662 protein-coding genes, 2 tRNA genes, 1 other RNA gene, 1 pseudogene, 1 CRISPR repeat array and 2 riboswitches (2 of these 669 cut by a window edge) are annotated in these 922,746 nt (G+C 44.6%); of the genes and pseudogenes, 313 read left to right on the top strand and 353 right to left on the bottom strand.

The window, feature by feature from the left end; translation table 11 throughout:
- The 7 genes from ABR189_RS08900 to ABR189_RS08870 form a co-directional block, all read left to right on the top strand.
- Window positions 1-217: the 3' end of a TonB-dependent receptor gene (locus tag ABR189_RS08900; RefSeq protein ID WP_354660121.1), read on the top strand. It extends 3,122 nt beyond the left edge of the window; the window shows 217 of its 3,339 coding nt (coding positions 3,123-3,339); its start codon lies beyond the left edge, outside the window; the stop codon is at window positions 215-217.
- A 79-nt stretch (window positions 218-296) separates the two neighbouring features.
- Window positions 297-1,961, top strand: a complete 1,665-nt coding sequence (locus ABR189_RS08895) for a RagB/SusD family nutrient uptake outer membrane protein (RefSeq protein ID WP_354660120.1) — start codon at window positions 297-299, stop codon at window positions 1,959-1,961.
- A gap of 27 nt (window positions 1,962-1,988) precedes the next feature.
- Window positions 1,989-2,978, top strand: coding sequence for a discoidin domain-containing protein (locus tag ABR189_RS08890; RefSeq protein WP_354660119.1), 990 nt, complete (start codon window positions 1,989-1,991; stop codon window positions 2,976-2,978).
- A gap of 103 nt (window positions 2,979-3,081) precedes the next feature.
- Window positions 3,082-4,671 (top strand): discoidin domain-containing protein, encoded by a 1,590-nt coding sequence (locus ABR189_RS08885; protein WP_354660118.1) that lies wholly within the window; start codon window positions 3,082-3,084, stop codon window positions 4,669-4,671.
- 32 nt (window positions 4,672-4,703) lie between these two features.
- On the top strand, window positions 4,704-5,816 hold the full coding sequence (locus ABR189_RS08880) for a hypothetical protein (RefSeq protein WP_354660117.1): 1,113 nt from the start codon (window positions 4,704-4,706) through the stop codon (window positions 5,814-5,816).
- Between the two features lie 2 nt (window positions 5,817-5,818).
- Window positions 5,819-7,702 carry a hypothetical protein gene (locus ABR189_RS08875; RefSeq protein WP_354660116.1) on the top strand — a complete coding sequence of 628 codons (1,884 nt, stop codon included), beginning with the start codon at window positions 5,819-5,821 and terminating at the stop codon, window positions 7,700-7,702.
- Window positions 7,703-7,818: 116 nt separating this feature from the next.
- Window positions 7,819-9,549 (top strand): amidohydrolase, encoded by a 1,731-nt coding sequence (locus tag ABR189_RS08870; protein ID WP_354660115.1) that lies wholly within the window; start codon window positions 7,819-7,821, stop codon window positions 9,547-9,549.
- Window positions 9,550-9,593: 44 nt separating this feature from the next.
- Here ABR189_RS08870 and ABR189_RS08865 read toward each other — a convergent pair whose 3' ends face one another.
- Both ABR189_RS08865 and ABR189_RS08860 read right to left on the bottom strand, forming a co-directional pair.
- On the bottom strand, window positions 9,594-10,985 hold the full coding sequence (locus tag ABR189_RS08865) for an aminopeptidase P family protein (RefSeq protein WP_354660114.1): 1,392 nt from the start codon (window positions 10,983-10,985) through the stop codon (window positions 9,594-9,596).
- Window positions 10,986-11,003: 18 nt separating this feature from the next.
- The gene (locus ABR189_RS08860; protein ID WP_354660113.1) at window positions 11,004-12,020 is read right to left on the bottom strand and encodes a zinc-binding alcohol dehydrogenase family protein; all 1,017 of its coding nucleotides are present in this window, start codon (window positions 12,018-12,020) and stop codon (window positions 11,004-11,006) included.
- 98 nt (window positions 12,021-12,118) lie between these two features.
- On the opposite strand from ABR189_RS08860, the gene ABR189_RS08855 reads away from it, so the two are divergent.
- The 11 genes from ABR189_RS08855 (at window position 12,119) to ABR189_RS08805 (ending at window position 45,098) form a co-directional block, all read left to right on the top strand.
- On the top strand, window positions 12,119-13,009 hold the full coding sequence (locus ABR189_RS08855) for an AraC family transcriptional regulator (RefSeq protein WP_354660112.1): 891 nt from the start codon (window positions 12,119-12,121) through the stop codon (window positions 13,007-13,009).
- 361 nt (window positions 13,010-13,370) lie between these two features.
- Complete coding sequence (locus tag ABR189_RS08850; RefSeq protein WP_354660111.1) at window positions 13,371-16,526, top strand: SusC/RagA family TonB-linked outer membrane protein; 3,156 nt, start codon at window positions 13,371-13,373, stop codon at window positions 16,524-16,526.
- A 26-nt stretch (window positions 16,527-16,552) separates the two neighbouring features.
- Window positions 16,553-18,007 carry a SusD/RagB family nutrient-binding outer membrane lipoprotein gene (locus ABR189_RS08845; protein WP_354660110.1) on the top strand — a complete coding sequence of 485 codons (1,455 nt, stop codon included), beginning with the start codon at window positions 16,553-16,555 and terminating at the stop codon, window positions 18,005-18,007.
- Between the two features lie 34 nt (window positions 18,008-18,041).
- Complete coding sequence (locus ABR189_RS08840) at window positions 18,042-20,501, top strand: glycoside hydrolase family 95 protein (RefSeq protein WP_354660109.1); 2,460 nt, start codon at window positions 18,042-18,044, stop codon at window positions 20,499-20,501.
- Between the two features lie 42 nt (window positions 20,502-20,543).
- Window positions 20,544-22,784: a S9 family peptidase gene (locus tag ABR189_RS08835; protein ID WP_354660108.1), complete on the top strand. Its 2,241-nt coding sequence runs from the start codon at window positions 20,544-20,546 to the stop codon at window positions 22,782-22,784.
- A gap of 44 nt (window positions 22,785-22,828) precedes the next feature.
- The gene (locus tag ABR189_RS08830) at window positions 22,829-24,400 is read left to right on the top strand and encodes an L-serine ammonia-lyase, iron-sulfur-dependent, subunit alpha (protein WP_354660107.1); all 1,572 of its coding nucleotides are present in this window, start codon (window positions 22,829-22,831) and stop codon (window positions 24,398-24,400) included.
- Between the two features lie 203 nt (window positions 24,401-24,603).
- Window positions 24,604-25,833 (top strand): thioredoxin fold domain-containing protein, encoded by a 1,230-nt coding sequence (locus tag ABR189_RS08825; protein WP_354660106.1) that lies wholly within the window; start codon window positions 24,604-24,606, stop codon window positions 25,831-25,833.
- A 537-nt stretch (window positions 25,834-26,370) separates the two neighbouring features.
- Window positions 26,371-40,380 carry a T9SS type B sorting domain-containing protein gene (locus ABR189_RS08820; RefSeq protein WP_354660105.1) on the top strand — a complete coding sequence of 4,670 codons (14,010 nt, stop codon included), beginning with the start codon at window positions 26,371-26,373 and terminating at the stop codon, window positions 40,378-40,380.
- Between the two features lie 27 nt (window positions 40,381-40,407).
- Entirely contained in the window at window positions 40,408-41,409 is a 1,002-nt protein-coding gene (locus tag ABR189_RS08815) for a PorP/SprF family type IX secretion system membrane protein (protein ID WP_354660104.1), read from the top strand.
- A 15-nt stretch (window positions 41,410-41,424) separates the two neighbouring features.
- The gene (locus tag ABR189_RS08810) at window positions 41,425-43,119 is read left to right on the top strand and encodes a tetratricopeptide repeat protein (protein ID WP_354660103.1); all 1,695 of its coding nucleotides are present in this window, start codon (window positions 41,425-41,427) and stop codon (window positions 43,117-43,119) included.
- Between the two features lie 71 nt (window positions 43,120-43,190).
- Entirely contained in the window at window positions 43,191-45,098 is a 1,908-nt protein-coding gene (locus ABR189_RS08805) for an AAA domain-containing protein (RefSeq protein WP_354660102.1), read from the top strand.
- 34 nt (window positions 45,099-45,132) lie between these two features.
- On the opposite strand, the gene ABR189_RS08800 is transcribed toward ABR189_RS08805, so the two are convergent.
- Genes ABR189_RS08800 through ABR189_RS08790 form a run of 3 tightly spaced genes read right to left on the bottom strand, consistent with a single transcriptional unit; the run spans window position 45,133 to window position 48,452 of the window.
- The gene (locus ABR189_RS08800; protein ID WP_354660101.1) at window positions 45,133-46,302 is read right to left on the bottom strand and encodes a hypothetical protein; all 1,170 of its coding nucleotides are present in this window, start codon (window positions 46,300-46,302) and stop codon (window positions 45,133-45,135) included.
- Complete coding sequence (locus ABR189_RS08795) at window positions 46,302-47,639, bottom strand: DEAD/DEAH box helicase (protein ID WP_354660100.1); 1,338 nt, start codon at window positions 47,637-47,639, stop codon at window positions 46,302-46,304. Before ABR189_RS08795 ends, ABR189_RS08800 begins: the two co-directional genes overlap by 1 nt.
- A 48-nt stretch (window positions 47,640-47,687) precedes the next feature.
- A complete protein-coding gene (locus ABR189_RS08790; RefSeq protein WP_354660099.1) occupies window positions 47,688-48,452 on the bottom strand; it encodes a DeoR/GlpR family DNA-binding transcription regulator in 765 nt (254 codons plus the stop codon).
- Window positions 48,453-48,732: 280 nt separating this feature from the next.
- Here ABR189_RS08790 and ABR189_RS08785 point away from each other — a divergent pair, with 280 nt between their 5' ends.
- The 6 genes from ABR189_RS08785 to ABR189_RS08760 all read left to right on the top strand — a co-directional run bounded on the left by ABR189_RS08785 (window position 48,733) and on the right by ABR189_RS08760 (window position 56,918).
- Window positions 48,733-50,319, top strand: a complete 1,587-nt coding sequence (locus ABR189_RS08785; RefSeq protein ID WP_354660098.1) for a glycerol-3-phosphate dehydrogenase/oxidase — start codon at window positions 48,733-48,735, stop codon at window positions 50,317-50,319.
- Window positions 50,320-50,356: 37 nt separating this feature from the next.
- Entirely contained in the window at window positions 50,357-51,859 is a 1,503-nt protein-coding gene (glpK, locus tag ABR189_RS08780) for a glycerol kinase GlpK (RefSeq protein ID WP_435575317.1), read from the top strand.
- Window positions 51,860-51,888: 29 nt separating this feature from the next.
- Window positions 51,889-52,620 carry an MIP/aquaporin family protein gene (locus ABR189_RS08775; RefSeq protein WP_354660097.1) on the top strand — a complete coding sequence of 244 codons (732 nt, stop codon included), beginning with the start codon at window positions 51,889-51,891 and terminating at the stop codon, window positions 52,618-52,620.
- Window positions 52,621-52,904: 284 nt separating this feature from the next.
- Window positions 52,905-55,265 (top strand): ABC transporter permease, encoded by a 2,361-nt coding sequence (locus tag ABR189_RS08770; RefSeq protein WP_354660096.1) that lies wholly within the window; start codon window positions 52,905-52,907, stop codon window positions 55,263-55,265.
- Between the two features lie 125 nt (window positions 55,266-55,390).
- Entirely contained in the window at window positions 55,391-55,885 is a 495-nt protein-coding gene (locus ABR189_RS08765) for a PH domain-containing protein (RefSeq protein WP_354660095.1), read from the top strand.
- An 85-nt stretch (window positions 55,886-55,970) separates the two neighbouring features.
- Window positions 55,971-56,918: a bifunctional helix-turn-helix transcriptional regulator/GNAT family N-acetyltransferase gene (locus ABR189_RS08760; protein ID WP_354660094.1), complete on the top strand. Its 948-nt coding sequence runs from the start codon at window positions 55,971-55,973 to the stop codon at window positions 56,916-56,918.
- Window positions 56,919-56,979: 61 nt separating this feature from the next.
- On the opposite strand, the gene ABR189_RS08755 is transcribed toward ABR189_RS08760, so the two are convergent.
- Entirely contained in the window at window positions 56,980-57,438 is a 459-nt protein-coding gene (locus ABR189_RS08755; RefSeq protein ID WP_354660093.1) for a DinB family protein, read from the bottom strand.
- Window positions 57,439-57,655: 217 nt separating this feature from the next.
- Here ABR189_RS08755 and ABR189_RS08750 point away from each other — a divergent pair, with 217 nt between their 5' ends.
- The 4 genes from ABR189_RS08750 to ABR189_RS08735 all read left to right on the top strand — a co-directional run bounded on the left by ABR189_RS08750 (window position 57,656) and on the right by ABR189_RS08735 (window position 65,028).
- The gene (locus ABR189_RS08750; RefSeq protein WP_354660092.1) at window positions 57,656-59,293 is read left to right on the top strand and encodes an acyl-CoA carboxylase subunit beta; all 1,638 of its coding nucleotides are present in this window, start codon (window positions 57,656-57,658) and stop codon (window positions 59,291-59,293) included.
- Window positions 59,294-59,387: 94 nt separating this feature from the next.
- On the top strand, window positions 59,388-59,852 hold the full coding sequence (gene rnhA / locus ABR189_RS08745) for a ribonuclease HI (protein ID WP_354660091.1): 465 nt from the start codon (window positions 59,388-59,390) through the stop codon (window positions 59,850-59,852).
- A gap of 544 nt (window positions 59,853-60,396) precedes the next feature.
- The gene (locus tag ABR189_RS08740; protein WP_354660090.1) at window positions 60,397-63,486 is read left to right on the top strand and encodes a SusC/RagA family TonB-linked outer membrane protein; all 3,090 of its coding nucleotides are present in this window, start codon (window positions 60,397-60,399) and stop codon (window positions 63,484-63,486) included.
- A 24-nt stretch (window positions 63,487-63,510) separates the two neighbouring features.
- Complete coding sequence (locus tag ABR189_RS08735; protein WP_354660089.1) at window positions 63,511-65,028, top strand: RagB/SusD family nutrient uptake outer membrane protein; 1,518 nt, start codon at window positions 63,511-63,513, stop codon at window positions 65,026-65,028.
- Window positions 65,029-65,235: 207 nt separating this feature from the next.
- Here ABR189_RS08735 and ABR189_RS08730 read toward each other — a convergent pair whose 3' ends face one another.
- The 8 genes from ABR189_RS08730 to ABR189_RS08695 form a co-directional block, all read right to left on the bottom strand.
- Window positions 65,236-65,682 (bottom strand): META domain-containing protein, encoded by a 447-nt coding sequence (locus ABR189_RS08730; RefSeq protein WP_354660088.1) that lies wholly within the window; start codon window positions 65,680-65,682, stop codon window positions 65,236-65,238.
- Window positions 65,683-65,761: 79 nt separating this feature from the next.
- Window positions 65,762-66,874 carry a tetratricopeptide repeat protein gene (locus ABR189_RS08725; RefSeq protein WP_354660087.1) on the bottom strand — a complete coding sequence of 371 codons (1,113 nt, stop codon included), beginning with the start codon at window positions 66,872-66,874 and terminating at the stop codon, window positions 65,762-65,764.
- A 127-nt stretch (window positions 66,875-67,001) separates the two neighbouring features.
- Window positions 67,002-67,442, bottom strand: coding sequence for an SsrA-binding protein SmpB (gene smpB / locus ABR189_RS08720; protein WP_354660086.1), 441 nt, complete (start codon window positions 67,440-67,442; stop codon window positions 67,002-67,004).
- 74 nt (window positions 67,443-67,516) lie between these two features.
- Window positions 67,517-68,365, bottom strand: coding sequence for an acetyl-CoA carboxylase, carboxyltransferase subunit beta (accD, locus tag ABR189_RS08715; RefSeq protein WP_354660085.1), 849 nt, complete (start codon window positions 68,363-68,365; stop codon window positions 67,517-67,519).
- A gap of 328 nt (window positions 68,366-68,693) precedes the next feature.
- Entirely contained in the window at window positions 68,694-69,761 is a 1,068-nt protein-coding gene (fbaA, locus tag ABR189_RS08710) for a class II fructose-bisphosphate aldolase (protein ID WP_354660084.1), read from the bottom strand.
- A gap of 148 nt (window positions 69,762-69,909) precedes the next feature.
- Entirely contained in the window at window positions 69,910-70,356 is a 447-nt protein-coding gene (locus tag ABR189_RS08705; protein WP_354660083.1) for a QcrA and Rieske domain-containing protein, read from the bottom strand.
- 444 nt (window positions 70,357-70,800) lie between these two features.
- Window positions 70,801-71,619 carry an ABC transporter substrate-binding protein gene (locus ABR189_RS08700; RefSeq protein ID WP_354660082.1) on the bottom strand — a complete coding sequence of 273 codons (819 nt, stop codon included), beginning with the start codon at window positions 71,617-71,619 and terminating at the stop codon, window positions 70,801-70,803.
- A 102-nt stretch (window positions 71,620-71,721) separates the two neighbouring features.
- Window positions 71,722-73,080, bottom strand: a complete 1,359-nt coding sequence (locus ABR189_RS08695; protein WP_354660081.1) for a pyridoxal-phosphate dependent enzyme — start codon at window positions 73,078-73,080, stop codon at window positions 71,722-71,724.
- A gap of 114 nt (window positions 73,081-73,194) precedes the next feature.
- On the opposite strand from ABR189_RS08695, the gene ABR189_RS08690 reads away from it, so the two are divergent.
- The 11 genes from ABR189_RS08690 to ABR189_RS08640 all read left to right on the top strand — a co-directional run bounded on the left by ABR189_RS08690 (window position 73,195) and on the right by ABR189_RS08640 (window position 84,432).
- Window positions 73,195-73,728, top strand: coding sequence for a Uma2 family endonuclease (locus ABR189_RS08690; protein WP_354660080.1), 534 nt, complete (start codon window positions 73,195-73,197; stop codon window positions 73,726-73,728).
- Between the two features lie 45 nt (window positions 73,729-73,773).
- The gene (bioD, locus tag ABR189_RS08685; RefSeq protein WP_354660079.1) at window positions 73,774-74,421 is read left to right on the top strand and encodes a dethiobiotin synthase; all 648 of its coding nucleotides are present in this window, start codon (window positions 73,774-73,776) and stop codon (window positions 74,419-74,421) included.
- Window positions 74,418-75,002 carry a 5-formyltetrahydrofolate cyclo-ligase gene (locus ABR189_RS08680; RefSeq protein ID WP_354660078.1) on the top strand — a complete coding sequence of 195 codons (585 nt, stop codon included), beginning with the start codon at window positions 74,418-74,420 and terminating at the stop codon, window positions 75,000-75,002. Before bioD ends, ABR189_RS08680 begins: the two co-directional genes overlap by 4 nt.
- Before the next feature lie 47 nt (window positions 75,003-75,049).
- Complete coding sequence (gene lpxK / locus ABR189_RS08675; RefSeq protein WP_354660077.1) at window positions 75,050-76,135, top strand: tetraacyldisaccharide 4'-kinase; 1,086 nt, start codon at window positions 75,050-75,052, stop codon at window positions 76,133-76,135.
- A 130-nt stretch (window positions 76,136-76,265) separates the two neighbouring features.
- Complete coding sequence (gene rnr, locus ABR189_RS08670; protein ID WP_354660076.1) at window positions 76,266-78,950, top strand: ribonuclease R; 2,685 nt, start codon at window positions 76,266-76,268, stop codon at window positions 78,948-78,950.
- A 39-nt stretch (window positions 78,951-78,989) separates the two neighbouring features.
- The gene (locus tag ABR189_RS08665) at window positions 78,990-79,964 is read left to right on the top strand and encodes a polyprenyl synthetase family protein (RefSeq protein ID WP_354660075.1); all 975 of its coding nucleotides are present in this window, start codon (window positions 78,990-78,992) and stop codon (window positions 79,962-79,964) included.
- 158 nt (window positions 79,965-80,122) lie between these two features.
- Entirely contained in the window at window positions 80,123-81,763 is a 1,641-nt protein-coding gene (locus ABR189_RS08660) for an amino acid permease (protein ID WP_354660074.1), read from the top strand.
- Window positions 81,764-81,897: 134 nt separating this feature from the next.
- Window positions 81,898-82,356 carry a DoxX family protein gene (locus ABR189_RS08655; RefSeq protein WP_354660073.1) on the top strand — a complete coding sequence of 153 codons (459 nt, stop codon included), beginning with the start codon at window positions 81,898-81,900 and terminating at the stop codon, window positions 82,354-82,356.
- Between the two features lie 147 nt (window positions 82,357-82,503).
- The gene (locus tag ABR189_RS08650; RefSeq protein ID WP_354660072.1) at window positions 82,504-83,526 is read left to right on the top strand and encodes a Smr/MutS family protein; all 1,023 of its coding nucleotides are present in this window, start codon (window positions 82,504-82,506) and stop codon (window positions 83,524-83,526) included.
- A 43-nt stretch (window positions 83,527-83,569) separates the two neighbouring features.
- Window positions 83,570-83,940: RNase P RNA component class A (gene rnpB / locus ABR189_RS08645), an RNA gene on the top strand.
- Between the two features lie 66 nt (window positions 83,941-84,006).
- Entirely contained in the window at window positions 84,007-84,432 is a 426-nt protein-coding gene (locus ABR189_RS08640; protein WP_354660071.1) for a DUF4870 domain-containing protein, read from the top strand.
- Window positions 84,433-84,437: 5 nt separating this feature from the next.
- On the opposite strand, the gene ABR189_RS08635 is transcribed toward ABR189_RS08640, so the two are convergent.
- Window positions 84,438-84,947, bottom strand: a complete 510-nt coding sequence (locus ABR189_RS08635) for a DinB family protein (protein WP_354660070.1) — start codon at window positions 84,945-84,947, stop codon at window positions 84,438-84,440.
- A gap of 88 nt (window positions 84,948-85,035) precedes the next feature.
- Window positions 85,036-86,727, bottom strand: a complete 1,692-nt coding sequence (locus ABR189_RS08630; RefSeq protein ID WP_354660069.1) for a S8 family peptidase — start codon at window positions 86,725-86,727, stop codon at window positions 85,036-85,038.
- Between the two features lie 435 nt (window positions 86,728-87,162).
- Between ABR189_RS08630 and ABR189_RS08625 the strand changes: the two genes are divergently transcribed.
- On the top strand, window positions 87,163-87,693 hold the full coding sequence (locus ABR189_RS08625; protein WP_354660068.1) for a histidine phosphatase family protein: 531 nt from the start codon (window positions 87,163-87,165) through the stop codon (window positions 87,691-87,693).
- A 347-nt stretch (window positions 87,694-88,040) separates the two neighbouring features.
- On the opposite strand, the gene amaB is transcribed toward ABR189_RS08625, so the two are convergent.
- The 11 genes and pseudogenes from amaB to panC all read right to left on the bottom strand — a co-directional run bounded on the left by amaB (window position 88,041) and on the right by panC (window position 99,549).
- The gene (gene amaB / locus ABR189_RS08620) at window positions 88,041-89,570 is read right to left on the bottom strand and encodes an L-piperidine-6-carboxylate dehydrogenase (protein WP_354660067.1); all 1,530 of its coding nucleotides are present in this window, start codon (window positions 89,568-89,570) and stop codon (window positions 88,041-88,043) included.
- A 48-nt stretch (window positions 89,571-89,618) separates the two neighbouring features.
- Complete coding sequence (locus tag ABR189_RS08615) at window positions 89,619-90,164, bottom strand: hypothetical protein (RefSeq protein ID WP_354660066.1); 546 nt, start codon at window positions 90,162-90,164, stop codon at window positions 89,619-89,621.
- Between the two features lie 91 nt (window positions 90,165-90,255).
- A complete protein-coding gene (locus ABR189_RS08610) occupies window positions 90,256-91,146 on the bottom strand; it encodes a DUF1338 domain-containing protein (RefSeq protein WP_354660065.1) in 891 nt (296 codons plus the stop codon).
- Window positions 91,147-91,268: 122 nt separating this feature from the next.
- The gene (locus ABR189_RS08605) at window positions 91,269-92,045 is read right to left on the bottom strand and encodes a saccharopine dehydrogenase family protein (protein ID WP_354661082.1); all 777 of its coding nucleotides are present in this window, start codon (window positions 92,043-92,045) and stop codon (window positions 91,269-91,271) included.
- Between the two features lie 9 nt (window positions 92,046-92,054).
- Window positions 92,055-92,342, bottom strand: a pseudogene (locus tag ABR189_RS08600) (saccharopine dehydrogenase NADP-binding domain-containing protein); the annotation flags it as partial.
- Window positions 92,343-92,801: 459 nt separating this feature from the next.
- A complete protein-coding gene (panB, locus tag ABR189_RS08595; protein ID WP_354660064.1) occupies window positions 92,802-93,617 on the bottom strand; it encodes a 3-methyl-2-oxobutanoate hydroxymethyltransferase in 816 nt (271 codons plus the stop codon).
- A gap of 198 nt (window positions 93,618-93,815) precedes the next feature.
- Window positions 93,816-94,703, bottom strand: coding sequence for a Ppx/GppA phosphatase family protein (locus ABR189_RS08590; protein ID WP_354660063.1), 888 nt, complete (start codon window positions 94,701-94,703; stop codon window positions 93,816-93,818).
- A 98-nt stretch (window positions 94,704-94,801) separates the two neighbouring features.
- A complete protein-coding gene (ppk1, locus tag ABR189_RS08585; RefSeq protein WP_354660062.1) occupies window positions 94,802-96,955 on the bottom strand; it encodes a polyphosphate kinase 1 in 2,154 nt (717 codons plus the stop codon).
- 189 nt (window positions 96,956-97,144) lie between these two features.
- A complete protein-coding gene (locus ABR189_RS08580) occupies window positions 97,145-98,167 on the bottom strand; it encodes a lysylphosphatidylglycerol synthase transmembrane domain-containing protein (protein WP_354660061.1) in 1,023 nt (340 codons plus the stop codon).
- A gap of 27 nt (window positions 98,168-98,194) precedes the next feature.
- A complete protein-coding gene (gene panD, locus ABR189_RS08575; RefSeq protein WP_354660060.1) occupies window positions 98,195-98,539 on the bottom strand; it encodes an aspartate 1-decarboxylase in 345 nt (114 codons plus the stop codon).
- Window positions 98,540-98,688: 149 nt separating this feature from the next.
- Window positions 98,689-99,549 carry a pantoate--beta-alanine ligase gene (gene panC, locus ABR189_RS08570; protein WP_354660059.1) on the bottom strand — a complete coding sequence of 287 codons (861 nt, stop codon included), beginning with the start codon at window positions 99,547-99,549 and terminating at the stop codon, window positions 98,689-98,691.
- A 110-nt stretch (window positions 99,550-99,659) separates the two neighbouring features.
- Between panC and ABR189_RS08565 the strand changes: the two genes are divergently transcribed.
- The 5 genes from ABR189_RS08565 to ABR189_RS08545 all read left to right on the top strand — a co-directional run bounded on the left by ABR189_RS08565 (window position 99,660) and on the right by ABR189_RS08545 (window position 109,898).
- Complete coding sequence (locus ABR189_RS08565; RefSeq protein ID WP_354660058.1) at window positions 99,660-100,478, top strand: glycogen/starch synthase; 819 nt, start codon at window positions 99,660-99,662, stop codon at window positions 100,476-100,478.
- A 17-nt stretch (window positions 100,479-100,495) separates the two neighbouring features.
- Window positions 100,496-101,941 (top strand): DUF4270 family protein, encoded by a 1,446-nt coding sequence (locus tag ABR189_RS08560; RefSeq protein WP_354660057.1) that lies wholly within the window; start codon window positions 100,496-100,498, stop codon window positions 101,939-101,941.
- Window positions 101,942-101,958: 17 nt separating this feature from the next.
- Complete coding sequence (gene metK, locus ABR189_RS08555; RefSeq protein WP_354660056.1) at window positions 101,959-103,212, top strand: methionine adenosyltransferase; 1,254 nt, start codon at window positions 101,959-101,961, stop codon at window positions 103,210-103,212.
- Window positions 103,213-103,357: 145 nt separating this feature from the next.
- Window positions 103,358-104,386, top strand: coding sequence for a polysaccharide deacetylase family protein (locus ABR189_RS08550; protein ID WP_354660055.1), 1,029 nt, complete (start codon window positions 103,358-103,360; stop codon window positions 104,384-104,386).
- Window positions 104,387-104,630: 244 nt separating this feature from the next.
- Complete coding sequence (locus ABR189_RS08545; protein WP_354660054.1) at window positions 104,631-109,898, top strand: PKD domain-containing protein; 5,268 nt, start codon at window positions 104,631-104,633, stop codon at window positions 109,896-109,898.
- A gap of 12 nt (window positions 109,899-109,910) precedes the next feature.
- Here ABR189_RS08545 and ABR189_RS08540 read toward each other — a convergent pair whose 3' ends face one another.
- The 12 genes from ABR189_RS08540 to ABR189_RS08485 all read right to left on the bottom strand — a co-directional run bounded on the left by ABR189_RS08540 (window position 109,911) and on the right by ABR189_RS08485 (window position 130,708).
- Window positions 109,911-111,068 (bottom strand): acyltransferase family protein, encoded by a 1,158-nt coding sequence (locus ABR189_RS08540; protein WP_354660053.1) that lies wholly within the window; start codon window positions 111,066-111,068, stop codon window positions 109,911-109,913.
- Window positions 111,069-111,114: 46 nt separating this feature from the next.
- Window positions 111,115-111,900: a carboxylesterase family protein gene (locus ABR189_RS08535; protein WP_354660052.1), complete on the bottom strand. Its 786-nt coding sequence runs from the start codon at window positions 111,898-111,900 to the stop codon at window positions 111,115-111,117.
- 55 nt (window positions 111,901-111,955) lie between these two features.
- A complete protein-coding gene (locus ABR189_RS08530) occupies window positions 111,956-112,666 on the bottom strand; it encodes a TolC family protein (RefSeq protein WP_354660051.1) in 711 nt (236 codons plus the stop codon).
- Window positions 112,663-114,183 (bottom strand): O-antigen ligase family protein, encoded by a 1,521-nt coding sequence (locus ABR189_RS08525; RefSeq protein WP_354660050.1) that lies wholly within the window; start codon window positions 114,181-114,183, stop codon window positions 112,663-112,665. Before ABR189_RS08525 ends, ABR189_RS08530 begins: the two co-directional genes overlap by 4 nt.
- A gap of 125 nt (window positions 114,184-114,308) precedes the next feature.
- Window positions 114,309-115,526, bottom strand: a complete 1,218-nt coding sequence (locus tag ABR189_RS08520; RefSeq protein WP_354660049.1) for a glycosyltransferase — start codon at window positions 115,524-115,526, stop codon at window positions 114,309-114,311.
- A complete protein-coding gene (locus ABR189_RS08515; RefSeq protein ID WP_354660048.1) occupies window positions 115,511-116,860 on the bottom strand; it encodes a flippase in 1,350 nt (449 codons plus the stop codon). The genes ABR189_RS08520 and ABR189_RS08515 overlap by 16 nt, the downstream gene beginning before the upstream one ends.
- Before the next feature lie 22 nt (window positions 116,861-116,882).
- Window positions 116,883-117,992, bottom strand: coding sequence for an acyltransferase family protein (locus ABR189_RS08510; protein WP_354660047.1), 1,110 nt, complete (start codon window positions 117,990-117,992; stop codon window positions 116,883-116,885).
- 29 nt (window positions 117,993-118,021) lie between these two features.
- On the bottom strand, window positions 118,022-120,208 hold the full coding sequence (locus ABR189_RS08505; protein ID WP_354660046.1) for an exopolysaccharide transport family protein: 2,187 nt from the start codon (window positions 120,206-120,208) through the stop codon (window positions 118,022-118,024).
- A 96-nt stretch (window positions 120,209-120,304) separates the two neighbouring features.
- Window positions 120,305-127,114, bottom strand: a complete 6,810-nt coding sequence (locus ABR189_RS08500; RefSeq protein ID WP_354660045.1) for a fibronectin type III domain-containing protein — start codon at window positions 127,112-127,114, stop codon at window positions 120,305-120,307.
- Between the two features lie 516 nt (window positions 127,115-127,630).
- Window positions 127,631-128,713, bottom strand: coding sequence for an acyltransferase family protein (locus tag ABR189_RS08495; RefSeq protein ID WP_354660044.1), 1,083 nt, complete (start codon window positions 128,711-128,713; stop codon window positions 127,631-127,633).
- Entirely contained in the window at window positions 128,701-129,459 is a 759-nt protein-coding gene (locus tag ABR189_RS08490) for a methyltransferase domain-containing protein (RefSeq protein ID WP_354660043.1), read from the bottom strand. Before ABR189_RS08490 ends, ABR189_RS08495 begins: the two co-directional genes overlap by 13 nt.
- A gap of 64 nt (window positions 129,460-129,523) precedes the next feature.
- Window positions 129,524-130,708 carry a glycosyltransferase family 2 protein gene (locus ABR189_RS08485; protein ID WP_354660042.1) on the bottom strand — a complete coding sequence of 395 codons (1,185 nt, stop codon included), beginning with the start codon at window positions 130,706-130,708 and terminating at the stop codon, window positions 129,524-129,526.
- Window positions 130,709-131,229: 521 nt separating this feature from the next.
- Here ABR189_RS08485 and ABR189_RS08480 point away from each other — a divergent pair.
- From ABR189_RS08480 to ABR189_RS08430, 11 genes are all read left to right on the top strand, one after another.
- A complete protein-coding gene (locus ABR189_RS08480) occupies window positions 131,230-131,613 on the top strand; it encodes a response regulator (RefSeq protein WP_354660041.1) in 384 nt (127 codons plus the stop codon).
- Window positions 131,614-131,661: 48 nt separating this feature from the next.
- The gene (locus ABR189_RS08475; protein WP_354660040.1) at window positions 131,662-132,813 is read left to right on the top strand and encodes a sugar transferase; all 1,152 of its coding nucleotides are present in this window, start codon (window positions 131,662-131,664) and stop codon (window positions 132,811-132,813) included.
- Window positions 132,814-132,841: 28 nt separating this feature from the next.
- Window positions 132,842-133,750 (top strand): glycosyltransferase family 2 protein, encoded by a 909-nt coding sequence (locus ABR189_RS08470; protein WP_354660039.1) that lies wholly within the window; start codon window positions 132,842-132,844, stop codon window positions 133,748-133,750.
- 12 nt (window positions 133,751-133,762) lie between these two features.
- Window positions 133,763-134,785, top strand: a complete 1,023-nt coding sequence (locus ABR189_RS08465; protein WP_354660038.1) for an NAD-dependent epimerase/dehydratase family protein — start codon at window positions 133,763-133,765, stop codon at window positions 134,783-134,785.
- Window positions 134,785-135,927: a glycosyltransferase family 4 protein gene (locus tag ABR189_RS08460; RefSeq protein ID WP_354660037.1), complete on the top strand. Its 1,143-nt coding sequence runs from the start codon at window positions 134,785-134,787 to the stop codon at window positions 135,925-135,927. Before ABR189_RS08465 ends, ABR189_RS08460 begins: the two co-directional genes overlap by 1 nt.
- Before the next feature lie 13 nt (window positions 135,928-135,940).
- Window positions 135,941-136,729, top strand: coding sequence for a class I SAM-dependent methyltransferase (locus tag ABR189_RS08455; protein WP_354660036.1), 789 nt, complete (start codon window positions 135,941-135,943; stop codon window positions 136,727-136,729).
- 11 nt (window positions 136,730-136,740) lie between these two features.
- Window positions 136,741-137,955: a glycosyltransferase family 2 protein gene (locus ABR189_RS08450; RefSeq protein ID WP_354660035.1), complete on the top strand. Its 1,215-nt coding sequence runs from the start codon at window positions 136,741-136,743 to the stop codon at window positions 137,953-137,955.
- 152 nt (window positions 137,956-138,107) lie between these two features.
- The gene (locus tag ABR189_RS08445; RefSeq protein ID WP_354660034.1) at window positions 138,108-139,631 is read left to right on the top strand and encodes a GNAT family N-acetyltransferase; all 1,524 of its coding nucleotides are present in this window, start codon (window positions 138,108-138,110) and stop codon (window positions 139,629-139,631) included.
- Window positions 139,632-139,643: 12 nt separating this feature from the next.
- Window positions 139,644-139,946, top strand: coding sequence for a thiamine-binding protein (locus tag ABR189_RS08440; RefSeq protein ID WP_354660033.1), 303 nt, complete (start codon window positions 139,644-139,646; stop codon window positions 139,944-139,946).
- 78 nt (window positions 139,947-140,024) lie between these two features.
- Window positions 140,025-143,225, top strand: a complete 3,201-nt coding sequence (locus ABR189_RS08435) for a SusC/RagA family TonB-linked outer membrane protein (protein ID WP_354660032.1) — start codon at window positions 140,025-140,027, stop codon at window positions 143,223-143,225.
- Window positions 143,226-143,236: 11 nt separating this feature from the next.
- The gene (locus ABR189_RS08430) at window positions 143,237-144,664 is read left to right on the top strand and encodes a SusD/RagB family nutrient-binding outer membrane lipoprotein (RefSeq protein WP_354660031.1); all 1,428 of its coding nucleotides are present in this window, start codon (window positions 143,237-143,239) and stop codon (window positions 144,662-144,664) included.
- On the opposite strand, the gene ABR189_RS08425 is transcribed toward ABR189_RS08430, so the two are convergent.
- Window positions 144,661-145,893: a nucleoside recognition domain-containing protein gene (locus ABR189_RS08425; RefSeq protein WP_354660030.1), complete on the bottom strand. Its 1,233-nt coding sequence runs from the start codon at window positions 145,891-145,893 to the stop codon at window positions 144,661-144,663. The genes ABR189_RS08430 and ABR189_RS08425 overlap by 4 nt on opposite strands.
- Window positions 145,894-146,128: 235 nt before the next feature.
- Here ABR189_RS08425 and ychF point away from each other — a divergent pair, with 235 nt between their 5' ends.
- Window positions 146,129-147,232, top strand: a complete 1,104-nt coding sequence (ychF, locus tag ABR189_RS08420; protein ID WP_354660029.1) for a redox-regulated ATPase YchF — start codon at window positions 146,129-146,131, stop codon at window positions 147,230-147,232.
- A gap of 486 nt (window positions 147,233-147,718) precedes the next feature.
- Here the strand turns inward: ychF and ABR189_RS08415 are convergent, their stop codons facing one another.
- Window positions 147,719-150,571 carry a TonB-dependent receptor gene (locus ABR189_RS08415; RefSeq protein WP_354660028.1) on the bottom strand — a complete coding sequence of 951 codons (2,853 nt, stop codon included), beginning with the start codon at window positions 150,569-150,571 and terminating at the stop codon, window positions 147,719-147,721.
- A 226-nt stretch (window positions 150,572-150,797) separates the two neighbouring features.
- Complete coding sequence (gene metX, locus ABR189_RS08410) at window positions 150,798-151,865, bottom strand: homoserine O-acetyltransferase MetX (protein WP_354660027.1); 1,068 nt, start codon at window positions 151,863-151,865, stop codon at window positions 150,798-150,800.
- Window positions 151,866-151,945: 80 nt separating this feature from the next.
- On the opposite strand from metX, the gene ABR189_RS08405 reads away from it, so the two are divergent.
- The 4 genes from ABR189_RS08405 to ABR189_RS08390 all read left to right on the top strand — a co-directional run bounded on the left by ABR189_RS08405 (window position 151,946) and on the right by ABR189_RS08390 (window position 156,577).
- Window positions 151,946-152,365: an OsmC family protein gene (locus ABR189_RS08405; RefSeq protein ID WP_354660026.1), complete on the top strand. Its 420-nt coding sequence runs from the start codon at window positions 151,946-151,948 to the stop codon at window positions 152,363-152,365.
- A gap of 34 nt (window positions 152,366-152,399) precedes the next feature.
- Window positions 152,400-153,584: a trans-sulfuration enzyme family protein gene (locus ABR189_RS08400; protein ID WP_354660025.1), complete on the top strand. Its 1,185-nt coding sequence runs from the start codon at window positions 152,400-152,402 to the stop codon at window positions 153,582-153,584.
- A 35-nt stretch (window positions 153,585-153,619) separates the two neighbouring features.
- A complete protein-coding gene (locus tag ABR189_RS08395) occupies window positions 153,620-153,970 on the top strand; it encodes a hypothetical protein (protein WP_354660024.1) in 351 nt (116 codons plus the stop codon).
- 87 nt (window positions 153,971-154,057) lie between these two features.
- Window positions 154,058-156,577, top strand: a complete 2,520-nt coding sequence (locus ABR189_RS08390; RefSeq protein WP_354660023.1) for a DUF5686 and carboxypeptidase regulatory-like domain-containing protein — start codon at window positions 154,058-154,060, stop codon at window positions 156,575-156,577.
- Window positions 156,578-156,606: 29 nt separating this feature from the next.
- Here the strand turns inward: ABR189_RS08390 and ABR189_RS08385 are convergent, their stop codons facing one another.
- On the bottom strand, window positions 156,607-156,729 hold the full coding sequence (locus ABR189_RS08385) for a hypothetical protein (protein WP_354660022.1): 123 nt from the start codon (window positions 156,727-156,729) through the stop codon (window positions 156,607-156,609).
- A gap of 498 nt (window positions 156,730-157,227) precedes the next feature.
- On the opposite strand from ABR189_RS08385, the gene trhO reads away from it, so the two are divergent.
- Window positions 157,228-158,262 carry an oxygen-dependent tRNA uridine(34) hydroxylase TrhO gene (gene trhO, locus ABR189_RS08380; protein WP_354660021.1) on the top strand — a complete coding sequence of 345 codons (1,035 nt, stop codon included), beginning with the start codon at window positions 157,228-157,230 and terminating at the stop codon, window positions 158,260-158,262.
- A gap of 175 nt (window positions 158,263-158,437) precedes the next feature.
- Here trhO and ABR189_RS08375 read toward each other — a convergent pair whose 3' ends face one another.
- From ABR189_RS08375 to ABR189_RS08350, 6 genes are all read right to left on the bottom strand, one after another.
- Window positions 158,438-161,536, bottom strand: a complete 3,099-nt coding sequence (locus ABR189_RS08375) for an efflux RND transporter permease subunit (RefSeq protein WP_354660020.1) — start codon at window positions 161,534-161,536, stop codon at window positions 158,438-158,440.
- A gap of 46 nt (window positions 161,537-161,582) precedes the next feature.
- Window positions 161,583-162,674 (bottom strand): efflux RND transporter periplasmic adaptor subunit, encoded by a 1,092-nt coding sequence (locus ABR189_RS08370; protein ID WP_354660019.1) that lies wholly within the window; start codon window positions 162,672-162,674, stop codon window positions 161,583-161,585.
- Window positions 162,675-162,678: 4 nt separating this feature from the next.
- On the bottom strand, window positions 162,679-163,953 hold the full coding sequence (locus tag ABR189_RS08365) for a TolC family protein (RefSeq protein ID WP_354660018.1): 1,275 nt from the start codon (window positions 163,951-163,953) through the stop codon (window positions 162,679-162,681).
- 93 nt (window positions 163,954-164,046) lie between these two features.
- Window positions 164,047-165,417: a sensor histidine kinase gene (locus ABR189_RS08360; protein WP_354660017.1), complete on the bottom strand. Its 1,371-nt coding sequence runs from the start codon at window positions 165,415-165,417 to the stop codon at window positions 164,047-164,049.
- Window positions 165,417-166,106, bottom strand: coding sequence for a response regulator (locus ABR189_RS08355; protein WP_354660016.1), 690 nt, complete (start codon window positions 166,104-166,106; stop codon window positions 165,417-165,419). The genes ABR189_RS08360 and ABR189_RS08355 overlap by 1 nt, the downstream gene beginning before the upstream one ends.
- Window positions 166,107-166,128: 22 nt before the next feature.
- Window positions 166,129-168,075 (bottom strand): ABC-F family ATP-binding cassette domain-containing protein, encoded by a 1,947-nt coding sequence (locus tag ABR189_RS08350; protein ID WP_354660015.1) that lies wholly within the window; start codon window positions 168,073-168,075, stop codon window positions 166,129-166,131.
- A 197-nt stretch (window positions 168,076-168,272) separates the two neighbouring features.
- On the opposite strand from ABR189_RS08350, the gene ABR189_RS08345 reads away from it, so the two are divergent.
- From ABR189_RS08345 to infC, 5 genes are all read left to right on the top strand, one after another.
- Window positions 168,273-168,851 (top strand): DUF3347 domain-containing protein, encoded by a 579-nt coding sequence (locus ABR189_RS08345; protein WP_354660014.1) that lies wholly within the window; start codon window positions 168,273-168,275, stop codon window positions 168,849-168,851.
- 64 nt (window positions 168,852-168,915) lie between these two features.
- On the top strand, window positions 168,916-171,327 hold the full coding sequence (locus tag ABR189_RS08340) for a TonB-dependent receptor (protein ID WP_354660013.1): 2,412 nt from the start codon (window positions 168,916-168,918) through the stop codon (window positions 171,325-171,327).
- Between the two features lie 34 nt (window positions 171,328-171,361).
- Window positions 171,362-172,267 carry a DUF6929 family protein gene (locus ABR189_RS08335; RefSeq protein WP_354660012.1) on the top strand — a complete coding sequence of 302 codons (906 nt, stop codon included), beginning with the start codon at window positions 171,362-171,364 and terminating at the stop codon, window positions 172,265-172,267.
- Window positions 172,268-172,445: 178 nt separating this feature from the next.
- Window positions 172,446-174,386, top strand: a complete 1,941-nt coding sequence (gene thrS / locus ABR189_RS08330; RefSeq protein WP_354660011.1) for a threonine--tRNA ligase — start codon at window positions 172,446-172,448, stop codon at window positions 174,384-174,386.
- 108 nt (window positions 174,387-174,494) lie between these two features.
- Complete coding sequence (gene infC, locus ABR189_RS08325; protein ID WP_354660010.1) at window positions 174,495-175,196, top strand: translation initiation factor IF-3; 702 nt, start codon at window positions 174,495-174,497, stop codon at window positions 175,194-175,196.
- 102 nt (window positions 175,197-175,298) lie between these two features.
- Here the strand turns inward: infC and ABR189_RS08320 are convergent, their stop codons facing one another.
- Window positions 175,299-175,814 carry a HEAT-like fold family protein gene (locus ABR189_RS08320; protein ID WP_354660009.1) on the bottom strand — a complete coding sequence of 172 codons (516 nt, stop codon included), beginning with the start codon at window positions 175,812-175,814 and terminating at the stop codon, window positions 175,299-175,301.
- A gap of 128 nt (window positions 175,815-175,942) precedes the next feature.
- Between ABR189_RS08320 and ABR189_RS08315 the strand changes: the two genes are divergently transcribed.
- Window positions 175,943-176,920, top strand: coding sequence for a cation diffusion facilitator family transporter (locus ABR189_RS08315; protein ID WP_354660008.1), 978 nt, complete (start codon window positions 175,943-175,945; stop codon window positions 176,918-176,920).
- A 26-nt stretch (window positions 176,921-176,946) separates the two neighbouring features.
- On the opposite strand, the gene ABR189_RS08310 is transcribed toward ABR189_RS08315, so the two are convergent.
- Both ABR189_RS08310 and ABR189_RS08305 read right to left on the bottom strand, forming a co-directional pair.
- Window positions 176,947-178,155 (bottom strand): serine hydrolase domain-containing protein, encoded by a 1,209-nt coding sequence (locus ABR189_RS08310; RefSeq protein WP_354660007.1) that lies wholly within the window; start codon window positions 178,153-178,155, stop codon window positions 176,947-176,949.
- A gap of 144 nt (window positions 178,156-178,299) precedes the next feature.
- Window positions 178,300-178,452: a hypothetical protein gene (locus tag ABR189_RS08305; protein WP_354660006.1), complete on the bottom strand. Its 153-nt coding sequence runs from the start codon at window positions 178,450-178,452 to the stop codon at window positions 178,300-178,302.
- Window positions 178,453-178,472: 20 nt separating this feature from the next.
- Between ABR189_RS08305 and serA the strand changes: the two genes are divergently transcribed.
- The gene (gene serA, locus ABR189_RS08300; protein WP_354660005.1) at window positions 178,473-179,711 is read left to right on the top strand and encodes a phosphoglycerate dehydrogenase; all 1,239 of its coding nucleotides are present in this window, start codon (window positions 178,473-178,475) and stop codon (window positions 179,709-179,711) included.
- Between the two features lie 113 nt (window positions 179,712-179,824).
- Here the strand turns inward: serA and ABR189_RS08295 are convergent, their stop codons facing one another.
- Together ABR189_RS08295 and ABR189_RS08290 are read right to left on the bottom strand one after the other, a co-directional pair.
- Window positions 179,825-180,127 carry a phosphoribosylpyrophosphate synthetase gene (locus ABR189_RS08295; RefSeq protein WP_354660004.1) on the bottom strand — a complete coding sequence of 101 codons (303 nt, stop codon included), beginning with the start codon at window positions 180,125-180,127 and terminating at the stop codon, window positions 179,825-179,827.
- A gap of 118 nt (window positions 180,128-180,245) precedes the next feature.
- Entirely contained in the window at window positions 180,246-194,495 is a 14,250-nt protein-coding gene (locus tag ABR189_RS08290) for a T9SS type B sorting domain-containing protein (RefSeq protein ID WP_354660003.1), read from the bottom strand.
- Between the two features lie 420 nt (window positions 194,496-194,915).
- Between ABR189_RS08290 and rpmI the strand changes: the two genes are divergently transcribed.
- Both rpmI and rplT read left to right on the top strand, forming a co-directional pair.
- Window positions 194,916-195,113: a 50S ribosomal protein L35 gene (rpmI, locus tag ABR189_RS08285; protein ID WP_354660002.1), complete on the top strand. Its 198-nt coding sequence runs from the start codon at window positions 194,916-194,918 to the stop codon at window positions 195,111-195,113.
- A gap of 37 nt (window positions 195,114-195,150) precedes the next feature.
- Window positions 195,151-195,495 (top strand): 50S ribosomal protein L20, encoded by a 345-nt coding sequence (gene rplT / locus ABR189_RS08280; RefSeq protein ID WP_354660001.1) that lies wholly within the window; start codon window positions 195,151-195,153, stop codon window positions 195,493-195,495.
- A gap of 5 nt (window positions 195,496-195,500) precedes the next feature.
- Here the strand turns inward: rplT and ispE are convergent, their stop codons facing one another.
- The 4 genes from ispE to ABR189_RS08260 all read right to left on the bottom strand — a co-directional run bounded on the left by ispE (window position 195,501) and on the right by ABR189_RS08260 (window position 199,021).
- Window positions 195,501-196,349 carry a 4-(cytidine 5'-diphospho)-2-C-methyl-D-erythritol kinase gene (ispE, locus tag ABR189_RS08275; RefSeq protein WP_354660000.1) on the bottom strand — a complete coding sequence of 283 codons (849 nt, stop codon included), beginning with the start codon at window positions 196,347-196,349 and terminating at the stop codon, window positions 195,501-195,503.
- A 23-nt stretch (window positions 196,350-196,372) separates the two neighbouring features.
- The gene (locus tag ABR189_RS08270) at window positions 196,373-196,972 is read right to left on the bottom strand and encodes a bifunctional nuclease family protein (protein WP_354659999.1); all 600 of its coding nucleotides are present in this window, start codon (window positions 196,970-196,972) and stop codon (window positions 196,373-196,375) included.
- A 239-nt stretch (window positions 196,973-197,211) separates the two neighbouring features.
- On the bottom strand, window positions 197,212-198,183 hold the full coding sequence (locus ABR189_RS08265; protein ID WP_354659998.1) for an electron transfer flavoprotein subunit alpha/FixB family protein: 972 nt from the start codon (window positions 198,181-198,183) through the stop codon (window positions 197,212-197,214).
- Window positions 198,184-198,280: 97 nt separating this feature from the next.
- Window positions 198,281-199,021: an electron transfer flavoprotein subunit beta/FixA family protein gene (locus ABR189_RS08260; protein WP_354659997.1), complete on the bottom strand. Its 741-nt coding sequence runs from the start codon at window positions 199,019-199,021 to the stop codon at window positions 198,281-198,283.
- Window positions 199,022-199,174: 153 nt separating this feature from the next.
- Between ABR189_RS08260 and ABR189_RS08255 the strand changes: the two genes are divergently transcribed.
- Entirely contained in the window at window positions 199,175-199,486 is a 312-nt protein-coding gene (locus ABR189_RS08255; protein ID WP_354659996.1) for a tetratricopeptide repeat protein, read from the top strand.
- 34 nt (window positions 199,487-199,520) lie between these two features.
- On the top strand, window positions 199,521-200,858 hold the full coding sequence (gene tilS, locus ABR189_RS08250) for a tRNA lysidine(34) synthetase TilS (protein ID WP_354659995.1): 1,338 nt from the start codon (window positions 199,521-199,523) through the stop codon (window positions 200,856-200,858).
- Between the two features lie 67 nt (window positions 200,859-200,925).
- Here the strand turns inward: tilS and ABR189_RS08245 are convergent, their stop codons facing one another.
- Both ABR189_RS08245 and ABR189_RS08240 read right to left on the bottom strand, forming a co-directional pair.
- Window positions 200,926-201,531 (bottom strand): rhomboid family intramembrane serine protease, encoded by a 606-nt coding sequence (locus ABR189_RS08245; RefSeq protein WP_354659994.1) that lies wholly within the window; start codon window positions 201,529-201,531, stop codon window positions 200,926-200,928.
- Window positions 201,532-201,572: 41 nt separating this feature from the next.
- Window positions 201,573-202,046, bottom strand: a complete 474-nt coding sequence (locus ABR189_RS08240; protein ID WP_354659993.1) for a 23S rRNA (pseudouridine(1915)-N(3))-methyltransferase RlmH — start codon at window positions 202,044-202,046, stop codon at window positions 201,573-201,575.
- A 169-nt stretch (window positions 202,047-202,215) separates the two neighbouring features.
- Here ABR189_RS08240 and ABR189_RS08235 point away from each other — a divergent pair.
- The 25 genes from ABR189_RS08235 to ABR189_RS08115 all read left to right on the top strand — a co-directional run bounded on the left by ABR189_RS08235 (window position 202,216) and on the right by ABR189_RS08115 (window position 239,709).
- A tRNA-Arg gene (locus ABR189_RS08235) sits at window positions 202,216-202,292 on the top strand.
- Between the two features lie 210 nt (window positions 202,293-202,502).
- Window positions 202,503-202,579 (top strand) — tRNA-Arg (locus ABR189_RS08230).
- 250 nt (window positions 202,580-202,829) lie between these two features.
- Window positions 202,830-203,258: a helix-turn-helix domain-containing protein gene (locus tag ABR189_RS08225; protein ID WP_354659992.1), complete on the top strand. Its 429-nt coding sequence runs from the start codon at window positions 202,830-202,832 to the stop codon at window positions 203,256-203,258.
- Between the two features lie 152 nt (window positions 203,259-203,410).
- The gene (locus ABR189_RS08220) at window positions 203,411-203,728 is read left to right on the top strand and encodes an AraC family transcriptional regulator (RefSeq protein ID WP_354659991.1); all 318 of its coding nucleotides are present in this window, start codon (window positions 203,411-203,413) and stop codon (window positions 203,726-203,728) included.
- Between the two features lie 732 nt (window positions 203,729-204,460).
- Window positions 204,461-205,072, top strand: coding sequence for a Pvc16 family protein (locus ABR189_RS08215; RefSeq protein WP_354659990.1), 612 nt, complete (start codon window positions 204,461-204,463; stop codon window positions 205,070-205,072).
- 10 nt (window positions 205,073-205,082) lie between these two features.
- Window positions 205,083-206,339: a T9SS type B sorting domain-containing protein gene (locus tag ABR189_RS08210; protein WP_354659989.1), complete on the top strand. Its 1,257-nt coding sequence runs from the start codon at window positions 205,083-205,085 to the stop codon at window positions 206,337-206,339.
- Window positions 206,340-206,342: 3 nt separating this feature from the next.
- Window positions 206,343-207,746, top strand: a complete 1,404-nt coding sequence (locus ABR189_RS08205; protein ID WP_354659988.1) for a phage tail sheath family protein — start codon at window positions 206,343-206,345, stop codon at window positions 207,744-207,746.
- Window positions 207,747-207,781: 35 nt separating this feature from the next.
- Entirely contained in the window at window positions 207,782-208,732 is a 951-nt protein-coding gene (locus ABR189_RS08200) for a hypothetical protein (protein WP_354659987.1), read from the top strand.
- Window positions 208,733-208,787: 55 nt separating this feature from the next.
- Window positions 208,788-209,642 carry a hypothetical protein gene (locus ABR189_RS08195; protein WP_354659986.1) on the top strand — a complete coding sequence of 285 codons (855 nt, stop codon included), beginning with the start codon at window positions 208,788-208,790 and terminating at the stop codon, window positions 209,640-209,642.
- Between the two features lie 33 nt (window positions 209,643-209,675).
- Window positions 209,676-210,119 carry a phage tail protein gene (locus ABR189_RS08190; RefSeq protein WP_354659985.1) on the top strand — a complete coding sequence of 148 codons (444 nt, stop codon included), beginning with the start codon at window positions 209,676-209,678 and terminating at the stop codon, window positions 210,117-210,119.
- Between the two features lie 17 nt (window positions 210,120-210,136).
- A complete protein-coding gene (locus ABR189_RS08185; protein WP_354659984.1) occupies window positions 210,137-210,586 on the top strand; it encodes a phage tail protein in 450 nt (149 codons plus the stop codon).
- A 10-nt stretch (window positions 210,587-210,596) separates the two neighbouring features.
- Window positions 210,597-210,761 (top strand): DUF5908 family protein, encoded by a 165-nt coding sequence (locus tag ABR189_RS08180; protein WP_354659983.1) that lies wholly within the window; start codon window positions 210,597-210,599, stop codon window positions 210,759-210,761.
- Complete coding sequence (locus ABR189_RS08175; RefSeq protein WP_354659982.1) at window positions 210,761-211,474, top strand: CIS tube protein; 714 nt, start codon at window positions 210,761-210,763, stop codon at window positions 211,472-211,474. Before ABR189_RS08180 ends, ABR189_RS08175 begins: the two co-directional genes overlap by 1 nt.
- Window positions 211,474-213,261, top strand: coding sequence for a type VI secretion system tip protein VgrG (gene vgrG, locus ABR189_RS08170; RefSeq protein ID WP_354659981.1), 1,788 nt, complete (start codon window positions 211,474-211,476; stop codon window positions 213,259-213,261). Before ABR189_RS08175 ends, vgrG begins: the two co-directional genes overlap by 1 nt.
- 7 nt (window positions 213,262-213,268) lie before the next feature.
- A complete protein-coding gene (locus ABR189_RS08165; RefSeq protein ID WP_354659980.1) occupies window positions 213,269-213,559 on the top strand; it encodes a PAAR domain-containing protein in 291 nt (96 codons plus the stop codon).
- Between the two features lie 44 nt (window positions 213,560-213,603).
- The gene (locus ABR189_RS08160; protein ID WP_354659979.1) at window positions 213,604-214,074 is read left to right on the top strand and encodes a GPW/gp25 family protein; all 471 of its coding nucleotides are present in this window, start codon (window positions 213,604-213,606) and stop codon (window positions 214,072-214,074) included.
- Window positions 214,071-217,634 (top strand): baseplate J/gp47 family protein, encoded by a 3,564-nt coding sequence (locus tag ABR189_RS08155; protein ID WP_354659978.1) that lies wholly within the window; start codon window positions 214,071-214,073, stop codon window positions 217,632-217,634. Before ABR189_RS08160 ends, ABR189_RS08155 begins: the two co-directional genes overlap by 4 nt.
- Before the next feature lie 54 nt (window positions 217,635-217,688).
- Entirely contained in the window at window positions 217,689-219,437 is a 1,749-nt protein-coding gene (locus ABR189_RS08150) for a tail fiber domain-containing protein (protein ID WP_354659977.1), read from the top strand.
- Window positions 219,438-219,512: 75 nt separating this feature from the next.
- A complete protein-coding gene (locus ABR189_RS08145; protein ID WP_354659976.1) occupies window positions 219,513-226,793 on the top strand; it encodes a baseplate wedge protein in 7,281 nt (2,426 codons plus the stop codon).
- A gap of 63 nt (window positions 226,794-226,856) precedes the next feature.
- Window positions 226,857-230,018, top strand: a complete 3,162-nt coding sequence (locus ABR189_RS08140; RefSeq protein ID WP_354659975.1) for a hypothetical protein — start codon at window positions 226,857-226,859, stop codon at window positions 230,016-230,018.
- Window positions 230,018-231,784 (top strand): contractile injection system tape measure protein, encoded by a 1,767-nt coding sequence (locus ABR189_RS08135; RefSeq protein ID WP_354659974.1) that lies wholly within the window; start codon window positions 230,018-230,020, stop codon window positions 231,782-231,784. Before ABR189_RS08140 ends, ABR189_RS08135 begins: the two co-directional genes overlap by 1 nt.
- Window positions 231,785-231,798: 14 nt before the next feature.
- The gene (locus ABR189_RS08130) at window positions 231,799-235,731 is read left to right on the top strand and encodes an eCIS core domain-containing protein (protein ID WP_354659973.1); all 3,933 of its coding nucleotides are present in this window, start codon (window positions 231,799-231,801) and stop codon (window positions 235,729-235,731) included.
- Window positions 235,732-235,740: 9 nt separating this feature from the next.
- Window positions 235,741-236,850, top strand: a complete 1,110-nt coding sequence (locus ABR189_RS08125) for a hypothetical protein (RefSeq protein WP_354659972.1) — start codon at window positions 235,741-235,743, stop codon at window positions 236,848-236,850.
- Window positions 236,851-236,889: 39 nt separating this feature from the next.
- Window positions 236,890-238,314, top strand: coding sequence for an eCIS core domain-containing protein (locus tag ABR189_RS08120; protein ID WP_354659971.1), 1,425 nt, complete (start codon window positions 236,890-236,892; stop codon window positions 238,312-238,314).
- A 24-nt stretch (window positions 238,315-238,338) separates the two neighbouring features.
- The gene (locus ABR189_RS08115) at window positions 238,339-239,709 is read left to right on the top strand and encodes an ATP-binding protein (protein ID WP_354659970.1); all 1,371 of its coding nucleotides are present in this window, start codon (window positions 238,339-238,341) and stop codon (window positions 239,707-239,709) included.
- 21 nt (window positions 239,710-239,730) lie between these two features.
- Here ABR189_RS08115 and ABR189_RS08110 read toward each other — a convergent pair whose 3' ends face one another.
- The 4 genes from ABR189_RS08110 to ABR189_RS08095 all read right to left on the bottom strand — a co-directional run bounded on the left by ABR189_RS08110 (window position 239,731) and on the right by ABR189_RS08095 (window position 243,522).
- Complete coding sequence (locus tag ABR189_RS08110) at window positions 239,731-240,186, bottom strand: polymer-forming cytoskeletal protein (RefSeq protein WP_354659969.1); 456 nt, start codon at window positions 240,184-240,186, stop codon at window positions 239,731-239,733.
- 2 nt (window positions 240,187-240,188) lie between these two features.
- The gene (locus ABR189_RS08105) at window positions 240,189-241,250 is read right to left on the bottom strand and encodes a ParM/StbA family protein (RefSeq protein WP_354659968.1); all 1,062 of its coding nucleotides are present in this window, start codon (window positions 241,248-241,250) and stop codon (window positions 240,189-240,191) included.
- A 129-nt stretch (window positions 241,251-241,379) separates the two neighbouring features.
- The gene (locus tag ABR189_RS08100) at window positions 241,380-242,546 is read right to left on the bottom strand and encodes a DUF5656 family protein (protein WP_354659967.1); all 1,167 of its coding nucleotides are present in this window, start codon (window positions 242,544-242,546) and stop codon (window positions 241,380-241,382) included.
- Window positions 242,533-243,522 (bottom strand): DUF2157 domain-containing protein, encoded by a 990-nt coding sequence (locus ABR189_RS08095; protein WP_354659966.1) that lies wholly within the window; start codon window positions 243,520-243,522, stop codon window positions 242,533-242,535. The genes ABR189_RS08100 and ABR189_RS08095 overlap by 14 nt, the downstream gene beginning before the upstream one ends.
- 656 nt (window positions 243,523-244,178) lie before the next feature.
- On the opposite strand from ABR189_RS08095, the gene ABR189_RS08090 reads away from it, so the two are divergent.
- From ABR189_RS08090 to ABR189_RS08050, 9 genes are all read left to right on the top strand, one after another.
- Window positions 244,179-244,934 carry a hypothetical protein gene (locus ABR189_RS08090; RefSeq protein ID WP_354659965.1) on the top strand — a complete coding sequence of 252 codons (756 nt, stop codon included), beginning with the start codon at window positions 244,179-244,181 and terminating at the stop codon, window positions 244,932-244,934.
- A 2-nt stretch (window positions 244,935-244,936) separates the two neighbouring features.
- Window positions 244,937-247,726, top strand: coding sequence for a carboxypeptidase-like regulatory domain-containing protein (locus ABR189_RS08085; protein WP_354659964.1), 2,790 nt, complete (start codon window positions 244,937-244,939; stop codon window positions 247,724-247,726).
- Between the two features lie 3 nt (window positions 247,727-247,729).
- Window positions 247,730-248,890 carry a DUF4249 domain-containing protein gene (locus ABR189_RS08080; protein ID WP_354659963.1) on the top strand — a complete coding sequence of 387 codons (1,161 nt, stop codon included), beginning with the start codon at window positions 247,730-247,732 and terminating at the stop codon, window positions 248,888-248,890.
- A gap of 37 nt (window positions 248,891-248,927) precedes the next feature.
- The gene (locus ABR189_RS08075; protein ID WP_354659962.1) at window positions 248,928-251,360 is read left to right on the top strand and encodes a hypothetical protein; all 2,433 of its coding nucleotides are present in this window, start codon (window positions 248,928-248,930) and stop codon (window positions 251,358-251,360) included.
- Between the two features lie 95 nt (window positions 251,361-251,455).
- On the top strand, window positions 251,456-252,874 hold the full coding sequence (locus ABR189_RS08070; protein ID WP_354659961.1) for an MBL fold metallo-hydrolase: 1,419 nt from the start codon (window positions 251,456-251,458) through the stop codon (window positions 252,872-252,874).
- Window positions 252,875-252,931: 57 nt separating this feature from the next.
- Window positions 252,932-253,495: a YeeE/YedE family protein gene (locus ABR189_RS08065; RefSeq protein ID WP_354659960.1), complete on the top strand. Its 564-nt coding sequence runs from the start codon at window positions 252,932-252,934 to the stop codon at window positions 253,493-253,495.
- 18 nt (window positions 253,496-253,513) lie between these two features.
- Window positions 253,514-254,035: a YeeE/YedE family protein gene (locus tag ABR189_RS08060; protein WP_354659959.1), complete on the top strand. Its 522-nt coding sequence runs from the start codon at window positions 253,514-253,516 to the stop codon at window positions 254,033-254,035.
- Window positions 254,036-254,142: 107 nt separating this feature from the next.
- Complete coding sequence (locus tag ABR189_RS08055; RefSeq protein WP_354659958.1) at window positions 254,143-255,033, top strand: mechanosensitive ion channel family protein; 891 nt, start codon at window positions 254,143-254,145, stop codon at window positions 255,031-255,033.
- 36 nt (window positions 255,034-255,069) lie between these two features.
- Window positions 255,070-255,966, top strand: a complete 897-nt coding sequence (locus ABR189_RS08050; protein ID WP_354659957.1) for a carbohydrate kinase family protein — start codon at window positions 255,070-255,072, stop codon at window positions 255,964-255,966.
- 224 nt (window positions 255,967-256,190) lie between these two features.
- Here the strand turns inward: ABR189_RS08050 and ABR189_RS08045 are convergent, their stop codons facing one another.
- The 9 genes from ABR189_RS08045 to ABR189_RS08005 form a co-directional block, all read right to left on the bottom strand.
- Window positions 256,191-256,478, bottom strand: a complete 288-nt coding sequence (locus tag ABR189_RS08045) for a hypothetical protein (RefSeq protein WP_354659956.1) — start codon at window positions 256,476-256,478, stop codon at window positions 256,191-256,193.
- Window positions 256,479-256,621: 143 nt separating this feature from the next.
- Window positions 256,622-258,607: a sensor histidine kinase gene (locus ABR189_RS08040; protein ID WP_354659955.1), complete on the bottom strand. Its 1,986-nt coding sequence runs from the start codon at window positions 258,605-258,607 to the stop codon at window positions 256,622-256,624.
- Window positions 258,608-258,618: 11 nt separating this feature from the next.
- A complete protein-coding gene (locus ABR189_RS08035; RefSeq protein WP_354659954.1) occupies window positions 258,619-259,377 on the bottom strand; it encodes a LytR/AlgR family response regulator transcription factor in 759 nt (252 codons plus the stop codon).
- A gap of 163 nt (window positions 259,378-259,540) precedes the next feature.
- Entirely contained in the window at window positions 259,541-260,332 is a 792-nt protein-coding gene (locus tag ABR189_RS08030) for a M48 family metallopeptidase (protein WP_354659953.1), read from the bottom strand.
- Window positions 260,333-260,491: 159 nt separating this feature from the next.
- Entirely contained in the window at window positions 260,492-261,487 is a 996-nt protein-coding gene (mgrA, locus tag ABR189_RS08025; RefSeq protein ID WP_354659952.1) for an L-glyceraldehyde 3-phosphate reductase, read from the bottom strand.
- Window positions 261,488-261,596: 109 nt separating this feature from the next.
- Complete coding sequence (gene lepB / locus ABR189_RS08020; RefSeq protein ID WP_354659951.1) at window positions 261,597-262,814, bottom strand: signal peptidase I; 1,218 nt, start codon at window positions 262,812-262,814, stop codon at window positions 261,597-261,599.
- A gap of 246 nt (window positions 262,815-263,060) precedes the next feature.
- The gene (locus ABR189_RS08015) at window positions 263,061-263,879 is read right to left on the bottom strand and encodes an alpha/beta hydrolase (RefSeq protein ID WP_354659950.1); all 819 of its coding nucleotides are present in this window, start codon (window positions 263,877-263,879) and stop codon (window positions 263,061-263,063) included.
- Between the two features lie 166 nt (window positions 263,880-264,045).
- Window positions 264,046-264,210, bottom strand: a complete 165-nt coding sequence (locus tag ABR189_RS08010; RefSeq protein ID WP_354659949.1) for a phosphatidate cytidylyltransferase — start codon at window positions 264,208-264,210, stop codon at window positions 264,046-264,048.
- 97 nt (window positions 264,211-264,307) lie between these two features.
- On the bottom strand, window positions 264,308-264,826 hold the full coding sequence (locus ABR189_RS08005; protein ID WP_354659948.1) for a hypothetical protein: 519 nt from the start codon (window positions 264,824-264,826) through the stop codon (window positions 264,308-264,310).
- Window positions 264,827-265,021: 195 nt separating this feature from the next.
- Between ABR189_RS08005 and ABR189_RS08000 the strand changes: the two genes are divergently transcribed.
- Genes ABR189_RS08000 through ABR189_RS07990 form a run of 3 tightly spaced genes read left to right on the top strand, consistent with a single transcriptional unit; the run spans window position 265,022 to window position 267,748 of the window.
- Window positions 265,022-265,552, top strand: coding sequence for a hypothetical protein (locus tag ABR189_RS08000; RefSeq protein WP_354659947.1), 531 nt, complete (start codon window positions 265,022-265,024; stop codon window positions 265,550-265,552).
- Between the two features lie 4 nt (window positions 265,553-265,556).
- Window positions 265,557-267,032 (top strand): hypothetical protein, encoded by a 1,476-nt coding sequence (locus ABR189_RS07995; protein ID WP_354659946.1) that lies wholly within the window; start codon window positions 265,557-265,559, stop codon window positions 267,030-267,032.
- A gap of 20 nt (window positions 267,033-267,052) precedes the next feature.
- Window positions 267,053-267,748, top strand: a complete 696-nt coding sequence (locus tag ABR189_RS07990; RefSeq protein ID WP_354659945.1) for a phosphatase PAP2 family protein — start codon at window positions 267,053-267,055, stop codon at window positions 267,746-267,748.
- Here ABR189_RS07990 and ABR189_RS07985 read toward each other — a convergent pair.
- Both ABR189_RS07985 and ABR189_RS07980 read right to left on the bottom strand, forming a co-directional pair.
- The gene (locus tag ABR189_RS07985; RefSeq protein ID WP_354659944.1) at window positions 267,745-268,383 is read right to left on the bottom strand and encodes a MarC family protein; all 639 of its coding nucleotides are present in this window, start codon (window positions 268,381-268,383) and stop codon (window positions 267,745-267,747) included. The genes ABR189_RS07990 and ABR189_RS07985 overlap by 4 nt on opposite strands.
- A 78-nt stretch (window positions 268,384-268,461) precedes the next feature.
- Window positions 268,462-268,707: a hypothetical protein gene (locus ABR189_RS07980; protein ID WP_354659943.1), complete on the bottom strand. Its 246-nt coding sequence runs from the start codon at window positions 268,705-268,707 to the stop codon at window positions 268,462-268,464.
- Window positions 268,708-268,915: 208 nt separating this feature from the next.
- On the opposite strand from ABR189_RS07980, the gene ABR189_RS07975 reads away from it, so the two are divergent.
- Both ABR189_RS07975 and ABR189_RS07970 read left to right on the top strand, forming a co-directional pair.
- A complete protein-coding gene (locus tag ABR189_RS07975; RefSeq protein WP_354659942.1) occupies window positions 268,916-271,108 on the top strand; it encodes a S9 family peptidase in 2,193 nt (730 codons plus the stop codon).
- A 71-nt stretch (window positions 271,109-271,179) separates the two neighbouring features.
- Window positions 271,180-271,566, top strand: a complete 387-nt coding sequence (locus tag ABR189_RS07970; protein ID WP_354659941.1) for a hypothetical protein — start codon at window positions 271,180-271,182, stop codon at window positions 271,564-271,566.
- A gap of 2 nt (window positions 271,567-271,568) precedes the next feature.
- On the opposite strand, the gene ABR189_RS07965 is transcribed toward ABR189_RS07970, so the two are convergent.
- Genes ABR189_RS07965 through ABR189_RS07955 form a run of 3 tightly spaced genes read right to left on the bottom strand, consistent with a single transcriptional unit; the run spans window position 271,569 to window position 273,788 of the window.
- Window positions 271,569-272,207, bottom strand: coding sequence for a VIT1/CCC1 transporter family protein (locus tag ABR189_RS07965; RefSeq protein ID WP_354659940.1), 639 nt, complete (start codon window positions 272,205-272,207; stop codon window positions 271,569-271,571).
- Between the two features lie 35 nt (window positions 272,208-272,242).
- Window positions 272,243-273,484, bottom strand: coding sequence for an ornithine--oxo-acid transaminase (rocD, locus tag ABR189_RS07960; RefSeq protein ID WP_354659939.1), 1,242 nt, complete (start codon window positions 273,482-273,484; stop codon window positions 272,243-272,245).
- A 46-nt stretch (window positions 273,485-273,530) separates the two neighbouring features.
- A complete protein-coding gene (locus ABR189_RS07955; RefSeq protein ID WP_354659938.1) occupies window positions 273,531-273,788 on the bottom strand; it encodes an acyl-CoA-binding protein in 258 nt (85 codons plus the stop codon).
- A gap of 278 nt (window positions 273,789-274,066) precedes the next feature.
- Between ABR189_RS07955 and lepA the strand changes: the two genes are divergently transcribed.
- On the top strand, window positions 274,067-275,860 hold the full coding sequence (lepA, locus tag ABR189_RS07950) for a translation elongation factor 4 (RefSeq protein WP_354659937.1): 1,794 nt from the start codon (window positions 274,067-274,069) through the stop codon (window positions 275,858-275,860).
- Between the two features lie 26 nt (window positions 275,861-275,886).
- Window positions 275,887-276,531: a Dph6-related ATP pyrophosphatase gene (locus ABR189_RS07945; protein WP_354659936.1), complete on the top strand. Its 645-nt coding sequence runs from the start codon at window positions 275,887-275,889 to the stop codon at window positions 276,529-276,531.
- Window positions 276,532-276,585: 54 nt separating this feature from the next.
- Here the strand turns inward: ABR189_RS07945 and ABR189_RS07940 are convergent, their stop codons facing one another.
- Complete coding sequence (locus ABR189_RS07940; RefSeq protein ID WP_354659935.1) at window positions 276,586-277,170, bottom strand: DUF6580 family putative transport protein; 585 nt, start codon at window positions 277,168-277,170, stop codon at window positions 276,586-276,588.
- A gap of 82 nt (window positions 277,171-277,252) precedes the next feature.
- Entirely contained in the window at window positions 277,253-278,476 is a 1,224-nt protein-coding gene (gene manA / locus ABR189_RS07935; protein WP_354659934.1) for a mannose-6-phosphate isomerase, class I, read from the bottom strand.
- Between the two features lie 119 nt (window positions 278,477-278,595).
- Between manA and ABR189_RS07930 the strand changes: the two genes are divergently transcribed.
- Entirely contained in the window at window positions 278,596-278,952 is a 357-nt protein-coding gene (locus ABR189_RS07930) for a YraN family protein (RefSeq protein WP_354659933.1), read from the top strand.
- Between the two features lie 180 nt (window positions 278,953-279,132).
- Window positions 279,133-279,522 (top strand): hypothetical protein, encoded by a 390-nt coding sequence (locus tag ABR189_RS07925; RefSeq protein ID WP_354659932.1) that lies wholly within the window; start codon window positions 279,133-279,135, stop codon window positions 279,520-279,522.
- Window positions 279,523-279,794: 272 nt separating this feature from the next.
- Here ABR189_RS07925 and purB read toward each other — a convergent pair whose 3' ends face one another.
- Window positions 279,795-281,135 carry an adenylosuccinate lyase gene (gene purB, locus ABR189_RS07920; protein WP_354659931.1) on the bottom strand — a complete coding sequence of 447 codons (1,341 nt, stop codon included), beginning with the start codon at window positions 281,133-281,135 and terminating at the stop codon, window positions 279,795-279,797.
- 114 nt (window positions 281,136-281,249) lie between these two features.
- Here purB and ABR189_RS07915 point away from each other — a divergent pair, with 114 nt between their 5' ends.
- Window positions 281,250-281,987 carry a menaquinone biosynthetic enzyme MqnA/MqnD family protein gene (locus tag ABR189_RS07915; protein ID WP_354659930.1) on the top strand — a complete coding sequence of 246 codons (738 nt, stop codon included), beginning with the start codon at window positions 281,250-281,252 and terminating at the stop codon, window positions 281,985-281,987.
- 93 nt (window positions 281,988-282,080) lie between these two features.
- On the opposite strand, the gene ABR189_RS07910 is transcribed toward ABR189_RS07915, so the two are convergent.
- On the bottom strand, window positions 282,081-282,632 hold the full coding sequence (locus tag ABR189_RS07910) for a hypothetical protein (protein ID WP_354659929.1): 552 nt from the start codon (window positions 282,630-282,632) through the stop codon (window positions 282,081-282,083).
- Window positions 282,633-282,764: 132 nt separating this feature from the next.
- Between ABR189_RS07910 and ABR189_RS07905 the strand changes: the two genes are divergently transcribed.
- Window positions 282,765-283,424 carry an NADPH-dependent F420 reductase gene (locus ABR189_RS07905; protein ID WP_435575316.1) on the top strand — a complete coding sequence of 220 codons (660 nt, stop codon included), beginning with the start codon at window positions 282,765-282,767 and terminating at the stop codon, window positions 283,422-283,424.
- Between the two features lie 65 nt (window positions 283,425-283,489).
- Here the strand turns inward: ABR189_RS07905 and ABR189_RS07900 are convergent, their stop codons facing one another.
- The 3 genes from ABR189_RS07900 to ABR189_RS07890 all read right to left on the bottom strand — a co-directional run bounded on the left by ABR189_RS07900 (window position 283,490) and on the right by ABR189_RS07890 (window position 290,283).
- Window positions 283,490-286,729 carry a COG1361 family protein gene (locus tag ABR189_RS07900; RefSeq protein WP_354659928.1) on the bottom strand — a complete coding sequence of 1,080 codons (3,240 nt, stop codon included), beginning with the start codon at window positions 286,727-286,729 and terminating at the stop codon, window positions 283,490-283,492.
- 27 nt (window positions 286,730-286,756) lie between these two features.
- A complete protein-coding gene (locus ABR189_RS07895; protein ID WP_354659927.1) occupies window positions 286,757-288,898 on the bottom strand; it encodes a hypothetical protein in 2,142 nt (713 codons plus the stop codon).
- A gap of 98 nt (window positions 288,899-288,996) precedes the next feature.
- On the bottom strand, window positions 288,997-290,283 hold the full coding sequence (locus tag ABR189_RS07890; protein ID WP_354659926.1) for an alpha/beta fold hydrolase: 1,287 nt from the start codon (window positions 290,281-290,283) through the stop codon (window positions 288,997-288,999).
- Between the two features lie 162 nt (window positions 290,284-290,445).
- On the opposite strand from ABR189_RS07890, the gene ABR189_RS07885 reads away from it, so the two are divergent.
- Both ABR189_RS07885 and ABR189_RS07880 read left to right on the top strand, forming a co-directional pair.
- Window positions 290,446-291,423 (top strand): YjgN family protein, encoded by a 978-nt coding sequence (locus ABR189_RS07885; protein ID WP_354659925.1) that lies wholly within the window; start codon window positions 290,446-290,448, stop codon window positions 291,421-291,423.
- Window positions 291,424-291,428: 5 nt separating this feature from the next.
- Window positions 291,429-292,508, top strand: coding sequence for a M48 family metallopeptidase (locus tag ABR189_RS07880; RefSeq protein WP_354659924.1), 1,080 nt, complete (start codon window positions 291,429-291,431; stop codon window positions 292,506-292,508).
- A gap of 92 nt (window positions 292,509-292,600) precedes the next feature.
- Here ABR189_RS07880 and ABR189_RS07875 read toward each other — a convergent pair whose 3' ends face one another.
- Window positions 292,601-294,238, bottom strand: coding sequence for a M1 family metallopeptidase (locus ABR189_RS07875; RefSeq protein WP_354659923.1), 1,638 nt, complete (start codon window positions 294,236-294,238; stop codon window positions 292,601-292,603).
- A gap of 110 nt (window positions 294,239-294,348) precedes the next feature.
- Here ABR189_RS07875 and ABR189_RS07870 point away from each other — a divergent pair, with 110 nt between their 5' ends.
- Window positions 294,349-296,022, top strand: a complete 1,674-nt coding sequence (locus tag ABR189_RS07870) for an ABC transporter substrate-binding protein (protein ID WP_354659922.1) — start codon at window positions 294,349-294,351, stop codon at window positions 296,020-296,022.
- Window positions 296,023-296,163: 141 nt separating this feature from the next.
- Window positions 296,164-296,931, top strand: a complete 768-nt coding sequence (locus ABR189_RS07865; protein WP_354659921.1) for an acyl-CoA desaturase — start codon at window positions 296,164-296,166, stop codon at window positions 296,929-296,931.
- 186 nt (window positions 296,932-297,117) lie between these two features.
- Here the strand turns inward: ABR189_RS07865 and ABR189_RS07860 are convergent, their stop codons facing one another.
- The 4 genes from ABR189_RS07860 to ABR189_RS07845 are packed head-to-tail and all read right to left on the bottom strand — an operon-like array spanning window position 297,118 to window position 300,722.
- Window positions 297,118-297,714 carry an HAD family hydrolase gene (locus ABR189_RS07860; protein WP_354659920.1) on the bottom strand — a complete coding sequence of 199 codons (597 nt, stop codon included), beginning with the start codon at window positions 297,712-297,714 and terminating at the stop codon, window positions 297,118-297,120.
- Window positions 297,711-298,442 carry an SDR family oxidoreductase gene (locus tag ABR189_RS07855; protein WP_354659919.1) on the bottom strand — a complete coding sequence of 244 codons (732 nt, stop codon included), beginning with the start codon at window positions 298,440-298,442 and terminating at the stop codon, window positions 297,711-297,713. Before ABR189_RS07855 ends, ABR189_RS07860 begins: the two co-directional genes overlap by 4 nt.
- A gap of 58 nt (window positions 298,443-298,500) precedes the next feature.
- A complete protein-coding gene (locus ABR189_RS07850; protein ID WP_354659918.1) occupies window positions 298,501-299,832 on the bottom strand; it encodes an FAD-binding oxidoreductase in 1,332 nt (443 codons plus the stop codon).
- Window positions 299,832-300,722, bottom strand: coding sequence for a decaprenyl-phosphate phosphoribosyltransferase (locus tag ABR189_RS07845; protein WP_354659917.1), 891 nt, complete (start codon window positions 300,720-300,722; stop codon window positions 299,832-299,834). The genes ABR189_RS07850 and ABR189_RS07845 overlap by 1 nt, the downstream gene beginning before the upstream one ends.
- 178 nt (window positions 300,723-300,900) lie before the next feature.
- Between ABR189_RS07845 and ABR189_RS07840 the strand changes: the two genes are divergently transcribed.
- Window positions 300,901-302,535: a hypothetical protein gene (locus tag ABR189_RS07840; RefSeq protein ID WP_354659916.1), complete on the top strand. Its 1,635-nt coding sequence runs from the start codon at window positions 300,901-300,903 to the stop codon at window positions 302,533-302,535.
- Between the two features lie 42 nt (window positions 302,536-302,577).
- Entirely contained in the window at window positions 302,578-303,507 is a 930-nt protein-coding gene (locus ABR189_RS07835; protein WP_354659915.1) for an EamA family transporter, read from the top strand.
- A 7-nt stretch (window positions 303,508-303,514) separates the two neighbouring features.
- Here the strand turns inward: ABR189_RS07835 and nfi are convergent, their stop codons facing one another.
- Genes nfi through ABR189_RS07815 form a run of 4 tightly spaced genes read right to left on the bottom strand, consistent with a single transcriptional unit; the run spans window position 303,515 to window position 306,489 of the window.
- Window positions 303,515-304,207: a deoxyribonuclease V gene (gene nfi, locus ABR189_RS07830; protein WP_354659914.1), complete on the bottom strand. Its 693-nt coding sequence runs from the start codon at window positions 304,205-304,207 to the stop codon at window positions 303,515-303,517.
- Complete coding sequence (locus ABR189_RS07825) at window positions 304,207-304,524, bottom strand: DUF6496 domain-containing protein (protein ID WP_354659913.1); 318 nt, start codon at window positions 304,522-304,524, stop codon at window positions 304,207-304,209. Before ABR189_RS07825 ends, nfi begins: the two co-directional genes overlap by 1 nt.
- A gap of 52 nt (window positions 304,525-304,576) precedes the next feature.
- Entirely contained in the window at window positions 304,577-305,791 is a 1,215-nt protein-coding gene (locus ABR189_RS07820; protein WP_354659912.1) for a DUF763 domain-containing protein, read from the bottom strand.
- A gap of 32 nt (window positions 305,792-305,823) precedes the next feature.
- Entirely contained in the window at window positions 305,824-306,489 is a 666-nt protein-coding gene (locus tag ABR189_RS07815) for an MgtC/SapB family protein (RefSeq protein WP_354659911.1), read from the bottom strand.
- Window positions 306,490-306,591: 102 nt separating this feature from the next.
- Between ABR189_RS07815 and ABR189_RS07810 the strand changes: the two genes are divergently transcribed.
- The 3 genes from ABR189_RS07810 to ABR189_RS07800 all read left to right on the top strand — a co-directional run bounded on the left by ABR189_RS07810 (window position 306,592) and on the right by ABR189_RS07800 (window position 309,359).
- The gene (locus tag ABR189_RS07810) at window positions 306,592-306,828 is read left to right on the top strand and encodes a hypothetical protein (RefSeq protein WP_354659910.1); all 237 of its coding nucleotides are present in this window, start codon (window positions 306,592-306,594) and stop codon (window positions 306,826-306,828) included.
- 150 nt (window positions 306,829-306,978) lie between these two features.
- On the top strand, window positions 306,979-307,269 hold the full coding sequence (locus ABR189_RS07805; protein ID WP_354659909.1) for a hypothetical protein: 291 nt from the start codon (window positions 306,979-306,981) through the stop codon (window positions 307,267-307,269).
- Window positions 307,270-307,595: 326 nt separating this feature from the next.
- Window positions 307,596-309,359 (top strand): ABC transporter ATP-binding protein, encoded by a 1,764-nt coding sequence (locus ABR189_RS07800; RefSeq protein WP_354659908.1) that lies wholly within the window; start codon window positions 307,596-307,598, stop codon window positions 309,357-309,359.
- An 18-nt stretch (window positions 309,360-309,377) separates the two neighbouring features.
- On the opposite strand, the gene ABR189_RS07795 is transcribed toward ABR189_RS07800, so the two are convergent.
- Together ABR189_RS07795 and ABR189_RS07790 are read right to left on the bottom strand one after the other, a co-directional pair.
- The gene (locus ABR189_RS07795; RefSeq protein ID WP_354659907.1) at window positions 309,378-309,857 is read right to left on the bottom strand and encodes an acyl-CoA thioesterase; all 480 of its coding nucleotides are present in this window, start codon (window positions 309,855-309,857) and stop codon (window positions 309,378-309,380) included.
- Window positions 309,858-309,925: 68 nt separating this feature from the next.
- Window positions 309,926-312,415, bottom strand: a complete 2,490-nt coding sequence (locus ABR189_RS07790) for a TonB-dependent receptor (RefSeq protein ID WP_354659906.1) — start codon at window positions 312,413-312,415, stop codon at window positions 309,926-309,928.
- 363 nt (window positions 312,416-312,778) lie between these two features.
- Here ABR189_RS07790 and ABR189_RS07785 point away from each other — a divergent pair, with 363 nt between their 5' ends.
- The 4 genes from ABR189_RS07785 (at window position 312,779) to ABR189_RS07770 (ending at window position 317,988) form a co-directional block, all read left to right on the top strand.
- On the top strand, window positions 312,779-313,540 hold the full coding sequence (locus tag ABR189_RS07785) for a DUF695 domain-containing protein (RefSeq protein ID WP_354659905.1): 762 nt from the start codon (window positions 312,779-312,781) through the stop codon (window positions 313,538-313,540).
- A 177-nt stretch (window positions 313,541-313,717) separates the two neighbouring features.
- Window positions 313,718-313,879, top strand: a complete 162-nt coding sequence (locus tag ABR189_RS07780; protein WP_354659904.1) for a DUF1328 family protein — start codon at window positions 313,718-313,720, stop codon at window positions 313,877-313,879.
- Window positions 313,880-314,158: 279 nt separating this feature from the next.
- Window positions 314,159-315,802 (top strand): LVIVD repeat-containing protein, encoded by a 1,644-nt coding sequence (locus ABR189_RS07775; protein WP_354659903.1) that lies wholly within the window; start codon window positions 314,159-314,161, stop codon window positions 315,800-315,802.
- A 296-nt stretch (window positions 315,803-316,098) separates the two neighbouring features.
- Window positions 316,099-317,988 (top strand): BamA/TamA family outer membrane protein, encoded by a 1,890-nt coding sequence (locus ABR189_RS07770; RefSeq protein WP_354659902.1) that lies wholly within the window; start codon window positions 316,099-316,101, stop codon window positions 317,986-317,988.
- 20 nt (window positions 317,989-318,008) lie between these two features.
- On the opposite strand, the gene ABR189_RS07765 is transcribed toward ABR189_RS07770, so the two are convergent.
- From ABR189_RS07765 to ABR189_RS07750, 4 genes are all read right to left on the bottom strand, one after another.
- The gene (locus ABR189_RS07765) at window positions 318,009-318,584 is read right to left on the bottom strand and encodes a putative glycolipid-binding domain-containing protein (protein WP_354659901.1); all 576 of its coding nucleotides are present in this window, start codon (window positions 318,582-318,584) and stop codon (window positions 318,009-318,011) included.
- On the bottom strand, window positions 318,577-320,898 hold the full coding sequence (locus ABR189_RS07760) for an FdhF/YdeP family oxidoreductase (protein WP_354659900.1): 2,322 nt from the start codon (window positions 320,896-320,898) through the stop codon (window positions 318,577-318,579). The genes ABR189_RS07765 and ABR189_RS07760 overlap by 8 nt, the downstream gene beginning before the upstream one ends.
- Before the next feature lie 19 nt (window positions 320,899-320,917).
- Complete coding sequence (gene fdhD / locus ABR189_RS07755) at window positions 320,918-321,757, bottom strand: formate dehydrogenase accessory sulfurtransferase FdhD (protein WP_354659899.1); 840 nt, start codon at window positions 321,755-321,757, stop codon at window positions 320,918-320,920.
- Window positions 321,758-321,827: 70 nt separating this feature from the next.
- A complete protein-coding gene (locus tag ABR189_RS07750) occupies window positions 321,828-322,235 on the bottom strand; it encodes a hypothetical protein (RefSeq protein ID WP_354659898.1) in 408 nt (135 codons plus the stop codon).
- 118 nt (window positions 322,236-322,353) lie between these two features.
- Here ABR189_RS07750 and ypfJ point away from each other — a divergent pair, with 118 nt between their 5' ends.
- Window positions 322,354-323,220 (top strand): KPN_02809 family neutral zinc metallopeptidase, encoded by an 867-nt coding sequence (gene ypfJ, locus ABR189_RS07745; protein ID WP_354659897.1) that lies wholly within the window; start codon window positions 322,354-322,356, stop codon window positions 323,218-323,220.
- Window positions 323,221-323,301: 81 nt separating this feature from the next.
- On the opposite strand, the gene pncB is transcribed toward ypfJ, so the two are convergent.
- Both pncB and ABR189_RS07735 read right to left on the bottom strand, forming a co-directional pair.
- Entirely contained in the window at window positions 323,302-324,468 is a 1,167-nt protein-coding gene (gene pncB, locus ABR189_RS07740) for a nicotinate phosphoribosyltransferase (protein ID WP_354659896.1), read from the bottom strand.
- A gap of 105 nt (window positions 324,469-324,573) precedes the next feature.
- Window positions 324,574-325,410: an ion transporter gene (locus ABR189_RS07735; protein ID WP_354659895.1), complete on the bottom strand. Its 837-nt coding sequence runs from the start codon at window positions 325,408-325,410 to the stop codon at window positions 324,574-324,576.
- A 139-nt stretch (window positions 325,411-325,549) separates the two neighbouring features.
- Here ABR189_RS07735 and ABR189_RS07730 point away from each other — a divergent pair, with 139 nt between their 5' ends.
- A complete protein-coding gene (locus ABR189_RS07730; RefSeq protein ID WP_354659894.1) occupies window positions 325,550-326,263 on the top strand; it encodes a DUF4377 domain-containing protein in 714 nt (237 codons plus the stop codon).
- A 79-nt stretch (window positions 326,264-326,342) separates the two neighbouring features.
- The gene (locus ABR189_RS07725) at window positions 326,343-326,804 is read left to right on the top strand and encodes a DinB family protein (RefSeq protein ID WP_354659893.1); all 462 of its coding nucleotides are present in this window, start codon (window positions 326,343-326,345) and stop codon (window positions 326,802-326,804) included.
- A gap of 11 nt (window positions 326,805-326,815) precedes the next feature.
- On the opposite strand, the gene ABR189_RS07720 is transcribed toward ABR189_RS07725, so the two are convergent.
- Window positions 326,816-328,762, bottom strand: a complete 1,947-nt coding sequence (locus tag ABR189_RS07720) for a sensor histidine kinase (protein ID WP_354659892.1) — start codon at window positions 328,760-328,762, stop codon at window positions 326,816-326,818.
- A 307-nt stretch (window positions 328,763-329,069) separates the two neighbouring features.
- On the opposite strand from ABR189_RS07720, the gene ABR189_RS07715 reads away from it, so the two are divergent.
- The 4 genes from ABR189_RS07715 to ABR189_RS07700 all read left to right on the top strand — a co-directional run bounded on the left by ABR189_RS07715 (window position 329,070) and on the right by ABR189_RS07700 (window position 333,046).
- Window positions 329,070-330,338, top strand: a complete 1,269-nt coding sequence (locus ABR189_RS07715) for a TCR/Tet family MFS transporter (RefSeq protein ID WP_354659891.1) — start codon at window positions 329,070-329,072, stop codon at window positions 330,336-330,338.
- A 71-nt stretch (window positions 330,339-330,409) separates the two neighbouring features.
- The gene (locus ABR189_RS07710; protein ID WP_354659890.1) at window positions 330,410-330,685 is read left to right on the top strand and encodes an Rdx family protein; all 276 of its coding nucleotides are present in this window, start codon (window positions 330,410-330,412) and stop codon (window positions 330,683-330,685) included.
- A 77-nt stretch (window positions 330,686-330,762) separates the two neighbouring features.
- A complete protein-coding gene (locus tag ABR189_RS07705; protein WP_354659889.1) occupies window positions 330,763-331,902 on the top strand; it encodes a BamA/TamA family outer membrane protein in 1,140 nt (379 codons plus the stop codon).
- A gap of 151 nt (window positions 331,903-332,053) precedes the next feature.
- A complete protein-coding gene (locus tag ABR189_RS07700) occupies window positions 332,054-333,046 on the top strand; it encodes an outer membrane beta-barrel protein (RefSeq protein WP_354659888.1) in 993 nt (330 codons plus the stop codon).
- A 75-nt stretch (window positions 333,047-333,121) separates the two neighbouring features.
- Here the strand turns inward: ABR189_RS07700 and ABR189_RS07695 are convergent, their stop codons facing one another.
- Window positions 333,122-334,084 carry an aldo/keto reductase gene (locus tag ABR189_RS07695; protein WP_354659887.1) on the bottom strand — a complete coding sequence of 321 codons (963 nt, stop codon included), beginning with the start codon at window positions 334,082-334,084 and terminating at the stop codon, window positions 333,122-333,124.
- A gap of 200 nt (window positions 334,085-334,284) precedes the next feature.
- On the opposite strand from ABR189_RS07695, the gene ABR189_RS07690 reads away from it, so the two are divergent.
- The gene (locus ABR189_RS07690; protein WP_354659886.1) at window positions 334,285-335,106 is read left to right on the top strand and encodes a DUF6630 family protein; all 822 of its coding nucleotides are present in this window, start codon (window positions 334,285-334,287) and stop codon (window positions 335,104-335,106) included.
- Window positions 335,107-335,158: 52 nt separating this feature from the next.
- Here ABR189_RS07690 and ABR189_RS07685 read toward each other — a convergent pair whose 3' ends face one another.
- The 4 genes from ABR189_RS07685 to ABR189_RS07670 form a co-directional block, all read right to left on the bottom strand.
- Window positions 335,159-336,676 carry an arylsulfatase gene (locus tag ABR189_RS07685; protein WP_354659885.1) on the bottom strand — a complete coding sequence of 506 codons (1,518 nt, stop codon included), beginning with the start codon at window positions 336,674-336,676 and terminating at the stop codon, window positions 335,159-335,161.
- Window positions 336,677-336,725: 49 nt separating this feature from the next.
- The gene (locus ABR189_RS07680) at window positions 336,726-338,177 is read right to left on the bottom strand and encodes a Gfo/Idh/MocA family protein (protein ID WP_354659884.1); all 1,452 of its coding nucleotides are present in this window, start codon (window positions 338,175-338,177) and stop codon (window positions 336,726-336,728) included.
- Window positions 338,178-338,445: 268 nt separating this feature from the next.
- A complete protein-coding gene (locus tag ABR189_RS07675) occupies window positions 338,446-340,290 on the bottom strand; it encodes an ABC transporter ATP-binding protein (RefSeq protein WP_354659883.1) in 1,845 nt (614 codons plus the stop codon).
- A 96-nt stretch (window positions 340,291-340,386) separates the two neighbouring features.
- Window positions 340,387-341,238: a phosphatase PAP2 family protein gene (locus tag ABR189_RS07670; RefSeq protein WP_354659882.1), complete on the bottom strand. Its 852-nt coding sequence runs from the start codon at window positions 341,236-341,238 to the stop codon at window positions 340,387-340,389.
- Window positions 341,239-341,419: 181 nt separating this feature from the next.
- Between ABR189_RS07670 and ABR189_RS07665 the strand changes: the two genes are divergently transcribed.
- From ABR189_RS07665 to ABR189_RS07605, 13 genes are all read left to right on the top strand, one after another.
- The gene (locus tag ABR189_RS07665) at window positions 341,420-342,331 is read left to right on the top strand and encodes an alpha/beta hydrolase (protein ID WP_354659881.1); all 912 of its coding nucleotides are present in this window, start codon (window positions 341,420-341,422) and stop codon (window positions 342,329-342,331) included.
- Between the two features lie 84 nt (window positions 342,332-342,415).
- A riboswitch (Fluoride riboswitch) is annotated at window positions 342,416-342,488 on the top strand.
- Between the two features lie 43 nt (window positions 342,489-342,531).
- A complete protein-coding gene (locus tag ABR189_RS07660) occupies window positions 342,532-343,818 on the top strand; it encodes a voltage-gated chloride channel family protein (RefSeq protein WP_354659880.1) in 1,287 nt (428 codons plus the stop codon).
- 55 nt (window positions 343,819-343,873) lie between these two features.
- Complete coding sequence (locus tag ABR189_RS07655; protein ID WP_354659879.1) at window positions 343,874-344,821, top strand: NADP-dependent oxidoreductase; 948 nt, start codon at window positions 343,874-343,876, stop codon at window positions 344,819-344,821.
- A gap of 125 nt (window positions 344,822-344,946) precedes the next feature.
- Window positions 344,947-349,068: a hybrid sensor histidine kinase/response regulator transcription factor gene (locus tag ABR189_RS07650; RefSeq protein ID WP_354659878.1), complete on the top strand. Its 4,122-nt coding sequence runs from the start codon at window positions 344,947-344,949 to the stop codon at window positions 349,066-349,068.
- 226 nt (window positions 349,069-349,294) lie between these two features.
- Window positions 349,295-352,366 carry a SusC/RagA family TonB-linked outer membrane protein gene (locus tag ABR189_RS07645; RefSeq protein ID WP_354659877.1) on the top strand — a complete coding sequence of 1,024 codons (3,072 nt, stop codon included), beginning with the start codon at window positions 349,295-349,297 and terminating at the stop codon, window positions 352,364-352,366.
- 20 nt (window positions 352,367-352,386) lie between these two features.
- A complete protein-coding gene (locus tag ABR189_RS07640) occupies window positions 352,387-353,889 on the top strand; it encodes a RagB/SusD family nutrient uptake outer membrane protein (protein ID WP_354659876.1) in 1,503 nt (500 codons plus the stop codon).
- A gap of 121 nt (window positions 353,890-354,010) precedes the next feature.
- Window positions 354,011-355,048, top strand: coding sequence for a glycoside hydrolase family 130 protein (locus ABR189_RS07635; protein ID WP_354659875.1), 1,038 nt, complete (start codon window positions 354,011-354,013; stop codon window positions 355,046-355,048).
- 7 nt (window positions 355,049-355,055) lie between these two features.
- The gene (locus ABR189_RS07630; RefSeq protein WP_354659874.1) at window positions 355,056-356,360 is read left to right on the top strand and encodes an MFS transporter; all 1,305 of its coding nucleotides are present in this window, start codon (window positions 355,056-355,058) and stop codon (window positions 356,358-356,360) included.
- A 49-nt stretch (window positions 356,361-356,409) separates the two neighbouring features.
- Entirely contained in the window at window positions 356,410-358,131 is a 1,722-nt protein-coding gene (locus ABR189_RS07625) for a glycoside hydrolase family protein (RefSeq protein ID WP_354659873.1), read from the top strand.
- A gap of 162 nt (window positions 358,132-358,293) precedes the next feature.
- On the top strand, window positions 358,294-358,818 hold the full coding sequence (locus tag ABR189_RS07620; RefSeq protein ID WP_354659872.1) for an LVIVD repeat-containing protein: 525 nt from the start codon (window positions 358,294-358,296) through the stop codon (window positions 358,816-358,818).
- Entirely contained in the window at window positions 358,815-359,570 is a 756-nt protein-coding gene (locus tag ABR189_RS07615) for an LVIVD repeat-containing protein (RefSeq protein WP_354659871.1), read from the top strand. The genes ABR189_RS07620 and ABR189_RS07615 overlap by 4 nt, the downstream gene beginning before the upstream one ends.
- Window positions 359,571-359,572: 2 nt before the next feature.
- Window positions 359,573-360,244 (top strand): DUF3575 domain-containing protein, encoded by a 672-nt coding sequence (locus ABR189_RS07610; RefSeq protein WP_354659870.1) that lies wholly within the window; start codon window positions 359,573-359,575, stop codon window positions 360,242-360,244.
- Between the two features lie 87 nt (window positions 360,245-360,331).
- On the top strand, window positions 360,332-361,153 hold the full coding sequence (locus ABR189_RS07605) for an SDR family oxidoreductase (RefSeq protein WP_354659869.1): 822 nt from the start codon (window positions 360,332-360,334) through the stop codon (window positions 361,151-361,153).
- A 40-nt stretch (window positions 361,154-361,193) separates the two neighbouring features.
- Here ABR189_RS07605 and ABR189_RS07600 read toward each other — a convergent pair whose 3' ends face one another.
- Window positions 361,194-362,012 (bottom strand): hypothetical protein, encoded by an 819-nt coding sequence (locus ABR189_RS07600; protein ID WP_354659868.1) that lies wholly within the window; start codon window positions 362,010-362,012, stop codon window positions 361,194-361,196.
- Between the two features lie 879 nt (window positions 362,013-362,891).
- Between ABR189_RS07600 and ABR189_RS07595 the strand changes: the two genes are divergently transcribed.
- A complete protein-coding gene (locus ABR189_RS07595) occupies window positions 362,892-364,196 on the top strand; it encodes an O-acetylhomoserine aminocarboxypropyltransferase/cysteine synthase family protein (RefSeq protein ID WP_354659867.1) in 1,305 nt (434 codons plus the stop codon).
- A 145-nt stretch (window positions 364,197-364,341) separates the two neighbouring features.
- Here ABR189_RS07595 and ABR189_RS07590 read toward each other — a convergent pair whose 3' ends face one another.
- Together ABR189_RS07590 and glk are read right to left on the bottom strand one after the other, a co-directional pair.
- Entirely contained in the window at window positions 364,342-366,798 is a 2,457-nt protein-coding gene (locus tag ABR189_RS07590; protein ID WP_354659866.1) for an AsmA family protein, read from the bottom strand.
- Window positions 366,799-366,811: 13 nt separating this feature from the next.
- A complete protein-coding gene (gene glk, locus ABR189_RS07585; RefSeq protein WP_354659865.1) occupies window positions 366,812-367,888 on the bottom strand; it encodes a glucokinase in 1,077 nt (358 codons plus the stop codon).
- A gap of 193 nt (window positions 367,889-368,081) precedes the next feature.
- Here glk and ABR189_RS07580 point away from each other — a divergent pair, with 193 nt between their 5' ends.
- Window positions 368,082-369,863, top strand: coding sequence for a glycoside hydrolase family 15 protein (locus ABR189_RS07580; protein ID WP_354659864.1), 1,782 nt, complete (start codon window positions 368,082-368,084; stop codon window positions 369,861-369,863).
- 58 nt (window positions 369,864-369,921) lie between these two features.
- Here the strand turns inward: ABR189_RS07580 and ABR189_RS07575 are convergent, their stop codons facing one another.
- From ABR189_RS07575 to ABR189_RS07540, 8 genes are all read right to left on the bottom strand, one after another.
- The gene (locus ABR189_RS07575; protein ID WP_354659863.1) at window positions 369,922-372,123 is read right to left on the bottom strand and encodes a bifunctional alpha,alpha-trehalose-phosphate synthase (UDP-forming)/trehalose-phosphatase; all 2,202 of its coding nucleotides are present in this window, start codon (window positions 372,121-372,123) and stop codon (window positions 369,922-369,924) included.
- 361 nt (window positions 372,124-372,484) lie between these two features.
- Complete coding sequence (locus tag ABR189_RS07570) at window positions 372,485-373,444, bottom strand: Gfo/Idh/MocA family protein (protein ID WP_354659862.1); 960 nt, start codon at window positions 373,442-373,444, stop codon at window positions 372,485-372,487.
- A gap of 50 nt (window positions 373,445-373,494) precedes the next feature.
- A complete protein-coding gene (locus ABR189_RS07565; protein ID WP_354659861.1) occupies window positions 373,495-375,129 on the bottom strand; it encodes a hypothetical protein in 1,635 nt (544 codons plus the stop codon).
- 94 nt (window positions 375,130-375,223) lie between these two features.
- Window positions 375,224-377,200 (bottom strand): heavy metal translocating P-type ATPase, encoded by a 1,977-nt coding sequence (locus ABR189_RS07560; protein WP_354659860.1) that lies wholly within the window; start codon window positions 377,198-377,200, stop codon window positions 375,224-375,226.
- A 40-nt stretch (window positions 377,201-377,240) separates the two neighbouring features.
- On the bottom strand, window positions 377,241-378,506 hold the full coding sequence (locus ABR189_RS07555) for an efflux RND transporter periplasmic adaptor subunit (protein WP_354659859.1): 1,266 nt from the start codon (window positions 378,504-378,506) through the stop codon (window positions 377,241-377,243).
- A 12-nt stretch (window positions 378,507-378,518) separates the two neighbouring features.
- Complete coding sequence (locus ABR189_RS07550; protein WP_354659858.1) at window positions 378,519-379,748, bottom strand: TolC family protein; 1,230 nt, start codon at window positions 379,746-379,748, stop codon at window positions 378,519-378,521.
- Window positions 379,749-379,759: 11 nt separating this feature from the next.
- Window positions 379,760-382,933 carry an efflux RND transporter permease subunit gene (locus ABR189_RS07545; protein ID WP_354659857.1) on the bottom strand — a complete coding sequence of 1,058 codons (3,174 nt, stop codon included), beginning with the start codon at window positions 382,931-382,933 and terminating at the stop codon, window positions 379,760-379,762.
- Between the two features lie 136 nt (window positions 382,934-383,069).
- The gene (locus tag ABR189_RS07540) at window positions 383,070-383,384 is read right to left on the bottom strand and encodes a DUF6660 family protein (protein ID WP_354659856.1); all 315 of its coding nucleotides are present in this window, start codon (window positions 383,382-383,384) and stop codon (window positions 383,070-383,072) included.
- Between the two features lie 126 nt (window positions 383,385-383,510).
- On the opposite strand from ABR189_RS07540, the gene ABR189_RS07535 reads away from it, so the two are divergent.
- From ABR189_RS07535 to ABR189_RS07505, 7 genes are all read left to right on the top strand, one after another.
- Window positions 383,511-384,206, top strand: coding sequence for a LytR/AlgR family response regulator transcription factor (locus ABR189_RS07535; protein ID WP_354659855.1), 696 nt, complete (start codon window positions 383,511-383,513; stop codon window positions 384,204-384,206).
- A gap of 146 nt (window positions 384,207-384,352) precedes the next feature.
- Window positions 384,353-384,562 (top strand): hypothetical protein, encoded by a 210-nt coding sequence (locus ABR189_RS07530; RefSeq protein ID WP_354659854.1) that lies wholly within the window; start codon window positions 384,353-384,355, stop codon window positions 384,560-384,562.
- Window positions 384,563-384,804: 242 nt separating this feature from the next.
- Window positions 384,805-387,000: a hybrid sensor histidine kinase/response regulator gene (locus tag ABR189_RS07525; protein ID WP_354659853.1), complete on the top strand. Its 2,196-nt coding sequence runs from the start codon at window positions 384,805-384,807 to the stop codon at window positions 386,998-387,000.
- Between the two features lie 151 nt (window positions 387,001-387,151).
- On the top strand, window positions 387,152-387,340 hold the full coding sequence (locus tag ABR189_RS07520) for a hypothetical protein (RefSeq protein ID WP_354659852.1): 189 nt from the start codon (window positions 387,152-387,154) through the stop codon (window positions 387,338-387,340).
- Between the two features lie 235 nt (window positions 387,341-387,575).
- Entirely contained in the window at window positions 387,576-387,980 is a 405-nt protein-coding gene (locus tag ABR189_RS07515; RefSeq protein WP_354659851.1) for a hypothetical protein, read from the top strand.
- A gap of 13 nt (window positions 387,981-387,993) precedes the next feature.
- Window positions 387,994-388,635 carry a hypothetical protein gene (locus ABR189_RS07510; RefSeq protein ID WP_354659850.1) on the top strand — a complete coding sequence of 214 codons (642 nt, stop codon included), beginning with the start codon at window positions 387,994-387,996 and terminating at the stop codon, window positions 388,633-388,635.
- Window positions 388,632-389,417, top strand: coding sequence for a sensor histidine kinase (locus tag ABR189_RS07505; RefSeq protein ID WP_354659849.1), 786 nt, complete (start codon window positions 388,632-388,634; stop codon window positions 389,415-389,417). The genes ABR189_RS07510 and ABR189_RS07505 overlap by 4 nt, the downstream gene beginning before the upstream one ends.
- Window positions 389,418-389,557: 140 nt before the next feature.
- Here the strand turns inward: ABR189_RS07505 and ABR189_RS07500 are convergent, their stop codons facing one another.
- Both ABR189_RS07500 and gyrA read right to left on the bottom strand, forming a co-directional pair.
- Window positions 389,558-390,811, bottom strand: a complete 1,254-nt coding sequence (locus ABR189_RS07500; protein WP_354659848.1) for a tetratricopeptide repeat protein — start codon at window positions 390,809-390,811, stop codon at window positions 389,558-389,560.
- 57 nt (window positions 390,812-390,868) lie between these two features.
- The gene (gene gyrA, locus ABR189_RS07495; RefSeq protein ID WP_354659847.1) at window positions 390,869-393,475 is read right to left on the bottom strand and encodes a DNA gyrase subunit A; all 2,607 of its coding nucleotides are present in this window, start codon (window positions 393,473-393,475) and stop codon (window positions 390,869-390,871) included.
- Between the two features lie 395 nt (window positions 393,476-393,870).
- Between gyrA and ABR189_RS07490 the strand changes: the two genes are divergently transcribed.
- The gene (locus ABR189_RS07490; RefSeq protein WP_354659846.1) at window positions 393,871-395,196 is read left to right on the top strand and encodes a saccharopine dehydrogenase C-terminal domain-containing protein; all 1,326 of its coding nucleotides are present in this window, start codon (window positions 393,871-393,873) and stop codon (window positions 395,194-395,196) included.
- Window positions 395,197-395,322: 126 nt separating this feature from the next.
- On the opposite strand, the gene ABR189_RS07485 is transcribed toward ABR189_RS07490, so the two are convergent.
- Complete coding sequence (locus tag ABR189_RS07485) at window positions 395,323-396,006, bottom strand: SIR2 family NAD-dependent protein deacylase (protein WP_354659845.1); 684 nt, start codon at window positions 396,004-396,006, stop codon at window positions 395,323-395,325.
- A 166-nt stretch (window positions 396,007-396,172) separates the two neighbouring features.
- On the opposite strand from ABR189_RS07485, the gene ABR189_RS07480 reads away from it, so the two are divergent.
- Together ABR189_RS07480 and ABR189_RS07475 are read left to right on the top strand one after the other, a co-directional pair.
- Window positions 396,173-397,078 carry a phosphatase PAP2 family protein gene (locus tag ABR189_RS07480; RefSeq protein ID WP_354659844.1) on the top strand — a complete coding sequence of 302 codons (906 nt, stop codon included), beginning with the start codon at window positions 396,173-396,175 and terminating at the stop codon, window positions 397,076-397,078.
- A gap of 38 nt (window positions 397,079-397,116) precedes the next feature.
- Window positions 397,117-397,554: a VOC family protein gene (locus ABR189_RS07475; RefSeq protein ID WP_354659843.1), complete on the top strand. Its 438-nt coding sequence runs from the start codon at window positions 397,117-397,119 to the stop codon at window positions 397,552-397,554.
- A gap of 65 nt (window positions 397,555-397,619) precedes the next feature.
- Here ABR189_RS07475 and ABR189_RS07470 read toward each other — a convergent pair whose 3' ends face one another.
- The 14 genes from ABR189_RS07470 to ABR189_RS07405 form a co-directional block, all read right to left on the bottom strand.
- On the bottom strand, window positions 397,620-398,039 hold the full coding sequence (locus ABR189_RS07470) for an EVE domain-containing protein (RefSeq protein WP_354659842.1): 420 nt from the start codon (window positions 398,037-398,039) through the stop codon (window positions 397,620-397,622).
- 46 nt (window positions 398,040-398,085) lie between these two features.
- Window positions 398,086-398,805, bottom strand: coding sequence for a (Fe-S)-binding protein (locus ABR189_RS07465; protein ID WP_354659841.1), 720 nt, complete (start codon window positions 398,803-398,805; stop codon window positions 398,086-398,088).
- A gap of 20 nt (window positions 398,806-398,825) precedes the next feature.
- Entirely contained in the window at window positions 398,826-399,332 is a 507-nt protein-coding gene (ribH, locus tag ABR189_RS07460; protein ID WP_354659840.1) for a 6,7-dimethyl-8-ribityllumazine synthase, read from the bottom strand.
- 114 nt (window positions 399,333-399,446) lie between these two features.
- A complete protein-coding gene (locus tag ABR189_RS07455) occupies window positions 399,447-400,145 on the bottom strand; it encodes a tetratricopeptide repeat protein (RefSeq protein ID WP_354659839.1) in 699 nt (232 codons plus the stop codon).
- 97 nt (window positions 400,146-400,242) lie between these two features.
- Window positions 400,243-401,235 (bottom strand): pyruvate dehydrogenase (acetyl-transferring) E1 component subunit alpha, encoded by a 993-nt coding sequence (gene pdhA, locus ABR189_RS07450; protein ID WP_354659838.1) that lies wholly within the window; start codon window positions 401,233-401,235, stop codon window positions 400,243-400,245.
- 205 nt (window positions 401,236-401,440) lie between these two features.
- Window positions 401,441-401,728 (bottom strand): DciA family protein, encoded by a 288-nt coding sequence (locus tag ABR189_RS07445; protein WP_354659837.1) that lies wholly within the window; start codon window positions 401,726-401,728, stop codon window positions 401,441-401,443.
- 549 nt (window positions 401,729-402,277) lie between these two features.
- Window positions 402,278-403,357 carry a DNA replication/repair protein RecF gene (recF, locus tag ABR189_RS07440; RefSeq protein ID WP_354659836.1) on the bottom strand — a complete coding sequence of 360 codons (1,080 nt, stop codon included), beginning with the start codon at window positions 403,355-403,357 and terminating at the stop codon, window positions 402,278-402,280.
- 166 nt (window positions 403,358-403,523) lie between these two features.
- Complete coding sequence (locus ABR189_RS07435; RefSeq protein ID WP_354659835.1) at window positions 403,524-404,090, bottom strand: DUF4252 domain-containing protein; 567 nt, start codon at window positions 404,088-404,090, stop codon at window positions 403,524-403,526.
- Between the two features lie 40 nt (window positions 404,091-404,130).
- Window positions 404,131-404,658, bottom strand: coding sequence for a DUF4252 domain-containing protein (locus ABR189_RS07430; RefSeq protein ID WP_354659834.1), 528 nt, complete (start codon window positions 404,656-404,658; stop codon window positions 404,131-404,133).
- 47 nt (window positions 404,659-404,705) lie between these two features.
- Window positions 404,706-405,269, bottom strand: coding sequence for a PG0215 family putative anti-sigma factor (locus tag ABR189_RS07425; protein ID WP_354659833.1), 564 nt, complete (start codon window positions 405,267-405,269; stop codon window positions 404,706-404,708).
- A complete protein-coding gene (locus ABR189_RS07420; RefSeq protein WP_354659832.1) occupies window positions 405,256-405,774 on the bottom strand; it encodes a GFO_1088 family ECF-type sigma factor in 519 nt (172 codons plus the stop codon). Before ABR189_RS07420 ends, ABR189_RS07425 begins: the two co-directional genes overlap by 14 nt.
- 150 nt (window positions 405,775-405,924) lie before the next feature.
- Window positions 405,925-406,980: an ABC transporter permease gene (locus ABR189_RS07415; protein WP_354659831.1), complete on the bottom strand. Its 1,056-nt coding sequence runs from the start codon at window positions 406,978-406,980 to the stop codon at window positions 405,925-405,927.
- A gap of 38 nt (window positions 406,981-407,018) precedes the next feature.
- On the bottom strand, window positions 407,019-408,110 hold the full coding sequence (locus ABR189_RS07410) for a BT_3928 family protein (RefSeq protein ID WP_354659830.1): 1,092 nt from the start codon (window positions 408,108-408,110) through the stop codon (window positions 407,019-407,021).
- Between the two features lie 81 nt (window positions 408,111-408,191).
- Window positions 408,192-408,731, bottom strand: a complete 540-nt coding sequence (locus tag ABR189_RS07405; RefSeq protein WP_354659829.1) for a DUF1599 domain-containing protein — start codon at window positions 408,729-408,731, stop codon at window positions 408,192-408,194.
- A 102-nt stretch (window positions 408,732-408,833) separates the two neighbouring features.
- On the opposite strand from ABR189_RS07405, the gene folP reads away from it, so the two are divergent.
- The 3 genes from folP to ABR189_RS07390 all read left to right on the top strand — a co-directional run bounded on the left by folP (window position 408,834) and on the right by ABR189_RS07390 (window position 411,224).
- On the top strand, window positions 408,834-409,697 hold the full coding sequence (folP, locus tag ABR189_RS07400) for a dihydropteroate synthase (RefSeq protein WP_354659828.1): 864 nt from the start codon (window positions 408,834-408,836) through the stop codon (window positions 409,695-409,697).
- A 46-nt stretch (window positions 409,698-409,743) separates the two neighbouring features.
- Entirely contained in the window at window positions 409,744-410,748 is a 1,005-nt protein-coding gene (locus ABR189_RS07395) for a diadenylate cyclase (RefSeq protein WP_354659827.1), read from the top strand.
- An 83-nt stretch (window positions 410,749-410,831) separates the two neighbouring features.
- Window positions 410,832-411,224, top strand: coding sequence for a thiol-disulfide oxidoreductase DCC family protein (locus ABR189_RS07390; RefSeq protein ID WP_354659826.1), 393 nt, complete (start codon window positions 410,832-410,834; stop codon window positions 411,222-411,224).
- A gap of 130 nt (window positions 411,225-411,354) precedes the next feature.
- On the opposite strand, the gene ABR189_RS07385 is transcribed toward ABR189_RS07390, so the two are convergent.
- From ABR189_RS07385 to ABR189_RS07360, 6 genes are all read right to left on the bottom strand, one after another.
- Window positions 411,355-412,959: a SusD/RagB family nutrient-binding outer membrane lipoprotein gene (locus ABR189_RS07385; RefSeq protein WP_354659825.1), complete on the bottom strand. Its 1,605-nt coding sequence runs from the start codon at window positions 412,957-412,959 to the stop codon at window positions 411,355-411,357.
- 23 nt (window positions 412,960-412,982) lie between these two features.
- Window positions 412,983-416,306, bottom strand: a complete 3,324-nt coding sequence (locus tag ABR189_RS07380) for a SusC/RagA family TonB-linked outer membrane protein (RefSeq protein ID WP_354659824.1) — start codon at window positions 416,304-416,306, stop codon at window positions 412,983-412,985.
- Window positions 416,307-416,639: 333 nt separating this feature from the next.
- Window positions 416,640-417,830 carry a FecR family protein gene (locus ABR189_RS07375; protein ID WP_354659823.1) on the bottom strand — a complete coding sequence of 397 codons (1,191 nt, stop codon included), beginning with the start codon at window positions 417,828-417,830 and terminating at the stop codon, window positions 416,640-416,642.
- A gap of 70 nt (window positions 417,831-417,900) precedes the next feature.
- Complete coding sequence (locus ABR189_RS07370; RefSeq protein ID WP_354659822.1) at window positions 417,901-418,503, bottom strand: RNA polymerase sigma factor; 603 nt, start codon at window positions 418,501-418,503, stop codon at window positions 417,901-417,903.
- Between the two features lie 166 nt (window positions 418,504-418,669).
- On the bottom strand, window positions 418,670-419,530 hold the full coding sequence (locus ABR189_RS07365) for an FKBP-type peptidyl-prolyl cis-trans isomerase (protein WP_354659821.1): 861 nt from the start codon (window positions 419,528-419,530) through the stop codon (window positions 418,670-418,672).
- 27 nt (window positions 419,531-419,557) lie between these two features.
- Window positions 419,558-420,562 (bottom strand): DHH family phosphoesterase, encoded by a 1,005-nt coding sequence (locus ABR189_RS07360; RefSeq protein WP_354659820.1) that lies wholly within the window; start codon window positions 420,560-420,562, stop codon window positions 419,558-419,560.
- A gap of 265 nt (window positions 420,563-420,827) precedes the next feature.
- Here ABR189_RS07360 and ABR189_RS07355 point away from each other — a divergent pair, with 265 nt between their 5' ends.
- Window positions 420,828-421,244 (top strand): nucleoside-diphosphate kinase, encoded by a 417-nt coding sequence (locus tag ABR189_RS07355; protein ID WP_354659819.1) that lies wholly within the window; start codon window positions 420,828-420,830, stop codon window positions 421,242-421,244.
- A 566-nt stretch (window positions 421,245-421,810) separates the two neighbouring features.
- Here the strand turns inward: ABR189_RS07355 and ABR189_RS07350 are convergent.
- Window positions 421,811-425,266, bottom strand: a complete 3,456-nt coding sequence (locus tag ABR189_RS07350) for a pyruvate carboxylase (RefSeq protein WP_354659818.1) — start codon at window positions 425,264-425,266, stop codon at window positions 421,811-421,813.
- A gap of 347 nt (window positions 425,267-425,613) precedes the next feature.
- Here ABR189_RS07350 and xerD point away from each other — a divergent pair, with 347 nt between their 5' ends.
- Window positions 425,614-426,507 (top strand): site-specific tyrosine recombinase XerD, encoded by an 894-nt coding sequence (xerD, locus tag ABR189_RS07345; RefSeq protein ID WP_354659817.1) that lies wholly within the window; start codon window positions 425,614-425,616, stop codon window positions 426,505-426,507.
- Between the two features lie 128 nt (window positions 426,508-426,635).
- On the opposite strand, the gene ABR189_RS07340 is transcribed toward xerD, so the two are convergent.
- Window positions 426,636-427,529: a hypothetical protein gene (locus ABR189_RS07340; protein ID WP_354659816.1), complete on the bottom strand. Its 894-nt coding sequence runs from the start codon at window positions 427,527-427,529 to the stop codon at window positions 426,636-426,638.
- Between the two features lie 430 nt (window positions 427,530-427,959).
- Here ABR189_RS07340 and ABR189_RS07335 point away from each other — a divergent pair, with 430 nt between their 5' ends.
- From ABR189_RS07335 to ABR189_RS07305, 7 genes are all read left to right on the top strand, one after another.
- Window positions 427,960-428,352, top strand: coding sequence for a hypothetical protein (locus tag ABR189_RS07335; RefSeq protein WP_354659815.1), 393 nt, complete (start codon window positions 427,960-427,962; stop codon window positions 428,350-428,352).
- A 208-nt stretch (window positions 428,353-428,560) separates the two neighbouring features.
- Window positions 428,561-429,028, top strand: a complete 468-nt coding sequence (locus ABR189_RS07330) for a hypothetical protein (RefSeq protein ID WP_354659814.1) — start codon at window positions 428,561-428,563, stop codon at window positions 429,026-429,028.
- Window positions 429,025-429,825: a sensor histidine kinase gene (locus ABR189_RS07325; RefSeq protein WP_354659813.1), complete on the top strand. Its 801-nt coding sequence runs from the start codon at window positions 429,025-429,027 to the stop codon at window positions 429,823-429,825. Before ABR189_RS07330 ends, ABR189_RS07325 begins: the two co-directional genes overlap by 4 nt.
- A gap of 121 nt (window positions 429,826-429,946) precedes the next feature.
- Window positions 429,947-430,606: a response regulator gene (locus tag ABR189_RS07320; protein ID WP_354659812.1), complete on the top strand. Its 660-nt coding sequence runs from the start codon at window positions 429,947-429,949 to the stop codon at window positions 430,604-430,606.
- Window positions 430,607-430,643: 37 nt separating this feature from the next.
- The gene (locus ABR189_RS07315) at window positions 430,644-431,492 is read left to right on the top strand and encodes a DUF2911 domain-containing protein (protein WP_354659811.1); all 849 of its coding nucleotides are present in this window, start codon (window positions 430,644-430,646) and stop codon (window positions 431,490-431,492) included.
- Window positions 431,493-431,535: 43 nt separating this feature from the next.
- Window positions 431,536-431,667, top strand: a complete 132-nt coding sequence (locus tag ABR189_RS07310) for a hypothetical protein (RefSeq protein ID WP_354659810.1) — start codon at window positions 431,536-431,538, stop codon at window positions 431,665-431,667.
- A gap of 292 nt (window positions 431,668-431,959) precedes the next feature.
- Entirely contained in the window at window positions 431,960-434,233 is a 2,274-nt protein-coding gene (locus tag ABR189_RS07305; protein WP_354659809.1) for a hypothetical protein, read from the top strand.
- Window positions 434,234-434,314: 81 nt separating this feature from the next.
- On the opposite strand, the gene ABR189_RS07300 is transcribed toward ABR189_RS07305, so the two are convergent.
- The 5 genes from ABR189_RS07300 to ABR189_RS07280 all read right to left on the bottom strand — a co-directional run bounded on the left by ABR189_RS07300 (window position 434,315) and on the right by ABR189_RS07280 (window position 439,990).
- Window positions 434,315-436,009, bottom strand: coding sequence for a sodium:solute symporter family protein (locus tag ABR189_RS07300; RefSeq protein ID WP_354659808.1), 1,695 nt, complete (start codon window positions 436,007-436,009; stop codon window positions 434,315-434,317).
- 146 nt (window positions 436,010-436,155) lie between these two features.
- Window positions 436,156-436,323, bottom strand: a complete 168-nt coding sequence (locus ABR189_RS07295) for a hypothetical protein (RefSeq protein WP_354659807.1) — start codon at window positions 436,321-436,323, stop codon at window positions 436,156-436,158.
- 11 nt (window positions 436,324-436,334) lie between these two features.
- Window positions 436,335-438,812, bottom strand: a complete 2,478-nt coding sequence (locus ABR189_RS07290; RefSeq protein WP_354659806.1) for a PIG-L family deacetylase — start codon at window positions 438,810-438,812, stop codon at window positions 436,335-436,337.
- A gap of 242 nt (window positions 438,813-439,054) precedes the next feature.
- A complete protein-coding gene (locus ABR189_RS07285; protein ID WP_354659805.1) occupies window positions 439,055-439,384 on the bottom strand; it encodes a DMT family protein in 330 nt (109 codons plus the stop codon).
- Window positions 439,385-439,561: 177 nt separating this feature from the next.
- The gene (locus tag ABR189_RS07280; protein WP_354659804.1) at window positions 439,562-439,990 is read right to left on the bottom strand and encodes a carboxypeptidase-like regulatory domain-containing protein; all 429 of its coding nucleotides are present in this window, start codon (window positions 439,988-439,990) and stop codon (window positions 439,562-439,564) included.
- A gap of 321 nt (window positions 439,991-440,311) precedes the next feature.
- Here ABR189_RS07280 and ABR189_RS07275 point away from each other — a divergent pair, with 321 nt between their 5' ends.
- From ABR189_RS07275 to ABR189_RS07265, 3 genes are all read left to right on the top strand, one after another.
- A complete protein-coding gene (locus ABR189_RS07275; protein ID WP_354659803.1) occupies window positions 440,312-440,848 on the top strand; it encodes an RNA polymerase sigma-70 factor in 537 nt (178 codons plus the stop codon).
- A 92-nt stretch (window positions 440,849-440,940) separates the two neighbouring features.
- The gene (locus ABR189_RS07270; protein ID WP_354659802.1) at window positions 440,941-441,912 is read left to right on the top strand and encodes a FecR family protein; all 972 of its coding nucleotides are present in this window, start codon (window positions 440,941-440,943) and stop codon (window positions 441,910-441,912) included.
- An 87-nt stretch (window positions 441,913-441,999) separates the two neighbouring features.
- Complete coding sequence (locus tag ABR189_RS07265; protein ID WP_354659801.1) at window positions 442,000-445,401, top strand: TonB-dependent receptor; 3,402 nt, start codon at window positions 442,000-442,002, stop codon at window positions 445,399-445,401.
- Window positions 445,402-445,494: 93 nt separating this feature from the next.
- Here the strand turns inward: ABR189_RS07265 and ABR189_RS07260 are convergent, their stop codons facing one another.
- Complete coding sequence (locus ABR189_RS07260; protein WP_354659800.1) at window positions 445,495-446,424, bottom strand: aspartate carbamoyltransferase catalytic subunit; 930 nt, start codon at window positions 446,422-446,424, stop codon at window positions 445,495-445,497.
- 43 nt (window positions 446,425-446,467) lie between these two features.
- Window positions 446,468-446,998, bottom strand: a complete 531-nt coding sequence (gene pyrR, locus ABR189_RS07255; protein WP_354659799.1) for a bifunctional pyr operon transcriptional regulator/uracil phosphoribosyltransferase PyrR — start codon at window positions 446,996-446,998, stop codon at window positions 446,468-446,470.
- A gap of 210 nt (window positions 446,999-447,208) precedes the next feature.
- Here pyrR and ABR189_RS07250 point away from each other — a divergent pair, with 210 nt between their 5' ends.
- Window positions 447,209-447,727, top strand: coding sequence for a peroxiredoxin (locus tag ABR189_RS07250; RefSeq protein WP_354659798.1), 519 nt, complete (start codon window positions 447,209-447,211; stop codon window positions 447,725-447,727).
- Between the two features lie 177 nt (window positions 447,728-447,904).
- Here the strand turns inward: ABR189_RS07250 and pruA are convergent, their stop codons facing one another.
- Window positions 447,905-449,539: an L-glutamate gamma-semialdehyde dehydrogenase gene (gene pruA / locus ABR189_RS07245; protein WP_354659797.1), complete on the bottom strand. Its 1,635-nt coding sequence runs from the start codon at window positions 449,537-449,539 to the stop codon at window positions 447,905-447,907.
- 148 nt (window positions 449,540-449,687) lie between these two features.
- Window positions 449,688-450,780 (bottom strand): peptide chain release factor 2 gene (gene prfB, locus ABR189_RS07240; protein WP_354659796.1). Its coding sequence is split into 2 segments (ribosomal slippage): window positions 449,688-450,719 and window positions 450,721-450,780, totalling 1,092 coding nucleotides; the frame shifts between segments, so codons are not numbered across the junction.
- Window positions 450,781-450,900: 120 nt separating this feature from the next.
- On the opposite strand from prfB, the gene ABR189_RS07235 reads away from it, so the two are divergent.
- Complete coding sequence (locus tag ABR189_RS07235) at window positions 450,901-451,707, top strand: TspO-related membrane protein (RefSeq protein ID WP_354659795.1); 807 nt, start codon at window positions 450,901-450,903, stop codon at window positions 451,705-451,707.
- Between the two features lie 69 nt (window positions 451,708-451,776).
- Complete coding sequence (gene pgi, locus ABR189_RS07230; RefSeq protein WP_354659794.1) at window positions 451,777-453,435, top strand: glucose-6-phosphate isomerase; 1,659 nt, start codon at window positions 451,777-451,779, stop codon at window positions 453,433-453,435.
- A gap of 245 nt (window positions 453,436-453,680) precedes the next feature.
- Here pgi and ABR189_RS07225 read toward each other — a convergent pair whose 3' ends face one another.
- The 4 genes from ABR189_RS07225 to ABR189_RS07210 all read right to left on the bottom strand — a co-directional run bounded on the left by ABR189_RS07225 (window position 453,681) and on the right by ABR189_RS07210 (window position 457,694).
- Window positions 453,681-454,130: a DUF3276 family protein gene (locus ABR189_RS07225; protein WP_354659793.1), complete on the bottom strand. Its 450-nt coding sequence runs from the start codon at window positions 454,128-454,130 to the stop codon at window positions 453,681-453,683.
- Window positions 454,131-454,288: 158 nt separating this feature from the next.
- Window positions 454,289-456,088 carry an ABC transporter ATP-binding protein gene (locus ABR189_RS07220; RefSeq protein ID WP_354659792.1) on the bottom strand — a complete coding sequence of 600 codons (1,800 nt, stop codon included), beginning with the start codon at window positions 456,086-456,088 and terminating at the stop codon, window positions 454,289-454,291.
- A gap of 63 nt (window positions 456,089-456,151) precedes the next feature.
- On the bottom strand, window positions 456,152-456,709 hold the full coding sequence (locus tag ABR189_RS07215) for a DcrB-related protein (RefSeq protein WP_354659791.1): 558 nt from the start codon (window positions 456,707-456,709) through the stop codon (window positions 456,152-456,154).
- A gap of 55 nt (window positions 456,710-456,764) precedes the next feature.
- Window positions 456,765-457,694 (bottom strand): phosphoribosylaminoimidazolesuccinocarboxamide synthase, encoded by a 930-nt coding sequence (locus tag ABR189_RS07210; RefSeq protein WP_354659790.1) that lies wholly within the window; start codon window positions 457,692-457,694, stop codon window positions 456,765-456,767.
- A gap of 209 nt (window positions 457,695-457,903) precedes the next feature.
- Here ABR189_RS07210 and ABR189_RS07205 point away from each other — a divergent pair, with 209 nt between their 5' ends.
- Window positions 457,904-459,001, top strand: coding sequence for an amidohydrolase family protein (locus ABR189_RS07205; RefSeq protein WP_354659789.1), 1,098 nt, complete (start codon window positions 457,904-457,906; stop codon window positions 458,999-459,001).
- A 95-nt stretch (window positions 459,002-459,096) separates the two neighbouring features.
- Here ABR189_RS07205 and ABR189_RS07200 read toward each other — a convergent pair whose 3' ends face one another.
- The 5 genes from ABR189_RS07200 to ABR189_RS07180 all read right to left on the bottom strand — a co-directional run bounded on the left by ABR189_RS07200 (window position 459,097) and on the right by ABR189_RS07180 (window position 465,347).
- Window positions 459,097-460,467, bottom strand: coding sequence for an exonuclease domain-containing protein (locus ABR189_RS07200; protein WP_354659788.1), 1,371 nt, complete (start codon window positions 460,465-460,467; stop codon window positions 459,097-459,099).
- 72 nt (window positions 460,468-460,539) lie between these two features.
- Window positions 460,540-461,718: an ABC transporter permease gene (locus ABR189_RS07195; protein WP_354659787.1), complete on the bottom strand. Its 1,179-nt coding sequence runs from the start codon at window positions 461,716-461,718 to the stop codon at window positions 460,540-460,542.
- The gene (locus ABR189_RS07190; RefSeq protein ID WP_354659786.1) at window positions 461,711-462,880 is read right to left on the bottom strand and encodes an ABC transporter permease; all 1,170 of its coding nucleotides are present in this window, start codon (window positions 462,878-462,880) and stop codon (window positions 461,711-461,713) included. The genes ABR189_RS07195 and ABR189_RS07190 overlap by 8 nt, the downstream gene beginning before the upstream one ends.
- Window positions 462,877-463,872 (bottom strand): HlyD family secretion protein, encoded by a 996-nt coding sequence (locus ABR189_RS07185; RefSeq protein WP_354659785.1) that lies wholly within the window; start codon window positions 463,870-463,872, stop codon window positions 462,877-462,879. The genes ABR189_RS07190 and ABR189_RS07185 overlap by 4 nt, the downstream gene beginning before the upstream one ends.
- A gap of 20 nt (window positions 463,873-463,892) precedes the next feature.
- The gene (locus tag ABR189_RS07180; RefSeq protein WP_354659784.1) at window positions 463,893-465,347 is read right to left on the bottom strand and encodes a TolC family protein; all 1,455 of its coding nucleotides are present in this window, start codon (window positions 465,345-465,347) and stop codon (window positions 463,893-463,895) included.
- A 519-nt stretch (window positions 465,348-465,866) separates the two neighbouring features.
- Here ABR189_RS07180 and ABR189_RS07175 point away from each other — a divergent pair.
- Genes ABR189_RS07175 through ABR189_RS07150 form a run of 6 tightly spaced genes read left to right on the top strand, consistent with a single transcriptional unit; the run spans window position 465,867 to window position 469,230 of the window.
- Window positions 465,867-466,400, top strand: coding sequence for a YceI family protein (locus ABR189_RS07175; protein WP_354659783.1), 534 nt, complete (start codon window positions 465,867-465,869; stop codon window positions 466,398-466,400).
- Between the two features lie 43 nt (window positions 466,401-466,443).
- On the top strand, window positions 466,444-467,379 hold the full coding sequence (locus ABR189_RS07170; RefSeq protein ID WP_354659782.1) for a ring-cleaving dioxygenase: 936 nt from the start codon (window positions 466,444-466,446) through the stop codon (window positions 467,377-467,379).
- 59 nt (window positions 467,380-467,438) lie between these two features.
- A complete protein-coding gene (locus tag ABR189_RS07165; RefSeq protein WP_354659781.1) occupies window positions 467,439-468,092 on the top strand; it encodes an alpha/beta hydrolase in 654 nt (217 codons plus the stop codon).
- On the top strand, window positions 468,085-468,486 hold the full coding sequence (locus ABR189_RS07160; protein ID WP_354659780.1) for an OsmC family protein: 402 nt from the start codon (window positions 468,085-468,087) through the stop codon (window positions 468,484-468,486). Before ABR189_RS07165 ends, ABR189_RS07160 begins: the two co-directional genes overlap by 8 nt.
- Before the next feature lies 1 nt (window position 468,487).
- Window positions 468,488-468,925, top strand: a complete 438-nt coding sequence (locus tag ABR189_RS07155) for a (4Fe-4S)-binding protein (protein WP_354659779.1) — start codon at window positions 468,488-468,490, stop codon at window positions 468,923-468,925.
- A 5-nt stretch (window positions 468,926-468,930) separates the two neighbouring features.
- Window positions 468,931-469,230 carry a GNAT family N-acetyltransferase gene (locus tag ABR189_RS07150; protein WP_354659778.1) on the top strand — a complete coding sequence of 100 codons (300 nt, stop codon included), beginning with the start codon at window positions 468,931-468,933 and terminating at the stop codon, window positions 469,228-469,230.
- Between the two features lie 61 nt (window positions 469,231-469,291).
- Here the strand turns inward: ABR189_RS07150 and ABR189_RS07145 are convergent, their stop codons facing one another.
- The 8 genes from ABR189_RS07145 to ABR189_RS07110 form a co-directional block, all read right to left on the bottom strand.
- On the bottom strand, window positions 469,292-469,870 hold the full coding sequence (locus tag ABR189_RS07145) for a DUF4142 domain-containing protein (RefSeq protein ID WP_354659777.1): 579 nt from the start codon (window positions 469,868-469,870) through the stop codon (window positions 469,292-469,294).
- Between the two features lie 218 nt (window positions 469,871-470,088).
- Window positions 470,089-471,207, bottom strand: a complete 1,119-nt coding sequence (locus ABR189_RS07140) for a TFIIB-type zinc ribbon-containing protein (protein ID WP_354659776.1) — start codon at window positions 471,205-471,207, stop codon at window positions 470,089-470,091.
- Window positions 471,208-471,277: 70 nt separating this feature from the next.
- Window positions 471,278-472,393 carry an SPFH domain-containing protein gene (locus tag ABR189_RS07135; protein ID WP_354659775.1) on the bottom strand — a complete coding sequence of 372 codons (1,116 nt, stop codon included), beginning with the start codon at window positions 472,391-472,393 and terminating at the stop codon, window positions 471,278-471,280.
- A 55-nt stretch (window positions 472,394-472,448) separates the two neighbouring features.
- Window positions 472,449-473,303 (bottom strand): alpha/beta hydrolase, encoded by an 855-nt coding sequence (locus ABR189_RS07130; RefSeq protein WP_354659774.1) that lies wholly within the window; start codon window positions 473,301-473,303, stop codon window positions 472,449-472,451.
- Window positions 473,304-473,468: 165 nt separating this feature from the next.
- Window positions 473,469-474,056 (bottom strand): hypothetical protein, encoded by a 588-nt coding sequence (locus ABR189_RS07125; RefSeq protein WP_354659773.1) that lies wholly within the window; start codon window positions 474,054-474,056, stop codon window positions 473,469-473,471.
- Window positions 474,057-474,210: 154 nt separating this feature from the next.
- A complete protein-coding gene (locus tag ABR189_RS07120; protein ID WP_354659772.1) occupies window positions 474,211-474,969 on the bottom strand; it encodes an SGNH/GDSL hydrolase family protein in 759 nt (252 codons plus the stop codon).
- Window positions 474,970-475,099: 130 nt separating this feature from the next.
- On the bottom strand, window positions 475,100-476,461 hold the full coding sequence (locus tag ABR189_RS07115; protein WP_354659771.1) for an acyl-CoA dehydrogenase family protein: 1,362 nt from the start codon (window positions 476,459-476,461) through the stop codon (window positions 475,100-475,102).
- A 32-nt stretch (window positions 476,462-476,493) separates the two neighbouring features.
- Window positions 476,494-477,969 (bottom strand): hypothetical protein, encoded by a 1,476-nt coding sequence (locus ABR189_RS07110; RefSeq protein WP_354659770.1) that lies wholly within the window; start codon window positions 477,967-477,969, stop codon window positions 476,494-476,496.
- Between the two features lie 181 nt (window positions 477,970-478,150).
- Here ABR189_RS07110 and ABR189_RS07105 point away from each other — a divergent pair, with 181 nt between their 5' ends.
- Window positions 478,151-479,647, top strand: a complete 1,497-nt coding sequence (locus ABR189_RS07105) for a patatin-like phospholipase family protein (RefSeq protein ID WP_354659769.1) — start codon at window positions 478,151-478,153, stop codon at window positions 479,645-479,647.
- Window positions 479,648-479,667: 20 nt separating this feature from the next.
- Window positions 479,668-480,339 carry a hypothetical protein gene (locus tag ABR189_RS07100; RefSeq protein ID WP_354659768.1) on the top strand — a complete coding sequence of 224 codons (672 nt, stop codon included), beginning with the start codon at window positions 479,668-479,670 and terminating at the stop codon, window positions 480,337-480,339.
- Here the strand turns inward: ABR189_RS07100 and ABR189_RS07095 are convergent.
- Together ABR189_RS07095 and ABR189_RS07090 are read right to left on the bottom strand one after the other, a co-directional pair.
- Entirely contained in the window at window positions 480,302-481,654 is a 1,353-nt protein-coding gene (locus ABR189_RS07095; protein WP_354659767.1) for a MutS-related protein, read from the bottom strand. The two genes, ABR189_RS07100 and ABR189_RS07095, sit on opposite strands and share 38 nt — an antisense overlap.
- 43 nt (window positions 481,655-481,697) lie before the next feature.
- Window positions 481,698-482,357 (bottom strand): metal-dependent transcriptional regulator, encoded by a 660-nt coding sequence (locus ABR189_RS07090; protein WP_354659766.1) that lies wholly within the window; start codon window positions 482,355-482,357, stop codon window positions 481,698-481,700.
- A 123-nt stretch (window positions 482,358-482,480) separates the two neighbouring features.
- Window positions 482,481-482,683, top strand: a riboswitch (cobalamin riboswitch).
- A gap of 122 nt (window positions 482,684-482,805) precedes the next feature.
- Here ABR189_RS07090 and ABR189_RS07085 point away from each other — a divergent pair.
- The 7 genes from ABR189_RS07085 to ABR189_RS07055 all read left to right on the top strand — a co-directional run bounded on the left by ABR189_RS07085 (window position 482,806) and on the right by ABR189_RS07055 (window position 493,078).
- The gene (locus ABR189_RS07085; protein ID WP_354659765.1) at window positions 482,806-484,821 is read left to right on the top strand and encodes a TonB-dependent receptor; all 2,016 of its coding nucleotides are present in this window, start codon (window positions 482,806-482,808) and stop codon (window positions 484,819-484,821) included.
- Window positions 484,822-484,846: 25 nt separating this feature from the next.
- Complete coding sequence (locus ABR189_RS07080; protein ID WP_354659764.1) at window positions 484,847-486,007, top strand: YncE family protein; 1,161 nt, start codon at window positions 484,847-484,849, stop codon at window positions 486,005-486,007.
- Window positions 486,008-486,049: 42 nt separating this feature from the next.
- Window positions 486,050-487,627, top strand: coding sequence for a PKD domain-containing protein (locus ABR189_RS07075; protein WP_354659763.1), 1,578 nt, complete (start codon window positions 486,050-486,052; stop codon window positions 487,625-487,627).
- Window positions 487,628-487,783: 156 nt separating this feature from the next.
- The gene (locus ABR189_RS07070; RefSeq protein WP_354659762.1) at window positions 487,784-488,344 is read left to right on the top strand and encodes an RNA polymerase sigma-70 factor; all 561 of its coding nucleotides are present in this window, start codon (window positions 487,784-487,786) and stop codon (window positions 488,342-488,344) included.
- A 48-nt stretch (window positions 488,345-488,392) separates the two neighbouring features.
- Window positions 488,393-489,391 carry a FecR domain-containing protein gene (locus ABR189_RS07065; protein WP_354659761.1) on the top strand — a complete coding sequence of 333 codons (999 nt, stop codon included), beginning with the start codon at window positions 488,393-488,395 and terminating at the stop codon, window positions 489,389-489,391.
- 19 nt (window positions 489,392-489,410) lie between these two features.
- Window positions 489,411-492,029: a TonB-dependent receptor gene (locus ABR189_RS07060; RefSeq protein WP_354659760.1), complete on the top strand. Its 2,619-nt coding sequence runs from the start codon at window positions 489,411-489,413 to the stop codon at window positions 492,027-492,029.
- Between the two features lie 2 nt (window positions 492,030-492,031).
- Window positions 492,032-493,078: a DUF4249 family protein gene (locus ABR189_RS07055; RefSeq protein WP_354659759.1), complete on the top strand. Its 1,047-nt coding sequence runs from the start codon at window positions 492,032-492,034 to the stop codon at window positions 493,076-493,078.
- 6 nt (window positions 493,079-493,084) lie between these two features.
- Here the strand turns inward: ABR189_RS07055 and ABR189_RS07050 are convergent, their stop codons facing one another.
- The 4 genes from ABR189_RS07050 to ABR189_RS07035 all read right to left on the bottom strand — a co-directional run bounded on the left by ABR189_RS07050 (window position 493,085) and on the right by ABR189_RS07035 (window position 499,184).
- Window positions 493,085-495,604 carry a DUF5686 and carboxypeptidase-like regulatory domain-containing protein gene (locus ABR189_RS07050; RefSeq protein WP_354659758.1) on the bottom strand — a complete coding sequence of 840 codons (2,520 nt, stop codon included), beginning with the start codon at window positions 495,602-495,604 and terminating at the stop codon, window positions 493,085-493,087.
- Window positions 495,605-495,734: 130 nt separating this feature from the next.
- Window positions 495,735-496,433 carry a LytR/AlgR family response regulator transcription factor gene (locus ABR189_RS07045; protein WP_354659757.1) on the bottom strand — a complete coding sequence of 233 codons (699 nt, stop codon included), beginning with the start codon at window positions 496,431-496,433 and terminating at the stop codon, window positions 495,735-495,737.
- Window positions 496,434-496,480: 47 nt separating this feature from the next.
- Entirely contained in the window at window positions 496,481-497,662 is a 1,182-nt protein-coding gene (locus ABR189_RS07040) for a DUF4407 domain-containing protein (RefSeq protein ID WP_354659756.1), read from the bottom strand.
- A 1-nt stretch (window position 497,663) separates the two neighbouring features.
- Window positions 497,664-499,184, bottom strand: coding sequence for a sensor histidine kinase (locus ABR189_RS07035; RefSeq protein ID WP_354659755.1), 1,521 nt, complete (start codon window positions 499,182-499,184; stop codon window positions 497,664-497,666).
- A 103-nt stretch (window positions 499,185-499,287) separates the two neighbouring features.
- Here ABR189_RS07035 and ABR189_RS07030 point away from each other — a divergent pair, with 103 nt between their 5' ends.
- Genes ABR189_RS07030 through ABR189_RS07020 form a run of 3 tightly spaced genes read left to right on the top strand, consistent with a single transcriptional unit; the run spans window position 499,288 to window position 501,871 of the window.
- Window positions 499,288-500,265 (top strand): ABC transporter substrate-binding protein, encoded by a 978-nt coding sequence (locus tag ABR189_RS07030; RefSeq protein ID WP_354659754.1) that lies wholly within the window; start codon window positions 499,288-499,290, stop codon window positions 500,263-500,265.
- Entirely contained in the window at window positions 500,265-501,125 is an 861-nt protein-coding gene (locus ABR189_RS07025) for an ABC transporter permease (RefSeq protein ID WP_354659753.1), read from the top strand. The genes ABR189_RS07030 and ABR189_RS07025 overlap by 1 nt, the downstream gene beginning before the upstream one ends.
- The gene (locus ABR189_RS07020) at window positions 501,122-501,871 is read left to right on the top strand and encodes an ABC transporter ATP-binding protein (protein ID WP_354659752.1); all 750 of its coding nucleotides are present in this window, start codon (window positions 501,122-501,124) and stop codon (window positions 501,869-501,871) included. The genes ABR189_RS07025 and ABR189_RS07020 overlap by 4 nt, the downstream gene beginning before the upstream one ends.
- 72 nt (window positions 501,872-501,943) lie before the next feature.
- On the opposite strand, the gene ABR189_RS07015 is transcribed toward ABR189_RS07020, so the two are convergent.
- The 14 genes from ABR189_RS07015 to ABR189_RS06950 form a co-directional block, all read right to left on the bottom strand.
- Window positions 501,944-503,044 carry a thioredoxin-like domain-containing protein gene (locus ABR189_RS07015; RefSeq protein WP_354659751.1) on the bottom strand — a complete coding sequence of 367 codons (1,101 nt, stop codon included), beginning with the start codon at window positions 503,042-503,044 and terminating at the stop codon, window positions 501,944-501,946.
- A 5-nt stretch (window positions 503,045-503,049) separates the two neighbouring features.
- Window positions 503,050-504,324 (bottom strand): amidohydrolase family protein, encoded by a 1,275-nt coding sequence (locus tag ABR189_RS07010; RefSeq protein WP_354659750.1) that lies wholly within the window; start codon window positions 504,322-504,324, stop codon window positions 503,050-503,052.
- A 52-nt stretch (window positions 504,325-504,376) separates the two neighbouring features.
- Window positions 504,377-505,756, bottom strand: a complete 1,380-nt coding sequence (locus tag ABR189_RS07005) for a RagB/SusD family nutrient uptake outer membrane protein (RefSeq protein WP_354659749.1) — start codon at window positions 505,754-505,756, stop codon at window positions 504,377-504,379.
- Between the two features lie 22 nt (window positions 505,757-505,778).
- Window positions 505,779-507,353, bottom strand: a complete 1,575-nt coding sequence (locus tag ABR189_RS07000; RefSeq protein WP_354659748.1) for a SusC/RagA family TonB-linked outer membrane protein — start codon at window positions 507,351-507,353, stop codon at window positions 505,779-505,781.
- A 7-nt stretch (window positions 507,354-507,360) separates the two neighbouring features.
- Window positions 507,361-509,286 carry a SusC/RagA family TonB-linked outer membrane protein gene (locus tag ABR189_RS06995; RefSeq protein ID WP_354659747.1) on the bottom strand — a complete coding sequence of 642 codons (1,926 nt, stop codon included), beginning with the start codon at window positions 509,284-509,286 and terminating at the stop codon, window positions 507,361-507,363.
- A gap of 99 nt (window positions 509,287-509,385) precedes the next feature.
- A complete protein-coding gene (locus ABR189_RS06990) occupies window positions 509,386-510,384 on the bottom strand; it encodes a FecR family protein (protein ID WP_354659746.1) in 999 nt (332 codons plus the stop codon).
- A 175-nt stretch (window positions 510,385-510,559) separates the two neighbouring features.
- Complete coding sequence (locus ABR189_RS06985) at window positions 510,560-511,102, bottom strand: RNA polymerase sigma-70 factor (protein WP_354661080.1); 543 nt, start codon at window positions 511,100-511,102, stop codon at window positions 510,560-510,562.
- A gap of 196 nt (window positions 511,103-511,298) precedes the next feature.
- Window positions 511,299-513,050, bottom strand: coding sequence for a RagB/SusD family nutrient uptake outer membrane protein (locus tag ABR189_RS06980; protein ID WP_354659745.1), 1,752 nt, complete (start codon window positions 513,048-513,050; stop codon window positions 511,299-511,301).
- A gap of 31 nt (window positions 513,051-513,081) precedes the next feature.
- Window positions 513,082-516,624: a SusC/RagA family TonB-linked outer membrane protein gene (locus tag ABR189_RS06975; RefSeq protein ID WP_354659744.1), complete on the bottom strand. Its 3,543-nt coding sequence runs from the start codon at window positions 516,622-516,624 to the stop codon at window positions 513,082-513,084.
- Between the two features lie 149 nt (window positions 516,625-516,773).
- Window positions 516,774-517,835 carry a FecR family protein gene (locus tag ABR189_RS06970; RefSeq protein ID WP_354659743.1) on the bottom strand — a complete coding sequence of 354 codons (1,062 nt, stop codon included), beginning with the start codon at window positions 517,833-517,835 and terminating at the stop codon, window positions 516,774-516,776.
- 99 nt (window positions 517,836-517,934) lie between these two features.
- Window positions 517,935-518,558: an RNA polymerase sigma factor gene (locus ABR189_RS06965; protein WP_354659742.1), complete on the bottom strand. Its 624-nt coding sequence runs from the start codon at window positions 518,556-518,558 to the stop codon at window positions 517,935-517,937.
- 203 nt (window positions 518,559-518,761) lie between these two features.
- Window positions 518,762-519,217, bottom strand: a complete 456-nt coding sequence (locus tag ABR189_RS06960; RefSeq protein ID WP_354659741.1) for an SRPBCC domain-containing protein — start codon at window positions 519,215-519,217, stop codon at window positions 518,762-518,764.
- A 97-nt stretch (window positions 519,218-519,314) separates the two neighbouring features.
- The gene (locus ABR189_RS06955; protein WP_354659740.1) at window positions 519,315-520,292 is read right to left on the bottom strand and encodes a helix-turn-helix transcriptional regulator; all 978 of its coding nucleotides are present in this window, start codon (window positions 520,290-520,292) and stop codon (window positions 519,315-519,317) included.
- 79 nt (window positions 520,293-520,371) lie between these two features.
- Complete coding sequence (locus ABR189_RS06950; RefSeq protein ID WP_354659739.1) at window positions 520,372-521,178, bottom strand: helix-turn-helix domain-containing protein; 807 nt, start codon at window positions 521,176-521,178, stop codon at window positions 520,372-520,374.
- Between the two features lie 79 nt (window positions 521,179-521,257).
- Between ABR189_RS06950 and ABR189_RS06945 the strand changes: the two genes are divergently transcribed.
- Both ABR189_RS06945 and ABR189_RS06940 read left to right on the top strand, forming a co-directional pair.
- Window positions 521,258-521,677: a helix-turn-helix domain-containing protein gene (locus ABR189_RS06945; RefSeq protein ID WP_354659738.1), complete on the top strand. Its 420-nt coding sequence runs from the start codon at window positions 521,258-521,260 to the stop codon at window positions 521,675-521,677.
- Window positions 521,678-521,743: 66 nt separating this feature from the next.
- On the top strand, window positions 521,744-522,511 hold the full coding sequence (locus ABR189_RS06940) for an SDR family oxidoreductase (protein ID WP_354659737.1): 768 nt from the start codon (window positions 521,744-521,746) through the stop codon (window positions 522,509-522,511).
- Window positions 522,512-522,532: 21 nt separating this feature from the next.
- Here ABR189_RS06940 and ABR189_RS06935 read toward each other — a convergent pair whose 3' ends face one another.
- On the bottom strand, window positions 522,533-523,084 hold the full coding sequence (locus ABR189_RS06935; RefSeq protein WP_354659736.1) for a thioredoxin family protein: 552 nt from the start codon (window positions 523,082-523,084) through the stop codon (window positions 522,533-522,535).
- Window positions 523,085-523,338: 254 nt separating this feature from the next.
- On the opposite strand from ABR189_RS06935, the gene ABR189_RS06930 reads away from it, so the two are divergent.
- Entirely contained in the window at window positions 523,339-525,123 is a 1,785-nt protein-coding gene (locus tag ABR189_RS06930) for an AMP-dependent synthetase/ligase (protein WP_354659735.1), read from the top strand.
- Window positions 525,124-525,253: 130 nt separating this feature from the next.
- Complete coding sequence (locus tag ABR189_RS06925; protein ID WP_354659734.1) at window positions 525,254-528,526, top strand: S41 family peptidase; 3,273 nt, start codon at window positions 525,254-525,256, stop codon at window positions 528,524-528,526.
- 138 nt (window positions 528,527-528,664) lie between these two features.
- On the opposite strand, the gene rsgA is transcribed toward ABR189_RS06925, so the two are convergent.
- Entirely contained in the window at window positions 528,665-529,789 is a 1,125-nt protein-coding gene (gene rsgA / locus ABR189_RS06920) for a ribosome small subunit-dependent GTPase A (protein ID WP_354659733.1), read from the bottom strand.
- Between the two features lie 335 nt (window positions 529,790-530,124).
- On the opposite strand from rsgA, the gene ABR189_RS06915 reads away from it, so the two are divergent.
- Both ABR189_RS06915 and gdhA read left to right on the top strand, forming a co-directional pair.
- Window positions 530,125-530,328, top strand: coding sequence for a cold-shock protein (locus ABR189_RS06915; RefSeq protein WP_354659732.1), 204 nt, complete (start codon window positions 530,125-530,127; stop codon window positions 530,326-530,328).
- A gap of 292 nt (window positions 530,329-530,620) precedes the next feature.
- On the top strand, window positions 530,621-531,961 hold the full coding sequence (gdhA, locus tag ABR189_RS06910; RefSeq protein ID WP_354659731.1) for an NADP-specific glutamate dehydrogenase: 1,341 nt from the start codon (window positions 530,621-530,623) through the stop codon (window positions 531,959-531,961).
- Between the two features lie 139 nt (window positions 531,962-532,100).
- On the opposite strand, the gene ABR189_RS06905 is transcribed toward gdhA, so the two are convergent.
- From ABR189_RS06905 to ABR189_RS06880, 6 genes are all read right to left on the bottom strand, one after another.
- Complete coding sequence (locus tag ABR189_RS06905; protein ID WP_354659730.1) at window positions 532,101-533,789, bottom strand: T9SS type A sorting domain-containing protein; 1,689 nt, start codon at window positions 533,787-533,789, stop codon at window positions 532,101-532,103.
- A gap of 47 nt (window positions 533,790-533,836) precedes the next feature.
- Entirely contained in the window at window positions 533,837-535,360 is a 1,524-nt protein-coding gene (locus ABR189_RS06900) for a DUF4832 domain-containing protein (RefSeq protein WP_354659729.1), read from the bottom strand.
- On the bottom strand, window positions 535,360-536,832 hold the full coding sequence (locus tag ABR189_RS06895; protein WP_354659728.1) for a RagB/SusD family nutrient uptake outer membrane protein: 1,473 nt from the start codon (window positions 536,830-536,832) through the stop codon (window positions 535,360-535,362). The genes ABR189_RS06900 and ABR189_RS06895 overlap by 1 nt, the downstream gene beginning before the upstream one ends.
- A 32-nt stretch (window positions 536,833-536,864) precedes the next feature.
- Window positions 536,865-540,323: a SusC/RagA family TonB-linked outer membrane protein gene (locus ABR189_RS06890; protein WP_354659727.1), complete on the bottom strand. Its 3,459-nt coding sequence runs from the start codon at window positions 540,321-540,323 to the stop codon at window positions 536,865-536,867.
- 94 nt (window positions 540,324-540,417) lie between these two features.
- Window positions 540,418-541,449, bottom strand: a complete 1,032-nt coding sequence (locus ABR189_RS06885) for a FecR family protein (RefSeq protein ID WP_354659726.1) — start codon at window positions 541,447-541,449, stop codon at window positions 540,418-540,420.
- Between the two features lie 85 nt (window positions 541,450-541,534).
- Window positions 541,535-542,116 carry an RNA polymerase sigma factor gene (locus tag ABR189_RS06880; protein WP_354659725.1) on the bottom strand — a complete coding sequence of 194 codons (582 nt, stop codon included), beginning with the start codon at window positions 542,114-542,116 and terminating at the stop codon, window positions 541,535-541,537.
- Between the two features lie 141 nt (window positions 542,117-542,257).
- Here ABR189_RS06880 and ABR189_RS06875 point away from each other — a divergent pair, with 141 nt between their 5' ends.
- On the top strand, window positions 542,258-543,454 hold the full coding sequence (locus ABR189_RS06875) for a pyridoxal phosphate-dependent aminotransferase (RefSeq protein WP_354659724.1): 1,197 nt from the start codon (window positions 542,258-542,260) through the stop codon (window positions 543,452-543,454).
- Window positions 543,455-543,535: 81 nt separating this feature from the next.
- On the opposite strand, the gene ABR189_RS06870 is transcribed toward ABR189_RS06875, so the two are convergent.
- The gene (locus ABR189_RS06870) at window positions 543,536-545,644 is read right to left on the bottom strand and encodes a copper-translocating P-type ATPase (protein WP_354659723.1); all 2,109 of its coding nucleotides are present in this window, start codon (window positions 545,642-545,644) and stop codon (window positions 543,536-543,538) included.
- 235 nt (window positions 545,645-545,879) lie between these two features.
- Between ABR189_RS06870 and ABR189_RS06865 the strand changes: the two genes are divergently transcribed.
- Window positions 545,880-547,742: a cytochrome-c peroxidase gene (locus ABR189_RS06865; protein WP_354659722.1), complete on the top strand. Its 1,863-nt coding sequence runs from the start codon at window positions 545,880-545,882 to the stop codon at window positions 547,740-547,742.
- A gap of 38 nt (window positions 547,743-547,780) precedes the next feature.
- Window positions 547,781-549,373 (top strand): purple acid phosphatase family protein, encoded by a 1,593-nt coding sequence (locus tag ABR189_RS06860; protein ID WP_354659721.1) that lies wholly within the window; start codon window positions 547,781-547,783, stop codon window positions 549,371-549,373.
- A 61-nt stretch (window positions 549,374-549,434) separates the two neighbouring features.
- Here ABR189_RS06860 and ABR189_RS06855 read toward each other — a convergent pair whose 3' ends face one another.
- The 4 genes from ABR189_RS06855 to ABR189_RS06840 all read right to left on the bottom strand — a co-directional run bounded on the left by ABR189_RS06855 (window position 549,435) and on the right by ABR189_RS06840 (window position 554,626).
- A complete protein-coding gene (locus ABR189_RS06855) occupies window positions 549,435-551,006 on the bottom strand; it encodes a flotillin family protein (RefSeq protein ID WP_354659720.1) in 1,572 nt (523 codons plus the stop codon).
- Window positions 551,007-551,010: 4 nt separating this feature from the next.
- Window positions 551,011-551,577 carry a hypothetical protein gene (locus ABR189_RS06850; RefSeq protein ID WP_354659719.1) on the bottom strand — a complete coding sequence of 189 codons (567 nt, stop codon included), beginning with the start codon at window positions 551,575-551,577 and terminating at the stop codon, window positions 551,011-551,013.
- A 429-nt stretch (window positions 551,578-552,006) separates the two neighbouring features.
- Window positions 552,007-554,280, bottom strand: coding sequence for a TonB-dependent receptor (locus ABR189_RS06845; RefSeq protein WP_354659718.1), 2,274 nt, complete (start codon window positions 554,278-554,280; stop codon window positions 552,007-552,009).
- Between the two features lie 118 nt (window positions 554,281-554,398).
- Entirely contained in the window at window positions 554,399-554,626 is a 228-nt protein-coding gene (locus ABR189_RS06840) for a DUF3820 family protein (protein WP_354659717.1), read from the bottom strand.
- 142 nt (window positions 554,627-554,768) lie between these two features.
- Here ABR189_RS06840 and ABR189_RS06835 point away from each other — a divergent pair, with 142 nt between their 5' ends.
- Window positions 554,769-556,604 carry a sensor histidine kinase gene (locus ABR189_RS06835; protein ID WP_354659716.1) on the top strand — a complete coding sequence of 612 codons (1,836 nt, stop codon included), beginning with the start codon at window positions 554,769-554,771 and terminating at the stop codon, window positions 556,602-556,604.
- A 13-nt stretch (window positions 556,605-556,617) separates the two neighbouring features.
- Entirely contained in the window at window positions 556,618-557,256 is a 639-nt protein-coding gene (locus ABR189_RS06830; protein WP_354659715.1) for a response regulator, read from the top strand.
- Window positions 557,257-557,268: 12 nt separating this feature from the next.
- Here ABR189_RS06830 and ABR189_RS06825 read toward each other — a convergent pair whose 3' ends face one another.
- Entirely contained in the window at window positions 557,269-557,793 is a 525-nt protein-coding gene (locus tag ABR189_RS06825; protein ID WP_354659714.1) for a GNAT family N-acetyltransferase, read from the bottom strand.
- 124 nt (window positions 557,794-557,917) lie between these two features.
- Between ABR189_RS06825 and ABR189_RS06820 the strand changes: the two genes are divergently transcribed.
- Window positions 557,918-558,814, top strand: coding sequence for a class I SAM-dependent methyltransferase (locus ABR189_RS06820; RefSeq protein WP_354659713.1), 897 nt, complete (start codon window positions 557,918-557,920; stop codon window positions 558,812-558,814).
- A gap of 334 nt (window positions 558,815-559,148) precedes the next feature.
- On the opposite strand, the gene ABR189_RS06815 is transcribed toward ABR189_RS06820, so the two are convergent.
- On the bottom strand, window positions 559,149-559,664 hold the full coding sequence (locus ABR189_RS06815; RefSeq protein ID WP_354659712.1) for a DUF4251 domain-containing protein: 516 nt from the start codon (window positions 559,662-559,664) through the stop codon (window positions 559,149-559,151).
- Window positions 559,665-559,928: 264 nt separating this feature from the next.
- Between ABR189_RS06815 and ABR189_RS06810 the strand changes: the two genes are divergently transcribed.
- The gene (locus ABR189_RS06810) at window positions 559,929-560,246 is read left to right on the top strand and encodes a hypothetical protein (RefSeq protein ID WP_354659711.1); all 318 of its coding nucleotides are present in this window, start codon (window positions 559,929-559,931) and stop codon (window positions 560,244-560,246) included.
- Window positions 560,247-560,251: 5 nt separating this feature from the next.
- Here the strand turns inward: ABR189_RS06810 and ABR189_RS06805 are convergent, their stop codons facing one another.
- From ABR189_RS06805 to ABR189_RS30080, 7 genes are all read right to left on the bottom strand, one after another.
- Window positions 560,252-563,296 (bottom strand): ATP-binding protein, encoded by a 3,045-nt coding sequence (locus ABR189_RS06805; RefSeq protein ID WP_354659710.1) that lies wholly within the window; start codon window positions 563,294-563,296, stop codon window positions 560,252-560,254.
- Window positions 563,296-565,158, bottom strand: coding sequence for a CHAT domain-containing protein (locus ABR189_RS06800; RefSeq protein ID WP_354659709.1), 1,863 nt, complete (start codon window positions 565,156-565,158; stop codon window positions 563,296-563,298). Before ABR189_RS06800 ends, ABR189_RS06805 begins: the two co-directional genes overlap by 1 nt.
- Window positions 565,159-565,180: 22 nt before the next feature.
- Window positions 565,181-568,498 carry a DUF7379 domain-containing protein gene (locus ABR189_RS06795; RefSeq protein WP_354659708.1) on the bottom strand — a complete coding sequence of 1,106 codons (3,318 nt, stop codon included), beginning with the start codon at window positions 568,496-568,498 and terminating at the stop codon, window positions 565,181-565,183.
- Window positions 568,499-568,667: 169 nt separating this feature from the next.
- A complete protein-coding gene (locus ABR189_RS06790) occupies window positions 568,668-571,547 on the bottom strand; it encodes an SGNH/GDSL hydrolase family protein (protein WP_354659707.1) in 2,880 nt (959 codons plus the stop codon).
- 489 nt (window positions 571,548-572,036) lie between these two features.
- Window positions 572,037-572,459: a hypothetical protein gene (locus ABR189_RS06785; RefSeq protein WP_354659706.1), complete on the bottom strand. Its 423-nt coding sequence runs from the start codon at window positions 572,457-572,459 to the stop codon at window positions 572,037-572,039.
- A 406-nt stretch (window positions 572,460-572,865) separates the two neighbouring features.
- Window positions 572,866-573,444: a hypothetical protein gene (locus ABR189_RS06780; RefSeq protein WP_354659705.1), complete on the bottom strand. Its 579-nt coding sequence runs from the start codon at window positions 573,442-573,444 to the stop codon at window positions 572,866-572,868.
- Window positions 573,445-573,583: 139 nt separating this feature from the next.
- The gene (locus ABR189_RS30080) at window positions 573,584-573,817 is read right to left on the bottom strand and encodes a DUF8617 domain-containing protein (protein WP_494337652.1); all 234 of its coding nucleotides are present in this window, start codon (window positions 573,815-573,817) and stop codon (window positions 573,584-573,586) included.
- Window positions 573,818-574,194: 377 nt separating this feature from the next.
- Between ABR189_RS30080 and ABR189_RS06775 the strand changes: the two genes are divergently transcribed.
- Window positions 574,195-574,383, top strand: coding sequence for a helix-turn-helix domain-containing protein (locus tag ABR189_RS06775; protein ID WP_354661079.1), 189 nt, complete (start codon window positions 574,195-574,197; stop codon window positions 574,381-574,383).
- Between the two features lie 115 nt (window positions 574,384-574,498).
- On the opposite strand, the gene ABR189_RS06770 is transcribed toward ABR189_RS06775, so the two are convergent.
- The 3 genes from ABR189_RS06770 to ABR189_RS06760 all read right to left on the bottom strand — a co-directional run bounded on the left by ABR189_RS06770 (window position 574,499) and on the right by ABR189_RS06760 (window position 575,653).
- Entirely contained in the window at window positions 574,499-574,864 is a 366-nt protein-coding gene (locus ABR189_RS06770; protein ID WP_354659704.1) for a hypothetical protein, read from the bottom strand.
- Window positions 574,865-575,001: 137 nt separating this feature from the next.
- On the bottom strand, window positions 575,002-575,172 hold the full coding sequence (locus ABR189_RS06765) for a hypothetical protein (protein ID WP_354659703.1): 171 nt from the start codon (window positions 575,170-575,172) through the stop codon (window positions 575,002-575,004).
- Between the two features lie 133 nt (window positions 575,173-575,305).
- Complete coding sequence (locus tag ABR189_RS06760; protein WP_354659702.1) at window positions 575,306-575,653, bottom strand: hypothetical protein; 348 nt, start codon at window positions 575,651-575,653, stop codon at window positions 575,306-575,308.
- A 156-nt stretch (window positions 575,654-575,809) separates the two neighbouring features.
- Here ABR189_RS06760 and ABR189_RS06755 point away from each other — a divergent pair, with 156 nt between their 5' ends.
- The gene (locus tag ABR189_RS06755) at window positions 575,810-576,103 is read left to right on the top strand and encodes a helix-turn-helix domain-containing protein (protein WP_354659701.1); all 294 of its coding nucleotides are present in this window, start codon (window positions 575,810-575,812) and stop codon (window positions 576,101-576,103) included.
- 134 nt (window positions 576,104-576,237) lie between these two features.
- On the opposite strand, the gene ABR189_RS06750 is transcribed toward ABR189_RS06755, so the two are convergent.
- From ABR189_RS06750 to ABR189_RS06695, 12 genes are all read right to left on the bottom strand, one after another.
- Complete coding sequence (locus ABR189_RS06750; protein ID WP_354659700.1) at window positions 576,238-576,822, bottom strand: SMI1/KNR4 family protein; 585 nt, start codon at window positions 576,820-576,822, stop codon at window positions 576,238-576,240.
- A 257-nt stretch (window positions 576,823-577,079) separates the two neighbouring features.
- Window positions 577,080-577,364 carry a NucA/NucB deoxyribonuclease domain-containing protein gene (locus ABR189_RS06745; RefSeq protein WP_354659699.1) on the bottom strand — a complete coding sequence of 95 codons (285 nt, stop codon included), beginning with the start codon at window positions 577,362-577,364 and terminating at the stop codon, window positions 577,080-577,082.
- Between the two features lie 316 nt (window positions 577,365-577,680).
- Window positions 577,681-578,055, bottom strand: a complete 375-nt coding sequence (locus ABR189_RS06740) for a hypothetical protein (protein WP_354659698.1) — start codon at window positions 578,053-578,055, stop codon at window positions 577,681-577,683.
- On the bottom strand, window positions 578,052-578,423 hold the full coding sequence (locus ABR189_RS06735) for a hypothetical protein (RefSeq protein WP_354659697.1): 372 nt from the start codon (window positions 578,421-578,423) through the stop codon (window positions 578,052-578,054). Before ABR189_RS06735 ends, ABR189_RS06740 begins: the two co-directional genes overlap by 4 nt.
- 123 nt (window positions 578,424-578,546) lie before the next feature.
- Window positions 578,547-578,918: a hypothetical protein gene (locus ABR189_RS06730; RefSeq protein ID WP_354659696.1), complete on the bottom strand. Its 372-nt coding sequence runs from the start codon at window positions 578,916-578,918 to the stop codon at window positions 578,547-578,549.
- Window positions 578,919-578,924: 6 nt separating this feature from the next.
- The gene (locus tag ABR189_RS06725; RefSeq protein WP_354659695.1) at window positions 578,925-587,420 is read right to left on the bottom strand and encodes an RHS repeat-associated core domain-containing protein; all 8,496 of its coding nucleotides are present in this window, start codon (window positions 587,418-587,420) and stop codon (window positions 578,925-578,927) included.
- A 56-nt stretch (window positions 587,421-587,476) separates the two neighbouring features.
- Window positions 587,477-588,283, bottom strand: a complete 807-nt coding sequence (locus tag ABR189_RS06720) for a hypothetical protein (protein WP_354659694.1) — start codon at window positions 588,281-588,283, stop codon at window positions 587,477-587,479.
- 9 nt (window positions 588,284-588,292) lie between these two features.
- Entirely contained in the window at window positions 588,293-595,099 is a 6,807-nt protein-coding gene (locus tag ABR189_RS06715) for a hypothetical protein (protein ID WP_354659693.1), read from the bottom strand.
- On the bottom strand, window positions 595,096-595,614 hold the full coding sequence (locus ABR189_RS06710) for a hypothetical protein (protein WP_354659692.1): 519 nt from the start codon (window positions 595,612-595,614) through the stop codon (window positions 595,096-595,098). Before ABR189_RS06710 ends, ABR189_RS06715 begins: the two co-directional genes overlap by 4 nt.
- Before the next feature lie 3 nt (window positions 595,615-595,617).
- A complete protein-coding gene (locus ABR189_RS06705; RefSeq protein ID WP_354659691.1) occupies window positions 595,618-596,718 on the bottom strand; it encodes a hypothetical protein in 1,101 nt (366 codons plus the stop codon).
- A gap of 6 nt (window positions 596,719-596,724) precedes the next feature.
- Window positions 596,725-599,265, bottom strand: a complete 2,541-nt coding sequence (locus ABR189_RS06700; RefSeq protein ID WP_354659690.1) for a hypothetical protein — start codon at window positions 599,263-599,265, stop codon at window positions 596,725-596,727.
- 444 nt (window positions 599,266-599,709) lie between these two features.
- Window positions 599,710-601,008: a hypothetical protein gene (locus ABR189_RS06695; protein WP_354659689.1), complete on the bottom strand. Its 1,299-nt coding sequence runs from the start codon at window positions 601,006-601,008 to the stop codon at window positions 599,710-599,712.
- 370 nt (window positions 601,009-601,378) lie between these two features.
- Here ABR189_RS06695 and ABR189_RS06690 point away from each other — a divergent pair, with 370 nt between their 5' ends.
- The gene (locus ABR189_RS06690; protein ID WP_354659688.1) at window positions 601,379-603,757 is read left to right on the top strand and encodes an ABC transporter permease; all 2,379 of its coding nucleotides are present in this window, start codon (window positions 601,379-601,381) and stop codon (window positions 603,755-603,757) included.
- An 8-nt stretch (window positions 603,758-603,765) separates the two neighbouring features.
- On the opposite strand, the gene ABR189_RS06685 is transcribed toward ABR189_RS06690, so the two are convergent.
- The 9 genes from ABR189_RS06685 to ABR189_RS06645 form a co-directional block, all read right to left on the bottom strand.
- Window positions 603,766-606,297: an outer membrane beta-barrel protein gene (locus ABR189_RS06685; RefSeq protein WP_354659687.1), complete on the bottom strand. Its 2,532-nt coding sequence runs from the start codon at window positions 606,295-606,297 to the stop codon at window positions 603,766-603,768.
- 60 nt (window positions 606,298-606,357) lie between these two features.
- Entirely contained in the window at window positions 606,358-606,480 is a 123-nt protein-coding gene (locus ABR189_RS06680) for a hypothetical protein (RefSeq protein WP_354659686.1), read from the bottom strand.
- Window positions 606,481-606,624: 144 nt separating this feature from the next.
- Entirely contained in the window at window positions 606,625-607,086 is a 462-nt protein-coding gene (locus tag ABR189_RS06675; RefSeq protein WP_354659685.1) for a GNAT family N-acetyltransferase, read from the bottom strand.
- Between the two features lie 73 nt (window positions 607,087-607,159).
- A complete protein-coding gene (locus ABR189_RS06670) occupies window positions 607,160-607,660 on the bottom strand; it encodes a DUF2938 domain-containing protein (protein WP_354659684.1) in 501 nt (166 codons plus the stop codon).
- An 83-nt stretch (window positions 607,661-607,743) separates the two neighbouring features.
- The gene (locus ABR189_RS06665) at window positions 607,744-608,043 is read right to left on the bottom strand and encodes a thioredoxin family protein (protein ID WP_354659683.1); all 300 of its coding nucleotides are present in this window, start codon (window positions 608,041-608,043) and stop codon (window positions 607,744-607,746) included.
- 85 nt (window positions 608,044-608,128) lie between these two features.
- Window positions 608,129-609,085, bottom strand: a complete 957-nt coding sequence (locus ABR189_RS06660; RefSeq protein WP_354659682.1) for a helix-turn-helix domain-containing protein — start codon at window positions 609,083-609,085, stop codon at window positions 608,129-608,131.
- 41 nt (window positions 609,086-609,126) lie between these two features.
- Complete coding sequence (locus ABR189_RS06655) at window positions 609,127-609,525, bottom strand: cytidine deaminase family protein (RefSeq protein WP_354659681.1); 399 nt, start codon at window positions 609,523-609,525, stop codon at window positions 609,127-609,129.
- A gap of 31 nt (window positions 609,526-609,556) precedes the next feature.
- Window positions 609,557-610,156, bottom strand: a complete 600-nt coding sequence (locus ABR189_RS06650) for a GrpB family protein (RefSeq protein ID WP_354659680.1) — start codon at window positions 610,154-610,156, stop codon at window positions 609,557-609,559.
- A 115-nt stretch (window positions 610,157-610,271) separates the two neighbouring features.
- Window positions 610,272-611,138 (bottom strand): alpha/beta hydrolase, encoded by an 867-nt coding sequence (locus tag ABR189_RS06645; RefSeq protein WP_354659679.1) that lies wholly within the window; start codon window positions 611,136-611,138, stop codon window positions 610,272-610,274.
- A gap of 259 nt (window positions 611,139-611,397) precedes the next feature.
- Between ABR189_RS06645 and ABR189_RS06640 the strand changes: the two genes are divergently transcribed.
- Window positions 611,398-613,761, top strand: coding sequence for an ABC transporter permease (locus tag ABR189_RS06640; protein WP_354659678.1), 2,364 nt, complete (start codon window positions 611,398-611,400; stop codon window positions 613,759-613,761).
- On the opposite strand, the gene ABR189_RS06635 is transcribed toward ABR189_RS06640, so the two are convergent.
- The 4 genes from ABR189_RS06635 to ABR189_RS06620 all read right to left on the bottom strand — a co-directional run bounded on the left by ABR189_RS06635 (window position 613,718) and on the right by ABR189_RS06620 (window position 618,524).
- A complete protein-coding gene (locus tag ABR189_RS06635; protein WP_354659677.1) occupies window positions 613,718-615,238 on the bottom strand; it encodes a tagaturonate reductase in 1,521 nt (506 codons plus the stop codon). The two genes, ABR189_RS06640 and ABR189_RS06635, sit on opposite strands and share 44 nt — an antisense overlap.
- Before the next feature lie 123 nt (window positions 615,239-615,361).
- On the bottom strand, window positions 615,362-616,498 hold the full coding sequence (locus ABR189_RS06630) for an aldose epimerase family protein (RefSeq protein ID WP_354659676.1): 1,137 nt from the start codon (window positions 616,496-616,498) through the stop codon (window positions 615,362-615,364).
- A gap of 103 nt (window positions 616,499-616,601) precedes the next feature.
- Window positions 616,602-618,005: an MFS transporter gene (locus ABR189_RS06625; RefSeq protein WP_354659675.1), complete on the bottom strand. Its 1,404-nt coding sequence runs from the start codon at window positions 618,003-618,005 to the stop codon at window positions 616,602-616,604.
- 12 nt (window positions 618,006-618,017) lie between these two features.
- Window positions 618,018-618,524, bottom strand: coding sequence for a DUF2480 family protein (locus tag ABR189_RS06620; RefSeq protein ID WP_354659674.1), 507 nt, complete (start codon window positions 618,522-618,524; stop codon window positions 618,018-618,020).
- 164 nt (window positions 618,525-618,688) lie between these two features.
- Between ABR189_RS06620 and ABR189_RS06615 the strand changes: the two genes are divergently transcribed.
- Window positions 618,689-619,054 (top strand): DUF1304 domain-containing protein, encoded by a 366-nt coding sequence (locus tag ABR189_RS06615; protein WP_354659673.1) that lies wholly within the window; start codon window positions 618,689-618,691, stop codon window positions 619,052-619,054.
- Window positions 619,055-619,141: 87 nt separating this feature from the next.
- Here ABR189_RS06615 and ABR189_RS06610 read toward each other — a convergent pair whose 3' ends face one another.
- From ABR189_RS06610 to ABR189_RS06530, 17 genes are all read right to left on the bottom strand, one after another.
- Entirely contained in the window at window positions 619,142-619,906 is a 765-nt protein-coding gene (locus ABR189_RS06610; protein ID WP_354659672.1) for a LytR/AlgR family response regulator transcription factor, read from the bottom strand.
- Window positions 619,906-621,009 carry a sensor histidine kinase gene (locus tag ABR189_RS06605; protein WP_354659671.1) on the bottom strand — a complete coding sequence of 368 codons (1,104 nt, stop codon included), beginning with the start codon at window positions 621,007-621,009 and terminating at the stop codon, window positions 619,906-619,908. Before ABR189_RS06605 ends, ABR189_RS06610 begins: the two co-directional genes overlap by 1 nt.
- Window positions 621,009-621,995, bottom strand: a complete 987-nt coding sequence (locus ABR189_RS06600) for an NAD-dependent epimerase/dehydratase family protein (RefSeq protein WP_354659670.1) — start codon at window positions 621,993-621,995, stop codon at window positions 621,009-621,011. The genes ABR189_RS06605 and ABR189_RS06600 overlap by 1 nt, the downstream gene beginning before the upstream one ends.
- A gap of 9 nt (window positions 621,996-622,004) precedes the next feature.
- Window positions 622,005-622,808 (bottom strand): SDR family NAD(P)-dependent oxidoreductase, encoded by an 804-nt coding sequence (locus tag ABR189_RS06595; RefSeq protein WP_354659669.1) that lies wholly within the window; start codon window positions 622,806-622,808, stop codon window positions 622,005-622,007.
- Entirely contained in the window at window positions 622,805-623,443 is a 639-nt protein-coding gene (locus ABR189_RS06590; RefSeq protein ID WP_354659668.1) for an START domain-containing protein, read from the bottom strand. Before ABR189_RS06590 ends, ABR189_RS06595 begins: the two co-directional genes overlap by 4 nt.
- Before the next feature lie 22 nt (window positions 623,444-623,465).
- A complete protein-coding gene (locus ABR189_RS06585; protein WP_354659667.1) occupies window positions 623,466-624,128 on the bottom strand; it encodes a sterol desaturase family protein in 663 nt (220 codons plus the stop codon).
- A 328-nt stretch (window positions 624,129-624,456) separates the two neighbouring features.
- A complete protein-coding gene (locus tag ABR189_RS06580) occupies window positions 624,457-626,211 on the bottom strand; it encodes a DUF5018 domain-containing protein (protein WP_354659666.1) in 1,755 nt (584 codons plus the stop codon).
- A 26-nt stretch (window positions 626,212-626,237) separates the two neighbouring features.
- Window positions 626,238-627,944 (bottom strand): RagB/SusD family nutrient uptake outer membrane protein, encoded by a 1,707-nt coding sequence (locus tag ABR189_RS06575; RefSeq protein WP_354659665.1) that lies wholly within the window; start codon window positions 627,942-627,944, stop codon window positions 626,238-626,240.
- A gap of 12 nt (window positions 627,945-627,956) precedes the next feature.
- Window positions 627,957-631,373: a TonB-dependent receptor gene (locus ABR189_RS06570; protein ID WP_354659664.1), complete on the bottom strand. Its 3,417-nt coding sequence runs from the start codon at window positions 631,371-631,373 to the stop codon at window positions 627,957-627,959.
- A gap of 204 nt (window positions 631,374-631,577) precedes the next feature.
- On the bottom strand, window positions 631,578-632,753 hold the full coding sequence (locus tag ABR189_RS06565; protein WP_354659663.1) for a FecR family protein: 1,176 nt from the start codon (window positions 632,751-632,753) through the stop codon (window positions 631,578-631,580).
- 174 nt (window positions 632,754-632,927) lie between these two features.
- Window positions 632,928-633,521 (bottom strand): RNA polymerase sigma-70 factor, encoded by a 594-nt coding sequence (locus ABR189_RS06560; protein WP_354659662.1) that lies wholly within the window; start codon window positions 633,519-633,521, stop codon window positions 632,928-632,930.
- A gap of 128 nt (window positions 633,522-633,649) precedes the next feature.
- Window positions 633,650-634,213: an RNA polymerase sigma factor gene (locus tag ABR189_RS06555; RefSeq protein ID WP_354659661.1), complete on the bottom strand. Its 564-nt coding sequence runs from the start codon at window positions 634,211-634,213 to the stop codon at window positions 633,650-633,652.
- Window positions 634,214-634,490: 277 nt separating this feature from the next.
- The gene (locus tag ABR189_RS06550; protein WP_354659660.1) at window positions 634,491-635,384 is read right to left on the bottom strand and encodes an alpha/beta hydrolase fold domain-containing protein; all 894 of its coding nucleotides are present in this window, start codon (window positions 635,382-635,384) and stop codon (window positions 634,491-634,493) included.
- A gap of 16 nt (window positions 635,385-635,400) precedes the next feature.
- Window positions 635,401-636,759 (bottom strand): PhoPQ-activated pathogenicity-related family protein, encoded by a 1,359-nt coding sequence (locus ABR189_RS06545; protein ID WP_354659659.1) that lies wholly within the window; start codon window positions 636,757-636,759, stop codon window positions 635,401-635,403.
- Window positions 636,760-636,787: 28 nt separating this feature from the next.
- Window positions 636,788-638,419 (bottom strand): SusD/RagB family nutrient-binding outer membrane lipoprotein, encoded by a 1,632-nt coding sequence (locus ABR189_RS06540; RefSeq protein WP_354659658.1) that lies wholly within the window; start codon window positions 638,417-638,419, stop codon window positions 636,788-636,790.
- Between the two features lie 23 nt (window positions 638,420-638,442).
- Window positions 638,443-641,964, bottom strand: a complete 3,522-nt coding sequence (locus ABR189_RS06535; protein ID WP_354659657.1) for a SusC/RagA family TonB-linked outer membrane protein — start codon at window positions 641,962-641,964, stop codon at window positions 638,443-638,445.
- Window positions 641,965-642,278: 314 nt separating this feature from the next.
- Window positions 642,279-643,388, bottom strand: a complete 1,110-nt coding sequence (locus ABR189_RS06530) for a FecR family protein (protein ID WP_354659656.1) — start codon at window positions 643,386-643,388, stop codon at window positions 642,279-642,281.
- A gap of 417 nt (window positions 643,389-643,805) precedes the next feature.
- On the opposite strand from ABR189_RS06530, the gene ABR189_RS06525 reads away from it, so the two are divergent.
- The 11 genes from ABR189_RS06525 (at window position 643,806) to ABR189_RS06475 (ending at window position 658,745) form a co-directional block, all read left to right on the top strand.
- Window positions 643,806-644,411: a response regulator gene (locus ABR189_RS06525; RefSeq protein ID WP_354659655.1), complete on the top strand. Its 606-nt coding sequence runs from the start codon at window positions 643,806-643,808 to the stop codon at window positions 644,409-644,411.
- Between the two features lie 289 nt (window positions 644,412-644,700).
- The gene (locus ABR189_RS06520) at window positions 644,701-645,246 is read left to right on the top strand and encodes a pyridoxamine 5'-phosphate oxidase family protein (protein WP_354659654.1); all 546 of its coding nucleotides are present in this window, start codon (window positions 644,701-644,703) and stop codon (window positions 645,244-645,246) included.
- Window positions 645,247-645,331: 85 nt separating this feature from the next.
- The gene (locus tag ABR189_RS06515) at window positions 645,332-645,889 is read left to right on the top strand and encodes an RNA polymerase sigma-70 factor (protein ID WP_354659653.1); all 558 of its coding nucleotides are present in this window, start codon (window positions 645,332-645,334) and stop codon (window positions 645,887-645,889) included.
- Window positions 645,890-645,954: 65 nt separating this feature from the next.
- The gene (locus ABR189_RS06510) at window positions 645,955-647,016 is read left to right on the top strand and encodes a FecR family protein (RefSeq protein WP_354659652.1); all 1,062 of its coding nucleotides are present in this window, start codon (window positions 645,955-645,957) and stop codon (window positions 647,014-647,016) included.
- 86 nt (window positions 647,017-647,102) lie between these two features.
- The gene (locus ABR189_RS06505) at window positions 647,103-650,225 is read left to right on the top strand and encodes a SusC/RagA family TonB-linked outer membrane protein (protein WP_354659651.1); all 3,123 of its coding nucleotides are present in this window, start codon (window positions 647,103-647,105) and stop codon (window positions 650,223-650,225) included.
- A gap of 20 nt (window positions 650,226-650,245) precedes the next feature.
- Window positions 650,246-651,589, top strand: a complete 1,344-nt coding sequence (locus tag ABR189_RS06500; RefSeq protein WP_354659650.1) for a RagB/SusD family nutrient uptake outer membrane protein — start codon at window positions 650,246-650,248, stop codon at window positions 651,587-651,589.
- Window positions 651,589-652,527 (top strand): phosphodiester glycosidase family protein, encoded by a 939-nt coding sequence (locus tag ABR189_RS06495; RefSeq protein ID WP_354659649.1) that lies wholly within the window; start codon window positions 651,589-651,591, stop codon window positions 652,525-652,527. The genes ABR189_RS06500 and ABR189_RS06495 overlap by 1 nt, the downstream gene beginning before the upstream one ends.
- 177 nt (window positions 652,528-652,704) lie before the next feature.
- Entirely contained in the window at window positions 652,705-653,250 is a 546-nt protein-coding gene (locus ABR189_RS06490) for an RNA polymerase sigma factor (RefSeq protein ID WP_354659648.1), read from the top strand.
- 150 nt (window positions 653,251-653,400) lie between these two features.
- Window positions 653,401-654,372 (top strand): FecR family protein, encoded by a 972-nt coding sequence (locus ABR189_RS06485; RefSeq protein WP_354659647.1) that lies wholly within the window; start codon window positions 653,401-653,403, stop codon window positions 654,370-654,372.
- 103 nt (window positions 654,373-654,475) lie between these two features.
- Window positions 654,476-657,565 carry a TonB-dependent receptor gene (locus tag ABR189_RS06480; RefSeq protein ID WP_354659646.1) on the top strand — a complete coding sequence of 1,030 codons (3,090 nt, stop codon included), beginning with the start codon at window positions 654,476-654,478 and terminating at the stop codon, window positions 657,563-657,565.
- Window positions 657,566-657,587: 22 nt separating this feature from the next.
- The gene (locus ABR189_RS06475; protein ID WP_354659645.1) at window positions 657,588-658,745 is read left to right on the top strand and encodes a hypothetical protein; all 1,158 of its coding nucleotides are present in this window, start codon (window positions 657,588-657,590) and stop codon (window positions 658,743-658,745) included.
- 71 nt (window positions 658,746-658,816) lie between these two features.
- Here the strand turns inward: ABR189_RS06475 and ABR189_RS06470 are convergent, their stop codons facing one another.
- The 3 genes from ABR189_RS06470 to ABR189_RS06460 are packed head-to-tail and all read right to left on the bottom strand — an operon-like array spanning window position 658,817 to window position 662,968.
- Window positions 658,817-659,932 (bottom strand): hypothetical protein, encoded by a 1,116-nt coding sequence (locus ABR189_RS06470; protein ID WP_354659644.1) that lies wholly within the window; start codon window positions 659,930-659,932, stop codon window positions 658,817-658,819.
- Window positions 659,933-659,938: 6 nt separating this feature from the next.
- A complete protein-coding gene (locus ABR189_RS06465; RefSeq protein WP_354659643.1) occupies window positions 659,939-661,483 on the bottom strand; it encodes a coiled-coil domain-containing protein in 1,545 nt (514 codons plus the stop codon).
- Window positions 661,484-661,492: 9 nt separating this feature from the next.
- Complete coding sequence (locus ABR189_RS06460) at window positions 661,493-662,968, bottom strand: hypothetical protein (RefSeq protein ID WP_354659642.1); 1,476 nt, start codon at window positions 662,966-662,968, stop codon at window positions 661,493-661,495.
- 246 nt (window positions 662,969-663,214) lie between these two features.
- On the opposite strand from ABR189_RS06460, the gene ABR189_RS06455 reads away from it, so the two are divergent.
- Window positions 663,215-663,928 (top strand): LuxR C-terminal-related transcriptional regulator, encoded by a 714-nt coding sequence (locus ABR189_RS06455; protein ID WP_354659641.1) that lies wholly within the window; start codon window positions 663,215-663,217, stop codon window positions 663,926-663,928.
- 54 nt (window positions 663,929-663,982) lie between these two features.
- Here the strand turns inward: ABR189_RS06455 and ABR189_RS06450 are convergent, their stop codons facing one another.
- The 16 genes from ABR189_RS06450 to ABR189_RS06375 form a co-directional block, all read right to left on the bottom strand.
- Window positions 663,983-664,438: a hypothetical protein gene (locus ABR189_RS06450; RefSeq protein WP_354659640.1), complete on the bottom strand. Its 456-nt coding sequence runs from the start codon at window positions 664,436-664,438 to the stop codon at window positions 663,983-663,985.
- Window positions 664,439-664,858: 420 nt separating this feature from the next.
- The gene (locus ABR189_RS06445) at window positions 664,859-667,036 is read right to left on the bottom strand and encodes an IPT/TIG domain-containing protein (protein ID WP_354659639.1); all 2,178 of its coding nucleotides are present in this window, start codon (window positions 667,034-667,036) and stop codon (window positions 664,859-664,861) included.
- Window positions 667,037-667,054: 18 nt separating this feature from the next.
- Window positions 667,055-670,342, bottom strand: a complete 3,288-nt coding sequence (locus ABR189_RS06440) for a TonB-dependent receptor (RefSeq protein ID WP_354659638.1) — start codon at window positions 670,340-670,342, stop codon at window positions 667,055-667,057.
- A gap of 21 nt (window positions 670,343-670,363) precedes the next feature.
- Window positions 670,364-671,359: a fasciclin domain-containing protein gene (locus ABR189_RS06435; RefSeq protein WP_354659637.1), complete on the bottom strand. Its 996-nt coding sequence runs from the start codon at window positions 671,357-671,359 to the stop codon at window positions 670,364-670,366.
- A 16-nt stretch (window positions 671,360-671,375) separates the two neighbouring features.
- Window positions 671,376-672,656 (bottom strand): fasciclin domain-containing protein, encoded by a 1,281-nt coding sequence (locus ABR189_RS06430; RefSeq protein WP_354659636.1) that lies wholly within the window; start codon window positions 672,654-672,656, stop codon window positions 671,376-671,378.
- Window positions 672,657-672,686: 30 nt separating this feature from the next.
- On the bottom strand, window positions 672,687-673,745 hold the full coding sequence (locus ABR189_RS06425; RefSeq protein ID WP_354659635.1) for a fasciclin domain-containing protein: 1,059 nt from the start codon (window positions 673,743-673,745) through the stop codon (window positions 672,687-672,689).
- Window positions 673,746-673,784: 39 nt separating this feature from the next.
- Window positions 673,785-674,972, bottom strand: a complete 1,188-nt coding sequence (locus tag ABR189_RS06420) for a hypothetical protein (RefSeq protein WP_354659634.1) — start codon at window positions 674,970-674,972, stop codon at window positions 673,785-673,787.
- A 4-nt stretch (window positions 674,973-674,976) separates the two neighbouring features.
- The gene (locus tag ABR189_RS06415) at window positions 674,977-676,725 is read right to left on the bottom strand and encodes a hypothetical protein (protein ID WP_354659633.1); all 1,749 of its coding nucleotides are present in this window, start codon (window positions 676,723-676,725) and stop codon (window positions 674,977-674,979) included.
- Window positions 676,726-676,743: 18 nt separating this feature from the next.
- Window positions 676,744-680,325 carry a TonB-dependent receptor gene (locus ABR189_RS06410; protein ID WP_354659632.1) on the bottom strand — a complete coding sequence of 1,194 codons (3,582 nt, stop codon included), beginning with the start codon at window positions 680,323-680,325 and terminating at the stop codon, window positions 676,744-676,746.
- Between the two features lie 205 nt (window positions 680,326-680,530).
- Window positions 680,531-681,541, bottom strand: a complete 1,011-nt coding sequence (locus ABR189_RS06405) for a FecR family protein (RefSeq protein ID WP_354659631.1) — start codon at window positions 681,539-681,541, stop codon at window positions 680,531-680,533.
- Between the two features lie 87 nt (window positions 681,542-681,628).
- Entirely contained in the window at window positions 681,629-682,213 is a 585-nt protein-coding gene (locus tag ABR189_RS06400; protein WP_354659630.1) for an RNA polymerase sigma-70 factor, read from the bottom strand.
- 161 nt (window positions 682,214-682,374) lie between these two features.
- Window positions 682,375-683,517 carry an efflux RND transporter periplasmic adaptor subunit gene (locus ABR189_RS06395; RefSeq protein WP_354659629.1) on the bottom strand — a complete coding sequence of 381 codons (1,143 nt, stop codon included), beginning with the start codon at window positions 683,515-683,517 and terminating at the stop codon, window positions 682,375-682,377.
- A gap of 18 nt (window positions 683,518-683,535) precedes the next feature.
- On the bottom strand, window positions 683,536-687,924 hold the full coding sequence (locus ABR189_RS06390; protein ID WP_354659628.1) for a CusA/CzcA family heavy metal efflux RND transporter: 4,389 nt from the start codon (window positions 687,922-687,924) through the stop codon (window positions 683,536-683,538).
- Between the two features lie 94 nt (window positions 687,925-688,018).
- Window positions 688,019-688,399, bottom strand: a complete 381-nt coding sequence (locus tag ABR189_RS06385; protein ID WP_354659627.1) for a hypothetical protein — start codon at window positions 688,397-688,399, stop codon at window positions 688,019-688,021.
- Between the two features lie 115 nt (window positions 688,400-688,514).
- Window positions 688,515-689,921 carry an alkaline phosphatase gene (locus ABR189_RS06380; protein ID WP_354659626.1) on the bottom strand — a complete coding sequence of 469 codons (1,407 nt, stop codon included), beginning with the start codon at window positions 689,919-689,921 and terminating at the stop codon, window positions 688,515-688,517.
- Window positions 689,922-690,148: 227 nt separating this feature from the next.
- Window positions 690,149-690,565 (bottom strand): MerC domain-containing protein, encoded by a 417-nt coding sequence (locus ABR189_RS06375; protein ID WP_354659625.1) that lies wholly within the window; start codon window positions 690,563-690,565, stop codon window positions 690,149-690,151.
- Window positions 690,566-690,879: 314 nt separating this feature from the next.
- Between ABR189_RS06375 and ABR189_RS06370 the strand changes: the two genes are divergently transcribed.
- Window positions 690,880-691,707, top strand: a complete 828-nt coding sequence (locus ABR189_RS06370; protein WP_354659624.1) for a hypothetical protein — start codon at window positions 690,880-690,882, stop codon at window positions 691,705-691,707.
- A 75-nt stretch (window positions 691,708-691,782) separates the two neighbouring features.
- Here ABR189_RS06370 and ABR189_RS06365 read toward each other — a convergent pair whose 3' ends face one another.
- Genes ABR189_RS06365 through rbsK form a run of 3 tightly spaced genes read right to left on the bottom strand, consistent with a single transcriptional unit; the run spans window position 691,783 to window position 694,811 of the window.
- Window positions 691,783-692,799 carry a nucleoside hydrolase gene (locus ABR189_RS06365; protein ID WP_354659623.1) on the bottom strand — a complete coding sequence of 339 codons (1,017 nt, stop codon included), beginning with the start codon at window positions 692,797-692,799 and terminating at the stop codon, window positions 691,783-691,785.
- Between the two features lie 26 nt (window positions 692,800-692,825).
- Entirely contained in the window at window positions 692,826-693,830 is a 1,005-nt protein-coding gene (locus ABR189_RS06360; protein WP_354659622.1) for a GRP family sugar transporter, read from the bottom strand.
- Between the two features lie 54 nt (window positions 693,831-693,884).
- Window positions 693,885-694,811 (bottom strand): ribokinase, encoded by a 927-nt coding sequence (rbsK, locus tag ABR189_RS06355; protein ID WP_354659621.1) that lies wholly within the window; start codon window positions 694,809-694,811, stop codon window positions 693,885-693,887.
- Between the two features lie 253 nt (window positions 694,812-695,064).
- Between rbsK and ABR189_RS06350 the strand changes: the two genes are divergently transcribed.
- The 8 genes from ABR189_RS06350 (at window position 695,065) to ABR189_RS06315 (ending at window position 708,832) form a co-directional block, all read left to right on the top strand.
- Window positions 695,065-696,603, top strand: coding sequence for a BT2802 family ribose utilization protein (locus tag ABR189_RS06350; protein WP_354659620.1), 1,539 nt, complete (start codon window positions 695,065-695,067; stop codon window positions 696,601-696,603).
- A gap of 60 nt (window positions 696,604-696,663) precedes the next feature.
- On the top strand, window positions 696,664-697,263 hold the full coding sequence (locus ABR189_RS06345) for an RNA polymerase sigma factor (RefSeq protein WP_354659619.1): 600 nt from the start codon (window positions 696,664-696,666) through the stop codon (window positions 697,261-697,263).
- 99 nt (window positions 697,264-697,362) lie between these two features.
- Entirely contained in the window at window positions 697,363-698,535 is a 1,173-nt protein-coding gene (locus ABR189_RS06340) for a FecR family protein (protein ID WP_354659618.1), read from the top strand.
- A gap of 259 nt (window positions 698,536-698,794) precedes the next feature.
- A complete protein-coding gene (locus ABR189_RS06335) occupies window positions 698,795-702,073 on the top strand; it encodes a TonB-dependent receptor (protein WP_354659617.1) in 3,279 nt (1,092 codons plus the stop codon).
- Window positions 702,074-702,140: 67 nt separating this feature from the next.
- Complete coding sequence (locus tag ABR189_RS06330) at window positions 702,141-703,793, top strand: RagB/SusD family nutrient uptake outer membrane protein (protein ID WP_354659616.1); 1,653 nt, start codon at window positions 702,141-702,143, stop codon at window positions 703,791-703,793.
- 91 nt (window positions 703,794-703,884) lie between these two features.
- Window positions 703,885-705,573 (top strand): DUF4091 domain-containing protein, encoded by a 1,689-nt coding sequence (locus ABR189_RS06325; RefSeq protein ID WP_354659615.1) that lies wholly within the window; start codon window positions 703,885-703,887, stop codon window positions 705,571-705,573.
- A 72-nt stretch (window positions 705,574-705,645) separates the two neighbouring features.
- Window positions 705,646-708,258, top strand: coding sequence for a right-handed parallel beta-helix repeat-containing protein (locus tag ABR189_RS06320; protein WP_354659614.1), 2,613 nt, complete (start codon window positions 705,646-705,648; stop codon window positions 708,256-708,258).
- A 37-nt stretch (window positions 708,259-708,295) separates the two neighbouring features.
- Window positions 708,296-708,832: a hypothetical protein gene (locus ABR189_RS06315; protein WP_354659613.1), complete on the top strand. Its 537-nt coding sequence runs from the start codon at window positions 708,296-708,298 to the stop codon at window positions 708,830-708,832.
- Between the two features lie 43 nt (window positions 708,833-708,875).
- On the opposite strand, the gene ABR189_RS06310 is transcribed toward ABR189_RS06315, so the two are convergent.
- The 3 genes from ABR189_RS06310 to trxA form a co-directional block, all read right to left on the bottom strand.
- Window positions 708,876-709,505, bottom strand: a complete 630-nt coding sequence (locus tag ABR189_RS06310) for a hypothetical protein (RefSeq protein ID WP_354659612.1) — start codon at window positions 709,503-709,505, stop codon at window positions 708,876-708,878.
- On the bottom strand, window positions 709,495-710,001 hold the full coding sequence (locus tag ABR189_RS06305) for an RNA polymerase sigma factor (RefSeq protein ID WP_354659611.1): 507 nt from the start codon (window positions 709,999-710,001) through the stop codon (window positions 709,495-709,497). Before ABR189_RS06305 ends, ABR189_RS06310 begins: the two co-directional genes overlap by 11 nt.
- Window positions 710,002-710,107: 106 nt before the next feature.
- Window positions 710,108-710,404, bottom strand: a complete 297-nt coding sequence (gene trxA / locus ABR189_RS06300; protein ID WP_354659610.1) for a thioredoxin — start codon at window positions 710,402-710,404, stop codon at window positions 710,108-710,110.
- A 220-nt stretch (window positions 710,405-710,624) separates the two neighbouring features.
- Between trxA and ABR189_RS06295 the strand changes: the two genes are divergently transcribed.
- A complete protein-coding gene (locus tag ABR189_RS06295) occupies window positions 710,625-713,012 on the top strand; it encodes an ABC transporter permease (RefSeq protein ID WP_354659609.1) in 2,388 nt (795 codons plus the stop codon).
- A 14-nt stretch (window positions 713,013-713,026) separates the two neighbouring features.
- Here the strand turns inward: ABR189_RS06295 and ABR189_RS06290 are convergent, their stop codons facing one another.
- The 3 genes from ABR189_RS06290 to ABR189_RS06280 all read right to left on the bottom strand — a co-directional run bounded on the left by ABR189_RS06290 (window position 713,027) and on the right by ABR189_RS06280 (window position 718,054).
- Entirely contained in the window at window positions 713,027-715,909 is a 2,883-nt protein-coding gene (locus ABR189_RS06290) for a M1 family metallopeptidase (RefSeq protein WP_354659608.1), read from the bottom strand.
- Between the two features lie 81 nt (window positions 715,910-715,990).
- Complete coding sequence (locus ABR189_RS06285) at window positions 715,991-717,178, bottom strand: helix-turn-helix domain-containing protein (RefSeq protein ID WP_354659607.1); 1,188 nt, start codon at window positions 717,176-717,178, stop codon at window positions 715,991-715,993.
- 9 nt (window positions 717,179-717,187) lie between these two features.
- Window positions 717,188-718,054: a 3-keto-disaccharide hydrolase gene (locus ABR189_RS06280; RefSeq protein WP_354659606.1), complete on the bottom strand. Its 867-nt coding sequence runs from the start codon at window positions 718,052-718,054 to the stop codon at window positions 717,188-717,190.
- Window positions 718,055-718,166: 112 nt separating this feature from the next.
- On the opposite strand from ABR189_RS06280, the gene ABR189_RS06275 reads away from it, so the two are divergent.
- Window positions 718,167-720,083, top strand: a complete 1,917-nt coding sequence (locus ABR189_RS06275; RefSeq protein WP_354659605.1) for a hypothetical protein — start codon at window positions 718,167-718,169, stop codon at window positions 720,081-720,083.
- Here the strand turns inward: ABR189_RS06275 and ABR189_RS06270 are convergent.
- Window positions 720,072-721,112, bottom strand: coding sequence for a glycoside hydrolase family 43 protein (locus ABR189_RS06270; protein WP_354659604.1), 1,041 nt, complete (start codon window positions 721,110-721,112; stop codon window positions 720,072-720,074). The two genes, ABR189_RS06275 and ABR189_RS06270, sit on opposite strands and share 12 nt — an antisense overlap.
- A 68-nt stretch (window positions 721,113-721,180) precedes the next feature.
- Here ABR189_RS06270 and ABR189_RS06265 point away from each other — a divergent pair, with 68 nt between their 5' ends.
- From ABR189_RS06265 to ABR189_RS06255, 3 genes are all read left to right on the top strand, one after another.
- Complete coding sequence (locus ABR189_RS06265) at window positions 721,181-721,870, top strand: 3-keto-disaccharide hydrolase (RefSeq protein WP_354659603.1); 690 nt, start codon at window positions 721,181-721,183, stop codon at window positions 721,868-721,870.
- Window positions 721,871-721,995: 125 nt separating this feature from the next.
- Window positions 721,996-723,330, top strand: coding sequence for a cytochrome ubiquinol oxidase subunit I (locus ABR189_RS06260; RefSeq protein ID WP_354659602.1), 1,335 nt, complete (start codon window positions 721,996-721,998; stop codon window positions 723,328-723,330).
- Window positions 723,331-723,334: 4 nt separating this feature from the next.
- Window positions 723,335-724,354 carry a cytochrome d ubiquinol oxidase subunit II gene (locus ABR189_RS06255; protein ID WP_354659601.1) on the top strand — a complete coding sequence of 340 codons (1,020 nt, stop codon included), beginning with the start codon at window positions 723,335-723,337 and terminating at the stop codon, window positions 724,352-724,354.
- Between the two features lie 94 nt (window positions 724,355-724,448).
- Here the strand turns inward: ABR189_RS06255 and ABR189_RS06250 are convergent, their stop codons facing one another.
- A complete protein-coding gene (locus tag ABR189_RS06250; protein ID WP_354659600.1) occupies window positions 724,449-726,821 on the bottom strand; it encodes an FtsX-like permease family protein in 2,373 nt (790 codons plus the stop codon).
- Between the two features lie 24 nt (window positions 726,822-726,845).
- A complete protein-coding gene (locus ABR189_RS06245) occupies window positions 726,846-729,209 on the bottom strand; it encodes an ABC transporter permease (protein WP_354659599.1) in 2,364 nt (787 codons plus the stop codon).
- A 288-nt stretch (window positions 729,210-729,497) separates the two neighbouring features.
- Between ABR189_RS06245 and ABR189_RS06240 the strand changes: the two genes are divergently transcribed.
- The 6 genes from ABR189_RS06240 (at window position 729,498) to ABR189_RS06215 (ending at window position 738,845) form a co-directional block, all read left to right on the top strand.
- The gene (locus ABR189_RS06240) at window positions 729,498-730,100 is read left to right on the top strand and encodes an RNA polymerase sigma factor (protein WP_354659598.1); all 603 of its coding nucleotides are present in this window, start codon (window positions 729,498-729,500) and stop codon (window positions 730,098-730,100) included.
- A gap of 90 nt (window positions 730,101-730,190) precedes the next feature.
- Complete coding sequence (locus ABR189_RS06235) at window positions 730,191-731,408, top strand: FecR family protein (protein ID WP_354659597.1); 1,218 nt, start codon at window positions 730,191-730,193, stop codon at window positions 731,406-731,408.
- Window positions 731,409-731,607: 199 nt separating this feature from the next.
- Window positions 731,608-735,270, top strand: a complete 3,663-nt coding sequence (locus ABR189_RS06230; RefSeq protein WP_354659596.1) for a SusC/RagA family TonB-linked outer membrane protein — start codon at window positions 731,608-731,610, stop codon at window positions 735,268-735,270.
- Window positions 735,271-735,284: 14 nt separating this feature from the next.
- The gene (locus ABR189_RS06225; RefSeq protein WP_354659595.1) at window positions 735,285-736,736 is read left to right on the top strand and encodes a RagB/SusD family nutrient uptake outer membrane protein; all 1,452 of its coding nucleotides are present in this window, start codon (window positions 735,285-735,287) and stop codon (window positions 736,734-736,736) included.
- Between the two features lie 25 nt (window positions 736,737-736,761).
- Window positions 736,762-737,679 (top strand): zinc-binding metallopeptidase, encoded by a 918-nt coding sequence (locus tag ABR189_RS06220; RefSeq protein ID WP_354659594.1) that lies wholly within the window; start codon window positions 736,762-736,764, stop codon window positions 737,677-737,679.
- A gap of 44 nt (window positions 737,680-737,723) precedes the next feature.
- Window positions 737,724-738,845 carry a redoxin domain-containing protein gene (locus ABR189_RS06215; protein WP_354659593.1) on the top strand — a complete coding sequence of 374 codons (1,122 nt, stop codon included), beginning with the start codon at window positions 737,724-737,726 and terminating at the stop codon, window positions 738,843-738,845.
- Window positions 738,846-738,918: 73 nt separating this feature from the next.
- Here the strand turns inward: ABR189_RS06215 and ABR189_RS06210 are convergent, their stop codons facing one another.
- The 3 genes from ABR189_RS06210 to ABR189_RS06200 are packed head-to-tail and all read right to left on the bottom strand — an operon-like array spanning window position 738,919 to window position 744,027.
- Complete coding sequence (locus ABR189_RS06210) at window positions 738,919-740,049, bottom strand: Gfo/Idh/MocA family protein (protein WP_354659592.1); 1,131 nt, start codon at window positions 740,047-740,049, stop codon at window positions 738,919-738,921.
- Window positions 740,050-740,052: 3 nt separating this feature from the next.
- Window positions 740,053-740,913 (bottom strand): sugar phosphate isomerase/epimerase family protein, encoded by an 861-nt coding sequence (locus tag ABR189_RS06205; protein WP_354659591.1) that lies wholly within the window; start codon window positions 740,911-740,913, stop codon window positions 740,053-740,055.
- 54 nt (window positions 740,914-740,967) lie between these two features.
- Window positions 740,968-744,027 carry a PVC-type heme-binding CxxCH protein gene (locus tag ABR189_RS06200; protein WP_354659590.1) on the bottom strand — a complete coding sequence of 1,020 codons (3,060 nt, stop codon included), beginning with the start codon at window positions 744,025-744,027 and terminating at the stop codon, window positions 740,968-740,970.
- A gap of 146 nt (window positions 744,028-744,173) precedes the next feature.
- Between ABR189_RS06200 and ABR189_RS06195 the strand changes: the two genes are divergently transcribed.
- Window positions 744,174-745,049, top strand: a complete 876-nt coding sequence (locus ABR189_RS06195; protein WP_354659589.1) for an AraC family transcriptional regulator — start codon at window positions 744,174-744,176, stop codon at window positions 745,047-745,049.
- A 29-nt stretch (window positions 745,050-745,078) separates the two neighbouring features.
- On the opposite strand, the gene ABR189_RS06190 is transcribed toward ABR189_RS06195, so the two are convergent.
- On the bottom strand, window positions 745,079-746,071 hold the full coding sequence (locus ABR189_RS06190) for a GlxA family transcriptional regulator (RefSeq protein ID WP_354659588.1): 993 nt from the start codon (window positions 746,069-746,071) through the stop codon (window positions 745,079-745,081).
- Window positions 746,072-746,266: 195 nt separating this feature from the next.
- On the opposite strand from ABR189_RS06190, the gene ABR189_RS06185 reads away from it, so the two are divergent.
- Window positions 746,267-746,863, top strand: a complete 597-nt coding sequence (locus ABR189_RS06185; protein WP_354659587.1) for a dihydrofolate reductase family protein — start codon at window positions 746,267-746,269, stop codon at window positions 746,861-746,863.
- Between the two features lie 62 nt (window positions 746,864-746,925).
- Here ABR189_RS06185 and ABR189_RS06180 read toward each other — a convergent pair whose 3' ends face one another.
- From ABR189_RS06180 to ABR189_RS06170, 3 genes are all read right to left on the bottom strand, one after another.
- The gene (locus ABR189_RS06180) at window positions 746,926-748,506 is read right to left on the bottom strand and encodes a glycoside hydrolase family 26 protein (protein WP_354659586.1); all 1,581 of its coding nucleotides are present in this window, start codon (window positions 748,504-748,506) and stop codon (window positions 746,926-746,928) included.
- Window positions 748,507-748,668: 162 nt separating this feature from the next.
- The gene (locus ABR189_RS06175; RefSeq protein WP_354659585.1) at window positions 748,669-748,941 is read right to left on the bottom strand and encodes a hypothetical protein; all 273 of its coding nucleotides are present in this window, start codon (window positions 748,939-748,941) and stop codon (window positions 748,669-748,671) included.
- Between the two features lie 131 nt (window positions 748,942-749,072).
- On the bottom strand, window positions 749,073-750,878 hold the full coding sequence (locus ABR189_RS06170; protein WP_435575320.1) for a cytochrome c oxidase subunit I: 1,806 nt from the start codon (window positions 750,876-750,878) through the stop codon (window positions 749,073-749,075).
- Between the two features lie 265 nt (window positions 750,879-751,143).
- Here ABR189_RS06170 and ABR189_RS06165 point away from each other — a divergent pair, with 265 nt between their 5' ends.
- The gene (locus ABR189_RS06165) at window positions 751,144-753,195 is read left to right on the top strand and encodes a TonB-dependent receptor (RefSeq protein WP_354659583.1); all 2,052 of its coding nucleotides are present in this window, start codon (window positions 751,144-751,146) and stop codon (window positions 753,193-753,195) included.
- 7 nt (window positions 753,196-753,202) lie between these two features.
- Here ABR189_RS06165 and ABR189_RS06160 read toward each other — a convergent pair whose 3' ends face one another.
- From ABR189_RS06160 to ABR189_RS06145, 4 genes are all read right to left on the bottom strand, one after another.
- The gene (locus ABR189_RS06160) at window positions 753,203-753,880 is read right to left on the bottom strand and encodes an ABC transporter ATP-binding protein (RefSeq protein ID WP_354659582.1); all 678 of its coding nucleotides are present in this window, start codon (window positions 753,878-753,880) and stop codon (window positions 753,203-753,205) included.
- A gap of 1 nt (window position 753,881) precedes the next feature.
- Window positions 753,882-755,141, bottom strand: coding sequence for an ABC transporter permease (locus ABR189_RS06155; protein ID WP_354659581.1), 1,260 nt, complete (start codon window positions 755,139-755,141; stop codon window positions 753,882-753,884).
- A complete protein-coding gene (locus tag ABR189_RS06150) occupies window positions 755,138-756,238 on the bottom strand; it encodes an efflux RND transporter periplasmic adaptor subunit (RefSeq protein ID WP_354659580.1) in 1,101 nt (366 codons plus the stop codon). The genes ABR189_RS06155 and ABR189_RS06150 overlap by 4 nt, the downstream gene beginning before the upstream one ends.
- 164 nt (window positions 756,239-756,402) lie before the next feature.
- Window positions 756,403-757,173, bottom strand: coding sequence for a porin family protein (locus tag ABR189_RS06145; RefSeq protein WP_354659579.1), 771 nt, complete (start codon window positions 757,171-757,173; stop codon window positions 756,403-756,405).
- Between the two features lie 104 nt (window positions 757,174-757,277).
- Here ABR189_RS06145 and ABR189_RS06140 point away from each other — a divergent pair, with 104 nt between their 5' ends.
- From ABR189_RS06140 to cas4, 16 genes are all read left to right on the top strand, one after another.
- Entirely contained in the window at window positions 757,278-758,270 is a 993-nt protein-coding gene (locus ABR189_RS06140) for a GlxA family transcriptional regulator (RefSeq protein WP_354659578.1), read from the top strand.
- A 71-nt stretch (window positions 758,271-758,341) separates the two neighbouring features.
- Window positions 758,342-758,695, top strand: a complete 354-nt coding sequence (locus tag ABR189_RS06135; RefSeq protein WP_354659577.1) for an MmcQ/YjbR family DNA-binding protein — start codon at window positions 758,342-758,344, stop codon at window positions 758,693-758,695.
- Window positions 758,696-758,977: 282 nt separating this feature from the next.
- On the top strand, window positions 758,978-759,772 hold the full coding sequence (locus ABR189_RS06130) for a hypothetical protein (protein WP_354659576.1): 795 nt from the start codon (window positions 758,978-758,980) through the stop codon (window positions 759,770-759,772).
- Window positions 759,773-759,818: 46 nt separating this feature from the next.
- Window positions 759,819-760,364 (top strand): DUF6934 family protein, encoded by a 546-nt coding sequence (locus tag ABR189_RS06125; RefSeq protein WP_354659575.1) that lies wholly within the window; start codon window positions 759,819-759,821, stop codon window positions 760,362-760,364.
- A 28-nt stretch (window positions 760,365-760,392) separates the two neighbouring features.
- Window positions 760,393-760,593 (top strand): hypothetical protein, encoded by a 201-nt coding sequence (locus tag ABR189_RS06120; protein ID WP_354659574.1) that lies wholly within the window; start codon window positions 760,393-760,395, stop codon window positions 760,591-760,593.
- Between the two features lie 222 nt (window positions 760,594-760,815).
- Window positions 760,816-761,223, top strand: a complete 408-nt coding sequence (locus ABR189_RS06115) for a hypothetical protein (protein ID WP_354659573.1) — start codon at window positions 760,816-760,818, stop codon at window positions 761,221-761,223.
- Between the two features lie 53 nt (window positions 761,224-761,276).
- Window positions 761,277-761,687 carry a hypothetical protein gene (locus ABR189_RS06110; RefSeq protein WP_354659572.1) on the top strand — a complete coding sequence of 137 codons (411 nt, stop codon included), beginning with the start codon at window positions 761,277-761,279 and terminating at the stop codon, window positions 761,685-761,687.
- Window positions 761,688-761,933: 246 nt separating this feature from the next.
- The gene (locus ABR189_RS06105; RefSeq protein ID WP_354659571.1) at window positions 761,934-762,974 is read left to right on the top strand and encodes a linear amide C-N hydrolase; all 1,041 of its coding nucleotides are present in this window, start codon (window positions 761,934-761,936) and stop codon (window positions 762,972-762,974) included.
- 1,261 nt (window positions 762,975-764,235) lie between these two features.
- Entirely contained in the window at window positions 764,236-766,188 is a 1,953-nt protein-coding gene (locus ABR189_RS06100; protein WP_354659570.1) for a TM1802 family CRISPR-associated protein, read from the top strand.
- Window positions 766,189-766,198: 10 nt separating this feature from the next.
- A complete protein-coding gene (locus ABR189_RS06095) occupies window positions 766,199-767,179 on the top strand; it encodes a CRISPR-associated protein (RefSeq protein ID WP_354659569.1) in 981 nt (326 codons plus the stop codon).
- 6 nt (window positions 767,180-767,185) lie between these two features.
- Window positions 767,186-767,995, top strand: coding sequence for a CRISPR-associated protein Cas5 (gene cas5 / locus ABR189_RS06090; protein ID WP_354659568.1), 810 nt, complete (start codon window positions 767,186-767,188; stop codon window positions 767,993-767,995).
- Complete coding sequence (gene cas3 / locus ABR189_RS06085) at window positions 767,988-770,456, top strand: CRISPR-associated helicase Cas3' (RefSeq protein ID WP_354659567.1); 2,469 nt, start codon at window positions 767,988-767,990, stop codon at window positions 770,454-770,456. Before cas5 ends, cas3 begins: the two co-directional genes overlap by 8 nt.
- Before the next feature lie 2 nt (window positions 770,457-770,458).
- Entirely contained in the window at window positions 770,459-771,124 is a 666-nt protein-coding gene (locus ABR189_RS06080) for a CRISPR-associated endonuclease Cas6 (protein WP_354659566.1), read from the top strand.
- An 11-nt stretch (window positions 771,125-771,135) separates the two neighbouring features.
- Window positions 771,136-772,167 (top strand): CRISPR-associated endonuclease Cas1, encoded by a 1,032-nt coding sequence (gene cas1 / locus ABR189_RS06075; protein ID WP_354659565.1) that lies wholly within the window; start codon window positions 771,136-771,138, stop codon window positions 772,165-772,167.
- 8 nt (window positions 772,168-772,175) lie between these two features.
- Window positions 772,176-772,466, top strand: a complete 291-nt coding sequence (cas2, locus tag ABR189_RS06070) for a CRISPR-associated endonuclease Cas2 (RefSeq protein WP_354659564.1) — start codon at window positions 772,176-772,178, stop codon at window positions 772,464-772,466.
- Window positions 772,467-772,478: 12 nt separating this feature from the next.
- Entirely contained in the window at window positions 772,479-773,051 is a 573-nt protein-coding gene (gene cas4, locus ABR189_RS06065; RefSeq protein WP_354659563.1) for a CRISPR-associated protein Cas4, read from the top strand.
- 195 nt (window positions 773,052-773,246) lie between these two features.
- A CRISPR array of direct repeats spans window positions 773,247-774,385; the repeat unit is 37 nt; unit sequence GTTTGAGAGGTACGTCCAGAATAAGAAGGATTGAAAC.
- Window positions 774,386-774,473: 88 nt separating this feature from the next.
- On the opposite strand, the gene ppsA is transcribed toward cas4, so the two are convergent.
- Complete coding sequence (gene ppsA / locus ABR189_RS06060) at window positions 774,474-777,071, bottom strand: phosphoenolpyruvate synthase (protein WP_354659562.1); 2,598 nt, start codon at window positions 777,069-777,071, stop codon at window positions 774,474-774,476.
- Window positions 777,072-777,240: 169 nt separating this feature from the next.
- On the opposite strand from ppsA, the gene ABR189_RS06055 reads away from it, so the two are divergent.
- The 16 genes from ABR189_RS06055 to ABR189_RS05980 all read left to right on the top strand — a co-directional run bounded on the left by ABR189_RS06055 (window position 777,241) and on the right by ABR189_RS05980 (window position 798,367).
- The gene (locus ABR189_RS06055) at window positions 777,241-778,107 is read left to right on the top strand and encodes a DUF6597 domain-containing transcriptional factor (protein WP_354659561.1); all 867 of its coding nucleotides are present in this window, start codon (window positions 777,241-777,243) and stop codon (window positions 778,105-778,107) included.
- A gap of 93 nt (window positions 778,108-778,200) precedes the next feature.
- Window positions 778,201-778,875, top strand: a complete 675-nt coding sequence (locus tag ABR189_RS06050; RefSeq protein WP_354659560.1) for a DUF4386 domain-containing protein — start codon at window positions 778,201-778,203, stop codon at window positions 778,873-778,875.
- Between the two features lie 93 nt (window positions 778,876-778,968).
- Entirely contained in the window at window positions 778,969-779,934 is a 966-nt protein-coding gene (locus ABR189_RS06045) for a methylenetetrahydrofolate reductase (protein ID WP_354659559.1), read from the top strand.
- A 51-nt stretch (window positions 779,935-779,985) separates the two neighbouring features.
- A complete protein-coding gene (locus ABR189_RS06040) occupies window positions 779,986-781,551 on the top strand; it encodes a serine hydrolase (protein WP_354659558.1) in 1,566 nt (521 codons plus the stop codon).
- A gap of 196 nt (window positions 781,552-781,747) precedes the next feature.
- Window positions 781,748-782,329 (top strand): RNA polymerase sigma factor, encoded by a 582-nt coding sequence (locus ABR189_RS06035; protein WP_354659557.1) that lies wholly within the window; start codon window positions 781,748-781,750, stop codon window positions 782,327-782,329.
- 49 nt (window positions 782,330-782,378) lie between these two features.
- Window positions 782,379-783,581 (top strand): FecR family protein, encoded by a 1,203-nt coding sequence (locus ABR189_RS06030; RefSeq protein ID WP_354659556.1) that lies wholly within the window; start codon window positions 782,379-782,381, stop codon window positions 783,579-783,581.
- A 181-nt stretch (window positions 783,582-783,762) separates the two neighbouring features.
- Window positions 783,763-787,155: a SusC/RagA family TonB-linked outer membrane protein gene (locus ABR189_RS06025; protein ID WP_354659555.1), complete on the top strand. Its 3,393-nt coding sequence runs from the start codon at window positions 783,763-783,765 to the stop codon at window positions 787,153-787,155.
- A gap of 10 nt (window positions 787,156-787,165) precedes the next feature.
- Window positions 787,166-788,656, top strand: coding sequence for a RagB/SusD family nutrient uptake outer membrane protein (locus ABR189_RS06020; RefSeq protein ID WP_354659554.1), 1,491 nt, complete (start codon window positions 787,166-787,168; stop codon window positions 788,654-788,656).
- A gap of 1 nt (window position 788,657) precedes the next feature.
- Window positions 788,658-789,452 (top strand): hypothetical protein, encoded by a 795-nt coding sequence (locus tag ABR189_RS06015; RefSeq protein ID WP_354659553.1) that lies wholly within the window; start codon window positions 788,658-788,660, stop codon window positions 789,450-789,452.
- A 34-nt stretch (window positions 789,453-789,486) separates the two neighbouring features.
- Window positions 789,487-790,413, top strand: coding sequence for an ABC transporter ATP-binding protein (locus ABR189_RS06010; RefSeq protein ID WP_354659552.1), 927 nt, complete (start codon window positions 789,487-789,489; stop codon window positions 790,411-790,413).
- Window positions 790,414-790,422: 9 nt separating this feature from the next.
- Window positions 790,423-792,750, top strand: coding sequence for an ABC transporter permease subunit (locus tag ABR189_RS06005; protein ID WP_354659551.1), 2,328 nt, complete (start codon window positions 790,423-790,425; stop codon window positions 792,748-792,750).
- Window positions 792,751-792,762: 12 nt separating this feature from the next.
- Window positions 792,763-794,115 carry a MutS-related protein gene (locus ABR189_RS06000; RefSeq protein ID WP_354659550.1) on the top strand — a complete coding sequence of 451 codons (1,353 nt, stop codon included), beginning with the start codon at window positions 792,763-792,765 and terminating at the stop codon, window positions 794,113-794,115.
- On the top strand, window positions 794,105-795,421 hold the full coding sequence (locus ABR189_RS05995; RefSeq protein ID WP_354659549.1) for a MutS-related protein: 1,317 nt from the start codon (window positions 794,105-794,107) through the stop codon (window positions 795,419-795,421). Before ABR189_RS06000 ends, ABR189_RS05995 begins: the two co-directional genes overlap by 11 nt.
- Window positions 795,422-795,463: 42 nt before the next feature.
- Complete coding sequence (locus ABR189_RS05990; RefSeq protein ID WP_354659548.1) at window positions 795,464-796,963, top strand: S41 family peptidase; 1,500 nt, start codon at window positions 795,464-795,466, stop codon at window positions 796,961-796,963.
- Window positions 796,964-797,236: 273 nt separating this feature from the next.
- A complete protein-coding gene (locus tag ABR189_RS05985) occupies window positions 797,237-797,752 on the top strand; it encodes a hypothetical protein (RefSeq protein WP_354659547.1) in 516 nt (171 codons plus the stop codon).
- A gap of 264 nt (window positions 797,753-798,016) precedes the next feature.
- Window positions 798,017-798,367 carry a serine hydrolase gene (locus tag ABR189_RS05980; RefSeq protein ID WP_354659546.1) on the top strand — a complete coding sequence of 117 codons (351 nt, stop codon included), beginning with the start codon at window positions 798,017-798,019 and terminating at the stop codon, window positions 798,365-798,367.
- Window positions 798,368-798,556: 189 nt separating this feature from the next.
- Here ABR189_RS05980 and ABR189_RS05975 read toward each other — a convergent pair whose 3' ends face one another.
- The 8 genes from ABR189_RS05975 to ABR189_RS05940 form a co-directional block, all read right to left on the bottom strand.
- Complete coding sequence (locus ABR189_RS05975) at window positions 798,557-799,168, bottom strand: SIMPL domain-containing protein (protein WP_354659545.1); 612 nt, start codon at window positions 799,166-799,168, stop codon at window positions 798,557-798,559.
- Window positions 799,169-799,199: 31 nt separating this feature from the next.
- The gene (locus ABR189_RS05970) at window positions 799,200-799,625 is read right to left on the bottom strand and encodes a hypothetical protein (RefSeq protein ID WP_354659544.1); all 426 of its coding nucleotides are present in this window, start codon (window positions 799,623-799,625) and stop codon (window positions 799,200-799,202) included.
- A 126-nt stretch (window positions 799,626-799,751) separates the two neighbouring features.
- A complete protein-coding gene (locus ABR189_RS05965; protein ID WP_354659543.1) occupies window positions 799,752-800,393 on the bottom strand; it encodes a response regulator in 642 nt (213 codons plus the stop codon).
- Window positions 800,383-802,149, bottom strand: a complete 1,767-nt coding sequence (locus tag ABR189_RS05960) for a tetratricopeptide repeat-containing sensor histidine kinase (protein WP_354659542.1) — start codon at window positions 802,147-802,149, stop codon at window positions 800,383-800,385. The genes ABR189_RS05965 and ABR189_RS05960 overlap by 11 nt, the downstream gene beginning before the upstream one ends.
- Before the next feature lie 832 nt (window positions 802,150-802,981).
- Window positions 802,982-803,407, bottom strand: a complete 426-nt coding sequence (locus tag ABR189_RS05955) for a hypothetical protein (RefSeq protein ID WP_354659541.1) — start codon at window positions 803,405-803,407, stop codon at window positions 802,982-802,984.
- A gap of 19 nt (window positions 803,408-803,426) precedes the next feature.
- On the bottom strand, window positions 803,427-807,902 hold the full coding sequence (locus tag ABR189_RS05950; protein ID WP_354659540.1) for a DUF6443 domain-containing protein: 4,476 nt from the start codon (window positions 807,900-807,902) through the stop codon (window positions 803,427-803,429).
- Between the two features lie 24 nt (window positions 807,903-807,926).
- Window positions 807,927-810,914 carry a hypothetical protein gene (locus ABR189_RS05945; RefSeq protein ID WP_354659539.1) on the bottom strand — a complete coding sequence of 996 codons (2,988 nt, stop codon included), beginning with the start codon at window positions 810,912-810,914 and terminating at the stop codon, window positions 807,927-807,929.
- A 453-nt stretch (window positions 810,915-811,367) separates the two neighbouring features.
- A complete protein-coding gene (locus tag ABR189_RS05940; protein ID WP_354659538.1) occupies window positions 811,368-812,267 on the bottom strand; it encodes an NAD(P)H-binding protein in 900 nt (299 codons plus the stop codon).
- 80 nt (window positions 812,268-812,347) lie between these two features.
- Between ABR189_RS05940 and ABR189_RS05935 the strand changes: the two genes are divergently transcribed.
- Window positions 812,348-812,746: a winged helix-turn-helix transcriptional regulator gene (locus ABR189_RS05935; RefSeq protein WP_354659537.1), complete on the top strand. Its 399-nt coding sequence runs from the start codon at window positions 812,348-812,350 to the stop codon at window positions 812,744-812,746.
- A gap of 181 nt (window positions 812,747-812,927) precedes the next feature.
- On the opposite strand, the gene ABR189_RS05930 is transcribed toward ABR189_RS05935, so the two are convergent.
- The 5 genes from ABR189_RS05930 to ABR189_RS05910 all read right to left on the bottom strand — a co-directional run bounded on the left by ABR189_RS05930 (window position 812,928) and on the right by ABR189_RS05910 (window position 821,166).
- Complete coding sequence (locus tag ABR189_RS05930; protein ID WP_354659536.1) at window positions 812,928-814,040, bottom strand: redoxin domain-containing protein; 1,113 nt, start codon at window positions 814,038-814,040, stop codon at window positions 812,928-812,930.
- A gap of 17 nt (window positions 814,041-814,057) precedes the next feature.
- Entirely contained in the window at window positions 814,058-815,572 is a 1,515-nt protein-coding gene (locus ABR189_RS05925; protein WP_354659535.1) for a RagB/SusD family nutrient uptake outer membrane protein, read from the bottom strand.
- A gap of 10 nt (window positions 815,573-815,582) precedes the next feature.
- Window positions 815,583-819,152: a SusC/RagA family TonB-linked outer membrane protein gene (locus tag ABR189_RS05920; protein WP_354659534.1), complete on the bottom strand. Its 3,570-nt coding sequence runs from the start codon at window positions 819,150-819,152 to the stop codon at window positions 815,583-815,585.
- A 115-nt stretch (window positions 819,153-819,267) separates the two neighbouring features.
- Window positions 819,268-820,524 (bottom strand): FecR domain-containing protein, encoded by a 1,257-nt coding sequence (locus tag ABR189_RS05915; RefSeq protein WP_354659533.1) that lies wholly within the window; start codon window positions 820,522-820,524, stop codon window positions 819,268-819,270.
- 90 nt (window positions 820,525-820,614) lie between these two features.
- Window positions 820,615-821,166 carry an RNA polymerase sigma-70 factor gene (locus ABR189_RS05910; RefSeq protein ID WP_354659532.1) on the bottom strand — a complete coding sequence of 184 codons (552 nt, stop codon included), beginning with the start codon at window positions 821,164-821,166 and terminating at the stop codon, window positions 820,615-820,617.
- Between the two features lie 156 nt (window positions 821,167-821,322).
- On the opposite strand from ABR189_RS05910, the gene ABR189_RS05905 reads away from it, so the two are divergent.
- On the top strand, window positions 821,323-822,519 hold the full coding sequence (locus ABR189_RS05905) for a winged helix-turn-helix domain-containing protein (protein ID WP_354659531.1): 1,197 nt from the start codon (window positions 821,323-821,325) through the stop codon (window positions 822,517-822,519).
- Window positions 822,520-822,665: 146 nt separating this feature from the next.
- On the opposite strand, the gene ABR189_RS05900 is transcribed toward ABR189_RS05905, so the two are convergent.
- From ABR189_RS05900 to ABR189_RS05885, 4 genes are read right to left on the bottom strand one after another with little or no spacing between them, the layout of a single operon-like run.
- Entirely contained in the window at window positions 822,666-823,427 is a 762-nt protein-coding gene (locus ABR189_RS05900; RefSeq protein WP_354659530.1) for a sugar isomerase domain-containing protein, read from the bottom strand.
- Window positions 823,428-823,434: 7 nt separating this feature from the next.
- A complete protein-coding gene (locus ABR189_RS05895; protein ID WP_354659529.1) occupies window positions 823,435-824,592 on the bottom strand; it encodes an MFS transporter in 1,158 nt (385 codons plus the stop codon).
- A 4-nt stretch (window positions 824,593-824,596) separates the two neighbouring features.
- Window positions 824,597-825,559, bottom strand: a complete 963-nt coding sequence (locus tag ABR189_RS05890; protein ID WP_354659528.1) for an ROK family protein — start codon at window positions 825,557-825,559, stop codon at window positions 824,597-824,599.
- A gap of 39 nt (window positions 825,560-825,598) precedes the next feature.
- Window positions 825,599-827,356: a glycoside hydrolase family 9 protein gene (locus ABR189_RS05885; protein WP_354659527.1), complete on the bottom strand. Its 1,758-nt coding sequence runs from the start codon at window positions 827,354-827,356 to the stop codon at window positions 825,599-825,601.
- A gap of 141 nt (window positions 827,357-827,497) precedes the next feature.
- Here ABR189_RS05885 and ABR189_RS05880 point away from each other — a divergent pair, with 141 nt between their 5' ends.
- On the top strand, window positions 827,498-828,241 hold the full coding sequence (locus ABR189_RS05880; RefSeq protein WP_354659526.1) for a DeoR/GlpR family DNA-binding transcription regulator: 744 nt from the start codon (window positions 827,498-827,500) through the stop codon (window positions 828,239-828,241).
- 23 nt (window positions 828,242-828,264) lie between these two features.
- Here the strand turns inward: ABR189_RS05880 and ABR189_RS05875 are convergent, their stop codons facing one another.
- Genes ABR189_RS05875 through ABR189_RS05865 form a run of 3 tightly spaced genes read right to left on the bottom strand, consistent with a single transcriptional unit; the run spans window position 828,265 to window position 834,169 of the window.
- Complete coding sequence (locus ABR189_RS05875; RefSeq protein ID WP_354659525.1) at window positions 828,265-829,173, bottom strand: hypothetical protein; 909 nt, start codon at window positions 829,171-829,173, stop codon at window positions 828,265-828,267.
- Between the two features lie 20 nt (window positions 829,174-829,193).
- On the bottom strand, window positions 829,194-830,987 hold the full coding sequence (locus ABR189_RS05870) for a RagB/SusD family nutrient uptake outer membrane protein (protein WP_354659524.1): 1,794 nt from the start codon (window positions 830,985-830,987) through the stop codon (window positions 829,194-829,196).
- Between the two features lie 17 nt (window positions 830,988-831,004).
- Entirely contained in the window at window positions 831,005-834,169 is a 3,165-nt protein-coding gene (locus tag ABR189_RS05865; protein WP_354659523.1) for a SusC/RagA family TonB-linked outer membrane protein, read from the bottom strand.
- 438 nt (window positions 834,170-834,607) lie between these two features.
- Between ABR189_RS05865 and ABR189_RS05860 the strand changes: the two genes are divergently transcribed.
- Window positions 834,608-835,111 carry a DinB family protein gene (locus ABR189_RS05860; protein ID WP_354659522.1) on the top strand — a complete coding sequence of 168 codons (504 nt, stop codon included), beginning with the start codon at window positions 834,608-834,610 and terminating at the stop codon, window positions 835,109-835,111.
- Window positions 835,112-835,156: 45 nt separating this feature from the next.
- On the opposite strand, the gene ABR189_RS05855 is transcribed toward ABR189_RS05860, so the two are convergent.
- On the bottom strand, window positions 835,157-836,809 hold the full coding sequence (locus ABR189_RS05855; RefSeq protein ID WP_354659521.1) for a DUF8614 domain-containing protein: 1,653 nt from the start codon (window positions 836,807-836,809) through the stop codon (window positions 835,157-835,159).
- A gap of 53 nt (window positions 836,810-836,862) precedes the next feature.
- Window positions 836,863-837,195, bottom strand: a complete 333-nt coding sequence (locus ABR189_RS05850) for a winged helix-turn-helix transcriptional regulator (protein ID WP_354659520.1) — start codon at window positions 837,193-837,195, stop codon at window positions 836,863-836,865.
- Window positions 837,196-837,299: 104 nt separating this feature from the next.
- Here ABR189_RS05850 and ABR189_RS05845 point away from each other — a divergent pair, with 104 nt between their 5' ends.
- A complete protein-coding gene (locus tag ABR189_RS05845; RefSeq protein ID WP_354659519.1) occupies window positions 837,300-837,722 on the top strand; it encodes a DUF6194 family protein in 423 nt (140 codons plus the stop codon).
- A gap of 5 nt (window positions 837,723-837,727) precedes the next feature.
- On the opposite strand, the gene ABR189_RS05840 is transcribed toward ABR189_RS05845, so the two are convergent.
- The 10 genes from ABR189_RS05840 to ABR189_RS05795 form a co-directional block, all read right to left on the bottom strand.
- The gene (locus tag ABR189_RS05840; RefSeq protein WP_354659518.1) at window positions 837,728-838,684 is read right to left on the bottom strand and encodes a S1 family peptidase; all 957 of its coding nucleotides are present in this window, start codon (window positions 838,682-838,684) and stop codon (window positions 837,728-837,730) included.
- A complete protein-coding gene (locus ABR189_RS05835; RefSeq protein WP_354659517.1) occupies window positions 838,681-841,329 on the bottom strand; it encodes a MutS-related protein in 2,649 nt (882 codons plus the stop codon). Before ABR189_RS05835 ends, ABR189_RS05840 begins: the two co-directional genes overlap by 4 nt.
- A gap of 20 nt (window positions 841,330-841,349) precedes the next feature.
- Window positions 841,350-843,674, bottom strand: coding sequence for a Gldg family protein (locus tag ABR189_RS05830; protein ID WP_354659516.1), 2,325 nt, complete (start codon window positions 843,672-843,674; stop codon window positions 841,350-841,352).
- Window positions 843,675-843,722: 48 nt separating this feature from the next.
- Window positions 843,723-846,065, bottom strand: coding sequence for a Gldg family protein (locus ABR189_RS05825; RefSeq protein WP_354659515.1), 2,343 nt, complete (start codon window positions 846,063-846,065; stop codon window positions 843,723-843,725).
- Window positions 846,066-846,087: 22 nt separating this feature from the next.
- The gene (locus ABR189_RS05820) at window positions 846,088-847,011 is read right to left on the bottom strand and encodes an ABC transporter ATP-binding protein (protein WP_354659514.1); all 924 of its coding nucleotides are present in this window, start codon (window positions 847,009-847,011) and stop codon (window positions 846,088-846,090) included.
- A gap of 85 nt (window positions 847,012-847,096) precedes the next feature.
- A complete protein-coding gene (locus ABR189_RS05815; protein WP_354659513.1) occupies window positions 847,097-848,470 on the bottom strand; it encodes a RagB/SusD family nutrient uptake outer membrane protein in 1,374 nt (457 codons plus the stop codon).
- Between the two features lie 17 nt (window positions 848,471-848,487).
- The gene (locus ABR189_RS05810; RefSeq protein ID WP_354659512.1) at window positions 848,488-849,882 is read right to left on the bottom strand and encodes a BT_3987 domain-containing protein; all 1,395 of its coding nucleotides are present in this window, start codon (window positions 849,880-849,882) and stop codon (window positions 848,488-848,490) included.
- An 18-nt stretch (window positions 849,883-849,900) separates the two neighbouring features.
- Window positions 849,901-854,091, bottom strand: coding sequence for a SusC/RagA family TonB-linked outer membrane protein (locus tag ABR189_RS05805; protein WP_354659511.1), 4,191 nt, complete (start codon window positions 854,089-854,091; stop codon window positions 849,901-849,903).
- A 113-nt stretch (window positions 854,092-854,204) separates the two neighbouring features.
- Window positions 854,205-855,437, bottom strand: a complete 1,233-nt coding sequence (locus ABR189_RS05800) for a FecR domain-containing protein (RefSeq protein ID WP_354659510.1) — start codon at window positions 855,435-855,437, stop codon at window positions 854,205-854,207.
- Window positions 855,438-855,533: 96 nt separating this feature from the next.
- Window positions 855,534-856,136 (bottom strand): RNA polymerase sigma factor, encoded by a 603-nt coding sequence (locus ABR189_RS05795; protein ID WP_354659509.1) that lies wholly within the window; start codon window positions 856,134-856,136, stop codon window positions 855,534-855,536.
- Window positions 856,137-856,515: 379 nt separating this feature from the next.
- Between ABR189_RS05795 and ABR189_RS05790 the strand changes: the two genes are divergently transcribed.
- The 9 genes from ABR189_RS05790 (at window position 856,516) to ABR189_RS05750 (ending at window position 871,802) form a co-directional block, all read left to right on the top strand.
- Window positions 856,516-857,388 carry a hypothetical protein gene (locus tag ABR189_RS05790; protein WP_354659508.1) on the top strand — a complete coding sequence of 291 codons (873 nt, stop codon included), beginning with the start codon at window positions 856,516-856,518 and terminating at the stop codon, window positions 857,386-857,388.
- A 193-nt stretch (window positions 857,389-857,581) separates the two neighbouring features.
- Window positions 857,582-860,263, top strand: coding sequence for a GH116 family glycosyl hydrolase (locus tag ABR189_RS05785; protein ID WP_354659507.1), 2,682 nt, complete (start codon window positions 857,582-857,584; stop codon window positions 860,261-860,263).
- A 59-nt stretch (window positions 860,264-860,322) separates the two neighbouring features.
- Complete coding sequence (locus ABR189_RS05780; RefSeq protein WP_354659506.1) at window positions 860,323-860,910, top strand: RNA polymerase sigma factor; 588 nt, start codon at window positions 860,323-860,325, stop codon at window positions 860,908-860,910.
- A gap of 83 nt (window positions 860,911-860,993) precedes the next feature.
- Entirely contained in the window at window positions 860,994-862,040 is a 1,047-nt protein-coding gene (locus tag ABR189_RS05775) for a FecR family protein (protein WP_354659505.1), read from the top strand.
- Window positions 862,041-862,195: 155 nt separating this feature from the next.
- The gene (locus ABR189_RS05770) at window positions 862,196-865,606 is read left to right on the top strand and encodes a SusC/RagA family TonB-linked outer membrane protein (RefSeq protein ID WP_354659504.1); all 3,411 of its coding nucleotides are present in this window, start codon (window positions 862,196-862,198) and stop codon (window positions 865,604-865,606) included.
- Window positions 865,607-865,625: 19 nt separating this feature from the next.
- A complete protein-coding gene (locus ABR189_RS05765; RefSeq protein WP_354659503.1) occupies window positions 865,626-867,185 on the top strand; it encodes a SusD/RagB family nutrient-binding outer membrane lipoprotein in 1,560 nt (519 codons plus the stop codon).
- 53 nt (window positions 867,186-867,238) lie between these two features.
- Window positions 867,239-869,542, top strand: a complete 2,304-nt coding sequence (locus ABR189_RS05760; protein ID WP_354659502.1) for a beta-N-acetylhexosaminidase — start codon at window positions 867,239-867,241, stop codon at window positions 869,540-869,542.
- A gap of 9 nt (window positions 869,543-869,551) precedes the next feature.
- Complete coding sequence (locus ABR189_RS05755; RefSeq protein ID WP_354659501.1) at window positions 869,552-870,682, top strand: acyltransferase family protein; 1,131 nt, start codon at window positions 869,552-869,554, stop codon at window positions 870,680-870,682.
- Window positions 870,683-871,334: 652 nt separating this feature from the next.
- Window positions 871,335-871,802 (top strand): macro domain-containing protein, encoded by a 468-nt coding sequence (locus ABR189_RS05750; RefSeq protein ID WP_354659500.1) that lies wholly within the window; start codon window positions 871,335-871,337, stop codon window positions 871,800-871,802.
- A 98-nt stretch (window positions 871,803-871,900) separates the two neighbouring features.
- Here the strand turns inward: ABR189_RS05750 and ABR189_RS05745 are convergent, their stop codons facing one another.
- Entirely contained in the window at window positions 871,901-872,353 is a 453-nt protein-coding gene (locus ABR189_RS05745) for a hypothetical protein (protein WP_354659499.1), read from the bottom strand.
- A gap of 106 nt (window positions 872,354-872,459) precedes the next feature.
- Between ABR189_RS05745 and ABR189_RS05740 the strand changes: the two genes are divergently transcribed.
- Entirely contained in the window at window positions 872,460-873,509 is a 1,050-nt protein-coding gene (locus ABR189_RS05740; RefSeq protein WP_354659498.1) for a DUF7638 domain-containing protein, read from the top strand.
- Between the two features lie 265 nt (window positions 873,510-873,774).
- On the opposite strand, the gene ABR189_RS05735 is transcribed toward ABR189_RS05740, so the two are convergent.
- On the bottom strand, window positions 873,775-874,164 hold the full coding sequence (locus tag ABR189_RS05735; protein ID WP_354659497.1) for a hypothetical protein: 390 nt from the start codon (window positions 874,162-874,164) through the stop codon (window positions 873,775-873,777).
- A 241-nt stretch (window positions 874,165-874,405) separates the two neighbouring features.
- The gene (locus ABR189_RS05730) at window positions 874,406-874,801 is read right to left on the bottom strand and encodes a helix-turn-helix domain-containing protein (protein ID WP_354659496.1); all 396 of its coding nucleotides are present in this window, start codon (window positions 874,799-874,801) and stop codon (window positions 874,406-874,408) included.
- A 385-nt stretch (window positions 874,802-875,186) separates the two neighbouring features.
- On the opposite strand from ABR189_RS05730, the gene ABR189_RS05725 reads away from it, so the two are divergent.
- Both ABR189_RS05725 and ABR189_RS05720 read left to right on the top strand, forming a co-directional pair.
- A complete protein-coding gene (locus ABR189_RS05725) occupies window positions 875,187-876,188 on the top strand; it encodes a hypothetical protein (RefSeq protein WP_354659495.1) in 1,002 nt (333 codons plus the stop codon).
- A gap of 277 nt (window positions 876,189-876,465) precedes the next feature.
- Window positions 876,466-877,836, top strand: coding sequence for a YopA family protein (locus ABR189_RS05720; protein WP_354659494.1), 1,371 nt, complete (start codon window positions 876,466-876,468; stop codon window positions 877,834-877,836).
- A 117-nt stretch (window positions 877,837-877,953) separates the two neighbouring features.
- Here ABR189_RS05720 and ABR189_RS05715 read toward each other — a convergent pair whose 3' ends face one another.
- Window positions 877,954-878,691: a hypothetical protein gene (locus ABR189_RS05715; protein WP_354659493.1), complete on the bottom strand. Its 738-nt coding sequence runs from the start codon at window positions 878,689-878,691 to the stop codon at window positions 877,954-877,956.
- Window positions 878,692-878,894: 203 nt separating this feature from the next.
- On the opposite strand from ABR189_RS05715, the gene ABR189_RS05710 reads away from it, so the two are divergent.
- Window positions 878,895-880,667 carry a DUF4209 domain-containing protein gene (locus ABR189_RS05710; RefSeq protein WP_354659492.1) on the top strand — a complete coding sequence of 591 codons (1,773 nt, stop codon included), beginning with the start codon at window positions 878,895-878,897 and terminating at the stop codon, window positions 880,665-880,667.
- A 334-nt stretch (window positions 880,668-881,001) separates the two neighbouring features.
- Here the strand turns inward: ABR189_RS05710 and ABR189_RS05705 are convergent, their stop codons facing one another.
- Entirely contained in the window at window positions 881,002-881,583 is a 582-nt protein-coding gene (locus ABR189_RS05705) for a c-type cytochrome (protein WP_354659491.1), read from the bottom strand.
- Between the two features lie 347 nt (window positions 881,584-881,930).
- On the opposite strand from ABR189_RS05705, the gene ABR189_RS05700 reads away from it, so the two are divergent.
- From ABR189_RS05700 to ABR189_RS05675, 6 genes are all read left to right on the top strand, one after another.
- A complete protein-coding gene (locus tag ABR189_RS05700) occupies window positions 881,931-883,889 on the top strand; it encodes an amylo-alpha-1,6-glucosidase (protein ID WP_354659490.1) in 1,959 nt (652 codons plus the stop codon).
- A gap of 11 nt (window positions 883,890-883,900) precedes the next feature.
- Entirely contained in the window at window positions 883,901-885,190 is a 1,290-nt protein-coding gene (locus ABR189_RS05695) for a glycosyltransferase family 4 protein (protein ID WP_354659489.1), read from the top strand.
- A gap of 12 nt (window positions 885,191-885,202) precedes the next feature.
- Window positions 885,203-886,252, top strand: a complete 1,050-nt coding sequence (locus tag ABR189_RS05690) for a hypothetical protein (protein ID WP_354659488.1) — start codon at window positions 885,203-885,205, stop codon at window positions 886,250-886,252.
- On the top strand, window positions 886,215-890,411 hold the full coding sequence (glgP, locus tag ABR189_RS05685; protein WP_354659487.1) for an alpha-glucan family phosphorylase: 4,197 nt from the start codon (window positions 886,215-886,217) through the stop codon (window positions 890,409-890,411). The genes ABR189_RS05690 and glgP overlap by 38 nt, the downstream gene beginning before the upstream one ends.
- A 117-nt stretch (window positions 890,412-890,528) precedes the next feature.
- Complete coding sequence (locus ABR189_RS05680) at window positions 890,529-891,350, top strand: adenine nucleotide alpha hydrolase family protein (RefSeq protein ID WP_354659486.1); 822 nt, start codon at window positions 890,529-890,531, stop codon at window positions 891,348-891,350.
- Between the two features lie 57 nt (window positions 891,351-891,407).
- Window positions 891,408-892,538 (top strand): site-2 protease family protein, encoded by a 1,131-nt coding sequence (locus ABR189_RS05675; protein ID WP_354659485.1) that lies wholly within the window; start codon window positions 891,408-891,410, stop codon window positions 892,536-892,538.
- A gap of 6 nt (window positions 892,539-892,544) precedes the next feature.
- On the opposite strand, the gene ABR189_RS05670 is transcribed toward ABR189_RS05675, so the two are convergent.
- The gene (locus ABR189_RS05670; RefSeq protein ID WP_354659484.1) at window positions 892,545-893,567 is read right to left on the bottom strand and encodes a zinc-dependent alcohol dehydrogenase family protein; all 1,023 of its coding nucleotides are present in this window, start codon (window positions 893,565-893,567) and stop codon (window positions 892,545-892,547) included.
- 319 nt (window positions 893,568-893,886) lie between these two features.
- Between ABR189_RS05670 and ABR189_RS05665 the strand changes: the two genes are divergently transcribed.
- Window positions 893,887-896,610: a cation-translocating P-type ATPase gene (locus tag ABR189_RS05665; protein WP_354659483.1), complete on the top strand. Its 2,724-nt coding sequence runs from the start codon at window positions 893,887-893,889 to the stop codon at window positions 896,608-896,610.
- Window positions 896,611-896,690: 80 nt separating this feature from the next.
- Here ABR189_RS05665 and ABR189_RS05660 read toward each other — a convergent pair whose 3' ends face one another.
- The 15 genes from ABR189_RS05660 to ABR189_RS05590 all read right to left on the bottom strand — a co-directional run bounded on the left by ABR189_RS05660 (window position 896,691) and on the right by ABR189_RS05590 (window position 919,306).
- Window positions 896,691-896,975: a zinc ribbon domain-containing protein gene (locus ABR189_RS05660; protein WP_354659482.1), complete on the bottom strand. Its 285-nt coding sequence runs from the start codon at window positions 896,973-896,975 to the stop codon at window positions 896,691-896,693.
- Window positions 896,976-897,119: 144 nt separating this feature from the next.
- Window positions 897,120-900,146, bottom strand: a complete 3,027-nt coding sequence (locus tag ABR189_RS05655) for a PVC-type heme-binding CxxCH protein (RefSeq protein ID WP_354659481.1) — start codon at window positions 900,144-900,146, stop codon at window positions 897,120-897,122.
- A 30-nt stretch (window positions 900,147-900,176) separates the two neighbouring features.
- Complete coding sequence (locus ABR189_RS05650; protein ID WP_354659480.1) at window positions 900,177-901,892, bottom strand: GMC oxidoreductase; 1,716 nt, start codon at window positions 901,890-901,892, stop codon at window positions 900,177-900,179.
- Window positions 901,893-901,914: 22 nt separating this feature from the next.
- Window positions 901,915-902,445, bottom strand: a complete 531-nt coding sequence (locus ABR189_RS05645; protein ID WP_354659479.1) for a gluconate 2-dehydrogenase subunit 3 family protein — start codon at window positions 902,443-902,445, stop codon at window positions 901,915-901,917.
- A gap of 214 nt (window positions 902,446-902,659) precedes the next feature.
- Complete coding sequence (locus ABR189_RS05640; protein WP_354659478.1) at window positions 902,660-905,323, bottom strand: alpha-L-rhamnosidase; 2,664 nt, start codon at window positions 905,321-905,323, stop codon at window positions 902,660-902,662.
- A 22-nt stretch (window positions 905,324-905,345) separates the two neighbouring features.
- On the bottom strand, window positions 905,346-905,918 hold the full coding sequence (locus ABR189_RS05635; protein WP_354659477.1) for a D-sedoheptulose-7-phosphate isomerase: 573 nt from the start codon (window positions 905,916-905,918) through the stop codon (window positions 905,346-905,348).
- A gap of 36 nt (window positions 905,919-905,954) precedes the next feature.
- On the bottom strand, window positions 905,955-906,884 hold the full coding sequence (locus ABR189_RS05630; RefSeq protein ID WP_354659476.1) for an ROK family protein: 930 nt from the start codon (window positions 906,882-906,884) through the stop codon (window positions 905,955-905,957).
- Window positions 906,885-906,910: 26 nt separating this feature from the next.
- On the bottom strand, window positions 906,911-907,819 hold the full coding sequence (locus ABR189_RS05625) for a sugar phosphate isomerase/epimerase family protein (RefSeq protein ID WP_354659475.1): 909 nt from the start codon (window positions 907,817-907,819) through the stop codon (window positions 906,911-906,913).
- Window positions 907,820-907,857: 38 nt separating this feature from the next.
- Window positions 907,858-909,093: a cellulase family glycosylhydrolase gene (locus ABR189_RS05620; RefSeq protein ID WP_354659474.1), complete on the bottom strand. Its 1,236-nt coding sequence runs from the start codon at window positions 909,091-909,093 to the stop codon at window positions 907,858-907,860.
- A 7-nt stretch (window positions 909,094-909,100) separates the two neighbouring features.
- Window positions 909,101-910,771 (bottom strand): GH39 family glycosyl hydrolase, encoded by a 1,671-nt coding sequence (locus tag ABR189_RS05615; protein ID WP_354659473.1) that lies wholly within the window; start codon window positions 910,769-910,771, stop codon window positions 909,101-909,103.
- A 41-nt stretch (window positions 910,772-910,812) separates the two neighbouring features.
- Window positions 910,813-912,540, bottom strand: coding sequence for a RagB/SusD family nutrient uptake outer membrane protein (locus tag ABR189_RS05610; RefSeq protein WP_354659472.1), 1,728 nt, complete (start codon window positions 912,538-912,540; stop codon window positions 910,813-910,815).
- Window positions 912,541-912,557: 17 nt separating this feature from the next.
- Window positions 912,558-915,866 (bottom strand): TonB-dependent receptor, encoded by a 3,309-nt coding sequence (locus tag ABR189_RS05605; RefSeq protein ID WP_354659471.1) that lies wholly within the window; start codon window positions 915,864-915,866, stop codon window positions 912,558-912,560.
- A gap of 508 nt (window positions 915,867-916,374) precedes the next feature.
- A complete protein-coding gene (locus ABR189_RS05600; RefSeq protein ID WP_354659470.1) occupies window positions 916,375-917,553 on the bottom strand; it encodes a FecR family protein in 1,179 nt (392 codons plus the stop codon).
- Window positions 917,554-917,672: 119 nt separating this feature from the next.
- On the bottom strand, window positions 917,673-918,254 hold the full coding sequence (locus tag ABR189_RS05595) for an RNA polymerase sigma factor (RefSeq protein ID WP_354659469.1): 582 nt from the start codon (window positions 918,252-918,254) through the stop codon (window positions 917,673-917,675).
- Between the two features lie 95 nt (window positions 918,255-918,349).
- Window positions 918,350-919,306, bottom strand: a complete 957-nt coding sequence (locus ABR189_RS05590) for a helix-turn-helix domain-containing protein (protein WP_354659468.1) — start codon at window positions 919,304-919,306, stop codon at window positions 918,350-918,352.
- Between the two features lie 112 nt (window positions 919,307-919,418).
- Here ABR189_RS05590 and ABR189_RS05585 point away from each other — a divergent pair, with 112 nt between their 5' ends.
- Together ABR189_RS05585 and ABR189_RS05580 are read left to right on the top strand one after the other, a co-directional pair.
- Complete coding sequence (locus ABR189_RS05585; RefSeq protein ID WP_354659467.1) at window positions 919,419-921,797, top strand: TonB-dependent receptor plug domain-containing protein; 2,379 nt, start codon at window positions 919,419-919,421, stop codon at window positions 921,795-921,797.
- Between the two features lie 19 nt (window positions 921,798-921,816).
- Window positions 921,817-922,746, top strand: the 5' portion of a protein-coding gene (locus tag ABR189_RS05580) for a DUF4374 domain-containing protein (RefSeq protein WP_354659466.1). The gene runs 345 nt beyond the window's last position; only the first 930 of its 1,275 coding nucleotides appear in the window; the start codon lies at window positions 921,817-921,819; its stop codon lies beyond the right edge, outside the window.

Here is a 922,746-nt window from a genome sequence, read left to right as displayed (position 1 = left end):
TCTCAAACTGAGAAATGCAGAGATAGGTTATGTCATCCCCCAAAGTTTTTTAAACCGTATCAAGGTGAGTTATGCCCGTATATTCATCAATGGCCAGAACCTGGCTATCTGGGATAAACTCTGGATCAAAGATCGTGACCCGGAGTCCAGTGGTTCCTGGAACACGCCTTATCCATTACAGCGTGTTTACAATATGGGTATTAATATAAAATTATAATTGGTGATTAATCTGGAACATTATGCTAGTGAATATAAATATAAAACCGTGTTCAGTGATAGGGGTAGTATTTGTTTTAATGGCAATACTAACGCTGCCTGCCTGTAAAAAAGATTTTCTGGAAAGGGCGCCGAGCGACCTGATCGATGAAACTAAAGTATTCAGCAATATTGATAATGCAGAAGCTTTTTTGAATAATGCCTACCGGGAAGTGCCTACTTTGGTATATCGCAACAATAACGACCGCAGCAGCTTCTACAACCTGGGCTCTGCTACTGATGAAGGGGCGGCTATGTGGGGGCATCCTAATACTTCTGTGAACTTTAACAACGGCAACTGGAATGCGGTGAATTTCCCGTTGGACTGGTCCTGGTTTGCTTACTATTCTTCTATCAGGAAAGTAAACGTTTTTATTAAAAACTATTCCCTTATTCCGGAAGAAAGCGCCGGACAATCCGTTAGTAACAAGAAGAAAAGATTATTGGGAGAAGCGCACGGCCTGCGGGCATTCTATTACTTTATGCTGTATACCACCTGGGGAGAGGTGCCTTTAGTGAAAGAAGCCCTGTTGCCTGGTGGTGGAGATGCAGTGAATCTGCCAAGAACACCTGTTAAGGATGTAGTGGCGTTTATTGATGAAGATCTGCAAATTGCCATTGCAAATTTGCCACCTACACATAACAGTGCTGATTTTGGACGCTTTACAGCTACTGCTGCCAAGGCCCTTCTCTCCAGGTTGTATCTCTATTATGCCAGTACATTATCTAATCCGGCAAATGAAAAATCCCGCTGGGAAAAGGCAGCTACTGCCGCAAAGGATGCGATAGATTTTGCAGTGACCAATAGTTATGCATTATCTAAAACCAGTAATAATAATAAACGTGCTTATGAAAGGATTTTCCTGGAAATGAATAACCCGGAAACCATCTGGTCCAGTGCCAGCCCTTACGAAGGAGATGGTAGTTACTGGGACTTCTGGTCAGGGTCGCTCGGATATAACGGTTGGTATGGTGAAGGACCTATACAGGAAATGGTGGACTCCTACGAAATGATCAACGGCATTATACCGGTTACCGGTTATACTGCGGATGGAGAACAGATAATAAACCCTACTGCGGGATATGATCCGGCACATCCATACGAGAACCGTGATCCCAGATTTTACCAGACCATTCTTTACCATGGGGCCACCTGGAAAGGCAGAACGGTAAATGTTGCACCTGGCGGGGCTGATTACAGCACGGATAAAGCAAGGGTAAACTATTTCTGGCGCAAATACATTGAAGAAGACCACAACCTGTTTAGCAACTCCGGCAATACAACCAGGAGGTTCATCCTGTTCCGCCTGGCAGAACTGTACCTCAACTATGCTGAAGCAAGGAATGAAGCTACAGGGCCTGATGGAGAAGTGTATAATGCAGTGAATGCCATCAGAACAAGGGCTGGAATGCCAGAGTTGCCTAAAAGCTTATCTCAGTCGGGCATGAGAGAAAAGATACGGCACGAAAGAAAAATAGAACTGGTACTCGAAAACCACCGTTTCTGGGATGTGAGAAGATGGAAGATTGCAGAACAGACAGATAACAGGCCGGTACATAAAGTGAATGTTAGTACCACCGGAAAATTCTCCTATCCTGTATGGTCCAATCGGGTATTTGACAGGAATAAGCATTATTTATTCCCCATACCCCAGAGCGAAATAGATAAGAACCGTGAGGTGCTTCAGCAAAACCCCGGATGGTGATTCCTGTACTAAAAAAACAAAAAGAAGATGAAAACAGTATCTAACAATCCACTATATAAATACCTTGGTTGCTGCTTCCTGTTCATTGCACTGGGCTGCAATAAGGAAGTACTCATTGAAAACCGGGACAGTTACAAAAAAATATATATCCCTCAGGCTGTGAAAGGAGTCGCCAGCGTAAGTTTTGAAAACCTGGAAGCATTGCCTGATACAGTTAGTTATGGGGCGGCTATAGGCGGCTTCGATTTACCTGCAGCTGATGTGCCGGTGAAATTTGAAGTATTACAAGCAACTGTAGCCGAATACAATCAGATCAATGGTACCAGCTATACGCTGCTGCCGGAGCAGAGTTATAAGGCTGAACTGGAAACGGTGATTCCAAAGGGGAAAGTGAATTCAGCACTTGCCAGTGTTATTATTTCCCCGGCGGCGCTGGAGGTGGAAAAAGAATACTTGCTGCCCATGACATTGGTGCCTGCTAATGCTACCACTGTTAATGATAAGCTGCAAACCTATTTTATCAAAGTACAGGTGCAACCTAAAAAGATAGAATATGTGAACCTGGACAGAGCAGGATGGGAGGTAATAGGGTTTTCGGACGAAGAACCGGAAGCCGGGTACCAGGGGGCTGCTTATGTATTGGATAATAATCCTTATACCTGGTGGAATACAAAGTATAAAACAGGAGCGGTGCCTTTCCCGCATTATATTACCATTGATATGAAAGCTCCCAAAGAACTGTATGGTGTGTATTTTCAGAACCGCGATTTTGGCGGATGGGATGGGTACAGGGCCACCAGCGTTACCATCTATGTAAGTAATGATAATGTTAATTGGATAGAGCAGGAAACATTTACTGAAATTCCATTACCTGAAGGGGAAAGACTGACTGCACAGGCGCCGCTGATCTTCTCCAAAAAAGTGACTGCCAGGTATGTAAAATTTGAAGCCCTCTCCAATAATGGAGGAGAATCTATCATTTGCATTTCTGAAATAGGCGGTATCGGCATTAAATAAGTATGTCGCAGTACGCTATTAATACTTTATCCGGGGTAATATCTCGCCGGTAGTACACCGTATGTCCAATAACAAGATTCATTTCATCTTAAACTGACTATGTATGAAACACAAAGGATTACTTATGATGTTGGTGATGGTATTGGTGGGTGGATGTAAAAAAGAATTGTTAAAAGAAAAGGCAGCTGCTGATCTCCGGCTGCATCTGGATGATGCCCTGATGACGGTAATAGGAGGAAGCGCCACTTATGATTCTATTCTATGGGAAGTAGATACCGTGAAAAATCCACATCCCTATCACTTTGACCAGCTGGCTGGCCTTGACAGATACCAGGGACATCAATACGTATTGGGGGGTGGGGGAACCATGTGGAATAACAGCTGGAACGGTTGGGGGATCTGGAAGGGTACAAATGTAAATGATGCTGTAGAGCAATCCCAGCCACAGCCAGCTACCAATTTTCCCTATTATCGTACAGAAGGGAATGACTGGTGTTTCTACTGGCTGATGGGATTATGGATAGATCCGGCAACAGGTAAATTTTATTCGATCGCCTATAGTGAATATAATTATCTCAATGGCTGGGCCAGTGAGTCTAAGGAAAGACGTATGGGCTTAGCCACCTCTACCGATAATGGTCAAACGTGGACTTACCAGGGGGATATTATTACACAGGACAAATCAGCTCCACCACCATCCGGACAGCAATACTACGGGGCAGGTGATCTGAGCCTCTTTATTCCTGGCGATGGTTATGCCTATGTGTATTATAAAAAAGGGTATTATTCCCTGACTACCTTGTTCAGGACAGCCCAGGATATTTGCGTGGCCCGTTGCCTTTTAAGCGACAAGCTGGCACCCGGACAATGGAAGAAATTCTATAACGGCACCTGGACAGAGCCAGGCATTGGTGGACATGAAACGATCATTATCCCGGATGTGAATATTGCAAATGTTAGCTATAACAAGTTTATTAAAAAGTATGTGTGTATCGGAAATGAAATTTTCGGACAAACATTTATCTCATTTGCAAACAGCATGACATTGCAGGATTGGAGTGTCAGGGACTTTTCTTTCCCGGATATTACCCATCATTATAACTGGCAGGTCAATGTTACCAACAACAGCCCGCATATTATGGGGCAATCGTTCAAGCTATATACCAGTGGTCTGAATACTACTACCAGCACCCGGGAAGGATATTATTACTATATCATGTTTGATATGAAAGAATATGATAAAGGGGGATGGGAAGTAATAGATTATTCTTCCCAGGAACCCTGGCCTTCTGCACCGTTTGAAGGAGGAGCTGCTTATGTACTGGATTATAATCCGTTTACTTTCTGGTCTACCGCCTGGGTGGGCAGCGAAGCGCCTTTCCCGCATCACATTACGATTGACATGAAATCACTGAAGTCGCTACATGGGATCACGTTTAAGAACCGTAAGTTCTATGATAACTATTCCAGCGGACAGCCTAAAAACATGCAGGTAATGGTGAGCCAGGATAATATCAACTGGCAAACTGCTGCTACTTATACTAATATAGAAATTCCGGAGGGGCCGGTGGAGGAAAGTAAAACCAGGTTGTCATTTCCCGGTGCTGTAAATGCACGGTACCTGAAACTGGTGGTCACCGCTATTCATGGCACTAACTCCGTATTGTATTTCTCGGAGATAGGAGCATTCTGATACTTATTTTTAAATCTTTATAACCTGGATAAATGATTAAAGCAGATAGTCTTGTCAACGCTTTGTACTTCAGCTGCATATGCACTTTGCTGTGCTTATGCAGCTGTTCAAAAAAAGCGGTACCCGTTAAAGCGGAGGAAACTACTTTTACCTGGGAGGTAACCACTACTGGTGTGCCGCACACTTATTTATTGGATCAGTTACCTGGCATTGCATCGTATGAGGGTAAAACATATATGCTGGGAGGAGCGGGAGCGATGTGGAATAGTTTTACGGATCCCGCTGCATTTAATGCATGGGCAATGCGGAAAGGAAGTAAAATGGATGACCTGGAATTACAGGAACAACCAAAGATGGTACAGAACTTCCCTGATCTGCATACCGAAGGAAATGACTGGTGCTTTTATTGGTTAATGGGATTATGGATTGATCCCGCTTCCGGTACTTTTTATTCTATAGCCTACAGTGAGTATAATTACCTGAATGGGTGGGTTACAGAAGCCAAGGAACGGCGTATGGGATTGGCCACTTCCCTGGATAAGGGACGTACCTGGCGCTATCAGGGAGATATTATCACACAGGATAAGTCTGCTCCGCCACCTGCAGGACAGCAATACTATGGTGCGGGAGATCTCAGCCTGCTGATACCGGGGGACGGTTATGTGTATGTATACTACAAAAAAGGCTTTTATTCTTTAACTACATTGAACAGGAGCGCGCAGGATATTTGCGTGGCCAGGTGTTTGTTGTCTGATAAGTTTGCGCCAGGAAAATGGCATAAGTTCTATAATGGCACATGGACGGAAGCTGGTTTGGGTGGCAGAGAAACAATCGTTATTCCTTATGTGAATATTGCCAATGTGGTTTTCAATGAATACCTGCAAAAGTATGTTTGTATAGGCAATGCTGTTTCGGGTAAAACCTTTATTGCTTTTGCCAACAGTTTGGAAAAGCAGGACTGGACAGAAAGAGATTTCACTTTCCCGGATATTACCCATCATTATAACTGGCAGGTAAATACTACTGATAATAATCCATATATTATGGGGCAAACATTCAGATTGTATACCTGTGGATTGGACATTACCACCACACCTAATACGAAAACAGGAAAATATTATACTATTAAATTTATCAAAAAGTAAGCATGAAATTTTTATTGATTGTTGTATTGCTCTTTTCAGTAACAGTTGCTACTCCCGTTGTTGCACAGCGGGATACGCTGGTAGTGAATGTGTCGGATTACGGTGTACAGCCGGATACACGCCTGAATATAGAGCCGGTAGTCCGGAAAATATTGAAGGAAAAGAAAGCAGGCACATGGCTGAAAATTGTTTTCCCCAAAGGCCGCTACGATTTTTGGCCATATCAGGCGGAAGAGGAATTGTTTAAAGCATCGATTGCTTTTGATCTGAAAGACCACGCTGATATCTGTATTGACGGCCAGGGGGCCGATTTTATCTTTCATGGCAGGATGATGCCTTTCCGGCTGTTAAACAGTACTAATATCACTTTAAGGAATTTCAGCATTGACTGGGACCGGCCTTTTATTTCACAGGCAGAGATTGTAGCCTCCGGCGCTGATTTTGTGGATATGAAAATTGATGAACACATATACCCCTACGAGATTGTGAACGATACCATCTACTTTACCGGAGAGGGATGGAGAAGTAAGATCACGCACAACTACAACAATATTTTTAATGGAAGCGATAAGGATATCGTGTACCAGACCAGGGACAACCCTTTGGGGGATTTGCCTAAAGCAACAGCCGCTGCACTGGGCAACGGGCTGGTTCGTTTCCATTTTAAACCTGCCTATCAACCAGCCCCCGGTACCTTGATAGCCCTGTATCATGGCTCCTATATCACGGATGGGATACTGGTGTATTCAAGTAAACAAACCAACCTGGAGAATATAGACATTTATCACACATTAAGTTGTGGGGTGCATGGTTATAAAAGTGAAGATATCCGCTTGAAACAGGTAAACATTATTGTAAATGAAAAAAAAGGAAGGGTATTCAGTACGGTAGCGGATGCTACTCACTTCAACGGCTGTAAGGGAACCATCATCGTAGATCATTGCACCGTTTCGGGAAGCGGGGATGACTTCCTTAACATTCATGGGATGTATGGTAAAATTATTGAGGTGATGGATGCACATAATGTGCTGTTGAAACCAGATGGCAGGTATATTGGTTTTGCAGCGGGCGAAAATGCCTGGGCGGTGGATTCCGCTACTATGCAACGGGGCGCACCACTTAAAGTAACCGGACAGGAACCGGTACTCCGCAATGGACAACTGATAGGCTATCGGATCACGTTTGGTGAAGAGATCCTCCACAAAATGAGGACCGGCGATTTGCTGGAAAACAAAGACCGTAATCCGGATGTGGTGATCAAAGATTGTAAAATTCTTAAACGCCACCGGGCAAGAGGGCTGCTGATCACCACCGCCGGTAAAGTACGGATTGAAAATAATTACTTTAATACAGCAGGCGCAGCAATTCTGATTGACGGGGATACCGATCTGTGGTTTGAATCCGGAGCAGTAAAGGATGTAGCTATTATCAATAATGTGTTTGAAAATTGCTACACCTCCGGTAATAATATACTGGAAGCACCATGGGGATGGGGAGAAGGCGTTATTACTATTACACCATCTGTACGTCCCAAAGATGATAAATCACCCGCTTATCACCGTAATATCCGTATTGAAGGAAATACGTTTAAACATTATGACTATGCGCTGTTATATGCTCGCTCAGTAGATGCGCTGTCATTTACAGGCAATAAAATGATTCCTACCAATGCATACAAACCATTTTACCGTAAAGTGAATATCTACCTGGATGGTTGCCGTAATGTAAAAACAGGTGACAATGTTTTTGAACCCGGGTTCCCCGGCAGGAATATGTTTATCCGGCATATGCAGCCAAAAGAGATAAAGCAGGGGAATGGTCAGAAATTATCCATCATTAACGGAGATAAAAACAAAGCGGCGGAGCAGGCACTAGATGCCATTTAAACAGGGTAAAAGGCTGGCTTCACTTTTCTTAAACAATATCATGTTTAAAATGTTGTTCAAAAGGTATCAGGTATGGAAAGCCGTTTTCCTGCTTTTATCCTCAAAAACAATAACGTATGAAAAGTTTGCCGGCGATTACCAGCTTTTGCTTTTTTGTATTAATTAGTTGCAACAGTAGCGTTCAGAAAGATAATAAAAAGGCTTCCGCAATATATTTCAATGGTGATATCATTACCATGGAAGGAGATAGTGCCGTATACACGGAGGCAATATTGGTGACTGATGGAAAGATAGCCGCAACAGGTACCAAAGCAGCAATGATGCAGCAGGCAGATGATGCTACGCAGCAGGTAGATCTGCAGGGAAAAACACTTTTGCCCGCATTTATTGATGCGCATGGGCATGTGGGGGGGTATGCTGCACTGGAAGCTGCTGCCAACCTGATGCCGGAGCCCTATGGTAAGGTGATGTCGGTCCCCATGTTGCAACAGGCACTCCGGGATTATATTAAAGCGAAAAACATACCTGCAGGTGTACCTGTTATAGGAAATGGCTATGATGATGCAGTCATGACAGAACACCGGCATCCTACTGCGGCAGAGCTGGATGCAGTGACTACGGAACACCCCGTTTACATTATGCATACCTCCGGGCATATGGGAGTGGCCAATACTTTGTTCATGAAAAAAATGGGGGTGAACTATACCACTCCGGATCCCCCGGGTGGCCTCATGGGACGTGATCCCAAGACCAGGCAGCTCACCGGGAAGATGATGGAGAATGCCAATATCCGGGCGCTTTCATTATTAGCGACACTGCTGCCACCTGATAGTACAAAAGATAAATTTGCCGGCTTACTATCCGCCGAAAAGGTATGGCTGGCCAATGGACAAACCACTATCTGTGAAGGGCGGACCTCTCCGGAGCAGATCCGGCTGATCCGGGAGGCAGCTGCAAAAGGATTGCTGAAAGGAGATATCGTGGTATTGCCTGACTATGATGCCAATAAAGACAGTCTGGCTGTGTGGAAACAATACTATAACAAGTATGACGGACATTTTAAAATAGGAGGCATAAAAATGACCTTTGATGGTTCTCCCCAGGGTAAATCAGCCTGGCTTACCCAGCCTTATCTGGTACCACCGGATGGGGAAAAACCAGGGTTCCGGGGGCATCCTATTTATACGCATGCGGCGGCTTATGCAGGACTAAAAGCTATTTTTGAACATGGGATGCCGGCACATATCCATTGTAATGGAGATGCTGCTATTGATGAAGCCCTTGTGCTGATTGATTCCCTGCAAAAACAAGGGCTGCAGCCGGCAGGTATCCGCTGTGTGCTGGTGCATGCACAGGTAACCAGACCAGATCACCTGGCCAGATTTAAACAACTGAATATCATCCCCAGTTGGTTTCCCACACATTGTTATTTGTGGGGCGACTGGCACCTGACCAGCGTGTTGGGGCCGGAAAGGGCCAATCATATCAGTCCTTTAATGGATGGTTTGAAAAATCATATTATGTTCACGATCCATCATGATGCGCCGGTTACGCCTCCTGATCTGCTCACAGCAATATATGCTGCGGTAAACAGAACCACCCGCAGCGGTATTATCCTGGGAGCTGACCAACGGATAAGTCCCTATGAAGCATTGAAGGCCATTACCATTAATGCGGCTGATCAATGGGGGGAAGAAGCCACAAAGGGAAGTCTGGTAAAGGGAAAACGGGCAGATCTGGTGATACTGGATAAAAATCCTTTAAAGGTAGCCCCTGCCACCATTAAAGATATTAAAGTGATGGAAACAATTAAAGACGGAACACCCGTTTATACAAGACCCCATTAAATACAATGGCTATTAACACACCTGGCCCGGAGGTTTTGAGCCGTTTAAATGGCCTGGCGGATCGTTTCAATGCCTTCGGCCGTAATAGGTAATGGGTCGCCCAACAACTGATACCCATCCGGAGTGATCAGGAAGTCTTCTTCTATCCTGGTACCACCTGCCTGGCGGTAAGCCTCAAGTTTGTCGTAGTTGATAAAGCTGGCCAGCTTCTTTTCCTGCTTCCAGGCGTCTATTAGTTGTGGGGTAAAGTATAATCCGGGCTCTACGGTAACCACAAATCCAGCTTCCAGCGTTCTGCCCAGGCGTAATGATTTAAGGCCAAATTCAGTACTTTGTTTAAGGTTATCCGTATAGCCTACATAGGCTTCACCCAGGTTCTCCATATCATGCGTATCCAGACCAAGCATATGCCCTAATCCGCAAGGGAAGAACAGGGTATGGGCTCCGGCAGCTACTGATTCCTGGATATCGCCTTTCATGAGGCCAATCTGTTGCAGTCCTTCGGTAAGTGCGGCACAAGCCAGTAAGTGGATGTCTTTAAATAACCTACCGGGTTTTAATGCAGCCACAGCTTGTTGATAACTGTGTAATACAATGTTGTAAATCTCTTTCTGCCGGGTAGAAAATTGCTGATCTACCGGAAAAGTGCGGGTCATGTCACCGGCATATTGCATGGCCGTAGCAGCACCGCAATCGCATAAAACGGTTTGTCCCGGCTGTAATATGCTATCACTGTAGTGGTTATGCAGATATTGGCCGTTTACCGTCAGGATGGTAGGAAAAGACAGGTTACCGCCTGCACTGACCGCGAGGCCTTGTAAGATACCTGCCAGTGCCGCTTCTGTTATACCGGCACGGGCCTGTTGCATAGCAGCGAGCTGCATGGCAGCAGTTGTATTCACCGCCTTGGTGATCTCTGCGACCTCTTCGGCAGATTTAACGGACCGCTGCGCTACTATTGCTTTGATAAGTGGTACGGATGCCTGTGCGGCTATGGCGGTAGTGGGCAACTGGAGATAGGCGCTTATCTTCAAGGCTGTTTCCGGCCGGTAGGGGGGCAGAAAATGCAGTGCCCTTTTGCCGGATTGTATTTTTTGTATGGCAGCATCCAATGCTTTGGAAGGTTGTACAGTAAGCAGTCCTGCCTGGGCCGCTTCATCCCGTAGTGGAGTCTGGGGGCCCATCCATACAATATCCTCTACGGTCAGCTCATCCCCGAAAAGGATTTCCGTACCTTGTTCCGGGTCAATCAGTAAAGCCAGTCCCGGCCGGTTTAGCCCGGTAAAGTACAGGAAGGAGCTGTCCTGCCGGAAGGGATAGAGATTATCTTTATAGTTCATACTGCTTTCTTCATTTCCCAATAGCAGGATGATCCCTTTTTTAATATCGTTTTTGAGCTTTGTTCTCCGCTGTTGATAAGTAGCTTCCTGAAACATACTTGATGTGTTTAGAGGTTATAACGTTACCATGGCTTTGATAACACCATTATCGGGTTGTTGCCAGCTGGTAAATGCTGTTTTTACTTCATCAAAGGTAACCTTGTGCGTAATATAATTAGCAGCGGATAATTGTTTGTTCCGGATAATGGTAGTGACGTATTCAAAATCTTCCCGGGTGGCATTACGGCTGCTCATTAAGGTGGCTTCCCGTTTATGGAATTGCGGATGATTGAAGATGATGTCTTCTTTTTGCAGTCCTATCAGTATATACCGCCCCCCATGTGCGAGGTAATGAAATGCATTGTTGATGGCATGCTGATTACCGGTGGCATCAATGATAACCGTAGGCATATCTCCGTTGGTAATCCTGCTTAATTGTGTTTCGGGATCGCTGGTAGTGGGGTTTACCAGGTGACGGATCCCCAGCTGTTTTTTGCAAAAAGCCAGCCTTGTTTCGTTGATATCCATGGCGATCACCTGCGCGCCTGCAATACCCGCCATGAGCATGGTACCTATTCCAATAGGGCCTGCACCGATTATCAGTACAAATTCTTCCGGCTGTATGGCTGCGCGGCGCACACCATGCGCGCCGATAGACAGGGGTTCTACCATGGCCAGTTCATCGTAGTTCAAACCATTACCTTTTACAAGCGCATCAGCTGGCACGGATACATACTCTGCCATCCCACCGTCTATATGTACACCAAATACCTGAATGCTTACACAGCAGTTGGGTTTCCCAGAACGGCAGGCAATACATTTGCCACAGCTGAAATAGGGAATAAAGGTGACAGCATCTCCTTTATTAAATCCTGGTAAATCCTTTTCCAGTTCAACAATCTCTCCGGATAATTCATGTCCCAGTACACGTGGGTATTCAAAATAGGGTTGTATTCCTTTGAAGGCATGTAAGTCAGTGCCACAGATACCTATCCGCCTGATCCGGATAATTACATTCCCTTTTGTAAGTACAGGTTTGGCCACTTCCTGATATTCAAATACTCCCGGTGATTTACATACCAGTATTTTCATGTTTGATCTATTGCGTATGCAAAGTGAAGCTATTTTCAGGGAAAAAATATGTTCGAAACAACCGCATGAATGTATTATTTTAGCATAAACGTTTTCATGTGAAACCCATCTTGAGAAGAGTAACGATCAACCCCCAATGCTCTTTCAGCGTCAGAAGGGATGCAGGAGCGGCATTGGTCAACAACTGGCATTACCATCCGGAAATAGAACTGTTGCTGATCAGCCAGTCCGGCGGTACCCAGATCATTGGTGATAAAACAGCTACGTTATATACACCACATCATCTTGTATTGATAGGACCTTACCTGCCACATACTTTTATTCATGATGAAAAATACATTACACCGGAAGTAGCACATAAAACCACCGCAACTGTAGCGCATTTTTTTGAAGATTCCTTTGGTAAAGGTTTTATGGAACTACCGGAGATGACTGCTATTAAAGAGCTGTTATCGATCTCTAAATACGGACTGCAGATAGTGGGTAAAACCCTGAAAAAGGTAGTGCCGATGATGCAGAAACTGCCGGAAGCTTCTTTTACAGAGCGCATGCTGCTGCTGATGCAGATCCTCCACCATATTGCGGATGAGCAGGAGTACGAAGTGATTACCAGTAAGGGGTTTGCGGGTACTTATTCTACCAATGATGATGAACGGATTAACAAGATCTATCAATATACGTTCAATAATTTTCACCGGGTTATTAAAATCGAAGAGGTCGCCGCGGAAGCTAACCTGGCGAAGGAGTCATTTTGCCGCTATTTCAAACAAAAAATACGTAAAACATATCTCCAGTTTTTGATGGAAATACGTATAGGGCATGCCTGCCGATTGCTGATCGAAAAAGATTGGAGCGTAGCGGAGATCGCCTATGCCTGCGGCTATAACAACATTTCAAATTTCCATCACCAGTTCAAAAAAATTGCGGGAAAAAGCCCGTTGCTATACCAGGAAGAACACCTGAAGAAGATCAGCCAGCATGCTTCATAACCATCACCGGATGAGCGGAAATGTCAGGTGAGTATAGCCGGGAAGGTAGCCTCCTGAAAATTAGCCACTCCGGATTTTATTTAGTTAATATAATACTTTCATTGGTTTATTTCAGACAACCGCCATTCAAAAAAAAGAACTCTATTTGTACTGTCATCACCTCCACTTACCGGCATATGCCTGGAGGGTAATAGCAGAAGATGTATGTAGAATGTAATTGCTGACAACCAATTATCAACAACGGCTTTTCCCTTATTTCCAGAATCAGTAAACGAAAACAGCAACTGTTTTTTATGGGTATGTTATACCTGTGCAACGCGTGTGAACAATCAACTTCCCTTTACTTTTTAAAAATGATGCAATGAAACATCTTTTATCTGTTGGATTACTACTGCTAACACTCGTTGGCATGGCTTATGGCCAGAAAAGAACAATAACGGGGAGGGTTACTTCAGCCGAAAATGGAGCGCCGCTTATCGGCGTATCTGTGATGATCACGGGTACCACCATAGGTACCGCTACCAAAGCAGATGGCTCTTATTCGCTTGCTTTTGAGAAGGCGAATGCGGTAATCCGGTTCTCTTTTATCGGCATGGAAAGCCAGGAGATACCGGCTACTGCGGCTACAGTGTACAATGTGGTACTACAGCCGAAAGATGGAAGTCTGGGTGAAGTGGTGGTTACTGCATTAGGTGTAAAAAGAGAAAAGAAAGCATTGGGGTATGCCGTACAGGAACTAAAGGGTGGGGACCTGAACAAAACGAAAGACCTGAACATCGTCAATGCACTTTCCGGTAAAGTTGCGGGTATACAGGTTACCAACGCAGGGGGGGCGGTAGGATCCTCTTCCAGGATTATTATCCGTGGCAATAACTCTTTTGGCAACAACCAACCCTTGTTTGTAGTAGACGGAGTGCCGATCATGAATGATGCTACCACCGTAAGCGCAGGACAGGGAGTGGATTATGGTAATAGCGCTGCCGATATTGATCCTAATAATATAGAATCCGTAAGTGTGCTGAAAGGTGCCAATGCGGCTGCATTGTATGGGTCCCGTGCCGCTAATGGCGTGATCCTGATCACCACCAAAAAAGGGCTGCAGAAAGGCAGGCTGGGGGTAGATTTTTCCTCCTCACTTACTTTTGATAATGTATATATCATGCCTAAATACCAGAATGAATACGGGCAGGGATTGTATGGCAGTGAGCAGATCTGGAAACGGGACCATCCGGAAATGAGCTACCAGGATTACGCGAAAAAATATGCTTACAACTATGTAGATGGCAGAGGATCAGGTGTAAACGATATGCTGGATGAAAGCTGGGGACCACGTATGGACGCTGGCTTGAAGCTGGACCAGTTTATGGGTAAAGATCAGCCCTGGGTATCGCATCCTAATAATGTGAAGGACTTCTGGCAAACAGGCATCACCTCAGATAATAATGTTGCAGTATCCTCCTCCGGTGATAAGGCAGCAGGCCGTTTATCATTGTCCAACCTGCAGGTGAAAGGCACTATTCCCAATACAGACCTTTCCCAGAATACCGTCAATTTCAGTGGTACGCTTACGCCATCCGACCGCCTTACAGCACAGGTGAATGTAACTTACCTCCAACGCAAAAGCGGTAATCTGCCTTCCGGACAATATACTTCTTCTAATCCTATTTTTTCCATTGGTGGCTGGACAGGCCGCCAGGTAGATATGCGCCTGCTGAAAGACCATTGGCAGGATAATGATGCACTGGGACAGCCATATAACTGGTCGCAGGTGGCAGATAATCCTTACCTGATGATCCACAATACCAATGCGATGGACAGGGTGCGGATGTTCGGTAATTTTAATCTTGCCTATAAGATTGCAGACTGGCTGACTGCGAAAGCAGTTGTAGGTACGGATAACTACTCAGAAGAACGCAAGAATATTATACAATCCAGGTCCAAACAAAGTTCCAGTGGAGGCCGGTTTGAACAAACACATATCCGTACCAATGAAACCAACGCTGACTTCCTTTTCCTGGTGGATAAACGCATCTCTACTGCCTTTCGTATAGACGGTACGTTGGGGGCCAACTACCGGAATAATAAATATAACTCCATGTGGTTGCAGGCATCCCAGCTTACGGTGCCTGATTTGTATACGATCGGTAATGTGAAAGGAACAGTAGGTTCTTCCATGTTCAGAAGCGAGAAAGAAACACAGAGTATCTACGGCTCTGCCAATATTTCTTACAATGATTACCTGTTCCTCGGTATCACCGGCCGAAATGATTGGAGCTCGGCATTGCCTGCCAGCAACCGCTCTTATTTTTATCCTTCCTTCAACCTGGGATTTGTATTCACAGATGGATTTCAGATGCATTCCAGCGTACTTACCTATGGTAAAGTAAGAGGTAGCTGGGCACAGGTAGGGAATGATACCGGCCCTTACAGCACTGCAGCTACGTATGCTGCCGGAGGTACTCCCTGGAATGGGGTGGCATTGTACAATTATGCCCGCCAGATACCACCACTGGGATTAAAACCGGAAATCACCTCCTCCTTTGAAGTGGGTACGGAACTGCGCTTCTTTGGCGACCGCATTGGGCTGGATCTTTCTTATTACAACATGAAAACAAATAACCAGATCATGTCTGTTGGGATATCCAAACCTACCGGATTCAGCTCTATCCTGATCAACGCAGGTGAAATACAAAATACCGGCGTTGAGCTGATGCTGACAGGCGCCGTCCTTAAAAATACCAAAGGGCTTAACTGGGATATTACCGTCAACTGGGCGAAGAACAAGAATAAAGTAAACCGCCTTTATCCCGGTATTGAATCTTATGACCTGGGACCAGCCAATAACGTGATCGTACAGGCGATTCCTGGTGAACCTTTTGGGCAGATCAAAGGTGGCGCTTATAAAAGGGATGCTAATGGTAGTATCGTTGTAGATAGTAAAGGGGTACCTATGGTGGTATCCGGACAAACACTCGGCAATGTATTGCCTGACTGGACCGGAGGTATCAATAACTCCTTTACTTACCGGAATTTTAACCTCAGCTTCCTGCTGGATATGCGCTGGGGTGGCGACCTGTTTTCCTATACTATCTGGCACAATCAGGCCAATGGTACCTTGCCCAATACTACTGCCAACAATGTAAGGGAAACAGGATTGATCGTAGATGGGGTGAAAGAGGATGGTACCAAAAATGATATCCGTATTACAGCAGAAGATTATTTCCGGGGCAACTACATCTGGGACCTGCATGAAAATGCAATCGTGAACGCCAGTTATATCAAGCTGCGGGAACTAACCTTAAACTATCGTATCCCGGTGCAGAAAATCAAGTTCCTCAGCTCTGCCAGCATAGGCTTTGTAGGCCGCAACCTGGCACTGCTTTATACACACAAATCCAATATCGCGCATATCGATCCGGAAACAGGTATGGGAACCGGCAATAACGGATTGGGAATAGAGATCTATCAATTACCTCCATCCAGAAGCTTAGGCTTGAAATTGCAATTAGGGTTCTAGTTTAATCTTGGTTTAAATCTGAAAAAATGAAACAACTGTTTATAAAATCTGTCTTCGGCTTGCTGGTATTACTACAGGTTACTGCCTGTACCCGCACATTTGATGAGATGAATACAAATCCGAACAATCCGGTCACGGCACCGGCTACCAATATTCTCGCCAGATCTATACAGGCTACTGCCGGTACCTTGTATGGAGAACGTTTAGGGATGTATTACCTGGGGGCCTATGGCGGCCAGACTTCGGTACGTTCTGTAGGGGCTTTTTATGAATACCGGGCAGAGATCGTATTAAGTCATTGGACCAGTCTGTATCAGATTATGAACGATTTGCAAAAGGTGATCCTGCAGTCGGAAAAAGACAATAATAAAAATATGCAGGCGGCAGCTATAACTTTAAAAGCCTTTGTAGCCCAGTATGTTACTGATATGTGGGGGGATGTACCTTATTCAGATGCTTTGAAAGGAGAAGATGGTGTAATACAACCTGCCTACGATACGCAGGAAGCCATTTACAATTCCCTGCTGGCAGAATTGAAGAAAGCCGCTGATCTTTTTAATGAAGGGGCTATTGATAAACTGGGAGATGGGGATATTCTGATGAGCAATAATACCGGCAAATGGAAACGGTTCTGTAATTCCCTCCGCCTGAGAGTGGCCATGCGTATGTCATATGCCGCTCCTGCGGTAGCCACGGCCGCTTTAAAGGAGGTATTGACGAATGCGGCCAGCTATCCGGTATTGCAGCAGGACGAGAATGTATCGCTGCAATGGCTGGGTACTGCGCCATACAATGAACCATGGTATGAATTCCTGCGCACGCGCACAGATTATGCCATGAATGCTACATTGATAGACGTACTGAATAATTATGCTGATCCCCGGTTGCCGGTATACGCATTGCCCGCTGCAGATGATGGCTTATACCACGGACTGATTACCGGCCGCCCTGGCAGCGAGTTTACCCTGAACAATGTATCCAGGATAGGTACAAAGTTTGCCGGAACGGCCAATGGACTTTCTCCGTTTATGCGCTATTCGGAAGTGTGCTTTATCATGGCAGAAGCCTATCAGCGTAATTTGGTAACTGGTAATGCGGCGGATGCTTATGTTAAAGGAATTACGGCTTCTATGGCAGAGAATGGCATCACTAATATAAGTACTTATCTGAATGATCCTAAAGTAGCACTGGCGGGTAACAATGGAGATTTGCAAAAGATTAACCTGCAAAAATGGATCGCATTGTTTAAACAAAGTGCGGAAGCATGGAGTGAAGCGAGAAGAACAGATGTTCCATTAATGGCCAAAGTACCATATGATTATAACGGCTCGCACAACAGGCCTCCTTTCCGTTATCCTTATCCGGAAGAAGAACTGTTCCTGAACGAAAAGAATATTAAGCCACATATGGAAGGGCTGGAGAATAATGATAAATACTGGGGCAAACAGGTATGGTGGGATAAAAGATCAAATGTGCATTAGGAAAATGTAATGCTCAACAAAAATAACGGACCTTATGAGTATGAATAACAGGATGTGGATGCTGGTGGCCCTGGTGGTATGGGCCACCAGTACATTGGCACAGGATAGTAACCAATACGATCAGATCAGTAATAAACGCTTTGATCCCGCTACTTTTTTGTGGTATGACAAACCTGCGGCAGAATGGAACGAAGCGCTGCCGGTAGGAAATGGGCGTTTGGGAGGAATGGTATTTGGAAATGCTTTAGCAGAACGTATACAATTAAACGAGGACACCTACTGGACCGGCGGGCCTTATAATGCTGTGGTAAAAGAGGGATACAAGGCCCTGCCGGAAATCAGGCAGCTGGTATTTAAAGGTGAAATGAAGCAGGCACATAACCTGTTTGGCAGAACACTGATGGGATATCCGGTAGAACAGCAGAAATACCAGTCGCTGGCCAACCTGCAACTGACATTTAAAAATACCGGGGAAGTAACCGGCTACCGGCGCTGGCTGGATCTGAAAACAGGAGTTACCAGTCTGCAATATGTAAGCGGTGGTGTTACCTACAAGCGGGAGGTTTTTTCTTCTGTACCTGATCAGGTAATCGTAGTGAGGATCACTGCCAGTAAACCAGGCAGTATTTCCTTTCAGGCCAATTTACATGGCGTACGAAATCAGGAGCACTCCAACTATGCCACCGATTATTTCCGGATGGATGGAGATGGCAAAGATGAACTGATATTAACCGGGAAGTCGGCCGACTATCTGGGCGTAGCTGGCAAAATGAAATATGAGGCCCGGTTAAAAGCGACTACCGAAGGAGGTACCATTAAAGTAACAGACCGGGACCTTGTGGTGGAAAATGCAAATACGGTCACCTTGTACTTTGCTGCAGCTACCAACTTTGTAAACTATAAGGATGTAAGCGCTGATCAGCATAAAAGGGTATTGGACTACCTGGATAAAATCAAAGATAAGTCCTATGCTACTATCTTGCAGGCACACCTGGCAGATTATAAGCAATTGTTCGACCGGGTAGTATTACGTTTACCGGTTACAGCTAACGCTTACCTGCCTACGAATGAAAGAATGCAGCAGAATATGACAGCGTCTGATCCGCAGCTGGCGGCTCTGGCTTACCAGTTTGGTCGTTATGTCCTGATGTCATCTTCCCGCCCCGGTACGCAGGCCGCTAATCTGCAAGGTATCTGGAACAACGATATGAATCCTGCCTGGGATTCGAAGTATACTACCAACATCAACCTGGAAATGAATTACTGGGCAGTGGAATCGGCTAACCTCAGCGAGTGTGCGGAACCATTGATCCAGCTGGTAAAGCAGCTTACAGATCAGGGTGCGCAGGTAGCTAAAGAACATTATGGCTGCAGGGGTTGGGTATGCCATCAGAATACGGATCAATGGATGGTGGCCGCACCGATGGACGGCCCGGCATGGGGTGCGTTCACACCTGGAGGTGCCTGGTTGTGTACCATGTTGTGGGAACATTACCTGTATACACAGGATAAACAGTACCTGCAGGATATTTACCCGGTGCTCAAAGGAGCAGTAGATTTTTACATGGATTTCCTGGTACCACATCCTAATGGCAGATGGCTGGTTACCAATCCTTCCACTTCACCGGAGAACTTCCCGGCTAGTCCTTCTAACGGCCCTTTCTTTGATGAAGTAACCGGGGGGATGCTCCCCGGCACTACCATCTGTGCAGGTGCTTCTATAGACATGCAGATCTTGTCCGATCTGTTTGGCGGATATACACAGGCGGCAGGTATCTTAGGAAAAGATGCCGGTTACGTATCTACTGTGATTGCTGCAAAGCAACGGTTTCCTCCGCCACGGGCTGGCAAAGACGGTACGTTGCAGGAATGGGCAGACGATTGGGGCCAGCTGGAAAAAGAACACCGGCACGCTTCTCACATGTATGGGCTGTATCCCGGCAACGTATTATCTGTATCCGGAACGCCAACATTAATACCCGCCTGTAAAGCGGTACTGGAGCAGCGGGGGGACGGTGCCACCGGCTGGTCAAGGGCCTGGAAAACCGCCCTATGGGCCAGATTAAGGGATGGTAACCGGGCTAATAAGATCTTTAAAAGATATCTGAAAGAACAAGCCAGCCCACAACTGTTTGCCAAATGTGGTAAACCCATGCAGGTAGATGCTACGTTAGGAATGACCGCCGCCATTTCAGAGATGCTGGTGCAGTCGCAGGAGGGCGTTATAGACTTGTTGCCAGCTTTGCCGGATGAATGGCAGGATGGTGAAGTAAAAGGTATCCGTGCCCGTGGTGCTTTTGAACTGCAGTTTAGCTGGCAGACAGGTAAGGTGAACCGGGTGGAGGTGATGTCCGGGCAGGGCAGCCTCTGCCGGATAAAGCCCGGCGCAGCATTGCAGGTGACGGCTAATGGCCGCAAAGTAAAAGTACAAAAGGCTAAGGATGGTACCCTCACTTTTCCTACAGTGAAAGGACAGACTTATATCCTCCAATAAAAACAGCATTACCACATTTATCAAATTAGTGTATCAAAGTCTATGATGAAGAAAAGGATTGTTTTAGGACTGCTATTGTTGCTGATGATTTGCTGCCTGGTACTTCCGGCCATGGCGCAGCCATCTGCTGTGCCGCTCACGCTGGAAGATATTTACAGCAAAGGAATATACAACCGCAAGGGATATGGACCGGTGAGATGGATGAAAGATAACAAAGGGTACTCTACCCTGGAAGCTGCTGCCACTTCACGGGGCAGGGATATCATCCGGTATGAAGCAGGCAGCGGCCGGAGAAGTGTATTGGTAGCAGCAGCGCAACTGATTCCGGCGGGAGCGCAGGAACCATTGACTATCGCAGATTATACCTGGTCGGATGATAATTCCCAACTGCTGATATTTACCAATACCAGGAGGGTATGGCGCTATAATACCAGGGGCGATTACTGGGTGTTGAACCTGCAATCAGGCAAATTGCAGCAAGTAGGAAAAACAGTGCCACGCAGTACATTGATGTTTGCCAAATTTTCTCCGGATGCCTCCAGGGTAGCCTATGTAAGTAATAACAATATTTATGTGGAAGAGCTGGCCTCCGGTAATACCCGGCAGCTGACGCAGGATGGTAATGCAGATATTATCAATGGCACCTTTGACTGGGTATATGAAGAAGAGCTGGACTGCCGGGATGGGTTCCGCTGGAGCCCGGATGGTAAAAATATTGCTTACTGGCAATCTGATACCAGGGGTGTAGGTACTTTTTACCTGATTGATAATATTGATTCCCTGTATTCAAAACCTATGCCTTTTCCTTATCCTAAAGTAGGTACTACGCTCTCTGCAGTGAAAGTAGGTGTTATCAGCGCCACCGGTGGCGATCCCCGCTGGTTTGATATACCTGGTGATCCGCGTAATAATTACCTGGCAAGGATGGACTTTATCCCCCATTCGGATGAGGTAATGATACAGCAGCTGAACAGGCCGCAGAACACCAATAAGGTATGGGTAGGGAACACCGGCAACATGGCATTGCATAATATCCTGACTGATCAGGATGACGCCTTCCTCGATATCCATGATAATATCAAATGGCTGGACCATGAAAAGTATTTTACCTGGACGAGTGAGCGCGATGGCTGGCTGCATTTGTATAAGGTGTCCAGGGATGGGAAGGTAATGCAACCTGTTACCAAAGGTGATTTTGATGTGGTAAGTATCAGTTGTATAGACCCGCAGGGAGGATATGTATACTATATCGCTTCTCCGGATAACTATATCCAGCGGTATTTATACCGGAGCCGTATGGATGGAAAAGGACAAGCAGAAAGGGTTACTCCCGCAGGGCAGGAGGGGCAGCATGCTTATCAGTTGTCGACAGATGCGAAATGGGCTATCCATACTTTTCAGAATCATATTACACCAGACAGGATTTCCCTGGTAAATATTCCGGCTCATAAAACGATTAGTTCGCTGGAAGACAACCATGCACTGAAAGCGCGGTATGATCAGTTAAAGCTGCCCCCCAAGGAATTTGTAAAAGTAGATATAGGCGATCACGTTATCCTCGACGCCTGGATGATCAAACCGGCTGATTTTGATCCCGCTAAAAAATATCCACTACTGTTTTATGTATACGGAGAACCGGCAGGGTCTACTGTACAGGACAACTGGGATGGGAATGACCTCTGGCATCAGTACATGGCGCAGCAGGGGTATGTTGTGATGAGTGTTGACAACAGGGGCACTAAAGTACCCAGGGGACGTACCTGGCGTAAAAGCATTTACGGACAGATCGGTATCCTGGCGTCGCAGGACCAGCAAAAGGCGGCTACAGCGATCTGTAACACGTATCCTTTTATTGATAAAAACAGGGTAGGTATCTGGGGGTGGAGTGGTGGAGGGCAGATGACCCTTAACTGCATGTTCCGCTACGCAGATACCTATAAAACCGGGCTGGCAGTATCCTTTGTATCAGATCAGCGATTGTATGATGCTACATACCAGGAGCGGTATATGGGGCTGCTGGATGAAAACGCAAAAGGATATCATGATGGCTCACCGATTAATTATGCCGCAGGCCTGAAAGGCAAGCTGATGATCATACATGGAACGGCAGACGACAATGTACATTACCAGAGTTTTGAAATGCTGGCCAATGAACTGATCCGGCAGAACAAGCTGTTTTATATGATGTCTTATCCTATGCGTTCACACAGCATTCATGAAAGAGAAAATACTTCGCTTCATCTGCGGCGTACGATGGAAAGATACTGGAAGGAACATTTGTGAGAAAAATCCCGCTGATATTAACAGACTTTCATAAAACGAATAAAATGGAAAACTATCCCAGTATATTCAATGATGTGATAGGCCCCGTTATGCGGGGGCCCTCCAGCTCGCATTGTGCCGCAGCTTTAAGAATAGGCCGCTTTTGCCGGGAGCTGATGGAGGGGGATATCAGCGATATTTTTATTGTATTTGATCCGGAAGGCTCACTGGCTACCACCCATAAGAGCCAGGGTTCCGATATGGGGCTGTATGGTGGTTTTCTTGGCTGGGAGGCAGATGATGAACGCTTGCCTTCTTCTGAACAGTTTATTGAAAAAGCAGGTATTCATATCAGTATCACTATTGCAGACATAGGGGATACCCATCCCAATACTTACCAGGTAACCCTGCAGAATAGCCGGGAAACACACCAGCTCACGGCCATCTCTACGGGCGGGGGCATGATCACTGTATTGGATATTGACGGGGCCGCAGTAACGATGGCCGGCGATTTTCATGAAACACTGATTTATTGTGCATCACCTGCCAGCCTGTTATCAGTTATTGAAAGCAAAGTACCGTTTGATAGTATAGTAGTGCATGCTGGAAGATTATCTTTTATAGAGATCAAATCACAGGAACGCTTACCCGATGATATTTGCCGTCAGTTAGGCGCCATAGGAGGGGTGACGGCAGTAAAGCGGATAGCTCCCGTACTACCAATATTATCCCGGAAAAATCTGCAGGTGCCTTTTATTACCTGTGAAGGGATGCTGGAATACAATCAGGGAAAGGCACTGGCACTTTGGGAGCTGGCAGTAGCATATGAAAGTGCACGCGGTAATATTGCCCCGGAAACTGTTTTTGAAATGATGCGGCGTATTGTACGTATTATGGAAACGTCTATACACAGTGGTTTAAAAGGTACACAATACACAGACCGTTTACTGGGTAGCCAGTCGGTGCAGTTTAAAGCGGAGCTGGAAAGCCAGCGTCTGGTAGATGGTGCAGTGCTCAATACGATCATTATGTATGTATCTGCCATGATGGAAGTGAAAAGCTCGATGGGGGTTATTGTGGCTGCACCTACTGCAGGCTCCTGCGGCGCGTTGCCGGGAGCAGTATTGGGTACCGCTGCAGCCTTGGGGTTATCAGAAGAGGAAAAGGTAAAGGCTATGCTGGCAGCAGCTATGATTGGCGTGTTTATTGCCGCTCATGCTACGTTCGCCGCAGAGGTGGGTGGTTGTCAGGCAGAGTGCGGATCCGGGGCGGGGATGGCCGCTGCTGCAATTGTATGGCTGGCAAAAGGCAGCCTGCAGCAGTCTTTGTCGGCGGCTTCTGTAGCTGTGCAGAACTCCCTGGGCATGATCTGTGATCCTATTGCCAACAGGGTAGAAGCACCCTGTCTTGGAAAAAATGTGCTGGCAGCTACCAATGCATTATCCTGTGCAAATATGGCATTGGCAAATTACGACCATCTTATTCCACTGGATGAGGTGATTGAAACCATGAAACAGGTGGGCGACAGTATTCCCCACACGCTGCGGTGCACCACGCTTGGCGGACTTTCTATCACTAAAACGGCTAAAGCGCTCGAAGAAAAACTAAATACAGGTGCCGGATTTAAAAGTTGTTGACCCCTCATTAAAACCTTTCGGGCCATTTTCCTGTGATGACGGGTGGCAATGGCTGATAAACGGAAAGTGAATACAGACCGGCTATTAAGGCCAACTTTTCTAGCTAAAAAACCTTGGCATGGTGATGGTATTTTTGTCAAGTAAGCTTAATTTAGTGTTTCGTTACCCAATTAACATCATCAATCTAAACCAAACCAACCAGTATGAAAAAGGCACTACTTTTTGCATTACTGCTACCTTTCTTTGCGGTAGCACAGGACAAAGGCATCCATTTTGAACATGGACTCAGCTGGGCCGAGATACAGGCCAAAGCCAAAGCGGAGAACAAATACATTTTTATCGATTGTTTTACTACCTGGTGCGGACCATGTAAGTACATGTCTGCCAACATTTTCCCATTGGAAGAAGTCGGCAATTTTATGAACGACAAATATATCAGCGTAAAAGTACAGATGGACGAAGCCGCCAAGGATAATGAAGAAGTGAAAAAGTGGTATGCTGATGCAAAAATGATAGGAGAAAAATACAGCGTACGTGCTTATCCTACTTTTCTCTTTTTTGCGCCAGACGGAAGTATCGTAGACCGTCAGGTAGGTGGCGGTGAAGCGCAGGCGTTTATTGAAAGGTGCGCAGATGCACTAAAGCCAGAGAAACAATATTACACCCAACTGGACCAGTATAATAAAGGAAAAAAAGATCCTGAATTTTTACGCAGTCTGGCTTTGCTGGCATTAGATAAGTATGATCAGAAGAATGCAACTACCTTTTCTAAATTATACCTGGATCAGCAAAAAGACCTGTATACAAAAGAGAACCTGGAGTTTATTAATAAATTCACCAATAGCAGCAAGGATGTAGGGTTTAAAATGTTCCTGGAACATCCGGATAAAGTAAACAAAATATTAGGCAGCGGAGCGGCAGAAAATAAGATTATGGAGATCGCGGCGCAGGAAGAGATCTATCCCAAGCTGATGAAAAAAGATAAAAGTGCGCCTGACTGGGCAGGATTAGAAAAGGCTGTCAAGGCAAAATATCCTAAACTGGCAGAAGAAATGTTGCTGAAAACAAAAGTGCAGTATTTCTCTTATGTGAAAGATGCTGACAACGCAGTAGCCAATATTATTGCTTATATGAAAAAGTATGGTCATAAAGCAGATCCGCAGGAGCTGAATGAATATGCCTGGACCATCTTTGAAAAATGTAATGATATGAAATGCATCGAACAGGCCCTGGAGTGGAGCAAACGTTCTTTTAAAGATAAAGAAGTACCGGCTTTTATGGATACCTATGCGAACCTGCTGTTTAAATCAGGTAAAAAGGCAGATGCCATAGCATGGGAAGAAAAAGCGCTGAAGAGTGCAAATGAGCAGGAAAGAAAGAACTATGAAGAGACACTGGAGAAAATGAAGAAAGGTGATAAGTACTGGGAATAGCAAAAAATAATGGATGAGTTGCAGGGATGCGCGCTATATATTATCAGATACGCAAGGAGGGCTGGCCATTTTTAGGGTCAGCCCTCCTCATTTAGATACTTGAATAGGAGGGCTCATTTAAAGTTGTGTTTGGTTTTGGACCGGCTGCTGGTAATATACCTCCCGCAAAGATGCCCCTCATAAAAAAAAGTTTAAAAAAGTGAACTAATATTTAAGCAATACGTTTCTATATGATGTAACCTGTTTTGGATTCATAACCTGCCCCCTTTATAGTGTTTGCCTCATAACCTATATACTTCCGAGTTGTATTCTATTTAGCATGTGAATGAATTATTTCCTGCTTTGCAGGTAAGTGGTATTGTTATGCCCTACCCGAAGCTTTACCGGATGCATTTAAACCTACTGTCTATGGGTATGTATTTACACGTACTTTTTTCCATAGCACCGCGTTTTTTCAGGACTGCTGTATACAGGTGCCATCTTATTTGTTTATTGCTTGCGTTGTGTCCGGTGTTAGTCCAGGCACAGTTTACCATTGTGGAGAATTTTAAAGGGAATACCACCGGTAATATTACGTTGGGCAACGGTGCCAAGCTGACCTCCGGTGTTACGGACCCGGTGGGGGATGGATGGCTGCAGCTTACCGAAGATAAAGGCAACCAGGTAGGGTATGCATTTGTAAATCAGGGCTTCCCTTCTACATTAGGGGTACTGATGGATTTTGAGTATGTGGCCTGGCGGAAGTCGAACCCCAGTTTGGGTGGTGGAGATGGCTTTTCGGTCTTCCTGTTTGACGATGTGATAAACAGCACTACGTTCAAGCTGGGCTCTGCCGGAGGAAGTCTGGGATATGCACAATCTACCTCTACAGGCAACACCGGCTTAAAGTCGGGCTATGTAGGGGTGGGTATTGATGAATACGGTAATTACGCCAATTGCAGCGAAGGAAAGAATGGTGGTGTATCCGGCTCCTGTGGTACTTTATACCGCGATTATATCTCTGCCCGTGGTCCGGCTCCTAATTACATTTTTCTGGGTGGGCGTTCGGTGGGCACCTCCCTGGATTATGATGTTGTAACAGCTACCCGCCCTACACCTGCACAGTTTTACCGGAGGGTACAGGTGACGATACTACCTACCGGTGCAGGGCAATTTACCTTAACGGTTAAGTCCACCACCACACCGGGAGGTGCGTTGACGGTCTTATTTGGTCCTATTACACTTACGTCCCCACCACCCGCGAGATTGAAACTGGGTTTTGCGGCTTCTACGGGCGGGGCGTATAACCGGCATGATGTACGTAACCTGATTATCACCACCCCGGGAAACATCCGCGTACAGAAACTGGTAGATAAACCAGTTGCCCGTGTAGGGGATGCATTGACCTATAAAGTGACAGTATATAATGAAACTACTTCCGCACTGGTAGGGCTGCCTTTAAAAGATGCTTTTACACCGTCCAACGGATTTAATATTTCCAACATTACTTTTTCCAATGATGGCTTTGCCGGCAATACCGCCACGGGGTATTCGAGTACCAGCCTGGCAAATGCATCCCTGAATATGGAGGCCAGCAGCAGCGCCACTTTTACAGTTACCGGCACCGTAGCCACGAAACCTCCGGGTAATACGCTGACCAATACCGTATATATAGAACCGGATGCAACAGGCATTACAGATGGAGATGCCTCCAATGATACTTCCCGGGTAAGCACCCAGATTATTGCACCGGATCTGGCCATCACCAAATCTCATACGGGCAACCTCCGTAAAGGATTGAGTGGCACTTATACGATTACAGTAAAGAATAATGGGGTGGATGCCAAACCCGATGTGAGTAAGGTAACGGTAACGGATGTGATCCCTGCCGGAATGACCCCGGGTACGCCAACAGGAACAGGCTGGACATTCAGCAAGGCAGGTAATACTATTACAGCTACCAGAACAGATGCATTGGCGCCGGGAGCGTCTTATCCTGTTATCAATATCCCGGTAACCGTAGGGGTGGCTGCGCCGGACAGTGTTTCCAATACGGCAACGGTTGCCAACGAATTTGAAGCCAATACGGCCAATAATACAGCCACGGATGTTGTAGATACCCGCCGTAACATGGATCTGCAGCTGGTAGCTATCTCAGCGCCTGCAACGGCTTGTATTAATACTCCCTTTAATGTGCAGGTGAATGTGCGGAATAATGGACCGGATTCTGCGGTAAATGGCAGATTTGATTTTGTATTATCTACCGTCGTCAATACCATGACATTGGTGAGCAGAACCAGCTCGGATGGTCCCTCGGCCTTTGGCACCGGCAGCTCCGGGGCGGCAGGCTATACCGATTCTGTGACACTCAGCAGCGGAGGAACAGCAACGTATGTTTTTCAGGTTACCTCTACTACACCCGCGCCAGCCGATCTGGGTATCTTTGAAGCCAGGTTATTACGCTCGGCAACAGATCTGGATGCAGATGCCTCAGATCCTGCAGTGGCTATCCCTGCCAATGCCAACCATGAATGTGATGCTGCCCCATCCGGAGGTGGCTGCAATAATATCCTCCGGGATACTACCCTGATCCGAAATAAACCTACGGCATCCAATGCAGGACCAGACCAGGTACTATGCGGGGTAACTACAGCCACTCTTTCAGCAAATAATCCGGCGAGTGGTACAGGTACCTGGGTACAGGCATCCGGCCCTAATACAGCAGCGTTTACCAATCCGGCACTTCCCAATACGACTGTCAGTAACCTGGTAACGGGCACTTATGCTTTTGTATGGAATATCAATAATGGCGGATGTGCTGCTACTACAGATACGGTACAGATTACAGTACTGGCCTTTCCAAGTACTGCTTTGGCAGGCCCGGACCAAAACTTATGTGATGTAACTACTACACAAATGGCCGCTAAAGTGCCGGTTGTGGGCACCGGTAGCTGGAGCCAGCTAAGCGGGCCTAATACGGTTGTGCTGGCAGATGCTACACTGGCTACAACAGTCGTGAGCGGTCTTGTACCCGGTAGTTATGCTTTTACCTGGGCTACCAGTAATGGCATTTGTCCAGGTAATAAGGATACCGTGCTGATCAATGTGAGTACACCGGGGCCTAACGCTAATGCAGGTCCGGACCAACAACTTTGTAATGTTACGAGTACCACTCTGGCAGGTAATAATGCTACTCCTGGTACCGGCACCTGGACGCAGATAGCTGGTCCTAATACTGCCCTGATTGTAAACGCGGCTAATCCGTCTACTGCATTACAAAACCTGGTACCCGGTAATTATCAGCTGGTATGGACCATCCGGAATGGCGCCTGCGCAACTACTGCAGATACCGTGCAGATAGTAATAGTGGCGCCTCCTTCTGATGCGGATGCTGGGCCTGATCAAACAAAATATAACAACGGGCTTTTTGTGATGAACGCGAACAGCCCCACCAGTGGTACCGGCAAATGGCTGCTGATCAGTGGTGCTGGTACGATAGCCGATCCCAATAATCCTAATACAACGATTACCTTATCACCTAATACAACAGGAACATTCACCTGGACGATCTCCAATGGCAATTGTCCGCCTGCTGTGGATACCGTGGTATTGGCCTATACCCGCCAGGCCGATCTTAAAATCACCAAATCGGATGCGGGGAATACTTATAAAACAGGAAGTACTTTAACTTATACACTGATCGTAGAAAACCTTGGGCCATCAGATGTGGCAGGGGCGAGCATACAGGATGTGCTGCCAACGCTCATGGAAAGCTCGTCCTGGATAGCTGCGGTAACTGGTGCCGGTGTGGTTGTAAGCCCGATTGCCGGAAGTGGCCCTGTTATAAAGGCAGACTGCGATATTCCTTTTGCGGCAGGTAATAAAATTGTGATTACTGTAACCGGAAAGGTAGCAGCTACTGCCAAAGGAGGGGATGAACTCTCCAACATGGGGATCGTGGCTTTTCCGGTAAATACACCGGATCCGGCAGAAGGCAATAATACCTCTTCCGTAACAGGTACTGTACCCAATAACCCACCTGTAGCAGTGAATGACCAATACAATACTCCCAGGGATGTCGCCGTAAGTGGTAATATATTGGATAATGACAGCGACCCTGAAAATCAGGCACTAAAGGTAACGCCTACACCGCTTACGCCACCGGCGCATGGCAATGTAGTACAAAATGAAAATGGCACATTTACTTATACACCTGCGCCTGGCTTTACAGGTACAGATAGTTATGTATACCAGGTATGTGACAGTCAGGGGGCCTGCTCACAGGCCACCGTGACCATTACGGTACAGGCGGCTATCATTGATCTGTCTGTAACCAAGACAGCTTCACCCGCTACGGTAGTGGCCGGACAAACACTGACTTATACGATCACGGTCACCAATAACGGACCATCCACTATTCAGCCAGCTGAAATATTTTATGTCACAGACTCCCTGCCGGCAGGTTTCGTGGCTACGGCTTATCAGGCATCCGGTGGGAATTATGTAAGTGCCAATGGACAATGGTCTGGCGTTACACTGGCGCCCGGAAGCGCTATAACACTGACTGTTACCGGCAATGTAACCCCACAGTTTACTGGTAGCAGCTTAACTAATAGTGTAACGATACAGCCTCCCTCCGGAACTACTGATCCTACATTACCTAATAAGGCTACTACCACTACACCCGTTACCAAATCGGTAGAGGTGGTAGTTACAAAAACGGACAATACCACCACCTATACAGCAGGTACGAATACCTTGTACCAGATCACCATTGAGAACAAAGGTCCTTCTGATCTGATGGGGGCTTCTTTTAAAGATCCGCTTCCGGCTGGTATTACAGCCGCTTCGTGGACAGCGGTGTCTGCCGATGTGGTACTGCAGAATACATCCGGCAATGGTGCTATTAATGAAGCGCTTAATATCCCTGCCGGTGGTAAGATAGTGTATACATTGACGTTGTCCATTCCGTCAGGATTTACCGGTCCGCTGGCCAATACAGCCAGTGTAGCAGTTCCTGCGGGATATACCAACATAAACCCTTCCGGTAATACAGCTACTGATACCGATAATCCGGCTCCGCAATCAGCTGTTAATCTTGTTAAAACAGGGCCGGCAGATGCGGTGGCAGGGGAAAGTATTACTTACCAGCTGGTACTGACCAATGATGGCCCTTCAGACGTTATGAATGCAGCCGTAAAAGATATTTTACCAGGTGTGATACAGCAGTCTGCCTGGACGGTGGCATTAAGTGGCAGTGCTACGGCCAGTGTACTAAACGGAAATGGTGATGTCAACTTCACTGCTAATATTCCGGCAGGCAGTAATCATAAAATTACGGTTACGATTACCGGAACAATCGCTTCTTCAGCAACCGGTAGTTTTAGTAATACCGGTACCGTTACACTCTCCGGAAAGCCTGCTGTAGCTTCAAATACGATCACCACGGTACTACAGAACAAAACCGGGCTTACCCTGGTAAAAGAGGGGCCGCCATCAGGTTTTGTAATAGCTGGTACCCCGATCAGCTACCAGTTGCGACTGAGCAATGCAGGGCCGTCAGATGCTACCGGGGTGTCTTTAAAAGATGTGGTGCCTGCCAATGTGCAGAACGTTTCCTGGACCGTAACCACATTGGGGGCTGCTACCTTATCTCCGGGGGCGCCGGCGAATGGTAGTGGAAACAATATCAGTACTACGGTGAATATTCCCGCAGGAGCAGCGCATGAAGTAAGGGTGCAAATCAGTGGTACCGTAAATCCGGCAGCTACTGATACACTACTGAACGAAGCTACTGCGGAAGTACCCGGAAATGCTGCTGTAACTGCTTCCAATAAAACAGCAGTACGCCAAAAAGCAGGCCTCCTCCTTGTAAAGGCAGGGCCTGCATCAGCAGATGCGGGTACTGCTATCAGCTATACGCTTACTGTTACGAATGCAGGGCCGTCTGATGCGGTCAATGCAGCTATTGCAGATGTGGTAGGTCCCAACAGTTTGAGTAATGTGAGCTGGATGGCTACTGCTACAGGAACTGCGGTGATAAACAGCGGCGCTGCAGGAACAGGAAACGCCCTATTGGTAAATGCAAACATACCTGCAGGGGCTAATAACCAGGTTACGATCGTGGTAAATGGTACCATTCTGCCCGGCGCCAGTGGTGATATCCGCAATACGGCTACTGTTACACTGCCTGGTGAACAACCGGTTACTTCCAATGAGGTCATTACGCAGATTACCAATAAAAACAATCTGGTGGTTGCCAAAGATGGGCCGGCTACTGCTATTGCAGGAGACAGAATACTGTACCTGCTGAAAATGACGAATACCGGTCCGTCAAATGCCCTGCAGGCTGTTTTAAAAGATACCCTGGCAGCTGCGATATTAAACCCGCAGGTAAGCGCAACCGTGACAGGCAAGGCAGTAGTTACTACTGCACAGATTACGGATCAGGTATTAACGGTGGTGGGTGATCTCCCGGCAGGAGATACCAACGCTATTTTGCTGCAGATAACAGGTCAGATAGCGTCTTCATTTACCGGAAAGATCCATAATCAGGCAGTGATCAGTACGGCTGGTAATCCTAAGGTACCTTCCAATGAAGTGATTACTACTGTTACGAGCAAACCATTACTGGTACTTGATAAGAGTGCGCCGGATACGGCAGTGGCCGGACAGCAGCTTACCTATACTATAAAGGTGGGCAATACAGGTTTGTCTGATGCGCAAAATGCAGTTATCCGTGATATTGTACCGGCAACATTGACGAATGTAACCTGGACAGCTGCGGCCACCGGACAGGCATCTGTAACGGATGGCGCTACCGGTACGGATAATACGGTAAATGTTACCGGAAATATCAGCGCAGGAAAAAATAACAGCATCCTGGTGACGATCACCGGAACGATCACTGCTGGCTTTACGGGTGATATTACCAATACTGCAACAGGTGCGATCACAGGTGTGCCGATAGCAAATTCGGATACCGTGGTTACGCATGTAATCAGCAGGCCGCAATTGCAGATCAGTAAAACAGGCCCAGCTACCATCTCCGCAGGAGGGGCATTGCAGTATACTATTGAGGTCACTAATGCCGGCCCTTCTGATGCCATGAATGTAAATATCACGGATGTGGTGGATGCGGTGATACAACATACAGACTGGACAACAACCGCTTCCGGTGGGGCTGTAGTGAATACCGGCCATACAGGCAACACCAATAATGTAATTGTTACTGCCAACATTCCTGCCGGTACCGGCAAAGTGCTGATCATGATAAAAGGGACGGTAGACCCGGCAGCAGCAGGTACTATCACGAATGTAGCTACTGCTGGTGTGGGAAATATGCCGCCGGTATCCGGCAGCGTAGTTACCAGCGTACAAAATAACCCTGAAATCAGCCTGATCAAAACAGGTCCTGCTACGTTGAATGCAGGTGAGCCAATCCGCTACAGACTGGTAGTAACCAATTACGGTTTATCTGATGCCAGGGACGTAAGGATACAGGATGTGCTGCCATTACCGGTTACCGGTGCCAGCTGGACTACAAGTAAGTCGGGTAATGCGGCGGTGCTTACGGGAGCTACCGGTACAGGAAACAATATTTTTGTAACAGCGAATATACCGGCAGGTACAGCCAATCACATTTTTATTGACATCACAGGAACGGTGGCCGCAGATTTTGAAGGAAAACTTGTGAATAGCGCTAACGCAGCTATGCAGGCAAAAGATACCGTGCGCAGTGATACTGTCATTACGGATATCGGTAACAAACCCGGTATTCAATTGGTGAAAAGTGCGCCTGATACACTCGCTGCGGGCAGCAACATTACCTACAAAGTGGTGGTAACCAACCCGGGGCCTTCGGATGCTAAGCTGGTAACAATAACAGATGCAGTAGCCGGAGTCGTTAAGAATGTGACATGGTCTGCAACGGCAGCGGGGAATGCAGCTGTTCAAAATGGCAGTGGCACCGGCAATAATATTGCCTTTACTGGAAGCATCCCTGCCGGAGGAAATAATAGTATTATCCTTACCATTAATGGTACCATAGATCCGGCTTTCACCGGCGATATTCCCAATGTTGCCTTAGCAACACCGGATGGGGCACCAGCCGTAACTTCCAATACGACAACGACCCATGTCATTAACAGGGTGGCATTGTCCGTAGTAAAGGCAGGGCCAGCCAACAATGCGGCAGGGGGCGCCATTACCTACCTGATCAAAGTAAATAACAGCGGACCTTCAGATGCCGTTGGTATACAATTCCGCGATACTGTTCCGGCAGCTATTCAAAATGTTACTTGGGAGGTATTGGAGTATGGTACAGCTACCGTTACAGCTGGTAAAAATGGTACTGGCAATGAAATAGCTGTTACTGCAAATATTCCTGCAGGGCAACCTGCCAATACCATATTGGTGATGGTACATGGCCGTATTGATCCGGCCTATACCGGTCAGCCGCTGATAAATGTGGCGCATGCAGTTCCGGCAGATCCGCGGCGTGCAGTGAAAGATACCAGTACCACTACTGTGTTTAAACGCTCTCAGATAGAAGTAGTAAAGAACGGACCTTCCAAAATTTTTGCAGGGGATAATATCAGCTATACGATCCGTATCGCGAATAATGGTCCGTCTGATGCCGGAAATATCATTATTGCCGATGTGATAGATCCTGTCATCCTGCAACCATCCTGGACGGCAACGGCTACCGGGGCAGCGACCGTAAGCAACGGAAATGGCACTGGTAATATTAATCTGTCCGGCAACATTCCGGTGGGTGCCGGTAATACTATTGATATTACGGTAACGGGTACCGTTGATCCTGCGTTCACAGGTGATATCATCAGCAACACTGCTTCGGCTACAGCGGAAGGGCAAATGCCGGTGGTATCTGCTGTAAATACTACCGTAGGCCGACATGCCAATGTCCGGATAGTGAAAAGTGGTCCGGGCAAGGCCATTGCGGGAGAAAAGATCACTTATACTATTGGGGTAAGTAATACGGGACCTTCCAACGTAAAAGGGGCAACGATTACAGATATTATTCCTGGAGAAATACTGCAGGCTACATGGACCGCTACGACCAATGATGCAGCTACCACTGTTTCTGCGCCTTCCGGTACCGGCAATGTAATGCTTACTGCAGATATTCCTGCCGGTGGCAGCATTGATATTGTAGTGAATGGCAGGATTGATCCGGCTACTGCTAATGGTACCAACATCAGCAATACGGCAACACTCACACCGCCGGCAGGATTGGAAAACAACCCTCCTGTAAAGGCTGTGGTAGTAACCGCGGTAAGCCGGGAAGCGGATCTCGTAATTGTAAAATCCGGACCGGCCAACAGAACTGCCGGCCAGGATATTACCTATCAGTTATTGGTGACCAATAATGGTATTTCAGATGTCAATAATGCCGTCATCACGGATGTCATGCCGGCAGGTGTAAGCATAGATAATGTTACGGCTGTTAGTACTGGCAATGCCACTGCTGCATCACCTGTTATCACTGGTAATACTGTTAGCCTGACGGGAGATATTGCTGGTGGCCCGGGTAATGCTATCCTGGTTACTGTTAAGGGTACGATAGATCCGGGCGCAAGTGGCAGCATGGTCAACACCGCTACGGTTACGCCACCTGCTGATGTGAAAGAAACAGTGCCTGCTAATAATACCAGCAGTATTACCACCACGATAGATACAGATCTGGGATTACAGATTTCTAAATCTGCTCCTGCTACCGTAAATGTAAAGGATAAGATCACCTATCTGATTGTGGTAACCAATAATGGTATCTCTGATGCCAATGGATTGACGGTGACAGATGCAATACCATCTGATATTTCAGGGGTAACGTGGACGGCCGTTGCAACAGGCAATGCGGCTATATCCCCGGCTAGTGGCGGAGGTAATATGATCAATCTTTCCGGCATGGTAGGTGGAAACAATTCCGGTACAATTACCATTCAGGTTACGGGAACCGTAAAAACAGATGCTGCCAATACTATTACCAATACGGCTACTGCTACTGCGGGTTCAGTTAAAACAAGTACGGTAGTTACCTCTGTGAATAAATCAGTAGACCTGCGTATTAATAAAACAGCGCCGGCAGCCATGTATGCAGGAGAGCAGATTGATTACGTGATCACGCTGACCAATGCCGGGCCTGCGGATGCAATGAATGCCCTGGTGAGTGATACCGTGCCGGATGGGGTGACTAATGTGAAGTGGACAGCCACCGGACAAGGCGGAGCTACCGTATCCCAGGCGGCTGACAATGGCAACCGGATTATGCTTAATGCCGATATCCCGGCTAATACCGGTATGGTAACCATTCACGTAAAAGGGACAGTAAATCCGGCCTTTACCGGCACATTGGTGAATGCTGCCAATGCGATGCCGGCACCAGGGGTGGTAGATCCCAAACCTGCACGTGCTACGGTGAGTACTGTAGTAACAGCTGCACCAGGTATCACTGTAGTGAAATCAGGTCCGGCTGCGGTAAAGGCCGGCACCAATATGACTTATACCTTGCAGCTGCGTAATAACGGGCCATCAGATGCTACCGGGGTAAGTATTAAGGATACCCTGGCTGCCGCCATCAGTAATGTAACCTGGAGCGCTACTGCTACCAATGCTGTTATTACTAATCCAGGTACCGGCAATGGCACGGGTAACGTGAATGTAGTAGCAGATATTCCGGTGGGAGGTATCGTGAATGTTACGATTAACGGACATACGGATCCTGCATTCAGTGGCACCATACTGAACCAGGCAGCCGCAGATGCAGCAGGACAGATCATCCGCAGTAATGAGATCATTACAGAGGTATTGAATCGTCCGGGCCTGACGATCATCAAGTCTGGTCCTGCAACGATTGCTGCGGGTAATAATATCAGCTATGGTATCAATATCAGCAACAATGGCCCTTCTGCCGCAGCTGGTGTTACTATTACGGATCTGCTGCCAGCATTCATTAAAAATGCTACCTGGTCGGCAAGTGCTAATGGCAGCGCGGTGATAACCGGTGGCGCGATCCATGACAAGCCGGGAGATGTTAACTTTAAAGCAGATGTACCGGCTGGAGCGGATAACAATATACTGGTAACAGTTAACGGTATTGTGGACCCTACTGCTACGGGTGTAATGGAGAACATAGCAACAGTAACACCGGCAAATGGGATTGCTTTGATGGATACTGTACAGACTACCATTACCACTATGCCAGGTATCCGCATGGTTAAATCAGGACCGGATACAGCAGCTGCCGGCAGCAATATTGCCTACACGATTGATGTATATAATGATGGTCCTTCAGATGCTGTCAATATGCAGATCAGTGATATATTACCGCCACAGCTCCGCGCGGTGAACTGGTCGGCTGCTGCTGCCGGTATGGCGGTTGTTACCGGTGGGAACCTGCAAAACCAGACCGGCAATGTAACCTTCACCGGATCGGTGCCTGCAGGACCTGGTAATGTCATTCATATTACCGTGGTAGGCCAGTTCCTGCCATCTTATACAGGAGTTGTGAAAAATGCAGCTACCGCTACCACAGGTGGAAAAACGTACCATTCGAATGAAATCAATACGCAGGTAATCAGTAAAACAGGTATACAGCTGCTTAAATCCGGTCCGGGTACAGGAGTGGCAGGTGGCAGCATCAGTTACAGTATTGTCCTGCGTAATGCCGGACCTTCTGATGCGGCAGGTATTACCGTAAAAGATCTGTTACCTCCACAATTGAAGGCTACCTCCTGGTCGGCAGTTAAGTATGGCAATGCGGTCATCAGGACTGGCAATGTGGTGAATAATCCGGGTAATGTAGACCTGACTGCGGATGTGCCGGCAGGCGACAGCAATAGTGTGGTGATTACAGTGGATGGTACGATAGATGCCTCGTATACCGGAAATATTACCAATACAGCAACCTACACCTATACAGGTACAACGGTAAGCACGCCACCGGTGGTTACCGTGGTGACCGCTGCTGCTGCGATAAAGATCAGCAAGGCTGCTCCAGATACAATAGCCGCGGGTAACAGTATTAATTATACGCTGCTGGTAACCAACAATGGGCCATCCAATGTAGCTGGTATTAACATCGCGGATCTTGTACCCAATGCTGTACAGGAGGTTAGTTGGACGGCAGTTGCCACCGGGGCAACCATTCACGGCCTGAATCATGGACAGAACCGCAATATCAGTATTACGGCCGATTTACCAGCTGGTCAGGGACACAATATCCTGATCACAATTGCCGGCACTATTGCACCAGCTGCAACCGGAGTGATAGAAAATACGGCTACAGTGAGTATTAAAGGAAAAGTGGTAGCCATGGATAAAGCCCTTACCAGTATTATCAATACCCCTGGTGTGATATTCACTAAATCCGGGCCACCCAAAGCAACTGCCGGCAGCAGTATCGTATATACGGTCGTGTTAGGTAATACAGGTCCATCAGATTTATTGGCCGCTACAGTGACAGATCCGGCGCCATCTGCTCTGGAACAGGTAACCTGGGAAATTGTACCGCAGGGAACAGCTACATTGGCAGCTGGAAGCCCTACCAGCGGAAGCGGTAATCAGATATCCTTCCTGGCTAATGTACCGGCGGGTAATGAAAATAGTATAAGGCTCACTATAACAGGCGTGATTAATGCTGATTTTGCCGGGCCACTTACTAATACCGCGAAAACAGCAACTGCTGATGCAAAGGAATACACGGCCAGCGTAACCACCCTTGTACAGCAAAAGCCAATATTACTGATTGAAAAAGCAGGACCGGCTGTTGTCAACGCAGGCAGTGTGGTTAACTATGTGATCACTGCCCGTAATCAGGGGGCCTCCAACGCAAATGGTGTTAAAATAACAGACATGGTGCCTGCTACCTTAACGGATGTAAAGTGGACTGTTATAGCAGGTGGTAATGCGCTGATTACGAGCCAGGCTGCTGGAACAGGCAATAATGTTGTCGTGGAAGGTAATATACCTGGTGGGGCAGAAAACAATATTCAGATAACCGTTAGCGGAATGGTGGATGCTAATACCAATGCGGCTGAAATAAAGAACACGGCCATATTGAACGCTCCGGATGGTACAGCAATATCCAGTGAAACAGTAGTGACTAAAGTGCAAAAACAACTGTTGTTCGATATTAAAAAGATCGCGCCTGCAACAGCCAGCGCAGGTGATAGCCTGCACTATACGATTGTGTTGTCCGATCCGGGTGCTTCCGATATTAGCAGGATCAGTATGCGCGACATCGTGCCAGCTATGCTCACTGGTGTCAACTGGACCGCAACGGCTATTGGTGACGCAGCCGTTACTGGACCAAGGAGTGGTACTGGGAATGAGATTAACGTAATAGGCATTATTCCGGCGGGTGCAGGTAATGCGATCAATATCCAATTAGCCGGCAGAATTGATCCTTCCTTTACCGGAATTATTACCAACGAAGCCACGGCTACCGTGGGAGATAGCACCATAAAATCTGTAGTGACTACTAGGGTTACCAGGAACCTGAACCTGGGTATTAATAAAACCGGCCCGGCTTCCATTTCAGAAGGAGATACTATTGTATACATCCTCACTGCCCGTAATGATGGTCCTGCTGCGGGTGATGGTGCCGTCATCACAGATGTGCTGCCCGCAAATATCCAGGGTGCATCGGCTACGGTGAGCGCTGCTACCGGTGGCGCTGTGGTGGCACAGACAACGGTGAATGCCGGTACGGTAAAAGTAACAGCGGGCGTATTCCCTGCAGGTAGTACGATCCGGATTATTGTTAAAGGCAAAACTACCGGCAAAGGGAAATTTACCAACCAGGCTACTATATCAGTGCCACCAGGCGCTACGGATATCGATCCTTCAGATAACACCAGTGAAAAAGTAGAAACAGAAGTTCGCGGGATACTCATGATCAAAGCGGCGGATCTGCAGGTCAAAAAAGAACTGCTGAACAATACACCGCTGCAGGTGGGTGGAAAGGCAGACTTCCTGATCACTATCTATAATGCAGGTCCGGATACCGCCCGGCAAGTAGTAGTGCGTGATACGCTCCGCAATACTCTGGAGCTGATAGGTAGTGTGACTACCAGTACAGGTACCACCACCTATGATCCTATTACCAGGATATTGATCTGGGAAGTCGATCAGCTGGCCGCGATGCAAACCGCTACGTTGAAGTTTACAGCACGTATTAATGCCAATGGTATAGTGGTGAATTCGGCTACGGTAACAAGCATCCTGAAGGATCCTGACCTGACTAATAATACGGCTACCACCCGGGAAGAAAATGTGAATGGTGAGGCGATTTTTATTCCTAATGTGATCACGCCGAATGGGGATGGTAAAAACGATCAGTTCAGGATTATTGATATATCCCGTTATCCCAACTCTTCCTTATTCATCTATAACCGCTGGGGTAATATGGTATACCAATCTAAAAACTACCGGAACGATTGGGATGGCCGGGGCTTAAATGAAGGTACTTATTACTATCTGCTGAAATTGAAAACACCAACAGGAGAGCAGACCTATAAAGGATGGATCGAACTGTTGAGATAAAACTAATTGCAATTTTAATCAGCGTATATGATTAGAAAAATATGCATCCTGGTATGTTGTTGCATCAGCCTTGTTCCTGTTCATGCACAACAAAATGTACAGTTTAGCCAATATGTATTTAATGGGCTAAGTGTAAACCCGGCTTATGCAGGATATAAGCAGGGCTGGTATATGAATGCTATTTACCGGCATCAGTGGGTGGATTTTCCCGGCGCGCCACAAACAGGTGGTATCTCCATCGATGGCCTTACCAATGCCAGGGATGAACGGGTAGGAGTAGGCGCTCAGGTGATGGTAGATAAGCTGGGACCGCAGGAAACGCTTTCTGCCTATGGATTTTATGCTTACCGGATTCCATTGGATGAGGAGGATACCCGCCGCTTATGTATCGGTATAGGTGGTGGCATCACCCAATATAGTATTGATGGCTCCGCCTTAAAATATGTAGATGATCTGGATCAGGCGATCCCATTGGGAAAAACATCACAGGTGATTCCGGATGCCCGTTTCGGAGTGTATTATTATTCCCCGAAGTTCTATGCGGGAGCAGCGGTAATGGACCTTTTTTCGCTCTATACAGATAACTCCCGCTACTACTGGGGTGGTTACAATTACAAAACGATCCGTAAAACCCAGCATATGTATGTAACCGCAGGCTATTTGCTGGACTTTGCGGAAAACCTGAAACTCAAACCTTCCCTGCTGATAAAAGAAGATTTTAAAGGGCCTACCAACGTGGATATAAATGTTTTTTTACTGATTGCCGAAAAATTATGGGTAGGAGGTTCCTATAGAACCGGTATGAAACTATGGAACAAGCCAGCATTAAGCAATGACCTGGAACAGCTGGATGCGGCGAGTGTAATGGTGGAATTTTATGCTACTCCCCAGTTAAGGATCGGTTACTCCTATGATATCTCCGTTAATAAGATGGCCAGTTATCAGCAAGGGTCTCATGAAATTTCTGTGGGATTTCTCTTTAATAACAAGAAATACAACTCACGTACGTTAAGTCCGAGGTATTTTTAAAAATATGTCCAGCCCATGAGGAAACGATTATTTTCATACCTATTGGTACATACAATATTACTGACGTCGGTACATGCTGTTGCGCAGGAACAGTTATCTGTAAGCAAAAGCGCAGATATCAGCTTCCGGAGGGAAGAATATGCAAAGGCGGCTGGACTTTATGAAAAGCTGTTACGCTCACGCGCCGGAAAAAAAAATGTGCCTATGATCAAACAGCGGCTGGCTACCTGTTACAGAATGTATAACCAATATGAAAAAGCGGCTTACTGGTATGCGCAGTTGCTGGCAGATAGCAGTGGGAATAATGATAACAGATTACATTATGCGGATATGCTCAAGTGCCTGGGCAGGTATGATGCCGCCAAACAGCAGTATCAGCAATTGCCGGATCAGGACAACATCAGGCAGCGCATCGCGGGATGTGATGCTGCGGTCAGCTGGCTGGCAGCTCCTATGCCGGTTACCCTGAAGAATGAGGAATGGGTAAACAGCAGTGTAAATGACTGGGGGATGATCAGGTATGGACAGGAAATGGTATTTGTATCAGACAGTTTAAGACAAGGCATGTGGGATATGAAAGGAAGTAAACAACGGTATGGACGTAATAAATCGGCCTATGGAAAATTATACAGTGCTACCGTTGCACCGGCAGGTATAGGATATTCCCGTAACTTCTCGGCAGTTATCAATAATTATCCTTACCATGTAGGGCCTGCCTGTTTTTCAGCCAATGGTGATACGGCCTATATTACGGTAACAGATCCTGAAAGGAAGGTGCCATTTAATAAAAAGGATATTCCGGTATATGGTACACGCAGGCTGAAACTGCTGCTCTTTACCAAACAGGGGCAGCAGTGGCAGGGGCCTGTTGAGTTTCCCTATAATAACAATAATTACTCTGTAGGACATGCTGCATTGAACAGTGCGGGTAACATCCTGTATTTCACTTCAGACCGCTCTGGAGGTGCCGGAGGTACGGACATATGGTTTTGTGAAAAGCAGGCAGATAATAGTTGGGGGGGCCCGCAAAACTGCGGCAGCAACGTGAACTCTCCTGAAGATGAGGCATTTCCTGTGACAGGAAATGCAGCTACACTTTTTTTTGCCAGTAAAGGCAAGGTAGGAATGGGAGGCTATGATGTGTTTATGGTAAACGGCAGTAAAAATAACTGGTCGGAGGCAGTTAATCTGAAACCCCCGTTTAATAGTAGTGGAGATGATTTTTATTATACCACGCCCACCGCACAGCGAGGGTTTATTGCTTCAAACCGGCCTGGTGGCAAAGGAGGAGATGATATTTACAGTTTTGCAATTGCGGATGAAATTCCTGCTACCATACCACCTCAAATACCACTCTTGCGGATTCCATTGGAGCTGGAAATTTGCGTGCCATCAACGGTTTGTGTTTATCTGTATAACAAAACACGTGACATGGGCTGGTGTTATATGGTAATGCCTCCGTCCAGGAAGATTGAAGCGAAGCTGGAGCCTGATGCTGCTTATGTAGTAAGGGTACATTATCCCGACAGGATTGACAGCCTGGCTTTTGATACATATGGTGTTACCGGAACAGACCCGCTATATAAAACAATATGCCCACCTACGGGCAGTATACCTGCGGTCAAAAAAGCAACAACATCGGGGAAAACCCGTAGTACACCTCCTCACAAAAAACGAAAGCACCAACGAGCTTCCGGAAAGCAACGCTGATTGTTGAATGCTGGTATTCACCCGTACAGGGAGAGGTTTGCTATCAACTAATAACCTGCTACCTTTGCAGCATGGATTATTTTGCAAAGCTGCTGGAATTATTGAAAATAGAGCGGGAAGAAGACAGAAAAGCATACCTGCAATTAACGGCTACTTCCGGAGTGACAGCGCGGAGAGCAAACGGTCTTTCCTGGTATCCTGTTGCAATCAGAGGTACAGAAATGAGCCGGGGTGACTATCTGACTGTAGAAGTGGAACGTACCACCCATCAGGATATTGTACATCAGCTACGCTTCGGTGTGTCTGCTGTGCTTTTTTCCAACCATGATCCCAAAAAGGACAACCTGGAAGGTACAGTTTCTTATCAAAGCGGCAACCGCCTGAAAATCACATTACGTACGGATGAACTACCCGATTGGGCCAGTGATGGCAAATTGGGTATCGACCTGTTGTTTGATGACAACAGTTATGATGAGATGCAAAATGCATTAAAGCAGGCAGCCACCCTGCGGGAGCAAACTGCAACAGGACGGATCATAAAAATACTGACCGGGGAAAGTGCGCCCGCTTTTGAAACACCGGCTTATACCATTGAGCATCCCAGGCTAAATGCTTCACAGCAGCAGGCTGTGAATAAGATCTTGTCAGCTAATGAGCTGGCTATTGTACATGGCCCGCCAGGTACAGGCAAAACAACTACTATCGTACAGGCCATCAAAATGCTCATTAAACAGGACCAGCAAAAAATACTGGTGGTGGCGCCAAGCAATACAGCGGTAGACCTCCTGAGTGAAAAGCTGTCGGATGAAGGATTAAATGTATTACGCGTAGGCAATCCTGCCAAAGTATCAGAGCGGTTGATGGCTTTGACATTGGATAGCAGAATGACTGAACATAGCAGTACAAAGGAAATCAGGAAGCTGAGAAAGCAGGCCAACGAGTTCCGGGATATGGCGCATAAGTATAAGCGTAATTTTGGGAAGGCGGAGCGGGAACAACGTAAAGCGCTCTTTGACGCGGCTCGCAATATCATCAAAGATGTAGAAAAAACAGAACAGTATATCATTGACGACCTGGTAGCAAAGGCGCAGGTGATCACGGCTACATTGGTAGGGGCCAATCATTATACTGTCAGGAACCAGCAGTATCATACGGTGGTAATTGATGAAGCCGGACAGGCGCTGGAACCTGCCTGCTGGATACCGGTATTGAAAGCGCAAAAAGTAGTTTTGGCTGGAGATCATTGCCAGCTATCCCCAACCATAAAATCCGGTGAGGCGGCTAAACAGGGACTGAGCACTACCTTATTGGAAAAGTGTGCTTCCCTGCATCCGGAAGCGGTTGTTTTACTGGAAGAACAATATCGCATGCATGAAATGATCATGGGGTATTCCGCTGGCGTGTTTTATGAAAACAGGCTGAAGGCCCATGCTACAGTGGCAGGTCATTTATTGTTTGATGAAGACGTACCACTGGCATTTGTAGATACGGCGGGATGCGGCTTTGATGAGGTGGCAGAAGGTACCAGTACCACTAATCCGGAAGAGGCCGCATTATTATTCAAACACCTGACACAATTGGTGACGGAGCTGAAAATCCGCTACAACGCACCTGATTTTCCTTCTATAGCAGTCATCTCACCATATAAGCAGCAGGTAGAATTATTGAAAGAACAATTAATGCATTCCCCGGTTTTACAGGCTTACGGAGATAAGATAGGAGTAAATACCATAGACAGTTTTCAGGGCCAGGAGCGGGATATCGTTTATATCAGTATGACCAGAAGTAATACGGAGAGTAAGATAGGTTTCCTGTCAGATATCCGCCGGATGAACGTTGCGATGACACGTGCCAGGAAAAAGCTCGTGATTGTAGGGGATAGCGCTACCTTATCCCAGTTTCCCTTTTATGCAGATTTTATTACCTATGCAGAACAGCGGAACGCGTACCAAAGTGCCTGGGAATTTGTAGATGTATGATGACTGCCATTTTTAAACCGTTGTTGCGCAGCCATCAGGGAGTGTTTTCCCAGGTAAGCATTTCCAGCAGCAATACATTGTTATAGGCCGGGCAGTAATAATAAAATTTACCGGCACCTGATTTGCCTATCCAGTTTTTGAATGGATTAGGGAGGAAAGAGGCCATGTTGGCAATGAAAAAAACAAAATCATTCTCTTCTGTTAAAGTCAGCATATCCGGATAGGCAGGGAAGGTATCCCGGGATATGGCAGCACCAAAACGCAGCAAAGCAGTGGCGGTAATAGCACGGTCCATGAAGCGGGTTGTTTCCTCATATATCTTTCTGGTATCTGCTATCAGCTGCGGCCTGAACTGCTCCAGTTCCGGAATGTGATGCAACTGCATTAAGCGCGATAAATGATACAATATCACAGCGGGCCGGTCGTAATGAGGGGCAATATAATCCGGATGGGTGAGGTATTGGCGTTGACGGACTACTTCCCGGATCAGTTGTATGCTGGCAGAATCCGCCTCGGTAAGGGGCAGTTTATACTTTAATACCAGGTGGAGTGCATTGGAGAGCACACAAATGTCGAAATCAATCGGCATCTTTTTACCAAACCAGGTGGAATAGGCAGGGAGGTGTTTATATGCTTTAAAAGTATTTTTGACCTGTCTGGTAGTACCATTCCGGTGCTGCTGCATTAAGCGGTGCACCGCTTGTACTACACTGTCTGGTGCTTCCAGCGCCTGTAAGACGATGGCCGTGTCATCAATATCTTCTGGCAACGAATGGGTTTTGTTCATGAGGTTCAGCCAGCCTGCATTTGGAAAAACTTCCATCGTATCTCTTTGCCAGAAATTGTAGGTAGGCAGCCCTTTCCGGTTACGGAATTTGTTGTATACCGGAAGGGCATTGCGGTAAATCTGCTTGCATATTTCCTGATCAGATGCAGATAGTTTAGGCTCAATTTGTTTGAGGGTGACTACAATCAGACCGGTAAAAAAAATGTTATCATCGTTCTTAAATACATTTCTCCTTTTATCGTATTCGCGATAAGTAGGAAACATGCCTGCCGGAAAATCGCCTGGTGTTTGTACCTGCATGGCAGCAATACGTTTTACCAGCTGGCTTATCAGCAAACTATCATTCGCTATTGACGGAATAGCCATCAAAAGCAGCCAGACAATGTGTAAACAGGATAGGGTGTAACGGTTTGACATTATTTCTTTTTAGGCTTGGCACCTCTCTTTTTGGGTTTCCCGTATTTTTTCATCATTTTATCTGCATGACTTACCCGTTTATTCACCTTCCGGTTCTTGGCAGATTTTTCATGGAATGCAGGACCTACGTCTTCCCGTTTAGGAAGTTTCAACACGATATTTTTTACAAATACTTTAGGCTGTTCGTCAGCTGTCAGTACAGTTGAAATTTCAAGATGTGGCGGTAATGGCAGGATGGGGATGGTGTAGTTCATCAGGCTTTCGATAGCTTCCTGCTGCGGCTGTTCCTGCTCCGTAATAAAGGTAATGGCGATGCCCTTTTTATCAGCTCTGCCGGTTCTGCCTATACGATGTATATAATTTTCCGGTACTTCCGGGGTGTCAAAGTTGATGACATGCGTTACCTCGGAGATGTCCAGCCCTCTGGCAATAATGTCTGTAGCGATGATAAACCGGTAGTTACCTTCCTGGAATTGTTTAACGGTATTGAAACGGTGATTTTGTTCTTTATTGGAATGGATAACACCCACCTTTTCAGGGAACTTTGTTTCCAGCTGTTCATATAGTTGGTCGGCCAGTTGTTTGGTAGCAGCAAAGACCAGCACTTTGGTCATTTCCGGATCTTCTGTCAGTAAAAGTTCCAGCAGGTTTACTTTGGTATGGAAGTTAGGAACCTGATAGGCCACCTGGTTGATATTGTCCAGCGGCGTGCCGGCAGGAGCTGCTTCTATCCTTACCGGATTATTGAAATAGGTATTGATCAGTGTTTCTACTTCTGCTGTTATAGTAGCAGAGAACAGTAGATTTTGCCGTTTGCCGGGCAGCAGGTCCAGGATGTTGCTCAGCTGGGTCCGGAATCCGAGGTTCAGCATCTCGTCCACTTCATCTATTACCAGCTTTTTAATCGCTTTTACCTTCAGGGCGCCGCTCAGGATCAGGTCATATAATCTGCCGGGTGTTGCCACCAGTATATCCAGTTTGTTTTGCATGGCAGCCATCTGGGGGTTCATATTCACCCCACCATATACACCGGCTACTTCCACACTCATATAGGCAGTCAGTTGTTTAACAGCTTCCACTACCTGGATCACCAGTTCGCGGGTAGGAACAATGATCAATGCCTGGGGATATTTATCTTTTGTAAACCTGAACTGCCGGAGTATGGGAAGCAGGTAGGCAAACGTTTTGCCGGTACCTGTTTGTGCTATCCCGCATACATCCTGTCCGGACATCATCACAGAGAATGCTTTATGCTGGATGGTCGTAGGCGTTTTAAATCCCAGGTCATCCAGGGCATTCAATAATGGTTTATGCAGGTTTAATTCTTCAAAAGTCATATCACTTCAATAAAATGAGGAGCAAAGTTACCGGGAAATAATTTAAGATCACACTATCGTTACGGTGACCCCGGCATCTTCCAGTGCTTTGACCATATGTTTGGAAATCCCCGCATCGGTAATGATCCGTTCAATTTCGTGGAGGTTACATATTTTGCCAAAGCTGCGTTTACCAAATTTACTGGAATCGGCCAGTACTACTGTTACCTGCGCCGACCGAAGCATTTGCTGGTTTAGACGTGCCTCCATCAGATTGGTGGTCGTGAGGCCATATTCGGGATCAATGCCATCTACCCCGATAAACAATTTACTACAGGATATTTCTGAAAGCAGCTTTTCTGCAAACGGGCCGGTTACAGAAAAGGAACTATGGCGTAGCTGCCCGCCAAGTTGCAGGATGTCTACATCCGGGTGACTGGATAGTTCCATAGCTACAGGCAGGGAGGCCGTAATCACTGTAAGGTTGCCCTGCGGTACGATGTTGCGTGCCAATGCCAGCACGGTGGTGCCAGAGGCAATAATAATCGTATCATTAGGGCGGATCATGGCAGCCGCTGCTTTGCCAATGAGGTCTTTTTCTGCTGCCTGGATTACGGCTTTCTCATTGACAGGCTTGTCCCTGATATAAGGATTGTGCAAAGAGGCGCCTCCATGTGTACGGTATAGCAGTTGTTTATCCTCCAGCAGCTTCAGGTCTTTACGAATGGTAACCGCAGATACATCCAATTCGTTGCACAGCTCTACCACACTTACCTGCCCGTTTTCCTGGATTTTTTGAATAATGTATTGGTGCCTGTCGGCAAGATTCCTCATGATTAGCTGTTTTTAAGCCACTTACCTTACAAAAGTAAACATTTTCTATCGGGGCTTCGTTATGTTGCGATTTAGTTTCGTTTTCTAAGCTTGTTATACAGACTTTTTTATATCTTGTTAGGACGAATATAACTTTTATGACGGAATAGAGGTTTCTTTTTGTTTCGATTTATTTTATTTATTAGTTTTGTTTTGTTTCGATATGAGTGGTTTTTTGGTAGGTAACTGCTATAAAAACCTGAAACCGAAAGTATTATTTCCCTGCACGTAAAAGACGGTTATGAACAGAGCACAATTAATCCAGCAGATAAAAGTTAAGGAACAGGTTTGGGATATCATTGTAATAGGAGGAGGTGCAACCGGGCTGGGAGTGGCCCTGGATGCTGCCACGCGTGGATATAAAACGCTTTTGCTGGAGCAGGTGGATTTTGCCAAAGGTACTTCCAGCAGAAGTACCAAGCTGGTGCATGGCGGGGTACGTTATCTGGCGCAGGGGGATATTGCCCTGGTCAGAGAAGCGTTATATGAACGGGGATTGTTGTTAAAAAATGCGCCCCACCTGGTGAAGAACCAGTCTTTTATTATTCCTAACTATGAATGGTGGGGTGGCGCTTTTTACACGATAGGGCTAAAGATCTATGATCTGATGGCGGGCAAACTGAGCCTGGGCAGATCGGTACATATCAGTAAAAAAGAAGTGGAAGAGCGTATACCAGCGATCCGTCAGGAAGGATTAAGAGGTGGCGTGTTGTATCATGACGGACAGTTTGACGATGCACGGCTGGCTGTTAATATTGCACAAACCTGCGTGGAAAAAGGCGGGGTGGTGCTGAACTATTGTGCCGTAAAAAATCTGCGGAAAGATACCAATGGCCGGATTAATGGGGTGGTAATGGAAGATCGGGAAACCGGGGACGTGTATGAACTCTCGGCCAGGGTAGTGGTGAATGCCACCGGCATATTTGTAGATGGTATTTTGCAGATGGATAAACCTGGTAGTGGTAATATGGTAAGACCCAGCCAGGGCGTACATTTGGTGTTAGATGCTTCCTTTCTGCGGGGAGAAGATGCTATTATGATTCCTAAAACAGAGGATGGCCGGGTATTGTTTGCGGTGCCATGGCACAATAAAGTAGTGGTAGGTACTACAGATACTCCCTTGGACGAGCATAGCCTGGAGCCACGTGCCCTGGAAGAAGAAATTGAATTTATACTGCGTACAGCAGCGAGATACCTTACTAAAGCGCCTGTACGAAAAGATGTGTTGAGTGTATTTGCAGGCCTGCGTCCACTGGCGGCTACACAAAGCAGCTCCGGGAAGACAAAGGAAATTTCCAGAAGTCATAAGCTGTTGGTGTCTGCTTCCGGACTGGTAACGATTACCGGTGGCAAGTGGACCACTTTCCGCAGAATGGGGCAGGATACGGTAGACAAAGCAGCTGAAACCGGTGGCTTGCCCAAAGCGGCCTGCGTTACCCAGCATTTACCGATACATGGGTATCAGCAGGCGGTAAACAGAAATGACCATTTATACGTTTATGGAAGTGATCAGCCGGCAATCCATGCCCTGGTAGCTGATAATCCGGTATTGGGGCGAAGGCTGCATCCTGCACATGAATTTATTGCAGCAGAGGTATTGTGGGCAGCACGTTATGAAATGGCCAGAACCGTAGAGGATGTGCTGGCCAGGAGAGTAAGGGCTTTGTTCCTGGATGCCCGCGCAGCGATTGATATGGCGCCGGAGGTAGCGGCTATTATGGCCGGTGAACTGCGGCAGGATGAGGCCTGGCAAAAATCGCAGGTAGACAGCTTTACCCGGCTGGCTAATGGCTACCTGCTGGAACCTTATCAACCACATTCCCGTTAAAGAAAAATTGTATTAACATCACTAAATCTTAGTCGATATGGATAAAATGGATAAATATATCCTGGCACTGGACCAGGGTACTACCAGCTCCAGAGCTATCGTGTTTGATCATGCAGGAAATATTATTTCCATCGCGCAAAAAGAGTTTACCCAACACTTCCCCCAGCCGGGATGGGTGGAACATGATCCCAATGAGATCTGGTCCACACAGGCAGGTGTAGCAGCAGAAGCTACCGTAAAGGTGGGCCTGAACGGGAAAAGTATTGCTGCAATCGGTATTACCAATCAACGGGAAACAACTATTGTATGGGACCGGGAAACCGGCGATCCGGTATATAACGCCATTGTATGGCAGGACAGGCGTACCGCGGCTTATTGCGACAGCCTGCGGGAGGCCGGAAAAGAAGAGCTGATCCGTGCTAAAACAGGATTGATCATTGATGCCTATTTCTCGGGTACTAAAGTAAAATGGATCCTGGATAATGTGGAAGGTGCCAGGGAAAAAGCAGCTGCTGGCAAACTGGCTTTCGGAACGGTAGACAGTTGGCTGGTATGGAAACTGACCCGGGGAGAAGTACATGTAACGGATGTTACCAACGCATCAAGGACTTTATTGTTAAACATTAATACACTGGAGTGGGATGATGAGCTGCTGGAATTACTGACGATTCCTAAAAGCATGCTGCCGCAAGTGAAACAATCCAGTGAAATATACGGGGAAACAAAGACTACCATCTTTGCGTCCAAAATACCTATTGCGGGGATCGCGGGCGACCAGCAGGCGGCTCTTTTCGGACAAATGTGTACCCGGCCGGGAATGGTGAAGAATACCTATGGTACAGGCTGTTTTATGCTGATGAATATCGGTGATAAGCCCAAGGTGTCTGCTCATAACCTGCTGACCACGGTAGCCTGGAAGGTAGATGGAAAAGTGCAGTATGCGTTTGAAGGCAGTATTTTTATTGGAGGGGCTATTGTACAATGGCTACGGGATGGCCTGGGTATTATCAAGGCTTCTTCTGAAGTGGAAGCGCTGGCAAGACAGGTGAAAGATACGGAGGGGATGTACCTGGTACCTTCCTTTACAGGGCTGGGTGCTCCTTATTGGAACCAGTATGCCACCGGTATGATGATAGGGCTGACCAGGGGTACTAAAGCGGCCCATATTGCCCGCGCTGCACTGGAAGCAATCGCCTACCAGACCATGGATGTACTGAAGGCCATGGAAGCAGATGCGAATATGCAGATTACAGAACTGCGGGTAGATGGTGGTGCTACTGCCAATGACCTGCTGATGGAATTTCAGGCAGATGTACTGCAAACAAGGGTAATCAGACCTACTGTAGTAGAAACTACTGCCCTGGGAGCTGCTTATCTGGCTGGTCTGGCAGTAGGCTACTGGAAGGATACGGATGAAATTCAGACACTCTGGAAGTCAGAAAGGGAGTTTACCGCTACCGCATCGCCGGCCACCATGGAAGCGGGGATCAAAGGTTGGCACCGGGCTATTAATGCTATTCAGGCATGGACCAAATTCTAGTTTTATATTCCACAAAACAATTATGAAATATGACTCCTTTTATTGCTGAATTAATTGGTACCATGCTGCTTATTCTTTTAGGAGGTGGTGTAGTGGCAAATGTGGTGCTGAAAGGTACCAAAGGAAATAATAGCGGCTGGATCGTAATTACGACTGGCTGGGCATTGGCTGTATTTGTAGGCGTCGTGGTGGCAGGCCCGTACAGTGGTGCACATTTAAGTCCGGCAGTTACCCTGGGGTTGGCAATTGCAGGGAAATTTGAATGGGCAAAAGTGCCTCCGTTTATCGCGGCACAGTTCATAGGGGCTATGTCAGGGGCTTTCCTGGTATGGGCCATGCATAAAGATCATTTTGACCGCTCCAGTGATGATCCCGGTGGTCAACTGGCGGTATTTGCTACGGGACCGGCTATCCGTAATCCGTTGTCCAACCTGTTCAGCGAAATTGTAGGCACTTTTGTACTGATCATGTGTGTGTTTTATATCACACCGGCGGAAATGGGCCCTGAGAAAGTACCGGTAGGACTTGGTTCGGTAGGGGCCATACCTATTGCATTTGTAGTATGGGCGATAGGGCTTTCCCTGGGAGGCACTACCGGATATGCGATTAATCCGGCGCGTGACCTGGGGCCGCGTATCATGCATGCTATCCTGCCCATGAAAGGGAAAGGTAGCAGTGACTGGGGCTATGCGCCTATACCCGTGATAGGGCCTGTGATAGGTACTACACTGGCTGCATTGCTGTATATGGCATTGCAATAGCGGGCATAAAGAGACTAAGATAAAAAGCTGATTACGTACTGTAATCAGCTTTTTGCTTTTTATGCGCCTGCATCCTGGGCGCATTGTCTGCGGAAATGGCTACCGGCTATTGTATCAAAACCGGACATTGACCGTATCAAAACCGAACATAAAAGGGGAATGCGAATGCCTAACTGTTTGATTATGAAGGTGCTCGTTTTTTGGCATTTTTTTCATGGATGAACATCGTGTGGGGGATGGGGGTATCGGGACCTGCTATTTGTTATTTCCACAAGCAATCAGTTATGCTAAGCAATTACATTAAAACGTCTTTCCGCAGCTTTAAAAAACATTCCAGTTATGGGATATTGAATATTGCCGGGCTTGCAGTGGGAATTGCCTGCGCAGCCTTTATCTTTTTGTGGGTGGAGGATGAATTGAATTTTGATCAGCAGTTTGCCAAAAAAGACCGCTTGTATCGTATTCTTGAAACCCAGACCTATGAGGGTAAGACAGGGACTTTCTGGGCTACTCCAGGCCCCCTGGCAGCTGGTATAAAAGCAGAGATCCCCGGCATAAAAGATGCGGCCCGCTTAAGCTGGACCCGGAAAATGCTGTTTACCAAAGACGAGAAACCGGTGTATGTTGCCGGTGCATATGCAGATCAGGCATTGTTTGATATGTTACAGCTGCCTTTCATAAAAGGTAACCCCGCCACTGCTTTTAAGGACCCGCATAGCCTGGTGATCAATGAAAAAACAGCCCGGCTGTTTTTTGGAGAGGAAGATCCTATCGGTAAAACACTGAAAGTGGATAACAGGGATCCTTACACGATAACAGGTGTTATGAAAAACCTGTCGGAAAATACCTCCTTTGATTTTGAATGGCTGGCTCCCTACGTAATTTATGAAGCGCAAAATCAATGGTTGAAGGAGTGGGGGAATAATGGTACAATGACCTATGTGGAATTGCAGGCTAACGCCAGTGTGCCTGCTGTGAATAAGAAACTGGAACATTACCTGAGTACAAAAGGAGATATTGAAACGACCTGTTTTCTTTTTTCCATGAATGACTGGCGATTGTACAGCGGGTTTGAAAATGGCAAGCAAACCGGGGATGGCCGTATTAAGTATGTCAGGTTATTTACCCTGATTGCCTGGATCATACTGGCTATCGCCTGTATCAATTTCATGAATTTATCTACTGCCCGGTCTTCGCAGCGTGCACGGGAAGTGGGGGTGCGTAAGGTGTTAGGAGCTGCGAAAAGCAAGCTGGTTACCCAGTTTATCTGTGAATCCTTATTCCTGGCATTTGTTGCCGTGTTTATTGCACTGATAATGATCTATGTATTTATGCCGGGATTCAATATACTGGTGGAGAAAAAGTTAGCGCTGGATATTACCAATCCCTGGCATCTGGGAGGGCTGCTGGGCATAGGATTGTTAAGTGGCCTGGTGGCAGGCAGCTATCCTGCCTTTTTTCTTTCTTCCTTTAACCCGGTATTTGTATTGAAGGGACTAAAGCTGAAAGGAAGTGCCAGCGCCGGTTTTATCCGTACGGGATTGGTGGTTACCCAGTTTACCATTTCCATCATGCTGATCCTGGCAACGGTAGTCATCTATCATCAGATTCAGCATATCCGGCACCGGCAATTGGGGTACGACCGGCAGCACCTGGTATATATGGATCTGCGGGGGGATATGGGAAAACATTTTTCTGCAATCAAAAACCAGCTACTGGCCACAGGAGCAGTGCAGAATGCTGCTTTGAGCAGCAGTACCATTCTATCATTTGGCAGTAACGGATCCAACTTTACCTGGGGTGGAAAAGATCCTGCGGTAGATGTGTTGATCACGCAGGAAGAGGTAAGCCCGGAATACGTGAGTACGATGGGGTTGAAGCTGGTGTCCGGACGTGATTTTTATACTGATTCCAAATCAGATTCCAATAGTATCATTATTAATGAAACGCTGGCCCGGATGATAACGAAGGATAATGCTGCCAACAATACCCTTACCCGTGGCGATGGTACAAAGTATGAAATTACCGGGGTGATAAAGAACTTTGTTTACAATGATCTGTATGGTAAAAGTGTGCCGCTGATCCTGTATGCTAATCCGGAAGGTGCCCGCTTTCTGACGATCCGTTTTAAACCAGGGGCTAATGTGCCTGATGCATTAAAGAAAGTGGAACAGATCATGGTGGCTAATAATCCCGGGTATCCTTTTGAATATGAGTTTGTAGATACAGAATTCAATAACCGGTTTAAAATGGAAGCCATGATCGGTAAGCTGGCAGGTATGTTTGCCATACTGGCCATATTTATTTCCTGCCTGGGATTGTTTGGATTAGCTGCATATACAGCAGAGCGGAGAACCAAGGAAATTGGTATCCGTAAGATTATGGGGGCGTCCATATCAGGATTGGCCAGCCTGTTGTCAAGAGATTTTATGCGCCTGGTGTTATTTTCCTGCGTAATCGCCTTTCCAATATCCTGGTATACCATGAGCAGATGGCTGAATGACTATGCCTACCGGATCAGTATCCAATGGTGGATGTTTGTATTGGCAGGGGTGCTGGCCCTGGCTATCGCTTTATTAACGGTTATTTTCCAGGCAATTAAGGTGGCCCTGGCTAATCCGTTGAACAGCCTGAAATCTGAATAAACAATAACACCCGTTTCATTTATAACTGTTTGTAGCGGCAGCAGCATTTCCCAGGCTGCTGCCTTTTTTTTACCTTTATAGCTTTAGATAATTTTGCGCTGCCCGGCAAATAAAATGTTTTTCCTATGCGCTTTAACACCAGAAACGATCTGCCCTGTACACTCATTACGAATATTATTATCTTGGTAAGCCTGCTGTTATTGGGGTTCGGTATCTATGACAGGGCTGGCGGCGGGAAGGCTGCCTTTGTTTCTTTGGCGATACTAATTCCATTGATCTTTGTTACCTGGGGCCTGCATCCGCAATTTTATGAAGTTACACGGGCTGCCATCCGGATCAAAAGACCTTTTAAAAGCATTTACATTCCCCTGGATGAAGTGACTTTAGTAAAACCCCTGGAAAAAGGAGAAACCGGGGTGCTGTTAAGGTCCTTCGGGGTAGGTGGATTATTTGGCTATTTTGGTCTTTTTACATCCTCCAAACTGGGTGGACTGGAGCTATGGTGTACCAACACCACCGACCTGGTTTTGATCCAGTATGGGAAGAAAAAAGTAGTCATCAGCCCGGAAGAACCCGGCCGTTTTGTAGCAGAAGTGATCCTCCGGAAAAGCGAATTATAGCCCCCAAATGATATTTGCTTTTGCCAAATAATAAACTTGCTTTTGTCAACTTTATTACGCAATTTACATTGGTAAATAAAGAGATATGTCTGCCAGTCCTGCACTTATAAAAGAAGTCCGTCAGTTTAACCGCTTTTATACCGGGGTAGTAGGGTTGCTCAACCAGCACATCCTGGATAGCCGGCTTTCCTTATCAGAAGTAAGGGTATTGTATGAGATCGGGCATATGGAAAATTGCACAGCTGGCAAGCTGATTGAGCGTACGCATATAGATGGGGGATACCTGAGCCGGATCGTGAAAGCCTTCGAAAAGGAAGGGTGGATCACCCGTAAAAAGTCTGCCGCCGACGGACGTACGTATTTCCTGCATTTAAGCCTCAAAGGCAAAAAACTACTGGATAGCCTGGATGAAAAATCGAATGCAGAGATTGGGCAACTTTTACATCCATTGCCGGAAGCGCAGCAAAATACGGTGGCCTCCGCCATGAAAAAAATTCAGCAGGTACTGGAAGGAGAACATCCTGCCTCAGATGATATAACGTCATCGGATATTGTTTTCCGGGAGCAGTTGTTACCTGGTGATGTAGGTTACCTTATTTATCTGCACGGACAATTATATGCAAAAGAAACAGGTTATAATCTGGAATTTGAATCCTATGTATGTAAAACCTTTCATGAGTTTTTACAATCTTATAATCCGGGAAAAGACCGGTTATTCCTGGCTACCTACCAGGAACAGATTATAGGGGCGGTGGCTATTTTAGGCTCTTCCAGGCACCTGGCGCAGCTGAGGTGGTTCCTGGTACATCCTGATTTCCGGGGCCTGGGATTAGGGAAGAAATTGCTGACAAATGCCATTGACTTCTGCCGGGAAAAAAACTATCAGAAGGTATATCTGTTGACCACCAGCATGCAAACCACTGCAATTGACCTGTATAAAAAGGCAGGATTTCATAAAACGGGAGAGAAATACCTGGAAATGTGGGGACAGCATTTGTATGAACAGCGCTACGAGCTGACTATTACCAATTAAGGCGTACTAAGAGCAGCATCCTCAGCCACTGCCTCCTGGCCATGAAGCGATTATTTCCGGTTTACTGATACTTCTGCAGCAACACGATTTGTCCGAGGTGATAAGCATCATGTTCTATGATACCTTGCAGGTAGTAAATGCTTAATTGTTCCATGCCCGGCAACACTTCATAGAGTTTATCTTCAGGAAATTCCCGGATAGCCGTTACCATTAGTGCAAAGGAATGTTCCAGCCGGTGAAGGGTAGCCTGCCAGTTGGCTTCTCCGTGATTTTCGGGCATATAAAAATCAGGAAGATCCCCATCCTGTTCCAGTTTTTCATTGTTAAGATGACGCATTACCCGCTGATGCCAGAATACCATATGGTTTACTATCTGCCAGATACAATTAGACCCCTTAATCTGCTGAACGGCTTGCCGGGAGTTGATCTCCTTCAGGTGTGAAGTGAGTGTGACATCAATCCAGGGGGAGCCATCATATATATTTTGCAGGGCGGTGGCCAGGTAATGAGTGGGTGTCATGGGGAAAATTTATAAAACGTGAAATATATAGCGGTCAATAATGCCAGTTACTTTAACAAAGTAACAGTTTGTTATTAAAAATGCAAAAAAAAGCTGCTTTCACTGTGCAGATAACCGGGCTTCCTCATAGCCAGATCAGCGATTCCCGTTGTTTTGGAAGGAGGCATTGGCGCCCTTTCATCAATTAACCTTATTTTTAGAGAATAAACTTATCTGTATGGATCAACAGCAACTGGAACGCAACAAGAATGAAGACGCCATGCGCCTGGCCATTAGCACGATGAAAACACGCGCGGGCGTAATAGAACAGGGAGGAGGCAAAAAGAATATGGAGAAGGTGAAGCAAAGGGGGAAGTTAAATGCCAGAGAGCGTATCGCGTATCTGATAGATAAAGACAGCAGTTTTCTGGAAATAGGCACATTTGCTGCGTATGATATGTATGCAGAACATGGTGGTTGTCCGGCTGCAGGTACTGTAGGGGGAATAGGGTATGTAAGCGGGCGCCAGTGCATGATTGTGGCCAATGATATGACTGTAAAAGCAGGGGCCTGGTTTCCGATGACCGGCAAAAAGAACCTGCGTTTGCAGGAAATAGCAATGGAAAACAGACTGCCGGTGATTTACCTGGTGGATAGTGCAGGTGTTTATTTGCCCATGCAGGACGAGATCTTTCCGGATAAAGAACACTTTGGACGCATCTTCCGTAATAATGCCCGGATGAGTGCTATGGGGATTACACAAATAGCTGCTGTCATGGGCAGTTGTGTAGCTGGGGGGGCTTACCTGCCTATTATGAGTGATGAAGTATTGATGGTAGAAGGGAACGGCTCTATTTTCCTGGCGGGCCCTTATCTCGTAAAAGCAGCCATTGGAGAAGACGTAGATGCAGAAACGTTAGGAGGGGCTATTACACATACAGAGATTTCCGGCATTGCAGATTATAAATTTAAAACGGATGAAGCATGCCTGGACCAGATAAAAAGGATCGTGAGTAAACTGGGGCATCCCTTAAATGCAGGTTTTGACCGGATAGCACCAGCACCACCGGCAAAAGATCCGCAGGAGCTGCTGGGATTGCTGCCTGCCGACAGCTCCAAGCCTTACAATATGGAAGAGGTGATTGCACGGATCGTTGATAATTCCGAATTTGATCAATACAAACAGGATTATGGAAAGAGCATTATATGTGGGTATGCCCGTATCGATGGCTGGGCCGTGGGGATAGTTGCCAATCAGCGGAAAATAGTGAAAAGCAAAAAAGGAGAAATGCAGATGGGAGGGGTGATCTATAACGATAGTGCAGATAAAGCAGCCCGATTTATCATGAACTGCAACCAGAAAAAAATCCCCCTTGTGTTTTTACAGGATGTAACCGGCTTTATGGTAGGTAGCCGCAGTGAACATGCCGGGATCATCAAGGATGGTGCTAAACTCGTGAACGCGGTAGCTAATTCTGTTGTGCCCAAGATCACCGTGATCATTGGTAATTCCTATGGTGCAGGTAACTATGCCATGTGCGGCAAAGCCTATGATCCCCGGTTCATCTATGCATGGCCCACCGCTAAAATTGCGGTAATGGGCGGGGAACAGGCGGCCAAAACATTATTGCAGATACAGGTGGCTTCTCTCAAAGCGAAAGGGGAAGAGATTACTCCGGAAGATGAAAAAAAATTGCTTTCCCATATTACAGACCGGTATAACAGCCAGACTACTCCTTACTATGCTGCTGCCCGCTTGTGGGTAGATGATATTATTGATCCGGCAGATACCCGGCAAGTGATTGCAGAAAGTATCGCTGCGGCCAACCAGGCGCCGGTAGCGGATCATTTTAATGTAGGTGTTTTCCAGGTATAAATACATCTGTGCTACTGCTGCCCGTTGCGGACCTGTACGAAGGGAGCAGGCAAACTGATAACTATTTCCCTATATTTGCCGCTTAAATTTTATAATGGCTGAACTGATAATATATACAGATGGTGCTTCACGGGGTAATCCCGGACCCGGAGGATATGGGGTAGTGCTGATATGGGGAAACATCAGAAAGGAATTGTCGCAAGGATATCGCAGTACCACTAATAACCGCATGGAGCTGTTGGCGGTCATCGTTGCGCTGGAAGCATTGAAAAAAGACGGACAGGAAGTGACGATCTATACAGATAGCCAGTATGTAGTAAACAGCATTGAAAAAGGATGGCTCTGGAGTTGGGTGAAGACAGGGTTTAAAGATAAGAAGAACAAGGACCTGTGGATGCGCTTTATTCCATTATACAGAAAACATAAAGTGAAAATGGTATGGGTAAAAGGGCATGCCAGCAACCCTTTTAATAACCGCTGTGATGAACTGGCTACACAGGCGGCAGATAGCCGCGACTGGCTGGTGGATGAAGGCTTTGAAATGGCAGCTGCACAATAATACGATACTAAATACCTGTATATCCAGGTATTGCTAAGAGGTTACTTCTCCGGACGTAACCTCTTTTTTATGTGCTGTCTGAACGACTGTTTTCAGAACTTTTTAACATTTATTTTGTTGTTTATTTAAAATACCCCTAGCTTTGCGCAGCATAACCCTACTTGATTGGTAGGGTAATTGTTAAAAGCTTTGCTGCGGAGTATATGGTATCTGTTAGCACGGCATTATTTGTACACATTTTAAAGGAAATCATTGCTATCGGCAATAGCTTGTTATTGATCACACAACAACCAGGAAAACCATATCAGGATGCATCATGCTAAAACTGTAGCAGGTGCATTTTTCACCATTTAAAAAGTAGTAATCATACCTGTTTCACTTGCCAGGTATATCAAAAGAAAATACTTATAGCACGGAACCATTTTTTCAACAGGCAGCGGCTGTCGTGTGAAGGCATTGTATTGCCCATATCTGAATAAGCTCCGCAATGGCAGTGTAGTAGCTATTTTCCCAAATCATCTTTTTTAAATTAATACACATTATTATGTTACAACGGATTTACATTTCACTCTTATTACTGTTGCCATTTGCGGCCTTTTCGCAAACGCGGGTAGTAAGTGGTACTGTTTTGTCGGCCAAAGAAAAAGAGCCGCTACCGGGTGCTTCTGTGTCAGTAAAGGGCACTGCGAAAGGTGTGGTGACGAATAGTGACGGACAATTTAAACTGGAAATAAATGACCCTGCGGCCACTACGCTGCTGGTGAGCTTTATTGGGATGGTGCCGCAGGAAATTCCGGTGAGTACCAGCCCTATTACTGTTTTACTGGAAGCCAGCAGCAGGGCGATTGATGAAGTAGTCGTGATTGCCTATGGTGCTACGAAGAAATCAAGTTATACGGGCTCCATTTCACAGATCAAAGGGGATCAGCTGGAAAACAGACAGGTATCCAATGTGTCAAAAGCATTGCAGGGCCTGGCGGCCGGTGTACAGTCAACTTCTGCCAGCGGACAACCAGGTACTGAAGCCACCATCCGTATCCGGGGGGTAGGCTCTATCAACGCTTCCAGTGATCCGCTGTATGTGGTAGACGGGGTGCCTTACTCCGGAAGCATCAGTGCGATCAATCCCTATGATATCGCTTCCGTAAGTGTTTTGAAAGATGCAGCTTCGAGCGCGCTTTATGGTTCCCGTGGTGCCAATGGGGTGATTATTATCACTACCAAACAAGGAAAGAAAAGCAAAGATGGCAGCACGATTGATGTGCGGGTAAGCCAGGGCTTTTCCAAAAGGGCCGTAGAAGATTACAAACAAATGAATACCAACCAATACTTTGAACTTTACTGGGAGGCTTTGAGAAATAAGGGGTTGTCGGACAACCTGACACCGGATGCTGCTGCGAGGCTGGCCAGCAGTACCATCATCAGCGATCTGGGTATTAACCCTTATGGTGCGGCATACCCACAACCGGTAGGCCTGGATGGTAAAATTGTACCGGGCGCAAGCCCTTTATGGAATGATAACTGGTCAAAAGCGTTGCAGCGTACCGGACAACGAACAGAGGCCAATCTTAGTATCAGCGGTGCAACAGATAAAAGCAGGTATTATATTTCCGGCGGTTACCTGAACGACCAGGGTATTTATCTGGGCTCCGGATTTAAACGTTATAATGCCCGTACCAATATCGACCTGGATGCGAAAGACTGGCTGAAAGTAGGTGCCAATATCAGTGCGGCACATGCTGATCAGGCATACCCGCCATCAGAAGACAGCCGCTCGGATAATGTGGTGAACTATGGCCGTCTCATCCCTGGTTTTTACCCCATTTACAAGCGCAATCTTAATGACGGTACTTACCTGCTGGATGCTAATGGCAATAAACAGATTGACTATGGTGATTACCGCCCCAGTGCAGCTAATCCCCGGAGCAATCTGCTGGGTACTATCAACCTGGACAAATCACAGATATTAAGGGATGATGTTTCTGCCCGTGTATATGCGGAGGCTACCATCTGGGATCAACTGAAGTTTAAAACCAGTTATAATGCGGATTATACAACCAGCAACAGCCACTTCTATACCAATCCCGCATTTGGTTTTAATGCTCCTATAGGTGGTACCGTGGATAAAGGGAATACCCGTACTTTCTCCTGGACATTCAACAACATATTTACTTACGAGAAAACATTCAATAAAGACCATCATATTAACCTGCTGGCGGGGCAGGAGGCCTATAGCTACGGCACACGGTTTATTACCGGCAGCAGGCAGGGATTTGCCTTGCTGGGCTTTGATGAACCAGTGGCGGCTTCCCAGCTGAATGATTTCACAGGTTACTCAGACAGCTATAAACTGGCCAGCTACCTGGGTCGTGCGGAATATGACTATCAGCAACGATATTATTTCTCTGCATCACTGCGTACAGATGGCTCCTCCCGCTTTTCGCCGGACAACCGTTGGGGTACTTTCTGGTCAGTGGGTGCCTCCTGGAAACTGGCACAGGAAGCCTGGCTCAAGGAAACAAGCTGGTTAGATGCATTGACATTACGTGCAAGTTATGGCGGACAGGGAAATGATAATATTGGTAGCTATTATGCCTACAAAAGCCTGTACGTGATCAATAATAACCTGGGAGAAGGGGGTACCTACCGGGATAGCCTGTATAACCCCCACCTGAAATGGGAAACCAATCTGAATCTGAACCTGGGAGTGGATTTTGCGATGCTGGATAATCGTATTTCAGGATCTGTAGAATACTTTCAACGTAAATCAAAAGACCTGTTGTATTCCCTGCCACTGGCATTATCTACCGGGTATGATGCAATAGATGAAAATATCGGCTCTCTTAAAAACAACGGGGTGGAACTGCAACTCCGTGGCGTACCGGTAAGGAACAAGGACTTTTCCTGGACAGTAGATCTGAACCTGACACACTATAAAAATAAAATCACAGAACTACCGCAAAAAGAAATCATCAGCGGTACTAAAAAGCTGATGGTAGGGACGTCTATCTACGACTTCTTTATACGGGAGTGGGCAGGAGTAGATCCGGAAAACGGAAAGGCACAATGGTTTGTAACCGGTGCCGACGGCAAGAAAACCAAAACATATAGCTATGCCGATGGTACGCAGTATTACAGTGGCTCTGCATTGCCGGATGTGTACGGTGGGTTTACCAATACCTTTGATTATAAAGGATTATCGCTCTCCTTTTTGATAACGTATAGCCTGGGAGGTAAGATACTGGATAATGATGTTACATTTCTGATGCACAATGGCAACAATCCGGGAAGAGCCTGGCATGAGGATATGCTGAACCGGTGGACACCACAGCATAAGAATACGGATATCCCTGTGCTGACAACCGACAATTCGGGCTGGACACAAACATCTACCCGCTTTTTGTATGATGCCACCTACGGCCGGCTAAAGAGTGTGAACCTGAGTTATACGCTGCCTAAGTCTATCCTGGATAAGGCACGGCTGAACCGGGTAACGGTGTACCTGCAGGGAGAGAACCTGCTGACGTGGTATAACCACAAAGGAATGGACCCGGAGCAGGCAGTAAATGGTGTTACCTACTATCGTTATCCGGCGGTTAAATCGGTATCTGCTGGTTTAAACCTGAGCTTCTAAGTACGTTATCCAAAAACTTATCAGATGAAACATAATAACAGATTCATAATAGCGGTATTATCCGCAGGCATTTTGTTTAGCAGTTGCGGCAAAAATTTCCTGGATACCAATCCTACCAATAAGGTACCGGAAGACCAGGTATTTAATACAGTAGAAAATGCACAAACGGTATTGAATGGTACCTGGGCATATATGATGGACAATTACCTGGGAGGTACTTTTTCCAACCCGGGTTATGGCGCCATTTTGCGGGTCAGTGATGCAATGGGCAGTGATGTGGCCGTCACTACCAAGTATGGTTTCAGGGACGCCTATACGTTTACCGAAATGATCGATAACACCAAGGGGAGGGTAGCTGCTTTCTGGACCACCCTCTACAAGGTGATTGATAACTGTAACAACGTGATTGCCAGGATTGATGGTATTAACGGAGACGAAACGCAAAAGAAATATATAAAAGGACAGGCACTGGCATTAAGGGCCAATAGTTACCTGGTACTGGCTACTTTTTACCAGTTTAATTATAGTGTTAATACCAGCAGTAAAGTAGTGCCTATTTACCTGGAACCTGCCACGGCAGCTACAGCCGGTAAGCCTAAAGCTACGGTACAACAGTTGTACGACCAGATCATTGCAGACCTTACCGAGGCAGAAAAATTATTGCCAGGTTTTGATCGTGGAGAAGGCAGACGCTTCAAAATGAACCTGGACGTGGTAGAAGGACTATTTGCCAGAACTTACCTGAATATGGGCAACTGGACCAAGGCGGGAGAAAAAGCAGCAGCTGCCAGGGCTGCTTATACCTTAATGTCGGCGGCAGAATATGCCAAGGGATTTAATGATGTGAATAATGTAGAGTGGATCTGGGGACATCCCCAAACACCCAGTCAGCGTGTTGCCAGTGATAATTTCCATTTTCTGGATGTTTCTTCACCATCATCCGGATACTACAGCTTCATGGCGGATCCTTACTTTAAGGATTTATTTACATCCAATGATATCCGCTTTAAATTATTTGCCTGGGATACCTTGCCCAGCCGTGAAGGACTGTTGCGGTATGAGAAGTTTAAGTTCCGGGCAGATCAAACCGGCGACATTGTGCTGATGCGTGCGGCTGAAATGTACCTGATCGAAGCGGAAGCATATGCCCGTAATGGTAACATCGGTAAAGCGGCAGAACGGCTGAACGACCTGCGTGGCGCACGTAGTGCAGTGTTGTATAAAGCTGCAGGACAAACTATTAAGCAGGCGGTGGATACCATCCTGGTGGAAAGACGTAAGGAACTCTGGGGAGAAGGTTTTTCGCTTTCTGACATATTACGTACCAGCGGCACCGTAGTGCGTAAAGCATTTGTACAGGCCAATGGCGACCCGATAGTAATAAAGGTACCCCGTGCCAATGGCGGTTTTGTTTCAGTCAACGGGAAAGGACATCGTGCTGTGAAATTTCCCGATGGGAGCGCCTTTGTACCTAACAGCAAATATTACCTCTTTGCTATTCCGGATGCGGAAATAAAGAATAATCCCAACCTGGATAAATAACTATCATTACTATACTATAAAAGAAAGGGCCGTCATTGCTGACGGCCTTTCTTTGTAAAAAAAACGGGCATGTATTCGTTAGTGATAAGTTACAATGGTGATTTTCTTGATAAATAGGTTAATCAGGGTGTAAGATAGTGCAAATTTAAATAATATAACAAAAAAGCCGCAGATTACCTGCGACTTTTAATACTTTATTGTTGCTTATTATTTGGCTGCAAATTTAGCGACAGGAGTTTTTTCATTATTGAGCAGGAGGTTCCCATTTTCAAAGCTGTAATTATCTACTTTATCCAGTGCTTTAAGATAGGCATCTTCCATTTTCATATCCGGGCAAGCCATTTTTGTACTGGCCATTGGTCCCAGTTTTATCTGGTTGGAGCCGGAAAAGGTAAAGCTGCCCATCATACGGTTGCATCCTGCATGACCTGAAACCCGGTGACCGTCCTGCGTAAACAGGATGGTAGGCACATGAGCCGTAGTAGAAGTGTCTACCGCCTGACCTTCCAGTTCTACGAGGTTCCATTCCCTGTATAAAGCGGTAGAATCAGCAGTAGCAGTACCATCATTGTTTTGCGTTTGTTTACTGTTTGCACAGCCAGCTGCTGTCATTATCGCTACAGCTGCCAATGCGCCGTAAATTACTTTTCTCATGTGAGATTGTTTTGGGTGCCTGGCACCGGTGAATAAATCGCTTGTTTAAGTATATACAAATGGGTGGGATGAAATGTTTTTATGGATTACTATAAAATATTTGCAAATCCCTTGCCAACTGATCATAAATGGGCCGGGTAAATTGCAGGAATAATTCCTGCGGAGGAGGAGGGGCCATATCTATACCGCCTATCAGCCGTTTATCATCATCACTCAATGCCCTTTCATCTCCCCGGAAAGTACCAAACTGATTGAGCCAGGTATAGCTGCCGGGGATCCGGTCGGTACGTAATAACTTATTATTATTGGTATTGGTGATCCGGTAGTCGAGCAAGCCTTTGGACACCACTGTTTTTTTGGTAACATAAATAGTGGCTTTTACAGTCGTGTAGGTATTGATCGCTTTGCCGGAAGTGTCTTTACTGGTGCCTGTTACGATCTCTTTTGATACCTCGCGCTGAGAGCGGTCTACGTAAGTTTGTCCTACCACAAAATCATAAAACCGGAGTTCCATATATTCATCCGGCTGGATATTTTGGCTGCGGGCCAGTCTTTCATCAGTAAATTTCACAAAGCGGTTGATCTGGCGGTTTTGCAGGTTGCGCACCAGTGCATCTCTGAATTGGTCGGCACTGAACTGATAATAGGGAGAGCGTACTTCTATCTCACTCACTACTACGTTGATGAGTCCCAGTTGGTAGGCTTCATCCATCAGCTGGGGGGCATCCCGGTAGTTGGGTACCAGCTGCAGTGCGGCAGCAAATTCATCATAGGCCATCCTGGCATTGGCTTTATCACCACGATCCAGCAGGCTGATACCTCTGTCATAACGGGCTTCTGCCGCATTTTCCTGGGCACCGGTAATTGCATTACTATAGTCTTTGGGCTGTACTACCTGCATGGCAGCAGGAGCGCTATGAATAGCCGTATATAGTTGTTGCAGCGCCCCGTATTCCTTTCTTACCGCTTCCCATTTTAAGCTGTTGTTGGAAGTGAGGTATTGATTTACCTGCCTTTCATGAAAAGCCTGTGCCTGTGCATAAGCCTTGGGTAGTAAAGCAAGGGCGGTAGCATCCTGTGGCTTGCGTTGCAGCTTTTTTACAAAAGCGGTAACGGCATCGTCGAACCGGCCTTTGTTGTATAGCTTTTCGCCCGACTTACAGGCTGTAAACAGCAGGAAAAGCAGTGGCATTAAAATGCAGTAATGTTTATGCATATACAGGTTTGGTAAGTATACAAGGAGATGATGTATAAAATGGGGTGGATTCCATAAATGCTAAGAGATATGGCTGCAATTTACAAAATAGTAAGAGATGCTGTTATGATTTAAAATACCTTCTTAATTCGCGGTCGGATTCTCTTTGTTTGATAGAATCGCGTTTATCGTGCAGTTTTTTACCCTTACCCAGACCTATTTCCATTTTAGCCAGTCCTTTTTCGTTGATGAACATACGTAATGGCACAATGGTATAGCCTCTTTCCTTCATTTTGTTTTCCCATTTTTTCAACTCGCGTTTGCTGAGCAGCAGTTTTCTTTCCCGGAGAGGGTCATGATTAGCGTAGGTGCCGTGGGAATACTCGGCTATATGCAGGCTTTTTACAAAAAGCTCCCCTTTTGAAAAATAGCAGAAAGAGTCGTTAAAGCTTACCTTACCTGTGCGGATGGATTTTATCTCTGTTCCGGTCAATACCATCCCTGCAATATATTTATCTTCTATTGCGTACTCAAAATATGCCGATCTGTTCTTTAACTCTGCCATTTAATGTTTGCAAGGGCCAATAACGGATTACGGGGAAGCGTGCTTCTCCAGCGTAATCCGTCATTGAAAAAGGGTTATTGTTTAAACAGGACCAGCACTTCTGCCAGTTTCTGTTTTAATTCTTTTCTGTCGATAATGAAATCCAGGAAACCGTGTTCCAGTAAAAATTCGGCACTTTGGAATCCTGCCGGGAGATCTTTTTTAATGGTTTCTTTAATGATACGCGGACCCGCAAATCCGATCAGTGCGCCGGGCTCTGCGATGTTAAGATCGCCCAGCATGGCATAGGATGCCGTAACACCACCGGTAGTAGGATCTGTCATTAAAGAAATATAAGGCAGGCGGGCATTCGCCAGTTGCGTAAGTTTGGCAGAAGTTTTTGCCATCTGCATCAGGGAAAATGCACTTTCCATCATACGGGCACCGCCGGATTTGGCGATGATCATCAGGGGCATTTTATGAATAATACAATAGTCAATAGCACGGGCTATTTTTTCGCCCACTACAGAACCCATAGAGCCACCAATAAAGTTAAAGTCCATACAGGCTACTACCAGATCATTGCCCAGCACTTTGCCTGCTGCTACCCGCATGGCATCTGTTAAGCCTGATTTTACCTGCGCTTCCTTTAATCTGTCGTCATAAGGTTTCAGATCCTTGAATCCCAGATAATCCTTAGGGAAGATATTGGCAAACAGTTCTTCGAACTGGTTATTATCAAATATGATCTCAAAGTACTCGGTAGAGTTGATTCTGTTATGGTAGTTACATTTGTCGCATACGTAGTTATGCTCCTTTAACTCTCTTACGGTGATGGTTTTTTTACAGTTGGGACATTTATGCCACAATCCATCCGGTGCTTCCTTTTTTTCACTGGTGGAGGTAGAAATGCCTTGTTTAATTCGCTTAAACCAGCTTGACATATTTTGCTATTAGATTAGAAAATAGTGGTGCAAGATACAAATTTAATTCAGTTCTACACGCGGTTATTGTAAAACAGCTGTTAGCCATTAGCTGTTAGCTTTTAGCTACCTATGCTATACTTCAAAGTGATACACTTTAAAAAAGATGGCAATTTATAGCTATGAGCAATGAGTTTCGAGCCACGAGCTGAGGGTAAGCAATAAAAAAGCTGTTAGTCATTAGCCGATTGTAAAAAGCCTTTAATCTGGCAAAATACAATCAGTTAATAACTAACAGCAAAACACAGGAGCTAAAAGCTAACGGCTAAAAGCTAATAGCTTAAAATTTTTAAGCATTCCTGTTAATACAGTTCAGATCAGCAAACGCTTCTTCCAGGCGTTTTACAAAGGTTTCTTCTCCTTTGCGCAGCCATACGCGCGGATCATAGTATTTTTTATTAGGCTTATCAGCACCTTCAGGGTTACCTAACTGTGCCTGCAGGTAGCCTTTTTTAGCTTCGTAGTAGTCGTGGATCCCTTCCCAGAATGCCCATTGCATATCTGTATCCAGGTTCATTTTAATAACGCCATAGCCTAATGCTTCTTTGATCTGGTGTTTAGGAGAACCGGAACCACCATGGAATACGTAGTATACTGGTTTGTCGGCAGTTTTATGTTTCTGCTGGATGAAGTCCTGGCTGTTTTTCAGGATTTCAGGACGCAGTTCCACATTACCGGGGCTGTATACACCGTGTACGTTACCAAAAGCAGCAGCAACTGTAAAACGTTTACCCACTTCAGATAAGATCTCGTAAGAATAGGCCACATCTTCCGGTTGGGTGTATAATTTAGAGTTATCCACGCCAGAATTGTCTACACCATCTTCTTCACCACCAGTTACGCCTAATTCGATTTCGATAGACATACCCAGCTTGTTCATCCGCTCAAAGTATTTTTTAGAGATCTCTATATTTTCGTGGATAGGCTCTTCAGAAAGGTCCAGCATATGAGAGCTGTACAGTGGCTGGCCGTGCAATTTAAAAAATGCTTCACCGGCATCCAGTAAGCCATCAATCCAGGGCAGCCATTTTTTAGCCGCATGGTCTGTATGCAGTACTACCGGTACACCATAGTACTTGGCTACTTCATGTACGTGTTTGGCGCCGGAGATACCCCCTGCAATATTTGCCTGCAATTTATCATTGGGCATGCCTTTACCAGCAAAGAACTGTGCCCCGCCATTGGAGAACTGGATAATTACCGGAGAATTTACCTTAGCAGCGGTTTCCAATACTGCATTTACGGAGTTGGTTCCTACCACATTTACGGCAGGCATAGCAAATCCATTGTCTTTTGCATCATTATACAGCGCATCCAGCTCTTCGCCAAATAATACGCCAGCTCTGTATTTACCCATAGCTTTTCGGATTGTTTATTTTTTAGGAAAGCAAATATAAGAAGTAAATAAGAACATTTATAGCGCTATATGCTTTATAGCGAACGCAAACGCATACTTTTTTCGCTGGAGGTGCTCCGGTAACTATTCATTAATTAATTGTAAACCATCATTTTACAGTGAGGGTATTGCCTGAAACGGTGATAGTATATTTTGCCAGGGCAGCGGTAGCAGGCCCTGTTGCAACAGCGCCACCAGCGGTATACCGGCTGCCATGTCCGCAGGGGGCATTGCACTCAATCAGCCCCGAACTACTATCGTAGGTGGCTACTGTACATCCCTGATGGGTGCAGGTGCTGGACAGTGCAGAAAATGCAGCGGCAGTATTGCCGGTGCCGGTCCGGATGATGATCACCCCATTTGAAATTTTAAATGCGCCCACAGCTTTAAGGTCCGTGCTTAAGTCGATCGTCAGTTTGGCATTTCCGCCCGGTGGATTGGACGGCGGATTAGGTGCGGGGGTATCACTGCCGCCTTTACTGCAGGCGGAAAGTCCTGCTGTGCAAGCCACGGCCAATGCCAGGCTGATGTTGGTAACAAAATCCCTTCTTTCCATAATGTTGTTTTAACGTGAATAATGCGTGTACCTCCTGTTACGCAATAAAATGTCAAAGGGTTGCCAAAGTCAATGAACAGCCCAGGATGATTCCATGAAAATGTGGTAATAACCCAGTAATGCTCCGGAGATATCCCAGAGATGTTCCATAGATATCCCGACTAATACCATTGTCGGAATATCTACGGGATATATACGGGACATATACGGGATATCTACGGGATATCCCTAAGCAAACATAGGCCCAGGTCTAGTCCTGGTCTAGTCCTGGTATAGGTTTACACCTTTTGTTAATAAATCCTGAGTTGTGTTTACAGATGGAGCGGTAGCTGGAGTGGCCAATGACACCAGGCTGGAAGGGAAAAATGACCTCAATGACCTTAAATGGGTGAGTAGGAGGGAATAGTGCCAATCCTTGTTAATGGGCAATAGCAGGAAGAGAAATTATAGGGAATGGATCAACGACTTAAAGTAGGCAGGTGCATGTAACAGCCGGCTGCCATACCAGGAAAACAGCTCTCCATCTACCAGCCTGATCTGTGCATGTGGTATTACCGCCTGTATTTCGGCGATGTGTTTTTCTTTAAAGGGATAAGGCTCGGAAGAAAGGAATACCAGCGGAGTCGTATTTGCTGGAAAATATGCTGGCAATTGTTGCAGGTTCGTTTCCGGATAACGGTGAATATGGGCAAACGCATTTTTAAACCCACAGGTTTGCAGCATTTCATGAATGAAAGTATCTCCGCCAGCTACCATCCAGGGATCGCGCCAGATAAAATAGGCTACGGTGGGAACTGCTTTTTCGGGGGAAGGAGGAATCATGTTGTGCAGGCTGGCAAAGTTTTCCCGGATCTGTTGAACAAGGGGGATGGCTGATGCGGTGCGGCCGGTAATTTCCCCAATACCATTAATCATCTCCAGTGCCTCTTCCAGGGATTGTATGTTGCTGATCCATACAGGAAATTCCTGTGCCAGTGTTTCGATCTGGTCCTGCCGGTTTTCTTCCTTGTTGGCAATGATCAGGTCTGGTGCCAGGGCCCGGATCCTGTCGAAATGAACATCCTTGGTGCCGCCTATACGTGTTTTACTCCTGAACCAGCTGTCCGGATGCACACAAAATTTGGTAATACCCACCACTTCAGTGGATAAGCCAAGATCATATAACAATTCAGTCTGGGAAGGTACCAGCGAAATAATCCGCTGTGGTAGGAGCGGGATCTTTACCTCCCGGTGTAACTGATCTGTATAATAGCGGATGGGCAAGGAAAATTTTTAGAAGGCTTGTCACTGTTTATAATAGGCTGACCAAAAGTGCATTGTTATTACTTTCAGTCAGCCTGTTGTTATAATGTATTCATGGGCGTATTAGTTGCCCAATGCCTGGATAATGTCGTATTTGGTAACGATATGATAATTACCGCTATCGTCTTTGGTAAGCACCGCACCGTTCTCTTTGTTGATATATACAGACAGTTTTTCGATAGGTGTTTCCAGGCTTACCTGCGGAAAAGCTGGTTGCATAATGTTTCGGATCAGGGCATCTTTCAGGTGGGCATCATCAATCAGTTTACTGAAAAGCCCGTTTTCAGAAATAGCGCCTATTACTTCATTGTTAAGTAAAACGGGAATATGCTCAATATCAAATTTCTTCATCTTGGCAATGGCATCACTTACTTTTTCATCCGGGCCAATTGTTACCAGTGGTACATTACGTCTAGCATTCACCACATCTTTTACCGTTTTTACATCGAGGAAACCGCGCTCCATCATCCATTGATCATTATACACTTTTCCTACATACCGGCTGCCGTGGTCATGAAACACGACTACAACCAGGTCGGTGGGTTTTAATTGATCTTTCAGCTGTACAATACCTGCCAGGGCGGAGCCTGCGGAGTAACCCACAAAAATGCCTTCTTCTTTAGAAATGCGCCGGGCCATTACGGCGCCATCCTTATCCGTTACTTTTTCAAAGTGGTCGATGATGGACATATCATAGTTCTGTGGCACAAAGTCTTCCCCAATGCCTTCCGTGATGTACGGATATACTTCACTCATATCCAGTTCACCGGTTTCATGGAATTTTTTCAGCAGGGAGCCGTAGCTGTCGATGGCCCATACCTGAATAGCCGGATTTTTTTCTTTCAGGTATTTGCCGGTACCGGTAATGGTACCACCTGTGCCGGTAGCTACTACCAGGTGGGTGATCTTTCCATCCGTTTGTTCCCATATTTCCGGACCGGTTTGTTCATAATGTGCATCGCGGTTGGCCAGGTTATCATATTGATTCACATAAAATGAATTCGGGATTTCTTTTGCCAGGCGGCGTGCTACGGAGTAGTATGATTTAGGATCATCCGGTTCTACGTTGGTAGGGCATACAATTACTTCTGCACCTACTGCTTTGAGGATGTCTACTTTTTCTTTGGATTGTTTATCAGTAGTAGTAAAAATACATTTATAGCCTTTGATCACTGCTGCCAGTGCCAGGCCCATACCGGTATTGCCGGAGGTGCCTTCAATAATGGTGCCGCCGGGCTTCAACAGTCCCTGCTGTTCTGCTACTTCCACCATTTTAATAGCCATACGGTCCTTGATAGAGTTGCCGGGATTAAAGAATTCCACTTTTGCAAACACCGGGCAGGGCAGTGCTGCTGCTACGCGGTTGAGCTTTACCAATGGGGTGTTGCCGATCGTTTGAAGTATGTTTTCGCAATATTTCATAATAACCAGTGATTGTACTTCAGCGAAAGTAAGATAATTGTGGGACGAAAGGGCAGGGGAATGATTTGGGGGTGTGACTGAAAAGAATTATTTTTGTTTAAAGCTTAAAATTATATGAGCGTTGCAATTATGGAAAGGCCACCCCGCAATATCATGGAGGTATTCAACAGTCTTCCTGAAGGCACCCTGGCTCAGGTGATCGAAAATTGTTTGTTTGTGTCCCCCGCCCCATTGGAAATCCACCAAAAAATAGTTGGTAAGCTTTTCGTGTTATTGTCAAATCATATTGACGAACATGAACTCGGAGAAGCACGTATTGCCCCTTATGATGTGTATCTGGATGAGGAGAATGTTTTTCAACCGGATATTGTTTTTATCAGTAATGAGCGGTTGCACCTGATCGAAAAGAACGGGTTGCATGGTGCGCCGGATCTGGTAATAGAAATCCTTTCTCCGTCTACCGCCAGGTTTGACCTGCAGCAAAAAAAGATGGTGTATGAGCGTTGTGGGGTGCAGGAATACTGGATCGTTGATCCCCAAAGCAAGGCTGTACATGGATATCGTTTGCGTAATAACAGTTTTGACCCACTTCCCAAAGCAATAGGGCATCTTAACTCCGACTTATTGCATACTACTTTCCGCTTTTAATTTCCCCTAACGTACCGTAACCCAATTCTTTTATCTTTGCTGCCTATGAGCAGGAGTGTATTTATTACAGGAATAGGTACGGGAGTAGGTAAGACGGTAACGGCAGCCTGTGTTACAGAGGCGCTGCAGGCCGATTACTGGAAACCTGTACAAAGCGGACTGGATGAAGGAACCGATACGGAAACGGTACAGCGGTTATTGACGAATAAGGTATCCGTATGCCATCCTGAAGCGTACCGCCTGAAGGAACCGGCATCGCCTCATCTGGCTGCCCGTTTAGAGGAGGTAATCATTGAGCCGGAAAGAATTTACACACAGGCAGCTGCACTGCAGCCAGCTGGCAGATATTTGATTATGGAGGGGGCAGGCGGCCTGATGGTACCCCTTCATGAAAATGTGTTTACCCTGGAAGTGATCAAACATTTGCAGATCCCTGTTATTATTGTGGCTCAAAACTACCTGGGCAGTATTAATCATGCCATGCTGACGGCTAAAGTGCTCAGGTATGAAGCGATACCGGTAGCCGGATGGATCTTCACCGGTGATTATCATACCAATGAAAGCGAGGTGGTACGCTGGTCCGGAATACCACAAATAGGGCGTATTCCTTTTACGTCACGGGTGGATGCAGCTTTTGTAAAAAGCTGTGCCAGCGAACTGTTACCACGGTTGCAGGAAATAATGGAAAAATGAGCATGACCACAAAAAAGGATATACGAAAACATTTCCTGGAATTACGCCTGAACCTGCCCGATGAGGAGGCGGCAGCACTGAACCGGCAGTTGCTGGATAATTGCAAACGCCTGGATTACCGGCAGGTGGCACTGGCGCATATCTTTTTGCCCATTGCGGAAAAGAAGGAGGTAAATACCTGGTTGCTATTGGAATACCTGCGCAGTGCTTATCCGGCTATGCAGTGGGCCTTATCGAAGACCTGTATGGAAACGGGTACCCTGACTCACTTTTTATGGGAGGAGGATACCGTGCTGATTAAAAGTAAGTATGGGATACCTGAACCGGCAGATGGCAAATTGCTGGAAGCAGGAGATATAGACCTGGTATTTGTACCCCTGTTGGCCTTTGATGAAACCGGACAACGTATTGGCTATGGCAAAGGCATGTATGACCAGTTTCTGGCGGCTTGCCGTACTGATACGCGGACCATCGGTTTATCCCTGTTTGAACCGGTACCTTTGATCACTGCCCTGGACGCCTGGGATGTGCCGCTGCAAACGGTGGTTACGCCTCATAAGATTTATCAGTTTAAACAATAAATATACTGGCAGGACTATTGATCCTGTGTCCAAATAAATGATGACCCATGAAAGTGTTGCAATATTTTAAGTTTTTATTATATCCCTTTTCCCTCCTGTATGGTATGATCATGTGGATACGTAACCGCCTGTATGATAATGGAGTATTGACGGCAGTAGAATTTGACGTACCCACGATTGCCGTGGGTAATCTGTCGGTGGGAGGCACAGGAAAGACCCCCCATGTGGAGTACCTGATCCGGTTACTGAAAGATACGTACCGGGTGGCCACCCTGAGCCGGGGATATAACCGGCGTACCAGCGGGTATATACTGGCCAACGCACAAAGTACAGCTGCCCATATCGGCGATGAGCCGATGCAGTTTCATGAAAAGTTTCCTGATATTACCGTTTGTGTGGGAGAGGAGCGGATGCTGGCCATCCCTCAATTGCTGGGAGAGCTGCCCGAAACCCAGGTAGTGCTGCTGGACGATGCTTTTCAGCACCGTTCCATTAAGCCGGGGATGAACGTGATGATCACGGATTATAACCGGTTATTTACCAGGGATCATGTGGTGCCTTTCGGCCGTTTGCGGGAAGACCGGAAGGGATATCACCGGGCGGATTGCATCATTGTTTCCAAGTGCCCGCCGGGGTTGTCCATAGCTGAAAAAGCCTCCATAACACAGGAAATCAACCCGTTGCCGCACCAGCAGTTATTTTTCACTACCTTGCAATACGGAACGCCGTATGATATGATTACCCATGAGCCGGTAACTATCACCGCCGGTAAAACCATACTACTGGTATGTGGTATTGCCAGACCGGAACCGCTGGTACAATACCTGAAGGAGCAGAATGACAATGTGTTCCTGCTCTCTTTTCCCGATCATTACTACTATATGGATAGTGACCTGGAAAAGATAAAGAAAGAGCTGGAAGCGCTGCCAGGAAATGAAAAACTAGTGATTACCACCGAAAAAGATGCCGTGAGGCTACATCTGTTAAAAGAAGCAATGCAAACAAAAAACCTGTCCATCGCAGTAATGCCCGTAGAAATAGCATTCCTTTTTGGAGAGGATATTTCATTTAATAATTTTATTTTAGATTACGTAGTACGTAATACCAATACAATAGAAGGGAGCATAGCGTAATCATCTGCGGGCTGCCAGCTACGTGCTGTGAGCTTTTACGTATGCTCATAGCTTCCGGCAAAACAATAAGCTCCGGCATAAAGCTGATGGTTCGTAGCTTGTTTTACAATTACCTTTTATATGACGAGAAATGAGTAAAAAGAAGAAAGATAAAAAGAGCAGCAGTCAAAAGAAAACCTATAAAGGTGCTGTAGAGTTAACCCGCTCCGGTATGGCCTTTGTAATCGTGGAAGGGCTTACCAAAGATATCATGGTAAAGCAAAAGAACCTGAATACCGCCCTGGATGGAGATGAAGTGCTGGTGGATGTGATCCGGCAGGCCAAAGGCATGGGCCGAATGGAAGGGGTGGTAACGGATGTTCTTAAACGAAAAAAGACAGAATTTACCGGTACGCTACAGGTAAGCAAAAATTTTGCTTTCCTTATTCCTGAAAAAGGGATGTTCATGCCGGATATTTATATACCTGCCAATGCCCTGGGTGAAGCCAAAAGTGGTGATAAGGCAGTGGTGAAAATTGTAGCCTGGGGAGAGCAGTCGCGCAAGCCGGTAGGCGAAATTGTAGAGATCCTGGATGCCAGCGATACCAACGACCTGGCCATGAAAGAGATCCTGATAGAGAGCGGGTTCCCGCTTAACTTCCCGAAAGAAGTGCTGGCAGAACTGGACTTACTCCAGGAAGATATTTCCAGAGAGGTGCTGGCAGCCCGCAAAGACTGCCGTAAAATCCTCACCTTTACGATTGACCCTGCGGATGCCAAAGATTTTGACGATGCCCTCTCTATCCGGAAATTAAAGAATGGACATTATGAAATAGGGGTACACATTGCAGATGTAAGTCATTATGTGGTACCTGGCACAGAACTGGATAAAGAGGCGGAAAAGCGGGCTACATCTGTGTATCTGCCTGATCGTGTTTTGCCCATGCTGCCGGAAAAGATCTCCAACGAATTGTGTTCACTCCGGCCGCACGAAGATAAGCTTACCTTTTCTGCCATCTTCCAGATGAATGAGGCGGGAGAGGTAAAACAACACTGGATTGGCCGGACGGTTATCCATTCCAAACATCGCTTTACCTACGAAGAAGTACAGGAAGTCATTGAAAAGGGAGAAGGACCTTTTGAAGAGGAAGTACTGCTGTTGAATAAGATTGCACAAACCCTGCGTAAGCAGCGGTTTGTACATGGTGCTATTAACTTTTCCTCCCAGGAGGTGCGTTTTAAGCTGGACGAAACCGGTAAGCCTGTTGGTATTGTGATCAAGGAAAGTAAGGAAGCCCATCAGCTGATTGAAGAGTTTATGCTGCTGGCCAACCGTACCGTAGCAGAGTATGTGTCCAGAATAAAAGTGAATAAGCTGCCCGTACCATTTCCATACCGGGTGCATGATACGCCTGATGAAGAAAAGCTGAAAGTATTTGCGGTGTTTGCCAGCAAGTTTGGATATAAGTTTGACCTGCATACCCCGGAAAGCATTGCACGTTCCTTTAATCAGATGTTGCAGCTGGTAAAAGGAAAGCCGGAGCAGCATGTGCTGGAAACCCTGGGGATCCGTACAATGGCAAAGGCTATTTATACGGTGGATAATGTAGGGCACTATGGATTGGGATTTGAAGACTATTGTCACTTTACTTCCCCCATACGCCGCTATCCTGATGTAATGGTACACCGGGTAGTGGAACAATGCCTGGCCGGTAATATTGTCCCCGATAAGCAAATGGAACGTAAGTGCAAACATGCTTCCGAGATGGAGCGTAAAGCCATGGATGCAGAAAGGGCGGCCAACAAGTATAAGCAGGTAGAATATATGCAACAGTTCATTGGAGATACCTTTGATGGCGTGGTAAGTGGGGTGGCACATTTTGGCTTCTGGGTAGAAACGGTAGACACAAAATGTGAGGGGCTGGTAAGTATCCATAACCTGATGACGAAAGACGAGTTCATGTTCTCTGATTCAGAGTATGCGTTGATAGGATTACATACCGGTAAAAAATACCGTATAGGCGAAAAGGTAAAAATAAGGGTGGTGTCTGCCAACCTGGCTAAAAGACAACTGGACTATGACCTGGAAGATGAACTGACCAATGGCCAGCCAGTACCTCAGCAAGGTAAACGCAGGGAAGAAGGGCGCCGGAAAAAGGAATCGGGCAACAAGCGCGGGCTAGACAAAGGCCGCAAGAAAGGCAGTGCGGGCGGTGGCAAGTGGGAATACCGTGACAAAAGACCTACACAACCGGTAGCAGAAGAGATCAAGGAAAGTATTGCACCTAAGCATATTGAAGAAATAAAAAGGGAAGTGGTCTTTCCAGCTACAACAGAGGTGGCGCCTGTAATAAAAACAATAACAGATACACCACCGGAAATAAAACCGGCGGGAGCCGCTCCTTCAGCTAAGCAAGAGAAGAAGGCAAAGAAAAAGACTGCACCAGTAGCACCAGCCGCTGTTCCGGTAGAGAAGAAAGCGAAGAAAGATAAAACAAAAGCGGTACCGGTAGCGCAAGAGGTAGCCGTATCAGTAGCGAAAAAAGTGAAAGCGCTAAAAGCAAAAGAGGTAGCCGCCGCAGTCCAACCAGCGAAAAAAGGAAAAACGGTGGCAGCTGTTACCAAGAAAGCATCGGCAGACAGTGTCAAAGCTGCTGCAAAAGCCCAAACCAGCACTGCCGCTACATCCGGAAGTACGGCGAAAAAGACGGCTGCCGTCAAAAAGACCGGGCAATCTGTAGCAAAAGAAGGAGTAGCCGGTAAGAAAAAGGCCGCATCTGCCAAAACGAAAGCTGCAGCACCAAAAAAAGGAACAAAGGGTGGAAAGAAAGCATAAAGCGGGGAAATTAATAAACAACAGATATTATCAACAGTAATGATGCATTCGTTTACAGATTTAATTGAACAGTTTAGCCAGCAATTTAACCATAGACATTTTCCGGAAACCCCCAAAAGGTTGTATGATGCTGCAGAGCATATCCTGGAAATAGGAGGAAAACGTATCCGTCCTATTCTTTGTCTGATGGGGAATGAATTGTTTGACACCATTCATCCGGATGCTTTTGAAGTAGGGAATGCAGTGGAGCTGTTTCATAATTTTACCTTGATTCATGATGATATAATGGATAAAGCGCCACTACGCAGGGGTAAACCTACCGTACACATGCTGTATAGTGAGCCTGCCGCTATTTTGGCCGGCGATGTAATGCTGATCAATGTGTATGAGCAATTGAACAAGGTACAATCGCGCTATAAACAAAAAATACTGTCTGTATTTAATAAAGCGGCCATTGAGGTTTGTGAAGGACAACAAATGGATATGGACTTTGAGTCAATGGAACCGGAGGAGGTGAAGTATGAAGACTATGTAAATATGATTGCCTTAAAAACCTCGGTACTGCTGGCTGCCAGTTTGCAGATGGGGACTATCATAGGTGGGGGCAGTGAAGGCAATCAGGACCATGTATATGCTTTTGGAAAAAACATAGGCATTGCTTTCCAGATCCAGGATGACTACCTGGATGCGTTTGGTGATCCGGAAAAGTTTGGCAAGCAGCAGGGAGGAGATATCCTGGTCAACAAAAAAACTTTCCTGTTATTGAAAGCGCTGGAGCTTTGCACCAGCAGCCAGCGGGCACATCTGAAGCAGCTGATGGCCACCTCTCCGGATGATAAGGTAGCGCAGGTGCTACAGTTATTCCGGGATTGCCGGGTAGATGCCTGGGCAGAAAAGGAAAAAGAGCGTTTTCAACAGATCGCTTTTGAGAGCCTGGAAAATATTGCGGTGCTGTCTGCCCGTAAAAAACCCCTGATGGAATTAGCCAACTTCCTGTTAAACAGGCAGCAATAATTTTCAGCTAACCCAATGCTGGTCAGATAGGGCGGAAGAGGAATTTTCCGCCCATATCTGAAATCGTACAGGTAGCATGTAAAAACGTATTATATTCGCCAACACATATTTGCACCAAAACTAAACCGTAACTGATAATTCGTAATTGATCAACGCCAATGTCTAACTCGCTGTTTCGTAAAAAATCGCTGGCCACTATTCTTAAAGACGCCAAAGCAGGCTTATTGGAGGGACATGAAACAGGAGGTTTGCACAAAGTGTTGACCGTCAGGGATCTTACCGCGATGGGGATTGCAGCAGTGATTGGGGCGGGGATCTTTTCTACTATCGGAGAGGCTTCCTTTCATGGTGGTCCCGGCGTATCCTTACTTTTTATTATTACAGCAGTTACCTGCGGATTTTCCGCCTTATGCTATGCAGAATTTGCTTCCCGGGTACCGGTATCCGGTAGTGCCTACACTTATTCTTATGTAACATTCGGAGAACTGGCAGCTTGGGTAATAGGCTGGGCACTGATCCTGGAATATGCCATCGGTAATATTGCTGTGGCGATCTCGTGGAGTGGTTATTTCAATAATTTATTGGCTGGTATTGGCTTGCCCCTGCCTGTCTGGTTGTCCAGTAACTATGACAGCGCCACCCCGGAGATACTGGCGGCAGCTCCCCGTATTGCAGGGATACCCGTGATCCTGAACCTGCCCGCTTTCCTGATCGTATTCCTGGTTACCTGGCTGGCCTATGTAGGTATCCAGGAAAGCAAGCGCAGCGCTAACCTGATGGTAGCATTGAAAATACTGGTGATCATTTTTGTAATTGTACTGGGCTTTTTTTATGTAAATACGGACAACTGGACCCCCTTTATGCCGAACGGGTTTTCGGGCGTGCTGAAAGGTGTGTCGGCGGTTTTCTTTGCCTATATCGGGTTTGATGCCATCAGCACTACGGCAGAAGAATGTGCTAATCCCCAGCGGGATCTGCCCAAAGGCATGATCTATTCCCTGGTGATCTGTACCGTATTGTATATACTGATCGCTTTTGTTTTGACAGGAATGGTACCTTATTCCACGCTGAATGTAAACGATCCGCTGGCTTTCGTATTTGATATGGTAAACCTGAAATGGGTAAGTTATATTATTTCCCTGAGCGCTGTGGTAGCAACTACCAGTGTATTGCTGGTATTTCAGATAGGGCAGCCACGTATCTGGATGAGTATGAGCCGGGACGGTTTGTTGCCCAAACGGTTCAGCAAAATACATCCACGGTTTAAAACACCTTCCTTTGCCACGATCATTACCGGTATTATAGTAGGTATTCCGGCCCTTTTCCTGAACCTTACCGTGGTAACAGATCTGACGAGTATCGGTACTTTGTTTGCTTTCATACTGGTATGCGGAGGGGTGTTGCTACTGCCTAAAGAAGAACGTACCACGGAAAAACGTTTTCGGTTACCTTATATCAATGCGCAGTGGATTGTGCCTGTGCTGATAGTTGGAATGGCCTTCTTTTTCCGGGAAGAGATTGGGCAGAAATTATCCTTTGCAGCAGGATGGGAGGTATGGAAGCACAATATTCCTTTCTTTATTTTTGTGGTGGTAGCGATCCTGATTACCTTTTTCTCTATCACTAAAAAATTGTCTTTAATCCCCGTATTAGGCTTACTGAGTTGTTTTTACCTGATGACGGAAATCGGGTTGAAGAACTGGATTGTATTCACCATCTGGTTGGCAGCAGGTCTTTCCATCTATTTCCTGTATAGTTACCGCAATAGTAAGCTGGCTACAAAAACTACGCAACCGTAATTGGCTGCAGGCTGTTGTCTGAGCAGCGTTATCGCGCATAACGCTGTGTTAGCAGGCATTTGCGCCCGTTGATAATCCGTTTGTGCAAAAAGTCGTAAATTTAATAAGGCTCTTTGATCCTTAAATTACATTTTATGAACTTGCTACAACGAATTGACAATTGGGGAGAAGCACATCATCCCAAATGGATAGATGTGGTACGTATCATGTTAGGTGTATTGCTGATATGGATAGGTGTATTATTTATCCAGAACAGAGACGCACTCACGGCAGTCATTAAACAGCAACCCTTTTTTACAGTGGGCGCTTTTGTATTGGCACATTATATTGTCTTCGCCCATCTGGCAGGTGGCGTGCTGATTGCGCTGGGACTCTTAACCCGCGTGGCTATTATCGCAAACATTCCGGTTTTATTAGGTGCTGTACTCTTTGTACACACCCGTACAGGATTATTTAATGTATATCCTGAAGTAGGGCTTTCTGTGTTGGTACTGCTATTGCTTGTTTTTTTCCTGATAGTGGGCAGTGGTCCGCTTTCTATGGATGCTTATATCAAGCGGCATCCTGAAAAAGGGAATACAGGCGTTATTTAGGATTACCTATTCCGTAATGCGCACGCGGAACTGATTGGAAAACAATTTTTCTGATTGGTACGGAGGAGTATACTTACCTGTAAACACTGGTTGTTGGCCGACTCTGACATTTTATTTCTATTTTTGCAGCATATTGAGCATGCAAATATGAAATACGAAGTAGGCGATAGAATTATACTGTTACATTCAAAAGAAGAAGGAACGGTAGTAGACCTGGTAGGCAATGGGATGGTGATGGTAGAAGTGGGAGGAGTGACCTTCCCGGTGTACCTGGACCAGATAGATTACCCTTATTTTCACCGGTTTACTGAAAAGAAGATAGTCCCACCTCCCCGCAGGATTCCCGGTGATGAGATCAAACCCCTGAAAAAGAAAGAAGATTTCCGGATGGACAAGGGGATGTTTTTATCCATGTTGCCGGTATTTATTACAGAAGGATATGAAGAGAACATCCAGTTACTGAAGTTTCATTTACTGAATGAATCCCAGTTTACCTATCGTTTTACATTCCAGGTTTGGTTAGGTAATAAGATGGACCTGGAGATCAAGAACGAGATCCTTCCTTTTAATAATTTTTACCTGTCGGACTTGTTGTTTGCCGCTTTAAATGATAATCCGCGGTTTGAGTTCACTTTTTATCTGAAAGATCCGAAGCCCAATCAGGCATTATCTTTTCAGAAAACGTGGAAAATAAAACCCAAGCAGTTTTTCCAGCAATTGGGTGAGTTACGTTCCCGGCAGGATGCTACTTTGAATTACCTGTTGTTCGATAAATATCCGGATAAGGCACCTGATAGCAAGCCTGACTTTTTTGATAGTGGCCGCAAAGGGAATTTTTCGGCAGTCACCAGCAAAATCAATGTACAGCCCGACACACCGGTAGCGCCTAAGTATGAAGTAGATCTGCATATTGAAACACTGGTCAGTGATTGGTATGGTTTAAGCAATATTGCTATCCTGGCTATACAATTGAATGAGTTTCAGCGTTACCTGGATCTGGCAATAGCCCATCACCAGCATAGCATGATTGTTATTCATGGTGTAGGTACCGGAAAGCTGAGAGATGAAGTGCATGAGTTGCTGAAGCAAACCCCGGAAGTAGATAGCTTTGTGAACCAGTATCATGGACGTTACGGTTACGGCGCTACGGAGATATTTTTCAAGTATTAGGTAGTAATGCTTTAGTTTTGCACCCCCGGAGATCTTTTTAAAAACTACAAACCGTGCTATCGTCTTGGTGCAAGCCAGGAAGGAAAGTCCGGACAGCATAGAGTAACGCACCACCTAACGGGTGGGGTTCCGGCGAAGGCCGGGACACAGCCAGTGCCACAGAAAATAACCGCCCTGGCGTAAATCGGGGTAAGGGTGAAAAAGTAGGGTAAGCGCCTACGGCGCAGGCAGGTAACTGTCGGCGGGGGTAAACCTTGCGTGCTGAAATGCCATGTATACGGTTGTTTGAGGGCTACTCGTCCGATGACCGAGGGTAGGCAGATACAGGTAACGTGTGAGCGTTATCGCAGATAAATGATAGCAACTCCGGCTTTGGCCGGGGGACAGAATCCGGCTTACAGGTTTGTAGTTTTTTTTATTTCTCCTGCTTTGATAATTCGTGATAACCAATTAACTTTTCTGCATATTTAATCCCTTTTCATGAACCAGAAAGATGAAAGAACCTGGGGCGCCCTTGTACACCTGGGAGGTATTATTGGAATGGCTGTCTTTTCCAATGTAGGTAATATCATAGGCGTGCTGATCCTGTGGCTGATCAAACGGAATGATTCCAACTTTGTAGACCGGCAGGGAAAGGAAGCACTTAATTTCCAGATCACACTGAGCTTTGTAACACTGGCTATCAGTATCATCAGTAGTATACAATCCGGTATCTGGTCATTTACCCGGTTATTCTGGCACTCCGGCAGTATTTTCACCGAAAACTTCATCTGGCATACCACCGTAAATGTAGCTGCCTACCGTATTATCTGGCTGATCAACATTGTATTTTCTGTTATCGCCGCAATGCGTGCCAATAACGGTGTGGCTTACAGGTACCCTGTAAGCTGGAGGATCGTAAAATAAAGCCCTTATAAATACCTTTCCCGGATGATTTTCAGGTGGTGGTAGGTGTGGCCGGAAATGATAAAGCCGATCGCCGCCACATTGATGGGATTGCCGTTGGCAATACCTGTTCTGTCCCATGCCGCAGGCTCCAGGTTTTTAAACAGGGAGGTGGTAGCATGGCGTACTGTAACCCATTCGTCCAGCACATCCCGGAAGGAGAGCCGGGCGGCATTGGCATTGGCCGTATAGTCGTTTTCTTCCCAGCCCGGCAGCGGCGTCTGATCATTACGGCCTATGCGCAGCAAACGGTAAGCGAAGATCCTTTCCGCATCACTCAGGTGCAGCCATACTTCTTTTAAGGTCCATTTTCCCGGAGCATAAGCGTATTCCGCTTTATCTGCCGGCATAGCCGCGAGTGCCGCTAAAGTAGTGTTGGTATTGTTTTCGAGGGCTTGTATAACGTCTGTATCCTGCACCTGATCTATATACGTGGCATAAAAGGAAGGATACTGGGCGGGAGATGGTTTGGGCATGTTAATGTCAATTTGCGATTTCAGACAGTAAAGATGAAAAGTATTACTTTACAAATCTAGCACCTGAAATCGCAAATCTAAAATATAATTATCCTTTACGGTAGGCCTTTACCTTAGCTTTACTTTTCTTATGGGGATTTTCTCCTTTTATGGTGGCTGCCAGCTTTAAGGCTTCATAGGCATTTACCATGCCTCCGGAAGTGGACAGCTCAGAGAAGGCGATCTTTTCATCCTGCGTACCTGGTTTGTTTACCTCAGTGGTGCCATCCGGTAGCGGAGTAGCGCTTTTTTCCAGGATATATTTTAACTGACGGGCGCTCAGGTCGGGATAATAAGATAATACCAGGGCTGCCACACCGGCCACCACAGGAGAGGCCATACTGGTACCACTGGCACTGCCGTACGTATTACCGCCTGGTATCGTGGAATAGATCTGCACGCCTGGCGCAAAAATATCTACCTGTTTTTTACCGTAGTTGGAGAAGCTGGCCACTTTAGCAGGTTGAAGGCCACTGGCCAGGGCGCCTACTGTAATTACATTATTGGCACGGGTACCATCTAAAAAATTAGGATTGGGGAAATTGTCTTCCACATCATTATCATTACCATCATTACCGGCAGCATGCACCAGTAAAACCCCCTTACTTTCTGCATATTTGAAGGCATCATCCACCCATTGTTTGTGTGGAGAGAAGCCTTTACCAAAACTCATATTGATGATCTGTGCACCATTGTCTACCGCATAGCGGATCGCCAGGGCTACATCTTTATCCCTTTCATCTCCATCAGGTACTGCTTTCACTGCCATAATGCGCACATTATCAGCTACCCCGTCTATACCTACGCCATTATTTCTTGCAGCGGCAATGATACCTGCCACATGCGTGCCATGGAACCCGAAGGTGCCCATCACATCATTGTTGCCATAAAATTTGTCATTGATATCTTCGTATTTATCACCTACAATTTCCTCCCGGTTTTTGTTAGGCAATATCTCCGTGCTTTCAGCCTTACGTTTCAGCTCATTCAGGTATTCTTCCAGCTCTTTTTTGAAGTCTTTGTAAGACACGTCTTCATCACCGGTGCTGCGCAGCAGTTTGGTGAGGAAGTTACGCGCCAGCATTACATCCTGGTCGGTGGTTTGTATACTGTCGAGTTGTGTAAGGGTAAAATCATCCTTACCCAGGTAGTTCTTCAGGATACCTTCACATTTCTGCACGTTTTCCTGCAATTTTGACATGGTCCGGTAGGAGAGCTTGTATTCTGAGCTGGGCTTTTCGATCTTGGATTGCAGCTTCTGCCAGATCGTATATTCTTTGGAATCTTTGTCGAGTGCAGAGTCGGGGTTGATGTAGAGATTCTTATAGCGGAAATATTCACGGGTGGCCTCATCAGAATCCTGTTTCAGGCTGCTGCCGTCTTTCCCTCCCAGGAAGTTCCATCCATGAATATCATCTATATAACCGTTTTTGTCATCGTCTTTACCATTGCCAGGGATTTCCTTAGGGTTGGTCCATAAAATCCCTTTCAGGTCTTCATGGGTGGTATCTATACCGGAATCGATCACCGCCACAATTACAGGGGTGCTTTTCTTTCCTTTCAACAGTTCTTCATAGGCTTTTTCCACTCCTACGCCATACACACTATCCTTATCATAACTTAATAGTTGCCAGTTTTTTGGTGCCTGGGCTCTGCTTTGAGCAATGCCGGGCATGGCAGACACCCCTAATAATGCAACACAGGCAGTCACCGCGACTACCTTTCTACTAAACAATTTCATGCGAATAATAATTTTCCTGATAAGAATAACAATATGAATACCATATTTGGTTAAAGGTATGTAAAATGTGTTATAACAATAAACCATAATGATGAACGTACTAGCAGCCAGTTTGTTCTTGTTGATGCTTTTATAATACACTTTAGATAAAGCGGGCAGAAGCTGCTGCCAGCGCATCTTATCCAGTTAGTGTATTTAAACATGACAGGCAGCCACCTATCATAATCTGCTTTATGATCGGTAAACGGTGCGGTACATTTGTATCATCTTACTTAGTAAAACTCCATCAACCAGTTTAAATGCGGGACCCCATAATTGTATTATCAATAAGTTGATTTATAAATCATTATGTCATATTAATGACAAATCAACTAAATAGTAAAGTAACATGCATAACCGTATTGTATTCATTCTTCAGATTAAAACTTACCCGCTATGTTAAAAACAACACTTTTCTCCGTATTACTGGCTGCTGGTATGCAGGCATTTGCAGCAGAACCGGAGGTAACCACTGTCATATTTGTAAATCCTGCGGAAGTGATAGAATCACCGGTAACTGATCCGGGCTTAAGTGCGAATGGCAAGGAGCAGGCTGTCAATTTATCCACCTCTTTGCAAAGCACAGCAGTCGCTGCTATTTATACCACTTATTTAAACCGGGCGGTACAAACGGTAGAGGCGCTCTCCAAATCCAAGCAGGTACCATTGGATTATTTCCGGGATACAGATGACCCGGAGATGATAAAAAGCATCATAGCAGCCATGGTGAAAAAATATAAAGGCAAGACTATTGTCATTTGCGGGGACGCAAGGAATATTCCTGTAATGGCTAAAAGTTTGGGAATTAAAACAAAAGACATTAAAGAAGTGTATGATAAGACTTGTGGAGAAGCCCTGATGGTCAAAGTTGGTGACAGAACGGCTGTAGCACAAAAGTTGAATATGAATTTCCAAAAAAAAGTGTAATATTTATATCCTGAAGAGTAATGATAGCCTGAGGGCTAATCGAATGCTTTTCAGATAAGCATGGTTTCCGTTTAACGAAAAGCGAGGTTCTCTAACCTCGCTATTGTTTTAATGGAAATTGTGTTGCTTCCCCACCACATTACCACTTACTTATCTAGTTGTATCAGCGTATATTCTTATCATGTAGTGTTGCCTGCATCAGGCCGTGGTACTGCGTTTGGTCATAACTTCATTATCAATAAAGCACAAGGCTCCGGGAGTTTCGTTAAAGTTAATGTCTAACTTCAATGACTATATCCCAAAGCCTTGTAAATCATCTGATTTTAATCCGGATATGCTGAATTAAACTACAAGTCAAACCTGATACCCTGTGCCAGGGGCAGATGTGTGGAGTAGTTGATGGTATTGGTTTGACGGCGCATATAAGCTTTCCATGCATCCGAGCCACTTTCTCTGCCGCCGCCTGTTTCTTTTTCGCCTCCAAAGGCACCGCCGATCTCTGCTCCGGAAGTGCCAATGTTTACATTAGCTATACCACAGTCGGAACCTGCCTGGGACAGAAACTGTTCTGCTTCCCGGAGGTTAAGTGTCATAATTGCAGAAGATAATCCCTGGGGAACATCATTTTGCATAGCGATCGCTTCCTGGAGGGTGGTATACTTCATCACATATAAGATAGGGGCGAAGGTTTCATGCTGTACGATTTCGTAGAAATTTTGCACAGCAGCAATGCAGGGCTTTACATAGCAGCCGGATTCATACCCGGCGCCCTGGAGTTGCCCGCCTTCTACGAGGAAGGTGCCGCCCTGTTGTTTTACTTTTTCGATACTGTCGAGGTAAGCGGCTACTGCATCCTGATCGATCAACGGACCTACGTGAACCGCTTCATCCAATGGATTGCCGATACGTAACTGGCCATATGCTTTTACCAGTTTGGCCGTAAAGGCATCATATACACTTTCGTGGATAATGAGACGGCGGGTAGAAGTGCAGCGTTGTCCTGCCGTACCTACCGCACCAAATACGGCACCGATCAGGGACATATCGAGGTCGGCGTCCTGGGAAATGATAATCGCATTATTACCACCCAGTTCCAGCAGGGACTTGCCCAGACGTGCACCTACCGCGCTGCCTACGCTTTTGCCCATGCGGGTAGAGCCGGTAGCAGATACCAGTGGGATGCGGGTATCATTAGCCATCCATTCACCTACGGCACGGTTGCCTGCTACGAGGCAGCAAACGCCTTCCGGAACCTGATTGGCCGCAAATACTTCTTCCACAATACGCTGGCAGGCAATAGCAGTTAAAGGTGTTTTTTCTGAGGGTTTCCAGATACAAACATTGCCGCATACCCATGCCAACATGGAATTCCAGCTCCATACCGCCACCGGGAAGTTAAAAGCAGAGATGATGGCGGTGATACCCAGCGGATGCCATTGTTCATACATCCGGTGTCCGGGACGTTCAGAGTGCATGGTAAGGCCATGCAGCTGACGGGAGAGGCCAACTGCAAAATCACAGATGTCTATCATTTCCTGTACTTCCCCATAACCTTCCTGCAGGCTTTTCCCCATTTCATAGGATACGAGCTTACCAAGTGCCTGTTTATTCCGGCGGAGGGCTTCTCCTATCTGTCTTACTACTTCACCGCGTTTGGGAGCGGGCCACATGCGCCATTCATGGAAAGCCTCCTGTGCGGTGGCTACCACAGCATCATAGTTTTCCCTGCTGGCAGCCTGTATGGTGGCAATCACTTTCCCATCCACTGGAGAGCTGGAAGTAAGGGTATCTCCATTAGCCGGCAACCATTTTAATCCCGTACTTACGCCACTATGCTGAGCGGTTATTTTAAATGTCTTCAGAATTGCATCTATCATGTTGTTCTTTTTTTATTGTTGGTGCCGCTTTCAGGAAAGGCCATCTGTTCAGAGCTGGCAATTCACTATTTTCATTTCACAGCCCAGTTTGGTTTCAAATGTTTCCAGAAAGGAGGTAGTAAATCCCGGCCAGTTCCAGAAAGTGAATCCCAGGTTGCTGAAAGCCCAAAGCGGCTTAATATTATAGGAGCTTAACTCGTGTTTTCTCTTACAAAAAGGACAGCTCATTTCAGTAGTTCCCTTTTTGAGCCAGGGGTTCAAGTCCCAGTCTGCCTCCAGTACATTCTTTTCGCAATGGGGGCAAAACACCCCTTTCAGTCCGTCTTCCCCTGCATGAAAAACCCTTCGTGATATAGATATCTCCAGCCCGTTAATCCTGTTTTCAAAAGGGAGTGCTGCCGGTTTTTGCACCACTTTGGAGGCGCCTTTTTCAATGGCATACCCTTTTTTAACCACGCCAGGAATACATTGATCGCTAAGTTCAGGTTTGATAACCTGTAGTGCCTGCAACCATTGCGTGATTTCGGCAGCTTTTTTTTCAGGGTCCGGATACAGCATTTTAGCTGGTACAATAGAAATACTATGATCGCTCATAATTTTAAGCAGGGGGTTTTAAGTGATATTGTTATAACCAGGTTTTCTTTGCTTCAGGGGCAAATATCTGCTTTTAGCAATAAACTTAAAACTAGGAACTTTTTTTCGTTTGGGAAGCATAAGTGCTTTCAAAAATCTTGTCGGCATTGCCAGCCTCAAAACCTTCCCTGCGGTGCTCCCTTAAAACCTGCTCCGGAGGCAGGGCGGCATACTGCGGTAATACCTTTCTTTCTGCAAATTCTACATAAGAGCCTGCTATCCGGTGGGTTTCCCCTCCGGCAAAGGTGGCCTCCATCATTTTGGCTACGGTAGAGCTTTGCAGCAACAGGCCATCAGGGCTGGTCTTTATTTTTCCACCTGCATCATTTAAAACAAAGCCCTTGCTTTCCAGGAAGTTATTAAAGCCAGCTACTGTATTATAACCCTCCGGCAGATTATGTACGCTGATCGTAAAATGGTTCAGGTAATAGCGGTTATAGATCACCCAGGCCGCGTATTCACTTTCGGCAGCCAATGCCTGATAGTCGGCTAGTGTGGGAGTGCGCCATAACCCGCTATGCAGAAAAGTATCTACCTGCTGCGTATCGTCCAGATTCAATGCATCTACCGGATCGGTTTTTACTTCGTTGGTATAACTGGTAATGATGTCTTGTGCCCGCTGACTTAAATCGCTGATCCGCAGTTCACTGATGAAAATACGGGGATACTTTGGGGAAGGTGGTGCATACCACCAGGCATTCAGTTTCTTTTCTGTAAAACGATAGGCGTCCTTTTTGGCGTATCCGTAATGGAGGAAAATCTTTTCCAGGGATTGTACGCCTAATTGCGGAACCCCCATCGTTCTGAAAGCGATATGATCATTTTCAATATCACCGGCCTGCCGGATGATACCAGCAGTTACCATTGCCTGAAGGATAGCGGACACATCCGGTACCCGCTCCTGGTAGCGGCTCATAAGGCCCTGTAGTACGTTGTTTAGCATTGTTGTTTTTTTGAGCTTTTAGCTGTTAGCCTTTAGCTGTTAGCATAATGTTTTGTTGTTTTCATTAATTGTTCATTGAACAAACATTGGTCAGCTAATAGCTAAAGGCTAATAGCTAACCGCTAATTATAATATTCCGCGAAGCGGTTGTCTATCAGATCATTGAAGAGTACATCTTCCTGGCGCACAAACCCGCTGGCCGGTAATTTACCTTTTGTATGCAGGTCAATCACAGCGCAGGCTGAACCAGCTGTGGTAAGTTGTATTGCAGTAAAATCGCGCCCTTCCAGTTGCTGGTTGTAAATCTTTTTGGAATACGATCGTTGTACTGAACGGCCATTGATGGTACCTGAAACAGATACAAAAACAAGCACCACATCTTGTGGGGTGAATGGGATACTGTCTTCCATAATTTGTTTAAGTACATCCCGCTTCTTGCTTAATTTCAGTTCGTTCAGCAGTATTTTCATGATATGGCAATGTCCGGGATAACGCACGGTTTTATAATCCAGGTTATATACTTTGCCTTCCAGTATTTCTGCCAGTGCAGATAATCCGCCGGAAGTATTAAATGCTTCGTATGAAACACCATCCAGTGCAAAACGTTCGTAACCTTCCAGGGGCATTACCTCTTTACGTTCTCCTTCAAAGATGGCATCACAGGGATTGCAGTATTCATTGATAAGCCCGTCTGTGCTCCAGGTAAGGTTATACATCAGGCTATTGGTAGGAAATTGCGGTAACGCACCTACTCTGAGCTGAACCGTGTCCAGTGTGTCAAACTGTTTGGCAATATCATAGGCAGCGATGCTGATAAATCCAGGAGCGAGGCCGCATTGGGGCATAAAGCTCACCTGGGATTGCCGGGCAATATCCCGGATCGCATTTGTGGTCGCCACATCTTCCGTCAGATCAAAATAATGGGTGTTTGTTGCCGCCGCCGCTGTGGCAATCTGGACATTCAGAAAATATGGACATGCGCTGAGCACGATGTCCTGTGGTGCCAGTGCGCTTTGTAACTCCGTGGCATTATTCACATCCAGTTTCATTTTGGTAATAGCAGGATGGACGGGTTTTTGCAACAACGAATCATTGCTGTCAGCCACCGTCACCTGGTAGTCGCCGGAATGTTGCAATAAAAAAGCTGCCGTTTCTCCGATTTTGCCGGCGCCAATAATTAATACGCGTTTCATGGTGTATGTATTTAAGGTGTAATGATGCTTAGAGTAGCGCCAGGCTTACACTACCGGAAAAAGCACGATATACACCATACGTCCTCCTTACGTAAAGAGGCCGTAACTGTTGTTTATTTACCAAACCTATTTCCGGGAAATACTATCCATATTCAAATAGCCGCTACCGCAGGGTGGTACGTTTCATGAAATAAACAGATAGCCACGTGTAGGAACGTGATCCTGGCGGGAAAAATAAAAAGAAGCGAATATGCCTATCAAGGCACGTGCGAACAAGTGCTCCTTAAAAAGGAGAGGAGAGAGAGTTGTATGTTCAGCAAATAGTTCATCTGTGAAAAACAGGATAATAAGCGAATATAAGCAAATGCAACACAATCCCCAAATGCGGGGAGAATTGCAGGTATGCAGGGGTATTGACAAAACAGGCCGGCTATTGCGGCCGGCCTGTTGGATGTTTATTACTTAATATTGTTCGTTATCGTTGGGGAAATCCCTGTCTTTTACATCTTTAATATATTGTTTGCTGGCTTCCAGGATCTGATCGTAAAGATTGAGATAGCGGCGTAAAAAACGGGGTTTGAAGTCTTTATTGATCCCCAGCATATCATGCATTACCAATACCTGGCCGTCGGCATACTTGCCTGCGCCAATACCGATGGTAGGAATATGTATGGCTTCTGCTACTTTTTTAGTTAGCAGGGCTGGGATTTTTTCCAGCACAATGGCAAAGCAACCTGCTTCCTGCAACAAAAGTGCGTCATTGATCAGCTTCTGGGCTTCGGCCTCTTCCGTAGCGCGTACGGCATAAGTACCAAATTTGTAGATAGATTGGGGAGTAAGCCCAAGGTGTCCCATAACAGGTACCCCTGCTGAGATAATACGCTTTACGGATTCTACAATTTCCTCTCCGCCTTCTATTTTAATACCATGTGCACCGGTTTCCTTCATCATACGGATTGCTGAGCTGAGGGCCTCCTTGGAATTGCCCTGGTAAGAACCAAAAGGCAGGTCTGCCACTACAAAGCTGCGTTTGATTGCTCTTACAACAGAAGAAGCATGATATATCATCTGGTCGAGTGTAATAGGCAAGGTGGTTTCATGACCAGCCATTACATTAGAGGCGCTGTCGCCTACCAGTATAACATCCACGCCGGCATCATCAAAGATGCGTGCCATGGAGTAATCATATGCGGTGAGCATAGAGATTTTTTCCCCATCTACTTTCATCTTTTGAAGTATATGGGTGGTAACACGTTTCACTTCTTTATGTATTGACATACGATTTGTTTTGAGCATTGCAGGCGGTAAAACAAAGCTATATGCTTCAGCCTTAATGCCGTTCCGGTTTTAATATAACGGCACAAAGGTGATAATATAAAATTTAATATGGAAGCTTTTTATGTAAGCGGTTTATCCTATAGACGGAGCTACAGGCATCAGGAGCGGAACCGAAGGTGACAATATGATGCCCGCTGCTTAATTGATAGCGCTGATTTCGGCATATAAAGCATGGATCAGCCCGTCTGCCAGCCCTATTTTGGGTACGTAAATCTCCGCTGCATCTGCCCAGCGCATGACGTTGACGTATATCTGTAATGCGGGCACAATCACATCTGCGCGGTCTTCCCGGAGATTATACAGGTGGATTCTTTCTTCAACGGTGAAATTGCTGAATTCCTTGTAGTAGTCTTTCAGCGTTTCCAGTGACAGTGGTTTACCTTCCTTTCTTTTGGAAAGGGTAAATATTTTGTTGATGTTTCCGCCGGAGCCAATGGCAATGACAGGTGGCTGGGATTTCAGTTGTGCTTTAAGGAAATCTTTCATCTGTTGCCAGTGTGCATCTGTAACCTGCTGCTGTAATAAGCGGATAGTGCCGATGTTAAAGGATTCTTTGAAAACCAGTTTCTTGTTGCTGAAAAAGGTGAGTTCAGTACTGCCACCCCCTACATCTATATACAGGTAGGCGCGGGTAGTATCCATATTTTCCGCAATGTGGTTTTCATATATATAGGAAGCTTCTTCCTGTCCGGAAATCACTTTGATGTCAATACTGGTTTCATCTTTCACTTGCTGGAGAATGGCCGCTGCATTGGTGGCATCCCGCATGGCGGAAGTAGCACAGGCCTTCAGGTATTTCACTTCATATACGTCGAGCAGGAGTTTATAGGCCTTGATCGTATTGAGCAAATGCGCCACCTTTTTCTCAGAAATAGTTTGGGTGGCAAATACATCAAAGCCTAATCTCAATGGTACCCTTACGAGGTTTACTTTGGTAAAGTCCATTTCTCCGTTGCTTTTGGGAGATGCCTCAGAAATCAATAACCGTGCAGCATTTGATCCGATATCTATCGCAGCCAGTTTCATCAGTTCACAGTTTTAAATGATACAGATAGCGTGCAAAATACGGAAATTCATGGCTTTTAGTAGCAGGTAATGCATAAACATGCCGTTGGGGCAGCTGGTTATTTATATTGTTTTTCATTCAGGTACCTGAATATCTCTACCTGGGTACGGATTTTTTTATCGCCTTCCCGCTTGTATTTGTTAGCCTGCTCATTATCCAGTATCCTGGCTTTTACATTACCGCTCAGCTGTATATGCATGATATCTATCAGCTCCTGTTTAATGGCCTTATCTGTAACGGGCACGGCTGCCTCTATCCGGTGATCCAGGTTTCGTACCATCCAGTCGCAGGATGCTATGAACACTTTCTCCTGGCCTCCATTATGGAAAATAAACACCCTGGCATGTTCCAGGTATTCATCCACAATACTCACCGCAGCGATATTCTTTTTCCACTTTTTATTTTCCGTATAGGCACAGCAGATACCGCGGATCACCATCTGGATATTCACGCCTTCTTTAGCTGCCTCATACAGCTTGGTGATCATGATATCATCTGAAAGGGAATTCATTTTGATGATGATGCCAGCTGCTTTCTTATGTTTTGCATTTTTGATCTCTTTGTCTATGAGCTTCAAAAAGTGGCTACGCATATTCAAAGGGCTTACCGGAAGTGTTTTACACCCTTCCAGTATTTTAATATCATGACGGGGACTTTCGAGGTAAGTAAAAATGCGGTTAATGTCTGCTATAACCCCCCGGTTGGTAGTAAGCAGGCAGTGATCACCATATACCCGGGCTGTTTTTTCATTTAGGTTGCCCGTACTGACAAAACCACATTGTATGGTTTTGGTGCCTATTCTTTTTTTGATCACGCACAGCTTGGCATGGATCTTCATATTAGGGATCCCCAGCAGTACTTTTACACCTTCTTCTTCCAGTCTTGCCTTCCAGGCCAGGTTAGCCGCTTCGTCAAAACGGGCCCGCAGCTCAAGTACCACCGTTACCTGTTTACCGTTACGCACTGCGTTGATGAGCGCATTAACGATCTTGGAGTTTTTAGCCAGCCGGTAAGCGGTGATTTTTATACTGGATACATTAGGATCTATCGCCGCTTCCCGCAACAGGTCTATAATGGTATCAAATGAATGATAGGGGAAGTGGAGCATTACATCCTGTTGCTGAATAACGTGCATCACACTGGGCGCATTCAGGAAGAGCGGGTGTATTACATTTTTGCGGTGCAGGCGTTGATGATTGAACACCGACTCGGGGAAATCCATAAAATCCTTGAAATTATGGATGCGGGCACCAGGGATGAGATTATCCCTGCTTGACAGCCCCTGGCGGCGCATCAGGTATTCCAGCAGCAGCGGGTCGATGTCCTTGTCGTATACAAACCTTACCGGTTTACCCTTACGCCGGTCCTTTAATCCTTTTTCTATCTGGTGGATCAGGCTGGTAGAGATATCATTGTCTATATCCAGTTCCGCGTCGCGGGTTACTTTGATGATATGCGCAGAAAACTTATCATAGCCAAAGTAAGAAAATACGTGTGGCAGGCAGAAGCGGATCACATCTTCCAGCAGGATAATATCATGTTCTCCTTCTTTAGCCGGTAATATGATAAAGCGTGGTAGTATGGATGTAGGAATTTCAATTAATGCAAATTTCTGCCGTACGGAATTATCCTGCCGGGCAAGTACTACAGCGAGGTAAATAGATTTATCCCGCAGGATAGGAAATTGCTGTATGCTTTCAATCATCAGGGGGATGATATTGGTCCGTACTTCTTCGTTAAAATAATTGAGGACGAACTTCTGTTGTTCCCTGTTGAGTTGTTTTTCGCTACGGAGGAAGATTTGCTGTGTCTGCAGTTCTTCCACAATATCTTTCCAGATACGGTCAAATTCCCGTTGCTGTTCAATTACATTTGCCTGGATCTCTTCCAGTATCTTTTCCGGATTTTCTTCCAGGTGCATTTTGGCAGCTTTGCCTACTACCACTACCATACGCTTCAGGGTAGCTACCCTTACGCGGAAGAACTCATCCAGGTTATTAGAAAAGATGCCCAGAAAGCGGATACGTTCGAGTAGGGGAACCGTGGGGTCGGCAGCTTCCTGGAGCACACGTGCATTAAAAGAAAGCCAGCTGATATCCCTGGCAATCATTTTCTTTTTGGGGACAATCAGTTTCTTCTTATTGAGCCTCTTTTGTAGTATTAAATCCGGTGTCGTCATATTTTCGTTTAACACACTATTCTGCAATCGCATACGTACTTTTTTGCATTCAATAATTTCACATTAACTACAACAATACATTATTAGGTCAACATCCTGTGTTAAATTAAAGTTAAGTCATTTCATGCAATGAAACGAGCTGTATTGCCACAAACTTACCTGAAAACCAGGGGATAACCCGGTATTGGGGCAGTGGATAAAAGGAGCATTATCCGCGAAATGTTAATGTTCAGCAGCGCTGGTTGTTGGAGTGCTTTTATTATACAAGGGCAATGCGATCAGACTGATAAAGCCCAGTAATACCACCAGCAGCGTTTGTGCCAGCCAGATAATCCAGCCAAAAGCGTAACCGATAGTAGCATGGATACCATAGAGTACGAGGGTTTGTTGTACCAGGATCTGATAAGCCCCGATACCGCCCTGTGTAACAATCATGCCTATACTGCCAAAGGCCAGGACAGACATGCCTGCTTTTATTCCCAGGCCGGCAGTTTCCTGTAAGCAATAGAAGCCAATATAGATCTGGGAAAAGTAAAGTAACCAGATGGCTGCAGTATGAAAAAGGAACCAGCCTTTCTGTTTCATTTTACCGATAGAAAGGATGCCTTCCAGTACCCCTTTGGCGAGGGTGCGGATAGCGATTGCTGCTTTGGTGCGGGCAAAGCGGCGGAGCAGCAATACCAGTAATAATAACCCTGCTAACAATATGGCTATTACCAGTATCCATTGGGCGGTACCGGCACCTGCCAGTTTCAGCTGGATGGGATGCCAGATACGATCGGCAAAGAAAGTACCTACAATATCAATCTGGAGCAATACGGTCATGACCATTAACAGCATCAGGCACAACAGATCTACCGCTCTTTCTGCAATCATGGTACCCACAAGTTTATCCGCCGGAATTTTTTCATACCGGGCCAGAATCCCGCAGCGGGTTACTTCACCAAGACGGGGAATGGCCAGATTAGCGAGGTAACCGACCATTACAGCAAAAAAGGTATTAAGTGTATGTGGCTGATGCCCCAGGGGCTTCATCAGTAATCGCCAGCGCACTGCACGCAGCCAGTGGCTGGCCACCCCTAAGGCCATCGCAGGAATCACCAGCCAGTAATTGGCATGGCGAAATGCATTTTTAATATCTTCCTGTTCTTTGGTAGTGAGGTCTTTGGTAACCAACCATATCAATAACAGGCCTATGCCCAAAAAGCAAATGAACTTCAGCAGGCTTTTCAGCGTTTTGGGCATATTCCTTTAAATTAATCGTTAAGCGGACTAGAGTCTGTTGCCTTCTTTAGGGAAGATAGCCCTGGGTTCGAATGTTTTAGCTTCTTCAAAATCCATGGTAGCATAGGAGATAATGATCACCACATCACCGGGAGCGCATAAACGGGCAGCAGGACCATTCATACAAATGACACCGGAACCACGTTTGCCTTTTATAATATAGGTTTCAAGGCGTTCGCCATTATTTACATTTACCACAGACACCTTTTCATTAGCGATCATGTTGGCAGCATCCATCAAATCTTCATCAATGGTAATGCTTCCTACGTATTGCAGGTTGGCTTCCGTTACAACCACCCGGTGTATCTTGGATTTAAGTACTTCGATCTGCATAGCTTGTTAATTTTGCCTATCCAATGCACCTCAGTATCCTCATTGGCTAAAGCGTTCGCAAAGGTACAGAAAATAAATATCCAAATTGTTAATGTGCCGATATATTGTCATATATACGTCTAAGAAAACCAACTGCCGGATTATCGCATCTAGAGCTGCCCCTGTAAGATCATATTATCAATTAATCTCACGCCACCCAGCCAGGCAGCCAATACTACTGCTACTGTTTTATCAGCAGAAGGGGCGTCTTCCCGGGTTACCTGTCCATTACGGAGGGTAATGATTTCCACGTATTCCGGCTCAAAACCATCTTTTTTCAGTTGTGTCATCGCTTCCTTACTTAGTGTCGAGTTCGGCACTTTACCAAATTGGTCTCTGATCGCGGTGAGTACCTTGAATATATCCGTAGCCTGCTGCCGGTGGGCCGCATTTAAACGGACGTTACGGCTGCTCATGGCCAGGCCATCAGCTTCCCGCCGGGTAGGACAAACCACCAGTTGTACCGGCAAAGCAAGCAGGTGAATTAATTCCTTGATAATCAGGCATTGTTGAAAGTCCTTTTGCCCCATAAACAATTGATGGGGCATTACTATATCCAGCAATTTATGGACCACTCTGCCCACCCCCTGGAAATGTCCGGCACGAAATTCGCCTTCTAACACTTTTTCGAGATTGCCAAAGTCATAGTGTTTGCCGGACGCCAGCCCTTCCGGGTACATTTCGGCCACGGAGGGGAGGAACAGGACATCTGTACCGGCATCGGTCAATTTGACGATATCCTGTTCGATGGTGATGGGATATTTTTCAAAATCTTTAGGATCATTAAATTGGGTAGGGTTGACAAATATGCTGCAAACCACGATATCGCACTTTTCTTTAGCGGCCGCCACCAGCGACAGGTGCCCATCGTGCAGGGCTCCCATAGTAGGCACAAAACCAATGGTTTGTCCCTTCAACTTTGCTTGTTCCAGGTGGTGTCTGAGATCATTACGGCGCTTAAATAGATACATAAAACATTGCTTAAAAGGATGTTAAAACTGTCAGATTGGCCAATATTCCGTAAAAAATCCGTAATTTTGCAAGCCAAATTAAAATTTACTGCATTAATAATTAGCGTTAAATGTCCACAAAGAAAAGAATTCTTTTTATTGCCCAAGAGATGTCGCCTTATCTGGATTTGAGTGATTATGCGGCTATGGTCAATAAAATGGCAATTAAATCCAATGAGGCGGGCTTAGAAGTGAGGGTGATCATGCCGAGGTTTGGAATTATTAATGAGCGCAGACATCGCCTTCATGAGGTGGTAAGATTGTCAGGTATCAACATTGTGGTTGATGGTGATGACTATCCGCTGATCATCAAGGTAGCGTCTTTGCCCAATGCCCGTTTACAAGTGTATTTCCTTGACAATGAGGATTATTTCAAACGTAAAACAGTCTTTGCAGACGAAAACGAGGAATTTTTTGATGACAATGGGGCCCGGTCAGTTTTCTTTTGTAAAGGTGCTTTGGAAACGGTGAAAAAATTTGGATGGCCTCCGGATATTATCCATTGCAGTGGCTGGATGACTTCTCTGGTGCCATTATACCTGAAAACAGCCTACAAAAAGGAACCTGTTTTTGCCAATTCAAAGACGGTATTCTCCCTGGAGCCAAATTCTTTTAAGGATAAGCTGGGAGCAGGCTTTGTTAAAAAAGCAACGATCAGCAACCTGATTAAAGAAAAAGATATTGAGCCTTATAAAGAGGGTACCAATAGTGCTTTAAACAGAGGCGCCGCCAAATATGCAGATGCGGTAGTCCTGGCGGGTGAGAAGACAGAGAAAAAAATTGTTGATGAAATAAAGGCGGAAAAAGGTAAAATTGTGTTACCGTATAAAGCCGACAATGAGGATCTTGGAGATTATCTGCAGCTTTACAATCAATTGATGGGTAAATAGCACAAATTAAAGATACGTTGTACACTGCTGTAAAAGGTGGGGGAAGACGTACCAAATGGCATCTTAAAAAAACAAACACCATTCGCGTGAAGATCAATTTCAGGAATCTTAGCCTTGCAGCTGCCCTTTTTTCCGTTTTACGTTTATCTACTGGTTGTAGCGAGGCTACCCTTTTGGGTACTGACCTTATTCCGGGAGGCGATTTTGTAAACGCATCTGATACCACCTTTAATAATCTCATTGCACATAATATCTGGCGGGTAGACTCTGCCGTATTTACCGGCCGTGGGAATTTTACAAAGGCGTTGGGATCTATCGTAAATGATCCGGTAGGGGGGAAAGCCCATGCTTTCACGTATATGCAGCTGGGGATGACCAGCAGCGCCTTCACTTTCCAGGGCACCGGTCAGACACTGGATTCTGTGGTATTGTCGATCAGCTATAATGGTTATTTCGGGGATTCATTGTTGCCTCAGACTTTTAGGATATACCGTATGGCAGAGCCTGACTTTAAGATAGACTCCAACTACCGGTACACGCAGGCACTGGCCTACAATGCCGGCGAACTGCTGGGTACAGGAACCGTTAATGCCAAAGGATTACAGGATTCAGTTTCTATTTATGGCACCAAGGAAGCGCCGCAGTTGCGTATAAAGCTGGACCCCGCCGTGGGCAACAGCTTATTACAGCAAACGGCCACCGGCAATTTTGCAACGGATTCTACTTTCAATCTTTATTTTAAAGGGTTGGCTATCATACCGGATACTACACTGGCTACCAACAGTACCGTGTTGTATCTCAACCTGAACAGTGCGGATACCAAGATGACGGTGTTCTATAAAAACACGGAGAAAGATTCCCTGCGGGCTTATTTCCCCTTCTCTTCCTACACCGGGGTACATGCACATGCCAATTACTTTACTCGTAATTTTGAAGGTTCGGAAGCCGCTAATTATATCAATACCAACCGTTCTGAAGGGGATAGTATCCTTTTCCTGCAGGAAGCGCCGGGATTATTCACCAGGTTGCTGATTCCTAATCTGGAACAATTTCCAAAATCTGTTATTAATAAGGCAGAATTGGTGATTACTCAGATCACGAGCGGGGCAGTGGATAAAAATGAAATTTATACAGAACCTGATTTCTTGTTCGTAAGCCAGTACAGAAATGGTGATACAACAAAGCCAATTGTTGATTATGGTAACCCCAGCAACCCCAACCAGCCATATTTTGGCGGTCAAAAAACAGTGGTAACGAATTTTGGTGGCGTAAAAGTAGTGCAGTACACATTTAATGTAGCACGCTATATGCAATTGTTGTTGGCAGGTAAGGATATTAACAATGGGTTCAAACTGGAAGCAGTTGCCAATGGCCGGAATATTGGCCTCCAGCGCGTAAAAGTAGGCGGTGGCAATCATTCCCAGTATAACATGAAACTCCGAGTTATTTACACTAAACTATAAAGCCGAAATTTAAATTTATGTCTTATTTATTTACGTCCGAGTCAGTTTCAGAAGGACACCCAGATAAAGTTGCCGATCAGATCTCTGATGCATTGATTGATAACTTTCTTGCCTATGACACTACTTCCAAAGTAGCATGTGAAACTTTAGTAACTACCGGTCAGGTTGTATTGGCCGGAGAAGTTAAATCTGAAGCATACCTGGATGTACAGGATATTGCCAGAGAAGTGATCCGGAAGATCGGATATACCAAAAGTGAGTATATGTTTGAAGCTAACTCCTGTGGTATCTTATCTGCGATCCATGAGCAATCACCTGACATCAACCAGGGGGTAGACCGCAAGCAACCTGAAGAACAGGGTGCCGGCGATCAGGGTATGATGTTCGGTTATGCTACCCGTGAAACAGAAAATTATATGCCACTGGCACTGGACCTGGCCCATAAGCTGTTACTGGAGCTGGCAGCATTACGCCGGGAAAATAAAGAAATCAAATACCTGCGTCCGGATGCAAAATCCCAGGTAACCATCGAATACTCTGACGATAATCAACCGATCAGAATAGACAGCATCGTAATTTCCACACAGCATGATGATTTTGACAATGATGATGCTATGCTGGCGAAGATCAAGTCTGATCTGATCAATATATTGATACCTCGTGTAAAAGCACAGTTGAAACCTGCATTACAGGCACTGTTCACCGACAAGATTACTTATCACATTAACCCTACCGGCAAATTTGTAATTGGTGGTCCGCATGGTGATACCGGTTTAACCGGCCGTAAAATCATTGTAGATACCTATGGTGGTAAAGGTGCGCACGGTGGTGGTGCATTCTCTGGTAAAGATCCTTCCAAAGTAGATCGTTCAGCTGCTTACGCTACCCGTCACATTGCCAAGAACCTCGTAGCTGCCGGTGTATGTGATGAAGTGCTGGTACAGGTATCTTATGCTATCGGTGTTGCTAAACCTTGCGGTATTTTTGTGAGCACTAATGGCACTGCCAAAGTGAAACTGACAGATGGTGAGATCGCTAAAAAGGTAGAAGAAATATTTGACCTGCGCCCTTATGCTATCGAACAGCGTTTAAAACTACGTAATCCAATTTATAGTGAAACTGCGGCTTATGGCCACATGGGACGCGAAAATAAAGTGGTTACCAAAGTATTCAACAAAGGCAAGAAACATGAGAAAACAGTAGAAGTAGAACTGTTTACCTGGGAAAAACTTGATTATGTTGATAAAGTAAAAGCGGCATTTGCTTTATAAGTGAAACGATAGATAACATTATCTATCCGCACTTGTACCGATAATATTTTATGGAAAATCCCTGCTTCCGGAAGGAGGCAGGGATTTTTATTTTAAAAACAAAATTAGCCTTCTTAACTTACACGGAAAGGAGTTCCCCCGTATCATGAGCATTGCAAAAAAGATCTATTATCAAACAGTACAGTTAGCTAATTTATCACTACTAAAAAAGATCTATCCCGGCAGGTTGTTATTACCTTATCATCACCTGGTAAGTGATGCAGCAGTTCCTCATATCAGGCATCTGTATCCCTATAAGGGAGTGGCTGCCTTTAAAAAGGATCTGGATTATCTGCTGAAACATTTTAACCCGGTTACGTTGCAAACGGTAATCAGCTGTCTGCGTACACAAACTCCTGTACCACCCAATTCATTCTTACTTACTTTTGATGACGGGCTGCGGGAAGTAGCAGATGTAATTGCTCCTTTATTATTTCAAAAAGGTGTGCCCGCTGTCTTTTTTCTGAACAGCGCTTTTCTGGATAATCAATCCCTGTTTTATAAGTTTAAAGTAAGCCTGCTGATAGAAGCATTACAACAGCAGGAGCATACCCCTGCAACGCTGGATGCACTGGCTAAAGTACTGCAATGCCCGGCACCTTCAAAACAGGAGCTGATCGCAGCTATAAAGCGGATTACCTATACCTCCCGGGAAATAACAACGGCTTTAGCTGATATACTGGGCATTTCCTTTCAGGAATACCTGGTGAAACAAAAGCCTTTTTTAGATAGCGGCCAGGTAAAAACATTGATTGATCAGGGATTTGCCATCGGTGGGCATAGCATTGATCATCCTTATTATGAAGCATTGCCACTGGAAGAGATGCTTACGCAAACCCGGGGATCTGTAGATTTTTTGGTCAATAAGTTTGGCTTATCCTATAAAGCATTTGCTTTCCCACACACAGATGCGGGCATTCCCAAAGCATTTTTTGATCAGTTGCTGGGGGGATCATCTCCCGACCTGGATATTATCTTTGGTACCAATAACCACCGGGAGGATATTTACCCGCAGATTTTTCACCGGTTTAATTGTGAAAGACCAGGAATTAACATTGAGGCAGCAGTAAAAGGAATAATGCTCTATAATTATTTGCATAAAAAGAAGGGTACTGCTGCAATACAGCGGTATTAAGTAATACTTTTAATAATATTTTAATTACATAATAAGTTGAAACATCAATTCTTTTAATATTTGGAATTTACCTTTTTATACATTATATTTATTTATGAATGATGGTATAATTTATATGTGTTTTTTATTGAAAATACTAGCATTCAATTTATTTAAACACTATTTTTGCACGGGTAGTGGAATTTTAGGATGGCTGATGAGTTGGGAAGGTATTATCTGGAATAATTAATAAATTTAACCTTTAGTGAAAAACCGAATTAATCTTAAGACACTCTTCAGTGCCTTTCTACTGGCATTATTATTTACTCTCCCTGCCCTATGCTTCGCACAAGGTGATCAAACGGCTATCTCAGTTAAAGTTACTTCTACGGGCGCTACAACCGGAGCCTGGCTACATCTCCCTGATGATTACAATACTACAAAAGAGAATTATCCATTAATTATTTTTATCCATGGTGTGGGTGAAGGAGGGAGTGATGTAAATGCTGTATTAAGACAGGGGTTACCAAAACTTATCGCCAATGGGGCTAAAATGAACTTTACGGTGGGAGGAAAGCTGTTTAAGTTCATTGTGATATCGCCACAGTTTTATGGTGGATGGGCAAATGAATTGATGATACAAAGTGTGTTGGATGATATGAAAGCCAGATACCGGGTAGATGCATCCAGGATATACCTTACCGGATTAAGTGCCGGAGGATATGGCACCTGGAATTATGTAGCATCTGGTAAACAATATGCAGACAACATTGCTGCGATTGTCCCGGTTTCTCCAGCCGCAATCGACGTAAGCAAACTAAATAATTTCTGCAATACAGTAGTGGCTGCAAAAGTACCCGTGTGGTCGTTTTCAGGTGGGGGCAGCGGGGATGCTTCTTTTCTGAATAATATGCAGAAGTTTGAACAACAATACAACAGCTGTAATCCTGCTGTGAAAGCTATTTCTACGGTTATTCTGGGAAGCGGACATGAGGCTGCTACCTGGGATAAGGCATATGATGCTACACATACTTATCAGAATCCGAACATATACGAGTGGATGCTGCAGTACAGCAAAGGAGGTACTACAACACCACCGGCCAATACGCCGCCGGTAGCAAATGCCGGAAACAATGTTACTATCACTTTACCGGTAGCAAGTGTATCCCTGGATGGGAGTGCTTCTACAGATGCCGATGGTACCATTTCCACTTACAAGTGGGCTCAGATTTCAGGGCCTTCTACTGCTACGCTTACAACACCCAATGCTGCTAAAACCAATGCAAATGCACTGGTAGCCGGTAGCTATGTATTTGAACTGACCGTTACAGATGATAAAGGGGCCACTGCCAGTGCAAGGGTCACTATTACCGTAAATGAAGCTGTAACGATCCCACCTCCGGTAGTAACACTGGCGAGTAGTAATATCAGCATTACAGCTCCTGCCAACAGTGTAATATTGGACGGATCTGCTTCTTCAGCTCCCAACAGCACGATTGCCAGCTATAAATGGGAAAAAATATCAGGCCCTGCTGCAGGTACACTGGTAGCTGCCAATGCCGCAAAGGCTACTGTTAATAGCCTGGTGGAAGGGAGTTATGTTTTTAAACTGACTGTTACCAATGCAGCAGGGGTATCCAGTGCTGCGAATGCCAATGTAAGCGTTCAGGCTGCTCCCGGAGGTACTCCCCAGGATTGTAATTGTAAACATGTTATTAAACCTGGCCCTGATGGGGGGATTTACAGCAACGGACTTTTACAGAATGTTCAACCAGGGGATACGATTTGTGTGCCTGCTGGTAATTATCCCTATATCCAATTTTTTAATTACGTAGGCTCCAAGGAAAAACCATTGGTATTTATTAACTGCGGCGGACAGGTAAAAGTAGGCGATGGCGGGAATTATGGTCTGATCTTTAATCAGTCCAAGTTTTTTAAAGTAACAGGTTCCGGGAGTGCTGATAAATATGGTTTTTATATTGATGGGGTGAGTAAGCCGCTTAGCAGTGGTCTTGCCATGGGAAAAGGATGTACTAATTACGAGGCGGAAAGGATAGAGATCGCCCGTGCATCTGCCGGGGTATTGGCAAAGATTAATCCTGACTGTGATCCAATTAACCAATACCCGAATTTTGAAATCCGCGATCTTAGCTTTCATGATTTATATGTACATGATATCGTAGGGGAAGGACTTTACATTGGAAATACGTTGCCCAATGGTGCAGACATTACTTGTGCAGATGGGAGCGTGATCAGAGCATTACCGCCACGCATTTATAATGTGAAGATTTATAACGTCATCACCCGGAATACAGGATGGGATGGTATACAGGTGGCTTCTGCTCCACAAGGGGTAGAGATCTATAATAATGAGGTCTATAACTTTGGGGTAGAGAACAAAGGCAGCCAGCAGGCCGGTATTATCATGGGAGGTGAATCTCAGGGAGTGATCTATAATAATAAGATCATAAAGGGAACAGGTAATGCCATTGAGGTATTTGGAACCGGGCTAACCAAAGTGTATAATAACATCATGAGCGATGCCGGCTGGGATGGTACCACCGGCGGACAAGATGCTATATTTATAGATGACCGTCCTACCAAAAACAACTATACACCATTACAGGTACACCTGTTTAATAACACCATTGTAAATTCCAAACGGAACGGGATTATGATCCTGAGTACCTATGGTACCGTAGGCACAAACAACCTGGTGTATAACAACCTCATAGTAGGCGTGGGATCTACTGCAGAAGGGGACAGGGCTTATGTAAATATTATGAAGGGAGTGGATTTCAAAACCTCCAATAATCTCTATTTAAGCAGCCTGACTGCAGCAGGATTTAAGGATTTAGCCCAGAAGGATTTCCATCTGGTAGCAGGCGCTCTGGCGATTGATAAGGGAATGGATTTAACAGCGCAGGGAGTTACTTTTGATATTGATGGCGATGGCAGGCCTTTTGGTAGTGCCTTCGATATAGGAGCAGATGAGTATACCGGGGGCGTAGTTACGAATAAACCACCAGTAGCAAAAGCAGGTAATGATATTACGATCACCCTTCCTGTAAATAGTGTACAGCTCGATGGCAGTGCGTCCACTGACCCGGACGGCACTATTAAGTCTTACAGCTGGGTAAAGCTGAGCGGTCCTGCCGCAACGATTGCCACTGCTACAGCGGCCCGTACAGCTGTGAGTGCACTGGTAGCAGGCACTTATGTATTTGAGCTGACGGTAACAGATGATAAAGGGGCTACCGCTAAAGACCAGATTACTGTAAAAGTGAACCCAGCCGCCAATAAGCCTCCTGTGGCCAATGCGGGAGAGAATGTTACGATTACTTTGCCGGTGAACACCGTACAATTGAATGGCTCCGCATCTTCTGATCCGGATGGCAATATCCAATCCTACAGCTGGGTAAAGACAAGCGGTCCTGCCGCCACGATTGCTACTCCCAACGCAGCGAGTACAGCGGTAAATGGCCTGCTGGCAGGTACGTACGTTTTTGAATTAACAGTAACGGATAATAACAATGCTACTGCCAAAAGTAGTGTCACGGTTATAGTAAATCCAGCCGCCAATAAACCTCCTGTGGCCAATGCGGGTAAAGATCAGACTATTCAGTTGCCCACAAGTAGTGTACAGGTGGATGGTAGTGCTTCTACTGATCCGGATGGCAGCATTAAGTCTTACAGCTGGGTTAAGATCAGCGGGCCGGCAGCGACGATCGCTACACCGAATGCGGTACGGAGTAGTATCACCGGGCTCGTAGCAGGAACCTATGTATTTGAACTGACTGTTACAGATGATCAGGATGCTACTGCAAAAGCCCGTGTAAAAGTTACCGTAAATGATGTCAATAATCAACAGCCGATAGCTGATGCTGGCAGTAATGTGACGATCACTTTACCCACAAATAGTGTGCAGGTAGATGGTAGTGCTTCCAATGATCCGGATGGCAGTATCGTAAGTTATAAATGGGTTAAGATCAGCGGGCCGGCAGCTACCATTGCAACACCCAATGCTGCTACAAGCACGATCAGCGGATTAGTGGCTGGTGTATATGTATTTGAATTGACGGTTACAGATAATAAAAATGCTACCGCCACGGCACAGGTTACTGTTACAGTAGTGGAGGCTAATAAACCCCCTGTTGCCAATGCAGGCAGTAATATTACGATCACCCTGCCTACCAGTACGGTACAGTTGAACGGAACTGCCTCTACAGATCCTGATGGCAGTATCGTAGGTTATAAATGGGCTAAAGTAAGTGGTCCTGCTGCCACCATTGCCACGCCTGGTGCTGCCAGCACAGTAGTCAGTGATCTGGTTACTGCTGGTACTTATATCTTTGAACTGACGGTTACAGATGATCAGGATGCAACGGCTAAAGCACGTGTTACCGTTACCGTAAAGGATGTCGCCAATCAGCCCCCGGTAGCTGATGCAGGGATTAATGTGACCATTACCTTGCCTACGAATACCGTAAATGTAGATGGCACGGGTTCATATGATCCGGATGGTACTATCACGTCCTACAAGTGGGTTAAAATAAGTGGCCCCGCTGCCACCATCGCACAGCCCAATGCTGCCACCAGTGCAATTAGCGGGCTGGTAGCAGGGGTATATGTATTTGAACTGACAGTTACAGATAATAAGAACGCTACCGCTACCGCACGTGTTACTGTGACGGTAAATGCAGTGAACATTCCTCCTGTAGCCAATGCGGGCAGTAATATTACCATTACGCTGCCAGCTAATACCGTGCAGTTGGATGGTACTGCTTCCACAGGCAGTATCGTCAGTTATAAATGGGCTAAAGTAAGTGGTCCTGCAGCGACTATCAGCAGCCCCGGCGCTGCAAGAACTGCAGTAAGTGGCCTGTTAACTGCAGGAAGCTATGTATTTGAGTTGACCGTAACTGATGAAAATAATGCTACCGCCAAAGCGCGGGTGACCGTTACAGTGAAAGATGTTCCGGTGACAAATGATCCGCCGATGGCAGATGCTGGAATTGACAGAACAGTGAGTGCAGCACAGGAATACATAACGCTGGATGGCAGTGCTTCTACCGATCCGGATGGCACTATTGTAAAATATGTATGGCAACAGGTATCCGGAACACCTGCATTGCAGATTGTTTCTCCCAATAAAGCAGTCACCTTTGTGACTGGTCTGGTGCCAGGAACGTATCAGTTTAAATTAACAGTAACGGATGATAAAGGAAGTACGGCTTCTTCTACTGTACAAATTATTGTATCCGAATCAGCAGAGCATAGCGCTTTTAAGATAGCCCTTTTTCCGAACCCGGCTACGGATATGATCCGTCTTAATGTTAACAAGACCTCGACGGAAACAGTAAATGTTTTTATTTTTAGTGCTACAGGAAAGTTGCAGCAATCCTTCTCCTTTGAACCTGGTGTACAGATTCAGAAGCAGATAGACATTAGTCGTCTGGCCCAGGGGATTTATTTGTTACAGATCACCAACGGCAAAAACATTAAAGAAGTTATAAAATTTGTTAAGTCATAAATGAGGAGCGATCTAAATCCGGGTATGCACAACTGCATACTTGGATTTGATTCGCAGGAAGCGTTTTTCATACCACTCATAAGAGAAGTAAGCTATAATACAAGTTACTACTACACATGCTATCGGATAAAGCAGGTCATATATGATAAGTGATCTACCTGCTCCAAATATTTTTATAAATACAATAATCAGCAATTGGCAAACAGGCGTATGGAACATATAGATGCCATATGAAATTTTGCCAAGTGTTTTCATGATTGGATATTCCAGGTTTAACAGGCTATTTTCAGATACCGCTGCCAGCATCAGGTAGCCGAAGAGAGCAGCATGAATAAAATGATCAAAATAATATTTACTGACTACGGGAATTTTCAATACAGAGAAAATAACCAATACTGTTAGCAATAGCATTGCAATTTGTATGGGCTTGGTAAATCCTTTACTTAAAAAGCCCAGATATCTTTCCCGGTGGAAAAGAATATAAGCTGCAAACATACCTGTACCAAACAGTTCCAGTTTGTCGAACAGTAACAGATAACTGGTTTCCAGCAGGTATTCTGCTTTTACATCAAAAAAATAGGGGAGGATCAGGCAAAGGAGCTTGCTGGTAAAGCCAATGGTGATTAATACCATAAACAGGCTTTTCAGCCGCTTACGGAACAGCAGCAGCAACAATGGCCATAGCAGATAAAACTGCTCTTCAATACATACCGACCAGGTGATTTCCAGTATGCCCTTATTATAAGGGAAAAAGGCCAGCTGTATATTTACTGCAAACAATAAAAGGAAAATAAGATTGGTAAATATAGTTCGTGAATCTTCTGCAGTAGGAATGCCCATCATATTGAACAGGTAAGGGGCTATCAGGGTAAGGCTGATACCATAGGCCAGGTACAGTGGCCATATACGTAAGATCCTTCTGAAATAGAAGTTCTTAAAATTAATAGTACCTGTCTGTGCATTTTCACTCATTAACAGGTAACTGATCAGGAATCCGCTTAATACAAAGAACAGGTTTACACCTATTCGCCCTGTGCTGACGAATGCTTCATTCAGAAAAGAAAGCTGTCCTACCTGGTGATGTGCCTTGAAGAACTGGGCATGATGTAATATCACCAGCAGTGCTGCTATAAACCTGATGCCATCCAGATTCTTAAAATAGACTTTCATTCAACTATATTAAACAGGTATAGGTATAGGGATAAGGACATTGTTTTTACTGTCTTTTATATTGCAGCATCCATTGATAAATGTTCATGCCGTTTTCTGTATAACGGGGATCATAAAAATCCTTAAAACAGCAATGTTTGTTATGATGGATGGTGGTTTTAGCAAGCCCTGGACCATATTTATTGGTGCTGTCGGCATAGGCATGTACCGTTTCCATAAAATGAGGTTCCAGCCTTCCTGCAAAATACCAGCAATGAACGCCTGCATCAGCAATCAGTTTGAACTGTTTTTTGTTTTTATCATCCAGTGTTGTGGGCGACATGGCTACTACTGCTGCGATACGTTTAGAGATTGCCGGACTTTCTGTAACAGCCATTAAAGCGGCCCATCCTCCTGCACTATATCCGGTAAGGTATACCCTGGTGGTATCTATACGGTATGTTTTCAGTAAGTCGTCCAGTACGGCCATCACTTCTTTTGGTTTTAAACCAAAACTAGGTGCCTGGGGCATAACGGTAATGAACTTATACATCTTTTTGTCAACCGGATTTACTGCATCCAGTTTAACTCCTTTGTCCAGCCAGAAGGGGATACCTTCCAGTGCGAGTTTAGAGAGGTCAGTACCTGCTTTACTTTTACCATGAAGAAATATTATGATGGGGTATTTCTTGTTGGTAACATTATAATCATCAGGTAGTTGTATCAGCGCGCCATTCTTCTTTCCGTTAGGTGTTACTTTTACTTCTATTTGCTGCATATTTTTTTGAGCGTAGGCACTCAGGTCATTTCCCAATAAAGAAATTATCAGGAAAGCGGATAACATATATTTCATTATCTGTACTTTAAAATTCAAAATCGGTGTATTCTTGATATAATACTATTGCTGCCTATTTCTGCAATAGTACTTCTTCCAGTTTTACGCCTATCATTTCTTCTATTTCCAGTTTAAGAACATTCACTTCTTTTTGTAATACTTTCTGTCTTACCAGTTGCTCATTCAGTGCTTTTGAGGCGATACTATATTCCTGGTAGCTGATACCACCACCTGAGAATTTCTCTTCTACAGTGGCAAACGCTGCGGCATCATCGTCTGTCAGTTCTGTTTGCATCTGGAGCAGATCTACCTTGTTCTGATAGTCTTCATAAAGTGATAATACCTGTCTTTTGATTAAGCGGGCTATTCCTTCTTTTTGTTCCTCAGCAATGGCTTTATTCTTTTTGGCAATTTTCACCTCGGCTGGCTTGGTAATCAGCGAACCTAACGGTACGTTGATACCTACGTTCCAAAGTGGGTAATAGATATTTCTACCATTAGCCGCATCATTTTTATAGATACCTGTTGTTACCTCGTTCAGGTTTACGCTGGCGGTAACATAATTCAGCCAGGCTGCATTCGCCTTGGTGATCTCGTACCCGGTTTTATCCTGTTGGTATCCTGCAATCCTCATCTGGGGATTATTTAATGCCAGTTCCACCAGCCGTTCTTTAATAGCATTGTTAGCCGGTGAGGGTTGGCTTGCGTTATGCGTGGGCTTTGTTTGTGCCTGCAAGTAGGTTGATAGCAATGCTGCACAAGAAAAAAGGAGTATTCGTTTCATAATTTAACTGTTATTAGATTTTTTTTATTGGGTTGTTCTTTTTCAAATGTGATGAGTTTTACAAGTGCTGCCAGCATCGAGTAAAAGAAAAAACATCCGGGTATCTGGCCAATGGCCACCTGGGTATAATGTGCTACTATGTATCCATATAATGCGGCTAATATGGCTGCATAGATTCCTTTGATTTCGGGCGACTGGCTTTTATAAAAATTCCTGATCCCCGTTCGTAAAATCACAAAATAGGTGAAGCAGGTCAGGAATAATCCTACCCATCCGGTTTCCAGTGCGCTTTTCAGATATCCACTATCCGGTGGAAAGCCGGCCAGTGTATGCCCGGGATTATATTGAGAACCTACCACACCGGATGTACTTAATCCACCACCTAAAGGATGACGGAGGATATAAGGTTGTATCCGTTCTCTGTTGACATCCCGAACGTTAAAGGAGCCGTCTTCAGAGAGCAGGAAGGTGGTTCTGATACGACTGATGGTGCCGTTATGGAATGGTCCGAAAAGCACTACAATAAAGACCATCATAGAAAGGATGGCAAATGCCATTGTTTTCTTGCTGGTAATGGTCATCAGGACGTAAAAGATAACTCCTGCCGGCAGCATGGCATATGCGGTACGGGTGCCGGAAAAGGCCATCCCCAATGCCATGGGAATACTGATACCCAGGAGGAGCATCCGCTGTTTGCGGGTTACACTTCCCATAGAAAGTACCAGCGCGAATATTACTGCATCTGCCATCAGCATACCATAAGCGGTAGGATCAGACAGGAAGGAAAATTTGCGCATACTGCCCGCCTGGAAATACAGTTTGTAACGTATTGGGTCCCTGTTTACCCACCTGTCTTCAAAGCCCAGTAATCCATGCCATTCCTGGAAGCAGCCATACGCACCTGCCAGGAAGGCCAGTACCAGCCATAATTTGATAAATTCTTTTACTGTTGCCAGGTCCTCAAAAATGTGCAACGATATATAAAAGATCATGACAAAGTTGAGGAACTTACGGAAGGCAAAGACCCAGCCCGGAATAGAATCCATTGACGGGTTAAATAATTCCACTACCAGAAAAACCATGAAAAGGAAATAGACAGCAGCAATAGGATTCTTGGAATGTTGCCAGTATTTCTGTCTTTGCACGGTTTTCCTGAAATAAATACCAATAAAAGTAAGTGCTATCAGCCCGTCGATCCCTAAGCCTACCGGTATGTTTTCACTGATCAGCCTGTTGATATAGAAAGCAAAGAACGACAGTGATACCGTAATATAAAATCCCAGCTTGGTATTGAATAAACAGATAAAGGCCAGTGTTCCCCCTAGTAAACCCGCTATAAAAAGCATGCCCACTAGCGTATCTATTTTGGCTATTGCAAAGGCGAGGACCAGTGCTACCAGCCCCAGCAATATATAGCCTAACGGAGAATCCAGTTTCCTTTCACCAATCTGTTGTTTTACCAGATTGGTTAGCATGCTGAAAAGCCCGGGCCTTTTATTGGTAGTGGAATAATTCACCTAGTAAATGGGTTTAAAAAAACAACATTTTTAAAAAAAGGAAGAGCAGGGTAAATGCTACAAACATAGTTACCATGATTTCCAGAATGCTGTCGTTACTGAATCTCTTATCCGGCATAACAGGATTATTTGTTTTTCTTTAATGCCTGGTAGTGCGCACTCATTTTAGAGAGGCTGGTATCCCAGGTATGTGTGAGCGCAAATGCCTTTCTTGCCTTTCTGATTTCGCTGTCAGGATCTTCTGCCAATGCTTTTTCTATGCTTACCACGTAGTCTTCTTTTGTTTTACATTGATAGATATATCCGTCAAAAAGTTTCATGGCCAGTGTTTCTGTCACTACTACTGGTTTTTCCAGTACCATGTACTCATCCAGTTTACGTGGATAGTTGCCTATCGTCATACCATTTACCAGCTGAGGATTCAGGCATACATCAAAGAACTGGATGAATTGTGGTACCCTTACCTCCGTCGTATTTCCAAGGAAATAGACGTTAGGCATTTTATGCAGGTTGCTTTTACGGAAGGTGCTGTCTTCCGGTCCTACCAGCACAATGCTCCACTCCGGACGGGAAGTCGCGATATGCTCCAGTATTTTTATATCCAGGCGGGAAACGATCAGGGCCCCCATGTAACCAATAATAGGTCCTTTGATGCCTTTCATTTCTTCCGGCAGGGTAAAAGGCGTTTCTGGGAAGAAGCGCTCAAAGTCACAGCCTTGCAAAATGTTGTAGGTTTCAGGATTATATTTCCTGCCATAGTCTTCCAGGTAATCAGAGTTGGTAACCACCATGCTGGCCTTGGCCATCAGGGAAGGCTCCAGGCGTTTACCATGTCTTACAAAGAAGGGGTGGGTAGCAATGTTATCACGGCTGTAATAGATACAGTCTGTTACTTCCGGCAGGAGTTCTATGAGATACTGTCCGCGGTAGAATTCATTGTCATTAAACAGCAGTACATTTTTAAATCCCAACCGCTTTAGTGCCTGATTGATCTCTTTGGCCAACCGTTTGTTATTAATTTTATTGACAAAATCAAATACGCCGGCGAGTGGTATCCAGTTAACTGATTCCAGCATGGTACGTGGGTCCAGTGTCCAGAAGTTGGGAGCGATGTTGGTAATATCATCCGCTTCTTTCCTCAGACTTTTGAGGCGTGTTTTTATCTTTGGGTCATCTTTAGATCTAATAACGGTGATCCTGTCCAGGGCCCGGTTTACATATAGCACTCTGTTAAACTGGGATAACTCTTTAGCCACATTTTTACAGTTACTGCCAATTGCAATGTCCCAGGGTTGAAGTCCTACTACAAGGATATCCCTTCCTTTGATCATCTTACTTTCCATTTTAATGAAATTTTTTGTTGTAAAACAGCAATGATATCCGGATAGAATAGTATCATATGCTTGAATGTATTTGAAAGGCTGCTGCCTATTTTTTTATAAAGGATCACTTGTGTGATGAGTAAACAGATAGCGTAGGAAGTCATAGTACCATATGCGGCACCCAACAATCCAAAATGTTTGGTGAAATACCAGCAGATAAAAATATTGCAGATGGCAGTGACCGTTGTCACAGCAAAATTTGTTTTCGGTAATCCGATAGAGTCCATGATAGTACCAAATTGTTTGATAAAGGGGAGAAACAGCCCATACAGAATAGTGATCTGCAATATGGGAGCTGCCTCTTCATAATTGGCCCCTGCAATAATATATAATACAAGTTTTGGTAACAGGAATATACCTAAACTTACTGGTAATGCAATGGCCAATATAGCCCCCACTGCTTTTTCGTAGTAGAATTTCACTTTTTCCATATTACCGGCTTCCATCATCTGGGCCGTTTTAGGGAAAAGGATATCAGCCAGCACCTGGGAAGGTACATCTACCAGGTTGGAGATACGCAGGCATACACCATATAGTGCTACAGACGCAGTAGACAGGTAAGACGAAATAACAAACTGGTCCGTATTACGGAAGATGGAAGCGCTGATATTGGTGCCAAACACATATTTCCCAAAGTGCCAGAGCTTTTTAACCCATTGGGGATCCACTTTAATAGTACCTGTAAGGAATTTTCTGGCAAAATAGGCGGACACCAGAGCGCCGAATAAAATGCCCAGGTTGAAATAGATCACTAATAAAGTAAGGGTAATATGTAATCCTGCCAGCAGGCTGATGATAATTAATCCGAAGGACACACCCTGGCGTGTCAGATAGGCCCAGAAGATACCCTTGAAATCGGCATTGGAATTCTGAATCCATTCAAAATGTGAGAAAGGGATCAGCAGGAGCAGACCTGGTAAAAAATAATACATGACCTCCACCAGCCCGGGGGCTTTCAGAAAATTACTGATAGGCACGATAAATACCACAATCAATAATAAGATACATATTGTGGCAATGCTATTGAGTGTCAGGGCACCTGTATGGATAAAGGCATGTTCTTCCTTTTCTGAACTGTTCAGGTACTTTATCACGGCATTTTTGATCAGGGAGTGCCTGATCACTTCAATGATGGCGGTATACACTAAGAACAGGTTCCAGGTACCCATATCGGGTTTGGAAAGTGTACGGGTCAAAACAAGGATACTACCTACACCAAACAACAGCACAGCCACTTTTTGCATGCCGCTGTAAAGTCCGGATTTAAGCCAGTAGGTATATTTCTGATCACTCATATCTAAGTTGGATACTATTCGGTTATTGATTTTGCACCTGTAATTTTTCCTTGCCGGTAGCAGGTTTTTCCAGGCTGTACAGCCACCATGCACCATAGCGCATGGCCAGTTTATACATTAATATGGGTACTACCACCGCCATTATCAGGCAAACAATGAGTAACACCGGAATATTGGTAATGCCCAATCCCTTCATCAGTACCATGCGGGTAGCAGATGCCACCAGTACATGCGATACATAGATGTACAAGGAATGGAAGCCTACCATTCTCAATATTTTTACCTTGTCATACCGTTGCAACAGGAATGAAATGTTAAACATAAAAGCGCATCCACTCAATGCAATCACTGCAAAAAGTAAGGGCTGATAGGTTTCCACATACATATTATTGCTCATCTCCAGGTCCTTGTTCAGGAAATAATATTGCCCTACCGCAAATATGGGCAGCAGGAAGAAAAATGTTTTCCAGGAGGCAAAACGTCCAAAGTTTGCCTGGTTCAGGATGCGGGATGATGCCAGGTCGCCAAGGGCGAAGAAAATATAATAATGCATGATATCATACAAAAAGCCAAGATCTATGTGCTTAACAGAAACATAGCTGGATAAGAAGTAGAGTATAGTCCCTAAGGTCAGTTGCTGCCAGATATGCAGTTTCAGCTTCTGCCTGGTGATCATATAAAGCACGGTAACATTAAAAAGTGCATACAGATACCAGAACTGATCAATGCGCCTTGGGAAAAGAATAATGTATCCATAGTCTGCGATACTGCGATCTGCATTTACATATTTACTCAGCAGTATCTGAAGGGTAACCTGTAATACAGACCACAGGAGATAGGGGTAAAGCAGGATACTGAATTTATTGCTCAGCAGCTTTTCCATACTTCTTTTAGCCAGGCTTTTGCCGATGAAAACGCCTGAAAGGATAAAGAAAAGGGGCATACGAAAACTATAGAATACAATATTGGCATGTTCCAGGTAATCGTAACCTGTAGTAGGGAGGCCGGTACGGGAGATACCTTCAAAAATATGACGGTATAATACCAGTATAATGGCTATGCCCCGTGCATAGTCAATCCAGGCAAGCCGGTTGCTACTTCCAGTATTTGTATTTAATAGATTCAATTTCATATGCCCTTTTGAATAGCCCCAGGAGTGTGCTACATGTCTACATTACCTTTTTCTACGTAATTCAATATCGCTCCGGTAAATTTCCCGTTCATGCTTTGCAGAAAACTGATAGATTCCTTATCTGTTTGTTTTATAGTTGATTTTGCCGATACAACGGTGATCATGGTATCTGCAAAAGCCAGCAATTCTTTACTATCTGACCGTTCATTCAGGGCAGCGCCTTCCAGCAGTATGTAATCGTATGCGCTGGTAAGGTTAGAGAGGTGCCCCAGGAGATTGTTATCCCCAAGTATTTCTGCCGGTGTATAATCGCCTCCCTTACAGCCGATGATATCAACATGCTCTATGCTGGTAGGGGTGATAATGCTTTTTACGTGTTTATACTGGTAATCTTCTGTTGCATTGGAAAATGCTTCCAGGTCCTGATTGGCTTCAAATTCCCGGGTAAGGGTATTGTTAATGAAATTGGTATCAACGATCAATACCTTTTTCTGGCTCATACTCAGGCTATATGCCAGCGCTTTGATAATGGTGGATTTTCCTTCTCCTACACGTGCACTGGTAAAAAGATATATTTTATGACTGTTGTTTTCAATTTCAAAGCGCAGCTTACGTAAATGCTCGCGGAAAAGCAGGCCCTGCGGTGTTTTTTTGGATTCAGCATCGAAGATGCTGTTCAGGGGTTCCTGTTTCATATTGACTTTGTTCACGATACCCAATAATTTCAACTCAATATTTTTCAGGAACTGAGAAGGTGTTTTGATAGATACATCAATATATTCCAGGAAGATAATGGCGATACAGCAAAACACAAACATGCTTACTCCAGCCAATGCTAATATCATCAACCTTTTAGAGGCTTCCGGTTCTACAGCCGGTTGTCCGTACAGGATCTGCCGGAAGTTATCCAATGGCACCACTGTATTATTCATGACCGCATCGTAGCGGGATTTCACATTTTCATATTCCTGTTGGGAGAGGCTTACTTCTTTCTGTAATGCCAGGTTAGTAGCACTTCTGGATGCAGCAGCGCCTACACTGCTATTCAGGCTGCGTATTTTCTGGCGATAAGTTTCAATATTCTGTTGGGAGGAGCTTATCTGCAGTTCCAGTTCATTTTTCTTTTGCTGCAGATCACCTTTGGTAATACTTCCCGGGCTGTCGGCTGTATTCGCCAGGCTGGATAATTTATTTCTGTAGGCAGTTTTTAGCTTTTGATATTTATTGTAAAGCTCTGTATCATTGGAGCCTTTGTTGATATACTCCTGATTGGCATCGTTCATCTGGCTACGCAGCTTGCTGATTTCGGCACTGGCAGCAGAAGCAGCGCTGGCTGACTGGGCATTGCTGCGCTCCATATCTGCCAGTTGTTTGCTTACCTGTTGCAAAGAAAGGGTAGCACTGTTCAGGGTATTTTGTTCTTCCGTCATCCGGCTTTCAAAAGTGCTGATCTGTTCCATTTTACTGGAGCTTTCAACCGCGGCATCTACACCACCCAGGGTACGCAGGTTATTCAGCTTTTCATCCAGATCGGCTCTTTTCTGAGAAACCAGTTTTTCCAGTGTTTCGATAGACTGCACATTTTGCTGAGAACGGGAAGATTCATTATTTCTCAGAAACTCTGAACATACCTGGTTAACCATATAGGAAGAAAGTTCAGGATTGGTAGACCAGAACTGTACATCAATAAAGTCAGTTCTTTGTATACGGCCTACGGATAACCAGGTTTTGGTAGTTTCTAAATCATATTGGTATACTTTCATGAGCTCCTGTATCTTTCTTTCTTCCGGATCATAAGAACTCAATAATTTTTCGTCGGCGTATTTTTTTCTTAAAATGGCAATAGCCTTTGCTTTATCCGCATTACGATAGGCTTGTTTTTTCATGGCCTCTTCATCCAGTTGGCGGAAAGCGTCTTTGGGGTTTTCAAGATCATGCAGCATCAGGTTATAAGTAACCATGCTTAACACCTTTGTAGATTTCAGGGCTTCAATAACATTGTTAAACTTCACATCAATTTCATAGATGTTAAAGTTCTCATCTTTCAGTTTCACCTGATCGCTAGTTGTAAAACCCGTAGCCATTTGTGCGGATGATCTGTAAAGTTTTTTCTGGTCCATGGTGAGCAGAAAAGCAATTACAATTGCCAGCACACTGCTGATCAGAATCAGCCACTTTCTGCGCATTAACGAATTGAACAAATAAATCAGATCCATATTGTCGGATTCTTTAAAGTATAAAATAATCTAATCTAAAAGTCACTAAAAAATCCGGCTGGTTAGACCGGATTTTTTAGTGACCGGATTAACTTGTTAGTTCTTGATCAATTTCACTGTTTTCACTCTCTTATTCTCTGAAGTCAGCATTTGTAATAAGTAAGCACCTGGAGGAACATTGCTGTTGAAATCCACACGGATCAACTGTGTACCACCTGGCAACTGGATACCTGCTTTCACAAAGATCATTTTTCCACTAAGGTCAAATACTTTGATCACCACATCTTTCGCTTTGCCTTCATTCTTCACCAGCAGATTTACAAAGGAAGTAACCGGGTTAGGGTATACATTTTCAATTGTAATCTCTTCAGCAATAGATTTAGAAGATGGATCAGTTACCACCATATTATTGCTGCTGATAAGACTGCCAGCGTTTGTACGGTTGTTATCTGCACCTATTAATGAACCACTGCCATTAGGATTATCTTCTTTTGGCGAAGCATTTATTACCAGGGCATTCAGATAAGCGTACTGACCATTCGGTGCCACATAAACAGACAGGTGAATTTCGCCATCCTGATCCGGAACGATGTTGTCCAGTTGAACGGTCTGACTGCTGTTATCTTTCGCATTGAGGGTTACTGTTTTACCATTGATGGTATAAGCACTCACCCTGTCACCACCACCTATACGGCTTGCAAAGAATACGAAGGAGTAAGCCATAGATTGGTTCAGACCAGAGAAGGTAACTTTAGCAGTATCACCTTTATCTACATAGTAGGAGGCAGCCATTACATTATCGGGATAGATACCTGAGTTGTTGCCGGTTACCACACCATTAGGATTGGTACCTGAAAAGTTCTGTACAATGGTCATCACCATGCTGGTGTTACCGTTGGTTTCATCCTTGATATTGCTCAGCGTCTGACCTGCAAATGGTAATGAATTGGTATTATTCCATGGAGCCGGTTCAGGGCTGGTTACGTTGATGTTGATCTTTGCGGAATAGCTGAAGGTAGCGCCGCTGGCAATGTTGCCATATTCTGAGAATACAGTATTCGCTTTCGCTCTTACTTTATAATAGTACCTGGTGCTTTCGGTCAGGTTATTATCGAGGTAAGTAGCAACAGTAGCACCTACGGTAGTTACCAGGCTATAAGTACCATCAACAGCAGTTGAACGGTAGATTTCCACACCTGTAGCATTGCTGGCTTTATTACTCCAATCCAGTTGGATAGAGGTCCTTGATTTACCAATAGCGGTCAGGTTTGCAGGTGATAATGGCAGGCCATTATCTGTATAGGATTGTATTACCATGGCATTCAGGTAAGCAAAGGCAGAACCTGTAGCCTGTTTGATAGTAAATTCAATTGCACCGTTAGCATCAGGTGTCAGACCATTGATCTGAACAGTTTTGCTGGTGTTACCTGCTGCATTCAGTGTTACAGACTGTGTACCCACTGTGTAGATTGTGTTCCTGTTGTCAGAAACATCTGCACGGCTGCCAAAGAATACCAGGTTGTATTTACGGGCAGCGGATAAACCGGTAATCCTGATTCTCTTCGCGGTATTGGTCTGATCATAATATAAAGTACTCATTACATTATCCGGGTAGATACCTGAGTTGTTGCCTGTAACAGCACCCACGTTGTTTGCACCGGTAAGTGCATCTATCAGGGTAATGGTAGCGCCACTGGCAGCACCGGTTTCATCCAGCATATTGGTAATGTTCCTGTTGGCGATTGGTAAACCGTTAAAGTTATTCCATGGTGCACCTTCAGGACTTGTCTGGTTATAGTTTACATAAATGGAAACCATATTTTTATCTCTCACAGAGATAACAAAGGACTGACTGCTGGTACCACCATGATTATCAGCAGCGGTTACGGTAACATTATAGGTACCTATGTAAGAGCTGGTAGGAGCGAGGGCTAAATTAGCTGCACCATTACCCGTGTTATTTAAGGTAGCAAATGCAGGTAAGCCGGTTGCTGAAATAGTCAGTATGTCTCCCGGATCATCTGTTGCAGTAATTGGAATACTCAACACATCATCTGTTTTCATGGAAACATTGCTCAGGGTATTCATTACTGGTGCCCTGTTGGCAGCTACTATGGCAATCGTGTCACTAAATGGTGAGTTACCATATGAATTGGTGGCACGGATAGCATAGAAGTACTTTGTGTTTGCAATTACCGCATTATCAGTATAAGCAGTGTCATTTTCATTTCCAAGAGGGCTCAGTAACTGGTAAGTACCCAGTGAGTCAGTGGATTTATACACTTCATATGCTGTTTCATTGTAGGCAGCATCTGTCCAGGAAAGCCTCATACCGGTTGGTATATTTCTGGCGGCAAAATTCCTTGGTTTGGCAGGTGCAGTACCGTCATCATACTTGGCTTCGATCACCATTGCATTGATATGTGCATAAACAGCTCCCGGAGCCCCCTGGAGGTCTACAGACACTTCACCATTTGCATCTGCACTTACATTGCTGATGGTTACTTTATTGGCAGAGTTACCTGTACCGTTCAAAGAAACGGTAGTGCCATTGATAGTGTAGTTGGCAGTACGGTTATCGGTTACACCACCACGGCTACCAGTGAAGGAGAAATTGTATTTGTAGCTGGCACTCAGTCCGGTTACTTTAAATGTTTGTTTTACTGAAGTGGTAAAGTAGGAGCTAGCCATTACGTTGTCAGGGTAAACACCGGAATTATTACCGGTACGTACGCCTAAGTTGTTGGCATTGCTACCACCATTAATGGTTTGCCATGGTGTCATGATCTTGATGGCATAACCTGTATTATTACCATTGTTATCCTTCAGGTTACCGAATACATCATTCTGAGCCACTGGTACTTTATGGGTATTATTCCATGGTGCCGGTGCATCGTTGTTCAGATCGTTAAAGTTTACATATACAGAGAACCCTGGATTCACATCGTTGATCACGATATTAAAGCTCTTGGTATCCTCACCACCTACACCATCAGATACTTTCACTGTTACCGGATAAGTACCTGCATCGGTATAGCCTGGGGTCAGGGTGATCTGGGTTGTTTTACCGGTTGAAACTGCAGATGCAAAAGCAGGCAGGCCGGTAAAAGTCCAGGTCAGGTTATCTGTTCCGTTATCATTGGTAACAGCAATATTGATCTGGGAAGTAGTATGCTCGTTGATGGTAGTAGTTGGTACAGTACCTAATATCGGAGCATAATTAGCATTCACCGTTAATTGGAATACTTTGGTAGCAACACCACTGTGCTGATCGGTAGCTTTTACCGTGATATTCGGATAAACAGCCTGTGCAGCAGCAGATGGGTTGTTAAAGAGGATGGTACCGGTACCATTACCATTGTCTGTAAATGAACCAAATGCAGGCAGGTTGGTAACAGTAAGTGTTACGGGTTCTCCATCCGGATCAACAGCACTTACATTTACGGACAGTTGTGTATCGTAATGCATGAAGCGGTTAGGCAGATCATTCAATACCGGAACACTGTTCAGGGTTTGTGCATTGATTTCATTGGAGTAAGCAGAATTACCACCCACATTGATAGCCCTTACTTTGTAGTAATAGGTTACATTGGCAAACAGGGCAGTATCTGTATAGGCTGCAGTAGCTGTGGCATTAGCCGGAACAGTAGCCTGCAGTTTGTAAGTAGTGTTATTATTTACAGACCTGTATATTTCAAATGCAGTTTCAGTAGTGGAATTATCATTCCATTTCAAACTGATCCTGTCTGAAAGTACTGCTGTAGTAGCCAGCACAGTTGGTGCCTGAGGGATAGCTGGCAGTGCCAGGGTAGTAGCTTTCATGTTCGGGTTGTCGAAAGCAGCGTCTGGAATCAGCTGTTTGGCAATACCGGAGCCATTAGGCCCTTTATAGCTGGCGCTCATGGAATATCCGCCACCACTCTGGAAGTAAGTGATATAAATGGCATGGCGGCCGGCAGACAGGGATTTTGTACCTGATCTTTCTGTTGTACCCTGCAGGTAGTCGTTATTAACAACCTGGTTACCGCTGGCAAAACCATCGATGTACAGTTTACTACCATCATCAGAAGCAGTATAGAAAGTATATGTTCCGGTAGTAGGCAAGGTAATGTAACCAGCAAATTTCACTGCAAAGTTAACGTCCCTGTTGCGGATGTCGAGGGTTACGTTGGCAACGGAACCACTCTTAACAGGTGTTAAGCTGTTAAAATTAGGCAATGCGCTGATGCTTGACATTTCATAGTAGTCATATTGCAAGCCACCTGCATCAGCCGGGTTGAAACCGGAATTACCATATTTGTTAATTGCTTTTACCTTATAATAGTAGGTAGTTTGTGGCTGAAGTGATCCACTATCAGCGTAGGCTACTTTATTGGCAGCGGTAGTAGCAATGATATCAAACGGTCCGCTCATGCTGGTAGCACGATACACTTCAAATCCGGTTTCATTATTGCTGTTATCTGTCCAGGTAAGGTTAATCTTATTATAAGAGGCCGTAATAGCTTTGATCTGTGAAGGAGCAGCCGGAGCAGTACCGCCCAGGTTGGCCTGGTCACGGAAGTAGCTGGCAGGAATTTCCTGTCTGCTGGTTACACCATTAGCGGTGTTTTTCCAGTAAATCTTCATTTCCTGTCCGCCACCAGCTTCGAAGAAGGTAGCTGCAAAACGATGTGCACCTGCTGTGAGGTAGATGGTACCTTCCTTGTATTGGCCACCATGTAATCCGTCATTATCTACCAGTGCTGTACCTGCAAAATCGTACCCATTATCGATGTACAGTTTGCTACCATCATCTGAATAGGTTTCAAATGTATAGTTACCTGTAACCGGGATATTAATATATCCTTCCCACAGGAAGGCAAAATTATCATCCTGGGTTCTCACGCTGATATCAGCGGTAGGAGTAACCCCTGTTTTAACAGGAACCAATGCATTAAAGTTAGGTAATACGGTAAATGCACCGGTATAGTATTTATAGTTCAAACCACTGCTCACCGTCATAGCGGTTACCTGGTTACTAGGCGTAGATACGTTGCCGGTAAGGTCTCTTGCCTTTACGGTAAGCGTGTACACCTGGTTGTAGGTAAGGTTGTTGACAGAGAAAGAAGTTTGTGTATCATCAACAGTGTAGAATTTTACACCATTTACATAGATATCATATTTAGTAACGCCTACATCATCTGTTGATGGTGTCCAGGAAAGGCCAACAGAATTTCTGGTAGTACCCGTTACGGTTAAGTTGCCCGGAGCAGTAGGAGGGGTGTTGTCTACCTGGGTAGTGCCCACCGCTTCATTGCTCACAGCAGCTGCGCCGTTTTCGTTTACCGCTCTTATGATATAGTAATAGGTACTATTTGGATTCAGACCGGTATTGGAATAGGTCAGCACATTCGCACCTACCAGGGCGATCATTTTGTATGGACCACCGGCGCTGGTACCGCGGTATATTTCAAATCCGGTTTCGTTATTAGCTGGATTGGGGTTTTCGCTCCATTCAACAGTCATTTCTGTTTTAGACACTGCGGTAGCCTTGGCATTAGTTGCAGGGTCAGGCGCATTGGCACCACTGGCTTTTACTACTTTAAAAGGAGCAGAGAATTCGCTGGAGCAGCCAAACTGTTCAGTCACTTTCACTACATATAATCCAGAATCTTTTACACTCAATGTTCTTTGTGTGCCTAAAACAGTAGGATCCGTTACTTTCTTCCACAAATATGAAGTGTATCCTGCAGGCACCTGCAGTACCACACTGTCCCTACCATCCGGAGCGGGTATTACCTTACTCATTAATCCGTCTACTGTGATATTGGAGCTAACGGTAGGCGCTTTAATTTTGATCTGTACAGGGATAGGAGACCATGGAGTCCAGTCTGAACCATTTCTCAGGCGTACATCATACACACCGATGCTGGTTACCACCAGGGTATTGCTGGTAGCACCAGGAATTACATTACCATCTTTACGCCATTCATATTGATCGAAGCCCTCGGTTACACCCAGGGTTACATTAATAGGATCGCCAGGACAAAACTCTGTCCTGCCAAATAATGGCCATGGGTTAGCCTTGTGTGCCCGTTTGGCAAAGGGGAAATAATCAGCTTCGCCCCAGGCATTGTACCATATACCATGTCCAAGACCGTCGTATATGGTCAGTTTCATGTTTGCACCAGCAGCCTGTGCAGCTTCGTATACATTCTGGGCTACACTGGGATGTGGGTTGGTATCTGCACCACCCTGGAATTCCCATACCGGGATCCATTTGAAGATGGGGATAAAATCTTTGATAGCATAGGTAACAGCGCTGATAGGGGCTGCTGCTGCCACCAGCTTAGGATAACGGTTCATGAAATCCCAGCTGGCACCACCACCACCGGAAAGGCCCTGTACCATAATACGGTAAGGGTCCAGCTTTACTTCCGGTATCATATAATTTACGATCAGGTCTTTAATGGCATCAAACTGTACATTTCCGAAAAAACCACCCTGGTTTTGCGGATAAAGCAGGAAGCCATCAAAAGTCCCGTTGTCAACTGCATTCTTGTGAAGTTCACCACCATGGTACAACTGATATTCGTTGTCATAGACAGTGCCTTTTTCACCTACACCATGCCAGAAAATGATCATGGGGTATTTCTTACCATCAGCTACGCCATGCTGGTAAGATTTGGGGAATTTTAAACGGAACTGTACGCCATTGTAGAAATAGCACTTGTAAGAAGACGTGTTCCAGTTTACGCGAGGCGTTCTAACCCATTTGGCCAAAACACCCCAGTTGGGGGTAGGAGGTGGGGCGGCAGCATTGTAATCCTCTACCGTATCATTGGGGTTGAGGACTCCTGTCTGTGCCTGGGAGGAACTGAATCCGATCACCAGGAGAAAGGATAGCAGAAGGTAAAATTTATTCATAGATCATAATTGAGTATCCGGTAATGAAAATATATTGACTAATTCCATTAAAGCTTACGCGATAATTGCATTCAGTACTTGATCAATAACATACATTAATGATCCATTACTCAGATCTTCCGAAGGATATGATGGCTAAAAAGAATGAGGCGATTTACTCCGGGGCTCAACGAATCCTACGCAACAATAGTTGTACTGTAAACTGCCTTTTGGCTTGTAATAGGAGATGGAAAGAAAAGGTGACTGTTTCCTTAAGTAAATGAAATCCGGTTATGATTTAATCTTACTGGCTTACCACTGTGCTAAGGTAGCAGCCTGGAAATAAACTGGATGCAAGATATAAATAAATTATTATCCTGCTAATGGAAATTCGTAAAATGTATAAAATTACCCGTGAATAGATAGGATTCGGACGTGAACGCCTTGGAAATGCCAGTGTAAATTCATCAGGTAAAAGCATAAATTAAATAAATTATTTATTTGTTGCATCCAGATGCAGGTGTAAATCCCTCAAAATTAACAGCCTATAAAGTATTTACTATTTTTACCAAGTATCCTTTTGGCTAATAAAAGCAGTAATACAGTTGGGATAATAATGGACAGATAGCACAAAATCCAGTTCAGTAAAGTACCCGGCATTTCATGTCCATAGAACATATAACTGATCCGTCGCTGCAGTAGCACAAAATGGTAGTGGAAAAAGAAGATCCCAAAACTCAGTGAGGCAAATAAGCCCAGTATTTTGGGAACATACTTATCCAGTTTCCAGAGCCAGTAAATGTAGAAGCAGCAGAAAAGGATCTTTTGGGTATAGTCTACCGTATCATAGTATTTTGCCGGCATATAAAAGTTGACTATTACGCTGGCAAAGGCCAGTACTGTAATCAGCAGCCAGTATTTTTTGGCAATTTCCATAAACCGGTCTTTGTAATGGCTTAGCAGCATACCAAAAATATAAGCCGACAGGAAGTGGGCGGCCATTTTGAAGGTTTCTGCGAGGGCTGCCCGCTGAATAATAAAGAGCGATACAAAGAACAGTGGTATCAACAGCCAATATAGCCGGGGATGCCGGTCCATATAAATCAGGAGCGGCGAGCCCAGATAAAACAGCGAGATCATCGGCACAAACCATAGCTGTTGCATGTGGGCCCCATGCAGCATATAGTACGTAATCTGCCTGCCGATGGGGAAGGTCGCAAAATCAGGATGTACCGCCAGGGTAAACCCGGGTACATCCTTGTAGATAATGCGATAGATAAGAATAGGGATAGATACGATCAGGTAAGGGCAGATCACGTTCTGCACTTTTTTGATCAGGTAAGACTTGTATTCAAAGTTTTTGGAAAGATGCTGAAACAGGTACCCCGCAATGAAAATAAACATCACGGTAGAGTTCTGGAAGATGATATGCAGTATACGCTGTGTTGGATCGCCTTCGGGCCACTTCAGCAGTGGATGGGCAGCCACCACATACAAGATGGATATCCCTCTGAAATAATGGATGTAATTCAAAAATGACTTGCCTGTACCGGCTGGTGCCTGCATACCGCTTGCGGTCACATTGATGGGTGTTGGCGTAGTGCTGATTACTTGCTGCATAAGTGAATTTCGTCTGTTCTTACCAATCCATAACGCACGATTTCCTCATCGGTCAGCATGTCGGTAAGGGGTATAAAATTAGTCTTAAAGCCCTGGGCGGCTAATCGCTGGTCGTAGTCCCTGCCATAAAACCGTACGTAGTTGGGATCTCCAAACCGGCTGATGCGCTGGTTGCTGTCGGTCAAAGACAGATCCTCTTCAGTAACTGCCAGATCTTCTCTTACAGGTACCTGTATGATGGCCTTTCCGCCTGGTTTCAGCACCCGGAGCATTTCCCGGAAAGCTTTCCAGTCGTCGGGAATACATCCCATCACATGGCTGCATAGAATAACATCGTAGGTATTATCTGCAATACCTTCCATATCCGTAATGTCCAGGTAGATGGTATCATCCGGATAAGTGTTTTCGTAGCTGTTTACAAATTTATCACCAGCCGTATATTGTATGGACGGATCTTTACTGAAGCGCTTGTAGAATATTTCTTCCGGAGCAACATGTAACATTTTTATACCGGGAAATAAGAAACCAGGGTACCGTTCCAGGAATAGCCAGAAGGTTCTGTCCCTTTCATTGGATCTGCATTTGGGGCATTGTGCGGGACGTCTGTTGTAACCAATCTCCAGGAACCTGGAGAATTTGCCTTTACAGCAGGGGCATTCCACTTTATTGCCCTGGTAGTATAACCCCCGTAGTTCGAGATACACCGGCAATGCGGTCTGTTTTAACAGATTCTTTATGGTACTCATTTGTCTGAAAAAGATTAGAAATTAGGTGTTGATAAAATATATCATTTCGTAGTTTGGGTCTGTATCATGAAACCGCAGCCGTACTTCGGGCTGCTTTCTCCCATACTGCGGATTGCCGCTTACGGATATACCGGAAAAAGCCCTCATAAATAGCTACATTCATAAACAGAAAATAAAAAGGTATATAAAAGATTTTGATTTTTATGGAGCGGGTTGCCAGAAAATATCCTCCTATGGCCAGCAGATAGAAGGCAACCTGTGCTACCAGCATCAATAAGTACCATCCCCCCATGCCATTCCACACCAGCAGTGCATTTGTAATCAGCATTACGGGCAGGCTCAGCGGACTAAGCGTCCAGCGTAGCACCCGGTGTGAAATATACTGAAAGGATAACAGGGGGTATTTGAATATGTTCAGCAAGGGGGCCAGTTTTATAATGGACTGGAATCCGCCGGCGCTGATACGAACTTTCCGTTTGTGCTCTTCTGCTATAGAAAAGGAGGGGGCCTCCATGGCATATGCATCCGGTGCATAGGCAATCCGGTAGCCAGCCTGCGCAATCCGCAGGGAAATAATAAAATCATCCAGTATCACATCCTGTTCCACCGGCTGGTATAAGGCGGTACGGATGGAAAACAGCTCTCCGGCAGCGCCTACTACAGTGTACAGCGCTGCATCCAGCTTTTTCAGGGTAGATTCATATTTCCAGTAAACGCCTTCCATACCTGCAGCACCATCATTTTCGCCTTGTAATACCTTCTTCTCACCGGCTACTCCCCCGATAGTAGGATCTTCATAGTGTTTCACCAGGTGAAGGATAGCAGCTTTATTCAGTAAGGTATTAGCGTCACAAAAAACAACAATAGGGGTGTCTACCTCCTGCATAGCCCTGTTCAATGCAGCCGTTTTACCGTTCCGTTCCGGCTGATGCATCAATTGTACCCTTTTATAAGGGCGGATAATATCAGGTGTGCGGTCCGTAGAGCCGTCTGTGATCATGATTACTTTAAGTTTGTCTTCGGGATAGTCCAGTTCCAGCGTATTCTGTATCTTCCGGGCAATAAAATCCTCTTCATTGTAAGCTGCAATCACCAGGGTAACCTCCGGCATAGGGGAGGCAGGTAATGTTTGTTTCCGGGAAAACGCACGCTTACATCTGACTAATATATATAACAGCAGTCCATAGCCTACATAATTGTAAAACAGGACGAAAAAACTGCAAAAAAACAATAGTATCAATGCTTTCATATATATAAACTAGGTGGACTCGGGGGTTAGGAAGAACAAACTTATAAAACAAATTTAATTACAAAGCCGTAGAAAGGGTACGCGAAACAAATAAAAACAAGCATTTACTTCCGAATTCCAACCGTTTACCAAGAAAAAATGATCATTTACCAATTTTTAAATATTAGAGAATGATTATTATTATAGTTTTACGGCAGATTAGTGATAAATAATGATCTGTTGCGTATTCACCCATGAGTTAAAACCTCATCGTAAATAATTTGCTTGGCTCGATATTTATCAATAATTTTAAATTCCTTACGAACCATCTCCTCTGAATTTCCAATACTTTAACCTTAACCCTTGGGAACCGAAAGTCTTTATGCTTTAGGCAGTTTAGATTTTATATGCTAAAAAGCATTTTAGATTTTTTGACCTAATCCTCCTGGAAGATCGCCATGTAAGCTTTTAGACTTACATATTTAATTATCCGCCTGCGTATGCAAGGGATAGATCTAGTGGTTAACGTTAAAAATATTTAAATGAAAAAAACAATACTGATTATTGATGATAGTGCACCGATACGTTATTTATTGGAAACATTCCTTGGCAGAAAATACAAAGTGGTGTCTGCTATAGACGGACTGAGCGCAATGCTCTGGCTGGCTAAAGGGAATAAACCAGACCTTATTATTACGGACATCCAGATGCCCAATATTGATGGCTGGGAACTTATCGGACATCTGAATAGTAATGAACTGTATAATGATGTACCCGTAATTGTTTTATCAGGCACAGAAGCACCTCAGGGTGATTCCTCGTATAAAACAATTGATTTTATCAGAAAGCCTTTTGACCCAATCAACCTGATGTCAACAGTTGATAGAAATATGCAACAGTTAACCATCAATGCGGTTACTGCCTGATAATGAATGCAAATAGTCTTATTACCGAATTTGTAAAGCCCTGAAATTATGATTTACAATTTACCACTACGTTTACCGGTAAGAAAAGAGAAGTCGCGGGCACGCGTCATCACGCTACCGGGTATAAATGCCATGTCATTCAATTTATCAATTGGCAGCAGCAAGGCGTACGGTCATATTTTATCTCAAACAGGATTATTGGCGATTACGGTAAATGATATCGCTGTAGTGAAAAGAGTGTTAAAGGAAAGAATGCATACCAATGGATTGCCCGGGTATATTATTTTCAACCTGGATCAGCTATCCGGCATTTTCAAACCTTTTCTGGAATATGTACAAAGCAGTAATGAACTGCGTAAAATTCCATTGTTTGTATACAAAGAAACCGTTAACAAAGCCGATAAAGATAAGCTCATCGCAGCTGGTGGTATTGATGGTATTATTACAGCTAATACCAATGTGGAATCATTTAATAGTACCCTGTTATTTGCGCAGAAAATAAAACAATTATCCGCTGCAGGGCAGGCAGAGGCACGGACATCGGCCACTGTGGGAGTGAAAGGAAGTGCTGCCATGGCCAGTTATGTTGCCAAGCGGTTATTTGATATCTGTGTGTCCGGTACCTTACTGATACTGGCCAGTCCGTTATTCCTGGTAATCGCCGTGATTATCAAGCTGGAATCAAAAGGAGCCATATTTTATGCAGCTCCCCGTGCAGGAAAACGCTATCAGGTGTTTAAGTTCTATAAATTCAGGACCATGGTAGCTGATGCAGATAAGCAGGTGAAAAGCCTGACACATCTGAACCAATATGATGCGAACGATGAGAGTGGCCCTGTTTTCTTTAAACTTACCAATGATCCCAGGGTAACGAAGTTTGGGGCCTTTTTAAGAAATACCAGCCTGGACGAAATTCCACAGTTGGTGAATGTGTTGAAAGGAGATATGTCTTTGGTAGGAAACCGTCCGTTACCGCTTTATGAAGCAGCCACACTTACTACAGATAAATATGCGGAAAGATTTATAGCACCTGCCGGCATTACCGGATTGTGGCAGGTAAAGAAAAGAGGCAAAAAAGAAATGAGTGTAGATGAACGTATCGGACTGGATATTGATTATGCGAAAAAACACTCCTTCTTTTATGATATGCGTATCCTGGCAAACACACCTGGTGCCCTGATACAGAAAGAGAACGTATAGCACTGATTTTTATTAACTACCGAATACAATGGAACCACATTTACAACCACTGGTATCAATTATTGCATTAAACTATAACCAAACCACTGTTACCTGCGAATTCCTGGAATCTACCAAAAAGTTGACCTACAGAAATTTTGAAACAATCCTGGTAGACAATGGCTCTAACGTAAACCCGACAGCACAGTTAAAAGCAGGGAATTATCCCAATCTGAAGATTTTATTAAGCGAAAAGAATCTGGGCTTTACAGGGGGGAATAACCTGGGCATGCTGCATGCCAAGGGAGATTTCATATTTATCGTAAATAATGATACAGAGGTAACACCTGATTTAATTGAACGGCTGCTTGAACCATTCTACGAAGACAGTACCATTGGCGTAGTGTGCCCCAAGATCCGCTTCTTTCATCATCCCAATATTATTCAATATGCAGGCTTTCACAAAATGAACCTGCTTACCGGAAGAACCTGGGCGGTAGGAAGTAAGGAAGAAGATAAAGGACAACATGATGGTTCCGGACCTACCCATTGCGCACATGGTGCTGCCATGATGGTAAAACGGGAAGTGATTGAAAAAGTGGGCATGTTTGCCGACAAGTTCTTTATCTATTATGAAGAGTCAGACTGGTCTGCCAGAATTATCCGTGCAGGCTACAAAATATATTATAACGGTAAGGGATTGATCTTCCATAAGGAGTCTATTACCATGGGAAAAGAAAGTGCGGTAAAGGTATATTATCATACCCGTAACCGTATCCTGTATATGCGCAGAAACACAAATAAATTTCAACTGGCTGGTTTTCTGATGTTCTTTACTTTTTTCACTTTCCCTAAATCAGTATTGCGCTATACTTTGAAAGGGCAGTTTGAACACCTGAAATCATTTCTCAGGGGTACATTCTGGAATGTAACCACATCAAGCTATTCACCAGTTTAAAAAAAGAAAATTATGATAATTAGATCTCTTGTTACCGGCGGTGCCGGATTTATAGGCTCCCATGTTGTTAACCATTGTTTGCAAATGGGTCATGAGGTAGTAGTGCTGGATGATTTGAGCGGTGGATTTGAAGACCATATTCCTGCAGGTGCCACTTTTATCCAGGGTTCTGTAACAGATGAAAAACTGGTGAGTGAGCTGTTTGCGGAATATAAATTTGACTACGTATACCACCTGGCTGCTTATGCTGCGGAGGGGTTGTCACATTTCATACGCCGGTTTAACTATAATAATAACCTGATAGGCAGTATCAATCTGATTAATGAATCAGTGAAGCACAAAGTGAAATGTTTTGTGTTTACGTCTTCTATTGCCGTATATGGTGCCGGCCAGCTGCCCATGCGGGAAGAAATGATCCCTACACCGGAAGATCCGTATGGCGTTTCCAAATATGCTGTAGAGCTGGATCTTAAAGCTGCACATGAAATGTTTGGATTGAACTATGTAGTATTCCGTCCGCATAATGTATATGGCGAAAACCAGAATATTGGTGATAAATACCGTAATGTAATCGGTATCTTCATGAACCAGATTATGCAGGGCAAACAGCTGACGGTATTTGGAGATGGAGAACAAACCCGTGCATTCAGTTATATTGATGACGTGGCTATTCCAATTGCCAAATCAGTAACCATGCCGGCAGCTTATAACCAGGTATTCAATATTGGTGCTGATAAGCCATATACCGTGAATGAGCTGGCTACCGTAGTTTGTGCCTGCTTTGGGGTAACACCGGATATCAACCACCTGGAAGCGAGAAATGAAGTAATGCATGCTTACTCTGATCATACGAAGGCGCACAGTGTTTTTGGTAAAGGGTCAGGTATTAGCCTGGAAGAAGGGATTTCCAGGATGGCCGTGTGGGCTAATAAGGTTGGCGCCAGACAAAGCCAGGAGTTTGCAAATATTGAGATTAACGAAAAATTACCGCAGGGATGGGCCAAAGCTCCCGCTGCTGCCGGTACACCTGCATAATGACCGGAACCAGGAAAATACGCGTTTTACAGACTATCCGCCAGGGACTGATCGGGGGAGGTGAAACACATGTGTTGAGCCTGGTGGGTCAGTTGGACACCACCCGGTTTCATCCTATTGTGCTCTCCTTTACAGATGGTCCTATGATTGATCAGTTGCGTAAGATGGGAGTGGAGCATCACGTAATTCCTTCCCTGAAAGCATTTGACCTGATGCAATGGAGAAAAGTAAAGGAACTTTTGCAGGAAGAAGATATTGATATTGTACATGCACATGGATCCAGGGCCGCAAGCAACCTGTTCTTTCCTGCCAGGGCATTAAAAATTCCTTTGTTGTACACCATTCACGGCTGGTCTTTTCATGATGACCAGCCTTTTATGGTAAAGCAGCTGCGGGTGTTTTCAGAAAGATTTCTGACGGCTAATATGCAGCGGAATATATCTGTAAGCGCCTCTAATTTTGAAACAGGAAAAGCGCATTTCAGTAACTTTCAGTCCACTATTATTAACAATGGGATTGATCTGAACCGGTTTAATCCGGAGAATGCTGCTAAGGATATCCGCAGTGAGCTGAATATACCTGCGCATCATACCCTGGTAGGATTTATCGCACGGATGACGGCACAGAAAGACCCGCTCACCATGATCAGGGCTTTTGCACAGGTACTACAGCAGCGCAAGGATACTACCTTGCTGATGGTTGGAGAAGGAGAGCTGCGGGCTGATATGGAACGTTTGGTAAATGAGCTGGGCATTCAGGAGCATGTTATTTTTCAACCTTTCCGGCAAGATGTGCCGGATATCCTGCAGGCTACGGATATCTATTGCCTTCCTTCTTTGTGGGAAGGTATGCCGATAGGTTTGCTGGAAGCAATGGCCATGAAAAACGCTGTTGTTGTTACCAACGTAGACGGCTCCAGGGAAATTATACAGCATATGAAAAATGGCTGTATGGTGGAAGCCAGAAATGCGGCCATGTTGTCCGACACTATTCTGAACCTCATTGGCGGTAAAGATTTAAGGGAAAAACTGCAAAACGCTGCATTGGCTACCGTCAGACAAAATTTTAGTGTGGTGGAAATGACCGCCAGGGTAGAACAATTGTATGAAGAAGTATTGCAGCTAAAAAGAAATACCGCTTAACGCACGTAAGCATATGACAATGACAAAAGAAATCACCTACGAATATAACAGGATCGCCGACAGGAAACGGCTTGATTTTATATCAGGCTCCCTGGAAGGAAAGATCCCTGCTGATGGTACTATCCTGGATGTGGGATGTGGAAATGGTGTCATTAGCAGACACCTCGGACAATTGGGCTATAACGTGCTGGGAATAGATGTGAGCGATAAAACCATACAAACTGCCCGTAGTCTGAATAACATGGACAATGTCCGTTTTGATGTCATCAGCGCAGAAAATCTCGTGGCCCAGGGAAATACCTACGATGCGGTGATATGCAGCGAGGTGCTGGAACACCTGGACAATCCTTCCGCTTTGCTGAGCGTATTGTATCAGTCATTAAAACCCAATGGCCAGCTGATTGTTACGGTACCTAATGGAAAGGGGCCCCGCGAAATGCTGGTAACAAAGCCGGTGCTGAGGATCAGGAGTAAAAATAACTGGATGTGGAAACTGCTGCAGGGCACCAAAAAAATGTTAGGTTACAGTGGCACTACTGTACAGTCTGCTGCAGATAACCTCGATCATGTGCAGTTTTTCAGCAAAAGTGACCTGGAGAAATTATCAGCCGACAACCACTTTAAAATAGTGCGCTTTGGCAAAGCTAACTTTGTAGAAGATGTTTTTCCTTTTTCTATTCTTGCCAAACGCATTTCTTTTCTGCAGAAATTAGATTGTAAACTGGCGGATATATTACCGGATCGTTTTACCGGTGGATTTTTTACTATCTGGATCAAGGCCGACAGACCAAGTACTCCCTGAACCCTTTTTATATGAACACCATCCTTCAAATACTCAACGTACTATTCATCATTATACAGGTAGTGATCGCAGCTTACTTACTGCAGTCCAGCTTTTTGTTGCTGATATTTTGTATTAAGAGAATATTCAGAAAAAGTAATCCTGTAGTAGCCGGAGAGGAGGACGAAGGAAGTAAAAAACATAGTTTTGCGGCCATCATCACGGCACATAAGAACCTTACACTGGTGCCACCTTTGGTAGACTCCCTGCTCAAACAAAACTATGAGGATTATGTGATTTATATTGTGGCAGATGCCTGCGATGAGCAGTCATTGGAGTATAATGATCCTAAAGTTAAGTTTCTGAAGCCGGTTACGCATCTGAATGCCAAGATCAGGTCTATCGACTACGCCATCAATCATTTTATAGCACCGCATGATGCGTTGATCATATTTGATACGGATAACCTGGTACACCCGGATTATATGCAGATCCTGAACCATTATTTTAACCAGGGACACAGGGCGGTACAAACCAACCTGCAACCTAAAAATACAGATACACTGTATGCCCGGTTGGATACTGCAGGCAACTTGTATAATAATTTCTCCGACCGTTTGATGCGTAAGGAACTTGGCCTGTCAGCCAATATCTGGGGACTGGGTATTGCCATGGAAACCAGCCTGTACAAAGAGATTATCTATCAGCATTTCCTGGGCGGGTTTGATAAAAAGATCCAGGCCGATATCGTGAAAAGAATTCCTTTACTGGCATATGCCCCGGAAGCAATGGTGTATGATGAAAAGATCGATAATGGGGATGCATTGGAAAAACAACGTACAAGGTGGATCAATGCCTATTTCAAGTACTTTAAATATGGATGGGATGTATTACTTACCGGATTGAAAAGAGGAAGTTTTAACCTGCTTTATTTTGGTATCAACCTGCTGCGTCCACCATTATTCATCCTGTTAGGCAGCGCCTTCGCGTTTGCCATTATCAATCTACTGGTATCAGTAGCCTGGACAAAGTTCTGGATAGGTGCCATCCTGGCCTTTGTTGTATCCTTCTTTCTGATAGTACTGGTCATGCAAAAGGATAAAAAGATCTTTTCTGCGTTATTCTACCTGCCATTCTTCGTATTAAGACAGGTAAAAGCATTGCTGAAAATCAAGGCAGCCAACAAATCTTTCCTGCAAACGGAGAATAACAAAGTATTGTACATTGAAGATGTCTTAAACCGCTAATCCCGCTTTCTTTATTCCCGGTTATTTTTTATGTGTTTGTAAAGCCGCCTGGCTTTACTCCGGAATGCCCTTTTATGGCAGCTCCATGATTTAAGTGTTATTTCCTTTATTTTTACTACAATAAATATTGGCATTAACGTAATTCTTAATACATGGCAGAGACCATAGAAATCAGACAACTTACAGCAGAAGATTACCTGGACCTGAAAGAGTCCATGATGTCGGCCTATGCGGATATGCAGGGAAGTTACTGGAGAGAGCCTACTATTCGCAGACTGATGAATCTTTTCCCGGAAGGGCAGATTGCCGTGACGGTGAATGAAAAGGTAGTGGGCTGCGCCTTATCCATTATTGTGGACTATGAGAAATACGGGGATAATCATACTTATGAACAGATTACCGGGTATTATACTTTTAATACCCATGACCCTAAAGGCGACACCCTTTATGGTATAGAAGTATTTGTACACCCCGATTTTCGTGGAAAGCGGCTGGCACGCCGCCTGTATGATGCCCGCAAAAACCTGTGTGAAAGGCTTAACCTGCAGGGGATCGTAGCAGGAGGAAGGATTCCCAGCTATGAAAAGTATGCGGATCAGCTCACACCCCGGGAGTATATTGAAAAAGTAAGGGATAAGGAAATTTATGATCCCACACTTACTTTTCAGTTTTCCAATGATTTCCTCGTCAAGAAAATACTAAAGAATTATTTACCCAACGATGTGCCCTCCCAGGGGTTTGCCACCTTGCTGCAATGGTTTAATATCTATTACGAAAAAGATATTGATACCATCCGCTATCAGAAGTCTACCGTACGTATCGGGCTGGTGCAATGGCAGATGCGGGATTACCGCAACCTGGAAGGTTTTTTACAGCAGGTAGAGTTTTTTGTGGATGCGGTAAGTGATTATGGTTCCGACTTTGTGGTGTTTCCGGAGCTGTTCAATGCACCACTGATGGCTGAGTTTAATCAGCTGGATCAGGCAGGGGCGATCCGGGGAGTAGCCAAATATACGGAAGCTATCCGGGAGGAGTTTTTACGGCATGCGGTGGCTTATAATGTAAACATCATTACGGGCAGTATGCCTATTGTGATGGAAGAACAGCTGTATAACATTTCTTACCTGTGCCGCCGCGATGGCACCTATGATCATTATATCAAAATTCATCCTACACCCAGTGAGGTATCTGCCTGGGGGATCAAGGGAGGCAACGAGATCAAGGTATTTGACACCGACTGTGGCAAAATAGGCATCCAGATCTGTTATGATGTGGAGTTTCCCGAGCCTGCAAGGATATTGGCAGAACAAGGCATGCAGATCCTGTTTGTACCGTTCCTCACGGATACACAACATGCTTATAACCGGGTACGTTTCTGTGCCCAGGCCCGGGCAGTGGAAAATGAATGTTATGTGGCTATTGCAGGTTGTGTAGGCAATCTGCCCAAGGTAAATAATATGGACCTGCAGTATGCACAGTCATGCGTGCTCACCCCTTCAGATTTTGCATTCCCGGTAACGGGAGTGAAGGCTGATGCCACCCCTAATACAGAAATGGTGGTGATTGCGGATGTGGACCTGGTACTGCTGAAGGAGCTGCATGCTTTTGGCAGTGTGCAAACAAAAAAGGATATGCGCCATGACCTGTACGGCGTGGTATGGAAAGGAGAACAATAAAACGATATAGTTATGGATCACAAGATCAACCTTGCTTTACAGATTATTCCCCAGGTAGCTACAGAAAAAGTATATGCAGTGGTGGATGAAGCGATTGCTGTTATTAAAGCCTCCGGTGTAAAATACCGGGTGTGCCCCTTCGAAACAGTGATGGAAGGCACGTATGAAGAACTGATGGAAGTAGTACGCCGGACGCAGGAAGTGTGCTTTCAGGCAGGCGCTTCCCAACTGCTGGTATATATTAAAATGCAGATCCGGAAGGACCAGGATGTAACCATGGAAGAAAAGACCGGAAAATATGATGCAGCAGGTTAAATACCTGTTGACTTTCGCCTTTTCTTGCGTTATATTTATAGTACTGTAATTCTTCAACCAAAATCTAAATCTCGCCACATGAAGCTAATCTACATGATGCTGGCAGTTTGTTGTATGTATTTCCCCCAACTATTGTCAGCCCAATCAAGGACCATCACTGGTACCGTTACCGCAGCCGAAACCGGCGAAATTTTACCAGGTGTTACGATACAGATAAAAGGGACCAATAAAGGGACTACCACCGGTTCAAAAGGAGAGTATAGTATTGTGGTCAATGCTGCTGATGCTACCCTGGTGTTCCGTTATGTAGGCTACCTGCACCTGGAAGCAGCCATCAATGGACAGGCTGTGGTGAATGCTGCATTAAAGGTGGATGCCCGCAACCTGGATCAGGTAGTGGTAACCGCATTAGGGATTACCCGCAAGGACAGGGCGGTGGGGTATTCCACCCAGGAAGTGAAGGGAGCAAACCTTACCCTTACCAAAGAACAGAACGTATTGGGTTCCCTGGCTGGTAAGATTGCGGGGGTGCAGGTAGTCGGTTCTTCCGGCGCCAGCATGGGTGGTACCCAAAAGATCAAGATCCGTGGTGTCAACTCTATTAACGGGCAGGAACAACCACTGATGGTCGTAGATGGTACGCCTGTTTCCAATTCCAATTTTGGTGGCCGTAACGGGCCGGATCTGGGCAATCTGGCACAGGATATTAACCCGGATGATATTGAATCGGTTACCGTATTAAAAGGGCCTGCTGCCTCTGCGTTGTATGGGTTGAGAGGGCAATACGGCGTGGTGTTGATTACCACCAAACAAGGTGCCCGTAAAGGAGATAAAAAAGTAAGTGTGGACTTTAGTTCCGCTTTTTCTATTGAAAAGGCAGGCAACTTTATGCCCCTGCAAAATATCTATGGTGCCGGCAGCAGTCAGGAATTTCCTACAATCACAGTAAATGGGGTAGAACAACCCTATGCTTCCGGGACGGATGAAAGCTGGGGGCCTAAGATGGATGGTACACCGGTGAGGCATATGTACAGCTTTTATCCCCTGGACCCTGATTATGGCAAGCTCACCCCCTTTGTGCCACATCCGGATAATGTGAAAGATTTTTTTGTAACCGGTCATACTTTTAACAACAACATCAGCATGTCTGGTGGGGGAGAAAATACTACTTTCCGGCTGTCCTTTAATCATACAGATATTAAAGGGATCGAGCCTAATACGTGGCTGAAAAGGAATAACCTGGGCTTCAATGGTTCCTTAAACCTCACTTCAAAACTGACGGTTTCTACCAGCATTAATTATGCAAATAATAAAGGACAGCGTCCTGCTCAGGGATATTATAATGGTTCCAGAAACTTCAACCAGTGGTTTGAGCGCTCCCTGGATATGAACAAACTAAAACAGTACAAGTATGCTGATGGTACGTTCTACCACTGGAATCATGAAGATGTGGATGATCCGGATTTCCTGATAAAGCCAGGCAGCGACTGGAACAACCCCTATTTTGAAGCCTATGAAAACCTGAACAACGATGCGCGCGACAGGTTCTTTGGTAATGTAGGTCTCAGCTACGATGTGCTGCCAGGGCTGAAGATCAGTGGTGCCGTAAGAGGGGATATGTTTACCCAGGATCTCGATCAGCGTAAGGCATATGGTGGCAGGGACCTGAATGAGTATTACGAAGGGAAGTTTGAGAATAAGGAAATGAACTATGAATTACTGGCACAATACAACCGGGCATTTGGTAAGCTGACCCTGAACGCCAATCTGGGAGGCAATCTCCTGACCCAGCGTTATTCCTATATTACCGGCCGTACACAAGGTGGGCTGGCAGTGACCAACTTTTATAATATTTCCGCCTCCATAGACCGGCCGGATGTATCCAATTACCTGCGCCGTAAAGAGGTAAGAAGTGCTTTCGGTGCCGTATCCCTGGGATATGATAACATCTATTACCTGGATGCTACGATACGCCGGGATATTTCTTCGGCACTGCCCGCAGGGAATAACTCTTACTGGTATCCTTCTGTTTCCTTCAGCATGGTATTCAGTGATCTGCTCAAATGGGAACCACTTTCTTTTGGAAAGCTCAGGGTTGGTTTTGCGCAGGCCGGGTCCGACCTGGATCCCTATCAGACGTATGAATCCTTTATACTGGGAGATCCTTATAAAGCGCCGGACAACGTGACTTATCTGCCCATGTACCTGCCTAATACGCTCAATAATCCTAATGTGAAGCCTGCACTGGGCAGCTCCTTGGAGCTGGGACTGGATGCAAAGTTCCTGAATGACCGCGTAGGCTTTGGCGTTACTTATTATAATCAGCAGAATAAGAATCAGGTGCTCAATATTGATGTATCCGGCGCTATCGGATATAGCAATACAGTGATCAATGCCGGTAATATCCAGAATAAAGGAATAGAAGTAAGTGTAAATGCTATTCCTGTAAAATCAAAAATGTTCAGCTGGAATACGCTTATTAATCTGAGCAGGAATACCAGTCTGATCAAGGAACTGTATCCTGGTATCAATACCCTGGTATTGGATCAGAATACTTATTCCAGGGTGAGCGTGTATCTGAATGCTAATGTAAATGCAGCTTTTGGTACACTGATAGGTAATGCCTATGCGCGTGATCCCAAGACCGGCAAGATATTGCTGGATGCCGGCAATCTACCCATGTTTACAGAAAACCATGACTTCGGCAGTGTCTTGCCAGACTTTACTGGTGGATGGCAGAACACGTTCCGCTTTGGGGGCTTTGATCTTTCGGCAATGATTGATTTTCAATCAGGTGGCAGGTTTTTCAGTTGGACAAAGATGCTGGCAGTAAAATCCGGACAGGCAGCGGAAACAGCCGTATTGAATGATAAGGGAAAGAATGTACGGGATCCGGTAGCTGATGGTGGCGGTGTAAAAGTAAATGGCATATCCAGCATTACAGGAGAGGAGGTGACGGCATATGTAGATGCCAAGTCCTATTTCCGCACGGTATTGGGCAATTCTGTTTATGAAGAGTGGCTGTACGATGCCACCTATATTAAAATGAGGGAAATCCGTTTAGGCTATACGTTTAGTAAGAACAAGTATACAAAAATGCCTTTCAACAGCATCAATGTAGCCTTTATTACCCGCAATCCATTTATGATTCATCAGCAGGCCCCCAAAGGGCTGGATCCGTCTGAATTATCCATGGGAGCATCTTCCATCAGCTGGCTGGAAACAGGACAATTGACTTCCACCCGTTCTTTTGGCATCAACCTGAATATTTCCCTGTAAACCCGATCATCATGAAAAAGCTATCATACATATTCATAATACTGGCTGGGCTGGGACTAAACAGCTGTACTAAGTTTTCTGACAGCATCAATAAGAATCCCAACCTGCCGGACACCTTTTCCAATCCCAAGTTGCTGACATATGCCATACAAAGGCTGACCACTACCACGGAAACAAGCTATGGACTATTGTATATCCAGCACCTGTCTGAAAAAATATATACCGATGCCTCCCGGTATATTAATATCGATTTTGATTTTGCTGATTTTTATGCAGATCCGTTGATGAACCTGCGGTTCATTATCGATACCAAACGCTTCAATGATGCAGAAGGGTCCGCTAACAATCAAAAAGCGGTAGCACGTATCCTGCGGGCTTATTATTTCTGGCATATTACCGACAGATGGGGAGATATTCCATATAAAGAAGCCCTGCAGGGGAAGGCAAAAATTGATCCTGCCTATAATAGTCAAAAGGATATTTATACGGATCTTTTTAAGGAGCTGAAAGAAGCCGGTGCCCAGCTGGAAGAAGATAATCCGGCTCAGGGAGATATCCTGTATTATGGCGACAGCAATAAATGGAAAAGGCTGGCAGGCACCATACATGCATTGATGGCATTACGTTTGTCGAAGGTTGACCCGGATTGGGGTAAAGCGGAATTTCAGTCGGCACTGGCTACCGGTATTTTTGAGAATAATGCAGATAATGCTATTTTTCAGCACTTGTCAGAAACCGCATATGAGAACTACTGGTATTATGTATATACTGTACAAGGGCGCAGATGGTATTGCGTTAGCAAGCCACTGATAGATTACATGAACCCCCTGGATGACCCGCGTTTGCCAGCGTATGCCGCTACGAACAATAATGATGAGTATGCCGGGATGCCATACGGCCTGGAAGGAAAAGATGCCCAGAACATTGCTGCAGGCAGTGTCTCTTTCCAGGCATCGGGTATCCGTGCCAGAGCAGCCAAAGCATATATTATCACTTATGCACAGGCCTTGTTGGCCAGGGCAGAGGCCGCAAAACTGGGTTGGATCCCCGGAGGAGATGCCAGTGCAGCAGCAGATTATATCGCAGCTATTACCGCTTCTGTAGCACAATGGACCGGTAGTGATGATGGATTAGCAGCTTACCTGGCTCAACCCGCCATAGTATATAATCCGGCCACTGCCGTTAAACAAATTGCTTACCAGCGCTGGGTACATCTTTATATGAACGGATATGAAGCATGGGCGGAATGGAGAAGAACAGGTTATCCTACATTAACCCCGGCCCCGGATAATGGAAACAAGCCGATTCCCCGGCGACAGGGATATCCGTTGTCTGAAAGAAATATTAATACGGCCAATTATAATGCGGCAGTACAGGCGCAACCTGGCCTGAATGGGAAGGATGACCTGAATGGCAGGGTGTGGTGGGATAAACCTTAATGGAAGAAGATATAGGCGAGTATAATTGCTGCCAGTATACCTGCAAAGTCGGCGATCAGGCCACAGGCAAGGGCATGCCTGGTCTTTTTGATATTTACAGAACCAAAATACACGGCAAGTACATAGAAGGTGGTTTCTGTAGTACCTTGGATCACGCTGGCCAGTCGTCCCTGGAAAGAGTCTGCGCCATAATTCGTCAATACATCTACCATCAATCCCCTGGCACCGCCACCACTTAATGGTTTCATAAGTGCTACCGGCAGTGCGGGTACGAAATCGGTATTAAAACCCAGCCAGGCAAATAGTCCTCCGATCGCATTTACCATATAATCCATACAACCCGTTACCCGGAAAGCACTGATGGCTACCAATATGGCAATAAGGTAAGGAATGATGCGCACAGCGACCTGGAACCCTTCTTTGGCACCATCTATAAAAGCGTCGTATACATTGATTTTTTGCACCAGCCCTGCTACCAGAAAAGTAACGATAATGGCAAAGATCACACCGCCACCCAATGAGGCAGTTCGTACCCCGATTTCTGATGGTGGCATATGGCTGATCCAGAAGTAAAGGCCACCCATTAAACATAGGAAACCACCCAGAAATACCAGTACCGGTAATTTAAACAGGTTGATCCGCTGATAAAAGGACACCGTGATCATACCAGTTACAAAAGCAACAAAAGTAGCAATAAGGGTGGGGATGAAGATGTCTGCCGGGTTGGCAGCACCATTGGCCAAACGGAGGGCTATAACAGAAGTGGGAATAATAGTAACCCCTGCTGTATTCAGCACCAGAAACATAATCATGGGGTTACTGGCTACCTCCGGTTCTTTATTGATTTCCTGTAATTCCTTCATGGCCTTTAAGCCCATCGGAGTAGCAGCGTTATCCAGTCCCAGCATATTGGCCGAGAAGTTCATCATCATGGAGCCCATTGCCGGGTGACCGGGAGGTACCTGCGGGAACAGTTTGGAAAAGAACGGATTTACTGCTTTCGCAAATATGCTGATCATACCCGCTTTTTCACCTACCCGCATAATACCCAGCCATAAGGTCATTACACCTATCAGGCCCAGGGAAATTTCCGCCCCGGTTTTGGCACTACCCAGCATCCCGTTTAATACATTCCCGAAAATAGCAATATCGCCCAGTATCAGCGATTTAAAAAGGGCTACCACAAAAGCAATCAGGAAAAATGCCAGCCATACATAGTTTAATGCCATATAAATGAGTTTGCAGTATTTACCGGAAAGCAGGGCCCTTTTATGATTGGTTGCTTATCCGGGCGCCAAAATAAACAATTCCTTTGGAAAGCAAACAGGGAAAGCTACAGGTAGGCCGTCTCTGCCTGGTGGGGAATGTGGAAATACGGGCAGTTGGCAGTGGTATCCCAACTTACAATAGCTATTAGCATGGACTTTAAGGGAATAAACCCTATCTTTGCGCAAATTTTTTAAAATGGCGTTGCAAGCAGGAATTGTAGGATTGCCGAATGTAGGGAAATCAACTTTGTTTAATGCGGTAAGCAATAGTGCCAAGGCACAGGCAAGCAATTATCGTTTTTGTACCATTGAGCCGAATATTGGCCTGGTAGATGTACCGGATTTCAGACTTTTAAAACTGGAAGAACTGGTTAAACCAAACCGGGTGGTACCTACCACCATCGAGTTTGTAGATATTGCAGGTCTGGTAAAAGGTGCCAGCAGAGGGGAAGGTCTGGGAAATAAATTCCTGGCCAACATACGTGAGGTGGATGCTATTGTGCATGTAATCCGCTGTTTTGAAGACGATAATATCCTGCGGGATGAAGGAGACATTAACCCGGTATCCGATAAGGAGATCATTGATACGGAACTGCAGCTGAAAGACCTGGATAGTGTGGAAAGGAAAATGGCACGTACCGAAAAAATGGCAAAAACCGGTGGTGATCCCAAGGCTAAAAGAGAGTTTGAAGTACTGAAATTGTGTAAAGAGCACCTGGAACAAGGTAAAAATATCCGTGAACTGGGCCTGAGCAAAGAAGACAGTACTGCTATTGCAGATCTGTTTCTGCTCTCTGCCAAGCCAGTGCTGTATGTGGCCAATGTGGATGAAGCATCTATCCATACCGGCAACAGGTTTTCGCAGGCATTACAGGAATCCGTAAAGGCAGAAGGTGCACAGGTAATTGTGATGAACAATACTATTGAAGCACAGATCTCTGAAATGGAAGATCCTGCTGATAAGGAGCTGTTCCTTTCTGAATACGGCCTCACCGAACCGGGCTTAAACCGCCTGATCCGCTCAGCTTATGAACTGCTGGAACTGATCACTTATTTTACTGCCGGCGTGCAGGAAGTACGTGCCTGGACCATTCATAAAGGATGGAAAGCGCCACAGGCTGCCAGTGTGATCCACACAGATTTTGAAAAAGGCTTCATCAAAGCGGAAGTAATCGCTTATGAGGATTTCGTAAAATACGGCTCAGAAGCAGCTTGCCGTGATAATGGCCGGTTACGTATAGAAGGTAAAGAATATGTAGTAGCAGATGGGGATGTGATGCACTTCAGATTTAATGTATAATAAGGAAATAAACCACAGTACCGTCAGCCTAGCGCTGACGGTACTGTTTTAAAGCTACTTCATGTAATACATGGAGGTTACAACAAACCTGGGCTGGCCTGAATGGCCAGCCATTTTTTTGCCCTCTTATATCTCGCATAACCAGTTCCGCCCAAAAATACGGAAGCGATCCGCCAGATAACTTAACTGGCTCAAAACCCCCTGCCCATATATTTTAATGCCACTTATAGCTAAACCCTTTATAGCAAAGTGTTACATCATAGATAAGGTAGACATAAGGTAGACATAAAGTAGTGATAAAGTAGAGATAAGGTAGACATAGAGATGTCTACCTTATCTCTGCCTTATCTCTGTTTTATCATTCCTTTATTACTTAATTATATCAGGAAAAACCAGAAAGCTACCTGCAAAAATCGTAGGGATTGGCAAAAAAATAGCCCGCCGGAGCGGGCTATCTGTTTTTATCTTTCAGGAAATGAAGCCGGTTTATTGGAACAACTGGTCAAAAGTGATAGAAACATAATACACTGCGCCAATAGCAGGATTTCCCAACGACGTCGTATAGTATTTGTTCAGGATGTTGGAGCCACCCAGTTTAACCATTGCTTTGGCAGCAGGTATTTTATAGTTGATCTGGGCATCAAGTGTGCTGAAAGCAGGCACATCACCAGCGCCAAAAGTGGAGTACCAGTAGAAGGTATCCTGCCATCTGTACATGATATTAAACCCGATGTTTTTATATACATTTTTATTACCGGCATTCAGGCTGAAGCGGAATTTAGGGGTGTTAAAGTCATTCAGCAGCTCGGAGGAGGTTTGTTTAATCTTGTTATAAGATACGTTGCCGCCAAACGTCCAGTTTCTTTCTGCATAGTCAAGTCCTAATGCCCAACCCTGGGTTTTTACATCGGCAGGATCGTTTACATTGGTGGCAAAAGCCCTGGCATTGGCCAGTCCTGCTGGTGTTCCGTCGGAAGACTGCACTACAACCAGCGGAGAGATGAAATCGTTGTAAATGTTATAGTAGTAATAACCATCTATCAGCAATTTTTTTGCGATCAGCCCACGGTAGCCAATTTCGTATGCTTTTACCCGTTCAGGTTTAAGCGGGCCAAAAGTATATTGTTTCAGCTCTGCAGGGTTGCCGGTCCCCTGGAATTTTTGTACACTTTCCTGTGTATAGGCTTTATTGTTATAAAGATCGTATTTGGTGAGTATGGAAGGCAACCCGCCTATCAGCTGTACACCGGCACGGATGGGCAGATCGATGTACTGGTCCTGATTGGTAGGAATCCGGAAACCTGTTTGATAAGAAAGGCGGATGTTGTTTTCCGGTGCTACGGTCACTACTGCTGAGATACGTGGGGTAAACCTGCCATCAAAGTTCTCGTTTTTATCATAACGCACGGAACCGGTTAATTTCAGACGGTCGTTGATCAGTTTTTTACCTGCCTGGAGATAGGCGCCGTATTCGTCTATGTTAATTCCCTTATCCCCATCATCAAAGATAGTTCCGTTAGAGTGCAGGGAATACCGGCGATAAGAAGCCCCCGCCAGCAGTTCAAACACTTTTATGTGGTCTGTAAAATTGTACATGCCCTCATAATGGTACAGATTGGTTTTATCGTTAAACTTTGCCCCGTTCCGGCCTTCCCCAAATCCGATGTACCGGTTGGTGATATCGTTCTTGGCATTTTCAAACTGCGGGGTACCTGGCATAAACCGGCCCTGATCGGCGGCAGCACGGGCTGCAGCATGTGCCTGTGCATCAGATTGGCCGGCCAGCTTTGCGCCTACAAAATTGCCCACATATTGCGGAAACCATTGGGTTCTGCTGTCTTTCCAGGTTTCATTCATCAGGCTGGCCAGTGCGGTGGCGTTATAAGCTTCCCCGGAACGTTCCTGGGTAGTGTAAGCCCGCAGAAAGAAATTTTTACCTTTCAGTTCTGCTTTATACTGGCCCAGGATGAAGTTGCGTAAAGAGTACCTGTCCGTTCCTGTATATACTGTTGTCCCATTTCCCCAATTACCCTGCAAAATACCTTCCAGTTTGTCTGTAAAGCGGTAGTGTACTGCTGCCCCCAGCTTAACACTGCGGGTGCTATAGTCTACCATATCCTGCTCATTGTAACCGGTACGGGAAACGGAGGCATTGGGGATCAGGTTGTTTACTTTACCTACATAAAAAGGTTGTGTTTGCGGATTGCTGGCCAGGAAAGCATTGATCTGCTGCTGTGTGGGATTGGTGCCGGTGGCATCATGGTATTGTTTGATATACCCGGCGGTTCCCTGTGCCAGCACACCGTTCATCACATCCTGCATGTTACCGTTTATTTCATCACCGTAAACATTTACCCCGTCGTAGTTGGGATCGTCTGCATGGGAGGTGCCTGCCTTCAGTTTTTGTGCTGTCCTGTCAAAGTTCCGGTAGTCCTGTGCCTGCCAGTCTTCTGCCGACATATAAGATGCATTTATTTTAAATCCGAATTTTCCGATAGCCTTGGCATAACGGGCAGTAATATCCGGAATAAAGCCGGCAGAAGAACGTTGCTCATGTCCCACATGGTTAATACCTGCACGCAGCTGCAAACTTAGCCCCTGATAATCATAGGGATTTTTACTGGTCATCAGCAGGGTACCGTTCATACCACCCGCCCCATAGAGGGCAGAAGAAGCACCTGGCAGTAGTTCCACACTTTCCACATCCAGGTCTGAAATGCCCACAATATTACCTACCGAAAAGTTGAGCCCCGGTGCCTGCCCATCCATACCATCTATCAGTTGGTTAAAACGGGTATTACCATTGCCATTAAATCCCCTGGTGGTGATAGAGCGGAAAGTAAGGCTTTGCATACTGGATTCCACGCCTTTCAGATTAGGTAATGCATCATAAAAGCTGGGGGTAGGAATTTCCCTGATAGCCGCCACATTCAGTTTCTCAATAGAAACCGGTGATTCCAGGATACTTTCTGCCACTCTGCTGGCAGCTACCACCACCTCCATTCCCAGTATTTCGGTAGACTCCAGTTGTACATCCTGGTTGCCGCCCGCACTACTGATCCTGAGTTCTGTTGGTTTGTAACCTACATTGGAAAAAACAAGTGTAAAAGGCAATGCATGACCCGTATTGAGTTTGTAATTGCCATTGGCATCTGTAATAGTACCCGCTACGGCACCTTTGATGCTTACCGTTACCCCCGGCATGCCATTTCCGGTGGTTTTATCAGTTACTTTACCACTGACAACCGACTGCTCCTGTGCCAGCGTTACCTGCAAAGGAAGTGCAGCAAGTATTACCATTACTGTGTACAAATAAGCTTTGTAAAGGATACGTTTCATAAAGTGTGGGTTTAGAAGTGTGGGAGTTCGGTTACATTCCTGCCTGTTTTGGTTGTTTTACTAAATATAAGTAAAAAAGGCATACAGAAATCGGGTAGCTGGCACTAAAAAGCAACTCCTTTTCATGACCCTAAGAAATAAGGCGTAACATATAAATCAAGGATATTGTTGAAAGCGTATATGCTTCTGCATTAATAAGTATCGCTGAGGATCAGGTCATAGAAAATTATGCCATCCATTGTTGCAGGATCGCGCCTATTTTTTCAAACTCGATTAAAAAACCGTCATGCCCGTAAGGGGAGTCTATTTCGTGATAGGTAGCATTAGGCAGGTGGCGCTGGAGGAACTGCTGTTCTTCCGGCGGGCATAAGATATCGCTGGTGATGCCGATCAGGAGTGCAGGCTGTTTGATATGTTGCAGGGTGGCTACTGCATCCTGGTGCCGGCCTCTGGCTATATTATGGCTGTCCATTGCTTTGGTGAGGAGCCAGTAGCTTTGTGCATTGAACCGTTTTACCAGTTTGTCTCCCTGGTAGTCTATATAGGAAGAAGCCCTGAAATGGTCTGTTTTTTCTTTGTCGGGGTCCGACTGTGTCCGGACAAAGGTATGGTAGTTCCGATAGGTAAGCATGCCAATAGCACGGGCCGCTTTAAGGCCTTTCCTGCCTGCATCGGGCGTATCCTGTTCCCAGGTATTATCAGCCTCGATGGCCAGGCGTTGTGCCGTGTGAATGGCAATCCCCCAGGCGCTTTCTGCCGCACCGGTGCACAGCAGGAACATACGGTTGACAATGGTGGGTTCCGTAAGTGCCCATTCCAGTACCTGGTAACCTCCCATAGAGCCGCCGATCAGTAAATGAATCTGATTGATCTGTAAATGTGTTCTTAACAGGATATGTGCCTTTACCATATCACGGATGGTAATAGCGGGGAAAGTACGGTAGTAGGGCTGTCCTGTTTCGGGATTAATGGAAGCTGGTCCTGATGAGCCATAACAGGAGCCTAATATATTGGCACAAACGATGAAATGACGGGAGGGATCTATTACCCGGCCTTCTCCGATCAGGCCCTTCCACCAGTCGGCCACATCCGAATTGGCGGTCAGCGCATGACACACCCACACTACATTACTGCCCGCTGCATTTAATTTGCCGTAAGTATGATAAGTAATATGCAATTCCGGTAATACCCGGCCTGATTCCAATTTAAAAGGCTGAGTGCTGTGAAATGTCTGTGCGGCCAAAATCCCTTTTTTTTCGCAAACGTACATCAGAATGTTGATTAGAACAAGCATACCCCTCTGCTTTTTGCCACACATTAACTATCTTTGGCAGGTAAACCACCTACTTAACCAAGCATAATAATATAAAATCTATGAAGATTGCGTTACAAAGAATAGACGACGGATTCAACATGGAAGCAGCGGATGAAAATGGACATAAAGTGCTGATGGATTCTTCCATAGAAAATGGCGGTAAAAACAATGGCATCAGACCCATGCAAATGGTAATTATGGGACTGGGCGGTTGCTCGGCAATTGACGTAGCCATGATCCTGAAAAAACAACGCCAGGAAGTAACGGATTTTCGGATTGAGATCGACGCTGAAAGGGAGAAAGGGAAAGAGCCAGCCTTATGGGAAAGTGCACATATTATCTTCCACCTTTCTGGTAATATAGATCCCGATAAAGCTGCCCGTGCCGTGGAATTGTCTATGAATAAATATTGTTCTGTAGCAGAGACTTTAAGACGGGGAAATACCAAACTGACCTGGGAAGTGAAGTTAAATGCATAACCACACTGACCGATAATAGCTAAACGCTGATTAAATGAGCACCGAGCACCAATACCAACCGGAAACCAATGCAATAAGGATACAAACAGAAAGGACCTGGCAGATGGAGCATTCCACGCCTATGTTCCTGACTTCCAGTTTTTGCTTTGATACGGCAGAAGAAATGAGGGCTACCTTCGCAGATGAAACGGAAGACAATATCTATACCCGTTTCAGTAACCCCAATGTAGATGAGTTTGTACAAAAGATGTGTGCACTGGAAGGGGCAGCAGCAGGTTATGCTACTGCTTCGGGTATGAGTGCGGTATTTGCCAGTTTCATGGCTTTACTGAAAACCGGGGATCACCTGATCTCTGCCCGTTCGGTATTTGGCTCTACGCATACCGTTATTACCAAATTTTTGCCTAAATGGGGCATAGCATATACCTACTTTGATGTAAACCAGCCGGAAACGCTGGAAGCCCTTATCAAGCCCAATACCCGGATGATCTTTGTGGAAACACCTTCCAATCCCGGATTGGAAATGGTAGATATCGCTTATTTGTCGGGCATAGCAAAGAAACATCAGCTGATCCTCAATGTAGATAATTGTTTTGCCACACCCGTATTGCAAAAGCCTATACTGGCAGGAGCCGACCTGGTAACGCACTCGGCTACCAAATGGATAGACGGGCAGGGGAGAGTATTAGGCGGAGTAGTAGTGGGGCGACAGGACCTGATTAAGGAAATTTATGCCTTTTGCCGCAGCACCGGACCTGCTATGTCACCATTTAATGCCTGGGTGCTGAGTAAAAGCCTGGAAACCCTGCATATACGGATGGAAAGGCATGCTGCCAGTGCGCTGAGCCTGGCGCAATCGCTTGAAAGTAATCCGCACCTGCAATGGGTAAAGTATCCTTTGCTCCCCAGCCATCCGCAATATGCCATTGCCTTACAGCAAATGACAGGTGGTGGCGGAATTGTTTGTTTTGAACTGAAAGGAGGTGTTGAAAGAGGCGCAAGGTTCCTGAATGCTTTAAAGATGTTGTCGCTGACCGCCAATCTGGGAGATAGCAGGAGTATTGCTTCTCATCCGGCCAGCACCACGCATGGTAAGCTTACTGATGCAGAACGGATGGCGGTAGGCATAACGCCGGGGCTTATACGGATCTCCGTAGGACTGGAAAATGTCAGGGATATTTTACATGATATAGAACAAGCGCTGGATCACAGCAAATAAGCGCTGATTTAAGGTTTTATCCTTAACTTAATACTATGAAATCTTACGCCCATTTTCTGCTGATCTTTATTCTGGCTTTTCTGGCTGGCATGGTAATGCCCTGGTGGTCCGTAGCTGTTGTAGCATTTCTGGTTTCCTTGTTATTGGGGTTATCCCCAGGGAGGGCCTTTTCCAGTAGTTTTGCTGCAGTCTTTATGTTATGGCTGGTACTGGCATTTTTCATAGATGTCCGTAATGATCATATTCTGGCCAACCGTATGAGCCTGCTTTTTTTTGGGTTTAAGAACCCCATTGTAATAGGAGCAGTAAGCGCATTAATAGGGGGGCTTGTAGCTGGTATGGCCAGTCTCAGCGCTGCCTACTTAAGAGCGAAAAAACCGGCATAAAGATGATAACTTATCAAGGGTTGTTAAATTTGATATAAAACAATCCTTGTCTTATCCCGCTTTTAAGGCAATGGTTATTTTTGATACATGATGAAATATCTGCTGGTCCTGTATTGTTTACTCTCCACTTTTTATAGCTATGGCAGTATCATCCGTGGCCGTGTTACAGATGAAAAAGGACAACCTTTACCTTTTGCCACCGTATTGATTAAAGGTACCACTGAAGGTACTACCACTAATGCAGCAGGTCAATACCAGTTGGAAATTGCTGAAGGGCTGCACAGCATCGTTTGCCAGTTTATTGGTTACCGTAAGGAAGAAAAACAAATTACCATTATTGCCGGGGTGCAGGAGCTGAATTTTGAAATGCAGCCCGTGCGTATGCAGATCAAAGAAGTGGTCATCAAAGCAGGTGGGGAAGACCCTGCCTATGCTATTATCCGCCAGGCCATAAAGAAACGTTCGTTTTATCAGCAGCAGGTGAATGAATATACCTGTGAAGCCTATATAAAAGGTTCCTTTAAAATGAAAGAAGTGCCCAAACAATTCATGGGGCAAAAGATTGATAAAAAAGAAATGGGGGTGGATACCTCCGGGCAGGGCGTCATCTTCCTGTCAGAATCGCTTACAAAAATAGCTTTTAAAAAACCGGATCAACTCAAGCTGGAAGTATTGTCTTCCCGGCAGAGTGGGGGCGGTTTCGGATTCAGCTTTCCTACGTTCATCAGTTTTTATGAAAATAATGTAACGGCGGTACTTACGCAATTGAGCCCGCGCGGCTACATTTCTCCCATTGCAGAAAATGCATTGTTTTACTATAAGTACCGGCTGGAAGGCGTGTTTTACGAAGATGGTAAAGCCGTCAATAAAATAAAGGTGATACCCCGCCGTAAGTTTGAGCCACTGTTTTCAGGGTATATTTTTATTACGGATGATGACTGGCGCATTCATAGCACCGACCTGTTGCTAACCCAGGATTACCAGCTGGAGTTGATGGATTCTTTACGGATCCGGCAAACCCATGTACCGGTTACCCCGGAAGTATGGCGCATTAAAGACCAGGTGGTGTATATTTCTTTCAGGCAATTTGGGTTTAACCTGGGCGGCAGTTTTGTGAATGTATATACCGGCTACAATCTGCATCCACAGTTTCCACCTAAATATTTTGATAAAACGATCATGAAGTATGATACGGCTTTTGATAAGAAAAAAGTGGCTTACTGGGATAGCATCCGGCCTGTTCCGCTGGAGAAAGACGAAGTGAAAGACTTCCGGGAAAAGGACAGTACCGCAAAGGCCAACCGGGATTCGGCCATGTCCAGGTCTCACCTGGATACTTTACAGAAAAATCAAAAACCGGTAAAACTGATGGATGTTTTGTGGAAAGGAGCATCACACCGGTATTATTTTTCCAGAGATAGCAGTGTCAGCTCACATTTACTAACGATGCAGCCTTTGCTGAAACGACTACAGTATAATACGGTGGAAGGATTGGTGGTGAATATAAAACCCGCAATAACATTTGATTTGCCCGGAGCACAGCAACTGCGTATAGCCCCTTCTGTACGATATGGGTTCAGTAATACGCATTTGAATGCGGAAATGGCCATCACCTATGAACAAAATGCCCGTTTGGGAAAACGTTCAGGACATAATACCTGGACGCTTGCCGGCGGCAAACGCATCTCCCAGTTTAACAAAGCAGAACCAATTGATGCGCTGACGAATGAAGTGTATACCCTGTTGCTAAAAGAAAATTATATGAAATTATACGAAAACTGGTTTGGAGCTTTGCAATTCCAGCGCCGTTTTCAAACCAATGATGTATTAAAAGCAGGACTTACCTATGAAAACAGGATACCGGTAGAAAATACAACAGACTTTGTGATATTCCGCAATGACCGGAAAATGTTCACCCCTAATCATCCGGTAGAGTTGGCAGGGATCCCTTTTACCAGGCACCAGGCACTGGTATTTGATGTTGGATTTACCTGGCAGCCGGGACAGCGCTTCATTGAATTGCCGAACCAGAAAATGGCATTCGGCTCTAAATACCCCACCTTTGAATTGGCGTATAGTAAAGGGATACATGGCATTGCCGGAAGTGATGTAGACTTTGATAAGTGGAGCTTGGCGGTACGCGACAGGATGAATCTGAAACTATGGGGAGCCTTTAGTTACCGTATAGGAGCAGGTGGTTTCTTCAATGATAAATATGCCGCTATTCCGGACTTCCAGCACTTCAATGGTAATCAGACATTCTATAATATCAAGTACCTCAATAGCTTTCAGTTAGCACCTTACTACCAGTATAGCACTACTGCACCATTTTATGCCACTGCCAATGCAGAGCATCATTTTAATGGACTGCTTACCAACAAGATTCCCTTGTTTAACCGTTTGAAATGGAATCTGGTAGCCGGGTCGAATGCGTTCTATGTAAACCGGGACAATCACTATGTGGAAGTGTTTGCCGGTATAGAGAACATCCTGAAAATAATCCGCGTAGACGTCATCGCCGGGTATCAGAGTCAAGCTGATACACGTGTAGGCGTTCGTGTTGGATTTGGTGGTTTATTGGGAGGATTGGTCAGATTCGACAGGTAAGCAAACAACAGTGATACTAATACTAATGCTTACTTACGGCGGCTTTTAATTTCTCTGGAGCTATCAGTATCGCTATCATAGAAGAAAGCTAATACACGATACACCCAGATAGCAATGATCACGTAAACGAGATAAGTAATGTAAATAGTCATAAACAATAATTTTGGGTCCAACAATAGTGTTTACTAGGAGTGTAATTTCAAAAAGGGTGCCAAAGGAGATAACAAAAACTACAAACAAAGTTATATACAATATTTATCAAATAGCTAAATTGGAATAAATATTTATTTATTCCCAATCTGAACAATTACGGGGATAGAAATGTTATCCATATCCAGCTACAGTTAACCTTCTCCGAAGAATTGTGTTCCAATGATTTACAAAAAGCAGGATTGTTTCAATGTGATAAAAGTATCCTGAGGCAATGTGGATAAGTTTTTCTTTCAACTGCTTGCTGTTTTACCGGATACACGAAGTGACGGTGAGCCGTGTGGCAGGAAATGCCTTACTTTTTAGTACCTTTGCGCTGGATTGGCGCATCTTTATGGTGTGGAATCTGAAAATATGATATACTAAATCCCTTCATAATAAGAGGTTTAGTTGAAATTTTGTTCATCCGAGGTATGTCCTTAAAATTTCAGTTAAAAAATATGGCATTACACAACAGGGTATCAGCTGCTGAGCTAAAAGAGCGGCTGGCACAGGAAACATTTAAGCGCGTTACGATCTCCTTTTATCAATACGCCAAAATTGAAGATCCGCAAGCCTTCCGGGATCAATTGTATCCATCTTTATTCGAGTTAGGTGTTTTTGGACGCATTTATGTAGCACATGAAGGGATTAATGCACAGATCAGTGTACCGGAGCATCATTTTGAAGCTTTTAAGACCTGTCTTTACGCCATTGATTTTCTAGACGGCATCCGTTTGAATATTGCAGTAGACGATGATGGAAAGTCTTTCTGGGTGCTCAAAATTAAGGTACGGGAGAAGATCGTGGCAGATGGTATTACAGATCCCACTTTTGATATGGCCAACCGGGGGAAATATGTGGATGCGAAAGCATTTAATGAACTGACCAATCATCCCGATACTGTAGTAGTGGATATGCGTAACCATTATGAGTATGAAGTGGGACATTTTGAGCAGGCAATAGAAGTGCCTTCCGATACTTTCCGGGAACAATTGCCTATGGCGGTGGAAATGTTGCAGGATAAAAAAGACCACAACATTATTATGTATTGTACCGGGGGCATCCGTTGTGAAAAGGCATCAGCTTACCTGCTGCATCATGGATTCAAAAATGTATATCACCTGGAAGGTGGTATTATTGAATATACCAATAAAGCAAAGGCAGCCGGACTACCCGTTAAGTTTAAGGGTAAAAACTTTGTCTTTGACGAGCGGCTGGGAGAAAGGATCAGTGATGAAATAATCAGTCAGTGTCATCAATGTGGCCAGCCTTGCGATACGCATACCAACTGCAAAAATGATGGTTGCCACCTGTTGTTTATCCAATGTGAGGCTTGCGCAGCGAAACATGATGGCTGTTGCAGTGAGGCCTGCCAGCAGGTATATAATCTTCCCGAAGAAGCACAAAAAGACTTACGTAAGGGAATAGACAAGGGGCAGATGATCTTCAACAAATCGCGCCAGCGGTTAAGGCCCCGGTTAAACCAGGAGTAAATTTGTATCAATACTAAATGATTCATTACGATTCACGTGTCATAGTACCGTGGATGGTAATGGATCATTTGCAAAAAAAATCCGCCCCGCGTTGTATCTTCTCGGCAGGGCGGAGTGATTGGTGTGAAACGACAGTTTCACAACCATTCTATCAACCTATATGCGAACTAAACTTTTATAAAACATCTTTTTTGCTTTTATAAGCCCCATAGAATATTATAGGAAACACCAGTAATGTAAGGACGGTAGCAGTAATCAAACCTCCGATCACTACAATGGCCAGTGGTTTTTGTGTTTCAGAACCAATACCTTGCGAAATGGCTGCCGGAATTAATCCTATGGCTGCCATCAGTGCTGTCATCACTACAGGTCTTACCCTGGAATCTACCCCTAGCCGTATCGCTTCGTTTAGTGGCATCCGTGACTCCAGGTTCTTATGGAATACAGAAATGAGGATCACGCCATTCTGGATACAGATACCAAACAGGGCAATAAAGCCAACACCCGCAGAGATACCGAAATTCATACCGGTAATATGCAGTGCCAGGATACCACCAATGAGCGCAAAGGGCACATTCATCAGTATCAGTCCGGCATCTTTTACATTGCCCAGCATAATAAAAAGGATTACAAAAATGGCGATCAGACTGATGGGTACTACCTGGCTTAGCCTTTTAGTAGCACGTACCTGATTTTCAAACTCGCCTGTCCAGCCTACTGCATAACCTTTGGGAAGGTGGAGGTTCTTATTTACCCTGGCCTGTGCTTCCGCGATGGTACTGCCCAGATCACGATCCCGCACAGAGAATTTTACACCAATAAACCGTTTGGTATTATCCCGGTATATAAATGCGGGGCCTGTAACTGTACTGATCGTAGATATTTCCTTGAGTGGAATCTTGTTGCCATTCATGGTAGGTACCACCAGGTTACGCAGGTCTTCTTCATCCTTACGGAAGTTCTGATCATAACGGATACGTACATCGAATTTCTTTTCGCCTTCATAGAGTTGGGTAGCAGTTTTACCACCTATGGCCATTTCTATAACTGCCTGCGCATCTGCCGTTTTAACCCCGTACAGTCCCATCTTCTGTTCGTCCAGGTGCACGCTCATTTCCGGTTGGCCTACATTGCGCAAAATACCTACATCCCTTATCCCTCTTACATCCTGTATTTGCTTGATCACCTGGTTGGCCAGCTTGTCAAGTTCATCCAGGTTATCTCCGTAGATCTTTACCGCGTTGCTGGCATTGATACCGGCTACAGCTTCCGCCACGTTATCAATGATAGGCTGGGAATAATTATAAATCACTCCCTGGAACTGAGTTAGTTTTTTATCCATTTCATCTACCAGCTGATCACTGGTGATCTTACGCGTCCATTCTTCTTTAGGCTTTAGATTTACCTGACATTGCACATAATAAAAGCCAGAAGGATCTGTTCCATCATTGGATCGTCCTGTTTGGGATAATACCCCATTTACTTCCGGAAAGGAGCCTAAGATGCTACGGAACTTATGTACGAATTTGATGGTTTCATTTAACGACATGCTCATCGGCAATTTGGCTTCTACCCATAAAGCACCTTCATTTAATTGTGGCAGGAACTCTGAACCAAGGAACTTTGCAGATCCAAAGGAGAGTATCATAAAGAGAATGGCGGCCAACAGGCTTAACCGTTTGTGCCGGTAAGTCCAGTTAAAGCCATTCATCACCAGCCGGTTAAAGAAATTAACTATAGGATTATGCTTTTCCTTCACATTTTTGTTCAGCAAAATTGAGCTCAGCACCGGTACAAGCGTGAGCGTAAAGATAAGTGCTCCCAATAAGGCAAACCCTAAGGTCCATGCAAGGGGAGAGAACATCTTACCTTCTACTTTCTGAAAGGAGAAGATAGGCAGCAGGGAAATGATGATGATGAGCTTGGAGAAGAATACCGCTTTACCCAGCTCTGCCCCGGTTTTTTTGATCCAACCCAGCTTAGCCAGTTTGTTGAACCGCTCCATGCCAAATTGATGTGCTTTATGGTCGAGCATCACAAAAATTCCTTCTACCATCACCACGGCCCCGTCTATGATAATACCAAAGTCGATTGCCCCCATTGAAAGGAGGTTGGCGCTCATGCCGCGTAGTTTCAGGCAGATAAAGGCAAATAATAATGCCAGCGGAATGATAATACCTACAATCAGCGTAGTACGCCAATCGGCCATAAAGAGGAAAACGATAACGGTAACAAAGATGATCCCTTCCACCAGGTTGTGCATCACGGTATGCGTACAGTAATCCATCAGCTTATCCCGGTCATAGAATGTTTCCATTTTTATGTCGGCAGGCAATACCTTTTCATTCAGTTCATTTACTTTGTCTTTAATACGGGTAAGTACTTCGTGCGGATTTTCTCCCTTCCGCATTACTACAATCCCTTCTACAATATCATCATTGTTATCCAGGCCCACCTGTCCAACACGGGGTGCAGACGCTTCCCGTACGGTAGCCACATTTTTTACAAGTATGGGCGTACCATCCACATGCTCAACAATGATATTTTCAATATCACCGGTGTTGTTCAGCAAGCCGATACCACGGACTACATAGGCCTGGCCGTTTTTTTCAATCACATCTCCACCTACATTGACATTGCTTTTAGAAGTAGCCTCGTACAATTCCAGGGGGGTAATATTATATTTTGCCAGTTTGATCGGATCTGCGGTGATTTCATAGATCTTTTGCTGTCCGCCAAATGCTACCACATCGGCTACACCTGGCACGCTTCTCATCTGGCGGTCTATTACCCAGTTTTGGTAAGTAAGCAGATCCCTTGAATCGCGGTGGTCACTTTTAAGCCAGTAGCGGAATACTTCCCCGGTAGGCCCATATGGAGGCTGTACATCCGGTTCCACACTTTCCGGCAGGGTAATGTTGCGCAACATATTATTGACCGATTGCCGCGCAAAAAAATCGTCTACATCATCCTCAAAAATGATTTTGATCACAGATAAGCCAAACATGGTAATGGACCGTACACTTGTTTTGCGTTGCACCCCATTCATAGCAATTTCAATAGGGGTGGTGACGAACCGTTCTACTTCTTCTGCACTACGGCCATCCCATTGGGTAACGATAATAATCTGGGTATTGGTAACATCGGGAAATGCTTCAATAGGCGTATTGAGAAAGGCTACCACACCACCGATGACGAGCACCGCCAGCATGAAGAACGTAAAGAAGCGGTTCTTAAGGGAAAAGCCTACTATATTTCTGATGAATTTGTTCATAATCAGTCTGATGGTTTTAAAAAGCCAGCCTGGTCCTTACCGCCGGTTAATCATTCAGTGCATCATATATGAGCAACTGATTCTTCGATATTACTTTTTCCCCTTCCTTCAATCCGCCATTGATATAGGAAATGCCGTTGAGTGATTTTGCCACCTGTACTTCCCGGGTATCCACATTGAATTTGTCTTTGAATACCATTACATAATTTTTGCTTCTGTCGAAGATGACGGCTGTGGATGGGATAGCAATCATATCCCCACCATCTTTATAATGCAGTAATACGGTTGCAAACATCTCCGGTTTGAGTTCCATGTTTTCATTAGCCAGGCGGATGCGCACCTGCATGGTTTTGGTATCCGGGTCCAGCACATTGTACACCTTATCTATCTGTCCATGGAAAACTTTATCCGGATAGCTGATGGTGGTTACTTCTGCTGCATACCCTTCTTTCACTTTGGCGATGTCTGTTTCAAATACATTGGCCATTACCCATACATCATCCAGCTCAGATACGGTGAATATGTTCTGGCTGTTATCTGTACGGATTTCCATATTATTATTGATGTTTTTGTCAATCACATACCCGGAGATAGGAGCGGTAACGAGATAGGTAGAACCAGCGCCTTTTTTATAGATCTTAAAAATGTCGTTGATCCGGTTAATGGCAGCCTGCGATTTTTGAAGTTCGCCTTTCGCATTTACCACGTCCTTTTCCGTACTCAGGCGGCTATCATATAAGTCCTGTGCTACTTTAAGGTTCTTTTCTGCTACTGCCTGGTCGGATTTGGCTTCCGACAGTTGTTTTTCATAGTCTGCAATTTCACCACTATGGATGACTGCCAGTACCTGTCCCTTATTTACATAATCGCCCAGCTGTACCTTTACATCCTGCACATAACCACTTACCAGCGGAAACACTTTTACTACTTTACCACCATTGGGGGTTACTTTCCCGGACAAGCGCAATTCGCTTTGCACCGGCTTTACAGTAGCAGTGTCAATCGTAATATTATGGAGCATGGTGTCGCTTAACACAAAGGTGGTTTTTTCGCTATCTTCAGCATGGCCACTTTTGCAACCGCTACCTACACATACAGCCAGGAGTAAACCACTACACAATAGTATAGGCCGTATCATTGATTTATAGTTTATTGAATAATTCTTGTCCTGTTGCATAATTGAGTTCTTCATAAGCAATTACCCGGGTAGATAAAAACTTGTTAATGTTTTTGATATTATCACTGTAGCTATTGAAATAATCGATGAATTGCAGGAGGGATATATTTCCTTTGCTGAAATTCTTGGCTACTTCTCCGATCAGTGCATCATATTCCTGTTGAAACTGGTGCAGATCGAAATCCTGGTAGCGTTTTTCCAGTGCTTTTATTTTTTGATAAGCGTTTAAAACTTCGGTTTGCGCAACAGATTCCTGTTGCTGCAATAATTGCTGTTGTACCCCTGTGGTTTGTCTGGCAGCCTGAATATTGCCTTGATTCCGGTTCCATAACGGGAGATCTATACCCAGGGTAAGCCCAACAAAATGATTGATATAACTGCCTTGTTTGTCGTAAGTAGCACCCAGATGAAGATCTGGCACCGCTAATGCTTTTTGCAGGCGGTAATTAATGTCGGCCGACTGGTATTGTGCGGCTGCGATACGTACATCAGGCCGGTTTTGTACGGCACTGGCCAATAAACGGGGAAGCTGAATGCTATCCAGCCGGTAATGTGCAATCATCGCGTCATCCAGGCTGGCTGCATAAAAATCCTGGCTATGCAGCAGCTGTTGCAGGTTTTTCTGGGATTCCAGCTCCTGTTGTTTAAAATCAGCATAGTCATTTTCTAATCCTACCTGTAGCGCTTTCAGCCTTATTACATCCGCGTGGGCAACGCTACCCTTTTTATCGGCGGTGGTATAAGCGGTTAGGATTTCCTGCAGATTATCCAGTTGCGCTTTCAGCACTTTTTCTGTTTGTTGCTGGAAATAGAGGTTATAATAGCTTTGTCTGAGTTGTAGTTTGAGGGTACGTACCAGCTCATCAAAACCCGCTTCACTAAGGGTGGCATGTGCCGTAGCCAGTTGTACATTTTTATTACGCTTACCTGCCAGAAGGATCAATTGGTCGAGGTTGTATTGCGTTTCCCCTTTTGCACCTACATCAAATGGTTTGATATTATTGGTGCTGCCAAATCCCAATACCGTGGAAAAGGAGGGGTTACTCCAAAGTTTGGCTTGTTTGATAAGGGCTTTGTCTGCATCTACCTGGTAGCGTTGTGCCAGTAACAAATAGTTTTTTACCAGGAAAGTATCTTCTACAGCAGTAAGTGTAACAGGAGTTAATGGTGTTTGCGCCTGGAGTGATGATATAAAGCCCGTTCCGGTAAAGAGTAGCAATAATAGCCTGAATGTTCGCATTTGTGCCGGTTTGATAACACAAAGCTCCTGAAGCAGGATTAAAGACACCTTTAAGGCACATTAAAAAGTGATTAAAAAGTGGGAAAGGAGCTACTACAAATGTGGTAGTATAATGGTAAACGTAGTACCCTGTCCTACAGTAGAGGTAACAGTGATATGTCCCTGATGGATCTGAATGATTTTTTTGCAGATAGAAAGTCCTAATCCATGCCCACGTGCCTGCTGGGCATTCTGGCAGCGATAAAAGGGTTCAAATATTTTATTTAGTTCGGTGGCAGGAATACCAATGCCATTGTCCTTTACCTGGATCATGATATGCTGGGTATAGAAGTCAATCGTTACGTGCGCGGTATTATCCGGCGAGAACTTGCAGGCATTATCCAGGAGGTTCAGGAAAAGTACTTTCAGGAGGCTTTCATTGCCATAGCAGGTAACCAGCAAATCATGTTCGGGCACACGGGCAAAGGCAATTTCTACCTTAGGAGATGTTTTTTGTTTTAACCGGATCAGGTTGCCCATTTCGAGCAACAATTCATCTATACGGACATTACTGAACACAAATTTCTGTTGGGTAAGCTCGGATTGAGCCAGTTGTAATAATCCATTTGTCAGCTCGGAAAGGTTTTCCGCATCTTCCAGCACAGAATTGAGTAGCTGCTGGTATTCTTCCTTACTTCTATCTTTAGAAAGAGATACCTGCAGCTGGCTTATAATGGCAGCCAGTGGTGTACGCAGTTCATGAGAAGCGTTACTTACAAAACTCTTTTGCAGATCAAACGACTCACTCAACCGTTGCAGCATGGTATTGAAATTAGCGCCCAGCTGTGCAATTTCGTCCTTGCCTTTAACTGCTACAGTAGTATCCTGGAGGTTATTGGCATTAATAGTATCTACTTGTTGTACCAGCTTGTCAATGGGTTGTACCATTTTCCGGGCAAAGAAATAGCCGATGCCCACCAGGGTAATCACTGCCAGCAGCAGTTCAATAGCGAGGATCTGCTGCAGATTCTGCAGATTCTGGAAGCCGTATTTGTCGAAGGAAGCTACAATAACGATAACGTCCACATTGTTTTCGGAGTAGTAGATACCTACTTCTTCGCCACCATCTTTATCTGCACTATATAGTTTGTTTTGTTTGATATAATCCAGGAGGCTACGGTGGGTGCGTATAGCAGTATCCCTTAAATTGGAGTAGAGGAGGTCATAATCAGGATTGTATACCAGGATACTTTCCTTATAAAGGTCCTGGAAAGTGGTTTTATCCAGCTTACGAAGCAGGTCTATTTTTACATGTCCTTCATCTATAATAACATTGGCGATAGATCGGGCGCGGTATTCCAGGCGTTCCAGGTATTCGGCTTTGCGTGATTCTGCCGAAAAGTAATAGGCCAGGGTAGCGAAGGCAACCAGTAACAATGCGGCCGAAAGAGTATAATAGAGCGCTATTTTGTACTTTATCTTCATCAGGCTTCTTCAGACAGATAGTATCCCATACCCGTTTTGGTATGCAGCAGCTTGTTATCAAAATCCTTGTCTATCTTTTTGCGGAGGAAGTTCATATATACCTCAATGACATTGGTGCCGGTATCAAAATCGATATCCCATACCTTTTCAGCAATGGTAAGTTTGGAGATGACTTTTCCCTTTTGCAGGGCAAGAAATTCGAGCAACTGGTATTCCTTAGCGGTGAGGGAGATCCTTTTGCCGCTGCGGGTCACTTCTTTTCTTTCCCGGTCTATTTCAAGGTCTGCAATAACGATCTTATACTGGATGCTGGGCGAGGCGTCTGATCCGGCACGTTTAAGGAATACCCGGATACGTGCCAGCAGCTCCCTGAAATCAAATGGTTTTACCAGATAATCATCGGCGCCCAGTTCAAATGCCTGCATTTTATCTTCCATACCCCCCAATGCTGTAAGCATGATCACGGGAATCCGGTTGTTTTTCCGGCGTATTATCTCACACACCTCGTAGCCATTACTGTGTGGGAGATTGAGGTCCAGTATAACCAGGTCGTAGGTATTGGTGGATGCGAGGCTTTTGCCCATACGGCCATCATACGCCACATCCACCTCAAACCCGTTTTCTTCCAGTCCCTTTTTCACCGCATTGGCTACTTTCACTTCATCTTCAACAACCAGTATTTTTTGCATATAGGGGTGCTTTAGATCATGGTTAGCTTACGAGGTTCGCCTCCAGTTGCATGATTTTCTCAAACAACTTTTCATACTGCTCATTGGCTCTTTGCAGGAATTTCAGCACATCCTGATATTCACTTTCCACCTGCGCATATTTTGTTTTGTCGCTGTATATTTCCGGACTGGCCATATTGGCTTCCAGGCCTGCTTTACGTTCTTTCAGACTGGCCAATTGACCTTCTACCTGCTGGAATTGTTTCTGTTGTTTCTGTAATTCGCGCTGTACGTCTTTATTGATAGCACCTTTGCCAACAGTTGTGGCCGGCGCTGATTTATCTTCCTTCGAAGTGTCTGCCGTGGTGGTTGCAGCCTGTAAATTATTGGCCGCCTGCCGTTTTTTCCAGTCTTCCCATTCCGCGTAGGTACCCTTGAACTCCTTAATTTTTCCATCCACAATTTCCCATATCTTATTGGCCGTCTGGCTAACAAAATAACGATCGTGTGACACCAGTACATAGCTGCCATCATATTTGGATAAGGCATCTATCAGCATCTGTACAGAATTCATATCCAGGTGGTTGGTCGGTTCATCCAGCATCAGGAAGTTGGCCTGTCCGATAATGGTTTTAGCCAGCGCCACCCTTGCTTTTTCCCCTCCGGACAGGATCCGGATCTTTTTGAAAACGTCATCACCTGTAAAGAGGAAACAGCCTAACAAGGAGCGTAATTCCAGCTCAGAGCGGCCACTGCCGGCGCTTTTTAACTCTTCCAGTATCTCGTTGCTCAAATCCAGTGCTTCCAGCTGATGCTGTGCATAAAAACTGGTAATCACATTATGACCGGGAGTACGTTCTCCTTCAAATGGTTCGGTACCGGCAATTACCCGCAGCAGGGTAGATTTACCCTTACCATTGGCGCCGATCAGGGCAATTTTATCCCCCCGGTTAATTTCAGCACCAGTATTTTCCAGTACAGTAATATTACCGAATTTTTTAGTGATATGCTGGAGGGTACAGAGGATCTTACCTGGGGTTTTGTCAATCGTAAAGTTGATCCTGATTTTGGAAGGCCCACTATCGGCCTGTTCTACACGATCCAGTTTATCCAGTCTTTTCATGGCACTTTGTGCCTGGGCTGCTTTGGAGGCTTTGGCCTTAAAGCGCTCGATAAACCTTTCCTGCTGGCGGATGTATTCCTGTTGGTTTTCGTAGGCCCTTTGCTGCATTTCTCTTCTTAGTTCCTTTTCCACTTCATAATCAGCATAGGTACCGGCGTAGTGATGCAGTTGCTGCTGGTATACTTCTACGATCTGGTTCACCATCCTGTCGAGGAAATACCGGTCGTGCGATACGATGATTACGGCACCGTTATAGGTGGACAGGTATTTTTCCAGCCATTCAATGGAGGGCAGATCCAGGTGGTTGGTCGGTTCATCGAGCATCAGCACATCCGGTTGCTGCAGGATCAGTTTTGCCAGCAATACCCGCATGCGCCATCCACCGGAAAACTGGCTATAGGGACGGTCCAGGTCTGCTGTGCTGAAACCCAGTCCTTCCAGTACCTGTGCCGACTTATGCTTCATATTATAGCCATCCAGGGCTTCAAAAGCATGCAGTTTATCACTGAATTCATGCAGCAGTGCTTCGTCCTGGCTATGTTCCAGCTCTTTGGTAATGCGTTCTATATCTTTTTCCAGTTCCAGGGCTTCTCCAAAAGCGGTCATCCCTACAGAAAGAATGGAATCATCGGTTTCAAAACTCAGCAGGTCCTGGTTAAAGAACCCGATGGTCAGATTTTTTATTTTGTTAACACTCCCTTTGGAAATAGAGTATTCTCCATTAATAATACGTAAGAGGGTAGATTTACCGGTACCGTTCAATCCAATTAAGCCAACCCGGTCTCCGGGTTCAATATGCCAGGAAGAATTTTCCAGGATCACCCTGGAACCAAATTCAAATGTAATATCCTGTAATGCGATCAACATAATAATTCCAATTAAAGGTTGCAAAGGTAGTAAAAGTCTTTGGTCATTAGACCACTGGCCTCAGCCTGCGGCCCTTTATGCATGGGAATTTTGCCGGATACGTATTTTTAAGGTGATGTAATATACCTGTGGAGCATCACCGGGTGCTGGTCTGTGGGCTATCGACTATTTAATTATCTTTGTTTAAAAGCATATATATGATAAAAAGAATAGCCGGCGGGATGATGATGACTACAGTATTGCTTTATGCCTGTCAGCAGCCGGCCCCTAAGCAAGCGGACGGTGAGGGGGTAGTAGCTACCCTGCAAGCGCCTTATGCTGACGTGTTTTATGATTCCTTAAATGTAGCGGTACAGTCGTATTATGAGCTGACGGATGCATTGGTAAAGGCGGACAGTGTGCGTGCTGACCTGTCGGCAGTGCAGCTGAAACAACATTTGGATAGCCTGCCTGTTCAACAAACCGGAGCAGACTCTACCAGGATCGTGCAGCTCAAAGAAGCAGCAGGCAGTATCAGTGCAGAGCTGGCAGGCTTAGTAGGAGAGAAGGACCTGGAAGGTAAGCGTACTTCTTTTCAGATGGTTTCAGACATGCTTTTTGACCTGGTAAAAACCACCGGACTAAAAGGTAAAACGGTATACCGTCAGTACTGCCCGATGGCTTTTAATGATCAGGGGGCCTATTGGCTGAGTGATAAGGAAGAAATTCTTAATCCTTATTTCGGAGATAAAATGTTGCATTGCGGTGACGTAACAGACACCCTGAGCTATAAATAACCGCGTATCTGTATAGGAGTGTGCAGAGGGATATCAAGAGCAGCAGCGCCCATCTTTCAGAGTTATGACACTTCAGGAGTTCCACCTATACCTGGCATACCGCCATCGCAAAACTGTATGGTTTATTGTGATATTAATGCTGCTCTGCTGTGGCCATGTGTTACCTGCCAGTGCCCAGCAACAGTTTACCATCAGCGGGTATGTCAGGGACAGTACCAACGGAGAATCTCTTATCGGCGCCACCGTTTATGTAAAAGGTACCGGTAACGGCCTTCAAACCAATACTTACGGCTTTTATGCGATATCCCTTCCAGCAGGAGACTATACCCTGGTATTTTCCTTTTTAGGCTATGCTGAAAAAAAGATACAGCTACAATTGAATAGTAATGTTCCCCAAAATATGGAGCTGGCCCCCCGGCTGTATCAGGCTAAGGAGGTAGTGATCACCGACAAACGAAAGGATGAGCACGTAAAAAGCACGGATATGGGGCGCATTGAAATGACCACCATACAGGTCAAAAAACTACCTGCTATGATGGGAGAGGTGGATGTATTGAAGGCATTACAGTTGCTGCCTGGTGTACAGGCCGCAGGCGAGGGGAATGCGGGGTTTTATGTTCGCGGCGGCGGATCTGATCAGAACCTGATACTGCTGGATGAAGCCCCGGTTTACAATACCGGCCATCTGTTTGGTTTTTTCTCCGTTTTTAACGCAGATGCCATAAAAAATGTGACTCTTATCAAAGGCGGGATGCCAGCCAATTATGGTGGCAGGCTTTCTTCAGTAGTAGATGTGACGATGAAGGAAGGAAATAATAAGACCTTCCAGGGAGAAGGCGGAATAGGTATAATAGCTTCCCGGTTATCTTTCGAGGGACCTATAAAGAAAGATAAAGCCTCCTTTATTGTATCTGCCCGGCGTACTTATATAGATGTGCTCACCAAACCCTTTGTGAGCAAGAGCAGCTCCTTCGGAGGGTCCGGTTACTATTTTTACGATCTGAATATGAAGGTCAACTATACCTTTTCTGATAAAGACAGGGTATACCTGAGCGCTTACCTGGGAAAGGATGTTTTTACCTACAGGAATGCGGAGCGAAGTTTTGAATCACATATTCCCTGGGGTAATTCTACTGCTACATTGCGGTGGAACCATGTTTACAATAATCGCCTTTTCTCCAATGTTTCCCTGATCTATAACGATTATAAATTTGCTTTCAGCGCTACGCAGAACAGCTTTAATATGCGCTTGTCTTCCGGTATCCGTGATTTGAATGCCAAAATGGATTTTGACTATTTTGCCAGCTTCAAACACCATCTGAAATTTGGGTTTAACTATATCAATCACACCTTTATACCATCTTCTGTGTCCGGGCGACAGGGCGCCAGTAGTTTCAACCCGGAAAATGTATTCCGGAAATATGCCCATGAAGGCGCTGTTTACCTCGCAGATGACTGGGAGCTGTCGCCCCGGTTTAAGCTGAATGCAGGTATCCGGTATAGTGGGTTCATGCAGGTAGGGCCTTACACCCATTACCAGGTAGATGCCAATGGTACCAAAACGGATAGTACCCAGTATGGACGCGGGCAACCGGTACGTAGTTATGGCGGATTGGAGCCAAGGGTGGCACTCCGCTATTCCTGGAATGAGGAACATGCCATAAAGGCATCGGTTACACGGAATAATCAGTTTATACACCTGGTGACAAACGCGGGCACCACCTTGCCTACAGATATATGGGCACCCAGTACCTTTAAGGTAAAGCCGCAGCTATCCTGGCAATACGCAGCAGGCTATTTCCGCAATCTGAAAAACAACACTTATGAAGCCTCTCTGGAAATATACTTTAAGGATATGCGCAACCAGATAGAATTCCGGCAGGGATATACCCCTACTTTAAAAGATCCGGAAGAAGATTTTGTTTTTGGCAAAGGGTGGGCGTATGGTGCGGAACTGCTTATCAACAAGAAAAAAGGCGCCTTTACCGGGTGGCTGGGATATACGCTGGCCTGGACATGGCGGCAATTCCCTGATCTGAATGCAGGGCAGCGGTATCCTGCTAAATATGACCGCAGGCATGACCTGGTACTGGTGGGCACCTACGATCTGAATAAAAAATGGAGCTTTTCCGGCATCTTTATTTTCGGATCGGGCAATACTACCACCTTGCCGGAAAAGTTTTATTTTATGGAGGGCACACTGGTACAGGAATATGGGAGTGTAAATGGTTACCGGATGGCACCCTATCACCGGCTTGACCTGTCGGCTATTTATACCCCAACACCCAGACGGCCACATCAGCGTATTAAAGGAAGCTGGGCTTTTTCCATTTACAATGCCTACAGCCGAAAAAATCCTTATTTTATTTACTTTAACCAGACAGGCAGTGCACAGGACGGCACGCTGGAGGTCAGTGCCAAACAAGTATCCCTGTTTCCGATTCTGCCATCGGTGACCTGGAATTTTAAGTTTTGAGTCCATCCTGCTTTGAGGTATATTGCAACTGGCAATGTTAAGTACCATGTCTTTCCCCTTTTCGTTAAAGCTGTTATCAGATAAATTCTTCCCGGATATCCCTTCTGCATCGGGTATAGCATATACAGGAGGCACGTATTATGTAATCGGGGATGATGCTGCCAGAGTATTTTGCCTGGACACGCAGTGGAATATTGTCAGCACGATTACTTTAACTGATTTTGAGGGGTATCGCATCCCCAAGCCGGATAAAGCGGACTGGGAAGCAGCTACATTAGTGGATATCAAAGGTGTCAGGTACTTATTAGCATTAGGCTCAGGTTCTAAATCGCCCCAACGGGACCTGGCAGCCATCATTAATCTGACTGTACAGCCCTTGGCAGCTGAACTGAAGCAGACAGGTACCTTTTATGGGAGGTTGAGGAGTGAAGGGCTTGCGGCACTGAATATTGAGGCCTGTGCCGCTATAGATAACCGGCTTTTGCTGGCTAATCGCGGGCATCTGGCGCATGCTTACAATACTTTGCTGCTTTGTGATCATGCGGAAATCTGGGCAGGGGATGCTCATGCCCGGCAGATAGCATTATTGCTGCCACAGGCAATCGGTACCTTTAATGGTATTTCGGGGCTGGCATATGATCCCCGTACTGACAGGTTGTTTTTTACCACTTCGGCAGAAGCCACTTCCAGTACCTATGATGACGGGGAGATCGGAGAAAGCATGCTGGGAGTAGTGTTGAATGCAGGGCAACGATTAAAAGAAAAAACAATAGTGCCTGATCACCTGGTACATTTAAGCAGTGTATCGGCTTTGTTCTATCAGCAAAAAATTGAGTCGGTATGCCTGGTGTCAGATGGGGAGGACGAGACAATCGTACTGGCAGCAGATAATGACAATGGCAGCAGCCACTTGTTTAAATTAAAAATAGTGGACCAGTAGTCATTTTAATGCCTGCTGTAAGCCCGCAGGTATTCACATTACATTTATAAAGAAAAATAGATGGCAGACAGCTATAATCCAACAGCAGCTTCTATCAAAACTATTTCTTAACTTCGCAAGCATTTTATAAAAGCAATTAAACAATCAGCTAATCAGCCAGGTGCTAACAGCTAAACGTATGATAAGTATTACATTTCCGGATGGCGCAGTTCGTCAGTATGAAGCAGGAGTAACTGCAATGGATATTGCCAAATCAATCAGTGAGGGATTGGCACGCAAAGTTTTGGCCGCAAAAGTGAATGGACAGGTGGTGGATGCTACCCGTCCTATTAGTACGGATAGCACGATACAGTTACTGACCTGGGTAGATACCGATGGTAAGGCCACTATGTGGCACTCTTCTGCGCATCTGATGGCAGAAGCCCTGGAGGCGTTATATCCCGGTGTGAAACTGGGAATAGGGCCGGCTATTGAAAATGGTTTTTACTACGATATTGATCTGGGAGGCCGTACCATTTCTGACGAAGACCTGCGGGTGATAGAGCAGAAGATGGCAGCGCTGGCCAAAGAGAATAATACCTACCAGCGCCAGGAAATCAGCAAGGCGGATGCACTGAAATATTTTACAGAGAAAGGGGATGAATATAAGCTGGAGCTCATCAATGATTTACAGGATGGGGCCATTACTTTTTATACCCAGGGACAGTTTACGGATTTGTGCCGTGGGCCGCATATTCCTGCTACCGGAGCTATCAAGGCGATTAAGCTGACGAATATTGCCGGAGCTTACTGGAGAGGGAATGAAAAGAACAAAATGCTTACCCGCATTTATGGTATCACTTTTCCCACCCAGAAAGAGCTGGATGAGTATCTGGTTTTGATAGAAGAAGCTAAAAAGCGGGATCACCGCAAGCTGGGTAAAGAATTGGAATTATTTGCCTTTTCTGAAAAAGTGGGGTTAGGATTGCCTTTATGGTTGCCTAAGGGGGCCATGCTAAGAGAGCGGTTGCAGGCATTTTTGCAAAAGGCTCAGATAGATAGTGGTTATCTGCCTGTTGTAACTCCCCATATCGGAAATAAGCAGCTGTATATCACCTCCGGGCACTATGAAAAATACGGAAAAGACAGTTTTCAGCCTATTCATACACCAGAGGAGGGAGAGGAGTTCATGCTGAAGCCCATGAACTGCCCGCATCACTGTGAAATTTACAAAACCTCCCCTAAGTCTTATAAGGATTTGCCGGTGCGTTTTGCTGAATTTGGGACTGTATACCGTTATGAGCAGCATGGAGAGTTGCACGGACTTACCCGTGTACGTGGATTTACCCAGGACGATGCGCACTTGTTTTGCCGGCCGGACCAGGTAAAGGAGGAGTTTTGCAAAGTGATTGATCTGGTGTTATATGTGTTTAAAAGTCTTAACTTTACAGACTATACCGCCCAGATATCATTACGGGATAAAGAAGACCGGAGTAAGTATATCGGGTCGGATGAAAACTGGAACCTTGCAGAGCAGGCCATTATTGAGTCGGCAGCTGAAAAGGGGCTCAGAACGGTAGTAGAATATGGGGAGGCAGCCTTTTACGGCCCCAAACTGGATTTTATGGTAAAAGATGCCCTGGGCCGTAAATGGCAACTGGGTACTATCCAGGTGGATTACAATCTGCCGGAACGTTTTGAACTGGAGTATATAGGCGCAGACAACCAAAGGCATCGTCCGGTAATGATCCACAGAGCGCCATTTGGCTCCCTGGAGCGCTTTATAGCCGTATTGATCGAACACTGTGCTGGTAAATTCCCGCTTTGGCTCACCCCAACACAGGTAAAAATTCTTCCCATCAGTGATAAAAGCCAGGAATACGCAGAAAAAATAGCAGAATTGCTAAAAAATGCTGAAATTCGCGCTGAAATTGACGATCGTAGCGAAAAGATAGGTAAGAAGATCCGTGAATCAGAGCTGGCAAAAATACCATATATGCTGGTACTGGGAGAAAAGGAAGCTGCCGATGGACTTGTAGCTGTAAGACGCCAGGCGAAAGGTGATTTAGGCACTATGCCACCAGATCAGTTCATCGCCCTTGTAAATGACGAAGTAATAAATCGTAAACCTTTTGAATAAATAATTGTTGTAATCATCGTAAAAAGCGATGAAAATACAGAAAGAGGTACGTAAATTGCTGGTATATTTCACATTAATTCATTTTAATTAGTAACTTTTATTTTTTTAATGCAACAAAGACCCAAACCGAATTTTAACAACCGGGGCCGCAACCCGAATTTTCGTAGAGAGCAACAACAAGAACATCGCACCAACAGGATGATCCGTGTGCCGGAGGTAAGATTAGTGGGCGAAAATATTGAGGTGGGTGTTTACCGGACTGAGGAAGCACAGCGTATGGCTGATGAGCAGGGTTTGGACCTCGTTGAGATTTCCCCAAATGCAGTACCCCCCGTATGCCGCATCATTGACTACAATAAATTCCTTTACGAAAAGAAGAAGAAGGAAAAGGAAATGAAAGCCAACGCGCACAAAAGCGAGGTGAAAGAAATCCGCTTTACGCCGAATACGGACGATCATGACTTTGACTTCAAGGCAAAACATGCAGAAAAGTTCCTGAAAGACGGTAATAAGGTTAAAACCTATGTACAGTTTAAGGGACGTGCTATCATGTTTAAAGAAAGAGGAGAGCTGATCCTGCTGAAATTTGCGGAAAGACTGGCTGAAGTAGGTGGATTGGAAGGTATGCCTACCATGGAAGGTAAGCGTATGATCGCCATCTTTGCGCCGAAAACGGCTAAGAAGAAGGATAACAAGCCTAAGGAGCCTAAGGAACAACGCGAGTCCCGTGAACCAAGACCAGCGCCAGCACCTGCGGCAACTGCCGAAAACAAGCCTGTTGAGGAATCTAAAGCAGAAGACAAAGCTTAACGCATGACCGCTGTGCCGATGGCTGGTAATTAGCCAGTCCAGCATAGTTGCTTCATACCATATTGCAAACCCGGACTATCAGTCCGGGTTTTGCTATTTATCTTATTTGCCCAATCCCAGCACGCGCCTGGCCCTTGACCTGAATCCGGCACTGGGAGCGTGTTGCAACTGATCAGATACAATCAGCATGATCTCCTGCTTTATTTCAGGATAGGCTTTGGCCAGGTTGTCAAGTACTGTCATGCTGAAACAACGTACGGCAATTGTTTCCTGAGGATCAGATAAAAACTCAAAACAAATATTCATTACTTCACCGTGAAGATCTTCCGGAATGGGGATGAACTGTAGTATACGTATCACATTACGTTTAACCGCTACCGGTATTCCCTCATCTTTGAGTCGTTTAACCATCAGATGCAGGTGAGGAGCTATTAATCCGGGATGCTTTTGAGCCACCATACTGATAATCCAGGCACTTCGCTGCACAACGCGATATTCACCCTCCAAAAAAAGTGATAGCAATTGCTTAAACCGCCTGGGGTTATTGCCAATCCATACTGTTATTTTTACCGCCTGCTCACGGGAGTGCTCCCATAATATTTCGTCCAAGAGTTCCATGAGATGAATATTTAGTATCGCTTACAAAAATGCAAATGAATGTGGCAATTAACAATTTAATATTTATATTTAATTGGTAGGATTGTTGCAACTTTACACATTTTAGACACCCGGACAAATTCTTACCATTGCTTAAAAAAGAACTGCGCATCATTTTGCTGTCGCTTATTGTCAGCTTTATACTTACGGTAGCTAAGTTTGCCGGTTATTTCCTCACGCACTCAGTAGCCATCCTCTCCGACGCACTGGAATCTATCATCAATGTTGTAGCAGGAGCATTTGCAAGCTATAGTATTTATCTTACCAGCAAACCTAAAGATGAGAACCACCCATATGGCCATGGTAAAGTAGAATTCTTTTCTATTGGATTTGAGGGAGCTATGATATTCATTGCAGGTTGTCTGATCCTGGTAAAGGCCATGCAATACTTTTTTCTTCCACCTGCATTACACAGTGTGGATCAGGGTATATGGATCATAGCAGCCACCACGGTAAGTAATCTTTTTCTGGGGCTCTACCTGGTAAGATCAGGCAAACGATTGCCTTCTATCACTATTACCGGCAACGGACAGCACATTATGACGGATGTATACAGCAGTGCCGGATTAATAGTGGCTTTACTGATCATTCATTTAACCGGACTTACCTGGCTGGATCCACTGGTATCTGTCATTATGGGGGTACTTATTCTCCGGCAAGGCTATCTGTTGATGCGCCGGTCTATCTCTGCTCTTATGGATGAAACAGATATGAAAGTGGTAGATAAGGTGATTACGATTTTATCTGCTCACCGGCGTAAGAACTGGATAGATGTGCATAATATGCGCGTGCAGCAATACGGTAATAACTACCATATCGACTGCCATATCACTTTACCCTATTACCTTGAACTGAGTGAGGCGCATGATGAGATGAAAGCGGTAGAGGTATTGGTAAATAAAGAGTTCTCCGATAGTGAAGTAGAGTTTTTTATTCATACAGATCCCTGTATTCCTGCCTGTTGTCATTATTGCCAGAAAGATGACTGTCCTGTTCGCAGCTTCCCTTTTTCAGGTACAATTACCTGGACGAGAGAAAATGTATTACCTAACAGGAAGCACTTTTAGGGAGCTAATAGCTAAAAGCTAAAAAATCACTCTTCGCCGGCCTCAGAGCCATCGCCGTGACCTAAGATATCGCGTATGGGTTTTACAGCCTGATAAATGCCCCTGTTATATTTATTGCCAAGTATGATTAAAGTGGTAGAGTCTTGTATAAAGCGATAAAAGACGGTATTATTGCCATGCCACCACCCATTATGGTATACAATTTTGCTGCTATCCGGATAATCCATGAGGCGCCACCCCAAACCGTAATTCCGGATACCTGGTTTTTCGTGGCTGTAAGGAGTATAGGCTGCCTGTAACGTTTCCGGTTTGAACAATTTCCCTGAATACAGTGCCTGATCCCATTTTAACATGTCCTTTGCTGTGCTATAGATACCTTTATCACCCATAACACCATCAAAGTAAGTGTCTGGCTCCAGCTGTCCGTTGTATTTATGGCTTACCGTCTGATGGGGCCGGGCCGCAGTAGCAGGATCATATACAAAGGTATTCTCCATGCCCAGCGGTTTAAAAATGGTTTGTTCCATGAAATCGTTGTAAGGTTGTCCGCTTACCTTCTCTATAATGGCCGCCAGCAGCATGTAATTTGTGTTACAGTACTGGAAATGTGTGCCGGGGTGATGTTGGATCGGTGGCCGGTGCTGTTCCATCAGTTTAATGACATCCTCGTTGGTAAGGAATTTATCCCTGTCTTTCCATAGGCTGTCACAGAAATAGAGGTAATTCGGCAATCCGCTGCGATGTGTCAATAACATGCTGATATCTATCCCACGATAGGGAAACTCCGGAAAGTATTTTTGTATGGAATCAGTAAGGCTGAGCTTTTGCCTGTCCAGCAACCATAAGATACCCATACCTGTAAAGGTTTTGGATACAGATGCCAGTTGGAAAGAAGAGCTGTCAATGACCGGAGTCTTCGTGCGATAGTTTTCCAGTCCGTGGTACTTTTCAAATATGATCACCCCTTTTTTGGCAACGATGATGGACCCGTTAAACCCTGAGCGGAGTAATTTACCGTTGTAGAATGTATTAAGTTCCTGTTGTTGTTGTTTGGTACGTGGTGCATTAAGAATAGCTGCTTTGGCTTCCTCTGATAATCCCAATGTATAGGTAGCAGCATCTTTTACTTTTTTTCTTGCTGCTTCTTCCTTACGGGCAGCGCTGCTCTGGCAACTGGAGAAAAAGGCCCCTCCGGATATGGTTAAAATAACGATAACTGCTTTCAGTCGCTTCATTGACAAATAACTAACTAATATTTTCAAAACTTCTTATCAAATTAGAACAAGCGCTAAATTTAGTCTCTGTGCGGTTGTTTCCCAAATAAAATAAGAGAAAAAGTATTTTTTAAGGACCTTTTAAGTTCAAAGGCTAAAGAATCTTTAAAAAAACACCCTGATATCCTTTAATTTTTTGATAAAATCAAATTTGGAGAACATGGTATTTGATTTTTCCTCAACATCCACTAGGTTTGCATCTTGTTTCCCCCCAATCACTACAATTATTACGCCAATTGCAAAGGCAATTGCACTCATATTAATTTTATTAATTTATTATGGATCAGGAAAAGTCAACAAGTTATCCAAAAGAGAAGATTAATATTTTATTGTTGGAAAACATCAGCGATGCTGCGGTAGCTGAGTTTAAAGAAGCAGGTTATGCCAGTGTGCGCAAGCTGACTGGTGCATTGAGCGAAGAAGATCTGATACGTGAAGTAAAGGACGTGCATTTGTTGGGGATCCGATCGAAGTCACATATCACCAAACCTGTATTGGAAGCGGCTAAAAAATTACAGGCTATTGGGTGTTTTTGTATCGGCACTAACCAGGTAGATCTGCAAACCGCTACTGAGCATGGTGTGGCTGTTTTTAATGCCCCGTATTCCAATACCCGTTCGGTAGCTGAGCTGGTAATTGGGTTGTCTATTATGTTGATCCGCCGTATTCCGGACAAGAATATTGCAGCACATGATGGCATTTGGATGAAAGAATCCAAGGGAAGTTATGAATTACGTGGCAAGACCCTTGCCATAGTAGGATATGGTAACATAGGCAGTCAGGTAAGTGTATTGGCTGAGGCCATGGGGATGAATGTACTTTATTATGATGTGGAAACTAAACTGCCACTGGGTAATGCGGTTCAACAGAAATCCCTGAAAGAATTGTTCAGTCAGGCTGATATTATTTCTTTGCACGTGCCTTCTACAGACACTACTAAAAACATGATCAACAAACAAACTCTGAAGCACGTTAAGAAAGGAGCTATCCTGATTAACTATGCGAGGGGAGAAGTGGTAGATCTGGATGCATTGAAAGAAGTATTGGAAAAAGGGCAATTGTCCGGAGCTGCGATAGATGTATTCCCGGTAGAGCCGGAAAAGAACGGAGCTGCTTTCTCCACGCCACTGCAAAAGCTGCCTAATGTGATATTAACACCACATATCGGAGGTAGTACTGAGGAGGCTCAGCATAACATAGGACTGGATGTTACCAGCAAGATGTTGAATTACCTGGAAAAAGGTGCCAGCTTTGGATCACATACTGTACCGGCTATTAGTGTACCGGCTATTGAAAAAACGCACCGTATCCTGCATATTCATCAGAACGTACCAGGTGTATTGTCTGAGATAAATACCACTTTATCAAAGAAAAAGATCAATATTCTTGGGCAGTATCTTAAAACAAATGAAGAGATAGGGTATGTAGTGCTGGATGTAGACAGTATGCTGTCACAGGAAGCACTGGCATTGTTGAAAGAAGTAAAACATACTATTAAAACAAGATTACTTTATTAAGTTAATCTGAAATGAAAATAATCTGACGATGAGCGGAAGCGGCTGTACAGCTGTTTCCGCTTTTTGTTTTATCAGCAAAGCTTTTATCCCCTGGGAGCTTCGGCAGCAGAAAATTACTCCTTAACATTCAGTTTTCTGATCATATCCTCAGAAATGTCTTCAGAATAGGCACCATAGCCATGCACTAATACGCCCTTACGCCCGTCTTTAGTGGTGATTGCATATACAATGGCTTCATCAGCAGGGTCAGAGTTCCCTTCAAACCGGTAGTGTTCTATGATATCGAAATTATCTACATGGAGCGCATCTGATCGCCCGGTATCATGAATCCGGTCAAACTTTAAATTAAAGTCAACGGTAAACCCACGTTTGCGTAAATCCTGTAAAGCAGCTGAAACGGTATCGTATACTTTCATCTTCGTATTATTTACCGGCAATGACCATCATTGCACCTTACTAAGTTAATGAAATAAAAAAACCGGGGGAAATCCATTACAGATTTCCCCCGGTTATTGATTTTCTTACTTTTCTGTGCTATCGGAGTACCGTCACTTCGCCTTTCATCACATTAGCCGGCCCGCCAGGCATTTTCTTGAAAGTAAGCCACCATACGTAGGTACCGTTATCTACCGGAGCACCTTTGTATTTACCGTCCCAACCTTTGTGGGTATCAGATGTAATGAATATCATTTCACCCCAACGGTTAAAGATGCGCAGTTCGTAGTCAAACATTGGCCCGCGTACGGTTGGTTTAAAGAAGTCATTTTTACCATCACCATTAGGTGTAAACGCATTAGGGAAAGTAGGTTTCGGATCACATTTGATATAGCCTACTTCGATCTGGTCTGTACTGCTACCACACTCATTGAACACGGTTACACTGTAAGTACCGGAAGAAGTTACTTCAAAAGTAGGTCCTGAAGCCCCATTTTGCCAACGGGCGCTGGTGATGCCGCCACCTTCCGCACGTAGTGTCAGTTGCTCGCCATGGCATAACACGGTATCATTACCCAGGTTTATTTTTGGCAATCCGTTCACAGTTACATTCACGTTAGCCATTGTTACCTGGTTACAGAAACGATCCATTACGGCAAGTTTGTATCTGCCACCCTGTGTAATTTCTTTCACCGGATTAGGATCACCATCATTCCAGAGGTAAGAAATCGCATCCGGATTGCTACCATCCAGGGTAATACTTCCACCAGGGCAGATTTGTCTGTCGGGGCCAAGATCTACCTTGATACTTGGTTTCAGTCGCACCTGAACGGTATCGCGTACGGTACAATTATCACTGCTTACTGTTACCCAATATCCACCCGGCTTGGTTACCACTATGGAAGAGGTCGTTTCGCCGGTAGCCCATCTGATGCGTCCGCCATTAGAAGATACCGACAACATGATGGCCTGATCAGGACACATTTCCATATCACGGCTGAGGCTGATATCAGGTGGAGGATTTACACTTACCTTAATCGTATCAATTGTGATACATCCGTTTTTCATCACCTTCACCCAGAAGTCTTCCTGTGTACTTACCAGGATAGAGGAGGAGGTAGCACCATTGCTCCACAGGTATTGCGCGCCATCCACATAGGCATTCAGTTTTACTGATTGTCCGCGGCAGATAGTAGTATCCGGCAGATCTACCAATGGAGTAGGGACTAGGTCTACCTGGATTGTATCTGAAGTCACACAGATTCCATTGCTCACCGTTACCCAATATGTACCAGCTTCGGTCACTTTTATCCGTTGTGTCGTAGCACCGGTAGACCAGCGGATGTTATAGGCAAAGTTTGCCGCACCAGCGTCGAGTACCAGGCTGTTTCCGCCACAGATTGTAGTGTCTTTGCCGAGGTTGACAGTTGGCTTGTTGTTGTATTTGATCTGGAATGTAGCCGTATCAGACACACAACCTGTACTACCATCCTGTACCACAAACCGTGCTGAAGTAGCGCCATTCAGATTAAACTGATTGCTGTATTGTACTAATGGTACACGTACTGCATTAGCCGGCGTAACTTCTACCAGTGTAAAGACAGGCCTGCTTACCTGGCCTTTTACCTGTATGGCCACTTTTGGATTATCGGAACAATTTTCCGGTAAAGTAAGATCCAGTTCAGGTTTAGGACAAGGCATAATCACCACCCGTTGTATTCTTTCAATCGCTTCATTACCGCAGGCATCCTGAATACGCCATCTTCTTACAATGGTATAACCTGCGCATACATCCACCACAAACGGATCCTCACTATAAGTTGCTTTTTTCGGGAAGGAGCCGTCGCAATTATCAGTTGCCGTTAATGACACCGGTGGCGGTACAGCATCCTGGCAATGAATCGTAATGTCTGCAGGGGCTGGCATAATTACCGGCCTGGTTGTATCCATTACTGTTATTACCTGCCGGATACTATCTGTATTACCGCAGGCATCCGTTACTGTCCATACCCGGATCAGGCGATAGTTGCTGGTGCAAACTGCACCCGGTAATGCTTCCCTTCTTTGTGAGCGGGTAAATTTCAGCTCATTGGTAACGGTACAGTTATCACTTACCGTAACATAATTTGCAGGCACCGGAATCGCATTACAACTTACCATGGTATCTGCCGGAGGTTTCACCACAAATACCGGTTTAGTGGTATCCTGTACCGTAATTACCTGTTGCATAACTGCTTCATTGCCACAGTTATCAACCGCACTCCAGGTACGTGTAATCTGGTAGTTTTTAGCACAGGTAGCCGATAAGGATACTGTTTTCTCACTGGTAGTCACTTTCACTGCCCCACTACAATTATCAGTAGCGGTAACTGCCGGCCATACCGGTACCTTGTCGCAATCTACCAGCGTATCTTTTGGCTGCGCGATGGAGAATACTGGTCTGGTTGTATCCTGTACAGTAATGATCTGTTGTTTAGTAGTTATACCACCACATTCATCCATTGCTTTCCAGGTACGAATAATCCTGTAGTTGTCTGCACATTTACTACCGGCAATGTCTTCCCGTTTGTCTGTAGGTACTACTGTAATAGTTCCCATAGCACAGTTGGCTGTAGCGGTCAGCGTAATTCCTGCCGGCACTTTATCACAATCTACTGTTACATCTGCCGGTACAGGCATATCAAACACCGGAGGTATCATGCTTCTTACTGCAACCACCTGCGTTAAAGTAACCCCGGTATTACCACAGGCATCTTTGGAAGTCCAGGTGCGTATGAGGTCATAATTGTTGGCACAGTTGCCCGGAAGGTCCTTGCGTACCTCCACCGGCGTTATCACCAATATGCCACTGCAATCGTCTTTCACGGTCAGGGTTACTGCAGGAGGCACTGCGTCACAATTCACGGTTACATCAGCCGGAGCTGCTGTGGTGAATACAGGTGCAGTTTTGTCTTCCACAATAATAGACTGTGATGCGCTGGCTGTTAATCCGCATCTATCTATTGCTGTCCAGGTGCGGGTAATTTTGATATTACATCCCAGCGGTGTAGTTACATCTTCATGTGTAATTGTCAACAGTACATCATTGTAAGGTTGATGACTGAATTCCGGCGTACCAAATAATGCTTTGTAATCTTTCCCCTGGATACAGGCAGTAGTAATAGAAGCAGGTACTGATATCACCACCGGAGGTTTTTGTACCACAGTGAGTTTCACTACATTACTAATATTATTTACACATGTACCGGAAGAAACCACTCTTCTGAACCAGGTATCTGCCGATAATAAACCAGGCTGGTATTCAACCCCAGTAGCACCAGGTATATTGGTGAATCCACCAGTAGACCCTGTAGTGCTTCGCTGCCATTGATAGCTATATACGCCATTACCACCTGTTAGACTACCACTGGTTAACGCCAAAGGTGTTTCCGTTTTACAAACGGTTTGATCCTTACTAATGGAATTGCCCAGTATTGGTTTCAGATTGGTAAAGGTTACCGCATCTTCAATCGCAGCACAGTTCCCGTTTTTAATAGTCCATTTTAAGACGGCTGTTTCACCAGCAGGTACCGTTACTTCGGTTACCGGATTATTTTTATCCTTAATAACCACTGGCTGGGTATGGGTGCTGGTAAGGATCCAGGTACCTATGGCCGTTTTTACATCAGGTTTATTAGCAGCAGTGATGAATTGCGCATCATTACAATGTTCCTGATCCGGGCCTGCATTCACGATTACCGGCATTGCACTGTTGATCAGTGTTACTGTTGCACTGGTAGACTGACAAGTACCATTGGTAATGGTCCACATCAGGATAGCAGTATCCCCAGCAGGAACAGTTACCACCGTAACCGGGCTGTGTATATTGGCAATGCTGGCTCGTCCGGTTATCCGGCTCACATCTTTCCAGGTACCTACTGCACTTGATACCCCTGGTGCATTTGCTGTCATGGTAAACCGTGCATCATTGCAATGTTCCTGCAGTTGTCCGGCATTCGCTACTGCTGCAGCTTTGTAATTGATCAGCGTCACATTTGCTGAAGTAGCCGCACAGGTACCATTGGTAATCGTCCATTTCAAGATGGCGGTATCACCAGCAGGAATGGTTACCTGCATGTTGTGCTGATGGATATCTGCCGCATTTAAGGTTAACCCAAAAGTGCTGGATACCACGGTCCAGGTACCTACTGCACTTGGTACACCTGGTTGGTTGGCTGCCATGGTGAAGGTTGGATCTTCACAATGTTCCTGCATTTTACCAGCGTTGGCCATAGCCGCCGCTTTGTAATTGATCAGTGTTACATTAGCCGAAGTAGCTGCACAGGTACCATTGGTGATGGTCCATTTTAAGATGGCGGTATCGCCAGCTGGCACTACTACTTTCATGTTTGGATCATGACTCACACTGTTGTTAATAGTTAAGCCATAAGAGCTATACACTACCGTCCAGGTACCTACTGCACTTGGAACATTAGGCTTGTTAGCCGCCAGGGTGAAGTTTGGATTTTCACAGTGTTGCTGCAATGGTCCAGCATTAGCTGCCGCGGCCGCTTTGTAATTGATCAGTGTTACATTGGCCGAAGAGGAGGCGCAGTTACCATTGGTGATGGTCCATTTTAAGATGGCGGTATCACCAGCTGGTACTACCACTTTCATATTAGGATCATGACTCACGCTGTTATTGATCGTCAGTCCAAAAGTACTGGATACGACTGTCCAGGTACCTGTCGCACTTGGTACACCTGGTTTGTTAGCCGCCAGGGTGAAGTTTGGATTTTCACAATGTTCCTGCAATGCTCCTGCATTAGCTGCCGCCGCTGCTTTGTAGTTGATCAATGTCACATTCGCCGAAGAGGAAGCACAGTTACCATTGGTGATAGTCCATTTCAGGATAGCGGTATCGCCGGCCGGGATGGTTACCTGCATATTGTACTTATGGATATCTGCTGCATTCAGTGTTAATCCAAAAGTGCTGGATACCACCGTCCAGGTACCTACCGCACTTGGTACACCAGGTTTGTTCGCCGCCAGGGTGAAGCCGGACACTTCACAATGTTCCTGTGATGGGCCTGCATTAGCAGCTGCCGCCGCTTTGTAATTAATCAGCGTCACATTGGCTGAAGAGGAAGCACAGTTACCATTGGTGATGGTCCATTTCAAGATGGCGGTATCACCCGCAGGGATGGTTACCTGCATGTTGTGTTTGTGAATGTTGGCAGGTGTAAGCGTTAATCCAAACGAGCTGTACACTACCGTCCAGGTACCTGTTGCACTAGGTACACCAGGTTGGTTTGCTGCCAGGGTAAAGTTTGGATTTTCACAATGTTCCTGTAATGGCCCTGCATTAGCTATTGCCGCCGCCTTGTAATTGATCAGTGTCACATTGGCTGAAGAAGATGCACAGTTACCATTGGTGATGGTCCACTTTAAGATGGCGGTATCACCTGCTGGCACTATTACCTGCATGTTGTACTTGTGAATATTGGCAGGTGTAAGCGTTAATCCGAACGAGCTGTACACTACCGTCCAGGTACCAACCGCACTAGGTACACCAGGCTGATTTGCCACCAGGGTAAAGTTTGGATTTTCACAATGTTCCTGTAATGGCCCTGCATTCGCTGGTGCTGCTGCCTTGTAATTGATCAGTGTCACATTAGCTGAAGAGGATGTACAGTTACCATTAGTGATGGTCCATTTCAAGATAGCGGTATCACCGGCCGGGATGGTTACGGGCATGTTGTACTTATGAATATTGGCAGGCGTAAGCGTTAATCCAAACGAGCTGTACACCACTGTCCAGGTGCCGATTGCACTTGGTACACTTGGCTGATTTGCCGCCAGGGTAAAGTTTGGATTTTCACAATGTTCCTGTAATGGCCCTGCATTCGCTGGTGCTGCTGCCTTGTAATTGATCAGTGTCACATTAGCTGAAGAGGATGTACAGTTACCATTAGTGATGGTCCATTTTAAGATGGCGGTATCACCGGCCGGGATGGTTACGGGCATGTTGTACTTATGAATATTGGCAGGTGTAAGCGTTAATCCAAACGAGCTATACACTACGGTCCATGTACCAACTGCACTAGGTACACCAGGCTGGTTAGCCGCCAGGGTGAAGCTGGGGACCTCGCAATGTTCCTGTAATGTTCCTGCATTAGCTGCTGCTGCTGCCTTGTAGTTGATCAGTGTCACATTCGCAGAAGAGGAAGCGCAGTTACCATTAGTGATGGTCCATTTTAAAATAGCGGTATCCCCAGCCGGGATGGTTACCTGCATGTTGTATTGATGGATATCTGCTGCATTCAGTGTTAATCCAAAAGTGCTGGATACCACCGTCCAGGTACCTACCGCACTTGGTACACCAGGTTTGTTCGCCGCCAGGGTGAAGCCGGGCACTTCACAATGTTCCTGTGATGGTCCTGCATTAGCAGCTGCCGCCGCTTTGTAATTGATCAGCGTCACATTCGCAGCGGAAGAAGCACAGTTACCATTGGTGATGGTCCATTTTAAGATAGCGGTATCGCCGGCAGGAATGTTAACCTGCATGTTGTATTTATGGATATTGGCAGGTGTAAGCGTTAATCCAAACGAGCTGTACACCACCGTCCAGGTGCCGATTGCACTTGGTACACCTGGCTGGTTCGCTGTCAGGGTAAAGCCGGGCACCTCGCAATGTTCCTGTAATGGTCCTGCATTCGCTGCTGCCGCTGCTTTGTAATTAATCAGGGTCACATTAGCCGAAGAAGAGGCACAGTTACCATTGATGATGGTCCACTTTAAGATCGCCGTATCCCCAGCCGGGATGTTAACCTGCATGTTGTACTTATGGATATCCGCTGCATTCAGTGTTAATCCAAAAGTGCTGGATACCACGGTCCAGGTGCCTACCGCACTAGGTACACTTGGCTGGTTTGCTGCCAGAGTAAAGCTGGACACTTCACAATGTTCCTGTAATGTTCCCGCATTGGCTGGTGCTGCCGCTTTGTAATTGATCAGTGTCACATTAGCTGAAGAGGAAGCACAGTTACCATTGGTGATGGTCCATTTTAAGATAGCAGTATCCCCAGCCGGGATGTTTACCTGCATGTTGTATTTGTGGATATCTGCTGCATTCAGTGTTAATCCAAAAGTGCTGGATACCACTGTCCAGGTGCCCACTGCGCTTGGTACACTCGGTTGGTTTGCTGCCATTGTAAAGCTGGACACTTCACAATGTTCCTGTAATGTTCCCGCATTGGCTGCCGCTGCTGCTTTGTAGTTGATCAGTGTCACATTAGCCGAAGAGGAAGCACAGTTACCATTGGTGATGGTCCATTTTAAGATAGCGGTATCCCCAGCCGGGATGGTTACGGGCATGTTGTATTGATGGATATCTGCTGCATTCAAGGTTAATCCAAAAGTGCTGGATACTACGGTCCAGGTACCCACCGCACTAGGCACGCTCGGTTGGTTTGCTGCCAGGGTAAAGTTAGATACCTCACAATGTTCCTGTAATGTTCCCGCATTGGCTGCCGCTGCTGCTTTGTAGTTGATCAGTGTCACATTAGCCGAAGAGGAAGCACAGTTACCATTAGTGATGGTCCATTTTAAGATAGCGGTATCCCCAGCCGGGATGGTTACCTGCATGTTGTATTTGTGGATATCTGCTGCATTCAGGGTTAATCCAAAAGTGCTGGATACCACTGTCCAGGTGCCCACCGCGCTTGGTACACTCGGTTGGTTTGCTGCCATTGTAAAGCTGGACACTTCACAATGTTCCTGTAAAACTCCTGCATTGGCTGCCGCTGCTGCTTTGTAATTGATCAGTGTCACATTCGCGGAAGAGGACGCACAGTTACCATTGGTGATGGTCCATTTTAAGATAGCGGTATCACCAGCAGGGATGGTTACCTGCATGTTGTATTGATGGATATCCGCTGCATTGAGGGTCAATCCAAAAGTACTGGATACTACTGTCCAGGTACCAACTGCACTTGGTACACTCGGTTGGTTCGCTGCCAGGGTAAAGCCGGGTACCTCACAATGTTCCTGTAAAGCTCCTGCATTGGCTGCTGCCGCTGCTTTGTAATTAATCAGTGTCACATTAGCCGAAGAAGATGCACAGTTACCATTGGTGATGGTCCATTTTAAGATAGCGGTATCCCCAGCTGGAATGTTAACCTGCATGTTGTATTGATGGATATCCGCTGCATTCAGTGTTAATCCAAAAGTGCTGGATACTACGGTCCAGGTACCAACTGCACTAGGTACGCTAGGTTGGTTCGCCGCCAGGGTAAAGCCGGGCACCTCGCAATGTTCCTGTAATGTTCCTGCGTTAGCTGCTGCCGCTGCTTTGTAATTGATCAATGTCACATTAGCCGAAGAAGATGCACAGTTACCATTGGTGATGGTCCATTTTAAGATGGCGGTATCACCAGCTGGCACTATTACCTGCATGTTGTACTTGTGAATATTGGCAGGTGTAAGCGTTAATCCGAACGAGCTGTACACTACCGTCCAGGTACCAACCGCACTAGGTACACCAGGCTGATTTGCCGCCAGGGTAAAGTTTGGATTTTCACAATGTTCCTGTAATGGCCCTGCATTCGCTGCTGCCGCTGCTTTGTAATTGATCAGTGTCACATTAGCCGAAGAAGAAGCACAGTTACCATTGGTGATGGTCCACTTTAAGATAGCGGTATCCCCAGCCGGGATGGTTATCTGCATGTTGTACTTATGGATGTCCGCCGCATTCAGTGTTAATCCAAAAGTGCTGGATACTACGGTCCAGGTACCAACTGCACTAGGTACGCTAGGTTGGTTCGCCGCCAGGGTGAAGCTGGGCACCTCGCAATGTTCCTGTAATGTTCCTGCATTGGCTGCTGCCGCTGCTTTGTAATTGATCAGTGTCACATTAGCCGAAGAAGAAGCACAGTTACCATTGGTGATGGTCCATTTTAAGATAGCGGTATCGCCGGCAGGGATATTAACCTGCATGTTGTACTTATGGATGTCTGCTGTATTTAAGGTTAATCCAAAAGTGCTGGATACTACCGTCCAGGTGCCTACTGCGCTTGGTACACTAGGCTGGTTCGCCGCCAGGGTAAAGCTAGATACTTCACAATGTTCCTGTAAAGTTCCTGCATTAGCTGCCGCTGCTGCTTTGTAGTTAATCAGTGTCACATTAGCCGAAGAGGAAGCACAGTTACCATTAGTGATGGTCCATTTTAAGATAGCGGTATCGCCGGCAGGGATATTAACCTGCATGTTGTACTTATGGATGTCTGCTGTATTTAAGGTTAATCCAAAAGTACTGGATACTACCGTCCAGGTGCCTACTGCACTTGGTACACTTGGTTGGTTGGCTGCCATTGTAAAGCTGGATACCTCACAATGTTCCTGTAATGTTCCCGCATTGGCTGCTGCTGCCGCTTTGTAGTTGATCAGTGTCACATTAGCCGAAGAGGAAGCACAGTTACCATTGGTGATGGTCCACTTTAAGATAGCGGTATCGCCGGCAGGGATGGTTACCTGCATGTTGTACTTATGGATATCCGCTGCATTCAGAGTTAATCCAAAAGTGCTGGATACTACCGTCCAGGTGCCTACTGCACTTGGTACACTTGGCTGGTTTGCTGCCAGGGTAAAGCTGGGCACCTCGCAATGTTCCTGTAAAGCTCCTGCATTGGCTGCTGCCGCTGCATTGTAATTAATCAGTGTCACATTAGCCGAAGAAGAAGCACAGTTACCATTGGTAATGGTCCATTTTAAGATAGCGGTATCGCCGGCAGGGATGGTTACCTGCATGTTGTACTTATGGATATCCGCTGCATTTAAGGTTAACCCAAAAGTACTGGATACCACGGTCCAGGTACCAACTGCACTAGGTACACTCGGTTGGTTTGCCGCCAGGGTAAAGCCAGGCACTTCACAATGTTCCTGTAAAGTTCCTGCATTAGCTGGTGCTGCAGCCTTGTAGTTGATCAGTGTCACATTCGCAGAAGAGGAAGCGCAGTTACCATTGGTGATGGTCCACTTTAAGATAGCGGTATCCCCAGCCGGGATGGTTACGGGCATGTTGTTCTTATGGATGTCTGCTGCATTCAGTGTTAATCCAAAAGTGCTGGATACCACGGTCCAGGTGCCTACTGCACTTGGCACGCTCGGCTGGTTCGCTGCCAAGGTAAAGCTAGATACTTCACAATGTTCCTGTAAAGCTCCTGCGTTAGCTGCTGCCGCTGCTTTGTAATTAATCAGGGTCACATTAGCTGAAGAGGAAGCACAGTTACCATTGGTGATGGTCCATTTTAAGATAGCGGTATCGCCGGCAGGAATGGTTACCGGCATGTTGTACTTATAGATGTCTGCTGCATTCAGTGTCAATCCAAAAGTGCTGGATACCACGGTCCAGGTGCCTACTGCACTTGGCACGCTCGGCTGGTTCGCCGCCAGGGTAAAGCTGGACACTTCACAATGTTCCTGTAATGGCCCTGCATTGGCAGCCGCTGCCGCTTTGTAGTTGATCAGTGTCACATTAGCCGAAGAGGATGCACAGTTACCATTGGTGATGGTCCATTTTAAGATAGCGGTATCGCCGGCAGGGATGTTAACCTGCATGTTGTATTGATGGATATCCGCTGCATTCAGAGTTAATCCAAAAGTGCTGGATACTACCGTCCAGGAGCCTACGGCACTAGGTACACTAGGTTGGTTCGCCGCCAGGGTAAAGCTAGATACTTCACAATGTTCCTGCAATGCTCCTGCATTGGCTGCTGCCGCTGCTTTGTAATTAATCAGTGTCACATTAGCCGAAGAAGAAGCACAGTTACCATTGGTGATGGTCCATTTTAAGATGGCTGTATCCCCGGCAGGAATGTTAACCTGCATGTTGTATTTATGGATATCCGCTGCATTTAAGGTTAATCCAAAAGTGCTGGATACTACCGTCCAGGTGCCAACTGCACTAGGTACACTAGGTTGGTTTGCCGCCAGGGTAAAGCCGGGCACCTCACAATGTTCCTGTAAAACTCCTGCATTGGCTGCTGCCGCTGCTTTGTAATTGATCAGCATTACATCTGCATTGGTAGGCGCACAAACGCCTCCATTACTGATGGTCCATTTCAGGATAGCCGTATCGCCGGCCGGAACAATAATTTTCATGTTCCGGTTATGGATTTCAGCGGGTGCCAGGGTTAAACCATAGGTGCTGGACACAATAGTCCAGGTCCCTTCTGCACCAGCAGCAACGGGATCATTGGCAGCCATGGTAAATTCATCCACTTCGCAGTGTTCCTGGGGGCCACCGGCATTTGCAGTAGCTGGCTTTGCATAAACTGTAACAGTGGTAGATACACATTCACCGGTAGCACATGCACCAGTGCCTTCAGCTCTTACAAAAAAGGTAGTAGTAGCACTAAGTCCAATGGTTAAAGTAGCACCGGTAGGATCAGTTGGATCAGATACAAGAGGTGTACCACCACAACTGGCAGTGTACCATCTCCATTGACCAATAGTATTACCGTTAGCATCCTTACCCAAACTACCACCTGTCACTTTCAGTGTAACCGTTCCGCTTACACAGATATCAGCATTGCTGACCTGTATACCCGTAGGGGTAACCGGAGGTGCTTCTACTTTAATAGTAAAGGGCACTTCCTTGGTACAACCGGGATAGTCATTTTTAACGACCAGCTTAAACCCGTAAGTACCAGGTAAGGTAGTAGTTGGGTAATCTACTATTATAGGATTTACGCCTGCAACAAATGGTTGATCTACCACATTGGTAAAGCCAGTCATAGCCGGAGAAGTAGCTATAATATCGTACTTAGTAATATTGGCAGAATAACTGGTGAGGCGAACCCCAAACTGGCCTGTACTACTGCAGGACACAGGAACTGTACTTGCGACGGCAACATTGGGAGGGTCCTGTGTTTTCAGTATAAGATATGCAGGAGCGCCTGTACAGGTAGCATTGGAAATGGTCCATTTAACTACTGCACTGGATGGAGTTGGGCCTGTCAGGGTAACTGTAGCATTATACTGATTTGCATTGGTAATGGTGGCTGCGCCTGATTCCAATTCCCATATGCCGGTTTCACCAGGGCCAGGTTGATTACCTGTTACTGCAAACACCTTATTATTACATTGCGGGGGCAGCACTGTTGTTTCGCTGATAGTAGGAGAGAGGACATTCGTCAGCTTAATCTTGTCTGTGCTAACGCAGTTCCCATTTTCCTTTTTCTTCACTGTCCAAATGAGGGTCACGGATTGTCCTGCACCCAGATCTGTAACTACAGCATCTTTATCATGGATATCACTGATTACAGCACCGTTGTCAGGTCCATCGATTGTCCAGGTACCGTCTTCATCTGCGTTTAACTGTGCTGCAAGCTGGAAAGTGCCATCATTGCAATTTTTAACGTCTTTATTAGTCCCTGCGTTAGCAACAGGATTGCCTGTTACCAGCACATCAAAGGTTTTTTCCGTTACACACTTCACATTGGTTACTGTCACCTTGTAAGTTTTATTACCAATAGAAGCGGGTGTATGTTCAATTGAGGTGGTGCTGGCGTTGGAAGGATCCCATTTTACTACGAACTGAGAAAGTGAGGGATCTATGGCTAAGTTTACCTTTTCACCCAGACAAATAGCAGCAGGGCCGCCGGTAATGTCTGCTACGATCGGTGGTTGGTATACTTTTACCTTAGCGCGTCCGGAGTCCACGCAAAGTCTGGGTTCTCCATTTGCATCCAGGCCATAGTTTTTATAGCCATATACTGTATAAGTAGTGGTGTCTATAGGAGATACTGTAATGGTATTGGGTGTACCTGGCGGGAAATTGACCCATTGGTAATAGTCAAAAGACCCATCTACTGTAATGGAAGTACTTTGCCCACGGCAAATATCCCCTTCGGTAACAGTTACCTTAGGCGCTGGTAAAATAGTAACTTTTACCTTTTCCGAAGGAGAGGTACAGTCGCTACTATTGCCGGATTCATTGATACTTACCCGATAATAGCGCACGGTCTGTATGGTAGGGTCTCCCTGTAGGCCACCAGTCAGAAATTTTAAGGTGTCTTTGGTGGTACCTTTGATTACAGCGGATTCCACAACAGGAGTCCAGGTGGTACCATTATCACTTTGCTCCCAGGTATAAGTAGGATTGGTAAAATAGTTTTTAGGATTGCAGAAAGCCACGATATTCACGGGAGCATTGGCGCACAATTCCACTTCCGGTGCAAACTCTTCAGGAGGTTGTCCATCAACATAACCATACATAGTAGGGTTACAGTATTGGAAAGAGATATCATCAATAGCAATATCATTACCGCAACCGCCTGGGTTGTTATTAACGATTTTAACGGTTACTGAGGAAACACCTGCCGGCAGTTTAAAGCTTCCACCGTACTTGGTCCATTCATAAGCTTCTTTATCAGGTTTATTTGCATCCAGCACCATGGAAATGTCGTTGGTGTTGAATTTCTTTAGCGTATCTCCATTGGGAGCTATAATTAAAAAAGTTACCCCTGCGTATCTGTACCCTACCATCTGGGAACCGTCTTCGTTCAGTCCCAGTGCACAACCAGATTCAAGGATATCTTTTGTATTCACATTCATAATAAAGGCACTGAAATTGTATACCGCACCTGTACACATACCAGTTACCTGCCTGCTATAGAAGGTTTTCTTTTCATATGCAGAGTTACACACCAGCATTGCACCATCGGCACCTGTGTTCCCTGTATGATCGGGACCATTTACCCATTCACTGCGTCCCTGCGTTGTTTTCCGGATACAATAATAGTTATCTGCCAGATCAGTAGTCAGGTTAGCAATATATCCTGTTGGTGAGGGCAGCATATAGGGAGAGGTGGTTCGGGTGGGGGCGGTTCCAAAGTTTTCATCAAACCCTGCTTTTGTGGTAGGCGCCCCTTTACAAACCGGGATATCACAGGTTTCCACCTTTATCACTTTGGTGGTGGTATATGTCACCCCTCCGGAAATCATGGTCGCTGTAAACGTATAATTGCCAGCAGCATTAAATTCCACGCACAAGGACTGATTATCACCAGCAGCATTCCCAATGCTGCCATATTTAATACTGGCTACCGCAGGCGTAACGGTCCAGGTTGTTTTTGTAATAGTTTGCCGGGCAAGGTCATTTTCCCAAACCCAGACCCCACCTCGTTTTACCCTGTAGGTGCTACCGGTATATACAAATGCATTCAGGGATGCATAACGTGCATTGCCTGGCATAGTGGTACATACCGTTGAAGGAGCGTTCATGAATGCTTGTTGTGCGTATGTGTCACTATTACCAAATAGTAAAACTGCAAACAGCAGATATAGAAAGGATAGTAGTCGTTTCATTGTTGTAAACAATTGAAGTGAAAAAAGTATTAGCCGAGGGGGTTAAACACCCTGCCACAGCTGTAACAAGTAGACAAGTTTTACAACTTTGAAATGGCGCGTATCCTTTAACAGGTATACGTTTTGAGTAGTGTAAAGTGTTTTCATAGGCATTCGGTTATTTTAATAGATATGGTAAGGGAATAGATGTATTTTAAGATTAAAACTATATATAATATAGAAAAATAAAAAATACATTTATTTATTAATAGGAGGCTTGGAAGGGAAAAAGGGAGGTTAGGGTAGAGGGTAATCTGATTGTCAATTAATTATTATATTGCAAAAAGTTATCCACATCTCAGGCACGTGCATAACTATTTTAAATGAGGTTGTACTTTTTTAAAATATTTCCCTACCTTTGCAGACCAAATTTGATGTAAGATGCCCAAAGTAAAGACACATTCCCGTGCTAAAAAGACGTTTAAGGTGACCGGGAGCGGACAGATTAAGCGGTATAAAGCTTTTAAAAGTCACTTATTGACTAAAAAAGCTACCAAAAGAAAACGTAGCCTGAGAGGGAGCACCTTGGTTGGCCCAGCTAACCTGAACCTGGTAAAGAGAATGCTCTGTCTCCGCTAATTATAATCAAATTTTAATAACGTAAACAAAGCAATATATGCCTCGTTCAGTAAATGCAGTAGCTTCCAGAGCCCGCAGGAAGAAGATATTAAAGCAGGCCAAAGGGTTTTACGGCAAAAGAAAAAATGTATACACCGTAGCCAAGAACGTCCTGGAAAAAGGGCTTACCTATAGTTATGTAGGTCGGAAATTAAAGAAAAGAAACTACCGTCAGTTGTGGATTGCACGTATCAATGCTGCTGTAAGAGCAGAAGGGATTACGTATTCTGAATTCATTCATAAATTGTCCGAAAAGAGTATCGATCTTAACAGAAAGGTATTGGCTGATCTGGCAATGAACGAACCAGCTACTTTCAAGAGTCTGGTAGCTTCTGTTAAATAGAACTTTTATATTATTTTAAATACCAGGTAGCTGGCATCCCACAAGATGCCGGCTATTTTGTTTTTCGGAAAGATCCCCACCATGGCAGACCCACTGCCACTCATAGCTGCATATAATGCTCCATTAGCATACATGCTTGATTTGATATCCGCCAACACTGGATGTGCAGCAGCTACCACCTCTTCAAAATCATTGTAAATCAGGTTCTTCCATGCTGTTACAGGTTGCTGAATGCTGCTCAGGAGTGCCTGTTCAGGTTGCCTGGGTGTTATCTGTGAAAAAGCCCAGCCGGTATTTACATGAATACCTGGATGGATCAATAAAAAGGAATATTTCCCGAGATCCAGTGTGATAGGGGTGAGAAGCTCCCCCCGGCCGGTTGCGTAACAGGGAGTATTTCTAATGAAAAAGGGGCAATCACTGCCCAATATTGCAGCATATGTAATCAGCTGTTCGTCCGGAATGCTCAGCTGGAACTTATTGTTCAGCAATTGCAGCATAAAAGCAGCATCTGCAGAACCGCCACCTAAGCCTGCCCCTATAGGTATATTTTTGTGCAAATGTATGTTAACAGGAGGGAGTGTTGGATAGTCCTGTTGCAATAAGCGGTATGCTTTCAGGCACAGGTTATCATTGTCATTACCAGGTACGGCTATACCACTCCTGCTGAATTGCAGGGTACCTGGTGATATTACTTCCAGAGCATCTGTAACCGGTAATGGATAGAATATTGTTTCCAGGTCATGAAAACCATCTGCCCTTTTACGGGTAATGTGCAACCCCAGATTTATTTTACAATTGGGAAAAACGATCATAGTGCAAAATGGTCCGGGAAACGTAACTCCGGTGGGCATTGTGATTGTAATGATTATAAGTACTATTTGCTCTTTCGGCTGTTGATTTCGTCACGGATAGCAATAGCCCTGATGTAATCTTCCTGTTCCAGTACATCATGCAGCAGCTGGTCCAGGTCTTCCAGGCTCATGCCTTTCAGGTCGTCTTCCGCACCTTTTTCATGCTCAGAGATAGTAGGGGTAATAGGCTTACCGCTTTTTTTACCGGCAGGATCATCCAGTAAAATGCCTGCACTATTCAGGATATTTTCAAAAGTATAAATGGGGCAGCCAAACCGTACGGCCAATGCCAGGGCATCAGAAGTACGTGAGTCTATTTCAATGGTCTCCTCATTGCTGGAGCAGATGAGTTTGGAGTAAAAGATACCTTCCTGCAGATTACTGATAACCACTTCATGGAGGTCTACATTAAAGGCATTCATAAAATTCTTCATCAGGTCATGTGTAAGAGGGCGGCTGGGTTGCATTTTCTCCAGCGCTACAGCAATAGCCTGTGCTTCAAAGCCTCCAATTACTATGGGTAACCGGCGTAGTCCATTAACTTCTCCCAGTACCACGGCATATGAATGTGTTTGCGTAATGCTGTGCGATAAAGCAACTATTTCCAGTTCTATTTTTCTCATATCTGTCTTGCGTTGTCGCTGAATGTTTTGTAAGACCGTGAAGTTAGAAAAATATTTCCTCTTCTAAAAAACAATTAAGCCGTAAGTATAAAGTTGGAAGCTACCAGCTAAAAGGCTGCCGGCTTTAGCGCCGTTAACAGACATATCGGCTAACGTTAGTTGCTCAATGCCAGTTATTTAGCTCCTTTAGGTTAATAGTACGCTTTCGGCTTTATACTTACGGCTTTTACCGGATTATTTTAAGATTGTTTCAGCTTATTCACTGCGGCAGTCAGTTTGGGTACCACTTCAAAGGCATCCCCGACAATTCCGTAATCGGCAGCTTTGAAGAAAGGCGCTTCCGGATCCTTGTTGATGACTACAATTACTTTGCTACCGTTTACACCGGCCAGATGTTGAATAGCACCGGAAATACCTATAGCAATGTAAAGATTGGGCCTGATGGTAAGGCCTGTTTGTCCTACGTGCTCATGGTGAGGGCGCCATCCGGAGTCGGCCACGGGGCGGGAACAGGCGGTACCTGCGCCGAGCGCTTTGGCCAGATCTTCTACCAAACCCCAGTTTTCAGGGCCTTTCAGTCCGCGGCCACCACTCACGATGATCTCTGCTTCTGTAAGTGGTACTTCTCCGCTTACTGTTTCCACACTCGTTACTTTCACCTTAAAATCACTATCATTTAAGGCCGGAGCAAAAGGTTGTATAGTAGCGGTTGCATCCCCCTTTTCCAATTCAAAGGAATTAGGCATTAAAGAAATCACTTTCTTTTCAGCAGTAATATTCACGTTGGCAAATGCTTTGCCAGAAAATACATTTTTCTTAACAACAAACCCATTTGTTGTATCCGGGAGGGATACTGCCCCTGCCACTAATCCTGCCTTTAACCTGGCCGCTACACGCGGCGCTACGGCTTTCCCGTCAAAGTTATTGGGGAAGATCACCACATTAGCTCCTTCCTGATCAGCAGCAGCTGCTATTACTTTCGCATAAACGCCGCTTTCTACTTCATTCAGCCTGGCATCAGCTACCTGCAGTACCTTCTTAGCACCATAGTTGCCCAATGCAGCCAATTCTGCATTGTCTGCTGTACCTAACACGATGGCATATGCTTCTGTACCCAATTGTTGTGCCACCTTAGCACCATATTGTACTGCCTCAAAAGCAGCTTTTTTGATTTTCCCCTGAACCTGATCGGCAAATATTAAAACAGACATTGTATTTAAGTTTGATCCCTTCATCACCATTGCTGGAGTTTTGAAAGGAGAGGTGATCATTCACTTTTAAACATTTCCTTTACTGTGCAGTGAAAGCTTAAATCACTTTTGCTTCATCATGCAGCAGTTTAACCAGCTCCTCTACATTATCCGGGCTGATCATTTTAACACCTGCTTTGGCAGGCGGTAATTCAAAGCTCACAATACTGGTCAGGGTGTCTGCTGCTGCTGGTGTTACCACTGTCAGTGGTTTGGTTCTGGCAGCCATAATCCCTCTCATATTAGGAATCCGGGCTTCTGCCATCCCTTTCTGACAGGAAACTACGACAGGCAGGTTGACTGTGCATATTTCTTCTCCTCCTTCTATCTCACGGTTAATAGTGGCCACCGTACCATTTAAGTCAAATTTAGCTGCAATGGATACGTAGGGCAGGTCCAGCAATTCAGCCACCATACCACCAATACCGGCACCATTATAATCAATGGTCTCTTTACCTGTAAAAATAATATCGTATGCCTGTGCCTTAGCATGCTCCGCTATCTGCGCTGCAATGTAATAACTGTCCTGGCTATCGGCATCTACCCTGAACGCCTCATCCCCACCCAGGGCCAGTGCTTTGCGGATTACAGGATCACAATCAGCACCACCCACTGTTATAAGATGTACGGTGGCTCCCAGGCTTTCTTTCAGCTCCAGCGCACGTACCAATGCATACCATTCATCATAGGGATTGATAATAAACTGTACCCCAGCTTCGTTGAATTTCGTGTTATTGTCCGTGAAAGCTATTTTTGCAGTAGTGTCCGGAGTTTTACTGATACAAACTAAAATCTTCATGACCGTTAACTGTTTGGTTTGAAAAATGCGGTATGAGCAAATATATTTAAATATATTACGCCAACCGCATGAGACATACAGGTAAAATGTTAAAATGGGCCATAGCAGCACATGATTTATATCAGTTAATGCGGTATAGTATAAAAGAATACGATGGAAAGAATAAATAAGTTAAAAGAATTTTTACAGGGCAGTCCTGATGATAGCTTTTTAAAACATGCACTGGCATTGGAATACATAAAGCTGAACGATGATGCTGCTGCACGTGTATTATTTGAAGAAGTATTGGCACATGAACCGGAATACGTAGGATCTTATTATCATTTGGGTAAATTACTGGAACGTGCAGGAGAAACCACAGCAGCCATCAGTGTGTATGAAAAAGGGATGGAGATAGCAAAAGGACTTAAAGATATGCATGCCTACAATGAACTGCAGGCGGCCCATGAAGATCTTGTCTATTAAATAATGCTCCCACATCTTTACGATTCTAAGCAATATGCAGCAAACTATACTTACTTCATTCAAATCATATGTATCGCAGGAGCAACTGTTTGATACCTCACAACCAATACTGCTGGCAGTAAGTGGAGGCATTGATTCTGTAGTCCTGACCCATTTATTCAGCAAGGCAGACTTTTCCTTTGCCATAGCTCATTGTAATTTTCAGCTGAGGGGGGAGGAGTCTTTACGGGATGAGCATTTTGTGCAGCAACTGGCGCTACGGTATCAGGTGCCGTTCTATACAGTCAGATTTGATACCCATGACTATACGACAGCACATAAGGTGTCTGTGCAGGTAGCAGCGCGGGAGCTGCGATATAAATGGCTGGAGGAAATCCGCCAGCAGCAGGGGTACCATTTTATTGCCACAGCTCATCATATGCAGGACAATGTAGAAACTGTACTGATGAATTTTTGTAAGGGAACGGGCATTGCAGGCATGCATGGCATCCTGCCTCGTCAGGGGCATATTATCCGTCCACTCCTGTTTACGCAAAAAGAAGTGCTCCTGGATTATGGAAAAGCAGAACAATTGGATTATGTAGAAGATAGTTCCAATACTACGGATAAATACACACGTAATTTCTTCAGGCACCAGGTGATTCCGCAGATACAGTCCGCTTTTCCCGGAGCGGTAACTAATATGGCAGGGACAATTCACCGGCTGAAAGAGGCGGAAATACTGTATCAACAGGCCGTTGTCGTGCATAAGAAGCGGTTGTTAGTAAAGAAAGACAATACCTGGATGATACCTGTACTGAAGTTGCAGAAAACAATACCGCTGCAGACGATTGCTTATGAGATTTTCCGGGAGTTTAGCTGTAGCCCATCACAGACGGAACAGGTGCTGGCTTTATTGGGTAGTGAATCTGGCCGGTTTGTTGAAACGGCTACCCATCGTATTATCCGTAATCGCCAATGGTTGCTGATCACCGCATTGGAGGAGGAAGATGCCCCTGTGGTTGTAATAGAAAAAGGACAGTCACAGGTAAAATGCAAAGAAGGGCAACTGCAGCTCAGAGCGGTGACTTTACCTCATATCAGCGCTTCTTTAAATATAGCTTGTCTGGACGCAAAACAGGTACAGTATCCGCTGATATTGCGTCGCTGGAAACAGGGCGATTATTTTTATCCATTGGGGATGATCCGTAAGAAAAAACTAAGTCGTTTTTTTATTGATCAGAAGCTATCACTCCCACAAAAAGAAAAAGTATGGGTACTGGAATCAGGAAAACGTATCGTGTGGGTAGTGGGGATGAGAATTGATAACCGGTTTAAGATCACTGACAGTACAAAAGAGATGTTGTTGCTGGAATGGACAGCATTGCCATAGCGTGTACTGTTGTTGCAGGTAAAAAGGCTGATTAAAGCATGTGAAAGCTTTAATCAGCCTTTTTTTATCAGTTGAAATTGGTAAGTTGGTGGAGAAAATAACCTGCCAGTCCAGGTTTTAATGCCAGTGGAAATAGCACGCCTACCACAGCACCCCAAAAGTGGGCATCGTGATTAATGCCATCTCCGCCACGTTTTGCCATGTAGGCAGAATATCCCAGGAATAAAACGCCATAGATAATAGCGGGTAAGGGGAGGAAGAAGATATAAATTTTTGTCCAGGGCTGTACCAGTATAAAAGCAAACAGCACAGCCGAAACGGCCCCCGATGCACCAATAGAACGATATCCCGGATTATTCCTGTTTTTAATATAGCAGGGGATATCAGAAGCGATTAATGCAATGATATAGAAGAGCAGAAAATATAATTTTCCGCCAAATAATTGTTGAAACATTACCTCGATATATCTGCCAAAAAAGAATAGCGTAATCATGTTAAAAGCAAGGTGCATATAATCTGCATGCACAAAGCCTGAAGTGATAAAACGGTAGTATTGGTTTTTCTCCTTTACCATGTAAGGCCACATACTTAATTCATCAATACTGTTGTGCCGGCTGAAAGAAGTGATAGAGACCAGGCAGGTAAGTATAATAATAGCAATGCTTAATGTCATATGTTTAATTGTATAGCGTCCTTGTTAAAATGTAAATGTAACTATTGGTGGTGATATTTTTCCCTGTTCAATACCGTATATGCACGATAGAGTTGTTCTGTCATAATAAGTCTTACCAGTTGATGAGGAAAGGTAAGGGGAGAGAGCGACAACTGCAGCTGTGCCCGTTGCAACAGACTGGGATCAAGACCAAAAGCACCACCAATTAATATAATCAACTGCCGGGTACTGGCATTGGTACGCTGTTGCAAAAAATCGGAAAATTGTACGGTTGTCATCATCTTACCATGTTCATCCAGGGCCAGCAGATAATCTGCTGGTTGCAACATATCCATAATGATCCTGGCTTCCTGCTTTTTCAGCTCTGGTACAGAGAGACTGCCAGCCTGTTTTACTGTAGGAATAAGTTTCAACTCAAAATCTACATAGTGCTGCAAACGCTTTTGATATAGTGCAATACCCTCCCTGATATAAGGGTCATTTTCTTTTCCAATGCTCCAGAGTTGAATTTTCATCCGCAGGTATTTAGTTAGTACAGGCTCCTGTACTTATCTGTTTTTCTTATTATATCATGTAAATGACTGGCATAAAAGTAAGTGTAAATCAGAAATTTGCACAAAATTTTAAAAAGTGTTGGTAGAGTAAAAAAAAGCTTCTACCTTTGCAATCCTGTTTTGAGGGAATGGCATTGTAGCTCAACTGAATAGAGCATCTGACTACGGATCAGAAGGTTTCAGGTTTGAATCCTGACAGTGTCACCAAAGGGTTTCAAAAGCTAATTTTTGAAACCCTTTTTTTTGAATAATGTGTTTGTCCAGGACTGCTTTTTAAACCGTATCTTTGTTTACCAGAATGCAATGATACATTTCCGCTTTACAACAGCACACATTTTTCAATAGCAGAAAAAAAGTTTGCTGCGCTTGTTTTTTTTGAAAAATCATTTTACATTTGCATCCCGTTTAACACATAACGGCTCTGTAGCTCAACTGAATAGAGCATCTGACTACGGATCAGAAGGTTTCAGGTTTGAATCCTGACAGAGTCACCAGATAGAAAGGGTTTCAAGAAATTGAAACCCTTTTTCTTTAAGCGCTGCTGATATAGAAATGAAATAAACACTCCTGAAAAATAGCGCTAATCTTCATCATTACATTTTCGCCCGAAAACCTGTATTTTCAGCTTTGAATTTTTGAATGCTATTTCTCTTAACAAAAATCTTTAGTTTTTGAATAGCATGATTGTACTGACTTGATGATGACCTTGGTAAAATAACCCTTGTACCACATAAGTAAATAGTTATGAAAGGCAAGCAAATGTCTAATGAAACAAGAAACAATTATATCAATAGAATAATTGTTGTAATTAATTTCATAGAGAAGAACCTGGAGCAAGAATTATCTTTAAAGTGTTTATCTAAAATGGCATGCTTTTCCCCTTTTCCTTTTCACAGAAGTTTCCTGGCTATTACAGGTGAAACACTAAATGCTTTCATTACCAGGAAAAGAATAGAAAAGATTGCCGCACTACTTCTTACGGGTACCCGTGATCACTTAACTGACTTAGCCTTTAAGTATGGCTTTAACAGTGCCAACTCTTTTTCACGAGCCTTTAAGAAGTTTTATGGCGTTACCCCAACAGCATTTACAGAGAACTTTAGCAAGATTGGTATAGCCGTATTGACTTATGAAAAATACATTTGCAGCATTAATCACATGAAAAGCAAATGAATATGGATTTACAGATAGCAATAAAAGAATTGCCGGAAATAAGGCTTGCTGGTATTACTCAATTTGGTGGGTTTGACAAAGTGGAGGCCTCTTTTGGGAGATTATTCCAATAGGCAGGTAATAATGGGGTTTTAAGTTCGCTGGATTTTAAAGTGATAACTATTTATCATGACAACCCCAGGATAACAGAAAGATCTAAAGTAAGACAAAGTGCGTGCATTACTATAAAAGAAGATACTAAATTGGACGATGAAGTTAGTCTGCTTACGATTCAGAAAGGCAAATATGCTGTGGGGCATTTTGAAATCACAGCAGCCATGTTCCCGAAAGCATGGGAAGACGTAATTGTATGGGTAAAAACCAATGGCTATAAATTGGGGGATCGGGACTATTTTGAGGTATACCTCAATGATAGCAGGACTCATCCTGAACAGAAATTCCTAGTTGATATTTGTGTGCCTGTTGAATAAAAAGCGACCTGGAAATACTGTTATAAGGGTTATCAGGAATGGGCAAACCGAATTCAAATTCGGTTTGTCCTTTTTTGGGGACTGGTTTATAGTAGTAGTTTCATACCTATAGAACGCTTTTACCATGCTTTAACTATGCTTTAACCATAGCGTATCCATACCTATAGCACGCTTTTTCCAGTCCTTTTTATAACATTATCATAATAGCTAAAGGCTAGCAGCGCTAATTATATTCCCCTAAACCGCGGCAGATTAAAAAATAATATTTTAGAATTTCAGAAATATTATTTAGGTTTACAATGATTCTTTGCTTTTAACAGAATTGTAAAGAGACCATAACCATAATTAAAAGAAGTAATAGCCCCAAGCTAGCCGTTTAGTGTTTCGATTAAATTTATTCTTTAAAAATTGCTGTGCTGTAAGAGTAGGCATCTTTTTCGTGATGTGCATACCAACAATTAGGGATGCGAGGTAAGGTTTACCCCAAGTGAAATGAAAGCATGACTCCCATCCTGAAGTAAATTTTAATTTTAACTCGTGTGTAAACAGGTTGCATAGTTGCAATCCCATTGCTACTGCATGACCTGTTTGTTACGCCCCACTGTCTGTAAAAACAGGCAGCCATTAACTTGTACGTACACACGTATCAGGCATTTAATTCTTGCTAATGTTGCACAGATAAGTATTTTATCTGTGTGCAGGATTGTTCATTGTTGATGATAAATAACGGATATGATTGATGCTGCTTTTACCTTACTCAGGAGCCAGCTGGTTGCATATATCAACTCACTAGGTGATGGTGGAGATGGAGAGGCGGAAGTGAAACTGGCAAATGTTGCCACCCTGGAATCAGATAATAAACCTGATTTTGAACCGAATATTGTTATGAGCCTGGTGAATATTGAAGAGGAAGCTACCCTGAAAAACACTCCCGCAGCTTACCGCACTTTGCAAGGAGTAAGCTACCGTAATCCACCTGTTTTTCTGAACCTCTACATGCTGGTATCTGCACATTATAAAGACGATTATGAAAAATCACTGCTGCGGTTGTCCAATGTGATCCAGTTTTTTCAAAGTAAAAACAGCTTCTCTATCAGTAATGCCCCTTTCCAGGAAGATACCCTGTTATTAAGGGAGAACTATACAGAGATGCAGCTGCACCTGGAAATGTTTTCCCTCTCTTTTGAACAGATCAACCATTTATGGGGATCGCTGGGCGGGAAACAAGCACCTGCTGTATTATACAAAATCAGGTTAGTAAGAATCACAGAAAACAGGACTACTGCTTCTGGATCACTCATAGAAAGCATAACAGGCCAGGATGGCACCCCATATATCAGCTAAGTAAATAGTAATGGCATTTTCAATTACATACCGGCGTTTGGCAGCAGTTAACTTCCTGCATAACTTTTACCTGGATCAGGGAAGTACCGCCTTTTATGACCTTTCCGAAACAGACCGTACCGTCAGGCTGGAAAGTGTGGTGGATGCAGGAAGATATAGTCTTATGAATGATATTTTGCTGGAACCTACTCCTGCAACAGCGGCACAACTTCGCGGGCATAAAATAGTATGGCGACAGACTGCACAGGGACTGGTATTAGGCATGGCCATTCGCCGCGTAGTGACGGCTGGCGTGGAAAGACATGTGCCGGTTATCACCCCTTCGGCCGGCTTACGCTTAGAGTTCAGGATAAAGGTAAAAAAACGTTACTGGAATAACCGGAGCAACATGCGCCTGCAAACTGTATTGCCCGCTGCATTTTATTTCACCAATGATGATACTACGACGGGGAAGGTATATCCCTCCTTATCGCAGCCGATGCAACAATTTGAAGAAGGCCGTTTTTACGAAATGGGAGAGCTGGCCACCGTGAATGGTGTATCCAGCAGAGCTATTACCAATACCACTACAGCTATGCAAGGCTGGGCTGCCTGGCCTGAACACTATTGCATCAGCGAGCAGGACCGTCATCTGTTGCCTTTTTCTTTTAGATGCCGGTTGGATGAACGGAATTTGCAGGAGGCCGCCTTCACTCTTTTACAGGATGGAACGGTGAAAAAACAAATTATTATGCATAGTAATGATACGCTGCAAGAGGTGACCCTTGACTGGAATAAAGATACTAATGGTAACCGCTTACCGAATGGCTGGTATACGCTGACCATCACGGCAGCTAATGGTTATAACCGGATTTATCAGGTGTTGCTGCATCGGGAACTTTACCAACCCGATACGCTGGGTATTATAGACCTGGCTGTACAAACCGAAGCAAATGGGTTTAGTTTACTGAATCCGGATGGAGATCTTGTTCAGTTACCTGCACCTGCTGTGCACCCGGTGTTTGAACTGCGTTTTCTAAGTCGTACAGCCTACTGGAGATATATCTTCCAGGAAGAAGATCCCGGTGCACCGGACGCAGGCTGGACTAAAACTACTGCCACTGGCAGCAAAGCAGTTATATGCCGCACGGATCCTTTTGGCATGCAACAGGATTTCCGGAAGATCACTTACCAGGGTACCGTATTGCCCAACCCAGATGGCAATCTGCTGATAGCAGATGCGGAAAGAATTTATGCTGACACAATGCTCACAAAAATAAAATTGTAAACTATGGCAAAACCATACAAGACACCTGGTGTGTATGTAGAAGAGATCTCTAAATTCCCCCCTTCGATCACAGAGGTGCAAACAGCAATTCCTGCCTTTATTGGTTTTACAGAAAAAGCTAAAAAGGATGGAGAAGATATGACGTTAAAACCGGTACGTATCAGTTCCCTGATGGAATATGTAGACGTTTTCGGTGAGGCACAACCGGAAGAAAATCTGGTCGTCAACATTGAAACCACTCCTAAAGGTGTCCGGTATAATGTAGATTTTGACTGGACAGACGGGAAAGGGCCTTCCAGGCATATCCTGTATTATGCTATGCAACAGTTTTTTGAAAATGGGGGTGGACCTTGTTACATTATTTCTGTTGGCGGATTTACTGCAATAGGTACGGTGATCTCAGATGCTACACCGTTTTTAAACGGACTGGAAGAGCTGAAAAAGCTGGATGAGCCAACGCTGATCATTGTGCCTGAAGGGCAGGGTATGGATAAGGATACCTACTTTACCATAACAGGGAATGCGCTTGACCAGTGTGTGGACCTGATGGATCGTTTTGTGATTATGGATATGCATAAAGATGCCCGTACTTTAAAAACTGCCGGAGATATTTTGGCACTTGCGCAGGAATTCCGTAATTCCCTGAATAAAGATGCTGCTTTTCGTAGATATGGGGCGGTATATTTCCCCAATATCCGGTCTACTTTTAATTACTACCGGACAGATAGTGCCATAAAAATAATAGTAGATAATACAGATAAGACTTTTGACGAGTTAAACAGCCTGCAGAAAGCAAATGTGAAGCTCGCGGTAGATAGTTTTTCCATTTATCTGCCTCCCAGCGCATCTATAGCAGGTGTTTACTGCCGGGTAGATAATATGAGAGGGGTATGGAAAGCTCCGGCTAATGAATCATTAAGTGCAGTATCAGGTATTACCTGTGATATCAATGATAAAATACAGGAAACCCTGAATGTGGATGAAGACGCCGGGATCTCTATCAATGCAATTCGCTTTTTTCCAGGTAGAGGGATTAAGGTATGGGGCGCCCGCACTATGGACGGCAACAGTAATGAATGGCGGTATATATCCGTACGCAGGTACTTCAATATGGTAGAAGAATCTACTAAAAAAGCTACGGAGCAATTTGTGTTTGAGCCAAACGATGCCAATACCTGGGTGAAAACCAAGGCCATGATAGAAAATTTCCTGATCAATCAATGGCGTGCTGGCGCACTGGCAGGTGTAAAACCTGAACATGCTTTTTATGTAAAAGTGGGATTGAATGAAACCATGACAGCATTTGATATTCTGGAAGGCAGAATGATTGTTGAAATTGGGTTGGCAGTAGTTAGACCTGCAGAATTCATTATCCTGAAATTCAGCCACAAAATGCAGGAATCCTAGTCTGCTTTTAACATTCACTTCAAAAACTACCCCAAATGCAAGACGGAAATGTAAATACCCCAACCCAGGAAGCTAATCACCCTGGTCCCCGCACAGGCAACCCTTCTTACTACCAGCAGGTAATAAAAGACCTGTTGGTAAAAGCCGAATCAAGTAGTACCGCCGCTATTTCTGCAGACAAGGTAAATGACACTAATGCCTGTACCATGTATAAGTCTGTAGAAAGTGTACAGCAAACACAGGATAAAATAGCAGAAGCATTGTCAGAATATAATAAAATAAACCAGCGGATCACTTGCTGTATTTCTAAAGATGTGGTACGGTTTAAAGACACCGTAGGTAAAATATCCAAGAAATATGATACCATGATCAATACAGATTTTAAGCTGGTGGTTCAGGCTATAAAAGACACCAAAAACAAACAAAAACAAGTGCAGGAACTGGCTCGTAAGCTCAGTGACGCGGTGAGTGAATCATGCAATGGCGAAGAACAAACCATTATTAACCAGGCACTCCAGAAAGGAGGAAATGATAAAAGTAAATCAGAGCCAGGTAAGGGGAAATCTGATGATGAGAAAAAGAAAGCATTAACGGAAAAAGTAAAAGAAATACTTCGAAAGGCAAAAGCACTGGCTAATAAGGCGGATGATCTGTCTGAATGGGTAGTAAAGGTTTCAGCTATCAATACATTTATTAATGTAGGCAGCCTGACGCCACTGGCCGATAAAGTAAGTATAACGGGTGCTGCCCTGATTAAGGATGTAGAGGATAATATTAAAAAATTGCAAACAAGTCATGAAGATTCCAGAAAGAAACTGGGAGACGCCAAAGAGAAACAAAGCGATGCCATGGCGGACAAATACTACTATGGTGCCGAAAAAACCAGCTGGGGAGTTGTCGTCGATTTTATGAAAGATGAAGCCTGGAAGCCCAGCACTTCACTGACTGAAATTGCCGCTGCTGCCGAAGCTGAATTTAATTCATGACCAGTATGACAGTGTTGCAACACGATCATTCATTCACCTCAAAACATTCATAAAAATGGCAAACGATACGGAAAAAAATTGCACTAACAGTAGCGTGCAGGAATATATAGCCCATTTAAAAGGAGAAATGGAAAAGGCTTTGCAGGTTTTTGCAGAGGCTGCTGCCAGGGAAGGGCAATTCAATGCAAAACTGGATAAAGCAACGATATGGGCTGGTGGACTAAAAGTGATGAAGGACCAGGTAACAGAAACATACCGACTGGGTGGTGTGTATTATGATGAGTTGTCCAGAACCCTGGAACAGGGAAAGAAAGTAAGCACCAACGCAGGCAGAGGGATGGAAGCGGTAAGATGGCTGGTGTATGAAACACATCAGCACCTTGACTATACAGAAGACCTGATGATCACATTAAAAGAATTTAATGATCAGATAGATCCTAAACTTCCCAGGAAAAATGCCAACTCCATTGTAGCTATCCTGGATGAATTAAAGAAAGCGGTAGATGAAGCTATCGAGCAGGTAAAAGTATTGGTAAGTACATTAATGCAGCAGGTGCAGGAGGAAACTGATTTGTTCAAAGCGTTAATAAGTGCTAAAGATGAAGATAAAGACGGGTTGGTAAGTGTATTGGAGATTTTGAAACAAATACTGCTGACAGGGCAAAGCCCGGATTTATGCGGTTGTGCTAAAGACATGGAAGTAAACGGGGAGCAATATCCGCTGGCTGGTTTCCATAAGTTTAAGGAAAATGTGGAAGGGCTGGCAGCTACTGCCCAGGAAGAGATGAATAAAGCAAAAACAGCCCGGGATGCTGAAACTGTTAAACGACTAGCTGCCCAATCTAAAAAAGAATCACTGGAAGCTGCATATAAGGCTGCATTGGCCGCCAGAATTTGTGAAGTAAAGTAACTACTGAGAACCAAATCTTAAAAAACAATTACAATGGCAAATTATCCATTACCAAAATTTCATTTCCAGGTACAATGGGGTGGGGCTAATATCGGATTCACGGAAGTGACCGGTCTTACTGTAGAAACCGAAGCGATAGAATACCGTCATGGTGCCAGCCCTGAATATCATAAAACCAAACAACCCGGGCTACAGAAATACAGCAATATCACGCTTAAAAGAGGCACTTTTAAATCAGACAACGAATATTTTGAATGGTGGAAAGAAACCAAGTTTTTCCAGGAGCAAAATGGAAAATACCGCAGGGATATTACCATCAGCCTGCTGGATGAAACCCACGCACCTATTATTGTTTGGAAAATAAAAAATGCATGGCCCATAAAAGTACAGGCAGCAGATCTGAAAGCCGATGCCAATGAAATTGCTATTGAAACTGTAGAACTGGTACATGAAGGGCTTGAGGTCGAACATCGCTAGCCTTAAAAATAATCAGTATGGAAAGTAAACTGTATCCTCCGGTAGGGTTTCACTTTGATGTGACTTTTGGATTCAGGAGCAAAGTAGCGAATGACATGTACTTCCAATCAGTGTCCGGGTTGAATTACAGCTTACAAACGGATACGCTGAAAGAAGGTGGTGAAAACCGTTTTGAACATGTGATCCCTGTAAGGAACAAATGTTCTGATCTGGTACTGCGACGGGGGATTTTTAAATCAGGCGACACCCAGATTACAGAGTGGTGCTTACAGGCATTTAACAATTTTGAATTTTCGCCGGTAGATATTGTCATTAATCTGCTGAATGAACAACATAAACCATTAATGACCTGGAATGTACATCATGCCTGGCCCAAAAGCTGGAAAGTAGCTGATCTTAATGCAGACAAAGGCGAAATACTGATTGAAACATTTGAGCTGAACTATAATTATTTCACGTTTAAATAAGGGAACGATCATGCCGGTGGAGATCAGAGAACTCGTTATTAAAGCTGTGGTGGAAAATGAAATGGGAAAAGAAGGGAAAGGAGCTGCCGGGCAACAGGAAGCTCCTAAGGAAGCGATCATCCAGATCTGTGTGGAACGGGTGCTGGAAATATTAAAAGTGCAAAAAGAAAGATAATGCCTAGCGAAAAAGCCAATGTAGAAAAGATCGTCATTAAAGGCTTCCTGGATAAAAAACAACAGGACGAAATGGGGATCAGCTTTACCATTCCTGTAAACCCGGAATCCTATGCACGGACCTATAAAATAGAAAATGAAAGCGGCGCTACTGCCGGTAATCAGGGTGGTGCACCTAAATACAAAGGAACCGCACCGGAACAACTAAAACTGGACTTTACACTGGATAATACGGGCACTATTGAAGGGAATATTCTAAATGGTACACCAGTGCCCAAACAAATTGACCAGCTAGTGAAAGTGGTGTACAATATGCAGGGAGAATCCCACCGGCCGGGTATACTAAAGATTGTGTGGGGCAGCTTTTTTGTGTTTGACTGTGTATTGGCTTCCCTGGAAATAAATTATGTATTGTTTAATCCCCAGGGGACCCCACTGAGAGCTAAAATAAGTGCCACTTTTACCCAATATATCGCGCCGGAAAAAAGGGTGGAAAAGGAGAAGAAAAAATCTCCTGATCTTACCAGGGTTATTAAAATCACCAATGGAGACAGCTTACCATTACTCACGTATAGGAGTTATGGTGATGCTACGCATTATATGAAAGTGGCTAAAGCCAATAACCTGGTGAGTTTCAGACCGCTTCGTGCCGGAGATGAGCTGGTATTTCCACCAATAAGGCAAGTATCTGAGAACCAAACAGTAAAAACATAATGGCTGGAGAAAATACACAAGAAAGAGTGATACCTGTACCAGGCTCCCTGGACTATACAGAAGTAGAGATCTATGTTAATGGCTCCCGTGTAAAAGAATCGGCTTATACACTTCAATCTGTTACCATTAACCGGGAGGTGAATAAGGTACCCACTGCAAGAATCCTGATTATGGACGGAGATGCAGCTGCAGAAAAATTTGCAGTGAGCGAATCTGCTGATTTTATACCTGGTAATAAGATCCAGTTAAAGATCAGCCAGGGAGGGAAGGCACAATCATTATTTGAAGGACTGATTGTAAAGCATGCCATTCGCGCAAGTGAAAACGGAGGGGCCTGTTTACTACTGGATTGCAGAGACGCTTGTGTAAAGCTCACACTAGGGCGGAAAAACAAATACTTTGAAAATGTAAAGGATAGCGATGCGATCAGTACCGTATTACAGGCTGCCGGTGTATCCGGCAATGTGAAGGCTACGGATGTAACACATAAGGAACTCGTGCAGTATTACTGTACGGATTGGGATTTTATACTCAGTCGGGCGGAAGTGAATAGCCGGCTGGTACTCGTTAATGACGGCAAGGTGGATGTGATTGCGCCGGAACTGGCGGCTTCTCCTGTGCTTACTTTAATCTATGGCGCTACCATTGAAGAAATGGAGATGGAAATGGATGCCCGTACCCAATGGCAACAGGTAAATGCTGCTGCCTGGGATTATGCCGGACAGGCCCTGGCGTCATCAGATGCGCAAGGTGATCCGTTTAAGGCACCAGGTAATCTGTCTGGAAGTGAATTGGCCAAAGCAGTATCACCTGCTGATTTTCAACTCCGGCATAGTGGGTTATTAAGTACTGCAGAACTAAAAGCCTGGGCAGATGCCTGTCTGCTTAAAAGCCGTATGTCGCAGGTAAGAGGCCGGGTAAAGATAAAGGGTAGCCCCCTGGTAAAACCGGGTGATACCATTGCGCTAAAAGGTATGGGCAACCGGTTTAATGGACTGGTATTTATTACAGGAGTCCGGCATGAGCATGGTGATGGAGTATGGGTTACCCAGTTGCAGATAGGACTATCGCCTGGGTGGTTTCATCAGCAGGAAGATATTGTAGAAACACCGGCAGCAGGATTATTACCAGCTGTACAGGGATTACAGATAGGGGTAGTTGTGCAGCTGGAAAATGATCCGGATGGAGAACATCGTATACTGGTAAAGCTCCCTTTGGTAGATAATCAGGCTAAAGGTACCTGGGCCAGAACGGCGTCGCTGGATGCCGGCAATAACCGGGGATTTTTCTTCCGGCCTGAAATAGGAGACGAAGTAATTGTAGGCTTTGTCAATGAAGATCCCCGCTTTGCTGTGGTACTTGGTATGTTACATAGCAGTAATAAAGTGGCTCCCTTAACAGCACAGGATACGAATCATATTAAAGGGTTGGTTACCCGCAGCCAGATGAAAGTGATGTATGATGATGAAAATAAAGTGATGCAACTGGAAACCCCGGCTGGTAATAAAATAGCTTTAAGCGAGCAGGACCAGACTGTTAATATCACTGACCAGCATGGTAACAGTATCAAGATGGAATCAGGAGGGATTACCATTAAAAGTATTGCAGATATCACCCTGGAAGCTGCGGGGAAGATGACGCTGAAAGCTACTGGTGATTTTAGTGCAACAGGGGCTACGATGAAACTCAGTTCTCAGGCCACTATGGAAATGAATGCCCAGGCTACCGCCAAACTGAGTGCTTCGGCCATGTTGGAGCTCAAGGGTGGAATAATCAAAATAAACTGAAACGTATATGCCTCCAGCAGCCAGACTAACAGATATGCATGTGTGCCCGATGTTTACCGGACCGGTTCCTCATGTAGGAGGACCCGTAACGGGCCCAGGAGTGCCCACCGTACTGATTGGAGGTATGCCCGCAGCAGTAGTGGGAGATATGCTGGTTTGCACAGGCCCTCCCGATGTCATCGTTCAGGGATCTGCGACGGTGCTGATAGGAGGTAAGCCTGCTGCACGCATGGGAGATCTGACTGCGCATGGCGGTACGATTATGATAGGGCAACCTACTGTGATGATTGGAGGATAATACATATCACCGGTACAACAAACAGCATCGTAAACATAAATAGTATGAATGAGGAAAATGATTTTTTAGGTAGAGGATGGGCTTTCCCTCCGGCTTTTATAAAGGCCACGGATGAATGGGGAAGCGTAAAGGAAAGTTATGTGCAAATGGTAGCCGCCAAAGAAGATATAGAACAAAGTCTGGAAATACTGTTGTCTACCAGCTTTGGCGAAAGGGTGATGCAACCACAGTTTGGCTGTAACCTGTCGGACTATCAGTTTGAATCCATGAGCAACACCCTTATCGGATTTATAAAAGACACGGTAGAAAACGCCATTCTGTATTATGAGCCCCGTATTGAAATGGAGGACATTTCAGTATCCCAGGCAGACTTCTGGGATGCCATACAGGGATTTCTGAGGATTGAGATCAGTTACCGCATATTAACGACTAATTCAAGATCCAATTTTGTATATGATTTCTATCTGAAAGATATGCAACCTAACGAAGCTAAAACAGGTTCCAGCACATTATGAGCAGTAACAAGCACATAGTTCACCCCTTAATCCGGGACGGTATAAGCCAATGGGAACGTACATCCGAGGCGCTCCGGGATAGTTATGTAAGTATGGATGAACGGAAACCCCAGGAATTACTAAGTTTTATATATCGTTATGCCAGATATGTCCTGTATTATGAGGCATCATCTCCTGAAAGTAATAATGATGTATTGCTGCCATCAGGTGACTGGCAGGATTTTTTCCGCAACAATGCGCCTTTTCAGTATGCGATCATACATGAGTTTCCGGTTGCATCACTCAAAAATGCTTATGATAAAGCCCGCAAAGGATACGAAAGTGGATTTGATGCAGGCCAGCTATGGCCGGTTATAAATCAGGTACTGGCAGTGATGCTGCAATTAAATAGCTGGTACACGAGTTTGTATGACCCGGCACAAACAAATGTCAATGATCAGACTTTATACCGTATACTGGATGCGCTTATCCGTACCGACTTCAGTAAAGGATTATTCCGCCTGATTGCATTAACCAATTCTATTGAAGCAGGATCTGAAAAATCTGTCTCCCGGTTGTTCAGCATTAACCACCTGAAAGAAAATGATGCCTGGGGCCTCACCATTGACAAACTGGTGAGCAGTGATCAGGAACTAAACAGGTTAAATAACTATCCCCGCCGCCAACACATAAAAGCATTAGCCACCCTGGATGAATTGTTTAACATTGGGTATAACGGGGTGATGCAATTGCAGACAGCGGCAGCAGATAATTTTGATAAAGCCCTTAGCGGAGGAGACCTGAAAAAGCATCCACCCCACCTGGGGTTATTATATGCTTTTTTGAAGTTGTTCGATAATGTCAGGACAGAGATGAACCGGTTTACCGGAAAGCACCTCGACTTTTTTTACCGGGAAATTCTGCAATTGAAAGAACGTCCGGCTCAACCTGATCATGTACATGTATTGATCGCATTGGCACAACAGGTAAACAGCAGGTTGTTACCGGCTGGTACCGCATTCAAGGCAGGTAAGGACAAAACGGGTAAAGACCTGAGCTTTGCCATGGAGCAGGAAGGGGTCTTCAACCAGGCAATGATAGCGCAGCTACGCACTTTATACAAGGATGAACACTCCACGCTTTTTATAGCCCCTGTGGCCAATAGTGCAGATGGGGCAGGTGCGTCTTTTCAGGATGAAACAAACAATAGCTGGCCTTTATTAGGAAATAAACAATACTTTATTGACAAAAGTAATCCTGATGTCGGTACCAGACTATTTCCATTTGCCAGTACAGGTCTGTTAGTAGCTGCACCTATATTGTTATTGCAGGAAGGTATGCGTACAGTAACGATACGAATCCGGTTATCTGCTTTACAGACTACACTGCCTGCAGCTATCCTTCCCGCATTATTACAGGTTCGATATTCTACTGATAAGGAATGGGTAGCACCGGCCACCAGTCCAACGATTACTTATACCGCCCCGGAGCTAAAAATCTATCTGGAATTACAGCCTGCTGATCCTCCATTGGTGGCAGCGGACCCCAAAAAGTGGAAAACCGGTTATCCTTTAAAAGAGCCAATGGTACAAATACTGTTTAACCAGCAGGCGCAATATCAATTGAACGACCAGTCTGTCAAGTGGTATGATGAGCTAAGTAAGGCAGCTTGTGATAGTATTGCTATTGAAGTGGGAGCAAATGGTTTAAAAAACAATCTGCTTAGTAATGATAATGGTCAGATAGATGCGAGCAAACCTTTTTCGCCTTTTACCAGTGTACCGCTAAATGGAAGTAATTTTTACATAGGTAATGAGGAGGCTTTTCGTAAGCCCCTTACTTCGCTGACATTATCCATGGAATGGGAAGGGTTAAATGCAGTAAAGAAATTCGGTACCTATTATGTAGCCTACACACCCACAGTTGATAATACTTCCTTTAAGGTACAGGTGGATGCGTTAAAGAATGGCGTATGGACAGCCCCGGCAGATGAGAAAGGCCTTTTTGCGGAAGCTTCAGACAATACATTATTAAGTACCACGCAGTTTGCCCTGACCCCATACGATCGTTTGTTAAAAAATGAACAACCGTTATTGCCTTATACCAATACTTCTATAGAAGGATTTATCCGCTTAAAATTATCTCCACAGGATTTCTTTCACCAGCAATATCCTGGTTTATTGGCCCAGACCTTGCTGGCGCTTGGAAAGCCTGGTATTACTGCCGCTGAAGTAGCTGCAAATCCATTGCCTAATGTACCCTATACCCCAACAATTAAGCAGTTGAGCCTCAGTTATACAGCCAGTACCGGTAGCCCTTCGGATATCACCTGTTTTCAGTTATATCCGTTTGAAGAAAGTAATGGCGTAGTGGTCACTCCAGGCAGCTGCACTTTATTACCTGTTGTGGAAGATGAAGGAACCTTATTGATAGGATTGTCTGGCGCTATACCGGGAAGTCAGCTCGCATTATTCTTCCAATTGGCAGTATTTACAGCCAATCCGGATCTCGCTTCAGCGGCAACTCCTGTATGGGCGTACCTGGTAGGTAATAACTGGCAGCCCCTGCAAAAAGATATTCATCTCATTCGTGATGATACAAAAGGATTGCTTACTTCAGGTATTATAACTATTTCACTTCCCTGGGATGCAGATACCGTCCACACAGTATTGCCTGCAGGTTATCATTGGCTGAAGGTGTCTGTTAACCAATATACGGCAGCCATCTGTGAAGGTATTCTGGTAGCAGCACAGGGAACACGGCTGGTATTTACAGATCAGGGTAATGATCCTGCCAGGCTCAGTATTCCTTTGTCGTCCAAGGTAATCAGTAGTTTGGTCGTCCCTGACAGTGCAATTAAGAAAATAGTGCAGCCTTATCCTTCATTTGGAGGGCGTATGCCGGAAGAACCGGAAGATTTTAATATACGCAGCAGCGAACGGCTAAGGCATAAAGGAAGGGCTATTAATGTATATGATTATGAGCGGTTGATACTGGATGCCTTTCCTGACATTCATAAAGTAAAATGTATTCCACATACACAATTCCGCCTCAATGGGAAAAATGATCTGGTGAGTGTAAAAGCGCCAGGATATGTAACCATCGCAGTAATCCCCAAAACAGATACTCATCCGTTGGCAGGAAAACTCAGACCCCGCGCCAGCAGCATATTGTTGCGTGAAATAGAAGAGTATCTGAAATTACGCACTTCCCATTTTGTAAACGTAAGTACGGTAAACCCCATCTACGAAGGTGTCAGTTTTGAAGGAAATGTGGCTTTTGCAGCAGGTAAAGATGCTAATTTTTACAAACAGGAACTTAAAATGGCTGTACTCCGGTTCTTATCTCCCTGGGCATTTAACGGGCAGCAGGATATCACCTTTGGAGGAACTATCATGATGTCGTCCGTATTGCAATTGATAGAACAGCAGGATTATGTGGATTACGTTACGTCATTTATTATGTATAGTAACAGAGGAACTCCTTTGAAGAAAATAACAGCGGGTACGCCATGGTCTGTGCTGGTACCTGATGAACAAATATACCATGCCCTTGCACCTGAAACAGATATCGTTATGTAACAGCAAGTGGCAATTATCATAAAAATTCGTGGTTAAAAATAAAAAGATACGCTCATGGCAAGTATTTCACGTGCAGCACTGAAGGCTCAGTTTAAATCAGGTGCTGCTCCTACTCCGCAAGACTATTTCAACCTCGTGGATTCGACCCTTGTAAAAAGGGATGATGCTTTTTTCGGTAAGTGGCAGCCGGGCGTCAGCTATCAGCCAGGAGATGTGGTAATATATGAAAAGGTACTTTATATATGCAAGGCCACCAAGGCTGATTGTCCTTGTACGGAAGATAAACAGGAACAAGAACCGGAACAACCTGAGGCATCAAATATCTCCTTTTGTTCGAAGTTGCCACCAGATCAGGACAAACGCTGGGAGCCCTTAAAAATGGAAGATGATGACTGGGAAATAGTAAAAAAGGACCCACCTGAGAAGGATTACATGTATGCCAAAGTAACCCACCGCATAGGAATGGGAACCAGCACACCAGTGGCCAGGGTACATATACAGGATGAAGAAGCCGGCAGCGATTTTCTCTTTAATGCAGCAGGTGCAACCACCGCTACTTTTACCCTGCAACAGGGCAATGAGGGCAATACAGTTTATTGTACGCAACAACTACTGAAAGACAGTATTTTTGTAACTAATGCTGCCGGATTTCTATTTGAGCAATCCAGGTCTGGCGGTGAACAGGCGGAACAACAAATACAGGAGGGGGAAACTACTATTCCGATGGTATACCTGACCACTCAGGAAGATAAGGTAGCAGTAGGGGTTTCAACAGTAACACCTCAGGCTACAGTTGATATACAGGCCACCAATAGTAATCGTATATTACTACAACCACAACAAAAAACAACCACAGAAACGATATCGGTATATACTACTACTACTACTACTGAAGAAGAAACGGCAACAGCCACCTATCTGGCTACCGCCGCCATAAAAACTGCCGCCGTATTCACTACCAATACAGCCGGTGGGTTTTATTTCCGTAAAGGACCGGATGACCTCGATGGCTATCTCCAACAGGAAACTCCGCAACCCGGAACACCCGAAAGTTCTGGTAGTCTTGTTGCTATACGTACGGATGGTAAAGTAGGGGTGGGTACTGAAAAACCAGTAGCGAATCTTGAGGTAACGGATAATGTTTCCGGCCGGTTTTTATTAAGCCTTCAAAAAGCAAATCCCGCATTTAGTATCATTAACCTGCGCCCTGCACAAAATATTACTTACCTCGCCATGGGGGTGGATAATGATCAAAGTGTTTTTGTTACTAATGCTGACAAGGGTTTTGTGTTTCGCAAAGGCGGGCCACATGGGGGGCGCGAAAATGAGACTAATATCAACCAGGGCAAAGCCTTTTTGTCTGTCCGGCCAGAAGGGAAAGTAGGAATTGGTCCTGAGCTTTCCGGTGATTATGAGCTGGAGCTATATGGGAATGCCCGCATGTTCTCTTTATATCTGTATACGGATCAAAAGAATATTTCCAACTGGAACAGCATGGAAAGTGTACTTCCCAAAGTAAAACTGCTGAATCCGTTAATATTTAACTGGGATAATAGTACCACGAATTGCAATGAGAAAGAATCACATGCAGGTTTCCTGGCACATGAGTTAGCAGAACACTTTCCTGAATTGGTAAAAACACACCAGAAAGAGGATGATGGCGAGCAAACAAAAGCGATTGCATATTCCAATATGGTAGCTGTACTTACCAAGGCAATACAGGAACAGCAGAGCATGATAGAAGAGCTTAAAAAGCGGGTGGAAAAGCTGGAAGGCAAAGGTAGCAGTAATACTAAAAGTTAGTACTATAGGCTTTTTATAGCTCATTTTTAAAGAATGTTTAATATAGATACTTACCCCAAAAGCAGGATTTAAGTAATGGCCGATGCAAAAACCATAGCACCCGATAACAGTGAATTTCCCGCATCACTTACCTTTGAGGCTTTGCGAAAAGCGGGCATGGAGCATATTGCCTCCTTTTCCGGGAAAGTATGGACAGATCACAATATCCATGATCCAGGTATTACTATGCTGGAGGCGCTCTGTTATGTGTTGACCGACTTAGGATACCGTACTTCCCTGCCATTCAGCGACCTCCTGGCAAGAGGCAATAATCCGGATACTCCTGATAACAACTTTTTCACGCCAGCACAGATATTAGGTAATAATCCATTGACATTAATGGATTACCGTAAGCTGCTGATAGATATAAATGGTGTACGTAATGCATGGCTGGAAAAAGCAGAACCGGAAAATCAATTCAAGATACCTTGCGGTGCTGCTGCAGGCACCAGTATGCCGGTGAAATTAAAGGGGCTCTATAAAGTATTGATAGACCCAGATAATGTTTATCCTTCCTCTTTTGTGAAGGACACCTGTGGTACGGCTTATTTTCCAGCTGATGCCATGCTGAAAGAAGTTACTGCAAGGCTGAACCGGCATCGTAACCTTTGTGAAGATATCTTTGATATCACCTTGCTGCGGGATGAACCTATCCGTATTTGTACGCATATCGAAATAAAACAGGATGCTGATCCCGAAACCGTACAAACAGAGATTTTCGGGAGGATACAGGATTTCTTTTCACCTGCTCCCAGGTTTTATACTTTGCAGGAGCTATTAGACAAAGGGAAAACGATAGAAGCGATTTATGAAGGGCGCCCTTTTGATACATTAACTGGAGTAGAGCAGAAAAATGGGTTCCTGGATACAGCAGAACTGGACAGCCTGCAGCAACAGAAAGTGATTCATGTTTCAGATTTATACAGGATCATTATGGATATAACCGGTGTGGCAGGTATCACCCGTTTATCCCTTACCAGTGGTGCTTATTTTCAGAAAACAGCAGATAGCCATACTGTCAAACCTAAATTCACTACGGGAGAAGAATGGCGTTTTGAGCTGCAACCGGATCACCGGCCGGTGCTGGACCTGGATGGCAGTCAGGTGATTTTTTATCGTAATAAACTGCCATTGACCATTGGTAATACACAGGTAAAGGAGCGCTTCCTGCATCGAGTATCAGATTATCATAAGACCCCTAAATTACCTGCAGAGCTGGATATACCCATCCCAACAGGTACACAACCTGATCTGGCCCAATATACTTCTGTTCAGTATGAATTTCCACAGTTGTATGGCATTGGGCAGCATCAGCTACCAGATAAAGTTGCTGCTGCCAGAAAGGCCCAGGTATTACAATTACAGGCCTACCTGTTCTTTTATGATCGCCTTTTGGCTGATTACCTGATGCAATTATCCCGTATCCGGGAGCTGTTTGCACTTTATCCAACTGGAGGGCCCATGTCCAGCACTTATTTTCCTTCATTATTAGATGATATTCCGCAACTGGAAAAGCTGATGCGTTTCCGCCAGCAAACACCAGGGACCTATACGGGTAAAAAGTTACTTTATCCTGTTATTCATAACGGAGAGGATGCTGATGTCCGGGCATATTATGCGGCATTCTCTCAGCGGGAAGGGATTATCCAGTTGTTCATAGCTGCTTGCAGAGACAATCAGATAGTAACCCAGGTATATATCAACGAAGCGGGGTGTTACGAGTTTATGCTTTATACCGATAATAAAGAAATTTGCCTGAAAAGCCTGGATAGCTATGATACCGTTGAAAAGGCGCACAGTGCTGCGCTGGACTGCCTTTTTATGGCAGTGCAGGAGGATTGTTATAACCGCATCAACGAGTGGGAAGAGGAGCAATATAGTTTTGATCTGGTATATAACCTGGCTGGGTATAAGGCCGGACTGGATGCATTAATGGAAACGCCGGAGCAGTACGCCGGGAGAAAAGAACGTCTTCTGAACCATTTGCTGGCACGCTTTTCAGAGGATTTTACAGATTACACACTGACGATGTATGCCCTGAATGGCAAAAAAAATGACCCTGAAAGCAATATTAATAGTAAAGCCACTTTTTTAGCAGCGTATCCTGATATCAGTGCTAACAGGGCGCGGGCATTTGATTACAGTCAACCTGTACCGGCACTTCCAGTTTGTGGATGGCAAAAAAGGGTGGCCCGTTTGATGGGGATCAGCCGGGAGCCAGGTACCGTTCTGAATAATTTTGACCTTATTCCTGTAACGGATGGATGGATATTCCGTTGTTACCTGCCAGGTGGCGTGCGTCTCGAAGACCCGGCAGCGACACCTCCTTATGCAGCTGAAGCGCTTAATACTTATACACCTGTTTTCGAAAGCCGTATCACTTATGCTAGTCAGGAGGCTGCTGCTGATGCTTACCAGCGGTTGCTTGAACTTGCCAAAGATGACGGTTACTACGTTATGCATGACTGTGATGCGGATAATGTATATGGTTTTTCTATACAATCTGCTCCCCAGGAGCAGATCAGCATTGATGCCCGGCATCCGGTAACATATGCCAGCGCAGAAAAACGTAATGACATACAAGCCTGGATCAGGGAATACTTTATGCAGGGAGGGTATTATTTACATGCTGTGAAAGCACAGGAAGGTTATTATTTCTTGTTTGAAGATGAAAAAGGAAAAGTACTGCTAAAAAGCATTACAGATTTTTCCAGTACGATAGCCGCTTATACAGCGGGAATTGATTGTCTGCCTTATTTGCAGGAGGAAGGGCGTTTTAGTGCCGTGCTGCGTGAAGACACCAGAGATTATGTAGTGCAGGTAAGCAGCAGGGAAAAGGTACCGCTGGCGCAATATCCTTTACCCTTTGCCCGTAAAACGGAAGCAGACACGATGATGGCTTGGTTGATAGCTTATTTCGGCAGCAGGAAACTTGTTTACAAGGAAGATAAATTACCCCTTTACAATTGGCAATTATGGCAACATAACACTGTCATCTGGGAAGGGGCTTTCCTTTTTAAATCACCGGATCAATTATCTGCAGCCCGTTATCAGTTGCTACAGTCAGGTGCTCATCAGGATAATTACCGGTTGATGACTACCACATCCGGTAAAGCAGGGTTGGAGATAATTACCCGCTCACCGGCAACAACAGCTGATCCTGCCACGGAATTACTGATAGCCAGACACATACCTTTGTATGATGGAGAAACACCTGCCAGGCAAGCTATCCTGGACTACGCAAATGGGTTTGAAAAATTACTGCAAGTAATCCATGATGCGATTAAAGAAGTGGTGGCCGCGCCTTACATTTTCTTTGATCCAACACCTGCAGAGCCGGATCGTCGCATATTACTGACTACTACCGCCTTGTTTAAAAGTGATCTGGAAAGCTTATCCCAAATTGAGGCCATAGCTTCCGCTATCCGGATTTCTTCCCGGCTGCTTGTGCAACAACAAACGCTGGATGAAAAGGATTGTTTGTATAGTGTGGTGCTTGTAGATGAAAACAATGAAATATTGGCGCAAAGCCCGCTGGTGTATACTGCCGGTGAGGCCGGCCAGATACGGGATACTATTATTGAACTGGTGCAGAGCTGCCGGTTGGGTACAGAAAGAGGACCGCTTACCAAGGGTTATATATTTGAATGGCGTACCGCTATAGGGACACCATTATTCAGGAGCATTCCGGTATGGGACACTTTCGAAACAGTGGCCATCCTGCTCCTGGACTGGCTCCTTTCAGTTACCGAAACGGATTTTAAAGTAAACAATGCTTATGGAGCTACCAACTATAGCTTTACGATCCAGCCCCCTGGAAAGCATGTTTTAGCCAGGCAGGAAACTACCTGCCATTCCAGTGAAGCAGTAATGCTGCTTATAAGACAACTATTACAGGATATTGCCCTGCTGACGCGGGAGTACAGATCAGGTATACTCACCCCACATCATTATTATTTTCAGGTGAAGGATGATCAGGCCCATACTTTACTGGAAGAGGGCAGGCCTTACACGGATAAAACTGCTGTTCAGATTGCTTTTTATCAAACAGTAAGAAGAGGCATGTCAAGGGCCAATTACTTATTGACCCACCCGGAAAAGTGCCTGTACGGGTTTAACTTAACAGATGAAGAAGGCGGCGTATTGGCTGTCCATCCACAGGTATATATTACAGAAGAGGACAGGGATCATGCCTTGCAAGATGTCATTGCATATTTGCAGGTACATGGTACTGCGCTGGATACACAGTTTTTACCCGGAGCATGGGGTGCTAACTGGCAATGGCTGCCTTGTTTGTCTGCTCCGGCCATTGCATTGGAACTATTGGAAGAAAAGGCGGAGGAGCAGGAGGCTCTGGCTGAAATGAATGAAGTAATACATCTTGCAAGACAATCTGCCAATTATGAAGTCGATATTAATCAGCTGCAGCATACCTTATTTGTAAAAGATCCGAAAACCAATAAAAGGGTGGCTGTACATCCACAAAGGTATCAGGAACAAGCTGCAATTGAACGGCTTCAGCAGCGATTGATCTGGTGGGCTAATTACAACCTGTCCGATACGGCTAAAGCTGTTAATACCGGTAAGATAAAGATCACAGGCAATGCCTATATTCCTGAGAAGACGGCAATACCAGTAAGATCTGCTTTCAGGGTATGGAACAGGAATGATACCATCGCTCATTATCTCCATCATTATCCTTCGCCTGAGCAGCGGGAAACTGCATTATTATTGTTATTGAAGAAATACCGAGATCTACCCGCATATACTACCATTGATAAGGGGGCCGGCATTATTATCCAGGAAGGAAATAAGTATCGTTTCTGCATCAGGCAACGAGGGGCAGGAGAATTCCTCTGGCAAAGCATGGAACTATATGATTCTGCAGCAGATGCCCGGAAACAGTTTGAAGAGCAATACCTGCACCTGCTTTACCTGGCGGCACAAACACAATATTATACTTCATATGAACCGGATATTGAATACCTGCAGCTGTCAGATAAAAAAGGGAAGCTGGTAGCCCGGTATAAACTGCCAACGGTAAACAGGGAAGCCTATGATCTTGCCCGCAAGGTGAGACAGGAAGCTGCAAACATGTATCCGGTATTCAAAAAAAATAAGGCTTATGGATTTCGGTTGTATGACCCTCTTTATCAGCAGTATGACTGGGTCAGTGCACAACAATTTGATACTCCCGAAACAGCCTGGACACAATTTGAGTGTTTTCTGCAGTTATTGTCATACGCCGGACATTATTGCCTGGTTGATAAACCTGAAAATTGCAGGTATGAAATTGTGCTATCAAAAGTGTTATTGGATAGTAGTGCCAGTTATCCATGGAACAATCCTTCAGCAGGCGTCTCCCCTGAAAATGAGGATAGCAGCAATGACGGCTGGGAAAAAGTGAACACTTTCCTGGGACTCATTGAAGACGAGGAAAGCGCTTTTTACAACTATAGCGAGCATCAACCTGCCTGCCGATACGCTTTTCGTGTAGTAGACCCTCAAAAATATCAACAGGCCATTCATCCGGCTTTTTATAATACACCTGCACAAAGGGAAATCAACAGATTGCGCCTGCAGTCGGAAGTATTGTGTTTCAAAAAGCTGTATGCCTGGATTGTAAATGAGCTTCAGATCCCTGATGATGTTTTGTTCACTGCACTACCTTGCTTAAGTGGAGTAGAAATAAGCCAGCTTTGGCTTAGTTATCAGCAGTTGAAAGCGGTAAGTTGGGAAATAGTTGCGCCCAGGGCAAAAGCGGTAAGCCAGGTTTATGCCCCTGAGCGGGATCCTTACTATTATTACCAGCTGAAGTATAATAGTAAAGTAGTCTGGGAAAGTGTACATCGCTTTACTACTGAATGCGATTTGACCACATCAGGAGTTTCCTATATTGATCTGCTGGAGCTGGCAAGGGCATGGGATGCTTATGACTATAGTCCGGTACCCGGATGTCCCTGTAAATTTACCCTATCGCTGCGGGATGTAGATGGTAGCATCGTTGCGGTTGCTCCTGAATGGATAGATGAGGCAGATATAGCGTCCGACAGGCATACGCGGATGTTTAATGCTTTGCTTTATCCTGTAACACGTGATGGAGAACTGTTTATGTATAATATTAATGAAGTAACGGCAAAAGAAGTTGGCCAAAAGATAACACTAACCGCTGTAACAATCTGGGAAAGTGCGCAAAGGTACGAGCAGCCTAAAAATGCAATAGATGCATTAGCAGATGTATTCAGGCTTTTACAGCAGATAGATAACTACCAACGGGTAGAAAATAACGCCTGTGGACCATTTGGTATTGAGATCACGCATCCTGATTCTGTATTGGCTACACACCCTGTTACCTATACTACTCATGCAGCGAGAACCGCTGCAATTAAAGAAGTGAAAGCAGCTATAAATGCAGAAGGATTGCATGTGATGGAACACATTTTATTACGTCCACCAGCTATGGCTCCAACGGAGGTACAATGGCAGGTGAAGTTGGATGTGTCAAAAGTGGAAGGTATCATTTCACCCTTCCTTATTATTACAGCTCGTACCTTCTTTAGTGATCAACAAGGTGCTTTCTCTAAAGAAGCATTTCTGCAAGCTATACTACCAGAAGTAAATAGCGATGATAAGAATAAGCGGAATAAAAAAGCAGCTAAGGATAAAGTACCCCCTCTTTGTAAAATGTATCTGGTGGGTAGTAACAAAACAGGTAAACGGGAATATAAACTGACGTTTGTAGATAAAGATCAGGTGGTAGTTGCTGATGCGGTCTTGTATACTATTTTAACTCAGGAAGATAGTGCATTTATGAAAGCATTGAATGATATCATTGCTGGTGCACAGCTAACTGATATAAGTAGCACAATGCTTGAGAATCCGGTTGTGAGCAAAACATTGCACTTCTGTATGGATGAGGCGGATTGTGAACAATGGGAAGTAGCTTCAGCAGAAGAACAGGAAATGGCCATAGATCCTTATTCTTTCAGGATGACAGTGGTTGTGCCGGGCTGGCCTCGCCGCTTCAGATCCCAGAAATTCCGCCAGTTTTTTGAATATACCATGCGAAAGGAAGCCCCAGCGCACCTGTTACTACGCATTGTATGGATAACACCTGCGCAAATGAAGACCTATGAAGCCGCGTTGCGGAGATGGACCAATACGCAATGGGACAGCAGCGGTTGTGATGCTACAGATGCCTGGGCTATGCTGATTACTACTTTGCAGGAGCTTAGGAATGCTTATCCTGTGGTTACGACCTTATACGACCAAAAAGGAAATGAAGCAATAATACTGGATGAAACGCGCATCGAATAAATGAGGTTTGTTAATAATGTTATTACTGATCATCAGTTGTACATATAGTTAAAAAGGTTTACTATGGAATTTACAAGAACACCCAAATATCCCCTTTTTGTTCCAGGACAAATACTCAAGAGTGAACAGTTGAACATGATGCGGGAATACCTGGAAAAAGAAAACAATCAATCCAATGCGTTTCTATTGGGGTGCGGTATTTTCTACGGATTAGTACCTTCCTATGAGGGAAATGTAATTAATATAAGCCCTGGTGCCGGAGTTAGTTCAGATGGATCCCTGTTTGCGTTGGAACAGGGGCAGACGTTTAAGTATTACATTACAGATAACAGGAACCTTAGTGGGATAACCTGCCCTGTATGGAAGCTTTCAGAAGACAGTAAAGATGGAAAAGGAACCCCCGGAATACTTTTACCTGTAAATGATGAAGCTGTTAAAAATAAAATACTGCTACTTTTTATCAATGAATCTAAAGTTGTAAGGGAATCTTGTCTGGAAAGCTATGAAAACAGTGTGGGAGAAAGTACTAAAGAAATGGAGGTATTACTGATTGAAAAATCTTATATAGATCAGGTCAGATCTCATTGGCTTAGTCATGTAGCTCCTCCGGAAGCATTGACAAAGCAACCTTTTATTCACCGGTTTGGCTATCAGGAGGAAGGGAAAAAGATCAGCTTTGATACCTTTACAGATTGGAATGGTGTGAGCACCAACTTTAAGAGCGTTTGTTCCGCAGCATTGGAAATGCTGGCAGCAGCCTATATAGAGGCATATGAAAAGCTGAAATCCCTCTTGCAACCGGAAGAGCAAACGGCACCTTTCAATATGATGAAGGAAACATTGCAGGCACTATTGGAAAAGATTACACAAAGCGGGCCCAATAAAGACGTGTTGTTACCTTATTATTATGATTATCTGAAAGATCTTATCCTCGCTTACAAAGAGTTGCAAAGTACTCCACTATTCCAGCAGATCACCGCGTTCCCTGATACAACGGCTTTTCCGGGATATATTTCACTCGGAGAAACAGATAAGGAGGAGGCAATATACCGTATGGCATTGTATCGCCCTCCAATAACAGATATCAATACCTCCGGAGTGGAAAAAGTGAAAATGCTGCTGGGGCGGTTAAAAATCATATTTGAAAAGGGGATAGCCTTTTTCAATGATTTAAAATTGCCGGAAGCAACAGCTATCACACCATGTGCCACCCGGAGAGAATGGCTGAGTAACAGATGTATTCCGTTCTATTATGCAGGAAAGGAAGAGTTGGTAAAATGCTGGAGCTTTGAGTCTATAAAAGCGAAAACCGAAATTCCAGGACAGCATGATGAGAGAGATCAACAGCTTTGGATGGAAGATATGGATAGGTATAGCTTTTTCCATATCAAAGGCCATGTAGGAACATCTGCTAAAACAATAAGTCCATTAAAGGCCCTTCGAAAAGACAATCATCTGCCTTTCGATATCAAGATAGTGTACCTCGCAGAGGAAGCATCATTCCTGTCATACTACATGAATGATGCGGAATGTTGGTTTGAGAACCTGGCATTACTGGTACAGGATATCGTAAGTAGTATCAGCTGTCATGATCTCTGCAATGGAAAATACATGGAGGTGGTTTTTCAATCAGCTGATCCAGCAGATAAATTTTCACTATTGGTGGCCCTGGAGCGTTTTTTTAAAGATGCACCAGCAGAGGAAACCGCAATAGGGGAATGGATAGCAGAACAATGCAAAATGATTTGCGGGGATAGCACCAATAAAGAAGGTGGCTGCATTGATGGGATTGCTTGTTGTGAGCGGTATACCCGGTCGCTTTATAATATATACCTGAGCTTCAAAAAACAAAAAGAGGCCTACCTGTCACAATTGTTATTCCACCGCTTTGCAGCTTCACATCCCGGACTGGAACATAATGCAGGTGTACCCAAAGGAGGTACATTAGTCCTCGTGGCAGCACCGGGATACCAGGATGGTGGAAAAACAAGCGAAACTTTAAAGCTATTGATGCAAAACAGAGTGGGCGCTAAACAACAGGAATCCGGGTATGATTCGGCTATAGCCATGTTGCGGAATACACTGTTGGCCGAAGCTACTATTGTGGCAGATTTCTGTTTGCCCTATCAGTGCTGCAGTGATGGCCCGATTGTAAATGTAGAGTTCAGGGAAAATCCCCCTATTGCTATTTTCTCTGAAAAAAGCCGGATTCCAATTTTGAAAAAAGAGTCAAAAGAACTAATAGGTTATAAAGTAGTACTTGAAAACCGCTCTTTGTATGCCATTAAATACAAATGGGAACTAATGGATAAGGAGGGAGCTATATTAGCAACCTTGGAAGATCAGGATGTTTCCTTTAAATTATTATTTGAAAAAGGTATTGCATATCAGGTAAGATTAACCGCCAGCAGAGGGGCTTTAAGTGCAACAGATGAACAGGACCTGTTTATCTGTCCGGATCTGGGAGAGGTACTCCTTAACTGGGATGGGCAATCCTCTTTTGATGGGAGCATCACGGACGGAGAGGAGGGAGTCATTAATCTGAATTATGCACCACAGGGAGGGAAGCTGATCCTGAGAGATAAAACAGGGAAAGAAATCAGTACAGCAGACCGGGTAACCTGGGAGGATCAAAGCCTGCTCTTTAATTATAGCAAATTAAAAGAAGGTAACTATGAGCTGAGTTATGGATTTGAAGCATGCGACAACAGTGTGGTATTTCACATCAATCTCCATGCAATAGAGAAAGCACCTCCCAAGACAGTTGAAGAAGCAGGAATGTCTGCTGCAATTTTCAAAAAACGGCAGGACCAGTATAAAGAAGAGCTGGTAAAGCTCAGTGAACGGAAAAATTTGAAAGATACCGAAGCACTTAAGCAGGGAATGGCATGCGTAGGGCCTAAAATTAAGCTGGACGCCAGGTACAAACGCTATGATGCTTTATTACAATTACTGGAAACACCTGATGCCGCGATTACTAAAACCCGCAGACAGCTATTATTACAGTTATTAGCTGTTTGTACAGCGGCTTACCTGGATGCCTTAATAAATGAAAGCCCTGAAAGCATTGTCGCAACAGGCAGTGATGCCTTAATCCGTGCTCATGCATTTGCAGCTGCCGATCCTGAAAATACTATTTCACTTTCTGATAAGTGGGATACTACTGAAATTAAGAGTAGCAGTAACAAAAACATAATCGAAAAGTATAGGAAACTCGCAGGCTGATGTCTCAAACACATGTGATAGGATGTATTAAGCTTGAATTACAGTTGCCGGAAGCAGCCGGGGCATTTTACATCCAGGAAAAAATGGGCAGTATATGCCGGCTGGACTTACCTGCGGCATTGGCCCCATTGTTTGATCAATGGAGTGGGAAGGAAGAATTACTTTGCATCGATCAGCTGGAAATCGACCTGGGTACACATAGCCTGGATACCTTACAACAAGCGTTGCCACTGCTTATAAAGGAATTTCTTGTTAAACATTATCCGGCACTAAAGCAAGGAAAGACATTGCCTTCGGGGATGCACCGTATTCCAGCAGTGCAGGATCATTTTGAGACATGGCTTTATTTCATTGCACATGGCAAATTACCGATTTATAGCAGTATCGGGGATCCCATAACCTGGGAAAGAGCCGTGCTGGAAGTGTTGGCCACACATGCGCAGGCTCCTGAAAGATGCCGGCAGCTCTTTATTGCCAACCCCACATGCCTGGACCGGCTCACCCGGCAATTCGACACTGCTTTTATTGTACATTGGCTGGAAGCCTACCACGGGAATAACTCCGGACCAGCATTGCTGCTGGCACAGCAATTAATGCAATGCTGTTATTATCCCGGTTTTTCAGCTCCCGTAATGTACTTGCCTGCAACAGCTGTTTTTACGCGGTGGTTATATCGCAGGCTGATTAAGTCTATTGTAGTTGAGGGGAAAATTTTTAATCCCGTAATATGGTTGGAAGAGATACTGCTGCATTTTATCCCTGCCAATGCATTACCCTATTTCCTGCATGTGATGCAAATGGTAAATACAGCGATAGCTGGAAAAGAAAGTATACTGGCCGTTGCATTACAGCAACTGATATCCCGTCATCCTTACTTTCCTAAGCAGGTATCGGATAAGCCGGGTGAAGTGCCTGGTAATGAAATTTTCCCTGTGAATACGCAAGGCAGGCCAACCAATAAAAATACACCGGAAGCAACAACTGGAGCTGGCTTTGCCAATGAAGTCATCCTCCATGATACCGCCGGCGATATAGCATCAATAGTGCCACCGCAAAAGCAGGAAGTCCCTCCCGGAGTAATTGCTTCATCAGAAAATCCCCTGGCACCTGTGGAGGAGCCTGCCATATCAGACATGGCTATATCGAAGGAATATCCAATAAGTCAAGATATGGGATCCATAGTAGAGGCTATACAGCAGGATAACGTAACAGTGGCGAGCAACGATATTATTAAGGATAATCAGTTGACCGAAAACACGGCGCTGCCAGACAGCTACATCGGGAACGCAGGCTTAATCATCCTGCATCCGTTTATCCCTACATTATTTGAAGCGTTGGGCCTTATCCATAACCAGGCTTTCTGTGATATTACTGCCAGAGATAAGGCTGTCCAACTACTAGGTTACCTGGCTGGTGGCCAAATAGCATTACCTGAATATGATCTGATATTGCCTAAGTTGCTTTGTGGGATGCTACCGGTACAGGTGACAGATCGTTTCGTAGAACTGACTCCATCTGAGAAAGCGGAAGCAGATCATTTGTTGGCAGCCGTAATTACGCACTGGAGCGTACTAAAGAATACTTCCCCGGATGGCCTGCGGGCTAATTTTCTTTTAAGACAGGGCAAACTTAGCTGGGAGCAAGAAGGGTGGCGGTTGCGGGTGAGCCAGGAAGCATACGATATGCTCTTAAATAGTCTTCCATGGGGAATCAGCCTTTGCCGGTTTTCCTGGATGCCCTGGGTAATAAAAACGGATTGGACATAATAGCATATTAAGGCATGATTAAAGCTACTGATACCAAAAGCGCTGCGAAGCCGGCACATACTGCCGATAACAATAGCACTTTCTTCGGCAAAGAAAGTGGGGACGCTTTTTTTGCCGGTAGTAATCAGTCTGCCCATAAACACAATCCTTTCTTTGTACAAACAAAACTAAGGATTGGCAAACCGAATGACCATTATGAAACAGAAGCAGATACAGTTGCTGATAAAGTAGTACAGCGGTTAGGTAATAAGACTAATGAGCAAACGGTACAAACAAAACCTGTTGCGCCTTTATCTGTCTCCAGGATTAGCCAGCCTCTACCCGCTAATGATAAGCAGGAAAAACTGCAACAAAAGGAAGAGCAGGAAGCAACAGAAGAATCCCTGCAACGAAAGCCGATTTTTGATAGTATGGCAGATCCTCCACCGGATGAAAATATTCAGCGCAAAGCAGATGGGGGGGAAGCCCCTGCCTCAGCTGGATTACAACAACGTTTACATAGTACCAAAGGTGGCGGGCAGGCATTGCCTGAAGATACGCGTAGTGCAATGGAGTCTTCTATGGGGGCTGATTTTAGCCAGGTGAAAGTACATACGGGGGCTGCGGCCACCTCCCTGAGCAACGACCTCCACGCACAGGCGTTTACACATGGCCGTGACATCTATTTCAATGAAGGGAAATTCGATCCATCCAGTACATCCGGTAAGCATCTGCTGGCACATGAATTGACACATACTATCCAACAGGGAGTTGCCCATGCTCAGCAAACTGCTACGGATGAGGCGGGTACTATCCGGAAAGCCGGTAAGCCTGGTGTATCAGGAAGCCCTGCTGCAGCTGGTGGAGAAACGGTAAATATTGCGGGTGGTAACTTTAATCCGTCGGAACAATTAAAAGAAGAGATTACGGCCAGTGGTAACAAAGGGCTGGATGTGGGTATTGTGGCAGGTACTATTGCAGGAGCGGGTACTATCCGGGTGAAAATGGAAGATGGCCAGTTGCAAAGTGTTAAAAATGCTTATCTGCCACTGAATGTACCTTTCCTTGCCGCTGCGAGCCCTACATTAGCCGTGTCTGTAGAAAACGGGCAGGTAAAAGGCTTTGGTACGATCGGCAACCGGAATGAAGTGAATACGATTCCTAAATGGCTGAAAGAGAATGAGGGCGCTATCTCCTGGCTGACCGGTATTAATGTACAAAACCTTCCAGTGGGTATTACCAATACCTTTGAAGGCGGCATTTTTACCTTGCTGCTCACCGGTGTAAAAGTGAAGGTAGGCGGCTTTGCTGATGCTACCATGGATGTAGGGTTTGAAAACATGAAACCTACCGTACATGTGGTTGCCAGTATTGACGTGAAAGGGATGGCGCAGAGCAACCTGGATATTAATATGAAGGAAGGAGCCTTATCGGGTGAAGGTACTTTTGCGGTAGCCTTTGCTTCCTTCTCAGGGAATATTGAAGCAAAATTCACGGGCGGTGTTATGGATGTGAAAGGCACCGTAGGATATGCAGCAAACAAACTGGAAGGATCACTGACATTGGTAATGACGGATCAGGCAACGGCAGATAATTTTGCACGTAGCCAACTGGGGGTAGATCCACAGGAAGCACAATTGCCGTCAGAAGTACCTGCAGCAGGGGACAAACCCGGACCAAGAGCTTTAGCAGGGATGGGTACCCTTACGTTTAACCTGACAGAATGGTTTGCCGGGTCTGTAAATGTAATTGTAGACGGCAAAGGACGGGTTACTGTAATTGGGAAAATAGCGCCACCTAAAGAGATTATCCTTTTTGAACAGAAAGACTATATCAAGGAATTATTTAAGCTGGAAGCCAGGGCTTCCTATGGCGTACCATTGATAGGCAATGTATTTGTGTTTGCGAATGTATCACTGTCTGCACTGGCTAAAATCGGACCAGCCAAGATTTATAATATAGAAGTGGCAGGCACTTACTCTACAGATCCGGCTATCGCTAAAAGTATTACTCTTTCCGGCTCATTGAATATGTCTGCCTATGCCGGGCTACGGCTGCGAGCAGAAGGTGGTGCGGGACTGCAATTACTGGGACATGACCTCAAACTGGGGGTAGGTGTAAATGCCGATGCCGGCGTGAAGGGATATGTGGATGCACGGCCCACCATCGGATACCGTGATCCTGGCGAATTCTTCTTTAAAGGACATATGGAAATAGCTGCCCAGCCATTCCTGGGTTTAAGTGGGGACTTGTTTGTAGAACTGGATAGTCCATGGTGGTCACCTATTCCGGACAATAAATGGACCTGGCCTATCGGGTCATTGGAATATCCATTACCGGGTGAATTCGGTATTGGTGCGGATATGGAATATGTGCTCGGTTCTGGCAAGATCCCGGAAATTAGTTTCTCAGAGGCCAAGTTTGATGGTGCTAAATTCATGACCGACCTGGTAGATGATCATGTTCCTAAAAAAGGCGGTGGAGACAAAGGTGATAAGGCTGGTAAATATGTGGATGGAGGTGCTGCAACACCTGCGCCGGGTAAAGCACAGACCCCGGGAGCCAGCGATAAGGGAGGCAAAAAAAGTGCTCAGAAACCGGTGCCAGGCGGTAAGGGCAAGGATAAGAAAGGACCGGATGCTGATAAGAACGATGAAATGAAACGTTTTGGGGAGGCCATGAAGAAAGTGAAAGAACTGGAATCCCACAAACCTATGACCAAAGCGGAAATAACGGCTGCAATAGATAAGATCAAAGCCCAGTATAAGATAAGCACCATTACCATTGCAGCCAAGGGAACTGATTCATGGATGATTACAGGTAGCCTTAAAGGGAAAGGAAATAAACAATCTGTAAAGGTAAAGGCCAATATGCAACCTGGGGATGATAAACCAGGAGATAAAGAAAAAGATAAACAGGTGCAGGCCGGTATTAAAGCGCTGGAAGCAGAAGATAGAAGCGTAGCTAAAGATGGTAAGATGAAGAAGGAGGAGGCGGAAAAAGTAGCTAAAAAGATACAACATGCGCACAGTGTATTCAAGTCTATCACAGTAGTAGATGAGGGAGAAATGTGGGAATATGACTATATCCAGGCAAAAGGTAAGAAAACAAATGTAAAAGTGAAAAAGGATATGGGCGTCACTCCTAAGGTAGGAGAACACACTGTGCCGGAAGATGAAGGGGTGAACAGGGAATCGCATCATGTGCCGGAAAATGAATTAAGCAGTGTCATTACTGATTATTATGAGAGAACCGGAACCAAACTGGCCAATGCTATCCCGGATAGTGCTCTGGCTGCTTCATTGATTAAAAGGGCAGATGAGATCAAAGCTGCCTACAAGAACGGAGACAACCTGTCTGCCATCCTGATACATGAAAAAACACACAGAACATCCAGGAAAGGGGTACACAGGAGTGCTATTCAGGGAGATGTATTGGCCGATATTAAAAAGCAGGTGGCGGAAGAAGAAGAAAAACGGGTAGTGATCATTAAGAAAGATGGTACACGTTTGGCTGCTAAATTAAATAACATCCACTGGCAGGCATTCCTGAAAGCGTATCATGATATAGAAGCTGCCAATGAAAAGAAAGCCGGAGAAGAACTGGCTACTGAAACAAAAAGTAAAGATGAATTGCTTATCAGAATAAAAGGTAGCGACAAAAATGCAGTAGCTAAAATTGTAGCCAAAATGACTAAAGAGCTGATAGAAAAAGTGGAAGCTTTGAAAGGGAATGCCGGTGATAAAAAAGCGAAGCGGATCACCATGGAAAAGAGCGTGAAAGCAAAAATAGAAGGGGTGGTTGCTAATACATTCAAAGGAGCATTGGATAATGCCACTACCTCTTTAAGCAATGCCCTGAAAAACAGCGAAAATGATGGCGATAAGACCAAACATGCAGGAAAGGTAAGTGCGGTTAAAACCAAGGCCAATAACATATGGGGTAAGAATATTGTTAAGAAATTATAAAGCGATGCCATGATAAGCAAGCTAATGACAGCGTTAAAAACACTGGGGCAAACCTGGAGTGAGGAAGATAGTGATACGATCTCTTTTCATCCGGGCATACCTATGAAAAAATGGTTGCCTTATCTGAAGAAAGGTTATTGGCATATACTTCCTTTAGGACATGACAGCTACTCCGTATATGGGCTGAGAATCATGCCTGATAAAAAATGGGAGGAATGGCCGGTAGTCGTTTTTAATGACCTGCATAGTGCAGTGACCATTGCTCCTGATAGCAGTGCTGCACTTCCCTTGATCCGCTATCAGATTATTACAGGTGATCAGGAAATGTTTACGTATATGCTGGAAGGGTGGAACAGATATAAGGCACTTGCACTGCCCCTGCAAAAAATACTGGGCAACACAGCAGATCTGGATGAATTTAAACAGTTTCTGGAAGCTCACAAGCCGGATGACTCTCCTGGTAATGAAGATGCCTTGTTCTTAAAATTATGGTATTTATATGATACTACAGCAGCCCACAAAGCTATGAGAACGGCGATTACTGAAATGGAGGAAAATGATGAATATTTGCCATCACTTTCACCGGATAAATCTTATGGCATCTGGCAAACCAGGCTGTATCATTTGTTTGCCAGGCATCTGGATATATCTCATGTTGAAAAGGCACTGAAGGATGCGAAGCTTACGGCTAATATCATTACTGCTTTTGATGAACCATTGTGTTATGATAATGAGTACGGGGGTATATCCCAATTCCCTAATCGTGCTATTGAACCGGATAGCCTGTCGGTAGACCTGGCAGCACTTATCCTGACAGAGGAGGATAACAAATGGGTGCAGGCAGATCCATTATTTCCGGTCATGCAAGAATTGACCCAAAAAAGAAAAAGCAAGTATATCGGTACTGCCCATATGGAAGCAGCCGCTTTGCTGGATGATCAGCTGGATCGCCCGTTGCGCTCCTGGAATGCCCTGGTGAGCGCGGCCTACTGGTCAGGTAAAAACTTACAGGAAACAGCTTTGCCAGCCTGGGAAGCAGCCATATACTTATGCAAAAAGAATAAATGGAAGGACGCTTTAATGGCTTTGGAATATCAGTTGAACGAGTATAAAAAGTAGTTTAGATGATTTGCATGCTATCATGAAAAATAAAACATTATGAAAACATCCAGCCCCCGCTATCGCAGACACCGGAACCCGGATAAAACAGCGGAAAAAAAAGAAACACCTTTTTTTGCCGGAAGCCAGCAGCCGCTGCAGGCTAAAGAGGATGCATTCTTTCAACCCAAATTAACGATGGGGCAGCCCGGTGATCAATACGAAAGGGAAGCAGATGCCGTAGCAGACAACGTAGTACATCAGGCTCCGGCAAAACGGGGAGGGGCATTGCAACAAAAGGCGGTTACGATGTTGCAAGCAATGCAGGCACCTCCAAAGGAAGAGGAAAAGAAACCTCCGGTACCCGAAAAGAAAAAGGAAGAAGAAAAACCCTTGCAGAAGAAAGACGAAAAGAAGGAGAAAGAAGAGGAGAAAAAAACAATACAGGCCAAAGAAGAAGCACCTGAAAAAGAAGAAGAGAAAAAGCCCGTACAACAAAAAGAAGATACACCTGAAAAAAAGGAAGAGCGGCCGGAGGTGATGGCCAAACAACAACCAGACGGGAAACAACCTTCGTCAATAAGTCTGGATACCCAACTCAAACAGCAACAGGATAAAGGAACACCATTGTCACCTCAACTACGTGCGGAAATGGGAAACGCAATAGGAGCCGATTTTAAGGACGTGAATATACATACCGATCAGGAAGCCGTACAAATGAATAAGCAGATAGGCGCTCAGGCATTCACTCATGGAAAGGATATTTATTTCAATAGTGGGAAATATGATCCCGCTACATTGGCTGGCAAACGGCTACTGGCACACGAACTTACACATGTAGTGCAGCAGGGTGCGGCATCACCAGCCAGGAGGCGATCCGCTGGAGGTAGCGCCACAAGCCGGCAAAAGACAACTGCCAGACAGGTACAGCAACAATCTGCTACTCCCTTACCGGAAGGTGTGAAGGCGGATAAGAAAACAAAGATCGCTTCCTTTAAACGGGGAGACTTTACAGTAAAAATATTACCGGATAAAACTGCTTCCCCAAAATCAACTGCGGTGAAATCCAGAGGAGCGGTTACGGATGGAAAGATCAAATATCGTGTAACTCCGCAAACGAAGGACGGGAAGATCGTAAGTGTAAAGATTAAAAAAGAACTGGTGATTCAAACAACTTATGCGGCCAATGCCAAACCAGCAGGACCTTCTGCATATGGAAGAGGTACCACGGAAGAAGATAAAAAACAAGGTAATACTTCTTTGAAATATCATGAGGGTAATCATGGACAGGATTATATGAATTATATTACAGATCATCCTTTCCCTGAATTGGTGATCAATGAACCGCTTACACAGGCAGAATATGACCAGGCATATAAGGACTGGGAAGCTAGTGTACAAGAGTTTATTACTGGTATGGAACAGTATAGTAAAGAGAAAACAGACGAAACGGGGCATCCTTTATCTGAAGAAGAAGCCCAATAATCAACAGGACAATTATTTATCATTATGGTTACCCCTGCGCAAAATGCTGCTGTATTACAACAATACCTCGACTGGCTGGCCCAGGTAATGGAGGCCAGGTTAAGTGGAAAGCTGGGAAGCCATCTTATGGTAACAGTACCAACAGACCCTTCCGGAATACCATTGCCGGTACCATTGCATGCGGCAGCCCCTTTACCCGCATTTATCAGACAATATGAATTGCCTGCTAATGCCCAGCTGCTATTGGTCATGGCGCTTACCCCTCATGTTGATCCCTTGTTTTTTGACAGGCAGATCGCACCCTTTATACCAGAAAATGGTGCCAGCTTTCCTCAGCTTGGCGGGGTAAAAAGTGAGCAATCCAGGGTATTTCTGCCTACCGGTGAAACCGCCCTCTTTTTGCTGGCGAATGAGGAACTGGAACAACGGATGATGATACAGACACTGTTTACCCCTCCATACTTATTTGCCAGGCAAAGGGTACTTTGGCTGGATAGAGTAACGGATGGCCAGCCTGCTATGAGTGGGCGAATTGTACTTTCACAGGATTATGTAGATTACTTTCTTACAGGTGAACATATCCTCCCAGGGTTTAGCAGCGACTTTCCCGCTGCTCACATTACCACACCTCTAGAATGGCCAGACCTGGTACTGCAGCCAGATACAATGGAACAGGTGCTGGAGCTGAAAAAATGGATCCGGCATAAAGATGCACTGCTACAAACAAATAAGCGATTAAAACCAGGTTACCGGGCCTTGTTCTATGGGCCTCCGGGAACGGGAAAAACGCTGACCGCCTGCCTGCTGGGCAAAAGGAGGGACCCTGCCGAAGAGCAATATGATGTGTACCGTATCGATCTGTCTATGATCATCTCCAAATACATTGGTGAAACGGAAAAGAATCTTGAAAAAATATTTACCCGGGCGGAACATAAGCAATGTATTCTCTTCTTCGACGAAGCAGATGCGCTCTTTGGTAAGCGTACCAACATTAAAGATGCGCATGATAAATATGCCAACCAGGAAATTTCTTATCTGCTGCAACGGGTAGAAAACTATAATGGATTGGTAATTCTGGCCTCTAATTTTAAAAGTAATATTGACGCTGCATTCTCCAGGCGTTTTCAGTCTATCATACAATTTCCCATGCCGGATCAGGCAGACCGGCGAAAGCTGTGGGAAATGATTTTTACGTCTGTGACTTTAAATGAGCGTGTAAGACTAACTGAAATAGCGGCCCGGCATGAACTTTCCGGAGCCGCTATTAATAATGTAGCACAATATTGCTTTCTGAAAAAAATGAATGAAGCAGGTAGTATTGACAATATAGACTTGCCTGATATTGAAGAAGGCATTTTACGCGAATACCGTAAAGAAGGTAAAGTATTCAGATAAATACCCTCAGGGTAGTTTCTGCTAAAACCAGGAAGTTGCCTGTTCTTCTTCCGCAGGCTTGTTTTTGTCTTCTATCGGGTCATTGGCCAGCGCATCATCCGCCAGTTCTGCAGCGGCAGCAGGCACAATCTCTTTCCGGATAGCTCCTTCAATAACGGCACCTTCTTCTATGGTGAGCACTAATGCCGTAACATCTCCTCTCACATATGCTTTATTGGCGATAATGGCTTTGTGACTTATGAAAACATCCCCATAGATCTTTCCATAAGTTATCAGTTCCGTGGCATGCACATGTCCTCTTACAACCGCGCTTTCACCTATTACCAGCTTGCCTTCTGTTTTTACATCACCTTTTATATGTCCATCTATACGTCCGGGAATAGTAGCTTCAATAGTACCATTCACCATCACTTCAGACGGTAGCAGGAAACTACGTTTCCCCATGGTGCGGTTGAATAAATCTATAAACGTACTCAAGATTAATGGTTTACACTGTCAGTTGTTGAATCGGTACCAGGTTCAAAGATGGAAACAATAGAAGAGGCATTACCAAGGTCCAGTCCAACGCTACGTTGGTATTTATTGTCAGACAAACGGAGCGAGTTGTAAAGATAACCTATGCTAATCAGTTTTTCTGGTTCCGGTGCCACTTCTACAGGAATAAAATCTTTAAATTCCTCTGTAAAGGCATCCGTGAGTTCCCGGTAATAAGCGCCGCCACCCATCAGATAGATACGTTCACAATTTTCAAAATCCAGGTCTGTGAAGTAGCTACGCATCAGGGGAGAAACGACTTCTTTATAATATTGTGTCAGCACTTCTTTACGCATCGCCTTCAGGTCAATTCTCTTCCGGTTGGTGAAAATGGACCCCTTCATAAAAGCATCATCTACCTGATGCTCGTTTTTCATTTCGAGGTAATGTTTCTGGTTCAGTTCACGGGTAAGGTTATTGATCGCATAGCGGATACCATGGGAACTAAAACAGGTACGATGTACCAATCCGTCACCGGTAGCCATCCCGCCTTCTATAGTCCCAAAACCAAAACTCACAGCGATGAAGTTGTCCAGCTGAGGGTTATTGATAGTTTTCTTTAATCCAATGATCCCACCTACGATTTCAGGAATCACCTCAAACCGCTCAATATCAAACATTGCTTTCTTAAACCCGCCTTTGTTGTTAAAGGTCTGGGTATCATAATCAATCAGAAAATGCCGCTTGCTGAGGAATTGCTCTGCAGCTGTTTTGTATACATTATAGGTAGAAAAAGGGAATCCTGCAGTGATTGACATAGGTTGTTCTACTTTATCCACCACATTTAATAAAGCAGCTTTGAACAGGATGTCATAATCTTCTTCCTGAGGAGAGGCATTGGTAATTCTTCCAGGATTGATACCCCCGCGTTTGGCAAGGTTGCCAACCAGATACCAGGTATCATCTTTTTTAATTTTTAATCCGTTTAAAAGATCTTTAGAGGAGTTTTCTGTGTTTCCGAAGGCAGTTTCAAATACACTCGGGAAACTGATAGTTGATGCTTTCATGGTCATGCATTAGAGATATAAAACGACATACTACGTAATAAATATATAAAATATACTTAAAAACAAAGCAAATATAATATTATTTATATGTTAAAACGTCTTAATTATCAATAATGTATGAAGAGCTGATTAATATGTACCACTGGCACCACCACCGCCACCCGAACCTCCTCCAAACTGAAAATCGTCTGTTACCGGCGCCTGCTGGGTATAGGTTTCCGCTATGATAACAGACTCGAGATGTAACTTGTCCAAAAAATGCGGGTCGTCCGTATTTTCATCTGTAAGTCCATATCTGGGTGTTTTCAGATATTTTATACACCCATAGGCCAGCCCGATTAAAATAAGGCCTCCGATCAGCATGGCTATCTCCAGTGGAGCTACACTATGATAATATCTGATGGTAAATACAACTCCGGCTACCAATATCAGTCCTGCCCGGAGCAGGATGGTATCTTTCCTTTTAAGTCCGAGGAAGATATAGATAACCGGTATGGCAACAGTGAGGATCCAGAAGAACCACCCCATAGGCATTCCCTGCATATCCTCGGGATAAGGTCCGAACAGCGTAGCACTGGTTTCCCGTACTGCAAAATAGTTCCCACTGATGTATAACGTAACCAGGCATACTATCTGCACCAGCAAGCAGCAGCGTTTGTAATGTCTGAAAGCGCTTATTTTCTCACTCCGCTTCATCAAAAGATATACTCCCAGTGAAATGGCCAATAGCAAAAAGGGGAGCACCATTTTGGCAAGATCTCCTAAAACCGTTGCCCGCTCAAATACGATACCTAATAAAGCCAGAAAGGCAACGATGCTCATCAGCGTATCCGCAAACCGGAGGGCAGCGTATAAAGAGAGTAGGAACACCAGGATACACTGTCCCCATACAGAAATATCAAAATCTGCCATGGCATTGATACCGCAGAGTATCAATATGGCTGACACCCATAACAACGCATCATCTACTCCGGATTGGTAATGCTTTTTGGTTTGAACAAAATATTCCAGTATACCATAAGTGACCAATCCGGCAAAAATGAGTAAAGCGGCAACAACATCTTTGAGAGCATCCAGGAGCATCAGCGCAAATAAACCCAGGGAAGCAAATAAGATCACCAGTGTTAAAATAAAGAGTCCGATGCGGATAAAAGGATTAGGTGTATAAAAATCTACCGGATAAGCAGCCTGAACAGCAGCATACTCCTGCGCTGTAATACACTTTTTACGACAGGCCGTTGCGGCCTCCTCTTGTATATTCAAATGATCTAATCCTGTATTGTTATATGCGAGCATCGTTTTTTATCTTTTTATTGTAATGGATTAATAACATAACCAGGCCAATGGCAGAACCTATGTAGTAAAAGAAGGCTAAATAGAAAGCTCCTTCTTCATTGCCACTATCTCTAAAAAGTATCCGGGTCACCACTGTACTCAGGCCTATGTAACTATACAAGGTCAGAATCAGTAAAAAGTAAAAAGAATGCTCCTGCATAGCATACCGGTAAAAGTATCCCGCAATGCCCCATAACAACAAGATCCAGAATAGCGTGTTTTCTTCAAACTGAAAAAGGCCTGCGAGGCAGGCAATAAACAATATATGTGCGCCGAAATTAGTGTACGTAAAATCGAAATGCCGCTTCACGTTCTTTATACGGGAAAGCACCCCTGCTGCTATCAGGATAGCACCCAGTAACAGTGCCGTGTAAATAAGGGGGCTGCTGCTGAAATCATTTTCTTTCAGTATGCGCGCAGGCGTTACTGCAATTCCCATCCAGGCCGCCAGATTAGTAATCGCCATGGTTAAAACACCCAAATGGTCAAAGAAGTAAGCACTGAACAATAATACGGACAGTGGAATAAAGGTGGCCAGGCCATAAGCGGTTCCAAAAGCTGTATACTGAAACTGGAGATACCCCACAAAGGTGATAAACAACAGGCACCCCAACAAAAGGAGGTAGTCAAAAAAAGAATTGGGTGCGGGTACTTTATCCACCGAGAACGGTAGCTTTTTCCTGACGCAATAGGCAAAGCAAGCTGCACAAACAAACCCGATACAAAGTAAAATGATCTGATGCCCAATAGTGTCAATATGCTTATAAACAAGGATGCCCAGCGCACCGCTCAGTAATAATACCCCCAGGTACAGTAATGTTCGTAGTTCCCAGTGAAGCGAAAAAAGCCGGTTGCCGGCAGTTACCTTAACCTTTTCCAGCGAAACAGGAGAAATCAATCCGGCTGCTGCTAATTTTTTAAATATTGCTATATCCATAGTATGCGTAAAACGTGGGGAAATATAGTGCAATTATTCCATTTCAAGGCAGCTCTTGATTTTTAGCCTTTTGCTTTTAATATCAGAAGTTAAGGGGATACCATATTAAGAGGGTGTAAAATATCGCAGTTGTTCAGCATTCCACCATATCAAAATCAATAAAAACCAAAATATCCGATATGGAGTATGGAGGAGGTTTGTAATTTTTTTGAATTTATGGGTGCAGAGAAGCGTATATACCCTAAAGCTAAAACCGAAATTTCGTTTAGCAAATGTGGTTAGAAAGTCAGATAAGATATACCTTGTAAAACCTATCTTGAATATACAACTTTTTCTAAATAGTTTCAATTTTTTTGTAAATACTCAAATCTTCTGTGATTGGGCATTCTGTGTCAGAAAGACCATAAAGATACTATGTGGATATTTAACGTTAACTATAGATTAACTAAATCTTAGTTTACATTTTTGATCCTTCCAAAATCAATGCGAAGAAATATTTCTTGTTAACGTGGTATTAACAGGAAATGAAATGTTAAGCGCTAAATTTATTCCATCAACACAAAATAACTGACTTACGTGCTGTGTAAAATGGTGATCAAAACCACCTGATATCACCCGGAAATTGAAACCGACTTCTTCACCTTTAATGAGCGAGTATGAACCGATCTAGCTTCAAACATCTCTTGTTTCCAATCGCTGTGCTATTACTAGCTTTGACCCAACCTTCCACTGCTCAGGATTTTAATGAATTTACCTTCGCATCAAACAAGCCATTGAAAGAAGCATACGATTATGCGGTAAGTTTATATGAAGCGTCCACTGGTATACAAAAAGGACTTAATAATGGTACGCAGTATGCACCTTATCCGTACCACCTGGAAGGACATGCGTTTTTTGAAACTGCCGGCTGGAGCCCGGGAAGTATCTGTTATGAAGGCATGCTTTACAAAGATGTAAAGTTGCTTTATGATCTGATTACCGGCGAAGTAATTGTGCCCTACAAAGACACTTATATGCAATTACACCAGGATCGGATCAATAAGTTTACCATCAACCAGCATCAGTTTATCCGTATTGCACCAGATAGTGCTTCAGCACTGGGATTATCTCCGGGATTTTACGAACAACTTTATAATAACCAGTTGAAGGTATTGGCCAGATACTCGAAAAACGTACAGGAAGAAGAAATTATGAACGAAAAACAATACGTAGTATATTCCAAACGATGGTATTATTTAAAGATAGGCGACAAATATCATCAGGCAGACAATGAACGTATGGTGCTGAACCTGCTGAAAGACAAGGATAAGGATATCGCCCAATTTATCAAAAAAAACAAACTTAGTTTTAAATCCAATAAAGAACTTGCACTGACCAGGATCGCTGCTTATTATGAACAATTAAAGAATTGATCATGGCGATGTTATCCCGTTTTATTACGTGGCTGTTGTCAATTATCCTGTTTTCTACCGCATACATACAAGCGCAGCACCCTCCCGACAAATCAATAGATGCAGATTTCAAGGAAGCGCCCATCGGACAATTTGTAAAACAACTTCAACAGGAAACAGGCTACCAGTTTTTCTACGACAATAAACAGCTTGACAGCCTCCGTATTACACTTACCGCAAAATCACAGACCCTTTCACAAATTCTTGAAAAAGCTTTACAAGAAAAAGGATTCTTTTTTTCAATAGCAGGGAAACGCGTCTTTATTACGAAGGGTTGGTATATCAGTACCCAGTTGCCGGATAATGTTTCGGGCAGTGATACCAACAAACAAAATAACCGGCAAGCAGTAGCCCGCATGTTATCCGCGTATGATGAAAAGTTCCGGAAAGAGACAATAGTACCCGTAGTAACAGATAATAAACTTTATGAAATCGGCAATAAAACCAATCAGCAGAAAACAGGTAATGCTACAATTGCGGGGTATGTTAAAAATGATAAAACCGGAGAGCCATTGGTAGGAGTATCCATTTATATCGACCATCCCCGTATCGGAGTGTTTACCGACCAGTTTGGGTATTATTCCATTTCCCTTCCCAGGGGGCGCCATACACTGAATATTCAAAGTATGGGCATGAAAGACCTGCACCGCCAGATACAGCTTAATGCTGATGGTAAAATGAATATGGAAATGCGGGAACAGATCATCACGCTCAGGAATGTGGATGTTGCAGGTGGGAAGTCTAATAATATCAAGCGGACACAAATGGGGCTGGAGAAGCTGACAATTAAAACGATCAAACAGGTGCCTACCGTATTCGGAGAAGCAGATATTTTAAGAGTCGTACTTACCCTCCCCGGTGTTAAATCTGTAGGGGAGGCCGCTACCGGTTTTAATGTAAGAGGCGGGGCTGCTGATCAGAATCTTATCCTTTTCAACGATGCCACCATTTATAATCCGGCGCACTTTTTTGGCTTCTTTTCCGCGTTTAATCCTGAAGTGGTTAAAGAAGTAGAACTCTATAAAAGCAGCGTACCTACCAAATATGGAGGGCGATTGTCATCCGTACTCGATGTTAAAAGCCGGGAAGGGAATAAGAAAAACCTGGCTGGATCAGCGGGTATTGGGGTAGTGACCAGCCGGCTTAATCTGGAAGGTCCCCTGATCAAAGATAAAATGTCTTTTATAATTGGGGGACGTACTACTTACGCTAATTGGCTGCTCCAGGCTTTGCCTGCCGAATATAAAAACAGCAAGGCATCCTTTTATGACGTTAACCTGCACCTGGCCTATCAGGCCAATAAATCAAACAGCCTGTACCTGACCGGATATTTAAGCAGGGACCGCTTTAACCTGAATAATGACACTACCTATGGTTATGGCAATAAGAATATTTCCCTGAAGTGGAAACATGTATTCAACAATAAGCTCTATGGTGTATTTACCACTGGATATGATGGATATGACTATAATATCACCAGTGATAAGGATCCTGTAACGGCCTATAAACTTACCTTTGATATCAATCAGTTAAATGCAAAGCTGGACTTTGACTATCACCTGGACACCAAACATACTTTCAGCTTCGGATTAAGTACTATCCGGTATAAGCTGCATCCGGGTAATTACCAGGCATTAGGGGATAAATCTATCACCCGACCGGACCAGATCCCTGCAGAGCAAGGACAGGAAAGTGCCGTTTACTTATCGGATCATTACGAGGTATCTTCGGCATTGGCGCTGGACCTGGGCATACGTTATTCCATGTTCAACTACCTCGGGCCTCAAAATATAAATCTATACGCACCAGGTATTCCTAAAGAAGAAGTAAACCAGCTGGAAACGGTTTCCTGGAATAAAGGAAAGGTAATTAAAACCTATACCACACCAGAATACCGCCTTTCTGCCAGATATGCTTTTTCTAATAAAGTATCGGTTAAAGCAGCCTATAATACGCTTAGTCAATATATCCATACACTATCCAATACTACCGCGATGGCACCCACGGATATTTTTAAACTGAGTGATCCCAATATTAAACCTCAATCCGGTAGCCAGGTATCCCTGGGATTGTACTCCAATTTTAAATCCAATACGGTCGAAGCTTCTATTGAAGTATATTATAAGCGGATCAGCGATTACCTGGATTATAAAAGTGGTGCACAACTGATCCTCAATCATCACATTGAAACTGATGTGCTCAGCACTAAAGGTAAAGCGTACGGGTTGGAGTTTATGCTGAAGAAATTAACCGGGAAATTAAATGGCTGGTTCAGTTATACTTACTCCCGTACTTTCCTGAAAATGGACGACCCCGCACAAGGGGAACTGGTAAACCGCGGAGAATATTATCCGGCTAATTATGATAAGCCACATGACTTTACCATGATTGGCAACTACCGGCTGTCGCACCGCTTCAGCGTTTCGCTGAATGTTACTTACAGCACCGGCCGCCCTATCACATTGCCCGTGGCCCGCTATTATTATGCCGGCGCTCAAAGGGTGTTGTATGAAGACCGGAACAATTCACGTATTCCTGATTATTTCCGGTCAGATTTTTCACTGAACATAGAAGGAAACCATAAGGTAAAACAGAAGACACATAACTCATGGACTTTTGGTGTATATAACTGGACCGGGCAACGAAACCCTTACTCCGTTTACTTTGTATCCGAAAACGGAAAAATAAAGGGGTATAAGTTGTCCATTTTTGGCACAGCCATTCCATATATAAATTTCAACATTAGATTTTAACCCATGCAACAGTACCGGATAAAAATAGGTTGGGTGATTATATGCCTGCTGGCAGGGATCAGTTGTAAAGACCTGTATAATCCTCCCATTACTTCAAAAGATTATAACTACCTGGTGGTAGAAGGATTTATTGATAATGGTACTGCTCCCACACATATCAGGCTTACCCGTACCCGCCGCCTGGGCCTGGAGGCACGTATTGTGCCGGAATTTAAAGCAAAAGTAGCTGTAGTAGGGGAAGGGAATGAAAGTTATGCGCTTACGGAAGGAAGTGAAGGAGACTACTTTGCTACACTCACACTGGATAACGCTAAAAAATACAGCCTGCAGATCAAAACTGCTGATGGTAATGAATACCGGTCGGCAGCAGTATCCCTGAAAAAAGCTCCTCCTATTGACTCTGTATACTGGCAAAAAAATCAGGAAGGTGTACAGATCTACCTTACCACACATGATCCGCAGAATAACACAAAGTACTATCGCTGGGAATATGAAGAAACCTGGGAATATCATATGTACGATACCAGCTTCTTCGAATTTAAACCTAACCTGCTGAAAGTAGTGCCAAGAGATACCCCCCTGGTAAATGTGTGCTGGAGAACCCTGTTGTCTAATCAGATCTTGCTGGGATCAACTGAAAAATTCACCACTGATCTGATTCATGCGTTCCCTTTGGTGAAAATTGTGGAGGATTCGGATGATGCCTGGAAACTCGGGGCACTCTATAGTATACTGGTAAAGCAATATGCATTTAACAAGGAAGCTTTTGCGTATTGGTTGAATATGAAGAAAAATACAGAACAACTGGGTACTATATTTGATCCACAGCCCACAGAAATAAAAGGCAATATCACCTGTATAAATAATCCTACCGAAACGGTAATTGGTTATATCAGTGCCGGTACAAGTTCATCACAAAGGATATTTGTGAAAGTACCTCGCTGGAACTATCGGATTCCTTGCTCAGACAGCACTGAAAGAAGGTTGAAACAACTCGAAATGTTCTTGCCTAAAGATACTATTGGTCCTTTTATTGAACCATATGTGCCCATGCGGGAAGTAAAGCGGGGAGGGGAAGTAATAGGGTATCAGTCGGCAGATTACATCTGTGCAGACTGCCGTGCCTACAAAGGAGAACCCCGTAAACCTTCGTATTGGCCATAGTAGTCCGTGTAGTGGCTTTATTTTGTACCCAACGTTAATGGACATGATACATTCCGGTTATACCATACCCACCCGCTGTTGCAGCTTCTTAGCTGCATGCCTGGTCTGGATGATTCCATTCCATCAACTGATGGCGCAGGCGGATACCTTGCGCAGTATAAAACAGTCCTTTGAACAATACCGTAAGAAAGCCTTCCAGGAAAAAATATATGTACATACTGATAAGCAGTTTTATGTGGCAGGTGAAATGCTCTGGTTTAAAATATATGATGTGGATGGAATGCTACATCATCCTATAGATATCAGTAAGGTAGCTTATGTAGAGCTCATCAATAATGCCCAGGTACCGGAGTTTCAGGTAAAAGTGGGGATGGATAAAGGTACCGGCAGTGGATCGGTCTTTTTACCGTTAACACTGGGTACCGGCAATTACAGGATACGGGTATACACTAACTGGATGAAGAATTTTTCGCCGGAAGGATACTTTGAAAAAGTAATCGCAATTGTCAATACCCAGGAAGCGGCCGTGCTGCCTCCGGCTGGTACAACGCCAGCTTATACTGCACAGTTTTTCCCCGAAGGCGGACACCTCGTGAGTGGCCTGCAAAGTACACTTGCTTTCCGTATTACTGATCATACCGGAAAAGGAGTTGATTGCCAAGGAATCATTATCGATGAAAAGGGAGATAGTATCACCAGCTTCCAGCCACTAAAATTTGGTATTGGCAGATGTACATTTACCCCTGTTGCTGCACATACTTATCGGGCAAAGATTACCCCTGTAAAGGGAAGCCCCTTTACGCAGGAGCTACCTCGGATAGACGGGCAGGGTTATGTGATGCAGGTAAGTGATACCACTAAGGAGCTGATAAAAGTGCTGGTGACTGCCAGCACCGGCAATAGTATGGTGGCGCCTGCTCCGGTATATCTGTTTATACATACCCGCCAGGAAATTAAAGTGGCAGACATGAAAGAATTGCAGCATGGGCGGGCTGTTTTTCTGGTAGACAGGAAAATGCTGGGAGAAGGGATATCCCATTTTACCGTTTTTAACAGTACCAGGCAACCCGTTTGTGAAAGACTGTATTTCAAACCACTGGAAAAACAATTAGCTATTATAGCCAGAGCTGAAAAGGAGAAGTATGCCCAGCGAACAAAAGTGAATATACCCATACAAACTAAAAACATGGAGGGCGAAACAGCCGCAGCCGACCTGTCCGTATCAGTATACCTGGTAGACAGCCTGCAAAAGGCACCGGAGGAGAATATCCTGACCTGCTTGTGGTTATCTTCAGATTTGCAGGGTACAGTGGAGTCACCGGAATACTATTTTACACGTGATATCAACGTACCACTGGCAGCCGATAATCTCATGCTCACACATGGATGGAGAAAGTTCCGGTGGGAGGATATCCTGCAGCGGAAAACACCGATGTTTAAATATGTACCGGAGTATAATGGTCATATTATTACGGGTACAGTGATTAATATCCAAACCGGTAAACCGGTAAATAAACCTTTAACAACTCATCTTTCCGCTCCTGGTAAATGGTGGTATTATTATCCTGCCTCCAATGATACTGACGGGCGGGTAAAGTACGACACGAAAGGGCTCTATAACACCAGGGAAGTCATTGTTCAGATAGGGGAGGGAAAGGATAGTATACACGGTATCAATATTGATAACCCCTTTTCTACATTGCCTTCTTCCGGAATACTTCCAGCGTTTACTTTGCCAGCTCAGTATTCGGCACAACTGGAAACACATAGCATCGGTATGCAGGCAATGCGTACCTATTGGAATGACTCCCTGAAAAAGCCGAGTCTTCCACCTGGAGATACGACCCCTTTCTATGGTAAAAGCGATTGGGATTTCAATCTGGATGACTACACACGCTTTACCACCATGGAAGAAGTGCTACGGGAATTTGTCATTCCTGTGGATGTAAGAAGAATTAAAGGGCATTTTTTTCTGCGGCTGAAAAATCAGCCCTTTAATGAATATTTTAACGAGGACCCACTGATGCTGCTGGATGGGGTACCTGTTTTTAACTGTGATGAATTAATGGCAATCAACCCTTTAAAAGTGAAACGGGTAGAGGTAGTTACAAAACCCTATTTCTACGGGGCTACGACTTCAAGTGGCATTATCAGCCTTACTACCTACAACGGCAATCTGGATGGGATAAAGCCTAATCCGTATATGGTTGTACTGGATTACGAAGGTATTCGGCAACAGCAGGAATTCTATGCGCCTGTTTATAATACTGCTGCAGAAAAAGAAAGCTCCCTTCCTGATCTGAGAAGCCTGTTGTACTGGGCACCCGTGGTTAAAACGAGTACAAAAGACAGTACAGCGGTCAGTTTTTATACCGGAGACCAGCCCGGGAAATACATCGTGGTATTGCAGGGTATTACGGCTGATGGGCTGGCGGGAAGCCGACATTTTACTTTTGAGGTATTACCGTAACAAAAAGTAACGAAATAAGACCCAGGTGACTTTTGTCACGTTTTATGTCTGCAACATTGGTGAATTTTGCTATAGTACATTAAAAAATAGCAACTATGAAAATTGAGCAGATTTATACCGGTTGCCTGGCACAAGGCGCATATTATATAGAAAGCAATGGTGAAGCCGCCGTGATAGATCCGTTGCGGGAAGTACAACCTTATATTGACAGGGCCAACCAAACCGGGGCCCGGATAAAATACATCTTTGAAACACACTTTCATGCCGATTTTGTGTCAGGTCACCTGGATCTCGCTCAAAAAACCGGCGCGGCAATTATATACGGCCCTACTGCTACACCTTCTTTTGAGGCACTTATTGCTGCTGATGAACAAACCTTTCCTTTGGGTAATGTAACGATTACCTTACTACATACACCGGGACATACCCTGGAAAGTGCCTCTTTTCTGTTAAAAGATGAGAAAGGGCAACCCGTAGCCATTTTCACGGGGGATACCCTCTTCATAGGTGATGTGGGCAGGCCGGACCTGGCGCAGCAAGCTGCTAATATGACCAAGGAAGAACTGGCAGGATTGCTATACGATTCTTTACGGAACAAGATCATGCCGCTGCCGGATGAGGTAGTGGTATATCCGGCACATGGTGCAGGCAGTGCCTGTGGTAAAAATATGAGCAAGGAAACATCAGATACGCTGGGACACCAGAAGGCAACCAATTATGCGCTAAGAGCAGATATGTCCAGGGAAGCATTTATTACCGAAGTAACTGCAGGACTAATGCCCCCACCTGCATACTTTCCGCTTAATGCTATGCTGAATAAGCAGGGGTACGAAAGTATAGACGTAGTACTGCAGCGTGGACAACAGGCCTTATCACCTGCGGCCTTTGAAGTGGCTGCCAATGCTACAGGCGCATTGATACTGGATACCCGTGATCCGGCTGTTTTTGCGAAAGGGTTTATCCCCAATGCGATTAATATCGGTATAGATGGCAACTTTGCTCCATGGGTAGGTGCCCTGATTCCGGATATCAAACAGAAACTATTACTGATCACCGAAGCCGGCAGGGAAGAAGAAGTTATTACCCGCCTGGCCAGAGTGGGATATGACCATACTATCGGCTACTTAAAAGGAGGCTTTGCTGCCTGGGAACAGGCAGGACTGGAAACTGACCGGATCACCTCAATTACCCCCGAAGAACTGGCCATCCGGCTCAAAACGGATCGGCAGGCCGCTTTGCTGGATGTCCGTAAAATAAGTGAATACCAGAGCGAACATGTGATCAATGTGATGAATACCCCGCTGGATTATATTAACTTTAACATGGTGCAACTGGACAAAAACAAAACATATTATGTGCATTGTGCCGGAGGGTATCGCTCTATGATTTTCATCAGTGTATTGCGGGCAAGAGGATTTGACAACCTGGTAGATGTACAGGGTGGGTTTAAAGCTCTTAAGGCATCCGGACAATTTCCGATAACAGATTATGTATGTCCTAATACATTGTTATAATAAACTAGGGTGCGGCACCAGCCGCACTTATTTTTATGGTCTCAAATTTACAGGTATATGATGGAATGGCTTAAACAGCCCTGGCCCTGGTATGTAGCAGGTGCTATTGTTGGTTTAACAGTACCGGCCCTTTTGTTATTGGGCAATAAACATTTTGGCATTTCAGCCAATTTGCGGCATATGTGTGCCGCCTGTTTTCCTGCCAGGATCAAGTTTTTTCAATACAACTGGAAGCAGGAAGCCTGGAACCTCTTCTTTGTAGCCGGTATCCTGATAGGTGGCATCATAGCTGCCTTGTTCCTGCAAAACGATGCGCCTATTAAGGTAAATCCAGCCTTGGTTAAGGAATTGGCACAATATGGTATTACAGATTATAGCCAGCAGGTACCAGCAGACTTATACAGCTGGTCTTCCCTGTTTACACTGAGAGGTTTTCTTTTATTAGCAGGGGGTGGGTTTCTTGTAGGATTTGGTACCCGGTATGCCGGTGGCTGCACTTCCGGGCATGCCATCATGGGAATCAGCACCTTGCAAATCCCTTCAGTGATTGCAACGATTTGTTTTATGGCAGGAGGTTTTTTAATGGCCAACTGGATTTTGCCCTTTATCCTTCAACTTTAATCTTTAAAGATCCTGATAATGCTCAAAGAAGATGTGATTGACAATACCCTGCCCACTAATGATACGGACTTTGAGGTCCGTTCCCTGGATACTATTTGTATCAATGAATCTGCATTAACACATAAATGGTACCACCTGTTAAAATACCTGCTGGTAGGTATTATCTTCGGGATCACTTTTGTAAAGGCGGAAGTAATATCCTGGTTCAGGATACAGGAAATGTTCCGTCTCCAGAGTTTTCACATGTATGGCATCATTGGTACAGCAGTAGCTGTAGGTATGTTGTCGGTATGGCTGATCAAAAAATATAAGTTAAAAACGATCTATGGAGAGCCTATCGTATTCCATAAAAAGAAATTCAACAAAGGGCAGATAATAGGCGGATTAATATTTGGATTTGGATGGGCTATGACAGGTGCCTGCCCGGGGCCACTTTTTGCTCAGATAGGTACCGGCGTACTGGTGGTAACGGTAGTGTTATTGAGCGCTGTTGCAGGTACCTGGGTATATGGTTATTTCAGGGAAAAGTTGCCACACTAGGACTTTTTACATAAACTTTCACTGTATTTTGCTTAATTTCCCGCTGAATTATTGGGGGCTGATTTCCTGTACCGGATAATGTGTGCAGACAGCCTCCAATACAGAAAATGAAAGTGCATACAATGATGATGGATCTGGAAGCAAAAAGAAAGAACAGGAAAGAGCGGGTTATTTTCTTTATTAAGCTGTTGATATTTTTGGCCCTGCTATATTTTAACCATATACAGGAGCCTGATCTTTATGTTAAATACCCGACACTGGATAAACTAACAAATGCGTTAGCCCTTTTTCTGAGTGCCAATTTACTGATCTCCCTGGGATGGCTCATCATCATTTCCTGGTATATCCGCAAAAACCAGCTAAAAACGAATGTAAAAGATAACTTTGTCCTCGGTATCAACCGGATTGCGTCTGTACTGAATACGGTTTTCTTTATAGTAGCCATAATGTTGTTTTTTGATATCCACCCTAAACAATTCCTTACCAGTATCAGTATTGTGGCTGCAGCCATTGCGTTGCTGTTCCGTGATTATATTACCAATATGATCAATGGACTGATCATCATGTTTTCTGATCAGCTGTCATTAGGCGATCATATTGTAATAGGAGAACATAGTGGTAAAATACAGGATATTACCCTTGTCAATGTAGTGATGCTTAATGACGACGATGATGTAATACTTATTCCCAACTCCTCCATCTTTACCTCCCTTATTGTTAACCAATCCAAACAAAATATTAAAAAGGTAACAGTGGAATTTGAATTGGATCATAAACACCTGCTTACCCTGGATGTGCTGGAGCAAAGACTGCAAAATGTACTCAGCCCTTATAATAACGCGATTACACCGGGTACTTTCTTACTCAGAACACTGGAAATAAAGAAAGACATGGCCCGGTTTAAAGTACAACTATTGCTGTCTATGCAGGACAAAAAAACCGAGCGTGCCATACGCCGGATGCTCTATACGGAAATACTTGCAATATCTAAAGAATAATAACAGATACATTATCAGATTAAAAACAAGCAACTGATGAACCCACGTCAATATGAAATTATTTGTTTCGGAGAAGTTTTATGGGATATATTACCCGACAAAAAGGTTCCTGGTGGAGCGCCTATGAATGTAGCCTACCACCTGGAAAAGCTCGGGCATCCTACTGCTATATTTTCAGGAATTGGAAATGATGAAGCCGGCAGGGACTTATTAACTGTACTGGATAATATTGGCCTGGACGCCTATTTTATCCAGCGGAATGAAGCATATGAAACCGGCAAAGTATATGCAAATGTTGCAAACAATCAGGAAGTAAGTTACGACATTGTAAAACCGGTAGCCTGGGACTTTATTGTACAGGATGATAAACAGGCAGAGCTGCTGACCAATGCTGATATTGCTTACGTTGTATTCGGAAGCCTGGCTTGCCGTAATCCGGTGTCTATGCATACCCTGGCCAATATCCTTAATTTTCCCGCAGTAAAAGTATTGGATATTAACCTGCGGGCGCCGCATTATACGCGCGAAATACTGGAATGGCTGATGAAAGCAGCTAATATAATCAAGCTCAACGAATCAGAACTTACACTCGTTACTGATTGGTTTACTACTGCTACTGGTCTGGAAGAGCGTATAGCAGCACTTGCCACCAGGTACAAGGTACCGGAGATTATTGTTACCCTGGGTGCAGCGGGTGCCATCTTATACGTAGATGGCACATTTTACCGTCACCAGGGATTTGAAGTAACCGTTGCTGATACCATTGGAAGCGGAGACGCATTTCTGGCGGCTTATCTGCACGGCAGAATTAAAGGACAATCACCACAGGAGAATATCACTTTTGCTGCTGCGATGGGTGCATGGATTGCTACCTACAACGGCGGATGCCCGGATTATGAAGTAGCGGAAGTAGGACAGCTGATAAAAGGGTAATAAAGAGGCTGTACCTGACATCAGATACAGCCTCATGCCGTTTTTTTGATAAATGTTGATGAAATACGATCATCACGTGGGTAATAACAACGGACCAAAGGCCGGTACAATTTCAAGGTCGGCAAAGCGGCTATTTCCTTTGCCTGTGTCAGATTAAATTCGCAATAACCGGACGTAGATCGGAAAATGCGCTGCCACATATAGGGTATCTTTAGCGACTTCAGTTATCTTTTTAATGCCAGATCACGCACGCCCTTCCCAAATACAATCATACCTGCAATGGCCAGTATACTGGCAGGCAGCCATTTGCCACCCCATTGATACATCCACACTACAGAAGTGTGTACCGGCATGGTGTAACCACTTGTTTCCAGGTTATACAACCGGAACCATACCAGCGCAGCTCCCACCATCAGCATAATACCAAAGGCAATAAGCCAGAGCGGTTTTATTCCATTATTTCTTTTTCCATCATCCATGAATGAATGATTTAATGACGCTCTCGATGGCATAAAGAGGGTTTTAGATGCTTTGCTGTTGTATGATGATACAATACTAGCACCTATTAAATTAATAATCAGCCCGCTTTGTTAAGCGTAGCTGCTTTCTTTATATCCGCTTTATTTTACCTGAAATTTGCAAGTGCCGGCACCTGTTATTGGAATGGGATCAGCATCCGCACGGTAGTACCTGTTTCACCACTGGTATTATCCGGCAGGGATTGCTTATCCGTGATCTCTACTGAGGCGGGTTTCCCTGTTTTTTTGCCTAATATGGCCAGCCGCTCGCGGGTAATGGTGGTGGAGAGAGACCGTTTGTTTTTATTGGTAGTACGGGTATTTAACCCGCATCCGTTGTCATCAATAATACATTCCAGCACATCTGTCTTTTTACGGATGATAATGCGGATAATCCCTTTACCCGGCATCCCCCGTAATCCATGCTCAATGGCATTTTCCACGAAAGGTTGTAACAACATAGGTGGAATTAACAATTCATCTTCCATATAACCGCCGTAAATCTCCAGCTCATAGCTGAATTTATCTTCAAACCGCAGTTCTTGCAGGCTCAGGTAGTTTTCCAGTGCCTTTACCTCATCTCCCAGCGAAACCAGGCTGGCACGGGAACTTTCCAGACTAATACGCAGCAAACTGGCAAAGTTGCGCAGGTATTTGATGGATTTCTCCTTCTGGTCGGTACGAATGATATGTTGTAATACAGACAGGGTATTAAAGATAAAATGGGGCTCCATCTGGCTGCGCAACAAGCGCTGTTCCAGGGATACCTTCTCCTTTTCATTGTTGATCCTGCGCTCCCGCATCAATACCGCCAGCAGGATTACAATAGTGGCAGCCAGTAGGATCACGAGGATACTGACCAGCAATAACAGGTTTTTACGCCCGAGTTCATCTGCTACCAGTTTGTTTTCGGTATCCAGCTCATGAATGAACTTCTCTTTTTCCTTCAGGTGGTATTGCGCTTCCAGATCATTGATCACCCGCATACGTTCCTGCGTATAAAAGGCTTTATTGGCCAGTGTCAGGGCTTCCAGCTGTTGTTCCGCCTTATCCTGCTGTCCGGCCACAATGTAATAATGCAGCATGTTTTCCTGCAACTTCAGGCGGTCGTCCAGCAGCAGAGAAGAGTCTGCCATTAAGATGTCCTGCGCTTTATGCAAATAGGTTGCTCCTTTTTTCAGATCGCGCAGCCAGGTATAAATATCCCCCAGGTTATAATATTCTACGCCCAATTCGTCAGGAGTAACGTCAGGGTCTTTCTCCATAATATCTACCGTTAGCTGACAGAAGTAACGAGCACTGTCCCAGTTCTTAACAGTATAGTAATAACTGGCATTATGGTTCAGCAGGATAGCACTTTTCTCAGAACCAGGAAACTGCTTGCTAAAGGCATTCATCTGATCCAGGAAATATCTCGCGCTATCCAGTTTATCACTTTCTAAAAAAATAGGTAATGCTTCAATATAGGCGTCCAGCAGCCGGCGGGGATAACGTTTTTCTATTTTTTTTCCATGCACGATGGCCAGCAGGATATAACGCTGTGCCTGTTCGTACAATTGATTAATACGGCTAATGCCGGCAATATCTTTATACAGGCTGGCCAGTTTGTAATCGGTAAATAAAGTATCGCCATTGGGACCATTTAGCTCAATGCCGGCTCTGTTTACATAATAACTGGCAGATACCTGATTACCCAGAAAATAATAGGACTTTCCTATCCGCTCATACAGTAGTGTACGCTGCCGGGGATATTCAGGATGATGATCGAAGAAATAACTGGCCTGACGCATATACTTTATAACACTATCCGGCGTGCTTTCCATATTAAAAAGCAGGCCTCTGCTCACCAGCAGCATGGCATAGGAGAGTGAGTCCCTGTAGGAATATTTTTGTAATAAGCTATCCACATACCGGGTTACACCTTTTACATCACTGATGGTTTTATCCTTGCCAAACAGGCTGTCTACCATAATAGCTACATCCGGGTACATCGACTTTCCAGTGTGAAGGGGTAGGGTACTAATAGCAGGGGTATCAGTGGCCGGGCCACAAGCAGTGAGTAACCATAGGAAAAGTGCGGTCAGTGTGCTGCCAATATATTGACCAGTTTTTTTGATCACCATTTTGATCGGGGTTATTTACCTGTGAGGAATTGTACTACATAATCTTTTCGCCGGCTGGATACAGGAATTTCCTGACCGGTTCTTAACACCAATAATCCGTCTTTGATAAACCGGTCTACAAAGAGGTAATTAACAAGGTAAGATTGATGAGAGCGGATAAACAAGTTAGTGGGCAGGATTTCTTCATATTCTTTGATAGATTTTGAAACAACAATCTTTCTTTTATCTGTCAAAAAAAAATAGGTGTATCCCGCATCGCTCTGGCAATATATGATCTCCTGTAAAGGCACCACCTGTAAATATTCCTGCGTCCTTAAAACAATCCGGTCGGTAGCCACCGTTTTATCGGTATTGGCTGGTTTATTCAGCCAGGACTGGGTTACATCAACCTGTTCAGGCAACGTACCTCCATTATTGTTAGCTGCTCTTACTTTATGTAATGCCTGATCCAGGTCTTCTTCATACACTGGTTTCAGCAGATAATCCATCGCACCATACTTAATGGCTTTGATCGCGTAATCATTATAGGCGGTAATAAAGATTACAGAAAAGGGAATGGGGTGAAAATGCTGCAGGATTTCAAATCCATCACCATCTTCCAGGTGTATGTCCAGCAGTACCAGCTGAGGTTGAGTTGCCTTCAGCACTGGCAAGGCATCTTTAATGCTGCCGCAATCGGCTACCACTATAAAATCAGGGTGATTATCCAGCAATTGTTTGAGATCTCTTCTTATAGCGGGTTCGTCATCAATGAGTACTGTTTTGATCATATCTCGTATGTTTTTCATTCACATGGCCTTCCGGGGGCTGTTGAATTTACAATTATATATTATTTTAATGACAATACGCCGTGAACATCACATTCACGGCGTTACGCTAAAAGTTGCATTGTCGTAGGTTACATCAATGGTTATAATAAAGACACGGTAATACTTATTTGGCTGCTGTTGCTTTATAAAGGCCATCTTTTTTGGCCTTCTCTTCAACTTCTTTTGCACGGGCCCCACTATCCGGATGGGAGCTTTTCATTTTCTCCATTTTACTTTGTTTTTCTCCTCCACTCAGATCAGCCAGCTTCTGAAAGGCACTGGCCATGGACATGACGTTATATCCATGCTTTTTCAGCATTTCATAACCATAATCATCCGCCGCACTTTCCTGTTTACGGCTGTATTTTGATTCCAGTAAGGAATTGGCGAGGGCGCCTAACTGGCTTTCCGTCAAAGCGGCAGCGGCACCCGACTGGGAACCAGCGGCATCTTTAGCAGCAGAACGCAGGTACGCCTGACGGATAGCATCGCGGGTGTCATGATTTTTTACATGACCTATTTCATGGCCTATTACAGACAGTAATTCCTCATCTGTCATCATATCCATCAGGGAAGAAAATACCCGTACACTGCCATCTGCGCAGGCAAAGGCATTTATATCTATTACTTTATATACCTTAAAATTCAGTTTCAGTCCATCTTCTTCCTGATGCTTGGCAACCAGCTTGTTTAAACGAACGGTGTATGGATCATCGTCCGCAGCTACCGGATTATGCGCATCCATCCAGTCTACCGCTTCTTTTGCCAGCTTGGCAGCATCGGCATCACTAAAAGTAGCCGCAGTAGCTCCTTTTGAAGCTGCCGAAACCGTCTTTGCATTGATCTTAAATTGTGCCTGTGTGGCAGTAATTCCTGTAGCCAGGAAGAGCAGGGTGATAGCTGATAGGCGAAACATGGTCATTGTTTTCTCAAAAATAGGACTTTGTACACCTATAGCTCCCCGGCTTCCATATTCGTAGGTATCTTTCCGAAATCCGATGTTAAATACATTAAATCCGTGATACACATACCTTTATAGACTACCAGGTATTCAATTGATATTTTATACCATTATTTAACTGTTGAGGATATGCGCTATTTCCTGTAGTTCAGCAGCCGTAAAGGAGGTCTGCTTTAGTGCATCCAGGTTATTATCCAATTGGGCTACCGTACTGGCACCTATAAGCACCGTGGTAACACGTTTATCTTTCAGGAGCCAGGCAATAGCCATTTGTGCAAGGGATTGTCCACGTTGTTGCGCCAGTGCATGCAGTTTTTTAGCCTTATCCACCTTCTCTGTGGTTACCTGGTCAGTTTGCAGGAATCCGGTAGGCCGGCTAGCTCTGGAGCCTTCAGGAATCCCTTTCAGATAACGGTCTGTTAAAAGTCCCTGTGCCAGGGGAGAGAAAGGGATACAACCTACACCATTGGCTTCCAGCACATCCAGCAAACCATTTTCCACCCATCTCTCAAACATGCTGTATTTAGGCTGATGAATGAGGCAGGGGGTGCCCAGCGATTTTAATACTGCCAATGCCGCAGTTGTTTCCTCTGCGTTATAATTGGAAAGCCCTACATACAATGCTTTACCCTGGCGTACAATGCTGTCCAATGCTCCCATGGTTTCTTCTATTGGTGTAGCGGGATCAGGGCGGTGGGAATAAAAAATATCCACGTAGTCCAGTTGCATACGCTTTAAACTTTGGTCCAGGCTGGAAATAAGATATTTACGGGAGCCATTGTCGCCATAAGGACCAGGCCACATCAGGTACCCGGCTTTAGAAGAGATCACCAGCTCATCTCGCAGGTGTCCGGTAAAGTCTTTCTTCAGGATCCTGCCAAAGTTTTCTTCGGCTGATCCTGGTTCCGGCCCGTAATTATTAGCCAGATCAAAATGGGTAATGCCTTTGTCAAAAGCATTGCGGATGATATTTCGTCCATTTTCAAAAACATCTACAGATCCGAAGTTATGCCAAAGGCCCAGAGAAATGGCAGGTAATTGTAATCCGCTTTTTCCGCAGCGGTGATAGGGCATAGCGTCATATCGTGCTGCTGATGGTAAGTAGCTCATGTAATGAATGATTTGCAATAAATTTCAGGATACCGGATATCCGGTTATAACAAGCGACAAGATAATTCCTTCAGTGCGGAAAATGATACATTTTTTATGCAGGACACATCTAATTAATACTGGTAAACAAACGTTGCCAGCGTATAGCTCGGTGGCTGTCATAGCTTAGCCAGATAAAAGAGGCCTTTCCTACAATATGGTCTTCCGGTACAAAACCCCAGAAACGGGAGTCCAGGGAGTTATCCCGGTTATCGCCCATCATCCAGTAATAATCCATTTTAAAAGTGTAGGAGGTAGCTATCTTCCCATTAATCAGGATGTGGCCATCTATGATGTCCAGCTGATTACTTTCATAGGTTTGGATCACTCTTTGGTACAGTGCAATGTTATTGGTATCAAGCCGGATGGTAGCGCCTTGCCGGGGAATATACACAGGCCCCATAAAGTCGCTGTTCCAGCGGAAATGAGAGAGGTCATGAGGAAAAGCATAAGCATCTATCTGCTTGTCGACAAGGGGTTTTACGGTAATCACTTTAGGCCAGCTCTTGATTGTGCCGGCTTCTTTGCCGGTAAAGTTATAAACGTATCTGCCGGCTCCCCAGGTCTCTTCCGGACCATGGATATTCATATCCTTCAAACGCTGCTCATCCAGTGGCCTGCCTTCCCGCGTGCTGACGGTGTAATTCTCCTGGCTTTCCGCCGGGATCATGGCTTTTTCTCCATTTACATAAACGACGCCGTTTCTGATCTGCAAGGTATCTCCTGCGATAGCAATACAACGTTTAATATAGTTTTCCCTTTTATCTACCGGACGGGTAATCCTGTTGGGGTAATAAGCCAAAGCTTGTTCCCGCCCCATTGCCACAATGGTCATATAATAGTCTACATCTTTTCCGTTTGCATTCAGAAATACCGTGTCTCCTGCCGGGTAATTGAATACAATCACATCATTCCGTTTTATCTTACGGAAGCCAGGTAAACGGCGGTATACCCATTGTATTGCTTCAGAGTATGCTTTAGTGCCTTTGGTAAAAGGCATGGTATGGTGCGCAAAAGGAAAGGCCAGTGGGGTCATGGGGATACGTGGCCCGTAAGTGATCTTGCTCACAAAGAGAAAATCATTTACCAGCAACGTTTTTTCCATGGAGGCGGATGGGATGGAGTAGGCTTCAAAAATAAAAAGACGCACTAATGCAGCTGCTATCAAAGTAAACAACGCGGCATTTACCCACTCCCTTATAACCTGGAAGATGCTGTATCTTCTTCTGGGAGGCGCAATACTATCATTGGCAGCAACACTTTGCAGTGCATCATTGGAAGGTTCCATGCGTTGTTAATTCTATTATTTAATTTAACAAAATACGGTCAAACCATCAAATAAACAGTGGGCTTACCTTCAATATTCTCGTTTGCCGGTTGTGCTGGCTTATAACCGGCAAGTCATTTCAGCTGCGCGGTCTGAGCAAGTGCTGTTTATGGGACTGATGGCTTTATTCACTGATACATGATAGCAGTATGTCCTCCTGCTGGTATGCGAAGAAAGTGTAAAAAGAGCAGGAAATGATTATTACAGTTAAGGTACTGTTTGTAACCAATTTAAAGTGAATTGCCACACGTCCTTCTTGTTCAGTTCATTATGAATTTCATGATACAATCCGTTCCATTCTTTATAGGTGAGAAGTTGCCTGGGGGCACGTGCGGCAAACAAACGGGAACCTTTTACATTGGTGAATTCATCGGCATTGCCATGCATCAGCAGGGTAGGGACCTGCAGCCGATCCGCATGCTGCAGGCACCAGTCGCCGTTTTGTAACATGGAAGCGCCCAGGAGCAAAGTCATTTTATCATGCCTTAAGGGATCATTTTTGAACTTTTCTACCTCAACAGGATCGCGGGATATTTTATTAATATCCAGGGGTTGCCTGATAATGATATTGGGAAAGATACTGGCGGCAATTCCAGCCATCCGTTTCAGAAATGTGCTTGGATCACTGGGTAATAACAGCATCGGGGCCGAAATAACTGCGGCGGCTATCCGTGGCTGACGATGCAGGATAAATCCTGTGGTAACACCTCCTCCCATACTATGCCCATACAATACTACCGGCTTGTTGTATTTTTGTATCACTTTATCCAGAAACGCCTGCAGGTAGTCAAAAACAAAATTCATCCCCTTGCTGGCTCCTTTTTTACCTTCACTGTTTCCGTGACCATAATGATCTATCCCAGTTACCAGAAATCCGTGTTGAGAGAAGTATTCCGCCACAGGTGCATAACGTGCTGTATACTCACCAATACCATGCACCAGGATCATTACCTTATCAAATTGGGGAGGTTCCCAGGTTACACCTGCAAACCGGGTGTTTTGTGTACTAAAAGTAAATGTCTTCAAAGGAGATACTTTATTTAATCCTAAATGTATGAATTTAGAGATAAACCAGTAGGGTGGTTAGGGGATGAAACCAACCCTCCGGTTAAATGTGGATTTTTCTCCTCTAATTGTGTTTTATTTTTATAGGTTTAAACAATGGGCGGTAATTGATAAAAGCTTAATACCGCTATTTTTTGCCGGAGCCACGGGCAATTAAAAAAATGATCAGGAAAACAACGATCCCAACTGCCAGTATCCCGGTCCACACACCGGCTTTAAAGATACCGCCAATAACTTCGCAACTGGTAAGCAACATGGTAATGCACAATAATAACAGGCTTGCAACTTTCATTTTTTACGGTTTAAGGTGAGTATAATATAACTTTCCGTTAAGCTAATAACATATCCTGTGCCATTAATCCTGTTACCATAGTATGCGGCCTGCGCATTTATTTGTTGATGGCAATAATACGGTATCCTGATGGTGTTTGATTAAACCAGATCAATCCATCACCTATCATAGCGCCCTGGTAATTACGGAAGATCCGGTCCAGGCGCATATTGGCCACTACCTGCTTGGTTTTCTTATCAAAAATCTCCGCATACTTTGCCTTGAAGAGGGCAGGGGTAGCATATTTTTTCAATGGAAACTGAATATGGGCGATAATGGAATCTGCTACATCCCGGTTTACCCAATCCTTAAATTCAATCATGAACTTCTTAAAATCAGCCGGGTCATCAAAACCAGCTACATCCCATCCCGAAGGTTTACTACCATCTTCAAACAGGGTATCCTGCGCTTTTAACTCTGTTACATAAAGGTCAGGTGGAGCTACCGGTATCACTGGTGTAGCCAGCGTAGCTGGTGAGATAGAATCTTCAGTGCCGGTATTTTTTTGGGTGCCGGATTCACAGGCAAACAATAGGCCTGACAATGCCAGTAAGATAAAATAAAGGGGCTTTCTCATAAACCTGTTTTTAAAGGGTGATGGGCAAAATGTATTATAAATTTAAATAAGATCCGGCAATACAGGTGCCAGTTATCCCCGAAAACGGATATTGGTCATACGTACACGTTTATCATTATTCACCCGGCAAATAATGATTACCAGTGAAATAACAAATGATATTGCTTTATGTTTGCTACCAGTAAAAATATCATAATGAGGAGCCTTTCACTTTTTGTCATTGTTGTTAGCTATATACTGCCGGCCTGTACGCAGTATACCAGACCGGCAGCAATACCTGCCACCAACCTGCAGATCGAAACCCTGCACCGTGCCTCCTGGGTGAAACCACTCCTGCAATCAAAAAAGATTTCTTATCAGGAAAGCGGAGTACACTTTATAACCTATACTTTACTGGATGAACGCCAGCTAACCTATATGGGGGTACCAGTGGATGAGGTGAGGTGTGAAACCAATGAAGATGTTTTGGAATCACTGGAGGTAACATTATTGCAGGATACAAAAAGGTCAGCGGATCTCTTTGCGGCATTACAAAAACAATTTGGCACTCCGGTAAAAGATACCGCAGATGATTTCGGAGAACCAGCTACCAGAGAAAATTACAAATGGGAAAATGATACGATCCGGATAATACTGGAGCAGGCGTCTGTACCTGAAAAATCCCGTTCCGCTGGTAGTATCCACATCACTTTTCTGAATCCGCAGCCTAATTACATGACCTTCTGATTATATGAAATTTACAATAACATTTCTTTTAAGTACCTGCCTCCTGATAGCTGGCTGTACCTCCCGCAAACAATATAATATAAATGACCTGTTATGGACCGGGGAGCTGGAAAAAGCGCTGAAGGATATTCCTCATAAAAAACAAGTAGTAAAGGACCTCGATAGGGGCACCCTTGGCCGCAGGATGTATGGTCAATACGATGAAGTATATACGATTAATGATCATCAACACCCTTATTTCCATTACAATGGCATACCGGTATATGATGTTGTATTGGGGGTAACAAAAGGAAAGGTAGCCCATATTGATAGCAAAGCGGGAAAGGCGATGGAAATGATCCAATCACCTCCTGGTTATGCCAAAAATGAACATCCCCTGGATTTACTGAACGCTATGGAGGCATTGTATGGTACCGGTAAAATGATCTATGACCAGGGAAGCGCTAAACAACTGGAATGGATACTGCAGGACCGGAAAGTAACTTATAACCTGTACGAAACGGATTTGGTTAAGCTGGATAGTCGCCCGCAATGGTCTGATAAAAGTGTGGGCCTCCTAACCATCAGCGCTATAGATACTTCACAGGGTACGCCATTGGGCTTTATTACAACTTTACAGAAAAAGGTACAGCCATACGATAAAGTATTGGCATATACCTTAAAGGTGAGGACCACGGATTGCGCTGTAGCGATTCGGATCAATGATGTACCGGTAAATATAGCGACTCCAGTAACAGAGGTAAATACCCTGGATGAAATATCCGTGAATCAATTAATCCTTTCAAAAGGACCACAGCAGCTACATATAAAAATCCTGCCGGGAGAGGATGAAAATGGCCGTCCACGTAAAGTACTGCCTCCTTCTGCTATACTTGAGGTAACACTTATGGTAAAGGAAAGTGGCGCTCCGACCGGACAACAACAGCTATACAGCTATCAGCTACCCCGCGTAGCGCATTCGGAAGTAAGGGGAGGTATTACTTACCATAGCCAGATATACCCCGGCAAGGGAGTACCTTCTCTGGAAGCCGGTACCACATTTAATGCGGAAGTACCTTATCAACTCGGCGGCTGGACTACATCAGAAGCGCTGACGGCCATACCAGATATCAAACAGGAACTGATCGCTGCCTATCATGCTTACCGCGATGCAGTGATGAAAAAGGATATGATGGCATGGCTGGCTATTTCCAGGGACTCCTACCTGGAAAAGGCGCAAGCTGGTAACTATAGCCAGGAAGATGCGGTAGCATTTCTGGAAGAACAGTCGGCCAGCTTTGAAAGGCGGATAAGATGGTTGCCTGTTGAACAATGCGAAGTGAAGTTTTACGGCAATGGCAAACTGGCTACGCTGGTAAGTACTGATCCATTGCATAAAGGCAGGGCTGCTATGATCGGAAAAGCAGAAGATGATTATATTTACATCCCGCTGCTTTTTCATAAAAAGAAAGGGAGCCATGAACTGACGCGGATCCGGTAAATTATTAAAACAGTAAGCTTTTGGCCAATCATACAGCAGGCAGTCATTTCAGACACGTAATTACAGCAACGCGCACGTTGCTGTTTCCCTTTTTAGTAGTACTGGCAGGATGTCTGATCGTAAAATTGTTATTCGATAAGGAATCCATTTACTTTTTCCTGAACGGGCTGCACTTTCCCGCAGGAGACCACTTCTTTGCCTGGTTTACCGATGTGGGTAATACGCCTACAGCTATTGCACTCACCATCATCCTGCTGTTTTTCAGTTACCGGATGAGCTTTGTGCTGGCCAGCACCTATGTATTTACTACGCTGGTCAATTTTGGGTTAAAATTCCTGTTTTCCTTTCCCAGGCCTACCAAATATTTCGAAGATCGCCTGCATGACCTCTACCTGGTACCAGGCGTACATATGTTATCAGACTTTCTCAGTTTTCCTTCCGGGCATACCGTATGTGCATTTACGTCGGCCACTGTGCTGACCTATTATGCGAGGAATAAAGCCTGGGGGGTATTATACCTCTTCCTGGCTTTACTGGTAGCGTATTCCCGGATTTATCTCAGCCAGCATTTCTTTGAAGATGTGACGATGGGCGCTGTTACGGGGATTACACTCAGTATCGCCTGGCTCACCTTTATTGACCAGCAATCTTTCCTGGAAAAGCCTTCCTGGAGAAAAAGTATATTAAATAAGCATCCGGGAAGCGGAGATCATTAAAATTCGAACAGCTCCCGTATGCCGAGGGCAAACATCTGTACACCAATAACAGCTAATATCAGCCCCATCATTTTGGTGATTACCAGCATAACGTTGGTACCAATGACCTTTACGATGCGTGGACCTGCCAGGAATAACAGATAAGTGATAAAACAGATAATGGCATAGATCGCAATGACGATCAGCAGGTGGGTAACGTCTTTTGCTGCGGAATAACTCATAGAAGTAGTAATCGCACCAGGGCCTGCCAATAATGGCATTGCCAGGGGAGTAATGGCCATACTGATCCCTGCATCTGCTTTTACCGGCTCATCACCGAGCTTTACTGATTTTCCGATAGATTCAGGCTTGCCACGTACCATTTCATAGCCTATGACAAACACCAATATGCCTCCCGTGACACGGAGAGCAGCCAGTGTAATCCCAAATACATGGAAAATGAGTTTACCTGCTATACTAAATACCAGGATGATACAAAAAGCCACCAACACCGATTTCGCAGCTACATTACGCTTCTGTTTATCCCCCATATAATCCGTCAGCTCCAGAAATACCGGAATAGCGGAAATGGGATTCACAATAGCCAGTAAACCCATAAAAACGGTGGTGGCAAAGGCAAAGTAGTTCTCGATCATACCCAGGTGTGTTGCAGGAATCAGAAATTGTGTAAAACAGCAATCAATCAGGAATATACTGCAATATACAATTCTAATCTATTCCTCCCCACGCCATGTCCGCTCAATACGGTTACGCAGATCTACACTAAAGCCAACGATCTCAATCCGGGGATGTGTGTCCAGGTTGATCATAATACGCCCGGTTTCCCTCATTAATGCTTCATGCAAGGGTTCAAGCAGCGCATAAAGCATTTTCCTGGCTTTTTCTGCCAGTTGATTCAAAAAGGTGTCTTCCAGATAAATGAACTCACGGTTCTTGTACAAATAGGATATCTGAATCATAGAATACGGTTTTTCAAAGAATTACAAAACTAAAATTATAACATAAAAATAGAAAAAGTTTATTTCTAAATAGGATTTTAACAAGATTTATATTTTTTTATCTCAAAACAGGGGAAAAGGAGGATGGGAATAAATGTATATATGAATGATGCACGGTAATGGGACATCGCCTCCTTTCTTTATCTTTACGCACAACTTAATCTAAACTATGCAACAATTTCGTTTATTCATTCTTGTATGTTTGAGCGCCCTCCTGAGCCTGAGCAGTACCCAGGCACAACCCGGCCCCGGTTTTCAGTGGACAAAAGACGGACAGGCATATATGAAGGCAGAAAAGTCTGCTATTGTCGTTTATCAGGTGAAAAACAAAACCTCCCGTATACTGATTACTCCGCAGCAGTTAACCCCTTTGGGTGCTTCCCGCCCGCTGGAGATCAATGGTTTTACCTTTTCGGCAAATGATCAAAAGCTGCTGATATATACCAATGCACAGAAAGTATGGCGCTACGCTACCCGGGGTGATTACTGGGTGCTTGATATCGCCAGCGGCCATCTCCGCCAGTTAGGCAAAAAACAACCGGCAGCCTCCCTGATGTTTGCCAAGTTTTCGCCGGATGGTACACGTGTGGCCTATGTGAGTGAACATAATCTTTATGTAGAACGCATTACCGATGGTGAAGTGAAGCCCCTGACCACCGATGGTACCCGCCGCTTGATTAACGGTACGTTCGACTGGGCCTATGAAGAAGAATTTGGTTGCCGGGATGGCTTCCGCTGGAGCCCTGATGGTACCTCCCTGGCTTACTGGCAGATCGATGCTACAAAGATCAGAGATTTCCTGATGATCAATAATACCGATTCCCTCTATTCTTTCAATGTTCCGGTAGAATATCCCAAAGCAGGACAAAGCCCTTCCGGCTGCCGTATGGGGGTAGTAGATATCGCCTCCGCCAAAACTACCTGGATGCAGGTGCCTGGTGATGAACAACAACACTACATCCCCCGTATGGAATGGATTCCTGGTAAAAAAGAGCTGATCCTGCAACAACTGAACCGCAAGCAAAATACCAGCAAAATCATGACCTGCAATGCGGTTAACGGAAAAGTACAAACACTGTATGAAGAGAAAGATAATGCCTGGATAGATGTTAAATCCCGCTGGGATGATGATAAAATTGCGGGATGGGATTTTATCCGTAATGGGAATGCGTTTATATGGGTAAGTGAAAAGGATGGCTGGCGTCATGTATACAGTATCAACACTAACGGAGGGGCAGCAACCCTGCTCACACCCGGCAACTATGATGTGATCAATATCCGCCGTATCGACGAAGCCGCAAATACGATGTATATACTGGCCTCGCCGGAGAATGCCACCCAGCAATATCTTTATAAACTAAAGATGGATGGCAAAAGTAAACCGGAGCGTATTACGCCTGTTTCCCAGCCAGGTACCCATGAGTACGACATTGCACCGGACGGGCAATATGCCATGCACAAGTTTTCCAACTACTATTTTCCTAATACGGAAGAGATTGTTCATTTGCCGGATCATACCAGCCTGTCTCCAAAAAGTATTGACCAGATTTTCCAGACCAGCAGGTTCAATATGGGAAGCCTGGAGTTTTTCCAGGTAACTACCGTGGATGGGGTAACGATGGATGGCTGGATGCAAAAGCCACGGAACTTTGATAGTACCCAAAAATACCCGGTGGTGTTTTATGTGTATGGAGAACCGGCAGGAGCTACCGCGAAGGACGAGTATGGTGCGGGGCGTAATTTCCTGTACAACGGGGATATGTCTGAAGATGGCTACGTATACGTATCTATCGATAACCGGGGTACGCCATTGCCCAAAGGCAGCAACTGGCGTAAAAGTATTTACCGCAAAGTGGGTACACTCAATGCCCGTGATCAGGCCATGGCAGCTACCGAGTTGCTGAAACGTCCTTACCTGGATGCCTCCCGTGTGGCGGTATGGGGTTGGAGTGGCGGAGGCTCAATGACCTTGAACCTGCTTTTCCAATATCCGGATATTTACCAGACGGGGATTGCAATTGCGGCTGTGGGTAACCAGCTTACCTACGATAATATTTACCAGGAACGTTACATGGGACTGCCACAGGAAAACCAGGAAGATTTTGTTAAAGGATCTCCGATTACTTACGCTAAAAACTTAAAAGGTAACCTGCTGTACATACATGGTACCGGCGATGATAATGTACATTACCAAAACGCAGAAATGCTGATCAACGAACTGGTGAAATATAACCGGCAGTTCCAGTTAATGTCGTACCCCAACCGTACGCACAGCCTGTCTGAAGGCACTGGTACTTTCCAGCACCTGGTTACCTTATACACCAATTACCTGCAGCTGCATTGTCCTCCGGGCGGAAAATAGTTAATGGCCGGGTAAATGTCACAGATCAAGCGTTTAAACTTTGTTATATTTGCGCCTCGTAATTAAAAGATATGTCCAAAAGTAATCTGATAGGCATACTGGCTGCCGTAGTTGTAATCGTGAGTGCCTTTCTGCCATGGCTTACCATAGAAAGTAAACAACTGGTGTTTACAGGTATTGACACCACGGGATCCAGCTTTGGAGAGCCTGGTAGAGTAAATGTGTTTATGGCGATCATTGCCGCTGCACTTTTTGCGGCCAACAAATGGTGGGCAGGAAGGGTTAACCTTTTTATCTCCGGTTTTTTGCTGGCATGGACCTTTCGCAACTTCCTGCTGTTTTCCCGGGTGGAAATGGGAGAGTGGCCTCACCGGGAAATAGGATTATACCTTTCTCTGGGTGGTGCTATTGTTGTTTTTATTTGTGTGCTGATGATGAAGGTAAAGCAGAAAAAATAAGGTCAGAATAATTTTGCTACCAGCCAACTACCGGCCAAAACACCGGCGGCCATTAAGAAATAACGGAAAATGACTACCCACGTACGTTGGGTGGTCATTTTTGCTTTCAGGAAGCTGAAACAGGTAAGTGCCAGGAATGCGACCAGCATACTAGTCCTGGAAGCAGCATTAAAATTTTCGTTGGCCAGGAAAGGGCCTAACGCCAGGATGCCTCCAAACAGGAAAAAGATACCACTTACAATCGCACTCCTTAATGCCTGGGCTAGCCGGAAAGTACTGGTAGCTACCTGTTGCTGTACAAGTATATCTTCCCATAACCGCGCATCTTTTGCCATCTCGCTCTCTATCTGTGTGATCATTCCTGTTGAAATATCCAGCTGTTGCAGTTTATGCCGTTCCCGGGGTGTTAGCAGCGACTCATCCTGTTTATCTCCCCGGTTGGCCAGATACACAGCGATCATCACCAGCAATGCACCTCCCAGCCATATACTCAGATGAATGGTATAAAAGGTTTGCACCGACAGGTTCATTCTTTGCATAGCCTGTGTGCAAAAGAAAAGCACGAACAGACCGTCTGGAAAACCGATTAAAAAATCTGTCTTCCAGCCGGTACTCCGTATGGCTTTAGGTAATGTTGTCATCTTTGAAGAAGGTAGCTTTTCCGTTAGCAGCCATGTTATTTGCCTAAGGCACTCTCCAGGCTTTTACCAATGATCTGCACACAATCAGCAATTTGTGCAGCAGTAATCAGCAGGGGAGGTGCAAAACGTATTTTATCGCCATGGGTAGGTTTGGCCAGTAATCCGTTTTCCTTCAATGCCAGGCAAAGTTCCCAGGCGGCTTCCGGATCTTTGTGTTTAATTACAATGGCATTTAACAGGCCTTTACCACGGATGGTATCAATATAAGGTGATTGCAGCTGTTCCAATCCGGTACGCAATGACTGCCCCATCGCTTCCGCATTTTCAGCCATCTTCTCTTCTGTAAGCACTGACAGCGCAGCAATTGCTACTTTGCATGCCAGAGGATTGCCGCCATAAGTAGAACCATGTTCACCAGGTTTGATGGTCAGCATAATTTCATCATCGGCCAACACCGCGGATACCGGTAAGGTGCCTCCTGATAATGCTTTACCCAGTATAAGGATATCAGGTCTCACATTTTCATGATCACAGCACAGCATCTTTCCTGTACGTGCCAGACCTGTCTGAATCTCGTCTGCTATAAATAATACATGGGCATCCTGGCAATACTGCCGGGCTTTGGCCAGATATCCTTCATCCGGAACCACTACCCCTGCTTCTCCCTGTATAGGCTCTACGAGAAAACCAGCTACATTTTTATCCTGCAATGCCTTTTCCAAAGCGGCGAGATCGTTATATGGAATAACGTCATACCCTGGCATATAGGGTCCAAAATCACGACGGGCCACCGGATCCGTACTGAAAGAAATAACATTCAACGTGCGTCCATGAAAGTTATCTGCGCAAATAATGATCCTGGCCTTATTTTCGGGAATGCCTTTTACCTGGTAGCCCCAGCGGCGGCACAACTTTAAGGCTGTTTCCACCGCTTCTACACCAGTATTCATCGGCAACACTTTATCATAACCGAAAAACCGGGTAATAAATTGTTCGTATTCTCCTAACAGATCGTTATAAAATGCGCGGGAAGTCAACGTTAGCTTTTGTGCCTGCGCTACCAGCGTATTGATGATACTGGGGTGGCAGTGCCCCTGGTTCACCGCTGAGTATCCCGAAAGAAAGTCATAATACCTTTTCCCGTCTACATCCCATAAATATACTCCCTCACCCCGGTCCAATACTACTGGTAAAGGGTGATAGTTATGCGCGCCATATTGTTCTTCCAGCGCCAAAAAATGTTGTGTTCTTTCACTTATCGTAAATGCAGGTACCATATTGTAAAATTAGGAAAAAAAAAGCTCACTGCTGGTAGTGCATAGCTTACCCTTTCAGCTTATTTACCAAATCTATATATTCCTGCATAGCTGCTGCTTTGGTTTTTCCTTTGAGTCCTTCCCACGCCTGGTATTTAGCTTTTGCTACAAAATCGAACATATTGGCAGGGGCTTCCACATTCACATCTCCCTCAGTACCTTGTTTATACAAAGCATAAAGCTGCAATAAAATATCATTTTCAGGCTTTTGGCTCAATGTTTTACTGTTGGCAACGGCAGCTTCAAATTGTTGTTGTAATTCCATATTGCTATTTTTTTTAAATGTAAGAAAAAAAGCGGTTAGCCATAAGCAATTAGCTGTTAGCAAAATGCACCGGATAAGAGGAGATATTTAACACATATGGATTCATAGCTAGTAATAATTTGTTATATATGTTATGTGCAGGTATTCGCTGCATTTTGAGCTAATGGCTAATAGCTAATGGCTAATAGCTTACCATGTGTTTTTGTGCAAAATTTAAATATCTTTGCGGCTTGAGGTGAGCGGTGGCAAAACCCGCGACCGACAGGTTAAAATAATATATGAAGAATATCCGCAATTTTTGCATTATTGCACATATTGACCACGGCAAAAGTACCCTGGCAGACAGACTTTTAGAGTTTACAAAGACAATCTCCGACCGCGATATGCAGGCGCAGGTATTAGATGACATGGACCTCGAAAGGGAAAAGGGCATCACTATTAAAAGCCATGCTATCCAGATGAACTACCTCACCAAAGGAGGAGAGAACATCGTGTTTAACCTGATCGATACACCGGGCCACGTAGACTTTTCCTATGAAGTGTCCCGCGCACTGGCCGCCTGTGAAGGTGCCTTGTTGCTGGTAGATGCTACCCAGGGGATTCAGGCACAAACCATCTCTAACCTTTACCTGGCACTGGAAAACGACCTGGAGATCATTCCGGTAATCAATAAGATCGATATGGATGGCGCCATGGTGCCGGAAGTAAAAGACCAGATCATAGAACTGATCGGAGTGAAGGAAGAGGATATTTTACTCGCTTCTGCCAAAACCGGCATTGGGATCGAAGATATTCTCGAAGCTATTGTAAGCCGTATCCCACCACCTAAAGGAGATCCTGCGGCACCATTGCAGGCCCTGATTTTTGACAGCGTATTTAACTCCTTCCGTGGTGTAATTGCATATTACCGCGTTTTTAACGGCTCCATCAAAAAGGGAGACATGGTAAAGTTTGAGAATACCGGTATGGAATATGGCGCGGATGAAGTGGGGATCCTTAAACTGGGCTTACAGCCGAAAGCAGAAGTAAAAACAGGGGACGTTGGATATATCATTACCGGTATCAAAAATGCAAAGGAAATTAAAGTAGGGGATACCATTACCCTCGCTTCTGATCCGGAAACGGCTGCCATCAAAGGTTTTGAAGAAGTAAAGCCTATGGTATTTGCGGGCATTTTCCCCGTGGTGACAGACGACTTTGAAGAGCTGCGCGACTGTATGGACAAACTCCAGCTGAATGATGCCTCTCTTACCTATGAACTGGAAACATCCCAGGCGCTTGGTTTTGGCTTCCGTTGCGGATTCCTTGGCATGCTCCACATGGAAATCATCCAGGAACGTCTTGAAAGGGAGTTTAACCAAACCGTAATTACTACCGTACCCAACGTAAGCTTTATTGCACATACCACCAAAGGCGAGGTGATTACCGTAAATAACCCTGCCGAAATGCCGGACCCCAGCAAACTGGAGCGCATTGAGGAGCCTTTTATCCGTGCGCAGATCATTACCAAACCAGATTATATCGGTAATATCATGACCTTATGTCTGGGTAAACGGGGTATACTGATCAATCAAAGTTATCTCACTACCACCCGTGTGGAACTGATCTTTGAATTGCCCCTCACGGAAATCGTGTTCGACTTTTATGATAAACTGAAAAGCCAGACCCGTGGATACGCTTCCTTCGATTATTCTCCTATTGGACGCCGGGATAGCGATATCGTAAAAATGGATATCCTGCTCAACGCTGAAAAGGTGGATGCCCTCAGTGCACTGATCCATCGTAGTCGTGCCCAGGAATTTGGCCGCAAGCTGTGTGAAAAACTGAAAGAATTATTACCCCGCCAGCAATTCCTGATTGCTATCCAGGCAGCTATCGGTGCTAAAATCGTAGCCCGCGAAAACATCAGCGCCATGCGTAAGGATGTAACTGCTAAATGTTATGGTGGTGATATTTCCCGTAAACGTAAACTGCTGGAAAAACAGAAAGAAGGTAAAAAACGTATGCGCCAGATAGGTAATGTGGAAGTACCACAGGAAGCATTCCTGGCGGTGCTTAAACTGGACGACTAATCCTCACCAACAAAATATAAGTATCATTGAAAGCCCTTGTATCATGGAGTGGCGGAAAAGATAGTTGCTTTGCTTTCATGCAGGCACAAACAGCAGGCTACCAGCCTGCTGTTTTGTTTAATGTCATGAATGAAACAGGTAACAGATCCCGGTCGCATGGGTTGCCACAGCATATATTGCAGCAACAGGCGGATGCCCTGGCACTACCGCTGGTAACCATCGCCGCCTCCTGGGAAGCATATGAAGAGAACTATATAGCGATGCTGCAACAGCTGGTACCGGCTTACCAGCTTACCCATGCTATCTTTGGCGATATAGACCTTCAGGCACACCGCGACTGGGAAGAAAAGGTGTGCGCTGCTGCTGATATCACAGCAGTACTTCCCTTATGGCAAGGCAACCGGAAAGACCTGGTTCTGCAAATGTTGTCTGCCGGAATTACGACCATGATCGTTTCCTGTAATACCCACCTGGGGATTGATTTTCTGGGACGTACGCTTGACTTGTCACTACTGAACGACCTGGAAGCCAAAGGAGTAGATGTATGTGGGGAAAACGGGGAATTTCATACGGCGGTTATTGATTGCCCGCTCTTCCGATCACCGGTAAAACTGCCAGCCTGTACAAAAATAATCCATGGAGATTATTGTTTCCTTCAATGGGAAGTATAACAAAAAAGGCGTCTCCTTGTGAGACGCCTTCGCTATTTTAAACCAAAATTAAAATTAAGCCAATTGTTGTTGCCCCTTCAGTACCAGGGACTTGAGCAACGCATATCCACCAAACAGTACGCCACTGTAAAACACGTTCCCCATAATGGTATTCAGTAAGAAGTTACCAAACATATCATTCCGGAAGAAAGGAATAGCGGCTGCGTAGCAGGTCATCAAACCACTTAATGTAATAGGGTACATGCCACTCAATAACCAGGTGCCCAGATTAGAAATGATAAAGAATAAAGCACCGCTACCTATTGAAGCCAACAGGATCGTCAGGGTATTCACCTTTTTCATGCGGGTACCTATCCAGGTAATCAGCAGAAATGCGCCATATACAAAAAACATCTGCCCACCATAGAAACCCTGAATACTGGTAAATAACTGGAAAAACAGGTCCGTCAGAAACAATGTAAACAAAGGTAACGCGTAAGCATAACGTTTATCTTTCAGGATAACGCCGGCAAACAATGCGCTGGCACCTATGGCAGTAAAGTTCCACAACTGCAGCTCATTGGTAAAAATACGGCACATAGCAGTTGCGAAGATCAGCCCCGCTACAATGCCCGCCTGTATTAAAGAAGAACGTTTCATATATGAACTTTCAATGAATTAATAGCCAAATTTACATTAATTAAATGAATTTTGCAGCAGGTAATCCGCGGCATACTTTCAATTAAAACTGACCAGGGCCTGCTTTAAAGATCACTACTTCGTTGTCAGTACTGATCTGATAGTGCTCGCCATTAGTCACTAAGGCGCATTGTCCTTTATGTAAAGCCAACGTATCAGAGCCGGTAATGGTAGCTGTTCCTTTCATCACGATCAAAATAGCCGCAGCATTGCTGGTACTTTTATATACCTGACCTTTTTGCAACTCAATTTTGCTGGCAGCAAAGTCCGGAGCAGGAGAGTGATATAATTGCTCCAATCCATCCTGTACAGCACTGCCTTGTATAATGACCGGGTGTACCCCTTCAAACCGGGTATGTTTCAACAGTTCAGGTACGTCAATATGTTTAGGAGTCAGGCCTCCGCGTAAAACATTGTCTGAATTGGCCATTAATTCCACATTCTGCCCTTCCAGGTAAGCATGCGGGATACCGGCATCCTGGAATACGGCTTCTCCAGGCTGTACATTCATGATATTGAAAAAGTAAATAGAGAAAATCCCTCTGTCAAGCCGGTTCATCCCTTCGGGATCATTGGCAATAGCCCTGCCAGCCCAGAATGCAGGATCGGATTTATCCAGCTGATTAGCCTGGTAAGCGGGCAATACTCTTTCTGCCAATGGCCTTAACAATGTATTGACCTGTTCCTGCGGCATTTCCATCACAGCTTTATACAAGCCCTTATAGCCTTCCTGTTCATAAATACTGGTCAGCGTTGCAAATTCAGGTACGGTTTTCAATACCTGCTGTAAAGCATCGTGGGGCAGAAACCCATGTAATAGCCAGAAATCACTCAATGCTACCATGATCTCCGGTTTGTGATTGGCATCTTTATAGTTACGGTCGGGGGCATTTAGCGGGATACCGGCCTCATTTTCACGGGCAAACCCTTTTTCTGCTTCAGTTTTACTGGGGTGTACCTGTATAGACAACATATCTTTTACATCCAGTATTTTGAATAAATAGGGAAGCTGCCCAAAACGTTGCCATACTGCTTCTCCCAATACCTCCTGCGGACGTTCCTGTATCAGCTTATCCAGGGTAATGGTACCACCGGGAGTGATGACCTGTGAAGGAGCACTCTGATGCGCCCCCATCCAATATTCTGCACTGGGCGTATTGCCTGCCGGAATACCCAGTAATGCGGGTATATAAGTATACCCACCCCAGGCATAATGTTGCACCTTACCTTCCAAACGAAATAATTTCCTTTCCATAGCAGTCGTCATGATGATAATATTCGTATTTTAAATGAATCATTAATAGCCAGTTAACCGCCCCAAGTACCGGAATAGTGCTCCAACACCTGTAGCTGTTAGCGTATGCGCACAAAAATACTTAAAAACCAATGGCTTCCCATCATGAACTGGGCAAAAAAGGAGAACAGATTGCGCAATCCTATTTATTGGAAAAAGATTACCAGGTATTATATACCAACTGGAAATACGGCCGGAAAGAAATTGATATCATTGCCAGTAAAGAAGACTGCTTGCTCTTTGTGGAAGTAAAAACACGCTCAAGCAGCCAGTTTGGATGGCCGGAAGAGGCCGTTCACTATCGCAAGCAGGAATTATTACAGGCCGCTGCCGATGCTTTCCTGGAATACAGCCCACTACAGCCGGATATCATCCGCTTTGATGTGATTGCCATTACTTTTAACTCCCCGGATACCTACGAAATCCTTCACATAGAAGACGCCTTTTAAAGAGGTGAAATGTACATTAACCATCACTTAACAAAATAATTACTTGTAAAAATTAATTAATCCGATTGATAGGCTTACCTTTATCCTGTTATTATTACCAGGCTGTTCAAGACAAGCCTGTTTCCTATCTTAATCATTTCCTGCGAAAAACTCCAAAGTCACCCTTTAACCTGTTGGTACATGAACTTTTGGAGTATCCTCTTTTTGCTGCATCAAAGCATCACTATAACAGCTTTTCCGGCTCAACTTCCGGAGAGCAGGGCAACCCATACAGCAACTGTCAATGAGCCGTCTTTGGCTCCCGAAATGTACTGTAGGTTAGATCAACCCGATCCTGCCACTGCCGTGTATGTCGTAAAGCTGGCAGGTATGGTTACAGCTGGTATACCAGCCCAGGTGACCGTTTTTAATGCACAACAACAGCCGGTGCGGATGCTGCCCTTTATTACGGATGTACTTGTCGAAGGACAAACCATCCGGTTACGGACGCTTCTCCCGGGGCATTATAGCCTTCAGATAGCAGTTAGCGGAAAAACAACCGCCTGCGTTCCATTGATTATTGCGCCTTAACTGCTGTAAAATCCGCCTCTTGCAATATAAAAAGCTAGTATTAAAGGATATTTAAAATAAAGATAAGGTAGAGATAAGGTAGACCTCTCTATGTCTACCTTATCTCTGCTTTATCACTATTTTATGTCTACCTTATGTCTGCCTTATCTATAACGTAACCTACTCCCATGGCGCACTTATATATTTTGCTTCTTGTGAATGGCAGGTTGAATAAAGAAAAGGGAGTCCTTTTTACAAGACTCCCTTTATTTGTTTGGATATTTAGTACCGGATTAATTCCAGATACCAGTATAATTATGCGGCGTGATAGCTTTCAGTTCTTTTTTTAAAGCAGCATTGATCTTTAGCCCATCAATGAACTTATGCATTGTTTTCTGATTGATCTGGTCGCCGCCACGGGTCAGTTCCTTCAGCGCCTCGTAAGGCTGGGGATAATTTTCCCGGCGTAATACCGTCTGGATTGCTTCTGCCACTACTGCCCAGTTGTTGTCCAGGTCTTCTTTCAGTTTGGCTTCATTGAGGATCAGCTTTTCCAATCCCTTCTGGATGGATTTGGTAGCCAGCAGGGTATGACCAAATGGTACCCCTACATTACGCAACACCGTAGAATCGGTCAGATCACGCTGTAAACGGGATACAGGTAATTTGGCACTCAGGTGTTCAAACAAAGCGTTGGCCAATCCCAGGTTCCCTTCTGCATTTTCAAAATCAATAGGATTTACTTTATGAGGCATGGCAGAAGAGCCTACTTCATTTTTCTTCACCTTTTGTTTGAAATAATCCATGGAGATATAGGTCCAGATATCCCGGCAAAAATCCAGCAGGATATTATTGATACGTTTCAGCGCATCAAACTGGGCGGCCAGGTTATCATAATGTTCGATCTGTGTGGTATATTTCATGCGCTGCAGACCCAGGGTGGTGTTGACAAACTTATCGCCAAACTTTTCCCAGTTGATCTTAGGGAAAGCCACATGATGTGCGTTAAAGTTGCCGGTAGCACCACCAAATTTAGCAGCAAAGGGGATTTCTCCCAGCAGTTTCATTTGCCCTTCCAGTCTTTCCACAAACACCAGGATTTCCTTACCCAGGATGGTAGGGGAAGCGGGTTGTCCGTGTGTACGGGCCAGCATAGGCACTTTCATCCAGGATTGTCCCATTTTCCGGAGACCCAGGACCAGGTTGGCCAGTGCAGGCATGTATACCTGTTCTACGCCGTCTTTCCAAAACAGGGGAGTAGCGGTGTTATTGATGTCCTGCGAAGTAAGACCAAAATGCACCCATTCCAGTTTATCTTCCAGGCCGAGATTTTTCATTTCATTCTTGAGGAAGTACTCTACCGCTTTCACATCATGGTTGGTAATCTTCTCGGTGTCCTTGATCAGCTGGGCGTTTTCCAGTGTAAACTCCTGGTATATTTTGCGTAGTGGCAGTACTTTGGCTTTAGGCAGGGTAAATACTTTTTGTTCTGCCAATGCAATAAAATATTCCACCTCTACCATGACCCGGTAACGGATTAATGCAAATTCAGAAAAATAATTGGAAAGCTCATCCAGTTGTCTGCGATAGCGTCCGTCTAACGGGGAAATGGCTGTTAAAGGTTGTAGTTGCATATTTATATAATTCCAGATATCAAATCAAAAATCGTCTCATTTACGCTGCAAATATCTTAAATCGGCGCCGGAAGTTGGATTTTAGTTATTTTTGCGGCTTCAAAAATACAGAAATTGGAACGGAAAGTAAAAGTAGCGGCTGTAAGTTATTTAAATACGAAGCCTTTGTTGTTTGGATTCAGGGATCATCCGGTGATGAAGATGATGGATTTATCGGTAGATTATCCGGCTAAGATAGCCCAGCAATTAATAGATGGAGAAGTGGATGTTGCGCTGGTACCGGTGGCTATCATCCCAAAAATGAAAGAATATCACATCATAGCAGACTTTTGTATAGGTGCAGATGGCCCGGTGGCATCGGTGTGTTTGTTCAGTGAAGTGCCATTGCATGAAATAAAGCGGATTTACCTGGATTATCAGAGCCGCACATCTGTAGCTTTATTAAAGCTGCTGGTAAGAGATTACTGGAAATTATCTGTAGAACTGATAGAAACTACTGATGATTACCAGGATAAGATCAAGGGAACGGATGCAGGCTTAGTGATTGGCGACCGGGCACTGGAGCAGCGCAAGGTATCTCCTTACATCTATGATCTGGCTGAGAACTGGGTACGTTTTACCAGCCTGCCCTTTGTTTTTGCGGCCTGGATCAGCAATAAACCACTGCCGGTAGCATTTATCCAGGAGTTTAATAATGCCAGCAGCATTGGTATTAACAATATTCCTGGTGTGGTAGCAGAAAATCCCTACAGCGTTTACGACCTCACTACTTATTATACGCAGAACATCAGTTATCCACTCACTCCGGCCAAACGTCAGGGGATGCAGCAATTTCTCAGTTACCTGAGATAAGGAGGAGCTATAAAAAAGGACTTTAAACGATGAGATAAAGCAGTGATGATCTCATCGTTTAAAGTCCTGTATATGCTTGCAAGTGACAGTTAATTATTTCTTTTCTTCCAGGCTTATTCCTGTAGATACACGGGTACCATCCAGGAAGAGGCTCAGTTTAGCAGGTTTAGCACCGGCAGGTACATCAAAAATAACGCTGGCCTGACTGGTAGACTCTGCTTCGGGGTTGGTAGTCCCATCAGATGTTTTGTATGTGATAGCAGTACCATTGTCCAGTTCCAGTCTGGCATTTGAAAACTCTACTGTGAAATAAGTCTTGTTGTCCAGCTTACTTCTGTTTGTAATACTCATTTTGATAGTCACTTCTGTACCGGTAGATTTTCCATCAGCATCCTGTAAGGCAATAGCATTACCATCTTCAAATTTGATGAAGGCTTCTCCTTTTTTACCCAATATGGCAGAGTCCGGGGATATTTTTACCACATAAGACAGTGGCTGATTACCTACCGGAGTGGGTGCGGCACTTTCGGGGGTAGTAGTAGCAGTAGTTTCCTGGGTATCAGCAGTTTTTGCCTTGTTGCCACAGGAGGCCATACCACTCATGATAATCAGGGCAGCTGCTGGGATCAGAATTTGTTTACGCATAATTTATGGTTTCTGGGTTTGGTGTTAAAACGTTTAGGACCCCGAAGATAAAAAAACAAGTTAAATCCCGGCTGGCAATTTTGTGAATGTTTAAGTATCTTCATACACGCTTTATCAAATCAATATGCGGTCATGAATATTGGCATTCTGGGCAGTGGTCCTGTCGGGCTTACTTTAGGGAAAGCACTGATACAATCCGGCCACCACGTTATTATCGGCACCCGAAATCCCTCCAAAGAATCTTTACAGCAATGGGTAAAAAAACACGGTAAGCAAGCCACTGCTGCTCCTTTCCGGGATGCGGCACAAAACGGAGAGCTGATCGTGATTTGCACCAGCTGGGCAGGCACTAAAAAGGCGATCGAAGCCGCCGGTATCTGGAATTTCAAAAATAAAATAGTGGTAGACGTTACCAACCCGCTGGATGGAAAAGGACCCGATGCCAATGGTATGCTCACTTTTGCGATAGGACATACCACCTCTGCAGGTGAGCAGATCCAGGCATGGCTGCCACCGGATGCGCATGTGGTAAAAGCACTGAGCTGTATTGGATATCAGCATATGCAGCATCCTCAGTTTGAAGAAGGTGCTCCGACTATGTTTATTGCTGGCAATAACAAAGCTGCCAAGGAAGCCATCACCCAGGTACTCCGCCAGATGGGCTGGCAGGATGTGGCCGATATGGGTAATATTGAGATGAGCAGAAATATAGAACCGCTTTCTATCTTATGGTCGGCCTGGGGCTTTCTGAACAACAGTTCTGGCCATGCCTTTAAACTGCTGAAAAAATAGGGTGTATCAAAAATTTTGATACACCCTATTGCTATTCTGAGAGGATAATCTGTCCGCCCCTGTAGTTACAATTTAAAATCCAGGTTGCTGTTTGCGCTTTGTTCTGTGGCAATAATGCCACCCTTACCAATCACCACCTTATACCGGCATACATTACAGATCTGGCCACCACAGTAGGCAGTATAGGTAATTGTGTAGGTGCCTGTTTGCTGAAAAGTATAGCTATAACCATTGTTGCCCAGGGTTTGTGTGATGTTTGTACCCGGACCACTGATGTTCAGCACCACCTGTTTGTCGCAATTGGCTGCTGACCCGCCACCACATTGATAACCTGCAAAGAAGGTATAAGCAATATTGCGGTTAAGTTTATAAACGGTGTCACACTTTGCCTGGATTGTTCCCAGCTCGTGTATAGTACCGGTACCTGGCAGGGTTGTTTTACTTAAAACAGGGCCTTCTATCAATATGGGATTCCAGGAAATTTTGTTGGCTGTCCAGTGGCTGCCCCGGCAACAATCCGTTTGCTGAGGAGGTTTTACGCAGATAATAGTGTCACAGGTATTACAATCCTTATCCTTGAAAGTAACGCGGAAACAAATACTGCGTATTTCCAGTTCACAGCAACCATCTACCACAGGCTTAGGTAAGCTTACCTGTAATGGTACGGAATAACTACCCGCTGCGGCAGTGGTGCCCGGCTTCCAGATCAGTTCTTCCATACAGGCGCCGGGGGCTGCATTAGGAGGGAGGGAAAGATTACTATAGTTATCCCATACCAGCCCGCCGATGGTTTGTGTACTGCTTTGGGGATAGAGACAACCTCTTTCCATCACCGGTATCTTACAGTCGCCACAACCTTTATTATTCCAGGTATAGTCCACGTTGGCCAGGCTTACCCTGAACTCCTGCAGTGTTTTTCCTGTAGTAAAATTGAGCACTGCTTTCTGCAGGTAATAATCCGATTGCTGTTCCAGGGCACCTTGAGTAGCAGAGATATTGCGCAACACTTCCCGGCATGGGTGACATTGGGGTGGCGGACTTACTACCTTCAGGCAGGCAGGATTTGATTCCACCGGGTTCATCGCTGAACTGTTGTTATTATTATCTATCAGCTTGCAGATCATACCAATCGTATTGCAGGCAGTCTGACCTTCCGTAGCACCAGCTGGTATTACCACCGGGAAAGTAAAGGTAAAGCTGCCACCCGGAGGAATATTGTTTTGCAGTGCTATCTTAATACTGTTTGGCTGAAAATTGGTACCAAATGATCCAGGAACCGCACAGGCAGTAGCGGTAGTAGGCCAGCCGGTGGCAATATTGGCTGTATTGGAATAGGTAACAGTAGCATTAGGAATACTGAGCGGACCAGATGGGAACAACTGGAACTGGCTGTTGCGGGGCGTGCAGGTCATAATGCTGGCATCACCCGGTGCAGGCAACCGGTCTATCAGCTCAATACTGCCGATCGCAGTATTACCGGTATTCTTCACGGTGACCTCATACTGAGCTGTGGTGCCAGGATAACCGGTACCGTTAGCAGAGAAAACGGCATCCAGATTGCCCTTTACTTTTTTATGTACTTCTGCCTGTGGCAATGCACAAATATTGACATAAAAAGGGCACCCATTACCGGTCAGCGGATAACCAGTCCCACCTATTTTATAACTCAATGGGTAACTGCCATATGCAGCATTAGTATTCACCTTTACTTTAAAACAAATATCATAGACAGTGCTTTCTGGTAAGGTGGGCAAGTCCCATTTGGCGCTGGTACCTGGCTGGTATACAGGATTTGAACTGAACCCTGTAAATGTTTCAGAACCTGGTATAAAAGTGAGAAAAGCCGGCAGATTATAATCCAGTACCCCGTTCAGGAGGGGAGCGCTGCCATTGTTACGGAAGCGCAGGCATATATTGGCCGTATCTCCCGGTTCATAACAGGCAGTACTCATGTTGGACGGAAAATCACAATTCATCATAGGCTGCCGTACATAAACTGCTGTATCATTGACCATACCTGCGGCACCGTTACATCCATAACATACTGTACTCAGCCCTGCCGTGCTACAATTAAAATTCAGAGAGGAGTACAGGGGGAACTGGTTTTGTGTGGGCACACCACTGCAGGAATTACTGAAATCATAGTAAATAATATAAACGATCGCATGTCCCGGCAGCAGATTCGTAATATTAATATTAGCCTTGGTTGCATAAGCAGGTACGGACGTGTTCGTCGTTCCCTGAACTAATGAAAAAGGACCAGTAGCCACATTACTGCAGTCATGGTAAGTAACTGCAGAGGAAACACTGCTGCCCTGTGTATTACTTTGTATTGCTACTCCAGTAGTCTTTACGGATGGCATTGTATTCGTCATCACCAGGTTCAAAGGGGTATTACCTATGTTCACTGCCTCTAGTCGATAGTAGCCGTTATAGCCATTTACTGTCAGGGTAGCCTGGGCATTATTGAATACAGTAGCCGGTGTGGTGTAGGTGGCTGGCTGTAACGTTTTAATTGTAGCATTACTATTGCCGCAATTGGTGCCACGGAGGGTCACGTTGCTGGTCACCACTGTACTGGCAGGGGTAGTACAAGGCAGTTTGATGGTATAGTAATAGATATAAGTATTGTAGGGAATAAACTCCGTAACATTGGTAGGTGTAAAAGTATTACCGCTCACCGTAGCATTAGTAGCACTCACCAGCGTACCTATATTGGGATTTACAACAAAAGAAGGGCTGCCTATCTTGTGGCAGGTGCTTCCGTTGACGGTTACCTTAAAAGTAACTTCAGCCGAACTTTGGATAAAGCTGCTAAAAGTATGCTGGGTATTCCAGTTATTATTGACAATCCCGTTTATGTTTGCCGGTGCGGCAGTGCTGCTCAGCGAATTGGCCGGCGCACTGATGCTGCCATTGATGGCAGTATTGATATTTTGGCCGGCGCAGGTTTGTGGACAAATATAGGAAAAACACATCATGATCACCCCGGTCTGATTATTACCAGAAGTAGCAGGGAAGGTATATTTGATCCGGGTAGTAGTAGGATTTACAGTACTTGTAATTGCCGGATAAGGAAATGCCGTACTACCGCAAAAGTAAAGTATAGTAGAGTTAAAGGTCACTTCCACCTCCACATTACCAGTGATATTGCTGTAATTATAATTCGCATATACCTGGAAGTTAGTGCCCGCCGTATAAGGCTGGGTGCCCTGAGGGGCTATAGTAAGGCCAACCTGCTGGGCGCGTGCAGCAAAACTGCAAAGCAGTATGCCGATCAGTAAACTGGTTAGTATCTTTTTCATCGCTGAATTTTTTATCGGTCTGAGAACTTATTGTTTGGGGAGCTGTACACCTTCATAGCATACCAGTCTTTCGCATGTTTTGCAGTCTTTGTCTGTAAAGGAATACCGGATACATATCCTGATATTGCGGGAACAACAGGAAAGTTGTGCCAGCCCTGGTAAGCCTATCTGCATGTTTAGCGCAAGGTTGCCCTGTGTATTGCTGCTCCAGCCGATAATACGGGAAGGGAAGGAGGTATGGCTATTCTGTGCTACGGCCTGGACAGTATTACCCCCATTCCATTGTGCGGTATTACTACCCGTAAAATGGAAAACGCTGGTTTCATCCTTTGCACAGGTACGGCAGGCGTCGTCAATGCCGGACTCACCTATGTACACGATCTGCGCTTTTACACCGATGATATTTTTAGGAGAAATATTGAACTGCTGGGTAATGGCTACCGTTTCAGCATTCAGCTGATTCCATGTTTGTGCACCTTCTGTAATGTTCATGTTCTGGGGATCATCGCAATAGGTACACATACAACAGGGTAGGGAAATGGTATCCGCACATGGGATGACAGCAGGTGTATTCAGTGAAGGACATTGATACGAAAAATTATAGAATACCCTTAACTGCTTGTTACACATATCGCCCTCAATTTCAAAGCTGAATGCAGTATTGGACTGTGTTACAGTAAAAGAGGCTCCCGGCTGGAAATTGGAGGGCGTTACCTGTGTATTACCGGTAGTTTCAAGAAATGGTGCGGTAAAACTAATCGTACCGCTGGTTACACCAGCGCTGTTGGGCAGAATGGCCACATGTCCGTATACCCTTATCTTATCATCTTCCAGGCATTTGGTACTGTCCAGCACAAAAGTGTGATCTACGGTACAGTTGTTTTGCATCACAAACCGGGCAATATTGCTCTCACCATTATTATCATACACGGGTACTGTGTTTTTACTGAACAGCAAAGTATTGCTACCCGCTTTACCTGGTGTTGCCGGGTGATAGGAGGCCGTTAGCTGTGCTTCGTATGCGCTGGTATCATTCTTGTCTGCCTTCAGATATTTTTCGCTCACCATTCCATTCCAGGGAGTGGTATAAGTGTCGTCAAATACTTTTTCCCGCCGGCTACCATTTAATTTCCAGATCACCACCCTTGTTTTGGAATAGGGGAAATCCGAAGGAACGTAATGGAACTGGAGGAAGCCGTTTTTTGTACCCGCCACTGTATTGAAATTGGGAGAAAGGATGCGGGGAGCGCTGGCCCTTTTGATATTCCGGGAGGAAGTATCTTTTCCTGCGCTGTTATTTACTGTAGCAGGTATTTCACGGAAATTTTCACCTGGAGCAGCCGGGGATGTTTGTTGTTTACCTCCACCCAGGCTCACTGACAGACCTCCCTGGAGGCTCATTGCACGGTATTTTGATTCATTAATACGGGTGGCGGGTTTCCCTTCTACATACTGACCAAATGTATAAGCGCCTTCTACAGGATCACCATATGGTTTCCAGTAAGTAGTAGTGGTAGTGATGTCTGGTCCAGTGATATATTGTGCGCTGGTCCATACTGCAATGGTCCTGCTTAGCTGATATCCTATTTTGAGCTGGGGGGAAAGTGTAAGCCCGCTGGCACTGATCCTGTCCGAAGTATAAAAAGGGATATACCGTTTTCTGCCACCAGCATCTGCCAGGGAGTCAATGATGCTGAACCCGTTGCGTTGCAGACTAAGGTGTCCGACCTGCAAGGCTGGCGCAACAAAAAATCCTCCGGTGCGCCAGTAAAGTCTTGGCCCCAGTGTAATAGCCAGTACCCGCCCTTTTTGTTCACCTTCCGGTGAAGTAGGGGAAATTGCACCATCGCTGAGGCGGTAATTGGTTTTCACGAAATCGATGCCGCCAGCCTGTTGCCTGGCATAATCTCCACCCAGGCTCAGCCCGAGAGAAACGTTATTACGGGCATATTGCCATTGCCAGAGGCGGGCAAAAATATCTCCGCTGATACTGGGGGCATTGTCCATGAAAGCACTGTCTTTCAGATAGGCCTGCTGCTGGAGGGTAGTACCTCCGCCAGCAGAAATAATGAACCTGCCCGGGTTATTGGCAGCTCCGGCCTGGGGCGGATACTGCGCATATACGCAGCAGGAAAACAATAGGAGCAGTAGTGTCAAACAATTTTTCATATCGCTGTTTTTAATATGGCCAAATCCCCGGAACCCGGGGGACTCAACACTATATCAACAGCATATGATTTTTGTTACCCCACTATCAGTACTTTTTTTTATGGGTGGAAAAAATCAAGTATGGCCTTATTAAACTGGTCCGGAATTTCCCGGGGAGCGTCATGTGTGGCCTTTTTAAAAATAAGAAGGTGGCCATTGGGAATGCTGTTGGCTATCAGCTCCGTATGGGCTTCTTTAATTACATCCTTTTCCCCCGCCATGACCAGGACCGGACACTTTATAGCCTGCAATGAGGCAGGGAGCACATGTGGCTCCGTAAGCAGGGTTCTTTTCACCCGCAATTCAAAATCATAACCTGATGAGCTGGTTTGTTCCAACCGTTTTATCTGTTGGCGGAGCGTGTCGTTTACCCATTCCTGTATAGCCGTATGGTCATTATACAGGTTGGCACCCATTACCGCCAGTTTCCTAACTTTCTCCGGATGTTGCATGGCCAGTATTAATCCCGTGTTGCCACCATCACTCCAGCCTAATACGTTAACACTATCCAGTTTTAATGTATTCAGCAGCTGGTACATATCAGCTGCATATAATTCGTAAGTGAGCCTGGTAGTGTCGGCTGTTGATCTGCCATGCCCACGTGTATCTACCGCTATTACCTTAAATTGCCTGGAAAGAGTGGGAATCTGATTACCAAAAGCCTGTATGGATTCCAATGCCCCATGTAATAACAGGAGCGGAGTACCAGTACCATATGTTTCATAATAAATCCTGTTACCATTTATGGTAGCATAATGAGCGGCTGTATCATTATTGCCATAGGTATAGCTGGCTATCTTGCTGGCATCGATACAAAGTGCCTGCTTTCCGGTATGTACCAGGGTGTCTGTTACAGCTATGTTTACTGCTGCAGGGGTGTTGGCAAACTTCCAGGGTGCTAAATCAGTGGCTTCAAAATCTCCGTTTTGGAGCGTGCGCCCCTGTTCACCTTCCTTGCTTTTTATAGTGAGCTTTATGTCGTCATAAAAGAATTTACCTTTGCCGGAGTAGAGTGCTCCCACACTCAGCATATCTGCACGTTTATCAATTTTTCCGGACAAGGTCAGCTTGTTCCATTGGCCGGGCTGAAAAGACTCCATACTATATTTATCAAACATAACATTCAACTGTTTCCCTTTTTCCGTGCTTATTGCCATCAGTAAGGATCCGGTATTAAGATCTGTCCGTTCTGCATAAAACCAGCATTCCAGAGTAAAGGAGGCCTTCTGATAACCAGCAACATCCACATTTTGAAAAAACAGGGAGGAAGGGGTGGCCTGGGATTTTGCAGACAGGGAAGAAAGGATCGTTAACCAGGTTATACCTGCAAAAAGGATTGCTTTCATTTATTTTGATTGAAGTACCCTAAAATAAATATCTTTTGGTAAATCAAGCTGTATATCCTGAAAGTGATAATACCAGAAAGTAAGCAGTTAGCCAGTGCCCATTGGTTAGCAAATTATTAATATATATATTGCGTCCATTAAATCATCCTTAACCTATCCATTATGCAACAAACGTATGTTCCCCCTGATTTTTCAAAGGCACCTGTTCCTCCTGCCATTACCTTTAAAGGCAGTGGAGGGGATTATTTCGGGATTGTGATCGTTAATTTATTATTAACCATTATTACACTGGGACTTTATTATCCCTGGGCAAAGGCCAAACAATTACAATACCTGTATGGCAATACGGAGATGGAAGGCAGCCGTTTTGCTTTTAATGGAACCGGTAATGAAATGTTTAAGGGTTTTATTAAAGCCTTCATTTTCATGATTGTGTTATATGGTATCGCGGCAACGTTGCTGATGAACCGTATGATAGGCAGTGCGATCCTGGTATTTTACCTGGGTATACTGGCTATATTACCGCTGGCTATTCATGGTGCCTACCGTTATCGCTTTTCCCGGACGTCCTGGCGTGGAATACGGTTTGGCTACCGGGGTAACAGGAAGGAGTTCATCTTCCTCTTTTTCACTAATCTGTTTTTGACCATTGTTACTTTTGGTATCTATGGTGCCTGGATGCAGATAAATCTACGCAACTATTTACTGACAAATATCCGTTTTGGAAGTGCGCAATTTGAGTACAAAGGAGATGGCTGGGCGTATTTTAAGCTCAATATTGTAGGCTACCTGTTAACAATAATAACATTAGGTATTTATATGTTCTGGTGGCAGGCAGACATCTTCCGCTATTACATAGACAATCTGAAATTAAACCACGAGGGCAAAGCATATTCCCTGCGTTCTACCGCTACCGGAGGCGACTTCTTTAAGCTGATCTTTGTCAACCTGTTACTCTTTATTTTCACGCTGGGTATTGGTTATTCCTGGATCGTGACCCGCACGCTGACCTTTGTTTTTAACCATGTTGAGATCACCGGAGATATCAACCTGAATGCATTGGCACAAACAGAAGAAGAATATAAAGATGCTACCGGTGAGGATATGGCTGATTTCCTTGACCTGGGCTTTGTGATCTGATTATAATGGGATACGAAGGCAAATATTATGATCATCAATCCTCACAGGTAATTCCGGTGAGTATACAATTGCACGCAGAAAGCCTGCTGATCAATACACAAGATGATGTAAAACGGCGATGGATCTGGCTGCTTCCGGAGATAAAACTGGAAGTGAATGGTCCGGCTTTTATGCGTATCACCTGTGAATCGCCGGTACCTGGCACCATAGAGGTGCAGGACAAATCATTCATAACAGATTTGCTTCGTATATACAAGCCTTCCGGAAGTGCCCGCCTGTATGGGCTGGTGCTCCAGGGAGGGGTTAAAGTAGCCCTTTCCGCACTGGCAGTAATCATTGCTATAGCTGTCGCTGTTTATTTTTGGGTGCTTCCTCCGCTGGCCGACAAGGCAATAGACCTGATACCTTTATATTATGATAAAGAGCTGGGCACGCTGGCCAAAAACCAGATAGGAGAAAAGCCCGACAGCGCTGCCAGCCAGTTGCTCACTTCTTTTGCTGCTCATATTCAATGGGATGTGAAGGATACTATTACTTTTAGTGTGGTCGATAGCGATGTGATCAATGCCTATGCATTACCAGGTGGCTATATTGTAGTGTACAGTGCCTTACTCCGCAAACTGGATACGCCCGAAGAGCTGGCTGCTTTGTTATCGCATGAAATCTCCCATATCAAGTACCGGCACTCCATGCGTAGCCTGGTACGCAACCTCAGCGGCTATCTCTTTGGCTCCCTGGTATTTAATGATGTAAATGGTATGATGGCTACGCTCTTTAAAAATGCCGATCAGTTACGTACACTTCAGTACTCCCGGGAATTTGAAGAAGAAGCTGACCTGAAAGGACTGGAAATGATGCGTCGTAATAAAATTGACCAGCAGGGAATGCTGGGGCTGATGGAAGCACTAAAAAAAGCGGGGAATGAAAAGAGCAGTATCTCCATTCCTGAATTCATCAGTACACACCCGCTGACGGATCATCGCATCAGGTATGTACAGCAAACAATGCTGGAGTATCCGCAGCAAGGCAGTACAGATGAGATTCGTAACAACATCTTCCAGCAACTGAAAGCAGCGGTGAAGTAAAATTGCCTATCTTGTTTAAAATAAGACTACGGGCTATAAGCGGATAATATTCCTGCTTATGGCCCGTACTATTAGCTGATTTTATAACTTAGTTATTTTACCTGCCTGGTTTCAATATAAAAGCGTTTGTCTATTTCAAATTTCGATGGATCGGTGAGTGTAAGATTGGCACCGCTCCATTTGGTGGTAGGAAAGATAAACTGGAAGCCCCGTTCGCCCAAGGTAACCTTTACGGGCATATTAAAGCCTTTTACATCAGTTACCCAGCGGAACAGCAGTTGCTGACCTTCTATTTTATATTCCAGCAATGGTACCGTTGTATGCCGTAAATACTGGTCAAATACCTTGCTGAAATCCATCCCCGACTTTTCATTGATATAGGCTTCTACCTGCTGGGTGGTAACCGTTTGGTGCCAGAAGGTTTTATTCAGTCCCCGCAGGATTTCGCGGAATACATTATCATCATTAATGATCTGGCGGATGGTATGGATCATATTGGCTCCTTTGTAGTACATATCCCCTGAACCTTCCTGATTTACCCCGTACGGCCCGATAACAGGAATATCATTTTTGATGTTTTTCCTTACGCCTTCAATATAGGCATCCGCAGCCTTCGGCCCATACTGGCATCCGGTAAACAGCGTTTCGGAGTAGTTGGTAAAGCTTTCATGTACCCACATGTCTGCAATGTCTTTGGTAGTAATATTATTGCCGAACCATTCATGTCCGCTCTCATGTATAATAATGAAGTCCCATTTCAGGCCCCAGCCACTCCCGGAAAGGTCAGTACCTTTATAGCCCATCTGGAACTTGTTCCCATAGGCTACCGCACTCTGGTGCTCCATACCTAGGTGAGGTGCTTCTACCAGTTTATAGCTGTCTTTATAGAAAGGATATTTCCCGAACCAGTATTCAAAACATTTCATCATAGGCTTTACCACCTGAAAATGTTCCCTGGCCTTGTCCTCATTATAGTCCAGTACCCAGTAGTCCAGGTCCAGTTTACCACCTTCCCCTGAATAAACTTCTTTAAACTCCGTGTAGTGTCCAATATTGAGGGCTACATCGTAGTTGTTGATGGGATTGCTGACATACCAGAGGTAAGTAGCCGTTTCATCACCATTGTCTACCCGTTTTTTCAGCCGGCCATTGGATACATTCGTAAGTTCTGCCGGAACGGTGACGCTGATGGACATATTTTCGGGCTCATCACTCTGATGGTCTTTGTTAGGCCACCAAACGCTGGCCCCAAGTCCCTGACAGGCAGTAGCTATCCATGGGCGCCCCTTATTGTCCTTCCCCCATACCACGCCACCATCCCAGGGCGCATTTACGGCCACTTTGGGTTTGCCGTGGTAATACACAGTGATCTTTTTTTGTTTATCTTTTTCCTGAATAGCCTTCACCCTTATAAAAAAGGCATTGCCCTGACGCTCAAAAGACAGCGCCATCTTATCCTGCACCACGCTGTCTATTTCCATGGGCATTTGCAAATCAATCTGCATAACGGTGTCTGGCTTAAGTACCTTATATGTGATGGTATTAAAACCGCTAAAGGAGCTATCCCCCGGTGATACCTGTACGTGCAGGTCGTAAGTGGTAACGTCCCACCAGGCGCGCTGGGGTGTGATAGATCCTCTCAGTGTATCGGCCCTTGTAAAATGATGCTGCTGTGCACCAGCACTGAAGGCTGACAGCAACACCACTAAAAGCATAGGAATGGTGCGCATATTTGATCGTGATTTTAACCGGAAAGGTATTAATTTACTGCGAAATGAAACATGTATGTTTTTTAACGTATAAGACATTGAAAATCAATATAACGTTATTTTAATTGCTGATGAAGCTGCCTTACATATCCGTACAACGATTTTATTATCAGTCTGTTACCTTTTGGGGTATCGCGGCTGGATGTTTTCTATTTTTTTTATCCTCCTGTGGAAGAAAGGCAGCCTCCCATCAGCAGGTATTCCGTTATAACCAGCAGGAAGGGATCCCAACTTTAGACCCGGCTTTTGCGAAAAGCCAGCCTGTTATATGGGCGGTAAAACAACTCTACAACACATTACTGGAGCCCGACAGCCTGCTGGAATTGCGTCCTTCCCTGGCTCGGCATTGGGAGATATCAGCTGATCACCGGACTTATACCTTTACATTAAGGAGTGATGTTTATTTTCATGATAATGAGGTATTTCCGGAAGGGAAAGGAAGGAGGATGACAGCCGCAGATGTGGTGTATAGCCTCCGGCGGATTATGCTTCCAGCCACTGCATCCCCCGGTGCCTGGATCTTTAATGGTAAGGTAGATCCTGATAAAGGCTTTATTGCTTTGAATGACTCTACTTTCCAGCTTACCTTACTGCAGCCTTTCCATCCTATACTGGGTATCCTGAGCATGCAGTATTGTTCCATTATTCCTAAAGAGGTGGTGGAAAAATACGGGGCCGACTTTCGTAAGCACCCCTGTGGTACCGGACCTTTCCAGTTCCACTACTGGGATGAAGGGCAGGCGCTTATTTTCCATAAAAACCCCCGGTACTTTGAGAAGGATAGTGCCGGTATCCCCTTGCCTTACCTGGATGCTGTACAAATCAGCTTCCTGGACAGCAAGGCATCCGAGTTCCTGTTGTTCCGGCAGGGGCAGATTGACTTTATGAATGATATTGATGCCTCCTTTAAAGATGAAGTACTTACTAAAAAGGGCACATTAAAGAAAGCATGGGAGGGTAGAATCCAGCTTTCCAAAAGCCCGTATCTCAACATTGAGTATTTTGGCTTTTTGATGGACAGCAGCATCGCAGCGGTGAAACAATCACCCACCCGGCTGAAGAAGATCAGACAGGCAGTGAATTACGGGTTTGATCGTACGAAAATGATGACCTACCTGCGCAATGGCATTGGTACCCCTGCACTGGCCGGTTTTGTGCCCGCAGGTTTGCCTTCCTTTGATGCGGATAAAGTAAAAGGGTTCACTTATAACCCTGCCCTGGCAAGGCAGCTTTTGCAGGAAGCCGGTTATCCGGAAGGGAAGGGGCTCCCGGTAATGAAGTTATTGTCTATTCCAAACTATGCCGACCTGGCCAACTTTGTCGCCAATCAATTACAGGAAATCGGTATCCGGGTACAGGTAGAAGTGATACAGAAAGCATTGCTGCTGGAACAAACCGCCAAATCGCAGGCTGTGTTTTTCCGGGGCAGCTGGATTGCGGATTATCCGGATGCAGAGAGCTTCCTGGCGATGTTTTACAGTAAAAACCCTGCACCTCCCAACTATACCCGTTATACCAATCCACAATTGGACCGCCTTTATGAGCAGTCCCTGCAGGAAAATAATGATAGTATCCGATACCGGCTTTATCAGGAGATGGACCGTATGATCATAGCAGACGCCCCCGTAGTACCTGTGTTCTATGATCAGGTGATCCGGTTGTTGCAACCCAATGTAACAGGGCTGGTCAATAATGGCCTTAATCTGCTGGAGCTCCGGTGGGTAAAAATAACTGCACAGCTTTAAAGAAACTTTAACATTTGCCGGCATGATGACTAGTACCCATATTCAGCGGTAATATTGCTATGACGGCATGATAAACCGCTTAACATCCAACATTTTAACCTACCTTCGCGCCTTCAATAAGTTTTTCTACAAAGCGCAATAATGATAGCAATACTGATCTTCTTTTGTGTGCACTGGTTTTTTTCCTTATTCTTTCACACATTCTATTTACACCGGTACGCATCCCATCAGATGTATACCACCAGTAAAGGCTGGGAAAGGGTATTTTACTTTTGCACCTGGTTTTTCCAGGGATCATCTTACCTGATTCCAAGAGCATATGGTGTGATGCACCGGATGCATCATGAATATAGTGATACAGAGAAAGATCCGCATTCTCCGCATTTTTTTAAAGATGTATGGGGCATGATGATCCACACCCGCAATATTTACAATGGATTCGTGACCCGGAAAAATCTGCCCGATGCCAAATTCACCCAGGAGCCTTTACCCGAATGGGATGCACTGGACCGTTTTGGCGACAGCATGATTACCCGTATTACCTGGATGGCCGCTTACGTAGGGTTCTATGTTGCTTTTGCCCCCAGCTGGATCTGGTTCCTGCTATTACCTATCCACTTTCTGATGGGGCCTATCCAGGGTGCCGTAGTAAACTGGTGCGGACATAAATACGGTTATAGTAACTTCAACAACGGCGATCATTCCAAAAACAGTTCTCCCTGGGGTATATTATTGCTGGGAGAATTGTTCCAGAACAATCACCATATGTATAAAGACAGTCCTAACTTTGCCAAGAAATGGTTTGAGCTGGATCCTACTTATCCGATCATGAAATTAATGAACTGGGCAGGTATCATTCAACTGAAATCTGGCAGGGTAAAAACGATTAAGGCAAGAGCTGCGGCCTAGCAGTTATGTGATCAACAAGCTTATCCGGTGATGCCGGACACCAAAACATGCAATCATTCCTGTTTCAATAATAAGAAATGTCCTGCTACTGGCAGGACATTCTTATTTTATAGCTGTCAGCTATTAGCCTTTAGCTTTTGTAAAATTATCCCCCGAAAGATGGGAGCTTCCTGCGGTATTCAGGCTTTAGTTTCTAAAGGGTTTATAATGCGGGTGTTGCGCCAGTGCCAGCATATCGCGGTCGCCGCTGCTGTCACCATAAGCATAGACTTCCCGGAAAGCGGTAAGGTCGAACTGTTCGCGGATACGAACCACTTTTTGTGGTCCGTTACAATTCAGCCCTACCAGGTTACCTGTAATCCGCTGTCCCTGTTCTTCCAATACAGATCCAATGCAGCCTATTCCCATTTCTTTGCACCAGGGGGCTACCCAATCATGAGCAGAGGCCGTAACGACCACTACCTGGTGCCCTTTGGACAAATGTGATTTTATAGCTTGTACCGCATGAGGGCGCAGCATTCCTGGCAACCGTTCCCGGCAGAAAGCCTGGCACTGTTCCCTGAATTGCGCTACAGTGGTATCTTTAAAGAAAAAACGGAGCACCCGTTCTTTCATATCCTGGTTAGAGACCAGTTTTAACTTAAACAGAACGAGGGCAGGGGATAATCTTAGCAATCCCCTGTACAGCGCAGGGCTTCCTTTCTGAAAACGGATGATCTCGAAAAGTGTATCCTTATTCGTGATAGTACCATCAAAATCAAAAAAAGCAATCGCTGGTTTCACAGTTTAAGCTTTTTGAAGATCCCTTCGGGAATCATTTTAATAATGAGCATAATATACCGCCAGAACCATTTTACATACAATACATTTTTCCTCTTCACGACACCTTTGTAAACGGCCACTGCCACATCCTGGGGCTGGGCTGTGAGGAGCGGGGGCAGGGTCAGGTTTTCAGTCATACGGGTATATACAAACCCTGGCTGTACACTCATTACATGTACCCCTGTATGAAACAACCGGTTTCTCAGCCCGCTCAGGTAGGCGGTAAATCCTGCTTTGGCACTGCCATAAATATAATTGCTCTGACGGCCACGTTCTCCCGCCACAGAGCTGATCCCAACAATCACACCTTGTTTTCTAGCTGCATAAGCAGTAGCTACAACATTTAATACAGATACGGCACCAGTATAGTTCGTATGAATAATCCGGGCGGCTTCCTCCCAGTTTGTTTGTCCCTTTTCCTGGTCACCCAGGTATCCGAATACACAGATGGTAACATCAGGTTTTACGGGTAGTCCATCATAAAACGCCTGATGGCTATTAAAATCAGTAGCATCAAAAGTATGGCAGCTGGCTGTTACTTCATGGCGGATTTTCAGATCCTGTTCCAAAGCTGTTAAAGCAGCTGCATTTCTGGCAGCAAGCTGTACATTATATTTTTGACGGGCAAATTCCCGGGCAATGGCGATGGCCATATCAGACCCGGCTCCCAGTATTAAAACAGTAGGCATGTTTATTTAGCTTTTAGCTATTAGCTGTTGGCTGTTAGCTATTATGTTATTTTTTGAGCTATTTACTGATCCCCAGGCGATCGGACTGCAGGGAGGTAAACCGTTTATTGACGTTATAGGATTGCACAATATTGGCAAAGCGCTCCGCATTGGGGTAACTTTTCCAGAACACTTCCTGTTTCATGCGGGCGTCTTTTGATAAGTATAAACGGCCGCCATATTGCAATACGAGGGCATCCATCTCATCGAGGAATTCAAACAGCCCATCCCGAACCGGAAAATCCAGCGCCAGCGTATAGCCTTCCATCGGGAAGGAGATAAGGCTGTCCTGATTACCAAATACTTTCAATACCGCCAGGAAAGATCCCAGCCCTTTATCGCTGATGCGATGTAAAATAGCAGCCAGCCCATCCTTTTTTTCCAGGGGTAATACAAACTGGTATTGCACAAAGCCAGCTTTACCATATCCACGGTTCCAGTGCAGGATAGCATCCAACGGGTAAAAGAAAGGTTCATAGGGCACCACGTTATTGATCACCCTTTTGAAATTCTTTCCATAGTATAACCAGTTAAATGCTTTTACGGTGAAGGTATTAAGTACAAAAGAGGGGAGGTTAAAAGGTACCGTCAGCTTTGGCTTGCCCGGTATCTTCAGTGGCGCCTTTCTTTGTTTGTCGTTCAGCTCATCTGGGGTAGCATGTTCCCCAACGATCAGGATGCTGCGTCCAAATCCGTCACCCTTTTTAAGACAGTCTATCCAGGCCATGGAATACGTATAATGCTTGTATTCTTCAAAAAGCCGGATAATCTCATCCAGGTTTTTGGCCTTGATCTGGGTTTGTTTGATATAGGCCGTCGAGATTTTCTTGAGGTGGAATTTAACCCTTGTAATCACCCCGGTAAGCCCCATACCGCCACAGGTAGCCCAGAAAAGGTCACTTTCCTGATCTGGTGCGCAGCAAACTGTATCTCCATTGCCGGTGATTACATCCATATCAATGATATGACTGGAAAAAGCCCCATCTACGTGATGGTTTTTACCGTGCACATCAGAAGCAACCGCACCGCCTACTGTAATGTATTTTGTACCTGGGGTAACAGGGAGGAACCATCCTTTGGGAACAATGATATCCAGTATCTGATCCAGGGTAAGCCCGGCCTGACATTCAAAAATACCGGTTTCGGTATCAAATGCCATTACCTTATCGTACTTCAACATGGAGATACTGTGTTCGCCCAGGGAAGCATCGCCATAACAGCGGCCGTTTCCCCTGGCTATAATATGCTGATGGGATGTTACAAACTCTTTTAATTGTGCTTCCTGTGAAAAGGTGCTTTCTTCACTGGAAACAACGGGGTAATTTCCCCAATTTGCTAACCGTTTTTGCATTATTCAAAAAAACTTTTGTTAGTGGGCAATAAATAAATGATCACATAAAAACTCAGGACCCAAAGGAGTATGGTTAATTGAATAAAACGGTCTTTATATAGGATTTTAGTGGGAGAACCAGTATTGTTCTCCACGTAGGTTATTTGCAAATATCGTAATAATCCGGCAATTACAAAAAGCGTTGTGTAATAGAGGCGATAGGTACCGAAGTGTTCTATCGTTTGCGGACTCATGGTATACAACAGGTAAGAAACGATGATGACTGCGGAAACCAGTCCCAACATTACATTCATAAAGTCCAGGTTATAGCCCTTCACGGCTTTGCGCATTTCCTGGCCAGACTGCACTTTAATCAGTACATCATCGCGCCGTTTGGCAATGGCCATAAACAGGGCCAGCAGGAAGATCATCACCATCAGCCACTCTGACGTGGGCACCTCTGAAGCAATCCCACCGGCTTTTACCCGTAATACAAACCCCATGGAGAGGATCAGGATGTCCAGGATAGAGATATTTTTCAATCCAAAAGAGTACAACAGGTTCAGAACAAAATAAATCCCTGTTACAAACAGGAACTTAGGTTTTACATACCAGGCCAGGGCCAGTCCGATTACCACTGAAAGCACAAAGATTACCAGGGCCGCCGGTTTAGATACCGCACCAGACGCCAGCGGGCGTTTACACTTTTTAGGGTGTTTACGGTCCGCTTCAATATCACGGTAATCGTTAATAATATAGATACTGCTGGCAGTGATGCTAAACGACAGAAAAGCGATCAGCAGATCAGTTATTTTAGCCACATTAAAAATCTCACCTGCGAAGAAGAGGGGTATGAACAGGAAGAAATTTTTGATCCAATGGGATGGTCTGAGTAGTTGTAAATATTTCACTGAGATGTATAAGTTGACGCAACAAGTTACACTTACTGCTTTAAATTAAGAAAAAATAATAAGGTTATACTGCACAGTTATAGTTTATTAAATTATTTTTGGTGCCTGGAACAGGATAAAGATATCCGTTTTTTGTTAATCAAGATATTACTCATCAGCACATATTTAAATTACCTACATGCCATTTTTATCCCTGAAACAACAGAAATATACGCTTGCAGAGCTATTTATTATTGTTGGATTGGCTATAGTGCCACTGTTTGTAACGTTTCCGTATCGCGTAAACATTTTCCTTTCCTGGGAAGGCGCTTATCGTTTATCCTCAGGCGAGGTACCCTTTAAAGATTTTGGCTCCCCGCTGGGATATGGTTTCTGGATCATCCCGGCCTTGTTTTTTAAATTGTTTGGCCCACATCTGATTTCCCTGGTAAAAGCACAGGTGCTGATCAATATCATGGGCGGGTTGGCTTTCCGGTCTATCCTGAAAAGCCTGGGGGTAACCCCGCAGATCAGATTTTTGTCTGTCCTGGTATTTGTGTTATCCTATTCTTATTCCAACTTCTGGCCCTGGTATAATCATACGGTTATTATTTATGAGCTGATAGGATTGAGCTTTCTGTTGCGCTATCAACTCACCAGCACGGGCAAAATGCGCTTTGTATACCTTACGCTGGCCGCCCTGTTCACCTTCCTTTCCTTATTTACCAAGCAGGACGGAGGCGGTATGGCCTTACTTGTATGCCTGGCCTTATTAGGGTATAGCACCCTGCTGGAAAAGAAATGGTGGGAAATTCCCCTGTTCCTGGGAATCTATGGATTAGTTGCAGTATTGTTTATTGCCCCTTTAATGCCTGGCTTTGCGTATTGGTTCAATCATGGACAGGCTCCACATAATTCCCGGTTATCGCCTAATGACTTCATTTCAGAAATCATGGGTAGCTCTCAGTGGATCAAGGTATACTTTTTGCTGATTGTCATTTGTCTGCTGCCGGCCTTTTCCCATTTTAAATCCTATTGGCACAATAAGCAGCAGATGCTTTTTATCCTGCTTACCTTAGGGATACTGACAGAAGCGGCTCTTTTCCAGGTCACCAGTTATACTCCTCCGGATAACAATATTTTCTTCCATAGTTTTGCATTTGCCTTTATCGTATCACAGCTGAATGTACAGCTGCATTTAAAGCTGGAGCAATGGAAGCCTGTACTAGTCGCCACAGTACTGGTACTTTTCTGGTGGTCCGGCGTGTATTGGAAATACTTCGACCGGGTATTGTCCAGGGTTAATCCTGAAGCCACCGCACATGCCAATATCAGCGCTACCGGAGAGAATGTAGTATCCCGGAACAATTATATGGTGAATACAGATACTACAGACGTACCTACTTCCAAATGGATCTTTTCCAGCTTACCGGAATTCAGGAAGATCTATATGCCACCATCCACGGTGGAAGGCATAGACCGGATCATGGCTTTACCCGTAGTAAAAGAAAAGAAAGGCGATATTAAGGTATTGAATATGACAGAGTTAACGCCACTCGCGCATGCCATGCCATATAAAACAGAAACAGGGCCTGATTTCCCGTTATGGTATCATTTGGGGGTGGGGATGTTTAACCAGCAGCTGGCCGCTTTTACACAAAAAGTGCAGCAACAGCATTATGACCTGATCCTGTATGAATACGCACCTACTTTAAATAATTTCTTCCCGTTTGCCTTGCAAAAAGAATTAAAGCAGCATTACAAACAGGTGGATACCTTCCTGGCACCACGCAGGCCTACCAATGCGATTATTGAAGTGTATGTAAAACCGTAGACAGGAAAACAGCGATGTTCAGGAGGAAGATTAATCAGACACATGAAAACGGAAACCGGTGGTTCACACCCCAATAAAGTAAAATTATTTGCATGCCTCGGTGCTGTATACATTATATGGGGCTCCACCTTTCTGGGCATGAAGATCGCCACAGAAAAGGTGCCCCCGTTTCTGGTATCCGGGTTACGTTTTTTGCTGGCCGGAAGTATCCTGTTGATGATAGGCCGGTTAAAGGAAAAAGTATGGCCAGCACCCCGGCAGTTGCTTTCCGCTATCCTGGTAGGAGCGTTGCTGATAGGTATAGGCAACAGTGCAGTAGCGCTGGCCGTGCGCTATATGCCTTCCGGGCTGGTAGCCCTGATTGTAGCTGCATTACCCGCCTGGTTTATTGGGTTGGACTGGGCTTTTTTCAGTAAAAAGCGGCCGGCAGCGCTTACTTTGTCAGGTATCTTTGTTGGCTTTGTAGGTTTGTTCTTCCTGTTCAATCCTTTTTCAGAGGATACCGTACGGGACTATCCGTTATGGCCTATCATCATTGTGGTAGCCGGTTCCGTGAGCTGGGCATTTGGCTCCCTGCTGGTACAACGGCTGCCTATGCCTACCCAGATTACCTCTACCGCCATTCAAATGTTATCCGGCGCTGTATTATCCTTATTACTCAGTGCTATATTTGAACAAAAGTGGGCTTCCGTTTTTGAGATAACGCCGGTTACGCTCTCCGCTTATTTTTACCTGGTGTTCCTGGGATCGCTGGTAGGCTTTACCTCCTACAGCTGGCTGGCCAAAAATGCACCTACCAGGTTAACGGCCACCTATGCATATGTAAACCCGGTAGTAGCCTTATTCCTTGGGTGGCTGGTGGGCAAGGAAAACCTTACCCTGCATGCCGTTATCGCATCCGGGATTGTGGTAGCCGGTGTAGTGCTGATGACAATGGGAAAACAGACCGGATTGCAGAACGATCAGATCTAATTACCTGCTAAAGAGTATTTACGCATCCTTCGGGTAAAGTCCCTTCCCGGAAATGATTGACAGCATTATGCGCCAGGCGGGTAGGCTCGGGTAAGCGATAATTGCCGATACACTGTGTTATCAGCGACAAACTACCAGGTACATCCATTTTATAACCGGGAGAAACAAAAACTGGTTTCACATTGGGTTTCGTACGCAAAACAGCGCCAATCATCACCCCTTTATTGAGCAAAGGAGAAAAATCCCCCCGCTGCTCACCAGGTTCATCATACTTACCAAACAGAAGTTTCTTGGCACAACCAATAGCCGGTTGTCCTGTTAGCACCCCAAAATGTGCAGCAATACCTAATCCCCTTGGATGTGCAATACCATGCCCGTCTACTACCAGTACATCCGGCTTTACCTTCAGTAGTTTCCAGGCTTCCAGCAATGCCGGCACTTCCCGGAATGCCAGGTATCCCGGCACATAGGGAAACGTCACTTCTTTTTTTACCAGGCAGTAAGCTACGGGCTGTAATTCCGGAAATTTCAACACTACAATGCCGGCATATACAGTGGTGCTGTTTTTATTAAATGAAATATCTGCACCGGCAACCGTATTGATGGGGAAATCAGGTGCCTGTATCAACACTTTACTGCGTAATTCCTGCTGCAGGGCAGTGGCTTCCGGAATGGTAATCTGATTATAATCCTGCGTCATCAGGCTGTTGTTTTTTTAGCCGTGGCCTTTTTTCTTGTACCTTTTTTAGCGGCCGCCTTCTTAGGCGCTGCTTTTTTAGTAGTTGTCTTTTTTGTTGCAGCCTTTTTAGCAGCTGCTTTCCTGGGTGTTGCTTTTTTGCTGCTTTCCTTTTTCTCCGGAACCTTATAACCCTTTTCCCTTGCTTCTGATAAAGCAATTGCAATCGCCTGTTTACGGCTCTTTACCTTTGCACCACTGCCGCTGCGCAATGTGCCTTTCTTTTCGCGGTGCATGGTTTTTTCTACCTGTTCTTGTGCTTTTTTGGAATAACGTGCCATAACAAATAGGTTTTACCTACCTGGTCCAAAAAACAGGCCATTCCACAATTTGTTATTCAAACAAATCCAGTTGCCGGCCATTTCCTTTCCTGCCGGGAGGCTGCGCTTTCCCCATTACGGTACGCCCGCCATATTTCCAGGAATTATCACGTTCCCGTTCAATCACCTTGTCGAAATTGGTGTTAGGCTCAAAGTCTTTTTCTACCTGTTGCGCCAACACCGACAATTTCCGGATAGCCTCCTGCTTATCAGTATTCCCGATTTTAGCACGTTCGAGGGAATCCCGTAACACACGGATCGTTTCATCATAGACCCTTGTGGGCACAGGAAACGGGTGACCATCTTTTCCGCCATGCGCAAAAGAGAAGCGGGCAGGGTCTTCAAAACGGGAGGAGGTACCATGGATTACTTCACTGACCAGAGTTAAGGACTGAATTGCCCTGGGGCCAACACCTTCCAGCAATAAAAGGGATTCAAAATCGGCTAGTCCGCGTTCGTGCGCCACTGCGAGGATGCTACCCAGCCTTTTCAGATTAACATCGGTGGCCCTTACCTCATGATGGGAAGGCATTACAAGTTTACGCACTTCCGGCAACAGGAAGGAGGGTTGTTCTTTTAACAATTGCAGCATGCCCGCCTTCGTAGTAGCGGCAGTTTTATCTGTAAGATTCAGAATGAGGCCCTGGTTATGACCATAGATAAAAGTATGTGGTACTTCTGTAAAAGAGCGGAGTGTAGCAGAATGCCAGTGGTAGCGCCTTGCCATTCCATTTGCATCATTCATCCCTTGCTGCACCACTGCCCATTCACCCGTATCCGTTACAATAAAAGAATGCAGGTATAATTGAAATCCATCCTGAACAGCTGTATTATCTACTTTAGCCGCCAGTTTGCTACATCTTACCAGTTCATGTCCCGGTAATCCGGTTTTGTCCGCCATTACCAGCAGTTCGGCAGGCGTTTGACGGGAATGTTTTCCCTTTCCGCCACAAATGTAAATACCCAGTTCTTTGGCTTTGGGATTCACTGCTTTTTTCAATGCTCCCATTACGCTGGTAGTAATACCGGAAGAATGCCAGTCCATTCCCATTACACATCCTAATGCCTGGAACCAGAAAGGATCACTTAAACGGCGTACTACTTCTGCCTTGCCATAATCTGCTATAATAGCTTCCACAATAGCGCCTCCTAGTAAGCTCATGCGCTGTGCCAGCCAGGGCGGGACTGCACCATAGTGCAAAGGCAGATCTGCATATCCTCTACTCATGTCTCAACAGTTTAAATAATGTCTACCTCATATTACAAAGGATTAGACTGTATTTCCAATTCCCTGATATCTTTGTTATCATACAAAAAGCTGTCCAGTAGATTCAGGTTTTTCTGGGTACCCCGGGCTGCATATTTTTCCTGTACCATCCCATCTTTTCTTTCTACCGCTTCCCGGATAAACTTCAGTTTATGGCTATTAAAAATGCCCGGCATATCAATACATGGTTCCTTATCCATATCATATTTTACGGCATAGAAACGGCGGTCATTGATGCGAGGTATATATGCTTCCACATATTCCAGCACAGTTAATATCAGCAGGGAGCCCAGGAGCGCGAATCCAGCCAGCCAGTATTCGCTCATACCAATGGCCATACCCAAAGCGGCTGCAATCCATATCGTGGCCGCGGTAGTAATACCATCAATAGTAAAATTGCCTTTAAAAATAACCCCTGCACCAATGAAACCAACCCCGGTAAGAATATTGGAGGCAACGCGATCGGGGCTGTTGGGGTATCCCAGTTCTGCCGAAAGGATAGTAAACAGGGTACAGCTTACACAAATCAGGGTGATGGTGCGCATGCCAGCCGTTTTGCGTTTATATTCCCTTTCCAGCCCCAGAATAGCACCCATTGCCAGGGCCACACCCACTTTCAATAACTGATCTTCTTTTATTACAGTAAGCAGCTGCTCCATGGTTTTAACAAATTGTATGCATTACAAATGTACGTGTTGGCACAATTCTTTCCCTATTCCTGATGACCATACTTTATTAATCTACCTTTTAAAAAGAATGTTATGAAAGTACAAGCAAACGTTCAACAGCAAATGCCCCTGCATCTTTACTTATATAAACTGTGTATTACCCTTTGTGTAGCAGGGATACTCAGCCTCTTTCTGTTTGCCTGCGACGGCGCTAAAAACAGTACCAGCAACACAGATACCAGTGGTGTGATGCAAAATACCGATACAGCAGCTACCATGCCTGCTGATACAGCTATGCAACGTGACACGACCACCATGCCGGTTCAATAATTAGTTTACGCTAAGAAGCAGCCTCATACAGCTATACTACTCTGATAGTATTAGCCCCGTATTGTGGCAGGAGTGATACTAATTGTAGAAATAGCACCCTTGTACGAAGAATACAGGGAGTAGTTTTTTTTGACCTATAAATCGATGATGATGAAACCATTAACAAACGGACAACCGATGCACAGCAGCAAAATATGGAAAGCTTTGCTGATTACAGGCTTTTGTGGCACCCTGCTAATGGCCTGTGGAAACGGCGGACAAAAAACAACGGAAGATTCAATTCCACCCACTAATAGTATGGATACCGCCATGATGACACCAGACACTGCACCCGGCGCAGAAATGCCGCCAGGAGCAATTAATCCGGGAGAAGATTCTTCCCGTTATGGTACTGGTACAGCAGACTCCTCCAAGAACAGGAGCGGCAACGGTGGAAAATAACAGCGTATTCTCCACATAAAATATGTGGTAATGGCATTTGCCATTCATGGGGCTGGTCAAAAGCCTGTTTTGCTTTGACCAGCCCCATGTATTTTTGCCTGCTTTACAAGCCTGTTTGATTACTCACTACCTAAGTACAAAACTGCTATATTTGCTGCGGAAATAAAATATTTCCCTTTTCCATCCGTCTACTACTTATGGTCAACACCAGTACAGGTTAAGCGGATGTTTCACTTCGTAACCTATGACTGCGCAAAGTTACCGGCCTATACGCCTGCCATTACCCGGCACGCAGGAGGCACTCATGAACAAACCTGGTAATATACATGGAAAACGAAGCATCAAAGAAAGGCCTGCAGGCAGGATCATTAAAAAAAACACTCCGGCTCTTTAAATATGTAAAACCTTATTGGCTAGAATTCAGTATCGGCCTGCTCTTCCTCCTTATCTCCAGTTTGGCAGGACTGGCATTTCCCAAGTTATTGGGGCAACTCGTAGACGCAGGTACCCAGGGACATCTGACAGAAAGCATTAACCGGGCCGGTTTATTGCTGGTGGGCGTATTGGTAGCCCAAGCTGTCTTTTCCTTTTTCAGGATCATGCTGTTTGTAAATGTGACAGAGAAAACACTGGCAGCGCTGCGTCAGCATATCTACAACCACCTGATCCGGCTTCCCATGAAATTCTTCCTGCAGCGGCGGGTAGGAGAGCTGAGCAGCCGCATTTCTTCAGACATTTCCCTACTGCAGGAAACGTTTACCACCACTATTGCAGAATTTATACGACAGGTTATTATTATAGTGGGCGGTGTAATTCTGCTGATGAGCACCTCTTTCAAGCTAACTGTATTTATGCTGGCAGTATTGCCGGTGATTGTTATAGTGGCCATATTCTTTGGGAAGTTCATCCGTCGCTTTTCTAAAGAAGTACAGGAACAGGTAGCCGCTTCCAATACCATTGTAGAAGAAACCCTGCAGGGCATATTAAATGTAAAAGCCTTTGCCAATGAGTTTTTCGAGATGAAGCGTTATCGTCAGAAAACCGATGCTGCCGCACGTACCGGCATGAAAGGCGGTAAATACAGAGGTGCTTTTTCTTCCTTTATCATCCTCGGGATTTTTGGCGCCCTGGTAGCTGTCATCTGGAGAGGTGCTGCCATGGGATTACCTACCGGCCTGCTCTTTTCATTTGTATTGTATTCTGCTTTTATTGGTGCTTCTATTGCCGGCCTGGCAGAAGTGTATTCCAATCTCCAAAAAAGTATTGGCGCTACAGAACACCTGCTGGAAATCCTGGATGAACCGGCAGAACCGATAGAAGAACAAACAGCAATAGCACCCGCACATTTTCTCCACGGGCAAATAGACTTTAAAAATGTGTCTTTTCATTATCCCTCCCGGGAAGATATTCATGTACTGAAGGAAATCTCTTTCAGTGTGGCTGCTGATCAGCAAATAGCCCTGGTAGGTCCAAGCGGTGCGGGGAAAAGCACAATTGTGTCCCTATTGTTGAGACTGTATAACCCTACTCATGGCAGTATCCTCTTTGATGGAAAAGCGGCTACCTCCTTTCCCTTATCTGCATTGCGCAGCCAGATGGCCGTGGTACCACAGGATGTATTTCTTTTTGGAGGTACAATCCGGGAAAATATTGCTTATGGCAAACCCGGTGCTACAGATGAAGAAATTATACATGCCGCCAAACAGGCCAATGCCTGGGAATTCATTGAACGGATACCACAGGGACTGGATACCATAGTAGGAGAGCGGGGCATTCAGCTTTCCGGAGGGCAGCGCCAACGCATCGCCATTGCCAGGGCCGTATTGAAAAATCCCAGGATATTAATTTTAGATGAAGCCACTTCAGCCCTGGACTCTGAATCGGAAAGGCTGGTACAGGATGCACTGGAGAAACTAATGGAAGGGCGTACTTCTATTGTCATCGCCCACCGGCTTTCCACCGTAAGACAGGCAGATAAGATCATTGTACTGGATCAGGGACATATCGTAGAACAAGGCACCCACCACGAATTAATCCGGGTAAACGGCGGGCTTTACAGGAATCTGAGTGAGATGCAGTATACGAGTTGAAAAATAGCTCGCAGCTATTTAAAGATATGGTTTCATTTCCTCTTCAATATCTTTACGCAGAGCCATCAGCTTTTGGGCATATCCTTCCATGCCTATATCTTCCGGAGTACTGGGTATCCATTTAGGGACAGGTATTGTTTTACCATTGGTATCTACAGCTGCAAACACCATGATACAGTGGGTGGTCTTTTCTCTTTCCTGCTGGCGGGGATTACCTGCAAAAACATTGATTGCAATATGCATGCTGGTATGGCCGGTATAAATGATGGCAGCATTTATTTCTATAAGGTCACCAATAGCGATGGGCTTATAAAAACGGATTCCACCCACATAAACGGTTACACAGTATTGTCCACTCCAGTTGGCTGCGCAGGTATAACCGGCCTGGTCTATCCATTTCATCACAGCACCTCCGTGTACTTTGCCACCAAAGTTTACATCAACAGGTTCTGCAAGAAAGCGGAGTGTAATGGTACGTCTGGTATCCGGTGTATTCATAGCAAAAAATATGATTCCTGCAAACTACCACTTTTAACTTAAAAAGTCAGCAGTAGCAAAAAGCGCTATTAAAATCCTTCTCCGTTCATGTCCTGCGTGGTATTTTCCTTATCGCCTTTCGTTTTCCGTTTGAACAGATGGGTATCCATTTTACCAAAACGCCAGGTGGCATTTACCCTTAGTTCGCGGGTAGCTCTTTTGCGGTACATTTCCTGTTCTGCAAAAGCAGTGTTGGTATAGCTGAGATCTCTTTCTGTATTGAAGATATCATTGATACCCAGGGAAACAGAGAGGGCTTTATTTTTAAGAAAATCTTTCTTAATGGCAGCATCTACCGAATATTCTGCTGCTTTTTCGCCCTGTGGCAATATCCGTTTGGAGTCATACTTACCCGTTACCTGGAAAGTAGTATTCCAGGGCAGGCGGGTATTGCTGTTGACCTTACCAAACCAGGTAAAACCCTGGTTAGTGAGATTATCTGCCAGATTTTTCGCATCTACCTTTGTTTGTGCAAGATTCAAATTGGTAGTAATATCCCATCCGGTGGTAATCTGATTCCTGATAGTAAATTCGGCCCCATAGGAGTTACGGGTAGCCGCATTAACCGGATAGCGCAATAGTACCCGTTGTGCCTGCTCATTAATCACAAGGGTTGTATCCACGTAAAAATCGGTGATCGCATTATTGGTATTCCGGAAATATACAGACACCAGTACATTATGCTTGCGATTAAAATCTTTCAGGTAAGATAGTTCAAATGAGTTGGTGAATTCCGGTTTCAGATCAGGATTCCCCCGGCTGGCACTCTGTGCGTTATATTCAATGTTAGGCAGCAGGTCGCGGAACCAGGGACGGCGGATACGGCGGCTATAATTCAGTTGCAGTTCATGATCACCTGTTAATTTCTGTGACAGGAATATGCTGGGGAAAAGGCTGATGGGATAATCGATTTTATAGCTACCATCTTTTACACTTTTCATTTCGCCGCTGTAAAAAGATTGTTCCCCTCTCAAACCTACCTGGTAACCGAAGTTCTTTTTACTGCCGGTAAAGCTTACATAAGCAGCATTTACCATCTCCTTATAATGATAATTATTGGAGAGGGCAGAATCCAGTACAAAATTACCGGAAGTATAATCCTTGCCAAAGGTATTCAGCAGATTATCAAACTGTCGGGAGGTAGCACGTAATCCCATTTCAAGTTTGGCCGTTTCCGTGATAGGGTTGACATAATCCAGCTGCCCGGTTAAATAGGTGGTAGTCCCATTACCGGTACCATACCGCTGTTCGGGCCTTCTTGGATTGTCCGTGGCCACATGCTCAGGAGTAAAGTACTGCAAGGAATAATCACTGCTGTTTTTACTCGTAGCACGGTTATACGTGAAATCTGCCGTCAGTTCCTTACCCGTTTTTTCATACGTATGTTTATAGCCTAATTGGGTAGTATAGTTACGGAAGCTGTTTTTGCTGTTGTCAATACCAGTACCATAGCGTACCAGTTGCTGGTGAATATCCTGATCATTCAGGGTTTGATTATTGGTTCTGTCGAAATTGCCACCCACTATTGATTCAGAGAGGCTGATAGTGTTACGGTTATCAATAAACCAATCAAAACCGATACGTCCGGTCTGAAACTTCCGGTAAAAATCACCGTTCTGCAATTGTTCCAGGTAATTCGTAGTATCCCCCAGGATGTTTTTCCTGAACAGGCGGCTGTTAGTAGGGGATTTTCTGTCACGGATGCTGTAGTTAGCGAAGAAGTTAAACTTATCCTGCCGTATATTCAGGTCTGCACCACCATTGATGCTTCCAAGGGTGGAAATACCCGCACTGACCATTCCATTGATACCGGCCCTTTTGTTTTTCTTCAATACGATATTCAGGATACCACTCATTCCTTCCGCGTCATACTTGGCAGAGGGGTTCGTCACCACTTCCACAGATGCAATCGCATCTGCCGGGATCTGATCCATCGTGAGGGTAGAAGGGCGGCCATCGATAAATATAGTAGGCGCACCATTTCGCACCGTTACATTACCATCGATATCTACGTTCACAGAAGGTACCTGTTTCAAAACATCTGTAGCGGTACCTCCAATGCTGGCCAGGTTTTTATCGACATTAAACACACGCTTGTCAATGGCCATGGTGAAAGCAGGCTTTTCGCCTACTACTTCTACCGCCGCCAGTGATTTAACATTTGGATTCAGCTTGATATTACCCAGATCATGTACAATATTTTTGGCCGTAACAGCAGTTGACTTAAATATAGTGGTATACCCAATAAAATTAATCCGGAGCAAATAAGGGCCCTGTGGCACATTTTCAAAGCGGAAATCTCCATTTGTTTTGGACAGCATACCGGTAACCAGACTGGAATCGGCTACTCTCAGGAGCGCTACAGAAGCATATTCTACCGGCTTCCCGCTTTGTGCATCCAACAATTTACCATAAAGCACACCTGCTTCACCGGATTTATTCCTTTCCTGATTTTGTGCATATACCTGTCCCTGGATAATCAACATTATTCCTATCAGCAACATTACAACATACCGCATATTTACCATTTTACTTTGCATTCCACTAACAAATCAACAGTAAAAGTAACAGTTATTCAAAAACAGGGGACACTTAATGGATGAAAGGAATATTAGGTCCTTCATTTCATGCACTAGCGCTGGAATATATTACAGTAAAATGCTTACCCATATTGTGTTACACTCGTTACGTTCTTGTTTTTCCACTTGTGTTAAATAGTGTTAAACAAGTCATTAACGGCAGACATTCCTAATTTTCCCTTAATATAAATTGATGGAAAAAACTAGTAAAAAAATGCGTTGATATTGGCTTAAGATTTTTACCAATCGCATAGAGCTACGTATCTTTACAGTCAACTTTTGCCTGAATTTAATTGAATATATATGCATAAAGATTACCGGCCGGACTGGGATATTTATACCTGTCACATTGAAGATGGTCCTGCTGTAATAGGTCTTGATCTTGATCTGAGGCGTTTTGCGCCCCTGAAAGAAAAGCCCAATGCCGTATACATATCCGTGTACCTGAACAACCCCAGAGAAGATGGTTTTCCACGGGGGGATGAATTTGCTTTAATGGGAGAAATTGAAGATAGCCTGGTAGAAAATCTCCAATCCAAACTCAATGCACATTTCGTAGGGCGGACTTTTTCAAATGGAGTAAGGGATTTTTATTTTTATGCTGGCAATACGCTGCTGCATGATAAATTCATAGCCGATACCATGATCAACTTTCCCGATTACAGGTATGATTACGGGGTAAAAGAGGATAAGAACTGGGAATTATATTTTGATTTCCTGTTTCCGGATGTATACGAGTTTCAACGTATTCAAAACCGGAAAGTACTACGTACACTGCAGAAGCATGGGGATATTAAAGAAAAAGAACGCCCGATAGACCATTGGATCAATTTCCGCAATGAGGCTGATAAAGCCCTGTACTGGGAGCGGATCAAGGACATCGGATTTAAAATAGAAGAAGATAGTAAAACATCTGACCCCGAATTTCCGGTAAAATTGCATATTTCCCGTGTAGACAAAGCTGACGAGCCTAATATTAATGAGGTGGTCATGACGTTATGGGAGCTGGCAAAAGAGTTGAATGCAAATTATGATGGCTGGGAAACCTGTATTGTAACAACCTAGACCCAAGGATGCCATAAGCGGGAATTACCCGATATGAGCAATAATTTCCACCTTTAGCTGCCCTTTCTGCCGTGTCAGTATATATTACAGCAGTTGGAATGATCCTTGTAAATATTTGGTTAACAATATTAAAAACTGTAACTTCTTACAGTATTGTTTAACCAAAAAACATCCACTATGTTACGTTATGCAGTCATCTTTTTCATTGTTGCTATCGTTGCTGCCATTTTCGGCTTTGGAGGGATAGCGGCAGGAGCAGCATCTATTGCTAAAATCCTTTTCTACATCTTTATTGTATTATTCCTGATCTCACTTATATCCGGCATGCTTAAAAGATAAATTATTATTATGACAGTTACCGGCATGGGCCTCACGACCCATGCCGGATGTATATAACTAAAATATTAATAAATCATCTTCCTGCTACATACCTAACCCTATGCAACCCATTCACTTTGAATCGTTATTGATCTGTTAATGTATGCCCTAGCTATTGAAAAAGGCGTACTTTTGCAGCGCAATTAACCCTTGCAATCATAAAAATTTAACCATCACCTAGCGAAAACCTTTACCAGTTATACTTATACAATTAATAATAACCGATACATACACACCGAAATGAAAAGAATCAGTTACACGCTTTTATCACTGAGCGTAGTGCTTGCATTTACCTCCTGTAGCAAAAAGGACACCTCATCAGTTAACAAAGATCCGCACCAGGTGGAAATAAACACCGATGCAACGGAGCTTACTAAACGAATTACCACCCAGGGCGAAGGCATAGGTGTGGTAAGCATTATGCCGGTAGACAACGCCGGAGGCAGAAGCAGCGCGGTTAGTGAGTCCAGTCTTAAATACCCCATGGAGCTGATTGCTGAAGTAGCTCCCCCCATGTATGAAGGACGTGCACTCCGTGCCACTCACGTAGATATCAATGGCAAATATGCTTATGTATCCTATAACAGGGAAGGCGAAGTATATCTGGGTGGTATCAATGTGTTTGATATCAGCGAGGTAACCACCCCCCGTTTAGTAGCAGAAGCGATATTTCCGAATACAGATATCAGTGCTGTTGTTTTTAATAATAACCGGCTTTATTTTTCAGGTGCTACCAGTATGGATCAGGATGCTACGCTGAAATCTCCGGGAATAGCAGGTTATATTGAGGTGGTAAATGGTATTCCTGCCAGCAACTATAAATATGCCAGCATACAGGGACAGGTAGCTACTGATATTGCCCTTGCTAATAATAAACTGTATGTTGCTTCCGGATCCACAGGAGGATTAACAATCCTTGACCCGGTATCCTTACAACAGGAGCAGTATATTGTATCTAAAGACCTGCGTGCAGTAGCTGCCAACAGCAATAAAGTAGCCACCCTCAGTGGTGAAACCGGCATTTATCTGTACGATCCTCAAACATTGGCACAACTGGCCAATATAACTACTCACCAGGATATTGCGGAGTCCAAACGTACGATTGACTTTAATAATAACTACCTCCTGGTAGCTGCGGGCAGGAAAGGAATTCAATATTACAACCTGGCCAACAACAGCCTGGCAGGCGAATTACCCTTACCGTCTACCGCCCCCTCCGGAACAGATATTAATGAATATGTGACTAATGCCGTGTCTGTAAACAATGGCCTGTTTCTGGCCGCCAATGGTGCTGCCGGGCTGTATGCCTGTAACGAAACCAGTTCACATGGGCTGGAGCTGCTTGGAGCTATTAACCTGGATGGATCCTCCAACTACGTGAAAATTAAGGATGATTACATCTTTGTAGCTACCGGTAAAGGTGGGTTAAAAATCATCAAGCTAACCCGGCCAGCAACTAACAACGGTTGCGATAACCTGCCTGCCTATACAGGTGATGCAAACCTGAATGTAAATTCCGGTCAAAAACTGTCTTACTCTGGTTCAGTAGCCTTACAGCATGTAAACGTAAATGCGTCTCTGTTCTATTGCGGATCCATGACCGTTCAGAATCACTGTAATATTAACAGTACCGGAAAATTCGAATTCCATGGAACACTCGCTATCGGTCAGTATGGTAAATCAAGCGGGCTGACCATTAACAACAATGCCTCCCTTGACATTGAAGGCGCACTGATTGTTTATGGCGACCTTACCCTGAACAACGGCGCCAAACTGAACTTTATTGGCAACGGCGCCAGTGTTACCATCTACGGAAAAGTAACAAAAGGGAATAATGTAACCATTACCGGTAATTATACGGATGCTTTCAATAAGCTCAAATAACGTACGCACATTTCCGATAAACAAAAAGCTCCGGTAATACCGGAGTTTTTTGTTTATCACCACCATTCTCCCCAAAGCCCCGCTGACAGTTTAACAAAACTTTTCCTGATAATACAATCCCCGTTTGCTAAACGTATTGAAATTTTTAATAGTTTAGGCCACAACTGTTACACTGTATTTACCGTTATAAGCGTGGTACGGTATAGAAATTGCAACATAACGTACCGGTATGCTGTAAATGCCAATAATTGTTACCTGAACCTTTGACGAAGCGATTTAAAATATTACTATACATTGTGGCAGCATGCTGGCTATTATTCCAGTACCATAGGGCACAGGCGAATGACCTGATGCCGTCCTCCGGCTATTACCAATACAAGCATGTCCCTGATACAGTACCTAAATACAGCAAGGGGCTTTTCAAAAGGATCAGTGAATACAGGGATTCGCTCAGAAATAAGGCCTATCGGGATTCGCTGATCAGGAAAGTGACCAGGCAGGATGTACTGGAACGGCCGGATGACAGCGCTATTATAAAAAGTGAGGCCTATTTCACCCCATTTTCAGGGAAAGTAATCCGGGATATTTACTACCGGCAGGTAAAAGTATTTGGTCCCAGTAATATCAATGACACCACTTTTACAACCAGTATGAAGCTGATTCATCTGGCCAACCGGCTGCACTTTGACTCCCGCAACTGGGTGATTAAACAATCCCTGTTCTTTAAGGAAAATGATACCCTGCAACCTTATGAGCTGGCAGACAATGAGCGTTATCTCCGTAACCGTCCTTTTTTACAGGATGCCAGGCTCTATATTATCAATGCAAGTGCTTCACCGGATTCTGTTGACATCCTTGTAGTAACAAAAGATGTATTTGAATATGGAGGAGATGTTGGTCAGCTTAGTCCTACCAATATAGATGGCAGGATATTTTCCAACAACTTGCTGGGAGCAGGACAGGGGCTACAACTTGGCTTTTCCTGGCGTACTGATTACAACCCAACTTTCCGGCCGGAAATTAAGTATACCAAATATAATATAGGCGGTTCCAATATAGATATCACCGCCGGCTATAGCGCACTCAATAACTATTTCCCCCTGGATACGAATGTTTATGAAGGCTCTTATTATATTACTTTTAGCCGTCCGCTTTACCGGGCTTCGTCCAGGTTTGTAGGAGGTTTGACCCTGGCCAGCAACTTTTCGATAAATGCCAGACAGGTACCGGATACAATTTACCGTGATTACAGGTATTCCGTAGTGGATGCCTGGGTGGGTTTTAACTTCTTTAATCAGTATAAACTGAAGAACCCCGCGTCCAAAAGACCCAATCTCGCGCTTTTGATACGTCATTATAACCTGGCCTTTCAGCAACAACCTACACAGAAGATCTATGAAAAAGACCCAGTATACAATGACCACCGGTATTATCTGGCGCAGCTGATCGCTTTCCGGCAGGACTTCTTTAAAGCCCGTCATTTCTTTGGTTTTGGCAGAACAGAGGATATTCCTCTTGGATACACGATATCTGCTTCGACCGGATGGGAAACGTGGACGGGGAGGAGGAGGATGTATTCGGCACTGGAAGCACAGAAGTTCTGGACAACAGACCGGCAGGCACTTATCAATGCTTCTTTAGGGCTCAGCAGTTTCTGGCAAAACAACTCATCTGAAGATGCTGTCATACATGCCCACGTGGAGTATTACAGCCGGTTATTCACATTTAAAAAGGCCAGACTGCGTCAGTTTGCTACTATCGACTACCTGGCCAATCCCAACAACTACTTTTACAAGAAGTTAAATATAAATATGGAAAATGGCGTCTGGGGATACCGTAATACGTTGCTTAACGGTTATCAAAGGCTCAATGTAAGAACAGAAACAGTGTATTACAGTCCACTCAAGCTACTGGGATTCAAGTTCAATTTCTTTTCTGCCTTACAGTTGTCGCAGATTACTTCCCAGAGCGACAATCTGCTTAACAACCCCTTGTATACCGGAATTGGGTTGGGTTTCAGAGTGCGTAACGAAAACCTATCTTTAAATACGTTGAAAGTATCCGGTAATTATTACCCCAATGCGCCTGCCCCCATGAAAGGCTTTTTATTTGAGGTAACCACTATTGTTGACTTCCGGTTTGATATATCTGCGCTGAAGGCCCCCAGCTTCCTCCAATTCTGGTAACCGCCGGCTGAAAGGACATGCTAATATTTTTCCGGATAGATTCTTTTAAAGATACCCGGATAATCTGTCACCAAACCATCGTCATCAAAAGGCAGGTCGGCCGAAAAAGCTACCGTATGCTGATCATATCTTTCATAACGGTAATGTTGTTCATCCAGGCAGGTATAGTGTTGCTGCACCTGTTGCAATTCGAATTCCGGCAATTTAATATAGAGCATATTCACTACTTTCTTTTCCCCAGGTTGGAAAGACAGACGCTTTACCGGCAGTGTATTGGTGAAAGGTGTTAATGAAATATCTATATCCAGACAGCTATCAAATGCCTCAATATGGTTGCCTGCCAGATCAAACCAATGTCCTGCCAGGTCAGAGGTAAGTTTAATCTCCCTGCCATGAGGAGCGAGGGAACGGATATGGAACCAGGACACTTTCCAGTTGCCTGTCATTTCTATTTCATATTGCAGTGCAAAGGGCTGCACACCGATAACCCCTGTAATATTTCCGCAGGCGTTTCTCAATCCATTATTATCCGAAAGCGTAAAATGTTCTATAGCCGGCCATTGCATTGCCTGCCACATTACAGTTGTATTACTCATGCTGGGGGTCACTTTTCTTTATTTTCAATATAACCATTTTGGAAGTAGGCGTATTACTTTTATCTGCCACACTGTTGACCGGCACCAATACATTCGTTTCCGGGAAATAGGTGGCAGTGCATCTGGAAGGAATACTGCATGCCACTATAATAAACTTACGGGCTACACGTACTACCCCTCCATGGTCATTATACAGATCTACCACTTCGCCAGGCTTAAAACCTGCCTTACTGATATCGCCTTCATTCATGAAGATCACGCGTCTTTCATTATACACACCACGGTAACGGTCATTGAGTCCATATATGGTTGTATTGAACTGATCATGACTCCGGATGGTCATCATCATATACTCATCTGCTGCCAATGGGGTAGTCACTACCTGGGCTATATTAAAATGTGCTTTCTGGCTGTGTGTATCAAAACGTCCTTCGCGGGTGCAATTGGGAAGATAAAAGCCACCTGGATGACGCACTCTTTCATTATAACGTTCAAAGCCTGGTATTACCTTCGCAATATCATTACGGATATGATCATAGTGAGATGCATACAATTGCCAGGGTGCTTTGGAACGTTGCCCAAGCGTTGCCATCGCCATCCTGCATACTATAACCGGCTCACTAAGTAAATGTTCAGACACCGGCTGCAGATTACCTTTAGATGACTGCACAACCCCCATGGAATTTTCGCAGGAAACGAACTGCTGTTCATTCCCGACCATATCTTTATCACTTCTTCCCAGGCAAGGTAATATAATCGCTTCTTTTCCATGTACCAGGTGACTGCGGTTAAGCTTGGTAGACACCTGTACTGTGAGGCTGCAGTTGCGTAATGCCCTGGCTGTGTATTCCGTATCCGGAGTAGCAGATAAAAAGTTGCCTCCCATCGCGATAAATACCTTTGCCTTGCCCTCATGCATGGCATGTATTGCTTTTACTACATCATATCCATGTTCCTGTGGAGGCTCAAAACTATATACCTCCTCCAGTTTTTTTAACAACGCAGGAGAAGGTTGTTCATAAATACCTACAGTACGGTCGCCCTGCACATTACTATGTCCTCTGACAGGGCAGGTACCTGCCCCAGGCTTACCGATACTTCCTTTCAGCAGGAGCAGGTTCACGACCTCCTTAATGGTATCCACTGCATTTTTATGCTGGGTCAGTCCCATTGCCCAACAGGCAATTATTTTCTTTTTTTGCTGTAATACTGTTGCGGTTTGATAGATCTGTTCTGCCGGGATACCACTGTCAGCAATCAACTGTTCAAGGTTGCATTGCTTCAGGTGTGTAACGTAGGCATCATAATCCAATGTATGCGCAGTAATAAAGTCCTGGTCAAACACAGTACCCGGATGCTGTTCTTCCTCCTGCAGCAGCAGGATGGCCAGAGCTTTCATGAGTGCCATATCCCCATTTATTTTCACCTGCAGGAAAATATCTGAAAGATGCGTTTTGATATTCAGGACCCCGTCAATAGTTTGTGGGTTGAGAAAATTCAGCAAGCCTGTTTCCGGCAATGGATTTACTGCAATAATAAATGCTCCGTTCTTTTTAGCCTTTTGCAATGCGGAAAGCATACGTGGGTGATTGGTGCCGGGATTTTGTCCCAGGATAATGATCACTTCAGCCTCATACAGATCTTCCAGGGTCACAGATCCTTTGCCGATACCCAATGATTCACCCAAAGCCACCCCGCTGGATTCATGACACATGTTTGAACAGTCGGGCAGGTTATTGGTGCCATATTCTCGTACAAACAACTGATATAAGAATGCCGCCTCGTTGCTGGTCCGGCCGGAAGTATAAAAAACGGCCTCATTGGGAGTAGCCAGTTTGTTCAGGTGGTGGCCTATTTTATCGAAAGCCTGTTCCCAGGAAACCGGTTGATAATGCGTACCTCCTTCTGGCAGATACATGGGTTGCGCAATCCTGCCTTTCTTACCGATTTCATAATCGGTGAGCAATCCCAGTTCAGCTACACTATGTTGCGCAAAAAAATCCGGTGCCAGTTTTTTCGTGGTAGCCTCTTCGGCAACCGCCTTGGCCCCATTTTCACAATATTCTGCAATAGCTGAGCGGTCATCATCCGGATCCGGCCACGCGCACCCCGGGCAGTCAAACCCATCCTTCTGATTCAATTTCGCCAATGCTTTTAATCCGCGCAGTAGGTTCATTTCTTCGAGGATATGTCTGGCACTGGACCATACAGCAGGAATACCTGCCGCTACGGTTTTAGGTTTCCCCAGCTTTAATCCGGTAAACCTCTCCGGATTTTGCGCACCGGGGATAAGTGCTTGTTGCTCCTTCATCATTCCGCTTGTTTTATGATGATCAAAAAGTAATTCTTTCTGCGCCGCTATAGATATTAAAACGTTGTTCCCGCAGAAAACCAATAAGCGTGATATCCCATTCCTGTGCCATTTTTACGGCCATGCTGGACGGAGCTCCTACGGCAGCAATGATGGGGATGCCTGCCATAGCCGCTTTTTGGATGAGTTCGAATCCGGCACGTCCACTTAATAATAACAAACATCTAGATAATACTGTTGCCGCTGTATCCAGAGAGGCGCCAATGATTTTATCCACCGCGTTATGCCGGCCTATATCTTCCCGCATCAGCAATAGTGTTCCATCAGTATTAAACAAGGCAGCAGCATGCAAACCACCGGTATTTTCAAATATTTGTTGTGCTGCTTGCAGCGTACCTGGAATACGATGCAGGAGAGCGGCAGGAAAGAGAAAAGGAGATGATACTTCCTGTTTTTTTACTCCGGTAAGAATGGCGTCAATACCCGCCTTTCCACACATGCCACAACTGGATGTAGCCAGGAAATTCCTTTGGGTGGTTTTCAGCTCCGGGGTTACCTGCTCTCTTAACGTAACCTGGATAACATTACTTCCGGGAAGCGTTCCACTTATTTGCCGGATATTGGTAATATCTGCTACAGACCTGATAATGCCTTCGGTAAATAAAAAGCCGGTGGCCAGCTCTTCATCATGCCCTGGTGTACGCATCGTTACGGTAAGGCTTTGCTGCTGGCGGTTGTGAGAAGGGCCATGGATCAGCTTTATTTCCAGGGGCTCTTCAGCCGCCAGGAAATCTTCCGCATCTGTTACAACAGCAGCATTGACCTTTTTTATATGGATGTGAGCAATTGCAGCGGTGTTCATAATCAAATTTACAAAACAAAACGCACCAATTGCAAACGCTGCTCCATGGCATAAGGTATTTTGGCACCTCTTATGGCAGCGGTACCAATGTAATCACTTCAGACAAGCTGCTCCGTGAAGGGAGAAAATTACTGAGTACTATCTTTTTACTGCTTCTTTCAATAATCTTGTATCCTTTTTCTATAATGGGCATCGCGTTATCCTGCTGCTTAAACATATAAATAGAATCCTTTCTTAACTGATAGGCAAAGCTTACATAAAAGCGCCCGGGGGCAGGCTTAATATCACTACCCAGATTAAAATAGGGTAAGCTGGCGCAAAAGTCGCAAGGCGGAGAAAAGAAAATGGTATCCAGCCTTTGGGAGCTTTCTATCCAAACACCGCTGATGGATCTGGGTAATGGTTCCTCAGGGGGTGTCTTAGATTTCCGGCATGCTAAAACAGTCAGTAACAGTAATAAAGGCATCCATGTTTTCATACAAGGGATATTTAAATATTTAGATATTCTGGTTGTTTTATAACGTATATAAATTAAAATAGTTACAGCGCAGGCATATTCCGGCAAAAAATGTACTTTAGGATTAAATTACTTTCTTATGCGTTGGCTAAACACAAGAATGAGCGACAATGTAGAAGACCGCCGGGGGGGTGGGGGCGGTATGCGCAACCTGGGTATTGGTGGTGGTATTGGAGGTATCATTATCATTGTCCTGGCCCTTTTACTAAAACAGGATCCCCAGCAAATTATGCAGCAGGTGCAGCAGGGGACCGGGGGGACCGGGGGGACTGAGCAGTCGGAAAAGGTAACTGAACGCAGTGATGAAATGTCGAAGTTTGCGGCCACGATGATGGCTAACACAGAAGATGTATGGAAAAAGTTGTTTTCAGACATGAACAAAACCTATACAGATCCCAAAATGGTCATCTTTACAGAGGCCAGCCAGTCTGGTTGCGGCTTTGCCCAATCTGCTATGGGACCGTTCTATTGCCCTGCCGACCAGAAGGTATACCTCGATTTATCTTTTTTTAATGAGATGCAGCAGCGGTTTAATGTATCCGGCGATTTTGCACAGGCCTACGTCATTGCGCATGAGGTAGGGCATCATGTACAGAACCTGTTGGGTATCAGTGATAAGGTACAGGCCATGCGCCAGCGGGTGAGTGAGAAAGAATATAACAAACTGTCTGTAAAACTGGAATTGCAGGCTGATTTTTTTGCAGGTATATGGGCTTATTATGCGCAGAAGATGAATTTCGTGCAACTGGATCCCGGAGATATTGAAGAAGCATTAAATGCTGCCAATGCGGTAGGCGATGACAAATTACAACAGGCAGGGCAGGGGCATGTAGTGCCTGATGCATTTACCCATGGGACCTCTGCACAAAGGATGCGTTGGTTTAAAAAAGGCTTTGATACTGGTGATCTCAGTCAGGGGGATACTTTCAATACTACCAATCTTTGATTTTCTATAGCTGGCGCCATGGCTGCTGCAATTTCCCTTTAAGGTAAAGGTTATTGTGGCAGCCATAGCCGTTGCTACTTTTCAGACGATACCTAACATCGCTTTAGCCAGTGCTATCATCTGCTCATCTCCGGTATATTTGCCACTAACATCTGACAGTTTTACCACTGGCGTCCAGTCTGTAGCATCTTCAGGATAAGCTTCATACATTTTCACAACAATATTTAATGGTTGCAGCCCCACATCGTTCGTAAAGTTCGTCCCCACGCCAAAAGAAATACCAATCCTGCCACTACAAAACGTTGCTATACGGGCTACCTTTTCATAATCCAACCCATCAGAAAAAATGATGGTTTTGCTAAGCGGGTCAATGCCCATCTTTTGATAATGTTGCATGGTACGTTCCGCAAATAATAAAGGATCACCGCTGTCATGCCTCACCCCATCAAACAACTTGGTAAACTTTTTATCAAACTGCTCAAAAAACACCTCCGAAGTATAGGTATCAGACAGCGCTATTCCCAGATCTCCGCGATAAACCTGTACCCAATGTTCCAGCCCAAGCATATTAGCCATCTTAAAACCATATTTGGCGCCATGGTACATAAACCATTCATGTGCATGTGTACCAATGGGCTTTATACCATTACGCATCGCCAGATGTACATTGCTCGTACCTATAAAACAACCTTTGCCAAACTCCTTTAAGGTTTGTACTACCAACCGGTGCACTGCATAGGAATGCCTCCGGCGCGTACCAAAATCGGCAATGGTGATCTGTAACGCCTTATATTTTTCGATCTTCTCTTTATTAATACGGACCACTTCTTCATCCGGCACTCTTTCCAGTTGGTTTAACTGATAATACAACTCACAGATCAGTGACATCAATGGCACTTCCCACAGAATAGTACGGTACCAGTATCCTTCTACATATACTTCCAATTCACCTTCCTGCTGCGCAATATGTACCTCCGCAGGATCATACCGGTATCCCTGTAAAAAATCGAGGTAGGTAGGATCCAGGTAAGAGCAGGTAACTGCCAGGTACTCCTTTTCTTCCCGGGTCAGTTGCAACCCCTTCAATTCGTTCACAGCTTCCCGCAATGCAGTTCCAAAGCCTGGTGGGAATACATGTTTTCCGCGATTAATAAATTTATAACGGGCACGCGCCTTTGGAAATAGTTTTATCACGCAATGCTGCATGGTAAATTTATAGAAGTCGTTGTCCAGAATAGAAGGTAGCATGTGTATGTTTTAAGTGCCGTGAGCTACTAGCTATGAGCCACGAGTTTTTGTGCTTTGTGGTATGTGTGGTTGCAGGGTCATTAACTAAAGCTAATGGCTAATAGCTCATTTTTCCATCTTACTCCCACAATATTTACAGTATACTGCATCAATATCATGTCCTTCCCTCATACAATTCGGGCATACCTGCATGCTTACTTCGTTCTTACTGCGGATGCGGTTCATTTCTACGGTAACAATACCGGTAGGTACTGCAATAATGGCATATCCCATGATCATGATCATAGCTGAAAATGCCTGTCCCAGGGGAGTAACAGGCGCGATATCCCCATAACCTACTGTTGTTAATGTTACAACGGCCCAATATACGCTGATGGGAATACTGGTAAAACCAGAATTGTGTGCTGACTCAATCACATACATCAGGGAGCCTAAAACAATGGTCAGGAGGATAATAAAAAAGAAGAACACCCCAATCTTACGCCGGCTATTCTTCATTGCCAGCACCAGTTGCTGGCTTTCATTAATGAACTGTACCAGTTTAAAAATACGCAATACCCTTAACAAGCGAAGCACCCGGATGATCAGCAAAAAGTGTGCACCACCAAAAATGAATTCCAGGTACATTGGCAGGATACAAAGCAGGTCAATCAATCCATAAAAGCTAAAAATATATGCCCGTGGCCGGTAGCTACAGTATATCCGGAAAATAAACTCCAGTGTAAAAACGATCGTAAATAGCCATTCCAACACCCTGAACCATATCCCGAAACGGGTGCCCAGGCTAGCCACACTTTCCATCATGATCACGATTACACTTAACAGGATTAATACCAGTAGAATGACATCAAATAACTTTCCGGCCGGTGTATTTGCTTCAAAGATGATATCATGCCACTTTCGCTGAAAGGGGGTTAAGGACCTCCTGTTGTTATTATCCATACGCTGCAAGTTATTTAAATTATATGTTTTCGTTGGATAAGCATACCCAATAAAAATAGGGAAAAAACTCTTGTTCACCAGAATGAACAAATTTGGTATTATTTATGTTAGTTCACTTGTAGCAAATAATCAATACACCATGACACACACTTTTTTATATGCCGCAGGAATATCACTAGTTGTATTAAGTGCCTGCCAGGGCGGGCAGAAACCCACCACCGAAACACAACAGGACAGTATTGCATCTACAAGCCCCCCGGTAGAAAATGAAGATAGTTACTATGCAGCAGCATTACCGGCTGCTTCCAGTCCCGGACGCACCATTGAGCTTTCTGTAAAAGCCAACGGAGATGCCGAAATGGTAACAGATTACAATAACTTCTCTCCGGAAATCGTACAAATGGGATCATGGGTGCAACAACCGGAGGACCGCATCCTGTTGTCATTGGTAACTGTAGGAAGCGGGATATCCAAAAAAGATACCCTTGTTTTCAAAAAGGAAGGCACTACCCTGGTATATGAGGGTACAGATATGGGGACCGCAGGGTTAAAACTGACCAAGGCAGAAAAGCCTGCTCCGAAAGAAAAAGAGCTGACCATGTGGGTAAATAAGAAAAAAGGCACCTGTAATACAGGAGCCGGAGCGCCCCAGGAATGTTATCTGATAGCTTACGGTAAAACAGCCCCTACCAAGGAAAGTGAATGGGAAAACTTTTCTTCGGAAATAACTGGTTTTGATTATAAGCCTGGTAAAATATACCAGCTGAAAGTACTTCGTAAACCACGCCAGCATCCACCACAGGACGTAAGCATGTATACCTATGAATTAAAGGAAGTGATCTCTGCTAAATAACATTTGCAAAATCAGGGACTGAAGGATGCTATACGCAGGTATGGCATCCTTTTTCATTTTTATGCCTTAATTTAGCTGTATGCTTAATCATATTTTACTGGAGCTTTTTAACCGGGATTTGCCCCGGCTTGAACAGGAAATAGCTGCCTATCCAACTGCCGCCGCTATATGGTTGATACCACCTGGAATCAGCAATGCAGCCGGCACATTATGCCTTCATCTCAACGGCAATCTGAATCATTTCATTGGCGCCACACTGGGTAATACTGGTTATGTACGCAACCGTGAACTGGAATTCAGTGCCAGGGATGTTCCCAGAGAGGAGTTAATTGCAGGTGTACAGCAAACACAAAGCATGATCAATATTGTGCTGAAACAGCTTTCACAAGAAGAGCTGGATAAGGAATATCCGCTAAAATTTTCTGATAGTATCCTTACTACAGGTCATGTATTGATCCATCTTACTACTCATCTGAATTACCATCTGGGACAAATCAACTATCACCGCAGACTGATGGGGATGCGTGGCACTGCTTTATAACTATATGTATATTATTCTGCGGGAGACATATTCACAGGTATCTGTTCCTGTATAATCATTGTGTAGGGGCGGGGAGCGGCATCTACTTCATCTGATAAAGGAATAGTGAAATAAAAACTGGTTCCCTTTGCCGGTTTGCTGATAAACCATATTTTACCATGATTGCGTTCTACAAAATCCTTGGAAAGATGTAAGCCCAAACCACATCCCTTTTCATTTTGTGTGCCCACGGTAGAATAATAAATATTGGAAAATATCCTACTCTGATTTTCTGGTGCTATCCCTACACCATTATCCTGTATGCTCAGTTCTATTACCTGAGTATCGCATTTGCCTGATACTGTAATTATGCCACCCGGTGGTGTAAACTTAATCGCGTTATTGATCAGGTTTCTCAGCACCAGTTTAATCATATCCGGGTCAGCATACACCATTACCTGATTATTAAGGTGATGAATTAACTGTACCTCTTTTTGACGTGCCAGTGTTTTAAGCAATTCAAATTCCTGGCTGATTAAAGTTGTGATGTCAAAATCATCTGCTTTTACACCGATCCCTTTCATTTGATTGCTGGCCCAATGCAGCAGATTATCCATCATGTAAGCCGTATTCTTCATATCCCGCCATAACTCATCCGTATAATATCTGAACTGGGCAGCAGATATCTTATCATCCCGGAGCAGGAAGAGAAGGCCTTCCAATATGGCCAGGGGAGAACGCAGATCATGGGAGATCACTGAGAATATTTTATCCTTTACTTCATTGAGATTCCCCAGTGCTGCATTCTGTTCCAGTATTATGTGATTTTGTAACGACACTTCCTCACTTTTACTGTTCAACTGACGGAACAGCTCCTGTTGGCGCCGGTATAAGCGATATATTACAATAGTAACAACAAACAGGCTGGCCAGCAGCAAAGCCCCTGCCAGTACAAGCATCCATTGTTGCCGTATCGTAGCCAGATGCAGCAATTGCTCTTTTTTCAGCATCTCATTCTCTCTTTCCTTCTTTTCTGATTCGTACTTTTGCTGCGTATTGGCGATCAGTTTTGTTTTCTGCACATTAAAAAAGGCTTCATTCAATGCAGCAAACTCTTTATAATTTGCTAGTGCGGCTGTAAAGTTATTCCTGGCTGAATCCAGTTGCGATCTGTTCTTATAATAGATCATTTCATTTTTAGCATTCTTCAGGCTGGTATTTAAAGTAGCAGCGGCTGCAAGGCTTTTCTCCGCATTTTTAAAGTCCTTTAACATAGTTTGTGCCTGTCCCATATTCAGATAGGCCTTCGTAAGCCCATGTAGATTTTCGGCTTCCCGGTAATAATCAGCTGCCTGTTGTTGAAATCTTAATGCTTCATCATATTGCTGCCAGGTAAAATAGATGAGTCCCATATTTTCATAGGTCACAGCCAGCCCGCGTCTGTCATTTAAAGTTTGTTTTATTTGTTCCGATTGTTTGAGAAAATAGAGTGCAGAATCCGGCATGTCCAGCCTCATATAAGAACTGCCCATGTTATTCAGGGTACGGGCAATTTCGGCAGATTCCTTCAACCGCCGTTTTATGTGCAGCGCCTTTTTCAGATATCTCAGTGCCTGGCGTGGATTTTCCTGTTCAATAAACACATTACCTATATCATTATTAATGATTCCCAGGGCCCGCAGATCCTTCAGGCTATCTGCAAGCATTAGCGCATCAAAGGATAATTGCATCTGTCGGTCCAGGTTACCCTTGCTGTTTTCTACCAGGGACAGGTTACGGATGGCCCATATTTTCCCGGTTGCAAACGCCAGGCTGTCACTTAGCGCCATGGCCTCCTGGCTTAATTGTTCGGTCAATACGGGATTTTGGGTAAAATATGCTCTGGCCAGCTGATTCAGCAGTTTAATCCGGCTGGTATCCCTGCCTACATGCTTATCCAATACCTTCTGCAGACTATCATGCGCCGGTGGCTGTGCCATAGCTGCAGTGAATGATAAAAGCAATAAAAAACATAGATACGTTTTCACGGATAAGGGTGGCATAGTATAAAACGTTGTTGTTGGCAGAGCAGTAGGGGTATCAGCGGTAATTACCTTACTGTGGAATAAAATTAGGTATAATGCCGGAGGTTTCAAAAAAAAGCGGGCCAAAAACCATTTCTTGTCAGTTTTTGGGGGTGTTTATTCATCATATGAGCTATTGCGTTTGTCAAATGATGAACAGAGGACAAATAATAGTAATTCAATATTTTGCATTCTTCACTATCTTTCGCCAAAATTTGCTGGAATGACTGTAAAAAGAAGTGCTGCGTTGGGCTTTATCTTCGTCACCATACTCATCGATGTTATAGGATTTGGTATTATTATCCCTGTTATCCCCAAGCTGATCGAACATCTTACCGGTGAAGGCTTGAGTGCTGCTTCCAGGTACGGAGGCTGGCTAGCGGCTTCGTATGCTATTATGCAATTGATATTTTCACCTATCATAGGTGGACTGAGTGATAAATATGGCAGAAGACCTGTATTGCTCTTTGCCCTGATGGGGTTTTGCCTCGATTACCTGTTGGTGGCTTTTGCTCCCAGCATTGCGTGGTTGTTTGTAGGCCGTATTATAGCAGGTATTACAGGAGCCAGCATTACCACAGCTACTGCTTATATTGCAGATATTAGTACACCAGAAAAACGGGCACAGAATTTTGGTCTGGTAGGGGCTGCCTTTGGACTTGGGTTTATCATAGGCCCGGTATTGGGTGGCATCTTCAGCCAATGGGGGCACCAGGCACCTTTTCTGGCGGCAGCCGGATTAACCCTGATTAACTTTCTTTACGGCTATTTTGTATTACCGGAGTCTTTACTGCCGGAAAACCGCCGGCCTTTTGACTGGAAACGGGCTAATCCGGTGGGATCATTGATGCACCTGGGCCGGTATCCGGTAGTAATGGGCATGATCATTACGCTGGTATTACTATATATTGCTGCCCACTCCGTGCAATCCACCTGGACCTTTTTCACTATGCTGCAATTCAACTGGGATGAAAAAATGGTAGGTTACTCCCTGGGATTTGTAGGGCTGATGGTGGCCCTGGTACAAGGCGGCCTTATCAGGATTGCCATCCCCAAACTGGGGCAGCGTAATGCCATTATTACGGGTATGCTGATGTATACACTAGGTTTTTCGTTGTTCGCTTTTGCTACCAAAGGCTGGATGATGTTTATCTTTTTGGTTCCCTATTGTCTTGGAGGTATAGGAGGCCCGGCATTACAAGGGCTTATTTCTTCTCAGGTACCGGCTAACGAGCAGGGAGAACTACAAGGTGCTTTAAACAGCCTTATCAGTGCGACTGCTATCATTGGACCGCTCATGATGACCAACCTGTTTTCCTGGTTTACTGCAGCCGATGCCCCTCTGCATTTTCCCGGCGCACCCTTTGCAGCCGCTGCTGTGCTTACACTGGCCGGTTTGTTTTGTGCACTACCATCCTTAAAAGCATTTAAAGAGCCATCTAAAACACCTAAAACGGTAGATACCAGTGCTGCTACAACAGTGGGACATTAATATCTCCCGGAGGTGCCAGCACTATTATCGTCAGGCACAAACGCATACCATCATATTAAAAACATCATCAAATGAAACCAGGCATCACTATAGAATATTGTCCCAAATGTGGTTGGCTGCTCCGTGCGGCATACATGGCCCAGGAGCTGCTTACCACTTTTACAGAAGATATCAGCGGAGTGACGCTTAAGCCAAGTGAAACGGGTGGCGCTTACCTGATTTACCTGAACGATGAGATTATCTTCAATCGCAAGGATGCCGGACATTTTCCTGAAATAAAAACACTTAAACAAACTGTGCGCGACCGGGTGAATCCGGAAAAGAGTTTAGGACACAGTGACAGGTAAAACACCCGCCTGGATGTATCAATTTCAAAACATATACATTTGCAGCTCAGTATATCAGAAATTTGGACATCAGCAACATGTTAAGAACCATTCGCCTTACGCTTGTTTTACTTATAACCGTCCTTAGTGTACACGCACAGGATACCATATTACCCCGTAAAAGCAGTTTTTTACCCCTGCCTGTGCTGGGCTATTCTCCGGAAAAAGGATTGGAAGTTGGAGCCGCTATGCTTTATTCTTTCTATACCAATAAAAAGGCTCCGGACCTGATCACCCGCAACTCTACCATCAACCTCATTCCCAGCATCACTACCAAAAATCAATATAAAATTGATCTTAAAGCTGATATCTGGACTAAAGACAATACCTGGCATTACAGGGGAGAACTGAGATATCACAATTATCCGGTATATTTTTATGGGATAGGAGATAGTACCCACTATGATGACCGTACGCTGGTGGGCAATACCCGGTTTAAAATGCAATTGGAAGGGGAGAAGCGCATTAGTGGCCATTTTTATGCCGGAGCCTCTATTATGTACCAATATAATGAATTTAGTGCTAAAGAAAACAAAGGCATCTATCCAGGAATATCACTAACAGATAAAGCAGGGGGGCATGTTACTTTCATAGGGGTGACCGGTATTTTTGACAACCGTGATAATCAGAACTATACTACCAGAGGCACCTGGCTAAAACTCAATGTAGCGCATGCACCTGCATTTATAAGCACTACGCCACTCTGGAAGGTGGAAGCACAGGGAAAACAGTTCTTTACACTTTCTGAGAAAAGTACCCTGGGCTTCAACGGTTACTTAAACAGCATACAGGGTAAAAATAAACCCTTTTATCTCCTGCCTGAAATGGGGAATGATATGATTATGCGGGGCTACTATACCGGGCGCTACCGGGAACAGAATTATCTGGCTTTACAAACTGAATACCGTTATCTCGTTGATCCTAAAATAAGGGTGAAGATCTGGTTTGTGGATACCAGTCCGAAGTTTGCGCTGGCAGCTTTTGCAGGTACCGGCACTGTATTTTCCAATCGCAACCTGGATCTAACCCGTTTGAAACCTAATTATGGTCTTGGGATCCGCTATTTCTATGATGAGGCCTCTCGCTTAACAATACGGATCGACTATGGCTGGGGGGAAAAGAGACCCGGTGAGAAAAGACAATCAGGGTTTTATCTTTCTTTAGCTGAAGCCTTTTAATGTTTCCCGTCTAACAGCACAAACTTACATCCTGTATATAACGCCCACCAGGCTACGTACATAAAGCAGGCATCACTTTTGATGTTTTGGTAACAATTCGTTAACTTCCTATAGACGGAACAACCGAATACTATCACCAAAACAATTCTATATGAAAAGCCTCACCATGCTTTCTACAGCCATCTTTGCACTGGCCTGTACAGCCAATGCCCAGTCTGTTAACGATCCGGCACCATCAAAATTCTATTTAAAGGCAGCCGGAGGCTATTTCTTCAGTGTGTCGCAGGGACAGTTCCCCGATGTGGGGCAGTTTCCCCCCAGAGATATACGTCAACAGGCAGATCCTGTTACAGGTGCTACCACTATCATTTCCCAAAAAGTGCTGACCGGTTCCTATGGTGCCGGAGGGCGGGGAGGATTGACCTTTGGCTGGAATATCAATAAGTATATGGCACTTGAGGGAACATTTAACTACTTCCATAGCCAGAAGAACCTGATGACCAAAAATATCACCACTGTAAAAGGTACCAGCCAGGTAGCTGCCAGTGTGGAATCGCATGGATATGTGAATAGCATCGATTTCGCACCCAGCCTGGTACTGAGCCCTGGGTTGGAAAAAGTAAACCCTTATGTACGTTTCGGGGTAGTTGTTCCGTTATGGGGTAACCTGAACATTGAAACGGATGCCACCCGTAACAGCCCCGGCCCATCCGGCAGTATTGCGCAAACAACTATTCATCGTAAAGAAAAGATCCATCCCAATCCTACCATCGGATTTCAGGGGGCCCTGGGAGTAGTGTTCCCGGTTGCACCCAAACTGGGTATTTTTGTAGAAGCAGAATACCGTAACGTTCCGGTAAAAGGAAAAGATAAAGAAGTAACCGCTTATGATGAAAAGACGAATGTGGTGAATCCAACTACCGGGCAAGTCATCGCAACCACTTCCCGCGGTCTCGATGATCTGAGTGTTGCTGAAAAGAAAACAAAATATGTAACTACCCTTGATCAAAATTCCAACACACCCACCGGAACACAAGGCTCACAAACAATGTATAAAGATAATAATGCTCCCGCCAATGATCTTAAATCCTATATCAATATTGGCGGACTGGGGGTGAATGCCGGTATTAAATGGCGGTTCTGATATATTATTCGGGTATAAAACAAAAGAGCCAGCCTGAAAAGGCCGGCTCTTTTACATTTCTCATAAGCAAATATCTTATTGATGCGCCCACTCACTGGCGGTATTTAATATTTCCATAGCAGCATCATCCAGCTGCAATACTACTGCTTTTGTCAGGTCTGCCAGTTGCTCTGTACTGGTAGCACTTGCAATAGGCGCCGCAATACCCGGACGATGGATTAGCCAGGCAATTGCCACGCTGGCAGCAGTTGTATTATACTGCGTTGCTACCTGATCCAAGGCGCCAAGTATACGTAATCCACGATCATTTAGATAAGTCAGCGCTTTTTGCCCCCTGGCACTCTTACTCACATCCTCCTGCGAACGGTATTTGCCTGTAAGAAAACCACTGGCTAATGCATAATAATTAATAACACTCAATCCTTGCTTCTCACAGATAGGGGCATAGCTTTTTTCAAACTCTTCGCGGTCGTACAGGTTATATAACGGCTGTAATGTTTCGTACCGGGGGTATCTGTTCCTTTCACTTGCATCCAGTGATAACAATAATCTTTCCGGGCTCATATTAGAAGTACCGATTACCCTGACCTTCCCTTCCTTTATCAGCTGTCCATAAGTATCCAGTGTTTCTTCCACTGGCGTATTCATATCATCATAGTGCGTCTGATAGAGATCAATATAATCAGTTTGTAAACGTTGCAGGGAATCCTCTACCGCTTTTAATATATAGGATTGGGTTAGCTTAAATCCTCCTTGCCCCATATCGGCACCTACCTTTGTAGCAATCACCACCTGATCCCGGTTGCCCCGTTGTTTTAACCACTTTCCAATGATCGTCTCTGATTCTCCTCCTGTATGCCCCGGTACCCACCGGGAATAAACATCAGCGGTATCTATAAGGTTGAAGCCTGCATCTACAAAACCATCCAGTAACCGGAATGAAGTAGCCTGGTCTGCTGTCCACCCAAAAACATTACCGCCAAAAGCCAGTGGCGCTACCGATAATTCAGATCTTCCAAGTTTACGTTTTTCCATCATGCATTAATTTAAGCTGACCGTATTCATTTATTCTTCCTTTCTAATGCCATTGACTTTCAACCATACAAATCTATCAAAAGTGATACCACACTAAAAAGAGTTCTTTAAAATACCATGAGATGTGCTAATTGTACCAGCCTACGATATCCCTTCTAATTTTTGGACAATCTGTCTTACTTTTGTTGCATATCCACCTCACTATGCATTCACCACACACCAGTATAACTAAAGATACCTTTGATTGGCTAACACGGGCATATGGTCTACCAGGCGGATACTCGCATTTTGATAGTAAAGAAAGCGTTGCCCATGAAGTTTTTACTGATAAGGTACTGATCAGTACTGCATTCCTCAACTTTGCTTCTTATGAACTGGCATTTCATCAAAATCAGCTGATTATCAAAAAAACAAGGCTGGACAACTATAAACTCCAGGACGATGCGGTCCTTATCACAGATGAAATGGAGCAGGAGGATTGGGAAGAACTGGATATACGCTGGCAGGAAATGGTATATGCACTCCGAAACCGGGAAAAGTTACAGCAGTTGACCAATGCCAGAGATCTGCTGGAGCAGCTTTTTTATGACATTTTTGAAGAAACGGCTGCAGAGCAATACATTGCCCGTTTACCTAAGGTGGTTAAACCCATAGTACCTCATATCTGGAAGGAGTTGGAAACAGCCCTTCAAGGCGCTAATAATCTGATAGTATGTGAATGGAACGAGTTGCTGGACACTGCACTGGATGATCTGAATGCCCTGGCGCCATTGCAAACTGCGGGCATTTCCCTGCAAGCACCCGCACCGGAAGCTTATGAAATGATCTTCAATAATACAGAAGATGCAGGGAAAGGGATCCTAGATTTCCTGAATCAGCAACTGGAGGTACATGAACTAAAAATTGCAGCATTGGGAGAAGTGCTGGATGAGTATCAGGCATTTGCTTGCCTGCCTACGCAGGACCTCCGCCTGGCAAATGCCATGACAAGGCTGGATGAGCTTTGCCTGGTATGTTTTTTTTAGACGGAAGAACAAAACAATATTCGCTCGAGCAGCTGCTACTTTTCGTACGTTCCTAGAGGTTTATTTGTTTCACATCGAATTTTGGAGAAAGAAACTCCCATTCTCTGATGTGTGCCGGCTGATGTTCCTTTTTCACAATAGCATCAAACCGGCGGATCAGTTCAGGATGCTGGTCAGCCACATCCACTGTTTCTGCAGGATCAGTGATCAGGTTAAACACCATCCACTTATTATCCGGCTGCTTACGGAGATTCAGTTTCACTGCTTTCCAATCACCCATACGAATAGCCAGTTGTCCTCCTTTTTCCGGATACTCAAAATACAGGTAATCATGTTTTTGTTGCTGCGCCCTTTTCCCAAGCAATTCAGGTAAAAAAGAAATACCATCCGTATTATCTGCGTGTTGGCCTGTTAATTCTGCCAGGGTAGCCATCAGGTCATATTGGGCGGAGATAAGGTCACTGGTTGTACCAGCAGGTATTTTGTCTGGCCATCTGGCAATAAAAGGTTCCCTGATCCCACCTTCAAATACATCCATTTTTAGCCCACGTAAACCGCCTACACTATTAAAAAAAGCATAATTTACCCCACCATTAAAAGTAGCGCCATTATCGCTAGAAAACATAATGATGGTGTCATCATCCAATCCCAATGCTTTGATTTTATCCATGATAATACCTACCTGGTCGTCCAGATAAGTGATCATCGCAGCATAAGTGGAATAAGGGTATTTAGCAGGGGCATATCCTTTGTCACCGTAATAAGGTTGTTCTTCAAACGTTCCTACATACTGCTGAATATAGGCATCCGGTGCCTGTAAGGAAACATGCGGGATTGTATATGGCAGATAGAGGAAAAAGGGTTGATCTTTATGCTTATCAATAAAGCCCAGGGCTTTTTCCGTCATCTTTTCCGGCGCATAAACATTCCCCTTATAATATGCAAAATCCTCGTCCTTTGTAGTAGCAGGGTCTAGTGGACGATGAACGCTGATAGGTGGATTATCCAGTGTATCCCACCTTTCATTTTCCCATAAATGAGAAGGGTAGAAGTTGTGCGACTGCTTTTGATCCAGGTAACCATAATAGTAGTCAAATCCTTGTCTTAAGGGCGAACCAGTGGTACCATTCATTCCCAGTCCCCATTTGCCACAGAGGCCTGTAGTATAACCCGCTTTCTTTAATAGCGTTGCAATGGTAAAGGTACCTTCCGGCAAAGGCATTTGTCCTCCTTCCATATTGTCTTCAAAACCACCCAGTTCATAGTTGCCCCGGATATAAGCGTGTCCGCCATGCTTACCCGTCATGAGCATACAGCGGGCTGGGGCACATACCGGTGTGCTGGTATAATGCTGTGTAAACCGCATGCCTTCTTTTGCCATCTTGTCAAGATGCGGTGTTTTGATCTTTTGCTGACCATAACTTCCCAGCTCGCCGTATCCCATGTCATCTGCATACACATAAATGATATTGGGCCGTTTCACCTTTTTATTATTCTTTTTTGCTTGCCCGTATAGCTGCCCGCAAGATAATACCAAAGCTAAGCCCAATAAACATTTTATCACTTTCATTGCAATCTCTTTAAACTACACACTGTCCTGTATATGCTACTATCGCACTTTATACATTCAACTGCCCTTTAGCGGCATCTTTTTCTGCTTTTTTCACACCTGTATTGCCACCACCATCAAGGGTAAGGTTTACAGGTTTATTGTTTTTCCAGGCGCCTCTGGTAAAATCAGGAATATCCATGCTGCCGGAACGTTTGGCAATTGACTTGCCACTAAGTGGAATAATACTGCTCCAGGAAGCAGCATCATATACATCCATATCCAGTGGCAATCCATTACGCAAGCAGTCTATCAACCGCCAGTCCATCATAAAGTCCATACCACCATGGCCACCTATCTGCTTGGCTATTTCCCCTACGTGTTTGATAATTTCCGGGGTATATTTTTCGTATAATTCTTTCAGTTCAGCTTCCTTAATCCACTCATGGCCAAAAGAAATCTTTTCAGGCTCCGGCCATTTCTGTGCAACGCCTTTTGTACCGCTGATCAGGTGAATACGGGAATAGGGGCGGGTAGAGGTCACATCATGCTGAATCATAATGCTCTTACCTTTATTGGTCTTGATCACGGTGGTGTTCATATTACCGCGATAGTTTTTATTCGCAAACTCTTTGTAGAAAGGATCGGCAGCTGCTTTTTCATTAGCCATTTTCTGCATCTGGAAGTCATTGCTGGACAATGATACCAAGTAATCCATTTTATCCCCGCGGTTAATGTCCATGCATTGTGCCACAGGTCCCAAACCATGCATAGGGTATAAGCTACCATGCATTTTATAGTTTTCTCTCAGGCGCCACATGTTTGCATAACCGTTTTTAGAGAAGTTCAGGTCCAGCAGATTATGGATATAAGCTCCTTCTGCATGCACCAGCTCACCAAACAAACCATGGCGGGTCATGTTCAGTGTCAGCATTTCAAAGAAATCATAGCAGCAATTTTCCAGCATCATACAATGCTTACGGGTCTTCTCGGAGGTTTCAACCAGCTGCCAGCATTGGTCCAGGGTAAGTGCAGCAGGTATTTCCGTAACGGCGTGTTTACCATGTTCCATAGCATATACAGCCATTGGGGTGTGCAGTTCCCAGGGGCTGGTGATGTATATCAGGTCAATGGCTTCCTTACTAATCATATCTTTCCAGCCGTTTTCACCGGAATATTCTTTTGCTTTAGGCATACCTGCTTTTTCCAGGATTTGTTGCGCTTTAGTTACTCTGTCGGGGTACAGATCGCAGAGCGCCACAATTTCCACGCCTTCAATATGGCTCATACGGGATACTGCACCGGGACCGCGCTGGCCTAAGCCGATGTGGCCAATACGTACTTTATCCAGTTTTGGGGCTGCATATCCAGACATATTGAAACGCTGTGACTTTGTACCCGTTTGCAGTGCATGCTCCAGTTCCCGATCACGGGAATCATTGCTGGCAAAGGAAGGGATACCAATAGATAAAGCACCGGAGCCGAGGGCCAGCTGGCGCAAAAATTTCCTACGATTACTCATACAAACCAGTTTAAATAATAAGTTTTATCAGTTATAATTGGGTTTTGCTCCGGCTATTTTGTTCACTTAAACGCCGGGTGGAACTGCTAAAGATAATCATGGCCGGCACGAAAAGAAAACTTTTTGCGTTTTTTTTATCCATTCTTCCGGATAAACCTGTTTCTTTTTATATACCAAACCGGTAATGGCAATCTTTTTATGGGATATCAGTAGCCAGCAGGCTATTATTTATTCATTTTCAACCCATTTCCCATGACTATAAAAAAGACTAGCGGTACCCCATTGCCTGCAAATGGAATAATTCGGCATAACGGCCATTCAATTGCAGCAGGGTTTCATGACTACCTATTTCCAGCAACATTCCTTTTTCCAATACAAGGATACGGTCGGCCATGCGTACCGTAGAAAAACGGTGAGAAATCAGTACTGCTGATTTACCCTTAGTCAGATCTGCAAAACGCTGGAACACTTCATATTCTGCACGGGCATCCAAAGCTGCCGTAGGCTCATCCAGGATCAGCAACTGTGCCTCACGCATATAAGCCCTCGCCAATGCTATTTTCTGCCATTCACCACCAGATAGCTCTACCCCCTGGCTAAAACGCCGCCCTAACATCTGATCATATTTGCCAGGCAACCGTTGTGCCAGCGGATCTGCTAAACTTTGCTCTGCTGAAGATATAATTAGCTCCCGGTTTTCTTTTTCTACAATATTGCCCACCGCAATATTTTGAGCTACCGTCATCTGAAAGCGAAGATAATCCTGGAAAATAATGCCGGTATTCATGCGTAAGGCTGCCAGGTCATATTCCCGCAGGTCATATCCATCCAGCAATATCCTCCCTTCCGTAGGATCATATAATCGTGCCAGTAATTTGACCAATGTGGTTTTTCCAGCCCCATTTTCACCAACCAGTGCCAGCTTTTCACCAGCATGCAAGGTAAAATTCAGATGGCGGTTGGCCCATTGATTGGAATGCGTATACCGGAACCCGACATTTTCAAAAACAAAGCCTTCCCTGATAGGATTGGGGAATGGGCGGGGATGGGCTGCCTGCGTGATGCGGGGCTTTATCTCAAAGAACTCAAACAAGTCGCGCAGGTAAATAGCACCCTGAGACACGCTGGTAAAGCGTGTTAACACCCCTTCCAGCAAACTTCTCATCTGACGGAAGGAGCCTGCCAGAAAAGTAAGGTCACCTATAGACAAACTCCCGGTGATGGCTTTACCAATAATCACTACATAGGCCGCATAATAACCGGCACTTCCTATCATGGCAAATACACTCCCCCAGACCGATCTGCTGGTTGCCAGCTTTCTGTTATCGATATAAAACTTATCTGATAAGTTCTTAAACCGTTCTATAAAAAATCCTGAGAGGTCGAAAAGCTTTACCTCTTTAGCCGTTTCATCACTGGCTCCCAGGTAACGCAGATAGTCCAGTTCCCGCCGCTCAGACGTTTGTCCCCTGGTAAGCACATAACTCTTGTCATTAAAATATGCTTCTCCCAAAAATGCAGGCACCACAGCTACCAGTAACAATAATATCAGCCAGGGGTTAAATACCATCAATCCTGCTGCCAGAAAGCCCATGGTAATCAGGTCCTGTACCTGGCTTAATACCTGCGACAAAAGTATGGTACGGCCTACTGTTTGCTGACGCGCCCTTTCCAGTTTATCATAAAAGATGGCATCTTCAAACTGATCCAGGTCTAATGTAGCAGCATGCTGCATAATCTTTACAGAAGTTTCATTGGCAAACAGGTCTCCCAGCAAAGTATCCAACAAGGTTATCCCCCGGCTTAACACATCCGACAAGATGGCCAGGCCAAACTCAATTGCTACCAGCTCCCATAAATATTCGTGCGAAGTATGGCTTTTATCAGTGCTTAATAATACTACCTGATCAATAATCAGCTTGCCCACATAAAGTATGGCTAGAGGCAAAGCAGACCGGGCAATACGTAACAGGGAGTTAATCACGGTAAGCCATGGGCTCGTATGCCATACAAGTTTAAAAAATGCTGGTAAGTTACGAAGGGCAGTCATCCGCTCCTTTAAGGTTATAGGAGCTATTTTACTTTTCACCGACATGCGATCACGCGAATTCATTTCTGCAAATTAAACAATTGCAGAGATTTTAAGAGCTATTAGCTTTATATAGAGGGGATGCCCAAAAGCGATTAACCACTAACTTAACACCTGACATCAGCGGTGCAGCTGCATGCTTAAGCTAAGGCCTGTACTACGCCACTGAGGATTATAATAGGGGACTACCAGCGTTGTGGCAGGCTTGTCTTTAAAAAGTTTTTGTTTTACCCATGGATACATCCAGTAAGCCGCTTTAGTACTAAGGATACCAAATCCAGCGCCAGCAATTACATCACTTAGCCAATGCTTATTATTGTACAAGCGTAATGCGCCTGTTGCGGTAGCCATCGCATAACCAGCATAAGCATACCAGGGAGATACCTCCTTATATTCCTGCCGCATGAATTCGGCAGCAGCAAAAGCGCTGGCTGTATGCCCGGAAGGGAAGGAATAGTAATTGGACTGGTCCGGCCTTTCTTCATGAGTCAGCTTCTTGGTTACAAATACAGTACCACTCATCATAAGCATAGACATGCCATACAGCATACTCCGGTCACGAAGGTTATGTTGTCCATGTATGCCTGCTGCATTTAAGCCATAAACAGCCACAGCAGGTGCATACTGCAAGTAATTATCAATGTGATTCGCAAATGTGGGATGGTCTTCCTGCAGCTCTCCCTTAGTACTACCATTCAGATCTTTTAATGCATTATTCCCTAAGGCCAGGAATCCATACGCCATCATAGCCCCCGGCACCACAACACCTGCCATGGATGGTTTATACCGGGGTACAGCCTGCCACAAATGCCCCTGTATAACCGGCAATGTATCTTCTGCTGATGTAGGAATGATGCCGGTATATCCTGAATCAGCAGCTGGTAACAATAAGGCCCTGTTTTGTGCTTTCAGCGCTACGGTATGTATACCCGATAATACGGCCACCCAGATAATACCCTTCCTTATCCACATATAATACGCATATTGCAGCTTTTATTTGCCTGCAGGAATACAAATATGAGCCTAGATTCTGAAGGGATTCTGTAGTTTCTTAACAGCAAATCAGAGAATACCAATCTAACATTATTGTGTGATCTTTTATACTAAAACTTTTCTTTTATTTTGTGGTTTCATTTTTAACCCGCATGATGTCATGAGAATAATTTATTGGGGAGGTTGTTTGTGCCTCCTGGTTGTTAGCCTGCTCTCTTGCTCCAAAGGCAGTTCATCAGATACAACCAAGCCTGTACCTAAAACAACGGAGTTTCGCAATGTAGCTTATGGCCAGGATGCCAAACAGCAATTCGACATTTTTCTACCTGCAGAAAGATCCAGAGAAACACCTGTGATGGTATATGTACATGGAGGGGGCTGGACTTCCGATGATAAAAGCAGTGAATATACCCGTGCTGAATCCCAGTCTATGCTGCGGAAACGGATTCCTCAACTGCTGAAAAACGGTTATGCTGTAGTGAATATGAATTACCGCTTAGCCGATAGCCTGTTGTTGCCGCAGGGGCGTAACAAATTTCCGGCACAGTTGGATGACATTAAATCAGTACTGGATTATGTTGACAGTCATGCTACTGAATACAACATAAAAACGGGTACTTACATATTAGCCGGGCATAGTGCAGGTGCTCACCTGATTGCTGTTTATACGTTTAAAACCAAGGACCCTCGTGTTAAGGCGCTCGTACCTATTGCAGGTGTAATGGACCTTACTGCCCGCAAATGTCTTAATTACACGGTCTGGGCAGATAAATTCTCTTATCTCCTTGGATATCCATATGAGGGGCATGAGTCTGTTTATACCAATGCCAGTGCAGCAGAAGTATTTAAGACAAATAAATACAGCCCTCCTGTGCAGATCCATTATTCCACTAACGACAACCCATGTATTACGGAAAGTGATCTGCGCCTGTTTGACGTATTGAAGGCAGGAGGAATTACTACTGCAGCTTATGGCTATAATACCAACCACGGCTTTGATCAAAACCATATCATAAAAGACACGTTATGGGAAAGAGCTATTGAGTGGATGGATCAATACACAAAAAAATAACATTTAGTAAAGCATATACTGCAAGCATTAAAAGGGAAAAACCTGGTCAAACTATCATTGATCAGGTTTTTTTATTATTTTTGCTGTCATACAGGAAATGGTGTCTTCCTGACCCAACCGTTCCGCACATTCCGGAGCTAATGGCGCCTACAAATAGTAAATGGATCATACACCCATTTTAAATTGTTATTTGTAGGAATATGCAACGATTAAAAAAAACGCCGGAGCAATTAGCTATTACTTATCATTTACTTCGCTGGACTTTACTGGTTATACCGGTAGCGATAATAACCGGATCGCTGGTAGCCTTATTTCTATGGCTGCTGGAAGAGGCTACCTCATTTCGCTGGGCACATGAATGGCTGATCTTTCTCTTACCAGCAGCTGGTGCCTTTATCTTCTGGCTGTATAAGACCTGGGGAGGTGATACCGTAAAAGGTAACAACCTTATTATGGAAGAAATACACCAGCCAGGGGGAGGGGTACCTGCCCGCATGGCCCCTCTGGTATTACTGACCACTGTGATTACACATTTATTTGGCGGAGCTGCCGGCCGGGAAGGTACTGCGGTACAAATAGGAGGTAGCATGGCCCAAATGGTAGGAAAATGGTTACGGCTTTCGGATAAGGACATACGTATTTTATTAATGACCGGTATTGCTGCTGGATTTGGCGCCGTATTTGGCACACCATTGACCGGTGCTATCTTTGCATTGGAAGTACTTGCCATTGGAGTTATCCGTTATGATGCGCTCATTCCTTGCCTCATTGCGGCTGTTTTTGCAGACATTGTCTGCTCTTCCTGGGGCATTCACCATACCCATTACACCATTAACTTCACGGCTCAGGAGGCTGCTGCAACCTTCTCCTTTATTCATATAGATTTCTTACTGCTGATCAAAGTAATCATAGCTGGCGTCGCATTCGGGCTTACCAGCTTCCTGTTTTCCAAAGGCATGCATGCCGTACAGCACTATTCCAAACAATACATCCGGCCTTCCTGGCTCATTCCTGTAGTGGGCGGGATGCTTATCATTGCAGGATGTTATTTGTTGGGCACGATGGACTATGCCGGATTAGGAGTTACCAGCAAAGATCCTGATGGAATCAGTATTGTAAATGCTTTTCGTTCCAACAGCACCGTTACTAACTGGAGCTGGCTCTGGAAATTGCTGCTCACTATTATTACCCTGGGAATGGGATTCAAAGGAGGGGAGGTAACTCCCTTGTTTTTCATGGGGGCTACTTTAGGACATACACTGGCCATTTTATCTGGCGCACCGGTAGACCTGTTTGCCGGTCTTGGATTCATTGCCGTTTTTGCCGGTGCCACCAATACCCCCATTGCCTGTACCCTGATGGGAGTAGAGTTGTTTGGGACGGAACATGTGCTTTACTTTGCTGTAGCCTGCTTTACCGCCTATTATTTCAGTGGACATTCTGGTATTTACCGCGCTCAACGCCTGGGCGTATCCAAAATGTTCTGACAAGCTAATAACCCGTACCTTTATGCTTTAACTCTTATCTTAAACTTCTGATAATATGAAAGCGGTAGCTGTATCAAAATTTGGCGCTTTACCTGAGGTAATGGAATTACCCAAGCCTGTTCCAAGAGATGGCATGCTGTTAATACGTGTAGCCGCTGCGGGTATAAACCCTTTTGACTGGAAGTTGATAGATGGCATTCTGGATGGAAAGATGCCCCACCAGTTTCCCCTGATCATGGGAGTAGATGGTGCAGGTGTAGTGGAAGCTGTAGGAGGAGGGGTAACCCGTTTCAAGGCAGGGGATCATATTTATGGTCAGTTTTTACATGCTCCCGTAGGTGAAGGCGCCTTTGCAGAGTATGCCATTGTGCCGGAAAAAGCGGCTATTGCTCTTGCCCCGGAGAAAATCTCATTGGTAGAAGCTGCCGCAGTACCTACTGCAGGAATGACTGCTCTACAACTGCTGGAAACACTGGAATTAAAAGCCGGACAAACCCTGCTGATCATTGGCGCTACCGGCGGAGTAGGCTCTTTTACCTCTCAGCTGGCTAAACAGCAGGGGATTCATGTTATCGCTACCGTATCTGATGAAGCTGCCGCCTACCGGATGTTAAAACTGGGGGCCACAGAAACAATTAACTATAAAGAAGCTGCTATTGCTGCTCAGATCAGCACCTTATACCCCCATGGTGTAAATGGGCTGATAGACCTGGTAAGTGATGCTGCCGCTTTCAATGCGATGACCGGACTGGTAAAATCAGGGGGAGCTGCACTCACCACACTATTTAACGCTAATAGCCAGCAATTAACCCAAAAAAATATCAGGGGAGGCAATTTTGAAACAAAGGGTAGCACTGCATCCCTGGATAAACTGACGACCATCATTAATACAGGTAAGCTACGTATTCCTGTAGAAAACAAAATCTCCCTGATCGAAGTCCCTGCAGCAATCGCTGCCAGCAGAACGGGAAAAGGAAAAGGTAAAACTGTGATTGTACTGTAAGATTAATCTTTTCAATATACAAAGGGATGGCTATCTGGTCATCCCTTTTTTTATGTCCCGTTATCCACCTTCATTCGGCCAAAATTGAGTATCTTACTATACTTATCTTCCTTAACCAGCCACGTATGAGACATGCATTAAGCACCCTTTACTGTATACTGGTATTAAGTGTTCCTTTCAAAGGTCTGGCCAACATTGCCGATCCTTACTTTTTCCAGCAGCTGGATAACAGAAATGGCTTGTCCAACAGCGCTATCAACCACTTATTTTGTGACTCCGATAATATCTTATGGGTGGCCACATGGGATGGGCTCAATATGTTCGATGGCTCAGCCTTTCATGTATTTAATTATAGTAAGGAAAATCCGTCGAAAAGCATAGGCAATAATGTGGTTTTGCAAATCACCGAAAATAAAAGAGGCGACATCTGGATGAGCACTGTGGAAGGAGTATCCAGATATGATAAGCATACCGGCAGGTTTGCAAATTATTTCTATGCACGCCCACAAAGCAGTAAAATCAGTGAACAGGAATATGCACTGCTTACTGATAGTACCGGGCAGGTCTACTGCCTGAACAAGAAAGATGGCCTCACCTGGTATAATGCCGCAACAGATTCATTTGTAAAATGCACCTTACCTATAACTGATAAAATTGTAAAAGCTGCTTTTGATGATGCCAACAGGTTGTGGGTGCTTACCAGTAATAATCAACTACAGGTATTTAGTTGGCAGCAGCAGCAGTTCCATCCTCTCCAACATATGCAAGGGGAAGTAAATAATTTCTTTTATACTCATCAACAACTTTTTTACACTACTCCCGACAAACAATTAATAGCAATAAATCCACAAACCCTGCAGGTTAAAACGGTAGCGCAACTGCTACATCCGCTAAAGGCTATTACCTATTATCAGGAACATTATTTCCTGGCCTGGACTACCCAGGGGGCAGCAGTATATGATCAGCAGTTTCGGCCGGCCACCTTTCTGCAACAAGAGACGCAACCGTTGCAGGACATGCGGATCACTACCTGGGCCTGTGGTACGGAAAATGTACTGTGGTGTGGTACGGATGGCAACGGCATCATTAAAATATATCCAAGGCCTCAGTATTTTGGTGCTATCACCCGGTATACTGATGGCCTACCTTATAATAAACCTGTGCGTGCTTTTTGTGCAGAGAACGATAACTTATGGGTAGGCACAAAAGGCAGTGGTATTATCTGTGTACGCGACTTCTGGAAAAATGCCCATAAGGCTACCGGCAAACAGCTCTTTACGGCACCGGTACAGCTGGAAAACAATGCTGTTTTTGCATTGTATAAAGGGATGGACAATCTGATCTATATTGGTACTGATGGGCGGGGATTAGGCGTTTTTGATGGTACTGCGCAAAAGTTCATCAAGTGGGAGCATATCGGAGGTACTATTGAATGCCCCACTTTTGGATCTGTATATGCTATTCTACAAGATAAAGATAGTTCCCTATGGCTGGGCACCAGTGGTTATGGATTAATTCATTTGCAGTTGCAACGGGATAAAAAAGGACAATTATCCCTGGCCTCATTTGAACAATTTACATTTAATGGTACCAATACCGGTCCAGCCAATGATATTATCTATGCACTTGCTCCGGGAGAAAACAATGAGCTGTGGATTGGTTGCCGCTATGGCGGCCTTAATCTTTATAATAAAAACACCCGGCAATTTCGCGCGTTCAAAGCCTTTTCTTATGAAGGTAGCTTATCCCATAACGATGTACTGGCTATTTACAAAGACCAGCAACAGCGTATATGGATCGGAACCAGCTACGGACTTAACTGGATTCCTGCTGCAGCAGCACATGAGGCACAGCCTCATTTCCAGAAATTCAATACCAGCAACGGATTGCCGAATAATACTATCCATACAGTCACTGCGGATAATAACGGTTTTATCTGGGTAAGTACCAACAAAGGATTAGCCCGTATTAATCCCGGTACCGGCGATATCTCCCATTTCCAGGAAGCAGATGGTTTACAGGGTAATGAATTCAGTGATGGAGCCGTATGGACTGATCCTGCCGGTTATCTCTTCTTTGGAGGCACCTATGGATTCAATTTTTTTCAACCGGGCAATATACGGGAACGCAACTGGCATCCAAACCTATTGATATCCGGATTACAACTGGCGGGAAAAGGAACAGAAGAGGAGGTGCTTCAAATCCTTAAGCCTGGCTCAACTAACCGCCAGGTGTATACGCTTAGCCGCAGAGATGATTTTTTTGAATTGAAATTGAAAGCAGTCAGCTTCCTTCAGGCAGAAAAATGTGAATATACTTACTACCTGGAAGGATATGATAAAACCTGGCATTATTCAGGTGTAGTTGGTAAAATTTCCTATAGCAACATTCCTCCGGGTAATTACCTGCTGAAAGTAAAATGGTCCAATGGAGAAGGAGCTTGGACGCCGGAAACCACTGTATTCCAGATTACAATCCGGCAGTACTTCTGGCTTACCTGGCTTGCCTTTTTGTTGTACTTTATAATTATTACAGGTGCAGGATATGCTTTTCACCGATACCGGAAAAATAAGCTGGAAATGAAACATCAGTTGGCAATGGAACATCTTCTACGCAAGAAAGAAGAGGAAGTGCACCAGGAACAATTGGGCTTCTTCACCAATATTGCGCATGAACTCCAAACACCACTTACCCTGATTGTAGGAGCGGTAGAACGTTTTGGCACTAATGGGCATGCCTCTCCACCATTACAACAGCAGCAATATTTTTTATCACTGGTAAGACAACAAGCCTCCAGACTTACCTACCTGGTGCAACAACTCCTGGAATTCCGGAAAGCAGAAGCAGGGTTTCTTCAGAACCATTATAGCCATCTGCATATCTCTGCCCTGCTGACTAATCTTTCGGCGCTATTTACCCCAATAGGAGAACAACGTAAACTCCAATATACCCGCGACATAGCACCGGATATAGTAGGCTGGACGGATAAGGACAAACTGGAGAAGATTATGTTCAACCTCCTGTCTAACGCCTTTAAACATTCCCCAAAAAATCAGGAAATCCACCTGATGGTAAGCTCCGAAGCCGGTCAGTTAAAAATTGCCGTAGCCAACTCCGGCTGCCATATACCCACTGATCAGCTGGATAAACTGTTTGATAAGTTTTTTGCATCCGGTACAAACGAACAAGAAAAGTTTAGCGCTGGTATAGGTCTTGCATTTACCAGGCAGCTGGTTACGCTGTTGCAGGGACAAATAAGTGTGCAAAGTGATCAGAACTGGGTAACATTTATAGTGCTACTTCCACTGTCGCATATACATACTGCTAATGCCTGGATATTACGGGAAGATACCACCACCGATGCCACACCATCTTATCTTTTTCATTCCATGACGGCTAATCATGAAAAATATGAACCAACCGCCACCCGCGAAAATAATAAACAAGCCTTACTCAGGGAATGGGAGGAAAATAACAAAGAAAGTATCCTGATCGTGGAGGACGATCATGCCATTCGTTATCTGTTGAAAGACATTTTGCAGGAACATTATATTATATATGAAGCAGAAAATGCAACTGAAGCATTGGGACTGCTTCAACAAACGCTCCCTGCTCTCATTATCAGCGATATTATGATGCCCGGCACAGATGGCCTTACCTTTTGTGAAAAGGTAAAGAATGCCCCGGCTACCTGCCATATACCGGTTATTCTCTTATCAGCAAGAGGAGCTATGGAACAACAAACCGCCGGGTATGAATCCGGCGCAGATGCTTACATCCCAAAACCTTTTCATACTGCCCATTTATTGGTTAGAATCCGTAAACTGCTCGAATACCGGCAGCGTCTTCATCAACTGTTTGCCAGAGATAATGAACCTGCAGCCATCAATAGTGAGGAAATACTGGATACAGACAAACAATTCCTGCAGGAGCTGGTAAAAGTCATAGAATTAAACCTTGATAATGAAGACCTTTCAGCGGCAATGCTGGAAAAAGAACTGTCTATGAGCAAAATGCAGCTTTACAGAAAGCTCAAAACGATTGCTGATATGACACCTGGAGAATTTATACGCCGGATCCGGCTGCAACATGCTGCCCAATTATTGGCCAAAAGCAAGCTGAACGTAGCAGAGATTTTTTACCGTACCGGCTTTAATAACCAATCTTACTTTTTCAGGGAGTTTAAAAAAATGTATCAGTGTTCCCCAACAGAATACCGGGCACAACAGTCACCAATCAATCACTGATATTTTTATCAAGTTCCATCCATTTGGTACTCCTGTACACTAAAATGCAAGAATAGTGTACCTGTTACTTTGGCCATAGGCTTACTTTTAGGATCACAGCAACCAAGATCATTCCACTTTAAGCAAAACATAAATTCCACCCTTCCGGGATGCTAAAAACACATTTCCGGATAGGTACAAACGTTTTTGATGATCAATGAGCCTTTTAAATCTCAAATTATTCCACATGAAACGCTACATCCATCTTATTGGTTTTGCCATGATGTTATTATGCTGTCATATCAGTTATGCGCAGGTAAAGGTCACAGGCAAAGTAACTGACGACCAGGGTACTGCACTCCCCGGCGTAACCGTAGTACAGCATGGCACTAATAATGGTACCATCTCCAATACGGAGGGTAATTATTCGCTAACCCTTCCAGCCGCTGATGCCACCATTGACTTTACTTTTATCGGATACCTCCTCCAGTCCGTTCCCTATACCGGCAGCGGCCCCCTGAATGTTGTATTAAAGCGTGACGAAGTGAACCTTAAAGATGTGGTGGTGGTAGGCTATGGCACGCAACGCAGGAACCAGGTAACAGGCGCCATTGCCACCGTAGATGGTGCCCAATTGGCCAAAACACAGGCTGTAGACCTCAGCACCGCCCTGCAGGGACAGGCAGCGGGGGTAAATGTAACAACGCCTACCGGTGCTCCCGGCACAGAAGCCGTAGTACGTATTCGGGGCATCGGGACATTCGGTAATAGCAATCCTTTATATATTATTGACGGTGTACCCATGTCTGGGGGACTAACCAGTATTTCACCCAATGATATAGCTTCCATTACCGTTTTAAAAGATGCTGCTGTATCTGCCATTTATGGAGCCCGTGCGGCCAATGGTGTAATATTAGTCACCACAAAAACCGGGAAACCCGGAAAGAGTGAGATTGCCCTGGACGTATCCTATGGCATTGCCAATGCTACCGGCTTGCCCAAAATGATGAGTACTGCCCAGTTCATAGAATTGGCCAACGAAGCATTTAAAAATGATGGATCTGCCACCCGCAATGAAGATGATCCCTCCAAACTACCTAATACCTACTGGCTGGATGAGCTGTTCAGACAAGCCGGCACCCAACGTTATAATCTCAGCTTCTCTGGCGGTAGTGATAAAACAAGCTACTATGTAGCTGGCAACCTTGTAAATCAACAAGGTACTATTCCTAACTCCGGGTTTAAGCGATATGGGGTACGTTCTAATATCAGCAGTGATGTAAAAAGCTGGTTACGCATAGGGGAGAATCTCAATATAACATATGATCAGACACAGGCCATTGGTGCCTCCGGCGACGGTGGCCGGCCAGGGAGTCTTCCTGGTGTGGTCCGCTATGCTTTGATCCGACCTAATGCTATTCCTGTATATGACCCTCAAACAAAACTATATACAGATTTACCTCCTGCCGGGCTATATAAAAGCCCGCTGTTATATGGTGATGGTAAAAATCCACTAGCCATCGCCGATTACCGTAACCGTACCAACAGTAAGTATCGCCTATTGGGGAATATATACGCCGAAGCAAGATTCCTTAAAGATTTTAAACTAAGATCCGACTTCGGGCTGGATTTTTATACACTGGAACAGCAACAATACAACGGGCAGATTCCAGGTGACCGCACCACACTCACCAGTAAAGATAAATCCGTGGATAAATACCGGAACCGGTATAGCACCATGAACTGGACCAATGTGCTCAGCTATGCTCACAACTGGAATAATACACATGATGTAACCGTTACAGCCGGTACTGAATTCATTACGGCTAAAGTCGATTATCTCTCGGCCTCCCGGAATGGGTATGATAACCGTGCGGACATGAATCCCAGTTTAAGGTATCTTACCTATGGCTCCGGATTACAATTCGGCGATGGTAATCTGGAAGAATCAGCACTTATGTCTTACTTCGGCAGAGCAACTTACTCCTACAAAAATAAGTACCTTGCCAGTGTAAACTTCCGTGCGGATGCATCTTCCCGCTTTAGTGCTGAAAACCGTACCGGGTATTTCCCTTCTTTTTCACTGGGATGGAACCTGGCCAGAGAAACCTTTATGGAGCATGTTACCTGGCTGGACGACTTCAAGATTCGCGGCAGTTGGGGGCGCTTAGGTAACCAGGAAATAGGGCTATATCCTTTTGCTACCTTGTATTCTACTGCCAATAGTGTACTGGAGCCTATCACAAAAGGTAATCCGGATGTAAAATGGGAAACTACCGAACAATCCAATATAGGTTTTGATGCCAGTCTGAGGAAAGGCATGTTCAATATCTCAGTGGACTACTTCAATAAAAAATCATACGATGTATTGATACAGCTACCCGTATCGTATACTAATGGCGATGCAGCACCTCCTTATGTAAACGGTGCCAAATTATCGAACAAAGGATGGGATATTACGCTGAACTACAAACAGGCTTCCGGTAAAGACCTATCCTGGGATATCACCGCCAACATTACCCAGTTGCACAACAAGGTAATCTCCCTGTACAAGTCAAAAGAACAGCTCTTCTCTTCCGGATCAGGTAAAACACTATTACGCGAAGGGGAAACCATCAGTGCACTATACGGTTATAAGACCAATGGTTTATTCCAGAATGAAAACGAAATACAGGACTATAAAAACAAGGACGGGGAGTTATACCAAGCCAATGCCAAACCCGGTGACATCCGTTTTGTGGATGTGAACAATGACGGAAAGATTGATGATGCAGACCGTACCATTATTGGTAATCCCAATCCCAAGATGCTCTATAGCCTCAGTGCCGGTGTTAATTACAAAAACTTTGACCTTACTTTATTTTTCAATGGTGTATATGGTAATGAGATATATAATGAAGTAAATAATATCATCAACAGTTTTGATGCCCGGGGCTTTAATTCAAAAGAAGATTTTTACAATACCCGCTGGCATGGGGAAGGTACCAGTAACAGTACACCACGTGTTACCTTTCAGGATCCCAATAATAACCGGCGCAACTCAGACCGCTATATAGAAAGTGGTTCCTATCTCCGGCTAAAGAATGTGGTCCTTGGTTATACATTACCCATATCATTGCTTAAGCATGCGGGTATCAGCAGTACCCGCTTTTATGCCAGCGCACAAAACCTCTTCACTATTACAAAATACACTGGTATGGATCCCGAGCTGTACACAAATGATAATCTGGCAAACTATGGAGATTTGGCAGTAGGAATAGACATGGGGACTTATCCGCCTTCCCGCACATTTACATTTGGTGTACAAGTGAATTTCTAACCATCGCAAAAATTAGTGTTATGCAAAAGTTGCTATATATTTATTTACTACTGGTTCTGATCAGTACCGGATGTAAAAAAGAACTGGAGAAGTTTCCACAAGGCAAACTCACTGAAAACAACGTTTTTACAGAAGCTAACGATTTCATACTTGCTATTGACGCCACTTATTTACCGCTCACCAACCGGTTCCGGGGTAATTGGGAATGGGATAATGGTGCCTCCATACCCCGTGAGTGGGTGGTAGGTGATCTCATGAGCGATGATGCGGTAAAAGGTGGCGGTGGCCTGGGTGATCAGGAAGACATGCGTCGTATGCAAACCTTCAGCATATTTCCAGAGAACAATAACGTGTTGGGCATCTGGCGCTATAATTATAAAGGAATCACTGCCGCCAATACCATCCTCCTCCAGGATGGCAGTAAAATACCGGGATTAAGTACGGAGCTGCTTAGCCGCATCAAAGGAGAAGCTTATTTCCTGCGCGCCTTCTATTACTTCAGGTTGGTCATCAATTTTGGTAAAGTGCCACTGCTGATTCCTGAAAAAAAACTGGACGACAACACTAAACGTGCCACTGTAGAAGAAGTGTATCAGCAAATAGAAGAAGACCTTAAAACAGCTGCCGGATTACTGCCTCCTTCGTATGATCCTGCCGAATATCAGCGAGCCACCAGTGGCGCCGCACATGCTTTGCTCGCTAAAACATACCTGTACCGCAAGAGCTGGCAGAATTGTCTCAATGAAATTGCAGCAGTAGAAAAAGGCGGATACACCTTGTTGGATAAATTTGAAGATAATTTTAATGGTATAGGAGAGCGGGGAAAAGAAGTCATCTTTGCTGCCCGTCATGACGCAGGGCAAGTGCCGTCACAGGGATCCATTCTCAATGCCGTGTTTGCACCACAATCCAAAGGATGGGGCTTTAATATTCCTACACAGGATTTGGTAAACAGCTTTGAAGCAGGTGACCCCCGTTTGCATGCAACTATCTTCCGTGCAGGTGACAAGTGGGTAGATGGTTCCAACTATGATCCTGCCTGGTCTCCATTAACAGGATACAACCTGCGCAAATTTGAAAGCAATGTGAACCCTCTGGATGATGGTGACGTGGACTATATCTACATCCGGTTTGCAGATGTGCTCTTATGGAAAGCAGAATGTTATGCAGAACTTGGACAACCCCTGGAAGCCAAAAAGCCACTGGAAAGGGTAAGGGGCCGTGCACGTACAAATGCAGCCAACCCAGCTACAGCATTGCCTCCCGTCACTACAGACGATAAAGCAGCTTTGCTTACAGCCATCCATCATGAAAGAAGAGTAGAACTCGCCTTTGAAGGGCACCGGTATTATGACCTGGTAAGATGGGGACTGGCAGCTACCGTACTGGCCAAAGCAGCAGACGCCGATCCGCAGAAAGGATACCACGATTACGGCGATGGCTGGCAATCCCGCAATGTATTACTCCCCATTCCTCAACGGGAAACCGATCTGTTAGGACTGGATCAGAATACGGGATATTAAAGAGCTGTTAGCTTTTGGCTTAATACAGCGATTGAAAAGAGGTATTAGCTAATGGCTAATGGTTCTCTAAACATAACATAATAGCTAAAGGCTAATAGCCAATAGCTAAAAGCTAAAAATTATGGTCCACCGCTTTAACGAAAATCCGATTCTGACTCCTGCAAGTATTGCACCTAGCAGGGAAAACTTACAAATTGCCTGTTTATTGAATCCCGGGGCATTTGAATTTGATGGTAAGATATGGTTGATTATCCGTGTGGCAGAACGACCGTTACAGCAGGCCACCACCATTTCCTTTCCAGTACTGAATGGCGAAGGGATAGAGATTATAGAAATCCTCATGGATGATCCGCAACTGATTGCTACAGACCCCAGGGTGATTCAATATAAGGGAGCAGATTACCTGACTACTTTATCTCACCTGCGGCTGATGTGTAGTGAAGATGGTATTCATTTCAGGGAAGCAGCAGGCTATCCCGCTCTGTATGGGCGTGGGCCATTGCAAACGTTTGGTATTGAAGACTGCAGGGTGAGCAGGATAGGAGATACCTATTATCTCACTTTTACTGCGGTATCCGACAAAGGTGTGGGAGTAGCATTACGGACTACCAAAGACTGGAAGACCTTTACATCACATGGCATGATACTGCCGCCACACAATAAAGATTGCGCCATTTTTGAAGAAACCATTGGAGGCAAGTACTACGCTTTGCATCGTCCCAGCAGTGTGGATATTGGCGGCAATTATATCTGGCTGGCCTCTTCGCCGGATGGTATCCATTGGGGAGATCATCAGTGTCTGGCTAAAACCAGGCCCGGGCAATGGGACAGCATCCGTATAGGTGCCGGTGCAGCGCCGATCAAAACAGATGTGGGCTGGCTGGAAATTTATCATGGTGCCAATGAACAGCATGAGTACTGCCTCGGAGCATTGCTACTTGATCTGGAGCATCCTGTCAAAGTAATTGCACGTAGTGAACAGCCTATCATGTATCCACAAATGGATTATGAACTCACTGGCTTTTTCGGGCATGTCATCTTTACAAATGGGCATATCGTAAAGGGCGATGAAGTTATCCTTTATTACGGTGCTGCTGATGAAGTGGTGTGTGCAGCAAAACTGTCTGTCAAAGAAATTCTATCATCATTAAATGTGTAACCCAACCATGTTCAATAAACTAAAAACAGAACTGCAATTCTTCCGGGAGCAACCCCATGATTTCAGAATACTGGTGCTCACCAATATGATCTACGCCCTGGTATTACCAGTGATAGACATCTTTGTGGCGGCATATGTAATGCGTAACTCAAACGACCCCACAAAAGTAGTGATCTACCAGCTCACTATTTATACTGGTATTCCGCTCACCTTTTTACTGAATGGTTTTCTCCTTAACCGCTTCAATATAAAAAAACTTTATGCGGCTGGTATGTTATTAAGCGGTGTGTCTATGATGATTATGATGTCGCTTAAAACACTGGACCTGGTGGGAGTAGGCATTGCAGGCATTATTATGGGTATGTCCTTTGGTTTCTATTGGGCCAATCGGGATTATCTGGCACTGGCTATTACCAATGATAAAAACCGTAATTATTATTATGGTCTTGAAACCTTCTTCTATACTATTATTGCAGTGGTAGTACCACTCGTTGTGGGCTGGTTTATTCAAACAGCCGGAAGCGGGCAGGATGTAAAAAGCGCCTATATTATTGTAACAGGAATGGTATTCCTGATTACCATAGCAGCATCCATTGTCTGTTTTAAAGGACACTTCCGGAATCCTAGCGACAAAAAATTCATTTACTTCAGCTTTCATCCTTATTGGCGAAAACTACTGACACTGGCCTCTTTAAAAGGGTTGGCGCAAGGCTACCTAGTAACCGCGCCAGCCATGCTGATAATGTTGTTGCTAGGGAAGGAGGGAGCACTTGGCACTGCGCAATCTCTTGGAGCCATCATTGCCGCTTTTATCATGTATATTATTGGCCGTAACGCCAAACCAGAACACCGGCTCCTGATATTCGCCGCAGGGCTTATATGTTTTGCATTAGCTGCCTTATTTAATGGAGCACTCTACAATGCTACCGGGGTTATTTTCTTTATGCTTTTTTTACTGGTAGCAAAGCCTATGCTGGACATGGCTTATTTCCCCATTCAATTCAGCGTCATTGATATTCTTTCTAAAAAAGAGCAACGAAGTGAGTTTGCTTATATTCTCAATCATGAAATGGGTCTATACATAGGCAGATTTATAGGTGCCGGCACATTTATTTTCCTGGCATATTATTACTCCAATGAAATAGCCTTACGCTATGCTATCATCATCATTGCTTTCATGCAATTGATGTCCATTTTTGTTGCCAGGATTATTATTCAGCAGGGAAAGTCATTAATAGCAGAAGAATTGGCTCCAGGCAATGAAATACCAGATGAATACCAGCCACAGGGGAAAACAAATATTCATCCTTAAAGCATTGGTTGCAATTTGTAATTTAATCTCGGTTTAATAAATTAAATCAATGAAACAGTATATCCGTTTAGGCTTTATTTTAATCATACTGGCACTAAGCTGCAAACAAAAAAGCAGCACAGTATACACACAGATAAAAGTAGCCCGCATAGATTCAATGGCAGCTATTCCCCAACCATTGGAGATCATCGACTGGCAAAAGATGGCATTACGATTTGATAGCACTGTATATGATTTTAACGCACAGGGAGCCTATTGGCCCCTGATATGGTGGGATAGCAGTGGCAAAAATTTTCCACAACCTGTTGTAGCGCTATACACAGCCATTGGTGATGCGCGTCAGGGCACCCAGCATAACAAGGGTATGTTTCATGAAGCGCTCGGCAGCATGGGAGCAGTATTGGGGGCTACCCTGGTGGGAGTTGACAAAAGCCACCAAAAAGGGTTGGATTATGTAGCAATGCTAAAAAACTACTACAATAAGGATAATGGCTGGAATATTATGATGAACAATACCTGCCCCGAGGTAGCCTTGCAAGGTGGCGGATATGGGCGTGACTGGTGGTATGATGTATATCCTAATATGTTGTTCTATAGCATTTATGACAAATATCCTTCCCAATCTGGTTTTGACACGCTTGCGCGCAACATCGCAGAAAAATTCTGTCAGGCTGATTCTGTATTGAATGGTAATTACAACTACTCGTATTTTAACTACGACAGTCTTCTCCCTAAAAAGAACTGGATCTGTGAGCAACAGGATGCAGCTGCCGGACATGCTTACGTATTATATGCTGCTTATAATAAGTTTGGTGACCCCAGGTATCTGGCTGGAGCCAAAAGCGCATTGAAAGCATTGGAACAACAACCAGGCAACACCTTTTACGAAATATTCATGCCATTTGCAGCATACATGGCTGCCCGTTTGAATGCAGAGCAAGGTACCCAATTTAATACACATCAGTTCCTTGAATGGACATTTGGATCGGCGGGATGCCGGGCAGGATGGGGCGTATTACAGGGTCGATGGAACGGCATTGATATTTCAGGCATTGTCGGTAGTACACAGGATCATGGCGGATACGGCTTCCTGATGAATACCTTTGATGCTGCCTGGCCGTTGGTTGCCATGGTAAGATATGATCCTTCCTATGCCAACGCTATCGGCAAATGGATGCTAAATGCAGCCAATGCGGCACGCCTGTTTTACCCGCAATATATGCCAAGAGATCATCAGACCATTCCACAACAGGCAGAAGTTACAAAGGGAGTTATTGGATACGAAGGCATTGTAAAACAGTCCACTTTTGATAAATATGTGCATATTAAAGCGCCCGTAGCACAAGGTGATGGCCCTAACTGGGTACCAGGTAAAAATCCGGATGTATCACAATTTAGCGTGTACGGTAGTGCTCACGTGGGTATCTTTGGCAGCATCATCCGCTCTACAGATGTACCAGGTATACTTCAACTGAATCTATTGTCCACCGACTTCTTCCGGAAGGAAGCTTATCCTTCTTTCCTATATTATAATCCTTACCCTGAGTCCAAAACGGTTACGTTATCGGGTTTGCCAGAAGAGGCAACAGATGTATATGAAGTTACAACAAACGCGTTCCTGGTACGCAAGGCCAATAACGCATCCACTATTCAAATCCCGGCCACCAGCGCTGTAGTCCTGGTGTTTTCACCTGCCGGAGGAACAGTAATGCATAAAGAAAATAAAGTGTTCATTAATAATGTAATCGTGAACTATCATTCCAATAGATAGTACTATAATACTCATCCTCATTAAAAGATATCCCGGCTAGCAGGGCAGCCGGGATATCTTTTATGCTGCATATTGCTGCCTTCTCATCTCATAACCATTTATTTACCTTACAATTGTAACTTTTGCAATATTTTGCCGTTCCATATAGATAAAACAACCAACATGCTACGCCTTTACCTTCTATGCTGCTTATGCCTTAGTTTATTTTCCTGTAGGGATGACGTTAGATGGATCAATGGATCAGTAAATGGTTTTGTACCTGTTTACTCAAAAGATACCATGTCCAGGGAGATTACCGTTAAGCCAGTACGAAATACAACCAAAGCAGGAAAAATATATACTTATAATAATTACCTCTTTCAGAATGAAGTTGATTCCGGTATCCATATTATTAATTATGCGGATAAACTACATCCCCAGAAAACGGCGTTTATCAGTATTCCTGGTTGTACAGAAGTAGCTGTGGAAGATCACTTCATATATGCCAACAACTACAATGATCTGGTGGTAATTGATATTTCCTTATTGCCGGCAGTTAAAGTGACCAACCGTGTTCCCAATGCCTTCCCGGCAGTAAATCAGATGTATCCACCTGAAAATGGATACTTTGAATGCGTGGATCCTTCTAAAGGCAGGGTCACCGGCTGGAAACGTCAACAACTAGTAAATCCTAAATGTCAACGATGAAACATTTTTACAATTACTTATACCTACCTCAGCTTATACTGTCCCTGCTTATATTCAGTGGCATTTCCTGTTCAAAAGAAAACAATAACCTTGCCCCTAAAAATAACACAGGCGCAGGTGGTTCGTTGAATATGTTTACTATTACAGCCGGGCATTTGTATATCGTAGAAGGCAGCAATCTTCAGGTATATGATCTTAAAGATCCTGCGAAGCCTGTTTTTAAGGCAAAGCAGAAAATAGGGCGTGATATTGAAACTATTTTCCCGTACCAGGACAAATTATTCATCGGCTCCAGGGATGCGATGTACATATTTAGTCTCACTGATCCTGCCAACCCGGAACAGATAGGAATGGTTAATCACTTACGCAGCTGTGATCCTGTAGTAACGCAAGGCAATACTGCCTACGTCACCTTGCGCAGCGGTGCAGCATGTGGCGGCAACCTCAATATACTGGTAGTGTATGATATTAGCAACATCCAGCAACCTGTACAAAAACAACGGATCAATTTTGCACATCCTTATGGGCTTGGGATAAAAGAGAATGCCCTATATGTATGTGATGGTTCAGCCGGGCTGCATATCCTGGACATCAGCGAGCCGCTCACTCCAAAAGCAGACTCTGTTATTAATGATACATTCTATGATGTCATTCCTTATGGAGATGTACTTATTTGCTACCTGGAAAAGGGAATTGCTTTATATGATATCAGTACCCCATTGAAACCTGTTTTATTATCCAACATTAAATAATAATGAAACCTATATATTTCTGCATCATATTATTGTTATCAGTGAGCAGTTGGACCTATGCCCAACTTAGAGTAGCCAAAGCAGATAAACTGCCCATAGAAGGAGTTTATCCCATGGAACCGGCATTTATTATCAGCACCAATGTATTCTCTCTTACTGAACCTGATGGAGGACCATCTCTTGCTTTGGAATACCGTTTTAACCTACATTGGTCCATTCTGGTAGAAGGCACGGCTATATTATATGACCTGACTGAAAACGAAGCCGGTGGCTCTAACAAAGGATATAGGATAAGGCCGGAAGCACGTTATTACTTTGCAGGTAAACATAAGACATTCAGGGGCTTCTTTGGAGTTGAAGCAAGTTATAAACAGGTAGACTTTCAGGAGTATGTCACCCTGGATCATGAAAACTATTATGAGAGGACAGCCTATTCCAGGCGGAAAAAGATGGGTGGAGGGGCATTTAAAATAGGTTTTCAAACCTTCTTTGACAAGAACAGACGGATCATATTTGAGTTATATGGAGGAGCTGGTTTCAAATACCGTCATACCGACAAGAAGGGGATGCCTGAAAATGTTTATGTCCCCAGATTCAAAAACCCCTGGAGGTTAGACGAAGATGGATTGATGCCTAATATTCCGATGGGAGTTAAAATAGGATATAGGTTATAAAAACAGGTAATCCCCCAATTAAGACCCTGCCTCCACTAATTCATTCAACAATTATTGGTAACTTCCTGTTCCATCAAAACATCTCTTATGTCATTCAAAGGCAAAACAATAGTGATTACCGGAGCCAGCAGGGGAATTGGCAAAGCAATAGCCTTACGGTTGGCGCAGGATGGCGCGAATATAGTGATCGCCGCCAAATCTGTTACAGAAGATCCCCGCCTGGGTGGGACTATCTTTTCGGCCGCAGCTGAAATAGAACAGGCCGGAGGCAAAGCACTGGCTGTGGCCTGTGATATCCGTGATGAAGATCAGATTAAAAATGTGGTACAGCAGGCAAATGAACATTTCGGAGATATTGATATCCTTATTAATAATGCGTCCGCCATTTTCCTCGGCGGTACTGAAGCATGCCCAAGTAAGAAGTTTGACCTGATGCACACCATCAATGTCAGGGGTACTTTTCTTATGACACAGCATTGTATTCCGTCTTTAAAAAAGGCCGTCAATCCGCATATCCTCACATTATCTCCGCCGGTTAACCTGGATATTAAATGGCTTGCTCCCCATATTGCATATACCCTAAGCAAATACAATATGAGTATGATGACTATGGCCTGGGCAGCCGAATTCAAAAGCAACCACATTGCTGCAAATGCACTATGGCCGGTAACAACTATTGGTACTGCTGCAATACAGAATCTGCTGGGAGGCGATAAAATTGTTGAAAAGAGCCGTAAGCCCGCCATACTTGCGGATGCCGCATATTATCTACTTCAACAGCCCTCTGTTGAATGCACAGGGCACCTGTTTCTCGATGAGGAAGTATTGAAGCAATTTGCCGGAATCACTAATTTTGACGACTATGCCATGCAACCTGGTGCTTCCTTACAGAAAGACCTTTTCCTCTGATATACATAATATGCATCTCTCTATAGAATGCTATTGTATATCAATTATGATCAGATAGGAGTTTCCGCTGATAGAAAAGCACGGAATCCTTTTTTTGAATTCTGCTAAAGTAAAGTACTTTCCTGTCATACAGAAACCTGGGATTTACTTCAGTGGGGAAATTGGCATACAACTCCTCCATTTTATGAATACACTTTAACAATGAGTCTGAATGAGCGCCAGATGCATTATAAGCAACTGCCAGTTGACTATACACACGGTTAATCAAAGAAATATTGTCTCGGAGCCGGCTAAGCAGGAGTGAAAGCGCCTGATAATTCCGGTCAATTGCTTTATCAATCTGGCTACATGCTTCGTCTGATTGCGCGGCAGCTAATAATATAACTATTTTTTGCTTTGGCGTAAGTTGCAGGGAAGTATCCGTTATCAAGGATTGTGCAGCCTGATTGTAAAAATAATTAGCTTCCTGTGTACGTTCTTCCAGGTTAGCAATATTACCTTCTCCTGCATTCAATAATACCTTCTCTTCTTCATTACCCTTTTGCCCTTCCATTAGATTCCATGCCTGTTCCATATGCCATTTAACAGAATCCAGGATATTCTGCTGATAATATACTCCCGCAATATTATAATGAATTTTTGAGAGCAATACCGAGTCGTTATACTTGTTATTGAACAAGTATTGCTTCCAGAAGTTTAGCTTTTTCTGAAAACCAGCAATACTATTGGATTTTACCATAGCCTCATTCAGCGCTGCTAACCCTGATTCCCGCTGAGGGAGCTTATTTCTTTTATACTTTTCACTACAAGAAAACAGCAGGGTCAAAAAACCAATGACTGCGATATAAATTAGCTTCATCCAGATAAAATATTACAATTTTAGAATATGCCGGTATAAAGATAATTTTTTGCAACCAGATACAGGTGGAAGTGCAAGGCTCAAAAGTTATTTTTGGGCAACAGTAGGTAAGTATAGGACAGTTGCCTCTTAGCGATGGTAAAGGGTTATAAGGATTATTCAAGGAATCATACTTTGATGTCAGCCGGTTCTATAATCCTTTTGTGTACAGCCTGAATGGATATGATAAATTATCAGACCGTTATTTTATAACAAATACTTCACAACATCACTTTACCTGGAGTCGCGATTAAATCTTAACCGGATCCCAGGAATATATTGTTATGGGTGAAATTTATGCATACGGTTGGTAAGCAATCAGAGAGCATAAAACCTTCTTTAGAGATCCGGAAATGCATGGCTGCTTTCCGGATCTCTGTTTACCGAAGTAATTTAAGGGAGGATGAGAAACTGATTCTAGAATGGGGCCTGTAGTTAATTAATTGAAATTCAAGAGGAATGAGAAAGGGGTTTCAATAATCTTCTATTTAACATAACGTAAATTATAAAACATATTAAAGTATTTTATTTTTACCTGACAAGTAATAAGTTGTCTATCCCTGGTGTAAATGGTTATCGGGGTCTATACAATTGTTCCCTGATCTCTAACAATATCGCGCTAGCTTTTATTGAATCAGGTCTATCAGGTAAATCACAATCAATATATTACTTTTAGCCAGGATCACTTATTCACCCTCAAACAATAGGTAATCCGATTTTTTTAATTTATTTTGTTTAATAAATAAGTCTACTTATTTTGTAGACTAGATTACCTGACACTGCCTTCCCTTAAAGAAACCAGTATCAGGTAATTTCCTTTACCTTAAAAACTTATACAATATGTCTAAAAAGCCTTTAAGTTTTGAAACACTGCAGGTACATGCAGGATACCAACCAGAGCCAACCACCAAATCTGCGGCAGTGCCCATTTATCAAACCTCTTCCTATACTTTTGATAGTGCGGACCATGCGGCTGATTTGTTCCAGTTGAAACAGTTTGGCAATATCTATACCCGTATCATGAACCCCACTACGGATGTGTTTGAGAAACGTGTCGCTGCATTGGAAGGTGGTGTTGGCGCTTTGGCGGTTGCATCCGGACAAGCTGCGCAATTCATTGCATTGCATAACATTCTGTTACCCGGAGATAACTTTGTGGCCTCTTCCTTTCTATACGGTGGTACCTACAACCAGTTTAAAGTAAGCTTTAAAAGAATTGGTGTAGAAGCCCGCTTTGCCAACCTGGATCAACCGGAGAGCTTTGAAAAGCTGATTGACGAGAGAACAAAGGCAATATATGTGGAAACAATCGGTAATCCTGGTTTTTCTATTCCCGATTTTGAAAAACTGGCTGCGATAGCCCGTAAATATGACCTGCCTTTTGTAGTAGACAATACTTTCGGGGCTGCCGGATACCTGTGCCGTCCACTGGAACTAGGCGCTAATATCGTGGTACAGGCTGCTACCAAGTGGATCGGGGGCCATGGTACCAGTATTGGAGGTGTAATTGTCGATGGTGGTAATTACAATTGGGGTAATGGTAAATTCTCCCAGTTTACCCAGCCCGATGATGCCTACCACGGCATGAAGTTCTGGGAAGTATTTGGCGACCAGAGTCCATTTGGCAACATTGCCTATATCATCAGAGCCAGGGTTACAGGCTTACGTTCCTGGGGCCCGGCAATGGCACCTCAAAATGCTTTCCTCTTTATCCAGGGATTGGAAACACTTTCACTTCGCGTACAGCGTACGGTAGAAAATGCCTTGGCACTGGCGCAATGGCTGGAAAAACATCCACAGGTAGAATATGTAAGTTATCCTGGCCTGCCTGGTAACAAATACCATGAACTGGGTAAGAAATACCTTAAAAATGGATTTGGTGGTGTATTGTCCTTCAAGCTTAAAGCTGGCAAAGAAGCTGCTGATAAATTTGTACAGTCACTGGAACTGATCTACCACCTGGCTAATGTGGGCGATGCTAAAACACTGATCATTCACCCTGCCACTACTACCCATCAACAGTTAAGCCTGGAAGAACAACGTTCTGCAGGAGTAGAACCGGGTTTATTGAGATTATCTGCAGGTATTGAACATATTGATGATATTAAAGCCGACTTACAACAGGCTTTCGATAAAGTCAAATAATATTCGCTCACAAAACAACAACCCTGCTGGCCACTATAAAACCAGCAGGGTTGTTTATGTATGGAGGATACTATATTGTACCCTTACCCTGCCTTGGCCCCCGGAGTTGCCAGGTTATTAAAAAGGGGAAACTTTAATTCCTGCATCAATAATTCCGGTCTGCTGCCGACACCTCATCCTTTTTACCACTACCCAATTTAATTTTCACCTTTCCATTATCATCATCTACTGCTCTCAGGTGCAAGACGAGCCCACGATTACTTCTTTTACGCCTTTCTTTCTTATCCGTGATCAAGGAATCCTTTTGAGGGTTACGTAAAGGAATATCCAGGTTGATATTTGTTCCCTTTCCTATGCCATATACTCCGCCTACATCTATATTTAACGCACTGGAAGCAATCCGCATGGGCGGAATAATGATTTTAGATCCTTGCAACTGTAACGTATTTTTAAGGTTCTCAAAAGTAATTTCGGAAAGATTACGCTTACGGAAAACAAAGTTCCCTATTTCCTCCAATGGCCCAAAATGCATCAGTGCTCCCTGCCTGAGATCAAAACGCAATGTTCCATACAAGGAGTGCGGAGCCAGATTACCATTATCATGTATATTTCCTGTAATCGCAGCATTAGCAGTTAATATCCCCTTTAGGTTCTTTGACCCCAGAGATTGCATACCAAAGTTTTCGAAGGCATAAAACAACTGGTCTATGTGTACATTATTAATCCCAGCATTTAATTTAAACTTATTGTCGTTTCCCTGTTGCTGTAATACCCCCTCTAATTGCAATGATCCTCCTGCATGCTGCAATGCAATCTTGTTCAGCCTTATACCCGTTTGCATCAACACAATATTGGCCACTACATTTTGTGCACTGAACTGACGGTAATTTACCTTACCTAGTTGTATCTGCATATTTGCACTGGAGGCATTCAACATCACATCCAGCTGCTGTGCTGCACGGCTGATATTCTTTTTAACACTGGAAGGTGTCTTTTTATGTTGTTTACGCGGGATAAGGAAAGCACGGAATTCATTCAGATCTACCAAAGGGCTGCGAATTACCCAATCCAGCAATATTTTCTCCGGTGCACTAAAATAAAGATTCATGAGATTACGGATACTGCCATCCATCATTAAAGTACTCTTACCACTTTGTATATTGATATTTTTCAGGTAGAGATCTTTACCGGTAAAGTCCAGCAAGGCAGTACAATTACGAAAAGACAAATCTCTGGGCAGATAAGTTAATGTTCCATTTTCAATCCGGACGGTCCCTTGTATAAATGGCAGTATGGTATCACTTGATACAAGCCCACCCTTATAATACAAATCCGCTTTAGCACTCCCCTCCTTAAACTGGAACGACTCCTCATTGGTAAGTGAGTTTAGCCGGTTTAACGGGAAATCTGAACGAAAGCGTGCTGTCATACCAGGATACTTCAAATTCAACACCCGCAAGGTATCAGCTGAAATAGGAATGTCAAACCACTTTCCTTTCAAATGATAAATATTGATGGCGGAGTTCTCATCTGTAAACCCCTTCCCTGCTACTACTTCATTATTATATCCTCCTGAGAAGCTGCAACTGTCCAGTATAACCTTATGCGCTACCAATGTATTGTTGGTTACAGTCCAATTTACTTTTACCCATGGTGTACTATGAGGCAATAAACTGCCCTGTATATCTGCCACCACATCCATAGGTTGCTGGATATCATAGGGACCGAGCTTTGAGGCAGTTCCCGGTAACAAAAAAGAAGCGGCTTTTCTAAAGAGTACCTGATTAGCTATCACCTGCAATCTAAACGCCGGTGAAGTGCCATCAAAGAAAAAATCTGCACCAATATCCAGTGCCTGCCCATCAACCCTGAAACGCTGGGAAGGAATGTAAAGGACTTTTTTCAGTTTATTGAAATATACCTTTATATCCATTTCCAGGGTTTTGTCTTTTATATAGCTTCCTCGCCCGGTATTAAATGAAAAGTCTTTGGCCAGAATATCAGTACGCATATCAAACACATATCCCGTATCACTGGCATCCATTTTTCCCCGCAATGATTTTATATCCAGATGGAACAGTTTTCCCTTTTGCTGATTGTCCAGCACAAAGCTGATATTTTCCAGGCGCAACCGGTTGATCACAGCATCTTTACTACCATTGTTTTTGGCAGCACTGTCTTTTTTTTGTCTCAGAATACTCGTGTTAGAATACCCTGTACTATCTGTAAACAGATAAACCGTTCCTTCCTCCAATGTCACTTCACGGATATCTGCCTGCTTCCCCAATAATGAAAAGGTATTTATTTTAACAAAGATATCTTTCACAGCCAACAAGGGATGCTGATGATGGCTAAATAAACTATCCTGCAGTTTCACATCTCTTAATGCAAGAGATATATTAGGAAAGCTTCTTACCAATGCAGGTTCCATATCCCCTACTGTGAGTTTACCATTTATCTTCTCATTTAACTGGCTGGTGATCTCTGCCAGCAGATTAGCTTTGTTTTTATTGATATAAAGCGCCATGCCCAACCATAGCAGTACAATGAGCACAATAATACTACCTGCTGTTATAAGGGTTACTTTCAGCCATTTTTGCATACAGTTTCACATTCTATGATGAAAGATGGGATGATTCAACATTCATTCCAGCTCCATAATAAGCTGCTCCCCAAAGGGCTGTTTTATCATTGTTAATAATATGAATAGGTACTGCCGATAATAATTCCACCATACGATCACTTTGAAGGTAATGGTTATAGAAGTCGTTATTCTCTAATAACGGGGCTATTTTAGGAGGAATACCTCCTCCAAGAAATAACCCACCGGTAGCCTTCATCTTCAATACCAGGTTGGAGGCTTCTCTGCCAAGGTAGCGTACAAACAATTCCATTGTCTTAATGCAAATAGGCGCCTTTCTGCCAATACCATTTTCACTGATGACCGCTGCCGTGTCTTTTTCTTCCATCGCTTTGGCAAGCCATGCAGGCTCATCCATACCTTTTACGTCTCTCAAAAAAAAGTAAATATTGTTAATACCCGGACCGGATATCAGACGTTCCCAGCTGGCTACTTCATACTTTTCCTGTAAATACTTCAGTAATTCCATATCCAGATCGGTACGAGGGGAAAAATCACAATGTCCTCCTTCTGTTGGAAAAGGATGATAAGCTTTTCCATCCCAGTACAGTCCGGCTTCTCCCAATCCTGTTCCCGGCGCAATAATGGCCATATTTCCCTTATGCTCAGCATTTCCCTTATGCAAGGTCAACAGCTTATCTGGTGATAAAGTAGCCAACCCATAGGCCGTAGCTTCCAGGTCATTAATCAACGCTACCTGATTAAGTCCGGTATTTTCACGGATCTCATCCTCACTTAAATCCCTTGACAGATTGGTCAGCTCTACCCTACCTTTGATAACCGGGCCGGCTACGCCAATACAAATACGTTCCGGAGGGGTATCCGGATGTTGTGTAATAAAATGCTGGATAATCTCCGTAAAGGATCCGTACTCCCTGGAGCGATAAGTATGCTCCTGCAATATTTTCAATGTTTCCCCGGTTGCACTGAATAATGCGAGGTTTGTTTTGGTGCCTCCCAGATCTCCCGCTAATACATACACCTCTCCACTCCCTTCGTGACGATGAGTAGTAAAACGAGGTAAATAGGTTTGATTTTTAACTGTTTGCATTACACAAATCCTTTACTATTAAATTTAAGCATCCTGCTCCAATTTCCGGCACTAATTCTCATATATAAGCCAATTTATGTGCTATACTTGAAATTATACGTTAAATTAACAGCTATTGGAACAGCTTTTGTTTGTAATGAACAATTTAAAAGGATTTGTGTAAAGTTTGTGTAAAGCTAATAATATCATCAGCATGGAAAGACATACCTATCAGACCGGTCTCATTGGCAATTGTGCATTTTTAGCGCATATCAATAAGAATACGAACGTAGACTGGCTTTGCTGGCCCAGGATGGACAGCTCCTTTATTTTCGGAGGATTACTGGACAAACAAAAAGGAGGGGAATTCTCTATCCTGCCGGCCCATGACTATACTTCCCGGCAGTACTACCTGGATAATACCAATGTGCTTTGTACGGAAATTACCACGGCAGAAGGTAAATATGTGGTAACAGATTTTGCGCCACGTTTTCTGCAATATGAACGCTTTTTTAAGCCCCTAATGCTGATCAGGAAGATAGATCCTGTAGAAGGTTCTCCCCGTATACGGGTGAAATGCAACCCTACCTGCGATTATGGCACTGCTCCGTTACAAAAGCTCCGGGGCAGCAGTCATGTGGAATTTGAAGGCTGCGATGAAAAAATAAGACTCACTACCAATATCCCCGTCAGTTACCTCTTTGAAGAAGAATTCTTTGTGCTCAATGACACCCGGTACATGATCCTGACATACGGACATCCACTGGAGGCACCACTGATAAGTACTGCTGAACGCTTCCTTCGTGAAACAATCGCATATTGGCGTCTGTGGATCAAACATTCTTCTATTGCCAATTTTTATCAGACCTACGTGATCCGCTCTGCCCTCACGCTTAAAATACACCAGTATGAAGATACCGGGGCTATTATTGCCGCCAGCACCACCAGCTTGCCCGAATACCAGGACAGCGGGCGCAACTGGGATTACCGTTATTGTTGGTTAAGGGATACTTACTATGTAATTACTGCACTCAACCATATTGGTCACTTCGAGGAAATGGAACGGTACTTTAACTATGTTACGGATATCTCCTTTTCGGATGAATTCCGGTATCAGCCTTTATATGGTATTACCGGGCAAAAAACGTTGCAGGAAATCATACTCCCCCATCTTGCCGGTTACCTGGGCAACCAGCCTGTTCGTATAGGCAATCAGGCATATGAGCATATCCAGAATGATATCTACGGGCAAGTGCTGATATCCATGCTTCCACTTTATACAGATCACCGGTTTATATTTTCAGAGAGAAAGGATTCGGACAAATGGATTGAACTGCTGCTGGGCAAGATTGAACGTACCATCGATGAAAAGGATGCTGGTATCTGGGAATTCCGCAATATGGCCAATATCCACTGTTATAGTAATCTGTTTCAATGGGCAGGTTGCTGCGCTGCTGAAAAAATGGCGCGTACCATTGGGCATCAGCAATTGGTGCAAAGGGCAATAGCACTTAAAAACAAGGCTGCTGCACATATTGAAAGCTGTTATGATCCGGTTAGAAAAGTATATACCAACGCTGCGGGAAGTAGTCATCTGGACGCCAGCACCCTGCAACTTATTATGATGAACTATCTGAAGCCGGATTCTGACCGCGCCAGAGACCACCTGGTGGCACTGGAAAAGGAGCTTAAAACACCGCAGGGATTATTTTACCGGTATTTGCATGCAGATGATTTTGGAAAGCCTAAAACCACTTTCCTGATTTGTGCTTTCTGGTATGTGGAAGCGCTGGCTTGCGTAGGCCGCATAGATGATGCCATCAGGGAATTTGAAAATCTGTTACAATATTCTAACCATCTTTTGCTCTTCAGTGAAGATATAGACGAAAAAGATGGCAGCCAATGGGGTAATTTTCCACAGGCTTACAGCCATGTAGGCCTGATGAATGCTGCCTACCGTATTGCAATGAAACTGGATGTTCCCATCTTTATTTAAACGGAATAACAACTTAAACACAGTGGGCTATTATCTCTGATAATAGCCCACTGTTATTTTATTGTCTTGATTTTATGAATGTTTTATGTGCAACCAGTGTTTTCAGTAAATACCTTACTTCCTGGTGGCTGCGTAAATGATACCTGGCTACTGATACCTGGCTGCCTACTTTGATAGTAATTGCCTCTTCCGGTAATGCCTTAAAGATGTCTTCATCTGTAAAATCATCTCCGATCGCCAGGATAAAATCATATGCCTGTTCTTCCAACCAGGTAAGCGCAGCTTTACCTTTATTGATTTCCACATTCTTTACTTCTATCACCTTATCTCCTGGCAATAATTGCAATCCTTTATCGCTGGTATAATAACGCAGGGTATTCATCAATTCATTGGCACGTAATTCTCCTAATCCTGATTCTACCTTGCGATAATGCCATACCAGGGAAAAACTTTTTTCTTCAATGAAAGAGCCAGGTGTACGGTCGGTAAAGCCCTCCAGAATAGGGGCTATTTCCTGCTTCCATTGATCATTTAATCCCGGTTGCCTTTGCCATTCCTGATGAATTGGTTTTTGCCATACGCCATGCTCAGCTATCAGATTGAGTGGCAAATGACCGAACCATTCTTCCAGTGTTTCGTATTTCCTGCCACTGATAATATAAACATGGTTGGAAGAATCATCTGTAAGCTCATGCAGCAGTTCATACAGGTCATCATCCGGTGATGCCATATCAATATTCGTTTTAAACCCTACCAGTGTACCATCATAGTCCAGGAATATGATCCGCTTTTCTGCCTGATCGTACTCACTGCGTATGTACTTCTCTGTTTCCAGGTTTATAAGCCTTGCCAGCATAGATTGCTGCATCTTATTGACCTCTACCAGCGTAGCCATAAATAACTTCACCCAATGCGAAATATTAAACTTCGCTACTACCTGACGCATAGATTTCATCCGTCGCTCTTGCTCTGCCAGTGGCATATCCAATGCTTCAATTATGGCATTGGTCATGGCGCCAATATTATTCGGATTTACAATAATAGCGTCCATCAACTCCTTGGATGCCCCTGCCATTTCACTAAGTACAAGCACCCCATCGTTATTGGTACGGCTGGCTACATACTCTTTACTTACCAGGTTCATCCCATCACGCATAGGTGTTACCAGGCAGATATCAGAAAGCGTATACAGGGCTGATAAAATTTCTATGGGGAAGGAACGGTAAAAATAATGGATAGGGTTCCAGCTCATTGTACGATACCGAGCATTGATATTCCCTACCAGCTTATCTATTTCATCACGTAACTCCTTATACTGTGGCACGGTATCCCTCGAAGGCACCACAATCATACAAAACCCTACCTTTTCAATATACTCCGGATGTGTTTGTAATAACAGTTCAAAGGCCTGTAAACGCTGCAGGATACCCTTACTATAATCCAACCGGTCGATAGAAAGGAGGATACGTATATTCTGGAACTTTTCCCGCAACCCATGTGCCTGTTGTATAACTTTATCCGAAGCTGCCAGTGATTCAAATCGTTGATAATCTATTCCCATAGGGAAAGTATCTACAACCACAAAACGGTCATTGATGGTAACCACATTAGAAGAGGTCAGCACGGGCAGAATACGGCTGGCTGCATTCATAAAGTGACGGGTATCATCGAATGTATGAAAACCTATCAGATCTGCTCCTAACATGCCTTCCAGCAGTTCGGCCCTCCAGGGAATAAGACGGAACAATTCGTAAGAGGGAAAAGGGATATGCTGAAAGAAGCCGATGGATATTTCAGGTAATATTGCCCTGATCATTCCTGGCAATAATAGTAACTGGTAATCATGAATCCAGATAGTATCCCCTGGTGCTGCTACTGAAAGGATGATTTCCTTAAACTTGTTATTCACCTGGTAGTAGGAATCCCAATAGGCTTGTTCATACCTTGCATAAACGCCCATATAATGAAATACAGGCCAGAGGATTTCATTCGAAAATCCTTCATAATAATTATTGATTTCATCCTGTGTTAAATATACCGGCAGCAAGTTCATTTCTGCCAGTTTTTCACGTACCGTTTCCTGCTGTTCAGCATCTGCCAATTCAATACCAGGCCATCCTATCCAGATGTTATTTCCCTCTCTGTAAATAGAGCCAAGACCGGTAGCTAATCCGCCTTCACTTGCTGTTGCTGTAAAAGCACCTTCATTTTCAGCAATCTTTACCGGTAGTCTGTTCGATACAATAATGGTCTTTCGCATAATCTGGTTTGTATGTCTATTATCTAATATTTATACTGTTAATCAATACCTTTCAACACGTCTTAATTTATAGGGACTATAATAATAGCACGCAAAAAATACACCCAAAATGAGCGTAACTGTCGAAATATGTAATGCTGAATTTACCTTTGGTGAAGTTGGTTCATCAACAGGGTGGCCAGAATAGACTGTAGAATGTACTACTGGCTGTAAAACTATCTCAGATAGCGTATTGGTGCAAGATACAATTTTAAAATAAAAAATCCGGCAGAAAATTCTCCTGCCGGATGTCTTCATCCCTTTTATGACACAAAATGCTGTGCATTTTTTTCGTCAATATGTGTAATTCATATAATAACTATTACTTAACAAAAGCATCCAGCAATAACATGCTCTTATATCCTTCCCTGGCTGAACAGGGGTTCTCTGCTGTTCCCTGAAAATATTTTACCACCGCTTCAATCATGGGCTGCTGAATATGTTTAGGCGTTTGAAACTGATGTACTTGTGCACCATCCTGATTATGTACCTCTACCTTTTCAATATTGGAGAAAAAGGAGAAATGAATACTCCCTGTTGTACCCGTAATAATACATTCATCTTTTACTTCATTGGCTGGGGATGCAAAATTCCAGCACCCATTAAACAAGATGTTACCTGGCAACACCATTTGTCCACTTACAATATCGGGCACATTTCCGCTGATACTGGTACCCGTACCGAAATAACGGGAAGGCATGCCAAAATAATACAGTAGAATATCCAGCTGATGCGGGGCAAGGTCATGAAAATGCCCGCCACCTGACAATGCTGTTTGAAGGCGCCAGTTGTGTTCTTGCGCTGTGGTTGGCTGTTTCCACAACTGTAATTGTACCATGCGCACCTGGCCAATAGCCTGCTGATCCAGCAGGGATTTTATGAATGAAAAAGAGGGCAATCTACGGCGATAGTGTGCCATGGCAAACTTAATTCCCTTACTTTCTGCTACACTGGCAATCACACTGGCAGATTCTGCATGCAGTGCCATCGGCTTTTCCAGGTACACCGGCAGGCCCCGCTCCAATGCAGCCAATGCATATTGCTGATGTGAAGCAGGTGGGGTAGCTACATAGATAGCATTAATTTCGGGATCATTGAGTAAGGCGCGGGCATCGTTATACCATTTCTTTACACCATGACGCCTGGCATAATCTGCCGCTTTCTCTGCATCACGGCGCATTACAGCTACCAACTCGCTTCCTGGTACCAGATTAAAGGCCGGACCACTTTTAACTTCTGTTACATTTCCACAGCCAATAATTCCCCATTTAATCGTTGTCATGCATGCTATTTTTACTTAAAAATAGCACAATTCAGATATTGCACAAGTTATTAAAGTTGTAACCAGGCGATATATGCTTTTTTATCGCTTCCATTTCTGGAAATCATAACGGTGGCGTATATATTCCCTTCTGCAGCGTAATCAGATGCACCTAACATGCAATAGTAGCCTTTATCTGCATCCGGAACACCAAATGGGAAAGTCCGCTGTACATGGCCGTTCTGATACCGGTAACAAACCAGATTAGCATCATTGGCATATTTCAAAGGTTTATGCGCTTTTTCTGAACCACCTTTTTCCAGGTACTGGAGATAATCATTAAAAAGCAGAAAGGTCGCCTGTGTTCCCCGGAGATACTCAAATGATAAGTAAGTATTGGTATTCAACGCCTGTATTTTATTCCGGAAGCTCCACTCCCCTTTTACCTTACGCTGCAGATAAAAGGGTTCACAAATGCCATTTACTACCTGCGCTTTGGCAATAGCAGTACCATCTGTTTCTATTCCGGCTGTATCCAGCTGACATATGCCGATATCCCCTAAGTTAGTGTGCTGCTTAAGGTATTGATGATGACCTTGTGTAAATTGGGACAGGTTTTCAAGCAATAAGGTACTGCTGCCATCTTCGTGTAAAAACCACTGTTGAGGTAAGCCGCTGTAAGTCCCTGTATATCCCAGATGTTGCTGCGCATAAGCGGAAGTCTTATCCCATTGCAGGGGGTGATGGCTTTTTAATTTACCATCAATGGCCTCTATATCATTGAGAAATACCTGATATCCATCTTCTTTTCGGCCTTTTCCTGCTGGTAGTACCAGTAGCAGCCGGAACAAATGTCGTGCTGCCTGATATTGTATATTTGCCTTTACATTACCCGTACCTGCAGTATAGTGCAGCGGTTGATGTTCAAATGTTTGCCGGCTGCTTTTCAATGTGGATACAATTACCTTCGATGCAGCTACTGTAGTCTTGCTCCTGGGATTAAAACCAGTAGTTGCCAGCAATACCTGACTACTATCTGCTACTGCCATGCCTAAATAAGTAAAATACCGGAATGTACTGTCAGGCAAATAATAACAGGCCTGATTAATCAGTTCATGGTTGGGCGAAAAATGCAACAGTCGTACCCTTTCATGGGTATTTTCATCACGCCGGATCTCTCCTCCGGCAAATAAAGCCACTGCATAATAACCGCTATTGGCATCCTTTTCTACAAAACAATCGTGTGAAGCCAGGTTATTTAAAGCATATACATCTTTTTGTAAAATGGAGGGCAGCTCTCCCAGCCTGTCTTCTCTGATCACACTTCCGTTTTCACTATCCAGAACGATACGGAACAGGCATGGCTTATATTTAATCAACTGCTGGAGAAAAATGACCACCTGCCCATTCATCTCAAAAATGCCATCTACTTCCGTTTCTCCCATGTTCCGGGCATCCCATCCGGCACCTACAATTGTATCTGTGGCCACTATGGTACGCTGCTGATTATAGATGGTTACTTCAATGCCTGCCTTACGGGTAAAATGCAGATAAACGGTATGTCCGTTCTTAAGTAGCAGCAGTTTATCCCAGCCATCTACCGGCTCATTAAAGGCCGGGCCTAACTGCACCTGTGGTGGCTGTGCCTGCAAAGTACTACCCCAGCCTATTATCCATAAGCAAAGAGAACACCAAAAAAGCTTCATGTATTAATTAATTATATTTTTCAAATATATGAAATATATAATTAGTATTAATATATATAATACAATGGAGAGCTAGCTATAACCAGGTATGCTATTATTGGAATTTCATCCGTTGTATCCTGATCGCATTTAAAATGGCCAGAAAAGCTACGCCTACATCTGCAAATACAGCTTCCCACATAGTGGCCAGCCCCCCCGCTCCCAATATCAGCACTACGGCTTTTACAGCAAATGCTAATGTAATGTTCTGCCACACAATCCTACGTGTCATCTTACCTATGCGTATTGCCACAGGTATTTTAGATGGCTGATCATTCTGAATCACGATATCTGCGGTTTCGATAGCAGCATCACTTCCCAGTCCACCCATCGCAATGCCTGCATCGCTCAACGCTATCACGGGGGCATCATTCACACCATCCCCCACAAAGGCCACACTGCTATTGGCAGCCTTAATCCCCTTTACCTTATTTACTTTATCTTCCGGCAGCAAATCACCAAAGGCTTGTGTAATACCCAGTTTTTCTGCCACATATTTTACTACAGAAGACTTATCTCCGGAAAGCATCACCGTGTTTACCTGCAAATCATGTAGTTGTTGAATTGCTTGCGGGGCATCTTCCTTGATTTCATCTGCAATGGTGATATACCCAGCGTACTTACCGTCTATGGCGATAGCTACCAGGGTTAATACAATGGCTTCGGGATTCACCGGATAAGGAATGCTGAATTTGTCCAGTAGCTTAAAATTACCTACCAGTAATTCCTTTCCTGCTACTACCCCTTTCAGCCCGTGCCCAGCAATCTCTTCTACTCCGGTTACCGCCAATACCTGTGCTTTAGCTCCCAGGTATTCATGTATGGCTGTAGCTACCGGATGGGTAGACCGTTGCTCAATCACATTCACCCATTGCAGCACAGCGTCCTCATCCAGGCCTGGTTCCAGCTTTACTTCCTGTACCTGGAATACGCCCCTGGTCAATGTGCCTGTTTTGTCCATCACCACATTTTTAATAGCAGCCATTACATCCAGGTAATTACCTCCTTTGAAAAGGATCCCATTCCTGCTACCGGCTCCTATCCCACCAAAGTATCCCAGTGGAATTGAAATCACCAGGGCGCAGGGACAGGAAATGACCAGGAAGATCAGTGCCCGGTATAACCAGTCATTAAACACATACTGCTGAACAAAAAAGTAGGGCAATAAACATATCGCCACCGCCAGAAAGGTTACGATAGGTGTATAGATCCGTGCAAATTTCCGGATGAATAACTCCGTGGGGGCTTTCTGGGTAGTGGCATTTTGTACCAGATCCAGTATCTTGGACAACTTACTGTCGGCATACACCTTGGTTACCTTTACCTCTGCTACAGTACTGCCATTGATCATTCCAGCCAGTACATCTTCCCCTTTCTTTTTAGTATCAGGCTTACTTTCTCCGGTCAATGCTGCGGTATTGAAGGTAGCCTTTTCAGATAACAACTCACCATCCAATGCCAGTTTTTCGCCGGGCTTTAACTGCAGGATACTCCCTGTCGCAACAACAGCTGCTTTTCGTTTTACCGCTACGCCATTCTCCAACACATTTACTTCATCTGGACGTTGATCCAGTAAGCTTTTAATATTAGCTTTTGCACGATTTACGGCGGCCGACTGGAATATTTCTCCTACCGCATAAAACACCATCACTGCCACGCCTTCCGGATATTCTCCAATATAAAAAGCGCCTACAGTGGCAATTGTCATTAACAAAAACTCACTGAATACATCTCCTTTCACCAGGGTAAGCCAGGCATCCTTTATTACAGGTATGGCTACCGGTAAATAAGCACACAGGTAATAAATCAATCTCACCTGGCCGTTAAAAGCAGGCCAGTAATTATCCATGGCAATTCCTGCCAGTAATAATACCAGGCTGATCACACATAAAATGAATGCCCGGCTTTTCCACCATACACCAGCTCCCTGCTCATGACTGTGACCTTCGTGATCATGATCATGCCCTTTGTGTCCGGCCTGTTTAGCTGGTTGCTTTATCTCTTCGTCCGTATTACAACATTGTTGCGACATGGTATATCCTGTTTAGCTGTTATTAGGAAAATCTTATTGATTAATGGGCATGCCCACCACTGTTTTTCTTCTTGGCCAGCAAATCATAAGCACCTTTTACTGCAATAGAAGCATTAGCAGGTACCTCTTCCGGCAATGTGATTTCGGTATATCCAAACTCACTGTTGCCTTTTTTCACTTCCACCATAGCAAAATGATGTATTCCTGCTGCCACTTCCTCTTGATGCTTATCTTCGTCTGCGCCATGTTTATGACCAGGCTGTCCATGCGCCGGCCCCTCTTCCATGGCTACATTCACAAAAACATAAAACTTGTTCTCAAAGTTCACTATCGCAGCATCCGGCACCGCATTTACTTTAGCGGCACCTGTTTCTATCATTGCCTGCAGATAAGCTCCCGGCAACAGTTGCCGGTCTTCCTGCTCCAAATGGCAATGTACCCGCACCGTACGTTCCTCACTGATTTCCCTGCCTATCAGATGCAAAGTGGCTAATCTTTCTTTCGTTTCGCCAGCCAGGGTAAACCGTACCGTTTGCCCTATCTTCAGCTTAGGAATATCCTTTTCAAATACCGTTAACTCTGCGTGCAAGTGCTCTGTATTTACAATCCTGAACAAAATATCTGCCGGATTTACAAACTGCCCCAGATTCACATTCACCTGTGTTACGTATCCGCTAATAGGTGAATTAATACTAATAGTACGCTGAATATTTCCTTTCTCCAAAGCAGCAGCACTGATATTCAGCAATCCAAGTTTCTCTTTTAAGCCAATGCTTTTTACTGATAATGATTGAAAGCTAGCCTTTGCCTGCTGCAGGGTTTTCTGCGCATTCACATTCTCTTTTGCCAGTTCCTGCTGACGTTCATATTCTTCCTTTGCATACTCCAGCTGACTTTTTACATCCAGGTAATCCTGCTGCAACTGTATATAATCCATGTTCTCCAATACAGCGAGCGACTGTCCCTTGTTTACCCCCATTCCCTGCAACAAGGTGGTTTGTTTAATAAACCCTCCCATTGGTACAGATACACTCACCATTTGCTGGGGAGGTACATCCAGATAGCCATTTACCTTCACGGTACCACTGATCTGTCTTGGTTCCGGTTGCCCCAGCTGAATACCGGCTGTTTGATATTGAGCAGCCGTTAATGTTACCGTATTACCTTCATCATCGTGATGGTCTTCTCCTTCCCCCGCACTTTCTGCTGTTTTCTCTGCCGTAGTATTTCCGCAGGATATCAGGCTGGTGGTAGCTACCGCCAGTATTACAGGGATGATTATATGAAAAGTTCTTTTGAACATCATTGTAAAGATTAATTAGTGATTACCTTGTAAAAAGTCAATGTATAAAGCAGCCAGCTTTGCATCCAACAATGTCTGCAAATAACCCTGCCGGATATTCAGTACCTGCTCCATATTAATAAAATGCTCCGCATAACTTATCTCCCCTTTACTATAAGCCAATTGCGACTGCGTAAGGATTAATTCCGCATTGGGTAAGGCGGTGCCTTTATAATAAGACAGGTTATGCTGTTGTTTAATATACTGCTCAATTGCCTGCTGATATTCCCCCTTCAGCAATGTCCTGCCGTTATCATAGTTCAGGCTGGCTGCCTGGCGTTGCTTTTCTTCTGCCCGCACCCTGGCTTTCATTGGGCCTAACCATAAAGGCAATGCCACTCCTACCTGAAAGCCCTGAAAACGGTTGCTGCCAGTAGCCATTTTTACACCGGCGGCATCTACAGGAGTACCTATCAGCGAAAGGTTAAAATACCCCAATGTAATGTCTGGCATAATACTGGCGTTCAGGAGTTGCTTCTGTTTTTCTGCAATGGAAACATCCTGTCGTAAGTATTCCAGATAAGGATTATTTTTTATCACTCCTGTATCTGCAGTAATGGTGATATTTTGTTCGGGAATACCGGATTCAGTAAGCTCCGGGATATCATTTGTCATCAGCAGCGCCTGCAGGCGGGCTGTAAAAATAGCAGCATCTGCTTCCTGCTGCTTCAACTGATTCTTCACTTCATTCAACCGGCCTTCTGCAGCTACTTTTTCCAACATGCGGCTTTCACCAGTACGGTACCGCAGCTCTGCGCTCCGTGCAAATGTAGTAAAGAGGCTGTCCTGATGCAGTAGCAGCCGCTTTTGTTCTTTCTGATGCAGCAATTGCATATACACCTGTTTCACCTGGTATACCAGTTCATTCTGTGTATTAGCTTTGAACCAAACTGCTTTTTCTTCCTGTGCCTTACTCAACTGCTTACGGGCCCCAAATACAGTGGGAAAAGGAAGCGCCTGGCTGATAGCAAAATGGTTATCGTTCTTCACATAACTGTTATACTGACCATATTGTAATGACACATCCGTTTTAGCTACCTCACCAGCTGTTTTGGTCAGGTACCGGTAATACTCCACCTGCGTTGCGGCAGATTGCAAGCCCTTATTTTGCTGTAACGCCATTTCCACCGCCTTATCCATTGTTAATGGAAGCGACTGGGCCATTGCACCAAAAGGCAATAAGAGCAATAATATCCTGATATACATAAGCATATATTTTAAAGATCCTGTTTGGGGTGATCATTTGTCTGCAAAACGTCTGTTCCTCCTTTCCTGTTTGCAAACTTTTCAAAATAAATATACAGACAGGGCAACACCAGCAAAGTAAGCAAGGTGGAGGTGATCAAACCGCCAATCACTACAGTAGCCAGTGGCCGTTGCACTTCCGCTCCCGCACTGGTAGCCAGCGCCATTGGCAGGAAACCCAGGGAAGCTACGCAGGCTGTCATCAGCACCGGCCTCAAACGTGTAGCCGTTCCTTTTAATACAATGTCCCTCAAACTGCTAATACCATCCTGTTTTAAACGGTTAAACTCCCCGATCAATACAATGCCGTTTAATACTGCCACACCAAACAAGGCAATAAAACCTACGCCTGCGGAGATACTGAAAGGCATCCCCCTTAGCAGTAAAGCAAATACACCACCAATGGCAGCCATAGGAATGGCGGTAAAGATGAGCAGGGATTGTTTTACAGAATGGAAGGTGAAATACAATAAGGCAAATATTAACAGTAAAGCGGCCGGCACAGCGACAGACAAGCGGGCATTGGCCTCTTTCAGATTCTCAAACTGTCCTCCATAACGGATAAAATAACCTTCCGGCATTTTTACCTGCTGTCCGATTTTCTTTTCTATATCTTGTACTACACTGGCAATATCTCTTCCCCGCACGTTGAAGCCTACGATAATTCTCCGTTTCGCGTCTTCCCGTTGAATCTGATTTGGCCCGATAGCCATCTCCACTTTGGCCAGCTGTTGTAGGGGCACCTGGTTACCATTAGGGGCAGTAATAAACAGGTGTTGTACGTCCTCAATGGCCTGCCGGCTTTCATGTCCCAGCCGGACCACCAGGTCAAAACGCTTTTCCCCTTCATATACCAGTCCTGCACTCTGTCCGGCAAATGCTGTATTGATCGCCTGATTGATCGTTTCTACATCCAACCCGTATTCTGCAATCCTGGCACGATCTACTGATACCACAATTTGCGAAAGCCCCCCTATCTGCTCCACATACAGGTCTTTTGCACCATTCGTGCTGCTTACAATACCTCCTATCTTTTCTGCCAATGAGGCCAGTGTGCCCAGATCCTCTCCAAATATCTTAATCCCGACATCCTGCCTTACACCAGAGATCAGTTCATTAAACCTTAACTGTATAGGTTGGGAAAAACCGAAATTAACACCCGGTATAGCCTCCAGCGCTTCCTGCATCTTATTGGCCAGCTCTTCGCGATTCCCGGCACTGGTCCATTCTTTTTTCGGCTTTAACAGGATTGTCAGATCGCAGGCTTCCATCGGCATAGGATCTGTGGGTATCTCAGCCGACCCGATCTTACCAATTACCTCTTTTACTTCCGGGAAATTTTTGATCAATATATCTGATGCCAGCGTGATCTTATCAATTGTTTCCGACAAAGAGCTTCCTGTCAGCAATCGGGTTTCTACTGCAAAATCCCCTTCATCCAGCGTAGGAATAAACTCTCCTCCCAACCGGTTAAACACCAATAGTGCTATTACAAATAGCACTACGGCTATTCCTATTATCCAGCCTTTTATTCTCAATGCTCCCTGTATCAACGGGTCGTACAACCGCTGAAAGAATGCCATCATCCTATCTGAGAAAGTGGTTTTATTCCGGATGTTTTTGTCCAGAAACAAGGCAGATATCATTGGTACATAGGTAAGCGAAAGAATAAATGCCCCCAGGATGGCAAAGGATACCGTTTGAGCCATGGGCTTGAACATCTTCCCTTCGATCCCTACAAGGGCCAGAATGGGCAGATAAACGATCAATATAATGATCTCTCCGAAGGCAGCAGTGCTCCTTATCTTGCTGGCGGAATCATACACTTCTGCATCCATTTCCTCCTGCGACAGGCGCGCCATACCCGGCTTACCTCTTTTATATACCAGGTGATGTAAAGTGGCTTCCACAATGATCACTGCACCATCCACAATTAGCCCAAAGTCAATTGCTCCCAGGCTCATCAGGTTGCCCGACACGCCAAAGAGCCGCATCATGGCAATGGCAAACAGCATGGATAAGGGGATCACCGAAGCAACAATCAGCCCTGCACGCCAGTTGCCCAAAAACAGTACCAGCACAAATATTACGATCAATGCGCCTTCTATCAGGTTCTTTTCTACGGTACCAATTGCCCGCCCTACAAATTCACTTCTATCAAGAAAGGGCTCTATTACAACACCTTCCGGCAGCGTTTTCTGAATTTCTGCTATACGTGCTTTCACATTTGCCACTACCTCATTGGCATTTTTACCTTTGAGCATCATTACAATCCCACCTACTGCCTCACCATCCGCGTTACGGGTAAGGGCGCCATAACGGGGGGCTTCTCCGATCTGCACGGTAGCCACATCCCGTACCAGCACAGGAATCCCCTGGGGAGTGCTCTTGACTACGATGTTCTCAATATCCCGGAGATCACCAATCAATCCTTCACTCCGGATAAAATAGGCATTAGGCTTTTTATCAATATAGGCACCACCGGTATTCTGGTTATTGCGCTGTAATGCCGTAAATACATCAGTAATGCTAAAGTTATAACTACGTAATTTATCCGGATTCAATGCCACCACATATTGTTTCAGCAAGCCACCAAAGCTGTTTACCTCTGCAATGCCCGGCGTACCTAAGAGTTGCCGCCGTATATACCAGTCCTGAATAGTCCTTAACTCACGTGCGTCGTATTTCTTTTCGAACCCTTTCTGCGGATGTACCACGTATTGATAAATTTCTCCCAGCCCGCTGGAGATAGGTGACATCTCCGGCATACCAATACCGGGAGGAATGCTGCTTTTTGCTTCTCCCAGCTTTTCATTTACCTGCTGACGTGCCCAGTATATATCTATGTCATCATGAAAGACGATGGTAACTACTGATAATCCAAACCGGGAAATAGAGCGTATTTCCTGCAATTCAGGTATCACTGCCATTGTTTGTTCTACCGGAAAAGTGATCAGCCGTTCTACTTCCTGCGCTGCCAGGGAGGGCGACAGCGTAATTACCTGTACCTGGTTATTCGTTATATCAGGTACTGCATCCACAGGCAGGCGGGTGAGCGAGAATACACCCCACACGACCAGCGCCAACGTGAAAATGCCTATGATTAACTTGTTCTTTATGGAAAAGTGAATGATCTTATCCAGCATGAATAATGGTGCTTTAATAATAAATAATAATGGCAGCCGGAGTGTATACATAACTCACCCCAGCAGAAACAAAACACGTCTCCTGCCAGGCCATTATGTATAAACGCCTGTCCATTTTAGTATCTGCTAGCAGTCATTAAACCAGTTGTGGAGGTTGCCAGATATTATCCGCAATAGCAGCGGGCGGATTAACAGCAACTAAAGCGTAAGTCATCAGCAAACGCTGATCTGCAAAATTGTATACGGTACTTTTAAGTGGGGTGATCTGTACACTGCAACACGAGCACACACATAGCGGGGAACAAAAATCCATATGACGATCCTGATCGGTATGAGGTACTTCTATAGTAGATTGAACAGTAGTTTGCACATCAGCTACTGCGTGATCACTGCAGGGAATGCAGGCCAGTGCCAGTATATAAAAGCTGAATATGTAAACGAACCATTTCATGATACAAAAATAAGTATAAATATTAAAACCTATTCCCATAAAAAGTGCAGCAAAGTTGCGTAAGCAGCTATAGTACCGCAGTCGCGTAACTTTTCGTAGATTAGCATGCCTTAATTAGTATAACAGATGAACTGTCTGATCGTTGATGATAATAAAATGGCCCGCACGGCTATGAAACAGTTGGCCAGCCATGTAACACATTTGCATGTAACCGGCGAATGCAGCAGTGCAATGGAGGCTTACAATCTGCTTCAAAAAGAGAAGATAGATCTACTGTTGCTTGATATTGAAATGCCGGGTATGAGTGGGCTTGAATTGACCCGTAACCTGGGTAAAAAAAGGCCGCTCATTATCTTCACGACTGTTAAAAAAGACTATGCCGTGGAAGCCTTTGAATTAAATGTGGCCGACTACCTGATAAAACCGGTAAGTCCTGCACGGTTCATACAGGCTATTGAAAAAGCAAGGGAAATAGCAGACAGCAACAACCGGGAACTTCAGGTATCGGACAATGAATTTGTATTTATAAGGGATAATGGCATCCTGAAAAGAATAAATACCGCCGATATTTTATTTATGGAAGCCATGGGCGATTATGTCAAGTTATACACCGGTCAGAAATTTCACGCGATACATACTACTTTAAAATCCCTGGAAGAAAAACTGTCTGCTTCCCATTTTATGCGGGTACACCGTTCTTATATAGTGGCGCTGGACAAAATAGAAGCCATAGAAGATGGTACCATCATTATTCAAAAAAATGCGATACCGGTAGCAGATGCTTACCGTGCAGCCCTGAACAGCCGGCTGAATCTCCTGTAATCAGGCAACTGCAACTTTCCTCTAACGACACTTTTTCCTTTTTTACCGATAGCTGATGCCTGTTGGGCCATTTGCAAAAGTAAAGTACCTTTTGCCATACTACCTTTAGGTCGTTAAGTTATTCATTAAAATAAAAACTAGAGATCATGAAAAAGTTAGGTATAATGATGACCGCAGCAATATTGTTCCTGGGTGCATCTGCCTTTGCAAATGACGTAAAAGTAAAACAGGAAAAACCTGAAGTGAAAAAAGAAGCTGCTACGCAGACAAAAACGCCTAAAGCACATAAAATGCACAAACATCACCACAAGGCAAAAGCAGCTGCCCCTAAAGCAGCTCCTGCTCCAAAAGCATAAGCTATAGTGGTTTTAGGTTCGAGGAAAAAAGGACTATTCTATTTTTAGCAACTACAGGCAAACAAAATCTGCTTTCACCCATATGCTGATAAGGTGGAGGCAGATTTTGCTGTTCCGGAACTGCACTATTTCCGAACCATCCGTTAATTATTGTTGTTATCCTTGCTAATACCTTGTCATAGCTGCTTTTAATGCTTACATTTAAGGCGGTTTTCCCTGTAAGAGATTATTATTCATGTATCATGCAGCCTAAAAGGATTAAATATTATTTACTTGGTCTGTTCGTTGCAGGTATGATACTGTTTATTGTATTACAATTTAATTCGGCCAATAACATCCAAAAACTCATCTCCGGAAATGAACAATTACTGCAACAGCTGAACGTAAAAAATGAGTTGCTGAAACTGCAGACCAACATGGCCAAAACAGACAGTAAAGTACGCGGTACTGTCATCTCCCAGGATACACTTCAGATAACCGGTATTGAAGCTGAGATTGCTATTATCAAGGCAGACCTCTTTACCATTAATAAAATGGCCCGTACCGACAATACGGAAAAACTACTGAATCAACTGGGGTACCTGGTAGAAGAAAAAAACAACTTTAACGTACAGGTGCTGGACACTTTCTATAATAAGGGGAAATGGGCCGCCGAAAAATTCATCAATAACGAGAAAGGTAAACGGCTCACGGAAGCTATCACCGGTATCCTCCACCAGCTGGATACCACCCGACAGGCAGAAGTAAACCGGGCTACGCATATCGTAGATACCAGCGGGCAAAGTGCCCTCCGCTGGGGAACAGTGCTGGTATGCTTTGCCTGCCTGTCCAGCCTCCTCGCCTTTCTGTATATTATCAGCCGTATCCACAAACAGGAGCAACTGATTGATGCGCTTGATGAATCCCGGACAAAAGAAAGAACCCTGGCCAGCGTTAAAGAGCAATTTCTGGCCAATATGAGCCATGAAATACGTACTCCTATGAATGCAGTTCTGGGGTTCACCCACCTGCTCAAAGTACAGCCGCTCAATCAGCAATCAAAAGAATATGTGAATGCTATTGAGAATGCCGGAGAAAACCTGCTGGACATCATTAATGATATTCTGGACATTTCCAAGATAGAATCCGGCATGATGCGTATTGAAGCTACCTCCTTCAGTATCCGCGGCCTGCTTCACTCCCTGCATACCATGTTTAAGCCTAAGGCACTGGAAAAACAACTGGAGCTTACGATCAAAGCGGATGACCAGGTGCCCGATATCCTGTTTGGTGATGCCACCCGCCTGACGCAGGTGCTGGTCAACCTGATAAATAATGCGATCAAGTTTACCAACAGCGGCACAGTAAGCATCCAGGTCAGTAAAAGCTGGCAGCAGGACAATGCCGTGCGGCTGCTTTTCACTATTACAGACACTGGTATAGGCATTGCGGCAGATAAGCTGCCCACTATCTTTGACCGGTTTAATCAGGGAGAAACAGACACCACCCGCAAATATGGTGGTACGGGTCTGGGGCTTACCATTGTAAAACAACTGGTAGAATTACAAAACGGATTTATTGCAGTGGAAAGCCGGCCGGATAAGGGTACTACCTTTAAAGTAGAACTCCCCTATACTATCAGCGATCTGGTTCCTGAAAACGGGGATCTGTTTTCTCCGGAAGGCAAGCTGCTGCCATTTCATGCCGATGTACACCTGCTGGTAGCAGAGGATAACCGCTTAAATCAGCAGCTCCTGCAACATTTGCTGGAAAGCTGGCAACTGCATTTTCAACTGGTGAACAATGGTAAAGATGCGCTGGCTGCACTGAGCAAACGTCATTTCGACCTGGTATTAATGGATATTCAGATGCCGGAAATGGATGGATATACCACCGCACAAAAGATCAGGACAACATTAAATTCCAATGTACCCATTATTGCGATGACAGCGCATGCCATGAAAGGAGAACGTGAAAAATGCCTGCAATACGGGATGAACGAATATATTGCCAAACCTATCCGGGAAGAAGAACTCTACCGTATGATCCAGGTATTTACCGGCCACAACGGTATGCCGGAATTAGCGGCCTACGCTCATACCTTAACAGAAAACACCACCCAGCTGATCAACCTGCAGTACTTAAAACAACTTTCCAAAGGTGATCAGGCATTTGAACGTACCATGCTGGAGCAATTTGTTACCCAATTGCCGGAGGACCTTGCTGTATTGAAAAAAGCGATCCAGGAAGACAATATACCTGGTATACAAAGTACGGCCCACAATATCAAAACCACGGTAGCTTTTATAGGGCTGGAATCCCTGTTGTATCCGGTATTGGAGCAACTTGAAAATGCAGACCCTGTAAGTCATCACGCCGGTGAAACAACCGATCAGTTCAACCAGCTTAAACAGCAATGTCTGCAAGCCATCCGGGAAGCCATGAATATACTATTGTAGATGGCCTTTATAACCGATACTTTTAACCTGTTCAACGACAGTAATCTCCCTTTCACCGAAACATTTCCCCTGCCCGCTTTTCCTGTCCTACTTTTATGTAAGAAAGCTGAAATAAATATTTCTCTTATTTAATCATTCAAAAAGACAAGTCATGAACATCAAAAAAAGCCTGATGGCAGCAGTATTATTAATGGGTGTTAGTGCATTAACCTTTGCACAGGCACCTGCTGCAAAACAAACTAAAAAGGAAGCAACTAAAAAGGAAGCAAAAGCTCCTGCTACAGATACAGCTCACAAAGCGCCTGTTGCACATAAAGCAAAAGCTGCTAAAAAAGCCTAGCTCCGAAAGATTGGCATTTTGAATCAAAAAGCCTGCAGATACAAGTTATCTGCAGGCTTTTGAGTGCATATATATTAATAACAATACATTATTGTTATAAAAAATACTTGTTTAACCCTACAGTAGTATCCGCAAGAACTTACGTATATCTACGCAATTTATTTGTAACACTCCCTAATATCTGAAAATACTCCTATTTTTATAGTATTCTTTCACATTTAAACCCCTGATCCCAATGTCAAATCCTGTTTTTACTGGCAATGAAGGCCACTTTATTCCCGTTCAGGAAGCTGCTAAACACACAAAGTCTTACCGTCTTAAAAAGGCTGCCCAAAAGGATGCAGGCCCGCATGCATTTGCACATTTTTTTGGGGCTAACGTCATTCAGCGCCTCCTGAAACAACCCGGATGTGTGGGTATCCGCATTTATCATGCTACCAATGAAAAGGGGCACCGTGATTTAGTCATCGTAGGTGTAACAGCAGATGGAGAAGATATTTTGCAATTGACAGATAGCCCGGATACTAAAGGTGGTATGATGCTCCCGGCTTCTCCTACGAGTGGAGGTGCAGCAGCAACGGGGGGTAATCCATGTCCCAATTATTGTCCGAAACAAAGCCCGCTGCCTACGTTGCCTTAACCCTATCAAACACATGTATTATCTAATTTCGGAGCTGGTGCAATTTTCAGGTATCCTACTTTGTTTTATCGCATTTCAGCGGAAGAGGTACCTGTTAAATAAACTGCTGTTAACAATATACTTCTATGTAGCACTTTGCCTGATATTACAGATATTACAGTTTGTACTGGCTTACAGCGTCTCCAATAATTTGCCCGTTTTTCACGGGCAAACGCTATTGGAATTCATCCTATTGTCTGTTTTCTTTCATCAGTTTTTTGAGAAGAAAAAAGTCAAAAGGAGCATTGAGATTATTGCAATACTATTCATACTGTTTGCAACAGGCAATGCTCTTTTTTTAGAACCTCCTCTTGAGACATTTAACTCAAATACCAGGGCAGTCAGTAGCCTTATTATCACCGCTTACTGCCTGGCCTATTACTATACCCAGATCAGTCATCCTAAACTGGTATCTTTACATCAGGATGCTACTTTCTGGCTGGTAACAGGTATTTTCTTTTACTATTCCGGCACGGCAATCATTGGAAGTATATGGAGCTTTCTAAACCAGTCTAAGAGTGAGCTGTTCCGTATTACCTGGGAAGTACAGAATCTGTTCAATCTCATCAAGTATGCACTTTTTGTCTTCTCCTTAAGATATATACCCGCAAGATGAATATCGCTGTTTATATCGTTATTGGTACGTTAATTACTGTTCTCCTTGTCATTGGTGTTATTGTAATCGTACTGCTATACCAACGTAAAGTATTTCAATACCAGATTGATCTGCAAAAGATGCAGGAGGAGCAGCAAAAACAACTGTTGCAGGCTAGTATAGAATCACAGGAAAAAGAGCGGAAGAGTATTGCCAGCGACCTCCATGATGAAATCGGAGCTACCCTTTCTGCAGTAAGGCTGTTGTTGCATCAGCTTCAGCAGGGAAGCCCTGAGCAAAACAGTGCGATAGGTAAAAACGCAAAGATATTACTGGATGAAGTGATTCAGAAAGTAAGGCAGATTTCTCATCAGTTACAGCCGGAGATGCTAAAGGATTTTGGACTGGATGGTGCTTTCCGTCAGCTGGCCAGCAAAATAACCAAAGCCGGGGTGGATATGCAGTATTATGCTCCCCAGGCTGTTCCCCGCCTGGCCGAAGATCAGGAACTTTCCGTTTACCGTATTGTAATAGAGTTGGTGAATAATACACTTAAACATGCAGGGGCCAAACGCTTGCAGCTCACGGTCACCAATGAATCCGGCGGGTTGAAGGTAAAACTGGAAAATGATGGCAAAAGTTTCAGCCAGGTAGACTTTGAGCACCTGAAACATAGTCCTGATGGCCTGGGCCTGAAGAATATACAAAGCAGGGTGAACATTCTTAAAGCTACGATTGCCTTTAAGCCGGTGGCTAATGAAGGGGGCACCCAAACCACCCTTGAAATCCCGATGACAGCATAGCCAGCTGCTTCCGTGCTTTACTTCCATCAGCAAAGACTCCCTTTTTGCACTGCTCTAATTAAAAAGGGCCAACCCATTACATGAGTCAGCCCTTCTTAAAGATATATATGGCAGTTTCCCGAAGGAAAGCTGCTCAGGTCTTATTTCAGACCATCCAGTTTCTTTTTCACTTCTTCTACTTTCGCAGTCTGATTTTTGATCGCATAGATCTTCTGCAGTGCATACAGGCAGCTTTCATAAGTTTGTCTGTCACCTGGTTCCAGGCTGCTTGCTTTAGCAGTAAAACCAGCATCTGCCTTCTCAAAATAAGGCAATGCAATACCCATCAGGTTATCCACTTTACCTTGCAGTTCTTTTGCTTTGGGAGAGCTTTGCTGTTTGCTGTCCATGCTATTCAGTTCTTTATTGAAACCTACTGCACGGTTAAAGTAAAGTGCACCTAACTGGAAGTTGGCGGTAGCATCATTACCATTCAGCTCAACTGCTTTTTTATAAGCAGCTTCTGCTTTATTCATCAGCTCATCGTAGTTAGCCGGTTTAGGTTGGTCCTCGCCTTTTTCATCACGGGGATTAGCCATATTATCAACGCGGATAGCATAGTCAAGAACGGTAGCAGCATCATTTGGATTTTCAGCCATTTTCTTTTCCAGCATACCTAACAACTCAGCTGTTTTACCGGTTTTGGAGTAGTAAATCATCTCCATATCGTTAAAACGCTTGTCCTTAGGGAACATGGTCTTCCCTTGCTCGATGGTTTTCAGCCAGTTGGCATTATCACCTTTTTCTTCATACGCCTGTGCCAGGATTACATACAAAGCAGGCTCCCCTTTAAACTGCAGGTCGGCAGCTTTTTTCAGGTAAGTCAGGGCATCATCTTTCTTATTGGCCTGCTGTGCAGCGTAACCGGTATAGAAAGTCATGGAAGTATCTGTAGGAATACTGCCGCCCAGGTTTTTGCTGTTATAGAATTCAGCAATCTCTGTAGCTTTTTTGAAGTTCTCAAAGGAAGAATCCCATTTTTGTTCATTCAGGTTGCCATAGCCTGCATTGCCAACGGTAGCATACAGGTTAAACATACGCTGGTTCATTTCCAGCATGGCTTCCTTCATTTTAGGATCTATTTCCAATGCTTTCTTGTAAGCATCAAATGATTCCAGGGCATCTGCCACGCTTTTGTTCTTGGTGGCCATTTCTTCCATGACCTTCCCCTTAACGTACCAGGTTTTGGCGTCGTTCTTCGTCTTGTCGTTCTGCAATGCTGCATCAATATCCGCCTTGGCCTTTTCCAGTTCCTTTTTACCCAGATAATCTTCTGCACTGCTCACTTTCGCCCGCTGGGCTACTGCTACGAAGCCAGCGCTGCAAAAGAGAAACGATACAAATAGTTTTTTCATGTGATCGAATTTTTTTAGTTGCTGATTACAATAAGAGTATGGTGTTAAAAATTTTAACTATTCCTGCTCCGCGTCAGGTGTTGCCGTATCGTTGTCTTCTTCACTGTCAGGAGCAATGTTGTTTTCATCACTTTCTGCAGCTGCAACAATACCGTCGATGCTGCCTGCTTCTCCTTCTTCACCAGTCACAGTTTCTTCTTCCTGTTCATCCAGACGGGCCACCGCTGCAATTTCATCGCTGTCGTCCAGGCGGATCAAACGTACCCCCTGGGTCGCTCTTCCCGCTTCGCGGATACTATCGATAGCCATCCTGATCGTGATACCAGACTTACAGGTGATCATCAGATCATCTTTGTCTGTTACATCCAGGATAGCAATCAGGTTACCTGTTTTTTCCGTAATGTTAATGGTTTTAACCCCTTTTCCTCCACGGTTGGTAATACGGTATTCTTCAATGTTTGTGCGTTTACCAAAGCCCTTTTCAGAAACCACCATGATGGTTCTGGCTTCATCTTCCTTATTCACACAAATCATACCAACTACCTCATCTTTATCATTATCCACTTCAATTCCTCTTACACCAATAGCACCGCGACCGGTATCCCGCACGGTATTTTCAGGGAAACGGATCGCACGGCCGCTCTTGATAGCCATCATGATCTCGCTGTTACCATTTGTCAGTTTAGCTTCCAGCAACTGGTCGCCTTCATTGATGGTAATAGCGTTCACACCATTCTGGCGCGGACGGGAAAACTCTTCCAGCAAGGTTTTCTTGATGGTACCGTTTTTAGTACATAATACGATGTAGTGGTTATTGATAAAGTCTTTATCTCCCAGATCTTTGATATCTATAATTGCGCGGATCTTATCATCACTTGGCAGGGTAATCAGGTTTTGAATAGCCCTTCCCTTTCCTTGTTTTTCTCCTTCCGGTATTTCGTATACCTTCAGCCAGTAGCAACGGCCCTGTTCAGTAAAGAACAGCATGGTATGGTGGGTAGATGCTACAAACAGGTGTTCAATGTAATCCTCCTCCCTGGTTCTGCCACCAATAGCTCCACGGCCACCACGTTTCTGCTGACGGTAATCATAAGCAGAAGTACGTTTGATATAGCCCAGGTGAGAAATGGTGATCACCACATCTTCCTCCGCAATGATATCTTCAATACGCATCTCACTGGCCAGGTATTGAATTTCTGTTTTACGCTCGTCGCCAAATTTTTTCTTTACATCTTCCAGCTCTTCCTTGATGATCTGGAACCGTAATCCTTCATCACTCAGCACATTTCTCAGGTAAGCGATCAGCTTCATGATCTCATTATATTCTTCCTTGATCTTGTCACGCTCCATACCTGTTAAACGTTGTAAACGCAATTCAAGGATGGCTTTGGACTGGATCTCCGTCAGGTTGAACTGGGTCATCAACCCTTCTTTTGCTTCATCCGGTGTTTTGGAAGCGCGGATCAGCGCAATTACCTGGTCCAGGTGATCCAGGGCAATCAGGTATCCTTCCAGGATATGGGCCTTTTCTTCAGCTTTGCGCAAATCGTAGCGGGTTCTTCTTACCACTACCTCATGGCGGAACTCAATAAATTCGGCCAGCATCTCTTTCAGGTTCAATACACGTGGACGACCTTTTACAAGGGCTACGTTGTTGATACCATAAGAGGTTTGTAGTTCTGAATATTTAAACAACTGGTTGATGATCACATTGGCAATAGCTTCCCTTTTCAGGTCTATTACCAGGCGCATACCATCCCGGTCACTTTCATCTCTTACGTCGGAAATACCTTCAATGATCTTATCATTTACCAGTTGCGCTATTTTCTGGTGGAGAATAGCTTTATTGATCTGGTAAGGTAATTCGTAGATCACCAGCTTTTCTTTACCAGCCTTGGTGGTTTCGGAGGTAATTTTACCACGTACCACTACCCTGCCGCTACCGGTTTCAAAACCTTTTTTCACACCGTCAAAACCATAGATAACACCTCCTGTAGGGAAATCCGGTGCTTTTACGTGCTTGATCAGTTCTTCTACTGTAATATCCCTGTTGTCTACATATGCAATCGCACCATCAATTACTTCGGTAAGGTTATGCGGCATAATATTGGTAGCCATCCCAACCGCGATACCGGAAGCACCATTTATCAGGAGGTTGGGGATACGGGTAGGCAATACAGTAGGCTCTTCAAGGGTATCATCAAAGTTCAGTGTGAAGTCTACTGTTTCCTTGTCGATATCTTCCAGCATAGCCTCGGCTATTTTCTGTAACCTGATTTCCGTATAACGCATCGCTGCCGGCATATCGCCATCCACAGATCCGAAGTTACCCTGCCCGTCTACCAGCATGTAGCGCATACTCCAGGGCTGCGCCATACGTACAATGGTGTTGTAGATGGAAGAGTCACCATGCGGGTGATACTTACCCATTACATCACCCACGATACGGGCAGATTTCTTGTAAGGCTTGTTACTGTTATTCCCTAATTCACTCATGCCGAATAAAACACGGCGGTGAACAGGCTTTAAACCATCCCGCACATCGGGTAAGGCACGACCTACAATCACTGACATAGAATAATCTATGTAGGCCGTTTTCATTTGTTCCTCAATGTTTATCTGAACAATTCTACCTTCCTGTGGATTTTCCGTATGCTCTGTCATTTTTAGTTATTGATTTACAGGTTTTTCTGCTGAAAATAAATAGACGCAAATATAGCCATTTCATGCCGTATTCCGGCGTAAAAAGGAGTAAATGTGAATAAATAGGCAATTGTCATCCAACCCGTAAAAACAGCATGACATTCACTCCTTTATAAAGATAATTATGGTAGATTTGCGTCATCTGCTGTTATTATTGAATATATGTCTATTTTACCATATTTAATAAAAAAAATATTGGCAGACTATTTGTTTCTAACCTCATGATAATCAAAGCGTCGAATCAAGGGAAAATTAATTTCGTATCAAATAAATCCAAAGATTGTAGAAATAACGAACATTAGTAACATAACTGCTGTTATTCCCCTGATTCTTAACCATTTTTCTAAAGAAGGACTATGAGAAATATTCTGTTGTTTGGCGCTGGCAAATCGTCAACATGCCTGATAGATTACTTACTGGCTAATGCTCCAAGGCAAAAGTGGCATGTTACCGTGGTGGATCATGACTTAATGCTCATTAAATCAAAGACTGGCAAATCTTACTATGCTACGCCCACAGCAATCGATATTAAGGACCAGGCGGCCCGGCAGCAACTGATTCAGGATACTGACCTTGTTATTTCATTACTTCCTCCTGCTCTCCACATCATCGTGGCCAAAGACTGTTTGCAGTTTCGTAAAAATATGCTTACCGCTTCCTATATAGATCCGGAAATACGTAAGCTCCAGAAAGATATTCAGAAAGCCGGCTTATTATTTATGTATGAAATGGGCCTCGACCCCGGTATAGATCATATGTCTGCCATGAAGCTCATTCACTCTATTGAAAAGAAAGGCGGGCAGATATTTTCCTTTAAATCTTACTGTGGCGGACTGATATCTCCCTCCAGCAACGATAATCCCTGGCAATACAAGATCTCCTGGAATGCGAGAAACATTGTACTGGCCGGACAGTCGGGCGCTGTTTACCGTGAAAAAGGCAAAGTGAAGGAATTAACGCATGAACAACTGTTTGACCAGTCAAAAACCATACAGGTACCCAGTCTGGGTAAGCTGGCCTACTATCCCAACCGGGATTCCCTGACTTATATGGAGGCTTATAAACTGGAGAATATCGCCACCTTCATGCGGGCTACCCTCCGGTATCCCGACTTTTGCGAAGGCTGGCATACCCTGATCAAACTAGGTCTTACAAACGATACTCAACCTGTTGCTACGGATAATCTGACCTATTTTAAATGGGCATCCCAACAGCTGAACGTAGACAAGCAGCTCAGTAACGATGATAATATGGCACAACAGCTGGGGGTAAGCAGTAAATCAAAGATCATCCGCCAGTTGAAGTTCCTGGGACTTCTGAACGGAGATATGATCAATATGGGAGAACAAACCAATGCGGCCGTCCTCCAACGTATCATGGAAAACAAGCTGAAAATGGAACCGGCAGATAAAGATATGATCGTGATGATGCATGAAATTGAGTTTGAACGCCGTAACATGGCTACCCGGATGCACAGCTATATGATTGTTCAGGGTGAAGACAATCTTCGTACTGCCATGGCAAAAACAGTGGGCCTGCCACTGGGCATTATGGCCAAACTGATGCTGCAGGATAAAGTGTCACTCACCGGGTTGCATATTCCGGTAATGCCGGAAATATATAACCCCATATTAAAAGAATTGGAAGAACACGAGATCCGCTTTGAGGAAAGTTTTGAATAAAATCATTGATTTCCTGTGGAGATCTTATGAGGCTGACCAACAATGATGGTCAGCCTTTTTAATGTCAGCGCCCGGAAGCAGGCCTTACCTTCATCCTCTTTGGGGCAGTCCTCCGTTTCCAGATGATCATACATTCAATAATTCCAGCAATGCCGCTACCCCTGTTGTAGCAGGCTGCTCTATCAGGTGCAGCTGACTATGATGGTTTACCGGAGGGATTTTTTTATCAATGATATACTTGGGGACTCCCTCCTTCAAATAATCTATCAGGCCCGCTGCCGGATACACGTTGAGGGAAGTGCCTACCAGCACAAAGATATCTGCCCTGGCCATTTCTGATGCTGCCCGTGGTATCATCGGCACCTCTTCTCCAAACCAGACAATATGCGGACGCAACTGTCCTCCATCGCTGGCTGTGTCGCCCAATTGGATATCACCTTCTACCGGATAAGTGAAACGTGGATCCCGCTCACTACGCATCTTGAAAATTTCTCCATGTAAATGCAGCACATTTGATGAGCCACCCCGCTCATGCAGGTCATCAATATTCTGGGTAATAATACATACCTCATATTTTTCTTCCAGCCTGGCCAGGCCTTTATGCGCTGCATTAGGCAGGGCTGTACGCACATCCCTGCGCCGCATATTATAAAAATCCAGCACCAGCGCCGGATTCTTATTCCAGCCGATGGGAGAAGCTACCTCATAAATATCATATCCTTCCCATAATCCATCGGTATCCCGAAAGGTCCGGAGTCCGCTTTCTGCACTGATTCCAGCGCCCGTAAGTACTACTAATCTGGGTTTCATTGTAAGTGGCATTATCTGAAAACAAAGTATTCGTAAATTTAGTATTAATCTCCCTGTTACCTGGATGCAAATTATCTGCTGCCGGTTATTTTACGGCAGGAAATTATTCGTAACATTGACAATAAATGATAGCACATCATACGTTTACCATTCTAAAGAATTGGATTTGAGGATCATTCATGTGTTTTTAATTTGCGGGATCTGTAGCAGTACACTAACGGTTTCAGGACAAACAGACACCACCACTTTACCCAAAGACAGCACCCTGCCTGTAATGGACCAGGCTGGTCGGCCGGCAATACTTCCTTCTCCGGCAGACAGCAGTACACCGCAGGAACATATTGTTACTGCTGCTGATACGGTAATACGGTACCGTATCAACGGCAGGTACCTGGGCAGTATGTGGCAGGACCTCAAATATACCGTAGCCCGCCCCGCCCACTGGCAACAAAAACAATGGATACAATTTGGTACCGTTACCACTGTAACCGGATTGCTGATGGTGGGAGATTATGAAATCAAACAGTTCTTCAATCATAATCATGCTTCGGTACTTAGCCAGGTGTCGCGCAGAGTAGAACCATTTGGCAACGCCTACTCCCCTTATCTTATAGCAGGATTGTATGTTACCTCCCTCATCACCAAAAACCGGGAGCTGGAACATGCCTCCCTGATGACGGCCAAATCACTGGTGATTACGACCCTGTTGTACAGTATTACCAAATCAACTATCCGGCGGGAACGCCCGTCGTATACAGATCATCCCTTTAATATAGATCCTCCTTTCAGCAACGATAAAAAACACACCTCCTTTCCGTCCGGGCATACCCTGACTGTTACCACGGTGGCTACTGCTATCTCGGAACTATATGGCAAAAGATATCCCTGGGTGCCCTGGGTTGCATATGGTATTGCCGGATTAACGGGTATTTCCAGGTTGTATGACACCCGTCACTGGAGCAGTGATGTATGGGTGGGGGCTTCTCTCGGTTTTTTTGTCACCAAATCAGTATTCAGACATCACCGGGAACAGGAACAAAAGCTAAAAAAAATGCAGCTGGTAAAATATTAGCAACGCAAGCAGCGCTGCCTCAAATTAAATACTTTAAAATGACCGTAGCACAAAGACTCTCTTTTCTGACCATTGGGGTAACCGACCTCCAACTCGTAAAACAATTTTATATTGACCATTTTGGCTGGACGCCATTAAAATTCGATAGTGATGGCGTAGTATTCTTTAAGCTGAATGGTTTCATCCTCAGCCTTTTTCCTTTGGATGAACTGGCCAAAGATGCAGGCATCCCTAATGATGCGGGTAATCCTGGTTTTAAAGGTATGTCACTGGCTTATAACCTTGATTCAGAGAAAGCCGTGGATGACCTGGTAGCCAGCTTGCGGGCAAAAGGTGTACGGATTGTAAAAGCACCGGAGAAAGTATTCTGGGGAGGCTACAGCGCCTATATTGCAGATGTGGAAAATAACCTCTGGGAAATTGCTTATAATCCCTTCATGGAAATGGATGAACAGGGAAATGTTATAAAGATGTAAGTCAGGCTGAAAGCAAAAAAGCTGACCATATGGGATGGTCAGCTTTTTTATCCTTTACATTTATTTTAGCTTTTTTTCTTCATACCCCCCATTTCCATAATCACGTCAAACTCTTCCGGGGTAACGGCACACACAGACAAGCGCCCCTGACGTATCAGCGACAGGTTCTCCAGTCTTTTCTCCACTTTCATCTGCGCCAGGGTAACCGGCTTTTTGAAAGGCTTCACCGGCTTCAGTTCCACAACTACCCAATTCGGATCCGGCGTGGTAGGGTCCTGGTAAGACTCCTTCACTACTTTAGCCAAACCCACTACAGCTAATCCTTCATTGCTATGGTAAAACAGCACTTCATCCCCTTTCTTCATGCCTTTCAGGTTGTTCCTTGCCTGATAATTGCGTACACCATCCCAGAAGGTTTGTCCGTCTTCTACAAACTTCTCCCACGAATATTTAAAAGGTTCTGATTTTACAAGCCAATAGTTCATATTAGATCAACAGTTAAAAACAAAATAATGTGTAAGATAACAGCGCTTACCAGCCACTCGCCAGTACATCCGCGATGTGCATGATCCTGATGTTATTACCGTGCTTGCGAATATAGCCATCAAGATGCATCAGACAGGAAAGATCAGTAGAGATGAGGAAGTCTGCACCGCTTTCTACAGCGTTTACCACTTTTTGTTCGCCCATCCCGATTGAAATAGGCTCAAACTTCACCGCAAAGGTCCCCCCAAAACCACAGCATACCTCACAGTCATTCATTTCGCGAAGCTCTAATCCTTTTACACCTGCCAGTAACTTACGGGGACCTTCCTTGATCTTGCACTCCCGCAATGCACCACATGCATCATGGTAAGTACCCACACCATTCAGGGTAGCGCCAATATCAGTTACATGCAACACCTCTGTTAAAAACTCTGTAAACTCGTACAGGTTCTTTTTTAGCAGCTTTACGTCATTATGTACAGCAGAATTATCAAACAATTCTGAATAATAATTGCGAACAAATCCTGTACAGGAACCACTGGGTGCAACAATATAGTCGTAGGTGCGAAAGTCCTTTACAAATTTGGTGGCTACAGCACGGCACTCATCCTGATAACCCGCATTGAATGCCGGTTGTCCGCAACAAGTCTGGTCCGTATTATATTGCACATTACAACCCAGCTTTTCCAATACCTTCACCATATTGAAAGCAGTTTCCGGAAAAAGCTGGTCTACGAAACATGGTATAAAAAGCTGTACGTTCATTTTTTAAGCTATTAGCTCTTTTAAAAATTCGTTTTGCCCAATTTCCGTTGCAGGGCGATCATCTTCAATGCAGTGATGGCCGCTTCCTCTCCTTTATGTCCATGTGCACCGCCAAGGCGATCGGTAGCCTGCGCCATATTATCAACAGTAAGTATGCCAAAAATAACGGGGACGGGCAATTGCAGATTTAACTGTAAGATACCTTCGGTAACCGCTTTACATACATAGTCAAAATGTGGGGTTTCACCGCGGATCACACATCCGAAGGCAATAATAGCACCAGGTTGTAAGCCGGTACCTTGTGTTTGCTCCCAGTATTGCTTGCAGGCAAAAGGGAGTTCAAAAGCGCCTGGTACCTGTACCTTGTTCACCTTAGTCACCTTATATTGTTCCAATGATCTGCTGCACCCGGCTACCAACTCATTAATCACAGTATCATTCCATTCAGTATATACCATAACAACACTGGCATCCTCCATATTGAGAATGCCAGCGTCGTTCAATAAACTATTATTATGTTCAGACATTTCTTTTAATTACAAATCAGTAATTACGAATTGTCAATTACGAAGTAGTTATTGCATTCAATTACACCTTTAATAACGAATCATTCCGTCATCCGTAATTGGTTTTCCGTACAATTAGTTCTTTACATCTCCCAAACGGGCCAGGTATTTATCCATATCACGGCCTTCATTTGTTTGTGGAAATTTCTCTTTGATTTCTTTGTAGATAGTGATGGCTTCCTGAGTTTTGCCAGCTTTTTCCAATGCCATACCAGCACGGAACAGGTAAACAGGAGCAGTGAATTCATTATCGTTATAGTGGCCAGCTTTTTTGTAGAATTCGATACCTTCTTCAGTTTTACCGGATTCCATAGCAGCATCCCCTATCAGGCCAAAAGCCATCGCCTGAACGATCAGGTCGTCTGCTTTAAATGACTTCAGTACTTCAATAGCTTTATCAAACTGGCCGAGCTTTACATAACAAACACCTGCACTGTATTTAGCCAGGTTACCAGCTTTAGTACTACCGTATTTATCAATTACCTGCGCAAAACCATAGTTGTTACCATCGCCGTTTAATGCCAGTTTAAAGGAATCAATAGCAAAGTAGTTCTGTGCATGGAAAATCATTTCCTGCGCTTTGTTTTCGTTAGGTTCTTTTACAAAGTGTTTGTATCCGAAAATACCACCTGCAACAACGATAATAGCGATTAACGCAATGAAGATATTGTTTTGGTTTTTCCGATAAAAGGCTTCTGCAACATGCATAGTATCCTCTAGGGCAAATTCCTGTTTAGATTCAGGGGTAGTGGCTTTGTGTGTAGTTTCTGCCATTTTATTGGTTGTAATACTTGATTATTTAATATGAATTATAACACCGAAGGTTAACAGCATCCCCAATGGCGATAACTGTTAACCTTCGTTATATGAATTAGTCTACAATGAAAGGGTAGTCTTCCTGCGTGTACACATCTTTCAGCAGCTCATCATCAGAAGGCCATGGAGATTCTTCTGCGAATTTAACGCATTCTTCTACCTGATCTTTCACCTTATTATTAATCGCTTCAATTTCAGCTTCGGTAGCCCATTTGTTCTTCTGGATTTTGTCCAGCACAATGCTGATCGGGTCCTTTTCCTTGTATTCTTCTACTTCATCTTTGGTACGATACTTAGCCGGATCGCTCATAGAGTGACCACGGTAGCGGTATGTTTTAATTTCGAGCAAGGTAGGTCCGCCACCTTCACGGGCGCGTTTTACGGCTCTTTCCACACCATCATGTACTGCTTCGCAGCTCATGCCATCGATAGAATCGGCTGGCATTTCGTAGGCATCTGCCAATTTATAAATATCCAATACGTTAGAAGTACGTTCTACTGAAGTACCCATCGCGTACATGTTATTTTCGCAAATAAAGATCACGGGCAGTTTCCACAGCATGGCCATGTTAAAGGTTTCATGCAGCATACCCTGACGGGCAGCACCATCACCAAAGAAGCACAGGGCTACGTTGTCTGTTCCTTTATATTGCTCAGCAAAAGCCAGGCCTGCACCAGTACCAATCTGGGCACCTACGATACCATGACCGCCAAAGAAGTTATGTTCCAATGAGAAAAAGTGCATACTGCCTCCCTTTCCTTTAGAACAACCGGTAGCTTTACCATACAACTCCGCCATACAAGCATTAGGTGTAATACCTTTTGCTATTGCCAATGCGTGATCCCTGTAAGCTGTTATGAATTTATCTTCCGGTTTGGTTGCCGTCATTGCACCAGCTGCTATTGCTTCCTGTCCGATGTACAGGTGGCAAAAGCCACGAATCTTCTGCATCCCATACAACTGGCCCGTCTTTTCCTCAAAGCGGCGCAGCAAAAGCATCAATTCATACCAGTACAGATACGTCTCTTTGGTGAATTTCGTCTTCACGTCTGTTTTAGTTTGCACTCTTTCTAAATTTGTCCGCAAATATAACAGGAAAATCCTAAAATCTAAACACCATTTCTGATTCCTGTTAAATTATGTAATTATTTCAGATTCAACCCCTTGCCCAAAATCACCGGTTATCCCCTATGAACGAAGCATTTATGTGTTTTGAATAAGTAGGGTAAAGATTTTATATGTAAAATATGTTTTATTTGATCATCACATCTTTTACAATGCGCTCCCCTAACATCTCATTTACCAGCTTGATAATTTTATCTTTGGAATAGGTCAGTTCCTGCTTTAAAGGCGCTACCGTGGTAGTAACAATCAGCTTCCCTTCTATCAGCTGCAAACTTTGGGTATATCTGGCAATGGTTTTTCCCATCAGTTTTTCCCAGTTTTCCTGGATACGCACCTCCATCAACCGGGGCTTAAACCGGCTCTTGTTCATAAACTCCTTTAGCGCATCTCCGATATTTGTAATTCCATGAGGCATGCGGCAAATGTAGCAGTAAATTTCTGATTTCCGAGAGCTCAAAACAGAATTCCACCATAGAAAAATGCACATGCATACCCTGCCCCCGATCTACACACATACCATATTATCAACATACCTTATCTCGCCATTAAAAAACACTTCAAATCCGCCCTAAAATCCCCCTAAACCAGCCATGAATAAGCCTCCTGATACTAAAAAACAGGTTAAATCAGCCATGGCAATACCTTTCCTTATAGATAAGGTAGACATAAGGCAGACATAAAGTAGTGATAAAGTAGAGATAAGGTAGACATAAGGACATCTGCCTTATCTCTACCTTATGTCTATTTTAAGAGTGGCTTAAATAAGCTATTAGCTTAAATGCAGCGAAGGATTAAAAGAGCTTTTAGCTGCTAGGAGCTAGCTGTTAGCTTAAATGCAGCGAAAGATTAAAAGGGCGGATGGCTTTGAGATTAATACTGCGAATACAAAAGTTGCAGAGGAGCTCTTGTCCCTCCACTGCATTAGGCTAACAGCTAATAGCTAATAGCTAAAGGCTAACAGCTTTTACATTAAAACCAATTGTATTTCCTGCGGTGTATTCGCAAATGCCTGTTTCAGGCGTTCCGGGTGGGTATCGGTTATAAATACCTGGCCATAGGTATCACTGGACACCAGGGTAATCAGGCGGAGAATCCTTTCCTGGTCCAGCTTTTCGAAAATATCATCCAGAAGTAATAAGGGGGCAAAGGTCATATGTGTTTTCATCACCTCGTATTGTGCCAGTTTGAGGGCAAAGAGGAAGCTTTTCCGTTGTCCCTGGGAGGCGCTGGACTTCATGGGGTAATCGTCCAGTAAAAAAAGGAGGTCATCCCGGTGGATGCCGGTGGTAGTACGTTGTAATAACAAATCTTTGGGCCGGTTCATGATCAGCATCCGGGCAAAGTCTTCTTCCTGTAAATGGCAGAGGTAGCGGATATTCACCACTTCATGCCTGCCGGCCAGATAGTCATAGAGCCGCTGGACCTGCGGGATAAATTCCGTTAAGAACTGGCGCCGGGCCTCATATACCGGTACGCCATGCTGTACCAGTTGCTCATCAAAGATATCCAGCAGGCTATCCTGGTTTTGCCCGGTGGCAGCAATAGTTTTGAGCAGGCTATTACGCTGTAGCAGTATTTTCTGGTAAACAATGAGGTGTTCGAGGTAACCATGATGCAGCTGGGAGAGCAAGGTATCCAGCCATTTCCGCCGTTCTTCGCTCCCACCCAGTATGATCTCCGCGTCATCCGGCGCAATCATCACCGCCGGGAATTGCCCGATATGCTGGGAGAAACGGTCATACCGCTCTTCATTCCGGGCAATATCTTTCTTCCCGTCTTTGAGCGTACAAACGATCTTTTCCGGGTGGCCATTCTTTTCCAGCGCACCTTCCAGGCGGAAACCATTGGTACTGTATTGGGTATTCTGACTTTCATTGCTACTGAAATAACTCTTCGTAAAACACAGGTAATAAATAGCATCCAGCAGATTGGTTTTGCCTGACCCATTTTTTCCTGCAATGCCCACAATACGCTGTTGGAACTGATAGGTACTTTGGGCATAGTTTTTAAACTGTACGAGCGATATTTTCTTTACGGTCAGCAATAAAAATCAATTACGAATGAGCAAACGGGCTTTACACCCCCAAACTATTTGCAAACGTAATAAAATCCTGTGGGAAATCCGGATTGTAACAGGGATAACGGAACAGGGCTGACCAGATGATCAGCCCTGCTTATTCAGGTAAGTACTTTTTTAGAGGAATCCGTTATTAATCCGTGGTAATATTCAGGCTTATGCTGTTGTTCGCTGCGGGATTTACCTTGTGATCAGACACGTGGCGGATCAGGGCGTTCAGATCCTCCATTTTAAGGCTGGTGTGCAGATTGACCATCACCATTTCCTTATTGTCCTGTACCAGCATAACCAGGTTGCCGATCTCATCTGCACGTCCTTTATTCAGGATATGCACTACACTGCCTTTGTCCCGCACCTCCATCAAACTTTCAAACCCTGCTTTGCGGATCAGCTTTTGTTTCAGGTTATAAATGTCTTCGCTGCTGATCTGACGATCTTTCATTTCAATAGTATATACTTTCAGGCTGCGTATTTTGCGGACGATATGTTTTATTGAAACGCCACTTTCTTCGTCAATAGCATCAGCCGGAATAATCCAGCTGGCCAGCTTCAGGGGTACAAAGCTCAGGCCCAGGGTAAATGTTTCGCCCTCTCCCCGGTGGGCATTACGGAACTCGCGTAAGATCTTTTCCTGTGCAAAGGCAGCATGACCGGCTAAAAACAATAAACCTATAATAGTGAATGCGACAGTACGTTTCATAACATTTTTTTAGGTGTGGATGAAGTATATAAGCAGGTGTTTAATGTTTCTTATTTACATTTTTCAGTTTGTCCATTCCCTGTATGTTCATAGATCCGGCAATCTTCGACACTTCATTCAGGTCAATGTCTCCTACCAGGCTCATGGCAACAAACTGGTCTATCCCTCCTACCAGCATGATCAGTTCCTGGATATTACCTCTGGCATTTTCCTTCACCATAAACTTTACATCGGTATCTTTATCTCTGACCGTCATCAGTTCCTCAAATTCGCGGGTAAGAGCGGACGCTGCTTCTTTATAGAGCCGCGGACCATCTTTGGTATCTTCTTTCACCAGTATACGCAGGCCTTTAAGTTTCTGGATCACCGACATCATACTTTTGGCATCCGGATCATTTACATCCAGTTTGGTAAACATGCCAAACATCTTAGGGGTAATGCTGACCAGTGTAAAGGAGCGGTCGTCTTCATACTTCTGAAAAAAGCGGTCTATCACGCTTCCCTGTTGTGCCAGGAGTGGCAGGCTGGAGCAAGCCAATAGTAATAAAATCAATAGTGACCGTTTCATGTTAGTTTTTTTTAAACAAATTATATCAGGTTTTATAATGGCCGATGTTAGTTACTGCCCTCAATCTTCTCCGTCGCTTCATCAAAGTAGGCGAGCTTTTGCATCTGGGAAGTACCTTTATTCAGGTTCTTAGCCAGCAGCTGTAAAGCTTTTTGTGTTTCGGCAAAAGCTTTCTCCGGATCATCAAAACTGTCTTTCTGCACCAGTTGTTGCTGTATGGTAGCCTGTTTTACAAGAAACTGTTTTCCTCCATAGCCTATTCCTGCCGCCATCAACAGTACTGCTGCATACTTCATCCAGTTTTGCCAGGGCGCAATACGTACTACCCTGGGCGTATGATTATCCGCAACAGGCAATGGCAGCTGTGATCCATTGTGCCCCGGTTGTATTTCGTGTAGTGATGCCGGTAATAGCTCCGGCGAATGTGCTGCCGGCCATTCCCTGGTCACTTCCCCCTCAAAATATTGAAACAGCGGGGCAGCCTCCTGCAAATCTGCAGGCAAAGAATGTGTGTGTGTGGCAAAGAACTTACGCAGTAGCGTTTCTTCCTCCAACGTAGTTTCACCTTCCCAGTATTTATTTACCAGGGCACTGATTTCACTGTAATCCATACACATGCATATTTTGTAGTTTCTCCCGTACCGTTTTACGGGCACGGTGTAAATTCACTTTCACCTCATTCAGATCTATATCCAGAATTTCTGCAATCTCCTGGTAGGAGCAGCCTTCCATATCCCTCAACTGGATAATAGAGCGGTATTTTTCCGGCAGGGCATTAATCACCGCATGTACCCGTTTCATGGTATCCTGCTGTTCGGCTACGGTATGCGGGCTTTGCTGATGCAATGCCGGCAACTCCCCTGCCTTGTCCAGCTCATCAGCCTGCCGGTATTTCTTCGACTTGATCTTATCCAATGCCAGGTTGCGCACGATACGCATACACCAGGCCTCCAGGTTTTGCAGCTCTGCCATTCTTTCCTGCTGGTGCCATACTTTCAATAAAGCATCCTGTATGATATCCTTTGCATCTTCCTCATTCCCCAGCAGGCGGAATGCAAAGCGATACAGCTTTTGCCTGACAGGAACAACTTCGGAAAGAAACAATTCTAAGGACATAGACGAAGGAAACTAAACTTTTAAATTGTTGTTTTCAATGCTTTATAACAAGAAGACGACTGCTTATACACTTTGTTACAAACTGCTGAAAGAAAAATAGCAGATTTATCTTATCTGGCTGATTATAAATAGTTTACACTCCTGAAATGCTTAATTATATTTTATACGGGGGTCTACCCAGCTATACAGGATATCTGCCAACAGGCTTACGAGTACAAAGATACCAGCTGTAAACAATACGGCTCCCATTACTACCGGGAAATCAAATTTATCGAGGGCATCCACGGTTACCTTACCGATGCCTTTCCATCCAAAGATATATTCCACAAAGAAGGCCCCCGCCAGCAATTCTGCAAACCAGCCCGTAATAGCGGTAATCACGGGGTTGAGCGCATTACGCAAGGCGTGCTTCCAGATTACGGTTTGTTTGCCCAGCCCTTTGGCATAGGCGGTACGGATATAATCCTGGTGCAATACGTCCAGCATGGCACTGCGGGTAAGTTGCACAATAATAGCGAGGGGTCTTATTCCCAGGGTGATAGCCGGTAAAATGAGGTTACGCAGATTAAGGGTACGCCCGGCAAACGGGTCGATATCATACAGGCTGCCGGTCATATGCAAACCGGTATAACTACTTAAAACAAAGCCAAACAGATAGGCCAACACTATACCGGCAAAGAAAGAGGGCGCTGAAATGCCGGTCACACTGGCAAAAACAGCCCCGGTATCCATCCAGGTATTTTGCTTTACAGCAGACAGTACGCCAAGGCCTATTCCCACTACCGTAGCAAAGATCATTGCTGTAGTAGCCAGTATAAGTGTACCCGGCAACGCCTCTGTCAGTATTTCCCACACATCTTTTTTGCCCTGGTAAGAGCGGCGCAGGTAAGGCGTTTTTAACACCAGGATCTTTCCGGCTGGCAAATGAGCCAGGGTTACATACTTGAGATTAGCAGTGGCCTCCTGCTGTGTGTGTACACCGATAGGTGATAAATCATTAAGGTACAAAATGAATTGAACAGGCAGGGGCTTATCCAGGTGTAGTTCCCGGCGCACATTTTCCAGGGAGGCCACATCTGCCCTTTGCCCCAGGGTAAGACGGGCAGGGTCGCCCGGAAGTACGTTGAACAGGAAGAATACCAGTACCGTTACACCTAACAGTACCAGTATTCCATATGCGATCTTTTTCAACGTATATCTTATCATACTAAAATTTACGATGGTAGCACCACGATGCCGGGAGCTCAGGGGATATCATTATAATGCCACTTCCCGGTGATGGTACCATTTTCCAGCCTGATCAAACAGGGGTTGCTCCTGCCGGCAGTTTTAATGGCGGTACCATCCATTTGTACAAACGGGAACTGCAATCCGTGCGCCTGTTTGAAAGCATCTACAGCTTCCTTGCCGGAGGCGGTTACCCCATATATCACTGTTTTCCCTTCCAGGAAATCCTTTTGCAACGCCTGGATCTTTTGATCCCATCCGCTGCCTGCTTTCTCCGTATTCAGCACCAGCAGTAGGTAAACGGGGTTGGTTTCAGACAATACGGAGGCGGTCACATTTGCCCCGTCAAAATCAGTTAATATAAAATCTTTGATAGCAGGGCCATCACCGGTCCCTTTTTTGATCAGCTTGTCTTTCCGGTCTACAAATACCCAGGTACTATCCGACCAGGGATATGTATCCATGGTAAACTCCTGTTGTTTGCCATCCTTTTCATACACCAGCATGGTTTCATATACATCTGGCTGAGCACCTGGCGGCAGTTTCATTTTTTCAGGAATGTTATTGCCGGTTTTATAGGGCAGGCAATCTATAAAAGGTAAATGCTGTAATACATACCACTGCATGCCAAACGCCAGTATACCACTTATAATCACTGCTATAGCAGTAGAACGCTTTTTGAACAGGGGCTGAATACGCTTGCGGAAAAAGAAAATCACCAGGATCATTATCAGCAGGGCAATATCTTTATAGAAGGTTTCTACCGCCGTTAATTTAATACAGTCCCCAAAGCAGCCGCATTCTTTGATCTTTCCGCTGAACAAGGCAAAACCGGTCAGGAAAGTGAAGAAAGAAATCAGCAATAACAGCAGTACAGAAAAGATGCGCATACTGTATCCCAGCAACACTGCTACCCCTGCTATAATTTCAAAAGCATTCATTACAATGGAAAACACCAGTGAATAAGGTGATAACCAGGTCATATGAAGTACTTCAAAAAATTCATCCATCTTATAGCTCAGGCCCAGGGGGTCATTTGCCTTAATAAGACCAGAGAAAATGAATAACACGCCAACAATGATACGGAACACGTTAAGAATGAGCTTCATTATACGCTAACTTTTAATGGTTAAAGGTAAGGGTAATCGTTTAGGTATCTTCGTTACCGGTGTGACAGCCGGTCCATTTGTCTACTTTTCGCTTATTTTAATCAATGCAAACAGTGCATAGTTGATAATATCGGTAAAATTGGCATCTATCCCTTCTGATATAAGGGTTTTACCTTCATTGCGGAGGATTTGTTTGATCCGCAGCAGTTTGGTAAGGATAAGGTCTACAAAGGATTCCTGGCTGAGTGCGCGCCAGGCTTCTCCATAATCATGATTCTTGTCTTCCATCACCTGTTGCACCTGATGGATGTATTTATCATATAGTCTGTCTACTTCCTCCACCGGCAAGTCCGTATAAGGATCTCCGGGTAGCTCCAGTTGTATCAGGCCGATCACGCCATAATTTACAATACCTTTAAATTCCCCGTCAATATGATCGGCTACTTTTTGTGTGCCTATTTCCTGGATATTACGGATACGCTGTGCTTTGATAAACAGCTGATCTACCACAGCAATTAGCCGTAATACCCGCCAGGAAGTGCCATAGTCTTTTGTTTTTTTGATGAAGATGTCTTTACATCCTGCTACTGCCTCCTGGTACTGTTCCAATGTTTGCTTCATAAATATTCTGATCATTTGACAAGATGGCGGCACCGTTGCATCGCCACATTATTTAACTTTGCATCTTGTAAAACAACGTTTTACCGCTATCAAACCAGCAAAATGAGTTTCAAAAATACACTATTACCCAAAACTTTCGTGATTAACTGCCGGGGAAAATTACTGGACTTATCCCGGCCGGTAGTGATGGGCATTATAAATATAACGGATGATTCCTTTTATGCCGGCAGCCGCACCAAAAGTTTGCACCTGGTACTGGAAAAGGCCGCGCAGCATCTGGAAGAGGGAGCTACCATCCTGGACATAGGCGCGCAGAGTACCCGTCCGGGTGCCCCGGTAGTAGGTGCCGACGAAGAAACCGCCCAGCTCCTCCCAGCCATTCATGCCATTATCAACAAATATCCGGAGGCAATTATTTCCGTAGATACTTATCATGCTACCGTAGCTGAAAAAGCAATACGGGCAGGAGCTGCCATTATAAATGACATTAGCGCCGGAGATATGGACCCGCAGATGCTGACCACTGCCGGACGCTTACAGGTGCCTTATATCGCCATGCATATGCAAGGCACACCTGCCACCATGCAGCAGCAGCCGCACTATGAGGATGTGAGCAGGGAGGTCCTGGACTACTTTATTCAAAAGCTGGCACATTGCAGCGCAGCAGGTATAAAAGATGTGATCATAGATCCGGGATTTGGCTTTGGGAAAACACTGGCGCATAATTACCAGCTGCTGGCTCATCTCCATACTTTTCAAATACTGAACGTGCCCCTGCTGGCAGGGGTTTCCCGCAAGTCTATGATCTATAAACTACTGGGCACTACCGCTGCGGAAGCGCTGAATGGGACCACCATAGTAAATACCCTGGCATTGCAACAGGGCGCCCATATATTACGTGTACACGACGTAAAACCCGCTGTAGAAGCAGTAAAAGTGCTGGCGTATATGAAGGAAGGAAAGTAATGCACTTTTCACGGAAGGTATAATTAAAACTTACTATTTTTACAAAATGACGGAATTATTTCAAATTAAAGGATATGCGTTTGGCTGGATGAATGTTTTAGACGTATTAGTAGGTATTTTCTTAATTATTCAGTTTTACCGTCTTATCAAGAGAACCCTGGCGGTAAAAGTGTTCCTCGGATTATTAATGGTTTGTTCCGTATACTTCCTGCTACGCATTTTACAGATGCCGGTAGTATATGACATGAAGGAAGTTTTTCAGCTCTATGGATATGAATTCAGGTGGCTGAATATATTAGATCTGCTGATTGTAGTCTTTTTAGTGATTCAGCTATACCGCTTATTACAAGGGAGTCTGGCCTTTAACATCTTCGTAGGGTTATTGGTGGTATATGCCGCCTACTTCCTGGTGCAGGCACTTAAAATGCCTATTCTCACCAACATCTTGCAAAACTTTATTAATGTAGGTATCATCGCCATCATCATCATCTTCCAGCCGGAGATACGCAAGTTTCTGCTTGTGCTGGGCAAAAAGACACCGCTCAGTAAGGATAGTTTCTTTACCAAGCTGTTTTTGCCCGACAAGTTCAAAAGCTATAAGGAAGAAGAGAATATTATTGACGAGCTGGTGATTGCCGTAGCCAGAATGGCTGCCAGTCACACCGGCGCCCTGATCATCATTGCTACCAGCTACCGCGTTAAGTTTGATACAGCCTCCAGTATTACCATAGATGCCAATGTGAGTGCCAAACTGATTGAAAGCATTTTTGCAAAAAACAGCCCCCTCCATGATGGAGCTATGATTATCATTGGCAATAAAATACTGGCAGCCAAAGTAATCCTGCCGGTATCAGAAAACCCGGACCTTCCCACCCGGATAGGATTACGCCATCGTTCCGGTGTAGGTATTACAGAACACAGTGATAACCTGGCCGTTATTGTTTCTGAAGAAAGAGGTGCCGTATCTTATGCCCAGGATGGTACACTGGTACAGAATGTATCATTGGAAGACCTGAAGATAAAGCTATATGAGGTGTTGATTGATGGATGAGAAGAGAGCTATTAGCTATTAGCTGTTAGCTTTTGGCTAAATGCAGCGGAGAAGATAAAAGGTACTAGCTAAAAGCTAAAAAAATGTCAATCATCCTTTTTGACGGTGTATGCAATCTTTGCAATAACAGTATCAATTTCGTGATCCGTAACGATAAGGCTAACCATTTCCTGTTTGCACCGCTGCAATCAGCAGCAGCTAAAAAGCTGGAACAACAGTACCAGCTGGACCTCTCGGCTATGTCTTCCTTTGTGCTGATAGAAAATGACCGGGTATATTACCGGAGTACGGCCGCTTTGCGGGTATTACGCCGGCTACCACTTCCGTGGAAATTAAGCTATGGTTTTATAATTGTTCCCTCGTTTTTGCGTAATGGTATCTATAACTGGATTGCCCGCAACCGCTATCGCTGGTTTGGCAAACAGGATGCCTGCATGATCCCCACACCTGCACTAATGGCCAAATTTCTGGATTAAACCCATTATAAATAAGAACACCCACCTGAAAACTGGTACCTGGTGTCTTTAAAAGTAAAAGGGCCGGCCTTATTTGTGGCCAGCCCCTCGTTGATGGGTTACGAACAATGGCGATTTCCCCAAGATCTTTTTAGAAGTTTCCTTTATTCACGTCCCACCATAGCCTGGTACCGCCGTTATCCGCTCCACCTAACAATCCCAGGGCATTCTTTACAGCAGCCCCATTAGTATTGTATTCGCTGGTAGGAAAAGGCAGCCGGCGGATCTGGATGGTAGTATTGATCACATCATTACTTTTATTGTTTACCACAGAAAACAGTTTCGGATAGCCTGTTCTGCGAAAATCGGCCCAGGCTTCCTGCCCATCGGGGAATATTGCCAGCCATTTTTGCGTAATGATACGCTCCAACTGCTTTTCCTTTGTTGCAGCAGGCTCCCATTTAATAGTGATGGTAGAAAATGCGGTGGTATCATTAGCTTTGTTTTTAGGATCAGCATAAGCAGTGGGTACATCTGTAGCATTGTTGATATAATCTCCGGCAGCCACTCCCCATTGCTGCATGGAGGTATTGATACCCTTTTCATAATTAGCCTGTACATCGCCTGCTCCGGTCCATCCCCTCAATGCCGCCTCTGCTTTTAAAAACCAGACTTCTGCAGCAGTCATCAGTAACTGCGGCGCCGTTTGTGTGAAAGTGGTCGTCGTATTCAGGCTGGCATAAGTAGTATAATCATCCTTGGATTTAATATTACTGCCAATACGGATGCCAATATACTTACCTTTAAAAAGCGGATCTGTTGCCGGCGAACAATACACAGGCAAACGGGGATCCTTGTACCCCGTCAGATAAGATTGCAGAGAGGCTCCCATCCGGTTATCCATGTAAGGTTCCGTTACAATCCACAGATCATTGGACCGGCCACCGGATTGTTTAACGGCAGCATCATCTCCAGGAACGGCCAGCAATCCGCCGGGGGCGCTCATCGCTGTTTCCGCTTCCTTTTTTGCCATCACCGGATCTGCTTTTACAATACGCATAGCCAAACGTAAACGTAGCGAATTGGCCAGCTTCAGCCATTGTGTATAATCGCCATTGTATACCAGATCACTGCCGGCAAGCTGTGTTTTGCCGGGGTTAGCAGCAATATAGGCCTGCAGGTTATTGGCAGCAGTATCCAGCTGCTTGAAAAAGGTTTCATACACCGTTTTCTGATCATCATACGGAATGGAGGTAATGGATACCCCGGTTTGGGTATATGGAATAGGTCCAAAGCGATCGGTTACCCGGTGCATAGCCTCCACCTGTATCAGTAAAGCTACTGCCCATAAATCCGGAGCCTTGGTTCTTGTACCTGCCGCCGCTATTTTACTGATAGGTCCCATTACATAATTATACTGTTGGTTAAATCCCGCCTGGTTCCATCCATCTATCAGGGCGTAGGTCATGTTATTAATGCCCCCCGCAAATGGGTTGGGCGACATCATATAACCTGCATAAGCATCTGCACTCAGGTTCTGGGCTACCTGGTAGTCGTGGAAAATTTCCTGTTGTAAGGGGCCATATGCAGAAGGCAGAATAGCCACCGTCTGATCATCTGTAAGTGAATTGGGATTCGTATTATATTCTTCAAAGTTTTTGGTACAACTCACCACGCTGCAGATCATCAATACAGATAGTACCATTTTATAGTTATGCTGCCCGGCAGCGATCATATTTTTAAGGCTTAATTTCATGGCTTACAAATTTGGGTCAGTAATTAGAATGCAACATTTAAGTTCAAACCAATATTGCGGGTAGCTGGCTGGTTGAAGATGTCAATACCAGAAAGACCATTTCCGGTAGACATGGTCAGCTCCGGATCAAAAGGCGCCTTTTTATAGAAATAAATCAGGTTCCTTCCTGTCAATGAAAGGCGTACGCTTTTGAATACACTATTTGATACCGGCATGGTATACCCGATAGCAGCCTCCCTTAAACGGACTACGGTAGCGCTGTAGATATACTGGTCTGTAATACCATCCCGGCCACCAATCGTTTTATACCACGTCTGTGCATCTACGCGGGTTACTGCCTTGCCATCTTTATCTACGCCATTTACTATTACCCCACCCTCATCACGTGCACGACCGGTTACATCAGACACACCATTCTGATCCATGATGGCCTGGGTAAGTGAAAGTACCTGTCCTCCGAACTTTCCATCGATGAGGAAACTGAAGTTGAAGTTCCGGTAGCTGAAACTGTTATTCCAGCCAGCCTGGAATTCTGGATTGGGATTGCCTAATAGCGAAAAGGTTTTATTGACCTGGGGCGCATAGGGATCGGCAGCAGTTCCTTTACCACTTAAAATCACACGGCCCTGGTCATCCCGCAGCAGGCTATAACCAAAAATATCGCCGTAGGAACCACCTGTAGTCAGGTGAGATTCATAGTTATTGCCACTACTCCCGGTTAACACAAAGGAATTAATACCATCCTTGCTGTCTACATCTATTACCTTATTGGTATTCCTGGCAATATTCACTGAAGTATTCCAGGTAAAGTCTTTGTTTCTGAAAACATCATATCCCAGTATAGCCTCTATCCCGGTATTCTGTACATTACCGGCATTCACATATCCTTTTGAAAATAAAGATGCGGTGATGGGCTGAATCGGGAAGTATTGATTCTCCGTGTTTGTTTTATAATAAGTAAAGCTAAAGTTGAGCCGGTTATCTATCATACGGAGATCTGCCCCTGCTTCTATAGATTTTGTACGTTCTGGTTTAAGCGTTCTGAAAGCAGCGGCCGTATTAAATACCAGTTGGCCTGCCGTATTCTGCGTGTTTTGAACAGAGGTTAAATATGGAGGAATGGTATTCCCTACTTCTGCATAGGTACCCCTCACTTTAGCATAATTAATAGCAGCGGGCAATTTCAGTAATTGATTAAGGATGACTGACAGGCCGGCAGAAGAATAGAAATAGGATACATTAGGTGTAAAGGCCAGGTTAGAAGACCAGTCATTTCTGCCGGTAAGCGTTAAATACATCCAATCCTGGTAAGATAAATTTGCGTTGGCAAACAAAGCCTGCAACTGGCTGTGATTAGGAGGAATGGCAGTAGCATTGCTGGTGGTATTGGAAGACGTCCCTCCCAAAGCCGCGATCACATTACCAGGCGTAAACAGGTCCGGCGTAGAAAGATCTCCTCTGAGTGTCAATCCTTTGGTAATGTTATCTGTGATACTTCCTCCGATTAAACCATTCACTTTAAAGCTGGACTGAGTAGGGATCGTAAAGTTTACAATCAAGTCCCCGTACTTTTGTTTTAATGTCTGGTTGCTCGAAACCAGGTAGCCATTACCGTTGGTATTGAACAAGGCATTGGTACCGGAATACCGTTTCTGGTCATAGGCATCAGTGGTCTGATCTAAATTCCCCCTTACCTGTACATTCAGCCAGTTTGTAAATTCATATTTCACACTACCGATTAGTAAAAACCGCTCCCTGGTGGTGATGGTGGGTACCCTGTTGGCAATCCACCAGGGGTTTTGTTGCAGGTTATCTGAGGTATGCCAGTTTTGTCTTGCAAATTTCGTTTCCTGGTCCAGCAGATAGCTATCCTTATACTTATTGATATCCAAACTTCTGGGGAAGAGGTATAAACCGGTAAGTGGATTTAAGTACAGTCCCAGGTTGGGCGAATTATTTATTTTCTGACTTATGTAATTAACATTTACATCTACGGTTAGTTTATCGTTCAGGAATCGGGCGGTTTCTCTTAAGTTAAAATTATTGCGGTCCAGCACATTACCGGGTTGGATTCCCCTGGCGTGGGTGTTGGCATAAGAGAAATAGGTTTGTGCTGTTTCAGTACCGGCAGAAAGGTTTACCGCGTTGGTCCAGTTGGTACCCGTCTGGAAATATGCATCCAGGTTATCATGCCCACCACCGGTCATCTTTGCCCCCCAGCTATCAATAGCCCCATTGGCAGTTTGCCCGTAGCTGTTTTGAAACTTGGGTTTATAGGCGATCTTATCTACGGAAAAAGTGGAAGAATAACTGATCTGTGCTTTTCCGGCTTTTCCCTTTTTAGTAGTGATCAGTATCACGCCGTTTTGTGCCTGGCTACCATACAAGGCAGCTGCAGAGGCTCCCTGCAACATGGTAATGCTTGCAATATCTTCCGGGTTCAGATTGGAAATACCATCTCCTCCTTCGGGGTTACCACCGTAGGTGTCATTAATTTGCCCATTGGCATTAGCACTGTTGGTAATCGGTACCCCATCAATTACATACAAAGGCTGGTTGTTGCCGTTAGCAGATCTGCTCCCTCTCAGGATCACCTTTACCGATCCCCCCACGCCAGACGCGCTGGGAGAAATGGTTAAACCGGCTACTTTCCCATTCAGGGAGTTCATCAGATTGGTGCTTTTAACCCTGGTAAGGTCTTCCCCGCTCACCTGCTGGGTAGCATAGGTCAGTGACTTCTCCGACCTCCTGATCCCCAGTGCAGACACTACCGTTTCCTGTAATCTTTCCATCGCTGCTTTCAGCACTACCTGCACTGTTACGGTAGCATCTGCCACTGTAATACTTTTCTCCTGCGCCTGGTACCCGATAAAGGAAATGCTCAGGGTATAATTTCCGGGAGCGATTCCAGGGATAGTAAACTCTCCCTTTTCATTGGTTTGTGCGCCCTTTTTCAATTCTTTAATAAACACAGTGGCACCCAGCACCGGATTGCCCTGCTCATCCACGATCCGGCCGGTAACTGTTTCCATTGGTAAAACAGGGGAAGTATCCGTTTTTTTCCGGATAATGATAATCCCTTTATTGATAACATAAGTAAGCGACTGGTTTTTGAGGCATTCATTCAGCACATTTTCTAGCGGCGCATCCTTTACACTGATATCAATATTACCCGATTGCTTGATCATCCTGGTATCATAGATAATGGATAGCCCGCTTTGTTGCTGGATAGCGGTAAATACCTTTCCCAGAGATACATTCTTTCCTGAAAAGGTGATTTTCTGTGAAAATCCATAGACGCTTACATGTAGGAGCCCCGTTACTAACAGTATGGTTGATACTCTCATTACCCACAATAATTTAGTTAGCAAAGCGCTATGCCGGGGCATAGTTTTGCGCAGTACGAATAGATACATACCTTTGTTTTGTTTAGGTTTAAATAAAAAATAGCAGTAAACGCGCTTTTTGAGTTTGAACCCTGACATATTTAACCGGGAGTGCTGTCAACACTCCTGGTTTTTTTATTCCTGGCTTTTACTCTCTGAACTCTTTTGGTTGTTGTTAAATCACAGGATGCTCCCATGATCCTTACACCGTCATTGGTTAGGTCATAACATTTTTCTTTTTCATGGTGGAGTGGAATTATCTCTTTTTAATAACAAGCTTTTATATGCTGCCCATTAAGGCATTACAATCAGTTTTTTGCCATCAAAGCGGCAATGTACATCACTCAGTTCCAGGGCTTTGATCACATCCGACAAGTAAGCAGTTCTTGCAATTTTTCCGCTAAATTCACGTTCAGGTACAGCGCCTTCATATACTACGTCCAGATCATACCATCGGGCAATCTGTCTTATCAATGCAGGCAGGCCAATACCGTCAAACTGAAAATAGCCGTTTTTCCAGGCGATCGCCTGTTCTACATCCACTTCTTTTATCAGCTTTAAGGCGCCATCGGGGAATAATTGGCCCTGCTGTCCGGGTACTAGTCTGATACCAGATTTTTTATTATTCAGTTTCACCGCCCCCTGAAGCAATGACACCTTGATGGCCTCTTCTTCCTGATAGGCATTCACATTAAAGTGGGTACCCAGTACCTGTATTGTTGCCTCTTTAACTTTTACAAAAAACGGTTTGGCGGCATTGAGAGCTATTTCAAAATAGGCCTCCCCTGTGATGGTTACTTCCCTTTTGTTGCCTTTAAAAACAGCAGGGTACGTAATAGAAGAAGCCGCATCGAGCCATACCTGTGTGCCATCCGGTAAAGTAAGCTGATACTGGCCCCCACGTGGGGTAGCAAGGGTATTATACATGGATTCATCCACCCCACTGTTCCCTGCATTATATACCAGTTGTCCGTTAGGCAGTTTCACAATACTGGTATTTCCCTGCTGTGCCACTTTCCCTTCCGGAACGCTATCAATCAAAACCACACTCCCATTGGACAGGGTAAGCGTGGCTTTATTCCCACCTGGCGCCACATCCATTGCTACCGCAGGAGTATGCACCACTTGTTTCGTTGGGCTGTTCAGGTAAAAATAAGTACCGGTGCCCAGCAGGATAAGGATGGCTGCCGCTGCTGCCCATTTCCAGGTATAGGGAACTATTTTCCTGGTGTAAACCGGTACAGGGGATTCCTCAATTTCATGCAGGATGTTTTGTAACCTTTGTTCCAGCCGGGCCTTCACTACTTCGTCCGGTTCCTGGCTTGAGGCAGTAGTACCTGCCACCTGGGCTGCTACCAGCTCTTCCCAGATACTTTGATATTCTGGTTTCCGGAGAGATTGCATCAGTTCATCCACCTCACCAGGAGTACACTGGTTAGCTAAGTATTTATGAAATAGCCTGGTAATATTTTCCTGGTTTTGCAAGGTGTACTTTTATTAAAGACAGGTGTCAGGAAAAAAGTATCGGCTTACCAATCATCTTTTTTTGAAATAATTATTTTTCCCGGTGCCAGCAAAGGAATAAATAGAGTGCTAAAGTGATTTCCTGGTTGTTCAGGATAAATTCCTTTATAAAATCACGGGCTTTTGCCATATGATCTTTAATGGTAGAGAGTGAAACGCCTAGTTGTTCACTGGCTTGCTGGTAGGATAATCCCTGGACCTTACAGAGTTCAAATACTTTTCTGCGCTGTGGAGGCAGGGCGGCTACCGCTTTTTGAAACAGTTCACTGTTTTCCTTGTCCGTCAAGGCTTCTTCAATATGGGTATACTGATCTGTAGCAAGCGCCTTGATCCGGTTATAAATTTCCTGTTCCCGTTGTATTTTATGAAAGAAGTCTATTACGCAATTACGGCTTACCTGGAAAAGATATCCGGCAAAATGCTGTTCAATATGGAGGTGCTCCCTTTTTTGCCATATCCTCACAAAAATATCCTGCAACAATTCTTCTGTCACCACAGGATCCTTCACCATAGCGAGGATATTATAATAGAGTTGTTCACTGTAATGCCGGTATAATTCGGAGAATGCCGCATGGCTTCCCGATTGCAGCTGTATTAATAACTCCTGTTCGTTTGGTAGTAAATGCTTACTCAATGCATTGCTAATAATAACTTAAAAATAAGAAAAAACTGCCATTGGTAAAAATTGACAACATGAGCGCAGGTGGGCAAACGATACAGCTATGAACATTCCGGCCCCTCCAAATACAAAGCGGGTGCCTCAGACTTTGAGACACCCGCTTTTATACTTATAACAGTTATTACTTAGCTGCCGGAGCTGGCGTTTTACCAGCTTTGATATCCACCAGTTCTACATCAAACACCAGTACAGAGTTACCAGGAATTGCCGGAGGGCTACCTTGTAAACCGTAAGCTAATGAAGACGGAATTACCAGGGTGGCTTTGGAACCTTTTTTCAAAGCACCGATACCAGCATCCCAGCCTTTAATTACCATACCTTGTCCGATAGGGAATTTAATAGGCTCTAAAGGCATACCTGGACGTAAAGTTGAATCCTGGCTGGAATCAAATACTTTACCACTCAACAATTTACCAGTATAGTGTACAGATACGGTATCACCTGCTTTAGGTTGATCACCTGCACCTTCCTGACTTACTGCGATATAAACACCTTCCGCTGTTTTTGTAGCTTTCAGTTTGTTCTTGTCTACATATTCCTTGATTACCTTTTCGTCTTTCTCGTTTTGTAATGCAGAAGAATACTTGGTTTCTACGGCAAAGGTTACATTGATCTTGTCACCTTTTTTACCAAATGGAGGGCGAGGTTCTGGTAAAGAATCCCAGGGAATTGCAAAAGTAGCACTGTCACCTTCTTTCAGCAAGGCAATACCTTCCATCAGATCATATTTATCCATGGATTTAGCTACTACCACTGGAATTGGAGCACCTACTATTTTACGGGAAGATTGCATTACGGAGTCATTCAGACTTTGGGTAATGTTCATTAAAACAGTATCGCCCAGTTTCAGCTGTGCACCGCTACCGGATTTGTGAACGGTATATTCAATACCGTTTGGCGTCTTTTTCACACCTGTACCTGTACCGCAGCTGGCTATAAACAGGCCTAACGCTGCAACCAATAACTGATTGTTCTTTTTCATTTGATTGTATTAGTAGTTTCAATTACGCTACTGTAATAATAATTCGTTTTCTTCTATTGCTTTAATAAATCTTTCTACGGTTTTATCCAGCGAATCGGAACTCCGGCCTCCTGCGGCATTAAAATGCCCACCACCTTCAAAATACTTCCGGGCAAAAGTATTGACATCTACCCCGCCTTTGGAGCGGAAAGACAGCTTTACTTCGGAATTACGGTCAATAATAAGTGCTGCCAGTTTAATTCCCTGTATGGATAACAGGAAATTAACAAGTCCTTCTGTATCACCTGTTTGCAGATCAAATCGCTTCAGATCTGAATAAGGGATCGCCAGGATGGCGGTATTATACTCATAAAAAACCTCCATACGGTTCAGCAGGCTGTGGCCCAGGAAACGCAGACGGTTTTCCAGAAAGTTATCATAAATCTCCTGGTGGATTACTTCGTGTTTCAGTCCCCTATCCATCAGGTCGGCCACCATACGGTGCACCCTTGAACTGGTAGAAGCAAAACGGAAAGAACCAGTATCCGTTACCGTGCCGGCATAGATACAACTGGCTATATCCACATTAATATACTGTTCATCTCCCAGTTTGTAAATGGTTTCATACACCAATTGGGCCGTAGAGCTCGCGGTGGTATCACTCACTCCATAATCAAAATCAGGCTGCGGCTCCAGGTGATGATCAATGAGTATCTTAATGCTGCTCAGCTTTTCCAGGTAAGGAGCCATATGTTTGGTACGGTACAAGGCGTTGAAGTCGAGGCAGAAAAGCAGGTCTACCACTTCCATAGCTTTCAATGCTTTTTCCTGCATAGATTCAAAATCTATAACCAGATCAGCACCCGGCATCCACTTCAAAAAGTCTGGAAAATTCGTGGGGGATATAACGGTTACTTCATGCCCTTTTTGACGCAGGTAGTGGAACAACGCCAGTGATGAACCCATTGCATCTGCATCAGGTTTCTGATGCATTGTAATAAGTACTTTTTTCGGGCTTTCCAGCAAAGGCTTAATTTCCTCTATTGACTTCATTCAAAAACTGTAATATAATTTATTTACAAGGTACTACACCTGTAACCGTTTCCAAAAGAAAATGAAGTGCAAAGTTCTTTATTTGAGGCACATTTTCAAATTTTTTTACCACTAAACAAATTCTGATTACTTTTGCGGCCTGCACATCGGATTAAAAACAGGGCGACAAATGCCAGATATCTGATGCCAGATGACCGACATGGCATTACAATTGGTGCCTGTCTTACAATAATCACCATTTTAGTTAATCGGAATTTTACTATATATGAGCAATAGAACATTTACTATGATTAAGCCTGATGCAGTTGCAAACGGGCATATTGGCGGTATCCTTAACATGATCACTGAAGCTGGCTTTCGTATCGTAGCGATGAAAATGACCAGACTTTCTGGTGAAAAGGCTGGTGAATTTTATGCAGTGCATAAAGAAAGGCCTTTTTATGGTGAACTGGTTGAATTCATGAGCAGTGGTCACATTGTGGCTGCTATTCTTGAAAAAGACAATGCAGTTGAAGCATTCCGCAATTTGATCGGTGCTACTAACCCTGCTAATGCTGCAGAAGGTACCATCCGTAAAAAGTATGCAGAATCTATCGGTCGTAACGCGGTGCATGGTTCTGACTCTGATGAAAATGCTGAAATAGAAGGTAACTTCTTCTTCAGCGGTTTGGAGAAATTCTAAGATCAGTACCTTAATAAATTATACAAGGGTTGTTTGCTTCGGCAGGCAACCCTTTTTTTTGAGGTGCGAAAAGTGATATTTATTGAGCAGGTATTTTTAGAGCTACAAGTTGAGGTGAGAAAACCGAATGACAATCCGGATGACAAATAAGACAAATTTGGAATTTCCAGCAGGTACTTTTTTAATGGAACATCCTGGGATTTTGACTAAAACCAGTAGATGATAGCTTGGGATACTGAATGGGTGTTTTTGAATTATTTTTAACACATTAAGTAGCTGATAATTAATGAAATGAATTACATAATATCATACATCGCTTTAATTAAAGCCCCAAATCCTCTTATAGGCCCCTTTTACCTGACTTTTACCCCATAGAAATGTACAATTTTAGTGGTTCATTCCTGCAAAAAGGTCATAAAAAAACCTCCAGATACATGAAACAGCACCTGGAGGCAATGATTATTCTATAATTACTATTAACTGATTTTCAATAAACTATATCAACAAATCTATTGGACAACTTTAATACCTGCAAGATTTTGCAAGATTCAAACTCGCTACAAGGCTTATTTGTCTAATTCCACGACTAAATCGTCCTGTGTTACCATACTTCCTTCTGATAAGTAAATCGCTTTAATTTTGGTATTACGGGTAGCTGTTACGGTTGTCTCCATCTTCATTGCTTCGATGATAAACAAGGGGGTATTCAGCTCTACCTCGTCGCCAGGACGAACCAGCAACCGGGATAATTTACCCTGTAAAGGTGCCCCTATTTCCAGCTCAGGATTATTCACTTTCTTATTGGCAGGCAGCACACTCACCACACTTTTATCCCTGATCTGGACTCTCCGGGAATAACCATTCAGTTCAAATACCACGGTTCGCATACCACTTTCATCCGCAGGTAAAATGTAAAGGAGCTTAACAATGATCGTTTTTCCCTTCCCTAAGGTGATCAGTATTTCCTCTCCCAGTTTAAGTCCATAAAAGAATGCCGGGGTAGGAATCGCTTCCACATTACCATATACCATGGCATGGTGATAATACTCATCAAACACTTTAGGGAACATATGATAACTGAGGTAATCCAGGAATTCTGCCTGAGGATACTTCAGCTGGAAAGCAGCAAAATCACTGTCGAAGTCTACCGCCGGGAGCTTGTCATTCGGTTTGCCCGTAAGCGGCTGTTCTCCCTTCAGGATAATGTTTTGTAGTTTTTTAGGGAACCCACCATAAGGAACGCCCAGCTCTCCTTTGAAGAAGCCGGTAACCGAAGCAGGGAAAGAGAGGTTCTTTGTTTCGTCCAGCACATCGGCCTCTGTAAGACCATTGGCTGTCATAAACAACGCCATGTCACCCACTACTTTAGAACTGGGGGTTACTTTTACGATATCACCAAACAACTGGTTTACAATTGTATAGTTCTTTTTAATAGTTTCCAGCTTGCCTCCCAGCCCCAGCGATTCTGCCTGCTGGCGCAGATTGGAATACTGGCCTCCGGGTATTTCGTTTTCATAAACCTGGGCAGTGCCGGATTTCATATCTGACTCAAAAGGATAGTAATACTCTCTTACATCTTCCCAGTAGTTACTGTATTCATTCAGCGAACGCTGATCCATCGGCATACTTCTTTCATGGCCATCAAGAATGGCAACCATCGAGTTGAGGTTAGGCTGGGAAGTAAGTCCGCTGAGAGAAGCAATCGCACAATCCACAACATTCACTCCTGCTTCAATAGCTTTCAGATAGGTAGCCGCCTGTACAGAAGCGGTATCATGCGTATGCAATACAATCGGGAGCTGCACGGCTTCCCGCAGGGAACCTATCAGCATCTCAGCAGATTGCGGTTTCAGTAACCCTGCCATATCTTTCACCGCCAGCATGTGCGCGCCGGCATCCTCCAGGCGTTTGGCCAGGTCAATATAATATCCCAGGTTATATTTATTATTACCGGATTGCAGCACATCCCCGGTATAGCTGATGGCCGCCTGTGCCAGCGCGTTGGTATTTTCTCTTACAAAACGGATACTTGGTGTCATCGCCTCTACCCAGTTCAGTGAGTCAAAGATGCGGAACACATCCACTCCATTTTCCCATGATTTTTCTATGAACTTGGCAATCAGGTTTTCCGGGTAGGCAGAATAGCCTACAGCGTTGGAGCCACGGAACAACATTTGCAGCAATACATTGGGCATTGCCTGCCTCATTTGCTGCAAACGGCGCCAGGGGCATTCATGCAAAAAGCGCATCGCTACATCAAAGGTGGCGCCTCCCCATACTTCCATTGAAAAAAGCTGGGGATTATTTTTAACATATCCTTCCGCTACTGCCAGTATATCATTGGTCCGCACCCGGGTAGCCAGCAAACTCTGATGAGCATCCCGGTAGGTGGTGTCTGTAAAATACACAGGTTTTTCGTCCCGCAGCCATTTGGTAAAGCCCTCCCGACCCATTTGCTCCAACCGGTTCTTGGTACCTTCAGGAAATGGTGCCAGTGGATTAAAGGTCGGAATCTGCGGGATCCTGAACTTCTTGGCAGCATCCTTTACTTTCACGTCCTGATGGCCATTTACCGTTACATCCGCCAGGTACATCAATGTTTTGGTAGCGCGGTCGCGGATCTGTGACAGTTTGAACAACTCCGGATGTTTGTCTATAAAGGCTACTGTACAGTTACCCTTACGAAAAGTATCATGGGTAATTACATTTTCCAGGAACCGGATATTTGTTTTCACCCCCCGTATGCGGAACTCGCGTAAGGTACGGTGCAAGCGGGCAGATGCCCCTGAAAGCGTACGGCCCCAGGCAGTCACTTTCACCAGCATGGAATCAAAGAAGGGAGATATTTTCACACCGGAATAGGCACTACCCTCATCCAGGCGAATCCCAAAGCCCCCCGCATTCCGGTAAGCGATCACGGTACCATAGTCCGGAGTGAAGGCATTTTCAGGGTCTTCCGTTGTAATACGGCACTGAACTGCAAACCCATTCAATCTTACATCCTCCTGTCCTTTCAGGAAAATTTCTGGATCAGAAAGCCGGTGTCCTTCGGCTATTAATATCTGGGAACGTACAATATCGATACCAGTCACTTCTTCCGTTACCGTATGCTCAACCTGAATACGCGGATTCACCTCAATGAAATACACCTTGTTGTGTTTGTCCACCAGGAATTCTACCGTTCCCACATTATTATACTTCACTTTTCTGGCCAGGCGGAGCGCATATTCATAGATCTCTTCCCGGGTATGTAGTGGCAGATTAGGGGATGGGGCAATTTCCACCACTTTTTGAAAACGGCGTTGCACGGAGCAATCCCTTTCATAAAGGTGAACAATATTGCCGTAGTTGTCGCCCATCAGCTGCACTTCAATATGTTTGGGCTCTTCAATAAATTTCTCAATAAAGATGGTATCATCGCCAAATGCCTTGGCTGCTTCACTACGTGCTTCACTGAATGCTTTCACCAAAGCAGCTTCTTCCGCCACCATACGCATTCCTCTTCCGCCGCCACCAGCAGCGGCCTTCAGCATTACCGGAAAGCCTATACGCCTGGCTTCTGACAATGCGACCTCTACGCGATCCAGTTTTACGTTACTATCCGCAATCAGAGGGACCTCTGCTTCTCTGGCCAGTTCTTTGGCAGCAACTTTATCCCCTAGTTGGGCCATAACTTCCGGAGCCGGCCCGATAAAGGTGATGCCCTCCTCCCGGCAACGGCGGGCAAACTGTACGTTCTCACTTAAAAATCCATATCCGGGATGTATAGCATCCACCTGTTGGGTTTTGGCCAGGTAGATAATTCCTTCAATATCCAGGTAAGGCTTCAGGGGGTCATCATCCTTCCCGATCTGGTAGGCCTCATCCGCCTTATAGCGATGCAGGGAATACCGGTCTTCGTAAGTAAAAATAGCCACAGTACGGATACGTAATTCTGCTGCTGCTCTTAAAACCCGGACAGCTATTTCTCCCCGGTTTGCTACTAAAAGCTTTTGGATCTTCTTCATCGAGAGGTCTGACATATAACTTTTATGATACTTTCTCTAAAAATAATGGAAAATAAAACGGCTTGATGGTCGTAAAAATAGTAAAAGAACAACTGTTTTTATTAAATCTATTTTAACTAAACCATATTAATTATGAACATCCTTCAAAACCAAAGCGGCGATTATCGACAGTTTCTAACATATTCAACTTTTAGACTATACTATATTATTCTATAATTACTAATAAATGGACCACTCTGTTTTCAAATATGCATCGATTGGCAAAGATTAATGAACAAAGTAGCAGGATGGTGATGGCAATCATTACCTTTGCCTGTTGGTATATACATTCGGGTTACCACGCCAATTGATAAAATAAATATATGTGGGAAATTGACCGAAAAGGATTCAAAGCATATCTGCAACTGGAAAAGGCCATGTCAGCCAATTCCATTGAAGCTTATCTCCGTGATGTAGAAAAGCTGGAGCAATACCTGTCAGGGAGCAATCAACCCATTTCCCCTGCCCAGGTAACACTTGATCACCTGCACGATTGTGTGCAGTGGATTGCTGCACTTGGCATGACCGCCACTTCCCAGGCGCGGATCATTGCGGGCATCAAAGCATTTTACAGATACTTATTACTGGAAGACAGGATCACCCATGACCCCTCTCAACTGCTGGAAGCGCCTAAGATACAGCGCAAGCTGCCGGATGTACTCAGCTTTGAGGAGATCGAACAGTTGATCGCGCAGGTAAGACTGGATAAAGCAGAAGGCCACCGTAATAAAGCCATCCTGGAAACAATGTATAGTTGTGGATTACGGGTAAGTGAGCTGATCAATCTCAAAATATCGCAATTACATTTTGATGTAGGTTTTATTAATGTGATTGGTAAAGGCAATAAAGAGCGACTGGTGCCCATTGGCCGGGATGCTATCCGGTATATTACCCTTTACCTGGACGACCGCAGAAAGATAGCCATCAAGAAAGGACAGGAAGATATTCTTTTCCTCAACCGCCGCGGCAGTGCATTAAGCCGGGTAATGATTTTCCTGATGATCAAAGAGCTGACCAGCATGGCTGGCATTACCAAGCAGGTTTCCCCTCACACCTTCCGGCATTCCTTTGCCACCCATTTAGTGGAAGGGGGAGCTGATCTGAGAGCTGTTCAGGAAATGCTGGGGCATGAAAGCATCACCACTACAGAAATATACACCCATCTGGACCGGGAATATCTCCGGGATACCTTACAGCGCTACCATCCCCGTTTTTAGCTTCCTTTTTCTCCCTCCTTGAAGATCAGGGGAAATGCTGCTCTGGGCATCTGTTTTCAGCATAAAAAAACAGCTACCTGGGGGGAACTGGCTTAGAGTAAGGTAGCTGCTTTTGTGTATCGGGGTTCTCAAACCTGGGGATAATCTTTAACAAGATATCGTTGTGAGTTAAGTTTTGCCCCCGGGGATGCCATAAAACTATGCAGCCAGCTGGCGATATGCCTGGATGCCCTTTTCACTACAGACGGCTTATAGGTTAAATGGATCCTGGTACAGGGAGTAATACATTGTCTGTTTGCTGATGAGGAGGCCTGATCGTTTTCGGCCAGCACCAGCTTATTATTACGGTATATTTTAAAATAGATGTCAGGACCTGCATTGCTTCTGCCATGCATAACGGGCATGAGCACACCTGCCGACAGGTCTTTTCTGGAAAAATGCAGCTTGTATCGCCCATATTCATTGGTGAAAGCGGTACCAAGCAATTGTCCGTTAAAGGCACTATAAGCTTCCACTTTTAGTTTAGCCTGCCCTTCCTGCGAGTGATGGTGCTTTACAGTACCTGCTATTACCCAGGCACCAGCCTGTTCTCTGATATCACTCCATTGGGCCGCTGGTACTACATAGGCGAATGCAGCGAGGTATCCTGTTTTTGATCTTTTCCAATGTGGCACCAGCCGGCTCATATTAAACTGACGCCTCAGCCGCCTGCCAGCACTTTTTCCGGGTACCTGATCCAGACAAAGGTCCAGTTCAAGTGGCTCCGTAAACAAGTGGAGCTGTTCCCATTCCAGGTTGAAGCTGCCATCTTCATCTAACCTGGTTTCTGCCAGCAGGCGGTCTGCTTTCAGCAGTACCTCCTTTTCTGTTAGCTCACACAAATCCCTGAAACGGTCAACGTCTGCCTGAGCTGCCTGATACCCCGCTTCCGGCAGATAAACACGAATCCGTGCATTTGCCAGCGGCTCAATACAATCATCACTAATGAGTGCAGAGATATTTCCAATTAAAAAGTAACTCATAGTTAAATTTTTAAAAAAGAGGTTAACGAGTTTATCTTAAATGGCACTGTTTAAGGCAACAGTAAACCCTCTGCATACTTTAATAAAAAACAAACAAGGTAGAAAGGCCAAATTTTAATTCCAGTACGGCAATAGTAGTTACAATCTTATATTGTCTAAATTCCGGTTGTTGATGCAAAGGTTGGAAAGTAATCTATCCCTGTCAAGCGTTATACCCCTAGAAAATAGAAATGCGTAGTTCTACGCATTTTTAGGGGAAAAGTACGCAAACCCCAATTTTGGCACGGCTTAGGATACCCTCCAAAATCCCCCTCCAGGATATATTTCATGCACCTATACCGCAGCATAGCACAAACGTGCTATGACAATCAGCTAGTTGGATAAGTCATTTTTTATAATAATTTTACCGCCACTAAAACTATACCCAATCATGAGTACAAATGCGAAAAAACCTTTTCCTCCCGATGCCGGTGAATTTATTTCCCTGGAAACAGCGATGAAACTAAGATTGAATTATGAGGATGACCAGTCTCAAAAGAAGAAAAAAGGATATACCAAAGCCATCTGTTTTGGTAAGGAGAAAGTAATTGAGTTACTAAGCCATCCTGACTGTGTAGCACTGCGTATTTATTATGGTATAAAGGTTGACACTGATGGAGATGGCGTAAAAGAAAAGACAATGGTATTGGTAGGCGTAGATAAGAACGGGGATGATATCCTCCCGGCAGGCCCTACTGAAGCTGTTGCTAAAAGTGCAGGGGCACCGGCATTATTGCTTGATGCTGGCCTTCCATGTCCAACCTATTGCTCTACAAAACCCTAAGAACCCCTCTAAAGGAACATAAGTGAATATTCTTGTTACTATTTTTTATTGTATGGTGGGGATCGAAACACTGTGTTTGATCCCCTTTACCATCAAATACAAACAACTTAATAAAGCCGGGAAATGCATTTACTACTATCTGGTCGTCAGTTTATTGTTTGCGGTTGGCTCTGATTTACTAAGAACCACTGGAAATAATATGTGGTTTATGACTATTATGTATTTTATCCAGTTCGTTATCCTTTCTATCTTCTTTTATCATGTTATCCACGCTCCTTTTTTACGCAAGCTGATCAGGATTGTTTCCGGAATTGCGACAGGTATTTTTGTAATCGACTATTCCAAACTGGAAGGGCTCAGGTTTTTTAATTCCATTTCTACTTCCATCAGTTCCTTTATTTTAATATCTTACGGAGTCCTTTTCTTCTTCCAACTCCTCCGTGATGAAGAGCTGATACAAAAGTCTATTTACATTAACTCCTTACCTGCTTTCTGGTTTAATGCCGGTTTGTTTATCTATCTGTGCTGCTCCTTCCTCTTTAACCTGAGCTATAATTTTCTGCAAACCAATGCTATTACCACCATTACGTTACTTGCCCTCATCTATATTTCAGGCATTATTCAGGTAATTCTTTTTTATATTGGCGTTTTAAAGGTAAAAAGAGTGGCGCCATGAATATAGTGGACATTATTGTGATAGGTTCAGCAGTAATGCTAACCTTTGGAATATTGGTGGTAGTACTGGTGATCCTGCAACAAAAGCAGGTAGTACAACATAAACTGACGATCAGGGATAAAGACCTGCAGCTACAGAAAGAGCGCCTGATTGCAGTATTGCAAGGACAGGAACTGGAAAGAAAGCGCATTGCGGAGGATCTGCATGATGAAGTAGGTGCACAACTGTCTGTCCTTAAACTAAATCTTAATGGATTGCAGCCTCATCTGAAAACCGGCAACGGAGAACAGGAGCGCCTGAAAGAAACCAAGGAATTTACAGATATCATTATCCAGCAGCTGAGGTACATCTCTCAAAGCCTGCACCCCCAGGCGCTGGACAACCTGGGGCTGGCACATGCACTGGACTCCTTTTGCAGCCTGATGAACAAGAACAAACAGGTACAGATCGCCTTTAAAACAGCTGGCAACGGGCAAAAGGTAGACCGTGAAAAGGCATTGAATATATACCGGGTAGTGCAGGAATTAATTAATAATATCCTGAAACATGCCCAGGCCAGTGAAATTGTCATTACCTATAAGAGTTCTCCTACCCTGTTGACTATCAATATTGAAGATGATGGAAATGGGAAACTGCTGACCTCCCTCGAAACTTCCCGTAAAAAAAATGATAGCCTGGGGCTAAAAAATATTGAAAGCCGCTTGAATATTATAGATGGAAATATCAATTTTGTACAACGAACCCCCAAAGGAACGATAGCGGAGATAAAAGTGGAAAATTATCAGCCGGTTGCCTAAATAGTTGATACTTATGTTGTTTTATTGGTAAATTGCCGCCGATTACTGGTTTGAATTAACAAAACTGTGATTTACAACATCTTAACATGACTAAAAATACCTCTCAATCAACTGTCACCCTATGGCACATTTAATAAAAGTGGCAATTGCGGATGACCATAAGATATTCCGCAGTGGAGTGATTAATACACTCATTCCCTATGAAAACATCAATGTAGTATTTGAAGCTGAAGATGGGGAGCACCTGCTTCAGCATCTGGAACAACAAATGCCGGACGTTATTCTCATGGACCTGAAGATGCCTAATATGGATGGCATCGCAGCTACTATTAAAGTAAGAGAGAAATATCCGCAGGTAAAAATCATTATCCTGACCATGTATGAGGATGATAACTTCATCGTACATCTGATAGAGCATGGTGCCAATGCCTATCTGCTCAAAAATGCAGAACCGGAGGAGATCTATGAGGCCATCTGTACCACACATGACAAAGGCTTCTATTTTAATGAAAACGTAAATCTTGCCCTGCTTAAAAAGGTATTACATAAAAACAAACAGCAGATCAAACCTACGCTGAGCAATGAAATCCAGTTAAACGAACGGGAAGTAGAGGTATTGCGTATGATCTGTAATGAACGGACCACCCAGGAAATTTCGGAAGAGATTTATTTAAGCCCCCGCACCGTAGAGGGGATCCGTCAGAAACTCCTTGAAAAAATCAATGTTAAGAATAGTGTTGGCTTAGTTTTATATGCTTTCCGCAACGGAATTATTGAATAATAGGCTTACATTTACACTCATTAAAAATGCCACCAATATGAAACCTTTACGCTATTGTATGCCTGCCATGTGCAGCCTGCTTATGCTGACCGCTTCTTCCTCATTTGCCCAGGGTATTAAGATGCCTGCTCCCAGCCCCGCACAAACTATTAAACAGGATTTTGCGTTGTCTGCGGTAGAAGTAAGCTATTCCCGTCCTGCTATGAAAGGCAGAACGATTATGGGTGACCTGGTTCCTTTTAATAACAAAGTCTGGAGAACAGGTGCCAACAGCGCTACTACCATCACTTTTGGAGAAGATATTAACTTCGGCGGTAAACCGGTAAAAGCTGGTAAATATGGTTTATTAACTATTCCCGGCCGTTCTGAATGGACAGTTATCCTGACCAAAAGCCTGGATGTAACCAGCCCGGCTGCTTACAAACCAGAAAATGATGTGGTACGTGTTAGCGTTAATTCAGTTGATATGCCCATCGAAGTGGAAAGCTTTATGATCAATTTTGATAAGGTAATGCCTTCTTCCATGACGATGATGCTGCTATGGGATAAAACCATGGTACCTGTAGAAATCACTGCTAACATTGATGGCAAAATTACTGCTGATATTGATGCAGCAATGAAATCTGATAAGAAACCTTATTTCCAGGCTGCTGCCTATTACTTTGAAACCGGCAAAGACCTGAAAAAAGCACTGGGCTGGGTTGATGCTGCGGTAAAAGAGAATCCGAAAGCATTCTACATGTATCACCTGAAAGCTAAGATCCAGGCTAAAGCCGGAGATAAAGCGGGTGCTAAAGCTACTGCCTTAAAATCTATTGAACTGGCTAAAGAAGCTCAGAACGATGATTATGTAGCTTTGAACAATAAACTGCTTGCTACCTTATAAGCATCTATTGCTTTTAAAGATAAAAATGTCATCTCTTTCCGGGATGACATTTTTATTTTTAAAACAGGTGTTTACCGATACCACCATTTACCCTGATTATTCCTCCGTTTATCTCCCCCGTTTCACCTGCTATCGTTCCAGTCCTACCGCCACCAGTAAATATACGCCGGCATAATTATCCGTATTATTTCTCTTGGCTGGCATGCACAAATGTGTCTATATTTGTATCCGTTAAAACGTTTATGCTTATAAACGCACACCCCCAAAAAACACGTTTAAGATTACTTGTGAAAAATCAACGTTTACACTTTCTGAAGGGAATGTTGTGAATCATCAGCTTGTTTTTTATTGATACACCCCAAAATGCTAAAGCATCATGTAAATCTGTTCCTATCAATCAATGTGCAATGCAGTGCACGTCTTTATGATTACAACACCCCATTATTAAAACTGAAAAACTATCTATCATGGCAAAAGAACAATTAAAGCTGAGTATCCCCGTCAGCTTTGAGTCCAAACCCCAGGAAAACATTCCATTAAAGGCCTTCCTGTTCAACCGGAAAGGCGAGCTGATGGAATCCGTCGCCGTAACCGGTGATAAAGCGGATTTTAAAATGGCTGCACGAGGTATAAGAGATACCCGTGTATTTATTGTTCCCGCCGGTGACGAAAGGCTGGAAACAGCTACTACCATTGCAGATCTGCAGCGGTTCAAGCCTTATGAACCGGTTTTAAATCTTGATCCCAAAGGCAATCTGAAGGTATTACCCATCCCTGCCAATCTGCTGAAGCTTTGGAAACTACGTTTCTGCAGAGTAAGAGGCAATGTGTACAAAACATTTAGCATGAGCGGCGTAACGCAGAACAGGCCTATCTGTCATGCTCGCGTACATATCTGTGAAATAGATAAAATATGGTGGCTGCTGCCTAAAATACCCGATTACATCATCAAAAAGATTCCGGACATTATATTATATCCGGAACGCCCCATTCCGATTCCAATCCCGGACCCTGGTCCTATTCATTTTCCCGGAACAGTAATCCGGCCTGAAATAGCCACAGAAATACGCCCGTTGGCGTTAGATGTTCATCCTTTAGCCGAAGCAGCCCCACGTATAACCGGTGCCCAGTCTATGATTACGCCGGTAGCACGTGAAAACGTACTGCGCAGCATTACCCCTGAAATCAAACAACAATTGCTATCCGGCAATGTAAGTGCTATCCGGAATACCCTGCAGGCAAATCTGCAGTTATTTCATCCATATTTCTGCCTCATCCCCTGGATATGGCCTTACTTTTACCGGAGTGATGAAATTAAAACCGTATATACTGATTACAACGGTAAGTTTGACACCACTATCGTGTATTGGGTGGATGGAGATCATCCCGACTTGTATTTCTGGGTAGAATATTTTATAGATGGTGTATGGACCACTGTATATAAGCCACCTATCCCCTGCTACACCTATTGGGATTTTGTATGTGGCAGTGAGGTGAATATTAAAATTACGGATGACCGCGTTCGCTGGGAATGCAGTGATGTGATAGATGGTGACATTGTATGGGTAAAAAGCATTGGCCATGGCGCCAGTGTATCCCGTATCAAACAGGTGGATGACCTGGTTACCATCCAGGGAAAAAGTTTTAACCGTATAGGCTTAACAGATGCCGTAGTCACCTTATCACAGGTCACCTCCGGCGATTACCGCCAACCATTTGGTGGCGGACTCTACTTCCTGCTTCAGTTTGGCAGCGGCCTGCCATCTACCGGTGTTAAATATTACCGCTGGTCTTACCGCAAGGTAAAAGAAGCAGACCTGTCTGACACCGGCATCACCGCTTATACCAGGTTGAGTAACCCCATCAGCAAAGGCTATACATTTGAATATATAGATGGTGGCGGCCATAAACAATTTGGCTCCAACAGCTTTAAACTTGGGCCCTACCCTATTGGCGGTACCCCTGACTTGTACATCATCCCTCCTACAAGCCCTGCTATGGCCCCTGTAAATGCACCGGAATCTAGCCCTTTCTGGGACCAGAACACGGTGAGTGTAACCTTTGATTCCAAACTGGATGGAGATGGGCTTTATGAATTTAAGCTGGAATTGTTCAATGGTGCCGGGCACCTGGTAAATGTTCCGAAGGCCAGTCAGTTCTTCCGGGTTCCCAAACCGGATACTTTCAGCCCAAGTATCCTGGCCCCAGACAATATGCTGATTGAAAGCGGTGGAAACGTTTCGGCCTATAAAATGCTGATGCGGATCGACAATCAATCATGTAAAGCAGCCGTTGACAAAATAAAAATACTCACCGGACCTGATTATGTAGACGCTTCAACCGATTGTTGCGGATTCGTTAAATATAACCCAGCGCAAAAAAACAATAACAGCCTCATAAAAATCTCATTCCAGGCCTACCATCCTAACAACTTTGCCAACTTTGGCTTTGTAGTACAGAAAGGTACCTGTAATGATGCGGCACAAAAAAATGCTACCAATGTAAGCGGTATGGTCATTGGCGACGCTCCTGCAGGAGATGGTGTACCATATGTACGCAGCACTGCCAGCATCTTTTCTAAAACCTTTTCTCCGGATACACTGCTGGGTATTTGCAGCAGCGGTGGCAAAGGCGCATTTGCAGAACAACTAAGTGTAAGTGTATTAACCATTGACGGCAACATCCGGTTATATTCCCGTGATGCTTCCGGATTAGCTGCCTTTGCGCTGGAACCGGCATAAATAGCATTTTGCTTTGCCTGTCACCAAAACAGCCGTTCCCTGTTGGAGAGCGGCTGTTTTTTTAGCTTTAATGGCTAAAAATTATGCCTTCCGCATTTTAGGCATCGTTACTTCCAGGATAGCTGCCAGCACAATCACCAGCAAGCATCCTATTACATTCAGCCAGAGGAAGGACACAATATCTGATTTATAAATAGTGATGATCAGCACTTCCGATACAATAGCCGACCAGAATACTGCCGTGGCCCCGATCCGTTTAATGTAGAAGGCAACCAGGAAAATACCCAATATGACCCCATAAAACAGGGACCCCAGAATATTCACGGCCTCGATCAGGCTGCCCAACTCACTGGCAAACTGTGCAACTGCTACACAAAATATTCCCCATACCAGCGTACACCACTTGGAAGCCTTGAAATAGTGCTCTTCCGTATCGTTTGTGTTAATCATTCGCTTGTAAACATCCACGATGGTAGTGGAAGACAGCGAATTTAAAGCTGCCGCAATACTTCCCCACGCTGCCAGGAAAATAATGGCAATCAACAGTCCCACCAGGCCTTTGGGTAAATTATTCACTACAAAGTGAAGGAATATGTAGTTAGTATCATTGGTATCGGCAGCAGGGTCCGCCTTTTTGATCAGAGTGATCGCTTCCGCCCGCACCCCAGCAGCCGTATGCTCTGTTTGTTGCAACGCTGTTTTAGCCTGCCCTATCTGTGCTTCATCTTTGGTAGCCAACGCTGCCGACAAGGCTTTTACCTGGGTATGTTTCTGTTCAGACAACTGCTGGTAAGTACTTTCCAGTTGCTTCAAGGCAGGCCCCTCAGCTGTTGTATGGACTTTAGCCAGTTGGGCCTCATTAAAGAATATAGGTGCCCTGAAATACATATAAAATACAAATACCAGCGCCCCTATCATCAGTATTAAAAACTGCATAGGCACTTTAACCAGCCCATTCATCAGCAGCCCCAGCCGGCTCTCTGTAATAGAACGTGCCGTAAGATACCGTCCTACCTGCGACTGATCAGTTCCAAAATAAGACAGCGCCAGGAAAAAACCACCGATAGTACCACTCCAGATATTATACTTATCCTTCCAGTCAAAATCCGTAACGATCACATTCAGTTTATCCATTTTACCAGATACATGCAGTGCCTCTTTGAAACCTATATCTGGTGGCAACAGATGCACTACCATCCACCCGGCCAGGAACATGCCTGCAAAGATGATTGCCAACTGCAGGGTTTGCGTATAAGATACTGCTTTAGTACCTCCGGCTACGGTATAAATGATCAGCAACCCGCCCATAATTATATTGGTCCAGTAGATATTCCATCCTAATAAGGAAGACAGAATGATAGAAGGAGCATATATGCTGATCCCGGTAGACAGTCCCCGCTGGATAAGAAAAAGCATGGCTGTCAGCGTACGCGTTTTCAGATCAAAACGTTTTTCCAGGAATTCATAGGCCGTATATACTTTCAGCTTATGGAAAATGGGTACAAAAGTGATACATAATACCACCATTGCCAATGGCAATCCGAAATAATATTGTACAAACCGCATCCCATCTGTATAGGCCTGTCCGGGAGCAGATAAAAAGGTGATGGCACTAGCCTGGGTACCTATAATGGATAACAATACAATAAACCAGGGCATCGATTGATTACCCAGGAAATAGCTGTCCATGTCTTTCTGGCCCCGGCTTTTCCACACACCATACAGTATTATTACTGCCAGTGCTACTGATAGTACTATCCAATCAATAAGACTCATGAAAATGTTTTAGTGAATAAATAGAAAAATTCAATCAGCAGCAGTAACCAAATAATCACTACTGCATACCATATGCCCCAGTTGGGGAACAGTGGAGGTTTACCATTTTCCATATGATTATCATTTATGAATGACCAAATGCTGATTTATCTTCCTTTACGCAACAGGCTACCGCTCAATAACCCCAGCCCCAGTCCTATCATCAGACCTATATGTACCCGCTTAATCGCAAACCCAATCAACAGGCCGATAACAATACATAATCCTGCACCTATATTGAGCCGAGCCCGGTTTCCCTCTTGTTCTTTTCCCATATAATTCAATATCACTTTTTTGCTGAAATCAGATTTACAAATAAACGGTAGGCACCAGGTACTCCAGCGGGCAACTGCCGGAAAAACGACAACCCGGTATACACATATCTTCCTTTACCGTAGTTGGCCACAATAACAGCTGCATCCAGGGGGGCTTCATTACGGTCATTCATCTCAAATAGTTTTTCATAAGCACCATCCACATTACCCGGATAGTATAATCCCCTTTCCTGCACCCATCCTTCAAAGTCAGCGGCAGTAATAGTATTTGGATATTGCATTATCTGATGATCCGGATGCAGTAGTTTTACCGGTGCAGTTTCATCCGTAACCCTGTCGCGGGAAAGGCTAAACGGATATGGTCCCAATGCGGTAGTCACCAATGGGTTATTTACATTGTACTGTACCAGCAGCACGCCACCCTCTTTAACATAGTTCATCAGTTTTTCCTGCCAGTATTTAAGACGGTTATTGGTATTATAAGCCCTGACCCCGGTGATGATGGCATCATACTGTTGCAGGTTGCCTCCCATAATATCTTTTTCTCCCAGTTCCGTTACATCGTACCCTACCTGTCTGAGAGAGGCCGCTACCATATCACCTGCTCCCGGTATATACCCCAGTTTATTTCCGTTATGTTTCAGGTCTACCGCCACCAGTCTGGCAGCAGCCTGTGGGAATAAAGTAATGGCTGGTATATGATCATAATTAATATGCTGTATACTTTGCGTGTATTGCTTGCCGTTGCAGTTCATAGCTACGGTAAAAGTATCCACCCGGTTATGCCCATTCATTTTTACAGGAGCAATATTAAACTGTACTGTCATTTCATCTCCTTTCTTTGACAGGGAAAACGGCAGGCTGCTTTCAGCAGATTTGAAGCCGGCTGGCAGCTGTAACTGTACGGTTCCTGTAGTGTTGTCGGCCATGGCCTTCAGCTTTACTGGTACAGTTTGTGGCGTAGCACTGGTAAAAATAAATACCTGATTGTTCAGGTTAGCAACTACCGGAGGAGCAATGACCAATGGTTCATACAATTCTCCTTTTACAGGGTCGGTATATTTATATTGCAACGCACGGGTAATCGTAAAATCCTGCCCTCCTATGTTCAGTTTCACCACAGCCTGCAGAGCAGGGATATTTTCCGGATTCCCGATAACCAGCGGGTCTTTTACTTCAAAAGTACCCAGCGCATGCGCTTCCTCCAGCCAATAAGGCTGAGAAACCGGCGTGGTAGCCGGTACCATTAAAGCTTTAGAAATACTTACCAGCTGGTTGAAAGGCAATGATTGCGCTCCCATGCTGGAATCTTTTCCGGGTAAAGACAGTTGCTGCAGTTTTACCGGGATCTTACTTCTGTTGATCAGTTGTACCAGTGCCTCCATAGGCTGCCCGGGCACTACCGTAGCAGTAGTACTGTATGCCTCCACCCATATACCGGAAGCAGCTAGGATGAGCTGTTCTGTTTCTTTTAGTTTCTGGTTACGCCAATAACTTTCGGGCAGTGCCTGGATAGCTTTTCGTATAGTCAGCAAAGCGGGTACACTGGCAGCAGGATCTTCCATGTTATAGCCAGCCAGGGCTTTAGCCATCAATTGTTCGACAGCCTGTCCTCCGGGTACACGTTGCCAGGTAGTATTAATCCCATCCAACAGCCCTTTTTCAGGTGTAGTACCTTTAATGGTGGTGAAGTATTCCATTGACGAACCACGGCCCGCCGGCACACCAAACCCCTGGCTTTTATGCTGAGAGCGGCTTTCTGCTGCAATTTCCCCATATCCCTTTCCCAGCAGGTAGTTATATACCCCCACATCTATCTTAAACTGATCATTGGAAGTGGTATTCAGGGTTCCAAAGTTGTAGGTGTTCCACAACAACCGTTTGGTTTGCCAGGGCTTTACATAACGCAGTTGTTCAGGATATTTTTTAGGATCTGCCGCTGCAGTAAACGCTTCCGCTGCAATTATAGCTGAAGCCGTATGATGGCCATGGCCTGCACGGCTATCCGCCGGAAACCGGCAGATGATCACATCCGGCTGGAATTTCCGGATTACCCAAACGGCATCTGCCAGTATTTTATCTTTATCCCAGATAGTAAATGTTTCTTCCGGATTTTTAGAGAACCCGAAATCCTGTGCGCGGGAAAAAAACTGTTCCGCACCATCTAAGCGCCTGGCAGCCAGCAACTCCTGTGTACGGATCAACCCTAGCAGTTCGCCCTGCTCATTTCCCACCAGGTTTTGTCCTCCGTCACCACGGGTAAGCGACAAATATCCGGTGCGGTATAACTTCTCCTTGGCCAGATACCCCAACAGGCGGGTATTTTCATCATCAGGATGAGCGGCAAAATATAAAACACTGCCCAAAACATCCAGTTTCTTCAACTGCAATTTGATATCAGCTGCATTAAGTGCAGGAGATGGTTGTGCATAGGATATCGCACAGGCAGTGAAGATTAAAACAAGTGTGGTATAAATTCTTAAAAACATGTATAAATACGCGGTTTACAGAGTTTCAAAAATAGTAATTAATTACTCCCGGAGGGAAAATTATGATGGATGGGATTACAAATCACGGGGTTTCATTGACACTATTCAGGCACAGCAGCGGCTGTACCCTGTTACCAACTATGATCTAGCGCTTTATGAAGTGAGGATAACCAGATAATGATCAACGATTAATTCTACAGACCATAACAATACTATTTTAAGGCGGCTGACAGCCGCCTTTCTTATTTTTTGAACATGAAATAAACAGCCCCTAATATAAAGGCGAAGGAAACCAGGTAATTCCAGCGGAAAGGCTCTTTCAGGTAAAAGATGGCAAAGAGTGCAAAGACAGTGAGTGTGATGATTTCCTGTATGGTTTTTAGCTGAAATCCGGTAAATCCTTCCTGGGCACCAAAGCGATTGGCCGGTACCATAAAACAATATTCAAAAAATGCAATTCCCCAGCTGATGAGAATGACTTTCCAAAGTGCTACTCCCTGGTATTTCAGGTGACCATACCAGGCAAAAGTCATAAATGTGTTGGAAATGAGAAGGAGAAGAACGGTACGCATAAAATCCGGAACTGCTTTTTAATCAGCCACCGAAAGTACAATATTTATAATTTAACAAAGTCCTAACATTTGTTAAACTGGACAAAAAAAGCCGGACTTGCGGTGTGCAAGCCGGCTAGAATTTGGGGAACAATCATGCAATAAAAAACTATGGTTAGTATTGTTCCTGATAAGCGACTATTGTTCCAGTTTAATTTCGCCTAAGTCCGTGGGCTTACCATCTTCCACTTTCACATCTTTGATAGTGGCATCTTTGTAAGGAGCTTTGCCCTTTACAACTACGGTGTAAGTTCCGGCTTTGGCATCTTTAATAGTGAACGCGCCTTCTGTGATAGTTGCAGTCAGCTTGGTTTCACCTTCAGTGGCCTCTACTTCGGTAGCACCGTCTGCAGGGCTCACTTTACCAGTGATAGAACCAGCTTCTACCGCTTTTAGGGAATCATTGGATTTTAATGAGTCAATTACTTTGAGGGAGTCAACTGCCAGTACAGCGGCACTATCTGTTGCAGATTTACCGGTAATCATTCCGGCATCAGCAGTTTTAAATGCAAACAATCCAACTGTTACGGCTACCATTGCGAGTGTTCCTGTGATTACTTTTTTCATGGCTTTTCAATTTAGTATGATGTAAAATAATGGTGACTAAATAATGATGACGGATAATAAGCATGGTTTTTGCATTACTCGCTTGATGTAGCTAAATGCTAAACATCCTGATGCCCTTTCCATTAATAATACAATCATCCGGATGGTTACCATTAGTCTTACTAAAAAAAAGTTTTCAAGTAAATAAATAGCCCGGTAGTAAATGAATACAGCGGTCATATTAATATTTTGTAATGTAAATTCGCGGCTGGAATGATGCAGTTGGCAGGAAAAATAAAGGATCATTAATAACCCAAGGACTCAACGCATAAATTAAAAGGAATGATGCATTTAAGTAATGCGGAAATAGTTGCCGGCATCAGGAACAGGGATAAAGCTGTGTTTGAAGCAGTATTCAAACATTTCTCCCCTTCCATGTATAATATAGCCGTTCGTTATTTAAAGGATGAAGATGAAGCCAATGATGTGGTGCAGGATGTGTTCCTCAATTTGTGGAGAGGCGCTACACTCCTGGACGAAAGATCGCCTGTGCAGCATTATCTGGCCAGGGCCACTGTGAATACTTGTCTCAATGCTATCAAAAAAGAACAACGGAAACAAACTTACACCCGCGAACAGTTGTTTACAACGGCCTCCGTTACCGATTATTTAGCACTGGAACACAAAGAGTTAATAGCCCAGTACCATGCTGCCCTGGAAAAACTACCGGAGCAATGCAGACGGGTGTTTGAAATGAGCCGGTTGAAAGGACATTCTCCTACAGAAATTGCCACCCAATTGAATATTTCTATTAATACGGTGTATGCTCATCTCACCACTGCCTTGAAAAAGCTGAGACTTTCCTTAAATCAACAATAAATACCTTTTTAGTTTGCGGAAATAAATTTTAACTTTTTTTTAATTCCGCTTAGTGGTACTCCCCCTATTGATTGTATTATTATTAAGCAGACATGAATACGCAACCCGACATACAAGTAGTAATCGAATATCTGGAAGATCCGGAGAACGAGCAACACAAGCTGGCACTGGATAAGTGGCTGCAGCAGGATGCCGGCCATCTGGACATCTTCCTCGAAATGCGTGCCCTCTGGCAGGGAGATGTGCTGCCTGCTATTTCCTCCTATAATACTACCCGGCAATGGGAACAGCTGGAAACACAACTCGATGCCCCACAGCCATTGACGGTCGCGCCTTCAACTGTTACCCCTGTTAAAAAGATATCTCCCCGCTACTGGTGGGCTGCAGCTGCCATTTTATTGCTGGTGGCAGGATATACTATTTTCCACCAACCAGCATATCTGGTAAAACAAACAGCACAAAAGCAGGATAGCCTCCTGTTGCCGGATGGTTCCATGGTATACCTGAATGCACATACCAGCATCAGATACCCCAGGGAATTTAAAACCCGTCATATTACTATCGAAAAAGGGGAAGCCTTTTTTGATGTCGCACAAAAGCCGGATGCTCCCTTCTCTGTAAATACGGATAAAGTAGCCATCCAGGTATTAGGCACCTCTTTTAATGTAAAAGACGATGGCCGTGCCGTAAAAGTATTTGTACAAACAGGAAAAGTAAGTGCTGCATTTAAAGGCAGCGACAATAAAGTAACCCTCACTCCTGGTGTTGAAGCAGCACTGGCAACGGCTAATCAGAAGATTGAAACCAGGCGGCCCCAGAAAAACAATAATATTCTGGCCTGGAAAACAAGACAGCTTGTTTTTGAAGATTCCCCACTGACTGCTGTAGCGGCTGCCCTGGAAAATTGCTACCATGTAGAGGTAGTGATCCGCAATGAACAACTGGCCGATAAGAAACTTATTGCCAGCTTCCGTAACTTGCCGCTTGAAGAAGTACTGGACATTATGGAGAAAACCCTCCAGATTAACATCTCACACAAAAACGACCTGGTAGAAATCTATTAAGACCCGGAACTGCTGCTTATGAAGGGATTTTTACTACAGGATCGTTGGTCACAGACCAGGTGGTGGGGCGCGTTATTTCATGCGCTCATGAGATGTGTATATCTAGTAACGGCAAGTACCCATTATTCCTTCGTCAAATGCCGCTGGCGGCTGATGCTGCTGGGCCTGTTACTACCCGTTTACTGGGCAACTGCACAAATTACCCCTCCAACTACTTCTCCGGTTAAAAAGAAAATATCTCTTCAATTTACCAATGCCAAACTCAGAAACGTTCTCCGGGAAATAGAAAAACAAACCCGCTATTCTTTTGCCATCTCTTCCGATATACTTGAAGCAGCTTCCCCTGTCACCTTGCGTGTAAAGGGAGCTCCACTGGAACAGGTACTACGCAGTATATTTCCCCCCAACAAATATGTCTTTGAAATAAAAAATGGCCAGATTATCGTTTTTCCCCTGAACCAGGCAGGCGATCCTATTAAAACACCTGTGCCGGCGCCCCCTCCTAAACCTGTAAAATGGCAGATAACAGGTACCGTTACAGATGGTATGGTACCCCTGTCAGGGGTTTCCATCCGGGAAAAAGGAACCACCAATGGTACTTCTACCAATGAAAATGGGGTATTTGAATTAGGCGTTATAGATGGGCAGGCAATCATACAGGTGTCCCTGATTGGCTATGAAACCAGGGAACTGCCTGTAAGAGACAGAAAAAACATGGACATTACCCTCCGCAATGATTTAAAGAACCTCAATGAACTGGTCGTTTTAGGATATGATATACAGAAAAAGGCGAACCTTACCGGCGCCATTTCCCAGATAGCAGGCAAGCGGCTGCAAAGCAGACCAGTGGCTAATGTAATGGCTGCCTTGCAAGGCACCGCTACCGGGCTGCAGGTAACCCGGAATAACGGGCAACCAGGTAAAGAAGGCTTTAATATCCAGATCAGGGGATTAGCCTCTGCTACCAGTAATACCCCACTGGTCATCGTAGATGGTATAGCCAACTCACTTTCCATGCTCAACCCCAACGATATTGAGTCTATATCTGTATTGAAAGATGCTGCCGCTACCTCTATCTATGGTGCACAGGCAGCTGGTGGTGTGGTGTTGGTCACCACCCGTACAGCGAGCCCCGGTAAGCTCTCACTGGAATACAATACCCTGGTGGGAGTGGAAACCCCTATCCATCAACCCAGGCTGGTACCTACGTATGAGGCGGCACAAATGGCGAATGAAGCAGCCGGAAATGCAGGTCAGCCACTCCCCTGGCAGCCTTATGAAATAGACTGGATGCAACAGCATCCCGGCAGATATGCAATTGATTATGATCAGCCCGATTATTACAAATACTACTATAATTTCCACCAGCTGCCTTTACTCACACAAAAGCGGTCTGGCATTCAAACCCATAACATTGCCATGAAAGGTGGTAATGAACAACATCAGTTCGCACTGTCACTCGGATACTTTGGCCGGCAAGGGCTATTCCGGATAGGCCCTGACAATACCTCCCGGATGAATGCGCGCCTGCATCTGAATACCCGGTTCAGTAAGCATGTAAGCCTGGAATCACGCTTATCTTTTGCACAAACCAATACCTTATCCCCCAGTACACAAACGGATGGCCCCAGAGGATTGCTGCGTGCCCTGTACCAATCATCCGGTAATGCCCCCATCTTTGTTCCTGGTACAGATCACTATGCCTATGGCAGCGTACCGGTTTATGCCATCCTGAAAGATGGCGGACAACGCGATGAAAAGCAAGAATTTGCAGATGCTATCCTTACGCTACGCATTGATAGCCTGGCCAAAGGGCTCGCATTACGCGCCATATACAGCCCTCAGCAACAAACCTATCAGGATAAACTGGCCAGAAAAACCATTCCCCTCTGGAATCGGGTAGCGCCTGTGTTTAATGCACAATTTCCCAATATGCTGGAACAAAGCCGGTTGATAAAAAAAGGAAGTAATATCCGCTTACTGGCCGACTATGATTTTCATGCCGGTGCACGCAGTAATTTTCATCTGCTGGGTAGTTATTCTCTTGAATCCTTCCGGCATGAACAAAATACCATTGCAGCACAAGGGGTGTCTAATGAAGAACTTACTACTCAATATATCCATCATCCTGAGTATGGTACCACCGCCAGAGAGGTGCGCTATGGCTCCTTACAGTCTTATTCTGCCAAGCTGAATTATATTTTTGACAACCGCTACCTGGTAGAAGTAAATGCCAATGCTGCCCGGCTTTATCAAATGGCCAACACAATCGGGACCGTTAAAAGCTGGCAGGTATTTCCTTCTGTTTCTGCCGGCTGGCGCTTGAACAATGAACGCTGGTTCAGCAATGCTTTTCCTGTATTTGATGAGTTTAAACTACGGGGCTCCTGGGGACAGCCAGGCAACATCAAAGGATGGAGCAATACCAATGATGAATTGCTACGTATTTTTGTCCGGAATGCCACTCCTCTTACTCCTTTTTACAATTATCTCCCTATTCCGTTAACCAGTGGGTGGGAAAATATCACAGCTACCAATGCCGGATGGGATATAGCGATGTTTAAAGGGCGGTTTACCCTGTCTGCTGATTACTTTGTAAAGCGTCACAAAAATATGCCTGTCCCGCTGCTACAATCATCTGTCAACGGGCCGGCTTTTGCAGGATTTAATGATGGTGAAATGAAGGCCAGTGGCTGGGAGCTGAACCTTGGATGGAAAAGCAATACCAACAAATTCAGCTATTGGCTCAATGCTAATATTTCGGACAGCAAAAATAAGGTCCTGCGTAATGACGCGGCGGTCAAACAATATGGTCTTAACCTTGGATTACCCGGCTACGCTTATGCTTCCCTGTTTGGATACCTTGCTGATGGTTATTTTCAGAATGCAAGTGAAGTACAGCAACACGCTGTACAGGATCCTCAAACCGGTCCGGGGGATATCCGTTATCAGGATATTAACCACGATGGAAAAATTGACCAGGCAGATCTTGTATACCTGGGTAGCACAGATCCCCGGTATACCTATGGCTTTGATGCCGGCTTTAACTGGAAAGGGCTCGATTTTTCCATTTTCTTCCAGGGGGTAGGACAAAGGCAGCTATTAGCAGATCCCCGCTACAGCATGCCTTTTACTGATGGCTGGCAGCAACCCTGGGATATTAACCGTAACTACTGGCAACCTGGTAATCCTGATGCTTTATTTCCCAGACTGTATCAGGGAGGTGGGCAAAATCTGGCCCCCTCCTCTCATTGGATCATGAATGGTGCTTATCTCCGGCTTAAAAACCTGCAACTGGGCTATACTTTACCGGCTGCACTGCTGAAGAAAACCCCGGTAAGCAGCGTCCGTGTCTATTTTTCAGGACAGGATCTGTGGGAAATCAGCCATATGAAAATTAAATATCTTGATCCAGAACAACTGAATTATAACGGCTATGAGTATCCATTTTTCAGATCCTATACTTTAGGGTTAAATATTGTTTTCTAAATTCATGTAGTGCAGCTCCCGCCTGCTCATTTGCATAAAAAAAGCATCACGGATCAGGTGATGCTTCTTGATAATTATTTTACTGAAAATTGATTAATCAGGCTTTTTACCCGCCAGCAGATATAAGGCAGCCATCCGGATGGCCACTCCATTTTCCACCTGGTGGAGAATCAGCGACTGGCCGGAGTCGGCCACATCAGAATTTAATTCCACCCCACGGTTAATCGGGCCCGGGTGCATGATAACAATTTCCTTCTGCAAGCTATCCAGCAATTCCCGGTTTACCCCATATGCCAGTGAGTATTCCCTCAAAGAAGAGAATAAAGGCATATTCTGACGCTCCAGCTGTATACGGAGCACGTTAGCTACGTCGCACCAGGCCAGTGCCTCCCGGATATTATAACTTACGTTGACTCCTAATGCTGCTCCCATATGTTTTGGGATCAATGTAGGCGGGCCTACCACGGTAACTTCCGCTCCCAGCTTCTTCAGGCAATAAATATTGGACAATGCTACCCGGGAGTGCATGATATCACCACAGATAGCTACCTTTTTGCCGGCTACACTCCCCAGTCGTTCCCGTATGGAGAATGCATCCAGTAGCGCCTGTGTGGGATGCTCATTGATACCGTCTCCGGCATTTACAATGGGGACATTAATGTGTTTGGCCAAAAAGTGAGGGGCCCCGCTGGCTGAATGCCGCATCACCACCATATCCACCTTCATAGACAGGATGTTGTTCACCGTGTCGATCAAAGTTTCTCCCTTGGATACCGACGAGCCGGAGGCGGAGAAATTAACGGTATCGGCACTCAAACGCTTCTCCGCCAGCTCAAAAGAGATGCGGGTACGGGTTGAGTTCTCAAAAAATAAATTGACGATCGTGGTATCTCTGAGGGTGGGAACTTTTTTTATCGGCCTTTGTAAAACCTCCTTGAATTGGTCGGCTGTTTGAAAAATAAGTTCTATGTCCTGACGCTGCAGATCCCTGATACCGAGTAGATGTTTTACTGATAATGACATTCTAATGTGCAAATATAAAGGCCAAAGTTGAAAAAATAAAAAACTATTCCACCAGCACTACTTCATCCTTCCCATCCCGCTCCTGCCACAATACCCTCACTTTTTGCGAAATAATGGCGTCAATGGTACGGCCAGTGTAGTCCGGCTGTATGGGTAACTCCCTGCTGAAGCGACGATCTATCAGTACCAGCAGCTCTACAGCTGCCGGACGGCCAAAGTCCAGCATAGCATCCAGCGCACTACGGATAGTACGCCCGGTATACAACACGTCATCAATCAACACCACTTTCTTATTTTCTATGGAAAAATCGATGTCCGTTTCATTAGGCACATGCAATTCCGTTCCTTTATTAAAGTCGTCCCTGTAAAAGGTGATATCCAGTTTGCCGTAGTTGATAGCAGAGCCCGGCAGCAATTGCTGCAAGGTATGATAAATCCTTTCGGACAAGTGTACTCCTCTTGGCTGCAAACCAATCAGCACCGTATCTTCAAACTGAAGATGATTTTCTATTAGCTGGTGACAAAGCCGGTCTATGGTAATAGCCAGTTGCTTCCCATTCAGTATGGTTTTCAAAACACAACGTTTTAGGGCTCAAAAATAACGATTAATGCTACAGATAAAAAGTATCAGGCCAGTTTTAATGAAAACCAGGGTAAATATACCGGTAGCAATTATCTGTATACTATCCGGATGAGGCAATTGATGTAACTTTGCAGTGGTATTGCAGGAACTGTAAACAACAAACCACTGATTCCGGATACTACACCACATAAAACTGCTCATATGAAACCGCTCAAACAACTATTTATGATAGCCATGATATTCCAACTCTTTTCCTGCTCCTCCCACGCACAGGTTACCACAGGCTCAAAAGTGCCGCCATTTACGCTGCAGGATCAGGATGGCAAAACCTTTGATGTTACCACCCTGCTGGGTAAGCAACCCCTGGTGATCTATTTTTATCCTAAGGATGAAACCAGTGTTTGTACCAAAGAGGCTTGCTCTTTCAGGGATGCATTTGAAGAGTTTAAACAATATGGTGCCACTGTAATCGGTATCAGTTCAGATGGCGTAGCCTCCCATAAAAAGTTTGCTGCTAATCATCAACTTCCCTTTACCCTGTTAAGCGACCCTGATAATAAGGTAAGAAAACTCTTTGGAGTACCTAAAACCTTTGTACTGCCAGGAAGGGTAACTTATGTGGTAGACAAAAACGGAGTGGTAATACACACTTTTAACTCTATGCGGGATGGAGAAAAACATGTTACAGAAGCACTCCATGCATTAAAGGAGGGCAGCTGAAGAAGAGCTGTCAGCTATTAGCTTTTAGCCAAAAGACCATAGCGGATAAAAAGAAAGTTGCTAGCTGTTGATTAGAGAATAAATTAAAAAAAGCGATGAACATGGTGTCCATCGCTTTTTTAGTATCATTTAATCTCCGCTGCATTAAGCTAAAAGCTAACGGCCAACAGCTAATAGCTATTTTTCCTCATTCAAAAAAGGATACTTATAATCTGTAGGAGGTACAAATGTTTCCTTTATCGTTCTTGCACTTAACCAACGATACAAATTCAGCTGAGAGCCGGCCTTATCGTTAGTGCCGGAAGCACGGGCACCGCCAAAAGGTTGTTGCCCTACCACCGCACCGGTAGGTTTATCATTAATGTAGAAATTGCCCGCACTGTTTACCAGCTTTTTAGTAGCCAGCTCTACTGCATAACGGTCCTGCGCGATGACAGCTCCGGTTAAGGCATATTCTGACGTGCTGTCTACCAAAGCCAGCGCTTCTTCAAACTTCTCCGCATCGTAGGTGTAAATGGTCAATACAGGCCCGAAGATTTCTTCACACATGGTGGTGTAGTGTGGATCTGTAGCCTCTATCACAGTAGGTTCTATAAAGTATCCTTCTGTTTTGCTATAGTTTCCTCCTGCAATGATCTTAGCTTTAGGATCTTTCCTGGCATTATCTATATAGGAAGTGATTTTATCGAAAGATTTCTCATCGATTACAGCATTGATGAAGTTACCAAAATCTTCTGTAGAACCCATTTTCATGGTTTTCAGTGCTGCACTCAGCTTCGTTTTGATTTCTTCTGCCAGGTTGCTGGGAAGGTATGCCCTGGAAGCGGCAGAACATTTCTGGCCCTGGAACTCAAAAGCACCACGTGCCAAAGCTGTTACCACTACATCAGGTATAGCAGATTTATGTGCAATAACAAAATCTTTACCACCGGTTTCGCCTACAATGCGTGGATAAGATTTGTATTTGCTGATGTTATTACCAATGGTTTGCCACATTTGCTGGAACACACCGGTAGAACCGGTAAAGTGTATCCCTGCAAAATGAGGATCAGCAAAGCAGATATCCCCCATAGTAGGACCACTGGCATATACCAGGTTGATCACCCCATCAGGCAACCCCGCCTCTATAAGAATTTTCATGAACATGCTGGCAGAATATACCTGGGTATTTGCAGGTTTCCATACTACCACATTACCACATAATGCAGCAGATGTAGGCAGGTTACCACCAATGGCAGTGAAGTTAAAAGGAGTTACTGCCAGTACAAACCCTTCCAGCGGACGGTATTCCAACCTGTTATGTACACCTGGTGAGCTTACAGGTTGCTGGCGGTATATTTCACTGAGGTAGTGTACATTAAAACGCAGAAAGTCGATCAGTTCACAGGCACTGTCAATTTCTGCCTGGTACGGGCTTTTGCTTTGCCCCAGCATAGTAGTACCATTCATGTGATAGCGGTATTTGGTAGCTATCAGATCTGCCGCACGCAGAAAGATATTGGCACGTACTTCCCAGTCCATATTCGCCCATTTTTCGCGGGCTGCCATAGCTGCTGTAATAGCTGCTTTCACATGACTGGCATCCCCCTGGTGGAAATGTCCCAGTTTGTGTTTGATTTCATGTGGAGGACGGATGTCTACCGTATTACCGGTACGCACTTCCTGACCACCGATATACATAGGTATATCAGCTACTTCTGCCTTAAACGCTGCTAATTGTTTTTTTAATGCTGCCCTTTCCGGGGAGCCTGGTGCATAATTTAAAACAGGCTCGTTGCTTGGTGCTGCAAAATCAAAGTATCCTGTATTCATTCTAATAAAGATTGCCTGCCCATAGGCAGCGTGTTTAGATATTGTTGTTGTTTATTAACTAAAAATGATCAATGACGAATTACGAAATGCGGATTATAAAGGTACCGCTTAATTTGTAATTCACCATTGACCATCCTCAAATGATATATTATGCTTCTTCTTCTTTCTGCATCATCAGGTAGGCTTTGATAAAACCTCCCAACTCACCGTCCATCACCGGTTGTACATTCCCTACTTCAAAATCGGTACGGTGGTCCTTGATCATCTTATAAGGGTGGAATACGTAGGAACGTATCTGAGATCCCCATTCAATTTTACGCTTAGTGGAGTTAGCCGCATTCTTAAGTTCTTCCCGCTTACGGATCTCTTCTTCATAGAGGCGTGACTTTAACATGGTCAGGGCTTTTTCCCTGTTCTCTCCTTGTGTACGCGCCTGCTGGCATTCGATAATAATACCGGAAGGAATATGCTTTAACCGCACAGCCGTTTCCACTTTATTTACGTTCTGTCCCCCTTTACCACCTGAACGGTAAAACTCCCATTCCAGATCGGCAGGATTTACGGCAATCTCAATGGTGTCATCCACCAGCGGATATACGAAAACGGAGGCAAAAGAGGTATGACGGCGGGCATTGGCATCAAATGGAGAGATACGTACCAGCCGGTGAACACCGCTTTCCGCCTTCAGCTGCCCATAAGCAAAATCTCCGTCAAATTCCAGTGTTGCCGATTTAATACCTGCACCATCACCATACTGCACATCAATTTCCATCACTTTCCACCCCTGCTTTTCACCATACATGCGATACATACGCAGCAGCATTTCCGCCCAATCCTGGCTCTCGGTTCCACCCGCGCCTGAATTGATCGTAAGTACTGCCGGCATTTCATCTTCCGGCTGATTTAAAGTAGATTTAAACTCCAGCTCATCCAGGGCTGCCAGCGCTTTATTATAGGCTTCCAGCACCTCTTCCTCCGTGGCTTCCCCTTCTTTCTGGAAATCATTTAAAACACCACTATCCTCAATAGCGGATTGTACCTGCTCATATAAATCTACCCAGAACTTATTGACTTTAATGTCTTTCAGGATCGCGGTCGCCCTTACATTGTCATCCCAAAAGCCAGGTGCGAGGGTAAGTTGTTTATCATTTTCTATTTTAGCTATTCTGTCGGGTACGTTAAAGAAAACCTCCCAGGACGTACAAACGGTCCCTCATAGCTTTAAGCTGCTCTGATGTCATAGGGAGCAAATGTATGTAAAAGTGTGTGTATGTACAAATCTGTACCTACCAGCTTCATCCCGGAACAGTTTTTGCGGAACATTTTAGCCGGATGTTTAATATTTCAAAAAGTAGCTATCTATGCTGGAAACCCATAAATCCCTGTTGTATAAGAACAAATCTGTATTCAACACCATTGGCCTCATCATCGTTATTGCCATCAATATGCTGGCAGTGCTACTCCCCATCAATGGAAAAAGTACCGGGCAGATAGCAGATCAATATCCTAACTTGTTCACTCCTGCAGGAATCACCTTTTCCATCTGGAGTGTGATCTATCTTTCGTTACTGGCCTTCATTATCTACCAGCTATGGCTGGCTTTTTCCGGCCGTCGCCCGGAGGAACTGAAGCACTTTATGACCCGTATGAAAGGCTGGTGGCTCATCAGCTGCCTGGCCAACAGCTGCTGGTTATTGGCCTGGCATTACGAACTGCTCCCACTCTCCATGTGCCTGATGCTGCTATTACTTTTTTCCCTGCTGATCATTCATCGTAATTTCAATATTAGCCGGACTCCTGCACATACACATGAAAAATTATTCATACAGCTTCCGTTCAGCCTGTACCTCGGTTGGATCAGCATTGCTACCCTGGCTAATATTACCGCGCTAATGGTATACTACGGATGGGATGGTGCTGGTATCTCCCAGGTAAACTGGGCAGTGTTAATGATTGGCATCGGCACCCTTTTATCACTGATCATGATACTGCGCCGCAACAATATCACCTACGCCCTGGTTAGCATCTGGGCCTTTTATGGTATTTTATTAAAGCGGGAACAAGCAGATGTAATGGAAGAATCTCCTGTTATTCATGCCAGTATTATCGCCATGGGTGTTATTGCCGTAGGCATATCCTGGCAGCTATACCGCAGAAAAACAAACTAATACCTCTTTTACCAGCTATAGACTGCCAACTAAATTATTTACTTTTGGCCTGCATTAATTTGAGATATTATGTTTCCAACTACCGATCCTACTAGCACTAAAGCATGGCAGGCACTGCAACAACATGCTACTGAGATGAAAAAAGTGCAAATGCGCGACCTGTTTGCACAGGATGCCACACGCTTTGACAACTTCTCGCTACGTTTTGAAGAGATCCTCTTTGACTATTCAAAGAATATCCTCAATAATACAACCCGTACCCAACTGCTGGCACTAGCCAGGGAATGTGGCGTGGAGCATGCTATAAAAGCGATGTTCGGAGCAGAAAAGATCAATGCAACGGAAAACCGGGCAGTATTGCATGTGGCTTTACGTAACCTGTCAGGTAAACCAGTAGTATTAGACGGAAAAGATGTGATGCCGGATGTGCTGGCGGTGCTCGATAAAATGGAAGGCTTCTGTGCCAAAATACATTCCGGAGAATGGAAAGGCTATACGGGAAAGCCCATACGCTATATCGTGAATATCGGTATTGGAGGATCTGACCTCGGCCCCGTAATGGTAACCGAAGCATTAAAGCCTTACTGGCAACCAGGCATCCAGACCTATTTTGTATCCAATGTGGATGGTACGCATATTGCCGAAACACTGAAAAAAGTAAGTCCGGAAGAAACTCTTTTCCTCATTGCTTCCAAAACATTTACCACCCAGGAAACCATGACCAACGCACTCACTGCAAGGCAATGGTTTCTGGAGCATGCTAAGGACGAAGCACACGTGGCCAAACATTTTGCCGCACTCTCCACGAATGAAAAAGCGGTGACAGCCTTTGGAATAGATCCCGTAAATATGTTTGAATTCTGGGACTGGGTAGGCGGCCGTTATTCATTATGGTCCGCTATCGGTCTTTCTATAGCGCTCACCATTGGCTTTCCTCACTTTAAAGCATTACTGGAAGGTGCCCATGCGGTGGATCAGCATTTTGAAACTACTCCTTTTGAACAGAATATACCGGTACTGATGGCGCTGATAGGTCTTTGGTACAGCAATTTCTTTGATACGGCTACTGAAGCAATATTGCCATATGACCAATACATGCATCGCTTTGCGGCCTATTTCCAACAGGGTAATATGGAAAGTAATGGTAAGTATGTAGGCCGCAATGGTAAGCCTGTAAGTTATGAAACAGGACCTATCGTATGGGGAGAACCCGGCACGAACGGACAACATGCTTTTTATCAGCTGATCCACCAGGGTACCCGGATGATCCCATGCGACTTTATCGCACCTGCTATCAGCCATAACCCTATTGGTGATCATCATGTGAAACTGCTCTCTAACTTCTTTGCCCAAACGGAAGCACTCATGAATGGTAAAACAGCTGCGGAGGTAAAGGCAGAACTGCAAAAAGCCAACATGCCGGAAGCAGAAATGGCTGCCCTTATTCCCTTTAAGGTATTTACCGGCAACCGGCCTACCAACTCCTTCCTGGTAAAAGAAATTACGCCAAGGTCATTGGGATCACTGGTAGCACTATACGAACATAAGATTTTTGTACAGGGCGTTATCTGGAATATCTACAGCTTCGACCAATGGGGTGTAGAACTGGGTAAACAACTGGCCAACAAAATATTGCCGGAACTGGAAAACAATGACCAGATAACCAGTCATGACGCATCCACCAACGGGCTGATTAATGCATGGAAGAAGATAGCTTTTAGCCGTTAGTATTTAGCTATTAGCTGATTAAACGAACTTCGAGCCCAACACAAGCTAAAAAAAGCGAATGAACAGGTTATTATACTTTGTTCATTCGCTTTTTTTAGCTTAAATACTTACCAATACATCCGCTGCATTGGGCTAAAAGCTAAAAGCCAACAGCTACAAAAAAGGAGAAGAACAGTATTGTTCTTCTCCTTTTTTTATTGCTTTGCCAAAGCTCGAAGCTCATGGCTTAAAGCTCACAGCTAATTTTACCATTTGTCTACATCATCGCTATGGGAGGCGGCGGCAGCTGCCGGAGCAGCAACTTCAACGTCGGCACTAACTACTGCTGCAGCAGTGTCGGCAGATGCTACTGAATTGCTTTCAGCACCTTCTGCATCGTCCTGGTCTTCCTGTACATAGTCATGATTGTAGGCATCAAAGTCAAAGTCCGGCATCAACTCAGTCTTCACGTAGTTAATGGTCTCCGTTAATGCATTCAGGAATTTATTAAAGTCTTCCTTGTACAAGAATACTTTGTGCCTGTCATAACCGTTGTCATTGAAACGCTTTTTACTTTCAGTAATAGTTAAAAAGTAGTCGTTTCCCCGAGTGGTCTTTACATCAAAGAAGTAGGTCCTTCTTTTACCCGCTTTCAATCGCTTAGAAAAGATGCTGTCGTTATTTCTTTCCTGTTGATTGTTGTTTTCGTACGCCACAGTTGATAGATTTAAGTGTTAACGAATCAAATCCTGTTTTCAATAAGGAACAAATATACTATTGTTTTACAAATATCAAAATATTTTTAAATGATTTTGATAAATCAGAAAAGATGGCTGTAAATCCCTGCCACCGGGGGTATACAAGATAATGATTGTTATTCACTTACAGACTCCTCTTCTCCCGATTGCTGGCGCGCATATAGCTCGGCATAATACCCATTTAATGATAATAAATCTCCATGTGTACCTTCTTCTACTATACGCCCTTCGTCCAATACAATGATCTTATCAAACTCAAACAGGGCAAAGATGCGGTGGGTGATGATGATGGCAGTTTTATCTTTCAGATAGGCATACAGGTTGCCAATTATTTCCTTCTCCGTGCGGGCGTCCACTGCAGAAAGGCAATCATCAAACAATAGAATATCCGGGTTTTTGATCAGTGCCCTGGCAATTGAAATACGCTGTTTCTGGCCACCGCTCAGCGTAACACCCCGCTCTCCTATCATGGTATCAAACCCTTCTTTAAAGTTAAGGATATCCTTTTCTACCGAAGCCTGCCTGGCGGCAGTTTGCACTACTTCCTGATCGGCAGAAGGGGTCCCAAAACGGATGTTATTCGTAATGGAATCGGAGAACAGGAACACATCCTGTGGCACATAACTGATCTGGCTACGGAGGCTTTCCAGCGTTATTTCCCTTAAGTTATGTCCATCCAGCAATACCCGGCCTTCCTGCGGATCATACATACGTATCAGCAGTTGTGCCATGGTAGACTTCCCGGAGCCGGTACGCCCTATTACAGCCACTTTTTGCCCCGGCAGAATGTCCAGGTTAAAGTCTTTTATTGCCGTAATACCTGTATGCGGGTAGGTAAATGTAACGTTCTCAAACCTGATGGCTCCGGCTATTTTCACGCTTTGCGCTCCAGGCTCATCCTTAATGGCAGGCTTTACCTGTAAAAATTCGTTGATCCGCTGCTGTGAAGCTGCAGCACGCTGGATCATGGAAGCTACCCAACCAATAGAAAAGAAAGGAAAGGTGAGCATATTCACATAAATCACAAACTCTGCCAGGTTGCCTACCGTAATATTTCCTTTGATCACCTGCATACCTCCAACAAAAATGGTCAGGATCACACTCAGTCCGATCATTAAGGCCATGCTGGGTTGGTAGAGGGCATCTGTTTTAGCAAGACTGATAGAGCTTTGTTTGTATTCTTCACTGGCTTCTTCAAAATGCCGGGCACTGGCATCTTCCTGTACATAGGATTTGATGACACGGATACCGGAATAAGATTCCTGGGCAATAGAAGTAATGTTGGATAATTGCGCCTGGATACGTTCACTTTTGCGGTGAATAATCCGGTTCACATAATAAATCGTTACTGCCAGCAACGGCAATGGTGACAAGGTATACAGGGTCAGCAACGGATTCACTTTTACCATCAGGTATACAATGATTACCACCATAATAATAGTACGGGTAGAATACATCAATGCAGGCCCTACATACATCCGTACCCGTGACACATCTTCCGTAATACGGCTCATCATGTCACCTGTGCGATGCATTTTAAAGAAGTTGAGGTCCAGCACCTGGTAGTGCTGGTATATTTCATTCTTGAGATCAAATTCAATATGACGGCTCATCACTATCAGCGTTTGCCGCTGCAGGAACATGAAAAACCCACTCAGCAATGCAAAGAGCAGGATCGTAATACCATAGAACGCCAGTACTTTGGAAAAGTCTGCCCGGAAAGCACTTTTCAAACTGGCCATATCACTGATCATGCGGTAACTGTCCAGGTTCTTGGCCAGCAGATCAAAAATCTGCCTTACCATTATAGGCTGGAAAACGCTGAATACGATAGATATAGCGGTAAACAGCATGCCCAGCGTCATATACCACTTATACTTGATAAAGTACTTATTGAGTGCTGCCAGATGTTTCAAAAGCTGATCGTTTTAACTCCAAAATTAGCGAATATGTACCCGTTTCTCTTAACGGTTGCTGTATTAAAACTTAAATGACTGCAATGCTTCTGCCAGCTGGGGCTTATACGCTTCCAGCTTTCCGCCCTGTGCAGTGCAGGTAATAACATAGGCGATATTATCTTTCGTTAAAGCATAAATCATTGCATCTATAGCTACGCCACTCTGTGTATGACTATACTTAAACCAACGGGCTTTCAGTCCGTTAATATCCTCCTGCCCTTCTCCCAGCTCCTTAAAATCCTGTGTATACTGACGGATAGTGGACATGTTCTTTTTGTAATACGTATCCCAGGAGTCTTCTCCCATGGATTCTGTCACTACATTGATATTTGTGCGGAACCGGGCGCCTGCTACCACGGGTTCAAACAAAAAGGTAATCTTCACCCCTCCTATGGAAGTGTCCTTTTTTTCCCACCCCCTGGGTGCACTGATCTCATAAGTGCCTGCGCCCTTATTTATACCGGGACTATTGGCAGTTACCTTTTCAATGATCTGATCTGTAGTCTCGGATTCAGGTTGGTTGTTACAGGCCAAACAAACAAGGGCATATGCTACAGTCAGCAGCGCTATCTTTCTCATAAAAAACCAAATATTGACATCTAAAAAAGCCCCGCCGGAGCGAGGCTTTTACGTATTAAAGACTTTTTAAAGTTGCTTTTATCTTTTCTTCTGCTGCTTCCTGGGAAACATCTTCTTTCACAAACTTTTGTCCGGTAATGTTTTCAAACAGCTCAATATAGCGTTCGCTCACACTGTTTACAAACTCGTCTGTCATCTCAGGTACACTTTGTCCTTCTTTGCCCTGGAAGCCGTTTTCCATCAACCATTCCCGCACAAATTCCTTACTCAGCTGTTTCTGCTGTTTGCCGGCTTGCTGGTTTTCCTCGTATCCTTCTGCATAGAAATAACGGGAAGAATCCGGTGTATGGATTTCATCGATCACATAGATGGTATCGCCGGATTTACCAAATTCATACTTGGTATCTACCAGGATCAGACCACGTTTTGCTGCCAGCTCTTTTCCTCTTTTAAACAGTGCCAGGGTATATTTTTCCAGCTGCTCATAATCTTCTTTGCTTACCAGGCCCTGTGCAATGATCTCTTCACGGGAAATATCCTCATCATGACCTTCATGTGCCTTGGTGGTAGGCGTAATGATCGGCTCCGGGAAAAAGTCATTCTCTTTCATTCCTTCCGGCATCTTTACACCACACAATACACGCTGTCCGCTCTTATAAGTACGCCAGGCATGACCGGTAAGGTTACCACGCACCACCATTTCTACCGGGAAAGTGTCGCATTTTATACCAATGGTTACATTTGGCAATGGAACTGATTTTACCCAGTTTGGCAGAATGTCTTTGGTAGCATCCAGCATAATGGCAGCTACCTGGTTCAATACCTGTCCTTTGTAAGGAATAGGACGTGGTAATACCACATCAAATGCGGAAATACGATCACTCACTACCATCACCATCAATTTGTCCTCAATGGTATACACATCACGTACTTTTCCTTTGTAAAAGGCCGTCTGACCTGGAATTTGTAAATTAGTAGCTATCATGAATTATAAATTATTAATATAACGTTGTTACCTTTCTCCCTGATAGCCATACTTTAACAGCTACCAGATTGCAAAAATACTCCACGATCACTACATTCTGAAAACCAATTCCTCACATCTGTGAATAATCTTGCCATTCATCCTATTAATGCGAAAAATAATCACTCAAATGTTTAGATTTATTTACTAAAACATTACAACATTTACTTATGTCAAAATCCCCCCTCCTGTTACTATCCGGTATGCTATTGCTCTCAGCGGCCTCACAAGGCCAGGAAAAAAGCACCATGGATTTTGAAAAATATGATCCGGTGTCTACACTGGTAGTACCAGAGCATATCAAAACCAGGGCCAGATTCCCTTTTATTGACGTACATAATCACCAATGGAACCTGGGCGAACAGAACCTGGATGAACTGATGGCGGCCATGGACAAGCTCAATATGCAGATAATGGTGAATTTAAGCGGAGGAAATGGCAGCGGCCTGAAAAAAATGACCGACAACATCAAAGCTCATGCGCCTAAACGGCTGGTGGTATTTGCCAATATTAACTTCTCCGGTATTGGTAGCAGTGGCTGGACGGACAAAGCAGTAGCCCAACTGGAAGAAGATGTAAAACAGGGAGCCCGCGGACTGAAAATCTTTAAGAACCTGGGACTGTCCGTGAATGACAACACCGGAAAACGGGTCACTATCGACGATCCTCGCCTGGACCCTATCTGGAAAAAATGCGGTGAATTGAAAATCCCGGTACTGATACATGCTGCAGATCCTAAACCTTTTTGGGATACACCCGATGAACATAACGAACGCTGGCTCGAAATTACCACGCACCCAGGCCGTAAGCGGGGCCCTAAAAACCCTGTACCCTGGGAACAGATCATTGCCGAAGAACACCGCATGTTCAAAAAACATCCTCAAACTACTTTTATCAATGCACATTTTGGCTGGTATGCCAACGATCTCGGCCAGCTGTCCAGGTTAATGAACGAAATGCCCAATATGTATGTGGAATTTGGTGCCGTTATTGCGGAATTGGGGCGCCAGCCTATCATGGCCAGGCAGTTCTTTGAAAAATACCAGGACCGGATCCTGTTTGGTAAAGATTCCTGGGTACCCGATGAATATGCTACTTATTTCCGGGAACTGGAAACAGCAGATGAATACTTCCCCTATCACAAGAAATATCACGCTTTCTGGCGTATGTACGGAATGAACCTACCGGATAATATCCTGAAGAAGATCTACTATAAAAACGCACTTAAAATCATTCCTGGCCTGGATAAAACAATGTTCCCGGAGTAATCCCATGCCACCTGAGCAGTAAGACGGGATATGTCCCTATTCTATGGTCATCGTGGTAAGTATAGTCATCGTGGTCAGGAAGCATTGCCAGCCCGTCAGGAAAAATGAAGTACCTGCCGGATGTTTACGGTGGCATGATGCCGGATCAGATTGAGGATATATTCATTCTCCGGATATGGTGTAAGCAAATCTTTCAGGTGTTCTGCAGAGTTTACAGACAAATCAGCTGCTACATACCCCATGCCATAGAAGCGTCCCTTTTCCATTAAAATGCAGCTTTGTTCACCCGCCTCCCGCCCGTGACCAATAATTGCAAATGAAGGTTGCTGTTCCTGTAAGTGGGTAATGGCTTGTAGTACACGTTGGTTATAGTCTGCAGGCGCTTCCTGTTTTTCACAGGCTCCATGGCAGGTACCAGCAGTTACACCTGTACAGGTGCCTGTTCCGGTTTGTAAAAAACATAGCCTCGGACATAATTCAAACTCCCGGATCAGGCGGCGCAGTAACTGGTGCCCATCTACGAGCAGGTTAAAACTGTATACCGGGGTGGTATGTTTCCGCCTTTTTTCAATGGCCAGCCGTAAATACCCCTGCTGGTCTTCAAACAGGTAAAAGCCATAACGCAATTCCACCCGCTTTTGTGAATGGTTATAAACCGGCCACAACCGCTTGATCTCTACCGACTCCAATACACAGGCCATCAGCTCCGTACCGGTTACCTGGTAGCTGATACTGTAAATATTGCGCAGAAACTCCTGCCGCTGCCGCCCGGCATTGTTGCCGGTAAAGTGGCTGTTCACCCGCTTCTTAATATCTTTTGCCTTCCCTACATATACTACTTTCCCCTTCTGATTATGAAAATAATAAACCCCTGGGGTGGCAGGTAATAATAATACCTGCTCAGGTGGCAGATTGGGTGGCAGGAAGTATTCTTTTGACCCTGCTTTTAAGGCTGCGGCAATGGCCTGCTGGGTATCATTTTGTATATATAACTCAAACAATTTTGCCGTAGCAGCGGCATCTCCCCCAGCCCTGTGCCTTCCATAAACAGGAATCTGAAGATGACGGCACAGATTACCCAAACTATAAGATGGCAATCCCGGAAATATTTTACGCCCCAGCCTCACCGTACAAAGCTTCTTACTCTTCAGCTCATGCCCAGACAATTCCAGATAATGTTTCAGAAATGAATAATCGAAGTTGACATTATGCGCTACGAAAATCCGGTCCTTCAGCAGCCCTGCAATTAACGGGGCTACTGCTTCAAACGGAGGCGCATCCGCCACCATATCATTGGTGATACCGGTCAGCGACTGAATATGATAAGGGATAGGTACGCCCGGATTAACCAGTGTTTCATATTGCTGCACCACTTCCTTGCCATCATGCAGATAAATGGCTACTTCCGTAATACCGCTGGCACTGGCATGGCCCCCGGTTGTTTCTATATCTACTATTGCGTACATGGCTACAAACAAGTTACCCGCAAATATAATGCAGGTTCTGCAATTCGCTAAAAAAATTAGCAAAATACGGTTTTACCCCTGTGCCGCCTGTGATTGTTTCCTGTTCACCCGTCGTAATCCCAATAACGCCAGTAGTACATAAAACACCCACAATAGCAGCAGATGCAATATAGGACCCGTATTTTCCTGTAAGGTGCCACCTGTCTGCACCACAGACTGATACATCCTCAGAAATGGCGTGATAGGCAATAATACGGAAAGCCATTGTACGGGTACCGGCAAGGCCGCATAAGGCCATACATAACCGGCTATCAGGAAAAAAGGATAGGTAGAGAAAGCCATCAGCTGCGCTGCCAGCAACTGGTTGGGAAACAAACTGCCCAGCCATACGCCCATAGGAATAAGGCACAGCAGGAACAGCAACATCGTCACCCCGGTGTTAAACGCGGTGCCCTGAAAGGTCAGCTCCAGGATATTAAAATTCACCAGCAGGAAGAAGGTGGCATAAGCGGCAAATAAAAGCAGGTAAAACAGTCCTTTTCCCCATAGTGTAGCTGATAAACTACCGCCTCCGGTTTGTACAAGAGCGGGGATCTGCCTGTTTTGTTTATCCAGAGCCACACTTCCTGAAAGTCCCAGCAACAGGGTTTGCTGCAATATCAGGGCCAGTACCCCCGGCAGCAGGAAGTCGCCATAACTGGAACGTACATTGTATAATGGCCGGTAATCTACGCTTACTGGCTGTGTTTCCTGCAGGGCCATTGTACTGTTCAACCCTTTCATCTCATTATACTTTAACCGTACGCCGGCGCCTATCGTAAGACTTACCTGTGTTACTGTAGCCACTAATTCGCTGGAGGGCAGAAAGCGGGCGGCATTGACGGTCAGCACCACATTACTTTGCTGAATGGCCAGAATATTAGCCTCCATACCCTTTTCAATATACAGGTACCCCTGACACTCTCCCCGGTACATCTTCTCCTGTGCATCCTGCAAATTGGTGGCAGCAATCACCTCTACCAGCTGGGTATTATCCAGCTGCTCAGTAAACATGCGGGATAACTGGCTCTGATCTGCATCCACCACCGCCAGTGCAACTTCTTCCTCTACTTTATAGCTATAGATGCTACCGTAGAAAAACGCGTACAACAGCGGTGCTATCAGCAGTGTAAGCAGCAAACTGTGATCCTTTATGATCAGCTTTACTTCCCGCAATAACAAACGGCCTATACTTCCAAAAAAGTTACGCATGCTGCACCTCCAGTTTATTTAACTGCCGTTGAAACAATATAATAGCCAACGGATAAGTGACTACGATAAAAATCAGGATATATCCCATTTCCGTATAGGCATACCGGAGGGGTAACTCCATAAAATATACTTTAAAAAAGGCATCCAGGAAAAAAGTAAAAGGCATGATAGCAGCATAATACTGGTCGTACCAGGGCATCGCCCACCTGGGAAACGTAAATCCGCTGAATACAAATGCAGGGGAAGTATAAAAAAGCCCCAGGTCGCAGGCTACCATTACATCTTTGAAGATCGCAGATACCAATATTCCGATACCAATACAAGCCAGTACCAACAGGGTAAAAACAACAAACAGTGTACCGGTAGCTGCCGGGTGCCCCACCTCAAACAATGGGAGCACGATGCCCGTCACCAGTATAAAGTTAACCCATCCTACTACCAGGTGTGCCAGGGTTTTGCCGGTAATAGCAACAAAGGCAGAACCTTTTGCTACCTGGTGTAATTCTTCCAGGGTGTTGGTTTTCCGCTCATAGTTAAGCAACAATACCGTTACCATAATGATCATCATCTGAAGCGCTACGAAAATAAGTCCGGGCACCAGGTATTGCTGGTAGTTGAAAGTAGGGTTATACAACTGGTAACTGGTGAGCTTTAAAGGCTGTACCAATGTCATGGCCTTATCTTTAGGCATACCCAGCTTTACCAGTTTTTGCAGGATCACACCGGAACCTGCAGTCATCAATACCTGAGCGGCATCTTTATAGATCAGTTTGGCTGTAACAATTGCTGCTGCATTCGTATATACAGTAATGTATACCGGGTGCCTGCTTTTAATATTCCGTTCCATGCGCGCCGGAAAATGAATAGCCCCGGCTACCTCTCCCCTCCGTATCAGTGTTTCCAGTTCGGTCTGGTTGTCTACCTGGCGGGTGATATGAATGCTTTCCGTTTGTTCCAGCATAAAGGCAAACTGCCGGGAAAGTACTGACCTGTCATCATCCCAGATGGCTACCGGCAGATCCCGTGCATTCCTGGCCTGATAGATGTATGCATAAAAAGCAAACAGCAATGCAGGCATGACCAATAGCACCAGGTAATGCACCGGCAGCGTTAAAATGCGCTTCCATTCCCGTATGGTTATTTGAATAATGGCCTTCATCATGGCATTTGCATGGCAGCGGTCATGCCAGGACGCAAGCCCTGTAAAGCCGGCTGATTAACAGGTTTACACTCTACGGTAAAGGTGCGTAATTCAAACTTTCCTTTTTCCTGTACCGGCACCCAGTTGGCAAACGTAAGCGATGGCGATACCTTCGACACTTTCGCGTCAAATGTTTCCGGTACACATCCGGGTATATTCATTTTCACCACTGTCCCCAAGGCCAGTTTACTCATATCATCCTGACGGATATTAAACCGGATAAAGTAAGAGTCCGGTTTCTGGATAGTCATCATCGGATAACCGATAGATGCGATCTCTCCTTCTTCAATCACCAGCGACGATACAATACCATCTGCAGGGGCACGGATATATGTTTTGTCAGATAATGATTTAGTTAACGTATAGGCTTCTTCTGCCTGTTTTAAAACTGCCGCCGCTGCAGTAATCAATTCCGGACGGGTACCATTTTTCAGCATCTGCATATTCAGACGAGCTGTTTCCATCTCCTTCTCCGCAGCCTGGTATCTGAAATAAACGATATCCTTTTCCTGCCCGGATACTACCTGATCCCGGTGCAGTTTCTCAATACGTGCATATGTTTTTTGCATCAGCTCATATTGGTCCTGTGTAATCTGATACAGCTTATCTGCTGCCTGTATAGCTTCGGGCCGGGCACCGCTCTGCAGCAATTTCAGCTGGCTCTGCGCTGCTTCGATAGCTGCTTCTGCCTGATTTCTCACGGCATTGATCTCTGTAGTATGCAATACGCCCAGCAGCTGGTCTTTTTTCACGGTATCTCCCTGATGAATCAGCAAGCTATCCAACCGCCCCGGAAAACCTGCTGCCACATCCACAAACTCGGCATCTACCATTCCGATAACCGTATTCTCTGCACTACTTCCTCCAGACCTCCGGAAAAAGAACAGCAAGGCAATGATCAATACCAGTACCGGTATTCCTAATGCCCAATAATTTTTAAAGAAGGATCGCATACAATATTAATTACGATGAATTATTTAATAAACTCCTGTAGCCGTTGTGGTGTGCCTACAATGCTCCAGTATTCTGCCAATGCCAGGTAATAACCCAACACGCCGGTATAATAAATCTTTTCCATCTCCTCTTCTATCAGCAAGGCATCGTTTACATCTTTCACGGAAGACATCTCCGTTTTCATCCGCTCCTCAATCAGCGTGGTAGTTAAACGTGCCTGCTGGCGGGCGGTATCCAATGCAGCAACATCATTTTTCAGGGCATTCATTTTATTAATACACACCTGTAATCTTACCTCCAGGGATGACCGGGTGTTTTCTGTAAGCATCCGGGTTTCTTCTACCAGTTGTTTACTGGCCTTCACCCGCTTTTGTTTCTGGAACCCGTCAAAGAGGTTCCATTGCATTTCTACGCCTACCAGCCACGGGGGCATAGTCAGTGGCAGGTCTTTTCGGTAAAGGCTTACATTGCCAATGGCAAAGATATTGGGTAATGACAGGGAGCGGGTCGTTTTTACCGCCACCTCTGCCAGGCTGGATTTGCTTTCCAACAGCCGGTAAGCAGGGTTTTGCTGATAAAAATCAGGCGTTGTAGCGGTATGGATCGCCGCCGGAATATATTTTAGTGTGTCCGTGATGTTTATTACAGTATCCAATGGTAATCCCATCAATTTATTCAGTTCCAGCAACGCATTCTGTTTTTCCAGCTGCTGATTACGATACCGGCTTTCTGCCTGTACCAGACTCACTTTTGCCCAATTTAACAGATAAGGTGGCAGTATCTCATTGGCTTTAAGAGAAGCCGCATAGTCCCGGTTCTTCCGGAAGGCGTCTACTATCCGCTCCTCATGCCCCAGAATGTTATTCAGGTACATAATACGCAGGTATTGTAACCCTATCAGGAGGTATAATTCCTTTTCCACTACCTGCCGGTTTAACTCACCGGAAGTAACCCGCGCCTGGGCCAGGTCTTTTACTGCAGAAAGTTTACCTCCCAGGTAAATCGCTTCCCGGAAACCCAGTGATGCTGTAAAGTACTGTTGCTTGCTGAGGGCCGGATTATAATCCGGGTATACTGTATTCAAAATCCGCTGCGTGGCATTGAAGATCCGGTCCTGTACCTGCTGTGGCAAATGCTGACCGGTTATCTGATTAAATACCTCGTTGGCCGTATTCACACTTTGCTGGGAAGAACCTTCCACAATGCCGTCCTTCACCTGCTGCAGATTAATTTCCAATGGCTTGCCCAGGTAATTGTACCCCGCCAGGAGATCTACCTTGGGAAAATACGACCGCTTTTCTGCTTCCAGGTTATATTCACTTGCCTTCAGCGCATGTTTTGCCTGCATGATCAGCGTATTCTTCTGTGCTGCCATGTCATAACACTCCTGCAAGGTTATGGGCCTGCCCACCTCCTGCGCGTACACTGCCGACATCAAAAAAACCGGAACAATAAACAGGAAGCCTCTTCTCATATGGATTTTCTTTTTTTTTACCTGTATAGCAACATGGTATCAAACACATAAACAAAAAATCATGCATAATGTTTATTATATTTTTAATACACTGTGCCATTACAAATTATTACGATTCCAGGCGCGAAGATATCCATCTGTTCCTTTAAAACCTTAAATCAGTGATTTACCTGCTGCCCATTACCAATATATGATAATTTACGTTTATAACACCCTCTTCTGAAGGGGAGTTAAAGCGTTCTTTCCCTATGGTTAGAGCATAGTTAAAGCATGGTTAAAGCATAGTTAGAGCATAGTTAAAGCATAAGAGAGCATAAAAGGGGTATTTTCTTCCAATGTCCCTCTTTAAATATTTAAAAAATTGTACATCAGAAATCATTTTTTATCCATGTCCTGGTTCATAGTTTGGGTTGATATTTGTATCACAGCTAAACAATAACTTTCGGCAGTTGTTATGAATTAGCTGGTGCCTTTAATCTGATTAATATTTATTCACGTTTAACTAAATAATGCATTATCATGGCAAAGTATCAATGGGGTATAGATCCTGAACACAGTGAAATCACCTTCAAAGTAAGGCATTTGATGATTACCAATGTAACAGGGGCATTTCATAAATATGATATACAGGTAGAGACCGAAGAAGAGGACTTTATGACTGCCAAAGTAACGTTTACAGCTGATGTAGACTCCATCAGCACTAAAAACGAACAACGGGATACGCATCTGCGCTCACCGGACTTCTTTGACGTTAATAAATATCCAAAAGTTACATTCACGGCTACCAAATATGAAAACGTGGACAATGACGGCTCCTATAATCTTTATGGCGACCTGACCATCCGGGACGTCACCAAACCTATTAAACTGGCGGTTGAATTCGGTGGCGTAACCAAGGATCCCTGGGGTAATACCAAAGCTGGCTTTACCATCAATGGTAAAATCAACCGGAAAGATTTTGGGTTGAACTGGAACAATGTAACAGAAGCGGGTGGCATGGTAGTAAGCGACGAAGTGAAAATAGTATGTGAGATTGAACTGATTAAAAAATAACCTCTGCCACCGCGTCTGATCAAACAGGGTAAAAAATAAAATAATGGAAGATAAAATCACCGGCATTCATCACATTACTGCGATAGCCGGGAATGCCAAACGCAATTATGATTTTTATACGCAAGTATTAGGATTAAGGTTTGTAAAAAAAACAGTCAATTTTGACGATCCGCATACCTACCATTTTTATTACGGAGATGAAGTGGGGACTCCTGGTAGTATTCTGACCTTTTTTCCATGGGAAGACATCATGACCGGACGCAGAGGTACACATATGGCAACAGAAATAGGTTATTCTATTCCTGAAGGCAGTATTGATTTCTGGATCAAACGGTTTGAGGAACGCAACATTCTTTACAACAAACCTTCCCAGAAATTTGGCGACTTATACCTGACCTTCCTGGATCCCGATGGCCTGAAACTGGAGCTTACGGTAACAGAAAAGCCCGACAATCGGCAGCCATGGGAAACATCTGCTGTTACGGCGGCTAATGCCACACGGGGATTTCATCATGTTACCCTTACCCTGGAAGATGTACAGCCTACTGCAGATCTGCTGGTGTCTTTATTTGGCTTTAACTTGTTAAAACACAGTGCCAACCGCTACCGGTTTGAAAGCCCCGCTGGCGAAAACGGTACTTTCATAGACCTGGTTGAAGCTAAAGGAGAACCCAGAGGGCATGTAGCGGGTGGTACTATCCATCATGTGGCTTTCCGGGTAAAAGACGATGAAACACAATTACGCTTCCGGGAAAAAATAGAACGTATGGGACTAAACCCAACACCACAACTGGACCGGAAATACTTTAAATCCATTTACTTCCGGGAACCCGGTGGTGTATTGTTTGAATTGGCAACAGATGGTCCGGGCTTTACGGTAGACGAACCTAAGGCATTGCTCGGCAGCCAGCTGATGTTACCACCGGAATTTGAAGCCAGAAGAGAGGAAATACTGGGACAACTGCCAAAGCTGGACTAGCCTGAACAGCGCATGGCATAGTGCCTGCTGTGATCACCACACTTTAAAGCCGGATGAAAATGGACTTTCAACCTTTAAAATATGTTTATCAGCGCACGGATAATAACAAAGCCTATACCTTGCTCCTGCTGCCGGGAACCGGAGGAGATGAGCATGACATGGTACCCCTGGCGGCCAATTTTGGCTATGATGTAAACATCCTGAGCCTGCGGGGTAATGTGCTGGAACATGGCATGCCCCGTTTTTTCCGGCGTTTGTCAATGGGGGTATTTGATGAAGCGGATCTGCATTTCCGTACGCATGAGCTGGTGCATTTTCTGCGCAACCTGGCACTGGAAAAGCACTTTGATGTCAATAAGCTTATTGCCATCGGCTATTCAAATGGGGCCAATATTGCCGGGGCTATACTCATGTTATATCCCGAACTGCTGGCCGGGGCACTACTTTTCCGGCCTATGCAACCTTTTCAAGCGCTGGAAGATGGCTTTGAAACACAAAGACAAGCACCTGTTTTAATTACTACGGGCAGACAGGATACTACCATTGATCTTGCTGACACCAACAACTATGCAACACTGCTGAGTGCAAACGGATTTAAGGTAAACACCTATGAAGTGAATGCCGGACATGCCCTCACACAGGAAGATATCACCCTGGCCGCGCAATGGTTCAGGGATAATTTTCAGATCAGGAATTTTAGTCAATATGGATGAAGATGTAACCGTAATGCTGGGCAATGTCCCTTACCAGGTATCAGTAGAAAGCCGTGGTCACCGCTGGCTGGCAGATGAACCCGACACCGTGGGCGGTGGTGACACCGGCCCCAAACCAGGGGAATTATTGTTGTCCAGCCTGGGTGCCTGTACTGCAATCACTGTGAAAATGTATGCCACCCGCAAAAAGTGGCCCCTGGAAAATATCACCATCGTTTTACGCTATAACAGTACCAACAAGCCCACCCCAACTACCACCGTGATAGAAAGGGAAATTGATTTTACGGGCAACCTGGATAGTGCACAAAAAACAAGACTGCTCGAAATAGCAGAGGCGTGCCCTATCCACAAACTATTAAGTAACCCTGTTATCATCATTACAAAGGAGTCATAATATGAAAGACATTACAAAAGAATATACCAACGGGGAAGTTACCGTAGTGTGGAAACCTGCAGTATGTATCCATTCCAGAGTATGTTTCAACAACCTCCCCGAAGTATTCAATCCAGAACAAAAACCCTGGATCAACATCGCAGCAGCCACTTCTGAACGTATTGTATCCCAGGTAAAACAATGCCCTTCCGGTGCATTAAGTTATTATTACAATAATGAAATAAAGGATGGAAAAGCGCCAACTGTAGAAGTGCAGAGCATTGTGGAACCTACTCCCAATGGGCCGCTGCTGGTATATGGCAATATTGTGGTGAAAGAACCGGATGGCACAGAAACAAAAAAGTTTAAAGTAACCGCCTTTTGCCGTTGCGGGGCTTCTGCCAACAAACCTTACTGTGACGGCTCCCATAAAAGAGTTGGTTTCACGGATAAACCTTAAACATCATGTCTATCACACCTGTTAACATTATCAATAATGAAGACAGCCAGCGGTTTGAAGCTGAACTGAATGGTGTCACTGCTTTTGTGCAATACCGGCATTATAAAGGAGATATTGCCTTTATGCATACCGAAGTGCCGCAAGCACTCGAAGGCCAGGGTATTGCTTCCCAACTTGCCATACATGCACTGGAATATGCCCGCAGCCATAAACTGCCAGTTATGGTATACTGTCCCTTTATTGCCGGGTATATCAAAAAACACCCGGAGTATAAAGTTTTACTGGATAAGAAATATCATCCCTGATAAAAGGCTTGGGTTACCTGCAATTGCAAGCAGCCCAAGCCAGGTTTTCATCTGTGGATGATTATTTTTTTAAGGATGCCTTCACCGCTTTGGCCGAATCAAGATGCGTACGTAAGGTGGGCAAAGTATTGGAAGCGAAAGTTTTCAGTTCCGGATCTTCCAGGTTACCTGCTGCTTTATCAAATTCTGATACATCTTCTTCGTGATCATCTGTCATCATATCCATATAAGCCTTATCAAAGTCCTTACCCGTTTTCTTATTCAGGTCATTTACATGCTTTTGCATATCTTCTCCCAAAGTACCAGGCAGTGTAATGTTTTTGGCGGTGGCAATCGCTTTCAGCTCATCATTGGCTTTTGTATGATCACTGACCATCATGGCACCAAAGTCCTTAACCCGCTGACTAACACCCTTTTCCTGCGCCATTTTACCCAGTTCTACTTCCATCATGCCACCATTAGCTGCTTTTACGGCAAAGTCAGTTGATTTTTCATCTACTGCTTTTACTTCATTCACCGTAGCTTCATTCACATCTTTGGCACTGTCTACACTGTCTTTATTCCTGTTTGCGTTACCTCCACATGATTGTAACAACCAGGCAGTCATTATCGTCATCGTAAAAAAAGTGATCCTTTTCATAACAGGTTATTTTTTGTTTTAGTGATATGATTAACAACAATAACCAGGGCGCAAAAAGAGTACCACGCCGGAAATCTGCTAAAAGAGAAAAGCCATGCATACAGCAGTATACATGGCTTTCATCTGTTTAATCTTATCTGTTGACTTATCTGTCAGGGCTCTTTTTGCCGGGATTTTTATGTAGACCCTTTTCCCCACAGTGAGTGTATGGTTGCTCCTTATGCGCCGGAACTGGCCTGGTAAATAAGGTAAATAGCGACAATAACAGCAAGCACCGTTAATGTGATCTTCATCCAACTATAGGGCCTGTCACCTGTTACCTCACCGGTACAGGCATTTACCACAAAATGATACAGTTTTTTATCATACTTATAAGCACTGATCCATACCGGCAGTAGCAGGTATTTGAGGGCCAGGTTATTGTAATCCGTATTATAATGATCAATCCGCTGTTCATCGCCGCCAATATCATCACGAATGGTGTCCTCAATCACGGGTGCCATTCTTTGTTTGGCCATTTCCAGTCCCTTTTCAGCATTCCAGGTATACATTTCAGCACGGAATCCACTGAGGTAGCGGGGGTCAAATGATTTTAGCTGCTCCAGGTGCCAGGGCTCCAGGATCTGCGCCATCTTAGGCGGTAATGAAGGGCTGGCACAGATCAATACATCCCGGAAAACATTGTTGACATCTCCACTGGCACTATACCAGCGGGTGTGCCTTACCTGACGGGTGCGGGTTTCAGCACGCCCGTTGACCGTAACGGAGTAAGTTTCTGTAGTATAATAATACTCTCCCCGCTGACCGCTATACCGGGAATAACTATCTGTATCATAGCTCCAATGCGGAATATACACCCCTTTCAGCTGATGGGAAGAAGCATCCTTTACCTTTTTTACCAGGTCCGATGGTGCAAACCATAATTTGTTCATCCACTTCTGGAAGTTTTGCAGCGCCTCCTGTTCTTTAATGATAAAAGGGATGACATAATGTGGCTGCAGTACATTCGTTGTTTCTGCATGATCCACTACCAGGGGTGAGGCACAGAACGGGCAACTGTCTGCCGTTACATTGGGCAACATGGTAGTAGATGCACCGCAATTATTGCATTTTACTATTACGGCCTGTTGGGTATTGGCTGTAGACCGGACCGTAGTAGTAATAAAATCGTTATAATCTACAGCATGGATTTCCTGCGTTGAAGATTCAATCTTATTTACCGTGCCACAGTAGTCACATTTCAGGCTATTGGTACCAGGGGCATAATGTAAAGTAGCGCCGCAGTTCTCGCATTTCAGAGAGGATACTACTTCACCGGTTTTTTCCTCAAAGAGCATACCCGAATTAGTATTTTTAAATCCATGTTACCGGATTTGCAATGAATAAAGAAAATCTTGTCTTACCGGATTAAGGTAATGGTGGTGGTGTATTGGCCAGTATCGGAGCCAGCTCATTTACTGCAGAAGCTGGCGCCCAGGCAGCCATCCCGTTTTTCCAAACCAGGCTTTGCGCGTTCAGTTGTCCGCTTCCCGCCATTTGCTGTAATTCCTCCATGGTAAATGGTCCCGCTTGTTTGCCTCCTACGGCCACAAAAAAGGTAACCGCGCCCGGCAATGGTGGTGGCGTTGCCCCACCAGCGTTAGCACCGGCATTCACCTGATTAGATTGGAATACACCTCCCATCTGCCCCATCATAGCAGCTCCCATACCAGCGCCCATGCCCATGGCAGCCATACCACCACCTGCGGTGTTCTCCGCTGCTTTTTCCATTGCCGTTGCGGCCTGGAATTGTGCATAAGCCCCTAAATCACCAACAATACCCATACTGCTGCGTTTATCCAGTGCTGTTTCTACTTCCGGTGGCAGCGAAATATTTTCTATCAGGAATTTGGTAAGGTCCAATCCTAACTCATTGAACTCCGGTTTTATTTTTTCTGTAATCAGTGCAGATACTTCATCGTACTTGGCGGCCAGGTCCAGCACCGGAATACGGGCCTCCGCAATAGCATCCATACCACGGGATACCGCCAGATTACGCAACTGCTCATTAATGTCTTCTACTGTAAATTCAGGGTTCGTTGCTGCCACTTCTTTGAGGAACTGTGCCCCATCTTTTACCCGGAAAGCATAGCTGCCAAATGCACGAAGACGTACCGGGCCAAATTCTGCATCCCGCAGCATCACTGGATTCTTAGTGCCCCATTTCTGATTGGTAAACTGACGCATGCTAACAAAAAACACGTCTGCCTTAAAAGGACTGTTAAACCCATAGATCCAGCCTTTTAGAGTAGTCAAAATCGGCATGTTCTGCGTAGTAAGCGTATACATACCAGGGGTAAACACATCCGCAATCTTGCCCTCATTCATGAATATAGCTACCTGCGACTCCCGCACGGTGAGTTTGGCATTCATTTTAATCTCATTCTGGTAGCGGGGAAACTTCCAGATAATAGTATCAGGGGTATTATCGGTCCACTCGATAATATCTATAAATTCTCCTTTAAGTTTATCCAAAAAACTCATAACTGCGGGTTTGTGTGGTGATGGTATTAACTAACACTCAAATTTAGAGAAATATTTATTTGATGGTGGGAATTATTTGCCCCAGCCATTTTGCCATTAATCCCGGCCATACTTCGGCTGCCGGATTGCCCGGACGCAGTCCGTAACCATGACCACCAGTATCATAAAGATGCTGCTGCACCGGCACCTTAGCGTCGCGTAAAGCTCCGGCCATAACCAACGCACTGTTGGCATAAGGATCATCTGCTGTGGCAAACAGGAACATGGGTGGGGTATTGGTATCTACTTTTAAATCAGGCGTAATGGTACGGTTGGTGCCATTATCGAGGTAAGCAGGATATATGAGTGCGGCAAAGGCAGGACGGCAGGATAACTGATCCGCTGCATCTACCGGTGTATACGTGGGCTTGTCATATTGGGTGCTTACCCGTGCACTCAGGCTCCCCCCTGCCGAAAAACCCATCACGCCCACTTTGGATGGGGTAATTTTCCATTGGGCTGCCCGGCTGCGTACCAAACGGATAGCCCGCTGTACATCCTGCAAAGCACCGGCAGGCTTTTTAGGTACCCGGTATTGCAATACAAATACCGTATACCCCAAACCATTCAGCCATTTAGCGACCTCCTCTCCTTCCAGATTGATAGCCAGGATATTGTATCCACCGCCAGGACATACCACTACTGCGGCATCTGAACGGCGCACCGCAGGTTTATACACCTGTAATACCGGATCGGTAACATCAGTAAGCCGGATCACTCCCCTGCTGGTATCCGGCGTAGCGGGGGCCACCTGCTTGGCTTCTCTTTCTCCAGGTACTTTTCCCGGCCATAAATGAATCACTTCCTGCTGCTGTGAAAATACGTTGCTGCTCATACTCAACACCATTATACTTAATAAAACAGACTTCATAAAGTAAGGCTTTTGAAATGTGGTTGTAAGGTACGTTTGACAAGGCAGAAAATATAGAAAATTTATACAGGTATAAAAAAAACGGCGCCCCTTGCGGGCGCCGGACGATGTCAAACCAGACCATGGAACACATCGTGCTTATGAGGAAAAAGAATGAGTGTTTACCTATAACCGGGCACTTACTCCAATTTTAAACCAGGAAACATCATATCCCAACTCTGAAAACACACTCACCTTAGGCAGGAAATAATAACGGGCGCCTACTACCAGCCCACCAAAAACTTTGGTATGATTATAATTGTAGAAGGCATCGAATTCCGATTTAGGGCCATCCCACTTGTACTTTTCTAACCGCACACCAGCTATTGCAGCACCATAGATATCATACTTTTCTGACAATAACCCCTTCCAGTGATAGGTAGCCCGTAATCCCAGGTAAGTATTGGAATACCTGAACTTGTACGTACCGGATGGGCCTTCTTCATCCACCACCGATTCTTTGTAAGACGCTGCCCGGTAAGCTACAATCGCGCCTACTCCCAGTAAACCAGGACCAATTTCTTTGGGGAAAATGTGCTCGTAAGAAAGACTTAAGGCAGGAAAACCTTTCATGCCATGACCATAAGTAACAGTAGATCCAAATCCGATCCCCAGGTTAACAGTATTATCGTTTGTTTTAAGGACCTGGGCAAAGGTAGTGCCCGATAACATGAACAGTAAAAGGGTAACAAATGAACGTAATCTTGTAAACATTTCTTATTGATATTTTTATGCAAAACTACCTTCCATTGTATACCACCACCTCAGTAGAAACACTTATTTCAGAAATAACGTAGGATTGCTTATCAATAAAACTGCCCGCAAATATTTGCGGGCAGTTCATCTATGTGTAAAATTACAGGTTAAGCTATTTAATTGTTTCCATCCAGGCCTGCGCCATCAGCTTAGCCCCGGCCAGGGAAGGATGTACACCATCAAACGTCCAGTATACGCCAGGTGCAACTTGCTGTGCCTTGTCAAATACAGACTGGTAAGGAATAAATGCCGCATCAAATTTAGCAGCAATATCTCTTGCTGCTACCCGGTATTCATTAAAAGCTGGATACCATTTATCGTCTACGGCCTTCACACCTTTTACAGCAAAAGGTTCTCCGATAATCAGCTTTACTTCCGGCAGTTTTTGTTTGGTACGATCCAGCAGTGCTGTAAAGTCATCCCGGTAAGTTTGTACCGTTCCTTTATAATTACCACTCATGGTATGCCAGAAATCGTTTACACCTACCAGTATGCTCAATACATTTGGCTTGATATCCAGACATTCTGCATCCCAGCGCTCTGCCAGCTGAAATACTTTATTACCGCTGATTCCCTTGTTGTAGATCTTCAGATCCTTATCTGCATGTTTCCAGAGTAATTCTCCTGCTGCCAGATAAGGATATCCATTACCCAATACACCGGCATTATTATATCCCTCTTCCCTTTTTCTGCCAGAATCGGTAATAGAATCACCCTGGAAAAGAATGATGTCTCCTTTTTTAAGGGTATGCTTTTTTCCTTTTTCTCCTTTAACGGCTGCGGATACTATTTCAGGAATGCTTAACGCAGCTACGCTTCCCAAAGCTACGTTCCTCAGAAAATTTCTGCGATTTGAATGTTGTTTATCCATGGAATTATAAAATATAAAAGTAAAGTTGTTTTTGCCGGTAAGGCATGGCATCAGATAGCCAACGGCTGCATAAGATAAAAAGAATATTTACAATCTTCTTGTTTTTTTACACAAATGTAAAATCACCAGGTTATACAAATGCACTGAAGCCTGTAATAGCGCGGCCTACAATCAGGGAATTGATCTCTTTGGTGCCCTCATAAGAGTAAATGGCCTCAGCATCCGCTACAAAACGGGCTACATTATATTCCAGCAAAATACCATTTCCTCCCATTACTTCTCTTGCCCTGCTTACTACATCGCGGGTACGAAGCGAACAAAATACTTTGGCCAGGGAGGCATGTTCATCCTTCAGCAGTCCCTGATCCTGAATCTGCGACAAACGGTATACCATGGTTTCCATGGCGGTAAGGTTAGACAACATTTCCACCAGGTGGTTCTGGATCAGCTGAAAGGAGGCAATAGGTTTTCCGAATTGTTTGCGCTTGCGGGTATAGTCCAGGGCATTTTCATAAGCTCCTCTGGCACAGCCTACTGCTTCCCAGGCTACCCCTGCACGGGTCATACGCAATACCTTGGCCGTATCTTTAAAGGAATTGGCATGCTGCAAACGGTCGGCCTCATTTACACGGCAATCTTTTAAAGTAATCAACCCGTTTTGTACAATACGCAGGGCCATTTTATCATGAATCTTTTCTACACTGAAACCAGGTGTATCCTTCCGCACCAGGAAGCCCTTTACCTCATTATCATCCAGATCCCTGGCCCATATCACCTGTACATCTGCAAAAGTGGCATTCCCGATCCATTTCTTTTGTCCGTTAAGTATCCAGGAATCGCCCTCCCGTTTAGCCGTGGTCGTCAGTCCACCGGCCGCACCGGATCCTACCTCCGGCTCTGTAAGCCCAAAAGCACCGATGATCTTCAGCTGCTGCATCCCCGGCAACCACTCCGCCTTCTGCTCCTCAGAGCCTAACAGATAGATAGACCCCATTGCCAACCCGCTTTGTACCCCAAAGAAAGTAGCCACCGATGCATCTACCCTTGCCATCTCCATCGCAATGATCCCCTCCATCAGAAAAGACCGGTTGGGACAACCATAACCTTCATAAGTAACTCCACAGATATTCAGCTCCGCAAATTTGGGAATGATCTCAAAAGGAAATTCTGCCTTGAGCCAATATTCATTCACAATAGGCTGTATTTCCTTCTCCATAAACGCCCGCACCTTCAACTGCAATGCACGGTCTTCTTCATTCAGCAAATGGCTAAGATCGTAGAAGTCACCATCTATAGCGGGCAACTCCTTTTTATGTCCCCCTCCACCATCCAGCATCTTCATCAATCCCGCCAATTGCTTGTCGTCCAGCTTTGCTACAGATGCCATCACCTTAGGCAGATCTATTTTTTCGGATAGCTTGCCCAGCATATTAAAATCTATACTCTTAAAAATATGCCAGGCCTCTTTGATCTTTGAAAACGTACTTGCCATAGAATCTTTTTTTATACTAATAAAAGTAAGGCTTATTTAATAAACCGGCCCTGCCGGTCAATCTGTAAGGCCTTATTTTTCAGTTTAATAGTAACAGGCCCCATTAGTGCTCCTCTATCCGTTTCCCCTTCGCTTTCATTTTCCAGCTTCAGAAAAGACACCTCCTCATAGCGGCTCGTTTTCAGGGTAATGTATAATGGATAGGCGTCGATCTTCTGATTATCCTTTCCGGAAGTAAATAACTCCATCAGGCATTCCCCGTTTTTGTAATAACTGTAAATCCCTACCACAATTTTACTGCCTGGAATAGTAAATTGTACTTCCTCCCAGTTTCCGGCAGGCTCCTCTTTTTTCCTGTCGAAATAGGCCTTCATATTGTCAGTATCGTATTCAGTCAGAGCATATTCTATCCGGGTAGCTCCCAGCGGTTTAAACTTGCCGGAGGCATCTACCTGGTACTGCATATCATAGGTAATCGTATAGGTATTATTAAACTCCAGGTATTCACCATGCACCACAGTGCTTTCTGTCAGCGCTATCATACCATCCGGCGTAATACGGGTATTGGTATAATCTGTATAGCCGCCTTCTCCGCCATCCCCGCCTGCAATCTTCATCAGGTCCTTTTTTGCGCCTGCCGGACTATAGCTAACCAGCTCTACTGATGGCGCAATGATACTCTCCCCTTCTTCTGCCGCTTCATTTATATACAATAATACCGGCCCCTTCCCAGGCAAGGATATTCTCCCGTAGGCGTATACACGCCAGTCATAATAAATATAATCCTCAAACCTGTAATAAGGAGTAAGCTTGGACACAGCGGTAAGCCCTGCATAACTAACCTTATTAATGGTAAGGGGCAGCGTTAACAATGGGAAACGCTCCTGGTAGGCAGCAAATGATTCTGTATCCTTTGCCCGCCGGTCTATTTTGCCATCTGTACGCACCTCATAAAACCGGATACAGGTAGTATCTGTTGTCTGGGTCTTTGCCCATTTCATATAATGCTCTCTTATTTCTATGAGGCTGTCTTTATGAATGGTAAAATGCTGTTCCGTACGCTCCGGTTCTTCTACTCCGCTACGTTCATTATGGTACCCTCCTTCCATTATGCTGGAGATTTCCTTTCCCTCCGGTGTATAGGTAATCATCCAAACTTCCTCTATATCACTATCTACCTGCCCGGCATACACAATAAGGGTATTACCATTGGGTAAAGACAGTTTGCCGGCACTGACAGCAGTATACACCTCATACCTTCCGTACAGCGTTTTAAGATCGGTGTCTTTCAGTGCAGCTTTATCAAGTGGTAATGTTACCGTTTTAATTTTCAGCAGGAATTCATTAAAAGGAATGGGAGGCAATACAGCAGGATCGGCCGCTGCCGTATCTCTGGCCACCATAGTACTATCGGTCTGGTTTCCTCCGGCAGCTTTATTACCAGTACTATCACATGACATCAACATTAAGGTAAACAGGGGAAAAATAGTCGCTAATATTCTAAGCATATCCGGTTTTTGTCTGCAGGATTAATAGCCTGCTTTACTTAAATAAGCGGGCAAGATAGGACAATTATTGCTTACTTATAACAGCATGGTTTTCCTACAGCATTATTCATCTTATCCCATATCAACATTGACATTCTGCGGTCAAAATACTACCTTGGTGCCTGCCCCTTAAAAACAGGTTATGCCATTAGAGAATAAAAAAGCCGCTGCAGCCGGACTTACCGCAGCTGATTTCACCAATGATCCGCGTGTGCAGGCATGCCTGGAAGAATTGCATGCAAAATTTGGCCCCGGAGGAACACCATTGATTGTATCCGATGTATTGGATGCCAACGGACACCAATATGTAAACCTCGTGCAAAAGGGAGGTGGTGTATTTGGAGTGGCCCTGGTAGGTTATACTTATGTACTGGAGGAAATGGGCATCCGCTTTTTGCGGCTGGCAGGTACCAGTGCAGGTGCTATTAATACAGCACTTATGACAGTGATCAATGCCAAAGAAGAAAAGAAGTCGGACCAGGTTCTGAAAGCCATTTGTGAACTGGACTTTTTTGCATTGGTAGATGGACATCCTGCTGCCAGATGGATCATCAGAAACTTTATTACACAACGTAACTTTACCACCAAAGCCAAAAGATGGGTATTCCTCATCTTAGCTGTGCTGGCGCTGTTGATCACCGGTGATGTAGTACTAATGGGACTGCGCAGCAGCTTCCCTGCCCTGTCTGTGCTGGCAGGTATCTTTTTTGTGCTCAGTGGATTCTGGACCCTGCTGATGGGTGTAGGCATCTATTATGTTACCAACCTGCTGAAACGGTTAAAGAACTCTGGCTTTGGGATCAACCCCGGCGACTATTTTTATGACTGGATAAAAAAACTGTTACTAACTAATAATGTAGCTACCGTTTCTGCGTTGCAAAAGAAAGCCGGCACCTGCCCTCCGCTACAATTAAGGGTACCGCATCCACAGGGATTAAAAGAGCTGGAGGGGGATGTAACATTCATTGCCTCCGAACTGGTTACCCAGAACAAGATCCAGTTTCCCGCCATGTGCAACCTTTTCCGCAAAGATATTGACACCTTGCAACCGGCAGGTTTTATCAGGGCCTCTATGTCTATTCCGGTGTTCTTTGAATCATACATGATCACAGAAATTCCCTACAAAGATGAGGACATCAAAAAAGCATGGAAAGATACTTTTAATGAAACAGCTCCTCCCGGTATCGCAAGATTTGTAGATGGTGGGATCTTATCCAACTTCCCGATCAACCTGTTCTACAATCCACGGATCAGTACTCCCCGGTTGCCTAATTTTGGAATAGATCTGAATGACAGCAAGCCTGGTGATAGAAAACAGAATGCATATGGCTGGTCGCTGCAGGGATATTTTGGCCGCATGTTTAATACTATCCGTAATTACTATGACAAAGACTTTTTGCTGAAAAACAAAGGCTATCAGCGGGGAATTGGCACAGTAGATCTTTCTTCCGACAAATTTAACTGGCTCAACTTCTTCCTCTCCAAAGAAGACAAAATCGAATTGTTTGCATTGGGAGCTATTGCAGCTAAAAACTTTCTGGAAACCTTTGATTGGGAAGCCTATAAGCGCGACCGGGAAAAGATGCAGAAAGATCTCAACACAGAAGCCGCGCCGGCAACACCTGTCAGCAATATTTAATCACCTTATTCCGTATATACATGCAAGTAGAAATAATCAATCCCTGGAGCTGGCTCTGCATTACAATGGCCGTAACACTGTTTACCGCTTTTATCATGCACCTGCAAAGCGAACATTTTTACACCCATGATGTGGTACTGCGTAAATTCAGTATCCTTGATCTTGAATTTCCAGCCACTGCCAGGGAACTGCCCAACCTGATCAATGGTATCTACCTGCTGCCACAACCACAGCAACAAAAAACACTAAGTGCATTACGCGGACAGCTCTGGGTAGACTTTATCTTCATGCCTGCTGCTTATGGGAGTATCTTTCTCCTGTGTATGCAGGTAGCCGGCAAAATGGAAGCCTCAGGAAGGATCTTCTTTTCCGTGCTGGCCTGGATACAAATTATTCCCTGGATCTGCGATATCATTGAAGGATGTTATCTGCTGGGAAAAATCAGGCGGGATGTACGCCCCTCCACACCGGGCATACACCGGGCTTATCAACTGCTGGAAGTTGGAAAATGGGGTCTTTCGCTTACTGCCACTGTATGTGCCTTATCTGCATTATTATTCTTCTGGCTAACCGGGAAGTATGAAACAGCCTCCCTGCATTATCTGCTGATATTGGTAGGTGAAATCGTGTTGTTTGGGGTGATGATCTACCTGGCTAACCTGCGGACGGCTTCGCCTGCTGTTCCTGAATAACTGCCTGCAGAATATCCAGTATGTTTTCCTGCTGCACGATCAGCATACCCAACTTTTCTGCTGATACACCTTCTTTTATTTTGTAACTGTAGGTAAGGCTATTCAACTGCCGGTCCGATTCAAAATAGCGGAACAGGATATTGGGATGCTTTTTCAACTGGTCCGCAATCTCTATGATATGCGTAGAGATGAAAAACATGGCACTTTTAATTTGCGTCAGTAAAGAAATAATTTGCAGGGAAGCATCATAAGCATCTTTTACATTGGTGCCACGAAACAACTCATCAAAGATGACAAAAACATGCTTCCGTTGCTGGATTTTAAGGGCCGTATCCTTTACCCTTTTTACTTCACTATAATAGTGGCTGTATCCTTTCGAAATATTATCTGCTAAATTAATGGTAGTGATGATTCCACTGAAAACGGTGGTTTCCATATACCGGGCAGGCACCGGAAAACCAGTATGCGCCAGATATACCGACAACCCTACCGATTTTAAAAAAGTAGATTTCCCTGCCATATTGGGGCCTGTCAGAAAACATAGATTATCATGATCCGCCAGCGTAATATCATTAGGCACAGCCTGATTCACCAGCGGATGAAACACACCGTGCAACACTACCATAGGCGTGGCAGCAGTAGTGTATACCGGAAATGTTAGTTGGTATTTACAGGCGGTAAGTGCAATTGCTGCTCCGGCATCCAGTGTATACACTAACTGTAACATACCTGTCAGTTCATTTCTGTGCAGCTCCCGGAATAGATGGTCATACGTGGCAATACTATAAAAATTAAACGGGCCATTTCTATTGACAGCTGCTTGTATCTTCTTTTGCTGCAGCAACGCTTGTACTGGTGCTATTAATTGCCTCAGCTGTTCTGGCAGGGAATATGCCCCCCAACCTTTGATCAAACCTGATAAATAATGGAGGAGAAAAGTAATTTGTTCTATACCCGTTTTTATTAGATAATATTCGTTGGTAGGCTTCCATTTGTATTTCAGTCCCTGGTAGGTAGCATCAATAATATTGTCCCGCAACGGGTCGGCAGTTAGCCGCATATAATGTTCTGCCAGTTCCACCCGGTAAGGATCTACTTCCTGGGGCACCGGATGTTCTATAAAGAATTTAAGCAGCTCGCTGCGTTGGTACAGGAACGTAATATCTGCCGAAGGGGAGGCCAGCATTTCATTCAGCTTATCTTTTCCACCTGGAGTACTGGTTTTATTAAACAGGGAGAAAATGGAGCGCATCCCCTTATCTTCTCTGAACAGTTCCAGGTCCTGTAATGTTTGCTGATCTATTTCAAATGCCATGTTTCTGCTTATTATTTGCCGGCCAGGTATAATTGGATTGTATTTAAATTACCAGCACACTTTCTGCAAACTTCTGGGATACCGTAGTAGCAGTCCCCTTTCCAATTTTTATGATCACAGAATTATCAAATGCGATCTTCTCCATCAATGTGATGTTGGTGCCAATGGCTACTTTTAACTGTTGCAGGTATTGCAAAAATGCGGTGGAAGTATCTCTTACCCCTACTACCTGGCAGGTTTTACCAGCTTCTATTTCTATCAGGGTTGTTTTGGAAGCAGCAGGTATTTGTCCGTCTGATTTGGGAATAGGGTCGCCATGCGGATCGTATTTAGGATAGTCCAGGAATTTATCCAGGCGATCGGCCAGGTCTTCATGATGAATATGTTCCAGTTGCTCTGCAATGTCATGCACTTCGTCCCAGGTATAGCCTAATTTTTCCTGCAGGAATACTTCCCATAAGCGGTGCTTACGGATCACCAGCAAGGCGGCTTTTTGTCCTTTTTCGGAAAGGCGGGCGCCTTTTTTCTTATCGTACTGAATAAGCTTTTTTTCTGTGAGCTTTTTAAGCATATCAATCACAGATGCAGGGTTATTCCCCAGCACTTCTGCAATGCCAGTAGCACTGGCTTTCCCTTCTTCTTTGCCACACAGATGATAAATGGCTTTCAAATAGTTCTCTTCCGAAAAAGTTTGTGTACCCATCGGGCAAAGATAATAAATTAACCATCAGGGATAACCGGACTTACCATAGCGGTTAGGCCGGGCTGCTCCCTCCTTAAATTATCAAGCCATTATGATCAACTTGTCTAATTAAGTTAAATAATCCTACCTTTGCCCCGCATTGGTTCATTGCTGTCCGCTCCGGACTTCAATGATTAAAAGGGAACTCGGGTGCAAATCCCGGACAGTCCCGCTGCTGTAAGTCTCGCTAATGTTATGGCAATACCAGATGACCACTGTTGATTTCAATGGGAAGGTCGCCAGAAACAGAGATAAGTCAGAAGACCTGCCGTGCAATATCGTTTTTAAGCTTTCGTGGAATGAAGCTTGGAAATTAAATGATCTGCCGGCTAAGGCTGCCTGAGCATTTTTTCCGATTATTTTCCCGAATTACGAAAGCCATTTTGATGTAACATCAAACAGGTTTTATATGTGTACCAATGAATGCATGCGTTCAAGGGTAGCAAAGCTATATGGCTTTGCTTGCTTACTTGTATGTTTTGTGCTGCCTGTTTGCGCGCAGGAAAAGGATAGCCTCACCATTAAACAGCTGAAAGAAATTGCCGTAAAGGGGCTGCGTCCAGCTCAGGAAATAATACCGGCACAAACACTCGAAGGGAAAGAGCTGGAAAGGCTGAACAGCCATTCCGTAGCAGATGCTGTGCGGTTTTTCTCAGGCGTTCAGATAAAGGACTATGGCGGTATAGGTGGCTTAAAAACAGTAGATGTGCGCAGTATGGGCACCAACCATCTGGGTGTTTTTTATGACGGCATACAATTGGGCAATGCGCAAAACGGACAGATTGACCTGGGGAAATTTTCCCTGGATAATATGGAACAGATAGCCCTGTATAACGGCCAGAAAAGCACCATCTTCCAGCCTGCCAAAGACTATGGCTCTGCAGGATCCATCTATTTAACTTCTCTTAAACCCCGGTTTACCGAAGGGGAACATACGCACCTGCGGGCCACCTTTAAAACAGGCTCCTTTGGGTTGATCAACCCCTCTCTGTTATGGCAGCAAAAAGTAAACAGGCGTATTAACAGCACCATTAGTGCGGAATGGACGCAGGCACATGGCCGGTATAAGTTCAGGTACAAAAAGAAAAATGGATACGATACCACCGCTATCAGAAAAAACGGAGATGTAAATGCCTTCAGACTGGAAGGAGGACTAAACGGAATAATAGACAAGGGCGAATGGAGTACTAAGGTTTACTACTATAATGCAGAACGTGGCCTACCCGGGTTTGTGGTTAAAGGTGTTTTTGGCCATATAGACAGACAATGGGATGAAAACCTCTTTATACAATCCTCTTTCCGTAAGGATGTCAGTAAAAAATACAGCTTGTTGTTAAATGCCAAGTATGCAGACGACTATACCCGCTATGTAGCTCCCGATACCGCAGCATTACAGGTCGACAATCATTACCGTCAAAAAGAATTTTACTTCTCCGCAGCTAATCAATATGCACTCACCTCATTCTGGGATATCAGCCTTTCCGGCGACTTCCAATGGAATAAACTGGATGCCGACCTTCCTGAATTTCAATATCCGGTACGGTATACCACTTTAGTTGCTGCGGCCTCTGCCATACATTTTTCCCGCTTCAAAGCCCAGGCCAGTGTTCTGGCTACTATTGTGAATGAAACCGTGAAGGTGAAATATGTAGCCCCTCCCCGGCAGGAATTTACCCCTGCGGTATTTATTTCCTGGCAGCCATTCCTGTCGCCTGCCTTTAATATAAGGGCATTCTATAAGCGGATCTTCCGGATGCCCACTTTTAACGATCTCTATTACACAGACCTCGGCAACTCTAATCTCCAGCCGGAATTTGCTACACAATATAACTTAGGCGCTACCTATACCAGGGTATTTGAGCATAAAGCCCTGCAGCACATCAATCTGGAAACAGATGTTTATTATAATGAAATAACGGAAAAGATTGTAGCCATGCCGGCAGCCAGCCAATTCCGGTGGACTATGATGAATCTGGGATTTGTGCAGATCAGGGGAATAGATGTAAAGGCCCAGGCAGCCTGGCAATGGCAAAATAAGGTACGGCTCAATACCCGGCTCTCCTATACCTATCAGAAAGCCCAGGACTTTACAGATCCGGAAGATTTCTACTATCGTCATCAGATCGTATACATTCCCTGGCATAGTGGATCCCTGGCAGCGAATACCAGCTATAAAAACTGGGATCTCAACTACAGCCTGTTGTACAATGGAGAACGCTACAACGGCAAAGCCAATATACCCGAGAACCACCTGCAACCTTGGTATACCAGTGATATCTCTGTGGCCAGATCACTACAGTTTAAGCAGGTGGGATGTAAGATTACTGCACAGGTCAATAATGTGTTCAACCAATATTATGACGTGGTTTTAAGCTATCCAATGCCAGGCAGGAATTACAAGTTTACCCTGGCAGTTAATATTTAAACATAAATACTGAAATACCTAAAATATGATGACAAGAACAACATCCATTAAGTACCTCCTCCTTATCTGTTTATCAGGTAATATGCTGCTTACTGCATGCCGGCAGGAAGAGCCGGTCATTCCTCCGGTGGTAACTCCCGTAGACACTCCCGTACATAAAACAGTGGTAAAAGGTTTTTACCTGCTGAATGAAGGTAACATGGGAAGTAATAAGGCTACCCTGGATTATTATGATTATCTCACCGGCAATTATAAAAAGAATATCTACGCCGAAGCCAATCCCAACGTAGTAAAGGAAATGGGAGACGTAGGCAATGATATTCAGATATACGGCAACAAACTATTTGCAGTGATCAATGTATCCAACAAAGTAGATGTATTGGATGTTGCCACCGCCAAACATCTGGGAGAGATTTCCGTACTTAATTGCCGGTATGTAACATTTCATAAAGGCAAAGCATATATCTCCGCTTACGCCGGTCCTGTAAAAATTGATACCAAAGCACCTATCGGCATTGTTGTGGAAGTAGATACCGCCACCCTGCAGATAACCCGCAAAGTAGAAGTGGGGTACCAGCCGGAAGAAATGGCAATTATCAACGGAAAGTTGTATGTCGCCAATTCAGGCGGTTATCGTGTTCCTAATTATGATAGTACCGTTTCTGTCATAGACCTGAATACTTTTAAGGAAATTAAAAAGATCGATGTTGCCATTAACCTCCACCGGCTAAAAGCAGATCAATACGGCGATATATATGTTACCTCCCGCGGCGATTACCAGGAAGTACCCTCCAGGTTGTTTTTAATAGACACTAAAACAGACCTGGTAAAAAAACAATTCGACATTGCAGCCAGCAACCTTTGCATCGTAGGCGACACCGCATATATATACGGGTCTGAATTTAATTACAACACCTTCAAGTGGACCATCTCCTATAATATGGTAGATGTAAAACAGGAAACAGTGATCGGTAAAAACTATATTACTGATGGCACCACCGATAAGATCAAAATGCCCTATGGCATAGCCGTAAACCCCATCACAAGAGAAATATTCCTGACGGATGCCAAGGGCTTTACAGCGCCTGGTACATTATACAGCTTCACTAAAGATGGGAAACAGAAATGGTCTGTTACTACCGGTGATATTCCGGCACACTTTGCATTTGTTCTTGGAGAAGAATAATCAAACAATCATTCCAATACTAACTATCAATAACTAATAAACATGAAGAAGAAAATTTTACAATGCGCATGTGCTGCCATGCTCCTGTTTACAGGATGTTACAAAGATGACATTAATGGCCTGAAAGACGACATCAACCTGATCAAAGAACAGCTGGCCAAGTATGAAACGTTGCTGAATGCATTAAACAGCCGGTTATACATCACCAGTTATGAAACCACAGGCGACAAGTACATCATCACCCTCAGTGATGGCACCAAATTGAATGTAGGGAACTCCCCTGCTTTTATCACAGTAGGTGCCAATGGCAACTGGCTGATTGATGGTATCGACAGTAAAGTACCAGCGCAGGGAGACCAACCCCAGCTAAGCATTGGTGAAAATGGCAACTGGGCTATAGATGGTACCGATACCGGCGTAAAAACCAATACTACAGTCAAAGCAGGCGTTACCTCTATTATGGCTATTGTAAAAGCCAATGAGCTGATGACCTTTATCTTCAGTGATGGTAAAAGTATTCAGTTAAAATCTACTGCTCCTGAAGTAAACATTACCACACCCATAGGAGGCTTTGTGTTCGACAAAATGAAATGGATAAAGATAGCTGCCACTGTAAAATATGATGAGGGTGCTGCCTATTCCTGGACACTTGGAACAGACACACTTTCTAAAACCCAAGAGTTACTGCACGTGTTCGCCAAGCCAGGCTCATACCTGCTTAAATTTTCTGCTAAAAACGGTATTGGTACCGGACAACAGGAAATAGTGGTTACTATTAAAGACAAGCAATATACCAATGGAGTAGCCAAAGTATTTGAATACCTTCCAGCTCCCGGCCAGTTTGTAAATACCTTACCTGCCTGGGTTACCGGCGAAGATCAGGAAGCCTTGAATGCTAAAGCTGAAAATGCCCTGAAAGATAATTCCCTGGTTCATCTTGGTGGCTTTGGCGGTTATGTAGTAATGGGGTTTGATCATACCATCGTAAATACGCCTGGTGAAAACAGTTTCCTTGTAAAAGGAAATGCCTTCAACAACTGGTCAGAACCTGGTATTATCATGGTATCCTATGATGCCAATGGTAACGGCCTGCCGGATGATGAATGGTTTGAAATTGCAGGTTCTGAATACAATCACCCTAAAACGGTAAAAAACTATAAGATCACCTACTATAAACCTGATGAAAATAAAATAAAAACACCCAATAACAAATACCCTTACCTGACCGATACCACTTATATCAAATGGAAAGACAACCAGGGTAAATCAGGATATCTGTCCAAGAATTCCTTCCACAACCAAAGCTATTATCCGCAATGGAAAGGTGACAGTATCACATTCACAGGCACCAAGCTCACAGAAGATAACGTAACGGACCTGTCAGGTACCGGCTCTTACTTTGTAAGCCCTGCATTTGCTTTTGGTTATGCTGATAACTGGGGCAACGGCGATGACCGCGCTAAAATTAAAATCGACTGGGCGGTAGATGCTGCCGGTAATCCTGTTAAATTAAAAGGGGTTGATTTTATCAAAGTATATACCGGCATGAGAGCTGAAGGTGGCTGGCTGGGAGAAATATCTACGGAAATCGCAGGTGTGGATGATCTGAACCTTAAATAACTTATTAATCTGAATCCCGGGAGCGTGCTCCCGGGATTTTACACTTTATACCCTGTTCTGTACCTCCCTTGGCAAATGACGCGGAGATCGTGTAAAAATATCCTACTTTAGTGGCCAATTATTTATAGCCTGATCATTTATCAGCGGGAATCAACTATGACAGGGAGTGCTTCCTACCAACAGTTCAAAGACCTTTTCCAATCGCTCTATGGCGAATTGTGTAATTATGCTTATTCCTTTCTGATGGATGACGCGGCAGCAGAAGATGTGGTACAGGAAACATTTATTAAACTATGGGAAAAGCATCCCGAAATGATCAACATCCCTAGCATAAATGCATATCTGTTCCGCGCAGTACGTAACAACTCCATCTCGGCATTACGGAAAATCAATACTACTGCCACTGCTACCAAGGCGATCAGTTATACCCTTCCCATTGAAACAGCCCCGGATGCTTTTTCAAAGGAGGAATTGACACCTTATTATGAACAGTTTTTATATGAAGCCATTGCCAGTTTGCCACCGCAATGCCGGGAAGTATTTACCTGTTGCAAGCTCAAAGGGATGAGCCAGCAGCAAACAGCAGCCCAATTAGGGCTTTCCGTCAAAACCGTGGAAAACTACATGGGGAGGGCATTAAAGCTGTTGCGTAAGTACCTGAAAGCTTGTGGTTTTCCCACAGGCCTGCTTTTACTCATAAAAATGTTATATTATTGATAGAGGGCAAAGCGCAATGCATGCGTTATCAAGACAGAGAGCACAACCATGAATTCAGATAACAGTCACATACATGATCTGATTGCCAAAGCACTAGCTTCAGCATGCAGTCCTGAGGAAGCACGCCTCCTGCAGCAATGGCTGGACGAGTCGCCTGCCAACAGGGAAGAATACCAGCAAATTCAACAACTATGGCAGGATATCAAACCTGCTGCTACCCCTCCCAGGTCTTATAACACAACGGCTGCCTGGAATAAGGTAGATAACCGCTTGCAAGGCACCCAACCTGTATTAGTACCCGTAAAAAACAGGCGTTCACTTATCCTGAAAGGATTGACCGCTGCTGCTGTCGCCATAGTGGTTGCAGGCACATTATGGTGGTTTAAATCTGCCCGCACCAGTAATATTCCCCAGGTAATTGCTGCAAATGAAGGAAAGGTGAAAAGCCTGGAACTGGAAGACCATTCCCTGATTACACTAAGACAGGGAGCCAGCATCACCTATTTACCCGGCTTCAATGCACAACACCGTACCGTACGTTTGAAGGGACAGGCTTACTTTGAGGTAACCCCCGATCCGGACAAACCTTTTCTGATAGAAACTCCGGATCATTCTGTTATCGAAGTTTTAGGTACTGCCTTTACTGTACATACCAGCGATACCAGTACCACAGTAGTAGTATCTAATGGTAAAGTAAAATTATCAGGTGGTAACAATTCCGGCTCGCTGATATTGCTCAGTGGAGAAAAAGGGATGAATCAACCTGGAAAAATATGGCAACAACCTAACAATGATATTAACTACCTGGCGTGGAAAACTGGTATATTGCAGTTCAATGACCAGCCCCTGTCCGAAATTTTAACACAGGTGGCAGGGTTTTATGGTAAAGTAATCAAGGTTGAAAACGCATATCAACAAACCACCACAACACTTAAAGCTACTGCCCGCTTTGAAGGCCAGTCCTGTGCGGAAGCTATGCACGAATTGCAATTATTGCTCGGATTCACATACCGGCAGGAAGGGGATACTATTATTGTGGGGCAATAGCTGCTACTTTCAGTGGCTATTGTACTTTACATTTTTTAATCTCTGCTTTTTCAGCACTACCAGCTCAATTGCCCAAACCACCCCTACCAGCCTGCTGTTAAAAGCTTATTCCCCTTCCCGTACCCACGGTACCATTCTGTTCTTTCTGCAGGATATACAGCAAAAAACCGGCATCCCTATTACTTACAGCTCTACTTATCTGCCACTTAGTAATAAGGTGGTATTAACAGGCATAGAACATACAGTTGGCGATGCCCTGGCCACCGTTTTAAGAGAAACCGGCATTGGGATGACAGAAATAAATGGCAAGTTATTATTATTAAAAAATGTGGAGGCACCTGCTTACCATACTATTAGTGGATTTGTAAAGGAAGCTGGCAGTAATGAAGCGATCATCGGAGTTTCAGTTTATGATCCGGTATCCAGGAAAGGGACCACTACCAATGCTTATGGCTTCTACAGCCTGTTAATACCGGATACCTGCCGGCAGCTCGTTTTTTCGCATATTGGCTATGAAGCCATTATACACCGCCTGTCTGACAATTCCCGCGAACAGGATATCTTCCTGGAAACCCGAAACCTGCTGCAAACAGTAGTAGTAAAAGGCGCCGGAGATTCTGTTATCATTCAGCCCGGACACCTGAGCATGCCAGTGAGTTACCTCGACAACTTCCCCGCACTATTAGGGGAGAAAGATGTATTGAAAAGCCTGCAGTTATATCCCGGCACCGGCAGCTCACTGGAAAGCAGCAGTAACCTCCTCATCAGAGGTGGCTCTGCTGATCAAAACCTTTACCTCCTGGATGGTGTACCGCTATACCACACCGGCCATCTGTTCGGGTTGTTTTCTATCTTCAACGGAGACGCCTTGAAAGATGTGCAGTTTTACAGAGATGGGTTCCCTGCACGATATGGAGGACGCCTGTCATCCGTAGTCGATATCCGTACCAAAGACGGCAATATGCTGGAATGGCATGGTAAAACTACCATCAGCCCGCTGGCAGCTAATATATTGGTGGAAGGCCCCATCAAAAAACAAAAAAGTGCCGTTCAATTATCCGTAAGGCGCTCCCTCGTAGACGCGCTTTACCGTAGCAGGGAACTAAGGAAATATGGCAACTACTACCTGTATGATATTAATTTTAAGCTGAACCAGGTGATCAATAAAAAAAACAGGGTGTATCTCAGCTTTTACACCGGGCAGGATAAATTAGTAGTAAACAGCGACAACCCTGTACTTCCCCTTTTTGACAACTATTCTTTTGCCTGGAGTAATATTACCGGCTCATTAAAATGGGCAACTGTATTCAATCCGCGTTTGTTTTCGCATACCTATTTTACTTATGGCCGTTTTTTTAATAAGTTTTATCAAACGTCTGTAGTGCCACTGCCATTCAATGATTCCATTTTTGTAACCGGCAAAGGTATTTCCAGAATCCAGGACCTGAGCATCCGGAATGAAACAGAATATGCACTCAACAGCACCCACCGGCTGTCTTTTGGAGCAGGTTATATCTATCACAATTTTGCTCCTACCGCCTATAAAACAAACGTGCATAGCAGTGAGCCTATTCATCGCAATGCCCCTAAGTATTACATGTCGGAGTTTAATACTTATCTGGAAGATGAATTAAACTTATTGGAAAATAAAATAACCCTGCAATTGGGAGCACACTTTGCGGGCCTGGCTCAGGAAAACTCATTATATACATCTCTCCAGCCACGGTTATTATTCCGGTGGAATATGCAAAAAGGACAATACCTGCAAGCCAGCTTTAGCAAAATGACACAGTTCATCCACCTGCTCACCACCCCTATTATTAACCTGCCTACGGACCTTTGGGTACCCAGTACAGATAATATCAAACCGGAACATGCTTTTTCCTATAGCATAAGCTACCAGAAACAATGGTCTAACACTTACAACTTCGGAGGTAATATCTACTTCAAACAAATGAAAGACATTGTTACCACAAATACCGTCTTAAATATTTTTGATAATTCTGACCTGTGGGAGAAAAAAGTGGTAACGGGAAACGGGTATAATTACGGTACCGAACTCTCGCTGGAGAAAATGAAAGGGCGCTTTACAGGCATTATCTCCTATACCCTCTCCTGGGCTTTTCGCCAGTTTGATAAACTAAACGGAGGGCTCATTTATCCCTATAAAGATGACCGCCGGCATAATCTTTCTTTGGCACTTAAATATAAGGTTACTCCCCGGTGGAATGTATCAGCTTCCTGGAAATATGCCAGCGGCGCACCTTTCACATTACCACAGCAAATATATCCCGACTTTGATCAGGCACGGAATATTGGCGGTTATCTCGATGAAAGGTATTCTCCTTTCAGAAGCTACCTCCCTAACTATTTACAGTACATTACCAGCATTAATAATTTCAGGTTAAAGCCGGTACATCATTTAGATCTCGGTACTACCATCTACCTGGGAACCAATAAACCCTATCAGCATATTATCAGTGCCGGCATATACAATGTTTATAACCGCCGAAATCCATTCATAGTAAGTTATGATCAGTTTTCCCTGTTGAACTTCAATAGTGAATATGCACTGAGCCTGTATCAATACAGTATTTTCAGAGCATTACCTTATTTAAGCTATACTTTTAAGTTTTAACCATGCCCAACACTATAAACATATTGATACCATTTCGCTTCCTGTTTACATTAAGTGTCCTTTTCTGTAGCTGCCAGCAGGAAACACCACTGCCCCCCAATAATGCCAAACCGGAGAATGTACTGTACTGCGAGCTGATAGCGGGCGAACAATCATTAGTGCGTGTGGGCAGAAGTAAGCCAGTAACAACAGGTACCAACAACGAGTTTGAACCTGTAAGGAATGCAGTGGTAACCTTGATGAATGGTAATGAACAGACCATTGAAACACTTACCTATGATGCAAGTGCAGATGGCCTGATGGGGACCTACAGAGGAACTACCTTATTACAGGCAGGGCAACAATACAAATTACAGGCAGCTGTACCCGATATGAAAACAACCTATGCCCGTACCTACATCCCCACCGCTTTTGATGCAGCACTCACAGACACGATCAGAACCGTACTCAATGGCAGGGCTGCATTAAAGTTTCATTTTAAAATACGGGCCAATGCACCGGGAGGCAAACAATTCATCGTACTCGAAGCACTCAAGCAGGCTTGTTATGCAGACTCCACTGCGCTGTACAATGGAAACAAATTCAGCAAAAGAGATGATCCTGAAAACTACAACCGGGTTAAAACACTATCCGGTGTACTCCTGCGTAAAGATACTATCTGCCTGGACGACTATTTACGCATCCCCTGCTATACCCAGGATATGAATGCAGATAATAACCAGATAGGAGGATTGAACGAAAATTTCAACCGTATCCTGTTTACACAAAATAGTCCTGTACTAAGTACAGACCTGTATCTCAATGCTGCGGCTATTAATGCCGTACCCGATGATGAGCTTATTCCCAAAGGAAGGATCATTGTATACGTACGTTCTACTTCAAAAGCTTACTATGACTTCCTCCTTACTTATGAGAAAGTAGTACGTAATCCTGGACTAAACAGTCTTTTCCAGGCTATTCAACTAAAAGGAAATACTCTAAATGGATTAGGTATTGTAGGCGGGCTTTATCAGCACACTTACTATTTGTATTATGATGACCTGAACTAAGCCAGATTAAAAATTAAGCCGGAAGCTTCCAAATATACCAAAACGGCGATGATAAGCTTCCTGAGGCAGAGGCTTGGGGGCCAGCCTCCACACAAAATCTACCCGGAAAAACCTTAAAATATTGTCTATACCTGTACCCACTTCAATATAAGGATGTGCCTCCAGCGTCCGGAACCGATAGCTGGTATGCATATTCATAGCTGTATTTTCGGGCGACAGGCTACCTATTACCCCCTTGGCTGTCCAAAACTGTCGTAGTTTCATTTTTTTAAGTAGCGGGATGTAATTAAACAGACCACCTTCCAGGTGATGCTCCAGATTAAATCCGGCGTATTCATCACTGATAAATTCAAAGCGATTCATCATGTTAAATGCCCGCCCGCTGTAATAATAGATTTCATTACCAGGATGATTCTCCAGCAGGAAATAAGGCAATGGATTAAATATTTTACCAGCATAAACTTCATAAGTCAGCTTGCCCAGAGGAGCAATCTTCACATGTTTGCCAGCTATCGTTGCTTCCAGTTTATGATAGTGGTAGCTACTCCCTAAGACACCTTTGATACCTGCATCATATTCTAATGTTAAAGCCGGGTATTTGCTACCCAGGCTGATACGGTCAAACCTTCCCTGCAAGAATTTTTCGCCGGGAGCATAACGAAGTTTTATACCAAGTTCAGTAGTAATATTGTTAGACTGTCCGGTTATTCTTCCTTTAACTATGCTATCCACTGCCGGCAATGGTGCATAGGGATAAAATGCCTGGTTTACTCCTTTAATATGGATAGAGAACCCATTTCTCCATTCAGTAAAGTAGTCTGCCCTCTTCTCATCCAACAGAATAAACTTCTGCTTAATGCCTGGCTTCCGTAATAAAAGGGTAAACACATTATCCGTACCTATTTCCTCATGTTCTCCCCGGCTAATTCCGCCATTGTCCAGTTCATGTGTGTAGGAAGCATACAAGGCTTTGCGGGGGTACCTGCTGAGTATCCATAATGCAGAAACGTGCCCTTTTAATTCCTGATCAGCCACACCATACGCCAGATGTCCTCTTAAACGAAGCATAGGATTAAATCTCGGCGTAGTTCCGAGATCAATACGCACCCGTTGTTTTTCCAACTGGTTCATACTGATCATCCGATATACCGGCCCTATCTCAATCGGACCAAATTCCTTTTTCCCTGTAAATACAAATTTAAGCGTATTGGTATACGTTTTAAACAATGGTAATTGTTGTAACGTATCCACCATGGCATAAATAGCCCGTTCATTTTTACTAAGGGATACCGGCCTGATGCTATCCCAAAAGCTACGGGCAGTTGAGGCGTTGTATAAAGCTACTTCCACCGCATCGGGGTTACCGTTATTATTAAAGTAAGCCGTTACCTCAGGCCGGTTTACCCGGATGCTGTCATACAACAAACTACGCCGGCCGATAACATTTACAGATTTCTTACCAAGTACTGTAAAATCAGCTACCAGGATATCTTTTATAATAAACCATGCAGAGTCATTTAAAGGGGCAAACTCCTGTACCACTGATACTTTATTAATGAAGTTGATATTCGCATCCTTATCCGCATACAACGACATTTTTTGTATCGCAAACGTGGAATCATGCACCCAGAATTCCCCTTTAAATACGAGCTCTTCAGGCCTCCGGGGCACAAAGCTGATGAGGTAACACTTTTTACCCCGGATATATTGGGTATCCAACATTTTATAGTGGTAGTAAAATGTTCCGCTATTACTGATAGGGCTTACAAACTGTTTGCTGAACAACTGAATGTAGTTATCGTATATATTCAGTTTCTGATACATACTACCCAGGTATTGCTGTATGGCATCGGTCTTAATACCGGAGGTTTGCTGGGCATGAATGACCTCTTTCTGGCGGGAAGGAGATTGCTGGTAATAAAAAGAAGACAGTGATTCTGTAAGAAAAATAGGTAAAAAGGGTTTGTCTTCTGAGGTACTGTCAATATTCTTCGCAATAAAAGCAAAAGGTTTTAATAACCTGTTGCGCTGTAAGTGGCGTTCCTGAATATGTTTCAGGTCTATTTCTACCTTATTATATGCCTTCAATGAATAGTTATCCAGCGCATGCATGTCATTTACAGGCTTACGCTGGATCACTTTACGCAAGATGATCAAGGCGGGGTTTATCCCTGCATTCACAACAAACTCTTTAATACGTATGCCTCTTTCCAGTTCAAAATTCACTGTTTGTCTTGCAGCCTGACGGTTCAGCCTCATTACCATCATATTATATCCCATCACAGATGCAGTAAGGCTATCTCCTGGCAGACTGTGCAGTGTAAGACTGAACTGTCCGTCTTCATTTGTTCTTACGCCATGGCTGGTACCTTTAAAGTATACATTGGCAAATGGAAGGTATTCCCCTGTTTGCGCATCTTTTACACTACCACTGATCGTTTGTTGCTGTGCAGATATACAAATAGAATAGGTAAAGGCAAGAAAGAGCAATAACGTAAACCGCTTTATACACAGTACATCAGTCATAGGCAAATACAATCCTTTAGTATAAGACGGAATATTAGGGCTTCCCCCCTATACCTCATTTATTGCAGCATGAATATCTTTCCAGGTAATCATCCCATTGCAATATAAGGAATATATCACATATAACTACTCAGGCAGGCCCCTGCCATATTTTCCCTACTTCCTCTGCATAAGCTGACCCTACTGGTACCTGCACGTTCCCGATCCATACGGACGTACGGTCAATCTTGCTTATCTGTTGGTTTGATACAATAAAAGAACGATGGATACGGGTAAAAAGGCTTTCTGGTAATAATTGGCTGGCTTCATTCATTGAAAGACGGGAAAGCAGCTTACGGTCTTTTAGTATAAAATTAACATAGTTTCCCGCGCTTTCCAGATAGAGGATCTCATTGAGCAATATCCGTATCTGATCATATCCGCTTTTAATAAAGATAAATTCCGGTATATTCACAGGTATTTTTTCCTGTTTCAATTGTAAATAAGCATGTACTTTATTACAGGCTTTCAGAAACCTTGCCAGCGAGAAAGGCTTTAAAAGATAGTCTATAGCATCCAGTTCAAAACTGTGAACAGCGTGTTCTGAATAAGCGGTTGTAAAAACTACCAGAGGAGGATCCGGCAAACTTTTGAGTAATTCTATACCTGTCACATCGGGCATTTTTATATCCAGGAACAGGACATCTACTTTTTCTTTCCTTAAATAATCCAGCGCCTGGAAAGCATTGGTAAATAACCCTTTCAATTCCATAAAAGGTACTTTAGCCGCATGGGCTTTTATTACTTCCAGAGCTACCGGCTCATCATCTATACCAATGGCAGTCATCATACAGGTGGATGATTTGAACGGTTAAATATAATCATAATTGCCTGGCTTCAGACTTTATGAATGAAGAGCGATTTCCGGGCATTATTCCATAAAGTCTGGTACTGCTTGCCGTTTGTTTCATTCCAGCTTTTCACTACTTCTCCAGCCTGCTGCTGCCGCATATCCGCTGTCATACTAAAAATGCGATCTACCAGTTCTTTATCCTGCTGTGCTGCCGTTTCATGAAAATACTCCTGCAACCACATGGTATGTTCCATATTAAGCTGGCAGGCAGCTACATCCGCTGCCACATTACAGGCTACCATCTCCTCATACTCCCCTTTAGGCATCAGCAGTTTACTCAGCAGTGGTAAAATCTCAATAAGCGTAATGATAAATACCACCAGGCGATACCGTAATCTCAGGGCATTGTTTTGGGTCATCAGGTCATTTAATGCTGTTACCTGTGTCAGAAATCCATCCGTAAGGGTGGCAGCATACGCTTTTTCCTTTTGCTGATTTTGATCCGCCAGTTGTTTTAACCGGGTGGACAACTCTTCCAGCTGTGGCTGTATTTTTCCTTCCAATGCCAGCCATTCTCCTTCTGCTTTCAGATACTCATTCTTTTTTATCCTGGCAATTTCAGACGCCCCTATCTTCCCGGAACCGCCAGTACCATCTGTTTCCTGAATATAACCATCCTTATATGCCTTCACTTGTGTCTGCTGTTTTTTCAACTCATTCTGTAAAAAGGTTTGTTGCTGCTCCAATGCCATTTTAAGATCTGCTGATGAGGCAGCCAGCTGTGCTTTGAATGCGTCCATTTTTGTCTGTTTGTTGATAGCCATCTGTGCCTGAATGTCTTTCTTAAACAGCATTAATACGACAGGTTGTGAAATGAATAATCCAATGGTGATGGCCAGCAACATTCTGAATACCGCAGGTGCTATGGCCTGTCGGCCATGCTTTCTGGTCATGGCAGCAATAAGACTTCTGTCAATGGACAATATGGCGAATCCAAAGAAAAGCGCCAGCAGACCTACTAATAAATCATCTTCCACTACGGTTGAAAAAAAGTAGCCCCAGGATAGGGTCGCAAACATCCAGGTGATCAATACGGCAGTACCAATAATGCGGTACCGCTCCCGGTCGGCACGGCAATCTTTCAGTGTTTGGGTATCGGCAGCAGCCATCCACCATAAAAAGCGGCTCGTATTATCTACTGCTGGTGCTGGCACTTGTTGTTTCATCTTATACATTTGGGCTATCAGTATCTATGGTCAGGTGTACAAAAAATTCAGAAGCAGACTGACGGATCGTTAATTCATGCCTGCCCGGATATAACAGGGAAAGCCGTTGTTTTACATTTTCCAGGCCTATACCTGTTCTTTCGGGTTCGGTATCTCCCTCTGGCTTTGGATGAATAGTATTTGACACATCAAAATAGATTTTCCCGGCCTCACAATAAAATGATACAGAGATTCTGGATTTATTCCGCAGGCTGATACCATACTTAAATGCATTTTCAATAAAAGGGATCAATAGCATAGGAGCTATTTCCAGGCCGCCATCATAGGCAGCGATATCAATATCGATCTGTATATCAGGAGATGTTTGTATACGCAGCCGCTGCAGGGAAATATAATTATGCAGGTAAGCGACTTCCTTGCTCAAGGGGATTTTGTCCCGGTTATTTTCATGCAGCATAAAACGCATGATATCGCCTAACTGTTGAATCCCTTCACTGGTACGAGGTGCATTTTCCTGCAAGGAGGTACCATAAAGCGTATTAAGTGCATTAAAAAGAAAGTGCGGATTGATCTGGGAGCGCAGAAAGTCCAGATTGGCTGTTGACTGCCCCAGCTCTGCACGTAAATGACGTACCATAGCAGCACGCGACTTGATTCTGTAATGCCGCCACCAGCCCAATGGCAATACTACCAGCAATTCTATGGTAGCTGCCATCGCCACAAAAATGGCCACTCTTTCCGGCCCCATCCATCGCCCCATCGTGAATAATTTCAGGAATACAAGACCCAATAATACAGACACCAGAAACGTTTGCCAGTACAGGGTATTTTTGTTTTTGTGTTTATCATAGCGGGGTAATAGCCAATAGTGCCATAGAAAATATATAATCACATAAAAAGGCACTACCCACAATAGGATACGCTGCAGGAACCACAACTCCTGGCCGATAGTCACCACTAGCAGTAAACACCAGACGGCCACCACCAACCCGATTTCTTTCAGCAAATAAATTGTTTGAGGACTGCTGATCAACCTGCCATGTATCTGTAGCAGATACAAACGCCTCACTAAATAATAAGTAATATAGATAATGCAGTAAAATATGGTATTATTGAATGCAGCCTTGGCCATATGCATATGTGCTCCCTTAATGGTATCATAGAGCCCATATAGCCAGGCATCCTGGTAGGAGTAGGCAACCAGCATCACTAAAAACACAACACCTGCGACCGGAATACACAACAGCAAACCTTCTGCATACCGATGCTGATCAATAAAGCGGGGCACAATAAAGGTATTCAGGAACATAAATGCCCCATAAACAACGGTCACATTAGCGAGCCTGGGCAACAGATAATTAATATAGTAGTCGAATACCTGATGATGTGCAGCAAAATTGTTTCCGTACCAGCGCTGTAATGAAAACACATCGTGGGTAACTCCTTCTGATATTAAAGGAAACAGGATCAACAGAAAGATTCCCGTTGCTACCCATCCTTCTATTTTTGTCAATTTATTCATGGCATGGATTTGAACACAATGATACTATTCCCTGAGGGCCAGATCATTGAAATGTGACAAAACAGCTTAAAAATGGGACAAAAATGATTTAATTTTACCCAAAATGAATCACATGAGAGCATATGGCTGGTTACTTATTCTAATAGCAGCATGCAGCTGCCAGAGTGGTGCAGATAAAAAGAAAGGCGTACCTGTGATTGGCTTTGTGGACGCTTTTGAAGACAATACCATAGCACAGGCTAAGACAGGCTTTATTGCTGCCCTGCAAAAAAATGGCTTTAGTGAAAAAGATCATACCGTAGAAATTATATACCGGAATGCACAGGGCAATATCCCTACCCTCACCCAGATCGTGAAATATTTTATTGCGGAAAAGGTAGACCTGATTGCATCCAGCCCTTCTTTGTCAACGATCACGGCTATACAGAACACGCATGAAATACCGGTATTTATGATGGTGGCTCCTGAGCCTCAGCTGATGAAAGTAATAGATGCCCAGGGAAAAGCACCTGCCAATTTACTGGGTGTAGGTGAAAACCTGGAATATATAGATACCTCTTTTGCCCTGATTCCTCAGCTGGTAAAGCCGAAGAAAGATGTTTTAACCGTAGGTATGATCTATAACCAGTCGGAACCACAGTCGACCGAAGCGCTTGACCGGATCAAAGCACTGGCTGACAAACTGCATATCAATATGATATCCCTGCCGGTAAATACTTCTGCTGATGTACAGCTTGTTACCCGCTCCCTGTTGAATAAGGGTATTGACGCTTTCTTTGCAAACCCAGATAATACCGTATTTGCCTCCTTTGAAACCATCATCAAGGCCTGTAATGAAGCCAAGGTACCTGTATTTACCAGTGAAGCCGGACTAGTTACCAGGGGAGCAGTAGCTGCCTATGGAGCCGATATTTACCAATGGGGGTACCAGGCAGGAGAACAGGCAGCGCAGTTCTTAAAACAAAAATCTGCCGCCGGGATGACCTGGCAAATGGTACAAGTCCGTAAACGGGTATATAACCCAACGGCTGCCCGACAATTCAACATCTCTGTTCCTGCTAATTTTGAACCTGTTCAATAATGACATTTTATCTCACGGCACTGATATCAGGATTATGTCTTTCGCTGATGGCATTAGGCATTTTTATTTCCATGAAAATATTCAGGATCCCGGATATTACAACGGATGGCAGCTATACGCTTGGCGCAGTGGTAACAGCCATTGTTCTTACCCTTCACTGGCCGGTAGCACTGACCATTCCCGTGGTCATACTCGCGGGAGCCATTGCCGGAGCACTTACCGGCATTATTCATACCCGGTTTAAGATTGATGCCCTGCTGGCAGGCATATTGGTGATGACAGGCCTTTATTCTATTAATCTTACCCTATTGGGCAGATCCAATCTTCCCCTGCTGGATATAGCTGGTATTTTCAACTGGCTTCCGCAAAGCACGGTTACTGATCTGCTGATATGCGTGGTATTTGCAGGCGTCATAGCAATAGTTATAGGCTATATCTTAAAGACAGACTTTGGTATTGCTATGCGGGCTACCGGTAATAGCCCTACTATGAGCAAAGCTTCTGGTATCAATGTAAACCGCATGAAAATCATCGGCTTATCTATTGCCAATGCCTTGACAGCACTGAGTGGTTTTCTGATGAGTCAATACCAGGGGTTTACAGATATCAATATGGGCATAGGCATTGTGATTGTAGGATTAGGCGCAGTATTGATAGGCGATGCCCTGATCTCATTACTGAAGGTGAACCGGCTATGGCTGCAACTGGCAGCAGTAATGCTGGGGAGCATTCTTTTTCAGCTGGTACTGGCGTTTACGTTATCCATCGGTGTAGATCCTAATTTACTTAAACTGGTTACGGCCATTTTTGTACTGGCCATAGTAGCTATTCCTGCTTTAAAGCTGAAAAGAACGGCATGATCGCATTACAACAGTTAGATAAAACCTTTAATAAGGGTACTGCAAACCAGGTAAGTGCACTGCAGAATATATCCCTTACCGTAGCTGATCAGGATTTTGTGGTTATCATTGGCGCCAATGGCTCTGGTAAAACCACCCTATTCAATATTATTGCAGGGGCGGAATTCCCCACACAGGGGCAGATTCACATTAATGGACGAAATGTCACCCATGTACCTGATTATAAAAGAAGCCAATGGATAGCCCGGGTATTTCAAAACCCATTAAGCGGCACGGCACCTGATCTTACGATATTGGATAATTTCCGGCTGGCAGCATTGCGCACCAGCAGTAAAAAATTACGCATTGGTATTAACGACAAATTCAAAAATACAGTCCGGGATAAAATTGCAGAGTTAGGTATGGGATTGGAAAACAAACTCCTGCAGCCGATGGGTACACTCTCCGGTGGCCAACGGCAGGCACTCACATTGGTGATGAGTGTAATGGACCATACTGAAGTGTTATTATTGGATGAACCTACTGCTGCACTGGACCCGAGGAGTGCAGCGGTAGTGATGACCACTGCCCAAAAGCTCATAGATCAATACCGGCTTACCGCTATTTTTATCACCCATAATCTTAAAGATGCGCAACACTATGGCAACCGGCTGCTCCATATGCAGGAAGGAAAAATAACCCGGGATATTACCGGCCCCGACAAACAGGCATTACAATTAGCAGATATCTATGGATGGTTTGCATAAAGTAAACCCCTATTTGCATGTTTAATCTCTTCTCCTCTTAGCTGTCATCATTTTACATACAGGAAGCAAACCTTATTTAAGGCTTGCTTCCAGGAATGTTTCCAGTTGTTCATGCGTCATTTTCTGATCGATGACTTGCTGGGTGTTGTCTATCAGGAAAGTTGTAGGTAAAGACGATACTTTATAATAAGCAGCCAGTTCACTTTTGAAATTCTCCGGCAGGATCACCTGTTTCCAGGGAATGCCATCTTCCTGCAATGCTTTCTTCCATTTTGCAGGATCAGTATCAAAAGAGATAGAGATAATCTCAAATCCTTTTTTACGAAAACGGTCATAAACCGGCTTTAATTCTTTGTTGCCCGCACGGCAAGGTGCGCACCAGGAAGCCCAGAAATCAATGAGCACATACTTATGCTGTGCCAATTCCCTGAACAGGTTAATTTGCTTACCAGCTGGTGTTTTCAAAGTAAAATCAGCAGCCGGTAATCCTGTTATCACAGTAGCCTTTAGTTCTGCTTGTTTTCTAAGCAGGGGGTCCAGATAATAAGCGGGGGTATGCCCAGTTTTTAACCAGGGAATTAAAGTGTCCAGGTCTTCCAATCTCCAGGCGTAGGCATTCCGGCCCGCAATATAGCCCCCCAGCAGGTTACCGGCATTCGCTTTTACTTGTTGCAGATTATCTTCCAGCTGTTGGATGAAGATTTTATTGGTTACCGGTAGTAAGGCTTCTTTCTTTTTGAGGTCATCTCCAGCCGCCTCCAGTAAAGGATTTACCCTTTGCCATTCGGCCTGATGCCGGAGAGATAATTGTTCATATTCCTCCAGCCGTTGTTGCAGCGGCCCTCCCTTCACCGTCATTGCCTTGCCATCAATACTGATTTCTACCGGAACTCCTTCTGTTATAAACAATGCATCCTGATACGACTTTGCCACCCTAACTTTATAAATACTACCGGAAGGTACCGCCGAATAATCAAACCTGCCAGCCGTAAGTATACTACTATCTAATGCTTTACGCATACTGCTGTCGGCATAGAGATATACTTTTGTACCATCCGGTTTCCCGGCAACACTGCCGCTTACACGAATAGTTTGTGCGTGTACTAAAAAAGTACTGCACAACATATAACTACCCAGCAACGCCTTTCCTAAAATACGATATGGATTATCCATAGCTATTAGTATTTATAAATCTTACCGGCTTTCATGACCAGTGAGGGTGAAAAAAGAAACGATAAATCCTTTAAAGGATCACCATCGATCAGCAACAGATCTGCCCGTAAGCCTTTTTTAACTGCTCCCCGGTCCTGTAAACCTGTTACACGGGCATTATTCAGGGTAACACTCTGCAGTACCTCGCTATTAGACATTCCACACTTTTTTGCCAGCACCAGCAGTTCATCCAACAGAGGTACCGGTGCATTTTCTTCCGGGTATATCCAGTCTGTACCAGCAACGATCTTCACTCCCAATTGGTGAGCTCTGGCAGTAATCAATACTGCATTTACCATCTTATTATTCTCTGCATGAAATACGGTAGCATCCAGGAAAGTTCCATTGGCTTTCATCTCCAACAGCAGTTTATCCTGTTTGGCCCAATCAGCTTTCAGTCCTTTGTATACCTGTTCCCAGGCATTACCTATCTCAATTGTATCTCCGGCCAGCTGTTCAAAAATAAGGTCATTACTATGGGACATGCTGTTTACCCCTGCTTTTGCCACAGCAGATGGTTTGGCAGGAAATACCGCCGCATGGCTCCATACCTGTATTCCCTGTGCATGTGCAGCTTTGGTGATGGCCAGGATCTGTGCTGCAGAAAGATCCGCATATACCTTGATCCCCGATACCCCTGCTCCTTTGGCAGCTGCAATAGCCAACTCAATATTGGTCGTATCTGTGATGCTGCAATACCAGGGAGTAGCACCCAAAAGTGCATTTCCATTTATATCTCCGGGACGCTTTACCATTTCAAAGTAAGATGGTCCGGCAAACTGCGCAGCATAGAAAATAGCCGGTGCAGGTATCTGCTGCCATTCTGATGCTCTTTTATAGGCTGCCAGTGTCACGGCATCCCCTGCCATATCCCTGACGGTAGTAATACCATGGCGCAACATATTGGCCAATACCTTTTCTATACCGTCCATGGCTTTTTTCCGATCGCTCAAGTCACCTGTTGCCAGGTGGACGTGGCCATCTATCAACCCCGGTGTGATATACTTCCCCTTGCAATCTACCACGCTGTCTACTTCCTTCGGAAGTTGGTCATTACCAATAAAAACACCGGCAATTACCCCATCTTTAATTAACAGGGAGCCTTTTCGGGGTTTCATAAAAGCATCTCCATCCACAATAGTAGCATCCTTTAACAGAAGACCCCGCTTTTGTTGCGCCAAGCTCCAGGAAGAGCAGGCCATCACCCCGGTGAGCAGTAGTATCAATGACTTTCTTTTCATGTTTTCCGTTTTATGCGACTATACTTCGCAGTTTCATTATCTTATTCTTTTCCTACCGGGGGTTTTGTGTAATATTGGGGTTTAGCAGCAATATTTTTGGTGCAATAGGTAATACGTATCTTGGAGAACCAGGCTCCAGCGTATAGGTTTCTCCTTTATAGATGCGCTGTAATGTCTTTTTAAAGCGGTCTTCCTGATTCAGGCGCTTCAGATCAAACCAGCGCAATCCTTTAAATACCAGCTCCCTGCGGCGCTCAGCTATGGTTAGTGTAAGAGCAACTTCCGGAGTAGCGGCAGTCAGATCCTCATAATCTGCTGGTCTGAACCTTTTCTTTCGCAAGGTATTAAGTAACTGCACGGCCTCCTCTTTATTACCATCACGTGCAGCACATTCCGCTTTGATCAGCATCAGTTCAGGAACACCTATGCTGTAATTCATTTCCTGGTTCAGGAACAATGGGAATGGTTCCGGAGAAGGGGCCCCTAGTCTGTCCAGACGGGTATAACTGAACACATATCGCAGGTCTTTTTCACCCAGCACTGCCAGCAAATCCGGATTGATCAGTGAGTTATTGACAATAGTAGAAAAATTAGAAGTACGATACAGTACATTCTCCGGGTTGTCAATATTGAGCGGACGGTTATTGATACCGCTAAAAGGTTTGGCTGGTACTTTAAAACTATAGGTATTAAAATCCAGCAGGTTGCTTTTTTCTGCCAATGCAAGGGACGCATTTTTGTAAGCGTCCTTGTAATTTTTCATAGAAAGGTGAACTCTTGCAGCCAGTGCATAAGCCCCTATTTTATTTACCCGGTACACATTTTTAGAAGTAGATGGCAGCAAAGTAATGGCTGCTGTTACATCTTTTAGGATCAGGTCATATACAGCAGCTACACTGCTACGTGGTAATGCCGCTTCCAGATCTGTTGCTAATGACAAGGGTACCCCTTCATCTGTTGCAGCAGTAGCTGCATTATAGTCTTTGGCATAGAGATTCACTAATGTCCAGTAAGCAAAAGCACGGTTCAGCAATGCCTCCCCTCGTATCCTTTTACGATCTCCCTGTGCATCCTCCGGCAGCTTTTCTATTTCCTGTAAAATAAGATTCAGTGTATAAATATTCTTGTAAGGGCCGTTCCACTCACTGTCATCATCTTCCTGACGTAATAAGTCCTTCATCCACAGATAAGACTTACCCGTCCGGCTGGTAATAGTGGATACTAACCTATCATCTGTCATGTAATAATCATCTGTCATTTGCTCTGCATAGGCGTTCCCTGCTGATAACAACGTAGGATGCCCTCCCATTTCGTCAAAGTCCTGCAATGTCTTGGGAATAAGTTTGCCTTTGGGTTTTACATCGAGATATTTATCACAACTGCAAAGTGCGGCAGGTATAAAAAGGGCGAGTATATATTTTTTGATGTTCATGTTACGATCTGTTTAAGAATGATTAAAACGATGCCCGAAGCCCAAAAGTGAACACAGTAGGTTCGGTCAGGTTGTAAGTACCTGCCACCGGGTCTATTGCTTCAGGATCCAGGTGGTACTTATTCTTTGTCCAGATATGGATATTATTTGCCTGCGCTGTAATGCTCAGTGCACGCAAAGGAGTCTGTTTTAATATACCTGCAGGTAGTCCATAGCTCAGCTGTATTTCACGCAGTCTTACGAAACCTCCGTTAAGTACGCTATTGGAAGAATATTTCACCATCCGTTCGCGTGAATCAGTGAAGTCTTCCATAAAGGGAATCCCTGCTACATCTGTTTTAGCTTCATCGCCTGGTTTACGCCATCTATCTGCAATCAGCTCATTGGTTTGAGGGTTGGTGTCCCATGGATTCATTGAAGGGTATTCCCGGCGAAACACATGACCTGCATTAAATACCAGGAAAAACGATGCCTGTAACCCTTTATAACTGAAGGTATTGCTCCATCCACCAGTATACATAGGGCGTATGTTACCACTATATACAAGGGAAGCAAATACAGGTGTATTGATCTTTTCACCTTTTTCATCATAGGTAAGTGGGCCTCCTTTTTCATCCAGTCCCGCCCAGGCATAGCTCCAGAGTCCTTCACGGGCATAGCCTTCTACAAAACGCTGGCTGCCTATGCCGGAAGAAGGCAATACACGACCTATTACCGGATCGCTGTCTGTAACATTATTTTTAGTGATCTTATTATCATTATATGCCAGATTAAGGGTGGTTTGCCAGCTAAAATGACGGCCCTGTATTATATAGGCATTAATAGATGTTTCTATTCCATTATTTCTGAGATCGGCTGCATTGATACGCCCACTGGGGAATCCATTGGTAGGGTCCATTACAATTTGCCCTAACAGGTCATAACTTCTTTTAAAATACCCTTCCACAGAAGCGGATACACGGCCTTTCAACAATGCCACATCTACACCAATATTTGCCGTACGCGTACGTTCCCAGCGTAACTTGGGATTAGGAGGTGTACTAATGCTGGAGATGTAATCCTGCACCACATTATTGTACAAACGGCTTGCTATCAGGAAGGGGCTGGTGCTTCTGTCAAAATTACCTGTAAGACCATACGTACCACGCAGTACCAGATTGGATACTATACCAGATTGAAAGAAAGGTTCATTAGAAATATTCCAGCTCAGTCCTGTAGACCACAACGGTGTTCTTTTATACTTGGGGTCTGTACCAAATAAGTTAGACTGATCAATACGGAAGCTTCCGCTGGCAGTATATTTTTCTTTATAAGTATAAACAGCGGAAGAATAAAAAGAAGCCTCCCGGTTGTCTGTAAATCCAAATCTATCATAACTGGTGACGTCATAGGTATACCTCGTTCCATCCCACCATTCAATACCTTTGGCCAGTTTCTCTGCATTCAGGTATTGCCAGCTTAGCAGATCATCATTATACCCCATCTTACGCTGGGTATTACTTTCCGCAATAAACTTCTTCACCTCCGCACCACCAATAACATTAACGTAATGCGTACGCTGGTTAAAATAACGGGTATAGTTCAGTTGCCCCCGCACGGCAAAATTATTTGCTATAAGCCTGGGACTGATCAAAAATAGTCCCTCTTGGCAGGTTGTAGATGTTCTTTAAGGTATTAGTGGCAGGATCAAATTCCTGGGTAGTAAACTGGTTGATTAACTGACGGGCACCAGCAGACTGGGGGTCAGCAAAATTCTTCCCTGTCTGACTATTCTTTTCATACTGAAAGTCAGTTGTAAGGTCCAATCCCTTGAGGATGTTAAGATCTATTCCAAAGCGGGTACGCAATCCAAAAGTTGAAATTCTGTTATTCGTCAGCCTGGATTCTTCTAATACATTCTCCCCATTATCATAATAGCCTTCTTTTACAAGACGGTCATTTTCTATTTTGTTGAAGCTGGAATAATCATACACATAATCTCCTTTGCTGTCCAGCAATTGCTGATAAGGCCACATATTATAGATAGCTCCGGCCACATCATATCCAGGCTGTTGATTATTGTATATCGCGTTAATGTCTGTGCGTAATTTCAGGCGGGGGATTATCTGATAGGTAGTCCTGGAGTTCAGTGCCATATTCTCCGATTTGTCGCTCACATATTGAGAACCGGATTTATCATAACTACCAGATACGAAAAACTGAAATTTATCACTGCCACCAGATAATGACAGATAATGATTTTGTCGTACACCTGTACGAAGCAGGTAATCATTCACCTGTTTTTTATTAGATAACTTAGACAAGGCATTAAGTCTGGCATCACGTTCCTCCAGTGTTATATTTCCCCGGTCATATTCCAGAAAAGCGTCGTAAGATTGAGAATAACCATATTTGCCACCATCAAACATATATTGTTTAATATATTCCTTATCATATCCTTCCTTTTCATAGTCAATCAGTGCTGCCGCATCCGCACGATGAAGCTGGTTATAATCTGGTTTGGAAGTAAGGTATAAGTTTGCAGCATAATCTACCCGCAGCTTGCCCTCTTTACCCCTCTTCGTAGTTACCACTACTACCCCATTGGCTGCACGCGCTCCCCAGATAGCTGCTGCAGCGGCATCCTTCAGTACTGTGATATTAGCTATATCATTCAGGTTCTCGGGCAGGTTAGCAACTTCAAAACCATCTACTACAAATAAGGGGCGTGTACCGGCAAAAAGTGAACTTCCACCTCTGATCTGCACATCATTTTTATAAAGGCTTAATCCAGCTACCGTACCTTCCAGTATACGATTCAGGCTGATGCTGTTACGCTGTTCCAATTCAGCTGTAGTGATAGTTGCAAAAGACCCGGTAGTATTTACCCGTTTTAATGTTTGATAACCGGTTACCACAACTTCTTTCAGCGCTTCGGCAGATTCTTCCAGCGCGACATTTATTTCATGACGGCCATTCACCATTACTTCCTGTGGCTTATACCCAACATAAGTAAATATGATTGCTGAGTTACCTCCTTCTGAAAGCAGGAGCGAATAGCGCCCGTCTACATCTGTTAACGTAACACGGCCACTCTTCTTTTCCCTTACGGTGATACCTGGCAGGTAAGTATTTCTTCCACCTTCCTGAATGGCTACACGGCCATTTACCAACCATTGCTGTATTACCTGCGGATCATCTCCCGCCTTCAGGATCACCTGATTGCCGGCTACGGTGTAAACAAGCTGATGCTTTTTTAATAGCTGTTCCAACGTTTTTTCCAATGGTTGCGCAGTAATGTGCAGGGTCACCTTATGCATCTTTTCGCGGGTATTCCCATCGTATACAAACCGGATACCAGCCTGCTTTTCAATCTGCTTTAATACAGTGGCCAGTGGTTGCTCCTCCACATGCAAAGTAATAGGCTTATTAGGGGCATATTGCGCCCATACAGGTGATTGCAGTAAAAGTGCCGTACCGGCAATAATGATTCCTTTTTTCCATGAGAATAACTTCCCACACAGGTGTATAGGCAACCCTTCTTTCCACATATTGGTTGGTATTTGATTTTGGTAATTATATTTGGCTGAAAATCTTCCCGCTAGTTTTTTGGTTTTATTCTGTTGTAACTCCTTTTTGAATGCTGGCGTTTACTTATGTTGTATGATATAAGTATTATCTCCGCCAGTTATAATATGAACATCGTATGTCTGTTCTATCAATAGTAGTATATGTTCCAGTCCTTCCTGTTCAAAATCTGCTGTTAGCTTTTCATGCAGAATAGCTTTGTATTTAACGTCAAACTTCACTCCATAATATCGTTCAATAGCTGTCAGTACATCCGCCATGCTCAGATTATCAAAATACAGTTTACCTGTTTTCCAGGCCATCCGTGAGCTTCCCTCCAGCGTCCGTACACTGATTTTACTATTTTGGTCCCTTAACACGCCTTCCATATTAGCGGTCAGTACTGCCTCCTCCCCATTGGCAGCAGTTAAGGCTACTTTACCGCTACTTACATATACTTCTGTAAATGTGCCGGAACGAAAAATATTAAAGGTAGTACCCAGTACTTTTACAGCCGACTGTTCATCCAGTTTTACCTCAAAAGGCATGGCCGCATTGGGGTTGATGTCGAAATATGCTTCGCCGCTAAGCAGTGCTACTTCACGTTTGCTGCCCTTAAAGCGTGATGGGTACCTGACTACGGCACCTTTGTTAAGAAATACCTTCGTCCCATCAGCCAGGATCAGGGAATCTACCTGCCTGGAATGATTGGTATATGTAAGTTCTTGCACAGCCTGCTGCTGATAGTACCATGTTCCGGCTACCGCTAATAAAGTAGCCGCTGCCACCCCGGCTGTCCAGCGCCATATGGCTCGTAACCGTGTTGGGCTGGCTGTTTGGCCTGGTAATATAGCCGCCTCTTCTTCCAGAAAAGGCAAACCTGAATTTTTCAATACAAACTGGTAATGCGGCTTCACCTCCCCTGCCCCTTCCCAGGCCTCCAGCATCTCATTTACATAATTTTCCTGCGCCGGTCCTTGTGCTTTAAAAGCGGCTATTTGCTTTTGTAGCAAAGGATCCTGCGGGTTTTTCAGGAACTGTATTACAAGCGATATTTCTGTTTCACCAGGTTGATACATCATGGATGGTTTGACTTACTATATATACTAATACAGGTTAACAGGCAAATACCCGTAGTCATTTCAAAAAAAATATAAAAGGTAGAAATTATGGCAAAGCTCATTATCCTTGTATAAAATACCCATTGGACAATTGCTTGTAGGAAGCTGCCACTAGTAGATTAGTAAAAGGCAGGGGTTATCTCCCTCCCAATAATGCTTTTAGTTTTTTTAATGCCACCCCAATATGCTTTTCAACAGTACGTTCAGAAATATCCAGTTGGGTAGCTATTTCACGGTGCTTCAGCTCTTCGAAGCGGCTTAACTCAAATACTTTCCGGCATTGTTCCGGTAAAGTAGCAATGGCCCTTAAAAGGGTAATTTTCTCTTCTTCTCTTTCCAGGAAATCATTATGAAAGACCTCTTCATACAGGGTAGCAATACGGGGAGCGTGCATTTCCCTCACTTTACGGGATTCCAGGGCATTACGGCATGCGTTAGCCAGGGATTTATACAAATAGCTACGTACATGAACGAGGTCCTCAAATGCCAGGTCTTTTTCCCAAAGCTTGAGGAACAGGTCCTGTACCAGCTCTTCGCTGATATGAAAATCGGTCATAAAATTGTAGGCGTAGGCACAAAGTGCCTGATAATAATGCCGGTACAGGCGGGAAAAACCTTCCTTTTCTTTCCGGTTGATCGCCTGTATCCATATTTTTTCATCCCCTTGTTGCATGCACATTGCCTCCACAGTGAGCGCTAAAATATTAAACCACCCGCACTCTTTCATTACATTATCAAATATAATATATAAATACAATTATCCCGAAGTCCTCTCCTGACAATACGGTACTTTAGTGAATAGGTACAAACAAAAGCCCCATTCCTTTTCCGGGAATGAGGCTTTTGTGGTATTAAAACTGAACTATGCGGATAGGTTAATGGTAACCAGGGTTCTGGGTAAGGGTATTTTCGCCTCCTTTGGTAGTCAGATCGATCTGCCTTTGCGGAATCGGGAAATACTCATTGGTACCTTTGGTAAAGCTGGCTCCTCTTACATCTGTCACCTTGGTACCCTCATACTGGAAAAATGCATTCAGGGTTTTATCTGCAATTCCCCAGCGTACCAGGTCAAAGAAACGGTGTCCTTCCATTGCCAGCTCCAGTTTACGTTCAAAATAAATGGCTTTTAAAGCATATTCTTTTCCGCCGGCGGCAAAGTTACCATCAGGATATGGCGCTACTTTATAATTACCTGCCGGAATGTTTGTAAATCCTTTCATGGGCTGGGCCGGATCGAGATAGGTATGCACCCAGCCTGTGGGTTTGGCGGCACGGTTTCTCACCATATTTACATAGCCCTGCGCTTTGTCCAGGCTCTGCAATTGTGCTTCACACTCCGCTGCCAGCAATAATACATCCGCATAGCGGATCAGGTTGTAATTGATTGCATTACCGGGAGCCCAGCCACGGGGATCATAATATTTGTCCTGTGTAGCCTGCCAGTATACATTTTTCTTAGGCGAAAACGGCCCGGCGGAAGATTCTTCACGTGACCATACGGCTCCGGGATGATTGCCCCAATCCAGGTAAGGAATACCCAGGCGCCCTACTGTCCAGTCAAGGCGGGGATCAACAGATTCTACTGCCGGATTGTGTGTATTGTAATTATCCAGGTATGGTAATCCCTGTGCATTGGTTACAAATGAATTCACCAAATCAAAAGTAGGCTGATAAAATCCGCAACAACTAAAAGGTCCATTATAAGGGTAGTTCAACATATTACCCTGGTTGGCATTTGCAGAAGTACCGGAATTGTCCATCGCATCGTATTGGATAGAAAAAACAGACTCTGAGTTATTTTCTGTGGCAGCATCAAAGTTGTTTTCAAAATTAACCAGCTCGTATTGTTCTCCCTTGGCATTTACGCCCTGGGTAGTGATCTGGTCAAAAAGTGGTTTTGCTTCCTGATACTTGTGATCAAACATAAATACTTTGGCCAGGTAACAGGCAGCTGCCCACTTATTAGGTCTTCCTACTTCTTCCTGTGTTTCATGCAGGTTGTCCATGGCAAATTTCAGATCCTCCCGTATAAGGGATAAAATCTCTTTATCATTTTTCGCTTTATAATCAGTGGCATGCTCATCTATCCAGGGTACCTTGTTAAACATCTTGTGCAGATCAAAGTAATAATGGCCACGCAGGAAACGCGCTTCCGCCGCGGCTTCTTTCTTTTCATCATCTGTCATATCCTTTACTTTCTCCAATACACGAAGCACTGTATTGGCACGGGCAATCCCTTCATAGTTAACCCGCCATTTATCACTGAAATAACCATTGTTGGCATCAGTGGAAAAACGGGCGATGGCCAGTGTTGCCGGAGAATCTCCTGCATCACTGCCCTTATGTGCATCTCCACCACATACACTACCATAAATCCAGTTATCCGGAGATACGGCGTAACCACTACCACCAGCCAGATTTACCATATCCCCATCTACATAGTCCTGGCCATCCAATGCACCATACACACCAATTAATAATACGCCAATACCTTTTTTATTAGCCAGCAAAGCTTCATCCAGTGCACCTGGCGGAGTACGTTCCAGAAAGCTTTTACTACAGGAGTTGGACAACAGGCAGATAGCTATCATCCCAAACATGAATATATTTTTACGCGTTGTTTTCATCGCAGACTTTTTTAATGTTTACAAATGATGATCAGAAGCTCAGATTGATACCTGCCAGGAACTGGCGCTGGCTGGGATAAGCACCATCATCAATACCATAATCAGTGACGCCGCTACCACCAATTTCAGGATCCATGCCTGTATATTTGGTAATGGTAAACAGGTTGGCTGCCTGCACATAAATACGCAGCCTTTCTACTCTTATCCTGCTGAGCATATTCTTCGGGAAAGTGTATCCCAATTGGATATTCTTCGCTCTCAGGTAAGCACCATTTTCAACAAAGTAAGAATTGGGAACATTGTTAGTACTGAAAGTACTGGCGCTTTCCTGAATAGGAGCCCTTGCATTTTTGCGGTCAGGCAGCCAGGAATCGTACAAAGCTGTTTTACTCTTTGCCCCTTCAAAAGGCCCGGGGAAGTCCATCCACCACCGGATATTATTCCATATCTGGTTACCATGTACCCCATAGAGAAAAATGCTGAAGTCAAAGTTCTTATAGGTAAATCCCAGGTTGATGCCATAAGAGATCTTAGGATTGGGATTTCCCAGAAAAGTACGGTCATCACCATTGATCTGCCCGTCGTGATTAATATCTGCATAGCGGAAACGTCCTACACCTGCCTCTGTCTGGTATTCTGCATCAGGATTTTTGGTAGCCTCCTGAGCTTCTTTATTAGCGGCCTCTATTTCGGCCTCATCATTCCAGAAACCAATTACCTGGTAACCATAAAAAGAGGATACAGGATGGCCGGCAGCATTACGTATAATTTTGCTGCCTTCCAGCCGGCGACCGTCTTCTTCAAAGTAATCCACGCCATCAGCCAGTTTAACAATCCTGTTCTTATAAGTAGTAAAAGTAAGTGTTGCATCCAGTTTCAGATCCCTGGTAATATTGGTATGTGAGCCTACCGTGATGTCTATCCCGTTATTCTTCATGTTAGCCACATTTACAAATGGTGGCGGTGCGGTTCCATAAGAACCTGGCAATTCAGGATTGTAAAGCAGATCGGTAATATTCTTTTCATAATAGTCGGCAGCTATATCCAGTTTTCCGCCAAATAAACTGGCATCAATACCAATGTTGGCATTAATATCCTTTTCCCACCTGGCATCAGGGTTAGCGATCTGGAACTGCTGGAATCCCTGCAGTATACTATTGTTAGTGCCTCTCAGGTCATAAAAGGAGGTATTCTTATTTCCACCAAAAAGGGAGAACGCATTACCTGCACTAAGATTCAGTTGATTACCCATGATTCCCCAGCCACCACGCAGTTTCAGATCATTGATCCAGGACACATTTTTCATGAATGGTTCCTGAGAAACGCGCCAGGCAGCGCTGAATGCAGGGAACCAACCATAACGGCTGTTAGGGCCAAATTTGGAGGATCCATCCCGGCGAATGGTAGCACTTAACAGGTACTTTTCGCGGAAGGCATAGTCCACGCGGCCTATCAGCGAAGCCAGGCCTTCGGATGTTCTGGTAGCAGTAATGGTTTGTCCACCGGAGCCCGTGCCATTATCTACAAAAATCGGATCAAAGGAAAAATAGTCCAGGGTGGTACCTCCCTGTGTCCTGGTGCGTTCATCATATGCCTCTGTCCCTACCAGTACCTTCAGGTCGTGGGCATTCGCAAATATCTTGTGGAAGGTAAGGGTGTTCGTCCAGGTCCAGTTATATCCGTTATTGTTCGTTTCATTGTAAGAGTTTACAGAACTGTTTTCCTTATTCTCATACTGTGGGTAAGTAAAAGTATGGTTCCAGTTGGAGTATATTTCTCCACCAAAACTGGAATGCAGGGTAAAATAATCCAGGAAGTCAACATCTGCATATACATTGCCCAGCACACGATTTGCCTGCCCCCTGTCATTGCGGGTACGGTATTGTGTAGCTACCGGATTGGCGCCATCTCCTAAACCAATGGTGGAAGTGCCCGCAAAATTCCCTTTGATGTCATATACCGGAATAATAGGTTGCTCCCGGAAAGCCATGCCAATAGCATTATCTGCACTCAACGGGCTGATGGTAGGATTATCAGTAACTGACACGGCCAGGTTCTGGCCAATGCGGATACCTTTGCTGATATTAAACTGGCTGTTGGAGCGGATGGTATATCTTTTCAGATAGGTATTCATCAGTGTGCCCTGCTGATTAAAATAATTGAAAGAAAACAGGTAGTTGCCTTTATCACCGCCACCGCTTACAGATATATTGTGACTGGTAATCGGAGCCGGCCGGAATATTTCATGATACCAGTCTGTACCTGCTTTATTTGCTCTCGTAATACGGTAGAAGTTGTTATAATCATCTGCAGAAGTATAATCCGGATTAATATAATACAGGTCCGGATTAGTGCGGGGATCACCTTCTTTTAATCCTACGGGATTCAGGTAATCCGGCAATACAGGCTGTGCCCCTCTGCCATAGAGCGTATCTGCCAGCTCTTCATTGGAATTCCGCAGGGTCATCCATTTCAGATTGGCCATTTCCTGCGGGTTGAGGGTGTTCCATACATTCCCACCTTTAGGGTATTGACGGCCATAGTAGGCATCATACTGTACGGTTACTTTACCACTGCCTTTTTTGGTGGTAATGATAATCACCCCATTAGAAGCACGGGAGCCATAAATAGAGGCTGCACCCGCATCTTTAAGCACCTGTAATGAGGCAATATCATTCGGGTTCAGGTCATTGATACTTTGCGTAGGTACTCCATCCACTACATATAATGGGGTGTTGGTACCAAAAGTATTGACCCCACGGATATGTACCAGCGGTTCTTCCCCTGGCTGTCCGGATCCGATAATCGTAACACCGGATGCCTGTCCCTGTAATTGGTTTACTACCAGGCCACTCGGTTGTTTGGTCATATCATCCAACCGTACCACACTGATTGCACCAGTGAGGTCTTTTCTGCGCTGAGAGGTATAACCAGTGACAATCACTTCATTCAGCACACTATTGCCTTCCAATAGGGTGATATTGATCACCTGTTGATTGCCTACCGGTATTTCCTGTGTGGCATATCCAATATAGGAGGCTTCCAATACTTCATTGCCGGTACCTGCAATGGAGAGTGAGAAAGTACCATCACCCGTACTGACGGTGCCGGTGTTGGTTCCTTTTATTTTAAGGGTAACGCCCACCAGGCCGTTACCACTTTTATCTGTTACTTTACCGCGCAAGGTACGCTGTACACCACTCAGCAGATGAGCAGGAACAGCCTCTGCCCGTTTCTTTTCCGTGATGAGATAAAAATGTTCCCTTACTTTTTCAAACGACAGGTCAAATTGCCCCAGGGCTTTATGCAGCGCATCTTCCGGCGTTTGACAGATACTGAGGTCAATACGTACCTTTTTATTTTTTATCAGTTCGCTTTTATAAGCTATAGAAACACTAAATCTGGATTCGGTTTGCTGCAGTGCGCGTTTGAGGGACATTTCTTCTATCTGGCTGTTGGAGGCTGGCGCATTACTCCGGTTATTATTGGTGGCCAGGTCCTGGGCAACCAATGGAGCTCCAAGTAAGGATAATGCCAATGCCTGCATCAGCAGCACACGTAAACGTGTTTTCATGTGCAAAGGGTTTTAATTGTTATGGGAATGGAATTACATATCTTCTCTGTTCACAGGGCATGTTACATACCTGTGTTACTTATTTTGCTACAATCCTTATTTTGTTATCTGCTTGAAATTTCCGTGCTGCTATTTGGTTGAAATCTTATTTAAGGCTGATCTGTTCTTTTGTTTTTTACCCAGAACTCATTTCCCTGCTGCCTGAACTGTACCCTGAATACTTTTTCAAATTGCATAAGCATGGTATCCGCATTATATATAATAGGCATCGATCCAGAAACCTTGTAGTTCAACATCACAGAGTCCTTTACGACCAGCCGCTTTCCAAATACCTGCTGCATAAACACGCCTGCGTCTGCCAATGTATAGTTGTCCATGCTGATCCTTTTGGAAATCCACGCAACATAGGTATCTACCGTGATGTTATTTTTGTTATAATCTCCGTCCACCTTACTGTAGTTAACCATTTCTCCGGGTTTCAGGTATAGCTGTGTTTTATTACGAAGGTCTGTTTCCGTTATGCTCAGCTTTATCTGCCCCTCCTGTAATACCACCGCCACGTTGTTGCCAAAGTTATTGACATTAAAGCGGGTGCCCAATACTTCTACTGCAAGGTGTTCATTCGTATGTACTACAAATTTTTGTGCATGACGGGTATGCTTTACGTGAAAATAGGCTTCCCCTTCCAGCCATACTTCCCTGATCTGTGCGTTTTTCTCTGCGTATACAATGCTGGAGCCTGCATTTAAAACAACAGATGAGCTATCCGGCAGCCATATCTGTTTTACTTCTCCCAGGTTGGTACTTGCACTAAAGGTCACTGCTTCAAAGCCGAATCGTTTTTCTGCCAGCCATACACCGGTTAATATCAGTCCGAGCACCAGCGCTGCAGCGTATTTCCAGGCATGCGTCCATATACTCCTGCGTATGGGAACAGGTAACTCTGCCGCTTCATGGTCCTCCCCCATATTTTCCCAGATACTATCCCACAGCTGTGTTTTATCATGGTCAGATATTTTGTATTGCCTGAACCCGATAGCCTTCACCAACCTGGTAGCCTCTGCTATCAATGGTTGCTTATCAGGATTTGCCCGCAGCCAGGATTCCCATACATACGTATTTTTGATATCCGGCTGTAACACCCATTCCTGAAAGTCCTCATCGAGGGCAAAATCCCGCGCAGTATATAACTGGTAGTCCCTGGCTTTCAAATGTGACCTTTTTAGTATAGAGCCACTTTGGGACAAAACCTCATCATTTTTTGGGAACTTTTTTTTTAAATAAATTGGGAATCCGCTACTGTAGGGGTATTAGCGTTGCAGCAACAGTAGGATAAGTGGAAGGGTTAATGTCTTTTTCATCTCCCCAATAGCTTTGGAGATAATATTATATACAGAATCTACTCTCATAGACATTATATCTGCCACCTGTTGGTAAGAGAGATTTTGAAAAAAACGGAGATATATAGCTTCCCGTTGCCGGCGTGATAGCTTTGACAATGCCAGGTGCAGTTGCTGCCATTGTTCTTTACGTGCCTCATCCTGAATAATGGTGTATTCATGTGGCGGAGTCAGCTCAAATTCAAAGGGAATAGTATCAGACTCTTTGCGCCAGCGACGTTCTTTCTGCAATGCCCGTAATAGCTTGCGGCGCAGGCAGCTCAACAGGTAATACCTGATATTCTGCAGCGTTTCGCAAAGGTGCTCCCGGCTTTGCCACAGATCCTGGAAAAGGTCCTGCAGACAATCCTTTACCCTTTCCTTATCCCCACAAAAGTGCAGTCCATAATTATACAGATCATCAATATTACTCCAATAAATAGCAGCTAATGCATCCCTGCTTCCATGACGGAACCGTTGCCATAGCTCTTCCTGTGAGGAAGCTGCATGTAAGTGAGGAGCCTGGGGCGATCCGGATAATCCGGCAGCATTCATAAACTGGCTTTTGGTTGACGAACAAAAAGTACTACTAATTTTCAAATTAACCAAAGACTTTATCCCATCTTATTTTACCCGATGTGATTCATCTTCCAGGCCGAAACTGCGGTGACTGTTTGTTTTTAACCAGGCATTCCCAAAAGCGGTAGCTGAAACTAAATTTGATCTGACGGGAGTCCCTCCCTAATAATAAAAGACGACTAATTTTCTGCGGCAACTTTTATCTTGGTAAGCGTATCCATCCAGCCACCATCACTTACTGTATGCTGGTAACGAACATCTCCCATAGCTACTTTTGCAAAGTCCCCCTGCCATACGGACAGTACTGTTTGCCCGTTCTCCGGCGTCAATGTATATTTTACGGTAAGGTAGTTGGCCGGAATATCCGGCACCCCTTCCATACCGGGGGCTATTACTGTATATTCCAGGTATTTTGCGGGATCGCTCTGTACGATATCCCCTTTTACACATACGATCTCCTTTCCTTCATGTTCCAGCTTCCAGAGCAGCGGACTGCCTGCTTTCCAGTCGGACTCCGCTGCACAGCCCACCATATACTGTTTGGTGTATTCAGGTGAGGTAAGTACTTCCCAAACCTTTGCAGGAGTGGCATTGATCGTAATTGTTTCCTCTACAGTCAGTGTATTTTTCATCATACTTTTTTTATGTTGACAGATGCGGTTTTATGAAACAAAGATAGGTGGGCCATCAATGACCAACGTATATAATCGGGAGTAAAACGTATAAGTTCCGTTATTTTTTTGCATCCCGTGGGGAGCGCCCAAATTTCTTGCGGAAGGCACTGCTGAAATGCTGGGGAGAGGAATACCCCAGTTCATAAGCTATTTCGCTCACCGTCTTTTCAGTATCCAGCAATTGCTGGCGGGCAGTGTCCAGCCGGTAATCTGATAAATACCCAAATACAGTAGTGTTAAATACTTCTTTAAACCCTTTCTTCAGATTGTATTCGTTAATCCCCACAATTCTGGACAGCTCGGACAGACTGGGAGGTGTTTCTACATTCTCTATGAGATATTCCCGCGCATGCAGCACCTTTTCTTTTGCTGTACTGTTCAATCCTTTAGCCGCCCTTATTTCCAGCGAGCGGTTGTAGGCTTCTGCCTGTAGTACGAGGATCTCAATACTTTTGGACAACAGGTACATTTTTTTGAGTCCTCCCGAAAAGCGGCAGTTAATGATGGCCTGTATTGCCTGCTCCAGGTCTGGTGTAACTTCCAGGGATTGCGGCGCCAGTACCACCGGTTTTCCTTCCAGCATCTTATCTGCAAAACGTTTCAGCACCTCATTACTATCCTGGATAATCTTCAGAAAAACCGGCGGAGCAAACTGTATTTCAAAAATTACCGATTCCAGGGCACCATTACGGAAAGTGTTATTATTCCCTTTGGAGTAAACAATATTATGCAGATGAGGTTTTACATCATACTCATTTCCCAATTGATAAATCGTACTCCTTCCTTTCAGGTTAAACTGCATATACACCACATCCTGTGTATTGATCTTTTCAAACAGGTAGTAATCATTGTAGCGTTGTTTACGCATAGATATCCGCAGCCCATCGAAATACCAGGATTTAATTTCCAGATTACCATAGGGTAATGGAATAACTTCATTTTCCTCTATCAGATCAGGGGAATATAGTTCGTCAGGCGACACAAAACGTTCATAAAAGGTAAAATTGCCTGAGGTATTTGTAATGCCTTTGCTCATTTTCAAATATCGTTACTAAAAGCAGATTGGTTTCCGGCAGTGCCGTTATGAATGCAAAATTAACTAATCCCTGTGGCATTTATACATCCCTGTATGCTACTCCTTCTGCCGCTCCGGAAAAATATTGTTTGGGGTGATACCCGGAAAATTCGCGGAAGTCATGGATAAAATGTGACTGGTCATAATAGCCGCATTCGTAGGCAATATCCGTCAGGGATTTATGTTTATGGTCATATTCCATCAGTGCTGCCTGGAAGCGGATAATGCGTGCATATGTTTTGGGACTAAAGCCGGAAAGTTCTTTAAACTTCCGTTCAAACTGGCGGGGTGACAGACAATAGCTACTGGCCAGCCGCTGTACATTTACCATGCCTTTAATAGCTATCACCCCCTGCACCGCTGCATGCATCGCAGTATAGTGGGGCGACTTTTTTCTTAGTTGCTGCAGCAGGAAATCGGAAATAAGCGCCACCCGTTGCCGGTTATCTTTTGCCAGCATCATTTTTTCTTCCAGTATCTTTCCAGAAGCCCCCAGGAGGTCATCCAGTCCGGGAAGATGATTGCTTACCACAGACGAAGGCATAGAAAAAAAAGCAGGTATGGCAAAGGGGTAAAGGTATACCCCAAAAATACCGAAGCTCTCCCCTACAATAAACCTTCTGAAATGCCGGGTTTGCGCATGCAATTGGGCAGGTGCATAACTATCCTGGCTATCTACATCCAGTTCGTCAAACATGCCTTTATAATGAAATATCATCTCTGCAGATCCGTCTGCCATAGTACGGTGAATATATTCCGTACCAGGAGCCACCCCAGCTTCCAGCACCCAATAGTACCGTACATATTTTGCCAGCATGGGAGGAGGCGCTATGGTGTAATATTTCATATGGTGTGCGTCCGGTAGTTAATAGATGTAATTTACATCATTCAGGCTAATAGTGCTAAATTCGGTAACTTTGCCTGTCATGAAAGAGATAAAACTACCGAAGAAGATACTGGCTCGGCAGCATGAAATCACCACTGTTTTTTTGCAGGAAGTAGAAAAGCATCTGGATGATATTGTAAACGGGCGCACCACCGATATGTATGAGATCCGTGATCTGGCCCGAATCATGCACATTCACCCTACTCACCTCAGCAATACGATCAAACTTACTACCGGCAAATCCCCTTGTTTTTTCTTTGAAGACAAGATCATGCATATTTGCCGGGATATGCTGCAACAACCCCATACTCCTATCGCCGCCATTGCCTCCCTGCTCACCTTTGACCCTTCCAATTTTACCAAATTCTTTAAACGCTTTGAGGGTATTACCCCCAAACAATACCGGGAACAGGTGCTTGCCCTCCAAAACAGGAAAAAAACTGAAACAGTCACCATTTAATCTGAAACAGTCACCATCATTCCTCCCCTCTTTCGTCCCAACTTTGTGCCATCATTAAAAAAATATATGATGGACAACAACAGTAAAATTGCGTTAATCACCGGCGGCAGCCGTGGCCTCGGCAAAAATACCGCACTGCAGCTCGCCCGGAATGGGCACCAGGTAGTGCTTACCTACCATACCCGCCAGGAAGAGGCACAAAAAGTAGTGAACGAAATTGAGCAACTGGGTCAACAGGCTTTTGCCCTGCAACTCGATACCGCCAATATCTCATCTTTCCCTGCTTTTATTGAAGCATTAAGCACAGAACTCTCCTCCAGGTGGCATACCTCCCAGGTTGACTTCCTGATCAATAATGCCGGCATTGACGCTTCTTCCCGCATTCCGGATACTACAGAAACAGCCTTTGACCAGCTCTTCAATGTTCATTTTAAAGGAGTGTATTTCCTCACACAAAAGATGCTGCCCCTATTGGCGGATGGTGGCCGTATTGTTAATTTCTCTACAGGGTTGGCCAGGTTCGTCATTCCCGGATACGCTGCTTATGCTTCCATGAAAGGGGCTATTGAAAACTTTACCCGCTACCTGGCTAAAGAATTGGGCAACAGGAACATTACAGCCAATGTAGTAGCGCCCGGCCCTATTGAAACTGATTTTACACGTCATGCGTTTGAAACCAATACACAAATGAAAGGATACCTGGCCTCTCAGACTGCACTGGGCAGAGTAGGCACTCCGGACGATATTGGCGGTGTGGTAGCATTCCTGTGCAGTGAGCAGGCCAGGTGGGTAACTGCACAACGTATTGAAGCCTCCGGTGGAACATTCCTCTAAAGGCTTCAGGTATCTGTCTGCCTATTGTTTGTTGGCAAACAGGCGGCCTATCAACGCCAGTTCTGTATCATTCAAAGCAGAAGTTTGTTTTAACACTTTGGTAAAGTATGCAATCTCCTGTGGAGTGCCCGGGCAACCGATGTTACTCCCCTTTTCACTAAGGCTGGCCCCTTCCGGCCTTTCCTGTGAATCGGCCAACAATTTACCGTTCTTATCAAACACGAGCCAGTAGGGTATCCCTTGTCTGTCCCCATTGAACTGTTTCATCATCTCCGCTGCGCCAGGATTTTCCAGATGCTTTTTATCATCAGCTTCCTGCACCACGAGGTGACGCACCACATAGCTTTTATCAAACAGTGGTTTACACTCCTTTTGGTTCATGCGGGCATCCATTTCATGACACCAGTGGCACCAGGAGGCATGAAATATAATGATCACATTTTTCTTTTCTTTGCCTGCCTGGCGGCAAGCTTCTTTCAATACTTCACTGGCAGGCTTTACTGCTTGCTGGGCATGGGTAGCGGTAAAGAAGAACAGCAGGCATAGTGAGGCCCAGTTAAACAATCTTTTCATGATGGTTGGTTTTGCCCCTAATATAGTATATTTCTTCAGCGGTAGGGGAATTTTACCTTCTCTGAACCGGTTTTATATTTAATCTGTACCCCCGGAGATTTCGCTATGTTTTTGCCATAATAAATACTATATTGGTAAAAACGCGTATCCCTATATGCCTTTTAGGGCCCATACATTGGTAATCGTGTAATCAGCCCCGGCTGGCAACCGGTATTTATGCAGGAATTTATAATTATCAACCACAAACCACGATTATGATGAACAATCCCCAACGACTGTTTGACTGTATTGACTATCATCTGCAAAGATCTCCTTTGCCTGATATGCTGGCCGCTAAGGAAAACGGCACCTGGAAAACATATAGTACACAGGAAGTAAAAGACATTACGGACCGGCTCAGCGCCGGCTTGCTAAAATCAGGCATCAGTGGGCAGGATATGACGATTGAAAACCGGGACAAGATAGCTGTGCTCAGCAAAAACCGGCCGGAATGGGTAATGCTGGATCTGGCCGTACAGCAAACAGGCGCTGTACTAACGCCGGTATATCCTACCATTAATGCAGCCGAGCTGGAGTTTATCCTGAATGATGCTAAAGTGAAACTGGTATTTGTAAACGATCAGGATCTCTATTTTAAGGTGCTGAGTGTAAAAGAACGGGTACCCAGTCTGCAGGACATTTATACTTTTGAATATGTACCAGGCGTAAAGCACTGGAAAGAAATAGGTGCACTGGCAGATGAAGCCGGTATTGACGCCATGCGGAATATTGCCGCAACGATCCGGAATGAAGACCTGGCCACTATTATTTACACCTCCGGTACTACGGGGGTGCCTAAAGGCGTGATGTTGTCGCACAATAATATCCTTAGCAATGTTATGGCCTCTATACCTTGTTTTCCTCCCGGAGAAAACATGAAAGCACTTAGTTTTCTGCCGCTGAACCATGTTTTTGAGCGGATGGTGACCTATCTCTATTTATTCAAAGGCATCGCTATTTACTATGCAGAAAGCCTGGATACCATAGCAGACAATCTGAGAGAAGTACAGCCAAGTATGTTTACCACTGTCCCCCGGTTGCTGGAAAAGGTATATGATAAAATCATGCTGAAAGGAGCTGCACTCACCGGCATAAAAAGGAAACTCTTTTTCTGGGCACATGATCTGGCTACCCGGTTTGAGATCAACAAGGACCAGGGGATGTTGTACAACCTGCAAATGAAGCTGGCCGATAAGCTCATCTTCCGCAAATGGCGGGAAGCACTGGGTAATAACCTGAAATGTATTGTGAGCGGAGGTGCTGCCTGTCAGGTGCGTCTTATCCGCATCTTTACTGCCGCGGGGATACCTATCATGGAAGGGTATGGACTTACAGAAACCTCTCCGGTTATCAGTGTAAACCGGTACGAGGTAAAAGAACGTATGTTTGGCACAGTAGGCCCTATGATCAATGGCGTGGAAACTAAAATTGCGGAAGATGGGGAAATACTCACCAAAGGGCCTCATGTGATGATGGGGTATTATAAACGACCCGACTTTACCGCCGAGTCTATCATCGATGGCTGGTATTATACCGGGGATATCGGGATGATCGTAGATAATAAATATCTCAAGATCACCGACCGCAAAAAAGAAATGTTTAAAACCAGCGGCGGAAAGTATGTGGCGCCACTCCCGGTAGAAAACAAGCTCAAGGAATCCATGCTCATAGAACAGGTAATGGTAGTAGGCGCCGACAGGAAATTTGTATCTGCGCTGATCGTACCTTCCTTTTCCAATCTGGAAGACTGGGCGCAGCGGCAGGGAATTACAGACACTTCCCGCGAAGCATTACTCCGTCATCCAGCCGTAATCCAGTTATATACCGATGAGGTAGAAACCTTTAACAAGGAATTCAATCATATATCACAGGTGAAAAAATTTGAACTCCTGCCGGCAGAATGGAGCGTAGCCACCGATGAGATGACACCTAAACTCAGTCTGAAAAGAAAAGTAGTACTGGAAAAATTTGCAGCGGTAATAGAACGCATTTATCAATAACCGGGCTTGCCCAACTTATCACTTCCGGAAGCGTCTTTTTTGGAAGCAGTTTTTTTCCTAGATTTAGTAGGTTGTACCGTAGCTAATATACGTACACCCCCAGCTATTACCTGGTAAATCTAAACTGCTTATGACAAAGACAACAACCCTGGCGCTGATCGCATGTATGGCGGGCGGACAGGCAATGGCCCAGATAGACGCGGGCCTTTTCCGGTTTCCGGATGTATCCCAATCACAGATTGCTTTTTCTTATGCCAATGACATCTGGATTGTTCCTAAAGAAGGAGGCACTGCCACTAAATTAATTTCTCCCCCCGGTGTGGAAATCCTCCCTAAGTTTTCACCGGATGGTAAAACGCTGGCCTTTACCGCCAATTATGATGGCAATAATGACGTGTATGTGCTGCCCGTAACTGGTGGAGTACCACTGCGGCTTACACAGCATGATTATATCGACTGGGTAACCGACTGGACACCAGACGGAAAGCGAATACTGTTTGCTTCCCGCAGGGAAAGTACCAAGGAGCGCTTTAACCAGTTCTATACCATTGCCGCCACGGGTGGTCCTGCCACTAAACTACCATTGGCCTATGCAGAGTTCGGTTCTTACTCTCCTGATGGGAAAAAGATAGCCGTAGTTACCCGCACCCAAAGCTTCCGTAACTGGAAAAGATACCGGGGAGGTATGAAAGCAGATATCCATGTATTTGATTTTGACAAACAGGTATCGGAAAACATCTCTGTCAAAAGTGAAGCCGGTGATGAATTCCCGATGTGGCACGACAACTTCATCTACTTCCTGTCCGACCGGGGTACAGAAAAGCGGATGAACCTGTGGCGGTATAACACTACGGATAAATCATTTGAACAGCTTACCAATTATAAAGATTACGATATCCATTTCCCTTCCCTGGGACCTGCGGAAATAGTGTATGAAGCCGGAGGAAAAATGTACCTGCTGTCGCTCTCCACTCAACAATCCAGAGAAGTAAAGATCAATGTAAATGCCGATCTGGCCACTTTAAAGCCACGTACCGTACGTACCTCCAGGTATGTCCAGACCGCAGCGATCAGCCCGGATGGCAAGCGTGCCCTGATAGGTGCCAGGGGGGATATTTTTTCGCTTCCTGCAGAAGATGGGTTTGTAAAAAACCTTACCCGCACCAGCGGTGTAGCAGAGCGTTCCCCTTCCTGGTCGCCGGATGGTAAACAAATTGCTTACTGGAGTGACCAGTCAGGCGAATATGAACTATGGGTGGCCCCTGCAGGCAAAGAAAATGAAGCCAGGAAAATTACATCTTACGGACCTGGTTACAGGTACCAGCCTTTCTGGTCGCCAGACAGTAAAAAGATTGCATTTATAGACCAGGCCATGAAGATATGGGTAGTAGATATCAGCACCGGCAAAACCACCGCCGTAGACAAGGCCCTGCATTACTTACATGGTGCCCTGGAAGGATTTACCGTAAGCTGGTCGCCGGATAGTAAATGGATCGCGTATAGCCGTGATGTTGACAACGGGCATGAAGCAGTATATCTTTTTGACACCAAAGCCAACCAGCGTCATCAGGTTACCAGCGGCTTCTACGACTGTTCCCGCCCTGTATTTGATACAGAAGGCAAATACCTTTACGTACTGACCAGCCAGGCCTTTAAACCATCTTACAGCAGTATTGACAATACCTTCATTTATGCTAACAGCACCCTGATCGGTGCCATTAGCCTAAAGAAGGATACTCCCCCATTGCTCACCACCAAAAATGATACAGTAAGTATTAAAGGAACTGAACCATCTGCAGCAGATACCCCAAAAGAGAAAAGCACAAAAAGTAAAAAAGATAAGAAAGATGCCCCAGCGGCTTCGCCCCAGCCCACCAACACAGCCATCGATCTGGATAATATGGAAGCCCGGTTGTTCCTGTTACCTGTATCTGGTGGCAATTATTCCCGGCTGGGCGCAGTGAAAGGAAAGATCCTGTATATGCAGTATCCTAACACCGGTGAAAATGAAGCGCAGGCCACCCTCAAATATTACGACATAGATAAGCGGGAAGAAAAAACCATCTTCAAAGACCTGGGACAATATGAACTTTCTGCCGATGGAAATAAACTCCTCATCCTGGGCAATCGCATTGGTATTATTGATGTGGGAGAAAATCAGAAGATGGAGAAACCCCTTCCGCTAAATGATATGGAAATGGTGGTAGATCCCATGAAGGAATGGAAACAGCTGTTTATCGACACCTGGCGTATGGAGCGCGACTTCTTCTATGACCCGCATATGCATGGGGTGAACTGGAACGAAGTAAAAGAAAAGTACCTGCATCTGCTGGAAGGTGCACGTACCCGTGAAGAGGTGAATTTTGTGATCAATGAATTGCTGGGTGAAATGAATGCCTCCCATACTTACAACGGTGGTGGTGACCTGGAGTCGGCAAAGCAGGAAAACGTAGGCTACCTGGGAGTAGACTGGGAAGCTGATGGTCAGTATTACAAGATCAAACGTATCATCCGTGGTGCCAGCTGGGATGCAGAAGCCCGCTCTCCTTTGGATGAGCCCGGTGTAAAGATTAAGGAAGGAGATTATGTTCTGGCTGTGAATGGTATTCCCATTACCACAGCACAAGAACCATTTGCCGCCTTCCAGGCCCTGGCAGAGAAAACGGTAGAACTCACCTATAACACCCGGCCTTCTCTGGAAGGTGCGAAGACGGCAGTGGTAAAAACCCTGAAAAATGATTACCGCCTGCGGCACCTGGCCTGGATAGAGAGCAACCGTAAGCAGGTAGCAGCTGCTACCGACAACCAGGTAGGCTATATTTTTGTACCCAGTACCGGTATTGACGGACAGGATGAGCTGATCCGCCAGTTCAATGCACAATGGGATAAGGCAGGGTTAGTGATAGATGAACGTTTTAATAATGGCGGACAGATACCCGACCGGTTTATTGAACTGCTTAACCGTAAACCATTGGCTTATTGGGCTACCCGTGACGGCACACCTACCCCCGGCCCTTCAGTAGCGCACTTTGGGCCGAAGGTGATGCTGATCAATGGCTGGAGTGGATCCGGTGGCGATGCCTTCCCGGATTATTTCCGCAAGGCAGGCCTGGGGCCATTGATCGGTACCCGCACCTGGGGTGGCCTGATTGGTATCAGCGGCGTACCTCCCCTGATAGATGGTGGCAGTATTACCGTACCCACCTTCCGCATGTACAATCCGGATGGTACCTGGTTCCGTGAAGGACATGGCGTAGATCCGGATATCCTGGTAGACGAAAATCTGGGAGATATGGCCAGAGGAATCGATCCACAGCTTACCCGTGCTATCACCGAAATAAAGGCCCTGCTGAAAAGCAAAGGCTACCAAGCACCCGCACAGCCTGCATTTGAAGTAAGATAACCTCACAGCAAGGGCTGACTGGAAAGTAACATATACCTGTTACTTTTCAGCCAGCCCTTTTACTTTTATACGGGTGCTGAGCAGCACGCCCATTCTGACAAACGCTATTAAGCATACCATAGCAAGCAGCTTCCCTTTTTAATACTTTCTTTTTTGCCGGAAGTCTTTGGCTTGCCGGGTAATCCGGCCAAACTGCCGCTCTACCCGCTTTCTATCCGCCGCATGGGTACCATACCGTTGCTGCTCTCTGTACAGTTTCAGGTAACTCTGATATACTACTTCCGGCAAGGTGCCTTCCTCCATTGCAGCCATTACCGCACAACCAGGTTCCTGGTGATGGGTACAATCGCCAAACTTACAGTGGGCAGCCAGTGCTGCTATCTGAGGGTGGAAAGTACCTTCCATCTCTTCCGTGGCTATCGTGATCCCGAATTCCCTCATCCCCGGCGAATCAATTACCATACAACCATTGGGTATCAGTACCAGGCTCCTGTAGGTAGTGGTATGTTTGCCTTTGCTGTTGGCCATACTTACCGCACCTTCTTTTTGCAGAATACCTCCCCACAAGGCGTTCATCAGGGTACTCTTGCCCGCGCCGGAAGTACCCAGCAAGGCATAGGTTTTACCAGCTTCCAGGTGTTGCGAAGCCAGCTCAGCTACCCCCTCATTATCAAGGGCACTGGTCAGGACCACAGGACACTGGTACCCCAATGAGGCCACCTCCCGCTGATAATATTGCGGATTTTCCACGAGGTCTTTTTTATTCAGGACCACTATCGCCCCTATACCATTATTGGCTACCTGATACAGATAGCGCTGTATCCGCATGAGATTAAAATCACGGTCCAGTCCCTGTAAGAGCAATGCCGCATCAACATTCGCAGCTATCACCTGTTTGTCCATACCTTTGCCGGGCATTTTCCGGCTCAGTTCATTCAGGCGTGGCAATACCTCAATCACATACCCCTGCTCTTCATAAGCTTTAAAAACTACCCAGTCGCCCACTTTAGGTAAATCCCCCGATTCTTTTCCATTAAGCAGTGTACCAGACAGTTCTGCTGTGATTATACCGGCTTCACCGATCAATGTATAGAGATATCCGTTAATCGTCAGCACACGGCCCACGTCCAGTCCATTATTTTTATGGTTTGCGTAATTATTTTCAAAGGCTGTATTCCAGCCATATTGTAGTAGCAATGACATCGCTGTATTATTTACCGGACATATCATAGGCAATACTTTAGCCCATGCATATGTCTGCATGAATAAAAATTAAATAGTATTAAAGTGCGGAGAAGGCATGGCAAGGCAGCCTAACACAAAGGACGTGCGGCATTGCTTGCCTAAGCCACTATTATTGCGGCAGCGATAGTGCGGTATGTAAACTGCGTGCGTGTCATAAGCAACAAAGATATGCATTATGCAGCACATAAGCCTCCCTTTCTTACGAGTGCTTTATACATAATTCTTTATCAATATATCAGTTAACAATAAACAGTTTGTTGGCATTTATTTAACATAGAAGTTGTATTTTTATTTGTTTAGGGAGATTTTTCCCCCTACCTTTGGTACTTATTTTTTTACAATATTTTTTTTACATGACAACACAATACAAAGGAACTGTGAAGTTCTTTAATGAAGAAAAAGGTTTCGGATTCATTAAGCACGAAGAATCTAATAAAGAAACTTTCGTACACGTAAACGGTCTTATTCATGAGATTCAGGCAGATGACCGCGTAGAGTTCGAACTGCAGGAAGGTAGAAAAGGCATGAATGCCGTTAATGTTAGACGTATTGACTAAGCTAGCTTTTTAATACCTCATTACGAGCCGGATATATTATATCCGGCTTTTTTGTTTTTAGTTGTCAGCTACTCATTTTTAATGCTGGCAACCATAGTTAATTTTCCATTCAGCTACTCCTCCCCCTATTCATTACAATATATTATAATAGTTCAATACTAAAAGCAATGGCTAACAGCTATTTCCCTATTCTTACTATTATTTTCACCCTTTTTAAATATTTTCTATAAAAAACAGCAACGTTTGTATATTTTTACAGCATTATCTCAAAACTTTAAAGTTTATTAAACATATGGATGTATTGGTAGATGAATTTATGAACCGGGTGAAATCCCGCAACCAACATGAACCGGAGTTTTTACAGGCAGTATTAGAAGTAGCGGAGTCGGTGATACCATTTATTGAAGCACATCCAAAGTATAAAAAAGCAAAAATACTGGAACGTATGACGGAGCCTGAGCGCGCCATTATGTTCCGTGTTCCCTGGCTGAATGACAAAGGAGAAATAGAGATCAATCGTGGTTACCGCATACAAATGAGCAGTGCCATCGGACCATATAAGGGCGGTTTACGTTTCCATCCTTCTGTAAACATCAGTATCCTCAAGTTTCTGGCTTTTGAGCAGGTATTTAAGAACAGCCTTACCAGTTTGCCAATGGGTGGTGGTAAAGGAGGTTCTGACTTTGACCCTAAAGGTAAATCTGACAATGAGGTCATGAAGTTCTGCCAAAGCTTTATGACAGAATTGTTCCGGCATGTAGGGGCCGACATCGATGTACCCGCCGGGGATATCGGTGTGGGTGGCCGGGAAATAGGTTTTCTCTTTGGCCAGTACAAGCGTATCCAGGGTGAATTTACCGGGGTTTTAACCGGTAAGGGCAATGAATGGGGAGGCAGCCTGATCCGTCCGGAAGCTACCGGGTATGGCGTGGTGTACTTTGCCGCAGATATGCTCGAAACACGTGGCCTGTCGATGAAAGGTAAAACCGTAACGATCAGTGGTTCCGGTAATGTATCACAATATGCCATCAAAAAGTGTATAGAAGTAGGTGCCAAAGTAGTAACGGTATCTGATTCAGAAGGTTTTGTATATGATCCCCAGGGAATAGATAGTGCGAAGCTGGATTATATCATGGAATTGAAAAATGAACGCCGGGGCCGCATTCGTGAGTATGCTACCCAATATGGCTGTGAATTTTTTGAAGGGGAACGCCCATGGAAGATCAAATGTGACATTGCTTTTCCGAATGCTACTCAAAATGAAGTGAGTGCGGACGACGCCAGGATATTGCTCAGTAATGGTTGCATCTGCGTGGCAGAAGGCGCTAATATGCCTACTACCCCCGAAGCGATACAATTGTTCCGGGAGGCCCGCATACTATATGCACCGGGCAAAGCCGCCAATGCCGGTGGTGTGGCAGTATCCGGACTGGAAATGTCCCAAAACTCTCTCCGTTTCTCCTGGAGTGGCGAAGAAGTAGACCAGAAACTGCAACAGATCATGAAACATATTCACCGGATCTGCGTGAAGTACGGACAGGAAAAAGATGGCTATATCAATTATGAGAAAGGCGCCAATATCGGTGGCTTTGTAAAAGTAGCCGATGCGATGATTGCCCAGGGATTGGTATAAACTTCAATAACATAATAACAATAAAAAAAGGACTGGCATTGCTGCCGGTCCTTTTTTTTAAAGCGGGTGCCCACGATCAACAGGCACCCGCTATTATTCCAGGTCAATGGCATTCATAGTAGATACTACACTTACCAGCTTATTTAATAAATTTAACGGTGTTGGCTACTACGGTTCCTTTTTCATTCCTCAGCCGAACGATATACATTCCTGCCGGCAACTCGTTTACCTTGATCATCAGCTGTTTACCACCGGCTGGCTGCCATTTTGATTTACAAAGCCGTCCTTTCAGATCGAATACTTCTATCAGCAAGCGACTGGCTGGCTTAGTATTTCCTTCGAGCAACAGGTGTACTTCATCCGTATTTAAAGGATTACCCATCAGCGATAACGCCACCGGCATTTCCGTTGTTTGTTTTATTTGCGGCACTGCTGGTTGCTGGGTTCTGGCCAATGGTGTAACGAAGGAGAGCTTCAAATGCAAGCGTCCGATACTCGTACCATTCCGCGAACCAATGATATAAAAGTCATCCAGGTCGATCTCCTCATTGTTATCGCCGGTTTTATTCAGGAAAATGGGATAGTGCAGCTCCGACGCCTCCCATCCGCCAGACACATCGTCTACCAGTAGTTTACGGCTGCTCCAGGTAACCATATCTTTAGAGAGATACAGCCCTATCCTCGCTGCCGGACTGGTACCGCTCACACTATAATCCAAAAATAGTTTAGCACCCAGGTAATAGTCCGTTCCTTTTATTTTGGCTACAGAAAAGCGTACAGGATCCATCTGCCATTCATAGATCAGGGAAGCAGACGCAGGGCCGTTTACCTTTACATAATTCAACATCGTTTCTTTGGTAAATCCTGATGGCAGGGAGGCCACCCATCCGGATGCCGTATACACATACCATTTGAGCGGATCAATGGCATCATTCAGATGAGCCTTTGCTACTTTAATGCCACTACCCGGCACGCCTGGTGCAATATTATCTACAGAGCTATCGATATAGTATACATAGATAGAATCCCCTTTTGTCACAGACGTAGGATGCCGCAGCCCGGAAGAAGATTTGGAACCATCCGTATGATAATAACCACTGTAAGGCCATACAAACGGACCATGATCATAATAGTACCCATTCCCCCAGTCTGTTGCCGCAGTATTGGGTAACCAGGCCAGGTTTACCGTGGCGTGATAGGCCCGCCAGCATTCCAGGTAAGTAGCGCTGCCCGGTGCATAACCGGAGTAGGTAGCAGGATTTGACAACACCGGCGGATAACTGGTATCAAAGGTATTGGCATATAACTGACCGGTACCGGAGTTATCCAATTGCCGCTCATTCTTATTCTCTCCATGTGTAAAGGCCAGGTTAATGCTCCCTTGCGTGCTATGCGTGTAGTGATGCACAGAAAAAATGCCGTTATACTGTCTGCGCCAGTGATATCCGGCAGGCAGACTGGCGGGCGACAGAAACCCGTTCCACCAGCTGAGCTGACATAGTACATTGAAAGGACCATACCCGCTGGTACTGAAATTAATACTGGTAGTAGGTTCTGCCAGTGATGTGGGAGATGCCCATGTTTTTGTCCACGCAGTAGTAAAAAAATACTGATGCCAGCTGCCTTTGATCACCCAGGGAGGCACTTCACAATAAGCATTGCTGGTGTTGGTAAAACTCACATTACTGCGGTGTGAGCTATCCAGGGAAAGATCCGGAAAGGTTTGTGCCACTGCTTTTCCTGTCAGCACTACTGTCAGCAAAAGCATGCAGCGTCTGGCAGCGCTGCAATAATATGCAACGCTGCGTGATAGGAATGAAATACGCATAAGGATCTATTTAAAAGGGATGAATAATTGCAGATTTTGCACCATCCTCACTTTACCTTTATATCCGTTATAACGGTCCAGCCTTGTATATTTTTAGCCTTGTCTATAGCCAGCCGGATACCTGGCTTATCACCATCTGTAGTATCGATGATCGCCACCCCTAAGGCATAGTTGCCCGCTGGTACGTTCACCTTCGTTTCCAGTATATACTTACCATCTTTTCCTTTTATCCAGGTGGAAGGATCGGACTGCTCATCCTTCATTACAGCCGCTATGCTGTTATCATTTTTATTAATCAGGGCAAAGGCTACCTTGTATTTATAGTTCCAGCGGGGGTTATTGTTAGGGCACATGCCTACCCCTGCATTTTTCCAGTAATGACCCATCTTAAAGTTCTCACCGTTGTTGATAACAGCGGGTACAGACAGCTGGGTTACGGTAAAGCGATAACCGCCATTACGAACAAAACCGTCCACCAGTTCCGGTGCAATGGTAGTCCAGCCTTTGGTTTCCACCTGTTCTCTCAGGTCCAGTGTATTGGCGTGTGCGCTGATAGCATCATTATACGTTTGCGTATATACGTCTTTCCAGCCGGTCCAAACTTTGCCATAGGTAGGATCTGTGGCCCAGGGTTTGCATTCAGGTGTATTACATCCCCAGTAGCAGGATTCTGCAATGAAAGGTACTTTTGGGAACCAGTGGTTAATGATATCTTTTTCTGTTTGCAGGAACCAGGTACTCCCTACTCCATCGCGGCGCAGTACATAACTATTGCCGGTCAGTGCCACTTTACTTTCCAGCTCTATGCCTATCTGGCTGCCAAAGGTGATGGCCAGCAATACCTTTTTAAAGCTGCTGCCATAGAGGTTGATAATCCAGTTAAATACTTCTGCTTTTTTAGCCTCGTCTTTAAACACCAGGTGGTGTCCTTCTCCCCACCAGCCCAGGTTGTATCCATCTACATAATCTACCTCTGCCGGCTTATCAAACGCTGCGGCAAAAGCGCGTACAAACGTGGAGAACTTTTCCTGGAAAACGGGATCATCCAGATAAGGTGTCCAGTTTTTGCCTCCTCCCAGCTTGTCTACCTCATACCCCTGCGCACCGGCTTTTTTTACATAGTCCGGCGTACCGGGTTCGCTATTATCCTGCCCATCTATGTATATGCGAAAAGCCAGTTTCAGTCCACGGTCACGGGCACCTTTTACCAGCGCTTTGAAATTATCATCATACAGCCAGGCATACTTTCCTTCTTCCGGCTCCATACTGTTCCATCTCCAGCGGATATAAAACACGGAGGCATATTTCAGCGCGGCATCATTTTGCGCCGCCCAATAAGTAGCGGCATTTGCCACCGGATCATTGGCATCATCATACATCACCCAACCCATGGCAGGATTTCTGACCAGGGAAGTAGTATCTGCGGTGATATTCACGACCTCATTGCCTTTTATATTAAACAGGTCGGTAGCTGTTTCATTTTCATTGCTGCCAGCGGCGGTACTTTTGCTGCATTGTACCGCAGTAAAGGTAGTACCGGAGAGGAGCAGGAGATATAATAACTTTTTCATTAGTAGCCTTCGTTTTGTGTTAGATTCGGGTTTTCATTAATAGCAGACTGTGGAATAGGATACAGCACATGTTTAGGTTCTGCAAAGATCTTCCCACGTGCTTTGGCATTGCTGATCAGCTTGCCATGCCGGATAAGATCCTGACGCCGGCCACCTTCATAGCATAGTTCCCACTGTCTTTCCTGCAGTATCCTGTCGCGGAAAGTAGTCTGATCAAAATCAGAGAGCTTGATCGGGTCCACACCAGCACGGACTCTCAGCTCATTCACCAGATCTATTGCTTCCTTTACAGGTCCGCTCTTGGTTTCATTCAGTGCTTCTGCCCTGCACAACAGTACATCTGCATACCGGTAGATCACATATTCACTGGCATCCCAGGTTCCATCCGTATTAGGATTTTCCTGATACTTCATCGGCAATGCACCTGCTTTGAGATACGTATTGACAGTTCTGCCGTCTATTACTTCCGATCCATTCCAGTAATTACGTACCAGGCGCTCCCTTCTTTTATCCTTTGCATCAAATGTATCCCAAACACCCCAGGGCAAACGGTATCCATTCCAGCGGGTGAGTGATACACCATTGCGGGAAACATAATCCGGAGGTAATGTTTCTGCCAGGAAATTATTGCCATAACCGCCGGTAGGTGCGCTGGACACAGAGAAGATGATCTCCTTGTTGTGCTGGTTATCATGGCGCCAGATGGCAGCATAATCCTGTTGCAGCTCATAGTGCTTCAAATCCATGATAGCTTTGGTGGTAGCTTCTGCTTTTGTCCATTGTTTTTCATGCATATAGAGTTTTAGCAGCACCATCAATGCAGCACCTTTTGTAAGACGTCCGTAGTCGCCGCTATTATCATAATACACCGGCAATACTTCCGCCACTTCTTTCAGTTCTGTTTCCAGGAAATTAACATACCAGGCCACATCCGGACGGGAAGGTTTATAAGCCTGTGCAGCAGTCGGGTCCAGCACATATTTAGGGTCTACAATAATGGGTAAAGGCCCGTATTGATCATATAAGTCAAATGCAATCAAGGCTCTGATAGCCCGCAGCTCTGCGGTATATTGTGCTTTCAGTGCATCACTTACCGGTGCATCGGCCACCTGGGCAATTAAGCCCGTAGCCTTAGTCACCGCAGGTAACATCGCTTTGTAAAACAGTCCGCAGAAATCAGTCTCTGCACGCCATAGAAAATCTGTTTGCTGTTCTGTGGACCAGTTGGTGGTCCACTCATCGGTGCAGCCTATTCCCTGTGTAAGCCAGCCACCCCAGCTGGCCGTATATCTTTCCCAGCCACCGCCTCTCAGTTCATAGTAGATCCCGGTGACAGCTGTTTTCACATCACCTTCCGTTTTAAAGAAGTTTTCCGGGGAGATAGCATTATACACTTCTGGTTGAAGTCCTTTTTCACAGGAGGTACCCGCCAGTGCCAGGCATAATATGAGCCCTTTATAGTTCAGTTTCATGATTTGATCCGGTTTAAGTAAAAGAGAAATGCTTAGAATGTAACATCTATCCCAAAAGAATAGGTACGTTGGTTAGGATATCCTGCTTTTGAATCCGTTTCGGGATCAATCCCTGTATAACGGGTAAATACAAACGGATTACCCAGGTCAGTATAGATCCTGCATTTACTGAATACTGATTTGATCAGCGGTGCAGGCAGATTGTATCCCAGGGAGATACTCTTACAACGGAGGAAGCCACCGTTCTGCCATAACCAATAAGCCGATCCGGGATAAGGGCTGACCATGCCGGAAGGCAGGTAGGCGCCGGTATTATCATGTGCCCAGCGGTCTTTTACTTCCCTCAGCAGGTTATAGCCGGTTGTTAACCGCGCTACATTACTTACCCCCCAGCTATCACGGTTAGCATTATATACTTTACGGTCAAACATGCCGTAGAAGAAGATATTCAGGTCAAAGTTTTTATAACTGAAACTATTGCCGAAGCCTACGCTAAAACCAGGATCGGTAGTACCCAGCAGTTGCTGATCTTCCTGGGTTAGTTTGCCATCTCCGTTCACATCTTTCAGCTTTTCCTGTCCAGGCAGCAGTGCCGGCATATAAGCAGGCGCCTTTTCTCCTACCTGCAATAGTCCGTCGGTCAGGTATCCGTAACGGGCACGGATAGGGTCACTATTTTTTTCATACAAAGCCAGTACTACATCCGGGTTGCGTTCTTTCCACGTGTCTACAAAACGGGTAAAAGTAATATCGGTATTCCACCTGAATGCCCCTTCCAGGTTTTGGCTATGCAGGGCAAATTCCCAGCCCTTGCTTTGTGTTTTACCAATGTTGTCGGCCACGGTTTGCACCTGCATAAAAGAGGGCAATCTGCGGAAGGCCAACAGGTCTTTTACCACTTTCTGGTAATAATCCACGCTACCGGTGATACGATTATTCAGTAAGCCAAAATCCAGTCCTATATTAGCGCCGGTAGTAGTTTCCCATTTCAGATTAGGATTGGCGATCTGCGACAGGTAAGCTCCTGTGCTGATGGCATTATTACCATATACATAACCGTGCCAGTCGGCCTGATAAAAGGCCAGTGCATTTTGGCCAATGTTCTGGTTCCCGGTACTACCATAACTCAACCGCAGCTTTAAATCAGAAACATAAGATTGCTGTTTCATAAATGGTTCTTCTATCACACGCCAGGAGAAGGCGGCTGAAGGGAAGAAAGCATATTTATTATTCGCACCAAACTTTGTAGAGCCATCTATACGGCCTGTTAAAGTGAGGTAATACTTTTCTGCAATGGTATAGTTGACCCGTCCAAAATAAGAAGCCAGTTTATTTTTGTCCTTGTAAGAGCCCACTGTACTGGGACCAGCCACCTCTCCAGCTCCCAATGAATTATACAGGAAAGCATCCGTAAAAAAACCGGAGCTGCCTGCAGAAAAACCATCGCCCATAAACTCCTGGTATTCGTATCCTACTAATGCATCCAGGCTGTGTTTATCATCAAAAAGGGTCTTCTTATAATTCAGGGTAGCATTAAATAATTTATCCAGCTTGTTGTTTTCATTAATAGAAGCCTGGCCATCTACCTGGCTGCCATACAGCGTAGTTCTGGGCAGGTAAGTAGTACGTTTGCCTATCTGATTATCGATCCCTACACTCATTCTGGCCTGTAAGCCAGACACGATATCTGCGGTCATAAATACATTACCCAATAATCTTTTTGTAACTGTAACGTCGTTTACTTCCAATAAGGACACGGGGTTAGGCATACTGGCCTGACCAGGGCTGATCATATATTTTCCGTTGGCATCCCTTACAGGAATAGTAGGATCATAGGTCAGTGCACTGGTGAGGATCCCTGCATTTTCCCAATCCTGGGTACCCAGCGGTACATTGCTGTTGGTGATCTGGTTCATCATCAGGTTCAGGCCCATGGTGAAACGATTACTCAGTTTTTGTTCCAGGTTGGTACGCACCGCATATCTCGTGAAGTCTGAATTTTTCACCACCCCTGCCTGGTTAAAATAATTACCAGACACCAGGTAACGGGTACCATCACTGCCACCGGAAACACTTACATTATGCTGCTGGATACTTCCCTGGCGGGTTACCAGGTCGTACCAGTCTGTGCCTGCACCTGCCGCCGCTACCTTATCTGGTCCATACCAGGGAGTATAGGGTGTTACACCTGCGGGGTCTGTATTACCATAAGGAGCGATTTTATTTTCCACCAGCCATTTTTCATATACGAAGCGGTTTGCTTCCGTCATGAATTCTTTGGCATTCATCAGGTCCATTTTCTTGGAGATCTGCTGTACGGAATAGTTGCCATTGTAGGACACAACCGGTCTTCCCAGCTTACCTTTTTTGGTAGTGATAAGCACTACCCCATTCGCTGCCCTGGCGCCATAAATAGCTGTAGCAGAAGCATCCTTTAACACTTCAATAGACGCGATATCATAAGGGCTGATCGAGCTTAATACATCGCGGCTGCCATATTGATAACGGTTGCCGCTGCCAGGTTCTACATTATCATTACTCAAAGGGAAACCATCCAGTACATACAATGGTTCGTTGCCGGCCCCGGTAGAGGCGGCTCCTCTCACCAATACGGTAACCCCACCACCCGGCTGGGCACTGTTTTGGGTAACGGTGAGCCCCGCAGCACGTCCGGCCAGCATATGCGTAATGGAAGAGTTGGATGACACCGGCAACTCATCTGTTTTAATACTGGATACTGCACCAGTCACATCTTTTTTACGTTGTGTACCATAGCCTACTACAATTACTTCATTCAGCCCTTTGTTCACCGGCTCCAGCCGGATGTTTAAATTAGCGGACCTGCCCACCCTTACTTCCTGTTGTTCGTACCCGATATAGGAGATGATCAATACTGCATCGTCCGGTGCATTCAGTTCAAAATATCCATTGGCATCAGTGACACCTCCATTATTGGTATTGCGGATCTTAACGGATACACCTGGCAGGGGTTCTCCTTTTTCATTGACCACCCTCCCCTTTACAGTAGCATTGATCCCATCTCCCTTGTCTTCCGGAGAAGGTTTTGTCTCCGGAGATGCGCCTGATTTAGGAGCCGACAGGATAACAATATTCCCATCTACTTCCATAAAACCAAGTCCGGTATCAGTGAGTAATAGCTGCAGGGTTTGCTGCAGGCTGCGGGTAGCCTTTTCCAGGCGGATACTATCAAAAGCAGCCACCTGCTCATTGCGGTAAGCAAACCGGAAGGTGGTTTGTTGCTCTATTTTACGAAAGGCAGTGCTGAGCGATTCATCTTTTAACTCAAGGGCAATCCTTGTTTGTTCCAGTTTCTGGCTTTTCCCTTCCCTCGCCAGCAGCAACTGTAAACAACTGATCATAAAGAACGACCAGATACCGCTTACTTTCATAATAAATCCCCAGTTAATTGGTACGTGAGTAATTGTTTGTGAGCAACGGGCAATAGCATCCCCGTAAGCAAGATTTTTCATAACTTGCAGTAGTTTTAAATGTGTTCTCAATATTTAAGACAAACCTGACTGCCCTGTTACAGCAGGGCAGTTCTTTTTTAATAATTACGTGTTTTTAGTTACAGCCTGCACCATCAATAAAGATGGTTTCCCCTTCTTTCCGGTAAGAGACATTGCTTAACTGGCATAATACATTCAGTACGTGATCAATGCCATGCTGGCTGAAGAAAGTAGCCGTCAGGCGGCATTGCTTTAATGCTTCCCTGGCAAAATGTATTTCCACATGATACTTATTTCCTATGATAACCGCAGCTTCCCCCAACGTAACGCTGTCGAGCACCAGGTCGGCCTCTTTCCATGCTACTACAGGTGACAGATCTGCTTTGATTTTGGTGATTGCATTGTCTTGTTTATCATATTTTACCTGTTCATTCGGGAGCAATACCCCCAGGTCTTTTTCTTTGGTTGATACCTGTACTTTACCACTGGTAACGGCCACTGTGATCACCGGATCACCGGGATATGCACGCACATTAAAAGTGGTTCCCAGCACGCGGGTGGTAATATCTCCGGCATGTACCAGGAAAGGTTTTGACGCCAAAGGGGCGATATCAAAATAAGCCTCTCCGGTCAGGTATACATCCCTGGTACTATCATTAAACTTTGAAGGGTAATGCAGCTTACTGCCGGTATTCATGATTACCCGGCTGCCATCCGGCAGGTTGATCACCTGGTGCCCGGTATAATCAGCCGCCTGCCCGTTGACCGCAATATGTTGCAGGGGAGCTGCAGGCCTGAATAAAACAAATGCCAACAAACCACCTCCCAACAGCAGGACCAACGCTGCTGCAGCCTGCCAGGTACGCCACCAGCGGCGCTGTGGTGTAATATCGGGCAGCGATACTATCTCCTGGTGCTGACCTACTGCTGCCTGCAGACGCTGCAGTTTCCCCTCCCATTCCTGATCAGTAATGAGCGCCTTTTCTTTAGCCGCAGACTCCCATAATGCCTTCAGCTCATCGTCCAGTATATTCTCCGCTGCGCCCTTTTCCAGCAATTGCCAGAATACTTCCTGTTCTGCTGCAGTAATATCATTTTCGAGATACTGCCGGAACAGCTGCCGCAAGCGTTCATGTTCATTTTTCATATGATTGTAGCCATTAACCTAAAAAGAGACGACAAAAAGTGATGGCAGTACCAATGGGTAGTAAAAAAAATTTTACAGGTAGTAATCAGCGGGCAATACTAAGGAGCAGTATTACGATTTCCAGCCCCTGGGCCAGGTAAGTGCGGATAAATTGTAAAGATGCAGACAGGTGATTACGGACAGTATTGCGGGATAATTGCAGGCGCGCGGCTATTTCGTCATAATTCAGCCCCTGCTCCCGGCTTAGTTCAAATACCAGCTGGCGTTGTGGAGAAAGCTGGTCTACCGCTGTTTTCAGCGTTTGGTTAACATCCCTGTTGAGTAGTTTTTCATCAGCAGTTTCATCCGACGACAACAATATGGCTTCCGAAATGTCTCTTTTGAGCAATATGCTCCGCTGGGCAGCACGTAAAAAATCGTATGCCTTGTTGTGTGCTACCCGGAATAAGAAGGCCTCAAAATTGGTGATTTGCGGAGCCATTTCCCGGCCCGACCATATTTTAAGGAATACATCCAACACGATCTCTTCCGCTGTTTCTCTTGATTTGGTGATTTTAAATAAGTACGTGAACAGTTGGTTCCTATAACGTGCGAAAAGTTGGTTGAATGCTTTCTCATCTCCACCGTGAAATGCCAGCAATAGTTCATTGTCCTTTAATGCATTCATATATTATCCCCCTCTGACCCTGGTTGACGATACGCCAATATACAAAAAACAATATTTGCTCCCAATAATGTTTATAAAAGCGGCTAATGTTGGTTATCAACAAATCTGCTACTTTTGTGTCCGTTAAAAGGAAATCATACTATGCCTGTTGTCAGTCAGCGGGGACAGCAAATGCCTCCCTCGCCTATCAGAAAATTAGTCCCGTTTGCAGAAGCTGCAAAAAAGAAAGGACTCCGGGTGTACCACCTGAATATTGGTCAGCCCGACATTGTCTCTCCACAGCCTATCCTGGATGCGGTTAGACAATCCGATTTTAAAATCCTGGAATATAGTCATAGCGCAGGTAATGAAAGTTACCGCCGTAAGCTGACAGACTACTATGCCCGGTTCAATATCCCGGTACAACATGATCAGATCATTGTTACCACCGGCGGCTCCGAGGCCATTGTATTTGCATTGCTGGCCTGTCTGAATCCGGGAGAAGAAGTACTGGTACCAGAACCATTCTACGCCAACTATAACGGGTTTGCGATACAGGCTGGTGTGCATGTTCGTACGGTTACCTCAACGATAGAAGATGGCTTTGCACTACCCTCTCTCGCAGCCTTTGAAAAAGCCATTACTCCCCGGACAAAAGCCATCATGATCTGCAATCCCAACAACCCTACCGGCTATCTTTACAGCCGTCAGGAGCTGGAATTGCTGAAACAGCTATGCCTGCAGCATAACCTGTTCCTGCTTTCTGATGAAGCTTACCGGGAGTTTTGTTATAATGGCACACAGGTATCTGCCCTGCATCTTACTGATATGGATGACAAGGTAGTACTGATGGATACTATTTCCAAGAGGTACAGCGCCTGCGGCGGACGTATTGGCGCACTCGTTACCCGCAATCAGGAAGTGCTGGATACGGTAATGAAGTTTGCACAGGCGCGTTTAAGTCCGCCTACCTTTGCACAGATAGCAGGAGAAGCGGCAGTGGATATGCCCATGGATTATTTTGATGAGATCAGAATGGAATACCAGCACCGCCGTGATCTGCTGGTGCGTATGCTGAATGATATACCAGGTGTATACTGTCCTAACCCCGAAGGGGCTTTTTATGTAATGGCCCGTTTTCCGATTGATGATGCTGACCGCTTTTGTCAGTGGATACTGGAGGAATTCAATTACGAGGGGCAAACAGTGATGCTCTCTTCCGGTACCGGGTTTTATGCCACCCCCGGCTTAGGTATCAACCAGGTAAGAATGGCTTATGTATTAAATCAGGAAGCCATTACTAATGCGATGCATTGCCTGCGGCATGCACTGGAAGTATATCCTGGCAGCACCCTGTAATATGTCAGCTATATATAAATGGATCAGCCCACAACTTTGTGGGCTGATCCATTTAATAAGCTCAAGGCTACAGCTGATCATTTATTTCACCCGCAGCAGTTTGGCATTAATGGCCACTACGATTGTACTCACACTCATTAATACTGCCCCCATAGCAGGACTTAACATAAACTGCGGATAAAGTATCCCCGCCGCCAGCGGAATGGCAATTACGTTGTATCCTACCGCCCAGATCAGGTTCTGAATCATTTTGCGGTAGGTAGCTTTCCCGAAAGCAATCATTTGCACCACATCCTGCGGGTCACTGTTGACCAGGATGATATCGGCTGTTTCTGCAGCTACATCTGTCCCGGATCCTATCGCTATGCCTACATCCGCCTGCGCCAGCGCCGGAGCATCATTTACCCCGTCGCCTGTCATAGCTACGATCTCCCCTTTAGCCTGAAATTCTTTTACCTTACTTTGTTTTTCGTGGGGCAGCACATTCGCCAGATAACCATCCATCTGCAATTTGTTGGCCACCGCTGCAGCTACCTGCTCATTATCTCCTGTCAGCAAAAAAGATTTTATGTTCATGGCTTTCAGCGATGCCACTGCAGCCGCTGCAGTTTCCCGGATACTGTCGGCCAGCGTAATAATACCTGCCGGCGCACCATCAATCAGCACAAAATTGACGGTATCGGTCGACTGATCCACCGTTGCAGGGATAGCAGGCATCTGTCTGTTCTCCTGTTTAAAGTAGTTGGGACCGGCAGCTACTACCTGTTTTCCATTGACGGTACCGGTAACGCCTATACCCTGCATATATTGAAAATTGTCCGACTTCCATAATTCCAATCCTTTATCTTTCAGCTTGCGCATCACGCCATGTGCAATATGATGTTCAGAGTTTTGCTGAATCGCAGCGGCATATTGCAGTAATTCATCTGCGGTAAACTGCTCATTCAACGGGATCACCTGTTGTACCTCATGTGTTCCTTTGGTAAGCGTGCCTGTTTTATCAAAAATAATCAGGGTAAGTTTCCGGGCATTTTCAAAAGCGGTACGGTTACGGATCAGCAATCCATGCACCGCTGACAGCGTAGTAGAAATCGCTACTACCAGTGGAATAGCTACCCCAAGCGCATGCGGGCAGGAAGTAACCATTACCGTTACCATCCGCTCCAGCGCAAAAGACAGCTCCTTGCCAGCAGTAAGCCATACAATAAACGTGATCACCCCTACGCTGATAGAAACGATAGTCAGCCATTTCGCTACTTTGTTGGCCAGGTTCTGGGTATTGGATTTGGCCCCCTGAGCAGACTGGATCATGTTGATCACCTTGTTCAGATAACTGTCGCTCCCTGCCCCCGTTACCTTTACTTTCAGTACCCCGTCTCCATTTACCGCACCTCCAATTACTTTGGCATCCTTCTCTTTCTTTACAGGGACACTTTCTCCGGTGAGCATACTTTCATTTACGTAAGAGCTCCCCTCAATAATCAGCCCGTCGGCCGGTATCTTTTCCCCGGGTTTTACCATCGCCACATCTTCATTCTTCAACTCTTTTAGTGGAATATCACTTACCGTTCCGTTGCGCTCCACATGTACCACCGCTGGCAACAACGCTACCAGCGATTCCAGTGCACGGGAAGCCGCCATCTGCGACTTCATTTCCAGCCAGTGCCCCAGCAGCATAATATCAATTAAAGTAGCCAGCTCCCAAAAGAAATCCATTCCCGGTAATCCAAAGATCACGGCTACACTATATACATATGCAGTACTAATAGCTACCGCCACCAGCGTCATCATTCCGGGATTACCCCACTTCAGTTCCCTGACCATTCCCGTCAGAAAAGGCCACCCTCCATAGCCAAAAATAAATGTGCTGAGCACGAGCAATACATACTTATCTCCCGGAAAGGTCCACTCAAATCCGAGCCATTGCTGGATCATATGCGATAGCAGCAATACTGGTACAGTCACTGCCATACACCACCAGAACCGGGTCAGGAAATTGGCAGTATGATGTCCGGCATGCTCATCATGCCCTCCCTTACTATCGTGCTGTTTGTGATGTGCATGTGCATCCGCCTCCATGGCAGCATGATCATGCGTACTGTGATCATGTTGCTGATGCTCCTGTTCCGGTGGTGTGGAGGAGGCCTTGTCAGTGTGCTGATGATGTTCATGACCGTGATGGTGCTCCATAATGTTGTATTTTGGATAGTAATGTTGTAAGTAATACAAGCCCCGTGCCTTTATTGTTGTAAAATTACCTTTGTCCCGGGGCGAAAGCGTTATACAATTATTATTTCGTTTTATATAATCTCCGGCAGCCGGGTTACCGGAAAAGGTGGTGCCAGGTTAATTATATGTATCTTTTCCCCTCAAAAAAGCAACATCCTGAAAAGAAATATTATGTTTATGCCGGGAAGCTTATCACATGCAACAGTACACGCCAAAGAAGCAATTTTATGCCATCCGGCTCATTACCGGATTCCTGGTAGTAGTGTCCTGCCTGGTAGGGTTGTTAAGTCTTTCCTATCCATCCAGCTCCGCTATCGGTCTGGCACCTACAATAGCCTATTATAAAACAGCCGCCCAAGACTTTGCTACCACTACCACCCGTTTGCAGGAAGCATTAACAGCGATGGATGCCAAAGATCCGCAAAGCATCCACCAGGCTCAGGAAACACTTAAACAATGCAGGCTGGCTTATAAACACATAGAGTTTTTTCAGGAGTACTTTTTTCCCAGTGCAGCTATCATCTACAATGGGCCCGCTAAAGTAGAAGTAGAAGAGCCATATATGGAATTTCACACGCCGGTAGGGCTACAGGTGATAGAAGCCCTGTTGTTTGAAAAGGATGTGGCTGCCCAGCAAAGTGCGCTGTTACAGGAAGTGGCAGTGGTACAATCTTCCGCACAGGATTTACAGGCGCAACTCTATGGATTCACAGCAGACGATCAACAGATCCTGGAAAGCATACGCCTGGAGCTGATACGGATTTACACGCTGGGCCTCACCGGATTTGATGCACCGCTCCTCAAATCGGGAGTTACAGAATCCTATGAGGCGTTGCAGAGCATGCAACAGGTGTTAATCCCTTATGTAGCACAACCTACCCGTTATGCCGACAGTGTAACCCATTATATGAACAGCAGCCTGCAATATCTTGCTGCCGGCACGGATTTCGACACCTTTGACCGGTTGCATTTTCTGACCCGCCATGCATTGCCATTACAACAATATATTGGTTTGCTGATAAGGGAAATGCAACTTGAGTTAAATACAACTGATCATGTACTCAATTACGATGCCCCTCACCTATTTAGTCCCGGAGCCATTAACAGTCACGCATTTCCTAACACCGGAATTACTCCCAATGCCAGTCTGGTTACCCTTGGCAAAACACTTTTTCATGAAACGGCACTATCCGGCAATAACAAAGTAAGTTGTGCCACCTGCCATCAGCCAGCCAAACATTTTACAGATGGGCTGGCTACCAGTGTTGCATTTGACGGACAATCCCATGTTAAAAGGAATGCACCTACGTTATTATATGCAGGATTGCAGCATGGGCAATTCTGGGATGCCAGGGCCAGCAGTATGGAAGAGCAGGTAAAAACGGTGATGCTTAATCCGTTGGAGATGAATGGCAATACTACTAATACAATCCGTCAGCTGACAGGCAATCAGCAATACCTGAAGTTTTTCCGGGAAGCTTTTCCACCGGCCGGCGACAGTCTGATTACGCTGGACAAAATAGCCGCTGCCATTGCGGGATATGTACGTACCCTGCAGCCCTTTAACAGCGCATTTGATAAATATATAGCCGGCAACACTACCGCATTAAGCCAGCAACAAATCAATGGATTCAACTTATTCATGGGCAAGGCACAATGTGGCACCTGCCATTTTGCCCCACTATTCAACGGGCTGGTACCGCCGCTTTATCAGCTTACAGAACTGGAAGTCCTGGGTACACCCGGCAATGATCAGCTAAACCAACCGGTAGCCGACAATGATAATGGACGGTATGATATCTTTCCGATTGAATATTATGAACAGGCATTTAAAACACCTACAGTACGTAACGTTACAGCTACGGCTCCCTATATGCACAATGGCGCCTTTGCCACATTGGAAGGTGTAATGGATTTTTACAATAAAGGAGGTGGATTGGGGCTGGGATTATCCGTAAAGCATCAGACACTCTCTGCGTTACCATTAAATCTGTCGGCGCAGGAAATAGCCGATGTGGTGAGTTTCCTCCATGCCTTAGAAGATGAAGGCCCTTATTAATCAAACAATTTAATTTAACTACATCAATCACTATACAAATGAAGAGAACATTATCCTTAAGTATGCTTACGCTAAGCTTAGCCCTCCTGGCCCTAGCCGTGAATGCACAGGAAAAGAAACCAGAGCGCAAGCCCACCGTCGTAGCCAGCCTGTTAAGAGGTCCTTATCTGCAGGTAGCTACCAGCAACAGCATTGTGATCCGCTGGAGGACCAATACCCTCACCAGAAGTGTGGTTGCCTATGGTACAGCCGCAGACAACCTGGATATGGTAGCAGAAGACTCTACCCTTACTTTTGAGCATAAGGTAAAACTAACCGGCCTCACCCCACGTACCAGGTATTATTATTCCATTGGTGGCGGATATGCCGACACGCTTCAAACCGGTGCAGATAATTATTTTGTAACTCTTCCAGTTCCAGGTACACCAGGCAGCTACCGCATCGGGGTATTTGGGGATTGTGGTAACAACTCCACCAACCAGCGGAGTGTACGTGACCAGGTAGAAAAATACCTGGGGGAAGATAAACTAATGGACTCCTGGATATTGCTGGGTGATAATGCTTATAGCAATGGTACCGATCCTGAATACCAGGAGAAGTTTTTCAATATCTACAAGGATAACTTTCTGAAGAAATATCCTGTATTTCCTGCACCGGGTAATCATGATTACAATGACCTGTACCGGTTCAAATCCTCTGCACAGTCGACCCACGATGTGGCCTACTATCAGAACTTTTCCATGCCCACGGAAGGAGAAGCAGGTGGTGTACCTTCCCATAACCAGGCATTTTATTCATTCGACATTGGTAATATCCACTTCCTATCACTGGACTCCTATGGTAAAGAAGACCAGGCCACCCGGTTGTATGATACTACCGGAGCACAGGTACAATGGATTAAAAAAGACCTGGAAACATTTAATAAAAAGGGGAAAGGCTGGGTCATCGCCTACTGGCATCATCCCCCGTATACTATGGGTTCTCATAACTCTGATAAAGAATATGAGCTGGTGAAGATCAGAGAAAACTTCATCAAGATCCTGGAACGTAATGGGGTGGACCTGATCCTTTGCGGTCACAGCCACCTGTACGAGCGCTCCAAACTGATGCAGGGACATTATGGTATGGAAGAAACTTTTGACTCCGCCAAACATGTGTTGAACCATTCCACCGCTTTATATGATGGCAGTAAGAATGCCTGCCCCTATATCAAAGACCCTGTAACGAACCTCGGCACTGTATACGTAGTAACAGGTTCTGCCGGCGCCTCAGGAGGAAAACAAGCCACCTACCCACATAATGCCATGTACTATTCCAACTACACCATTGGCGGTGCTTCTATGCTGGAAGTAGATGATAACCGCCTGGACTTTAAATGGATCTGTGCAGATGGTGAGATCAGAGATCATTTTGTGATGATGAAGGGCGTGAACAAAAAGAATACGATCCGCCTGAAGAAAGGGCAAAGCGTTACCCTCACCGCCTCTTTTACAGGTAAATATAAATGGAGCCAGAAAGGCGCTACTGGTAAAAGCATACAGGTAACACCCAAGGTGGGAAAAACAATATATGAGGTAAGCGATCCTTATAGTTGTGTGAAGGATGTATTTGAGGTGGTGGTTACAAAATAGACATAAAAAAGGGGAACGAATAAGACCGTTCCCCTTTTTTGTTGTTATTATTTTCAGCAGTTTATTCCACTGTTGTCACCGTGGTGGTCTCAGCAGCCTCTGCTGCATTTTCCTTTTTAGTACCCATAAAAGCAGGCAGGTCCATCCCCGCCATATTGAACATATCCTGTAAAGGTGGCACCGACTTATACAAGCCTGAGATAAAATTAGCTGTAGAGGAGTGGCCATTCTGACCATTAGCCCCACCGCCTTCCCAAACGGTTACCTTATCGATCTTGATATTCTTGATGGCTTCTGTCTGCATTTTCACCAGTTCAGGCAGCTTGTCGGCTACCAACAGCAGTACCGCATCTTTAGCATTGTCACCCGCCGCTTTCACGATACGGTCCAACCCTTCCGCTTGCTTGGTCAGGATTTCAAACATACCCTTTGCTTCCGCTTCCATTTTGGCGAAGATCGCATCCGCCTCCCCTTTGGCTCTTTCACGGATCTTCTCTGCTTCTGCCTGTGCTTCGATGATGGCTTTTTGCTTTTGGATTTCTGCACTTACTACGATGTTGGCGTTTTGGGAAGCTCTTTCTTTTTCAGCACGGGCCTGTTCCGCCTTCTGTTCTGCCACATAGGATTCTTCCAGCGCTTTGGCCGACTGGATCTTTTCGGCCGCTACCGCACGCTTGCTGGCTTCCGCTTCTTTTTCCCGGCGTTCAGACTCAGAATTGGCCACCTGGATACGGGCGATGTTTTCTCCCTGTACTGCCAATGCATTTGCTTCAGAAGCCTTGATACGGGTATCCCTTTCCGCTTCTGCCCTACCAATAGCCTCATCCCGGTTGGCCGCTGCAATCAGAATGGCTTTGTCTTTATTCGCTTCCGCAATCTGGGTATCGCGGTCTTTCTGTGTTTCAGCAATACTGACATCCCTGTTTTTGAGGGTAGTCTGGATCGTGATATCTTTTTCCCGGTCGGCTTCTGCTTTTCCGATCTCCCCCATTTTTTCCTGCTCGGCAACGCTCTTTTTAGCCTCGTTAATCGCCTTGGCAGCAGCTTCCTTACCCAACGCCTCAATATACCCAGATTCGTCCTTAATATCCGTCACATTCACGTTGATCAGCTTCATACCGATCTTCTTGATCTCGGCCTCCACATTGGAAGCTACATTGGCCAGGAACTTATCCCGGTTACTGTTGATCTCTTCAATATCCATGGTAGCCACCACCAGGCGGAGCTGTCCGAAAATAATGTCTTTCGCAAGGTCGTGTATCTGCGGGCGTTGCAATCCCAGCAAGCGCTCTGCCGCATTGGTCATCACACCCGGCTCTGTAGAAATAGCCACCATAAAACGGGAAGGTACATCCACACGGATATTCTGACGGCTCAACGCATTGGTCAGGTTGACTTCAATGGAGATAGGTGTCAGGTCAATGAAAGAATAATCCTGGATCACCGGCCAGATAAATGCAGCTCCTCCGTGGATACAACGGGCACTATGGGAACCATCGGGGCCTTTGCCCACTTTACCATATACCACCAGGATACTGTCTGAAGGGCAACGCTTGTATCGCTTGAATAAAGAATACAGGATTGCAAATACAAAAACAACGGCTACTACAATAGCAATTAAAATATAATCCATCGGCCTAGGAGGTTTGTTTGGTTACCAATAATATCTGATCATTAATAATTTGCACTACTCTTACGATCATCCCCGTTTTGAGATCGGTTCCATCATCTGTCATCGCATCCAGCTCTCTTACTGATCCCTGTACCTTTAGCTGCACCTTGCCTATATTGTTGCGATTAGCCATAATGGGCAGATATACTTCTCCGATTATCCCTACAGCATTCTGCATTTTAAGTGTACCGCTTTCCGTCAGCTTGCTGATAAAATAAAACAGGGAAGCCATTAACACCATCATGAGCAAGCCGCAGATAAAAGAAATCCCTACAATAGCCGCAGTAGATAATTCCGCATTGATACAGGCCAACCCTACCCATCCGAAAATAGTAAAAAAGCCTACCAGGTTCTTTACCGTAAAGAACTGAAAACCAATACCATGATCATGGTCAATCGCGGCATCCGCATCCCCCATCGTATGGTCTGCTTCACCACCAAAGGCGCTGATCACATTCTGCAATAAAAAGAAAAGGGAAAAAGTAATGGCAATAGCCCAATACACTTTAGTAAACCCGGTAGCGCACTCCACCAGTCGTTTATGTTTAACAGTACTAACATTAGGTTGCAGGTCAATAGATGAGGGGCTAAGATAATAAAAAAGCTGTTAGTTTTTAGCCTTTAGCTCTACCTACCCACCAATCATTCGCTGAATTAAGCTAAAAGTTAACATCCAATAGCTAAAAGCTATATTAAGCTACTCTTAAAACATAGATAAGGTATAGATAAGGTATTAAAGCACATTGATACCTTATCTATGCTTTATCTATACTTTATGTATACCTTATCTATACTTTATCCCTAAGGAAAGGTAGTATCATGGCTGCATTACCATGATTTTATACTTAAATGACATACTGGGTAACGGTTTGCCCTGTTTTAAGCTACTTAAAATAAAAGCCAAAGGGCCGTGTTCCTGATCGGAGACGGCCCTTTATTGGGAATACTAGCTGCGTAAACTTTACATTAACCCAAATTTGAATCCAAAGAAGAAGGTTCTCGGGCGACCGGGACCATAGATGTAGTTACTATCCCGGTTTTTACCGGTGTCAAAATCATCCTGGTATTGATTGAAGATATTTTGTATACCTGCATTGAACTGGAGATCCTGGCCAATGCTTTTCAGGGTAAACTGGTAAGATAATTTCAGATTTGTTTCCAGGAAGGCGGATGTCCTTTTCACCAGGTCTTTATCTATTCCAGGGGCACCGGCAAAGTGCGGGATATCCATCGGACCGGTAAGCACACCCGACAGGGCGGCATTAAAACGGCTTTGTGGTAAAATGGTGAGCGTATAAAAACCATATACTTCCGGAGTGCGCAGGTATTTGGTACTACCCGGCAACTCGGTAGACCAGGCTACGGGGTCTCCATATACCGATTTTTGCAGGGTAACCCCGGTTTCTAACTGAAAACGCTGGCTGTAATTCAGGCGTCCTTCCAGGGTTACTCCTTTTACGGTAGCAATACCACCATTTTTGCGGATCAGCTGCTGATTACCATTTTCATCCGTACCAGTTTCTTCCAGTATAAATACATTGTTCAGGCGGGTGTAAAAACCATCCAGGGTAAAACCATAAATCAGCTTTTCATTAGCCTTGTTAAAGTCTGCCGAAGCATTAAAACTATTAGATGTTTCAGCAATCAGATCGGGAGAAACACGGATCACAGATACTCCACCGTTGGCAAAAGCCATGTGCATATCTGTTTCCAGTGCCTGTGGCGCCTTAAAGCCCCTGGCATAAGAAGCACGGAACTGGGTAGTAGTGCCCAGTTTGTAGAGCATGCTCAAGCGTGGTGTTACAATAGCTTCCTTTACCCGGTTCGACTTATTGACCCGGAGCCCGGACAATACCGTGAAGCTGGGGGTTACCTCCCAGTCGCTTTGCAGAAAAGCGCCTGCCAGGTTTACTTTCTGATCAATGAGATAATCGTATGCTTTGATCTCATCAAACGTGTATTCATATTGTTCTTCTATACCGGTGGTCAGGGTGTTTTTACCTCCCAGAAAATCATTCAGGGTATGGTTTACCTGTATGCCTCCCTGGAAAGAATGATTTTTGGTTTTGCCCCAGCCATCTACGTGGTCCATCCCGGTATAGTGATTCCTTTTAGTGTTTTGAGCCGAGCCATATATACTGAAGGAAGTATTTTCATTACGGAACCGGTGTTCATAATTAAATCCGCCCACGAGGATATTATGCAGGCGATATTCAGACTGGTCTGCCTTATCGGCCTGTTCATCTATCTTATTACCACCCCGGCGTTCTTCATTGATGCTCCATCCGTTTAGTTCCAGCTTATTGCGGGGATCAAATTTCAGGAAGGCGTTAAAACCGAAGGAATTGTTAGTAAGCTTAGGCATTTCTGAATACCCATCGCCGTTAGCATCATAAGCATCCCGGTTGCGGTGGGAAGCAAAAAAGGATACCCCTGCATTCTGATCTTCATTTACCACGGTTACGTTGGCATTGATAAAATTGTCCGGCACTTTACCATCCACCAGGGATGTATTATTAGACACCGTAAAGGAGCTTTTCTTTGGCTCTTTTGTGATAATATTCACCGTACCTGCAATAGCAGATGAACCGTATAATACGGAGCCTCCACCTTTTACCACTTCCACACGATCGATCATATTGCTGGGGATCTGTTCCAGTCCGTATAAGCTCATGAGCGAAGAAAAAACGGGCCTGCTGTTGATCAGGATCTGGGAATAAGCGCCGCCCATGCCGTTCATCCGCAATTGGGAGTAGTTGCAGGTCTGGCAATCAGTTTCCATACGAAGACCTGGCTGAAAGCATAATCCGTCCGATAGCGTATTAGACTGCGTGATGTTAAACGTACGGCTATCCAGGATATTAACCGCCACCGGACTTTCCAGCCGGCGACGGCTGGTACGGGTACCCGTTACCACCACTTCATTCAGGGCAGCAAACGTTTCGTTCATCGCTACCGCTACAGTGACCTGCTGATCTGCAGTGATCTTTAATTTTAAAGTACTGGTTTGAAAACCGATCGCGGATACCACCAGCTCATAATTGCCTGGTGGGATATTTTTCACTTCAAAAGCCCCTTGCCTGCCGGACGAAGCACCTAAGGTAGTGTTGGACAAAATGATATTGGCATAAGGCACCGGCGCTCCGTTTGCCGTTACCTTTCCTTTCACGGATCCGTTTTGAGCAATAGCCGAAGCTGACAGTAATAATAGTAGTGCTGGTAATATTCTCCTCATCGTACTGATAGTATTTGACACAAAAATAATATCAAATATCGACCAGACGAATACTAATTATTAGGCCGGCCTAATAATAAATCAAAGGGCAATATACCATTGAAAATCAACATACTAATTACTTTCCTTTCAGCGGGGTTAGCAAACCTCCCAATCCATTCAGCCGGATTTCATACATAGTTTGCAGTAACATCCCCAGTTTGCCTTTGGGATAACCTTGCTGGCTGAACCACACCAGGTAGCTTTCCGGCAGGTCACAGAGTAAGGCGCCTTTATATTTTCCGAAAGGCATTTTCATTGTCACAAGATCTTTTAGCAGTTCCGGATTGGGCATAGCAGGTTCCATATCTGTTCAGTTATTATATTATGCTGTTTGCACAAATATAATGGATTGAGAGGCTGACTACCCACTTGTAGGTATTTTTCATTTTTCATTGCGCAGGTAGCGGAGAAGCTGTAATTTTCGTTCTTTAGCCCATGCTTAATCCATGAAGAAATTTGTACTGTTATTATTAGCTGTGATAAGTTGGTGGGGCCGTCCTGCCGGAGCGCAGGCTTTACAGCTGGGTATCCTGGAAGATACCACCGGTACCCTTACTGCTGCGGGTGCTTACGACTATTACAAGCAGCAACACTTTACACCTATCGGAACGCAAGCCATCAATGTAGGGTTTACAAAATCTGTTTTCTGGATCTGTGCTGTAGTAGATAGCGGTATAACGGATATCAATAAACTGATCATAGCAGCGCCGCACATTAATATCATGGAATATTATGAAATGGAGCAGCAGCAACCGGTATTGCGCTATCAAACCGGAGATTATTACCCTTTCTACCAGCGGCCCTTATTCAGCAAGGATTTTGTTTTCCCGTTACAAGGCGGTCATACTTATCTGCTCAAAATAGATAAGCGTCATGAATCGCTGAGTTTTTATATCTGGACCGCATCTACCCAACAATTTTATGAAGGCTATCTGGAAGAAAACCTGGTTAACGGCATTTTGTCGGGTATTATCCTGATGATGCTTCTCTTTTGTGCTTTCCTTTATATCAGTGTAAAAGACCGGTTGTACCTGTTTGCCATCCTGTATATAGCGGGCATATGGCTGTGGGTAATGACCGATAAGGGATATGCTTATCAATACCTATGGCCGGACAGTACTTATTTTGCAAGCCGGTCCAGGCCTGTATTAAGCTTATTGACCAATGCCGCCGCACTCAACTTTATGCAGCGCTTTATCGGGCAAACGAGGGCTAGTCGCTTATTCCGACCGGTACGGATCCTGCAGTACCTGGCTATTGGCCTGGCATTGCTGGTGTTGATACCTATACCCTATGAAGCCGTTACCCAGGTAATCACTCTGATGCTGGTCATTGTGCTGCTATTCGCAGTTTCGACCATTACTGTAGTCACACTTAGCCTTATTTCTGGTATACGCAAAGGGAACCAGCAGGCCATGTTTTATCTGCTGGCCATCTCCCTGCTGTTTATCTTTGTATTACTGGAAGCATTCAGCCAGGCAGGATACTTTACCCAACCTGGCAATTATCTGTCTAAATACGGTGTACTTACAGGGGCCGTTACGGAATCTATCGTATTGACGTTTGGCCTGGCGCACCGCTTTAACCAGTACAAACGGGAGCAGGAGCAGCTGTTACGGGCATTACACCAGCAGCAGAAAGACCTTACCCATCGCATAGTAGTATCCCAGGAAGAAGAACGTCAGCTCGTAGCCGAAAAACTACATGATGAAGTAGGCTCCATGTTGTCCGTAGCCCGGCTCAACCTTTCCAGCGTAATCGAAAAGGCCCCTTTCATAGACGAGCATAACCGTCAGCGCCTGTTGAAAACCGGGGAAGTGCTCGACAATACGGCCGCACTGATCCGGCAAATGAGTCATTCCCTGATGCCTGTAGCGATGGAACATTATGGGATGAAAAAAGCGATCGAAGATTTTATTCACGGCATTAATATAGCCGACAAATTATACGTGGAACTGGTGATCATCGGTTTTGAAGACACCTCTAAATACACGATGGCCTTCCAGGTAAACCTGTACCGCATTATCCAGGAACTGCTGAACAATACTATCAAACATGCCGCTGCCACCAATGCCCTGCTTCAGTTGATTGAACATCCCCAGGTAATATCCCTGATGATAGAAGATAACGGGAAGGGAATACACATCACGAATATCCAACAGGGTAAAGGGATTGCTTCCTTAAAATCAAAAATTGAGTATATTACCGGGGAAATACAGATAGAGCAGGGCACTGATAATGGGACATTGATTGTCATTTCCATACCGGTTCCTGCGCAGTAACCGAACCCGCGCTATGTTTAGAATCTATATTGCTGACGATCATGCCATACTGATTGATGGGCTGCATGCCATATTACGTGAAGAGCCAGATATGCAAATTATTGGTACCGCTGGTGATGGTGTAACCTTATTACAGCAATTACCTGCTGCCCAACCGGATGTATTACTGCTGGACCTGAATATGCCGCGTCTGGACGGGATCAATGCATTACAGCGCATTGGCCAGGAACATCCGGCATTAAAAGTACTTGTGCTCAGTAACTATGACCAACCAGAACTTGTAAAGGAAGTACAGGCACTTGGCGCCAAAGGGTATATCCTGAAAAACAGCCCACGGCATGCTTTATTACAAACGATCCGGCTAATTGCCGCTGGCGGTACTTATTTCCAGTCTTTTCATGCAGATTTCACACCGCCTCCCTCCTCTTTTTTCCTGGATGACTTTATGCGTAAGTATCAGCTTACCCGGCGGGAAGTGGAGATCATACGGCTGGTGTGCAAAGAACATACCAGCAAGGAAATTGCTGACAATCTTTTTATCAGTGAATTTACTGTACAAACGCACCGGCGGAACATTATGCGTAAGCTGGACCTGAAAAATGCCACCAGCCTGATACTGTTTGCGCAGGAACAAGGATTGTATCAGGGCTAACATAACAATCAGCTATTCCGGCCTTGTCATACCAAAGAAGTCATGAGGCAATCCTTCGTATTCAAATGATTCGATGTATTTAAGCCCTGTTTTTTCCAATACACGCCGGGAGCCGGTATTGCCCACTTCCGTCATCCCATAGATAACCGGTAATCCCATCCTGTTAAAACCATAATCCCGTACGGCCCTTGCCGCCTCTGTAGCATATCCCTTTCCCCAGCATGATTTGATCAGCCGGTAGCCCAGGTCGTAATAGTTCACCCGGTTATGAATAGGTGTAGTGATCAGTTTTAGGCCAGCCCATCCGAGAAACAGGTTAGTATCTTTTTCGATCACCGCCCAGCGGCCAATGCCATTGTCAACATACTGGCGGCGGATAAACTGTATCACACTTCTCACCTCCTCCATACTGGTTACCGGCTGATTGCCCAGGTATTTATGTACTTCAGGATCTGCATCCAGGGTAAACATCCCTTTTTCATCTGCGGGAATGATCTCTCTTAGTATAAGTCTTGGCGTAGCTGCAAAAATCTCCATGTCGGGTGATGTCGTGTAGGTATTAAGCAGCAAAAGTAAAGAAAGTTTACCAAGTGGTAAATGTGGAAAATGTATTATATTTAAAAGGAGCGGTGGCTATTAAATGGCGCCTGCTATTCCTCATATGAAAGCTAATACTGCCAGCAGAACTGCACAATATATGGCATTATTCCGGGCGCTGGAACATAGAAGGCCGGCCCATAAACGCTTGTTTACTGACCCTTACGCCATTCACTTCCTCGACCGTAAATTAAAGTTTGTGAGCCGGTTATCCATCATCCCATTTGCCCATCAGCTCATCGCAGGCATTGTTCAACGCAAATTACCCGGCGCACTGGCATCCGGTATTGCCCGTACAAAATATATTGATGACCTGCTGTTACAAACCATGCAACATGGCGTGCAACAGGTGATTATATTGGGAGCAGGCTTTGATACCAGAGGGCTTAGGCTGCCCTTTCTAAAGCAATGGCCGGTTATTGAGATCGATCATCCCAATACGGCAGCACTCAAAACACGTACGCTGAATGCCCTTCCGGGACAGTTACCCGCCAATATCCGCTACCTGCAAACCGACTTCAATACACAAAGCCTGGACGCGCTTTTACAGGAGCACCAGGTAGATATGAATATTCCTACCACAATCATATGGGAAGGGGTGACCAATTACCTGACGCGGGAAGCTATAGACCATACCTTTTCTATGCTGGAAAAGTTCATCCACGGATCTTATGTTATTTTCACCTATATACACAAACAGGTATTGGAACAACCAGACACCTTTTTTGGTGCGGTTAAGTTATTGAAAGACCTCGATGATATTGAAGAACACTGGACCTTTGGATTTGATCCGGAGGAGCTGTCCAACTATCTAAGCAGGTTTAACTACACCCTGCTGGAAGATGCAGGTGCAGCGGAGTACCGGGAAAAATATATACCGGAAAGAGTTGCTCTTTTGAAAGGATATGAATTTTACCGGCTCGCATTTGCCAAAAAGAAAAGCCAGGGAGGAGATGGATAATGGGCTGACTAAATTTTCCTGATGGCACCTTCCCTTTTATCAGGGAAAAACTGATTTAAAAGCATATTGTATATATAATATAAAACCCCGGACAACGCCGGGGTTTTCTGATCACTAACATGTGTAGGTTGTTTAATTCAGTGAGGTTGCATGTTGTTTTACAAACTATTATAATTTCCTATTGCCAATTGCTGAATAGCCTGCTTTACGGTTTCCTTGTTTTTCTTAGACATGGTATCAATTTTTAGTTCATGATAACCTATCCAAAATCTATTCCGGCAGGCGTGCCATTTATTTTTATTAAGAGAACTTTATAATAAAGTTTTGTTAAAGCCTACTTCTTAGTTTCCTTCTTTTCGGTGATATAACCAGAGAAGGAAATAGGCTGGCGGTTAGTACTGATTACCTGTAAGGAGCCATATCCGTTTTCGGAAATAGTCAGCGTCAGCTGCTGCACATCTCTTGCATCTTTAGGACGGATCAACACTTCCCATCCTCCTTTTTTGCGTGGTGTAGCCGTATATTCAAAGTCCTTGGAAGTGAACTGTATGCCTCCCTTGCTGGGATCTATCGGCGCGGAATAAGCCCGGCCAAAATAAGGCAGGTAAGCCACCACTTCTTCTTTAGTTACCTTCAGATCATAGTCCGAAGTGATCTGACGTGTACGACCTGACATCGGAATAACAGTTTGTGCTTTAAATACGTATTCCTGTGCATCTACCATCCCTTTTACCTCCGCTGTTTTTTCAGCGGTAGCTTTCTTCTTTGACTGGGCCTGCATATCAAATGGCACAGCCACCAGCATTAAGCCGGCTAATGTTACGCCTATAATGTTTCTAAGTGTTTTCATGTTAAAAAGTTTACTACATAGGAATATACAATAATTATTCCACAATACGGGGATTCTTACCAGCGCATTCCTTTTAACAACGGGGATCACAGGCAATAATGGCCCTTTTATATCCATGAAATAAATTGTTAAAATTTTAGTGATGTCCAAAGCCTGAAATCATTACAGTGCCGGTAAAACTGTTGTGCATTCCCCTACCATTTGCATATTATTAATTTATTATATAAATTTAAGCACCATAACCATCAAACCACAGCTATCACTATGTACACAACACTCTTAATTTTAACAATTGCATTTTTTGCAGCGCATGTATTTTTGCTATTCACCTCATTTGGAAAAGCAGGATTTCAAAAAACGAAGTACCTGTTTTCTCATATTACGCTCTGGGCCTGTGGCATATTTGCCTACCTCATAGCCTCCCTCTATGCAGGCAAGGGCGTATCAGCAGTAGCAGATGTATTTGACACACCTATGAAACAGGGCTTCCTGATTTTGCTCGTCATTATTCTATCCATCGTAGCACATACTATCGTGAAGTTTTTAGTATTACCGCGTTTTCTGGCGGATAAAGAAAAATAAACGGCTTATTTAAAGTCCAGGTTTAATTTATCCCGTGCTTCTTCTTTAGAAATTTCTCTTTTAATGGGGGATGATTTTTGAGCCAGGAGGTCTTTTACCATTGCTGCATCAAAAACATTGATCAGGCTGGTATTGTTTCTGAAAACGCTTAAAAATTCATCCCTCGCATAAAAGAACTTCTTTCCATCTTTAGCAAATCCAAATATATCATTAGCAGTAAGCTGCAAACCGGCTTTTACCGTCATTGCTTTATCCAGCAATAGTAAGCGGTTACTTTTGGTAAGCACTAATACATTATCCTGCTCGTTGTTATACATCACCTTATCAATACCATCCGGATGCACATAGAAAAGGGGGCTAAAATCTGACAGCCTTCTGCGCCATATCGTATCCCGTATACCAGGTGTATCCAGTGTATCCAACCTGCTTGATCTCGTGACAAAAGCATCATTTTTAAAGCTGACTGCCAACAATTCTTCATCATACAGCTGCCGGCTCTTCCTATGTTCATCCATCCATAACAGATAATACCTGTAGGTATCCCTGTCTATTGCCTCTACCAGCAATCGTTTATCATCAGAGTAGGCATAATTAACAATATTTACCATCGCCAGCAGTGGTAGTTCATTACTTTTTAGTTTTAAGCGGTTATCCCTGCAATACAATACATCACCTGTGGTAGTAAAATCTCCGAAGCTGGCGTTTTCCAGGGAATACAAATATTTACCGGATTCTTCATAAATATCCAGTACATAATTACCCTCTACAATATGCCCGGACATAAATTTCTTGCCATCCTTTGATAAGCTCACCGTCATATCTCCGGGCACTTCTATTTCAGGTGCTCCTGGCCTTATCACCTTAATATGTCCCCGGATGCTATCTTCCGGTCCGGCAGTAATATATGGTACCAGGATATTCCCACCTGCGGTGAATCTTACGCGGTGGGAATCGAACTCGGTATCCCTGGTTTTAACAATCTGTTTTACAGGATATAGAAAACGTCCTTTTGCACCTAATGTAATGACATTACCTTTCCGCTGATTACAGTCGTACAGCATAAACCGGTTAGGCGCATCCGTGAAATAAGCGTTGTTCTTCATCACTTTTTTATCAGCCTGCAAAGAATCCAGTCGTGACAGCAGCAATATATTATCTCCATTAGTGAAATAGGCATAGTTGATCCGGGTAAATTCCCTGACCAGCTTTCCGGTACTATCCAGCAGCATATAGTCGTGTACCGGGTTGCTGGAAGAATCCCTGCTATATTTATCCACCAGGATATACCTTCCATCCGGAGATATTTCCACACTGGAAGCATCCAGGCTTTTATAGGGCAGCACATGCGTGAACAATGCAAACTTTCCCTGGATAGGCTGCGATTGCATTATCTGCAGCATTTGCTGATCCAGCAATGGGGTATCCTGCGGATATACTCTTTTCCGGATATACTCAAATAGGTTGAGCGCATCTACCTGATCAATATCTTTCATAGGATAGGCCGTAAAAAACATGCCTATGTACCTGTTAAACTGGCGGGTAGTTTTTCTTTCTTTGATAAATAGTAGCACCAGCCCAATCAGCAGGGAAACAGATAATCCAATGATCCATTTTCTGGCTGTTTTTTGTTTGGCTACTTTGATTCTTTCTTCTTCCAGTTTTTTAGCTTCCTTTATTTTGTCATTATTCTCCTGCGTCCTCACTTGTGCACTCTGCGTAAAAAAACTGGCTAATACAGGTTCCAGGTTAAGCTTATCTATATATTCATAGTAGGCATCCAGTTCTTTTTGTGTAAGAAATTCGTGGGTATGCCTGAACTCCTCAAACCTGCTGCGGATCTGGTGTTTTATTTCATTGACCCTTCGTTGTTCTGCACTGCGGAGGTTATCGATCAATGCCGCCAGCACATCATGCGCCAGTTCAAAACAGGTACCATCAGACCGGAGTATTTTGCTATTCTCCAGTTCTTTAAGACAACTATGCAGCATGTATACCGGGCTTTGCTGCAGGTATTCAGGAGCGTTATTACCAATCATAATCGTTTCCTGCTGGATGCTGTAGGCAACAGGCAGTTTAGTTCCCTCATCCGTAACAAAAGCATCCAGTACTTTTCCTGTAAAATCTTCCGGCGTATCCGGGAAGGCTGCTTTCAGGGCCTTTTGTATAGTACCTTTTCGTTCTGTCAAAAAGCGCTGCAGCACATCCTTTATCTGGCCAAAGCTTTCTATTTTTTCGGTAGTGAACTTAATATAAGGATGGCCGTTGCCAGTATACCCTCCGGGGTAGGTTTCCCGGAATACTTCCCGCCATAGCTGGTCCAGGTATACCTGCAGGTAGGGCAACGAAATGGTGGATTTTCCGGAAAGTATAGTAATGATCTGTCTGGCGTTGGCAGCAGGATCTTCCAGTTCAATATTAAAAGCCTTGCAGGATTTTTCAATCACCTCTTCCACATCATTTGCCCGCATAGCTTCCACCCGCAGGCGGCGGTCGGAAAAACCGGGGATCACCTGTTCAAAAGGATCCATCCAGGCAAAATATTCTTCCCGCAGGATGAACAACAGGTTACAGAACTGTGTATCTGCACCCAGGAAAATCCGGCGCAGCAGCCGCATGAATTCCTCCTTTTCTTCCTGTTTCCCCAGTATAAGCAATTCTTCAAACTGGTCAAAGATGAGGTATACCGGGCGGAGATAATGTACATTGATCTGTTGCAGTATTTTAATCACCCCTTCATCAGAAAGGTCTGTATATTGAGCGGGAGTGATAGCATTAGAATGCAGGAGGGTATCACGCAAGGCAGTATTGATATCCTTTCCTCTCCGGATGAAGAACGGAATCCAGTCGGTTACCTCCAGCCGGTTGGCCAGCCCGCATTGTACCAGGCTGGTTTTGCCCGTACCAGAAGTACCATATACCAGCACCAGCCGGTTTTTGTTGACATAATGATAAAGGGTTTCTGTTTCCTCTTCCCTGCCGAAAAATATTTCGCTGTCCCCTTTGGCATAGGGGTCCAGGAATTTGAATGGGCTGTTCTGCATTTTTTCCATCACACCTGTTGTGTTTGTTCATTTAAAATGATGGCACGGAAAGCCATGAACTGCAGGCGTACCGCTTCATACCTTTCCTGCTGCTCAGATACTTCGTAAGCCGCCATCACTTTTGTATCATCCGGTACCTTTATGGATATTTCCACATAGTCTTTTGTGCTCTCCGGTTCTTTCACGCTTTTAAATACACACCGCTCATCCGCAAGCCTGCACTGATCAAAAAACATTGGTTTGGAACGGTCTGCTTTACTCTCGAACGCATTGAGGTCTATTACAAAAGGAGAAAGGTTAAGGAATTCCAGTTTATCCCCCCGGTATTGCCTTTTTCCGGCATTAAACACCTGTAGTTTCTGTTTCGTAAGCACTACCCCGCTATTATCGAGGTAATCAGACAACAGGTAATAATTGATATCGTTATTGCTGATGGCGTTCATCAATTTTACTACCTGATGATTAAACTCTGCCGGCGTATGACGGTATTTGCGGATATGGATCTCCTGAATACTGGTGAGCGTATACCGGTGCAGAAATCCCAGCTTCCGGAAGAAGCGCGCCAACATATTTTCCGCATTGATGCAAAGCTCCGGCACTGAAGGAGCAAATACCTTTTTGTTCACCGTATATTTACGGATGTAATAGAGAAAATCACAGGCGGTACCAAAATCATGCACTGCCGCCACATCCTCCCGGAGCCCTTCCAGCTCTTCCACAAAGAAAGTGACCTCTTTCCCAAGCGTATCAAAGTAGGTACGGATCTGTCGTATAAAACTCACATAATCAAATAATGCCCGGTCTTTAGCGGTGAGATAGAAATAATCTTTGAGCAGGGCGATCATTGCTTCGGGCAGCTCTTTTACTTTTCCGATCATTTTCAGGTCCCATAGCTGTGCCACCATGATAAATCCCATGAACTCCATGGTAACATGAAACACACGGCCTATTTGTTCCAGGCGGCGCAGGCCCATCTGATCAAAGCCATCTGCCCCCTGCTCTGCAGAAAAGAGTTTTTGCAGATGCACCGCAACAGGATATGGCAGCGCCGCCAGAAAAGCCTGCTGGCGTACGTTGTCTGCCACAATATCCACCTCTGCCTGTGCCTTTAATTGCAGCACCAAAGGGTTTCCTGCCTCTGCCACCGCATCAAAGATCGTTGCAGTCAACAGTTTGTTGGGTTTATAATTTGCCGGCGGAGGGCCGCTCACTGCCACAAAAGGATTACTATCTACCATTTCATCCAGCTTATAGAATAAGCCCCATAGTGGCTTATCCTTATCGGCCTCCGCAAAAGCCCCGATATCCCTTTTAGATGTATCAGCCAGCCCCAGGTCTGTTGTAGTAGCCACCTGTGCCGCTGCCAATGCATCAAAGAAAGCGTCACGTATAGTCATGCCTTTACTCGCCAAATTAGTATAAAAGCGAGTAGAAAAAATGCGGGCACTGGTATCTCCAACAGCAGTATTAGTAGCAATTACCGCAGGGATCCCCAGGTCCAGCAGTGTTTTCACCTGCCCTACAGTAGAGCAGCCATTCATCACTACTAGCTTCAGGGCACCATTGCTAACACGCTGGCTAAGCTGATACGCGATACCCTTCGCATTGGCCACCCCATCATTGAGCAGGAGCAACTGCTGTCCTGCATGACCACTGTAATGGAAGATGGCCAGTTCATCGGTATTATCTTCCAGGAAATGGTTCACATTATCGATGGTAGCAAATTGCTCACGGAAAACAGTATACCGTTGTTGTCCATTCTGTCCGGCTTTGTTATTGTCCAGGGTGGCATATACGGTCTCATCCTCTTTTGTCAGGTCTTCCAGTGGATGTTCGCGGTTGTTGGCAAATGCTATATAGACTACTTTCATACATTATTTTTCGTATCAGGAATCACCGGGGCGTACCATTGCTGAGAATATCGTAAAGCACCTTTTTGCTGTCGGTGTCAATAAAATAGTTCATGTGATGACAAGCTACTTCGTGTGATACCACCGCAGGGTTACGTCCTTCCGGAACAGCATAGACGCTGGTTTGACTTACGGCAATATCATTTGGTTCATTACCGTAAGACAGGCGTGCCCCCAGTTTGTACATTTTGTCCATCAGGTTTTGTTGTTCGATATTTTTTTGCAGGTAGTCTGCCACATTTCCTGCAATGAGGTAATAAGGAATACCCGGGTCGGCACTTTTGGCCAGGTTTTTCAGGAAGACACTCTTTTCCATATCCATTTCTTCCAGTGTAGGCGTGATCCATTTGGTATTGCGTAAAATCCCCAGCAGCACCGCTATCGCCATCTTCCCTATAGGTGCATTCAATCCCAGTGACAGCAGCATCACGGCCACATCGCGGTAGGCGGTTACCCTGGCAATAGCAGCGCCGGCACTGGGAGTACCCAGGAGAATCACCCGTTTTACAAAAGCTCTCCCGCTAAGGTGTTCTACCAGGTAGCGGGTAACCAGTCCTCCCATAGAATGGGCTACGATCGTAATTTTCTTGTTCCCGTTTATAGTAATACCAGCCTCCCGGAGTTTATCCAACAGGAGGCCTGCCGTATCCTCTATCGAAGTATTAAGATTTTCATAGTCAAACGTCATCACAAGGCTTTTACCATTTGCCCCATATGCTTCCCGCAGGGACTCGGCCATCTCTTTGGTATCACCAATGATACCGTGGATCATCAGTACAATATCTTCTGCAGCCTGCACTTTTCCTTTTAGGCCGGATTCCATTCTTTCTACCTCCGCCTTACTATAATCCACCCAGCGTAAGTATTGCAGGTCTTTTCTTTTAAACACCAGTTTCAGGAAACACAGTTTCAATGCTTTACCCAGGCTTTTCCTACGCAGGTCCTGCATATCGGGAATATGGGTAATATCTACCCTCACTTTCCCATTATCCATCGGCGTCACCTCGCCTACCGGCAAAAAGTGTACACCATCAAAAGTAACCGGCAATAAGTATTCCTCTGCTTCCCCGTTGGTAACCAGGTTGGCAGCGATCTCCAATTGCAGCGGATGAGCCGTCAACGTTTCCGTATTCCGTATATCAGTAAGCGTGAGCATGTTTGGAGTAGCGGTACCCCGGGAGGCTGTTCCCAGGGGAAGTATTTCCATATCATAATTATTAGCCAGGTCTATAATCGCCACCATATCTTCTATATTCCGGGAAGTGTTGGCCACTGCTGATAGTTCCAGTCCGGCAGTAAGCGCAGGATGCCCCAGTACTGTAATGCCTGCTTCCGGTAAAGACACATTGCCGGGTCCTACTTCTGCCAGGCGGGCCACACATTTGATCCGCATGGTATTAGTCCGCCAGTCAGTCTGACGGATTACAGCATTTCCTGTACCCGCAGATAAGCCCATAATATCCCTGCTTGCCGCTGTAGCCGGTAATTCCTTAGCACCTCTTTTGGTCCAGTAAGACACTGTTTCTCCCGGAACAAAGCCTTTTATTTCCAGCAGATGCGCATCGATCTTTTGGGTGCTGATGAATAGTTTCAGGATATCGGTAGCTTCCGGCTTACCATTCAGTTTAAAATCAAAGCGGTTACCATTTGCATCCCTGTCCATGGCCCATATTGTTTTTTGTGCAGGTACTTCTTCATTAAAGCCGGCAGGCATAAAACCATAACTGCCGGAAGCATAAAACAGGGCACAGTGATAAGACCAGGAAGGGTGATTATTCCTTACCTCTATCCGGAAAGGTACTGGCTGCTCTTTTCCTCCTGACACCAGCACTTCTACGATCACCTCAGCAGCAGCAGTTTTACGCACTACTTCCCCCTCTGCATCCAGTTCGGCCAGGATTAATTGCACCTCCTCTGCCTTTATGCCTGTAGCCTCATTCTCCAGCTGTAATGTTTTTTCCCAGCGCCCAATGGTTTCCAGTTTCTCAAAAGCATCCTGCAGCATGGGGTCCAGATTGTCGCCTTCCAGGGTTCTTACCACAAAACCATCTGCGTTTCTGATGATCCTGATTTCATCCCTTTTCACCTCCAGCGTATAAGGCGCCTGGGTGATATTCTCCTGCAGACTGAAATATACCGGCTGGAAAGTCTGCAGTGCTTTTTCCACCAGGTCTTTTTGCTCAGGTTTTGCCGTCTTTAGCGCATATCCTTGTGGTAATACTGATATGCTGATAGCCCGGCATTCGTATTGCATGAGCGGGTTAGCGTTAAAATCGGGCGCAACGATACTTTCATCCAGGCCTACAGACTGTGTTTGTGCATGCCCCAGCATGTTGCCGTCCTGCCACACTTCAAATACAGATACTTTATCAGGACTGGCAGGCAATCCATTTATTGCCCCTGCAGTAATCTTCCATTGCCCATCCAGGTTATACAATTTATACCCTGGCGTCGCAACGCCTCCTCCCAATTTCAGAAAGCCCTCACAGCCATTAAAGAACCCATATGTTTCGAATTGGGGGTGCTGCTGATCGGATACTTTCGCCATTTCCAGTCGGCAAGCGGTGTAGAGATCAGCATAAGCGATCTTCCCTTGTGATTCCTGCAATACTTTCAGGAGATAATGAGAAAAAGCACCACCGGGTGTTCCTGACAGCTCGTAGGCTTTTTCCTTACGGTCGCATGCCGACAGCAGGATATGCCTGCTGGCAGGCAGATAAAACCCTTCTCCCCCGGGGAATCTCGCCTCGAAATACCCCTGCAGATAATCCTTATAGGTACGTGGCAAGCTTCTGCTGGTGGTATGTCTGGCACTACCCAGCTGCACATCTGGCGCAAAACGGGTAGCAGAACCAGAATGACAGGAGTCCAGTATCACTACTACATGAGCACCGGTTTTAGCGACCTGTTCAATAAGCACCGCCATTTCCTTATCCGCCAGATCATTATGCCCCGGCAGGCGGCTATCGTAACACACCAGTGTTTCCAACATCCCCTCCGGGAAATAGCGGGTCAGCTCCGATGCTGCCGGTTCGCGGGAACCATGTCCGCTGAACACAAACAATACTGTATCCTCCTTACCTGCCTTTAGCAGATGATCTGCACCAAAACCGCCCACGATCTGATCATAGGTAGCCTGTTCATCCAGGAATACTTTTATCTCCCGTTGCTGCGCCGGAAATACCTGTTCCAGGAATTGCTGCAAATGCAGTACATCATTGTGGCAGCCTTGTAATGATGGTACACGGGATTGAGGATGGTATTGATTGATACCAGCCAGGAGTGCATATAGCTTACTCATATGGGAAATGATTGGGGGTCAAGAAAAAGCATTTGGGGTCTGTCAATTGCCGGGCAGACATAGTAAGTTAAGCATTTTTTTGCTTATAGGGAAGAGTTGGGGTAATATAGGCAGTGATAAAAAAGGACTGGCCAAAAGTGTTGGCCAGTCCCCCTCTTCGTTTTTTCTATTAGTTTTCTATCAGCACCAGGGCATTTATGAAGGACGTATTTCCTTTACTGGTGCCTTCCGGTGCCACTACCGCAATACGTATTTTGCCGTTTGCATCCGGGGTAACATTGGTTACCACAGTTTCATTCGTTGCATTATTGATAGCATTCTGTGATAATTCTGCTCCACCATTCACACGCCAGCAACCATACTTTACGTCTGCCTCCGGATCTCCGGTTCTCGATGCATATAACTTGAGTGTATAAGTTTTAGCGGGATTAAGTCCTGATAACTGTAGATTTTCATTACCGGCAACATACCGCTGACTATAATTAAACCAGAAACTTTTCAGGGCAATATCCGGAATGATCCCACTATTATTATCCGTACTAAACCCATCAGTATCGGACGCATTATTCCCCCCAACCGGGCTCCAATAAGTTAAAGAGCCATTTACATTATCCACTGTCCAATTAGTTACCGGATCAGTAGCGGAAATGAACACGTCTTTTACCGCTCCCCATACATTGAACCATCCAGGAATAGGCATTGCCGCCGTTTTGGAAAAGTTAACCCTTAATGTTTTCTTTCCGCCATTATCAGGGAATACATCTACCCTGGCCTCGTTGCTGTAGAATTTTCCATCCGTAGTACCCACCGTTAACTTAAACCGGAAAGTGCCATTTGTGAGACCGCTGATATTGGTAGCATTATCAAATGGATTGGCTATTACTGCAGTATTAGGACCTGATAACTGTTTCCATTCATATTCACTCACAGTAGCCCCATTTGTAACTACCAGGCCAGTCAGCCGCATGGTACTCAGGGTGGTAGTAGTATCCCTCAGCAATACTTTTGGTATTATTGGCAAAGTACCTACAATACCAATATCCATCAGGCTGAGATGCGCAAAAGTACTTCCTGCGCCTACCCGCATATTAATATCTATCGAATCTACACCAGTAAATCCATCCAGGTTGATAGCATTATTATAGTTTGGAGACTGCCCGGAAAGCAAACGGGTATCTACTCTTTTTGAGGCAGTCCATGGTTCAGTCCCCAATTTAGCCTCCAGTATTCTCGCTGACGCATCAATCCTGGCCCCCCATAATTTAATGTAATAAGTATTGGTCTTTGATAGCCCTTTTAACCTGACAATAATTCCATTAGGGTTAATGGAAGTATTCAGGAACATATTATCATACAACGCCTCCATTGGATAATCCTCTACCCCTACGGTGGGGCCATTGAAGTTCATTGATTTTGTAATTGCGTTACCATATGTTCCCTGTGGCAATCCTATCAGCTCCATACCAATTGCGGTAGGATTACCTACCGTTGTTCTTAAACCATTAATAGCAGCCCCACTTACGAAACCGGCCTGCGTTCCATCACCAATCCAGTTATTCCAATATTTACCCTGTGCATCGGGAGAAGGGGTTAGTTTTCCATCTTTAGTTGTATTATTACCATTTAATGTTATCACTCCATCCCCTCCCAAATCAACCAGCAGCCTATGATCAAATATCAAAGGAGGAGGGGGAATCACATATTCTTTTAATTTAGCAATATTGGAGAAGTCGGCATAGGTATCATTTACATATTCCGGTCTTACCCTAAAATACAGTTCTTTCTTACTTGGACGGATATAAGTTTTTTTAACCGTATTCTGATCGAACACTTCATCAAATTGTGCCCAGTTAACCTGGTTATTAGAAGTATCAATAACATACCTCCGCACCCCTTTAATCGGCTTAAAGTATTCCTGCATACGCTCTGCCAGGCTATTGGCCATAAATTGAACGCCTGCCGCATTCAGGTGTACCCCATCTCCAATACCATATTCTGTTTTTATTACCGCATCTGTAGTAGCAAAAGAATCCACGACTTTAGCAAAAGCCTCTACGTAGCGGTCAGGCCATAGCGTGCGGATACTATCTGCCATTCTTTTCAGCAATGTTTGTTTAGCCGCACTCAATCCTGACCTGGGTTGCGTAGTGGCCCAAAATATTGGAATCCCCTGATTCTTAGCCAGACTATCAATCTTTTTGTAGTAAGCCACACTCTGTTCTACTGTAAAATCTGAAGCGGCATCATTAGACGCCAGAGAAACGAAAATAAAATCAGGATGCGCGTTAAGTGCCGTATCGATATTATGCCCTACCACACCTCCATCGGCCGTTTGTGATAAATCCCGGCTTGTTTGCCCAAATACAGCCAGGTTTGTCCAGGAGGGCTCATCCGTATTCGCACTCAGCCAGGCAAATATTTTTTCGCCCAGCTTATTAGGCGAGTCTATCCCATACCCAAACAAGGTAGAAGCCCCCAGACCATATACATTAGGTTTCAGATAGAGCGTTTTAGCATTGGTAGCCCATCGTAATGTGAAGGTATTATCGCCGTTGTCAAAGACGGTTACTCCTAGTTTCCCTACCCCTTTAGTGGCACCATCATCAATCGAAGCTCCGTTTAAAGAAAAGTCAATCCCCGAAAATGCTTCTATATAAATCCTGTCATTAGCACTTAATGCAGGACGAAAAACCACCTTCCCACTATCCGTATTCACCCCTACTCCATCTGTGTTATCCTGGTACTGCAACAAACCATTCCGCCACACCTTGATGGTATGATTGGCCAGGTCCGTGTTTTTGTATACCGAATCGCCCGCATTCGGAAAATTGGGGCTGCCCACTTTAAATTGTACACTTCTACCCAGCTTCCTGAAGATCGTTTTACCGTTATCAATGTTAAACAGATAGCCCGCAATATTTTTGGTAGAATTCTGGACAACCAGTTCGGCTTTAGCCACCTTAACGGTATCGCTGCTTAAACGTAATGCAGACTGGGACATGGCAGTATTACTCCATACCAGTAAAAGGATAAATAGCAATTTTTGCATACATAGGGATTATTAAAACACTAGTTAGATGATGCTACATCATACATGACTAAAAATGGCACTCTCAAAAGCTAATACACTATAACAAACCGGGTGAACGGCTAACAATATATTCCTCAACTAATATACTAATTAAATTTATTCATTTTTTATAAAAAAGAAAAGTTGGGTTATTATAGCGGGTATTCAAATTACGCAAAGTCCAAAGGGGTGACTGCAAAAGGGGCAGATTGACAGAATTGATACTGATCGGGTGATATAAAGAGAAGGGGCACAACCGCTAGTAGAAGCGCTTGTTCCCATAGATTATTTGCTTAATGGTAGCACTGCTGCGTGTAATAGTGGCATTAATCAGGAATGTTAAAACTAAGCAGGCGTATAATTAAACGAAACAACATTCGTCTCCCTAACAATGGCTAGGGATTGCTATTTATAACATCTTAACATTAATTAAATCTCATAAGGATAATATTATTAACTTCTCTTATCTTATCCTTCCTGTTGCTGATTCAATAATATCTTCAAATCATCTTTCCATTTCTTATAGTAGTTATTTTGTTCTTGAATCGTCCCAATATTGCATTCAGTAAAGTCAAGAAGATTCAATATAATTGACGGAGTTTTGCCCGCTTCAAGAAGATAAGTACGAACCCCATTTGACGTATCTCTAAGTTGTCTTGATGGATAGGTATCTATTCTTGAGCCATTACAAAGAATAAAAATACCATCACCTTCTAGTCTTTTTCTACACAACTGTAAACACTCGTAGAGATCAGTACCAGAATATAAAAGTGGCTCCCTATCCCAAATCAGCTTTATATTAAAATCTTGATTTGCCCAACATTCTAAATCTGCATTCAATAATTTACCAGAAGTTTTATCAATCAATTTCAATTCAAATGACTGTTGCATATCTAAAATATTAATTATCAGGCTTATAATTTGGATTTAAAATCAGCATTTTCTCAATCTCTCCTTTTTCTCCTACTTTAACAGCTCTCAAGATCAACGGCATCTATCAGCCTATTACTTGGAAACCGATAAGGTGTTAAATCAGGATATTCCTTTGTAATTGGGCCTACACTTACTTTCGGATCATAGATCCGCATCCCATAATCCTGCTGAATACCATCACCCCTCACCTCATTATCATTCTCCTTTCCGTTGAACCCATAGCGATATCCTTTCTCCCTTGTACTCTATTAGCAGTCTATCCGTTATCCCATTTAAATTCAACTTGTATATTCAAAAACATACAAGTCAAAATTAATCGGTAGATATATGGTGAGTATAATCCTCCATCTTTACGATTCTATACTTACTTATCAATTCCTTTAAGGCTAATAAGATTTAGTTCTTCTTCAATATCAATTTTGTTTGTCCAATTTTGTTCATCATCTGAACTATTTACTACATGTAATTGAATGCTCTCTCTTCCAGCCTTTAAAGTAAGATATTCAAAAATGGGAAAATTACCAACCTCCCAAGCCTTCTTGTATCCAACAAACCCGAAATTTACTAACAGTCCATCTAAAGAATAATAAATATTGTTAAATAAATCCTCGATAGTCAATCTTCTGTTTACTAATTCAACTTTATAATCTGAATTTGAAGGAGACAATTCATGAATTTTAATCTCAACATCAGAGCTTACGGAATCAACACTTATACTCCATGTGTAATTAATAAAATCATCCTCCCATAAAACTTTTGCCGTATAAGGAAAGTACTCCCTTTCATTATTTCTCACTACTTCATATAAATGAAAGAACTTATTTAATAATTCCTGGAATCTATCCCCGTATGATGAACTATGCCCAATTTTCACTTTCGTTTCGTTAACAGAGAACTCCGCAACAATATACCCTGGTGTTTCTATTGTAAATACTATGTCCATTTGATTACTTTTTAATATTTTCGATAACGTCGAGATTTTTTCTTTGGAAGGCCCCCACCCTCCAATTACTTGACCTCATAGTACAGTTCCTTGATTATGTTTCACTACAAATAATACTACATCTTCATTTTCATCCAGCTTAATCTTCTGGCTTGTAACAGGTGGGAGCTTGATCATAACCATTCCAGAAAAACCAAAGCCTACCACATCGATTACATTTCAACATTCCTTTCATTTGCATATATAATGCTTCTGAATCTACTCCCACGGTAAATTTGTCATACTCAACATCTGAAATAAATAACCACTCATTGGGATTAGGGATTTCTCCCATAGAAATTACATTATCACATTTACAAATTAACCTAGGCATTGCTATTTTTGGGCATTACTACTATATCCTTAATATTTTGAGCTTCAGCTCCTTATACTCTTTTCAAAACATCATCTAATTACTCTTTTGTTATAATTGCTTTTAACAAATCTAAAACTATTCCTGTTGTTTGGCTGTTCTTCTTTGCTAATCCAGAAATAATTCTGTTTGGATCGAAGTTTCTGAAGTATAAAACATCATAATTTATTCCATTGACCGATGAATCAGAAATTCCTCCTTGAGTTCGAGTTGCCCTTGGCATATGCGATACCACACCATCTCCCAATCCTTTCAGATATGAACACAGATAAAATCATTGCAGACTTAAGGGATAATCACAAACGGATCTCGCCGATAAAAGCGTAGTGTCCAAAGTGATGATTGGAAAGTATGAACATGGGGAAGCGGTACCTTCCATTGATGTTGCTAAAAAAATAGCAGATGCCCTGGAAGTTAGCCTGCATTATTTAGTGGGGGAAGGTATGAACACCAATTTTGATAAAAAGACCCTTAAAAAACTGGAAGACCAAAGAAGAAAAGAAAGAAGTACTCTACGATTTAATTGACACCTATAACCGCGATGCTAAAGCCAGGAAGACTTATGCTAAATAAAAAAGCGCAGCTTTTAGGGTTATGCTTTTAAACTTAGTTTGATCTTGACACCAGTAATTTGCCAAAATACTATCCACTTACATCTGTAGATAATATTATTTCTACTTCGCTACAAGAAATTATTAATTCCACTTTACCCATTTCAACTTCTGTTATAAAAATAATCTGACGATAATCATCCGGATTCAGTCCCTTCTCCCTACATAAATATTGGTTTTTAAATCCCAGCAAACCAACATCACAATACGATACCTGCTTTCCAATAAAACCAGTATCCTCAAAAGACAATACACCGTTAAAAACAATTCGTACACTAGCTATATCATCATCCTTTTTCTTAAGCAACAAAACAAGGATATTATTCTTCAATTCCAATTTTGAAGAATAATATCCTTTATACTGTTTCAAATCAAGTAATACATTACTGGTATTCATTTGCTAATCCTTTATAAGTTTTAAACCTAAATCCTTAGCGGATTTCTCTTTTCCTGCTTGGTGAAAAATTGTACTATTAAAAAGTTCCTTATCTCTCAATGCTTGTGACAATTCCCATTCTGTAATTTTTCCCATATCTACTGCCTCATCATATTTTCAAACCCTTTCTTAGCCAAATCAAAAGCAACGTCAGTTACATCAAATGCGATTTTCTTCCCTTCTTTAACTGTAGAATACATTGCTTGCATTAATTTATTTGATTGGCTAAATACTTTAGGCATTCCTAATCCCAAACCTTCCTTAAACATATGAAATGCATCATCAGTGGCGGATGCATATTTTTGAAGAATATACGATTTTCCTAATAATAATTTTCCGCCTCTGATAACATCATCTACCCCCCTGGATAATCCGTATTAGGTGAGGGGTCAATAAATGATGCTACCGCCCAACTGCACCAACAACCGCCTGCTGATTGACCGGATTAGATGCCCATAATCCAAGTCTTGTCAATCCTGTTCCGACTACTGTTGCGCCAGAAGAGGATAAAGCAAGTACTGAAACTGGACCTACTGAAACAATAGCAGCAGGTGCTAATATCCATTCCTTCCCATCTCTTTTGGAAAGTCTATTTCGAATATCTTCACTCCTTTCTGCACTAGGAGGCCCCCAACCTGCCTGAATCACATCTTTCATTTCTCCACCATCAAGATCAACTGCTCTTATTGGGGTATTACTTGCAAACTGGTAAGGTGTTAATTCTGGATAATCTTTATAAAGCATATCCATACTTAAGAACCTGCCTATACGTGCGATAACTACCCCCGCCCAAGCTATATTACCTGCCCACTATTAGCAAGCCTAAACGGTGAGGTTTCCTCAAAGAACTACACTAAAGGTATGCTTTGTCACGTACTAATTACAGCATTATATATTCTTTCAGATATGAACACAAGCAAAATCATCGCAGACTTAAGGGATAAAAAAGGATGGTCACAAACGGATCTCGCCGATAAAAGGGAAGTATCCAGGGTGATGATTGGAAAGTATGAACGTGGGGAAGCGGTACCTTCCATTGATGCCGCTAAAAAAATAGCGGATGCCCTGGAAGTAAGCCTTGATTATTTAGTGGGGGTAGGTATGAACGCCAAGTTTGATAAAAAGACCCTTAAAAGACTGGAAGACCTGGAGCTACTGGAAGAAGAGAAGAAGAGAAGAAAAAAGTACTTTATGATTTAATTGATACCTATATCCGGGACGCTAAAGCCAGGAAGGCATATGCTAAATAAAAAAACGATTATCATTATCTAATCTTTTATAATAACAAAACCCCAGCCGATGGCTGGGGTTTTGTTGTTTTAGTTTCCTAGTAATTATTTCCTCCAAAAATCCGATCTTGGATTAGTTTTTGAAGATATTTCCCCTTCAAGATCAAAATCTATTTCCAATTCCTTATTCATTTTATCATACTTATATATACCATCTCTGAAGCATGCCAAGATTGTAGTAAAAACACTTTCTATGGAATCATAAATTGTTTGTGGCACCGGAGTCAATAACACCGTTGGAGCAAATAGTAGCAACATACCAAAAGTGCTACTATCACGATTAGTATCATAAAGAATATAATCTCCGCTATTATTTGAAAAAATAGGAAAATATTCATTTTTCCATAATTTAATACTTACATGCGTATCATAGTGGATCAATGCTCTTTCTAAAGGCAACATTTGACCATTAGAAAAAAAATTACCCCTGCTGACTGGTGTTTCTCCATTATAATTAATCCCATTATGCCATTGATAAAGTTCTATAAGTTTATTATTTACTATTCCTATATCGTTTAAGGAACTACTTATCTTAGAATAGCTAATTCCAGGTTGGAGAAGATTATAAACATCATTCAGATTATGCTTAAGGCATTCTTCAAAGTCGAATAATATTTCTTTAAAAACCATATATCTTTTTTAACAATTATAGTTATAACAAATTTAAAAAGCCGGTACAGGAGCTACAACTGGCGAGGGAACTGGTGGTGGAAGATTCACCTTTTTGCCAAACAGTCTCTCTATTGTCCTCTCTAGTAGCATTTCTACAGACTGCCCTGGGTACCCCATATAAGGCTTCCGCCTAAACTCTGGATTTACAAAAGGTTTAATCAATGGAATGGGGCTGGGTTGGCTTTTTTTTATCATTATCTGGTATTAGAATAATATCAAACTGATCTCCTTCTTTCATCTTCGCCACTAAATGTACCTAGATACGCGCTATGTTGCCTATTTTCACTTATCCTAACGATATTTGTACCAGCATTTGCTCCGCCCTGTAAAGTTGAGGCATAAGGAAACTCATCTATATCAAATTGCATAGGGTCAGGATTAACTACATTTTTTGTCGCTTGGTATCTCCTCTTTCTTGCATTTGATTTACTTGGATCATAATCTAGGAGAATTCGTCCATTATTTCCTCTTAGACCAGGATTCTTTGCTAATCCCTTCATATGAGTCTGATATACATTAGGCCACTTTTTCTGGGATATTATAACAGGTACAACTGTATCTCCTAATGGATCATTATACCAGATCGGGTTATTACTAAATGCTGAATATTCACTTATCCCAACTGTTGGTTTCGGATCTAAGTTCCATCTCCTCCCTGACCTTGTATCATATTCCCAGAACTGTGCTGTATTATGATTTCCTTCTCCTTTTATCTCATCAGATTTCTCTTGCCCATTAAACCCAAACCGATGGTTGGGGTTTGTTATTTACATGCAGTTACATTTTACTAAATAAGCAAGATCTTTTCTGCCCCCATTACAACTGAAAATTATTTGATTTATTCTTAAAAATATCTTCAAAATAGAAAACCCTATTGTTCTGAATTTTTTCTAAAAAAATCAAGCTTAATGAAGGCCCGACTAATTTAACATTAAGGGATGCCCGATCAATCATTGCAAGCTTAAATCCTAAATTGAATAAGCGGTTATTATATGCAGGGATATAAATATAATCCTCATCACATATAAAAGGGCCCCCAAACCTATAGCCGGCAATCTGTTTACCATTAATAAATAAATCCCCAACTACCGGGCCTCCTTGACCAATCTCTAATAAATTATCAAACGATAATAAATCATTACCACATTGCTGCTTTATATCAAAATTTATTGGATCTTCATAATGTTTCATCTTACAATAGTTGTTGTTTGGTTTATAATAGCCTTTGAATCAACCATAAACTGCAAAGACCCTCCCACAAAAAAACCTCCAGGTTGAGGCCCGACAATCCCAAATTTCATTGGGGTTCCTTTAGGTATAACTCCTTTTGTATAAACACTTAGAGGATTCCACTCTGGCTTAATTGCTACAAATGTTCTATTTGCAAATTCACTTGGCCCAAGCCTCAACCCCCAATAATCCAGCCTACCTGTACTCATATTGCCAAATCTTTGAACTCCGATATTGAAAGGTGATTTAATAGTAAATCCTTTAAACAAAAATCCATCCGTAGTTGTAACATTTCTAGCAAAAGCATTATAGGCTGCTCCTAAATCCATGGCCTTTGTAAGGAGAACCGCTTCTGTAGCTTTGACTGCTCCAAAACCAACATCGTGCCCTAATTCATTTCGTTTATAAATAGCAAACCCCAGCCGATGGCTGGGGTTTGCTATTTATAATACTTAAGCAAAAAGCAGATAACTATCTGATTGGGTCCAGCCATTTAGCACTGGCAATTGTTGAACCTCTTTGGGTATAATTCCTTCAATAAATTCAAATTTACAAACAGTCTTCCATCCATGAGGAATTTCATCTAATGGAAGAAAAAACTGTTGTGTTACATTCTTCAAAACTACTCTGCAATTAATACCTTCGCTATCTTCATCTGTTTTTATGTGTGTAAAACAATGTCCAATAGGAATATCAAAGTCCGAATAAGTGCAAAAAAGAATTAATTCATTTTTCTTTAAGTTCTCGCTATCTAATGCTTTAAAAAAATTAACCTTTAGATCTTCACTAATGTTTCCAATAACCTTTATCCACAGCCTTTCCATATCTGATTATTTTGATTGTATTGATGCAGCTTGTTTATAAAATTCATCTATTTGTTTTTCTGTAAGCCTTGGTGTGTTCTTTAGAACATCATTCATACTACTATTGGATATCCTAGCTGGCAAATTGATTCCCATACCCTTTAAAATTCCTCTCGATTGCTCTGCTGTTATAGTTATATGAGCCTTTTGCGCAAATTCCAAAGGCTTTAATCCTACAACAACTTCTGCTTCCATATCAGCTAATACATTGTTTGCAACTCCAATCTCCACATTCTTTAAACTTTTAGGAAGCGCTATTTGTAATACACCTTTTCCATAATTGCTAGAATTTATTGCAAAAATAGTTCCCACGCCTGGATCTGGGCTAGTTGGTGTACTTTCTGTTATTTGTGCAGATCTATTTCCTGGATATCCCTCACTAGTACCCCTAAAAAGATATTTAATCTCCTCTTTTGGGGTTACAAGATTAATAGATCTTTTTACCAATCTATTCATTCCTAGTCCGAACAAGGTACCAAATAAGGCGGTTTGCCCTCGTTCATTCTGTGCAATCTTTCCTTCAGGAGTCTTTGCTGTATTATGCTCCACAATACTAGCTGCCTGGGTCACCAAAAAGAGCCTCGACATCCAACCTTTAGTCAAAAGTATATCCGCAGCAATAACTACCGTTGTTTGATTCTCTTTAGCGGTATGACTACTTACTGCTCCAGCAGCATCTACAACCATCTTACCGGTCTTAGGGTCTGCTTTCAGCGGCGGCGACCACTCTAAACCATCCAGATCTATCCCATCTATAGGCCTATTACTTGCAAACTGATAAGGGGTTAACTCTGGATATTTAGAAGTTATAGGATCTACTGACAAGAACCTTCCTACGCGTGGATCGTATATTCTAAAGCCATAATCCTGCTGATTCCCTTCGCCCTTAATTTCATTATCATTCTCCTTCCCATTGAACCCAAAACGGTACTTAACCCCACCTAAACTATACTGTCGACCCACCATCGGCATGCCAAACGGCGTATAGTCCCCTGCATTAACCACCTCCGCCGTATATACCCCAGACTGGGTGAGCTTTTTATCTGAAATAGACGCTAAGACATTCCCCAAATGGTTATTCAGCTCATAACGTTTAAGAGCGGCCCTTGTCCATAATTGAGAAGCCGTATCACTGGTGACTGGCATATCCGGCAGCCACATCCCCAACCGGCTACTACCATACAGATGTTGTTCTTTCCAGTAGATGTTGTTATCTCCATTTCTATTCCCATACACTGCCAGCGTATTGCCTTGTGCATCGCGGACATACCAGGTTTTGTTGATCCCGGTACCAGAGCTCTCCTCTTTGTATACACGATTACCTGCTGCATCATAAAGGTATTTCAATACATGGTTATTACTCTTTTTGATACGCTGGATCTTACCATATACTGTCCATTCGATGGATACCACCCCTCCTTCCGTATCACTCACCATGTTACCGATGGAGTCATAGCTATAGTTAGCAGCAAGTTGGGATTTCAAATCTACGGAAATACTGTTATTATTGGTAATAGCATCATCAATATAATCCAACTGGTTGGTTCCCAATTTATAATGATAGGTTAGGTTATCCATAGCCAATGGAAACGCAGTACTCCCCTGACCATTACGAAGGTAGGTGAGAATATTACCATTACCATCATACGTAATATCTTCCTGGTAGGCCTGCTGGACAGAAGAAGCCCCCCACGTAGTAGCTCCGGCTGTAAGTGGATGCTGACGCATCTGTTGCAGCCGGTTCAACTGATCATACCCATAACTGTAGCCTACCGGTTTTCCATTTTCCAGCTCAGTCAATGACAACACACTACGGCTGATATTACCATTAAACAAATCTCGCCCAATACTATCTCCTGCAGTAGCACCCCACTTTAACGGGAAAGCTGTATTGGTACCAATAGGTTTATAATCGTCCGTAAAATAATCCAGTGTTAATGCCATAGCATCCTTCCCTACTGTAACAGTAGGAACACCTGTATGCCCATCCTGTCCCATCTCATTAGCTGGCTGCAGGTAATTACCATTAATCCCTTTCAACCATCCCTGCAAGGTATAGGCATAATCTACACCCTGTACCGTATAATCCCCCAACACCATTCTTGCTAAAGGGCCGTGTTTATAATACTGGTAATAAGCATCCGTTACAGGATTCTGAATGCTCCACTGATCCGCAGAAACAGAGCTAATACCACTCATCGCCTTTGTCAGCCTGTTTTCTGCATCATATTCATAACCATAATAAAACTTATCTTTTCCCCCTGGCTGATAGCGCACGGTATTCACCTTTCCGCTCACCAGGTCATACTTGTAATCTATCTGTTTGGCACCAAGGCCATTAAGCACCTGCGTAAGGGTCTTCACATTACCGGCAATATCATAGCTATAATAGGTATACTGGTAGGTAGCAACATCCGGCGGATTATAAGTAAGTGTATACGCGACCCGCTTGCGGAGGTTCTCCTGCGGATAACTACCCGTTGCCGGCACATCATAAAAAGTCTGGGTAAGCTGCTGCTTGGTGCCACTGCTCAGGAAAGCCGCAGCATTACTTCCGTCGTCATCAGGCAATATGGCCATAATGGATTGCCCTACCTCAGTAATCCGGTTTTGTTCATCGTGTTTGGTATAGCTATATGTCAACTCCTCGGCCTGCTTGCTATTCTGAGAAGCAAATAAGCGCCCGGATTTGTCATACCAGAACTTAGACAGCTTTGCATCCGGAGTGTATTGTTTTACTACCTGGTTCTGCGCATTGTAGGTGTAATCCGTTACCATATGGTGGTTAGGATATAGAGCAGTATACTGCTGCTCTGTAGTTCCTCCTCCAGGTATAGTAGTCCCTCCACCGGGCTCAGGGGTATTAAATCTGGCCCAATAGCGCAGATGTGTGTTCAATGCACTCAGGTATTTTTCACTGATTGACAGGCATGGTTCCTGTGCATTGGCCAGAATTTCTGCACTGGTAAGCTGTCGCTGGTAGAGTCTCAGATGTTTGAGGAATGACAGATTTTGTGATATCGCTAATTGCCCGTTTCCAATCCTGGCTTCGGAAATACAACTGCCTTTTGGTGCGTCATAAGCCTGCGGGCAAAGCATCCCGTTTACATATACCGATATAGGGCTGCCTATCCATTTGCTGCTCTGCAATACTACATGCGTCCACTGCCTTAATGGGATTAATGCGCCCATGTCAGCCGCTACATGATTAGAGCTGGCCATATTAACAGCATTCGTCTGTTTATCAAGAGTATAAATATCTCCATACAAATAACGCCCGTCTACACAGATATTGAATAAGAACTGGCGGGTAGCTGTTACCACCTGTGCAGGGCCTGTCCCATTATTATAAAGCCACATTTCTATGGCCTGGTTATCAGCTCCCAGTGCATAATTCAGTTGCTGCAGTCCAGTGCCGCCAAAGGTATTATCTGTTGGCCCGTTATAGTTGCAGGTAACAGTTTTCAATTTACGGATCGCCCTCACCTGCTCCAGCTGGCTCCCCTCCAGCAATGCTACTCCTGCCGGCGGCACAGTTCGTACCAGATTGCCCGCCTGGTCATAATAATAAAGTGTAAAATGGTATAATTGCTGTTTCGTGACAGCTCTTATCCTTGCCTGCGTAGCGCTGCATTCAATGACATATTGTTTACGGAAATCACGCTTAACAGAATCTATGTAGGCCGCATATTGTTTTGCACCTGCGGCAATAGCAGCTCTTGCCAAAGTAAGCACACAATCATATGGATCTTTCTCTTCCGTAGTATATACAGGTACATTACAAAGCAGCTCGGTAGTAGCCGGATTCAGGGCTATCTTGTCCATAAAATCTTTATACCTGCCATATCCTAATGAAAAGCCCCAGCGCTGGTTCATATAATTGCTGAAAATCAATTCATAACCAGGATTGGTCACATCCAGATCACTCCACAACCCATTAAAGATGGCTTGTTCAGCAGTAAATGCCGTAGCAGTAATACAACCGGTAGCGGTGGCATCCATGAACACAGGCAATTTCACATCCGTATCCAGCAGATAACGGCAATTCGTACACCCTTTTAGTAATGCATTGAGGTCATCTTCTGAGATCTGCATCCCATCTCCATATTTATCTTTCAGATACTTGTGGAAAGAAATAGTTGTATTGGTATGAGCTTGCTTCAATGCATTTAACTTAGTACAGATATCACTAGTGGTTACGCTCAGTATCTTTTCTACAGACTGCCCTTTTACATTGGCAGGATAAGGCATACTCAGTACCCAGGGATTACAAAGCATACTGAATTTAGCAATGCCTAATACGCCTTTAATAGCAGCTGCTACCGAATTATACCCTCCAGTGGTAAGCGCGCCATTGGTAGTACTGGCTCCATAGAGGTGATCCTTATCAGCACTCAGCCTGAGTACCTGGTACATCTGCGTACGCAGTGTGTTCTTAACACCTGAGGAATAGGATGCCAGGCAAGGTGTCAATTGCGCTATCCACGCATCTGCCATATTATTGCAATTAACATTCAGGATACTATCTAATAAGGCCTCTCCATCCTGCCTGAGCTTAGTGGTGTCTGTTGACAATGCCTGGTTATAATTAACCGCATTTATCCTGGATATTTTACCCCCATATTCGGGGGGACAGCTAGGCGCAGTACATTCAATATAATCTATCCACACCGGGATACCATCTTCTGCATCCACCCGGTAAGCATTAATTTCCTGGTAGGCCAAACTATCTTTTGTAAACTGGCGGGTCACTTTCACGATACTCCCATCCAGCTTCCTCAAATTAACATGCGCAATCAATGTTATACCATCCCGGATTGGCTTCTGATAACCGCCCAGATAACTTATCTTAAAGAGGTTAGGCTGACCTGTAGTCCCGATATACGAAACTGAAAAATCTGCGTTGGTAATACCATCAGCTACACAAGCATCATTACATCCTACAGTACCCCATAATTCGGCATCTAATACACGTCCTTCTCCCGGCCGTTTAATTTCATACCCTAAACCAGGCTGGCCATTTATATTACAGAAAGACAATGGTCCTATCGGTACATTACTTTTAAACTCGTTGCTACCATTCTTTTGATATTTATAATTAACAGTAATCCGCATACCCGGAGGAATGGGTTTTGTCAATAAAGAATCATAGCATATATAGATGTCATCATCCGCCGGACCAGACACAACTGTCAATGTAAAGTCACTCATCTTTATATCTCCACACTTAACTACCCTCCCTCCTGTAGGTGGTGGTGGTGTCCATACCAGCGGCACCGTTGCCCCCACCTTACAAGCTGTCGTGCAAATTGAACTTCTCGCTTCCGCATAATATTTCTCCTTAAGCTCAAAGTACTTCTGCCGGTATAACTCCCATTGGCGATCTGCTACCCGGCAGCTGCCATCCGGCACACATTTGTTCCATCTGTCAGAAAGTGCCACTATTGTTGAACTGTTCGTATTACCCGTACTATCACTACAATACAACTGATAGTCTACAAATTGGGTAAGCCCCTTGTTATTGAGCCGGGTATCTGTCACCTTTAATACCTGGCGGGAATAGTTGTCCAGGTCTGACTTAAACCGGGTGTAGTAAGAATTTCCTGCACTGCCACTGGCAAAGAAGGGGTCCGCTGCCAATAACCAGGAAGGATTGTTTACCAGGTATTCCAGCCGGGGCTTCAAATCAATAACACTGGCTGCAGTAGGATATAATTTCTGCACCCTTTCATCCCACTCAAAATAAGTTTTATTGCTATTACAATAAGTCAATGCACAATATTCCGGGTGATATTTTATGAATCGTGCAGCCCATTCCGGTTTCCAGTATTGTACCAGATCCTGCAGCGTAAATGCAGCATCATTCGGAGAGGTATAACTTTCATCTGTCCGTTGCAACAGATTCTCCTGATACCTGGCATCTGTTGCTGCATACACTGGAAACTCTGTTCTCCAATACAATGCCAATATATGAATGGTGGCTTCTAATGGGGTACCCTGCGCATCAAACAATGCATACTGCCCCCCCGGACTAACATCCGCCTTCAGCAATGCCTCCAGCCGATCACAGGGCGACGGGGTGCAAACGGCTCTTAAATACTGGCACCGGCCATAAAGTTCATCATACAAGCCCTCTGCCCAGGCCTTGATATTATTGGTATAAGGTATTAAATTAACTTCCCCGGTTTTCAGTCTTTCCGTGAGATTGGCTACAAAATCACTTTTGGTTCCCAGTGCTGCTGAACATGTTTGACAGTCTTCATAACATCCCAAAAAATTAGTACGTTTCAGCTCTTCCTGAATAAAGTAAAACAATGTTTTCAGGTTAGTATTCCGCACTATAAAATCTTCTGTGTAAGCATTGATTACATCCTGGTTCAGCCCCATCTCAAAAGAGATATAATAAGTACCAATTTTATTCATCGGCACATTGATACTCCCGCTATTGATCCCATTCAATCCGCAATTGGACGTTGCACTCCCTATTTTGATAGATTGTGTATTTTCATATACCTGGGTATTGCAATCATCATAAACACGAATCTTTAACTCATAATAACAGTTACTGCAGATCGTTACATTCTTTTCTGTGTATTGCTTGATCAGCTGATCTATATTATACGTAATCTTTGCACCGGAATCTGGTACTGCTGCCAGGAAAGTAGTGTTGCCCGACATTTTTAGAGTAACACTGTCAAATACAAAACTGTCTGGCGCCAACAATGGCGACTCTTCGGTTTTTGCTTCCGGCATTAAACTTAGTGCAGCCGTATTGCGCGGAGGAGCTCCTGCCAATGCGGTGGCGATCGTTTTTCCGGAGGCATTTACATAACTTACGCTGATCTGGCCATTAGGATCTATCACCATATTCTTCAGGTAATGATGTGCATATCCTACATCATTACCAAACAGGCGATCCAATTCCCATTGTTCTGGTTTTCCATAATAATACCGGGTAACCTTATTGCCGGTTTGGCCACCGGCATTTGGCTGAAACGTTGGCCCTACACCGCCTTGCAGGCTTACCCTTCCCGTGTTATCAGGCGTATATGCTGTTATTGCCAGTGGATACCCTTCTGCATCTGGTATATACTTATTAAACGACGCTTCTGCCAGGAAACTATTGGCGGAAGAATAGTATTTACCGGCCCCGGCAGTATTACCCAATGGATCTGGGATAGTAAAACAACTGGCGCTATTACCTTTATATACATTAGCATAAGTATAAGCTGCTCCGGTTGCTGTTTTGGTTGCGCCTGTTTCATATGCCAACTGTTCTCCAGCCATCGGAGCAGGTAATACAGAGGCCGCTTTCCGGCCAAATTCATCATAAATATTTTCCTGTACTACCTTATATTTATCAGTTCCTCCCACAATACCCATCTGGCTAACCGTTACCGATTGGCGATTGCGCAAGGTGCCGTCAAAATAACTGACTACTTCTTTTTTCTTACCCTCCTCTGCATAAGATGCACTATACTGCCAGTTCAATCCCGGTTCATGCCAAGTATTATTCAGAATAATAACGCCAGATACCACACTTCCACCGGAATTAACCTCATAGCTCCAGGGCTGCTCTATACGGTCGTTGCCACTATAGGCCACGCTGCGTATTCTGATCAGCAAATACTTACTGCTATGTACCAGTGAAATATCATACTGTTGCCGGCTTATGGTAACACGGGTAGCATTGTTGCGGAACATGGGTGCCAGTACAGCAGGCGTAGTACCCGTGCCGGAGGTATTCAGCACATTCCCCCATACAGAGTTTTCATCAATGTAAGTCCATTCCAGGTCGTATTCTTCCTCCCCCGGCTGTTTAGTCCAGTTAACACTTACCTGAGAAGAGGTTTGGGTTATACCATCCAGCAGCATCGCTCTCTCCGCTCCACCATCATCCCCCTCCTTATTTTCAGTATTCACCATAAAAACATAGGGTACAATGGGCGCTAACGATGAGGTATACTGGCGGTCTACAATCACCTGTCCTGTTAAGGTAAATACAGGAGGTAATTCACTCCCCAACTCCTGACTGCTGATTTCATTAATGGTAATTTTAACACGGTAGGCATTATTAAAATTATAAACCGATTGTGCCTGAAATACAGCTCCCTGCGCAGTATCATAACTGATTTTTAACGGTACATGTGCTATGGTAATGGGTGTTTCCTGATCGGGTTGGCTCCAGTACTCTACTTTCAGATCCAGGTCACAAACAAATGGCTTATCCAGTACTATCATGGAATCTCTGTACAAACCAAACGTAATGATGTTAGTCACTGACTTATTCCGGATACTATTCCAGTCATACGCCGGGTTACGGAATTTTTCATCCTTCACAATTAAAGTGTCACCTTTCTTGAGCTTGCCCCGTAATTGCTGCTCATAAGGTTCAATGGCTGCGTGAGCGGCGGTCCACCCCAGCAAAAACAACAGTATACAGGTAAAGGACTTTTTAATCATTGTATGATAATGCTTTAATAACCCGCCCGTCAACGCAGGCATAATAAAGGTTAGTATTAATAAGTACTGAGCAGCTCATAATCTCTGTATAATGATGATGGCACATAACTTCCTCCCTGCACCGTCACATAATGATCTTTTTTGAATAACGCTCCCGGCACCTTGCCTTCCTCCCAATGATGGTAAGTAATCTTCACCGGTTTATCCATTTCTTTGTTCAGCGGATCATTAAGGTCTGTTAAACGCAGGTACACTTCATTCAACAATCGGGTATTCTCATTGTAAATAAACCGGTACTGCTTACAGGTAACATGATTTTCACATACCAGGTTGATCGTCACTAAGGGGGGAGCCACACTTCTTGTTATGGTATAGCGGTCTTCCTTCCAGATGTTCAGGATACTATCGGCTGGCATATGCAGGGCCGGCAGTATGGCCTTGGGAGGTCCCAGGAAAATCTTCTTCACACTGCTATTTACTGCGATTGATGCATCTGCCAATACTATTGTTTCATTGTCTCCTGCCCGGTAATAAAATGCCTTACCATTTCTGCAATAACGAAAATGCGTGTCGAGTACGTTTACACTATCTGCCGGATCTGAAGCCTGAATATTCCCCTCTACCGAAAACTGGTGAAGACTATCCATATGCCCACAGATTGCAATCAACTCCTGCAATATTTGTGCTTCCTCCACAGTATATGGCGTTTTTATCACAGGATCCGGAGTGCTCTCCTGCGCTGTATTTACCATTCTCTCTTTCCACCATCCCCGTATAGCAGGTACGCCTGCATAAGTTGCTGCTACCAGCAATACCCCCAACAAAGGCAATAAAATCTTAACAGACCAGGTATATTTTTTCATCAGTTGTACTTATTTTTTTATGTAAGAGGAACGGCTCTCCTGGATGGTCATGATTCCCCTATCGGTCTCTTTTTTCACCCGGGTCATGGAGCCTTCTTCGTCATACTCATAAAAAGTGGCAAAATTATTTTCATCCAGTACCGCCATTACCTTCAGTTTCTTGTCATCATACGCATAGGATTTCACCAGTGCATCAAATGGAAAGATGCGGAGGTCATCAATCAGGGTGTTTGAAGCGGTAGCAAGGAGGGTCATCTCTATTACCTTGTTGCTACCTAGTATGGCAGTTAGATCAATCAGGCCTTCCACCAGTGCCCAGCCTTCTACGGTAGCCTTTCGCGTTAGTGTAATATTGGTATTGTTCACCTTTAAATTGATCCCGGTACCGGTACTGGGTGGTTGCCCATCTTTCACCCATACGGAAAAGACATACTTGCCGGTACTGTTAGGACTGAACCCACGCGGATAAAGGTCAGGCAGAGGTTTCTTAATGTACTCTCCGGCAGGTCCTCTTCCAAGATAATCCACTGACTTATGCACTTTATCATGTGCTCTTGTGTAAAGCCGGATCGCATCCTGATTAGATAATTTGAGGCTGTTATTACCCGTATGCGCATCGGTTCTGTTTAAGCGCTGCGCATAATTACTTCCCAGGCTGCTGAAAATATTAAAACTATCCTGCACACAGGCACTACCTGTATTACACAAATTCTGGAAATCATAATCATCAAAGCCATCGTAAAACAGCTGCCTTTGCATCGCATTAGACGCTACCGCAGTAGGTAATGCTCCCTTATAACCATATAACGCGCTGCTATATACATTTATAACATTGCGATTTTCCAGCTCCTGACCATACTTATCATACAGGGTAATATAACGTACACTGGTCCATTTATTACTATTGCCGGATACCCAGTCAGCCCCGTTATTATTGGTCCAGAAAGGTGTAAACGCTTTATAATTACCGGTATTCCGGACATCCACACCACCGTTGTTATGGAAGTGATCATCATTACGTGCTACCTGGAACACCTGCTCTTCCGAAACCCGCCAGTTACCTAAAAAGCCGGTGAGATAAGGATTTACCAATACACCTGCCGGCACTGAGCCACAATTACATGGCATTGCGCAGATATCAAGTGACGTTCCTGCCGGACAGGTATACCGGGTAATAATATTCCCGTTATCATTGATAAAAGTAGATACTGGTTTGTTCCGCAGATTAAAAGTGGAAAACAGGGTGTGCTCCGCTACGTAAGCTCCGGTTTGATTCATGATAAAAGAGGGAGTACCATTGTATACTTCCACTGCTACGGCCGCCGTAAGCCCATCATTCATCGCTTCTATCCTTATTTTATGCCGGCCTCCAAAAAGTACAACCGGATATACCATCCATTTTGTAAATGCATCGGAGTTGGTGGTGGTAATGCTTTTGAACAGGACATCATCAATATATATTTTCACCTGATTGTCTGCAGCAAAGCCAACACTATAAGTGTCCCATCCAGGTACATCAAAACAGCTCTCTACCCCCAGCCATTTATTATAATAAGAAGATCCGTTTGCTCCCTTCAGCCAGATCCCTGCATTTATCAACCGCCCACAAAATCCACGTGGTTTACTTAACAGCGCCTGTACACCCTGCGGAGCAGATTTACCAACATATCCGGGCGCAGTTTTATTAATTCCCTGAGTGTTCTCTGGCTTTTTTTTCATGATCATCGAACCTGAATCACCTGCTACCACCCTTTGCGCGAGGCTATTATCTGCTATGGCGGTTTTGAAAAAAGAGACATAACCACCGCAGTCTCCTCCCCAGAAATCACTTACCTTCTCACCTACCAGCACATCTGTAAGATTCCGTTCATAGAAAAAAGCACCATTCATGCCATATGAGGTATCAGCAGCAATATCTCCTGCTACAACCTGGAAGCTGGTGTCTGTATTTTCAACAGGTGGTACTATACAGTTAATACCATCCGTGCTCAACACATAACCACTTGGACAAGTTATACAGGTAGTAGGCATCCCCCATTTTTCATCATATAGAGTCGCCTTGGCATCCAATACCCGGTAGGTAGTGTCCTGGCTAGTGTTAAAAATAGCTAACCGGTTACCGGCTATCGGATCGTTCAGACAAGTAATAGATGCCGCAGCGCTGGTAAGCTGATTGCGGAATCCCGAACGGAGCACCTTTACCTTTATCCCATTACAGTGCTTTATCTCTCCTCCGCTACCAATTACTCTCAGCTTTTGGGTTGCATCTTCATTTGTTGCCGAAAAGACCACCCACAATCGCTCCCCGTTCCCTGAAGTCAGGTTCAACAACTCGTCACCTGCCGACAAAAAATTGCCATAGCTGTTGTTTATCACGCCTGCAGCATCTGTATTGAACCCTTCCAGAATTGTGTTCTGATTTTTATAGGCACCTCCCATTTTTTCATATACCCAATATGCCGGCATGTTTATACTATATACCGGGTCATCAAATTCATTATTCGTTTGCACTACGACTGCATCACCTGTATACTTATCGTATACCAGGTTAGCGGAGGTAACCGAAGCTCCATTAACCGTCTTTACTACCTTATCCAGTATCCCGGAGTACTGTACTGTCTTTAATACACAGGCAGATCTGAACAACCTGTATTCATCATTTTCTTTTCTGGGCCAGTGCGGAATAGGTAATGGAATACCCCAGAAAAAAGGGACGACATCCACACCGATCTGTATGGCGGTACCCTTGTTATCTATCTCCTGTTGCCGCAGGTCTACAAACATTTCTATTTCCCGGCCTATCACCTGGTTGGGGGTAAGTGTTCCCTTTTCATCCGTCACAGTAACGCTGTTTCTCAAACGATACTTGCCGGCATCTATCTGCGAAGCATTATAATGATATACCGTGGAAGATATTTCACTGCCGGACTGGTTATAGATCCGTTCTGATTTGATTTTACCATGCATATCATTCAGTATCACCACATATCCCTGCGACATGGTAAGCTCATGTACAATATGTCCTCCCACAAAACTTTGCCAACCCGGGGGCTGATAATTTTGTACTGCTGGCTTTTTTTCATAATCTACCAATACAGGAAATTCTTTTGCAGTATAAAACTCCTGCGCTGTCCATCCCGTCTTTGCATCGGGATCAACTATACCGGCAGCATTAAGTTCTCTTACTGTAACCCTGCTATAGCCTACCTGTGCAGCAGGATACAACGATTCGCCAAATGGCTCTTCCAGATAAAAATAATTATTCATAGTACCTTTCATCTGCTCTGTATACGGTACAGGCATACGCAAGGGGTTTTCGTCACTTCCTATACCAGGTTCATAACTGGCCACACCACTACTAATTATTTCATCTGTTTTCCCATTACGGTTTTCTGTTTTTACATAAGCATATTCCTGGCCGTAGCTTGCACCTGGGGCTGTACTTTTACTCATGGTTTGCCAGTTGTCCGAGATCCTCACCCGCTTTACCCGGGCCCCACCCCCAAGCTTATGTCCATTGGTTTTCACTAAACGGCAAAAACTCTTTTCCAACTTAACCCGGTTGGCAAATTTCTTTCTCAGTGCCCGCTGATAAAAATTTTCCCGAAGCTCTGCAAGATTACCAATCGCATTTACGAGTGCCCCTAATGCGGCTTCCAATGCCCTATCGTCCGGAATGCTGTTTTGATAACCAGGATAAGCATACTGCGGATATTCCATTCTCATTTTCTGCCAGGCAGCAAACAGAAAAGGATTATTGGTAACCTTCCCTGAAGTCATATCCTCAAAAATCACATTCGCATAGTCATTGGCAAACTGCGCCTTTATTACCTTTGCATAACAGGGAATAAATTCAAAGCGCTTATCATCTGTATTATTGGGATCATCGGAAACATTGGTAAACAGCTTCCCATAAAACATATCACTTCCATTCAGATAGTGTTCTTTAAAAAATTTTGTTTGTTCCTCCACACTGCCGGTAGACATAACCGGTGTTTTTACCCGGAATCCGGCTGCTTCGTTCAGGTTAGTAGTAACCACCCCATCTGCTTTTATCAGCGCCTCAACTTTCACCATCTCCATGGCTTTTTTGTCCTGCACGTAGGCATAATCGCCCGACTCATAATCTACATTAATAGCCCCTCCCGTAGGCAGTTCTATTTTTGTCAGGTGCCATTTACCGGCACTATTGTCCATTAGAGACTTGTCTTGCAGACTATAAGGAAATTCATCATTCCGGAGTGCGGGTACCGTATTGTTGTATTTCGGTTTATAAGCCCCCCACCGATCGGCCGACAAATAGGCATAGGCCTGATTGTTCCCATAGGTGAACGAATAGGGATGACTTTTCCCCTTACCGGAACTGCCATATTTAAAATAAACCTTTTTAAGGGTGAGTTTTCCTCCTCCCACCGTAATATGATTAGGCACAGAGGGACACAGAGAATAGTCATACTCAAAATATGCCGTTTTAATAGGTTGCTGCAAATCGCTTTTGGAATATAGCCTTACTTCTTTCAGGTATTTCTGGCGGGTACCTATAAACCGTCCTCCGTTAACGCCAGTTACGCCCAACGCATCATCCCTGTCTTTTGTTATAAAGTAAATTATCTTGGTTTTGGTTTCTATAGACTGCAGATACCACAATTCTTTTTCCCCATACACAAAACTACCTTTATCATCTTTCCCATCCGCGCTAAGCCCTTTATTATAAATAGCCTGGGCAAATTCATATGGAGAGCGCCATTTGTAAACCCCACTTACTTTGGAATAGTTAAACCGGATAGCAGTACCCAGATCATCGTCTGTAATCCCATCTCCTGTCACATCCACATAATCAGGTGAGAGGATGGCAGTTAATAAATAGGCACTGGCGTAGGCCGGCTGTATTTCATGGTGAAAATATTTATCTCTGGAACTGTCATAAGGCACTACCAGTCCATTAACGATGTCTGTAGTGACCAGGTTCTTTGCTGAATCTACCTTAGCAGGATCTACTGCTACAGAATATTCTTCCTGTGTGGTGTTGTAAGTAGGCAACCCATATACCATCCGCTTACCATCATCGCCCTGTACTGTAATCTCTGAAAGATGATGTCCTTTGCGTATACCTCCATTTCTGGGAAGATTGTTTGTGCTGGTAACCCGGCAGGAAGCGGGCGAAAAAGTGGCAGAGTCCTGGAAAGGAGCGTTCATGATCTGTTTATCTAATGCCCCTTGTGCTGCTTCATCGGCAGTTAGCCAGGAAATATTACTCCGCTTTATCTGACGCCCATCTTTTTTGTAGGGAGCTCCCGCCATATTAAAGTTATCCCGCTGCTGCAATCCGGCACGTGTACTTTTACCCAACAATGGTACAGATACTACGCTCTCCCCATGTATACGGTTAATAAAATTATTATCAGACAGGTTCTTTTCTCCTACTCTTTTGAAATACACCTGTTCTTCTGTTTTCCGAGTAGAGTCAACCGGATAATCTGCTATAGGCAAAAAAGGATTATCCTCTTTCCACTTACCGGTTTTGCTTAGCACATATTGATCATAAAAATTAACGCCACCATGAAAATAACCACCAAAGCCCAGGTCTAAACCAGCTGTTTCATTATCATTCACATCGTTGGATTCAGCATCAAACAAAACCCCACTGCCTCCCCTGTATAAACGGAACTGCCCGCTCTCTGCCTGACTACTGAAAGAAAACACATCAGGAGTAGCTATTGGTACAGCGAGGTTAGGTAAATCCCTTACTACAGGTGCATCTTTTTCCCGCATAAAATCCATCAAGGCACTATCCCGCACCGTACCTTTTTCTGCATACAGAAAACCATACGCCTGATTGGTAATACGCTCTTTAGCTACTTCCCGTTTTGAATAATACCCCGTAAGCCCACCTCCAACAAAAACTGCTGTATATGTCACTCCCAGATCAATACTATAATTCTTGTTGGTAGACTTATACCCGATACCAGCCTGAGGATAAAAAGCGGGGGTATTGTAGCTATAGGAACTGCCATTTACTTCCCAACCGGTTGAACCTGATTTACTAGACCTATCCTCAAATGTTTTAGTACCACTGATCCCAAAAGATTGCGACAAGCTCAGGTCCTTAAGGCCCTGCCTGGTATTATAGCCCAGTACTGCAGACAGGGACATGTTAGTGGAACTTTGTTCGCCCACCTTCGCAGCGAGTGATAATGATACATGAGGTTTTACCGTTACTCCATCGCTGGTATTAGAATTTACTCCAATGCCCATACCTGCCGTTAACATGCCACTGTTAGCAATGCTAAAGGAAAGTCCGGCATTAGATCCTACCTCTGCCCCTATTCCGGTATAGCTGTCATTAAATACGCCTACTGATAAAGAACCGCTAAGCTTCGCGATATTTATTCCTGTTATCTCTGTTTTTAAAGTACCCCTACCTCCAACGGTAGTTTTAGGTTTCATTTTATGTTCTGTCACCACTATATCCCCCTTAAAGTCATCTGGTATACCACGTAATTGCCGGTTTATGGCGCCTGCATTCAGATTCCATCCCAGTCCCACCCAACTGGCTTCATCATCCATGCCTATACCCGACTGATAGTTGAGGTTGATCGGGTAACCATCAATATCCATAATCGGCACATCATATTTGAATGCCCCTGTAAAGGGATCGACCATATCATTTGTACCGGCTGTTACAAACTGTTGGCTTTCCGGTTGTGCCGGGCCACTGGTAAGCGCCCAGGCAAAAGCGGGCATCAACATTTCTATGGTGAGTAAACTCAGAAAAAAGCATGCAATGGTCTTTTTTATCTTAATATACTTTATCATAGCCCACAGCTGATTGAATCGATTTTTGCAATATTGATAGGAAATTCCATTCTGACACTGGTGAACAGCCAATCACGAAATACCAGTACAGCTTCTTGCCGTTGCCGCAAAGCAGTACGGTCAAATACCAGCAAATATTCCGCTCCCCGCAGATTACCGTTGGCAATCCGCTGAGCCAATAAAGGTGGCAGGCTGTCCTGTCCGGAGGTAAGTACAAACAGCGAGTCTATACCATAGCTCAATGCCTGTATAGTCTTTTTATCCTTTGTTTCTTTCAGTTGTGCTGAAAACACATTCAGTTTGAATACTACCTCTGTAGTATCTGGTTCCATCACCGCTCCCTCCTGCTTACAGGGCGGCACATACGTAAGCCTGATCCTGGTATCACGGATGTCTTTTTCCTGGATCCTCGGATCATGGACAGTAGGGAATCGATCTTCCGTACCACTTTTTCTGTTGTTATTACACCCCACAGCCATCCATAACAGTATCCATAAAAAAATAGATTGCTTCATCACTTATTCCTGCTCTTTTTTGTAAAGGAATCTGAGTTGTTTTTCTTCCCCTGAAGGAAGCTTTACGGTCAATATGTAGTAATAACCATCAATAAATGACCTGTTTTCCGACAAATCGATGGTAACATGATTAATGCCCCGTTCCAGTTTAATCTGTGGCAATTTTTTAATCTTCTGATCAGGCTGTGTAATGCATTTAATCTGATAGCTCAGGGTGTTTTTATCATATACATTCTTTACCGCAAACAGCAATTCATTCTTTGCCAGGTAAAAATTGCCCTGCGCCAGGTCCTCTATATTTCTGAAGCTTTCAGGTAGTGCTTTTTTACTGCTGTCAGTACAAGACACTGTAAAATTCCAGACCTCCGAGTCAGCCAGCTTCATATCATTCTTATAGGCAGTTACCTGCCAAACATACTGTTTACCTTCTTCCAGTTGTCTTGCTATGGAAGGATAAAACAGCATAGGCATAGCGATATTCAGCTGGTTAATGATCGGTGTATTGTAATGCAGCGCTTCTACCTTTGCCTGCCCGGACTTCAGTTCTACCAGTACTAACCGGTACTGCATACCAGGTATGGCGGGTAACAATGGCTGCCAGAAAAAAGACGGCTTCTTATCACAGATCACATCCTGTTCACCCGGTGTCATCAGAAGTAATGGAGAAAATGGCTCCAGGAAATAATCAAAACATTGTTGTCCGATTACTTCTTTTTGTTTGTTGATATCCGCCAATTCAAAACAGTATTCATAATCACCTTCGGTGAAATAACCGGATTGACGAGTAACATCGCCCAATTTATTTGCTGCAAAATGAATACTTGACCTTGCAACTAATCCAGCCGGCAATACATTGCTGCCAGGTAGCAATTCAAATGGAGGCGTTTGTATAGCTACCACCCGTCCTCCTCTTTGCTCAGTAACCGTCACCGTCAGGGTGACTATTGCTTTTTGTGCTGCGGGATTTGCAATCCTTACCATAAGCAATCCATCCAGAGTACGGCCATGTACCTGTGGCACAAATGAGAAAGCTACCTGTGCCCGTACATTACCTGCACCTGTTAACAGAAAACAAACAACCAGTAATTGTTTAAGCCTCTTCATATGTCCTTAATTCAATAAATAATGTAATGCTATTTCGCTCCGGAAATTGCCGAACAAATAATTCTGTGGTGTATTCAACAGATTCTTCCGGCAATCCAGGTAAAGGTTAGCATTAAGTTTAGGTAACAGGTTGGTATTAAAAGTCTGTTTAATACCAATTTGTTTCACCACATCCTTATTGTTAAGATAAGTTCCTCCACTGGAGCAGCTAACCTTCTTCAGTAACATATAATTCCAGCCACTTTCAATAGTCAGGAGATTACCATACAGTGCATGATTTTTAATATCCCTGTTATAGAATAAATTGAAAGCAAGCATATTACTATTAATCACCAGGCTATGATTTACATTTACATTCACCAACATACTCTGGTCATTGGCCATGTCCATTTGTTGCACACCTACCATCACATTACTACTATGCGGCAGCGTAAACAACTTTCCACCCATTTGAGAGGACAATGTGAACTGGCGGGTTAAAAAGCCGGTGCTGATATGATTATCACGCACGCTTTTCATTACAGCCTGTCTTAATTGTGCTGCTAAAGACAAGTTGCGTTTTAGTTTAATGCGGGTATCAAAAGCCAGCTGCTGATTCTTCCATTTGCTGTTTGTGAGCGGAGAGGTACTCATATCCTGCATATCCATTTTCAGGCCTACTACTACCTTATTCTTCTGCCAGCTACGTTTCACCTGCGCCCCATATTTCAAACTCCCCCGGCTGGCATACGGCGTAGCCGGGTTACTATAGCCCAGGCCGGAATAACTCAGATAGACCCGGTGTGTCAGCTTCCATTCAGCTACATTACCGGCAAAGTCAATACCCGCTGAGAGTGTTTGCCAGAAATCATCAAACAAGGTGAAGGCCGCTGTTTTTGAGGTCAATGCATATTCATTCCCGGTTGATGAATTATTAAAGGAAGTATTGGACTTCGATAGTTCTACTGCCAGAGCACCATATTCTCCTACACTTAGCTGTTGGGATAAGGCTCCTACAAAGATATTACGTGACAATTGCTGTGGAGTAAACTGGCGCACAACAGTGTTTTTAGTGTTAGCATTTACCAGCGCCACATGGCTATGTTCCTTATCCACATCTCCTTTCCCAAGTTGCATAAACTGCATCGCATAAGAAGAAGGGGCTATGGAGGAAGTAAAAGGCAGATCTTTAATACCGGCACCATCCTTACGGCTCCCCATGCCCAACATTAAAAACTTGTTGCTTTTATTCAAAAATGATCCCTGAGCGCCGGACATAAAAAGATCAGACACACTTCCTTTACTACCACTGGCAGCAATATTGCCAATGTTCAGGTTTTTGACATTCATCATCAGACGCTGGAAAAAACCCAATGGCAATAATTCTTTAATAGCACCTGATCTGGTGCCGGCATCATTCAACCAACCACTTACCCGTTGGTGAGTAACATTTTGTTTGGACAAAGTTTCTTTAACAGCCAGCCCGGAGCCTACTTCCTGCTTTAATGTGCGTATTTTATCCAGATATACATGCGTCGCTTTTACCTTTTGCAGCTGTTCCGCCAATAAGGAATTAGTGCTATCGGCAGCCACTTTCTGATATAATGCTGTCAGAGAGCCACTGTCCAGATCTCCCGGCTGTAAACCCAGTGATGACTGTGATAACAATACCTGCTTTATCTGGGCGCTATCCAGGTGGATGAGTTGATCAGCAGAAAGCAGGTCATTAAAGGGTGATCCTGATGGCAGCATTGCTTCCATTTCGTGCTGTATATTATTAATCCGGTTGGTAGCAAATGACTTTACCGCCGCTGTTACATCAATATCTGCCAGGAAGTATTTGTCCAGATCATAATTATTTTTCACATATTTAGACATCCGTTCCAGATAGGCCTCCTTGTCAAAGGATACTTTAGCCAAACTTTGGTCCGATAGTATATCTGTCAGATTATCCTGCCCTGATAAATTAGTATACCGGATATTAAAGGGAATGTTACCAACTATTAACTGATCTTCCAATTGTATGTGGAATCCACTTTTAGCCACTGCAGCAGGAGTATTGTCATAAAATGCATTAGCACTTACTCCTTTGAAATGATTATCATACGCTCCAGCCTGTAACAGTGGCTGCATACGGGGCATGTCTTTCCAGGCATAAAAGCCCCTTAGTTTACGCTCCAGGTAATTCGATATCCTGGCGGTATCTTTTAATAACTCATATCCTTTTTTTAGCTGCTCCACTTTATCTGGCCCCATTGATTTATTAACATAATCAAGAAACTGCACTCTTGTTAAATCATCCAATCCTTTTAATGAAGAAAAAGAGGCAGGCATTTCTCCCGCTAGTTTTAAGACACCCGGATGTACTATCGATTTAGGGATACCCATATGTGTACGCTTATTGAGCGAATCCAGGACTGTATTCTTCAGTACAGGATTGTTCCACAATTCCTTTGCACTTTCGTAAACAGGAAAAGGGGCAACCGAGGGCGCAGGACGAGCATGTTGCGCCTGCGTTAACAAGGGGCATAGAAGTCCCATCAAAATAATACATAGATATTTTGCCATACAATCAGGGGGATTGAAATGCTCTCATTGGTAGACAGTACACTATCAGGGAATAAAAAATTACAACATCAGTCTGTCGGCAGTATAGGTCACGGGTAACAAAACGACACATATTACACTGATAATTGCAAAGCGCTCATAGGTACATTACACACAACAGTTATTGAAACGATACAGGGCTACATAATTAAATTTTTGGTTTGATTAAATGCAATCACGAACTCTTTTAAAGATAAAGATATTTTTTATTTTTTTTTAAAATAAAAAAGGTTACTCTTATTTACATCTCACTATATAGGTTAGGCGTAGGTGGTTCCAAAATAAGGCCAACTAATTAATTCTGCTAAGACCAATAAAGTTACTCAGCAAACCTCAATCCAATATATCTTTTGCACTACGATAATTAATCAGTCCGTTTTCCATTGAAAAAGACAAGGAAGCTGCTTACTCCCTGTTTTCAAGATGCTTAATCCGGCCTTTCAATTCGTTGTTCTCTGTTTCCAGTAATGCTTGCCTTTTCTGCATATCAATCATATACAGGGTCAGCTCTTCTACCTTCTGCAACAGCTTTTTATTCATATCTCCCACATCCAGTCCTTCTGCTTTTATCACTGCCTCAGATGGAATGCCTGGCAAATGTTGATGTTCTTTGATAAACGTTTCTACCTCTTGCAAGGCAGGTAATGTATAGGACGGATGAAATACAAAGTCGGCCCAGGTGGATTGTGAGACGATCAGTTTACGGGCTCCGATAGTTCCTTCTACTGCCAGCTTATGCCCTCCTGTTTTTTTTGTTCCGATACCTATATTACCTTCAGTGGTGATCCGTAATCTTTCCACGCCATTGGTACCCATCGTAATATTCATGGATCTGTCCATCACCGCCGGATCATTGCTGGCACTGGTAGAAATAAAACCAGACAGATCAATAAACGACTTGGTCCATGCATTAGAACCACCTCCGGCACTAAGGCGCAAAAAACCATCATCCCAGTTAGAGCTGGGGTTAGCAGCGCCACCACCAAGGCCACGGATTTCTCCGGAAATAGTACCTGCGCCAACTTCCGGCCTTGGCGTTACATTATCCAATTCCGAATAAATGGCCATACTCCCTTTTACTGCCAGCCGCTCTTTAGGGTTCCTGATCGCAATTCCTACATTCCCGCTATCCCGCTGCAATACCAGTACTCCACCCAGCTGTCCCCCATAATAGGTTTGAATACTACCATAACCGGTAGCACCACCAGAAGTACCTGCAATCCTGATATTCGAATTGGCTTCATCTCCTATCTTCAACCCAAACATACTGGTGTTGGTAAATATATCCAACGGTGCTATAGGGTTGGTTGTTCCGATTCCAACATTTCCGTTTGCTTTGATCACCATCCGCTCTACCGGTGTAATACCCGTCACAAATAACATGTCCCTGTTCTGTGTACTTGTTTGTAAAACAAGATTATTATAGCCATTAAATGGATATCCCAGAGAGTTTACACCAGTCCGGTAAATAGTAGGTTGTTCTCCCTCCACGCCAGTGGCATAAGCCGCATTAGCTCCCAACAACTTTAACCTGCCTCCGAGGTTCAATGTATTTTCTATCACCCCACTGCTGGGCAACGCGCCTATCCATATGTTTTTGGTGGTAGTATTTCCACTATCCGTAACAGCTTGAAGCGTTTGTCCTTTGCCTGCCAGGGAAATCAGCAGCAGCATACTCATGGGTACAGGATACAGTTTTTTCATTTTACACAAAATATCTGATAAATAAATAATAACTAAAACGGGCCAACCATTAAGCTAACAATACAATGCAATATGCAGGTTAATTAATAGTATAGGAATAGCATCAGGCACAAAGCGTTGCCTTTTCCGCCGCCAAAGAAAAGATTTTTTTACTACATCACAAACACCAGCGAAAGGATCTTTTTTGTACAAAACGGGAATCAAACCATCTAACTTAAGCAGGGTATGTAAAACACAGCATCAACCATCACCATGCCTTCCTGTTCAAAAACGGACACCTTCTCCTCAAAAACGGACACCCGCCTATGTTAAAAACAACTTAACATATTGATTATTAATAGCATGATTTTATGGAATACATTCTGTGGGAATGAAATTATCAAGCATCACTCCCATGCTAAAGAACTATCTGAAAATCGCCTTCCGTAATCTGTGGGCCAATAAAGGCTTCTCTGCTATCAATATAGGCGGCCTCGCTATTGGTATTGCTGCCTGCCTGGCCATTTTCCAATACGTAGGATTTGAGTTAAGCTACGACCAATTCCATCCTAAAGGCAAACAGCTTTACAGGGTTACAAAAAAATATATGCTTGAGGGTGTGCTGGCAGATCATAGCGCAATGACTTATACAGCTACAGGCCCTGCTATGCAGGCAGCCTTTCCGGAGGTAATCGGGGCTACTACTGTTTCTACCATTTATGGCAGCGCAGTCATGAGCTATGAGCATACCCGGTTCAACGAGGAAAAAATACTTTTTGCTGATTCGGCCTTTCTCCAATTGTTTCATTTCCCACTGCTCCGCGGTAAACAAACAGATCTGAATGACAGCAGAACAGCCCTGCTTTCTGCATCTACCGCCAAAAAATACTTTGGGAAAACAGATCCTGTGGGTAAGATCATTACACTGAACAAAACCGGAACCTACCTGGTAAAAGGTATCTTTAAAGATGTACCTCCCAACGCTCATCTGAAATTTGATTTCCTGCTTTCCGCAAAGTATGAGCGCAACTGGAATAATTTTGATTACTACACCTACCTGCTACTGGCGCCTGGCACAGATCCCAAAGCGCTGGAAGCAAAGTTCCCCGCATTTATCCAGCAGGCAGGCATGGATAGTACAACAACAAAATTTGAGCTGCAGGCCATGCCGGATATTCATTTACATTCTAATATCCGCAATGAGGCAACAGTCAATGGTAATATCCGTTCCGTATATTTCCTGCTGATCATCGCCGGATTTATCCTCGCTATTGCCTGGGTAAATTATGTAAATCTCTCTACAGCAAAGGCTATCCGACGTGCCCGTGAGGTAGGCATCCGTAAAGTAGTAGGTGCAGGTAAACAGCAATTGCTCGCCCAGTTTTTACTGGAATCTATTCTCGTCAACTTTATCGCTGCGATGATAGCAGCAGTATTATTGATGCTGACAATGCCCTATTTTGCAAACCTTACCGGCAAACCGCTTGCAGACTCACTCTGGGGGGCACCTGCCTACTGGCTGCTTTTTGTAATGATCTTCCTGTCCGGCACCCTGATTTCCGGTGTATATCCTGCATTTATCCTCTCTTCTTTCCAGCCCATTAAGGTATTGAAAGGCAGCAGTAAAACTGCCGGTCATAACACACTGCGTAAAGCCCTCGTCATTGTACAGTTTGCCGCATCTGTAATATTGCTGATTGGCACCTTTACGATCTTCAGGCAATTACAGTTTATGCGCAGTCAGGACCTGGGCATGCGCCTGGACCAGACACTGGTGGTAGTAGGTCCTAAAATGGCCGACAGCAGCCGTATAAAGGCATTTAAAATGGAACTGCAACGGGAACCCGCTGTTAGCCAGCTTACCATTTCCTCAGATATCCCCGGCAAAGAAATCTGGTCTACCAACGGAGCCTTCCGGCTTAGCCAGGATCCGCGTGCCAGTATAGGGCTGAATGAGGTAACTATAGATGAAGATTTCTTAAAGACTTTCCAGATTAAACTACTGGCCGGACGCAACTTGTCAGAAGCGGGTGGTAGTGATGCCCGGGATGGCGCATTGCTGAACGAAACTGCCTGTAAGGCACTGGGATTTACATCACCCGAATCAGCTATACAACAGAAAATAAATTTCCAGGGAGATACCCTGGCGATAGTAGGTATATTGAAAGATTACCACCAGGAATCCCTGCGTAGTAATGTGAATCCCATTATCTTTCGCCTGGGCACTTCTTACAATAACTTTTACGCCATCCGGATGAATATGCTGCACCCCGATAAAACAATTGCAGCGATAGGCAAAGAATATACCCGTTTTTTCCCGGACGATCCGTACGACTACTTCTTCCTGGATGCTTATTTTGACAAACAATACCGGACAGATAAACAACTGGGGCACATCTTTCTGCTGTTTGCTTCCCTGGCTATTTTTGTGGCCTGCCTCGGGCTGTTCGGACTGGCGTCTTTTACCATTCAGCAACGTAAAAAAGAAATCAGTGTAAGAAAAGTGCTCGGAGCTTCTGTTGGTAATATTGTTCTACTGCTCTCCAAAGATTTTCTGAAACTGGTAATGCTGGCCTTCCTGATTGCAGGGCCACTGGCCTGGTATGCTATGCATAAATGGCTGGAAGATTTTGCCTACCGTACTGCACTTTCCTGGTGGATATTTGCGCTGGCCGGACTGGTAGCCCTGATAGTGGCCGTCCTCACCGTTAGTACACAAGCTATTAAAACAGCCCTCACCAATCCGGTGAAAAGCCTGAGAGCGGATTGATCTGATTATCAGCCCCCGCTTTTTACCCGGCTATTGATATCCTCACTGCCGGATTTGCGCTCCCGCACCGTAGTTTTATTACTGCCAAAACGGTAAGATAGAGAAACGGTGATCTTACGGCTATCAAACCGGACATGCCCGTTCATATCAATATTGTCATACAACATACGCTGCTTCCATTGATCTGTCTGGAAAAGGTCATTTACCATGATCTTGGCGGTGTACTTTTTGTTGAACAATTGTTTCTGAGCACCTAATGATACTACGTAAATAGGTTCCGTTACAAACATCCCATAGATTCCCTTTGATTCATAATAGCCACTTAGCTCTCCGGAAAATCCTTTACCAAACTGGAAGGCATTCTGCAGGTTAAAGCTATATCCGGTAATCTCGTTAAACAAATGTTCGTTCTGTTCATTGCCTTTGTATACTGTATGAAACAGGTTAAAGAAATAATTGGCAGACCACCATTTAGTAAACGGCATGGATGCGGTCAGGCTTACACCATAATTCACCATACTCTTCAGATTCTGTGGCTGTTCGTAACTGGTATTGGTAGTATTGTCCTGCCCCATCACCCAGTTCACTACCTTGCTGGTATTACTGTAATAGATACTCGAAGTTAATTTATCATGCAACACATGGCTGAGCTCAACCGCATCTGTCAACTGTGGCTGCAAGAAGGGATTCCCTTCATAATACAGATAGGGATCGCGGAACACCCGAAATGGATTCAACTCATCATAATCAGGGCGCTCTACCCTTCGGCTGTACGAAAACTGCAATTTCTGGTCTCCACGCAATGTTTTCGATACTGCCAGACTAGGAAATATCTGCAGGTAATCCCGCTTTACCAGGGAGTCTGTCGTAACCTGATGGCCGGTAGTGCGGGTATATTCTCCACGCACCCCTGCCTGTAAACTCCACCCGTCCACTTCCTTGCTAAAATTCAGATAACCCGCATGGATGCTCTCTTTATATTTAAAGTGATTACTAGTATTGGCATCTGGTACCCATTGCTCATTTCGCAGGGTATCGTATTTGAGATCATTATTTACGGTTACATAGCTACTCTTCCAGCCTGTTTCAAATTTTCCATCCCTCCAAAAAGGCTGCGTATAATCTACCTTGGCTACATATACTTTAGTAAGCGAAGGGATATCGCCTTTGCGGGATGAAAATGGTAAAGGCTCCTGTCCTTCCTCATCCTTATACCTGGTGGCCAGGTATTGTTTTCCTTTAAAATCGTTATAAGTATGATCCAGGTCAAAAGAAATTTCCTGTCCTGGTTTATCAAACTTATGCAGGTAGTTCAGATTATAGGATAGATTGGTCCACCGCTGTTCACTATTGCTGTTACTGGCAGCATCATAAATCAGTTTTTCTGCTGTATTTACCAGGCGGTTATTGGTGACGCTATTATTATTGTATTTACCCACATTGCCATTCAGTAGCACCCCAATCGTATTTTTGGCGTTTACATGGTAATCGGCCCCTGCTTTAAAGTTATTGGTATACAATGGCTCATCCGTAGCTGTTTTAGAGTACGAAGTCCTGTCCGGTGCGCCAGTATGCCCCTCATTGCGAAAACGGCGGATATAATCCAGGTATTCTACCTCACCCCGGAAGGCATGGTTATAACTACCATATACATTGGCCTTTTCTCCTCCATAATTAAGGCTCATACCCGCCCCATAACGGTTGGCCCTGCTACGGGCATAATTGGTATAAACATTGCCGTTCAGGCCGCTTTTTTCACTTTTCTTCAGTACAATGTTTATGATACCTGCTGTGCCTGCTGCATCATACTTAGCAGGTGGGTTGGGAATAATCTCTATTTTTGATACGGAATTGGAAGTAGTGCCCCTCAGTAAATGGGTCAGCTCCTGTTGAGACAGGTAAGTCAGCTTTCCGTTCAGCATCACATTCACACCAGGTTTTCCTTTCAGGGAAATACTGCCATTTTCAGCTACTGTTACCCCAGGTGCTTTCTGCAGCAATTCCAGCGCGGTATTGCCTTCTGAAAGGATACTGTTTTCAATATTCAGGATGGTACGGTCGGCTCGTTGTTCCAGCAAAGGTTTCCGTGCAGTTACCGTTACGGCACCCAGCATCTTTTCGTTCGACAGCAAACGGAGGGTATCCAACTGCACCTCATTATTCTTAGCCGACAAGATAAATACAGCTGTGCGCAGCGGTTGGTACCCCATAAAGCTGGCGTTGATATAATAAGTACCATGTGCTACCTCCTGTAATACGAAACTCCCGTCCGGATTACTTATTGTACCCTTTACAACAGCCGAATCTGCATTGCGGAGTAAGGCCACCGTTGCAAATTCTACCGGTTTGCCATCCGCTGTTACCAGCTTACCTCGGATAGTACCTCCCTGTTGCTCCTGCGCGATAACACCCAGACTGCTCAAAAGCAACACCAGGACCATCACTGGAATGATCCTGGTGACAGCAAAAACATTACGGATGCGGTCGTTTTCTGCCGGTGCGTTGATACTGTCATGCCAGACTATTACTCTTTTTTCCATTAATTGTATCTCGTTTTTGCTTGTATGATATGTTAAACAACTGCTGCCAGATGCTCCAGTTTATTTAATGGCAATAGGTTTGCCTTCCAATTCCACCCACAGGGGAATCAGGCAATTACTTTCCTTTAAATACAGGTTGCCTTTTGCTACAGCACCTATCAGGTTAATTTCAGCAACGCCCATTGCAACAGATAAGTTGTTGGGGGAATTACGATTGCTGCCGAATATTAAAATCAGTGCAAAGATGCAGGAGAATAAAACAAATGATTTAGCAAATCGGGAAAAACTTTTCCGCAAGCGGGAAAAAGGATAGCATAAAAAAGGGAGTTATTCAACTCCCTTCACACGAATCTCATATATGCGGGACTCTTCCTCCCAGGGATGATAACCTTGTCCAATATACGTGAACCCATATTTTTCATAATAACCCACATGATCTGTGGAGAGGTATAAATGGGTAAAACCAGCTTTTGCAGTATCTTCCTTCGCTTTTTCCAGTAGCAAAGCGCCATACCCTTTGCCTCTGTGGTGTTCATCAACATATATCGCACACACCCAGGGATACAGATCTACCCGGCTGATAAAATCATTTGTGATCAATCCGGCACAACCAATAATCATCCCGTCCAGCTCCAGCAGATACCATTGCGGCAATGGATTGCGGCTGGTAAGACTATGGGTTACACTATCCTCGTATATCACAGGATATACTTCCGGCCAACTGCGTTGCAGATATCCGATAGTCTTATCCTTATATTCCGGGTTTTCCCTTACTGATATAACTCTCATGACTGTTTGGTTAAAGTACTGCAAACATAGCCATTTTTTGTTTTGATAAATGGAGCTATACCGATAGCTTTTTCTATGAAATGATCCTACTGAGCACCCATGCTGCCAGGTACAACCCTACTCCATATATAGTGTGCGCTTTCAGGCTCCTCCATCTTGCCTGTTTAGGATTAGGGGTTTTGGATGCTGCGATACCAAATCCGAATGCCGGCTGCATCATAAACCATGGCGCGATGGTTGTCAACAGCCCAATGGCAATGGCTGGTCCAAAGGTGGGTTTATATGCCCAGCCAGTTCCCCAGATCAGCAAGAGCAAAAAAGCAAAAGTAATCCCGATAAGGTAATGTGTCATCCATCCAATAGCACGTTCGTGCGGAATCTTCCCGGCCTGAATAATCGTGGTATGGGAAAATAAACCTTTTTTAAAATGTCCGATCCAGCGTCCCAACAATCCATAATCCAAAGACGGAACATTAAAAAAGCGCTTGTTAATAATTGCATAAATATCCATCACAATAGTGGCGCCTGTGCCAATGGCTAATGAAAAAACAATCAATTCCAGATATGTGTTCATCTCAGTCAGTTAAGGTTAAAAATTGCTGCATCAGAATACTGATTAAATTAAAGATGTGCTAATGTCATCCAGCAGCTAAAGGACTATTTTAACATGGATAATGTTTCGATCAAAGTATGTTCCGGTAATACACCGGAACTCCTCCATACCTCTTTGTTATCTTTAAGGGCTACAAAAGTAGGTACAGCCCTGACATGATAGCTGTCTGCTACTGTCTCCTGTGCATCAATATCAATCTGCTGAACATTCAGCCAATCATATTTTTTCCGTTGTATAGATGCTATTACCGGCATCATCATTTTACACGGATAACACCATGCTGCATAAAATTGTAATAGTGTAATGGCTCCCACCTCCGGCGTTTTGTTTACTGCATTTGTCATAACTATTAATTTGATATAACAAAGCTAGCTACATCTAAAAGGTTGCGCTAACACTTTTGGGAGGCAAAATGGTACAAATCACATATTATTGATGTTTGTGCTGCTTCCGGTATTGCAGGGGAGTGAGTCCGGTCAGCTTCTTGAAAAACCGGCCAAAGTAGGAGTCATCCTCAAAGTTAAGTGCAGCTGCGATCATAGAAACAGTGGCATTGGTTTGCAGCAAATGGGATTTAGCTTCTTGTATGAGCTGCTGCTGTATAAAATAACTGGCAGAAAAACCGGTAGTTTCCCGTACCACATCATTCAGATAATGGGGATGTACATGCAGCAGGCCTGCATATTCGTTCACCTGTTTTTTTTCCAGAAAATGCTGGTTTACCAGCAATTGAAATTGCGCTACCAACTGCTCTTTCCGGGAAAGATTATAGGGTTGCGCCGTAGTATGACTATTATAAATCCGCTCAGCTTCCAGCAGGATAATATTAAGGAACATTCTGACCAGTAAATCATCGTTAAAAGTCTTTTTCTGGCACTTTTCACTGCTGAGCTTCCAGAACAGGTGTTGCATCATCTGAGTTTCCCGGTCAGATAATTTTATATAAGGGGCTTTATCCAACTGAAAAAAGGGAAATTGGTTAAGCTTGATCTGGTGCTTGATACACAGTAGAAAATAATCTGCATCAAACATACAGAGGATGCCCTTTATATCTTCACTCCAGGACTCAATAGCATGGAGCTGATTTTCAGGAATAAAATACATGCTTTGCGGACCAAAATGATATTTCTGATGCCCGATCACTTCCGTTACCTCACCTGCCGACAAAAGAATAATGCTATAAAACTTTCTGCGTGCCTGGTGCCCAATATGCTTGTTATGTAACTTTTGTAAATCCTCTAAAGCTACAATTTCCAGGAATCCGTTCCCATGCGAATATTCCACATTGCTACACTCCTCACAATAGGAATAGCGGGAATCCTCAAGATAAAACTGCTTGAATTCCTGTGCGTCGCTGATCTCTTTTATTTTAGCAGGAAGTGACATGATCTCATTATTAGCTTATCGTGATTTGATAGCGGAAGCCTTTACCAGTCTCTTCCTGAATCGTCTTTCCAGTCATATGGTAATATCTCTGCTAAGGTAACGAAAACGCCATCCCTGACCTCAACAATAGTCTGCAGATTCTCCTTTGAAAGCTGACTGATCAGCTCCCGGCATCTGCCACAAGGCGGAACGGCATGTCCTTCTTCATCCACTGCCACCATAGCTTTTATCCGGCATTCTCCATGCTTCAGCATTTCCGCCACGGCGCTATGCTCCGCACAAAACCCCATAGAACAAGCGGTATCAATACTAATGCCTGTATAAATATTGCCGGTAATAGTTTCAATAGCAGCTGCTACACCCCCATATTCAATAAAGTCATTCAACCTTTTTCCTCCTGCATATTTTTGTGCAATTGCTCTCAGGTTTATGTTGTTCATATACTTTTTTAGTTTATGTCAGGAAGATTGGTCAACGCGGCAATTGGTGATACCAGTTGATCGCTTTTTGTTCTTCTCTCTTCAGGAATACATCCTTTGCTTCATTGTATTCATTACCGTCTTTCCACTCCTGTATACTTAATTTTTCTTTCAATTGCTGATACTCCTCTTTGACTTCCGGATGGGTGCGAAGATAATCACGGAAAGCGATATGACGGATCCAATGTTCAGTATCCAATAGCATCACATGAATATGCGCTACCCGAAGTGCATGATTATGCAACTCTTCAGGAATAGTATCAGCAGGCCTGATATGAACCGGCAATGACAAGCTTTGGGGAGGTTGCTTTAATTTTACAAAAAATCGGCGGTAAGGCATCTCCTTATTGTACTTTTCATAATACACATAATCTTTTCTCATCAGCACCGGGGGAATAAGATCCAGATCTTCCTCATTTTTAACACCTACCAGGATATCTATTATGGGTTTGGCCGACAGACCTTCCACAGAGGTACTGCCAATATGTTCGATCTGAGGCTCCAGAAAACCTATCTCCTGCGCCAGCTCTTTTTTCAGGTCATCAAATACCTGTTTCCAGAATGGATGATATTGCTCAAATGTAATTTTCATGAGTGATTAAATGGATTAACCAAACAGCAAAAATACAGAACTATAGATTAAATACCCGGTAGCCCATGAAGGATAACTTCTCTGCCAGCTAATATTATGAATCGCAGTAAACAGCTCAAGGGGCAAACACCCATTGCATCCCTTTAATGAAGGTGGGTAATTGCGTATCCATATGATCAAGGCTGGAATAGATATCGTATTTATAGGTAACACCACCATTGGCATGTTTGGGAAACACGGCTGCCAGCTGGGCCGACAGGCTATCCAGCGTTATTGAAGCAGGATCATTCGAATTTTCCAGCCCGCCATAGGTAATGTATACCTTGGTATTGTCCGGCTGCCGGACAGTACTTGTTTTTAGCTGATGTAGCAGATAATAGTTATTGTAGTGCAGAGAGGGACTTGCAGCAATGTAGTTGTGCAATTTATGTGCTTTTCCTGATAAAGATTGCTCTAAGGCATACATTGTAAAATACCCTCCTAATGAATGCCCCATCAACACACGTTTGGTAGTATCTGTTTGATAAGTATGATCGATATAGGGCACCAGCTCATTATTGATGAATGATAGGAACTTGTCGGCCCCACCGCTTACAGACATTTCATATTCCGGAATAGCCTGCGGATAGGTATCATCCCGGTTACGCAGGGAATCCATAGTCGGAAAATCCTTGTAGCCAATGCCTACCAGAATTACTTCAGGCGCCAGACCTACTTCAGCATATTTACGAATAGTGGTAGCCATGATATCGAAATATAAGTTGGCATCCAGCAGGTATACTACCGGAAAACTTTTTTTCTCTTGCGGATGGTAATCTTCCGGCAGACTTACAAAAACCGAGAAGGAATCGCCCACTGCCTGTGCATATAGGCGCGTAGGGCCAGGCGTAGCCTTTGTTGCAACCGTATGCGGCTTATCTGATGTAGTGTGGCAGCCAAAGGCTAATAACAATAATCCTGCAAAAGAAAAGTACTTTATCATGCTATCGTATTATAGTGAAGTGGGTCCCCTCAATAGCGCTGCAGCAGGTATGAAAGTAGGGTAATTAATCATCCACTGTACCTGATCATTTCTTAATATATTGCTAAAAAACAGGCAACTGCCTGTTCGTTACTGAACAATGCATGTACTGAAAATGAACATTACCTGATAACAATAGTCATCTAACATTCTGTTTATAAGCACATTAGATGAATGGCATACTATTTACAGCACATATAATAACTGAAATGCGGATTTTATGTTGGGTAACTATTTTAAAATAGCATGGCGGAATCTGATCCGTAACAAAGCCTTTTCGGCGATCAATATACTCGGGCTGGCATCCGGACTGGCTTGCAGCCTCCTGGTGATCCTTTGGATACAGGATGAACGCAGTATGGACCGCTTTCATGCAAACGATGCACAACTCTACCAGGTATATGAAATCAATCATTATGATGGTAAGATCGAAGGCACTTACCTTACACAAGGCCTGTTGGCCAATGAATTAAAAAGAATGGTCCCGGAAGTAACATATGCCAGCAGTATGGAAAGCTCCTTTCCCCGTATCTTTTCAGCAAACGGGCAATTGTTTAAGGTGGAAGGGGCCTACGTGGGGGAAGACTTCCTGAAGATGTTCAGTTATCCATTGTTACAAGGTACGCCCGCAACCGCTTTGAACGTACCCGGAGGTATTGCTATTTCCCGTAAAATGGCAGCACAATTCTTTGGTAGTCCGGAAAGAGCGATTGGACAAACTATCCGGTATGAAAACAAAGAAGACCTTACTGTAACAGCAATTTTTGAAAATGTACCAGCCTATTCTTCCCAACAATTTGATTTTCTGAGAAACTGGCAGGACTACACAAAGGCGAATAGCTGGGTAAGTAACTGGGGGAGCGCAAACCCTGCTACCTATCTGCAATTGCACCAGGGTACAGATCCTGCTAAAGTAGCGGCCAAGATCAAAGGCTTTCTTGCCAGCTATAAGTCCCAACATAAGGAAGCATTTACCGAATTGGGCCTACAACCCTTTCCTGAAAAATATCTTCATGCTACTTTTCAAAACGGGAAGATCGATGGTGGCCGTATAGCATACGTACATCTCTTTAGCCTGGTAGCTGTTTTCATCCTGCTGATAGCCTGTATTAATTTTATGAACCTGGCCACTGCGGGAGCTACCCAGCGGGCTAAGGAAGTAGGCGTAAGAAAAGTAGTAGGCGCCGTACGTCGTACGCTGATGTTGCAGTTTGTATGTGAAGCGATCCTGCTCACACTCTGTTCCGTAATGATTGCAATAGCACTGGTAGTATTACTGCTGCCGGCATTTAATACACTCACCGGCAAACAGCTGCTGTTACCCACCACCCAACCTGCTTTCTGGGCCCTCCTGCTGGGGCTGATGGTTATCACCGGATTGGTGGCAGGCAGTTATCCTGCGTTTTTTCTTTCATCTCTCAATCCGGTCAAAGTATTAAAAGGCAACCTGAAATTCAGTACCGGGGCAACATTTTTCCGTAAGAGCCTGGTGGTATTCCAGTTTGCTTTGTCTGCCATACTGATCGTAGGCATGATAATCATTTACCAACAGCTGGATTATGTACAAACTAAAAACCTCGGCTATAACCGGGAAAACCTGCTTTATATTCCAATGGAAGGCGGGCTGATCAACAAATACGACCTGCTGAAAGAAGAAGCCGGCAAGCTGCCTGGCATCGTGTCCATTTCAAAAATGCGTGAAACGCCTACAGTGATCAGTCATTCAAGAGGTGATATTGGCTGGGTAGGTAAAGACCCCAGCCAGGAAGTGCTTTTTTCTGATGCGGTGGTGGGCTATGATTTTGTAAAAACCCTGGACCTCAGATTACTGGCAGGGCGTGATTTCTCCCGCGAATTTGGGGCCGATTCTGCCAACTATATTTTAAATGAAACAGCAGTTAAAAAGATAGGATATACGGACCCCATCGGTAAACCTTTCATCTGGGGTACCGACAAAGGTGAGATCATCGGGGTATTGAAAGATTTTCATTTCAGCTCTATGCACGATGCGATTGAACCATTATTTATCCGGCTGGATACCAGCCCTAAATGGGGTACTTTGCTGGTACGCACCACCGCTGGTAAAACACAGACAACGCTGGCGGCCCTGGAAAAGCTCTGTAAAACCATCAATCCGGGTATTCCCTTCTCTTACCAGTTTTCTGATCAGGAATATACCAAACTATACAAAAACGAGCAGGTAGTGAGCAAACTGGCTAATTACTTTGCATTCCTGGCTATCTTCATTTCTTGTCTTGGCTTATTTGGACTGGCCATGTTTACCGCAGCACAGCGTACCAAAGAAATAGGTGTACGCAAAACATTAGGTGCCTCTGTGCCCAATATCATTTTACTGTTATCTACTGATTTCCTGAAGCCAGTAGCTATGGCCTTACTGATCGCTTTTCCAATAGCCTGGTATACGATGAACCGGTGGCTCCAGGGCTTCGTCTATAAAACAGAGATCGCATGGTGGGTATTTGTGCTGGCAGGCTTGCTAACGATTGGCATCGCCATCCTTACCGTAGGTTTTCAAAGTATCAAAGCGGCATTGATGAATCCCGTAAAGAGCCTGAAAGCATAGCACGCGCCCCTTCCCTCAACATATCACCCAGCAATACCGTCACGGTATGGGCAAATCCTTTAACGGCTGTCAGATCAGTTCCCCATACGGCAGTATCACCAAGTACTTCTTTTACCAGTACTGCTGGTTCCAGCCTTTGCCATTTATCATGGTACCAGGCTGCGAAATCATCCTGTATCAGGTATGTCTGGCCATTGACCTCACCGGTATATTGTCCGCTGGTATCCTTACGGCTGCGCATAAATAACAGGTGCGCAGCAAACCCTAAGGCTATTAACCGGGGCACTTCCTGAGTACGCTGGTAATGCTTCAGTAAAACAGGTACATCCCGCATTTTCATTTTGGAAGTATACTGCATCGTAATGGCCAGCCAACGGTGGGCAATATACGGATTACGGAAACGGTCAAGCACTGCTTCCGCAAATGTCATCGCAGTTTCTTCCCGTATATACAGGTCGGTAATAGCAGGTACCAGCTCCTGCCGGAGCAATGCACGGATATATCCCTCCATCTCCGGATCGTCCATCGCATCTTTCACCGTATCAAATCCTGCCAATACTGCGAGTCCGCAGCTCAGCGTATGCGATCCGTTCAACAAGCGCAATTTCAGCTCCCGGAATAAATTGATATCCGGCACGATCACTACGCCTTCATCAGCCTCATTGAATGACAATACCGCCTTCACCTTTTCACTGTCTGTTTCAATGGCCCACAGGCGATAAGCCTCCGCCATGATCATCAACCCATCCGTATATCCCAGCTCTTTTTCAACATTGGCCTGCTCCTCAGCAGGAAGCCTGCCTGGCACAATACGGTCTACCAGCGAATTACAGAAATGATTGGCCGTATTCAGCCAGGTAATGAAAGCAGCTTCCAGTTTATTACGGGTAGCCAGCTCCAGCACTATTTCCTTCAGTTTGGTACCGTTGTCAGGAATCAGCTCCGCGGGGATAATTACCATGCCTTTTTCAGCATCTCCTTTAAAGTGCCGGAAACGCTCATACAGAAATGCCAGCAGCTTACCTGGAAAAGAGGCGGGCGGCGCTGCAAAAATATCATCATCACTCAGGGTAATCCCTACCTCTGTCGTGTTAGAGATCACCACTTCCATTGCTGCACTATGCGCACAGGCAAGGATTTGTTGCCAATGTTCTCCGGCAGACAATACCCTGCTGATAGCTGCATTGATCCAGTTTTCTGTTACCTGCTCCCCACCTGCAACACCACGGATGCACAGGGTATACAAATTGTCCTGCCCGTCAAAATCCGCAGCACCACCACCGGTAGATTTCACCACTACCACCCTGCCATTGAATAAACCTGCTTTATTAGCCTTATCTATAAAATAGTCAGGTAATCCCCGTAGCAATACACCAGTGCCAAACTGCAATACCTTTTCCGGCAGCTGCAAGTGTGCCTGCGCTGGTACGTGTACATTTCCACGCACCTGTGTCAATATTTTCTGTGACAATTTCATAATACGATGCTTTTATGCCGGCATTTCAGCCAGCTACAATTGTAACGAACTATCCAGGAATAGTGAAATTAACCGGGAAATTTATTTACGCAAACGTTACCGAAAGCCCAGAGAACATGATTGTTATTCCCCCGCTGTTATACGGTATACCGTAGTAGAATGGAAGGTTTGTCCTGGTAGAAGTAACGTAGTGGGAAACTGAGGCTGATTAGGTGAATCCGGGTAGTGCTGCGTTTCCAGACAGAAAGCAGCATGCTTGTTAATAGATTTTCCTTCCGGGGTTTTAAAATGACCATCCAGGAAATTGCCCGTATAAAACTGCATGCCCGGTTCGGTAGTAAATACTTCCATTTTCCGGCCACTCACCGCATCTGTAGCAATTGCGGCCAGCTGAAGATGGCCATCATTGGAAGGCAGTACATAATTATGATCATACCCAGCACCTTCTACTTCCCTGATACGAGCACCGATCTTTTCCACCTTACGGAAATCATAAGGAGTACCGGCAACACTGCTCACCTTCCCTACCGGGATCTGGTGTTCATTGAAAGGAGTATAATGCTCGGCTTTGATCACCAGGGAATGATCCAGAATGGTATGGTTAACATCGCCGGTAAGGTTGAAGTAACTGTGATTGGTAAGATTAAGATGAGTAGGCTGATCTGTGGTAGCCGTATAATCAATCTTCAATTCATTATTGTCACTAAAAGAATAACGTACCTCCACCTGCAGATTGCCGGGATAACCTTCTTCTCCGTCCTTGCTCAGATAGCGGAGCTGCAGCACTGGCGTAGCACCATTTACGATAGCAGCGCCCCAAACGGCCTGATCAAAACCTATCGTACCGCCATGCAAGTGATTAGGTCCGTTATTCACCACCAGTGTATATTGCCGGTCACCAATACTGAATTTCCCATTAGCGATACGATTGGCATACCGGCCCACCACTGACCCAAAGTAAGGATGTCTTTCCCGGTAATTTTCCAGGTTGTCAAATCCCATTACCACATCGGCAGATTGTCCATGCTTATCCGGAGTGATCCAGGAAGTAATAATGCCACCATAGTTGGTTATTTTCACCTGTGCACCCTGCGTATTTGTAAACGTATATAACCATACCTCCTGTCCGTTTAAGGTACCCCAGGAAATACGGCTGATACCTGCTGCTCCTGCAGCTGTCTTATTTTCTTCTTTTGGATTAAATGCCTGCAACATAGTCATCAAGATAATAGTAGCGGATAAGGTAGTAATAATTTTCATTACATTTATTGCTTTTAAATATAATTACGCCACTTCACCTGAATTATTCCTGATTAAACCACGCGTGTAAATCCTGTTATATTGCCTGCAGCAAGAGGAGTTATTACGTTTGCCGCCGTAGTTGTACCACTATTGCCAATATAGGCATAATCATGAACAAACCAAATAACCAGCTTGCTGCCTGCTGTGCACCTGGCACTCCTCCGGGTATTGTAATACCAGCGGCATTTACCACCAATCCTGTTAATGCAGTACCAAACGCAGTGGCCAGCAATTGTACAGTAGTAATCGAAGCGGAGGCCTTCTCCGACTCACCTGCCGGCGCAGCAGTAAGCACCCGCGTTAAAAGATGCGGCCATCCCATACCTACCCCTACCCCAATTATCACCATAAAAAAGCACATCAGCCAGAAACAGATGCCCGTATTACTTTGCACAACGGGTACCGTCAATACCAGGCCGGCTAATCCGATCAATACCATTACCGGGCCTGTCATCACAAATAATTTTACTTTCTCTTTGGCCGCGCCTGAAAAAAAGATAGAGGAAAAAGACCATCCAAATGCGATCAGCACTGTCAGATAACCCGATTTCAAAGGAGAAAAACCATGGATCACCTGCATAAAATAGGGAATATATATTTCTACGGCAGTAGCGAAGGTTAACATCACCATAACAACATAGGTGGTACTTAAAGGAGTGGATATTTTATAGGCACCTGTTGGCAATAACCGGTTTATCGCACTTTTCTCCAGGCGGAGCAACACGCCAAACAAAATAACGGCAATGACTATGCCGGCAATATTAGATGTGGCGGAGGCAGCCACACTACCTATTGAGATGGCCAGTGTAGCTGCTGCCAGCAATAAAAGCTGTGTCATGGGCAGCTTCGTATTACCGGTGCTTTGTGGTCCCGCTTTTGGTAAAACTGTTTCCGTAAGTATTAACAACAGCACTGTGATGATCACCAGGGTAATAAATGCCATACGCCAATGCCCATACTGGGCAAACATACCTCCTACAAATGGCCCCGAAAAGGCAGACACTCCCCACATAGCAGATACCAAAGCCATTGCCCTGGGCCATAACGCTTCTTCAAATACAATCCGGATCATGGAATAAGACAACGCAAATAATAAGCCTCCGCCCACCCCCTGCACAAAACGACCCAGCAACAATACTGACATATGTGGCGCTGATGCACTGATCAGCGAGCCTATCGCAAATAATATGGCTGCAATGCGGTAAGCGCCACGGGGCCCCCGATGGGATAAATGCCGGGAAGAAACCACCGATCCAATGATAGCTGCTACCACATAGATGGTAGTAGCCCACGCATAAAAAGATAACCCGCCAATCTCATTTGTTACGGAAGGCATAATGGTAGTGGCCAGATATACATCCGTGGCATGCAGCATTACTCCTCCGGCCAATGCTATTGATCTTAATCCATTTCTTCCCGACAATAAAGCACTCCACCCTACCGGGCTAGCCTGTATTTCCTGCATAGTTCCCTGCTTTTACCTGCGTTTGTAAATCATTTTCGGCATCCCGGGCTCCCCATACATCAGTGCCGACACTTTTCCCATCAGCAACTGTGTGGCTAACAATAATAATTCATCGGGGATAGCAGCATTGGCTTTCAATGCTACCTTCTTATCTGTAAATAGAGAAAAGTCTTCACCAGCGATCCGCTCGGCCCATAACCTGGTTTCATGAGAGGCTGCACGGCCATAGGCTACCGACTGTGCATAAGGAAACAGTAACGCGCCGATCAATATATAAGCCCACTGGGGAACAATGGCATCTGCTGAACAAAATACCGACACCACCTTCCCTTCATATGCTTTCCAGTCAATACCCGCCATGCTTTCCCGAAACTCCTTTTCCCGGAGTACCATCCCCATATAAAGGTAGGGTACAATATCAAATTCAACCACCGCCACGTCCGGCTTATAGTCCATCAGGTTCAGGGAAATAATTCCTGAGGCCTGAATCCGGTTAAATATCTCCCCGTTGTTTTCCATACTTCAAAAGTACGAACATTAGATAATAAACCAAATAATTACTTGGTTTATTATCAAAAGCAGAATGCATACGTATTACACCGTCCTTCAACAAGGAAAAAAGGGGTAAAATATCCTTATAAGGCACAATTAAAATATGGTTATATTGAGGATAAATACTGGTGATGGAAATAATCATAAAGGGCTTTATTGGCTTATGTGCCCTCATACACCTATACATTCTCTGGCTTGAAATGTTTGCCTGGACCACCAGAGGGCCCAAAACATTCACTTCCATTCCTAAAGAACTGTTTGTGCCAACCAAGGTACTGGCGGCCAATCAGGGCCTGTATAATGGCTTCCTGGCAGCAGGTCTGATCTGGAGCTTGTTTATCAAAGATCCTGTATGGTACAGCAATGTAGCGATCTTTTTCCTGGCCTGCGTGGTAGTAGCAGGGGTATACGGCACTGTAACTGCCAGCCGGAAGATATTTTTCGTACAGGCATTGCCCGCATTGATTCCATTGTTGCTGCTCCTGCTGGTGCAATAATAATGCATGTTCCACAACTACCTTATTTCGCTGTGCATAAAGGTCTGCTCAATTGGCCAACACGGTTTCCGTGGCTGTATCTATCGCCTAGCCTTCGGCTTCTTTGCCTTCCAGCCAGTTTTTGAAATCAGGTACTCTCTCCCTGCTAATAATAACATCAGTATCAACATCTGGATTCAATTGTAGGATTAGTCTGCTGTTGTAGTAAGTAGTAATTTTTTTGATGGCATCAATATGGATGATGAACTGCCGGTTGATCCGGAAAAACATATTCCGGTCCAGCATTTTCTCTATCTGGTCTAAAGAATAGTCCAGTGGCATCTTCTGATTATTGATGGTGGTAGCATAGGTAATTCCCTTTACAAAATGAAGCCATGCAATATCCTTGGCTTTAACATAAGTGAGCTGGTTGTTTAGTCTGCCAATAAACCGGGCACTATCACGCTTTAAAAACTCCTGCGCCAGCCGGGCAATATCAAAACTCTCCTGCTCTACCGGCTTAAACTCCTCATATTTTTTCAACGCTCTTTGCAGCTCTTTCAGCTCAATAGGTTTCATCAGATAATCTATGCTATTGACTTTAAAAGCCTGCAACGCAAAGCTGTCATATGCCGTGGTAAAGATGATAGGTGTTTTTACTTTCGTCTGTTCAAATAATTCAAAACAATTCCCATCAGACAGCTGTATATCCATCAGCATCAGATCTACTGTATGCTGCTGCCCTAACCATTTAATCCCTTCAAAAACAGAAGAAATCACGGCTACTACTTCAATGCTGCTGTCACATTTCTGTAACAATTGCATCAGCCTTTCCGAGTTATGCATCTCATCTTCAAAAATGACTACTTTCATTACTGCAGGATAATTGGAATTTTTACAATAAAATAATCTCCGGAGTTCACCACGCCTATGCCCATATTACTGGCCAACTCATATCGTTTACGGATATTATTCAATCCTATGCCGGAAGATATTTCCGGAATGGTTTTCTTTCTCAGTGGATTCGACATCAACAAAAATCCATCTTCACTTTTCAGGGTGATCACCAAAGGGTCGTTGGTAGAAAAACGGTTATGCTTGATCGCATTTTCTACCAGCATTTGCAACGTAGCTGGCGGTATCATCCCTTTATCCTTTACCTGTTCATCTACATCTGCTTGAAACTGTATACTCTGCTGATGCCGGATGCTGATCAGGAAAAGATACGATTCCAGGAAATCCAGCTCTGTTTGTATAGTAACCAGGTTATCGAATTTCTTATCCAGGATATACCGGTATATTTTGGCCAGCTGGGTAATATACTCTGCCGAGAGATCTGCACTTTTATACACCAGATTTGTAAGCACACTCAGAGAATTAAAAAAGAAATGCGGATCGATCTGATTACGGAGGGCGTCATACTTGGCCTGAATGTTTTCCCGCATCAGCCGCTCTGTCTTTAGCTGGTATTCTTTCCAGGCTTTGTAATAAAAAGTGATGCCATTAAATGCCAGTATCAATACATAAAACAGAAAGATCCCAAAGTTCATATTATAGCTCACGGAAATAAAGCTTTCCCAGGCTTCATACCGGTTAAACAACAGGATATCCAGTTCTGCATACAGAAACCCGAATACAAAGGAAGCAAGTGCTCCATATACCAGCAACGCTCCGCAAAGAATCACCAGCCTGCCCGAAACGTGATCCTGCACTACTCTTTTCTCTACATATTTGGAAACGGCTACCCCTCCTTCCCATACAATCAACCCAAAGACCACATAAAACAGGCTGAAGATCTGCGACCGGAAAGCAGAGGTACGCACTTCCTGGATAAACGAGAGATCAAAGGATTTGAAAATAGCACTGAAAATATAAAGGACAATGATTCTCGACAGGTACCGGAACAGCTTGCTGTTAAACAACTGCGCATTGTTGAAAAAATCATCCCGCTTATCTGACCTTCTTCTTGGTATCATTAGCAATAATTGTTCTCTTTAAACCAGCTGAGTGCTCTTTTTACCGCTTCTTTCACCGGGGTATACTTCACCTGTAGTTCCCGTTCTGATTTCTTCCCGGAATAGTAATTATCCAGACACAGCAAATAAGCAGCCGTATAATTCAGTTTGCTGGATTTGCCTATTACCTTCTCTCTCAGGGTACCGAAGGCGCCGGCCATTTTCATCACAAATACCGGTATCCGGATCATGATGCCAGGCGCCTTTTCTGTATCATTTACTAACTGGAAAAACTCTTTATAAGACAGGTTCTGACCGGCCAGTAAATAACATTCTCCCACCTTGCCATTATCCAGGGCATTAATAATTCCCTGACAAACATCATTAATATAAACAAAATTCTTGCCTCCCGGTGGATAAAACAACACCTTTTTATGTAGTCCGTACAGGAGTAGCTTACCGGAACTGGGCTTAATGTCATTAGGCCCGATCATAAAAGTAGGATTTACAATAATAGCAGGCAGGTGATTCCGCTCCACCTGTTCCAATACATATTGCTGGGCCATATACTTGGTATTGATATAGCCAGAGTTAGCATGAAACAAGGTAAACCCGCTCAATTCACTTCCAGGCTGTGTTTTACTTCCCGGTCCCATTGTATTGGCGGTGCTTACATAAATAAAGCGGTCTACCTGCGCTGCCAGGCAAGCATCTGCAATATTCCGGGTGCCGGTATAGTTTACCCGCTCATATTGTTCAAAGGTAATATTCCACTGATCAGTAATAGAGGCTGCATGTATCACTACATTACACCCCACTACGGCCTGAAGCACTTCTTCCTGATGATCAATATTTCCGAAAAATATTTCACAGGGGATATCAGCCACACCTTTCAGATCAGCGCCTGCCCTTACCAATATCCTCACCTCATATCCCAGCCGGTATAATTCCCTGGTGAGATTAGATCCCAGGAAACCGTTTGCGCCGGTTATTAATACTTTTTTCATATCAGTTGATTAAACAGTGGGGGTATACTGTATTTCTTTTTTTACTTCCCTCGATACAATTCGTAGTTTTAACCGCATAGGCAGAATGCCCATCAGAAAATGATTCACTTTGTTCATGAATCCCGGAATAATTGTAGGATGTTGGGTCAAAGTCCGGCTCAATGCAATACTGGCAATCTCTGCGGCAGACAATAACCCCATCTTCCCTTTCCGTCCCTGGCTGATCACCCTCCTGGTAGTGCTGGAGTTGGTCATAATAGGCCCTGGATACACCACACTCACCGACAAACCCGTCCCTGCCAACTCTTCTCTTAACCCCAGTGAAAAAGAGGAGATAAACGCCTTGGATGCCGGATACACCGTTTTATAGGCAATGGGCGTAAATGCTGCCATACTGGAGATATTCATAATATAGCTGTGCTCATGGGTGAGCAGGTGCGGGATCAGCAAGTGCGTGAGTAGCGCCATACTTCTTACATTCAGCTGAATGATCTGATCTATCCTTTCAAGTGAGGTATCTACAATCGCAGACGTACCACCTACTCCGGCATTATTAATAAGAAAGTTGATACTGAAATGTTTCAGGATATATACAATATGATATCTCAGCTCAATACTATCCGTAAGATCAAATTCAAATACCTGTGCATCTATACCAAACTCTTCCATCAGGCTGGCAGCCAGTAGCCGGGCAGCACCACCAGGTAATGCTATCAGAATGATATTACGGCCGGAGCGAGCCACCTGTATGGCAAATTCCTTTCCTAAACCTGAACTGGCTCCCGTTATCAGGGTGTATTGCTGATCATTCATAAACGATGGTTTTCCAAAATATTTCTAAAGGTGGTCATGGTAGAAAAAAGATTATTCCGGATAATAGGGTCCGAAACCCATCTTGGCACTTTTTTACTGCGGTCCGTAGTAATCATGTAAGTGATCTTCATATGCCCGTCCCCTTCATCCTCCATCAGCCACTTTCCCCGTGTACCGGTAATGCGGGCTACGTCATATGATACGGGAAACTTATTATGCAGCGTACTTTCAAAGGTGATCTCCCCCGTTCTGTTGCGTTCCGGATCTTTATACAGATGATAACTCAAACAACAATCCTGATCTCCGAAAGGCCAGGGTATCCCATACCGGGTGTACGTGATCCAGTTATCTGCAACACCGGACAACAATACCTGGTATACTTTAGCATTGGTGTTCCAGTTAGTGCCCATGGCCTGATTTGTAAGCAGGCGGGCTACTGCGGCTACATCCGACTGTACCAGGAAAATCGCTTTTATCTGCCGGACCTGCCCTCCTCCTGCTCCCGGAATCCATCTTTCATAGAGAGAGATGACCTCGTCCTGTTTCACCAGTTTAAAGTCGCCGGCAGACTGGGCAGCATATAACCACGACGCTATCATTAGCTGAAGCAGCAAGAAAATAAATCGCTTTTTCATGTTATCACATTTTTAGTTCCCTTCATTTATCAAAAGTCAGTTGCTTTACCTGTTCTCTGTCCTCCGGCTCTTTAGCCAGGTTAAACATGGTGCCAAATACCATATCCCACAGCGTAGAACTTACTCCAAAGCCCAATTCTTCATCCTTATAATGATGGAGGTGATGATTACGCCAGAGTGGTTTCATCCATTTAAAGGGTGGTGCCCAGGCATGGATTGCATAATGCATGCTGGCATATGCCAGATATCCGGAGATAAATCCTGGAAAAAATACAAATGCATTGCCCCTCATCAGGCAATAGAAAATGGTAAAGAGCCCCCCTGAAATAATCAGGCTGGGTACAGGCGGCATAAAAAGCCGTTGTTTATCACGCGGATAATGATGATGATTACCGTGCATCGTATAACCTACCTTTTGCCAAAAGGGTTTATCACTCACCAAATGAAAAATATAACGGTGGGCAATATATTCGAAGAACGACCAGAAGAAGACAGCGCCGAAATAGGTCAGTGTTATCCTTCTAAAGGAATAATGCAATGCCACTTTGCTGTAATAAAGCATATACCCGATAATAGGTATATAAATACCAAAGATAATCAGCGGATGTGTTTTGGTCAGGATCTCCAGGTACTTACTCTTAAATAACCGGGCCTGCCCCTTGTTGTTAATTTTATCCAGTTTCATATGTTCCGGTTTAATACACATGTGTAAAATCATCCGGAACAAAAGTGCAGATAGTCGGCAAGGCAACCAGCAAATTTCTATTGACCTGTAGAATTAAGGGGACGAACTGTAGAAGTGAGCTATTAGCTGTTAGCCTTTAGCTGTTAGCTTCGGAGATTATAGCATGCTAAACAGGGTGTACTCCCTCGTAAAGCCATAGTAAAGGGCGGGTAAAAGCGTTCTAATGATGACTACTAGCAGCAAGCCTTTAGCCATTAGCTAAGGAGTAATCCTCCACCCCGGCAAAATGCAGGGAGCTAACAGCTAAAGGCTAACAGCTAAAAGCTCTTTAAGGTACTGTTACCATACTACCGGCCACCACTTCATTGGCAGGGAAGTCGGTAAACAGCCATAAGGAGGGCGTATCCTGGATATAGCTCACGGCTATCTCGAAGCTACCTGCAGGGAAATTGCCGGCCTGTAATATTACACGGTTGCCATCCACCGTTACGCTGGTGAGATTCACCTGCTGTACCGCACCATTTTGCTTGAATACATAATGGTTGGCATCACCTCCAGTAGTAGCATCAATTCTTTTATTAAAAGAAATGATGATGGAGCCATTGCTCTGACGCGCGGCTTTAACGGGTTTAGGCTTTACAAAGTAAGTAGTGCCACCAATGTGATACTCATAGCCCATTGAAGTGGAATACCCGCGCTGGGTAGCAATGCTGTCAAAATCATGCATCCAGGATGCAGAACGGATCATATTACGGTGGGAACCATAATCGGTCTGTATGCCAATTGGCAGGTTCGGCTTCACATTACGTACCTGGTCAAAAAACGGCTGATAGTCGGTTATATATCCTGGGGTAAGGTCTGTCTTAATCCAGTCGGGCCAGTGTGTTTCCAGGAAATAAATATCCGGGTTCAGTGCAGTAACCAGCGAAGCGCCATCCAGTCCCTGCAATTCCCGTAATAAGGATACGGCACCACCCCAGTTTAATCCTACTCCCCATGCACCTACCAGGATATCCGGACGGGCAGCACGAATACCATTAGCGCCGTTAAAGATCTCCGTATGCATGTCCTTCAGCCCGTCCACCCGGAATTGTACCCAGGTATTGTACAGGCTGGTATTGGTTTTATAATAGTTGGGATCTGCAGGATTGGTAAAATTGGGGATAGACAAACCATGTTTTTGCTGAAAGGCCTGTTGTGCATTTGGTCCTATATCGCCATAGATCGCATTCTCAATACCATTCCAGGCAAAATCCGGAAAGAAAGGCTCAAATATTTCTACCCCATCAAAAGGAATGGTAGACACCAGGGAAGCCAGTACACTCTTTTTCCAGGCCACATAACTGGCGCTGAAAGGAGAAAAGTAGGTAAAGCCGGCCGCTACATTACCTGGGTTCAGCACCTGCATTTTCCAGTTCTCCCACCCAGCCGGAAAGCCCCAGGCAGAGTAAGTACCATTACCAAATACCAGCAGCCATACGGCTATACCCCGCTGATGAAATGCATCTACCAGGTCGGATCGCACCTCCAGCTCATTCACTACCATATAGTGTACGGCCTGATAACCTGCCAGTGCTATTTCATCGGCTATGCTTTCGGCTGTACGGTTCTTGTAATAGGGATAAGAAGGATCTATTTTTGTAGAACGGCCATTGAGTGCATTGTAACGAAAATCCACATCCGGATTAATACCATTCGTTCTGGCGGCAAGCACCACACTCTTACTGATGCCATTGCCAGCTATCAGCTGTACCCGAAGCGGATTGGAAAGATCCTGCGGACTGGCCAGCGAAGGGCTTATCCGGGCATCTACCGGGATATTGGCTCTTACCATTACTTGGGTAAGATCAATACCTTTTCCGGAACCAAAAGGAAATTCTGCCGGCAGGTTAAAATAGATAGTATCCTGTGAGGCATTGACTACCCCATTGAATTTTGTTTCTGCCACACCTTTGCCGGGAACAGCAATCCAGATATCAGACAACTGATTTTGATCATTTGGTTTTGCCGGGTCTGGTTTAACACAACTTTCCAATACACCGGAGAAAAATATCGATATGATAGCAATAGTGAATAGTTTCATGATGATATATTTTGACAGTGAATGAATTACCAGCCTTGGATCTGGCTCATGGCAGTATTATTTACAATTTCTGATTGTGGAACAGGCATATAATAAAACGATGCAGGAAAATAGCGGTTCTGTTTATCACAATCTATCACCTCGTAATTAAAGCCGCTTCCGCTAGCCGTTATTTTATGGCCGTGAAACCGGGTATTATTAAGTACAATATGCGCTTTTCTCCAGCGGCGCAAATCCCAGTAACGTTCCCCCTCAAAAGCCAGTTCCACCTTACGTTCATGTTCAATGGCGGTCATCAGCTGCGGTTCAGAGGTAATATTAATTGCCGGCAGTTGTACCCTTCCGCGTACTGCTTTCAGGGAAGCCGTCGCGGCATTGAAGTCGCCTGATTTGCCGGCAGCTTCTGCATGGATCAATAGTACTTCTGCATAACGCATTACCATCCACGACTGATCACTTTTACTATCCAGGATGTTGGTATTTCCCTCATCCAGCATTTTACGTATATAGTACCCGGTTACTGTTTTACGCGGTTCTGCCACACTCTTGTATTCCACAAATCCTTCCAGACTATTGGCTGGCGTAGTGTTCATCGTTCTGTTTTTCCAGCTGCTGCCATTATATAAAATGGTAGCATAAAAACGGGGCTCCCGGTTAACATAGGGATCTCCTGCCATCGCCGGATTATTCCAGGAAAACCTGCTGCCATCTGCCATTTCAAATTCATCCGCCAGCTCTGCCGTAGGTACGCCTGCTACCAGGGCACCACTCACATCTGCAGGCGGACAAAAAGTGCGGTCAAACTCATGTACAACGCCGGGTTTCATAAACTGGATGGTGAGCAGGGATTCTTTGCTGTTGCGCTGGCTGAACAGTTTTTTATAATCTCCTTCCAGCGTATACTTTCCTTCACTAGCCAGCCTGATCACTACGGCGGCGGCATCCATCGCATTTTTGTAATACGCTGCTTTTTTCTCCGCAGGCACCCCCGTAAGGGCATCCTGATTAAATTGCTTCTTATCGTACTCCGCTATAGAAGCTGCATAAAGCCACGTTTTGGCCAGCATGCCATAAGCAGCGCCCTGCGTAACCCGGCCTTGTGCTTTACCGGTACGTTCTGCCGGAAGATGTTCCGCTGCAAAGGCAAAGTCTGCTGCTATAAAATTCCAGCAGGCATCCTCACCCGACCGCTTATTATCTTTGTTAAAAGCCAGCTGATCCAGGATCACCACACTGCCATGCAGCTTTACCAGCCAGAAGTAGACATATCCCCGCAGAAACCGTGCTTCCGCTTCATACAACTGTTTGTTTTTATCTTCCAGCTTCGCATACTTATTCAGCCCGGATAAAAACTCATTGATACGGCGGATATGCCCGTAACCCGCTGACCAGAAATCCAGGTACAGGCTGGAAGGGCTCACCCCTCCCGGCTCAAATACCAACCTGTTCACGGTACCATTGCCTGGTACGTCCGATGTATATTTCATCAGGTCGGTCAGGGCATCGGTGGCATTATCATATCCTATAGGAAATCTGCCAAATGCAAAGGTTTTAAATACCTGGTACTGGTCCTGGATATATAAATCGATATTATCCTGGCTTTGCCATATCAGGGCATCCGTATACCGGTCCTGCGGCACCACATCCAGCTTACATCCCTGCCCTGTCAGCAAAACAATGCAGGCAATCAGCAAGGGACGTTTGACGATATTGAAAAATTGAAATCCTTTCATGGTGGTGATGATTTAGAAGGTGATATTTGTGCCTACGGAATACATCCGTTGCTGCGGATAAAAACCATTGTTTACGTTCGGCATTTCCGGATCCAGGTATTTCAGATGATCCAGTGTAAACAGGTTAAAGCCGGATACATATAAACGGCACTGTGCTATTTTTAAGCGCGCCAAAGCGTTTTCGCCCAGGGATACGCCCAGTTGCACAGATTTAAGCCGCAGATAAGCACCATCTACGATCCAGAAAGAGTTGGCCAACCCATTATGTTGCGGATACCCGGCTTTATCGGCAGTAAGACGCGGATAACGGGCATTGGTAAAGTCCGGACGCCAGGAGTTCTCTACCAGGTAATACGGGGTATTACCATTCCCGTAAAAAGTGCGGGAAAAAGGCGTATTATCCTGTACGCCACTATTGCCGGCAGATCCTTCATAGCTGCCTGCCAGTGCTACATCATTGCGGGCTGCTCCCTGGAAGGAGAAAGACAGGTCTATTACGCCATAAGTAGCATGTGCATTTAAACCGTAAATAATTTCCGGCATATTAGACAAGCCGATAAAGGTCTGGTCATCCGGCGTGATTTTACCATCACCATTCAGGTCTTTATATTTAATGAATCCGGGTACAGTAGCTCCTACGGGAGAAGATGGCCAGGCATTCACTTCCTCCCAATCTTTAAACAGCCCTTCTGCTACATATCCTTTTTTGGCATCGATACTCTGCCCCACCCGGCGTTGCCATAACGGGATACCATCCGGATCATCAATACGCAGTATTTTGTTCTTTGCCCAGGTAATGTTAGCCTGTGTTTCATAACGGAATTTTTTATTCACCACATTCCGGTGCGTCAACTGCAGGTCTATACCACGGTTTTCCACTTTTCCGGCATTCACGGTGGATACATAATTCCCGCCTAATGATGGGGGAAACAACCCACCCTGGCCCATGAGAATGTCGGTAGTAATCTTATAGAAATACTCTGCATTGATCCCTAATTTATCTTTCAGTACAGAAGCTTCCAGTCCCACATTGTAGGTAGTAGCTTTTTCCCAGGTAATATTAGGATTAGGCGGATTACCTGTCCGCAAGGTGGCAACTGCCTGATCACCAAATACGCTGGTGGGCGATCCGCTTAAAGAAAAAGATTGCAGGTACTGGAATGCATTGATGCGATCATTACCCAATCTTCCCGCAGATCCTTTAAATTTCAGGTAACTTACTTTACTGGTTAAACTTTCAAAGAAGGGCTCTGCACTGATCACCCAGCCCACAGAGGCAGCTGGAAAAAATCCCCAGCGCTTGTCTGCCGGGAAGTTCATCGATCCATCATACCGGCCTACCAGTTCTCCAAAGTATTTTTGTTTATACCCATAGTTCACCCTGGCTACATATCCTGCTCTTTTGGTGGTGCCGCTATTGCCGGATGGCTGTATAAAATCACCGGGGTTTTTACTTCCAAAACTGATCTCCTGTATATCTTTCAAAGGAAAATTTTTGGCACCGGTAAAGAAGGAGTTCCAGTCGTACTGCGAATATTCATACAATACCAATCCGCTTACACTATGGACCCCAAAATCACGGTTGTAACGGATAGCTGGCTGAAAAGTACTGCGTGCGTTGTGATCAAAGCTCTGAAACACCCCGCTGTTAAGCAGGCCGGGCGATTGTCCTTTTAACCAATACCAGCTCCCTCCCATCATGCGTATATTGAGGTCATAGGCCTGCTGCCAGTTTTTCCATTGCTGAAAAGATTTGTCATAAGCCAGCAAGGTGGTGATATCCAGTCCGGGTACAAAAGGTACATGCAGGTTAAGATTCAGGTTTCCCTGGATAACATTGGTTTCATACCGCTGATAACCGGAACGCTCTACCGCAGCCAGTGGATTTACGATACCAGCTTCTGATGGGCTTGCTACCGGAGTGCCATCCGGCGTATACATAGGCAGATTAGGCTGCATGCGGATAGCCTGAAAGAAGGGATTCATCCAGCCGGCATTGTCCGCCGGCAATCCAGGATTATCGCGGTTCTCTTTACGGATTCCTATGTTTACCGAAGCATCAAATATTTTACTGAATGTATAATCCAGATTGGTACGGAAATTATAACGCTCAAATCCGGTATTCTTTACTACCCCCTCCTGCCGGAGATAACCGAGGCTGGAAAAGTATTTTACTTTTTCCGTACCGCCGGTTACCGAAACATTATGATGATGGCTGATACTTTTCCGGTCAAGGAACATGCCTATCCAGTCGGTATTGTCGTAAAACTGATTGGTATTCGTTCCATTTCTCAGTGCCGCAATATCATCATCCGTATACGTATAAGGGATGGGGTTAGCACCAATTGCCTTTAAATAATCATTGTCTGTTTCCTCTGCTTTTTTATACCAGGCCATATAATCCGGGCCATCCAGGAATTTCGGAAAGCGGGTAAACGCATTCACCGACAATTCTCCATTGTAGGATACTGTAGTTTTCTTAGCGCTGCCTTTGCGGGTAGTTACCAATATTACGCCATTAGCGCCTTGCACCCCATAGGTAGCTGCGGCCGCTGCATCCTTCAGGATGGAAATGGTTTCGATCTCACTGGGATCCAGCTGCTCAAAAGAGCGTTGTACACCATCTACAATAACTACCGGATTATTATCGCCAAAAGTGCTTAACCCACGGATACGCAGGGTAGAATTATCAAAGCCCGGGCGGCCGGATTGCTGCGTAGCAATAAGTCCCGGCAGTTTTCCCACCAGCAGGTTGGAAATATTCATGGCGGGTGCCCTCCTTAGTTCGGTCCCTTTTAATTCCGCTACCGATCCGGTAACGGCTACTTTTTTCTGGGTACCATACCCTACCACTACCACTTCATTCAGTCCGCTGTTGGCCGGTTGCAGCCGCACATCAATACTGCTGCGCCCATTTACCGGCACTTCCTGCTTATCATATCCCATATATGAAACCAGCAGGATATCATCTGCTGCTACCGTAATCCGAAAACCGCCATTATTATCAGAAACAGCTCCCTGCTTACTGCCCTTTACCTGTATGGTAACACCCGGAAGCGGATTCCCGGAAACAGCATCTGTAATCGTCCCCTTTACTTCTATCCTGGCTGCAACCAGTGAACTGTTACTTACCGCCTCCTTCTTTTTAACAATAATGATCTTGTCGCTGATATTGTACTGTAAGGACTGATTGGCAAAGCAGCTGTTCAACACCTCCCGGAGATCAGCCTCTTTTACATTCAGTGTAACTGGAACGGCCTGCTGTAATACTTCATTGGTGTAAATGAAATTATAGCCGGTTTGTTTCCTGATCTTACCAAATACCTCTTTCAGGGTGATATTCTTTCCTGCAATAGTGATCTTCTGGGCAAAAGAAACTGCGCTTGCCTGCAGGCACATGCCAAGTAACAGGATACTTGTTAATCGCATAACCAACGTGATTTTGGAACTCAACAGGGATAGGAAAGCCCTGTCTTTGAAAAGTATTTTCAAATACATACATTTGTTTTGGTTAGATAATTAGGTCATCTGTAAAACGTGATACTGTATTATTCTGCCATTTAAAGGGGAGCGGTGCAAACGCTCCCTTTCTTTAAAGGCTACGTGGAATTATCTCTTTATCATAGCTATAGTTTAAGGTGAAACAATTATTTTGTCTTTGGTGATCATATAGTGCATACTACCCGCCTCCTGCAGGATTTCGAATACCCTGGACACCTGCACATTTCTGGGTATGGAGCCGGTAAAATGTAAGGCAATATCTCCCCTTACTTCCACATCCACATTATACCAGCGCGCTACCTGCCGCATTACACTGTGGACATCTGCGTTCTCAAACCAGAAGAGGCCATTCTTCCAGGCCATCACCTCATTTACATCTACTCCTGATGCCAGGCGTATTGCATCTCTGGCACCGGCCTGCGCCTGCTGCCCAGGCTGCAGTACCACGGATTTATCCTGCCTGCTTACCTTTACGGCTCCTTCCAGCAACGTTGTTCTGATCATATTTTCTTCCTCATATGCCATCACGTTAAAGTGCGTGCCCAGTACCATTACCTCCATATCATTCACGGTTACTTTAAACACACGTGCAGCATCGGGAGCCACTTCAAAATAGGCTTCACCCGTTATTTCCACCCGTCGTTCTTTTCCGGTAAATGTGGCAGGAAAACGAATAGAAGATGCAGCATTAAGCCATACCCTAGTGCCATCGGACAGCGCTACACTGTATTGCCCGCCGCGGGGAGTAGTTAGTGTGTTATACACTAATTCCTGAGTATGGTTATTACTGGTATAGCTGATGCTGTTGCTTCCAGGTTTTAATATCTGTGCTGCACCTTGTTGCGCAAGAGGGCCATTATGCGCGCTGTCCAACACGATAGTACTGCCATTGCCCAATGTCAGCACCGCCCTGTTGCCTCCTGGGGGCAGGTCAGCCTGTAGCATCACCTGCATACGCTTTCCTGCAGGCAATGGTCTTTCTCCATAAAAATAAAGGGTACCACCTACCAGCAGTACGGCTGCGGCAGCCCACCATTTAGCCGCACGCCAGCGGGGCAATGGCTTTACCTGCCGGAATACCGGGGCTGGTGCCGGCTGCATACGCTGCGCCATTTTATCTTCCCAGGCTTCCGCCGTAATCACCGGCCGGAAGCTGCCCGACTGCTCCCATAATAACTCCAGCTCCTCCTGTACGGCGGCATCTGCTGTACTCAGCAACAACAGCCATTCCTCATACTCCTCCCTGGTAAGGCGGTTTTCCAGGTAACGCGGAAACAAATCGTGCAGCCGTGCTACGGCATTTTTCATATGCATGTTTTTGGGTGCTATAGAAATCTAAACAGAGGATAGACGTAAAAAAAAGGCGGGTGTACTAATGAGTAGGAAAAAAAATATTGGGATAAGCGATATAACTACCGGGATGAGCCACCGGCAGCAGAAAACCAGGGGTTATTCCTTTCCAGGAACAGCCTCTATCAGGGATTATGGCTTTAATAAAAAGTACAGGGCGGTAAGCTGGTAGGTAGTATCCAGTTGTGACCGGATAAATTGCAGGGAAGCGGCCAGGTGATTGCGTACAGTATTGGAGGATATTTGCATGCGTTCCGCAATTTGTTCGTAGGTAAGTCCATGTTCCCGGCTCAGCTGAAACACCATTTTTCGTTGTGGCGACAGCTTATCAACTGCCTGCCGTACTGCGGTGGCTACATCCGCAAACAACAACGCATGGTCTGCTGCACCTGTTGTAAGCTGCTCCTGCATCCGGTTCCACAAGGCCGTCTGCTCTTCCCGGCTTTTCTGCAACTGCCGGAAAAAATCCACCGCTTTATTACGGGATACCCGGAACAGAAAAGCTTCCAGGTGATTGATTTCCATGGCTGCGGCCCGCCCCTCCCATATTTTCAAAAATACATCCAGGGTAATTTCTTCCGCCGCTTCTTTGGACTTGATAATGGTAAACAGGTAACCAAAGATGCGGTTTCTGTAACGTTCAAACAGCACGTTAAAAGCGCCCTGATCGCCAGCTGCAATCCGGGACAACAGGTCCTGATCGGCACAAGAGACAACATCCCTCATCAATAACATGATATTTATACCTCAAATAATGGTGGCGCCGCATTCGTGGAACTATACTTCGAACATTGATCGCTATGGCCAGGGGGGCAAGGTAATATATTTTATGAGGATTGTACCGGAAAAATGGTTTACAAACCGGCCCCGTATTGTTTAAGGGACTTCCGGATCTTGTCCAGTGCCCTGGCCATATGGGTTTTCACGGTGAGCGGAGAGATATTTAACCTGGAGGCTATTTCGTTGTAAGACATGCCTTCATCTTTGGCAAAATGAAGGATCAGCTTCTGTTGCTGGGGTAATTCGTTAATGATGGAATTAAATTCTCTTTCAAACTCTGCATGGATCAATTTGGTTTCGCCATCTGCTTTGCTGCTACCCGATTCTGTAGTATAGGCATTTCTTTTATTCCACTCCCTGGCTAATTTTTTGAATTGATTGATGAGTTTGTTTTTAGCTACAGTGATCAGCCAGGCTTCTACCGGCCTGTCGGCATTCATATTTTTTCTTTCAAACCATAGTTTCAGAAAAACATCCTGCACTATTTCCTGCGCCAGTACGGGGGATTTCAGATAACGGATCGCCAGTTTATAGATCCGGTTGCTATATTGTTCATACAACAATTTAAAAGCATACTCGCTGTCTTTAGCGAGCAGGTGCATCAATATTGATTCTTCCTGCTTTTTTTCAATTGCCATGATCCAAAAATAACGCTTAAACAATATAACAATAAAGAATGAATATTATGAATCCGTTATCTAAAAAAAACCGGTGAGCATATAATAACCGGAAATAATCCGGGTATGGTACGCCCACCGGTGAAAAGGCGGCAGGTGGAAAATAATAGTACTATCTACAGCTTTGTATATAATTGACGTTAATAATGATAAAACAGGCCGCCCGAAAGCCCTGTACTCATGTGCTGTGTTTTGCAGTTATCCGCAGACTTTACTGCTAAAGGGACTGCTCACTTATTTAAAGTGCCGGAAAATACTTATTCAGCCATGCTAATGTTTTGTTGAATACATCCATGGCTGCGGCTCCGCGCATGCCATGTCCTTCTTCCGGATAATACTCATACTGCGCAGGGATATCCAGTTCCTGCAGCTTTTTATACATTTTATTCGCCTGTGCTACCGGCACTAACGGATCCTGCCCGCCATGAAAAAGCAGTGTAGGCACACCAGTAGCTTTGGTAAGCCGATAGTAAGGACTGGCATCCAGACAGATCTGCGCTGCGGGATCAGCCACCCCTAATAAATTGGTCACTTTGGCATCAGCCTCCTTATTTTCAGCTCTCACGGCTTTATCGGCCAGGTCTGTTGGCCCCCAGAAATCTACCACCGTTTTAATCAGTTTCGCTGAGTCATAACCATAAGCATACAGCATAGCCAGATGTGCGCCGGCACTACCTCCCATCAACGCAAACTCCTTACCATTGAAATGATACCGGGAAGCATTGTGGGATAAAAAGGACAATAAGCTGGTAATATCTTCCATTTGTGCCGGGAAACGGTTCTTACCATCCTTTACCAGACGGTAATTAGCGGATACTACAATATATTTTTGCCGGCCTACCAATTCTTCAATGAGCACTTCCGGAAACTCTTTCTTATCCCCTCCGGTCCAGCCACTGCCATGCAGGTATACAATCACCTTGGCATTGTCATAATCCCTGGGGATATAGGCATCCATTACATTATCCTTATCCTCCTTACTATACCTCACGTCCTTCAGCTTCCTGTAGGAAGGAAGTTTAACCGCTTCCGTTTTTGTACTGGCATCTGCTGACGTAGTTTGGGCCTGTATACCCGTGGCTATACAAACCAGCCCTAAAATAAGCAAACCATATTTTTTATAACACTTCATGATTGTCGGGTTTGGGTTAAAGTACTTTTTTAGTATCTGTCATAAACACCCGGGTGCTTTCCATATATTCTCCTCCGTTAGCATCCTTATACTTCAGATTCACGTAAAAAGCACGATAGCCACTGGCAGGGAATGCTTCTGTTGTTATAACCTGCGACTTGTTTTTAATGCCCAGGCTTTTAGACTCCCATTTATCATTCCGGAAGTCCATATCACTGGAAGTGGCCGACCATACAATCACATCAGTGAGTTTATCAGCAGTGGCTTTCACCGCTATCTTCACCCCTTTTTTCTTAGGGGAGATCTTCCAGGTACACATAGGATAAGCACTTTTGGTTAAGGTAAGCCCCAGGAAAGCGCTCAGATTCTCCATCGCTTCCCGCTTGTCGCCCATGCTATGCCCCACATTCGGAATATAGTGTATCAGGTTCTGTCCGGGAATACTATCATAATAGTTTTTGATATTATCGATGGGCCAGTATTCATCATTCGTTCCCATGAAGATCATTTTGGGCATGGTCAGTTTGGACCGGTAGGCATACGGATCTATCATGGTAGCAATAGCGCGCCCGCTGCTGGACTCAATATCCTGAACAATTCCCAGCTTTACATAATCTTCTATCTGTATGCTGTAATCATTCCACACTTTTATCTGGTAGTTCATACTTACCGGCATATTCAGCATATCAATTACCATTGGCGCAATAGCAGTTACCCTGCTGTCATTGGCGCCTGTAAGCCAGGTGGTCCATCCCCTTTTTGAAGCACCGGATACTACAAAACGGTTGATCGTTTGGTGCAACTCCTGCTTTGAAAATTCCTGTACTGCATCCATTGCCCTTTTGGCACTCTTTACCATGGGAAACAGCAAGGGCCAGGTATAATCCCCGTCTTTCTTGAAGTTGTGCAGGGTAAAAGAAATCAGCGCATCTTCTACCAGGTTATCATAGAGTGGCTGATTAGGCGTTTGTTTCAGTACGGCCACAACAGCACTGTTCCTGCGGGCAATCTCTCCAAAAGAAGCAGTTAGCTGATCATCCTTTCCGCTCCAGTTAGGAATTCCTTCCTTATTAATGCTGCCACCGGTGATAAACAACAGGGCGCCATCATATTTAATCGTAGCGGGCACCAGGATATTCAGCTGATGCTTCCAGGTATGCTCCCGCCATTGCTGGGAAGTAAGCAGGATGGTATAAGACTTCACATCTCCTATATTATAGGATTCCTTGATTTCCCAGCTAAAGGTCTTATCACCATTATTCAGGTAGTGGCCCAGTGCAGTAGCAGGTGTTATAGCATCCTGCGCGCGCACTTTCACTACAGCACAAACGAAAAACAATAAGCATAGGCATTTTATATACGAACATCTGGTCATTACGGACATTTTTACGTTTAACTAAAATTTATTGCATCAGCCACATTTTGGAAAACTCGGTGTCTCCTCTATCCAGCTTTCCTATGGCCGTTTGGTAGTTGGCCGAATTATTTTTAAACTCTGTTTCCGGATACCGGTAACGTATAGGGAATGGATTGATAGTGGGGTTCAGCACACCATTGCTTTCCATGTATGGCATCCTGGTTCTTCTGTAATCGGCATACGACTCTACCCCCATCATAAATAAACCCAGCCATTTTTGAAGACCGATAATAGCCAGTTGTTTTGCTTTTACGGTAGGGAAAGCAGCTACAGGATTATCAAAATAATTAGCCGGTAAGGGTTCTCCCCAACGTTTCAGCGCCAGCTCCACTCCTTTCTTGTAAAGGGCGCCTGCATCTGCCGGGATCCATCCTTTTACAGCGGCTTCTGCCAGCAGGAACTGTACTTCATCCGCCTGCATAATGGTTGCCCTGATCAACGGATGTGCGTTCTGGTTAAATAATTTAGAGAATGCAGATATCTTATAGTTGCCCCTGGTGTCAACAAAATCATAGCTGCCATTTGAACTAAGTACATCTACAGAAGAGCCAGCCGGATATCCGGCATAGGTGGTCAGGGAATCTTTGATAAAAGTTGCTACAGCACTGATTTTAGGATTAGTACGGTCTATATATTCCCATTGGTAATTATAAGTAAATCCTTTTACGGTAATTGATCTTTTGCCACCGTCTATAGCCAAGGAGTCCATCTTGTTTGTCCACGGTTTTTCCAGCGGTGCGGCCCATACTTTCAACCGCTCATCATTGAGTGCCTTTAAGGTATCTATCAATGTTTTGCTGGGGCGGAAAATAAGGTAATTACCAGTAGGATCTAAATTGGCAGCACCCATCGGAGACGCCATCGATTTATCTCCATCAATATAGGGAATCGCAGCATTATCTGAAACATCGCCCAATAATGGCAGTGCAGCTACTTCCTGTATCTCGGCGGCATTGGCTACTTTACTGCTTTCTCTTACCAGCAAACGTAAACGCAGGGAGTTCGCCAGTTTTACCCACTTGGCTTTATCACCACCATACATGACATCGTATGCCTTATCCAGCGGTTCTTTACCATCCGCGATCAATTGCGCTGCATCTTTCAGGTTCTGGATCAGTGCGGGATAGATATCTTTTTGTTCATCAAATTTTGGGAAAAGAATTCCTTCCTGTCCACGCAGCCCTTCTGTATAAAAGATATCTCCGTACAGATCAGTTACAGCAGCCCAGAGCAGGGATTGAAAGATCCGGAATACGCCTTCGTGGGTTTTCAGTTCCTTTTTCTTTACGTCCGCTACTGCTGCATTTACCAGCCTGATTACATTAGTATACTCATACAGTTCTTCTTTCGGCAATTTAAATTTGAGGTAAGTATTATCATCGGCATCTCTGTTGCCCTGCATGTACTGTACCGTAACGGCCAGTGTTTTGGCACCAAAACCACCTTTATCCTGGTAGAGGAATGCAGATTTTTGTATAACGGAAGACAACAGTAAATTAGGTTCTGCCGATTCCAGTGCATCCCGCCTGCCCAATAATTCGCTTTCCCTGAATGCTGACTTCTGACAGGCTGCAAGCATACCCATCAGGCCTGTTATTATGATTAAACACTTTTTCATGTTGGTGAAGATTGAGATTAAACCTAAAAATTAACCGATGCTTTAAATCCATACGAAGACACGGCAGGCAACGCCTTACCAATGATTCCCTGGTTTACACCAACTCCTTCGAAGGCTGCTTCAGGATCTCCTTTTTCCCCGCTTTTGTTCCATTGAAAAATATTCCTGGCTATAAAGCCCAGGGTCAGGTTCTCGATCCGGTAGCGTCCCAGGAATCTGGCAGGTACGCTATATTCCAATACGATTTCCTTTATTTTCAGGTTAGTGGCATCTTTAATCAGCGTTTGCGGGAAAGACCAGAATTGCTGGCCCAATACCTGTGCTGCCAATCCATAAAAGGTAGCCAGTGAGTCGGCCCCGTTTACGATATAATCATCATCATTATTAGGATCTCCACCAGGTTTCAGCCATACGCCTTTAAAATAGGATGCGTCCTGTGCATAGGCGCCATAGTTGGCAAAATTTTTCACCAATGCTGCCATGTTAGGATACTTCATATCTCTCCAATCAGGCCAGGGCAAACCACCGGAAGCGGCATCACGGCCACCTACCGTATAATCATTAGGCCCGTTTACCAGATCGCCGATAGTAAGTGGCGAGTGTCCATTGGTTTGTGAACGGCGGGTAATATTAGATACATACTGACCACCTACACGAAGACTCGCCACAAAAGACAATTTGAAAGCCTTATATCTGACAGAGGAATTAAGCCCAAGGATAAAATCCGGGTTATAATTGCCAATGGATCTCCGGTCTTTTTCAAGAGAAGAGTACTTCCAGGTACCGGCATCATCCAGCACCAGCATACCGGCATATTTACTGGTGGCAGGCATCCTTTGAAATACATTGTTTTCCCACATCGTACCTATCCGATCACCTTCTGCCATCCTGATACTGATATTGGGACCATTACCATAAAAAGTATACCCGTTAGGAATATAGGCTTTTGACAATTTGGTAATGTGTGCATCTGTTTTGGTATAGAAAGCTGATAACTCCCAGTTCCATTTTTTTGTTCTAACGGGTACCAGTGTCAGTCCTATTTCTAATCCTTTGGCTTCCACTGTACCTATGTTAGACAGCATACCGCCATAACCGGTACCGGGAGAAGTAGGGATAAAGTCCTGCTGGTTTTCGTGGATCTTTTTGAAAAAGGTAAAATCGGCAGAAATACGCTTATCGAGCAATACCAGGTCAAAACCACCTTCATATGAATTGGTGATTTCCGGTTTTATGTTCGGATCTACCAGCTGCCCTCCGATATTCAATATTTTCACATTGCCATAGTCTACCGGGTTAAAGCTGAAGGTATTATTACTGCGTGGTTTGCCGATACCATGTCCTACCTGGGCAATACCTCCTCTCAGTTTAAACAGGTCTATGAAATCCGGCAGCTTAACGGTTTCTGAAGCCAGCCAGCTGAGGGCAGCGGAAGGATAAAAGTGGTGGTTTTTATCTTCTTCCAGGATGCCACTCTGATCATATCTTCCGGCAAGGTCCAGGTATACCTGACCATCATAACCAATTTGTGTGGTTAAGTACCCGCTTTGTGTTTTGCCGGTATTCCAGTAATTATTGGCAGTCAGCGTACCTGCTACTGCATTACCCAGGCTAAAATCGTTGGCACGTACCAGTTTATCAGCATTAGCCAGATAGTCGTAAGAATTACCATATACATAGTTGTAACCAGCGGTAGCACTGGTAGAGATCTTCTTAAAGTCCTTATTCCATACCAGCATGATATCAGAGTTGACTGAATAAGTACTTTGTGTTTGTACAGAATACCTGCCATCTCTTTTTTTCACATCAGTAAACCCTTTGGATAATTTGTACTCATAATTATCGCCATTATAATCCATACCGGATCTCAGCAACAATTTAAGTGGTTCGGTCAGCTGCCATTCCAGTTCTGCTTTTCCAAAAAAGTTGTCTTTACGATAAGTATTGATCTCTCCATAAGTAAACATATAGGGGTTATCGCCATAAGGTTCTCCGTTAGCCTTATAAGCGGGTGCATTTTGTCTGATTCCTTCATATCCTTTCAGCCAGATGTTCTGCATTTCTTTTACAGGCTGGAAATGTGACAGGAAGGAAAAGGTCAGCAATTCCACTACATCATTATTAGCGGATGATTTGTTGGGGGAATATTGTGAAACATAGTTACTGCTAACAGAGAGTTTTACCTTTTTAGCTATGTTATAAGAGGCATTCAGGTTAAATGTCATCCTGTCTGTAGAGTTGTTGGGCATGATCCCTCTGTTATACATCTTACCTACAGAGAAGCGGAAAGATCCTTTGTCGTAATTGCCGGTTACACTCACGTTATAATTATTCGTAGCTCCGTTTTGCATATACTGCTGCAAACGGTTCTCTTTCGTAGCCAGGAAGGGTACTTCCTCATTAGCCTGTGTAAGCATATTCCACCGGGTGATATTAAAAGAGCCATCCAATCTCGGCCCCCAGTCATATCCGCCTCCAGGTACATATACTGTACTCCTGACCCCTACGCCATAATCCGTTTGTGTTTCAAAGAAATTATAAGGATGATCGATGACCATGGAGGTATTAACAGACACCCCTAAACCTTTTTTTGCTCCCTTCCCGGATTTGGTGGTAATCATGATCACACCATTACCTGCCTGCGAACCGTACAGGGCACCAGCGCTGGCGCCTTTAAGTACCGTTACACTTTCAATATCTTCCGGATTAAGTTGGGAGAGCAGGTTTCCAAAATCCACCCCGTTTTTATTGGTTATATCTGTTTTACCCAGCGGGATACCATCAATAATATAAAGTGGTTGACTTCTGGCCGTAGAGTTGGGCAGGCTCAGACTGGTAGCCCCGCGGATAGTTATAAAAACAGAACCTGCGGGATCAGTACTGGCTTGTGTAAAATTCACCCCGCTCATCCTGCCGTCCAGTGATTTCAGCATATTGGAACTTCCTCCATTGGAAAGGTCAGCACCTTTTACATTGGCTACCGAATATCCCAATGAGCGCTTTTCCCTGCTGATGCCTAATGCTGTTACCACCACATCTCCCAGGGTAGTTGCTTCTGATTTCATGCTTACATTCACTTTCCTGTTGCCATCCAACCTTATCTGCTGGGTTAAAAACCCCACATAGCTGAATTCCAGCACCGCTCTCAGGTTGGGTACCACAATATTGAACGCTCCCCTTGCACCGGTAACGGAAGCCCCGCTACCGCCACTTACTTTCACAGAAACTCCTTCCAGCCCTCTTCCTGATTCATCAGTTACCATACCTGAAATCGTAGTATCGGCCACCGCACTTTCAAGTGGTTCAAATTCCAATTGCGTTTCCCCCCTGGCCGGCGGGGGATGGTTGAAAAAAAGTACAATCTGCCCATCCACTTCTTTATACCCAATGGAGAAGGGAGGCAGGATATCATCCAGTAATGTTTTTAGTCTTTTCCTGTTGGCCTTATAAGTAACTTTTTTATCTACATCAATTGAGTTCGGGCTGTAATTAAACCGGATATCTGTTTGTTTTTCAATAATGTTAAACACTTTATATAGTTCCACATTATTGATCTTTAAACTGACCGGCTTATCTAAAACCGATTGCGCTTCAATTTTATTTGCAAATAAGCAAGAAGAAAATACGATAGGTAATAGGGATTGGACAATCGTAAACTTCATGACAATAAAGATTGAGGCAACGAATAGTTGCTTTTTTTTCATAATTTTGATAAGTTTTGATCGTTTAAGAAGTCATTTACGGGCAAAATCAGAATACCGGAAGGTTTTCGTAAAACCGATGATGTTACGAGCATTATCGGTTTTTCTTGTTTTGGCTATGTCATAACGTTTAATTTAATGATTATCAGGTTTACAGGTTATTTACATCCTTTGCCTTTCACCAGGATCTTAGTGCCATTCACTTCATAGGTAGCGCCTATCGTCAGGCAGATAATATGTAGCTTTTCCAGCATCTCCTGTTTGGAAACATCTCCGGTAAAAACACAGTTATAAATATTATCGTTGTCTGCAATGATGCCTATACCATACACAGCCTCCAATCTGGCAAATATCTCCTTGAGGCTGGTAGGTTGCTGAAACAGGAAAGCATCCAGCTGCTTGCCATGTTTCATGTATTGTGCCATATCTTCTGCATCCAGTATCGGATAAATGGCATCTGCCAACGCCGTTTCAAATACCCGGCGCGTTTCATTATAAGTGGCTTTCTGGTTAGGAACCAGGATAATGCTCTTTAGCCCTGCATCTGCTATGTTGCCGGACGACCGGTACTTATTTTCAGATACCTGTACCTTACCTGTTCTTACAGATACTTCCACCTCTTTGGTGCGCTGGTTGGTTTTTATGCTAAAAGAGGTACCCAATACTTTTGTTACTACATTGTTGTAATACACCTGGAAGGGCTGGTCCTGCTTTTTAGCAATATCAAAAAAAGCCTCTCCGGTAAGGTATACTTCTCTTTTATCGCCGTCAAAATGTTCCGGGAAGCTCAGGGTGGCTTCAGGACTTAAAATAACCGTACTGCCATCTTCCAGTACAACTTCAAGCGGAGCAGCGGTATGGTTTACTTTTTTCAGATTTCCACCGGGAATGGAGGCTTCAAATGCAGTACTTTTTTTCACCGAGAACTGGTCTGTGAAGAAAAAGATGCTTGCCATGATGAGGGTAATAGAAACAGCTGCCACTGTAATCGCTTTCAGCAGCCGATACCTGCTTTCAGGATTTATCAGGAGACGGTTGGTACTAGCTTCAGACGCAACAATCCTTTCCAGGATCTCTGCCGATACATCAGGGGGCAAATCAGGGCCACCTGCCTGATTAGCAATAAAATCATGTTCTATCATCTGCGCCAAAGGTGCTTCTACATTTTCGGCAGCAGTCAGTTCAAACAGCTCTATATGCTCCTTACGGTCAATAGTGCCATCCAGATATTTTTTTAATAGTTCAATATATCTTCGTCTGTCCATCATAACACGTTCCTGATTATTTGGCTGAATTCGTTTGCATTGCTACAGAAATACAATTGGCTATGTGGCCTGCTGTGTTTCATGGTATATGTCAGGTTACAGGGGGCGTTGCCGCCTTATATATATGAATACAATAAAAAGATGCACACGGAGTACATGCCAGGAAAATATTTTTTCAAAACAGGTTATACCTCCTCCCATATGGAGTTTAAAGCCCTTCTCCTCCCCCCGCAGGTTCATATTAAAGATCCGGAAGATATCTGATGGCGTATATAAGGTGGCAAATGGCCCGAAACAGAACATTTTAGCCGGCTGCCATGTTATTTTATTATTTTACAATGCACTAATAGTAGTGTACATTTGTGACTTAATTATTTGCGGACCAATGACATATACTTTCTGTTAACAGATTGTCACCCTATGAGAAATGTACTTATTGTCGATGACCATGAAATTGTGAGATTAGGAACTATCCTTATTCTTAAGCAAATCACCAAAGAACTAACAGTTACAGAGGCCAGCGATTTTCACGAAGCGGTACGGCTACTGCGGGTACAGCCCTTTGATCTCGTGGTACTGGACGTAAATATTGCGGGCGGCGACAACCTTCAGATGATAGATACCATCCGCCTCAGACAACCAAAGGTGAAAATACTGGTGCTTTCCGGATATGAGGAACATATCTACGGCCCCCGCTTTATAGAAGCCGGGGCAGACGGCTACGTGTCCAAACATAGCGCTCATTCAGAAATTAAACTGGCGCTCCAAAAGGTGCTTAACCAGGAAAAATATGTGAGCCCTGCAGTAAAAGAGATTATGGGGCAAGAAACCAAACCCTTGCTTTCTATGCGGGAAACAGAGGTAATGCAGCTGCTGGTAAAAGGAAGAAGCATTGCGGAGATAGCCAGCCAATTGCACATACAGGTATCTACGGCCAGTACTTATAAACTGCGTATTATGGAAAAATTACAGGTAAGCAATGTAATTGAGCTGGCGGAAAAAGCCCGGCTCATCGGGCATAAATAAAAAAAGGTCGCTAAGAATAACGACCCCTAAATTTAACCATATCCTATTAAAAAACCAATTTCCTTAACCCCTAGTGTAATATCATTAAGCAATTGCTGTTTTCATTATTTGTTAGCCTATCCTTGTAAGCTGTTACAAAGATACCAGGGTTCCTTAAAACCATTTGTAGTACGATCGCTACAAAGTAAAAAATCCCGCACTTTCCCCCACTGCAGCGCATTTCTCCCAAATATTCATTAATTTTATTCCTTATCATTTACGGCAACCTGCTAACTTTTAAACCATTATTATGGGTAAGTTTTTTGACAGCATCCAGGAACAGCACCAGGCGTTTATTGTCAAACAGCGGCTGTTCTTTACCGGCACGGCCCCACTCAGCCAGGATGGACATGTAAACATTTCTCCCAAAGGACTGGACAGCTTCCGGGTATTATCCCCCACCAGAGTAGCTTATATGGATATTGTAGGCAGCGGTAATGAAACCTCAGCCCACATCCTGGAAAACAAACGGATCACTTTCATGTTCTGTGCGTTTGATGGCCCGCCTAACATCCTGCGCCTATACGGACAGGGCACAACAATATTACCCCACCACCCGGAATGGGAAACCCTGTCGGCGCATTTTGAATTACAACTGGCTACCAGGCAAATCATTGTAGCAGATATCCATAAGGTACAAACCTCCTGTGGCTTTGGAGTGCCCCTGTATGAATACCTGGGCGAAAGGGATTATACCCAGCAATGGGCTGCCAAAAAAGGCGAGGAAGGCATCGCGGCCTATAAAGCAGAAAAGAACCGGGTAAGCCTGGATGGATTGCCCACAGCGCTTTTCTGATTCTGCTTAGTACCAGGTAACATTTAATTAATACGCGGTTCACTTACTTTTTTTCCAACTTGCAGCGTGGAAAATCTGTTTTACTGTGAATGATATAGCGTTAATAAAAGAGGGCAATGAGCGGGCATTTGAAGCGATGTACCACTGTTATCATGAGCAATTGTACTTTTATGTATTAAAACAAACCGGCTCCCAATTCCTTGCGGAAGAAGTGGTACAACAAACATTTCTCAAATGCTGGACCTCCCGTATGCAGCTACCGGAAGACGTCCCTGTTACAGCCATCCTGCTGCAAATAGCAGGCTCCTCCCTGATAGACCTGCTCCGAAAAAAAGCAACAGAAAGAAAAGCGATGCAACAGCTTGCTACTACCGCATCGGAAGATCACCTATTGCACAACATCCAGGAAAAAGAACTGACCATACACATCCATCACGCTATTAATTCCCTCCCTCCTGTACGCAGACAGGTATTCCGCCTGAGCCGGGAAAACGGATTAACCTATGCACAGATCGCAGACGAGTTATCCATTTCCGTTAAAACAGTGGAAAGCCATATCACCAAAGCCATCAAACATCTCCGTAAAAGGCTGGCGGTAAGCCCCTTGTTTTTGTTACTGCTGCATCACCCTTTCCTGTTTTAAGGAATTGTTAAGAGGCAGGGTATTTTTACCGGGGCACGTATACTAATTGGTATACATACACTAAGATGATCACAGCTGAACTTATTCAACGCTTTTTCCGCGATGAATGTAACCATGAAGAAGCCGAAGCAGTGGCTGCTTACTTCAGGGAACATCCGGAAATGCTGACCGTATATTTTAACCATGAGCGCTGGCACCAGCTCGAAAGTGGATTTAAACTGGCTCCTGCCATATCCGGCAAGATGCTGGACGTGATACAGCAGGCACGCAAACAGCAGCGAAATACACGCCTGCGGAAGTATATGGCGGTGGCGGCAGGTATAGCGGCTGTTACCATAGGGGTCATATTTACCCTGCCCATGTTGCTTACAACATCACCTGCCAAACGGGAAGTAGCCACCATTATACAGGCGCCTGCACCAGTACTGCAAACCGTGCACCACGAAGGTCCGGGAACCAGGGCAGTACGGCTGGCGGATGGATCACTGATTACTTTAGAGGCACACAGCACGCTGCAGTACTATGTTCCGTTTGAGTCACACCAGCGCACCTTATGGATGAAAGGAGAAGCGCATTTTGATATACACCGGCAGGCTGACAAACCCATGGTAGTATATGCCGGCGGAATGGGTACCTGGGTACTGGGAACCACCTTCCGGATCAAAACAATGCCGGAAAAACGGGAAGTAAAAGTGCTCCTGCTTACCGGCAAGGTAATAGTAAAAGCTGCCGACCCGGCACTGAAAGGAAAATTACGTGATATCACCTTATCACCAGGACAACAATTAAAAGTGAATACACGCCAGCTAAAAACACAGGTGAGCCATATCCATACTGCAGTTAAGGTTGCTGCGCCGGTACCTGCTCCTGCTGGGATCAACAGCAGCGTGACCATGCACGCAGAGAAGATCACTTTCAATTATGTACCATTACCTGAAGTATTTGCAGTAATAGAAAAAGAATATCATATCATCATAAAAGGGGATCGTGAACGGCTGCAGAAGAAATTCTTTACAGGAGATATCTCCAGAACAGATGCCGTACTTGTTATACTGGGCAACATTGCCCTGCTGAATAATATTAAAGTGGATCAGGACACGACAGGAAATTATATCATTCATCAATAACTGATAATACAATTGCTGCTACAGGCAGTCACCACCGGTGTGCTCACCGGTGGACAGGGAATTCTTTGCGCTAAAAGCTCCTATATATGATGGTTAACATTTACAGTAAGCTAGCCGCCTCTTTGCGGCTAAAGCGCCTGCTGGCGCTCCTCTGCTGCCTTTATTGCTGTCAGGCATTTGCATGGCAAACAGGGCATAAGGTAACAGGCATGGTACAAAATGAAAAAGGAGAAGCCCTGCCAGGCGTTTCCGTTAAGGTAGAACATAAAACAGCGGGTTATACCAGCGGTACCTCTACCAACGAAAAAGGCGTTTTTTCCTTTCCCAATCTGGCCGTGGGTGGGCCCTACAGTTTCACCTTTTCCTACATCGGTTACGAAAACAAAGTAATGGATGGCTATATGGTAAAGGATGGAGAAAACATGTCGCTGATCGTACAGATGAAAGAACGCAATGCTCAATTAAACCAGGTGGTAGTAATCGGTTACGGTAATAATATCCGTAAAAACATTACTACATCAATCTCCAGTGTACAAGCTGCTGATGTATCGCCCCGCAATGCTTCCAGCGCCAACCAACTCCTGCAGGGACAGGTAGCAGGGGTTAACTTAACCATGAGCAATGGTACTCCCGGTGGTGCATCACGCGTGAGTATCCGTGGTATCAGTTCCATTAACGGCGACAACGAGCCGCTGTACGTGATTGATGGTATCCCGCTTTCCAAAGCACTGGCCAGCTACAACTATGCCGGTGAATACCGTCAGGATCCCTTATCCATGATCAACCCGGCAGATATTGCCTCTATTGATATCCTGAAAGATGCTGCTGCTGCCGCTATTTATGGTAGCCGTGCTACCAATGGCGTAGTACTTATCACCACCAAACGCGGCAAAAAAGGTAAACCACAGATTTCCGTGTCCCAGCTCTCCGGTGTGCAAACCATGCCTAAAAAACTGCAGCTCATGAATCCACAGGAATATATGGCCCTGCAAAAGGAAGCAACTGCCAACTTTAACCGGGATCAGAACCTCCAGCCAGGCGACAGTAAATTTGTAGATATCAATAAAGTACTGGGCAAGATCCCGGATAATCCTTATGATGTAAACTGGCAGGATCTCGTGCTGAACAGCCCTGCACAAACCCACCAGACAGATTTTGCTTTCAGCGGTGCCAATGATTTTGTCAACTACTACACCTCTGCTGGCTACCAATACGTAGAAGGACTGCTGAAAAACAGCTCTATGCGCCGTTACTCCGTACGTACCAACGTAGACTTTACACCCAATAAAGTACTGAATTTCGGTTTACGTGTAGGCGGTAACTATACCAAAAGCACCTCTGCACCCAATGGTGATCAGGGTACCGCCCTCCTGCAACGTTCTCTGGAACAACGCCCGTATGACAGACCCTTTAAAGATGATGGTTCTTACTACATAGGCGGTAAAGACATCCTGCGCCACAATGGTGTACAGGTATTGGCCAATGATGAGATATATGATAAGAACTACCAGGCTTTGGTAAACCTATATGGCAATATCCATTTCCTCCAATACTTTACCTTCCATTCTAACTACAACATGGAAGCACGTATAGGCCGCGGCTTCCGTCATCAAACACGCTTACACCCTTATGCATTTGATAAAGGGGCTACTTTTGATGTACGCAATACCCGCTTATCACAAAGCATAGACAACACCCTTACCTTCAACAAACAGTGGAAGGGCGATTTCACAACAGAAGCGATGGCTGGTTATAGTTTTTATAAAGACAACTACGATTTCAGTAAGGCAGAAGGCCGGGAATTCCCCTCTGATGATTTCAAAAACATTACTTCCGCTACAGTTACTGTTGCTGATGGAGATGCCTCTGCATATGCCATGGAATCTTACATAGGCAGGGTAATGCTGGGATATAAGGAACGCTATTTTATCTCCTCTTCCGTACGCTATGACGGATCTTCCAAATTTTTTAAGGATAACCGTTACTCCACCTTCACCTCTTTATCGGCGGGATGGGTATTCAGTAATGAAGCCTTCTTTAACAAACCTTCCTGGATGGATTTTGGTAAGCTGCGTGCCAGCTGGGGACAAACAGGTAACCAGGATGGTATTGATAATTTCAGCTACCTGCCGCTGGCTACAGGAGGTTCCAACTACGATCAGAAAACTGGACTGGCCGTTAAATCGCTGGGCAATATGGACCTGAGATGGGAAACAGCTACCCAATGGAACCTGGGTACAGATCTTACTTTCCTGCAAGGCAGATTGAACATTACCTATGACTACTTCAATAAAAAAACCAACAACCTGTTATACGACCTGCCTACACTGGCCAGCACCGGCTTTACAAAACGTACGGCCAACATTGGCGCCATGCAGAACACCGGGCATGAGATAGGTATCAATAGTGTAAATATGGACCGCCCCGGATTCCGCTGGAGCACCAACTTCAACATCTCTTTCATCAAAAACAAAGTCACCAGCCTGATAGATGATAAACCAACACCGGTAGGCAGCTGGAATGCGATCATTGCAGGACAGCCACTTGGGGTGTTCTACGGTTACCAGCAATTAGGCATTTATCAGTCGCTCAATGAAATACCGGAAAGCCTGCAAAAAGAAGGTGTACGTCCCGGAGATATCCGTTATGCCGACCTGGACAACAACGGTATCATCAACTCTGCTGATCTGACTGTAATAGGAAGCCCGCTGCCTAAGTTCTCCGGTGGTATTACCAACAACTTCAAAATCGGCAACTTTGATGTTTCATTGCTCACCACCTTCTCCCAGGGCAATAAATTAGCTGCTGAATGGAGAATGGGGCTGGACCACATGGGAGCATATGATTACAATGCTATTAAAGATTCATATGACAAGCGTTGGACAGCGCCCGGTACCAGCAATACTACACCACGTGCAGTAAAAAGCGCCTTTAACAACAAGCGCAGCAGCTATTACGTAGAAGATGCGTCCTTTTTCCGGATCAGGAACCTCACTATGGGTTATCAGTTACCGGCAGCTTTATTAAACCGTTTCTCCGTACAACAGCTCAGGTTATTTGTATCCTGCTCTAACCTGTACACATTTACCAAATACTCCGGTTACGATCCTGAAGCTGCCAGCTCACTGGATGCCAGAAGCTTTGGGATAGACAACCTGGTAACTCCACAGCCACGTAGTTTTATGGCTGGTATCAATATGAATTTCTAAACTGATAAAGTCAACAGCAGATGCTTAAAAAATATTATTCCCGGATCATACAGTGCACATTGGCAGGCAGCCTGTTACTAACCGCGTGCAGTAAACAGCTGGACATCAAGCCGGAAAGTGCCGTATCTCCCGATCAGATCAACGCGGGCAACATACAGTTTTTCCTGAACAGCCTCTACAGAACCACCCTTTCGCAATCATCCCAAAGAGATGATTATTTTATCAACGACCTGAGAGGGGGTAACTACACCTGGACCGCACTGTCGGGCAACAACAGCAGCTATGGTACCCTCATCACCGGCAACTCCGTGGATGATGGCTCCAGCTTTTCCTCTTCTGTCTGGAAAAATGGTTACAGCAACATTTACAGTGCCAATAATGTAATCAGTAATTGCGATAAGCTGGGTGCCGATGGTAGTGCGATTAAAGTAATACGTGCGGAAGCGATGTATCTGCGGGCGTATATCTACTATCAGTTAGTGACCACCTTTGGTGGAGTTCCCTTGATTACAACCAATACCACCGATAACCTGCCACGCAATACCGATAAAGAAGTATGGGCGCAGATTATAAAAGATCTGGATGAGGCTATTGCCGGTGCGCGTGCTTTTAAGGATGCCGGTTACAAACAGGTATCTAAAGAAGCTGCACAGGCCTTAAAAGCCAGGGCATTGCTGGCTACCGGCGACAAAACCGGCGCCGCCACATTGGCGCAGCAGGTAATCAACACCCCTGGTCTAAGCCTGGATGCAGATTATGGCGGTATTTTCCGCACGCCTGCCACATCCAAAGAAGTGCTGTTTGCTTTTGCCAATCTTAAATCTGAAAGTAATCTCCGCTTATCCAGCCTGTTCTGGCCATATGGTACCACCTGGGCAGGATCTTACTTTGTACAGCCTTCGGAAGAGGTCCTTAAAAATCTGTACACTAAAGACGATGTGCGCAGAACGGTGAACATAGACACTATCCGTAATACAGATGGCACCTTTAACGTCATTGTGAGCAAGTACTGGGATGTACAGCCGCTGGTGATCAGCCGCCTGGCAGAAATGTACCTGATCAGTGCGGAAGGCTCACCGGTATCACAAGGCATCACTTTCCTGAATGCCCTCAGAACCAAACGTGGGGTACCTGCTTACAAGGAAAGTGATTTCAACGGTGAAGGCGCTTACCTGGATGCAATACTAGCTGAACGCCGCCGGGAACTTTTCAGCGAAGGCTTCCTGTTCTTTGACCTGGTAAGGACCGGCAAAGCACTGAGCCTTCCCAATGTAAAGAATAACAAAAATTATTACGTACTGCCTATCCCCGGCGACCAGATCCGGTTGTCCAAAGGCGTACTTAAACAAAACGAGGGCTACTGATGATGAAAAAATATTGGTTATTACCCGTTATGGCAGGCATGCTTTTGTCCTGCCATAACACCCGCCACCTGCGTAGTGGCACCACAGCGGTAAAAGTATTAAAGGATCCCACCGGATGGGTTACAGACACCCTCTCCCCTGGACTGATACACTATCATTTTGCCGGATACTACACACCATCAGCGGCTTCTCAAAATGTGAATGTCATTGAAGTGGATCTGAATAATCCCCGTTATCAGCTTAAGATAGCAGAGGTACGCCCTTCTGATTCTTTATCAGCAGTGGCGGCCCGCATCCCTGGCGCATTGGCTGCCATCAATGGTTCTTATTTTGAGATCGTTGACGGGTTATATTCCGGCTTCTTCAAATCGGATGATACGATCAGGACACAGGTAACCATTCCGAAAGATCATCGCCTGTTCTGGAAGCATGATGCCGCCTTCTACTATGATACCGCGCAACAAACTGCCGGCATCCTGTATGGCAATAATGAGAGCTACAACCAGCTCCGCTATGCCAACGTAGTATCTGCGTCTCCCATGTTGATCTACCAGTACAAACCTGTAGGTGAAACCTTTGCCAAACCACGCCATACCCCTTTGGACAGCCTGGACTATGAAGATCCTGACCGTCACCAGGGCGTACGTCATCCGCGAACTGCTATTGCGCTCACCAGCCACAAACAGGTATTGCTGATCACTGTGGATGGCCGGGATAAACAGGCAGCTGGTATGTCGGCCAGGGAACTGACACAGTTCATCCAACATTATTTCCGTCCGGAACATGCACTTAACCTGGATGGTGGAGGTTCTACCACCCTATGGATCAAAAATGCCAATACGCCTACCGGCGTGGTCAACTACCCTACTGATAATAAACGGTTCGATCATTTCGGACAGCGAAAAATCAGGAATTATATTACAGTAGTGGAAAAATAGTGTGCCAGGGCTGACAAAAAAGGCGTACTCTTTTTTGTCAGCACTGCTTTATCTGTGTATGGAGGCGAATAACCCGGACCTGCTTTTACACTAAGCATGCAGGTTCATCCTGTAAAACACTGTTAACATTAAATTAATACGGCAACTGTATTTTTACGGTAGCTAACAGGTAATACTATGTTGACAGGCAACAATACTGAAAAGGATTATTTTACGCACCTGTTCGAACAGCATCACCGTTCTCTGTATGCTTATGCCTACAAAAAAACCGGGGATAGTTTCACTGCGGAAGAGATTGCACAATCTACCTTCATCAAATTCTGGCAATACCGTTTAAAAGCCGGCACCCTTATACAAGACAACCCGGAAAAACTGCTCTTCTTTATTACTAAAGCGCTGCTGGTAGATTATTACCGAAAAAAGACAGCGACCATTTCTATTGAAGAAGCCTTCACTGTTACGGAAAGCGTTGCCAGCACTTATGTCCTTCAGCATGAAGCCCTGCATTTTAATAACCTGATACGATCTGTCGCTGATACGCTACCTGACCGTCAAAAACAGGTTTTTGAAATGAACTACTTCCAGGAAATGAATCATGGGGAAATAGCTATGGCGCTCAACATCTCCCGCCAAACAGTAAAAAACCAATTGAGTAAGGCCATGAAGCAGGTAAGAAAACTGGTGACACAACAGTTCCTCTCTACTATGATTACCTTTTTATAAACAATACTTCCCCTCTTCTCCACCCTCCGATTGCGATCGCAGCAGAAAAAGCAGGCTATGTTACCAAATTGTGAATTCGATACCTGACATGGTACGATGCGCTTTTTAAAACGGTATTGTTATAAAGCTGCTTTACAAAAGTCATAAGAAATGAATAACAATTCAGTTCATCAGTTAATAGACCGGTGGTTAAACGGTACCAGCACTACAAGTGAACAGGAACAACTACAACAGTATTTCCTGCAATATGGGATGCCGGAAGAACAACTGACAGATGACCCACAATATCATCCGGCGGCAGACCAATCAGCAAGGATGTACGCGTGGTTAACGGGGCAACTGGCATTACAGGCGCCTGTAAAAAAAGTACATCCCTTAAACAGCAAATGGCTGTTACGCATAGCCGCCGCTGTGATCCCGCTGATAATGATCATCACGGGCGCTTATTTCTGGCAACAGGGAGCTGATAACGGTAACCCGACTGCTGCCATGAAGCATATCAGGAATAATGGGGATGGATTATACCAGGTCCAATTAACAGATGGCAGCACCGTATGGCTCAATAAAAACACTTCACTGGAACTGGATACGGTCTCCTTTACGCAACAGCGTCATATCATATTGAACGGAGAAGCCTATTTTGATATTGCTCCTGATCCGGCCCATCCCTTTACTGTTGCTGCCGGTGGTCTTACTACGGAAGTCCTGGGTACCACTTTTAATATAAAGCAGGATACAATTGCAGCACAAACTACCGTCACTTTATTTACAGGAAAAGTAGCGCTCACTGTTTCAGGAGCTTCCCCTCAGGTATTAGATCCGGCACATGCAGCCATATATGATGCTCATTCCGGACAACTAACCACCACCCCCATGTCGGCTTACGCGCTGGCCTGGAAAACAAAAGAAATCTTATGTAGGAATGAATCATTCAAAGATATCATTGACTATCTGCAAACATACTATAGCGTAGTCATTACCAGCAACAAATCCATTGACAGCAAACATTTTTCCGGAACATTGTCATTGCAGGGAGATGTATCCGCTGTACTGAACAGGCTGTTATTTGTACACGGGCTGCACTGTAAAAAAAGCGGGGACAACAGCATCATTATTTATTAATTCCAGACATAAAACAAAATACCCACGGCACCGCATCATAGCAGTGTCAAGGGGGAACCTTTGGCTTCACCTGTCATTTTAAAACCAAAAATAAAAGTACATCATGTACAATAGTACACTGCTTCATCCGTCAAAAAGACAAAAAACAACATGGGTCCTGCCTGCTTTTATGGGTTGCCTCCTGCTGATTTACACTTACCAGGTAAGGGCACAGGTAACTGGGGGTAAAGATAGCCTGGGGAGTATTATCCGGGAACTGGAACAACGGCAGCCTGCATATAAGTTCCTGTATGATTATGATGCCTTGCAAACCAGACTGGTAAATAGATTACCTGATCTTATCCATCAATCTTACGAACAGGTATTAAACACTTTACATCAGTCCGGATATATTAATTACCGTATAGAGGGAAAGTCCATTTCTATCGCTGCTTTACCGGCGCTAATACCACAAAAATCTACTGGCAGGATTGCTGGAAAGGTAATAGATGAAGAAAACGAACAACCGGTAATAGGCGCTACGATCCGGATAGGCGGTAAGGGCGTGACTACAGACGAACAGGGTGCTTTTACCATGGCTTTACCTAAAGGGAAATACGAAGCCACCGTATCGTCTGTAGGTTATGGCACAAAGAAGGTAACGGATATTATCATCCGGGATAATGAAGATTTTAACATCATTATCCCATTAAAAAGAGATAAAGGCCGGCTGGGTACGATCACCGTTTCTGCCAACCGTATCCGGGAAACAGGTACCAATATTGCCATTATAGATGAAATACATGGCGCCGATGCGGTAGTAAGCGGTATTTCCAAGGAGCAGATTTCCCGCAGCCAGGACAGAGATGCGGCAGAAGTAGTACGCCGTATTTCAGGAGTCAGCATCATTCAAAACAGGTTGGTCATCATCAGGGGATTACCTCAGCGATACAACACGGTGATGCTCAACAATGTAATTGCTCCCAGCTTTGAACCAGACAGTCGCGCCTTCAGTTTTGATATCATGCCATCCAGTCTGATCGATCGTATCATGATCTATAAAACGGCAGTGCCAGAGCTGCCAGGCGATTTTGCCGGAGGGGTTATCAAAGTATATACCACTGAAATCCCCGTAAAAAACAGCTTTAACATTGGTTATTCCGCCTCCGCCAATGCACATACTACCTTCAAAGAATTCTTTGAACAAAAGCAGGGCAAAAAAGCCTGGCTGGGCTATGATGATGGCACCTATAATTTGCCGGCAGATGTTCCCGGGAGAATTGACCAGGCAACGGATGTTGATAAAAGGGCGCTTACCTCAAAAATTAACAATAACTGGGAGCTATATCCAGGCAAAGCTCCTGTTGACCATCGGTTCAACCTGGATTTCACGAAGCGTATTGCCATGGGAAATACTTCCAGGCTGGGTATAGTAGGTGCTTTTAATTATTCTAATACTTACCAGTATAGCGTCATTGCACAAAATACTTCCGGCTTAATGAGCAGTGTCTTTTCCAGTGGATTCAGGTTTGCCGATCAATCCTACAGTCATAATGTCCGGTTAAATAGTTTACTGAACCTTTCCCTGGAAATAAATAAAAACCATCGCATCAGTTTTAAAAATCTGTACACACATATGGGCAGTACCAATGCCATTGTGCGAAATGGTACTACCGGGGACGCCGCCTCCGATGGCTCCGGATTATATTCCGGTCAAAACGTGCGGCAGTATATTCTGACTAATGGCTATAGAGGCATTTACACCGGACAATTATCCGGCCATCATACCCTGTTTGATCGTACCCAGGTGAATTGGGTAATAGGGTATACTAAAAGCAGGTATGATGATCCCGACCAAAGGTATCGCACCTTAAAGCAGGATACGGCGCTGTTTTACAACGATTCCTCCCTTACAGAACCTGCTGCTGGCATAGGTATTTACCGGGGCAGACGCTTTTTTACTTTACCGGAAGATATAAAAACTGCCGGGCTGGATGTTATACAGCCTGTTAAGATAGCTAATACTACCATCAGTCTGAAAGGGGGGATCTTTTACGAAGATAAAAAAAGAACTTTCGAATTCCGGCAACTCGGTTATGAAAAGGATACAGACACTACCATACGTATCACAGAAAATTATGGAAAAAACAATAGTTACAATGCCCGGAATGTACTCAAGGCAGGCTATGTAGCCGCAGAAATCCCTATTACACAACGGTTAAAACTATATGGTGGATTAAGAATAGAAGATAATACCCAGGAATTGCACACCTATACCTGGAAAACCACCGGCACTACCAATGATGGCCGTATCGATCTGATGCGTAAAAACACCAGCAAGCTACCCTCTTTCAATATCAGCTATGCTTTTACTAAAAAGAACCAGTTGCGGGCCGCTTATTCCAAAACATTAAACCGTCCTGAATTCAGGGAAATATCCACTTTCTATTATATGGATATGATGACATACCGGCTGGCGTATGGTAATGAAGAATTGAAGATCCAGACAGACATTGACAATTACGACCTGCGGTTCGAGCACTATCCAGGTACGGGCGAAATGTTTACAGCGGGCTTGTTTTATAAGAAGTTTAAGGATCCAGTTGAATTTTATTATTATGCCAGCACAGGTGGGTACAACAATTTCCAATGGAACAATGCAGCGGCGGCTACCAACTACGGTGCGGAGGTGGAGCTGATGCTGGGTATGCACCGTTATTTCAATGGTAGTAATACCATCAGTAAGGTAATGCAGCGGGTTTCCGTCTTATTCAATGCTGCTTATATCTACAGTACCGTAGACCTTGGCCACCGGGCAGGTTTGCAGGACAAAAAGCGGCCGCTATACGGGCAATCTCCTTACCTTATCAATGCTGCTTTAAATTATACAGATGAGACCATCGGATTAAAACTGAATGCCAACTATAACGTTGCAGGTAAACGCCTTACTGCAATTGGCAATCTTTCCAGTCCCAATATTTACGAAATGCCACGCCATGCACTTGACTTCAGCTTCTCTCAGCAAGCCGGAAAATACTTATTCATAAAAGGCGGGATACAAAACATCCTGAATGCCCGATACCTGCAAATACAGCAGGCTGCAGATATCAGACAACTGGCAGACAAAACTGATGAAACAATCCACGGCGATAATATCTATCAATCCAACTATACCGGAGTTTACTACACCCTCGGCATTGGCCTTAATCTATAATACATTCTTTTAAATAAATAACATGAAACAGTTTGTAATGGCAAAATATATAACCTTGCTGCTGCTGGCAGCAATCGCATTCAATTCCTGTCAGAAACAGGAACCCGTATTTCAATTTAAAGAAAAAGTAAAACCACCGCCACCACCTCCTCCGCCCCCTCCTCCGCCACCACCTCCATTGTCGGAAGATTTAAAGAATATCGAATTGGTTTACAATGACGCACCATTAAAAACCAGCATCATTGCCAGGAAAACTTTCAGTGATACAAAACAGCATTCAGGTAGCTATGCCGATGGTTTTGAGCTGGTGATCCGGTTAGATGACAACACAGCAGAGGCTGGCTTTCAACAATTACAGATAAAGCTTCCCATCAATGAAAACGGACAGGTGGTAAAAGGTAATTATATCATTCAAAACAATGAAGTAGTGGAGGGTGGTGATATAGCACTCACCTATACAAAAGGGACTTTTACAGATGTATTTCCCGATGCCTCCTATCCTACCAGTAAGGATAAGTTCAACTTTAACCTAAGCCTGCGGGTAGAAGATTTTGATGCCACTGAACATAAACTCTCCGGGGTAATAGACAGCTTAAAAATAAGTAATACCACCAATCCGGGAAAAAGCATCACCATGAAGGAAGCTGGTTTTAATTTTTACTATGATTTCCTGGAGCTTTATCTGAACGACCAGTTAATGTACGAAACTTCGACTAACCCCTATTCCCTTTGGTATCCCAGGGTATCCTCTCCTGAAGAAAATGTAATAGTTATTTCCGGGGAAAAACTTTATCCAACAACAGCTACCGCGCCTTTCAAATTCGGGCAATTGACCTTTATCCTGTCCTTCAACCAGGTAATACCGGTTTTCACCGGAGAAACAGTGCTGCCTATGCCATCTTCTACTCCCAATCAGTTCGTATTACGTTCAGAGGAATATATGGAGATAGCGGGTAAACCACTCTATGGGATATTGCCTGCTGCTACCTATCAGTGCAGGTTTATTACGCCTCCTAAAATGGATGTTTCCGGAGGAATGGAAGTCAGCACGGCGAATGCAAAAAATCTGCTGGAAGAGTTTTATGATTATAACCTTGATCCCCCTACCTATGAACCCCAACAATTTATAGATAGCCCCACTTATAAATTGAAATGTAATTTTTATCAGAAGAAGTTATAGACAACAACCGCCGCAGGAAATGCCTGCGGCGGTTATAATAATTATCAGATGTACTATTATCAAACAGGTATTTATTTCAACTTCTTTTCCAGCTTTGAAATTTCTTTTTTATCAGCTTCTGACAAGGCGCATATCTGGCGTGCTTTATAATACAGGTCAAGCCTCTGCTGCATTTCCTTCCGGGATTTACTATCACTGAGGGCATAGATATGCTGTTTATACAGTTCACATAAAATAGCCTCGAATTCCTTCACCTCCTCCCGGGCAGGTTTGTATTGCTGCACGTATTTATTAAAGCTTTCCTCTGCCAGTGTTATTTCATTGCTTTTGGCATAATTCTCAATCCGTGCCCGCATGTAATCAATGATCTTGGCGCGGGCTTCCTTCCGGTGCAGCAGGTAGTTCCGGTTTAAATAAACCTCGAATGCCTCCACGCGGTTTTCCTTTAAGGCAAGTTGCCATGCTATTTCGTCTTCACAATCTTTTATTTTACTGGTGATGCGTTGAGGCTTAGGGTTAAGTGCTGCAGCAACTTTTTCATAGACCACTTTGGCTTCGGCATATTTTTTCTGCGCAAAATAGGTATCTCCCTGTTTTTCCAGCTGTACTGCTTTATCTTCCGTGCTTACTTCCTTATCATTTTTCAATCTTTGGCGTAATGCCTTGGCGCCGGGAAACCCGGCAAACTCAGGATCATCAAGGATTGTGACAGCTGCCGTCGGATTTCTCTCCCGTACATAACATTCAATTGCACTGATCCCTGCATTGATATTGGATTTGTCCAGCTTCCAGAGCGCATGCCACTGAGTCCCTGTCAGGTTTTCAAAATGCGTCAGTTGCTGAATCCCTGGAAAATGTTCCTTTAATTGTGTTATTTTTTGCGACAGCTCCCTTGCTTTTTCCTTCCATTTTGCATCGCCATAGATCAGTACATTATCTATAAACGTTGCTGCCTTTTCTAAATCAGGCTGATGATAAAGTGCCAGCGCAGTATAATAATGGCCCTGCGGTGCAGTTGGTTCATCCGCAACCAGGTCTAGCGACCGGAGGATAACGGCATCCCATTTTTTGGCAGTGGCCAGTTTTTCGAGTTCCTGTGCTTCCTGTTGTAAAGCTGTTTGTGCGATCCCTCTGGCTGATATAAAACCCAGGATGCAAAACAGCAGTATCCACTTTTTCAGGTTCATCACTTATTAATTGTAAATGTTATCCAATCTGTTTTTAAAGGTCTGTTGCTGTATATCGTTCTGTGCAGTACCTGTACCATCTAAATATCCCGTCAGGGTGGCATAATAGGCGCTTAGTTCTTCACAACCGTATATCACATTACCTGCATTCCTGATCCCCTCTATATTACCAATACAACTTTTTGTTTTGTTCCAGACAAGGTTCGCTTCTCCGGGTACTTCTGCACCATAGCAGCTGGCAGCCACTGACTGACAGGCAACAAGGATACGTTTACATTCAACATCCACCCGGCCGGCCCAGTTATTGTAGTTTTTATTAAGGTCATTTTCGCGGGCCTGAAAAGCGCGCTTCCGGGCCTCCAGCAATGTAGCGGCATGCGTAAGGGAGGATTGCAAGAGTTCCCGTTTTGCTTTAAAGGTTGCTTCCACTATCTGCTGTGCCTGCTGTTTGGCATCATAAGTACCATGCCTGGTGCTGTTGACCTTTTTATTCAAAAGATCTTTTTCATACGTGAATTGTGTATTGAGGTCCTGAAGCTTACTTTTTGCTGCTGCCACCTTTTTTTGTTCGGCATACACTGCTGTTTGCAATTCATTACGCCGTTCTTCCATAGCGAGCCGCTCCCGCTCTGTTCCTTTATGCTGGCTCAGCCTGGTATCCTGTTCCCGGATCTTTGCCTGCAGCTCCATTATAGCTTTATTGATTACTGCGATCTCATCATCGATAGCGGTTACCCTTTTTTGCTGTTCCTGCTCCAGAATCAAGATGTCTGACTGCAGTTTTTTTACCAGGTCTTCCATCTCACGGGATACCTTTTCAATGGCTTTTGCCTTATTTTCTATTTCCTCATTCCTGTTCTTTTCTATTTGCTCCTGATACTTACGGATCACAGATTCCTGGAAATGGACTTCGGCAACTGACCGTACCAGCTCTTTTCCGTAACCGGTAGATAACTCACCTGCCTTTTCTTTGATATGCTCCTTGTACTTTCTGCTCAGTTCATTCATTTCATTTTTTAATATCGGGATCCTGTCCAATTTCCGTTGTTCTTCCTTCCGGATAGCTTCCTTTTCACTCTCTCCCGACATTTTTGCCCGGTCAATAGCTTCCTGGTAAGGTTTCAAAAATTTGTCCCTGTATTCATTGTACCTTTTCATGGCATCCTGTACATTGCTTTTAAACCAGTGATTAGCCGGGCAAATAGGTGGTGGGCCACCGGCAGAACAGGTTCCGGGATTAAATTCCTCCCAGCCGTTCCGGGCTGTCTGCAGCCGGTTCTTCCAGGAAGCATCGTTATTAATTCTTTGTGTAGCCTGTCGCAGGCTTTCCTCTGCATTCCTGATGGATTTCAGTTTGTCTGCATCTAACTTCGCCAATTGGGATTTAAGATTGTCCATGTCCTGTTGCAACTGTTTAATCTCACGGGCTTTTGATTCAATCCCAGACACATAGCCGGCACCGGTAGTTTGTGCACAAAGCCCCCCGGATAAAGCCAGGAAGAAAACAAACAAACCCGGCAGTTGATGGAGAAATATTTTCATAATTCGCATGACTGATAATTAAAACTTAATCTGAATGCTGGTACATTTTCCGGCTTCTACCCTGAATTTCCTTTCTATTACTGCTTTGTTGCCGGCAACCGCTTTATATTTATATTCTCCTGCTTTCAGCCGGAGCGTAATCGCAGCATCTAATCCGCAATACCCTTCATTTTGCGGGTTATTATAATAACGGTCAAGGCTACCAGCTTCTTTACCGTTTACATACACTTTAGCATTACCACGGGCATTACTGTTTTTTAGCAAATAAAATGCGATTGTGCCTTCATCAGCCCGGTTTTCATCCAGGTCATAATCAGCTTTTTTGATCCCCGAAAAGTTATTCAGCAGTACAGTACTAAAGAACGGATTAAAATAATCCGGCCGGTTGTAACCCACTTCTTTCATATAGTCCCATACTTTTTCAGGTATGTTGAAAAACATGACCCGGTTAACAGATGGCGGCACATTGGCGAAATGAAATGAGGTAAAATAGCTGGTACCCGTATATACCCTGTGGCTGTCATCAGTTTCCCGCTCTTCCGGTCTGTAAATCATGCCCGTTTCCAGGTCTATCATCTGCAGATTGGGATTAAAAAGTGTAGAACGGTACACATTTAAAGGAGTATGCGTAAAGTAAAGGGATAAGGATGAATGACCACGTTTGATGTAATTAAGCGTAGTACGGTCATATACACCTTTCCGACCGTTGATCATTCTATCGTAACTGACAGCTGCTTTATATAACGTGGATTTACTGCTTTTCTTTTGTTTTGCATACGCAAGCGGCAGATCACCTGTTCTTTTCACATCAAGCCCTTTATGAAATAGCAGGGATTGCATCAGTAATGCATTTGCCAGAAAAGGCTTTCCTTCCTTATATACCATTAGGCCACGGGTAGTGCCATATAAAGATAAAATCACGCAGCCGTTGATCGGCTCTGCACCCTTGTAATCCATAGGCACTAAGTGGTAGTGCTCAAATCTGCGAACTCCGGGATATTCCGGCTTGGGTACAGATGCCCGGCCAATCTGATAAGTATCCGTATTTTGCCGGGACAGATAATATACCACCAAATCTCTTGTGATAGCTGGTGGAAGCATTTGAGAGGAATAATAGGGAGAAACGATGCTATTATCGTGGATGTCAGCTGTTTTTAATAAAATGAGGCCATGTGCTTCATCGGCCACGACATACCCTGCTATGCTTCTTTCCACCGGATCGCCCTGCACATAATACCGGACACTGTTTTTATTAGCTACGAGCGAGTAACTGGTCAGCAACAGATCTTTATCAAGAAAAACGCCTTGGCCTTTTTCACCATCCGCATCAATAAATGCGATAGCGGAGAGTTCCTTTTTAATATTATCGGAACGGAGTGCTCCCAATTCTCCGGCATCAAGCAAAGAGGTGTCTAAGGTAGGCACTGTAACAGACTGGGCATACACACAATAAGATGACAGCCCTGCAAAAAGCATCAGCAGGATCTTTTTCATATAAAAACATTTAAATTAAGGGCTATGATCTGCAGGATTCATTCAACTGCCTGGGTCCCTCTACGTGTACTGGTTTAATTGGTTTTCATCATGACCTTATCAGGGGTGCAAGCTAATCGATCAAAAGGGGTTGTGCAATACCGATTAATAGGTATTTTACCAGAATTTTTCTATATTCATCGCATACGCAGCCGGATTTTGCAGTTAACTGCAGTATTTTTTTAGCAACCAACCCTATAGCATGTTATGAATGAGTTTGAGGACATTGAACAGAAACTATACCAGATAGAACGGAATATTACACAACAACAGTTTGATATTCCGGATATTGCCGCCGTTTTGCCAGCCTCTGTGATGATACATCACCTGGAGGCAGGAGTGCCCCAGGAAATTACCTATATGAACGAATGGGGATCTCACAGGCTCGGTGTTGAACTGGAAGCGTTGAACGCCATGAAGCAGGAATACTATGATCTGTTTTTTGTTCAGGAAGATCTTGACCAGGTATTGCCAGGCATTTTGAATTACTGCCAGGATAAAGGAGCTGCCACCCAACAATTTAATTTTTTCCAGCGCGTAAAACTATATAAGGAAGAAAAACACAGATGGTTCTATACCGTTTGCAAATTTTTGCCCCAGTTGACCCCAGGTGGCAAAGACCAGCTGATTATGCTTTCCAGCCCGGTGGAAGGAGTTGGTACTTTGATGAATAAAGTAACAAAGGTGCTGGATGAAAATGAATATATCGCCAACAATTACAAGAAATTTGCCCGGCTGACTAAACGGGAGAAAGAAATTATTTCGCTACTCTGCGAGGGAAAATCTTCTGCTGAAATTTCAGACATCTTGTTTATTACTAAATACACCGTGGATACCCACCGCAAAAACATCCATCGCAAAATAGAAGCCGAATCCTTCGCTCAACTAATGAAGTTTGCTACCGCATTTGACCTGGTATAACCTGGGGTAACAGGTATTTTCTTATAATACCATTACTAAGTAAACCCAGTTTTCTCATTTAATTGGCTCATCCTCTTCAAATAAAAAGACATCATTGGCGTATAATTCCAGTGCATCTCCTCCTTCAAATTCAAGATAAAAATATCGTCTTCCTTCCTCAGAGGCCTCATATAATGTTCCATTAATTTCAAAACGTCCTCTATAAAAACTATTAAGTGTACCCCTACCTGATGTTTCCTGTAGCTGTAGATTTAATTTCGTTATTACAACATCTCTGAATTCCAGTATCAGGCTCTTATCTCCTGCAAAAAAAAGCTTAAGATATTGTTCCTCAAAATCGTACAATACATTATGGCAATCATAGTCATTGTGCAAATCAATATACGCTCCCTCCATTTCCAAATTCAATAAACTTTTGAACATTTCTACATCGGATAACTCTTTCATTTCGTATTTCTTTAAATTCTTAAAAGCATCTTTTCTCCTTCTGACAAATCCCCCTTCCTTCATACCTGGCGCATAACACAACTCCCCTTAAAGATACACGAAAGTTACCCGGGCAGGAATACGCTGTTACTCTAAAATGAGCCTACCCTCATATCCCCCTTGTCACAATTACCCCCTAAAATATAGACAAATGCCACAATTGAGTATATCCACAGTAGTAAGCCTCATAATTAAAGCAGTTATAAAATAGTATTAAAGGATAGATAAGGCAGAGATAAGGCAGACATCTTTATGTCTACCTTATCTCTACTTTATCACTGCTTTATGTCTACCTTATGTCTACCTTATCTATAACGTAACCTATACTGGCAGCGGATTTAACTACAAAAAACATAATAACAACCTGGATATCAATACTTTTCACAAAAAAAGGGCTGTTCTGAAAAGAACAGCCCATCAGGATTTATTCAACCACCTCATCCATTATTGAAGAAAAACCTTCCTGATAGCTTTATTATCAGTATCTAACAGGTATATATTTCCTTGTTTATCGAGGAACATGTCTTTGATGCTTCCCATTTTAGCTTCAGAGAAGCTGCCATCTGCAAATCCTCTGGTTAATTTCATCAGGGTGCTTACCTGGTTGGTAACAAAGTTCACCTGACGGATAGCCAGGTTGTATTTATCCATGATCAGCATGTTGCCACCTGCATCAAAAAGCAGAGCGGAGGCATCATAGGAAATCTGAGCGGTATTGATAGGCCCGTCCAGGTAACCGGATACGTTAAACAGCATCGACTGGGTATTATTTTTGGCATACCTGACAATACCCGGTTCATAGGTATCATAAGTGAAATACAGGGTACCATTAGCATCTATGGCAGGACGGCAGGGATCATTCGCACTTCTGTTCACGGCTTTTTCTGTAGCTCCTGTAGGATAGATCCTGGTGATACCATTGTAGCTTTGTGTAACATACAGGTTATTATCCTTATCAATAGAGATACTTCCGCCGGAAAAGCTGAGTTTGACAAACGTAGTCACCTCTGCAGCAGGAGTTACTTTGCGGACATTTTCCATGTCTGTTACAAACAGATTGTCTTTGGGGTCAATGGCAAGTGAGCGGACATTAAAAAAACGGGCTTTGGTACCGGTACCATCCACACCTCCCCATACACCTTCTGTAGCACTACCTGCAAATACCTTCGCTTGTCCGTCAGGTGTGATCTTCCACACCGCCGTACCCGCTGTTACAAAAAGGTTGCCTTTAGAGTCCATCACCAGAGCAGACATACTGGCAGGTAATAAGTTACTTTCAGGTCCTCCGGCTATGGTAAGCATACCAGCCCTTCTGAAGCGTACCGGACTCTCTGCCGTGAGTGTACCACGGCTGATACTTACAAGACCTGTTGTAAGCCCGGCAGGGGCATTTACGACCAGCTCGGTACCGTCCCCGTTTACGCTGATCACAGGGGTAACTACTCCATTGAACTTTACGATATTTTCTGCTGCCTGCGCACTGAAACCAGTACCATTAATCGTTACCTGCGAACCTGCCAACCCGTTATCTGGTGTCATACTCACAATACCCAGCGCCTGGTCTTTAAATTCCGGCCCTGCTATCATCTGGTCATTTACTGACAGCTGGATCTTTCCGTTGCCGGTACCACCGGGAATAGTAAGGGTTAATGATGATCCAGTGGCTGCTCTAACGGGCACGGGCTTATCATTTATCTTCACAATATTCTCGTCCAGTACCTCACTGAAGTGAAGCCCCGTGATGGTCATTACTTGTCCTGCAGGACCGCTGAGCGGGGTCACTTTGAATATTTCCGGAGGTGGTACTACCGTAAATGCCGGGCCGGTAATCTTCTGCCCGTTGATGGTAACCGACAATGGTCCTGTAGTAAGATTAACCGGCGCAACTACTGTAAGCTGATCAGCAGTGGCTTCCTTTACTTCGGCAGTAAGTCCGTTGAAATCCACCTTGTTATTGGCTCCTATGTTTTCAAAACCGATCCCTTTAATCACCACCCGGGTACCTGCACCGCCAGTCAACGGTTTCACATTACTAATGGCCTGATAACGGAATCCGGGCCCTGCGGCTGTTTTACCATCTACCTCCACTACAACCGCTCCACTCCCCGCCTCTTCCGGTACTTCAGCTACCAGCAGGGTGTCACTCACACTTACCACACTCGCCTTTTTACTATTGATCTTTACTACCGCCGGTGAGGTGGTACTGCTAAATCCTTCTCCACGGATACGTATATGCGAACCAGTAGGTCCGTTGCCTGGAAAGATTCCCTGCACACTCAGGGCCTGATAAGTATAAGTCCCTATTTCCGTTTTCCGATCTCCTTCCATAAAGGTGATCACACCGGTAGCCCCCGTTGCAGGAGCCTGTACCACTACCTTTTCTTTTTGTAAGCTGATCAGGGAGGCTTCTTTACCAGAAAATAGCACTTTCACATTTTCCCGGTTCACCGGAAAGCCACTTCCTTCAATCGTCACCAGTGTACCATCTTTACCACTGTTAGGATAAAAACTTTCTACCCGCATCGGTTCCGGTTCCGGCTGCTTTTCTTTTTTGCAGGCGGATATCAGTATCGCTATACTGCACAGGCAGCAAACGATGATATGATTTATTACTTGCTTCATGATGCTGTGTTTATCATATTAAAAAGTGTAACGTGCGCCTAACTGCACCTGCGCTCTTGAACCAAAATAGTCAATGGCATAAGGTTCACCGGGATTGCTGAAACGATATAATGGCGTAGCTTCTTTGGTCTGCTGCGGTGGATACACCGTAGGGATCAACCCGGTACTGGCAGAAGAGTTGAAGGTATTGGGAGAGAAATATTGCACACCCCATCCGGAATTGATCATATTGGTCAGATTGATCACATCTATGGTAAAACTGATAAAATGCGTCTTCTTACCATTAAAATGGAACTCCTGTGCAAAGTGCAGATCAGCCTGTACATTCCAGGGGGTTCTGCCCATATTCCTTTCTGTGAATTTCCCACGCCGGCTGCTGAGATACTTGTTACCATCTACAAAACTGTTGAAGGCAGCCGCCTGCTGGGCAGCGGTAACGGTAACGCCATTCTCCGTATAGTCGCCAAAGAAATGAATGGCGTTCTCTGCAGAAGGGATATATGCCAGGCTCACCTGCTGCGGTAATCCCTGGATACTGTTGTTAACAATTCCATAGGTAAAGGGACTGCCGGACTGTGCGCTTACAAACAGGTGCAGGGAACTGATCCATTTATCATTCCAGGCTTTACGGTAATCTATATTGAAAACCATCCGGTGACGGATATCAAAATTAGAATAGGCCAGGTCTGCATTATTGGGATTCAGCGCCTGGTTCAACTGCCAGTTGGATTCCATAGAATTACGTACGCCGTTAAATACATCCTTGCTTTGGCCATAGGTATAAGCGCCTGAAGCGGAGAAGCCGGGTACAAATGTTTTGTTGACCGTAGCTGTGATACTATAGCGCATCCCTTTATTGGTATTACTCAACAGGTAAGCATTTGAAAATGCAGGGTTGATAGTTCCCTTGTAAATGGGCTGTTGTCTGTCCGTATCATACTTATAATAAATGGGATTGTCGGTAATATTCACCTGCTGAAAAAACACATCCTTCAACGTTTTTGTAAGCATCCCTTCTATGCTGAATTTCCACTGGCTGGCAGTTGTATGCTCCAATGCAAGCGTGGTACGTAATACCCTGGGCATGGTGAAGTTATTGTCAATCAGGTCTACCTGTGTTTTACCTGCATTCGGATTATTGATCACTACACCATTCTGCTCTACAAAATCCGCAATACCATTATTGCCGGGTTTATTGGCATCCGTGCCTGGTGTAAATGGTTTTTGCTGGGCACGCTGGTCAAATGATCCGTAGGAAAGTCCATTATTGTAATAGGCATATGCCAGCCATGCAAAAGGAATCCGGCCCGTAAAGATCCCCGCACCACCACGCAGCACCAGCGACTGATCCCCCAGGATATCATAACGGATACCAATACGTGGTGATAGCTGTACCCGGTTCAGATAGTTGCCCGTAAGACGGCTCAGGGGAGTATAGTAATAACTGGATCCGAAGAAAGGATCTGCAGGAGACTGGCTCACTTTGTCTGTCAGCTCCGGTTTGGTGGGCAGGTGTGTATAGTCGGCACGCAATCCGGGAGTAATACGCACCTTGTCATTCAACTGAATCTCGTCCTGCACATAGAGACTATACATATTCACGTTAAATACCGCCGCAGGATTGGCCAGGATATAATCCCTTGAATTATTCGTATAATTATAACTACCCCGTACACGGAAGGGCCGGTTATCAATATAATCGGCAATGCTCAGGTAATCCACACGGCCATTCCAGCTGTTCACAAAACCATAATCAATACTATACAATTCGTTGTGTGTACCAAATAACAACGTATGATTACCCTTAGTCCAGGTAAGGTTGTTACTAATTTCCAGTGTACGCTGTTTCATATTGAAGATTGCAGCTTCCCGATCTGTACCAATATAGATGGTAGTACCCGGAGAGCGGCCCATGATCTGCACCTGTGGAAGATTAGGGTTACTAAGCGGATCCCGGTTATCCTTCACCGAAGTATATCCTACTACCAGGCTGTTGGATACCGTATTGGAAAAACGGCTCTTCAGTTCAGCCACGGTACCTGACTGGTTGTTGTTTTGCCGGAATGCCAGGCTGCTGAAACGAAAGTCCTGCTGATCCCTGTCCATATGCGTGGCATTGGAGAAGATGGTATTGTTGCGCAATGACAACTGATGCCTGGCGTTAATGTTCCAGTCGAGCCGGGTAAATACTTTCTCCGAGCGGGAAGACGTGTTATACGCTCCGGCAGTACCCGGATCAAAAGCACTGTAACGGCTTTTTGTAGCGTTGATAATATCGGTGGCATCCTGTTCGGTTAGTATGGAAGCAGTTTCCGCCATACCTGCTTTGAGCAGCACGGGATCCGTGCGGCGGGTAAGTTCCATATTGGTGAAGAAGAAAAGTTTGTTTTTGATAATCGGAAATCCCAGTCGGAAGCCTGCCTGGTAATCTTCAAAGCTGTCTGGCATTTTACCGGAAGACCCCTGTTTATCTTTTCCGATGAGTGCCGCATTACGGCCAAAACCATAGATGGAACCACTCCAGTAGTTGGTACCGCTGCGGGTTACCGCGTTAATGCTCCCCCCTGTGAAATTACCAATCTTCACATCATAAGGTGCCAGGTATACCTGTATATCCTCAATAGCATCCAATGACACCGGATTGGTACGGGTGCTGCTGCCGGGTTGTCCGGAAGTACCACTTTGCCCACCCATGGAAGGGCTGAAACCGATCGCATCATTATTGATCGCACCATCTATGGTCACGTTATTATACCGGAAGTTGGTACCACCAAAACTGTTGTCTTTACTTCCCTGTGGCACCAGGCGGGTGATATCCTGAATGCTCCGGTTGATAGCCGGCATATGCTGGATACGTTCGTTCCCGATATTCTGCCCGGTACCATATGCGCTGGCGTTAGGCGACTTCCGTTTGGATGCCGTTACTTCCACCTGCTTCAATTGTTCTACCCCTTTTTTCATAACGATGTTAAAAAGCAGTGGTTCTCCCAGTTTAACCGTGATATTATCAAACTGCACAGCTGCCATAGCGGGCATAGTTACCGTGATAGCATATGGCCCTCCAGGGCGCATGCCGGGTATACGGTAACGTCCGTCTTTATTACTGTTTGCCGGATAAGGTGTACCGGAAGGAATGTGCAGGGCAATGATATCTGCCCCTGCCAGTGGTGCTCCTTTTTCATCCGTTACCTTACCGGTAATACCGCCGCTCGTTTCCTGTGCCAGACCGGTGAAGGGTAATACCAGCAGGTAAACTGCCAGGCAGATCTTCCACAGGCCATATATGGTTCGTAATTGTATTTTCATGATGCTGCTATTAGTGAGTTATCATTGTGTAATCCTCAATACCTGGTCTATCGTATGCAATACACCATTGCCGGTAATGATATCCTGCTGAACAATCCTGATCTGCGTGTTGCCATTACCGGACCCTTGCAGTGTAATCCCTTCATATCCGCCCTGTACCTCATTGTTGGGGATCAGTGTGATCTTGACGGTATTATCATCTATCATGGCCTGTGTGCTGGTGGCTGTGCTACCGGTACTGAGTATATAATCGTTCAGAAAGCGCCGGTCGGCCACGATATGATATCGCAGGAGCGCAGCAAGTGCTGTTGGACTGGCCTGGTTGATGGCCTCGAGTGAAGCATAGCCATAGGTGATCATCGCCGCATTGGTAGGTGCAAAAACCGTGTAAGGTCCTTTTTTGCGGAGCAGTGATTCCATACCTGCCCGTTGCAGGGCTTGGTAAAAAAGTGTCAGGCTCTGATCAGCTGCTATTGCATCTGCCAGGTATTCAAAACGGTAAGGTTTCAGTACCCGGTCTATTACCTGGAGCAATCCATTGGAAGCCGTAGTGGCCTGTGGCAAAATACGGCTGCCATTTACGGTCAGGATAGTATCCTGTGCCTTAATCCACCTGGTGATATATAGTTTGCCTCCTCCATAAGAAGTGATCTCCTGGTTAAACAGGAAAGGCAGTTCATTCAGCCTATACACCCCTTCCAGGATATGATAGGCTGTAAGGCTTTCCAGCAAGGCACTATTGGTGCCAATAACGCCTCCCGGACCATCAATGCCCGCTTTTGAGAAAGCGACATCTGAGGGTACCAGCAGGGTAAAAGGCCCTTTCTGCGATACTACTTTAGTGAGCCCGGTACGTTCCAGTGCAGTACTGAACGTTTTGAGATTAAAATTATCCGTCACTACAGATGGCAGGATGTTATTATCCCGCAGCCGGATGTTGTCGTCCTTGCTGCATCCCGGCAGCAGGAAAATTGCTGCTATCAGCATACATGCGGTAGATAGATATTTAAAGCGCATAAAAATTTGTTACTGTTTAGAAAGAAAAGCCTGGACGGATCAACAACCTGTCTACCACATGAATAGGCCCCTGGATGCATTCGATATCGGGGTCAATGATGGTAGCCTTTTCGGCGGTACTGCCTTTTACCTGCAACTGCACACGACCATTGCCATCTTTTGAGAAACGTAAAGGGAGCTCCACCGTTACTCCTGTTGATTGTCCATCACCCAGTACTATCTGGTCCATGATGGCAGGTATAAAATCATTAGCGTAAAAAATCGGGGGAATACCTACGGCCAGCATGCCCCGTTGTATGCCCCAGGCATGGAATGAAAGCAGGGAATCCAGCGGCGCATGGCCTACCATCGCATATTGTTCATTCATGTATGGTTTAAACCGATTGTTTAATACACGGAGATCATCCACATTGCGCAATCCTACCCGGCGAAAAGCATCATCAGTAGGCGCAAACAGGGCCATCCGCCCCCCCCTGCCCAATTTCCCGAACTCATACACGATGCACTCACAACCCCAATCCATCCTTGCTATCGTGGTATTAAGCCGTGTTTTGGCAAACCAATATTCTCCGATGGAATATGGGTAGAGTTCAGGGATGGTTTCATAAAGACTATCACTCAGTCTCAATGCTTCCAGGTATAAGGTAAAGCGACCATCCGCTTCCAGCGTTTGTAACAGGTTCTTCCTGGCTGGTTTCAATACCCTGTCTACCTGCCATACCGCACCATTTCTGGCGGCTATAGGAGCAGGCTTACCCACCTTTATCCCATTGACCAGCAATTGTCCTTCCGATGTAAGTGCCAGAAACTGGCGGTAGCGGTAGGGCATCTCCTTAGTTACGGCAGAGCCGTGACTATTCAACATTTCGGTATACAAAGGATTGAGCAGCAAAGTGGACCATTGTATGTTTCCCACTTGCGTTTGCATGGCGGTTATCTCCACTTTACCACTCAGGGTATGATACATCAGCAGGCTGTCCAGTTGTTCCCTTGATGCGCCATCAATACCGGCATTATCCAATCCTGCTTTGCGCATAGCCGCATCATCCGGTACCAGCAGCGTAAACTGTGCTGTTTTGGTCCATTCTTTCGCCAGCAACCCATTCATATTACTTTTATTCCAGGCTTTGTTGAAAAGGGAGTATTCAGGCCTTTTCAATACGTCCAGCAGCGTACTGTCTATCTCTTCATAAGCCACTTTCACTCCTTCAGGTGCCGGCATAAATTCTGCCTTTCTGCAGGCAGCTGATATGATAATGATGACCAGTGCCAGCCATATTTTTTTTGCAGTATTCATGATACAATGTTTTAGGTCGTTTACCCTGTTTTATTTGGTGGCATCTTTGGGCTGCACCGCCAGCGTCACCATTGGTTGAACAATACCATTATCTGTCAGATTGTCTCTCCTGGCTAATTCGCAACCATCGGCTTTGGGCAATACCTCATAAGGATAATCCTTTGCCGTACGCACCATCACCGAAAACAACAAATCTTTTTTGGGCCATGCTTCTTCCGCCTGCATGGTCAGGTAATAATTATCACCGTAGATATAATCGGACAGGGAATACTCATTGTTATTTGTCTTAAACACGATAAAATCTGAGATGAAATAATTACGGACGCGTTGTATATACACACCAAATAAGCGGTTGCCATAAAAGGCGCTGGTATCCATTTTTTCGATGGCGGCTATATCAATACCACTTTTTTCAAAAGCTGCATTATCCGGTGCAAACACGGTAAACGGGCCATCCTCTGCCAGCAGTTTCCAGAAACCGAATTTTTTAAATGCAGCCGTAATGATGCTGTAGTCTTTCCGCTTTTCAAGCCAGTCTCTCACCGTACCCTTTTCATACTTCATTACTTTATTGAGCACATGAAGCGTACCATTGGTAATCGTCACATCAGCAGGAGTGCTTAATGAACCATTGAAATGATAACGGTTGTATAAAGGTCCATTTGTTTCGTTGGATACATAGATCTCCTTTCCATCCGCCAGTGTAGCATACCTAACGTCCACACCCTTTACCGGGATATCCCGTGTGTTCAGTCTTCTGTTCAGCACATGATACTGCATCATAAAACGGAGGCTGTCTTTATTCAGGCGGTCAAAATCAGAGGGCCGTTGTAAGCCCAGTTCATAAAAAGCCTGGTTACTGGGTGCCAGTATAGTGAATGGACCTGGTCCGTTCAGTTCTTCCATGAGTCCTGCTTTTTCAATCGCTGCTGCAAACATGGAGAGGTCGTAGTTGTTTTTAATGAAGTCGCCACCCGGCCTGTAGCTGACATGCTCTGTGTATATTTCCAGTTGCTCATGCTTGCACGAAACCACAAAGGGCAGCAGGCATAATAACAGTTTGTATAAATGATGATAATATGATTTCATCCCTGGTTGTTTTGTGTGTGAATGATAATATCCTTTACCTCAATAAACCGGTGGTGGATATTTTCGTTGTATCGTGGTGAGATAAGCGACACCGTTTACAATCTCGATGGTATTCACGGTAGCGAACGAACGGGGATTGTAAACGCCGGAGTGGATATTGACCAGCATATTTGGCAACATCCAGGCTTTTCTTTCACTAACCGGTTTGTCCAAACCATTATTGTAACAGGTGATGATGCCATAGTTACCATAGGTATTGTTGGCGTTATCATTATATGGATTCGTAGATGGGTCCATCCCTACTGCCATCACAGAAAAGCGCTGCCATACACCAGTGTGGATACCGTTGGAAGCACTATCTGCAAAAAGCGGGATACTGAAATAGGTAGCTACCGAATCGGAAGAAGTATTTCTATGTATAGCCGTGAGAAAACGGAACTGGTAAGCGGGCAGCGGACTGGACAGGCTGTTCCCTTTGAAAAGAGAATACCATACGTTGGCGTGATCCTTGATACCATTGTTCAGTAAGGCCCCGATGTTGTAAGTAGGCTTCCGGTTGTCATCCGAATTCCAGAAACCTTTGGCGCTCATGTTGTAGAAGTTGACATACATCATGGAATCCGACAAGGGGAGTTTATGAAATTGCTCTTTCCTTACCAGGATGCCATTCTCTTTAGTCTCAAAATCCTTTTGCAGGATGTGCATGGTATATACTTCTTTTTCAATCAGGGTGATCGTGGTATCCAGCAATACAATATTCCTGAGTTTTGCTTCCAGTTGACCAAACGGCACGGTATTCCGGGGCCGGTACATGAACATAAAACGGTGTTTGCCTGACGGGATCTGTGCCCAGCTGGAAAGATCAAAACCGTTCAGCACCGGGCCTACCAGTACATTTTCTTTTCCGGGATATTCCGGATTATTAACTGAGGTGCTGCTGCCTACGTGAGAGGGATAAGGCGGTGCATACCAGTCGCGCTGATCCAGAAAATCTCCCACAATAGCTGCCCCTGCCGGTATACCATCGGCATCCATCACCGGGTCTATCAACATGGTGAGAAAAGGTTGACGCTGATCTTTATTGGCCAGCCCGATGGAGTAATTCAGGTTATTGAATACCCGCAGGTAGGCAGGTGCATCGATGCGGGTATATTCCACTTTGCTGCATGCGGCCATTCCTAACAACAGGCCCGCTGCAATTGCGTATCGTATAAGTAGCTTGTACATATTCCTATTTGGTATGTTTAACAATAATCATCCGCGCTTTCTCTCCGGCAGGGGTGCCCTGTTTATATCCTCCAATCAGTGCGATGGTATAAATACCCGGCTCATGCATGGGCAATGTACCGCGCACATACAATTCAGGCTGTGCAATCAGCGCACGGCTAGGTATGGATGGGATGTCGGACAACCAGGTACCGGGCACTACCTGGGGGGAAGAACGGTACACCTTTACTTCGTAAGCCGGAGAAGCTGCCCCCTTTCCGATATAAGGTATTTCTCCAAACGGCACTATACCGGGCTGCAGATTTTCGCACAGGCGATTCCCAAAAGACTGTCCATTAGCCTCCGTGAAGGTGACGTAAGGCAGGTCTTTACAGAAGTTCATAAAGCGGATATCAAAAGGGTATGTTTTTTTGTAAGCACTATAGGTGGCATCCTGGCCATTATCCCCCACCCGGGTGTAAGTACCACTCAGGTTGTTGGACACCATCGTGATAGCCACTTTTCCCGCGGTATCTTCGTGTACCCATGCAGTATAGTTCAGGCCTTCTTTCAGTGCATACGACAGGGTAGCCAGTGGTTTGCCGGCAGCATCTGCTGTAATCAGCTCTGCACTCCCTACAATACAGGCAGCATATTCCCCTACTTCTCCAAAGGCAGGTGCAGCTCCCAGCTTTTGTCCGTTCAGGCGCAGTGACAGGCCCTTACTTCCTGGTAATGCATTTACCCATTGTACCCTGGCATAAGTGTTATTCAGCGGAAGACTGGCATCTGTTATCACATCAAAGGCATTCTGTACCATCGTAACCGTTTCACCCGGATTGCCATTATAGTATGGAATGGTGATCGTTTTCGGAGCAATATAAATGGTATAGATTCCGCCCGGCTGATAAGTCATCACCGGAGCGAAGGTAAGCGCTGTGGTCACGGTATGTGGCCGCCCCGATGCGGGCCTGGTAATGGTGGAGGTAGCAGGATCTATTACATCTATGCCTTCCGTAAAGTTGTATGGCATAGCTGTTACCTGCGTACCGGAAGGCGTCAGCAATTTGAACTGACAGGTACCATAAGGCAGTTCTATATACTCCGAGTAATGCCCCGGCGCAATATTGCTGGTAGCAGGGTTTACCCTTGTACCATCTGCCCAGGTAAGTGTTAAGGGTAGTGCCACATTTTCTACATCCTGAAACTGTGAGGTTAAACGGGCAGCCATATTCACTACCCGGATCTTGAAATGGTCCGGACGGGCAGGTGCAATCACACCACGCGGAACAGCCACTACCGATGGTGGCGATTCCACAATATAAGGCTCCTCTTTTGTTTTCAGCAGGTAATAATCCATTGGCAGATTATAATCTTCCTGTACTTTAAACTCCATATTATAGGCAGCTTGCTTCGCACTCCGGATATCCACTTTTACCGTAGCCGTACCATCCTGCAATAATAGCGACCGGGGGAGATACCAGGTATTTCCCAACTTCCCATTTTTAGGAAAGAACCGGGTACCGGGATATTCCCAGGGATTAGTACCGGGCTCCGGCGGATCGGTAATGACTACATAGTTGGTGAGTGTATCACCGTTTACAATCACCTGATTATATCCATTGGTATTTACCAGGCGTACCCCGGAATTTTCCTGCCCGTCTTTAATGATCCTGTTATCACGTGCATGATCCAGTTTATCTTTTTTGCAGGCAGACAACAGCCATGCGCACAGACAGATCAGGTGGAACAGTCTTGCATAATTATATTTCATGCTTGATACGTTTATTATTTAGTACAGGTTTACCGTAAAGCCCATCATAATCTCGCTGCCTCTTTTGAAGCTCCTGTTGATGTATTTTCCTCCATACCATAAGCCACCAGAACCCGGATTGGCATATACTGTTTCAACAGCAGGATTCAGTATATTTTTAGCATATCCTTTAAAGAGGACACGTTTGGTAAGGCGCTGGCTGAACACAAAGTCCAGCACCGGAACAGGCCGGGTGTAGAGGTCTGGTTCACCGGTGAGATTGATCTGTATAAGCCGTTCTCCTACCATATTAAAGGTGGCTGTAAGATCGGTACCTGATGATTTGTTGTTGTAATTAAGCCAGAGATTCACAGAATACGGCGCCTGCTCAAAGAGTGGGCTGTTTTCAGGAGTATGCCTGTCCAGTGATTTATTGGCATCATAGCGCTCCTTTGTTTTTTTGATATTGCTCTGTGCGAGTAATAAATTGGAGCCAAAGAAAAAGTATTTAGCCGGCTCCCATATTTTGCCCAGGTCTTTTACCAGTTCCAGCTCCATTCCCCACACTGTACCGGTATTAGGATCGTTCTGAAACTGGATGGTAGGATACTCCGGATATTTTGCAGCCAGCCCATCTGTTTTCAGACTGAATACTTTTACCAGTTGATTATTGATCCGTTTGCCAAACAGGGATGCAGAGATTACCTCCCCTGCAGCAGGGAACCACTCCCAGCGGAAATCCAGGTTTTCCGTATGCTGGTTCACCAGTTTGGGATTGCCTACTACCAGTCCCATCTGGAAAGCATCAAACTCGAATACATTTGTCAGCTCCCGCAGTTCCGGCCTTGCCAGTGTAGTATTGTAGGCCAGCCTGAAGTTCATATTGCTCTTGAATGTATAGGTAAGATTGGCGGAATAGTATGGTTTGTAAGTGGTTTTGTATACCGTATTAGGATTGATCAACACCACTGGTACTGCATTCCCGTTCCCGTCTTTTTTTGTAAGTGCAGGGTCCAGGAATACATTGGAGGTATCTACTGCAGACTGGATATTGGTGCGTTCAAATCTAACCCCACCGGCCAAACGTAAATTTTCGATCGGGTGCAGGTCCAACATACCGTAAAAAGCCGTTGTTTCAAAAAATCCGGTATAGTTGTTCGGTGATTTCTGACTGTTGTACATGAATCCACCCACCGGGCTGGCACCTTCACTGGTATTCCCCGAGCGGGGGCGGATACCGATTATTTCGGGGCTTACCAGCCTGTCGAGGTTGCCTTCCACAGCATACAAGGGCACTGCACCATAGGGGGTGAAATTAGAACCTGGCAGGAAGAGCATGTTTTCCCTGAATTTGCGATCACGGTTCAGGTAGTTAAACCCTGTTTTAAACTCCTGCCGGTGGCCTAGTATTTTAAAAGGTATTGCCAGGTCTGCCTTATAGTTATAGTTGGTTTCATCCAGCTTTCTCCAACGGCGTCCGTTGGGTTCTGCCTGAATGATGCCATATGTACTGAATCCGTTTACATAGCCAGAGTTGAGCGCATAAAGGTTTTTCGTATATACATACTCCTCTCCTGCACCGCCGGGAGCCTCAATAACCGGTTGCCTGTACCATCCACCACCACGGGGCGTGTAATCCGTGAGTGTAATAAACCGGAAATCTGGATCATTCTGACTGGAAGTAGAGGTAGCCAGGTTATAGCTTAACCGGGGAGCATACTCCCCTGCCAATAGTTTGTGTTCTCCCTGGAAATTATAGGTATTGAGATTACGGCGGGTTTGTTTCAGCGAATAAATAGTGCTGGCTACATCCCCCGGCAAACCGGTATATTCATACTTTCCATTCATATTGATCGCCTGTGCCTCGCTGCCCCAGCTGCCCAGGTATTGAAAGCTCACCTCATGGCGGGGATTGAACTGATAGGTGAGGCCGCCCAACACTCCATAGTTAAGGGTTTCTGTACCGGTATTTTCCTTATAGGTCTGGTACTTGCCCATATACAGGTTGTTGGGCGTAATATAGTTAGGAATATTTCGGGGGCTGTATACATCCGGATTGCCGGTAATCACACCCTGGTAGATACTGTATTGTGTAAGATCACCACCATATACATCTGTGGCGCGCCGGTAATAATTAGCGCCCCCAATAATACCAATGCGGTGCGACCTGAATATCTTGAAGCTATTACCATAGGTAGCGGAATATAACTGGTTCAGCGGGGCCGTTTTGAAGCGGGTGGTCATCACCGGATCAAAGCGGTGCATGATACCATTGATACGTGCCGCTTCTTTTTCGGCAGCAGGGTGACCATTACTGCTGGCCAGCATCCGTTGTATATCCGCCAGTCCACCCGGGTATTGCGTGGAAAGGTCCAGGAAGTCGCGCGAAAGATTTTTATTGTTTACTTTCTGACCAAAGAAACCAAGCTCGCTGTTATAAAAGCTGTTCACACGCCCTCCTATACCGATGTTTGAATTAAAACCTGTTTGTGCGATGATCTCCAGTGTTTGTTTATCGGGAACGGATTTTGTTTTCAGTTCTACGATACCCGCAGCAGCATCTGCAGGTTTGTCTGGTGTTACAGTTTTGTAGATAGTGATATTATCCAGCAAGGAAGCAGGCACCAGGTCTAAAGGGATAGCACTGCGGTCGGGATCTGAAGAAGCCAGTCTGGCACCATTCAGCTGGCCGATCACACTTCTGTCGCCCAAACCACGGATGGCTACATACTTATCATCTGTTACCGTTACCCCGCTCACACGTTGCAATGCCTGTGTAGTAGTAATACTTCCGGTACGTTCTATCTGCTGTGCAGAGATTGCATCCTGTACGATAGCCGCGTTCCTTCTTTCCTGCAGTACGGTGATTTCCGTATTGGTTTTCCGCCGTGCTTCTACCGTTACTGCACTCAGTTGCCGGGAAGAAACGGTTAATACAATATTGAGGTGGCCGGATTGTGCCGTTACTTTAATTTCCCTGGTTTCATATCCCAGGAAGGCCACTACCAGCGTGGCCCCTTCTTTCGGCACCATCAGGGTAAAGAATCCGTTGGCATCCGTTGCCACACCGGCCTGGCCGCCTTTTACCCGGATGGAAACACCCGGTAGCGGTTCTTTTGTTTTACCATCCGTTACTCTCCCGGTGATTTTAACAGGTACCGGTTTTCGGGTAATTACTACATACCCGTTGACGGCCCGGTAAGCAAGATTTGTATTTAGTAAAATTTCATCCAGTGCATGTTTTACACTGATTTCCTCCCGGTGTACGGTAACTGTTTTCTTAACCCCTGCCAGCAATTCTTCCGGCAGCAGAAAATGTACGCCCGTTTTCATTTCAATGGCAAGCAGGCTTTCTTTCAAACCGGACTTTTCCAGGTGAAGGTTGAGTCTGGCATCCAGGTCCTGGCCTTTTATGCCCGCTGCATACAACAGCCCGGCAAGACTGAATTTGATAGCCAGGAAGATAAATGAGCATCTCATCAGGAAGTAGATTGTGCGCAAGCGCCTGATACCCGCAGACGACAGGCCTGCGGCCTTCTCAGCCTCCGGCGCATGGTTATGATTATTGGGCATGGATGCCACAAAACATCCTAAAGGATCATGTTTTAATCCTTTTTTCATACTTTTGATTGTTACTGGTTAAACCGGTTTTCCGGTAAATCTGTTAGCAGCCGGACAAATCAATGTCCGGTTTTTCCTTACCTGTTTCGTCGTCCAAAACATAACGGGTAATGGAAGGATACATAAGCGTTCCTGTAGGCTGTCCAGGCAAACAGGAACGTTTTTTTTTGCGTACTTTTTTTAATGCATAATTTCGTTTAAGATGTTATTGAATAATGACCTGCTTTCCGTTGATCGTGTATTTGAAGTTGCTGCCCACCGCTAGTGTCTGTAGTGTTTTTTCCAGGGAGGCGCCACTGAAAAGTGTTACTGTAATGCGCTCCTGCGCTTTTTCCGGCTGACGGAAAACAATCGCTGCATTATACCATCGTTCCAGTTCTGTAGTTACTTCCTGCAATGTTTTGTTATTGAATACCAGGCGTCCGGTTTTCCATCCTGTTATATCGGCGGCATTTACCGCTGCTACCACCGGACTATTCGAATTTCCATTCCAGGTTACCTGCCTTCCGGGGGTGAGTACCGCCAGTTCCATCCATCCTCCGTTGCGCTGCTGATCTACCCTTACCTTGCCCGTAGCCACCGCCACTGTGAGCGGAGCGCCACTAAAAGCGCTGATCCGGAAAGAGGTACCAAGTACTTTGGTTTGCACATCGCCGGTATGAACAATAAAAGGGTGCAGCGGGTCCTCGCTGATCTCAAAAAATGCTTCTCCATCCAGTGTTACCTCACGGGTATTGCCATTGAATGTTTCAGGATAAGTGAGCTGACTATTTGCGCCAAGCATAATCACAGAGCCATCCGTAAGGGTAATGGAGGCCCGCTGCCCCATGGCATTTCTTTTCACCATCAGTGCTTCTGTAGCAATACCGGATCGCTGCCGCCCCATCTGCTGCACGGCGTAATAACCGATACCAAATAACACGGTAGCCCAGATAGCCACCTGGCGAAAAAACATTTTTTTAATCCTTCCCCCCTTAGGTACCGGAGGGAGCATACGCTGCTGCAAAGTTGTTCGCCACGTCTCCATCTTCTCTACGGCTACGTCAACAGCTGCCCCTGCCAGTATATCATCCGGCAGTTTCTCCGTTAATATTTCATCCAGTACCTGCTCATTTCCGGGTAATTGCAACCACTGCTCCACCTGTTCTTTTTCCAGTGGCGTACACCTGTTATCCAGGTATTTCAGTATAAGTGCTTTGCTAACAAAATTTGCCATGTTTACAGGAGTGAACTGCTAATGCAGTCACTCAATATAGAAAGGCCCAAAAAGTGCGGGAGGGGCTAATGGAGAACAAAATATTTTTTAACGCAGGAAAAAACAAAGCAGAACAACAGTAGTCATGTCTACATAATCCTTCAGGTGACGGCGAAAATGAGAAAGGGATGCCTTTATATGATTCTTGACGGTAAAGAGAGAGAGGTTCATTTCTTTTGCGATCTCTGCATGGCTCATCTTTTCATGACGGCTAAGGGTATACACCAATCTGCGCTGGCTGCTCAATTCATCCAGTGTGGCTGCATAAGCCCTGTCCAGCTCCTCAGAAAGGATACGGTTGTCCGCCCCATCAGCACAGGTGATAGTTTCCTGCAAAGGAATTGTAACTGCTGATTTCCGTGTCAGTAGTTTGATCACGGCATTTTTCATAGCACGATAAATATAGGGCGCAAAATGGATATCAGCAGGAAGCTGTTCCCTTTTTTCCCACACCCATAACATCAGGTCCATCATGGCTTCTTCTGCCACGGCCTCATCATGAATGTATTTAAGCGCATAGTGGTAAAGCCGGGTAGAATAGCGACTGAATAACACATCAAAAGCTTTTACATCTCCCAGCCTGCACGCTTCCAGTAACAACTCATCTGATAATTCCGATAAAGATAATATCATGCACGACCTGCTTTTTCCGTTAGCAAACTTAACAGCAAAAAGCTTTGGTGTATATTATCTAAATATTAATTCTTGTTACAATGGCTGCCATAGCAGCATAAAAAAGGGCTGTTCCTAAAGAACAGCCCTTCTGATGATATGTATACCATACCGCTTCCCCACTATTCTTCTTCCGAATTATTTTTCATCTTCATCAGCAGGGTATATGCATTTTTCACCACCACATCTCTGGCAGGAAGTGGTGTTTTAATTTCAGTGTAACCATCATTGGTATGACCGATTTCTACCGGTGTCATCGTAAACTGTGATTTAGTATCTGCTACAAACACATAACATTTATTTTCCCACTTCACCACTGCATCATCCGGTACGGCTGTAACCGATGCATTATTTACTGCAATTTCTGCATTCATGAACATACCCGGTATCAGGCGCTTATCAGATTTATCAAAATGGCAATGTACTTCACTGGAACGATTATCCCCGATATTCCTGGCTACTAGGTGTATTTTAGCATGGTACTTTTCCTCCGGTTTATTATTGGCATAACATACCACCGACTGACCAGCGGCGAGGTTCAGTACATCTTTTTCAAATACTGTCAGGCTCAAATGAATGTCGGCCGGATTGATCAGTTCAAATAAAACATCCGTAGCACTTACATACTTGCCGGGATTTACATTCACTTTAGACACATATCCGCTGATAGGGGCATGCACCGCTATGCTACGGCTGATATTACCCGCATTAAGTTTGTCGGGATTGATCTGCAACAGTTGCAGCTTTTCACTCAGTGCCTTCACCACCACCTGCTGGCTTTCATAATCGCTCTTCACCTGTTGAAACACCTTATCGCTATTGGCCTTTGAAGCATTCAGTTCTTTCTGGCGTGCGAAATCCGTTTCCAGAAAATGAAGCTTGCTTTTAGCCACCAGGTAGTCTTCCTGCAGCTGTATATATTGCGGATCTTCCAGCACGGCCAGTACCTGTCCGCGGCTTACCTGCATGCCCGGCAATAACTGCATTTGTTTCAGGTAGCCACCTAAGGGGAAACTTACCGATACAATATTCTGTGGTGGCACATCCACTACACCATTTACTTTAATTGTCGTATGCATGTCCCTTGTTTCCGGCATATGCAGCTCAATACCTGCATTTTTCAGCTGTTCCGCCGACAACTGTACTTCATGGGCATTGCTGGTATCCGTTACGGCCTTTTCCTTTTCCCCGGTATCAGGTTTACTTCCTGTACAAGCCAGCAGCAAAGCTGAAAAACCGTATATTATGAAAGCTATCTTTTTCATGATCAATAACTTTTAGTACTAATTAATTCCACTTAATTTTTCCATCAAAAATGCAGACGCATTCAGTTGCTCTACCACCTGCAGGTAGCCACTTCTTATTTCCAGTGCCTGGTTAATAAGGATTACCCATTCCAGGTAGCCGGTTTCCCCGCTGCTCAGGCGTTTATTCGCACCGCTGATAATAGTTGCCGCATTGGGCAGCAATACTGATTCATAATTTTTCAGCAGCTGCAGATGGCGGTAATAGGTATGCGTAGCATTTATCAATGTGGTATTTAATAGCTGCTGCGTTGCTTCCAATTCCTGTTCCCGCTGTTTTACCAGGATACCCGATGCCTTGATCCGTGAGCGTTGTGCACTGCTGAAGATAGAAATACCCACCCCTACATTCACCGTTGAAAAACGTTTGCTGTGATCAAAATACTTCTCTTCTTCCCCTACACGCTGATATCCCATGATACTGCTATTGTTATAACCGACGTTAAAAGAGGGCAGCAGCACGCTTTTTGCCAGTTTGTTTTCCTGCTCGCTAAGTGCTACCTGCTGCCGTTGCAGCATCATAGCAGGTGTATTGCTGATAGCGGTAGTATCCGGTATTACAGTCAGTGGATACACTACCGCTGCTTCATCAGGCACCCATGGTGATGTGGTATTTAATAATAAGTGAAAGTGGTTTAAAGTCGTTTCATAATCTGTTTTAAGCAGGCTCAGCTGATTGGCAATCTGTAAACGTTGATTTTCTGCAGTAGCTTTTTCCAGGGCATCCGTATCACCGGTTTTAAGCCGCAGCGCTGCCTTTTGCAGAAATGCGCTGTAAATACTGTCTGCTTCCTGCAGCAATGCCGATTTATGCGCCAATACCAGCAAGTTATAATAGGTTTGTTTAACCGCAGCTTTCAGTTCCTGCTCCTTTTGCAGTGTAGCCGTTTTGCTGATTCCTATGTGCGTGTTATTGATATTGCGCTGATGCTTGTACACCGTAGGAAACTGAATACCCTGCGAAATCATGAAACGGTTATCGTCTTCAATGCTGTTGATCTGACCGTATTCAAATCCAACCTGCGTTTTGTCAATATCCAGATTGCTTTTCCTTAATGCCTGATAGTATTGTTCCCCCAATCGTGAAGAACGGATATCCAGATTATGCTTCACCGCCATGTCCAATGCTGCCTGCAGGGTAATCTTTTCTCCGGCAGGTACTGGTCCGGCAGATTGTGCCTGTAAGGACACGCCACTGCCCAATAACAGCACCAGCAATGTTATCCCTGCTTTTTTACCCGCATGATAATGCCGGAACCCTCTCTCAAATAAAATATACAACATCGGTAATACAAAAAGGGTAAGTAAAGTGGAGATGATCAGTCCTCCGATCACCACGGAGGCCAGCGGCTTCTGCACTTCCGCACCTGCCCCCTGGCTGATAGCCATTGGAATAAAACCCAGTGAAGGCACCAAAGCAGTCATCAGCACCGCCCTTAACTTAGATTTGGTACCGTGTATGACTACCCGCTTAATATCGTCCCAGCCTTCTTTTTTCAGGCGGTTAAATTCTGATACCAGCAGGATCCCATTCAGTACAGCCACCCCAAACAAAGCGATAAATCCCACACCCGCAGAGATACTGAAAGGCATATCCCTCACCCATAGTGCTACAATACCACCTATGGCAGATAAAGGGATAGCGGTATAAATCAGTAATCCCTGTTTCACAGAATTAAAAGCAAAGTATAATAACAGGAAGATCATCAATAAAGCAATAGGTACCACAACGGTCAAACGTTGCCGCGCTGCAGTTAAGTTTTCAAAAGCCCCGCCGTATACAATAGAATACGCTGGCGGGAACTTTATCTGTGTACTAACTTTATGCTGCAATTCTTTTACGATCGTCTGTACATCCCGGCCGTTCACATTAAAGCCCACAATAATTCTCCTCCGGGTGTTTTCCCGCTGAATCTGGTTGGGGCCTTCCGTTTCCTCCACGGTGGCTACCTGCTCCAGTGGGATCTGTATTCCCTGGGCAGTAGGGATGAGCAGATTTTGCACGTCGGTAATATGCTGTCGCGAGCCTCCGGCCAGGCGCACCACCATATCAAAACGCTTCTCCCCCTCATAGACCAGTCCGGTACTTTGACCCGCAAATGCCGTATTCACCACCCGGTTGATATCGCTTACATTCAAGCCATATTTGGCCATTGCATCCCGGTTATATTTAATCACCACCTGGGGCATACCGGTCACCGTTTCCACATACAGGTTAATCGCCCCATCCACGGTTTTGATCAGCTCTCCCAGCTTATTGGCATACAAAGCCAGGGAGTCCAGGTCTTCTCCAAAGATCTTACATACCACATCCTGCCGGGCCCCCGTCATCAGCTCATTAAAACGCATCTGCACCGGAAACTGAAAGCCTACGCTTACACCAGGTACTACAGACAATTCTTTGGTCATCTTCTCCGCCAGCTCATCAAAAGATTTTGCCGAAGTCCATTCCTTTTTATCTTTCAGGATCACCATCATATCACTGGCTTCCAGGGGCATAGGATCCGTAGGGATTTCTGCACTACCTATTTTGGTAACTACCTTTTCTACCTCCGGAAATTTTTTCAGCAGAATAGCCGCTGTTTTTTGCGTAGCTGCAATGGTGGTATTCAGGTTACTACCTGTAAGCAAACGTGTTTCCACCGCAAAATCTCCTTCTTCCAGCTCGGGAATAAACTCTCCCCCCATCCTGCCAAGGATCATTACCGCAATCGCAAACAACACCAGCGTCACTGCGATGATGGTTTTAGGAAACTGCAGCATCCACTTTAATGCAGGCTGATACCTTCTTTCCAGCCAGGTCATCATCCGGTCGGATAACGTAGCCTTGTGATTAATTTTCTTATTAAGGCAAAGTGCACTCATCATCGGCACATAGGTAACCGAGAGTATAAAGGCCCCCAATATGGCAAAGGCCACTGTCAGTGCCATCGGCTTGAACATTTTGCCTTCAATACCTTCCAGGGAAAGTATAGGAAAATAAACAATCAGGATAATGATCTGGCTGAAAACAGCCGATTTAATCATCGTGCCTGTAGCTGTATTTACTTCCTGATCCATCGTCTCCTGTGTAACGACCCCGGTATTCCTGAAATGACGGGAATGCGTAAAACGATGCAGGATAGCTTCCACTACGATCACGGTACCATCTACAATCAAACCAAAATCGATCGCCCCCAGGCTCATCAGATTACCGCCTACACCAAACTGGTTCATCAGGATGATAGCAAACAGCATGGACAACGGAATAACGGACGAAACGATCAGCCCTGCACGTAAGTTGCCCAAAAAGAATACCAGCACAAATACCACAATCAATGCACCTTCGATGAGATTGGTTTGTACAGTATTGATCGCATTATTCACCATCTTGGTACGGTCCAGGAAAGGTTCAATCACCACCCCTTCCGGCAATGATTGCTGAATCTGGGCAATCTTTGCTTTTACATTTTTGATCACCATCGAAGAGTTCTCTCCTTTCAGCATCATCACCACCGCACCGGCTACTTCTCCTTTATCGTTAAAAGTCATCGCACCATAGCGGGTAGCGGCACCAAACTGTACCGTAGCAATATCCCTGATCAGTAACGGCATGCCATTGTTCAGTGTTTTCACCACTACTTTCTCAATATCCTCCATGCCGGTGGTAAGCCCCTCACTCCGGATATAGAGCACGGTAGGCCCTTTTTCAATATAAGCCCCACCGGTATTTTCATTGTTTTTTTCCAGCGCATCAAATACATCCGCAATGGTAACATTGTTGGCTTTGAGCTGTTCTGGCTTTACAGCGATCTCATATTGTTTAAGTTCGCCGCCAAAGCTACTCACATCTGCCACCCCGGGTGTGCCCAGCAATTGCCGCCTTACCATCCAGTCCTGGATAGTGCGCAGCTCCATGGCATTATACCTGCTTTCATAGCCTGGTAAAGGCCGGATCACGTATTGATAAATTTCACCCAACCCGGTGGTTACCGGCGCCATTTCCGGCGAGCCTACCCCTGCAGGAATTTCCTGCTGTACCTGTTGCAGGCGTTCGCTGATTTGCTGTCTGGCCCAGTATACGTCTGTATGTTCCTGGAAAACGATGGTCACCAGAGATAATCCAAAGCGGGAAAAGCTACGGATCTGTTTCAACCCCGGAATATTACTACAGGCCTGTTCTATCGGGAAAGTGATCAGGCGTTCTACATCCGGCGCTCCCAGAGAAGGCGATACGGTAATCACCTGTACCTGATTGTCCGTAATATCCGGCACGGCATCTATTGGCAGTTTTGTAAGCTCATAGGTTCCCCAACCAACCAGTGCCAGTATAAATAGCCCTATTATCAGCTTATTCTTTACAGAAAAGCTAATGATCTTATTTAGCATAACCTTTTACATTAATGCTGATAGCAATTAATAAATGTATGGCGTGCCTGTATGAAGCAGGACCACAACCATAAAAACAGCAGTATAAAACGGATTATGCCCGTGGGGGTCTGAACAGGGCGCTTAATGCCGGTTCCGGCAGGTAATTATCTTTAAAGACGGGGTAATGAATCGTCACACAATCGTATTCCTGGCGCTTTACCGCAACGGCTTTGGCCAGCGGTACAAAAGAATAGTGAAAACTATGGATGTCTACATTCTTAAAAGGCAGCTGGCGGTCTCTTTCCTCATCGTCATCATCTTCATCCGTGCCCCAGTAATGCATACATAGAAAGTCCGTTACACCCAACTGATGATTCCGTTGCTGATGCTCCAGGTAATGCTCCACCAGCGTGGGCAGCTTCAGCAGCTGATTCAAAGCGGTATGCTGTAATATAAAAAACAGGAACAATATGTATACTCCCCTTGTTTTCACGGCCACAAATATAAAAATTATGGCTACAATGGAGGATAATTTTATTTAATAGGAAATAAACCGCCTGTAGCGTTATTAAATAACGCTGTAAGCGGTTTATCATGATTGTGCGCTGTTATGCTTTACTTATACCTGCTGCGGTCAGCATAAGCTGATGCAAAGCAATATTTTTCACAAAAGGCGGGAGCAGCTCACTCCCCGGGCCGTACATGGCCAGCTCTACATAATCGGCCGAGTGGTCCATGGCCCCCCATCCTATCGAAGTGTAAGCAGATTGAATCAATGCCAGGGGTTTAAAAGGCAGTTTATAAGGATTATAAATGCCCTTTTCATCCAGCTGGTTATAATGACTTAATATAGCTGCGGCTTCGTCTTTTGTAATAACGATCCCCTGTGCAGCTTCAATACGTTCTATTACCTGCGCAGCAGAGAAATCACGGGTAATACCCCTCAGGATCCAGTCGTTGGTATATTTAAATTGCTGTAGCCTGTCAAAGTTTTCATTGGTTTTACTACCGGAGAACAATCCCGGATTGGCATTACCATGATCCGTGGTAATGATCACCAGGGTTTCTTTATCTGCCATTGCAAAATCTATCGCAACTTTTACTGCTTCATCAAAAGCGATCTGGTCGTACAGCAATGCACCTGCGTCATTCGCATGAGCGGCCCAGTCCACTTTCCCGCCTTCTACCTGCAGCACAAAACCTTTGTTGTTCTTTTTCAGCTGGCTGATGGCCTTTTGCGTCATTGCCGCCAGTGTAGGTACCTGCTGGCTGATAGCCGCATCCTGTGCGGCATCCAGTGAATAAGGCAACCCTCCCTCATAAAAAACACCCAGTACCGGTTTTCCAGCAGGGGCATTTAATGCCTGCATAGTGTTTTTATCCTGTACTACCGCATATCCTGCCTGTTCAAACTGTTGGAACACATCTGCTTTATCCTTACGTTTTTCTTTGCTGAAATATTCCAGGCCACCGCCCATCATCACGTCAAATTTGAGTGGCAGGTATTGCAAAGCAATTTCTTCCTGATCGCCCCGGGATTTTGAGGTTACACAAAAGCCTGCAGGTGTAGCATGTGTAATCGGTACTGTAGTCACACATCCCACGGCCTTACCTGCCGCTTTAAATTTCTGCAGGATAGGCTTATGTGCTGTACCATCCGCGCTTACATTCAAAGCACCATTAGGTACCCTCACCCCACCACCCCAGGAAGAGCTGGCAGCTGCAGAGTCTGTGACCAGGGAATTGGCCGAAGCTGTATCCATCAAAGCGCGGGTTACCAGATTTTGTTCATACAGTTGCAGCCACTGGCTTTGGCGGCCATATTTGCGCTGCATCAGTAAGCTGGCCATATTCAGGGTACCGGTACTCATCCCGTCACTCACGAGGAAAATGATATTTTTAGCTGTTTTACCCCGTTTCTTTGCGTTACCTGCTGCTACCAGTTGTGAAGGGCCTAACAAAGAGGCGCCCAATGCAGTAAGCGAGGCATTCCTGAAAAAATCTCTTCTTTTCATTTCCTTTATTATGTTTTACAATCTACTTGCGTTGCTACTTTGCTTTTTTAAAATTAGCCCGGTACCATGGAACTGTGTCAGGCAATACCAGCCGTACCTACCGCACAGGTCCAACTTGTAAAATAGCACTATTATATTGATAAGCACCTGCTTTGCGCCGTTCATTTAACAAAAACATAATAACGTGTGCGCTTAGGCGTACTACCCGGCAAACATCTACTGTAGTATTATTTTGCCGGAGATTGATTTTTTGTACCGCAATAAGCATAATACCTACTCTGCCGCCAGTTCCGGATATGTGCAGTAATGATCAACGCTGCACCGATCAATTTGGCAGACATGTGTAAACTTTCTGTCGAAAAAAAGTTGCCTGAGATCATGAACACCAGCCCCATCAGAAAGAGCAGGACGATAGAAAAATGATGGTGTACCTGGCGATAACCTTTCCATAAGGCCCAGCCACCTACGCTCATAGACACCAGAATGGTGGCAATTTCCAGGTAAATATTTTCCAGGAGCTCTATCCCAAATAAAGGTAATGTGGTAAAAACAACCGGTAACAATACACAATGCAGGGCACAGGCCAGGGAAGCACCGATGCCGATAACATCCCATCTGGAACGGTAATTTGATTTCACTTGCATAATTCTTTTTATTAACTCAAACCAACAGCCTGTTAAACAAGCTGCTCCTCTCATTTTAAAACCAGATGGCAAATATAATATATTGCAACGTTGTTGCAATATGTTATTTCCCGTATTGATGAAAATAAGTGTGCAGCGAAGCAGACAACCTGCTGCGGTATTATTGCAGGGAAACTTTTTACTTTTGCTGCTGTTAACAACCCCAGGTTTAATCTTAGGCCTATACCTAAACCATCTCCTTACATTTTTGTCCCTTCCGTCCCATATGCAGGATTGGTATTTATTCTTATTCACATTTAAAATTGCATCTTATCATGAAGCATTATGCTACAAGGGCAAGTTTATTATGCCTGTTGTTATCCCTTTCGTTTGTTGCCTGCAAGAAGCATCTGCCAGGTGGGGTAAATGAAGGAGGATTCCCTCCTTTTAAAAGCCCATTAAAAAAAGTGTCCCTTTACTCCCTGGAAACGGGCGCCTTGTATGCCACAAGGGAATATACCTACGATGATAATTTACGGTTGGAAACAATCAGCAGCTGGGAAGGCAGTTTTACACTTACTTACAAACTGATGTACAGCGGTAACAACCGGCTGGATTCCCTTGTAGGTATCGACAGCATGAATATGCCTCCAACAGTTTATTATCAATATGACACAGTAGGAATAAAGTACATTGTTTTCGGGCAGGAAGAAATCGGCAAGGCGGAATTCTTACGTCCACCTTATCCTTTCAACTGGGACCCAAGGCCACAGCAAGTGGTAAAGCCCGTATCTTATGGATATATACTGGATTATACAGATAGTGTACAAAACATCACCCGCCAGGCAGCTGCCCTTGGAGAATACCTGGAATCAGAGCATTTCTTTTCATACAGCAATGTGGTAAATCCGGAATATGAAGTACTCAAACAAACCCACCTTGCATCGTTAAACATGATCTCAAATGCTTTTATCCTGTTTTCCAATGGTATTGATGTGGCAAGTCCCATGTTGCCCGCGAAAATTAAAAAACGGGTATATGATACCCCGGTAGTAGATGCCGGCGCCTTCTCCTTTGGCACCGATAACCACCTCCGGGTAATCAAAACCTTTGAAGTGGTGGATGGCGTAAGCAAACTGGTAAGGACCTACGAATATTACTAACAGGTTACTATCCATAAAAAGGAAGAGGCTGCCCCAAAACAGGACAGCCTCTTTATCATTGTTCACATGACTAAATCAATAATGCCCTCCCACTGTTTGTACAAACCGGTGGATGATAGGCGCAATCTTATTTTCATCCAGGAACAGGATATGATGTTTTCCACCCGCCTGTTCACTGAAAGTACTTTTCCCGTCGGGTGCTATTTTAACAACCCCGGCAGCTGACTCCCGGAAATAATGTTTATCGCCTTCCACTGCATGCAGTACACTGGTAAGATCCCATGTTTCACGGTCGTAAGGCATTTTAATATAATGGAAATAAGCGTTCACCATCGGATGGTCCCACAGCTGCGGAAAACTACGGATCAGGGCCTTTGCAGGGAAATGGATACGGGCCCCCACCTCGAATCCGCTGGTAACCACTTTACCCGGCCATTGTTCAAATACAATACGCGCAGCACTGCTATCCTCTACCACATTGTATTCCGGAAAGGGGTTATCACCAAACATTCCTGCCATCATATACAGCTTCTTTACTTTTTTAGCTACCAGTTCCCTGCCGCTTAAATTGGAATATTCATCCTTTCCGGATGCCAGCAGGCGGGCAATATTGGTAGAAAACCCTACTACGATCATCACCACAGATCCATCCGGCGCTGCGCCCAATACTTTTCTTTGCAGTTTATAGGCTTCTGGCACCTGATCTGCCAGTTGCAGATTAGCCGTAAAAACTTTTTTACCCTGCTCCCGGTATCCCAGGGTTTGCCCCGTATACAAGCCGGAATCAGGAGTAGCCCCTTTGGCGCCAACATACCCAATAGGGATATTCCCCATTTTATTGTAGCGGTTCATCAGATCAGTAAAAGCTACCGCATAGGGATGCGCTTTGCTGACTGTAATGGCTTTTAGATCGATCCGACCTGCTTGCTGATAGGTATATAGCATAGATAATGCCAGTACATCATCTATATCGTTGCCAATATCCGTATCAAAAATAACCGTCACCGGTTTGTGTGTTTGTGCTGATACATTACCTCTTAATAAAAAAGGCAGTGCGCAAAATGCAGTTATCTTAATGAGTGTATGCATCATAGTGATCTTTAGGTGAAGAACTTTTATCAGGAACCTCCGGAAATAATAATTAATGCCAGCCCAATTACAAAACAAACAAACATACCAGCCAGCAACCGGGTAATATACGAACTTGAATTTTTAAATTCCTTCCATACCCATACGCCCCATATCGCTGCTACCAGTGTAGCCCCCTGGCCTAATCCATAAGAAATAGCCGGGCCGGCCTTACCTGCCGCAATGAGGTTAAACAAATTGCCTATTGCCCAGATAGCACCTCCCAATAAACCTACAGCATGCACCTGCCAGCCGCCTTTAAAGTAATCTGCATAAGATAACCGCTCTCCTTCCAGTGGACGTTTCATCATCACGGTATTGAATAATATATTACTCACCAATATCCCTCCTGCAAAAATTACAAAGGCGGTATAAGGCGTCATCTTGCCTGGCTCCGGATCTACAAAGTTGTTCAGGTCCATTGCTACCGCAATAAAGCGGTAAAAGAAGGACATCAAAACCCCTGCTATTACGGAAAGGATGATTCCTTTTGCACCCGCCTTTTTCTTTTGGGCCGCTGCAGCCCGGTAAGCCATCGCATTCAGGATAATCGCTACCGTTACCAGCAATACCCCTATAAAAAGTAACATGGGATTACCTCTGGCAACCAGGAAGTAGTTCATCAATACGCCCCACACCAGCGCAATACCTATACCCACCGGGAAGGCCACCGACATCCCCGCAATAGCAATCGCAGCAGTAAGCAGGATATTGGCCAGGTTAAATACAATCCCGCCGATAAAGGCACTGCCGATATTACTGGAAGTAGCCTGCAGCAAATCGGGGACAAAACTCCGGCCCTGCTCTCCATAACTACCCAACGTAAAAGCCCCCAGCAAGGATACCAGGAAAATACCAATTACATAATCCCAGTAGAACAGTTCAAACCGCCACTTACCGTGTACCAATTTTTGCGTATTGGCCCACGATCCCCAGCATAACATGGTAATAATGCAAAAGAAAACAGCAACAGCATAGCTTTCTACAATAAACATAAGTTTGATTTACAGGTGATAAACAGATATTTCGTGGAATACTTCAACCATAACCTACAACCTGGGCAGATTGCTTACGATCAACTCATTTCTGTGTGGTATGGAAGATTGTGCACCTAACCGGGTAACAGAAATAGCTGCCGCCTGGCAGGCAAACTGAACCGCCTCTGCCAGGGTTTTACCTTCAGATAACGCTACTGCCAGTGCACCGTTAAATACATCTCCCGCTGCCGTAGTATCTACTGCTTCTACCGGACGGGCAGGCACTTCTTCAAATCTTCCATCTTCCAATATCAATGCGCCCTGTGCCCCCATCGTGATCACCACATTCTTCACTCCCATCCCCGCAATGAGTGTTGCGGCTTTTCTGGCATCTGCTATACTGTTCACAGGAATGCCCGATAACATTTCGGCTTCTTTACTATTAGGTGTAATAATATGTACATGCTGTAATAATTCCGGTGTCAGGGTATTCATAGGCGCCGGGTTCAGGATCACTTTAATACCCAGGGATGCTGCATATTTTGCTGCAAAATGGACTGTTTCCATAGGAATCTCCAACTGCATCAATAATATACCTGCACCAGCAATTTCATTCAATGCAGCTTCCAGGTCTTTAGGCAGCAGATTGGCATTAGCGCCGGAGGCTACCACAATACTATTCTCTCCATGGGCATCTACGGTGATCAATGCTACACCGGAAGGCTCTCCGGCATCAGCTAATAAATACCTGGTGCTGATCCCTTCTTCTTCAAACAACTGGGATGACTGCTTACCAAATATATCGTTGCCTACCTTGGAAATAAAAGATACTTCTCCTCCTAAACGTGCTACAGCCACCGCCTGATTAGCCCCTTTTCCTCCCGGATTCATAAAAAACGAACCTCCCAACACCGTTTCACCGGGCACGGGAATATGGCTTGTTTTCACTACCATATCCATATTGGTACTGCCCACTACAATGATCTTTTTTGCACTCATATGTCCTTTATATGATTAAGTTTAAATGTAATTACGTGGATAACGCTTTTCGTGGTAATAATAAATAGTGTACTGGTTGATACTGTTTCAAAAATATCTTTTGCTTTTGGCATTAATTGACCACTTTTTACCGGATAATAGTATCCTATAATAACAAAACAATATTACACTACAATTCAATTGACTGTATATCAATAATTTGTATACTTAAAAATGTTTTGTATTTTGGAAACCTGATTAATAAATTCCACCTATGTCCAAGCAGGGAATCATCCGGCTGGTAAAGTCACTTTCCAGCGCAGAAAAAAGACATTTTAAACTTTCTTCCCGTAAACAATCCGGTAATAAAGATTATCTGACCCTCTTTGACCTCATAGATCAAAGCAAACTGATGGATCTCTCCTCCCTGGAAAAGAAGTTCCAACAGCAATGCCCTGGCGCTTCCCTCGAAAATGCGGCCAAGTACCTGCTGAAGGTATTAACAGATAGTCTGATCCAAAGCCGTACGGAAAAGGATGCCGTTTTCCAGCAGCATTACAACCTCCTGCGGGTAAGGGTTTTATTTGAACGCTCCCTGCTGGATGAGGGCTACAAGGAACTGAAGAAAGTACAGCAAACAGCGGTGGCTTCTCAGAATCACTTTATTCAGTACCTGACTTACCGCTATGAGCTGGACCATCTGTCGGACCAGCAGTTTCCCGGTCTTACCGATAAGGATCTCCTGGATATACAAATGAAGGCAAGGCATACGCTCAAGGGAATGCACAAGATCCATGAGCATCATTCGCTCTTTGAACTGTTAAAACACCGGCTGATCTATGCAGGCAAAACCCTGTCGGAACAGGATAAGAAACATCTGAACGACCTGTTGCTGAGTGAACTGAGCCTGATCACCGGGAAAGTAGACTATAATTTCGAATCACAGAAACTACACCTGCTGTTTCAGTCATTCTTCTTTACGCATATCAGCGATTATAAATCTGCTCTGAAAATCTTCCAGGAGCTGAACATGCTGTTTGAGTCAAACCCTGGCATGTGGAATAACCCACCACTGGATTACCTTTCCTGCCTGGAAGGCATCCTGGATAGCCTGCGCACCATCCGCCATTACGATACCATGGAATTTTATATCCAAAAAATCCGGTTACTGACCAGACCTGACCAGACAGAATATTTTTCCTTCATCGCTGCAAAAACAATATGGATATACCGTTTGAATATGCTGACTGGCATGGGCAGATTCCAGGAAGCGGTTGCATTGGCACAGGATATCGATCCGGCACTACTGAAAGAAGGCAACATCATCGATTATGAGAAACAAAGTGAACTACTGTTCTACCTCGGGCTCAGCTATTTTGGCGCGCACCAGTGGGAAAAAGCCAACAAGTATATTAACCGGATTATCCTGATGGGTAAGATCAATTATCACTCCCCTGTTTACAAAGCTGCCCGTCTGCTTAATATATTAATACATTATGAACAGCACAACCTGGAGTATCTGCAGTATGATATCCGGTCGTACAAGCGTACTTTTCAATATAAAGGGCAATTGCTGAAAACGGAAAAGCTGATCTTTAAAATCATCTCGCTGCACCCTAATGGTAATGGGCTCATGAAAAACCAGATATTATGGGGAAAAATAAAATCATCCATTCCGCCGATTGAAGCAGACAAATACGAATTACAATTACAAAAATATTTCGATTTCCTGGCATGGAGCAAAGCCAAGTTCAAACATATTCCGCTGCAACAGGAAATGGAACAAGCACTACCTGCCAACAATCCGGCTTAAATATTTAAACGGTTATCGCTTTTTTGATTAGTTTTATCGTGAAACATAATCCTGTATAGATTGTCAATTAAACCAGCCCATAATGAGATAACATTACTTCACCAGGTAGCACAAGGAAATCAGGAAGCCTTTGCCGACTTGTTTCAGGCGTACCATCAGTCGCTGGCAGCTTATGTGTTCAGGATCACTGAGTCGATGGAAATGACAGAAGACATCGTACAGGATGTATTCATCAAGCTCTGGTTGAAAAGGGAGATATTACCAGGCCTGACCAGTTTTACCAACTATCTGTTTATCCTCTGCAGGAACTACACTTTCAGATGCCTCCGAAAAAAGGCAACTGATCACCAACGTAATATCTCCTGGGGAGAACAATTTGAAGAAACAACCGGCCCGGCGGATGATAATAATATAGGAGATACTTACCGGGCGCTGATTGATGCGGCCATCGCACAATTACCTCCACAACAACAAAAAGTTTATTTCCTCAGCCGGCATGAAGGGATGAAGCATGCCGAAATTGCGGCACAACTGGGCATCACTGCTGAAACCTCTAAAAAGCATATGAAACTGGCCCTGCGAAGCATTACAGCTTATGTACATGGCCACATGGATACAGTCATCTTATTGATATTGCTTACGCCCATTACCCTCCCCTGATAACCCTCAAAAAAAATTCTTATCCCTCATTACCCCTTTTTAGTAACCGGTGGGTCTTTATATTGATGCGGATTTTATCAACCATTCAAATTCCAGTATATGCAGGATGACAGGCTTACCTGGCTATTTTTCCGTTACTTCGAAAAAACTGCCAGCCAGGAAGAGCGGGATGAATTTATGTTGCTGTTGCGCGATCCGGCCAATGAAGCACAGATAAAAAAACTGATGGAACAGGCTTACCAAAGCTTTACTCCAGAGCAACCGCTATTCAGCGAAGCACAAAGCGAAAAACTATTTGCGGCGATCTCAGACAGTCAGGATATTATTACACCACTCCGGATAGAAAAAAGCTATTTTGCCTGGAAACGCCTGGCAGCCGCTGCAGCGGTATTATTATTGATTACCACAGGATGGTACCAATGGCAAAAAAAATACCGCCCGGTACAGGTGGCCGGGCAACATAGTCAGCAAGACGTGGCGCCTGGTAATAACAAAGCGGTGCTTACACTTGCTGATGGTTCCAGCATCACCCTCGACAGCGTGGCCAACCGTATCATCCAACACGGCAATATCAGTATCAGCCAACAAAACGGTCAACTGCAATACACTACGAATACACCTCCTGAACAGGTAAGCTATAACAAACTTACTACACCTAAAGGCGGACAGTACCAGCTTACCCTGCCTGATGGCAGTAAGGTATGGCTGAACTCCGCCTCTGCCCTCACCTTCCCGACTGCTTTCAATGGTCCGCAAAGGATCGTTAAACTACAGGGACAGGGGTACTTCGAAATTGCTAAAAAAGCAGCACAACCATTTATCGTGCAGGTGAACCAGCTGGAGATACAGGTGCTCGGCACCCAGTTTGATATCATGGCCTATGATGATGAAAGCACAGTTAATACCACCCTGCTGCAAGGTGCTGTAAAAGTAAAAGAAGCCGGTGCAGAAAAAATCCTCCAGCCTGGCCAACAAGCCATTTTTAATCCACAGGATCGTTCCATGTCTGTACAAAACGCAGATACCGACCGGGTTACAGCCTGGAAAAATGGCCGGTTTATTTTCAATAATGCCGACCTCGCCACTATTCTCCGCGAAATATCCAGATGGTACAATGTAGACATCGTTTATAAAGCTAAACCCGGCAATGCTACCTATGGTGGCGCTATCAGCCGTAACTTAAACCTGTCTGATGTATTAAAGGCACTCGAAGAAAACGACAACAACCATCACTTCCGTATTGAAGACAGGCAAATAATTGTTCTTCCCTGATCACCAGGGAATTGATGTAAATCCGTATAGCAACACGGCCATTTATAATGCAAATCAACCGCGTATGATCACATAAAACAATAATTCATGACCAATAAAAAACCGGGGTGCTGGCACACCACCGGTTAAAATCTGGTCTTCTTCTTTTCATCTGTGCAAGACTATTTTAAGAATTACCAAACACTGTAAAAGTATGCATTATAATTCTATTGCAAAAGCCCCGGGCATCCCCGGGCTATCAACCAAATTATGCCTGGTTATGAAAATGACGGCTTCCCTGCTCCTGATCACCTTTTTACATGTAAGTGCTACCAGCTTCTCTCAGCAGGTAGACCTTTCGCTGAAAAATGTGCCATTGCAAAAAGTGTTTGCTGCAATCATCAAAGAAGCAAACGTTAACATCATTTACAATGAAGGAATCCTGAAAGGCACCACACCCGTGAGTATCCATGTAAAAGATGCTTCTGTAAAACAGGTGCTGGACCTGTGCCTGGAGAACCAACCTGTGTATTATGTTATAGAAAATGATATTATTAAAATAAGGCCCCGGAAAGAAAAACTCCTGCCTGCGCCGATGCAGGCGGATACCTCTTCCGTAATTACAGGTACCATCAGCGGTCCCGATGGCACCGCGCTGCCAGGTGCCTCTGTACAGGTAAAAGAAACCGGTGCAGGTACCGCCACGGATGTCATGGGCTATTACTCCATCAAAGCAAAAAAAGGCCAGACACTTCTCATCCGCTTTATAGGATATGATAACAAAGAAGTAGAGATCGGATCAGAAAAAAAGATCAATATTTCCCTGACTGCGAATGCCGGCGGACTGAATGAAGTAGTGGTACTGGGCTTTGGACAAACACAGAAAAAAGTGGCACAAACCGGTGCCATCGCTTCTATAGGCACCAAGGAGCTGAAACAAAGCCCGGTGGCTAATATTACCAACGCCCTGGCAGGACGGTTACCTGGACTGATCGCCATACAACGCAGCGGTGAACCGGGATATGATCAATCCGACCTGCTGATGCGTGGCCGCGCTACTTTCAATGATGCTTCTCCGATCGTGACCATCGACGGTATCAAAAAAGATTATAGCGCCATCACCCTGCTCGATCCTAATGAAATCGAAAATATTACCATCCTGAAAGATGCTTCGGCTACGTCTTTGTATGGGGTAAAAGGCGCCAATGGTGTCATCATCATCACCACCCGCCGCGGTAAAGAAGGCAAACCGGCTATCAACGCCAGCGTACAACGCGCTATCCAGGCGCCGGTACGCCTGCCCAAATTCCTGAACTCCTTTGACCGGGCTACCCTGGCCAATGAAGCCTATAAAAATGATAACCCGGCAGGTACCCTTCCTCCTTTTTCACAGGAAGCACTGGATGCCTTCCGCACAGGTTCCGATCCGCTGAAATATCCGAACGTCAACTGGATGGAAGAACTGCTGAAACCCTCCAACCTTACCAGAGCCGACTTCAACATCTCCGGTGGCAGCCCCATGGTAAAGTATTTCGTGAACGTGGGATATGTACAACAGGATGGTATCTACAAAGCAGAAAAACAACCTAAATACAATCCTAATACACAATACAAACGTTACAACTTCCGCTCCAATGTTGACATCGATTTTGATAAAGACTTCTCCGTGGCATTGAACCTCTTTGGTGCTATTGAAAATGGTAATTATCCCAAGATGACAGCCGGTGAGTTATTTGATATGCTGCGGAAAGTAACTCCCAATGCCTTCCCGGTAAGATATCCTACCGGCCTGTATGGTGGTAATGTAAGTGCATTGAACCCTTTATACTGGCTCAACACAAAAGGTTATACGCAAAACTTTAACTCTTCTCTTTCCGGGATGTTATCGGCCACCCGTAAACTGGATTTTATCACCAAGGGCCTCTTCATCAAAGGCAACTATTCCTTTGATGGTTATTTTAAGAACAGCTTTTCCCGTACCCGCAATGAGCGCTTAGCTATTTATAAAGGCTCAGGCGATTATAATGACCCTAACAGCTATACTTACACCGGAGAAGACCTGCCGCTGTCAGCGCCATCTTCCAGCTTTAACCAGAACAGGGATATCTGGATGGACCTCTCCCTGAACTATCAGCGTACTTTTGGTGAACACAGCTTTTCCGGGTTATTGCTGGCCAACCGTACCCAGGAAGTACGGGGCGGCACCATACCTTACGTTTCCCAGGGGCTTGTGGGCAGAGTAGCCTATAGCTACAAGGATAAGTACTTTGCCGAATTCAATGCCGGTTTCAATGGTACTGATAACTTCGCGAAAGGAAAACGTTATGGTTTCTTCCCCGCATACTCCGCAGGATGGCTGATCAGCGAAGAACCTTTCCTGAAAGGCAGTAGCTTTGTTGACTTCCTGAAAGTCAGGGCTTCCTATGGTACCACGGGTAGCGACAAACTCTTTGGCAGAAGATGGCTCTTTATCTCTGAATACAACAGTAATTCCGGATATGACTATGGTGATCCGCTCACCTGGATGTCTGGGGTAACGGAAGGGGCAATGGCCAACCCGGACATCTCCTGGGAAATATCAAAGAAAATGAATGCTGGCCTGGAATTTAAAATACTTAAAAACCTCCTGGGCCTGAACGTGGATATATTCCGTGAAAAGAGAGATAATATCCTGATCACCCGCCGCTCTATCCCTTCTACCATTGGTGTATATCCTGATAATTTACCTCCGGTCAACTTCGGCTCGATAGAAAACAATGGCTACGAAATAGAACTTACGCATAATAACCAGGTAGGTAAAGTAACTTATTTTGTTCGTGCAAATATGTCCGTGGCCAAAAACAAGATCCTGTTTATGGATGAAGAGAACAAGCCCTACGATTACCAACGGCTTACCGGCCATCCTATCGGACAATTATTCGGACTTACTGCCATCGGTTTTTTTGCGGATGAGGAAGATATCAAAAACAGCCCTACACAATTTGGCAACCTCATCCCGGGAGATATCAAATACAAGGACCTGAATGGTGATAAAGTAATAGATGCCAATGATGAAGGCCCTATTGGTCATACAGAAGTACCTGAAATTTTCTACGGTATATCCGGAGGTGTTAACTGGAAGAACTTTGACCTCAGCTTTTTGTTCCAGGGTGCGGGTAATTTCAATGTCATGTTTAGCGACCAGGCTGCCTACGAATTTGTAGACAATGGCAACCTGATGCCGGAACACCTGGGCAGATGGACTCCTGCCACAGCCAATACGGCTACCTATCCGGTACTGCATCATGGCTTTAATGTTAACAATCACCGTCCCTCTACCTTCTTCATGAAAAATGCGGCCTATCTCCGCCTGAAGAACCTGGAGCTGGGATATACTTTTAAAAATGTTAAGCTCACTAAAAAAACAGGATTTGACCGGCTGCGGGTTTATGCAAACGGCATGAACCTCTATACCTGGGATAAAATAGGTGGTTCTTTTGACCCCGAAACACCCAGTGGACGTGGTAATAACTACCCACAGCAAAAGGTATATAACCTGGGGCTTTCTGTAGATTTTTAATCTTCAGCAACGGTTTTTAAAAGTGTACAATAATGCCTGAACTGAAACAGGAAAACTAAAAACGATCATGATGAAACTTAAAAATATATTTCCGGTAATCTGCCTCCTGGGTATGTTATTTAATACTGCCTGCAATAAATTAGATAGTTATCTGGACAAAGCTGAATCGGGAGGTATGTCGGAAGATGAAGTGTTTAAAAACTTCCGGCAAACCAAAGCATACCTCGCCAACATTTATGGCACCGGGCTTTTCATCGACTGGTACGGTGGTAATCAATGGGGCTTTTCTTTTGATGGGGCCACCGATGATGGTTATGGTGCTTATAAATACTGGCCTTGTCCCAAGTTTTTCTATGATGGTTCGCTGTCGCCTTCCAATAACCCGATGGATAAATGGGCTGACCTCTACTTCTCTATCAGGAAAACAAACATCTTCCTGGAAAAAATAGATGCCCTTCCTCTGGAACCTAATAATGCAGAGCAGGCACAGGAAAAACCCTGGATGAAAGGGGAAGCATTCTTTTTAAGAGCCTGGTTCTATGCCGAGCTGTATAAACGTTATGGGGCAGTGCCCTTGATCGATAAACCGCTACAGATCACTGACAACCTGAACACACCCAGGACCTCCGCAGATTCTGTAGTAGATTTTATCACCCAGTATTGCGATAGTGCGATTGCCTTGCTGCCACTTAAATACAGCCTGAAAGATCTGGGAAGGCCCACCAGAGGTGCTGCGAGAATGCTGAAAGCAAGAACATTGCTCTATGCTGCCAGTCCATGGCAAAATACCAGCAATGACAAGACCCGCTGGCAAAAAGCAGCCGATGCGGCTAAGGCGCTCATAGATGAAAAAATGTATGAACTGGATGCCAGCTACAAAGGGCTCTTTCATACCCGCAACTCTCCGGAAATCATCTTCCAGAGTAATGTCAATGACCAGAATCATCTCCATGACTATCTGATGCCTAGTCAGGCAGGCTTTAGTATCCTGCAACCTTTACAAGGTATCGTAGATGCCTACGAAATGAACAATGGCATGTCTATCAACACCCCCGGATCCGGATATGATCCGCAGGATCCCTACAAAAACCGGGACCCCAGGTTTGCGATGTCCATCATTTACAATGGCCGGAAATGGCGGGGCTTTACCATCGAAACCTTTGTGGGAGGCCTGGATGGCTTAAACAAAAACGGTGGTAGCGGGGAGTATACCCATACTGGTTATTACCTGGGTAAAACCCTGGATGAAACCGGCAGCCTTACCCCGGAATGGAGGCCTGGTAGCCATTACTACATTTTCATGCGCTTTGCAGAAGCGCTGCTGATCTATGCAGAAGCACAAAATGAAGCATCCGACAATCCCGACCAGAGCATCTATGATGCCATCAACCGTATCCGTGACCGCCAGGGCGTAAAGATGCCTCCCATCCCCCAAGGGCTTTCCAAAACCGAAATGCGGGAGTGCATCCGGCATGAAAGACGTATTGAACTGGCTTTCGAAAACCAACGCTTCTGGGACATCAGACGCTGGGGAATCACTACTACCGTGTTGCAGGAAGCCTGGGGTATGCGTATCACAAAGGATGCGAATGAAAATTTCACCTACAACAAGTTTATCATTGAAAGCCGTACCGGGTTGAAGAAAGCCTGGGATCGCTATCCTATTCCCCAATCAGAACTGAACAGGAATAGCGCATTGATACAAAATACCGGATACTAAACAGCTACCCTTACTATTAACGAATAAACGGATACCACCTGCCCTGTAAGGCAGGTACGGGTATCCTTTGCTTTCATCAAAATACATCCTCATGACACAACAGCCGCTGAATAATAACTCCAGAAGAACATTTCTTAAAACGATCTCCCTGCTGGGAGGCGGTATCCTCTGGGGTGGGCAAACCTTTTGCTCCCAGAGCGCTAAAAACAATACAGACTCAGGTATGCCAGACAACAAGGCGGATTATGTCATCTCTGCTATCAGTAGTTTGATCAGGGTAATGCCGGACGATAAACTACCAGCCAGTAATAAGATTGCCGTAGCATTGGCCGGTAACGAATACGAGAGTTTTCAGATTGTTATCCGTGCCCAACAGGATATCAGTCAGGTAAAAGTAGTGATGGAACCGCTGGTAAATGCGGCCAATACATTGCCTGAAATAAAATGGTACCAGGTGGGTTACGTAAAGATAGACACTTTCCAGGGTCACCCCACTCCGCTGATTGCCGCCAGCCAGCAACCAGGATGGTATCCTGACCCATTGCTGGAAAGGGAGAGCATTTCCCTCAGCGCCAACTGGTCGCACGCAATCTGGTGCAAAGTACATGCGCCTGCCGGCACACCACCTGGGGTATACAACAGCACCATTAATATTCATATAGGCAATAGGGTTGAAAAGATAAACGTAGCCGTAGAAGTATATGCGTTCAGTTTACCAGAGCGCCCTTCCCTTCCTACCCTTTTTCCAATGTCGCTCGACTGGGTGGCACAGGCCTATGGTACCCTCACTCCTGCTATGAAAAAGAAGTGGATGGACTTTGTAGCTGATTGCCGCCTTAGTCCTACAGAGATGTATATCAATCCTGCCGGGACCAATGGTGCGCGGGCCATTACGCCGGAAGAATACCTTCCGTTTAACGAGCGGATGAATGGTTTTGCTATCTACCCTGTCACCACTTCCTGGCAGGACAGAGACCTGGATGCCAGTGTATTGATAGAAAGGTTTGAAAGCAACCGCCCTTACATAGACCGTCTTATTGCCAATGGTACCGCTGCCAAAGGCAATGGTGTGTTTTATGGTTTTGATGAATGTGAGCCAGCTCATTTTGAAACCATGAAAAAAGTATTTGCCCATGTAAAGCAAGTATATCCGGATATCCCTGTTGCCACCACCTCCATGCATATCAAATCCTATGAACAAATGGAAGCGATGCACATTGATATTCTTATCCTTCACATCTTTGAAGATATCTACAACAACAACTTTGCCGATAAGATCAGGCAAAAGGGCAAAAAAGTATGGGCTTATATCTCCCTGCAACCTTATGCGCCTATGCCCAACTGGCGGATAGAAAATAACCCGATAGAAGCCAGGATACTCCTGAGCGCGATGGCTTACCATGAACGGTATGACGGCTTTCTGTACTGGAGCCTAACCCAATACAATAAGAGAAATGAGAAAATGCCGGCGCCTATAAAAGGTAATGATCCTGTTACCATTGAATGGTCTGTTACTACTCCTACAGAGGAATACAAATGGCTGCACGGAGATGGCATCCTGCTTTACCCGGGAATAAACGGCCCCATCGGTAGTATCCGGCTGGAAAACATCCGGGAAGGGTTGGAAGACTACGAATATTACCAACTGTTATCACAAAAGAAAGGACCTGCGGCAGCCATGAGCGCCGCAGGGCAACTTGTTACGTCCGCCAGGCAGTATGAACAGGATCCGCAGCAGCTTTACAAAGTCAGAGCACAAATAGCTGCTGCGATCGGATAAAGATTGGACCAACACCATCAGCACAACCATTACGGATAGATAGTATCACTTCATCTCTGCAAACTTAATGCTATGAAACTATTATGCTGTTTATTGCTGACGATCATCTATCACCCTGTCTTTTGCCAGAGTAGCTGGTATGTAGCTACTACTGGCAATGACAGTAATCCCGGCACCTTTGCACAACCCTGGAAAACCATCCAAAAAGCAGCCGACAATGCCACGCCGGGAAGTACCGTTTATATTTCAGGTGGCACTTACATTGAAAATGTAGTCATGAATGTTTCCGGTACTCCCGGAGCATATATTGTATTCCGTAATTATGACGCTACCCCTGTGATCATCAGTGGTAATCACCAACCTGCCAAACTGATGACCCTCAATGGTGTTTCCTATGTTGAAATACGGGGATTGCATTTCAGGGATTGCCTCGGCTCCGTATCGGCAGGGATCATGGTACTGTCCGGTGGATGGCGGGGGCCTTCGCACCACATCCGTATTATCGGAAATACCATTAAAAATCTCTATGCCAGTGCAGATACCACTACCTATGCCCCTAATATTTATGCAGGCGGCATCTCTGTAGCAGGTTATGACCCGGTAGATCCTATCAGACATCTCCTGATAGACAGTAACCTGGTAGCGGATTGCCGCACCGGGTGGACAGAAGCAATGGGTATCACTGGTTATGTAGATAGCTTCACTGTTTCCAATAATACTATTACCAATACCGGCAACATTGGGATCGATGCTTCCGGCCATTGGGGCATCTCCAGTGATCCGGCCACAGACTTTCCGAGAAATGGCCTCATCACCGGCAATCATGTTTCCAAATGTAAAAGCCTGATAGAAGGAGGCACCGGCATTTACCTGGATGGCAGCTCCAATATCATCATAGAACGGAACATCGTCCACGAAAACGTAATAGGAATTGCTGTGGGCGGAGAAACACCTAACTATACCGTACGTAATAACATCGTCAGAAATAATGTCAGTTACGGGAATGAAGGCTGCGGTATTGGTATCATGGGCTGGTCGCCGGAAAACAGGGCAGTCGAAAATTGTACCATCATCAATAATACCACCTATGCCAATGCACAAAACCCTGCCCTCCAATACCTCGGAGAAATTGCCGTGATTTATTCCCACAACACCGTGGTAAAAAACAATATCAGCTTTGCTTCCAACCCTGCCTCTAAAGTACTGTTTGTAAGTGACAACCCCGTCAATCTCCAGCTCTCCTACAACACCTATTATGCTGCTGCCACACCAGCCTACTTTGACTGGAAAGGTACGCTGTACAATGGGTTTAGTGCCTATCAGACTGGAAGTAGTAATGACACTTATTCCACATTTGGGGACCCTATGTTTGCCAATGCCGGTAGCTTTGACTTTCACTTGCAGAACGGATCAGGCTGTATCGATGCAGGAGATCCTGCTTATAGTCCGCCGCCTGAAATAAAAGACAAAGATGGTGCCGATAGAAAAAAAGGAGCTAATGTAGACAGAGGGGCCTTTGAATACGATCCAGGGCCTCCGGCTATCCCTGAAGCCTGGCGGCTGATCAACAATGGTGTAATGGTCAACAATGGCACTACACTTCATGCAGGGCCAGCTGCGCAGACATTTATTAATCATGGTACCTACGAAGCTGGCAATGGAAAGGATTACTTTATCGGACTGCGGGGCGCAGCCAGTGAGCAGGAAATAGCGGGTACTCAAAAGCCGGCTTTTGGAGAATTATACTTCAACAATGGTACCACCAGTAGTTGTTTTATTACGAATGAACAGGGTATTTCAGTCAGCCAAAAACTGGTATTGAATAACGGTATTACCCATACGCTCCGCCCCCTGCATAAAAATGGTGCAGTATCCCTGTTAAATGGCGCAGTCATCACAGGCGCTACCAGCAATAACCGTCACATCAACGGCTACCTTCATAAACTGGGCAACGAAGCCTTTTCCTTTCCTGTTGGCTCAGGCTCGAGGTTGCGCACCTTAACAGTCAGTGCACCCAATAATGCCAATACCGGAATAGCAGTGGCCTGGATAACAGGAGAACCGGCTGCCACGATCGATCCCTCTGACCAAACAACACATCCTACGGATAGCGCCTTCCTGCAAAGTGGTATCGAAGCGATCAGTACTACCGGCTACTGGGACTGGATCTGCACTGCGGTGCATACCAACACACTCAATGTAAGCGTATCTATTCCAGATCTTACGGGATTTGCCACAGCAGGCCAGCTCCGGCTGGCAGGCTGGAATGGGCAAATATGGATCACCTTAAGTGATACGGCTACCGCCACCGGAAATACGGAAGGCAGCATCCTCAAAGGTGTGATATCACCTGATCATCCCGTATCTGCTTTAGCGATTGCTAAAATAGCCACCGGAATACCTGGTGAACAACTGATGTGGACCAAAACAGGACTTACAACGCCGTCGGCTATCCATATCAATGTATTCCCTAACCCAGCTACCGGAGAAATCCAGGTGAAAGGTATACCGCCCAAAACCGTAGTAAAGATATTTGACATACAAGGCAGGCTCATTGATCAGAAAGTCCCGGCGCATGACACCGTACGCTTTACACTCAAGCAACTGGCTGCTGGCACTTACATCCTCCGCCTAGAAGACGCTTCCGGAAAATTGATCTCCGGCAGCAAATTCATCAAACAATAGTTATCACTTATTGTCCATCTTCGAAAAACTAAAAAAAATGAGATACTTTATTATCCTGCTCACTACCATATTACTGACTAATTACAGCTATGCACAAACGAAGATCGGGGCTACCGGTACACCAACAGCCACACTGGATGTACAAAACGGAGGCGGGAGTTTTGACGTCTGGAACGGTATGCCTATAGCTAAACTGAATAAGGTTAAAATGTTTGTCAACAGCGAAGATTTTAATAACCTTTCCACTACTGCAGTAAACCTTAACAATGGTAATAGCCTGGGCTCATCAGGAATTGTTGACTTTTTCCTCCAGGCACCGACCAGCAATGGTACCAGTACTACGTTCACGATCTACACAGGATTTCAGAGCCAGGTAGCATTTTCTTATAAAGTAGTGGGCGGAGCAGGTGCTACCATTACACAAAGCGGCACCGTTTTCACGATCAATATTACCAACGGGCCGGTATATCTGCTCAGTTTTGGTGGGGGTAATGGTACCGCTACGATCAAAACCCAGTCGGGTACGGTATCCGGCAAAACTACTATTGCTTACTTTGTAAGGGCTTTTGAATAACGTATTCATCACGGGCATAACCAGGCTTTCCACCAAGGCCTGGTTATGCTTCGTTTTCCAGTTCGTGTACCACCGTTTTAAGTGCGGCAATATATTTGCCATACCGCAGATGAATATGCAGGTTGATACAAACATGCGTAATGGCCAGGGAGAAAAAAAGCGTAACTATCCCCCATAATACCACTACCGGTGTAACCGAAAAACCAACTGTCAGCAGGTGCAGGAGATAGTCTGCCAGCCCCTTCCCACCCAGGATTGTAATGACGATGATAATGGTCAATGGGATGATACAGAAATTATATGTTTTATAGACCTCCGTATTAAGTTCCAGCTCATATACTACTTTCCTGACGCTCTCCCGCATATTAAAATCGTACCGGCTCATCGTGCGGTAAAAAAGATAAAAGCGGAAGAAATAATACCCGTTCTGTAACAATAATATAAACAATGCAGCTCCTCCTGCGATCAGGAATAAAGGCGCCTGGGAACGGCTGAGCAAGAGGAAGCCCATGATAACGTAGCCGATTAGGGTAATAAAAAACTCCCATCTCATGTTACCTCTTATCCTGTTAATGGCAGAAGATGTTTGCCCCTGCAATGCAGCGCTTACCGGTAAAGTCATATCTGGCGGGACATCTTTACCCCAGGCATCTTTTAACTCATCAAGATTCATAACCCATTGTTTTAATCAGCTCTTTTATTTTGTTTTTAATCCGGTTGAGCCGGACCCGGGCATTTACAGGAGTAATTCCCATGTTAGCCGCGATCTCTTCGTAGGTCTGGTTCTCCATATACAGGAATACCAATGCTTTTTCCACCTGGCTTAATTGTTTAACAGCCTTATAAAACAAGGCAAGCTGCTGTTCTGTTTCCCCATTATACTGCGGAGGAGCCGGTTGTTCATTATCCAGGGGAAGCATCACGGTATCCGGCCTTCGTTTTTCCTTTTTAAAAAACACAATCGCTGTATTTAATGCTACCCTGTACATCCACGTGCTAAACTGGCTATCTCCCCTGAACGTATCAAAAGACGCCCACAGCTGCAAAATCATTTCCTGCAGCAGGTCATTGCGTGCTTCCGCATCTTCTTCATAGATCCGGCAAATCTTAAACAGCACACCTTTATGCGCTTCCAGCAACTGTAAAAAACGGGCTTCTTTACTAGACAAAGTGATGCGTCATTGGTTAAATGAATGATTCCTGTCAGGTAAGTATCACTTTTGGGATTTTGTTACAAACAATCTTCACTTTTTTTTGAACGGGAAATGGAATACCCTAGCTGTTGGCTTCCATTGTTCTCAGCAAACTGGGTTTATCGATCATACCGGCATGGCGCCATAACACCTGCCCTTTTTTAAAGATGATAAAAGTGGGTACTGCTGTAACATTAAAATGCCGGGCAGCGTCCTGATTCTTATCTATATTAACTTTTACCACTCTTCCCCTCCCCTCCATGGCCCTGGCTACCTCCTGGATAATAGGGCCCATAGCCTTGCAGGGTTGGCACCAATCTGCATAAAAGTCGACCAATACCGGTGTTTCTGACTGAATAAGATCATTAAATGCGCCCATAGGAATATCGTTTTGCTGTAATATAAATCATGGAATCTGCTACAAATATACACCCGATATCCCAGCCCAGCAATTACAACCAACTGTACCAAAAGCGGACAACCATATATTAAAACCGAACAATCTGACCCGCCAGTAAATAAGTAACTCATTTATTTTCAATACTCCACGAAACAGGCATTATATTAGACAAAGGATTGGCATTAGGATCCATACCGTTATGCTAAAAGTTCATATTACTATTGCCTGGAGAAATATCCTGAAAAGCAAACTGCATGCTTTTATCAATATTGCCGGGCTGGCAATGGGGATGATGGTAGCCATACTCATTGGCCTGTGGATATGGGACGAGCTCACATTCAACCAATATCATAAAAACTATTCCCACATTGCCCAGGTGATGTACCATGCTTCTTACAATGGTACTACAGACACCCGCGAAGCGGTACCCATTCCACTGGGTAGGGAACTACGCAGCAGGTATAGCGGAGCATTCAAACATATTGTCCTGTCAGCTTATACCAGCAACCGGGTACTTACCCATGGCGATAAAAAGATCATTAAAACCGGGACCTTCATGGAAGCCGGTGCTCCTGAAATGCTGACGCTTCATATGCAGCAAGGTAGCTGGGATGGCCTGAAAGACCCCAACAATATTATGCTGTCGGTATCTGCGGCGAAAGCGCTATTTGGGGATGTAGATCCACTGAACCAGTTACTGAAGATGGATACTATCACCTTGAATGTGACCGGCGTATATGACGACCTTCCACTGAACTCACAATTCCATGAGCTGCATTTCCTCGCACCCTGGGAGCTATATATCGCCTCCGGTGAAGATATCCGGCAAAAACAGGACGCATGGAATATAAATTCCACAACACTTTATGTAGAGCTGATGCCACAGGCAGACATCGAAAAAGTAAGCCGGATGATTGCCCCTCTCAAACGGGATCATATCAGTAAAGAAGATGCAGCTGTGTTTAATCCCAGGTTGTTCTTACACCCGATGAGCCAGTGGCATTTACATTCCACCTGGAAAAATGGGGTTCCTACAAATGCACGCATACAATTTGTCTGGCTGTTTGCCACTATCGGGGCCTTTGTACTGATGCTGGCCTGTATTAATTTTATGAACCTCAGCACGGCACGTTCTGAAAAACGTGCTAAAGAGGTAGGTATCCGCAAAACAATAGGTTCCAGGAAAGGACAACTGATCGGACAGTTCCTAACTGAATCTGTACTGGTCACACTCTTCGCCTTTATACTGGCAATCTTACTGGCACAGCTTGTATTACCTTTCTTCAATGACATCGCTGATAAAAAGATCAGCATACTTTGGACGAATCCGTTATTCTGGGCAATCGGTTTAGGATGCAGTCTGCTAACCGGATTAGTTGCAGGCAGTTATCCTGCATTTTATCTGTCCTCATTCCAACCGTTACAAGTACTTAAAGGAACTTTTCACCTGGGGCGCTTTGCAGCGCTACCCCGCAAAGTCCTGGTTGTTATACAGTTTACTGTAGCAGTCACATTGATGACTGGCACTCTCATTGTTTACCATCAGATACAATTTGCAAAAGACCGGCCCATAGGCTATAACCGCGATGGACTGATAACTGTCCGCATGTCTCCATCCGATATCAAAGCGCACTATGATGCTTTAAAAAATGACCTTCTGAGCACAGAGGCAGCCGTAAGTATGACGGCCTCTCAGGGACCTACTACCGACACCTGGGATGCACGGGGTGGTTTTCAGTGGACCGGTAAACCTCCTCACCTGCAGGACGAGTTTGTCACGGTGGCTGTAACGCATGACTATGGTAAAACGCTGGGCTGGAAGTTCTCCCAGGGCCGGGACTTTTCCAATGGCTACCCTACAGATCTCTCCTCGGGAGTCATTTTAAATGAAACGGCTGCAAAGTTCATGCAACTGAAAAACCCTATCGGCCAAATCATTACCTGGGGTAGTGCAAAACTGCATGTAATAGGCATTGTAAAAGATATGGTCATGAACTCTCCTTATGACCCTGTTAAACCGACAATCTACTATTTGAGTTACGATAATCCCAACTTCGTCATCCTGAAGATAAACCCTGCCCAGAATGCGCATGCTGCATTGGAAAAAATAGCAGGTGTGTTTGAAAAACATAACCCGGCGGTGCCTTTTAGTTTCAAATTTGTAAGTGATGAATATGCCCGCAAATTTGCTATTGAAGAACGGGTAGGTAAACTGGCTGGCAGCTTCGCCCTCTTAACCATCATTATCAGTTGCCTGGGGTTATTCGGCCTGGCCTCTTTTGTAGCACAACAACGCACGAAGGAAATCGGCATCCGGAAAGTACTGGGCGCATCCATATTTGGGCTCTGGCGCATGCTGTCTAAAGAATTTTTTGTACTGGTAAGCATTGCCTGTCTGATTGCCATACCACTGACCTGGCATTTCCTGGAGCAATGGTTGCAGCAATACGAATATCGTACCGGGATCTCCCTATGGTTCTTCCTGGTAGCCGGAATAAGTGCCTTATGTATCACTTTGCTGACGGTTAGCTATCAGACAATAAAGGCTGCTTTAATGAATCCGGTAAAGAGTTTGAAGGCGGAGTAGCTGCGGGCTATTAGCTAAAATCCAACAGCTAATAACTCAAAATACATTCCTTCTTCGTCCACTTCGAAATCGTCCAGATTCATTTTCTTCAGCGTTTTTGTTTGCCAGGTAGTAGTAGGATAAATAAAAGTGTACTTGTTGGCGGAGGTAGTAATTTTTACCGGCATACGGAAATCTTTTACATCAGCCTGCCAGCGGTATTTTATCACCAGGTCATTTCCTATTTCTTTTCGGGCAAGCTCCAGCTTGGGGATCGTGGTATATTTAAGGTATTGCTCAAAAAAATACCGGTAGTCGGTATGTGTGCGCTGACAAATAAAGTCTACCAGCTCATCGGAAGAAAGCGTTTTATACCGGAAGAACTGCTGGATATCATGTAATAACCGGAACCAGGAGCTGTCATTGTTTAGTATATTACGGAAAGTATGTAGTATCACGATCCCTTTATTATACATATCTCCGGTATCATAAAAAATATGGTTTACGTCATATACGCCGATGACAGGTTCTTTATTGGAGATCCCGGCTCTTTGTTCCGTAATATAGTCCTGTGCATCGGATTCCCCTTCAGTGCAGGCAATCATCAATGCTTCTGCATAGGTAGCAAATGCTTCATGTATCCACATATCTGCCAGGTCTTTACAGCTGATGGCATTGCCCCACCATTCATGCGCAGACTCATGCCATAACAGGCGATTGGGGCCAACTGCATTTTCGGCTGTGATCCTCCCGATACAGACCCCACTTTGATGCTCCATAGGATATAAGCTCTCTACCAGCGTAAAGCCATCGCGGGGGAAAGGATATTTACCAAAACTCTTTTCAAAACATTGCAGCATGGGCTTTACCTGCTGGAACATATTCCTGGCCCGCTCCAGGTTATAAGGCATCATATAGTAGTCAATAGTGAGTGTATCATCTGTGATGTAATAGTCGCGATAATGAGTATGCTTACCGATATTGAAGGTAACATTGTAGTTGTTGATAGGATAACTCACCAGCCACTCGTACCGGGTTTTCCCATGCCCGACAGGCGTTTTACGGATCAGCCTGCCGTTGGATATTTCGGTAAATCCTTCCGGTACGGTAATCCATATACGCATACTGTCCGGTTCATCCGACAGGTGATCTTTATTGGGCCACCACAGGCTGGCACCCGATCCCTGGCATACCACCTGTGCCCAGGGATTCCCTGCTGCGTCTTTATCCCACAGTATACCCCCATTCATAGGTATTTTAAAATCCGGTACCTGCGGGACGCCTGCATAGTAGATCCTGATCTCCTGCTCACTCCCCACAGGCTGTAGCTGAGGAAAGCGGACAAACACAGCTGCTGCTTCCCGGGTATAAGCTAGTGGCTGCCCCCGGTAAAGGATACTATCGATTTTCATATTTGCATACAAGTCTACCTGCATTACCGCAAAGGGGGATACCACTTTAAAACGCATCAGGTTATTGCCTTGTATAGTGCGGGCATCCATGTTCACGCTTACATCGAGGTGGTAGTACGTGACATCATAACAGGAACGTAGCGGTGATAACTGTCCTCTCAGGGTGTCCGCATGGGTAAACCCGTTTTGCCGGTTCGATACCCGGGTAACCGGCACCGGAGTTACTGTAACAGTGGTATCTGGCCGCTGTTGGCGCAATGAATCCGGAATGACGGGTTTCAGGATATTATAGTTTTCCCAGAAACTGTCATCGGCCTCATTTCCGATAACACTACTCATTGCTGCGTTGCTGTTCAGGATATTACCCGCTGTAAAACGTTGTACACTGTCTTTGCTGATATCCGTTACTACCAGGTCCATATCTGCCCTCCAGGAACGATGATCGATCCCTCTCTTTGGACTGTTCAACGCTGCTTCAAAACTGCGTTGTATGGTGTGCAGATACCACTTCCCCTGGTAATATTTATAGCCTATCGCTACTTTTACCTGCGTGAAATCAAAAGTAGCCTTCACCACTTTGCTCATTATGGTATATCCAAACCCACCTTTCCCATGCCTGTTTACATACTTTACGCCTGCCGGACTTAAATCCCATTTGAATTTAACAATAGCCAATGAAGCCTCATCAATATAGAGCTGCGCGTTCAACAGCCCCTTTTTCGATTTTTGCTTCGGGAAAATTTCCAATACCAGCAGGTGCCGGTCGCCTTCCCGGATCGTTTCCTGGTATACACAGTCATAATACCTGTAATTCTCCGGGTTAAATACACTTCGCGGAGCCTTTATATTTTTTAAAGGTTCTTCCCCCAATGTGCTTTTGGCCGTATTACTGATGTTACTGATAAAACCAAAGAACTGGGGATCCCAATGATGTTTGATCTCCTTTTTTCGTCCTTTCAATATCCTGATCTGATCCTGCCGGGCCTCGTCTGTATAAAATGTTTTGATGATCTCCAGCACAGATTCATTAAAATTCAGCTCCTGGTCCTCCAGCCAGAGGTGTTCACGGTAAAAAGCGGTGAGTCGCACCGCAGCGGTGTCATAATTGTCCGGTATGCTGGCCATAGCTGCTTTCAGGATATCCCATCCGCTACGTACTTTTACAGCTACTTCCTTTAGCTCCAGTACCGCCGGGGTAAGCAGGATATCCTGGTCTGTAAAGCCAGCAGCAGGAATAGGTAATGTGCTACGCTGATATCCCATACAGGATATCACCACACTATCCGGCAGGTACTGAGTGGGTATCTTTAAAATAAATTCACCGGCAGTATTGGAGATGGTACCGGTACCTTTGGACTTTAACTGGATGTTGGCATATGGAATAGGGATACCGGTCTGGGCATTTACAATTTTACCGGAAAGCGCAAGAAATAGATCCTGGGCGATCCCCTCTATAGGAAGCAGGAAAAATACGATGATCAAACAAACGGGCTGAAGAATCTTCATTGCTTTTTTTAGCAGCAAATCACCGTTTTTCCCGGCAGCCTATCTACTCATATCCGGATTTGAGCACTATTTACTGGTATTTTAGCCGGATTTAATCCGTTTTTTCAATTCCATCGCCAGGTATTCCCGGGGCGACACCCCCATTTCGTTTTTGAAGGCACGTTGAAAAGTAGCCTGCGAATTAAACCCGGAATCATAAGCCACCCCTAAAATAGTGAGATGTTCCTGTCGGGGATCACAGATCTTTTGTTTGAAGTACCCAATCCGGTAGGCGTTCACAAATTCATTAAAACTTTTGTTCAGATGCTGGTTTAATACGGCAGAGATTGTTTTCTGAGGGATACCGGTATGCTGCACCAGCAATGCCAGGTTCAGGTTGGGATCAAGATAAAGCCGGTCTTCTTCCATTGCTTTGATCAGGACAGGTACCGTTTCTGCAATGGTATCTTCCGGCAATGCCATCGGAGCTGGTGCTGCTTTCTGAGCCTTTACTTCCTGGCGGAGCAAAGACATTAGTTCCATTTGCGGGATCATCAGGTAGCCTTTCATCCCCAGCCAGTAAATTAAAACCACCATCGGGATGTAAATTGGATACCAGTCTACCAGGTCCAGCAGCGCATTTGAATACCGGGGGATAATATACGGGATCAGGTATATCAGCCAGATGGCCTGAAAGATGGTAAGCCCTTTAAGCATCTGCCAGGGCCAGGTATAATAAGGTGCCTCCACCGGTGCTTCATTACTGGCCTTTAATCGGGTGAGATACCTGGCCGATAACCACACATAGGTAGTAACAGACACCCATCTCGGAATATCTGAATAAACATTGTAAGTATCAATAAATAGTCCCCAGGGTTGCGGTTTATTAGGTAACAGCCCGGTAAGTACGCCCACAATAAAGATAGCTGCCGCCAGCTGAGCACCCAGATCTATGATAACCGGGTAAAAATGAATACGATCCTTTCGTTGCAGGCTAAAAGCAGGATCTGTGCAGGATTTTACATAAAAGTAGATCAACGGCCCTATGGGCATTATAATCACCAGCGGGATTACACTGAAGATCAGGTTCACCCAGCGATTTATCTGGAACCAGTTGGTATTACCAAGGTACAGGTTCATACAGGCCAATGTCAGGAAAAAGATGATCCCGGCCAGCAGACGCTTGGATAATGACCGCTTTTTAGCATAAAAAAGCAATCCGCTGATGATGAATCCCTGAATGGTTCCCAATAAAAGAACAACATTTAAAAAACCTGCTATAAATTTCATCAGACAACATTATGGTCGCTTAACAGGTACTCCACGCTTATTTCCGGACAAATCCAACAGCTCAATTCTTCTGAAATCAATAGGCTGCCCCTCGCTCTGCAATGCAATATATCCTTCTGTCAATAACTTACCATCTATTTTAATGGCGGGATCATAACGGTTCACCACCCCTCCGCCAATCTGAGGCTTGGAATACTGTAATACCGTATCACCATTAATAATGTGTGTGATGAGAGAATCCCCCAATACAATCAATTCTCCATGTACCCATTGCTCTCCTTCATAGGTTTGGGAGGAGGATTCCAGACAATGCTGGGGCTCCAGCCTGCCTTTATACACTACATTGGTACCTGGTGAACACATATTACCGGTAGGGCGAGGTTGGCCATCTCCCAACCCAGCGAGTAACTGCATCTCTACAGAAATAGGCCAGTCCTGCTCCTTTGGCATCGTACGCGGGTCCTGGGAATGAAACATCACGCCACTGTTCAGAATAGTATACCCCGGTGCCGTAGTGCACCACTTTCCTACAAACCGGTACTCAAATTTTAAATGATAATGGGAATAAGGTTGCTTATAATATAAATGGCCATACTGTTCATTAAAATCACCGTACTGGTCGTACCGTATTTTAATAATGCTGTCTTCCACCCGGAAAGTATTACCGAAGTTCTCCCCCACCTCATGATGGTGGATTTTCACCATCCAGTCATTAATATCCTTGCCATTAAAGAGCGGAATCCACTCCGGCTTTTTAGCAGTATTGGAAGCACCGGAGGTGCCGGAGGCACTGGAACAGGCACTCAGGGCACAGGCACATACCAGCATGGTCAACAAACTCATCATCAGTTTACCCGGAAAAAAAATACTTGTCATATGGTCATTTCAGTTGTGGGAATAAATCAGTTTAAAAGTAACTTTTTAATGCAAAGAAAAAAAGGGTTTGTTAAAGCCTTATATTTGAGCCCGTTTAAATATGTATCTATTAATGAATAAACTGGTATTACCTGCTGCCCTTTGTTTGTTATCCTTCCATCTCCATGCCCAGGGTATTAATGACAACATCAGCAAACAACACCTGGCTGTCCGGGGTTCCCTTACACTGAAAGACTGGTCATTAAGAGGTCCTGTAAAATCAGTAAAAGCGTGCACCTACAGTTATGACAAAAACGGGCAGCAAGCAGCTACGGTTTATTGTACCGAAAGCGACTATTCATCCGCAGGGGTGTTGCTGAGAAGAAGCAATTACAGTAACCTGGAAAAAAACACAGATGACAGCTGGTATTTTTATTCCAATAACCGGATCGATAGTATCACCGGATTTCAGAAAAAGGTATTCCTGTATGACAATAATGACCATATCACCGAAATCGTTACTTATGGTTACTATGAGGAAAATAAACATCAGGTGGTACAACGGGAAAAACTCCGCTATGATCAACATGGCATGGTCATACAAAATACCCAGACCACTTATCCTGAAAAAGAAGTCACCCAAACTACCTTTAAATACGATAAAAAAGGAGAAATAGCCGAACAGCATACGGTAAGTGCAGATAACGATATCCTGTTTACCAATGAGTTTGACACCAAAGGCCAGCTGTATAAATCAAAGACAGTATATAAAGGCGCTGCGGACAATACTCTTTTTACTACCCTGGAGTTAAATAAACAGGGAGATATCAGCGCCATGACCAGCACCGATAAGGGAAGAGCCCTGCTGCGCACTTATCAGTATGAGTATGACACTCCCGGCAACTGGCTAAAACAAACACAGCTGGAAGCGGGCAAAGTGCAACTGGCCATCGTGCGGACCATTACTTATTATCCGCAAAACAATCTTAACAATGGGCAGGCACTTACCTCTGCTGCAGCAGACATGCCGGCAGTAGCAGTTCCACTGATGCCGGCCGAAGTGGTTACCGCGTTTATCACCGCCCTGGGCCAGCAGCAATACAACAAAGCCTATAACTATTGCACCGGAGGACGATGGGGTACGGCGGCCCAGTTTTCCCATAAGAATATGTATGGTGGTATTACTGCTACCAAAATGCTGCACATGGAGCCTCCTCCCAAAGTGTTTGGACAAACACCCGTGAATATCACCGCTACCGTATTTGTAGCAGATACCACGAATGGTAGCGGTACTTTTGTACAGCAGTTTCAGCTGCAAAAGAAAGACGATGGCTGGAAAATTGCGGGTATCAAACTGATCAGCAGTACCCGCCCGGCAGACAACTGGAGTCTGAAACTTCCTGAGCAGCCCGACTTTACCCCTGCGCTGGCATTACAACTGGCTCAACCTGTGTATGACACCGTTTCGCTGGAAGTTAAAATTGGCAATGAAAAAGACAGCATCGAACGTACCCTGGATACACTCCGTTTTTTCAAAGATGACAAAACCACCTACTGTATCGCTGTAATGGCCAACCGCGGGCCTGAATTTGGCGCTTCCTCCGGCTGGTGTGATGTATTGCTTTTCAGTAAACAGAACAACAGCTGGCAATTGCAGGATGCCGTACTAAATGCTGGCGGTGGCGGCAGGTTTGGTTACCCCGGCCACTTTGTTAAACTGGTCCGTACCGGTGATGCCCAAATGGGCGTGGTGCTGCATGGCGGACTTACCCATATGGGAGAAAGCCACGTATGGGCAGATATTATCGGCTTCGGGGATGGAAAGCTCAAACCCTTAATCCATATCCCAGTTAGCTATGAGTATGAAGACGGCAGCGGCGAAACAAGTAACCGGTGTTATGAAAACAAATACCGCTTTGAGAAAAACGGCAAACAGCTATACGACCTGATCCTGGAGCAATATGATTGTAAAAGCAGGATACCTGTTAAAAAAGTAACAGTTCCCTACAGTAATGGGTATACGCTGCCAGCTATGACCTCATTCCCCTGATGGTTTCTTAATCCGCTTGTCCAGTGGTAATGGCACCCCAAAATCGGGGGTACCATCTGCTCTCCAGGTGATACGTTGTATCCTCGGGCTGCGGGCATTCCCACATCCTTGCCCTGCGGATGGATTGGCATGATAGATGATCCAGTCCTCCTTACCATCCGGTGATTTAAAAAAACCATTATGTCCCGGGCCAAAAGCGCTATTTTCAGGGCTTTTGCTGAATACAGGCAGCGGTGCTTTTTCCCAATGAGAAGGCTGTAAGGGGTCTCCTTTCTTTTTCAGCCTGAGCTGTGCAAGTGCATAATCATCCGTCCAGCAGCCACTGGCAGAATAGATCAGGAATACCGCTTTCTTCGCGTTTTGCAGAATTTCCGGCCCTTCATTTACGTTGGGGGTACCTATTTTCTCCCAGGCATATGTTGGTGCAGATATTTCTACCCGTGGCGTGGCAAGTGTCCAGGGATCAGCCATACGGGCAATATATAAACGTTGGGTATTGTCCGTAGCCGAGATATGTCCGCTCCAGATAAAATAGTTTTTGCCTTTGTATTCAAGTACTGTACCATCAATAGCAAAGAAGTTAGCCGCCGTATCCCCTATCTGGCCTTTGTCTGTCCAGCTGCCGGTGGTAGGATCCGCAGCTGCATTTTCCAGCACGTAGGTGCGCTGGGTAGCCAGGTTGGCGGTAGCACCCGCCGTATAATAGAGATACCATTTTTTATTCAGGTAGTGTAACTCCGGAGCCCATATATTTTTTGAGTTGGCACTGCCTGGTGTTGGTTGCCAGGCTACCACCGGTTGCGCAGATTTCAATGCGGTCATCGTCTTTGTTTTCCGGATAACGATACTGTTGCCGGTAGTATGCAGGTAATAATAAAAGCCATCTTTGCTGATTACCCAGGGATCCGGCCCTACTACAAGCAGCGGATTAGTAAAGGTGGATGCCGTATCTGTACTGATGATGGGCGTTGTCTGGCTATTACCGGCAGTGGCCAGCAACAGGAAAATCCATAAAATATTTTTTTTCATCGTGGAATTATTGCAACCTTAAAGTTAATCATTCATCTTTGCTAATCACTTATATTATATTGTCCCGTATGAAAAAGCACTTTTTACTTACTGCCCTTCTTTTTTGCGCTGGTGCGGCCGCACATGCACAATCCTACAGCCTTTTTAATTTTAAAGACTTTAGCGGCTGGCATATGGATGTACCTGCAATGGATAAGGACACTTCCGTAAAGGCCCCTTTTATTATCCGCAATGGGCTGCTTGTTAGCCTGGCCGACCCGCAGGGGCACCTGATCACGGATTCTACCTATGAAAATTACCAACTGGAAGTACAATACCGTTTTGCTGCCAAACCGGGTAATTGCGGGGTATTGGTGCATGCTTCTACTCCCCGGGTATTATATGCCATGTTTCCAAAGTCTATCGAAGCGCAACTGATGCATGAGAATGCCGGTGATTTCTGGTGTATTGGTGAAGATATTGCGGTACCTGATATGGAAAAACGCCGGGGACCCAAAGAAAACTGGGGTACCACGGAAGGTAAAGGCCGCCGCATCCTTAATCTGACCGATAATTCAGAAAATCCGGTAGGTGAATGGAATACGATGAAACTGGAATGCCGGGGGAATGAAATAAAAGTATGGATCAATGGACAACTTGTTAACCACGGTACCAACTGTACCGCCAGCAAAGGCAGTATAGCCTTACAGGCTGAGGGTTCAGAGGTAGAATTCCGTAAAGTGGAAATCACGCCCTTAAGCAAAAAGAAGCGAAAATAAATAAACCATTCCTGCAGGTTGCATAGTAATTAAGCCTTAGTTTTGTACCCGAAAATAACAAGCACACAAACGCTTGTTATTTTCGTGCAATCTTGCCGGTTTATTTATATAAACGCTAAACTGCTATGGATGATTTTCTCGCTGCCAGATCTCAAATGGCGTTGTCCCTGGGCTTTCACATTATTTTTTCGTGTATTGGAATGGTGATGCCTTTTTTCATGGCAGTTTCCCACTATTATTACCTCAAAACAAACAATCCTGTCTATAAAAATATTACTAAAGCATGGAGCAAAGGAGTAGCTATCTTCTTCGCTACCGGCGCGGTATCCGGCACTGTTTTGTCTTTTGAACTGGGACTATTATGGCCGGAATTCATGAAGCATGCCGGTCCTATCTTCGGTATGCCTTTTTCCCTGGAAGGCACGGCTTTTTTTATTGAGGCCATTGCACTGGGCTTTTTCCTGTACGGGTGGGACCGGTTCAACCGCTGGTTTCATTGGGTTACGGGGGTAATCGTAGGTATCAGCGGGCTGATCTCCGGTATCCTGGTGGTGGCGGCCAATGCATGGATGAACAGCCCTACCGGTTTCGATTATATCAATGGAGAATATACCAATATTGATCCCATTAAAGCCATGTTTAATGATGCCTGGTTTTCACAGGCTTTACATATGTCTGTAGCGGCTTTTGTAGCTACCGGGTTTGCAGTAGCTGGTGTTCATGCGCTCATGATCCTGAAAGGGAAAAATGTACCATTTCACAGCAAAGCCTTTAAAATAGCAGCGGTTTTTGGTACCGTGGCGGCTATCTTACAGCCGTTGAGTGGTGATATTTCTGCTAAGGATGTGGCCAAACGGCAACCGGCAAAACTGGCGGCCATGGAAGCCCATTTCCATACGGAAAAAGCGGCCCCGCTCATTATCGGTGGTATCCCCGACGAAAAAACACAAACTGTAAAATACGCACTCAAAATCCCCGGCTTGCTGAGCTTCATGGCGCACAACGATTTTAATGCGGAAGTAAAAGGCCTGGATAGCACTCCACCCGAAAATCATCCACCCGTTGCCGTTACCCATTATGCTTTCCAGGTAATGGTAGGTTTGGGTATGGCCATGATGGGTATTGCGCTGCTTTATTTTCTGGCATTATGGAAACGTAAACGGTGGCTGGACAGCAGGTGGCTGCTCAAACTGTTTGTCATCGCCACACCGATGGGATTTATTGCGGTAGAAGCCGGGTGGACGGTAACCGAGGTAGGACGCCAGCCCTGGATCATTCACAATGTAATGCGCACAGCCGATGCCGTAACACCCATGCCTGGTATCATCTACTCTTTTTATCTGTTTACCGCCGTGTATGTGTCCCTTTCTATTATCGTGATCTTTATGTTATACCGGCAGATAAAAATGGTAGGAAAATTATACGATTTACCTGCTGATCCTTCACAAATAAAAGGCTAAGGTTATGTTATACGTTGTAATTGCTTATCTCTGGGCAGCCATTTTATTTTATCTGTTGTTAGGTGGGGCCGATTTTGGTGCGGGTATTATTGAATTGTTCACTTCCCGGAAAAACAGGAGCAAAACCCGTCGTACCATGTATCGTGCTATCGGGCCTATCTGGGAGGCCAATCATATGTGGCTGATCATTACCATCGTGATCCTCTTTGTAGGATTCCCGGCTATTTATACCACCATGTCTGTACACCTGCATATCCCTTTGGTGATCATGCTCCTGGGTATCATTGCGCGGGGTACGGCCTTCACCTTCCGGCATTATGATGCCGTGGCGGATGAAATGCAGGTGTTATACAACAAGATCTTCCAATACTCCAGTCTTATCACACCGCTTTTCCTCGGTATCATTGCAGGCAGTGCGGTGTCGGGGCATATTGATACGCAGGCCTCGGATTTTCTGTCGGCCTACATATTCAGCTGGCTCAACTGGTTCTCTGTATCTGTAGGGTGCTTTACCGTAGCGATCTGTGGTTTCCTGGCGGCAGTATACCTGATTGGAGAAACGGATAATGAAACAGACCGGCAGCGGTTTATCAGCAAAACAAAAAACACGAATATTGCTGCGGTGATCTGTGGGGCACTGGTATTTATAGCGGCCTATGCGGAAGGCATTCCTTTAACACAATGGGTGTTCGGTAATACCTGGGGGGTATTGGCTATCGTAGCAGCTACGCTTTCCCTGATCCTGATGTGGTACCTGCTATACAAGGGCAAAACACGTATTCTGCGGGTACTGGCCGGATTCCAGGTAACCATGATCCTGTTTACCACTACCTTCCGGCATTTTCCCAATATCGTATTACTTAAAAACGGCGGGTATCTCTCCTTACTGGAACACCGGGGGCAGGATAAAACCATCGAAGCGCTGGCACTGGCATTGCTGCTTGGCAGTATTTTTATCCTTCCCGCGCTATTTTACCTGATCTATAGTTTTCAGAAAAAAGCCAATCCGGAATTACATAAATAAAGCTGTGCAAACCACCGCAAGTATTCAGCGCCCACTATCCGATCGCCTTCCTGCGTACACCTGCATAACAGGTATTCCTAAATACTCCTGCCCGTCAGTTTGTATGCAGGCTTTTGACAGGATTCATGCGTGCCGCCCTGATAGCCTGATAGCTCACGGTAGCCAAAGTGATGAGTAGTGCACTCAACCCAGCCAACGCAAAGATCCACCAGGAAACCGGTGCCCGGTATTCATATTTTTGCAGCCACTGCGTCAGGAAATGCCAGGCTACCGGTGTAGCAATCACCACCGCTACGAGCACCAGCACGATAAAGTCTCTCGATAATAATTTCCATAAACTGAAAACAGATGCTCCCAATACTTTACGCACCCCTATTTCGCGGGTACGTTGCTCTGCTACAAATGAGGCCAGCCCCGATAATCCCAGACAGGAAATAAAGATCGCCAGCGCCGCAAATACAGCCGCCAGCCGCCCGATACGCTCTTCATCGCTGAACTTGGCGGCGTATTCCTGATCGGTAAACTGGTATACAAACGGACTGCCAGGGTTGTTCCTGGTAAATACCGGCGTTATCTTAGCCAATGCCTCTCTCACAGGCATCACCGGATTGATCCGTATGGTGATATACATTAGATAGCTATAATCCAGGTTATAAATGAGTGGATAAACCGGCTGGTAAGGCGATTCCATGACCACATTCTTTACTATGCCCAGCACTGTATGTGGTTTTCCATTCCAGGAAATGATCTTTCCTATAGGCTCTTTCATCCCGATAAGCTTTACAGCAGCTTCATTGAGGAGAAAACCGCCGGAATCTGTTGGAAAGCTCCTGGAAAAATCGCGCCCCTCTTTTATCTGCCAGCCAATAGTGTTACCATAATCATGCGTCACGGATACGGTAGCAAAGTTGGGTGTTGCTCCCGGAGGCAAGCCTTCCCAGCTAAAACCCGTATTGGTGTTTTCAATGCCGGTCGACTTACTGGATGATTCCCCCATATCGGCTACCGCACCGGTGGCCAGTAATTCCTCCCGCAATGCATTATAACGGCCGGTTATTTCCGGCGTATTCATTTCTATAGTGATCAGGCCCTCCCGGGTGTATCCTACCGGGCGGTTCTTTGCATATTGTATTTGCCGGTATACAATCAATGTGCCGATGATCAAAGTAACAGATACTGTAAACTGGGTCACTACCAATACCTTTCTGGGCAACGTGGCATAACGCCCTGCCCGGAACGTACCTTTCAATACTTTCACCGGCTTAAACCCGGATAAATAAAACGCAGGATAACTCCCGGCTATAAAGCCGGTAAACAAGGTAAACCCCAGCGTAAGCAACCAGAACATAGGATGCAGCCAGGGCACATGGATCTGTTTATCTGCCAGCGTATTAAAGAAAGGCAGTACTAACTGCAACAATACGATCGCTAATAAAAAACTTAGCCCTGCCATCAGCAGAGATTCACTGAGCAGCTGCCGGATCAGTTGCCCTCGCTGCGCACCTACTGCTTTGCGGATCCCCACTTCCTTGCTCCGCTTTTCACTGCGTGCGGTAGAAAGATTCATAAAATTGATACAGGCCAGCAACAACACAAACACACCAATGGTGCCAAAAAGCCATACAAACTGGATACGGCCACCTACCACCTTACCATTCCTGAATTCGCCGTACAAATGCCACTGGCGCATCGGATGTAATTGTAATTCCTCATTGCCGGAAGTGACGTGAGGTTTGGCAAGATCCCTGATCTGCGCATTTACCCGGTCAATGTCCACATGCTCATTCAATTGCACAAATGCCAGGAAACCATGATTATCCCATTCCTTTTGTGCGTAATCCACCCATTTTTCCGTAGCCTTATACTTATCCCATGCCACCAGAAATTTGGTATCATTAAAAGATCCATTAGGAGGCAAATCCTCATATACCCCGGCTACTTTCAGATCAATATGATTATCCATCTTCACCAGCTTATTCATAGGATCTTCTTTACCAAATAAAGCAGTCGCCAAACTATGAGAGAGTAATATGGAAGAAGGATCCTCCAAGGCTGTTTGCTTACCTGCTAACATCTTCAACGTCAGCATCTCCGGAAAAGCAGGTTCTGCCCACATCCCTTTAGCCGTGAGTTTCACCTCCCCTGCTGCCATGATACGGTCATTATTAAACGAAACAAGGGCTACGTGTTTAAAGTCGCCTCCATACTTATTCCGTAATTCAGTAATAGCAGGGATCGAGTTAATAGGTCCTGTTCCCGTTTCTCCATTAAATTTTTGGGTGATCAATACCTGGGCCAGCTGATCATAATGGGGATACCGTTTATTAAAAGTAAGTTCATCCCATATCCACAAACCAATGAGCAAGGCTACTGTCATACCGGTAGCCAGCCCGATAATGTTCACGGCAGAATATACTTTGTTTCTGAACAGGTTGCGCCAGGCAACTATAAAATAATTTTTTAGCATATAGGATGTTTTAGGAACAGCTGCTTATTCTATTCTTAAACTGTTAACAGGATTGGCCAGTCCCGCTTTGAGCGACTGATAAGCAATGGTAATACCGGCAATGACGAAAGAAGCTGCAATGGCCACCAGGAAAATCCCTCCGCCTAAATGTACCTGGTAGGCAAAGTTGCCCAACCAGTGCTGCATAACATAATATGCTACCGGTGCGGCTATACAAAAAGCAACAATAATAAGCAGGATAAATTCTTTAGAAAACAATACTACAATATCCAGTACAGACGCCCCCAATACTTTACGGATGCCTACTTCCTTGGTACGCTGTACAGCGGCAAAAGCTACCAGGCCATACAATCCCAGGCAGCCTATCAGAATAGCCAGGGAAGAAAACAATTTAAATGCGGTATAGGTTTTCGCATCCTGTTTATACATCGCTGCAATACGATCGTCCATAAATTCATACGCAAACAGCTCCTCCGGAAATAAACCGGACCACGTTTTACCAATACGATCCATGGTAGCATGCATATTGCTCATATCTACCCGTACACTCGCCATAAAAAATGCACCTGGCCGGTAAATTAATATACAGGGTCTGATCTTTTTATGCCTGGACTCACTCTGAAAATCCTGTACCACGCCAATGATGTTATACCGGTCGTTAATCAGCAGCACGTGTTTGCCCACCGCTACTGAAGGGTCAAAAATATTCAGTTTGTGCATCATCGCTTCATTGATCACCGCATTACGGATGGTATCGCCTGTATGCTGCCTGGTGATCTTTTCCCCTGCCAGCATCTTCAACCCAAACATATCCGTATACTGCTCATCAATGTATTTCACCTCCGTGACATCCCCTTGTGTCATCCCGTTTTCCGGCGACCTAAAATCAGTAAATGAAAAACTATACACTGGTGGGGAAGACGAAAAACTGAATGCCTGCACACCGGGATCCTGCAACAACTGTTGCCGGATCACTTCCTGCCTGGCACTGTCTGGCACCGGAAATGAAACAACGGCTGCTTTATTAAATCCCAGGTCCTGGTTTTTGAGGTAATCCATCTGGCTGGCTACTACCAGCGTGCCTACTATCAATATCTGGGAGATGGCAAACTGAATAAATACCAGTGATTTACGAAGGGTCAATCCCCGGGAAGTAGTACCACTTTTCCCCTTGAGGGAGATAACAGGACGGAAAGCAGATTGTACAAAGGCTGGATACAATCCTGCCAGCAGGATCACCAGCAAGGTCATCCCGATCATCAGTCCTATTACGGAGGGTGTTGCCAGCTCCGCCGCACTGATCTTTACATCCAGCCACCTGCCTGCTACCGGCAGGAAAGCAATCGCCGCGGCAATACCCAGCGCCAGCGCTATCAGTACCAGCACCGCTGTTTCCCCCAGAAATTGCCGGATCAGCTGCAAACGGTTAGCCCCCATTACTTTCCGGACGCCTACCTCTTTGGAGCGTCTGGTAGCCTGGGCGGTAGCCATATTGATAAAGTTGATACAGGCGGTAATGAGGATAAAGACCGCTACAATGCCTAAGCCCCAGTAAGTACTCCGGGAAGTAGTGGGGATGCCACCCTGGTCCAGGTAACGCTGATCAAAATGTATATCCGTCAGTGGCTGTAAAGGCAGCTTGGCCCCCGCCGCAATTTGAGGCCCCCAGTTCTTTTCTATAAATGCAGGCATTTTTCTTTCCAGCTGCTGCACTGTATAATTTTCCGGCAGCACAATAAAGGCATTACCGCCTCCAATAGCATAAAACTCTGCCATCGGCGCTTTCAGATCCGGCTTCACCGTTTCAAAGGATATCAGGAAATCAAAGGGCATACTGGTATTGCCGGGAACATCTTTGATCAGCCCGGTTACTTTCAGATCAAACCGGTTGTCCCAGCTGATTACCTGTCCCAGCGGGTCCTTGTCACCAAAATATTTCCGGGCAATGCTTTGTGTGAGGATCACCGTATTAGGCTCTACCAGAGCAGTACGGGCATCACCTGCCAGCCACTGGTAATCGAAAATCTTTAAAAACTGCGGATCCGCAAGCGCATAGTTACGTTCTTTATAACGGACATTCCCTACTTTCAATAACCCATCTCCCTGGTGCCAGTACTGAGACACTTCTTCCAGTTCCGGAAAATCATTCCGCATCGCCGGAACAATGCCAAATGACACACTGGGATTAAAATCCAGCGCATTCATTGTTACCCGGTAAGTACGGTTAGCCTTACGATGAAATGTATCATAGCCCAGCTCATTACGTACTACAAGAAAAATGATCAGGCAGGAAGCTATACTTAGCGTAAGCCCGAAAATATTCAGGAAGGTATAACTCAGATTACGACGGATATGCCGGAAAGCGTGCTGAAGGTAATGCTTAAACATGGATGCCCTTTTTTGAAATGATCCTGGTTACTGTAGACCCTGTACCAAGAAAGTGCCACCTTATTATATCCCTGATAATCAATGAAATTAAACTATTTCCCACACCCAAACTGTCCGTTTTCACGACCGCTGGTGTCCGGATTTGAACAGCATTTTTCTGTAGCAGCAGCAACTCCCCGCCAAAGGGCAGGTAAAGCGCTGATGGCATCTTACTATTTTTCGGTACCTTTGCGCCGATAAAAACCAACCGGAATCAACTATTTAAGTGAAAGGGCTATTTGTTTACTGATGCAGGGGGATCTATATAATGAGCAGGAGTTAATTGCCCGTGTGATTAATGGGGAAGAAACTGCCTTTGCCACACTTTTCAGACACCATCACCGTAAAATTTATGAAGTAGCACTCCTACTTACCCACTCTGAAACTGTGGCGGAAGAGCTGGTGCAGGAAGTATTCCTGAAAGTATGGACAAAAAGAACCACCCTGGCAGCTATCGAGGATTTTGAGTCCTGGTTATTTATTGTAGCCCGCAATGATGCCTTTAAAGCACTTCGGCGCAGCGCCCGTGCCAAGAGCCTGTTGTATGAACTGGGCCACCTCCAGGATATTACCCATGAAACGGATGAATGGGTCCACTCCCGCAACTACCACGCTTTGCTCAACAAAGCCATTAGCCAGCTTCCTCCCCGGCAGCAAATGGCCTGGCGCCTCAGTAAAGAAGAAGGGCTGAAACGGGAAGAAGTAGCCAGGATCATGCAGATCAAACCCGATACCGTAAAAGAACACCTGGCTATGGCTATCAAAAATATCCGTACCTGGATGCAAGAGCAAGATCCCCGCCTGGTAGGGACTGGCGCCCTTTTTATCTATGCACTCACTGCCCTGAAATAATTTTTTTCTTATCTACCCCCCCAAAATACGCCGGCCGGGATCTTTATATACAGGGAAGATACCACCAACCATTTTTTCCTCCTTAGCGTCATGAATCAATCGAGACTGGCATATTTATTTACGCAATACACCAATGGCAACGCTACGCCTGAAGAAATGGCCGCATTCAGTGAGCTCACGGCCGATCCGGCTTACCAGGAGCAGCTGACCGCACTGATAGATCAGCTCTTCCTGCAAGCTCCCGGCAAAACACAAATGCCGGAAGCGGCTATACAGGCGGCTGTTAAGGCGATTACAGCGCACCAACCAGTAATGGAAGCAGTACCACAACCCGCTACCAACTCCCGCCCGGCAATAATACGATACCGCTGGTGGGCGGCAGCAGCGGCTATTATTCTGCTGCTGGGAGCAGCTGCTTATCTGCTGCGTCCGCAAACACCAGCTCCTATAGCCAGTATACCTGCTGCAGATGTGGCCCCCGGTACAGAGAAAGCAGTACTCACGCTTGCCAATGGCGCGGCTATCGTGCTCGACAGCACCGGCCACCAGGTGATCAAACAAGGAAATACCGCCATCAGCCAGCAAGGCGGGCAGTTACAATACAGCCCCCAAAGCACACAAACCGAAGTGAGCTTTAATACACTCACGACTCCCAGAGGCGGCCAATTCAGGCTTACCCTCCCGGATGGTACCAAAGTATGGCTGAACGCGGCTTCTTCCTTGAAATTCCCCACCGCTTTTACCGGCAAAGACAGGACCGTGGTACTCACCGGCGAAGCCTATTTTGAAGTGGCTAAAAATACCGATATGCCCTTCCGGGTATGGGGTGGCAACCAACTGGTAGAAGTGCTGGGCACACAGTTCAATATCAATGCCTACGAAAATGAATCTAATACTAAAACCACCCTGCTGCAAGGAAGTGTAAGGGTGAGCCTGCCTGCGGCGGCGCAACAGCCCGCTGCCAGCGTAGTACTCAAACCCGGACAGCAATCGGTGGTTTCCGGTACTGGCACCATTCCGGTTACAACCGTATCTGCTGCGGATGCCGTGGCCTGGAAAAATGGCCTGTTCCAGCTGGATAACACCAACATCGCGGATATTATGCACCAGCTGGAAAGATGGTACGATATAGATGTAAAGTATGAAGGTAAAATACCGGAAGTACACTACACCGGCGGAATTAAACGCAGCAGCCCACTGTCAAAAGTGATCGCGATGCTGGAAGCTACCGGGGATGCCCGCTTCCGTATTCAGAAGGCTACCGCACCCGGCGCAGGTGAAAAAGATATTATCCTGGTTTTAAAATAAATAAACACCGGTACGGGAGGACCGGCATATGACTGATTTTTAAATAACTGGAAAAACAAAACTGAAAAAAACCGGAAACGTTGGAGCGTTCCCGGTAACATTCGGATTCATCAAGCCTGGTTAAGAGTAGGATCCAACACCAGACTTTAGCTATGATTTTATCAAACCAACTAATCGTAAATCCAAACAACACGAAGATATGAGAGAATCTCTATACTCCAAAAGGGGTATTTTCCCTTATTGCATACCATTATCAACCGTAAAAACCAGACCAGCTCCCACCATCAGCATGGTTGCCAACAGGAATCTTAAAAAATCTTTTTTGTTTATGAAGATCACAGGGATGCTGCTGCTTGTTGTGTGCCTCCAAGTAAGCGCCAGGGTATACCCGCAAAAGGTAACCCTTTCTGAAACCAATGTACCCGTACAACGGGTGTTTGAAGAAATCCGGAAACAAACGGGCTTCCAGTTCCTCTACAGCAATGAAATGCTCAGGAATACCCGTACGGTTACCACACAGTTTAAAGAAACGCCACTGAAAGAAGCGCTCGATCAACTGGTCAGCAATCAACCACTCACCTACAGCATTGAGGATAATAACACCATCCTCATCAAGCCTAAAAAGACGGCTGCCAGCGTTGTTGAAATGGAAGCTACCGTAGTACAAACCAACATCCGCGGAAAGGTGCTGGACGCGCAGGGAATGCCCCTGATCGGGGTAAGTGTGAAAGTAAAGGGTACACAAATTGGTACCGTTACCAACGAAGAAGGTATCTTTTACCTGAATGTTCCTACGCCTAATGCCACCCTGGTGTTTTCTTTTATAGGCTATAAAAGTCATGAAGAAAAGCTGACCGGCCTGGCTACGCTCAACATACGCATGAAACCGGAAGACCGTAGCGTAAATGAAGTAGTAGTAACCGGTTACCAGAAAATAGAACGCCGCAGCTTAACAGCTTCCATCACGTCTGTCAACATGGACAACCTCAAAAACATCAACCAACCTAATATCGACAAATTATTACAGGGCCAGGTGCCGGGGATGACGGTGATGAGTACTTCCGGTGCGCCGGGTGCAGTACCACAGATCAGGATCCGGGGTACATCTACCCTCAGTGGCAACGTACAGCCTTTGTGGGTAGTGGATGGTATCATCCTCGATGATCCTATCAATGCTTCTGTAGATGATATCATGAACAACAGGAACCTGATCGCTTCCGGTATCGGCGGGATCAACGTGGAAGATATTGAAAGTATCAACGTATTGAAAGATGCGGCGGCTACTGCTATCTATGGTACTAAAGCAGCGAATGGTGTAATCGTGCTCACCTCCAAAAAAGGGACTGCCGGTAAAACCAGGATGAACTTTACCAGCTTCGTAACGGTGGGCATGCGCCCCCGTATTGAAGATGCCTATATGATGGACTCCCGGGAAAGAACAGACGTAAACCTGGAAATGATCCGCAGAGGAATTTTAAATGCTACCTCTCCCAGAACAGGCCAATATGGTACCGCTTCCGATTTTGAACGTTACTTCATTGACGTACATGACCGTAAAATGTCCTGGGCCGACTTCGAAAAGAAAGTAAACCAGCTCGAAAATGTAAATACCGACTGGTTCCAATACCTGTTCCGTAACGCCGTTACCCACCGCCAAAACCTGAACATCTCAGGAGGGAATGAAAAAACAACCTTCTACCTCTCCGGCAGCTACATGGACGAACAGGCTACGGCATTAAAAACAGGACAAAAAACATATACCGGCTCCGCTAAAGTATATACCAAAATAGCTAACACCCTCCGGGTAGGTGGTATGCTGGATGTAAACATGCGTGATAATAAGAGCTTCTTTGCTACAGACTCCCGCGAAAACCCTTTTGAATGGTCTATCTATACTACAAGGGCACAAAATGCTTTTGATGAAAACGGCAATTACAACCACCTCTACTACACCGGTGAAAAATACAACTTCATGGAGAACCGGGAATTTGGATGGCGTAACTCCAGAAACTTCGGCATACGTGGTACCGTAGACGTAGAATGGAAACCATTGCGCTCTCTTATGTTTACCAGCTTGTTCTCCTTTGCCAACCAACATACTTCTGAAGAAGATGTGGCAACAGAAAACAGCTACTTTGTAAAACAACGGAAGAAAGACATCTTTACGACCGTGGATTATGTAGCGGTGAACTTATGGACAGATGGTGGTTACCGCAAAGGGAAATCCATCAACAACAATTCTATTACACTCCGTAACCAGGTATCCTGGATGCCCGTGATCAATGCAGATCATCGCTTTGATGTGATGGCTGGCCAGGAAATACGGAAATCCCGGTTTGAAGATGAAACCACTGAGATATATGGCTATGTGCACGACCGTGGCCATCAGCAGGTACCACAGTTTGCGCTCATGGAATATCTGGGTGTGCCTTACTGGCGCCAGAGCCTGAACGAAACCGCAGCAGTGTCTTACTTTGGTACTACCGGCTATACCTATAAAAACCGCTATACCGTTAGCTTCAACGCACGTACGGATGGGTCCAACCGCTTTGGTCTAAAAACCAACCAGCTGTTCCAGCCATTATGGGCAGTGGGCCTGAACTACCAATTAAAAGAAGAAAATTTCTTTGCCAATAAAGACTGGTTAAGCTACCTCACCCTCCGTGCTTCCTATGGCAGCCAGGGAAATGTAGCCTCTCAGGCCTACTCTGATCTGGTAGCTACAATAGGCACTACCGACGTCATCAACAAAGAAGGTTACCTGGTCATCACTGCGCCTAAAAATCCTAACCTGAAATGGGAAATGAACTACACCACCAACCTGGCCCTCGAAATAGGATTGTGGAAACGTAGACTCACCGGTACCATTGAATACTACAGCAAAAAAGGGATGGATCTCTTAGGTAGCAAACGCGTATCACAGGTATCCGGGTTTAATACCGTTCAGGTCAACTGGGCCTCCATGAAAAATAGCGGGGTGGAATTTTCACTGAATTCCATTAACATAGATAACAAAGTGTTCAGATGGACCACCAACATTAATGTAGGCTATAACAAAAACGAGGTACTGGATGTGTACTCCCTCCCTACCGTCAACTCCCTCACGGATGCACAACGTACCAACTACGCAGCCTCCGCCGTGATCGGTAAGCCCATCAATGGCTTATGGTCTTATCAGTTTGCCGGTTTGAATAAAGACGGCCGCGCTACTTTCTACACCAATAAACCAGGTGAAACCGTACTATATGGTATGAAATCACTGGATGGACTGGTATACTCCGGTACTACCATGCCTTTGGTACAGGGTGGATTTACCAATACGTTCTCCTATAAGAAGTTTACCCTTTCCGCCATGCTGGTAGGGAGCTTTGGGAACGTGATCCGGTTAAGAAACCTCTCACAGGGTTATGCATTCGGCTTCCCCGAAGCTACAGCCAATATGTCTAAAGAATGGGCCAGCAGGTGGCGCGAACCAGGTGATGAACTGCATACCAATGTTCCCGTACTGGAATCAGATCCATGGGACCTGGCAGTAACCGGCAGCAGCCCTTACAATGCAAAGATGTATGACAACAGCGACCTGAGAACCGTAAAAGGTGATTTTGTACGCCTGCAAAACGTATCTCTCAGCTATGACCTCTACAATGCAAAAATGCGTCAGAAAGGCATTCAGAATATCCGCTTCATGCTCCAGGGTAATAACCTGCATGTATGGAAAAACAGCCAGCTGAAAGGACAGGATCCGGAAGCCACCGGCGCTGTTATGAGATACAGTGCTACCAACTCGGCCAACGTTTCCTTTGGAAACACTTATCTGCCGGTGCCTCGCTCCTACTCTTTTTCCTTATCACTTCAGTTCTAAACGGGGATTATTTTATGAAAAAAATAAACATCATCACTAGTATACTTCTGCTGGCCATCACTGTCAGCAGCTGCAATAAACTGCTCGATATCAAACCGGTGAACAGTATGATACCAGTGAGCATCAGCGATTATGAATCTGTATTAATGGGTGGTTATCCTAAAACGGATTTCTTTATGAAAACCGACCTGATGACCGACAATGTATATGCCAACCTGAGTAGCACCCGGACTCCTGAGAAAGCCAATGAGCCCTGGTTTGCCTGGTCTGAAACCAAACAACTGGATGGTGTGGAAGAAGACCCGTACTGGGGGCAATTGTATAAATCCATCTACTGTGCCAATACCGTACTGGATGAATTTGCCAGCCGTACGCCATCACCTGCCGAAAAAGACCTGTTTGAAACCGTGAAGGGAGAAGCATTTGCATTACGGGCCTTCTCCTATTTTTACCTGGTAAATCTGTATGCAGAACCTTACGCTCCCACCACCCTCAAAGCGCATGGTGTACCTATGCCACTGAGCGCAAAGGATGTGCATCAGAATACCCAAAACAATGTAAGGGAACCAGTTGAAAAGGTTTGGGCGCAGATCCTGTCAGACCTGGATGCTGCTACCCCCTTGCTGGCAGGTAAGAAAACCACTAACAAGTTCCGCTTTGATGCTACCTCCCTGCAGCTCTTCAAAGCAAGGGTACACTTATTTATGGGAGATTATGAAAAAGCAATCGCCGCCGCTTCTGATATCATCGTTGCCAAACCATTATTTGATATGAATAATATTCAGGCAATTGTAGATAAAGCTGATCATCCTTCCTATGCTTTCTCCGGAACATTTGGCTTCGTTGATTCCGATTATAAAAATGAAGTGCTTTTTTATGTTGGAGGAAAGGCTAATGGTAACATTTTCTATTATGGTACTTATATGTTCAAACCGTCTCTTGAACTCCTGGCTTTATGTCAAAGGCCTAACAAGATGGATTACCGTCAGTATATCTTCGCTTCCCTGATGGATACCAATACACCAGAAGGATTTGAAACCGGTACTACGATCTATAATATGTATGCCAAACAGGAAAATCCATCTTACTACATCGGGATGAAAGTAAGCGAGGCTTATGTAACCCGTGCAGAAGCATATGCCCGCTTAAAACAAAAAGATAAAGCGCTCACAGACATCAATAACCTGTTGCAGAAAAGGATCAAAAAAACAGATTATGCCCCGCTTAAATCAGCAGATTTTAATGACGAACAACTCCTGCAACGTGTACTGGAAGAACGCCGTGTGGAAATGGCCTTTGACGGTGGCATGCGTTGGTTTGATCTGAGAAGATTAGGGAAGCCTGCTCTCACACACCTTTACAAAAATGGGGTGGAATACAAACTGAAACAGGGAGATCCACGTTACCTGCTGCAAATCCCGCTGTCGGAACAAACCAACAGCCCGGATATGCCACTAAATCCCTGATCATTTTATCTAAAAACAACCAGTCATGAAAACAAATTATTGCTATATACTCCTCCTCGCAGCTGCCGGCATTTTGTCTACCAGCTGTAAAAAAGAAGCCGCACCAGGCATCACCGACAACTTAGGGATTGTACAACAATTCACGCCCCCTGCTGATGCGGCACCAATGGTGAAAGAACTGTACGGAAAATACAACGTATGGGTGCGCATGGATTTTAACAACTGGAAAGAAGTGACCAATGCCATCCTGGATACCGATCCTTTCAACCGCTATGGGGTGGGTAAGATCGAAGATGCCGACCGGGAAAGTGCATTGATCTATTCCAAAAAACTGTTGTCCGGAGTATCGGATAAATATGCCAAAACCTTTTTCCCACTGGAGTTTTTCTTTGTAAAAACCTATGGGGCAGGCTATTGGGCATCTGAGCTTAAAAGGATAGGACGCAGCCGCCTGGTGATCTGCTGGCCCAACCACCTGAAAGATGCATTGCCTATCACGGATCCGGAAAACCACTACTACCAGGACAGTGTATTAGCTCACCAGATCTGGAGTAACATCGGGATTATGGTAGGAGCCCGTATGGAAGCACCTATCCTGGAATTTGCACTGGCAGGTAAAGCTTACGATAATCGTCAGGCATTGGACAAATTAGATAAAGAGTTGGATAATGATGGTGACCTTGAAAAATGGATTGCGGCTAAAGAAGAACTGGCAAAAAATGGTGGTTTTATTACGGCTTCCGGTTCTACCACTTTTGAATCTGACTTCGCTGAATGGCTGGAATTGCTGGCACTGGAATCCTACAGTAACATCAAAACAAAATACCTGGACAACAGCCCTGCCAGAGCTAAAAAGTATGAAATCATCATTAAATACTTCAAAAGCTACGACTGGGATATACAAGCTACCGGTAACCTTTATCGTCAGAAACATGATGAATAGCAATAATAACAACCCAACCATTCTTAAAACAATTTAATCACAATATGAAAAGACTACCTATCATCGCTGCACTGGTGCTACCACAACTGGTCCATGCACAGGACGATAAATACACCATCAATGGTACATTGGGAAAAAATAATACAGACCCTAAAGCCTACCTCTACTCCGGTAACGAAAAAGGACGTATCATAGATTCTGCTGAAATCAGGGATGGTAAGTTTGTATTTACCGGTGAAATGGAAGCACCTGCAAAAGCATTTTTGTTTACCGGCAGTACGCTGGAAAAATCCTTTACAGCCAACCGCTTTACCTTTTACCTGGAAAAAGGTAATCTTATTGTTACTACACCGGACTCTATCCTGCATGCAAAAGTGACCGGTGGAGTAGCCAACAAGTATTTCAATCAGTATAAAGCCAGTCTGACGAACGTAGACAAACAGAATGCCGAGCTGAGCAAAGCCTATTATGCGGCCTCTCCTGATGAAAGGGCTACGGATGAATTTAAAAAGAAATACCGCGAAGAGAATAAGGCTATTAAAGATGAACAGCAGAAAGTGCTGGTGAAGTTCATGAAAGCCAATCCTAAAACAAGTGTAAGCCTGGATGCTTTATCAGAATGGGCAGGTTACGACCCTGATCCTGAAAAAGTGGAGCCCATTTTTAAGTTGCTGTCAAAGTCAGTACGGGAAAGTAAATCAGGGGTGCGCTTTGCAAAAATGCTGGACACACAACGCAAAACGGCGATTGGTGTAATGGCGCCAGTATTTACCCAAAATGATACCCTCGGCAAACCAGTTTCTCTCACCGACTTCAGAGGCAAATATGTGCTGATTGATTTCTGGGCCAGCTGGTGCGGTCCCTGCCGGGCAGAAAACCCTAATGTGGTAACTGCCTACAAAGCATTTAAAGATAAGAACTTCGAAATCCTGGGCGTTTCACTCGACCAGGAAAATGGCAAATCATTCTGGATGCAGGCTATTCATGATGACGGCTTATTGTGGCCGCAGGTATCTGACCTGAAAGGTTGGAAAAATGAAGCGGCACAATTGTACGGCGTATCAGGTATCCCGGCCAATTTCCTGATCAACCCGGAAGGAAAGATCGTCGCTAAAAATCTCCGTGGCAAAACACTGGAAGATAAGCTCGCCCAATTACTGCAATAGTTACTGGTTATTTATGATAAAAAAATACCTGCCTGAATAAACAGGCAGGTATTTTTTTTCATAATTATTACGCTTAAGAAGACAGGGTAAACTCCGGCAAGTAGATGATCTTTCCTCCCTGCCTGGCAGACTCATGTGCCAGGATACCCACACAAGTGATATTGGCCGATTGTACCGCATTAGGATAAGGCGCGGTCTTTGTTACCAGCGCATTCACAAACTGATGTACCAGGTGCGGATGTGATCCGCCATGCCCGCCTCCCTGGGTGAAAGACAGGTGCTGATGTTCATCCGCATCATATACGCCTTTGGTAGTAAAAGAACGGATGGACTCCGGCAATAATTCGGCGAAATCCGGACAGGCCACCTTAGCAGGGATATCCGTTTCCGGTAACTTCGCCGTATGTACGATTAATTCCTCTCCTTCTATCAGCGGCCATTCTACCGATCTTTTAGAACCATATACCTCAAAGCTCTCCCGGTATTGCCTGGCCACATCAAAAAGAGAACGGTATACCTGCGCGCACAGGTCGGAATTACGCAATTTGATATGGGTGGTTTCCACAGCATAGGGAGAATTATAATGTGCCTGCAGTTCTTCCCGGATGGTACCTGATCCCAGACAGGAAACATATTCTGCTTCACTGCGCAGTAACCCCAGCACCGGCCCTACACAATGAGTAGCATAATGCATAGGTGGCAGTCCCGGCCAGTAATTGGGCCAGCCGTCCATATCCTGCTGGTGACTGGCTTTCATAAACTGCACCTTACCCAGTTCGCCCTTTTCATACAGTGATTTCATAAACAGGAACTCACGGGCATATACCACTGTTTCCATCATCATATAGGTAAGCCCACTGGCCTTGGTAAGCCGCACGATCTCCTCACATTCTGCTACTGTAGTAGCCATAGGCACGGTACATGCCACATGTTTGCCCGCCTTCAGCGCTTTGATGGATTGTATGCCATGATCCGGGATCGGTGTATTGATATGTACGGCATCTATCTCCGGGTCTTTCAGCAGCTCATCATAATCTGTATATCTTTTGGCGATATCAAAAGCATCCCCGATGGCATCCAGCCTGGTTTTATTGCGCTGACAAATCGCTACCAGGTTGGCATGCGGATGTTTTTTATAGATGGGGATGAATTCTGCCCCAAAACCTAATCCTACGATGGCGATATTAATTTTTTGATGGCTCATGGCTTAGCTTTTAAACAGTTGTTGTAAAAAGTGGAATCCTTCTATAGCAAACTGGTCCTGATCGTCGGCCAGGTTTTTCCAGATACATACTGCTCCGGCCAGTTCTTTTATGGCCGGGGTGAAACTTTCGATCGCTACCACGCCCTGATAGTTGATCCGTTCCAGCCCCTGTTTAAGTGACTGCCATTGCGTTTGTCCGCTGCCGGGGATACCCCGGTCATTTTCAGAGACCTGCACATGCAGCAAGCGTTTACCCGCCGCCACGATCGCCTCCTCCATATTCTTTTCTTCTATCCCCATATGAAATCCGTCCAGCATGATACCTGCTGCCGGATGGTTGATATCACGGATCAGCCGGTTCACATCTGCTGCTGTATTAACCAGGTCTGTTTCAAAACGGTTGAGTGGCTCCAACGCGAGGGATAATCCCCGTGCTTTTGCTTCCATACACGCCTTGTGCAGGTTGGTCACCGCCCTGTCCCACTCCGTTTTCCGCTGCTCAGCACTCACCATTCTCGCTTTTCCTACGGCAGCGTACATAGGCCCTGCCAGAAAGGAGGCTCCCCAGGTATTACACAAATCCAGGCATTGACGGATATACGTAAAGCAAGTTTCATGTACGGCAGGATCTTCATGTGTCAGATCACGGGTAGGGCCAAAAGCACCGCACACCACTGCTTCCAGCCCATTGGCATCCAGGGCTTCCTTTACCTGCTTACCCGCTATCAGTTCGGGATACTCTACCGCAATTTCCACAACATCATACCCCATGGATTTAATTTTAGGGAATAATGCGACCGTATCCGTGGTAAAAGGAGAAGTCCATAGCCAGGTACTAACGCCTGTTTTTACGTGTATACTCATCTGTTACTTTTTATCAGTTATCCGTGTGATACCACAACATACTAAAACTACCGGTTATTTTCCGGCTATCACTTTCATCACGCCATTCATAATAGACCAGTGGCCGGGAAATGTGCATACAAACGGGTAATCGCCCGGCTTTTGAGGTGCGGTAAACCGCAGCTTTACTTTATGTTGCGGGTCCACCAGTTTAGTAGCAAAGAGCACTTCCGGCATATCCGGTACATAGCTCATTTCTACCCCTTTGGGATGCTCCGCCAGTTTATCAGCTGTCCGGCCTACTTTTTCCAGTGCCCCAGGTTGTGTAATCACGAGGTTATGCTGCATGAAGTCCGGGTTTTCAAAAATAATCTCTACTGGTTTACCAGCCTCCACTGTAAATATTTTCCGGTCGTACTTCATTTCATTTTTCTTCACTTTCAGGTGCACCGTGATAGCCGCAGTATTATCAGCAGGTTTTGTAGTGCCTGCTATGGGTTTGTTACGGTAGGTATTGGCAAAAACGGTAGCCAGTGTGGTCCCTTCAAACAACGGGCGTCCTTCGGCAGGCTTTTTATCCAAAGGCGCTTTTCCCGCATCCGGATCTGCCTGCAGGCAGGCCGTCATAAATCCTTGCCGGTGATGTACCGCTGCCGCATATACGGCCTTTGACAACCACGCATCTTCGATCACGGCCTCTTCCAGGCTTAGCTGGTACAAGGTACGCCCCAGTGCTGCCGAAGGCGCAGCTGCGGTTAATGATACAATAGCCGCCAGCCGCGTATTCGCATCGGGGTCCTGTAGTATCCCCGACCTGAGGATCGTTGTTTCCTGCCAGGCTGCGGTAGCAAGTATTTGTATAGCTGCTTTCCGTACGCCAGGGGAAGGATGCTTTAACGCAGCGGTAGCAACCGCTTTGGTAGCAGGTGTTTTTGCGGCGGGGGCCAGCCCCTCTATCGTCCATAAGGCATGCAGGGCAGCAAAATTATTACCCGCGGCATCCGTTCCTGGCGCTTTGACCAGTTGATACAGGGCCGGCAATACATCTGTCTTTCCACGTTCTACCAATAAACGCTGAGCCGTGATCCGCCAAAAGAAATTATCGTTATGAAGGGCTTTGAGCAATCCGGAAGGCGCCTTTTTATCCAGCTGCATGGGCATTGCCCGTTGTCCTTCCCGGCTTACAATACGCCAGATCCGTCCATGCGTTTTATCCCGCAGCGGATTTTCATAAGCATTCCCCTTTCCGGTGGCTGCGGTATATCCTCCCCGTTCAGGCGTAGGTGTTGGGTTATGCTGTACAATAAAGTTATACCAGTCCAATACCCATACCGCCCCATCAGGTCCTGTTTTAGCTTCTACCGGAGATACCCATTCATCGGCGCTGGCCAGCAGATTCCAGCCGTCTTTTTCAGTAAAACCCGCCCCGTCTTTTTCGATCTTCGCCAGGTGTACCAGATGTCCTGTAGGCTCGCATACAAACGCCGTATTCCAATACGCTTCGGGATACTGCCGGGCGTTATAAAAATTGTGTCCGGTAGCTGCGGTGAATCCACCAAATACATCTACCTGTCTTACATGCTGCGTAACAGGGTGCATGGCATAATGCCCGTCTATTTTGATGCTGCCATTGATCCGGACACCTTCCACGCCTTTCAGCGCTTTATCCGGAATGCCCATAAATACACTGTGGGTATTATTGGCGGTAGAAGCAAATACATCATTATTTTCCGTAAACCCTAATCCCCAGGTATTATTGCTGGTACCGGTGAGCACCTCAAATACAGACAGATCCGGTTTAAAACGGTAAAGCCCCTGCGAAAACTCCCGGTTAGTACCGGCTATGCTGCCTTTAAATCCGGAATATCCCACCGACCCCCAGATATAGTTATCCATTCCGTATTTCAGGTTGGAAGGTCCTGCATGTGTATCAAAAGTACCCCATCCACTCATCAGCACTTTTTGCAGATCTGCTTTCCCATCTCCATCTGTATCTTTCAGGAACAGGAAATGTGGTGCCTGCGATACGATCACGCCACCGTTGTAAAAAGTAAGACTGGTAGGTATGTTCAGATGATCGGCGAAGATGGTAAACTTGTCCGCTTTACCATCTCCATCCGTATCCTCACAGATCTTGATCCGGTCGTCCCCATTGCCTTTATCATCACGCACGGTGTTGGGATAATCAACGGTTTCTATTACCCACAACCGTCCTTTCTCATCCCACTCCATTGCAATGGGATTAATGATATCCGGCTCTGCGGCAAATAGCTCCAGCTCAAACCCGGGTGGTACCTGCATCAGTTGTCTGGAGGCTTCCGGTGATAACGGCTCCTGGTAGCGGGGAGCCGGATCTCTCTTTTCATAATTGGGGATATTGTCTTTATCAGTGTAAACCAGCACCGGCATATTTTTCCGGTAGGCAGCCCATTGTGCTTTTACGTTATCGCCTACAGCCCATAAAATACCTGCTTTCATCAGTTGCTGAAAACCTGCATTATTCCAGGTACGCTCATCATGTCCATAAGCCGTATAAAATACCCGTCCCTTTCCATGCTGCTTTACCCAGGTCCATGGCTCCCGGTGGTCTCCTGCTATCCGCTCTATCAGCACAGTTCTGTCATTGCTTAATTTCGTATGTATATAGGTTTCATCCCAGGTGGCAAACTCCTGCACTCCTGTCATCGCCGGGTGATCTTTTTGAATAATAGCAGCTGTGAATGTGCCGGTATCATGCTGCATAAACTGCCCGCCTACCAATTGTATATAAGCAGGTGAATTCTGAAAACAGAAACTGGCACAATGCACCGGGATAAATCCTTTTCCCTGCGCTACAAAATCCAGCAGGGCCTTTTCCTGAGATGGCGTGATCTGCTCGTGATTGGCATAGATCATTACCCCATCATATTTTGCCAGCTGGCCTGGATTCAGGTCATCGGGATTTTCCGTATAAGTGAAATTGATCCCTTCCGTAGCTAATGCGGATGCCAGGAGGGGCAGGTAACGCGCTGAGGGATGATGCTCACTGTGATGTCCAAGAAACAGCAGTTCAATCTTACGGGGTAATTGCGCCAGGGATATGGCCTGGATACCGCATAACAGGATAACCATCAAAACGTGGAACCGGATCTTCATCGTATCATAGTTTTATCAGTACTAATTTCCGGATTTAATACCTTAAGGATTCCTGAATATTATCGTATTTTGACTGTATTTTGTCCTAAAATATTTAGTTTCACCTTCTTTTAAGACAAATAAGTAGAAAATAACAGACTCCTGATATGAAAGCTGCTGTGCAAAAATCGCCCATTTCTCCCGACTGCGCCTTTGAGGTCAAATTCCTGAAAGCGCCGCACTTTGATCCTAACTGGCACTTCCATTCCGAATACCAGTTGTTCATCGTTTTAAAGGGTACCGGCACCCGGTTTATAGGCGATCATGTAACGCCCTTTCAACCAGGCCACCTCGTATTTACCGGCCCCAATATCCCCCACCTGTGGCAAAGTGACCATGAGTATTTTGAGGGAGATAAAACACTATGGACGGAAGGCATTGTAGTATATTTCCAGGAGGATCTTCTGGGGAAAGAGTTCCTGCAAAAAAAGGAGTCCTGGCAATTGCGTCAGCTATTTATCAGGTCGCAGCGGGGCATGGAAATATCCGGTGCTGCTAATCAGCAGGCTAGCGCTTTGATGAAACGGTTACTGCATACTACCGATTTTGAAAGTGTGCTCACCTTGCTGCAGCTGCTGCATGTATTATCGCACACCAGCGAATACCGGCTGCTGGCCAGCGGAGGATATACGAACCAGCTAAAAGCCGGTGATACGGAAAGGATGAACAAAGTACACGCCTATGTGATGAAGAACTTCCGGGAAAAGATCACGCTGGATGAAGTGGCTGCCATTGCCAATATGACCAGCTCTTCTTTTAGCCGTTACTTTAAAACACATGCCAATAAAACGTTCTCGGATTTTTTGACGGAAATCAGGATTGGACATTCCTGCAAATTGCTGGCGGCAAGAAAAATGGATATTTCCCAGGTATGCTATGAGAGTGGGTTTCAAACACTGTCTAATTTCAACCGGCAGTTCAAGGCGATTACACAATATAGCCCGCTGGCGTATAGAAAAAAATATGCAGACACCATGCTTTAATATCATCATGCTGCCTGCATACCAGAAAATTACGCCTGTATCCTGTTGCCGAATGCTTCGCGGTTGTATTTATTTCTGTAGTCTATCGGCGACAATCCCGTGATCTTTTTGAATACGGTTCTGAAAGACTTGGTATCAGAATATCCTACATCATACATCACTTCATTGATATTCTTGGTACTGGTTTCCAGGTGTTTCTTCGCCGCTTCTATTTTTACCCGCTGTATATATTCCACCGGGGTATTATTAGTGGCCTTTTTGAACCGTCTTTCAAAGTGCCGCTTACCGATAGCATATTTTAAGGCCAGGTCTTCCACAGAGATCCGGTCGGAAACATTATGTTCAATAAATTCCTGTGCCTTCTTTATCGGCTCATCTTCATGTTTCTTTTGTCCGTTGAACATGATAAAAGGCGACTGGCTTTTTCGGTCTATCTCTATTGCAAAAACTTTAGAGGCCAGAATAGCAGTTTCCCGGTCGGTATATTTTTCTACCAGGTATACCAGCAGGTTCCAGTAGGAACTGGCTCCGCCGCTGGAATACAGCCCTTGTTCTTCCGTAATGATCCTGCCATCTACCAAGGTTACTTCCGGAAACATATCCCGGAATTCATTGGCGGTGAGCCAGTGACTGGAGCATTCTTTCCCGTTTAATAAACCGGTGGATGCCAGCAGAAAAGAACCGATACATAAGCTCGCTATTTCAGCGCCGTTATTATATTGCTTGATAATCCACGGAATAAACTCTTTATTTATTTCTACCGCCCTTTTCAGTTCACCGCTCAGTGCAGGAATGAACACCAGGTCCGTTTTCTTTACATCTTTAAGCAACACATCCGCGTGTACAGAAAATGCCCCATTGTTCAGTTTTATCTCCTTTTCCAGTCCTACCAGCTGCACCTGAAACATGGGTGGTTTGCCCGCTGCTTCCAGGAATTCATTTACTGCGGTAAACATGTAACGCGGATCGGCAATGCTCGCCAGGATAGACTCGCGAGGCAAGAGTATGGATATGTGTTTCATACGATAAAGATAAGCATTAATAAAGTCGCAATCAACCCCTTAAGATGTCGTATTCACACACTATCAAAGCAGTTTGCCGGGGGTACATTTGCAGTACTACAGGTTTGAAATACCGGAACATATTTGGGGATACACCGGTGAATTTACCGGCAACAATTTGCCTGGGTACAGGCGTAATAGCACAGCAGGAATAGCATGAGAAAAGTAATAGTATCTATCAATGTTACGCTGGATGGTTTCATGGCAGAATCAAACGGAGCATTAGACTGGCATTTTCCTTTATGGGATAATGAGATGGCTAAATCGGCCTACCAGCAACTCAGCAGAACAGATACCATTCTGTTAGGACGGGTCACCTATCAGGCTATGGCAGCCTATTACCCGGTTGCTGGCCGCAATAAGGTATGTACCCCCAATATTGATACGGCACTGGCCAATATGATGAACAACTATCCTAAAGTAGTATTTTCCCGCACTTTACAAACGTTAGCCTGGAGAAATGCCCGGCTGGCACAGGCAGGTATTGCAGAAGAAATTGCACAGCTCCGGCGGCTTCCCGGCAAGCACCTTATGATCTTCGGCAGCGGCAGCCTGATTGCTCACTTTATGCAACTGGACCTGATCGATGAATACCTTATCTGGGTACATCCCGTCATCCTCGGAAAAGGCAATCCCCTGTTTAAAGGAATAGATTACAAACTCAACCTGAACCTTCTGAAAACCAAGCGGTTCGAATCCGGCGTAGTGCTGTTGGATTATGAAGTACTACACCACCATAAAGCGTTCGTATAAGGCAGGAGAACGGGCACTATCCTGCTATGAAGCTGTTCTGTAAGCACATAGCCACACACCCGCTATTGCAGCAGGTCCGTGAATTTTTTAAGTGAGTTTTTACTGATGCTCCAATCCGGTGCTTTAATATCTCCCCAGGCTTTGGGATTATCATATAGATTAAAATAGCAGATCCCGAAAATATGCCGGTTTTGCAGAATGGTTTTTGCCGCATCTGCCAGCCACTTATCCTGAAAATCCTCACTGCCTTTCACCCCAAATTCGGTAATAAACAACGGCTTGTTGAGAAATCGCATCCGGTAGTTCTTGCGGCGAAATATGTCCTGGAAGGATTCCTGCTGGTGAGGATCTGTAATGTTCTTATCCGGCAATCCATATATTGCGATACTGATATAATCCACTACGTCATCCCCCGGATACCAGTCGGCCGATCCCCTGTCGCCTGCCGGTCCCCACACATAGTGAATATTGCCTGTTCTGGGGGCATTAAACTTTGCAAAATAACGGTAGGAGTTGATATACTCCACCGGGTCCTGGCTTTGCCAGGCATAACGGTGAATAGGAATTTCCATTTCATGTGCCCAGCGCAGGTATACCTGCTGTTTCCCTTTAGCCAGGGTAGCATACAACCGGGCGATCTCCCTGTCGTATTTACCCTGAACGGTATTGCGTAACACAGCAGTATCTGTTTGCCCGGAAGTATCTTTCCACGGTTCCATCGTAACAATGATATCATGATGGCGCTGCATCACTTCATTAAATTTATGCTCAAACTCTCCCCGCTGAATTGCTCCCCAATCCGTAAATACATGTTCTACACGGATCTCCGGCTCAGCAATTAGCTGTTGCCTGGGATCAAATACACCTATCAGCAAATGATGCCGGGCAGGCAGCTGCGTTTTCGTATTAAAATTCCTTTCCGCATAAATGGTGGTGTTATAGACGGTTATATTTTTTGCCGCTTCGGCCACCATTTCTTTCATAGCCGCCTGGTGAATGGCTGCATTGGCAGACAAAATCAACACCGGCTTATCCATAAACCGCATCCGGTGCAATTTACGTTGTAACACATCCAGGTTTGATAAATGCAGCAGCGAATCACTACCTGCAGCCAGTTCGGAAGGGCTGTCAAAAGTGATGCTGACCGCATCCACCTCTTCACCACCGGGCCAGTATTCCGAGTCACCCGGATAACCTGCCGGTGCCCATACCAGCCGGGTATTGGGCGCTAGCTTTTTTAAACGGGCAGCAAAGTAATTGAATGCACGGATATATAATTCGGGCGACTGATACTGCCAGGGGTATTGATGTACAGGCACTTCCATATCGGGGTTCCAACGTACAAAGGTTTCCTGTCCGCTACGCGACAACACCGCTCCCAATGATTGTATATTTTCATCGTAATTACCATCCAGCATTGCTTTCAGTACATTATCATTACTTCCGGCGGCAGGCCAGGTTTCAACAGTGAGTAATAAGTAGGGGTGTGTGGAAATAATTTTTTCCAGGGAGGGTTTGTCTACCCCGGCCCCCTTTTGCCATTTGATCCGGTAATGCCATACGCTGTCCATCCCTGCCGGTGGCAATATATTCCGGGGATCGTACACCCCTGCCAGTTGTTCGGTAGCAGGATCTTCAGACACCTGTGTTTGTTTTGGCCGGACCGCAGGTTGTTTTAAATACAAAACAGTGGCAAGTAATATTAATAAAAGTAACGTTATGGCAATAAATACAACCTGCTTATGCTTCATGAGAAGAATGAGTAATCTGCATCTAAAGTACCTATTTTTTCCCGTGAAATAGATTTAGATACAGACTCCTTCCTTTTCTAATGCCTTAAATGGCCATTTACTCATCAGGTCCAGGAAAAGTGGCTTGATCTTATCAATGTAAAAAATGGACTGTTGGTCCCGGTTCTTGTTCAACTTCAGCAAACGAAAGGAGAACCGTCCGCGGGAAATATTAAAATGACCATTCTTTAAGATCTGCTGGTATACTGCAATGCCCTCCCCCATACTTGAATAATCGGCAAAACACAATGGCTTTTCCAGTGATAGGATTTCAATTCTTGTCTTCATGATTCCAGATTTTTCGAGGTGAGCAGATAGGATATACACGCTTGCGAACCAACCATAGGAGTTAAGAAGACCAAGGTAACCTAATTAATTATAGGAAACAACTTTAAGATGTTACCATATTTTCAGCGCCCTTAATGTCCTTCTAACTCTCCTTTCGACAAGGGCACTGTTTGCGGAATAAAGTCTTTACCATCCCGGCTATAATCATAAGGCCAGCGGTGTACTTCCGGAATTTCGCCCGGCCAGTTGCCATGCCCCGGATGTATGGGCGTGCTCCATTCCAGGGTAGTAGCATCCCAGGGATTGGGGGTAGTTACTTTACGTCCCTTGAAAATACTGTAGAAAAAATTATACAGGAAAAAGAACTGCGCGAAGAATGCCACAATCGCCACAATGCTGATAAAGTGGTTCAGCGGGATGAACTGTTTGAAGGATTCCCAGTTGGAATAATCATAGTATCTTCTGGGCATCCCTGCCAGTCCCTGGTAATGCATGGGCCAGAAGATCAGGTAGGCACAGATGAGTGTAAGCCAGAAGTGGAGATAGCCTATTGTGTTGTTCATATAGCGTCCGTACATTTTGGGGAACCAATGGTAGATACCCGCAAACATGCCAAAGATGGCGGATACACCCATTACCAGGTGAAAGTGGGCAATCACAAAGTAAGTATCATGCACATGGATATCAATAGTAGAATTACCCAGCCAGATCCCCGTTAATCCACCCGAAATAAAAGTGCTTACAAAACCGATGCAGAACAGGGAAGCCGGCGTAAACCGGATATTGCCCCGCCAGATGGTGGTGAGCCAGTTAAACACTTTGATGGCCGAGGGCACTGCTATCAGCAAGGTAAGCAGTACAAAGAACGATCCCAGGAAGGGATTGATCCCTGCCACGAACATATGGTGCGCCCATACCAGGAACGACAATGCTGCGATAGCAAACAAAGACCCTACCATAGCCAGGTAACCGAATATGGGCTTGCGGGAATTGATGGCCAATACTTCCGATACAATACCCATGGCAGGGAGGATCACAATGTACACTTCCGGATGGCCCAGGAACCAGAAAAGGTGCTGATATAAAATAGCGCTGCCTCCCTCATTAGACAATACCTTGCCTGCCACATACAGATCGCTCAGGAAGAAGCTGGTACCTGCATGGCGGTCCAGCAGCAACAGGATAAATCCTGACAGCAATACCGGAAAGGAAAGTACCCCCAATATGGCCGTAAAGAAAAATCCCCATATCGTAAGCGGCAGCCTGGTCATCAGCATACCTTTGGTGCGCATGTTCAGAATAGTGGAGATATAATTGATCCCTGCAAGGAGCTGCGACACCACAAACAATGCCAGGCTGGCCAGCCAGAGATCCATCCCTATTTTGGAGCCGATAGATGCATCACCCAAAGCACTTAAAGGCGGATAAGCCGTCCATCCGCCGGAGGCAGGTCCGGTTTGTACAAACAGGGAAGACATCATCACTATACTGGCCAGGAAAAAGAACCAGTAGCTCAGCATATTCATAAAGGGAGATGCCATATCACGTGCACCTACCTGTAAGGGAATCAGTAAGTTGGAGAAAGTGCCGCTCAATCCGGCAGTGAGTACAAAGAAAATGAGAATAGTACCATGCATCGTTACCATGGCATAATAAGCTTCGGGAGAAATACGTCCGCCTTTAGCCCAATGCCCCAGCAGTGTTTCCAGCCAGGGGAAGGTACTATCGGGAAAACCCAGCTGCAAGCGGAACAGCACGGAAAACAAAGCGCCAATCACTGCCCAGATCATTCCCGTGATCAGGTATTGTTTGGCGATCATTTTGTGGTCCATGCTGAACACATACTTCGAAATAAAGCTTTCTGTATGATGTTCCGGGTGGGTTGCTTCGTGAGATTGTTCAATTGTACCGGCAGCAGCTGCGGCTGCGTGTTCCATTTCAGTATTGCTCATAGCGGGAAGGTTTTATGTCCAGCACTTCCAAAAGAAGGGTGAGCCGCTAATTCTGTGCCACTTCACCGGCTCACAGCTACGGTATTTGATTACCGATAATAAAATGAAGAGGGTCTTAGAATTGATAGGTAAACATAACACTATCTGATTACTTTCAATGGTACTTTTCAACGATTATTTGGTAATAATTCACTCCTATCCACTGCTATCCTATTTCCGGGGTATATATATAATGTTATATTTGTTCCTTATGTCAATCAAATATCTCAGCAGTTGCCTGCTATTCACACTGGCAACCGCCACATTATATGCACAGGAAGACACTACCCATCAGTTGAAGGAAGTGGAAGTAAAATCCTATCTCACCCCACAATCCATGCAACGGGTGCCTACAGCAGTAAGCGTACTGCTACCTGCACAACTGCAATTACAGCAAGGCAATACCCTTTTACCCGCCTTAAATACGGTACCGGGTATACGTATGGAGGAGCGTTCTCCTGGTAGCTACCGGCTATCTATCCGTGGTAGTTTACTCCGCTCCCCATTCGGCATCCGTAACATCAAGGTATACCTGGATGAAATGCCCCTGACAGATGCAGGCGGCAACACCTATCTGAACCTGATAGATGCTGCTGCCATTCGCCAGGTGGAAATATTAAAAGGTCCGGATGGTAGTCTTTTTGGCCCTAATTCCGGTGGGGTGATACGCTTTCAGCTCACGCCATCCACTACAGATACGGACCGGCTGCGGGTACAACTGCAAGGCGGCAGCTATGGATTGTTTCATACCAGTGCAGCTTATCAGCACCAGGGAAAGAATTATCAGTTCCAGTTATTCCAGGGATACCAGCGCTCCGATGGCTACCGGCAAAATACTGCGCTGCGACATTCCTATACACAAACCGTACAACAATGGCAATACAGACCAGGCTATCAGCTTAAACTGCTGGCTTTTTATACGGACCTGGCTTATCGTACCCCCGGCGGGCTCACGCTGGCACAAAGCCAGGCCAATCCTAAAGCCGCCCGCCCTGCTACCAATACATTGCCTGGTGCAGTAGAACAGCAGGCGGGCATCAAAAACCGGACACTGCAAGGCGCTATCGTGCATGAAGCACAATTCAGCGACCGCCTGAAGCATGTGATCACCTTATTCAGTGGCAACACCCATTTCGAAAATCCTTTTATTACCAACTACGAAGCCAGGGATGAAAATACCACCGGCTTACGTACGTATCTGCAACTGACAGACAATCAATCTGCTGCAGCCCTCCACTGGCAATGGCTGGCAGGCGTAGAAGCACAGCGAACCTCTACGGATATTATCAACTACGGCAACCGTGCAGGCAAAAGAGATACTGTACAGGCGGCCGACCGCCTCCTGACACATCAGCATTTTTTCTTTACCCGGTTTTCTGCAGATATTCATCAGCGCTGGCAACTGCAAGGGGCCATCAGCCTGAATTATTACCGCTATTCCTTTGATCAGCACGGACAAATGAAGGTGGCCTTCTCTCCGCAACTCATGCCTCACCTGGCCATGTCTTACCTGTTCAATCCTGCACTCACCGGACGGATTACCGTAAGCCGGGGATACTCTCCTCCTGCTACTGCGGAAGTAAGACCTTCTGATAATATCATCAATACTTCCCTCCAGCCGGAAACCGGCTGGAATTTAGAAACCGGCCTCCGGATAACTCCAGCAGCGCAACGTTACAGTATAGACCTGTCCGTATTTCATTACCGCATGCAAAATGCGATCGTCAGAATGCTAAGGGATAATGGGAATGAGTTTTTCCTGAATGCAGGCGGTACCAAACAAACGGGGATAGAATTACAGGGCATGGTATGGCTGCAGCAACCCAAAGCACACGGCTTTATGCGGGGCATACAACTCACCCCTAACTATACGTACAGTCATTTCCGTTTCGGGAAATATATCACCGGCGGAAAAGACTTTTCGGGCAACCGTCTCACAGGGGTACCCCAGCATATCATCGCAACCGGATTACTCCTGCAAATGGCGGGGAACATCTCTTTCTACGCTTCGCATAATTATACCGGCGATATTCCCCTCAACGATGCCAGTACCGAATATGCACCAGGTTATCACCTGGTACAGTGCAAAGCCAGCTGGCTGATCCCAACCGGTAAAAAGTATAAGATCACTTTGCAGGCAGGGATTAATAATATTCTGAACGAAAACTACAGCCTGGGCAATGACCTGAACGCGATGGGCAACCGGTATTACAACCCTGCTCCGGGACGAAATTATTACGGGGGTGTTTTATTTGCCTTGTAAGGTATGTTTATTTAACAATCCGGCCATCATCCATTTCAATAATCCGGTGCGACCGGGCGGCAAAGTCCGGATCATGGGTTACGATCAGCAGGGTTTGTTTAAATACTTCCGCCAGTTGTTTAAAGATATCAAATACCATCTGGCCGTTCTTTTTATCAAGGTTACCGGTAGGTTCATCCCCCATGATGATAGCCGGGTCATTGATCAGTGCACGCGCAATGGCTACCCGTTGTTTTTCGCCCCCTGATATCAGGTTGGCCCGTTTATGTGCCAGATGATGTACATCCACCATTTTCAGTTTTTCCATTGCCCGGTGTTCTACTTCTGCTGCTGTGTATTTGCCTAGTTTCAGCCCGGGCAGCATCACATTTTTCAACACAGAGAACTCGTTCAACAAATAGTGAAACTGAAATACAAAACCGATCTTTTCATTTCGGATGCGTGCCAGTACCGCTTCTTTTCTACGCGTCATTACTTCCTGATCTATCAGCAGCTCCCCTTCATAATCTGTATCCATGGTGGATAATATATACAGCAAAGTAGATTTCCCACAACCTGATCTGCCTACCACCGTCACAAATTCACCTTTATCAACAGTAAAGGTGATATCCTTCAGTACCTGCCACTGTACAGGATCGTGAAAGCTTTTGTTGATATGCCTGGTTTCCAGGATAACTTCATTCATATTATTTCCCCCTGATAATGATAACTGGATCTATTTTACTGGCTTTTCTGGCAGGGAATAATCCTGCAAAGTAGGTGGTGAGCAGAGAAAAAGCTATCCCGATCAGGTAATACACCGGGTTATAATTAACGGGATAGGTGGTAATGGTAGGCAACGCCGTTGTTTTAAACGGCACCTGGTCTATGCCGGCAGATACCAGGAATCCAAACAACAGGCCGGACAAGCCTCCTGCCATACCAATACTCAACGCGATAACCAGGAAGATGCGTTTCACATCTTTTCCTGCAAAACCAGTAGCTTTCAAAATAGCGATTGTATCCATCTTTTCATAGATCATCATGTTGAGAATATTGTAGATACCAAAACCTGCAACGATCAGCAGGGTAATACCCACTGCATAAGAAATAAGGCTGCGGATAAAGCTGCCGGTTTCATACTGGGAGTTAGCCGTTTGTATATCTTCTGCATCTGTCTGGAATATTGTTGCATATTGCTTTGCTATCTGAGGCGCCTGATTAATATCCTTCAACTTGATCTGTATATCTGTAATGTAGTTATTGGCTTTCCCCAGCATTTTTTGTGTGGTACCAATTGAGGCATAGCTCTGTCCCCTGTCAAAATCCTGTAAGCCAGACTGAAAAAAGCCCACCACCTTTAATGATATACGATTACCCTTTGCCGTAGTAATTTGTACTACATCGCCAATATCTGCCAGCAGTCTTTCTGCCAGTGCTTTTCCCAGAATAATGCTATTGGCCACATTCTTAATATCCATAGCATTGCCTGCGATCACATAGTCCTGAAAATGAAACAAGCTACTTTCTGCGGCCACATCAATCCCATTTACCACGCCGGTGATATCAATCGTACCATCATTAAAAAACACCTGTGCCGTTATTTTAGGTGCAAATCCTGCCACCTGTTTGTCTTGCCGGATGGCCTGCATGATAGCACCACTATTGTAGATCTCCTGCCGGCTGTTGACAGATTTTACAGAGCTGATAAAGTTATAGGCATTTTTACCTCCCCGCACCTGGTTAATAGGTTGATGGGCATTAGGCTTAATTTCATTATACAAGCGGATATGGGGAACGCGGTTGATTACCAGCCCATCCAGCAAATCATTGAGCCCGGTCATAAATCCCAGCAAAGCAATGAACATGGTAATACTGAACATTACGCCAATAGCCGCTATCAATGTCTGGCGCCATCGTGCCAGCAACAATGATCTTGCAATACTAAAGATGAGTTTCAGGTTCATGGCATGGGTTTGACGATAATATCCTCTGCTGATAGTCCGCTGAGAATCTCTACTTGCTGATAATCCTTTACTCCTGTAACCACCTTTCTCCTTTGCTTACCGGGTAATATTACATAGGAGCTATCAGTTAAATAACTTCTGGGAATGGTTAAAGCTTTTTCCCTGGACTGAATGATGATATTGGCTTCAGTGGTCAGGTTAGGGTATAATACAGGGGGGCTGGTAACAAAAGTAGCTTCCACTGTAAACGTCCTCGAGCTTTCGTTCATAATGGGATTGATCTTAGATATTTTCCCTTCAAACACCTCCCCTTTGTAGCTATCCATGCTAAAAAATACTGGTTGTGACAGTTTTAGTTTTACGATATCATATTCATCTACCTGTAATTCGAGATAAAAGTCACGGGCGTCTCCGATTACGGCAATAGGATTTTGCGGTGTAACAAGTTCACCCTGTTCTTTCATAATATCATATACCTTTCCATTGATATCACTTTTAATAATATAATCATTGGCGATAGTGGTACTGATCTCCAGGTTTTTACGGGATTGACGGGCCGTAAAATCCAGTTGCCGTTGCAGGTCCTGGTATTGCAGTTGAGCAGAGCTATAAGCAGTAGCAGAGTTTTTGGCGGCCAACTCTCTTTGTTCAAGTTCATTGAGTGAGCCGATTCCCTGCGCCCAGAGTTTTCTTTGCCTTTCCAGCAACTGGGCATCATTTTTCATTTTGCTTTTGGCCAGTTCTATTTGTATGCTGAGTTCGTTCAGTTTCTCTCCATTAACGTTCTCTTTGGCAAATCGTTCTGCCAGCCTGGCATTTTCCGTATTCAGGGCTGCCGTTTCGCTTACAATTTTCAACAACGGTGTACCTTTCTTTACCGAATCTCCTTCTGTAACGAATATTTGTTGGATCAGCCCATTTACTGTGGTAAACACTTTATACTGATGGGCGCTTTTAACAATCCCGGATGCATATACCGATTCCGTAATATCTTTTATCTCCGGGGTTGTTTGTTCCTGCTTTGGGCTACAGGATGTCCATAAAATAATTATCAGCAGATACCTGAAAGAAAGTTTCATCCCTTTTAATCTTAGCATATTCCTGCAATGGGTCCATTAAAGAAACCGTCTTCAAATATACGACAGTACATCTTTCCTTCCTGCTACCCGTACATAAAAAATACCTGTTTGTACCTAAGATAGGTACAAACAGGTATCCCTATTTTTCATTTCTTTTCACTGCATCTATTAAGCAGACTGGTTTATTTACGCTGACAGATCTGGAAAGCATATCCCAGTACTACTACCGCAGCGCCGGTATTATTCTTCCCGTTCACATCATCTTTCTGGATATTTATAAAGCCGTAGTTACCGCCTGCTTCCAGGAAGATACTGTTACGGCCTGTTTTGTAGGCCAGTCCCACATGGCCGCTTAACCCGGCGTTGGTGGTATTCAGCTTGTCTTTAATATCCTCTGTCCGGTCGAATGACGCATTGGGCACCAGTTGTTGTGTATGTGCATCGTCCAGATAAACAGCGCTGTTGCCGCTGGTAATATTCTTTGCCCCTACTACAAAGCTGGCAAAAGGACCCGCTGCTACGTAGAGGTCAAAACGGGGGTTCAGCTCAAAGCGGTATTTAGCCAATACCGGGATCATCAGATAGTTGATCTTTGCCGTACTTTTGTAGTCGGCGTACAGGTATTTCGGTATCGGGCCACCCTGGAAATAAGGCAGCATTTCGTCAGGAGGGGTAAAGGCCTGCTTGCCATTCTTTTTACCACCCTGACCGGAATACTCCAGCTGCGGCTGAATAGAAAAATGCCTGGACACATGAAACTCGGCATGTACGGCAAAGTCGGCCCCCAGCCTGGAGCTGTAGCCACTATTGATTGGATTATCAGAAGCGCCAGCCGTAAGATTCGGAATACTCAAACCACCTTTCACCCCCAGGTCCACTTGTGCCTGGGCATTGGAAAGATTCAAGAATAATAAGAGCGAAAAAGGAGCCAATAACCTGAAGGTTGTTTTCATATTCATAGCATAGTTTAGTTGGATGTACAAAGCTACACTATAATAAGACACTGTTTATTTATTTTCTTCATGAAATTTTGACGACCGCTAATTATATTTATCATATGAAATACGTGTCTGTTTTAATCCCCGAAGGAGATATCAGCCTGAGCAATGTAGAAGGTGTTCATCACATCTTTACGGAGGTGAACAAACTGCTCAGGAAAAGCGGGAAGTATCCTTTGTTCGAATTGCAGCTGGTAGGCAAGCGAAAGAATAATCTGCTGAAGGAAGATTATTTCAGCATACACCCCAACCGGCTTATCACAGAGCATTTCAAAACGGATCTGCTCATCATTCCTGCCCTGCATACCGACATCATGAAAGTGATGGACCAGAACAAAGACCTGCTTCCCTGGATTGTGGAGCAGCACCGGCAGGGTACGGAGATCATGAGCATCTGTACCGGGGCCTTTTTACTGGCAGCTACAGGGCTGCTTTCCGGGAAAAGTTGTGCTACCCACTGGATACACGCCGAAGAGTTCCGGGAAATGTTTCCCGATATCAACCTCCTGAAAGACGAGATTATGACGGATGAAAACGGGATCTATACCAGCGGTGCCGCCTTTTCCTATCTCAACCTCATGTTGTATATCATCGAAAAATATACTGACCGGGATATCATGATCTTCATCTCCAAAGTGTTCGCCATCGACACCAACCGGCATAAGCAATCCCAGTTTATCATCTTCCAGGGGCATAAGCATCATGAAGACAACGCTGTGTTGCAGGTACAGGAGTTCATTGAAGACCACTATCACCAGAAGATCACGGTAGATGAGCTGGCGACACTGGTATCGCTGGGCCGGAGAAACCTGGAACGCCGGTTTAAGTTAGCCACCACCAACTCCGTAGTAGAATATATTCAGCGTGTAAAAATGGAAGCGGCGAAGAAGATGCTGGAAAGCAAGATGAAAAGCATCAGTGAAGTAATGTATGCCATCGGCTACAATGATTCCAAGGCTTTCCGCGACGTGTTTAAACGGATTACAGGTATGTCGCCACTGGAATACAAAAGCCGGTTTAACAAGAGCCTGGGTAATTTAATTACCAAATAAAACATGTCGCATTTTTACAATTCCGGGAAAGGGTATTCTTTTAGTTTTACATTGTAAACTAAACACAAGAGATGATAAGTATCCAGACATTCAGGACTATGGCGATGTCGTTTCCCCAAACGACCGAATTGCCGCATTTTGAAAAAACCTCCTTCCGCGTCAACAAGAAAATTTTTGCTACCCTTTCCGAAAAGGATAAAATCGCCTGTTTGAAATTTTCTGAGATAGATCAATCCTCCTTTTGCGCTTATGATCCTGCTATCATTTATCCTGTACCCAATAAATGGGGTAAGCAAGGCTGGACTTTTATTGTATTGGCCAAAATAAAAAAGGAGATGCTGCTGGATGCCCTCACCACCGCCTATTGTGAAGTAGCCCCCAAACACCTCGCCCAGCCATTTCTGGACGCCAGGGAACAATTGTAATCATTTCCTGCTTTCTTTATGCTTTCCCGCCACCAGCGGGGCTATCATTGGTGTTTTTATACCTAAACCCAGTATAGGCTTACGTTAGGTTATGGATAAGGTATACATAAAGTATAGATAAGGTATACATAAGGCATAGATAAAGTATCTATAGTTTTTAATACCTTATCTATACTTTATCTACATTTCATATAGAAGTTAATTATATCTTATCCTTAATTATGATTTTTATTTAAATTGCCTATGTACAGCCCCAATTATTAATGTTATAAAATTTCATCCATGGCAGTGTTAAAGAATGCGGTCCAGTTTACAGGTAGTCTTAGCGGCCTCTCGGCCTATACTATGAAAGGTTTTGATAAAATCATCTTTCGCACCAAAGGAGGCGCCTCAAAAGAACAGATTAAAAAATCTCCCAATTTTGAACGCACCCGGGAGAATTATACAGAATTTAGTGGATGTGCTAAAGCAGGCAGCAGTATTCACCGGGCACTGTTTCCTTTAAAGCATCTGGCAGATCATAATTTCATGCCTACCCTCAGCGCGCTTGCCAAACGCATTCAACTGCTGGACAAAGCAGGGAAAAGAGGGGAACGTTCTATCCTCTTTTCGCAACACCGGTATCTGTTAGAAGGATTTCACCTAAATAAAAACACCACGCTAGATAATGTAGTCAGACATCCGATCTATTGTTCGATTGATCGTGCTACTGCCAGTGCAGCCATACAACTTCCCCGACTGATACCACAGGTAAATTTGTTTACACCAGGACCATATCCCTTCTACCGGTTTATTATCTCCCTGAGCATTATTACAGACCTCCGCTTTAATGGCACTGATTTTACTGCCCTCTCTTCCACGACTCCGCAAGTAGCATACCTGTACACCGAATGGCATCCTGCACGTCAACCTTTTGAAGCGCAAACACTGGAAATCAGTATGGGCTTACAGGAAGCCCTATCCGATAACAAAACCTTACTGCTAGCTGCAGGCATAGAGATGGGACTACCGGTAACGAACCTACTAACGGAGGGTGCCGGAGAAGGTGGTTGTGCGAAGATTTTAGGGGTAGGATAAGTGAAAAGACAATCAATAATTACTATCCTGAACATATCTCAAGTAAATGATTAAGATAAACTTTGACGAAATATTTGAGCCGATTGAAGTAACTCCGGACCTGACGGGAATGAAATTTTACTCGATACTAAAGAATGGTGATCAGGTTTTATTGAAAGTCGAGATCAAATCATTAGCAGACCCATTACTCCCCAATGTATTCAACCTGGCATTTGGTCCATCAGATGAGGAGGAAAAAATAGATGATCAGGTCAAATTAAATCACTCAGATATCAATAAGATGTTTTCAACCATTTTATTATTCAGTTTGACCTTTTTAAAAGTCAACCCCTCTGTTAAAATTGGTATTGATGGTTCAAATGATGTCCGTGCTTATTTATACCATAGGATGTTTCTCACAAATAAAAATTACCTGAATGAATTCTTTGTGACAATTGGAGTAGATTGGTATGTCCGTTTGCTAAGAGATGGCACAGTGGAAAGAGATCATCAAGGTTTGGCTTTTTTCAAACCTAAACCAGAACCATTTGATTATCAACGAACAGCAATAGACCTTTATCGTTATTACATGTTCCTTTTAAGGCCTAAATAATTCCTGAAAAATTCTTAATTTTGCTATTATGAAAGAAAGTGTTCAACATAAGATAGATCACATCATGCAACTTGCGGCTACCTCTATTAAGGCAAGCGATTTTAAGCATGATGAATCAACTTCCCGTGTTAATAACGACAGCCTTTCTATGTCAATCAGAAATGAAGCAGAAGCAAACCTTTTTCTCACAGAACTAGATGCTATAGTAAAGGCAGAACAGCGTAAATAGTTTAAATTACTTTATAAATGAAAAAAGCCGGTTCCTCTGAACCGGCTTTTTTCATTTATACCCTTTAAACATTGCTTAAATGTAACAGCGATAATATTTTAAATTGTCTTGTAATACTGATGGTTGTGCGAAGATTTTAGGGGTAGGATAAGTGAAAATAAAATGTATCTTGCGGTTTACATTGTTAACTTATTTTCATTAAACGAAACCATCTATCTCTGTATGAAGAAATTATTATTATCAGCAGCCGTTCTGTTTTTTTTCGGTGCTTCTGTTATCCTAACCACGATGAGCTACCAGAAAGAAGCTAAAGCAGAATCTCCTATCGTCTATGCACCACTTACCTTGTACACTAAAGATGTAAGAGGACAATCTTCTGAAATCTGGCTGATCGCCAATAATGACATTACCAAACAGCAAAAAATTAACATCACGCTCCCCGCCGGGCAATTAATTGCTCCCCAGGCTAAACTGGACAGGGATGCTTCACGTGTTGTTTTTGTTACGATGGATGCTAATGAAAAAGAAACCGGTATTTATTCCTGTACTATTACAGGCAGTGACGTCAGAAAAATTGCAGACGCACCTACCGGTACCAACAACGGGATTACATTACAGGATGCTTACTAAGGCAGCATGTATTTGTTAACTAGTTTTCATTAAACGGCATCATCTATCTAAACATGAAAAGATTATTATTATCCGGCATCATTTTATTTTGCTTGAGTGGCATACTCTTCTTAACTCAAATGAGCTGCAAAAAAGAAAGTAAGGCTCCTCCTGTGATCCCTCCCAGGATAGAGGTTACTTTACATAGCAACGACGTCAGGGGACAATCTTCCGAAATTTGGTTAACCACCAAACAAGATACCCTTACACACAAAAAGCTAAACATTACCTTACCGGAAGGACAGTTGATAGCGCCCCAGGCCAAGCTGACCAAAGATTACGCCGGTATTGTTTTTGTTTCCATGAACGCCGATGAAAAAACAACCGGCATTTATTATTGTAAGCTAGATGGATCGGGATTAAAGAAAATCGCGGATGCACCTACAGACGCAAATAGCGGGGTTACCTTGCAAGGGGTTTACTAATGCCTGTTAAATAATAAGTAAAAGAAAAAAGCCGTAGCTCTTTCCATAAAAGCTACGGCTTTTTCACAAAACCATGATAACAAATACAGACCGTACCGTTACTTTTCTTTATATTTATAGGACTATGAAGATTATATTTTAATACTCAGAAAACCATACCCTATTTTTAATTGTTATTCATTCTTCAATATTGTTTATAATACTGCTTCGTTACCCAAGTCATTCACCTATTAAATACAAGATATCATGAAGTATTTCTTCCCTTTTTTTGTACTGGCATTACTTTTTATTCACCAGGAAACGCAATCCTGCACCAGAGTAGTATATAAAGGGCCTAATGGCACCATTATAACCGCCCGGAGTATGGATTGGAAAGATGATATTGCCGCTAACCTATGGGTATTTCCCAGGGGAATGGCCAGAAATGGAGAAGTAGGTCCCCAATCCTTGAAATGGACATCAAAATACGGCAGCGTAGTGGCCAGTGCCTGGGATATTGCAACAACAGACGGCTTAAATGAGCAGGGTCTGGTAGCCAATGTACTATGGCTGGTAGAATCCAACTACCCAAAATTCAATCCCGCCGGTACCAAACAAGGGATTGCGATTTCGGCCTGGGCACAATATGTCCTGGATAATTTTGCTACCGTAAAGGAAGCTGTGAATGCATTGAAAGACGAACCGTTTGTGATAGTAAGTGATTACATTCCAGGCACCCAAAAGTTTACCACCCTCCACCTGTCTATTTCAGATGCCGCTGGCGATAATGCCATATTTGAATATATCAATGGTAAACTGGTGATCCATCACGATCCTTCGTATACTGTAATGACCAATTCCCCCGTATTTGAGGAACAACTGGCCTTAAACAAATACTGGAAAGGTATTCCCGGCACCATTATGCTACCCGGTACCAACCGTGCCGCTGACCGGTTTGTGCGTGCCTCTTATTATATCAATGCTATCCCACAAACGGAAGATACCAGGACGGCAGTAGCCAGCGTGTTCAGTGTGATCAGAAATTGCTCTGTACCTTTTGGCATCAGCTCCGAAACAGAACCCAACATCTCCTCCACCCGCTGGAGATCTGTAGCAGATCAGAAAAATAAAGTCTATTATTTTGAAACGGTGCTAACCCCCAATACCTTTTGGGTAGACCTTAAAAAATTCAATTTGCAACCAGGCGCCAAAGTCATGAAACTGGATCTGAAAGCGTTCTCTACCTTCAATGGCTTGTCGAATGCCAACTTTAAACCGGCTGCTCCGTTTAAGTTTATGGGGATTTAAATCACAATGGGCTTTGTTCCTATTCTACAGCAAAATATGATTTATAAAAGCGGCTACCTTTATTGGTAGCCGCTTTTTCGATAATGAAAAGCTAGTATTTTTCTCTATTTTCATAACTATCATTTTCATACATTGAGTGATTGCAACTGCTAACTGTAGTTAATAACCCACTGAACAGGTATAACAACATTAAATACATTCCGCAATTATCTATGACCACCAGAAAATTCTTACCCTATATAATTACAACAGCTATATTATCGTTCAGTTTTTGGATTACAATGATAATCCCTAATAAGACCTTACATTATTCTTTGGGACTTTACACTAGCCCACAAAACATTTCTACTTACAAACTTCTTCTCCAAAGAGATTTGTTTACTTATGGATTGGTCTGCACTTTGTGTGCTATCAATTTGTTTGAAAGACTGACAACTAATGACAGTAATTTCCTGGCACGTACGTTAAAATCTCTTCTTACCATCATCCTTACTTATCTTCTCGGTGCAGTTTTTTATTACTTACTTGGCAGCCCCAAAGTTTGGTGTATGTACTATTATTATAGTGGCATCCCGGCGAAATTGTTCAGTGGGTTAACAATTGTAATAACCTTGTTTGGATTAATCATCACGGAGCTGCTATTGTTGTTTGTGAAGGGGGGAAAAGCTAAAATATCATCCTATATGGCTAAAGCCTAAAAAAATGTATTCATACCATAAGAATTAGCAACACCATTACAACAAATTACATATCAACGTTTTACGACCACGTCAAAAATAAATTTTAATAGCTGGAATAAAAAACGTTATCTTAGTATTAGAACCTCAACCACGTACAATATCTATCTAATAAAATTATAACAAAAGAAATATTGAAACTTAGAAAGATGATGTACTAATACCTCCACTTATAATAAGGATTTCATTAAAAAAGATCCAGCCTGTTAACAAGTTAGAATCACTATGACAACTGGGTCTTTTATTTTTTAAAACAAAAATAATGGCAAGGGCAAAGAGAAAATTTAGTAATCCTTCTCTTGAAGATGGAGGCTTAGGTTTGCTTATCAACAAGCCCCTACACTGCAATTGCATTACGCCGCCTGAAGTCGACAAAGATGATCCGAACAACAGGTGTTGTGCAACTTGTGGAGCACGTTTATTACCTTAAATCATCTAGGAAATTCAATTCATCAAAAATAATCTCTTTTGTTTTTATGCGATGATCTTCTTAATATGCAATGCAAATCAACCAAAACCCTACTATGATATTAACCCTATCCCGCTTAGGTGAGCACTTAAGCTATGATCAGGATGAATGGTCCGATATTATTGATACTCCCAAGATTGATCCCGATAAAGACAACCTGGTAGTAACCCTTGTTTTCAACATAGATGAACAATCTATCAGTGTGGCTGTTGCCCAAAAATATGATCAGCAATCTCCCCGCAGATATAGAAATGTTTCTATTAAAGGGGGAAATAATAAAGCATCTTATGTATGCTGTGAAACCAACAAGGTTGCACAGATAGAGAAAACACTTTTTGGCAAAGTGGACAATAAAGGGAAAGAGCCTGTCAAAGGAGAATTTCTGGAGTATATAACTACCAAATTCCCTTCTCTCAGTACCACGCTCCTAGGCCAGGTATTAACGCCGCTTTTTAATTTCAGGGAAATGTTCCTGGAAGCGCAATGGAATCTGCCGGAAACTATTTACAGCAATCTTTTAGGAGAGGATTATAAAAAAAGTAGCCCTCATACTAAGCTGATATTGGTATATGCTGCTGTGGTAGCAAAAGATTTAGGCATAGCAGTCCCTACTCCCCTGTATGAATTAGATGGGTTTGATGAATTTATCCGCCTGGACCGGTTTACCAAACCGGTAAGTGAAACTAAAAAGCTAAGCTATGCAACAGGTATGCTGAAAGAAAATGTAATCAGTGTAGCATTCCCTAACAGGTATAGCCTGAATTACATGTTTGTGGAAACTACCCTCAATTATGCAGCAGGCTTTAATAAAAATAATTTTCATCAAAATTACCAGCTCAATTCGGAAGAACAGCTATACCTGGAACGAGCATCAGATTATCTTTTAAAGCATCAGCAAATCAGTATAGCCGGGATCCCTCATTGTATCATCCCGCAGTTTCCGTCGTACAAACCGGCCAACTTTACGAATGTGCTGGAATCCTGTTATAAAAAGTCAGAGTTATTATTTCAGCCCAAAAATTTCGAGTATTCCCTGGCAGCTTTTGAAGACCAGATTGATGAAGGAGAAATTTACTGGCTCAATTTCCTGGCATTTGAATCTGATGGCAATTCGTTTAAAACGATCAACCTCATTAAAGATGTGTCGAAAACACATTTTGAGAAGGTGTTAAGTACTTTAAAAAAGGTAGACAGATTCTTTGATACACTAGACTTTGCAGTAAATTGGGAGGATGTAATGAGTGATTATCAAAATAAAGAGAAAAAGAGAGTGCCGTTTAACTTATATACTATTTACCAACTCATCCCCCAGCGTAAAGACAAAGAAAAGAAGAATGAGGCCCTGGTCCTCTTTAAGTCGATACTTGAACAACGTAAAATTGCACCACAAATATTATTTGAACATTTTACTGAGCTTATATTATGTCATTATTATAACCGATATGAAGCATATAAAAATGTAAAGCGATTTGGAGAAAATGTATTTGACCTTGCTGTTCGGGATGCAGTATTTAAATATTTATCCATATTTACTACATTAAGCCACCTTAAACTTTTAAATCAGATGGAAACAACCAATCAGCAAGAACTTGATGACATAGAAGAGATAGTAGATACAACTAGCCTTGAGGAAACAACTACTCTTACAGAATATCAACAAAGAATTGAATCCTTTTTTGAAAGAATGAATTACGTTGATTATCAAAAGGCATTGTTTTATTTGGGAAGAATGCTTAGTACTGTAACTTCTATTCAACGTGAGAAAAAAAGAACAGTGCTGGATAAATTGAATTTTAATGGAATGAAAAGGAATGATATTGTTAGGCTAAGGGAAGCTTTAATAGAAAAATCCAAACAATATAAAGGGCTAAACAAATTAATTTTTAACGATGGTAAATTCCTGAGCTTCTTCGATTATAATAATTGGAATATTAACCCGAAAGAAGCACTATTCTTTATCCTAAACGGCTATTCTTTTGGTACCACCATAAAAAAATCACAAAACTAAATCCATAAAAATGTCTATTGTACAAAACAACTCCGATTTCCTATTCCTGTTTGATGCCACCTTATGTAACCCTAATGGTGATCCTGACCAGGAAAACAAACCCAGGATGGATTATGACACCAAAACCAATCTGGTAACAGATACCCGCCTGAAACGCTCTATACGTGATTATCTGAAAGCGGATGGTGTAGAAATATTTGTGGACATGGAAGGTGAAAATAAAGTAAGCCCAGCCACCAAGCTGCAGTATGTGATTGACAGGACCCTGAGCAATGAGGCCGATCTGGACCTGCTCTTCCAGGAAAACAGCATGTTAAAAGCCACTTTCCAGGAACTGATAAAAGCCCAAAAAGACAAAGAAAGTATCTTTAAAGCACTGGCTGGCAGCAAAAACCAGGAGCTTAATCATTATATTCTGGCACAGTTAATCAAGCAGAAGTTTGTTGACATCCGGATGTTTGGCAGCGCCTTTGCCGTAGGAGGATTTACCAAAGCATATACCGGTGCCATTCAGATTAACTGGGGCTATTCCCTTCATGAAGTAGACCTGGTAGACAGTAATTCTATCGTGACCACCATGAACGATGGCAGCAGTACTTTCGGAAAGGACTACCGTTTACACTATAGCCTGCTGGCATTTAATGGTACCATAAATAAATATGCCGCACAATCTACCAGTCTTACGGAACAGGATCGTGATACCTTCAGGGCTGCCGTCTGGAATGCGGTTTCAGCCAATCCCACCCGCTCCAAACTAAACCAATACCCTCAGTTATACCTGGAGATCGTCTATAATGACGGTTATTCAAATGGTTATTTTGGTGATCTGAGAAAGCATATTACAGTTACTCCCAAAAAAGAGAACGTAAGAGGCATGTCGGACTTAACCATTGACTTCTCCCACCTTAAACAACTGATTACGGAAAACACCGGTAGTGGCAAAGCCATCAAAACCACTTTTTCCAAAACCCATCCTGCCATCAATTATTAGAAATGCATGGAAGTTTTACAGATTGACGTTAAAGGGAAGATGGCGCATTTCCGGAAGTATTATGCTAATAATACGGCGATGTCGTTCAGCATTCCTCCCAGGACTACCATTATGGGGATGCTGGCGGCTATGCTGGGATTGCCTAAAGGAAGTTATCATAAAGCATTTGCCTCCGACCAATTACGGATAGGGATTTCATTGCAATCTCCAGTGAAGAAGTCATTTCACCGGCTCAATTTTCTCAGTATCAAAAGTCTGGGGAACCTGAAAACAGATATAGAAAAAGAAAAACCATTCAGCTCCGACTTCCGGGGTACCGGAGGAAACATACAAACTCCTTTTGAGATTGTTACCGGACAACATTTACAACAGGATGAAATATGTTACAGGATATTCCTCTCCCCCCACCCTTCTGCCATCACCTACTTTGAACAATTGAAGACATGTACTTTAAACAGGCGCTCTCATTTTAGCCTGACATTGGGGATTGCCAGTTTTTCTGCCTATATCAGTGAGGCGCATCTTTTCAATAGTGAAGCGGTAGTTACCAAAAGGGCCAATGCGCAGCAGGTAGTATTCAATTCTGCGGTTGTTTCGGATAAGATATCCGGTCTTCAGTTTGAGAAAACGAGCGACAGCAACTTTGTAGAGGAAGAGCTCATGCCCGCTGATTTTATTGATGACAATAACAGGGAGCTGTCAAAAATGAACCGGGTATTATTTGCACATAATGCATTGCCATTGCAGGTAATCTATACCGGTGAATATTATGAGCTGGGTGGTCATCAAACTATTACTTTTCTTGAAAATGAGTAATCCTGTTTTTTATTCCCATTCCATCAAAACACCTTCCGGTAAAACCGGCAGTAAACAACTGCAGGTTCATAATGCCGGTGTGAATGGAATAGGCTTAAAAAGTCTGTATAAGCAATTAGGGTTTCGCCTTCCTCTAACGGTTATAGAACAGTTGCTAAGCGATATCCTCCTGCTACATGATCTGGGGAAATATACCCAGTTCTTCCAGGATTACCTGCTTAAAACCGGCCGTTCAAACGGGCTGCTGAAGCAGCATGCCCGAATAGGCGCTTATGTAATACATGAAAAGTATAAAAACACCCATCCGGAATTGGCGTTGTTTGGCTATTTCACGATACTCTCCCATCATGGAAATCTCAGCAATATCTATGATTGTGCCGCAAAAGAACACGCCAAGCGGGAGGATTACAAATGGCAATTTGCGGAGCAAAGGAAAAGTTTATTGAAACACCTGGATCAGATCCAGGAGGAACTTTCCTTTGGCCAGTTAAATACCCTGCTGGCGATTCCTGATTTCAGAAAGTGCCGGAATGAGGTCATCCCTGCCATCCGGGGAAAAAGCGCCGATATCCAGCACTATTACCTGATCAACTATCTCTTTTCGCTGCTTATTGAAGCGGATAAACTGGATGCATCCGACACGCCGTTATATACAAGAGTAGCCATCGCGCAAGACCTTGTTGATAAACGCCTGGCCAACAGCACCAACGCTTTACGTAATAGCGTACGCAAAACAGTGATAGAAAAACTGGAGATACCTGATCTTTTAAGCCGCTGGATATTTACACTTACGGCTCCTACCGGAACCGGAAAAACGCTGATTGCCCTGGACTTTGCTTTAAAACTCCGTGAAAAGGTTCATAAGGCAACAGGTCACTTACCTTCCGTCATCTATGGCTTGCCCTTCGTAAATATTATTGAACAGGCATTTGATGAATATAAACAAACTATCCCAGAAGATCAGGCCAGTATATTGGCACACTACCAATATGCGGATATTTTTGGGGATCAGGAAGAAGCCGGAGATAAAACTGAGGAGGAGATGATAGACGAAAAAGCATATCACCGGAAATTAATGCAATTAGATACCTGGCAGGCAGATATTGTGATTACTTCTTTTGTTCAGTTTTTTCAGACTTTGATTGGTAATCGCAACAAGATCCTGAAAAAATTCAATCACCTGGCTGGGGCTATTATTATTTTGGATGAAGTGCAGACGTTGTCACTCGAAAAAATTCCCCTTATTGGGGCCAGCCTTTATTACCTCAGTAAATTCTTAGGTACCCGGATCTTATTAATGACGGCCACCCGCCCACAAATATTTGAACTGGCCTACCGGGAAATATTTAAAGACCAGTTAAAAGACCTTGATGAAGCAGATCGGGCCTTCTTCAATAACGGTCATCCCACCTATCTGGAGCTGCTACATAACAACCAGGATATTTACAAGAGTTATCGCCGTACCTGTATCATCCCCCTGTTGGATAGTACGCTCACCGATGAACAGGATTTTATTGACACCTGCTTCAGCCAATATTGGCAAGCCGGAGCCTCCTGTATTTTTGTAGTGAACAAAGTAAGCAGAAGTATTGCTTTATTTGAAGCCGTAAAAACGTATCTGTCAGCAAACAGCTATAATAATCCTGTTTATTATCTGTCTACCAATATTACCCCTTATCAACGATTTGAGGTGATTAAGCAGATTAAGGAAGACCTGAAAGCCAAACGGCGCCCGCTTCTTATTTCCACACAGGTGGTGGAGGCAGGTGTGGATTTAAATTTTGACATGGGTTTTAGGGATATAGCCCCTATTGACGCTATTATCCAGGTAGCTGGCCGTATTAACCGGGAGGCTAATCCTCAGCAGCCGGAAAAGCCTCATTTACCTTTGTACATCGTTGATTTTGGAGATTGCAAAGCCATTTATAGTGCTATTACTTATTTAAATGCACAAGCAGCATTAGCCAATAAATCCATCGTCCATGAGGCTGAATACCTCACACTTGTAAATGAATATTTCAGTACTACGTCGGCATCAGGAGGATTTGATTATTCCCGGGAGATATTTAATGCCATGAAAACGCTGAACTATGATAAAGGCCCCCGTTCGGTTGCTGATTTCAGAATTATAGAAGAACAAAAAAATGTTCGTGCTGTATTTATTGAGAGTGATGAAGCAGGAAGTGCGGCCCTCGCAGCTTACCGCCACCTACTGGATGCATCCGACATAGCAGCGGCTAACAAGCGTAAACTGGCATTTGATCTTCATTATAAGCAAATTTTTAATCAACGGATAATTTCCGTGCCTTTCTATCATACGCAAGACCTCCTGCCGGTACATGATAAATCAGAAAATATTTTGCTGGTAGATCGTAGCATCTTTTCAGCAAGATATGACCAGCATACAGGGTTCAAACGGGATAAGGGAAAGGAAAAAGAGTCGAATACTATCTTCTTTTAATTATGGCAATACAACTACATCAAACCATTATCCGGTTTCCGGAAATTAGGCTCGCCACCCGGGAAGCAGATAAATTGAGGGGGTATTTCGGGAATCTGTTTAAGGAGCAGTCGCCCCTTTTACATAATCACCTTGAATCAGGAGAAACGCTGTACCGCTACCCTATGGTACAATACAAAGTACTACAGGGAGTACCTGTATTAATGGGTATCAATGAAGGCGCTGATCTGCTCACACAGTTATTTATCAAAATCCGGAATATTGATATTGACGGGCGTAACTATCCTGTATTGGAGAAAAACATTGAAAGCAAGCAAGTTACCACAGGGCTTTCTGATGACCTGCATGCTTATCGCTTCGAAACTGCCTGGATGGCATTAAACCAAAAGAACTATGCAGATTATCTGAAAGAAGATGAGCAGCAACAGGCCAGGCATTTAAAAGCTATATTGATAGGTAACATGCTGAGCTTTTGCAAGGCTATTGACTACCAGGTGGCAGGTAATATCCTGGCGAATCTAAAAATTACAGGAACCAAGGAAACACAGTTCAAGCAAAATGCCATGTTATTGTTTGAGGCCAGCTTTGTAACTAATATGCTGTTACCTGATAACATTGGATTAGGCAAGCAAACTGCCCGTGGTTTTGGCAGTGTGCTCAGCGCATAAACTATTTCGAGATGCAAATCTACCTGAACACTTATGGGACTTATCTGCATGTAAAGGATGATATGTTTGAAATAAAGATACCCGAAAAGGATGCCGCACCTGTAAAACAGCATATTGCAGCTCACAAGATCAGTTCCATTATTATCGCTACTTCTGCGGCACTTAGCACGGATGCCGTACGGTTGGCCCTGATGAATAATATAGACATTATTTTCACGCAATCTGACGGTCATCCCATGGGACGTATCTGGCATAGCAAGCTGGGTAGCACTACCCGTATCAGAAAGCGTCAGCTGGAGGTAAGCCTTGGTTTGGAAGCAGTGACCTTTACCAAACAATGGATTATTCAGAAGATGAACAACCAACTGGAGTTTATCAAAGATTTGAAGAAGCATCGCCCTCAACAGGCTGATTTCCTCCATGACAAGATAACGAGGATCGAAAGCCTTTGTCAATCATTGAACGCGCTGGAAGCCAATTCCATTGATACGATAGCGGATACCATCAGAGGGCTGGAAGGCACCGCCGGCAGGTTATATTTTGAAACGATCAGCGAAGTAATCCCTGCTCAATACCGATTTTCGGGCAGGAGTATGCGTCCGGCCAAAGACGCTTATAATGTATTACTGAACTATGGCTTTGGTATCCTCTATTCGAGAATAGAAAAATGCCTGATGATTGCCGGACTTGACCCTTATGTAGGGTTTCTTCACCGGGATGACTATAATCAAAAAAGCATGGTCTATGATTTCATTGAGCCTTACCGGATACTGGTGGAGACTACCGTTTTTCGTTTATGCTCGGCCAAGAAAGTGAACAAAGCTCATATGGATGATATCACCAACGGTGTAACCCTGAATAAATCAGGGAAGGAACTGTTAGTTACCGCACTCAATAACTACCTGGATGGTGAACCGATTCGTTATAAGGGTCGGAACCAAACCCGGTCTAATGCCATGCAACAAGATGCGCACGTTTTCGCTAATGGTTTAACAGGTCGCGAGATTAAGAATGAGGAAACAGATCCCATTATGGATTTATAAGCATTATTATGATAGCATGGGTACTCTATGATATAGAAGATGATAAAGTCCGTTCAAAAGTGGCTAAACTCTGCAAGCAGACGGGGTTATACCGTGTTCAGTTTTCCGTATTCCTGGGCACACTGGACAAAAATCAAAAAGACACCCTGCAATTGCAAATAGAAGAGATTATTGATGAGGATAAGGATTCGGTATACATCTTTCCGATGTCGAAGAACGAGCTACAGTCTACCGTTCTATTAGGCAAAGCCTTCGATAAAAAACTGGTAACAGATGAAGTAAAAGCGCTATTTCTATAAACCAATCAGATCATGACCATTACGCCTTCTCATATTATCGAATATCTTTATTGCCCGCGATTCACCTATTTTGAATACGTGCTGGCTATTCCACAATATGAACAACGTAACTATAAAGTGATGCGTGGGCGTGACCTGCATGATAAAAAACTGGAGGAAAACAAAGCATATCTGCGACAACGGATCGGGGTTACAGACAGATACAATGATCAATACCTTACCAACTCATTACTCAGGGGCAAAATTGATGAAGTATTGCGATTAAAAGATGGTTCTATGGCTCCACTCGATTATAAATTTGCTTCTTACGATGAACGGGTTTATGAAACCTATAAAACACAAATATACTGCTATGCCTGGCTGATTGAAGAAAACTTCAAGTCTGTCGTTAATAAAGGATACCTCGTTTACACCAGGAGTAAAAATAAGCTAATCGAAATCCCCGTAACGTCAATTGACAAACTTTCGGTAAAAAAATACGCACATGAAATACATAAAATTATTGACACCAATTTTTTCCCTAAAGCCACCAAATATAAACACAGATGCATAACTTGTACTTATAGAAATATCTGTACCCAATAAACCTGCTCCGGGTGGCAATTTATTTCTTAATTCGCTAAAAATTGCCCTCAACAGCTGTCCATGGAGGATCTTAGCTTCCGGAAAAAAATTAAAACCAAGGGTTACAAGCTCTTTGAAATATGAATATATCAAAAAATAAGCCTTCGCAAAAAAGGCGTAAATACTTGATTTTATGTCATTTAGAAGAAAGGACGCGTTTGAGAGGTACGTCCAGAATAAGAAGGATTGAAACTTTGCAGCTCATGGAGCAAATTAAACTATCTGCTAATGTTTGAGAGGTACGTCCAGAATAAGAAGGATTGAAACGTTAAGTCAGTAGTTGAAAGAAGTTCAGCACTGGAGTTTGAGAGGTACGTCCAGAATAAGAAGGATTGAAACACCACCATTACAGATTTATTCCTTTGTATAGCACTAAGTTTGAGAGGTACGTCCAGAATAAGAAGGATTGAAACAGGAAAATGCAGACCAATTCATTCAATACGATTTAAGGTTTGAGAGGTACGTCCAGAATAAGAAGGATTGAAACTTGTCCCGGAGAATCCAGGCCCCTGTGCCGGAACTGGTTTGAGAGGTACGTCCAGAATAAGAAGGATTGAAACTCACATAGCACCATTTTTTTATACTCCAAATCTTTTGTTTGAGAGGTACGTCCAGAATAAGAAGGATTGAAACTGAAGGGGCTTACATCTGATGCACCCGGGTTCCGGGATGTTTGAGAGGTACGTCCAGAATAAGAAGGATTGAAACTTGCCTTATCTACGTAAGGTCGATACCACCTCAATGCGTTTGAGAGGTACGTCCAGAATAAGAAGGATTGAAACTTCCTGCATTAGATAGGGGGAAGGCGGCAGTTATCCAGTTTGAGAGGTACGTCCAGAATAAGAAGGATTGAAACGGCTAAGTAGTAATCCCGCATCCGCTGGGGCTTCTAGTTTGAGAGGTACGTCCAGAATAAGAAGGATTGAAACGTATCAATTAACTTTCTCTTATCTTCTAAAGCACTTGTTTGAAAGGTACGTCCAGAATAAGAAGGATTGAAACTTGAATTATGAATTCATTAATGCTATCTGCCAGCGGTGTTTGAAAGGTACGTCCAGAATAAGAAGGATTGAAACTCATGATTTTTTACACAGGCTGTAAGTGGCCATGAAGTTCGAAAGGTACGTCCAGAATAAGAAGGATTGAAACAATTTAAACTCAATTATTGATGGAAATAGCAACTGTGTTTGAAAGGTACGTCCAGAATAAGAAGGATTGAAACTGAAATAAACAAAGGAATTAACAAGCCGATAGAGTTGTTTGAAAGGTACGTCCAGAATAAGAAGGATTGAAACTCCGAAGTTGGCGCAGCAATGGCAGACGCTGAGAACAGTTTGAGAGTGGCATCCAATAAAACAAGGATCGATCCATTGCAAAATCAAACTACAGCATTTCCACATACCCTTCCGTGCCGTGTACCCGGATCCGTTGCCCGTCTTTGATAAGTTTAGTCGCATGTTCCACCCCAACCACCGCTGGCAAACCATATTCACGCGCAATTACGGCGCCGTGGGGCATCAATCCGCCTACTTCTGTAACCAGGCCTTTTATGGACACAAACAAGGGCGTCCAGCTGGGGTCTGTAAAGGAAGTGACCAATATATCCCCCGTTGCGAGATCCGCATCTTCCATGTTTAGGACTACGCGTGCCCGTCCTTCAATTACTCCGGAAGAAACCGCCAGTCCGGCCAATGCTCCGGCAGGGAGATCTTCCCGGTTGTACTTACCTGTAATGATTTCACCATCAGAGGTAATAACACGCGGAGGCGTCAGCTTTTCATACACCATGTACTCCGCTTTTCGTTTGTTGATGATCCCATACTCCAATAGATGGCTTTGTACCACTTCCCGAAATTCTTCAAAATAGAGATAGTAAACATCTTCTTTCTCGTGGATAACGTTGGCTTGTACCAATTGGGTTGCTTCTTTCAATAAAGCCTGTTTATAAATGAAGTAGCGATTGACTAACCCATATTTCGGATATTCCCGGTAACCGGCAAAATTCCGGAGCTGGCTGATCATTTGCTTGGTTGCTTCCGCTTTCTGCTCACCATCTGGTAGCTGGCGTAACCGGCTTAATAACTCCACCTCTTTCTGCAACGCTTCCTGTAATCCTTGTTCAAATTTCTGCTTGCTGGCACCAGGTGTAAAGTTTTTGATATTATTGAGGAGCAGTGGTACCAATGTAACAGGCCTTTCGCTCCAACGGGCTTTGGTAGTGTCGATCTCTCCTGCGCATCGCATCCCGTATTTGCTGAGATAAGCATAAATAGCATCCCGGACTTCCTGTCCCCCATTAAACGGAAGCAGTTCTTCCAGAAAGTTATCCGCTTTTACCTGTTGCAAATAATCAATAATTGCAGGATAAGGACGGATCACATCTGCTACATCCAAAAGTGCCAGCCCCATCTCAGAGGTAATATTGTTTGATACCGACTGAGCAAGTATATCTGCGGCATTCTTCTCGCCCAACCACTCATTCATTTTTTCGTTGAGCCATGATGAAGCATCAAAAAATGCCATCAGCGCCTGCATATTCTGTGCGCCAAATAAAGCCTGCCTGGCCTCCTGCAAATCTTCCAGGATAAAATCAAATACCGCTGTCCCGGATTTCAACTGAATATTTTGCTTTAACGCTGCTATAGATACTTTATGCCGCTGCATTAGCTCAACAACAATAGCCGGATCATTCGCGACAGGTGAGTCAGCCCCCGTAGCCCTTCTTCCAGGCCCAGGTGCAGCTTCATCATCCGGTATTAATTTTAGAAAACCTTCCCGGGCAACGATAGTCAGCAACGCGTCTTTGATCAACGGATCTGATTTTCCTAACACATTTTCTATCATCGCCTTTCTGCTGGCAGGAGAAGATAGCTGACGCGTGATATCTACAAACAGTCTTCCGCCCGCTTTGCTCATGCGTGCAGAGGTTGTTAACAGATAAAAAGAAAGGCCCAGCGGTTTTATAGGGTCGGTCATCATTTGCTGATGCCCCACAGATACATATACATGATTTTCCTGGTCGTTCACTTCCGGAACCGGGTACAAGGTAGTGATAGGCCGGCTCTGGACAATATAAAAAGTATCATCCGCCAGGCACCATTCAATATCCTGCGGACAGCCAAAATATGCTTCGATCTTCCGCCCGGTGTGTGCCAATTTTAAAATCTGCTCATCCGTCAACGCCTGCCTGTGCTGCTGCTCCTGCGCTACTGCCTGCTCCATCGTACCACCCTCTTTTAAAGCATAAATAGCCCGCTGCTTGGCAGGGATCCGCTTATCTACCAACTTACCACTATGTACTTTGTAGTTATCCGCATTCACCAGGCCCGCCACCATCGTCTCTCCCAGCCCAAAGCTGGCATCAATAGATAACATTTTCCGGTTGCCACTGACCGGATCAGCGGTAAACATAATTCCCGCTACCTGCGGAAAAACCATCTCCTGCACCACCACCGCTAAGTACACCTTACGATGGTCGAAGCCATTTTGAATACGGTAAATGATGGCCCGTTCCGTAAACAGCGATGCCCAGCACTTACTGATATGCGTTAAGATAGCCGTCTTTCCAATAATGTTCAGGTACGTATCCTGCTGTCCTGCAAAAGAAGCCCCTGGCAAATCCTCGGCGGTAGCACTGGACCGTACGGCATATGCACGATCTTCCTCCGGGAGAAAGCCGGAAATTTCCTTCCGGAGGTCCGGGGAAACGGCTGCTCCTTCAATACACCGGCGAATCTCACGGCTCAATTCCCGGATCCTGTCCCGGTCTTCTACTTTTAAAACGGACAACTTGTCAAGTAACCTATTCATCTCCGGTATCTCCGCCATCATCTTCTTAAAAGCTGCGGTAGTAACACAAAAACCATCCGGTACATGTATCCCTGCTATCCTGGTAAGTTCCCCCAGATGCATACCTTTTCCGCCTGCCTCCTGGAGTTTGGTGTTGTCGATGTCCTGAAAACCAAGTACAAATGAGCTCATATGAATAAGGTTTGTCCTATTTTTTTTCTGCAATTTATTCGGGTGTGTTTTGAGAGGTATAACCACGCTGTGCTATCAAAAGTATCTAATAGCCAGGTGTCAAAAAATCATTTTGCACTATATTTTTTTTGTACAATATTTGCTATCAACATTGCGTTTATAAAGCAAATTGCTACTAGCTGCGGAACAATCCCGGACAGGAGTAGCAAACAGCAAAAGCCGCTCTGATAGTGGCTTTTTTAAATATCACCAGACAGCCTATATGATACACGAAGTGATATCCCCATGTGAGGCGCTCAAAGACCTGATCAGTCATTTCTGGGTGGGTACGTGGGATACTACTTCCCAAAAACCACATACTACCTATTATGTGGTGGCCAATAGTCTGACAGAAATCATCTTTGCATTCAACGGTAATCACCCAGCTGCTGATTTGCTGTTTTCCGCTGTGCAGGGGCACACACACCGCCCCAATCAGTTCACTGTAGATGGGTTTTATCACCTGATAGGGGTATCATTTTATTCACATGCCATACCACGCCTTTTCAATATTCCCGCCTCCGAACTGAATAATGCATTTATCTCCCTGGATACATTTCTGGGACAGGAAGGTGTCATTTTAAATGAAAAAATAGCACTGGCCCAAAACACACCGCAACGTATCGAACTGCTATCGGCCTGTTTTATGGCCATGTTGAAAAAGCCACAGTTGGAAGATTCTTTGATCTCCCGTGCGATCAAAACAATAAGAAACAGCAACGGCAAAACAAAAATTGAAGATTTAGCCAATACGTTTTGTCTTTCCCAGAAACAGTTTAACAGGCGGTTTAAAGCCTTTTCAGGATTTAACCCCAAAACGTACTCCAGGATCATCCGCTTCGAATCAGTGATCCAAACCTACCCCCATACAGCCAACCTGACGGAGACTGCCTACGCACATGACTATTATGACCAGGCACACTTTATTCATGAATTTAAATCCTTTACAGGATTTGCTCCCGGAGATTTCTGGAAACTGGGCGAAGCACAACACTAAGAATGTCCATTTTTTACAATTCCCGAATAAATGCCGGTGGTAGTTTTACGGCAGGATCGATGAACGATCTGTATTGTATCAAAAAGACCACTTATGGATGCTCATAAAGCGATCAGATTAGCTGGAATACTCCTATTGGCAGGAATGGTAACGGGGATCTTCAGTGTTGCACCCGCTATTGATGCTCCTGATTATTTAACATCCGCAGCTAAAGCATCCAATCAGGTAATACTTGCGGCTGTTTTTCAATTGATGATGTCGCTGACTTATATAGGCGTTGCCATCTTACTCTATCCCACAATTAAAAGGTTTGGCAACAGCCTGGCTGCTGGTTTTTTAAGCTGCAGGATCCTGGCAGCATCCCTCTCGATTACCGGCACTATTGTAATGCTAACCATCCTGGCCGTAAGTCAGGCGTATTCACAAAATATACAGCAAGCACCTTTAGCACTGGAAACCTTAGGGAGTGTGCTGAAAGTTTCGCGCGACTATATTAATCACGCATTCATGGTGATCGTTTTATGTACAGGCAACTGCCTGTTTTATATTTTATGCTTTCGGGCAAAACTAATTCCCCGATGGCTATCTGTCTGGGGCATGGCAGGTGCTTTTTTATCAATGAGTGCCAGCATCCTGCTTTTGTTTCAAAAAGTAGATGTGATTACCTATGCATACCTGTCCTTAAATGCTCCTACAGCCATCCAGGAAGTAGTTTTAGGAATATGGTTGATCATAAAAGGATTGGGCAAACGGGAATTGCTTCCTTAAAACGTTATCACGAAGGGTAGCCCCTGCATTGTTTATATTATCTCATTTTTGTTATTTTACAGGCTATATATTATATAATTCACAATTGCCCAAATGAGTAATTTAAAGAACAAGATGCTGGACGGACGCTCCCGGATCATTTTTTACAGTCTGACACCCCCAAAAATCACTACCGCGCCTGAAAGAGTGCTTACTATTGCCGCCACGCAGGCAGAACGGCTCCGTAACCTGGATATTGATGGTTTAATTTTGTACGATATACAGGATGAATCGCTGCGGACAGACGAAACCCGAACGTTCTCGTTTATCCCCAGTATACCACCCGAAACCTATAGCAAAGATTTTCTTATCGACCTGCCCATACCCCGTATCATCTATAAAAGCATTGCCAACCAGACGAAGGAAGATTTCCAGCGCTGGCTCATGCAAAACAAAGAACTGGAATACATGGTGTTTGTGGGCGCCACTTCCCACCAACAGGTGGAAGCCACTAACTTTTCGCTCAGTGATGCCTATGCACTGAAACAGGACATCGTGCCTGATCTTTTGCTGGGCGGTGTTACCATTCCTGAGCGGCATGGCAAAAAAGCCGATGAGCATCACCGGATTTTCAGAAAGATGGAACATGGCTGCGGCTTTTTCGTGTCCCAATGCGTGTATAATATCAACGATACTAAAAACCTGTTGTCCGACTACTATTACGGTTCACAGGAAAGAGCATGTGGTGTGGCGCCCATTATCTTTACACTGGCCCCCTGCGGCTCACTGAAAACCCTGCAGTTCATGAAGTGGCTGGGGATTGAAGTACCCAAATGGTTATACAACGATCTGAAACATGCCAAGGACATCCTGGCCTCCTCCATTGATACCTGCATCAACATTGCCGGCGACATTCTGAATTATGCGGAGCAAAAGAACATTCCCGTTGGTTTTAATATTGAAAGTATTTCCATAAAAAAAGAAGAGATAGAAGCAGCGCATGAAGTGCTTAAACACGTGTTGCAACTTACCAGGCCGGCCAGATCAATAGCGGAAAACAAGCTGCAGGTAAGCGGCTGAGTGCGGATAGAGGATCATTGATCCTATTTACCTTTAGCAAAAAGATCGCCCATGCATATTTCCATTGTAAAAACCATAGACGCTTTCTTTGTAAAAAGTAGCATTGGCTTGTTATACCTGCTAAGTATTACGCTGACCAGTCAGGCACAGCAACAGCAACTGGACGCTTTCTTTAAACGGCTGGAAAAAACCCACCAGTTCAGCGGTAATGTATTGGTAGCCGAAAATGGTAAAGTTATCTACCGCGGTTCTTTCGGTTACGCCGACTTTAAAAGCCGGCAGCCCAACCGTGCCAATACAGCGTTTCCCATCGCCTCTATCACAAAAACCATGACAGCAACCGCCATACTCCAACTGGCAGAACAAGGCAAACTTACTGTCAATGATGCTGTATTTCGTTACCTACCGGGTTTTCCCTATCCTGATATGAAGATCAGCCAACTCCTGTCGCATACTTCAGGATTACCCCCTTATAATGCTTTCTTTGAACCAGCTTTGGCACAGGACCCTAAACGCATTTTTACGAATGCCGATTTTTTACCAGCAGCCATTGCCGTTAAACCAGCACTCATTTACGTACCAGGTAGCAGTGGCAACTATGATAATGTTAATTACCTGGTACTGGCGCTGATCATTGAAAAAATATCCGGCCAGCCATATCCGGATTACATACAGGAACATATTCTTAATCCAGCCGGGATGACCCATACCCGCTTTATGCCGTTAAGTGCGCAACTCAACACCGATACGCTGCATCAATACGCTTTTCCACATCTGTTCCGTGGCTTGTTCGATGCCTCCCCCATAAGGGCCAACACCATCCCCTTTATACGGGATTACTGGCGGACATTTGCAGTAACCGGGTTCGGGGATTATATCAGCACAGTGGATGATCTGCTCCGTTATGATCAGGCACTTTACGACAACCGCCTGCTCAAGACATCCACACTACAGCAAAGCTTTGAACCAGCCAGGCTTAATGACGGCCAGCTACAACCAGCATTATTTGGTCTGGGCTGGGAGATCAGTCAAGATAGTACCCATGGAAAAGTAGTTTATCATAGCGGCGCTGCCGTTGGGTTAAGTGCTATCCTCCTTCGCAATATTGATAAACATCAAACGGTCATCCTGTTCGACAATTGCCATTATAATGCACTCGAGACCGGCAACCAGGCCATGCAACTGCTGAATAAGGAGCCGGTGACACCCCCTAAATACAGTATTGCCAGACTATACGGCATCGCCCTGGCAAAACAGGGAGCAGTAGCCGCAAAGGCATTGCTGCAAAAATTAGCAAAAGATACTGTCAACTACCAATTGTCTGAAGGCGAACTGAACCAACTTGGGTATGACTTTCTTGGTACGGAAAACACCTATCATCTTCCCGAAAGAGTGCTGTATCCCCAGGCATTGGAAACCTTTAAATTAAATACAGAATTATTCCCCTCAAGCTGGAACACCTTCGATAGTTATGGAGAAGCATTACTGAAAGCAGGACAGCCCGACAAGGCTGCAGAGATGTACCAGCGGTCGATCCAGCTCAATCCGGAAAACGAAGGCGGGAAAAAAGCATTAGAAATGATCCTGGCCCAAAAAGAGCCCCGTAATAAACCCTGATGACCGGTTCTCTCCCAACGCTGTCTGTAACATGCTAACATTGATCAGGTGTGTATCTCTTTGTGAGTGCTTTCCGGGCTAACAAAGCATGAGAGATAAGTGCCCATACTCACTGATCCCGCTGAAACAGAAATTGTGAGAATTAATATTAGTTTTACCTGACAGAATCAATCCCTGATCGAAAGTTATTGCCAGTATGATAAACGAACAAGCACTACTGCAGCAGTTATCACTCGGAGACCGGCAAGCATTTGCGGCCATTTACGAGGAATACGGCGCGGGTATTTACAATTACCTGCTGAAATTCACCAAAGATCCTTTACTTACAGAAGACCTGGTGCATGACGTATTCCTCAAGGTCTGGGAAATCAGGGAACAGCTAAACGTTACATCTTCTTTTGGCGCCTATTTGTACCGTATAGCCCGCAATACCGCCATCACCCAGTTGAACCGCATTTCACTGTACGATACAGTAAGGGATGAGTTAATGCACCGTATCTCTCTGAACAACGACTATCCGGAACTGATGCATGAGCTGGAAGCAAAGCAATACCGGGAATTGCTGCAACAAGCTATTAATAAATTATCACCGCAGCGCCGTGAAGCCTTTATACTGGTTCGGCAACAGGGCCTGTCATACGAAGCTGCCGCTGCACAGATGAACATTTCGCGCCATACCCTCAAAGAATACCTGGTACTGGCGGTAAAGGCGATCAAAGAATACCTGTTGGCACATGGAGATATTTCCCTGCTCATGCTGCTGGTAGCCTTAAAATAATTTTTTATAAAGCCCCCCCCCATTTCTTTTACTCATTAGTCATATTAATATGGGCCCGAATAAAATTCCAGCAGCAGCGTTGTTGCAAAAATATCTGGATGGCACAATCAGCGAACCTGAAAGTGAGGTATTGTTTGCCTTTATACGGGAAAATTCCGTTGAAGGTGATACCAGCCTGGAGGAGGTATTGCAAAAAGCCTACCAGCAAGCCTTTGCAGCACCTGCCGAACTTAGCATCGAGGCCCGAAAGCGCATACTGGACAAGTTGATGATCACTACTTCTGCACCGGAGACAATAAGTGATCCGGAAGTTTCCCGCACGGTTGTTCACACGCTGCGCCACCGCTGGTGGCGTTATGTAGCTGCCGCTGTAATAGCAGCCGGCATAGCAGGTGGTGCTATTACCTGGTTCAATCAACATCGCGAGAAAGATTCGCTGGCCACATTGATGGAAAAAGCAGAAAAGATTGGCCCCGGTACAGAACGCGCCATTCTAAAACTGGGCAATGGCCAAAGATTGCCACTTGATAGTGCCAATGGCAACATTATGCAAAGCGGCAACCTTATAGTAAATAATTATGGTGGCAAACTGGACTATGAAGGCAAAACGGATGTTCCGGAATATCATACCCTGATCACTCCAAGAGGCGGACAATACAAAGTACAATTACCTGATGGTACGGATGTATGGCTGAATGCCGAATCAGCTATTGTTTACCCCACTGCTTTTACCGGCGATCAGCGGAAAGTAAAAGTAACGGGAGAAGCTTATTTTGAAGTAGCCAGACAAGCAGGAAAACCCTTTGTAGTTGATGTAGATGGCAAGGCGGTAGTGGAAGTTTTAGGAACACATTTTAACATCAGCGCCTATGCGGATGAAAAGCAGATACAAACCACACTGCTGGAAGGAAGCGTAAGAATATTGCACCACCGTGAAATGGCAGTACTCCGGCCAGGACAACAAGCGCAGCTCGCTAACCTGGAAATAAATGTGATCAACAATCCGGATCTGGAAACCGTGATGGCCTGGCGGAATGGCGTATTTCATTTTAACAATGCCCGTTTGGATGAAGTGCTGCGGCAACTGGCACGCTGGTATGATCTGGACATCGTTTACGAGAAAGAAATTCCGGGTATCGTATTCAAAGGAGATTTAAAAAAGGACCTGAACTTATCCCAGGCACTTATTATATTAAGTCAGCTGGGAGTTCATTTCAATATAGAAGGGAAAAAGCTCATCGTAGTACCATAGCATTATTATCATGTGAATTAAAATCAACTGTTCGGGAAACATCAGGCATGTGAAAATATAAATATGCCACTCCGGTACATTTATCTGATGGCGTCTGAAAAGTAAAGCTGTAAAGCTAATGGTAATGCTTTGCCTATACCACAACAACATCTTTTCATTTTAATCAACCAAAGCAGCGTTTATGCTACAATTCATTTTCAGCAGGCGGTTAATATGGAGGAAGCGGCCTTCAAGACATGCCATGCTTTTCTTTTTCGCTACTGCCCTGTTGTTTTCAATGAAGGGGCTTGCTCAAACCATCACATTAAGTGGCAGGCAGCTTTCTTTACAACAGGCATTTGATGAGATCAAAAAGCAGACAAACTATGTGGTACTTTTTAATCCCTTACTGGTGGATGCCAATACTACTGTTTCTTTAAATGTAAAAAAGCAGCCCCTGGAAGCATTCATGCAAACCATCATCGGGAAATCAACAAAGCAGGCTTTAAGCTTTACCATCGTAGGTACCAATATCGTGATTTTCCCTAAAGCCAGGTCTACTCAACCAGAGAGTGGTGATAACGCAGTACCTGTTGAGCCTCTCACGATTGACATTTCGGGTATAGTGTACGATAGCAAAACAGGCATTGCCATACCAGGTGCCACTGTTATGGCAATCCACTCCGGTAAAGGCACACAAACGGATGAAAAGGGTATGTTCACCCTGAAAAAAATAAACGACAAAGAACAGGTCAGCATCAGCTCTATTGGCTATGTGAAAACAACTATACCCGCTACCAGCATCGGCGCTAATGGCTTTATCAAACTGGAGGTTGCTACCAGCGAGCTGGATCAGGCGATCGTAAGGGCTTACGGTATTACCAGTAAACGTTTATCTACCGGTAATATCACCAGGATCAGCGGAGCAGAAATTGCAAGGCAACCAGTTATGAACCCACTGCTGGCATTGCAGGGACGAGTACCGGGCATGCTGGTAACACCTACCAGTGGCCATGCCAGTTCTCCTGTAAAAGTGGAAATAAGGGGGAGAAATTCACTAAGCGCCAATTACAACTCAGAGCCCTTGTACATTATAGACGGTGTTCCTATCAATGTGCTGAGCGTAGGAGCTTTCCGTTTTAACAACGGCGTATCCACCGGCTATGCACAAGGTGGCATTTCCCTTATTGGCGGCCAAAGTCCATTGTTCAACCTGAACTCCAATGATATCGCCAGTATTGAAGTATTGAAAGATGCGGGAGCAACAGCCATTTATGGGTCAAGAGGAGCCAACGGGGTCATCCTGATCACCACCAAAAAGGGAGAGCCCGGACGCACCAAGCTCCAGGTAACTATTGACCAGGGAATTGTCAGTGTGTCCCGTCCAAAGCCATTCCTGAATACACAAGAATACCTGAAGATCCGGCGGGAAGCATTTAAGAATGATGGTATTACCCCTACTATTGACAATGCACCTGATCTGATGCGCTGGGATACTACCCGTTATACCGACTGGCAAAGGGAAGTAACAGGTACCGGCTCACAGACCAGGATAGGCCTCAGCCTGTCGGGTGGTAATGCCCTTTCCTATTATAGTATTAGTGGCGGCTATGACAGACAGGTAGATGCATTGAACAGAAGCGGCGCGAACCAACGGGCTACGCTTAGTTCAAATTATACATTGCGTAGCCTTAATCAGAAACTGAAGGTTTCATTTGGAACAGACTTCTCCCACACCTTTGTAGACGCGATCAATGATTTCCGGGGAGCCGGTAAATTAGCACCCAATGCTCCACCGATTTTTGACAATAAAGGCAACCTGAACTATGCGGACTGGAATGTGGTTAACAAAGGCAGTGACTTCATGTTTGCATACCTTCTCATGCCAAATGTATCAAAGGGCAATCAATTCGGTTCCAGATTATCTGTGTCCTATGAATTACTAAAAGGTTTAACGCTGAGTACCAGCGGAGGGCTTACTTATACCTTGTTTAGTTCTGATTATTTTGTCCCTATCGCTGCCCAGAACCCACTACGGAATCCTACGGGAAGGGCTACATTTGGCTCAACAAAGAACAGCAACTGGATTATAGAACCCAAAGCCCTTTATAGCAGGGTGATCAACAGGGCCAGCCTTTCTTTGCAGGTAGGGGGTACTTTACAATCTACCAAGACAGTAGGCACTACTATCTCTGCAGCGGGTTACGACAATGACAATCTTCTTCACAGCATCAATAGTGCACCGTTCAAACAAATACAGGAAAGAGATGGGCAATACAAATATGTGGGCGCTTTTGCTATCCTGGACATTAACTGGGCAGATAAATACCTCTTACAGATAAGTGCCCGGAGAGATGGCTCCTCCCGTTTTGCACCAGGTACACAATTTGGTAATTTTGGTTCCGTAAGTGGAGCATGGATCCTGTCAGAAGAAAAATGGATGAAGCCGGTACTCCCAGCCTGGATCAGTTTGCTGAAACTCAGAAGCAGTTATGGCATAGGTGGAGGAGATAATGCCATCAGTGATTATGAGTATATGGCGCAATGGGCGAATACTGCCCCTGGAGAATTTGAACCGCTCTATCCATATGGAGGTGTACAGCCGTTCATGCCCATTAATCCGGTGAACCAGCGCTACCAATGGGAATCAAACAAAAAGTTTGAAGCAGCACTGGAGCTCAGTTTCCTGAACGATAAAATAAGTGCACAGGCATCCTACTATCTCAACCGTTCGGGCGACCAGGTAACAAAATTGCCTACACCGAAGTACACCGGCTTTGAATCAGTAACAGCTAACTGGATGGCACTGGTACAAAATACCGGAGTGAATATAGAGCTGAATGCACAGCTCGTGAACAAAACTGATTTTTCCTGGAGCCTGGGTTTCAACATTTCTGTTCAACGGAATAAGCTCGTATCCTATCCAGGTTTTGAACTATCTCCCTATGTCAGCGAGTACAAGATTGGCCAATCACTCTCCACAAAATACCTGCTACACTATCTGGGCATAGATCCCCTGACCGGCTTTCCCGGTTTTGAGGACCTGAACAAAGATGGCCGTATCTCAACCAGTTCCAGCGGAGCGCCAGGTACGCTGGAAGACGACCGGTACATCGCGTTGGAAACCAACCCGGCATATTTTGGAGGGATCGTTTCTTCATTCAGGTATAAAGATCTTTTTCTGAACCTGGGATTTGATTACATAAAACAATACGGTGCTAATCCATACGTACTTGGTTATCCGGGCAGAATGGAAAACATCCCGGTATCGGCCCTACGTGATTACTGGAGAAAACCAGGGGATAATGCCCGGTATCCACGCCTGTCAACAGTTGGCGACGCCGTAGGAAATATGGTACAATCGGATGCCTATTATACGGATGCCTCCTTCCTGCGATTGAACAGTTTCAGCATCAGCTATTCCCTGCCGAAGAAAATTATCAAAAGGGCCAGGTTGTCTGAAGCCAGGATCAACTTCCGGACCAATAACATTTTTACCATTACCAATTATATCGGAAGGGACCCGCAGTTGCAGGACCTCTCTGCGCTTCCCAGTCCGAAAACATACGCTACAGGGTTATCTCTTACTTTCTAAATCATTGATCATGCGGCCGCAAAATATAAAAACGATCCTCTTCTGCTGTCTGCTACTGGGCACGGTACATACATCGTGCAGAAAACTGCTGGAGATTCCTGATCCTACCAATACCATTTCTCCCGGTCAGGTATTCAATACAGACAAACAGGCTAACAGTGCCATGGCAGGTGTTTACACCCGGATGATACATGGTGATCAGGCTGTCTTTATTACCGATGCTGCCTCCAAACTCTTCAGCGCAGGTCTTGTCACCATAACAGGAGGGACTTCTGCTGATGAACTTTATTCTACTAATAGCGGGGTTGCAGACTACTACTACCTGCTTACCAACAAAATTACCGTCACCAATACCACCGTTCCTGAAACTATCTGGAGCAGTGCATATCAGACCATCTATGGTACTAATGCAATCGTGGAAGGCATTGCAGCTTCTACTGCCACTTCGTTCAGTGACAGTGCAAGAAGCGTCTTAACCGGGGAAGCGAAATTTGTACGTGCCTTCACTTATTTTTACCTGGTTAATTATTTTGGAGATGTTCCCCTGGTGCTCACGATTGATTTCAATCAAACCATTAACATGTCACGCACACCGCAGCAGCGGGTATATGAGCAGATAGTGGCCGACCTTAAAGAAGCGCAGGCCGCACTTCCTGAAAATTATATCAATGGCAATAACAGCAGGATACGTCCTAATAAATTTGCTGCTACCGCGCTACTCGCAAGAGTATATCTGTACCTGAACGATTACACCAATGCTACTATTGCTGCCTCCGGGGTAATTAACAACACGGCACTCTACGGTATGGAGCCGTTGCTTAATGATGTTTTTTCTCCTGCCAGCAGAGAAGCCATCTGGCAATTGCAACCCACCAATAATCATAACGAGCTGAGAAACGCAGTACCCGAAGGCTATTTATTGCTTCCTGCGGAATTGCATACCGGCACGCCAACTTTTGCACTGACCAACACCCTGGTACATGCATTTGAGAAGGGAGATCTGCGGTTCAGGGATTGGGTAGACAGCACGGTAAATACAGACTTACCTGGTCAGACCAACGTTTTCTACTTCCCTTTTAAATACCAGACCGGCAGAAGTAATTCCGAACTGGGCGGCACGCAAACAGCCTATTATATGATGATGCGCCTGGCCGAGATGTACCTGATACGCGCAGAGGCAGCCGCAAATGGAGGTCCTGGCGGCACCAGCGGCGCAATAGCCGACCTTAACATCGTCCGGAAAAGAGCTGGTTTGCAAAAGCTACCGGAAACGCTTACCCCAAATGAAGTAAAAACAGCGGTAGCAAAAGAGCGGCAAAAAGAGCTATTTGCAGAATGGGGGCACCGCTGGCTGGACCTGAAACGGACCGGCAAAGCTGGTACCGTACTTTCGGCTATTACCAACAAGCAACCCTGGGCAGGCGATTACCAGCTGCTCTACCCTATCCCGGTAAGCGAGATCACGCGCAATCATTTTCTAACGCAAAATCCCATGTACTGATATGTTACAGCCATTTATAGAAACACCGCATTTGCCATATCACCCGCAACGCCGTATTATCAACGTACTTACAGCAGTATTGGTGTTTGCAACACAGCTTTCCTGTGAAAGAGAAAAAGCGCCGCCTCCAGGTACTGCATCCTTGATGATGGTAAATGTGGTACCAGGCAGCAAACCACTTGTCACCAGCTTCGCCAACAATCCAGCTAAATATCTTTACACATCCCAGCTATACTACCTGGGCCAGAACCAGGTAAGCTCGTACTATGGCAGCACACCACTTGTGCTGCACCAGTACCCTGACACCACCGCAAAGGACGCCCCTCTTTTTAAACTTACGCTGGACCTCCCTATCGGCTCCCTGAACAGTTTGTTTCTTACAGGCACTGTTACCGCACCCGATACGTTGTTCCTCAGAGATAAGCTGCCTTATCATGAAGCCAAAGACAGTACCACCGGGATCCGCTTTATACATCTTTCACCAGGCACTAAACCCGTGAATATTACTATCAAGGGGCAGCAGGGTGTTCCGTTGGTACGCAACCTGCCCTATAAGGGCAGTACGGTCTTCAACATACTATCTTCCAAAGCTACCCAGGAAGACTATACGTTTGAATTCAAGGAGGTAGCCACCGGTGCATTGATAGCTAGTTATACAACCAAAGGCATCCATTTTCCTCAAATAGATGAGTATACCGGACATCCCTGGCTTTTCCGCAATGTTAACCTTGTGCTGACCGGGCTTCCCGGAAGCACGGGACTTACCGCGCTGACAGTGATTCCGGTCCGGTATTGATCAACGGCCATTCTTCATTCTTTAAAGAAATATAATGAACAGCATCGTAAAAATTGAAAAGCTTTCTCACAAATACAGCGCCAGCTGGGCTATCCGGGACATTAACCTGGAAATAAACCAGGCGGGAGTAATAGGATTGCTGGGCTCTAACGGCGCAGGAAAGTCTACTACTATGAACATTCTGTGTGGCGTATTGAAACAAACGGAAGGCAAGGTTTATATCAATGGTATTGATATGAGTAAACAACCACAGGCTGCTAAAAAGCAGATCGGTTTTTTACCACAGCAACCACCAGTGTATACTGATCTCACGGTAGATGAGTATCTCGCTTACTGTGCAGCACTACGCCTGGTAGAAAACAAAAAGATAAAAGCAGCGGTGGAAGAAGCGAAAGAACGCTGCGGCATTGCGCATTTCAGCACCCGGCTGATCCGTAACCTGAGTGGCGGTTACCGTCAGCGGGTAGGCATTGCGCAAGCCATCATCCATAAACCGGCCCTGGTTGTAATGGACGAGCCTACCAATGGACTTGATCCCAACCAGTTGATTGAAGCGCGGAAACTGATCAAGGAAATAGCACAGGAGCATACCGTGCTGCTCTCTTCACACATTCTTTCCGAAATACATCTTTTATGCAGGGAGGTAGTGATGATAGAGAGCGGCCGCATTGTATTTTCCGACACCATGGACGCTTTCAACAACTATGTACAGCCCAGCAGCGTGCTGATGAAGATGGAGAATCCTCCAGTGGCCGCAGAATTGCAAAAGGTAGCCGGTGTGACCCGGGTAGAGTTCCTGACCGAGCGCCAGGCCCGCATCTATTTCAGTGGCGATACCGATATCACGGAGCGCCTGGTATCCGCCAGTGTCCAGCATGAATGGCGGCTGCGGGAGATCAGTCTTGATAAAGGCTTGCTGGACGATGTATTCAAGCAATTAACTACTCAATCTATCCAATAAACTTATTTCATGAAGATGATATTCAAGATCGCGAAAACGGAACTGCGTAACCTGTTCTATTCACCTGTAGCCTGGTTCTTATCAATCGCCTTCCTGGTGCAATGTGCTGTATATTATACCGACATAGTGCAGGGGATCGCCAAGTGGCAGGATGTAGCTCTCACCAATCAGCCAAGGTTCAAAGGATTTGAAGTATCGCTGACACGGGCGATCTTTCTGGGAAGTGACAGCCTGTTCAGTAGTGTATTACAAAACCTGTTCCTGTTTGTGCCGCTCCTTACAATGGGGCTTATCAGCCGGGAGATCAATAATGGTACCATCAAGCTGCTCTACTCCTCTCCCATTTCCGTACGGCAGATTGTACTGGGAAAGTATACTGCTATCATGCTATACAACCTGGTATTGGTATTGCTGATAGGCATATTTATCATATCCGGTTTCTTTAACATTGTATCACCGGACTATGGCGTTTTACTGTCGGCCGTTCTCGGCTTCTACCTACTGATGTGCGCCTACACCGCCATTGGGTTATTCATGTCCAGCCTCACCACTTACCAGATTGTATCCGCCATTGCCTGCTTTCTTATGATCTTTATACTTACCCGCATCGGAGGGCTGTGGCAACGGTATGATTTCGTCAGGGACCTCACCTATTTCCTTTCTATGTATGGCAGGACGGAGAAGATGCTGTCCGGACTCATCACTACGAGAGAGGTGATCTACTTTTTGCTGATTATGTACCTGTTTGTATCATTTACGCTGATCAAACTAAGGTCTGCTACGGAGTCAAGACCCTGGTATGTAAATGCCACACGTTATGTAGCGGTCATGATATCTGTGCTGGCAGCAGGCTATATCAGTTCCAGGCCTGCCTATATCGGGTATTGGGATACTACGGCCAATAAGGTGAATACCTTGCATCCCTATACGCAAAAGATCATTCAGGAACTAGGCGACGAACCACTGGAAGTAACCCTTTACAGTAATCTGCTAGGCGGTGGTATTGACCGGACCCGGCCCATGAACCGCAACGATTATCTCTGGGGCTTCTGGGAAAAGTATGTGCGCTTCAAGCCTGACATCCAATTTAAATATGTGCACTATCAGGATATAGACGACCACGACAGTACACTTTATAAAACTTATCCCGGCAAAACGCTCTCCCAAATAGCAGGGCTACAGGCGGAGCTGATGGAGGTAGATACTGCCATGTATCTGCACCGTGAGGAGATCCGCAAACAGATTGACATGGCACCAGAGGATTACCGTGCCGTTATGCAACTGAAGTATAAGGGACGCACTACCTTTCTCCGTACCTATAATGATCCTATATTCTGGCCGGACGAAATGCAGGTAGCCCCTGCCCTCAAAAGGCTGCTGGCAGTTAAACTGCCGAAGGTATTGTTTACTACCGGCAACCTGGAACGATCCCCCTACAAGAAGGGTGAGCGGGAATTCTGGTTACACAGCCTGGCTAAGGCCAACCGTTATTCCTTGCTGAACCTGGGTTTTGAAGCCGATACCATTTCGCTGGACCACAACAATATTCCCAAAGATGTGAGCATACTTGTGCTGGCCGATCCAAAAACAGAATTGAGTGCTACTGTAAAAGCCAGGTTACGCGATTACATCAGTGGTGGTGGTAATCTTTTTATCATGGGAGAGCCGGGCAAACAACAGTTATTGAACCCGGTATTGCAACAGTTAGGCGTCCGTCTGATGAACGGCACTACGGTGGAAGTATCAACACAAGAGATGCCGCATATGGTAAAACCTTACATTACCTATGCAGGCGCCAACCTGGCAGAAGATCCTTTCCTGATAGAACTGAAGCTCAAATGGGGAGAAGACAGTATTTTCCTGTTGCAGCCCGGTGTAGCCAGTATTGCCTACGCTGACAGCAGCGCTTTTTCTGCCAAGCCATTACTGCTCACTGCCGCCAAGAACAATGCCTGGATCAAAGCAGGCGTATTAGTCACCGATTCGGTTCCTCCTGTATTTGACGCGCTTGCAGGCGACACCATGATGCCAGCATTCACCACCTCCATACAGCTGACCAGGCAGGTACACAATAAACAACAACGTATTATTCTGAACGGCGATGCCGACCTCATGAGCAATCTGCGTTCGGCTGGCGGCTTTATTGGCAGGGCTTTTTACAGTTGGCTGGATTATAACGAGTACCCGGTATATGCCCCTATGGCCCCTCCGAAAGATCAGCTGCTGACTATCAAACCTGTTACAGCCAACATACTGAAGATGGTATATGTGTGGGTACTGCCGGCAATGATATTGCTGCTGGGCACCATTATCCTGATACGCCGCAAACGGCAATAAAAAAGGTACGCTATGATACTACATACAGACGAGCAAACGATAGATGACCTGCGGATATTCAGTAAGCGTGATGTCAGTGGTATCTATGATATTTACAACAATACCCATACCCGCGGGGGAGAAAAGGTACTGGAAGAGCTGTTCCGCAATCCGCTATCCGACCGGGACGAAATTAACCGGCGCAGTAATCTCATCGCACATTTTGCAACCCTTAAAACTGCATTCCCCTTTGATGCAACACTGTTTGATATGGCGGAAAAATACCTGGCTAATGCGGATGCCCACCTCAAAGGCAGTGCACAGCAACCCGGGCTTAGTGAAAAAGATATCTACAGTGGTGTTACGGCTGTAATAACGCTGCTCCAACGCATGCAGACATTCATTACCTCCAGCCATATTAGTGATATAGACAGTTACGCCCGGGAGCGGAACGCAATTGCCACTCTGCTGGAGGGACCAGCACTGGAACCGGCATTAAATGATAAGACCAGGGGCAAACTATCCTATGCGGCTGTTACCGCCTATGATCAGCTTTTCAGGATACGTGAGCGGAATAAGATAGAAAAAATGCTGGGGCATATCTACTACCTGGACGTATACCTGTCTGTAGCAAAAGTGGCAGCAGAACGGCATTTCATCTTCCCCCAAGCCCTGGAAAAAGGGCAAAGTAAGCTGGTTTTGGAAGGGGTATATCATCCCGGCCTCAAAAACCCGGTAGGCAATAATATTACTATGCATGCCGGTCAGAACCTGGTGTTCCTCACCGGGGCTAATATGGCCGGAAAATCCACGTTCCTCCGGGCGTTGAGCACCGCCGTATACATTGCACATATGGGGTTTCCGGTAGCGGCAACTCAAATGGAATTTTCTGTTCTGGATGGAATTTACACCACAATCAACCTACCCGATAACCTGGGTATTGGCGCCAGTCATTTTTATGCAGAAGTGTTAAGAGTGAAAAAAATGGCGACAGCACTCAGCAGTGGAAAATCTTTGCTGGTAATATTCGATGAATTGTTCCGCGGCACCAATGTAAAAGATGCCCACGAAGCTACCATTGCTATTACCAGTGCTTTTGCCAGGAAAAAAAACAGCCTGTTTATCATCTCCTCTCACATCGTGGAAGCCGGAGCGGCGCTGCAACAACAGCCCACTATCAGCTTCCGGTTCCTGCCTACCCGTATGAACGGCCATACGCCGGAGTACACGTATAAGCTGGAACAGGGAATAACAGACGACCGCCACGGTATGATCATTATCCGTAATGAAGGCATATTAGACATATTAAAGGCCGGGCGCAAACGAAACGCCGGTACCGCAATACCACCTTCACCAAAAACTATGCACAGTCATCATGAGCTTTAGTACAGACAGGCAAACAACAGATGAGCTGAACCTGCTCGGTAAGTTCCGGCAAGGGTCTGTTTATCATCTGTTCAACCAGGTAAAAACAAGAGGCGGTGAACAACTGATGGATGCCATGTTCCGTCAACCGCTGGACAATGCCATTGCGATCAATGAACGCAGCAGCATTTTCCGGTACTTTCAGGAGCAGCAGCTCATATTTCCCTTTGATGTACAACAGCTACACCTGATGCGTGAGTACCTGGACACCGGCGCACAAAGAAGTGCCCCGGTGATCCTGGCAGATATCCTGATCAAAAAATGGCTGTCCGCCCTCACCCGCGATGAGCGCTATCGCAAGATAGTACAGGGATTACAGGCCACCATTGTTACATTAAAGCGCTGTTATGTTTTTCTGGAGATGCTGGCCCTCGCCAATAGCCCTTACGCCCTCCGGATAAAGGCCATCCGTGAAATACTGTCTGACAAACAATTGGAACGGCTCATCAACACAGACATTTACAAAGCGCTGCCCGTAAATACGCTTGCTTATTACGATCACCTGCTGAAAAGTAAACTGCAACAGGAAATGGAAGCGGTGTTGGGATTCATTCATGAAGCAGATGTATACATCGCTGTAAGCGATATAGCCCGGGTAAAGGGCTTCTCCTACGCCCAGGCACTGGCACCCGAAAAGAACACCTTCTCCGCTACAGGACTTTGCCATCCCTGCATCAACGGAGCTATTGGCAATACAATAGCCCTGCATGAGCAAAACAATGTGGTATTTCTCACCGGTGCTAACATGGCTGGTAAATCCACCCTTATGAAATCAATAGGTATAGCGATGTACCTCTCACATATGGGGTTTCCTGTGGCAGCCACACAGCTGGTATTTTCCGTAAGAGAAGGGCTCTATTCCTCCATTAATGTAGCAGATAATATCAGTCTGGGCTATAGTCATTTTTATGCGGAGGTAGTCAGGGTAAAACAGGCAGCAACAATAGCTGCCAGCGGGAAACGGTTGTTGCTGATGTTTGACGAGCTGTTCAAAGGCACCAATGTTAAAGATGCTTATGACGGCACACTCGCAGTAACCGAAGCCTTTTCTGAATATGCAGATTGCCTGTTCATTGTTTCCACGCACATCATTGAAGTAGGCGAAGCATTAAAAGGCCGGCCCAACATCCAGTTTGCTTTTTTGCCTACTGTCATGGACGGCAACCGGCCCCGTTATACTTATCAATTACAGGAAGGCATCACGGAAGACCGGCAAGGGATGATGATCATCCGGAACGAAGGTATACTGGAATTGCTGGACACTTAACACCAATACATTCTACCAAAACTATCATTCAAACATACAGGCATGAAGACATTACTTATTATTGGCATAAGCGCCATACTTACCTTCTATTGTGTCAACGCATCCGCGCAGGAAAAAAATCTGAACGAACTCACACAAGCTGATTTCATTGCAGACTACAAACTAGCGATAGACATACTAAAAAAACAACATCCCAATCCCTATAAGTTCATAGATTCCATCACCTTAGCGCACAAGGTAGATTCCCTGATGAATGAAGCCGCCAAAGCGCCGGATGTACTTGCTGCTATCCGTTATTCGCCGGTATACCTGGTAAAGGATGTGCATACGAGCCTGAGTATTTCGGGCGACAATTTCAAGGAAGCCTACCGGCAGCTTCATTTTTTTCCGTTCGCGGTACTCATCGAAAGAGGCAAGATATTCGTTAACCAGAAAGGCGGCAATATCCCATTTGGCGCGGAGATTACCGCTATTAATGGTATGCCCGCATCACAAGTGTTGCGTTCAGTGGAAAACCATGCCTATAGTGATGGGTTTATCACCACGGGAACAGACAGGTCATATCCCAATTTTCAGATAAATTTCAGTCTGGTTGATCCTTCCCGCAAAACTTATCAGATCTCCTATATTGCACCGGGTAGTAAAGCGATGCAACAAACGGACCTCCCGGCATCAGCACCAGCCCCCTCCTTCCACGCTACCAGGCAGGCTGTTTTTCCGATCAACCTCCTGCAACGTGCTTATTTAATATACTGTGATTTCCTGGATGAACAACAAACCGGTATACTCACGGTCAATACTTTTAATTTACTGGAGTCTGCCGCCTATAAGGAATTCAGTGAATTTTTCCGGGAAGTAAAAAAGCGGCAATACAAACGGGTGATCATCGACATTCGCAGTAATGGCGGCGGCAACCCGGCTATTTCTGCGCTGCTGTATTCTTTCCTTGCCAAAGGGCCCTTCCCCAATATTTATAACTACCGGACACGTACCATTGATTTTGCCTATGCAGAATATGCCATTACTGATGATGGCCGCAGATTATCTGATGATGACATCCGCAACAACAAGAATTTTCTCTATCAGCGTTTCGACAAAGACAGCTCCGGCTTCTACATCGGAAATGCCCGTTTGAAGGAAGGGCTCCTGGAAAACTTCCCACCTGATAAAGATGCATTTGATGGTAAAGTATATGTGCTCACCGGTGGCGGTACCGTATCGGCGGCCACATATTTTGCCTCCCTGGTGCAAAAGAACAAACGCGGGGAAGTGATAGGCAAGGAAAGCGGCAGCGGCGAAGCGGTGACTACTGCCGCGTGGTTCCTGAAATATCTCCTACCCAGGACCAAAAGTATACTCACGGTACCTATGGCAGAGCTCTTCTTCTTTAATGCCAATACTGACAATGGCCGTGGTCTTCTGCCCGACCGGGAAATTCCGCTTCCAAAGTTTGAAGCATATGTGCAGGCGGGAAAAGATCCTGAGATCACCTATACTTTAGACCTGATCAGCGCAAGCAGCAATAGCACAGATAAGCGATAAAATCGCAGAAGCGTTATGAAAGATTGATGGACAAGACTATCGATAGTTTTTTCCTGGAACTACATTTAACTTGTCTACCCATAAAAATGCCCCCAAAAGTGTCCAACTTTGGGGGGCATTACAAAAGACCGGTCTCTTTTTATATGTCAATTAATCAGTCATATACATCTTTCATAAACTAAAACCCTTCATCCGTTAATTCCCATCCTTCACAACCGTTTGGCATCCCTAGCTTGCGTCCAGAAAATCACTCCATAAAACCCCTCAATAGTTATGAAAAATACGTTTGTATTGCTTACCTCAGCCCTTCTGATTACCTTATGTGCCTGTAGGAAAGAAGGCCCTGTTGGTCCGGCAGGAAAAGACGGAAAAGATGGTAATAACGGAAATGCCAATGTCACAGCAAAGAAATTCATGACCATGGCATCCACCTGGAAATACCCCGGCCATTACGCTCTGGATTATGGTAACAACCAGGTGAAGCTACATTTCAGCAAATACATCACCATAGAAGCTCCGGAGATCACAAAAGAAGTCATTGATAACGGACTGGTAATGGTATATATGATCCCGAAAGGCGTACACAACTGGATGCCGCTGCCACTTTCGTTTCAGGCTGCATCGCCATCGGATGTGGTGCATAATTTCGCCTACGAATACCGCCAGGGAACGCTTACTATTCATTACTACTGGACATCCAATACCACCGGCAAACAGGTGCCCGATGGACTCGAAAACACCCTTATGCCTTTTTATAACTTCCGGTATGTGGTAGCATCAGGCGTTTAGCATGAATAAAGCATCTAAATCAGTAGTTAAGAGCAACAACCCATTAAAAACGCCACTTGAAATACCGTTATAATGGGAATGCCATGATGGTACTTATTGCCATTTTATAACGAGTTTATCAAAGACCTTACAATCAGCTGGTAACTTCGTTCCTGAAAAAGCAGATAGGAATAGTAAACACCAAACCCCAGCTGGATGCAAAAGAAGAAAAGCAGCTTATTGCCGGCCATGATGAGCATGGCAAAGTATTGACTTTTATCCCTGATGATGGTTTCAGGGCAGCACCTTCCATGTTTTCGACACCGGCAGATATGCTTAGATATGCTGCGGCTAACCTTAACGAAAAAAAATGCTGCCATTCACCTAAGTCATAAAATCACGTTTACCAAACCTGACGGCATGAGTTTGGGATTGAGCTGGATGATGGCTAAAGAAGACAACGGCTTACCTTTTATTATGCATACAGGCAGGGATGGAGCAGGCTTCAGCTCGCTATGCTACCTCTATCCTGATCACCACGCCGCCATTATCATATTGGTAAATGACAGCAGTGGCCAGGAAAGAGTAACTGATTTAAAAAATGAACTCATTTCAAATCTAATACAGGGTAAGTAATAAATTTAGTACGACTTCCTGTAGCACTCAGGGAAAGCATGATCAATTCAGTACTGTGTCCGGACACGCTTTATTAAAGAGAACAAAGCCCTCGACCAGCGAGAGCTTCGTAGTTTTCCAGTGAGACTTATGGTAAAAAACAGGTCAACAACCAATAACCTTCCAGGTCAAAAATGGATGAGAGGCCGGCTATTCAATCGCGAAATTAATCAACAGAGAGATGTATTGATCCTCGACTTGTTTAAAGTAAAAGCTCTCTTCCACCTTGGATTCCTGGGGGGTAAAATCCGTAACCATTAACACGGCGCCCAACTTTTTATTGATTGCTTTTGCAATGATGGCAGCTTTATCCCTGCTATTTAGAAATGCGGCCTCAAATTGTTTTTCATCTTTCACAATAGGTTTGAACTTTACCCGTGTACTAGTAATGCTAATGATGTTACCGTTCGCCAGGCTGGCGGCCTTCAGCAATTCATCCCGGGAATGGGCTTTAAAAGTGAATAAACTGCCTTCCCTGTATAGTTGTAATGCCTGATAACCCATTTTATCTTCTTTAAACTGGCTTTCATCCAGACCAGCTTCCTTTGCCTTTGCGAAAAAGTTCTTTTTCAGGTCATCGAAGGACTTTTTGCTTTCTGATTCTCCATACTCCGTCGCTATAGCAAAATCTATCAGGTAAGCTTCCACCTCGCGGTTTATTTTGGCGATGCCACTCACCTGAATAGAGCGGGTTTGTTGTTCCTGGGCATGGCTTCCCAATGCCGACACCAATATGATGACGGCCAGTATTATTTTTTTCATCGGTTAAAAGTTGAGTTGTAAAAGAATAATATTAGGCAATCGTAAAGAGGAAGGACGCAACGATCATCCATGCGCCAACTATGATGCCCAGTATACCTAGTTTACCCTGTTTGGGGGCTAATTGTGCCCGGATACGCACGGCCTTTTCCCTTGCCTTTTCATTGCCAGAGAGGAAGAACTTGTTGATAAGCGGGAATCCGAGTAAGAAACCAAGGCATGCTTCTACAAAACTGCCTACGGTTAATGTGGTCCACCAGATAGACGCCGAGGTAAGCCAGCTAATGTTTAAAACGGCGGTTACAATCCCCCATATGCCCCAGCAACAGAAAATCATTCCGATCCATCCCTGGTAGGGCTCCACCTTTTCCAGCAACTCTTTTGCATTAGGTTTTTTAGATAAAATCAGGGAGGGAACCGCAATGATGCTCAGCAGGATTAATGTTATTCCGTAGATCATAATGTTACATTTTTTAGTTACAGAATTCTTAGATATCAATTGTTTTATTATGCAACAAAAGTAACCTGGTACGATGGGAGCAACAACATCGTATTCAGTGAAATTCAATACCCTGTTTTCAGGGGGTTAGCTGAGGAGACCTAATTTGACTGCGTACCTGGTGAGACCCGCCAGGTTGCGCACTTTTAACTTTAGGATGAGGGTTTTACGGTAACTTTCAATAGTATGTTTGCTAAGAAAGAGCTTGTCGGCGATTTCCTGGGTGGTGTATTCTTCCGCAATCAGTTTCAATACATCCTTTTCGCGGGAAGTAAGCATTTCAAGGGTTTCTTTTTCTTTGTTAAAAACGCTTTTGAGATATTCCTGTTTCACGGCCTCTGAAAAGTATTTCCCCCCTTTGAGGATCATTTTTACGGCTTCCAGTAATTCGTCTGAATCCGCGTTTTTCGATAAAAAACCGTCTACATTATTTTGAATAAGCGCATCAATCATATTACTGTCGGTATGCATACTTACCACCAGGGTGCTGATCTCTGGTCTTTTTTCCTTGATATAATTATTCAGCGTGATGCCGTCCATATCCGGCATACTGATGTCGGTGATAACAAGATCAACCTGCTCACCCGGGTGCTGATCGAGATAGTTCATGACCAGTTTACCATTATGAGCATAATAGAGTACGTGGAGATCCTTGTCTTGTGCTATCAGCCTGACAACACCTTCCAGGAACAATTTATGATCGTCTGCAAGAATAATATTATGCTTCATAATATTTCTGATTTAAGGGTATTTCTATGTCAATTACCGTGCCTTTCGAAGGGAAAGAGTTGATGATACATATGCCATCGAATAATTTCAACCGCTCATGAATATTCTGAAATCCGATGCCAAATTTCACTGTTTCCATAGAAAACCCCTTGCCATCATCTTCAAACTGCAACTTTAGCATGTCATCCAGCCGGGTCAGTTGTATTTCAACTTTTGAAGCCTGGCCGTGTTTCTGGGCGTTGGTGATCAATTCCTGGATAATTTTATAGATCTCCACTTTCAGTGAAGTACCAATTCGGTCAATTTCTTCACCAGGAAAGGCATGGAAAGTGATGATGGCATTACCAGGCGTGTTAAATTGCCTTATATAGCCTGAAATGAGCTCTGTAAAGCCTATGTTGCTGAATTTTTGCGGAACAAGATCATGGGAAAGATCACGTACTTGGTGGTAAGTATCGTCTACCTGCCGGATAATCGTTTCCAACCTGTTCACGCCGACCTGGTTAGAGAGTTGGAGTTTGATAGCGGCGAGGTTGCCACCGATGCTGTCGTGAAGTTCACCCGCAATCCGTTGCCGCTCTTTTTCCTGGCCGCTAACAGAGGCTTTAAGCAGCTCCAGTTCTTTATCTTTCAGCAGCGTTGCGATTTTTTGCCGGTTCATTTCTTCCATAGTAGCATTTAGTTTGCTTTGAGCCTGCAATTTCTGATAATACATATACAGCAAACCTATGATTGGCAGCAGGATGATAAGGAACCCGATCAGCAGACTGTATTTCACCGTTTCTTGATGATTTAATTGGTTCTCTTTATTCAGTATTTCCTTTTCCTTCTGGGCCGTTTGGTATTTTATTTCGAGTTCGTTGATCTCTTTTTTATTCTGTCTGTTCAGCACGTCTCTGGAAATACCCATGTATTGTGTCATGAGTGCATAAGCATTTTTATAATCGCCTGTTACCGCGTGCAGGTTACGAAGACTGTTCAGCACTTTCAGCTGTGCTTCCAGGTCGTTCCATTGCAGCGCGTTAGTGTATACGAGGGACAGCAAAACTTTTGCATTATCATAATCCTTCCGGCCAATCAGCAGGTCGCCCATCCGCTGTCCTGCATTGATATACAGGTCAAAAAACTGATGCTGCTCCGCATTGTTTTTCACTTCATTGTAAATAGTATATGCCTCCTCAACCTGCTGGTTTAATTCCGCGATGATACCGAGTGTGAGTTTCGTCTGCAGTTCTTTTTTCTCCTGGTGCTGTTGTTGGAAATAAGCCAGTGCTTTTTCAGTGTATTGTTTCGCCTGAGGCAGGTCTTTCTGTTCGAGAAAAATAATACCCAGCCGCTCATACACCAAATGTCTCAGTCGTTCGTCCTGGTCCGTATTCAACAGGTCATTATATACAGCTATAGCTTTGTCATTTTCGTTGCGGGCAGCATATACGTTGGCTATCCCCATTTTGTTGTCATTAATGGCGATTTTGTTGTCGAGAGATTCCGCAATACTGATGCCCTGAATGTAATAACGCAAAGCTTCGTCGTACAGCCCTCCATTACTGTAAGCATTGGCCAGTGTAAGATAAAGGGAGACGAGGGAGGAATCTTTATCAACAGCTGGAAAATCACTTTGGTTCAGACTGCCAATAAGCTGTTGTGCATACATGATCACGGAATCCGTGGTGCCATGGGTTGCATGGAAAGCCAAAAGAGGCTGTAAGGCCTGTATTTTCGCTTTGATATCGGTGGCAAGATATATGCTCTGCAAAAGGGAATCGGGGGTTTTGACGGGTACCGTTCCATAACCTGTAAAAGTGGTTCCATTTTGAGCCAGGCAGCGACAGGAAACCGCTAGCAGTCCAACAAAAAGAAGCACTAACATCTTATTTCGCCTGGTTCGGGTTAATATGGCAACATCCATGATCAAGAAAATATCTTTGTTCAAACATGGAAGGTACTTAAACATAGCATCTTTGCCAATGCATGGGCGGATTAAGATTGTAGGCAGATTTAAGAAAAGTTGCGGATATAGCTGTTGGGATTGTTACTGAAATTGTCAAAAAGTTAATATAATGGCCTATATAGAAATGCACCCCATAATAATTTGCCCGATTCACCTCCGGTTTATTTTACAGCATCTCAGGATATAATTAAGGCATCGGGGCATTTGTGTGAACTGAATGGTCTTTGTGCCTCTTTGCCCGATCCTCAGCTGCTGATCAATACAATTAACTCTTTACTAGAAGATTTGAGGCGATTGAATCAACTGAAAAACAAATAGTCCCTATCAGCGTAATAGTTTTCTATACTCAATTATCCGGAAAGCCTTCTCTTCCCAAGAATGATGCCGCTGATATAGCCTTATATTTTGGTTAGATAGACAGCAAAAAAAACCTAAAAACTTTTGAAAACATCCTTCACAAAAAAGTATAAAAAACAACCAAAGGAAGGAGATACAACCCCAAAATCGGAGCCTGACTATGCCCCGGTTATCGATTATATTTGGTGATCGTCTGAAATTACGGTTATAAATTACAAGTTAACACAGTTTATTTTACACCCCCTAAATATGCATGAACGGGCATTCTTTTCTTATTCCTCTACCTGCGATTTTTTTGTTTTGTAGAATATTTCTTTAAGTAGATCATCCGAAACATGTATATTAACACAACAATGAACATTAATATAGAACCATACACTCCCATGAGCTCTTCCTCCTCTCTTCCATCATCAGGTAATAGCCACCAGTCACTTTGGGGATTATAGTACACTTTTATCTGTTCTCCTTTTTTATATTGTCCACAACGGTTATGGGCCATATTTACTCTGTGACCAGTTCCATTATGCTTAAATGACAGAGAGCTAAAGCTCTTCGTCACATAACAGTCAACATCTGTTATGGTGACATCAATCAGATTCTCCTCCTTCACCGTCTCGATACGGAGCTGATATTTCCCGTAGCTCAATGCAAAGAGAAGAATGGATATCCCAAGAAGAATCAGTGTTAAAATTAAATGTCTGGACATGCTATTGCTCTAATGGATTTTAATAAGGTGGCTTAATCACGATTCTTGTATTATCAGCAGGAGGAGCGGGTACTGAATTCAATGGAATCGAACCACTTCCCTCGGTAGTAGTATTCTCTGCTGCTATCCTTGTTTCATTAATAGCAGTCCTGCCTGCAGCTCCTTTCGCTGCTTCTCCGGTTAAATCATAAGCTGTATTTATTTCGCCCTGCCTTTCTAAGGTAGCTTTGGCCTGATTAACAGCATTAATCTTCCGTTGAGGTATTCTACTGGTTGTAGCATTCAGCGCATTTTCTGCCTGCCTTACCGCTTTTTCTGCTGGGCGGGTATTTACTATTTTTTTTGCCGGCCCCTCAGGTATCGGCAACGCATCAATGACTAATTCAGTTGGGTTCACAGATCCGTTCTGGGCCTGTTGCCTCCAAATACTGATAGCTCCCTGAGCCGCAACTGTTTTAACCGCAAGAGACACTCCTACTTGTTCTACTGCTGATAGTCCACTTGTTAAAGCCCCCACAGCCGTTGCTGCGGCCGATTGGGCACCGCTGAAGTCATTCCAAATTGAAGCAGGGGTTACAGGATCCCCTTTTGCAATTGTTCTTGATACAGATACCGACACTTGTAATACAGCATCAACAAAAAAACCAACAATGCCACCAACGAGGCAGTTTGGACATTTGCCGTCCGGGTCATTATACTTTACCGGATTATTTTTAGCAAAGTGATAAGGACTAATTGTTTCCTGCTCTCCACTTTCAATAAGCGGGTCTATTTGCATAAACCGTCCTATTTGTTGATCATAAGTCCTTGCATTAAAATCATACCACTCTAATCCACTCCCATCACTGAACTCTTTCGACTGTAGTTCATTTCCGTTATATTTCTTTCGATTCTCAGGATAGTTAGTCCCCTTCAATGCGTTCGAACTAATCCCCGCCATAGTCAATCCAAATGGATAATAATGCGTTTCCTCCAACAGTGGTCCGGTATTAACCCCCAGAAGAATGTTATCAAAGTACACCGGCTGTATACTTTCATTACTGGTGTAAGCATACAGAAAACCTGATTTCTGAATCACCATTTTATCCTGCCCCAGCGTCTGTAGCTGATCGGGCTCCTCTTTCACCTGTTTCACCCCACTATTCTCTTCCACTAATTTAAAATCATCGTCGAAAAGTACAAAATTAAGATAAGCTTTGGGCCGGTTGGCATCGGGTTGATCAGGTTCTTTCTCCTTCAGCCGCTGGTAATCATTATTGTAAAAGTTACTGTTAAATGGCGTTAGCTGATCTTCTGATGACACACCATGCGTACTTCTACTCTCACGACTACTTCCACCAAAGGCCTGTACCAGGTCTGCCACCATACTCTCAGTGATGGCGAGTGGAGATTTTTGGGCGGCGGGTCCCTCTGATTTATAAAATGCTTTTGCACTGAGTTGAATAGTATCACCAGCCATTACACGCAGTACAATGGAAGGGCCAATCTTCTTGCCACTACCCGTGGCCGTGAGTTTGGCCACCGAAGCATTCTTACCAGCACTTTCATCTGCCGGATAACCTACCGGTTTATCTGCACGGGTGTTATCAATATTGCTAAACATTGCAGTTTCCATAGCAGCAGCAGGCTTCTCCATCGTAGCAGCATAAAAGGTAGAGTCAGGTTTATCTGTAAGCACCATGCGTATATTTCCCAGGTGGTCCTTCACAAAATAGTCAAATGGATACTGAGGGTCCCGGCCGGTTTTAAATACTGGCCGTATCCGCCCTTCTTCATGCCCCACAAATTGTAAGGTATCATTCTGATATACCATCCCACCTATGTAGTCTGTAGTGGTTGTTTTCGCTGGGGTAGCTGTATTGTCGGTAATGACCTTTCTCAGTTTAGTTCCCCGGGCATCATACAGGTATTTTATGCTACCTTTTCCGGTAATCACAATGTTGTCGGGTAGGTTCATATGATTGTAGGTAATGGTGGTGATGTTCTTATTCAGGTCATATTTGAGGTTCCCATTAGCATCATAGTCGTAGTCATCCCCCGAGTTGGTACCATTGATAAAGTCTCCCAGTTTGGCACCGGCGGTATTGCAGGTATCAACTACTGCACTCAGTTTGTTAGTATAAGCATTTCCACTTTTTCCATAAGTATAGACAAGTTTGTCAATTGGTCTGGGAGCGCCCACGCCTACCATACCCATCTGGTTCATCGTTTGGATATTACCATTAGCATCATAATTTAAATTACTTACTGAAAAATCTTTTTGGTCCGAGGTCCAGTTAGGGCTATTGTTGTTTTGCTGTTTGAAATTGGCAGCAAGCAAGCGGTTAACCTTATCATAGCCATAACCATATGCCCTGGATATACCATCACTCCTACTCTTCCAGGTACTGCCGGCAATGTTGCCATTATACTGGAGGACAGTAAATCCTGAATCATAGGCCAGTGTTTGTCCAAACCAGTTCGAGATACTACCCGGCGTACTTGCAAAAGCCTTGTTCATTCCGGTGAGCCAGCCCTGGATATTGTAATCATAGGTTAGCGTTTCCAGCTGACCAGTTGGTGTAACGCCTAAACGCTTTGTTTTCATCTGCCCCAACTCATTGTAGGTATTGGCAACAATGGTTTTATCCAGAAGTGGGCTAGCATCATTGAGTCGCTTTTTAACGCTGGTAAGCCTTCCGGCTGCATCATAGTGCAACATTGTTAACACAGTGGTTTGCGGAGAAAGGCTGCTGCGAAGGTTTTTATGTCGCAGGTAGGTGCTGAGCACTTTCCCATTAAAATCATACAGGTTGGTAGTAACATCCAAACCACCGTTTACATTATTTGCCTGCACCTGGATTAGCCGGCCTTTATCATTATAGTGGTTGGTGGTCGTTAGCCATTGATTGGTACCCAGCACCCTTACTTTGGTGCCGGTTACCAACCCTTTCACCATGGTGCTGCTTGTAGCTGGTAAACTTTCTGCACTGGGACTACCATCAGCCTGGGGTTTTGTAATATCACCATTCGCATATGACTGCGCACCACTGAAAGTATACCCATCGTAATAAGTATAAGTCAGTGGCGTCAGCGAATCGACAGAAATGTTCGTCGGCGTAACCGTAGCTGCAATGATACTGCTACCACTGGTAGCCGCCGGATTGATCTCCAGGGATGTCTCAGCCCCGATCCCAGTTTCAAACCCACTCACTAAAGAGATGCTATTAGTGGCCTGATACAGCGGCTTACCATCGTAAGTATCTAACAGCATATCAGCCGGTGCCGGAAAATTGTAGGTAATATTCTTGCTGCTGCTACCTGCAATACCACTCATCGTAGTCTGCAATGATTCACGCGTAGCGGTAGCATTTTTGTATAACGCCGTCATCACCGGTCGGTTAAGGCTATCATAAAAAGTAGCCTGCCAATTTTTTCCCTTCATATTTCCATCCCTGATAAACGCCAGTCTGTCCCGTACATCATATACCATTTCGGTGGAATCTGCTCCCGGTACTTTTTTTACTATCATCCTTCGTCGACCGTCAAACCGGTAAATAAAACAAAGTTCCCCGGCTATCATATCATTGATTGACCAATTATTTACCATAATTGCCTCAACTGCCCTAGGAGTAATAACGAATCGCAGAAGCCCCAGTTCATCATAAACATAATAAGAACACAGCCATCCCATATGGCCAGACCCAGGAGATACAGAAAATTGCACTTTTTTTAGCACCATCCGGCCGTTTTTATCAGAATATTCTATTACTTGATTTCCTACTTCATCTATTGTGGTCTGTTTATATAATTGACCCGCATCATAGACGCTTCCATTGCTGTTGACAGGCTTTACATCCCCAATATTGAGACTCCAAATCCTGACTGAATCAGATGTTTTATTGACTAAATATTGGGTTTCGATCGGTCGGTTTCCACCTTTTTCTATACCATTGGGATCATTCTTTGCCCAACTATTACCAGGGGCATAATTTTTAATGATACGATTAAGCGGAGATGCTTCATAGTCAATCCGGTTATAGTATATGCGTTCGCCTGGTAATTGGGACTGGTAAAATGCTGCCTGAGCATTAAATGGGGCTGTTTTAAAGCTGCCATCACTCACACCAGTAGTGGTATAAGGTAAATATTTAGCTTCCTGCCGACCAAAAAAATCATATGCAACGGGTACTACCAAATCATTTCCACCAGCACTTAATCCCTTGGATACTGTTTGTACCAAACGTCCAAGCCCATCAAGGTATTGAGTGGATTGCTGGACTTCTGCAACTACTCTGGCCGGCGATATCACATAAGCTGTATCTGCAGTCGGTACTGCCGGAGCCCATGTTCTGATATAGTTAATAGTTGTAGTTTCATATGTTCCGGGTGCATTTATTGGAGTTGCCGTGGGGCGAACTGTGGTACCGGGAATCTGTGCAACGACACAATTAAGTGTTAATATCAATGTTATAGAAAAGGTTATCTTAATAACCGTGGAATTTTTTTTTCGCATCCTTACAGGGTTAGGTCGTATTTCTTAATGAGAAATAGGTTGTTGGTATTGAGAATTGAACAGCTTTAATATCTTTCCATTCATATCTTTAATGAGCCGCAGTTTTACCGCATTATCATACTCATAAAAGATACTTTTCCCGGCAGGATCCGTTTCACTGGTGAGCCCGATCGTTGGAAAATAAGTATAGGTATTAACCAGAAATTGGGGAAGGTTAATTCGCAGCTTATTCAATTCTGTTCTCATTTGCGTATCCGTACCAACAATATTATCCAGGATTGAAGGGTTTACAAATTGTATAGCCGTATTATGATCAACGCCTTCAATTTTTGCTACTGGATGCAAACCCTTATATCCCCAGATAAATGTCGTGGGTATATTGTCAGCTTGATGATAGGAAGTTAAATTACCCCATGAGTCATATGAATCATAAAAGGCCGTTATCTTATATTTTGGGTCCCTGTTGAAAACAGATGCCACTCCGGCTGGATAAAATTGTCCTGCTCCACGGTTGGAAAATTTAAAATTATTAGCTTCGATTGGCCAGTCATTTTCAAGAGACCACACCTGCCGTCTCAACGCCTGTGCAGAGCTATCATAAATAGCAATCTGTCCCGACAAAATAGTCTTTCCAGAATTATTTTCCCGATAACGCACTGTTTCAATAGGATATGAAAGATAGTTAGCCCTTTTCATGGATCCGATAAAGCCAGTGGTATCTGCATAATCTGACGGATATAATGTCACAGTAACGTCCTTATCTGCACGGCTTTTCACCTGCTCTATCCTTGTTGGAACTAAATAAGATGGGTTATCGTAGTAGTAAGTAGTTTGATTGACTAAAGAATCTGTCGTTCCAACATAATTTGTGGTAATAGTTTTAGTCAATTTCATAGCACCTATATATCTGTAAGCATCAAAATAGACATAGTAGTATTGGCCATAAGCTGCCAACCACCACCCGTAATGGAAACTAGCTCCGGAACCTACTAAATCATACAGCCTGCCGCTTTCGTCGCTCTTTGAAACATGTAGTCCCATTTTTGGTGTAGCTTCTCTATACTTTTCATACTCATTTATCGTCTTTTGAACAGGAATATAAGTACCATTTAAACTTTTGTAGTCAATTTTCATGACCAGCTGCCCTGACTGCCAGTTACTTCTATTGACAAGATAGCGGTTTCCATACTCTTTAATTCTGCAATAAGCAAATAAGGGGTTCTCAAAATTAAATTCATAGAAGGTCTTCCCATTCTCATTTCCACCGTTGGTTTGATATTCCTCCACCTCAGAGTAAAATATGGGGACGTTATTGCTATATGCAAATGAGCCCAAAGGTTCTGAGGAAATTGTTCTGGTATAGTACGCCGTCCCGTCCATAAACCCGTCATTTCCGCAAGGAGGGGAAACTTTTACTTTGTCATATGTAAATGGGAAATAGTCCGACATATTCATTAAAGTACCTTTTAGGTATTTAAAGCTCCGAACCAATGCCGGTTTAGTCCCATTCTGCATATCAAAATAAGCAACACTCTTCACTCGAATGCCTCCCACCAGTTTGCCAAACATACTACTATCCACCTGATTATTTTCATATTGAAAAATCGCATATCCACCTGTTGGATAAATGATTTTTTTCAATATATTGGCGCTAGTATAATTGCTATCAACGTTTCTGTCGCCCCAATTGTTATTATATATCGGATTAGGGTCAAAACCCCTTGCAATCGCTATTTCCCGTGGGATAGTTCCTTGATTATGAATCTTTCCATTATAAAAACCCCAATAGTCCACTGCCGTTGAATTTTCAGCGTAATTGTTGGGCAAGTTGTTAACTTTATAAGGAGGAAGTAATTGGGTTGTATTATACTCAAAGCCAAATCTATTTCTTGCTGTTGTTTGGTCCCAAAAAACTATTGAGTCAAGCTTAAGTCTATAATTATTGACAGTGCCGTTTGAATAAGTGTCATTATAGAAATATGAACAATTGAATTTGATATCATTTACTTTTGTTCCATTGCTGGCATATTGTCTGATTCCTGTTATCCTGACTTTATCCATATCAAGCCTGTCATTGCTGGCATCAAACTTGACATATCCTCCATCATAAATAATGCTGTCAATCTGCAAAGTATTTAACTGCGTAGCTGATGTCGAAACAAAAGCATCATTTTCTGGCCACGGGCAAGGTGTGCCTTGCCGTTGAATTTTTTGGACGGTATAATACTGAGAATAACTATCTGTATGGATAGCGTATTCCGGCTTGGGTTTATACTTGAAAAATACCATCCGATTACTATTCATATCTGTAATCTGTGATAAAAACAACGTACCTGGAACTGAATTTCCTTGCACTGAGTAAGATTCAGCAATATTAAATAAGTACTCCAGCCCATCATCTGAAATTATCTTGAAGCTATTAGGTATACTGAGGTTGCCATTCGTATTTATAATTTTTACACCTTCATTATCCGTACATACCTGGAGGACCCCATAAATATCATAAAAAAAATAACCGGAAAGTTTTCCACACCTAAATGTATACACTGGATTTTCCTTCTGGGCATAACCGTTAGCAAATCTTGAAATAGCAGCATCGTTGGACATTACAGGATATGCCTGACCCTCTGTTTTGATAAGGGAATTTGCAAATCGATACTGAGGCTGTATACTTGCGTCATCTTGTATAGTAATGGCGCCTCCAATATCCAGCCCCCAGCCCAATCCTATTGAGCTTGCTACATCCTGCACTTTTATTCCGCCTGTAGCGTAACTAGCTATAATTGGGATTTGGATTTTCCCGCTGGAAATATTACATAAAGGAACTTTTATACTAGCTGAGCCCGAAGTATAGTCCATAGGCACATCAGATACTTTAAACAGTGTTCCAACATCGGGAGACTGAGGAATAAGCTGAGGATTCTTGTAGAACTCTGTCGGCACATTCATTTGGGCTACACATACCTTGACCAGGCCTGTAAACAATAGGGCACAAATAATTCTTCGATTCATAGTATAGCAATAATTTACACCACCAACTTTTCGTGGTTAACATTCAATAAGTATTGAAACAGTGTTCCAGCATCCGCTTCAAAACATAAAACGTAAATTTTCAGTGCCAGGACGATTATCCAGTATCCTTAGTATAGCATAAACAAGCTAAGGATGGCTTAAACTTACGGAAGTTAAAATACTTTACCAAGCACCTTGTGAAAAATTTTCACTCATTTATAAAACCTTCTACTACTAAAACCCAGAGTTATCATCAGGGATGAATATGATTTTCAATACAGAAACTGTCATTATATTTTCTGAAAATACCGGATCATCTAATATATAGCATGGATAAAATTTTCGTAAAAAAGAAAATCGCACAAAACTATCAATTATAGACTTGCCCATATGGTGCACTTTATAAAACTCTACCCACTTCATACGAATTTGAGAAAATTAGCATAGTAAATACTACACGGCAACTGTCTTACCCTGATACCTATCAGCAAATTCAGCAGCAAAGTCTTCCAGTGCTACTCCGCTTTTTACTACTGGCTTATTACGATCAAAGTCTTCCCAAAGAATGTTCGTTCTGAGTGCAACTCCCAGTTCCACAAATCTATGTCCCATTTCTGCCGACATGCCATTTTGAACCAGTACCTGCCATATCTGCTCATCTTCAAATGGTGCCCATGGCAATCCGGGCTTGCCAATAGCAGCTCCTAATACCTGTGCTACTTCAGCAGCGGTACGATCATCACTGTAAATATACCGTACGCCCTTTCCGGTGAATGATTGCTGTAATTCTGTTGCTATTGTGGCTGCAATTTCTTCCGGGTGTATCAGTACGATCCTGGTATCTGCCGGGTAATTGTTGCCTATAATATCCATGTGTTTAATCATATCGATATTATTGAAGAAGTTGTAGTAAAAGAACGGTGCCCTTATATGTTTAACTGCGATCCCGGGTATACTATTGAGAATGACTTCCACATCATGAATGCCCGTAATAGGACCTGTCCCGTTTTCCAGGTGCGCACCAATACTGCTCAGATTAACGATCCTTTTTACCCCCGACTGCTGTAATGCAGTGGCATAGCTGTTTGCTATGCCAACAGCGTATTCCCTGAAATCGTTAGTGGTAAGATTTGGAGGTACCATCGTATATACTGCATCTGCCCCGGCAAAGGTATTTGTCAGAAAGCCGACATCTTCCAGCGAACCAATGGCCGGAATAGCCCCGAGTGTTTTAATCGCCTCCGCCTTTGCAGCATTACTGCTGATAATAGTAATCTGGTGACCGACTAACAGCAGTGTTTTTGCAAGTGGCTGGCTGATATTCCCTAATGATCCGGTGATAATAATTTTCATAGACAGCTATTTTGTTTTTCTATTGCAAATGTATTATTGTACTTACCTTTGTGCAAGTACTTACCCTAAAGTATGTATACATGACCACTATAAAAGAAAGTTCCACCATACAGGAAAACAAACAAGCAGCCCTTAATGAATGCCCTATTACTTTTGTAATGGAAAAGATAGGTGGATATTGGAAGCCAATTATACTCTATCAGCTGCTTACTGGCAGCAAGCGGTACAGTGAAATAAGAAAGGCCGTTCCTGGTATTACGGAGAAAGTGCTGATTCAGCAACTGAAACAACTGGAGTCAGACCAGCTATTATTACGCAAAGCGCTACCAGTAGTACCACCGTATGTTACCTATGAGCTAACGGATGCCGGGTATACGCTCAGGCCCATTCTGTATGAAATGGCAGTATGGACATTTGCGCAGCTTGGAGCAGGGCCCGGTAAAAGCCTAGACGCTTTCCCCCCTGCTAAACATTCGTAAGTAGCCGGCCAGCTACTTTTCATTTACTCATGGAATGACTGTACGCAACTCTCGGCAGAGATTACCTGATTATACAATTGATTTTTTTAAGACTGCTCTCTGATAAACCTAAAAAAGCGCACAATTGTGCGCTTTTTAGGTCTATCAGAGATACAGTTGGTACAAAATCTTAATCTTCGCTCTATAATCCAAATAACTCTTTTAACTTTTTCTCTATTTCTCCATCCCCCTCTTCACCAAATCCCACCTGCTTCATGATTATTTTTCCTTCCGGACTGATCAGATAACCTGTAGGCACTGCGGTTACTGCAAAGCTGTTTACAGACACATTTTTTGTATCCAGTACCTGTGGCCAGGGCAGCTGTTGTTTTTCCAGTTCCTTCAGCCAGGCTGTCTTATTCTCATCAATGGAAATACCCAGGATCTCGAATTTATCACTACGATACTTCTGATATAGCTCCTTCATATATGGGAATGAGGCTTTGCAGGGCCCGCACCAGCTGGACCAGAAATCAATCAGCACATATTTACCACGAAGGCTACTGAAGGTAACAGGCTGTTCTTCCGGCGTATTCAGTGTAAAATCTACCACTTCGAAACCAGGTACAGCACGTTTAAAGCCGATCAAACGGGCTTCAACTTCAGCACCGGTAGGGGAACGCTTTTGAAGAGGACCCAGTTTGTTATAAAGCCTTTCCAGCTCCTGTGCTGACAAAACAGATTGATAACGGCCGAGTATAAATGTACCTATGTAAGCATCTGCATTAGCTTCCACAAAGCTGCCGATATATGCAATCAGCCGCTGCTGTATCAATTCCTGGAAAGCCACATTTCTGGCCGAATCGCGTTGGTTTTTATCAGGAAAACGTTCATTTATGATAGCACTTACTTCTACCCTTACCTGTTCCCTTCCTTTTTCAAAATCCTGAAAAGCAATCACCGAACGGTTACCACGGATCTTTCCGGACCGAAGCCCCTGGGTTAAATCTGTAACATCGAAATAAATAGTACCAGGGCGATCTGCCACTATAGCAAATGCCGGAGGAATTGGCTTCAATGTGGTTTCATACTCAGCACGGATGGAAGGGGGCGCATCTTTTACCCAGGGCATACTGATCGTAAAACGGCCATTTTTTATTTCAACAGAATCCTTTTTTATACCATCTCCCAATACATATACTTTATTATGTCCTTTCAGGTCTCCTTTCACGGTACCTTTGATAACAAGCTGCGGTTGGGCTACCGCGCCGGAGGCGCACCCAATCATTATTAAGACTGAAAATAACTTTCGCATATTCATCCATTAAACAATTAATAAGGACGGGTTTCGAGCGGAATACCCCAGTTGGGGTTATGCTTAAGCACCACATTACTGATAGGCACAATAAAATCTTTCGAGTCGATGGTGCCTTTATAACTTTGTCCGGCAATTTTGTGTACGATCTCAGATTTGGACCAGGGCTTGCCTTTGTCGAGCGTAAAGCGTTTCAGATCGAGGAACCTTTTGAAACCACCGATTGGTAACTCCCGTCTTCTTTCTTCCAGCACCCATTGTATCACTTCATCCTGTGTGCCGGCAGTAAGTCCGGGCGTACCGGTTTTAAGCCGGTATTGGCGAAGTGTATTAAGATCTGCAATCGCAAGGTCGAGTCTGTTCATTCTGGCATATCCCTCTGCACGCATGAGCAATACTTCCGGCCAGGAGAAACCATCGGTCATCTTCGTTTTCCGGAAACGATAACTCAGGGTGCGCATACCATCATCATAACCACCCCCTTGCGTTGTTTTGTATCCGGGACTATTGAGGTAGAAAAAACTGAAGCGGAGATCATTTGCCTGATCGAACAAGGCGATCAGTTCTGCAGAAGGATACGAAAGTGAAAAACCAGCTTCCCTTTCTGTGGCCCGGTAGAACAATATCTCCCGGCTATTTACTAAACTCAGGTTAGCATCCTGTGAAGTAAGCAACAGTGAAGTGAGCGGCCTTGCAGGGTCCGCCAATTTGAATTTATTGTAATCATACAGCACATTCGCCGGGCTACCCGCAGCAGTCCATGCCAGGCTGGCATAATGTACCACACTATCGTACTTTTGGGTAAACAGATGGTAGTAAGCCAGCATAGCATAGCCAGAGGCTTTATTGGCACGGGAAGGCCAGGTGGATCTTACCGGAAGATCAGGTAATGCTTCATGCAGTTCTTTGAGCACCCGCGTAGCCACTTCTTCCGAGGTAGATAAATCGGGAATTGGTTTATTGATATCAATATCCACCACATACGGGATGGTTTTGGTGGAATTATCTGTACCAGGCTTGTATACCGGCCCAAAGATCATATTGGCATTGAAATAGCACCATGCCCTGGCCACGAGTGCCTGGGCCACCGAAGTTTTGCCTAAGCTCTCTTCCTCCGGTGTTTTTTGACCGATGCCCCGGATTCCTGCAATGACATTATTAAAATAGGATATCTGGGGATACATACCCTGTGAACCTGCACTCCAGAAATCGTCATCAAGGTTAGGATTTTTATAAGGCTGGCGAAAGATATAGGCATAATAACGTTCCACATTCGGATGACTGCTAAGCAGGAAACCTACTTTACCCTGTCCTTCCGTCACTTCAATGTTATCTCCAAGCCCGGCAAGCATTGAGCCTTTGTTTCCATCCAGGAAATTGAGTTCTACCGTACTTGTATTATCCAGCAGATGATCGTAATCTGCTACTGATGATGGGATCAGCTTTCCTTTAGGCTTCACATCGAGGAACCGTTGACAGGAGCTCATCAGGAAAAGCGCCGCAAAGGATATAATATATTTTTTATTGGTCATAGTAATTGGATTAGAGGTTTACGGAAAATCCGATATAAAACTCGGGTCTCAGCGGAAGTGCTCTGCTGGTAGGCATATTCACCACCTGCTCAATTGTTTCAGGATCTACCCCCACCTTATTGGCTGTCCACATCAAGAGATTACGGCCCTGGAAATAAATCCTTGCATTATTGAGTCCGGTGTTGCCCCATATTTTATTGTCGAGCCTGTAGGAAAGGGTGAGATCGCGGAGTTTCACGAAGTCTGCCTTTTCAATCATCTCCCCTATGTACGGGAAATACCAGGCATCTGTATTGAAAGCAGCGAGTTTAGGATAAATGGTATGCTGCTCATCTCCAGGTTTTCTCCAGCGCAGGGAAACATCTTTATGATCAAAATTATCCCCATTGTAAGTATCTCTGCGGAACACCCCACCCATTTGTGCAATCATCATAAAGGAAAGATCAAAGCGTTCATAGCTGAAGGTATTGGTAAGGCTCAGCAGATATTTAGGTCTGGCCGTTCCGGAATACACCATATCGTTTACTGTCAGATCAGTTCCGTATATTTTTTTGCCTGCTTCTGAGTAATATTGCGGCGTACCTGTATTATCCAGTCCGGCAAACTGATAGCTAAAAATCCCATCAAGCGGATACCCTGTTCTTAATACCGCACCCGCATTACTTCCGAGTATAGTACTGGAAAAGCTGAAGGTCAGGAAATTTGGACTTGGATAATCATAGTTGAACTGTAATACCTTGCTCCTGTTATAGCTACCATTGAAAAATACATTCCAGCCAAATTTATCCGTTTTCACTACATCTGATTCCAATGAAAGCTCAATACCGGTATTTCTTGCGGAACCAGCATTTCTTGTAACGATAGGTCTTCCATAGGTTGGGTCGATAAAGTCAGGCGCTAACAGATCTTTGCTTAGTTTATTGTAATAATCGAGCGTAAGATTGAGCCGTCCTCCCACCAAACGTATATCCGTTCCGATATTTGTAATCATCGTACGCTCCCAGCGCAGGTTATTATCCGGCAGGGAAGATATGCTATAAGGAATACCTCCTGTGATAGCAGAGTAGTTTGCCGGTGTAATCAACAGGAAAGGTCCCTGTGTAAAGGAAATATTTCCATTGATACCGTATGAACCACGAATGTTCAGTTGATCTATCCAGGCAGTTTTGAAAAATTCTTCCTGACCAAGTTTATAGGTTCCACCAACCGACCAGTTGGGTTTATACCTGTACTTGGGATTAGTACCGAACAGATTGCCCTGATCGATACGTGCACTACCGCTCAGAATAAAACGGTTGTCATATTCATAAGAGCCGTTGGAATATACAGAAACGAAACGGTTATCCCGCAGCGAGTAGGCGCCATTGCTGACAATCTTCATGCCATCCGGGAACAGGAAATCTGATTTATAGACGTTGCTGTTAAAATCCATGTAATTGAACGTCGCAAATGTTCCCGCCTGATCATTATACCCCATTCTGGTAGGAGCGGCATTGTTATCTACCAGATCTTTATTTATTTCGCCACCGGCAATCACTGAAATCCGGTGCACACCATTGAACGTTTTGCCATAGTTAACCTGTGCTCTCGCAGTGTAGGCTTCGCTCTGGCTACGGGTTTCATTCATTATTGCTCCTTCCGGCAGATAATGTTTGCCGGGGTTGGATATGGAAGACGCCGCGTTGTAAAACGACCGTACATAGAATGAGTTGGCACCACGCAAGTTGCGCAAAAGACCACTTCCCCTTGTCCAGGCACCTCCTACTTCAGCGCTTAAACCATCCAAGATATCCACGGAGATACTGGCTCCCAATCTTGCCAGGAATGCCTCGTTATTTGTTGTAGCTAACCCCAGGTCGTTCAGCGGATTGTATCCCATCGCTTTCAGACCACCATAATCAGCGTAGCGCTCAATGAGGTCGGGCCTTACAGCAGGAATATTCTGTGGATTGCCGGATGCGTCAACAATATCATAATAAGGTTTCATGATTTTTAAAGTGCTGAAATCAAGCATATCGCCTGCCTCCATTGGCGCTTTGCTATTGTTGAAATTGATATTGGAGAACATTTTAACGGTAACCCTATTCACAGGTTTCCAGTCGTTCTTGAGATCGAGTATCAGCCTGTTATTGCTGCTCCCTTTCATATTGGTCTGGTTGGTGATATAACGAACCGCAGCATTGGTAGAGAACTTATCTGAGCTGGCAGAAAGGGAAAGGTTATGTTGTTGTGTTAAGCTTTTCCGGAATAAATACCGTTCCAACTGGCCCAGGGTATTATTTTTTCTCAGCTGGCTGAGCTCCGCATTCACTTCATCTTCCGAAAGCAGGCCCTGATCTTTCTGGATCATTAATTGGGTAACGCGGCCATAGGTGGTATACGATTCATAATCCCAGGCAACGTTAGCCACATCGCTGTTGTAGTAGTCTACTTCAGCGTCCACAAAATCGGCAGCACTGGTTTTGTTGAGGTAGGATAATTGGGGACGGAGCGTCATGCCTGTACTGCCTTTATAACTTACCTGTAGCTTTCCACGCTTAGCCGTTTTTGTGGTGATAACGATCACACCGTTGGACGAACGGGCACCATAAATGGATGCAGCCACCGCATCTTTCAACACGGTGATGGTTTCCACGTTGTCAATATTCACAGATTCCAACCCTCCTGGTGCAGGAAATCCGTCGATTACCACCAGTGGTTCACCATTGGCCAGGAAAGTAGATCTCCCCCGTACTTCCACCTTACCCTCTTTAGTAATGGCAACACCGGCCGCCTGTCCTTCCAGGGCGGTCAGCAGACTGGGTTGCAATTTGCCTTCCAGCCGTTTTGTTTGCACGGAAGAATAAGCACCTGTCATTCTTTCCCTGGAGATAGACTGGTATCCAGTATTTACGGTAATAGCCACTTCATCCAGTTTGGTGGCAGCCCTGCTGAGTTTTACAATAAGTGCTGGCTGTCCTTCTTTCAGCATGTCGGCAGTAACCGTTATTTCACGGGGTGTATATCCCACATAGGAGAACCGGAGGGTGTTTCCTTCACTAACAGCGATCGAAAAACTTCCGTCGGAGGTAGTGGCGACTCCCTTTTGAGTTTCTTTAACCTGGATGCTGACACCAGGTAACGCCGCCCCCTCCATATCGGTAACCCGGCCCGTAATCACCGTTACGGGTGCAGGCAACGCAGCAGACGTTTCAACAGGAGCTCTCCGGGGCTTTCCGGACAGAATAATTGTTTTGCCCTGCAATGTATAATCGAGTTCCTGGCCTTTCAGTACCAGGTCCAGAACCTTTTTTAAAGGAGCATCTACAACTGTAAGCGAGATATTTTTGGATCCGGAAAGCAACTCTTTATTGCTAAACAGCACATATCCTGTTTGCTTTTCGATGACTGAAAACACTTTTTTCAGTGAAAGATTTTGGCCTGAAAGTGTTACTGACTGAGCAGAAGCAGCCCCCTTCACGGAAACCAGGGCTGTAATCAGAAAAAGAGGGAGCAGCCTCATTACTTTTGAAATTTGTGCCGGCAGTCTGCTTCCCTGCAATGCAGAGAAATGCAGGCAACCATAAGCAGTTTTTTGCATAAATTGTGAACTAGTTTTGGTTGTGAATAAAAACGGTGTGCGAAACCTTTTATGAATCAACTAAAATGCCGCCGGAAACGGGTCCAATCGTTTCCGGCTTTTTATTCTGGCTGTGTCATGGCATTACAATCAGTGTTCTGCCCTCCAGACGAAAATGAACATTTGACTTTTCTAATGCAATCAATAACCCGTTCAGCGGGATATCCCGCGTCATTTTTCCGACAAATTCAATATCTGGCACGCCTGACTCATACTTAACCTCGATATCATACCACCTTTTCAACTGGCGCATTACCTCATCAATTCTTGCATCTTCAAAATCAAAAACACCATTTTTCCAGGCCATTACCTTCCCTACATCAGCGGCGCCGATGGCCATATGGGATACTATGTCGCCACGCATGGTCAGGGAAGCCTGGCTACCAGGCTTTAATATTATTTTCTGCCTTCCATCCGGACGGTTCATGCTAAGTGCCACTTTTCCTTCCAGCAGTGTGGTATTCAGAGTAGGTTCATCCGCATAAGCGTTCACATTAAAATATGTGCCCAGCACCTCCACTTCAAACTTGTCATCAGCATTCACAATAAAAGGTAGTACTTGCCCTGCTTTTTTCAGGGAAGCCACTTCAAAATAGACTTCCCCGCTGATCACCACCCGGCGGGTATCTTTCGTAAACTGTGTTGGGAACCGGATTGAACTGGCAGCATTGAGCCAGGCTACCGTACCATCCGGCAACAAAATTTTGAATTGCCTTCCCTTTGGTGTGGTAAGCGTATTAAACGTTTCTTCTGCTGCAGCTTTTCCGGCCGCCTGGTACTCCAGCTGGCCGTTCTTCACCGACAGGTCGGCCCCGCTCTGATGCCCAATGATTCCATTTCCAACTGAATCGAGCAGAACTGTAGAACCATCTGCCAGGGTAAGCACCGCGCCATGCTGCCCCGGCATAATCTGCCGGGTTTCTTTTGGCGCCTGTTTTACCAGCTCAGTATTTTTACCCGGCCAAAAGAACCAGGTACCGGCAAACAGCAATAATACGGCTGCTGCATAGCGTATCCAGGAATGGCGCAGGAATCGGACAGGCCGGGCAGGTTCAGCTATCCGGGGCTGCTGTAGATGTTGCTGGTGGAATGCTTCCAGTTCTTTCGGTGCAGCCGCTTTAAAAGTTGAATATGCTTTATTTAGTGCTGACAGGTTCTCACCTTCGTTGAGCCAGGCCCGCCAGGCCTCATGCACTGGCTTCTGTTGCAGCCAATGCTGTAACTCTTCCTTTTCAGCCTCCGACAACTGATCCAGCTTTTCATATGCTATCAGCCTTGCCGCCCTTAGCAATGCAGGCAATTCATCCTCTGGTATATCGTTTTCATTCATCATCAGCAATAGCTATTCACTATAAGACAACAGCTATACACCAGAATTGACTTCCCCCATGAATTTTTTTTGTTAAAAAATTAAAATGACAGGTTAATCCGCCAGGAACAGGCTGATAAGTACCATACCGGGAGCAATTTTTCCCCGCAGCAATCTTATGGCTCTGGCTTTTTGGTGGCTTACTGCCGAAGGTGAGATTCCAAGTTGCAGGGCAATTTCATTGGTACTGAGGCCTTCAATGTTTAATTGCACCACTTTAGTGCATTCGGGGGGTAATGTTAATATGGCTTCGTGCAGTAAACGAATGGCTTCTGCATTAAAAACATTCTGCAAAATATCCTCATATGATTTTTCTTCCAGCTGCCTGTCGTAAGCTTGCCGGACTTTCTTTTCGTTCCGCTTTAGCTTTTTCAGGTGGTTTAAGGAATGATTACGGGTGGCTACATACAAATACGCATTTATGCTCCTTACTTCATTCAGAAACGTCCTGGTTTTCCATAGCTGCAGAAAAACCTCGGAAACAATATCCTTTGCGGCAGCCTCATCTTCTACAATCCTGTCAGACAGCACACAAAGTGCCGGGTACATTTCTATAAAAAGCTGGTCAAATGCCGCTACATCGCCCTCATGCAATCGTAAAACCAAATCTTTCTCACTATGTAACTCCCTATTTTGCAATACTTATATCACTTTAAATCTATATCTACCTTTCAAAGATAAATTTAACTCCAAAATAATCCTAACATTCCCCCCGGCTGTTTCCTGTTAATGTCTGGAAGATTTCCTTAATTTACTTTTACTATGAAGCAACATATCCTTACCAGTTCACAAGCCAAAAAAATAATCCTGCATGCAGCAGGATTGGCGCAGCCCGGGCAATTTGGGAAAGGGATGGCCGCAGTGTACAAACTCATCGACCACCTTGGTTTTGTACAGATCGACACCAACTATGTTGTTGAGCGGGCGCATCACCATGCGATTGCATCCCGTGTACCTGACTATCAACCGGCATGGATTGATGAACTGCTGGCTGCCGGAGACATCTTTGAATTTTTCACTTATGGTACGGGGTATATTCCCATGCACGAATTCCGGTTTTCGTTGCCGGTGAAGGAAGGTTTTTTATCCCGAAGAAAACCCCTCACCCCACCGGAAACCAGTCTGATGAAGAAGGTACTCGATAGAATTGCCCGTGAAGGTCCGCTGATGGTAAAGGATTTTGATAATGACCGCCCTGCGGCAAGCTCCGGCTGGTGGGATTGGCGGCCGGCAAAGCTCGCCCTGGAAAGACTATTCCTGGATGGCAGCCTGATGTGTACCCGTCAGCAAAACTTCCAAAAAGTATATGACCTGCCTATCAACCTGGTGCCTGGCCATGTGGATACTACCATGCCAGACCCGGAAGAATTTGCACGGCATGTAATCCGGCGTTCTTTACAAGCCCTTGGGATTGCCTACGCAAAAGACATGGCCTGGCGGGCACATTATGCAAAGGATAATCTGGTAAAAACGGAGCTGGAAAAGATGGTAGCAGCCGGTGAAGTTTGCCTCGTCAACATAGAAGGCATGAACACCGCTCCTCTGTATATGTTACCGATCTACAAAAACAAAAAAATAAAACTGAGCGACCATGCATTTATTCTTTCTCCATTCGACACATTAAATGTATTCCGGCATCGTTTAAAGGACTTCTTTAATTTCGATTACCAGATAGAATGTTTTGTTCCCCAGGCGAAGCGGAAATACGGGTACTTCTCTTTACCGGTGTTAGTAGGTGACACCTTTGTAGCCAGAATGGATGCAAAAGCTGACAGGAAACATCGCATACTTACGGTTCATAATCTCCATTTTGAACCGGTGCAACTATCTCAATCCATGATTGCTAAAATCGTGGATGCGATAAAAACCTTCACCGCGTTCAATCAGTGCAGGGAAGTTATCATCAAAAAATCGAATCATAAACAGTCGCTGAAAGCTATCCGGGATGGCCTCTCTTAAACAACTGGTAATTTTCTTATTCAACGTCTTTCCACCAGGAACGAAATGTTTGCAGACTGTCTTTAAAAAGTACAGGCTCCCCAATCATGGGCGTTATCAAATTAAACTGGTGTTGTTTTGAGGCCTGTGCAATATCATCAAGTGATTTAAACACCTGCAATCCGTCTTTTATATTCGGCCAGGGCATCTTCCAGTCGTTCCCGCGCTGTAGTATCCCCTGGCACATTGTGAGATGGATGAATATGCAGTTTCACCCCTTTCTCTACCAGTATTTCCGCCACTGTGATAACGGTCATCCACACACAGGTAATGAAGGCCATAGTAGATACCGGTCCCAGTTTGTCCTGATGATCTTTGATAGCCACAGAGGCATCCCCTATCGGTGCACAGGTGTCTACTACAATATCTGCCAGTTCAAAAATATTTTTGCCACTGGAGTGGCGGGTTTGTTTCCCTTCAGCTTCAGCAGCGGAACCAAAAGCGATCACTTTCATGCCTTTCTTCCGGGCTTCGATGGCAACATCAATATTCACGTTATTGATACCGGAATGCGAGAAGAGCCACATCGTATCCCGGGAGTCGAAAGTATAACCTTTCATGATCTCTACTCCATATCCTTCTACCCTTTCCAGGAAAACGAACTGATGAACGCCCATTTCCCCGGTAATACGGGTAAAGAACGTAAGGGGCAGTTCCACCATAGGATGGAAACCTACGAAACCACCAATACGTGGATACATTTCTTCGATGGGAATAGTAGCATGACCGCAACCAAAAGTATGCACCCATCTTCCGCATTCAATACTGGCAGCCATCACTTCGGCAGCTTTTCTGATATTATCCATCTGCGTTGCTTCGATCTGTGTCATCACATTTCTTGCATTCGAAAGCCATTGTTTTGCTAACATAATTTGTTTATTTATTGACAGTAAATTGGTTGTGACGAAATAAAATAAAACTAATCAGCATCATACAGGCAATCACGAGATAAGATACCGTAGTCAGATGACCGATACCATAATGATGCACCACTATTCCCATCAGGTAATTGAGCAGCATATTACCAATGAGCGCGAAGGTGAATACAAAGCTGAATGCTGTACCTCGCTGCGTTGTAAACTGCTCCCCAATAATGCCCAGCATCACCGGAAAACCAGCGGCCACGCCTGCCCCGGAAAGTACCAACCCGATTAACAATAATGGTTTGTTATGCCCTGCCTGCATCAGTATTACCCCTACCATCAGCAATAACAGCCCCGTGTAGATGCTGATCCTGGGTGATAAATTGCTTAGTAAGCTCCCATTTAGCAACCGCATGAGTATCATACCCACCACGTGCAGGGTTAGTGCAAAGAGTGCAGCTGTTTCATCCATCTTTCCTCTTTCAACCAGGTAAGTAGTTGACCAGTTGTTGATGACAGCTTCTATACTGCTCTGAAAAAACAAAAAGAAAGCTATCAGTATCAGGGTACCATCCAACAGTTGTTTCCAGGCAACAGTTTGCCTTTGTCCTTTCAGTTTAGCACCAGGAAAAACGATAAAAATATAGCCTATACCAACAAGTGCGGTGAATACGCCTACCCCTGCCACCACCTGATAAGCCTCAAAATGTCCGGTCAGCATACCCAGTATCAGGGGCATTCCCAGCGCACCAATACCAAAGAAGACACCGAGCAGGCTAAGGTCTGCGCCTTTATTACGGGTACTGATATCAGCTACTACTGCATTGGTAGTACCGTTCACGATCCCACTTCCCACACCAAACAGAAATATGCTCAGTTTGAGCCAGGATAATGAATGCGCATATGCAATCCCTCCAAAGCCTGCGGACATTCCCATACAGGCCATTACCAATAACCATTTATAACCATACCGGTCACTTACAGGCCCGAATATCAATGAACCAGTCAGCATGCCAACCGGCAACAAGGAAAAAAGCGTTCCTGCCGTAATCCCATCCAGCTGGAATTTCTGTTTAAGGAATCCGGCCACTGCACCGAGAGTTATCAGGCTTATGCCAAAGAGCAACATACCCAGGCAGGCAGCCAGGAAAACAAGATTTTTTTTATACATCGAGCTAATCGTTAGCAGCTTTTATCGCCTGTAGTGCCAGCCATCCTGCCCCCCAACATCCTGCCATCGCACCAAGTTGTGATGGCACTATCTCCACACTGTTCATACTCAACGGTTGCCCCCATTTGGAGGCTTCCTCATAAATGGCAGGAATCAGTGGAATAGCCGGGCCAAATACCCCACCCCCCATAATGATCTTTTCGGGATTGAATATGCTCACAAGATTGGCCACCGCCATCCCCCACCACACGATACATTCCGCTATTATCCGTCTTGCAAGCGGGTCCTCCTGTTCATAGGCCGCAAAGACAGCTGCTGCGTTCAGGCGCTCTCCGGCATTGTTTCTAAGCACACCATTGTAGGAAACATCCGCAGACAGTAATTCACGGGCTACTTTGGCAATACCATCTCCGGAGGCAAGCGTTTCGAAATGGCCGCATTGCCGGTATTTAGGAAGCCAGGACCTTTCCATTGTCATCCAGCCAATGGCCCCGGCAGCATCATTACTACCCCTTAGAAAATGGCTGTCGGCCATTATGCCCATGCCAATACCCGTACCTACTCCGATAAAGATGGCATCTGTACATCCCTGTGCAGCCCCCTTCCAGGCTTCGCCCATGATATAGCAGGTTCTGTCACTATCAATAGCCACCGGAATACCGGGCGCCACCGCCATTATTTCAGCAGCCAGCGGGTAGTTTTCCCAACCAGGGATATTAGGCGCCCAAACAGTACTGTCTTTCCGGTTGCTGATACCCGGCACACATGCTCCGATAGCAGATACCGGATCTCCTTGCTGCAATTGTTCCTGCAATAGTTTTGACACCTGCGCTGTAAGCAGGGCGCCTACAGCAGCACCGCTACGCTTTTCCAGGGGAAGACATTCCTGTCTCAACAGTTCTGCCTCTTCTGAAAAAACCGCCGTTGCCAGTTTGGTACCACCAAGATCGATCCCTAATAGTGACATACTATTTGTTTCGGATTATTGAAAAGGCTTTATCTAAGGTTATTTTCCTCCACTCCATTGATAGGCAGCCAGTAAGTAGATAAGCGAAGCTGTTCCATCCATCGTGGGTTCGTTGGTGGAATAGTCTCCATAGTCATCATGATAAACAGCCAGCTGACTTTGAAAAGGTGCATATGAGTCAGGGTTATTCAATTGGATGCCAATCAGATTATTGTATATGTTACCATACACTGGCCCATCCACAAGCCCTCCATCAATAGGAGCTTTCATGATATGCGTAAAAGCCGCATGTGGATCCACAGGCGTATCACCATTAGCCGGAAGCCCGTACACCATGGAGGTGCCCCAGGGATTACATCCGAAAAGCCAGTCGAAATTAGCCTGCTCCAGTTCACGAAATTGCTTATCGTTAGTAAACTGCCGGTACCAGTAACACTGGATCGCAAAGGAGGTAGTAAGATTATTGCTGCACCAGATGAAAGGAATACCGCGATAAAATGCATTCGTCTTAGCTTTGTTCCAAACACGGGCGATACCTGTATGATAGTACTGAATGATGGAATCACGCTGCGTCCCTTTCAGGTTCCTGCCCAGTTCGTAGTGCCCCAGATTGATAAAAGGATACCACTGGTAATGTTTGGCGGTATCGGCACCTAGCCAGGGGGTAACCGGTTCCTGCCTGGCATAATACAAGGCCTCCTCATTACGATGTAAAGTAGCGGCTGCGAACTCCATATCATCTACCCAATTATCTTCCGCATAGATGTAAGGAGATTTTACAGAGGCCGTTTGTGTCACACCTGGTTTCCGCAATGCGAATTTGTAAGCAGTACCGGCCTTATATTGCAGCAGATCACTGAACCCTTTATCGATACCCTTATAGATACCGGAAGCGATCGCGAATGCACTGGCGAATTTTCCGGCTGTAGAAGAGGTACCAGTGGTATTGTTCATGAATTTACCCCTGACCTGCGGCTCACCACTGATGAAATAAACCGGACGTTCGTATCCCCGGCCATACATGCTATCTAGCCCCGGTATCCGCATACCTGCGTGGTCTCTGTCGTCTGCAATCTGATTAAACATCCATTCATCCCTGGGGTGCATTTTCAGTAACCAATCAAGTCCCCATTTCGCTTCATCCAATACATCTGCTATACCATTACTACCTGACAAACCATTAGCAGCATGTGAGTCTGTGAATACGGAAGGAAAGTCACGCCATGCCATCAACAGATGGGCGGTAGCATTGGCAGAGGTAGTAGCATATTGCAGGTAATCACTGGCATCATGCCAACCACCAGTAACAGGTACAAAGGTACTGTCCGGCATGGGGCCATATAAAGTGAACCCATCATACATATGACAACTGTCGTTCAAAAAAGGATTGAAGCCTGAACGTTGCTGACGCATATAACGCAAACAGAAATCTGCTGCACCATCATATACATCCTTGTTTATTCTGAAAAAGGGGGATCTGGTATTCCCAGCCTGCAAATAATAAGTACCTGGTTTTGTGTAGGAAGAAAAGTTCAGGCGCCAGGTTTGCTGAAACGGGCCATATGCCCCCATTGCCCTGCCTGCTGTTTTACGCAGCACTTTTTGACCCGTTGCCGAATCCACTAATTCGAAAAAGCTGACCGGCCTCGTTCCTTTACTCCCATAAACAGCAACTTTTATCCCACCGGGTGTATAACCGAGCTGATTGATACGGATCCAGGCAGAATCAGTGTCCTGGGCAATCGTAGCAGCAAATGGAAAGAAGACAACTAATATGTAAGCATATTTTTTTTTCATAACCGGAAGAGGTGATGTTTTTCGATGATGCTTTTTTTTGCTGTTTTAGTACCTTTAAATTATGAATAAAGCACGAATCCGCAAAATAAAATCGAATATGTTTTAATACAGTTTTATATTTGTTGAACAATACAAACAGTCATGCTTCAAGAAGAACGCCAGAACATCATCATCAACCAGATAAACCTGCATCATAAAGTACTTACTACGGACCTCAGTAAATTACTGAACGTTTCACTGGATACCGTTCGCCGCGACCTGCATGAACTTGAAGAAAGCGGACGGGTTGTTAAGGTTCATGGCGGTGCAGTATCCAAATCTTTCCATATTCCCTTCCAGCAACCCAAGGTATATGCCAGGGAGGAGAAAAAAGAAGTGGCACATAAAGCATTATCTGTTTTCAAAGATGGCATGAACGTATTAATGGGCGGCGGCACCATTATGCTGGAGCTGGCGCGGATCATTCCTAAAAACCATAAAGGCACTGTATTCACAGTAAGCCCGCTCGTGGCACTGGAGATTGCGCAGCGCTCAAACATCCGGGTGATACTTATAGGTGGCGAAGTTTCGCATGATGCGTATGTGTGTACCGGTCCCACTGTGATCAGCCAGCTTTCTGAATTGCATGTAGATCTTGCCTTCATTGGCGCAAACGGTTTATCTGTAAAAGGAGGTCTTACGGACCATGACTGGGACGTAGTACAGGTAAAAAAAGCATTAATGAAAGCAGCAGATAAAACAGTACTAATGTGCATTTCAGAAAAAATAGATGTGTCACAAAAATTAATAGTCAGCCCATTGCGTGGTATCCACCTATTGATCACTGACCTTTCTCCTACAGACAAACGATTACAGAAATATGCCAAATCCGTAAAAGTCATTTAATCGGCCTGGAAGGCAACTTACGTTTAATCCTCCGCCTTGAAATAGGCGTACCATCCATAATCATCCCAATCTACCCCTCCGGTATATTTTACAGGATGGAATATGGTTAAATAGTCTTCGTTCAAAGTGAGTATCCAGAATTTATTGGACGTACCATTCTGACCGCAATCGTCATAGTTGGCACCAATGATAGGTTTGGAAGTGATCAGTTCGCCGAGTACACCCTGATCAGCAACATTATGATTAAAAGCGTAACTACCTTCTGCCGCGAGGCTGCCATCAGCGTTATACACCAGCAACTTATTGCCATTGAACAAGAGGTTCATATACAGATTGCCCACCATTGCTTCCGTCACATTAGCCCACCACATGAAATTTGATTCAGGCACATATCCTGCACTGGTATATTTCCAGCCACCATAGGCCCCCATATTACAGACAGATCCCCACGTTACATTCCGGAACTTCCATTTCTTTCCGGCCATGACATCCGCTTTGTCTTTAGCGCCTGTCAGATAACCTGACCAGGGATCAAATACATTGGTAACGGTGATGGTTACAGGATCAGTGGCAATCCTGGTATTCGCTGAAATACCGGTATAATATATCTGAAATGTTCCATTAGATTCATACACAATGGTATCATTATCCGTACCTACCGTTTTTTCGCCACCACCCCAGCCCAGGTGCCAGACACCTCCTATATCAGGTCTATCATTCTTAATAACAACATACTGATCTCCTTTCACCTCCCCCTCTTTATTTGGGAAAGGCTGGGAAACAGTTATAGCCTTTTGCAGCACTTCTTTGGAAACAGGTGTACCAACTTTATCAATATATTTTTCCCTGAGCGTAATATCTTCTTTGGTGGTACAGGCAGTAAGACAACTTACTCCTATCACCATACAATTTAGAAACAGCATTCGTTTCATATAATTTGATTTGTCAGTTTTTAATAATTATTCCAGTCTGTGAATTGCGCAGATGGATCCCAACCAGGGTTTTGCTTGATAAGACCGTTGGAGATATCAATCTCCGTTTGAGGAATGGGCCAATAGCCTTCCGTTACTTTGATCCGTTGCTTGTAATTATAATTGACCATAGGTACTACCACTGCCGCATTGATCACATTAAACCCGGTTTGCTTATTTAATGCATTTCCGATCTCTTCAAATGAGGGCCCCGACCAGCGCAGCAAATCCCAGTAGCGAATAGATTCAAAAGCGAGCTCCCATCTACGTTCCTGCTTGACAGCATCTAAAGAATACCCGATAGGTGCCAGGTGGGAACGCGCCCTTACCCTATTCAATCCTGTAGCATCTTCTTTCAGTTCTGACTGCATCAACAGCACATCTGCAAAGCGGATATGTATCAGGTCTGCTATCTGCAATAAGGAAGCGGAAGTTTGACCGGATATGGCGGGAAACATCTGTAATGAGAACGACAGAATATTATTATTGTTAAAAGAGTTGATATTGATATATTTCTTCTGAAAATATCCGGTGTTCTCATAATAACGGTAAGAAACCGTATAGTCCGGTTCACCTGCATCCAGTTTGGTATCCATCAGTACCGTGTTTGCCTGATTAGGATCAAGCGCACGGTAAGACCAGATGGAACCTGTAAGACGCGGATCAGTCGTGTATCCTCCGGTGTAGGTTTGAGCCGCCGCCCAGGCTTTCCATTCATTCACCATAGCAGGAGAAACCGGTCCTGCCCCCCAGCCCGCACCAAAAGGATAACTACCGGCCTTTGAATAATTATCTCCGGAAGGAGAATAGAACAGGCAATTAGTATTACTGAACCAGGTATAGGTCCAGTCTGCCTTCATGTTGTACTTGGTAGCAAATACTGACTCTATAGCACTGTTGCCCGCCCATTTAAGATGATTATTCACCACGTAATTGTAACGATGTCCCGCTGCATTGTTTTCAGTAGCTTCATTGGTATAAGACCAGATATTCCGCTGATCGTCTACCAGGTTGTGTCCGGAATTATTGACACAGTCGTCGATCCAGGCTATTATCTGGGCTTTCGTAATACCTCCGGGCAGTTCCTGTTTGGCATACCTGCCGGTATAGAAAAGAAAGACCCTTGCCATCAGTGCTTCCGCTGCATACTTAGTAGCATGCCCTGCCAATTCAGACCCTGAAGGGTAAATTTTTTTGGGCATCATTTCTATGGCATGTTTGAGGTCTTCTGCTATCAACTGGTATACTTCTTCTACAGTAGCCCTTGGCAGGTTCTCCGTTTCCAGGGTGGTACGAATTGGCACGCCGCCAAAGATCCTTACCAATTCATAATAAGCCATGGCCCTCAGGAAATAGGCTTCCCCAAAGTGGCGCAAGCGCTCCGATTCGTCCGACCATTTCTTAACGTTATCCAGCGTAGCTACCGCATTATTAGCCCGGTTGATCATCCGGTAACAGCGGGACCAAAGGCCTAGCAATCCATTCAGGTTATCCTTGTAAAGAAGGAAATTCACGGCGCAGTTACCGGAGAAGGAAAGATTACCGCCAAGGCAATCATCACCTGCCAGTTGTGCCACGTACATTTCGGAAGAGGTTTCCGGACTTTCATACAGCAGGTTTGCATAGATCGCTGTGATCATTTCACCAGCATCTTTCTCCGTCAATGGAAAGTTGGCAGTGGTTTTGGCCGTAAGATTATCCGTATCTAGGAATTTATTACAACCGGCGGCCATCATCATCAACAAAAAGATGAGAAAAGTATATCTGGACTTCATGTTACAATGATTAAGGATTAGAATTGAATATTTACTCCAGCCAATACTGTGCGGGCACTGGGATAAAAGCCAAGATCAATACCTCTTGCATAATCAGCCGCATCCTCCCCTCCAAAACCGATCTCCGGGTCCATACCTGAATATTTCGTAAACGTGTGCAGATTCTGTACAGACACATAAAGTCTGCACATGTGCAATGGTAATTTTTTATACAGCTTTTTGATATCCACCCCAAGTGTGATATTCTTGATTTTCAGGTAATCTCCATCTTCAATAAAAATGTCCGAAACACTGGACCAATTGGAGCTGGCGCTACTGGTAAGTCGTGGTAGTTTATTGGAGCTACCTGCTCCATTCCATCTTTCAAGGATATCGGTGGAAAAGTTATTCAGTGGAGAAGTAGCGAAGTCGCGGTACACTTTGAATATCTGTTGGCCAAAAGCGCCATAGGCATTAACAGAGAAATCGAAAGCTTTCCAGCCCACATTGAATACAAGCCCCATTGTATAATCCGGATGTGGATTTCCGATCATGGTACGGTCCTTTTCATCGATCACCTGGTCATTGTTTACATCTTTCCAGATGACATCTCCTGGCTGGGTTTTATCCCCATTCAACAATGGTCCTTTATGATTTTTAATTTGTGCCTGGTTTTGAAAAATTCCTTCAGACTGGTAACCATAAAAATAACCAATAGGATAACCGACCTGTACACGATAGCTTTCATCTGCCCCCTCCCAGGGAATACCACCGGGGCCATGAATAATACCATCCTGGTTGGCAATTCTGGTAACATTATTTTTATTGAACGCGATATTAAAGTCCACTCCATAACGGAAATCGCGTGACAAATTATCGTGCCAGTGTAATGCCAGCTCAATACCTTTGTTTACAATATCCCCTCCATTCACAGCCGGAGGTTCTGCGCCAAAAGAGTACAAAACAGGAGCGGTAACCAGCCAGTTTTTGGTTGTTTTTTTATACCAATCAAGCTCCAGCCCCAGCCTGTTGTTCAGAAAACGTGCATCGATACCGATATCTGTCTGCTCCTGGGTTTCCCAGGTAAGATCAGGGTTAGTAAGTTTATAGGCATATGACCCGGTAGCCACATTACTCATGGAATTACCGAAAGTATAACCACCATAGGTATTATTGGAAGTTACCAATGCCAGCCATTGAAAAGCGGATACGGCGTTGTTGCCATTCTGGCCCCAGGAACCTCTGAGCTTCAGGAAGTCAATAAATGTAGCCTCTTTCATAAAAGACTCGTTCGAGATGGTCCAGCCTGCTGAAACAGATGGGAAGAAACCAAACCGGTGTCCATTGGCAAAAATGGAAGAGCCATCATACCTGGCAATCAATGACGCCATGTATTTTTCTTTATAGTTATAGTTCAGTCTTCCGAAGAAGGAAACCAGCGCTCCCTGACCGTCGGGTAAGCCGGTGAGTGCTTGCACACTGGTGGCATTGGTAGCAACATTCGACAAATATGCATGTTCGAAATCATCAAAGTTGGAGCCGGCTTTGGTACCACTCATGGATTCTCCCATTCCCCATTTTTCGATCGACTGTCCAACAAGCACATCGAAATGGTGGTCTTTTACGTTGAAAATATAGTTAGCCGTATTTTCCCAGGTAAAGCGGTTGAATAAGGATAAGGATTGTATTACCCTGTCGTTAGCACTGGTGATGGCCTGCGTAAGCTCATAAGCAGGTGTATATGCCCTGTAACTGGATGCCCCCATAATATACCCGAACTGGGTCCTGAACTTAAGGTTTTTCAAAGGCTGTAGTTCAGCATAGAAAGAAGATTGCAGGTAATGCGATTTACTTTTGTTTTGATTCATCAGGTAATCCATATAAGCAATAGGGTTCTTATCGGCCCCATTGGAGATGTCCCAATTATAACCATCTGCCAGCCTGTCTTTATAAGTATAATAATCTCCATCCTTGTTATAGGGATGCATCAGTGGACTCATCACCAGCATATTATGCACGCTGTTCCAGTAGATGCCATCAGTAGCGAAAGAGCCATTGATCTCTGAGTACTTGTAATTAAGGGTTTCTCCTATACGAAGGATATTTAAATCATTTTTCCGGATGGCGACATGATCAGAATTAATACGGAGGTTATACCTGTCCAGGTCAGGCATTTTACCCGGCACTCCCATGGTAGCCTGCTGATTGGTATAAGAAAGTCCGATAGAATAAGTAGATCGGTCTGTACCTCCTGTAAAATTAAGGGAGTGATTCTGCTGGCTGGCATTCTTGTTCATGATCTCTTTGAGCCAGTTGGTACCTTTCCAGGAGCCATCATTGATCGCCTGCAAATCTGCTGCCGGTAAATAACTTTGCCAATTGTAGGGAGAAAGTCCGTCCATCAGCCGGCCTTCGTCCTGTATCATCATGTATTCTTTAGCATTCAGGATAGTAGGGATCTTATAAAGATTCTGAGCGCCATAGTAACCATCATACATTACCCTAAAAGCACCCGCCTTACCCCGTTTGGTGGTGACCAGTATAACGCCGTTGGCAGCCCTGGCCCCGTAAATAGCAGAAGAAGCTGCATCTTTCAGAATATCGATCGATTCGATATCAGCAGGATTCAATCCATCGATGCTCCCGTTGGCCACACCATCAATTACATACAGCGGGGAGGAATTTCCATTAGTACCGATACCACGGATATTCACTTTAAAACCTTGTCCGAGGAAGCCGTTGTTCTGAATGATATTTACGCCAGCCGCCTGTGATTGCAAGCCTCCCAGTACGTCCACCGTATTCAACCTGGCCACATCATCACCTTTTACCTGCACGGTAGCACCTGTTACTAATTTTTTCTTTTGGGTACCATAACCCATCACCACTACTTCTTCGAGGTCAGGTTTGGCAGATTGGAGTGAAATAATCAATGGCCCCGTACCCGATACTTTCAGGTCAAGTGTCTGGTAACCAACATACGAGACCTTCAGCGTTTGGCCATTGCTGGCCCTGATCGTAAAGTGTCCGTTAGCATCCGTAAGTGCAGTAAATGCAGCATTCATATTCCTGATAGTGGCACCCGGTAGTGGAATGCCGTCGGAACCGGTAACCGTTCCTTTTAAGGGAGGATCCTGAGCCATCGCGTGTGAGAGCAGGAACACAAGCAGCAGCGATACTACAGTTTGAGGTAATTGTCGCATTATTTTGGTATTTGTAATGAGAAAAAAAAGTTCCTCAGATAAAATGGCTTAAATAAGTACTCACCTGCCAGTACCATTCTATTACCGGAATGTTTTTACACACATTTCCGGCACCACACAAAACCAGAACCACGATTTCAAATATCTAATATTCCATGCTGCTTTAAAGGTAAAATTATTAGACAAAAAAGCAAAATAACTTACATAATTTCATGGGAAATATTTTTTAATAAATATAATTTACTCATTATCAATTAATTAAAATCAAATAAAATATTGCTGTTTTATACAGTTTTTAATATCAAAATACAATTACAGCATTATAACGCACAAAATAAACAGAGAAAACAGCATCTATAAATCAGGATGACCCGGTTTCCGAAGCCCCGGAATTATATTAATTGGGTTATGCTTATTTTTACTTCAAATTATTAAGCTATGATACTACAGTACCTGTTGGGTGAATTCGAGCATGAAGTAACCAGCACGCGTAAATTGCTACAGGCGGTCCCTGAGAAAGATCTTGATTATAAACCGTCCGAAGTTTCCTGGACGATGGGGCAACTTGCGCAGCATATTGCCACCATTTACTACTGGTACGAGGGGGCCCTTACTAAAGATGTCTATGATATGGCTGCTGACCGTCTGGAACGTGGTTCTCCCAATGATATCAAGGCAACTTTGGAGCTTTTTGAGCGTAATGTGGAAAAAGCCAGGGCCGCATTAAAATCCCTGACTGAGCAAAAACTACAGGATAACTGGACCATGAAAGCAGGTGAAACTGTGCTCCTTGGCCCCATACCAAGGGGTATTGTATCGCGTGGATTCCTTTTCAATCATATCTATCACCATCGGGGCGAATTGATAGTTTACCTGCGTGCTACAGGCAATAAAGTTCCGGGTATGTATGGCCCTACCTACGAAGAAAGCAAGAAAAACTAAATGCCTCGTTAAACAGTAAATAGCTGTTTAACAAGGCATTTGGCCTTATTTCAATCCAAGGACTTTTACCCCCTGTTCAAAGGTGATATCCACAGGGATACCTTTCTGTTGCAGCTTGTTGAGGTCGGCCTGTAAGTCAGGACGCACTACAGCCTTCTCTTTCATCAGTTTTTCTACCGCAGGTTTATCTCCATTTCCCTGTAAGGTCAGGATCAGGTTACTAAGGCCGTTCATTGCATCGCGGAATTTTGGCACATCCACTTTATAATGGCCATCCTGCGTTTTGGTGAAGGCGCCCTTTTCTTCGAAGTAATTAAAGGCCAGCATATTGGCCTTACCATGTGCCTCCCCTGCGCCAAATCGTACCGAGCGGAGAATACCAGCCATGAAAGTGGTATAGTAATTTTCTATCGGACCAGGCAGTTCATTCATCTCCACCAGTTTGGTCACCATATACAGGCCAAGGATATCCGCCTTCGCTTCTTCCAGCCAGGAACCCTGCTCCTGCAATGCTGCCCGGACAGTACCTTTCCCGTCTATCGTATTCTTAACACCAAGTCCGTGCGCCACCTCATGAAACATTACGTCTGCAAAAAAGGCATCGAATTGTACCTGGCGAAGTTGTGATGGATCTATCAACTCCTGTGCTATCGGCATGAGAATATTGTCAAACTTAGCCCGCATGGCATTTTTGAGCTGGGAACGGCGGGTACCCTTTGATTTTTGAAGTGCTTCATTGTTAGGCAGGTTCACCGCAATAGTCTTGCCTCCGGAGTTGCACTGACCGGCATAGTAGATCACATCATACGCATTCAATTGTGAGGATGTTCCCGGTACTTCTTTCTTATATTTATCCTCTACGGGGAGGCCTTTCTGCAAAGCCGGAAGCATGGCTACATATTTTTCCAGCTTCTTACTCCATACCTTATCCTTAACAAGAATATAGGCCTCAAAGGCATTCCGGGAATTATACAGCTGGTCTTCATAATTTTCAATAGGACCAATGATCACATCCAGGCCATTGTTTTTCATATCCATCCAGGCAACATCACTTGGCATGTAATTGTCGGTAATCAGTGCCTGCGCACGCAGCTCCAGGTACTTTTTCAAGTCAGCATCTTCTGCCAGTGCAGCGGCCTGTACTAATAAGTCTGATGCCCGTTTCAAGGGAGCCTGATAAAATTGATGATAAGGAATAGCGATCAGCTTTCCCGCGCTATCACGACGGATCACAGAATATTCGCCGTGTTTATCCTTTACATCCGATTTTTCCAGTTCTTCTTTTGTCATATCATGAGGATAAAACTCTCCACCAGGAGGTTTGGTACCCACACCGGCAATAAAAGGCGTATCGTTATTCAGTTTGTCCCAGGGACCATAGTTGATCCGGGCAAACTCGCGGGTAGTTGAATCTGTTATAGCATTAAGCAAACTGTCTTTATTGCCATAGGATTGTTGCCAGTACAGATCGTCCATTATTGCAGCAGCTTCGATCAGCAAAGGAATCATTTGCTTTTCCTTTTCAGACAACGCACTGAGATCTGCGGTCAGCTTTACAGGAGCATAGCCCGCCAGGCGTTGTGCAGCATATTGTTGCAGGGAATCGGGGGCGTTCTTCTTTTCTTGTTCAGTATTATTGTTGCAAGCTGCTATAGGGAGCAGGGATCCAAAGAGAAGAATTTTCAGCATTGGCTTCATATCATCAGGATGTTTTGGTGAGAAAGGCCAAATGTAAAAAAAAGCGGCTAGTGCTAGCTCATATTTTTGATTGCCCACACTTGTATCTCCGTCAATACCGGCTTCAGCCTTTCCCCTTTTTCGGTTAAAGCATATTCAACAGTTGGAGGCATAGTAGCAAAAGCCGTTCGGTCTATGATCTTTTTATGTTCCAATTGTTTAAGCTCCTTTACCAACATCCTGGTATTGATACCAACAACACTCCTTTCAAGTTCCTTAAACCGCATTTTCCCGCCCATCAGCACATTAATGATTGACATCGTCCATTTTCCGGAGATGAGGTCCATGGCTTCCTGAAAAGGGCAGCTTTCCGTTTTTTTTATTTTTCTTTCATCCTTCAAAGCCATAATACGCCCAATTACTTTACTTTATGTTACTGAATACCAAAATGGTAACTACTTGTAAATTTAACATAACCTGCCGAAGTTTGCAATAAGTCAAAACTGCGCTTATGTCATTACAAGCTATCGAACAATTTATCGCTAAACAACTTCCCAACGTTACACAGCTGGAAAGCTTTGGATACACCTTCTTCTTCTATGGGCCGGAGCAGGTACTCCCGTTCGTAACAATGGCTGCCTCAGACAATGAACATGACAGTGTATCGGATCTAAACCGGGATGGCGTATTCCGGGTAAACATAGGCGTATCAAAAAGCACTTATAACAAACTATTTGAAAGCCCTGAAGCTGAATGGGATTACACCACATTAAACCGCTTCATGCCACATCCACATTATGCTGCGCAACACTTTATCTGTATATTAAATCCGGAGGAAGACCAGCTGACAGCAACATACAAGTTTATCGAAGAAGCCCATCTTGTTGCGAAACAACGTTTTGACAGAAAACAATCTGCTAAGCATTCCGGTTAATGCCGTCACTGTTTTTTCAAAAGATTGGTGAGTGCTTTTACAGGGGCGGTATCCTTTACGACCATTTGTTGATGAAAGGTCGTATTATTTCCTGCATCACGCTGATTGGCCGGTACAGCAGCCGTAGAAGAAACAATACCGACCAGATTACCGTATTTATCCAGTATAGGCCCGCCACTGGATCCTACCGCATAATCTGCGGTGATTTCCATACGGATGGGGGGACTACCTAATGGATTATACCCCGCAGCTGCCTGTTGCCCATCCACCCTGACATTTCTGGCTACTATCCCCTTGCTGAAATAGTAGAAATAGCTAAGCGGATGAGAGATGCAATAGACAGTAGCACCCACCTGTGCGGGTACTCCCAATGGTAGGGGGCGAAACTTTGTGCCATTGGTGTTTACCTGGAACACCGCAATATCATTATTTTGTGAATAGGCCAGTATTTTTTCGATGCGATACAACGCTTTGTCCACGGTAGCGATAAAGTAAATACTGTCCCTGTTTTCTTTGGTGGTGTCTTTACGGATGATATCCTGTAACACATGATAATTAGTTACACAAATCCCATCAGGAGCAATGGCAAATGCTGTGCCGGTGAGATCAAAATCCACCCTTCCTGTAGCTGTATCCGCCCGCTTCAGTTTACCCATAATAAAAACGCTGTGCTTTCTTTGGGCATAAATAGTTTCATCCGCCAGTATTTTCTTACCTGGCGGCAGGGTTTTGATATCGTATCCTACAGGTGGCGCTTCGTCTGTTAATAAAGCAGCGCTATCCTGCAAAGCCATCATGGTTTTATGTTCAGCACCGCTGCCGGAAAGCGTTTCCATCCGGAGTGCGCCGAAGAATTTCATATAGTCTGTATACATCTCCGCTGATACAGCTTGTCCGTTTACATTGGAAGCATATAAGAGGAAAGTAATACTGGTCATTAACAGGCACCTTTTTTTCATCATACCGTTTTAACTTTTTTCTCCAGCAATTCCAATATTCCTTCATTCCGGATGATCATCATCCCCTGCCGGTCGGATGTAATACCTTCTTCAAGCTTATAGGTATAACGGGGATGTACGCCATCCATTACCGTAGGCATATATGCAAAATGTACATTAGGCCGCCCCTTCAGCGCTTCGCCTACTTCGATGATATGCGTAGACACAATAAACAGACATTCCTGGTAGCCGGCGAATCCTTCTGTTACAGAGAGCGTGCCATCATAGGCATCTTTTACATTCGTACCTTTGAACAGCTCATCAAACAGCAACAACAGCCGTTTGCCGCTTGCAGCCGCTTCTGCCGCTTGTTTTACCCTGACCACCTCCGCATAAAAATGACTGTAGCCAAGACCGATATTATCCGCAACGTTGATAGAAGAGTACAATCCTTCTCTTACGGAGAACGTCATCTGCACAGCAGCCACCGGAAAGCCCATATGCGCCATGTATAAACCAATACCTACTGATTTCATGAGGGTAGACTTCCCCGCCATGTTTGCGCCAGTGAGAAACAGGATATTGTTGTTTTGCGCTAACGATAAATTATTGCTTACTGCCCGGTCAATACAAGGATGACGGAGGCCCTTTACCGAGAAGATATTCTTCTCCGCGGGTAGTGCCGTTGCATAATGTAACCCTTTAGTGAGTGCTACCTGACTGACTACAATATTTACATCTACTTCATAGATAAAAGCAAGAAGAATCTCCATTTCCTTTAACAACCTTGATTTAAGCAGATGGTCGTAGTATGCCAGTGTATTTACGGATAAGGCTTTGTAGATATCTACATTTCTCAGTTGTTCCAGCCGCTTGTCGGACAACAACTCCCGGATGGCATTTAATCGGGAGGTATAAGGACCTGCCGCTGGCCGGAAGGACTCCACAAAGCCATAACACCTGTTAAGTGTTATAATCGTTGCCTGCAAGCCCTGCACCTTCTTTTTATACCCTTCATCCCTGGTAAGTGCCGACAACCATTTTTTCACATACATACCTGCCAGCACCAGGGCAGCATTTTTAGACACCTCAACATCCAGGTATTCCTGCATAAGATGCAGCTGTTCCACATCAAAAGGAAATGCGGGAGCTGCCTGCTGAAAGATCTGAAAAATGCTGCTGCGTTCGTTGATAGCTGCCGCATCCGTTAATGGATGGCGAAACATCTTATCCAGCAGCTGTTCTCCTCCCCTTGTTTTGACGCGGCTAAACAAATGATATACGGAATCGTGCCTGAATTTACCCAGGAGATTCAGTTCATCCACTGTTTGTTTATCTGTAATGAAACTTGTGTCTGTTTTTTCCGATGCTGGTTGTTTCCTGCCATTCTCCAATGTTTCCAGTATACTTTCGTTACGGATAATGATCATTCCATGCCGGTCTTCCGTAATACCCTGCTCCAGCTTGTAGGTATATTCCGGTACGTGTCCATTCATAAGTGTAGGCAGGTAAAGGAAGTGAATATTCTCTTCCTGTTTTAAAGCTTCACCTGCTTCCACGATGTGGGAAGAAATAATAAACATGCTGTTGCGATGCTCCGCAAACCCTTTCGTGACAGCCACCGTGGCCTCATGGGCATCTTTTACATTGGTTCCACGGAACAGCTCATCAAACAAAATAAAGTAGGACTTCCCCGTACTGAGTGCCGCTGCTACCTTTTTTACCCGTAATACTTCCATATAAAAATGGCTGGCACCAATACCGAGATTATCCGGCAGGTTGATCGTAGTATAGATGCCGTCCATCACGGAAAACTGCATAGAACGGGCGGCAACCGGAAATCCCATGTGTGCGATGTACAAGGCGGTACTTAAGGATCGCAGAAAGGTGGATTTTCCTGCCATATTTGCACCGGTCAGGAAGATCACATTACCAGCGGTATCCATCCTGATATCATTTGTGACGGGGTGCTTTAAAGAAGGGTGATAAACCCCCTCCAGGTTTAATTCACCGGAACCTTTATCCAGCGCTTTAGGAAAAACGAACTTTCGCTGCATAGCCGTGGCAGCCACTGACATATATACATCGAGGTAATAAATATAACCTAACAACTTTTCCACCTGCTTTCTTTCACTGATCCTGAACAATGCATCATAGGCGGTTACAGCACTGTAAGAAAGTTTACCTTTAGATCGCTCCCTGAGGACGGGCTCAAAAGCAGCGTTATTAATCAGAGAGGCAATCAATTCACGCTCCATCGCATAGGCCTGGATATGTTTCACCTCCTCCTTCTCTATAAAATCTTTTGTCAAGTGGATAATCTCTATTACAGCGCCTACGCCATGCTGTATTTCCTTTTCGCCAAGTGTTGCGGTATTATTTTTATTCTTTGTGCTATCTTCCACAACGCTCAGGTATTTTTCTACCGCATCAAACAGCGAAGCATTATAAGGAAAGGGAATAGCTAACCTGCCAAAGTTTTCTATAATACTGCTGCGCCTGTTGATGGCTTCCTTATCCGACAAAGGATGACGAAAGATCTCCTCCAACAGCATTTCCCCGCCATGGGTATTGGAGCAGTTGTAGATATCATAAATACCACCGCTATTCCTTTTCCCAAAGATCCCAAGATCTTCTATGGTCTGATCGTCAGTTTGTAATAAAGTCATTTTCTGTATTATTAATTGCGCTATTTATTTTTCCTTCTTATCAGTAAAATGGTCCCCGCCAACAATATTATTACAGGCAATACCCACAGGCATATTATCCTTTGAACATATGCATTGGTGGCGCCTACTCTCAATAAAGTGTCTTTCGGGCTGATGCGGGTCATAGATACCGGGAATTCGTTATAAGTCAGCCAACTATATACCGGCATCAGGAAGTAGCTATTCAAATAGGCAGGGAGCCGCATATTACTTGCAAAGTCTGCATCCCCACAAACAACGATCCGTTGTTCTTTGTCAATTACCGTTCTTGTTAACTGAACAGTAGTTGAAAAGGAGGCTGCTTTAAAATCACCTTCTTCCGGATTAAAGGGAGGCAACGTAGAATCAATTACGATGTCCCCTTTCTTCAGCCAAACTCTGTCTGGCACAGTTGTCAGTAATGGTTTCACACTAAACGAACTGTCCTCCGTATAACTAAGTCCTGTTGCACCAGGCATTAGTACTTTTAAGGTATCTTTTTTTGATGTCAGTGATTCCCCAATCCAGGATAACTCTTTTTGTAGTTTACCACTGTAAGTAGTCATATACGGCACTATTTTATCAGGCGTTTCGTCATACGTGGGCTCCACCAGTTGTCCATCTATTAGTTGTACCCCCAGTTGTTTTAAGAATGGGTTCAGCACATACTGCTTTCCGGGTTCCCCCAATATGAACAGATTACCTCCGTTTTGCACATATTGCTGCAACTTTCCTCGCACGGTATTACTTAATTCCATTTTCGGATCTGCAAGTACCAACGCTGAAATAACTGCAGGAATATCCTGTACTTCCAGATTCAGGGTATCTACATTATATCCGGCATTCACAAGTGATCCCCGGCTGGATTTAGCTGCAGTATGCAGTGCATATTCCCTGGTGCCTGTTTTGCTGATGCTACGTTCCAGTTCTCCTGTAACAAAAAACACGTGCTGTATTTTATCCGGATGCAGTAACCGCTTAAATGCAGCAGAAACATTCGTTAAATCAGGCCAGAAAAAGGGATCATCAAAAGTGCGCATCCACGCTGTTCTTCCCCTATACTTTACCTGCATCACCACTCTATAACCTTCTGATTGCAGGTTTATCGTCTTTCGCATCTGTTCGGGGGATTTAAACATGGATAACCCGGCATCAATCTCATCTGCTTTGTACCCCGCCATTTCTTTGAGATCTTTATAGGTTACACTATCAAAATTCTGAGGATCGATATCATAGTAATATTCATACTTAAATACTATTTTAGGTTTAAAGCGCAGATATGGTTCCCACATATTTACCATATAATCCGCATTACGGGCTTCTGGCAATCCACGGTTCAGACCAGCACCCAGTAAATTGGTATACAATGTAACTTCCAGTGTACTGTCGCCCATATCACTGATCAATTGTTGCATCTCCTTGGGAATAGTATTCCGTTGGGTAGCAGTTGTATCAAAATATGCGGTAAGCACGGGTCTTGAGCTGATATACACCAGCACCAGTACCATCAGGCTCACCATCATATATCTGCCCAGCTTTATGTACCATGGCCTGGCCTCTCTGCCTGCTTTGAGCTTTATCAATGTAAACCCGACAAACATGACAGCCACCAATATAAAATAGATCACATCCCTCGTTACAATCAGGCCTCCCAGCATTTTAAAGACCCGATCCTGAAGAGAAAGAAAGTAGGTCAGATCCCTGACCAGGTCATATCGTTGCCATAATCCCCCAATCCTGCTAAGAGCAAAAATGATGATAAAGGTGCTGAGGGCCGAAACTATCTGGTAGCTACTGAGAGAGGACATAAACAACCCGATAGCAGAATAGGCACATATAAGTAAATATAATCCCAGTGCTGCAGACAATAACATGCCATAGTCCACATGTCTGATATTAATAACACCTATTAGCATAAAAACACCCAATATGGATAGGAGCAATACATTGTACAACATGATACCCAAATATTTCCCACATACAATCTGCCAGAGACTTACGGGGGAAGAATACAATAATTTAACAGATCCATTACTTACTTCCCGGCTGATGAGTCCCATCGTCAGTACAGGAATAAATAAGTATAAATTATTGACAACATTGTAGAAGACACCCCCCAATATAAATATACCAAAGGTCAATTCTTTTTCTCCTTTGAACTTCGGACTGTTTTTAAGCATAATTTCCTGCCAGTTAGCAACACTGTATAAAGGACCCGCGAAATAAACCGCACACTGTACCAGGAAAACGATCATTACAAACCAGGCTATAGGTGAGTAAAAAACGTGGCGCAGCTCATTTTTTGCTATTTTGAATATTATCTTCATTGAAGTAGTGTTTTAAATTCAAGGAAACATCCACCAATTAGCCGGCATCTATTTTCTTGACCGTCTTATCAGCAATACTGTTCCCAGCAATAGCATTATACCTGGGATGATCCATATATACACTATTTTCTGTACCGCAGCTCTGCCTGGACCCAATAAAACTTTGTTGTCTCTTGGAAATGGAATCGTTCCATAAATAGGAAATTGGTTGTAGCACAACCAGCTATAAAGTGTTTCATCGAGCTGACCTGTATAAATATTACTCATAAAATCTGCATCTCCACAAACAATAACACGCTGCTCTTTACCCTTTATACTTCTCGACAATTTAATGGCAATGTCAAAGGAATCCCGGCTGATATCACCCTCCTGGCCATTAAAAACAGGTGCTGTAGAATCCGTCACCAGCTTGCCCATCTTCAGCCATACCTTTTCCGGAGCCGGCTTGGTTAACGGCTTTGTGATCACCAGGGGTTTTATAATATAGCCACTATCTGCTGTATAGCCAATGGAGGTTCCTCCCATTGTAGCATAGGTTGACATATTTTCATAGTAGATATTGTGGGTCCATAAGTGCCGGATATACCGGAGGTTGGGATTATTGCATAGATTAAAGTAAGTTGTTGTAAAATAGGACCCTACGAGATCAGGTGTTTCATTCCGGGAAGGCTGTACTAATTGTCCAGGCATCAGTTGTACTCCCAGCTGACTTAATAAAGGATTGATTACATATTGTTTCCGGGGCTCGCCCATTATCAGCATATTGCCCCCATTGTTCAGATAATCCCTGAGTTTCCCCAGCACAACCGGACTCAGCTCCATTTTAGGATCAGCCAGTACCAGTGCCGTAACAGCTGCTGTATCTATATCCTGGGTAGCCAGGTTGATTGAATCAAGATCAAAGCCGATGTTCACCAGGCCCCACAGGTTGGAATATTCCCGCTCACCTCTTTTGTAAATACTGCGTTCCAGGTTACCACTGACAAATGCCAGCCTGGGCATTTTAGTACCCAATACACGTTTAAACCCGGCATTTATATATGGCTCCGTTGAGAATACCTCTATTTCGGAAGGAATTCCTGGCAACGTTCTTAGAAACACTTTCCTACCCTGGTATTTCAATTGCATCCTCAATGCATAGCCTTCAGGTTCCAGATCAACCAATTTACGAATCTCTTCAGGCGACTTAAACATGGCTGAATCTACCTGGTATCCTTTTGCCATTAATCCTGCAATCTGCCGGAGCGTTTTACCGGGAAATTTTTTATAGAATGTACTATCCCCTGGTCGCACTGCATAATAATATTCATAGCTGAATTTAATGCCGGGCTTAAAACGCACATATTGTTCCCACAGCGCCAGGTAGTTATTACGATTGCCGGGGAGGCCTATCATAACATTTTTCGGTTCATCCAGGAGATTTGTATAAAGTGTGACCTCCAGCAGACTATCCCCAAGTTCGTTTACGACCTTTTGCGTTTCGGGCCTGATCGTATTCACTTCCCTGTCAGTAGTATCCCAATAGCCAGTAAATAACGGCATAGATGCAACATATCCCACCAGCAAACCAGATAATATTACGAACAAGTATCTCATGGCTTTTGTGTACCAGGGGATGATCTCTCGCCCACCTCTCAATTTTAGCAGTGTAAACCCTACGAACATATATATAATCACCAGGTAGTAGATCACATCTTTGCTTTTGATCAGACCATTTATCATCCACTCCGTCCGGTTCTTAAGAGAAAGAAAATAGGTAAGGTCTCTTACAAAGTTGTACTGCTGCCATAATTGCCCCACAGACATCAGCATAGCAAGCACCGTAAAACTGGCAATGGCAGACACCACCTGATAAGAGGTCAGGCTTGACATAAAAAAACCGATCGCAGTAAGTGCAGATAATAAAAGATAAACCCCCAGCATTCCTGATAGAAATGGGCCATAGTCCAGTGCCCGGATGTCGGCAAACGCATTCACAATAAAAACGAACATGATCAAAGCAAGGAGCAGGTTGTAAATCATCAGCGCCAGGTATTTTCCCAGCACGATCCGACGCAGCTTAACCGGAGAAGAATAAAGCAGCTTTATGGTACCATTATGCAGTTCACGGCTGATGATATTCATAGTAAGCAGCGGAACAAATAAATACACATACTGTACTATGTTCAAAAAAAATCCGGGAAAGATAAAACCTGTTATCGAATTGTTTACTACAAATTCCAAATCAGGCCTTAACTTATAATCAAAATAAGCACCCTTGGCAATTGGATACATTGTTCCCGCATATAGCAAGGCACACATCACAAAAAATGTAATCGTGAGAAACCAGGCTACAGGAGAATAAAAAAGGTTCAGGAGTTCATTCTTCGCTATTTTTATGATCTGTCTCATTAAATACCTGTTTATGGTTATCTTATTGTGCCACCTGGATAGATAATTGCTTGAAAATATCATCCAGCAATCCTTTGTCGAGATGGATCTCCTGCAACCGCCAGCCACCGGCCACACTTGCTTCCACCAACCGTACGGAAATATCATCATGGCTGCCATCGAAATAAACCCTTACCTGCTTGTCTGTTAAAAACTCAACACTGTTAATCCCATTTATTTTCAATAGCTCTGTTGTGGAGGGTGGATGATCCATCCGCATCAGCATGGACTTTGCTTGTACATAGTTGTTAAAAGCGTCCATACTATCAGAAAAAACCACTCTGCCCGATTCTATCATAATGATCTCTTTGCATAGCAAGCTGATTTCGGAAAGGATATGAGAGGATAGCAGGATGGTATGTGTTTCAGCAATCTCCCTGATCAGCTTTCTGGCTTCAATCAACTGGTTTGGGTCCAATCCGTTGGTAGGTTCATCCAGTACTACCAGCTTGGGCTTATGGATAATTGCCTGTGCAATACCCACCCGCTGACGATAACCCCCTGACAGGTTTTTAATAAGCCGTGAACTGAAGTGAGCAATACCGCAGCGTTCTTTCGCTTCTTCGAGAGCAGATTTGATTTTATCTTTACTCACCATCCGCAATTCAGCACAATAAATCAGGTATTCATCAATCGTAAGATCAGGATACAGGGGAGGCACCTGGGGCAGAAACCCGATTTCTTTTCTGGCATCTTCAGGTGCTTGTCTTAGGTTGATACCATTAATGTATACATCTCCTTCTGTTTGATTGAGTGCACCACAAATAATATTCATGGTAGTAGATTTGCCTGCGCCATTAGAACCTAATAAGCCAATAACTCCCGGGTATGTGATCTCCATATTGATATCCCGTATAGCCCAGTTGCTGCCATATTTATGAGAGAGGTGTTCCGTTTTTAAAATCATACTGCTATTATTGAAGTGGGTAATAAAATCTTATTTCAAGAGGATGCACAATCGTCAATGGCATCGTGAAGTGTACCATACCGGCTTATCTCCCATTTTGTATAATTTTTGGATTATTAGCAATGATAGATGGCGCAAATGGCATGAGGTACCTGGGAGAATTTGCGGGTAGTGTAGCGATGACTGTAGTACCGTCATCCCCTATCCTTTGCAGTGTTTGTGCCAGCCCGCTTTCCCGGTTCAACCTTTTCAGGTCAAAAAGCCTCGTCCCTCCGTGGTAGAACAGTTCCCGCTGCCTTTCCTGTAGTACCGCCGTCAGTGCATTAATACCCGGATCGAGCGGCACATAACGGATCAGGCGTTTTTTTCTCAGCTGGTTTACCAGGTCTACCGCACCAGCAGCATTACCTTTCCTTGCCAGGCATTCCGCTTTTACCAACAGCATCTCTGCTACTGTAACACTGTAGTTAAACACTTGTGCCGTATACATTGTATTCGGGTTAAACCGGGTGTTGGCAGCGAAATTTCCGATCAATCGCATGTCATTGCTGTCCAGTAAAGTGTGCAACGAAGCACCAATAAAGAAACCACCTCCACCATATTTCTGGTAAAATGCATAATCAACACCTAACCTGCCAAGTAATATTTCGGGGTTTCTTGACAGGTCCAGTAAACTTCCGGGATGCACGTTGCCAGCATTATAATCTGTAAGCGCATTGTTGATTTGTAAGGCAGCATCTGCAGAGGTTTCTGCCTGTCCATAATTACCCATGTACAAATAGGTCTTTGCCAGCAATGCATATCCAGCTGCTTTGCCGGGATGCACTACGGTTTTCCCTTTATCGGGCAGATCGGGATTGGTTACTGCAGCATGCAGGTCGCCTAAAATCTGATCATATACCTGTTTTACAGTTGCTCTTGCAGGCAGTTCATTGGCATTAGGCATCAACACCAGCGGCACTGCCAGATCTGTTGTCATGGTGGCCTCACGGTAATCCGGGCCATAGAGATTAGCCAGTTGCAGGTAATACCATGCACGATTGATCAACGCCTGCGCACGTACTACATTTTTCCTTTGAGCCTCTCCCGCAGCGCCATCTATTTTATCCAATATGATATTCATTTGCAGGATACGCGCATAGGCACTATTGTACGTAATATCTGCATCACCTGGGTTCCAGACATTTGCATCCCATAAATAAGCATGTGCAAAATAAGCGGTCCTATCTGCGGCAAGCATAGCATCGCTCATCCCTACATCATCCGTCACCACATCTGCCAATACGAAATTGCATGTAGCAATGGAGTCATTATTTAACATTTCTTCAAAATCACTGACGGTAGTTGGATTTACTGCGGTGGTACTTGGCCGCACATCCAGGAACTTGCTGCACCCCGTAAGCAGCAAGAAAAGCAGCGTAAGTTTTGTGATCAGATGTAATATAGTATGTTGTTTCATATCACTTTTTTTCCGGTTTAGAATGCAGCAAATTCTATCATAGATACTCCTGTTGGCGGTGCACCCTGAACTGCTGTCACTTCAAACTTTATATATCTTCCTGATACGGAAGCAGGCAAATGAACCATCATATTCCGTTCGGGTACTGCGGCCATGGGAATATCTATTGTTTGTCCCGTATCCCAGGTTTGATTATCCATACTGGTATAAACTTTTGCCTGGCGGGGCTGCCATCCTGTTTCATATGGGCTATACCTGATCATAATTCCCCGGATCAGGTTCACCTGTCCCATATCTATGGTAAACCATTGTGGCGGAAGCCCGTAACCTTCCGGCAGTGCAGAAAGCCAGTTGGTGTAATATTTTCCATCCAATAGATTATCAATAAGGTGATAATTATCTGCTGAAACTGCCACTATACGCCAATTGGTACGGGCATAAATGATTTCAGGAACCGTTTCTACAGCAACATATACTGCCTTGTTTGCACCTGGGATCACTGCCCCCTCATCTTTCATCTGCAAAGGCAGCAGATATTTACCTGGTTGGGGCATACCGGAAAACAAAATCCTGAAACTATCCAATGCAGAATTCATTCCTCCCGGGGGAATGGTAACGGAGCTTTGGGCCAGGCTGAAAAATGCAGGTGGAAGCGCTGTATACGAAGTGTGATTGGCGGCATTAAATTTCTCAACAAGTGATGGCGCCAACGATATGCCGATCTGCAATGGTATGGTTGCAGCAGTATTTATGCTTGCACCAAACCCTGTTACATGCTCTAATAGTGTACCATCAGACTGCCTTATAAATTGTATGTACTGTATGCTGTCGCCCTGGCTGGGAATAGCGGAAGAAACTTTCGTGAAGGTGACTCTGAAAAATATAGTCTGCCGCAGTGTATCTTCCGGAGATAATCCTCCGGGCAGGGTAGTATTTAGGCGTACAGGTATGGTATAGGTAATGTCCGAACCTGTTAAATCCAAGCGGGATGCATCTAAAAGCACCAGTTTGATGGAATCAGCAGAGGTGGTAGCACCTGCCGGTATAGTTACCCCAGCGTTGGCAAAACCAAAAGCGCCATCCGGAAGTGCAGGTGAAGGACCAGGCGATTGTGCAAGACGGTCGTATTCACCTATAAGGCTGGTCTCAATCTTTGCGGTGAGTGTCACCTCTTTATCGTAGGCAGCAAAAAGTTTTGCAGCAAACGACATAGCTGTACCAGGCAGAATAGTATCGCGAAGTACCAGCATGTTTGTTGACAATGTATTATACCCACCCACTCCATTAACCGGATCTACGTAGGCTATAAACCGGTATGGTTCCAGGAAGTTATCATTCTTCACGCAGGCCGGAATGGTTAACCCTGCTGCTATTATCAAAACGCGCCATAACCAGGTAAATCTTGCTTGCATCTGTATTAAATATTTTAATCAGAAATTCATGTTTATACTGAACGAGTATTGTTTGGACATGGGCATTCCGATCTGCCCGCCGCTGGACACTATTTCCGGATCTACCTGTAGTTTATTGCGTTTCCAGACAATCAGGTTTTGCGCCTGGAATGACAATGTCAGATCTTTTATAAAGAAATCTTTCAACAGTTTCTTTGGTGCCTGCCAGCCTATTTGTATTTCCTGCAAGCGTATATTATCCGCGGGCAGGATACTGTTGGTCGAGTTCTGGATAATAAATGCTCTGGTATCCGTTGCATTTGTATTGGCCATCGCGGCAATATCTGTATACAGTTCATCACCTGGTTTTCTCCAGCGATCACGGATCAGGCTGCTATTATCCAATGCTCCGGAAGGAGAAGGTATATATTGGCGCATCACATGCCCCAGCTTGAATGCAATCGTTGCCCTTGCAAAAAAATCGCTAACATTCCACTCTTGTATCAATCCTCCGTTATAAGGCGCCCTGGTTACCCCATTATACACCAGAGCTGAAGCAAGTGTAGCGCTGTCGGGTGTTGCTGTTTTTTTCCCCTGCTCATCATAAATCTGCGGATTACCATTTGCATCCAGTCCAGCCCAGCGGTACCCCCAGCTACTTTCCGTACTGTAATCATTGCGGTAAGCCATCAGATAAGCAGGTGTCTGGGAATAGTTAACCAGAGGAACATGCTGTGCCATGTTCTTGTTATAAGCGCCATTCAGCGTAATTACGTATCTGAATTTCTCCTGTTGCACCACCTTTATCATCAGGTACAATTCTATTCCCTTACTCACGATCTCGCTGTAGGAAATCCGGGCGCCTAATCCAGTAGAAGGATCCGTGGGAACAGGGATACTATTGTTTAAGCCACTGACTACTTTACGGTAATAGCGAAAATCAAGCTGATATCTGTCGTCCAGCAAACCGATAGTAGCATGGGCTTCCATGTTGCTGGTTTTGGGAGGTAGCAATCCGAAGTTATTATTGATGGCCATGGTATAGGCACCATCTGCTTTAGGTGTATTGGTTTCCATCATCAGGCCCATTGCCTGGTAAGGACTGATTTGCTGTAATATAAAATCTGCATTCAGGCTGCTGATGGCCGGTACATGAAAATAAGTTTCCCCCGCTATATTATAACCTGCCCGCAGGTTTGTCTGTGGCTCCCCTTCCGGTGAACGGCCATAACTGGCAATCAGGTTCAGTAGTCCTTTTCTGAGATTTGCCCTTACATTAGCGCCTATATAGTCATTCGTACTATTAGTACCTGCTACTTTTTCATTTCCTTTAATGCTAACAGCACCGTGAACAAGATCCAGCATCAGGCTATTGGCTGCCAGCCCTATAGTCAGCTTTTGGTAAATATTCTGTACACGCTGCCCCGTTTGCTGGGCCAGGTTGTAGTTGCCTACCCAGATACCATAGTTGTTCCAGGCAGTTTGTAACGTACGTGTCCCCCCTATCTCTGTAGGTAAAGCGGGGATCTCCACACCGGTTATTCCGGCCGAAAGACTAAGCTCGCTCATCCATACAGGCGGGTGAAAGAAGGGGAGTTTGTATAAGCGCCAGGTGGCCTCCGCATTATAGTTGGCCAGCATGCTATATGGTGGATTATATCCATAGCTGGGATTAAACACCGCATTGTAATCCCCTTTCAGGATGTAGGTATCGTTAAAGTTGTACTTCACCCTACCGTTCCAGCCCAGCTGTCGCTGGATCGTAGTGCTTTCCTGACCGGGTGCAAGTAATGTATGTGGGAAATTGGCGGTAAATACCGGATAAATCGTATTAGGGTCCGCATCACCATATAGTCCATATACGCCTGGTAATTGCAAATAATTCCCAACACTGCTCAATGGATCAAAGGGTAATGAAATAAGTTGTCCTTTACCTGTTTGTGGATTATAACCATAAATAGTGTTATAAGCAGGCACCCTGACCATAGTAGAGGAACCACTTCCTCCCAATGCTAAGCTAAGGTCATGCTTTCCTATTTTTTTATTGTAAAGTAAACCGGATCGCGCGTTCCAGTTTTTGTCCGATGAAAAGGATCTTCGAAAGATGCCACCTTTAGGCACATGGAAGGTGATTCCTGTCAGCTTCCTGTTTGCATCCGTCGTAACCGTATTAAAAAGCGGGCTTGCAAAATCGTCTACCAGCTGCCTCGCCCTACTGCTTTCAGCATCCTGGTAGTCCTCCGAATTACTATTGGTGTTTATATACTGAAAAGAACCAGACCATCTCAAACCTGGGAGTAACTCCCAGTCCATGTTTAATTGTGACTCCGCATTCAACATTTTACTGATGTTGCTATTGAGCCGTGCATCCTGTAAAATATTTACCCCATAATTGTTGTAGCCTGCGTTTACCAATATAGTATTGGCTTCGGGATTAAACGCAGCATAATCATAGATATATCTGCCTCCGGGATCCAATAAAAGCTGATAAGGTTGCAGTGTAGCAGGATCCAGGCTGGTACCCTGTCTGGACCGGCCACTATTTATCCTGATATTCCAATCAGCACGCAGCTTATTATTAAACAACAAAAAATTATTGAACATACTTAACCCTATGTTACGGTTGTAATTATTCAGTGCATTCGTACGGCTGGTGCTATAGCTGCCCGCTGCGTTGAAACGCCAGGACGTACTACCTCCCGACAAGGTGAGCATCTGATTTTGGTTAACAACATCCTGCTGTAACAATCCTAATTGCCCTTCATTAGATAACCCGCCTAAAGAGTCCCATTGTGCCTTAAAACGATCCTGCGAAATAGTACCGGAACTTAGTTTGTATAACAGCAATTCGGCTGGAGGTTTATTGAACATAAACCTGCCGGAGGGGTCGGGAGTGATATATATAAATCCCGAATCGGAAGCATCCTTTAGATAATCCAGGATATCCCCGGAAGTAGCCATTCGTTGTTTGCTCCGGTCAAACCTGGGCTTGGGAGCGTAGTAAAAATTTGTATTATACCCCCAGCGTAGTTTCCCTACCTCTCCACGTTTGCTGGTAATCAATATCACGCCTCCCGCCGCACGTGGTCCCCATTTGGTCAGCATTTCGGGATCCTTGATCACTTTTACCGATGCCACATTGGTCATGGGATAATCCGCAGGAAAACCATCCTGTGGAAATCCGTCTATCACAATCAACATACCGGAAGTATTGCCACTAAAGCCGCTCACCCCTCTTAACTGTGGTATCAGCCCATTATTGTTAACAGAAGTGGTATAATTGACTTTATAACCCTGTTGTACTATGGAATTCAAAAATTCTTCAAAGCTGGTATTAGGGGGCAGGCTTCCCTCTCCAATCTGCTCATTGTATTTTTTTCTTAAATCTGCCAGTGATGAAATCTGCTTTCCATATAACGTGGCATTGCTCCCCCAATCTAATGATGATATGGTGGTTTGGCTTTGAGAAGAGTTTTGTAATGTAAGCCCGGGGATGGTACCCTGCAATACCTGCCCCAGGTTGAGGTGACTGCGGAACTTCATATCGATAGTATCCGTCCAGGGTATTCTTTTATGGGAAAAGTCCAGGTTGCTGATCTCTACTGTATTCAGGTCTAATGCTTCTTCCTGCATACTAACGTTCATGCTTTGCCCGCCAATGAATTTTATTGCTGTTTTTCCATAGCCGATGATCGTGAACTGTAGTTTATCACCTTTGTTGCCTACTATCTCGAAGCTCCCATCAGCCCTGCTCACCGCCGTTATTCTCTGGGACGCCTTTCGTGTCATATTTGTAATACTCACCCCAACCAGTGGTATACCCGCTGCATTATCTACCTTCCCATATATCAGCGAATCTTCTGCAACCGGTAGCATCCCCTCAGATGTTTCTTTCTTCTCTGCCACCGGATAAATCGTAATGATTTTGTTTTCAATATTGTAGGTGTATTGCCGTCCTTCCAGGCATATATCCATTACTTCTGAAAGTGCAGCATCTTTCACGTTAATAGATATCTTACCCAGCTTCTGGATCCATTCGTTCCTGTAGATAAAACTATAGCCGGTTTGTTTTCTTATCTCCTTAAACACTACTTCCAGGGACACATTGGTCCTGTTGATCGTTACTTTTTGAGCAACACTTTTGCTGCTGAACGTCAATAATGCAGTGATGAGTAAAATGGTGATCCGTAATCCCGGATAGCATCCTTTACAATAAGCTTTTGGTTGCATAACGCTACATTGTGTTTGACCGGTGCCTTATATGCCAGATATATGCATACATCTCCCTGTGCGAAAACTGTTAATGTCTTTCGCCTGTTGTTGACCCGGTATATTTTGGTTGTTTATTTCAGCACAATGATCTTACCCATTTGTGCCGGTGTTGTACTTGTTTCTACTTTAAAGCGCATACCGCTGAGTTCAAGACTCTTTAATATAAAAGCCAGATTTGTATTCCTGTCTATGATACCGGAAAAATGTCCTTCCGGCTTTTTGCCCTCGTATACTATTTCCATATTGTACCACCTGCCTATCTGCCGCATGACCGTTTCCATATCCAGGTTATTGAAATTGAACAGGCCCTCTTTCCAGGCGATGATTTCCGCTACGTCCACATTGCTTACCGCAATCTCATCGTTACCAGCCTTGATCGTACCCTGCATACCCGGCCGGAGTACTTTATTATTACTGCCTGTTAATAACCGGATACTCCCTTCTACCAGGGTTGTTTTTATAGCAGGTTCATCACCGTAGGCATTGATGTTAAACGCCGTACCGATATCCTCAATTACGATACTGCCTGTCTTTACCCGGAAGGGGTTAAATGCATTATGGGCTACTTCAAAATACACCTCTCCCGTAGTTTCCACTTCCCTGTTCCTGCCTTTAAATGCGGTGGGATACCGGATAGAGGATCCTGCATTCAACCATGCTTTAGAGCCGTCTGGCAGTATCAATTTATACTGTCTTGCTGCCGGGGTCCTTAACGTATTATAAATGGTTTCTTCTGTTCCGTTGTGGCCGGCGTTGTACGTCAGCTGGCCATTCCGGTTGGTGATCTGTACATTACCCTGCCCGGCAATCTGTTGATTACCTGCGCTGTCCAATATCACATTACTACCATCTGCCAATGTAAGTATGGCGCCATTCTGCCCCGGGGCTACATCTTTTATGACGGATACCTGTTCAGTTGGCGGATTGATTTTATGATTGCCTGATTGCCAGAAATAAGCTGCAATGATCATTCCAGGTACAACAATAGCAGCGACCCAGCGCCAACGGTAATGCAGTTGCCGCACCGGTGTTGTAACCATGGCGTCCTCCTCCTGTGCCTGCTCCCTGCTTCTGATTTCAGTAGTCAAACGTTCATACATCCTTTTACTGGCGCTTTCCGGCAAGTCAGGCAGGTGCAGCAGCTTTTCCGAAAAGACATGGCTACGGTCTTCGTTCAGCAGTTCTGCTGCCAAAGCAGGGTGCTGAACAATATACTCCAGCATTTCCCGCACTTCGTCCTTGCTCAGGTCATCGCGGAGATAACGTTGCAGCATTTGTTCCAGATGTCTGTGATCAGCTTGCATAGCGCCCTTTCTAATAGATTAAGACATTACTTTTCCGATGCATTCACAACTATAAGACTGAAAAAGGGCAACACAGGGGGGGTGAAAAAAGAAAAATTATAAAATTTTTCCCAGAATGATCATTACAAAGGCCAGTTCGCCCTTTTGCAGCAGATAATTACGGAGGAAATGGAGGGCTTCCCCCATGTGTTCTTTTACCGTATTACGTGAAATACCTAATTCGGCTGCTGCTTCCTCATAAGTTTTACCCTGCTCCCTGCAGAGTAAAAAAACTTTCTGACGCTGTGGCGAAAGCGCGGAGATCGCTTCCTGGTAAATACGTTCATAATAAACAGCACGGTGCTCCTGAAGGGTTTGCTCTTTTTCTTTTACCTGTGGTTCTATCCATTGTAACACCTCCTGGCGAAGCTTTTCATCCTTCGCAATCTTCTGCAGGGCATCAATGGCCTTGTTATGGCAGATCCTGTATAGGTAACTGGAAAAAGAAGTGGTGATCGTCAGCCCTTCCCTGATCTCCCAAATCTTCATAAATACATCATGTACCACATCTTCTGCTACCTGGGGGGCTTTTACATAATCCAGTACGTAAAAATAAACGGCACGGTGGTATTGATCATATAACTGTGTAAACGCAGTTTCGTCGCCGTTTTTTAGCTGATCGATTAATTCGGAATCTCTATGTAGTGCTGAAGTACCCATTAAAATTGTTCTCCTACTTTAACTGCCCCTGTGTATAAAGATATCACAAACGGGTCATAGGTATAAGTAACAAGTATATGTAAAAACTAATATTGTGGTGTAGCTCGTTATCTAAAGTTAGTAAAAAGTTTAATTTTCTATTGCTTCGGTCTCCGTTTTCTTATATTTTCGGAAAATACGTTATTAATCTAAAAATATAAATCCGTCTACGGCATATTTCCATGATGATATTTCTTCTTTTCACAAGAATGTGAATTTGTGCCACAGGCCGCGGCACAATTGCCCTGATTATCACAGAATAACTCAATATATTTTCTAGCCTAAATTTCGTATATTCATTTATCAGCTCAAGTATCTCCTCAAAATAATATATTTTGCTATGACCCAGGCAAAGAAACCGAAAATTGAAACCCATGAAATCCAATACATTATGGTTTCAAAATTGGATAAACATTGGGATGCCATTACATCAAATAGTAAAAAAAGTAGTTCTTTTAAAAAAGACTTTATTGATGGATTAATTTGCAGAGCACCTGACGTACAGGAGGCTGTTACATTATTTATCCGTAGATATACCGACGGCACTCCCGATAAAAGTTGGCTTGGAAAGAGCTTTGGATTTGAAAGAGTATACCGTGGGAAGAGTCAATACACCTATTCTATACATTTTAAGATTCGTGAAATTCAACCCATCCCCTGCCCTCCTGCATTCAAAAATTATCCAATTGGCTGGTATCAGAACCCCTATCATATAACTGCCAACTATCACCTACAACCCCCGTTTCTGGAAGATATGGCTACTACTGATGATTGGCGGTTATTTGAATTATATTGTCATTACTTGTTGAAATTGTTAGGCATTAACCATCTTCATCCCTTTGTGCGTGGGCGCAACAAGGGTAAGGGTGATGGACAATTTATACTCCAGGACCTGTATGTTATCTATGATGCTACCTTAAGGGATGATTTTATGGAAACTAAAGCAGATCAAATCCTAAACTTCGCTCATAAGCTCAAAAACTCAAGAACTGTCAGCATAGGTGACCGTCAGTTTCCACTAAAAGATATCAAGAAACAAATTTGGATCATTACCAGAGGTGATGAATCCCGTGAAATTTTCACATCCTCCACTAATAAAAGCACAATTATTGTAAAGGAAATTCCATTTAAAAAACTGGAAATGTTGTATTATACAAGACTGCACCAAGAAATTAGTGAAACAGCACTTTGTGAACAGCTAAAGAGTATATGAACCCAATAAGGAATCTTCTGCATGTTTCTTCCCTCCTGAGATAAACAGTATACCAAACACCTACCCACTAGTGTTATTTTATCTTTTGCTCCACGGATTTTACCTGACGCTTTGTAAGCCCGCGATATCTTCTAAATTTAAATGGCATATAAATAACCATTATTATTGTAGTACCACAACTGGTAATTGAATTATGGAAAGGAGGCAATTTATCCGTCAAACAGGTTTGGCAGCAGCAGGTATCTTCGCATGGCGACTGTCTGCCCTTGCCCAGGACACCCCATCATATTCCGGCGTGTTGCTGCCGAAGCACAACATACCTGCCGACAAGCAACTTCCTCCCGGATGGGTACGCTCCCTTTATCAGCGTGGGCGCCCCACCACCTATACCAAAGCAAAGAATGAATTACGTTATATAGGTATGCCCGCAGGCGGATTGCATACCGGTACGGTTTATCTGGGTGGTGATGGCCGTTTGTGGCTATGGAGCATTTACAATGATGAGCAGGAAGGTATAGAACCCAAAACGGTGCGCTGGCATGATGGAACCTCCGAAAGAAGCATCCGCAACCGGGATGGCGCCAGCTACCTGGAGCCAGCCATTGCTGCCAACCATCGCATACTGGAACAAGGATTTGCGTTGCTTATTGAAAGCAAGGGGCAAACGCGGCTGGTGGAGCTAAGGCAAGAGAGCTGGGAAGAAGTGAGCTTTGAGGCCACCTACCCTACCGCCACGATACGCTACCAGCACAGGAACCTTCCGCTGGAAGTGACCCTACGTGCCGGTGGTATTTTCATTCCATTGGATGCAGATAACAGCGGATTGCCCGCCACGGTATTTGATATCAGTATAAAAAACACTTCGGGACAGCCAGTAACTACCGCTATTGCAGGCTGGTTTGAAAATGGCGCCCGGAAAATCTCCGCTAAAAAAGGCGAAGGAGAAAAAGTAAATACCGTACATAACGGCACGGGTTATACGCGCGTGTCGTCTACCTTCCAACCTGCCAGCGGCACCTCCGACCGTGCAGACGATGGCAGTACCTGTATATCATACATCGGAGACGGCGCTATTGCCAATGCTAATGCTAATCCCTGGCCGGTAGAGGCCGATTGCTTTACCACCCGTAATGAGAAAGCCACCACCGCAGCAGAAGAGATACTTGTTGCCTCCGTGGCCAGCCCTAAAAAACAGCTCGCCCCGGGCGCAACACTGGAAGCACAGTTTGTACTGACCTGGCATTTCAACCACCCACTTAAAAAAGTGAGTAAGGTGAAAGAAGCTGCCGGAGGTTATTATTATGGTACCCGCTTCACCGATGCCGCTGCCGTGGCCGACTATATCGCACCAAAGTTTAAGACCCTCTGGGGACAAACACTACGCTGGCGGGAAACCTACTACGACTCCACGTTGCCTTACTGGTTCCTGGAGCGTACCTTCCTGAATATCGGGACACTGGCTACCGCCAATACCTACCGCTTTGCAGGTGGCCGTTTCTGGGGATGGGAAGGCGTGAATGCCTGCGAAGGTACCTGCACCCATGTGTGGCAATATGCACAGACTATGGGCCGTATCTTTCCTTCCCTGGAAAGAGAAACCCGTCAGGGTACCGACCTTGGTATCGGGATGCAGGAAGACGGCGGCATCATCTTCCGTGCAGAATATGAGAACCGTCCCGCTATTGACGGACAAGCGGGTACTATCCTGCGGATCTACCGCGAGCACCAGATGAGCGCCGATGACCGTTTTCTGCGTCAGAACTGGGGGCAGATTAAAAAGGCGGTGAACTTCATGCTGGCACAGGACAAGAACGGTGATGGCATGACAGACACGCCGATGGAAAATACCCTCGATGCAGTGTGGGAAGGTGAGATTGCCTGGATTGTAGGATTATGCATTGCTGCTGCCCGTGCGGCCGAATATATGGCCACAGAAATGAACGATAAAGCCTTTGCTACCCGTTGCCGGGAATATGTAACGAAAGGGTCCGACAACATGTCCAAGCACCTGTTCAACGGAGAATATTTCATCCACCGTCCTGATCCGGTGCAGGGTCGTTCCAAACTTGGCTCGTACAACACTTGTCATATTGACCAGGTGTATGGACAAAGCTGGGCATTCCAGGTAGGACTGGGCAGGCTCTGGAACCGTGAACAAACACTTTCTGCGCTCCGTGCCCTGTGGAAATATAACTTCGCCATGGATGTAGGTCCTTATATCAAAACCCACCTGGGAGGCCGTCCCTACGCGCTGGAAGGAGAAGGTGGTATGATCATGAACACCAATCCGCACAACGAACCCAAACCATTTGGCGAAAACGTAACCTGGCAGCTGGGATACTTCCATGAGTGTATGTCGGGGTTTGAACACCAGGTAGCCAGTCACATGATGGCAGAAGGCATGACTGATGAAGCGATGATACTTACCAATGCTATCCATCACCGGTACCATGGATCAAAAAGAAATCCTTTTAACGAAATAGAATGCAGTGATCACTATGCACGTGCGATGGCCAGCTATGGTACTTTCATCACCGCCTGCGGCTTTGAGTATCATGGTCCTAAAGGGTATCTCCGGTTTGCGCCTGCTTTTGGAAGAGAGCGATTCAAAGCGCCTTTCACGGCTGCTGAGGGCTGGGGTACCTTCCAACAGCAAGTAAACATTAAAAATACGCTTTGCAGCATTGCGTTGCATTATGGCTCGCTGCGACTCAAAACACTAAGTCTGCAAACTACGGGTACCACTATCACGGCTACCCTTAATGGCAAGCACCTCAAAGCGTCCCTGGCGGCATCCGGGAAAGACGTTCATATCATCTTTGCTCAACCAGTAATTTTAAAGGAGGGAGAAACTTTAGAGATCCAGGTGGGATGATCTTAATGGTGCCTGTATTAAAATTTCTTTTTTATCAGGCAGTGTTGTAATTTACTGTAGTGGAAGATAAGATAAAAAAAGATATCGCTCATCTTCAAATGCAACTGGCAGGCGGCGACCAGGCCGCGCTGAAACAGTTGTACGACCGCTTCAGCGAAAGGCTCTTACATTTCTCCTTTGCTATTATCCATCACCGGGAGCAAGCCGAAGAAGTAGTGGCCGATGTATTTATACAGGTCTGGCAAAAACGGGCGCGTATAGCGTCACTGGAAAACTTTGCCGGGTACCTGTATACTATCACCAAAAACATCAGCCTTAATTATCTCCGCAAAAATGGCAAGGAGAAATATATCAATATCGATACCATCTACCTTCCCTATTTTTCCATAGAACCTACCGCCGTGGACCATCTTATTTCAACAGACCTCCTCCGGTGTATCAATAAAGCGATCAATGATCTGCCTCCCAGGTGCAGGCTCATTTTTAAGCTGGTAAAAGAAGATGGCCTGCAATACAGAGAAGTGGCGGAGCTACTGCACCTCAGCCTCAAAACAATTGAAAACCAGATGGGTATTGCCCTGAAAAAAGTACATGCTACTGTTAATATCAGTTTGCCGGTATACAGCCCCCCGGTAAACAAACCCTGATCCAGCCTTTTTTTAAGAAATTTAAAATATGCTTGGGGGTCGCCCCCTGCTTTTGGTGTTTTATTATGTAACAACCAAGATATATGGACGAAAGGGTGTGGATATTACTGGCCAAACGCAGTGCAGGCGAAGCTACAGCGGCAGAACTTATTGAGTTGGAAGCTTTGCTGAAAAATAGCCCTGATAGTGTGCGCCATGAAGCACTGGAAAAAATATGGAAGGCGCCCCTACAGTCCTTACCCGGAATGAAGCCGGGAAAGCCCGTATGGGACAAGATCGCGGCTAATATCAACAGCAACGACCAGGCACCTGTGGTATTTATCAACAAACGGAATCTCCGGTGGCTCGCAGCAGCCATGGCTGCTGCGGTCATCGTGGGACTGTTTTATATTAACACGCACCTAAACACCAATACAAAACGCTATACTAAAACCATCATCACAAAGCCAAGTGCCAAGCAGCAACTCGTTTTACCAGACGGCACCCAGGTATGGCTGAACGGTAACAGCCATCTTACCTACAATGAAAAAACTTTCGGGCAGCAATACCGGGAGGTAACGCTATCAGGTGAAGCCTTCTTCGATGTTACCAAAAATGCCGCACACCCTTTCATCATTCACGCGGCAAATGTGAATATTACAGTAAAAGGTACTGCTTTCAATGTAAAGGCCTACCCTGCCCAAAAACATGTGGAAACATCGCTGCTGCGCGGCCTGGTGGAAGTAACAACGCAGCAAGACCCTGAACGGAAAATATTATTGAGGCCAGACGAGAAAATAATCATTGCGGCAGAAACGCCAGCCGCTGCCACGGTACAGCCACCGGCGGGCAAACAGGATGCTTCTCTCTTTGTCATCGCCCGCCTGCAAAAAGATGAACAGAACGTACTACCCGAAACGGTGTGGATGAATCAATCGCTCACATTTAATAATGAACCGCTGGAACAGCTGGTCCCCAAGCTGGAAAGCTGGTTTTCTACTACCATTCACATTGAGGACAATGCATTAAAAACAAAAAGATTTTCGGGAGTGATTACCGGCGAAACCATGCAGCAGACATTGGAGGCGCTCAAACTTTCTTATCCTTTCTATTATACTATTAAACAAGGTGAAGTATGGATCACTAAATAAAAACAACATTCACTTATCTAAATTGATTACATGACATAACCTCCATCAAAAAGGAGATGTTTGCGCATCTCCTCTTAAAAAAGCATATCATCGGGAGCGTTCGTATTCTCAGGCACTTACGCGTCCCTATTGTTCAACTTTTCAATTTTGAAGGTATGAAAAAATTGCGTGCCAGCAAGTTTTCTTTTACCCATAAGGCATTATTTAAGGTTTTACTGCTCATGAAACTAACTGCCTTTTTTCTATTAATTGCCTGTTTGTCTGTACATGCAAAAAGTACAGGGCAAACAAGGATTAACCTTGTATTAAAGGACGTGCATATTAAAACTGCATTGCTCTCCATCCAACGCAACAGTCCTTACCGCTTTATCTACAATGATGATCTGTTGCCACAGGCAACCACCGTTAGCATCAAAGCCACCAATGCCGACATCAGGGAGGTACTGGATTCCGTTTTTACACACACCCTTCTTACCTACCGCATCCTGGACAATAACCTGATCGTCATTTCGCAACAAAAGGTGAGCACAGCCATCAAAGGGACGATCAAACTGCGTAATAAAGATGGTACCATCACTGCCGGGGCCTATATATCTGTGAGGGAAAAGGGCACCTCCAATGGTACCATCACAGACAATGATGGCGGGTTCACCTTAACCGTATCCGATCCCAATGCTATTCTTGAAATTTCGCACGTAGGATATACCAAGCTCAACTTCCCACTCAATGGTGAAACTACGGTAGCGATCATACTAAATGCCGATGAGAAGCAACTGAACGAAGTAGTGGTCACTGCATTAGGTATTACGCGCGAAAAACGGTCGCTCACCTATGCTACCCAGGGTTTAAAAGGAGAAGATCTCAGCAACTCCCGTGAAGCAAATATCACCAGCGCCATCAATGGTAAAGTAGCCGGGCTTACTATTAATAAAACAAACTCCGGCCCCGGCGGGTCCAACAGGATCGTTTTCCGGGGCAACCGTTCTATTGGCCGTACCAACCAGCCCCTGATCGTGGTAGACGGGGTACGTATAGATAATACGCCCAAAGCTGGTGCTGATGTGGCCCTCTTCGGGGCACGTGACAACGGCGATGGCATTTCCAATATTAATCCGGATGATATCGAATCCATGACCGTGTTAACGGGTGCTTCTGCCGCAGCATTGTATGGCTCCGATGCCTCTAACGGGGCTATCATTGTTACCACCAAAAAAGGCAGGATTGGTAAAGGGATCGGGGTACAGGTTTCCAGCTCGGCAGCACTGTCTACCCCACTCACCTGGCCCGGGCTGCAAAATATTTATGGTCAGGGCGATGCAGGTGTTTTCATCCCGGCAAGTGCCAATAGCTGGGGACCAAAAATGACTGGTCAGCAAGTGAAAGACTGGACCGGCAAAACACAGCCGCTCACACCGCAAGCCGGTAACTTTAAAGATTTTTTCCGTACCGGCTCGGAACTGATCAATTCCATCGCGCTTTCCCGTGGAAACGAACAGTCACAAACTTATTTTTCTTATACCAATACCTACAGCAAGGGTATTTTGCCTAACAACGATTATAAGAGAAACAATTTCTTATTGCGCCAAACCACCACACTGGCAAAAGGGTTTTCGCTGGATGTTAAAGCCAACTTCCTGGTAGAAGATGTGCTGAACCGGCCACTAACGGGGGCGGGTAACCGCATCATGAGCACGCTGTATGCCATGCCCCGCAGCCTGCGGCTGGATGATGTTAAAAACTTTGAAACAACGGAAGCAGATGGCACCCTGAGCCAGCACTACTGGGCCACAGAAACGCCCGCTTTTCAAAATCCATACTGGAGCGCTTACCGTAACCTGTACAGCCGCCAGCGCAACCGTTTTATAGGTCTTGCTGCTTTACGCTACCAGCTTACACCTGACCTCAGCATACAGGCGAGAACAAGTATTGATTATTATAACGACCTGGGTGAAGAAAAAGATTATAACGATTCCTATTGGCTGACGGATTACCCTGGCAGGGGCAATTATGTGATCAATAAAGAATCGAACCAGCAATTCAACAACGATATTCTTGTCAGCTATAACAAAGATCTTACAGATAAACTTACCCTTGCAGTACATGCAGGTGCCAGCCTGGAGCAATACCATGCTGAAAGAACAACGCTCAATAATCAGGGCCTCAATGCACCTAACATTTTCGCTACTTCAAATGCAGTAGCACTAACCAACAGCCTCAATAATTACATTCCATACGCACCGCTCACCCGGACGGAAAAGCAGTCGGTATACGCCTCTGCACAGCTGAGCTATAACAACTACCTGTTCCTCGATCTTACAGGACGCAATGACTGGAACTCTACGCTGCCCGTTAAAAACGCTTCCTATTTTTTCCCTTCCGCAGGTATTAGCGCTATACTCAACGATCTATTGCACTTGCCGCAGGCCATCTCCCTGCTGAAGGTGAGAACTTCGTATGCTTTTGTGGGTAACGGTACCGGCTTCAATGAGCTAAAACCCGTATACTCCCTGGTAGCTGGTGGTAATGGTGGGTTCTTATTGATTGACCCCACTTTGCGCAATGCTGATTTAAAACCGGAAGAAACACACTCTTTCGAAGCCGGACTGGAAGCAGGATTTATGAAGAACCGGTTGAGCTTTGAAGCTACCTTTTATAATACGAATACGATCAATCAAATCCTCACCATACCGGTACCCGCTGCTTCAGGATACTCTACCCGCATTATCAATGCAGGAAAGATCAGGAATACCGGTGTAGAATTACTGGTAAATGCGCAGCCGGTAAATAGTAAAAATTTTAAATGGAATATCAGCGTCAACTTCGGCGCCAACCGTAACCGGGTGATAAAACTCGATTCCTTACAGAGAAGGGTATTATTAAGCTCGCCGCAAGCGCTGGGTGCCATCGTGGTAGCAGAAGGAGAAAAATATGGGGAGCTATATACTTCCAGCCTGCAACGTGATGCAGCGGGCCATATCGTGGTAGATGCCACAGGAAAACCTTTGCTGATATCAGATCAGTCAAAGTATGTGGGCAATTTTAATCCCGACTGGACTGCCGGTATTGTTAACAAGCTACAATACAAGAACTGGACCTTGTATTTCCTGATCGATGAGCGCAAAGGTGGTACAATCATCTCCGGCACCGAGGCCCTGATGGCCGCAGCAGGCACCTTGTCGGCCACTACCGTCAATCGTGAAACCGGCTTTGTGATACCGGATGCCGTAACAGCAGAAGGAGATAAAAACACAAAAACCATTTCTGCACAGGATTACTGGACACAAGTGGCCAACAATTCCATAGGAGAGCTATTTGCGCACAGCGCTACCAACATCCGCCTCCGGGAAGCAAGTATTTCCTACGCCATTCCCGCATCATGGCTCCGTACAAAGTTTATCGAGCATGCATCGCTTTCATTGGTGGGCCGCAACCTGTTTTTCTTTAAGAACAATGCCAATGGTATTGATCCGGAAACGGCACTGGGCACAGGCAACAACCAGGGGATTGAATATGCAGCCATCCCAAGCACGCGTAGCTACGCACTGTACTTAAAATTCAATTTTTAACGGGCCAAAAACCGATCGTATGAACTTACTTTCTTTAAAATATACTTCCGCTAAAACCTGTATGGTCACCCTCTTTTGTTATGTGATCATGACAAGTGCCTGCACTAAAAAGTTTGATGCTATCAATACTGATCCTAACACTTTCAGCGGGCTTACGCAGGCTACTATACCCAATGCCTTTGCCAAAGCGGAATACCAGGGTATTTATGGTGATCCGGGCATCTACCAGCTGGCCCGTAACCTTTTTGCGGATCTCTGGAGCCAGTATTATGCCACTATTGACCCAGGTGCTTCTCCCGACCGGTATGTTCAGCGCAAAGACTGGGAATTTTACCAGTGGTTGTCTATGTACGGCAGTGCCTATCCTACCCTCAAAAAAGTGATAGATGCCACGGAAGGCAAGGATATTCCGGCCAATGCCATCGCCAAAATATGGAAGGTGTATATCTTTCATTCCCATACTGATTTTTATGGCCCTGTGCCTTACTTCAATGCCGGCAGTGGTGAGTTCAGTATTCCATACGATGCACAAAAAGATATTTACTACGATTTGTTCAAAGTGCTGGATACGGCCGTTACCGCACTTAAAGCCGCCAACCAGGAGCTAACACCTTATGGCAACAACGACCTGATCTATCATGGCAATATTGGCAAATGGACAAAACTGGCCAATACGCTGCGGTTACGCCTGGCCCTGCGCATCTCCTACGTGGAGCCTGGCAAGGCGAAGGAAGAGGCTGAAAAAGCCGTTACGGCAGGTGTTATGCAAACCAACGACGACAACGCCATGATGGATGTAGCAACGGCATCGCCCAATGGCTTAAACCTGATGTCGCCCTGGGGTAATTTCCGGATGAGCGCTTCTATGGAAAGTTATCTTAAAGGGTTCAACGACCCGCGCCTCCCCGTATATTTCAGTACTGCCTCAGATGGAAAATACCATGGCCTGCGCAATGGCCTGTCGGTAGCCCAGCTTACGGGCGCCAATCCGGGCGGCGCCGGCAACAATCTCTCTAACATCGGCCCCGGATGGGTTCCTGAGCTTGCCGCTACTAACAAACTGACCGTCATGTATTCGTCCGAAGCATACTTCCTGCGTGCGGAAGGTGCGCTCAATGGCTGGAGCATGGGTGGTACCCCACAGGATTTGTATCAGCAAGGTATTACCCGTTCCCTGCAACAATGGGGCATCAACAATACCGCTATTCAAAACTACCTGCAAAGTACCACGCCACCGGTAGCACCAGGCGACTTTCTTCACTCACCGGCAGTAGCAGATCTTACTGTAAAATTTGCTACCGACCCGAAAATACAACGGCAACAGATCCTCACCCAAAAATGGCTCGCCCTTTTTCCAGATGGGATAGAAGCGTGGGCAGAACTGCGCCGTACCGGTTATCCGGTGGTATACCCGGTGGCCAATTCTGATAATCCTGATGTGCCAGCTACCATGATCATCAAACGCTTTACGTTTATTACACTGGAATATGAATCCAACAAACAGGCTGTTCAAAATGCACTCCCCCTGCTGAATGGCCCGGACAAAAACAATACCCCTGTGTGGTGGGATATAAAATAAAAACCGCTGTAACCAGCTCATACATTAATTATTCAAAGCAACTGCTTTCTATCATGAAGCTTATCCTTCAGACGGCATTTTTATTTGCCTGCATAACCACTTGCTTAAAAACACAGGCACAACGGGTAAAAATCATACCGGAGCCGGTGCGTATAACAGACAAAGCCGGCGATTTTGTTTTCAGCAACAATACCAGGCTGATTACCACCACGCAGGATACCCTTGTGCTGCAAAGCATGGCACTGTTCAGCAGGTCGTTTCAGGCTACAACGGGCATCTGGTTGCACCAGTCAAACCCTGCTGGCAGTACCAGGGGTATTATCCTGGTTGAACTGAAGCCCGGCCCGCTTGTCAGTACCCCGGAAGGCTACCTGCTCAACATATCGCCAGACAGTATAAAGATCACCGCGGCTACACCGGCAGGAATATTTTATGCCTTTCAAAACCTGGCACAATTACTTCCGGCAGATCAGAAAAAACAACCGCAAAAACCATGGAAAATCCCCTGCGCTTACATCGTTGATTATCCGCAATACCCTTACCGCGGCATGCATCTGGATGTAAGCCGTCATTTCTTTCCACCTGCTTTCATCAAACAATACATTGATCTGCTCGCTACCTTCAAGATCAATGTATTTCACTGGCACCTGACAGATAGCCACGGCTGGCGGCTGGAGATCAAACAATATCCTAAGCTTACCACAGTGGGGGCCTGGCGTGCCAACAGGGACAATATACCCATGACCGTTGCCCAGGCCACCCAACCCGGAGAACCTGCCACCTATGGCGGATTTTACACCCAGGAAGCAGTAAAAGAAATCATTGCATACGCCCGGCAAAGAAATGTGATGATCATTCCAGAAATAGAAATGCCAGGGCATTGCACCGCAGCGTTGGTGGCTTATCCCCAATACAGCGATTTAAATAACAATACGCCCCTGCTGATGCCTTGTGGCTATCCCGGAGACCTGCAACATAATTTCTGTGTGGGCTATGATAGTACCTATATTTTCCTGCAAAACATCTTGCAGGAAGTAATGGCGTTATTTCCTGCGGCATACATCCATATAGGCGGTGATGAAGTACGCCCGGAGCCCTGGCTCAATTGCCCCAGATGCCAGCGTAAAATGAAGGAAAATGGCTTTACCACTGCCCGGCAGCTACAAGCGTATTTCACGGCACGCATCGATAGCTTTATCACTGCTCATGGAAAAAAGATGATGGGATGGGATGAGATCCTGGGTGCTGCGATCGCCCCATCTTCAGTGAGCATGTCGTGGCATGGAGACAGCAAAGCCATAGCAGCCGCGGCCCGGGGTAATGCCACGGTGATGACGCCATACCAATACACTTACTTCGACTTCTATCAGTCGGACCCTGGCCTGGAGCCAGCTATTACCTATGCCAGGTTGCAGCTGGATACTGTGTATCATTTTAATCCTATGCCCAGGGCATTCACGGCTGCACAGGCAGGCAGCATACTGGGTGGAGAAGGATGCCTGTGGACAGAGAACATACCCACCCCGCAGCACGTGGAATATATGTTACTGCCACGCCTGCTGGCTTTATCAGAAGCATTATGGTCGCCGGAAGATAAAAAAGATTATGCCAGGTTCATCACCAAAACGGAAACGCAGTTTCACCGTTTTGATGCCGCTGGCATTCGTTATGCTAAAAGCATGTACAATGTAAATATTCGTCCGGTAGCAGACAGTGCCGCCCAAAGCATCACCGTAACACTTACCGACCAGACCTACCGCTACCCTATCCATTATACCCTGGATGGTACTACACCAACGGTACGATCTCCGCTATATGAAAAACCAGTTGTTATTCATGCCAGTGCGGTGCTCAAAGCCGCTACATTTATCCATAATAGGCCAGCAGGGAAAATAAATACAGATACGTTCCTCCTGCATAAAGCTGTGGGCGCCACAGTTGCTATACAACCTGCTCATGAAGCCCCCGGCCGTTTGCTGGACGGCATACTGGGGACCATAGAGCCTTACGATGCACGATGGATGATGCTCACCGATTCGCTGACAACGGTCACCATCCGCCTGCACCCGCAACAGCTGGTACAATCTCTCACTGCAAGGTTTATGGAAGATCAGGTAGGCAACCTTTATCTGCCCAGGAAAATAAATGTAAGTGTTTCTATCGACGGCATACATTATACCGATTGTTTTACCGTTGCTAATGCCGTTGCACCGCAGCAGTTATTAAGACACGTGGCAAAGTATGTTATGCCAATACAGCAGCAAGCGCGTTATATAAAAGTATCTATACACAATGCCAACCTCCATACGCTGGCTGATAAGAACATCATCATGCTGGACGAGCTGGTAGTTCAATAGAAAAAGAATATGACTGATAATAGCCATCAACGTTTTATTACCCTGGATGTGTTCCGGGGCCTGACCATTTTCTTCATGATCGTGGTCAATACGCAAGGTAGCGGAGCCGTGCCATTTACCCAGTTAACGCATGCCGCCTGGAATGGCTGCACGCTGACTGACCTGGTGTTTCCCTCCTTCTTATTTGCAGTGGGCAACGCCATGGTATTTGCCAATAAGAAACTGGCGTTGTTGCCGGAAAGGGCAGCACTTTACAGGATTTTCCGGCGTACCTGCCTGCTTTTTTTGATCGGCTATCTTTTAAGCTGGTACCCGTTTGTGGGCTGGAACGGCGAAGGTGCTATCTGGCTTAAACCGCTTGGGGAAACCCGTATTATGGCAGTACTGCAACGTATTGGGCTGGCGTATTGCTTCGCTTCCCTGCTGGTGCGCTATATCTCTTTCAGGTATCTGGTCCTGGTATCCGCCCTTCTGCTGATCACCTACTGGGGGTTACTGCATTACTTTGGTTACGAGGGTATACCCTACACGATTGAAGGTAATGCGGTACGCAGGCTGGACCTGCTGGTACTGGGCGCACTGCACATGTACAAAGAAAATGGCATTGTCTTCGATCCGGAAGGGATATTAAGCACCCTTCCTGCCATCGTAAATGTACTGGCAGGCTATCTTACCGGATGTTTTATACTGCGCAAGGGAAAAACCATTGCATGTATCGTTCGGCTCCTGCTTACCGGCACTGCCCTGGTGCTGATAGCACTATACTGGGATCGCTTTTTTCCCATTAATAAAAAATTATGGAGCAGCTCCTATGTTTTGTATACGGGTGGTATCGACATCCTTTTCGTAGGTGTATTGTACTATTTCATAGAGATACGGCAGTGGAAAAGGGGAACTTATTTCTTCCTTGTGTTTGGTAAAAACCCCCTGTTCATTTATATACTGTCTAACCTGCTTGGCGTATTCCTGATCCTGTACCTACCGGGGAATATAACAGTAATAGACTGGCTCAATACCAAAATCTTCCAGGTGATTGCACCGGGACCGGTGGGCTGCCTGCTGTTCTCCCTCTTTTTTACGATGCTCTGCTGGCTGGCCGGTTGGATGATGGATAAAAAGAAAGTATACATCCGGTTATAGTACTTCATTAAAGCGGCTTAGCTACATGCGTGCCCGTCAATGGGCCTGAAAACCTCCTGGCCTCCAGGCAGGCTTAGGGGAACGTTTATCGAAATACTATCACTTCTTATCAATAAAGCTAATATGAACCCTCCATAAAGGGTACATAAAGCCCAGATAAAGCCTATTTTATTAGGTAGGTTTCATCTGGGCCTTATATAGGCTTCATATAGGCTTTATATAGGCTTTATCTATAAGGAAACGTAGTACCAGCAAGCGGTTATGGGTATGTTTGAATGCAAGTGTCGCGCTGGGTAAAGGTTTGAGGGGAAATAAAATGGTAGTGGAAAGGTTGTATCCCGGGGAGTGTTGGGAGGTTATCAGAGGGGGAAGCGGGGGGATTTGAGGGGGAAAGTGCAGGGATTTACCGTTTGAAATGGTGTATGCAATATGGCACATTCCCCCCTTATTTACCTATCAATAACTATAGACAAATCTATTTGGTGTTTAGTAGGGAATGTCATCGGTGAGCATTACACAAAAGAGGGCCGACAAGTGATTGGAAAAACTCTGTTAATGACAAAGAAACTATTAAGAGCATGCTTCAATGATTAACTAAAAGGTAAAGAATTAAAAAAATTCACTTTTCTTTGTCCGGTATAAAAATGTGAAAATGAACATTAGTTATATAAAAGGAGATGCAACAATGCCTCCGGGAGAGGGCATTAAAATCATAGCTCATATTTGCAATGATCAGGGCGGCTGGGGAAAAGGCTTTGTGCTGGCTATTTCAAAGCGCTGGAAGGAACCGGAAAAACAGTATAGAACATGGTATAAATCCCAGGATGGGTTTTCGCTTGGCCAAACTCAATTTGTACAGGTTGAACCCAATATCTGGATTGCTAACATCATAGGACAGCATAAAATCAATAAAGATGAAAATGGGAACCCTCCCATTCGTTATGAAGCAATTCAAGAAGGGCTTAAAAAGGTGGGAGAATTTGCGCAGGAAATAGGGGCCACTGTTCACATGCCAAGAATTGGCTGTGGGCTTGCCGGTGGCACCTGGGATAAAATAGAGCCGATTATCTCAGAAGAGCTAATAAACAGGAAAATAGCTGTAACAGTTTATGATTTTTAGCTAAAAGGGGCAATACAAGCCGTATACCTTGTATTGATAAATATAGCTATGATTTTCCTTGTATCCTGAATGCCAGGTATATCTATGCAATACCTCATTTATGTATAGTATTCACCATCCCATGGCTCCATAAAGGAAATTAAAGAGCTGGGCTCTAAAGAAATAGCATCGTATTCTTCGTCCTGAATCAGTCCAAAAATATGTCCATCGATTTCAGTCTGAAAAAGTTTGACCTCAATATCATTATACTCTACTTCTCCCAATTCCGATACCCATTCATCAAGAATCTCTTCAAAGTCTACTTTGCATTTATCTGCGGTCCCCCCACAGTAAGAGCGACTACTTAAATAGTTCCCATCTTGTCCAAAAAAATGCATTATAGCATAGTCCAATCTATATTGCAGCCAATTCTGTTCTTGTCTTTCTTCTGGAGGTACCAGATAGACAAAAGTTTCATACCCCCAAAACAGTTGGCCATTAGAAGCTCTGCCCATATGATGTGTATGATAATCTTCCATTCTTCGAATAAGCAACTTATCAGGTATATTCATTGTATCAAAGTATTAGTAGCAAATATTTTAAACCAAAATTATGATATTTATCCTTAAATACTTTAGCAAAACCGATGAAAACAAGTTTCTCAAAAAATAAAACAACATGAACTTTAATTTCTTTAAAAACACCGGGAGAACTGCAATTAACCCTACAACAGTATATAGGAAACAAATAATCGAAGGCTTTTCAATTCCTGCTATCATCCATAATAGCAGCTATTTCTTTGTTGATATTGATGTTTATGCTGATGGCAGAGTTCAGTGTTGGAACTTTGAAGACATTGAACACTTTAAAAAAGATGTTAGAAGAGGTTGGGTAGCATTAAGTATTCCTGACAATGAGGAGATTTCAATCCATGATCTGGGGAGTTGGACAATTACCAATGGTTCCTGGGTCTTTGACAAAGAGAGCTTTATTGATTACGTTTTATCGCTGATAAAAGAGCTAAACCCAAAATCAGAAAACATCTACCAATACAGTCCCAAAATCATTAATGGAATAAGAATAGGCGAAAGTGGCACAGGATCAATTTACAAGGAGCATAAAAGAACACCCAATGACCCATTTCCGAAGAAAATAGATGGTAAGAGTGTAGATCTATTTTACAAGATTGACAATGAGTACTATCTGGTTAAAGCAATTATCTTTCCCGATCTTACTATTGACCTTTGCCGTTTAGCAAAAAATGTGGAAATAACCTTACAAGAATTTGAGGAACTGATAGCTAAAGAAATAATAGTAACAACAATCCTCCCCAACTCCAAAGTCAATATTAATGGATTTGGAAGTTTTACTGTTCAAGAGGCTCAATACACTGTAGAAGTTAAAGATAAACTACTTGAAATCAAAGACACCATTAGAGAATTAAAAGGTGAACCCTCTTCCGTTGATATTTGCAGGGAAGCATATGAGCAATACATCAACCATCCAACGCTCAAAAACAAAGAACAACTGAAAATTAGTTACGAGAATGTGCCTGATCATCATAAAATGTATGTCGGAGATATGGACACTAAAGATATAGAAGTAAGAATGATAATTTATGGAGAACAAGAAATTGAAAACTGGTCTCATTACCAAGTTGCAAAATCAATGGGGGGAAAATTGCCAACTATTAGCATACCTAAGCCTAAAGATGAAAGCGAAGAATAATTTCTATATGAAAATGGGGTTGAATGCTATCAGGAAGGGGTGTTAACATCCTTTTTTTCAATCAGTGATTTTACGGGAGGAGAAAACTTAGGAGATTCAGATTGATATAAAAGCAAAAGCGGTTACTGTAGTATAGTAGCCGCTTTTGTCTTTTATGCAATTTGAAGTTATTTTTTAGTTTGGTGAGTTCATGACGAGGGTGTTCTATTTATATTTTCCTGAATTTAGGACTTGAGATGGTATAGTTTGGCTTGGCTCAATAAAATCAATCTGCCAGTTTAAAAAAATTAATGAGCATTAAAGGTACCCAAATAAGTAACATCACAATTAAAGGTACCCAAACACCCTTTCTCTTATAAGTATTAGTGCCTTTTAAAAGCACATCCCATATTGGAAATATCAAAAAAATAGCGCCTAAACCCACGGGCAGAAAAAACGTCCAAATAGACAGACCATCTTCCATTATCCATTTTAAGTGTACCGATTCAAAAAGAAGAAATCCAATAAAAAGCCAAAGAATACTCATATGCCGCTTTAGCTTTTTCAGATTGATGGATAGTAAGATAACCCCACCAATGATAGGAAAAAACAAAGCATAAATGAATACTAAGATTCTCGGATAAAGAGTGGGCGTTGCCTCTTCGGGATGATCCATAACAAAAGGTATAAGTAAATATCCTAAACTAATATATTTTATCGATTTCAAATGTAACTAAAATGCTAGTATCCGTATACTAACATTTTATATGAGATTCAAACTTAAACAAAAGGTGTTATAACCAGCGTTCCCTTCTAAAATGTAATAGCTTAACGCCATTTGCAAGCAGGATCCTCCCTAAGGCAACAAAGGCAACCCTGAAGATCAAGGTTGCCTTTGTTAGTATACTACTATAAAGTTATTTCTTTCTAAGTTTGGCGAGTTCTTCTCTCAGCCTTTCTATTTCAGCATCTTTTTCTTTCAGTGATCTTTCTAACAACTCAACAACCTTATCAATGGGATTGAAAGAGCATTGGTAATTCATGGCAGAAGCAATGGCATGCTCCTTAAAGTCACTAAAAGAATTTGCTACTATGCTAATAGCAGCATTCTCGTCAAAATGCTTAATAGCTTCGGGAGGTACACCTAATGCCTGTGCAATAGACTGTAACATTTCAGCATCAATAGTTTCTTTGGTTTCTAATAAAGAAACACTTTGCTGACTGATGCCCAAAGTATCAGCTAATACTTCCTGCTTGATCTGAAGTATTTCACGTATTCTTTTTACGCCTCTTCCGTGATGAACTTGTGCCATGGTATGTGTTATTGTCTACAAATATACTGAATATAAGGCATAAGAAGCAAAATAGCGCTGTTCATTTTGTAGCAAAAAATGAACACGTTGGTATGGTACCAGCGGAACTTTGTATCGTACCAAACAGTGCTATACATTTCTCCAAAACCCAATACAGATAAGGCCGTAAAAGACAAGTACCTTCTGGTATTTTACAAGCAATTTTGGTTCGGTACAATACCAGGATGATGTTACTTTGTTTATCAGATTGATTGTACCCAGGTCTTAAATCGAATTGCAAACTGATCCATCTAAGTTTAGTAAAAAAATGGCATGGACATCAATAACCCTGTTTCTACATGGTTATTTCTTTTATCTCATTGCATTTAACTTTAAAAGATTAGCTATGCATAAAAGGAATATAGAAATCAGCTATCCTATTAAACTGACCACCGAAGAGGTGACAAACCCCTATCAGGTAATTGCCGACTTTTGTAATTATGATCATCTACACGGTATCCGGGATAAACAATGGCGTCTCCTGTATGCCACTGTAACCGGCAGCTTCCACAAGATGCACCAGGCAGAGAAAGAGGGCCTCCTACGCTTTCTCCAATACATGGAAAAGACCCTGGAAGCGGTACACGCCATACATGCACGGAAGATTAAAGACCATGGAGAGGTAGCTATTTATAATAGCCTACGCGAAAGCATCATACAATCCGGGAAACACATACCTGGTATTGATAAAATATTCCTGGCCAATACCCATCTCCAAAATGACCATAAAGTAAGTGTGCTATATGTCATCGCCAATAATGCCAATAAGAGCTTTGACCATTACCACATGCAGATAGATAAATACTTCCCCGAACCTGCCCTCCTGAATGTCATGTTCCTCAAAGCAGCTGATGTACATTATTACCTCAAAGCAGGACACCTATTTTATGCCAATACCTGCAAACCTGAAAAGCTCCTCTTTTCTTCCAGGGATAGCTTTATACCCATACCTGGGAAAATACCCATAGAGGATGTAAAGAGTGCTTTTATTGAACATATAGCCCAAGTGCCGGCCTATTTTGAACAAGCAGCAACCTTTAGGCAAAAGCAAGACTATAAATCAGCCCTACTCCTGCTGCACCAAACAACTGAGCACCTCCTAAGGGCATTTCTTACTGCGCTTACCGGGCACCCTATCCCTAGACAAAGCATTTACAGCCTGTTAAAGCAAACGCTGTTCGTAACCGATGAAATAGCAGCGGTATTTACGCCGCATCAGTTGTGTGTGCTGAATTCTGCTAATTTAAGTAATAGTGGAGCTATCAATTGTGGTCAGATGGAGGGGGTGTTTGAGAGTGTGGGGAGATTGCAGGAAGTGGTGGGGAGGGTGTTTGAGGGGGTGGTATGACAAAATAATTTACAAATTACATTAAGCTTGTAAAATGGCTTAATTCGTCAATGTATTAGCTCAACAGGAAGTAAAATTTTCTTCTTCGGAATTACAAGTGGTACCATTACTAAGTTTTGAAGAACCACTTTCAGATATTTTCTTTAATCTAGTTTCTCTTTTTTCATTATATTGCAAATACTAAATTCTATACCAGTTTCGCTACTTGTAAACATAAAGAAACAAAAAAAGCATTTATATAAAAAACATGTAGCATGGTCATAAAATAAATTGGCGAATGTCAGATTCTATACCTAATGCTTTTGCGGATATTCCAGTACGCAACCCTCAATACTTAACAATGAGGGAACCAAATGAATTAGTTGAAATACATACTGGCGTTTTTCATATTAAGCTCTCCAACAGCACCTATAAATGCGATGGCAGAATATATTATAAGTGGTTCCCCTATTGCAGAATAGCTTTCGAGGGAAACATACTAGAGAGTGCTAATCTTTTCTTTCTCGCGGTTGATGCAAACGATATTGAATTGCATATTGGTGACATTTGCATTGGAAAAGGAACTATACTTGCAACTCGATCAAATAGCAGTTATATATCAGGCACTTCAGACAAAATCACCATGGGTGATTCCAGTATTCCAGTAAATGATATCTACTTCCCTGTCATTAACCTTCGGGAATATCATGGAACTAGCATTAGAGAAGTTAATCAGAATGGAGCATATAAAGGGAGACTATCCTTTGAAGATCACGAATTTATAGTATCCCTCGATAAACCCCCTTCCTCTCAAAAAATAACAGCTTCATTAATAGCAAATGGAGGATTCATTGATACGTATATGGGGAGGATTTCTAAAAAGAAAGGAGCTATGACTTCCGACAGTGTTTCCACGGTATTTAAGTGTCTTAATAGATTACTATTTTTTTTAAATGGATTTCGATCAGGCACACCTTTTTTGCTAGGGGTACACAACGAAAAAGTAGTTTGGCGAGAGTACAAAAGCATCACTGCTGATAGTTATCAATTTGTACCTTCTTGGTCTAACGTCTTGTTCTTAGGAAATCTTAGTACTATTTGGAGCAAAATGCGAGAACTTTGGAACAACGCCGATTCAAGAGATGTCTTAAATACTTCAATTTATTGGTACAATCAGGTAAATTACAATAGTGCTGGCTTGGAAGGGTCAATAATACTTGCTCAAACTGCCCTAGAATTGTTATACAACTGGGTTATTGTCGAAAAACGTAAAATGGTCATTGGATCTGATGCCCTTAACCTAAATGCCTCAAATAAGATTCGTCTATTACTGTCTATAATGAATATAAGTCCAGAGCTTCCCATGCAATTTAAGGAGCTTAAGAAGCTCTCTGTCATAGATGCTCCAGAGGCATTTGTATTTATTAGAAATGCACTTGTTCATGGAAATGAGGAAAAGCGGAAAAAACTTTTAGAAATTTCTGTAAATGCCTTATTGGAGGCTTCTCATTTAGCTACTTGGTATATAGAATTAAGTATTTTAAATATTCTTGGCTATAGTGGAAAGTATAATAATAGAGCTAGTGGGTTTCTAAGTCATACCCAAGGCCAGCTTGTTCCATGGATAAATGATCCCCAAAATTTGCAAGAGAATAAGCTATTGGTTTAATAATGACATTATGCTTTATGACACCTACAATGTATGTTAATACATTCTCGGTTTGTCGATTTAGTTTTTTTACATGAAGCTTTCAAGGCTCAATATATACAATACTAAATTCTTTCATCATCTCCCTTGGATGTCTATTTCAGTTATCTGATGTACTTCTCTCAGTCTCCAATTACTAGTAAGTTCACTTATTTCTTCATCTGTCAATTCCGGTTTTATTTGCCTTAACAATATTATATACTCATCAAAAAGTTCTCTGGGAGGTCTCTTACCACAGCAGTAAAGCATCATTTCTTGATGAGCCTTATTAAAATTCATTTTTAACACTTCATTCTTCGAGAGCAACTTATCCTGAACTTCGATTACTATTTTAGCCAATCCCGTTGAGCTTAAGTTAACTGCCACATGTGCCATCTTATAATTCTTTGTTTCATCAAATTCTCTTAATCGGATTTTAAGATCACTAACTTCACCATAGAATCTATAAATTAGATTTATTATTTCTGAAGGCATGTACAGCAAGTTGTTAGCTATCTCCCCATGATATCTAACTATAGATTCATCAAATTTTTTTAGTGCTTCTTCAATACAACCTTGGTCTACACATGACCCTGAAAGTGCTACATATAAAAGTTGTATATCAAAAAGCATCTTAGATAGCGATGCATAAACTGCTTTTTCAAGTTCTTTTATATCATTATTAATTTTGTGCTTCTGCTCGATCTCTTTCTCTCTATCTTTTAATTTTGAGGTAGCATTTAGGTTCATCCACACCAAGAACAATGGCAGAATAAACCCTGTTAAAAAAGTAGAAATAAACATGGGGTTCTGCATAAGAAAATCACCAATTGTCATACTGTACTCTTATTATTTAATTTATAGAGGCAATAATATTACAAATTTTTATTCTAAATTACGAATACTTTACTACATTGAGTTCAATCAGGTAATGACTATCTAGTAATCAAAACCAACTTACAGCTAAAGTAAAGAAGATTTACACTTAATAGAATAGGTCAACATCTTCTATGTATTTCCGACTTTCGCAATAGCAAAAAATGGTACCTACTGCACTTTTTAAAGACATACTTGCTTCATTTGAACAGCGTCCTCTAAGGCCATTACAGGAAACTGAAGTTTACAATCTATTACAAAAGCAGATCCCTGAATCCTATGGTGAGCTTACAATTCAAGAAAAGGCTGAATTAATTGCGTTCAGTTTCCTCGAACCTAGCAAAAACAAGGTTCAAGAGCTAGGCTTCTATTTCATACCATTATCCATTACCAAAAACGAAGCTGGAACGATTGTTGAATCTCCATCTGTATCAATGGTAACGCGGGACACTATCACTTATTGGTCAACCAGATTAGAACAAACAGACCATCCTGTCCTCGCTGCCCGCTATGCTGGCTTGATATACGACATGAGTTTGTATGTCACCGGTTCAAAACCACAATTCTCCATTGCTAAAAAATATGTCGAATCGCTACTAGATTTGATCGACCAGAAATTGTATAAAATTTCTACACAAACAATCTGCAAAGTTGGTCGAGCGCTAGAAGTTTCACTTAATTTAAGCAATCCTGATCTAATAGAACGATGCAAGGCTGGCATTCTTAAGCTGGAAGAAGAAATTGCTATTCCTGACAAACCGGGACTATGGGGATTCCCATATGACCTTTTAATAGGCGGCAAAAAGAAACTAGTTTCCAAAATGGAAGAAACTGCTATTGTAAAGAAACTGGAGGACCGCTTCGATAACATGCTGATGGTAAATACTTGGTGTGCAGAACGCGCAGCAAAACGTTTGATGAACTACTATTTTGGAAATAAACAACCTCAAGAAATTAAAAGGATATTAAGTGGGCTTGAAACATCGTATGACAATACCACAAATGGGCTTGCAATATTCCATCAATCGCACTCTGCCGAACAACTTTACCAGTTCTCTAAACAATTTCAATTAAATGAAGAAGCGGATTTCTATTTGAAAAAGCTTCGGATGTTTAGTAAAGGGGCTGATAAGGATCTGAAATCAACATCGGCTGAGATCAGTATCCCAAAGGACAAAATTGACAAGTATATAAACCAGATACTTGAAGGTGACAATTCAGAAACTATTTTTGTGAGGATTATTGAATCGTGCACACCAAGAGTGGAAGAGGCAAAGGAAGAGTTGGAACGTTTATCTAAAGTAGCCCCATTTCAATTTATTCTTTCGAGGGACCTTCTCGATAAAAAGGGGAGGCGTGTTGCTAGAATACCACCTATTTCGGATGATTTCTTTAGTCATCTGATATTGCACCTCTCAAATTCCATCCGAATAGGCACTATTTTTCTGCATTTTATTTTCGAAGAAGCTATCACTAGGGGAATATTAACAATACATGAACTTATGAAGTTTATTGATAAATCATGTATTATAGAGAAGGATAGGCTGCCAATTTTCCAAAAAGGATTTGAAGCTTACTTTGCCGGAGACTATATAGTTGCTATTCACCTTCTAATACCGCAATTTGAAGAAGCCATAAGAAATCTAGTAGAAATGAATGGAGGAAGCGTAATAATTCAAAAGGAAGACGCTTTTAACCTGAAAACCTTTGATCATTTACTAAAGGATGAAATTATAACAGATATTTTTGGAGAAGACAAATCGCTATACTTCAAAACTCTATTTACAGATAAACGGGGATGGAATATTCGCAATCATGTAGCACACGGAATGCTTGACGTTGCCCATTTTCTCAATAAGCAGAATATTGATAGAATTATGCATGCAATATTGTGCTTGGGCATGGTACGACTGAAGGAAAGTCAAATAGAGTTTTAAGTCAATAGAAACAACTATGATTCGCTTAAACGATACCTGCCCTTACAACAAGTACGAAACCTAATTGCCTCAATCAGTTTAATCCAACCTACATAACTATTTTGTTGTTTGTATGGGTTTATATGAATTTCCTGACAAAGTTTAGCTAAACGAATAGTTCAAGAAGGTTTGAGAAGGTTCAAGTATCAAGAGATCATCCTTATAGTAAGAATGCTCTTTGATTAGCAAACTTCTTTGACTCAAATCTTACCTCACCCCTTCCTCAGCCCCCCAATATACGCCACCACATCCGCCAACTTCTCCGCTCCTATCCCTTCACCCAGGCCATCTGGCATCAGCGATCCGGTAAGCGGTTTCTTCTCCATAATCTCCGTTTTCTTGTGCTTTTCGGAAATCCCCCTATTACTTTGATGGTAATTTCATCTTCCGTTTGACTGGCAATGTAGCCGGATAGTGTGGTACCGTTGGCCAGCTTGAAGTTATACCCTTCAAAGCCAAAGCTGATGCCAGCAGATGGAGAGAGGATGGCTTTATACATCGCTTCTACGGATAGTTTGGAGCCAATTTCTGAGAGGTTGGGGCCAAAATTGGTACCTTTGTTGTTTACCACATGGCAGGTGCTACAATAGGATTCAAACACCGCTGCCCCACTAGTAGCATCGCCTTTCATTTTTAGCAGTTCCGCTACCGGGGGTAGTTTGCTGGAAGCTACCGCCAGGCCATCCAGGTATTTACTGGCTGCCTCACGCATTTCTGGTCTATCCGTCTTTTTGAATATGGTTACGGCTACGCTCTTTACATCATCCGGGAGTTGGTATTTCTTCAGGAGTAGTAATAAGCGTTCTTCCCCACTATGGCCTTTGCCTAAAGCGGTAGTAGCTGCTGTCCTATCTTTGAGCGAATACTGTTTATTCAAGACCACCTGCTGGAGCAGGTCTTTGCTGGGCTTATCCCCTACAGCCCTACAGTGTCCCTTCCTGCTGCGGTGTTCCAGTTGCTATCCACCTACTTCATCCAGGCGCTGAAATAAAGCTCCCATTGTTTAACCATAATTGTCATACGGCATCACGTCGTTGATCCGCGCATCCTTATTACCATCATTATCATTGTCCCAATAATCAATCCCAACAGGAATCCTGATTTTAATCATGTATGCTGCAAAGAATCCTGAGGTTGATTACAATCATATCCCTGACTAACCATGATCATGGATAAGGACCTATCACCTTGATATATTTGAGATATATTTCAATTGACCTCATCATGCAGCTCACTGAAACAAAAAAACCGCTGTTGAACAAACTGATGTTGAACCATACAGGAAAACCAGACTGCCGGGAGTTTCTTTTGGTCAGTGATAATGGCACATATGCTTCAACTACCCTATGCGGATATAACAGCAGAAAGTATCACGGCATGTATGTAGCACCGCAACCACAGCTGGATGCAGACAATCATGTATTATTATCATCCATGGATGAGTCGGTACTAAAAGATGGTCAAACATGGCTATTAAGTACACATTATTATCCGGATATATATTACCCCGAAGGGTTCCGTTATATCCACACCTTCGATAACAATTACATTCCAACCTGGACCTACAGGTTTGGCAATATGGTACTGGTAAAAGAATGGCTGTTTCTGGCTAGGAATAACACCTTATATATCCGATATACGCTACAGGAAGCTGATGCTGGTATCACCCTGCGCCTGATGCCCCTGCTCGCATTCCGGAATATGCACACCGTCACTCATCAGAATGCCCAGGTAAATGGAGCAGTTACAGCGGTTACAAATGGGATATCAATTCAATTGTATCCTGGTTATACACCGCTTTATCTGCAATCTTCAGCCGATGGAAAGTTCATCCCTGCGGCCGACTGGTATTATAACTTTAGCTATCCTGAAGAGCAAAAAAGAGGGTATGAATACCGGGAAGACCTTTATACACCGGGATACTTCGAATTGACACTGAAAGCAGGGCAATCCGTTTTTTTTGCGGTGGGGCTGCAAGCAGCTCATATGGGAGCCTTACCGGAACGGGTCAAGGCAATGCTCCAGGAGCAGGAAACGCCGGGAACAATAGGTGATTATCTGAGGAAGAGTGCACGCAGCTTTATCATTAATAAAGACAACCGTGCCATGATCAAGGCTGGTTATTACTGGTTTGGCTCCTGGGGAAGAGACACTTGCATATCGCTTCCCGGACTCACGCTATTGACCGGAAATGTATACTATTTCAGAAAAATAGCAGACACTTTATTGGAAGATATGCAGGAAGGCGTAATCCCCAATACCGGTAATGGCAGCAGGGCAACCTACAATACGGCTGACGCCTCCCTCTGGCTGGTGTGGGCTATGCAGCAATTTGTTCAGTATTATGTGGCAGGAGAAAGGCTTTGGGAGATATACGGTCCCTCCCTTACTGCCATATTGGAACACTACCAGCGAGGTACCCTATGCAGCATCAGGATGGAGGAAGATGGATTAATACATGCCGGAGAAGAAGAATATGCCCTCACCTGGATGGATGCCATCATCGATAACAAACCAGTTACACCCCGCAATGGCAAAGCAGTGGAAATAAATGCCCTCTGGTATAACGCTGTTTGTTTCTGCCTGATGATAGCCGCAAAAGCAGGTGATAAAGACTTTGTAAAAAAATGGGCCGCTTACCCGGAAAAGATCCAGGATTCTTTTGTGCACTGTTTTTGGGATCCAGGGAAAAAATACCTGGCAGACTGCGTAAATGGATCATATACCGATTGGTCTGTACGCCCTAATCAGCTATTTGCAGTTTCACTCCCCTTCTCTCCACTAACAGATGAGCAACAAAAGGCGGTCATGGATAAAATAAAAGAAGAGCTGCTGACGCCAAGAGGATTACGCACCTTATCTCCGCATGATGTACGTTATCAGGGACATTATGGCGGCGATCAAGCTACCCGTGACATGGCGTATCACCAGGGTACTGCATGGCCGTGGATGCTGGGGCATTTTGCAGAAGGATACCTGAAGGTATACAAGCAGGAAGGAATACCATTACTGGAAGAAATATATGAAGGGCTGGCACCTGCCCTTGAAGAGAGCTGCCTTTATACAGTGGCGGAAATATTTGATGGGGACTTCCCCTACAAGGCGGGTGGCGCCGTTTCCCAGGCATGGAGTGTGGCAGAACTTTTACGATTCAAAGATCTGTTGAATAATCATAAATATTAAACATTACCAATATGAAGGTCCTGATGTTTGGCTGGGAGTTTCCTCCACATATTTCCGGAGGATTAGGTACGGCATGTCTTGGCATAGCTACCGGATTGGCAGCTAATGATGTGAAGGTGCTATTTGTGGTGCCCAAAAAGCATGGAAATGAAGATGCGGAGAAAATCAAAGTAGTGGGCGCCAGTGATGTAGAGATACCTGCGTCATCCATCCATACAGAAAAATTACGAGAAACGTTCTCCTATTTTGAAGTAAATAGCCCGGTCCTCCCTTATCACAGTCCCGAAACATTTGCAGCTTCAGCTAAAACCACTACTGTTACCAGCAGCCAAACCACCAGCAGGCCCGTGATGCGGTATCCATTCACCGGCGGTTATGGAAAGGACCTGATGAAAGAAATATGGCAATACGCATTAACTGCTGTTACTATAGCTACACAGCATGATTTTGACGTTATCCATGTACACGACTGGCTCACCTTCCCTGCAGGTATAATGGCCAGGGCTGTAAGTGGTAAACCATTGATTGTTCATGTTCATGCCACAGAATTTGACCGCTCAGGAAACAATATCAATACACAGGTGTATGAAACGGAGCGGTTGGGCATGCTGAAAGCTGACAAAGTCATTGCGGTAAGTGAGCTTACAAGACGGATTATCATTGACCGCTATTTTATTCCTGCTGACAAAGTAGTAACAGTTCATAACGCCGTATTGCCGGTTGCTGGAATACAAAAGAGCTTACCTTCAAAAAACTTTAAAGAAAAGGTGATCACCTTCGCCGGCAGAATAACCTACCAGAAAGGGCCTGCCTATTTTATTGAGGCTGCAGCTAAAATATTAAAAGTTGATAAGTCGTTCCGTTTTGTCATGGCCGGCAGTGGAGATATGCTAAAAGCGATGATTTCATACGCAGCCCAACTACGTATTTCACGATATTTTCATTTCCCAGGTTTTCTAAAAGAGGCAGAATTGAATAAGCTTTTGACTATCAGCGATGTATTTGTAATGCCTTCAGTTTCCGAACCTTTCGGAATTATCCCGCTGGAAGCCATCAGGGCTGGCGTTCCAGTTATAATCTCCAGGCAGTCAGGTGTACAGGAAGTGCTCCAGTATGCATTAAAAATAGACAGTCCTGATACTTTTGATATGGCGAATTGTATATACGCACTGGCCAGATACAAGGGTATACACAGCTTACTCAAACGTGAAAGTACCCAGGAGCTAAATGCGCTTAGCTGGGAAAAACAAGCATCCCATATTAAAAAAATATATGATCATCTTATCTCTATGTTTTATTAATTATTATCGTCCATGAAAAACATCTGTCTTCATTTCCAGGTACATCAGCCTTTCCGGTTAAACACGTTTTCCTTCATGGATATAGGAAACGGCATGCCCTATTATAATGAAAACCTGAACAATGAAATACTCAGGCGGGTATCCCTCCAATCCTATTTACCAGCCAACAGGGTACTGCTGAAACTGATAAAGGCCAGTAACCGTCAGCTTCGCGTGAATTTTTCCATTTCAGGTACCGCATTGGATCAATTTGAAATCTATATGCCGGAACTGATTGAAAGCTTTCGTGCGCTCACTGATACGGGTTGTGTTGAATTTATGGCCGACACTTACAGTCATTCACTTGCTGCATTGAAAAGCAAAGAGGAATTTAATCTCCAGGTAAAAAAACACGCTGCCAGAATAACTGGTTTATTTGGGTCTTCTCCAAAGGTATTCTGTAATACCACGCAGCTCTATAATAAGACAATTGCTGATATGGGCGCCGCTATGGGTTTCAATGCCACGCTCACGAATAGTGCTTTTCCAAAAGAAAAAATCATCAACTTATTCATAGATTATCAGACATTCGGCAAATTTCATGAACATGCAGATATGATCACCGGTTTTGCCAAATATCTACCCGATGAGATATTACAACAAAACAATTACCTGCTGCAGCCATCAGAAGTAACAAAACTATTACCCACAGTAGCAGCTATTATGAGGCCACAAACAGCAACTGTGCCGGAAGAAACTTATGACTTACAGCCTTGGCTGAATAATGATATGCAACAGGATGCTTTCGATACTTTGTATACACTCGGAAATAAAGTACGTGCCACTGATGATGCACAGCTGAAGCAGGATTGGCTGTACCTGCAAAGTGCGGATCATTTTTATTATATGGGCATTCATCAGGAGGCCGTAAATTCCCTTAGCCCATATGATAATCCTTTTGATGCCTTCATTAATTATATGAATGTGCTGACAGATTTCTCCCTCCGTACAGACCATTCCCTGGAAAAGAAAAAAATTATTAGCAATGGCCGATATACGCTTGAAGCCGGATTACATCTTTGAGGTAAGCTGGGAAGTATGCAATAAAGTGGGTGGTATACATACCGTATTAACAACCAAGGCGCGCTTATTACAAGAGCAATTCGGCAACCGGTTGATCATGATCGGGCCTGAATTGCCCGCCGGTGTTACCGGCAACCCCGAATTTACAGAAGATAAAAACCTGTTCCCCACCTGGAAAAAACATATGCAGAAAATCGGGATGAGGGTGCGAACAGGTAGGTGGAACATTCCAGGGAATCCATTGGTGATCCTTGTAGATTTTACCCCTTTCTTTCAGCAAAAAAATGAAATCTTTACGCACTTCTGGACAAAATTCCGTTTAGATTCCCTGTCTGGTCAATGGGATTATATTGAACCCGCCATGTTTGGATATGCAGCAGGAAAAGTAATTGAGGGTTTTTACCATTGCCACCTCAATGCCACCGATCATATCATAGCCCAGTTTCACGAGTGGATGACAGGTACAGGCGTTTTATACCTGGAAGAAAACATTCCCCAGATAGCCACTGTATTTACTACACATGCCACCGTATGTGGCCGGGCAATATCCGGTAGTGGTTTACCTTTCTATAGCAGCTTTGAAAAATTTCATGCAGAACAGGTTGCCAGGGATTTCAATATCATATCCAAATATTCCCTGGAAAAAACCACCGCTTATACCGCTGATTGCTTTACATGTGTAAGCAGCTTCACTGCAAAAGAATGTGAAAAATTTCTTGGTAAATACCCTGATTTTATTACTCCCAACGGATTTGATGCGGATATTATACCCAGTTCTCCGTTGTATGATATCAAACGAACCAAAGCAAGAAGTGTATTATTAAATGTTGCCACTGCTCTTTTCGGCCAGCAGCAACCGGAAGATAGCCTGCTCGTCATCCAAAGCGGCAGATATGAATACAGGAATAAAGGTACAGGTACCTTTATTGATGCTATTTCATTATTGAATAAGTCAAAAGAAATAAAGCGAAACATCCTGGCATTTATTTTTGTCCCTGCTAATCATACTGGCCCGCGTAAAATATTGCAGGATAACTTACTATCACAAACGCCACTTACATGCCGGACCGGGGAAGTACTAACCCATAATTTACAAGGGGCAGATGCAGATTCTATATTGAATCATATCCGGCAGCAACAACTGGATAATTCTCCTGCTAATCATGTAAAGATCATTTATGCCCCTGTATACCTTAACGGAGCAGATGGCATATTTAACCTCAATTACTACGATACCCTCATAGGGTTTGACCTCGCGATATTCCCCTCTTATTATGAACCCTGGGGTTATACTCCGCTGGAAAGCGTAGCATTTCACATCCCTGCTGTTTCTACAAACGTTTCAGGCTTCAGCAGTGCAGTGAACAGGATTTCCGGGTCTAATGATAAAGGAATGTTTATAGTGGAGAGAAATGATAACAATGAACGCGCAGCAGCCTCCCGCATCGCTGAAATTATCAGTACCTATGCCGGACAAACAGTAGCGGATACCGAAGCTGCCCGGAAAAGCGCTGCCCATTTAGCGGAACAATTCCTATGGGACCATCTCCTTATTTATTATTACCAGGCTTATGATCTGGCGCTGCAGAAAAGTGTCCAACGGGAACAACTCTTCTACAATAAACCACAGGTATCTCCAGCCGAAGCAAGTATTGAGGATACATCAGCTTCCAAACCTGTTTGGAGAGAAATAACCCTGCAACCTGTTTTCCCTGCTCCCCTTCAGCCACTGCAAAATATCAGCCATAACCTCTGGTGGTCGTGGCATCCGGAAGCCTGCGCACTATACGACTATGCAGATAATAACGGCTGGAAACACAGTAAACAAAATCCGTGTCTATTACTTAAGACGATCCGGCCAGACAACCTTGTCAGGCTTGAAAAGGACGCCACCTTCCTGCAAATGCAGCAAAAAGTATCAGCTGCCTATCAACAATATATGCAACCTGCTGATAAGAAGGCGCCTTTAGTAGCTTATTGCTGTATGGAATATGGTTTGCAGAAAGACCTGAAGCTTTACGCAGGGGGGCTTGGGATACTTGCAGGCGATTATATCAAGGCTGCAAGTGATCAGCAGCTAAACCTGGTAGCAACCGGTCTTTTATATAAGCACGGATATTTTAAACAAAAAATATCTCCTACCGGCGAACAACTCGTTATACCGGAAGTAATCACACTGGAAAATCTTCCGGTTTACCCAGTGAAAAATGGCCACGGTGAACCCCTAAGTATTGAGCTGTCCTTTCCTGGCCGTATTGTGCATGCTGCAGTATGGAAGTTAGCTGTTGGACGTATTAACCTGTATCTGCTGGATACAGATGTAACAGCGAACAATGAAGAAGACCGGCAAATATCAGGGCAGCTATATAACAGTGATCCTGAAATGAGACTAAAACAGGAGATCCTGCTGGGTATAGGTGGTGTAAAAATGCTGGAAGCATTAGGCATACAACCGAACCTGTATCACATCAATGAAGGCCATGCTGCATTTACTATCCTGGAACGAATACGTAATATCATGCAACAATCGCATCTGAGCTTTGATGAAGCAATGGAAATTGTTAAATGTACCACCCAGTTTACTACACATACTGCTGTGACTGCAGCAAAAGATGTTTTCGACGAAGTACTACTCAGAACCTACCTGTCTTACCTGGCAAAAGATTTTAATATCAGCTGGGATACCTTAATGAAACTGGGCGCTACAGGAGAAGAGCATAGCCAGGGAGGGTTCTCCATGATGCATTTTGCTGCCACGCTTTCACAGGGGATAAATGCGGTAAGTAAACAACACCGGGGGATCTCCTGTAACTTACTAAATCCTTTGTGGAAAAATTCCAAACCCGATGAGCTTCATATTACCAATATCACCAATGGCATTCATCTACCAACCTGGATGGCTCCTGCATGGCACCCATACATCAGCGATATCAGGTCAGGAAAAGCGTCTCTCATCCCGCATAACATAATATGGGACATACGAAAAAAACTGAAAAGGGATATGTGGCAGGGTATTATCAACAGGCAACAAACCAATACTCCGGTACTTGATGAAATAATTAAAAAAAACAATTTCATCCGGGAGGATATGGCACAGGATACATTAGTGATCGGTTTTGCAAGACGGTTTGCTTCCTACAAAAGAGCCGGGCTGTTGTTTAATGATATAAAACGGCTGGCCACTATTATCAATGATACCAGATATCCGGTGCTCATTATCCTAGCCGGCAAATCTCACCCTAATGACACAGAGGGCATCGCATTGTTAAAAAAAGTGATAACCGAAATTGCGATGCCGGTATTGAATGGGCGCATTTTATTCCTGGAAGATTATGACATGGAATTAGCTGCATTGCTGACACAAGGAGTGGATGTATGGCTAAATACGCCGGAACATACCATGGAAGCTTCCGGCACCAGCGGCATGAAAGCTGTTTGCAACGGTGTTCTCCATTGCAGCACAAAGGAAGGCTGGTGGGCGGAGGCAAACTATGAACATGCAGGATGGGCTTTGGATATCAGCAGTTCACCGGAACAGGATGGCTACCATGATCAATGTGATGCAGCTGTAATGTATGATCTGCTGGAGAAAGAAATAGTACCGCTTTTCTTTGAACGTAATGACAAGGGATTGCCTGAAAAATGGATCAATATGATTAAAACGGGCTTATCCAATATAACGCCTCAATTTGATATGAATCGTGCCATCACTGAATATAGCCATTGCTATGAGCAACTATACAACAGGAGTGAACTCTTACTGGCTGCAGGATATAAAAACACCAGGGATTTAGTAGCCTGGAAAAAGAGGATACGCAACACCTGGCAGGAAATACATGTAATGACGATCGAAACGCCGCAGGGGGGAAATTTCATCCAATCCTCCGGAGCACCCTTTAAGGCAAGAATAAGCCTCTCTATCGGAACTTTACGTGCAGATGAAGTTGGTTTGGAAGTAGTTTTCTATAATAAAGAGCAACCATACAATTATATAGCTGTCCAGGAGTTAACAATTGAAGGAGTAAATAATAACAGGATCACTTACTCATGTCAGGTACTGTTGCCCTTTTCCGGTACGCTTTTTTACGGCTTCAGGGTTTTCCCAAAACATCCCATGCTACCTAATCGTCAGGACTTTCCATTGATGACCTGGATATAATCATCCGGCCCATTGGTGATCTCACGTTTCCCCTGGCTGATGAAGATCAATACAAGGGTTGCCGCAAATCATTTTTCCTGAAAGCACAAAAGGGTACTTTTATTTCAAAACTGATGTATGAAAAAGATACTACTGGCTTTTGACGGCTCACATTTCCCGAAAAGCGCTTTTGAATTCGCATGCCAGCTCAACGAAATACAACCCATTTTTCTGACCGGTGCGTTTTTGCCCCGGGTAGATATCTCTGCTTCCTGGAGTTATGCCCCTGGCGGAGGCTCCTCCTTTATACCCACCTTAGAAACGCATACTGCCGAGCAAATAGAGCGGAATGTGAAAACATTTGAGCTGGAATGTATCCGGCGAAATATTGAATACCGGGTACATAGACATCCTTATGAAGCTACAATGCCAGAATTGAAAAAAGAAACCCGCTTCGCAGATCTGCTGATATTAGACAGCGAGAAATTTTATGAAGATATTAGCCTGGAATCTCCTAATGAGTATCTCAGAATGATTATACATGATGCAGAATGCCCTGTGTTGCTGGTGCCTGAATTATCCACCTTCCCTGAAAGCATTATCCTTGCCTACGATGGTAGTGAAAATGCGGCTTTCGCCATTAAGAATTTCTATTACCTGTTCCCGGAACTCTCCCATAAAAAGACCATCCTCGTACATGCAACAACCAGAAAAAAAACGGCTATCCCAGCCCTTCCAGACATAGCAGAACTGGTAACAAAACATTTCTCCGATCTCACAATACATACACCGGAAGCAATACCGGAAAAGCACTTTGAGACCTGGCTTGCAGCTATTAAATCGCCCTTATTGGTTTGTGGATCATTTGCTCGGTCTGAGCTATCCCAGCTGTTTAAAAAGAGTTTTGTAACCGAAATTCTGAATGAACATAAGGTGCCGGTTTTCATTGCACACCGGTAATTCTGCCTTATTGCTAACAGTTGCTGTTTCATTAGTTTTTCAAGTAAATATTATAAAATGAAAAACAGTTTAAAATTATTTACTGTCAAACATACCAACATTTACCTGCACTGGTCTTTTGTACTGCTTATAGTATTAATGTTATTTATACAAAGTGCCACAGGAACAGCTATAAGCGAGGTATTATGGTCTGTAATAGCGGTTGCTTCTTTATTTTCATGCGTAATATTTCATGAACTGGGTCATTCGCTGGCAGCGACCAAATATGGTATCCACACCAAGAGTATTACGTTGCTCCCAATAGGAGGTATTGCAGCTATGGAAAAAATGCCGGAAAAACCGGTACCCGAAATTATTGTCAGTGCAGCAGGCCCGGTAGTGAACCTACTGATTGCAGCGATATTGCATCCTTTCATCTCCGGATACCCACCATTCTGGAAGGCGACAGCGGTTATTGGATTAGTGAACATGAACAATTTTCTATATTACCTGTATGTGATTAATATAATACTGGCGTTGTTTAACCTGATCCCTGCCTTTCCTATGGACGGTGGAAGGATACTCAGAGGCATATTGGGGCTACGTATGGATGCAGTTCGTTCAACCGCTATTGCTGCTTTTATTGGCAGGATCATTGCCGGTATCTTTATTATAGGCGGATTAATCATCTTTGATATTATACTGATATTTATCGGTTTCTTTATAATAGTCAGCGGTGCAGGAGAGGAAAAACTGGTGTACCTGAAAGCAGCAGCGAAAGGGTTGTATTTAAAGGATCTAGCCGTAAATACTTACCACTCATTCTCCGCAAGTATGACGATTAGCAAAGCCGCTGAAAAAATGCTGCTGCACCAGGATAAATACTTCCTTGTGATGGAAAACGCAGTTATTACCGGTTTAATTGAACGGAGCACCATTCTCCGTTCGATATCAGATGGGAATCATGAAAAAACTGTCCAACAATTAATGACAACAAATGCTCCTGAGCTTGATGAGGGAAGCGCTATAGCAGAAGTGATTGATAAAATTTCGGATAATAAAGCAGCCGCTTTTCCGGTAGTTTCAGAAGGCCGGATAACGGGTATTGTGAATATGCAAAACATAATAGAATACCTGATCGTACATGATGCAAATCTGAGGAAACATAATCACAAAGGTGCTATGTATAAATTTCTATGGGCGGGTTAAAACCAACTATGCTGATGGCATTATCAGTACAGCCGCTCCCTTTATTTTTCCGGCCCGGAGTTTATCCAGCGCTTCATTTGCCTGGTGCAGCGGGAAATATTGCACGGATGTACTAACAGGAACCAGTGGAGCGATACTAAAAAAAAGTGTTGCGTCATCCCGCGTCAGATTGGCTACAGATTTAATAGCCCTTTCGTTCCACAGCATATTGTAGTGAAAACCTGGAATATCGCTCATATGGATCCCACCACAGACTACGATCCCTCCCTTATCCAGGTAAGATAGCGCAATAGGTACCAGGTTGCCATCAGGCGCAAAAATAATGGCAGCATCCAACTTTACGGGTGGCGCCTCCAGGGAACTACCTGCCCATGTTGCCCCCATTTCCAGGGCAAACTGCTGGCCAACACTATCACCCGGTTTTGTGAAAGCATATACCGATTTATGCTGAAACCTGGCAATCTGCGTAAGTATGTGAGCAGCAGCGCCAAAGCCATAAATACCAATGTGCTGTGCATGTTCATGGACCATTCGCCAGGAACGGAATCCAATTAATCCGGCACATAACATAGGTGCACTGGCTGCATTGCCATAACCAACAGGCATTTTAACGCAGTATGCCTCCCAGGCTACCGTATATTCCGCATAGCCACCATTCATAGTATAACCCGTAAAAAGCGCATTTTCGCAAAGATTCTCCTGTCCTTGCATGCAATATTTACAGTGATTACACGTATATCCCAACCACGGTACTCCCACATTATCTCCCTGCTTCAGCAGCGTAACACCTTCTCCCAGTGCTACCACCTCTCCTACTATTTCATGACCGGGAATGATGGGCAGCAATACCAAAGGGAGTTCTCCGTCAAGTATATGCAAATCTGTTCTGCATACTCCGCAGGCGGTTACTTTTATCAGTACCTGTCCGGCAGCCGGAATAGGTACAGGAAGTGTTTTGAGCTGTAGTGGCATGCCGGGTTTTTCCAGCACCATTGCCTGCATATTGCCAGATATACTTTTAACACTCATTGTAACAATTTTTAGTAATCACCAAGCCGGGATCATCATCAGTTCAAAGATATCTGCTACCTGCTGTGATGACAATGACAGCGAATAACTATAAAACTGATCTTCATCATGAATACAGCGAATTGTCCTGTCATCTTTTGCATGACAGCTATCACCAGATCCTCTGACCGGTATCATTGTTGTATAGCTACCTTTTAGGAACATTTGCGGTAAGTAAATCAGACATTTATCTATGTGCAACTTTGCAAAACTGTGACCCTTATCCTATGCATTATTGCTTCGGAAAAGGTGCCCAGGCAACAGTGAAATATTATCATAAATGACAAACAAAAAGATGTTGCTGTCCCGCAAGAAAAAAGTTGACAAATACTGGGCTTTATCTGGTGAAACTATCATAAATCTCTATTCAACAGATGCTACCAAAGGGTTAACAAAGGAAGAAGCTGCAACAAGACTGATGCAATATGGCAGCAATAGCATAGCAACAGTTAAAAGCGGGCAGCCTTTACTCATATTACTCCGGCAGTTTACCAATCCTTTTATATTACTGTTGGCGATTGCTACCATTTTTTCTTTCTTTTTTAAAGAATGGCTGGATGCTTTTGCTATCCTGATCGTGATGATCCTGAATATCATGATTGGCTTCTGGATGGAATATCAGGCACATCGTTCCATGGAAGCACTGAAAAAAATGAGCGTTGTTTCGGTGAGAGTTATCCGGGATGGAAAAATGATGGAGATAAAATCTGAATTATTGGTACCCGGAGATCTCCTTTTTGCAGAAAGCGGTGACATGGTGACTGCCGATGCGAGGATTATCAACTTTAACCAACTTCAGGTGGATGAATCCACCCTCTCCGGCGAATCCTTCCCGGTAGATAAACACCAGCACGAGCTACCGGAAAACACGCCATTAGCTGAAAGAAACAATATGTTGTATAAAGGCACTTTTGTTACAAAAGGCAATTGTTTAACTGTAGTTGTAAATACCGGCATGGAAACAGAACTTGGCAAACTTGCCGGTATTGTTCAGCAGGCAGAGCAAGTGGCTACACCGTTGGAAAAAAAAGTCCGCTACTTAAGTAAAAAACTGATTGGGATAACCCTGGGATTGATTGTCATTATATTTACAGGAAGCATCTTTTATGGCACTCCCATCACAACTGTATTAAAAACAGCAATCGCCTTGTTCGTTGCGGCCATCCCAGAAGGGCTACCCGTTGTCACTACACTTGTTTTGTCTTTTGGTATGCTGAGGATGGTCAAACATAATGTCATCGTAAAAAAATTGTCTGCCGTAGAAACACTTGGAGAAACGGAAGTTATTTGCACCGATAAAACAGGTACACTTACACAAAATAAGATTGAAGTATCTCTTATTCAAGTAGAAAACCTTTCAGCTCATGTTATGGTCAATGCCGCTGGAACCTCCATGCATTGGACGGAAAACAACAGCATCTCAGGTACAACAGCTTACGCTCATTTGTGCCGTATATCAGCATTATGCAATACGGCCAGTTATCAACCAGACGGCAATAAGACACATGCTTCCGGAGATCCGCTGGAAATAGCTTTGCTTAAAATGATATATGCGTCGGGAATAAAACCGGAGGATTATCAGCAGCAATTTATCAAAACTGATGAAATACCTTTCTCATCCGAAACAAGGATTATGGCTACCTGTCACAAAAGCCAAGACGGGGATGAGTTTTATTATGTAGCGGCAAAAGGAGCAGTGGAAGATATACTGAAACATTGCACTTCTGTGCTGGATGAAAGCGGGGAAAGGCACATGGATGATGAAGAAAGAGAAGCATGGAAGGGTATTGCCACCCAACATGCGCAATCAGGGTTCCGTATGCTGGCCTTTGCCTACCGGGAAACATCAAAGCAGGAAGGGTCATTCCTGTATAACTTAACCCTTGCCGGTATCATCGGCTTCACTGATCCACCAAGAGCCGGCGTGATGGAAGCGATTAAAGCATGTAAGAAAGCGGGTATAAGAGTAATCATGATTACAGGGGATCATCCGGAAACCGCAAAGCATATCGCAGTGCAATTAGGGATAGCCACTCCGGGGGAAGATGTAATAATTGGCAGTGACATGAAACCTAGTGATCAGTTAACAGTGCTGGACAGGAAACAATGGTTAAAGGCCAGCGTATTTGCCAGGGTAAGCCCTGAGCAAAAACAGCACCTGGTCACTGTTTTGCAGGATGCAAAAAAGATAGTAGCCATGACCGGGGATGGTGTAAATGATGCCCCGGCATTGAAAAAAGCGGATATTGGTATCGCCATGGGCCTAAGAGGAACACAGGTGGCACGCGAAGCGGCTGACATGATCCTGAAAGATGATGCTTTTACTGCCATTGTATCTGCTATCAGGCAAGGAAGGATCATTTTCGAAAATATACGGAAATTCGTCATCTTCCTGTTATCCGGTAATTTAAGCGAACTATTGGTAATTGCCATATGTGCACTATTCAATCTGCCATTCCAGCTTTTCCCGCTACAAATCCTGTTCATCAACTTCATGACAGACACAATGCCGGCACTTGCACTGGGAGTCAGCAATAGTGGTGATCAGATTATGCAACGAAAACCTTATTCTCCCAACACCCCGATTATTGATAAAAAAAGATGGGCGGCTATTTTTATCTATTCTTTTGTAATTACAGCCACTACTCTTGGAGCAGTGGTCACCAGCCATCTGATGCTTCATCGCAATGATGAATGGAATAACCTGGTATACAATAATATTCTCTTTTACACATTGATCTTTTCCCAGTTATGCCAGGTACTTAATATGACATTTAAGAGAGAAATAGCCTTTCATAAAACAGATGTATTTCGAAACAAGGTGGTATGGTATTCCATTACCTGCTGCATTATAATTTCACTGGTCGCTTACTGGGTTTCACCAGTAAAAAGTGCTTTAGGAATTACAGTGATCAGTTGGGCCGAGTGGGGTATTATATCATTATATTCTATATTAACTGCCGTTATTGTAAGGGTCCTTAAAAAAATGAGATTAACTATATAAACATCCCTGCACTTATATCAGGATCCAAATAATTTCCGTTGTAAATGCAAAATGATGTTTTGCCATGGCAGCAACCTGGGTCATGGGTGCGGGCTGGCATCCACATTTTTAGCTGCCCATCTTTTCAAATGCGGCAAACGGTTGACCGCCGCTTCCAATATATCTTGCGGTAATTTTTCATTCTCCATCATACTGACCATGCGTTGCTTCATCTCCTCCAGAGACAAACCGGGATGGGTAAATTCACCCTGCTGATAGCAATATTTGCAGTACTCCTGGCTTGGGGAACCATCTTTTTCTGTTCCCAAAAGTGCTGCCTGGTCCAGTGGCATACTACAACTCTGGCAAATCTTATTATTTTCCATGATTTTCATTTTGTTTAAATAAAATGCCTTCCTCTAAATATTGCGGCATTATTTTGCTTAAAAGTACTGCCAAAAGGTAAAAGAGCATATGACCGAAGTTACCCCTTGGCCTGATTTTCGTCATCATTGGAGTCATGATTCCCCTCACCCCTTCCTCAATCCCTCAATATACGCCACCACGTCCGCCAGCTTCTCCGTCCCCATCCCTTCGCCCAGGCCATCAGGCATCAGCGATCCTGTAAGTGGTTTCTTCTCCACGATCTCCGCTTTCTTGTGCTTTTCGGAAATCCCTCCTATTACTTTGATGGTGATGTCATCTTCCGTTTGGCTGGCGATGTAGCCGGATAGTGTAGTACCGTTGGCCAGCTTGAAGTTATATCCTTCAAAGCCAAAGCTGATGCCCGCAGATGGAGAGAGAATAGCTTTATACATTGCTTCTGCGGATAGTTTGGAACCTATTTCCGACAGGTTGGGACCAAAGTCGGTGCCTTTGTTATTTACCACATGGCAGGTGCTGCAATACATTTCAAACACCGCTGCACCACTGGTAGCATTGCCTTTCATTTTTAGCAAGTCTGCTACCGGGGGCAGTTTGCTGGAAGCTACCACCAGGCCATCCAGGTATTTGCTTGCTGCCTCACGCACTTCCGGCCTATCCGTTTTTTTGAATATTGTTACGGCTACGCTCTTTACATCATCCGGGAGCTGGTGTTTCTTCAGGAGTTGTAATAAGCGTTCTTCCCCGCTTCGGCCTTTCCCTAAAGCGGTAGTAGCTGCTGTCCTGTCTTTGAGCGAATACTGTTTATTGAGTACTACCTGCTGAAGCAGGTCTTTGCTGGGCTTATCTCCTACGGCACCCAGTGCAGCGATCAACCTATCCGGAGATTTACGCAACGCCTGCTGCACAGTCGCACTTCCATTGAGTTGTAACAATAACCGCATGGCAGCAGCCTGTATTTTAGTGTCATCAGTTTGCCGGATGATAGCCAGCAGTTCCGGGGCTTTGTCTTTAAGCTCGTAGTATCCTACCAGGTCCAGGTATTCCTGGGGATTGGCTACTCCTGCTAAAGCTATTTTTAGGGCTTGTTGTACCACAGGGTTATTACGCATATGCGCAGGATCCAGCAGGCCTAATACTTTTACGTTGATACGGGCCTGTTGGGGATGTCCGGCCTGCAATAAAGACAGGAGGATACCCAACTTGCCTGCTTCGGGATGAAAGTCGAACGCACGGAAGTATTTAACGGATTTATCAGGATCATTAGCCGGATCGGTAATAATCTTAGCCAGCAGTGGCAGTGCGGAGGTAGCCCTTGACCGCCATACAATATCTCTTCCGGTGGCAGTGTTCCAGTTACTATCTACGGTTTTCATCCAGGTGTTAAAAAACGGTTCCCATTGTTTATCAGCACCTATGCCCAGCGCTTCCAGGTACCACCGGTCTTTACCATCATACTGGCGTGCCAGCTGTGCCCATAGCTCCGGTGCAGCCGGTGAACTGTTATGCCGCAGGGCAATTACAGCTTCCCGCCGTACAGCGGGCTCCCCATCATTTACCAGCTGCTTTACCAGCGCAATAGTATCGCCCTTTAACTGCAAGCCTGCACGTAAGGCGGTGATACGGATATTGGCATCCTTGTCTTTTAATGCCTCCTGGATATAAGTATTTCCCGCAGGCAGCTTGCTTAACAACCACAGCGCACGGGCACGGTAACGACTATTGTCTGAACGATACTCCTTTTTAAGCGCAGGAATGGCGTTATCTCCTAAGGACATCAATTGCATCCACCCCAGGTAACGCGTGGCCAGATTAGGGCTTTCCAGCGCTTTTACAGCTCCTTCGGGAGTATCGAGGTTAACAGCGGGTACCTTATAAGCAGCATCGCCGGAGGGGGTTACCCGGAAAATACGTCCACGTGCCAGATCCCCTACCTGGTGCCCACCTACACCTGGATCATACCAGTCGGCAATGAACACAGAGCCATCCGGTGCCACACACACATCCGATGGACGAAACCAGTTATCTCCCGTGCCTTCTACTATATTGTTGATCGTGGCCTTGTATCCTGCACCGTCCTCCGTTAACGCATAGGAACGCACTACATTAGGCCCCGCATCTGCATGGATCAGCTGATTACGGAAACGCTCCGGGAGCAACTTGCCCTCATATACCAATATACCGGTGGGAGAACCTGCGCCTGTTTGCAATAAATTCGGCACCACACCCGGATCATTCAGATGCCAATGCCGGAAAGGAATAGAATCTTCCCGGTTTAAACGCGGATCACTCCAGCTGGCGCCGGTCATCTCATCCGTATAACCATAATTGCCATACGGCATCACATAATTGATCCGCACGCCTTTATTGCCGTCATCATCATTATCCGATTGCCATAAGGTGCCATAAGCATCTACTGCTACTTCATAATTATTGCGGAAGTTGTGGCCCAATACCTCCACCTCACTACCATCTGTATTACAACGAAACACCATGCCCTGACGATAAGGATGCCCGTCATTCTTCACTATATTACCTGTTACATCTTTCACAGGATTACCGTACTTATCCCTCAGCTCATGCCCTTCATTGCCAAAGTTGAAATATAACTTCCCATCCGGCCCAAAAGAAAAAGCATGTATGGCATGATCATGATGCTCACCACCTAAATGAGTAAATAACGTATCTTTTTTATCGGCCACGCCATCCCCGTTTTCATCTGTAAACAACAATACATTAGGACTGCGGGATACAATCACCTTATTACCTAACACGGCTATCCCTAAAGCACTGTTTACATCCGGTCCCTGGTAAAACACCGTTTGCTTATCGGCCTTGCCATCATGATCGGTATCTTCCAGGATCATGATCCGGTCACCTTTAGGATGATAAGGATTGGAGGGATTGAGCGGATTGCGGTAATTAAATCCTTCGCATACCCATACCCGGCCTTTGGCATCTATATCTATATTGGTGGGATTGACGAGCATTGGCTCATGTGCAAAAAGGCCTACCTGTAAGTTTGCTGCTGCCTGGAGGCCATAGAGGGCATTTTCCGGCAAATGCTTTTCTTCTTCCGTCAATACTACCGCTGCCTGGGAAGCACGGTTGGACTGACACGACAAGAGTACACCTGCTGCCAATACAGGCAGGGCATAGTGGAATACGTTCATAGGTAACTGTTTAGAAGATGTATCCCTCAATTACAGATTCCCCTTCTTCAGCTCCTCCACAGCATAATTAGCAGACCGGGCCGAAAAGGCCATATACGTAAGTGATGGATTTTGTGTAGAGGTGGAAGTCATGCAGGCGCCATCTGTTACAAACACATTCTTGCATGCATGCAGCTGATTCCAACTGTTGAGCATAGACGTTTTGGGATCATGCCCCATCCGTACACCGCCCATTTCATGAATATCCAGGCCTGGAGCACGCTCCCACCGGTGCGACTGTACGTCTTTAAATCCTGCATTGGTAAACATTTCAGAAAGCTGCTCAAAATAATCGTTCAGCATCTGCTTATCATTATCATCAAAGTCAACCGAGATCTTTGCCAACGGCACACCCCAGTCATCTTTCTGGTCCTTGTCCAGCTTGATGTAACTCTCTTCCTTGGGAATGGTTTCTCCCATCATATGCGATCCTACGCCCCATGATCCCAGCTTGGGGTTCAATAAGCTTTCTTTCAACGATGCGCCCATCGCGCCGGTATCGCTATGCGTACCACGGCCTGCGCCAAAGCCTGCTGCATAACCGCGCAGAAATTTAGTTTCCTGTTTGTACACATTCCTGAACCGGGGGATATAACAACCCGCCGGATTACGGCCATCTACCGTAAATTTATCCAAATCACCTTCATACCTGCCGGATACACTGCCCCCATAATGGTGGAAGGCTACATACTTACCCAATACACCACTGTCATTACCCAACCCCTGTGGGAAACGATTGGAGATAGAATTGAGCAGGATGATATTAGTATTAATCGCCGCTGCATTTACAAAGATCACTTTGGCAAAGTATTCTATTTCCTCTTTGGTATTAGTATCTATCACCTTTACACCGGTAGCTTTTCCCAGCTTTTCATCATAGATGATAGAATGTACTACGGAAAATGGACGCAGCGTAAGATTACCTGTTTTCTGTGCCCAGGGAATAGTAGAGGCATTGCTACTAAAGTACCCGCCAAACGGACATCCGCGCTGGCATAATACCCTGTTCTGACACTTACCGCGCCCCTGCTCCAGGTGGATAGGCTGTGGCTGCGATAAATGCGCGGCACGTGCCCGGATCACATGACGGCCCTGGTATTTTTTATTAACCTGCTCCCGGAAATAATCTTCCACGGCATTAAATGGATAAGCTGGCAGAAACTCGCCATCAGGCAGTTCTTTTAAGCCGTCCCTATTTCCGGCAATGCCTGCAAATTTTTCTACATAGCTATACCACGGCGCAATGTCTTTATAACGGATGGGCCAATCCACTGCAAAACCATCGCGGGCAGGTCCTTCAAAATCGAAGTCGCTCCAGCGCTGTGTTTGTCTGGCCCATAACAGTGACTTACCGCCCACCTGGTAACCACGGATCCAGTCAAATGGTTTGTCCTGTATATAAGGATGCTCTTTATCTTTTACAAAAAAGTGCGCTGCATCTTCCTGAAAAGCATAGCAGCGGCTGGCAATGGGTGATGCTTCTTTGACCGCCAACGGCAATTCGCCCCGGTGTTCAAACTCATACGGCAGCAAACTGGTGGTAGGATAATCCTTGATGTGCTTTACATCCCGGCCCCTTTCCAGCACCAGTGTTTTTAATCCTTTTTCTGTCAGCTCCTTGGCCGACCAGCCGCCGCTGATCCCTGATCCTATTACAATCGCATCAAACGTGCGGTCCTGAATACTCTTTATATTTAAATTTGCCATGATGTTCCTCTTGATAGTGTGATTAAGCTTGCTTTACCGGGAAATAACCATTGTACCTGCCAGGTACCAACTCATACTTGTTCAGATCCGTCATCACATATTTGGAATTTGTAAATCCCTGGATCACCCGGTGCTTGCTGATCTCCAACATGGTCTTAATCTCCTTGGGTGTTTGTTCTTCCTGCATGGCTGCGGTGAGCAACTGGCTGCGCTGCTCCGGGGTGCATTTGGCAAATGGTTGCTGATGCTTATCTTTTGCCAGCTGGTTTATCTTATTCAAACCTTTCACAAAACTATCCTGGTCGTCTTTACCATGGCAATCATCCACCATTTTTAAAGTAAACAAATGCAGGTTGAGTTCCTTTGCACCCGGTCCATCGGTTTTGGGAATGAAAGTTTCGGCAATCTCGGCCAATAGCGCTTCCTGATCGGCACTGATATCCAGATGGGTTAATTGAATAGAGGCCTTCCCTGGCTCCTCTGCACAGGATGGTAATAAAGCGATCCCCCCTGCTATAATCAATAAATTTTTAATCGCTGCTCTACGTTCCATGAGTACCTGGTTTTAATAATTATTACGTGGATGCGCCGGTTTATATCCGAAAACACCGTAAAATAGTAAATAAAAATAGCAAGTAAAAGGGATAAGGCAAGAAAGTTCCACACCCTGAAAACACACTACCAACGGCACACCTTAGTAAAACTGCCTTCGCAGCAGCAGCCGTTATAATTGTTTCCTTGGGAGATACTTCTTTCGGTGAAATACCTTACAGGATCACAAACTGGTAATGGCCTGCTTTCAGTTTCACCGTACCAGCTGTGTTCAGCTGCTTTTCCTTTTCATACCATTTTTGCCCGGGCTGCATAAATACTTCTCCGGTGGCATTGGGTGGTATGGTCACCTCATACATCACTGCACCTCCTTCCCTTTTCCACGAAGAAACGATTTCGCCATAAGGACTTGTATGCCGGGCTTCAAAGTGGTCCAGTCCTTTTACAAAATGCGGTTGCAGCAACACGTTGCGGAATCCAGGCTGACGGGGATCCGGCTTTATGCCTCCCGGACCCTTATACAGCCAGGCGGCTACTTCGCCAAACATCACATGATTCATGGAGATATCACGCGCGGCATCTATCTTCCAGTTTTCATAAAAGGTAGTGGCCCCGTTTACAATCCACCATCCCCAGGAAGGATAAGTTTCCTGTGCAGCCAGTGTATAGGCTACATCGGCATAGCCGTTTTCACTCAGTGCATTGAGGATGGCTTTTGCTCCCAGGATACCTACATCCAGGTGATAATTATCTGCTGCCACCCTTTTGGCCAACTGCTCCACTACTTTACTTTTCAGTTCCTCCGGTACCAATCCCTGGTGAAGCGGTACACTTTGCTCGGTTTGTAATCCCGAAGCATAGATGCCTGTAGTAGTGTTCAGGAATTTTTTATTGATGGCTGCTTTTATCTTTTGTGCCAATGCCTTATAAGTGCGGTAATCGTCTTCCCTACCCAGCACCTTAGCAATCTTTGCCAGGATGCTGGCATCGGTAAAGTAAAAGGCGGAAGAAGTCAGCTCCATATTGGCTACAGACTTTACAGGTACCCAGTCGCCCAGCCCCCAGGTGGTCAATCCATCGGGGCTGATGGTTTGAATATAGTTCACATACCGGCGCAGGTTGTCATAGTTATCTTCCAGAATTTTGGTATCACCATAAAACAGGTAAATGTTCCAGGGGATGATGGCAATGGTGCTGGTCCAGTCGGGTCCATTGGCCCACTCATATCCCCATCCGCTGGTGGGAATGATAGCGGGGAGCACACCGTTGGGCAACTGCTCATCGCGGTGGTCTGCCATCCACTTTTCATACACCGTGATCCCGTCAAAACTATATAGCCCGGTTTCAATAGCAATGTTGGCATCACCGGTCCAACCGTTCTTTTCCCGTTGCGGGCAGTCCGTGGGATAGCCGTACAGGTTACTCAGGTAGGAATTGTTATTAGCCCACCATATTTTGTCAAGCACGGGGTTGGAAGAGCTGATCTTTCCTACCGGTGGCACATCGCTGTGCATGAAATAGCCGGTAATGCTTTGTGCGTTCAGTTCTACCGGCGCATCTGCTGATACTTCTACGTACTGGAATCCTTTGTAACCAAATAGCGTGGTAAAAGATTCCGTGCCTTTGCCACTCAGGGTAAAGAAATCTACCTGGAAAGGATCAGAAGCATCAGTAGGATGATGATACAAACCAATGTTGGACATATCGGCACGGCCATTCTTGTCCAGCCGTTCGGTATGCTTTAGGCGCAGTGTGGTACCTGCCTTACCGCTCACCGTAATGCGGCTCACCCCTGCAATGTTTCTTCCCAGATCAAACAGATACACGGTATCGTTGATCTTCTTAACGCTTTTTGGATGAATTGTTTCCACATAGCGGATAGGCTGCATGGCTTGTGCTACGATATGTGGGGAAGGTGCAGAACGGTATACTACTTCTTTCCATTTGGCATCATCAAATCCATTCTTATTCCAGCCTTCCTGTTCCTGCCGTGCATCATAATGATCGGCAGTGTAGATATTACTGTATACCAATCCACCGAAAGATGTTTTCCAGGTTTTGTCGGTAGAGATCGTTTCCACTGTACCATCTTCATACGTTACCCGCAGGTTTAAACAGTAGGTAGGACGGTTTCTCCAGGGAGCCGCATTAAAGTACCAACCCTCTGTGGCGGGTTGATGATTATACCACCCATTACCCAGCAACACACCAATGGTATTATCGCCATTACGCAACTGTGGCGTAACATCATAAGTGAGATAGAGGGTACGGCGGTCGTACCGTGTCATCATGGGATTGAGGCGCTGATCACCTATGTTTGCCCCGTTGATATACAATTCATACAATCCCCCTGCTGCGATGTATGCCCTGGCAGATTTTACCGGTTTGTTCAGGCGGATCTGCTTGCGGAAGTAAGGAGCTTTCTTTTCGTTCACATCACGGGAATCGCTGATCCAGAAACCTTTCCAGTTTTCTTCCCGCATCATGCCCGTTTCAAAGCTGGCCACCGCACTCCCTGTTGATGGCTTACCATCTTTATCCCACAGGGTTACACGCCAGTAATATTTAGTGAAGGGCTGTAGCGGTTTTCCTGCGTATACTACCCGTTGTTGATCAGAGAGCGTTTTGCCCGTTTGCCAGCTGTTCCCTTTTCCTGCCGCTACACTCAGCGAATCCGTACCTACGGACAATTGCCAGGCGGTTTGTACAGCGCTCTGACGGTTGTCTTCCAGTTGCCAGGCAAGGCGCGGATGTGCGGCATCTATCCCTAACGGGTTTACCAGGTATTCGCATTGGAGCCGTACCGGTTCCGGTAAGGGCAAAGGCATAGCCTTAGGTTGGGAAGTAATGCCCAACCATAGCAATAATAGTGTGTTCATTTGCTATTTGCTTTTAGCGCTGTTAAGGTTGTTGCAGCGTAGCATCTTCCATAAATGCATAGCAGATAATATGGCAGATACCCATGTGCGCATCTTCTACCCTGCCGTAGTGCAGGTCGTCAATGATTACCGGATAGTCCGACTCCTTGCCCAGGGTGCCTACTTTGCCACCTACCAGGGAGATACTGTACATACCCAGCTTTTTAGCCATCTGCATGGCTTTTACCAGGTTGGGAGAATTACCGCTTACGCTCATACTGAAAAGCAGATCGCCCGGACGGCCATAGTTTGCCAACTGCATGGCAAATACATCATCATAGCTGTAATCATTGCCCAGTGCGGTAATCCAGCTTACATTGTCGTTGAGCGACAGGCAACGGAAACGTCTGTATGTTTTATCAGAAGCGCCTTTTCCCAGATCGGTTACAAAGTGGCTGGCATTGGCAGCGCTGCCACCATTGCCGATCACAAAGATCTGGCGGTCTTCTTTTAAGGCTTCTCTGAACTTTTCAATTATACCAGCTACTTTGTCGGCAGGGATCGTTTCCAGTGTTTTCTGATGTTGCTGGATATAACTTTGAACGTAAGATTCCATTTTTTGTAGAAATTTATTAGTCTGAATGATTTGTATTTATAAGATCATGGCAAGTGCACCCATTGGCACTACATCCTCTCCCAATCCGGCCAGCACCACTTGCGGTACCGGGTGAAATGCTTTCATCACAAAGCCCGGAAGTTTGTTATTGATACTACTGCTGAGCGGTTCTCCTATCAGCGAAATACCACCACCCAGGATGATAATATCGGGATGGAATAAATGCACCACATGCGATAAAGCCCAGGCCAGTTGGGTAGTGATATAATCCAGGATAGCCTGTGCATCCGGGCAATGCTGCTGGATAGCCGGAGGCAGAAAACGTGCTTCGCTTCCTGCGGGCCCGTTAGCGACCAGTCCTGCCAGAATACCGTTCGGGTGTTTTTGTACCGCCGCCTTTACCATCGCATCGATGGCCCAGCCGCAACATTGTTGTTCCAGCGTGGTACCGTCTACTGTCATACGCAGGTGACCAATCTCTACTTCTCCCGGGTATTTACCGTGATACAGTTCTTTGTGTTGTACCAGTCCACCGCCGATACCGCTGCCAATATTGGAATAAAAAACGGTATTATAACCTGTCCCTGCCCCATATACGGCTTCACCCAGTGCAGCCGTATTAGCATCATTTTCAATGAACACTGGTGTGTTGGTCAGTTCCCTCATCCAGTCGGCCAGCGGAAATCCTGACCAGCCATCAATCTGGTGGGATACGCCGATGGTACCTGCCCCCCTGTTGACCGGCCCGCCAAAGCCTACGCCGGTGGCTTGCAGGTTGAACTGCTGCCGCATCAGCGGCAACACCTCTTCCAGTTGTTTTCTGATCCCGGCAGCGCCCAGCTCCCTGGCCACTGCAAAACGCCGCTTTTCCAGCACCTGTGCGGCGGCATCATAGGCTACCAGCTGTAACTTACTGCCGCCGATTTCCACAGCGAGGAAGGCGTCTTCTTTGTGCTTTCCATTCATAACTTAATCCCGGTATAAGGTTTATTCTATTTTAAACTGTCTACCACCTGCTGGTAATACCCCAGGCTGGCAGCGATCTCTTTCATATTATCTTCCGGCTTGCTTTCATATTCAATGGAAAGAAAACCGGTGAATTTTTGACGATGCAATTCTTCCAGCATACCTTTTACATCAGACACACCTGTACCCCATACTACATCTTCGGCATCTTTACTTTTTGCTGATTCATCTTTAAAGTGCAGTTCCAGGATATGGCCATCCAGTTTTTTCAGGCTCTCTATTGGGTTCAATCCTGATCTTACCCAGTGACCTACATCTGCACAGGCACCAATGCGGGCACTCTTACCGGCAATAGCTGCCAGCAAAGTATCCGGATTCCAGTAATGGGATGGTGCCGGATGATTATGAATAGCTACACCGATCTGGAACTCATCGCACAATTTAGATACCATGTCCAGCTGATCCGGGTGTGGTTCTGATACAATGTTGGTAATATCCATTGCTTTGGCAAACTCAAACAACTGCCGCCATTGCGCGGGTGTTTCCGGGGTTACTACACCGAAGTCAATGAGCTTCACACCCTGTTCTGCCAGGTAGGCCAGGATCTTACGTTGTTTACTGCTATCGATGGTGTAGTCCATGTTGCCTTCCAGTCCGCCGCCGATGACTTGTCCCGGATAGCCGCCAATATAATTCAGCCCCAGCTCTTTTGCTTTCACTACGGCTTCAAAAAAGGTAAAGTTGCGGAACGTGTAAGCTATGGTAGCTACCTTCCAGCCTACTGCTGTTGCCGTGCTGTCTTTGGAGGAAGTTGATTCCTTGGTGCTATTGCCCGAATTACAGGAAACAACCCCGAATAATATTAAGAAGCCTATTAAAAGAACCCCGCAGATTATCAAGAGGCCTATAAAAAAGGTGCTTGTTCGTTTGATCATGGATTACATATTTTCAGGTGGATAGAATAGTATGATAATTAATTGTTTGACTGCCAGGTTCTTTCATTCAGTTCCTTAATGGCTTGCAGCATGTATTCCCGCGGACCATTATCTGGTCCTGCATTGATACCGTTTTCTGCATCATGAGGCGGATAATCAAATACCCACATGGCTGCCAGTGGCACCTTATACGTTTCAATACCATCCAGCAGTTCTGTATAATTTTTATTAGCTACACCAGTACCCAGTATTTGTTCCTGTGCCCCAAACTCACCGATGAACAACGGCTTTTTCAGTTTCACCGCATCTTCCATCGTAACCCGGATGATCTCTTTAAGAGAAGCAGGGAAGTCAGCAAAATAAGCCAGCGCATTATCGGGGTAGTGATGAATAGAAATGGTATTTACCGGGCCAGGATTTTGAATGGCCAGCATCTCCGCATATTGCTCCTGGGAGTCTTTGTCCCAGTTCTTCACTGTATGCAGGTGGTAGGCACTGGGGCGTGGATTGGCATTACCGCTCACGATGATGCGATTGGTATCATACAGGCGTACTGCTTTTCCAAATTCTGTTAGTGCCACTTGTAAGTCTTGTGTGCTCAGTTTGTCGGCTTTGCTGCGCGTAGGCGGCGTACCTACTTCTACCGCAATCTGCGGCAGGTTGGCATCATCACCCGGCAGGTCTGTTACCAGGTTCAGTTCATTCCCGAATTCCCATCCCCAGATAGCCGGGGAGTTTTTATAACGGGTTACCACCTCTTGTACATATTGACGCATAAAGGCATTCGTTTTACTGTCCTTGTTGCCCCACTGCCCCACCGGTTCTCCCAATAAATCAGGGATGGTGCTGTGGTTCCAGAATAGGGAAGGAATTAATCCGATCTCCAGCTCTTCTGCCGCTTTCACAAAGGCATCCAGGTTCTTAAAATACTGGTCCTTATTATTTTGGTATAGTTTAAAATTAACCGGCCAGAAACCACTGCACATAAAGCGTACAAAGGGTATGCTGCGGGCTTTGAGGTAGCGGAATCCCTTTCTGTAAGAAGTATCATTCCACGCACCGGGTTCCAATGTACGGCTAAAAGCATTAAAGTAGTTAACCCCTACTGCACGATAAGGCTTTCCTTTGAGGAGTAAAGTCCCGTCTGCCCTTACTGACAGGCCCAATGCCGCATCAGGAATTTTATTGGCTTCCAGCTTTTTAGAGCTGCATCCCGTTAGTCCGGTAGCGGCAATCCCTGCTGTTAACAAAGTGGCATAAAATATCTTTTTCATCCATCGGTTATTTAACGTTTGTGATTTCATAGAAAGTAACGCCATGATGTGCCAGGGTGACGGGCAGCACCAGGGTATTATTTTTCACCGCTACTGTCTGCGTTACGGGTTCCAGCTTTGTCAGTTGGTAATATCCTGGTTCTTTGCTGTTCCAGAAATCTTTGGCCGACTGGGTGCGCATATTGGACGGCAAGTCAATAGAATACTTAGACCATACAAAATCGTCATTCGTGATTCCCTGCGCATTCATATCCTTCCACCAGGTGGGCCAGAAATTGCCATGGGTATCATCTACTGTCCATTGTTTTACCTGTACGGTTTTGCCCGCCGCTGCGCTAACATTGCGAAGGGTGACCACGGTATTTTCAGCAGAGGCACTGTGCATATTGTTGTTAAAATTATACAACAGGACGCGTACTGTACCGGATTTTTTATCATAGCTGGCCATGGCGTCTACTTTATTGGCGGTATCTGCCGGTGTACCGCTTACGGCTACTCCAAGGCGCTGATTGCCCATCATTTTGTATCCCAATGCTGCCACGTGGGTACCTACCGGCAGCAAGCCTTCCCAGATACCTTTGGTAGTAAGGCTCCAACCCGAAAACCAATGGGCGTTGATATCAGACATGGTTTTAAACATCCGCGCATCAGAAGCTCCCTGGTAACTGAAGCCCACCACCCGCGAAGTCAGGTCACGCTTGTCATCCGGCGGACCATTCAGGATCCGGCCTTCATCAATACCGTATTCCAGTCCGTGCAGCCCGTTTTGCTCCGCACGATTGCGCAGGTGATTCAATACGCCCGCCAGTGTAAAGCCCTTGTCAACCAATACGCCCGGGCTTAATTCATAAAAGGAAGCACAGAGGAAATTGATCTGTGTGCCCTTTTTACCTGTTTTATAATTGGTGCCTTTGGCCACATGGTCAATAAATTCCAGCTCATCCCATAGTCCCGGGATAGCGCTCATACTGTGTGCACCTACTTTTAGATTTTTTGCTCCAATCACCGATTGCAATGCGGCTACCGTATAATCATACAACTTGAAATAAGCAATTTTGGTCGCTTCCGGATCATCTCCTTCTGCCGCAAACCAGTCCTTGTTTTCATACTCGGTAAGTACGCCCCATGACCAGGTATTTACTTCCTGGCGGCCAAATACTTTCACCACCGTATCGGCCAGTGCTTTAATGTAATCATGGTACGCGTTATAATCTGCCGGTGGACGTACATTCACACCAAAGAAGCCAATCTTGGGTTGGGCAGCGAACTTGGAAGGTACGCTGCCTGTTTTGATCATCGGTTTCAATCCCTGCCGGAGCACATTGTGGATGGCGGCAACGAGGGGCTTAAAATTATAGTCGGTCAGTACTGCCCGGTTGGCAGGATCTACAAACAGGTCTCTTTCCGGACTACCTCCGGTAGCTGTCATGATCTGCACGTGCTGTACAAAGGGGTAATGCTCTTTGAAAAAACCAGCCGGCTTATCGGCCGCTTTATCCATCCATTCAAACCTGAAATCCCAGAAATTAAGATCAGAGAAAACATTCCTGATCTTTTGACCTGCTGGCTTTGCCACGTCTACGGTAATATTCACCGCTGCCGGTTGTGTAGCAGTATGTTGACAATATGCTCCGGATACGATACCGGAGAAAACACTATAAAACAGTAACCATTTCATGTGGAATACGTTTAATCATTTCAAAATAGGGTATTATCTTTTTACCAACCCGGGTTTTGATTTTCCGAGAAATCGGGCACGATGGAAGCATCCGCAATCGGGATCGGGAAGATCCGGAACTTATCCTGCCAGGCATTGCGGCGTTCTGTTACAAAACGTTTATAGCTAAAGCTGTTGTCAGGATTTTTGATCACTTCCATACCTGTTACCAGTTTATCCGTTTTATCGAGGATCTTCCATCTTCTCACATCCCAGAAACGGTGTTCTTCAATGGCCAGTTCCACCCGACGTTCACGGCGAATCCTTTCCCGAAGAGCTTCCTTATCCAACCCGCCCAGGTCAGGCATCTGCGCTCTTCTACGGATGGCATTCACTGCATCCAGCGCTACCGCTGTAGGGCCATTGGCTTCGTTTTCTGCTTCTGCCAGGTTGAGATAAATCTCGGCCAACCGGTATTTCTTCCAGCCAGAAACCTGGTCTTGCCCGGTAGGTAGTTTAGGATCAAGGAACTTACGCAGGTAATACCCCGTATGAGTATTGGTACGATTTGGGGGTGATTTGATCAACTGATCACCACCGCCCGCATAGGTAGCTACCGTATGTACGTTGCCGTTGATATTGTCATACAATGCACCATTGTACCATACCGTAGCATAAAACCGGGGGTCACGGCCTTCATAAGGCTTGGCCGGATCATAGCCGGAAGCTGGGTTGATAATAGGTTTCAGATGATCCGCATCTTCATAGCCAGTGATCGCTGGTTCTCCGGTGGCCTGCATATCATAGCTATCTACCAACTCCTGGCTGGGACAAGCGCCTAACTTCCAGATCCCTCCTTTACTGGGTACGTTCATCACGCTACCGGGGAAGGCACTACGCCTTTCATAAATAGTTTCCCGGTCCCTGGGTACTACCGCAAAGTCGGCATTGTTCAGGAAATAATTCCCATAATCATCTGCCAGTTTATAATTACCACCTGCGGTAAGGGCTGTCAGCGCTTCTTTAGAGCCTGCGGCAGCTGCCTGCCATTTCGCTGCATCATTGGTTGGGTTCCACAGTGGACTGGCATTGTACAACAACGCTTCCGATTTAATAGCATACGCTATTGCCTTGCTGAAACGCACCCTTTCATTCTCTATCGTAATACGCAGGGGCATATTAGGATTAGCAATTACGGCGTCACAATCTTTTACAATAAAATCCACACATTCCTGGAAAGTGCCTCTCTTTAAACCCGTATAGTTAAAGTCATTATCAAAGGGCTTGTCTGCCACCGGCATAGCACCATATTTCTTGACAAGCTCCAGGTAAAAGAAAGCACGCAACAATTGTGCTTCACCTTTCAGCCTGCTTTTAAATTGCTCCCCTTTTACGGTAGCATTATCAATGTTTTGCAGGAAGATATTGGCATAACCAATCCCTGACCAGAAGGTAGGATATTGATTTACGGTGCCATCCACCCCTGCTGCCAACGGATCAAAGCTGGGCGTTAACCGCCCGGTGATCCAATCCCATACTACACCGGGGTTATTACCCACCTCTGCATCCTGGGCTTCATCGGTAGCGCCTGCCAGGAAAGACCATTCCTGATAAGCGGTATAGTAATATGGAATAAAGCCATAGATCGTATTTAAAAATGCTTCTGTACGTACCTGGTCGGAAAAAACATCTTTCATAGATATCTTTCCATCCGGTGTTATATCAAGCGGATTCTTTTTGCAGCCAATCACCAGGAAGCACAAGAACAGGCATATTATCGACTTTTTCATCTTGTAAACTTTGAGAGTTAGAACGTTACATTTACACCAAAATTGATCACCCGTAAAATGGGATACGACAGGTTGTAGGTCATTTCCGGATCCAGGTCTTTTGTAGGCAATCTATCCCACGTAAAGAGGTTCAACCCGTTTGCATAAAACCGTCCACCCTTGGCGCCTATTTTGTCAGCCCAGGTAGCAGGGATACGGTATCCCAACTCCAGGTTTTTCAGGCGCAGGTAACTGGCATCAATGGTAAAGAAGGTATTAGAAATTTCACTGGGAGAAGGCGTAGTGCTTAAACGCGGATACAGGATCTTTTCTCCGGCGGCGGCTCTTTCAGGTGTCCAGCTATAGTTGTGCCGGTCTATATAATTCAGTATCGGAAAAGTACCATAACTGTTATAGAAGTTGGTCACATTGGAAACACCCTGGAATAATGCACTCAGATCAAAGTTCTTGTAGGTAATGCTAAACGCCGTACCAAATGCATATTCCGGCACATTGGAATACCCAATGGGTGCCTGGTCTTTTTCGTTCACTACCCCGTCGCCATTTAGATCTTTGTATTTAAAGTCACCTGGCTTGGGGGCGCGTCCTACGTTTTGTTCGGGCGACTTGGCAATGTCTTCCTCACTTTCAAAGAAGCGGTCTACGATATATCCAAACAGTTGTCCGATACGGAAATCTGTTTCACGATACCGGTAAGCATAATCCTTTGGCAGTTGTGGTTCATCGGCAAACAGCTGTTTGTTTCTTGCATAGTTCAGATTCACCTTGGCCATCAGGGACAGGTCTTTGCTAAAGGCCTTGCGGTAGTTCAACTCAATTTCATATCCTTTGTTTTCTACAATACCCAGGTTTACCGGCGGGATCACACTGTTGGGGAATCCGTTGATCCTTGGAATAGTACCCCTTGTTCTCAGGATGTTATCCCTCCTTTCTGTAAATACATCTACCATCAGGGTCAGGGAATTAAACAACCCCACTTCTATGCCTACATTTGCTTTCTGTGCTACTTCCCATTGCAGGGCTTCATTTTTCAGGAGTGCAATATTGATCTTTTGCCCACGGCCCAGGCTGGGAGAAATACCACCACCGGTTACCTGGATATCATCCAGGTACAGGAACCTTCTGCCACCAATGCGGTCATTACCCACCTTACCATAAGACCCTCTTATTTTCAATAATGTTACCACTTTATTATCCGCCAGGAAGGGTTCGCCGGATGCCAGCCAGGCGGCAGATACTGCCGGGAAGAAACCAAAGCGGCTGCCTTTCACAAACTGCTCGGAGCCGTTGTAGCCTGCATTAAATTCTGCGAAGTATTTATTGTTATAGCCATACTTGATGCGGGAGGAGTAGCCGATCAGGTTATAAGGCAGTTCCTCATTAGACACCGTTTGCTGACGCTGATACAGGAGCAATCCCGACACATCATGCTTACCGAATTTTTTATCGTAGTTCAGGTATCCCTGTACGTTGGAAAGCGTTACATACGATTTTTGTCCGCTGATACTAAGTGGTGTATTACGGGTATCTCCCATCAACCGGTAGAAAGCAGAATCCTGTCCATTGCTGCCCGGTTGGATTTCCTGGGTGTATACCGCATAACTTTTTTGTGCCAGCAGGTTATTGACCGACTTGGAATCGAAAGAGATCACCGCTTTAACAGACAGCCCATCGGTAATAAAGTTCAGCTTTTGTTCCATGCCATAGCTGGCCAATACGTTGGTCCTGCTTTGCTGAATATACCCGGAGCGGTTCAGCTTTCCGAAGGCAGGCAGCAGCTCTACCGGAGAGGACAATACATCCCCATCTGGTGTAGTAGGCCCAGGTACAGTAGAAGGCAGGTAGATCATACTGGCCAGGATATTCAGGGCAGGTGAATTATCCGCATTACCATTAGGATTAGGCATGTTCTGTTTTTCCAGGTACCCCGCTACATTTAAAAAAGCCGACAATGTTTTATTCAGCTGCACATCAATATTGGAACGGAAGTTATATCGCTTGAGCGAAAAGCCCGGATCATAGGGTAGTCCTTTTTCCACGCGGAATTGCCCGCCCTGGTTAAGATAACCGGCATTTACAAAGTACCGCATGGTTTTGCTGGCACCGGAGATATTCAGGTTATACCGCTGTTGGAGCGACTGGTTTTTGAGAATAATACCACGCCAGTCGGTGTCCGGATAATGCAGTGGATCATCCCCGTTTTTAAAATGCTCCAGCTGTTCCGGTGTGTAAGCAGGCCCCAGGCCGTCATTGGTCTGTGCCAGGTTTCTCAGCATGGCATAGTCGTAAGAGCGTACCGTAGAGATCAGGCGGGTAAAATCCTGGGCACCGGCTTCTGCCGTGAAATTAATTTCCGGTGTGGCAGAAGTACCGCGTTTGGTAGTAACCAGTACCACGCCGTTGGCTCCTCTTACTCCGAATATAGCCGTAGAAGAAGCATCTTTCAGGATGGTCACCGACTCTACTTCATTGGGATCGATATAAGTAAGATCACGTTCTATCCCATCGATCAGTACAATGGGCGATTGTGCATTCACCGTGCCTTGTCCGCGTATAAACAGTTGCGTTACATCACGGCCGGGCTCACCACTCCGTTGTATACTCGTTAAGCCCGGTAAGCGGCCTGCCAGGGATACTGCCAGGTTGGCCGCAGGACTTTGTTTGATTTCTTTGGTCTGGATAGAGGCGATCGCACCTGTAACACTGGCTTTCTTCTGACTACCATAGGCTACTACCACTACTTCTCCCATGTTGCTGATCTTTTCTTCCAGGATCACGTTCAGCGGCCCATTGCCAGCAGGCACGGTCACCTCTTTATCCATATAGCCGATGTATGACACCACCAATGTTTGCCCGGGTTGCGCATTGATGGTAAAATGTCCGGACTCATTGGTATTGGTACCTGTAGAAGACCCTTTCAATTTGATGCTGGCCCCGATCAATGCCAGCCCTTCTGTGTTGGTTACCGTACCGGAAATAGCTTTGACCAGGGATACCGGTTCCAGCGGCAGCTGCACCGGGGCTGTACGCTTCGCCTGTGGTGTGATGAGGATCGTTTTATTGGAAATCTCAAACTCCAGGGATTGCCCTTTCAGGGAGATACCCAGAAATTCTGCCAGCGCCATATTGTGCGCCGACAAGGTTACCGGTTTACTCTTTTCCAGTAAACGTTTGTTGTAGATCACCATATAGCCCGTTTGCTGTTCGATGGCAGCAAAGACTTTCTTAATAGGTATATCCTTTCCCGTGAGTGTAACAGTTTGTGCTACCCCGGTGGCACTCACCTGCAGGCACATCACAAGCAGAAGCAAAGCGGTTAATTTCATCACATTTACAATTTTCCTGGTTAAGCTGTGATGGTCGCTTTCCTGAGCCCGTTTTGTCACGCCGTGCTTCAGAAAGCGGGAACAAGCTCTTTTGGTTGATAATGAAAGACTGTTGGCATTGCTGGCACTTCCAGACAATAAACAGACTTTACAAAGCGCAGTAATTTGCATAACTTTGCATTAGATTTGGTTAATAAATAAGGTGATTTAGCCTGAAACGTTGATTATTTTATTGTGTTAACTGAACTATCCACCGTTCTGGCTCCACCCGGAACGGTTTTTTATTATTACCCCTGAAGGCATAACAATCGTTGCAGTCCAACACATTATTACTCCCCGCTTTTATCCGGGATGATCCTTTAAAATACGCACAGTGTAAGTGAGAGAAGCGATCCCTTGCAGACGTTTCCCTGCATGGTGCTCCATTGCTAACAATGACGTGGAATGTTGTTTTTTCATGTAGTATAACGTGGTGTTGGTTATTTCATAACTATAGCAAACACATCGTTTAAGGTGTTACCACCAGCTTCCTTTCATCCAGGAGCTTAAAATGTACGCCTGATTTTTCCAGGAAAGACAGCACAACAGACAGTTTCAGATCCCGGCCCATCCGGCCTTCAAACACAATGTCAGGGATTCCTTTTTCGTACACGACATCAATATCATACCAGCGGGATAGCTGACGCATCACTTCTGCCAGGTTATTATCCTGGAAATTGAAGATGCCGTTTTTCCAGGACATGATCTTATCCGTATTGGCAGGCTGTACTTTAAATGCGTTGGTGCGGCTGTCCAAAATCCCCTGCTCTCCTGGTTTAATCAGGGCATTCATGTTATCATTACGCAGTCTTACCGCCCCTTCCAGCAGGGTGGTACTGATTCCCTGCTCATCGGGATAAGCCATTACATTAAAGTGCGTGCCCAACACTTCTACCTCCATCTTTCCCGTCTTTACGAAAAAGGGCACCTTTTCGCCATTGCCTGTTTTTTGTGTGCTGATCTCAAAGTAGGCCTCCCCTTGCAGTTCTACTGTTCTGGCCGATTCATTAAATGCAGTAGGATACCGGAGGGAAGATGCCGCGTTCAGCCATACCTTACTCCCATCCGGAAGGATCAGCTGATATTGTCCGCCACGGGGTGTTACCAGCGTATTAATACTCGCGGATGCTGCTTGCTCCTGTACATCATATTGCAGGATGCCTCCCTGCTGACGGATGGCGATAGCTCCCTGTTGCAGTACTTTATTGCCCGCGCTATCCAGTGTTACCACAGATCCATCTCCCAGGGTGAGTACCGCTTTATTACTGCCAGGTGCTACATCGGTGATAGCTAATGGCGCTTTTACCGGTGCCACAGGACGCTGCAACAGGAAGTATGTGGCGCTGCCCAGCAATATGACTGCAATAGCCGCTGCCCATCCCCATTTCCATCTGGCATACATAGGGCGCACCGGAGTATCTTCAACGGTGTGCATCTTTTCTACCAGCTTTTCGATAAACTGTTCTGTATAAGCAGGTGTTACCTGCATTTCATATTTATCTGTGCGCATGGCTTCCTGTAAGATAGCTTCCAGTTCCGCGCGGTATTGCGGCTGGTCAACATATTCCAGGAACTGCTTTTTCCCTTCCGGGGTAATAGCTCCTGAGATCAACTGTTCTACCAATTCTTTGAACTGAACAGACTCCATGCTTTACGGTTAATGCTGATTTTAAAAGAAGAAAATGCCCCTTCTATTATAAAGACGCTATCAGAAAGGTGGTATAATAGGTGGAAATGAAAAAAAATGTAAACTTTTTTTGCGGCCTGCTAGAAAAGCTGTTGGAGAGCCAGCACAATCACCAGGTGCTCCGCATATTTGCCCAGGTAGGCCCTTAAAAAGTTCAGCGCCTGCACAATGTGCCAGTTGACCGTATGTTTGGACACCTTCAGTTCTCCTGCTATCTGTTCATGACTGAGGTGTTCCAGGCGGCTCATGGTAAAGGCGGCCCGCTGTTGTGGCGGAAGCAGTTTTACTCCTTCGAGGATCAGCTGATAAATCTCTTTATATTGGTATTGTTTGTCTGGAAGCAGGATATTTTCCAGGGGGTCTTCTTCCGCCTCCCCTGTTTTCATAGCACGCTTGCGCATAGCAGAAATGATCTGGTTGCGTCCCAGGATATACAGATAATCTTTAAAGCTCACTACTTCCGGCAGCTGATCACGCTGCTGCCATACTTTCAGAAAGATGTCCTGTGTGATCTCTTCTGCCTCCGGATAGGATTTGGTGAAAGTAAGTGCATGAGAGAATACTTTTGGATGATAGTACCTGACTATCGCATAAAAGGCACGTTCATCTCCTGCTGCCGTTTGCAGCAGCAATGCCTGCTCGTTGATTAGTTTTTCACTCATTCCCGTGGAATTGTTCCTCGCTTACTGATAAAATGAAGACGGGGGTCAATATACTACATTAATAATTGAGTAGTATAAGTATTCTTAAAGGCATACTATCCTTTTCTGAGTGAACCCGGGGTGATGTTAAAATGCTTTTTAAATGCGTTGGTAAAATTGGCTACATTAGAATAGCCGGTTAGTGCTGCTATTTCATCCAGCGGTAAACTGCTGTTGTTCAGGTATTCCCTGGCTTTCGTCATCCGTAATTGCTGCATGTAGGCAAACACGGTGGAGCCAAACAATTCCTTGAATCCTTTTTTCAGCTTAAAATCGTTGGTCCCTACTTTATGTGCCAGGGCTATGATGGAGCAAGGTGTATCCAGGTTTTCTTCTATATATGCTTTGGCAGCATAGATACGTTCTTTATCTGCCGCATGCATGCTCTGGGATTTGCCGATCTGTTTCATACAGCTGGCCAGGTCCAGTTGCAAGGCAAACAGCTCCTGCACTTTGGCCTCTATGTAAAGTTGTCTGATAAAGGTATTATAATCACATTCCACAATCTCTTTCATGATCACCTGCATCTGAGGCGTGATGGGCATATAATCTTTAAATAACAGGGCTGGTTCCTGTGCATTTGCTTTATCCAGGAATTCATCCAGCAGCGCATATTGCCCATACCATCTTGTTAAGAAGGCGGGCGACAGATGCACATCAAAGGTCTGGTAATGTTTTTTTCCTTCCAGGGCAATAGTGGTACGTTCCCCGCACAGGTTGATAACATTGTGATGCATCGCAGGTGCCAGGATCTCTTCCTGCCGGTAAATACTAAATTCAATAGGGGCAGATAAATTAAACTGCATTTCTATAGAGGGGCCTGAAGTGCTGTCTTCTATAAAACAATCCGTTTCCATTTCATACCTCCCCTGCAATACATTAAACTGGTTGGATTTATATTCTGTAAACCCCACATGCCCGCCGGGAATATCAAAATGCATCACATTATCCTTTACCTTATAATGGCTGGCTAATTCAAGTATGTTGTTCTCATTGAGTGTAAACTCCATCATGCACGTCTTAAAATATCCCGAATTCACAAAATACAATCCCGCTTTCACAAGCATATTTGGCCATAGATGCCAAACTTTGCAGCCGTAAAAAAACAGTATTTTATTGTACCAGATGGTCATCACAGCGTCAATTTTACGGAGAGCCTTTGCTCTCCTGCCTTTGCTTGCATTTTCCTTATCTGCCATTGCATGCGATTGGAAGATCCGGGTGGTAGATGAAAACATGGTGCCGGTAAGGAATGCCAGTGTATTGGTGAATACACCTAAAACACAAGCGGTAACAGACAAAAATGGAATAGCCATCTTCAAAAACATCCCTCCGGCCCAATATCACCTCACCATTACCGCCCTGCAATTTGAAACAAAGCAGTATACCCTGCATTTCAATTGTGAAAAAGATAGTACTTACACCATTTACCTATATTCCCGTCAGTTGAAAGCGGTGACCGTCACCTCTCAAACCGCTGTCAAAAAACTACAGGCCTCCTCTTTTACAGTGGAGGCCATCGATGTCAGCGCTGTACATGGACAAAGCAGTGATGTGATAGGTTTGCTGAACCGCGCTCCTGGCATACGCCTGAGAACTGACGGTAACATCGGCTCCCAGGTGAATATCAATTTAAACGGCCTCCAGGGCGAAGCTATCCGGATGTTTAAAGACGGGATCCCCCTGGATATCTTTGGGCATGGCTTTGATCCGGGACTCATCCCTTCCAACCTGCTCAGCCGGATAGAGGTATATAAAGGCGTAATGCCGGTTTCACTGGGTGCAGACGCATTAGGCGGTGGTATTAATTTCGTGACCGCCCACCCTAAAAAATCACTGTTGGACGTTTCCTATGAATATGGTTCCTTTAATACCCATCGCACCAGCATCACGGGATACCTGGGGAATGACAGTACGAAGAGATATGCAGGCATCAATGCTTCCCACACTTATACGGATAACAGTTACTACGTAACGGCACCGGTATTTAATGCGGAAACCGGACAACAGGTGCCCACGCGTGTTAAGCGTTTCCATGACGGTGCCAATGCCTTTTATGGGGAATTCTACCTCGGCTGGAAACGTTTACCATGGGCTGACGACATCCGTCTTACGCTGATAGGCTCCAGCTTTTACAAAGCTATCCAGCATGATGCCAGAATGCACCAGGTATATGGACAGGCTTTTGGAGAAGATTTAGGTGTTACGTCTATGTTCCGCTATCAGAAAGCATTATTACAACAACGGCTCCATTTAGATGCAGCGTTGATCTATAGCTTCTTTGACACCCGGTTTGTAGATACTGCTACTACCCGGTATAACTGGGATGGCAGTATTTTAAACCGGCGTATGCCCAAAGGGGAAATCAATACCGGTAATGATCAGCAGCTTAATTATCATTTCTATTCTGTTCGTGCCAATGCCGGTTATAAGATCAATGAACAGCATAGCCTGCAATTAAACCAGGTGCTTACCCGCCGCCAGCGCAAGGGCACAGATCCACTCGGTGCCTTATCACATACAGATGGTGTCACGGATGTTTTAACAATACCAGCCATCTATAGCAAAAGCGTTACCGGGCTTAATTTCCGCTCCTTTTTCGCACAACATAAAATAGAAAACAATGTAGCTGTTAAATATTATCGCCTCTATACAACTGGTTACACGACTGACAACTTCGGCGTAAGTGTAAACGGAAAAATGAATACCAGCAGTTGGGGAGCTTTGGATGCTATCAGTTATCAATTTCACAACAACTGGTTGGCAAAGGCCTCTTATGAATATGCAGTACGCCTGCCCTCAGAATATGAAGTATTTGGTGATGCGCAACTGGTAAAAGAGAACATGCAGCTGCAACCGGAGAAAAGCCACAACGTTAATTTACAGGTACAATACAGCGATGCCGGCCCCTGGCAGGTACAAACCAACCTGTTCCTCCGTCATGTAAAAAATCTCATTTTCATTGAGCCAGACATCCCTTTCAGCCGGTATACCAACTATGACAATGCCAAAGTAAAGGGGATAGAATTTGATGTGCTGTATACGCCGTTCAAATTATTGACGCTGGGATTAAATGGCACCTACCAGGATATACGACGGGTTGATATCCCCGACCCCAGCCTGCAATACCTGGAAAGGTCCAGGGTGCCCAATATCCCGTTCCTCTTTGGCAATGCCAGCGCCCGCTTCCATTACAAACAACTGGAGGTTTATTACTATATCAATTATGTACACCGCTTTTTCCTGTTGCCCATACCCAGAGACCTGGAACCACCACTGTTTGGCAAACCGGAAAAGATCAGTACCACCTCTATCATCCCTAACGATAACAGAACCGGGCAATGGGAACATGCTGCCGGAGCGGTATACCGCCTCCTGAACAGGCGGATAAGCATCAGTGCAGAATGCAGGAATATAGGAGATGTAAACCTGTACGACAATTTTAAAGTACAACGCCCTGGCAGAAACTTTCATGTAAAATTAGGCTGGCAATTACAACAATAATCATTATAAACTATACAACATGTTAAGAACAACGAGTGCACTTCTTTTAAGTGCTATGCTATTTACAGCATGTAGCAAGAATAACGACGATAACAATGTAACACCAGAACCAGAGCCGGGCAATGATAAAACCTCCTGGGTAATATATAATACCACCAATCGTTGGGGTGGTAATATGTATGTTACCAAAGGGCAGCCCAAAGGTGTAGTCACGGCTACCAATCTTACCAATCCTTATCAGATTGCTTATTCTGCCGGTGGGCGTACCCATCAAAACGGGATCTACCGCTTACAGGGCGATCAGGGTGAGTCCGGCATTTCTTATTACAAGGTAGCCGAAGATGGTAAAATCAGCAGTGGCGGTTTTCTGGCTACTCCACAGAATGCCGGAAAAGTAGATGGTAACTTTTATGTGCGCAATAGTACAGAAGGATTCTATTTTGATCTGGGCAAAGGCGAAAACGGCAAGTACTTAAAGCTCCAGACTTTTAACCCTTCCACCATGCAGCGCACGGGAGAAATAGACTTTAGTTCCTTATCCCGTAATACACCTTACGAAACAGCCGGGCAACTGATTATCGCAGAAAAAGAAGGAAAGTTATTTGTAGATATCCAGTTCAGCACTGGCAAAAAAGTAGCTAATGACTGGCAGGACCATCCTGCTTTTGATTCTGTATTCCTCGCGGTATACGACCTGGCTGCTAAAAAACTGGAAGGAATCACCGGCTATAAGGATGCTGCCTGCCTGGGTCTTTTCAGCGATCATCCTATATGGAATGTGGATGCCGTAACCGGCGATCTGTACGTAACAGCAGTCAGTGAAATGCACCACCGGGATGGTATGCCTCCTTCCAAAATCCTGCGGGTAAAAAAAGGAGCTACTACTTTTGATAAGGATTTTGCTTTAAACATCAAAGACTATCAATACCCCAGCGATTTCAACCAGATG

The organism is Chitinophaga sp. H8 (genome assembly GCF_040567655.1).
Taxonomy (GTDB): Bacteria; Bacteroidota; Bacteroidia; order Chitinophagales; family Chitinophagaceae; genus Chitinophaga; species Chitinophaga defluvii.
Note: the sequence above shows the minus strand (reverse complement) of the source record. Positions and strands in the feature narration are given on the sequence as shown.

What these genes read in the sequence shown, in the direction of transcription:
- ABR189_RS08655 (WP_354660073.1), top strand. Translation starts at nt 81,898, where the DNA reads ATGAACTTGCTACAACGAATTGACAATTGGGGAGAAGCACATCATCCC.
- ABR189_RS07170 (WP_354659782.1), top strand. Translation starts at nt 466,444, where the DNA reads ATGGAAGATAAAATCACCGGCATTCATCACATTACTGCGATAGCCGGG.
- ABR189_RS05940 (WP_354659538.1), bottom strand. Translation starts at nt 812,267, where the DNA reads ATGAAAATTATTATCACCGGATCATTAGGGAATATCAGCCAGCCACTT.
- ABR189_RS05865 (WP_354659523.1), bottom strand. Translation starts at nt 834,169, where the DNA reads ATGCGACAATTACCTCAAACTGTAGTATCGCTGCTGCTTGTGTTCCTG.
- ABR189_RS08105 (WP_354659968.1), bottom strand. Translation starts at nt 241,250, where the DNA reads ATGAAAGCATCAACTATCAGTTTCCCGAGTGTATTTGAAACTGCCTTC.
- ABR189_RS08705 (WP_354660083.1), bottom strand. Translation starts at nt 70,356, where the DNA reads ATGGAAAGAAGGGATTTTGTTACCAACATCAGCCTGGCATTGGCCGTG.
- ABR189_RS05935 (WP_354659537.1), top strand. Translation starts at nt 812,348, where the DNA reads ATGACCACTATAAAAGAAAGTTCCACCATACAGGAAAACAAACAAGCA.
- ABR189_RS08695 (WP_354660081.1), bottom strand. Translation starts at nt 73,080, where the DNA reads ATGAAATATTGCGAAAACATACTTCAAACGATCGGCAACACCCCATTG.
- ABR189_RS07870 (WP_354659922.1), top strand. Translation starts at nt 294,349, where the DNA reads ATGAAGCTGCCTTACATATCCGTACAACGATTTTATTATCAGTCTGTT.
- ABR189_RS07305 (WP_354659809.1), top strand. Translation starts at nt 431,960, where the DNA reads ATGGCAAAAGAACAATTAAAGCTGAGTATCCCCGTCAGCTTTGAGTCC.
- ABR189_RS08390 (WP_354660023.1), top strand. Translation starts at nt 154,058, where the DNA reads ATGATGAAATATCTGCTGGTCCTGTATTGTTTACTCTCCACTTTTTAT.
- ABR189_RS06675 (WP_354659685.1), bottom strand. Translation starts at nt 607,086, where the DNA reads ATGAGAGTTATATCAGTAAGGGAAAACCCGGAATATAAGGATAAGACT.
- ABR189_RS06005 (WP_354659551.1), top strand. Translation starts at nt 790,423, where the DNA reads ATGAAGATGATATTCAAGATCGCGAAAACGGAACTGCGTAACCTGTTC.
- ABR189_RS07405 (WP_354659829.1), bottom strand. Translation starts at nt 408,731, where the DNA reads ATGAAGCAAACATTGGAACAGTACCAGGAGGCAGTAGCAGGATGTAAA.
- ABR189_RS06955 (WP_354659740.1), bottom strand. Translation starts at nt 520,292, where the DNA reads ATGAGCAAAGGCATTACAAATACCTCAGGCAATTTTACCTTTTATGAA.
- ABR189_RS06230 (WP_354659596.1), top strand. Translation starts at nt 731,608, where the DNA reads ATGAGAGAATCTCTATACTCCAAAAGGGGTATTTTCCCTTATTGCATA.
- ABR189_RS07535 (WP_354659855.1), top strand. Translation starts at nt 383,511, where the DNA reads ATGAACTGTCTGATCGTTGATGATAATAAAATGGCCCGCACGGCTATG.
- ABR189_RS06840 (WP_354659717.1), bottom strand. Translation starts at nt 554,626, where the DNA reads ATGGAACCTGCTATGCCCAATCCGGAACTGCTAAAAGATCTTGTGACA.
- ABR189_RS06790 (WP_354659707.1), bottom strand. Translation starts at nt 571,547, where the DNA reads ATGCAAAAATTGCTATTTATCCTTTTACTGGTATGGAGTAATACTGCC.
- ABR189_RS07550 (WP_354659858.1), bottom strand. Translation starts at nt 379,748, where the DNA reads ATGTATATCAGGATATTATTGCTCTTATTGCCTTTTGGTGCAATGGCC.
- ABR189_RS08175 (WP_354659982.1), top strand. Translation starts at nt 210,761, where the DNA reads ATGCCTAGCGAAAAAGCCAATGTAGAAAAGATCGTCATTAAAGGCTTC.
- ABR189_RS07020 (WP_354659752.1), top strand. Translation starts at nt 501,122, where the DNA reads ATGATCGCATTACAACAGTTAGATAAAACCTTTAATAAGGGTACTGCA.
- ABR189_RS08100 (WP_354659967.1), bottom strand. Translation starts at nt 242,546, where the DNA reads ATGCTCGCATATAACAATACAGGATTAGATCATTTGAATATACAAGAG.
- ABR189_RS06690 (WP_354659688.1), top strand. Translation starts at nt 601,379, where the DNA reads ATGAAATTATCAAGCATCACTCCCATGCTAAAGAACTATCTGAAAATC.
- ABR189_RS08130 (WP_354659973.1), top strand. Translation starts at nt 231,799, where the DNA reads ATGATTAAAGCTACTGATACCAAAAGCGCTGCGAAGCCGGCACATACT.
- ABR189_RS05710 (WP_354659492.1), top strand. Translation starts at nt 878,895, where the DNA reads ATGGTACCTACTGCACTTTTTAAAGACATACTTGCTTCATTTGAACAG.
- ABR189_RS08115 (WP_354659970.1), top strand. Translation starts at nt 238,339, where the DNA reads ATGGTTACCCCTGCGCAAAATGCTGCTGTATTACAACAATACCTCGAC.
- ABR189_RS07275 (WP_354659803.1), top strand. Translation starts at nt 440,312, where the DNA reads ATGATGCATTTAAGTAATGCGGAAATAGTTGCCGGCATCAGGAACAGG.
- ABR189_RS07985 (WP_354659944.1), bottom strand. Translation starts at nt 268,383, where the DNA reads ATGATCGAGAACTACTTTGCCTTTGCCACCACCGTTTTTATGGGTTTA.
- ABR189_RS06435 (WP_354659637.1), bottom strand. Translation starts at nt 671,359, where the DNA reads ATGCGCTTTAAATATCTATCTACCGCATGTATGCTGATAGCAGCAATT.
- ABR189_RS06700 (WP_354659690.1), bottom strand. Translation starts at nt 599,265, where the DNA reads ATGGCAAAATATCTATGTATTATTTTGATGGGACTTCTATGCCCCTTG.
- ABR189_RS08265 (WP_354659998.1), bottom strand. Translation starts at nt 198,183, where the DNA reads ATGTCTGTTTTAATATTTGCCGATCAGGTTCAGGGGAAAATCAAAAAA.
- ABR189_RS06285 (WP_354659607.1), bottom strand. Translation starts at nt 717,178, where the DNA reads ATGAAATTTATAGCAGGTTTTTTAAATGTTGTTCTTTTATTGGGAACC.
- ABR189_RS06990 (WP_354659746.1), bottom strand. Translation starts at nt 510,384, where the DNA reads ATGATGTATCAACCTGGTGAAACAGAAATATCGCTTGTAATACAGTTC.
- ABR189_RS07355 (WP_354659819.1), top strand. Translation starts at nt 420,828, where the DNA reads ATGAGCAATAGAACATTTACTATGATTAAGCCTGATGCAGTTGCAAAC.
- ABR189_RS07280 (WP_354659804.1), bottom strand. Translation starts at nt 439,990, where the DNA reads ATGAAAAAAGTAATCACAGGAACACTCGCAATGGTAGCCGTAACAGTT.
- ABR189_RS08345 (WP_354660014.1), top strand. Translation starts at nt 168,273, where the DNA reads ATGATAAAAAGAATAGCCGGCGGGATGATGATGACTACAGTATTGCTT.
- ABR189_RS07690 (WP_354659886.1), top strand. Translation starts at nt 334,285, where the DNA reads ATGCATTCACCACACACCAGTATAACTAAAGATACCTTTGATTGGCTA.
- ABR189_RS08740 (WP_354660090.1), top strand. Translation starts at nt 60,397, where the DNA reads ATGTTACAACGGATTTACATTTCACTCTTATTACTGTTGCCATTTGCG.
- rocD (WP_354659939.1), bottom strand. Translation starts at nt 273,484, where the DNA reads ATGGTACCTGCATTTACGATAAGTGAAAGAACACAACATTTTTTGGCG.
- ABR189_RS05595 (WP_354659469.1), bottom strand. Translation starts at nt 918,254, where the DNA reads ATGAGTGAAAAACTAATCAACGAGCAGGCATTGCTGCTGCAAACGGCA.
- ABR189_RS06425 (WP_354659635.1), bottom strand. Translation starts at nt 673,745, where the DNA reads ATGAAATCATATTATCATCATTTATACAAACTGTTATTATGCCTGCTG.
- ABR189_RS06980 (WP_354659745.1), bottom strand. Translation starts at nt 513,050, where the DNA reads ATGAAAACAACGCGTAAAAATATATTCATGTTTGGGATGATAGCTATC.
- ABR189_RS07270 (WP_354659802.1), top strand. Translation starts at nt 440,941, where the DNA reads ATGAATACGCAACCCGACATACAAGTAGTAATCGAATATCTGGAAGAT.
- ABR189_RS06825 (WP_354659714.1), bottom strand. Translation starts at nt 557,793, where the DNA reads ATGGAGATTTTTGCAGCTACGCCAAGACTTATACTAAGAGAGATCATT.
- ABR189_RS07310 (WP_354659810.1), top strand. Translation starts at nt 431,536, where the DNA reads ATGACATTTTTATTTTTAAAACAGGTGTTTACCGATACCACCATTTAC.
- ABR189_RS06930 (WP_354659735.1), top strand. Translation starts at nt 523,339, where the DNA reads ATGATGAACAATCCCCAACGACTGTTTGACTGTATTGACTATCATCTG.
- folP (WP_354659828.1), top strand. Translation starts at nt 408,834, where the DNA reads ATGAGTTTCAAAAATACACTATTACCCAAAACTTTCGTGATTAACTGC.
- ABR189_RS07470 (WP_354659842.1), bottom strand. Translation starts at nt 398,039, where the DNA reads ATGAACTATTGGCTTGTAAAATCAGAACCTTTTAAATATTCGTGGGAG.
- ABR189_RS08725 (WP_354660087.1), bottom strand. Translation starts at nt 66,874, where the DNA reads ATGCCACTGCTTTTCCTGCTGTTTACAGCCTGTAAGTCGGGCGAAAAG.
- ABR189_RS06750 (WP_354659700.1), bottom strand. Translation starts at nt 576,822, where the DNA reads ATGGTTTTTAAAGAAATATTATTCGACTTTGAAGAATGCCTTAAGCAT.
- ABR189_RS08590 (WP_354660063.1), bottom strand. Translation starts at nt 94,703, where the DNA reads ATGAAACTGGCTGCGATAGATATCGGATCAAATGCTGCACGGTTATTG.
- ABR189_RS07785 (WP_354659905.1), top strand. Translation starts at nt 312,779, where the DNA reads ATGCATAAAGATTACCGGCCGGACTGGGATATTTATACCTGTCACATT.
- ABR189_RS06845 (WP_354659718.1), bottom strand. Translation starts at nt 554,280, where the DNA reads ATGAGGAGAATATTACCAGCACTACTATTATTACTGTCAGCTTCGGCT.
- ABR189_RS08550 (WP_354660055.1), top strand. Translation starts at nt 103,358, where the DNA reads ATGAGCATTGCAAAAAAGATCTATTATCAAACAGTACAGTTAGCTAAT.
- ABR189_RS06740 (WP_354659698.1), bottom strand. Translation starts at nt 578,055, where the DNA reads ATGAAACATTATGAAGATCCAATAAATTTTGATATAAAGCAGCAATGT.
- infC (WP_354660010.1), top strand. Translation starts at nt 174,495, where the DNA reads ATGCAACAAAGACCCAAACCGAATTTTAACAACCGGGGCCGCAACCCG.
- ABR189_RS08500 (WP_354660045.1), bottom strand. Translation starts at nt 127,114, where the DNA reads ATGAATAAATTTTACCTTCTGCTATCCTTTCTCCTGGTGATCGGATTC.
- ABR189_RS08490 (WP_354660043.1), bottom strand. Translation starts at nt 129,459, where the DNA reads ATGAGTACCATAAAGAATCTGTTAAAACAGACCGCATTGCCGGTGTAT.
- ABR189_RS08800 (WP_354660101.1), bottom strand. Translation starts at nt 46,302, where the DNA reads ATGTCAAACCGTTACACCCTATCCTGTTTACACATTGTCTGGCTGCTT.
- ABR189_RS06470 (WP_354659644.1), bottom strand. Translation starts at nt 659,932, where the DNA reads ATGAACCTGAAAAAGTGGATACTGCTGTTTTGCATCCTGGGTTTTATA.
- ABR189_RS08050 (WP_354659957.1), top strand. Translation starts at nt 255,070, where the DNA reads ATGAACCCACGTCAATATGAAATTATTTGTTTCGGAGAAGTTTTATGG.
- ABR189_RS05775 (WP_354659505.1), top strand. Translation starts at nt 860,994, where the DNA reads ATGGACGAAAGGGTGTGGATATTACTGGCCAAACGCAGTGCAGGCGAA.
- amaB (WP_354660067.1), bottom strand. Translation starts at nt 89,570, where the DNA reads ATGATAGATGCAATTCTGAAGACATTTAAAATAACCGCTCAGCATAGT.
- ABR189_RS08140 (WP_354659975.1), top strand. Translation starts at nt 226,857, where the DNA reads ATGGAATTTACAAGAACACCCAAATATCCCCTTTTTGTTCCAGGACAA.
- ABR189_RS07750 (WP_354659898.1), bottom strand. Translation starts at nt 322,235, where the DNA reads ATGAAAACATGGATGCCTTTATTACTGTTACTGACTGTTTTAGCATGC.
- ABR189_RS07500 (WP_354659848.1), bottom strand. Translation starts at nt 390,811, where the DNA reads ATGAAAAAACTATTTGTATCGTTTCTCTTTTGCAGCGCTGGCTTCGTA.
- ABR189_RS07665 (WP_354659881.1), top strand. Translation starts at nt 341,420, where the DNA reads ATGAGAATAATTTATTGGGGAGGTTGTTTGTGCCTCCTGGTTGTTAGC.
- ABR189_RS06370 (WP_354659624.1), top strand. Translation starts at nt 690,880, where the DNA reads ATGAAGCATTATGCTACAAGGGCAAGTTTATTATGCCTGTTGTTATCC.
- ABR189_RS07455 (WP_354659839.1), bottom strand. Translation starts at nt 400,145, where the DNA reads ATGGCAGAAACTACACACAAAGCCACTACCCCTGAATCTAAACAGGAA.
- ABR189_RS06880 (WP_354659725.1), bottom strand. Translation starts at nt 542,116, where the DNA reads ATGAATGCATTAAAGGACAATGAACTATTGCTGGCATTTCACGGTGGA.
- ABR189_RS07005 (WP_354659749.1), bottom strand. Translation starts at nt 505,756, where the DNA reads ATGAACATCAAAAAATATATACTCGCCCTTTTTATACCTGCCGCACTT.
- ABR189_RS06760 (WP_354659702.1), bottom strand. Translation starts at nt 575,653, where the DNA reads ATGGATATGCTTTATAAAGATTATCCAGAATTAACACCTTACCAGTTT.
- ABR189_RS07335 (WP_354659815.1), top strand. Translation starts at nt 427,960, where the DNA reads ATGAGTACAAATGCGAAAAAACCTTTTCCTCCCGATGCCGGTGAATTT.
- ABR189_RS07210 (WP_354659790.1), bottom strand. Translation starts at nt 457,694, where the DNA reads ATGATAGCTACTAATTTACAAATTCCAGGTCAGACGGCCTTTTACAAA.
- ABR189_RS07260 (WP_354659800.1), bottom strand. Translation starts at nt 446,424, where the DNA reads ATGTCATTATCAGTAAAACATCTACTCGGTATCAGGGATCTGCAGCGT.
- bioD (WP_354660079.1), top strand. Translation starts at nt 73,774, where the DNA reads ATGAGCAGGAGTGTATTTATTACAGGAATAGGTACGGGAGTAGGTAAG.
- ABR189_RS08610 (WP_354660065.1), bottom strand. Translation starts at nt 91,146, where the DNA reads ATGCTAAACAACGTACTACAGGGCCTTATGAGCCGCTACCAGGAGCGG.
- ABR189_RS08395 (WP_354660024.1), top strand. Translation starts at nt 153,620, where the DNA reads ATGAAATCTTACGCCCATTTTCTGCTGATCTTTATTCTGGCTTTTCTG.
- ABR189_RS08615 (WP_354660066.1), bottom strand. Translation starts at nt 90,164, where the DNA reads ATGAGCGATCATAGTATTTCTATTGTACCAGCTAAAATGCTGTATCCG.
- ABR189_RS08030 (WP_354659953.1), bottom strand. Translation starts at nt 260,332, where the DNA reads ATGTTTCGCCTATCAGCTATCACCCTGCTCTTCCTGGCTACAGGAATT.
- ABR189_RS08895 (WP_354660120.1), top strand. Translation starts at nt 297, where the DNA reads ATGGCAATACTAACGCTGCCTGCCTGTAAAAAAGATTTTCTGGAAAGG.
- ABR189_RS05880 (WP_354659526.1), top strand. Translation starts at nt 827,498, where the DNA reads ATGCTTCAAGAAGAACGCCAGAACATCATCATCAACCAGATAAACCTG.
- ABR189_RS08160 (WP_354659979.1), top strand. Translation starts at nt 213,604, where the DNA reads ATGAATGAGGAAAATGATTTTTTAGGTAGAGGATGGGCTTTCCCTCCG.
- ABR189_RS06875 (WP_354659724.1), top strand. Translation starts at nt 542,258, where the DNA reads ATGCCTGTTGTCAGTCAGCGGGGACAGCAAATGCCTCCCTCGCCTATC.
- ABR189_RS06600 (WP_354659670.1), bottom strand. Translation starts at nt 621,995, where the DNA reads ATGAAAAAAGTATTAATAACCGGCGCAAACGGTTTCCTGGGATCTAAT.
- ABR189_RS06905 (WP_354659730.1), bottom strand. Translation starts at nt 533,789, where the DNA reads ATGCGTATTTCATTCCTATCACGCAGCGTTGCATATTATTGCAGCGCT.
- ABR189_RS06550 (WP_354659660.1), bottom strand. Translation starts at nt 635,384, where the DNA reads ATGAAGTGTTATAAAAAATATGGTTTGCTTATTTTAGGGCTGGTTTGT.
- ABR189_RS08760 (WP_354660094.1), top strand. Translation starts at nt 55,971, where the DNA reads ATGTCTGCCAGTCCTGCACTTATAAAAGAAGTCCGTCAGTTTAACCGC.
- ABR189_RS08340 (WP_354660013.1), top strand. Translation starts at nt 168,916, where the DNA reads ATGACACTTCAGGAGTTCCACCTATACCTGGCATACCGCCATCGCAAA.
- ABR189_RS07300 (WP_354659808.1), bottom strand. Translation starts at nt 436,009, where the DNA reads ATGAGTCTTATTGATTGGATAGTACTATCAGTAGCACTGGCAGTAATA.
- ABR189_RS06130 (WP_354659576.1), top strand. Translation starts at nt 758,978, where the DNA reads ATGGCAGTGTTAAAGAATGCGGTCCAGTTTACAGGTAGTCTTAGCGGC.
- ABR189_RS06025 (WP_354659555.1), top strand. Translation starts at nt 783,763, where the DNA reads ATGCTACAATTCATTTTCAGCAGGCGGTTAATATGGAGGAAGCGGCCT.
- ABR189_RS07815 (WP_354659911.1), bottom strand. Translation starts at nt 306,489, where the DNA reads ATGGAGCAGCTGCTTACTGTAATAAAAGAAGATCAGTTATTGAAAGTG.
- rbsK (WP_354659621.1), bottom strand. Translation starts at nt 694,811, where the DNA reads ATGAGTGCAAAAAAGATCATTGTAGTGGGCAGTACCAATATGGATATG.
- ABR189_RS07105 (WP_354659769.1), top strand. Translation starts at nt 478,151, where the DNA reads ATGCCATTAGAGAATAAAAAAGCCGCTGCAGCCGGACTTACCGCAGCT.
- ABR189_RS06835 (WP_354659716.1), top strand. Translation starts at nt 554,769, where the DNA reads ATGAAGAAATTTGTACTGTTATTATTAGCTGTGATAAGTTGGTGGGGC.
- ABR189_RS05870 (WP_354659524.1), bottom strand. Translation starts at nt 830,987, where the DNA reads ATGAAGTCCAGATATACTTTTCTCATCTTTTTGTTGATGATGATGGCC.
- ABR189_RS05760 (WP_354659502.1), top strand. Translation starts at nt 867,239, where the DNA reads ATGAAGCTTATCCTTCAGACGGCATTTTTATTTGCCTGCATAACCACT.
- ABR189_RS06710 (WP_354659692.1), bottom strand. Translation starts at nt 595,614, where the DNA reads ATGAAGCAATCTATTTTTTTATGGATACTGTTATGGATGGCTGTGGGG.
- ABR189_RS06530 (WP_354659656.1), bottom strand. Translation starts at nt 643,388, where the DNA reads ATGATGGACAGACGAAGATATATTGAACTATTAAAAAAATATCTGGAT.
- ABR189_RS07640 (WP_354659876.1), top strand. Translation starts at nt 352,387, where the DNA reads ATGCAAAAGTTGCTATATATTTATTTACTACTGGTTCTGATCAGTACC.
- ABR189_RS05585 (WP_354659467.1), top strand. Translation starts at nt 919,419, where the DNA reads ATGGTCATCACAGCGTCAATTTTACGGAGAGCCTTTGCTCTCCTGCCT.
- ABR189_RS06155 (WP_354659581.1), bottom strand. Translation starts at nt 755,141, where the DNA reads ATGAACCTGAAACTCATCTTTAGTATTGCAAGATCATTGTTGCTGGCA.
- ABR189_RS07320 (WP_354659812.1), top strand. Translation starts at nt 429,947, where the DNA reads ATGGCACATTTAATAAAAGTGGCAATTGCGGATGACCATAAGATATTC.
- ABR189_RS07905 (WP_435575316.1), top strand. Translation starts at nt 282,765, where the DNA reads ATGAATATTGGCATTCTGGGCAGTGGTCCTGTCGGGCTTACTTTAGGG.
- ABR189_RS07520 (WP_354659852.1), top strand. Translation starts at nt 387,152, where the DNA reads ATGAACATCAAAAAAAGCCTGATGGCAGCAGTATTATTAATGGGTGTT.
- ABR189_RS08815 (WP_354660104.1), top strand. Translation starts at nt 40,408, where the DNA reads ATGATTAGAAAAATATGCATCCTGGTATGTTGTTGCATCAGCCTTGTT.
- ABR189_RS06460 (WP_354659642.1), bottom strand. Translation starts at nt 662,968, where the DNA reads ATGAAAAAGATCCTGCTGATGCTTTTTGCAGGGCTGTCATCTTATTGT.
- ABR189_RS07115 (WP_354659771.1), bottom strand. Translation starts at nt 476,461, where the DNA reads ATGGCAAGTACGTTTTCAAAGATCAAAGAGGCCTGGCATATTTTTAAG.
- ABR189_RS06450 (WP_354659640.1), bottom strand. Translation starts at nt 664,438, where the DNA reads ATGAAGGAAGGGGGATTTGTCAGAAGGAGAAAAGATGCTTTTAAGAAT.
- ABR189_RS08535 (WP_354660052.1), bottom strand. Translation starts at nt 111,900, where the DNA reads ATGAAATATATGTTATCCGCTTTCCTGATAATTTCTTTATTGGGAAAT.
- ABR189_RS08370 (WP_354660019.1), bottom strand. Translation starts at nt 162,674, where the DNA reads ATGATACGGCCTATACTATTGTGTAGTGGTTTACTCCTGGCTGTATGT.
- ABR189_RS06265 (WP_354659603.1), top strand. Translation starts at nt 721,181, where the DNA reads ATGAAAAAGCACTTTTTACTTACTGCCCTTCTTTTTTGCGCTGGTGCG.
- cas5 (WP_354659568.1), top strand. Translation starts at nt 767,186, where the DNA reads ATGGAAGTTTTACAGATTGACGTTAAAGGGAAGATGGCGCATTTCCGG.
- ABR189_RS06190 (WP_354659588.1), bottom strand. Translation starts at nt 746,071, where the DNA reads ATGAAACACATATCCATACTCTTGCCTCGCGAGTCTATCCTGGCGAGC.
- ABR189_RS06645 (WP_354659679.1), bottom strand. Translation starts at nt 611,138, where the DNA reads ATGATAAAGTACTTTTCTTTTGCAGGATTATTGTTATTAGCCTTTGGC.
- ABR189_RS08035 (WP_354659954.1), bottom strand. Translation starts at nt 259,377, where the DNA reads ATGATCAAAACAGTACTCATTGATGACGAACCCGCTATAAGAAGAGAT.
- ABR189_RS08040 (WP_354659955.1), bottom strand. Translation starts at nt 258,607, where the DNA reads ATGGTGATCAAAAAAACTGGTCAATATATTGGCAGCACACTGACCGCA.
- ABR189_RS08095 (WP_354659966.1), bottom strand. Translation starts at nt 243,522, where the DNA reads ATGGATATAGCAATATTTAAAAAATTAGCAGCAGCCGGATTGATTTCT.
- ABR189_RS05970 (WP_354659544.1), bottom strand. Translation starts at nt 799,625, where the DNA reads ATGATCTACGGAATAACATTAATCCTGCTGAGCATCATTGCGGTTCCC.
- ABR189_RS07895 (WP_354659927.1), bottom strand. Translation starts at nt 288,898, where the DNA reads ATGAAAAATTGTTTGACACTACTGCTCCTATTGTTTTCCTGCTGCGTA.
- ABR189_RS07855 (WP_354659919.1), bottom strand. Translation starts at nt 298,442, where the DNA reads ATGCCTACTGTTTTAATACTGGGAGCCGGGTCTGATATGGCCATCGCC.
- ABR189_RS06580 (WP_354659666.1), bottom strand. Translation starts at nt 626,211, where the DNA reads ATGAAACTATTCACTATTGCTATCATATCGATATTTTTCTCCGGTGTA.
- ABR189_RS07710 (WP_354659890.1), top strand. Translation starts at nt 330,410, where the DNA reads ATGAAACCAGGCATCACTATAGAATATTGTCCCAAATGTGGTTGGCTG.
- ABR189_RS07965 (WP_354659940.1), bottom strand. Translation starts at nt 272,207, where the DNA reads ATGACAACATTACCTAAAGCCATACGGAGTACCGGCTGGAAGACAGAT.
- ABR189_RS08060 (WP_354659959.1), top strand. Translation starts at nt 253,514, where the DNA reads ATGCTCAAAGAAGATGTGATTGACAATACCCTGCCCACTAATGATACG.
- ABR189_RS07350 (WP_354659818.1), bottom strand. Translation starts at nt 425,266, where the DNA reads ATGTCAGACCTCTCGATGAAGAAGATCCAAAAGCTTTTAGTAGCAAAC.
- ABR189_RS07565 (WP_354659861.1), bottom strand. Translation starts at nt 375,129, where the DNA reads ATGAAGCTTTTTTGGTGTTCTCTTTGCTTATGGATAATAGGCTGGGGT.
- ABR189_RS06725 (WP_354659695.1), bottom strand. Translation starts at nt 587,420, where the DNA reads ATGATTAAAAAGTCCTTTACCTGTATACTGTTGTTTTTGCTGGGGTGG.
- ABR189_RS06595 (WP_354659669.1), bottom strand. Translation starts at nt 622,808, where the DNA reads ATGAATGATCAGCAATACACCCTGATAACGGGAGCCAGTTCAGGTTTA.
- ABR189_RS07265 (WP_354659801.1), top strand. Translation starts at nt 442,000, where the DNA reads ATGAGATGTGTATATCTAGTAACGGCAAGTACCCATTATTCCTTCGTC.
- ABR189_RS08305 (WP_354660006.1), bottom strand. Translation starts at nt 178,452, where the DNA reads ATGAGTGCAATTGCCTTTGCAATTGGCGTAATAATTGTAGTGATTGGG.
- ABR189_RS06205 (WP_354659591.1), bottom strand. Translation starts at nt 740,913, where the DNA reads ATGAGTATACACGTAAAAACAGGCGTTAGTACCTGGCTATGGACTTCT.
- ABR189_RS07510 (WP_354659850.1), top strand. Translation starts at nt 387,994, where the DNA reads ATGTATTATCTAATTTCGGAGCTGGTGCAATTTTCAGGTATCCTACTT.
- ABR189_RS06870 (WP_354659723.1), bottom strand. Translation starts at nt 545,644, where the DNA reads ATGGAGCACCATCACGGTCATGAACATCATCAGCACACTGACAAGGCC.
- ABR189_RS08350 (WP_354660015.1), bottom strand. Translation starts at nt 168,075, where the DNA reads ATGTTGATCGCATTACAGGATATTACATTTGAATTTGGTTCCAGGGTG.
- ABR189_RS08630 (WP_354660069.1), bottom strand. Translation starts at nt 86,727, where the DNA reads ATGAAATTGTTTAGTAGAAAGGTAGTCGCGGTGACTGCCTGTGTTGCA.
- thrS (WP_354660011.1), top strand. Translation starts at nt 172,446, where the DNA reads ATGATAAGTATTACATTTCCGGATGGCGCAGTTCGTCAGTATGAAGCA.
- ABR189_RS06590 (WP_354659668.1), bottom strand. Translation starts at nt 623,443, where the DNA reads ATGAAAAAGCGATTTATTTTCTTGCTGCTTCAGCTAATGATAGCGTCG.
- ABR189_RS08385 (WP_354660022.1), bottom strand. Translation starts at nt 156,729, where the DNA reads ATGACTATTTACATTACTTATCTCGTTTACGTGATCATTGCTATCTGG.
- ABR189_RS08810 (WP_354660103.1), top strand. Translation starts at nt 41,425, where the DNA reads ATGAGGAAACGATTATTTTCATACCTATTGGTACATACAATATTACTG.
- ABR189_RS07955 (WP_354659938.1), bottom strand. Translation starts at nt 273,788, where the DNA reads ATGGAATTACAACAACAATTTGAAGCTGCCGTTGCCAACAGTAAAACA.
- ABR189_RS05655 (WP_354659481.1), bottom strand. Translation starts at nt 900,146, where the DNA reads ATGAACGTATTCCACTATGCCCTGCCTGTATTGGCAGCAGGTGTACTC.
- ABR189_RS06050 (WP_354659560.1), top strand. Translation starts at nt 778,201, where the DNA reads ATGGATGCTCATAAAGCGATCAGATTAGCTGGAATACTCCTATTGGCA.
- ABR189_RS05785 (WP_354659507.1), top strand. Translation starts at nt 857,582, where the DNA reads ATGGAAAGGAGGCAATTTATCCGTCAAACAGGTTTGGCAGCAGCAGGT.
- ABR189_RS06140 (WP_354659578.1), top strand. Translation starts at nt 757,278, where the DNA reads ATGAAATACGTGTCTGTTTTAATCCCCGAAGGAGATATCAGCCTGAGC.
- ABR189_RS05825 (WP_354659515.1), bottom strand. Translation starts at nt 846,065, where the DNA reads ATGAGACAGATCATAAAAATAGCGAAGAATGAACTCCTGAACCTTTTT.
- rsgA (WP_354659733.1), bottom strand. Translation starts at nt 529,789, where the DNA reads ATGCAGACATATGCATGGGCTAAAGTATTGCCTATGATATGTCCGGTA.
- ABR189_RS06575 (WP_354659665.1), bottom strand. Translation starts at nt 627,944, where the DNA reads ATGAAAGGATTTCAATTTTTCAATATCGTCAAACGTCCCTTGCTGATT.
- ABR189_RS05625 (WP_354659475.1), bottom strand. Translation starts at nt 907,819, where the DNA reads ATGATCAAACGAACAAGCACCTTTTTTATAGGCCTCTTGATAATCTGC.
- ABR189_RS07540 (WP_354659856.1), bottom strand. Translation starts at nt 383,384, where the DNA reads ATGAAATGGTTCGTTTACATATTCAGCTTTTATATACTGGCACTGGCC.
- ABR189_RS07395 (WP_354659827.1), top strand. Translation starts at nt 409,744, where the DNA reads ATGACGGAATTATTTCAAATTAAAGGATATGCGTTTGGCTGGATGAAT.
- ABR189_RS06235 (WP_354659597.1), top strand. Translation starts at nt 730,191, where the DNA reads ATGAATCAATCGAGACTGGCATATTTATTTACGCAATACACCAATGGC.
- ABR189_RS06080 (WP_354659566.1), top strand. Translation starts at nt 770,459, where the DNA reads ATGGCAATACAACTACATCAAACCATTATCCGGTTTCCGGAAATTAGG.
- ABR189_RS06545 (WP_354659659.1), bottom strand. Translation starts at nt 636,759, where the DNA reads ATGACCAGATGTTCGTATATAAAATGCCTATGCTTATTGTTTTTCGTT.
- xerD (WP_354659817.1), top strand. Translation starts at nt 425,614, where the DNA reads ATGTGGGAAATTGACCGAAAAGGATTCAAAGCATATCTGCAACTGGAA.
- ABR189_RS06865 (WP_354659722.1), top strand. Translation starts at nt 545,880, where the DNA reads ATGCAACAGTACACGCCAAAGAAGCAATTTTATGCCATCCGGCTCATT.
- ABR189_RS06335 (WP_354659617.1), top strand. Translation starts at nt 698,795, where the DNA reads ATGAAAATGACGGCTTCCCTGCTCCTGATCACCTTTTTACATGTAAGT.
- ABR189_RS08885 (WP_354660118.1), top strand. Translation starts at nt 3,082, where the DNA reads ATGAAACACAAAGGATTACTTATGATGTTGGTGATGGTATTGGTGGGT.
- cas1 (WP_354659565.1), top strand. Translation starts at nt 771,136, where the DNA reads ATGCAAATCTACCTGAACACTTATGGGACTTATCTGCATGTAAAGGAT.
- ABR189_RS08145 (WP_354659976.1), top strand. Translation starts at nt 219,513, where the DNA reads ATGGCCGATGCAAAAACCATAGCACCCGATAACAGTGAATTTCCCGCA.
- ABR189_RS05730 (WP_354659496.1), bottom strand. Translation starts at nt 874,801, where the DNA reads ATGGCACAAGTTCATCACGGAAGAGGCGTAAAAAGAATACGTGAAATA.
- ABR189_RS07580 (WP_354659864.1), top strand. Translation starts at nt 368,082, where the DNA reads ATGGAAAGACATACCTATCAGACCGGTCTCATTGGCAATTGTGCATTT.
- ABR189_RS07390 (WP_354659826.1), top strand. Translation starts at nt 410,832, where the DNA reads ATGTCAATCATCCTTTTTGACGGTGTATGCAATCTTTGCAATAACAGT.
- ABR189_RS07365 (WP_354659821.1), bottom strand. Translation starts at nt 419,530, where the DNA reads ATGAAAAAGAACAATCAGTTATTGGTTGCAGCGTTAGGCCTGTTTATA.
- ABR189_RS08765 (WP_354660095.1), top strand. Translation starts at nt 55,391, where the DNA reads ATGCGCTTTAACACCAGAAACGATCTGCCCTGTACACTCATTACGAAT.
- ABR189_RS08755 (WP_354660093.1), bottom strand. Translation starts at nt 57,438, where the DNA reads ATGACACCCACTCATTACCTGGCCACCGCCCTGCAAAATATATATGAT.
- ABR189_RS07885 (WP_354659925.1), top strand. Translation starts at nt 290,446, where the DNA reads ATGCAACAAACGTATGTTCCCCCTGATTTTTCAAAGGCACCTGTTCCT.
- ABR189_RS07445 (WP_354659837.1), bottom strand. Translation starts at nt 401,728, where the DNA reads ATGCCTCATGGAATTACAAATATCGGAGATGCGCTAAAGGAGTTTATG.
- ABR189_RS07555 (WP_354659859.1), bottom strand. Translation starts at nt 378,506, where the DNA reads ATGATGTTCAAAAGAACTTTTCATATAATCATCCCTGTAATACTGGCG.
- ABR189_RS06010 (WP_354659552.1), top strand. Translation starts at nt 789,487, where the DNA reads ATGAACAGCATCGTAAAAATTGAAAAGCTTTCTCACAAATACAGCGCC.
- ABR189_RS07650 (WP_354659878.1), top strand. Translation starts at nt 344,947, where the DNA reads ATGAGACATGCATTAAGCACCCTTTACTGTATACTGGTATTAAGTGTT.
- ABR189_RS06785 (WP_354659706.1), bottom strand. Translation starts at nt 572,459, where the DNA reads ATGCAACAGTCATTTGAATTGAAATTGATTGATAAAACTTCTGGTAAA.
- ABR189_RS07890 (WP_354659926.1), bottom strand. Translation starts at nt 290,283, where the DNA reads ATGAAAGCAATCCTTTTTGCAGGTATAACCTGGTTAACGATCCTTTCT.
- ABR189_RS05610 (WP_354659472.1), bottom strand. Translation starts at nt 912,540, where the DNA reads ATGAAAAAGTCGATAATATGCCTGTTCTTGTGCTTCCTGGTGATTGGC.
- ABR189_RS05590 (WP_354659468.1), bottom strand. Translation starts at nt 919,306, where the DNA reads ATGATGGAGTTTACACTCAATGAGAACAACATACTTGAATTAGCCAGC.
- ABR189_RS08830 (WP_354660107.1), top strand. Translation starts at nt 22,829, where the DNA reads ATGGAAAACTATCCCAGTATATTCAATGATGTGATAGGCCCCGTTATG.
- ABR189_RS06225 (WP_354659595.1), top strand. Translation starts at nt 735,285, where the DNA reads ATGAAAAAAATAAACATCATCACTAGTATACTTCTGCTGGCCATCACT.
- ABR189_RS08825 (WP_354660106.1), top strand. Translation starts at nt 24,604, where the DNA reads ATGAAAAAGGCACTACTTTTTGCATTACTGCTACCTTTCTTTGCGGTA.
- ABR189_RS08750 (WP_354660092.1), top strand. Translation starts at nt 57,656, where the DNA reads ATGGATCAACAGCAACTGGAACGCAACAAGAATGAAGACGCCATGCGC.
- ABR189_RS06585 (WP_354659667.1), bottom strand. Translation starts at nt 624,128, where the DNA reads ATGAAACTGGATAAAATTAACAACAAGGGGCAGGCCCGGTTATTTAAG.
- ABR189_RS08180 (WP_354659983.1), top strand. Translation starts at nt 210,597, where the DNA reads ATGCCGGTGGAGATCAGAGAACTCGTTATTAAAGCTGTGGTGGAAAAT.
- ispE (WP_354660000.1), bottom strand. Translation starts at nt 196,349, where the DNA reads ATGCCCACCGGAGTTACGTTTCCCGGACCATTTTGCACTATGATCGTT.
- vgrG (WP_354659981.1), top strand. Translation starts at nt 211,474, where the DNA reads ATGGCTGGAGAAAATACACAAGAAAGAGTGATACCTGTACCAGGCTCC.
- ABR189_RS07360 (WP_354659820.1), bottom strand. Translation starts at nt 420,562, where the DNA reads ATGAAGTCAATAGAGGAAATTAAGCCTTTGCTGGAAAGCCCGAAAAAA.
- ABR189_RS06670 (WP_354659684.1), bottom strand. Translation starts at nt 607,660, where the DNA reads ATGAACACATATCTGGAATTGATTGTTTTTTCATTAGCCATTGGCACA.
- ABR189_RS07085 (WP_354659765.1), top strand. Translation starts at nt 482,806, where the DNA reads ATGTGTACCAATGAATGCATGCGTTCAAGGGTAGCAAAGCTATATGGC.
- ABR189_RS08445 (WP_354660034.1), top strand. Translation starts at nt 138,108, where the DNA reads ATGGCAGAGACCATAGAAATCAGACAACTTACAGCAGAAGATTACCTG.
- ABR189_RS08640 (WP_354660071.1), top strand. Translation starts at nt 84,007, where the DNA reads ATGAACCAGAAAGATGAAAGAACCTGGGGCGCCCTTGTACACCTGGGA.
- rnhA (WP_354660091.1), top strand. Translation starts at nt 59,388, where the DNA reads ATGGCTGAACTGATAATATATACAGATGGTGCTTCACGGGGTAATCCC.
- purB (WP_354659931.1), bottom strand. Translation starts at nt 281,135, where the DNA reads ATGCAACTACAACCTTTAACAGCCATTTCCCCGTTAGACGGACGCTAT.
- ABR189_RS07840 (WP_354659916.1), top strand. Translation starts at nt 300,901, where the DNA reads ATGCCATTTTTATCCCTGAAACAACAGAAATATACGCTTGCAGAGCTA.
- ABR189_RS06410 (WP_354659632.1), bottom strand. Translation starts at nt 680,325, where the DNA reads ATGAAAAAAGGATTAAAACATGATCCTTTAGGATGTTTTGTGGCATCC.
- ABR189_RS07175 (WP_354659783.1), top strand. Translation starts at nt 465,867, where the DNA reads ATGGCAAAGTATCAATGGGGTATAGATCCTGAACACAGTGAAATCACC.
- ABR189_RS08505 (WP_354660046.1), bottom strand. Translation starts at nt 120,208, where the DNA reads ATGGATCTGATTTATTTGTTCAATTCGTTAATGCGCAGAAAGTGGCTG.
- ABR189_RS06020 (WP_354659554.1), top strand. Translation starts at nt 787,166, where the DNA reads ATGCGGCCGCAAAATATAAAAACGATCCTCTTCTGCTGTCTGCTACTG.
- ABR189_RS08205 (WP_354659988.1), top strand. Translation starts at nt 206,343, where the DNA reads ATGGCAAAACCATACAAGACACCTGGTGTGTATGTAGAAGAGATCTCT.
- accD (WP_354660085.1), bottom strand. Translation starts at nt 68,365, where the DNA reads ATGTCAAGCTGGTTTAAGCGAATTAAACAAGGCATTTCTACCTCCACC.
- ABR189_RS06765 (WP_354659703.1), bottom strand. Translation starts at nt 575,172, where the DNA reads ATGTTTAAGGAAGGTTTGGGATTAGGAATGCCTAAAGTATTTAGCCAA.
- ABR189_RS06000 (WP_354659550.1), top strand. Translation starts at nt 792,763, where the DNA reads ATGATACTACATACAGACGAGCAAACGATAGATGACCTGCGGATATTC.
- ABR189_RS07610 (WP_354659870.1), top strand. Translation starts at nt 359,573, where the DNA reads ATGAAACCTATATATTTCTGCATCATATTATTGTTATCAGTGAGCAGT.
- ABR189_RS08255 (WP_354659996.1), top strand. Translation starts at nt 199,175, where the DNA reads ATGGAAAGAATAAATAAGTTAAAAGAATTTTTACAGGGCAGTCCTGAT.
- ABR189_RS07425 (WP_354659833.1), bottom strand. Translation starts at nt 405,269, where the DNA reads ATGGATTACAGTGAAATCAGTGCCCTGGTAAATAAATACTGGGAAGGT.
- ABR189_RS08485 (WP_354660042.1), bottom strand. Translation starts at nt 130,708, where the DNA reads ATGAAAGCATTGATACTATTGTTTTTTTGCAGTTTTTTCGTCCTGTTT.
- ABR189_RS07765 (WP_354659901.1), bottom strand. Translation starts at nt 318,584, where the DNA reads ATGAGTAATACAACTGTAATGTGGCAGGCAATGCAATGGCCGGCTATA.
- fdhD (WP_354659899.1), bottom strand. Translation starts at nt 321,757, where the DNA reads ATGAACACCGCTGCAATTGCTCACATCCATATAAAAAAGGTCAATGCT.
- ABR189_RS07600 (WP_354659868.1), bottom strand. Translation starts at nt 362,012, where the DNA reads ATGAAGCTAATTTATATCGCAGTCATTGGTTTTTTGACCCTGCTGTTT.
- ABR189_RS06610 (WP_354659672.1), bottom strand. Translation starts at nt 619,906, where the DNA reads ATGAAAGTAGTCATTTTTGAAGATGAGATGCATAACTCGGAAAGGCTG.
- ABR189_RS05795 (WP_354659509.1), bottom strand. Translation starts at nt 856,136, where the DNA reads ATGGGTACTTCAGCACTACATAGAGATTCCGAATTAATCGATCAGCTA.
- ABR189_RS05660 (WP_354659482.1), bottom strand. Translation starts at nt 896,975, where the DNA reads ATGGAAAATAATAAGATTTGCCAGAGTTGTAGTATGCCACTGGACCAG.
- ABR189_RS06735 (WP_354659697.1), bottom strand. Translation starts at nt 578,423, where the DNA reads ATGGATTTAGGAGCAGCCTATAATGCTTTTGCTAGAAATGTTACAACT.
- ABR189_RS06465 (WP_354659643.1), bottom strand. Translation starts at nt 661,483, where the DNA reads ATGCGAATTATGAAAATATTTCTCCATCAACTGCCGGGTTTGTTTGTT.
- ABR189_RS07530 (WP_354659854.1), top strand. Translation starts at nt 384,353, where the DNA reads ATGAAAAAGTTAGGTATAATGATGACCGCAGCAATATTGTTCCTGGGT.
- ABR189_RS08635 (WP_354660070.1), bottom strand. Translation starts at nt 84,947, where the DNA reads ATGCCCAAACCATCTCCCGCCCAGTATCCTTCCTTTTATGCCACGTAT.
- ABR189_RS08150 (WP_354659977.1), top strand. Translation starts at nt 217,689, where the DNA reads ATGGCAAGTATTTCACGTGCAGCACTGAAGGCTCAGTTTAAATCAGGT.
- ABR189_RS07995 (WP_354659946.1), top strand. Translation starts at nt 265,557, where the DNA reads ATGAAATTTACAATAACATTTCTTTTAAGTACCTGCCTCCTGATAGCT.
- ABR189_RS05895 (WP_354659529.1), bottom strand. Translation starts at nt 824,592, where the DNA reads ATGTATAAAAAAAATCTTGTTTTCCTGGCTGCCTGCCTGGGTATGTTG.
- ABR189_RS06795 (WP_354659708.1), bottom strand. Translation starts at nt 568,498, where the DNA reads ATGAGTAAGCTATATGCACTCCTGGCTGGTATCAATCAATACCATCCT.
- ABR189_RS08880 (WP_354660117.1), top strand. Translation starts at nt 4,704, where the DNA reads ATGATTAAAGCAGATAGTCTTGTCAACGCTTTGTACTTCAGCTGCATA.
- ABR189_RS05875 (WP_354659525.1), bottom strand. Translation starts at nt 829,173, where the DNA reads ATGAAACGAATGCTGTTTCTAAATTGTATGGTGATAGGAGTAAGTTGT.
- ABR189_RS06830 (WP_354659715.1), top strand. Translation starts at nt 556,618, where the DNA reads ATGTTTAGAATCTATATTGCTGACGATCATGCCATACTGATTGATGGG.
- ABR189_RS06820 (WP_354659713.1), top strand. Translation starts at nt 557,918, where the DNA reads ATGAAAGCTAATACTGCCAGCAGAACTGCACAATATATGGCATTATTC.
- ABR189_RS07160 (WP_354659780.1), top strand. Translation starts at nt 468,085, where the DNA reads ATGGATGAAGATGTAACCGTAATGCTGGGCAATGTCCCTTACCAGGTA.
- ABR189_RS07970 (WP_354659941.1), top strand. Translation starts at nt 271,180, where the DNA reads ATGTCCAAAAGTAATCTGATAGGCATACTGGCTGCCGTAGTTGTAATC.
- ABR189_RS08010 (WP_354659949.1), bottom strand. Translation starts at nt 264,210, where the DNA reads ATGAAAGTTGCAAGCCTGTTATTATTGTGCATTACCATGTTGCTTACC.
- ABR189_RS06035 (WP_354659557.1), top strand. Translation starts at nt 781,748, where the DNA reads ATGATAAACGAACAAGCACTACTGCAGCAGTTATCACTCGGAGACCGG.
- ABR189_RS06775 (WP_354661079.1), top strand. Translation starts at nt 574,195, where the DNA reads ATGATTGGAAAGTATGAACATGGGGAAGCGGTACCTTCCATTGATGTT.
- ABR189_RS06400 (WP_354659630.1), bottom strand. Translation starts at nt 682,213, where the DNA reads ATGATATTATCTTTATCGGAATTATCAGATGAGTTGTTACTGGAAGCG.
- cas3 (WP_354659567.1), top strand. Translation starts at nt 767,988, where the DNA reads ATGAGTAATCCTGTTTTTTATTCCCATTCCATCAAAACACCTTCCGGT.
- ABR189_RS08055 (WP_354659958.1), top strand. Translation starts at nt 254,143, where the DNA reads ATGAAAGTGCATACAATGATGATGGATCTGGAAGCAAAAAGAAAGAAC.
- ABR189_RS08290 (WP_354660003.1), bottom strand. Translation starts at nt 194,495, where the DNA reads ATGAAACGACTACTATCCTTTCTATATCTGCTGTTTGCAGTTTTACTA.
- ABR189_RS07090 (WP_354659766.1), bottom strand. Translation starts at nt 482,357, where the DNA reads ATGGGTACACAAACTTTTTCGGAAGAGAACTATTTGAAAGCCATTTAT.
- ABR189_RS05845 (WP_354659519.1), top strand. Translation starts at nt 837,300, where the DNA reads ATGTCATTACAAGCTATCGAACAATTTATCGCTAAACAACTTCCCAAC.
- ABR189_RS07715 (WP_354659891.1), top strand. Translation starts at nt 329,070, where the DNA reads ATGACTGTAAAAAGAAGTGCTGCGTTGGGCTTTATCTTCGTCACCATA.
- ABR189_RS07775 (WP_354659903.1), top strand. Translation starts at nt 314,159, where the DNA reads ATGAAAAGAATCAGTTACACGCTTTTATCACTGAGCGTAGTGCTTGCA.
- ABR189_RS07380 (WP_354659824.1), bottom strand. Translation starts at nt 416,306, where the DNA reads ATGAGAGTATCAACCATACTGTTAGTAACGGGGCTCCTACATGTAAGC.
- ABR189_RS05945 (WP_354659539.1), bottom strand. Translation starts at nt 810,914, where the DNA reads ATGAATCGAAGAATTATTTGTGCCCTATTGTTTACAGGCCTGGTCAAG.
- ABR189_RS07100 (WP_354659768.1), top strand. Translation starts at nt 479,668, where the DNA reads ATGCAAGTAGAAATAATCAATCCCTGGAGCTGGCTCTGCATTACAATG.
- ABR189_RS06030 (WP_354659556.1), top strand. Translation starts at nt 782,379, where the DNA reads ATGGGCCCGAATAAAATTCCAGCAGCAGCGTTGTTGCAAAAATATCTG.
- ychF (WP_354660029.1), top strand. Translation starts at nt 146,129, where the DNA reads ATGGCGTTGCAAGCAGGAATTGTAGGATTGCCGAATGTAGGGAAATCA.
- ABR189_RS05800 (WP_354659510.1), bottom strand. Translation starts at nt 855,437, where the DNA reads ATGCAAGCTGATCACAGACATCTGGAACAAATGCTGCAACGTTATCTC.
- ABR189_RS06745 (WP_354659699.1), bottom strand. Translation starts at nt 577,364, where the DNA reads ATGAAGGGATTAGCAAAGAATCCTGGTCTAAGAGGAAATAATGGACGA.
- lepA (WP_354659937.1), top strand. Translation starts at nt 274,067, where the DNA reads ATGAAGAATATCCGCAATTTTTGCATTATTGCACATATTGACCACGGC.
- ABR189_RS05690 (WP_354659488.1), top strand. Translation starts at nt 885,203, where the DNA reads ATGAAAAACATCTGTCTTCATTTCCAGGTACATCAGCCTTTCCGGTTA.
- ABR189_RS06570 (WP_354659664.1), bottom strand. Translation starts at nt 631,373, where the DNA reads ATGCGATTAACAAGTATCCTGTTACTTGGCATGTGCCTGCAGGCAAGC.
- ABR189_RS07605 (WP_354659869.1), top strand. Translation starts at nt 360,332, where the DNA reads ATGTCATTCAAAGGCAAAACAATAGTGATTACCGGAGCCAGCAGGGGA.
- ABR189_RS07070 (WP_354659762.1), top strand. Translation starts at nt 487,784, where the DNA reads ATGACAGGGAGTGCTTCCTACCAACAGTTCAAAGACCTTTTCCAATCG.
- ABR189_RS08125 (WP_354659972.1), top strand. Translation starts at nt 235,741, where the DNA reads ATGATAAGCAAGCTAATGACAGCGTTAAAAACACTGGGGCAAACCTGG.
- gyrA (WP_354659847.1), bottom strand. Translation starts at nt 393,475, where the DNA reads ATGACAGAGCATACGGAAAATCCACAGGAAGGTAGAATTGTTCAGATA.
- ABR189_RS06975 (WP_354659744.1), bottom strand. Translation starts at nt 516,624, where the DNA reads ATGAAAACACGTTTACGTGTGCTGCTGATGCAGGCATTGGCATTATCC.
- ABR189_RS06780 (WP_354659705.1), bottom strand. Translation starts at nt 573,444, where the DNA reads ATGGACATAGTATTTACAATAGAAACACCAGGGTATATTGTTGCGGAG.
- ABR189_RS08510 (WP_354660047.1), bottom strand. Translation starts at nt 117,992, where the DNA reads ATGAAATTGAATCTATTAAATACAAATACTGGAAGTAGCAACCGGCTT.
- ABR189_RS05925 (WP_354659535.1), bottom strand. Translation starts at nt 815,572, where the DNA reads ATGACCAATAAAAAATATATTATATCCTTTGCGGCGCTTTTCCTGATG.
- fbaA (WP_354660084.1), bottom strand. Translation starts at nt 69,761, where the DNA reads ATGGGTAAATACAGAGCTGGCGTATTATTTGGCGAAGAGCTGGATGCG.
- ABR189_RS08625 (WP_354660068.1), top strand. Translation starts at nt 87,163, where the DNA reads ATGTTAAAAACAACACTTTTCTCCGTATTACTGGCTGCTGGTATGCAG.
- ABR189_RS05630 (WP_354659476.1), bottom strand. Translation starts at nt 906,884, where the DNA reads ATGAATGGAAAGCACAAAGAAGACGCCTTCCTCGCTGTGGAAATCGGC.
- ABR189_RS07410 (WP_354659830.1), bottom strand. Translation starts at nt 408,110, where the DNA reads ATGAAGCTCATTCTTAACGTGTTCCGTATCATTGTTGGCGTGTTATTC.
- ABR189_RS06220 (WP_354659594.1), top strand. Translation starts at nt 736,762, where the DNA reads ATGAAAACAAATTATTGCTATATACTCCTCCTCGCAGCTGCCGGCATT.
- ABR189_RS06280 (WP_354659606.1), bottom strand. Translation starts at nt 718,054, where the DNA reads ATGACAAGTATTTTTTTTCCGGGTAAACTGATGATGAGTTTGTTGACC.
- ABR189_RS06810 (WP_354659711.1), top strand. Translation starts at nt 559,929, where the DNA reads ATGTACACAACACTCTTAATTTTAACAATTGCATTTTTTGCAGCGCAT.
- ABR189_RS08475 (WP_354660040.1), top strand. Translation starts at nt 131,662, where the DNA reads ATGATTTACAATTTACCACTACGTTTACCGGTAAGAAAAGAGAAGTCG.
- ABR189_RS06890 (WP_354659727.1), bottom strand. Translation starts at nt 540,323, where the DNA reads ATGAAAAATCTTGCTTACGGGGATGCTATTGCCCGTTGCTCACAAACA.
- ABR189_RS08865 (WP_354660114.1), bottom strand. Translation starts at nt 10,985, where the DNA reads ATGTTTCAGGAAGCTACTTATCAACAGCGGAGAACAAAGCTCAAAAAC.
- ABR189_RS06965 (WP_354659742.1), bottom strand. Translation starts at nt 518,558, where the DNA reads ATGAATGCTGCCGGATTATCCGGATCGCCCCAGGCTCCTCACTTACAT.
- ABR189_RS05860 (WP_354659522.1), top strand. Translation starts at nt 834,608, where the DNA reads ATGATACTACAGTACCTGTTGGGTGAATTCGAGCATGAAGTAACCAGC.
- ABR189_RS05890 (WP_354659528.1), bottom strand. Translation starts at nt 825,559, where the DNA reads ATGTCACTATTAGGGATCGATCTTGGTGGTACCAAACTGGCAACGGCG.
- rplT (WP_354660001.1), top strand. Translation starts at nt 195,151, where the DNA reads ATGCCTCGTTCAGTAAATGCAGTAGCTTCCAGAGCCCGCAGGAAGAAG.
- ABR189_RS07040 (WP_354659756.1), bottom strand. Translation starts at nt 497,662, where the DNA reads ATGAAACAACAAGTGCCAGCACCAGCAGTAGATAATACGAGCCGCTTT.
- lpxK (WP_354660077.1), top strand. Translation starts at nt 75,050, where the DNA reads ATGAAAGTGTTGCAATATTTTAAGTTTTTATTATATCCCTTTTCCCTC.
- ABR189_RS07330 (WP_354659814.1), top strand. Translation starts at nt 428,561, where the DNA reads ATGACTATTATGTATTTTATCCAGTTCGTTATCCTTTCTATCTTCTTT.
- glk (WP_354659865.1), bottom strand. Translation starts at nt 367,888, where the DNA reads ATGCAAACAGTTAAAAATCAAACCTATTTACCTCGTTTTACTACTCAT.
- ABR189_RS06115 (WP_354659573.1), top strand. Translation starts at nt 760,816, where the DNA reads ATGAAGAAATTATTATTATCAGCAGCCGTTCTGTTTTTTTTCGGTGCT.
- pruA (WP_354659797.1), bottom strand. Translation starts at nt 449,539, where the DNA reads ATGAATACAGGATACTTTGATTTTGCAGCACCAAGCAACGAGCCTGTT.
- ABR189_RS08730 (WP_354660088.1), bottom strand. Translation starts at nt 65,682, where the DNA reads ATGAGAAAAGTAATTTACGGCGCATTGGCAGCTGTAGCGATAATGACA.
- ppk1 (WP_354660062.1), bottom strand. Translation starts at nt 96,955, where the DNA reads ATGCGATTGCAGAATAGTGTGTTAAACGAAAATATGACGACACCGGAT.
- ABR189_RS07215 (WP_354659791.1), bottom strand. Translation starts at nt 456,709, where the DNA reads ATGAGAAAGATAGCGCTGCTGACTGTAGCATATGCCCTTGTTTGTTTG.
- ABR189_RS07760 (WP_354659900.1), bottom strand. Translation starts at nt 320,898, where the DNA reads ATGATGAAGGAGCAACAAGCACTTATCCCCGGTGCGCAAAATCCGGAG.
- ABR189_RS06150 (WP_354659580.1), bottom strand. Translation starts at nt 756,238, where the DNA reads ATGCTAAGATTAAAAGGGATGAAACTTTCTTTCAGGTATCTGCTGATA.
- ABR189_RS06185 (WP_354659587.1), top strand. Translation starts at nt 746,267, where the DNA reads ATGAGAAAAGTAATAGTATCTATCAATGTTACGCTGGATGGTTTCATG.
- ABR189_RS07705 (WP_354659889.1), top strand. Translation starts at nt 330,763, where the DNA reads ATGTTAAGAACCATTCGCCTTACGCTTGTTTTACTTATAACCGTCCTT.
- ABR189_RS06295 (WP_354659609.1), top strand. Translation starts at nt 710,625, where the DNA reads ATGCTAAAAGTTCATATTACTATTGCCTGGAGAAATATCCTGAAAAGC.
- ABR189_RS08430 (WP_354660031.1), top strand. Translation starts at nt 143,237, where the DNA reads ATGAAAAAGCTATCATACATATTCATAATACTGGCTGGGCTGGGACTA.
- ABR189_RS06475 (WP_354659645.1), top strand. Translation starts at nt 657,588, where the DNA reads ATGAAACAGTTTGTAATGGCAAAATATATAACCTTGCTGCTGCTGGCA.
- ABR189_RS08415 (WP_354660028.1), bottom strand. Translation starts at nt 150,571, where the DNA reads ATGAAACGTATCCTTTACAAAGCTTATTTGTACACAGTAATGGTAATA.
- ABR189_RS07025 (WP_354659753.1), top strand. Translation starts at nt 500,265, where the DNA reads ATGACATTTTATCTCACGGCACTGATATCAGGATTATGTCTTTCGCTG.
- ABR189_RS08245 (WP_354659994.1), bottom strand. Translation starts at nt 201,531, where the DNA reads ATGACATTAAGCATTGCTATTATTATACTTACCTGCCTGGTCTCTATC.
- ABR189_RS08335 (WP_354660012.1), top strand. Translation starts at nt 171,362, where the DNA reads ATGTTAAGTACCATGTCTTTCCCCTTTTCGTTAAAGCTGTTATCAGAT.
- ABR189_RS07190 (WP_354659786.1), bottom strand. Translation starts at nt 462,880, where the DNA reads ATGATGAAGGCCATTATTCAAATAACCATACGGGAATGGAAGCGCATT.
- ABR189_RS08045 (WP_354659956.1), bottom strand. Translation starts at nt 256,478, where the DNA reads ATGCCATCGAGAGCGTCATTAAATCATTCATTCATGGATGATGGAAAA.
- ABR189_RS05695 (WP_354659489.1), top strand. Translation starts at nt 883,901, where the DNA reads ATGAAGGTCCTGATGTTTGGCTGGGAGTTTCCTCCACATATTTCCGGA.
- ABR189_RS06320 (WP_354659614.1), top strand. Translation starts at nt 705,646, where the DNA reads ATGAAACTATTATGCTGTTTATTGCTGACGATCATCTATCACCCTGTC.
- metX (WP_354660027.1), bottom strand. Translation starts at nt 151,865, where the DNA reads ATGCTTGTTCTAATCAACATTCTGATGTACGTTTGCGAAAAAAAAGGG.
- ABR189_RS07730 (WP_354659894.1), top strand. Translation starts at nt 325,550, where the DNA reads ATGACACACACTTTTTTATATGCCGCAGGAATATCACTAGTTGTATTA.
- ribH (WP_354659840.1), bottom strand. Translation starts at nt 399,332, where the DNA reads ATGTCTGAACATAATAATAGTTTATTGAACGACGCTGGCATTCTCAAT.
- ABR189_RS06730 (WP_354659696.1), bottom strand. Translation starts at nt 578,918, where the DNA reads ATGGAAAGGCTGTGGATAAAGGTTATTGGAAACATTAGTGAAGATCTA.
- ABR189_RS05755 (WP_354659501.1), top strand. Translation starts at nt 869,552, where the DNA reads ATGACTGATAATAGCCATCAACGTTTTATTACCCTGGATGTGTTCCGG.
- ABR189_RS06170 (WP_435575320.1), bottom strand. Translation starts at nt 750,878, where the DNA reads ATGGAACACGCAGCCGCAGCTGCTGCCGGTACAATTGAACAATCTCAC.
- ABR189_RS08065 (WP_354659960.1), top strand. Translation starts at nt 252,932, where the DNA reads ATGATGGAATGGCTTAAACAGCCCTGGCCCTGGTATGTAGCAGGTGCT.
- ABR189_RS06900 (WP_354659729.1), bottom strand. Translation starts at nt 535,360, where the DNA reads ATGAAAAAGTTATTATATCTCCTGCTCCTCTCCGGTACTACCTTTACT.
- ABR189_RS07420 (WP_354659832.1), bottom strand. Translation starts at nt 405,774, where the DNA reads ATGTCCTTAGAATTGTTTCTTTCCGAAGTTGTTCCTGTCAGGCAAAAG.
- ABR189_RS05980 (WP_354659546.1), top strand. Translation starts at nt 798,017, where the DNA reads ATGATGGTTTCAGGGCAGCACCTTCCATGTTTTCGACACCGGCAGATA.
- ABR189_RS07635 (WP_354659875.1), top strand. Translation starts at nt 354,011, where the DNA reads ATGGTCCACCGCTTTAACGAAAATCCGATTCTGACTCCTGCAAGTATT.
- ABR189_RS08135 (WP_354659974.1), top strand. Translation starts at nt 230,018, where the DNA reads ATGTCTCAAACACATGTGATAGGATGTATTAAGCTTGAATTACAGTTG.
- ABR189_RS06640 (WP_354659678.1), top strand. Translation starts at nt 611,398, where the DNA reads ATGTTGGGTAACTATTTTAAAATAGCATGGCGGAATCTGATCCGTAAC.
- ABR189_RS07805 (WP_354659909.1), top strand. Translation starts at nt 306,979, where the DNA reads ATGAAACCATTAACAAACGGACAACCGATGCACAGCAGCAAAATATGG.
- ABR189_RS06390 (WP_354659628.1), bottom strand. Translation starts at nt 687,924, where the DNA reads ATGCTAAATAAGATCATTAGCTTTTCTGTAAAGAATAAGCTGATAATA.
- ABR189_RS07130 (WP_354659774.1), bottom strand. Translation starts at nt 473,303, where the DNA reads ATGAAGTCTGTTTTATTAAGTATAATGGTGTTGAGTATGAGCAGCAAC.
- ABR189_RS08455 (WP_354660036.1), top strand. Translation starts at nt 135,941, where the DNA reads ATGACAATGACAAAAGAAATCACCTACGAATATAACAGGATCGCCGAC.
- ABR189_RS06495 (WP_354659649.1), top strand. Translation starts at nt 651,589, where the DNA reads ATGATGAAAAAATATTGGTTATTACCCGTTATGGCAGGCATGCTTTTG.
- metK (WP_354660056.1), top strand. Translation starts at nt 101,959, where the DNA reads ATGTCTTATTTATTTACGTCCGAGTCAGTTTCAGAAGGACACCCAGAT.
- gdhA (WP_354659731.1), top strand. Translation starts at nt 530,621, where the DNA reads ATGGATGTATTGGTAGATGAATTTATGAACCGGGTGAAATCCCGCAAC.
- ABR189_RS06160 (WP_354659582.1), bottom strand. Translation starts at nt 753,880, where the DNA reads ATGAATGAAGTTATCCTGGAAACCAGGCATATCAACAAAAGCTTTCAC.
- ABR189_RS06490 (WP_354659648.1), top strand. Translation starts at nt 652,705, where the DNA reads ATGTTGACAGGCAACAATACTGAAAAGGATTATTTTACGCACCTGTTC.
- ABR189_RS07625 (WP_354659873.1), top strand. Translation starts at nt 356,410, where the DNA reads ATGAAACAGTATATCCGTTTAGGCTTTATTTTAATCATACTGGCACTA.
- ABR189_RS07560 (WP_354659860.1), bottom strand. Translation starts at nt 377,200, where the DNA reads ATGTCGCAACAATGTTGTAATACGGACGAAGAGATAAAGCAACCAGCT.
- cas2 (WP_354659564.1), top strand. Translation starts at nt 772,176, where the DNA reads ATGATAGCATGGGTACTCTATGATATAGAAGATGATAAAGTCCGTTCA.
- ABR189_RS06270 (WP_354659604.1), bottom strand. Translation starts at nt 721,112, where the DNA reads ATGAAAAAAAATATTTTATGGATTTTCCTGTTGCTGGCCACTGCCGGT.
- ABR189_RS07795 (WP_354659907.1), bottom strand. Translation starts at nt 309,857, where the DNA reads ATGAATACACCGGATACCAGACGTACCATTACACTCCGCTTTCTTGCA.
- ABR189_RS08650 (WP_354660072.1), top strand. Translation starts at nt 82,504, where the DNA reads ATGAAATACGAAGTAGGCGATAGAATTATACTGTTACATTCAAAAGAA.
- ABR189_RS08195 (WP_354659986.1), top strand. Translation starts at nt 208,788, where the DNA reads ATGGCAAACGATACGGAAAAAAATTGCACTAACAGTAGCGTGCAGGAA.
- ABR189_RS06380 (WP_354659626.1), bottom strand. Translation starts at nt 689,921, where the DNA reads ATGAAAAGAAGAGATTTTTTCAGGAATGCCTCGCTTACTGCATTGGGC.
- ABR189_RS07930 (WP_354659933.1), top strand. Translation starts at nt 278,596, where the DNA reads ATGGCTTCCCATCATGAACTGGGCAAAAAAGGAGAACAGATTGCGCAA.
- ABR189_RS06175 (WP_354659585.1), bottom strand. Translation starts at nt 748,941, where the DNA reads ATGAAGACAAGAATTGAAATCCTATCACTGGAAAAGCCATTGTGTTTT.
- ABR189_RS07030 (WP_354659754.1), top strand. Translation starts at nt 499,288, where the DNA reads ATGAATCACATGAGAGCATATGGCTGGTTACTTATTCTAATAGCAGCA.
- ABR189_RS05665 (WP_354659483.1), top strand. Translation starts at nt 893,887, where the DNA reads ATGACAAACAAAAAGATGTTGCTGTCCCGCAAGAAAAAAGTTGACAAA.
- ABR189_RS07110 (WP_354659770.1), bottom strand. Translation starts at nt 477,969, where the DNA reads ATGCTTAGAATATTAGCGACTATTTTTCCCCTGTTTACCTTAATGTTG.
- ABR189_RS06915 (WP_354659732.1), top strand. Translation starts at nt 530,125, where the DNA reads ATGACAACACAATACAAAGGAACTGTGAAGTTCTTTAATGAAGAAAAA.
- ABR189_RS07735 (WP_354659895.1), bottom strand. Translation starts at nt 325,410, where the DNA reads ATGGATAATAACAACAGGAGGTCCTTAACCCCCTTTCAGCGAAAGTGG.
- ABR189_RS06520 (WP_354659654.1), top strand. Translation starts at nt 644,701, where the DNA reads ATGGGTAAGTTTTTTGACAGCATCCAGGAACAGCACCAGGCGTTTATT.
- ABR189_RS06500 (WP_354659650.1), top strand. Translation starts at nt 650,246, where the DNA reads ATGCTTAAAAAATATTATTCCCGGATCATACAGTGCACATTGGCAGGC.
- ABR189_RS06945 (WP_354659738.1), top strand. Translation starts at nt 521,258, where the DNA reads ATGAAAGAGATAAAACTACCGAAGAAGATACTGGCTCGGCAGCATGAA.
- ABR189_RS07145 (WP_354659777.1), bottom strand. Translation starts at nt 469,870, where the DNA reads ATGAAAAGGATCACTTTTTTTACGATGACGATAATGACTGCCTGGTTG.
- ABR189_RS08365 (WP_354660018.1), bottom strand. Translation starts at nt 163,953, where the DNA reads ATGCGAACATTCAGGCTATTATTGCTACTCTTTACCGGAACGGGCTTT.
- pncB (WP_354659896.1), bottom strand. Translation starts at nt 324,468, where the DNA reads ATGCTACCTTCTATTCTGGACAACGACTTCTATAAATTTACCATGCAG.
- ABR189_RS07125 (WP_354659773.1), bottom strand. Translation starts at nt 474,056, where the DNA reads ATGTTTACAAGATTACGTTCATTTGTTACCCTTTTACTGTTCATGTTA.
- ABR189_RS07645 (WP_354659877.1), top strand. Translation starts at nt 349,295, where the DNA reads ATGAAACGCTACATCCATCTTATTGGTTTTGCCATGATGTTATTATGC.
- ABR189_RS08435 (WP_354660032.1), top strand. Translation starts at nt 140,025, where the DNA reads ATGAAGCTAATCTACATGATGCTGGCAGTTTGTTGTATGTATTTCCCC.
- ABR189_RS06360 (WP_354659622.1), bottom strand. Translation starts at nt 693,830, where the DNA reads ATGTTTATTGTAGAAAGCTATGCTGTTGCTGTTTTCTTTTGCATTATT.
- ABR189_RS08775 (WP_354660097.1), top strand. Translation starts at nt 51,889, where the DNA reads ATGACTCCTTTTATTGCTGAATTAATTGGTACCATGCTGCTTATTCTT.
- ABR189_RS07165 (WP_354659781.1), top strand. Translation starts at nt 467,439, where the DNA reads ATGGACTTTCAACCTTTAAAATATGTTTATCAGCGCACGGATAATAAC.
- ABR189_RS06615 (WP_354659673.1), top strand. Translation starts at nt 618,689, where the DNA reads ATGGAAATAATCATAAAGGGCTTTATTGGCTTATGTGCCCTCATACAC.
- trxA (WP_354659610.1), bottom strand. Translation starts at nt 710,404, where the DNA reads ATGGGCGCATTTAATGATCTTATTCAGTCAGAAACACCGGTATTGGTC.
- ABR189_RS07120 (WP_354659772.1), bottom strand. Translation starts at nt 474,969, where the DNA reads ATGGATAAACAACATTCAAATCGCAGAAATTTTCTGAGGAACGTAGCT.
- ABR189_RS06565 (WP_354659663.1), bottom strand. Translation starts at nt 632,753, where the DNA reads ATGAAAAATGCCGTAGCACGGCTGCACGATTTGTTTCCGCGTTACCTG.
- ABR189_RS07205 (WP_354659789.1), top strand. Translation starts at nt 457,904, where the DNA reads ATGTCAAAATCCCCCCTCCTGTTACTATCCGGTATGCTATTGCTCTCA.
- ABR189_RS08795 (WP_354660100.1), bottom strand. Translation starts at nt 47,639, where the DNA reads ATGACTTTTGAAGAATTAAACCTGCATAAACCATTATTGAATGCCCTG.
- ABR189_RS08680 (WP_354660078.1), top strand. Translation starts at nt 74,418, where the DNA reads ATGAGCATGACCACAAAAAAGGATATACGAAAACATTTCCTGGAATTA.
- panB (WP_354660064.1), bottom strand. Translation starts at nt 93,617, where the DNA reads ATGTCAATACATAAAGAAGTGAAACGTGTTACCACCCATATACTTCAA.
- ABR189_RS06505 (WP_354659651.1), top strand. Translation starts at nt 647,103, where the DNA reads ATGATGGTTAACATTTACAGTAAGCTAGCCGCCTCTTTGCGGCTAAAG.
- rnr (WP_354660076.1), top strand. Translation starts at nt 76,266, where the DNA reads ATGAGTAAAAAGAAGAAAGATAAAAAGAGCAGCAGTCAAAAGAAAACC.
- ABR189_RS08480 (WP_354660041.1), top strand. Translation starts at nt 131,230, where the DNA reads ATGAAAAAAACAATACTGATTATTGATGATAGTGCACCGATACGTTAT.
- ABR189_RS08260 (WP_354659997.1), bottom strand. Translation starts at nt 199,021, where the DNA reads ATGAAGATTTTAGTTTGTATCAGTAAAACTCCGGACACTACTGCAAAA.
- ABR189_RS05985 (WP_354659547.1), top strand. Translation starts at nt 797,237, where the DNA reads ATGAAAAATACGTTTGTATTGCTTACCTCAGCCCTTCTGATTACCTTA.
- ABR189_RS08210 (WP_354659989.1), top strand. Translation starts at nt 205,083, where the DNA reads ATGGCATTTTCAATTACATACCGGCGTTTGGCAGCAGTTAACTTCCTG.
- ABR189_RS07075 (WP_354659763.1), top strand. Translation starts at nt 486,050, where the DNA reads ATGAAGAAGAAAATTTTACAATGCGCATGTGCTGCCATGCTCCTGTTT.
- ABR189_RS07295 (WP_354659807.1), bottom strand. Translation starts at nt 436,323, where the DNA reads ATGGGAAAAGAACAAGAGGGAAACCGGGCTCGGCTCAATATAGGTGCA.
- ABR189_RS07050 (WP_354659758.1), bottom strand. Translation starts at nt 495,604, where the DNA reads ATGACTGATGTACTGTGTATAAAGCGGTTTACGTTATTGCTCTTTCTT.
- ABR189_RS06445 (WP_354659639.1), bottom strand. Translation starts at nt 667,036, where the DNA reads ATGAAGCAAGTAATAAATCATATCATCGTTTGCTGCCTGTGCAGTATA.
- ABR189_RS08540 (WP_354660053.1), bottom strand. Translation starts at nt 111,068, where the DNA reads ATGAAAGTCTATTTTAAGAATCTGGATGGCATCAGGTTTATAGCAGCA.
- ABR189_RS06635 (WP_354659677.1), bottom strand. Translation starts at nt 615,238, where the DNA reads ATGAAATTGTCACAGAAAATATTGACACAGGTGCGTGGAAATGTACAC.
- ABR189_RS06695 (WP_354659689.1), bottom strand. Translation starts at nt 601,008, where the DNA reads ATGAAAAAACTGTATCCTGTACCCATGAGTATGCTGCTGCTGATTTCC.
- ABR189_RS06165 (WP_354659583.1), top strand. Translation starts at nt 751,144, where the DNA reads ATGTCAATCAAATATCTCAGCAGTTGCCTGCTATTCACACTGGCAACC.
- ABR189_RS07035 (WP_354659755.1), bottom strand. Translation starts at nt 499,184, where the DNA reads ATGAATAAATTGACAAAAATAGAAGGATGGGTAGCAACGGGAATCTTT.
- glpK (WP_435575317.1), top strand. Translation starts at nt 50,357, where the DNA reads ATGGATAAAATGGATAAATATATCCTGGCACTGGACCAGGGTACTACC.
- ABR189_RS08840 (WP_354660109.1), top strand. Translation starts at nt 18,042, where the DNA reads ATGAGTATGAATAACAGGATGTGGATGCTGGTGGCCCTGGTGGTATGG.
- ABR189_RS05830 (WP_354659516.1), bottom strand. Translation starts at nt 843,674, where the DNA reads ATGAAGATAATATTCAAAATAGCAAAAAATGAGCTGCGCCACGTTTTT.
- ABR189_RS05715 (WP_354659493.1), bottom strand. Translation starts at nt 878,691, where the DNA reads ATGACAATTGGTGATTTTCTTATGCAGAACCCCATGTTTATTTCTACT.
- ABR189_RS06375 (WP_354659625.1), bottom strand. Translation starts at nt 690,565, where the DNA reads ATGCAAGTGAAATCAAATTACCGTTCCAGATGGGATGTTATCGGCATC.
- ABR189_RS08295 (WP_354660004.1), bottom strand. Translation starts at nt 180,127, where the DNA reads ATGAAAGTATACGATACCGTTTCAGCTGCTTTACAGGATTTACGCAAA.
- ABR189_RS06260 (WP_354659602.1), top strand. Translation starts at nt 721,996, where the DNA reads ATGGATGATTTTCTCGCTGCCAGATCTCAAATGGCGTTGTCCCTGGGC.
- glgP (WP_354659487.1), top strand. Translation starts at nt 886,215, where the DNA reads ATGGCCGATATACGCTTGAAGCCGGATTACATCTTTGAGGTAAGCTGG.
- ABR189_RS07675 (WP_354659883.1), bottom strand. Translation starts at nt 340,290, where the DNA reads ATGAATTCGCGTGATCGCATGTCGGTGAAAAGTAAAATAGCTCCTATA.
- ABR189_RS06120 (WP_354659574.1), top strand. Translation starts at nt 760,393, where the DNA reads ATGAAAGAAAGTGTTCAACATAAGATAGATCACATCATGCAACTTGCG.
- ABR189_RS30080 (WP_494337652.1), bottom strand. Translation starts at nt 573,817, where the DNA reads ATGCCTAGGTTAATTTGTAAATGTGATAATGTAATTTCTATGGGAGAA.
- ABR189_RS05805 (WP_354659511.1), bottom strand. Translation starts at nt 854,091, where the DNA reads ATGCAACCAAAAGCTTATTGTAAAGGATGCTATCCGGGATTACGGATC.
- ABR189_RS05810 (WP_354659512.1), bottom strand. Translation starts at nt 849,882, where the DNA reads ATGCAAGCAAGATTTACCTGGTTATGGCGCGTTTTGATAATAGCAGCA.
- ABR189_RS06625 (WP_354659675.1), bottom strand. Translation starts at nt 618,005, where the DNA reads ATGCAGGAAATACAGGCTAGCCCGGTAGGGTGGAGTGCTTTATTGTCG.
- ABR189_RS06560 (WP_354659662.1), bottom strand. Translation starts at nt 633,521, where the DNA reads ATGAGGGATGTTGTCTCTTGTGCCGATCAGGACCTGTTGTCCCGGATT.
- ABR189_RS07900 (WP_354659928.1), bottom strand. Translation starts at nt 286,729, where the DNA reads ATGAAAAAGATACTAACCAGTTTACTGATCGGCATACTGCTTTGCAGT.
- ABR189_RS08460 (WP_354660037.1), top strand. Translation starts at nt 134,785, where the DNA reads ATGACCGGAACCAGGAAAATACGCGTTTTACAGACTATCCGCCAGGGA.
- ABR189_RS07940 (WP_354659935.1), bottom strand. Translation starts at nt 277,170, where the DNA reads ATGAAACGTTCTTCTTTAATACAGGCGGGCATTGTAGCGGGGCTGATC.
- ABR189_RS08805 (WP_354660102.1), top strand. Translation starts at nt 43,191, where the DNA reads ATGGATTATTTTGCAAAGCTGCTGGAATTATTGAAAATAGAGCGGGAA.
- ABR189_RS08520 (WP_354660049.1), bottom strand. Translation starts at nt 115,526, where the DNA reads ATGGAAAGTAAGATGATCAAAGGAAGGGATATCCTTGTAGTAGGACTT.
- ABR189_RS08450 (WP_354660035.1), top strand. Translation starts at nt 136,741, where the DNA reads ATGAACACCATCCTTCAAATACTCAACGTACTATTCATCATTATACAG.
- ABR189_RS07185 (WP_354659785.1), bottom strand. Translation starts at nt 463,872, where the DNA reads ATGCGATCCTTCTTTAAAAATTATTGGGCATTAGGAATACCGGTACTG.
- ABR189_RS08495 (WP_354660044.1), bottom strand. Translation starts at nt 128,713, where the DNA reads ATGCAGCAAGTAATCAGCACTACGCCAACACCCATCAATGTGACCGCA.
- ABR189_RS06860 (WP_354659721.1), top strand. Translation starts at nt 547,781, where the DNA reads ATGAAGAGAACATTATCCTTAAGTATGCTTACGCTAAGCTTAGCCCTC.
- ABR189_RS06215 (WP_354659593.1), top strand. Translation starts at nt 737,724, where the DNA reads ATGAAAAGACTACCTATCATCGCTGCACTGGTGCTACCACAACTGGTC.
- lepB (WP_354659951.1), bottom strand. Translation starts at nt 262,814, where the DNA reads ATGGAACCTTCCAATGATGCACTGCAAAGTGTTGCTGCCAATGATAGT.
- ABR189_RS08190 (WP_354659985.1), top strand. Translation starts at nt 209,676, where the DNA reads ATGGCAAATTATCCATTACCAAAATTTCATTTCCAGGTACAATGGGGT.
- ABR189_RS07850 (WP_354659918.1), bottom strand. Translation starts at nt 299,832, where the DNA reads ATGCAAAAACGGTTAGCAAATTGGGGAAATTACCCCGTTGTTTCCAGT.
- ABR189_RS07825 (WP_354659913.1), bottom strand. Translation starts at nt 304,524, where the DNA reads ATGGCACGTTATTCCAAAAAAGCACAAGAACAGGTAGAAAAAACCATG.
- pgi (WP_354659794.1), top strand. Translation starts at nt 451,777, where the DNA reads ATGTTTCCAACTACCGATCCTACTAGCACTAAAGCATGGCAGGCACTG.
- ABR189_RS07725 (WP_354659893.1), top strand. Translation starts at nt 326,343, where the DNA reads ATGCTTAATCATATTTTACTGGAGCTTTTTAACCGGGATTTGCCCCGG.
- ABR189_RS08425 (WP_354660030.1), bottom strand. Translation starts at nt 145,893, where the DNA reads ATGGCATTAAACTATGTATGGCTGGCATTTTTCCTGATTGCTTTTGTG.
- ABR189_RS06250 (WP_354659600.1), bottom strand. Translation starts at nt 726,821, where the DNA reads ATGCTAAAAAATTATTTTATAGTTGCCTGGCGCAACCTGTTCAGAAAC.
- ABR189_RS07180 (WP_354659784.1), bottom strand. Translation starts at nt 465,347, where the DNA reads ATGAGAAGAGGCTTCCTGTTTATTGTTCCGGTTTTTTTGATGTCGGCA.
- ABR189_RS08845 (WP_354660110.1), top strand. Translation starts at nt 16,553, where the DNA reads ATGAAACAACTGTTTATAAAATCTGTCTTCGGCTTGCTGGTATTACTA.
- ABR189_RS08580 (WP_354660061.1), bottom strand. Translation starts at nt 98,167, where the DNA reads ATGCCCAAAACGCTGAAAAGCCTGCTGAAGTTCATTTGCTTTTTGGGC.
- tilS (WP_354659995.1), top strand. Translation starts at nt 199,521, where the DNA reads ATGCAGCAAACTATACTTACTTCATTCAAATCATATGTATCGCAGGAG.
- ABR189_RS06420 (WP_354659634.1), bottom strand. Translation starts at nt 674,972, where the DNA reads ATGTACAAGCTACTTATACGATACGCAATTGCAGCGGGCCTGTTGTTA.
- ABR189_RS06480 (WP_354659646.1), top strand. Translation starts at nt 654,476, where the DNA reads ATGTACAATAGTACACTGCTTCATCCGTCAAAAAGACAAAAAACAACA.
- ABR189_RS07925 (WP_354659932.1), top strand. Translation starts at nt 279,133, where the DNA reads ATGAACTTTTGGAGTATCCTCTTTTTGCTGCATCAAAGCATCACTATA.
- ABR189_RS06705 (WP_354659691.1), bottom strand. Translation starts at nt 596,718, where the DNA reads ATGAAGAGGCTTAAACAATTACTGGTTGTTTGTTTTCTGTTAACAGGT.
- ABR189_RS06195 (WP_354659589.1), top strand. Translation starts at nt 744,174, where the DNA reads ATGAAAGCTGCTGTGCAAAAATCGCCCATTTCTCCCGACTGCGCCTTT.
- ABR189_RS06755 (WP_354659701.1), top strand. Translation starts at nt 575,810, where the DNA reads ATGAACACAAGCAAAATCATCGCAGACTTAAGGGATAAAAAAGGATGG.
- ABR189_RS05915 (WP_354659533.1), bottom strand. Translation starts at nt 820,524, where the DNA reads ATGATGAATGAAAACGATATACCAGAGGATGAATTGCCTGCATTGCTA.
- ABR189_RS06245 (WP_354659599.1), bottom strand. Translation starts at nt 729,209, where the DNA reads ATGTTTAAGCATTACCTTCAGCACGCTTTCCGGCATATCCGTCGTAAT.
- ABR189_RS06935 (WP_354659736.1), bottom strand. Translation starts at nt 523,084, where the DNA reads ATGAAAAGATTGTTTAACTGGGCCTCACTATGCCTGCTGTTCTTCTTT.
- ABR189_RS06605 (WP_354659671.1), bottom strand. Translation starts at nt 621,009, where the DNA reads ATGATACCAAGAAGAAGGTCAGATAAGCGGGATGATTTTTTCAACAAT.
- ABR189_RS07065 (WP_354659761.1), top strand. Translation starts at nt 488,393, where the DNA reads ATGAATTCAGATAACAGTCACATACATGATCTGATTGCCAAAGCACTA.
- ABR189_RS06330 (WP_354659616.1), top strand. Translation starts at nt 702,141, where the DNA reads ATGATGAAACTTAAAAATATATTTCCGGTAATCTGCCTCCTGGGTATG.
- ABR189_RS07660 (WP_354659880.1), top strand. Translation starts at nt 342,532, where the DNA reads ATGCAACGATTAAAAAAAACGCCGGAGCAATTAGCTATTACTTATCAT.
- ABR189_RS05680 (WP_354659486.1), top strand. Translation starts at nt 890,529, where the DNA reads ATGAAAAAGATACTACTGGCTTTTGACGGCTCACATTTCCCGAAAAGC.
- ABR189_RS08240 (WP_354659993.1), bottom strand. Translation starts at nt 202,046, where the DNA reads ATGAAAATTCAACTCTGGAGCATTGGAAAAGAAAATGACCCTTATATC.
- ABR189_RS05990 (WP_354659548.1), top strand. Translation starts at nt 795,464, where the DNA reads ATGAAGACATTACTTATTATTGGCATAAGCGCCATACTTACCTTCTAT.
- ABR189_RS05770 (WP_354659504.1), top strand. Translation starts at nt 862,196, where the DNA reads ATGAAAAAATTGCGTGCCAGCAAGTTTTCTTTTACCCATAAGGCATTA.
- ABR189_RS08660 (WP_354660074.1), top strand. Translation starts at nt 80,123, where the DNA reads ATGTCTAACTCGCTGTTTCGTAAAAAATCGCTGGCCACTATTCTTAAA.
- ABR189_RS08000 (WP_354659947.1), top strand. Translation starts at nt 265,022, where the DNA reads ATGAGGAGCCTTTCACTTTTTGTCATTGTTGTTAGCTATATACTGCCG.
- ABR189_RS06665 (WP_354659683.1), bottom strand. Translation starts at nt 608,043, where the DNA reads ATGACAAATGCAGTAAACAAAACGCCGGAGGTGGGAGCCATTACACTA.
- ABR189_RS06415 (WP_354659633.1), bottom strand. Translation starts at nt 676,725, where the DNA reads ATGAAATATAATTATGCAAGACTGTTCCACCTGATCTGTCTGTGCGCA.
- ABR189_RS06210 (WP_354659592.1), bottom strand. Translation starts at nt 740,049, where the DNA reads ATGAGCCATCAAAAAATTAATATCGCCATCGTAGGATTAGGTTTTGGG.
- ABR189_RS08120 (WP_354659971.1), top strand. Translation starts at nt 236,890, where the DNA reads ATGAAAACATCCAGCCCCCGCTATCGCAGACACCGGAACCCGGATAAA.
- ABR189_RS07200 (WP_354659788.1), bottom strand. Translation starts at nt 460,467, where the DNA reads ATGTACGCAATAGTAGATATAGAAACAACCGGGGGCCATGCCAGTGCC.
- ABR189_RS07720 (WP_354659892.1), bottom strand. Translation starts at nt 328,762, where the DNA reads ATGGCACAGCCACCGGCGCATGATAGTCTGCAGAAGGTATTGGATAAG.
- ABR189_RS05965 (WP_354659543.1), bottom strand. Translation starts at nt 800,393, where the DNA reads ATGAAGCATAATATTATTCTTGCAGACGATCATAAATTGTTCCTGGAA.
- ABR189_RS07630 (WP_354659874.1), top strand. Translation starts at nt 355,056, where the DNA reads ATGTTCAATAAACTAAAAACAGAACTGCAATTCTTCCGGGAGCAACCC.
- ABR189_RS06540 (WP_354659658.1), bottom strand. Translation starts at nt 638,419, where the DNA reads ATGAAAAAGTGTTTAATCATAATAACAGGCCTGATGGGTATGCTTGCA.
- ABR189_RS08890 (WP_354660119.1), top strand. Translation starts at nt 1,989, where the DNA reads ATGAAAACAGTATCTAACAATCCACTATATAAATACCTTGGTTGCTGC.
- ABR189_RS08080 (WP_354659963.1), top strand. Translation starts at nt 247,730, where the DNA reads ATGCAACAGTACCGGATAAAAATAGGTTGGGTGATTATATGCCTGCTG.
- ABR189_RS08860 (WP_354660113.1), bottom strand. Translation starts at nt 12,020, where the DNA reads ATGAAAATACTGGTATGTAAATCACCGGGAGTATTTGAATATCAGGAA.
- ABR189_RS07975 (WP_354659942.1), top strand. Translation starts at nt 268,916, where the DNA reads ATGCAACAATTTCGTTTATTCATTCTTGTATGTTTGAGCGCCCTCCTG.
- ABR189_RS06950 (WP_354659739.1), bottom strand. Translation starts at nt 521,178, where the DNA reads ATGAAATATTACACCATAGCGCCTCCTCCCATGCTGGCAAAATATGTA.
- ABR189_RS07490 (WP_354659846.1), top strand. Translation starts at nt 393,871, where the DNA reads ATGAGAAATATTCTGTTGTTTGGCGCTGGCAAATCGTCAACATGCCTG.
- ABR189_RS06040 (WP_354659558.1), top strand. Translation starts at nt 779,986, where the DNA reads ATGCATATTTCCATTGTAAAAACCATAGACGCTTTCTTTGTAAAAAGT.
- ABR189_RS07250 (WP_354659798.1), top strand. Translation starts at nt 447,209, where the DNA reads ATGAAACCGCTCAAACAACTATTTATGATAGCCATGATATTCCAACTC.
- ABR189_RS07570 (WP_354659862.1), bottom strand. Translation starts at nt 373,444, where the DNA reads ATGACAACGATTAAATGGGGAATTATTGGCTGTGGAAATGTAACAGAA.
- ABR189_RS05650 (WP_354659480.1), bottom strand. Translation starts at nt 901,892, where the DNA reads ATGGCAAATTTAAATATAAAGAGTATTCAGGACCGCACGTTTGATGCG.
- ABR189_RS05750 (WP_354659500.1), top strand. Translation starts at nt 871,335, where the DNA reads ATGAACATTAGTTATATAAAAGGAGATGCAACAATGCCTCCGGGAGAG.
- ABR189_RS06240 (WP_354659598.1), top strand. Translation starts at nt 729,498, where the DNA reads ATGCAGGGGGATCTATATAATGAGCAGGAGTTAATTGCCCGTGTGATT.
- ABR189_RS06145 (WP_354659579.1), bottom strand. Translation starts at nt 757,173, where the DNA reads ATGAAAACAACCTTCAGGTTATTGGCTCCTTTTTCGCTCTTATTATTC.
- ABR189_RS08465 (WP_354660038.1), top strand. Translation starts at nt 133,763, where the DNA reads ATGATAATTAGATCTCTTGTTACCGGCGGTGCCGGATTTATAGGCTCC.
- ABR189_RS06100 (WP_354659570.1), top strand. Translation starts at nt 764,236, where the DNA reads ATGATATTAACCCTATCCCGCTTAGGTGAGCACTTAAGCTATGATCAG.
- ABR189_RS06290 (WP_354659608.1), bottom strand. Translation starts at nt 715,909, where the DNA reads ATGAAGATTCTTCAGCCCGTTTGTTTGATCATCGTATTTTTCCTGCTT.
- ABR189_RS05900 (WP_354659530.1), bottom strand. Translation starts at nt 823,427, where the DNA reads ATGTTAGCAAAACAATGGCTTTCGAATGCAAGAAATGTGATGACACAG.
- ABR189_RS06855 (WP_354659720.1), bottom strand. Translation starts at nt 551,006, where the DNA reads ATGGATTATATTTTAATTGCTATTGTAGTAGCCGTTGTTTTTGTATTT.
- ABR189_RS07150 (WP_354659778.1), top strand. Translation starts at nt 468,931, where the DNA reads ATGTCTATCACACCTGTTAACATTATCAATAATGAAGACAGCCAGCGG.
- ABR189_RS05670 (WP_354659484.1), bottom strand. Translation starts at nt 893,567, where the DNA reads ATGAGTGTTAAAAGTATATCTGGCAATATGCAGGCAATGGTGCTGGAA.
- ABR189_RS08375 (WP_354660020.1), bottom strand. Translation starts at nt 161,536, where the DNA reads ATGAACAAATTCATCAGAAATATAGTAGGCTTTTCCCTTAAGAACCGC.
- ABR189_RS08440 (WP_354660033.1), top strand. Translation starts at nt 139,644, where the DNA reads ATGGATCACAAGATCAACCTTGCTTTACAGATTATTCCCCAGGTAGCT.
- ABR189_RS08770 (WP_354660096.1), top strand. Translation starts at nt 52,905, where the DNA reads ATGCTAAGCAATTACATTAAAACGTCTTTCCGCAGCTTTAAAAAACAT.
- trhO (WP_354660021.1), top strand. Translation starts at nt 157,228, where the DNA reads ATGGCATTACACAACAGGGTATCAGCTGCTGAGCTAAAAGAGCGGCTG.
- ABR189_RS06660 (WP_354659682.1), bottom strand. Translation starts at nt 609,085, where the DNA reads ATGTCACTTCCTGCTAAAATAAAAGAGATCAGCGACGCACAGGAATTC.
- ABR189_RS07155 (WP_354659779.1), top strand. Translation starts at nt 468,488, where the DNA reads ATGAAAGACATTACAAAAGAATATACCAACGGGGAAGTTACCGTAGTG.
- ABR189_RS06655 (WP_354659681.1), bottom strand. Translation starts at nt 609,525, where the DNA reads ATGAACAACATAAACCTGAGAGCAATTGCACAAAAATATGCAGGAGGA.
- ABR189_RS05720 (WP_354659494.1), top strand. Translation starts at nt 876,466, where the DNA reads ATGTCAGATTCTATACCTAATGCTTTTGCGGATATTCCAGTACGCAAC.
- ABR189_RS06485 (WP_354659647.1), top strand. Translation starts at nt 653,401, where the DNA reads ATGAATAACAATTCAGTTCATCAGTTAATAGACCGGTGGTTAAACGGT.
- ABR189_RS08225 (WP_354659992.1), top strand. Translation starts at nt 202,830, where the DNA reads ATGAAAGGCAAGCAAATGTCTAATGAAACAAGAAACAATTATATCAAT.
- ABR189_RS05635 (WP_354659477.1), bottom strand. Translation starts at nt 905,918, where the DNA reads ATGGAATCTTACGTTCAAAGTTATATCCAGCAACATCAGAAAACACTG.
- ABR189_RS05600 (WP_354659470.1), bottom strand. Translation starts at nt 917,553, where the DNA reads ATGGAGTCTGTTCAGTTCAAAGAATTGGTAGAACAGTTGATCTCAGGA.
- panC (WP_354660059.1), bottom strand. Translation starts at nt 99,549, where the DNA reads ATGTATCTATTTAAGCGCCGTAATGATCTCAGACACCACCTGGAACAA.
- ABR189_RS05605 (WP_354659471.1), bottom strand. Translation starts at nt 915,866, where the DNA reads ATGAAATTAACCGCTTTGCTTCTGCTTGTGATGTGCCTGCAGGTGAGT.
- ypfJ (WP_354659897.1), top strand. Translation starts at nt 322,354, where the DNA reads ATGCGTTGGCTAAACACAAGAATGAGCGACAATGTAGAAGACCGCCGG.
- ABR189_RS05645 (WP_354659479.1), bottom strand. Translation starts at nt 902,445, where the DNA reads ATGGAACGTAGAGCAGCGATTAAAAATTTATTGATTATAGCAGGGGGG.
- ABR189_RS06310 (WP_354659612.1), bottom strand. Translation starts at nt 709,505, where the DNA reads ATGAATCTTGATGAGTTAAAAGATGCCTGGGGTAAAGATGTCCCGCCA.
- ABR189_RS08850 (WP_354660111.1), top strand. Translation starts at nt 13,371, where the DNA reads ATGAAACATCTTTTATCTGTTGGATTACTACTGCTAACACTCGTTGGC.
- ABR189_RS05905 (WP_354659531.1), top strand. Translation starts at nt 821,323, where the DNA reads ATGAAGCAACATATCCTTACCAGTTCACAAGCCAAAAAAATAATCCTG.
- ABR189_RS07525 (WP_354659853.1), top strand. Translation starts at nt 384,805, where the DNA reads ATGCAGCCTAAAAGGATTAAATATTATTTACTTGGTCTGTTCGTTGCA.
- ABR189_RS08405 (WP_354660026.1), top strand. Translation starts at nt 151,946, where the DNA reads ATGAAGATTGCGTTACAAAGAATAGACGACGGATTCAACATGGAAGCA.
- ABR189_RS06395 (WP_354659629.1), bottom strand. Translation starts at nt 683,517, where the DNA reads ATGAAAAAGATAGCTTTCATAATATACGGTTTTTCAGCTTTGCTGCTG.
- ABR189_RS06275 (WP_354659605.1), top strand. Translation starts at nt 718,167, where the DNA reads ATGAATAAACTGGTATTACCTGCTGCCCTTTGTTTGTTATCCTTCCAT.
- ABR189_RS05815 (WP_354659513.1), bottom strand. Translation starts at nt 848,470, where the DNA reads ATGAAACAACATACTATATTACATCTGATCACAAAACTTACGCTGCTT.
- ABR189_RS08530 (WP_354660051.1), bottom strand. Translation starts at nt 112,666, where the DNA reads ATGAAACGAATACTCCTTTTTTCTTGTGCAGCATTGCTATCAACCTAC.
- ABR189_RS07910 (WP_354659929.1), bottom strand. Translation starts at nt 282,632, where the DNA reads ATGCGTAAACAAATTCTGATCCCAGCAGCTGCCCTGATTATCATGAGT.
- ABR189_RS08165 (WP_354659980.1), top strand. Translation starts at nt 213,269, where the DNA reads ATGCCTCCAGCAGCCAGACTAACAGATATGCATGTGTGCCCGATGTTT.
- ABR189_RS07590 (WP_354659866.1), bottom strand. Translation starts at nt 366,798, where the DNA reads ATGCAAAAATGGCTGAAAGTAACCCTTATAACAGCAGGTAGTATTATT.
- ABR189_RS06135 (WP_354659577.1), top strand. Translation starts at nt 758,342, where the DNA reads ATGATAAGTATCCAGACATTCAGGACTATGGCGATGTCGTTTCCCCAA.
- ABR189_RS06620 (WP_354659674.1), bottom strand. Translation starts at nt 618,524, where the DNA reads ATGGAAAACAACGGGGAGATATTTAACCGGATTCAGGCCTCAGGAATT.
- ABR189_RS06095 (WP_354659569.1), top strand. Translation starts at nt 766,199, where the DNA reads ATGTCTATTGTACAAAACAACTCCGATTTCCTATTCCTGTTTGATGCC.
- mgrA (WP_354659952.1), bottom strand. Translation starts at nt 261,487, where the DNA reads ATGAGCTACTTACCATCAGCAGCACGATATGACGCTATGCCCTATCAC.
- ABR189_RS07670 (WP_354659882.1), bottom strand. Translation starts at nt 341,238, where the DNA reads ATGTGGATAAGGAAGGGTATTATCTGGGTGGCCGTATTATCGGGTATA.
- ABR189_RS07575 (WP_354659863.1), bottom strand. Translation starts at nt 372,123, where the DNA reads ATGCGAAAGACCATTATTGTATCGAACAGACTACCGGTAAAGATTGCT.
- ABR189_RS08320 (WP_354660009.1), bottom strand. Translation starts at nt 175,814, where the DNA reads ATGGAACTCTTGGACGAAATATTATGGGAGCACTCCCGTGAGCAGGCG.
- ABR189_RS08090 (WP_354659965.1), top strand. Translation starts at nt 244,179, where the DNA reads ATGAACCGATCTAGCTTCAAACATCTCTTGTTTCCAATCGCTGTGCTA.
- ABR189_RS07700 (WP_354659888.1), top strand. Translation starts at nt 332,054, where the DNA reads ATGAAAAGCCTCACCATGCTTTCTACAGCCATCTTTGCACTGGCCTGT.
- ABR189_RS08785 (WP_354660098.1), top strand. Translation starts at nt 48,733, where the DNA reads ATGAACAGAGCACAATTAATCCAGCAGATAAAAGTTAAGGAACAGGTT.
- ABR189_RS06125 (WP_354659575.1), top strand. Translation starts at nt 759,819, where the DNA reads ATGATTAAGATAAACTTTGACGAAATATTTGAGCCGATTGAAGTAACT.
- ABR189_RS06440 (WP_354659638.1), bottom strand. Translation starts at nt 670,342, where the DNA reads ATGAAAATACAATTACGAACCATATATGGCCTGTGGAAGATCTGCCTG.
- rpmI (WP_354660002.1), top strand. Translation starts at nt 194,916, where the DNA reads ATGCCCAAAGTAAAGACACATTCCCGTGCTAAAAAGACGTTTAAGGTG.
- ABR189_RS06715 (WP_354659693.1), bottom strand. Translation starts at nt 595,099, where the DNA reads ATGATAAAGTATATTAAGATAAAAAAGACCATTGCATGCTTTTTTCTG.
- ABR189_RS06105 (WP_354659571.1), top strand. Translation starts at nt 761,934, where the DNA reads ATGAAGTATTTCTTCCCTTTTTTTGTACTGGCATTACTTTTTATTCAC.
- ABR189_RS06350 (WP_354659620.1), top strand. Translation starts at nt 695,065, where the DNA reads ATGTCCAAGCAGGGAATCATCCGGCTGGTAAAGTCACTTTCCAGCGCA.
- ABR189_RS06015 (WP_354659553.1), top strand. Translation starts at nt 788,658, where the DNA reads ATGTTACAGCCATTTATAGAAACACCGCATTTGCCATATCACCCGCAA.
- ABR189_RS08355 (WP_354660016.1), bottom strand. Translation starts at nt 166,106, where the DNA reads ATGCAAAAAATACTGGTTGTTGAAGATGAAGTGAAAGTAGCCAATGCG.
- ABR189_RS05675 (WP_354659485.1), top strand. Translation starts at nt 891,408, where the DNA reads ATGAAAAACAGTTTAAAATTATTTACTGTCAAACATACCAACATTTAC.
- ABR189_RS05700 (WP_354659490.1), top strand. Translation starts at nt 881,931, where the DNA reads ATGCAGCTCACTGAAACAAAAAAACCGCTGTTGAACAAACTGATGTTG.
- ABR189_RS06960 (WP_354659741.1), bottom strand. Translation starts at nt 519,217, where the DNA reads ATGATGAAAAATACACTGACTGTAGAGGAAACAATTACGATCAATGCC.
- ABR189_RS06650 (WP_354659680.1), bottom strand. Translation starts at nt 610,156, where the DNA reads ATGAAAATTACATTTGAGCAATATCATCCATTCTGGAAACAGGTATTT.
- ABR189_RS07010 (WP_354659750.1), bottom strand. Translation starts at nt 504,324, where the DNA reads ATGAAAAGAAAGTCATTGATACTACTGCTCACCGGGGTGATGGCCTGC.
- ABR189_RS08185 (WP_354659984.1), top strand. Translation starts at nt 210,137, where the DNA reads ATGGAAAGTAAACTGTATCCTCCGGTAGGGTTTCACTTTGATGTGACT.
- ABR189_RS05620 (WP_354659474.1), bottom strand. Translation starts at nt 909,093, where the DNA reads ATGAAAAAGATATTTTATGCCACTTTGTTAACAGCAGGGATTGCCGCT.
- ABR189_RS07595 (WP_354659867.1), top strand. Translation starts at nt 362,892, where the DNA reads ATGTCTAAAAAGCCTTTAAGTTTTGAAACACTGCAGGTACATGCAGGA.
- ABR189_RS06315 (WP_354659613.1), top strand. Translation starts at nt 708,296, where the DNA reads ATGAGATACTTTATTATCCTGCTCACTACCATATTACTGACTAATTAC.
- ABR189_RS06895 (WP_354659728.1), bottom strand. Translation starts at nt 536,832, where the DNA reads ATGAAACTGAACTATAAAGGGCTCATATTATGCCTGGCACTGGCGGGT.
- ABR189_RS07015 (WP_354659751.1), bottom strand. Translation starts at nt 503,044, where the DNA reads ATGGATAATCCATATCGTATTTTAGGAAAGGCGTTGCTGGGTAGTTAT.
- ABR189_RS08870 (WP_354660115.1), top strand. Translation starts at nt 7,819, where the DNA reads ATGAAAAGTTTGCCGGCGATTACCAGCTTTTGCTTTTTTGTATTAATT.
- ABR189_RS06340 (WP_354659618.1), top strand. Translation starts at nt 697,363, where the DNA reads ATGCAGGATGACAGGCTTACCTGGCTATTTTTCCGTTACTTCGAAAAA.
- ABR189_RS08735 (WP_354660089.1), top strand. Translation starts at nt 63,511, where the DNA reads ATGAAACATAATAACAGATTCATAATAGCGGTATTATCCGCAGGCATT.
- ABR189_RS07685 (WP_354659885.1), bottom strand. Translation starts at nt 336,676, where the DNA reads ATGAAAGTGATAAAATGTTTATTGGGCTTAGCTTTGGTATTATCTTGC.
- ABR189_RS07045 (WP_354659757.1), bottom strand. Translation starts at nt 496,433, where the DNA reads ATGATGACTGCCATTGGTATAGATGATGAGCCGGTAGCTCTGGAAGTA.
- ABR189_RS06455 (WP_354659641.1), top strand. Translation starts at nt 663,215, where the DNA reads ATGAATGAGTTTGAGGACATTGAACAGAAACTATACCAGATAGAACGG.
- ABR189_RS06770 (WP_354659704.1), bottom strand. Translation starts at nt 574,864, where the DNA reads ATGAATACCAGTAATGTATTACTTGATTTGAAACAGTATAAAGGATAT.
- ABR189_RS06680 (WP_354659686.1), bottom strand. Translation starts at nt 606,480, where the DNA reads ATGGGCGTTGCTGAAATTAACCTGATAGGTGCTGTAGCAAAAGGCAAC.
- ABR189_RS06985 (WP_354661080.1), bottom strand. Translation starts at nt 511,102, where the DNA reads ATGTGCATGCAACAAGGGGATGAAAAAATATGGATACAGGCGATCAAC.
- ABR189_RS08005 (WP_354659948.1), bottom strand. Translation starts at nt 264,826, where the DNA reads ATGAGAAAGCCCCTTTATTTTATCTTACTGGCATTGTCAGGCCTATTG.
- ABR189_RS05955 (WP_354659541.1), bottom strand. Translation starts at nt 803,407, where the DNA reads ATGTCCAGACATTTAATTTTAACACTGATTCTTCTTGGGATATCCATT.
- ABR189_RS08215 (WP_354659990.1), top strand. Translation starts at nt 204,461, where the DNA reads ATGATTGATGCTGCTTTTACCTTACTCAGGAGCCAGCTGGTTGCATAT.
- ABR189_RS07325 (WP_354659813.1), top strand. Translation starts at nt 429,025, where the DNA reads ATGAATATAGTGGACATTATTGTGATAGGTTCAGCAGTAATGCTAACC.
- ABR189_RS06815 (WP_354659712.1), bottom strand. Translation starts at nt 559,664, where the DNA reads ATGAAAACACTTAGAAACATTATAGGCGTAACATTAGCCGGCTTAATG.
- ABR189_RS06110 (WP_354659572.1), top strand. Translation starts at nt 761,277, where the DNA reads ATGAAAAGATTATTATTATCCGGCATCATTTTATTTTGCTTGAGTGGC.
- ABR189_RS07235 (WP_354659795.1), top strand. Translation starts at nt 450,901, where the DNA reads ATGCTGGAAACCCATAAATCCCTGTTGTATAAGAACAAATCTGTATTC.
- manA (WP_354659934.1), bottom strand. Translation starts at nt 278,476, where the DNA reads ATGACGACTGCTATGGAAAGGAAATTATTTCGTTTGGAAGGTAAGGTG.
- ABR189_RS08690 (WP_354660080.1), top strand. Translation starts at nt 73,195, where the DNA reads ATGAGCGTTGCAATTATGGAAAGGCCACCCCGCAATATCATGGAGGTA.
- ABR189_RS07980 (WP_354659943.1), bottom strand. Translation starts at nt 268,707, where the DNA reads ATGATTCAGATATCCTATTTGTACAAGAACCGTGAGTTCATTTATCTG.
- ABR189_RS07285 (WP_354659805.1), bottom strand. Translation starts at nt 439,384, where the DNA reads ATGCGTACCGTTCTTCTCCTTCTCATTTCCAACACATTTATGACTTTT.
- ABR189_RS07875 (WP_354659923.1), bottom strand. Translation starts at nt 294,238, where the DNA reads ATGCGCACCATTCCTATGCTTTTAGTGGTGTTGCTGTCAGCCTTCAGT.
- panD (WP_354660060.1), bottom strand. Translation starts at nt 98,539, where the DNA reads ATGCAGATCGAAGTACTTAAATCCAAGATACACCGGGTGGTTGTAACG.
- ABR189_RS06255 (WP_354659601.1), top strand. Translation starts at nt 723,335, where the DNA reads ATGTTATACGTTGTAATTGCTTATCTCTGGGCAGCCATTTTATTTTAT.
- ABR189_RS08565 (WP_354660058.1), top strand. Translation starts at nt 99,660, where the DNA reads ATGTCCACAAAGAAAAGAATTCTTTTTATTGCCCAAGAGATGTCGCCT.
- ABR189_RS07385 (WP_354659825.1), bottom strand. Translation starts at nt 412,959, where the DNA reads ATGAAATTAAGCCTTAAAAATATGATCGCTGCCGGGCAGCATAACTAT.
- ABR189_RS07435 (WP_354659835.1), bottom strand. Translation starts at nt 404,090, where the DNA reads ATGAAACGTACTGTCGCATTCACTATTATAGGTTTATTGTTTTTAGCC.
- ABR189_RS05850 (WP_354659520.1), bottom strand. Translation starts at nt 837,195, where the DNA reads ATGGCTTTGAAGGATGAAAGAAAAATAAAAAAAACGGAAAGCTGCCCT.
- ABR189_RS08515 (WP_354660048.1), bottom strand. Translation starts at nt 116,860, where the DNA reads ATGAGTGATCAGAAATATACCTACTGGCTTAAATCCGGACTTTACAGC.
- ABR189_RS07680 (WP_354659884.1), bottom strand. Translation starts at nt 338,177, where the DNA reads ATGAGTAATCGTAGGAAATTTTTGCGCCAGCTGGCCCTCGGCTCCGGT.
- ABR189_RS06430 (WP_354659636.1), bottom strand. Translation starts at nt 672,656, where the DNA reads ATGAATACTGCAAAAAAAATATGGCTGGCACTGGTCATCATTATCATA.
- ABR189_RS05790 (WP_354659508.1), top strand. Translation starts at nt 856,516, where the DNA reads ATGACCCAGGCAAAGAAACCGAAAATTGAAACCCATGAAATCCAATAC.
- ABR189_RS07810 (WP_354659910.1), top strand. Translation starts at nt 306,592, where the DNA reads ATGAAAGTACAAGCAAACGTTCAACAGCAAATGCCCCTGCATCTTTAC.
- ABR189_RS08400 (WP_354660025.1), top strand. Translation starts at nt 152,400, where the DNA reads ATGAGCACCGAGCACCAATACCAACCGGAAACCAATGCAATAAGGATA.
- ABR189_RS06405 (WP_354659631.1), bottom strand. Translation starts at nt 681,541, where the DNA reads ATGGCAAATTTTGTTAGCAAAGCACTTATACTGAAATACCTGGATAAC.
- ABR189_RS05820 (WP_354659514.1), bottom strand. Translation starts at nt 847,011, where the DNA reads ATGATTTTAAAAACGGAACACCTCTCTCATAAATATGGCAGCAACTGG.
- ABR189_RS06525 (WP_354659655.1), top strand. Translation starts at nt 643,806, where the DNA reads ATGAGAAATGTACTTATTGTCGATGACCATGAAATTGTGAGATTAGGA.
- ABR189_RS06940 (WP_354659737.1), top strand. Translation starts at nt 521,744, where the DNA reads ATGATGGACAACAACAGTAAAATTGCGTTAATCACCGGCGGCAGCCGT.
- ABR189_RS08665 (WP_354660075.1), top strand. Translation starts at nt 78,990, where the DNA reads ATGATGCATTCGTTTACAGATTTAATTGAACAGTTTAGCCAGCAATTT.
- ABR189_RS06800 (WP_354659709.1), bottom strand. Translation starts at nt 565,158, where the DNA reads ATGAAAGTAGTCTATATAGCATTTGCCAACAACCGCGAACATCCACTG.
- ABR189_RS06555 (WP_354659661.1), bottom strand. Translation starts at nt 634,213, where the DNA reads ATGGCAATTGAAAAAAAGCAGGAAGAATCAATATTGATGCACCTGCTC.
- ABR189_RS07835 (WP_354659915.1), top strand. Translation starts at nt 302,578, where the DNA reads ATGAAAACGGAAACCGGTGGTTCACACCCCAATAAAGTAAAATTATTT.
- ABR189_RS08835 (WP_354660108.1), top strand. Translation starts at nt 20,544, where the DNA reads ATGATGAAGAAAAGGATTGTTTTAGGACTGCTATTGTTGCTGATGATT.
- ABR189_RS07505 (WP_354659849.1), top strand. Translation starts at nt 388,632, where the DNA reads ATGAATATCGCTGTTTATATCGTTATTGGTACGTTAATTACTGTTCTC.
- ABR189_RS07620 (WP_354659872.1), top strand. Translation starts at nt 358,294, where the DNA reads ATGCTACGCCTTTACCTTCTATGCTGCTTATGCCTTAGTTTATTTTCC.
- ABR189_RS05995 (WP_354659549.1), top strand. Translation starts at nt 794,105, where the DNA reads ATGAGCTTTAGTACAGACAGGCAAACAACAGATGAGCTGAACCTGCTC.
- ABR189_RS05920 (WP_354659534.1), bottom strand. Translation starts at nt 819,152, where the DNA reads ATGCAAAAAACTGCTTATGGTTGCCTGCATTTCTCTGCATTGCAGGGA.
- ABR189_RS06510 (WP_354659652.1), top strand. Translation starts at nt 645,955, where the DNA reads ATGATCACAGCTGAACTTATTCAACGCTTTTTCCGCGATGAATGTAAC.
- ABR189_RS07415 (WP_354659831.1), bottom strand. Translation starts at nt 406,980, where the DNA reads ATGATAAGATATACGTTGAAAAAGATCGCATATGGAATACTGGTACTG.
- ABR189_RS07515 (WP_354659851.1), top strand. Translation starts at nt 387,576, where the DNA reads ATGTCAAATCCTGTTTTTACTGGCAATGAAGGCCACTTTATTCCCGTT.
- serA (WP_354660005.1), top strand. Translation starts at nt 178,473, where the DNA reads ATGGATCAGGAAAAGTCAACAAGTTATCCAAAAGAGAAGATTAATATT.
- ABR189_RS07315 (WP_354659811.1), top strand. Translation starts at nt 430,644, where the DNA reads ATGAAACCTTTACGCTATTGTATGCCTGCCATGTGCAGCCTGCTTATG.
- ABR189_RS07465 (WP_354659841.1), bottom strand. Translation starts at nt 398,805, where the DNA reads ATGAACGTACAGCTTTTTATACCATGTTTCGTAGACCAGCTTTTTCCG.
- smpB (WP_354660086.1), bottom strand. Translation starts at nt 67,442, where the DNA reads ATGGCAGAGTTAAAGAACAGATCGGCATATTTTGAGTACGCAATAGAA.
- ABR189_RS08310 (WP_354660007.1), bottom strand. Translation starts at nt 178,155, where the DNA reads ATGAAGCGACTGAAAGCAGTTATCGTTATTTTAACCATATCCGGAGGG.
- ABR189_RS07475 (WP_354659843.1), top strand. Translation starts at nt 397,117, where the DNA reads ATGACCGTAGCACAAAGACTCTCTTTTCTGACCATTGGGGTAACCGAC.
- ABR189_RS07790 (WP_354659906.1), bottom strand. Translation starts at nt 312,415, where the DNA reads ATGCGGTATGTTGTAATGTTGCTGATAGGAATAATGTTGATTATCCAG.
- ABR189_RS07140 (WP_354659776.1), bottom strand. Translation starts at nt 471,207, where the DNA reads ATGCTCTTTGAGGAAAAAACCGGTGAAGTAGTATCCTCTCTGAAATGC.
- ABR189_RS06045 (WP_354659559.1), top strand. Translation starts at nt 778,969, where the DNA reads ATGAGTAATTTAAAGAACAAGATGCTGGACGGACGCTCCCGGATCATT.
- ABR189_RS06630 (WP_354659676.1), bottom strand. Translation starts at nt 616,498, where the DNA reads ATGAAAATTATTACTACCTTATCCGCTACTATTATCTTGATGACTATG.
- ABR189_RS07655 (WP_354659879.1), top strand. Translation starts at nt 343,874, where the DNA reads ATGAAAGCGGTAGCTGTATCAAAATTTGGCGCTTTACCTGAGGTAATG.
- ABR189_RS05885 (WP_354659527.1), bottom strand. Translation starts at nt 827,356, where the DNA reads ATGAAAAAAAAATATGCTTACATATTAGTTGTCTTCTTTCCATTTGCT.
- ABR189_RS06365 (WP_354659623.1), bottom strand. Translation starts at nt 692,799, where the DNA reads ATGATGCATACACTCATTAAGATAACTGCATTTTGCGCACTGCCTTTT.
- ABR189_RS05975 (WP_354659545.1), bottom strand. Translation starts at nt 799,168, where the DNA reads ATGAAAAAAATAATACTGGCCGTCATCATATTGGTGTCGGCATTGGGA.
- ABR189_RS06720 (WP_354659694.1), bottom strand. Translation starts at nt 588,283, where the DNA reads ATGAAAAAATATACCTGGTCTGTTAAGATTTTATTGCCTTTGTTGGGG.
- ABR189_RS07545 (WP_354659857.1), bottom strand. Translation starts at nt 382,933, where the DNA reads ATGCTGGATAAGATCATTCACTTTTCCATAAAGAACAAGTTAATCATA.
- ABR189_RS07615 (WP_354659871.1), top strand. Translation starts at nt 358,815, where the DNA reads ATGAAACATTTTTACAATTACTTATACCTACCTCAGCTTATACTGTCC.
- ABR189_RS06885 (WP_354659726.1), bottom strand. Translation starts at nt 541,449, where the DNA reads ATGAAAAATGAACATGAACGCTTGCGGCAGCTGTTCCGGCAGTATCTC.
- ABR189_RS07880 (WP_354659924.1), top strand. Translation starts at nt 291,429, where the DNA reads ATGGGATACGAAGGCAAATATTATGATCATCAATCCTCACAGGTAATT.
- ABR189_RS08070 (WP_354659961.1), top strand. Translation starts at nt 251,456, where the DNA reads ATGAAAATTGAGCAGATTTATACCGGTTGCCTGGCACAAGGCGCATAT.
- ABR189_RS07800 (WP_354659908.1), top strand. Translation starts at nt 307,596, where the DNA reads ATGGAAAACGAAGCATCAAAGAAAGGCCTGCAGGCAGGATCATTAAAA.
- ABR189_RS06925 (WP_354659734.1), top strand. Translation starts at nt 525,254, where the DNA reads ATGACAAAGACAACAACCCTGGCGCTGATCGCATGTATGGCGGGCGGA.
- ABR189_RS05735 (WP_354659497.1), bottom strand. Translation starts at nt 874,164, where the DNA reads ATGGATCATCCCGAAGAGGCAACGCCCACTCTTTATCCGAGAATCTTA.
- ABR189_RS05930 (WP_354659536.1), bottom strand. Translation starts at nt 814,040, where the DNA reads ATGCGAAAGTTATTTTCAGTCTTAATAATGATTGGGTGCGCCTCCGGC.
- ABR189_RS07195 (WP_354659787.1), bottom strand. Translation starts at nt 461,718, where the DNA reads ATGCGTAACTTTTTTGGAAGTATAGGCCGTTTGTTATTGCGGGAAGTA.
- ABR189_RS08470 (WP_354660039.1), top strand. Translation starts at nt 132,842, where the DNA reads ATGGAACCACATTTACAACCACTGGTATCAATTATTGCATTAAACTAT.
- ABR189_RS07780 (WP_354659904.1), top strand. Translation starts at nt 313,718, where the DNA reads ATGTTACGTTATGCAGTCATCTTTTTCATTGTTGCTATCGTTGCTGCC.
- ppsA (WP_354659562.1), bottom strand. Translation starts at nt 777,071, where the DNA reads ATGAGCTCATTTGTACTTGGTTTTCAGGACATCGACAACACCAAACTC.
- ABR189_RS05740 (WP_354659498.1), top strand. Translation starts at nt 872,460, where the DNA reads ATGAACTTTAATTTCTTTAAAAACACCGGGAGAACTGCAATTAACCCT.
- nfi (WP_354659914.1), bottom strand. Translation starts at nt 304,207, where the DNA reads ATGACGCAGGATTATAATCAGATTACCATTCCGGAAGCCACTGCCCTG.
- ABR189_RS08075 (WP_354659962.1), top strand. Translation starts at nt 248,928, where the DNA reads ATGGACATGATACATTCCGGTTATACCATACCCACCCGCTGTTGCAGC.
- ABR189_RS07485 (WP_354659845.1), bottom strand. Translation starts at nt 396,006, where the DNA reads ATGAAACCCAGATTAGTAGTACTTACGGGCGCTGGAATCAGTGCAGAA.
- ABR189_RS05840 (WP_354659518.1), bottom strand. Translation starts at nt 838,684, where the DNA reads ATGATGAAAAAAAGGTGCCTGTTAATGACCAGTATTACTTTCCTCTTA.
- ABR189_RS05725 (WP_354659495.1), top strand. Translation starts at nt 875,187, where the DNA reads ATGCATAAAAGGAATATAGAAATCAGCTATCCTATTAAACTGACCACC.
- ABR189_RS07290 (WP_354659806.1), bottom strand. Translation starts at nt 438,812, where the DNA reads ATGTTTTTAAGAATTTATACCACACTTGTTTTAATCTTCACTGCCTGT.
- ABR189_RS08360 (WP_354660017.1), bottom strand. Translation starts at nt 165,417, where the DNA reads ATGAAGATAAAGTACAAAATAGCGCTCTATTATACTCTTTCGGCCGCA.
- ABR189_RS06200 (WP_354659590.1), bottom strand. Translation starts at nt 744,027, where the DNA reads ATGAAGATCCGGTTCCACGTTTTGATGGTTATCCTGTTATGCGGTATC.
- ABR189_RS08790 (WP_354660099.1), bottom strand. Translation starts at nt 48,452, where the DNA reads ATGAGGAATCTTGCCGACAGGCACCAATACATTATTCAAAAAATCCAG.
- ABR189_RS08200 (WP_354659987.1), top strand. Translation starts at nt 207,782, where the DNA reads ATGCAAGACGGAAATGTAAATACCCCAACCCAGGAAGCTAATCACCCT.
- ABR189_RS05835 (WP_354659517.1), bottom strand. Translation starts at nt 841,329, where the DNA reads ATGACTTTATTACAAACTGACGATCAGACCATAGAAGATCTTGGGATC.
- ABR189_RS07095 (WP_354659767.1), bottom strand. Translation starts at nt 481,654, where the DNA reads ATGGCATTTGAAATAGATCAGCAAACATTACAGGACCTGGAACTGTTC.
- ABR189_RS08155 (WP_354659978.1), top strand. Translation starts at nt 214,071, where the DNA reads ATGAGCAGTAACAAGCACATAGTTCACCCCTTAATCCGGGACGGTATA.
- ABR189_RS07340 (WP_354659816.1), bottom strand. Translation starts at nt 427,529, where the DNA reads ATGAGTTACTTTTTAATTGGAAATATCTCTGCACTCATTAGTGATGAT.
- ABR189_RS07135 (WP_354659775.1), bottom strand. Translation starts at nt 472,393, where the DNA reads ATGAGTTTTTTGGATAAACTTAAAGGAGAATTTATAGATATTATCGAG.
- ABR189_RS08085 (WP_354659964.1), top strand. Translation starts at nt 244,937, where the DNA reads ATGGCGATGTTATCCCGTTTTATTACGTGGCTGTTGTCAATTATCCTG.
- ABR189_RS06325 (WP_354659615.1), top strand. Translation starts at nt 703,885, where the DNA reads ATGACACAACAGCCGCTGAATAATAACTCCAGAAGAACATTTCTTAAA.
- ABR189_RS07080 (WP_354659764.1), top strand. Translation starts at nt 484,847, where the DNA reads ATGATGACAAGAACAACATCCATTAAGTACCTCCTCCTTATCTGTTTA.
- ABR189_RS08270 (WP_354659999.1), bottom strand. Translation starts at nt 196,972, where the DNA reads ATGAGAAAAATAGAACTGGAAATAGTTGCTTTATCGCACAGCATTACG.
- ABR189_RS05640 (WP_354659478.1), bottom strand. Translation starts at nt 905,323, where the DNA reads ATGAACACACTATTATTGCTATGGTTGGGCATTACTTCCCAACCTAAG.
- ABR189_RS06995 (WP_354659747.1), bottom strand. Translation starts at nt 509,286, where the DNA reads ATGTGGAAAGAAGGGTTGCCTATACACCTGTGTGGGAAGTTATTCTCA.
- ABR189_RS06685 (WP_354659687.1), bottom strand. Translation starts at nt 606,297, where the DNA reads ATGGAAAAAAGAGTAATAGTCTGGCATGACAGTATCAACGCACCGGCA.
- ABR189_RS07430 (WP_354659834.1), bottom strand. Translation starts at nt 404,658, where the DNA reads ATGAAACGGTCACTATTGATTTTATTACTATTGGCTTGCTCCAGCCTG.
- ABR189_RS07055 (WP_354659759.1), top strand. Translation starts at nt 492,032, where the DNA reads ATGCCCAACACTATAAACATATTGATACCATTTCGCTTCCTGTTTACA.
- ABR189_RS08875 (WP_354660116.1), top strand. Translation starts at nt 5,819, where the DNA reads ATGAAATTTTTATTGATTGTTGTATTGCTCTTTTCAGTAACAGTTGCT.
- ABR189_RS05855 (WP_354659521.1), bottom strand. Translation starts at nt 836,809, where the DNA reads ATGAAGCCAATGCTGAAAATTCTTCTCTTTGGATCCCTGCTCCCTATA.
- ABR189_RS07820 (WP_354659912.1), bottom strand. Translation starts at nt 305,791, where the DNA reads ATGAGTAGAGGATATGCAGATCTGCCTTTGCACTATGGTGCAGTCCCG.
- ABR189_RS06805 (WP_354659710.1), bottom strand. Translation starts at nt 563,296, where the DNA reads ATGGAAAAAATGCAGAACAGCCCATTCAAATTCCTGGACCCCTATGCC.
- cas4 (WP_354659563.1), top strand. Translation starts at nt 772,479, where the DNA reads ATGACCATTACGCCTTCTCATATTATCGAATATCTTTATTGCCCGCGA.
- ABR189_RS05745 (WP_354659499.1), bottom strand. Translation starts at nt 872,353, where the DNA reads ATGAATATACCTGATAAGTTGCTTATTCGAAGAATGGAAGATTATCAT.
- ABR189_RS05615 (WP_354659473.1), bottom strand. Translation starts at nt 910,771, where the DNA reads ATGAAATGGTTACTGTTTTATAGTGTTTTCTCCGGTATCGTATCCGGA.
- ABR189_RS07865 (WP_354659921.1), top strand. Translation starts at nt 296,164, where the DNA reads ATGATAGCAATACTGATCTTCTTTTGTGTGCACTGGTTTTTTTCCTTA.
- ABR189_RS05950 (WP_354659540.1), bottom strand. Translation starts at nt 807,902, where the DNA reads ATGCGAAAAAAAAATTCCACGGTTATTAAGATAACCTTTTCTATAACA.
- ABR189_RS05765 (WP_354659503.1), top strand. Translation starts at nt 865,626, where the DNA reads ATGAACTTACTTTCTTTAAAATATACTTCCGCTAAAACCTGTATGGTC.
- ABR189_RS07695 (WP_354659887.1), bottom strand. Translation starts at nt 334,084, where the DNA reads ATGATGGAAAAACGTAAACTTGGAAGATCTGAATTATCGGTAGCGCCA.